Source organism: Staphylococcus hyicus, from assembly GCF_000816085.1.
Classification (GTDB): domain Bacteria; phylum Bacillota; class Bacilli; order Staphylococcales; family Staphylococcaceae; genus Staphylococcus; species Staphylococcus hyicus.
In genome coordinates this window covers 1557132-2472129 of record NZ_CP008747.1, presented here as the reverse complement: position 1 = coordinate 2472129, position 914998 = coordinate 1557132, and the positions used below count along the sequence as shown (strand labels likewise).

General features: G+C 36.2%; 847 protein-coding genes, 13 tRNA genes, 10 rRNA genes, 2 other RNA genes, 9 pseudogenes, 7 riboswitches and 2 other annotated features (1 of these 890 running past the window's edge). Of the genes and pseudogenes, 683 read left to right on the top strand and 198 right to left on the bottom strand.

The window, feature by feature from the left end; genetic code table 11:
• Positions 1-538: 538 nt before the first annotated feature.
• The 6 genes from rpmH (at position 539) to SHYC_RS11740 (ending at position 6240) form a co-directional block, all read left to right on the top strand.
• Entirely contained in the window at positions 539-676 is a 138-nt protein-coding gene (gene rpmH, locus SHYC_RS11765; RefSeq protein WP_000240855.1) for a 50S ribosomal protein L34, read from the top strand.
• Between the two features lie 150 nt (positions 677-826).
• Positions 827-1174 (top strand): ribonuclease P protein component, encoded by a 348-nt coding sequence (gene rnpA, locus SHYC_RS11760; protein ID WP_039647388.1) that lies wholly within the window; start codon positions 827-829, stop codon positions 1172-1174.
• Between the two features lie 173 nt (positions 1175-1347).
• Entirely contained in the window at positions 1348-2730 is a 1383-nt protein-coding gene (mnmE, locus tag SHYC_RS11755; RefSeq protein ID WP_039647386.1) for a tRNA uridine-5-carboxymethylaminomethyl(34) synthesis GTPase MnmE, read from the top strand.
• A gap of 17 nt (positions 2731-2747) precedes the next feature.
• Positions 2748-4622 (top strand): tRNA uridine-5-carboxymethylaminomethyl(34) synthesis enzyme MnmG, encoded by a 1875-nt coding sequence (mnmG, locus tag SHYC_RS11750; RefSeq protein WP_039647385.1) that lies wholly within the window; start codon positions 2748-2750, stop codon positions 4620-4622.
• A complete protein-coding gene (rsmG, locus tag SHYC_RS11745; RefSeq protein WP_039647383.1) occupies positions 4623-5342 on the top strand; it encodes a 16S rRNA (guanine(527)-N(7))-methyltransferase RsmG in 720 nt (239 codons plus the stop codon).
• Between the two features lie 40 nt (positions 5343-5382).
• Complete coding sequence (locus SHYC_RS11740) at positions 5383-6240, top strand: ParB/RepB/Spo0J family partition protein (RefSeq protein ID WP_039647381.1); 858 nt, start codon at positions 5383-5385, stop codon at positions 6238-6240.
• 295 nt (positions 6241-6535) lie between these two features.
• Here the strand turns inward: SHYC_RS11740 and SHYC_RS11735 are convergent, their stop codons facing one another.
• The 4 genes from SHYC_RS11735 to SHYC_RS11720 all read right to left on the bottom strand — a co-directional run bounded on the left by SHYC_RS11735 (position 6536) and on the right by SHYC_RS11720 (position 9247).
• The gene (locus SHYC_RS11735) at positions 6536-7123 is read right to left on the bottom strand and encodes an alpha/beta hydrolase (RefSeq protein ID WP_039647379.1); all 588 of its coding nucleotides are present in this window, start codon (positions 7121-7123) and stop codon (positions 6536-6538) included.
• A 15-nt stretch (positions 7124-7138) separates the two neighbouring features.
• Positions 7139-7759 (bottom strand): flavin reductase family protein, encoded by a 621-nt coding sequence (locus SHYC_RS11730; RefSeq protein ID WP_039647377.1) that lies wholly within the window; start codon positions 7757-7759, stop codon positions 7139-7141.
• 24 nt (positions 7760-7783) lie between these two features.
• Positions 7784-8743, bottom strand: coding sequence for a ring-cleaving dioxygenase MhqE (gene mhqE / locus SHYC_RS11725; protein ID WP_039647376.1), 960 nt, complete (start codon positions 8741-8743; stop codon positions 7784-7786).
• A gap of 75 nt (positions 8744-8818) precedes the next feature.
• Complete coding sequence (locus SHYC_RS11720; protein WP_039647374.1) at positions 8819-9247, bottom strand: MarR family winged helix-turn-helix transcriptional regulator; 429 nt, start codon at positions 9245-9247, stop codon at positions 8819-8821.
• Positions 9248-9523: 276 nt separating this feature from the next.
• Here SHYC_RS11720 and SHYC_RS11715 point away from each other — a divergent pair, with 276 nt between their 5' ends.
• The 3 genes from SHYC_RS11715 (at position 9524) to SHYC_RS11705 (ending at position 12123) form a co-directional block, all read left to right on the top strand.
• Positions 9524-10441 carry a M23 family metallopeptidase gene (locus SHYC_RS11715; RefSeq protein WP_039647372.1) on the top strand — a complete coding sequence of 306 codons (918 nt, stop codon included), beginning with the start codon at positions 9524-9526 and terminating at the stop codon, positions 10439-10441.
• 170 nt (positions 10442-10611) lie between these two features.
• The gene (locus SHYC_RS11710; RefSeq protein ID WP_039647369.1) at positions 10612-10890 is read left to right on the top strand and encodes a GNAT family N-acetyltransferase; all 279 of its coding nucleotides are present in this window, start codon (positions 10612-10614) and stop codon (positions 10888-10890) included.
• 105 nt (positions 10891-10995) lie between these two features.
• On the top strand, positions 10996-12123 hold the full coding sequence (locus tag SHYC_RS11705; protein WP_052257857.1) for a hypothetical protein: 1128 nt from the start codon (positions 10996-10998) through the stop codon (positions 12121-12123).
• 276 nt (positions 12124-12399) lie between these two features.
• Here the strand turns inward: SHYC_RS11705 and SHYC_RS11700 are convergent, their stop codons facing one another.
• Together SHYC_RS11700 and SHYC_RS11695 are read right to left on the bottom strand one after the other, a co-directional pair.
• Positions 12400-13323 carry a DUF5996 family protein gene (locus SHYC_RS11700; RefSeq protein ID WP_039647365.1) on the bottom strand — a complete coding sequence of 308 codons (924 nt, stop codon included), beginning with the start codon at positions 13321-13323 and terminating at the stop codon, positions 12400-12402.
• A 230-nt stretch (positions 13324-13553) separates the two neighbouring features.
• Positions 13554-14069 (bottom strand): YceI family protein, encoded by a 516-nt coding sequence (locus SHYC_RS11695; RefSeq protein ID WP_039647363.1) that lies wholly within the window; start codon positions 14067-14069, stop codon positions 13554-13556.
• A 402-nt stretch (positions 14070-14471) separates the two neighbouring features.
• On the opposite strand from SHYC_RS11695, the gene ureE reads away from it, so the two are divergent.
• The 5 genes from ureE to SHYC_RS11670 all read left to right on the top strand — a co-directional run bounded on the left by ureE (position 14472) and on the right by SHYC_RS11670 (position 17770).
• Entirely contained in the window at positions 14472-14924 is a 453-nt protein-coding gene (gene ureE / locus SHYC_RS11690; protein ID WP_039647361.1) for an urease accessory protein UreE, read from the top strand.
• Entirely contained in the window at positions 14917-15606 is a 690-nt protein-coding gene (locus SHYC_RS11685; protein WP_039647360.1) for an urease accessory protein UreF, read from the top strand. The genes ureE and SHYC_RS11685 overlap by 8 nt, the downstream gene beginning before the upstream one ends.
• 11 nt (positions 15607-15617) lie before the next feature.
• On the top strand, positions 15618-16229 hold the full coding sequence (ureG, locus tag SHYC_RS11680) for an urease accessory protein UreG (protein ID WP_039647358.1): 612 nt from the start codon (positions 15618-15620) through the stop codon (positions 16227-16229).
• A 1-nt stretch (position 16230) separates the two neighbouring features.
• A complete protein-coding gene (locus SHYC_RS11675) occupies positions 16231-17064 on the top strand; it encodes an urease accessory protein UreD (protein WP_039647356.1) in 834 nt (277 codons plus the stop codon).
• Between the two features lie 154 nt (positions 17065-17218).
• The gene (locus tag SHYC_RS11670) at positions 17219-17770 is read left to right on the top strand and encodes a hypothetical protein (protein WP_039647354.1); all 552 of its coding nucleotides are present in this window, start codon (positions 17219-17221) and stop codon (positions 17768-17770) included.
• Positions 17771-17921: 151 nt separating this feature from the next.
• Here SHYC_RS11670 and SHYC_RS11665 read toward each other — a convergent pair whose 3' ends face one another.
• The 8 genes from SHYC_RS11665 to SHYC_RS11630 all read right to left on the bottom strand — a co-directional run bounded on the left by SHYC_RS11665 (position 17922) and on the right by SHYC_RS11630 (position 27995).
• Positions 17922-19136: a hypothetical protein gene (locus tag SHYC_RS11665; protein ID WP_039647352.1), complete on the bottom strand. Its 1215-nt coding sequence runs from the start codon at positions 19134-19136 to the stop codon at positions 17922-17924.
• Positions 19137-19389: 253 nt separating this feature from the next.
• Entirely contained in the window at positions 19390-20004 is a 615-nt protein-coding gene (locus tag SHYC_RS11660; protein ID WP_039647350.1) for a LysE/ArgO family amino acid transporter, read from the bottom strand.
• Positions 20005-20364: 360 nt separating this feature from the next.
• Positions 20365-20592 carry a DUF3923 family protein gene (locus tag SHYC_RS11655; RefSeq protein ID WP_107633535.1) on the bottom strand — a complete coding sequence of 76 codons (228 nt, stop codon included), beginning with the start codon at positions 20590-20592 and terminating at the stop codon, positions 20365-20367.
• Positions 20593-20916: 324 nt separating this feature from the next.
• Positions 20917-21660 carry a cyclase family protein gene (locus tag SHYC_RS11650; protein WP_039647348.1) on the bottom strand — a complete coding sequence of 248 codons (744 nt, stop codon included), beginning with the start codon at positions 21658-21660 and terminating at the stop codon, positions 20917-20919.
• Between the two features lie 24 nt (positions 21661-21684).
• The gene (gene metE, locus SHYC_RS11645) at positions 21685-23931 is read right to left on the bottom strand and encodes a 5-methyltetrahydropteroyltriglutamate--homocysteine S-methyltransferase (RefSeq protein ID WP_111725053.1); all 2247 of its coding nucleotides are present in this window, start codon (positions 23929-23931) and stop codon (positions 21685-21687) included.
• Complete coding sequence (locus tag SHYC_RS11640) at positions 23925-25766, bottom strand: bifunctional homocysteine S-methyltransferase/methylenetetrahydrofolate reductase (protein ID WP_039647344.1); 1842 nt, start codon at positions 25764-25766, stop codon at positions 23925-23927. Before SHYC_RS11640 ends, metE begins: the two co-directional genes overlap by 7 nt.
• Positions 25720-26895 (bottom strand): cystathionine beta-lyase MetC, encoded by a 1176-nt coding sequence (gene metC / locus SHYC_RS11635; RefSeq protein ID WP_039647342.1) that lies wholly within the window; start codon positions 26893-26895, stop codon positions 25720-25722. The genes SHYC_RS11640 and metC overlap by 47 nt, the downstream gene beginning before the upstream one ends.
• Positions 26892-27995, bottom strand: a complete 1104-nt coding sequence (locus tag SHYC_RS11630; RefSeq protein WP_039647341.1) for a PLP-dependent transferase — start codon at positions 27993-27995, stop codon at positions 26892-26894. Before SHYC_RS11630 ends, metC begins: the two co-directional genes overlap by 4 nt.
• 75 nt (positions 27996-28070) lie before the next feature.
• Positions 28071-28366, bottom strand: a binding site (T-box leader).
• Positions 28367-28551: 185 nt separating this feature from the next.
• Here SHYC_RS11630 and SHYC_RS11625 point away from each other — a divergent pair.
• The 4 genes from SHYC_RS11625 to ychF are packed head-to-tail and all read left to right on the top strand — an operon-like array spanning position 28552 to position 31638.
• Positions 28552-29382, top strand: a complete 831-nt coding sequence (locus SHYC_RS11625) for a ParB/RepB/Spo0J family partition protein (protein ID WP_039647339.1) — start codon at positions 28552-28554, stop codon at positions 29380-29382.
• A 23-nt stretch (positions 29383-29405) separates the two neighbouring features.
• Positions 29406-30296 (top strand): mechanosensitive ion channel family protein, encoded by an 891-nt coding sequence (locus SHYC_RS11620; RefSeq protein WP_039647336.1) that lies wholly within the window; start codon positions 29406-29408, stop codon positions 30294-30296.
• 31 nt (positions 30297-30327) lie between these two features.
• A complete protein-coding gene (locus tag SHYC_RS11615; RefSeq protein WP_039647334.1) occupies positions 30328-30534 on the top strand; it encodes a DUF951 domain-containing protein in 207 nt (68 codons plus the stop codon).
• A gap of 6 nt (positions 30535-30540) precedes the next feature.
• Positions 30541-31638: a redox-regulated ATPase YchF gene (ychF, locus tag SHYC_RS11610; RefSeq protein ID WP_039647332.1), complete on the top strand. Its 1098-nt coding sequence runs from the start codon at positions 30541-30543 to the stop codon at positions 31636-31638.
• Between the two features lie 717 nt (positions 31639-32355).
• Here ychF and SHYC_RS11605 read toward each other — a convergent pair.
• A complete protein-coding gene (locus tag SHYC_RS11605) occupies positions 32356-32991 on the bottom strand; it encodes an NAD(P)-dependent oxidoreductase (RefSeq protein ID WP_039647331.1) in 636 nt (211 codons plus the stop codon).
• Positions 32992-33200: 209 nt separating this feature from the next.
• Here SHYC_RS11605 and rpsF point away from each other — a divergent pair, with 209 nt between their 5' ends.
• The 4 genes from rpsF (at position 33201) to SHYC_RS11585 (ending at position 35158) form a co-directional block, all read left to right on the top strand.
• A complete protein-coding gene (rpsF, locus tag SHYC_RS11600) occupies positions 33201-33497 on the top strand; it encodes a 30S ribosomal protein S6 (protein WP_037565086.1) in 297 nt (98 codons plus the stop codon).
• A 23-nt stretch (positions 33498-33520) separates the two neighbouring features.
• Complete coding sequence (gene ssb / locus SHYC_RS11595) at positions 33521-34027, top strand: single-stranded DNA-binding protein (protein ID WP_037565084.1); 507 nt, start codon at positions 33521-33523, stop codon at positions 34025-34027.
• A 47-nt stretch (positions 34028-34074) separates the two neighbouring features.
• Positions 34075-34317, top strand: a complete 243-nt coding sequence (rpsR, locus tag SHYC_RS11590; protein WP_037565082.1) for a 30S ribosomal protein S18 — start codon at positions 34075-34077, stop codon at positions 34315-34317.
• Positions 34318-34456: 139 nt separating this feature from the next.
• The gene (locus SHYC_RS11585) at positions 34457-35158 is read left to right on the top strand and encodes a CPBP family intramembrane glutamic endopeptidase (protein WP_039647328.1); all 702 of its coding nucleotides are present in this window, start codon (positions 34457-34459) and stop codon (positions 35156-35158) included.
• Between the two features lie 76 nt (positions 35159-35234).
• On the opposite strand, the gene SHYC_RS11580 is transcribed toward SHYC_RS11585, so the two are convergent.
• Positions 35235-35612, bottom strand: a complete 378-nt coding sequence (locus SHYC_RS11580; protein ID WP_039647325.1) for an iron chaperone — start codon at positions 35610-35612, stop codon at positions 35235-35237.
• A gap of 157 nt (positions 35613-35769) precedes the next feature.
• Between SHYC_RS11580 and SHYC_RS11575 the strand changes: the two genes are divergently transcribed.
• The 4 genes from SHYC_RS11575 to SHYC_RS11560 all read left to right on the top strand — a co-directional run bounded on the left by SHYC_RS11575 (position 35770) and on the right by SHYC_RS11560 (position 39593).
• Entirely contained in the window at positions 35770-36072 is a 303-nt protein-coding gene (locus tag SHYC_RS11575) for a PadR family transcriptional regulator (protein WP_039647322.1), read from the top strand.
• An 11-nt stretch (positions 36073-36083) separates the two neighbouring features.
• The gene (gene chrA, locus SHYC_RS11570; RefSeq protein WP_039647319.1) at positions 36084-37241 is read left to right on the top strand and encodes a chromate efflux transporter; all 1158 of its coding nucleotides are present in this window, start codon (positions 36084-36086) and stop codon (positions 37239-37241) included.
• 248 nt (positions 37242-37489) lie between these two features.
• Positions 37490-38482: a biotin synthase BioB gene (gene bioB, locus SHYC_RS11565; protein WP_039647317.1), complete on the top strand. Its 993-nt coding sequence runs from the start codon at positions 37490-37492 to the stop codon at positions 38480-38482.
• 160 nt (positions 38483-38642) lie between these two features.
• Entirely contained in the window at positions 38643-39593 is a 951-nt protein-coding gene (locus tag SHYC_RS11560) for a DUF1002 domain-containing protein (protein ID WP_039647315.1), read from the top strand.
• A gap of 148 nt (positions 39594-39741) precedes the next feature.
• On the opposite strand, the gene SHYC_RS11555 is transcribed toward SHYC_RS11560, so the two are convergent.
• The 4 genes from SHYC_RS11555 to SHYC_RS11540 form a co-directional block, all read right to left on the bottom strand.
• On the bottom strand, positions 39742-40215 hold the full coding sequence (locus SHYC_RS11555) for a hypothetical protein (protein ID WP_039647313.1): 474 nt from the start codon (positions 40213-40215) through the stop codon (positions 39742-39744).
• A 488-nt stretch (positions 40216-40703) separates the two neighbouring features.
• Positions 40704-42227 (bottom strand): alkyl hydroperoxide reductase subunit F, encoded by a 1524-nt coding sequence (ahpF, locus tag SHYC_RS11550; protein ID WP_039647311.1) that lies wholly within the window; start codon positions 42225-42227, stop codon positions 40704-40706.
• Between the two features lie 345 nt (positions 42228-42572).
• Positions 42573-43142: an alkyl hydroperoxide reductase subunit C gene (ahpC, locus tag SHYC_RS11545; protein WP_037565060.1), complete on the bottom strand. Its 570-nt coding sequence runs from the start codon at positions 43140-43142 to the stop codon at positions 42573-42575.
• 395 nt (positions 43143-43537) lie between these two features.
• The gene (locus tag SHYC_RS11540) at positions 43538-44314 is read right to left on the bottom strand and encodes a 2-keto-4-pentenoate hydratase (RefSeq protein WP_039647309.1); all 777 of its coding nucleotides are present in this window, start codon (positions 44312-44314) and stop codon (positions 43538-43540) included.
• 142 nt (positions 44315-44456) lie between these two features.
• On the opposite strand from SHYC_RS11540, the gene SHYC_RS11535 reads away from it, so the two are divergent.
• Positions 44457-45212 carry an NADPH-dependent oxidoreductase gene (locus SHYC_RS11535; protein WP_039647307.1) on the top strand — a complete coding sequence of 252 codons (756 nt, stop codon included), beginning with the start codon at positions 44457-44459 and terminating at the stop codon, positions 45210-45212.
• 182 nt (positions 45213-45394) lie between these two features.
• Here SHYC_RS11535 and SHYC_RS11530 read toward each other — a convergent pair whose 3' ends face one another.
• The 5 genes from SHYC_RS11530 to SHYC_RS11510 all read right to left on the bottom strand — a co-directional run bounded on the left by SHYC_RS11530 (position 45395) and on the right by SHYC_RS11510 (position 50130).
• Positions 45395-46786: an L-cystine transporter gene (locus tag SHYC_RS11530; RefSeq protein WP_039647305.1), complete on the bottom strand. Its 1392-nt coding sequence runs from the start codon at positions 46784-46786 to the stop codon at positions 45395-45397.
• Between the two features lie 73 nt (positions 46787-46859).
• Positions 46860-47966: a glycine oxidase ThiO gene (thiO, locus tag SHYC_RS11525; RefSeq protein WP_039647303.1), complete on the bottom strand. Its 1107-nt coding sequence runs from the start codon at positions 47964-47966 to the stop codon at positions 46860-46862.
• Positions 47967-48049: 83 nt separating this feature from the next.
• Positions 48050-48153: riboswitch (TPP riboswitch) on the bottom strand.
• 24 nt (positions 48154-48177) lie between these two features.
• Entirely contained in the window at positions 48178-48780 is a 603-nt protein-coding gene (locus SHYC_RS11520; protein ID WP_039647301.1) for a DNA-binding protein, read from the bottom strand.
• A gap of 112 nt (positions 48781-48892) precedes the next feature.
• A complete protein-coding gene (locus SHYC_RS11515; RefSeq protein ID WP_039647298.1) occupies positions 48893-49567 on the bottom strand; it encodes a hypothetical protein in 675 nt (224 codons plus the stop codon).
• A gap of 152 nt (positions 49568-49719) precedes the next feature.
• Positions 49720-50130 (bottom strand): general stress protein, encoded by a 411-nt coding sequence (locus SHYC_RS11510; protein ID WP_039647296.1) that lies wholly within the window; start codon positions 50128-50130, stop codon positions 49720-49722.
• Between the two features lie 235 nt (positions 50131-50365).
• Positions 50366-50468, top strand: a riboswitch (purine riboswitch).
• Between the two features lie 232 nt (positions 50469-50700).
• Between SHYC_RS11510 and xpt the strand changes: the two genes are divergently transcribed.
• From xpt to guaA, 4 genes are read left to right on the top strand one after another with little or no spacing between them, the layout of a single operon-like run.
• Positions 50701-51282, top strand: coding sequence for a xanthine phosphoribosyltransferase (gene xpt, locus SHYC_RS11505; RefSeq protein WP_039647294.1), 582 nt, complete (start codon positions 50701-50703; stop codon positions 51280-51282).
• Entirely contained in the window at positions 51282-52550 is a 1269-nt protein-coding gene (gene pbuX / locus SHYC_RS11500) for a xanthine permease PbuX (RefSeq protein ID WP_039647292.1), read from the top strand. The genes xpt and pbuX overlap by 1 nt, the downstream gene beginning before the upstream one ends.
• 35 nt (positions 52551-52585) lie before the next feature.
• Positions 52586-54052: an IMP dehydrogenase gene (gene guaB / locus SHYC_RS11495; protein ID WP_039647289.1), complete on the top strand. Its 1467-nt coding sequence runs from the start codon at positions 52586-52588 to the stop codon at positions 54050-54052.
• Between the two features lie 20 nt (positions 54053-54072).
• The gene (gene guaA / locus SHYC_RS11490; protein ID WP_039647288.1) at positions 54073-55614 is read left to right on the top strand and encodes a glutamine-hydrolyzing GMP synthase; all 1542 of its coding nucleotides are present in this window, start codon (positions 54073-54075) and stop codon (positions 55612-55614) included.
• 263 nt (positions 55615-55877) lie between these two features.
• Here guaA and SHYC_RS11485 read toward each other — a convergent pair whose 3' ends face one another.
• The 3 genes from SHYC_RS11485 to SHYC_RS11475 all read right to left on the bottom strand — a co-directional run bounded on the left by SHYC_RS11485 (position 55878) and on the right by SHYC_RS11475 (position 59960).
• Positions 55878-57329, bottom strand: coding sequence for an ATP-binding protein (locus SHYC_RS11485; protein WP_039647285.1), 1452 nt, complete (start codon positions 57327-57329; stop codon positions 55878-55880).
• Between the two features lie 668 nt (positions 57330-57997).
• Positions 57998-58828 carry a hypothetical protein gene (locus SHYC_RS11480; RefSeq protein ID WP_039647284.1) on the bottom strand — a complete coding sequence of 277 codons (831 nt, stop codon included), beginning with the start codon at positions 58826-58828 and terminating at the stop codon, positions 57998-58000.
• A gap of 211 nt (positions 58829-59039) precedes the next feature.
• Positions 59040-59960, bottom strand: coding sequence for a TDT family transporter (locus tag SHYC_RS11475; RefSeq protein WP_039647281.1), 921 nt, complete (start codon positions 59958-59960; stop codon positions 59040-59042).
• Between the two features lie 353 nt (positions 59961-60313).
• On the opposite strand from SHYC_RS11475, the gene SHYC_RS11470 reads away from it, so the two are divergent.
• Both SHYC_RS11470 and SHYC_RS11465 read left to right on the top strand, forming a co-directional pair.
• Entirely contained in the window at positions 60314-60586 is a 273-nt protein-coding gene (locus tag SHYC_RS11470; RefSeq protein WP_039647279.1) for a DUF2087 domain-containing protein, read from the top strand.
• A gap of 431 nt (positions 60587-61017) precedes the next feature.
• A complete protein-coding gene (locus SHYC_RS11465; RefSeq protein ID WP_039647278.1) occupies positions 61018-61218 on the top strand; it encodes a hypothetical protein in 201 nt (66 codons plus the stop codon).
• Between the two features lie 198 nt (positions 61219-61416).
• Here SHYC_RS11465 and SHYC_RS11460 read toward each other — a convergent pair whose 3' ends face one another.
• Positions 61417-62772 (bottom strand): SAP domain-containing protein, encoded by a 1356-nt coding sequence (locus SHYC_RS11460; protein WP_039647276.1) that lies wholly within the window; start codon positions 62770-62772, stop codon positions 61417-61419.
• Positions 62773-63037: 265 nt separating this feature from the next.
• On the opposite strand from SHYC_RS11460, the gene SHYC_RS11455 reads away from it, so the two are divergent.
• The 3 genes from SHYC_RS11455 (at position 63038) to SHYC_RS11445 (ending at position 66519) form a co-directional block, all read left to right on the top strand.
• Positions 63038-64012, top strand: coding sequence for a LacI family DNA-binding transcriptional regulator (locus SHYC_RS11455; RefSeq protein WP_039647273.1), 975 nt, complete (start codon positions 63038-63040; stop codon positions 64010-64012).
• Positions 64013-64113: 101 nt separating this feature from the next.
• Positions 64114-65076 carry a carbohydrate kinase family protein gene (locus tag SHYC_RS11450; RefSeq protein WP_039647271.1) on the top strand — a complete coding sequence of 321 codons (963 nt, stop codon included), beginning with the start codon at positions 64114-64116 and terminating at the stop codon, positions 65074-65076.
• A gap of 24 nt (positions 65077-65100) precedes the next feature.
• Positions 65101-66519 (top strand): sucrose-specific PTS transporter subunit IIBC, encoded by a 1419-nt coding sequence (locus tag SHYC_RS11445; protein ID WP_039647269.1) that lies wholly within the window; start codon positions 65101-65103, stop codon positions 66517-66519.
• 85 nt (positions 66520-66604) lie between these two features.
• Here the strand turns inward: SHYC_RS11445 and SHYC_RS11440 are convergent, their stop codons facing one another.
• On the bottom strand, positions 66605-67213 hold the full coding sequence (locus tag SHYC_RS11440) for a stage II sporulation protein M (RefSeq protein ID WP_039647267.1): 609 nt from the start codon (positions 67211-67213) through the stop codon (positions 66605-66607).
• 170 nt (positions 67214-67383) lie between these two features.
• Here SHYC_RS11440 and SHYC_RS11435 point away from each other — a divergent pair, with 170 nt between their 5' ends.
• From SHYC_RS11435 to SHYC_RS11390, 11 genes are all read left to right on the top strand, one after another.
• A complete protein-coding gene (locus SHYC_RS11435) occupies positions 67384-69783 on the top strand; it encodes a polysaccharide lyase 8 family protein (protein ID WP_039647265.1) in 2400 nt (799 codons plus the stop codon).
• A 230-nt stretch (positions 69784-70013) separates the two neighbouring features.
• Complete coding sequence (locus SHYC_RS12325; RefSeq protein WP_158484674.1) at positions 70014-70172, top strand: hypothetical protein; 159 nt, start codon at positions 70014-70016, stop codon at positions 70170-70172.
• 194 nt (positions 70173-70366) lie between these two features.
• Positions 70367-70717, top strand: a complete 351-nt coding sequence (locus tag SHYC_RS11430) for a DUF4064 domain-containing protein (RefSeq protein ID WP_039647263.1) — start codon at positions 70367-70369, stop codon at positions 70715-70717.
• A gap of 113 nt (positions 70718-70830) precedes the next feature.
• Positions 70831-71208, top strand: coding sequence for a YbaN family protein (locus SHYC_RS11425; protein ID WP_039647261.1), 378 nt, complete (start codon positions 70831-70833; stop codon positions 71206-71208).
• 3 nt (positions 71209-71211) lie between these two features.
• Positions 71212-71532 (top strand): antibiotic biosynthesis monooxygenase, encoded by a 321-nt coding sequence (locus tag SHYC_RS11420; protein ID WP_039647259.1) that lies wholly within the window; start codon positions 71212-71214, stop codon positions 71530-71532.
• Positions 71533-71663: 131 nt separating this feature from the next.
• Complete coding sequence (locus tag SHYC_RS11415; protein ID WP_039647258.1) at positions 71664-72263, top strand: DUF3885 domain-containing protein; 600 nt, start codon at positions 71664-71666, stop codon at positions 72261-72263.
• A gap of 89 nt (positions 72264-72352) precedes the next feature.
• On the top strand, positions 72353-73267 hold the full coding sequence (locus SHYC_RS11410; RefSeq protein WP_039647256.1) for an iron-hydroxamate ABC transporter substrate-binding protein: 915 nt from the start codon (positions 72353-72355) through the stop codon (positions 73265-73267).
• Positions 73268-73401: 134 nt separating this feature from the next.
• Positions 73402-74199 (top strand): trypsin-like serine peptidase, encoded by a 798-nt coding sequence (locus tag SHYC_RS11405; RefSeq protein ID WP_039647254.1) that lies wholly within the window; start codon positions 73402-73404, stop codon positions 74197-74199.
• Between the two features lie 379 nt (positions 74200-74578).
• Positions 74579-76114 (top strand): coagulase domain-containing protein, encoded by a 1536-nt coding sequence (locus tag SHYC_RS11400; RefSeq protein ID WP_158484672.1) that lies wholly within the window; start codon positions 74579-74581, stop codon positions 76112-76114.
• Positions 76115-76676: 562 nt separating this feature from the next.
• Entirely contained in the window at positions 76677-78224 is a 1548-nt protein-coding gene (locus SHYC_RS11395; RefSeq protein ID WP_039647250.1) for a coagulase domain-containing protein, read from the top strand.
• A gap of 250 nt (positions 78225-78474) precedes the next feature.
• The gene (locus tag SHYC_RS11390; RefSeq protein WP_039647248.1) at positions 78475-79158 is read left to right on the top strand and encodes a YjjG family noncanonical pyrimidine nucleotidase; all 684 of its coding nucleotides are present in this window, start codon (positions 78475-78477) and stop codon (positions 79156-79158) included.
• Between the two features lie 42 nt (positions 79159-79200).
• Here the strand turns inward: SHYC_RS11390 and SHYC_RS11385 are convergent, their stop codons facing one another.
• A complete protein-coding gene (locus SHYC_RS11385; RefSeq protein ID WP_231912780.1) occupies positions 79201-79803 on the bottom strand; it encodes a hypothetical protein in 603 nt (200 codons plus the stop codon).
• A gap of 295 nt (positions 79804-80098) precedes the next feature.
• On the opposite strand from SHYC_RS11385, the gene cntK reads away from it, so the two are divergent.
• From cntK to cntE, 9 genes are read left to right on the top strand one after another with little or no spacing between them, the layout of a single operon-like run.
• On the top strand, positions 80099-80908 hold the full coding sequence (gene cntK / locus SHYC_RS11380) for a histidine racemase CntK (RefSeq protein WP_039647244.1): 810 nt from the start codon (positions 80099-80101) through the stop codon (positions 80906-80908).
• A gap of 9 nt (positions 80909-80917) precedes the next feature.
• A complete protein-coding gene (gene cntL, locus SHYC_RS11375) occupies positions 80918-81745 on the top strand; it encodes a staphylopine biosynthesis enzyme CntL (RefSeq protein WP_039647243.1) in 828 nt (275 codons plus the stop codon).
• 8 nt (positions 81746-81753) lie between these two features.
• Entirely contained in the window at positions 81754-83034 is a 1281-nt protein-coding gene (locus tag SHYC_RS11370; RefSeq protein ID WP_231912779.1) for an opine metallophore biosynthesis dehydrogenase, read from the top strand.
• A 28-nt stretch (positions 83035-83062) separates the two neighbouring features.
• Entirely contained in the window at positions 83063-84661 is a 1599-nt protein-coding gene (gene cntA / locus SHYC_RS11365) for a staphylopine-dependent metal ABC transporter substrate-binding lipoprotein (protein WP_039647239.1), read from the top strand.
• A gap of 11 nt (positions 84662-84672) precedes the next feature.
• Positions 84673-85605, top strand: a complete 933-nt coding sequence (gene opp1B / locus SHYC_RS11360; RefSeq protein WP_039647238.1) for a nickel/cobalt ABC transporter permease — start codon at positions 84673-84675, stop codon at positions 85603-85605.
• The gene (gene cntC, locus SHYC_RS11355) at positions 85606-86472 is read left to right on the top strand and encodes a staphylopine uptake ABC transporter permease subunit CntC (protein ID WP_039647237.1); all 867 of its coding nucleotides are present in this window, start codon (positions 85606-85608) and stop codon (positions 86470-86472) included.
• On the top strand, positions 86469-87287 hold the full coding sequence (gene cntD / locus SHYC_RS11350) for a staphylopine uptake ABC transporter ATP-binding protein CntD (protein ID WP_039647235.1): 819 nt from the start codon (positions 86469-86471) through the stop codon (positions 87285-87287). Before cntC ends, cntD begins: the two co-directional genes overlap by 4 nt.
• Complete coding sequence (locus tag SHYC_RS11345; RefSeq protein WP_039647233.1) at positions 87281-88021, top strand: ABC transporter ATP-binding protein; 741 nt, start codon at positions 87281-87283, stop codon at positions 88019-88021. Before cntD ends, SHYC_RS11345 begins: the two co-directional genes overlap by 7 nt.
• A gap of 11 nt (positions 88022-88032) precedes the next feature.
• Positions 88033-89223 carry a staphylopine family metallophore export MFS transporter CntE gene (gene cntE, locus SHYC_RS11340; protein WP_039647231.1) on the top strand — a complete coding sequence of 397 codons (1191 nt, stop codon included), beginning with the start codon at positions 88033-88035 and terminating at the stop codon, positions 89221-89223.
• 184 nt (positions 89224-89407) lie between these two features.
• Here the strand turns inward: cntE and SHYC_RS11335 are convergent, their stop codons facing one another.
• Positions 89408-89617 (bottom strand): hypothetical protein, encoded by a 210-nt coding sequence (locus SHYC_RS11335; protein ID WP_039647229.1) that lies wholly within the window; start codon positions 89615-89617, stop codon positions 89408-89410.
• Between the two features lie 594 nt (positions 89618-90211).
• Positions 90212-90315, top strand: a riboswitch (guanidine-I (ykkC/yxkD leader).
• A gap of 50 nt (positions 90316-90365) precedes the next feature.
• Between SHYC_RS11335 and SHYC_RS11330 the strand changes: the two genes are divergently transcribed.
• From SHYC_RS11330 to SHYC_RS11315, 4 genes are all read left to right on the top strand, one after another.
• Entirely contained in the window at positions 90366-90686 is a 321-nt protein-coding gene (locus SHYC_RS11330; RefSeq protein ID WP_039647227.1) for a DMT family transporter, read from the top strand.
• Positions 90687-91001 (top strand): DMT family transporter, encoded by a 315-nt coding sequence (locus SHYC_RS11325; RefSeq protein WP_037564979.1) that lies wholly within the window; start codon positions 90687-90689, stop codon positions 90999-91001.
• A 35-nt stretch (positions 91002-91036) separates the two neighbouring features.
• Complete coding sequence (locus SHYC_RS11320; protein ID WP_039647224.1) at positions 91037-91222, top strand: hypothetical protein; 186 nt, start codon at positions 91037-91039, stop codon at positions 91220-91222.
• A gap of 83 nt (positions 91223-91305) precedes the next feature.
• Positions 91306-91857 (top strand): hypothetical protein, encoded by a 552-nt coding sequence (locus SHYC_RS11315; protein ID WP_039647750.1) that lies wholly within the window; start codon positions 91306-91308, stop codon positions 91855-91857.
• 89 nt (positions 91858-91946) lie between these two features.
• Here SHYC_RS11315 and SHYC_RS11310 read toward each other — a convergent pair whose 3' ends face one another.
• Positions 91947-92816 (bottom strand): oxidoreductase, encoded by an 870-nt coding sequence (locus SHYC_RS11310; protein WP_039647222.1) that lies wholly within the window; start codon positions 92814-92816, stop codon positions 91947-91949.
• Between the two features lie 66 nt (positions 92817-92882).
• On the opposite strand from SHYC_RS11310, the gene panB reads away from it, so the two are divergent.
• The 3 genes from panB to panD are packed head-to-tail and all read left to right on the top strand — an operon-like array spanning position 92883 to position 94925.
• Positions 92883-93695 (top strand): 3-methyl-2-oxobutanoate hydroxymethyltransferase, encoded by an 813-nt coding sequence (gene panB / locus SHYC_RS11305; protein WP_039647219.1) that lies wholly within the window; start codon positions 92883-92885, stop codon positions 93693-93695.
• On the top strand, positions 93688-94545 hold the full coding sequence (gene panC, locus SHYC_RS11300) for a pantoate--beta-alanine ligase (protein WP_039647217.1): 858 nt from the start codon (positions 93688-93690) through the stop codon (positions 94543-94545). Before panB ends, panC begins: the two co-directional genes overlap by 8 nt.
• A complete protein-coding gene (panD, locus tag SHYC_RS11295; RefSeq protein WP_039647216.1) occupies positions 94542-94925 on the top strand; it encodes an aspartate 1-decarboxylase in 384 nt (127 codons plus the stop codon). The genes panC and panD overlap by 4 nt, the downstream gene beginning before the upstream one ends.
• 48 nt (positions 94926-94973) lie before the next feature.
• On the opposite strand, the gene SHYC_RS11290 is transcribed toward panD, so the two are convergent.
• Positions 94974-95849 carry a CHAP domain-containing protein gene (locus SHYC_RS11290; protein ID WP_039647214.1) on the bottom strand — a complete coding sequence of 292 codons (876 nt, stop codon included), beginning with the start codon at positions 95847-95849 and terminating at the stop codon, positions 94974-94976.
• Positions 95850-96152: 303 nt separating this feature from the next.
• Here SHYC_RS11290 and SHYC_RS11285 point away from each other — a divergent pair, with 303 nt between their 5' ends.
• The 21 genes and pseudogenes from SHYC_RS11285 (at position 96153) to SHYC_RS11195 (ending at position 117915) form a co-directional block, all read left to right on the top strand.
• Complete coding sequence (locus SHYC_RS11285; protein ID WP_039647212.1) at positions 96153-96446, top strand: WXG100 family type VII secretion target; 294 nt, start codon at positions 96153-96155, stop codon at positions 96444-96446.
• Positions 96447-96647: 201 nt separating this feature from the next.
• On the top strand, positions 96648-99722 hold the full coding sequence (gene esaA, locus SHYC_RS11280) for a type VII secretion protein EsaA (RefSeq protein ID WP_039647210.1): 3075 nt from the start codon (positions 96648-96650) through the stop codon (positions 99720-99722).
• Positions 99722-100156: a type VII secretion protein EssA gene (essA, locus tag SHYC_RS11275; RefSeq protein ID WP_039647208.1), complete on the top strand. Its 435-nt coding sequence runs from the start codon at positions 99722-99724 to the stop codon at positions 100154-100156. The genes esaA and essA overlap by 1 nt, the downstream gene beginning before the upstream one ends.
• Entirely contained in the window at positions 100143-100385 is a 243-nt protein-coding gene (locus tag SHYC_RS11270) for an EsaB/YukD family protein (RefSeq protein WP_039647206.1), read from the top strand. The genes essA and SHYC_RS11270 overlap by 14 nt, the downstream gene beginning before the upstream one ends.
• Before the next feature lie 12 nt (positions 100386-100397).
• Positions 100398-101714: a type VII secretion protein EssB gene (gene essB / locus SHYC_RS11265; RefSeq protein ID WP_039647204.1), complete on the top strand. Its 1317-nt coding sequence runs from the start codon at positions 100398-100400 to the stop codon at positions 101712-101714.
• Positions 101715-101737: 23 nt separating this feature from the next.
• Positions 101738-106165, top strand: coding sequence for a type VII secretion protein EssC (gene essC / locus SHYC_RS11260; RefSeq protein ID WP_039647202.1), 4428 nt, complete (start codon positions 101738-101740; stop codon positions 106163-106165).
• A 4-nt stretch (positions 106166-106169) separates the two neighbouring features.
• Positions 106170-106442 carry a DUF5344 family protein gene (locus tag SHYC_RS11255; RefSeq protein ID WP_039647200.1) on the top strand — a complete coding sequence of 91 codons (273 nt, stop codon included), beginning with the start codon at positions 106170-106172 and terminating at the stop codon, positions 106440-106442.
• 15 nt (positions 106443-106457) lie between these two features.
• Complete coding sequence (locus SHYC_RS11250; RefSeq protein WP_052257855.1) at positions 106458-106850, top strand: YwqH-like family protein; 393 nt, start codon at positions 106458-106460, stop codon at positions 106848-106850.
• A 17-nt stretch (positions 106851-106867) separates the two neighbouring features.
• A complete protein-coding gene (locus SHYC_RS11245; RefSeq protein WP_039647198.1) occupies positions 106868-108541 on the top strand; it encodes a T7SS effector LXG polymorphic toxin in 1674 nt (557 codons plus the stop codon).
• A 12-nt stretch (positions 108542-108553) separates the two neighbouring features.
• Complete coding sequence (locus SHYC_RS11240) at positions 108554-109204, top strand: DUF5079 family protein (RefSeq protein WP_039647196.1); 651 nt, start codon at positions 108554-108556, stop codon at positions 109202-109204.
• A gap of 114 nt (positions 109205-109318) precedes the next feature.
• Positions 109319-109780: a DUF5085 family protein gene (locus tag SHYC_RS11235; protein ID WP_231912778.1), complete on the top strand. Its 462-nt coding sequence runs from the start codon at positions 109319-109321 to the stop codon at positions 109778-109780.
• Complete coding sequence (locus tag SHYC_RS11230) at positions 109773-110234, top strand: DUF5085 family protein (protein WP_039647194.1); 462 nt, start codon at positions 109773-109775, stop codon at positions 110232-110234. Before SHYC_RS11235 ends, SHYC_RS11230 begins: the two co-directional genes overlap by 8 nt.
• Positions 110235-110306: 72 nt before the next feature.
• Positions 110307-110519 (top strand): hypothetical protein, encoded by a 213-nt coding sequence (locus SHYC_RS11225; protein WP_039647193.1) that lies wholly within the window; start codon positions 110307-110309, stop codon positions 110517-110519.
• Between the two features lie 80 nt (positions 110520-110599).
• The gene (locus tag SHYC_RS11220; RefSeq protein WP_039647191.1) at positions 110600-111199 is read left to right on the top strand and encodes a DUF5080 family protein; all 600 of its coding nucleotides are present in this window, start codon (positions 110600-110602) and stop codon (positions 111197-111199) included.
• A gap of 69 nt (positions 111200-111268) precedes the next feature.
• The gene (locus SHYC_RS12660; RefSeq protein WP_082021561.1) at positions 111269-111502 is read left to right on the top strand and encodes a DUF5079 family protein; all 234 of its coding nucleotides are present in this window, start codon (positions 111269-111271) and stop codon (positions 111500-111502) included.
• A pseudogene (locus SHYC_RS12655) lies at positions 111463-111897 on the top strand (DUF5079 family protein); the annotation flags it as partial. The gene SHYC_RS12660 and the pseudogene SHYC_RS12655, both read left to right, overlap by 40 nt.
• 67 nt (positions 111898-111964) lie before the next feature.
• Positions 111965-112204, top strand: a complete 240-nt coding sequence (locus SHYC_RS11210; RefSeq protein WP_039647189.1) for a hypothetical protein — start codon at positions 111965-111967, stop codon at positions 112202-112204.
• A 38-nt stretch (positions 112205-112242) separates the two neighbouring features.
• Positions 112243-112629 (top strand): hypothetical protein, encoded by a 387-nt coding sequence (locus SHYC_RS12650; RefSeq protein ID WP_371664988.1) that lies wholly within the window; start codon positions 112243-112245, stop codon positions 112627-112629.
• 285 nt (positions 112630-112914) lie between these two features.
• Complete coding sequence (gene ppdK, locus SHYC_RS11205; protein ID WP_039647187.1) at positions 112915-115539, top strand: pyruvate, phosphate dikinase; 2625 nt, start codon at positions 112915-112917, stop codon at positions 115537-115539.
• A gap of 1 nt (position 115540) precedes the next feature.
• A complete protein-coding gene (locus tag SHYC_RS11200; protein WP_086375134.1) occupies positions 115541-116347 on the top strand; it encodes a pyruvate, water dikinase regulatory protein in 807 nt (268 codons plus the stop codon).
• Between the two features lie 239 nt (positions 116348-116586).
• Entirely contained in the window at positions 116587-117915 is a 1329-nt protein-coding gene (locus tag SHYC_RS11195; protein ID WP_039647184.1) for a sodium-dependent transporter, read from the top strand.
• Between the two features lie 107 nt (positions 117916-118022).
• Here the strand turns inward: SHYC_RS11195 and SHYC_RS11190 are convergent, their stop codons facing one another.
• Together SHYC_RS11190 and SHYC_RS11185 are read right to left on the bottom strand one after the other, a co-directional pair.
• Positions 118023-119360, bottom strand: coding sequence for a carboxylesterase family protein (locus SHYC_RS11190; RefSeq protein WP_039647182.1), 1338 nt, complete (start codon positions 119358-119360; stop codon positions 118023-118025).
• 11 nt (positions 119361-119371) lie between these two features.
• On the bottom strand, positions 119372-119791 hold the full coding sequence (locus SHYC_RS11185; protein WP_052257853.1) for a GNAT family N-acetyltransferase: 420 nt from the start codon (positions 119789-119791) through the stop codon (positions 119372-119374).
• A 157-nt stretch (positions 119792-119948) separates the two neighbouring features.
• Between SHYC_RS11185 and SHYC_RS11180 the strand changes: the two genes are divergently transcribed.
• The 3 genes from SHYC_RS11180 to SHYC_RS11170 all read left to right on the top strand — a co-directional run bounded on the left by SHYC_RS11180 (position 119949) and on the right by SHYC_RS11170 (position 123453).
• Positions 119949-120860, top strand: coding sequence for a PLP-dependent cysteine synthase family protein (locus SHYC_RS11180; protein WP_231912777.1), 912 nt, complete (start codon positions 119949-119951; stop codon positions 120858-120860).
• Positions 120853-121998 carry a bifunctional cystathionine gamma-lyase/homocysteine desulfhydrase gene (locus tag SHYC_RS11175; protein WP_039647181.1) on the top strand — a complete coding sequence of 382 codons (1146 nt, stop codon included), beginning with the start codon at positions 120853-120855 and terminating at the stop codon, positions 121996-121998. Before SHYC_RS11180 ends, SHYC_RS11175 begins: the two co-directional genes overlap by 8 nt.
• A 429-nt stretch (positions 121999-122427) precedes the next feature.
• Complete coding sequence (locus SHYC_RS11170; protein WP_039647179.1) at positions 122428-123453, top strand: LysM peptidoglycan-binding domain-containing protein; 1026 nt, start codon at positions 122428-122430, stop codon at positions 123451-123453.
• A 249-nt stretch (positions 123454-123702) separates the two neighbouring features.
• On the opposite strand, the gene SHYC_RS11165 is transcribed toward SHYC_RS11170, so the two are convergent.
• The gene (locus SHYC_RS11165) at positions 123703-123975 is read right to left on the bottom strand and encodes a hypothetical protein (protein WP_039647177.1); all 273 of its coding nucleotides are present in this window, start codon (positions 123973-123975) and stop codon (positions 123703-123705) included.
• Positions 123976-124199: 224 nt separating this feature from the next.
• On the opposite strand from SHYC_RS11165, the gene isaB reads away from it, so the two are divergent.
• A complete protein-coding gene (isaB, locus tag SHYC_RS11160; protein ID WP_039647175.1) occupies positions 124200-124709 on the top strand; it encodes an immunodominant staphylococcal antigen IsaB family protein in 510 nt (169 codons plus the stop codon).
• Between the two features lie 125 nt (positions 124710-124834).
• Here isaB and SHYC_RS11155 read toward each other — a convergent pair whose 3' ends face one another.
• The 4 genes from SHYC_RS11155 to gltC are packed head-to-tail and all read right to left on the bottom strand — an operon-like array spanning position 124835 to position 129916.
• Entirely contained in the window at positions 124835-127093 is a 2259-nt protein-coding gene (locus SHYC_RS11155; RefSeq protein ID WP_039647173.1) for an ATP-binding cassette domain-containing protein, read from the bottom strand.
• A 40-nt stretch (positions 127094-127133) separates the two neighbouring features.
• Positions 127134-127916 carry a YibE/F family protein gene (locus SHYC_RS11150; RefSeq protein ID WP_039647171.1) on the bottom strand — a complete coding sequence of 261 codons (783 nt, stop codon included), beginning with the start codon at positions 127914-127916 and terminating at the stop codon, positions 127134-127136.
• Positions 127913-129025, bottom strand: coding sequence for a YibE/F family protein (locus SHYC_RS11145; protein ID WP_039647169.1), 1113 nt, complete (start codon positions 129023-129025; stop codon positions 127913-127915). Before SHYC_RS11145 ends, SHYC_RS11150 begins: the two co-directional genes overlap by 4 nt.
• A 12-nt stretch (positions 129026-129037) precedes the next feature.
• Positions 129038-129916 (bottom strand): glutamate biosynthesis transcriptional regulator GltC, encoded by an 879-nt coding sequence (gene gltC / locus SHYC_RS11140; RefSeq protein WP_039647167.1) that lies wholly within the window; start codon positions 129914-129916, stop codon positions 129038-129040.
• A gap of 122 nt (positions 129917-130038) precedes the next feature.
• Here gltC and gltB point away from each other — a divergent pair, with 122 nt between their 5' ends.
• From gltB to rrf (SHYC_RS11075), 14 genes are all read left to right on the top strand, one after another.
• Complete coding sequence (gltB, locus tag SHYC_RS11135) at positions 130039-134541, top strand: glutamate synthase large subunit (protein ID WP_039647165.1); 4503 nt, start codon at positions 130039-130041, stop codon at positions 134539-134541.
• A gap of 13 nt (positions 134542-134554) precedes the next feature.
• Positions 134555-136012 (top strand): glutamate synthase subunit beta, encoded by a 1458-nt coding sequence (locus SHYC_RS11130; protein WP_039647163.1) that lies wholly within the window; start codon positions 134555-134557, stop codon positions 136010-136012.
• Positions 136013-136078: 66 nt separating this feature from the next.
• Positions 136079-136171 (top strand) — tRNA-Ser (locus SHYC_RS11125).
• Positions 136172-136497: 326 nt separating this feature from the next.
• On the top strand, positions 136498-137934 hold the full coding sequence (gene treP / locus SHYC_RS11120; protein WP_039647161.1) for a PTS system trehalose-specific EIIBC component: 1437 nt from the start codon (positions 136498-136500) through the stop codon (positions 137932-137934).
• 18 nt (positions 137935-137952) lie between these two features.
• Entirely contained in the window at positions 137953-139593 is a 1641-nt protein-coding gene (treC, locus tag SHYC_RS11115) for an alpha,alpha-phosphotrehalase (RefSeq protein ID WP_039647159.1), read from the top strand.
• 15 nt (positions 139594-139608) lie between these two features.
• Complete coding sequence (gene treR, locus SHYC_RS11110; RefSeq protein ID WP_039647157.1) at positions 139609-140334, top strand: trehalose operon repressor; 726 nt, start codon at positions 139609-139611, stop codon at positions 140332-140334.
• A 94-nt stretch (positions 140335-140428) separates the two neighbouring features.
• Positions 140429-140698, top strand: an RNA gene (gene ffs / locus SHYC_RS12070) — signal recognition particle sRNA large type.
• Positions 140699-140850: 152 nt separating this feature from the next.
• On the top strand, positions 140851-141366 hold the full coding sequence (locus SHYC_RS11105; protein WP_039647155.1) for a GNAT family N-acetyltransferase: 516 nt from the start codon (positions 140851-140853) through the stop codon (positions 141364-141366).
• Between the two features lie 65 nt (positions 141367-141431).
• Complete coding sequence (gene dnaX, locus SHYC_RS11100; protein ID WP_039647153.1) at positions 141432-143117, top strand: DNA polymerase III subunit gamma/tau; 1686 nt, start codon at positions 141432-141434, stop codon at positions 143115-143117.
• 94 nt (positions 143118-143211) lie between these two features.
• A complete protein-coding gene (locus tag SHYC_RS11095) occupies positions 143212-143532 on the top strand; it encodes a YbaB/EbfC family nucleoid-associated protein (protein WP_037564914.1) in 321 nt (106 codons plus the stop codon).
• Between the two features lies 1 nt (position 143533).
• Complete coding sequence (gene recR, locus SHYC_RS11090; protein WP_039647151.1) at positions 143534-144130, top strand: recombination mediator RecR; 597 nt, start codon at positions 143534-143536, stop codon at positions 144128-144130.
• A gap of 542 nt (positions 144131-144672) precedes the next feature.
• Positions 144673-146224, top strand: a 16S ribosomal RNA gene (locus SHYC_RS11085).
• A 377-nt stretch (positions 146225-146601) separates the two neighbouring features.
• Positions 146602-149528, top strand: a 23S ribosomal RNA gene (locus SHYC_RS11080).
• Between the two features lie 119 nt (positions 149529-149647).
• Positions 149648-149762, top strand: a 5S ribosomal RNA gene (gene rrf, locus SHYC_RS11075).
• The 16S, 23S and 5S rRNA genes sit together here, the layout of an rRNA operon.
• Before the next feature lie 79 nt (positions 149763-149841).
• Here rrf (SHYC_RS11075) and SHYC_RS11070 read toward each other — a convergent pair.
• Positions 149842-150033: a hypothetical protein gene (locus SHYC_RS11070; RefSeq protein ID WP_039647149.1), complete on the bottom strand. Its 192-nt coding sequence runs from the start codon at positions 150031-150033 to the stop codon at positions 149842-149844.
• 136 nt (positions 150034-150169) lie between these two features.
• Between SHYC_RS11070 and SHYC_RS11065 the strand changes: the two genes are divergently transcribed.
• The 55 genes from SHYC_RS11065 to SHYC_RS10795 all read left to right on the top strand — a co-directional run bounded on the left by SHYC_RS11065 (position 150170) and on the right by SHYC_RS10795 (position 200629).
• Positions 150170-151510 carry an aminotransferase class V-fold PLP-dependent enzyme gene (locus SHYC_RS11065; RefSeq protein ID WP_039647147.1) on the top strand — a complete coding sequence of 447 codons (1341 nt, stop codon included), beginning with the start codon at positions 150170-150172 and terminating at the stop codon, positions 151508-151510.
• 1 nt (position 151511) lies between these two features.
• Positions 151512-152126, top strand: coding sequence for a dTMP kinase (tmk, locus tag SHYC_RS11060; protein ID WP_039647145.1), 615 nt, complete (start codon positions 151512-151514; stop codon positions 152124-152126).
• 147 nt (positions 152127-152273) lie between these two features.
• Positions 152274-152603 (top strand): cyclic-di-AMP receptor, encoded by a 330-nt coding sequence (locus tag SHYC_RS11055; RefSeq protein ID WP_039647142.1) that lies wholly within the window; start codon positions 152274-152276, stop codon positions 152601-152603.
• A 174-nt stretch (positions 152604-152777) separates the two neighbouring features.
• On the top strand, positions 152778-153707 hold the full coding sequence (locus SHYC_RS11050) for a DNA polymerase III subunit delta' C-terminal domain-containing protein (protein ID WP_039647140.1): 930 nt from the start codon (positions 152778-152780) through the stop codon (positions 153705-153707).
• Between the two features lie 5 nt (positions 153708-153712).
• Positions 153713-154516, top strand: a complete 804-nt coding sequence (locus tag SHYC_RS11045; protein ID WP_039647138.1) for a PSP1 domain-containing protein — start codon at positions 153713-153715, stop codon at positions 154514-154516.
• 12 nt (positions 154517-154528) lie between these two features.
• The gene (gene yabA / locus SHYC_RS11040; RefSeq protein WP_039647136.1) at positions 154529-154885 is read left to right on the top strand and encodes a DNA replication initiation control protein YabA; all 357 of its coding nucleotides are present in this window, start codon (positions 154529-154531) and stop codon (positions 154883-154885) included.
• Positions 154886-154926: 41 nt separating this feature from the next.
• Positions 154927-155652, top strand: coding sequence for a tRNA1(Val) (adenine(37)-N6)-methyltransferase (locus tag SHYC_RS11035; protein ID WP_039647134.1), 726 nt, complete (start codon positions 154927-154929; stop codon positions 155650-155652).
• Positions 155645-155899, top strand: a complete 255-nt coding sequence (locus SHYC_RS11030; RefSeq protein WP_039647131.1) for a GIY-YIG nuclease family protein — start codon at positions 155645-155647, stop codon at positions 155897-155899. The genes SHYC_RS11035 and SHYC_RS11030 overlap by 8 nt, the downstream gene beginning before the upstream one ends.
• A complete protein-coding gene (gene rsmI, locus SHYC_RS11025) occupies positions 155896-156729 on the top strand; it encodes a 16S rRNA (cytidine(1402)-2'-O)-methyltransferase (RefSeq protein ID WP_039647129.1) in 834 nt (277 codons plus the stop codon). The genes SHYC_RS11030 and rsmI overlap by 4 nt, the downstream gene beginning before the upstream one ends.
• 100 nt (positions 156730-156829) lie before the next feature.
• Positions 156830-158797, top strand: a complete 1968-nt coding sequence (gene metG / locus SHYC_RS11020) for a methionine--tRNA ligase (RefSeq protein WP_039647127.1) — start codon at positions 156830-156832, stop codon at positions 158795-158797.
• Between the two features lie 161 nt (positions 158798-158958).
• A complete protein-coding gene (locus SHYC_RS11015; protein ID WP_039647125.1) occupies positions 158959-159729 on the top strand; it encodes a TatD family hydrolase in 771 nt (256 codons plus the stop codon).
• Between the two features lie 13 nt (positions 159730-159742).
• Positions 159743-160282, top strand: coding sequence for a ribonuclease M5 (gene rnmV / locus SHYC_RS11010; protein WP_039647123.1), 540 nt, complete (start codon positions 159743-159745; stop codon positions 160280-160282).
• Positions 160283-160285: 3 nt separating this feature from the next.
• Entirely contained in the window at positions 160286-161179 is an 894-nt protein-coding gene (gene rsmA / locus SHYC_RS11005; protein WP_182736192.1) for a 16S rRNA (adenine(1518)-N(6)/adenine(1519)-N(6))-dimethyltransferase RsmA, read from the top strand.
• A 99-nt stretch (positions 161180-161278) separates the two neighbouring features.
• The gene (veg, locus tag SHYC_RS11000; RefSeq protein WP_039647119.1) at positions 161279-161545 is read left to right on the top strand and encodes a biofilm formation stimulator Veg; all 267 of its coding nucleotides are present in this window, start codon (positions 161279-161281) and stop codon (positions 161543-161545) included.
• A 261-nt stretch (positions 161546-161806) separates the two neighbouring features.
• A complete protein-coding gene (ispE, locus tag SHYC_RS10995) occupies positions 161807-162655 on the top strand; it encodes a 4-(cytidine 5'-diphospho)-2-C-methyl-D-erythritol kinase (RefSeq protein WP_039647117.1) in 849 nt (282 codons plus the stop codon).
• A gap of 22 nt (positions 162656-162677) precedes the next feature.
• Positions 162678-163505 carry a pur operon repressor gene (gene purR, locus SHYC_RS10990; RefSeq protein WP_039647115.1) on the top strand — a complete coding sequence of 276 codons (828 nt, stop codon included), beginning with the start codon at positions 162678-162680 and terminating at the stop codon, positions 163503-163505.
• Between the two features lie 17 nt (positions 163506-163522).
• Positions 163523-163903 carry a RidA family protein gene (locus SHYC_RS10985; RefSeq protein ID WP_037568090.1) on the top strand — a complete coding sequence of 127 codons (381 nt, stop codon included), beginning with the start codon at positions 163523-163525 and terminating at the stop codon, positions 163901-163903.
• Positions 163904-163966: 63 nt separating this feature from the next.
• Positions 163967-164281, top strand: coding sequence for a septation regulator SpoVG (spoVG, locus tag SHYC_RS10980; protein ID WP_039647114.1), 315 nt, complete (start codon positions 163967-163969; stop codon positions 164279-164281).
• 338 nt (positions 164282-164619) lie between these two features.
• On the top strand, positions 164620-165984 hold the full coding sequence (gene glmU, locus SHYC_RS10975; protein WP_039647112.1) for a bifunctional UDP-N-acetylglucosamine diphosphorylase/glucosamine-1-phosphate N-acetyltransferase GlmU: 1365 nt from the start codon (positions 164620-164622) through the stop codon (positions 165982-165984).
• Positions 165985-166049: 65 nt separating this feature from the next.
• Positions 166050-167015: a ribose-phosphate diphosphokinase gene (locus tag SHYC_RS10970; RefSeq protein WP_037567998.1), complete on the top strand. Its 966-nt coding sequence runs from the start codon at positions 166050-166052 to the stop codon at positions 167013-167015.
• 138 nt (positions 167016-167153) lie between these two features.
• On the top strand, positions 167154-167819 hold the full coding sequence (locus SHYC_RS10965; protein ID WP_039647109.1) for a 50S ribosomal protein L25/general stress protein Ctc: 666 nt from the start codon (positions 167154-167156) through the stop codon (positions 167817-167819).
• A 206-nt stretch (positions 167820-168025) separates the two neighbouring features.
• Entirely contained in the window at positions 168026-168595 is a 570-nt protein-coding gene (gene pth / locus SHYC_RS10960; RefSeq protein ID WP_039647107.1) for an aminoacyl-tRNA hydrolase, read from the top strand.
• A complete protein-coding gene (mfd, locus tag SHYC_RS10955; protein ID WP_039647104.1) occupies positions 168592-172104 on the top strand; it encodes a transcription-repair coupling factor in 3513 nt (1170 codons plus the stop codon). The genes pth and mfd overlap by 4 nt, the downstream gene beginning before the upstream one ends.
• On the top strand, positions 172094-173623 hold the full coding sequence (locus SHYC_RS10950) for a polysaccharide biosynthesis protein (RefSeq protein ID WP_039647102.1): 1530 nt from the start codon (positions 172094-172096) through the stop codon (positions 173621-173623). Before mfd ends, SHYC_RS10950 begins: the two co-directional genes overlap by 11 nt.
• Entirely contained in the window at positions 173620-174807 is a 1188-nt protein-coding gene (locus SHYC_RS10945; RefSeq protein WP_039647100.1) for a MazG nucleotide pyrophosphohydrolase domain-containing protein, read from the top strand. The genes SHYC_RS10950 and SHYC_RS10945 overlap by 4 nt, the downstream gene beginning before the upstream one ends.
• Positions 174794-175051 (top strand): RNA-binding S4 domain-containing protein, encoded by a 258-nt coding sequence (locus SHYC_RS10940; RefSeq protein WP_039647098.1) that lies wholly within the window; start codon positions 174794-174796, stop codon positions 175049-175051. Before SHYC_RS10945 ends, SHYC_RS10940 begins: the two co-directional genes overlap by 14 nt.
• A 24-nt stretch (positions 175052-175075) precedes the next feature.
• The gene (locus SHYC_RS10935) at positions 175076-175462 is read left to right on the top strand and encodes an FtsB family cell division protein (protein ID WP_039647096.1); all 387 of its coding nucleotides are present in this window, start codon (positions 175076-175078) and stop codon (positions 175460-175462) included.
• Between the two features lie 194 nt (positions 175463-175656).
• A complete protein-coding gene (locus SHYC_RS10930; protein ID WP_037568011.1) occupies positions 175657-176034 on the top strand; it encodes a S1 domain-containing RNA-binding protein in 378 nt (125 codons plus the stop codon).
• A gap of 72 nt (positions 176035-176106) precedes the next feature.
• Positions 176107-177387: a tRNA lysidine(34) synthetase TilS gene (gene tilS / locus SHYC_RS10925; protein ID WP_039647094.1), complete on the top strand. Its 1281-nt coding sequence runs from the start codon at positions 176107-176109 to the stop codon at positions 177385-177387.
• Positions 177377-177916 (top strand): hypoxanthine phosphoribosyltransferase, encoded by a 540-nt coding sequence (gene hpt, locus SHYC_RS10920; protein WP_039647092.1) that lies wholly within the window; start codon positions 177377-177379, stop codon positions 177914-177916. The genes tilS and hpt overlap by 11 nt, the downstream gene beginning before the upstream one ends.
• A 123-nt stretch (positions 177917-178039) precedes the next feature.
• Positions 178040-180166, top strand: coding sequence for an ATP-dependent zinc metalloprotease FtsH (gene ftsH, locus SHYC_RS10915; protein ID WP_039647090.1), 2127 nt, complete (start codon positions 178040-178042; stop codon positions 180164-180166).
• A gap of 145 nt (positions 180167-180311) precedes the next feature.
• On the top strand, positions 180312-181202 hold the full coding sequence (hslO, locus tag SHYC_RS10910) for an Hsp33 family molecular chaperone HslO (protein ID WP_039647088.1): 891 nt from the start codon (positions 180312-180314) through the stop codon (positions 181200-181202).
• A 167-nt stretch (positions 181203-181369) separates the two neighbouring features.
• A complete protein-coding gene (gene cysK / locus SHYC_RS10905) occupies positions 181370-182299 on the top strand; it encodes a cysteine synthase A (protein WP_039647085.1) in 930 nt (309 codons plus the stop codon).
• 130 nt (positions 182300-182429) lie between these two features.
• The gene (gene folP, locus SHYC_RS10900; RefSeq protein WP_039647083.1) at positions 182430-183221 is read left to right on the top strand and encodes a dihydropteroate synthase; all 792 of its coding nucleotides are present in this window, start codon (positions 182430-182432) and stop codon (positions 183219-183221) included.
• On the top strand, positions 183211-183582 hold the full coding sequence (gene folB, locus SHYC_RS10895) for a dihydroneopterin aldolase (RefSeq protein ID WP_039647081.1): 372 nt from the start codon (positions 183211-183213) through the stop codon (positions 183580-183582). Before folP ends, folB begins: the two co-directional genes overlap by 11 nt.
• On the top strand, positions 183575-184054 hold the full coding sequence (folK, locus tag SHYC_RS10890; RefSeq protein ID WP_039647079.1) for a 2-amino-4-hydroxy-6-hydroxymethyldihydropteridine diphosphokinase: 480 nt from the start codon (positions 183575-183577) through the stop codon (positions 184052-184054). The genes folB and folK overlap by 8 nt, the downstream gene beginning before the upstream one ends.
• Positions 184055-184139: 85 nt before the next feature.
• Positions 184140-185135, top strand: a complete 996-nt coding sequence (dusB, locus tag SHYC_RS10885; protein WP_039647078.1) for a tRNA dihydrouridine synthase DusB — start codon at positions 184140-184142, stop codon at positions 185133-185135.
• An 18-nt stretch (positions 185136-185153) separates the two neighbouring features.
• Positions 185154-186641, top strand: a complete 1488-nt coding sequence (gene lysS, locus SHYC_RS10880) for a lysine--tRNA ligase (RefSeq protein WP_039647076.1) — start codon at positions 185154-185156, stop codon at positions 186639-186641.
• 406 nt (positions 186642-187047) lie between these two features.
• Positions 187048-187162: ribosomal RNA gene (gene rrf, locus SHYC_RS10875) — 5S ribosomal RNA — on the top strand.
• Between the two features lie 9 nt (positions 187163-187171).
• A tRNA-Val gene (locus SHYC_RS10870) sits at positions 187172-187247 on the top strand.
• Positions 187248-187251: 4 nt separating this feature from the next.
• Positions 187252-187327 (top strand) — tRNA-Thr (locus SHYC_RS10865).
• Between the two features lie 7 nt (positions 187328-187334).
• Positions 187335-187407, top strand: a tRNA-Lys gene (locus SHYC_RS10860).
• A gap of 18 nt (positions 187408-187425) precedes the next feature.
• A tRNA-Gly gene (locus tag SHYC_RS10855) sits at positions 187426-187500 on the top strand.
• A gap of 8 nt (positions 187501-187508) precedes the next feature.
• A tRNA-Leu gene (locus SHYC_RS10850) sits at positions 187509-187597 on the top strand.
• 8 nt (positions 187598-187605) lie between these two features.
• Positions 187606-187682, top strand: a tRNA-Arg gene (locus SHYC_RS10845).
• A gap of 10 nt (positions 187683-187692) precedes the next feature.
• Positions 187693-187766 (top strand) — tRNA-Pro (locus SHYC_RS10840).
• A gap of 20 nt (positions 187767-187786) precedes the next feature.
• Positions 187787-187862: transfer RNA gene (locus SHYC_RS10835), tRNA-Ala, on the top strand.
• Positions 187863-187996: 134 nt separating this feature from the next.
• A 16S ribosomal RNA gene (locus SHYC_RS10830) occupies positions 187997-189548 on the top strand.
• A gap of 377 nt (positions 189549-189925) precedes the next feature.
• Positions 189926-192852: ribosomal RNA gene (locus tag SHYC_RS10825) — 23S ribosomal RNA — on the top strand.
• Between the two features lie 152 nt (positions 192853-193004).
• Positions 193005-193119, top strand: a 5S ribosomal RNA gene (gene rrf / locus SHYC_RS10820).
• A gap of 234 nt (positions 193120-193353) precedes the next feature.
• Positions 193354-194905 (top strand): 16S ribosomal RNA (locus tag SHYC_RS10815).
• 98 nt (positions 194906-195003) lie between these two features.
• A tRNA-Ile gene (locus SHYC_RS10810) sits at positions 195004-195080 on the top strand.
• 293 nt (positions 195081-195373) lie between these two features.
• Positions 195374-198300, top strand: a 23S ribosomal RNA gene (locus tag SHYC_RS10805).
• A 152-nt stretch (positions 198301-198452) separates the two neighbouring features.
• A 5S ribosomal RNA gene (rrf, locus tag SHYC_RS10800) occupies positions 198453-198567 on the top strand.
• Between the two features lie 136 nt (positions 198568-198703).
• Entirely contained in the window at positions 198704-200629 is a 1926-nt protein-coding gene (locus SHYC_RS10795) for an FUSC family protein (RefSeq protein ID WP_039647739.1), read from the top strand.
• Between the two features lie 82 nt (positions 200630-200711).
• Here SHYC_RS10795 and pdxR read toward each other — a convergent pair whose 3' ends face one another.
• Positions 200712-202127 (bottom strand): MocR-like pyridoxine biosynthesis transcription factor PdxR, encoded by a 1416-nt coding sequence (pdxR, locus tag SHYC_RS10790; protein WP_052257852.1) that lies wholly within the window; start codon positions 202125-202127, stop codon positions 200712-200714.
• Positions 202128-202236: 109 nt separating this feature from the next.
• On the opposite strand from pdxR, the gene pdxS reads away from it, so the two are divergent.
• Positions 202237-203124 carry a pyridoxal 5'-phosphate synthase lyase subunit PdxS gene (gene pdxS / locus SHYC_RS10785; protein ID WP_039647073.1) on the top strand — a complete coding sequence of 296 codons (888 nt, stop codon included), beginning with the start codon at positions 202237-202239 and terminating at the stop codon, positions 203122-203124.
• 1 nt (position 203125) lies between these two features.
• Positions 203126-203686, top strand: coding sequence for a pyridoxal 5'-phosphate synthase glutaminase subunit PdxT (pdxT, locus tag SHYC_RS10780; RefSeq protein WP_039647071.1), 561 nt, complete (start codon positions 203126-203128; stop codon positions 203684-203686).
• A 204-nt stretch (positions 203687-203890) separates the two neighbouring features.
• Here pdxT and SHYC_RS10775 read toward each other — a convergent pair whose 3' ends face one another.
• On the bottom strand, positions 203891-205096 hold the full coding sequence (locus SHYC_RS10775; protein ID WP_039647069.1) for a NupC/NupG family nucleoside CNT transporter: 1206 nt from the start codon (positions 205094-205096) through the stop codon (positions 203891-203893).
• A 164-nt stretch (positions 205097-205260) separates the two neighbouring features.
• Here SHYC_RS10775 and SHYC_RS10770 point away from each other — a divergent pair, with 164 nt between their 5' ends.
• The 30 genes from SHYC_RS10770 (at position 205261) to tuf (ending at position 237011) form a co-directional block, all read left to right on the top strand.
• Positions 205261-205722: a CtsR family transcriptional regulator gene (locus tag SHYC_RS10770; protein WP_039647067.1), complete on the top strand. Its 462-nt coding sequence runs from the start codon at positions 205261-205263 to the stop codon at positions 205720-205722.
• Positions 205723-205733: 11 nt separating this feature from the next.
• A complete protein-coding gene (locus SHYC_RS10765; protein WP_039647066.1) occupies positions 205734-206255 on the top strand; it encodes a UvrB/UvrC motif-containing protein in 522 nt (173 codons plus the stop codon).
• Positions 206248-207252, top strand: coding sequence for a protein arginine kinase (locus SHYC_RS10760; RefSeq protein ID WP_082021559.1), 1005 nt, complete (start codon positions 206248-206250; stop codon positions 207250-207252). The genes SHYC_RS10765 and SHYC_RS10760 overlap by 8 nt, the downstream gene beginning before the upstream one ends.
• A 12-nt stretch (positions 207253-207264) precedes the next feature.
• Entirely contained in the window at positions 207265-209742 is a 2478-nt protein-coding gene (locus SHYC_RS10755) for an ATP-dependent Clp protease ATP-binding subunit (RefSeq protein ID WP_039647062.1), read from the top strand.
• Between the two features lie 202 nt (positions 209743-209944).
• Positions 209945-211318, top strand: a complete 1374-nt coding sequence (gene radA, locus SHYC_RS10750; RefSeq protein ID WP_039647060.1) for a DNA repair protein RadA — start codon at positions 209945-209947, stop codon at positions 211316-211318.
• A 16-nt stretch (positions 211319-211334) separates the two neighbouring features.
• Entirely contained in the window at positions 211335-212396 is a 1062-nt protein-coding gene (locus tag SHYC_RS10745; RefSeq protein WP_039647058.1) for a PIN/TRAM domain-containing protein, read from the top strand.
• A gap of 2 nt (positions 212397-212398) precedes the next feature.
• Positions 212399-213094 carry a 2-C-methyl-D-erythritol 4-phosphate cytidylyltransferase gene (gene ispD / locus SHYC_RS10740; protein WP_039647056.1) on the top strand — a complete coding sequence of 232 codons (696 nt, stop codon included), beginning with the start codon at positions 212399-212401 and terminating at the stop codon, positions 213092-213094.
• On the top strand, positions 213087-213563 hold the full coding sequence (gene ispF / locus SHYC_RS10735; RefSeq protein WP_039647054.1) for a 2-C-methyl-D-erythritol 2,4-cyclodiphosphate synthase: 477 nt from the start codon (positions 213087-213089) through the stop codon (positions 213561-213563). The genes ispD and ispF overlap by 8 nt, the downstream gene beginning before the upstream one ends.
• Before the next feature lie 88 nt (positions 213564-213651).
• The gene (gltX, locus tag SHYC_RS10730; protein ID WP_039647052.1) at positions 213652-215106 is read left to right on the top strand and encodes a glutamate--tRNA ligase; all 1455 of its coding nucleotides are present in this window, start codon (positions 213652-213654) and stop codon (positions 215104-215106) included.
• A 329-nt stretch (positions 215107-215435) separates the two neighbouring features.
• Positions 215436-216062, top strand: a complete 627-nt coding sequence (cysE, locus tag SHYC_RS10725; protein ID WP_168429109.1) for a serine O-acetyltransferase — start codon at positions 215436-215438, stop codon at positions 216060-216062.
• A complete protein-coding gene (gene cysS, locus SHYC_RS10720; protein WP_039647051.1) occupies positions 216046-217446 on the top strand; it encodes a cysteine--tRNA ligase in 1401 nt (466 codons plus the stop codon). Before cysE ends, cysS begins: the two co-directional genes overlap by 17 nt.
• Positions 217439-217840, top strand: a complete 402-nt coding sequence (locus tag SHYC_RS10715) for a Mini-ribonuclease 3 (protein WP_039647049.1) — start codon at positions 217439-217441, stop codon at positions 217838-217840. Before cysS ends, SHYC_RS10715 begins: the two co-directional genes overlap by 8 nt.
• Positions 217841-217845: 5 nt before the next feature.
• Positions 217846-218598, top strand: a complete 753-nt coding sequence (gene rlmB, locus SHYC_RS10710) for a 23S rRNA (guanosine(2251)-2'-O)-methyltransferase RlmB (protein WP_037566307.1) — start codon at positions 217846-217848, stop codon at positions 218596-218598.
• Complete coding sequence (locus SHYC_RS10705) at positions 218598-219125, top strand: NYN domain-containing protein (protein ID WP_039647047.1); 528 nt, start codon at positions 218598-218600, stop codon at positions 219123-219125. The genes rlmB and SHYC_RS10705 overlap by 1 nt, the downstream gene beginning before the upstream one ends.
• A gap of 71 nt (positions 219126-219196) precedes the next feature.
• On the top strand, positions 219197-219769 hold the full coding sequence (locus tag SHYC_RS10700; protein ID WP_039647044.1) for a sigma-70 family RNA polymerase sigma factor: 573 nt from the start codon (positions 219197-219199) through the stop codon (positions 219767-219769).
• 92 nt (positions 219770-219861) lie between these two features.
• Entirely contained in the window at positions 219862-220005 is a 144-nt protein-coding gene (rpmG, locus tag SHYC_RS12065; protein ID WP_081858204.1) for a 50S ribosomal protein L33, read from the top strand.
• A 73-nt stretch (positions 220006-220078) separates the two neighbouring features.
• A complete protein-coding gene (gene secE / locus SHYC_RS10695) occupies positions 220079-220258 on the top strand; it encodes a preprotein translocase subunit SecE (RefSeq protein ID WP_037566310.1) in 180 nt (59 codons plus the stop codon).
• An 18-nt stretch (positions 220259-220276) separates the two neighbouring features.
• Positions 220277-220825: a transcription termination/antitermination protein NusG gene (gene nusG, locus SHYC_RS10690; RefSeq protein ID WP_037566311.1), complete on the top strand. Its 549-nt coding sequence runs from the start codon at positions 220277-220279 to the stop codon at positions 220823-220825.
• Positions 220826-221155: 330 nt separating this feature from the next.
• A complete protein-coding gene (gene rplK, locus SHYC_RS10685; protein ID WP_037566312.1) occupies positions 221156-221578 on the top strand; it encodes a 50S ribosomal protein L11 in 423 nt (140 codons plus the stop codon).
• A 213-nt stretch (positions 221579-221791) separates the two neighbouring features.
• The gene (gene rplA, locus SHYC_RS10680; protein ID WP_037566313.1) at positions 221792-222490 is read left to right on the top strand and encodes a 50S ribosomal protein L1; all 699 of its coding nucleotides are present in this window, start codon (positions 221792-221794) and stop codon (positions 222488-222490) included.
• 107 nt (positions 222491-222597) lie between these two features.
• Positions 222598-222738, top strand: a sequence feature (ribosomal protein L10 leader region).
• A 45-nt stretch (positions 222739-222783) separates the two neighbouring features.
• Complete coding sequence (rplJ, locus tag SHYC_RS10675) at positions 222784-223284, top strand: 50S ribosomal protein L10 (RefSeq protein WP_037566314.1); 501 nt, start codon at positions 222784-222786, stop codon at positions 223282-223284.
• 53 nt (positions 223285-223337) lie between these two features.
• Positions 223338-223703, top strand: coding sequence for a 50S ribosomal protein L7/L12 (rplL, locus tag SHYC_RS10670; RefSeq protein ID WP_037566315.1), 366 nt, complete (start codon positions 223338-223340; stop codon positions 223701-223703).
• A 78-nt stretch (positions 223704-223781) separates the two neighbouring features.
• Entirely contained in the window at positions 223782-224390 is a 609-nt protein-coding gene (locus SHYC_RS10665; RefSeq protein ID WP_039647041.1) for a class I SAM-dependent methyltransferase, read from the top strand.
• Between the two features lie 211 nt (positions 224391-224601).
• Entirely contained in the window at positions 224602-228153 is a 3552-nt protein-coding gene (gene rpoB / locus SHYC_RS10660) for a DNA-directed RNA polymerase subunit beta (protein ID WP_039647039.1), read from the top strand.
• A 177-nt stretch (positions 228154-228330) separates the two neighbouring features.
• Entirely contained in the window at positions 228331-231948 is a 3618-nt protein-coding gene (gene rpoC / locus SHYC_RS10655) for a DNA-directed RNA polymerase subunit beta' (protein WP_039647037.1), read from the top strand.
• 140 nt (positions 231949-232088) lie between these two features.
• On the top strand, positions 232089-232343 hold the full coding sequence (locus SHYC_RS10650) for a ribosomal L7Ae/L30e/S12e/Gadd45 family protein (protein WP_039647034.1): 255 nt from the start codon (positions 232089-232091) through the stop codon (positions 232341-232343).
• A gap of 98 nt (positions 232344-232441) precedes the next feature.
• A complete protein-coding gene (gene rpsL, locus SHYC_RS10645; RefSeq protein WP_037566320.1) occupies positions 232442-232855 on the top strand; it encodes a 30S ribosomal protein S12 in 414 nt (137 codons plus the stop codon).
• A gap of 81 nt (positions 232856-232936) precedes the next feature.
• The gene (gene rpsG, locus SHYC_RS10640; RefSeq protein WP_014614746.1) at positions 232937-233407 is read left to right on the top strand and encodes a 30S ribosomal protein S7; all 471 of its coding nucleotides are present in this window, start codon (positions 232937-232939) and stop codon (positions 233405-233407) included.
• A gap of 143 nt (positions 233408-233550) precedes the next feature.
• Positions 233551-235632, top strand: coding sequence for an elongation factor G (fusA, locus tag SHYC_RS10635; RefSeq protein ID WP_037566321.1), 2082 nt, complete (start codon positions 233551-233553; stop codon positions 235630-235632).
• 191 nt (positions 235633-235823) lie between these two features.
• Positions 235824-237011, top strand: a complete 1188-nt coding sequence (gene tuf / locus SHYC_RS10630) for an elongation factor Tu (protein ID WP_039647031.1) — start codon at positions 235824-235826, stop codon at positions 237009-237011.
• Between the two features lie 397 nt (positions 237012-237408).
• Here the strand turns inward: tuf and SHYC_RS10625 are convergent, their stop codons facing one another.
• Positions 237409-238575, bottom strand: a complete 1167-nt coding sequence (locus SHYC_RS10625; protein ID WP_039647030.1) for an amidohydrolase — start codon at positions 238573-238575, stop codon at positions 237409-237411.
• A gap of 105 nt (positions 238576-238680) precedes the next feature.
• On the opposite strand from SHYC_RS10625, the gene SHYC_RS10620 reads away from it, so the two are divergent.
• The 4 genes from SHYC_RS10620 to SHYC_RS12320 all read left to right on the top strand — a co-directional run bounded on the left by SHYC_RS10620 (position 238681) and on the right by SHYC_RS12320 (position 242939).
• Complete coding sequence (locus SHYC_RS10620; RefSeq protein ID WP_039647028.1) at positions 238681-239871, top strand: glycine C-acetyltransferase; 1191 nt, start codon at positions 238681-238683, stop codon at positions 239869-239871.
• A gap of 168 nt (positions 239872-240039) precedes the next feature.
• Positions 240040-240999, top strand: a complete 960-nt coding sequence (locus SHYC_RS10615) for an L-threonine 3-dehydrogenase (RefSeq protein WP_039647026.1) — start codon at positions 240040-240042, stop codon at positions 240997-240999.
• A gap of 302 nt (positions 241000-241301) precedes the next feature.
• Positions 241302-242378 carry a branched-chain amino acid aminotransferase gene (locus SHYC_RS10610; protein WP_039647024.1) on the top strand — a complete coding sequence of 359 codons (1077 nt, stop codon included), beginning with the start codon at positions 241302-241304 and terminating at the stop codon, positions 242376-242378.
• A 420-nt stretch (positions 242379-242798) separates the two neighbouring features.
• Positions 242799-242939 (top strand): hypothetical protein, encoded by a 141-nt coding sequence (locus SHYC_RS12320; protein WP_158260819.1) that lies wholly within the window; start codon positions 242799-242801, stop codon positions 242937-242939.
• A 688-nt stretch (positions 242940-243627) separates the two neighbouring features.
• On the opposite strand, the gene SHYC_RS10605 is transcribed toward SHYC_RS12320, so the two are convergent.
• Positions 243628-243951 (bottom strand): hypothetical protein, encoded by a 324-nt coding sequence (locus SHYC_RS10605; RefSeq protein ID WP_039647022.1) that lies wholly within the window; start codon positions 243949-243951, stop codon positions 243628-243630.
• Between the two features lie 219 nt (positions 243952-244170).
• On the opposite strand from SHYC_RS10605, the gene SHYC_RS10600 reads away from it, so the two are divergent.
• A complete protein-coding gene (locus SHYC_RS10600) occupies positions 244171-244869 on the top strand; it encodes an HAD family hydrolase (RefSeq protein WP_039647019.1) in 699 nt (232 codons plus the stop codon).
• Between the two features lie 29 nt (positions 244870-244898).
• Here SHYC_RS10600 and SHYC_RS10595 read toward each other — a convergent pair whose 3' ends face one another.
• Both SHYC_RS10595 and SHYC_RS10590 read right to left on the bottom strand, forming a co-directional pair.
• Positions 244899-245564, bottom strand: coding sequence for a deoxynucleoside kinase (locus SHYC_RS10595; protein ID WP_039647017.1), 666 nt, complete (start codon positions 245562-245564; stop codon positions 244899-244901).
• Entirely contained in the window at positions 245557-246174 is a 618-nt protein-coding gene (locus tag SHYC_RS10590) for a deoxynucleoside kinase (RefSeq protein WP_039647015.1), read from the bottom strand. Before SHYC_RS10590 ends, SHYC_RS10595 begins: the two co-directional genes overlap by 8 nt.
• A 66-nt stretch (positions 246175-246240) precedes the next feature.
• Here SHYC_RS10590 and tadA point away from each other — a divergent pair, with 66 nt between their 5' ends.
• The 3 genes from tadA (at position 246241) to SHYC_RS10575 (ending at position 248330) form a co-directional block, all read left to right on the top strand.
• Positions 246241-246738 carry a tRNA adenosine(34) deaminase TadA gene (gene tadA / locus SHYC_RS10585; protein ID WP_039647013.1) on the top strand — a complete coding sequence of 166 codons (498 nt, stop codon included), beginning with the start codon at positions 246241-246243 and terminating at the stop codon, positions 246736-246738.
• Between the two features lie 138 nt (positions 246739-246876).
• Complete coding sequence (locus SHYC_RS10580; RefSeq protein WP_039647011.1) at positions 246877-247746, top strand: Cof-type HAD-IIB family hydrolase; 870 nt, start codon at positions 246877-246879, stop codon at positions 247744-247746.
• Between the two features lie 17 nt (positions 247747-247763).
• Positions 247764-248330: an NADPH-dependent FMN reductase gene (locus SHYC_RS10575; RefSeq protein WP_039647009.1), complete on the top strand. Its 567-nt coding sequence runs from the start codon at positions 247764-247766 to the stop codon at positions 248328-248330.
• 107 nt (positions 248331-248437) lie between these two features.
• On the opposite strand, the gene folE2 is transcribed toward SHYC_RS10575, so the two are convergent.
• The 4 genes from folE2 to SHYC_RS10555 form a co-directional block, all read right to left on the bottom strand.
• Entirely contained in the window at positions 248438-249316 is an 879-nt protein-coding gene (gene folE2, locus SHYC_RS10570; RefSeq protein ID WP_039647007.1) for a GTP cyclohydrolase FolE2, read from the bottom strand.
• A 79-nt stretch (positions 249317-249395) separates the two neighbouring features.
• Complete coding sequence (gene bshB2 / locus SHYC_RS10565; RefSeq protein ID WP_039647005.1) at positions 249396-250073, bottom strand: bacillithiol biosynthesis deacetylase BshB2; 678 nt, start codon at positions 250071-250073, stop codon at positions 249396-249398.
• Positions 250074-250084: 11 nt separating this feature from the next.
• Positions 250085-250444, bottom strand: coding sequence for a YojF family protein (locus SHYC_RS10560; protein ID WP_039647003.1), 360 nt, complete (start codon positions 250442-250444; stop codon positions 250085-250087).
• Positions 250445-250552: 108 nt separating this feature from the next.
• Entirely contained in the window at positions 250553-251362 is an 810-nt protein-coding gene (locus SHYC_RS10555) for a MurR/RpiR family transcriptional regulator (protein WP_039647001.1), read from the bottom strand.
• Positions 251363-251488: 126 nt separating this feature from the next.
• Here SHYC_RS10555 and SHYC_RS10550 point away from each other — a divergent pair, with 126 nt between their 5' ends.
• The 11 genes from SHYC_RS10550 to SHYC_RS10505 all read left to right on the top strand — a co-directional run bounded on the left by SHYC_RS10550 (position 251489) and on the right by SHYC_RS10505 (position 260890).
• Positions 251489-253018, top strand: coding sequence for a PTS transporter subunit EIIC (locus SHYC_RS10550; protein ID WP_039647735.1), 1530 nt, complete (start codon positions 251489-251491; stop codon positions 253016-253018).
• Positions 253019-253030: 12 nt separating this feature from the next.
• Complete coding sequence (locus SHYC_RS10545) at positions 253031-253702, top strand: N-acetylmannosamine-6-phosphate 2-epimerase (RefSeq protein ID WP_039646999.1); 672 nt, start codon at positions 253031-253033, stop codon at positions 253700-253702.
• A 5-nt stretch (positions 253703-253707) separates the two neighbouring features.
• On the top strand, positions 253708-254436 hold the full coding sequence (gene nagB, locus SHYC_RS10540; RefSeq protein ID WP_039646998.1) for a glucosamine-6-phosphate deaminase: 729 nt from the start codon (positions 253708-253710) through the stop codon (positions 254434-254436).
• Positions 254437-254521: 85 nt separating this feature from the next.
• Positions 254522-255160 (top strand): 3-hexulose-6-phosphate synthase, encoded by a 639-nt coding sequence (gene hxlA, locus SHYC_RS10535; protein WP_039646996.1) that lies wholly within the window; start codon positions 254522-254524, stop codon positions 255158-255160.
• A gap of 1 nt (position 255161) precedes the next feature.
• Positions 255162-255707, top strand: coding sequence for a 6-phospho-3-hexuloisomerase (hxlB, locus tag SHYC_RS10530; RefSeq protein ID WP_039646993.1), 546 nt, complete (start codon positions 255162-255164; stop codon positions 255705-255707).
• A gap of 126 nt (positions 255708-255833) precedes the next feature.
• The gene (locus SHYC_RS10525; RefSeq protein ID WP_039646991.1) at positions 255834-257192 is read left to right on the top strand and encodes an AMP-binding protein; all 1359 of its coding nucleotides are present in this window, start codon (positions 255834-255836) and stop codon (positions 257190-257192) included.
• Complete coding sequence (locus SHYC_RS10520; RefSeq protein WP_039646989.1) at positions 257185-258327, top strand: thiolase family protein; 1143 nt, start codon at positions 257185-257187, stop codon at positions 258325-258327. Before SHYC_RS10525 ends, SHYC_RS10520 begins: the two co-directional genes overlap by 8 nt.
• Before the next feature lie 108 nt (positions 258328-258435).
• Positions 258436-258654 carry a hypothetical protein gene (locus SHYC_RS12315; RefSeq protein WP_158484668.1) on the top strand — a complete coding sequence of 73 codons (219 nt, stop codon included), beginning with the start codon at positions 258436-258438 and terminating at the stop codon, positions 258652-258654.
• Positions 258651-258911 (top strand): hypothetical protein, encoded by a 261-nt coding sequence (locus SHYC_RS10510; RefSeq protein WP_039646986.1) that lies wholly within the window; start codon positions 258651-258653, stop codon positions 258909-258911. The genes SHYC_RS12315 and SHYC_RS10510 overlap by 4 nt, the downstream gene beginning before the upstream one ends.
• 570 nt (positions 258912-259481) lie before the next feature.
• Positions 259482-259607, top strand: coding sequence for a hypothetical protein (locus tag SHYC_RS12540; RefSeq protein WP_257052225.1), 126 nt, complete (start codon positions 259482-259484; stop codon positions 259605-259607).
• Between the two features lie 392 nt (positions 259608-259999).
• On the top strand, positions 260000-260890 hold the full coding sequence (locus SHYC_RS10505; protein WP_039646984.1) for a hypothetical protein: 891 nt from the start codon (positions 260000-260002) through the stop codon (positions 260888-260890).
• 258 nt (positions 260891-261148) lie between these two features.
• Here the strand turns inward: SHYC_RS10505 and thiD are convergent, their stop codons facing one another.
• The gene (gene thiD, locus SHYC_RS10500) at positions 261149-261979 is read right to left on the bottom strand and encodes a bifunctional hydroxymethylpyrimidine kinase/phosphomethylpyrimidine kinase (RefSeq protein WP_039646982.1); all 831 of its coding nucleotides are present in this window, start codon (positions 261977-261979) and stop codon (positions 261149-261151) included.
• A gap of 132 nt (positions 261980-262111) precedes the next feature.
• On the opposite strand from thiD, the gene SHYC_RS10495 reads away from it, so the two are divergent.
• From SHYC_RS10495 to SHYC_RS10475, 5 genes are all read left to right on the top strand, one after another.
• Positions 262112-262774: a uracil-DNA glycosylase gene (locus SHYC_RS10495; RefSeq protein ID WP_039646980.1), complete on the top strand. Its 663-nt coding sequence runs from the start codon at positions 262112-262114 to the stop codon at positions 262772-262774.
• Positions 262771-263118 carry a DUF5327 family protein gene (locus tag SHYC_RS10490; RefSeq protein ID WP_039646978.1) on the top strand — a complete coding sequence of 116 codons (348 nt, stop codon included), beginning with the start codon at positions 262771-262773 and terminating at the stop codon, positions 263116-263118. Before SHYC_RS10495 ends, SHYC_RS10490 begins: the two co-directional genes overlap by 4 nt.
• Positions 263119-263139: 21 nt before the next feature.
• Complete coding sequence (locus tag SHYC_RS10485; RefSeq protein WP_037566351.1) at positions 263140-263502, top strand: DUF423 domain-containing protein; 363 nt, start codon at positions 263140-263142, stop codon at positions 263500-263502.
• Between the two features lie 127 nt (positions 263503-263629).
• Positions 263630-265081: an APC family permease gene (locus SHYC_RS10480; RefSeq protein ID WP_039646975.1), complete on the top strand. Its 1452-nt coding sequence runs from the start codon at positions 263630-263632 to the stop codon at positions 265079-265081.
• A 324-nt stretch (positions 265082-265405) separates the two neighbouring features.
• The gene (locus tag SHYC_RS10475; RefSeq protein ID WP_039646973.1) at positions 265406-265957 is read left to right on the top strand and encodes a GNAT family N-acetyltransferase; all 552 of its coding nucleotides are present in this window, start codon (positions 265406-265408) and stop codon (positions 265955-265957) included.
• Positions 265958-266243: 286 nt separating this feature from the next.
• Here SHYC_RS10475 and SHYC_RS10470 read toward each other — a convergent pair whose 3' ends face one another.
• Positions 266244-266801 carry a TetR/AcrR family transcriptional regulator gene (locus SHYC_RS10470; RefSeq protein WP_039646972.1) on the bottom strand — a complete coding sequence of 186 codons (558 nt, stop codon included), beginning with the start codon at positions 266799-266801 and terminating at the stop codon, positions 266244-266246.
• Between the two features lie 129 nt (positions 266802-266930).
• Here SHYC_RS10470 and SHYC_RS10465 point away from each other — a divergent pair, with 129 nt between their 5' ends.
• On the top strand, positions 266931-267578 hold the full coding sequence (locus SHYC_RS10465) for an HlyD family secretion protein (RefSeq protein WP_039646969.1): 648 nt from the start codon (positions 266931-266933) through the stop codon (positions 267576-267578).
• Positions 267579-267596: 18 nt separating this feature from the next.
• The gene (locus tag SHYC_RS10460; RefSeq protein WP_039646966.1) at positions 267597-269339 is read left to right on the top strand and encodes a DHA2 family efflux MFS transporter permease subunit; all 1743 of its coding nucleotides are present in this window, start codon (positions 267597-267599) and stop codon (positions 269337-269339) included.
• 168 nt (positions 269340-269507) lie between these two features.
• Here SHYC_RS10460 and SHYC_RS10455 read toward each other — a convergent pair whose 3' ends face one another.
• Both SHYC_RS10455 and pta read right to left on the bottom strand, forming a co-directional pair.
• Positions 269508-270365 (bottom strand): lipoate--protein ligase family protein, encoded by an 858-nt coding sequence (locus tag SHYC_RS10455; RefSeq protein ID WP_039646964.1) that lies wholly within the window; start codon positions 270363-270365, stop codon positions 269508-269510.
• Positions 270365-271354 carry a phosphate acetyltransferase gene (gene pta / locus SHYC_RS10450; RefSeq protein ID WP_039646963.1) on the bottom strand — a complete coding sequence of 330 codons (990 nt, stop codon included), beginning with the start codon at positions 271352-271354 and terminating at the stop codon, positions 270365-270367. Before pta ends, SHYC_RS10455 begins: the two co-directional genes overlap by 1 nt.
• A gap of 307 nt (positions 271355-271661) precedes the next feature.
• Here pta and hemQ point away from each other — a divergent pair, with 307 nt between their 5' ends.
• The 18 genes from hemQ to SHYC_RS10360 all read left to right on the top strand — a co-directional run bounded on the left by hemQ (position 271662) and on the right by SHYC_RS10360 (position 288400).
• On the top strand, positions 271662-272411 hold the full coding sequence (hemQ, locus tag SHYC_RS10445) for a hydrogen peroxide-dependent heme synthase (protein ID WP_039646961.1): 750 nt from the start codon (positions 271662-271664) through the stop codon (positions 272409-272411).
• 364 nt (positions 272412-272775) lie between these two features.
• Positions 272776-274134: an APC family permease gene (locus tag SHYC_RS10440; RefSeq protein ID WP_039646959.1), complete on the top strand. Its 1359-nt coding sequence runs from the start codon at positions 272776-272778 to the stop codon at positions 274132-274134.
• Positions 274135-274151: 17 nt separating this feature from the next.
• Positions 274152-274913 (top strand): threonine/serine exporter family protein, encoded by a 762-nt coding sequence (locus tag SHYC_RS10435; protein ID WP_231912776.1) that lies wholly within the window; start codon positions 274152-274154, stop codon positions 274911-274913.
• A gap of 3 nt (positions 274914-274916) precedes the next feature.
• Positions 274917-275384 (top strand): threonine/serine exporter family protein, encoded by a 468-nt coding sequence (locus tag SHYC_RS10430; RefSeq protein WP_039646957.1) that lies wholly within the window; start codon positions 274917-274919, stop codon positions 275382-275384.
• Between the two features lie 216 nt (positions 275385-275600).
• A complete protein-coding gene (locus tag SHYC_RS10425; RefSeq protein ID WP_039646954.1) occupies positions 275601-277145 on the top strand; it encodes an SLC13 family permease in 1545 nt (514 codons plus the stop codon).
• 100 nt (positions 277146-277245) lie between these two features.
• Positions 277246-277587 carry a YuzB family protein gene (locus tag SHYC_RS10420; RefSeq protein WP_039646952.1) on the top strand — a complete coding sequence of 114 codons (342 nt, stop codon included), beginning with the start codon at positions 277246-277248 and terminating at the stop codon, positions 277585-277587.
• Between the two features lie 255 nt (positions 277588-277842).
• Positions 277843-278391, top strand: a complete 549-nt coding sequence (locus SHYC_RS10415; RefSeq protein WP_039646950.1) for a flavodoxin family protein — start codon at positions 277843-277845, stop codon at positions 278389-278391.
• A 145-nt stretch (positions 278392-278536) separates the two neighbouring features.
• On the top strand, positions 278537-279019 hold the full coding sequence (locus SHYC_RS10410) for a GNAT family N-acetyltransferase (protein WP_039646948.1): 483 nt from the start codon (positions 278537-278539) through the stop codon (positions 279017-279019).
• A gap of 21 nt (positions 279020-279040) precedes the next feature.
• Positions 279041-280342, top strand: coding sequence for an HD domain-containing protein (locus tag SHYC_RS10405; RefSeq protein WP_039646946.1), 1302 nt, complete (start codon positions 279041-279043; stop codon positions 280340-280342).
• A gap of 76 nt (positions 280343-280418) precedes the next feature.
• Positions 280419-280925: a YwhD family protein gene (locus tag SHYC_RS10400; protein WP_039646944.1), complete on the top strand. Its 507-nt coding sequence runs from the start codon at positions 280419-280421 to the stop codon at positions 280923-280925.
• Between the two features lie 240 nt (positions 280926-281165).
• A complete protein-coding gene (locus SHYC_RS10395; RefSeq protein WP_039646942.1) occupies positions 281166-281591 on the top strand; it encodes a YwiB family protein in 426 nt (141 codons plus the stop codon).
• Positions 281578-283236, top strand: coding sequence for an arginine--tRNA ligase (gene argS, locus SHYC_RS10390; protein ID WP_039646940.1), 1659 nt, complete (start codon positions 281578-281580; stop codon positions 283234-283236). Before SHYC_RS10395 ends, argS begins: the two co-directional genes overlap by 14 nt.
• Positions 283237-283369: 133 nt before the next feature.
• Positions 283370-284251, top strand: a complete 882-nt coding sequence (locus SHYC_RS10385; RefSeq protein WP_039646938.1) for an ABC transporter substrate-binding protein — start codon at positions 283370-283372, stop codon at positions 284249-284251.
• Complete coding sequence (locus SHYC_RS10380) at positions 284241-285209, top strand: FecCD family ABC transporter permease (RefSeq protein WP_111725051.1); 969 nt, start codon at positions 284241-284243, stop codon at positions 285207-285209. The genes SHYC_RS10385 and SHYC_RS10380 overlap by 11 nt, the downstream gene beginning before the upstream one ends.
• A 179-nt stretch (positions 285210-285388) precedes the next feature.
• The gene (locus tag SHYC_RS10375) at positions 285389-286096 is read left to right on the top strand and encodes an HAD family hydrolase (RefSeq protein WP_039646935.1); all 708 of its coding nucleotides are present in this window, start codon (positions 285389-285391) and stop codon (positions 286094-286096) included.
• Positions 286093-286893, top strand: a complete 801-nt coding sequence (locus SHYC_RS10370; protein WP_039646934.1) for an alpha/beta fold hydrolase — start codon at positions 286093-286095, stop codon at positions 286891-286893. Before SHYC_RS10375 ends, SHYC_RS10370 begins: the two co-directional genes overlap by 4 nt.
• 91 nt (positions 286894-286984) lie before the next feature.
• Positions 286985-287491 carry an SA0570 family protein gene (locus SHYC_RS10365; protein ID WP_039646932.1) on the top strand — a complete coding sequence of 169 codons (507 nt, stop codon included), beginning with the start codon at positions 286985-286987 and terminating at the stop codon, positions 287489-287491.
• 192 nt (positions 287492-287683) lie between these two features.
• Complete coding sequence (locus tag SHYC_RS10360; RefSeq protein WP_039646931.1) at positions 287684-288400, top strand: hypothetical protein; 717 nt, start codon at positions 287684-287686, stop codon at positions 288398-288400.
• Positions 288401-288604: 204 nt separating this feature from the next.
• Here SHYC_RS10360 and sarA read toward each other — a convergent pair whose 3' ends face one another.
• Together sarA and SHYC_RS10350 are read right to left on the bottom strand one after the other, a co-directional pair.
• A complete protein-coding gene (sarA, locus tag SHYC_RS10355; protein ID WP_037566374.1) occupies positions 288605-288976 on the bottom strand; it encodes a global transcriptional regulator SarA in 372 nt (123 codons plus the stop codon).
• 290 nt (positions 288977-289266) lie between these two features.
• Entirely contained in the window at positions 289267-290163 is an 897-nt protein-coding gene (locus SHYC_RS10350) for an efflux RND transporter periplasmic adaptor subunit (protein WP_039646929.1), read from the bottom strand.
• An 848-nt stretch (positions 290164-291011) separates the two neighbouring features.
• Here SHYC_RS10350 and SHYC_RS10345 point away from each other — a divergent pair.
• Positions 291012-291236 (top strand): hypothetical protein, encoded by a 225-nt coding sequence (locus tag SHYC_RS10345; RefSeq protein WP_039646927.1) that lies wholly within the window; start codon positions 291012-291014, stop codon positions 291234-291236.
• Positions 291237-291510: 274 nt separating this feature from the next.
• On the opposite strand, the gene SHYC_RS10340 is transcribed toward SHYC_RS10345, so the two are convergent.
• Together SHYC_RS10340 and sroA are read right to left on the bottom strand one after the other, a co-directional pair.
• On the bottom strand, positions 291511-291726 hold the full coding sequence (locus SHYC_RS10340; RefSeq protein ID WP_039646925.1) for a DUF2922 domain-containing protein: 216 nt from the start codon (positions 291724-291726) through the stop codon (positions 291511-291513).
• 15 nt (positions 291727-291741) lie between these two features.
• Positions 291742-291945 (bottom strand): sigS mRNA-stabilizing protein SroA, encoded by a 204-nt coding sequence (sroA, locus tag SHYC_RS10335; protein ID WP_039646923.1) that lies wholly within the window; start codon positions 291943-291945, stop codon positions 291742-291744.
• 143 nt (positions 291946-292088) lie between these two features.
• On the opposite strand from sroA, the gene SHYC_RS10330 reads away from it, so the two are divergent.
• From SHYC_RS10330 to SHYC_RS10295, 8 genes are read left to right on the top strand one after another with little or no spacing between them, the layout of a single operon-like run.
• A complete protein-coding gene (locus SHYC_RS10330) occupies positions 292089-292640 on the top strand; it encodes a tyrosine-type recombinase/integrase (protein ID WP_039646921.1) in 552 nt (183 codons plus the stop codon).
• A 23-nt stretch (positions 292641-292663) separates the two neighbouring features.
• Complete coding sequence (locus tag SHYC_RS10325) at positions 292664-295048, top strand: DUF4040 family protein (RefSeq protein WP_039646919.1); 2385 nt, start codon at positions 292664-292666, stop codon at positions 295046-295048.
• Entirely contained in the window at positions 295035-295460 is a 426-nt protein-coding gene (locus SHYC_RS10320; protein WP_039646917.1) for a monovalent cation/H+ antiporter subunit B, read from the top strand. The genes SHYC_RS10325 and SHYC_RS10320 overlap by 14 nt, the downstream gene beginning before the upstream one ends.
• Positions 295457-295801, top strand: a complete 345-nt coding sequence (mnhC2, locus tag SHYC_RS10315; protein ID WP_039646915.1) for a Na+/H+ antiporter Mnh2 subunit C — start codon at positions 295457-295459, stop codon at positions 295799-295801. Before SHYC_RS10320 ends, mnhC2 begins: the two co-directional genes overlap by 4 nt.
• A complete protein-coding gene (locus SHYC_RS10310) occupies positions 295794-297296 on the top strand; it encodes a Na+/H+ antiporter subunit D (protein WP_039646913.1) in 1503 nt (500 codons plus the stop codon). Before mnhC2 ends, SHYC_RS10310 begins: the two co-directional genes overlap by 8 nt.
• Positions 297293-297775: a Na+/H+ antiporter subunit E gene (locus tag SHYC_RS10305; RefSeq protein WP_039646911.1), complete on the top strand. Its 483-nt coding sequence runs from the start codon at positions 297293-297295 to the stop codon at positions 297773-297775. Before SHYC_RS10310 ends, SHYC_RS10305 begins: the two co-directional genes overlap by 4 nt.
• Positions 297772-298074 (top strand): monovalent cation/H+ antiporter complex subunit F, encoded by a 303-nt coding sequence (locus tag SHYC_RS10300; protein WP_039646909.1) that lies wholly within the window; start codon positions 297772-297774, stop codon positions 298072-298074. Before SHYC_RS10305 ends, SHYC_RS10300 begins: the two co-directional genes overlap by 4 nt.
• Entirely contained in the window at positions 298049-298492 is a 444-nt protein-coding gene (locus tag SHYC_RS10295; RefSeq protein WP_039646907.1) for a Na+/H+ antiporter subunit G, read from the top strand. The genes SHYC_RS10300 and SHYC_RS10295 overlap by 26 nt, the downstream gene beginning before the upstream one ends.
• Before the next feature lie 310 nt (positions 298493-298802).
• Here SHYC_RS10295 and mntC read toward each other — a convergent pair whose 3' ends face one another.
• From mntC to SHYC_RS10280, 3 genes are read right to left on the bottom strand one after another with little or no spacing between them, the layout of a single operon-like run.
• Positions 298803-299717, bottom strand: coding sequence for a manganese ABC transporter substrate-binding lipoprotein MntC (gene mntC, locus SHYC_RS10290; protein WP_039647730.1), 915 nt, complete (start codon positions 299715-299717; stop codon positions 298803-298805).
• Positions 299717-300556, bottom strand: a complete 840-nt coding sequence (locus tag SHYC_RS10285) for a metal ABC transporter permease (RefSeq protein ID WP_039646904.1) — start codon at positions 300554-300556, stop codon at positions 299717-299719. Before SHYC_RS10285 ends, mntC begins: the two co-directional genes overlap by 1 nt.
• Positions 300531-301310, bottom strand: coding sequence for a metal ABC transporter ATP-binding protein (locus SHYC_RS10280; RefSeq protein ID WP_039646902.1), 780 nt, complete (start codon positions 301308-301310; stop codon positions 300531-300533). The genes SHYC_RS10285 and SHYC_RS10280 overlap by 26 nt, the downstream gene beginning before the upstream one ends.
• Positions 301311-301430: 120 nt before the next feature.
• On the opposite strand from SHYC_RS10280, the gene SHYC_RS10275 reads away from it, so the two are divergent.
• Positions 301431-302081 (top strand): metal-dependent transcriptional regulator, encoded by a 651-nt coding sequence (locus tag SHYC_RS10275; protein WP_039646900.1) that lies wholly within the window; start codon positions 301431-301433, stop codon positions 302079-302081.
• A gap of 241 nt (positions 302082-302322) precedes the next feature.
• On the opposite strand, the gene SHYC_RS10270 is transcribed toward SHYC_RS10275, so the two are convergent.
• Positions 302323-303069, bottom strand: a complete 747-nt coding sequence (locus SHYC_RS10270; protein ID WP_039646898.1) for a M50 family metallopeptidase — start codon at positions 303067-303069, stop codon at positions 302323-302325.
• 581 nt (positions 303070-303650) lie between these two features.
• On the opposite strand from SHYC_RS10270, the gene tarA reads away from it, so the two are divergent.
• Positions 303651-304475 (top strand): N-acetylglucosaminyldiphosphoundecaprenol N-acetyl-beta-D-mannosaminyltransferase TarA, encoded by an 825-nt coding sequence (gene tarA / locus SHYC_RS10265; protein WP_082021558.1) that lies wholly within the window; start codon positions 303651-303653, stop codon positions 304473-304475.
• A 93-nt stretch (positions 304476-304568) separates the two neighbouring features.
• Here the strand turns inward: tarA and tagH are convergent, their stop codons facing one another.
• The gene (gene tagH / locus SHYC_RS10260) at positions 304569-305363 is read right to left on the bottom strand and encodes a teichoic acids export ABC transporter ATP-binding subunit TagH (RefSeq protein ID WP_039646896.1); all 795 of its coding nucleotides are present in this window, start codon (positions 305361-305363) and stop codon (positions 304569-304571) included.
• Positions 305364-305774: 411 nt separating this feature from the next.
• Here tagH and SHYC_RS10255 point away from each other — a divergent pair, with 411 nt between their 5' ends.
• The 3 genes from SHYC_RS10255 (at position 305775) to tagD (ending at position 308392) form a co-directional block, all read left to right on the top strand.
• Complete coding sequence (locus SHYC_RS10255) at positions 305775-306578, top strand: ABC transporter permease (protein ID WP_039647725.1); 804 nt, start codon at positions 305775-305777, stop codon at positions 306576-306578.
• A gap of 191 nt (positions 306579-306769) precedes the next feature.
• Complete coding sequence (gene tarB / locus SHYC_RS10250) at positions 306770-307861, top strand: teichoic acid glycerol-phosphate primase TarB (protein WP_039646894.1); 1092 nt, start codon at positions 306770-306772, stop codon at positions 307859-307861.
• Positions 307862-307993: 132 nt separating this feature from the next.
• Positions 307994-308392 carry a glycerol-3-phosphate cytidylyltransferase gene (gene tagD, locus SHYC_RS10245; protein WP_039646892.1) on the top strand — a complete coding sequence of 133 codons (399 nt, stop codon included), beginning with the start codon at positions 307994-307996 and terminating at the stop codon, positions 308390-308392.
• A 38-nt stretch (positions 308393-308430) separates the two neighbouring features.
• On the opposite strand, the gene pbp4 is transcribed toward tagD, so the two are convergent.
• Entirely contained in the window at positions 308431-309711 is a 1281-nt protein-coding gene (gene pbp4, locus SHYC_RS10240; protein ID WP_039646891.1) for a penicillin-binding protein PBP4, read from the bottom strand.
• 215 nt (positions 309712-309926) lie between these two features.
• On the opposite strand from pbp4, the gene SHYC_RS10235 reads away from it, so the two are divergent.
• The gene (locus SHYC_RS10235; RefSeq protein WP_039646888.1) at positions 309927-311648 is read left to right on the top strand and encodes an ABC transporter ATP-binding protein; all 1722 of its coding nucleotides are present in this window, start codon (positions 309927-309929) and stop codon (positions 311646-311648) included.
• A 46-nt stretch (positions 311649-311694) separates the two neighbouring features.
• On the opposite strand, the gene SHYC_RS10230 is transcribed toward SHYC_RS10235, so the two are convergent.
• From SHYC_RS10230 to SHYC_RS10220, 3 genes are read right to left on the bottom strand one after another with little or no spacing between them, the layout of a single operon-like run.
• The gene (locus tag SHYC_RS10230; protein WP_039646886.1) at positions 311695-311856 is read right to left on the bottom strand and encodes a FeoB-associated Cys-rich membrane protein; all 162 of its coding nucleotides are present in this window, start codon (positions 311854-311856) and stop codon (positions 311695-311697) included.
• 10 nt (positions 311857-311866) lie between these two features.
• Positions 311867-313861 (bottom strand): ferrous iron transport protein B, encoded by a 1995-nt coding sequence (gene feoB, locus SHYC_RS10225; protein WP_039646884.1) that lies wholly within the window; start codon positions 313859-313861, stop codon positions 311867-311869.
• Entirely contained in the window at positions 313854-314090 is a 237-nt protein-coding gene (locus tag SHYC_RS10220) for a FeoA family protein (RefSeq protein ID WP_039646882.1), read from the bottom strand. The genes feoB and SHYC_RS10220 overlap by 8 nt, the downstream gene beginning before the upstream one ends.
• Before the next feature lie 271 nt (positions 314091-314361).
• Between SHYC_RS10220 and SHYC_RS10215 the strand changes: the two genes are divergently transcribed.
• The 9 genes from SHYC_RS10215 (at position 314362) to SHYC_RS10175 (ending at position 324666) form a co-directional block, all read left to right on the top strand.
• A complete protein-coding gene (locus tag SHYC_RS10215; RefSeq protein ID WP_039646879.1) occupies positions 314362-315588 on the top strand; it encodes a NupC/NupG family nucleoside CNT transporter in 1227 nt (408 codons plus the stop codon).
• Positions 315589-316102: 514 nt separating this feature from the next.
• Positions 316103-316936, top strand: a complete 834-nt coding sequence (locus SHYC_RS10210) for a YitT family protein (protein ID WP_039647723.1) — start codon at positions 316103-316105, stop codon at positions 316934-316936.
• A gap of 201 nt (positions 316937-317137) precedes the next feature.
• Positions 317138-317944 (top strand): ABC transporter ATP-binding protein, encoded by an 807-nt coding sequence (locus SHYC_RS10205; RefSeq protein ID WP_039646877.1) that lies wholly within the window; start codon positions 317138-317140, stop codon positions 317942-317944.
• A gap of 20 nt (positions 317945-317964) precedes the next feature.
• The gene (locus SHYC_RS10200; protein WP_039646875.1) at positions 317965-318966 is read left to right on the top strand and encodes a FecCD family ABC transporter permease; all 1002 of its coding nucleotides are present in this window, start codon (positions 317965-317967) and stop codon (positions 318964-318966) included.
• Entirely contained in the window at positions 318963-319979 is a 1017-nt protein-coding gene (locus SHYC_RS10195; RefSeq protein WP_039646873.1) for a FecCD family ABC transporter permease, read from the top strand. The genes SHYC_RS10200 and SHYC_RS10195 overlap by 4 nt, the downstream gene beginning before the upstream one ends.
• A 164-nt stretch (positions 319980-320143) precedes the next feature.
• Positions 320144-320644, top strand: a complete 501-nt coding sequence (locus SHYC_RS10190; protein ID WP_039646871.1) for a hypothetical protein — start codon at positions 320144-320146, stop codon at positions 320642-320644.
• 194 nt (positions 320645-320838) lie between these two features.
• Positions 320839-322278: an MDR family MFS transporter gene (locus tag SHYC_RS10185; RefSeq protein WP_039646869.1), complete on the top strand. Its 1440-nt coding sequence runs from the start codon at positions 320839-320841 to the stop codon at positions 322276-322278.
• Positions 322279-322518: 240 nt separating this feature from the next.
• Entirely contained in the window at positions 322519-323586 is a 1068-nt protein-coding gene (locus tag SHYC_RS10180; RefSeq protein WP_039646867.1) for a YkvI family membrane protein, read from the top strand.
• Positions 323587-323628: 42 nt separating this feature from the next.
• Positions 323629-324666 carry an alpha/beta hydrolase gene (locus SHYC_RS10175; RefSeq protein WP_039646866.1) on the top strand — a complete coding sequence of 346 codons (1038 nt, stop codon included), beginning with the start codon at positions 323629-323631 and terminating at the stop codon, positions 324664-324666.
• A 194-nt stretch (positions 324667-324860) separates the two neighbouring features.
• On the opposite strand, the gene SHYC_RS10170 is transcribed toward SHYC_RS10175, so the two are convergent.
• Entirely contained in the window at positions 324861-325367 is a 507-nt protein-coding gene (locus SHYC_RS10170; RefSeq protein WP_039646864.1) for a GNAT family N-acetyltransferase, read from the bottom strand.
• Between the two features lie 113 nt (positions 325368-325480).
• Here SHYC_RS10170 and SHYC_RS10165 point away from each other — a divergent pair, with 113 nt between their 5' ends.
• The 4 genes and pseudogenes from SHYC_RS10165 (at position 325481) to SHYC_RS12645 (ending at position 330517) form a co-directional block, all read left to right on the top strand.
• Positions 325481-326413 carry an NAD(P)H-binding protein gene (locus SHYC_RS10165; protein WP_039646862.1) on the top strand — a complete coding sequence of 311 codons (933 nt, stop codon included), beginning with the start codon at positions 325481-325483 and terminating at the stop codon, positions 326411-326413.
• A gap of 787 nt (positions 326414-327200) precedes the next feature.
• Positions 327201-327818, top strand: coding sequence for a DUF47 domain-containing protein (locus tag SHYC_RS10160; protein WP_039646860.1), 618 nt, complete (start codon positions 327201-327203; stop codon positions 327816-327818).
• A gap of 14 nt (positions 327819-327832) precedes the next feature.
• Entirely contained in the window at positions 327833-328834 is a 1002-nt protein-coding gene (locus SHYC_RS10155) for an inorganic phosphate transporter (protein ID WP_039646857.1), read from the top strand.
• 131 nt (positions 328835-328965) lie between these two features.
• A pseudogene (locus SHYC_RS12645) lies at positions 328966-330517 on the top strand (IS3 family transposase).
• Positions 330518-330633: 116 nt separating this feature from the next.
• Here the strand turns inward: SHYC_RS12645 and SHYC_RS10140 are convergent.
• Entirely contained in the window at positions 330634-331140 is a 507-nt protein-coding gene (locus SHYC_RS10140; RefSeq protein ID WP_039646855.1) for a GNAT family N-acetyltransferase, read from the bottom strand.
• A gap of 537 nt (positions 331141-331677) precedes the next feature.
• Here SHYC_RS10140 and SHYC_RS12165 point away from each other — a divergent pair.
• Positions 331678-331803, top strand: a pseudogene (locus SHYC_RS12165) (transposase); the annotation flags it as partial.
• Between the two features lie 118 nt (positions 331804-331921).
• Here the strand turns inward: SHYC_RS12165 and SHYC_RS10135 are convergent.
• The gene (locus SHYC_RS10135; protein WP_039646854.1) at positions 331922-332743 is read right to left on the bottom strand and encodes a LysM peptidoglycan-binding domain-containing protein; all 822 of its coding nucleotides are present in this window, start codon (positions 332741-332743) and stop codon (positions 331922-331924) included.
• Positions 332744-333020: 277 nt separating this feature from the next.
• Here SHYC_RS10135 and SHYC_RS10130 point away from each other — a divergent pair, with 277 nt between their 5' ends.
• The 10 genes from SHYC_RS10130 to SHYC_RS10085 all read left to right on the top strand — a co-directional run bounded on the left by SHYC_RS10130 (position 333021) and on the right by SHYC_RS10085 (position 340721).
• Positions 333021-333659, top strand: a complete 639-nt coding sequence (locus SHYC_RS10130) for a Bax inhibitor-1/YccA family protein (protein WP_039646852.1) — start codon at positions 333021-333023, stop codon at positions 333657-333659.
• Positions 333660-333676: 17 nt separating this feature from the next.
• Positions 333677-333786: riboswitch (TPP riboswitch) on the top strand.
• Positions 333787-333846: 60 nt separating this feature from the next.
• A complete protein-coding gene (locus SHYC_RS10125; protein ID WP_039646850.1) occupies positions 333847-334425 on the top strand; it encodes a thiamine phosphate synthase in 579 nt (192 codons plus the stop codon).
• A gap of 5 nt (positions 334426-334430) precedes the next feature.
• On the top strand, positions 334431-334631 hold the full coding sequence (gene thiS / locus SHYC_RS10120) for a sulfur carrier protein ThiS (protein ID WP_039646848.1): 201 nt from the start codon (positions 334431-334433) through the stop codon (positions 334629-334631).
• A gap of 1 nt (position 334632) precedes the next feature.
• Positions 334633-335400: a thiazole synthase gene (locus SHYC_RS10115; protein ID WP_039646846.1), complete on the top strand. Its 768-nt coding sequence runs from the start codon at positions 334633-334635 to the stop codon at positions 335398-335400.
• On the top strand, positions 335400-336392 hold the full coding sequence (locus SHYC_RS10110) for a HesA/MoeB/ThiF family protein (protein ID WP_039646844.1): 993 nt from the start codon (positions 335400-335402) through the stop codon (positions 336390-336392). The genes SHYC_RS10115 and SHYC_RS10110 overlap by 1 nt, the downstream gene beginning before the upstream one ends.
• A 79-nt stretch (positions 336393-336471) precedes the next feature.
• Entirely contained in the window at positions 336472-337185 is a 714-nt protein-coding gene (locus SHYC_RS10105) for a YebC/PmpR family DNA-binding transcriptional regulator (RefSeq protein ID WP_039646842.1), read from the top strand.
• Positions 337186-337449: 264 nt separating this feature from the next.
• Positions 337450-338019, top strand: coding sequence for a ribonuclease FAU-1 family protein (locus SHYC_RS10100; protein ID WP_082021556.1), 570 nt, complete (start codon positions 337450-337452; stop codon positions 338017-338019).
• A gap of 106 nt (positions 338020-338125) precedes the next feature.
• Positions 338126-338995 (top strand): LysR family transcriptional regulator, encoded by an 870-nt coding sequence (locus SHYC_RS10095; RefSeq protein WP_039646838.1) that lies wholly within the window; start codon positions 338126-338128, stop codon positions 338993-338995.
• Between the two features lie 13 nt (positions 338996-339008).
• Positions 339009-340211 carry a sugar efflux transporter gene (locus SHYC_RS10090; protein ID WP_039646835.1) on the top strand — a complete coding sequence of 401 codons (1203 nt, stop codon included), beginning with the start codon at positions 339009-339011 and terminating at the stop codon, positions 340209-340211.
• An 18-nt stretch (positions 340212-340229) separates the two neighbouring features.
• Positions 340230-340721, top strand: a complete 492-nt coding sequence (locus tag SHYC_RS10085; RefSeq protein ID WP_039646833.1) for a DUF456 domain-containing protein — start codon at positions 340230-340232, stop codon at positions 340719-340721.
• Between the two features lie 122 nt (positions 340722-340843).
• Here SHYC_RS10085 and SHYC_RS10080 read toward each other — a convergent pair whose 3' ends face one another.
• Entirely contained in the window at positions 340844-341548 is a 705-nt protein-coding gene (locus SHYC_RS10080) for a DUF1129 family protein (protein WP_039646831.1), read from the bottom strand.
• Positions 341549-341654: 106 nt separating this feature from the next.
• Here SHYC_RS10080 and SHYC_RS10075 point away from each other — a divergent pair, with 106 nt between their 5' ends.
• The 4 genes from SHYC_RS10075 to SHYC_RS10060 all read left to right on the top strand — a co-directional run bounded on the left by SHYC_RS10075 (position 341655) and on the right by SHYC_RS10060 (position 343572).
• Positions 341655-342107, top strand: coding sequence for a GNAT family N-acetyltransferase (locus SHYC_RS10075; RefSeq protein ID WP_039646829.1), 453 nt, complete (start codon positions 341655-341657; stop codon positions 342105-342107).
• A 65-nt stretch (positions 342108-342172) separates the two neighbouring features.
• Positions 342173-342538 carry an SA0632 family lipoprotein gene (locus tag SHYC_RS10070; RefSeq protein WP_039646827.1) on the top strand — a complete coding sequence of 122 codons (366 nt, stop codon included), beginning with the start codon at positions 342173-342175 and terminating at the stop codon, positions 342536-342538.
• A 107-nt stretch (positions 342539-342645) separates the two neighbouring features.
• On the top strand, positions 342646-342945 hold the full coding sequence (locus tag SHYC_RS10065) for a hypothetical protein (protein WP_039646825.1): 300 nt from the start codon (positions 342646-342648) through the stop codon (positions 342943-342945).
• A gap of 75 nt (positions 342946-343020) precedes the next feature.
• Positions 343021-343572 carry a GNAT family N-acetyltransferase gene (locus SHYC_RS10060; RefSeq protein ID WP_039646823.1) on the top strand — a complete coding sequence of 184 codons (552 nt, stop codon included), beginning with the start codon at positions 343021-343023 and terminating at the stop codon, positions 343570-343572.
• Positions 343573-343689: 117 nt separating this feature from the next.
• Here the strand turns inward: SHYC_RS10060 and SHYC_RS10055 are convergent, their stop codons facing one another.
• The 6 genes and pseudogenes from SHYC_RS10055 to SHYC_RS10030 all read right to left on the bottom strand — a co-directional run bounded on the left by SHYC_RS10055 (position 343690) and on the right by SHYC_RS10030 (position 348637).
• The gene (locus tag SHYC_RS10055) at positions 343690-344256 is read right to left on the bottom strand and encodes an LOG family protein (RefSeq protein WP_039647719.1); all 567 of its coding nucleotides are present in this window, start codon (positions 344254-344256) and stop codon (positions 343690-343692) included.
• A 16-nt stretch (positions 344257-344272) separates the two neighbouring features.
• The gene (locus tag SHYC_RS10050; protein ID WP_039646821.1) at positions 344273-344719 is read right to left on the bottom strand and encodes a YaiI/YqxD family protein; all 447 of its coding nucleotides are present in this window, start codon (positions 344717-344719) and stop codon (positions 344273-344275) included.
• A 544-nt stretch (positions 344720-345263) separates the two neighbouring features.
• Positions 345264-346004 (bottom strand): annotated as a pseudogene (locus SHYC_RS12575) (hypothetical protein); the annotation flags it as partial.
• 548 nt (positions 346005-346552) lie between these two features.
• Entirely contained in the window at positions 346553-346909 is a 357-nt protein-coding gene (locus SHYC_RS10040) for a DoxX family protein (RefSeq protein ID WP_039646819.1), read from the bottom strand.
• A gap of 31 nt (positions 346910-346940) precedes the next feature.
• Positions 346941-347588 carry a CPBP family intramembrane glutamic endopeptidase gene (locus SHYC_RS10035; RefSeq protein ID WP_039646817.1) on the bottom strand — a complete coding sequence of 216 codons (648 nt, stop codon included), beginning with the start codon at positions 347586-347588 and terminating at the stop codon, positions 346941-346943.
• Between the two features lie 194 nt (positions 347589-347782).
• Positions 347783-348637 carry an undecaprenyl-diphosphate phosphatase gene (locus SHYC_RS10030; protein WP_039646815.1) on the bottom strand — a complete coding sequence of 285 codons (855 nt, stop codon included), beginning with the start codon at positions 348635-348637 and terminating at the stop codon, positions 347783-347785.
• Positions 348638-348883: 246 nt separating this feature from the next.
• On the opposite strand from SHYC_RS10030, the gene SHYC_RS10025 reads away from it, so the two are divergent.
• Both SHYC_RS10025 and SHYC_RS10020 read left to right on the top strand, forming a co-directional pair.
• The gene (locus SHYC_RS10025) at positions 348884-350488 is read left to right on the top strand and encodes an ABC transporter ATP-binding protein/permease (RefSeq protein ID WP_039646813.1); all 1605 of its coding nucleotides are present in this window, start codon (positions 348884-348886) and stop codon (positions 350486-350488) included.
• A 68-nt stretch (positions 350489-350556) separates the two neighbouring features.
• Positions 350557-352218 (top strand): amino acid ABC transporter ATP-binding/permease protein, encoded by a 1662-nt coding sequence (locus SHYC_RS10020; protein WP_052257850.1) that lies wholly within the window; start codon positions 350557-350559, stop codon positions 352216-352218.
• Between the two features lie 203 nt (positions 352219-352421).
• On the opposite strand, the gene SHYC_RS10015 is transcribed toward SHYC_RS10020, so the two are convergent.
• Complete coding sequence (locus tag SHYC_RS10015; RefSeq protein ID WP_037566449.1) at positions 352422-352859, bottom strand: global transcriptional regulator MgrA; 438 nt, start codon at positions 352857-352859, stop codon at positions 352422-352424.
• 220 nt (positions 352860-353079) lie between these two features.
• Between SHYC_RS10015 and SHYC_RS10010 the strand changes: the two genes are divergently transcribed.
• From SHYC_RS10010 to mdh, 4 genes are all read left to right on the top strand, one after another.
• Positions 353080-354000, top strand: coding sequence for a CobW family GTP-binding protein (locus SHYC_RS10010; RefSeq protein ID WP_039646811.1), 921 nt, complete (start codon positions 353080-353082; stop codon positions 353998-354000).
• A 22-nt stretch (positions 354001-354022) separates the two neighbouring features.
• Positions 354023-354931, top strand: coding sequence for an aldo/keto reductase (locus SHYC_RS10005; RefSeq protein ID WP_039646809.1), 909 nt, complete (start codon positions 354023-354025; stop codon positions 354929-354931).
• Positions 354932-354953: 22 nt separating this feature from the next.
• The gene (locus SHYC_RS10000) at positions 354954-355238 is read left to right on the top strand and encodes a hypothetical protein (RefSeq protein ID WP_039646806.1); all 285 of its coding nucleotides are present in this window, start codon (positions 354954-354956) and stop codon (positions 355236-355238) included.
• A 151-nt stretch (positions 355239-355389) separates the two neighbouring features.
• A complete protein-coding gene (gene mdh, locus SHYC_RS09995; RefSeq protein ID WP_039646804.1) occupies positions 355390-356337 on the top strand; it encodes a malate dehydrogenase in 948 nt (315 codons plus the stop codon).
• Positions 356338-356616: 279 nt separating this feature from the next.
• Here the strand turns inward: mdh and SHYC_RS09990 are convergent, their stop codons facing one another.
• The gene (locus tag SHYC_RS09990) at positions 356617-357336 is read right to left on the bottom strand and encodes a CPBP family intramembrane glutamic endopeptidase (protein WP_039646803.1); all 720 of its coding nucleotides are present in this window, start codon (positions 357334-357336) and stop codon (positions 356617-356619) included.
• 289 nt (positions 357337-357625) lie between these two features.
• Positions 357626-358243 carry a DUF1361 domain-containing protein gene (locus SHYC_RS09980; RefSeq protein ID WP_039646799.1) on the bottom strand — a complete coding sequence of 206 codons (618 nt, stop codon included), beginning with the start codon at positions 358241-358243 and terminating at the stop codon, positions 357626-357628.
• Between the two features lie 207 nt (positions 358244-358450).
• On the opposite strand from SHYC_RS09980, the gene norA reads away from it, so the two are divergent.
• From norA to SHYC_RS09940, 8 genes are all read left to right on the top strand, one after another.
• Positions 358451-359611 carry a multidrug efflux MFS transporter NorA gene (gene norA / locus SHYC_RS09975; RefSeq protein WP_039646797.1) on the top strand — a complete coding sequence of 387 codons (1161 nt, stop codon included), beginning with the start codon at positions 358451-358453 and terminating at the stop codon, positions 359609-359611.
• 59 nt (positions 359612-359670) lie between these two features.
• Entirely contained in the window at positions 359671-361998 is a 2328-nt protein-coding gene (locus SHYC_RS09970; protein ID WP_039646795.1) for a CDP-glycerol--glycerophosphate glycerophosphotransferase, read from the top strand.
• 11 nt (positions 361999-362009) lie between these two features.
• Positions 362010-362483 (top strand): Cys-tRNA(Pro) deacylase, encoded by a 474-nt coding sequence (gene ybaK, locus SHYC_RS09965; RefSeq protein ID WP_039646793.1) that lies wholly within the window; start codon positions 362010-362012, stop codon positions 362481-362483.
• A 158-nt stretch (positions 362484-362641) separates the two neighbouring features.
• Positions 362642-363397 carry a DeoR/GlpR family DNA-binding transcription regulator gene (locus tag SHYC_RS09960; RefSeq protein ID WP_039646791.1) on the top strand — a complete coding sequence of 252 codons (756 nt, stop codon included), beginning with the start codon at positions 362642-362644 and terminating at the stop codon, positions 363395-363397.
• Positions 363394-364317, top strand: a complete 924-nt coding sequence (gene pfkB, locus SHYC_RS09955) for a 1-phosphofructokinase (RefSeq protein WP_039646789.1) — start codon at positions 363394-363396, stop codon at positions 364315-364317. Before SHYC_RS09960 ends, pfkB begins: the two co-directional genes overlap by 4 nt.
• Position 364318: 1 nt before the next feature.
• Positions 364319-366232, top strand: coding sequence for a PTS fructose transporter subunit IIABC (locus SHYC_RS09950; protein ID WP_039646787.1), 1914 nt, complete (start codon positions 364319-364321; stop codon positions 366230-366232).
• A gap of 345 nt (positions 366233-366577) precedes the next feature.
• A complete protein-coding gene (locus SHYC_RS09945; protein WP_039646785.1) occupies positions 366578-367942 on the top strand; it encodes a hemolysin family protein in 1365 nt (454 codons plus the stop codon).
• 296 nt (positions 367943-368238) lie between these two features.
• Positions 368239-369210: a glycosyltransferase family 2 protein gene (locus tag SHYC_RS09940; RefSeq protein WP_039646783.1), complete on the top strand. Its 972-nt coding sequence runs from the start codon at positions 368239-368241 to the stop codon at positions 369208-369210.
• Positions 369211-369411: 201 nt separating this feature from the next.
• On the opposite strand, the gene SHYC_RS09935 is transcribed toward SHYC_RS09940, so the two are convergent.
• The 5 genes from SHYC_RS09935 to queC all read right to left on the bottom strand — a co-directional run bounded on the left by SHYC_RS09935 (position 369412) and on the right by queC (position 372239).
• Positions 369412-369669, bottom strand: coding sequence for a GlsB/YeaQ/YmgE family stress response membrane protein (locus tag SHYC_RS09935; RefSeq protein ID WP_039646781.1), 258 nt, complete (start codon positions 369667-369669; stop codon positions 369412-369414).
• Between the two features lie 76 nt (positions 369670-369745).
• A complete protein-coding gene (locus SHYC_RS09930) occupies positions 369746-370333 on the bottom strand; it encodes a hypothetical protein (RefSeq protein ID WP_052257849.1) in 588 nt (195 codons plus the stop codon).
• Between the two features lie 100 nt (positions 370334-370433).
• The gene (gene queE / locus SHYC_RS09925; protein ID WP_039646779.1) at positions 370434-371147 is read right to left on the bottom strand and encodes a 7-carboxy-7-deazaguanine synthase QueE; all 714 of its coding nucleotides are present in this window, start codon (positions 371145-371147) and stop codon (positions 370434-370436) included.
• Positions 371140-371571 carry a 6-carboxytetrahydropterin synthase QueD gene (gene queD, locus SHYC_RS09920; RefSeq protein WP_039646777.1) on the bottom strand — a complete coding sequence of 144 codons (432 nt, stop codon included), beginning with the start codon at positions 371569-371571 and terminating at the stop codon, positions 371140-371142. The genes queE and queD overlap by 8 nt, the downstream gene beginning before the upstream one ends.
• Complete coding sequence (gene queC / locus SHYC_RS09915) at positions 371571-372239, bottom strand: 7-cyano-7-deazaguanine synthase QueC (protein ID WP_039646775.1); 669 nt, start codon at positions 372237-372239, stop codon at positions 371571-371573. The genes queD and queC overlap by 1 nt, the downstream gene beginning before the upstream one ends.
• A gap of 463 nt (positions 372240-372702) precedes the next feature.
• On the opposite strand from queC, the gene SHYC_RS09910 reads away from it, so the two are divergent.
• From SHYC_RS09910 to ltaS, 7 genes are all read left to right on the top strand, one after another.
• Positions 372703-373296: an anthranilate synthase component II gene (locus SHYC_RS09910; protein ID WP_039646773.1), complete on the top strand. Its 594-nt coding sequence runs from the start codon at positions 372703-372705 to the stop codon at positions 373294-373296.
• Entirely contained in the window at positions 373280-374413 is a 1134-nt protein-coding gene (gene pabB, locus SHYC_RS09905) for an aminodeoxychorismate synthase component I (protein WP_039646771.1), read from the top strand. Before SHYC_RS09910 ends, pabB begins: the two co-directional genes overlap by 17 nt.
• A 3-nt stretch (positions 374414-374416) precedes the next feature.
• Positions 374417-375025, top strand: coding sequence for an aminotransferase class IV (locus tag SHYC_RS09900; protein ID WP_039646769.1), 609 nt, complete (start codon positions 374417-374419; stop codon positions 375023-375025).
• A gap of 12 nt (positions 375026-375037) precedes the next feature.
• A complete protein-coding gene (locus tag SHYC_RS09895) occupies positions 375038-375241 on the top strand; it encodes a hypothetical protein (protein ID WP_039646767.1) in 204 nt (67 codons plus the stop codon).
• 17 nt (positions 375242-375258) lie between these two features.
• On the top strand, positions 375259-375942 hold the full coding sequence (locus SHYC_RS09890) for a 5-oxoprolinase subunit B family protein (RefSeq protein ID WP_039646765.1): 684 nt from the start codon (positions 375259-375261) through the stop codon (positions 375940-375942).
• Positions 375939-376943, top strand: a complete 1005-nt coding sequence (locus tag SHYC_RS09885; RefSeq protein ID WP_039646763.1) for a 5-oxoprolinase subunit C family protein — start codon at positions 375939-375941, stop codon at positions 376941-376943. The genes SHYC_RS09890 and SHYC_RS09885 overlap by 4 nt, the downstream gene beginning before the upstream one ends.
• 500 nt (positions 376944-377443) lie before the next feature.
• Entirely contained in the window at positions 377444-379381 is a 1938-nt protein-coding gene (gene ltaS / locus SHYC_RS09880; RefSeq protein WP_039646761.1) for a polyglycerol-phosphate lipoteichoic acid synthase LtaS, read from the top strand.
• 282 nt (positions 379382-379663) lie between these two features.
• On the opposite strand, the gene SHYC_RS09875 is transcribed toward ltaS, so the two are convergent.
• Positions 379664-380479: a ZIP family metal transporter gene (locus tag SHYC_RS09875; RefSeq protein WP_039646759.1), complete on the bottom strand. Its 816-nt coding sequence runs from the start codon at positions 380477-380479 to the stop codon at positions 379664-379666.
• A 112-nt stretch (positions 380480-380591) separates the two neighbouring features.
• Between SHYC_RS09875 and SHYC_RS09870 the strand changes: the two genes are divergently transcribed.
• From SHYC_RS09870 to SHYC_RS09845, 6 genes are all read left to right on the top strand, one after another.
• On the top strand, positions 380592-382469 hold the full coding sequence (locus tag SHYC_RS09870) for an ABC-F family ATP-binding cassette domain-containing protein (protein WP_039646757.1): 1878 nt from the start codon (positions 380592-380594) through the stop codon (positions 382467-382469).
• A gap of 10 nt (positions 382470-382479) precedes the next feature.
• Positions 382480-384270 carry a DNA helicase RecQ gene (recQ, locus tag SHYC_RS09865; protein WP_039646755.1) on the top strand — a complete coding sequence of 597 codons (1791 nt, stop codon included), beginning with the start codon at positions 382480-382482 and terminating at the stop codon, positions 384268-384270.
• Between the two features lie 176 nt (positions 384271-384446).
• Positions 384447-385400: an ABC transporter ATP-binding protein gene (locus SHYC_RS09860; protein WP_039646753.1), complete on the top strand. Its 954-nt coding sequence runs from the start codon at positions 384447-384449 to the stop codon at positions 385398-385400.
• On the top strand, positions 385397-386914 hold the full coding sequence (locus SHYC_RS09855) for an ABC transporter permease/substrate-binding protein (protein ID WP_039646751.1): 1518 nt from the start codon (positions 385397-385399) through the stop codon (positions 386912-386914). Before SHYC_RS09860 ends, SHYC_RS09855 begins: the two co-directional genes overlap by 4 nt.
• Positions 386915-387315: 401 nt before the next feature.
• The gene (gene hisC / locus SHYC_RS09850) at positions 387316-388365 is read left to right on the top strand and encodes a histidinol-phosphate transaminase (protein ID WP_039646749.1); all 1050 of its coding nucleotides are present in this window, start codon (positions 387316-387318) and stop codon (positions 388363-388365) included.
• 70 nt (positions 388366-388435) lie between these two features.
• A complete protein-coding gene (locus SHYC_RS09845) occupies positions 388436-388963 on the top strand; it encodes a 5' nucleotidase, NT5C type (RefSeq protein ID WP_082021554.1) in 528 nt (175 codons plus the stop codon).
• Positions 388964-389249: 286 nt separating this feature from the next.
• Here the strand turns inward: SHYC_RS09845 and SHYC_RS09840 are convergent, their stop codons facing one another.
• The 4 genes from SHYC_RS09840 to SHYC_RS09825 form a co-directional block, all read right to left on the bottom strand.
• Positions 389250-390179 (bottom strand): diacylglycerol/lipid kinase family protein, encoded by a 930-nt coding sequence (locus SHYC_RS09840; protein ID WP_039646747.1) that lies wholly within the window; start codon positions 390177-390179, stop codon positions 389250-389252.
• Between the two features lie 362 nt (positions 390180-390541).
• Positions 390542-392053, bottom strand: coding sequence for a peptide MFS transporter (locus SHYC_RS09835; protein WP_039646745.1), 1512 nt, complete (start codon positions 392051-392053; stop codon positions 390542-390544).
• Between the two features lie 291 nt (positions 392054-392344).
• Complete coding sequence (queF, locus tag SHYC_RS09830) at positions 392345-392845, bottom strand: preQ(1) synthase (protein WP_039646743.1); 501 nt, start codon at positions 392843-392845, stop codon at positions 392345-392347.
• A 29-nt stretch (positions 392846-392874) separates the two neighbouring features.
• A complete protein-coding gene (locus SHYC_RS09825) occupies positions 392875-393744 on the bottom strand; it encodes a DMT family transporter (RefSeq protein ID WP_039646741.1) in 870 nt (289 codons plus the stop codon).
• Between the two features lie 717 nt (positions 393745-394461).
• Between SHYC_RS09825 and nrdI the strand changes: the two genes are divergently transcribed.
• The 3 genes from nrdI to nrdF all read left to right on the top strand — a co-directional run bounded on the left by nrdI (position 394462) and on the right by nrdF (position 398112).
• A complete protein-coding gene (gene nrdI, locus SHYC_RS09820) occupies positions 394462-394851 on the top strand; it encodes a class Ib ribonucleoside-diphosphate reductase assembly flavoprotein NrdI (RefSeq protein ID WP_039646739.1) in 390 nt (129 codons plus the stop codon).
• The gene (gene nrdE, locus SHYC_RS09815; protein WP_039646736.1) at positions 394823-396928 is read left to right on the top strand and encodes a class 1b ribonucleoside-diphosphate reductase subunit alpha; all 2106 of its coding nucleotides are present in this window, start codon (positions 394823-394825) and stop codon (positions 396926-396928) included. The genes nrdI and nrdE overlap by 29 nt, the downstream gene beginning before the upstream one ends.
• A gap of 212 nt (positions 396929-397140) precedes the next feature.
• Positions 397141-398112 (top strand): class 1b ribonucleoside-diphosphate reductase subunit beta, encoded by a 972-nt coding sequence (nrdF, locus tag SHYC_RS09810; RefSeq protein WP_039646734.1) that lies wholly within the window; start codon positions 397141-397143, stop codon positions 398110-398112.
• Positions 398113-398170: 58 nt separating this feature from the next.
• Here the strand turns inward: nrdF and SHYC_RS09805 are convergent, their stop codons facing one another.
• The 3 genes from SHYC_RS09805 to SHYC_RS09795 form a co-directional block, all read right to left on the bottom strand.
• Positions 398171-398485, bottom strand: a complete 315-nt coding sequence (locus SHYC_RS09805; RefSeq protein ID WP_039646732.1) for a CHY zinc finger protein — start codon at positions 398483-398485, stop codon at positions 398171-398173.
• Positions 398486-398498: 13 nt separating this feature from the next.
• Positions 398499-399425, bottom strand: a complete 927-nt coding sequence (gene murB, locus SHYC_RS09800; protein WP_371664994.1) for a UDP-N-acetylmuramate dehydrogenase — start codon at positions 399423-399425, stop codon at positions 398499-398501.
• 72 nt (positions 399426-399497) lie between these two features.
• Entirely contained in the window at positions 399498-400019 is a 522-nt protein-coding gene (locus tag SHYC_RS09795; protein ID WP_039646730.1) for a GrpB family protein, read from the bottom strand.
• A gap of 97 nt (positions 400020-400116) precedes the next feature.
• Here SHYC_RS09795 and SHYC_RS09790 point away from each other — a divergent pair, with 97 nt between their 5' ends.
• From SHYC_RS09790 to SHYC_RS09780, 3 genes are all read left to right on the top strand, one after another.
• Entirely contained in the window at positions 400117-401013 is an 897-nt protein-coding gene (locus SHYC_RS09790) for an EMYY motif lipoprotein (RefSeq protein ID WP_039646729.1), read from the top strand.
• A gap of 141 nt (positions 401014-401154) precedes the next feature.
• A complete protein-coding gene (ytxJ, locus tag SHYC_RS09785; protein ID WP_039646727.1) occupies positions 401155-401472 on the top strand; it encodes a bacillithiol system redox-active protein YtxJ in 318 nt (105 codons plus the stop codon).
• A 118-nt stretch (positions 401473-401590) separates the two neighbouring features.
• Positions 401591-402703 (top strand): glycerate kinase, encoded by a 1113-nt coding sequence (locus tag SHYC_RS09780; protein WP_039646725.1) that lies wholly within the window; start codon positions 401591-401593, stop codon positions 402701-402703.
• 53 nt (positions 402704-402756) lie between these two features.
• On the opposite strand, the gene pepT is transcribed toward SHYC_RS09780, so the two are convergent.
• From pepT to SHYC_RS09750, 6 genes are all read right to left on the bottom strand, one after another.
• Entirely contained in the window at positions 402757-403983 is a 1227-nt protein-coding gene (pepT, locus tag SHYC_RS09775; protein WP_039646723.1) for a peptidase T, read from the bottom strand.
• A gap of 12 nt (positions 403984-403995) precedes the next feature.
• A complete protein-coding gene (locus SHYC_RS09770; RefSeq protein ID WP_107632633.1) occupies positions 403996-404499 on the bottom strand; it encodes a threonine/serine exporter family protein in 504 nt (167 codons plus the stop codon).
• A 15-nt stretch (positions 404500-404514) separates the two neighbouring features.
• Positions 404515-405276: a threonine/serine exporter family protein gene (locus tag SHYC_RS09765; RefSeq protein ID WP_039646722.1), complete on the bottom strand. Its 762-nt coding sequence runs from the start codon at positions 405274-405276 to the stop codon at positions 404515-404517.
• A gap of 172 nt (positions 405277-405448) precedes the next feature.
• Positions 405449-406519, bottom strand: coding sequence for a GGDEF domain-containing protein GdpS (gene gdpS, locus SHYC_RS09760; RefSeq protein WP_039646721.1), 1071 nt, complete (start codon positions 406517-406519; stop codon positions 405449-405451).
• Positions 406520-406912: 393 nt separating this feature from the next.
• Positions 406913-407233: a staphostatin A gene (locus SHYC_RS09755; RefSeq protein WP_039646719.1), complete on the bottom strand. Its 321-nt coding sequence runs from the start codon at positions 407231-407233 to the stop codon at positions 406913-406915.
• 29 nt (positions 407234-407262) lie between these two features.
• A complete protein-coding gene (locus tag SHYC_RS09750; protein WP_039646716.1) occupies positions 407263-408429 on the bottom strand; it encodes a C47 family peptidase in 1167 nt (388 codons plus the stop codon).
• Positions 408430-408948: 519 nt separating this feature from the next.
• Here SHYC_RS09750 and SHYC_RS09745 point away from each other — a divergent pair.
• Positions 408949-409995: a glycosyltransferase family 4 protein gene (locus tag SHYC_RS09745; RefSeq protein WP_039646714.1), complete on the top strand. Its 1047-nt coding sequence runs from the start codon at positions 408949-408951 to the stop codon at positions 409993-409995.
• Positions 409996-410030: 35 nt separating this feature from the next.
• Here the strand turns inward: SHYC_RS09745 and SHYC_RS09740 are convergent, their stop codons facing one another.
• Positions 410031-410669, bottom strand: a complete 639-nt coding sequence (locus SHYC_RS09740) for a YigZ family protein (protein WP_039646712.1) — start codon at positions 410667-410669, stop codon at positions 410031-410033.
• A 417-nt stretch (positions 410670-411086) separates the two neighbouring features.
• On the opposite strand from SHYC_RS09740, the gene fakB1 reads away from it, so the two are divergent.
• From fakB1 to whiA, 20 genes are all read left to right on the top strand, one after another.
• A complete protein-coding gene (gene fakB1 / locus SHYC_RS09735) occupies positions 411087-411950 on the top strand; it encodes a fatty acid kinase binding subunit FakB1 (protein ID WP_039646711.1) in 864 nt (287 codons plus the stop codon).
• Positions 411951-412128: 178 nt separating this feature from the next.
• The gene (locus SHYC_RS09730; RefSeq protein ID WP_052257848.1) at positions 412129-413418 is read left to right on the top strand and encodes a DEAD/DEAH box helicase family protein; all 1290 of its coding nucleotides are present in this window, start codon (positions 412129-412131) and stop codon (positions 413416-413418) included.
• 140 nt (positions 413419-413558) lie between these two features.
• Positions 413559-414074: a ComF family protein gene (locus tag SHYC_RS09725; RefSeq protein WP_231912774.1), complete on the top strand. Its 516-nt coding sequence runs from the start codon at positions 413559-413561 to the stop codon at positions 414072-414074.
• 62 nt (positions 414075-414136) lie between these two features.
• Positions 414137-414706, top strand: a complete 570-nt coding sequence (gene hpf / locus SHYC_RS09720; RefSeq protein ID WP_037567877.1) for a ribosome hibernation-promoting factor, HPF/YfiA family — start codon at positions 414137-414139, stop codon at positions 414704-414706.
• A gap of 559 nt (positions 414707-415265) precedes the next feature.
• Entirely contained in the window at positions 415266-417794 is a 2529-nt protein-coding gene (gene secA / locus SHYC_RS09715) for a preprotein translocase subunit SecA (protein WP_039646703.1), read from the top strand.
• A 24-nt stretch (positions 417795-417818) separates the two neighbouring features.
• Positions 417819-418923, top strand: a protein-coding gene (gene prfB, locus SHYC_RS09710) for a peptide chain release factor 2 (RefSeq protein ID WP_107632626.1) whose coding sequence is annotated in 2 segments (ribosomal slippage) — positions 417819-417890 and positions 417892-418923 — 1104 coding nt in all. Because the reading frame shifts where the segments join, the coding sequence is not laid out codon by codon here.
• Positions 418924-418997: 74 nt separating this feature from the next.
• Positions 418998-419885 carry a COG3942 and LysM peptidoglycan-binding domain-containing protein gene (locus tag SHYC_RS11890; RefSeq protein ID WP_052257847.1) on the top strand — a complete coding sequence of 296 codons (888 nt, stop codon included), beginning with the start codon at positions 418998-419000 and terminating at the stop codon, positions 419883-419885.
• A 133-nt stretch (positions 419886-420018) separates the two neighbouring features.
• On the top strand, positions 420019-420660 hold the full coding sequence (locus tag SHYC_RS09700; protein WP_039646701.1) for a YfbR-like 5'-deoxynucleotidase: 642 nt from the start codon (positions 420019-420021) through the stop codon (positions 420658-420660).
• A 5-nt stretch (positions 420661-420665) separates the two neighbouring features.
• On the top strand, positions 420666-420902 hold the full coding sequence (locus tag SHYC_RS09695; protein WP_039647701.1) for a CsbA family protein: 237 nt from the start codon (positions 420666-420668) through the stop codon (positions 420900-420902).
• Positions 420903-421036: 134 nt separating this feature from the next.
• Positions 421037-423019, top strand: a complete 1983-nt coding sequence (gene uvrB, locus SHYC_RS09690; RefSeq protein WP_039646699.1) for an excinuclease ABC subunit UvrB — start codon at positions 421037-421039, stop codon at positions 423017-423019.
• A gap of 5 nt (positions 423020-423024) precedes the next feature.
• Complete coding sequence (gene uvrA, locus SHYC_RS09685; RefSeq protein ID WP_039646697.1) at positions 423025-425868, top strand: excinuclease ABC subunit UvrA; 2844 nt, start codon at positions 423025-423027, stop codon at positions 425866-425868.
• Between the two features lie 2 nt (positions 425869-425870).
• Positions 425871-426284, top strand: a complete 414-nt coding sequence (locus SHYC_RS09680) for a hypothetical protein (protein WP_039646695.1) — start codon at positions 425871-425873, stop codon at positions 426282-426284.
• 169 nt (positions 426285-426453) lie between these two features.
• Positions 426454-427389, top strand: a complete 936-nt coding sequence (hprK, locus tag SHYC_RS09675; protein ID WP_039646693.1) for an HPr(Ser) kinase/phosphatase — start codon at positions 426454-426456, stop codon at positions 427387-427389.
• The gene (gene lgt, locus SHYC_RS09670; RefSeq protein ID WP_039646691.1) at positions 427389-428243 is read left to right on the top strand and encodes a prolipoprotein diacylglyceryl transferase; all 855 of its coding nucleotides are present in this window, start codon (positions 427389-427391) and stop codon (positions 428241-428243) included. The genes hprK and lgt overlap by 1 nt, the downstream gene beginning before the upstream one ends.
• Positions 428227-428712 (top strand): acyltransferase, encoded by a 486-nt coding sequence (locus tag SHYC_RS09665; protein ID WP_039646689.1) that lies wholly within the window; start codon positions 428227-428229, stop codon positions 428710-428712. Before lgt ends, SHYC_RS09665 begins: the two co-directional genes overlap by 17 nt.
• Positions 428713-428728: 16 nt before the next feature.
• Entirely contained in the window at positions 428729-430165 is a 1437-nt protein-coding gene (locus tag SHYC_RS09660; RefSeq protein WP_039646688.1) for a tetratricopeptide repeat protein, read from the top strand.
• A 63-nt stretch (positions 430166-430228) separates the two neighbouring features.
• The gene (gene trxB, locus SHYC_RS09655) at positions 430229-431173 is read left to right on the top strand and encodes a thioredoxin-disulfide reductase (RefSeq protein ID WP_039646686.1); all 945 of its coding nucleotides are present in this window, start codon (positions 430229-430231) and stop codon (positions 431171-431173) included.
• A 170-nt stretch (positions 431174-431343) separates the two neighbouring features.
• Positions 431344-432267, top strand: a complete 924-nt coding sequence (rapZ, locus tag SHYC_RS09650) for an RNase adapter RapZ (RefSeq protein ID WP_039646684.1) — start codon at positions 431344-431346, stop codon at positions 432265-432267.
• Positions 432254-433261, top strand: coding sequence for a gluconeogenesis factor YvcK family protein (locus SHYC_RS09645; RefSeq protein WP_039646682.1), 1008 nt, complete (start codon positions 432254-432256; stop codon positions 433259-433261). The genes rapZ and SHYC_RS09645 overlap by 14 nt, the downstream gene beginning before the upstream one ends.
• 136 nt (positions 433262-433397) lie before the next feature.
• Positions 433398-434342 (top strand): DNA-binding protein WhiA, encoded by a 945-nt coding sequence (gene whiA / locus SHYC_RS09640; protein WP_039646681.1) that lies wholly within the window; start codon positions 433398-433400, stop codon positions 434340-434342.
• 38 nt (positions 434343-434380) lie between these two features.
• On the opposite strand, the gene clpP is transcribed toward whiA, so the two are convergent.
• From clpP to SHYC_RS09625, 3 genes are all read right to left on the bottom strand, one after another.
• Positions 434381-434962 carry an ATP-dependent Clp endopeptidase proteolytic subunit ClpP gene (clpP, locus tag SHYC_RS09635; protein ID WP_039646679.1) on the bottom strand — a complete coding sequence of 194 codons (582 nt, stop codon included), beginning with the start codon at positions 434960-434962 and terminating at the stop codon, positions 434381-434383.
• 391 nt (positions 434963-435353) lie between these two features.
• Complete coding sequence (locus SHYC_RS12640; RefSeq protein WP_158484666.1) at positions 435354-435593, bottom strand: tyrosine-type recombinase/integrase; 240 nt, start codon at positions 435591-435593, stop codon at positions 435354-435356.
• Between the two features lie 225 nt (positions 435594-435818).
• Positions 435819-436403, bottom strand: a complete 585-nt coding sequence (locus SHYC_RS09625) for a hypothetical protein (RefSeq protein ID WP_039646677.1) — start codon at positions 436401-436403, stop codon at positions 435819-435821.
• 411 nt (positions 436404-436814) lie between these two features.
• Here SHYC_RS09625 and SHYC_RS09620 point away from each other — a divergent pair, with 411 nt between their 5' ends.
• On the top strand, positions 436815-437015 hold the full coding sequence (locus SHYC_RS09620; RefSeq protein ID WP_037567914.1) for a cold-shock protein: 201 nt from the start codon (positions 436815-436817) through the stop codon (positions 437013-437015).
• Between the two features lie 49 nt (positions 437016-437064).
• Here SHYC_RS09620 and SHYC_RS09615 read toward each other — a convergent pair whose 3' ends face one another.
• Complete coding sequence (locus SHYC_RS09615; protein WP_039646675.1) at positions 437065-437268, bottom strand: TM2 domain-containing protein; 204 nt, start codon at positions 437266-437268, stop codon at positions 437065-437067.
• Positions 437269-437434: 166 nt separating this feature from the next.
• Between SHYC_RS09615 and SHYC_RS09610 the strand changes: the two genes are divergently transcribed.
• Positions 437435-438241, top strand: a complete 807-nt coding sequence (locus SHYC_RS09610; RefSeq protein WP_039646673.1) for a VOC family protein — start codon at positions 437435-437437, stop codon at positions 438239-438241.
• A gap of 213 nt (positions 438242-438454) precedes the next feature.
• Here the strand turns inward: SHYC_RS09610 and SHYC_RS09605 are convergent, their stop codons facing one another.
• Positions 438455-439960: a M4 family metallopeptidase gene (locus tag SHYC_RS09605; protein ID WP_039646671.1), complete on the bottom strand. Its 1506-nt coding sequence runs from the start codon at positions 439958-439960 to the stop codon at positions 438455-438457.
• A 202-nt stretch (positions 439961-440162) separates the two neighbouring features.
• Here SHYC_RS09605 and SHYC_RS09600 point away from each other — a divergent pair, with 202 nt between their 5' ends.
• Positions 440163-440651, top strand: coding sequence for a GNAT family N-acetyltransferase (locus SHYC_RS09600; RefSeq protein WP_039646669.1), 489 nt, complete (start codon positions 440163-440165; stop codon positions 440649-440651).
• A 104-nt stretch (positions 440652-440755) separates the two neighbouring features.
• Here SHYC_RS09600 and SHYC_RS09595 read toward each other — a convergent pair whose 3' ends face one another.
• Entirely contained in the window at positions 440756-441658 is a 903-nt protein-coding gene (locus SHYC_RS09595; protein WP_039646667.1) for a TIGR01777 family oxidoreductase, read from the bottom strand.
• Between the two features lie 552 nt (positions 441659-442210).
• Between SHYC_RS09595 and SHYC_RS09590 the strand changes: the two genes are divergently transcribed.
• Positions 442211-442849, top strand: coding sequence for a DUF4887 domain-containing protein (locus SHYC_RS09590; RefSeq protein ID WP_052257846.1), 639 nt, complete (start codon positions 442211-442213; stop codon positions 442847-442849).
• Positions 442850-442903: 54 nt separating this feature from the next.
• Here the strand turns inward: SHYC_RS09590 and SHYC_RS09585 are convergent, their stop codons facing one another.
• Positions 442904-443161, bottom strand: coding sequence for a hypothetical protein (locus SHYC_RS09585; protein ID WP_039646665.1), 258 nt, complete (start codon positions 443159-443161; stop codon positions 442904-442906).
• A gap of 289 nt (positions 443162-443450) precedes the next feature.
• Between SHYC_RS09585 and SHYC_RS09580 the strand changes: the two genes are divergently transcribed.
• From SHYC_RS09580 to SHYC_RS09525, 13 genes are all read left to right on the top strand, one after another.
• Positions 443451-444467, top strand: a complete 1017-nt coding sequence (locus SHYC_RS09580; protein ID WP_039646664.1) for a sugar-binding transcriptional regulator — start codon at positions 443451-443453, stop codon at positions 444465-444467.
• A 148-nt stretch (positions 444468-444615) separates the two neighbouring features.
• Positions 444616-445623 carry a type I glyceraldehyde-3-phosphate dehydrogenase gene (gene gap, locus SHYC_RS09575; protein WP_037566696.1) on the top strand — a complete coding sequence of 336 codons (1008 nt, stop codon included), beginning with the start codon at positions 444616-444618 and terminating at the stop codon, positions 445621-445623.
• A 191-nt stretch (positions 445624-445814) separates the two neighbouring features.
• On the top strand, positions 445815-447005 hold the full coding sequence (locus SHYC_RS09570) for a phosphoglycerate kinase (protein WP_039646662.1): 1191 nt from the start codon (positions 445815-445817) through the stop codon (positions 447003-447005).
• Positions 447006-447066: 61 nt separating this feature from the next.
• Complete coding sequence (gene tpiA / locus SHYC_RS09565) at positions 447067-447828, top strand: triose-phosphate isomerase (protein WP_039646660.1); 762 nt, start codon at positions 447067-447069, stop codon at positions 447826-447828.
• A 1-nt stretch (position 447829) separates the two neighbouring features.
• On the top strand, positions 447830-449350 hold the full coding sequence (gene gpmI / locus SHYC_RS09560) for a 2,3-bisphosphoglycerate-independent phosphoglycerate mutase (RefSeq protein ID WP_039646658.1): 1521 nt from the start codon (positions 447830-447832) through the stop codon (positions 449348-449350).
• Between the two features lie 140 nt (positions 449351-449490).
• The gene (gene eno, locus SHYC_RS09555) at positions 449491-450795 is read left to right on the top strand and encodes a surface-displayed alpha-enolase (protein ID WP_039646656.1); all 1305 of its coding nucleotides are present in this window, start codon (positions 449491-449493) and stop codon (positions 450793-450795) included.
• Between the two features lie 299 nt (positions 450796-451094).
• The gene (locus tag SHYC_RS09550) at positions 451095-451562 is read left to right on the top strand and encodes a hypothetical protein (RefSeq protein WP_039646654.1); all 468 of its coding nucleotides are present in this window, start codon (positions 451095-451097) and stop codon (positions 451560-451562) included.
• A gap of 67 nt (positions 451563-451629) precedes the next feature.
• Positions 451630-451863 carry a preprotein translocase subunit SecG gene (gene secG, locus SHYC_RS09545; protein ID WP_037566707.1) on the top strand — a complete coding sequence of 78 codons (234 nt, stop codon included), beginning with the start codon at positions 451630-451632 and terminating at the stop codon, positions 451861-451863.
• Between the two features lie 152 nt (positions 451864-452015).
• A complete protein-coding gene (locus SHYC_RS09540) occupies positions 452016-452756 on the top strand; it encodes an alpha/beta hydrolase (protein ID WP_039646652.1) in 741 nt (246 codons plus the stop codon).
• Between the two features lie 35 nt (positions 452757-452791).
• Entirely contained in the window at positions 452792-455143 is a 2352-nt protein-coding gene (gene rnr / locus SHYC_RS09535) for a ribonuclease R (RefSeq protein ID WP_039646650.1), read from the top strand.
• A 16-nt stretch (positions 455144-455159) separates the two neighbouring features.
• The gene (gene smpB, locus SHYC_RS09530) at positions 455160-455624 is read left to right on the top strand and encodes an SsrA-binding protein SmpB (protein WP_039646648.1); all 465 of its coding nucleotides are present in this window, start codon (positions 455160-455162) and stop codon (positions 455622-455624) included.
• Between the two features lie 71 nt (positions 455625-455695).
• Positions 455696-456054, top strand: a transfer-messenger RNA (tmRNA) gene (gene ssrA / locus SHYC_RS12050).
• A 45-nt stretch (positions 456055-456099) separates the two neighbouring features.
• Entirely contained in the window at positions 456100-456537 is a 438-nt protein-coding gene (locus SHYC_RS09525; RefSeq protein WP_039647699.1) for a hypothetical protein, read from the top strand.
• Positions 456538-456710: 173 nt separating this feature from the next.
• On the opposite strand, the gene SHYC_RS09520 is transcribed toward SHYC_RS09525, so the two are convergent.
• From SHYC_RS09520 to SHYC_RS09510, 3 genes are all read right to left on the bottom strand, one after another.
• Positions 456711-458186 carry an MFS transporter gene (locus SHYC_RS09520; protein WP_039646645.1) on the bottom strand — a complete coding sequence of 492 codons (1476 nt, stop codon included), beginning with the start codon at positions 458184-458186 and terminating at the stop codon, positions 456711-456713.
• Positions 458187-458267: 81 nt separating this feature from the next.
• Positions 458268-458657: a DUF1722 domain-containing protein gene (locus SHYC_RS09515; protein ID WP_039646644.1), complete on the bottom strand. Its 390-nt coding sequence runs from the start codon at positions 458655-458657 to the stop codon at positions 458268-458270.
• Positions 458654-459169, bottom strand: a complete 516-nt coding sequence (locus SHYC_RS09510; protein WP_039646642.1) for a GNAT family N-acetyltransferase — start codon at positions 459167-459169, stop codon at positions 458654-458656. The genes SHYC_RS09515 and SHYC_RS09510 overlap by 4 nt, the downstream gene beginning before the upstream one ends.
• 276 nt (positions 459170-459445) lie before the next feature.
• Between SHYC_RS09510 and aroD the strand changes: the two genes are divergently transcribed.
• Both aroD and SHYC_RS09500 read left to right on the top strand, forming a co-directional pair.
• A complete protein-coding gene (gene aroD, locus SHYC_RS09505) occupies positions 459446-460156 on the top strand; it encodes a type I 3-dehydroquinate dehydratase (protein ID WP_039646640.1) in 711 nt (236 codons plus the stop codon).
• A 65-nt stretch (positions 460157-460221) separates the two neighbouring features.
• Positions 460222-460767, top strand: coding sequence for a nitroreductase family protein (locus SHYC_RS09500; protein ID WP_039646638.1), 546 nt, complete (start codon positions 460222-460224; stop codon positions 460765-460767).
• 103 nt (positions 460768-460870) lie between these two features.
• On the opposite strand, the gene SHYC_RS09495 is transcribed toward SHYC_RS09500, so the two are convergent.
• Entirely contained in the window at positions 460871-461191 is a 321-nt protein-coding gene (locus SHYC_RS09495) for a thioredoxin family protein (protein WP_039646636.1), read from the bottom strand.
• A 165-nt stretch (positions 461192-461356) separates the two neighbouring features.
• Between SHYC_RS09495 and SHYC_RS09490 the strand changes: the two genes are divergently transcribed.
• From SHYC_RS09490 to SHYC_RS09460, 7 genes are all read left to right on the top strand, one after another.
• Positions 461357-461710, top strand: coding sequence for an arsenate reductase family protein (locus tag SHYC_RS09490; RefSeq protein ID WP_039646634.1), 354 nt, complete (start codon positions 461357-461359; stop codon positions 461708-461710).
• A 69-nt stretch (positions 461711-461779) separates the two neighbouring features.
• Complete coding sequence (gcvH, locus tag SHYC_RS09485) at positions 461780-462160, top strand: glycine cleavage system protein GcvH (protein ID WP_039646632.1); 381 nt, start codon at positions 461780-461782, stop codon at positions 462158-462160.
• Positions 462161-462241: 81 nt separating this feature from the next.
• Positions 462242-462637, top strand: a complete 396-nt coding sequence (locus SHYC_RS09480; RefSeq protein WP_039646630.1) for a toprim domain-containing protein — start codon at positions 462242-462244, stop codon at positions 462635-462637.
• On the top strand, positions 462603-462923 hold the full coding sequence (locus tag SHYC_RS09475) for a thioredoxin family protein (protein WP_039646628.1): 321 nt from the start codon (positions 462603-462605) through the stop codon (positions 462921-462923). The genes SHYC_RS09480 and SHYC_RS09475 overlap by 35 nt, the downstream gene beginning before the upstream one ends.
• Positions 462924-462956: 33 nt before the next feature.
• Positions 462957-463063, top strand: a riboswitch (SAM riboswitch).
• Positions 463064-463162: 99 nt separating this feature from the next.
• Positions 463163-464191 carry a methionine ABC transporter ATP-binding protein gene (locus tag SHYC_RS09470; protein WP_039646626.1) on the top strand — a complete coding sequence of 343 codons (1029 nt, stop codon included), beginning with the start codon at positions 463163-463165 and terminating at the stop codon, positions 464189-464191.
• Positions 464184-464879, top strand: a complete 696-nt coding sequence (locus SHYC_RS09465) for a methionine ABC transporter permease (protein WP_039646624.1) — start codon at positions 464184-464186, stop codon at positions 464877-464879. The genes SHYC_RS09470 and SHYC_RS09465 overlap by 8 nt, the downstream gene beginning before the upstream one ends.
• 24 nt (positions 464880-464903) lie before the next feature.
• Positions 464904-465728 carry a MetQ/NlpA family ABC transporter substrate-binding protein gene (locus SHYC_RS09460; RefSeq protein WP_039646622.1) on the top strand — a complete coding sequence of 275 codons (825 nt, stop codon included), beginning with the start codon at positions 464904-464906 and terminating at the stop codon, positions 465726-465728.
• A gap of 486 nt (positions 465729-466214) precedes the next feature.
• Here SHYC_RS09460 and SHYC_RS09455 read toward each other — a convergent pair whose 3' ends face one another.
• Complete coding sequence (locus SHYC_RS09455; protein WP_039646619.1) at positions 466215-467063, bottom strand: polyprenyl-phosphate transporter PopT; 849 nt, start codon at positions 467061-467063, stop codon at positions 466215-466217.
• A gap of 309 nt (positions 467064-467372) precedes the next feature.
• On the opposite strand from SHYC_RS09455, the gene sufC reads away from it, so the two are divergent.
• The 11 genes from sufC (at position 467373) to SHYC_RS09400 (ending at position 479197) form a co-directional block, all read left to right on the top strand.
• Positions 467373-468143 (top strand): Fe-S cluster assembly ATPase SufC, encoded by a 771-nt coding sequence (sufC, locus tag SHYC_RS09450; RefSeq protein ID WP_039646618.1) that lies wholly within the window; start codon positions 467373-467375, stop codon positions 468141-468143.
• Positions 468144-468164: 21 nt separating this feature from the next.
• Positions 468165-469472, top strand: a complete 1308-nt coding sequence (gene sufD, locus SHYC_RS09445; RefSeq protein ID WP_039646616.1) for a Fe-S cluster assembly protein SufD — start codon at positions 468165-468167, stop codon at positions 469470-469472.
• A gap of 112 nt (positions 469473-469584) precedes the next feature.
• Positions 469585-470835 (top strand): cysteine desulfurase, encoded by a 1251-nt coding sequence (locus tag SHYC_RS09440; protein WP_182736123.1) that lies wholly within the window; start codon positions 469585-469587, stop codon positions 470833-470835.
• The gene (gene sufU, locus SHYC_RS09435; protein ID WP_037566742.1) at positions 470825-471274 is read left to right on the top strand and encodes a Fe-S cluster assembly sulfur transfer protein SufU; all 450 of its coding nucleotides are present in this window, start codon (positions 470825-470827) and stop codon (positions 471272-471274) included. Before SHYC_RS09440 ends, sufU begins: the two co-directional genes overlap by 11 nt.
• A gap of 71 nt (positions 471275-471345) precedes the next feature.
• On the top strand, positions 471346-472743 hold the full coding sequence (sufB, locus tag SHYC_RS09430) for a Fe-S cluster assembly protein SufB (protein ID WP_039646613.1): 1398 nt from the start codon (positions 471346-471348) through the stop codon (positions 472741-472743).
• 317 nt (positions 472744-473060) lie between these two features.
• Entirely contained in the window at positions 473061-474056 is a 996-nt protein-coding gene (locus SHYC_RS09425) for a hemolysin family protein (RefSeq protein WP_039646611.1), read from the top strand.
• A gap of 736 nt (positions 474057-474792) precedes the next feature.
• Entirely contained in the window at positions 474793-475641 is an 849-nt protein-coding gene (locus tag SHYC_RS09420) for a DUF72 domain-containing protein (protein WP_039646609.1), read from the top strand.
• Positions 475642-475656: 15 nt separating this feature from the next.
• A complete protein-coding gene (locus SHYC_RS09415; RefSeq protein WP_039646607.1) occupies positions 475657-476481 on the top strand; it encodes a sulfite exporter TauE/SafE family protein in 825 nt (274 codons plus the stop codon).
• A gap of 12 nt (positions 476482-476493) precedes the next feature.
• Entirely contained in the window at positions 476494-477813 is a 1320-nt protein-coding gene (locus tag SHYC_RS09410) for a bifunctional metallophosphatase/5'-nucleotidase (protein WP_039646605.1), read from the top strand.
• Between the two features lie 82 nt (positions 477814-477895).
• Positions 477896-478813 (top strand): lipoyl synthase, encoded by a 918-nt coding sequence (gene lipA / locus SHYC_RS09405; RefSeq protein ID WP_039646603.1) that lies wholly within the window; start codon positions 477896-477898, stop codon positions 478811-478813.
• 18 nt (positions 478814-478831) lie between these two features.
• Positions 478832-479197, top strand: a complete 366-nt coding sequence (locus SHYC_RS09400; RefSeq protein WP_039646601.1) for a YutD family protein — start codon at positions 478832-478834, stop codon at positions 479195-479197.
• A gap of 212 nt (positions 479198-479409) precedes the next feature.
• Here SHYC_RS09400 and SHYC_RS09395 read toward each other — a convergent pair whose 3' ends face one another.
• Complete coding sequence (locus tag SHYC_RS09395) at positions 479410-479679, bottom strand: DUF3055 domain-containing protein (protein ID WP_039646599.1); 270 nt, start codon at positions 479677-479679, stop codon at positions 479410-479412.
• 98 nt (positions 479680-479777) lie between these two features.
• On the opposite strand from SHYC_RS09395, the gene SHYC_RS09390 reads away from it, so the two are divergent.
• From SHYC_RS09390 to dltD, 8 genes are all read left to right on the top strand, one after another.
• Positions 479778-480215, top strand: coding sequence for a DUF86 domain-containing protein (locus tag SHYC_RS09390; protein WP_039646597.1), 438 nt, complete (start codon positions 479778-479780; stop codon positions 480213-480215).
• On the top strand, positions 480212-481009 hold the full coding sequence (locus SHYC_RS09385) for a TIGR01457 family HAD-type hydrolase (protein WP_039646595.1): 798 nt from the start codon (positions 480212-480214) through the stop codon (positions 481007-481009). The genes SHYC_RS09390 and SHYC_RS09385 overlap by 4 nt, the downstream gene beginning before the upstream one ends.
• Entirely contained in the window at positions 481002-481967 is a 966-nt protein-coding gene (locus SHYC_RS09380; RefSeq protein WP_039646593.1) for a 2-hydroxyacid dehydrogenase, read from the top strand. Before SHYC_RS09385 ends, SHYC_RS09380 begins: the two co-directional genes overlap by 8 nt.
• 355 nt (positions 481968-482322) lie before the next feature.
• Positions 482323-482454, top strand: a complete 132-nt coding sequence (locus SHYC_RS12535) for a teichoic acid D-Ala incorporation-associated protein DltX (RefSeq protein WP_081858211.1) — start codon at positions 482323-482325, stop codon at positions 482452-482454.
• Positions 482455-482474: 20 nt separating this feature from the next.
• Positions 482475-483929 (top strand): D-alanine--poly(phosphoribitol) ligase subunit DltA, encoded by a 1455-nt coding sequence (gene dltA / locus SHYC_RS09375; protein WP_039646591.1) that lies wholly within the window; start codon positions 482475-482477, stop codon positions 483927-483929.
• Positions 483926-485146, top strand: coding sequence for a D-alanyl-lipoteichoic acid biosynthesis protein DltB (gene dltB / locus SHYC_RS09370; RefSeq protein ID WP_039646589.1), 1221 nt, complete (start codon positions 483926-483928; stop codon positions 485144-485146). The genes dltA and dltB overlap by 4 nt, the downstream gene beginning before the upstream one ends.
• Before the next feature lie 19 nt (positions 485147-485165).
• A complete protein-coding gene (gene dltC, locus SHYC_RS09365; protein WP_037566769.1) occupies positions 485166-485402 on the top strand; it encodes a D-alanine--poly(phosphoribitol) ligase subunit 2 in 237 nt (78 codons plus the stop codon).
• On the top strand, positions 485399-486547 hold the full coding sequence (dltD, locus tag SHYC_RS09360) for a D-alanyl-lipoteichoic acid biosynthesis protein DltD (RefSeq protein WP_039646587.1): 1149 nt from the start codon (positions 485399-485401) through the stop codon (positions 486545-486547). Before dltC ends, dltD begins: the two co-directional genes overlap by 4 nt.
• Before the next feature lie 556 nt (positions 486548-487103).
• Here the strand turns inward: dltD and SHYC_RS09355 are convergent.
• Positions 487104-487346 carry a NifU family protein gene (locus SHYC_RS09355; RefSeq protein WP_039646585.1) on the bottom strand — a complete coding sequence of 81 codons (243 nt, stop codon included), beginning with the start codon at positions 487344-487346 and terminating at the stop codon, positions 487104-487106.
• 104 nt (positions 487347-487450) lie between these two features.
• Here SHYC_RS09355 and SHYC_RS09350 point away from each other — a divergent pair, with 104 nt between their 5' ends.
• A complete protein-coding gene (locus tag SHYC_RS09350) occupies positions 487451-487777 on the top strand; it encodes a YuzD family protein (protein ID WP_039646583.1) in 327 nt (108 codons plus the stop codon).
• Positions 487778-487883: 106 nt separating this feature from the next.
• Here the strand turns inward: SHYC_RS09350 and SHYC_RS09345 are convergent, their stop codons facing one another.
• Positions 487884-488948 (bottom strand): NAD(P)/FAD-dependent oxidoreductase, encoded by a 1065-nt coding sequence (locus SHYC_RS09345; RefSeq protein WP_039646581.1) that lies wholly within the window; start codon positions 488946-488948, stop codon positions 487884-487886.
• Positions 488949-489245: 297 nt separating this feature from the next.
• Between SHYC_RS09345 and SHYC_RS09340 the strand changes: the two genes are divergently transcribed.
• The 6 genes from SHYC_RS09340 (at position 489246) to SHYC_RS09315 (ending at position 495113) form a co-directional block, all read left to right on the top strand.
• Positions 489246-489482: a YuzB family protein gene (locus SHYC_RS09340; RefSeq protein ID WP_039646579.1), complete on the top strand. Its 237-nt coding sequence runs from the start codon at positions 489246-489248 to the stop codon at positions 489480-489482.
• Between the two features lie 13 nt (positions 489483-489495).
• Positions 489496-489855, top strand: coding sequence for a HesB/IscA family protein (locus tag SHYC_RS09335; RefSeq protein WP_039646577.1), 360 nt, complete (start codon positions 489496-489498; stop codon positions 489853-489855).
• Positions 489856-490194: 339 nt separating this feature from the next.
• On the top strand, positions 490195-491397 hold the full coding sequence (locus SHYC_RS09330; protein WP_039646575.1) for an NAD(P)/FAD-dependent oxidoreductase: 1203 nt from the start codon (positions 490195-490197) through the stop codon (positions 491395-491397).
• A gap of 77 nt (positions 491398-491474) precedes the next feature.
• Entirely contained in the window at positions 491475-492983 is a 1509-nt protein-coding gene (locus SHYC_RS09325; RefSeq protein WP_371664990.1) for a M17 family metallopeptidase, read from the top strand.
• 417 nt (positions 492984-493400) lie between these two features.
• Positions 493401-494714: a Na+/H+ antiporter family protein gene (locus SHYC_RS09320; RefSeq protein WP_039646572.1), complete on the top strand. Its 1314-nt coding sequence runs from the start codon at positions 493401-493403 to the stop codon at positions 494712-494714.
• Positions 494715-494735: 21 nt separating this feature from the next.
• A complete protein-coding gene (locus tag SHYC_RS09315; protein WP_039646570.1) occupies positions 494736-495113 on the top strand; it encodes a PaaI family thioesterase in 378 nt (125 codons plus the stop codon).
• Positions 495114-495182: 69 nt separating this feature from the next.
• Here the strand turns inward: SHYC_RS09315 and SHYC_RS09310 are convergent, their stop codons facing one another.
• From SHYC_RS09310 to kapB, 9 genes are all read right to left on the bottom strand, one after another.
• Positions 495183-496307 carry a polysaccharide deacetylase family protein gene (locus SHYC_RS09310; protein ID WP_039646568.1) on the bottom strand — a complete coding sequence of 375 codons (1125 nt, stop codon included), beginning with the start codon at positions 496305-496307 and terminating at the stop codon, positions 495183-495185.
• A 233-nt stretch (positions 496308-496540) separates the two neighbouring features.
• Positions 496541-496897: a Na+/H+ antiporter subunit G1 gene (locus tag SHYC_RS09305; protein WP_039646566.1), complete on the bottom strand. Its 357-nt coding sequence runs from the start codon at positions 496895-496897 to the stop codon at positions 496541-496543.
• The gene (locus tag SHYC_RS09300) at positions 496875-497168 is read right to left on the bottom strand and encodes a Na(+)/H(+) antiporter subunit F1 (RefSeq protein ID WP_039646565.1); all 294 of its coding nucleotides are present in this window, start codon (positions 497166-497168) and stop codon (positions 496875-496877) included. Before SHYC_RS09300 ends, SHYC_RS09305 begins: the two co-directional genes overlap by 23 nt.
• Positions 497168-497647: a Na+/H+ antiporter subunit E gene (locus tag SHYC_RS09295; protein WP_039646563.1), complete on the bottom strand. Its 480-nt coding sequence runs from the start codon at positions 497645-497647 to the stop codon at positions 497168-497170. The genes SHYC_RS09300 and SHYC_RS09295 overlap by 1 nt, the downstream gene beginning before the upstream one ends.
• Entirely contained in the window at positions 497648-499147 is a 1500-nt protein-coding gene (locus tag SHYC_RS09290) for a Na+/H+ antiporter subunit D (protein WP_039647695.1), read from the bottom strand.
• Positions 499137-499484, bottom strand: a complete 348-nt coding sequence (gene mnhC1, locus SHYC_RS09285) for a Na+/H+ antiporter Mnh1 subunit C (RefSeq protein WP_039646561.1) — start codon at positions 499482-499484, stop codon at positions 499137-499139. The genes SHYC_RS09290 and mnhC1 overlap by 11 nt, the downstream gene beginning before the upstream one ends.
• The gene (locus SHYC_RS09280; RefSeq protein ID WP_107632724.1) at positions 499484-499930 is read right to left on the bottom strand and encodes a Na(+)/H(+) antiporter subunit B; all 447 of its coding nucleotides are present in this window, start codon (positions 499928-499930) and stop codon (positions 499484-499486) included. The genes mnhC1 and SHYC_RS09280 overlap by 1 nt, the downstream gene beginning before the upstream one ends.
• Positions 499893-502310: a Na+/H+ antiporter subunit A gene (locus SHYC_RS09275; RefSeq protein WP_039646557.1), complete on the bottom strand. Its 2418-nt coding sequence runs from the start codon at positions 502308-502310 to the stop codon at positions 499893-499895. The genes SHYC_RS09280 and SHYC_RS09275 overlap by 38 nt, the downstream gene beginning before the upstream one ends.
• Before the next feature lie 138 nt (positions 502311-502448).
• A complete protein-coding gene (kapB, locus tag SHYC_RS09270) occupies positions 502449-502829 on the bottom strand; it encodes a sporulation phosphorelay system protein KapB (protein ID WP_039646555.1) in 381 nt (126 codons plus the stop codon).
• A 73-nt stretch (positions 502830-502902) separates the two neighbouring features.
• Here kapB and SHYC_RS09265 point away from each other — a divergent pair, with 73 nt between their 5' ends.
• From SHYC_RS09265 to SHYC_RS09240, 6 genes are all read left to right on the top strand, one after another.
• Positions 502903-503508: a peptidylprolyl isomerase gene (locus SHYC_RS09265; RefSeq protein ID WP_039646553.1), complete on the top strand. Its 606-nt coding sequence runs from the start codon at positions 502903-502905 to the stop codon at positions 503506-503508.
• Between the two features lie 26 nt (positions 503509-503534).
• Positions 503535-503792, top strand: a complete 258-nt coding sequence (locus SHYC_RS09260) for a DUF1871 family protein (protein ID WP_039646551.1) — start codon at positions 503535-503537, stop codon at positions 503790-503792.
• 400 nt (positions 503793-504192) lie between these two features.
• A complete protein-coding gene (ygs, locus tag SHYC_RS09255) occupies positions 504193-504582 on the top strand; it encodes a S1 domain-containing post-transcriptional regulator Ygs (RefSeq protein ID WP_037566809.1) in 390 nt (129 codons plus the stop codon).
• A 566-nt stretch (positions 504583-505148) separates the two neighbouring features.
• Positions 505149-506693 (top strand): L-glutamate gamma-semialdehyde dehydrogenase, encoded by a 1545-nt coding sequence (pruA, locus tag SHYC_RS09250; protein ID WP_039646549.1) that lies wholly within the window; start codon positions 505149-505151, stop codon positions 506691-506693.
• A 225-nt stretch (positions 506694-506918) separates the two neighbouring features.
• The gene (locus tag SHYC_RS09245; protein WP_039646546.1) at positions 506919-508121 is read left to right on the top strand and encodes an ornithine--oxo-acid transaminase; all 1203 of its coding nucleotides are present in this window, start codon (positions 506919-506921) and stop codon (positions 508119-508121) included.
• 159 nt (positions 508122-508280) lie between these two features.
• Positions 508281-509525 carry a Glu/Leu/Phe/Val family dehydrogenase gene (locus SHYC_RS09240; protein WP_039646544.1) on the top strand — a complete coding sequence of 415 codons (1245 nt, stop codon included), beginning with the start codon at positions 508281-508283 and terminating at the stop codon, positions 509523-509525.
• A 125-nt stretch (positions 509526-509650) separates the two neighbouring features.
• Here the strand turns inward: SHYC_RS09240 and SHYC_RS09235 are convergent, their stop codons facing one another.
• The 3 genes from SHYC_RS09235 to SHYC_RS09225 form a co-directional block, all read right to left on the bottom strand.
• Complete coding sequence (locus SHYC_RS09235; protein ID WP_039646542.1) at positions 509651-510592, bottom strand: glycerophosphodiester phosphodiesterase; 942 nt, start codon at positions 510590-510592, stop codon at positions 509651-509653.
• A gap of 148 nt (positions 510593-510740) precedes the next feature.
• Complete coding sequence (argH, locus tag SHYC_RS09230; protein WP_039646540.1) at positions 510741-512114, bottom strand: argininosuccinate lyase; 1374 nt, start codon at positions 512112-512114, stop codon at positions 510741-510743.
• A complete protein-coding gene (locus tag SHYC_RS09225) occupies positions 512107-513312 on the bottom strand; it encodes an argininosuccinate synthase (RefSeq protein ID WP_039646538.1) in 1206 nt (401 codons plus the stop codon). The genes argH and SHYC_RS09225 overlap by 8 nt, the downstream gene beginning before the upstream one ends.
• Before the next feature lie 194 nt (positions 513313-513506).
• Here SHYC_RS09225 and SHYC_RS09220 point away from each other — a divergent pair, with 194 nt between their 5' ends.
• The 7 genes from SHYC_RS09220 to SHYC_RS09190 all read left to right on the top strand — a co-directional run bounded on the left by SHYC_RS09220 (position 513507) and on the right by SHYC_RS09190 (position 524920).
• Entirely contained in the window at positions 513507-514838 is a 1332-nt protein-coding gene (locus SHYC_RS09220; protein WP_039646536.1) for a glucose-6-phosphate isomerase, read from the top strand.
• Positions 514839-515008: 170 nt separating this feature from the next.
• Entirely contained in the window at positions 515009-515530 is a 522-nt protein-coding gene (lepB, locus tag SHYC_RS09215; protein ID WP_039646534.1) for a signal peptidase I, read from the top strand.
• Between the two features lie 11 nt (positions 515531-515541).
• Positions 515542-516114, top strand: coding sequence for a signal peptidase I (gene lepB / locus SHYC_RS09210; RefSeq protein ID WP_039647692.1), 573 nt, complete (start codon positions 515542-515544; stop codon positions 516112-516114).
• Positions 516115-516266: 152 nt separating this feature from the next.
• A complete protein-coding gene (gene addB / locus SHYC_RS09205; protein ID WP_039646532.1) occupies positions 516267-519719 on the top strand; it encodes a helicase-exonuclease AddAB subunit AddB in 3453 nt (1150 codons plus the stop codon).
• Positions 519716-523354, top strand: coding sequence for a helicase-exonuclease AddAB subunit AddA (addA, locus tag SHYC_RS09200; protein WP_039646530.1), 3639 nt, complete (start codon positions 519716-519718; stop codon positions 523352-523354). Before addB ends, addA begins: the two co-directional genes overlap by 4 nt.
• 78 nt (positions 523355-523432) lie before the next feature.
• Positions 523433-524335 carry a fumarylacetoacetate hydrolase family protein gene (locus SHYC_RS09195; protein ID WP_039646528.1) on the top strand — a complete coding sequence of 301 codons (903 nt, stop codon included), beginning with the start codon at positions 523433-523435 and terminating at the stop codon, positions 524333-524335.
• A 195-nt stretch (positions 524336-524530) separates the two neighbouring features.
• Positions 524531-524920: a YisL family protein gene (locus SHYC_RS09190; RefSeq protein ID WP_039646526.1), complete on the top strand. Its 390-nt coding sequence runs from the start codon at positions 524531-524533 to the stop codon at positions 524918-524920.
• Between the two features lie 197 nt (positions 524921-525117).
• Here SHYC_RS09190 and SHYC_RS09185 read toward each other — a convergent pair whose 3' ends face one another.
• Together SHYC_RS09185 and SHYC_RS09180 are read right to left on the bottom strand one after the other, a co-directional pair.
• Positions 525118-526440 (bottom strand): CoA-disulfide reductase, encoded by a 1323-nt coding sequence (locus SHYC_RS09185; protein WP_039646524.1) that lies wholly within the window; start codon positions 526438-526440, stop codon positions 525118-525120.
• A 12-nt stretch (positions 526441-526452) separates the two neighbouring features.
• A complete protein-coding gene (locus SHYC_RS09180; RefSeq protein WP_039646522.1) occupies positions 526453-527277 on the bottom strand; it encodes a Cof-type HAD-IIB family hydrolase in 825 nt (274 codons plus the stop codon).
• A 112-nt stretch (positions 527278-527389) separates the two neighbouring features.
• Between SHYC_RS09180 and SHYC_RS09175 the strand changes: the two genes are divergently transcribed.
• A complete protein-coding gene (locus tag SHYC_RS09175) occupies positions 527390-527698 on the top strand; it encodes a metal-sulfur cluster assembly factor (protein WP_039646520.1) in 309 nt (102 codons plus the stop codon).
• A gap of 233 nt (positions 527699-527931) precedes the next feature.
• The gene (clpB, locus tag SHYC_RS09170) at positions 527932-530541 is read left to right on the top strand and encodes an ATP-dependent chaperone ClpB (protein ID WP_039646518.1); all 2610 of its coding nucleotides are present in this window, start codon (positions 527932-527934) and stop codon (positions 530539-530541) included.
• Between the two features lie 234 nt (positions 530542-530775).
• On the opposite strand, the gene SHYC_RS09165 is transcribed toward clpB, so the two are convergent.
• Positions 530776-530976, bottom strand: a complete 201-nt coding sequence (locus tag SHYC_RS09165) for a YjzD family protein (protein WP_039646516.1) — start codon at positions 530974-530976, stop codon at positions 530776-530778.
• A gap of 150 nt (positions 530977-531126) precedes the next feature.
• Here SHYC_RS09165 and SHYC_RS09160 point away from each other — a divergent pair, with 150 nt between their 5' ends.
• A complete protein-coding gene (locus tag SHYC_RS09160) occupies positions 531127-532068 on the top strand; it encodes a beta-ketoacyl-ACP synthase III (protein WP_039646514.1) in 942 nt (313 codons plus the stop codon).
• Positions 532069-532084: 16 nt separating this feature from the next.
• Positions 532085-533329 carry a beta-ketoacyl-ACP synthase II gene (gene fabF / locus SHYC_RS09155; protein ID WP_039646512.1) on the top strand — a complete coding sequence of 415 codons (1245 nt, stop codon included), beginning with the start codon at positions 532085-532087 and terminating at the stop codon, positions 533327-533329.
• A gap of 442 nt (positions 533330-533771) precedes the next feature.
• Here the strand turns inward: fabF and SHYC_RS09150 are convergent, their stop codons facing one another.
• Positions 533772-534152, bottom strand: a complete 381-nt coding sequence (locus SHYC_RS09150; RefSeq protein ID WP_039646509.1) for a DUF3899 domain-containing protein — start codon at positions 534150-534152, stop codon at positions 533772-533774.
• Positions 534153-534401: 249 nt separating this feature from the next.
• On the opposite strand from SHYC_RS09150, the gene opp3b reads away from it, so the two are divergent.
• The 5 genes and pseudogenes from opp3b (at position 534402) to SHYC_RS09125 (ending at position 540105) form a co-directional block, all read left to right on the top strand.
• Positions 534402-535328, top strand: a complete 927-nt coding sequence (gene opp3b, locus SHYC_RS09145; RefSeq protein ID WP_039646507.1) for an oligopeptide ABC transporter permease — start codon at positions 534402-534404, stop codon at positions 535326-535328.
• The gene (gene opp3C / locus SHYC_RS09140) at positions 535328-536389 is read left to right on the top strand and encodes an oligopeptide ABC transporter permease (RefSeq protein WP_039646505.1); all 1062 of its coding nucleotides are present in this window, start codon (positions 535328-535330) and stop codon (positions 536387-536389) included. Before opp3b ends, opp3C begins: the two co-directional genes overlap by 1 nt.
• 14 nt (positions 536390-536403) lie before the next feature.
• On the top strand, positions 536404-537477 hold the full coding sequence (locus SHYC_RS09135; protein WP_039646503.1) for an ABC transporter ATP-binding protein: 1074 nt from the start codon (positions 536404-536406) through the stop codon (positions 537475-537477).
• Positions 537477-538415: an ABC transporter ATP-binding protein gene (locus SHYC_RS09130; RefSeq protein ID WP_039646502.1), complete on the top strand. Its 939-nt coding sequence runs from the start codon at positions 537477-537479 to the stop codon at positions 538413-538415. Before SHYC_RS09135 ends, SHYC_RS09130 begins: the two co-directional genes overlap by 1 nt.
• 17 nt (positions 538416-538432) lie before the next feature.
• A pseudogene (locus SHYC_RS09125) lies at positions 538433-540105 on the top strand (peptide ABC transporter substrate-binding protein).
• Positions 540106-540144: 39 nt separating this feature from the next.
• On the opposite strand, the gene trpS reads toward SHYC_RS09125, so the two are convergent.
• On the bottom strand, positions 540145-541137 hold the full coding sequence (gene trpS, locus SHYC_RS09120) for a tryptophan--tRNA ligase (RefSeq protein ID WP_039646500.1): 993 nt from the start codon (positions 541135-541137) through the stop codon (positions 540145-540147).
• A 304-nt stretch (positions 541138-541441) separates the two neighbouring features.
• On the opposite strand from trpS, the gene spxA reads away from it, so the two are divergent.
• From spxA to pepF, 4 genes are all read left to right on the top strand, one after another.
• Positions 541442-541837, top strand: coding sequence for a transcriptional regulator SpxA (spxA, locus tag SHYC_RS09115; protein WP_037565881.1), 396 nt, complete (start codon positions 541442-541444; stop codon positions 541835-541837).
• Between the two features lie 262 nt (positions 541838-542099).
• Positions 542100-542810, top strand: coding sequence for an adaptor protein MecA (gene mecA, locus SHYC_RS09110; RefSeq protein WP_039646498.1), 711 nt, complete (start codon positions 542100-542102; stop codon positions 542808-542810).
• Positions 542811-542956: 146 nt separating this feature from the next.
• Entirely contained in the window at positions 542957-543925 is a 969-nt protein-coding gene (locus SHYC_RS09105) for a competence protein CoiA (RefSeq protein WP_039646496.1), read from the top strand.
• Positions 543926-543995: 70 nt separating this feature from the next.
• Positions 543996-545804, top strand: coding sequence for an oligoendopeptidase F (pepF, locus tag SHYC_RS09100; protein WP_039646494.1), 1809 nt, complete (start codon positions 543996-543998; stop codon positions 545802-545804).
• Positions 545805-546061: 257 nt separating this feature from the next.
• On the opposite strand, the gene yjbH is transcribed toward pepF, so the two are convergent.
• From yjbH to SHYC_RS09085, 3 genes are all read right to left on the bottom strand, one after another.
• Positions 546062-546856, bottom strand: a complete 795-nt coding sequence (gene yjbH, locus SHYC_RS09095; protein WP_039646492.1) for a protease adaptor protein YjbH — start codon at positions 546854-546856, stop codon at positions 546062-546064.
• A gap of 14 nt (positions 546857-546870) precedes the next feature.
• The gene (locus SHYC_RS09090; RefSeq protein WP_039646490.1) at positions 546871-547242 is read right to left on the bottom strand and encodes a truncated hemoglobin YjbI; all 372 of its coding nucleotides are present in this window, start codon (positions 547240-547242) and stop codon (positions 546871-546873) included.
• Positions 547243-547326: 84 nt separating this feature from the next.
• A complete protein-coding gene (locus SHYC_RS09085; protein ID WP_039646488.1) occupies positions 547327-547923 on the bottom strand; it encodes a CYTH domain-containing protein in 597 nt (198 codons plus the stop codon).
• 290 nt (positions 547924-548213) lie between these two features.
• On the opposite strand from SHYC_RS09085, the gene SHYC_RS09080 reads away from it, so the two are divergent.
• From SHYC_RS09080 to fabI, 7 genes are all read left to right on the top strand, one after another.
• On the top strand, positions 548214-548561 hold the full coding sequence (locus SHYC_RS09080) for a UPF0738 family protein (protein ID WP_039646486.1): 348 nt from the start codon (positions 548214-548216) through the stop codon (positions 548559-548561).
• 16 nt (positions 548562-548577) lie between these two features.
• Entirely contained in the window at positions 548578-549222 is a 645-nt protein-coding gene (locus SHYC_RS09075) for a GTP diphosphokinase (RefSeq protein ID WP_039646484.1), read from the top strand.
• Positions 549222-550031, top strand: a complete 810-nt coding sequence (locus SHYC_RS09070; RefSeq protein WP_039646482.1) for an NAD kinase — start codon at positions 549222-549224, stop codon at positions 550029-550031. Before SHYC_RS09075 ends, SHYC_RS09070 begins: the two co-directional genes overlap by 1 nt.
• Positions 550028-550882 carry an RluA family pseudouridine synthase gene (locus SHYC_RS09065; protein ID WP_039646480.1) on the top strand — a complete coding sequence of 285 codons (855 nt, stop codon included), beginning with the start codon at positions 550028-550030 and terminating at the stop codon, positions 550880-550882. The genes SHYC_RS09070 and SHYC_RS09065 overlap by 4 nt, the downstream gene beginning before the upstream one ends.
• A gap of 27 nt (positions 550883-550909) precedes the next feature.
• Complete coding sequence (gene mgtE / locus SHYC_RS09060) at positions 550910-552295, top strand: magnesium transporter (RefSeq protein ID WP_039646478.1); 1386 nt, start codon at positions 550910-550912, stop codon at positions 552293-552295.
• Positions 552296-552305: 10 nt separating this feature from the next.
• On the top strand, positions 552306-554141 hold the full coding sequence (locus tag SHYC_RS09055; RefSeq protein WP_039646476.1) for a monovalent cation:proton antiporter family protein: 1836 nt from the start codon (positions 552306-552308) through the stop codon (positions 554139-554141).
• 141 nt (positions 554142-554282) lie between these two features.
• Positions 554283-555053, top strand: a complete 771-nt coding sequence (gene fabI, locus SHYC_RS09050; RefSeq protein ID WP_039646474.1) for an enoyl-ACP reductase FabI — start codon at positions 554283-554285, stop codon at positions 555051-555053.
• A 65-nt stretch (positions 555054-555118) separates the two neighbouring features.
• Here fabI and cozEa read toward each other — a convergent pair whose 3' ends face one another.
• Positions 555119-556225, bottom strand: a complete 1107-nt coding sequence (cozEa, locus tag SHYC_RS09045; RefSeq protein ID WP_039646471.1) for a lipoteichoic acid biosynthesis protein CozEa — start codon at positions 556223-556225, stop codon at positions 555119-555121.
• 192 nt (positions 556226-556417) lie between these two features.
• Here cozEa and SHYC_RS09040 point away from each other — a divergent pair, with 192 nt between their 5' ends.
• From SHYC_RS09040 to SHYC_RS09025, 4 genes are all read left to right on the top strand, one after another.
• On the top strand, positions 556418-558013 hold the full coding sequence (locus tag SHYC_RS09040; protein WP_039646469.1) for an alanine/glycine:cation symporter family protein: 1596 nt from the start codon (positions 556418-556420) through the stop codon (positions 558011-558013).
• Positions 558014-558140: 127 nt separating this feature from the next.
• Positions 558141-558878 carry an esterase family protein gene (locus SHYC_RS09035; RefSeq protein WP_039647690.1) on the top strand — a complete coding sequence of 246 codons (738 nt, stop codon included), beginning with the start codon at positions 558141-558143 and terminating at the stop codon, positions 558876-558878.
• Between the two features lie 50 nt (positions 558879-558928).
• A complete protein-coding gene (locus SHYC_RS09030) occupies positions 558929-559438 on the top strand; it encodes a 2'-5' RNA ligase family protein (RefSeq protein WP_039646468.1) in 510 nt (169 codons plus the stop codon).
• Positions 559439-559596: 158 nt separating this feature from the next.
• Entirely contained in the window at positions 559597-559899 is a 303-nt protein-coding gene (locus tag SHYC_RS09025) for a hypothetical protein (RefSeq protein WP_039646466.1), read from the top strand.
• Positions 559900-559919: 20 nt separating this feature from the next.
• On the opposite strand, the gene ltaA is transcribed toward SHYC_RS09025, so the two are convergent.
• The gene (ltaA, locus tag SHYC_RS09020) at positions 559920-561107 is read right to left on the bottom strand and encodes a lipoteichoic acid biosynthesis MFS flippase LtaA (protein WP_039646463.1); all 1188 of its coding nucleotides are present in this window, start codon (positions 561105-561107) and stop codon (positions 559920-559922) included.
• Positions 561085-562260 carry a diglucosyl diacylglycerol synthase gene (locus tag SHYC_RS09015; protein ID WP_039646460.1) on the bottom strand — a complete coding sequence of 392 codons (1176 nt, stop codon included), beginning with the start codon at positions 562258-562260 and terminating at the stop codon, positions 561085-561087. Before SHYC_RS09015 ends, ltaA begins: the two co-directional genes overlap by 23 nt.
• Before the next feature lie 518 nt (positions 562261-562778).
• On the opposite strand from SHYC_RS09015, the gene SHYC_RS09010 reads away from it, so the two are divergent.
• From SHYC_RS09010 to SHYC_RS12310, 8 genes are all read left to right on the top strand, one after another.
• Positions 562779-564263, top strand: coding sequence for a UDP-N-acetylmuramoyl-L-alanyl-D-glutamate--L-lysine ligase (locus SHYC_RS09010; protein ID WP_039646459.1), 1485 nt, complete (start codon positions 562779-562781; stop codon positions 564261-564263).
• Positions 564253-564492: a YueH family protein gene (locus tag SHYC_RS09005; RefSeq protein ID WP_039646457.1), complete on the top strand. Its 240-nt coding sequence runs from the start codon at positions 564253-564255 to the stop codon at positions 564490-564492. The genes SHYC_RS09010 and SHYC_RS09005 overlap by 11 nt, the downstream gene beginning before the upstream one ends.
• 13 nt (positions 564493-564505) lie before the next feature.
• Positions 564506-566068 (top strand): peptide chain release factor 3, encoded by a 1563-nt coding sequence (locus SHYC_RS09000; protein ID WP_039646454.1) that lies wholly within the window; start codon positions 564506-564508, stop codon positions 566066-566068.
• Between the two features lie 82 nt (positions 566069-566150).
• A riboswitch (yybP-ykoY riboswitch) is annotated at positions 566151-566254 on the top strand.
• Between the two features lie 101 nt (positions 566255-566355).
• A complete protein-coding gene (locus SHYC_RS08995) occupies positions 566356-567162 on the top strand; it encodes a TerC family protein (protein ID WP_111725047.1) in 807 nt (268 codons plus the stop codon).
• Between the two features lie 467 nt (positions 567163-567629).
• Complete coding sequence (locus SHYC_RS08990) at positions 567630-569240, top strand: S1C family serine protease (protein WP_039646450.1); 1611 nt, start codon at positions 567630-567632, stop codon at positions 569238-569240.
• A 16-nt stretch (positions 569241-569256) separates the two neighbouring features.
• On the top strand, positions 569257-570615 hold the full coding sequence (locus SHYC_RS08985; RefSeq protein WP_039646448.1) for a TrkH family potassium uptake protein: 1359 nt from the start codon (positions 569257-569259) through the stop codon (positions 570613-570615).
• Between the two features lie 166 nt (positions 570616-570781).
• Complete coding sequence (locus tag SHYC_RS08980) at positions 570782-572275, top strand: bifunctional metallophosphatase/5'-nucleotidase (protein WP_039646446.1); 1494 nt, start codon at positions 570782-570784, stop codon at positions 572273-572275.
• 428 nt (positions 572276-572703) lie between these two features.
• Positions 572704-575184, top strand: a complete 2481-nt coding sequence (locus SHYC_RS12310; protein WP_039646444.1) for a fibrinogen-binding adhesin SdrG C-terminal domain-containing protein — start codon at positions 572704-572706, stop codon at positions 575182-575184.
• Positions 575185-575325: 141 nt separating this feature from the next.
• Here the strand turns inward: SHYC_RS12310 and SHYC_RS08970 are convergent, their stop codons facing one another.
• A complete protein-coding gene (locus tag SHYC_RS08970) occupies positions 575326-575928 on the bottom strand; it encodes a CPBP family glutamic-type intramembrane protease (protein WP_039647688.1) in 603 nt (200 codons plus the stop codon).
• A 6-nt stretch (positions 575929-575934) separates the two neighbouring features.
• A complete protein-coding gene (locus tag SHYC_RS08965) occupies positions 575935-576120 on the bottom strand; it encodes a YkvS family protein (protein WP_037565940.1) in 186 nt (61 codons plus the stop codon).
• Between the two features lie 174 nt (positions 576121-576294).
• Between SHYC_RS08965 and SHYC_RS08960 the strand changes: the two genes are divergently transcribed.
• Positions 576295-577287, top strand: coding sequence for a lipoate--protein ligase (locus SHYC_RS08960; protein WP_039646441.1), 993 nt, complete (start codon positions 576295-576297; stop codon positions 577285-577287).
• Between the two features lie 56 nt (positions 577288-577343).
• Here the strand turns inward: SHYC_RS08960 and SHYC_RS08955 are convergent, their stop codons facing one another.
• The gene (locus SHYC_RS08955) at positions 577344-577571 is read right to left on the bottom strand and encodes an IDEAL domain-containing protein (RefSeq protein ID WP_039646439.1); all 228 of its coding nucleotides are present in this window, start codon (positions 577569-577571) and stop codon (positions 577344-577346) included.
• A 225-nt stretch (positions 577572-577796) separates the two neighbouring features.
• On the opposite strand from SHYC_RS08955, the gene SHYC_RS08950 reads away from it, so the two are divergent.
• From SHYC_RS08950 to SHYC_RS08915, 10 genes and pseudogenes are all read left to right on the top strand, one after another.
• A complete protein-coding gene (locus SHYC_RS08950) occupies positions 577797-578435 on the top strand; it encodes a competence protein ComK (protein ID WP_052257844.1) in 639 nt (212 codons plus the stop codon).
• A 121-nt stretch (positions 578436-578556) separates the two neighbouring features.
• Positions 578557-578712, top strand: coding sequence for a hypothetical protein (locus tag SHYC_RS12305; protein ID WP_158484664.1), 156 nt, complete (start codon positions 578557-578559; stop codon positions 578710-578712).
• Between the two features lie 76 nt (positions 578713-578788).
• Positions 578789-578923 carry a hypothetical protein gene (locus SHYC_RS12570; protein ID WP_306669186.1) on the top strand — a complete coding sequence of 45 codons (135 nt, stop codon included), beginning with the start codon at positions 578789-578791 and terminating at the stop codon, positions 578921-578923.
• A gap of 12 nt (positions 578924-578935) precedes the next feature.
• Positions 578936-579259 (top strand): annotated as a pseudogene (locus SHYC_RS08945) (GNAT family N-acetyltransferase); the annotation flags it as partial.
• A gap of 413 nt (positions 579260-579672) precedes the next feature.
• Positions 579673-580083 (top strand): YolD-like family protein, encoded by a 411-nt coding sequence (locus SHYC_RS08940; protein WP_039646437.1) that lies wholly within the window; start codon positions 579673-579675, stop codon positions 580081-580083.
• A gap of 153 nt (positions 580084-580236) precedes the next feature.
• Positions 580237-580311, top strand: a tRNA-Asn gene (locus SHYC_RS08935).
• Positions 580312-580314: 3 nt separating this feature from the next.
• Positions 580315-580403, top strand: a tRNA-Ser gene (locus tag SHYC_RS08930).
• A 122-nt stretch (positions 580404-580525) separates the two neighbouring features.
• On the top strand, positions 580526-581083 hold the full coding sequence (locus tag SHYC_RS08925; protein ID WP_039646435.1) for a GNAT family N-acetyltransferase: 558 nt from the start codon (positions 580526-580528) through the stop codon (positions 581081-581083).
• Positions 581084-581094: 11 nt separating this feature from the next.
• The gene (locus tag SHYC_RS08920; RefSeq protein WP_039646432.1) at positions 581095-581742 is read left to right on the top strand and encodes an ABC transporter ATP-binding protein; all 648 of its coding nucleotides are present in this window, start codon (positions 581095-581097) and stop codon (positions 581740-581742) included.
• Positions 581739-582515, top strand: a complete 777-nt coding sequence (locus tag SHYC_RS08915) for an ABC transporter permease (protein WP_039646430.1) — start codon at positions 581739-581741, stop codon at positions 582513-582515. Before SHYC_RS08920 ends, SHYC_RS08915 begins: the two co-directional genes overlap by 4 nt.
• A gap of 27 nt (positions 582516-582542) precedes the next feature.
• Here SHYC_RS08915 and SHYC_RS08910 read toward each other — a convergent pair whose 3' ends face one another.
• The gene (locus tag SHYC_RS08910) at positions 582543-583481 is read right to left on the bottom strand and encodes a 1,4-dihydroxy-2-naphthoate polyprenyltransferase (RefSeq protein WP_039646428.1); all 939 of its coding nucleotides are present in this window, start codon (positions 583479-583481) and stop codon (positions 582543-582545) included.
• A gap of 174 nt (positions 583482-583655) precedes the next feature.
• Between SHYC_RS08910 and SHYC_RS08905 the strand changes: the two genes are divergently transcribed.
• From SHYC_RS08905 to menB, 4 genes are read left to right on the top strand one after another with little or no spacing between them, the layout of a single operon-like run.
• Complete coding sequence (locus tag SHYC_RS08905) at positions 583656-585008, top strand: isochorismate synthase (protein ID WP_039646426.1); 1353 nt, start codon at positions 583656-583658, stop codon at positions 585006-585008.
• 1 nt (position 585009) lies between these two features.
• On the top strand, positions 585010-586683 hold the full coding sequence (gene menD / locus SHYC_RS08900; RefSeq protein ID WP_039646424.1) for a 2-succinyl-5-enolpyruvyl-6-hydroxy-3-cyclohexene-1-carboxylic-acid synthase: 1674 nt from the start codon (positions 585010-585012) through the stop codon (positions 586681-586683).
• Positions 586670-587512, top strand: coding sequence for a 2-succinyl-6-hydroxy-2,4-cyclohexadiene-1-carboxylate synthase (gene menH / locus SHYC_RS08895; protein WP_052257843.1), 843 nt, complete (start codon positions 586670-586672; stop codon positions 587510-587512). Before menD ends, menH begins: the two co-directional genes overlap by 14 nt.
• Positions 587478-588296 carry a 1,4-dihydroxy-2-naphthoyl-CoA synthase gene (gene menB / locus SHYC_RS08890; protein ID WP_039646422.1) on the top strand — a complete coding sequence of 273 codons (819 nt, stop codon included), beginning with the start codon at positions 587478-587480 and terminating at the stop codon, positions 588294-588296. The genes menH and menB overlap by 35 nt, the downstream gene beginning before the upstream one ends.
• A 201-nt stretch (positions 588297-588497) precedes the next feature.
• On the opposite strand, the gene SHYC_RS08885 is transcribed toward menB, so the two are convergent.
• The 6 genes from SHYC_RS08885 to SHYC_RS08860 form a co-directional block, all read right to left on the bottom strand.
• On the bottom strand, positions 588498-589676 hold the full coding sequence (locus tag SHYC_RS08885) for an aminotransferase class I/II-fold pyridoxal phosphate-dependent enzyme (protein WP_039646420.1): 1179 nt from the start codon (positions 589674-589676) through the stop codon (positions 588498-588500).
• Positions 589677-589746: 70 nt separating this feature from the next.
• Positions 589747-590754: an acyltransferase family protein gene (locus SHYC_RS08880; protein WP_039646418.1), complete on the bottom strand. Its 1008-nt coding sequence runs from the start codon at positions 590752-590754 to the stop codon at positions 589747-589749.
• A 556-nt stretch (positions 590755-591310) separates the two neighbouring features.
• Positions 591311-595033, bottom strand: a complete 3723-nt coding sequence (locus tag SHYC_RS08875; protein ID WP_039646416.1) for an N-acetylmuramoyl-L-alanine amidase — start codon at positions 595031-595033, stop codon at positions 591311-591313.
• Between the two features lie 197 nt (positions 595034-595230).
• Positions 595231-595659: a GNAT family N-acetyltransferase gene (locus SHYC_RS08870; RefSeq protein WP_039646414.1), complete on the bottom strand. Its 429-nt coding sequence runs from the start codon at positions 595657-595659 to the stop codon at positions 595231-595233.
• 126 nt (positions 595660-595785) lie between these two features.
• Complete coding sequence (locus tag SHYC_RS08865; RefSeq protein ID WP_039646411.1) at positions 595786-596256, bottom strand: DUF2538 family protein; 471 nt, start codon at positions 596254-596256, stop codon at positions 595786-595788.
• Between the two features lie 17 nt (positions 596257-596273).
• Positions 596274-597497, bottom strand: coding sequence for an LCP family protein (locus SHYC_RS08860; protein ID WP_052257842.1), 1224 nt, complete (start codon positions 597495-597497; stop codon positions 596274-596276).
• A 300-nt stretch (positions 597498-597797) separates the two neighbouring features.
• On the opposite strand from SHYC_RS08860, the gene SHYC_RS08855 reads away from it, so the two are divergent.
• The 12 genes from SHYC_RS08855 to SHYC_RS08800 all read left to right on the top strand — a co-directional run bounded on the left by SHYC_RS08855 (position 597798) and on the right by SHYC_RS08800 (position 613252).
• Positions 597798-599450 (top strand): phospho-sugar mutase, encoded by a 1653-nt coding sequence (locus SHYC_RS08855; protein WP_306669185.1) that lies wholly within the window; start codon positions 597798-597800, stop codon positions 599448-599450.
• Positions 599451-600221: 771 nt separating this feature from the next.
• Positions 600222-601487, top strand: a complete 1266-nt coding sequence (locus tag SHYC_RS08850; protein ID WP_039646407.1) for a nucleotide sugar dehydrogenase — start codon at positions 600222-600224, stop codon at positions 601485-601487.
• Between the two features lie 25 nt (positions 601488-601512).
• Entirely contained in the window at positions 601513-602325 is an 813-nt protein-coding gene (locus SHYC_RS08845; RefSeq protein ID WP_039646404.1) for an ABC transporter permease, read from the top strand.
• 20 nt (positions 602326-602345) lie between these two features.
• Positions 602346-603539 carry a glycosyltransferase family 4 protein gene (locus tag SHYC_RS08840; protein ID WP_039646403.1) on the top strand — a complete coding sequence of 398 codons (1194 nt, stop codon included), beginning with the start codon at positions 602346-602348 and terminating at the stop codon, positions 603537-603539.
• On the top strand, positions 603540-604103 hold the full coding sequence (locus SHYC_RS08835) for a hypothetical protein (protein WP_039646401.1): 564 nt from the start codon (positions 603540-603542) through the stop codon (positions 604101-604103). It abuts the gene before it with no gap.
• Entirely contained in the window at positions 604100-606658 is a 2559-nt protein-coding gene (locus SHYC_RS08830) for a glycosyltransferase (protein WP_039646400.1), read from the top strand. The genes SHYC_RS08835 and SHYC_RS08830 overlap by 4 nt, the downstream gene beginning before the upstream one ends.
• Positions 606658-607794, top strand: a complete 1137-nt coding sequence (locus tag SHYC_RS08825; RefSeq protein ID WP_039646397.1) for a glycosyltransferase — start codon at positions 606658-606660, stop codon at positions 607792-607794. Before SHYC_RS08830 ends, SHYC_RS08825 begins: the two co-directional genes overlap by 1 nt.
• Positions 607787-608146 carry a hypothetical protein gene (locus tag SHYC_RS08820; protein WP_039646395.1) on the top strand — a complete coding sequence of 120 codons (360 nt, stop codon included), beginning with the start codon at positions 607787-607789 and terminating at the stop codon, positions 608144-608146. The genes SHYC_RS08825 and SHYC_RS08820 overlap by 8 nt, the downstream gene beginning before the upstream one ends.
• A gap of 15 nt (positions 608147-608161) precedes the next feature.
• On the top strand, positions 608162-608881 hold the full coding sequence (locus SHYC_RS08815) for a hypothetical protein (protein ID WP_039646393.1): 720 nt from the start codon (positions 608162-608164) through the stop codon (positions 608879-608881).
• Complete coding sequence (locus SHYC_RS08810) at positions 608878-610878, top strand: hypothetical protein (protein ID WP_039646391.1); 2001 nt, start codon at positions 608878-608880, stop codon at positions 610876-610878. The genes SHYC_RS08815 and SHYC_RS08810 overlap by 4 nt, the downstream gene beginning before the upstream one ends.
• Before the next feature lie 19 nt (positions 610879-610897).
• Positions 610898-611806 carry an ABC transporter ATP-binding protein gene (locus SHYC_RS08805; protein ID WP_039646389.1) on the top strand — a complete coding sequence of 303 codons (909 nt, stop codon included), beginning with the start codon at positions 610898-610900 and terminating at the stop codon, positions 611804-611806.
• A gap of 96 nt (positions 611807-611902) precedes the next feature.
• Positions 611903-613252 (top strand): glycosyltransferase, encoded by a 1350-nt coding sequence (locus tag SHYC_RS08800; protein WP_039646387.1) that lies wholly within the window; start codon positions 611903-611905, stop codon positions 613250-613252.
• A 78-nt stretch (positions 613253-613330) separates the two neighbouring features.
• Here SHYC_RS08800 and qoxD read toward each other — a convergent pair whose 3' ends face one another.
• The 5 genes from qoxD to SHYC_RS08775 form a co-directional block, all read right to left on the bottom strand.
• Positions 613331-613621 carry a cytochrome aa3 quinol oxidase subunit IV gene (gene qoxD, locus SHYC_RS08795; RefSeq protein ID WP_039646385.1) on the bottom strand — a complete coding sequence of 97 codons (291 nt, stop codon included), beginning with the start codon at positions 613619-613621 and terminating at the stop codon, positions 613331-613333.
• On the bottom strand, positions 613618-614223 hold the full coding sequence (qoxC, locus tag SHYC_RS08790) for a cytochrome aa3 quinol oxidase subunit III (protein ID WP_039646383.1): 606 nt from the start codon (positions 614221-614223) through the stop codon (positions 613618-613620). Before qoxC ends, qoxD begins: the two co-directional genes overlap by 4 nt.
• A complete protein-coding gene (gene qoxB / locus SHYC_RS08785; RefSeq protein ID WP_039647681.1) occupies positions 614213-616201 on the bottom strand; it encodes a cytochrome aa3 quinol oxidase subunit I in 1989 nt (662 codons plus the stop codon). The genes qoxC and qoxB overlap by 11 nt, the downstream gene beginning before the upstream one ends.
• 2 nt (positions 616202-616203) lie before the next feature.
• Positions 616204-617295 carry a cytochrome aa3 quinol oxidase subunit II gene (gene qoxA / locus SHYC_RS08780; RefSeq protein ID WP_039646381.1) on the bottom strand — a complete coding sequence of 364 codons (1092 nt, stop codon included), beginning with the start codon at positions 617293-617295 and terminating at the stop codon, positions 616204-616206.
• A gap of 476 nt (positions 617296-617771) precedes the next feature.
• Positions 617772-618110 carry an immunoglobulin-like domain-containing protein gene (locus SHYC_RS08775; protein ID WP_039646379.1) on the bottom strand — a complete coding sequence of 113 codons (339 nt, stop codon included), beginning with the start codon at positions 618108-618110 and terminating at the stop codon, positions 617772-617774.
• A 206-nt stretch (positions 618111-618316) separates the two neighbouring features.
• On the opposite strand from SHYC_RS08775, the gene SHYC_RS08770 reads away from it, so the two are divergent.
• The gene (locus SHYC_RS08770) at positions 618317-619462 is read left to right on the top strand and encodes a globin domain-containing protein (RefSeq protein ID WP_039646377.1); all 1146 of its coding nucleotides are present in this window, start codon (positions 618317-618319) and stop codon (positions 619460-619462) included.
• A gap of 146 nt (positions 619463-619608) precedes the next feature.
• Here SHYC_RS08770 and folD read toward each other — a convergent pair whose 3' ends face one another.
• Positions 619609-620466, bottom strand: coding sequence for a bifunctional methylenetetrahydrofolate dehydrogenase/methenyltetrahydrofolate cyclohydrolase FolD (gene folD, locus SHYC_RS08765; RefSeq protein WP_039646375.1), 858 nt, complete (start codon positions 620464-620466; stop codon positions 619609-619611).
• Between the two features lie 210 nt (positions 620467-620676).
• Between folD and purE the strand changes: the two genes are divergently transcribed.
• The 11 genes from purE to purD are packed head-to-tail and all read left to right on the top strand — an operon-like array spanning position 620677 to position 631854.
• A complete protein-coding gene (gene purE / locus SHYC_RS08760; RefSeq protein WP_039646374.1) occupies positions 620677-621159 on the top strand; it encodes a 5-(carboxyamino)imidazole ribonucleotide mutase in 483 nt (160 codons plus the stop codon).
• Positions 621146-622273 (top strand): 5-(carboxyamino)imidazole ribonucleotide synthase, encoded by a 1128-nt coding sequence (gene purK, locus SHYC_RS08755; protein WP_039646372.1) that lies wholly within the window; start codon positions 621146-621148, stop codon positions 622271-622273. Before purE ends, purK begins: the two co-directional genes overlap by 14 nt.
• On the top strand, positions 622270-622977 hold the full coding sequence (purC, locus tag SHYC_RS08750) for a phosphoribosylaminoimidazolesuccinocarboxamide synthase (protein WP_039646369.1): 708 nt from the start codon (positions 622270-622272) through the stop codon (positions 622975-622977). The genes purK and purC overlap by 4 nt, the downstream gene beginning before the upstream one ends.
• Positions 622978-622979: 2 nt before the next feature.
• Complete coding sequence (purS, locus tag SHYC_RS08745; RefSeq protein ID WP_039647678.1) at positions 622980-623249, top strand: phosphoribosylformylglycinamidine synthase subunit PurS; 270 nt, start codon at positions 622980-622982, stop codon at positions 623247-623249.
• Positions 623249-623920, top strand: a complete 672-nt coding sequence (gene purQ / locus SHYC_RS08740) for a phosphoribosylformylglycinamidine synthase subunit PurQ (RefSeq protein WP_039646367.1) — start codon at positions 623249-623251, stop codon at positions 623918-623920. Before purS ends, purQ begins: the two co-directional genes overlap by 1 nt.
• Positions 623913-626102 carry a phosphoribosylformylglycinamidine synthase subunit PurL gene (gene purL / locus SHYC_RS08735; RefSeq protein ID WP_039646365.1) on the top strand — a complete coding sequence of 730 codons (2190 nt, stop codon included), beginning with the start codon at positions 623913-623915 and terminating at the stop codon, positions 626100-626102. The genes purQ and purL overlap by 8 nt, the downstream gene beginning before the upstream one ends.
• Positions 626081-627502: an amidophosphoribosyltransferase gene (purF, locus tag SHYC_RS08730; protein WP_039646362.1), complete on the top strand. Its 1422-nt coding sequence runs from the start codon at positions 626081-626083 to the stop codon at positions 627500-627502. The genes purL and purF overlap by 22 nt, the downstream gene beginning before the upstream one ends.
• Positions 627503-627506: 4 nt before the next feature.
• The gene (gene purM, locus SHYC_RS08725) at positions 627507-628535 is read left to right on the top strand and encodes a phosphoribosylformylglycinamidine cyclo-ligase (RefSeq protein ID WP_039646360.1); all 1029 of its coding nucleotides are present in this window, start codon (positions 627507-627509) and stop codon (positions 628533-628535) included.
• Positions 628536-628537: 2 nt separating this feature from the next.
• Positions 628538-629104 carry a phosphoribosylglycinamide formyltransferase gene (gene purN / locus SHYC_RS08720; protein ID WP_039646358.1) on the top strand — a complete coding sequence of 189 codons (567 nt, stop codon included), beginning with the start codon at positions 628538-628540 and terminating at the stop codon, positions 629102-629104.
• A 12-nt stretch (positions 629105-629116) separates the two neighbouring features.
• Positions 629117-630595 (top strand): bifunctional phosphoribosylaminoimidazolecarboxamide formyltransferase/IMP cyclohydrolase, encoded by a 1479-nt coding sequence (gene purH, locus SHYC_RS08715; protein WP_039646355.1) that lies wholly within the window; start codon positions 629117-629119, stop codon positions 630593-630595.
• A gap of 14 nt (positions 630596-630609) precedes the next feature.
• On the top strand, positions 630610-631854 hold the full coding sequence (gene purD, locus SHYC_RS08710) for a phosphoribosylamine--glycine ligase (protein ID WP_039646353.1): 1245 nt from the start codon (positions 630610-630612) through the stop codon (positions 631852-631854).
• Between the two features lie 200 nt (positions 631855-632054).
• On the opposite strand, the gene SHYC_RS08705 is transcribed toward purD, so the two are convergent.
• The 4 genes from SHYC_RS08705 to graF form a co-directional block, all read right to left on the bottom strand.
• Positions 632055-632846, bottom strand: a complete 792-nt coding sequence (locus tag SHYC_RS08705; protein ID WP_039646351.1) for an energy-coupling factor transporter transmembrane component T family protein — start codon at positions 632844-632846, stop codon at positions 632055-632057.
• Positions 632843-634237 carry an ABC transporter ATP-binding protein gene (locus SHYC_RS08700; protein WP_039646349.1) on the bottom strand — a complete coding sequence of 465 codons (1395 nt, stop codon included), beginning with the start codon at positions 634235-634237 and terminating at the stop codon, positions 632843-632845. Before SHYC_RS08700 ends, SHYC_RS08705 begins: the two co-directional genes overlap by 4 nt.
• A 12-nt stretch (positions 634238-634249) precedes the next feature.
• Positions 634250-634834, bottom strand: a complete 585-nt coding sequence (locus tag SHYC_RS08695; RefSeq protein ID WP_039646347.1) for an ECF transporter S component — start codon at positions 634832-634834, stop codon at positions 634250-634252.
• Between the two features lie 115 nt (positions 634835-634949).
• Positions 634950-635050: riboswitch (TPP riboswitch) on the bottom strand.
• A 256-nt stretch (positions 635051-635306) separates the two neighbouring features.
• Entirely contained in the window at positions 635307-635438 is a 132-nt protein-coding gene (graF, locus tag SHYC_RS12420; protein ID WP_197708977.1) for a glycopeptide resistance-associated protein GraF, read from the bottom strand.
• 323 nt (positions 635439-635761) lie between these two features.
• On the opposite strand from graF, the gene auxA reads away from it, so the two are divergent.
• The 5 genes from auxA to ptsP all read left to right on the top strand — a co-directional run bounded on the left by auxA (position 635762) and on the right by ptsP (position 641191).
• Positions 635762-637102 (top strand): lipoteichoic acid stability factor AuxA, encoded by a 1341-nt coding sequence (gene auxA, locus SHYC_RS08690; RefSeq protein WP_039646346.1) that lies wholly within the window; start codon positions 635762-635764, stop codon positions 637100-637102.
• A gap of 186 nt (positions 637103-637288) precedes the next feature.
• Positions 637289-638467, top strand: coding sequence for a class I SAM-dependent rRNA methyltransferase (locus SHYC_RS08685; RefSeq protein ID WP_039646344.1), 1179 nt, complete (start codon positions 637289-637291; stop codon positions 638465-638467).
• A 48-nt stretch (positions 638468-638515) separates the two neighbouring features.
• Positions 638516-639046 (top strand): hypothetical protein, encoded by a 531-nt coding sequence (locus tag SHYC_RS08680; RefSeq protein ID WP_039646342.1) that lies wholly within the window; start codon positions 638516-638518, stop codon positions 639044-639046.
• Positions 639047-639203: 157 nt separating this feature from the next.
• Positions 639204-639470: a phosphocarrier protein HPr gene (locus tag SHYC_RS08675; RefSeq protein ID WP_037566021.1), complete on the top strand. Its 267-nt coding sequence runs from the start codon at positions 639204-639206 to the stop codon at positions 639468-639470.
• Positions 639470-641191: a phosphoenolpyruvate--protein phosphotransferase gene (gene ptsP / locus SHYC_RS08670; RefSeq protein WP_039646339.1), complete on the top strand. Its 1722-nt coding sequence runs from the start codon at positions 639470-639472 to the stop codon at positions 641189-641191. Before SHYC_RS08675 ends, ptsP begins: the two co-directional genes overlap by 1 nt.
• 54 nt (positions 641192-641245) lie before the next feature.
• Here ptsP and SHYC_RS08665 read toward each other — a convergent pair whose 3' ends face one another.
• Entirely contained in the window at positions 641246-641473 is a 228-nt protein-coding gene (locus SHYC_RS08665; RefSeq protein WP_039646337.1) for a glutaredoxin family protein, read from the bottom strand.
• Positions 641474-641707: 234 nt separating this feature from the next.
• On the opposite strand from SHYC_RS08665, the gene SHYC_RS08660 reads away from it, so the two are divergent.
• From SHYC_RS08660 to selX, 4 genes are all read left to right on the top strand, one after another.
• Positions 641708-643060 carry a cytochrome ubiquinol oxidase subunit I gene (locus SHYC_RS08660; RefSeq protein ID WP_039646335.1) on the top strand — a complete coding sequence of 451 codons (1353 nt, stop codon included), beginning with the start codon at positions 641708-641710 and terminating at the stop codon, positions 643058-643060.
• A complete protein-coding gene (locus tag SHYC_RS08655) occupies positions 643057-644076 on the top strand; it encodes a cytochrome d ubiquinol oxidase subunit II (RefSeq protein ID WP_039646334.1) in 1020 nt (339 codons plus the stop codon). Before SHYC_RS08660 ends, SHYC_RS08655 begins: the two co-directional genes overlap by 4 nt.
• A 143-nt stretch (positions 644077-644219) precedes the next feature.
• Positions 644220-644879, top strand: a complete 660-nt coding sequence (locus tag SHYC_RS08650) for a potassium channel family protein (RefSeq protein ID WP_039646332.1) — start codon at positions 644220-644222, stop codon at positions 644877-644879.
• A gap of 406 nt (positions 644880-645285) precedes the next feature.
• Complete coding sequence (gene selX / locus SHYC_RS12150; protein WP_052257841.1) at positions 645286-645840, top strand: enterotoxin-like toxin X; 555 nt, start codon at positions 645286-645288, stop codon at positions 645838-645840.
• A 423-nt stretch (positions 645841-646263) separates the two neighbouring features.
• Here selX and rnjA read toward each other — a convergent pair whose 3' ends face one another.
• Both rnjA and SHYC_RS08635 read right to left on the bottom strand, forming a co-directional pair.
• Positions 646264-647946, bottom strand: coding sequence for a ribonuclease J1 (gene rnjA, locus SHYC_RS08640; protein WP_039646330.1), 1683 nt, complete (start codon positions 647944-647946; stop codon positions 646264-646266).
• Entirely contained in the window at positions 647946-648161 is a 216-nt protein-coding gene (locus SHYC_RS08635) for a DNA-dependent RNA polymerase subunit epsilon (RefSeq protein ID WP_039646328.1), read from the bottom strand. Before SHYC_RS08635 ends, rnjA begins: the two co-directional genes overlap by 1 nt.
• 469 nt (positions 648162-648630) lie before the next feature.
• Here SHYC_RS08635 and SHYC_RS08630 point away from each other — a divergent pair, with 469 nt between their 5' ends.
• On the top strand, positions 648631-648900 hold the full coding sequence (locus SHYC_RS08630; protein WP_039646327.1) for a hypothetical protein: 270 nt from the start codon (positions 648631-648633) through the stop codon (positions 648898-648900).
• A gap of 50 nt (positions 648901-648950) precedes the next feature.
• Here SHYC_RS08630 and def read toward each other — a convergent pair whose 3' ends face one another.
• Positions 648951-649502, bottom strand: coding sequence for a peptide deformylase (gene def, locus SHYC_RS08625; protein WP_039646325.1), 552 nt, complete (start codon positions 649500-649502; stop codon positions 648951-648953).
• Positions 649503-649625: 123 nt separating this feature from the next.
• On the opposite strand from def, the gene SHYC_RS08620 reads away from it, so the two are divergent.
• From SHYC_RS08620 to SHYC_RS08560, 13 genes are all read left to right on the top strand, one after another.
• A complete protein-coding gene (locus tag SHYC_RS08620; protein ID WP_039646322.1) occupies positions 649626-650255 on the top strand; it encodes a YkyA family protein in 630 nt (209 codons plus the stop codon).
• 161 nt (positions 650256-650416) lie between these two features.
• The gene (pdhA, locus tag SHYC_RS08615; RefSeq protein ID WP_039646320.1) at positions 650417-651526 is read left to right on the top strand and encodes a pyruvate dehydrogenase (acetyl-transferring) E1 component subunit alpha; all 1110 of its coding nucleotides are present in this window, start codon (positions 650417-650419) and stop codon (positions 651524-651526) included.
• Positions 651527-651529: 3 nt separating this feature from the next.
• Positions 651530-652507 carry an alpha-ketoacid dehydrogenase subunit beta gene (locus SHYC_RS08610; protein ID WP_039646318.1) on the top strand — a complete coding sequence of 326 codons (978 nt, stop codon included), beginning with the start codon at positions 651530-651532 and terminating at the stop codon, positions 652505-652507.
• Between the two features lie 208 nt (positions 652508-652715).
• Positions 652716-654011, top strand: coding sequence for a dihydrolipoamide acetyltransferase family protein (locus SHYC_RS08605; RefSeq protein WP_039646316.1), 1296 nt, complete (start codon positions 652716-652718; stop codon positions 654009-654011).
• Positions 654012-654014: 3 nt separating this feature from the next.
• Entirely contained in the window at positions 654015-655421 is a 1407-nt protein-coding gene (lpdA, locus tag SHYC_RS08600) for a dihydrolipoyl dehydrogenase (protein ID WP_037566053.1), read from the top strand.
• A 79-nt stretch (positions 655422-655500) separates the two neighbouring features.
• Positions 655501-655773, top strand: coding sequence for a UPF0223 family protein (locus tag SHYC_RS08595; protein WP_039646313.1), 273 nt, complete (start codon positions 655501-655503; stop codon positions 655771-655773).
• Positions 655774-655874: 101 nt separating this feature from the next.
• Positions 655875-656414, top strand: coding sequence for a helix-turn-helix domain-containing protein (locus tag SHYC_RS08590; protein WP_039646311.1), 540 nt, complete (start codon positions 655875-655877; stop codon positions 656412-656414).
• 11 nt (positions 656415-656425) lie between these two features.
• A complete protein-coding gene (locus SHYC_RS08585; protein ID WP_039646309.1) occupies positions 656426-657526 on the top strand; it encodes an ABC transporter ATP-binding protein in 1101 nt (366 codons plus the stop codon).
• The gene (locus tag SHYC_RS08580; RefSeq protein WP_039646306.1) at positions 657513-658319 is read left to right on the top strand and encodes an ABC transporter permease; all 807 of its coding nucleotides are present in this window, start codon (positions 657513-657515) and stop codon (positions 658317-658319) included. The genes SHYC_RS08585 and SHYC_RS08580 overlap by 14 nt, the downstream gene beginning before the upstream one ends.
• Positions 658316-659128: an ABC transporter permease gene (locus SHYC_RS08575; RefSeq protein ID WP_039646304.1), complete on the top strand. Its 813-nt coding sequence runs from the start codon at positions 658316-658318 to the stop codon at positions 659126-659128. Before SHYC_RS08580 ends, SHYC_RS08575 begins: the two co-directional genes overlap by 4 nt.
• Entirely contained in the window at positions 659125-660195 is a 1071-nt protein-coding gene (locus SHYC_RS08570; RefSeq protein ID WP_039646302.1) for an ABC transporter substrate-binding protein, read from the top strand. The genes SHYC_RS08575 and SHYC_RS08570 overlap by 4 nt, the downstream gene beginning before the upstream one ends.
• Before the next feature lie 63 nt (positions 660196-660258).
• Entirely contained in the window at positions 660259-661329 is a 1071-nt protein-coding gene (gene auxB / locus SHYC_RS08565) for a lipoteichoic acid stability factor AuxB (protein ID WP_039646300.1), read from the top strand.
• 168 nt (positions 661330-661497) lie between these two features.
• Positions 661498-662319 (top strand): DUF4064 domain-containing protein, encoded by an 822-nt coding sequence (locus SHYC_RS08560; RefSeq protein WP_052257840.1) that lies wholly within the window; start codon positions 661498-661500, stop codon positions 662317-662319.
• A 47-nt stretch (positions 662320-662366) separates the two neighbouring features.
• Here the strand turns inward: SHYC_RS08560 and SHYC_RS08555 are convergent, their stop codons facing one another.
• Positions 662367-662978: a YktB family protein gene (locus tag SHYC_RS08555; protein WP_039646298.1), complete on the bottom strand. Its 612-nt coding sequence runs from the start codon at positions 662976-662978 to the stop codon at positions 662367-662369.
• Positions 662979-663092: 114 nt separating this feature from the next.
• On the opposite strand from SHYC_RS08555, the gene SHYC_RS08550 reads away from it, so the two are divergent.
• A complete protein-coding gene (locus SHYC_RS08550; protein ID WP_039646296.1) occupies positions 663093-663905 on the top strand; it encodes an inositol monophosphatase family protein in 813 nt (270 codons plus the stop codon).
• A 62-nt stretch (positions 663906-663967) separates the two neighbouring features.
• Here SHYC_RS08550 and SHYC_RS08545 read toward each other — a convergent pair whose 3' ends face one another.
• On the bottom strand, positions 663968-664159 hold the full coding sequence (locus tag SHYC_RS08545) for a DUF5325 family protein (RefSeq protein ID WP_231912823.1): 192 nt from the start codon (positions 664157-664159) through the stop codon (positions 663968-663970).
• A 91-nt stretch (positions 664160-664250) separates the two neighbouring features.
• Between SHYC_RS08545 and typA the strand changes: the two genes are divergently transcribed.
• Together typA and SHYC_RS08535 are read left to right on the top strand one after the other, a co-directional pair.
• Positions 664251-666098 (top strand): translational GTPase TypA, encoded by a 1848-nt coding sequence (typA, locus tag SHYC_RS08540; protein WP_039646292.1) that lies wholly within the window; start codon positions 664251-664253, stop codon positions 666096-666098.
• A gap of 342 nt (positions 666099-666440) precedes the next feature.
• Complete coding sequence (locus tag SHYC_RS08535; RefSeq protein WP_039646290.1) at positions 666441-667580, top strand: NADH-dependent flavin oxidoreductase; 1140 nt, start codon at positions 666441-666443, stop codon at positions 667578-667580.
• 195 nt (positions 667581-667775) lie between these two features.
• Here the strand turns inward: SHYC_RS08535 and SHYC_RS08530 are convergent, their stop codons facing one another.
• Positions 667776-667973, bottom strand: a complete 198-nt coding sequence (locus SHYC_RS08530; protein ID WP_039646288.1) for a DUF2197 domain-containing protein — start codon at positions 667971-667973, stop codon at positions 667776-667778.
• Entirely contained in the window at positions 667974-668456 is a 483-nt protein-coding gene (locus tag SHYC_RS08525) for a hypothetical protein (RefSeq protein WP_039646285.1), read from the bottom strand.
• A gap of 135 nt (positions 668457-668591) precedes the next feature.
• Between SHYC_RS08525 and SHYC_RS08520 the strand changes: the two genes are divergently transcribed.
• From SHYC_RS08520 to SHYC_RS08510, 3 genes are all read left to right on the top strand, one after another.
• The gene (locus SHYC_RS08520) at positions 668592-668867 is read left to right on the top strand and encodes an Fpa/YlaN family protein (protein ID WP_037566083.1); all 276 of its coding nucleotides are present in this window, start codon (positions 668592-668594) and stop codon (positions 668865-668867) included.
• Between the two features lie 76 nt (positions 668868-668943).
• Positions 668944-670164, top strand: coding sequence for a cell division peptidoglycan polymerase FtsW (ftsW, locus tag SHYC_RS08515; protein ID WP_039646283.1), 1221 nt, complete (start codon positions 668944-668946; stop codon positions 670162-670164).
• 266 nt (positions 670165-670430) lie between these two features.
• Entirely contained in the window at positions 670431-673883 is a 3453-nt protein-coding gene (locus SHYC_RS08510) for a pyruvate carboxylase (RefSeq protein WP_039646280.1), read from the top strand.
• Positions 673884-674214: 331 nt separating this feature from the next.
• Here SHYC_RS08510 and SHYC_RS08505 read toward each other — a convergent pair whose 3' ends face one another.
• Positions 674215-675123 carry a COX15/CtaA family protein gene (locus tag SHYC_RS08505; RefSeq protein ID WP_039646278.1) on the bottom strand — a complete coding sequence of 303 codons (909 nt, stop codon included), beginning with the start codon at positions 675121-675123 and terminating at the stop codon, positions 674215-674217.
• A 211-nt stretch (positions 675124-675334) separates the two neighbouring features.
• Between SHYC_RS08505 and cyoE the strand changes: the two genes are divergently transcribed.
• The 4 genes from cyoE to SHYC_RS08485 all read left to right on the top strand — a co-directional run bounded on the left by cyoE (position 675335) and on the right by SHYC_RS08485 (position 678358).
• Positions 675335-676246 (top strand): heme o synthase, encoded by a 912-nt coding sequence (gene cyoE, locus SHYC_RS08500; RefSeq protein WP_039646275.1) that lies wholly within the window; start codon positions 675335-675337, stop codon positions 676244-676246.
• Positions 676247-676270: 24 nt separating this feature from the next.
• Positions 676271-676732 carry a DUF420 domain-containing protein gene (locus tag SHYC_RS08495; protein WP_039646273.1) on the top strand — a complete coding sequence of 154 codons (462 nt, stop codon included), beginning with the start codon at positions 676271-676273 and terminating at the stop codon, positions 676730-676732.
• Between the two features lie 122 nt (positions 676733-676854).
• Entirely contained in the window at positions 676855-677928 is a 1074-nt protein-coding gene (locus tag SHYC_RS08490) for a CAP-associated domain-containing protein (RefSeq protein ID WP_039646271.1), read from the top strand.
• Positions 677921-678358, top strand: coding sequence for a YlbF/YmcA family competence regulator (locus tag SHYC_RS08485; RefSeq protein ID WP_039646269.1), 438 nt, complete (start codon positions 677921-677923; stop codon positions 678356-678358). Before SHYC_RS08490 ends, SHYC_RS08485 begins: the two co-directional genes overlap by 8 nt.
• A 122-nt stretch (positions 678359-678480) precedes the next feature.
• Here the strand turns inward: SHYC_RS08485 and SHYC_RS08480 are convergent, their stop codons facing one another.
• On the bottom strand, positions 678481-679392 hold the full coding sequence (locus SHYC_RS08480; protein WP_039646267.1) for a glycerophosphodiester phosphodiesterase family protein: 912 nt from the start codon (positions 679390-679392) through the stop codon (positions 678481-678483).
• A gap of 86 nt (positions 679393-679478) precedes the next feature.
• Here SHYC_RS08480 and SHYC_RS08475 point away from each other — a divergent pair, with 86 nt between their 5' ends.
• The gene (locus SHYC_RS08475; RefSeq protein WP_039646265.1) at positions 679479-679727 is read left to right on the top strand and encodes a DUF2129 domain-containing protein; all 249 of its coding nucleotides are present in this window, start codon (positions 679479-679481) and stop codon (positions 679725-679727) included.
• On the opposite strand, the gene SHYC_RS08470 is transcribed toward SHYC_RS08475, so the two are convergent.
• Positions 679728-680117, bottom strand: a complete 390-nt coding sequence (locus SHYC_RS08470; RefSeq protein WP_039646263.1) for a DUF7147 family protein — start codon at positions 680115-680117, stop codon at positions 679728-679730.
• Between the two features lie 59 nt (positions 680118-680176).
• Between SHYC_RS08470 and rsmD the strand changes: the two genes are divergently transcribed.
• Together rsmD and coaD are read left to right on the top strand one after the other, a co-directional pair.
• On the top strand, positions 680177-680728 hold the full coding sequence (gene rsmD, locus SHYC_RS08465) for a 16S rRNA (guanine(966)-N(2))-methyltransferase RsmD (protein ID WP_039647672.1): 552 nt from the start codon (positions 680177-680179) through the stop codon (positions 680726-680728).
• Positions 680721-681215, top strand: coding sequence for a pantetheine-phosphate adenylyltransferase (gene coaD / locus SHYC_RS08460; protein ID WP_039646261.1), 495 nt, complete (start codon positions 680721-680723; stop codon positions 681213-681215). The genes rsmD and coaD overlap by 8 nt, the downstream gene beginning before the upstream one ends.
• A gap of 198 nt (positions 681216-681413) precedes the next feature.
• Here coaD and SHYC_RS08455 read toward each other — a convergent pair whose 3' ends face one another.
• The gene (locus SHYC_RS08455) at positions 681414-682553 is read right to left on the bottom strand and encodes a nucleotidyltransferase (protein ID WP_039646259.1); all 1140 of its coding nucleotides are present in this window, start codon (positions 682551-682553) and stop codon (positions 681414-681416) included.
• Positions 682554-682679: 126 nt separating this feature from the next.
• Here SHYC_RS08455 and SHYC_RS08450 point away from each other — a divergent pair, with 126 nt between their 5' ends.
• The 5 genes from SHYC_RS08450 (at position 682680) to pheT (ending at position 688065) form a co-directional block, all read left to right on the top strand.
• The gene (locus SHYC_RS08450) at positions 682680-683222 is read left to right on the top strand and encodes a YceD family protein (RefSeq protein ID WP_039646257.1); all 543 of its coding nucleotides are present in this window, start codon (positions 682680-682682) and stop codon (positions 683220-683222) included.
• A gap of 42 nt (positions 683223-683264) precedes the next feature.
• On the top strand, positions 683265-683438 hold the full coding sequence (gene rpmF / locus SHYC_RS08445) for a 50S ribosomal protein L32 (RefSeq protein WP_037566118.1): 174 nt from the start codon (positions 683265-683267) through the stop codon (positions 683436-683438).
• A gap of 119 nt (positions 683439-683557) precedes the next feature.
• Entirely contained in the window at positions 683558-684304 is a 747-nt protein-coding gene (locus SHYC_RS08440) for a TrmH family RNA methyltransferase (protein ID WP_039646254.1), read from the top strand.
• 297 nt (positions 684305-684601) lie between these two features.
• Positions 684602-685666, top strand: coding sequence for a phenylalanine--tRNA ligase subunit alpha (gene pheS, locus SHYC_RS08435; RefSeq protein WP_039646252.1), 1065 nt, complete (start codon positions 684602-684604; stop codon positions 685664-685666).
• Positions 685660-688065 carry a phenylalanine--tRNA ligase subunit beta gene (gene pheT / locus SHYC_RS08430; protein ID WP_039646250.1) on the top strand — a complete coding sequence of 802 codons (2406 nt, stop codon included), beginning with the start codon at positions 685660-685662 and terminating at the stop codon, positions 688063-688065. The genes pheS and pheT overlap by 7 nt, the downstream gene beginning before the upstream one ends.
• A 150-nt stretch (positions 688066-688215) precedes the next feature.
• On the opposite strand, the gene rnhC is transcribed toward pheT, so the two are convergent.
• Positions 688216-689154, bottom strand: a complete 939-nt coding sequence (gene rnhC / locus SHYC_RS08425; protein ID WP_039646248.1) for a ribonuclease HIII — start codon at positions 689152-689154, stop codon at positions 688216-688218.
• Positions 689155-689348: 194 nt separating this feature from the next.
• Here rnhC and zapA point away from each other — a divergent pair, with 194 nt between their 5' ends.
• The 12 genes from zapA to SHYC_RS08365 all read left to right on the top strand — a co-directional run bounded on the left by zapA (position 689349) and on the right by SHYC_RS08365 (position 702305).
• Complete coding sequence (gene zapA / locus SHYC_RS08420; RefSeq protein WP_039646246.1) at positions 689349-689615, top strand: cell division protein ZapA; 267 nt, start codon at positions 689349-689351, stop codon at positions 689613-689615.
• 1 nt (position 689616) lies between these two features.
• On the top strand, positions 689617-690138 hold the full coding sequence (locus SHYC_RS08415) for a CvpA family protein (protein WP_039646244.1): 522 nt from the start codon (positions 689617-689619) through the stop codon (positions 690136-690138).
• A 73-nt stretch (positions 690139-690211) separates the two neighbouring features.
• Positions 690212-691921, top strand: coding sequence for a DNA polymerase/3'-5' exonuclease PolX (gene polX / locus SHYC_RS08410; protein WP_039646242.1), 1710 nt, complete (start codon positions 690212-690214; stop codon positions 691919-691921).
• A 29-nt stretch (positions 691922-691950) separates the two neighbouring features.
• Positions 691951-694299 (top strand): endonuclease MutS2, encoded by a 2349-nt coding sequence (locus SHYC_RS08405; protein WP_039646240.1) that lies wholly within the window; start codon positions 691951-691953, stop codon positions 694297-694299.
• A gap of 75 nt (positions 694300-694374) precedes the next feature.
• Positions 694375-694689 carry a thioredoxin gene (trxA, locus tag SHYC_RS08400; RefSeq protein WP_039646238.1) on the top strand — a complete coding sequence of 105 codons (315 nt, stop codon included), beginning with the start codon at positions 694375-694377 and terminating at the stop codon, positions 694687-694689.
• 177 nt (positions 694690-694866) lie between these two features.
• A complete protein-coding gene (gene uvrC / locus SHYC_RS08395; RefSeq protein ID WP_039647670.1) occupies positions 694867-696657 on the top strand; it encodes an excinuclease ABC subunit UvrC in 1791 nt (596 codons plus the stop codon).
• A gap of 162 nt (positions 696658-696819) precedes the next feature.
• Positions 696820-697431 carry a succinate dehydrogenase cytochrome b558 subunit gene (locus tag SHYC_RS08390; RefSeq protein WP_039646237.1) on the top strand — a complete coding sequence of 204 codons (612 nt, stop codon included), beginning with the start codon at positions 696820-696822 and terminating at the stop codon, positions 697429-697431.
• A 125-nt stretch (positions 697432-697556) separates the two neighbouring features.
• Positions 697557-699323, top strand: coding sequence for a succinate dehydrogenase flavoprotein subunit (sdhA, locus tag SHYC_RS08385; RefSeq protein WP_039646235.1), 1767 nt, complete (start codon positions 697557-697559; stop codon positions 699321-699323).
• Positions 699323-700168 (top strand): succinate dehydrogenase iron-sulfur subunit, encoded by an 846-nt coding sequence (sdhB, locus tag SHYC_RS08380; protein WP_039646233.1) that lies wholly within the window; start codon positions 699323-699325, stop codon positions 700166-700168. Before sdhA ends, sdhB begins: the two co-directional genes overlap by 1 nt.
• A gap of 239 nt (positions 700169-700407) precedes the next feature.
• Positions 700408-701217 carry a glutamate racemase gene (gene racE / locus SHYC_RS08375; RefSeq protein ID WP_039646231.1) on the top strand — a complete coding sequence of 270 codons (810 nt, stop codon included), beginning with the start codon at positions 700408-700410 and terminating at the stop codon, positions 701215-701217.
• Between the two features lie 3 nt (positions 701218-701220).
• A complete protein-coding gene (locus tag SHYC_RS08370) occupies positions 701221-701805 on the top strand; it encodes an XTP/dITP diphosphatase (RefSeq protein WP_039646229.1) in 585 nt (194 codons plus the stop codon).
• A complete protein-coding gene (locus tag SHYC_RS08365; RefSeq protein ID WP_039646226.1) occupies positions 701802-702305 on the top strand; it encodes a YfcE family phosphodiesterase in 504 nt (167 codons plus the stop codon). The genes SHYC_RS08370 and SHYC_RS08365 overlap by 4 nt, the downstream gene beginning before the upstream one ends.
• 109 nt (positions 702306-702414) lie before the next feature.
• On the opposite strand, the gene SHYC_RS08360 is transcribed toward SHYC_RS08365, so the two are convergent.
• Positions 702415-702729 carry a hypothetical protein gene (locus SHYC_RS08360; RefSeq protein WP_039646224.1) on the bottom strand — a complete coding sequence of 105 codons (315 nt, stop codon included), beginning with the start codon at positions 702727-702729 and terminating at the stop codon, positions 702415-702417.
• Positions 702730-702859: 130 nt separating this feature from the next.
• On the opposite strand from SHYC_RS08360, the gene SHYC_RS08355 reads away from it, so the two are divergent.
• A complete protein-coding gene (locus SHYC_RS08355; RefSeq protein WP_039646222.1) occupies positions 702860-703720 on the top strand; it encodes a M23 family metallopeptidase in 861 nt (286 codons plus the stop codon).
• A 404-nt stretch (positions 703721-704124) separates the two neighbouring features.
• Here the strand turns inward: SHYC_RS08355 and SHYC_RS08350 are convergent, their stop codons facing one another.
• The 6 genes from SHYC_RS08350 to SHYC_RS12635 all read right to left on the bottom strand — a co-directional run bounded on the left by SHYC_RS08350 (position 704125) and on the right by SHYC_RS12635 (position 710307).
• The gene (locus SHYC_RS08350; protein WP_039646220.1) at positions 704125-705363 is read right to left on the bottom strand and encodes an aminoacyltransferase; all 1239 of its coding nucleotides are present in this window, start codon (positions 705361-705363) and stop codon (positions 704125-704127) included.
• Positions 705364-705651: 288 nt separating this feature from the next.
• Positions 705652-706011 carry a complement inhibitor SCIN family protein gene (locus tag SHYC_RS08345; protein ID WP_039646217.1) on the bottom strand — a complete coding sequence of 120 codons (360 nt, stop codon included), beginning with the start codon at positions 706009-706011 and terminating at the stop codon, positions 705652-705654.
• Between the two features lie 1610 nt (positions 706012-707621).
• A tRNA-Arg gene (locus SHYC_RS08340) sits at positions 707622-707695 on the bottom strand.
• Positions 707696-707868: 173 nt separating this feature from the next.
• Positions 707869-708081, bottom strand: coding sequence for a hypothetical protein (locus tag SHYC_RS08335; RefSeq protein ID WP_039646215.1), 213 nt, complete (start codon positions 708079-708081; stop codon positions 707869-707871).
• A 646-nt stretch (positions 708082-708727) separates the two neighbouring features.
• A complete protein-coding gene (locus SHYC_RS08330; protein ID WP_039646212.1) occupies positions 708728-710032 on the bottom strand; it encodes a TrkH family potassium uptake protein in 1305 nt (434 codons plus the stop codon).
• A 200-nt stretch (positions 710033-710232) separates the two neighbouring features.
• Positions 710233-710307 (bottom strand): alpha-1/alpha-2 family phenol-soluble modulin, encoded by a 75-nt coding sequence (locus tag SHYC_RS12635; protein ID WP_103346173.1) that lies wholly within the window; start codon positions 710305-710307, stop codon positions 710233-710235.
• Between the two features lie 539 nt (positions 710308-710846).
• On the opposite strand from SHYC_RS12635, the gene SHYC_RS08325 reads away from it, so the two are divergent.
• Positions 710847-710981, top strand: coding sequence for a beta-class phenol-soluble modulin (locus tag SHYC_RS08325; RefSeq protein ID WP_039646210.1), 135 nt, complete (start codon positions 710847-710849; stop codon positions 710979-710981).
• Between the two features lie 97 nt (positions 710982-711078).
• Here the strand turns inward: SHYC_RS08325 and SHYC_RS08320 are convergent, their stop codons facing one another.
• Entirely contained in the window at positions 711079-711528 is a 450-nt protein-coding gene (locus SHYC_RS08320) for an N-acetyltransferase (RefSeq protein ID WP_039646208.1), read from the bottom strand.
• A gap of 418 nt (positions 711529-711946) precedes the next feature.
• Between SHYC_RS08320 and bshC the strand changes: the two genes are divergently transcribed.
• From bshC to SHYC_RS08165, 31 genes are all read left to right on the top strand, one after another.
• Positions 711947-713560 carry a bacillithiol biosynthesis cysteine-adding enzyme BshC gene (gene bshC, locus SHYC_RS08315; protein WP_039646206.1) on the top strand — a complete coding sequence of 538 codons (1614 nt, stop codon included), beginning with the start codon at positions 711947-711949 and terminating at the stop codon, positions 713558-713560.
• Between the two features lie 145 nt (positions 713561-713705).
• A complete protein-coding gene (gene mraZ / locus SHYC_RS08310) occupies positions 713706-714137 on the top strand; it encodes a division/cell wall cluster transcriptional repressor MraZ (protein WP_039646204.1) in 432 nt (143 codons plus the stop codon).
• Between the two features lie 31 nt (positions 714138-714168).
• Entirely contained in the window at positions 714169-715104 is a 936-nt protein-coding gene (rsmH, locus tag SHYC_RS08305; RefSeq protein ID WP_039646202.1) for a 16S rRNA (cytosine(1402)-N(4))-methyltransferase RsmH, read from the top strand.
• Between the two features lie 17 nt (positions 715105-715121).
• Positions 715122-715541, top strand: a complete 420-nt coding sequence (gene ftsL, locus SHYC_RS08300; RefSeq protein ID WP_039646200.1) for a cell division protein FtsL — start codon at positions 715122-715124, stop codon at positions 715539-715541.
• Entirely contained in the window at positions 715522-717663 is a 2142-nt protein-coding gene (locus SHYC_RS08295; protein WP_039646198.1) for a penicillin-binding protein, read from the top strand. The genes ftsL and SHYC_RS08295 overlap by 20 nt, the downstream gene beginning before the upstream one ends.
• A 164-nt stretch (positions 717664-717827) precedes the next feature.
• On the top strand, positions 717828-718793 hold the full coding sequence (gene mraY / locus SHYC_RS08290) for a phospho-N-acetylmuramoyl-pentapeptide-transferase (protein WP_039646196.1): 966 nt from the start codon (positions 717828-717830) through the stop codon (positions 718791-718793).
• Complete coding sequence (murD, locus tag SHYC_RS08285; RefSeq protein ID WP_039646194.1) at positions 718794-720143, top strand: UDP-N-acetylmuramoyl-L-alanine--D-glutamate ligase; 1350 nt, start codon at positions 718794-718796, stop codon at positions 720141-720143. It begins immediately after the preceding gene.
• Positions 720144-720157: 14 nt separating this feature from the next.
• Positions 720158-721045 carry a cell division protein FtsQ/DivIB gene (locus SHYC_RS08280; RefSeq protein ID WP_039646192.1) on the top strand — a complete coding sequence of 296 codons (888 nt, stop codon included), beginning with the start codon at positions 720158-720160 and terminating at the stop codon, positions 721043-721045.
• 107 nt (positions 721046-721152) lie between these two features.
• On the top strand, positions 721153-722592 hold the full coding sequence (ftsA, locus tag SHYC_RS08275) for a cell division protein FtsA (protein WP_039646190.1): 1440 nt from the start codon (positions 721153-721155) through the stop codon (positions 722590-722592).
• Positions 722593-722621: 29 nt separating this feature from the next.
• Positions 722622-723791 carry a cell division protein FtsZ gene (gene ftsZ / locus SHYC_RS08270; protein WP_039646188.1) on the top strand — a complete coding sequence of 390 codons (1170 nt, stop codon included), beginning with the start codon at positions 722622-722624 and terminating at the stop codon, positions 723789-723791.
• Between the two features lie 167 nt (positions 723792-723958).
• Complete coding sequence (gene pgeF / locus SHYC_RS08265) at positions 723959-724753, top strand: peptidoglycan editing factor PgeF (protein WP_039646186.1); 795 nt, start codon at positions 723959-723961, stop codon at positions 724751-724753.
• Between the two features lie 25 nt (positions 724754-724778).
• Positions 724779-725453 (top strand): YggS family pyridoxal phosphate-dependent enzyme, encoded by a 675-nt coding sequence (locus SHYC_RS08260; protein WP_039646184.1) that lies wholly within the window; start codon positions 724779-724781, stop codon positions 725451-725453.
• A 5-nt stretch (positions 725454-725458) separates the two neighbouring features.
• The gene (locus SHYC_RS08255; protein WP_039646182.1) at positions 725459-726070 is read left to right on the top strand and encodes a cell division protein SepF; all 612 of its coding nucleotides are present in this window, start codon (positions 725459-725461) and stop codon (positions 726068-726070) included.
• A gap of 11 nt (positions 726071-726081) precedes the next feature.
• Positions 726082-726372, top strand: a complete 291-nt coding sequence (locus SHYC_RS08250) for a YggT family protein (RefSeq protein ID WP_039646181.1) — start codon at positions 726082-726084, stop codon at positions 726370-726372.
• Between the two features lie 141 nt (positions 726373-726513).
• Positions 726514-727284, top strand: a complete 771-nt coding sequence (locus SHYC_RS08245) for a YlmH family RNA-binding protein (protein ID WP_039646179.1) — start codon at positions 726514-726516, stop codon at positions 727282-727284.
• 23 nt (positions 727285-727307) lie between these two features.
• Positions 727308-727922, top strand: coding sequence for a DivIVA domain-containing protein (locus SHYC_RS08240; RefSeq protein ID WP_039646177.1), 615 nt, complete (start codon positions 727308-727310; stop codon positions 727920-727922).
• Between the two features lie 190 nt (positions 727923-728112).
• Entirely contained in the window at positions 728113-730860 is a 2748-nt protein-coding gene (gene ileS / locus SHYC_RS08235) for an isoleucine--tRNA ligase (protein ID WP_039647666.1), read from the top strand.
• A 359-nt stretch (positions 730861-731219) separates the two neighbouring features.
• Entirely contained in the window at positions 731220-731426 is a 207-nt protein-coding gene (locus tag SHYC_RS08230; protein WP_039646176.1) for a hypothetical protein, read from the top strand.
• A gap of 122 nt (positions 731427-731548) precedes the next feature.
• A complete protein-coding gene (gene lspA / locus SHYC_RS08225) occupies positions 731549-732028 on the top strand; it encodes a signal peptidase II (protein ID WP_039646173.1) in 480 nt (159 codons plus the stop codon).
• Positions 732029-732037: 9 nt separating this feature from the next.
• Positions 732038-732958: an RluA family pseudouridine synthase gene (locus SHYC_RS08220; RefSeq protein ID WP_039646170.1), complete on the top strand. Its 921-nt coding sequence runs from the start codon at positions 732038-732040 to the stop codon at positions 732956-732958.
• A gap of 295 nt (positions 732959-733253) precedes the next feature.
• Positions 733254-733778 carry a bifunctional pyr operon transcriptional regulator/uracil phosphoribosyltransferase PyrR gene (gene pyrR, locus SHYC_RS08215; RefSeq protein ID WP_039646168.1) on the top strand — a complete coding sequence of 175 codons (525 nt, stop codon included), beginning with the start codon at positions 733254-733256 and terminating at the stop codon, positions 733776-733778.
• Positions 733779-733943: 165 nt separating this feature from the next.
• The gene (locus SHYC_RS08210) at positions 733944-735236 is read left to right on the top strand and encodes a uracil-xanthine permease family protein (RefSeq protein ID WP_039646166.1); all 1293 of its coding nucleotides are present in this window, start codon (positions 733944-733946) and stop codon (positions 735234-735236) included.
• 23 nt (positions 735237-735259) lie between these two features.
• Positions 735260-736135, top strand: a complete 876-nt coding sequence (locus tag SHYC_RS08205) for an aspartate carbamoyltransferase catalytic subunit (RefSeq protein ID WP_039646164.1) — start codon at positions 735260-735262, stop codon at positions 736133-736135.
• A gap of 13 nt (positions 736136-736148) precedes the next feature.
• Positions 736149-737423, top strand: coding sequence for a dihydroorotase (locus SHYC_RS08200; RefSeq protein ID WP_039646162.1), 1275 nt, complete (start codon positions 736149-736151; stop codon positions 737421-737423).
• Positions 737423-738517, top strand: a complete 1095-nt coding sequence (locus SHYC_RS08195) for a carbamoyl phosphate synthase small subunit (RefSeq protein WP_039646160.1) — start codon at positions 737423-737425, stop codon at positions 738515-738517. The genes SHYC_RS08200 and SHYC_RS08195 overlap by 1 nt, the downstream gene beginning before the upstream one ends.
• Entirely contained in the window at positions 738517-741690 is a 3174-nt protein-coding gene (gene carB / locus SHYC_RS08190) for a carbamoyl-phosphate synthase large subunit (RefSeq protein WP_039646156.1), read from the top strand. Before SHYC_RS08195 ends, carB begins: the two co-directional genes overlap by 1 nt.
• A 12-nt stretch (positions 741691-741702) precedes the next feature.
• Complete coding sequence (locus SHYC_RS08185) at positions 741703-742467, top strand: dihydroorotate dehydrogenase electron transfer subunit (RefSeq protein ID WP_039646154.1); 765 nt, start codon at positions 741703-741705, stop codon at positions 742465-742467.
• Positions 742464-743381: a dihydroorotate dehydrogenase gene (locus SHYC_RS08180; RefSeq protein WP_039646152.1), complete on the top strand. Its 918-nt coding sequence runs from the start codon at positions 742464-742466 to the stop codon at positions 743379-743381. The genes SHYC_RS08185 and SHYC_RS08180 overlap by 4 nt, the downstream gene beginning before the upstream one ends.
• 3 nt (positions 743382-743384) lie before the next feature.
• Positions 743385-744077 carry an orotidine-5'-phosphate decarboxylase gene (gene pyrF / locus SHYC_RS08175; protein ID WP_039646149.1) on the top strand — a complete coding sequence of 231 codons (693 nt, stop codon included), beginning with the start codon at positions 743385-743387 and terminating at the stop codon, positions 744075-744077.
• Positions 744077-744685 carry an orotate phosphoribosyltransferase gene (gene pyrE / locus SHYC_RS08170; protein WP_039646147.1) on the top strand — a complete coding sequence of 203 codons (609 nt, stop codon included), beginning with the start codon at positions 744077-744079 and terminating at the stop codon, positions 744683-744685. The genes pyrF and pyrE overlap by 1 nt, the downstream gene beginning before the upstream one ends.
• A 463-nt stretch (positions 744686-745148) precedes the next feature.
• Entirely contained in the window at positions 745149-745562 is a 414-nt protein-coding gene (locus tag SHYC_RS08165) for a VOC family protein (protein ID WP_039646145.1), read from the top strand.
• Positions 745563-745694: 132 nt separating this feature from the next.
• Here the strand turns inward: SHYC_RS08165 and SHYC_RS08160 are convergent, their stop codons facing one another.
• The gene (locus SHYC_RS08160) at positions 745695-747401 is read right to left on the bottom strand and encodes an Rqc2 family fibronectin-binding protein (RefSeq protein ID WP_039646143.1); all 1707 of its coding nucleotides are present in this window, start codon (positions 747399-747401) and stop codon (positions 745695-745697) included.
• 160 nt (positions 747402-747561) lie between these two features.
• Here SHYC_RS08160 and gmk point away from each other — a divergent pair, with 160 nt between their 5' ends.
• The 15 genes from gmk to SHYC_RS08085 all read left to right on the top strand — a co-directional run bounded on the left by gmk (position 747562) and on the right by SHYC_RS08085 (position 763846).
• Positions 747562-748185: a guanylate kinase gene (gene gmk / locus SHYC_RS08155; RefSeq protein WP_039646141.1), complete on the top strand. Its 624-nt coding sequence runs from the start codon at positions 747562-747564 to the stop codon at positions 748183-748185.
• On the top strand, positions 748185-748394 hold the full coding sequence (gene rpoZ, locus SHYC_RS08150) for a DNA-directed RNA polymerase subunit omega (protein ID WP_039646140.1): 210 nt from the start codon (positions 748185-748187) through the stop codon (positions 748392-748394). Before gmk ends, rpoZ begins: the two co-directional genes overlap by 1 nt.
• A 191-nt stretch (positions 748395-748585) precedes the next feature.
• Positions 748586-749803, top strand: coding sequence for a bifunctional phosphopantothenoylcysteine decarboxylase/phosphopantothenate--cysteine ligase CoaBC (coaBC, locus tag SHYC_RS08145; protein WP_039646138.1), 1218 nt, complete (start codon positions 748586-748588; stop codon positions 749801-749803).
• Positions 749794-752211: a primosomal protein N' gene (gene priA, locus SHYC_RS08140; RefSeq protein WP_039646136.1), complete on the top strand. Its 2418-nt coding sequence runs from the start codon at positions 749794-749796 to the stop codon at positions 752209-752211. Before coaBC ends, priA begins: the two co-directional genes overlap by 10 nt.
• Before the next feature lie 351 nt (positions 752212-752562).
• The gene (locus SHYC_RS12495; protein ID WP_039646134.1) at positions 752563-752760 is read left to right on the top strand and encodes a DUF6007 family protein; all 198 of its coding nucleotides are present in this window, start codon (positions 752563-752565) and stop codon (positions 752758-752760) included.
• Between the two features lie 378 nt (positions 752761-753138).
• Positions 753139-753627: a peptide deformylase gene (locus SHYC_RS08130; protein ID WP_039646131.1), complete on the top strand. Its 489-nt coding sequence runs from the start codon at positions 753139-753141 to the stop codon at positions 753625-753627.
• Positions 753620-754552, top strand: a complete 933-nt coding sequence (gene fmt, locus SHYC_RS08125; RefSeq protein WP_039646129.1) for a methionyl-tRNA formyltransferase — start codon at positions 753620-753622, stop codon at positions 754550-754552. Before SHYC_RS08130 ends, fmt begins: the two co-directional genes overlap by 8 nt.
• Positions 754553-755875 carry a 16S rRNA (cytosine(967)-C(5))-methyltransferase RsmB gene (gene rsmB, locus SHYC_RS08120; protein ID WP_039646128.1) on the top strand — a complete coding sequence of 441 codons (1323 nt, stop codon included), beginning with the start codon at positions 754553-754555 and terminating at the stop codon, positions 755873-755875.
• Entirely contained in the window at positions 755859-756953 is a 1095-nt protein-coding gene (gene rlmN, locus SHYC_RS08115) for a dual-specificity RNA methyltransferase RlmN (protein ID WP_039646126.1), read from the top strand. The genes rsmB and rlmN overlap by 17 nt, the downstream gene beginning before the upstream one ends.
• A gap of 5 nt (positions 756954-756958) precedes the next feature.
• The gene (locus tag SHYC_RS08110; protein WP_039646124.1) at positions 756959-757702 is read left to right on the top strand and encodes a Stp1/IreP family PP2C-type Ser/Thr phosphatase; all 744 of its coding nucleotides are present in this window, start codon (positions 756959-756961) and stop codon (positions 757700-757702) included.
• Positions 757699-759678, top strand: a complete 1980-nt coding sequence (pknB, locus tag SHYC_RS08105; RefSeq protein WP_039646123.1) for a Stk1 family PASTA domain-containing Ser/Thr kinase — start codon at positions 757699-757701, stop codon at positions 759676-759678. The genes SHYC_RS08110 and pknB overlap by 4 nt, the downstream gene beginning before the upstream one ends.
• A 498-nt stretch (positions 759679-760176) precedes the next feature.
• Positions 760177-761451, top strand: a complete 1275-nt coding sequence (locus SHYC_RS08100) for a cytochrome P450 (RefSeq protein WP_039646121.1) — start codon at positions 760177-760179, stop codon at positions 761449-761451.
• Between the two features lie 230 nt (positions 761452-761681).
• Positions 761682-762557: a ribosome small subunit-dependent GTPase A gene (gene rsgA, locus SHYC_RS08095; protein WP_039646119.1), complete on the top strand. Its 876-nt coding sequence runs from the start codon at positions 761682-761684 to the stop codon at positions 762555-762557.
• Entirely contained in the window at positions 762557-763207 is a 651-nt protein-coding gene (gene rpe, locus SHYC_RS08090) for a ribulose-phosphate 3-epimerase (protein WP_039646117.1), read from the top strand. Before rsgA ends, rpe begins: the two co-directional genes overlap by 1 nt.
• A 3-nt stretch (positions 763208-763210) precedes the next feature.
• Positions 763211-763846, top strand: coding sequence for a thiamine diphosphokinase (locus tag SHYC_RS08085; protein ID WP_039646115.1), 636 nt, complete (start codon positions 763211-763213; stop codon positions 763844-763846).
• A gap of 656 nt (positions 763847-764502) precedes the next feature.
• Here the strand turns inward: SHYC_RS08085 and rpmB are convergent.
• Positions 764503-764691 (bottom strand): 50S ribosomal protein L28, encoded by a 189-nt coding sequence (rpmB, locus tag SHYC_RS08080; protein WP_037564748.1) that lies wholly within the window; start codon positions 764689-764691, stop codon positions 764503-764505.
• Positions 764692-765128: 437 nt separating this feature from the next.
• On the opposite strand from rpmB, the gene SHYC_RS08075 reads away from it, so the two are divergent.
• From SHYC_RS08075 to SHYC_RS07980, 20 genes and pseudogenes are all read left to right on the top strand, one after another.
• Entirely contained in the window at positions 765129-765503 is a 375-nt protein-coding gene (locus tag SHYC_RS08075; RefSeq protein WP_039646113.1) for an Asp23/Gls24 family envelope stress response protein, read from the top strand.
• 12 nt (positions 765504-765515) lie between these two features.
• On the top strand, positions 765516-767174 hold the full coding sequence (fakA, locus tag SHYC_RS08070; protein ID WP_039646111.1) for a fatty acid kinase catalytic subunit FakA: 1659 nt from the start codon (positions 765516-765518) through the stop codon (positions 767172-767174).
• Positions 767175-767337: 163 nt separating this feature from the next.
• On the top strand, positions 767338-768003 hold the full coding sequence (sdaAB, locus tag SHYC_RS08065) for an L-serine ammonia-lyase, iron-sulfur-dependent subunit beta (protein ID WP_039647664.1): 666 nt from the start codon (positions 767338-767340) through the stop codon (positions 768001-768003).
• A gap of 17 nt (positions 768004-768020) precedes the next feature.
• Positions 768021-768890, top strand: a complete 870-nt coding sequence (gene sdaAA / locus SHYC_RS08060; RefSeq protein WP_039646109.1) for an L-serine ammonia-lyase, iron-sulfur-dependent, subunit alpha — start codon at positions 768021-768023, stop codon at positions 768888-768890.
• A 1-nt stretch (position 768891) separates the two neighbouring features.
• The gene (recG, locus tag SHYC_RS08055) at positions 768892-770937 is read left to right on the top strand and encodes an ATP-dependent DNA helicase RecG (protein WP_039646107.1); all 2046 of its coding nucleotides are present in this window, start codon (positions 768892-768894) and stop codon (positions 770935-770937) included.
• Positions 770938-771189: 252 nt separating this feature from the next.
• Entirely contained in the window at positions 771190-771750 is a 561-nt protein-coding gene (gene fapR, locus SHYC_RS08050; protein WP_039646105.1) for a transcription factor FapR, read from the top strand.
• Between the two features lies 1 nt (position 771751).
• Positions 771752-772738 (top strand): phosphate acyltransferase PlsX, encoded by a 987-nt coding sequence (plsX, locus tag SHYC_RS08045; RefSeq protein WP_039646103.1) that lies wholly within the window; start codon positions 771752-771754, stop codon positions 772736-772738.
• On the top strand, positions 772731-773657 hold the full coding sequence (fabD, locus tag SHYC_RS08040) for an ACP S-malonyltransferase (RefSeq protein WP_039646101.1): 927 nt from the start codon (positions 772731-772733) through the stop codon (positions 773655-773657). Before plsX ends, fabD begins: the two co-directional genes overlap by 8 nt.
• Positions 773650-774387, top strand: coding sequence for a 3-oxoacyl-[acyl-carrier-protein] reductase (gene fabG / locus SHYC_RS08035; protein WP_039646099.1), 738 nt, complete (start codon positions 773650-773652; stop codon positions 774385-774387). The genes fabD and fabG overlap by 8 nt, the downstream gene beginning before the upstream one ends.
• A gap of 323 nt (positions 774388-774710) precedes the next feature.
• Positions 774711-774944 carry an acyl carrier protein gene (locus tag SHYC_RS08030; RefSeq protein ID WP_039646097.1) on the top strand — a complete coding sequence of 78 codons (234 nt, stop codon included), beginning with the start codon at positions 774711-774713 and terminating at the stop codon, positions 774942-774944.
• A gap of 107 nt (positions 774945-775051) precedes the next feature.
• On the top strand, positions 775052-775783 hold the full coding sequence (gene rnc, locus SHYC_RS08025) for a ribonuclease III (RefSeq protein ID WP_039646095.1): 732 nt from the start codon (positions 775052-775054) through the stop codon (positions 775781-775783).
• Positions 775784-775786: 3 nt separating this feature from the next.
• Entirely contained in the window at positions 775787-779353 is a 3567-nt protein-coding gene (smc, locus tag SHYC_RS08020; RefSeq protein ID WP_039646093.1) for a chromosome segregation protein SMC, read from the top strand.
• Positions 779354-780686 (top strand): annotated as a pseudogene (gene ftsY, locus SHYC_RS08015) (signal recognition particle-docking protein FtsY); the annotation flags it as partial. It lies immediately after the preceding gene.
• Positions 780663-780995: a putative DNA-binding protein gene (locus tag SHYC_RS08010; protein WP_039646088.1), complete on the top strand. Its 333-nt coding sequence runs from the start codon at positions 780663-780665 to the stop codon at positions 780993-780995. The pseudogene ftsY and the gene SHYC_RS08010, both read left to right, overlap by 24 nt.
• Positions 780996-781009: 14 nt before the next feature.
• Entirely contained in the window at positions 781010-782377 is a 1368-nt protein-coding gene (gene ffh, locus SHYC_RS08005) for a signal recognition particle protein (protein ID WP_039646086.1), read from the top strand.
• Between the two features lie 252 nt (positions 782378-782629).
• Positions 782630-782905 carry a 30S ribosomal protein S16 gene (gene rpsP / locus SHYC_RS08000; protein ID WP_039646084.1) on the top strand — a complete coding sequence of 92 codons (276 nt, stop codon included), beginning with the start codon at positions 782630-782632 and terminating at the stop codon, positions 782903-782905.
• 105 nt (positions 782906-783010) lie between these two features.
• Positions 783011-783514 carry a ribosome maturation factor RimM gene (gene rimM, locus SHYC_RS07995; RefSeq protein ID WP_039646082.1) on the top strand — a complete coding sequence of 168 codons (504 nt, stop codon included), beginning with the start codon at positions 783011-783013 and terminating at the stop codon, positions 783512-783514.
• Entirely contained in the window at positions 783511-784248 is a 738-nt protein-coding gene (gene trmD / locus SHYC_RS07990) for a tRNA (guanosine(37)-N1)-methyltransferase TrmD (RefSeq protein ID WP_039646080.1), read from the top strand. The genes rimM and trmD overlap by 4 nt, the downstream gene beginning before the upstream one ends.
• A gap of 102 nt (positions 784249-784350) precedes the next feature.
• Positions 784351-784701, top strand: a complete 351-nt coding sequence (gene rplS / locus SHYC_RS07985; protein ID WP_037564712.1) for a 50S ribosomal protein L19 — start codon at positions 784351-784353, stop codon at positions 784699-784701.
• Positions 784702-785035: 334 nt separating this feature from the next.
• A complete protein-coding gene (locus tag SHYC_RS07980) occupies positions 785036-785668 on the top strand; it encodes a phosphatase PAP2 family protein (RefSeq protein ID WP_082021546.1) in 633 nt (210 codons plus the stop codon).
• Positions 785669-786002: 334 nt separating this feature from the next.
• On the opposite strand, the gene SHYC_RS07975 is transcribed toward SHYC_RS07980, so the two are convergent.
• The 3 genes from SHYC_RS07975 to SHYC_RS07965 are packed head-to-tail and all read right to left on the bottom strand — an operon-like array spanning position 786003 to position 791611.
• Entirely contained in the window at positions 786003-788594 is a 2592-nt protein-coding gene (locus tag SHYC_RS07975) for a YfhO family protein (protein ID WP_231912773.1), read from the bottom strand.
• Entirely contained in the window at positions 788591-791194 is a 2604-nt protein-coding gene (locus SHYC_RS07970) for a YfhO family protein (RefSeq protein ID WP_052257838.1), read from the bottom strand. The genes SHYC_RS07975 and SHYC_RS07970 overlap by 4 nt, the downstream gene beginning before the upstream one ends.
• An 18-nt stretch (positions 791195-791212) precedes the next feature.
• Entirely contained in the window at positions 791213-791611 is a 399-nt protein-coding gene (locus SHYC_RS07965) for a GtrA family protein (protein ID WP_052257837.1), read from the bottom strand.
• Between the two features lie 192 nt (positions 791612-791803).
• On the opposite strand from SHYC_RS07965, the gene ylqF reads away from it, so the two are divergent.
• The 46 genes from ylqF (at position 791804) to rny (ending at position 845462) form a co-directional block, all read left to right on the top strand.
• The gene (gene ylqF / locus SHYC_RS07960; RefSeq protein WP_039647653.1) at positions 791804-792685 is read left to right on the top strand and encodes a ribosome biogenesis GTPase YlqF; all 882 of its coding nucleotides are present in this window, start codon (positions 791804-791806) and stop codon (positions 792683-792685) included.
• Positions 792666-793451, top strand: coding sequence for a ribonuclease HII (locus SHYC_RS07955; RefSeq protein WP_039646076.1), 786 nt, complete (start codon positions 792666-792668; stop codon positions 793449-793451). Before ylqF ends, SHYC_RS07955 begins: the two co-directional genes overlap by 20 nt.
• Positions 793452-793537: 86 nt before the next feature.
• Entirely contained in the window at positions 793538-793807 is a 270-nt protein-coding gene (locus tag SHYC_RS07950; protein WP_039646074.1) for a hypothetical protein, read from the top strand.
• A gap of 213 nt (positions 793808-794020) precedes the next feature.
• Positions 794021-795187 carry an ADP-forming succinate--CoA ligase subunit beta gene (gene sucC, locus SHYC_RS07945; protein WP_039646072.1) on the top strand — a complete coding sequence of 389 codons (1167 nt, stop codon included), beginning with the start codon at positions 794021-794023 and terminating at the stop codon, positions 795185-795187.
• 21 nt (positions 795188-795208) lie between these two features.
• Complete coding sequence (gene sucD / locus SHYC_RS07940) at positions 795209-796117, top strand: succinate--CoA ligase subunit alpha (RefSeq protein WP_039646070.1); 909 nt, start codon at positions 795209-795211, stop codon at positions 796115-796117.
• 541 nt (positions 796118-796658) lie between these two features.
• Positions 796659-797540: a DNA-processing protein DprA gene (gene dprA, locus SHYC_RS07935; protein ID WP_039646067.1), complete on the top strand. Its 882-nt coding sequence runs from the start codon at positions 796659-796661 to the stop codon at positions 797538-797540.
• Between the two features lie 94 nt (positions 797541-797634).
• Positions 797635-799704 carry a type I DNA topoisomerase gene (topA, locus tag SHYC_RS07930; protein ID WP_039646065.1) on the top strand — a complete coding sequence of 690 codons (2070 nt, stop codon included), beginning with the start codon at positions 797635-797637 and terminating at the stop codon, positions 799702-799704.
• Between the two features lie 12 nt (positions 799705-799716).
• Positions 799717-801021, top strand: coding sequence for an FADH(2)-oxidizing methylenetetrahydrofolate--tRNA-(uracil(54)-C(5))-methyltransferase TrmFO (trmFO, locus tag SHYC_RS07925; RefSeq protein WP_039646064.1), 1305 nt, complete (start codon positions 799717-799719; stop codon positions 801019-801021).
• A gap of 121 nt (positions 801022-801142) precedes the next feature.
• Positions 801143-802033: a tyrosine recombinase XerC gene (gene xerC, locus SHYC_RS07920; protein ID WP_039646062.1), complete on the top strand. Its 891-nt coding sequence runs from the start codon at positions 801143-801145 to the stop codon at positions 802031-802033.
• Positions 802034-802036: 3 nt separating this feature from the next.
• Positions 802037-802579 (top strand): ATP-dependent protease subunit HslV, encoded by a 543-nt coding sequence (hslV, locus tag SHYC_RS07915; RefSeq protein ID WP_039646060.1) that lies wholly within the window; start codon positions 802037-802039, stop codon positions 802577-802579.
• 16 nt (positions 802580-802595) lie between these two features.
• A complete protein-coding gene (gene hslU / locus SHYC_RS07910; protein ID WP_039646058.1) occupies positions 802596-804005 on the top strand; it encodes an ATP-dependent protease ATPase subunit HslU in 1410 nt (469 codons plus the stop codon).
• Between the two features lie 14 nt (positions 804006-804019).
• Entirely contained in the window at positions 804020-804793 is a 774-nt protein-coding gene (gene codY, locus SHYC_RS07905; protein WP_039646056.1) for a GTP-sensing pleiotropic transcriptional regulator CodY, read from the top strand.
• A 161-nt stretch (positions 804794-804954) separates the two neighbouring features.
• Positions 804955-805731, top strand: coding sequence for a 30S ribosomal protein S2 (rpsB, locus tag SHYC_RS07900; protein ID WP_039646054.1), 777 nt, complete (start codon positions 804955-804957; stop codon positions 805729-805731).
• 178 nt (positions 805732-805909) lie between these two features.
• Complete coding sequence (gene tsf / locus SHYC_RS07895; protein ID WP_197708976.1) at positions 805910-806791, top strand: translation elongation factor Ts; 882 nt, start codon at positions 805910-805912, stop codon at positions 806789-806791.
• A gap of 153 nt (positions 806792-806944) precedes the next feature.
• Positions 806945-807667, top strand: coding sequence for a UMP kinase (gene pyrH, locus SHYC_RS07890; protein ID WP_039646050.1), 723 nt, complete (start codon positions 806945-806947; stop codon positions 807665-807667).
• Between the two features lie 18 nt (positions 807668-807685).
• Complete coding sequence (gene frr / locus SHYC_RS07885; protein WP_039646048.1) at positions 807686-808240, top strand: ribosome recycling factor; 555 nt, start codon at positions 807686-807688, stop codon at positions 808238-808240.
• A gap of 149 nt (positions 808241-808389) precedes the next feature.
• The gene (locus SHYC_RS07880) at positions 808390-809151 is read left to right on the top strand and encodes an undecaprenyl pyrophosphate synthase (RefSeq protein WP_039646047.1); all 762 of its coding nucleotides are present in this window, start codon (positions 808390-808392) and stop codon (positions 809149-809151) included.
• Between the two features lie 13 nt (positions 809152-809164).
• Positions 809165-809944, top strand: coding sequence for a phosphatidate cytidylyltransferase (locus SHYC_RS07875; protein WP_039646046.1), 780 nt, complete (start codon positions 809165-809167; stop codon positions 809942-809944).
• 15 nt (positions 809945-809959) lie between these two features.
• Positions 809960-811090 carry a 1-deoxy-D-xylulose-5-phosphate reductoisomerase gene (locus tag SHYC_RS07870; protein ID WP_039646044.1) on the top strand — a complete coding sequence of 377 codons (1131 nt, stop codon included), beginning with the start codon at positions 809960-809962 and terminating at the stop codon, positions 811088-811090.
• Positions 811091-811096: 6 nt separating this feature from the next.
• On the top strand, positions 811097-812377 hold the full coding sequence (gene rseP, locus SHYC_RS07865; RefSeq protein WP_039646042.1) for an RIP metalloprotease RseP: 1281 nt from the start codon (positions 811097-811099) through the stop codon (positions 812375-812377).
• 28 nt (positions 812378-812405) lie between these two features.
• Positions 812406-814112, top strand: a complete 1707-nt coding sequence (locus tag SHYC_RS07860) for a proline--tRNA ligase (protein WP_039646040.1) — start codon at positions 812406-812408, stop codon at positions 814110-814112.
• 192 nt (positions 814113-814304) lie between these two features.
• On the top strand, positions 814305-818615 hold the full coding sequence (locus tag SHYC_RS07855; protein WP_039646038.1) for a PolC-type DNA polymerase III: 4311 nt from the start codon (positions 814305-814307) through the stop codon (positions 818613-818615).
• 126 nt (positions 818616-818741) lie between these two features.
• Entirely contained in the window at positions 818742-819209 is a 468-nt protein-coding gene (gene rimP / locus SHYC_RS07850) for a ribosome maturation factor RimP (protein ID WP_039646036.1), read from the top strand.
• A gap of 19 nt (positions 819210-819228) precedes the next feature.
• A complete protein-coding gene (gene nusA, locus SHYC_RS07845; RefSeq protein ID WP_039646034.1) occupies positions 819229-820407 on the top strand; it encodes a transcription termination factor NusA in 1179 nt (392 codons plus the stop codon).
• 12 nt (positions 820408-820419) lie between these two features.
• On the top strand, positions 820420-820707 hold the full coding sequence (gene rnpM / locus SHYC_RS07840) for an RNase P modulator RnpM (RefSeq protein ID WP_039646032.1): 288 nt from the start codon (positions 820420-820422) through the stop codon (positions 820705-820707).
• Positions 820704-821006, top strand: a complete 303-nt coding sequence (locus SHYC_RS07835) for a YlxQ family RNA-binding protein (protein ID WP_039646030.1) — start codon at positions 820704-820706, stop codon at positions 821004-821006. The genes rnpM and SHYC_RS07835 overlap by 4 nt, the downstream gene beginning before the upstream one ends.
• A 16-nt stretch (positions 821007-821022) precedes the next feature.
• The gene (infB, locus tag SHYC_RS07830; RefSeq protein WP_039646029.1) at positions 821023-823158 is read left to right on the top strand and encodes a translation initiation factor IF-2; all 2136 of its coding nucleotides are present in this window, start codon (positions 821023-821025) and stop codon (positions 823156-823158) included.
• A gap of 93 nt (positions 823159-823251) precedes the next feature.
• Positions 823252-823635, top strand: a complete 384-nt coding sequence (locus SHYC_RS07825) for a VOC family protein (protein WP_052257836.1) — start codon at positions 823252-823254, stop codon at positions 823633-823635.
• Between the two features lie 100 nt (positions 823636-823735).
• Entirely contained in the window at positions 823736-824080 is a 345-nt protein-coding gene (rbfA, locus tag SHYC_RS07820) for a 30S ribosome-binding factor RbfA (RefSeq protein ID WP_039646027.1), read from the top strand.
• A 76-nt stretch (positions 824081-824156) separates the two neighbouring features.
• Positions 824157-825074, top strand: a complete 918-nt coding sequence (gene truB / locus SHYC_RS07815; protein ID WP_039646026.1) for a tRNA pseudouridine(55) synthase TruB — start codon at positions 824157-824159, stop codon at positions 825072-825074.
• A 14-nt stretch (positions 825075-825088) separates the two neighbouring features.
• Positions 825089-826060: a bifunctional riboflavin kinase/FAD synthetase gene (locus SHYC_RS07810; RefSeq protein ID WP_039646024.1), complete on the top strand. Its 972-nt coding sequence runs from the start codon at positions 825089-825091 to the stop codon at positions 826058-826060.
• Positions 826061-826161: 101 nt separating this feature from the next.
• Entirely contained in the window at positions 826162-826431 is a 270-nt protein-coding gene (gene rpsO, locus SHYC_RS07805; protein WP_039646022.1) for a 30S ribosomal protein S15, read from the top strand.
• Between the two features lie 173 nt (positions 826432-826604).
• Positions 826605-828707, top strand: coding sequence for a polyribonucleotide nucleotidyltransferase (gene pnp, locus SHYC_RS07800; protein WP_039646020.1), 2103 nt, complete (start codon positions 826605-826607; stop codon positions 828705-828707).
• 370 nt (positions 828708-829077) lie between these two features.
• A complete protein-coding gene (locus SHYC_RS07795; RefSeq protein WP_039646018.1) occupies positions 829078-830394 on the top strand; it encodes a neutral metalloprotease in 1317 nt (438 codons plus the stop codon).
• A gap of 415 nt (positions 830395-830809) precedes the next feature.
• Positions 830810-832483, top strand: a complete 1674-nt coding sequence (gene rnjB / locus SHYC_RS07790; protein ID WP_039646013.1) for a ribonuclease J2 — start codon at positions 830810-830812, stop codon at positions 832481-832483.
• 205 nt (positions 832484-832688) lie between these two features.
• Positions 832689-835037: a DNA translocase FtsK gene (locus tag SHYC_RS07785; protein ID WP_039646011.1), complete on the top strand. Its 2349-nt coding sequence runs from the start codon at positions 832689-832691 to the stop codon at positions 835035-835037.
• A gap of 2 nt (positions 835038-835039) precedes the next feature.
• A complete protein-coding gene (locus SHYC_RS07780) occupies positions 835040-835756 on the top strand; it encodes a GntR family transcriptional regulator (protein WP_039646009.1) in 717 nt (238 codons plus the stop codon).
• Between the two features lie 30 nt (positions 835757-835786).
• Positions 835787-837073 (top strand): EF-P 5-aminopentanol modification-associated protein YfmF, encoded by a 1287-nt coding sequence (gene yfmF, locus SHYC_RS07775; protein ID WP_052257835.1) that lies wholly within the window; start codon positions 835787-835789, stop codon positions 837071-837073.
• Positions 837054-838337, top strand: coding sequence for an EF-P 5-aminopentanol modification-associated protein YfmH (gene yfmH, locus SHYC_RS07770; protein ID WP_039646007.1), 1284 nt, complete (start codon positions 837054-837056; stop codon positions 838335-838337). The genes yfmF and yfmH overlap by 20 nt, the downstream gene beginning before the upstream one ends.
• Before the next feature lie 2 nt (positions 838338-838339).
• Entirely contained in the window at positions 838340-839044 is a 705-nt protein-coding gene (ymfI, locus tag SHYC_RS07765) for an elongation factor P 5-aminopentanone reductase (protein ID WP_039646005.1), read from the top strand.
• A 51-nt stretch (positions 839045-839095) separates the two neighbouring features.
• The gene (locus SHYC_RS07760) at positions 839096-839968 is read left to right on the top strand and encodes a DUF3388 domain-containing protein (RefSeq protein ID WP_039646003.1); all 873 of its coding nucleotides are present in this window, start codon (positions 839096-839098) and stop codon (positions 839966-839968) included.
• Positions 839969-839980: 12 nt separating this feature from the next.
• On the top strand, positions 839981-840376 hold the full coding sequence (locus SHYC_RS07755; RefSeq protein ID WP_039646000.1) for a helix-turn-helix domain-containing protein: 396 nt from the start codon (positions 839981-839983) through the stop codon (positions 840374-840376).
• Positions 840377-840413: 37 nt separating this feature from the next.
• Positions 840414-840998 (top strand): CDP-diacylglycerol--glycerol-3-phosphate 3-phosphatidyltransferase, encoded by a 585-nt coding sequence (gene pgsA / locus SHYC_RS07750; RefSeq protein ID WP_039645999.1) that lies wholly within the window; start codon positions 840414-840416, stop codon positions 840996-840998.
• 102 nt (positions 840999-841100) lie between these two features.
• Positions 841101-842264: a CinA family nicotinamide mononucleotide deamidase-related protein gene (locus SHYC_RS07745; RefSeq protein ID WP_039645997.1), complete on the top strand. Its 1164-nt coding sequence runs from the start codon at positions 841101-841103 to the stop codon at positions 842262-842264.
• 158 nt (positions 842265-842422) lie between these two features.
• Positions 842423-843466, top strand: coding sequence for a recombinase RecA (gene recA / locus SHYC_RS07740; RefSeq protein ID WP_039645995.1), 1044 nt, complete (start codon positions 842423-842425; stop codon positions 843464-843466).
• 436 nt (positions 843467-843902) lie between these two features.
• Positions 843903-845462, top strand: coding sequence for a ribonuclease Y (gene rny, locus SHYC_RS07735; RefSeq protein WP_039645993.1), 1560 nt, complete (start codon positions 843903-843905; stop codon positions 845460-845462).
• Positions 845463-845813: 351 nt separating this feature from the next.
• Here rny and SHYC_RS07730 read toward each other — a convergent pair whose 3' ends face one another.
• Positions 845814-846032: a hypothetical protein gene (locus SHYC_RS07730; RefSeq protein ID WP_039645990.1), complete on the bottom strand. Its 219-nt coding sequence runs from the start codon at positions 846030-846032 to the stop codon at positions 845814-845816.
• Positions 846033-846220: 188 nt separating this feature from the next.
• Here SHYC_RS07730 and SHYC_RS07725 point away from each other — a divergent pair, with 188 nt between their 5' ends.
• From SHYC_RS07725 to hfq, 19 genes and pseudogenes are all read left to right on the top strand, one after another.
• Positions 846221-846604, top strand: a complete 384-nt coding sequence (locus SHYC_RS07725; RefSeq protein WP_039645988.1) for an ArsR/SmtB family transcription factor — start codon at positions 846221-846223, stop codon at positions 846602-846604.
• On the top strand, positions 846585-848735 hold the full coding sequence (locus tag SHYC_RS07720; RefSeq protein WP_039645987.1) for a heavy metal translocating P-type ATPase: 2151 nt from the start codon (positions 846585-846587) through the stop codon (positions 848733-848735). The genes SHYC_RS07725 and SHYC_RS07720 overlap by 20 nt, the downstream gene beginning before the upstream one ends.
• 136 nt (positions 848736-848871) lie before the next feature.
• Positions 848872-849663, top strand: coding sequence for a TIGR00282 family metallophosphoesterase (locus SHYC_RS07715; protein WP_039645986.1), 792 nt, complete (start codon positions 848872-848874; stop codon positions 849661-849663).
• A 112-nt stretch (positions 849664-849775) separates the two neighbouring features.
• Positions 849776-851536, top strand: a complete 1761-nt coding sequence (locus SHYC_RS07710) for a 2-oxoacid:acceptor oxidoreductase subunit alpha (protein WP_039645984.1) — start codon at positions 849776-849778, stop codon at positions 851534-851536.
• A complete protein-coding gene (locus SHYC_RS07705) occupies positions 851537-852403 on the top strand; it encodes a 2-oxoacid:ferredoxin oxidoreductase subunit beta (RefSeq protein ID WP_039645982.1) in 867 nt (288 codons plus the stop codon).
• Between the two features lie 72 nt (positions 852404-852475).
• Positions 852476-852772 (top strand): thiamine-binding protein, encoded by a 297-nt coding sequence (locus tag SHYC_RS07700; protein ID WP_039645980.1) that lies wholly within the window; start codon positions 852476-852478, stop codon positions 852770-852772.
• 107 nt (positions 852773-852879) lie between these two features.
• A complete protein-coding gene (miaB, locus tag SHYC_RS07695; RefSeq protein WP_039645978.1) occupies positions 852880-854421 on the top strand; it encodes a tRNA (N6-isopentenyl adenosine(37)-C2)-methylthiotransferase MiaB in 1542 nt (513 codons plus the stop codon).
• Positions 854421-854801 carry a YlbF family regulator gene (locus SHYC_RS07690; protein ID WP_039645976.1) on the top strand — a complete coding sequence of 127 codons (381 nt, stop codon included), beginning with the start codon at positions 854421-854423 and terminating at the stop codon, positions 854799-854801. The genes miaB and SHYC_RS07690 overlap by 1 nt, the downstream gene beginning before the upstream one ends.
• 4 nt (positions 854802-854805) lie before the next feature.
• Complete coding sequence (gene thiW / locus SHYC_RS07685) at positions 854806-855315, top strand: energy coupling factor transporter S component ThiW (protein ID WP_039645975.1); 510 nt, start codon at positions 854806-854808, stop codon at positions 855313-855315.
• A gap of 232 nt (positions 855316-855547) precedes the next feature.
• Positions 855548-858154, top strand: coding sequence for a DNA mismatch repair protein MutS (gene mutS / locus SHYC_RS07680; RefSeq protein WP_039645973.1), 2607 nt, complete (start codon positions 855548-855550; stop codon positions 858152-858154).
• Between the two features lie 11 nt (positions 858155-858165).
• Complete coding sequence (gene mutL / locus SHYC_RS07675; RefSeq protein WP_039645970.1) at positions 858166-860109, top strand: DNA mismatch repair endonuclease MutL; 1944 nt, start codon at positions 858166-858168, stop codon at positions 860107-860109.
• A 12-nt stretch (positions 860110-860121) separates the two neighbouring features.
• A complete protein-coding gene (locus SHYC_RS07670) occupies positions 860122-860655 on the top strand; it encodes a glycerol-3-phosphate responsive antiterminator (RefSeq protein ID WP_039645968.1) in 534 nt (177 codons plus the stop codon).
• A gap of 23 nt (positions 860656-860678) precedes the next feature.
• Positions 860679-861710: a S66 family peptidase gene (locus SHYC_RS07665; protein ID WP_039645966.1), complete on the top strand. Its 1032-nt coding sequence runs from the start codon at positions 860679-860681 to the stop codon at positions 861708-861710.
• A gap of 206 nt (positions 861711-861916) precedes the next feature.
• Positions 861917-862732 carry an MIP/aquaporin family protein gene (locus SHYC_RS07660; RefSeq protein ID WP_039645964.1) on the top strand — a complete coding sequence of 272 codons (816 nt, stop codon included), beginning with the start codon at positions 861917-861919 and terminating at the stop codon, positions 862730-862732.
• 64 nt (positions 862733-862796) lie between these two features.
• A pseudogene (gene glpK, locus SHYC_RS07655) lies at positions 862797-864299 on the top strand (glycerol kinase GlpK).
• A gap of 123 nt (positions 864300-864422) precedes the next feature.
• A complete protein-coding gene (locus tag SHYC_RS07650) occupies positions 864423-866096 on the top strand; it encodes a glycerol-3-phosphate dehydrogenase/oxidase (RefSeq protein ID WP_039645962.1) in 1674 nt (557 codons plus the stop codon).
• Between the two features lie 281 nt (positions 866097-866377).
• Positions 866378-867310 (top strand): alpha/beta hydrolase, encoded by a 933-nt coding sequence (locus SHYC_RS07645; protein WP_039645960.1) that lies wholly within the window; start codon positions 866378-866380, stop codon positions 867308-867310.
• A 5-nt stretch (positions 867311-867315) separates the two neighbouring features.
• Positions 867316-868272 (top strand): tRNA (adenosine(37)-N6)-dimethylallyltransferase MiaA, encoded by a 957-nt coding sequence (gene miaA / locus SHYC_RS07640; RefSeq protein WP_039645958.1) that lies wholly within the window; start codon positions 867316-867318, stop codon positions 868270-868272.
• The gene (hfq, locus tag SHYC_RS07635; protein ID WP_039645956.1) at positions 868265-868471 is read left to right on the top strand and encodes an RNA chaperone Hfq; all 207 of its coding nucleotides are present in this window, start codon (positions 868265-868267) and stop codon (positions 868469-868471) included. The genes miaA and hfq overlap by 8 nt, the downstream gene beginning before the upstream one ends.
• A 148-nt stretch (positions 868472-868619) precedes the next feature.
• Here the strand turns inward: hfq and SHYC_RS07630 are convergent, their stop codons facing one another.
• Positions 868620-869093, bottom strand: a complete 474-nt coding sequence (locus SHYC_RS07630) for a glutathione peroxidase (protein ID WP_039645954.1) — start codon at positions 869091-869093, stop codon at positions 868620-868622.
• Between the two features lie 136 nt (positions 869094-869229).
• Here SHYC_RS07630 and hflX point away from each other — a divergent pair, with 136 nt between their 5' ends.
• The 7 genes from hflX to SHYC_RS12300 all read left to right on the top strand — a co-directional run bounded on the left by hflX (position 869230) and on the right by SHYC_RS12300 (position 880255).
• Complete coding sequence (hflX, locus tag SHYC_RS07625; protein WP_039645952.1) at positions 869230-870459, top strand: GTPase HflX; 1230 nt, start codon at positions 869230-869232, stop codon at positions 870457-870459.
• A gap of 17 nt (positions 870460-870476) precedes the next feature.
• On the top strand, positions 870477-871715 hold the full coding sequence (locus SHYC_RS07620) for a methionine gamma-lyase family protein (RefSeq protein ID WP_039645949.1): 1239 nt from the start codon (positions 870477-870479) through the stop codon (positions 871713-871715).
• A gap of 115 nt (positions 871716-871830) precedes the next feature.
• On the top strand, positions 871831-872196 hold the full coding sequence (locus SHYC_RS07615; protein WP_039645947.1) for a MerR family transcriptional regulator: 366 nt from the start codon (positions 871831-871833) through the stop codon (positions 872194-872196).
• 21 nt (positions 872197-872217) lie between these two features.
• Positions 872218-873558, top strand: a complete 1341-nt coding sequence (glnA, locus tag SHYC_RS07610; RefSeq protein ID WP_039645945.1) for a type I glutamate--ammonia ligase — start codon at positions 872218-872220, stop codon at positions 873556-873558.
• A 368-nt stretch (positions 873559-873926) separates the two neighbouring features.
• Positions 873927-874943 carry a DUF418 domain-containing protein gene (locus SHYC_RS07605; RefSeq protein ID WP_039645943.1) on the top strand — a complete coding sequence of 339 codons (1017 nt, stop codon included), beginning with the start codon at positions 873927-873929 and terminating at the stop codon, positions 874941-874943.
• Positions 874944-875832: 889 nt separating this feature from the next.
• Positions 875833-876945, top strand: a complete 1113-nt coding sequence (locus SHYC_RS11885) for a staphylokinase domain-containing protein (protein WP_052257834.1) — start codon at positions 875833-875835, stop codon at positions 876943-876945.
• A 484-nt stretch (positions 876946-877429) separates the two neighbouring features.
• Positions 877430-880255: a fibrinogen-binding adhesin SdrG C-terminal domain-containing protein gene (locus tag SHYC_RS12300; RefSeq protein WP_039645941.1), complete on the top strand. Its 2826-nt coding sequence runs from the start codon at positions 877430-877432 to the stop codon at positions 880253-880255.
• Positions 880256-880694: 439 nt separating this feature from the next.
• On the opposite strand, the gene SHYC_RS07590 is transcribed toward SHYC_RS12300, so the two are convergent.
• Positions 880695-881153, bottom strand: coding sequence for a hypothetical protein (locus SHYC_RS07590; protein ID WP_039645939.1), 459 nt, complete (start codon positions 881151-881153; stop codon positions 880695-880697).
• A gap of 277 nt (positions 881154-881430) precedes the next feature.
• On the opposite strand from SHYC_RS07590, the gene SHYC_RS07585 reads away from it, so the two are divergent.
• The 4 genes from SHYC_RS07585 to SHYC_RS07570 all read left to right on the top strand — a co-directional run bounded on the left by SHYC_RS07585 (position 881431) and on the right by SHYC_RS07570 (position 884479).
• On the top strand, positions 881431-882024 hold the full coding sequence (locus SHYC_RS07585; protein WP_039645937.1) for an ATP-binding cassette domain-containing protein: 594 nt from the start codon (positions 881431-881433) through the stop codon (positions 882022-882024).
• 141 nt (positions 882025-882165) lie between these two features.
• Positions 882166-882789: an ABC transporter permease gene (locus tag SHYC_RS07580; RefSeq protein WP_158484662.1), complete on the top strand. Its 624-nt coding sequence runs from the start codon at positions 882166-882168 to the stop codon at positions 882787-882789.
• Positions 882790-883142: 353 nt separating this feature from the next.
• Positions 883143-883880, top strand: a complete 738-nt coding sequence (locus SHYC_RS07575; RefSeq protein WP_158484660.1) for a sensor histidine kinase — start codon at positions 883143-883145, stop codon at positions 883878-883880.
• Positions 883877-884479, top strand: coding sequence for a response regulator transcription factor (locus SHYC_RS07570; RefSeq protein ID WP_039645930.1), 603 nt, complete (start codon positions 883877-883879; stop codon positions 884477-884479). The genes SHYC_RS07575 and SHYC_RS07570 overlap by 4 nt, the downstream gene beginning before the upstream one ends.
• Positions 884480-884530: 51 nt before the next feature.
• Here the strand turns inward: SHYC_RS07570 and SHYC_RS07565 are convergent, their stop codons facing one another.
• Positions 884531-884740, bottom strand: coding sequence for a hypothetical protein (locus SHYC_RS07565; RefSeq protein WP_039645928.1), 210 nt, complete (start codon positions 884738-884740; stop codon positions 884531-884533).
• Between the two features lie 143 nt (positions 884741-884883).
• Here SHYC_RS07565 and nucI point away from each other — a divergent pair, with 143 nt between their 5' ends.
• Complete coding sequence (gene nucI / locus SHYC_RS07560; protein WP_039645926.1) at positions 884884-885393, top strand: thermonuclease NucI; 510 nt, start codon at positions 884884-884886, stop codon at positions 885391-885393.
• Positions 885394-885427: 34 nt separating this feature from the next.
• Here the strand turns inward: nucI and SHYC_RS07555 are convergent, their stop codons facing one another.
• Positions 885428-886201, bottom strand: coding sequence for a hypothetical protein (locus SHYC_RS07555; RefSeq protein ID WP_158484658.1), 774 nt, complete (start codon positions 886199-886201; stop codon positions 885428-885430).
• 238 nt (positions 886202-886439) lie between these two features.
• Positions 886440-886805, bottom strand: a complete 366-nt coding sequence (locus SHYC_RS07550; RefSeq protein WP_039645921.1) for a transcriptional regulator, SarA/Rot family — start codon at positions 886803-886805, stop codon at positions 886440-886442.
• Positions 886806-887478: 673 nt separating this feature from the next.
• Between SHYC_RS07550 and SHYC_RS07545 the strand changes: the two genes are divergently transcribed.
• Entirely contained in the window at positions 887479-888069 is a 591-nt protein-coding gene (locus tag SHYC_RS07545; protein ID WP_039645919.1) for a hypothetical protein, read from the top strand.
• 92 nt (positions 888070-888161) lie between these two features.
• On the opposite strand, the gene SHYC_RS07540 is transcribed toward SHYC_RS07545, so the two are convergent.
• A complete protein-coding gene (locus SHYC_RS07540; protein WP_039645917.1) occupies positions 888162-889511 on the bottom strand; it encodes an aspartate kinase in 1350 nt (449 codons plus the stop codon).
• A 189-nt stretch (positions 889512-889700) separates the two neighbouring features.
• Here SHYC_RS07540 and SHYC_RS07535 point away from each other — a divergent pair, with 189 nt between their 5' ends.
• The 4 genes from SHYC_RS07535 (at position 889701) to SHYC_RS07520 (ending at position 893965) form a co-directional block, all read left to right on the top strand.
• On the top strand, positions 889701-890984 hold the full coding sequence (locus tag SHYC_RS07535) for a homoserine dehydrogenase (protein WP_039645915.1): 1284 nt from the start codon (positions 889701-889703) through the stop codon (positions 890982-890984).
• A 5-nt stretch (positions 890985-890989) separates the two neighbouring features.
• Positions 890990-892054 carry a threonine synthase gene (gene thrC / locus SHYC_RS07530; protein ID WP_039645913.1) on the top strand — a complete coding sequence of 355 codons (1065 nt, stop codon included), beginning with the start codon at positions 890990-890992 and terminating at the stop codon, positions 892052-892054.
• Positions 892054-892971, top strand: coding sequence for a homoserine kinase (thrB, locus tag SHYC_RS07525; RefSeq protein WP_039647644.1), 918 nt, complete (start codon positions 892054-892056; stop codon positions 892969-892971). The genes thrC and thrB overlap by 1 nt, the downstream gene beginning before the upstream one ends.
• A gap of 190 nt (positions 892972-893161) precedes the next feature.
• Positions 893162-893965 carry a Cof-type HAD-IIB family hydrolase gene (locus SHYC_RS07520; protein ID WP_039645911.1) on the top strand — a complete coding sequence of 268 codons (804 nt, stop codon included), beginning with the start codon at positions 893162-893164 and terminating at the stop codon, positions 893963-893965.
• Positions 893966-894251: 286 nt separating this feature from the next.
• On the opposite strand, the gene SHYC_RS07515 is transcribed toward SHYC_RS07520, so the two are convergent.
• Positions 894252-894566, bottom strand: a complete 315-nt coding sequence (locus tag SHYC_RS07515; protein ID WP_039645909.1) for a hypothetical protein — start codon at positions 894564-894566, stop codon at positions 894252-894254.
• 132 nt (positions 894567-894698) lie between these two features.
• Complete coding sequence (locus tag SHYC_RS07510) at positions 894699-896159, bottom strand: amino acid permease (RefSeq protein ID WP_039645907.1); 1461 nt, start codon at positions 896157-896159, stop codon at positions 894699-894701.
• Between the two features lie 202 nt (positions 896160-896361).
• Here SHYC_RS07510 and SHYC_RS07505 point away from each other — a divergent pair, with 202 nt between their 5' ends.
• Positions 896362-897858 carry a catalase gene (locus SHYC_RS07505; RefSeq protein ID WP_039645905.1) on the top strand — a complete coding sequence of 499 codons (1497 nt, stop codon included), beginning with the start codon at positions 896362-896364 and terminating at the stop codon, positions 897856-897858.
• Positions 897859-898229: 371 nt separating this feature from the next.
• Here SHYC_RS07505 and rpmG (SHYC_RS07500) read toward each other — a convergent pair whose 3' ends face one another.
• Positions 898230-898379, bottom strand: coding sequence for a 50S ribosomal protein L33 (gene rpmG, locus SHYC_RS07500; protein ID WP_014613994.1), 150 nt, complete (start codon positions 898377-898379; stop codon positions 898230-898232).
• Positions 898380-898564: 185 nt separating this feature from the next.
• Between rpmG (SHYC_RS07500) and rpsN the strand changes: the two genes are divergently transcribed.
• From rpsN to tnpA, 4 genes and pseudogenes are all read left to right on the top strand, one after another.
• Positions 898565-898834 carry a 30S ribosomal protein S14 gene (gene rpsN, locus SHYC_RS07495; RefSeq protein ID WP_039645903.1) on the top strand — a complete coding sequence of 90 codons (270 nt, stop codon included), beginning with the start codon at positions 898565-898567 and terminating at the stop codon, positions 898832-898834.
• Positions 898835-898907: 73 nt separating this feature from the next.
• Positions 898908-899885 carry a GMP reductase gene (gene guaC, locus SHYC_RS07490; RefSeq protein WP_039645901.1) on the top strand — a complete coding sequence of 326 codons (978 nt, stop codon included), beginning with the start codon at positions 898908-898910 and terminating at the stop codon, positions 899883-899885.
• 13 nt (positions 899886-899898) lie between these two features.
• Positions 899899-900912 carry a CAP domain-containing protein gene (locus SHYC_RS07485; RefSeq protein WP_170121165.1) on the top strand — a complete coding sequence of 338 codons (1014 nt, stop codon included), beginning with the start codon at positions 899899-899901 and terminating at the stop codon, positions 900910-900912.
• Between the two features lie 321 nt (positions 900913-901233).
• Positions 901234-901716, top strand: a pseudogene (gene tnpA / locus SHYC_RS07480) (IS200/IS605 family transposase).
• Positions 901717-902108: 392 nt separating this feature from the next.
• Here the strand turns inward: tnpA and lexA are convergent.
• Entirely contained in the window at positions 902109-902732 is a 624-nt protein-coding gene (gene lexA / locus SHYC_RS07475) for a transcriptional repressor LexA (RefSeq protein WP_037564495.1), read from the bottom strand.
• Positions 902733-902874: 142 nt separating this feature from the next.
• Between lexA and sosA the strand changes: the two genes are divergently transcribed.
• From sosA to sbcC, 7 genes are all read left to right on the top strand, one after another.
• Complete coding sequence (gene sosA / locus SHYC_RS07470) at positions 902875-903099, top strand: DNA damage-induced cell division inhibitor SosA (protein ID WP_039645899.1); 225 nt, start codon at positions 902875-902877, stop codon at positions 903097-903099.
• A 214-nt stretch (positions 903100-903313) separates the two neighbouring features.
• Positions 903314-903550 carry a DUF896 domain-containing protein gene (locus tag SHYC_RS07465; RefSeq protein ID WP_039645897.1) on the top strand — a complete coding sequence of 79 codons (237 nt, stop codon included), beginning with the start codon at positions 903314-903316 and terminating at the stop codon, positions 903548-903550.
• A gap of 88 nt (positions 903551-903638) precedes the next feature.
• Positions 903639-905627 (top strand): transketolase, encoded by a 1989-nt coding sequence (gene tkt / locus SHYC_RS07460; RefSeq protein ID WP_039645895.1) that lies wholly within the window; start codon positions 903639-903641, stop codon positions 905625-905627.
• Between the two features lie 183 nt (positions 905628-905810).
• Positions 905811-906050, top strand: a complete 240-nt coding sequence (locus SHYC_RS07455; RefSeq protein WP_037564485.1) for a YneF family protein — start codon at positions 905811-905813, stop codon at positions 906048-906050.
• Positions 906051-906207: 157 nt separating this feature from the next.
• Positions 906208-906681: a CcdC family protein gene (locus SHYC_RS07450; protein ID WP_039645891.1), complete on the top strand. Its 474-nt coding sequence runs from the start codon at positions 906208-906210 to the stop codon at positions 906679-906681.
• A 132-nt stretch (positions 906682-906813) separates the two neighbouring features.
• Positions 906814-907932: an exonuclease subunit SbcD gene (gene sbcD, locus SHYC_RS07445; RefSeq protein ID WP_039645889.1), complete on the top strand. Its 1119-nt coding sequence runs from the start codon at positions 906814-906816 to the stop codon at positions 907930-907932.
• 1 nt (position 907933) lies between these two features.
• Complete coding sequence (sbcC, locus tag SHYC_RS07440; protein ID WP_039645887.1) at positions 907934-910966, top strand: exonuclease subunit SbcC; 3033 nt, start codon at positions 907934-907936, stop codon at positions 910964-910966.
• A gap of 70 nt (positions 910967-911036) precedes the next feature.
• On the opposite strand, the gene mscL is transcribed toward sbcC, so the two are convergent.
• On the bottom strand, positions 911037-911414 hold the full coding sequence (mscL, locus tag SHYC_RS07435) for a large conductance mechanosensitive channel protein MscL (protein ID WP_039645885.1): 378 nt from the start codon (positions 911412-911414) through the stop codon (positions 911037-911039).
• A gap of 234 nt (positions 911415-911648) precedes the next feature.
• Here mscL and SHYC_RS07430 point away from each other — a divergent pair, with 234 nt between their 5' ends.
• Complete coding sequence (locus tag SHYC_RS07430) at positions 911649-913283, top strand: BCCT family transporter (RefSeq protein WP_039645883.1); 1635 nt, start codon at positions 911649-911651, stop codon at positions 913281-913283.
• A gap of 275 nt (positions 913284-913558) precedes the next feature.
• On the top strand, positions 913559-914998 hold the 5' portion of the coding sequence (gene acnA / locus SHYC_RS07425) for an aconitate hydratase AcnA (RefSeq protein ID WP_039645881.1). Its footprint extends 1260 nt past the window's final position; only the first 1440 of its 2700 coding nucleotides appear in the window; the start codon lies at positions 913559-913561; its stop codon lies off the right edge, out of view.

Here is a 914998-nt window from a genome sequence, read left to right as displayed (position 1 = left end):
TTACACTCCATCTTCCTAAGTAATATTTTTTAAGTTATACACAGATTTCCCGTCAGTGGATAAAACTAATCACACCTTGTTAATAATTATCCACAAATTAATCACATGCTGTGGGTAACTCTTACGTTTAACGGGATTATTCACAGGTATATGCTACGTTATCGTGATAAAGAAACCTATGTATCGTAAGGGATTAATCCACTTATCCACACAATTATACTTTTTAACAACACTGCCTGTCAAACGGGTGTGAATATGTGTGACAACTTTCGAGTAACTTGTGCACAAAAAATATTTATCCACAAAATATTCGGACACAATTGTGTATAAGTGGATAACTTTTACACATATATCGATGTCGTTTAATCAAAAAATACGCTTGATTTACCAATATGAATTTGATATTATGTAGTAGTTGCTTGAAATGTAGACATTTCATTTAAGAGAAGAATATCTATTTAACGTGGCAGTGCGTTGAAATTGAAGATAGTTAAAATGAATGAAGATCATCGAATAAAGCAAGATGGAGGTGTTTTTAATGGTAAAACGTACTTATCAACCAAACAAACGTAAACATAGTAAAGTGCACGGTTTCAGAAAACGTATGAGCACTAAAAACGGCCGTAAAGTATTAGCGCGTCGTCGTCGTAAAGGCCGTAAAGTCTTATCTGCATAAGACAGAAGATGAATAGGGGTCTAAATGCGTGTTAAGTTTGCTTAACCGCTTTTATAGGGGCTAGGACAGCATATGATGTCCCAGCCCTCTTTTTTTCGGTATGAAAGTGTATTAAAAGATGTTCGAATTGAGAAAGCTGAGTGATGATCAATGGAAAAAGCATATCGCATCAAAAAAAATTCAGATTTTCAATTGATCTATCGAAAGGGGAGGTCAGTTGCAAATCGACAGTTTGTTGTTTATACGTATCGACATCAACAACAGGATCATTTTAGATTAGGAATTAGTGTTTCTAAAAAAATCGGTAACGCTGTAACACGGAATCGAATCAAACGATGTGTGAGAGAATGTTTTAAAGTTCATAAACAAGATATGTTACCTTTTGATATTATCGTCATTGCGAGACATCCCGCTAAAGAGATGTCAGCACTTGAAATTCAAAAGAGTTTAGAGCATGTGTTAAAAATAGCAAAAGTATTCAATAAGAAAATACATTAAATTAGACGACCGTTTGTGTGACGTCAGACAAACCTAAGACTGACCTAAAGGCTTTATAACTTTAATTGTAGCGTTTTTATGAGCGTTTTAGACTAAGTCAATAAAGCACATCAATCGTAATAACACTTTAAACATTTTACAATAGATATAATCGTAAAGGAGGTACGTGTGTCATGGAACAATTGGATACAATTACAAGCATATCGACCCCGATGGGTGAGGGGGCAATTGGTATAGTACGTTTATCAGGTCATGATGCCGTTGAGATTGCAGATAAACTGTATAAAGGTAAAAGTAAATTAAAAGATGTTGCTTCTCATACAATCAATTATGGACATATCATTGATCCGGAAACGAATGAAACCGTTGAAGAAGTTATGGTTTCAGTCTTACGTGCACCTCGAACATTTACACGTGAAGATATTATAGAGATTAACTGTCACGGAGGTATTCTTACAATTAACCGTGTGCTCGAACTCACTATGACACATGGCGCACGTATCGCAGAGCCAGGCGAATATACTAAACGCGCATTTTTAAATGGGCGGATTGACTTGTCTCAAGCTGAAGCCGTGATGGACTTTATTAGAGCTAAGACTGACCGCGCGTCTAAAGTGGCACAAAACCAAATAGAAGGGCGTCTGAGCGATATGATTAAGGCGCAACGTCAATCAATTCTGGAAATTTTAGCGCAAGTTGAAGTGAATATAGACTACCCTGAGTATGATGATGTTGAAGATGCTACGACAGAATTTTTGTTGGAACGTTCTAAAGCCATTAAGACAGACATCCAAAAATTACTTGATACAGGCGTTCAAGGAAAGATAATGCGAGAAGGCTTATCTACAGTTATAGTAGGTAAACCTAACGTAGGGAAGTCTTCTATGCTTAATAGTTTAATACATGATAATAAAGCAATTGTCACCGAAATTGCAGGTACGACGCGAGATGTCTTAGAAGAATATGTAAACGTTCGTGGCGTGCCACTGAGACTCGTCGATACGGCGGGTATTCGTGAAACAGAAGACATTGTTGAACGTATTGGAGTAGAACGTTCGCGGAAAGCATTAAGCGAAGCAGACCTCATTCTATTTGTTTTAAACTACAACGAAGCACTCACAGAAGAAGATCGCCAATTATATGAAGTCATTAAAAATGAAGATGCGATTGTGATCATTAATAAAATGGATTTAGAACAACGCCTCAATATAGATGAGCTCAAAGAGATGGTAGGGGACATGCCTATAATTGAGACGTCCATCTTAAAACAACAAGGTATCGATGATCTCGAACTTCAAATCAGAGATTTATTCTTTGGTGGAGAAGTCCAAAGCCAAGATATGACATATGTATCTAACTCACGACATATATCTTTATTAAAACAAGCAAAACAAGCAATTCAAGATGCGATTGATGCAGCAGAAATGGGTGTGCCAATGGATATGGTACAAATCGATTTAACGCGCACATGGGAAATTTTAGGAGAAATCATAGGCGAATCGGCGAGTGAAGAATTAATCGATCAACTCTTTAGCCAATTCTGTCTTGGAAAATAATAAAAGGAGGATTTATAATGACACAGAATTATGATGTCATTGTCGTAGGGGCAGGGCACTCTGGAATTGAAGCTGGATTAGCCGCAGCACGTCGTGGCGCCAAAACGCTGATGTTAACGATTAACTTAGACAATATTGCGTTTATGCCATGTAACCCATCAGTTGGCGGACCAGCGAAAGGTATCGTTGTTCGTGAAATCGATGCCTTAGGTGGTCAAATGGCTAAAACGATAGATAAAACGCATATTCAAATGCGTATGTTGAATACAGGTAAAGGTCCCGCTGTACGTGCATTACGTGCACAAGCGGATAAAGTATTATACCAACAAGAAATGAAACGTGTATTAGAAGATGAACCTAATCTTGATGTGATGCAAGGCATGGTTGATGAGCTTATCATTGAAAATGATGAAGTTAAAGGTGTGCGTACAAATATTGGTACAGAGTATTTGGCACAAGCCGTTATATTAACGACGGGAACGTTCCTTCGTGGTGAAATCATCTTAGGGAATTTAAAATATTCAAGTGGTCCTAATCATCAACTGCCTTCGATTACGCTTGCCGATCATTTGCGTGCGTTAGGATTTGATGTCGTACGTTTTAAAACGGGAACGCCACCGCGTGTGAATGCACGTTCAATCGACTACAGTAAAACAGAAATTCAACCAGGCGACGATGTCGGTCGCGCGTTCAGTTATGAAACGACAGAATTTATTTTAGACCAACTGCCTTGTTGGTTAACGTATACCAATGGTGATACACATAAAGTCATCGATGATAATTTACATTTATCTGCAATGTATTCAGGAATGATTAAAGGAACGGGTCCACGTTATTGTCCATCAATAGAAGATAAATTTGTACGCTTTAATGATAAACCACGTCACCAACTATTCCTTGAGCCTGAAGGACGTCATACAAATGAGGTCTATGTCCAAGGCTTATCGACAAGTTTACCAGAACATGTGCAACGCCAAATGTTAGCAACGATTCCAGGTCTAGAAAAAGCAGATATGATGCGCGCAGGCTATGCGATAGAGTATGATGCGATTGTGCCAACGCAATTATGGCCAACGCTTGAAACAAAGAAAATTAAAAACCTTTATACTGCTGGTCAAATTAATGGTACATCTGGGTACGAAGAAGCAGCAGGACAAGGACTCATGGCTGGAATCAATGCTGCAGCGCGTGTTTTAGATAAAAAAGAAACCATTTTACAGCGTTCTGATGCATATATTGGTGTGCTAATTGATGATCTCGTTACGAAAGGAACAAATGAACCGTATCGTCTGTTAACTTCTCGTGCAGAATATCGTTTACTTTTACGTCATGACAATGCAGATTTACGCTTAACTGATATTGGTTACGAATTAGGACTCATTTCTGAAGAACGTTATGCAAAGTTCCAAGCAAAACGACAACATATTGAAGAAGAAATAGCACGTTTATCTCAAATCCGAATTAAGCCAAATGAACGTGTACAAAGTATTATTGAGCGTGAAGGTGGTTCGCGTTTGAAAGATGGTATTTTAGCGAAAGAATTGCTGCGTCGTCCTGAAATGACGTATACGACGATTTTAGAAATACTTGAAGAAACATCACATTTAGGTTCGGATATCGAAGAACAAGTTGAGATTCAAACGAAATATGAAGGATATATTACGAAATCTCTACAACAAGTTGAAAAAGTAAAGCGTATGGAACAAAAGAAAATTCCAGAAGACTTGGATTATAGCAAAATTGATAGTTTGGCTACTGAAGCACGTGAAAAATTGGCAGAAGTCAAACCTTTAAATATTGCACAAGCTTCACGTATTTCAGGAGTGAATCCTGCTGACATTTCAATATTGTTAGTTTATTTAGAACAAGGCAAACTTCAAAGGGTGAAATAGATGAGCGTAACATGGTTAGCAACACAACTAGAATCTCATGGCATAACGTTATCTGATAGGCAAAAACAACAGTTTGAAACATATTATGATATGCTTGTCGCATGGAATGATAAAATCAATTTAACAAGCATTACTGAAGAACATGAAGTATATTTAAAACATTTCTATGATTCCATTACACCGAGCTTTTATTATGATTTTACACAAGAAATCAATTTATGTGATGTCGGTGCAGGTGCAGGCTTTCCCAGCATACCGCTAAAAATTATTTTTCCAAACATTCATGTGACGATCGTAGATTCATTAAATAAGCGAATTCAATTTTTAAATCAGCTTGCGAATGAACTCGGTCTTGAAGGTGTTCATTTTGTACATGATCGGGCAGAAACGTTTGGTAAAAATCAAGACTACCGTGGGGCTTTTGACATTGTTACAGCAAGAGCTGTAGCACGTATGGCAGTCTTAAGTGAACTTTGCTTACCACTCGTTAAAACACGTGGGTTGTTTATCGCTTTAAAATCATCAAAAGGACAAGAAGAACTTGAAGAAGCACGTTTTGGTATTGGTGTGTTTGGTGGTCGTATTGATGACGTGCATATTTTTGAATTACCAGAAGGTGCTGGAGAAAGACAAATTATTAAAATTGAAAAACGTAGTCAAACACCTAAAAAGTACCCAAGAAAACCTGGGACACCCAATAAATCACCTTTAGTAGAGTAAATGGTGTAAGTTTGGGAATGGTTTAAGGGAGAGAAGACATATGAAAAAACCTTTTTCTAAACTATTTGGATTAAAAAATAAAGATGAACTCCTCGAAATTGTCGATGATAACACGCAAGGTGTAGAATCTATTAAAATTGAACGCATCGTGCCGAACCGTTATCAACCACGTCAAACATTCGATCCAGCGCGTATTGAAGAACTCGCAGAATCCATACATGCACACGGTTTATTACAACCTATCGTTGTACGACCGATTGAAGAGAATATGTATGAAATTATCGCAGGTGAACGTCGCTTTCGTGCGTTACAACACCTTCACAAAAGTGAAGCGGATGTGATTGTTAGACCGTTAAGTGATGAAGAGACGGCAGTTGTAGCGTTGATTGAAAATATTCAACGCGAAAATTTATCTGCCGTAGAAGAAGCTGAAGCATATAAAAAATTATTGGCTTTTGAAGGTATTACTCAATCTGAACTTGCAAAAAGTGTTGGTAAAAGTCAAAGTTTTATTGCGAATAAGTTACGCTTATTAAAGCTAGAATCTGTGGTTTTAGATGCGGTACGTGACCATCGAATTACTGAACGCCATGGGCGCGCGTTAGTAGGTCAAACACCAGAACGTCAAAAAGAAATGTTGGATATTATTTTAAAAGAACAATTGAACGTAAAGCAAACTGAAACACGGCTTAAAGCATCGTCTACAGTGAATGATACTGTTGAAAATAGTGAAACAGTAACAGCACGACCGCCAGAATTTGTACGTGATATTTCAGAAGCCCGAGACATTATTGCGGATACTTTATTAGAAATTAAAGCGAATGGCTTTAAATATGAACAAAAAGAAAAAGAACACGACGATTATTATGAAGTAAATATTCGTGTGTATCGAAAGTAACCTAGGAAGAATTTCCTGGGTTATTTTTTTGCCAAAAATTAAAAAGAGACTGAAGTGCATTAAAATATATAAGTCTGAGACTATAATAGTGCGAATTCTTAAGCTAACATGCTCGTAGAAGCAACCCTGTTTAGTATGTAACATAGCGGCATAGAAAAACCTTCAAAATTCATGATGGTATGAACTTTGAAGGCGAAAATACATGTTTTATAATTTATATTAAGCGGTTTTAAGTAAACGATGAAATAAGATATGCGACGTTGTTGAACCATCGTCTTGAAAAGTCCTCCTTGTATTACAGTGTGGTTTTTGCGGCTTTGATTGCATCACTTGTGAGTTCATGGCTATTTACCCAATAAGATGTAACATGTGCGCCACGTTGCTTAAATAATTGTTCCACGTCATAACTCTGTTGAACGGTGACGATTGGATCATTTGCACCCATAGATAGGAATACGGATTTTTGTGATAAGTCTAAATGGGTATCAACGTCCAAAGGATAGAGTGGCGCAAAAAGTAAGCCTTTACGGTATGGCATATCCGCATTTAATAACAATTCAGTAGCGATATTTGCACCATTTGAAAAACCAACTAAAATAACTTGATTAATATTAAAACCATAGTGTTGTGCGGAAGTCTTTATAAATTGATGAAGTTCATTCGCTCGAAATTTTAAATCCTTAATATCATATTGACCTTCGCCATGACGTTTAAAAAATCGATTCATCCCGTTTTCTAATACATTTCCTCGTATACCAAGAGCGTTATAGGAAGGGGCAAGCAATTCGGCTACGGGTAATAAGTCATGTTCATTGCCTCCAGTACCATGTAAAAGTACAAATGTAGGTGCCTGTGCTTGACCTTGTTTAAAAATATGTTCCATTTATTTTTCACCTCGTTAAAATCTAGGTCTTTCAATTGTAAAAAAGTCACCTAATGTCGCGTAATCATCACCGGCAAGACGGCTTACCGGTTGAAGTTGTGCAACATCTACATAACCTTGTTCGGGATTATAAAGTGTCTCATCAATATAGAGATGTTTGATTTCTAATAGCATTAGGTCTGAGACAGTATGCCCTTCCGTCTTAATTTCGATATGCTCATACAGTCTTGTCTCAAATCGTACAGGGCTTTCATTTAAAGCTGGAATGCGTGATGTTGACGAATGACAAGCTGTAAACTGAGTCAAATCAAGTTCACTGTTATTGATATTCAATGGTGCAGCGGTTTGATTCGCATCATGAACATTTGTTTCTGTCACCACATGTACGATTGCCTCTTTATGCGATGCGATATGATGGGTGGTATCTTTCATGGATCCATCGTTGTGTCGCTGGATTGCTACAGATAGGATGGGCGGTTGTGATGACACAATATTAAAGAAACTAAATGGTGCAATATTCGTGATACCTTCTTCAGATAAAGTTGTGATGAGCGCAATGGGTCTCGGAACGACGGTGCCAATTAAAAACTTATATAATACGTGTTTTGTTAAACTTTCTGCTTGAATATGATACATCGCATCAGCCCTCCACATAGAGAATTAATGGGATCGTTTTGTATTAAATGGTCTTATTTCTGATTCTATAAAGTCTCTTTTGCTTTCTAAAAATGGTGGTAAAGATAGTGATTCACCTAATGTTTCATAGGGTTCATCTCCCATGAAACCCGGACCGTCTGTTGAAAGTTCAATTAAGATATGTCCAATGCGTGCATAGAGTGCTTTAAAGAAGAAGCGGTCAATGATGCCTGAATTTCTTACGCCTAATGCTTCATAACGTTCAAACCAATCTTGTATTGCTGTATCATCTTCAACACGGAATGATACGTGGTGTACTTCACCGTAGCCTTGACGTGCTTGCGTACCTTGGTCTTTACGTAAAATCACTTGTCCCCCATTACCACCTTCACCTACTTCTAAAATCGAAACATCTTCTGTTTCTAAAATAGGTGTCATGCCATAAAGATCAATGAGGGTTTGTTTAAATTTGTCGTAATAACTCATTGTAATCTCAATTGGACCTAATCCATAAATCGCTTTATCTTCTGGGACAGGTCCATTTTTCCAAGGTACGCCAGGTGCGACGCCTGTATTATTTTCATCAGAAATTAATTGGTAAGTCTGACCGTCCTCTTCTTCAAAGGGTAACACTTTTTTACCGAATAAGTCTTGAATACCATCATGTTTCACATTATATGCCTCAAAACGGGCTTGATAGTATTCGAGTGCTGCATCATTTGGAACACGAAATGAAGGACGGCTGATTGAATTCGTTCCTTTTTGACCTTTAGGATTGTTAGGAAAATCAAAGAATGTCATATCAGTACCTGCATTGCCTTCATCATCGGCAAAAAATGTATGGTACGTATAAATGTCATCTTGATTGACTGTTTTTTTCACAAGGCGCATGCCTAAAATATCTGTAAAAAAGTGGTAGTTACGTTCAGCATCATCTGTCATTGCAGTCACATGATGAATACCTTTTAATGGAAATTGAATCATAATCAAATCTCTCCCTCAATTATATTTCTAATTCGAAATAATTTTAATGTAAAAATCAAGTACACTGAGCCCATATTACTCGGCTTGTGTACTAATGCGTTTTAGAACTTTTTGTAAACTTTCAAGTTCTTCTTCTGTTAAATCTGAGAATACTGAAGCAATAGCGTCAGCGTGCTTTGGAAAAATCTCTTCCATGAATATTTGACCTTTATCTGTAAGTGAGGCATAGCTTACACGTTTATCTTTTGGATCTTGGCGACGCTGGATATATCCTTTTTTTTCTAAGTTGGTAACGACATACGTGGTACTACTACTTGCGATTAAAATGCGTTCTTTAATGCGTTGAATGGTATGTTCTCCACGATTGTAGAGCACTTCTAATACAGCAAATTCTGTAACATTTAGCCCATAGGATTTGATGTCTTTATGAATTTTTTTATCTAACATATCGTTTGTGCGTTTAAGGCCAATAAAAACTTTTAATGACGTCTCTGTGCGATTCAAAGACAACACCTTCTTTGTTAATTATTTCGAATTCGAGATAATTATAACTGAAACTATTATTTTTGTAAAGAAGAAAGTTTCAAAATAATGTGCTGAGTTGCGTGTGAAATGATATTACGAATTAGAAAATGCAATGTTATTAAATTGTTGAACAAACGCTTTTGTTTACTACTATTTTACAAAATGACTTTAAATTAATAACAAACCTTGCTTGGTGGTATAAATATGTTACCATGTCGTTAGTTTTAAAAATGCATTAGTTTTAGGAGGATTTATATGAAAAAAGTAACAGCTGCGACAATCGCTACTATTGGATTTGCGACGTTTGGTCTTATGCATGGAGATGCCGAAGCGTCAGAAGGTATCCAACCGTCAGCTTATACTACAACATTTTCAGAAGAAACGAATGATTATATTACGATAGATGCGCATGGTAATTATCATCATACAATAGATGGTAATTGGAATGTGTCGATGTTTGAACAAGGTTTATATCAATCATCATATATTGATGCCAACGGTCATATGCACTATGTTTATTACACGCAAACATTCCAAAATGACAATAGTGACACACCTAGCCAATCTCATGAAGCCATTCAAGCCCAATACCGTAATGACCAATCACAATACGATGCGTCACAGACGTACACGCAGTCTCGGGGAGATTGGCATGTAAATGAGACAGATCAAACAGGTAACGATACAAAAGTTGGAAGAGCCGCTTCTTATGGCATGTCTCAACAACAATCTGGTAGCAATGCTCAGCAAAATCATGACAGTAAGTCGAACACGAGTCAAGCTGCGTCGGGATGGCTTAAAAAGTATCCGAAGTGGCAACCATATGGACAGTATACGACAGGTGGGGCACACTACGGGGTAGACTACGGTATGCCTGAAAATACACCAGTGTATTCATTTACTGATGGTAAAGTCATTGACAGTGGTTGGAGTAACTACGGTGGTGGTAACCAAATTACCATTCAAGAAGCGAACAGTAATTATTACCAATGGTACATGCATATGAATCAATTAAATGTTCAAGCAGGTGATACTGTTAAGAAAGGACAACAAATTGGTTTATCAGGTAACACTGGGAATTCGACAGGGCCACACTTACATTTCCAACGTATGTCTGGTGGTATAGGAAATCAATATGCGGTGAATCCAGACAATTATTTAGCAAATCAATAACCATTAAGACGGGTGTGTCTCTACGATAGACATACGCGTCTTTTTTATATTAGCGTTGTTTTAACACGTCACGTTACGCCTAAATACTTTTATAGCATAATTTGGGTTAAATGGTGAGCAATGGTGGTATCGTTTTTATAGTAGGAAAATAATGATAAAGGATGATTGCTATGGTAGAAGTTAAACATGGAGAAAGTAAGTTTTATGTCGGAGAGTCAGAAAGTCATTTCGATGCCCTGATGACTTATGTTCCATCAGGTAATGATCGTATTATTATTGACCATACAGAAGTGAGTGACCATTTACAAGGTCAAGGTATCGGAAAAAAACTTGTACAAGCAGCGGTGGATTATGCGCGTGAAAATGACAAAATGATTTTAGCAACGTGCCCATTCGCTAAAGGTATTCTTGAAAAACATTCAGAATATCATGATGTATTTCAAAAATAATAGACAGAGATAGGTGGCGTAATAATGGTAGAAGTTAAAACATTACAAGAATAAAATGAAGCCAATGTAGACCATGCACAGATTTTAATCACAGAAAACATTAATGTGGAAAGTCCAATCACTTTAGCAACAGGTGTGCAACTTGAAGGGAAAGCGCGTTCAATCGAAATCACAGGTCATGGTCAACTGATTATCCTAACTGCAAATAACGCATTAAAAAATTTGACTTTACGTACTAAGAAACATGAAGATGCGGTTAGTTTTCAATCGCAAGGTGTGAACGGTGATTTTAAATTTGGACATGTCACAACTTATGGTGCGATTAACCTTACTGCAGACGATGCTTCTGATGATATTTGTGTGGAAATCACTGATGTTGATGTGGTAGCAGCGGATGTTACACACAAATCTGAAGGACCTTCTGGATTTGGCGTTACTGTTATTCAAGGGGGGCTTACGGTTTGGAATCGTACGCCACAGATTCGTTTTGATACGCAAATTACTGATGTTTCCATTGGACGAGACAGCGAACCTGTGAATGGTAGCGGTGTTTTCGTATCAGGTACAAAAGAGGCAAAAATTCACGCAAATTTAATTACGACTAAAGATGTTTATACGCATGGTCTATTGAAACAAGGTGTAGCTGATCGTATTTCTGGTGGTGTATTTACAGTAAGTAATGCACATGTTGAACGCGTAGAAAACCATGGGATTACAAAAACATACGGGTTTAATGACATGGTTCTTGATAACTGGGGCGCTGTTAAAGAATGGATTGTTCAAAATGATGTGTTGTCAGAAGGTACAAGTGGAATCGGCTTTGTGAATTTCGGTCATATTCAGTTGTTGGATATTCAAGCTCCAATTATGACCAAAGGAACAGGTGCGCGAGGTATTAATAACTATGACGGAACTATCAAGGAACTCCATTTAAAACGCATTGAGACACATGGTGATGGTGCAGTAGGTATCCAAATCAGTAAGCCTGTGGGTCAAATTACGGTACACGAAAATGTGGAAACGTATGGTGGCACAGGTGAATCATTAGTAAAAGGTGTCATCAAAGAATTATCTGCGATTGGTATTAGTATTTTAGACGGTGCTGAAGTAGAAGGATTAGAAGTAAAAGGCAATGTTTATACGTACGGTAAAGAAATTGCGCCAGTTCAAAACGAAGGCATTGTTAAAAGTGGCTTAAATATACGTGGAGAAGCAGCAAATAAATTTGAATAGTGCTTTCTTTGATTTAATAGTGTAAAAGAAGGTAGGACATAACAATCCTGTATATCAATACAGCCAACAAAACTTATTCATATATTGTTCCCTATAAAGTAGACACTTAAAAAGTGAAAACTTTATAGGGGGTTTTTGTATAAGAAATTAAACATGACTTTGATTACTTCCCTAGCTGAGATTACTGAGGCACCTAGAAAAGCGAGGCGTTAGGAATAATCAAAATGAGATGATTGATGTCCTACTTTCTTTTTGTCATCATTTATGAGGGAAGACTTACCGCTGTGTTTTAATAGGTGATCTTCCAATTTGATTTTGTACCATTTTTAGCGGTACTTCATAATGTTGACAATGTTGCCATGATAAATGGTCTTTAAAAATATGAAATCCTTGATTAAAAAATGTTTGTAAGTCATAAAATGATTCTGGAGTTACAGCATCTAACGGATATATTAATTCTGTTAACGACGTATCAAAATAGGCGTGATCTGATAAAGGTTGATCAAACGTAAACGATGCATCAACAAATGGATATGGCAATATAAAGAAAGTTGGACCTTCAAATGTTTCATCGCCAAACCAAAAGCCGAATTCGATAAAATGTTCATCAAAAGCTGCGTATTCAATTACTTGCGAAGGTTTAAATGTTTCATGAAAAGCGTTGTAATTGAGTAACGTAGATATATCAAATGTCCCCCAAAACAAGCCGGGTTTCACTTTACGCGCACGAAATGGAGCAATAAATTGGCTTAACGCACGTACCGCAAATTTCATTAACTGTAAAACTTCTAAACTTATTTTTTCATTATAGTGATGATGAACGGTATCTTCATCAAAAGGTGTAAGATCTGCCACTTCTTGAGGTATAGGATGGATTGAAACATCAATATCGAATTGTTTTAACGTACGCGTTATCCAGTTGTAATAGGTTTGGATGGATGTGCCATCTTTTAACGGATAATCAGCGCGGCCACGATCTGTTACAATTTCGATTCGATGTGCTTGTAAGTCGACTTGGATGGTATAGGTACAATCATGATAGAATAATAGACCTGTTGAAAAGCCAGTCGTTGTAACGTCTAAAATAACATGTGCCCATTGTGGTTCTTGAAATGCACTTGCAAGTTTATATTTGCCAAGCATTTGAGCAATGCGTTGAAGTGTGTCACGTTCTTTTTGCCATGCTTTCATTTTAAGCATACGGATGACCTCCTTAACGTTTTTCAATGAACTATACCCACTTTTAAAATACATAAAAAGCGTATATATTAAGCAAATGTATTATATTTAATAATAAGTGTCATTAATTTTATCTAAATTGAAAGTGTTTAATACGTATAATAAAAGCCTTCAACGTGCATTTCTAAAAGTGCACGTTGAAGGCCATTTTTATATGAATTTGACGTGAAAAGCATTATAAAGAATGCGTATTATTCTTCAACAGAAAACTCAGCATCAGCTTCAAATTTTACATCTTTGCCGATCATCACGCCACCTGTTTCTAAAGCTTGGTTGAAGTCTACGCCATATTTTTCACGATTAATTTTACCTGATACAGAGAAACCAGTAACTTTACCACCTGACATAGGATTCACACTAATGCCATTAAAATCGAAATCAAATGTTTCTTCATGTGTTTGGCCAGCTATTGTTAAATCTCCAGTTACGCTATCTTCAGTAATTTTAGTCGTTTTAAATGTAATTTCTTTGTTTTCATCTGTATTGAAGAAATCAGCTGATTTTAAGTGATTATCACGATCTTTGTTACCTGTATTAATTGAATCAACATCAATTTTTACTGTTGCTTTTACAGTTGAAAAGTCGTTAAGATCACCTGATAACTCTACATGATAATCATCAAAAGTTCCTTTAACTTTAGATACCATTAAATGTTTAATTGAAAAGTCTAATGTACTGTGTACTTGATCGAAATTATATTTTGCCATTTAAAATGCCCCCTAGTTATGTTTAATCATTTGCCGGTATAAAATATATACCCTTTACAATATAAATAATATACCACGAATCAAATCATTGCAAGAAAAAAATTTCAAATTCGAAATAAATGTGAGCATACATAGAATAATCATGGTGTTAACACTTTTACTTTACCTAGAAGAAGAGAGTTTTAAACATGATACTTATAAATTGAAAAACTATTGAGTATTTGGAATGTTATTTAGAGAAAATAATAATATTCGAGGTGTATTTTTAAACTCAGTAGCAACAAGTTTTTTAGTGTAACCTTAGACGTCTTAGTATTAATATTGTTATTTTACAAAAGTGTTTTGTTGTTCGTTTTCAATTGTAAATGTTAAAATAAATGACGTAGAAAAGGAGATGACTACATGATTGTAGAAATGATTCAAGGTAATATCGCAAACTTAAAACCAGAAGACAAAGAGATTCATATTGAAAAAGTATACTTAGAAAATGCGGATCTTGTGAAACGTATCCAACGTGTTACTACAGATCATGGTACAGAAATTGGTATACGGTTAAACCAACCGATTGATTTGCAATACGGTGATATTTTATATCGAGATGACAAAAATATGATTATTATTGATGTCAATTCTGAAGATATTATTGCGATACGACCACGTTCAATAAAAGAAATGGGAGATATTGCGCACCAATTAGGAAATCGTCATTTACCTGCCCAGTTTACAGAAACGGAAATGCTCGTTCAATATGATTACCTCGTAGAAGATTTATTAAAAGGATTAGGTATACCATATGAACGTGAAGCGCGTAAAGTGAATCAAGCCTTTAAACATATAGGACATTCTCATGATTAATCAAGCAGAACTTAAACTCTTTCAATTTTGTGATTCACAATTTCCAACAGGCGCATTTAGTCATTCATTTGGATTAGAAACTTACATTCAACGTAATGATGTTCGTGATGCACCTACTTTTCAAAATTGGTTGAAAGTGTTTCTAACTGAGCAATTAACATATACAGATGGTTTAGCGATGCGTATGGCGTATGAAGCGGTTGAAAATCACGATATCGCAGAAATGAAACGCATTGATCAAGTATTGTTTGTACAAAATATTCCTAGAGAAACGCGTGTGGGTACAAAACAAATGGGAAAACGCATGGCACATTTGGCGCACACTTTGTATCAAGATCACTGGATAGACTGGTATTTTAAAGAAGTCAGTGCATATCGGCTTCACGGTCATCCTGCTGTAGTATTTACATTATTAGGACATCATTTAGGTATTGATTTAGAACGAATTATCGATTATTTCTTATACCAAAATATTTCAAGTTTAACGCAAAATGCGGTGCGAGCCATTCCGTTAGGACAAACAGAAGGTCAAAATATTGTGATGGATATGATGGATTTTATTACAGAAACGCGTAAGTCTATTATGCATCAAGAAACGTTCAATTTTGGACTTACTGCACCAGGCATTGAGATGAATCAATTAGAACATGAAAACGTAGATGTAAGAATATTTATTTCGTAGGAGGATGGAATATGAAACCTGTAAAGATTGGTATTGGGGGTCCTGTTGGGGCAGGGAAAACACAACTCATTGAGAAAGTAGTGAAACAATTATCGAAAGAAAAAAGCATCGGTGTTATTACGAATGACATTTATACTAAAGAAGATGAAAAGATACTCGTAGCAACAGGTGTTTTACCTGAAGACCGAATCATTGGCGTAGAGACGGGAGGCTGCCCGCACACTGCTATCCGTGAAGATGCCTCTATGAATTTTGCGGCCATTGATGAACTAATGGAGCGTCATCCAGATATAGAATTGTTATTTATTGAATCAGGTGGAGATAATTTAGCGGCAACCTTTAGCCCAGAACTTGTCGACTTTTCTATTTATATTATCGATGTCGCGCAAGGTGAAAAAATCCCTCGTAAAGGCGGACAAGGGATGATTAAATCTGACTATTTTATTATCAATAAAACAGACCTTGCACCGTACGTGGGTGCCTCTTTAGATCAAATGGCTGAAGATACGACGAAGTTTAGAAAAGACCGCCCATTCACATTTACGAATTTAAAAACAGATGAAGGTTTAGAAGATGTCATCGCGTGGATTCGTAAAGACGTTTTTCTTGAAGGATTAGCATAGTATGGCCATTTCAGATTGGACAGGGGAACTGGATATCACATTTAAACATGATGGGTCCAAAACGATAAATGGTAAAACGTATTTTCAGGGTGGGCTCAAAGTATTACGTCCATCGTATCTTAACGGCAGTCCGCATCCGACTATGTTTTTAATTCAATTAGGTGGTGGCTTTGTCGATGGTGACCGCTACCGGATGCGCATACACTTTGAAAAAAATGCACATGCTGTGCTCACTAACCAAGGAGCAACTATCATTTTTAAGACGTTGGAAGACCGCGTGGAACAATATCAAACTTTCATTTTAGAGGATGAAAGTTTTATGGAATATATTGGTGATCCTATTATCGGGTATACCCATGCGAAATTTTACCAACATAACGTATTTAAACTTTCAAAACATGCGACCATGTTTTATTCGGACATACTCACACCAGGTTATGATAAAGAAGGGCGTATGTTTCAGTACGATTATCTTCAATTGTTGAATGAGATTAAAGTTGAGGATGAACTTGTCGTTTATGATCATTTACGATTAGACACTCATAAAAATAAAGTATCTGATATTGGATATATGGAAGGTTTTACCCATCTAGGGACATGTTTTTATATGAGTTCTCACGTGAACCAAAAATGTGTTGAAGCGGTTCAAGATGTGGTCACTCAGCACATTAATCCTACATGTCGTGTCGGTGTCACATTATTGCCTACACATGGGCTAACGGTACGTATATTAGCACAGTCTACGGATGTTATTAATCGCGTTATTCATGATGTACATCAATTTGTGATGACGACCTATCACGAAGAAGATGCACAATTTTTACGGAAATATTAATAGGTATTAATATGCGGTAAAGGGTTATAAAAAACGCCCTTTACCGTTTTTTAGAGTTAAATTAAAAATAGTAATGCAATATGAATTTAAAGTAAGGTACAATAAATTTTAACAACAAGTTTATATTATTAGAATAACTTTTAAGGAGTATATGATGGTTGGAGAATTATTCGAACTCTTGAGGTTTTTTAAAGGTATCGTATTAGGTGAGTATAGCTATACATTTTTAACGATGTCGATATTTTTACTATTAATAATAGTGATATGTGAAGTCGTTTACGAAGCGAAACAGAAAAATGTAAGCCATTATGTCTTGTTGATTTTAGAGAAAATATTTTGGAATGTATTAGGTTTTTTCTTTTTCATAGGGATGTATAGGTTTATTATGAGATTTGTATCTAATATGAGTTTAAACAGAACATTACATAATGAAACACTTTTACTTGGGGAAATGGGAATGATTGCATATATAAGCATGGTAGTCATCACGCCCCTATCTATAGTATTGTTTAATACGAATCATAGATTTATTAAAATGCTTTTAATTTGTATTCAATTAATAGTAGTGCCTCTTATTGGCAAAATACTGTCTTTTATATTGTCTATAGGTATGATTACAGATTTAATATTTTGGCTTGTACATATCAGTCTATGTGTGTTTGTATCTCATGCGTTCATCCGTTATGCCAAAGGTTTGAACACATAATAACGGGGATGGATTACTTTTTAGTTCAATATTTGAGCAACATGGTGTCTCATAATAAAGTTTAAATCATAAAGTATCAGAAAAATTTCGTTGCAAACAAGAAAGCCATCAAAGTTCTTTAAAAATGAACTTTGGTGGCTATAAAATGCAATTATAATGCGATGAAACCATTGCTATCTAACGTGTTATTAAATTCTTCCAAATCTTCTTCTGAATTTAATTCGTCAATTTCTCTAGTCGTATCGTCTTTAGTTAATCGGTTGCCTTCTAAAAGATAATTTGAGTAACCAGAGTAAGCATATTTTACCTCGGGGTCAGAGTATTTGCTTGTTTCAGTGACTTTTACTGCAGTAATTAACGTCACTCTCGTTTCATCGATGTCGCGCACGGGTGAGATTTTTTCAGTAGTGTTGTCACTATCACTTGAACCAAAGTCATATTCTGAATCTACATTATTACTCGTTTTAAAGTATTGACCAATTTGTTCGGTAGAGGATTTTGAATAACTTGAACTTTTAAAGCGATCATTAATAAGTTTATTATTGTCCTCTAATAATGTGCTAACATTTTCTAACTTATTGACGTCTTTTAAATCTTTTACTTTTAATTCATATGTTGTACTGCCCTTAAAGTTCGTGGATTCACTGTCATTAATTTGCTTCACAACTTCTTCGGGTACTTTTAACTTAACTTTATCCCCGTTTTTAAGTTTGCCGTTATTTGGGACTGTAAATTCAAAGTTTGAAAGAGATAACTTTTTGATTGATTCAGGTGCATCTTTATATAAAAGATGGAGTTGCCCGCTACCATTTAATCCAGTAAATGTTGGATTTAAGCCTTCAAATAAAGATTTCGCATCAAGAGATTTCGGATTTTTTAAACCGGACACTTTAAATTCCTTAGTGAATTCTTTTGCTTTTAGTTGATACTCTTTTGACATGTTTTTCTTAATTTTTAACTTGACTTTAATTTTGTCACCATTTGATAATTTATCTTCTTTATCAATATCAAGTTCAAAGCTTTCTAATATCTTTCCTGCTTTCACCAATTGATCTTGTTCTTCTTTGGTGAATTTATCACTATCCAAGTCATCTGTATTACCTTTTTCGATCATCTCAATCACATCTTTATTTTTAAAATCTGCCTGTCTTAATGCTTGAGCTAAAAGTTTATTTGTAATTTTTTCTGAGGACTTATCGGTGATATGTGCATAACCTGATCCATTGTATCCTGAAAATTCGACTTTGACATCATCTTCTACATTTACTTTCTTATTTTTAATGAATACGAATGTGAGTAAAATAATGACAGCTAAAGCCACTATACTACCGACAATGACCCACTTGTACTTTTTAATGAAATTCATATGTTCTCCCACCCTTTTATAGTTAATTTAAATATATTTTTAAACTGTGTTGTAGTAATCATAACACGAAACGATAAAATATAGGTTGGTATATATGTAATAAATAATATAAGTATTTATTGTTTTTAAAATTACAAAAATAACATTTACTAACTCTATTAAGTTAAAGTGCATTTAATGAGATTACAATTTTATTGGCGATAAAAAAAGAGGTGATAGCACACACCTCTTTAAAAAGTTTATTTTTGAAGAATTATAGAAGTTGAACGATGTTTTTTAAAATAATCATGGCTACAAAAATGATGATAACACTTGAGCATTTGTTTAATATGACAATAAATTTGCCAGTGCGATCGACATGACCTACGAGACGTCCTAATAGTGCTAATGTGATAAACCATACCCAGGACACAGTCATCGTTGCTAGCGTAAAGATAACTTTTTCACTACCTGTGTATAGCGCCGCACTTGTTCCGATGACGCCGATGGTATCCATGATTGCATGCGGATTTAACAGTGACACAGAGAGGGCAAAGCCAATTTGTTTCTTAGCCGACATTTGTGTCTGCTTTTCTATTGAGGCAGGCTTTTCGCGCCATAATGACCAGGCCATATAAAGTAAAAAAATGAAACCAATGATATAAATGACCAATTGAAGCGTAGGTAAAGACATCAACACTAAAGACACGCCTAAAACCGCAAGTAAAATTAATAACGTATCACATAAGCCTGCAGTCACGATGACAGGTAGGGTACGCACCCAATTTTTGTGATTTGCCCCTTGATTAAAAACAAAGACATTTTGAGCACCTAACGGTAAAATTAAGCCTAAAGCGAGTAAAAATCCATGTAACACTGCTTGCAACATCTCAATCACGCTTTCTTTTGGTATTTCGGTTTATTACGTTCTGTGATTGTTAATATAATATTAATAATCATCTGAATAAGTTGAATAGTGAACGGAATAATGAATTGTGCCAGTCAAATTAAAATCGTAACGAAATAAATATGACGATTACTCCAATAATTAACAATAACAACCAAAAGGCATTAAAAATCCACCATATAATTCACGATATTTTCATAAAAAATTTCCCCTAAGATAAGTATGACATCGATTTTGATGCATCATTTAAAAACATGACGTCATGATTAACGTTGATATATGTAAACCTTTGAATACGAAATTATGCAATTTTTGCTTGTTGTTGTATTAGCGGTATAACGGTTATTTTTTAGATTTAATCAGATTGAAGATGAACCATATGATTTGAATGCAACATGGAATGATAAAAAATGCACTCCATACACCGATGGAAATCAGTTTTAATTCTGGCGTTTGAACTGTACCAGTACCGTCAACTTCACGTAACCATAAAAAAGTCGATACACTTAAATATAAAATAAACCAAAAAGCTGTTATGATGCTCCACAATATCCACGATGCTCTCAACATAACACCCTCCTATAAAAAATTTTTATTATTAAATATAATAACATAAAAATGATGGATAGGACGTAAAGCTTTTCAATTTATGATTGTCCCTAACACCTCGCTTTTCTAGGTACCTTAACTCAAAATGGATTTTCGGTTGCGGCTAAATGCCTCAGAAGTCTTGGCTAAGGAATCAATCACAATTTATCAAAATGTGTATCATTAAGTCTAAATTTAATAATATAGATAAATAATAGCCAACAAAGTTCATGTATCAATGAAATTTGTTGGCATATTTTTAATTAACAGGTGTACTATATCCCATCTCAGATAAATTATCATTTTTTATTCTGGAAGTATCGCAAAACTACGCACAGGAAATCCAGGAGCGTGATCGGGTTTTGGCGGAATGTGATAAATGATGGCACCGCGTGTTGGAAGTTGATCTAAATTGTTTAAAAGCTCAATTTGATACGTATCTTGTCCTAAAACATAACGTTCACCTACAATATCACCATGTTTTCGAATTTCAACAGAAGCATCGGTATCAAATGTTTCATGTCCAATCGCTTTTACGTGACGGGTTTCAATTAAATATTGTAAAGCGTCAAGTCCCCAACCAGGAAGGTGTTGATTACCGTCTGCATCTTTATTTTCAAATTGAACCGTATGAGGCCAACGTTTCGACCAATCACTTCGAAAGGCGACGAAAGTGTCAGGTTCGATTGTCCCGTTTTGTGCTTCCCACTGTTCAACGTGTTCACGTGTAAGCACAAAATCAGGATTTTCCGCTACTTCTTTAGAAAAATCGAGCACAATTAACGGGAGTACCAATTCTTTAAGCGCCAATTCATGTAAGTACCGTGTGTGGTCTACAAAGTGAATAGGGGCATCAATATGGGTGCCGTATTGTGTCACAAGCTGCCACTGTTGAACGAAAAATCCATCTTTTTGAACAGTGAATGGTGTGTCAATTTGAGCACCTTCAAACGCACTAAAGTGAGGGGAGTGTGCGTTGAAGGTATGTGTTAAATCCACCCATGTCAGGGACTTTAAATGATCAAGTTGTTGCCATAATGGATAGGACATGGCTATCATCCTTTCTAAAAGTGATTATGCTGTCGGTGTTGTCGTATTTTGACGTAGTTTTTTAGCGCTGTTCACGAGAACGGTTAATGCGGCTTTTACTTCTGCTTCTTTTCGTGTTTTTAATCCGCAGTCTGGGTTCACCCAGAAGAGTGAGCGGTCAATTTGTTGCAATCCTCTTTGAATGGCTGTCGTTATTTCATCTTCAGTAGGAATACGTGGACTATGAATGTCATAAACACCTAAACCAATACCTAAATCATAATGAATATCTTCAAAATCTTTGATTAAATCACCATGACTACGTGATGTTTCAATAGAAATGACATCCGCATCAAGTTCATGAATTGCATGAATGATTTGACCAAATTGTGAGTAACACATATGCGTATGAATTTGTGTATGATCCGCCACTGAAGATGTTGCCAGTTTAAAGCTATGCACGGCTTTGCGTAAATAATCCTCATGATAAGCTTTACGCAGCGGTAAGCCTTCGCGCAGTGCAGGTTCGTCCACTTGAATGACTTTAATACCAGCTTCTTCAAGTGCTAACACTTCTTCATTAATTGCCAAGGCGATTTGATTTTGTACGTCTTCACGTGGTAAGTCCACACGTTCAAATGACCAGTTTAAAATCGTCACAGGGCCTGTTAGCATGCCTTTGACAGGTTTGTCTGTTAAGCTTTGCGCATATACCGTCTCTTTAACGGTTAAAGGTGCTGTCCATTTTACATCACCATAAATAATCGGTGGTTTCACCGCACGAGAACCATAAGACTGCACCCAACCGAATTTTGTCACTAAAAATCCTTGTAGTTTTTCGCCGAAGAATTCAACCATGTCATTGCGTTCGAATTCGCCATGTACGAAGACGTCTAAACCAATATCCTCTTGAATGTCTATCCAGCGCTTAATTTCAGCTTTCAAAAACGTGTCATAGTCCTCATTTGAAATACGATTGTTTTTCCAATCCGCACGCTTTTTTCGAACTTCTGGAGATTGCGGGAATGACCCAATTGTCGTAGTTGGTAAATCAGGCAAGTTTAAACGTTCTTGTTGAACCACTTTTCGTGTTTCAAATTTAGATTCACGCGTTGAACGGACACTGTCAAAATCATATGTTAAGTTTTTGAAATCTTGATTTTGGAAACGCTCATATTGTGCTTGTAATGCGTCTAGTTTTTCAGTATTTCCATCATTAATTGCACGTTTTAACGCATCCAATTCTTCCAATTTTTCAGTCGCAAAACTTAACCCGTCGCGCACGGTGTCATCTAATGTTTCATCATCTAATGAGACTGGGACATGAAGAAGTGATGATGAAGGATTGATATAAAGGTCATCTGTGTAAGTTGATAATGTTTCGATTAATGCTTTTTTAGCTTTTACATCTGAAGCCCAAACATTTCGACCATCAATGATACCTGCAAATAATGTTTTCGATGCATCAAAGTCACCATTTTCAATTTGAGCCAAGTTTTGACCACGGTCATGAACAAAGTCTAAACCAAGACCTTTGACTGGAAGGCTACTTAAAAATTTGACATTAGCCCGTTCAAAATAAGTTTGAATGATTAACTTCTCAGCGACTTCTGCACCAGCAAATGCCTCATATGCTTCACGTGTTATCGCTTCTAAATCTTCACCGTCATCTGTCACTAACACGGGTTCATCCACTTGAATCAATTCTGCGCCTGCTTGGATTAAAGCTTCAAATGCTTCTATATACAATGGAAGTAACGTACGTACTTTATCTTCAAAAGATTGATGTCCGCCTTTTGACAATTTAACGAAAGTGATAGGGCCGATAATCACAGGGTGCGCATGAATATTAAGTGATTTCGCGTAGTTAAAGCGTTCTAAAATGACATGACGACCGAGTTTTGGTGTGACATGATCCCATTCTGGTACGATGTAGTGATAGTTTGTGTTAAACCATTTAATGAGTGCACTTGCGACGTGTTCTTTATTACCGCGCGCAATATCAAAGAGTAAATCATCATCAACGTCACGCCCTTGGAAACGTTCAGGAATAATATTAAAAAGTAACGATGTATCTAAAATATGATCATAAAGTGAAAAGTCACCGACAGGAACACTGTCTAAATGATGGTTCTTTTGAAGTAATAAATTTTCACGATGTAAGTTGCGTAATGTGTCATCTAATTCAGCTTTTGAAAGGGATTGATTCCAATAGTTCTCAATTGCTTTTTTCCATTCACGTTTACGTCCAAGTCTTGGGAATCCTAAGTTTGTTGTTTTAATTGTCATAATATAACCTCCTGATTGGTTGATGTGATTGATTTTGAATATGCTGCAAGTTCTAAAGCGTAGTCGACACGTTCAAATGGTGTGATGAGATATAAACCATTAAAGTATTGGTGCACCGTTTCAATGAGTGATTTACAAATTGAAATGGAAAGTTCATATGTCGCAAGTTTATCGCCTGCAACGGCTTTGAAACGCTCTAATACGTCATCTGTCATCTTAATTCCAGGGACTTCGTTATGAAGAAACAGGGCGTTGTTATAACTTGTAATAGGCATAATACCTATAAAAATAGGGACGTTAAGGTGTTTCGTAGCTTCATAAATTTCAACGATTTTTTCTTTTGTAAATACAGGTTGTGTAATGAAATAATGCATGCCACTTGTCAGTTTCGTTTCAAGTTTCCGCACAGCGGCATCAATGTTTCTTACATGAGGGTCAAAAGCACCAGCGATGTTGAAATTGGTTCGTCTTTTCAGCGCATCACCGTCTGTGTTAATCCCTTCGTTGAAACGTAACGCAAGCTCGGTAAGTCCTTTGGAATTAACATCATAAACATTTGTGGCACCAGGTAAGTGACCGACTTTAGAGGGGTCTCCAGTAATGGCTAAGATTTCATTAATTCCGAGTAATGCTAAGCCGAGCAAATGAGACTGTAACCCGATGAGATTACGATCGCGACAAGTAATGTGAACGAGCGGTTCAATTGTGTACTTTTGTTTAATTAAACTTGCTGCTGCAAGATTGGATATACGTACGGTAGCCAACGAATTGTCAGCAAGGGTTACGGCATCGATATTGGCACGGTCAAGCGCTGCAATATTTTTAAAAAAGCGGTCTGTATCAAGGTGTTTGGGTGTATCAAGTTCTACAATTATAGTCGGTTGTTGGGTAACGCGTTCTTTTAAATTCAGTTTGGTTGCGTGAGGTGTGGTGCTTTCACGTTTTTTATGAATAGGAATTACTTTTTTATGCGTGACAGGTTTTAACCCACGAATGGACGTTTTTATATGGTGAATATGTTCGGGCGTTGTCCCGCAACAGCCTCCTATGATACGCACGCCTTCATGAATCAGTTGTTCGGCCACTTCACCAAAATACGAAGCATTGTTACTATATTTGAAATTATTGTTTTCAATATCAAGCAAGCTCGCATTCGGATAACAGGATAGATATGCTTGGTGCGGAAGCTCGATATGACTAAATGAATTTTTCATATGGTGCGGACCATGGTGGCAATTGAGACCTACGATATTGGCACCAGCATGAATGATTTGTTGTAATGCATCGTTAATGACAGTCCCATCACGTAAATAATTCGTATTTGAAGCGGTTAATTGCGCGATAATAGGGATATCATATTTTTGACGTGTTGCTTGAATAACGGCGAGTAATTCTTCCAAATCATAATATGTTTCAAATAAGAGTCCATCCACGCCACCTTGCACTAAACAATCGACTTGGATTTCTGTATGGTACTGAATGGCGGGTAAAGTGAAATCACCTTGCTTCAAACCGCGAAAACCACCAACTGTACCTAGAATAAAGGTGTCTGCTTTAGCGGCGCGCTTTGCGATTGCAATCGCAGCATGATGAATATCTCGGACTTTATCTTCTAATCCAAAAGCTTTCAACTTTTCAAAGTTAGCACCGTACGTGTTCGTTTGGATAATATCAGCGCCAGCTTGAATGTAAGAACGATGAATATGTTCCACTTTTTCAGGATGTGTTAAATTGTATGCTTCAGGGCACGTATCGAGACCTTCTGAATACAGAATGGTTCCCATTGCGCCATCAGCCACTAGAATAGTGTCTTTCAGGGTGTTCAATAAGCGACTCATCGTATACCTCCTTTAATGCGTAATCTAAGTCTGAAATTAATGTGTCAGGGTCTTCTAAACCGACGCTAAGTCTAAATAAACCAAAAGTGATGCCACGTGCTTCTCTGATATGTTGCGGAATTGCCGCATGTGACATCGAGTAGGGATGCGATAATATCGTTTCTACGCCACCAAGGCTGACCGATACGAGTGGTATATTTAGCGCATCTACAAATGTTTGTGCAAGATGTTCGTGTTTGAGTCTAAATCCAAACACCGCGCCACCATGTGTGGCTTGGTTCAGATGTACGGTACTATAACCCGGGTAATAGATGTCAGCCACAGCAGGGTGTTGTTCTAAGAAGCGAACGATACGTTGTGCACTTTTAGAAGATTGTTGAAACCGTACATTGAGCGTTTTTAAATGTTGGGTTAACGTCCAACTGTCATACACCGATAGGCCAGTACCTGCACCGTTTTGTATGAGATAAAGCGCTTCTGCAAATGCCTCGTGATTTGTGATAACAGCACCTGCAATTAAGTCACTATGTCCACCTAAAAATTTTGTAGCGCTATGAATAACAATGTCTGCACCTAAATCTAACGGATTTTGTGCAATGGGTGTCATAAACGTATTGTCTACCGCGAGTAAAAGGTTGTGTTTTTTAGCAATTTGTGCTACGCCACGAATATGCGTGATTTTAAATAAAGGATTAGATGGTGTTTCCACATAGATAAGTCGTGTACGTGGCGTGATTGCTTTTTCGAAATTTTCAGTTTTTTCAGCGTTTACCGTTGTGAAATGAATATCAAATTTGGATAAAATCTGTTCAGTTAATCGAAAAGTGCCGCCGTAGACATCATCAGGTAATATGACGTGATCGCCAGCTTTTAATGTAAGAAAAACACTTGTAATGGCGCTAATACCTGAATTGAAAGCAAAACCATGGGTGCCATTTTCAAGTTCTGCAAGTTTCGTTTCTAAGAGTTCTCGGTTCGGATTACCGCTTCGAGCATAATCATACGTTGTTTCTCCACCTAGAGTTTGTTGGTGGTAGGTCGATGAGTAATAGAGCGGTATATTGGCACTAGTATATGTTTTACCACGCTGTGGATCATGAATAAGTTGTGTTGCTTTAGTATGACTCATAGCGTCACTCCTTCTCTCGATTGATTTAATGCTTGAATGAAATCCGCTTCAATATCTTCATATGCTTCAATACCTAAAGATAACCGAATTAAATACTGGTCAATACCACGTGCATCCTTTTCAGCATCAGGCATATCCACATGGGTTTGTGTATATGGAAAGGTGATAAACGTTTCTGTGCCTCCTAGACTTTCCGCAAATCGGGACACGTCAACATGTTCGAGTAGACGTGCAACACTATAACCAGGGGATAATCGCAAACTTAACATACCAGTACGGCCACTATAGAGGACGTCTTGAATGCCCTCTAATTGTTCACAGCGTGCTGCAAGTCGACGCGCATTGTCTTCTGCACGTGCGACGCGTAAATGTAATGTTTTTAAGCCACGTTGTAATAAATAGCTATCAAACGGTGACAGCGTTGCGCCAATCATATTGTGCAGTAGGGTGAACTGATTCACTAAATCAGGGTCTTTGACAGTGACAATACCAGCCAATACATCATTATGACCACCGATATACTTTGTTGCAGAATGGAGCACAATATCTGCGCCATCTTTCAATGGTGTCGATAAATAAGGTGTCAAAAAGGTATTGTCTATTATTGTGAGTAGGTGATGCTTTTTCGCTAATATGTAGTATGGCTCAAGGTCGATTTCAATCATTAATGGATTTGAAATTGGCTCAATAAAAAACGCTTTTGTATTTTGAGTGATCTGTTGACGCACATTTGCAACATCTTCAAAGTGCACATATTTAAAATGAACGCCGTACTGTTCTTCATAAAATTGAAACAATCGAAAGGTGCCACCGTATAAATCATAAGAGACGAGAATTTCATCGCCAGGTTTAAACAAGCTACATACGAGTTGCACGCTTGCCATACCACTCGCAGTGGCAAAAGAGGCTGTACCACCTTCCAGTTTCGCAAAGGCTGTTTCAAAAGCATGACGCGTTGGATTTTTAGTACGTGTATAATCATATCCAGTGGACTGACCTAATCCATGATGCTGATATGCGGTAGATAAATAAATGGGGTTTGCAATGGCCCCTGTCGCATCTTCAGTCAGTGCAATTTGCGCGAGTTCTGTATCTTTCATAGAATTAACCTCCCCTTTGATTTTTAATGAACAAAAAAAGCTTCCATCCTTTACACCCGAAAATGAAATTCGGAAATAAAGGACGAAAGCTTTGTTCGTGGTACCACCTTAATTTGCTACGTCATCACTGAAGTAGCCTCTTCCAGTACGCCATGATTAAAAATAGGGACATAGAAAAGTAGTACAATTCCAGTACGCCATTTAATAACATGTTAATACTGTATCGCTATAACGGGCGAACCCGGTGACACCTCATATTGATGCCAACACTCCAAGGCCATTTTCAAACTTTCTTTCAATATCTTCTTTCAGCAAATGAAGACTCTCTGTAAAAGCAGTGTAAGTTCTACTTTCCTTTTTATCGTGTTTAAGTGATAAAGTTGTAATAGGATAGTCACACTTTAGCATGGCTTTAAAAGCACTGTCAACATTTTTTTCTGAAAATTTTGATTAAACGCACGATTTCGAGTATCAACGAAATTAGTGAAAGTCTTGTATATCAAGGCATCAACCAGTACAATAAAAAACGTAAAAATTTTTGAAAAGAGGGATGTGGATGGCAGATTTACACAATAAGCAACATTCTGAAAATGTAGTGCAGTTGAATCTTACCGAGATCCGTCCTAATCCATATCAACCACGACAGCATTTTGACCAAGAAAAATTAGATGAATTGTCGAAATCTATTCAACAACACGGTATCCTTCAACCGATCGTCGTTACACCATCGATTAATGGCTATTACATCGTAGCGGGAGAACGTCGATTCCGAGCATCACAACGCGCACAGTTACACACCATCCCAGCAATTGTAAAAGAGATGGACGATACACGAATGCGAGAGCTCGCGATTATAGAAAATTTACAGCGAGAAGATTTAAATCCATTAGAAGAGGCAGAGAGTTACCAACAATTAATGGAAGCATTGTCTTTAACACAACAACAAGTTGCACAGCGTTTAGGGAAGTCGAGACCTTATATCGCAAATATGTTGCGCTTACTCCAATTGCCTGTTAAAATCAGGACTTTGATTCGAGAGGGAAAACTATCAGGGGGGCATGGCCGGACACTATTAGCTCTGAAAGAGACGGCTTTAATGCAACAATATGCGCAAAAAGTAATCAATGAATCGTGGAGTGTACGGACGTTAGAAGCCAAAATTGCTGAAATACAAACGAATAGTAAAAAGAAGACGACCGGCAGTCTAAAAACATCAAAAAAAGCAAAACCTTCTTTGATTAAGCAACATGAACAACAGCTGTCTGTTCAATATGGCACGAAGGTGGATGTCTCTACTTCTGGCACAACAGGTAAAATTACATTAGAATTTTATTCAGAACAAGATTATCGTCGCCTCTTACACTTATTGAAAAAAGAAAACTCATAGGATTTAGAAGAAAGGATCTTTAAATGAAACAGCTTGAGAGCATATTAAAGAATATGATTCAACCTTTATTAGAGCCTGAAACATATTCTAACCTTTTAACGAAACTGATTATTGTATTGATTTATGTACTGGCAGCGTTTATTGTTACGCGAATTTTAAATAAAGTTATAACACAATTTTTCAAAGTGAATAACAAATCTAAAAAGACACCACGTGCGAAACGTTCAAAAACATTAATTACCTTAGTGCAGAATGTGGCTGGGTATATTGTGTGGTTTATTACCGGGACTACGATTTTAAGTAAGTTTGGCATTAGTGTTGAAAGCATTTTAGCAGGGGCAGGTGTTGTCGGCCTTGCGATTGGTTTTGGTGCCCAAACATTAGTGAAAGACATTATTACCGGATTTTTTATCATTTTTGAAAATCAATTTGATGTCGGCGATTACGTGAGCATTAAAAATAATGGTTCGCCGATTGCTGAAGGTACCGTGAAGTCGATTGGATTACGTTCAACACGTATTATGTCAATTACTGGTGAATTATCGACTATCCCTAATGGTACGATGAGTGAAGTGACCAATTTCTCTGTTACAAATGGCGTTGCACTTGTCGATATACCGATTTCAACGGGTGAAAATATTGAGTTGGTTGAACAAAAATTGGCCGTGTTTTTGAAATCTATTCCTAAAAAATATGGTATTTTTATAGATGTCCCTCAAGTCTTAGGTGTGGATTCTATAGAAACGTATCAAGTGACGTTACGTGTTTCCGCTGAAACATCGCCAGGTGAAAATTTTAAAGGTGCACGTATTTTACGTCGAGAGATAAGAGGATTTTTACAATCCGAAAACATTGAAGCACCTGTGCCAAACTTAGCACAAATGTATAAAAACATGACGCAACCGAAACCGTGATAAAGAATAAATTAGGGTGAGGAGTAGATCGATGTCTTCAAATTATGAAATCAATGATATAGTAGAAATGAAGAAACAACATGCCTGTGGTGCCAATCGATTCAAAATCATTCGTATGGGTGCAGACATTAGAATTAAGTGTACCGCTTGTCAACGAAGTATTATGTTGCCACGTCAAACGTTTAATAAAAAATTAAAAAAAGTACTCGAAAAAGCGAGTCAAGATGAGAAGGAGTAATGAACTATGGCTTTAACAGCTGGGATTGTTGGCTTGCCAAACGTAGGTAAGTCTACACTTTTTAACGCAATTACGAAAGCAGGTGCGCTTGCGGCAAACTACCCATTTGCGACAATCGACCCTAATGTAGGGATTGTAGAAGTACCTGATACGCGTTTGTCAGAATTAGCACGTATCGTAAATCCTAAAAAAACGATTCCAACAACATTTGAATTTACTGATATTGCTGGGATTGTAAAAGGTGCTTCTAAAGGTGAAGGTCTGGGGAATAAATTTTTATCACATATTCGTGAAGTAGATGCCATTTGCCAAGTTGTACGTGCGTTTGATGATGAAAACGTTACGCACGTTGCTGGACGTGTGAACCCTATTGATGACATTGAAGTTATTAATATGGAACTGGTTTTAGCAGATTTAGAATCTGTAGAAAAACGTTTACCACGTTTAGAAAAGCTAGCAAAGCAAAAAGATAAAACAGCGTTAAATGAAGTACGTATTTTAACGCAAATTAAAGGTGTTCTTGAAAATGGACAACCTGTACGTAGTATTGATTTTAATGAAGAAGATCAAAAATATGTAAACCAAGCACAACTACTTACTGCGAAAAAAATGTTATATATCGCAAATGTCGGTGAAGATGAAATTAACGATGCGGATAATGAAAAAGTAAAAGCGATTCGTGATTATGCTGCGCAAGAAGGCTCTGAAGTTATCGTGATTAGTGCGAAAATTGAAGAGGAAATTGCGACTTTAGATGATGAAGATCGTGAAATGTTCTTAGAAGATTTAGGTATCGAAGAACCAGGACTTCACATTTTAATTCGTAAAGCGTATGAATTATTAGGGCTTGCAACGTACTTCACAGCAGGTGTGCAAGAAGTACGTGCGTGGACGTTTAAAGAAGGTATGACAGCGCCGCAATGTGCGGGGATTATTCATACGGACTTCGAACGTGGCTTTATCCGCGCGGAAGTGACAGGATATGATGATTTCGTTACGAATAATGGTGAACAAGGTGCCAAAGAAGCAGGTAAAATGCGACTTGAAGGTAAAGAATATATTATGAAAGATGGCGACGTAGTTCATTTCAGATTTAATGTTTAGCGATAAAAAGGGTTGGGGTATTGCCAATCTATTCATCAAAAATAGCCAACAACGTCCATAAGTACAAGAACAATGTTGGAGGTTATTGATCTTTATTCATACATTTAGTCTTTCTGATGGGCATGATGATGCATTTAACTTATCATTTTGATTAATGCCTTAGCCGAGACTTTTAAGGCATTAAACCGAAACTGAAAATCCATTAAAAGAGCGGGCAGAAATCTGTGAGATTTCATTGCTCGCTCTTTTAATGAGTTGAGGTAAGGCCCTATAAAAGCGGGGTTAGGATACCAATCAAAAATGAACTGATTGATATCCCAACGTCGTTGATTATAAACGCACAGTTTTGCGACGGCGAAGGAGAAAGGGGTTAAATTTACGTTTGATTTTTAGCGAAATCTTACTTTTACATCCAGGACATTTGTTCGGTTCAGAATCTAGTGTTATCAACACTTCTTCCCCGCAATTTGGGCAAAATACAGACGGTCGACCTTGCGGATGACTCAGACTTTTTTCAAACTTTCTACTTTTTACTTTTAGTTCAACACTCACTGATGACACTCCCTTTTACATTAAGTATGTATCTTCTCATTTTTATTGTTCTATCATACATATTTACTAAATAAATTGATTTAAACGCACTTTTACGTTAAAAGGCCTAAAAAAGATGCGATGTGGGGGCATCGCATCTGTATATTCGGTTTAATTGGATGTATATTATGCTTTTTCACTTACAACTGTAATATGCTGATTAACGAAGTCTGCATTTTGAATTTCTCTCACAACGGCAATAGCATAATCTGGATAACTAACATAGCTTTCACCGTCGGAATTCATTAATACCACATTTTGTCCGACTCGGTAGTTACCGGTACGGGCACCGTCAGCATCATAAAAAGCTGAAGGACTGATAAATGTCCATTTTAAATTAGAAGACGCTTGAATATCTTCTAAATTTTGATTTTGTGCTTTGGCGATGGGTAAGGCAAATTCTGGAACCATTGACGTTTCGAGGACTTTTTTCGTTTTCGAGTCATCTGTATACAAACTACCTGCGCCGCCGACAACGATGAGGCGTGTATTCGTCCCTTCTAACGCTTGAATTAAATGACGACCTAATTCAATATGTTGCTCAGTAGCATCCATCGGCGCAGCAAATGCATTGACGACCACATCAAATTGCGTCAAATCATCACGCGTTAATGCAAATGCATCTTTTTCTAAAATGGGCACATTGTCAATCACTTTAGATGCATGCCGTACGATAGCGGTTACCTCCAAATGATGATTTAAAGCTTCTACCAAAATGAGTTGCCCTGTCTTACCTGTAGCTGCAATAATGCCTACTTTCATAGTAAAAACCTCCAATTAGTTGGTATATTAATTATACCTTTGTTAGTGAAAGACGTCTAAAGCGTTGCTTGTGAAATATTCCTTTAAATTCTAATTGTAAAAAGTAATTGCTTATGGTAAAATACTGGAATGTGAGTAATGAAAATTATTCCTTGCTTAACGGATATTGTCGTTAAGCCGTATAGACCACAAGGAGGTGCAAATATACAATGAGAAAATATGAAGTAATGTACATCGTGCGTCCAAACATTGAAGAGGATGCAAGAAAAGCAGTTGTTGAACGTTTCAACGGAATTTTAGCTTCTGAAGGCTCTGAGGTATTAGAAACTAAGGACTGGGGTAAACGCCGCTTAGCTTACGAAATCGAAGACTTCAAAGATGGTTACTACTACATCGTACGTATCCAATCTGAAAATAACGTTGCTACTGACGAATTCCAACGTTTAGCAAAAATCAATGATGATATCATTCGTTACATTGTTGTACGTGAAGACGAAGACAAGTAATAGAATAGAAATGAGGCGTGAATATGCTTAACAGAGTTGTATTAGTTGGTCGATTAACAAAAGATCCAGAATACAGAACGACGCCCTCAGGTGTAGGTGTTGCGACTTTTACTTTAGCGGTAAATCGTACATTTACAAATAACCAAGGGGAACGTGAAGCAGACTTTATTAACTGTGTTGTTTTTAGAAAGCAAGCAGAAAACGTGAGCAATTTCTTGTTCAAAGGTAGTCTCGCTGGCGTTGATGGTCGCTTACAATCACGCAGTTACGAAAATCAAGAAGGCCGACGTGTCTATGTGACAGAAGTTGTGTGTGACAGTGTTCAATTCCTTGAACCTAAATCACAAAACCAACGTCATTCGAATAACCAAGGCAATGACTTCCAAAGTTATGGCCAAAGTTTCGGTGGACAACAACAAGGTCAAAATTCATCATATCAAAACAACAACAATCATTCATCGAACAATGATAACCCATTTGCAAATGCAAATGGTCCTATCGATATTAGTGATGATGATTTACCATTTTAAAATAATGAACGTATTATAAGAAATAAGAAGTAAGGGAGGCACAAATCATGGCAGGTGGACCAAGAAGAGGTGGTCGTCGTCGTAAAAAAGTTTGTTACTTCACAGCAAACGGTATTACACACATCGACTACAAAGACACTGAATTATTAAAACGTTTCATCTCAGAACGCGGTAAAATTTTACCACGTCGTGTGACTGGAACTTCAGCTAAATACCAACGTCAATTAACGACTGCAATTAAACGTGCACGTCATATGGCGTTATTACCATTCGTTAAAGACGAAGCGTAAGCGATGGTAATGAAAAGTCTCGCACCATATTAGGTGACGGGACTTTTTTTATTCAATCGATGTTGCTAATGGCACGACACTTTTTTATAATGGAATGTAAATTTCACAACAATAGAGAAGACATAGGAGTGAACATCATATGGCATGGAGAGACAAAGTGATAGCTACATTGAAACGATGGTTTAAAATTGCACCACGGGAAACGATTGAAAGTGAAAGCGCCGCACGTCCTATTACGCGTCGAGAAAGAATTGCAGGAGTTGGAGTGGGTTTAATGCTTCTCATTGGCTTTTTTAGCATTAATACCGATGTGCTGTCGCTATTTAATGTACTTGTGGGGATGATTGCTTTTCTCATTGCAGCGATTTTGTGGAAAACTGCGCATTTAAAATTATTCAAATTCAAAAGCATAAAAACATCACATCTTTTACTTGCAATTGGTGTCTTTATACTTATTGCACTTATTGATCAATTGCTATTTTTATTATTAGGATCTGGAGAAACGTCGAATGACCAAGCGATTGATCAAGCTATCCAAATGCGTTCAACAATTTGGTTGGTTATTTTAGGGACGTTTATAGGACCATTTATCGAAGAAGTGGTATATCGAGGAATGGGGCTTAAATATATGTTTAGGGGCTTACCAATAGTAGGTGTCATCATTTTATCAACCTTCTTTACATACACGCATGGGCCATCAAATGTAATCGAGTTCTTAATTTATTTTCAATCTGCTGTATTATATAGCTTGGTTTATTTAAAAACGAAGCGTATAGAGTTACCTCTACTGATGCACGTCGTTAACAATGCATTCACATTTATCCCTTTATTATTTCAATAAAGATTTTTAGGCGCATTTAAGAAGGTAGATTTGTGATTGAACGGATCTATTAAAATGCGCCTTTTATTCTCTGCAATTATTCGCGCCAAAATTTTGTCGAATGTTGTTTGTCTTCTATATTTTTATCAATCATTTTGTGTATAAGGTCAAAATTAACCTCGTCAGTCCACTTAATTTTCATGAACATCTTCGTTGTTTGATAGCCAGCTTTTTTAATCTCTTCTTCAAAATAATCACGTGTATATTTTTCAGGTGCAACGGCAAAATGGGGTTTTGCTTTACTAAACCCTAAAATAAATGTGCCATTGTCCTTTAATAGTAACATCGGTTGGTTCCATTTTATTTCTAAAGTGAGTTGAGGATAATCAGTGAGTAATTGATCAATCACGCTTTTCAATTTTTCACGATGTTCGGGTTTTTCAATCGTCTCCAAAAAAGCTTCAAATGTTTTCATACATACACCTCGTTTGATTTATTTAAAAATATGAAGATTGTTATTTTGTTTACTATAACATATTTTAACATTCCAGAGTCGCAATATCATATCAAGTATGTTACCTTAATATCGAAAACCGATATCGTATAGCGACATTTACAAAGGAGGTCGTGAATTGAAAAGCAAACTAGAGCGCCGTATGTTTTTAGGGTTTATTTACATTCATATATTACATCATGCTTTAGAGGCACCTATTTATGGAAGTTGGATGATAGAAGAGTTACGTGAACATGGTTATGACATGAGTGCGGGTACTTTATATCCAATTTTGCATCGCATGGAAGACGAAGGGTTACTTGAAACTGAAAAAGTGATTGTCAATGCTCATCAGCGTATTCATTATCAATGTACGCCTTTTGGAGCGCAAATGCTTCAAAAGAGTAAACGTAAATTATCAGAGTTATTAAATGAGATTTAGGAGGGCATGCGATGCAAGGTTACATACAATTATTTTTCATTGCTTTAAGGTTAGGGTGTACGTCTTTTGGAGGACCTACAGCACATTTAGGTTATTTTTATGATGAGTATGTGAAACGTCGCCAATGGCTCACAGAATCGCAATATACGCAGTTGGTCGCTTTATGTCAATTTTTACCAGGCCCAGCGAGTAGTCAAGTTGGCTTTGGTGTAGGTGTCGCGAAAGCGGGTGTTATAGGAGGCATCATTTCTTTTATAGGTTTTACACTGCCTTCAGTCTTAATATTATTTATATGTGCACGTTTTCTTAATAGTTCAGGAATGGATATGGATTGGGTCAACGGGCTTAAAGTTGTTGCGGTTGCCGTTGTGTTAAATGCGATATTAGGTATGGCACAAAAACTTCTACCTGATATGAAAACGAAATTGTTTGCTTTAGTGACACTCGTCATAACATTGCTTGTGGCACATCCGGCCGCACAAGTTGCCGCACTCATGCTCGTTGGACTTGCGGGGTGGGTGGTGTTTAAAAATGAACGCATTGAACCGACGCACATACGCCTGTTTCACATTCATCGTGTTGTTGGACTAAGTGCACTCGTATTATTTTTTAGTCTTTTATTATTATTGCCAATATTGAATGCAATGTCACAATCAATTTGGATCGCGATGATTGATCATTTTTATCGTGCAGGGGCACTTGTGTTTGGCGGAGGTCATGTCGTTTTACCTTTATTAGAAGGCGCGTTTGTAGGCGGGCATATGATGCGTGCAGATGACTTTATTACTGGCTATGCTTTAGCACAAGCCGTTCCTGGACCATTGTTTACGTTCGCAGCGTATATAGGAGCTGTCATGTCAGGTTGGAAGGGGGCCATTATCGCGACGCTCGCAATTTTTCTGCCGGCCTTTTTATTGCTAGTCGGTGTATTACCATTTTGGGAACATGTTCAACATAACGCCCATATGCGTAAAATACTTAAAGGCGTAAGTGCGGGCGTGGTAGGTATATTGGTTGCTGCATTTTATGATCCGATACTTACGTCTGCTGTCCATACACGCATAGACTTTGTGTTTGCGGCCATTTTATTTGTGCTATTAGCTTATTGTAAAGTGCCATCATGGGCGATTGTCGTTTTAGGAATTATCGGGGGTGTGATATTGTACTAGCCCACCTCACAGTTGACACTAATATCTGTTGTGCAAACAATTAGGTTGAATGTATTAAATGGAACGATAAACGGATTTTAAAGCCTGTGGTAACGCCTAGCCATCGAATTGAGATTTAAGTGCAACGTTAATCGCATTAATAATTTGGAGAGAGCGGTGCGTTGCATATTTTATACCCTAATTGTAAACTTATTTAAAATTTCGTTTACAATTATGCTATACTGTCCTATAGATTAGGAGGTTTTATGATGAATTTAGCAATGCGCATTTTGCAAGGTGAGCCATTAACCAAAAGTGAGGCTTATGACATTTTTGTAGATCAGTCGTTCGACACGATGGATGTCGTACATGAAGCATATCAACTAAGAAAACATTATTATGGGCATAAAGTAAAACTGAATATGATTTTAAATGCTAAAAGTGGGATTTGTCCTGAAGATTGTGGCTACTGTGGACAATCACGTGAAATGAAAGAAAAACAACGCTATGCTTTAATTCCAGAGAACCAAATTACAGAAGGGGCTAAAGTCGCAGCGGAGAATGAAATTGGTACATACTGTATTGTGATGAGTGGTAGAGGGCCGAGTGATAAAGAAGTGGATCACATTACGAAGTCGGTTGAACGTATTAAATCTGAACATCCGCAATTAAAAATTTGTGCATGTCTAGGGTTAACGAATGAGAAACAAGCAGCGCAATTGAAGGCGGCTGGTGTGGACCGTTATAATCATAACTTAAATACGAGTGAAAACTATCATGATGAAGTCGTTACAACGCATTCGTATCAAGACCGTGTCGATACGATTGAGACGATGAAAGCACACAATATTTCTCCTTGCTCGGGCGTTATTTGTGGTATGGGGGAAACAAATCAAGATATTGTGGATATGGCGTTTGCTTTAAGAGACATTGATGCAGACAGTATCCCAGTCAACTTTTTACATCCTATTAAAGGGACAAAATTTGGAGAAATGGATGAGTTAACACCGATACGTTGTTTACGTATTTTGGCCTTATTTAGATTAGTTAATCCGACAAAAGAAATTCGTATTGCGGGTGGTCGTGAAGTCAATTTACGTTCATTACAATCTACCGCATTAATGGTAGCGAATTCTATCTTTGTAGGTGATTATTTAATTACAGGTGGTCAACCAAACCAACTGGATTACGATATGATTAAAGATATGGGTTATGAGATTGATTACAACCATGATGCCGTAAAACCTGTGAAAACAGTATAAAATATAAAGGAGAACTGTCGATGAGACTACGTGTTTCGTTGGCAGTTTTTAATTGGTGTACAGATGGTACATGATAAAAAGTTAACTTTACGCCCTGAGAAGGATAGCACGACATTTAATCCGTGTTAAAATAATGCTAATGGTAAAAGGAAGTGATCACATGTATAAGAAATTGCTTGTCAGTGGTTTTGTTATCACATTATTAACGACAGGGACAATGTATCAAGCAGAGGCTGCTAATCAATATAAACCTAAAGAAGATATTTTTATTCAAGGGGCCGACTTAAATCAAAAACAATTGAATGAAACGAAAGACATTCTTGGTGTAGACCATAACGTAACGACATATAAAGTTGACCATAATGACGTGATTCGCTATACAGGTACAGAATATGATTTTATTCATTCGAGTGCGTATATTAAGCCTAAAATGTTTGGTAGAGGGGTATCCGTTGAAATAGAAACACCAAAGCATATTACCCGCATTACACGTGAACAATACATGAATGCGGCGATAACAGCGGGAATTCAAGATGCGACGATTAAAATAGCGGCCATCGATCAAGTGACTGGTGAAGGGGCACTCACGGGCATTTATAAAGCTTATGAATCACAAGGGCACACGTTAAATCAAAAAGACATTCAAAACGCGCACCAAGAAATGAATGATTTAGCTAATATTAGTGAGTCAAATGCGAAAAAAGAAGGCTATTCAGATGAAGCATTAAATCAAGCGATTGCAGACATGAAAGGACAAATTGCTGAAGCGAAACAAAATAATCAACAAATCAATCACACTACGATTAATCACATTGTAAATCAAACAATTCATAAAAATAATTTATATCAAGTGTTGAGTGACAATGATGTGGCAGTCATCCAAAATTTAATGATGAATGTGGCAAAATCAGATGTCATTAATCAAGACCCTAAAGCTTATGAAAAACAAGCAAACGCACTTAAAAATGATATTCAAAAACATGCAAGTGATAAAATCGAAGCGTTGAAAAATCTTAATACTGAAGAAGCACGAAATTTCTTTCAGCAAATCTGGGATGCGATTGTTGAGTTCTTTACACGCATTTATCATTGGTTAATGTCATTTTTATAAATAAGGTAAAGCACATCATGATGATATGTAAAGCGATAAATATATCGTGCATTGTCATCAAATCGAAAAAGGAATCGCCTTCAACGTTCATCTTTAACTATGAATGTGAAGGCGTTTTCTGTAGCGTAGAAACAGTTTCAAGTCTAAGTTATTTACAAAGTGCTTGAATCACGGGGCGTCGGCTTAATGTTGGATAGAGTAGCGAAACGACAACGAGTGTAAAACAAATACCTGGTAGTGCATGTGCAACGAGTACAATGGGTGGTAAATGTAAAAATGTTGCAAGGATAACGCGAGAGACTAACGTCCCGACACATCCTGCAAGACATAATGTTCTCAGTGAGACGCCTAAACCGTAGACAACTCCGATGGCAACGAGTCTAAAAATTATAGACACACATAGATGAAGCGGGTTGAATACACCGATAATGAATAAAATCACACTTGAAATCAGTCCGCCGATAAAATATCGTTTAATCCCAAAAAAGGCCAAAATTAATAGAGATACAGGCGCTGAGAGTTGGAATTCTAGTCCGGGTAAAAGTGCGGGTAGTTTAAATAAGGCAAAAACGGTTAACAGTGCAGCAATCGCACTGATTTGTGTCATGAATTTCGTCGTCATAATCAAATAACCTCAAAGAAATAATTTATAATATTATTATACATTATAATCATGCGATTTCTGAGGGTCAAATGATACGCGGGAAGGTAAACACTTCACATACATTAAGGGTGAAAACAAACTGTGCGTGTTTATGGCGAAATCTACATATTTTATACCCATATATATAAAGGGGGCAGCTACCCTATTAATCAAAAAAACCCAACAAAATTCTTCGCACATGAATTTTGTTGGTTATCGTTATATAAATATTTAGCCTTTATGAGGGGAAGTTGATGAATTAAAACATCCCTTTGATTGCTTCCTTAGCCGAGACGTCTAAGACATTAAGCCAAAACCGAACATCCATTTTGAGCGCAGAAATCTCTTGGATTTTACAATATATAAGGCAGCAGCTGACTGGATTGCGTATGCGCTTAGAAAAGCGAGGCGCTAGGACATAAATCTTTTCAATTTATGTCCTAGCGCCGTTCGCTTTTTTATAGGTTTTAATTACGGATGAGGTAATCAAATGCAGATAATGCTGCGCTTGCACCAGATCCCATTGAAATAATAATTTGTTTGTAGCGTTGATCTGTACAGTCTCCCGCTGCGAAAATGCCAGGGACGCTTGTTTGATTCAATCTGTCTACTTCGATTTCACCCATACGGTTGCGTTGAACGGCATCGCCAACCCACTCTGTATTTGGGGATAAACCGATTTGAACAAACACACCATCTAATTCAACGTGTTTAGATTCGTCAGTTGCACGATCTGTATACGTAATCCCATTAACACGATCTGTACCTGTAATTTCAGAAGTTGCAGCATTAGTGATTACTGTCGTGTTCGGTAATGAGCGAAGACGTTCTTGTAAAACAGAGTCTGCACGCATTTCTTCACCGAATTCAAACAATGTCACGTGTTTACAAATACCTGCAAGGTCAATGGCAGCTTCTACCCCAGAGTTACCACCACCGACAACAGCGACATCCTTACCTTCAAATAATGGGCCATCACAGTGTGGGCAGTATGCGACACCTTTGTTGGCAAATTCGCTTTCACCAGGTACGCCAAGTTGACGCCAACGCGCGCCTGTAGCGATGATTAATGATTTTGTTTTTAACGTTGCACCGTTATTTAACGTAACGTCTGTGCCTTCGTCCGTTTTTTGAATCTTATCAGCACGAACACCTTTCATGATGTCTACTTTGTAGTCTGAAATGTGTTGTTCAAGGTTTGATGATAGTTCAGGACCAGTTGTCTTTTTCACGCCGATTAAGTTTTCGATATCAGCCGTATCATTCACCTGACCACCAATACGGTCAGCGACAATACCTGTTTTTAAACCTTTACGGGCAGCATAAATCGCTGCACTTGCGCTTGCAGGACCGCCACCGATGACAAGAACGTCGAATGTTTCTTTGCCTTCAAATTCAGACGCATCAGGACCTTCGCCTAATTCGTTTAAAATATCTGAAACGGTCATACGGCCATTACCAAATGATTCCCCATTTAAGAAGGTGGCAGGCACAGCCATGATGTCTTCAGCTTCTTTTTTGAATACGGCGCCGTCAATCATCGTATGTGTAATATTTGGATTGAGGACTGACATTAAGTTTAATGCTTGAACGACATCAGGACATTTTTGACATGTCAAGCTGACAAACGTTTCAAAATTTAATGGTTTGTCTATTGCTTTGATTTGATCGATCACAGATTGTGATTCTTTTGGTGCGCGACCACTGACTTGTAGTAAAGCGAGCACAAATGAATTAAACTCGTGACCTAAAGGAACTCCTGAAAAAGTGATACCTGATTCCTCATTTGGTCGGTTAATACTAAAACTTGGTGTGCGTTTTAAATCAGCTTTTTCAACAGTAATGTGAGATGACATGTCTGCAACTTCGTTTACTAAGTCGCTTAATTTTTGTGAATGTTCATCAGTGCCAGCACTTAATTTGAACACCACGTCACCTTCCATTAAATCAAGGAGCTGTGTAAGTTGTTGCTTTAACTCTTGGTTTAACATATATTTTGGCCTCCTAAAAATGTGAATGGATTGAGAGCGGGACAACAATCTCATTCAATGGGAAGATTGCTGTCCCGCCCAGGCAATAATGAAACGTTTGAATACCTTCAGAAGGAGGCAATCAAACGTTTCTTGTTGTGCCTAAACGGAATATTTATGAATAAAAATTGGAATAAAATAATAATGATAGGATGAATGGCAAGGGATAGTATAATAAATCTACCCCCGTATCTCTATCGTTCTTCAACGCTAGAATTTATATTTTGCTTGGGTGATTGGATAAAAATTCTAGAGATGCATATAGGTGTAGCCATTCATTCATCAAAAAGATAGTATTCGAACTTCTTAGATTTTACCTACTAAGTCTAAACCTGGTGTTAATGTGTCGTTACCTTCTTCCCATTTTGCAGGACAAACTTCACCTGGGTTTTGACGAACGTATTGCGCAGCTTTAATTTTGTGAACTAAAGTGCTTGCGTCACGGCCGATACCGTCAGCATTGATTTCAGCTGCTTGAACAACACCGTCAGGGTCAACGATGAATGTACCACGTTGTGCAAGACCAGTGTTTTCATCTAAAACGTCAAAGTTACGAGTGATGGCTTGAGATGGGTCACCAATCATTACGTATTGTAATGTGCTGATCGCATCTGAATGATCATGCCAAGCTTTGTGTACGAAATGTGTATCAGTTGAAACAGAGTAAACATTTACGCCAAGCTCTTGTAATTTTGCGTAGTGATTTTGAACGTCTTGTAATTCTGTTGGACATACGAATGAGAAGTCAGCTGGGTAGAATACAACTACACTCCAGTTCCCTTTTAAATCTTCGTGAGATACCTCAACGAATTCGTCTGTTTTTGCGTTGTACGCTTGTGCTGAAAATTCTTCAATTTGTTTACCGATTAAAGACATAATGAAATTCCTCCTAAAAAATGATAGTGATTATTATTGATTAGAATTGATGTGATATGGTTCTTTATCATCATTCCTTATTAATAATAATTCTAATCTTGACTCTTATTATACACGAAAAGCGATAGACGTCAAACGAAATTGCTCTTTTTTACTTTAAAAGCATTTTAAAGAATATGTAAATTATCGTGGAAAAGTGAGGCCTAAAGCATCGAGAACAATACAATTTACACATTTTCATTATCAATAACGATATAATTTTCTCAATTAGATATACATTTTATCAATTAATACACCGTTCGTTGTGAAAGGACTGGTTTTTCGTGGTGATGTGTCCTTAGACATACGAAAAAGTAAAGCCAAACATAAACTGTAAGCTTTACTTTAATTTTAGGTTATTTAAATGTGACGCTAACACTGCCAATATGATCGTAATCTACATTATAGGAACCGACTTCAGCTCGAATTGGCGTGATAAATGTCCCTGAAGATACAATGTGGCCGGCTTTTAATGATTTACCATGTGTAGCTAATTTTCCAGCTAACCATTGTATGGCTTTTACCGGATGGCCTAAAACGGCAGATGACTGCCCCTTGGCAAGTTGGGTATCGTTGTGGCTAAGTGTCATATCAATTTGTCCAAGGGTGTCATAATCCGGTGCATCGATGGTCTCTCCAACAATGACAAGACCTGTAGCCGTATTGTCAGCCAACAAGTCGCCTAACGTAAAATGAGGAAACCAATCGATATAGCGTGCATCTGGCACTTCAATCGCTGGTGCAATTTTAGATTTTGATAGTACTTCTTCAACAGTAGGATGGTTGGATAAATCTTCAGTAATCTCAAACACCAATTCAGGTTCGATTAAAGGTGAAAATAAATCATGTATGTTCACCGTCGTATTTGAAGCCTTAATGACATGACTTAATAATGTCCCATATGCTGGTTCGTGCGTGTGGGCATAGGCTTGTGTTTCTTTACTCGTCATACTCACTTTGTACCCCGCAATCGTTGATCCTGTCGCAGATTGAATCTGTTGAATGAGTTCTTGTTGTACCGCATACCCTAACGTTTCATCTACCGCAGCCTCAGGGTTTAAAAAAGGGATGGGTTCATGGTTTAAATATGCTTGATGGAGTTGTTTGGCTAAAGATTTTGTGTGATGCGTCATAGTGTCTGCCCCTTTATTCAGAAAATTGTTACAATTAGGATAACTTTTATTTCATCACAATGCAAGTTGATGCGAAACAAGATTTATGCGTAAGAAATTTGATTTTGATAAAATGATAAAAAAGGTAATAGGGGTGGCAAATATGTCAGAACATGTTTATGCGTTAGCAAAGCAACATCATTCGGTTCGAAAATTTAAACCAAAAACGATTGACCGTGAAGTGATTCGTAAGCTTATTGAAGCGGGACAAATGGCGTCTACATCGAGCTATCTTCAAACGACTTCTGTGATTGGTGTGGAAGATTTAGACAAGAAAGAATCTTTAAAAGAAGTGTCCGGACAGCCCTATGTAGTTGAAAATGGGTACTTACTCGTTTTTGTCATTGATTACTATCGACATCACTTAATTAGTCAAAAACGTGATGCACAATTAGAAGGTAGTTTTGAATCAGCAGAAGGTTTGCTTGTAGGAACGGTAGATGCCTCATTGATGGCACAAAACATTGCCTTAACCGCAGAGGATATGGGCTATGGCATCGTGTTTTTAGGTTCATTACGTAATGATGTGACGCGTGTGCGTGAAATTTTAGGATTGCCAGAGTATACGTTCCCGCTATTTGGAATGGCCATTGGTGAGCCCGCAGATGATGAAAATGGCGCACCGAAACCGCGATTACCATTTGAACATGTCTTTCATGTTGATGGCTACGAAACAGATCGGGAGCAATTAGAAGCACAACTCGAAGCCTATGATGAGACGGTGTCTGACTATTATAAAGCACGAACAAATGGAGAACGCACAGAAACATGGTCAGAACAAATTTCGCAATTTATGAGTAGTAAACAACGTTTAGAAATGTTGAACTGGTTACAAATGTCAGGATTTAATAAGAAATAAAAAATGAAAGGGGACATATTAGCCCCTTTCATCACAGGGAGACACAGCATCTCTGTTAATTAAAAATAAGCCAACAAAATTCAATAATACATGAATTTTGTTGGTTATTATCTATCTATATTAATAAATTTAATTTTAGTGATGGACCATGTAATGAATTGTGATTGATCTATCAAACCTTTTTAATGTTGTGATGCGAGTTCGTCATAGTGATTAGAATTGAACGTCTCTTCATCTAATTGTTTCGTTAATTTTGCAGTTCCTGTACCTGCGAGTATAGCGTCATTCACGTTAAGTGCTGTACGCCCCATGTCGATAAGCGGTTCTACTGAAATTAAGACACCCGCGAGACCGACAGGCAAGTTTAGTGCAGATAATACGAGTATCGATGCGAATGTTGCACCGCCACCTACGCCCGCTACACCGAATGAACTTAACACGACCACAACGATTAACGTTAAAATAAATTGCCAGTTCAGTTCAACGCCTGCTACGGGTGCAACCATGACAGCTAACATAGCTGGATAAATACCCGCGCAACCATTTTGACCGATAGAGAGGCCAAATGAACCTGAGAAATTTGCAATGGCAGATGGCACACCTAATCGTTCTGTTTGTGTTTGAATGTTTAATGGCAAAGCCCCTGCACTAGAACGAGACGTAAACGCAAATAAAATAACTTCTGCTGTTTTCTTCATAAATTGAAGAGGATTTACGCCTAATAGCGCTAAAATAATCATATGAATGAGATACATCGTGAGCAATGCGGCATAAGAGGCAATTACAAACTTACCTAAAGTCCAAATAGCTGCAAAATCACTTGTGGCAATGGTTGTCATCATAATCGCTAAAATACCATAAGGTGTTAGACGTAATACGAATGTTACAACAGCCATGACAAGCGCATACACAGCATCGATGCCACGTTTTAAAATGTGGCCTTTGTCAGGTTCTTTACGCAACACACGTAAAAATGCAAACCCAATAAACGCTGCGAAAATTACGACAGCAATCGTCGACGTTGCACGTGCACCTGTAAAATCTAAAAATGGATTTGAAGGTAATAGCTCTAATATTTGTGCCGGTAGTGTCGTTGCTGTCATTTCTTTTGCTTGGTTCGTAATTTCAGAACTGCGTGCATTTTCGGCTTGACCTAAATCAATCGAAGAGGCATCTAAGCCGAATAACAACGCATAAACAATCCCCACAATTGCTGAAATGGCTACAGTACCGATTAAAAATAGTAAAATGATACTACCCATTTTGGCGAATTTTTCTCCAATATCAATTTTCGTAAATGCGACAACAATAGATACAAAAACCAATGGGATGACAATCATTTTAAGTAATGAAATATATCCTTGACCGACGATATTAATCCATGATGTCGTTTCAGTCGTGATTTTGCTTCCTGCACCATAGGAAATATGGAGGATTAAGCCGAGAAGGATTCCTAAGCCGAGTGCGATGAACACACGCTTAGGAAATTTTATATGTTTTTTAGCCATCCACCATAATCCAACAAGTGCAATGATGAAGATGACTAAGTTTAGAATAATTAAAAATGTAGTCATGGCAACACGCTTCCTTTAATTCCGATTTATATAATAAGAATAATCGGTAAAGGGTGTAAAAGCAAGTACATTTTTAATTTTGTTGCACATTTGGTGTAAAAGGTTGCAAAGTTTGGACGGCGTGTGTGTCACCTTGAATCGCTCCCGCTAGTAATGTGCCAACGATGGGAGAAAGCAGGATGCCATTACGATAATGACCTGTTGCCACAAAAAGATTAGGACTAAGTGAACCCATTATTGGTATCTCATGATGCGTAATCGGTCTGATCCCCGTCCATGTTTTAATGGTACGATGATGACGTAGTTGTGGAAGCATTTCCTGACTTTTGTCATCTAGCCATTTTAAATTGTTTTCATTATTAACCGTGGACCAATTGTCCCATTCTGACGTGGCACCGATTAAATACCGATTGTGTCTTTTAGGGACGATATAGCAACCATTTGTATTAAAAAGGGTCGTCTTTAAAATAGGGGATTGGGTTTCGACTAACTTCACATCGCCTTTCACAGGACGGGTAGGTAGTGAAATATGTATATCTGATAACAGTTGGCCACTCCAGGCACCTGCCGCAATAACCAGTAAATCTGTCATCATAGCGCCTTGAGAGGTATGAACGGTATAGCCACCTCGATGTTTTTCAATGTGTGTGACTTCAGTATGTGAATACAATTGCGTGTTTTTTTGAGATATTACCGCTTTTGTGAGCGCTTGAGTATAAAGGTTGGCATGGATTTGACCATCATCTTGAATTTTAAATGCGGCCGTCGTATTGGGGTTTAAGTGCGGAAACATTTGACGTAAGTCTTGAGTGTGAAACCATTGAATGTCATGGTCATCTTGTTTTAAAAATGAAAATTGTTTTTTGATATTTTCGATATGAGTGACTTCTGTCGCGATTTTAATGAGGCCGTGACATTGGAATTCAATATCTATCCCTGTGTCGTGGTGGAGTTGTTGCGCAACATGTGGCATCAATGTGCGACTTTTCATTGCTAAGCGATAGAGTGGGGTATCTTCGAAGAACTCATTTTGAGCCCCTAGCATCCCTCCAGCTGCATAAGATGCATTCATGCGTGGTGTAGAACGATCGATAATAGAAATGGCATAGGATGCGTTTGATAAATGGCGAGCGATAGAAAGTCCTATCACGCCGCCACCGATAATGATTATTTTTTGCATAAAAAAACCTCCTGCGATCTTGTGCAAGAGGTGTCACCTGTATTGAAACAATCTGAAAAAAGACTTTTTCCAGATACATAAATTGTGTTCACATACGGCTTCCCTTCGTTGGTACTAACCACTTCAGGTTCAAAGAGTTAAGATGACGTCTTTCTCAGCTCATTTAAGAGCACCCCTAGCACTTGTATTGCGTATTTATTTTATTTGAATTTTAGACGCCGAATAAGCGTGCCCAAAATCCTTTTTGTTCTTGGTTATTTTTAAGTGTTGTCACAAGTTCTTGTTGTTCTTTTGTGTGTGTTTCGATACTTTCCTGTGTTTTAGATAATTGATCTGCTTGCTGTTTTTGACTTTCAGTGATGGCATTTAAAGATTTTGCGTTTGTTTCAAGTTGATTGTTCAACTGTGTATGTAATGATTTCAACTCTTCTTGTTGTTGGTGAACTTGAGAAATCATTTGACCTAATAATTGACGCTCTTCACGCATTTTGTCGATTTCTGCTTTTAATTCTTGCATCATTTGAGGAAATTGTTGATCCGATGGTAAGTTTTGATTGTTCTCTTTAACAATAACTTGTAAAAAGTCTTTTTCTTTTTCTAATTCTTCAAATGCCAGCTCGTAGCTGTTCGTTCGTCCAACACGTTCTGCAATCTCTTGGAATAATTCGATATCTTCTTCTTGGAAATCCGTCGCTTCACGTCCACGGTATTCCGTTTTTTTCAACTGGTAGCCACGTTCTTCTAGGTGCTGTACAATTTTGCGCACTTGCTTTTCACTAAGCTCTGATTTTTGTGCAAACTCTTTTGTTAGCATGTTCATAAATCCTTTCTGTCAGTCGTATTAGACTTACGGTAGCCTGAGTTCAGTGACCCGTCAGTCTTACCTCTACCTTATTGTAACGGCTTTATGACTCGATTTCAAGGGCTTAGGCATGCATATCTTTACTCAAATTCATTTTAATTAATAATGGATATATCACACGTCGTGGTATGCGATTGGCAAATACATATTTTAAAATATAGCATGATTTTACACTCGTTCCATAGATATCTTTCGTTAAAGGAATGTTTGCTTTGATATATAAATCAAGTGGCACTGGTTTTCCTTTACGGTCCAATGAAGGTTGAATATAAGGGATTTGCGTTTGTTTTTCAAATCCATGACTTGTAAGAAATTGACGGCGGAATGCGATATCTTCCGTCGTTTTTGCATCGGCTTCAGGATTTTCAAGTGTAGATTCAAACATAAAGAAGTTTACGTCACGACCATGCAGTTGATTGGATAAGCGATTAATCCCTTTTTCGACTTCTTCTAATGTTTCGGCCAAATAAGTTTCACGATGTTCGCCAGGTTCTGCAATTAAATACACGATAAAACCTGTGTTGGTTGTTGCTTCATAATGTGCAGTCGCAAAACTCACTACACGCGCATCTTCAATACCAACTAGAAACACGTAATCATGATGTGTCTTTTCGGTCTTTAGAGATTGAACAAAGACAGACTCGTCTTCAGTCACGAGGGGGTCTAATTTATCCATATAAAAATCGAGTGCGGGTTCATACCATTGATCTTGGGTAGATTTTATTTGTACAAATTTCATTGTGTTCACCTCTCTTAATTGTTAACAGTATAGCACAGATATTCAATAACTGGCTTTGTAAGAGGATGGCACTCACATAAGAAAGACTGGAACTTTTTAACATGTTCCAGTCCTTTTTGACTCCATAATGATTATAAATGGTGGATAGACGTTCACTCGATGTCGCCTTTATGTTCAGAAGGCTTATGTTTATCTGTTGAAGGTTCAACATAAGCGGCATTGTTTTGCGTGACTTCACCATGTTTAATAGTGTCTTTTTGAACGATGACAACAATTTTATGATTGTTCAAATCTTGTTTTAAGTCCTCAGTTTTTTCTTCGCCAAAATCATAACGACTTAATGCGGCACTTTCAGCGTCTTCACCGATAAACATACGCATGAATTTATCACTGATTGTACCGTTAGTCGATTTGTGTTGAATTTGACAATCATTGAATCGATCTGTTTTTAATTTTTCTTTACTAATGACTACGATTTCTGATTCCTTATATCCGTTTCTTAAAAAAGAATCTACGACTTCAATTGCATCTTCTTCTGTGCGAGCTACTTTAAATTCTGCCATAATTGACGCCTCCGTTAATGTTATTCATTTTAGTTTTACCCATGTTTAATCGCAATTAATCTTTTACCTTCTCACAACAATGCGAATAACATAAGTGTTCCTTTAAAAATTATGATTACGCTTCCATTATATTATGCCTTGTGATGACATTATTCTGCAATTAATTTACATAAATTTCTGAAAACAATTGATTTGACGCGATGGTATTGCGTATTAAGTCCAAATTTGCTATTATCATTAAATAATTTATCACACTCATATAATCTGAAGAATATGGCTTTAGAAGTTTCTACCACGTTGCCTTAAACAATGTGACTATGAGTAAATGAAAATCAATGTAATGCTTTGTATCATTAAGGAATATTATATACTTTAATGATATTTTTGGCGAAACATGTTCTGCATTGACCAGTCAGTATCATCTGATGAACAGGCTCTGTTTCATTTAGATTCACTGCAGCATGCACATGTGTCGCATTTACAACTGTATTTCACTTACTCGTTCCTAAAACTATATTCTGAAGTTTTGGGCTTTTTTATTATCTTGACCAAAATTGAGGAGGAACCGAAGTGGAAAGGTTAAAAAATAAAGTCATTGAAGATGGCGTTGTCATTGATGAAAAAATCTTAAAAGTGGATGGTTTTTTAAATCATCAAATTGATGCTGAACTGATGCACGAGATAGGAAAAGTCTTTCATGAACAATTTGCGCATGAAAACGTCACAAAAATCTTAACGATTGAAGCCTCGGGTATTGCCCCGGCCATTATGGCAGCATTGCATTTTGATGTCCCTTGTCTCTTTGCGAAAAAGGCAAAACCGAGCACATTGAATAAAGGTTTTTATCAAACAGATGTGCACTCGTTTACGAAAAATAAAACGAGTACGGTTATCATTTCAGAAGAATTTTTATCACCCGATGACCGCGTACTCATTATCGATGACTTTTTAGCGAATGGCGAGGCAGCACTAGGACTTCACCGTTTGGTACAACAAGCAAACGCGACAACAGTAGGTGTAGGGATATTAGTAGAAAAAAGTTTCCAACAAGGACGCACACGTCTTGAAGAAGCAGGATTGAATGTATCGTCACTGTGTCAAATCGCCTCTCTTCAAGGCAACAAAATTACATTAGTTGGAGATCAAGCATAATGAAAAGATTTTTATTAAGTTTACAACATCTCTTGGCAATGTATGCGGGTGCGATTCTTGTGCCTATTATAGTTGGGACAAGTTTAAAGTTCACACCTGAACAAATTGCGTTTCTCGTCACTGTTGATATTTTCATGTGTGGTGTCGCAACGTTTTTACAAGTGTATCGTGGCGTCGGGATTGGACTGCCGGTGGTGTTAGGCTGTACGTTTACTGCCGTTGCACCAATGATTATGATAGGGCAGTCTAAAGGCGTGGACGTCTTATACGGTTCACTGTTTGCATCAGGACTATTGGTTATCGTGATTGCGCCATTTTTTGCTTATCTTGTACGCTTCTTTCCCCCAGTTGTAACAGGAAGTGTCGTTACAATCATTGGAATTACGTTGATGCCTGTTGCGATGAATTATATCGCCGGTGGTCAAGGTGCGAAAGATTACGGTTCAGTAAAGCATATTCTTTTAGGTGTAGTGACATTAGTGATTATTTTAGTCATTCAACGCTTTGCGACAGGATTTATTAAATCTATCGCCATTTTATTAGGATTAGTGAGTGGGACAGTAATCGCAAGTTTCTTAGGACTTGTCGATATTGCGCAAGTTGGTCAAGCACACTGGTTTGAATTGCCACGCCCATTCCGCTTTGACGGTTTTGCATTTGATTTTGGCGCCATTGTCGTCTTTTTTATTGTTGCACTCGTCAGTTTGATTGAATCTACAGGGGTTTATCATGCATTGAGTCAAATTACAGGGCGCACACTTGAACGTAAAGATTTTAGAAAAGGATATATGGCAGAAGGGATTGCCATTACGTTAGGTGCCGTTTTTAATGCCTTTCCGTATACCGCGTATTCTCAAAATGTCGGTCTTGTATCATTGTCAGGCGCAAAGAAAAATGACGTCATTTACGGCATGGTCATCATGCTTATCATTTGTGGATGCATACCTAAAATTGGCGCACTTGCGAATATTATTCCATTGTCTGTCTTAGGTGGTGCGATGTTAGCGATGTTCGGTATGGTGATGGCATACGGTGTACGAATCCTCGGTGATATCAATTTTAAAAACCAAAATAATTTATTGATCATCGCGATTTCGGTCGGTCTCGGTGCAGGGATTACAGCAGTACCAGAGGCGTTTAAAGCGCTTGGCGATCAATTTGCATGGTTTACTCAAAATGGGATCGTTTTAGGTACAATTTCTGCAATTATATTGAATTTATTTTTTAATGGTCTAAACTATCAACAAAACGAAGAAAATGTGAAATAATATAACTATCAATTTGAATGGAGGCTATACGAAAAATGTGGGAAAACAAGTTTGTTAAAGAAGCACTAACGTTTGATGACGTATTACTGATTCCAGCAGAATCAAATGTATTACCGAAAGAAGTAGATTTAAGCGTCAAACTTTCAGAGCGTATTCAATTAAATATACCGATTGTATCAGCAGGTATGGATACGGTAACAGAATCAAAAATGGCGATTGCTATGGCACGTCAAGGTGGCTTAGGTGTCATTCATAAAAATATGAGCATCGAGCGCCAAGCAGATGAAGTACAAAAAGTAAAACGTTCTGAAAATGGCGTAATTACAGACCCATTTTATTTAACACCAGAAGAAAGCGTATATGAAGCTGAAGCATTAATGGGTAAATATCGTATTTCAGGTGTGCCAATTGTAGACAATAGAACATCACGCAAACTTGTCGGTATTTTAACAAATCGTGATTTAAGATTTATTGAAGACTTCTCAATCAAAATTTCTGATGTTATGACAAAAGAAGACTTAGTGACAGCACCAGTAGGTACAACACTTGATGAAGCTGAGAAGATTTTACAAGACCACAAAATTGAAAAACTTCCATTAGTAGAAGACGGTATTTTACAAGGCCTCATTACGATTAAAGATATCGAAAAAGTGAATGAATACCCATATGCAGCAAAAGACTGTCATGGCCGTCTTATTGTAGCGGCAGCCATCGGTATTGCGAAAGATACTGGCATTCGTGCAGAAAAACTTGTTGAAGCAGGTGTGGATGCCTTGGTTATCGATACAGCGCATGGTCATTCACAAGGTGTAATTAATCAAGTGAAAGAAATCAAAGCAAAATACCCTGAAGTGACAGTGATTGCAGGTAACGTGGCGACAGCGGCAGCGACAAAAGCATTGTTTGAAGCGGGTGCTGATGTTGTGAAAGTAGGTATCGGACCAGGTTCAATTTGTACAACACGTGTTGTTGCAGGTGTAGGTGTACCTCAAATCACAGCAATTTACGACTGTGCAACTGAAGCGAAGAATCACGGAAAAACAATCATCGCAGACGGCGGTATTAAATTCTCTGGTGATATCGTAAAAGCCCTTGCGGCAGGCGGACATGCGGTTATGCTTGGTAGCTTACTTGCGGGTACTGAAGAGAGCCCAGGATTAGTTGAAATGTTCCAAGGACGTCAATACAAAGTTTACCGCGGTATGGGTTCATTAGGTGCAATGGCGAGTGGTTCTAACGATCGTTACTTCCAAGAAGATAAAACACCTAAAAAGTACGTTCCAGAAGGTGTTGAAGGACGTATTGATTACAAAGGACCATTACAAGATACGATTTATCAATTAATTGGTGGCGTGAAGAGCGGTATGGGTTACACAGGCTCAAAAGACTTAGAAACGTTACGTGAAGAAGCACAATTTACAAAAATGAGTGCTGCAGGTCTAGCAGAAAGCCACCCACATGATGTTCAAATTACAAAAGAATCACCAAACTACTCATTCTAAGGGATAAAGGAGTACACATTATGGAAATGGCAAAAGAACAAGAACTAATTCTTGTCCTAGACTTCGGAAGTCAGTATAACCAACTGATTACACGTCGTATTCGTGAAATGGGCGTGTACAGTGAATTACACGATCACGAAATTTCAATTGAAGAAATTAAAAAAATGAATCCAAAAGGGATTATTTTATCAGGTGGACCAAACTCTGTTTACGCAGAGGATGCGTTTACTATTGATACGGAAATCTACAACTTAGGTATTCCTGTATTAGGCATTTGTTACGGTATGCAATTAACGACAAAATTATTAGGTGGTAAAGTTGAGCGTGCGAACGAACGTGAATACGGAAAAGCGACGATCAACGCAAAATCAGACGAGTTATTCTTCGGTTTACCAGAAGAACAAACGGTTTGGATGAGTCACTCTGATAAAGTCATCGAAATTCCAGAAGGCTTTGAAGTGATTGCAGATAGCCCAAGCACCCAATATGCGGCCATCGAAGACAAATCACGTCGTATTTACGGTGTACAATTCCACCCAGAAGTGCGTCATACAGAATTTGGTAATGACTTATTACGTAACTTTGTACGTCGCGTATGTAACTGTACAGGCGAGTGGACGATGGAAAACTTCATCGATATCGAAGTCGAAAAAATCCGTGAAAAAGTCGGCGACCGTCGCGTGCTTTGCGCAATGAGCGGTGGGGTAGACTCCTCTGTAGTTGCGGTATTATTACACAAAGCGATAGGCGATCAATTAACATGTATCTTCGTTGACCACGGTCTTTTACGTAAAGGTGAAGGCGACATGGTAATGGAACAATTCGGTGAAGGCTTCAACATGAACATCATTCGTGTGAACGCACAAGACCGTTTCATGTCAAAACTTGCAGGCGTATCAGATCCAGAACAAAAACGTAAAATTATCGGTAACGAATTCGTTTACGTCTTCGATGATGAAGCTTCAAAATTAAAAGGCGTAGACTTCCTTGCACAAGGCACACTCTACACAGACGTCATCGAATCAGGAACAAAAACTGCACAAACGATCAAATCTCACCATAACGTAGGTGGCTTACCAGAAGATATGGAATTCGAATTAATCGAACCTATCAACACGTTATTCAAAGATGAAGTACGTGCATTAGGTATCGAATTAGGTATTCCAGAACACCTCGTTTGGAGACAACCATTCCCAGGTCCAGGATTAGGTATCCGCGTCCTAGGTGAAATCACAGAAGAAAAATTAGAAATCGTTCGTGAATCCGATGCGATTTTACGCCAAGTCATCCGTGAAGAAGGCTTAGAGCGTGACATTTGGCAATACTTTACAGTATTACCAGATATCCGTTCAGTTGGTGTAATGGGAGACTACCGTACGTATGACTACACAGTCGGTGTACGTGCCGTAACGTCAATTGATGGTATGACAAGTGACTTCGCACGTATCGATTGGGAAGTTCTACAAAAAATCTCAACACGTATCGTAAACGAAGTGGATCACGTTAACCGCGTCGTGTATGACATCACATCAAAACCCCCAAGCACAATCGAGTGGGAATAATAATACGAAAACAAACAGCCCTTTAACCGCAATGGTTAGAGGGTTGTTTTTGTGGATTGAGGGTGGGAGATACGACAAAGTGTTTACGTAGTAATAGCTAAAAAATATTTTTTCGAATTATTAATTGTAAATACATATGTAAGTAACGTGCAAGTAAAATTAATACAAGGAAACCGCATAGTATCAAGGGTTATTACAATTTAACATCGGATTTTGCAAGCAACGTGCAAGCAACGTGCAAGTAACGTGCAAGTAAACTTTTATTAAGCCCAATATGGTTTATATTTCATGTGGCGAGGGCTAGTGTCAGGGTCAACAGGCTTGATAACTCCATCATTAAGAGCTTCTTTAATAATTCTAGAAGCAACAGAATTCTGTTTGTCATCAAGACCAAAACGCTTTCTTAGTGTTTGATTTGTTATATAAATTTTCTCCACATATTTTAAACATGCATGCATATAAGTTGCATGTATTTTTTCCTCTTTGCTCATATCATTTAAATCTTTATATGATAATAAAGTGATTTTTACGTGTTCATCATATAAGTCAATAGTTGGTGCTGGTAATTGATAAGCTTCAGTCTGAGCTACTACTTTATCAATCCCTGTGCCTCGTTCTTCACAGATTCCCATTCGTCTAAGAAGAGAGGCTAGAAGTTCATTTCTTGATTTAGGAGGAGAATCTAGTAATCGTTCTACTTTTATTAGTGGTGTTCCTGGATTAACAATTTCAACTCGATTTTCAAATATTTCAATTACAGGTCCGGTTCCACCAACAGTAAAGTCTTGATGAATGAGGGCATTTGCTACTAATTCTCTTACAGCTAGTTCAGGATACATAGGTACTTCTTTTCTAAGAGCTTCCCCTATAACTTCATTTCTAGGTAATTGATTATTAATATATTTGATTAAACCTTCAAATCCCGCAGCATATCCTTTTATACCTATTTGTTCATGTAAGGTCTCAACTTTACTGTTCCCTTTGTATTTAATAACACGAGGTGCTTTTCTTTTTAGATGTTTGAAATCATTTAAGTTTTTAGCAAATAATAAGGCACCTAAATTTGTGATTGATATTTTACCATCTTTTTCTTTTATTAAATCATCATTAATAAAGTTTTCTATTATTAAATGTTCGTTATCTGGCACAGGTTGGTTTAATAGGTTAAAATAAGATGAATAATTTAATAATTCGAAAATATCATCATAGTTTTCAACATCCATTGCTATTTGAAGTTCAAAAGGTAAATGTTGAAATTTTTTCCAAAGGTTTTTTTCTTTTTCAGGAAAATCTTTTAACTTTTTTTTGTATGAACCAATCCTAATATACTCTGTTGATTTAAACGCAATAGGTTGATGTGTAGCTTTAGGTATACGTAGAATTGTAAGGTTATGTTCATCTATTTGAATACTGTGAAAACTAAAATGAAGAGAAGGCTTTATTACTCTATTTAACCAACTTAATAACTCTTCGTTACCTACTTTAATTTCATTATGATTGAATTCGGTACCAACTATGCTTTTTTTCTCATCTTCAACACCCCAAATAACATATGCATAATCTTTATCTGCTAATGTAGCTGAATTACTTAATGCAGAAATATATTCTCCAATCATATCAGGTTCCTTATTGTTAACTTTAAATTCTGTAACAGTGTCTTCGATACCATTTGTAATTTTTTCATTAACTACATTTATTAAATATTCTTCTTTCAATTTATATCCCCACCGCTTCAAGTTTATTCATCATATTTTTATCCTTTTATGTATTTACATGTGAGTCTATCTGTAGAGTTGTGTTAGAGTCTGAATGACCTACTTGATTCATTATATCACGCAACACCTAATCATCTATAAACGATAAATGGTTGTGTCTTATTGAGGAGGTTGTTACATGCTTATTTATCCCCACATTTTTGGCATTTTGCTACATGTTCCTATTTATGCTAGATAGCGACATAGGGTTGCCCCTGTGGTTTATTGAAATAAAGCTTCTATCAACATACATTTTATCCTTTGATCTATTGTTTATTTTCTAAAATAACCTTACGTAGTATTTTACACCTTCTATCTGTGACTGATATCGTAGGGTAAGATGTCTCTATTTTAATATTATCTTGATACATTACAATAGCTTGCTCATTGCACCAATTTTTGTGCTATAAATTGTGAGTGAATTATTAAAATCATTAATCTAAGGATGTAAAAAAATTGATTTACCATCATGCATGCCATTCAATGCTTGAAATTTTATTATAAAGGCTGTCATAAAAGAATAGAAACTCCGTTGCTTTATTATGATATCGATTTCAAATTTATGGATTTATCAAAACTTTAATGAATTAGTTAGCATAGGGAAAATGAAAAATAGTTTTATTTGACTGTCATTTATGTGGAATACCTAACCAATCAAATACTGGATTTAATATAGTTCTTGTAAAACCTTGGAAATGATAAAAATGCATTAAATATAAAACTGAACATAAATATAAGGATAAAAGGAAATATGAAAAAAATAATCGACCGGTGTTTTTATAGAATTGTGCTGTTTTCTTTAAAAAACTATTCTTCTTAATATCATCATAGAGCATTAAATATATAAATATTAATGATAAAAAACGAAAAAATATCACAAATGTTTCATAACTTGGAATACCTAAATTCTTTAAATACGTATATGTTGACGTGGACATTGTAAATATTGAAATAATAAATGATATAGAATTACTTTTGTCGAGTGGTGGAAGATTGTTTTCTAAATTTGAAACTAAGACAGGATTAAAGAATAATCCGGTTAATAAAATTGAAGATATTAAAATATACTTAATAGCGTAAAATAAAAAAGCTCTCATTGATAAATGATATTTTACTAACTTGGTCCAGATTATAAAACTAGTAATCAAGGTAAATAAACAAGAAATCGTTATTATTAAGTGATTAAACTTAATGAATAATGTAATTGTAACCAAAAAAACACCCAATATTAAAAATGTATTTAACCATTCATTTTCGGTATTTTGGTTATTTATTAGGTTTTTAACATCATTATATGTATTATTTTCATTGATAATAAAACTTTGGTGATTATTGATTGAGCTATTATTGCCATTAATTTTCTGGCTATTATTGATGGAATGTTGCTTTATAAAAATACTAATGAAAAAACCTATGATTGTTAAAGTACTTGCTATTATCGAAAGGTTTGATTCAAGCAAAGATAGTCCTCCCATTATAAAATAATATTTAATGTCGCATATCATAATATTTTTTAATTTTCTGATAATTATAAATTAAATAAACCATAACATAAAGTAATTAGATTTACAAATAAATATATCACTAAAGTACGTTATTATTCATTTTCGAGAGTGGCTTATATGTTTGACCCTGTGTAAAGGGAATATTCAAAGTCCCGATATGGATTTTTTATTTTTCCACTGGTTTTAAGAATAAATGTATATAACCGAAAAATACTCTAAATACGATTACAGTTGCCAATACCGTTTCAAACATTAAGAGCCCATTCCAAATTTCCGGAAATATGAGTATAGGCATACTATTTTTTAAAGCCGTTGCTGAGATAACTAAAGGAAATGTAAATGCTGAAAATACGGGTGAAAACGGTTCTCTTAATAATTTTGGAAGTTGAAAAACAATATAAAAATAAAACATTTGAGACAGAATAAGAAAAAGTATGACGACAAACACATGTGCTTCAGGAAAAGCTAAAACATAGGCAGCAGCCACTAAGGAAAATGGCGCACAAATGGTGGATGTGTTTGGTTTAATGGACGTTTGCAAAGGATAGACCTTTAAACGTTTGAAAACCAGTGGTAAGACGATGCATGTGGCTAAAAAACCATAAATCACTGTTAATTTACCTATAAAAAAATAGCCGCTTACTGGCGCTGTTAATCCCGCAATCGCTATACCAATATAAAGTACAGTCCAAGAAGGATATACGTTTTCAAGAGAGAACGACTTTAAATATTTGTGCGAAAAAATAATCATATGCGTCAAGATTCCAATAAGGCATAGAAGCCATAAAGGTGTGATGAGATGATGAATGAAGGAGATATGGCTGAAAAACGTGTTCAAATAAGTCGTTCCTAAAAAACCAGACATGAAAAATGTGGTGAACACAGAAGAAACAAGAGGGCTATTTAATTGATTTTTAACATGATTCACATTATTGAACATACTGTATAAAAGATGAAGCCAAACGAGGATAGCTAAAATTCCGCATAATGCATTCAAACTAAGCGATACGTCTTTTAATAAATTCCCTAGCCCTAATAAACCTAAGACCAGTCCTGATGATACTAATGGTATGTTTTGAAGTCTCATGATTTATAACCTTCTCTTTGTGATTTTCTTCACTAATTATACCATGATATTTCGGCATTCTGAATATTTGGAAAGGAATTTTTTTAATGTATCAAATAAAATAGAAAAGAATTTCATCAAATCATTCAAATTAATTTACGAAGCTGAACACATCAAGTTAAAACTCCCTAAACCTCTCACGTAATTTAAAATAGTCACATGGGTGTATGTTGTAACATAATAAAAAATAATTGCAAGATATCTCATATACTAAGAATTATGTAAATTGTTCATAAGAGAAATACAGAATAATGGGGATGGGTTTAGTACAAGTAATAAACAAGCATCTATACTGAGATAAAGGGGAGTAAAAAATGAATAAGATTAAAGGAAGATTTATAAAAAATAATAGAATACAAGTCATACCTCGAAAAGAAAAGGATAAAAAAGCATTGATGGAAATCCTTGCCTCAGAATTTGAAAAAGGGAAAATCTATAATGAGAAAGAAATAAACGAAATACTAAAATCGTATTATGATGATTATGTATTATTAAGACGATATATGATAGATTATTCATTATTATCTAGAGATAAAGGTGGAAAAGAGTATCAATTAATAGCTAAAGAAAATAATGAAGATGCCTAGCAATAAATTAGATGTTTATTGTTAGGCATCTCTTTAAATATCCAGTGATTTTACATATTCCTTAATAAATTTTAAATCATTTCTTTCGACTAAAATACATTAATGTAATGATGATTGAATAAATGAATAGAAATAACATGATAAACATAACCATACGAATCACCCATTTTACTTCATTAATATTTATTTCATCTATTAATGTAACATTATTTAGATATAATATCAGTTCTGTTGAAATAATTTGTTATGTGTTGTGAAAATGACGTTTTAATATATCAGACAGATAAGCACGCACATCAAACACCTAAGAATTATGGAACACAAGTATTAATTTGTTTGATAGTGTGAATGACGTAACTTAGATAAAGGAGATATGGGTAACTTGTGGTATGTCAGATGCAGCAGTTAGTTGTTTCTAGGGGGATTGAATGATGTTTAATAAACCACAAATAGCAGATAATACTTTTTTCAACATATTTCTAATTATTGTCGGAATTGTAGCGTTTCTAGTGTTTTCATTTATATTTGATGCGGGGTATTTATTAAGCTTTATCATTGCGTTTTTGCCTGTACTGGTAGGAATCATTAACTTAAAAGAAATTAGAAAAGATACGTCTAAAATGCGTAATTAATTATAAGTTTAGAAGGAATTAGACTTAATAATAGCAATGCATTTAAACTCTTAAATAAATTGTTTCATGTTTAAAGTTTAGATTTTAGGAATGAAAAAGAAGTTAAGAAATTAAAGGTTTTCTCACTTCTTTTTCAAATATAGCCATTATACATACAAAAAATATCTTTGCGTAAAGTTTTAAATTTAATATAAATAGTTAAAATCTATATTTATTACTTATTTCTTGCCACTCATTTGCCTTTTCATTCAACTTGTATTTAATAACTGGGAAATTATCGATATTAATATTTTCATTGCCATAAATATATGCAAATAATACCTCGCATATATCATTACAATAATTTTTATCGGCTTCTTCGAATGTAACAATATCTTCATAGAAGATTTTCTTGAATAACGATCTATTAAAATCATTAATTAAAAATAGATTCTCATAGTAATCCCTATGAATGAAATAATAACTTTTTAATTGTGCTAAGATATTTTCATAATCATTATTGTGAAACCCGAGTGAGTTTATACCTCTTTCAACAGATAAGTATAAAGAGTAATTGCTGTATTTTCTTATAACGTTCATATCTTTTTCGATATTTTTATAATAACTTATTAGATTATTTATTATATGTTGTTTATCATAGCTGTGTGCGGTATTATCATTTTCAAGTAATTTTAGGTAAATAAATTCTGTTTTATCATTAACATTAATAGCATTTTTTGCAATCTTATGTGCTAAGCCTAAAGAAATAAAATGTTTGTTATAAAAATGTAAAATATACTTACTTTCTGCTATTAACCTATCACCTTTAGGGGTTGATAGATATACCTTAGGTGCCTCAATTGAATTTTCACCTATATTATTAATTATTCGCTCAATTAATTCTGGTTTATTTCCACCTAATTTAAGTTTATGTTTCCTCAATATCTCTTTTAATTCAGGAACTTTTAAATAATGTAAAGTAATTTCTAAGTTCGAAGTAATAAATAAATAGTCATCTTCAATTAATTTATCTATATGCCTTTTCACATTTATCTGATTTTCAATTAGAAAATGGTGGTTAGTTATTTCTTTTCCAACTTCTCGTTTGTTATTCATATGCAATATTAAAATATCATAGGCATTTAACTCATGATTAATTTCTTCGGTCATTGTTAGAGGAATATGATTATTATCACCTTTATTATAAGTATAATCTTTTTCTATATGATGTGGGTATTCAATAGATGGCTGTGTTTGAATGATTTCTGATTCATTATGATTTTCTTTTACTTTACTAGTATTAATTTCATTTGTATAACTAAAATCCTTTTTATCATCAAGCTTGTAATGATTCTTATTATCCTCAGTATTTTTCATTTTACTGGTGTCATTATTACGATACGTAGTTTTACTGTGTTTTTTAATTTTAATCATACTAAATATTATTAAAGATATAAAAATTATAAAAGTAATAGTGTCTGTTATTGTTAAACCCTGTTTAGATACGGTTAAAATACCGCCAAATATAGTTAGAATAGAAAAGACTAACATGATCCAATAAATAATTACCTTCATTTATTTCACCCCTCGTTTAAAATTCAATTTAAAAAGAAGACTATTTTTATAATAACCCCTATATATGGTATATCAAAAATATGTTTATTAATAAAGAGAATTTTCACAAATATTTAAAGTATCTCAACTTACAAGTTTTAGTAATAGATATCGCATTATTTACTCTTATACCACTCTTTAAATTAAATGACGCTAAATATCTTTTCCATGTCTTCTTATCTTTTCCTTTCTCATGTTGTGCTATGATATAAGCGAGGTGAATGCTATGAATATTCGTGATATTGCTAAGCTTGCGGGCGTATCGAAAAGTACGGTGTCGAGGTATTTGAATGGAGGTTCCATTAGCCTTAAAACACGTCAGAAAATTGATCGTGTGGTACAAGAGACAGGATATAGTCCAAATCAATTTGCGCAAAGTTTAAAGGCGAAACGAACGCAAATGATGGGCGTCATTGTGCCACGTTTAAGCTCTTATGCGTCAAACCAAACGCTTTATGGCATTGAAACATATTTGAGAACGCAAAATTATCAAACCATCATCGTGAATACGGATTTAGATCAACAACGTGAAATTCATGCGATATCTACACTTGCGAAGAATAAGGTCGATGGCATTATTTTGCTTGCGACTGCGTTGACGGATGCGCATTTAAAAGCGATTCAATCGATTAAAGTACCGATTATTTTAGTAGGACAGTCGTATGAAGGCATTCATTCGATTATTCAAAATGATTATGATGCGGGACGTCTTATGGGTAATTATTTTGGTAAGAGAGCGTTTAAGCGCATTGCGTATTTTGGTGTGGATGAACGTGATGAAGCGGTAGGCGTACATCGTCGCCGTGGTGTGCTTGATGGGCTTGCGGATTTTAACCATGATGCAACTGTTCACACGACTTCATTTAAGTTAAGTGATGCGCAAGAACGTTCTAAAGCTTTTATTCATGATTATGATGCCATTATTTGTGCGACAGATAATATTGCTTTGGGCGTATTAAAAACCGCGCTTGATATGAATATTGATGTTCCTCAAACATTATCCATTTCAGGGTTTGGAGGTTATGAAACAACTTCAATTGTGACACCGCGAATTACGACAATCGTGTTTCCTTATGAGGAGACAGGTCACTGTGCTGCGGTATCGATGATGGCTTTATTAAATGGTGAGGAAGTCCCGCTATTACAACGCATGGATTACGCTATTGACGAAAAAGAAAGCGTTGACATTTTGCACAACTAAACGTAAAATTCTCGTTGAAGAGCATTTTACTTTTTTTAAACTAATTTGGTACCGGTTCCAAAGCTTGTGTGACGTAATTTTTGAATGGAAGAAGTGAAAGCATGGGAAAATTATATGCGATTGGTGAAGCTTTAATTGATTTTATACCTCAAACGAAAGGTGTAGAACTTAAAGAGGTGAAAGGGTTTGAGCCTCAAGTTGGTGGTGCACCAGCGAATGTTGCGAGTTGTGTGACGAAGCTCGGGGAAGCCTCCGCGCTCATTACGCAACTAGGTCAAGATGCGTTTGGAGATCAGATTGTAGAGATGTTAGCGCATCAAGGTGTTGATACATCTTTGGTTCAGCGCACAACTGACGCCAATACAGGTCTCGCGTTTGTCAGTTTAACAGAATCTGGTGAGCGGGATTTCGCTTTTTATCGAAATCCTTCTGCGGATATGTTGCTTGACGCTTCTACGATAAATGTAAATTTTGAAGAAGATGATATTCTACATTTTTGTTCCGTAGATTTAATTCCATCACCGATGAAAGCGGCTCATGTAAAAGCAATAGAATTAATGGAAAAAGCGCAAGGCACGATTGTTTTTGATCCGAACTTACGATTTCCTTTATGGCCATCAATGGATGTATTGAAAGAAACTGTACTTGAATTTACTCCTAAAGCCCATATTTTAAAAATTTCTGATGAAGAACTTTCATTTTTAACAGGAAGTGATGACACTGCGTCCCTTCAACAATTATTTAAAGGTAAAACAGAAGTGATCATTTATACAGAAGGTGCGAACGGGGCCTCCATTTATACTAAAGAGCGTCAAATTGGTTATCACCCGGGTTATAACGTTGACGTTCAAGATACGACGGGTGCGGGAGACGCCTTTATTGGATCGGTTATTTATCAATTGTTAAAAGGACAACAATCACTTAAGCCAATGGATAATCTTAAACAATATGCCAATGATATTTTGAAATTGAGTAATGCGGTAGGCGCTTTAACAACAACGAAAAAAGGTGCAATCGGGAGCTTACCAACTATTGATGAGGTACGTACTTTAACACGTCGTTAGAGCTTTAATAAGGAGGGGTTACATATGGCAATGTCAGACCAACACATCGCGAAACAAGTCATTGATGCGGTAGGCGGTAAAGAAAACATTAAATCAATTGCACATTGTGCGACGCGATTACGCATTGTGGTTCATGATAAAGAAAAAATTGATCAAGCACAAATTGAAAGTACCGATAAAGTAAAAGGTGCATTTTATAATTCTGGCCAGTATCAAGTGATATTTGGAACAGGAACCGTAAATAAAATTTATAGTGCTGTTGAAAGTTTAGGCATTGAAGGGCAATCGACAAGCGATGTCAAACATGAAGCAGGAAAACAAGGGAATATGTTCCAACGCGCGATTCGCACATTTGGTGACGTTTTCGTTCCAATTATTCCTGTACTAGTCGCAACGGGTTTATTCATGGGCTTACGTGGCGTATTGATGAACGAACAAATTTTGTCATGGATGGGTATGACACCGAAAGACATTTCACCTAATTTCATCCTGTTCACACAAGTTTTAACAGATACAGCTTTTGCGTTTTTACCTGCACTTGTCGCATGGAGTGCATTCAAAGTATTTGGCGGAAGCCCGGTACTCGGCATCGTGCTCGGTTTAATGCTTGTCAATCCTGCATTGCCTAACGCTTATGAAGTGGGGAATGGTTCAGCCGAGGCATTGAAATTTTTTGGATTCGTTCCAGTTGTAGGCTATCAAGGCTCCGTTTTACCGGCATTCTTTGTAGGTCTCATTGGCGCAAAATTTGAAAAAATGTTACGCAAAAAAATCCCAGATGCCATTGATTTAATTGTTACACCGTTTTTAACATTACTTGTGATGATTACACTTGGGTTGTTTATTATTGGACCGGTATTTCATGGCTTAGAAACTGTGATTTTATCAATTACAATATGGGTATTAAATTTGCCATTTGGAATTGCAGGTTTGTTAATCGGTTTCTTCCAACAAATTATCGTTGTTACAGGTGTGCATCATATTTTTAACTTTATGGAAATCCAGCTGTTAGAAGAATTTAAGTACAATGAATTCAATCCAATTATTTCTGCGGCTATGACCGCACAAGGTGCTGCAACAGTTGCGGTTGGTCTCAAAACACGTCAGAAAAAGCTAAAAGCACTCGCATTACCATCAGCGTTCTCAGCATTTTTAGGTATTACAGAACCTGCCATTTTCGGTGTAAACTTGCGTTACTTTAAGCCATTTGTATGTGGATTAATAGGTGGGGCAGTCGGAGGATTCCTTGCATCGTTACTCCATTTAAAAGCATCAGGCATGGCGATTACCGTATTACCAGGTATGTTGTTATTTATTAAAGATATCGGACAGTTGCCGTTATACATTCTAGTACTTATCGTGTCATTTAGTGTAGGATTCGTGCTTACATGGTTCTTCGGCTATAGTGATAAAATGGCGCAAGAAATTAAAGAAGCGAAATAATAGAATATATAATCAAACACTCCCTAAAAGTACATAGGGAGTGTTTTGTTTATGTGGTGCTAAATTCAATAGTACATATACTAGATTATTGAAGTATCTCATAAATAAAATTCGATACATATGTTTCAGTAAAAGCTGCTAATATATACAGAGGTAAAGCAATTAAAAGATAAGATTTCATCAAATTCATACATGCTGTTTTAAAGGAATAATTTTGTTTTTTATCTTGCCTGAAAAAGTTAGTGATTTTCCTGACGATAGATTGATTTAATTTAAATAAACTGCTCACAACGATACACATCGCAAACAATTCAAGAAAGTGATGAGGAATTGCGGAAATAATCATACTGATACCTTTATGTAAATCTATTTGAATCGCAATACTACAAATTACGCCTAGCAATGCTGATGTTGTAATGTAATTTAAACAATATAAAAATGGAATGGGAATGAATGCGAGAAGAAGCATTTGAAAAGGCACCATCGCTGCATTATGAACAATATATTCCCATACTTTTTCCAAACCTTGTGCTTGAGTTACACTGTCAGGAACCTTTCTAGCGATATTTTTAAAGGTATCTATAGAAGGGTTAACAATCAAAGTTAAAACAAAAGAAATAACTGTAATCGCTAATGATAGTATGAAAAATTTCAAACTTCTTTTAAACCAAGTCGTATCTTCAAAATTAAGCATAAGGCACCTCGTAAATTATTTTATCTATATTTTATTAAAGATAATGTATTTAATTCAAACACTTAACTTTATAACTGGATATACAAAGAATAAAAATTATATATAATTAAGAGTATGTAAATCAATAAGGTGATTTACCTATTTATACACCTATGATAAGGAGACATAAGATGATATTAAATTTAAAAAGATATACGAAGCTCTATGCCATGATGCTTGTGGTAGTTACTATGAGTTGTATTGATGTTACTGAGGTAAAGGCGAATGAAGCGCGCAGTGAAACTCAGGAACAGTCTCATCACAAATCAAAATATCAAGAACTCAAGAAAATTTGGCTTTCTACAAATTATGGTTATGAATACTATGATGATCATAATGAAGCGATGAAGAAACAATATGAGTATGTTGAAAAAGAAGCACAAAAGTTACTGAATGACATGAACACACATTCTGATAAAACGTACTTATGGGATAGTGCGAAAGATGTTCAAACGAATTCAAGTCATATGACAAAAAGCTATAAGAATATTGAACGTATTGCGGAAGCGATGAATCATCCCCAATCATCTCTAAAAGCAGATGAGAATGTGAAAAAACTAAAAGAGGCAATCGCTTGGATGCATGAACATGTTTATGGTAAACAAGCAGAAAACAATATAAGAACTTTGACGTCTAACTTTATTGAAAAAGATGCGAACAAAAAGAAAACAATAAATTGGTGGGATTACGAAATAGGGGCACCGAAAGCATTAACGAATACGCTCATATTAATGGATGACCATTTCACAAACGAAGAAAAGAAAATATACACAGCACCGATTCAAAAGTATGTACCGAAAAGTGATGAAATATTAGCGTCTGTAGGCAAACCTGAAAAAGCGACAGGTGGAAATTTAGTCGATATTTCGAAAGTAAAATTACTGGAAAGTATCATCAACGAAGACGACAGTAAGATGAAATCAGCGATTGATTCGTTTAAAAACGTTTTTACATATGTTCAAGAAAGTGCGAGTGGAAAAGCACGTAATGGTTTCTATACAGATGGGTCATACATAGATCATCAAGATGTGCCTTATACAGGGGCATATGGTGTTGTTTTATTAGAAGGCATCTCTCAAATGTTGCCGGTTGTGAACGCATCAAATTTACGTATCAATAATGAACAAATGAAAACTTTAGATCACTGGATCGACGACGCATTTATGCCTACGATACACAAAGGTGAAGTAATGGACTTTGTAAGAGGTAGAGCAATCAGTCGTGGACATGAAACCAGCCATTCTACATCTACAACGGTTATGAAATCGTTGTTAAGAATAAGCACTGCGACAAAGAACCAAAACATAAAAGCTAAATATCAACAATATGTTAAAACATCCGTGCTATCTGATAAAAGTTACAGCCAGAATGATCAATTAAAATCATACGCAGATATTCAAATGATGAAAAAACTTATGGATGATACGTCAATTAATATAAAAAACAAGCCACAACAAATAAAAATATACGGTGAGATGAAGCGTCTCGTCTATCACAATCCAAACCTTAACTATACATTTGGTTTAAGTTTAACTTCAGACAAAGTGTCTCGTTATGAATCCATCAATAACGAAAATTTAAAAGGTTGGCATACAGGGGCAGGAATGTCTTATTTATACAATGATGATGTGACACATTATCGTAATCATTATTGGCCTACAGTGAATAAGAAACATCTTGCAGGAACAACAACTTTGGGTGACGAGCCATCTGGTGATAAAAAAAGTAAGAAAACTTTTGTCGGTGGAACATCACTGGGTGATAAATACGCAAGTATCGGTATGGATTTTGAAAATCAACAACAGACACTATCAGCAAAAAAATCATGGTTTATTTTAGATGACAAAATTGTTTTTGTGGGAAGCGGAATTAATAATAAAGCTGCTCGAACAACAATTGAAAATCGTAAAGCGGACGGTTACACATTATATAAAGATAATCAGACACTAGGTAAATCAATAAATGAAGAAGCAAACTCTGTATTCTTAAAGGCTGAAGATCAACAAAATAACATCGGTTATCACTTTTTTAAGCCTACAAAATTAAATGTTGATAAAGTCGAGCGAACAGGTAGTTGGCAAGATATTAATAAAAATCAAAGCAGTAAAGAAGTTAAACAAACCTACTATGAAGTAACACAAGCACATTCTGATACAAATCATCACTATGCCTACGTTTTATATCCTGGAATCGACCAAACTAAATTTAAACAAAAACATAATGATGTGAGTATCATTAAACAAGAAGATCAACTTCATGTTGTTAAAGACAATGTGAATAACGTATGGGGAATTGTTAATTATGATAATGAAACCAAAACATTTGAAATAGAGGGCAATAAGATCGAAGTTAAAGTTAAAGGTATGTATATAATTAAGAAAAAAGATGCGCATACGTTCGAGTGTTCATATCATAATCCAGAAGTATCAAACAAAGATAGAGATATCCAATCTATTATTAATTTGAATGGGTATCACATCGTCAATAAAAACAGTTTAGATCGTCATATCCATTTTGAAATAAGCAAATAAAGGATGAAAAAGAATTATCACTTTAAAGTAGCACATATTTTAAAAACATATGAATATTTAGTCTTTGCATATTAAGAAAATGAGGAAAGAGCCTTCTTTATAGCTGTTAATTTAAACGTTGTGACACTAAATGAGTTAGGTTAAGATATGAAAAGTTATATTGCAAGCATGCTGTGGACGTAAAATCAAAACGTACTAAACAATGAAAAATGTTGTGAGCGTACATCTTTGTGAATGATGATGAGGTGTTTTCATTACTAGCCAGTGAAAATGAGCCTATCTCTTTTCATTTTAATTATTTAGAAGGGGCATATTATCACTTTTGGCGGTCGCTTGAACTTTCTGAGTATAGTGATACAAAACTTTTAGAAGAGTTTTTACAAATATAAGAAGAACCAGATTTTGATATATAAAAGAGAATATGGTTTTAGAAGTATTCAAAAGAATAGAAGTGTATTTTATATATAAATTATGTTGTTAGGGGAAACATAGTATTATATAATTGGGTTGTAAATAACTTGGATAGTCAACGATTAAGTTTATCTAATTTATTTTAATATTTTATAAATAAGGGGTTGTTCTTTTGGAGAATCAGATTTATTCAAAGCCTACGAACAGAGTAGCTGAAATGGTACTTGGAATTTTAGGCAGTGTTTTTGGAATTTTAGGTGGCATATTTGCTCTAATGGTTGGAAGTATTAGTAACGAATTCGAGGCAAGTGATTCAGGACAAATTATGGGATTAGGTATTGCTGTAATATTTGTTTGTATTATTACTTTAATTGTGAGTTGTATAATCAATAAAAAACGAATTGTTATGGGAATTATACTAGTAATAGGTGGAATACTTAATTTTATTTTAATTGGATTATTCGGTATTTTATCTGGAATTTTGATATTAGTAGCAGGAATTCTAGCACTATTAAGAAAATAAAAAGATAGTATTTTATAAATATTTATTTAACCATCCATATTTGGGTGGTTTTTGTTTTACAAGCTTACTTTTTGTTGTATAATTGATAACGATTATCAATTAGAGGTGTTGCTGTGAAATATATTTTACTGATGGTGGGCATCACGTGTACCATTTTGGGTTTTGTTGGTGTTGTGGTTCCGTTATTGCCGACGACACCATTTTTACTTCTTGCCGCAATTTGTTTTGCGAAAAGCTCAGAACGATTTAAAAATTGGTTAATACATACGAAAGTGTATAGAGAATACGTAGAAAGTTTTAAAAATGAACGTGGTTACACATTGATTAAAAAGTTTAAACTTTTAATCAGTTTATATATCGTTATCGCATTTTCAATTTATATGATCGATCACACGATGATTCGAGTGATGTTACTCATCATGGTGTGTTTTCAAACAATCTTTTTATTTACATTTGTAAAAACGTTACCTAATCAATCAAAGGAGAGATGAACAATGTTTATGGCAGAGAACTGTTTAAAGCTAAAAAAGGGGAGCGCACCAAAAATTGTAGAACGTTTCCAAAATAGACAAGGTATTGAAACAATCGAAGGGTTCAAAGAAATGATGGTTACAATTACCAAACATAATGAAGACTATGATGAAGTTAAAATATTAACACTTTGGGAAACAGAAGCGGCATTTAAAAATTGGCTAAATTCTGATGTGTTTAAAGCAGCGCACCAGAAAGTGAGAAGTCATCAAGAAGATGCAGAAAGTCCTATTCTCAATAATAAAGTTTCTAAATATGAGATTGCGTATAAGTTTGTGAAATAACGTGTTTAAAGCATTTTATGACATTCGCACATGCGCGCATTTTTTAATTAACCTAAGGACTAAATGCCGCTAAAAGCACATTTAGTCTTTTTGGATGATTTCTCTAATAAAACCTAAAAAGTGAGAACGTTATGACTATTCATTTAAACCAACTCAAGACACAACATTTAAATTTTTCAAAAGAAAAAAATGCAGTTCATTTAGATTTAAGCGAAGGTGAATATCAATTTATTTCTGGAACAGACACATTAAATGATACCTATTTTTCAAATGTATATCGCAATGCGATAGATATTTTTGAGGAAATGTTTTCAAATACAGATGACGTTGAAATGATTCATTTAGTCATCAATTATAAGAAAAAGTATTCGAAAACAAGGCTTATTGATAAATATACGCAAGCGAGAAAATACATACCACATCATATTGAAAGGTATCAAAATAGCGAAAATAATCCTTGTTTTGCCTTTACATACAAAATTTCTACTAAAAATATTAAACATTCATCCTTAATAAAAGCTATTTGTAACCAAGATTTTCCACCTTTAAAACCTATCATCAATCAAGGTTCACATTATTCTGAATTGTATTTTGTAAATAAAACTAAAAATATGTTGTATCTCTTATATGATGATAGGGGGTTGTGGTTATACTTTGATGACGAAAATGACTATCATCATTTTACACATAAATATCATGCTTTAGTAGATCATTTAGAAGACGTATTGTAAAGATTTAATGGCAAAACAAAACGAGTACGTTAAAAATTAAGCAACAATCTGAATTTGTAATGGAATATCGGCTAGAAAGAGATGATAACATGAAGAAAGTGTTCCTAATGGTTTTATGTAGCATCTTATTTTTAGCGGCATGCACGCATACGAATCATAAAGAAAAGGCATCACAAGAAACACGTACCTATACATTGGAAAATGGAAAAACAACGACTGTTCCTAAAAACCCTAAAAGAGTGGCGGTATTAACAGGATTCTATGTTGGGGATTTTATAGAATTAGGCATCAAACCGATTGCCGTTTCAAATATTGTGCAAGATTCATCAATATTAAAATCACATTTGAAAGGTACAACATTCATTGGTGAAGGAGATGTTGAAAAACTTGCTAAATTAAAGCCCGACCTAATTATTGTAGATGCTTCAGATAAGAACATTAAAAAATACGAAAAAATTGCAATGACGATTCCCTACACATATACCAAATACAACCATAAAGAAATTCTAAAAGAACTAGGAAAACTCACAAATACAGAAGACAAGGCGCAAAACTGGATTAAAAAATGGGATGCTCAAACAGCCAAAGATAAAAAAGACATTCAACAGAAAATAGGTCATGCCACTGCGTCAGTATTTGAACCTGATATAAAAGAGATATATGTATACAACAGCACGTGGGGCCGAGGCTTGGATATTGTTCATGATGCGTTTGGCATGCCAATGACACAAAAATATAAAGAGAAGCTCCAACAAGTTAAAAAAGGCTACGCAGCTATTTCGAAAGAAGAAATTGCTGACTACGCAGGAGACTATATTTTCTTAAGTAAACCTTCATATAGCGCATTCGATTTTGAAAACTCTAAAACATGGAAAAATTTAGAGGCAGTAAAGAAAAATAGAGTGATTTCATATAAAGCAGAAGATTATTGGTTTACTGATCCTATCACATTAGAGCATCTAAGAGTAAAATTAAAAAAAGAGATTTTAAATAAATCTCAATAAATATGCATGTATGATAAAATTAATTTATATATGGCTAAATCATCAATGTTATGATAAATAAATGATACAAAAATCATAAGTTTTCAATGCTTTATGAACAACTACAGAAAAACACATCGAAAGGAGATAAAAGCATGAAAAAATTATGTATTTCAATGTTAATCAGTTTAATCGTATTAGGAGGATTACTTTCATCGTCAATATGGGCAAACGGCATAATAAATACCAATACGACAGAAGGAAATCACTTATTTACCGCTAAATTTGAAGGTAACGGTAAATTCTGTACGGCTGTCGCAATTAATTCATCAACATATTTAACAGCAGCACATTGTGTAGATTATGAAAATAAAGAAGGTAATATCGGTAAAATCTATCCGGCATTGTCAGGTATCTCTACACCATTAGGAGAATTAAATGTTAAAAAGGTTATAGTTTATGAACAAAGAAGTAATCAACAACCAGTAAATAAAGAAAAAGATTTAGCGATTCTTAAGGTTGACAAACCAGTGTCAACTTCATCTGAACATTATTTAAAAGAAAGAATGCCTCATATCAGAGGTGTATCTACAGATAGAACAGAAAATGGTTCTAACACTTTAGTGAATAAATCAGTCTATTCAATAGGATACTCTTCAAGTGATGGAGAGAACTATTCACTAAAATATCCAGGAAATATCAAGAGTTTATATATCAATGCTGCTAATGGAAACGATGAAAGTTCATTCAACAAATCTGGACTTATAACAACTAATATAACTGCGGCACCAGGTCAATCTGGATCAGGGTTATTTTTAAAAGATGACGATAATAATGACCAAAATGATGAGTTAATTGACATTTTGTCAACGTCTAACCATAATAATGAAAATGCAACTTTCGCACTTATTACTACTAAAGTAAAAGCGTGGATTGAAGCAAATTCAAACTAATAATCACTATATTTGAAGAAGTCTCTTAAACATATGTTTAAGGGGCTTTTTTCAGTTGTTAATGTACACATTTTTTTATGTGTTTTAACTTAAACGGAACTATTACGATGTACTTTTGCATACAAAACGATAGCATGCCACTTTTTATAGACATAAACTCTTTTAATGTAGAATTAATATTTGTTAATCCGTATTTAATGGTTTGTGTAGAATGAAACTTATATAATCGAAAAGCTGTGTCAAAAAGGGGTTTTTTGACAACTATTTTATTTATATTAAAGGAGATTATAAAGTGAAAAAGAAATTATTAGTATTATCGGCAAGTGCAATCTTAGCATCTAATTTTATATTTGATAACAGTGCAAGCGCAGTAGTAGACGTGAGAGAGAATCCATATACGTCAAAAGCTAAAGATTTAAACGGACATAGAAGTCATAAGGATCAAGTTAAAGTTTATATTGAAAGTCTAGAGGATTTAATACAATATTTATCATTAAACGTACATGCTGGCTATGATGAACCTGAATATAAGGAAGCTTATGAGGTTTATCAAAAGAAATTCATGGCAGAAATGGAAGCTTTAAATAAATTTAAACTAGAACAAGATGAAATAAATAAAAAAGAGGGGTACTGGTATGGTGGAATTTGGTATCCTACAAAAGTTTCAAATACTACTTACGGACTAACATATGAAAGATATAAAGAAATATTTGAATCACTATTAGAAAACAGAAAAGAGTTTGCAGCAAAAGCAAGAGAAATACAAGAATCTCACAATGACTTAAGACGATTTAGCAAAACAGAAAAATATGATGCGGGTTGGGAAATTAATCAATTAGAAAATAAAATTCTAATGATTGGTAGAACGTTTACAAAGAAAGTAGATGCGGTTCAGAACATGTATAATAAACTAGATGTTGTAGTTGGAATCTCTGATTATGATAGAGATTACAATGCGCCTAGAAATAAAAGAATGTTAGAAAAAATGAAAGAAGATTTAGAAACAATCATTGATCAATTTTTTGAAGAGGCAGAATTAGCTCGACCGAATTATATACCAATTTTAACAGAATCAAATGGTGACAATAAAGAAATTAGAAATCAACTTAGACAAGATGCAAATGCTGCAAAAAATGATGCTCGATTAGTAGATCCTGGTGTGAAAATAAGAGCTGATAAAGTTAAAAAAGCACAAGAAGAAGCTAAAGCAGAAAGAATTAAGAGAGCTCAAAAAGCAAAAGCATCTAAAACATCAAAATCAATAAAAAGTAAAGAACAAAAAACTTATAAATATAAGCAACTAAAGAAACGTTCAGAATCAAACATCCAAGAACCTACTACGAAATCTTCTGTTTCTACACATGTTGCATCTAGCAACAAGGCTTCATCTATTATTTCAAATCAACAGAAACCAGCAAATGATAATAAATTAAGTGGAACAACTAATCAAAATAAAAAGTTAAAAGGTATGAGTGGTGAATCAAATAATTTTACTGTTACGCATAACTCTAAACCATCTGGCCAATCAAAAGGTAACTCTAATTTTATCGAGTACTCACAAGATATTGCACCAAAGAATAATGAATTGAATCAACAAAATCCAACAACAAATGCACCAGTAGTAAAAGAAACGATAACAGAATCAAACGTTGTAGATATTGATCAATCTTCATTCTATGAAAAATCAGGGTATAAATACGGCTATAGTGAAAGTGATACATCTGGTTACACAGAACGAGACAAACGTGCAATTCGTCGTAATCATGTAAGAGAAGCTGAAGAATTAGTAAATAAATACGTTAACTCGCATGCTTATCAAGATCGTGTTGCTGCACAAGCAAAAGTAAAAACATTAAGTCCTGAACAACAAAAACGGTTAAATCAACAAATCGACAAAATTTATAATGGTCAATAATATATCAAACTTAAAAAGGCTAGCTTTTTTGGGTAAAAACTAGCCTTTTTGTTTTGTGCGCATAAATCAAACCTAAACAAATAAGAAAGCTTAATGTGAAATAATTAAAAATTCATTAACACCAATGTATTGAAAGTGCATAATATGGCGTTAATACAGATTTAATACTGAGCTAAAAGTAATTAAAAATGCAATTCAATTAACTTAATTTAGATTAAAACATTAACGCGAATTTATATACAATAGGCAAACTCAATTAATTTAAATCCTACTTAAATTATCTTAAACATCCTTTAAGAGAAATAAGAAACAAGAAATTATAGTGTATAATTACAATTGTAGTGAATAAAGTAAAGAGAACGAGGTATTTGCTACAATTTTCGGGTTTTAAAATAAAATTACACTACAAATTTTAGGAATAAACTAATTTAAAGTAGAATTAATGTTGTGTTAAAACTAACTTAATGGTTTATGTTGAGTGAAACTTATATAATCGAAAAGCTGCGTCAAAAAAAGGGAATTTGACAAGGGTTATTTTATTTAGAATAAAGGAGAACAAAATATGAAAAAGAAATTATTAGTATTATCAGCAAGCGCTATTTTAGCGTCAAACTTTATATTTGATAACAATGCAAGTGCGTTAGTAAAAGAAACTAAGCATAAATCTGAAGCTTTAAAAATGGGATGGAATGGATATAGTCAGTTTAGTAAAAAGCAGTACGAGGATGATTTTAAAGATTTAACGCATAGAATATCATTGAATGAGCATGGCGGTTTTGATGAAATAGAGTATAAAGAGGCATATCAAAAATATCAAGATGTGTTTCTAGGAGAATTAGATGCATTTAATCAACTCATTTTAAAATTAGACTCTAATGAGGAAGGTATGACATCTCAAAAGTATAATATAATTCGTGAAAAATTAAAGCAGAATAAGATTGAGTTTATAACTAAAGTTAAAGAGATTGAAAGCACTAAAAAAGATTTAAAAAGGTTTAAAGAAGGCGACGATGATTTTTATAAAGCTATAGATAAAGTTTATGAATTAGAAGATAAAGTATTTATGGTAATGAGTTCATTTTCCAGTAGGAAAAATAGTGATGCTTTAGATGAGTTATACAATAAATTATTCTTAATCGTCGGTACTACTCCAGAAGAGCGTTTAGATAAACTCCCAAAGAACCAACGTATGTTGGGAGAAATGTGTGAGAACTTAGAAACTATTATTGATGACTTTTTCAAAGAAATAGGTTATGAGAGACCGAAAGATATTGTACCACTTACTGATGATAATAAAGATGATTTTGAAGCACGCAAAAAATTGAGAGAAGCTGCTCTAAAAGCAAATACTGATGAAAGTTTTAGAGACCCTAATGTAAAAGTACGTGCTGAAAAAGCTAAAGCTAAATTATCTGAAATGACTAAAAAATCTAGTGAAGCGAAAGCAAAAGCAAAAGCTGAGGCAGAAAGAAAATCAAAAGCGGCATCTATGCCACTAAAATCATATAGAAATGATCCTGAAGCATTTCCACATAAACAATTAAGAAATGAACTATCAATTAAGTTCCCAGAATCTTCACCACAGCTTCCAATTTATACGGTAGCAACTGAAAGTCAACCACAACCTGTCCTAAAACAACAAACTAAGGAAGAAAAAGTGGATGTACTTAAGAGTAAACGACCAGAGACTACTTTAAATGGTTTAAATGGAGAATCTCATTTTGTAACAATGGATGAAAGTTCGAATGCTTCAACACAATTTGGTAGCAACGGTCATGTATTTGAGTATAGTTTTGACTCAACACCTAAAACGACAAATGTTGCGAAACAAAATGTAAAACAAGAAAACTATAACTCTGTAAATAATTTAGCAGGTATGAGCGGTGAATCGCAGCATGTTGATTTTACACAAGATTCTAACCCTTCAACGACGTATGGTGGATACGGTAATGCTTTTGATTTTACAGAAGATACGGCTCCGAAACAACCAGAAACAATTACAGAATCACATGAGATTGTTCTTGACTATCAAACTCATGCAACAATGTCTGGCTTTAAAACAGGCGTAAGTACGGAAGCGTATTATTCTTCAAATGAACTTACGAAATAAACGATGTATTAAATAATTAAAAAACCTTGAGCGTTAAACCACGCTAATATAATCTGTTATAACCTCTTATTAATAAGTGAAATTTAAACCAAGACAACCAATTCAATACAGTTTACAATAGACGAAAATAGTAATAAGAAAAGACTAGCTTTTGGGAGAAGCTAGTTTTTTCTTTTCTTTCTATTATTAAGTTTATACATGATTTTCTGTTACAATGAATCTAAATGACGTTTGAGCGGGAGTGACGATGATGGGTTATAAAGTGATTTTACTTGATTTTGATGATACGTTAGTAGATTTTCATGATGCTGAGGTGAAGGCGTATACATATTTAATGGATCAACATAAGGTGCCGGAATCTAAGCGGGATTATGAGACGTTTCAAGCAATTAATCAAGCGCATTGGGAAGCGTTTCAGCGTAATGAACTTACGAAAAGTGAAGTTCTAAGTCACCGTTTTATTGAAACGTTTCAACAATACGATATGTCGGTCGACGGTCATGAAGCAGATGTGACATTTCGAGAGGGTTTGGCTACGGCCAAGATCAAATGGCATGAGGGTGTTGAAGAGGCCCTTGCGTATTTGAAGTCAAAATATACCCTTGCAATTGCGACGAATGGGGTAACGCACACGCAAAAGCGCCGTATTGCGCAAACGGATTTGATGTCGTACGTTGATCATTTATTTATATCGGATGAAATGGGCGCCCAAAAGCCGAGTCGTCAGTTTTTCGAAATTGTTTTTAACACGATGCCTCACCTTAATGCCAATGACTTCATTATCATAGGAGATTCGCTCACTTCTGATATTCAAGGTGGCATTAACGGGGGGATTGATACGGTGTGGTTTAACCATAAAAACGTAGAAAATAACACGCCCATTATGCCAACATATACCATCAACACGATGCATGAAATTGATCAGATTTTGTAAGAAAAAGGCAAGCCGTACATGAACGTACGTCTTGCCTTTAGTTTATTTTCGATAATGATCGTATTTACCTGCTGTGATATCGGCTTCGCGTTGTTGTATTTCTTTATAAACAGCTTCTGCATCATCGCCGTCATAGTATCCTTGTTCTATCGCATTTTTCGTCTGTAGTTCTCCTGATGATAACCCACCATTGTATTTTTTGCGTAATGCGCTAATCAGTTCATCTTTAGTCGTTGCTGCATTAATTTCTGCATTCACATCTTCTGTTGTATCAGTATGTTGTTCATAAATTGAACGTTCTTCTCCACGTTCGATACGTAATGAGCTTTCGTAAGCTTTAGCAGCTGGACCTTCCATGACATTGCCTTGTGGAATGACGCCATTGGCCACTGCACTATTATAAGCGGCGATTTTATCGATTTCTGTATAATCTCCATAGATAATCGCTTCTAACATTGCTCTATCTGTGACATTGTTTACGTCGTATTTTTGTGTAGCGACTGTTTCAGTCGACGCTTTGTCTGTTTGATTTTCTTCTGTTGATTGTGCTTCTTTTTTCTCTTTTTGTTCTTTCTTTTGATGCGATTCTGATTTTGCTTTTTTATCATCATCTTCACCAAACAAGCTACATCCTGTGAGTAGCACGATACTTGTTAAAAGAGTCCTAATAATGCTTTCAATTTCATCCCTACATCCCTTTCATTTCATTCTAAATTGTTCAACATTATTTTACCCCTAAATTTATGCGTTGTGTCATGAAAATTTCACAAAATGTAAAAACCTTATATATAAGGAAGAAAGTCGGGCAAAAATCTTGAAAAAATTTAATTGATAATGATTATCACTATTGACAGAGACAACTAAAATAAGTATTATGTTTTTAAATCGTTATCATTACGATTAATGCATTGAACAATTGCTTTTCAAAGGAGATTATTTAATGAAAGATATTGTTCATTTTTCTAAATTTAATCCGTCTGGGAATATGACGGTGTTAGTCGATTCTGATCATGTGGAGAGCGCGTATGTGCCTATTGCAAATCAGTTGATGCAAACGTCACACGTGTGTTGTGAACAGGTGGGTTTTGTGATTCGGCCGCAATCATCGAACGGTTTATATGGGTTACACATGAGTGGTAATGAGTTTTGTGGGAATGCGACGTTATCGATGTTGCATTATTTAATGGAACGTGATCTTGTGCCGGTAGGTAAGCTGTCGTTACAGGTTTCTGGGGTTTCAACACCGACCGTATGCGAAATTCATGCTTTAGGTGATTATGAAGCCACGTTACCCGCACCACATGCATATGAGTGGACAACACTTGTGCTCGGTACGGAAAAGTTTGATGTGTTGAAAATCACGTATGCATCCTACTGTCATTTTGTCGTCCCGGTTGTAACGTTTGATGAAGCTTTATATCGCGATGTTGAAACGTTTGTTACGTCGCAAACTTGGTCTAAGTCGTTTAAAACGATTGGATTGTTGTTATATGACGCAGAGCGGTGCCAGTTGCATCCACTGATTTATGTGCCGGAGCTTGGTAGTATCATTTGGGAGCAAAGTTGTGGTTCTGGTACAGGTTCTATCGGTGTTTATGAAGCGCTACAACAACCGGAAAAGTGTACAGATAGTATGGTACATCAACCAGGGGGCGTCTTACGTGTTTGTGCGCAGATGGCTGCGTCACCACTTATTACGATTAGGGGGCATGTTAAAACAGTTGCAACGGGGTTAGCTTATATAGAATAGGAGCTTAATATGATACAAAATATCCAACTTGAGACAGAAATGGAACTAGAACTCGCAACGTTTTATCGGAATTTTGTTGACCACTATCAAAAAGTGGCCCTTAATTTTGAATCAATCTCAGAGTTAGAGCGTGAGATAGACGTGTTCAGTCAATACATACTTAACGAAAGTAATGCGTTACGTTTTCATCATTGGCAAGCAAAAGAGAGACAAACGCCGAATATTGTGCCGGCATTGGCTGATATTACAGCGAAATGCGTGAAATTAATGGAAGTGCTTCGCGCAAAACGCCACATTCTAGGCGAGGCGACAGAAACGACGTATTTTCAAAATATTGAGCATTGTATTCAGGAAGAATTTGGTCAATTTCAAATTACTTCTGATGATACGGTGTTATTAGTCGGCTCTGGGGCGTTTCCGATGACACCGATTCAAATTGCGAAAGAAACCGGTGCGTCTGTTATCGGAATTGATATTGATGCAGAGGCTATCGCGTATGGGCGCAAAGTGGTGGCAGATTTGGCACCAGAGGCCTCAATTGAATTGCATCAAGCTACGGTCGATCAGTTGCCTCAAATTAAAGACGTTACGCATGTCATTTTCAGTTCAACGGTCCCTATTAAATATGACATTTTAGAAGATTTGTATACGTTGACTGGACCTAATACAGTTGTGGCGATGCGTTACGGTAATGATTTAAAAGCGATATTTAATTATCCTAAACGTGATACTGACGCTAAACAATGGGTGTGTGTCGATGAGGTAATTCAGCCTAATCAAATTTTTGATATTGCGCTTTACCAAAAAGCAGATGTTGCAAGAGGTGTCGGCTCATGAGGCCTAGTATGCTCATTGTAGGCACAGGTCCTGTGGCGGTGCAACTTGGTGTGCTTTTTGACAAATACCTAGACGCAGAAATTGCGTTTGTCAGTCGCAGTCATGTGTCTGCACGTTCGAAGCAATTTGTCGAAGCAGTCGCGGCCTCAGGATACATCGAAGCACATGTTCAAAATAAGCAACATGACACACTCACAGGGACTGCCACACCGCGTCACGTCTTTGATGCGTATGCCTCGGTAACGGGAACGTATGATTATCTTGTACTTGCATGTACTGCAGATGCTTATGTGGATACGTTAAAACAACTTCCGAATGCCGTGTTAGAAAAGATTAAAAGTGTGTTGCTCGTGTCGCCAACGCTTGGTTCTAACATTATAGTACGTACACAATTAGAGCCGATTCAACCTCAAATTGATGTTGTCAGCTGTTCGACGTATTTAGGTGATACACGTGTCCTCGACCAGACGAAACCCTATCGCGTCACAACGATGGGGCTCAAAAAGCATTTATATTTAGGGGCGACCGCCGACACATCTGAGTTGTTGGCGCGTTTAACACACATGTTTGAATGTATTGATTTACCTGTTACTGTCGTAACCAATCCGATAGAAGCAGAATCGCGCAATAGTTCGTTGTATGTACACCCCGCACTATTTATGAATGTGCATGCTTTAAAGGCCATTTTTTATGGTACAGACGTCCCGTTTTATGTGTATAAATTATATCCTGAAGGTCCGATTACGATGGATTTAATTCACGAAATGAGAGGGATGTGGCAAGAAATTACATCGATTTTAAAGGCGCTAAATGTAAAACCTCTGAACCTACTGCGTTTTATGGTAGAAGAGAATTATCCGTTACGCCCTGAGACGATGTCTAAAACAAAAATTGCACAATTTGAATCACTGCCGGAAATGGAACAAGAGTACTTACTTTATGTGCGTTACACGGGAATACTGATTGATCCGTTTTCAACACCGAATGCGAAAGGGTTTTATGAGGATTTTTCAGCGGTTCCGTTTCGCCAAATTTATCAAAATCATGAAGGTATTTGGGAAATACCGCGCATGCCACATGAAGATTATTATCGCACTAAAATCATTCAAGGACTTGGGCGTGCGTTATGCATTGAAACACCGATGATTGATATGTTACTGACACGATATGAAACAATGCTTCAGAACTTTCACGAAGAACGACCGCATTTAAAAAAATCACAACAATTTTTCCCGAAAACATTTGAAAGTGATATGACTTGTATTCAGCAAGGGCTTCAAACAACTTAAGGAAAAGTAGAATGAAAGGAATAAGAGAATGAAACAGACATTTAAATGGTTTATTTTAGCATTAACGGCACTCGTTGTATTAGCGGCGTGTGGCAACTCCAAGGCACTAGAGCAAAAGAAAGAAGACAAAAATATTACGTATGCGACATCTAAAGATATTGGCGATATGAATCCACATGTCTATGGAGGTTCAATGTCCGCACAAGGCATGGTATACGAGTCACTTGTAGATAATACGCAAAAAGGGATTCAACCATTACTTGCGAAATCTTGGGATGTTTCTGAAGATGGTAAAACCTATACTTTTCATTTACGTGAAGGTGTGAAATTCCATGATGGCGCACCATTTGATGCGGAAGCGGTGAAAAAGAATTTTGACGCCGTTCAAGCGAACAAGTCTTTACACTCATGGATTAAACTTTCAACAATTATGGATAAAACAGAAGCGAAAGATGCACATACATTTGTATTAACGTTAAAAGAACCATACAACGCAACTTTAGAAGAGCTTGCGATGACACGTCCTTATGTTTTTGTTTCTCCTAAGGCCTTTAAAAATGGCGGGACAAAAGATGGCTTGAAAGCTTTTAGTGGTACAGGACCATACAAATTAAAAGACCATCAGAAAGATGAAAGTGCAACATTTGAACGAAACGATGATTACTGGGGCGGCAAACCTAAATTGAAAAGTATTGTTGCTAAAGTGTTACCTGCAGGGGAAACATCATTTTTAGCATTACAAAAAGGGGAAGTGAATTTTGCGTTCACTGATGACCGCGGAACAGATAATATCGATAACGAAGCCGTGAAAAAACTAACAGATTCTGGTGACTATCAATTAAAGCGTAGCCAACCGATGAATACAAAGATGATTGTTGCTAATTCTGGTAAAAAAGACAGCCCAGCTCATGACAAAGCAGTGCGTATTGCTTTATGGCAAAGTGTCGATCAAAAGAGTATTTCAGACAAAATTTTAGATAAGACAGAAAAGCCTGCGTTTACATTGTTCTCTAAAAACGTACCGCATGCGAATGTAGATTTAAAACCACGTCACTTTGATTTGAAAGAAGCGGCGAAAACGTTAGACGAAGCAGGATGGAAGCAAGAGAAAAAAGGGGAGTTACGTCAAAAAGATGGCAAAAAGTTAGAGATGAAATTATATTACGACAATAACTCTAATTCACAAAAACAAGAAGCTGAATTTATTCAAGCAAAAGCAGAAGAAATTGGTATGAAATTAAATATTGTAGGAGAAACGTCAGACAAAATTGCAGAACGTCGTACATCCGGCAATTATGATTTGTTGTTCAACCAAACATGGGGCTTACAATATGATCCACAAAGTACTATTTCAGCCTTTAAAACGGATACAGGTTACAAAGCTGCAACATCTGGAATCGACAATAAAGATGCGTTATACCAAAATATTGATGATGCATTAAGAACACAAGATGCGAAAGAGCAAGATCAAAAATATCACAGCATTTTGAATACAGTTCACGACGAAGCGATTTTTATTCCGATTTCTCATGGTGGTATGACAGTGATTGCACCTAAAGAATTTAAAGGTATTACATTTAAACAATCTCAATATGAATTACCATTTGAAGAAATGGATTACAAATAAGGAGTGACATAATGGGATACAGTATCGTTAAACGGTTATTACTGACCCTGCCGCTTCTAATTATGATTAGTTTTCTTACATTCGCATTGACGCGGCTGTCTGATGAAGATCCCGCTGTTGTCATTTTACATGCGCAAGAAGTCCCGAATATTACACAAAGTCTCATTGAAGAAACACGCGCGAAATACGGCCTCGATGAACCGTTTCTTGTGCAATATTGGGAATGGCTCAAAGACGCATTACAATTTAAATTTGGCCAAAGCTTTGTCACGGGTGATGATGTCAGCACCCGTGTTTGGCCAGCATTTTTTAATACTTTAAAGTTAACACTCGTTTCGAGCGTAGTGATTATAACGATGTCTATCATACTCGGTACTTTGACAGCACTTTGGCGTGGCACATGGTTTGACCGTATCACACGTAGTACGGCGTTTATATTAACGGCGATACCTTCGTATTGGTTAGCAGCATTATTAATCATTTACGTGTCAGTAGGTATGAATCTGTTGCCGACTTCAGGGCTGACAGGGCCTGAAAGTTATGTATTGCCGGTGCTGACCATTTCGTTAGGGTATATCGGGATCTACTTTAGAAATGTGAGAAGTGCGATGATTCAACAATTGGATCAAGATTATGTCTTATATGCCCGAGCGATGGGTGTACGCTATCCTACGATTGTCCTACAAGTGATTCGCAATGCGATGCAAGTCGTTGTATCGATATTTTGTATGTCAATTCCAATCATTTTAGGCGGGTCGGTGGTTATCGAAAACATTTTCGCTTGGCCAGGGATGGGGCAATTAAGTGTCAAAGCTGTGATGGAACAAGACTTTCCAATTATCCAAGCATACGTATTAATTATTTCCGTACTGTTTATTTTATTAAATACACTCGCAGATATTATTAATATGTGGCTCAATCCTAAATTAAGGGAGGGCAATTAAATGGTAGTCCTTCAACGTTTATGGCAAGACCGAGGTGCAAAAATAGCACTCTTTATTATAGGATTGTATTTATTATTAGGTATCTGTGCGTCACTGATAACGCCATATACCCCTACCGCCGTCAATATTCAGAATAAATTTGCCGGTATGTCTTTTGCGCATTGGCTAGGGACGGATCATTTAGGGCGTGACATTTTGACACGACTCATTTATGCGATTCGTCCAAGTTTAATGTTAGTATTAGCGGCACTTTTATGTGCGGTTGTCATTGGGATGATCTTAGGCTTTATTGCCGGCTATTTTGGTCGATGGATTGATACGATTTTAATGCGCGCTTGTGACGTCATGTTATCGTTTCCAACCTATGTGATGACGCTCGCATTAATTGGTGTATTAGGTATCGGCTTGGAAAGTATATTTGTCGCGTTTATCATTACGCGGTGGGCATGGTTTTGCCGAATCATCCGAACGAGTGTGATGCAGTATCGTGACTCAGATGACGTTAAATTTGCGCGTGCTATTGGTTTATCACATACGCGCATCATTATGACGCATATTTTACCGTTAACGCTAGCAGATATTGCGGTGATTTCGTCAAGTTCTATGGTATCGATGATTCTACAAATTTCTGGATTTTCTTTTATTGGTCTTGGTGTCAAAGCCCCAACAGCAGAGTGGGGGATGATGATGAATGAAGCACGCAAAGTGATGTTCAGTCATCCAGAATTGATGTTTGCGCCGGGGATTGCGATTATTATTATCGTCCTCGCATTTAATTTCTTATCTGATGCTATTCAAATTGCCGTTGATCCAAAATTATCACAACAACAAGTAAGGCAGCGTGTGAAACGTGGGGTGATGTCATGAGTAAACCAATTTTAGATGTTCAAAAATTAACGCTGATTGATGGCAATACGAATCACGTCCTTGTCCATCATTGCTCATTTAAGTTGGACAAGGGAAAAATTTTAGCGATTATTGGTGAAAGTGGCAGTGGGAAATCAATTACGTGTAAAGCACTCCTTGGGCTCAATGACCACAACATTCAAATGAGTGGTGAAGCGCACTTTAATACGATGGATTTATTGCAGCAAAGCGAAACCCAATTACGTCACATTCGTGGTAATGAAATTGCGATGATTATGCAACAAGGAGGTACGGCGTTTAACCCTTCTTTTACGCTTGGCTACCAAATGCGTACCATTTTAAACCATCATCATATCACAAATGCGACAACCCAAAAGACCCTTCTCAAGTCTTATTTTGATATGTTAGGCTTACACGATTTCGATCGAATCATGCGTGCATATCCTCACGAACTGTCTGGCGGTATGCTACAACGTTTAATGATTGTAATGGCACTTGCGTTAAAGCCGGAACTCATTATCGCGGATGAGCCGACGACGGCACTAGATGTCATTACTCAATATGATGTGTTAAAAGAGTTTCAACACATTAAAGAGACTGTAGGTTGTGCGATGATTTTTATTTCGCATGATTTAGCAGTCGTGAAACATATTGCGGATGATGTGCTCGTTATGAAAAATGGCGATGTCATTGAATATGGATCGGTGAAGGATGTGTTGGAAAATCCACAACATGCGTACACGCAATACCTTGTGAATGCGCGTCGTAAGTTGACATCTTATTTCCAGAAAGTAAGAGGTGACCACTCATGTTAACCATTCAAGATGTGTCCAAGTCATACCGAGATAAAGGCACGCGCCAATATCGAGAAGTTGTTAAAGGCGTCAGTTTTTCATGTGAGAAAGGTGAGAGTATCAGTATTATCGGTGAAAGTGGGAGTGGTAAATCCACGCTTGGCCGGATGATTCTTGGTATTGAAAAACCTGATCGCGGGCGTGTCGATATTAACGGCCAATGTGTCTGTCGTCGTGAGGTGAGACGTGGTCAAATGAGTGCAGTATTTCAAAATTATAAATCATCGTTACACCCGTATTTTAATGTCGAACAGATTTTAAAAGAGCCGCTTCAACAACTTAAGTTATCTAAAGAAGATATGCATCAAGAAATGATTCGTTTACTTGAAGAAGTAGGCTTAGACAAAAGTTTTTTAAAGCGTTATCCACAGATGATGTCTGGCGGGGAAGCACAACGTGTCGCGATCGCGCGCGCCATTAGTACTAAGCCAGACTATTTATTATTAGATGAAGCGATTAGCGCATTGGATATGTCAATTCAAACGCAAATCTTAGATTTATTAGTCCGATTACGACATGAATATCATTTGAGTTATATATTTATTACACATGATATCCAAGCAGCCACGTATTTATGTGATCGTTTATTTATTTTTAAAGAGGGTGAAATTCAAGAGTCACTCGCCAAAAATCAAATTCACGATGCGACACATCCGTATACGCGCGCATTGCTTGAAAAACAACTTATCTATTAGGAGGCGACGTAATGAAAGGCGCGCTCGCTTGGCCTTTTTTAAGGCTCTATATTTTAGCGCTATTTTTCTTTAGTGCCAATGCAATTTTAAATGTCATGATTCCGTTACGAGGTCATGACTTAGGTGCAACCAACACGACAATAGGTATCGTGATGGGGGCCTACATGTTAACAGCAATGTTATTTCGTCCATGGGCAGGCCACGTCATCGCGAATATTGGTCCGATTAAAATTTTGCGATGGATTTTAGTCATTAATGGTGTCGCATTAGTGATGTATGGTTTTACGGGACTTGAAGGGTACTTTATTTCCCGGGTAATGCAAGGGGTGTGTACCGCCTTTTTCTCAATGGCCCTTCAAATTGGGATTATCGATGCATTACCGGAAGAAGACCGTGCACAAGGCATCTCTCTTTACTCGCTCTTTTCATACATACCGGGTGTCATTGGTCCGTTAATCGCAGTGGGTATTTGGCAATTAGACAATATGAGCTACTTTGCGATCGCGATGATCGTTATTGCGATTACAACAGGGGTGTTTGGTTTTAGTGCAACGTTAGATAACAACGTGCAAGATGAACCTACGCCTCAAAAGAAAGAAGCATTGCCTTTCGGACCGGTTTCCGTATTTACACAGTTTTTTAAAAATGAATTTTTATTTAAAGCAGGATTAGTCATGTTAGTGGCCTCTATTGGTTTTGGAGCGGTTGCAACATTTATTGTGTTATATACACAAACGTATGGTGTAGGTCACGCAGGCCTTTTCCTTGCATTACAAGCGATTACAGTCGTATTAGCACGTTTTTATTTAAGACGTTATATTCCATCAGATGGTAAATGGCATGTTGGATTTATGTTAAAAGTGATGAGTTTATTAACCCTAGCTGTATTAGGCATTAGTGTGGGGCATATCGTCGGCGCCTTTGTCTTATACATCAGTGCGATACTTATTGGTATAGCCCAAGCGCTTATTTATCCAACATTAACGTCATTTTTAAGTTTCAAATTGCCAAAATACGGCCGAAACATGTTGCTCGGGTTATTTATTGCCACAGCAGATTTAGGTGTGTCATTGGGTTCCGCGTTAATGGGACCGATCGCTGACCTTACAAATTATTCGGCAATGTACCTGATCTGTGGCATCATGTTAATCGCAACAACACTCTTTTGTATCGAACGCCGACAACAATTTATCGGCGAATAACAGAACACGGAGTCACACGCACATGCGTGAGACTCCGTGTTTTTTGTGGTTATAGAGTGTGGTTTTATTATCTTTATGTGTACATGCATTCACTGCTACGACCTACAGAACTACGCGGTTTTTCATACTATAAATCATTCTACATAGGGTTATAGCATTCTTTATTATGCATAACAGTATTTAACTAAAATAAAACGATTAATAAGACACATAAGATGATAAATATAATGAGACAACTTGTCGCTATCCAAATGATTTTTTTATTATTGCCATGGTGTTGTTGATTTTCAAATTCTTGATATTCTGCCCATTGTTGTTCACGTTCTTTCGTTCTCAAACGGTCTTCTTCATTAACCTCTGTTGAATGCGGTGTTTCGACATCTTTGCGATTCATGATATTGCCTCCTTTTTAATTCCATACCCTAATTTTTATAGGTGTATCCGTTTATAGTTCACACTATAAGACACGTAATATATGCATGCGTAATCAGGCTACATTTACAATAAATTTTACTTTTGCGGAATTAAACATTATAGAAAACATGATAAAAACTAAAAAAACGTCGGAAGAGATTGAAAAAGTGCACTTAAACAGGGTATATTAGTAAGATAGCCGTACTAAAAAAAGACCGGAAGTGGGGTTCCGGCCTACACTAATAGCACGTGCTAAGAGGATTATTGTTGTTAGAAATTGAAATGAATTAGGATTGTCTGTATCAAAACTTGGAAAAATGATAGACATTCGAACGATTTTCAATTTCTAACACGTATGATTATAATGCATGAACATTAGAAACAAATTAAAATTGCTCAAATTATTTAACTTTTTCTCTATAAGTTTTAAAAATATTCAAAAAGGACAGCAAGGCATCCTAAATGTCTGGTATTTTTTGTATAGAATGACTATAAAATAAACTTAATTCCAAAGGTTTACACGTCACATGTTGTGTGCTATTATGGTGGACGTTGAATTCAATGTGATAGAAATAATTAGGTTTTCTAGGGTTCCGTATTTTCATAAATAGTCTGGTCCGAGAGAAAACCCATGTAATACGACATTACATGACACGGAAGGACAAAAGCCTGGGAGATTTATGCATACATAAGTCTCTCAGGTTCTTTTATTTGAGGAGGGTTGTATCATGAATTGGCTTAAATTAATCATTGGCGCGTGTTTTGAAGTGGCTTGGGTCATTGGAATTACACATGCGACAACGGTGGAAACATGGGTTTTGACGATTATAGCGATTGCAATGAGTTTCGCACTTTTACTTAATGCGAGTAAAACATTGCCAGTGGGTACAGCTTATGCGACGTTTGTCGGACTTGGGACAACCGGTGTTACGATTGTGGATTTTCTCATATTTGATGAACCATTTAATATGGTGAAACTGTTGTTCATCATTTGTTTATTACTATGCGTCATTGGGCTTAAGATGACGACAACAGAGGAGGCGACGTAATTGGCATGGATCTATTTAATCATCGCTGGACTGCTTGAAATGCTTGGGGTTGTATGTATGAATATTTATGCGCAACATCATAAAAAAATCGCCATTCTAGGTGTCGCACTCACATTTATGTTGAGTCTAACCACATTGTCACTTGCGCTACAGACGATACCCATGAGTACGGGGTATGCGATTTGGACTGGCATTGGTGCAGTAGGTGGCACACTAGTGAGTATTATCTTTTATGGTGAAAGTAAGCATGCATTACGTTTACTATGTATTGCGGTGATATTAGGATGTACCATCGGTTTAAAATTAATCAATTAAAGCGCACGATTTTATATAAAGGAAGGGTTTAGAAAATGAAGTTTATCATTACATGGCTATGTATGAGTATATTAGGATTTTTAGGTGTAACGTTACTTGCGGTAGTGGGGCATGATATCGACTGGATGAATATGACGCTTGGGGCCGTTTTATTCGGGTTGTTGCTCACATGGACGTTTTACCCCATTACGCCAAAAGACTTTTTAGGTCAACATCGTTAATAAGTTCAAGTTTTACGTCAACATGTAAGTGGAATAACACAAATACTGCTTTTAAGTATCTTTAAAGGAGGTATATGGTGAATATCATAAACGTATTGTCTGCGATAGGATCTGTCGGTACATTTGTGATGGCGTTATTCTATTTTATATCTGTCTCCGTACAACTTTATCAAATGAAAATGAGTTTTTTACCGGCACTTGGATTTAATCAAATATTGATGACCCGAGATGGCGATCATTTAACACTAAGAAATACGACAGATAAAGATAGTGACAACATGGGTGATGACTTTTTAAAACTGTACAATATGGGTGCAGGAGCGGCAAAAGAGCTCCAAATTAAAATTTACATTGATGAAGATAATGTGTTACAACAAAAATATGCCAGCATTTTACCGAGTAAAGAGGGGTATATGTTGCCTATTAATAATGAAGTGTTTCATGAGTTAGAAAGTACGATTCAAAATAATGGCTACGAATCTAATTTAAAAATTAAAATTCAATTTAAACACAATGCGAGTCGGAAACAACAAACACTTTATTTAAAAGGTAAAATTGATCATTTTAATAGTTATCAAGACCGTGATGTGTATGAACTTCAATTTATACAAACATCTGAAAACGATAATATGTAAGTTACATGATGAATGCGTCATCATTCATTTAAATATAAATTGGCCTTCAAAGTGCATTCTGTGATGGATTTTGAAGGCTTTTTTATATATTAAAATGTAGTCGCTTTTTGATGTTGGTAGTCTAACAACGTATGCGCCATTGTTAAATAAGGGATGTCGATGTGATGTTTTTGTGCTTGTCGCAATATATAACCTTGAATGTTTTCAACTTCTAAAGGCCGTTGATTCATAACGTCGTAGTACATACTTGTGCCCATATCATCAGGGTATCCTGCATAAATGGTCATGATTTCTTCAACGGTATGTGCATCAAAGTGAATACCTTCTGCTTTTGCCACTTGGCGTCCTTCTTCAATTAATTGACGACACACGTGTGCCATTGATGGCGACTTTAATACTTTTGCGGTATCACGTGAAAGTGCAGTCACGGAATTAATCCCTAAATTTACAAGAAGTTTATACCAAATTTGGCGTTCAATGTGTGGTTCTAGATCTAACGTTAAAGGCGTTTGTGAGAGTGCGTGTTGAAGGCGTTCGGTGTGCACATCTTTTTGAATGCGTAATCGGTAATCACGAAAATGAGTAATGCGTGTACCCTCTTTTTGACCGCTGATGTAGACAACAGCTGGATAAACATAGGCGTGCTTGATTTTCTCATGCTGTCCGTAACCATTTTGTGCCAGTATGATACGTGTATGTGGGTGTATCAAACGCTGTACATCAGATAAAATTGCATCCAGTTGCGTCGTTTTGACTGCGATAATTAACCAATCGTATTGCATGTCGGTCGTGTTCAACGCCTTGACCGTTATCGGAAAGGTCTCTTTCGTCGCATACTCATAAAATGTTAATGTTTCCTCGCGCTTACCTAAAAGATCAACGAGAAAAGCACTGTCTTCTAATGCATGGGCAATGCCAGTGCCGACAGCGCCGGGACCGATGATGCCAATTGTAGTCATATGAGTTGCTCCTTTCAGTGAATTGGATATACTTATCATGAAGTATATCAAAAAAGGGTGATGACATTGAAAACTTTAAGCCAATTACATCAAATGAAACGAGAGAATGAGAAAATTACGATGGTGACGGCATATGATTATCCGAGTGCCAAACAAGTAGAAGCTGCCGATATTGATATGATTTTAGTTGGGGATTCACTTGGGATGACGGTACTTGGATACGAGAGTACGGTTGAAGTGACGTTAGACGATATGTTACATCATAGTCGTGCGGTGCGCCGTGGTGCGCCAAATACATTTATTGTAGTAGATATGCCGTTTGGTTCAGTCGGTATTGACATGACAACAGATTTAAACAATGCAGTACGTTTATATCAACAAAGCGGAGGTAATGCGCTTAAAGTAGAAGGTGGACATTTAACACCATTTATTCAACAAGCTACACATATGGGTATTCCGATTGTCGCGCACCTCGGTCTTACACCACAAAGTGTGGGTATTTTAGGGTATAAAATGCAAGGCGCATCTAAAGCGGCCGCTACAAAATTGATCGAAGACGCAAAAGCAGTTGAAAAGGCGGGCGCAGTCGCGCTTGTACTTGAAGCCATTCCAAGTGACTTGGCAAAAGTTGTTTCAGAACAGCTTTCTATACCAGTCATTGGGATAGGTGCGGGTAAAGATACTGATGGTCAAGTGCTTGTCTATCATGATATGTTGAGTTACGGTGTGGATCGTTATGCAAAATTTGTAAAACAATATGGCGACTTCTCAGTCGGAATTGAAGCATTAAAAACGTATCATCAAGAAGTAAAAGCAGGTATGTTTCCTTCTGAAGCTTATATGTATCAAAAACAAATTATGGGTGAGTTCAATGACTAAAGTAATTACATCAATACAAGAGATGCAACAATTGACATCAAGATTACGTTTAGAAGGTAAAAGTATTGGCTTTGTGCCGACGATGGGTGCCTTACATGAAGGGCACTTAACGATGATGCGTCAATCGATTGAATATAACGACATCACGGTCATAAGTGTGTTCGTTAATCCATTACAATTTGGTCCGAATGAAGATTTTGATGCGTATCCACGACAGATTGAACAAGATACGGAAGCAGCACGACACATTGGTGTCGATTACGTCTTTTATCCAAGTGTAGAAGATATGTATCCCAATCGTTTAGATATTACGTTGAAAGTAGAACGTCTCGCATCTGTGTTAGAAGGAGAAAAACGACCAGGGCATTTTGATGGGGTAGTTACCGTTGTGAATAAATTGTTCAACATTGTACAACCCCATGTGGCCTATTTTGGTAAAAAAGATGCCCAACAATTGGCGATTGTGACTCAGATGGTAAAAGAAATGAATCATTCTGTAGTCATCGAAGGAGTAGACATCGTACGTGAACGCGACGGACTCGCTCGAAGTTCACGAAATGTGTATTTAACCGAGGCGGAGCGTCAACAAGCGCCACACTTATTCAAAAGTTTACAATTGGCACGCACAATGTATGAAGATGGAGAACGTCAAAGTGACATCATTATTGAAGCAGTCACGGAATATCTCAAAACGCATACCGATGGCACAATTGAAGAAGTGGCCATTTACAGTTATCCGGAATTAGTACAACAAACAACCATTTCTGGTCAGATTTTCATCTCTTTAGCTGTAAAATTTTCGAAAGCACGTTTAATAGATAATATTATTATTGGAGATGAAATAAAATGATAAGAACAATGATGCATAGTAAGGTTCATCGTGCACGCGTCACGGAGTCAAATTTAAATTATGTTGGCAGTATTACAATCGACCAAGATATACTTGATGCGGTGGATATATTACCCAATGAAAAAGTGGCAATTGTGAATAATAATAACGGAGCGCGTTTTGAAACGTACGTCATCGCTGGAGAAAGAGGAAGCGGTAAAATATGTTTGAATGGAGCGGCGTCACGTCTTGTTGAAGTCGGCGATATCGTCATTATCATGACGTATGTGCAACTGGATGACCAAGAACTGGCAACACATAGCCCGAAAGTCGCAGTAATGAATGAAAACAACGAAATTGACCACATGATTATTGAAAAAGAAAATACTGTTATCGTTTAAAAAAGTAAAATCCATGAATGGCTATAACGCTGCTCATGGATTTTTATTTTAATGAATATAATTGTGAGCGTGTACAGATCCAGCAGGTATCGTGCGCGTAGAAGTAATATATGGTGCAATGTAGTTCATCTCTGAAATGAGAATGCTTCCGTCTAAATTGACACGTTCGACATAAGCAACATGACCATAGGGACCTTCATAATTTTGCATAATTGCACCCACTTTAGGTGTTTTATTCACCGTAAATCCTTCGCTTGCTGCTTTTGCGGCCCAATTGCGCGCATCGCCCCAAAATGTACTAATGGTTTTTCCAGCTTGTGCACGTTTACTAAAGACGTACCAAGTACATTGACCTGCTGTATATAGATTGTTTTTACTCGTGTAAATCGGTTGGTCAATAATTTTACCGTTACCTAACGCGAGAGGTTTGCCATCGGGTGTTAAAGCATCCTCATTAAAGTGGAGAATTTGTAACTCTTCGTATAAAGTATCAGTATTAATCGATCGAATAAAGCCTTTTGCATCGCGCTTAAAAGCTTTAGATTCAGGAGCCACAGACCTAGATGCATCCTCATTCGGTGTCGTTGGCGGTGTTGGCGAAGGTGGCTGAGGTGACACAGGTGATACCGGAGCATGCACGGGTGGTGTCACAGGATATGGTGATTGAACGTGTACATGCGGTTGAGGTGCATAGGATTGATGAGGGGATACGGAATCATCATTCGATTGATGGTATCCATTTTTAGATCCGCGTACATCTCCATAAGAATATGTATAAGTCCCATCTTGGTGAATGTGAAATGTTGCATGAGGATGTTGTGCTTGATCTGCTTTTAATGATGCATATGAGGCGTCATTATGTATTGCGCCCAGTATGGTTAATGTAGATAAAGTTGTAACGCATTTAGAAATATAAGTACTCATGTTGTAACGCAGTTCCTTCTTTTAGAATTTAATGTTAGTATACACAAAAATGATAATAAGTGGAATGATAAATTGATTAATTGTATCTTGTATAAAAATTAAACTAGCTTAAATTCCTAGTGCTATCAATAATTTAACGTTTTAAAAGTAAAAGATTAAAGTAATTTTAAATAAACTATTTACATTAAGAAGTGAATTTTGTATCCTAAGTAGGAAGATTGAGTATAAAAATTTTAATGAATTTATATACGTCTAATTTTCAGCAATAGTTATTAATTGAAAACATCTAGGAGGTTATTTATTATGGCAATGATTAAGATGAGCCCTGAAGAAATCAGAGCAAAGTCTCAAGCATATGGGAATGGTTCTGAACAAATTCAACAAATTTTATCTGAGTTAACACGTGCGCAAGGCGAGATTGCTTCTAACTGGGAAGGTCAAGCTTTCAACCGTTTTGAAGAACAATTCCAACAATTAACACCTAAGGTAGAAAAGTTTGCGCAATTATTAGAAGAAATCAAGCAACAATTAAATAGCACTGCAGATGCTGTTCAAGAACAAGACCAACAATTATCGAACAACTTTGGTTTAAATTAATTTTTAGCGTACATAGTTGATAGATATATATGGGTTCGATTAATAACACATTGCTACCCATATAAAATAATTCCTTGATATAGACATAGTCGAATACAATTATAGGAATTTAAGATAGTGAGACTTAGATCAAATATATCATTTGAAATTTGTCTCACTTTTTATTTTATTAAGCGGGAAAAATGAGAGGAAACAACTAGAATGAAAAAGAAAAAATGGATTATTGGTGCTTTAGCAATTTTTATATTATTATCAGTCATTTTAGCCTTATTTATTATGACGCAAAATAAAGAAACGAAAGAGAATTCAAAGAATGACAATCCGCATAACGAAGGAAAAAACGTCAAAATTGCTATTGTCAATGAAGATCAACCTACAACATATAACGGCAGCAAAGTAGAACTCGGGAAACCTTTTGTAAAGATGCTTTCTCATGAGGATTCGCATGATTTTGAAACAGTTTCACGTCACGTAGCAGAAAATGGTTTGAAGCATGGCCAATATCAAGTCATGGTCGTGATTCCGAAAAACTTTTCAAAATTAGCCATGCAACTTGATGAAAAATCACCTTCTCAAATGACTTTACAGTACAAAACAGCGGTCGGCCAAAAAGAAAATGTCGCACGAGAAACAGAAAAAGTCGTAAGTGATTTACTAAGTCAATTCAACGAACGTTTAATCCAAATATACTTATCAAGTATTATCGACAATTTACATAACGCACAAAAAAATGTGGATGACATCATGTCAAGACAAGGGCTAGTGGATCAACGATTTTCTAATTATTTAGTTGACCCGTTAAATGATTTTCCAAGACTATTTACAGATTTAATGGTGCATTCTATTTCTGCAAATAAAGATATTACGACATGGATTCGTGAATATAATCAATCATTACTGAGCTCAGATTATAAAACATTCCAACTTCCATCTGATGAAAATGTGTCTACATTAGTGAATCAACAACAAGAGACATTCGCGCACTATCTATCAGAGTTTGACAAAACCATTGAGGATTATCAATCGCAAAAAGACAGCGTGGATTTATCACGTTATATTCAGCAACTACAAACGACTGATGAAGGGCTGAAACATTATAAAGAGATGAGTGATTCCTCTAAAGATGCTTATGAAGAAGCGTTCAAATCACACTTAGAAGACATAAAAAAAGAGATTGAAGCGGAAGAGTCACCTTTTACAGAGGACATGATTGATGTATATAAAGAAAAATTAACTGAATCGATGAAACATCAACTAGAAGAAAATCCAGAACTGAATGACGCGCTGTCACAAATGAAAGATCAAAATGAAAAGCTGCGTAATGATTTACTTCAAAATATGTTATCAACGATTCAAAAAGATCCAGCGCAACAAAATGATATGTATATCGCAAATCTGTCACACGATGATTTAACAAAAATTGGTTTGAGTGATGAAAAGGTAGAAGCATATCAAAAAATATTGACGAAATTGAATGAATTTAAGCGTAGTTACAATGAGGCCCATCCGAACAACCCAGTGGTTGAAGAGCCTTATCACAATGAACTAACAGCGGATGATACGTCTTCATTAATCTCAAAAGGTGTCTCTATAGAACGCAAAGAAACACTTAAGAGTAAAGATATTAATCAATTGTCAGTAGCGGTTGATAAAAACTTTGATTTTGACGGTGAGATTAAAATTAATGGCAAATCTTACGATATCAAAAATCAAGATATCAAATTAGATACCTCTGAGAAAACGTATAACGTTGAAGTTAAAGGTACAGCGAAATTAAAATCAGGAGAATCTTATAAAACGGCTTTTCTGAAAGATAAAACAATGCATTTACAACTGGTATTCGGTGCAGCGAACCAATCAGATGATAATACGTCTGATGGGCCGACAACGACGCCAGATACAGCAGATAAAGGTGATGTTAGCGTTGTAGATATTTCGATTCACCATAATTTAGAAGGGCTTTTAATTCATGCCGATGTGAAAGACCAATTGCGCGCGTTAGATCGTTTTGACAATTATTATGATATTTATAACAGTCAATACTTAACACCAAATGCACCTGAATTAAATAACGACACGATTATTAAAATGCTTGTCGATGAAGTGGTCAATGAAATGTCAGCATTCAAAAATGACAAAACTACAATTCTACAAAAAATAGATGAATTGAATCAATCTTCAAGTGATTTAATCTCAGAGATGCTACAAGGACAAGAAGGATTATTGGATAACCAAAAAGAATTAAGTGCGCTCATTAAAGAATTAGATGACACAAATCAAACATTCCAAGAGAATCCTAAAAAGCCTGAAGTTGATAAAGATAAAGAAGAAGACTTTGTGACATTGTCGACGAAAATAGATAAAGACATTCAAACACTGTCAGAACGAAGTACGCAATTATTAACAGATAGTCAAAAATCACAATCTACTGCTAATACAGTGAGCTCGGAACTGAACCAGTTAGATACGAATGTGACCCAGTTACATGCGAGTGGTCGTGCACTTGGGGAACGTGCGAATGCAATTAATCGTGATATGACAAATAACGCGAAACAAAATAAATTATTCGCAGAACACTTTGAACGCGTCTTAAAACATTCGAAAGACGGTGACAAGCAAAATGAAGCGTTAAAAGCCTTCATGAGTCATCCGATTCAGAAGAAAAACCTTGAAAATGTCCTTGCGAATAGTGATGAGAAGGATACAACCTCACCGAGTATTTTCGTATTATTAATGTATTTGATGTCAATGATGACTGCGTATGTCTTCTATAGTTATGAACGTGCTAAAGGTGAGTTGCAATTCATTCATAATCATTTTAGTCAACATAATAAGATTTGGAATAGTATCGCAGTGGCAGGTGTCATTTCAGGTGTTGCGTTATTAGAAGGACTTGTCATTGGACTTGTCGCAATGAATCAGTTTGAAATATTAGAAGGTTACCGCTTGAAATTCATCGTGATGGTTGTGTTAACGATGAGTGCTTTTGTACTTGTGAACACGTACTTATTAAGACAAATTCGTACAATCGGTATGTTGATGATGCTTGGGATTTTAGCCATTTACTTTGTGGCAATGAATCAACTAGGTCAAGGTTCAGCACAAACGACACTTGGAAAAATTTCGCCGTTATCATATGTGGATGCTGCATACTTTAATTTCTTAAATGCAGAACAGTCGACGTTACTTGTTGTGATTTTGCTGTTCGTGATTACAATCATTGGCTTTTTACTAAATCTAGTGATTAAGCCATTAAATAAAGTGAGATTATTCTAATGTTATTCGAAAGTATGTTGGCACTCTCTATACTCGGCACATCCGCGCATAACGGTGGTTTGGAAATCCAAGTTGATCAAGAAACGAAAGAAAATGTTAATAAAAATTTAAATGAATATGACACCCCGCTTTTCAACAAAGAAAGCGAGACATTAAATTCGGAAATTCAAAAAAAGAAATATGCACGTCAACAGACGATTAAACAATCTATGTTCGAAAATTATCAGCGATCTACCTCTCAGATCGCTGATACGAAACGAACATTGTTTGAAGAACATAAAGAACCAACAACGAAGGCCCCATACATTCAACAAGATCAAGAGAAAAACATCTTGCCCTACTTTTTGATGAGTGTAGGGGCTCTTTTTACAATAGGCTTTGCGATTTTAACTATATCTAAATGGAGAAAGCGTGAGAAACATGATGCAACATAAACGCGTGACGGTCGATTTTTCAAACTACAACAAAGGTACCTATGACTTGGCACTACCGATTTTATTGCCGATGCGTACATTAATTCCTTTAATTATGGATAGTTTAGATATTGAACTCACAAGAATACCAAAGTATGTCAAAATCACCACAAAACATCACTTGCTCGTTGAAAATGATCGATTAATAGATTTTCAAATAGCAGATGGTGACATTTTAAAAATGATTTAGGAGGCGACACTCGTGTCTGAAAAGAAATTACCGGAACTTAAAGATTTAGACGCTGATTTAACATCTGAACAGGACACACGTGCGTATTTAAGAGATATTCCTAAATCCGCCGTTAAACCTGAACATTATCATTTAATGTATTTACTCGAACAACGCGTGACGCACTTTTTAGATGGTGAAGTCACAGAGCTACAAGATTGTTTCCAAATTAATTATCATCTTCACGAAAATGTCGTGACGTACGATGCGATAAAGACGTTATCCAAAAATGAAAAACTACGTTATTTGCTGAATATCGCAAAACTAGAAGAACTACAACATACGCGCTATACATATGTGTTAGAACCTAAAGAGCTACATTTTACTAAAAATGGCTTGCCACTATTAAAAACGCGAGGTATACGTAACGTTATTGAACCATTACCTTATACGGAAAAAGAATTTTTGACACGTTATAAGGCACTTATTATTGAGGCTTTTAATGATAAAGTGCAATTTGAAAGTTTGGTAGAAGGCAATTTAGACCTTTATAAAGGTACACCTTTTGATCAACAAATTATTCAAGCGTCTAACTTACAAGATTTAAAAGCGGTTTTACAACGTCACTACAATCAACAAGAAGAAAATTATAAACATCACTACGCATACGTTCAAAAGAAACGATATGCACTGTATAAATGGGCTAGCATTGGGACGGCAATTTTAAGTGCTATTTTACTCGTATGTTTAGCGTACTTGTACTTTTTTGTGATGAAACACGATGCACAAGTTGACGCAGGATATAAGTCGTTTATTAAAGAATATTACACCCAAGTTTTAAATGATTATGAAAATGTGGACGCAAAAAGGTTAGATAAAGAAGCGTTATTCGCCTATGCGAAAAGTTATGTTGAAACAAACAAGCAAGGGCTTGAAAAAGAGAAAAAGAATAATGTGTTAAATCATATTACACCATCTGCCAATAAAGATTATTTGTTGTATTGGGTGGTGCTAGGACAAGGAGATATTGATGAAGCGCTAAATATCAGTACGTATTTAGAAGATAATGATTTAACAAAACTTGCATTAATCAATAAACTTAACGACATTAAAAACAATCCTAAATTGTCATCAGAAAAAAGAAGTGAACAGACGAAAAAATATAATGACAGACTGCAAGATATTTTAGATAAAGAAAAAGAAATTAAAGATGAAAAGTCTAAAGAACAAGAAGCATCCGCAAAACAAAATGATGAACGTCTAAAACAACAAGAAGAAAATGAGAAAAAACAAAAAGAACAGGCTCAAGAAGATCGAAAAAAACGTCAAGAAGCTGAAAGAAAAAATTAACGGATAAGAACTGAGGAACTTCTATGAATAAGTTGATGATACAATATGACAATCAATTAAAATGTCTGAATCTACAATCTCGTAAAACCTATATCATTAATGGTCAAGAAGACGGGAGTATCTCTTTTAAAGGTCTTCGTTCAGACATTACAATAACGCAAACACAATCGGGTACGTGGTATGTCGATGATTACCCATTACAATCCCAAACTTCCATCAATGGTGTAGACATAACATGGTTCACAGAGAATAATTTTCATGCATTTTATTTAAAGTCGGCACCAGTGATGACGCTTGGCCCAAATCCGTACGACGATGTGTATATCCCTGACCTAAAAAACACGTTAATTGTAAAAGGTATAGAAGACTATAAAACAACGCAATCCTTACAGTTCATTTATGATACTGATCACCCCGTCTTTATCAATTATGAGAAGCAGAACAGAGGTACGTACACGCTTTATATCGGAGACCATTTTTACTTAGAAGGGATGTTGATGGAATTACGAGAAGACGGTTTTTATCTCATCACTCAATATACAGTGAACAGCCAGTTGGTTCGCATGGATGTTGTGAAGCCAAGTGCAACAAAAGAACACTACCATGATTATCAACGATCGCCTAGAATGATTCACCGTGAACCGAAAGAACCGATAAAAATTGAAAAACCACCACAACCGGTTCAAAAAAATAACTCAGCAATATGGCGGTCAATCATACCACCACTCGTGATGATTGCATTAACAGTCGTCATCTTTTTAGTGCGACCGATAGGCATTTATATCATTATGATGATTGGAATGTGTTTAGTGACGATTACGTTTGGGATTACTTCTTACTTTTCAGATCGTAAACGGTATAAAAAAGAAGTGAAAGAACGAGAAACTGCGTATTTGAAATACTTAAGAGAAAAAACAACGCAAATTCATAAAGCGATGAATCAACAGCGATTTAGTTTAAATTTTCACTTTCCGACGTTACACGAAATTCAAGATATTATTGAAACGAAAGCACCACGTATTTATGAGAAAACCGTGCATCATCATGATTTTTTACATTATCGATTAGGCGTGGCCGATATCGATAAATCATTCAAAATCGATTATCACAAAGAGGAATTCAATCAACGTCGTGATTTCTTATTCGATGAAGCTAAAAAATTAAATGATTTTTATCAAAAGCTAGAACAAGCTCCATTAATTAATGACTTAACACATGGACCAGTGGCCTATGTTGGTGAACGGCGTCACATCCTCACGCAATTAGAACAAACGTTATTACAACTTGCAACTTTTCATAGTTATCACGAAGTAGAATTTCTCATTGTAATGGATGAACATGAGCGCGAGGCTTTCCAATGGACGAGATGGATACCACATATGAACCTGCGTCATCACAACATACGTAGTTTCGTATATAACCAAAGAACTCGCGATCAAATTTTGACCTCTGTCTACACAATGATTAAAGAACGTGTGCAACACGTGAGAGAATTACAACAAAGTGAACAAGTGATTTTCACACCACATTTAGTGTTTATTATTACGGATATGTCTCGCATTTTAGATCATGTCATTTTGGAATATATCAACCAAGATTTAACACCTTATGGCATCTCACTCGTATTTGTAGAAGATGTCGTAGAAAGTCTGCCAGAACATGTAAAAACAATAGTAGACATTAAGAGTGAAACTGAAGGCGAATTACTGATGAAAGCAGGCGAATTGGTTCAATTGAAATTTACGCCTGTCAGTGCCAATGGCGTGGATAAAGATTATGTGGCGCGTCGTTTAGCCAATTTGAACCATGTAGAACAAATGAAAAACGCGATTCCTGAAAGTATTACATTTTTAGATATGTATCAAGTCGAAAATGTGGAAGCGCTCAATGTCAAGCAACGTTGGCGTGAAAATGAAACGTATAAAACAATGGCAGTCCCACTAGGCGTGAGAGGTAAAGATGACATCCTTTATTTAAACTTACATGAAAAAGCACATGGCCCTCACGGACTCATAGCCGGGACAACAGGTTCAGGTAAATCTGAAATTATACAATCTTACATTTTGTCATTAGCAGTCAATTTCCATCCTCACGAAGTGGCATTTTTACTTATCGACTACAAAGGTGGGGGTATGGCGAACTTGTTTAAAGATTTAGCACATCTTGTGGGTACGATTACAAACCTTGATGGGGATGAAGCGATGCGTGCGTTAACATCGATTAAAGCAGAATTACGTCGTCGTCAACGCCTTTTTGGGGAACATGATGTCAACCATATCAATCATTACCACAAACTTTTCAAAGAAGGTGTCGCAAAAGACCCAATGCCACACCTATTCATCATTTCCGATGAGTTTGCGGAGTTGAAATCGGAACAACCTGAATTTATGAAAGAGCTTGTGTCCACAGCACGTATTGGACGTTCATTAGGGATTCACCTTATTCTTGCGACACAAAAACCTTCAGGGGTTGTAGATGATCAAATTTGGTCTAATTCGAAATTTAAGTTGGCATTGAAAGTTCAAGACAAACAAGATAGTAATGAAATTTTAAAAACACCTGACGCTGCAGATATCACGTTACCTGGACGTGCGTATTTACAAGTAGGTAATAATGAAATTTATGAACTTTTCCAATCTGCATACAGCGGAGGTACGTATGACCAAACAGGGGCACATGCTGAAACAGAAGATCAAACCATTTATTTGATTAATGACTATGGACAATTACAAGCTATTAATAAAGATTTGAGTGGATTAGAAGAAGTAGAAACAGCGTCAAATGAGACAGAACTTGAAGCGGTGATTCGTCATTTACAAGACGTTACAACAGCAATGAATGTCCCGCGTGTCAAACGTCCATGGTTACCACCACTACCGTCGCACGTGTATCAAAGTGACTTGGTTGAAACCGCATTTCAACAGTTATGGGATGATCAATTAAAGCCTGTGACGCTGACATTAGGATTAAAAGACGTACCAGAAGCACAATATCAAGGACCACTTGAACTAAAATTAAACCAAGCTGGTCATGTGGCAGTTATCGGAAGTCCTGGATACGGCCGTTCGACATTTTTACACAATGTGATTTTTGATATTGCGCGCCATTACCGTCCAGATCAAGCACATATGTACTTATTTGATTTCGGTACAAATGGCTTAATTCCAGTCGTGGATGTACCTCATGTGGCCGATTACTTTACCGCGGACCAAGAGGATAAAATTAAAAAAGCGCTCAAACGTATCCATGAAGCGGTTAGCGAACGTAAAAAAATACTAAGTCAAAACCGTGTCGTTAATTTAGAACAATATTATCAATTTACAGGCAATACAGTTCCGAATTTCTTCATCATCATTGATAACTACGACACAATTAAAGAAACACCGTACCAAGAAGCATTTGAAGCTATGATGACAAAACTGACACGTGAAGGGCTCGCGTTAGGTATGTATTTAATTTTAACTGGGTCTAATACAAGCAGTATACGCACACCGATTTACACAAACATTAAAACAAAGATTGCCCTATATCTCTTTGAACATAGTGAAATTACAAATGTCATCGGTTCGTATAAAAAAGGCGTGAAAGATATTAAGGGGCGTGCGGTAATCAATGATGACTACTATACACAGTTCCAAATCTCCTTGCCATTTAAACCTGAAGAAGGTTTGACATATAATGATCAAATTCAAAATGAAATTGCTGTGATGAAAGAAAACTTTGTAGGTGATATGCCAGCACATATTCCTATGATGCCTGAAAAAGTATTGCGTACCGAGTTGGAAAAAGAATATAATTTAGAGGATATTGTAACAAAATCACATCAAATTCCATTAGGATTAGATTTTGAAACTGTAAAATTAGTTCGATTAGATTTAAATGCACCAAGTATCGTGGCGGCAATAAAGCCAATTGAACAAGAGCATTTAAATGACATCATCCTAAATTACCTAGGTATTTATAAACAACAAGAAACTGTCATATTAGTAGATGCCGATGAAAATATGGAGAGATTTTCAAACAAAGTAACGTCTTATTACGCAAGTGCTACCGAACTTTCAATGATTCGAAAAGGCTTTATTCAAGAAATCGAAGCGAGAAAAACAGGAAAGCGTTCATGTGAAGAAAGAAAAGTGGTATTCATAAATAACATCAAACGATTTGTGCAAGTCACAGGGGTAACAGAAGATGAAGTACGTCGATTATTTAATGAAGCACCTACATATAACATTATGATCATCGCAAGTGGTTTGTATTCAGATACAATCGGTGCTTATGACAAACAAAGTAAAATGATGACGCGTATTGTAAACCAAGCCGTTATTAGTCATAAAATATCTGAACAAGAATTTTTACCAGTTAAAAACCAATATGGCGAACCAGAATTGAAAACAAGAGAATGTTATATGGTGAAAAACCAAGAATATCAAAAACTGATGCTAATGGAGTGATAATATGGTCATCAAATTGGGAGAAACAGATGTTACTGCAATAATAGATAAAATGAAAACAAGTGCCAATCAATTGTCAGTATCTGACAGTGAAGCACATTTGTCAGAAACAAATTTAATTACGTTTAAAGAATATGAAACCATGTTCAAAAATTATAAAGCCGCTCTTGATAATTATAAAACCATCACTTCGCAAGATTCAGATGCAATGTTGGGTGCAGTTCAAGCAATCGTCCAAAATGATCAAGATATTGCGAATCAAATTAAACACAATTAGGGGAGGCGTGTTTGAGTGGGGAAAAGTGAGATACGTGCACTTATAGCAGCCAAACAAAGAGAAGCGCAAATTATTGAAAATGAATTAACAAAACTTAGACGCGAACGAGAGGAATTAAATAGAGCTTATGAGAAAGTCAAAACGCATAATGAGGCATTTAGTGATACTTTAAATGAATTTAAAGGTATTAATATCGCTAGTAGTCACTGGAAAGGTCAAACAAAATCGAAAAGTGATGAGCACTTAGAAAATCTTACAACTTCTGCCGATGATGTTAAAACTAAGATTGTAGAAGCAAGAGACGCTCTTGAAAGTGACGTTAGTAAAAAAGATGATGAGATTTCAGATGCAGAATCTAGATTGAATGCGACGAATTTTGCAATTTCAGGTTTAGAGGCCTTACTTTAAAATATGGAGGTGAAATAATGGGTGTAAAAGTTAATATGAATGAAGTTCAAAATATGAAAAACGCCATCAAATCTGAGTTGGATAAAACAAATGGTGATGTCGATGCGTTAAAAGAAAGTATGGCGTCACTCATTAATACTGATCAATTTAAAGGTGCAACGGCATCAAGCGTTAAATCATATACGAAAACATTCCATTATCAGTCGATTAATAAAATAAAAAATACCAATAAAGATTATGTGGCTGATATGGATAAATCTATCAGCAAGTTCAGTAATCAGGTGGATAACGATGAAGCAGCGATATTACATGAAGATAAAATAAAAACATATAAAGACGACATTTCTAAAAAAGTAAAGTCTATGAAAGAAACGATTGAATACGTTAACAATTGGATTGACACAGTGAATACCTTAACGACAGCACAAAAAGTTAAGAATGAGGATTTAACCTCAAAAGCAACAACGTTTAAAGATCATGTGGACGATACGATTGATAAGTTAGTTAATTTTGATGCAGTTAATTCTACGGATGGGGATTTAACAAATAACTTGATCACAGAACTCAAAGGGTTAACAACATATGTGAAAAATGATTTACCAGCCAATCGTTCATCAATTTCAGGCACTTCTGGAAAGATTGAAAGTGCAATCATCCGTCATCAAACCAGTGAAGAACTAAAAAGATGGCAAAAGTTTCTCGAAAAATGTAGTGACGAAATGAACGCTTTTCCTCCTAAAACCAAAAAAGGGTTGAATGCTCTAAAACAAGCTGGACGTGAAATGTTAGCGTTAAAAGCAATAGGTAATGGTGATATTCTTGCTGGTTACAATAAATTTATGAGTACTAGAAATGTTAACGAATTAATCGACAACATGTCACCTAAACAATTAAAAAATATGGCATTATATATGCATACAGATATAGATAATGTAAATCTAAAAAATCTTTTAAAAAGTTCGGGGGAATTTGTGAAAAACAACCCTTTTAAAAAAGGGAATCTTGTCGATTGGATGAAAAATGTCCAAAACTTAGACAGTAAAACGAGCGCGTTATTAAAAGAAGAGTTAAAAGATAAAAACTTCCAATATAAATTTGGGGATTCTAAGCAATTCTTTGATAAAGCTGAAATGAAAAAAGCAGCCTCTACTGAATTCAAAAATACATTTTCATCGCAAAATTTTAGAGACAATATACTTAAGAAGGAAAATTTTAAATCTAGAACAGCGGCAACTAAAAATTTAAAAAATTATGTAGATGAAGGATTAAAAACATTAAAAGGTGACTTCACTTCTAAAAACGTCATTGGTAAACTGAAACATAGCATGAAATTAGGGGGGAAAGTGTTAAAACCTTTAGCCCTTGTCTCCGCAATTACCGATAATTTAGATGAAAAATCGGCTAAAGAGATGATTGTGGGGATGGGCGTTGATTTAGGAGCAATTGGTGCTAGCGCTGCAGCAGGGGCTGCGATAGGAACAGCCATACCTATTCCAGTTGTAGGGACACTTCTTGGAGCAGCGGTGGGAATTGGTGTAGGCTACCTTCTAGATTCGAAACTACCTGGTATGGATAAATCACTTACAGACGTAGCTAAATCAAGTATTAATAAAGGTTTAGATGCAGGTGCCAACGTTGTTAAATCAGGGTGGAATAATGTTACAAGTGGGTTTAAAACGATATTTAATTAGAGGAGAGAGACCATGTTAGAGACTTATGCTACAAATTTAAAGAAGTCGTATTTGAAACCTTTTATTATCTTTTTGATGATATTAATTGTTTTATTTAATTCAGTGATGATATATTCTACAAATATATGGAATGATATACCCATTTATTTGTATATTACTTATGCTGTATGGATGATATTTAATTTGATTATATTCAAGCTTGATAGCTTTGAAAATGTTAAAGCTAATAAAATAAGCGCTACAAAATATTTAATTATAAATGTAATTACTGGATACATCCAACCTATTGCTGTAGCATCTTGTTATTTAATAGGAATTGTTTTTACTCCTTGGAATGGAATATTTTACTGGATGAATATAATTGGGGCAGTTTTACTTTCTGTTGTTGCAATTTCTATATTTTCTTTAAATGAATTTCATTTAATAGTTGATAAAGCCAAAACATCATTAAATCTGTTGGCAATATTGATAAAGCTAGCAAGCTTAGGTTGGTTAGCATATTTAGCTATAACGGTACCGACTACTGCTGAAGAGAATAGTTTTATTTGGGTTAGTATATTATTTTTGCTTTGCATTGATTTACTAGTTTTACGATCGTTTTTTAACTATGCACTTGTGATAAGAACATTAAACGGTGACTTTGAAGAATTGAGTGATAATTAATCAAATAAAATCTAAGTATATTAATCATACAATAATTCTATACGACAATATTATTAGAAATTATTTTAGTTACTCTATGTATTTATACGAATGTGAACTTAAGAAGAAGGGTGAATGTTAGTGGATGTAGGCATGTTAATGATGCCCTATTGTGCCAAGATCACTTTTGATATTGATGAAAATGAAGATTGGTTAGAGGGTTTAGACACGGTTAATACGTTTTTTGTAGATGAGGATATTTATCCAACGGGACCTATTATTTTTAAGAGAGAAACAGTGGGATTAGGAGAGGTTGAATATACAGCGTTTATCGCATTAAATCAACCGATTCAAGATGTTCCTGACTTGAATATTGAATACGTGGATAAGTTAGAAGTAGCTCCGACATTAATTGAAAAATGTTTTGACGAAGAAGAATTTGAGTTGGTTTATAAAAAAATTGAATTCATTGCTCAGGAAAATGGTTTTCACCTTAAAGATCAACCATATTACCACGTGATGATTGATTATCCTGGAGGCAAAGCTTTTGAAATACATGCTGAAATAGAGTCGATAGAAGGTACAGACGATGAATAAGACCAGTTACAGTTCTATCATGTTAAAAAATGTAGCGTATAAGTCTTATGTGAATGTTGAGATTGATGATATGGAAAAAGTGTTTCAAGATTTTGTGAAAAGTTGTATGGATAGAGATGCTGAACCAGTGGGCGATTTAACCTATGCAATCACACATATAAATCAACAAAAACAAATGAATGTTTTTGTTTGTATACCAGTTTCAAAAGGGTTCTTACCTGATGACGAACTCGGTTTTCGTAGTTATTTTACACTAAATAAAATGCTGCACGGAAGAATAGTGACAGATAACTTTATAGAAGATGAGATAGCTTTGTTAGAAGAAATGAATCAATTTGCTGAAGAAAATAATTTAACTTTTGTTTCGCCTTATTATCACACATTGAAAACCAATTATAAAGGCACGCATGCGTGGATAGATGTAAAGGCAAAAGTATGTGAAAAAGAATCATAATTTTGATGCGCTTTCTATGGATATCATCAAAATTTTTATAATATTACATAATTTTAGAAGGAGACATTACAGATGAAAGAACAAGGTAAAGCTTTAAAAGTATGGGCATGGGTATTTATCGTCCTTACAATTGTTACACCATTATTTGCGATTGGAAGTATAATTTGTAGTATTAAATACAAAAAATATAATCCTGAAAAAGGGGCTAAATTATTAAACATTGCGATTATCGTAGGTATCGTAGTATTTGTACTTAATGTTTTGAAAATCACAGGAATTATATAGGATTTTAACGCATAACGTCACGTTATGCGTAATTTTTAAAACCAAACTATGGCGTGCAAAATATAATAAGGAGAATCATTATGATATATATTGTTTTATTCGGTTTGTTTGTGATTTTTTATGCCGCAATCATGTCGAGTCTTTTTAAAATTGAAGGTGGATTATTCATCAGTTTACTCATTGATTTAGGGATAATTATCGCACTCATTGTGATTTATGTTATTGGGGGACATCTTGAGCTCCATGATTTAAGAAATTATTTAGTGTTCACTTATTTTGGATCTTATATTTATATGTATTTCACGATTAAAACATTTTGGACCAAGCCAAGACTTTTAAAATATATGGTTGAAAAAGAACAAAATCAAGATGAAGAACAATTGGAAGTTCAAGAATCTGACTTGCGTTCTTCAAGAGTTCGTACGGTTTATTATTTGATCATTTCTGTAGTGTTAATGTGGTTCACACATATACATATGCATCCGCTTCTACAAGAAGATATCATTTCAGTCGATCCAGCCATAATTTTTATAGGATTTATAATTACAATCATTTGGTTGATTTTAGATATTTATCGAAAAATTAAATATGGTGTATTTTTGTTTAAAACCATTGTGCCATTAGTCGTTACACTTTATATATTCGTCAATTCAATTGTTCTGTATTTACCCTATGTGTAGGAAAGAAGTGTAAATTAAAATGGATGAAAAAAATGCGATTAATAGTTTGGGAGGAATACGAGACTCGTTATAAGTATATTAGGATTTGTCATTATTGGTTTTACAAGTATAACTTTATTTAATGGTCTGGATTATGAAAATATTCCCTTGTATTTAAAAATATCCACTCTAATACAGCTAATTATTATCATTATAAGCATCCTACAGTGGATTCCATTTGTAAAAATCAATCCTACATCGAGTAAGTTAAAAAGAAAAGGTATGCTAAATTTTTATCAATCATTAATGTGCTTTCTTGTGTGAATGCCATCTTAGCTTTTAACAATTTGTTTTACTATATGGGAATTCAGCATAATGTAGACTTATATGAATATTGGTTACACAACACTGTAACAATGATAATGAGTTTTCTATTGCTTTCTATCGGTGCATTAATGATGCTAAATGAAGGTAAAATTATCGCTCGATTCGCTAATGGAAAAACGAGGTCGAAAATTGGCTTAGTAGCATTATTACTTTCGAATTTTATTTACATTACTAAGTTTTTAGAATACTTATCAATTCCAAATATAGCAGACTCTAAATTCCTGGTTTCAGGATCCATATTAATAATTATACCGTTACACTTTGTTACCTTTATGTTTATTAAAAGATATGTTGATTATAAAATTGTCGAAAAAATTATGATAGTAGAATAGCTATAAAAGGTGGTAAAAACCGCACTTTGATATATATGAAATAAAGCTTATGAGTTGGGAGGGCGACATGTTAGAAACGTATATTACAAATTTGAAGAAATCACATATGAAACCGTTCATCATTTTTATCATTATTTTTGTATTATTTTTTGATGTGGTTATTTTGAATCTGTCGAATGCATGGTTTGACATACCTATATATTTATATGTGACATATGCTATGTGGATGATTTTTAATGTCATATTGATGTTTCAAGATAGCTATAAAATATACAGATTAATAGGATTAGTGCTCTTCGCTATCTAGTCATAAATGTAATAGCGGGTTATTTACAACCTATCGCAATGGCTTCTATATACTTAATCTGTATCATAAAGACACCGTGGCATGGCCTAATGTATTTGTACTCTATTATAGGAGCGGTTATTTTATCGTTTTTAGCCATACTCATTTTTTCTTTGAATGAATTTCATATTGTCGTTAAAAAGGCTAGGAGTTCAATAAATATATTCGCCATTATATTGAAGTTAATAAGTTTAGCGTGGATAGGTTATTTATTTTGGACAGTACCAACCATGGCTGAGGAAAACAATTTCTTTGGAATGAGTATCATAGTCATATCGTGTATTGATTTGTTAATCTTGAGATCATTCTTTTCTTATGCACTCTTCATGGATGAATTACGTAATGGTCCATACAAAATGGAATCCCACCAATCAAATGTTCAATAATGTTTCGCGGGAAGCTTAAGTGACACGTCGGTGTTGCGACTTAAGCTTCTTTTATATATATCGATTTATATGTCACATACACATCAATGATTTGTGTCACGTCAATTAACTAAATGATTCTAAATTAAGAATATGATACGTATATAAAGCTTTAATCTTAACAATTTAGTGTCGTTAATTCTTAAATTTTTTATGATTTATCTTTTTTTCGTTGCGTTTTCAAAAATAATGTGACATACTCATATTTATTAGTATGACATATTAAACTATTTGAGGTGAAACAGTATGACGAAATACATTTATGCTTTTGATGAAGGTCAAAAAGACATGAAGGATTTGCTTGGTGGTAAAGGTGCGAACTTATCTGAAATGAAACGTCTTGGCTTACCAGTTCCTGATGGTTTTACGATTACAACAGAAGCGTGTATTGAATACTTAAAACAAGGTGAGACACTTCCTGAGGCTGTCATCACACAATTAAAAGAACAATTAGAAGCTTTTTCAACGCGTACGGGTAAAGCGTTCTCAGATGATCAAAATTTACTTCTTGTATCTGTACGTAGTGGTGCGAAGATTTCCATGCCAGGTATGATGGACACGATTTTAAACTTGGGGCTTAATGATAACAACGTTGAAAAATTAGCACAAAAAACAAATGATGCGCGTTTTTCTTATGACTGTTACCGTCGTTTACTTCAAATGTTTGGTGAAGTCGTTTACAACATTCCGATGCATGCGTTCCATACATATTTTGAAGGCTATAAAAAGGAACATGGTTATGAAACGGATGCGGATATTCCAGCTGAAGGCCTTAAAACCATTTGTGAAAAATATAAAGAAGTCTATGTAGAGGAAGTGTTTAAACCGTTCCCTCAAGAGCCACTGACACAATTAACTGAAGCGGTTGAAGCGGTATTTAAGTCTTGGGATAACGACCGTGCCCGTGTGTATCGTGATTTAAATGATATTCCACATGATATTGGTACGGCTGTCAACGTCCAAGAGATGGTGTTCGGAAATAGTGGTGACCAAAGTGGTACAGGTGTAGCATTTACACGCAATCCTGTATCTGGTGAAGCGAAACTTTTCGGTGAATATTTATTAAATGCGCAAGGTGAAGATGTCGTAGCGGGGATTCGTACGCCGAAAGACATTCAAACGTTAAAAGATCAAATGCCACATGTGCATCAAGAATTTGTAGAGGTTTCTGAACAATTAGAAGCGCATTATAAAGATATGCAAGATATTGAGTTTACGATTGAAAATGAGAAGCTCTATATTTTACAAACACGTAACGGTAAACGTACGGCGAAAGCAGCGATGAAAATTGCCGTAGACCTTGTAGAAGAAGGGGTTATTTCTAAAGAAGAAGCGATGACAAAAGTAGATGTGAAATCTATCGATACATTACTTCATCCAACATTTGAAGAGAAAGCACTCGCAAATGCTGAAGTGGTATCGCAATCTGGTTTGCCTGCAAGCCCTGGTGCTGCGGTAGGTCACATCGTCTTTACGGCTGAAGAAGCGAAGGCACGCGCTGAACAAGGTGAGAAGGTCATTTTAATGCGCCCTGAAACATCCCCTGAAGATATTGAAGGCATGATCGCAAGTGAAGCGATTGTCACGACGCATGGTGGGATGACATCGCATGCGGCAGTAGTTGCTCGTGGGATGGGTAAATGTTGTGTGACTGGATGTTCAAATCTAGAAATCAACACGGTTGAAAAAGTAATCACGTATCCAGGTGGTACACTGCATGAAGGAGATATGGTATCTGTTGATGGCGCAAATGGTGACATTTACGCTGGTAAAGTTGAAACAACAAATGCAGAGCATAGTGAAGAGTTTGAACAATTTATGCAATGGGCGGAAGATATTGCACGTCTGAATGTCCGCATGAATGCTGAGACGAAACCTGATATTGAAGCGGGTTACCAATTTAACGCGAAAGGTATTGGCCTTGTGCGTACGGAGCATATGTTCTTTGGTGCAGAGCGTCTTGTTGAAATGCGTCGTTTTATCTTATCTTCAGATGAAGAGACACGCATCCAAGCTCTAAATCAAATTCGTGAATACCAAACTGAAGATTTTGAACACATTTTCCGTTTATCAGGTGAACGTCCATCAATCGTTCGTTTGTTAGACCCACCATTACATGAATTTTTACCTAAAGCGGGTGAAGAAGTCACGAATGTCGCACAACAATTAGGTATTTCGGAAGACAAATTAAATAAGCGTATCGCTGAACTTCACGAAACGAATCCGATGTTAGGTCACCGTGGTTGTCGTCTTGCGATTACGTACCCAGAATTGTACGTGATGCAAGCGGAAGCGATTATGACAAGTGTGGCACGTTTAAAAGCTGAAGGTATCGCGTGTCAGCCTGAAATTATGATTCCACTCGTATCAACGGTTGAAGAATTTACGACATTGAAAACACAAATTGTTGAAAGTATTAAAGGGATTGAAGCACAAACAGGTCAATCATTAAATTACCTCATCGGTACAATGATTGAAACACCACGCGCATGTATGGTAGCCGGTGCACTCGCAAAAGAATGTGATTTCTTTAGTTTCGGTACGAATGACTTAACGCAATTAACATATGGATTCTCACGTGACGATGCGGGTAAATTCATTAATGACTATATCCAAGGTGGCATCTTAGAGGTTGACCCTTTCCAAACGCTCGATGTGAATGGTGTCGGTGCGATGATACAAACTGCGGTAGACCAAGCAAAACAAGCGAAGCCAACGATTAAAATTGGCGTATGTGGTGAACTGGGTGGTGACCCTAAATCTATCCATCACTTCAACGGAATGCAAATTGATTATGTTTCATGTTCACCATTCCGTGTCCCTGGTGCAATTTTAGCGACAGCTCAAAGTGTTGTGGAAAGCGGGCGATAATGTGACGCAAAAACAACTTACCATTTTTGTTGTGTCGGACTCCATTGGAGAAACGGCACAACGCATGATTCATGCGGTCATTAGTCAGTTTCCAGATTTAACCCAAATCGAAGTGAAGAAGTTTTCATTTATTAAAAATGAAGAAGAGTTACTGAATGTCCTAAAATTAGCAGAAACTAAAGGTGCCATCGTGGTCACAACGCTTGTGACCGAAGAATATAACGCAGCGGGTCAAGCGTATGCGAAAGCGCATGGTATTCCATATGTCGATTATATGTCACCCCTCATGGCATTAATCGAAGACAAAACCCAATTAGAACCTGCGAAAGAGACAGGACGTATTCGTAAGCTCGATGATGATTATTTCAAACGTATCGATGCAATCGAATATTCCGTGAAGTACGATGACGGCAAACATTTTACGGACATCGGAGAAGCGGATGCGCTGATAGTTGGGGTGTCCCGTACATCCAAAACCCCACTCAGCATGTACTTAGCCAATAAAGGATATAAAATTGCGAATATCCCACTCGTTCCAGAAGTGGGTATTCCGGAAGATGTGTTTAAACATCGTAACTTAAAAGTATTTGGCTTAACTGCCAGTCCTCAATACATCATGAATATCCGCACAGAACGCGTGAAAGTATTGGGTATGAAAGGAAAAGCCAATTACAATGATCTCGAACGTATTAAAAAAGAACTCGCTTATGCCGAGGAAGTTTTTAAGCGATTGAATGCGACAGTCATTAATACTGAATATCGTTCAATCGAAGAGTCTGCATTTTATATTGAAAAATTTCTACAATAACCTATTCCATTAACGGTCTAAGTGCCTCCACGCTTAGACCGTTCATTTTTGGATTTAAAATGAAATGATATTTTAACAAAGTGTGACAGCAATCATCACTAGACTAAAAAATGTGACAGCAATCATCACTAGACTAAAAAATGTGACACAAGAGATTGATAAATGCGTTATATTATGGTATATTTTCAACAATTCGTTTTTAAAACTTCACCGCTTTAAAGTGAAAGGGAGGTCGTTCTGTGTCTCAACAGTCACAGTGGAAAACATCTACGGGATTTATCCTCGCAAGCGCTGGCTCTGCGATTGGGCTTGGCGCAATGTGGAAGTTTCCATACATGGCAGGCATGTATGGGGGCGGGGCATTTTTATTGATGTTTTTAATTTTTACAATACTTGTTGGTTTGCCATTACTGGTTATGGAATTTACAGTCGGAAAGCTTGGGCGTACGTATACGACTGAAATTTACGGCAAATTAACTGGAAAAAAATGGCTCAATGTCATTGGATGGAACGGGAATTTAGCTGTTTTTGTATTATTTGGATTTTACAGTGTTATCGGCGGATGGATTATAATTTATATTGGTATTGTTTTACTTCAATTATTACACATCTTACCGTCATCTTTACGTGATATTCATTTTGAAACGATTATTAGTAATCCCGTTTATACGTTATTCGGTCAATTTATATTTATCGGTTTAACATGTATCATTGTGATGTTAGGGGTCGAAAAGGGACTCGAAAAAGCATCAAAAATCATGATGCCACTATTATTTATCTTTTTAATTATTATTGTGGTAAAAGCCTTGTCATTAGAAGGGGCTATGAATGGTGTGCGTTATTTATTACAACCGCGTGTTGAAGATATAACGATGGAATCGATGTTGTTCGCATTGGGTCAATCCTTTTTTGCGCTTTCATTAGGAACAACTGGGATGATTACGTATGCGAGTTATGCGCCTAAAGCGATGACGATTAAAACATCTGCGCTGACGATTGTCGTGATGAACATTGTTATTTCAATTCTTGCCGGTTTAGCTATCTTCCCTGCATTACAAGCATTTGGATATAAACCTGAAGAAGGGCCTGGCTTATTGTTCAAAGTGTTGCCGCTCGTATTTGAAAGTATGCAGTTTGGCGCATGGTTTTATTTTGCGTTCTTAATTTTATTTTTATTCGCAGCACTAACGTCTTCCATTTCACTTTTAGAATTGAACGTGTCAAACTTTACGCGGAATGATAACCGCAAACGTCGTAAAGTGGCTTTGATTTTTAGTATGGCAGTGTTTGTCATCAGCATTCCAGCGATGTTGTCCTTTGGTACGCTCAGTCAAGTGACATTTGGGGCAGGGACCATCTTTGATAATATGGACTTTTTAGTTTCTAACCTGTTAATGCCGATAGGTGCCTTAGCGACAACACTTGTCGTTGGTTATGTCATTGATTTTAAAGCGTTAAAAGAAGGGTTCGGTCCTGACCGATTTAAATTCATTTATCCGTGGTACTTTTTGGTGAAGTATATTTTACCTTTCGTTATTTTAGCTGTCTTTATCATGCAACTTTTATAATGGCTTGAAAAACATTAATCAGTCCAGCACACATAAATTTGATATCACAAATGGCCATCAACGTTCATTGATAAAATGAATATTGATGGCTTTTTATGTACCGAAATTTACTGATATATTTTATGATCATTCCAAGGTAAACAGCCTGTTTGGGCGAAAGTGGTTAAATCTTTCATCATGTCTTGGCTTACATTGTAATCATGCGCACGTAACCTCAAACCGTGTGCAGCTAATATTTCAAGTTGACTCAACCAAAATGGTACATCGAGGATATGATAGCTTGACGCATAGTCTGGATGATCGTGACGAGACCACGCAAATGTTGCACACCAAGTGTCAGTATAAGTCGATAGCGCTTTAGAAAGTGTCGCTATTGGATGATGAAAATAATGTGTGGTAATCCAATCGCGCTGTTGTGTTGCAGTTTGAATCTGTGAACGATGCGGGACGTCTAAACCATTTCGTTCGGCCACTTTTTGAAATTGTTGCGGGTCTAACGTATGTTTTTCGGACTTAATGTAAATATCTCCTTCTGCTTCCGTTTGAACAATGAGGACGGGCAGTCTTAAATGTGCAAAATGGTTAGTAAACTGCGATGTTTTGATGGGCGCATATAAAAATTCAAGTCCTTTAGACTTTCCATACATCACTTGCTGATGTGCCATTAAGGTTAAGATGTGATTGGGTGATAGTGCAGTCCATGGTATAGAAGGGAAGTGAGTCTGTTTTAACGTCTCAAATTCTTGGGCTTTTAAAGTCGACGTGTCATAGGTCATCCATTGTAATGCGCCGCTTAATAAAACAGCTCGATGTATAAAGTTATGCGTTTTAGGATGACAGAGTAACGCTTGTATACTCATTGCGCCGGCAGACTGACCCATTGCGGTCACACAATGGGGATCACCACCAAAAAAGGCGATATGGTCATGTACCCATTGAAAAGCACACTGTTGATCAGACAGCCCCAAATTGTAGTCCCACGCTGGGTTGATTTCTGACCAATTTAAAAACCCAAGTGCACCAAGACGGTAATTGAATGTCACGACAATGACGCGATGCTGTGCGACGAAGTGTTCTGGGTTATACATATCAAGTGCGCTATGCCCATTTACAAAACTCCCACCATAAACGTATATGATGACTGGCAAGCGGTCACTGTTCGTTGTGCCATGTGGTCGCCAAATATTGAGTGTTAAACAATCTTCGCTTTGAGGGTAGTGTGTGGGCGTTACATTGAAAAATGATTCTAAATGATTTGGAGGCTGAATAGGCACAGCGCCAAATTGCGTCGCTTTAAATTCATCTAATCGCTTGGAATAGGGGCGTGCAGCTTGAAAGCGTAAATCTCCTACAGGTGGGATGGCATAAGGAATGCCTTTAAATACATCATAATGAGGATGGGATTCACCTAAGATATCACCTAACTCTGTTTCAACACGTATCATGTCATGCACCTCTATTCTAAATATTGTGTCGCTAATTTTGGATGTTGATAAATGGCCATGCCAGTTGTTAGCTTCCTAAAACCACACTGCGCATAAAACGCTTCATTGCCAAGTGTGCTAATTAAATGTATACATGAAACTTCACCAATGTCTCTAACTAAGTGGGTCACAATGCGTTGACCAACGCCTTGACGTTGATATGTTGGACGCACGACAACGTCATAAATGGCTGCGTTAAACACGCCATCGGATAATGCGCGGCCACACCCAATCAAGACCTCATCGTGATATGCCAATAGAATATGGGTGCTTTGTTTATAAATGGTAGTAATGTTTTCAGGCGTGTGCCCATGCCAACCCACGGAGGCGTAAAGGTTAACGAGTGCGTGTATCTCTTGTTCATTTAGTGTCTCTTTCGAAATGATTTGCAATGCCAACCACCTCTTTTTTTATTTAGTATAGCGTATTTTGACCTCATCTTTTAAATGGTTCCCTTACAACGCCTTAAAAACGTATCAGAAGATTGAATCTTTAGCTTTTATATACTATAATTCATACAAGAAAACTAAGGATTAGGGATGAGGCAGATTGACATCAAAGCTTTTGGATTTAATTGGACATACACCGCTAGTGCGTTTGGCACATTACAGTACGGATGATGTACACATCTATGCGAAATTGGAAATGTTTAATCCAGGGGGGAGTATTAAAGATCGATTAGGAAAGTACTTCATTGAACAGGCGTTAAACAAAGGTGATTTAAAAAAGGGAGGCACAGTGGTCGAAGCAACAGCTGGGAATACGGGTATAGGACTATTAATAGCTGCGAAACCATACGGCATTCAATGTGTGATTTTCGCACCTGAAGGGTTTGCTGAAGAGAAAATGACTGTGATGCGCGCATTAGGTGCAACGATTTATCGCACACCAAATAAAGATGGAATGACTGGTGCAAGACAAGCAGCACAAGCTTATGCCATAGAACATAATGCGTTTTATACGAATCAATTTGAAACGATAGAAAACCCTAAAGCATATCAACACACATTAGCATCAGAAATTTTAAATGATCTACCAGATATCGATTATTTCGTCGCAGGTGCAGGGTCAGGTGGAACTTTTTCGGGAGTGGCAGAGCGCTTTGTTTCTCAGGGGATTCGATGCGTAGTAGTAGAACCACAAGGCTCTATTTTGAGTGGTCAAGAAAAAGGCAAACATGACACAGAAGGCATTGGTGTTGAAGTGTGGCCCACATTTTTGGAACAAACATGGATTGATAAAGTCGAAGTCGTATCAGACGCAACAGCATTTCAACATGTGAAAGACTTGGCACGTTATGAAGGGCTACTTGTCGGTAGTTCATCAGGTGCGGCATTAGAAGGGGCGCTTCAAACCGCACAACGCATTCAAAGGGGAAATATCGTTGTTGTCTTCCCCGATGGCAGTGATCGTTATATGTCGAAAAATATATTTACATATGGAGGAATGGAAAATGAATAAAAAAACGTTATTAATTCACGGTGGTCAGACGACAGATCCTTATACAGGTGCGGTGACTACACCGATTTATCAAACAAGTACGTACGAACAAGATGCCATCGGTGCGTTACGACAAGGCTATGAATATTCACGTTCTGCGAATCCAACACGAACGTCATTGGAGTCAGTGATTGCAGCACTTGAACATGGAACGCATGGGTTTGCGTTTGGTTCAGGGATGGCAGCAATTAGTGCGGTAGTCATGCTATTAGATCAAGGTGACCATATTATTGTGGGGTCTGACGTATATGGTGGTACGTATCGCGTCATGACGAAAGTGTTTAACCGTTACGGCATTACGTTTGATTTTGTGAATACGACAAATATTGATAACGTGGAAGCTAAAATTAAAGATAATACAAAAATGTTGTTTATTGAAACACCATCGAATCCGTTATTACGCGTGACGGATATTGAAGCGGTCAGTCAATTAGGGAAACAACATGGCTTAATTACTGTGGTTGATAATACCTTTATGACGCCGTACTATCAAACGCCGTTAACACTTGGTGCAGATATCGTGGTACACTCGGCTACCAAATATTTAGGTGGTCACAGTGATGTTGTTGCGGGCCTTGTGGTCGTGAATGATACGACACTTGCGGAACGAATTGGTTTTATACAAAATTCAACAGGAGGCGTTCTTGGTCCACAGGACAGTTATTTACTCGTTCGTGGGATGAAAACATTAGGATTACGTTTAGAACAAATTGAACGTAACGCTCTAGCTATTGTGGAAATGTTAAAACAACACGACAATGTAGCGAAGATTTATCATCCAAGTTTGGAAAATCATTTAAATGGAGATGTCCATCAAAAACAAGCAGATGGTATGCCAGGCATTGTTTCATTTGAAGTGAAAGATGTAGAAACAGCTAAGAAATTAGTAACACAAACACAATTGTTTACTTTGGCAGAAAGTTTAGGTGCGGTAGAGAGCTTAATTTCAGTGCCGAGCTTAATGACACATGCCTCCATCCCAGCAGAAGTGCGTGCGAAAGAAGGCATTGCAGATGGGCTTGTACGATTATCACTTGGAATCGAAGACACTTCAGACTTAGTAGAAGATTTAAAACAAGCGTTTAACGCAAAAGTATAGAGGATTCCAATCCATTGAGCTAATTCATGTCAGATATCTATACCAAAGTCTATTAAATCCCTTCAATGTGTAGGATACGCATATTGAAGGCATTCTTGATGTGTGTATCGTGCATAGCGTGAAAGTCGTTCCAGACAGCGTAACCTAATTGCTATAAATGGCCGTTTTTAAGAAGGTTTCATATCTTAAATTTTCTGTAATATTTCATTTGTTACAACGCGATGTTCGTTTGATTTTTGAGAAAATGCCGTTAAACCCTTTAAAATTTGAAATCAGAGTGGCAACACTCATTTCAAACGTAAATTAGATGGAAGTATTTGTAATAAGAATGTTATATAACGGTCATATGTTTTTCGCAAAGGTGTGTGTATAATAAATTTGTATATCAGTAAAAGTCTAACTTATTTCACTATTTAGGAGGGGAAGCGCGTGCGAAAAAAAATTATCGCAGCGGTGATTGGGACATCGGCTGTATCTGCCATAGCTGCACATGATGCGGATGCTGCAACGTATCGTGTTGAAGCTGGCGATTCATTATGGTCAATTGCCAATCAATTCAACATTTCTATCGCTCAACTTAAGTCTTACAACGGTTTAACTTCGAATTTAATTTTCCCAGATCAAATTTTAAAAGTGTCAGGAGGCAGAACGTCTTCTAACCCATCTCGAGTAACGAATACTGGCGGTTCAAGTTCAGGTTCTACGTACACAGTGCGTAGCGGGGATACACTTTCTTCAATTGCAGCACGTTACGGTACATCATATACAAACATTATGCGTTTAAATGGTTTATCAAGTACTTTAATTTACCCGGGTCAAACGCTAAAAGTAAGTGGTAGAGCCTCGGCGCCAACGCCAACGCGTACACCACGTACGCCATCGCGTCCAGCATCAACATCAACGGGTTCGGCACAAACGTATACGGTTCAAGCTGGTGATTCTTTATCGGCAATTGCAGCACGTTACGGTACAACATACCAAAATATTATGGCATTGAATGGTTTAACATCATTCTTAATCTTCCCAGGACAAACATTAAAAGTTAGTGGTTCAGCTGCGACACCAACTCAACCATCAGCGCCTGTTGTACCAACAGGTTCGGGTTATTATTCTCCAGTGTTCAACCACTCTAATTTATACGACTGGGGTCAATGTACGTGGCACGTATTTAATAAACGTTTAGCTGCTGGCAAAGGCATTAGCACTTACTGGTGGAATGCGAATGCTTGGGATGATAATGCAGCACGTGATGGTTATACGATTAATAATCGTCCAGCAGTTGGTTCAATTTTACAATCAGACATGGGATACTATGGTCACGTTGCATATGTTGAACGTGTGAACGCTGATGGTAGTATTTTAGTTTCAGAAATGAACTATAGCGCTAGCCCAGGTATTCTCACATATCGTACAATTCCTGCTTATAGCGTAGGACAATTTAAATATATTCATTAATTAAACAGTGAACGGTGATACCTACTAAAGACGATCTTTTCGTTTCGTAGGAAATCACCGTTTTTTGTATTTTTAACTTAAGTTAACGTCATGTTATGTAATCATTGACATAGGACAGTGAGACGAATGCCTTATAAGCAAGAAAAAATAGCTCGCGCCCGCCAATAATAGGCTAGGACACTACAGAAGCTTAAAAACAAAAAAGCCATCAAAATTCATTTGGATCATGAACTTTGATGGTTAAAACAATTAAGATGCTTTAATGGTTTTATAACGTTCTAATGATGATTTTAATTGACGGCCTAATGATAATAGAGACCAAGCTTTTGCGATATTACTTTTTGCCCCGAATGTAAGATAAAAATCAAGCAACATATCGCCAACCCCAATACCTAACGATAAATAGCTTAATTGTTTATTTTTGTTTTTAAAGTTCGATTCATTGTATGAGTCAATGGCAACTGTTGCACTTGAAAGTACAAATGAAACGGCACTTAATGTAGAGTTATCTTTTTTAGACATAATCATTCTCCTTACACTTCCATAGTCTTTGTAATTGTATAACATTTCAAAAAGGAATGTCATCTGTAACGGATATCCGTCTCTAGTAGTATACCCATATCCGTCCAATTTATGATGTTAAAATGGATGATATTTTCATATCTCTTTGTTAAAATGAACCACATAATAATAAGGGAATGTTTTTATAACAACTTAATATTATAAAGAGAACAAGGAGTATCGAAATGAAAAACATCTCAAAAACGTTATTAGCGACTGGATTATCTGTAACAATGTTATTAGGTGCGACGGGGGCTGTGAGTCAAGGTGTTGATACTGCGCATGCTGCGACATCACAACACCAAACACCTTATTATACGTATAATGGTCAGTTCAATATACCGAATAATCATGCCTTAGAAGATCAAAATTTTTATGCAGGCTTAAAAGCGGATCAGTTTACTTTTAATGGTTTAAAAGTAGGAAAATCAACGAAAGCGGATGTCTTCAAAGCGTTAGGTTCTGATTTTAAACAATATTACGGTAAGAAAGATTTAACTTTCTTTGAGAAAAATGGTGTGATTGTCGGTTTTGATCACAATAATAAATTGATGAATCTCACTTTACGTATTAATCATATCAATCATAGTGCAAAATCGATTGAAAGCCATGTAAAAAAAGGTGAAGTGTATCACGCTAAAACAACGGAAGTTGCATTTTATCCTGGAAATTCAATCGTTATTCAAGCGAAATAAAGTGTATCTCACATAAATGATTGAACCACATTGCCTCTAGAAAAAATAGCCTTCAAAATTCATCCATTGATGAATTTTGAAGGCTATTCGCTTTTACGCTTATTATGGCGCTAGATGCGTGCATTTTATGTTGTATAACGTGCGAGATGTTTTGCGGTGACCGAGTTTTTGATTTGAAAGATGTCTTGTGGTGGGCCACTGTATAAAATATGGCCGCCTTTTGTTCCGGCACCTGGACCTACATCGATAATCCAATCGGCTTGCGTCATCATCGTTAAATTGTGTTCAATAAGGATGACAGTATTACCATCTTCAATTAATTGATCAAACCGAGACTGCAAGATAGGGATGTCATCTTCATGTAATCCAGTGGTAGGTTCATCAAAAATGAATACGCGATTGGCCATTTTTTCTGTTAAATAGCGGCTCAATTTCACCCGTTGTATTTCACCACCGGAAAGGGTATCTAGAGATTGACCTAGCGTCATGTAATACAGACCGGTAGATTGCAGTGCTTTAAGACGAGAGGCAATCGTTGGTTCTGCATCAAAAAAAGTGATAGCTTCTTCAACAGTTAATGCCAAAACATCTGCAATAGAATACCCATCCACTTTAGCCTCTAATACGTCTTTTTTATAACGTGTCCCACCGCATACTTCACACACTTGGGAGAAGTCAGGCATAAATGCCAATTCTGTTTTGAGGACTCCTTTACCATTACAATTTGGGCACGCGCCTTCAGAGTTATAACTAAACATGCCTTTTTTTAAGCCAGTCGCTTTACTAAAAAATGTGCGCACATCATCAAATATGTCCATATATGTTAATAAATTAGAGCGATTGGAGGCATGTACGGGTTTTTGATCAATAAATATGGCATCGCTTTCTCCTTCAAAACCTGCCTTAATTAAAGAACTCTTACCAGAGCCCGCAACACCAGTGAGTACAGTGAGCGCCTGTTTTGGAATGTGGACAGACACATCGTGTAAATTGTTGCGTGAGATGTGGTTTAACTCAAACCACGCATCAAATTGCGAAGTGGTTTGTGCTTTTAATTGATGTTGTCGCGTCAAAGCGCGTCCTGTATCAGTATCAGACTTTAATAAATTGTGATACGTACCTTCAAATGTGACGTTTCCTCCGTTTTTGCCAGCACCTGGACCGATATCAATGATATGGTCCGCAATTTTAATGACATCAGGGTCGTGTTCGACAATAATTACACTATTGCCTTTATCACGTATGTTTAACATAATTTGATTAATTTTTTCAATGTCTTCAGGGTGGAGTCCGACGCTTGGCTCATCAATGATATAAACCAAATCGGTCAATGGGCTATTTAAATGACGAATGAGTTTGATGCGTTGTGACTCTCCACCAGAAAGGGTTGTCGTCTCACGCCCTAGTGTTAAATAATTCAATCCGATATCATTGAGTGCTTCGAGTTGTTGCAATAACGGTTGAATGATAAACGTGGCTTTCTCGCTTTCAATTTCCTTTAAAAATGGAATGGTTTCTTCAATCGTTAATGCTGTAAATTCTGCAATGTTCATTCCATTGATTTGACAACGCAACACATTTTGATTTAAGCGTTGACCATCACATGAAGGGCATTTATGTGTAGTGACGACACGTTGAACGTCTTTTAAGAAACGTTTTTTCTCAAAGTTATCATTAATTAGAAATGAACGTCGGAACCGGTGAATTAATCCTTCAAATTTTGCCGTTTTAGGCCAGTTAGACGGTGGATTTTTAAGTGTTGTAGGTTTGGTATATAAAAAAGTGTCCATTTCCGCATCTGTATAGTCTTTTAATTTTTTGTCATTATCAAATAACCCAGAGTAGCGGTAACGTTTTCCACGCCAACTATCGGGTTTGAATGATGGGAAGCGAATTGCACCTTCATTTAAAGATTTGTCATAATCTAATAATTCATTTAAATCAATATCTTCAACATAACCTAAACCTTGGCACGTTTCACACATGCCATTTGGATTATTGAATGAAAAAACATCTGAGTAGCCAACAAAAGGCTCCCCGATACGTGACCATAATAAGCGTACGGATGCATATATGTCAGAAATGGTTCCTACTGTTGAGCGGGAATTACCCCCAAGTCGTTTTTGATTGATAACCATCGCAACAGGTAAGTTTTCAATTTGGTCTACATCCGGTTTGTCATAGTGCGTTAATTGATGTTGGATGTAACTAGAATATGTTTCATTTAATAACCGTTCAGATTCAGCAGCAACGGTACTGAAGACAAGGGAGGATTTTCCAGATCCCGAGCGTCCTGTAACGACCGTGAGTTGATGTTTTGGAATCGCTACATGAATGTTTTTCAAATTGTTTTGACGCGCCCCGCGTATGTGTATCTTCGTCATGACATTCACCTCTTTGTTCTTTTACCCTATTCACTTCATCTCATGTAGGGGTGTTAAATTGAATGGGTAACCGATGATGATTGTGAATGAGCCAAGCTGTCAGTGCGGCTGTAATTGGAATACATATGGCTATGGCGATGCCACCGAGTAAAATGGTAATCAGCTCTTGTACAAAGAGTTTGGCATTAATAAGGTGACCAAAATGATAATGTAAATTAAAGAACCAAAATACAAGTGTCATCGAACCGCCAATAAATGCTAAATATATCGTATTGGCAGATGTAGCCAAAATTTCACGTCCGACACGCATACCGGATTCAAATAATGCACGTGAAGATAACGATGGGTTCGTTTCATGAAGCTCATACATTGGTGAGCTGATGGTAATAGCTAAATCAATCACTGCCGCAATGACGGCAAGAATAACGACAAAAATCATGAATTGTTCCATATCGATACCGATATTCATTGAAAAAATATACGTTTCATCTTGTTCCTCTTGTGTGAAACCTTGTAGATGTCCTAAATGGATTGATAAATAAATCGCAACGAGCATCATGACGGTTGTGACAATGCTTGATATGAAAGCTGCGAAGGTTTTGATGTTAAAACCATTTAGAGCGAATAAGTTTATCGCTGCCACTACGATACAGAAAATAATTGTCACAATATAAATAGGGATACCAAAAATCATCGATATCAATGCGATGACGAGCAAAATAAAATTTAAAAACAATGTGCCAAAAGCAACGGCACCTGATTTACCCCCAAAAATCAACATTAATAGAAATAAAATCAGACCTAAGATGACGACAGCGTTCATGTGCGATCACCTCTTTCCCAGAAATGCCAAAGTTGCATCAGTGCGATGGTGAGTGGAATAGTTAATACGATGCCGATGCCACCCGTAATCGCACGAGCAATTTCTAAAGACCAGTTCATTGAAATACTGTATGTGAGTGTATTCGCATTTTTTAAGTAAAGGAGCAATAACGGGAGCCCTCCTGCTAAATAGGAAAATAGCAATATGTTCGTCATTGTTCCCATAATATCACTGCCAATATTGCGCCCTGCAAGAATCCATCGTTTTCGAGTAATATGTGGAGAGCGTTGCATAATTTCGTACATACCACTTGATATCGTAATGGCAACATCCATTACGGCTCCGAGTGATCCCACCATCACTGATGCTAAAAATATCGTATGTGGTGGCAATGTTAAAAAGCTCATCGTTTCATATTTAATACCTTCTGCGTGTGTCCACATTATGACGGCCCATGAGATGCCTACTGAAAGCCAAGTTCCAAGTAACGTACTGGCGATGGTCACCACGGTGCGTTTCGTCCAGCCGATGACGAGCCAGAGTGTAATGGAGGTTGCAATGAGGACCGCAACACTCATCACCATAAACAAGTTCAGCTGCGTATATGTATTATAAATACCAATAGCTGTTAAAATTGCTATCGTATTTAATGTGAGAGACAAAATCGATTGTACGCCGACGCGATGGCCTACAATGAGTAGTGCAATCACAAATATACTCAATACCGTAGCAACAAGTGTGTCGCGTTTCTTTTCCTGAATGAAATGATCGTTTGAATGTTTGCCGAGATGGAGCAATACTTTGTCGCCAGGGTGATACGCTTGTTCTTCTGTTTTGGATTGATTGTATGGGTGATGAACAGTAATCGTTTTACCTTTATCTTTCGTGTTCAGTAATTCAATATGTAGTGTATCTGTATACTTAATATCTTTATTTTTATGTTCGTCGATTGATGTTTCTTTATGATGCTTCACTATTTCTGTGACTTTTCCTATCGGTGTGGAATAAAAGCGTGCATTAAAACATGTAAATATAATGACGGATATTGCCAAAATCACCGTGATAAGTACCGTCAACAAAAATGAGCGATGCGATTGAAATCGTGTCATAAATGTCTCCTTTTAATGATAAGTTGCATGTTGTTGTAAGTGTGATATGAGCATGTTAATCATTTTTAATTGCGTTGCGTGCGCATTGTCTTTACGGTAAACGAGTGAAACCGTCTTTCTCATATCTGTATGAGATAACGATATTTTAGACCACTGATGTGTATGACTATATAGATTTATATAAGATGGTGCAATGACAAAGCCTTTTTCTCGCTGTAAGATAAAACGGGCAAATTGGGGGAGTTTACATTGATACACCGGATGCATTGCATGTGCGTGTATATAGGCTTTAAAGTCGTCGGCTATTGGCTCATGAATGTAAAGTTGATGTTTTAAAATATGTGACATCGGTGGATTCGGTACGGTCATTAACGGATGGTGTGGTGGACCATACAAAACATATGTTTCTTCAAACAGTGGATGATGTTGAAATTGTGCATCATCAATACTTTCATTTGTGATGGCAATATCAATTTCATTGCTAACTAGGGATATTTTCATATCTTGTGCACTGAGTAAAGTAGGGATGATTTTGATGTCCGTGTCTGTTTCGATTTTATCTAATACTTGAGGTAAAATTTGACCGACTGCCCCATCAATATATCCGAGCATGACTGTACTTGAACGTATTTCTTGATGCATTTGAAAATAGTCTAACGTTTGATCTACTTGTTCTAAAATAGGACGCGCAACTTTAAGCAAATGTTTCCCTTCTGAAGTTAAATATACGTTACGTCCTTTACGGTGGAATAAAGCGGTGCCTAATTCTGTTTCTAAATTACTAATATGACGGCTTATGGCTGATTGTGCGACGTTTAATTCTAAAGCAGCTTCAGAGATGTGTTCTCTTTTAGCAACTTCTACAAAGTACTTTAATTGTTTTAATTCCAATGTTCTCCCCCCATGTATAACCATATTATCTCAAATTGAGATGGATTTCATCTCAATTATATATTGATGTGATAAATGAGCTTCTATATAGTTGATTGTATTACTGAAGAGAGGTGTCAGAAATGTCTAACAATTCATCGTATGCTCAAAAAGGACTCTATGATGCGCGTGAAGAACATGACGCGTGTGGCATTGGTTTTTATGCCAATATGAATAATAAACGTTCGCACCACATTGTTGAAAAATCATTAGAAATGTTGCGTCGCCTGGATCATCGTGGAGGTATTGGTGCAGACGGTATAACTGGGGATGGCGCCGGTATTATGACGGAAATTCCGTACGCTTATTTTAAGACAGTGGTGTCATTGGATTTGCCGCCAGAAGGGGATTATGCAGTTGGTATGTTTTTTGCAAACGAAGACATTTCTCATTCTGAACATCATGTGAAAATTGCACGTATTTTTGAAGCAGAAGGGTTAAAACTTTTAGGTTATCGCCATGTTCCTGTTGATGTATCTTGTCTCGCGCCACATGTTGCTGAAACGATGCCTACCATTCAACAAATGTTCGTCGTGAATCGAGGGGCAGACCATTTCGATCGTGCACTTTATCTCGCGCGCAAACAAATTGAACATTATAGTATGAAAGAAAAATTAGGGGTTTATTTTACAAGTTTGTCTCGACGTACCATTGTGTATAAAGGGTGGTTGCGCTCGGATCAAATTAAGACATTGTATGTCGATTTACAACAAGAAGATTATGTTTCGAAATTTGGGTCCGTCCATTCACGTTTTAGTACTAATACGTTTCCGAGTTGGGAACGCGCCCACCCGAATCGACTATTAATGCATAATGGGGAGATTAATACGATACAAGGCAATGTGAATTGGATGCGTGCACGTCAGCAACGTTTAATTCAAACCGTTTTCGGTACAGATGCACATAAAGTTCATCGTATTTTAGATGAATCTGGAAGTGACTCAGCAATTGTTGATAACGCACTAGAGTTTTTAAGTTTAGCGATGCCGCCAGAACAAGCGGCGATGTTGCTCATTCCAGAACCGTGGTTGTACAATGAGAGCAACGACCCTAATGTGCGTGCATTTTATGAATTTTATAGTTATCTTATGGAACCGTGGGATGGACCAACGATGATTTCGTTTTGTGATGGGGATAAACTTGGGGCATTAACGGACCGTAATGGTTTGCGTCCGGGACGTTACACCATTACAAAGAATAACGAAATTATTTTTTCGTCTGAAGTTGGAGTCGTCGATGTTGATGAGACAGATGTGGCATATAAGGGGCAATTAAATCCAGGTAAGTTACTACTCGTTGATTTTAATGAAAATAAAGTCGTTGGTAATGAAACGTTAAAACAAGCCATCGCATCTCAATATCCATATGCGGAATGGCTGGATAAAGAACGTCTCATGTTGGAACTAGATGAGATCACATATACTGATTTAGACGTCTCAGAAGCCGAAGTACGTCGAATGCAACAACGATTTGGTTATACAAAAGAAGATATTGATAAATATTTAACAGAGCTTATGACAGGGGGTAAAGATCCTATAGGTGCCATGGGGTATGATGCACCACTTGCAGTGTTAAATGAACAACCCGAGTCATTATTTAACTATTTTAAACAACTCTTTGCACAAGTCACAAATCCACCAATCGATGCATATCGTGAAAAAATTGTAACGAGTGAACTTACGTATCTAGGTGGAGAAGGTAATGTGTTAAAGCCTAGTCCTGAAGCGCTTAAACGGGTGCAACTGAAACACCCTGTATTAACGGAAAAACAATTGCAACATATTGCTTCACACGCGTTGAAAACGGCATATTTTCAAACAGGATATGATGAAGACTTAAAAGAGGCGCTAAACACATTGGGGAAAGCAGTTATCGAAGCGGTTCAACAAGGGGTAGAAGTTGTCGTTTTGGAAGATAAAACGGTATGTGACACAACGCATTTTGCGATGCCTATGTTACTAGCAGTGAGCCATATTCATCAGTTGTTGATTCGTCATAATTTACGTATGCAAACAAGTATTGTTGCTATGTCTGGAGAAATGCGAGAAGTGCATCATCTGGCGTGTCTCATAGGATATGGTGCGAATGCGACAGTGCCTTATTTGGCACAACAAACCATTGCAGATCTAACAAAGATGCATCGTATTCAAGGGGAGGTTGCGTCAAATGTAGCGCAACTGAATACGATTTTTTCTGAAGGGCTTATTAAAGTAATGGCTAAAATGGGAATTTCAACAGTACAAAGTTATCATGGAGCACAGATTTTTGAAGCGGTTGGCTTAGGGGATGATGTCATAAAACATTATTTCCCAGGGACACCATCCAAACTTTCCGGAATATCATTAGCGACATTAGATGCTGAAAACAAACGGCGTCAAACGATAGAACAGCCATATTTAAAACCTGGCAGTACGTTCCAATGGCGACAACAAGGCCAATATCATACATTTAATCCAATGACCATTCAATTGTTACAACATGCATGTCGGGATAATGACTATGCCAAATTCAAACAATTTTCTGAGGTGGCGAACCATCATACGACGAGTCATTTGCGAGATTTGTTTGATTTTAAATCACAACACAGCATCTCTCTAGAAGAAGTCGAGTCTGTCGAAAATATTGTGAAACGGTTTAAAACTGGGGCAATGAGTTATGGTTCGATTTCTCAAGAAGCACACCAAACATTGGCAGAAGCGATGAACCGCCTCGGTGGTAAAAGTAATAGTGGCGAAGGTGGGGAAGCGCTTGAACGTTATGCACGTTCTGAAGACGGTGCTGACTATAAGAGTGCGATTAAACAAGTAGCATCAGGTCGTTTTGGTGTCACGAGCCATTATTTGCAACATGCTAAAGAAATTCAAATTAAAGTTGCACAAGGCGCTAAACCAGGCGAAGGTGGACAATTACCAGGTACGAAAGTATATCCTTGGATTGCCGAAGTGAGGGGGTCAACACCGGGGATTGGTTTGATTTCGCCACCCCCACACCATGATATTTATTCTATCGAAGACTTGGCGCAATTGATTCATGATTTAAAAAATGTGAATCGTGAAGCGGACATTACGGTTAAACTCGTATCGAAATCAGGGGTCGGTACCATTGCAGCAGGTGTGGCGAAAGCATTTGCAGATAAAATTGTAATTTCTGGTTACGATGGAGGCACAGGAGCCTCCCCAAAAACGAGTATTCAGCATGCAGGATTACCGTGGGAATTAGGTTTGGCGGAAACGCATCAAACATTGATGTTAAATGGTTTGCGCTCACGTGTACGTCTTGAAACGGATGGCAAGTTACTGACAGGTCGTGATGTGGCGTATGCAGCGATGTTAGGTGCGGAAGAGTTCGGTTTTGCAACGGCGCCTCTTGTTGTATTAGGGTGCATCATGATGCGTGTTTGTCATAAAGATACGTGTCCGGTCGGTATTGCGACGCAAAATGGGGAGTTACGTTCACTTTTTACAGGTAAAGCAGATCACGTGGTGAATTATATGCATTTTGTTGCGGAAGAATTACGCGAGATTTTAGCGGAACTTGGTTTACGTTCGGTAGATGAACTTGTGGGTCGAACAGATTTATTAACGCCATCTTCTAAGGCACGTAAACATCCGAAGGCACGTGAATTGAATCTAAATGCATTATTGCACCAAAATGATGGCGCACGCACGAAGTCAATTGATCAACAGCACGGTTTGGAAAATGGGTTTGATCTTACAACACTGTTACCTGCTACGCGTCAAGCGATTGCGAATGGTACAACTTTCAGTGGGACGTTCTCGATAGGCAATGTGCAACGTAATGTAGGTGTGATTACTGGAAGTGAAATCACACGACACTATGGTTTGGAAGGGCTTGCACCGAATACGATAAATGTATATACGACAGGGCACGCAGGTCAAAGCTTAGGGGCATGGATTCCTCAAGGTCTTTCACTCTATCATACTGGCGATGCGAATGATTATGTCGGTAAAGGCTTATCTGGGGGACGCATTGTCATAAATGCACCTCATGAAGCGCGAGAACAAGACATCATTGTGGGTAACGTGTGTTTTTATGGTGCGACGAGTGGTAACGCGTACATTAATGGGCGTGCTGGTGAACGTTTCTGTATTCGGAATAGTGGTGTGAATGTAGTTGTCGAAGGCGTTGGCGATCACGGTTTGGAATATATGACCGGGGGGCGTGTTGTGATTTTAGGCGATGTTGGTAAAAACTTCGGTCAAGGGATGAGTGGCGGTGTAAGCTACATATTCCCTTTAAATGTTCAGACGTTTAAGGAAGCGCATGCGCTTGATACATTGGATTTTGATACGGTTACGGACGTGAAAGAAGCAACCATGTTAAAACAAATGTTAATCCAGCATGTAACGTATACTCAAAGTAAAAAAGCACAACGTATTTTAGAAGACTTTGAAATACAGCTCGCAAATTGTATTAAAGTCATCCCGAAAGATTATAAACAAATGATGCAAAAAATTTATTATTATGAACAGAATCAAGGTCGCCAAGAGGCCTTGCTATCTGCATTTAATGATCATTCCGATATAGCCGAATCAAAATTGGATACGACCATTTCGGTATACTAAAGGAGGTCTAATAATGGGTGAATTTAAAGGGTTTATGAAATATCCGAAACGAAAGCTTGATGAGTTGCCTTTGACGGACCGAATTGCGAACTTTGATGCGTATCAATGGCGCTTTACTAATGAAGACGCACAACAACAAGGGGCACGGTGTATGGATTGTGGGACACCTTTTTGTCAAACAGGTGTTCAAATTGAGCGTGACACACTTGGTTGTCCGTTGGGTAATTATATTCCTGAATGGAATGATTTCGTGTACCGGAGCGATTTTAAAACAGCGTATGAACGTTTGTCCGAAACGAATAATTTTCCTGATTTCACGGGATATGTGTGTCCTGCGCCTTGTGAAGCGTCATGTGTGATGAAAATCAATCGTGATTCTGTGGCAATTAAAGGTATCGAGCGAACGATTATTGACGAGGCATTTGAACAAGGTTGGGTGAAGCCGCGATTACCAGAAGAGCGTTTAAATCAAAAAGTGGCGATTGTCGGAAGCGGACCAGCTGGACTCGCCGCGGCTGAAGAGTTAAACGCTTTAGGATATACAGTAGATGTATTTGAAAAACAAGCGCAACCAGGTGGATTATTAACGTATGGGATACCGAATATGAAATTAGATAAAAGTGTGGTGTTCCGACGTATTGATTTGATGAAAGAAGCGGGCATTCATTTTTATTGTAATGTAGAAATTGGTAAGGATATGACAAAAGAGGAATTAGATCGTACGTATGATGCCATTGTTGTATGTACAGGTGCTGAAAAACCACGGGACTTACCTTTAGAAGGGCGAATGGGTTTAGGCATTCATTTTGCGATGGATTATTTAACGGAACAAACACAATTGCTGCTAGGTGAGGCGACAACACAAACAATTTCGGCTAAAGACAAAAACGTCGTCGTTATTGGTGATGGCGATACCGGTGCGGACTGTGTTGCCACAGCGTTGCGTGATGGGTGTAAATCTGTCGTTCAATTTAATCGTAAAGCTAAAAAGCCTGAGCGCTTCGTTATGAATTACAGTTGGCCTTTTCCTGAGCCTATTTTGAAAAAAGATTATGCGCATCAAGAATATGAAGCGAAATTTGGGGTGGAACCAAGAGCTTATGGGATTCAAACGATGCGATTTGACATTGATGATATGTTTCATGTACGTGGAATTTATGCGCAAGTGCAACATGACCAAGCGGACGGCACGCTCATAGGAGATGACCGTGAGATTTTAATCCCAGCGGACCTTGTTTTATTAGCAATTGGTTTTGAAGGGGTGACATCTCAAGTGACACAAGCATTGGGATTAAAAGTGCATCGTCAAAAGATTATGGCAGATACGAAAGATTATAAAACGAATCAGGATAAATATTTTGCGGCTGGTGATGCACGACGAGGACAAAGCTTAGTTGTTTGGGCGATTAAAGAAGGACGTGAAGTCGCGGTTTCTGTTCACGAACATCTCAAACGCAAAACTTTTGTTTAATTTTTGTAAAATTTTTGTTGACATTGTGTGCGGGCTATAATATTATATTTTATGTGCTCGTAACACGGAGGAATACCCAAGTCCGGCTGAAGGGATCGGTCTTGAAAACCGACAGGGGCTTAACGGCTCGCGGGGGTTCGAATCCCTCTTCCTCCGCCATTATAAGTAAAATCCAAGACTAATAGATATAAAAGCCAAATGTTTAACGCGATTTGAACATTTGGCTTTTTTACGTTGTAGAAAAATGTGTGATTGATGTTTAAATATAACCCAGCTGGTGAGGGTCAAATCATTTAATTGTAACAATTTTAGTGGTCAAAGCATATTGAGTGTGCGCGTCATGACCGAGGGTGCTATTCATACGAAGGGAATTCATTGTGTGGTAGTAATGGACATTTGCATAAAGAATTATGTAAGCCTTTACAAAACTTGTCTATACAACATATAATTTGTATAGACAAGTCAAAGTATAGGGAGTGTATGGGATGGCTGTAAAAGTATCAGATGTACGTGACATTATCGATGCTATTGGTGGTAAGGACAATTTACAAACCGCAACGCATTGTGTGACGCGCTTACGTTTAGTATTAGAAGATGATAGTAAAGTAAACAAAGACAAATTAGCTGCAAATCCACTTGTGAAAGGGCAATTTAAAGCTGATAATCAATACCAAATTGTCATTGGTCCAGGAACTGTCGACGAGGCGTATAACATTTTGGTTAAAGAAACAGGAACAACAGAAGCGTCAAAAGATGAAGCGAAAGCGATGGCTGCGAAAAAAGGGAATCCAATTCAACGTTTAATTAAATTGCTTGGAGACATCTTTATTCCGATTTTGCCTGCGATTGTCACTGCGGGTTTATTATTAGGCATTAACAACGTATTAACGATGCCGCTTATTAACAAATCACCGTCTATCGTCGAACGTGTACCACAAATCGCAGACTTTGCGAATATTATTAATGTGATTGCAACCACGGCATTTATTTTCTTACCTGCGCTTGTAGGATGGAGTGCGATGCGGGTATTTGGTGGAAACCCTGTATTAGGTCTTGTACTTGGACTCGTATTAATGCATCCACAATTACTTTCTCAGTACGATATTGGGAAAGTTGATAAGATACCTACTTGGCACATTTTCGGTTTGAACATCGAACAACTTAACTATCAAGGACAAGTGTTACCAGTCTTACTTGCTGCATACGTGTTAGCCAAAATTGAAAAGGCGCTTAACAAAGTGGTACATGATTCAATCAAGTTATTAGTCGTAGGTCCAATCGCTTTACTTGTAACGGGATTTTTAGCCTTTTTAATCATTGGTCCAGTCGCTTTGGTCATTGGTAAAGGCATTACTGGTGCAGTTACATTTTTATTCCAAAACGCTGGATGGCTTGGTGGTGCCATTTATGGTTTGTTGTATGCGCCTTTAGTCATTACAGGTCTACACCATATGTTTTTAGCAGTAGATTTCCAACTCATGGGTAGTAATATCGGTGGCACGTATTTATGGCCAATTGTTGCGATGTCTAATATTGCACAAGGTTCTGCTGCATTTGGTGCGTGGTATGTTTATAAAAAACGTAAGCTCGACAAGGAACGAAGCTTGGCTGCAACATCAGGTATTTCAGGATTTTTGGGTGTGACAGAACCAGCGATGTTTGGTGTAAACTTACCATTGAAATATCCGTTTATTGCTGCAATTTTAACATCTATGTGTGTCGGTGCGCTTATTGGTGCAGCAGGTGTTATCGGTAGTGTAGGTGTTGGTGGTGTCCCTGCGATTTTGTCCATCAAACAACAATTCTGGGGTGTATATATCGTAGGTACTTTAATATCAATGATTGTACCGTGTATATTAACAATTCTGTTATCGCGATTTAGTCGTGAAAAGGCGAAAAAAATGGTAGATGACAATCTTTAAATTTAAGGTGGGATAGCATTGGTACAACGAGATTGGAAAAAATCAGTTGTGTATCAAATTTACGTAAAGTCTTTTAATGATACAACTGGAAATGGTGAAGGTGATTTACAAGGTATCATTGAAAAGTTAGATTATCTAGCGTATTTAGGCGTTGATTATATATGGCTTACACCGATTTATGATTCACCAATGAATGATAATGGTTATGATATTCGAGATTATTATCAAATCAATGCACAATTTGGTGACGAGGATGATTTGAAAACACTCATTCAAGAAGCGCATGCACGAGAGTTAAAAATCATGTTGGATATAGTTGTCAATCATACGTCAACGGAACATCGATGGTTTCAAGAAGCGTTGAAGTCTAAATCGAGTCCTTATCGGGATTATTATTTTTTCAAACCTTCAAAAGGTGGACCGCCTACAAATTGGGAATCTAAATTCGGAGGGAATGCATGGGAATACGATGCGGCGTCTGATGAATATTACTTGCATCTATTTGATGTCACGCAAGCGGATTTAAATTGGGACAACCCGCAAGTGCGTCAAGAAGTGTTTGATATTGTAAATCATTGGATTGATTTAGGTGTGGATGGCTTTCGATTTGATGTTATTAATTTAATTTCTAAAGACACATTTACAGATTCTAAAGCGATTGGCAAAGAATTTTATACAGATGGCCCGCGTGTGCATGATTACTTACATGAATTGAATCGTCATACATTTGGTGATAAAGGATTAATGACTGTTGGGGAAATGTCTTCAACGACATTAGCGCATTGTATTCAGTATACACGTGAAGACCGTCAAGAATTAAGCAGCGTCTTTAATTTTCATCATTTAAAAGTGGATTATAAAGATGGTGAAAAATGGACGAATCAACCATTTGATTTACTCCAGTTAAAATCGATTTTAATGGCTTGGCAACGTGGTATTTACGATGGAGGTGGTTGGAATGCGATTTTTTGGTGCAATCATGACCAACCACGTGTGGTCTCCCGCTTTGGCAGTGATGAAAACGAGGTGTTACGTCTAAGAAGTGCTAAAACGCTTGCGATTGTGCTACATCTGCTACAAGGGACGCCATATATTTATCAAGGTGAAGAAATTGGTATGACTAACCCGCATTTTACGTCCATTGATCAATATCGTGATGTTGAGACGTTAAATGCATATCATATGATGAAAGATAAAGGGATGGCAGAAAGGGACATCATGATGATTTTAGGGCAGAAATCGCGGGATAATTCGCGAACGCCTATGCAATGGAATGCTACGACACATGCAGGGTTTACGTCAGGTACCCCGTGGATTGAGGTGGCACGTCATTACGATACAATTAATGTTGAAGCGGCTTTAGCGGATAAAGATTCCATCTTTTACACCTATCGTGAACTGATTCGCTTACGCCACGAGTATGATATTATCACTTACGGAAACATCATTCCTAAATACATGAATCACCCGTACCTCTTTGTTTATGAACGTCATTATAAGGGAGAAACATGGCTAGTGGTTGCCAATATGACACAGGAGACCGTTGATATGCCGACTGATTTAAATATAAATGGTCATATTGTGATGCAAAATGGTACGATAAATAAAAATAACATCAGTGGCTATAGTGCGATTGTGATTGCTAAAGAAAATGAATAAGAGGCGAAGACGACAATGAAACAAAACAAATTCAAACTGATTTACGAAAATATGCGACGCGCAATCTTAGAAGGGGATTATCGATATGGTGATCAATTGCCTTCAGAACATCAATTGGTGGAAAATTACAACGTGTCACGTGAAACAGTGCGTAAAAGTTTGAATATGCTCGTATCTGAAGGGATGATTCAAAAGATTCGAGGAAAAGGATCTGTCGTCATTTATCAAGGTGTCACAGAATTTCCGTTTGCAGATTTAATGAGCTTTAAAGAAGTGAAAAAATATATGAATTTACAACATCAAACCGTTATCCATTCGTTTGAGCGTATCGTTGCAAGAGATGTGCCACATGTCAAACAAGCACTGAAAATTTCAGCGGACACACCGCTTTGGCATTTTATCCGTTTTCGCCAAGTTGAAGGAGTCACTAAAATTATCGACGAAGACTTTGTACGCGCCGATATGTTTCCTGATTTAACGGAATCCATTGTCCAAGCGTCACTTTATGATTACATTGAAAACGTAAAAGGATTTGAAATTAGTTTTTCGAGTAAGTCCATCACTTTTGAGCCCTTTAGTCAATTAGAGTTTGAGGCTTTTGGAGCGATGACACCAGAATATACTGCGACAGTGCGGGGAATTGTACACCTTAAAGATACAACGAAATTCCAATATAATATTTCAAAGCATATTGCGACAGAATTTAAATTCATGGATTTTTCACGCCGTCATAAAATTTAAAATGAATGAACATACACGTTGTTCAATGGTTTGTCATAGTTAATGTGAGTTAGGACTTGCAATTGCAACGTAGGATATAGTAATATTAATTTTACCGTGCTAAGCGGGGAGGTAGCGGTTCCCTATTCTCGAAAACCGCTTTATGCGAGGCTGAATTCCTTTGTTGCGGATATGTATTTGTGAAGTCTGCCCAAAGCACGAGGTGTCTGAAGATTTCGGTCCCATGCAATATGAACCCATGAACCATGTCAGGTCCTGACGGAAGCAGCATTAAGTGGATTCTCATATGTGCCGTGGGGTAGCCGAGATTTAGCTATCGACTTTGGTAACGTTTATGATGCATATACAACACAAAGGTGCGCGGTTTTATAAATGAATATTAATTTAAATGTATAGATGATAGGGATTTCTCAGTGTGAGGAATCCCTTTTTAGTTTTCGCAGTTTTTATACATGTTAGAAACGTAATTTTGATATAATGTGCGTAATGATTACATGGGAAGAAAGGAGTGATGAAATGTCTGTATATATTAGTACGTTAACTGAAAATGATTACGAACCGTCACTTGAAGTGATTCGAGAGGCGTATAACGATAAAGCATATGAACGTGTGCAAACATTACGATTAGCGCCAGAATATCATTTTGAACTCGAAGTCATCGCAAAAGATGAAGTGGGCGATATTATTGGGCATGCCTTGTGTACGCCGATACATATTAAAAATGAAGAAGAAGTTTATGATGCGCTTATGTTAGCTTCCTTAACAGTGAAAGAGACGTACCGACAAATGGGATTAGGGAAGGCGCTCGTTCGTGCATTAGAGGAACGTGCGCAAGAGTTAGAGTATACAACGATGATTGTCGTAGGACCTCAAACGTATTTTGTGCCATTGGGATATGAATTGTCCTCACAACATGGCATTACACACACAGATGAAGATTTTCAAACACAAACGCTCGTCAAATTTTTATGGGACGCGTTAGAACGTCCGCCCTATGGAAAGGTGACGTATGTCTCTTCAATTTTCGATTGAGTTTGGACATACAATTTAAAGTGAACATGCTATAATGAGACTATTGTAAAAACGGAGGTGCCATAGTGAATTATCAAGCGTTGTACCGAATGTTTAGACCGCAAAGTTTTGAAGATGTTGTGGGTCAAACGCATGTCACAAAAACATTGAAGAATGCCATCGCAAAAGAAAAACAGTCACATGCTTATATTTTTAGTGGACCGAGAGGCACTGGTAAAACGAGTATCGCTAAAATATTCGCGAAAGCGATGAATTGCGAGGCCCGTTCTGATGGTGAACCATGTAATGAATGTGCAAGTTGTGTGAGTATTACACAAGGGACGAATTCAGATGTAATAGAAATCGATGCGGCAAGTAATAATGGTGTAGATGAGATTCGTAACATTCGTGATAAAGTCAAATATGCACCGAGCCAATCTAAATATAAAGTGTACATCATTGACGAGGTACACATGCTAACAACAGGGGCGTTTAATGCGTTATTAAAAACGTTAGAAGAACCGCCAGCACACGCCATTTTTATTTTGGCGACAACGGAGCCTCATAAAATACCCCCTACAATTATTTCGCGTGCACAACGATTTGATTTCAAAGCTATTAATACCGATAGTATTGTTGAACGCCTACAATATGTCGCGGAGTCACAAAGTATTGCTTATGACCATGATGCATTAGCATTTATCGCGAAAGTGTCTGAAGGAGGTATGCGTGATGCATTAAGTATTATGGATCAAGCCATTGCCTTTGGGGACGACCGTTTGACACTAAAAGATGCATTAGATGTGACAGGGAGTTTAGATGAATCAGACTTAAATGCGTTATTTAATGATGTAGTTCAGGGTGACGTTCATGCGGCGTTTGAACGTTATCACAGCTTCGTTAGTGAAGGTAAAGAAGTCAATCGTCTCATAAACGATATGATTTACTTCATTCGTGATACCATTATGATTAAAACTACGGGCGACACGCCTACTTTTGATGCGCTCGTGCAATTCGATCTAGAAGTGTTGTATAAAATGATAGATATTGTTAACGACACGTTAGTGTCCATTCGTTTTAGTGTTAACCAAAACGTCCATTTTGAAGTATTGCTTGTGAAGCTATCTGAAATGATTAAAGAAGTGACGCAAACAGGTGATGTAGTGGTTAATCATGCGCCCTCTGAAAGTAATGATGCTATGGTAAGACGTATGGAAGCTTTAGAAGCTGAACTGCGTACATTGAAATCACAAGGTATCTCGGTTCAAAATACTTCTTCTAAACCGAAACAGACGAAGCGACGCGGTGGAAGTTCCACATATTCTGTAGAACAAATTGCGAAAGTATTAGATAGAGCGAATAAAGAAGATATTGCGCGTATTAAAGAACGTTGGGCAGATGTGATTCAATATGCAAAAGATCGCGATCAAAAGTCGTTGGTGAGCTTATTGCAAAATTCGGAACCTGTTGCGGCAAGTGAAGATAAAGTGCTTGTAAAATTTGAAGAAGAGATTCATTGTGAAATTTTGAAAAAAGATAATGAAAAGAAAGAAAGTATTGAGAATGTCGTTCAAGACATCATCAATAAGTCTGTTGAAGTCGTAGGAGTTCCAGCGGACAAATGGATGCAAGTGCGAAGTGATTACCTTGATCAACGTAAACACGGTAAAGCCCAACAAGCGACATCACAAGCACCAAAAGACAATGTTGTCCAAAAGGCTAAAGACTTATTTGGAGAAGATACGGTTCACATTATCGAAGACGAAACATGACAATTGTTTGAAAGGTATGTATAATTGTAAACGAATCTAAGAGGGGTGTGACCCTCTATTAAATGAATGAAGTATTTTGAGGAGGAAGAAGATTATGCGCGGTGGCGGAAATATGCAACAAATGATGAAACAAATGCAAAAAATGCAAAAGAAAATGGCAGATGAACAAGAGAAATTAAAAGAAGAAAAAGTTGAAGGTACAGCTGGTGGTGGCATGGTGAAAGTCATCGTCTCCGGCCATAAAGAAGTTGTAGATGTACAAATCAACGAAGAAGTTGTAGATCCAGAAGATGTAGAAATGTTACAAGACTTAGTATTAGCTGCTACAAATGAAGCGATGTCCAAGGCAGATGATTTAACAGCTGAACGTTTAGGTAAACACACTAAAGGTCTTAACATTCCAGGAATGATGTAAGATGCATTATCCAGCACCTATTTCTAAACTGATTGACAGTTTCATGAAATTGCCAGGCATTGGCCCGAAAACGGCGCAACGTCTGGCTTTTCATGTATTAGATATGAAAGAAGATGACGTCGTACAATTCGCAAAGGCACTCGTGGATGTGAAACGTGAACTAACTTATTGTAGTACATGTGGGCATATTACAGAACAAGACCCATGTTATATTTGTGAAGACAAACAACGTGATCGCTCAATCATATGTGTTGTAGAAGATGATAAAGATGTGATTGCGATGGAAAAAATGAAAGAATATAAAGGGTTATATCATGTTTTGCATGGAACCATTTCTCCAATGGACGGTATTGGGCCAGAAGATATTAATATTCCAGCACTCATTGAACGTTTGAAAGATGAAGAAGTGCAAGAATTGATCTTAGCGATGAACCCGAATCTTGAGGGTGAATCTACATCTATGTATATTTCTAGATTGGTAAAACCTCTGGGCATTCGTGTCACGCGCTTAGCGCAAGGCCTTTCAGTAGGCGGTGATCTAGAGTATGCAGATGAAGTGACTTTATCTAAAGCCATTTCTGGCAGGACTGAAATGTAGATGTACATCAAAATGGCTTTTCGGTTTCAGCATAACGATTCTAAAGTCTCGGGTAATGAATCAATCAAAACGATATTTTGAATCATTATCATTCCCGTCATAAAGACTATATAAATAAAGAACAAAAAATCAACACCGTTCATGTACTTATGAATGGTGCTGTTTTTTTGATTACTAATGCTGCTAGGGATCAATTCCGTTTTGTTCAATAAAAATTGTAAAACAGGTGTTTTGTTTTCAAAAAGTGGTATAGAGTGTAATTTTTAGTGTTGTGCATATCGGCGAATGCCTGTATAGTTATATCTTGTTGAGCGGCACAAAAGTGATTGCGAAACACATCTAAAAAATAATTTCAAAAAGTTGTTGACTTGAGAATCGAAAGTGTGTATAATCAATTCTTGTCGAGTCGAAAGAAAACGACGCATGAACATTGAAAACTGAATGACAATATGTCAACGTTAATTCCAATAATTTTGAGTACGTAACGTACTTTTAAGAGTGATTGGCTTAAGCAATCAATGAGCTATATCAAGCTTACTTCTTTTATGGAGAGTTTGATCCTGGCTCAGGATGAACGCTGGCGGCGTGCCTAATACATGCAAGTCGAGCGAACAGATGAGGAGCTTGCTCCTTTGACGTTAGCGGCGGACGGGTGAGTAACACGTGGGTAACCTACCTATAAGACTGGAATAACTCCGGGAAACCGGGGCTAATGCCGGATAACATGTTGAACCGCATGGTTCAACAGTGAAAGACGGTCTTGCTGTCACTTATAGATGGACCCGCGCCGTATTAGCTAGTTGGTAAGGTAACGGCTTACCAAGGCGACGATACGTAGCCGACCTGAGAGGGTGATCGGCCACACTGGAACTGAGACACGGTCCAGACTCCTACGGGAGGCAGCAGTAGGGAATCTTCCGCAATGGGCGAAAGCCTGACGGAGCAACGCCGCGTGAGTGATGAAGGTCTTCGGATCGTAAAGCTCTGTTGTTAGGGAAGAACATATGTGTAAGTAACTGTGCACATCTTGACGGTACCTAACCAGAAAGCCACGGCTAACTACGTGCCAGCAGCCGCGGTAATACGTAGGTGGCAAGCGTTATCCGGAATTATTGGGCGTAAAGCGCGCGTAGGCGGTTTTTTAAGTCTGATGTGAAAGCCCACGGCTCAACCGTGGAGGGTCATTGGAAACTGGAAAACTTGAGTGCAGAAGAGGAAAGTGGAATTCCATGTGTAGCGGTGAAATGCGCAGAGATATGGAGGAACACCAGTGGCGAAGGCGGCTTTCTGGTCTGTAACTGACGCTGAGGTGCGAAAGCGTGGGGATCAAACAGGATTAGATACCCTGGTAGTCCACGCCGTAAACGATGAGTGCTAAGTGTTAGGGGGTTTCCGCCCCTTAGTGCTGCAGCTAACGCATTAAGCACTCCGCCTGGGGAGTACGGTCGCAAGACTGAAACTCAAAGGAATTGACGGGGACCCGCACAAGCGGTGGAGCATGTGGTTTAATTCGAAGCAACGCGAAGAACCTTACCAAATCTTGACATCTTTTGATCGCTCTAGAGATAGAGTTTTCCTCTTCGGAGGACAAAATGACAGGTGGTGCATGGTTGTCGTCAGCTCGTGTCGTGAGATGTTGGGTTAAGTCCCGCAACGAGCGCAACCCTTAAGCTTAGTTGCCATCATTAAGTTGGGCACTCTAAGTTGACTGCCGGTGACAAACCGGAGGAAGGTGGGGATGACGTCAAATCATCATGCCCCTTATGATTTGGGCTACACACGTGCTACAATGGACAATACAAAGGGCAGCAAAACCGCGAGGTCAAGCAAATCCCATAAAGTTGTTCTCAGTTCGGATTGTAGTCTGCAACTCGACTACATGAAGCTGGAATCGCTAGTAATCGTAGATCAGCATGCTACGGTGAATACGTTCCCGGGTCTTGTACACACCGCCCGTCACACCACGAGAGTTTGTAACACCCGAAGCCGGTGGAGTAACCATTTTGGAGCTAGCCGTCGAAGGTGGGACAAATGATTGGGGTGAAGTCGTAACAAGGTAGCCGTATCGGAAGGTGCGGCTGGATCACCTCCTTTCTAAGGATAATATACGGAATATCGCCTTAGGCGATACGGAATAACGAAGACATATTGTATTCAGTTTTGAATGCTCATTTTGAGGATTCAACATTGTACATTGAAAACTAGATAAGTAAGTATAGATTTTACCAAGCAAAACCGAGTGACAAGCGAAAAGCTTGAAACAAAAAATTATCGCTAGTCGTCGACAGACGACTCACAATAATTAATAACTGGTGGATGTTGGTTAATGTTTACTTCGGATGACAGATGTTTTGAAAACGTTTGTCAGTCTATGAATCGCAAACAAGAGCGAAGGCGCTTACTTCCGTAAGCAACTGAGTGATTTGTGCCGCGATGAAGCCGAATGCAAACGATTGCCAAAACATCATAAAGATTAAGTTATTAAGGGCGCACGGTGGATGCCTTGGCACTAGAAGCCGATGAAGGACGTTACTAACGACGATATGCTTTGGGGAGCTGTAAGTAAGCTGTGATCCAGAGATTTCCGAATGGGGGAACCCAGCACGAGTTATGTCGTGTTATCCGCATGTGAATACATAGCATGTGAGAAGGTAGACCCGGAGAACTGAAACATCTTAGTACCCGGAGGAAGAGAAAGAAAAATCGATTCCCTGAGTAGCGGCGAGCGAAACGGGAAGAGCCCAAACCAACAAGCTTGCTTGTTGGGGTTGTAGGACACTCTGTACGGAGTTACAAAGGAATATGTTAGACGAATAACCTGGAAAGGTTAATCATAGAAGGTAATAATCCTGTAGTCGAAAACGTATACCCTCCTGAGTGGATCCTGAGTACGGCGGAGCACGTGAAATTCCGTCGGAATCTGGGAGGACCATCTCCCAAGGCTAAATACTCTCTAGTGACCGATAGTGAACCAGTACCGTGAGGGAAAGGTGAAAAGTACCCCGGAAGGGGAGTGAAAGAGAACTTGAAACCGTGTGCTTACAAGTAGTCAGAGCCCGTTAATGGGTGATGGCGTGCCTTTTGTAGAATGAACCGGCGAGTTACGATCTGATGCAAGGTTAAGCAGAAAATGTGGAGCCGTAGCGAAAGCGAGTCTGAATAGGGCGAATGAGTATTTGGTCGTAGACCCGAAACCAGGTGATCTACCCTTGGTCAGGTTGAAGTTCAGGTAACACTGAATGGAGGACCGAACCGACTTACGTTGAAAAGTGAGCGGATGAACTGAGGGTAGCGGAGAAATTCCAATCGAACTTGGAGATAGCTGGTTCTCTCCGAAATAGCTTTAGGGCTAGCCTCAAGTGATGATTATTGGAGGTAGAGCACTGTTTGGACGAGGGGCCCCTCTCGGGTTACCGAATTCAGACAAACTCCGAATGCCAAATAATTTAACTTGGGAGTCAGAACATGGGTGATAAGGTCCGTGTTCGAAAGGGAAACAGCCCAGACCACCAGCTAAGGTCCCAAAATATATGTTAAGTGGAAAAGGATGTGGCGTTGCCCAGACAACTAGGATGTTGGCTTAGAAGCAGCCATCATTTAAAGAGTGCGTAATAGCTCACTAGTCGAGTGACACTGCGCCGAAAATGTACCGGGGCTAAACATATTACCGAAGCTGTGGATTGTCCTTTAGGACAATGGTAGGAGAGCGTTCTAAGGGCGTTGAAGCATGATCGCAAGGACATGTGGAGCGCTTAGAAGTGAGAATGCCGGTGTGAGTAGCGAAAGACGGGTGAGAATCCCGTCCACCGATTGACTAAGGTTTCCAGAGGAAGGCTCGTCCGCTCTGGGTTAGTCGGGTCCTAAGCTGAGGCCGACAGGCGTAGGCGATGGATAACAGGTTGATATTCCTGTACCACCATGATTCGTTTTAAGCGATGGGGGGACGCAGTAGGATAGGCGAAGCGTGCTGTTGGAGTGCACGTCTAAGCAGTAAGACTGAGTGTTAGGCAAATCCGGCACTCATTAAGGTCAAGCTGTGATGGGGAGAAGAAACATGTTTTCTTCGAGTCGTTGATTTCACACTGCCAAGAAAAGCCTCTAGCTAGAAGATTGGTGCCCGTACCGCAAACCGACACAGGTAGTCAAGATGAGAATTCTAAGGTGAGCGAGCGAACTCTCGTTAAGGAACTCGGCAAAATGACCCCGTAACTTCGGGAGAAGGGGTGCTCTTTGAGGTTCACGCTTCGAAGAGCCGCAGTGAATAGGCCCAAGCGACTGTTTATCAAAAACACAGGTCTCTGCTAAACCGTAAGGTGACGTATAGGGGCTGACGCCTGCCCGGTGCTGGAAGGTTAAGAGGAGTGGTTAGCATTAGCGAAGCTACGAATCGAAGCCCCAGTAAACGGCGGCCGTAACTATAACGGTCCTAAGGTAGCGAAATTCCTTGTCGGGTAAGTTCCGACCCGCACGAAAGGCGTAACGATTTGGGCACTGTCTCAACGAGAGACTCGGTGAAATCATAGTACCGGTGAAGATGCCGGTTACCCGCGACAGGACGGAAAGACCCCGTGGAGCTTTACTGTAGCCTGATATTGAAATTCGGTACAGTTTGTACAGGATAGGTAGGAGCCTTAGAAGCGTGAGCGCTAGCTTACGTGGAGGCATTGGTGGGATACTACCCTAATTGTATTGGATTTCTAACCCGCAACTCTTATCGAGTTGGGAGACAGTGTCAGGCGGGCAGTTTGACTGGGGCGGTCGCCTCCTAAAGAGTAACGGAGGCGCTCAAAGGTTCCCTCAGAATGGTTGGAAATCATTCATAGAGTGTAAAGGCATAAGGGAGCTTGACTGCGAGACCTACAAGTCGAGCAGGGTCGAAAGACGGACTTAGTGATCCGGTGGTTCCGCATGGAAGGGCCATCGCTCAACGGATAAAAGCTACCCCGGGGATAACAGGCTTATCTCCCCCAAGAGTTCACATCGACGGGGAGGTTTGGCACCTCGATGTCGGCTCATCGCATCCTGGGGCTGTAGTCGGTCCCAAGGGTTGGGCTGTTCGCCCATTAAAGCGGTACGCGAGCTGGGTTCAGAACGTCGTGAGACAGTTCGGTCCCTATCCGTCGTGGGCGTAGGAAATTTGAGAGGAGCTGTCCTTAGTACGAGAGGACCGGGATGGACATACCTCTGGTGTACCAGTTGTCGTGCCAACGGCATAGCTGGGTAGCTATGTATGGACGGGATAAGTGCTGAAAGCATCTAAGCATGAAGCCCCCCTCAAGATGAGATTTCCCAACTTCGGTTATAAGATCCCTCAAAGATGATGAGGTTAATAGGTTCGAGGTGGAAGCGTAGCGATACGTGGAGCTGACGAATACTAATCGATCGAAGACTTAATCAATTTAGTTCATAAGGTGATGCTTGTGAAATAATACTTACTATCTAGTTTTGAATGTATAATCATTCATTTTACGAAGTGACATGTTCGAATGCGAACGTTTGACACGAAGTAAAACATTGTTTGGTGACAATAGCAAAGAGGCCACACCTGTTCCCATGCCGAACACAGAAGTTAAGCTCTTTAGCGCCGATGGTAGTCGGACTTACGTTCCGCGAGAGTAGGACGTTGCCAAGCAAATGGACCCCAAGTACAATATGTGCTTGGGGTTTTTTGTTTATCAAGATATAAAAGTTGACAGTCGTATGTCTAAAGTTTAAAAAAATGGCATGCGTTCGCTAGCGTTTATAATATCTTTAGTATAAAAAAATTGCTTCCCTTGTCCTGTATAAGCAGGTTCTAAAATTAAATTTGTTGTTGCAGCATATAACCATTGGGGATGAATACCTGAATTTAAAATGTCTTGGAATTCTTGAAATGCTTTATTCCAATCTAAATGAATGTCCATGTTTTTCACCTCGTTCGTATTATAGAACATATGTGCGTGTTTTTAAAGTATATTGATTAAATTGTCGAGTATTCATACATAGGAAAGCGGTGTAGCGTGATAGGATTAAATTAAATGATGGAAGAGGTAGATAGTGATGAAAGGACCTTTGAATAAGTGTTTGGAAGAATGGGCAACACACACACCAATATCGATGCATGTCCCGGGGCATAAAAACGGGACAATTGGTAATTTGCCAAATGTGAACAGTCAATTTGATGTCACCGAAATTACAGGGTTTGATGACTTACATCATGCGGAAGGTGTTTTAAAGGAAAGTATGAATACGCTCACACGTCATGCTGACTATGATGCGTTTTATCTCGTAAATGGTACAACGAGTGGCATTTTAGCGGTGATTCATGCATTTCATTATGTGTCGGGTAATGTAATCATGTCGCGTAATGTACATAAATCTGTATTTAATGCGTTAGATTTAGGACATCAACACGCCAAAATCTTGCCTACTAAAGTCGATAATGAAACACTTCAATATGTGGAACCAGTGATTCGTCAAACATATTTGAATCAAGGAAAGTTAGGGGTAATCACCTATCCCAATTACTATGGTCAAACGTTTGATGCTCAATCTGTGATACAACAGTTTCACGACTCGAATGTTCCCGTTCTTGTTGATGAAGCGCATGGCGCGCATTTTGATATTCAAGGCTTTCCAAAGTCTACTTTAAATTTTGGGGCGGATTATGTGGTGCAGTCTTTCCATAAAACATTACCGAGTTTAACAATGAGCTCAGTACTATATGTTCACAAAAAAGCGCCTCAACGTGACGCTGTGATAAATCTCTTACAAACTTTTCAATCGTCAAGCCCGTCGTATTTACTCATGGCGAGTTTAGAGTCAGCAAACTATTTTTATCAATCCTATGAAAGTGACTATTTTTTTGAACGTCGTGTAGAAGTGATTCAAGCGCTACAAGAAAAACAATTAGAAGTGACATTGGTAGACGATCCATTGAAAATTTTAGTTTATCATCCAGCATTAACGGGTTATGAACTCCAACAACTCATGGAAGCTTTACATATTTATGTAGAACTTGCAGATGAGAATCATGTGTTGTGGATACTACCATTGTGGCATTCGGATGATACGTTCCCGTTAGATGACTTATTAGCACGCATTCAACAACTTCATGTACCAAATCAAACGCGTCATAATAACGATGTGCCACAGTTGTTATATACGGGTGAGGGTGATTATGTGCCAGATTCATTTGAGCATACACGTGAGGTTTCCTATCACTTAGCAGAAGATACGATTTTAGCGAAACATCTCATTTTATATCCGCCAGGTATTCCAACGTTATTGAAGGGCGAAAAAGTGACTGCATCTATGATAAAATTAATTGACTATTGGGTTGAAAAAGGTCTTCGAGTTGAAGGTCTTACTGAAGGCAAAATTAAAGTGAAGGATGACTAATATGGCATTATTTATTACGATAGAAGGACCTGAAGGATCAGGTAAGACAACGGTATTGAAAGCAGTTGTCGAATATCTTTCTAAAGATTACGACGTGATTGCCACGCGCGAACCAGGCGGTGTTAAAACTGCTGAAGCCATTCGTAATATCTTACTAGAAGGCGATACGATGGATGCTCGAACAGAAGCGTTATTATTTGCGGCAGCACGTAGAGAACATCTCGTAGAAAAAGTATTACCAGCGCTTAATAAAGGAATCAATGTGATTTGCGATCGTTTTATCGATAGTTCACTTGCTTATCAAGGCTATGCTCGAAACATTGGAGTCAATGCTATACAAACAATTAATGATTTTGCGATTGAAGGGCATTACCCTGATTTAACATTATATTTAGATATTCCTGCAGAAGTTGGGCGCGCGCGTATTTTACAAAATCAACGTGCTCAAAATCGTTTGGATAAAGAAGATGAAGCGTTTCACACACGTGTCATAGAAGGTTACCAACAATTAATAAAAGACGATCCAGAGCGCTATGAAATTATAGATGCGGCGCAGCCCGTGGATGCAGTCGTACAAGATGTGATTGCCGCGATTAAGCGTCGTTTCGTACAATAAGTGGTGACAATGTATGACATAATGGAACATGTTTTAAGAGATCAAAATCGTTTATAATGAAATGACACATTAATTTGAATTTTATGATTCAGCCATGAGTGATGAAGTGACATATGATATAATAATGTTCAAGAGGTGCATGAGACTATGAAAATGATAATTGCAATTGTTCAAGACCAAGACAGTCAAGAACTCTCTGACCGACTTGTCGAAAATAATTTCAGAGCAACAAAACTTGCTTCAACGGGTGGTTTTTTACGCGCAGGTAACACGACATTTTTAAGTGGTGTTGATGACAATCGTGTAAACGATATCCTTGAAGTAATTAGTCAAACATGTGGAAACCGCGAGCAATTGGTTTCTCCAATTACACCGATGGGAGGGAGTGCGGATTCGTACATTCCTTACCCAGTTGAAGTAGAAGTTGGCGGGGCAACCGTTTTTGTAATGCCAGTCGAATCGTTTCACCAATTTTAGATGATAACGAAGGTTGTGGTAGCGTATGCGGGTCTTTATGGCAGTGTATACGACTGTCCAACCTTTTTTCTTTAAATACACAACTGTCGGTGATGACTGAATATGAGTGTTGTGTATAGAATAAATTAAAAATCTAATTCAATCATCAGGATAGGGAGATAAAGGAGTCGTGACATGAAGGAAATTGAGCAATTACTTAAAGCGTATTCTAATCAAAAGCTTTCTCACGCGTATTTATTCGAAGGTGACGATTTAGAAACGATGATCACAACGGCAGTGACGTTTGCGTCGCATATTTTGTGTCAAGACAATGGCCAATGTAAAGCTAAAATAGAGGCGCACAATCACCCGGATTTTCATTATGTTAAAACTGATGAGACAACCATTAAAAAAGCACGCATCGAGCAACTTGTCCATCACATGAATCAATTGCCAATAGAAAGTGACTTTAAAGTATATATCATACAAGATTTTGAACGTTTAACCGTACAAGGTGAAAACAGTATTTTAAAATTTTTAGAGGAACCCCCTTCCAATACAATTGCCATACTTATTTCTTCTAAACCTGAACAAATTTTAGATACGATTCATTCAAGGTGCCAACATGTCTATTTTAAACCGATGCATCGTCACACGTTTATTGAACGTCTCGTTGAACATGAGGGGGTATCTAAACCAGTGGCAGAGTTTATCAGTACGTACACTACACAATTTGAAGAGGCGCGCCAGTTGAACGAAGACAATGATTTAATACAATTACGAAAGCAGACTTTACAATGGTGTGACCGTTTACTCAAGCAACGTGACATGGCGCTTATCGGCATTGTAGAGTTATTGAAACATGCGAAAAATCGTCGCCTTCAATTGCTTACTTTGGCGGGAATTAATGCATATTTTCAAGATTTAATGTACATCAAATCAGGAATGACGTCTCGCATTACATTTTCAGAGTTACAGTCATATTATGAAACACGTGTACAACAGTTAAGTTATCGTCATTTAACCTACATCATTGAACAAATAACAGAAGCACATAAAAAACTCAATCAAAACGTAAATCCTACGCTTGTATTTGAGCAAATTGCAATTAAAGTAAAGGGGTGATGCACATGTGCATTGTTGTAGGTGTTTATTTTAAAAAATCCAATACCCTTGAATATTACGCACCATGTCAAGATGAGTTGGCTGAAGGTACAGCCGTTGTTGTGGAATCACAACGTGGTTATGAATTGGGAATAGTCAAGCATGCACCGAAAACGATTAATGGGGAAGATGTGGCACAGCCATTAAAACCTGTTGTGCGTGTGGCGACTGAAGAAGATGTGTGCGCGCAAGAAGCAAATGATATCGCTGCTGACGAAGCATTAGCCTTATGTAAAGCATATGTTGCTGATTTAGCGTTGGATATGCGATTGGTCAATTGTGAATATACGTTAGACCGGTCTAAAGTGATTTTTAACTTCACTGCTGATGAACGTATTGATTTCCGTAAATTAGTACGTTTACTCGCACAAAAATTAAAAACGCGTATTGAACTGCGACAAATAGGTGTGCGTGATGAAGCCAAGCTTTTAGGTGGTATTGGCCCATGTGGCCGCTCATTATGTTGTTCGACGTTTTTAGGTGATTTTGAACCTGTGTCTATCAAAATGGCGAAAGATCAAAACTTATCGTTGAATCCATCTAAAATTTCAGGTGCATGTGGCCGATTAATGTGTTGTCTTAAATATGAAGACGACATGTATGAAGCGGCGCGTGAACAACTGCCGGATGTAGGTGAAGTTATCGATACCCCAGAAGGACGTGGTGAAGTCGTGAGTCTAAATGTTATTAATGTCACGATGCACGTTAAAGTAGAAGGCTTCGAACAAACGTTAGAATATCATCTTGAAGAATTAAAAACGATGAATTAAGGAGGAGGTCCATTGGATCGTAATGAACTTTTCGATCGGTTAATGCAACTCGAGCAAAATGTAACGTTGATTCAAGAAAATATGGAACAACTGAAAGCATTAACGGTAGAACTTGTCGAAGAAAATGTAGCATTACAAACTGAAAATGATCATTTAAAATCATTATTACATCAACAACAAGCGACTTCTGAAAAAGAGGCAACAAAAGTGAAAAAGCGTGCCACAAAACAACTTCAAAGTCGTGAATATTTTGCGAAATTATACCACGAAGGCTTCCATATTTGTCATGATGTTTTTGGTAAACATCGTAAAGGAGAAGACTGTATATTTTGTTTAAATGTGTTAAACAGTAAGAGAGATAATGAGTGAGTTTAATTTAGATTTGCGGAGAAACGAGTAGAGGTGGCAATGTGTTACAACAAGGTGAGCGTTTAGATTATTTAGTCAAAGAAAACTTACGCATTATACAAAATGACGCGGTGTTTTCCTTTTCAACGGATGCATTACTTCTTGGACATTTTACAAAACTTAGAACGCGGGATCGTATTCTAGATTTATGTACGGGTAATGGTGTCATTCCATTGTTATTATCAGCCAAAGGGCCCAACGCTATTACTGGCATTGAAATCCAACAAACGCTGGTTGATATGGCTCAACGTAGTGTGGCGTATAACGCGTTATCTTCACGTATAGAAGTCATTCATGATGACATTCAAAACGTCACGCGACGCTTTAAGCCATCCTCATTTGATTTAGTGACGTGTAACCCACCCTATTTTAAAATCAATCAAATGAATCAACATCAAATTGAAGCGCACAAAATCGCGCGACATGAGGTGTATTGTACGTTAGACGATTGTATTCGTGTAAGTGGTCATGCATTGAAACAAGGTGGTCGTTTGATGATGGTACATCGTGCTGAGCGTTTATTAGATATTTTTGAATCCATGCGACGTTATGCGATAGAACCGAAACATTTACATATGATATATAGTAAACCTGGAAAAGATGCACAAACCATTGTTGTTGAAGGGCGTAAAGGTGGTAAAGAAGGATTAAAACTTGCGCCACCATTTTATATTTATGATAAATCAGGTCAGTACACTGATGATATGAAGGCGGTGTATTATGGGTAACCATTATATTTATATTGTCCAGTGCAAGGACGCGTCTTTATATACTGGCTATACAACAAATATAGACGCGCGTATTGCGAAACATAATGAAGGTAAAGGGGCTAAATATACGAAAATGCGACGTCCTGTTCAATTGATGTATCAAGAATGCTTTGACACGAAGTCTGAAGCATTAAAACGAGAATATGCCATTAAGCAATTAAGTCGTGACGCGAAATTACGACTGATTAAAGGAGCCTTAGCATGACACATTTATATTTAGTGGGAACACCGATTGGTAATTTAGAGGATATGACATTTCGTGCGATACGTATACTGCAAGATGTCGACGTGATTGCATGTGAGGATACTCGTGTGACAAAAAAATTATGCCACCATTTTGATATATCCACACCATTACAATCTTATCATGATCATAATAAAGACCGAATGACTGAATCATTAATTGCGATGTTGTTAGACGGAAAATCCGTCGCACTCGTCTCTGATGCAGGCCTGCCTTTAATATCTGACCCGGGTTATGAATTGGTCGTTCAAGCACGTGAAGCGATGATCCCAGTGACACCTATCCCAGGGGCAAACGCAGGATTGACAGCATTGATGGCCAGTGGATTGCCTTCCTTTGTTTATACTTTTTTAGGATTTTTACCTCGAAAAGCGCGTGAGAAAAAAGAGATTTTAGAAACACGAATGTTCCAAGAAAGTACATTGTTATTGTATGAGTCTCCATATCGCGTTAAAGACACATTGGAAGTAATTCAAGAGATTGACTCTGAGAGACGTATCACACTTGGACGTGAATTAACAAAAAAATTCGAACAAATTTCAACAGCTAAAGTGACGGATATGTTAGAACTTCTCGAAGATACAATTCCTTTAAAAGGAGAATTCGTCATTCTTATCGAAGGGCAAGAGGCGATTGAAACAACAAAGTGGTTTGAGTCACTCTCCATTCATGATCATGTAGAGCATTATATTCAACAAAATATGAAACCAAAACAAGCGATTAAACAGGTCGCAAAAGACCGGGACGTGCCTAGTAAAACCATCTACAACATGTATCATCATATTGAATAAAGTAACGGTACAATAATCTTGAAAGATGTCAAGTTGGTAGATTGAAAAAGCTAGGGATTTTCGATATATTAGATAAGATAAGAAATGAGGAGGAGCGCTGATGGTAAAAGATACATTTTATATTACTACACCGATTTATTATCCAAGCGGTAATTTACACATTGGCCATGCATACTCTACTGTAGCAGGGGACGTTATTGCACGTTACAAACGTTTACAAGGATACGATGTACGCTATTTAACGGGAACAGATGAGCATGGACAGAAAATACAAGAAAAAGCTCAAAAAGCAGGGATGTCTGAAATAGAGTATTTAGACACTATGATTGATAGTATTAAAGCATTATGGAAAAAGCTAGATATTTCTAATGATGACTTCATTCGTACGACAGAAAAACGTCATACTGCAGTCGTTGAGAAAATCTTTGAAAAGTTACTAAAACAAGGTGATATTTACCTTGGTGAGTACGAAGGTTGGTATTCTGTTCCAGATGAAACGTACTATACCGAAACACAATTGGTTGAGCCAGTATATGAAAATGGCAAAATCGTGGGCGGTAAAAGTCCGGATTCAGGGCATGATGTTGAGCTTGTGAAAGAAGAAAGTTATTTCTTTAAACTCTCAAAATATACGGATCGTTTACTTGCTTTTTATGATGAACATCCTGAATTTATTCAGCCTCCATCTCGTAAAAATGAGATGATTAATAACTTTATTAAACCTGGGTTAGATGATTTAGCGGTATCACGTACATCATTTGACTGGGGTGTAAAAGTGCCATCAAACCCCAAACACGTCGTTTATGTATGGCTTGATGCGCTCGTTAACTACATTTCAGCATTAGGTTATTTAACAGATGAAGATGAATTGTTCAAGAAATATTGGCCGGCGGATATTCATCTTATGGCAAAAGAAATTGTGCGTTTCCATTCTATAATTTGGCCGATTATTTTAATGGCATTGGATGTACCACTACCTAAAAAAGTGTTTGCACATGGTTGGATTTTAATGAAAGACGGTAAAATGAGTAAATCTAAAGGTAACGTGATGGATCCGAATGTACTTATCGATCGCTACGGTTTAGATGCGACACGTTACTACCTCATGCGTGAATTACCATTCGGTTCAGATGGTGTCTTTACACCTGAAGCTTTCGTTGAACGTACGAATTATGATTTAGCGAATGATTTAGGAAACTTAGTCAACCGTACGATTTCAATGATTAATAAATATTTTGATGGTCAACTTCCAGCATATCAAGGTCCACAACATGAATTGGATAAAGATATGGAACAAATGGCGTTAGACACTGTGAAAGCCTATCACGAAAGTATGGACAATTTACAATTTTCTGTCGCGCTTGCGACTGTATGGAAGTTTATTAGCCGTACGAATAAATATATTGATGAGACGACGCCTTGGGTTTTAGCAAAAGATGAAACTAATAAAGCAATGCTTGGCAACGTAATGGCCCATTTAGTTGAAAACATTCGTTATGCAGCAGTGTTATTGCGTCCATTTTTAACACACGCTCCGTATCAAATTTTTGAACAATTAAATATTCAGAATAAAGCGTTGTATGAGTTCGATAGCTTGCAATCATACGGTCAACTTAAAGAAGATATTATGGTATCATCGCAACCGACACCGATCTTCCCACGTTTAGACGTGGCTGCTGAAGTAGCGTATATAAAAGAAAGTATGCAACCACCGAAACCAGAAGTGGAAGACGTACCGTCAAAAGCACAAATTGATATTAAAGATTTCGATAAAGTTGAAATTAAAGCAGCAACGATCATTGATGCTGAAAATGTAAAAAAATCGGATAAATTATTAAAAATTCAAGTCGATTTAGACCACGAACAACGTCAAATTATCTCAGGTATTGCGAAGTTTTATCAACCAGATGATATCATTGGGAAAAAAGTGGCGGTTGTTACGAATTTAAAACCCGCAAAATTAATGGGACAAAAATCAGAAGGTATGATATTGTCTGCTGAAAAAGACGGCGTACTGTCGTTAGTGAGCTTACCGAATGCAGTTCCTAATGGTGCAATCATTAAATAATGCCCATCAAAAATTGTAAGACACGCGTGAAGCAGCAATGGAAACGGCCCGTATTTTGCATTTAGGCTATATTGAAAGGCACTGAGGGGTGGGACTTTGATATCAAATTGTTTAATTTGGTGAGGGTCTCACCCTTTTAATACGAATTAGGAGGAATGACAATGTTAATTGATACACACGTACATTTAAATGCGAATCAGTATGATGAAGATTTAGAAGCGGTGATTGAGCGTGCGCGAGATGCAGGTGTGGACCGTATGTTTGTCGTAGGTTTTGATACAAAAACGATTGAACGTGCGATGAAATTAATCGATGATTATGATTTTATTTATGCAATCATTGGTTGGCATCCGGTTGACGCCATTGATTGTACAGATGAGCGTTTAGATTGGATCGAATCTTTATCTCAACATCCCAAAGTCATTGGTATTGGCGAAATGGGCTTGGATTACCATTGGGATAAATCACCTAAAGATATTCAAAAATCAGTGTTTAGAAAACAAATCGCGCTGGCAAAACGTGTGCAATTACCGATTGTAATTCACAACAGAGATGCAACACAAGATTGTATCGACATCCTATTAGAAGAGCATGCTGAAGAAGTGGGCGGTATTATGCATAGTTTTAGCGGTTCACCTGAAATTGCAGATATTGTCACACAAAAACTCAACTTTCACATTTCACTTGGTGGTCCAGTAACATTTAAAAATGCGAAACAACCGAAAGAAGTAGCAAAACATGTACCGTTAGATCGCCTGTTAGTAGAGACAGATGCACCATTTTTAACACCGCACCCATATCGTGGAAAACGAAATGAACCTGCGCATGTGACGCTCGTAGCACAACAAATTGCAGATTTACGAGGCATTTCATATGAAGAAGTAGCACAACAAACCACTCAAAACGCAGAACGCTTGTTTAATTTGGTATAACAGAGGTGCCTAAATGAAAATAAATGAATTTATCGTTGTAGAAGGTCGTGATGATACGGAACGTGTGCGACGGGCTGTTGAATGTGACACGATTGAAACGAATGGAAGTGCAATAGATCGGACGTGTCTCGATGTGATACGTCAAGCGCAAGAGACCCGAGGTGTCATCGTCTTAACCGATCCTGATTTCCCGGGTGATAAAATACGCGCCATTATTCGAGAAGCTGTTCCAGGTGTTAAACATGCGTATATCGATCGTGAAAAAGCCCAAAATAAACGTGGTAAAATTGGCGTGGAACATGCGTCGTTTGATGCTATTCGAGAAGCGTTGATGCATGTCTCTTCGCCATTATCAGAATCTGAAGAGACCATTGATAAAGCGACACTCATAGATTTAGGTCTCATCATCGGCCCAGATTCAAGACGTCGTCGTGACATTGTCGGACGTCGGTTACACATTGGTCATTCAAATGGGAAACAATTATTAAAGAAACTCAATGCGTTTGGCTATACAGAACAAGATGTGCGCCGCGCATTAGGAGAAGAGGAGTAACACATTATGCATGAGAAAGATATTGCTACCCCAACCCGTACCCGTGCATTATTAGAACAATATGGCTTTAGCTTCAAGAAGAGTTTAGGTCAAAACTTTTTAATCGATGTAAATATTATTAATAATATTATTCATGCAAGTGGGATTGATGAACGTACTGGTGTCATTGAGGTGGGGCCTGGTATGGGATCATTAACGGAACAGCTTGCTAAAAATGCTAAACACGTTATGGCATTTGAAATCGATCAACGCTTAATACCAGTTTTAGAAGACACATTGTCTCCATATCACAATGTGACTGTAATTAATGAAGATATTTTAAAAGCAGACGTGAAAAAGGCAATTGATACACATCTGGCAGATTGCGACAAAATTATGGTGGTTGCCAATTTACCATACTACATTACGACGCCGATTCTATTATCGTTACTCGAAGCAGACTTGAATATCGATGGTTACGTGGTCATGATGCAAAAGGAAGTTGGAGAGCGCCTAAATGCAGCGGTAGGGACAAAGGCATATGGGTCCTTATCAATCGTTGCGCAATACTATACAGAGACCTCTCGCGTCCTTACAGTTCCCAAAACAGTCTTTATGCCACCACCAAATGTTGATTCAATTGTAGTGAAGTTAATGAAGCGTGGAAGACCTATCGTTCATGTTGACGATGAACAACAATTTTTTAAATTGACGAAAGGTGCATTTGGGCAACGCCGAAAAACCATCTTCAACAATTATCAAAATGTATTTCAAGATGGTAAAAATGTAAAACTTGAAATTATGGCCTGGTTGGAGGCAGCTGGCATCGATCCAAAACGTCGTGGCGAAACGCTTTCTATACAAGAATATGCACGTTTGTATGCAGAGTTGGAAAATTTCCCAAAATTGACATTATAAAATGATTGACTTTCTATAGCGGCATTGATAAAATTAAAATTTTATTTGACTCAAACTCTCTAAATGTGTTATACTACACTAGTAGCGAGGTGGAGCAATATGCCAAAATCTATTATAGACATCAAAAATCGTCTTGATTGTCAGTTAGGAAATCGTATTGTACTAAAAGCTAATGGGGGACGTAAAAAAACAATAGAACGTTCTGGTGTGTTAAAAGAAACATACCCTTCTGTGTTCATTGTTGAACTAGACCAAGATAAGCACAACTTCGAACGAGTGTCCTATACTTATGCAGATGTACTTACTGAAAATGTACACGTATCATTTGTAGAGGAAGACTTACAACAAGAGGCAACGGCGCAATAATACTTATTAGATTGATAAGTTGTACATATTGGGAGTGGGATTGAAATCTTTAGGAGTAGATTTCAACATCTCACTCTTTTTTAGTGTTTCAATTCAATTTAAATTGTGCTGAGTTAATGAATAATTTATACTATTTGAATGTTAAAGTGCGGGAAAGTTAGAAATGGATACTTTTTAAATATTTAGGTTATGAGCCGCACCATCGTAAAGGGACTTATGGTAAAATCACAGTAATACCATTTAAAAAGAGGAATTGATAGTATGATTTATGAAACGGCTCCTGCTAAAATTAATTTAACGTTAGATACTTTATTTAAGCGAGATGACGGTTATCATGAAGTCGAAATGATTATGACGACAATTGATTTAAATGATCGCTTGTCTTTTGAAAAACGTCAGGATGATCAAATTGTTCTACATGTTGATGAAACATACATTCCTTCTGATGAGCGTAATTTGGCATACCGTGCTGCGCTATTAATGAAAGAAACGTATCAGATTAAAGAAGGCGTAACGATTACTTTAGAGAAAAATATCCCCGTTGCTGCTGGTTTGGCAGGTGGGTCAAGCGATGCTGCTGCAACGATGCGTGGAATGAACCGTTTATTCGGACTTAACCGAAGCTTGGATGAATTGAGTGAATTATCTGCAGAGATTGGTTCTGATATTCCTTTTTGCGTGTATGGTACAACGGCATTATGCCAAGGGCGCGGTGAAAAGATTACGTTGCTCAATCGCCCGCCATCGTGTTGGGTGATTGTAGCAAAGCCGCAAGCTGGATTATCTACACCTGAAATATATAATGGCCTTGATTTAAACCGTCCATTTGAAGTACATACCCTAGCGTGTATGTCGGCGATAGATGAACAGGATTATGCAGGTGTTTGCAAAAGTTTATCGAATCGCTTAGAGCCTGTGTCTATGGCATTACAACCTGAAATTCAAAAAATAAAAGAAAATATGCTGAATAACGGTGCGGACGGTGCGTTGATGAGCGGCAGTGGCCCGACAGTCTACGGATTTGCGCAACGCGAGCGCCAAGCACGTCATATTTACAACGCTATTTGTGGTTGTTGTAACGATGTATATTTAGTGCGAACGTTAGGATGATTTTGAAAGGATTTGATGATACATGAGATATAAAAGAAGTGAACGTATCGTCTTCATGACACAATATTTAATTAATAATCCGAATAAGCTCGTGCCACTCACATTTTTTGTAACGAAATTTAAACAAGCAAAGTCATCAATAAGTGAAGATGTTCAAATTATTAAAGATACTTTGATTGAAGAAGGTTTAGGTACGATTGAAACTGTGGCTGGTGCAAGTGGTGGTGTACGCTACCGCCCTGAAATGAAAAAAGCAGAAGCAGAAGCGGTTATTGATGAATTAATTCATTTACTTCAAGAAAAGGATAGGCTTTTACCAGGTGGCTACTTATTCTTATCAGATTTAGTAGGCAATCCACCGCTTTTAAAACAAGTCGGAAAATTAATCGCGACGATTTATATGCATGAAGATTTAGACGCTGTTGTCACGATTGCGACGAAAGGGATTTCGCTTGCAAATGCTGTAGCAAGCGTATTAAACTTACCAGTTGTTGTGATTCGTAAAGATAATAAGGTGACAGAAGGTTCAACGGTCTCAATCAATTATGTATCAGGTTCAACACGAAAAATTGAAACAATGGTATTATCTAAACGTACACTAAAAGAACACTCAAAAGTTTTAATTGTAGATGACTTCATGCGTGCGGGTGGTTCGATTAATGGTGTAATCAATTTAATGAATGAGTTTAAGGCTGAAGTAAAAGGGGTATCGGTACTTGTAGAATCTAAAGAAGTCAAGCAAAGATTAATCGAGGACTATACTTCCTTAGTACGGTTGTCCGATGTCGATGAGTATAACCAAGCGTTTAAAGTCGAAGCGGGTAATAGCCTTTCTAAATTTGAAAATTAAAAGGAGCGTTTATCGTTATGCAAACAATTAACACAGATAAAGCGCCTGCTGCAGTTGGACCCTATTCACATGCATCTATTGTCAATGGTATGGTCTACACGTCAGGGCAAATACCTTTAAATTTAGAAGGAAATATTGTAAGTGATGATGTTGAGGCACAAACTAAACAAGTGTTTGAAAATTTGAAAGCTGTACTCGAAGCAGCAGGATCTGATTTAGATCACGTTGTGAAAGTGCTTGTTTTCTTATCTGATATGGAACATTTCCAAAAGGTGAATGATGTTTACGGCACGTACTTTACTTCGCATAAACCGGCGAGAAGTGCAGTTGAAGTGGCACGTTTGCCAAAAGATGTTAAAATTGAAATCGAAGTCATCGCTGAAGTAAAGGATGTATAATATACACTTGAACTTCTTAAATCACTACATTTTCTAACTTATATACTATGGGGGGCTCACTACATGAAAGTGACAGATGTCAGACTTAGAAAAATACAAACAGATGGAAGAATGAAAGCGCTCGTGTCTATTACACTTGACGAATCATTTGTTATCCATGACTTGCGCGTCATTGAAGGTAATTCAGGACTTTTCGTAGCAATGCCAAGTAAACGTACACCAGATGGTGAATTCCGCGACATTGCGCATCCAATTAATTCAGAAATGCGTCAAGAAATTCAGGATGCAGTAATGAAAGTATATGAAGAGACTGATGAAGTCATTCCTGCTCAGAATGATGAAAATAAAGATGAATCTGAGAGTAACGCTGAAGCGTAACTTTCAGTCGTATACACAGGGTTTTGAAGTTATACAAAGGGTAACTTCAAAACCCTTCTTTTATATACATAGTGACGCCTGTACTTATAATGATACAAAGAAAATGTTTTTGTGATACGCCATATTGCATGTGAAAATGTGAAGGATATATACACGACTATAAAATTTATTTTTTTAGTTTAAATCATATTTCATTTCGGAAATAATGCGTTTTCAACGTATCAATTGCTTAAAGTTTTAATCACACGACACTTCAATTCTTCTTTTACTCCTTGAAAGTGACAGTTCGCATAAATTATAATTGTATAGAAGTGTAAAAAAACTGGAGGGTTCATACCATGCAAAAACATGCAGTCGTTTTAGCAGCTGGTAAAGGCACTCGCATGAAGTCAAAGAAATTCAAAGTGCTTCATGAAGTCGCTGGAAAACCTATGATTGCTCATGTTATCGATCAAGTAAAAGCAACGGGTATTGATAATATTGTTACAATCGTAGGCCACGGTGCTGAAAGCGTGAAAGAAACATTAGGGGATGTTTCTAAGTACAGTTTTCAACAAGAACAACTCGGGACAGCGCATGCGGTACAACAAGCCGAAACACATCTTGGTCAATTAACAGGAACGACAGTTGTTGTTTGTGGCGATACACCGTTAATCACTGGTGAGACATTATCTCAATTGATTGCTCATCACGAAGCATCACAAGCTCAAGCTACAGTGTTGTCCGCAACGACAGCGCAACCATTCGGATATGGTAGAATCGTCAGAGATTCAAGTACTGGCGCTTTAAAAAGTATCGTTGAAGAAAAAGACGCAAACGATGAGGAAAAACAAATTACGGAAATTAGTTCGGGAATCTTTGCTTTCGATAATCAAACATTATTCTCATTATTGAACGAAGTGGATAATAACAATGGTCAAGGCGAATACTATTTGCCGCAAGTGTTAACTTTAATTCAACATCACTCTGGCAAAGTTGCAATATATCACACGGATGACTTTGATGAAATTATAGGTGTAAATGACCGCGTGGCATTGAGTCGTGCAACACAACTCTTTCATCAGCGTACGAATGAGATGCACATGCGCAATGGTGTCACACTGCTAGATCCTGCTACTACATATATTGGTGCTAATGTGAAAATTGGCGCAGATACTGTGATAGAAGCTGGCGTTAAACTTTCTGGCCGCACAGTGATTGGTGAAGATGTCATTGTAGGTCAATATTCTGAAATACAGGACAGTGTTATTGAAGATGGCGTAACGATAAAACAATCAGTTATTACAGATGCTCATGTCGGACGTAATTCTACAGTTGGTCCATTCGCCCAACTAAGACCAGGCAGCGATTTAGGTGCAGAAACAAAGGTGGGCAACTTTGTTGAAATTAAAAAAGCACGCTTAGATGATGGCGCAAAAGTCTCTCATTTAAGTTACATCGGTGACGCTGAAATTGGCGCACGTACAAATATCGGATGTGGGTCAATTACAGTGAACTACGATGGGGTGAATAAATTTAAAACCATTGTAGGTAAAGATGCCTTTATTGGTTGCAACACGAACTTGGTTGCGCCAGTTACAGTTGGAGATCGCACTCTTATCGCTGCGGGATCTACTATCACAGATGATGTACCTGAAGAAAGTTTAGCATTAGCGCGTGCAAGACAAACAACGAAACACGGTTATTTAAATAAACAGAAATAGACTTTCAAAGCGACACTTTAAAACATATCAATTCACAAACCTTAAATTATATTGGAGGATAAAACATGTTAAACACCGAATATAAAAATTCGTCTTTAAAAATTTTCTCGTTGAAAGGTAATGAACCCCTAGCTCAAGAAGTAGCAGATCACGTTGGTGTTGAATTAGGTAAATGTACAGTAAAACGATTCAGTGATGGTGAAATTCAAATTAATATCGAAGAAAGTATTCGTGGTTGTGACGTCTTCATCATTCAGCCTACATCTAACCCTGTAAACGTACACTTAATGGAATTATTAATTATGATTGATGCATGTAAACGTGCTTCAGCAGCTAATATTTCAATCGTTGTGCCTTATTATGGATATGCACGCCAAGACCGTAAAGCGCGTAGTCGTGAACCTATTACTGCAAAATTGGTGGCAGATTTATTTGAAACTGCAGGGGCTGACCGTATGATCGCGTTAGATTTACATGCGCCACAAATTCAAGGGTTCTTCGACATTCCAATCGATCACTTAATGGGTGTACCTATTTTAGCGGATTACTTCTTAAACAATAAAGATATTGACCCGGATAAATATGTGGTTGTCTCTCCAGACCATGGTGGTGTGACACGCGCACGTAAACTTGCAGACTTCTTAAAAACACCAATCGCGATTATTGATAAACGTCGTCCGAAACCTAACGTAGCCGAAGTCATGAATATTGTGGGTGAAATCGAAGGGCGTACAGCGATTATTATAGACGATATTATTGATACAGCGGGTACAATTACTTTAGCGGCTCAAGCATTAAAAGATAAAGGTGCAACAGAAGTTTATGCATGTTGTACACACCCGGTATTATCTGGTCCAGCAAAAGAACGTATCGAAAACTCAGCGATTAAAGAATTAATTGTGACGAACTCTATTCAACTTAAAGACGATCAAAAGCCAAGCAATATTATCGAATTGTCAGTGGCTGAACTTCTTGCACAAGCGATTGTACGTGTTTATGAACGCGAATCAGTAAGTGTATTATTTGACTAATCGGTGTTGACTTAATTGTTAATTTTGTGTAAAATATTTCTGTTCGTGACATAACGGACAAATACACACTTGCAAGCGACGCACAGTTGATGGGCAAGTGCTTGCACATAAGTGCATTAAGAAAGGTGGAAACGAAATATGGCTTCTTTAAAGTCTATTATTCGTAAAGGTAAACAAACACGCGGTGAATTACGCAAAATCCGTGAAGCAGGTAAAGTACCAGCAGTTGTTTATGGATACGGTACTAAAAACGTATCTGTAAAAGTTGATGAAGTAGAATTCATCAAATTAATCCGTGAAGTTGGACGTAACGGTGTTATTCAATTAGGCGTTGGTTCAAAAGAAATCAAAGTTATGGTATCTGATTACCAATTTGATCCACTTAAAAACCAAATCACTCACATCGACTTCTTAGCAATCAACATGAGCGAAGCGCGTACTGTAGAAGTACCTGTAAGCTTAGTTGGTGAAGCGAAAGGTGCAAGTGAAGGTGGCGTTGTTGAACAACCATTATTCAACATCGAAGTAACTGCTACACCTGATAACATTCCTGAATCAATTGAAGTTGACGTTACAGAATTAGACGTTAACGACAGCTTATCAGTTGCTGACATTAAAGTATCTGGTGACTTCACAATTGAAACTGCTGCAGATGAAACAGTTGTTTCTGTTGTAGCACCAACTGAAGAGCCATCTGAAGAAGAAATCGCTGCAATGGAAGGTGACGCTGAAACAGCTGAACCAGAAGTAATCGGTGAATCAACTGAAGAAGGCGAAGAAGGTTCAGAAGATAAAGAAGCGTAATCTTTATCAAGCTTTAAGACATAATAACGTGCCAAGTGCCGTTGTTATGTCTTTTTTGTGTTTCGATTTGCCTCTTGCTTCGTGTGTCGAGGTAATTTGAAGCATACGCTGTTTTTATAGCGTTTATTTCTCGTCTGTGACCCATTTTATGTTAGTATGGAATATGATTAAATTGTAAAATTAGATGATTTCAAGGAGGATACATAATGAAACTCATCGTCGGCTTAGGGAATGTAGGAAAAAAATACGAACAAACACGCCATAACATTGGCTTTGAAGTGATAGATCATCTTATCGCACGTCACCAATTAAAATTAGATAAACAAAAATTTCGTGGGGCTTATACTGTCGCTCATTTATTTGGCGAAAAAGTAATCTTTTTAGAGCCGTTGACGTTTATGAACTTGTCTGGTGAGGCAGTGCGCCCACTGATGGATTATTACAATATAGATGTAGAAGACATATTAGTGCTTTATGATGATTTGGACCTTGCACAAGGCCATATGCGTTTGCGTCAAAAAGGAAGTGCAGGTGGTCACAATGGGATTAAATCACTGATTCAACATTTAGGAACACAAGAATTTAAGCGTATTCGCATCGGGATAGATCGTTCATCGCGTATCCCTGTCGTTGATTATGTATTACAAAAATTCTCATCAGAGGAAATGAAAGTGATGCAACCTGTAATCACACACGTGGCTGACGCTGTAGAAGCATTTATTCAAAATAAAAAATTTGAGAATATCATGAATCAATATAACGGTGAAGTAAAGTGAAAACAATAATCAATGAAATTATCAATAGAGATCAGCAATTTAAAGCACTATCTACCCATGTGGGAGAAGAAAATGTTCTAGTTACAGGGTTAATGCCCAGTGCGAAAGCGGCGATGATTGCAGAACTATATCATAATCAACACCGTCAAGTGTTGTTAGTGACAAACAACGTCTATCAAATGGATAAATTAGAAGCGGATTTGTTACAATTTGTTCCCGATGATGAAATTTACAAATATCCCGTTCAAGACATCATGACAGAAGAATTTTCAACGCAAAGCCCGGAGTTTATGAGTGAACGTGTACGTACTTTAACGGCACTTGCACATGAACGACGCGGCTTGTTTGTCATTCCTTTAAACGGCTTAAAAAAATTGGTAACACCTAAAGCCATTTGGCGAGAGCATCAAATTCATCTCAATATTGGAGATGACGTGGATGTGGATCATTTTTTAGCGTGTCTTGTTAATATGGGGTATCGACGTGAATCAGTCGTTTCTAATATTGGTGAGTTTTCATTACGTGGCGGGATTATTGATATTTATCCTCTGTTAGGTGACCCTGTGCGTATTGAACTCTTTGATACAGAAGTGGATTCGATTCGCAAGTTTGATGTAGAATCACAACGTTCTTCAGACAATATTCAACATGTCGATATCACTTCGGCACATGATTATATTATGACGCCTGAAGTTCGCCGCCAACTTATAACAAATCTTAAAACAGCATATGAAACTACGAGACCGAAAGTAGATCAATCAGTACGTCAAGAAGTTAAAGACACATACGATAGTTTTAATATTGTGGAAGACGAACTGTTTGATCCACAAGTATTACGTCGTTTAATTGCATTTATGTATGATACGGAAACGACGTTACGAGACTATTTTAAAGACAATGCAATTGTGTTGATGGATGAATATAACCGCGTTAAAGAAACAGAAGAAACATTGATGACAGAATCAGAAGCATTTTTACAAAACTTGATTGAGTCAGGTAAAGGATTTATAGGTCAACGTTTTATGACCAATGACACGGTTGAACAGTTGCTTAAACATACGCCGGTAACGTATTTTACGTTATTTACGTCGTCGATGTCTGTAAAGCTTGACCAAATGATGAAGTTTTCTTGTAAACCGGTACAACAGTTTTACGGTCAATATGACATTATGACATCTGAATTTCAGCGTTACATGAAGCAAGGTTACCGTATGGTCGTTATCGCGGAAACTGAAACGAAAAAGGATCGTATCCAAGCGATGTTAAGTGAGATCCATGTTCCAACGCTCATGAGCGCAGATATCACGCAACTTGACGAAGGACACGCGGCAATTATTGAAGGGAGTCTATCTGAAGGCTTTGAGTTACCTTACATGTCGCTCGTCGTTGTCACAGAACGAGAACTATTTAAATCAAAGCAGAAAAAAGCGTCCAAAAAACGGCGTAAAACGTTAAGTAATGCAGAGAAAATTAAATCTTATCAAGAGTTGAATGTTGGAGATTACGTCGTACATATTCACCACGGGGTAGGCCGTTATTTAGGTGTTGAAACACTAGAAGTGGGAGACGTTCATCGAGATTACATTAAAATTCAATATAAAGGCACAGATCAGTTGTTTGTTCCGGTCGACCAAATGGAGCAAGTTCAGAAATATGTCGGCTCTGAAGACAAAACACCTAAACTATATAAACTAGGTGGTAGTGATTGGAAGAAAACAAAAGCCAAAGTTCAAAGCAGTGTGGAAGATATTGCGGATGAGCTGATTGCATTGTATAAAGAACGTGAAAAGTCAGTGGGTTATCAATTTAGCCCAGACACAGAAGAACAACATGTTTTTGAAATGGACTTCCCATACGAATTAACCGAAGACCAAGCAAAATCGATAGATGAAATTAAAGGTGATATGGAACAGGCGCGTCCAATGGATCGTCTTTTATGTGGAGATGTGGGTTACGGAAAAACCGAAGTGGCAGTACGTGCGGCTTTTAAAGCTGTCATGTCAGGAAAACAAGTCGCTTTTCTCGTACCTACAACAATCTTGGCACAACAACATTACGAAACACTTATTGAACGAATGCGTGATTTCCCTGTAGAAATTCACCTTATGAGTCGTTTTAGAACGCCAAAAGAAATTCGTGAAACGAAAGAAGGGCTCAAATCTGGTTTTGTCGATATCGTTGTTGGGACGCATAAGTTGTTAGGCAAAACAGTAGAGTATAAAGACCTCGGATTACTTGTAGTTGATGAAGAACAACGATTTGGCGTGCGTCATAAAGAAAAAATCAAGTCTTTAAAAGCGAACGTAGATGTACTTACGCTCACTGCGACGCCTATTCCGAGAACGCTACACATGAGTATGCTCGGTGTGCGCGACTTATCGGTCATTGAGACGCCACCTGAAAACCGCTTTCCAGTACAAACGTACGTATTAGAACAAAATGGCAACTTTATTAAAGAAGCTTTAGAGCGAGAATTAGCTCGTGATGGACAAGTTTTTTATTTGTACAATAAAGTACAATCCATTTATGAAAAACGTGAACAATTGCAAATGTTGATGCCTGAAGCCTCTATTGGTGTGGCACACGGACAATTGCCTGAACGAGATTTAGAAGAAACCATGCTTGACTTCATCAATGGAGCTTACGACATTCTTGTTACGACGACGATTATTGAAACGGGTGTAGACGTACCTAATGCGAATACGTTAATTATTGAAGAGGCAGATCGCTTTGGCTTAAGCCAACTGTATCAATTACGAGGACGTGTTGGTCGTTCAAGTCGTATCGGATACGCTTATTTTCTTCATACACCAAACAAAGTGTTGAATGAAACGGCCGAAGAACGCTTACAAGCCATTAAAGAATTTACAGAATTAGGAAGCGGCTTTAAAATTGCGATGCGTGACTTAAATATTCGTGGCGCTGGTAATTTACTCGGTAAACAGCAGCATGGATTTATCGATTCAGTTGGATTCGATTTATATTCTCAAATGTTAGAAGAAGCAGTGAATGAAAAACGTGGTATTAAAGAAGTGCAACATGTCCCTGAAATTGAAATGGATTTACGTCTAGATGCATACTTACCAGCGGAATATATTCGAAATGAACAAGCGAAAATTGAAATTTATAAAAAACTACGTGCGACTGAAACTCTGGCACAATTAATGGATATTAAGGACGAATTGTTAGACCGTTTCAATGATTATCCTACAGAAGTAGCGCAACTTCTAGATACTGTAGAAATTAAAGTACATTTGATGCATGTTGGTGTACAGCATGTAAAAGATAAGGGCAAAGTGGTTGAGGTGTTATTAACTGAACAAGGCACGCAACAGATTGATGGAGAAGCGCTCTTTAAAAATACAGAAGCTTTAGGCCGAGGTATGAAGGTTGGCGTTGAAGCGGGTTGTATGAAAGTGACGCTCACGAAAGGGAAACAATGGCTAGAAGCGCTTAAATTTTTAGCGAAAACAATTGAAGAAAGCTTGAAGTTAGACAATGTCAACTAAATCTGCATTCAATGGTGTCGTTGTTTTAACGCTTGCATTAATCGTTGTAAAAATTTTAAGCGCATTATATCGTGTCCCTTATCAAAATATTTTAGGTGACGACGGGTTGTACGCTTATCAGCAGATATATCCTATCGTCGCATTAGGTGTAGTATTAGCTAGTAATGCGATACCGAGTGCATTGACGCAAATTTTGGGAGGTAAGGAAGCTAATCGCGCACTCATTCGCCAACTCATTATTGTGTTAGAAGTGTTTGGGTGTCTGATTTGTCTCACACTCTTTATAGGTGCGGACATCGTCGCTATTTTAATGGGTGATGTTCATTTAGCACCCATGATTCGTGCAGCGAGCGTTGCATTTGTGGTTGTGGGGGTACTCGGTATTTTAAGAGGTTATTATCAATCAACGTTTGATATGAATAAGCCTGCGTTTTCACAAGTTATTGAACAAGCCATACGTGTGAGTATCATTGTCGTGGTTATTGTCTTGTTTACACAATCGCGTTTGTCGATTTATGATGCGGGGATGTGGGCGATTTTAGCATCATCTATAGGTTTTGTTGGAGCATCTCTCTTTTTATGGTGGTTTATGTCATTACCTAAAGTCACGCTTCCTCAAACGATTCCTTGGCGACAATTTATCATTGCCACCGTTATTTTTGCATTGAGTCAACTGATTGTCATTTTATGGCAAGTCGTGGATAGTTTTACTATCATCAATATGCTCCAACACGGCCAAGGATTGACATTTCAAGACGCGATTACCCAAAAAGGGATATACGACCGCGGGGCTTCTTTTATACAAATGGGATTAATTGTAACGACCACATTTTGTTTTGTATTAATTCCATTATTAACAGACACCCAAAAAGCGGGGCGTTACGATCAGATGAATAGTTACGCGAATGCATCATTAAAAATTACCATTGTCATTAGTTGCGCAAGTGGCATCGGTTTAATGAATTTATTACCATTATTGAATGCAGTTTTCTTTAAAAGTAATGATTTAACGATGACCCTTTCCATTTACATGTTAACGGTTATTTTTGTATCACTTATCATGATGTATATTGCGTTGCTCGAAGTTCAAAATCATTATCGGGTTGTGTTTAAAGGGATTATCATAGGATTAGTCATCAAGCTACTATTGAATCTCATTTTAATTTTAAAGTTTGGTATTGTCGGTGCGAGCATTTCTACAGTAGTCGCACTTATTGTTTTTGCACTGTATCTACACAGACACATCATCCGACTTTATATGCTGCTTGCATTAAGAAAATTTTATTTAAAACTTGTTGTCGCTTTATTGACGATGACAGCTAGTGTACAATTAACGCATTACTTGATTCCATCAATGTCTAGAATAGGAGGCCTTCTAGAATTGATGATCAGTGCTTCTATTGGTGTCGGAAGTATGAGCGTAATGCTCGTTTGGATGCGTATTTTAAATGAAGATGAATGGGTACATTTACCGTTTGGCGATAAAATCATTGATATAATGAAAAGGAGAAAATCATGACACATCATATTACAATTATTGGTTTGGGTAATTACGGTTTAGACGACCTACCATTAGGTATTTATCGCTTTTTGCAAAGTCAATCCAAAGTATATGTGCGTACGATAGATCATCCAGTGATAGCAGAACTTCAAGATATAGATATCGTAAGCTTTGATGCCGTTTATGAACAATATGATTCATTCGAACCTGTGTATGAAGCGATTACAGATCAACTTTTACAACATGCTCGAACTGAAGATATTGTCTATGCGGTGCCAGGTCATCCACGTGTTGCAGAAACGACAACGCAATTGCTTTTTCAAAAAGCGCCACAATTTGATGTTGTGGTGGACGTGCGAGGGGGACGTAGTTTTATCGATGATGTGTTTGAAGCTGTAAAGTTGGATCCGAATGATGGGTTTACAATGTTAGATGCGACGGCACTTAAAAAAGAAACGTTAAATCCACGTACGACAACGCTCGTTACACAAGTGTACAGTGCTATGGTTGCAGGGGACTTAAAATTGACGCTGATGACCCGTTATCCTGATGACTTTGAAGTGCATATTGTGGATGGTGCGAACCAATCGGGGGCGACACGTTACACTTGTCCATTATATGAACTCGATCATGAGGATGTATTTACGAATCTTACGAGTGTAATCATTCCTGCAATTACCGAAGATACTGCGTTATACGGTGACTTTGAATTTGCAGATCAAGTGATTGCATCTTTAGTTGATGATGAAACAGGTTGCCCATGGGATAAAGTACAAACCCATACATCTCTTAAACGTTATTTACTTGAAGAAACATTTGAACTTTTTGAAGCTATTGACAATGAAGATGATTGGCACATGATAGAAGAGCTGGGTGATATATTACTACAAGTTCTATTACATGCCAATATAGGTCAAAAGCAAGGGTACATGGAAACGCGTGAAATAGTGGCGAGCCTTTCTGAAAAAATGATTCGTCGTCACCCACACATTTTTGGTGAGGGCGAAGCTGACAGTGTGGAAGATGTTAAATCAATTTGGCAAGAACAAAAAGCTGCAGAAGGTAAACCGCCGCGTGTGAAATTTGAAAAAATATTTGCGACCCATTTCTTAAAATTGTATGATGAAATCAAAAATCAAGACTTGTCAGAAGAAGCATTAAAAGCTTATTTAGAGCGAGGAGGGCATCATGAGACTCGATAAATATTTAAAAGTATCACGTTTAATCAAGCGTCGCACATTAGCAAAAGAAGTGAGTGATCAAGGCCGTGTTAAAATCAATGGTCAAACCGCTAAAGCGGGTACAGATGTGAAAGTAGACGACGCGATAGAAATTCAATTTGGACAAAAAATCGTGACGATCAAAGTGACTGGTCTGAGCGAACATGCAACGAAAGAAAATGCTAAAGGGATGTATGAAATCTTAAAAGAGGAACGGATTGATTAGGGATACGAAGAAAGGTGACGCCGCATGAATGATAAAGTTCAAAATATCGGCAATCAGTATACATCGCAAAAAAATGCTAAAAAACGCCGGCATGATCAACGTAAACGTATTGTGAAAAAGCGTATTTTAGTATTTGGTGGCATTTTGTTAGCCGTTATTGCAGTGATGTTATTATTGGTATTTACGCAAATGAAAAGCAATTCGGATGCTTCCAATGAACGTCAAGCTAAAGAAGAAGAATATCAAAAATTACAAGATAAAGAAATTGAACTCAAAGAGCAGCTTAACAATTTAAATGATCCATCCTATATCGAAAAAGTAGCGCGTGATGAGTATTATTTGAGTAACGACGGTGAAATCATCTTTAAGTTACCTGAAGACCAACCAAAAGAAAATAAAAAGAAAAAGTAATACGGTGATGGTAGGTACGACATATTTCCTTGTTATAAGTTCAATGCATCTTTCTGTCAAAAGATATTGTGTTTCATTTTAGTTTTAGTAAAATACGTAAATAAAATAGTGAATCATCAATTTGTCATTGTTAAAATGCGGAAACAAACGTATAATAGAACTAAATATCGAATTCGGGAGGATGCATTAAAACAATGTCAATCGAAGTAGGAAGTAAGGTTAAAGGTAAAGTCACTGGTATCAAAAAATTCGGTGCATTTGTGGAGTTGCCTGAAGGTAAAAGTGGGTTAGTTCATATCAGTGAAGTCGCTGATAACTATGTAGAAAACGTAGAAGATCACTTAACTGTCGGGGATGACGTTGAGGTTAAAGTATTATCCATCGCCGATGATGGCAAAATCAGTCTTTCAATTAAAAAAGCCAAAGAGCGTCCACGTAGACAAAAACCGGCACAAAAACCAGAAGACTTTGAGAAAAAACTATCAAACTTCTTAAAAGATAGTGAGGATAAACTTACTTCTATTAAGCGTCAAACAGAATCTAGACGTGGTGGTAGAGGCGCACGTCGCTAAATTTAATGCAAGGGGTTGAGAAACGAAGGCATACTTTGAATCTCAACCCTTATTTGTATGGGGGGTGAAATGATGAAGGTGAATTGGAAGCCATATGATCATATCGTTATTGCAGTGTCTACTGGGATAGATAGTATGGTCTTATTGCATCGATTATTACATCAATATCAAACGACATACAAACAACTTACAGTGCTCCATGTACATCATGGGTTGCGTCATGCTTCGGATAAAGAAGAAGGTTTTATTAAAAAGTATTGCGAGCAACACGGAGTGTCGATTTATGTACATCGACTCCACCTACAATCTGTCGTTGAACAAGGGCGTAGCATTCAAAATGATGCACGCATTGCCCGTTATCTTTGGTTCGAAGAGATGATGCATCAATTGGATGCGGACGTGTTAATGACGGCTCATCACTTTGACGATTTAGTAGAAACGGTATTCTACCGTATTTTTACAGGTAAGGTTTACCGCAGCGCTCTAGGTATGCAAGCGTGTGAACAACGGCAAGGTTATCGTTTGGTGCGCCCGTTACTTGAGGACACAAAAGATGACATCGCATTATACCAAAGTACACATCACGTCCCATATTTTGAAGATGATAGTAACCAAGACACAAAATATGTGCGCAATGCAATTCGTCAAGACATATTGCCTAGGATTGATGCACATGATCACTTTAAAAGTACACACTTAAAAAAGCTTTATGATATGCATTTGGCATCAATTCAATTAATTGAACAAATGGCAGATGATTACATTTCAATCCATGTGAAAGAAACCCCTCAACATTATGAGATGTCTCTTACGTCGTTCAATAAATGTCCAGAACATGTTAGAATGATGGTTCTGGATAAATTAATACAAAAATGGGAAGCTGTTGTACCGATAAGTGATACGCAATATCAGCAGTGGTTTAAACAAATCACACAACCTGTGGCACAAATTGAACTTTATGCTACAAACACATGGCAGATTAATAAGGTGTATGATAAATTATCCATAACAACAGTGCGTCAAAAAGCGCCCTCAATGACACAAATTAAGACGCCTGGCGTTCATCATTTTGGGGAATATTGTATTACAGTTAAGTCACTACAACAGCTACAAGGCCCTTTACAAATACGATTGCGTCAAAATGGGGATCGTGTTGCACTACAACCATATGGTCATAAAAAAGTGTCACGCTTAATGATTGATGCTAAAGTGCCTCAACAAATGCGAGAACATATGCCTGTTGTTGAGGATGCATCAGGATGCATATTAGCTGTTGGCACACTATATCGACATAATAACGTTAAACAAATAATTACTATCGCATATTTAGGAGATGAAAATGATGAAAAATGATTTGAAAGATGTATTACTTACTGAAACGGAAATTTATGATATTTGTGATAAGTTAGGCCATGCTATTACAGAAGATTATCGCGGTAAAGATTTACTTTGTGTAGGGATTTTAAAAGGGTCTGTCTTATTTATGACGGATTTAATTAAACGTATTGATACGCCGTTATCCATTGATTTTATGGATGTATCGAGTTACCACGGTGGTACAGAATCTACAGGTGAAGTTCAAATTTTAAAAGATTTAAGCACGTCAATTGAAAATAAAGATGTCTTAATTATTGAAGATATTTTAGAAACAGGAACTACATTAAAATCGATTACAGAATTACTCGCATCACGTCGTGTAAAATCTTTAGAAATAGTGACGTTACTCGATAAGCCGAATCGTCGCAAAGCAGACATCGAAGCGAAATATGTAGGTCGCCAAATTCCTGATGAGTTTGTCGTAGGCTACGGATTAGATTACAAGGAAAAATATCGTAACTTACCATACATTGGCACATTAAAACCCGCAATTTATGAACAATAATCACTTAAAAACAGATATGTGATTGTGAGAAGTGTGGCTGTCAATGTCTATTACTAGCCAGTCGTAATTAAATTATGGTAAAATTTTTGTTAGTTTTATATTTGAAGTAGGAGGAAACGACGCATGCAAAAAGCTTTTCGTAATGTGCTGTTTATAGCTTTAATCGGCGTTGTTATTTTTGGGCTTTTTTCTTGGATTAATGGTAATGGGAAAGTGCCTAAAGAGCTTACGTATAACCAATTTACACAACAATTAAAGGACGGCAAAATTAAGTCATTAGAAATTCAACCGTCTCATAATGTGTATAAAGTGAGTGGTAAGTTAAACAACGGTGATGATTACTCATCGACGATTCTATTTAATAACGATAAAGAGCTAGAACAGGTTACTGATATTGCTCATAAACAGAAAGATTTAGAATTAACCGTTAAAGAAGAAGAAGGTCAAAGTGTGTTTGTTAGTATTTTAACGACACTGATTCCTGTCTTAATCATTGCACTTTTATTTATCTTCTTCTTAAGTCAAGCACAAGGTGGCGGTGGCGGCGGTCGTATGATGAATTTTGGTAAATCCAAAGCCAAAATGTACGATAATCAAAAACGACGCGTGCGCTTTACAGATGTTGCTGGTGCAGACGAAGAAAAACAAGAATTAATTGAAATTGTTGATTTCTTAAAAGACAATAAGAAATTTAAACAAATGGGTTCACGTATTCCAAAAGGGGTCTTGCTTGTTGGTCCTCCGGGAACAGGTAAAACGTTACTTGCGCGTGCAGTTGCTGGTGAAGCAGGTGTACCATTCTTCTCAATCAGTGGGTCAGACTTCGTTGAGATGTTTGTAGGTGTAGGTGCGAGCCGTGTGCGTGACTTATTTGAAAATGCGAAAAAGAATGCGCCGTGTATCATTTTTATAGATGAGATTGATGCTGTAGGTCGTCAACGTGGTGCAGGTGTTGGTGGCGGTCACGATGAACGTGAACAAACGTTAAACCAATTGCTTGTTGAGATGGATGGATTCGGTGAAAATGAAGGTATTATTATGATTGCAGCTACAAACCGTCCAGACATTTTAGACCCAGCATTACTGCGTCCAGGTCGTTTTGACCGACAAATTCAAGTTGGTCGCCCGGATGTTAAGGGGCGTGAAGCGGTTCTACACGTACATGCGAAAAACAAACCATTAGATGAGACGGTCGATTTAAAAGCGATTGCACAACGTACGCCTGGATTCTCAGGGGCAGATTTAGAAAATTTACTTAATGAAGCATCGTTAATTGCTGCACGTAGCGGTAAGAAGAAAATCGACATGCGTGATATTGAAGAAGCGACGGATCGAGTGATTGCAGGACCAGCTAAAAAATCACGCGTCATTTCTGATAAAGAACGCAATATCGTAGCACACCATGAAGCAGGACATACTGTGATTGGTATGGTGCTTGATGAAGCAGAAGTGGTTCATAAAGTTACAATCGTACCACGTGGTCAAGCAGGTGGCTATGCGATGATGTTACCAAAACAAGATCGTTTCTTAATGACTGAGCCTGAAATGCTCGACAAAATTTGTGGATTGCTTGGTGGTCGTGTGGCAGAGGATATCATATTCGATGAAGTTTCTACAGGCGCTTCTAATGACTTTGAACGTGCGACACAGTTAGCGCGTCAAATGGTTACGGAATATGGTATGAGTAAAAAGCTAGGTCCATTACAGTTTTCACATAGCGGTGGACAAGTATTCTTAGGTAAAGATATGTCAGGTCAGCCAGAATACTCAGGTCAAATTGCCTATGAAATTGATAAAGAAGTTCAACGTATCATTAAAGAACAATATGAACGTTGTAAACAAATTCTTACAGAGCATGAAGCGCAATTACGATTAATTGCTGAAACCTTGTTGACGGAAGAAACATTAGTTGCTGAACAAATTCAGTCACTTTTCCATGAAGGTCATTTACCAGTCGTGAATTATGATGACGCAAAAGTGGTTGAACGCAATGGCGATGATGATTTCGATCAAGGTAAATACGGCAAATCGTATGATGAGATTCGACGTGAACAAGAAGAATTAACACAGCGTTCACATGCAGGAAAATCTGAGCGTCATGAAGAACGTGATTCAAAAGCACAAGACGGACAAGAGGCTGAATCCCCTTCGCAAGAAACGAAACGTGATGAAGCACCGTCTGAAGATACAACAGGTTATGAACAAGAACCTAAAATTGATCGCCCTGGTGAAGATAAACCACCACATTAACGCGATGCACACCGTCTCGAAGTCGATATTTTCGAGACGGTGTCTTTTTGTGTTAAAGTTAGCTTAAAAATAAGTCATTTTAGTTGAGTGGATACGTGAATGCGATTATGATAAACAAATGAAAGCAATAAAGGAGCGAATAGGAATGACTCAAGACTATATCGTTAAGGCGCTTGCCTTTAATGGTGAAATACGTGCATATAGTTCTAGAACAACCGATACCATACAGGAAGCACAAACGCGTCATTACACATGGCCAACAGCATCTGCAGCGTTAGGTCGTACGATGACTGCAACATTAATGATGGGCGCTATGTTAAAAGGTGATCAAAAATTAACAGTGACCGTCGATGGTGACGGGCCTATTGGAAAAATCATTGCGGATGCCGATGCAAAAGGTCACGTACGTGGGTATGTCGCGCAACCACAAACGCACTTTGCATTAAATGAAGCGGGTAAATTAGATGTGCGTCGTGCAGTAGGGACATCAGGCGCAATTAATGTAGTGAAAGATGTTGGCATGAGAGATTACTATACGGGTAGTAGTCCGATTGTATCTGGAGAACTTGGTGACGATTTTACGTATTATTTTGCGAATAGTGAGCAAACACCTTCATCTGTAGGTGTGGGCGTTTTGGTAAATCCTGACAACTCAATCAAAGCTGCGGGTGGCTTTATTATTCAAGTTATGCCGGGGGCTAAAAACGAAACGATCGATAAATTGGAAGCTGCGATTGCGACAATGACCCCTGTGTCAAAATTAATTGATGAAGGCTTAACGCCAGAAGAAATGTTGATTCACATCTTTGGTAAAGGTAATGTAGAATTTTTAGAAACCATTCCGGCCCAATTTGAGTGTCAATGTGGTCACGATAAATTCTTGAATGCAATGCGTGGTTTAGGAGAAGCTGAAATCGAGAATATGATTAAAGTAGATCATGGCGCTGAAGCAGAATGTCATTTTTGTCGCTCTAAATATCAATACACTGAAGCAGAATTGCAAGGAGTATTGAATGAACTGAAGCAACAACATTAATAAGAGAGGCTACGGGTTCAATGGTGAGGGTTGTCCACAATTGTTTTTGTTTGAGATCAAGCTTTATGCTTTTTTAATTATCAGAAAAATGGTACACTGTCTTCATATCCGATTCGATAACTATGTATTCAGTGTATGAATATTAATTTAAAGTGAGGTTGTTTTAAATGGTAAGAAAACCTGTAGAAAATATTACTGAAATTATTGGCCAAACACCCGTAGTCAAATTAAGACATCAAGCTGGTGAAGATGCAGCAGATATTTATGTGAAATTAGAATATCAAAACCCAGGTGGTTCAGTTAAAGATCGTATTGCATTAGCTATGATTGAACAAGCTGAGAAAGATGGCAAAATTAAACCAGGTGACACCATTGTTGAACCAACAAGCGGGAATACGGGCATCGGCTTAGCTTTTGTATGTGCAGCGAAAGGTTACAAAGCCGTATTTACAATGCCAGAAACAATGAGCCAAGAACGTCGTAACTTATTAAAAGCGTACGGGGCAGAATTGGTTTTAACACCAGGTTCAGAAGCGATGAAAGGTGCTATAAAAAAAGCAAAAGAACTTAAAGAAGAATACGGCTATTTTGAACCACAACAATTTGAAAACCCTGCGAATCCAAAAGTGCATGAGCTTACAACTGGTCCAGAGCTCGTGGAACAATTCGAAGGTAAAACAATTGACGCATTTTTAGCTGGTGTTGGTACAGGTGGTACGTTATCAGGTGCTGGTAAAGTGCTTAAAGAAAAATATCCAAATATTCAACTTGTAGCCATTGAACCTGAAGCTTCCCCAGTATTGAGTGGTGGTGAGCCAGGGCCACATAAATTACAAGGTTTAGGTGCAGGGTTCGTTCCAGATACGCTAAACACAGACATTTATGATGAAGTCATTACAGTAGGCAATGAGGTGGCGATGGAAACTTCTCGTCGTGTTGCCAAAGAAGAAGGTATTTTAGGTGGTATTTCTTCAGGTGCAGCCATTTTTGCTGCGATTCAAAAAGCGAAAGAATTAGGCAAAGGTAAAACAGTTGTTACAGTGTTGCCAAGTAATGGTGAACGTTACTTATCAACACCGTTATACAACTTTGAATAATTGTGCGTACAACAAACGAGGGTGAGACATGTGTCTTATCCTCATTTTTTTATGATTCATCCTATGGACCGCACGTAGGACTTATAAATTTGCTATAATGGTCGTATTCATAGAGAAAGGATGACCGAACATGAAATCTACACAAATCATGGGTATTTTAAATGTGACACCTGATTCATTTTCAGACGGCGGTCAGTATAATGATGTTGAAAAAGCAGTCGCACATGCACATCAAATGGTTGAAGCAGGTGCGCATATCATTGATGTTGGTGGTGTATCGACGCGGCCAGGACATGAAGAAGTTACGGTCGAAGAAGAATTACAACGTGTGGTGCCTGTTGTTAAGGCTTTAAATGGCATTGGTGCGCAAATATCCGTAGATACATTTAGAAGTGAAGTTGCTGAAGTGGCTCTTGAAGCGGGTGCGCACATCATTAATGACCAATGGGCGGGTTTATATGATGAAGCGTTATTTGAGGTTGTCGCCAAATATCACGCTGAGATTATTTTAATGCACAATGGTGATGGGAAAAGAGACACACCTGTCGTGGATGAAATGTTAGTTACTTTGTTAAAACAAGCAAACAAAGCGATGTTAGCGGGTATTCCAAAAGAAAAGATATGGCTTGACCCCGGCATTGGCTTTGCCAAAACACGTCAAGAAGAACAAATTGTGATGGCACGACTAGATGAACTGGTTGCCACAGGTTTTAAAGTACTTCTCGCAACGAGTCGCAAACGTTTTATAAAAGAATTGTTAGGCGGGGGGAATAAAGTGGATGAACGTGATGAGGCGACTGCGGCAACCACCGCGTATGGTATTATGAAAGGAGTCGATGGTGTGCGTGTGCATAACGTATTAATGAATGCGCGTCTAGCAAGAGCGATGGATGCGTTGAAAGGATATGAAAATGAACGATAAAATATTTTTACAAGGACTTGAATTCTACGCATACCATGGTGCGCTGCCAGCTGAAAATGATATAGGACAAGTGTTCGCAGTGGATATTGAACTGAAAGTTGATTTGTCTGAAGCGGGTAAATCTGATCGTGTAGAAGATACGGTACACTATGGAGAGGTCTATGAAGATGTCAAAGCGATTATGGAAGGACCACCCGTGAATTTACTTGAATATCTCGCAGAACGTGTTGCAAAGCGTATAAATTCACACTATAATCGTGTAATGGAAACGAAAGTTAGAATTACGAAAAAGAACCCGCCTATTCATGGTATTTATAATGGTGTAGGTATTGAAATTGTGAGGGTGAATCATCATGATTGATGTCTATTTAGGTTTGGGAAGTAATATTGGCGATCGTGAACAACAATTACAATCAGCGGTAGAACGTTTGGATCAAGTGACGGGAATTCATGTACAACACATGTCCTCTATGTATGAAACAAAACCGGTAGGCTATGTCGAGCAACCTGACTTTTTGAATGTATGCCTTCATATTAAAACGACTTTAAGTCCAGAGGCATTGTTGCATCAATGTTTACGTATTGAAAAAGAGCTACATCGCGTACGAGAAGTGCGCTGGGGTCCGAGAACAATCGACATTGATGTGTTACTTTATGGAGATGAAATTATTGAGTCAGAACAGCTCATTGTGCCACACCCAAGAATGACAGCGCGTGCGTTTGTGATGATACCGTTAAATGAAATCGCAGCACACGTGATTGAACCGCGGAGTAAAAAAACAATTCAATCCCTTGTTCAACCTGACGAAACTGTTGTAAAATATCAAAATTAAATATTTAATTTAGGCAAGATTCAACTTATGTCGTTGGAATCAGTGCCTAATTATAAAGATAAAGCATTTATTGGAGGCACGCCTTATGTGGAAAATAGGAGACGTCGAAATTGAAAATAGAGTCGTACTTGCGCCCATGGCAGGTGTATGTAATTCGGCATTTCGCTTGACTGTAAAAGAGTTTGGTGCAGGACTTGTCTGTGCTGAAATGGTGAGTGATAAAGCGATTCTATTTAACAATCCTAAAACGATGAAAATGTTATACATCGATGAAAATGAACGTCCATTATCGCTACAAATTTTTGGTGGAGAAAAAGAAACACTTGTTGAAGCGGCAGAATACGTAGATAAAAATACGACAGCTGATATTATTGATATTAACATGGGATGCCCAGTTTCAAAGATAATTAAATGTGAAGCGGGTGCGCGTTGGTTGCTTGACCCTAATAAAATATATGAAATGGTATCCGCTGTAACAGAACGTGTGAGCAAACCAGTCACTTGTAAAATGCGTATTGGTTGGGATGAAGATCATATATACGCTGTTGAAAATGCGAAAGCGGCAGAGCGTGCAGGTGCAGCAGCGATTTCGCTACACGGCCGTACACGCGTACAAATGTATGAAGGTAAGGCAGATTGGGACATTATCCGCCAAGTGAAAGAGGCTGTTAATATTCCAGTCATTGGAAATGGTGACGTGACAAGCCCCGAACTTGCTGAAAAAATGCTGAAAGAAACAGGTGTGGATGCCGTAATGATTGGTCGTGAAGCACTCGGTAATCCATGGATGATTTATAGAACCGTACATTATCTTGAAACTGGCGAATTGATTGATGAGCCAGAAGTAGATGATAAAGTTGAAATTGCACTCTTACATTTACGTCGACTTGTTGACCTAAAGGGCGAAAAAGTGGGTGTAATGGAGATGCGTAAACACGCTTCTTGGTACTTAAAAGGTGTCAGAGGCAACGGGAAAGCACGAAAAGCTTTAAATCAAGCTGAAACCGAAGCAGAAATGATTGAAATCTTAACTGATTTTCGAGATGAAATGCTCACGCAACAAAATAAAGTAGAAGTATAGACAAAAGGAGAGGTAAGCATGTCAGAAGAAATGAACGACCAAATGCAGGTCCGTCGACAAAAACTACAAGAATTACGCGATTTAGGAATTGATCCATTTGGCGAAAAATTTGAGCGCACAGGCGACGCAACATCATTGAAAGCGACGTGGGATGAATTTTCTAAAGAAGAACTTGCAGAAAAAGAAGCGGAAAGCCATACTGTTATAGCAGGACGACTAATGACAAAACGTGGTAAAGGTAAAGCTGGTTTTGCACATATTAAAGATTTAACTGGCCAAATTCAAATTTATGTACGTAAAGACCAAGTTGGAGAAGACCAATTTAATGTTTGGAATACAGCAGATTTAGGCGATATTGTCGGCGTAGAAGGTGTAATGTTTAAAACAAACACAGGTGAGCTTTCTGTCAAGGCAAAATCATTTAAATTGTTATCGAAATCATTGCGTCCATTACCGGACAAACACCATGGTTTACAAGATATTGAACAACGTTACCGTCAACGTTATTTAGATTTAATTACAAACGAAGAGAGCACAGAAACATTCATTAACCGTAGTCGCATTATTCAAGAGATGCGATCATATTTAAATGATAAAGGTTTCTTAGAAGTCGAAACACCAATGATGCATCAAATTGCTGGTGGTGCTGCTGCACGTCCATTCGTGACACACCATAATGCGTTAGATGCAACATTATATATGCGTATCGCGATCGAATTGCATTTAAAACGTTTAATTGTTGGCGGTTTAGAAAAAGTATATGAAATAGGTCGTGTCTTCCGTAATGAAGGCGTATCTACACGTCACAATCCTGAATTTACAATGATTGAACTTTACGAAGCTTATGCAGATTATCAAGATATTATGAGCTTAACTGAAGAGTTAGTAGCGCATATTGCACGCAAAGTATTAGGCACAACATCGATTCAATATGGTGATAACACAATCGAATTAGAACCAAAATGGCGCCGTTTGCATATCGTAGATGCAGTTAAAGAAGCGACAGGTGTTAACTTCTTTGATGTGAAAACGGATGAAGAAGCACATGCTTTAGCTAAAGAACATGGCATTGAAGTCGACAAGAATATGAAATACGGACATATTTTAAACGAATTCTTTGAACAAAAAGTAGAAGAAACGTTAATTCAACCAACGTTTATTTATGGTCATCCGATTGAAATCTCTCCATTAGCGAAGAAAAATCCAGAAGATCCACGTTTTACAGATCGTTTCGAATTGTTTATTGTGGGTCGTGAACATGCGAATGCATTCACAGAATTGAATGATCCAATCGACCAACGTCAACGTTTTGAAGCGCAACTTGTCGAAAAAGCTCAAGGTAATGATGAAGCGCATGAGATGGACGATGATTTCATTGAGGCATTAGAATATGGTATGCCACCAACTGGCGGGTTAGGTATCGGTATTGACCGATTAGTGATGTTGCTTACGAATTCTCCATCTATTCGTGACGTGCTATTATTCCCTTATATGCGTCAAAAATAATACAAACATAGTGTGACATGGTTAAATGTATGCCACTTTAGACACGTGGACATACAAACCATGTCACTATTTTTATGTATGAATGCTGTATTAAGTTTTTTACATAAACATTAAAAAAACACTTGATATTTTAATTGAAACCCTTTAGAATATTTCAAAGTGAGCACGTTAAAGCGTTGAAATGTCACCTATACAAATGGTTGAAAAAGTTTTTGAAAAAATGCTGTTAAAGTGTTGACACTAACCTTTAAATTATGTAATATATAAAAGTCGCCGAAACAAGCGACAACACAAAGTAAAATGTTTGTAAAAAACTTTAAGAAAGTGTAAAATTAACTATTGAAAAGTGTTTGCAAACTGTGTATTATAAAAAGGTAGCCGACATGAGCTACACAATAAAACGTTGTCTGGTGACAATGGCAAAGAGGTCACACCTGTTCCCATGCCGAACACAGAAGTTAAGCTCTTTAGCGCCGATGGTAGTCGGACTTACGTTCCGCGAGAGTAGGACGTTGCCAGGCAATTATTTTGGAGAATTAGCTCAGCTGGGAGAGCATCTGCCTTACAAGCAGAGGGTCGGCGGTTCGAACCCGTCATTCTCCACCATTTAGCCGGCCTAGCTCAATTGGTAGAGCAACTGACTTGTAATCAGTAGGTTGGGGGTTCAAGTCCTCTGGCCGGCACCATTTATATGAGCCATTAGCTCAGTTGGTAGAGCATCTGACTTTTAATCAGAGGGTCAGAGGTTCGAATCCTCTATGGCTCATCATTCGAATACTATTGAGCAGAAGTAGTTCAGCGGTAGAATACAACCTTGCCAAGGTTGGGGTCGCGGGTTCGAATCCCGTCTTCTGCTCCATTATTTTTGCCGGGGTGGCGGAACTGGCAGACGCACAGGACTTAAAATCCTGCGGTGAGAGATCACCGTACCGGTTCGATTCCGGTCCTCGGCACCATTTTAATAGCGCCCGTAGCTCAATTGGATAGAGCGTTTGACTACGGATCAAGAGGTTATGGGTTCGACTCCTATCGGGCGCGCCATTTTTAATAACGGGAAGTAGCTCAGCTTGGTAGAGCACTTGGTTTGGGACCAAGGGGTCGCAGGTTCAAATCCTGTCTTCCCGACTTCTTAGAAATACCTTTATGGGGGCTTAGCTCAGCTGGGAGAGCGCCTGCTTTGCACGCAGGAGGTCAGCGGTTCGATCCCGCTAGTCTCCACCATTTTTATTTAAAATCATGAACATTGAAAACTGAATGACAATATGTCAACGTTAATTCCAATAATTTTGAGTACGTAACGTACTTTCAAGAGTGATTGGCTTAAGCAATCAACGAGCTATATCAAGCTTACTTCTTTTATGGAGAGTTTGATCCTGGCTCAGGATGAACGCTGGCGGCGTGCCTAATACATGCAAGTCGAGCGAACAGATGAGGAGCTTGCTCCTTTGACGTTAGCGGCGGACGGGTGAGTAACACGTGGGTAACCTACCTATAAGACTGGAATAACTCCGGGAAACCGGGGCTAATGCCGGATAACATGTTGAACCGCATGGTTCAACAGTGAAAGACGGTCTTGCTGTCACTTATAGATGGACCCGCGCCGTATTAGCTAGTTGGTAAGGTAACGGCTTACCAAGGCGACGATACGTAGCCGACCTGAGAGGGTGATCGGCCACACTGGAACTGAGACACGGTCCAGACTCCTACGGGAGGCAGCAGTAGGGAATCTTCCGCAATGGGCGAAAGCCTGACGGAGCAACGCCGCGTGAGTGATGAAGGTCTTCGGATCGTAAAGCTCTGTTGTTAGGGAAGAACATATGTGTAAGTAACTGTGCACATCTTGACGGTACCTAACCAGAAAGCCACGGCTAACTACGTGCCAGCAGCCGCGGTAATACGTAGGTGGCAAGCGTTATCCGGAATTATTGGGCGTAAAGCGCGCGTAGGCGGTTTTTTAAGTCTGATGTGAAAGCCCACGGCTCAACCGTGGAGGGTCATTGGAAACTGGAAAACTTGAGTGCAGAAGAGGAAAGTGGAATTCCATGTGTAGCGGTGAAATGCGCAGAGATATGGAGGAACACCAGTGGCGAAGGCGGCTTTCTGGTCTGCAACTGACGCTGAGGTGCGAAAGCGTGGGGATCAAACAGGATTAGATACCCTGGTAGTCCACGCCGTAAACGATGAGTGCTAAGTGTTAGGGGGTTTCCGCCCCTTAGTGCTGCAGCTAACGCATTAAGCACTCCGCCTGGGGAGTACGGTCGCAAGACTGAAACTCAAAGGAATTGACGGGGACCCGCACAAGCGGTGGAGCATGTGGTTTAATTCGAAGCAACGCGAAGAACCTTACCAAATCTTGACATCTTTTGATCGCTCTAGAGATAGAGTTTTCCTCTTCGGAGGACAAAATGACAGGTGGTGCATGGTTGTCGTCAGCTCGTGTCGTGAGATGTTGGGTTAAGTCCCGCAACGAGCGCAACCCTTAAGCTTAGTTGCCATCATTAAGTTGGGCACTCTAAGTTGACTGCCGGTGACAAACCGGAGGAAGGTGGGGATGACGTCAAATCATCATGCCCCTTATGATTTGGGCTACACACGTGCTACAATGGACAATACAAAGGGCAGCAAAACCGCGAGGTCAAGCAAATCCCATAAAGTTGTTCTCAGTTCGGATTGTAGTCTGCAACTCGACTACATGAAGCTGGAATCGCTAGTAATCGTAGATCAGCATGCTACGGTGAATACGTTCCCGGGTCTTGTACACACCGCCCGTCACACCACGAGAGTTTGTAACACCCGAAGCCGGTGGAGTAACCATTTTGGAGCTAGCCGTCGAAGGTGGGACAAATGATTGGGGTGAAGTCGTAACAAGGTAGCCGTATCGGAAGGTGCGGCTGGATCACCTCCTTTCTAAGGATAATATACGGAATATCGCCTTAGGCGATACGGAATAACGGAGACATATTGTATTCAGTTTTGAATGCTCATTTTGAGGATTCAACATTGTACATTGAAAACTAGATAAGTAAGTATAGATTTTACCAAGCAAAACCGAGTGACAAGCGAAAAGCTTGAAACAAAAAATTATCGCTAGTCGTCGACAGACGACTCACAATAATTAATAACTGGTGGATGTTGGTTAATGTTTACTTCGGATGACAGATGTTTTGAAAACGTTTGTCAGTCTATGAATCGCAAACAAGAGCGAAGGCGCTTACTTCCGTAAGCAACTGAGTGATTTGTGCCGCGATGAAGCCGAATGCAAACGATTGCCAAAACATCATAAAGATTAAGTTATTAAGGGCGCACGGTGGATGCCTTGGCACTAGAAGCCGATGAAGGACGTTACTAACGACGATATGCTTTGGGGAGCTGTAAGTAAGCTGTGATCCAGAGATTTCCGAATGGGGGAACCCAGCACGAGTTATGTCGTGTTATCCGCATGTGAATACATAGCATGTGAGAAGGTAGACCCGGAGAACTGAAACATCTTAGTACCCGGAGGAAGAGAAAGAAAAATCGATTCCCTGAGTAGCGGCGAGCGAAACGGGAAGAGCCCAAACCAACAAGCTTGCTTGTTGGGGTTGTAGGACACTCTGTACGGAGTTACAAAGGAATATGTTAGACGAATAACCTGGAAAGGTTAATCATAGAAGGTAATAATCCTGTAGTCGAAAACGTATACCCTCCTGAGTGGATCCTGAGTACGGCGGAGCACGTGAAATTCCGTCGGAATCTGGGAGGACCATCTCCCAAGGCTAAATACTCTCTAGTGACCGATAGTGAACCAGTACCGTGAGGGAAAGGTGAAAAGTACCCCGGAAGGGGAGTGAAAGAGAACTTGAAACCGTGTGCTTACAAGTAGTCAGAGCCCGTTAATGGGTGATGGCGTGCCTTTTGTAGAATGAACCGGCGAGTTACGATCTGATGCAAGGTTAAGCAGAAAATGTGGAGCCGTAGCGAAAGCGAGTCTGAATAGGGCGAATGAGTATTTGGTCGTAGACCCGAAACCAGGTGATCTACCCTTGGTCAGGTTGAAGTTCAGGTAACACTGAATGGAGGACCGAACCGACTTACGTTGAAAAGTGAGCGGATGAACTGAGGGTAGCGGAGAAATTCCAATCGAACTTGGAGATAGCTGGTTCTCTCCGAAATAGCTTTAGGGCTAGCCTCAAGTGATGATTATTGGAGGTAGAGCACTGTTTGGACGAGGGGCCCCTCTCGGGTTACCGAATTCAGACAAACTCCGAATGCCAAATAATTTAACTTGGGAGTCAGAACATGGGTGATAAGGTCCGTGTTCGAAAGGGAAACAGCCCAGACCACCAGCTAAGGTCCCAAAATATATGTTAAGTGGAAAAGGATGTGGCGTTGCCCAGACAACTAGGATGTTGGCTTAGAAGCAGCCATCATTTAAAGAGTGCGTAATAGCTCACTAGTCGAGTGACACTGCGCCGAAAATGTACCGGGGCTAAACATATTACCGAAGCTGTGGATTGTCCTTTAGGACAATGGTAGGAGAGCGTTCTAAGGGCGTTGAAGCATGATCGCAAGGACATGTGGAGCGCTTAGAAGTGAGAATGCCGGTGTGAGTAGCGAAAGACGGGTGAGAATCCCGTCCACCGATTGACTAAGGTTTCCAGAGGAAGGCTCGTCCGCTCTGGGTTAGTCGGGTCCTAAGCTGAGGCCGACAGGCGTAGGCGATGGATAACAGGTTGATATTCCTGTACCACCATGATTCGTTTTAAGCGATGGGGGGACGCAGTAGGATAGGCGAAGCGTGCTGTTGGAGTGCACGTCTAAGCAGTAAGACTGAGTGTTAGGCAAATCCGGCACTCATTAAGGTCAAGCTGTGATGGGGAGAAGAAACATGTTTTCTTCGAGTCGTTGATTTCACACTGCCAAGAAAAGCCTCTAGCTAGAAGATTGGTGCCCGTACCGCAAACCGACACAGGTAGTCAAGATGAGAATTCTAAGGTGAGCGAGCGAACTCTCGTTAAGGAACTCGGCAAAATGACCCCGTAACTTCGGGAGAAGGGGTGCTCTTTGAGGTTCACGCTTCGAAGAGCCGCAGTGAATAGGCCCAAGCGACTGTTTATCAAAAACACAGGTCTCTGCTAAACCGTAAGGTGACGTATAGGGGCTGACGCCTGCCCGGTGCTGGAAGGTTAAGAGGAGTGGTTAGCATTAGCGAAGCTACGAATCGAAGCCCCAGTAAACGGCGGCCGTAACTATAACGGTCCTAAGGTAGCGAAATTCCTTGTCGGGTAAGTTCCGACCCGCACGAAAGGCGTAACGATTTGGGCACTGTCTCAACGAGAGACTCGGTGAAATCATAGTACCGGTGAAGATGCCGGTTACCCGCGACAGGACGGAAAGACCCCGTGGAGCTTTACTGTAGCCTGATATTGAAATTCGGTACAGTTTGTACAGGATAGGTAGGAGCCTTAGAAGCGTGAGCGCTAGCTTACGTGGAGGCATTGGTGGGATACTACCCTAATTGTATTGGATTTCTAACCCGCAACTCTTATCGAGTTGGGAGACAGTGTCAGGCGGGCAGTTTGACTGGGGCGGTCGCCTCCTAAAGAGTAACGGAGGCGCTCAAAGGTTCCCTCAGAATGGTTGGAAATCATTCATAGAGTGTAAAGGCATAAGGGAGCTTGACTGCGAGACCTACAAGTCGAGCAGGGTCGAAAGACGGACTTAGTGATCCGGTGGTTCCGCATGGAAGGGCCATCGCTCAACGGATAAAAGCTACCCCGGGGATAACAGGCTTATCTCCCCCAAGAGTTCACATCGACGGGGAGGTTTGGCACCTCGATGTCGGCTCATCGCATCCTGGGGCTGTAGTCGGTCCCAAGGGTTGGGCTGTTCGCCCATTAAAGCGGTACGCGAGCTGGGTTCAGAACGTCGTGAGACAGTTCGGTCCCTATCCGTCGTGGGCGTAGGAAATTTGAGAGGAGCTGTCCTTAGTACGAGAGGACCGGGATGGACATACCTCTGGTGTACCAGTTGTCGTGCCAACGGCATAGCTGGGTAGCTATGTATGGACGGGATAAGTGCTGAAAGCATCTAAGCATGAAGCCCCCCTCAAGATGAGATTTCCCAACTTCGGTTATAAGATCCCTCAAAGATGATGAGGTTAATAGGTTCGAGGTGGAAGCGTAGCGATACGTGGAGCTGACGAATACTAATCGATCGAAGACTTAATCAATTTAGTTCATAAGGTGATGCTTGTGAAACAATACTTACTATCTAGTTTTGAATGTATAATCATTCATTTTACGAAGTGACATGTTCGAATGCGAATGTTTGAGACATCTCGTATTTTACAAATGCGAACGTTTGACACGAAGTAAAACATTGTTTGGTGACAATAGCAAAGAGGCCACACCTGTTCCCATGCCGAACACAGAAGTTAAGCTCTTTAGCGCCGATGGTAGTCGGACTTACGTTCCGCGAGAGTAGGACGTTGCCAAGCAAGCTTTTATCATGACCTAGCGGTCATTTTTTCTTTGGAAAAATTGAATAAAAGCGTTGACTTTCGCTTTGAAAGTCTGTATAATTAATTCTTGTCGGGTCAAAAGAACTGACACATGAACATTGAAAACTGAATGACAATATGTCAACGTTAATTCCAATAATTTTGAGTACGTAACGTACTTTCAAGAGTGATTGGCTTAAGCAATCAACGAGCTATATCAAGCTTACTTCTTTTATGGAGAGTTTGATCCTGGCTCAGGATGAACGCTGGCGGCGTGCCTAATACATGCAAGTCGAGCGAACAGATGAGGAGCTTGCTCCTTTGACGTTAGCGGCGGACGGGTGAGTAACACGTGGGTAACCTACCTATAAGACTGGAATAACTCCGGGAAACCGGGGCTAATGCCGGATAACATGTTGAACCGCATGGTTCAACAGTGAAAGACGGTCTTGCTGTCACTTATAGATGGACCCGCGCCGTATTAGCTAGTTGGTAAGGTAACGGCTTACCAAGGCGACGATACGTAGCCGACCTGAGAGGGTGATCGGCCACACTGGAACTGAGACACGGTCCAGACTCCTACGGGAGGCAGCAGTAGGGAATCTTCCGCAATGGGCGAAAGCCTGACGGAGCAACGCCGCGTGAGTGATGAAGGTCTTCGGATCGTAAAGCTCTGTTGTTAGGGAAGAACATATGTGTAAGTAACTGTGCACATCTTGACGGTACCTAACCAGAAAGCCACGGCTAACTACGTGCCAGCAGCCGCGGTAATACGTAGGTGGCAAGCGTTATCCGGAATTATTGGGCGTAAAGCGCGCGTAGGCGGTTTTTTAAGTCTGATGTGAAAGCCCACGGCTCAACCGTGGAGGGTCATTGGAAACTGGAAAACTTGAGTGCAGAAGAGGAAAGTGGAATTCCATGTGTAGCGGTGAAATGCGCAGAGATATGGAGGAACACCAGTGGCGAAGGCGGCTTTCTGGTCTGTAACTGACGCTGAGGTGCGAAAGCGTGGGGATCAAACAGGATTAGATACCCTGGTAGTCCACGCCGTAAACGATGAGTGCTAAGTGTTAGGGGGTTTCCGCCCCTTAGTGCTGCAGCTAACGCATTAAGCACTCCGCCTGGGGAGTACGGTCGCAAGACTGAAACTCAAAGGAATTGACGGGGACCCGCACAAGCGGTGGAGCATGTGGTTTAATTCGAAGCAACGCGAAGAACCTTACCAAATCTTGACATCTTTTGATCGCTCTAGAGATAGAGTTTTCCTCTTCGGAGGACAAAATGACAGGTGGTGCATGGTTGTCGTCAGCTCGTGTCGTGAGATGTTGGGTTAAGTCCCGCAACGAGCGCAACCCTTAAGCTTAGTTGCCATCATTAAGTTGGGCACTCTAAGTTGACTGCCGGTGACAAACCGGAGGAAGGTGGGGATGACGTCAAATCATCATGCCCCTTATGATTTGGGCTACACACGTGCTACAATGGACAATACAAAGGGCAGCAAAACCGCGAGGTCAAGCAAATCCCATAAAGTTGTTCTCAGTTCGGATTGTAGTCTGCAACTCGACTACATGAAGCTGGAATCGCTAGTAATCGTAGATCAGCATGCTACGGTGAATACGTTCCCGGGTCTTGTACACACCGCCCGTCACACCACGAGAGTTTGTAACACCCGAAGCCGGTGGAGTAACCATTTTGGAGCTAGCCGTCGAAGGTGGGACAAATGATTGGGGTGAAGTCGTAACAAGGTAGCCGTATCGGAAGGTGCGGCTGGATCACCTCCTTTCTAAGGATAATATACGGAATATCGTCTTAGGCGATACGGAATAACGGAGACATATTGTATTCAGTTTTGAATGCTCATTTATTGAGAATTCAAATTATGGGCCTATAGCTCAGCTGGTTAGAGCGCACGCCTGATAAGCGTGAGGTCGGTGGTTCGAGTCCACTTAGGCCCACCATTTATTTTGTACATTGAAAACTAGATAAGTAAGTATAGATTTTACCAAGCAAAACCGAGTGACAAGCGAAAAGCTTGAAACAAAAAATTATCGCTAGTCGTCGACAGACGACTCACAATAATTAATAACTGGTGGATGGTAAGTAGTGCATATGTTATAGATACGATAAACGTGAATTGAAAGCGTTTGTCAGTCTATGAATCACAAACAAGAGCGAAGGCGCTTACTTTTTTAAGTAACTGAGCGATTTGTGCCGTGATGAAGCAGAATGCGAACGCTTATCAACACGTTTAGATTAAGTTATTAAGGGCGCACGGTGGATGCCTTGGCACTAGAAGCCGATGAAGGACGTTACTAACGACGATATGCTTTGGGGAGCTGTAAGTAAGCTGTGATCCAGAGATTTCCGAATGGGGGAACCCAGCACGAGTTATGTCGTGTTATCCGCATGTGAATACATAGCATGTGAGAAGGTAGACCCGGAGAACTGAAACATCTTAGTACCCGGAGGAAGAGAAAGAAAAATCGATTCCCTGAGTAGCGGCGAGCGAAACGGGAAGAGCCCAAACCAACAAGCTTGCTTGTTGGGGTTGTAGGACACTCTGTACGGAGTTACAAAGGAATATGTTAGACGAATAACCTGGAAAGGTTAATCATAGAAGGTAATAATCCTGTAGTCGAAAACATATACCCTCCTGAGTGGATCCTGAGTACGGCGGAGCACGTGAAATTCCGTCGGAATCTGGGAGGACCATCTCCCAAGGCTAAATACTCTCTAGTGACCGATAGTGAACCAGTACCGTGAGGGAAAGGTGAAAAGTACCCCGGAAGGGGAGTGAAAGAGAACTTGAAACCGTGTGCTTACAAGTAGTCAGAGCCCGTTAATGGGTGATGGCGTGCCTTTTGTAGAATGAACCGGCGAGTTACGATCTGATGCAAGGTTAAGCAGAAAATGTGGAGCCGTAGCGAAAGCGAGTCTGAATAGGGCGAATGAGTATTTGGTCGTAGACCCGAAACCAGGTGATCTACCCTTGGTCAGGTTGAAGTTCAGGTAACACTGAATGGAGGACCGAACCGACTTACGTTGAAAAGTGAGCGGATGAACTGAGGGTAGCGGAGAAATTCCAATCGAACTTGGAGATAGCTGGTTCTCTCCGAAATAGCTTTAGGGCTAGCCTCAAGTGATGATTATTGGAGGTAGAGCACTGTTTGGACGAGGGGCCCCTCTCGGGTTACCGAATTCAGACAAACTCCGAATGCCAAATAATTTAACTTGGGAGTCAGAACATGGGTGATAAGGTCCGTGTTCGAAAGGGAAACAGCCCAGACCACCAGCTAAGGTCCCAAAATATATGTTAAGTGGAAAAGGATGTGGCGTTGCCCAGACAACTAGGATGTTGGCTTAGAAGCAGCCATCATTTAAAGAGTGCGTAATAGCTCACTAGTCGAGTGACACTGCGCCGAAAATGTACCGGGGCTAAACATATTACCGAAGCTGTGGATTGTCCTTTAGGACAATGGTAGGAGAGCGTTCTAAGGGCGTTGAAGCATGATCGCAAGGACATGTGGAGCGCTTAGAAGTGAGAATGCCGGTGTGAGTAGCGAAAGACGGGTGAGAATCCCGTCCACCGATTGACTAAGGTTTCCAGAGGAAGGCTCGTCCGCTCTGGGTTAGTCGGGTCCTAAGCTGAGGCCGACAGGCGTAGGCGATGGATAACAGGTTGATATTCCTGTACCACCATGATTCGTTTTAAGCGATGGGGGGACGCAGTAGGATAGGCGAAGCGTGCTGTTGGAGTGCACGTCTAAGCAGTAAGACTGAGTGTTAGGCAAATCCGGCACTCATTAAGGTCAAGCTGTGATGGGGAGAAGAAACATGTTTTCTTCGAGTCGTTGATTTCACACTGCCAAGAAAAGCCTCTAGCTAGAAGATTGGTGCCCGTACCGCAAACCGACACAGGTAGTCAAGATGAGAATTCTAAGGTGAGCGAGCGAACTCTCGTTAAGGAACTCGGCAAAATGACCCCGTAACTTCGGGAGAAGGGGTGCTCTTTGAGGTTCACGCTTCGAAGAGCCGCAGTGAATAGGCCCAAGCGACTGTTTATCAAAAACACAGGTCTCTGCTAAACCGTAAGGTGACGTATAGGGGCTGACGCCTGCCCGGTGCTGGAAGGTTAAGAGGAGTGGTTAGCATTAGCGAAGCTACGAATCGAAGCCCCAGTAAACGGCGGCCGTAACTATAACGGTCCTAAGGTAGCGAAATTCCTTGTCGGGTAAGTTCCGACCCGCACGAAAGGCGTAACGATTTGGGCACTGTCTCAACGAGAGACTCGGTGAAATCATAGTACCGGTGAAGATGCCGGTTACCCGCGACAGGACGGAAAGACCCCGTGGAGCTTTACTGTAGCCTGATATTGAAATTCGGTACAGTTTGTACAGGATAGGTAGGAGCCTTAGAAGCGTGAGCGCTAGCTTACGTGGAGGCATTGGTGGGATACTACCCTAATTGTATTGGATTTCTAACCCGCAACTCTTATCGAGTTGGGAGACAGTGTCAGGCGGGCAGTTTGACTGGGGCGGTCGCCTCCTAAAGAGTAACGGAGGCGCTCAAAGGTTCCCTCAGAATGGTTGGAAATCATTCATAGAGTGTAAAGGCATAAGGGAGCTTGACTGCGAGACCTACAAGTCGAGCAGGGTCGAAAGACGGACTTAGTGATCCGGTGGTTCCGCATGGAAGGGCCATCGCTCAACGGATAAAAGCTACCCCGGGGATAACAGGCTTATCTCCCCCAAGAGTTCACATCGACGGGGAGGTTTGGCACCTCGATGTCGGCTCATCGCATCCTGGGGCTGTAGTCGGTCCCAAGGGTTGGGCTGTTCGCCCATTAAAGCGGTACGCGAGCTGGGTTCAGAACGTCGTGAGACAGTTCGGTCCCTATCCGTCGTGGGCGTAGGAAATTTGAGAGGAGCTGTCCTTAGTACGAGAGGACCGGGATGGACATACCTCTGGTGTACCAGTTGTCGTGCCAACGGCATAGCTGGGTAGCTATGTATGGACGGGATAAGTGCTGAAAGCATCTAAGCATGAAGCCCCCCTCAAGATGAGATTTCCCAACTTCGGTTATAAGATCCCTCAAAGATGATGAGGTTAATAGGTTCGAGGTGGAAGCGTAGCGATACGTGGAGCTGACGAATACTAATCGATCGAAGACTTAATCAATTTAGTTCATAAGGTGATGCTTGTGAAACAATACTTACTATCTAGTTTTGAATGTATAATCATTCATTTTACGAAGTGACATGTTCGAATGCGAATGTTTGAGACATCTCGTATTTTACAAATGCGAACGTTTGACACGAAGTAAAACATTGTTTGGTGACAATAGCAAAGAGGCCACACCTGTTCCCATGCCGAACACAGAAGTTAAGCTCTTTAGCGCCGATGGTAGTCGGACTTACGTTCCGCGAGAGTAGGACGTTGCCAAGCAAACATCATTAAGTGATGCGATGAGCCGAATCGAGACCGAGAGGTCTCTTTTTTTTTTATCTAAAAATGATATTCTAATAGAAGATGACGTGTATAAATATCAAGAGAGTTTAGGTGAATAATATTGAAAGGGTATATGAAGCAACTCACATTTATTGATAAGAAAAAGATAGATATTCGAAAAGGATTACGTCAAGGAATGCTCATGTTCATTCCTTTACTATATGGGCTATTATTTAATGATTTTCCTTCAGCATTACTCATAACGATTGGGACACTCGCACATGTTTATGCGTTTGATTGGACATTTACCTCACGCATGCGTATCGTGTCATTGACGTCGTTTAGTTTTGTCATTGCGATGATGCTAGGTACTTTGACGTCTGGAAATTCCATTGTGTTTGCGATTTTTTTACTTGTCTTTTCGGTCATTCCGTATTATATTTTTACGACGCTTAATGTACCAGGACCGTCTTCTACTTTTTTTATCATTGCTTATAGTCTGTCTTTAGTCATGCCGCAACAGCCGGAAGATTTTTTATATCGCGGCGCCATGGTGGGGGTTGGGGGGTTACTATCACTCATCGTTATTGTAGTAGATTATTGGTTGAAACGTGATACTCATGAAGCGAATGCGATTAAAAATGAGTACCAACTATTACAAAAGTTGGTGCATCAGTTTAATGACCAAGCACAATTTAATGATTTAACGAAAGTCGCGGTTAAGACGTTTATAGCGACTTCCGAAACTTTAAACACGACAGGCTCATCATTACAAAAACGGTCTGTTGCTTATCAAAGAGCGGTGCTATTACATCAATGGGCAGAAGGGGTCTATTCAGAACTGCTGGAATTGAACGCAAAAGGTATTCGTCCGATGCCCTCAGTGATCAAAGATATGATAGACCATGTCAGCAATGCGGTTGTTCATCCAAATGAAAAACGTAAAATGTGGAAAAAACGTATTGAAATTGACGGGAAATTTGATGAGTTAGTGATGTTGATATTTAAAATAGATGAAACATTAGCTTCTACAGACATTAAAGTGAAAGAGAATATAGAAATTCGTTCGCCTCAGTATAAACATCGTCTTCTCAATCATCTCACACCTGAATCAGCGGCTTTTGTGGCGACAATGAAATATTCATTAATTATGGGTGTATCTATCTTAGTCGCGCTTGTATTTAATCTTGAACGTGCGTATTGGGTGCCTTTAAGTGCACATACAGTGCTTATCGGTGTTACCAATGTTGCGAGTCTACAGCGAGCGTTGGCTCGTTGGCTTGGTACAATGGTCGGTGTGATACTAACGGCCGGTTTTCTAAGTTTAGAGCCGCATATTGGTGTGGTGATTGTGTTACTTGCCTTAAGTGGAGCTATGACTGAGGCCTTGGTAGGTGCAAATTATGCACTTGCGATGATTACTATTACATCCCAAGTTTTATTGCTTAGTGGGCTGGCGCAAGGGGTGTTTACGCCGATGATCGCGATACCTCGGTTTTTAGATACAACGGTAGGAATTCTTATAGCTGTCATAGGGGTACTCCTTATTGGACGTCATATTGCTTCGAGACACTTACCTGAGATTATGGCGGAAGTGGCACGTGTGGAAGCACAGATTTTTCATTATGTGTTTTCAAATCAACAATATCCCAAAACATATAAAGCATACAATCCACGTAAAGATAAGATGCGTATGAAACTAAAAGTAGAGAATATGGAAATGATGTATAATCGGGCTTACGGTGAAATATCGTCTAATCATAAACGAACCCAATATTATTATCCAGCCATATTTTTACTGCAACAAATTCATTTTAAGCTCACGCAAATTTTACATGATGATCGTGGCGTTTATTTGGATGACCGTGCATTAGGTGATTATTTGGTCGTCTTTGAAAACATTGCGAAATTATTTGAGTGTGGCAAATATCATAGTAACATCATTGATTTACCTGAACTGAAACATTATGTGCAATTGCGTCACTTTTTAATGCAACTTCAAGAAATTGAACTATATGATTATCAAAATGAAAGAAATCCGCATTTATTAAAAGATTAAAAACGACTAAAACTATGTGGCTACATAAAATACAAAAACCGTTTAACCCCTGCAGTCAAGGGGCTGAACGGTTTTTGTATTTTTAATTAGAAGTATCTTCTATTTCTAGACTCTTCAGTAACTGTGTAGCATGTGCTTCAACGTCTTCCATCGGGATGCCTCCAAAACCTAATACAAATTGTGGTGTTGCTGATTTTGAATGGTAACAATAGGCGGATAAAGGTTTTAATGCAATACTATGGCGATGAAACTGATCGATACATTTGGCTTCAGTCCAGCCATTTTTAATTGTAATCACAAAATGCATACCTGTCATGTCTCCGGAAATACTGATAACTTCTGGGTATTGGCGTAAAATTGAGATTAATTTATCTCGTTTTTGACGATATATTTTTCGCATTCTGTTAAGGTGACGTTCGAAATGATGGGACGCCATAAATTGACTGACCATATATTGTGTATGTCTTGGTACACTCCCGCCTTCAATATTAAGTGTTTGCTGATATTTTTTTTGAAGTGCCTCAGGTAAGACAGCATAGGCGATACGAATAGATGGTGCGATAGATTTCGAAAACGTACTGACATAAATGACGCTTCCTGATTGGTCTAAACTTTGTAGTGCAGGAATGGGTTTACCTTCGAAACGAAACTCTGAGTCATAGTCATCCTCAATAATAAAACGGGATGGTTTGTCTTGTGCCCATTTCAACAAGGCAATCCGTCGTTTGAGCGTCATTGTTACACCTGTAGGAAATTGATGACTTGGTGTAATATAAACCACATCTTTTTCGCCAAAATGTCCTTCAACACGTAATCCATCATGATGTACATTAAGAAAAGAATAATGAATGTGTTTGCGTTTTAACAATTGATGGACTTGAGGGTATAAAGGGTCTTCTAAAAGATAATGACTTTTAGGTGATAATAAATCTGTTATGATTGATAATATTTGATCGGTCGAAGATGCGACAATCACTTGTTCTGGAGTGGCTTGTACACCACGACTGTGAAAAAGATAATGGCTGATTTCTTTACGTAATGCATAATCTCCTTGTTTATGTCCTGTTTCAACGAGATGGTGTTGTAAATCTTCAAATGCTTCTTTAGCAAATTTTCTTAAAATATCAAAAGGAAAGTGTGCTTGATCAATTGCACCTAATTGAAAGCGAAATTGGTGAGTCATGTCATCCTGATTAGGTGCTTGAACTGAGACCTGTGCTTGTGAAGGCCTTGCGATAAATGGTAAAGATTCAATATCACTCACATAATATCCAGATTTCGGTCTACTTACAATAAACCCTTCATCTATTAATTGTAAATAGGCATGTTCGATTGTAGTTTGACTCACTGACAAATACTGACTTAAGTGTCGTTTTGAAGGAAGTTTTTCGCCTTCACGTAGTGTGCCTGCGATAATGCTTTCTTTAATATTGTCATAGAGTTGCACATAAATGGGTTGATCAAGGGCTTTATCGATATGAAACATCAGCATTTCCATTGCTATCACTCCAAACTGACCACTTTAATTTGTTTATTTCTGACTCTTTTATAGGTTCAGTTTATAGTATAAGCTACTTTTGTATATTCGAAAAGGGGGCACTATTCATATGTCTAAACAAATAGGTTCAGATCGCGTTAAACGCGGTATGGCAGAAATGCAAAAAGGTGGCGTAATCATGGATGTGGTTAACGCTGAACAAGCTAAAATTGCGGAAGAAGCCGGTGCTGTTGCAGTTATGGCTCTTGAGCGTGTACCATCTGACATTAGAGCAGCAGGTGGTGTTGCACGTGCATGTAATCCAAAAATTGTAGAAGAAGTGATGAATGCAGTATCGATTCCAGTCATGGCAAAATGTCGTATCGGTCATATAACAGAAGCACGTGTGTTAGAAGCGATGGGCGTAGATTATATCGATGAGTCTGAAGTATTAACACCAGCGGATGAAGTATTCCACCTTAAGAAAAGTGATTATACTGTTCCATTCGTATGTGGATGTCGCAATTTAGGTGAAGCGGCACGCCGTATTGGTGAAGGTGCGGCGATGTTACGTACGAAAGGTGAACCAGGTACAGGAAACATTGTTGAAGCAGTTCGGCATATGCGTCAAGTGAATCAAGAAGTGAACCGCATTACTGTAATGAGCGATGATGAGTTAATGACAGAAGCGAAAAACTTAGGTGCGCCATATGATATTTTAAAAATCATCAAATCAACAGGACGCCTCCCAGTTGTTAACTTTGCGGCAGGTGGTGTGGCGACACCTCAAGATGCGGCACTAATGATGGAATTAGGGGCCGATGGTGTCTTTGTAGGTTCTGGTATATTCAAATCCGAAGATCCTGAAACGTTTGCTAAAGCGATTGTGCAAGCGACAACACATTACCAGGATTATGAATTAATTGGTAAGTTAGCGAAAGATCTTGGTACAGCGATGAAAGGATTGGATATTAATTCGCTTTCATTAGAAGAACGTATGCAAGAGCGTGGTTGGTAAGATGAAAATTGGTGTACTCGCTTTACAAGGTGCAGTTCGTGAACATATTCGTCATATTGAAGACAGTGGTCATGAAGGTATTTATGTAAAAAAAGTAGAACAACTGAATGAGATTGATGGATTAATTATTCCAGGTGGCGAATCTACAACGTTACGACGTTTAATGACGTTATATGGTTTTAAAGAAGCACTTCAGCAATCGGATTTGCCAATGTTTGGTACATGTGCAGGGCTAATCGTCCTTGCGAAAGATATCGTAGGGGAAGAAGGGTACCTTCAAAAACTCGATATTACCGTCGAACGTAATTCGTTTGGCCGCCAAGTAGATAGTTTCGAAGCGGACTTAACAATTAAAGGTATAGAAAAGCCTGTGGAAGGTGTATTTATTCGCGCGCCTCATATTCAATCTGTTGAAAATTCAGTAGAGGTGCTTGGTGTCATCGATAATAAAATCATAGCGGTACGTCAAGGAAAGTATTTAGGGGTGTCTTTTCATCCTGAGCTGACTGACGATTATAGTATGATGCATTATTTCATTAATGACATCGTTGCAAAAGCTTAAATTCATTGGTTTATCAAATATAAACATGCAAAGGCGCATCATCTCTTTATGATATTTTTATCATAGAGATGATTGCGCTTTTTAATATATAAAGAAAAACAGGACTGACAAAATGTAAAATACAATATACCAGTCCTGTTTACGCTATAAAGTCATCTATTCGTACTACCGCTCAAATATTGAAAGATGTTAAACCATTTAGATTTAAATAAAGAATCCTGCAATTGTAGCTGAAATAAATGAAACAAGTGTTGCACCAAATAACAATTTAAGACCGAAGCGGGCAACTACGTCACCTTTTTCGTCATTTAATGACTTGATGGCACCTGAAATGATACCGATAGAACTAAAGTTAGCGAATGATACTAAGAATACAGAAACGATGCCGAGTGCACGTTCTGATAATCCACTAGCTTTACCAAGTTCTGTCATTGCTACGAATTCATTTGATAATAACTTTGTTGCCATAATTGATCCAGCATCCACTGCATCGCTCCATGGAATACCTGTTAAGAAGGCAAGCGGTGCGAAGATGAACCCAATTAATGTTTGGAAGTTCCAACTTAATGTACCACCAGAAACGAAGTGGATAATACCACCAATTGTACTGTTTAAGAAAGTGATTAAAGCAATATAACCGATTAACATTGCACCAACAATCACTGCAACTTTGAAACCATCTAAAATATATTCTCCCAACATTTCAAAGAATGATTGTTGCTTTTTCTCTTCGTCTATTAATAATTTGTCGTCTTTTTCATTTACTTTGTAAGGGTTTACAATTGAGGCTACAATAAAACCGCCAAATAAGTTTAAAACGACTGCTGTAACGACATACTCAGGTTTTACCATCGTGAAATAAGCCCCGATAATCGATGCCGATACTGTTGACATCGCTGATGCTGTTAATGTGTATAAACGATGTTTCGGAATGTAAGGAAGTTGTTTTTTAAGTGAAATAAATACTTCTGATTGACCTAAAATTGCTGATGCAACAGCATTGTATGACTCTAGACGCCCCATACCATTTACTTTTGAAATTAAAAATCCTAAAACATTAATAATGACTGGTAAAATCTTTAAGTATTGCATAATACCAATTAATGCTGAAATAAATACGATAGGAAGTAAAACGTTTAAGAAAAATGACATTGCGCCGTCGTTAGCCAAACCACCGAATACGAAGTTCACACCTTCTGCAGCTTGTTTCAACAAGTACGCAAAACCATTTGCGATGCCTCCCACAATGGTAATACCAATGGTAGTCTTTAATAAAATAAAGGCTAATATCATTTGGATGACCAACATTAAACCAATGTAATGCCAACGAACATTTTTCTTGTCAGAACTTGCAATCCAAGCTAACCCCAAAAACACAAGAATTCCGACTATCCCAATTAAAATGTGCATGAAATAAACACCTCTGTCTAATTTATAAATATTTACTAAGACTATCATACACCAAATATGTAAGCAGTAACATAACAATTTTATGTCACTTATAATCAAATTGGTTGAAAAAGGTCAAACCAACTTTTATAATATAGTCAAAGATGGTCAAAAGAGGTGATACCATGCATAATATGTCTGACATCATAGAGCAATACATTAAGCAATTATTTGAAGAAACGAAAGATGATGTCGTGGAAATTCAGCGCGCCAATATCGCACAACGATTTGACTGCGTACCATCTCAGCTGAATTATGTTATTAAAACACGCTTTACAAATGAACACGGCTATGAAATTGAAAGTAAACGTGGCGGTGGAGGTTATATTCGAATCACTAAAATTGAAACGAAAGATCATGCCTCATATATTAAACGTTTAATGGACTTAATCGGTCCGTCTATATCTCAACAACAAGCCTACTATATTATAGATGGGTTATTAGATAATCAACTGATTACAGAACGTGAAGCAAAATTAATTGCTGCAATTGTCGATAGAGAAACATTGACGATGGATGTTGCATCAAGAGATATCATTCGTGCTAATATTTTAAAACGATTACTTCCGGTTATTAATTATTACTAGAAGGTGATGCTATGACACAATATGAACTGAAGTTAACGCAAAACAATCAGCGTAAACCCAATAAAGAAATGTTGAAACATGACGAGATTCATAATCAATCTGATGATCAATGGCACCAAGGCGAAGATGTAGAAGGGACATTTGTTGTTCAACAAATTTTACAACATCTTGCGGCAAAATACGGGATTAACGTGGATCAACTTGTATATCGTGAGGAAAAACGATGTCCGACATGTCAAATGTCGCTCAAAGATATCGCACATGTAGGTAAATTTGGATGTCATGATTGTTATACTACTTTTAAAGAAGATGTCTATGATATTGTTCGACGAGTACAAGGTGGACATACAACACATTCAGGAAAATATCCGTTATCTTCACACCGTAAACGCGCACTAAAACAACAAATCGAATCGAAACGTGACACGCTACAACAATTAGTCGATGCGCAAGAGTTCGAACAAGCCGCAGTAGTTCGCGATGAAATTAAAGCGCTTGAAGCGAAACAAAGTGAGGTGGCCAATGATGAGTAATCATCTTGAACATCATATGAGTGGTTGGCTTCAAGAATCGAATACCTCACCCGTTGTCATGTCGTCTCGTATTCGTTTAGCGCGCAACCTCGAAAACTACGTGCATCCGCTCATGTTTCCTTCTGAAGACGAAGGACATCGCGTCATCAACGAAGTGCAAGATGCATTATCCAATCTTAAAGTTGTACGTCTTGACGAATTAGATCAACAAAGTAAATACAAGTTAGTGGCCAAACATTTGATTAGTCCTGAGTTAACGAAACAACCGGCATCAGCGGTATTGCTCAATGAAGATGAATCAATCAGCGTGATGGTGAATGAGGAAGATCATATTCGCATTCAAGTGATGGGTAAAGATTTGTCACTAACTGATTTATATGACAAAGCCTCTGCTATTGATGACGAACTTGACGCAGCAACCGCGATTAGCTATGACGATGACTTAGGCTATTTAACAACATGTCCTACGAATGTAGGGACTGGAATGAGAGCAAGCGTCATGCTTCATCTACCAGGATTATCCATAATGAAACGTATGTCACGTATTGCACAGTCCATCAACCGATTTGGATTTACTATTCGAGGCATTTATGGTGAAGGGTCACAAGTGTATGGTCATGTGTATCAAGTGTCCAATCAATTGACCCTAGGAAAAAGTGAACAAGAGATTATTGAAGCTTTAACAGAACTTGTACAACAAATTATTAGTGAAGAATTAGAATTTAGAACACGTTTACACACACATAAAGAAATCGAAACACTCGACCGTATTTATCGCTCATTAGGCATTTTAAAATACAGTCAGTTAATTTCAGTTGAAGAAGCATCTTACCGTCTGAGTGATATAAAACTGGGCGTGGATTTAGGTATATTAGATATGAAAGATTTTCAATTTGATGAATTAATGATTGCCATCCAATCCCCATTTTTAATCGATAATGATGAAACGCTATCAATAGAAGCTAAAAGAGCAAAAATATTACGAACACATATATAAGGAGGTTCGATTATGTTATTTGGAAGACTTACAGAACGTGCGCAACGTGTATTAGCACATGCGCAAGAGGAAGCAATTCGACTGAACCATTCAAATATTGGGACAGAGCATTTATTACTTGGATTAATGAAAGAACCAGAAGGCATTGCGGCAAAAGTTTTAGAAAGTTTTGATATTACTGAGGAAAAAGTAGTCGCTGAAGTTGAAAAATTGATTGGCCATGGACAGGACCACATGGGAACGTTACACTACACGCCTAGAGCCAAAAAAGTTATTGAACTTTCTATGGATGAAGCCCGTAAATTACAACACAATTTTGTAGGAACAGAACATATATTACTTGGGTTAATCCGTGAAAATGAAGGGGTAGCGGCACGTGTATTTGCGAATTTAGATTTGAATATAACGAAAGCACGTGCACAAGTTGTGAAAGCATTAGGTAACCCAGAAATGTCTAACAAAAATGCCCAAGCGACGAAGTCTAACAACACACCTACATTAGATGGCCTTGCTCGTGATTTAACAGTTATCGCCAAAGATGGCACGTTGGACCCTGTTGTAGGACGTACGAAAGAAATTACGCGTGTGATCGAAGTATTAAGTCGTCGTACGAAAAACAACCCAGTACTTATTGGTGAACCTGGTGTGGGTAAAACGGCGATTGCAGAAGGACTTGCACAAGCCATTGTTAATAACGAAGTGCCTGAAACGTTAAAAGATAAACGCGTCATGTCATTAGATATGGGAACAGTAGTTGCAGGAACAAAATACCGTGGCGAATTTGAAGAGCGGTTGAAAAAAGTCATGGAAGAAATTCATCAAGCAGGCAATGTCATTTTATTTATTGATGAATTGCACACATTAATTGGTGCTGGTGGGGCAGAAGGTGCGATTGATGCCTCTAACATTTTAAAACCTGCACTTGCGCGTGGTGAATTACAATGTATAGGTGCAACGACGTTAGATGAATATCGTAAACATATTGAAAAAGACGCAGCTTTAGAACGTCGTTTTCAACCGGTTCAAGTTGACGAACCAAGTGTTGAAGACACAATTAAAATTTTAAAAGGGTTACGAGACCGCTATGAAGCGCATCATCGTATTAATATTTCAGATGAGGCGATTGAAGCTGCTGCAAAATTAAGTAATCGTTACGTACAAGATCGTTTCTTGCCCGATAAAGCGATTGACTTAATCGATGAGGCTAGTTCTAAAGTACGTTTACGTCACCATACAACACCTACAAACTTGAAAGAAATTGAGCAACAAATTGAACAAGTGAAGAAAGAAAAAGATGCAGCGGTTCATGCACAAGAATTTGAAAATGCGGCGAATTTGCGTGATAAACAAACGAAATTAGAAACGCAATATGAAGAAGCGAAAAATGAATGGAAAAATAACCAAGGCGGACAGCATACAACGTTAAGTGCAGAAGATATTTCTGAAGTAATTGCGGGTTGGACAGGCATACCGTTAACACGCTTAAATGAAACGGAATCTGAGCGTTTACTCCACCTCGAAGACACATTACACGAACGCGTGATTGGACAAAAGGATGCCGTTACAGCAATTTCTAAAGCGGTGCGTCGCGCGCGTGCGGGTCTCAAGGATCCAAAGCGTCCAATCGGTAGCTTTATTTTCTTAGGACCTACTGGTGTCGGTAAAACAGAGCTTGCTCGTGCATTAGCTGAAACAATGTTTGGTGAAGAAGATGCGATGATTCGTGTTGATATGAGCGAGTTCATGGAAAAACACGCGGTGAGTCGATTGGTCGGCGCACCTCCAGGATATGTTGGGCATGATGATGGTGGACAGCTGACTGAAAAAGTACGTCGTAAACCGTATTCAGTTATCTTATTTGATGAAATTGAAAAAGCACATCCAGATGTCTTTAACATTTTGTTACAAGTTTTAGATGATGGACATCTTACAGATACAAAAGGACGTCGTGTCGATTTTAGAAATACAGTCATCATTATGACATCAAATGTTGGTGCACAAGAACTTCAAGATCAACGTTTTGCTGGATTCGGTGGTCAAGGTGGCGGTGAAGATTACGAAACTATTCGTAAAACAATGATGAAAGAACTAAAAAATGCGTTCCGTCCCGAATTTTTAAACCGTGTCGATGATACGATTGTCTTCCACAAATTGAGTCAAGAAGAATTGAAAGAAATCGTTACAATGATGGTGAATAAATTAACATCACGTCTATCAGAACAAAATATTAATATTAATGTTACTGAAGCGGCTAAAGATCAAATTGCGACAGAGGGTTATGATCCTGAATATGGAGCACGACCACTTATTCGTGCGATTCAAAAAACAGTTGAAGATAACTTAAGTGAATTGATTTTAGAAGGTAAAGAATTAGATGGTAAAGATGTGACAGTTGATTATGATGGAAAAGCGTTCCAATATGACATTCAAGAACGTGACACACACGTCAATGACACAATACAAGAAGATAAAGACGAAGCAAAGTCATAAATGCATTTCGTGATTGAGGCTCGGACATGAGACATCATGTCTTAGCCTCTATTTTGTTATACGGGCAACCATCTCTAAGGTGTCATAATGAGGTTGATCCACATAGCCTGTTTTGGTTGCTCGATTTTTATATTCTTCATTTGTCAGATTGAGGGTACAAGTATAAAATAGATTTGTTATAGCTAAATAAGGAGGCGACGACGTGGCCAAAAAAAAGATTACATTTGAGTGTACTGCATGTGGATATCAGTCTCCAAAATGGATGGGGAAATGTCCAAATTGCGGTGCATGGAATTCAATGGAGGAATCATTAGAACAAAAAGTAGCACATCCAAAACATGGTGTGCGTACACAAAAATCGACACATGCGAAAGTACAAACGTTAAATGAAATTAAAAATGAAAAAACACCACGCATTCTTACAAATAGTGATGAGTTTAATCGTGTACTTGGAGGCGGTATTGTTCAGGGTTCTCTCGTATTGATCGGTGGCGACCCAGGTATCGGTAAATCCACACTACTCCTTCAAATGTGTGCTGCGTTATCAAAGAAGAAAAAAGTGCTTTATATTACTGGCGAAGAATCACTGAACCAAACCAAATTACGTGCAGACCGTTTGGATGAAGATGCCAGTGCGTTGAATGTATTTGCAGAAACAGACCTTGAAGTGATTCACGAGGCAGTTAAAAAAGTAGAACCTGAGTTAATCGTCGTGGATTCTATTCAAACGATATACCATCCTGAAATTAGTTCTGCACCAGGATCGGTGTCCCAAGTGAGAGAAAGTACTCAAAGTCTGATGCATATTGCGAAACAAATGAATATCGCCACATTTATAGTTGGGCATGTGACGAAAGAAGGTCAAATCGCTGGACCGAGATTGTTAGAACATATGGTGGATACGGTGTTGTATTTCGAAGGAGACGAACATCATGCGTATCGTATTTTACGTGCCGTTAAAAATCGTTTTGGCTCAACGAATGAAATGGGTATTTTTGAAATGAAGCAAGCTGGTTTAAAAAGTGTTCCAAATCCCTCTGAAATGTTTTTAGAAGAGCGTTCAACGAATGTGCCAGGGTCGACGATTGTTGCGACGATGGAAGGGACACGCCCTTTACTTATTGAAGTGCAAGCGTTAGTTACACCTACAACATTTAACAACCCAAGACGCATGGCCACAGGGATAGATCATAACCGTCTTAGTTTATTAATGGCTGTGTTAGAGAAAAAAGAGGGGTATTTATTACAACAACAGGATGCATATATTAAAGTTGCAGGTGGTGTCAAATTAAGTGAGCCCGCTGTGGATTTAGGTATCATTATTGCGACAGCTTCAAGTTTTAAAGATCAAGCAGTTGACGGATTAGATTGTTTTATTGGTGAAGTTGGCTTAACTGGCGAAGTACGCAGAGTGTCACGTATCGAGCAACGTGTACAAGAAGCGGCGAAGTTAGGTTTTAAACGTGTCATTATCCCAAAAACCAATATCGGTGGATGGACATTTCCAGAAAATATAGAAGTTATCGGTGTGACTTCAACACATGAAGCTTTAAAATATGCCTTAAAACAGAGATAAAGAAAGGAGGCTTAGCATGGATTTTGTAAAATTTCTGGTAGTCATATCGTACATGATTATAGGTAGTGTATTAGGATTGTTTTTAATTCCTGAGCTACTTGTGGATTTTCATCTCAATCATCCACCTATTTTAGATAATAATTATGTGACAGCATTTATTGGTATGGTCGTTTTCTTTCTTATATTTGGTTGGTTTATACCGCGCATCGCCAATATGCTGAAAAATATAGAACAATTTATTTTAAGTTACAGTGCAATAGAGATCATTTTCGCAACAATAGGTTTGTTTACAGGATTAACAATTTCAGTCATGATTTCATTTATTTTAGAATTTATCGGTACGAATTTTATCAATCGCATTGTACCGCTCATCATTACGTTATTACTCGGTTACCTCGGGTTTCAATTTGGTTTGAAAAAACGTGACGAAATGCTTCTGTTTTTACCAGAAAACATGGCGCGTTCAATGTCCATTAACGCTCGGAATGCAGTGCCTAAAATCATTGATACCAGTGCCATTATTGATGGACGCATCTATAAAATTATGGAAGCAGGCTTTATTGATGGTGAGATTTTAATTCCTCAAGGCGTCATCAATGAGCTTCAAGTCGTTGCCGATGCCAATGACAGTATTAAACGCGATAAGGGGCGTAGAGGTTTAGAAATTTTAAATGCGATACATGACTCCAAACACCCGACGCGTATCATTTATCCTCAAAAAAGTCATCATGATATTGATGACCTCATTGTGAAGTTAGCGCAACACTTTCGTGCGCATGTTATTACAACGGATTACAATTTAAATCGGGTTTGTGCGATTCAAGATATTAAAGTACTCAATGTAAATGATTTATCTGATGCGATAAAACCAGAAGTACATCAAGGTGATCGTTTTGAATTGATGATCACGAAAGTTGGCAAGGAACCTGGTCAAGGGGTAGGGTATTTTGAAGATGGCACTATGGTTGTGGTTGATGATGCGAAACAACATATCAATGAAACTTTAGAATTAGAAGTGATTAGTATGCTTCAAACTGCGTCAGGCCGTATTATTTTTGCTAAAAAGGTGGAGGAATAAGCATGCAAAGTTATCACGTTATTATTCCAGCAGCAGGTAAAGGTACACGTATGAAACGTGAATTTAATAAGTTGTTCATTAAATTAGAAACGATGACAATACTTGAACATACACTTACAGCTTTTCAATCGGATGCAGCGTGTAAAGGAATTTATTTAGCGATTCATCCTAGAGATCGTGAGCGTATGACGGCCATTTGTGCGCAGTTTGATAAAATTAAGGCGATAGTAGATGGCGGCGATACACGTCAAGAGAGTATTTATAACGTACTTAAACAATGTCATTTGGATGCTCAAGATGTTGTGTTTGTTCATGATGGCGCACGTCCTTTTATCTCACATCACATCATCCGTCAATTAAGTGAGGGTGTTCGTGAGTATGGTGCAGCTATAGTCGGTGTGAAAGCGAAAGATACAATTAAAGTCGTTGAAAGAGGCGTGGTTGTTCAAACTTTAAATCGTGCATTATTGTGGCAAGTGCAAACACCTCAAGGTGCAACATATGATATGTTGATGAAGGCGTATGACAAGGCAGATCAAGAGCATTTTGAAGGGACAGACGATGCGTCGCTATTAGAAAATGCAGGACAAGTTATACATATTGTTGAAGGAGAATATGACAATATTAAAATAACGACTGAAGAGGACTTATGGGTAGGTCGCGCATTTTTAGAGAAAAGGAGAAATCAACATGTTTAGAGTAGGATTGGGTTATGATGTACATGCGTTTGATGAACATAGACCATTGATTATTGGTGGGATTGAAGTACCACATACGAAAGGACTCAAAGGACATAGCGATGCGGATGTGTTATTACATGCGATTACAGATGCGATGTTAGGTGCATGTGCTTTAGGAGATATTGGCAAGTTATTCCCAGACACGGATCCAGCATTTAAAGATGCGGATTCAAAACAATTACTTGTTGAGGCTTATGCTGCAGTAAAAAAAGAAGGTTTCATCATGAATAATGTTGATGCAACTATTATTGCCGAAAAACCTAAATTCCGACCGCACATCGATACGATGTGTCAAGTGATTGCAGATTTATTCGAAGTGGAGATTGGGCGCGTTAATGTTAAAGCGACTACGAGTGAAAAGCTGGGATTTACAGGGCGTGAAGAAGGCATCGCAGCACAAGCCATTATCTCTTTGACGCAAAAATAGTGCTGTTAAATTTATAAAATTTTAGATTTTAGTTTCGGTGTCACATGCTATAATAGAAATATTGAAAATGAAAACAGGAGTGAACAAGATGAGTAACCGAGTAAGAGTAAGATATGCACCAAGTCCAACAGGCTACTTGCATATTGGTAATGCACGTACTGCATTATTTAACTATTTATTCGCTAAACATTACGATGGAGACTTTGTGATTCGTATTGAAGATACAGATACGAAACGTAATCTAGAAGATGGCGAAACGTCTCAGTTTGATAACTTAAAATGGTTAGGATTAGATTGGGATGAATCTGTAGATCAAGATAAAGGCTACGGTCCTTACCGCCAATCTGAACGTGGCCACATTTATCAACCGTTAATTGATCAATTATTAGCTGAAGATAAAGCGTATAAATGTTATATGACTGAAGAAGAATTAGAAGCAGAACGTGAAGCGCAAATTGCACGCGGAGAAATGCCACGTTATGGTGGTCAACATGCGCATTTAACTGAAGAAGAGCGTCAACAATTTGAAGCGGAAGGACGTCAACCTTCAATCCGTTTCCGTGTACCTCAAAATAAAACATATCGATTTGAGGATATGGTTAAAGGCGATGTTTCATTTGAATCTGATAATTTTGGCGATTGGGTTATCGTTAAAAAAGATGGTATTCCAACATACAACTTTGCGGTTGCTGTCGATGATCATTATATGGAAATCTCAGACGTTATTCGCGGAGATGATCACATCTCTAACACGCCTAAACAATTAATGATTTATGAGGCATTTGGTTGGGAACCACCACGTTTTGGACATATGACATTGATTGTAAATGAGCAACGTAAAAAATTAAGTAAACGTGATGGGCAAATTTTACAGTTCATAGAACAATATCGTGATTTAGGCTATTTACCAGAAGCGTTATTTAATTTTATTGGTTTATTAGGTTGGTCTCCTGAAGGTGAAGAAGAAATCTTTAGTAAGGATGAATTTATTAAGATTTTCACTGAGAAACGTTTATCAAAATCGCCTGCCTTTTTCGATAAACAAAAGTTAGAATGGATAAACAACCAATATATGAAAGAAAAAGATACAGATACGGTATTCGAAATGACATTACCGCATATGATTAAAGCAGGTTTATTACCAGAATCTCCTTCTGAAGCAGAGTTAGATTGGGGACGTAAGCTAGTAGCATTGTATCAAGAGCAAATGTGTTATGCAGGCGAAATCGTACCTTTATCAGAATTATTCTTCCGAGATGAGAAAGAGTTAGATGAAGCGTCTCAAGAAGTATTGAATGGCGAACAAGTGCCTGAATTAATGCGCGCGTTGTATAGTAAACTTGAAACGTTAGAACCGTTTGAAGCAGCTGACATTAAGAAAACCATTAAAGCTGTTCAAAAAGAAACAGGTATCAAAGGAAAACAACTCTTTATGCCAATTCGTGTGGCCGTGACTGGACAAATGCATGGACCAGAATTACCAAATACGATGGAAGTATTAGGCAAAGAGAAAGTGTTAACGCGTTTAAAACAATTATTGTAATGCTTTTATTTGTCCGAATAGACAATAACATGGTTTCATAGATGTGTAAGTTTTTTAACTTGCAATCAATGTACAAATAGCATACGATTAGAGTGATTTTAAACATAAAGGATAAGTAAGCAAATGCTGTGTTTCAGAGAGTGTACGGTTGCTGCGAGTACACCACGAATTTTGTTGAATGCACCTTTATGGATGTAGTTGAATAATTTCTAAAAGTGAGTACATGTATAGCATGTACTAATTAAGAGTGGAACCGTGCACAAGCACCTCTGACATTTGTTAGGGGTGTTTTTATTTTTAAAGGAGGATTTGCTGTGATAAAAAGAATAATGGATGATGTAAAGATGGTTTTTGAACAAGACCCCGCAGCACGCTCTACGTTTGAAGTCATTACCACGTATGCTGGATTACATGCCGTATGGTCCCATTTAATTGCACATCGTCTATACAATAAAAAACACTATACGTTAGCGCGGACGATTTCTCAGATTTCACGGTTTTTTACCGGCATTGAAATACACCCTGGCGCTAAAATTGGGCGCCGTTTATTTATCGATCACGGCATGGGTGTGGTGATCGGTGAAACATGCACGATTGGTGATAACGTGACGATTTATCAAGGTGTGACACTTGGAGGGACTGGTAAAGAAAAAGGCAAACGTCATCCAGATATTGGGGACAATGTCCTAATCGCAGCAGGTTCAAAAGTGTTGGGGAATATAAAAATTGCTTCAAACGTCAATATTGGTGCGAATTCAGTTGTATTAAGAGATGTACCGAGTTACACAACAGTTGTAGGTATACCTGGACGCATTGTCCGTCAAGATGGCCAACGCATTGGTAAAACGTTTGACCACCTCAATTTACCTGACCCTATTTATGAACAATTAAAGCAACTCGAACGACAACTGGAACAAACTAAAAATGGAGAGATCAAAGATGATTACATTATATAATACACTGACACGACAAAAAGAACCGTTTAAACCTTTAGAACCTGGAAAAGTAAAAATGTATGTCTGCGGCCCAACCGTATATAACTACATTCATATCGGAAATGCGAGGCCTGCTATCAATTATGATGTTGTGCGTCGCTACTTTGAATATAAAGGGTACGAGGTTGATTATGTTTCAAACTTCACTGACGTAGATGACAAATTAATCAAACGCTCACAAGAATTAGGTGAAACCGTACCTGAAATTGCAGATCGTTATATTAAAGCATTTCATGAGGATACAGAAGCGTTAAATATAAAAAAAGCAACATCCAACCCACGCGTCATGGACCACATGGATGATATCATTAAATTTATTAAGAATTTAGTAGACCAAGGGTATGCCTATGAAAGTGGCGGAGATGTGTATTTCCGCACACGTAAATTTGAAGATTACGGTAAACTCAGTCACCAATCTTTAAATGATTTAAAAGTGGGCGCGCGTATTGAACAAGGTGAACAAAAAGAAGACGCATTAGATTTCACGTTATGGAAAAAGGCAAAACCAGGTGAAATCAGTTGGGAAAGTCCATTCGGAGAAGGTCGTCCGGGCTGGCACATCGAATGTTCTGTTATGGCTTTTGAAAAATTAGGTCCAACCATTGACATTCACGCAGGAGGCAGTGATTTACAATTTCCACATCATGAGAACGAAATTGCACAATCTGAAGCCCACAACCATGCTCCTTTTGCCAACTATTGGATGCATAACGGCTTTATCAATATCGATAATGAAAAAATGAGTAAATCACTTGGTAACTTTATTTTAGTGCATGACATCATTAAAGAAGTTGACCCAGATGTCTTACGTTTCTTCATGATTAGTGTACATTATCGTAGTCCAATCAATTACAATATCGAATTGGTTGAAGCAGCGCGTAGTGGTTTAGAGCGCATTCGTAATAGTTACCAGTCACTCACTGAACGCGAAACCATTGCCACAGACTTAACAGAAGATCATCAATTTTTAGAACAAATTGAAGCAACGTTAGCTCAATTTGAAAAAGTGATGGACGATGATTTTAATACAGCGAATGCGATTACGGCTTGGTATGATTTAGTCAAATTAGCGAATAAATATTTGCTTGAAAATCAAACATCTACAAAAGTGATTGCGCGTTTCAAAGAAGTTTTTGAAATCTTTAGTGACGTATTAGGCGTACCATTAGCATCTCGAAATGCGAACGCATTATTAGATGAAGAGGTTGAGAAACTAATTGAAGAACGTAATGAAGCGCGAAAAGCAAAGAATTTTGCACGTGCCGATGAAATTCGCGATCAATTAAAGGCGCAAAATATCATCTTAGAGGATACGCCACAAGGTGTGAGATATAAACGTGGATAAATCGTTAAACGCTAAATTGTTAAATCCGTTATCCTTAGCTTATGTTGGTGATGCGGTGTTAGATCAGCATGTACGGACGCATATCATTTTGAAACAACAAAGCAAACCGAACCGGCTACATCAAGCAGCAACACGTTTTGTGTCTGCTAAAAGTCAAGCAGCGACGTTAGAGGTACTACTAGCTGGTGATTGGTTTACAGAATCAGAATTAGACGTTTTAAAGCGCGGTCGTAATGCTAAAAGTTATACGAAAGCAAAAAATACAGATATTCAAACATATCGTAAAAGTTCAGCATTAGAAGCGGTCATCGGCTATTTATATTTAGATGGTCAACATGAACGTGTCACAGCTTTATTAAATAAAATCGTATTCATCGTTGAAGAAAGGAGTTGAGTACAATGGAAACTGAAGTAATTGTAGGACGCCATGCAGTAAGAGAAGCGATTCAAACAGGGCACGCCATTAACAAAGTGCTCATTCAAGAAGGCGTAAAAAAGCAACAGATTGAAGATATTTTAAATTCTGCAAAATCTCAAAAACTGGTTGTACAAACGGTTCCTAAATCAAAATTAGATCAAATCGCAAATGCGCCTCATCAAGGTGTAGCTGCGTATGTTGCACCATATGAATATGTAGCGTTAGATGATTTCTTGGCTAAACAAGCGCAAAAAGAGACGTTATCAACAGTCATTATTTTAGATGGTCTAGAAGATCCGCATAACTTAGGATCGATTTTAAGAACGGCGGATGCAACTGGTGTAGATGGCATTATCATTCCAAAGAGACGTTCGGTGGCGTTAACGCAAACAGTTGCTAAAGCATCTACAGGTGCGATTCAACACGTCCCAGTCATACGTGTGACGAATTTATCACAAACCATTGATACGTTGAAAGACCAAGGTTACTGGGTGGCAGGTGCCGAAGCGAATAATGCGACGGATTACCGTAACATGCAAGCGGATATGCCCCTAGCATTGGTCATTGGTAGTGAAGGCCAAGGGATGAGTAAGCGCGTCAAAGATAAGTGTGATTTTTACATTAAAATACCTATGGTGGGTCATGTGAATAGTTTAAATGCCTCTGTCGCAGCGAGCTTATTAATGTATGAAGTGTTACGTAAACGCACGCCCATTGGTGGTGACAACGCATAATGATTGATTATTATGTGATTATTGACGGCTATAACATGATTGGTCAATCCCCTGAGTTAAGTCGCTATGCGAAAGAAAATTTAGAAGAAGCAAGAGAACAATTGCTTATTGCGATATCAAATTACAATGCACATATAAAAGGCAAAGTGATTTGTGTATTTGATGCCTATGATACGGATGCACCCCAAACCGAGACGGTTTATCATGGGGTAAACGTTATTTTCACGAAAGAAAACGAAACAGCAGATAGTTTTATTGAACGTTATGTTTATAATATCTACAACAAATACACGACGCATATTACTGTTGTGACAAGTGATATGAGTGAACAACATGCAATATTTGGTACGGGCGCCTACCGCATGTCCTCAAGAGAAATGTGGCGTGACCTAAAAGAAAACGAAAATCACGTTTCACAATCAATGTCATCGTTTGAAGCGCGTAAACCTAGAACGCGTATTCAATTATCAGATGATGTATTGTCAGAATTTGAAAAAATTAGACGTGGCCAACCCAAAAAGCGTTAATTTCTCGCCTTGATTCAAAAGGTCTTCACTCGGTATGATGAGGCAAATCGAGTGAAAGGCGAGGAATGTTAATGACTTTAAATCCTATCAGTGAAGTTGAACGCCAGCAATTGATTAAAGAGCTCAAAGCCCATCGTCCCGACGCATTACGAGAATTGATAGCGGTGGTGCGCCGATGTGCGCAGGTCGTTCTGCGAGACTTTCGCATCACCCCGCAAGATTTTGAAGATATCGTTCAAGAGTCGATTTGGTCGATTTATCAAAAAGTATGTCATCCTGATTTTCATATGAACATTCCATTAGAACATTACATTAATAAAACGCTTTTCTATAAAAAGATGGATCATCGTCGTAAACGTGTGTACTATCAATCGTTCATTTCACATATGATTGAGGACGTTTCGATGCAATATCATCAGAAAACGTATCGTCACCATATGTCGCTAACGCTTAATGAATGCTTAGAATATGTTAAAAATTCAGCGCAAACGTTAAGTGCATTTGAACTCAAAGTGCTTTATTATTTAATTGACGAATGGGTTCCAAATGAAATTGCACAACAACTCAATGTACCAGTTAAGCGGGTTTACAATGCAATTTATAGACTTAGACGAAAGTTGCATATGTTAAAACAAAGCGAGTAAATGCTTCTTATGATTGTAAAGAAATGGCGTTTGACAATTGGACACAATCTTATGTATAGTAAACTGGTATTATAGGAGTAAGGTGAGTTCATGTGAAAAAAGTACCGCTCAATTGTGAAAAATGTGGAATGCGTAATTATCACGTACCGAAATCAAACCAACATACGACACGACTAGCGCTTAAAAAATTCTGTGCCACATGCCAGATGCATACATTACATAAAGAGTCGAAATGATGTAATGGGCTTAAAAGCGTTATAAAGTAATGTTACAAATGCGATTATAATTTAAAAATTGGAGGGAATCCGAATGGCTAAAAAAGAAAACTTCTTCCAAGGCGTTAAAACTGAAATGGAAAAAACAAGTTGGCCTACTGGTCCGGAACTTGTGAAATATACGACAATCGTCGTGTTTACAGTAATCTTTTTCTTAGTATTCTTCTGGGGTCTAGATATTGGAATCGGCCAAATAATTGAAATGATAAAATAGAAATGAGGAGTTGTCAGCATGTCTGAAGAGTTAGGGGCTAAACGTTGGTATGCCGTTCATACCTACTCAGGTTACGAAAACAAAGTCAAAAAGAATTTAGAAAAACGTGTTGAATCAATGAACATGACTGAGCAAATTTTTAGAGTTGTGATTCCTGAAGAAGAGGAAACACAAGTTAAAGATGGCAAAGCGAAAAAGCAAATGAAAAAAACGTTCCCTGGCTACGTTTTAGTTGAATTAATTATGACAGATGAATCATGGTACGTTGTACGTAATACGCCAGGCGTGACTGGGTTTGTTGGTTCAGCAGGTGCAGGCTCAAAACCAAACCCATTATTACCTGAAGAAGCACGCTTTATTTTAAAGCAAATGGGTATGAAAGAAAAAACAATCGATGTAGAAGTGGAATTAGGCGAACAAGTTCGTATTACTTCTGGCCCATTCGCAAACCAAGTGGGCGAAATTGATGAAATTGAAATGAATAAATTTAAACTTACAGTATTGGTGGACATGTTTGGTCGTGAAACACCAGTAGAAGTAGAATTTGATCAAATCGAAAAATTATAATGTGACGCGGGGTGGAACGTAAAGTTTCGCCTCTTTTCTATCTATCGTAGTTTTGAGCATACATCATAACATATCAAATAAAATTAAAATTGTTGATGATTAACATCCATCTCGCAATCGCGTCTATGCAACAGAATTTAAAAGGGTAACAATGAGTACCTTGGTGTGGTTTTGTGAAACTTAAAAATTTTTGTTGTCAAGTAAAATTACAAATGTTATAATAACGAAGTCGCGCGTAAATAGCGCTACATTTCGTCACGAAATGTTAAATGAGTGGGAGGGCAAAACTGAGCCCTGTGACCACATCACGATATCAAGGAGGTGCACATCGTGGCTAAAAAAGTAGAAAAAGTAGTTAAATTACAAATTCCTGCAGGTAAAGCAAACCCAGCACCACCAGTTGGTCCTGCATTAGGTCAAGCCGGTGTGAACATTATGGCTTTCACTAAGGAATTCAATGCACGTACGCAAGAACAAGCAGGTTTAATTATTCCGGTTGAGATTTATGTTTATGAAGATCGTTCATTTACATTCATCACTAAAACACCACCTGCAGCAGTATTACTTAAAAAAGCAGCTGGTATTGAAAAAGGTTCTGGTGAACCAAACAAAAACAAAGTTGCTACAGTAACTAAAGATCAAGTACGTGAAATTGCTAACACTAAAATGCCTGACTTAAACGCTGCTGACGAAGAAGCGGCTATGCGTATCGTTGAAGGTACTGCACGTAGCATGGGTATCATTGTTGAGTAATTCTCGTAATTAATGACCATAAAGCAAACAAGAACATTAATGATGCATTTTGAGTATCATTTATTGAATGAAGACACTCGTAGATAAAAGATTAAAATAACCGTTTATCTACGCTCGAGGGGCGGGACTCAGAAATTGAATCATAAATTGATTTCTGACCCGCTCCCAACGTGGGAGGACATTCCGCTAAAACCACTAAAGGAGGAAAAAACGATGGCTAAAAAAGGTAAAAAGTATCAAGAAGCTTTAAGTAAAGTTGACCGTCAAGCATTCTACTCAGTAGAAGAAGCAATCAACTTAGCTAAAGAAACAAGCGTTGCTAACTTCGATGCTTCAGTTGAAGTGGCATTCCGTTTAGGTATCGATACACGTAAAAACGACCAACAAATCCGTGGCGCAGTAGTATTACCACACGGTACTGGTAAAACACAACGTGTATTAGTATTCGCTAAAGGCGATAAAATTGCAGAAGCAGAAGCAGCAGGTGCTGACTATGTTGGCGATGCTGAATATGTTAACAAAATCCAACAAGGTTGGTTCGACTTCGACGTAGTCGTTGCTACACCAGATATGATGGGCGAAGTTGGTAAATTAGGTCGTGTATTAGGACCTAAAGGTTTAATGCCTAACCCTAAAACAGGTACAGTAACAATGGACGTTAAAAAAGCTGTTGAAGAAATCAAAGCTGGTAAAGTTGAATACCGTGCTGAAAAAGCAGGTATCATCCACGCTTCAATTGGTAAAGTATCATTCGATACTGACAAATTAGTTGATAACTTCAAAACATTACAAGATGTATTAGCGAAAGCAAAACCATCTTCAGCTAAAGGTACGTACTTCAAATCTGTAGCTGTAACAACTACGATGGGTCCTGGTATTAAAGTAGATACTTCTAGCTTTAAATTAAACTAATCTTTACAACGATAGATGTAGCGAGATGCCGTGATTGTATCTCGCTAAATTTTTGGTTGAATTCATAAAATAACGGTTGACTATTTACACAAAAGCCGTTATATTTATATATGTTGTATATTTTACCTAAGACAGTAGGAGTTCATTGAGAACTTAATACAAGATCCTACCGAGGCTAAAATTGACTTGAACGTGAAAACATTCAAGCACTTTTTGCTGTGGGTAAAAAGTGCTTTTTTATTTGTTATTAAACAAATATACAAAGCACCAAATAATTTGATGGAGGTGTCTAAATGTCTGGAATTATTGAAGCTAAAAAACAACATGTTGATGAAATCTCTGAACAACTTAAAAGTTCTGTTTCTACAGTTTTCGTTGACTACCGTGGTTTAACAGTAGCTGAAGTTACTGAATTACGTAAACAATTACGTGAAGCAGGTGTACAATACAAAGTGTACAAAAACACGATGTTACGTCGTGCAGCTGAAAAAGCCGGTATCGAAGGTTTAGATGAGTACTTAGCAGGTCCTACTGCTGTAGCGTTCACAACTGAAGATGTTGTTGCACCAGCAAAAGTTATCGCTGGATTTGCAAAAGAACACGAAGCTTTAGAAATCAAAACAGGTGTTATGGAAGGAAGCGTTATCTCAGCTGAACAAGTTAAGACAGTGGGTTCTTTACCATCACACGAAGGTCTTGTTTCTATGCTATTATCAGTATTACAAGCACCAATGCGCAACTTCGCTTATGCAGTTAAAGCTGTTGGTGAAAGCAAAGAAGAAAACGCAGAATAATCTAATTTACGTAAAGTAAAAACTAATTTTTAAAATAATGGAGGAATATAAAAATGGCTAATCATGAACAAATCATTGAAGCAATTAAAGAAATGTCAGTTTTAGAATTAAACGACTTAGTAAAAGCAATTGAAGAAGAATTTGGTGTAACTGCAGCAGCACCAGTTGCAGCAGCAGGTGCAGCGGGCGGAGACGCAGCAGCAGAAAAAACTGAATTTGACGTTGAGTTAACTTCAGCTGGTTCATCAAAAATCAAAGTTGTTAAAGCAGTTAAAGAAGCTACTGGCTTAGGCTTAAAAGACGCTAAAGAATTAGTTGACGGCGCTCCAAGCGTAATCAAAGAAGGTTTACCAAAAGAAGAAGCTGAAAAACTTAAAGAACAATTAGAAGAAGTTGGCGCTTCTGTAGAATTAAAATAATTCTTTTGATAAGTGAAAACCCGCTATTTCATGTAAATAGCGGGTTTTATCAATATTATATAAAAAGGTGTGAATGCGATGAGTCATTACTATGATTCACATCCAGATAGTGAAACGAATGAAAAAACAATCACTTATGACACGGGACATCATCAATTAACTTTGACCACTGACGCTGGCGTATTTTCAAGAGATCGTGTTGACTTTGGATCAGATTTATTAATCCAAACTTTTCTTAACGCGCATCCACCTGGTGAGGTGAAACATATTATCGATGTAGGCTGTGGTTATGGTCCGATTGGTCTGATGCTTGCTAAAGTAGCACCACATGACCATGTTACCATGCTAGATGTCAATCATCGTGCGTTGTCACTTGTTGAAAAAAATGCGCAACAAAATGATATTCACAATGTCACAGTAATAGAAAGTGATGGTTTATCAGCGATTGCATCGAATCAAGCTGATTTTATTTTAACCAATCCACCTATTCGAGCTGGCAAGCAAGTGGTACATCAAATATTAGAAAACGCTTATGAATGTTTAAAACCTGAAGGTACATTATATGTGGTGATTCAGAAAAAACAAGGTATGCCATCAGCGAAAAAGAAAATGGAAGCTGTTTTTGGTAACGTGACATCTATTAAAAACAGCAAAGGGTATCACATTTTAAAGAGCATTAAGGGTTGATTTAATCCTTTTTATATGATAAAGTATTAAGATGAAAAAATTATGTTCAATAAGTGTGTACTTTTACCGCTAAAGTTTCATTGTAACATTTCATAAATACGCAATTAGAATAGAAAATGGTGTCATCGTATCGTGAACAACCGTTTTCTTTTTGTCTTGTTGCATAACACTTTTATTAGAGAGACACACAATTTTTGAGGGGTGAATCTGTTTGGCAGGTCAATTTGTCCAATATGGAAGACATCGTAAACGTAGAAACTACGCAAGAATCTCAGAAGTATTAGAATTACCTAATTTAATTGAGATTCAAACAAAATCATATGATTGGTTTTTAAAAGAAGGCCTATTAGAAATGCTTCGCGACATTTCTCCAATTGAGGACTTCACAGGAAACCTTTCTTTAGAATTTGTTGATTATAGACTAGGTGAACCGAAGTACGATTTAGAAGAATCAAAAAACCGTGATGCAACATACGCGGCGCCTTTACGTGTTAAAGTACGTTTAATTATTAAAGAAACTGGCGAAGTGAAAGATCAGGAAGTCTTCATGGGGGATTTCCCATTAATGACAGAAACTGGAACATTCGTCATCAATGGTGCAGAACGTGTAATTGTATCACAATTAGTACGTTCACCATCCGTTTACTTCAACGAGAAATTAGATAAAAATGGTCGTGTCAACTACGATGCAACTGTAATTCCTAACCGTGGTGCTTGGTTAGAATATGAAACAGATGCGAAAGACGTTGTTTATGTTCGTATCGATAGAACACGTAAATTGCCATTAACTGTGTTATTACGTGCTTTAGGTTACTCTACAGATCAAGAAATTATTGATTTATTAGGAGATAACGAATACTTACGTAACACATTAGAAAAAGATAGCACAGAAAATACAGAACAAGCTTTACTTGAAATTTATGAACGTTTACGCCCAGGTGAACCACCAACTGTAGAAAATGCGAAGAGTTTATTATACTCTCGTTTCTTTGACCCTAAACGTTACGATTTAGCTAGCGTAGGACGTTATAAAGCAAATAAAAAATTACACTTAAAACACCGCTTATTCAATCAAAAATTAGCTGAACCAATCGTGAATACTGAAACAGGCGAAATCGTGGTTGAAGAAGGTACAGTTTTAGACCGTCGTAAATTAGACGACATTATGGATGTCTTAGAATCGAATGCGAACGCACAAGTTTATGAGCTTCCAAATAGCATTGTAGATGAACCGGTTGAAGTTCAATCTATTAAGGTTTATGTTCCAAATGACGATGAAGCCCGCACAACGACAGTCATTGGTAATGCATTCCCTGATTCAGAAGTGAAATGTATTACACCAGCGGATATCGTGGCATCAATGTCTTACTTCTTTAACTTATTACATGGTATCGGCTATACAGATGATATTGACCACTTAGGTAACCGTCGTTTGCGTTCAGTAGGCGAATTGTTACAAAACCAATTCCGTATCGGTTTATCTCGTATGGAACGTGTTGTACGTGAAAGAATGTCTATTCAAGACACAGAATCGATTACGCCACAACAATTAATCAACATTCGTCCTGTCATTGCATCAGTAAAAGAGTTCTTTGGTAGTTCTCAATTATCACAATTCATGGACCAAGCAAACCCGTTAGCAGAGTTAACGCACAAACGTCGTTTATCTGCATTAGGACCTGGTGGTTTAACGCGTGAACGTGCCCAAATGGAAGTGCGTGACGTTCACTACTCTCACTACGGTCGTATGTGTCCAATCGAAACGCCAGAGGGTCCAAACATTGGATTAATCAACTCACTTTCAAGTTATGCGCGTGTTAACGAATTTGGTTTCATTGAAACGCCTTACCGTAAAGTGGACCTTGAAACGAATACAATAACAGATCAAATTGATTACTTAACTGCGGATGAAGAAGACAGTTATGTTGTTGCCCAAGCGAACTCACGTTTAGATGAAAATGGACGCTTTATCGACGACGAAATCGTTTGTCGTTTCCGTGGGAACAATACAACAATGGCTAAAGAAAAAATGGATTACATGGACGTATCACCGAAACAAGTTGTTTCTGCGGCGACAGCATGTATCCCATTCTTAGAAAACGATGACTCGAACCGTGCATTAATGGGTGCGAACATGCAACGTCAAGCCGTGCCTTTATTGAACCCAGAGTCACCGTTTGTAGGTACAGGTATGGAGCACGTCGCTGCACGTGACTCAGGTGCTGCAGTACTTGCGAAACATCGTGGACGTGTTGAACACGTTCAATCAAGTGAAATCCTTGTACGCCGTCTTGTTGATGACAACGGTACAGAGGTTGAAGGCGAATTAGACCGCTATCCATTAGCGAAGTTTAAACGTTCAAACTCTGGTACATGTTATAACCAACGCCCAATCATTGCTGCAGGAGATATCGTTGAGAAAAATGAAATTCTTGCGGATGGTCCTTCTATGGAACTTGGTGAAATGGCACTAGGTCGTAATGTTGTTGTTGGATTCATGACTTGGGACGGTTATAACTACGAGGATGCTGTAATCATGAGTGAACGTCTTGTAAAAGATGACGTTTACACATCTATTCATATTGAAGAATATGAATCAGAAGCACGTGATACAAAACTTGGACCTGAAGAAATTACACGTGATATTCCGAACGTATCTGAAAATGCACTTAAAAACTTAGATGATCGTGGTATTGTTTATGTAGGTGCGGAAGTTAAAGATGGTGACATCTTAGTCGGTAAAGTTACACCTAAAGGGGTTACTGAACTTACTGCTGAAGAACGTCTTTTACATGCCATCTTTGGTGAAAAAGCACGTGAAGTACGTGATACGTCATTACGTGTACCACACGGTGCAGGCGGTATCGTATTAGATGTTAAAGTCTTCAACCGTGAAGATGGAGATGATTCATTATCTCCAGGTGTTAACCAACTCGTGCGTGTATATATTGTACAAAAACGTAAAATTCACGTAGGGGATAAAATGTGTGGTCGTCACGGTAACAAAGGTGTCATCTCTAAAATCGTTCCTGAAGAAGATATGCCATATTTACCAGACGGACGTCCAATCGATATCATGTTAAACCCACTGGGTGTACCATCACGTATGAACATCGGACAAGTATTAGAGCTACACTTAGGTATGGCGGCTAAAAACTTAGGTATCCATGTTGCATCACCAGTATTTGACGGTGCGAACGATGATGACGTTTGGTCAACAATCGAAGAAGCTGGTATGGCACGTGACGGTAAAACAGTACTTTACGATGGTCGAACAGGTGAACCATTCGATAACCGTATTTCTGTTGGGGTAATGTACATGTTGAAACTTGCGCACATGGTTGATGATAAACTTCATGCGCGTTCAACTGGACCATACTCACTCGTTACACAACAACCACTTGGTGGTAAAGCACAATTCGGTGGACAAAGATTTGGTGAGATGGAGGTATGGGCACTTGAAGCATATGGTGCAGCGTACACATTACAAGAAATCCTCACATACAAATCAGATGACACGGTAGGTCGTGTGAAAACTTACGAATCTATCGTTAAAGGTGAAAACATTTCTAGACCAAGCGTTCCAGAATCATTCCGCGTATTGATGAAAGAACTTCAAAGTTTAGGATTAGATGTCAAAGTGATGGATGAACAAGATAATGAAATTGAAATGCGTGACTTAGAAGAGGACGACGTGCCTGATCGCAAAGTCAATTTACAACAACCAAGCGTTCCAGAATCACAAAGAGATATCACTGAGTAATGCTGACATCATAATGATAAATAAACACATGTGATGAGCGTGAAGTGGGAGACGTAACACTAAGAAACCAAGATGAGTTCTAATGTGATTTCTTCCACTCCACGATGCACATGTCTGCCATTGTTTTAAGGAATCAATCAACTAGCACAGCTAATTAAAATAAAGGAGGTAGGCTCCTTGATTGATGTAAATAAATTTCATTACATGAAAATAGGACTCGCTTCACCTGAAAAAATCCGTTCTTGGTCATACGGTGAGGTTAAAAAGCCAGAAACAATTAACTATCGTACTTTAAAACCAGAAAAAGACGGTCTATTCTGTGAACGTATTTTCGGACCAACAAAAGACTGGGAATGTAGTTGTGGAAAGTACAAGCGTGTACGTTATAAAGGGATGATTTGTGACCGTTGTGGCGTTGAAGTTACAAAATCAAAAGTACGTCGTGAACGTATGGGTCACATCGAACTTGCAGCACCTGTATCACACATTTGGTATTTCAAAGGAATTCCAAGTCGTATGGGCTTATTGCTAGATATGTCACCACGTGCCTTAGAAGAAGTCATTTATTTTGCTTCTTACGTTGTGGTAGATCCAGGTCCAACTGGTTTAGAAAAGAAAACATTACTCTCAGAAGCTGAATTCCGTGAGTACTATGACAAATTCCCTGGTCAATTCACTGCAAAAATGGGTGCTGAAGGGATTAAAGATTTATTAGAAGAAATCAACTTAGATGAAGAATTAAAAATGTTACGTGATGAACTTGAATCTGCTACAGGTCAACGTTTAACACGTGCGATTAAACGTTTAGAAGTTGTGGAATCATTCCGTAACTCTGGAAACAATCCAGCTTGGATGATTTTAGACGTACTTCCAATTATTCCACCAGAAATTCGTCCAATGGTGCAATTAGATGGTGGACGTTTTGCGACAAGTGATTTAAACGATTTATATCGTCGTGTCATTAACCGTAACAATCGTTTAAAACGTTTATTAGATCTTGGTGCACCTGGCATCATCGTTCAAAACGAAAAACGTATGTTACAAGAAGCTGTCGATGCATTAATCGATAACGGTCGCCGTGGTCGTCCTGTTACAGGTCCTGGTAACCGTCCATTAAAATCACTCTCACATATGTTAAAAGGTAAACAAGGTCGTTTCCGTCAAAACTTACTTGGTAAACGTGTTGACTATTCTGGTCGTTCGGTTATCGCAGTAGGTCCAAACTTAAAAATGTACCAATGTGGTTTACCGAAAGAAATGGCGTTAGAATTATTCAAACCTTTCGTAATGAAAGAATTAGTTCAACGTGAAATCGCTACAAACATTAAAAATGCGAAAACAAAAATTGAACGTACGGAAGATGAAGTTTGGGACGTTTTAGAAGATGTTATCACTGAACACCCAGTACTGCTTAACCGTGCCCCTACACTTCACAGATTAGGTATCCAAGCGTTCGAACCAACGCTTGTTGAAGGACGCGCAATCCGTCTACATCCACTTGTAACAACAGCTTACAACGCGGACTTTGACGGTGACCAAATGGCCGTTCACGTACCTTTATCAAAAGAAGCACAAGCAGAAGCGCGTATGTTAATGCTTGCGGCGCAAAACATCTTGAACCCTAAAGACGGTAAACCAGTTGTAACACCATCTCAGGATATGGTACTTGGTAACTACTACCTTACTTTAGAACGTAAAGATGCGGTAAATACAGGTTTATTATTTAACGATGCCAATGAAGTGATCAAAGCGTATGCAAATGGCTATGTACATCTTCATACACGTATTGGTGTTCAAGCAGCATCATTCAATAATCCTACATTTACTGAAGAACAAAACCGTAAGATCTTAACGACGTCAGTAGGTAAAGTGATTTTCAATGAAATCATTCCAGATTCATTTGCATATATCAATGAACCAACTGCAACGAACTTAGAGAAGAACACACCAGACAAATACTTTGTTGATGCGTCTGATCTTGGTGAAGGCGGTTTGGCGGAATACTTTGAAAACACTGAACTTGTACCGCCATTCAACAAAAAATTCTTAGGTAACATCATTGCAGAAGTGTTCAATCGCTTCAGCATTACAGATACATCTATGATGCTTGACTTAATGAAAGACTTAGGATTTAAGTATTCTTCAAAAGCCGGTATTACTGTAGGTGTTGCTGACATCGTGGTATTACCAGATAAGAAAGAAATTCTTGATGAATCAGAAAAACTTGTTGAACGCGTACAAAAACAATTTAACCGTGGTTTATTAACTGAAGAAGAGCGCTATAATGCGGTTATCGAAATTTGGACGAATGCAAAAGACCAAATTCAAGAAGAGTTAATGCAATCACTTGAAAAAACAAACCCAATCTTTATGATGAGTGACTCTGGTGCCCGTGGTAACGCATCTAACTTTACGCAACTTGCAGGTATGCGTGGATTAATGGCCGCACCATCTGGTAAAATCATCGAACTTCCAATCACATCATCATTCCGTGAAGGTTTAACAGTATTAGAATACTTTATCTCTACGCATGGTGCGCGTAAAGGTCTTGCCGATACAGCCCTTAAAACAGCGGACTCAGGTTACCTTACTCGTCGTCTTGTTGACGTGGCACAAGATGTTATCGTGCGTGAAGAAGACTGTGGCACTGACCGTGGTTTACTCGTTTCAGACATCAAAGAAGGTACTGAAATGATCGAACCATTCATCGAGCGTATTGAAGGTCGTTATGCTAAAGAAACGATTCGTCACCCTGAGACTGATAAAGTTATTATCCGTCCAGACGAATTAATTACACCAGACATTGCAAAAGAAATTACAGATGCGGGCATTGAAGAAATGTATATCCGTTCAGCATTTACATGTAATACACGTCACGGTGTATGTGAAAAATGTTATGGTAAAAACTTAGCAACTGGTGAAAAAGTTGAAGTGGGTGAAGCAGTCGGCACTATCGCTGCACAATCTATCGGTGAACCTGGTACACAGTTAACAATGCGTACATTCCATACAGGTGGGGTAGCCGGTAGCGATATCACGCAAGGTTTACCACGTATCCAAGAAATCTTTGAAGCACGTAATCCGAAAGGTCAAGCCGTGATTACTGAAATTGAAGGTACTATTGATAACATTACAATCGGTAAAGATAGACAACAAGAAATCGTGGTTAAAGGTAAGAACGAAACACGTTCATACCTTGCACCTGGTACGTCACGCTTGAAAGTTGAAATCGGTCAAGCCGTTGAACGTGGTGAAGTATTAACAGAAGGTTCTATCGAGCCGAAGAATTTCTTAGCAATTGCAGGTCTTACTGCAACAGAAGCCTACTTGCTTAAAGAGGTTCAAAAAGTTTACCGTATGCAAGGGGTAGAAATCGACGACAAACACGTTGAAGTTATGGTTCGTCAAATGTTACGTAAAGTTCGTATTATCGAAGCTGGTGACACGAAATTATTACCAGGTTCATTAGTGGACATTCACCACTTTACAGATGCGAACCGTGAAGCATTTAAAGAACGTAAACGCCCAGCTACTGCTAAACCAGTACTTTTAGGTATCACAAAAGCATCACTTGAAACAGAAAGTTTCTTATCTGCAGCATCCTTCCAAGAAACGACACGTGTACTTACTGACGCTGCGATTAAAGGTAAACGTGATGACTTACTTGGCCTTAAAGAAAACGTTATTATCGGTAAGCTGATTCCAGCGGGTACAGGTATGAAACGTTACAGCCAAGTAGATATCGAAAAAGAAAAATCAACAATTGACGCACAAGAACACATTGTGACGGAATAATATTTCTAAAAGGTGCAGTGATTTAAACATTGCTGCGCCTTTTACTTTTTTGATTTATCATTGAAAAAATGTTGACGATATACAATTGAGATGATAATATAGAAAAGGTTGATGCAAGCAGTACTTTGGAGGATATGCAAATGTCTAATGAAAAAGTCACACGCTTAAACAAACAAGCCTACGTTGTTGGTTTGAAACAGACGCTTAAAGCGTTGGAAAATCAAAACGTATCACAATTGATTATCGGCGAAGATGTTAATGTGCATCTCTTAGCGCGCGTGTTAAGCTTTGCCAATCAAAATAACGTACCAATTTCGTTTTTTGAGAGCCAAAAAGCTTTAGGAGAACATGTTGGTATTAATGTAAAGGCAACGGTTGTTGCTTTGCTCAAATGAGATTAGTAAGGACAATGAGGACTTACTAAATTTTATTTAATCTAAAAATGAACCACCTGGATGTGTGGGATTAAAAATCGAGAGAGGAGGAAACATAAATGCCTACTATTAACCAATTAGTACGTAAACCAAGACAAAGCAAAACTAAGAAATCTGACTCACCAGCTTTAAACAGAGGTTTCAACAGTCAAAAGAAACAATTCACGAAGTTAAACTCTCCACAAAAACGTGGTGTGTGTACACGTGTTGGTACTATGACTCCTAAAAAACCTAACTCAGCGTTACGTAAATATGCACGTGTGCGTTTATCAAACAACATTGAAATCAACGCATACATCCCTGGTATCGGACACAACTTACAAGAGCACAGTGTTGTACTTGTACGTGGTGGACGTGTAAAAGACTTACCTGGTGTGCGTTACCATATCGTACGTGGTGCGTTAGATACTTCTGGTGTTGATGGACGTATGCAAGGACGTTCATTATACGGAACTAAAAAACCTAAGAAATAAGGTTAAATTAATGTAAATTTCGTCGGTTACAATGACTGATAGATTATAAATATACTATAATAGGAAGGGAGGACTTGTATTATGCCTCGTAAAGGATCAGTACCTAAAAGAGATGTGTTACCAGATCCAATTCACAACTCTAAATTAGTGACAAAATTAATCAATAAGATCATGTTAGATGGTAAACGTGGAACAGCTCAACGTATTCTTTATTCAGCATTCGACTTAGTTCAAGAACGTTCAGGTCGCGATGCAATGGAAGTTTTCGATGAAGCAATCAACAACATTATGCCAGTACTTGAAGTTAAAGCTCGCCGTGTAGGTGGTTCTAACTACCAAGTACCTGTAGAAGTTCGTCCAGAGCGTCGTACTACTTTAGGTTTACGTTGGTTAGTAAACTATGCGCGTCTTCGTGGTGAAAAAACTATGGAAGAGCGTTTAGCTAACGAAATCTTAGACGCTGCTAACAACACTGGTGGTGCCGTTAAGAAACGTGAAGACACGCACAAAATGGCTGAAGCGAACAAAGCATTCGCTCACTACCGTTGGTAAGATAGACGCCTATTCCCTGAGCATACATGCTATTGGCAACCATCAACATGCGTATCGCATATTGAACGTTTGTCATGCGTTTGCTTAGGGTAAAGCTATATCTGATCATATAATCCTATATTCTGGAAGGAGAAAGAATACCCATGGGAAGAGACTTTTCTTTAAAGAACACGCGTAATATCGGTATCATGGCGCACATCGATGCTGGTAAAACGACTACTACTGAACGTATTCTTTATTACACTGGACGTATCCATAAAATTGGTGAAACACATGAAGGTGCTTCACAAATGGACTGGATGGAGCAAGAGCAAGACCGTGGTATTACGATTACATCAGCTGCTACAACAGCTGCTTGGAATGGTCACCGTGTTAACATCATCGACACACCTGGACACGTAGACTTCACAGTGGAAGTTGAACGTTCATTACGTGTACTTGATGGTGCGGTAACAGTACTTGACGCACAATCAGGTGTAGAACCTCAAACTGAAACAGTTTGGCGTCAAGCGACAACATACGGCGTTCCTCGTATCGTATTCGTAAACAAAATGGACAAAATGGGTGCAAACTTCGATTACGCTGTAAGCACTTTACATGACCGTTTACAAGCAAATGCAGCTCCAATCCAATTACCAATTGGTGCTGAAGATGAATTCCAAGCGATCATTGACTTAGTAACAATGAAATGCTTCAAATATAACAATGACTTAGGTACAGACATTGAGGAAACTGATATTCCTGAAGATATGCAAGAACGTGCTGAAGAAGCGCGTGAAGCATTAATCGAAGCTGTAGCTGAAACAAACGATGACTTAATGGAAAAATACTTAGGTGGAGAAGAAATCACTGTAGATGAGCTTAAAGACGCTATCCGTCAAGCTACTACAGACGTTGAATTCTACCCAGTATTATGTGGTACTGCATTCAAGAACAAAGGTGTTCAATTAATGTTAGATGCCGTTATCGATTACTTACCATCACCACTTGATGTTAAGCCAATCGTTGGTCATCGTGCTGACAACCCTGAAGAAGAAGTTATCGCGAAAGCGGACGACAGTGCTGAATTCGCAGCATTAGCGTTTAAAGTTATGACTGACCCTTATGTTGGGAAATTAACATTCTTCCGTGTGTACTCAGGTACATTAACTTCAGGTTCTTATGTTAAAAACTCTACGAAAGGTAAACGTGAACGTGTAGGTCGTATCCTACAAATGCACGCGAACTCTCGTGAAGAAATCAGCTCTGTATATTCTGGTGATATCGCAGCTGCTGTAGGTCTTAAAGACACTGGTACAGGTGACACACTTTGTGGAGAGAAAAATGACATCATCTTAGAGTCAATGGAATTCCCAGAGCCAGTTATCCACTTATCAGTAGAACCTAAATCAAAAGCTGACCAAGATAAAATGACTCAAGCGCTTGTGAAACTTCAAGAAGAAGACCCAACATTCAAAGCGCATACAGATGAAGAAACTGGTCAAGTTATCATTGGTGGTATGGGTGAGCTTCACCTTGACATCATTGTTGACCGTATGAAGAAAGAATTTAACGTAGAAGCAAACGTTGGTGCGCCAATGGTATCTTACCGTGAAACGTTCAAATCAGCAGCTGCTGTTCAAGGTAAATTCTCTCGTCAATCTGGTGGTCGTGGTCAATACGGTGACGTTCACATCGAATTCACACCTAACGAAACAGGTGCTGGTTTCGAATTCGAAAACGCTATCGTTGGTGGTGTCGTTCCTCGTGAATACATTCCATCAGTTGAACAAGGTCTTAAAGACGCAATGGAAAACGGTGTCTTAGCTGGATATCCATTAATCGATGTTAAAGCAAAATTATTTGACGGTTCATACCATGATGTCGATTCATCTGAAATGGCCTTCAAAATTGCTGCATCATTAGCACTTAAAGAAGCTGCTAAAAAATGTAACCCAGTTATCTTAGAACCAATGATGAAAGTTACAATCGAAATGCCTGAAGAGTACATGGGTGACATCATGGGTGACGTTACTGCACGTCGTGGCCGTGTAGACGGTATGGAACCACGTGGTAACGCACAAGTTGTTAACGCATACGTACCACTTTCAGAAATGTTCGGTTATGCAACATCATTACGCTCTAACACGCAAGGTCGCGGTACGTACACAATGTACTTCGATCATTATGCAGAGGTTCCTAAATCAATCTCTGAAGAAATTATTAAAAAGAACAAAGGTGAATAATAGATTCCCCAACCCGTCTATGAGATAATGGCCAATGTGGCGTTATCCACCCTTTACCTTCTTTTAAAATTGATTTTTTCAGTAAAATGATTTATAAAGGTAATAAAGATTATCTATCTCATGAAGGTGAGTAACTTTCATGAGAGATATTTAAAATATTAATTCTTAATTTGAAGAGGAGAGATTTCATAATGGCTAAAGAAAAATTCGATCGCTCAAAAGAACATGCCAATATTGGTACTATCGGTCACGTTGACCATGGTAAAACTACATTAACAGCTGCTATCGCTACAGTATTAGCGAAGCACGGTGACTCAGTTGCACAATCATACGACATGATTGACAACGCTCCAGAAGAAAAAGAACGTGGTATCACAATCAACACGTCTCACATCGAGTACCAAACTGAAAAACGTCACTATGCGCACGTTGACTGCCCAGGACACGCTGACTACGTTAAAAACATGATCACTGGTGCTGCTCAAATGGACGGCGGTATCTTAGTAGTATCTGCTGCTGACGGTCCAATGCCACAAACTCGTGAGCACATCCTTTTATCACGTAACGTTGGTGTACCAGCATTAGTTGTATTCTTAAACAAAGTTGACATGGTTGACGATGAAGAATTATTAGAATTAGTAGAAATGGAAGTTCGTGACTTATTATCTGAATACGACTTCCCAGGCGATGACATCCCTGTAATCGCTGGTTCAGCATTAAAAGCTTTAGAAGGCGACGCTGACTACGAAGCTAAAATCTTAGAATTAATGGACGCTGTAGATAACTACATCCCAACTCCAGAACGTGATTCTGACAAACCATTCATGATGCCTGTTGAGGACGTATTCTCAATCACAGGTCGTGGTACAGTTGCTACTGGCCGTGTTGAACGTGGTCAAATCAAAGTTGGTGAAGAAGTTGAAATCATCGGTTTAACTGAAGAATCTTCTAAAACAACTGTTACAGGTGTTGAAATGTTCCGTAAGTTATTAGACTACGCTGAAGCTGGTGACAACATCGGTGCATTATTACGTGGTGTTGCACGTGAAGACGTACAACGTGGACAAGTATTAGCTGCTCCAGGTTCAATCACACCTCATACAAAATTTAAAGCGGAAGTTTACGTATTATCTAAAGACGAAGGTGGTCGTCATACACCATTCTTCTCTAACTACCGCCCACAATTCTATTTCCGTACTACTGACGTAACTGGCGTTGTTCACTTACCAGAAGGTACTGAAATGGTTATGCCTGGCGATAACGTAGAAATGGACGTTGAGTTAATTTCTCCAATCGCTATCGAAGACGGTACACGTTTCTCTATCCGTGAAGGTGGACGTACTGTAGGATCAGGCGTTGTAACAGCTATCGAAAAATAATATCTTTTATCTTTGAGATAGATAAAAAGAGTTGGCATTATGCCAACTCTTTTTTTGTGCATCCTAAGTTACTTTTTAAAGGTGACTCTTAATTAGGGATGCGATAAGCTTACAAGCACATACGTTATCCAGTCAAATACTGTCTTCGATTATTTTATATTAACTATAATTTTTTAGTTATCTCGCGGTTAAAATAGATTTACAGTTTCGGATTAAAGCTTTGTGCGTCTAGGATAAGGTATTAATCAAAAAGGTATATTAATTCATTATCATTTCCATTAAAATGCCAAAATGTATTCATAAAGATTAAAAAACATCCAACATCGTTCATGGGCTCATGAATGATGTTGGATGTTTTTGGTGAATAAGGTTGCGATGTCCCATGTCTTTGTATCATTTATAAAACGTTTTCAAGTTCTAGTATTTTCATAAATGTACTGACAGTGTATTTCATCGCAGATTCATCGATATCAAAGTGCGGGCTATGATGTGGCCATTCACTATTTTTCTCTGGATTGCCACAACCAGTGAAGAAAAAAGCGCCTGGACGTGCTTTTAAGTAATATGAAAAGTCTTCACCGACCATCATTAAATCGGCATCATGATATCTAAAATTAAGGCTGTTGGCAGCTTCTTTAACGAGATGTGCAGAAGCTTCGTGATTATAAACAGGCAAATAACCTTTAATATAATCAAAGTCGTACGTAATATCATTTGCCAAAGCTAAGCCCTGAAGTAGTTTGTCCATTTTATGATAAATATGTCGCTGTACTTCTGTTTCAAACGTTCTGACAGTCCCTCTACAAATGGCTGTATCAGGAATGACATTGTCTGCTTCACCGGCTTGAATTTTACCGAATGAAATCACGGCTTGTTTTACTGGATCTATAGTACGGGATACGATTTTTTGAGTGCTTAATATAAATTCAGCGAGAATGACGACAGGATCTATCGTTTCATGCGGTTTTGCGCCATGACCACCTTTACCATGGATTGTAATGTTAAACTCATCTGGTTGCGCCATCATTGGACCGGGTCTAGTGTGAATCGTCCCTGTTGGATAGCCACTCCACAAATGATTACCATAAATTTTATCGACACCCATTAACGCATTATCAGCAATCATTTCCTGAGCACCACCAGGTGTTACTTCTTCACCATATTGGAAAATGAGCACGACTGTACCTTTAAGTTTTGTTTGATGTTCATGTAATAATTCCGCTACAGTAAGTAATGTTGCGGTATGGCCATCATGACCACATGCATGCATGACGCCAGGTACTTTAGAGCGATAAGGAACGTCTTTTAAATCGTCAATCGGAAGTGCATCAAAATCAGCTCTTAAGGCAATCGTAGGGCCATGTTGATGACCGGAGATTTTAGCGATGATCCCATTTTGTCCAACTTGATCATTTATATCAAAATCAAGTTGTTCAAGACGCTGAACAATATAGTCATGCGTATGTTTTTCAAAAAAAGATACTTCTGGGTATTGATGAAGATATCGACGCGTTTCTATCATCCGCGATTCTTTTTCACGCGCAAGCTGGAACCAATCCATCAATATCATCTCCTTTTTAAATCGTTATCTTTATATTATACACATGCTTTGAAGTTTGTACAAAATACGTTATTATTAAGGTGATTGAAAATTGAAAGGGGAATGAACATGGTCCAAAAGTTAAATGATTTTTTACAAGAAAACATTGACTACCTCAAAGATAATGGTTTGTATAATGAAATTGATTCAATTGAAGGGGCAAATGGTCCGGAAATTAAAATCAACGGGAAAACATATATTAACCTGTCTTCAAACAACTACTTAGGATTGGCAACAAACGAAGATCTTAAAACAGCAGCAAAAAAGGCGATTGACTCACACGGTGTAGGTGCCGGTGCAGTACGTACAATCAACGGTACTTTAGATTTACATGATGAACTCGAGCAAACATTAGCTAAATTTAAAGGTACCGAAGCAGCCATCGCATACCAATCTGGTTTTAATTGTAATATGGCTGCAATTTCTGCAGTTATGAATAAAAATGACGCAATTTTATCTGATGAATTAAACCATGCGTCTATCATTGATGGATGTCGTTTATCTAAAGCAAAAATCATACGTGTAAAACATTCTGATATGGATGATTTACGTGAAAAAGCGAAGGAAGCTGTGGAATCAGGCCAATATAATAAAGTGATGTACATTACTGATGGTGTCTTCAGTATGGATGGGGATGTAGCGAAACTACCTGAGATTGTAGAAATTTGTGAGCCATTAGGCATTATGATTTATGTTGATGATGCGCATGGTTCTGGTGTTATGGGTAAAGGTGCTGGAACGGTGAAACACTTTGGTTTACAAGACAAAGTGGATTTTCAAATTGGGACATTATCAAAAGCAATCGGTGTTGTAGGTGGTTATGTCGCTGGTTCACAACAATTAATCGATTGGTTAAAAGCACAATCTCGTCCATTCTTATTCTCAACATCATTAGCACCTGGAGATACAAAAGCGATCACTGAAGCTGTAAATAAATTAATGGCGTCAACAGAATTACACGATAAACTATGGGATAATGCGAAATACCTTAAAGATGGTTTATCAAAATTAGGTTTCGACATTGGTGACTCCGAAACACCAATCACACCAGTAATTATAGGTGATGAAAAGAAAACGCAAGAATTTAGTAAGCGTTTAATGGATGAAGGTGTTTACGTAAAATCAATCGTCTTCCCAACTGTCCCACGTGGCACAGGTCGTGTGAGAAATATGCCTACTGCAGCACATACAAAAGACATGTTAGATCAAGCATTAGAAGTCTATGAGCGCGTAGGTAAAGAACTTAACGTCATTCAATAGGTAACATTATGTCGGCAAAGTAATTCATTTGGATTACTTTGCTTTTTGTTTTCTCAGAATGTACAAGGAAGCGCTTAAGTGTTATAATGAGCCTGTAAACCTAGAAAATGCCTACTAGAAAAAGAGTTATGTCCGTCTCTAAAGGACAAAAAGGGAGAATGAGTGTTTATGAGAAAAATATTTATAACAGGTGCTCTGGGCCAAATTGGAACAGAACTTGTCGCAAAATGTCGTGAAATTTATGGGAATGAAAATGTATTAGCAACAGATATTCGTGAGCCAGAAGCAGGTTCAATTGTTGCTGAAGGGCCATTTGAAATTTTAGATGTGACAGACGCTGAAAAAATGGAACAATTAGTCGAAGCGTTCCAACCTGATACAATGATGCATATGGCTGCACTTTTATCTGCTACTGCAGAACAAAAACCACTTTTAGCGTGGCACCTCAACATGGGAGGCTTAGTGAATGCCCTTGAAGTTGCACGCAAATATCACTTACAATTTTTCACACCAAGTTCTATCGGTGCATTCGGACCTAACACACCGAAAAAGAATACGCCACAAGTGACAATTCAACGTCCAAACACAATGTATGGGGTAAACAAAGTGTCTGGTGAACTACTTTGTGATTATTACTTTACAAAATTTGGCGTTGATACACGTAGCGTCCGTTTCCCTGGATTAATTTCTTACGTTAAAGAACCAGGTGGCGGCACAACAGACTACGCTGTAGATATATATTTTAAAGCAGTACGCGAAGGCAAATACACAAGCTATATTGCGAAAGATACGTATATGGATATGATGTTCATGGATGATGCTATCGATGCAATTATCCAATTGATGGAAGCAGATAGTGGTAAATTAATTCATCGTAATGCATATAACTTAAGTGCGATGAGCATCGAGCCAGAAATGGTAAAAGAAGCCATTCAAGAACATATGCCTAACTTTACATTAGATTATGATGTAGATCCAGTACGCCAAGGCATTGCGGATAGTTGGCCTGACAGTATTGATACAAGCTGTGCACGTGGTGAATGGGGCTTTAACCCTAAATACGATCTTAAAGCTATGACAACACGCATGATTGAAGCCATTCAAGAAAAAGAGGCGAATAAAGCTTAATCACACGTAGTCGCAGTAATATAATTTTTACAAACATAAAATGCAAAATCTCAATTTTATATATTGCAAAGAGACATGTGACGGGCATGTCTCTTTTTGTTTTCGAATCATTTTCATAACTTCGACAAAATTTGTATAATGGGATTCTGAATGATGATGAAATCAATCGTTTCATGACTTAAGTTTCAAGTTTGAAAGCGTTTTCTTGAAATCAGATTAATTCTAATTTTCGGAAAACTCATTGAATTGTCATATGCACCTTGATATAATGCATATATTACATTTAAATAGGAGGAATAATCATGTCAGACAAAATTCAATTTCAACAAAGAGAACAACTTAAAGAAAAGCCAGATCAATCCTCACTTACTTTTGGTAAAGTATTTACGGATTATATGCTTAGCTTTGAGTATTCTATTGATAAAGGGTGGCACGATTTAAAGATTATTCCTTATGGTCCAATCGAAATTTCACCGGCAGCACAATGTATTCACTATGGCCAATCTGTTTTTGAAGGCTTAAAAGCATACAAGCACGACGATGAGGTTGTTTTATTTAGACCTGAGGAAAACTTTAAACGTATTAACATGTCACTTTCGCGTCTGAAGATGCCCGAAGTTGACGAAGCGTTATTACTTGAAGGTTTAAAACAGTTAATTGATATTGAACGTGACTGGGTGCCAGAAGGGGAAGGGCAGTCCTTATACATACGTCCATATGTTTTTGCTACACAAGAAGGACTTGGCGTGCATCCATCCCATGAATATCGTTTATTAATTATTTTATCTCCATCTGGATCTTATTATGGCGGCGATTCATTACGTCCTACGAAAATTTATGTTGAAGACGAATATGTGCGTGCAGTCCGAGGTGGTGTAGGTTATGCGAAAGTTGCTGGTAACTACGCGGCGAGCTTACTTGCACAATCTAATGCGAATTCAGAAGGCTTTGACCAAGTATTATGGTTAGATGGCGTTGAACAAAAATACGTTGAAGAAGTAGGAAGTATGAACATCTTCTTCGTAATCGATGGGAAAGTAGTAACACCAGAATTAAACGGAAGTATTTTACCAGGTATTACACGTAAAACCGTACTTGAATTAGCAAAAACGCTTGGCTATGAAGTTGACGAGCGTCGTGTGGCGATTGGCGAACTTTACCAATATCATAAAGAAGGACGTCTTCAAGAAGTCTTTGGTACAGGGACAGCCGCAGTGATTTCGCCAGTTGGTGAATTACAATTTAAAGACGAAAAAATTGTCATTAATGATAATCAAACGGGTCCAATAACACAAAAATTGTATGACAACTATACAGGAATTCAAAGTGGTAAACTAGAAGATCCTCACGGTTGGAGAGTCGTTGTACCGAAATATTAATATGGAATAACATTTGAGCTAGAAACCTCGTCATCATAAGGTTCCTAGCTTTTTTATTATGTGTATAATTTCCCTATAGTTTCTGTAATGTTCTAGGAGGTACGAAAGCGAAATAAGCTTTTAAGTATATAAATTTACAATTAAAAAAATAATGTGAAGTGTCACAAATGCACAATGATTAACGGAGAACGTCGTTATAAAACTTAATCGTCAAACATATGAAAACTTAAATGTGGTTAATTAAGGATATGAAATGTATTAATATCAGTGTTGAGTTTGTCATTTTATTTTTCGATAATAATTAAAATATACTCCTGACCGTAGGTTGATGTTGATTAATAGAATAAAAAAATGGAAGGTTGTAATTTGAGTGTTTTGGAGATATTATTTAAGTATAATAAAAACAAATGAGAACAGCAGATGGAAAAGAAAAATGAAAAAACGAGTTTTAAATACGAGCGTCCTGATACTATAGCTGGGTTTTTAGCAGATTTTTGGTGGGTGGTATTTCCATTTGGTGGTTTTCTCACGTGGATGATCAAAGAGATTGTAGGAAAGTAGCTGAAATAAGCGCGTTTATGAAATTAAAAAGTGGTAACAAATTTACTATAGCTACGAGAAAGCTGTGATAATAGACTTCTCATAGCTATTTTTTTAGTATAGTGAGGTATAAACTCCCGGATTTTGGATTTTAAATACCTATTAAAAGTGAGACAACGTTACATTCGACTTTTTAACTTCGTTTAATTGTATGTCGAGCTCTTAAAAAGGTGCTTTTGAAAATGAAAGCAAAAAATTGAGTGAAGATTTTAAGGTTGTCTTGCAAAGTTGACGTTATAGTGTAATTTTGTTAAAAGAAGTTCTCTACATGAATAATTTCAAATATAAACAATTCGATAAAGCTGTCATACGCATGCTCTCGACTACTCGGCCAATATTTATGGTAGGCATTGAGTATCGTGCGATATTTGAAAAGAGGGCCTAGTGTGAACGTTTATTATTTAATAGGAGTTCAAGAATATGCATGGTTTTTATATTAAATCTAGAAAGAAAAACATAACAAAGCGTATTATAAATGGTATATTGATGACACACATATAAAAATAAAAGGACCCTTGTGCTATTTCAAATTGATGATTAACAAGAGGATATGGGTCTCCCTTTGTTAATCAAAATTCCACAAAATGAGGTGACAATCCGCGCGTTCGAGTTGTTTACAGTTGTTTGTATTATAAATATACACTTTGAATTAGTGTTGTAATATTAATATTAGGCCTTTCACTAAGTTGTATATCGCTAAAGAAAAAGCAATAAATAAAAAAATGAATGAAAATGTTAAGGCAATATTTGCGATGAGTTCGGGATGATGGAATGTGTTTTTTGAATAAGCAAAGCTTCCTATCCCCAATAAATAAAATATTAAAGCACCTATATGATAAAAAAGTGCTTTTTTACCATGTGTTGACACGGGATGATTTGAAAAGCCCCATATAAGGATGGGTAAAATAAACGGTGCGAAAAAGATACTCCAGTAACTGATGGAAGAGAGTACTTTGCTACCTTTAGTTTCCATATCATTCACCTCCTCATACACATTTAAACACAAGATTAATGATTATTAAATAGTAAACAATATATCTTGCAGTACTGTAAGTTTCATATTAAAAAATGAAAGGAAACTGTAAGATAGGCGCTTTGATTCGTTATTGAAAAGAGAATCGAACTGTATTGATGCTTTTTTAACATACAACCTATCATAAATAAAAATGTGAAGTGAAATGGAGGTAGAATGATGCCAAACGCGATATGGTTAATGTTTGACAAGGATGGCACATTGATTGAATTTGATCAAAGTTGGATTAAAATTGGTATTCAACTCGTTGAGGACGTGTGCGCGTATTTTCATATTAAAGCGTTAGATGACGTGAAAAAAGAACTAGGTATCGTAAATGATGGCTTTTCACCAGGAAGCATTATGGCTTCTGGAACCTTACAAGATATGATTACAGTGTTTAATCAATATGCAGATCAAGATACGACGTCATACACGACACAAAGAAGCCAAGCGCTCATTCATGCACGTGAACCTGAGGTGACACTATTTGAAGGGGTCGACTCTATGCTTCATATGCTTAAATCACAAGGATATCACCTCGGTATTTTGACAAGTGACAATCGTACAGGTATGGCGCACTTTTTTGAGAAAACACAACTGCAATCGTTGTTTGACATCGTTATTTCTACCAATGGTGATCATTACGAAAAGCCAGACCCGCGTATTTTAGAGCCGTTATGGGAGCGAGGGGTGAAAGGTCGCGATATGATAATGATAGGAGACACCGATAATGATATGAAAACAGGCCGAAATGCGCATGCACTATTAAACGTCGGTGTGCGTACAGGATTAGGGAATCAAGCTAAATTTGATGATACTGATGTTATTTTAAATGACGTTACGGAACTTCCGAGTATATTAAAAACAACCCATTGAATGCATTATAGCTTCAATGGGTTATATGATTATTGACGTTGGTCAACTTGACGGTGTGTTTGAATGATGTGTCCTACTTTTTCAAGTACAGCATCAATGGAATTAGGATCATCATATAAATCATATTCATTGATATTTACACGTACGACAGGACATGCATTAAATTGATTAATCCACGCGTCATAACGTGCAAATAACTTTTTCCAATATTCTGGATCTGTATTCATTTCCATTTCACGACCACGCGCATGAATTCGATTAATAACACTCTTATAATCTGATTCAAGATAAATTAAGACATCTGGTTTTGGGAAATAAGGTGTCATTACCATCGCATTAAATAAATTTGAATATGTTTCAAAGTCTTCAGGTGTCATAGTACCTTGTTCTTCATGCATTTTAGCGAAGATATCGACATCTTCATAAATAGAACGGTCTTGGATAAAACCACCACCATATTCAAACATACGTTTTTGTTCTTTAAAACGTTCAGCTAAAAAGTAAATTTGTAGATGGAAACTCCAACGTGTGAAGTCATCATAAAATTTATCCAAATAAGGGTTGTGATCGACGTTTTCAAAAGATGTTTTGAAATTTAATTTGTCAGCAATTGCTTGGGTTAATGATGATTTTCCTACACCGACTGTACCAGCAATTGTGATTACCGCATTTGAGGGTATACCAAAGTTATTCAAATGTTTTTCCTCCAATTAATTCATTAATTTGATTTAAAATTGTGTCATAATCTCGACTGTTTTTAACAAAGTCCAGATGAGTGGTATCGATACGTATTACGTGATGACCATTTGCTTTTAATGACTCGTAATAAGCCAAATAATCCGCTTTTAATTTTAATAAATAGTCATCTTCAATATGTATTTCAAAATCACGGTTTCTAATTTTGATCCGCTCTTTTAAACGGAACAATTCGGCGTCTAAAAAGACGATATAATCTGGCATTCTTAAATCTTCAGTTAATATATCATAAATTCTAGAAAACTTATCAAATTCTATAGGGGACAAAGTATTTCGTGCGAAAATTTTATTTTTATAAATATGATAATCACTTACAATACCTTGATGCATCGCACCTAAATCTTGATAATCTTTATATCGATTACATAAGAAGAACATTTCTGTTTGAAAGCTCCATTTTGAAATGTCTTCATAAAAATCGGATAGAAATGGGTTTTCACCTACAATTTCTTTTGCCTCATAAAAATGATAAGATTGACTCAACTTGTGTGCTAACGAAGATTTACCAACACCAATCGGGCCTTCAATTGCTATAAAAGGTTTATCCATATTTTTTATCTCCATTTTTTATATTATCAGTATTACAAATTTTATCACATGTTGGGGTGTTTCTGTATGAGAAGTCATGAATTTTATATGTCAGTCGCAATTGAAGCGGCGAGAGAGGCTGAAAAGTTAGGGGAAGTGCCTATAGGGGCAGTCGTTGTTAAAGACGATGAAATTATTGCGACAGCGCATAATTTAAGGGAAACGTCACAACTTCCAATGGCACATGCGGAACATTTAGCGATTGAGCGTGCCGCAAAAAAACTAGGAACGTGGCGCCTTGAAGGCTGTACGTTATATGTCACACTTGAACCATGTGTCATGTGTTCTGGAACGATTGTCATGAGCCGTATTGACACGGTAGTCTACGGTGCTAAAGACCCCAAAGGTGGATGTAGTGGTAGTTTAATGAATCTTGTGCAAGATTCGCGTATGAATCATCGTGTCCATCTTATTACAGGTGTCCTGTCTTTTTCGTGTGGTGAATTGCTAAGACAGTTTTTTAAACGTCTACGTGAAAATAAGAAGCGCACAAACAAATTAAAATACAATTCACCGGAAGTTTGATAAAATGAATGGCGTACGAAGCGGTTCATTAAAGGTGAATACGTTATTAATCATTTCATATGTAATATGTGATGCTAATGGATACATGTATATAACAAATTTAATGTGAAATGATTTGGCATAGAGTGAGGTAAGTATATGATTAAATTAATTGCGACAGATATGGACGGTACATTGCTTAATGCGGGGCATGAAGTTTCAGAAGAAAATGTAAAGGCGATTCAATATGCACAATCTTTAGGAATTACGGTTGTCATTGCGACAGGACGTGCTTTTTATGAAGCCAATGATCCAATACAGCCTACAGGTTTGAAAGTACCGTACATTTGTTTGAACGGTGCGGAAGTGCGAGACGAGTGTTTTGATATCGTGCATACGTCAAACTTAAACCATGAATTATACCAGCGCATTCGCGATGTGTTAGCTGAAGAAAATATTTTTTATCAAGTCTATACGAATCTAGGTATTTATACAGAAGATCCAGAGCGTGACTTAGCGATATACCTCGATATAGCGAAACAAATGGGTCAAACACCTAATGTTGAAAAAATTCGTGCGCATATTCAACACCGAATCGAAATCGGTTCTTTGAAGGTTGTGGATAACTACGATAAAGTGGAAGACATTCCTGGGGAGCTTATTATGAAAGTGTTGGCGCATGATGTAGATTTAGATAAAATTAATCGGACAAAGGATAAACTTGCACAAAGTGGTAACCTTGCTGTTTCGTCATCTGCAAAAGGAAATATTGAAATTACGCATATCGATGCACAAAAAGGGTTAGCGGTGCGTGCTATCGCAGAACAACTGGGCATCGACATGAAAGATGTTATGGCAGTGGGAGACAATTTAAATGATAAATCAATGTTGGAAGTAGTTGGCCATCCGGTGGCGATGGGAAATGCACTTCCAGAATTAAAAGATATTGCGTCATTTGTAACAGATACGAATGAACATAGTGGCGTTGCAAAAGCCATCTATCATATTATCGATGAAACAAAATTATAGGGAGTGACAGATAAATCATGAAAGGGTTAATTATCGTAGGCAGTGCGTCACCCAATTCACATACACGCGCACTTGCACAGTTTTTAAAAGGACAAATTGAAGAGCATCATCATGAGGTGGATATTTTTGACTTAGCAGAACGTCCATTGCATATGTTAGACTTTTCAGGACAAAATCCAATTCCTGACGAATATCAACGCAATGCGGAAACATTAAAATCTCTTGCGATGGAGGCGGATTTCTTTATTTTAGGAACACCGAACTATCACGGATCTTATTCAGGAAGTTTAAAAAATGCATTAGATTATTTAAATATGGATTACTTCAAAATGAAACCAGTCGGATTGGTAAACAATAGTGGTGGCATTGTAAGTGCAGAACCGCTTTCGCACTTAAGACTAATTGTACGTTCGTTGCTAGGGATTGCTGTACCTACGCAAATTGCAACACATGATTCGGATTACGACAAATTAGAAGATGGCACGTTATACCTCTCTAACGAGGAATTTCAACTGCGTGCGAAATTGTTTATTGATCAAATCTTATCATTTGCGAAAAACAGTCCATATGAACATTTAAAATAAAAAATCACCTTCAATATTTATTAAATGACGCAAATTGAAGATGATATCATGATATTCACAGTAATAAAAAAGGAGTGAGCACTATTTTAAGTGGCTCACCCTTTCTTTTATTTTCGATATTTTAACTTAGCAAAGGCATCATGTTGGTGGATGGATTCTTCATTACGACATTCAATATCAAATCCGTCTAACCACTCGAGTTCTACTAAGTCTGCCGCAATAAGGCGAATTAAGTCTTCAACAAAGCGTGGATTTTCATATGCGCGCTCTGTCACACGTTTTTCATCTGGACGCTTCAAAATAGGATAAAGCATTGAACTTGCATTTGCTTCCATTGCGTCCAAAATAATCTCTTTATAGTCAGCTATTAATGTTGCGGTTTTATTGATATATGTTTTAACGGTAATAATGCCACGTTGGTTATGTGCAGAGTATTCACTAATTTCTTTGGAACATGGACATAACGTAGTGACAGCTGCTTCAACGGTTAGTTCTTTACGCGTTATTTCATCTCCACGTACGGCTAATCCATATGTGACATCTGCGTGTCCAACGGCTTTAATGTTAGTGACAGGGCTTTTGCGGTCAAAGAACCATTTGCCTGAAACATCAACGCCAGCACTATGTTGTTTCATGTGTGTTTTCAGACGATTTAACAATTGCGTTAACATATCGTATTCAAGGCGGATGCCATTATCATATTCTGCTTCAACCGCTTCTAATATACGGCTCATATTAATGCCTTTTTCATCTTTATTTAAACTCGTTGAAAAACTAAAGTTTCCAGCGGTTTGAAAGTGATCAATCCAAACAGGATAGACTAAGTTTTTAATACCTACTTCTTCTATTTCAAATAAAAAGTTTTTATGTGTACTTTGAAGGTCAGTCATTTCAGCTTTTGTTGTAGGTTTTGTACCTTGGATAGGATCTACTGAACCAAAGTGTTTCCAACGACCTTCTCTGGTTGATAAATCAAATTCAGTCATGTTACTTCCTCCACTATATTTGCTTAGGATTATAAGAAAAAGGGGTTTTTCCTAATCCGACAATTCGTATCTTTAGAATTTAATCGAAATGAAACGTCCAAAATGTTTCTGTTGTTAAAAATGCGGCCGCATCACTCGGCGCGCCTGAAGCACGTCCTTGTGGATTTGCCAGTTGTTCTAAAAATGGCCCAGTTTGTGATCGGTGAGCTTCAAATGCTTTTAATTTTTGTTCTTTATATTCAGAGATGTCATTGACGATATCAGGTTCGCCCAATGCATCTACAGCATCATTACTAAATGCGACGAGTTGTAACTTCGGTCGTTTTGCTTCAGGGAGACGTTGAACTGTCCGTACAACTGCTTCTGCGGTTGCTTCATGATCAGGGTGTACTGCATAACCTGGATAAAAGGAAATAATTGTTGACGGATTTGTTTCATCAATCAGTTGTTGTACCATCGCGTCCATTTCGTCATGGGGCTCAAATTCAACCGTTTTATCGCGTAGGCCCATTTTGCGTAAATGCGTGATACCGATGACTTTTGCGGCTTCTTCTAACTCACGTTCACGAATGTGTGGTAATGACTCACGCGTTGCCACAGGTGGATTGCCTAAGTTACGTCCCATTTGACCCAATGTGAGACAAGCATAAGTGACAGGGACGCCTTCATTAATGAAGCGTGCAAGGGTACCTGCTGATGAAAAAGTTTCATCGTCAGGGTGTGGAAATATTACTAAAATATGTCTTTCCATTGCCATCATGTGTCCTCCTAAACGTCAAACGCTTGTCGACTAATCTCAAGTGCAGCCGCAAGTTGTCCTTCATAATTAAATCCTGCAATAAGTAATGCGTCATGTTCATCAACTTCATAATGTGTAAGTCCTTGTACATAGACCCAACCATGATTGTCTAGCTTAAGCCCAATACGGAAAGGCTCTTTGCCACCGCCTTTTAATTGTGCGTGTTGATAATTGACTTGAATGTTGCGTAAAAATGTACCTGCATTGAAAACACGTTGATCGAAATGGTTCGCATAAGCACCATTGGTCGTTTCAACGTGCAAATAGACAGGTTGATTTGCATATTGGTCCAATAAAGCTTGAAGCTTGTCTTCACGAATACGTTGCAAAGCGTTCACTGCCTCCCTGATATGATTATCTATCTATTCTACTAAAAAATGTGTCAAATTTGTATATGTCTGCTCATTTTATATTGCAAAATTATAAAGCATGTCTACTCATAGCTTTTCGCGCTTAGCAACTAAAGTATTGTAACTTTGAGAATAGTGTGCCAAGCGGTGTGGTGTTTGTAATAAATGATAGCTAACCAAATCAATAATAAAATGTGTGGCTAATTGTGAATTAATGAAATAATGATCATGCGTAAACTGGCGATCAGCAGTTAATATGATGTGGTCACTCACGTCTTCTAGTGTAGGTGTTTTATAATGCGACAATGCTAAGATTTTGGCACCTTGTTTGTGCGCTTGTTTTAAGCTATCCAACACCTCGGACGTTGCACCACTATTCGTAATGGCTACAACTGTAGTTTGATCATTGCACATTTGGCCAATCACAGCCATTAAGTGGGCGTCTGTAATGGCTACGACATTAAACCCCATTCGGATGGTACGAAAATAAAACTCTTGTGCGCTTAAGCCAGAGCTCCCGATACCAATAAAGATGACTTTTTGACTGTGTTGAATGGCTTCAACGAGGGCCATTAAGTCAGATTGAATAATAAATTCACCCGTATGATTCAATATCGCCATATAATGTTGATGCATAATTTGAATCGCTGGTTCATTTTCAATCGTGTCTTGGTGATATTCATGTTGTATCGCGAAACGTAGTGACTGAAAGCTATCATAATCTAATTTATGTGCAAAACGACTTACACTTGAAGGGGACACCCCAATATCTCGCGCGAAAGACTGAATATTTCCGATATCTGAAGTATGACTTAATTTAAGAATCGCTTCAGCAATTAAACGTTCAGATTTCGTAAATTGTGGATAAAAATGTTGAATACGATTTTCAAGTTTCATCTTCACTCACTCCTTACACATAGTGTAATTGAAAATATTTTTCAAAACAACGAGAAATATTGACAGTAACTTTCACGATGCTATATTGAACTTAGAAGTGAAAGGGCGAAAGGGGTTTAAGCGATGATGAAAAAAGCATTTGAAAAAGCGCAACAATTTGGGAAATCTTTTATGTTACCCATTGCAATTTTGCCTGCAGCGGGGTTGTTACTTGGAATTGGTGGTGCGTTGAGTAATCCAAACACCATCAAAGCATATCCCATATTAGATGTTCAATTTTTACAGCACATATTTGTATTAATGCGTTCTGCAGGTAGCATTGTGTTTCAAAATTTACCCGTCATTTTTGCAGTAGGTGTAGCCATTGGATTGGCTAAAAGGGATAAAGGGACAGCTGGTTTAGCAGCGATTCTAGGATTTTTAATTATGAATGCAACGATGAATGCGTTATTAACGATTAATGATAACCTCGCAGTTACAGAACAACTTGCGAAAAAGGGGCAAGGTATGGTTCTAGGCATACAAACTGTAGAAACAGGTGTGTTTGGAGGAATCATCATTGGTATCATGACTGCGTTTTTACATAATAAATATAATAAAGTCACGCTACCACAGTTTTTAGGTTTTTTTGGGGGATCAAGGTTTATACCTATCATCACATCGTTTAGTGCTATTTTTGTAGGTGTAATCATGTATTTCGTTTGGCCGTTGATTCAACATCTCATCTTTGGTGCAGGGGGGATTGTAACAAAAACGGGTGTTATCGGAACATTTTTTTATGGATTTATTTTAAGAATGTTAGGACCATTTGGTTTACACCATATTTTTTATCTCCCATTTTGGCAAACTGCTTTAGGCGGTTCAATTGAAGTGAAAGGACATCTTGTACAAGGTACTCAAAACATTTTCTTTGCTCAATTAGGAGACCCAAATGTTAAACAATATTATGAGGGTGTTTCTAGGTTTATGTCGGGGCGTTTCATTACGATGATGTTTGGTTTGTTAGGTGCGGCTTTGGCAATATATCACACATCGAAGCCTGAGAATAAAAAGGTTGTAGGTGGTTTGATGTTATCTGCAGCGTTAACTTCATTTTTAACAGGTATTACGGAGCCATTAGAATTTAGTTTTCTATTTGTTGCCCCATTGTTGTATGTGATACATGCTTTGTTAGATGGTTTGGCTTTTATGATGGCGGATATTTTCAATATTACAATTGGTCAAACATTTAGTGGTGGTTTTATTGATTATATTCTGTTTGGCGTTTTACAAGGTAATGAAAAAACTAATTTTTTATATGTCATCCCTATTGGTATTGTATGGTTCTGCTTATACTATTTTATATTTAAATTTCTAATTATTAAAATGAATTTTAAAACGCCTGGTAGAGAAGAACAAATGAATGTGTCTGTCAGTAAAGGTGAAAGCGCACAAACTATTATAGAAGCATTGGGCGGTAAATCAAATATTAGTGAAGTGGATTGTTGTGCAACGCGTTTGAGAGTGACTGTGTATAATAATGAAAAAATAAATGAAACGCAAATAAAACAGACAGGTGCAAAAGGCATCATTAAGCAAGGTCATGGTATTCAGATTGTCTATGGACCACATGTGACAAGTATAAAAAATGAAATTGAAGAAAATGTGCAAATTTAAGGAGAGATGTTTATGTTACCTCAAGGATTAATTGTATCTTGTCAAGCGTTACCTGATGAGCCACTGCACTCATCGTTTATTATGAGTAAAATGGCGCTAGCAGCTAAAGAAGGTGGTGCTGTAGGGATACGAGCGAACACGAAAGCAGATATTTTAGCGATTAAACAAGAAGTAGATTTACCTGTCATTGGGATTGTTAAAAGAGATTATGAAGGGTCTAGCGTGTTTATCACCGCGACACGTAAGGAAATTGATGAATTAATAGAAAGTGGTTGTGAAGTGATCGCGATGGATGCAACGTTACGCGAACGACCGGCAGAAGATTTAGAAACATTAGTGGCATATGTGCGTCAACAAGCGCCGCATATTGAATTGATGGCGGACATCGCAACTGTAGAGGAGGCACAACATGCTGAAACTTTAGGGTTTGATTACATTGGTACAACATTACATGGTTATACTGAACAAACACAAGGACAGGTGCTCTATACCAATGATTTTCAATTTTTAGATGAGGTTTTGAAACATGTCAATCAAAAAGTGATTGCTGAAGGGAATGTCATGACACCAGAAATGCTAAAGATTGTAACGGATAAAGGTGTTTATGCGTCTGTTGTTGGGGGAGCAATCACGCGCCCGCGCGATATCACGAAACGTTTTGTCAATGCATTACACGGAGGTTGATTCAAATGAAAGTAACAAATCTCGGTACGAAAGATCGTGTGTCATGTTATGTTGCGACTGAATTGTATCAGTTTATGTTGCACCAACCACATGCACGTCTCGGTTTAGCGACAGGGGGAACGATGGTCGATATGTATGGTCATTTAGTAGCTTTATTAAATAAAAATAATCTCGATGTCTCACATATCCATACTTTCAATCTCGATGAATATGTAGGGTTACATGCAACACATCCAGAAAGCTACAATCACTATATGCACCAAATCTTGTTTAATCGTTATCCAAAATTTACAGAAGCGTTTTTGCACATTCCAAATGGAGATGTTGATGACGTTAATAAAGAAGCCAAACGTTATGAAGCGATTTTAGATCAAGAAGGACCGATTGATATTCAAATTTTAGGTATTGGTCAAAATGGGCACATCGGTTTTAATGAACCCGGGACTTCATTTGATACAGAAACACACTGTGTCAATTTAACTGAAAGTACAATAGAAGCGAATAGTCGTTATTTTGAAAATAAGCGTGATGTACCACGACAGGCAATTTCGATGGGACTTCAATCAATCATGAAAGCAAAACGCATCATTTTAATCGCACTGGGTCCGCATAAAAAAGCGGCAATGACACGCTTGATGACAGGTGAAGTGACACCAGATTTACCAGCTTCTATTTTGCATCGCCACCCAAATGTGGAGGTTTTTGTTGATGATGAAGCAATGCCGAATTCATAAGCGCATCGTTTGAAACTCCTATTTCTAGGGTATATCCTGAAAATGTAGTTCGTAAAGATAAAAATATGGAGGATTGATTCTAGACATGGAATTACAATTAGCGATTGATTTATTAAATAAAGAAGATGCGGCTGAATTAGCAAAAAAAGTCACAGATTATGTAGATATTGTAGAAATCGGTACGCCGATTGTGATCAATGAAGGCCTCCCAGCAGTCCAACATTTAAAAGATAATGTTGAAGATAGAGATGTTAAAGTATTAGCAGATTTAAAAATTATGGACGCTGCGGATTACGAAGTGAGTCAAGCCATCAAATTTGGTGCGGACGTCGTAACGATTTTAGGTGTTGCAGAAGATGAATCGATTAAAAATGCGATTGCGGAAGCACACAAACATGGAAAACAATTACTTGTGGATTTAATTGCAGCTCAAGATTTAGAAAAACGTGCAAAAGAAATAGATGCAATGGGTGCAGACTATATTGCTGTGCATACAGGTTATGATTTACAAGCGCAAGGCCAATCACCACTTGAAAGTTTGCGTAAAGTGAAATCAGCAATCAGTCAATCCAAAGTTGCTGTTGCAGGTGGCATTAAGCCTGACACAATTAAAGAAGTTGTCGCTGAAAATCCAGATTTAATCATTGTTGGTGGGGGTATCGCAAATGCAGATGACCCTGCTAAAGCCGCTAAACAATGTCGTGAAATCATGGATGGTCAATAAAATGACAGTATTCAATTACCAACTCATTTTAAATGAAATCGAACAGACGTTAAATTCAGTGAATCCTGAATCAGCGCAACAGTTTGAACAACAGGTGATTGATGCGCCTACAGTATTTGTTTCAGGTAAAGGGCGGTCAGGATTTGTGGCGAATGGTTTTGCGATGCGTTTAAATCAACTTGGTAAAAAAGCGCATGTTGTAGGGGAGTCGACAACGCCGTCGATTCAAAAAGGAGACGTCTTTGTTATCATATCCGGTTCCGGTTCTACGGCGCATTTAAAATTACTTGCTGAGAAAGCAAAAGAAGTTGAAGCAGACGTGTTACTCATTACTACGAAACCTGATTCTGCAATAGGACAGTTGGCGAATCTTGCAATTGAATTGCCAGCGGGCACGAAACATGATGCTGAAGGTTCAGATCAACCGTTAGGAAGTTTATTTGAACAAAGCGCGCAACTCTTTTTAGATAGTCTCGTGTTAAATTTACAAACACGTTTGAATATTTCTGAAGAAACGATGCAACACAATCATGCCAATTTAGAATAAAAGACTACTCAAACTTCTATCAATAAGGCCGGTATAAGGCATGCGATAGAAGTTTTTTATGTCGTTAATATGCGGTTAAGATGCAGTGTGATAAAATGAAACAAATGTGAGTAAAGAAGTGAAAAGATGGCACAATTACTAGAACGTATTGAAACGTATGCGACATGTCAACCGCATGCAATTGCTTTACATATTGATGATGAACGAATAGATTATAAGCACTTACAACAACAATTAGAACAGAAAGCAATGCAATTGCCAGATGCGTGTAAAGGTCAACGTGTGGGGCTTTCATTTAACCAGATTCAAGACTTTGTAGTGCATTATTTGGCAGTGTTACATAAGGGAGGTATTCCTTGTGTTTTTGATCCGAAATGGACAGAAGCGCGTCTTCACGTGTTATATGAACGTTATCATATCGGTTTTGTGTTAAATGAGTCAGGTATCGAAGCCACGCCTTATCAATGTGACACACAAACGCGTCCTTTATTACATATCGGCTTTACATCCGGCACAACAGGGTTACCGAAGGCATTTTACCGAAATGAAGCGTCATGGATTGCCTCATTTGAACAAAATGACACATTAATAGAAAAAACATTAGGTGAGCGGTGTACACTTGTTGCACTAGGACCCTATGCACACTCTTTAACGTTGTACGTAATGATATATGCATTATTTTATGGTCGTACCTTTTTGGGGCAAAACAATTATAATATTCAACAATGTGCAACGAGAATTGCATCTTTATACACGCCGTGCATACTCTTTTTAGTGCCCACTATGGTGTTTGATTGGGTGCGACATGCGCATCAAAATTCTAACGTGAAACATGTATTTATATCTGGAGATAAATTGTCATCATCATTACATCAGCAATTAAAGGCACAATTGCCTTTAGCGACGATTGATGAATTTTTTGGTACGTCTGAAGCGAGTTTTATTAGTGTGAACCGTAATCAAACAGCCCCGTTAAATTCAGTAGGTACGATTTTTCCTAATGTCGATATACACATCGACCAACCGGATGCAAAAGGGGTGGGCAAGTTGTTTGTGCATAGTGCGATGGCTTTTCAAGGGTATGTCGGTCAGACACCATCGACGTGGATTCAAACCGGTGATTACGCACGAGTTGACCATGATGTCTTATATTTGCACGGACGTATAGAAGATATGATGATTATTGGTGGACGTAACGTCTACCCAACAGTAGTTGAGCATTATATTAAAAAATTAGAAGGGATTGAAGACGTGATTATCGTCAAACAACCGCATTCAAAATTTGGTGAATTAGCTGTTGCCCTGTATATCGGAGCATGTACGTTTCACTATCAAACAATGAAACAACAGCTTGCAAAAGTGCTCTCTCGTTATGAAATTCCGTCAAAATTCATTCGCGTAACCACACTCCCTTATACGTCAAGTGGGAAAGTATCTCGACGTTTAGCACAACAAAAGTATGAAAGTGGTGATTTTGATGAATAAAGCAGTAATAGTGGCGGCAAAACGAACGCCGATAGGGGTATATGGTGGTAAGTTACATAAATGGGAACCAGAAGATTTACTGAAACCATTACTGCAACATTTTCAGAAGATGCTCCCATGCGATTTGAATACATTGGATGATGTCATTTTAGGTAATGTGGTTGGAAATGGTGGGAATATTGCTCGCAAAAGTTTTTTAGAAGCAGGCATTGATGTACGTGTGCCTGGTTTAACCATTGATCGTCAATGTGGGTCGGGTTTAGAGGCGATTCAATTAGCGTGTCGTCTTGTAGAAAGTGGTGCAGGTGACTTTTATATTGCTGGAGGTGTAGAGAGTACAAGCCGTGCACCTTGGAAAATGAAGCGACCGACGTCTCTCTATCCTTCAGAGCCTCCACAATTTTTTGAGCGTGCCTCATTCGCACCAAGCGATCAAGATCCGTCCATGATTGAGGCAGCTGAAAATGTAGCTCATACCTTTCAAATCACGCGAGAGGATCAGGACAGATTTGCATATACCAGTCACATTAAAACTGCTAAAGCTTTTGAAAATCATCAACTTGACGATGAAATCGTACCTTTAAAAGTTCAAGGATCATGGATGACGCATGATGAAAGTGTACGTCCTGATATTAAATTAGCGCGCTTAAAACGTTTAAAGCCGTTACTTCCAAATGGCACTGTAACAGTAGGGAATTGCTGTTTAAAGCATGACGGGGCAGCGCTTGTAGTTGTAATGTCACAAGAAAAAGCACGTACGCTTGGTCTATCTAAAGGTGTATATTTTAAAGGCTACGCGATTGAAGGGGTTGCGCCTACGCTTTTAGGAAGTGGACCTATTCCAGCGGTAAAAGAACTTTTAGAAAAGCATCATCTGACTATAACAGATATCGACGCGGTAGAGTTGAATGAAGCCTTTAGCGCACAAGTACTCGCATGCCAACGAGAGCTTAATATTTCTGACGCACAACTCAACCGATACGGTGGCGCTATTGCGATGGGACATCCCTACAGTGCAAGTGGGGCTATTTTAGTGACGCGCTTGTTTTACATGACAGATGCAATGCGGACGATAGCGACGATGGGTATTGGAGGAGGCATGGGTAATGCAGCACTGTTCGAACGTTGGTCATAGTGAAACTCGGACGCTTATTATTGATGAGTTTGAATTACAAGCCTATCAAGCATCATTTCATTATGCTGAAAATGACATACCACCGTTATTTTTGCGCGTTTTTGGCATGTGTTTGAGTTGTTTCAACCTTTCATCACTTTACCGATCACGCTAGTCGAAACGCAAGTCACACAAAATGCCCCTCTCCCAAAACAACCGCACGTTCAAGCGACACTGACCTTATTAGAAGCGACAAAGATAAAACATTTTGAGCGCTACCGTTTTGAGATGAATGTCAATGACGTACTAACCGTGCATCACACATTTATAAAGCAGGTGAAACTATGACTTTTAATGAAGCAGACGTGCGACACTATTTGAACATTGTTCAAGATGACAATCCACTTCATCCAAAAATTGTGCCAGGGCAGATGGTTATTGAACGTATATGGCAATCACTACATCGTTATCCTTTAACGTACCACGTTAAATATGTAAAACCGATTCATTTAAATGAATCTTACAAAATAGAAGATCACAACACATTCATTTTAGTAAAAAATACTTTAGATGAAACGATGTTGAAAATCACCTTATCTTTTTAAATATGGTGTTGTGATAAAAATTCTAGTAAAAAAAGCATCGGTTAGGTAAAAGCGTTTTTACTTAATCGATTTTTTATATTATTTCAAAAACAAAACACTCATGTATAATTAAGAATAATATTTTGTTTACGCTCCCTATATTCATTAAAACGTTTCAAAATCCTTAGATAAATAGAGGAAAAGTTAAAAGATTTAAAGAAAGCTCGGTGTGTCTATAACAGTTTTATAATTCTGTTGAAAAAACGATTGTATATTGACCGTTGAAAGACGACGGGATCATTTAGTGGGCAAGAAGATTTAACAAGCTTTAAAATCAGGGGGAAGAGTTACAATTATTTTTTATAAAATTATGGTTTTATATGTTATGATGCAAGAAATATTTAAAGGGGTTGAGTATATATGAAATTGATTGATAATACGGATGATTCAGACGAGCAAAAAACTTTTATTTTAAATATTGGTGGATGGGATTAATACAAAGTACGAAAGCATGTAATAAAAACAATTGAAAAATTAACTAAGGCTTATTTGCCTGAACATCATAGTTATACGTTTGTGGATATTGATACTATGACTGTGCTGTTAATTAAAACAGAGATTCAATTTATTCCTAATTTGGTTAGAGCGCTTTGTAAAAAGAATTTAGGTGTATATGAAGTTAGATTATATGAAGAAAAAGAAAATATTTTTGATTAATTGGTATGCATAGTTTGTATACCCATTTTTTGTGACTTAAATGAATAGTAATGGCTATAATTGTTACACATCATTGAACAATGCTCATGAGGGTGTATGGTCAAATAACAAATGAGTTGATTTTATTACGGTCACTATGGTCAGCATTTACTCATCAATTTAAACTGTAAAAGAGTGTTAAATGCATTTGTTGTTAGTACAACGCTATTTTAGAGTCTACAAAGTATGATATCTGAACCTGATCTCAATAAACGATGCTAAAAATAATGATTTTTAAAAGCGTCTTATTCTGTTACTCAGAATTTAAAAAGTAATTTATAATTTGGAATGTTATAATAATGAGTGATATATCATAAAAATTATAGACATATTTAGGGGAGGAATGAAGATAGATGAAGAAGTGGATTCTAATAGTGATGACCCTTGTTTTAGTATCAGCGTGCGGTAATGATCAACAATCGGCACAACCATCTCATAAAGATGAAAAATCAGCCACACATAAGCATGATTCTGCTGATACATCTCAAAAGGCATCAAAAGACAATCAAGCATCAACGTCTAATAAAACACAGACAACGACACATGAGGACGACGTCGCCAAATTGCCGGATCAGATGAAAGCAGCTTTAGTATTTTCATCACCAGAAGCAACTGCGTTTACATTATCGAAAGAAGAGATTTTAACGGGTGTTTTCGAACAAGATTATTTGAATAAACCTCAAAAGAAACAATTGTATAAATTATATTTAATTGAATCAAAAGGGTATACAAACGGACCCGATGATATGAAATTTTATAGCGTTTATCCGCCCAAAAAAGGGTTTAATACCGTCATGGGAATTGGGAAGCATAAAGCATTTATCGGAGGTACGCAAAGTCCAGGAACGTATCAACAATTATTAGAAACGGGTAAAGAACTAGATTTAGACACGTTATATGCCCAAAATAAACAACTTAAGTCACTAACCGAACTATCACAAAAAGTAGAGTTTGCAAATAAAAATCCTATGGAAAATGAAGCAACGCGTAAAGATTTTGAAGAAAAAGAGAACCCAGCAACTATGGCACATGCACGAAGCCAAGTGTATGAGATGATCAACAAATTTGAAGGAAAACCTCTCAATACAAAAGATTATATTTGGGATAATGTGCGTTGGGACAATGGTCTTACTGGGTGGACAGTGAATTATCGCAATCATAATTTAGAGATTGTAGGTACATACAAACAAGTAGAAGGACAACCTTTGGTAAAATTGGATGCAAATGGTCAAAAAATCAAATAGCAATTAATAAGTTTAAGTTCTGTAAAACATCGGTCTAGTGAATGAATAGCGTGTATCATTAGATCGATTTTTTGTTTTTAAAAATAGCGCAATAACCCTTTTATTAAAGGGAACTAAACCACCATTAAACTAGAAAAATGTGCGTATTAAATTTTTATATTATAAGTAACATAAAAACCTTCAAAATCAAGAGAATGGATTTTGAAGGTTCTATTATAGGGCTGAGTTAATTTGGTCATTTTGCGTGACCTTTATTTTTTAAATTTCTGTAACTTCAACGTCAATTTTTTCAATGCGATTTGCGGCACCGTGATCAACTGGGCCTACAAAGTCATTCATTTTCCATCCATTTTTAATCGCTGAAGCAACAAACGCTTTTGCATTAATAACAGCTTCTTTTGGTGTTAAGCCGTTTGCCAAATTTGCTGTCGTTGCAGCAGCGAATGTACACCCTGCACCATGATTATAACTTTGTTGGAACATATCTGTCGTTAATTGATAGTATGTTTGACCATCATAATACAAATCGTATGACTTATCTTGATCCAGTGCTTTACCACCTTTAATGACTACATGTTGCGCACCTTGATTATGAATGATTTGAGCCGCTTTTTTCATATCTTCTATAGATTTTAATGTCCCCAACCCTGACAATTGACCTGCTTCAAACAAGTTGGGCGTCACAACAGTTGCTTTTGGTAGTAAATATTCAATCATTGCATCAGTATTTCCCGGGTTTAATACTTCGTCTTCCCCTTTACATACCATAACAGGGTCTACAACAAAATGCTTTGCGCCAGACTCTGTAAAAGCTTCCCCGGCACGTTTGATAACTTCTTGTGTTCCAAGCATACCTGTTTTAACGGCATCTGGGCCAATACTAATGACCGTTTCAAGTTGTTTATTAAACACATCGAATGGAATTGGCGTCACATCGTGTGACCATGTGTTTTTATCCATAGTGACAATTGCAGCAAGTGCAACCATGCCATAAGTGTCATGCTCTTGAAATGTTTTTAAATCAGCTTGCATGCCAGCCCCAGCACTTGTGTCAGAACCTGCAATGGTTAATACTTTTTTTAATGCCATTATTTATACACTCCTCGAATTCAATTGTTAATTATTATCATATCACGCACGGCTTTAAGTGGAAATATATTCGTTTTAACGCGGGCGAGTTTTTCATTGAATTGTGTTAAAATGTGAACTGAGGTGAAGGTTATGGAATGGTCCACCATTTTTCATGAAATAAAATCAAAACATGATTTTAAAGCGATGCATGATTTTTTAGAAAAAGAGTATACGACTGAAATTGTTTATCCAGAACGTAAAAATATATACCAAGCGTTTGATTTAACACCATTTGACAATGTCAAAGTTGTGATTTTAGGTCAAGATCCTTATCACGGTCCGAACCAAGCACATGGTCTTGCTTTTTCAGTCCAACCCAATGCGAAATTTCCACCTTCGTTACGTAATATGTATAAAGAGTTAGAGGCTGACATTGGCTGTCATCGTACGTCGCCACACTTGCAAGATTGGGCGCGAGAGGGTGTTCTGTTATTAAATACTGTGCTTACAGTGCGCCATGGAGAAGCGCACTCTCATCGAGATATTGGTTGGGAAACGTTTACCAATGAAATCATTCAAGCTATCTCAGACAATCGTGAAGGTGTTGTATTTATTTTATGGGGAAAACCTGCACAACAAAAAGAACGCCTCATTGATACGTCAAAACATTTTATTATAAAATCACCCCATCCGAGCCCATTGTCGGCACATCGTGGTTTTTTTGGTTCAAAACCGTATTCACAAGCAAATGCTTATTTAGAACAACAAGGCAAAGCACCAATACATTGGTGTGAGAGAGGAGGAGACGCATGAATAAAGAAAAAATGATTGAACTCATTGAAGCTGAATTAATAAAGGCAGAGGCCTCCCAAACTAATAGTGAATTTGAAAAACATATGTATGCCATTCATACGCTTACATCATTATATTCACATTCCGATTCACAATCTTCTGCACCATCCTTACAGCGCAAGCAAGGGAAGCAAGTTACCGTTTCACACGCTTCATCCTCTGCACAGACGGTAACAGATGAAGAAATTCGTTTAATGGGTGGTAAAGTGCCATCACAAGCGTCACATGCATCACATACGCCTTCGAATCCTCGAATGATCACAGATGATGCCTTAGGAAATGGAGAATCACTTTTTGACTTTTAATAAATGATAGGAGCGAAACTTATGAAAGTATTTATAATTTTAGGCGCATTAAATGCACTGTTCGCTGTTGGCACAGGTGCATTCGGCGCACATGCTTTAGAAGGAAAATTATCAGAACACTATATGTCTGTTTGGGAAAAAGCGACGATGTACCAAATGTACCATGCATTAGGATTAGTTCTGATTGGTATTGTTGGTGGCGCATTTGACGTGAATGTAGGATGGGCAGGTTGGCTCATGTTTTTAGGTATTTTATTCTTTAGTGGGTCTTTATACATTTTGTCACTGACAGGAGTAAGTGTTTTAGGTGCAATTACACCAATTGGTGGCGTGTTATTTGTCGTGAGCTGGCTTATGCTTGCGATTGCAGCATTTAAAATTTAATTATTAAACACACATTTGAAGCTTTGCTTAGGCAAAATATTGTTTAAATGTGTGTTTTTAATTTGTTTAAGAAAATGATTGTTAATTTTTTAGTCATCGGTATAATGTAACAAGGGGTGAATAGTATATGCAAAATAAACACAATCAAATAGATCGTGGCGATTTACAAGCGAATTTATCAGAGAAGTTTGTATGGGCAATTGCGTATGGCTCTTGTATTGGATGGGGGTCCTTTATATTACCTGGTGACTGGATTGCACAATCAGGTCCTATTGCCGCATCAATTGGAATATTAATCGGTGCGTTGCTCATGATCATTATCGCCGTAAGTTACGGTGCTTTAGTTGAACGATTCCCAGTATCTGGCGGAGGTTTTGCGTTTAGTTATTTAGGATTCGGACGTTATGTTAGCTTTTTTTCATCTTGGTTTTTAACATTTGGATATATTTGCGTAGTGGCATTAAATGCTACAGCGTTTAGTTTATTAATTAAATTTTTACTTCCTGACTTTTTAGAGGTTGGAAAATTATATACGATTGCTGGCTGGGATGTTTATATCACAGAAATTATTATTGCTACAGTCTTATTACTCGTATTTATGTTCATTGCGATTAAAGGTGCGAGTGTCTCAGGTTCATTACAGTATTATTTTTGTGTAGCGATGGTGACAGTGGTCGTATTACTTTTTATAAGCTCATTTTTTGGGTCGAATTTTTCATTTAACAACTTGCAACCGTTAAATGGACCGCAGTATGGTTGGTTTCAAGCCATTATTATGATTGTCGCTGTTGCGCCGTGGGCCTATGTTGGATTTGATAACATTCCTCAAACGGCAGAAGAGTTTAATTTCTCACCCAATAAAACATTTAAATTAATCGTATATAGCTTAATCGCTGCTGGATTAACATACACAATGATGATTTTATACACTGGGTGGTTAAGTGGTGCAAGTCAAGACTTATGGTTAACAGGTTCAGTTACGCGTGAAGCGTTTGGAACGATTGGTTTGGGTGTGTTAGCCATTGCCATAATAATGGGAATATTCACAGGTTTAAATGGCTTCTTACTTAGCTCAAGTCGTTTATTGTTTTCAATGGGACGCTCAGGGATTATGCCAACCGTTTTCAGTAAACTACACCCAAAATATAAAACACCTTATGTGGCGATTATCTTTTTAGTTTCATTGACATTAATTGCACCTTGGCTCGGACGTACTGCACTCACTTGGATTGTGGATATGTCATCTACAGGGGTTTCGGTCGCGTATTTTGTGACCTGTCTAGCAGCGGCCAAGTTATTCAGTTATGACAAATCGAGTCCGTCTTATGGGCCCGTCTATAAAACATTTGCGATTGTAGGTTCGGTGATTGCATTTGTATTCTTATTCTTATTGCTGTTCCCATGGTCACCAGCATCATTATCAGGGCCATCGTATATTGCATTAGCAGGATGGACAGTATTAGGATTCATTTTCTTCATCATACGTTATCCTAAATTACGTCGCATCGATAAAGAAGAACTTTCAAAATTGATTTTAGATGCAAATAACAAAGATATCGTAAAAATGATTGAGAAATAGCAATACCTCGCTTTTCTAAAAACTTTACCACAAAATATATTTTCGTTTTTCGTTAATAAATGAATCGAATTTATATGTTTTAAATCCATAATTTTTATTACACTTTGATGATTAAATTTATTTAAAATGATATGCGCCCTATAAAGTAGACGCTTTAATAGTGAACACTTTATAGGGATTTTTTGTATGTGGAAAAGTAAAAACACTGGAAGGGTTAAAAGAGTTGAGAAATATGATTTTTTCTGAATTTTTACATTGTTTTGCAAATTTTAGAATGATATGTTTTAATTAAAAGTAATTTTATATAAAAAAGGGTGGTCTCAGATGCATTATTTTAGGTTGCCAATAGACACACGTTTTAGTTTAGTGAAATTAGATATGTCGCGAGCCTATGAAGTATTTGAAGTTGTAAAGCAAGAGCGTGAACATTTACGCGAGTTTCTAGATTGGATTGATTACGTTCAATCAATAGAAGATGAAGTGAAATTTTTAAAAGAAGCGCTGCGATTAGAAGCGGAGAATCAATCACGTCTATATTTTATTTATGAAGAGAATCAACTTGTAGGTGCGGTCGATTTACATAAAATAGACACGATAAACAACCAAGGTGAAGTAGGGTATTGGTTGAGTCAGCATGTGACAGGTCAAGGTGTGATGACTAAAGCGGTCAAGTTATTATGTGATATCGCTTTTAACGAATTAATGTTAAATCGCCTCGAAATTCGTGCACAAAAGGAGAATATAGCGAGTCAACGTGTCGCAGAAAAAGCAGGATTTCGATTTATGGGTGAAGCGCGGGAGTCGCTTTACCGAAACAACACCTATGTGACGATGTATCATTATGAGTTGCTTAAACGTCACTTTTCAAACACATAAAAATGGGATATTTTAAGCCAATTAAGTAAAATGTTCATAAAAAATTAATAAATATTCAATATTTCTATCCCAAAAATTCAGAAAACATGGTACATTAGATTTAAGCAAAAGATATGCACAGTCACGACATATCATTTTGTGTTTTTCATTTTCAAAAAAGTTCTCCAATAAAAAGGCCTGCTCATTAAGATAGCGTAGCGACTGTCTTAAGTGAGTCAGGCCTATTAACATGCTTATCTTTAAAGTGCAGTGGGCGTTTGCATGTCATCAAAATATGACTGCTAGGCTAACGATTAACTTTAATAATGTTATTGAATAATATTTGCGCCATTGCTTCACTGTCTTCTTTACATCCTCCTGAAAGCCACGAATAGATAATTGCGAGTTGTCCTCCAATGGTATAGTCGATAAAGTACTTTGAATCTTTTAATGGCGGTAGCACTTCTAAAATAGAGGAGTAACCTTCTTTAGTAAATTGAATATAATCGCGTACGAGGCGATACTGTGACTGTGTCAAAACAAGACTTATGAAATATTTTTTAAAACGTTGCATATACGTAAATAACACGCGGAAAACTTGAATAAGTCGTTGTTTTGCAACGTCCAAAGGGTACGTTTCTATGAGGTTCTTCGTATAGAGCATAAGCTTATGGTATCTTTTCATATGGTATGCTTGAATCGTATCCATTAATTGATATTTATCTTCAAAGTGTGCATAAAATGTCGAGCGATGGACCCTACTTTCAGCACAAATTTGTTTGATTGTTATATATTCAAATTTTTCAACCTCTAACAATGACACCATTGCCTTAATAATGGCAAGCCTTGCATTTCCTCTATTCATGTCTATCACCCAACGCTATTATAATATATTTTCAAATCCGACACATTTAAAAAGATTGTCTGTATAAATCACTAGATAATTGGTTATATAATACAGATTGTTAATTTTAACTGGAGGAGAGTTTATTGTATGAAAAAAATTATTTTGATTAATATTGCAACGATACTGTTGTTAGTCGTGATAGGTGTAGTTGCATTTTATTTCTATAATCAATCTGCAAATTATATAAACACAGATAACGCTAAAGTAGATAGTAAGCAAATGAAACTTGCAAGCCCAATTTCAGGAGAAATTTCAAAATTAAACGTTCAAGAGGGTGACAAGGTGAAAGAAGGGGACACGGTAGCTGAAATCTGTGGCCAAGGTCAAGATGGGCAACCTCAAACTATGGAAGTGAAAATGCCTAAAGATGGGACGATTGCCAAATTAGATGGACAAGAAAAAGGAATAGCACAAGCAGGTCAACCTATGGCATATGCCTATAATATGGATGCGCTCTATATTACTGCCAACATTGATGAAACGGACATTAAAGGCTTGAGTGAAGGTCAAACGGTGGATGTCTCTATCGATGGTCAAGATTCGGAAATTAAAGGTCATGTTGATCATATTGGTAATGCGACTGCGGCGAGCTTTTCATTAATGCCTTCATCTAACAGTGATGGTAACTATACTAAAGTCAGTCAAGTTGTTCCTGTAAAAATTAAATTAGATAGTCAGCCTTCTAAGGGGATTGTGCCAGGAATGAACGCGGAAGTGCGTATTCATAAAAATTAATAATAGGGAGGACAAAAGATGTTCATTACGTTATATGTCGTTGTTGCCCTTATTGTGATTGTTTGTATGAATATGGTAATAATCAAGCGAAATAAGCGTTTATCCAGATTGCAAACATCTGAAAAAATAAATCAAAAAGAAGCATCACAATCTAAAGCAGGGAAGTCTTCCTCTGCTTATCAATTTCAAATCGACGAAAAAAATGAATCCCAGAAGCCGGTTAATGAAACGGCGCAACATGCCACTCAAGATTATGTGTTTAAAAAGGGGATTACACGTAATAAAATATTAGTAGCAATGGTGTTCGGCATGTTCATTACCATTTTAAATCAAACATTACTTAATACGGCATTACCTGTTATAAATACCGACTTTAATATCTCGGCTTCAACAGGACAATGGTTAATGACAGGGTTTATGTTAGTTAATGGTATTTTAATACCAGTTAGTGCGTATTTGTTTCATAAATTTTCTTATCGCAGCCTATTTCTAGTAGCGATGGTCGTGTTCACATTAGGTTCATTTGTATGCGCAATTGCGTGGAGTTTTCCAGTGATGATGACAGGGCGTGTACTTCAAGCGATTGGTGCAGGCGTATTAATGCCATTAGGAACAAATGTGTTTATGACGATATTTCCGCCTCAAAAACGTGGGATGGCCATGGGAATTTTGGGTGTAGCGATGATATTAGCACCAGCAATCGGACCGACTTTGTCAGGTTATATTGTTGAAAATTTCGATTGGCATGTCATGTTTTATGGCATGTTTGCAGTAGGTTTCTTATCTTTTATGCTCTCTTATATTTGGTTTGGTATATACCAAAAAACAACACATCCAAAGGCGGATATCCCAGGAATTATATTCAGTACACTTGGTTTCGGTGCTTTATTATACGGCTTTAGTGAAGCCGGCAATAAAGGTTGGGGTTCTCCGGAAATCATTGCCATGTTTCTGATTGGAAGTACGTTTACAATCGCGTTTGTTATACGTGAGATGACTATGAAAGCACCTATGCTTGATTTTGGTGTATTAAAGTACTCGGGATATACATTAACAGCACTTATAAATATGATTGTAACAATGAGTTTGTTTGGGGGTATGATTTTATTACCACTTTACCTTCAAAGTTTAAGGGGTTTCTCAGCATTAGATTCAGGGCTATTATTATTACCAGGAGCAATTATCATGGGCTTTATGGGTCCAATCGCGGGTAAATTACTTGATACTATTGGTATTAAACCATTGGCCATTATTGGTTTGGCGATTACAACGTATGGTACATGGGAATTAACGCAGTTAACCATGAAAACACCTTATTCGTCTATATTAATGATTTATATGATTCGCTCTTTTGGCATGAGTTTTGTGATGATGCCAATTATGACAGCAGGTATGAACGCATTACCAGCAAGGTTAATTTCTCATGGTAATGCATTAATTAACACAATGCGTCAACTTGCAGGATCTATCGGTACTGCAATATTAGTGACTGTGATGACGCAACAAACAGAATCACACCTCGCTTCATTTCAACAAGATTTAGACCAGACTAAGCCTTTTATAAAGGACCAAGTCGGTATGATGGCGCAACAAATGGGTGGAAAAGAACAGGCTTTAGGAAGTGTTATTAAATTTGTGAATCAGCTGGCTTCTGTTGATGGGGTTAATAGCGCTTTTTGGGTAGCAACGGCACTAAGCTTTCTTGCATTTGTTTTGAGTTTCTTTTTAAAAGGAAAATCACACTACATTTCGCATGAATAAGCAGAATATAAAATAGGAAAGTAAAATTTCATAAAAGTCGGGGCTAGGACATAGCTCCCCTGTTAATCAAAAAACCAACAAAGTGCTTCGTACATGAACTTTGTTGGTTATATTTATATATTTAGGCTTTATGCGCGGGGAAGGATGGTAAATCAAAATTGAAATGATTTATGTCCGAGTCTCTTTAGATTCACTTAAGCATTCGTTCATTTTAGCGTTGCGTTCAAGCATGCGATGGTAGTAATATTCATAACGTTCCCATTCTTCTGGCGTAATAGGGTCTGTAGTGAGTGTGCCACCCAGATTTTTTAGCGCATATAGCAACTTAAACATTACGTCTTGAACTTGAATGTCAGATTGAAAGAGTTCTTGTAATGACGCCATATGATGTGGATAAATGTCAGGATAGGTGAATTTTGTTTTTTTACCTTTTAATGCATGAGCGTAAAAATCTTTCATTAATTGTGCACGTTCACTGCCTGACCCCTCGACACATAAATAGATTTGTACAGCAATCCCACCACGTACCCGACGTTGTGATATACCTGCAAATTTTTGATGATTGATACTTAAATCAAATTTTCCTGGACAATAGGAATGTGTAATTTCAAAGGTGTCAATATCAACATTTTCATCTTCAAACATTTTGCTTATGAGCAAATACATCACAGTAAACGCTTCGTCAATACGCGTTTCGGTTTTTCCTTTAAACATTAAAGAAATGTTTAAAATCCCTTGATCTAAGACGACGCCTAATCCACCTGAATTTCGAACGATAGCGTTATAGCCCTTTACATCCGTCAAAAATTGAATGCCATCCTTTAAGTGAGGTAGACGTGAATCATGTATTCCTAATATAACGGTGTGTTGATGTATCCAAGTTCGAACGACATTAGGGGACGTATCTTTGCCTACACTCTCACAAAACGTATCGTCAAAAGCAAAGGATTGCATGGGCGCTAAGCCTGTCGCATGATCTACATAGCGCCAAGTCATATCCTTGAAGTATTTAGATGTTAAGTCCATTATTGTAAACTTTGAGCGGCTGTGATGATAGATAAGTTGTAGACATCTTCACTTGAACAACCACGTGATAAATCATTTACTGGTGAATTTAAACCTTGTAATACAGGACCAACTGCATCAAAACCGCCTAATCGTTGTGCAATTTTGTAGCCAATATTACCTGCCTCTAGGCTAGGGAAAATGAATACATTCGCATCACCTTGAATTTTAGCGCCAGGTGCTTTTTTCTTCGCTACCTCTGGAACAATGGCTGCATCAAATTGGAATTCGCCGTCAATGACAACGTTAGTTAAACCTTCTGATTCCACTTTCTCTTGTGCCAATTTAACCGCTTCAGCCACTTTTTCAGTATCGTCAGATTTAGCAGAGCCTTTTGTTGAAAAGCTTAACATCGCAACACGAGGATCCATGCCAAAACTTTGTGCAGATTTTGCGCTTTCAACTGCGATTTCGGCTAAATCTGAAGCCCCTAATTCAGGGTTGATTGCACAATCACCGAAAATATATTGTTGATCCTCTTTGATCATAAAGAAGATTCCTGATGTTTTAGATACACCTGGTTTTGTTTTAATAATTTGTAATGCAGGACGTACAGTGTCTGCTGTAGAGTGTGCAGCACCACTAACTAAACCATCAGCTTTACCAGCATACACAAGCATTGTGCCGAAGTAGTTCACGTTATTTAATAATTCTTGTGCTTGTTCTTCTGTCGCTTTACCTTTACGACGTTCAACAAATTTTGCAACTAAGTCTGATTTTAAGTCGCTTTCGTCTGGTTGAATGAATTCTAAACCATCGATAGAAAGACCTTTGTCTTTAGCGAGCGCTTCAATATTCGCCTTATTACCTAAAACGATAGGTGTCACGTAATCTGATTTTTGCAATTCAACTGCTGCAGATAAGACGCGCTCATCTTCACCTTCTGGTAATACGATACGAACATTTTGTCCTGATAATTTTTCTTTTAAAACATCTAATAAACTAGACATATTTGTCCTCCTCTACTTTCCTATCAACATATAATGCCATTGTAATTATACGATAATTTTGGTGCGTTTTCCAAGGGGGGCGTTTTAAATCCCACGCATGCATTGATTTACAATTAAGCAGAAAAAGGGTGGGCATATCATACTTTTAGGTTAGCCCAAACAATGTGACATTTTTGAAAATTGATGCGCCCTTTTGCCAATATACTTATTTTGTTCATAAAATGTTACTAATCGTAACGTTCGGTCTTCTTAAAGGAGTATGATAAAATTTAATGAGTTAGAGATTAAATCAAAGGAGTGTGCATAAATGAGTCACGCAGCAGAGACTTTAGACGGATGGTACAGCTTACATTTATTTTACGCAGTAGACTGGGCTTCTTGGCGCTTGGTACCAGAAGAAGAACGACACAATATGATTACAGAATTTGAACATAAATTAAATGAATTAAAAAGCGTAAAAGAACACGGTCAAGGTGATCACGTCATGTATAATGTGACGGGGCAAAAAGCAGACATCTTCTTATGGTTTTTACGTCCTGAAATGAAAGATTTAACGGAAATTGAAAATGAATTAAACAAATTATCTATTTCTGATCACCTCATTCCTACATATTCATATGTATCAGTTATTGAGTTGAGTAATTACCTTGCTGGAAAATCAGAAGAAGATCCGTATGAAAACCCACATATTAAAGCGCGTCTTTATCCAGAACTCCCTACGACAGAATATATATGTTTTTATCCGATGAATAAACGTCGTAACGAAACGTATAATTGGTACATGTTATCGATGGAGGAACGTCAAAAATTAATGTACAATCACGGCATGATAGGTCGTAAGTATGCAGGTAAAATTAAACAGTTTATTACAGGGTCTGTAGGATTTGATGATTTTGAATGGGGTGTGACACTCTTTGCGGACGATGTGCTCCAATTCAAAAAAATTGTTTATGAAATGCGCTTTGATGAAACAACTGCAAGATACGGAGAATTTGGCAGTTTCTTTATAGGTAATCGATTAGATACGACAGGATTAACGACATTTTTCGAGATTTAATGGAAGATATACACACGTATAACTTTGCGTTTCACTTAATTAAAGGAGCCATCAATGTTCATTTGTATATGAATGTTGGTGGCTCCTTGTATACTTGATTCACTCTAAGAGACGATTAAGAGGTCATTGTGCATATATGTTTCATTAGCGTCAATATAGATAATGGTTTCGTCGAGAGTGATGTGGTGCTAAAAAGGGACGCTAAAAAGAATCAAAAATTGAACCATCTGGCGTGTCTATGCTCCTTGTGCAATTAAAAGGGAGTGTCGAATGATACCTTCATAACAAATATGATTTTATACCAATTTCATACGACGTTTCGTGTTATAGTGGAATCGTTAAGATTTCATAAGGAGGCAAAGGAATGCATTCGGAAAAACATACTTTGAAACCAACGATTGGTTTATTTACAGCTGTGACAATCATCGTAGGGACAATCATTGGATCGGGCGTTTTTGTTAAGCCGAGTTCCGTTTTAGCATACGCTGGAACGAGTAATATGGCATTGTGGGCCTGGATTATAGGCGGTGTATTAACACTTGCTTCAGGGTTAACGATTGCTGAAGTAGGTGCACAAATTACACGTACTGGCGGATTATATGCTTATATAAAAGATATTTATGGGTCATTTTGGGGGTTTTTAACAGGCTATACGTTAACGGTGTTATATGGACCCGCCATTATCGTATCGTTGATTTTATTTCTTGGCATATTAATTACTAATTTTTTCGTATTATCACAATTTTGGATTATTCCAATTGGTGCTGGGATTTTTCTTTTTCTACTGGTTACCAATATGATAGGTACCTATTATGCGAACGCAGTTCAAAATATGACAACCTTAGCAAAGTTAATACCAATTATCGCGATTGTTACTTTCGGATTGATTTATGGTCAATCAGGGATTTTTGGTCAAAATGTGACGGAACTCATTTTAAATAAAGATGGTACAGTAAATTTTGGGCGTGCTGTATTGGCAACCCTTTTTGCTTATGATGGGTGGATTTTGTTGACGACGATGTCAGGAGAAATGAAAAACCCTCAAAAACATTTACCATTAGCCATGTTCATTGGTATTTTGATAGTCACATTGGTTTATGTGCTCATCAATGTGGCGGTATTTAAAATACTACCAGCTGCCGACATTTTAAATTTTGGAAATAATGTAAGTGCTGAAGCAGCAATAGTGCTTTTTGGGGGCATCGGCGCTAAAATTGTCAATATTGGGTTAATTGTCTCAATTATAGGAACGTTAAATGGGAAAGTGATGACTTTTCCACGTATACCGTTTGCTATGGCTCAAGATGGCTTACTTCCTGGTTCAAAAGGTATTAGATATATTAGTCCACGGTTTGAAACACCTATCGGTGCACACGCAGTAATGTCGATATTGACGTTTATTATTTTAACGTTAAGTATCATATTTCCATCGGTTTTTGATGCCGATTATCTATCTGAAATAACGATTTTTATCATTTATTTCTTTTATATGGCTGCATTTATCGGATTGTTTATTTTAAGACGTCAAAATAAAGGAAAGCCACGTGCGTTTTCCGTTCCGTTTTACCCAGTGTTGCCGATATTAGCACTTTTTGGCGGTTTGTTTATTATTATTAATACTTTGATTTCAGACCCACTCGGAGCTGGTATTGCAGTAATGGGGCTATTAATGGGTATTCCGCTATATTGGTATACAGTTAGAAATAAGATGAAACAATTATAGAGAAAGAAGGTGACAACGTGTCGCATACATTACCAACAGATAGAGACGTTGCCAATATCATTATTCTTGCTGGGCGCATTTTACTTGAAGCGGGCGCTGAAGCGAAACGTATTGAGGATACGATGGTGCGCATTGCGGCAAGTTATGGTTTTCATGAAGTTCAAGGCTATGCTTTAAATATTTTTATCAATTTTTCGTTGTCACCTGATCATGAATCGCGCATGGTCAAAATCAATAAAAATGATACAAACTTACGTAAAATTTATTTCGTTAATCAAGTATCTCGCCAAATCGCAAGACATGAATTAACGTATGCGGAAGCGTACCAAGCGTTAAAAGATATTGACAAAAATACAAAGCGTTATCATCTTTGGCATAAAATGTTGTTTGCAGGCATGATTTCAATGAGCTTTTTATATTTGTTAGGTGGCGGATGGTTGGAATTGTTTCCTGCGGCACTTGCGGGTGCATGTGGCTTTTTAGTAACGGAGTTTATGAAAGGGAAACAGTTAACACTCTTTATTCCTGATATGATTGGCTCATTGGTTATTGGACTCATTGCTCTTTCATTAAATATGTGGCTTCAAAGTCCAGATTTAGGTGCCATTATTACTGCAGCAGTTATGCCGATAGTACCAGGAGTGTTGATTACAACAGCTATACAAGATTTATTTGAACGTCATATGTTAATGTTTACCGCAAAGTTTTTAGAAGCCATTGTAACTTCATTTGGTATTGGTGCAGGTATTACAACGGCATTTTTGTTAATAGGAGGTTAAGTGATGATTTTAGTTTTTATGTTTATATTTAGCTTTTTAACTGCCTTCTGTTTTGCTTTTGTATATGATGCACCGAAACGGCTCTTTATCCCTGCAGGTTTATGTGGCGGATGTGGATACATTATTTATCATGTCGCTACCGTTATTTTGAATGTGGACAGTATTTACGCTAGTTTATTAGGAAGTTTTACATTAGGGATTTTAAGTCACATTATGGCACGTGTAATGAAATCCCCAGTCATTATCTTTATGGTACCTGGTATTATCCCATTAGTCCCAGGGAGTATATTTTTTAAAGCCGCTCAAAAATTATTAACCTTAGATTTTAATGAGGCAAACGTCATTTTTATACGCGCAACGCTTATTGCCGGGGCGATTGCCGTAGGTCTATTATTTTCTGACCAATTTGCGAAGTCTTTTATACGTAAACCTGTTCAAATTATTAAACCCAAACGGAAACATATTGAATAAATTTTAAGCTAGAGGGATGCTACTCAAAATGGAGTGGTTACGCTTCTAGCTTTTTTTATTCGATTTACTTATTAAAATTAATTTGTAATTTCTAACATATATGACACGTTGCTTTTGGAAAAGTATATATTATTTCCCGATTAAATATGCTATTATATTTAAAATATCGTATTTGGTAGCGTTACCAAATGGGGTGTGTAAAGGGGGAAGGGTGTTTTGATTCAAAATCAGTCTCGATTATTAACCTATTTTTCAAGAAAACAGCCAGATCATAAACCATCATATTCGATGGCACAATGGATTGGCCTTATATTAGGTCCACTATTATTTATCGTGACATTATTGTTTTTAAAACCGGAAGATTTATCATATCAAGGTGTGTATGTTTTAGCGATTACGGCATGGATTGCTGTTTGGTGGATTACTGAAGCCATCCCAATTCCTGCGACTAGTTTGTTGCCACTTATTTTATTACCGCTCGGGAAAGTGATGGACAGTGCGACGGTTTCTGCACAATATGGTAATGATATTATTTACTTATTTTTAGGTGGCTTTATTTTAGCAGTAGCAATGGAACGATGGGATTTACATACACGTATTGCATTAACAATTATTAATCGTATTGGCACGAGTACAGGTAGAATTTTACTTGGTTTTATGGTTGCGACAGGTGGTTTATCCATGTTCGTATCAAATACTGCGGCTGTCATGATTATGATTCCAATCGGGCTTGCAATTGTAAAAGAAGTCCATGAATTAAAGACAGACGAAACGAATGATCAAAGTATTTCTAAATTCGAGCGTTCGTTAATCTTAGGTATCGGGTATGCCGGGACGATTGGTGGACTCGGTACGTTAATAGGGACGCCACCACTTATTATTTTAAAAGGTCAGTATGCGTCCCACTTTGGTGAAGAATTAAGCTTTGCCCGTTGGATGATGATTGGTGTGCCTGCTGTCATTTTACTACTATTTTTGGCGTGGTTATATTTTAAATTTATTGCGTTTAAACATGATATGAAGACATTACCTGGGGGCAAACAAGTAATAGAAGATAAATTAGCCACACTTGGAAAAGTGAAATATGAAGAAAAAGTCGTCTTTACGGTCTTTTTACTTGCAAGTTTTCTGTGGGTCTCACGTGAGTTTTTACTTGCGAAATGGGCTCCTACTGCTTTTGTTGCAGATGGCACAATTGCCATGTTTGTATCTGTGTTGCTTTTCTTAATTCCAGCAAGACATCAACATCGCCGTATAATTGACTGGACGATTGCTAAAGATTTACCGTGGGGCGTATTAATTTTATTTGGAGGCGGTTTAGCGCTTGCAAAAGGTATTCAAGATAGTGGTTTGGCGAAATGGTTAGGTGAACAATTGACGTTACTTAATGGCGTAAGCCCAATTATCATCGTTATCGTGATTACAGTATTTATATTATTCTTAACAGAAATTACTTCAAATACGGCGACTGCAACGATGATATTGCCAATTCTTGCAACACTATCAGTTGCCATTCATGTGCATCCTTTATTGTTAATGGTTCCTGCAGCTATGGCAGCCAACTGTGCTTACATGTTACCAGTAGGTACACCGCCTAATGCAATTGTCTTTGGTACAGGAAAAATAGAAATAAAAGAAATGGCAATGAAAGGATTTGTAATGAATATGCTCAGTATCATTGTCATCATTGTCATCGTCTATTTCCTAGTACCACCGATTTTAGGTATCGACATTACACAAAGTTTACCGATAAAAAATTAAAATGTTTAAATAAGTCATAATTTATTTGCCAACACCTTGAAAAAATAACAAAAAAGAGTAAAATAAGTAGAGTTATCATTAAAGGAAAGGTGTGGCGTAGTTGAAAAATAAATTCATGGTCTGTGATGATTGCCAAGCAGTGAATTTAAAAAGTGTCATGAATAAATTGAAAAAAATTGATCCTGACGCTGAAATTGAAATTGGCTGTCAATCATATTGCGGGCCAGGTCGACGTAAAACTTTCGCCTTTGTTAATAATCGTCCCCTTGCTGCACTCACAGAAGAAGAACTGATGGAAAAAGTGGTGAAACAATTAGAAAAACCACGTGATCCAGAAGAAGAGGAACGTTTACGTAAACGTAACGAAGAACGTAAACGACGCAAGGAAGAGCAAGATCGTAAATTGAAAGAGAAACTTGCAAAACGTAAACAACAGAGCTAATACAGTTTTGTTTCAATCGAATAGATGTAAGCCAATTAAAAGGATGGGACCTGTTGAGAAGGACCCATCTTTTTTGATTTTGAAGATGGGCAAAGGTGACATGAAACTCAGGACGTGAAGGGTTTATCTTAAATAAGATCGATGCATCCATTGAGTGATGAATCGAAATGTATCCTAGACATGTTATGCTTAAACTCCTGTGGAAAGGGAATAGGTTTTACAAACAAAATCTGTTTATGTTTGTAGGTGTTAAAGATGATTACAGTATTATTTGGTGGAAGTAGAAAAAGTGGCAACACAGCAACATTAACTGAAAAGATTTTAGAAGGACAAGACTATCGATGGATTGATTTAACGCAATTATCCTTAAAACCAGTTAGAGATGTACGCCATCATGATGGCCAAATTTTAGAATATAATGATGATTATCAGCAAGTGATTGATCAAGTTTTGGAAAGTGATGAAGTGATTTTTGCCTCACCGGTGTATTGGTATAGTATTAGCGCAACGTTAAAATCATTTATTGACCATTGGTCTGAAACGCTACAAGACCCACGTTATCAAGATTTTAAAGCAAAAATGCAACACATAAATTTTCGACTCGTATTGGTAGGCGGAGATAGTCCTAGAATCAAAGCCCTTCCTTGCGTGCAACAGATCGAATACAGTTTACAGTTTTTAGGCGCACATCTTGCAAGTTATTTGATAGGTTACGCCGAAAAACCAGGGGATATCGAGCACGACCAGTATGCGATGAAAGAAGCAGAAAGATGGAATAGTAATTATCTTGCTACGGCAGATTAAACGCGCAATTCTAAGCGTGGAAGGTACGTCAAATAAGGTATCTTATGCTATAATATAATATATTCAATTCGATTAATGCGTATTGTATGAGTAGTTTTTTACCCTACATTGCGCATTGATTTTTATTTAAGGGAGCGGTTTAGGAATGTACGAAGTGAGAATTGCTACTCCAAAGGATGTTATTGGCATTCGAGATGTTGCAACAAAAGCATGGTATAACACATATTTAGACATTTATGCAGCTTCAACGGTTAATGCGTTATTAGATGCTTCATATAATGAAAGTCATTTATTAAAACGATTAGACGACCAACTTTTTTTAGTTGCAATTGAAAATGAAGAAGTCGTTGGATTTGCCAACTTTATTAGAGGGACTGAGTTATATTTATCTGCACATTATGTGCGTCCTCACTCACAACATAAAGGGTTCGGACGCTTATTATTGGAAAAAGGTATTGCGCATTTCAAAGGTCAATATGATGCGGTGTATTTAGAAGTAGATACACAAAATGAACGCGCGGTCACTTTTTATGAAAAAGAAGGGTTTGAAACGATACGTACATATGATAGAGATATGTATGAGGAAACAATGCACTTGGCGTTAATGAAAAAAACACTCACTCCATGATGGGTTAAGGAGGGATCTCGCTTGTCAGAGATACCGTATGTCAACCGTAAATTGTCAGAAGAAAAAGTATTTAAAGATCCGATACATCGCTATATACATGTAAAAGACCAATTGATATGGGATTTAATTAAAACGAAAGAATTTCAAAGGTTACGCCGTATTAAACAACTAGGAACGTTAAATTTAGCCTTTCATACAGCAGAACATAGTCGTTTTGGACATTCTCTTGGTGTGTATGAAATTGTTCGTCGCATGATTGATGAGTCTTTTAGTGGTCGTGATGCATGGCATGATGAAGACCGTCCATTAGCCATGTGTGCCGCGTTACTTCATGACTTAGGACATGGTCCGTTTTCGCATTGCTTTGAAAAAATTTTTAACACCGATCATGAAAAGTTTACACAAGCAATCATTACTGGTCATACGGAAGTCAACGACGTGTTGCGCCGCGTAAGCCCTGATTTTCCACAAGCCGTTGCTGAAGTAATTAATAAAACACATCATAATAAGTTAGTGATATCAATGATTTCCTCACAAATTGATGCGGATCGTATGGATTATTTACAGCGTGATGCTTATTTTACAGGCGTCTCTTATGGCATGTTTGATATGGAGCGTATTTTACGTTTAATGCGTCCATCTGAAAATGAAGTGTTAATTAAAGAAAGCGGAATGCATGCGGTTGAGAATTTTATTATGAGTCGTTATCAAATGTATTGGCAAATATACTTTCATGCGGTAAGTCGTGGCGGAGAAGTACTACTCAACAATTGTTTTAAACGTGCAAAACACTTATATGAAACAGGTTATCATTTTGATACCGTTCCCTTAGATTTTATTCCATTTTTTGAGGAGCGGGTCACGATTGAAGAATATATCAAGCTTGATGAAACAGATGTTACCTATTATTTGAAAAGCTGGATTAAAGAATCAGACCCTATTTTAAGTGACTTAGCACGGCGTTTTATCAATCGCGATTTATTCAAATTCATCCCATTCGATGGTTCTATCATTACGATTTCAGAGTTGCAGGAGCTCTTTGAAAAGGGCGGGATTGATCCTGACTATTATTTCGTAAGTGATTCGTTTTCAGATTTACCTTATGATTATGATCGTCCAGGCTCTAATCGACAACCCATACATTTATTACAGCCGAATGGTGGCATCCGCGAAATTAGTAGTCAATCTTTAATTATTTCAAGTATTACAGGGATTAAGCGAGAAGATTATAAATTGTTTTATCCTAAAGAACTCGTTTTAAAAATTGAAAATCTGGAGATTAAAGGGGCCATCATTAACTTATTAAATGAATTGAACTCATAATGGTCTTGAATCCGAGGTTTCCATGATTATTTCGATAGATGTAACAATTTAATTTTATGCTACAGGAGGTATGAACGTGGCAGAACAAAAAGGCTTTAAGTTTAATATTATTAAAAAAGACCCTTTAGATGGTCATAAAGGGACAAATATTGGATCTATTAGTTTAGACAATGTGGCTCCCGTATTTATCGATATTGATGCACAAGATGCGTTTATTGATATAGGTGCTATGCATGCACGTGCGGATGTTGAACGTGGCGTTAAATGGATTACAGATAAAGATATTGTAAATGTCGAAGGTGCGAAAGCATACTGGTTATGTTGGGTCACGACAGAGCGTGGCGAACAAGGACCGTATTATGCTGGGTTAACAGCAGCTTATTTACTTGTGAATAAATCGATTAAACGTGGCTATAAAAGTATGCCGGAACACGTCAATATGATGGATAAGTCGATGAAACATAAGGTGATTATCGATCACATTGGTGAAGATAATAAGAACGTATTAAAAAGATTTTTAGAGTCACATAATCCAGAAATGTGGCGAAACTCTAGTGAGACACTAAAACAAGCATTATTATAAACAACTATAAAAGGTTGAGATTTAGCAATATCTTTAAACCAACATAGCCAACAAAATTCATATAAATATGAACGTTGTTGGCTATTCATATTAGACTTAAATAATATGAGAACGAACGTGAAGTGGAGCAATTTATGGTTATACAAAATTTCAAATATGTATGACTGTTTGCTCCTTTTTTATCACTATGCCATTATGTTATAATAATGAGTATTATTTATAGAGATAAGGTGAAGCGAATTGGAACAAAATGTGAGGATTGAAACACTCCAAATTGTGAAACAAGGTGATCATAAAGAAAAATTTGCCAACCAACTTGAAGGAACACTCACTAAAAAAAATGCGACATTTATCCGTTATAATGAACAAGTTGATCAAGTAAATGTGAATGTAACTGTGAAAATTGCACCAGATGCTATCAAAATTATTCGCAAAGGCGATATAAATATGACATTACATTTCCAAGAAGGCCAACCGACGAAAACGTTCTACCATATTCCAGAAGGCAAAATGTTGTTAATGGTAAATACTTTAAGTATTATTCATTTTGTGGATGAAGCTGGCGGAAAGCTAAAAGTTCATTATGAGTTGTATCAAGACGATGACAAAATGGGAACATATCAATACGAAATTAAATATAAGGAGATAAAAGATGAACTTAATTGATCAAGTCAAACAGACATTAGTTGAAGAAATTAAAACAAGCATTCAACAAGCAGGTATTACTAATGATGTGCCTGCGATTAAAATCGAAATTCCTAAAGATGAAAAAAATGGTGACTATTCAACAAATATTGCTATGGTCTTAACGAAAATTGCTAAACGTAATCCGAGAGAAATCGCATCTTTAATTGTTGAACATCTGGATACAACTAAAGCGCGTGTAAAATCCATTGATATCGCTGGCCCTGGATTTATTAATTTTTATTTAGATTCAAGTTATTTATATGATGTGATTGATCAAGCAATTGAAAAAAATGATGCATTTGGTCATGTTGATACACCTAAAAATGAAAAAGTTCTTGTTGAGTATGTCTCAGCGAACCCAACTGGAGATTTACATATCGGTCACGCGCGTAATGCAGCTGTAGGTGATACGCTATGTAATATTTTAAAAGCAGCGGGTTATGACGTGACACGTGAATATTATATTAATGATGCTGGGAATCAAATTACGAATTTAGCAAAATCCATTGAAGCGCGTTTCCTTCAAAGTTTAGGAGAAACTGTGGACATGCCACAAGATGGTTATCACGGTGAAGATATTAAAAAGATTGGTGAAGATTTAGCGGCTAAGCAACCTGAATTGAAATCTTTAGATAGTGACACACGTATTAAACAATTTAGACAATTAGGTGTGGACTATGAAATGAAAAAATTAAAAAAAGACCTTTCTGATTTCAATATTCATTTCGATAATTGGTTTAGTGAAACGACGTTATATGAAAAAGGGGACATCAAAGCGGTTTTAGAAAAAATAACTGACCTTGGCTACATTTATGAAAAAGATGGCGCAACGTGGTTACGTACGACGGATTTTAATGATGATAAAGACCGTGTATTAATTAAACAAGATGGCACATATACGTACTTCTTACCAGATATTGCGTATCATTATGATAAAATCCAACGTGGAAATGATAAGCTAATCAACTTATTCGGTGCTGACCATCATGGGTATATTCATCGTTTAAAAGCCGCAATGGAGACGTTTGGTGTGAATCAAGAACGACTTGAAATTCAAATTATGCAAATGGTGCGTTTAATGCAAAATGGGGAAGAAGTCAAAATGAGCAAGCGTACTGGTAATGCAATTACATTGCGTGAAATCATGGACGAAGTAGGCATTGATGCGGCGCGTTACTTCTTATCTATGCGTAGTCCTGATACGCATTTCGATTTTGATATGGAGCTTGCAAAACAGCAATCTCAAGACAATCCGGTGTATTATGCGCAATACGCTCATGCGCGTATTTGTTCAATTTTAAGACAAGCAGATGAAAAAGGCTATCATGCTGAACGTGGCATGGATTACACGACAATTACGAATGATAAAGCAATCGAACTTCTTAAAAAAATTGCGGAGTTTGAATCTATGATTGAAGGGGCTGCTGAAGCACGCGCAACGCAACGTGTAACAAATTATATTCAAGATTTATCTGCACACTTCCATAGATTCTATAATGCTGAAAAAGTATTAACAGATGATGAAAGTAAAACAAAAGCCCATTTAGCATTAATTACAGCGACCCGTATTACATTGCGTAATGCATTGACGTTAGTAGGTGTAAGTGCGCCAGAGCGCATGTAATTTAAATAAGCAATGTTTAAAAATGATGTACGTTTATGTGCATCATTTTTTTTATAAGTATTTTTAAAAATTATAGTGGTAACTGAAGCGTGATTTGATATAATTTGTGAATAATCATATGAGGAGTGAGCACATGAAATTAAAACGCATTATTATTTTCCTTTTAGCGACCATTATCGTGTTGTCAGGATGTAGTTTTAACCAAAATCAATCACAACAATCTGGTAAAACATCAGATAGAGTGCCCAACCGTATCATTTCACTGATTCCAAGTAATACTGAAATTTTATATGAATTGGGATTAGGAAAACATGTGGTAGGTGTATCAACAGTGGATGATTATCCTAAAGAGGTACGTGAAAAAACGCAATTTGATGCGATGAAACTAAATAAAGAATCATTAATAAAAGCGCAACCTGACCTCATTCTCGCACATGAATCACAAAAAGCATCTCAAGGGAAAGTTTTAAAAAGCCTTGAACATAGTGGCATTAAAGTGGTATATGTCAAAGATGCCCACTCCATTAAAGAAATGTATGACAGCTTTGAACAAATTGGCAAGGTGACACATAAAGAACGAGAAGCGCAAGCGTTAATTAAAGAAACAAAGGCAAATATTGAGCAAGTGACGAAACACGCTAAAACGAAAAATGGCACGCCGAATGTATTTATAGAAATTGCGTCCGAACCTGAAATTTATTCTGTAGGTCAGAAGACGTTTATGGATGATATGTTATCACAATTGCATGCTAAAAATATCTTCCATGACCAACAAGGTTGGCCAACAGTGAGTAAAGAACAAATCATTAAAAAGAACCCTGATATTATGATTACCACATCAGGTACGTCAACCGAAGCGTATCAACAACTCGTACAACAACGTGGAGGTTTCGACAAAGTAAATGCTGTTAAACATAACCGTGTCATTGCCTTGAATGACGATGTGTTATCTCGACCTGGTCCGCGTATAGATGAAGCTATGAAACGATTGAGTGATGCAATTTATGAAAAATAATAAGATGAAAGACCTCATAACCTTTAGTTTATGGGGCTTTCTTTTAATCGTGATCGTCTTCTATAGTTTGTTTGGTTTTATGGACTGGTCCAATCCTTATGCGTCAACTATCATTTTTGAAGTGCGGCTTCCTCGCGTATTACTAGCCTTACTATCGGGCATGGGTTTGACGTTAGCAGGATTTTTGTTTCAACTGATTTTAAATAATCCACTTGCAGATAGTTTTACGTTAGGATTAGCAAGTGGATCCACATTAGGTGCTGCATTGACAGTATTTTTGGGTTTATCATTTTTATGGATTGCGCCCATATCTATGTTGTTTGGGTTATTTTCCCTTTTTATTGTGATTTTGGTGGCGCATATTGTCTCTTGGGGATATCCAACTAAAATGTTGATATTATCAGGTATAATGATTGGTGCATTAATGAATGCTATATTATATTTGTTAGTACAGATGAATCCGCAGAAACTACAAAATATATTGAATTATATGTTTGGAGGATTTTCAGCAGCGGAAATGACAGAAGTGATTATCGTTGGCGTAGTACTTTTAGTAGTCATCGTCATTATCACAGTATTATTACCGCAATTGAAATTACTACAGTTAAATCGTTTGTCGAGTCAAAGTTTGGGACTCAAAACGCAACAATTGAGTATTATGATATTATGGATTGCCACTTTAATTTCAGCAGTAATTATTGGATATGTAGGGGTTATTGGATTTATAGGTATTGTGATTCCTCAATTTATCCAGCGTACGATTCATAGTGGTTTAGGGGTTAAAATGAGTTTTAATTTACTTATTGGGGGAACTGTGATGTTGTTGGCGGATATTTTAGGAAGTCAGTTGTTACATCCTATGCAGCTTCCAGCGAGTATTGTTTTAGCGTTGATAGGCATTCCTTTAATGTTTTATATATTAATAATAGAGCAAAAAAAATTTTACAAACGAGGGTGAATTGATCGCACATATACGTCCAATGAAACATACAATGTGAGAGCGGTCACGTACGATTGTTGATGGGTGTGAATTTGTAGCGCTTAGTCTTTAAATATAAAGTGAACGAAGGTATGCTACAATGACATTAATATTTTATAGTGGTAGGATTAATTTTTGAAAGTAATGAGGGTGTCATAATGGAATTAAAACAAGTTAAAGCGATTATTTTTGATTTAGAAGGCACGTTGCTTGATCGAAAAAAATCAAGAGATAAATTTATTGAAGAACAATATGAACGGTTTCACGATTATTTAGTGCGTGTTCAGGCATCAGATTACCGTAATAAATTTATTGAGTTAGATGATGATGAAGATCATGATAAACCAGATGTGTATAAAGAAATCATAAAACAATTCAATGTTGATCGACTGAGTTGGAAAGATCTCTTTCATGATTTTGAAATGCATTTTTATCGTTATGTATTTCCATTTTATGACACCACGTATACATTAAAAAAGTTAAAAAAAGCAGGATATAAAATTGGCGTAATTGCTAATGGTAAATCCAGTATTAAACATTATCGGGTGTATGCATTAGGAATTGAAGATTACGTGAATCATTTATCAACTTCTGAAGCAGTTGGCTTTAGAAAGCCACACCCACGCATTTATGAAGACATGATTGAAAAGTTAAATGTAGATCCCTCGGAAGTCATCTATGTTGGCGATGATGCTTTGAATGATGTGGCACCAGCCAGAGCAATGGGAATGATAAGTGTTTGGTACGGGCATAATCAAGGTGAATCTGACCTAGAACCGTTAGCTTCAGAAATGGACTATGAAATATCCACATTAGAAGAAATTCTTGATATTTTGAATATTCCGAGAGGGGATGAAAAACAATGAAATTATTCCGTACATCAGACGGCACAGCATTAAACTATCGTTCAATGGGGCATGGTGAACCTATCATTATGATTCATACGATTCATATGAACCACACAGTCTTTGAAGATGTTGCTAAACGTTTATCACGGTATTATCAAGTCATTCTTATTGATTTAAGAGGACATGGTTATTCTGATAAACCATTAAAGATTGCATTTAATACATTTGCACAAGATATTAATGAACTTATGGAATTTTTATATTTAAAATCAAGTATGATTGTTGCGAATGAGTTGGGAAGCGTAGTCGCTATGGATTTAGCGGTGCATTATCCTGATAAAGTGACGGAACTTGTGTTAATCAATCCAACAGCGAGTAATGATTTGTTACCAAAAGAACGCTTATTTTTAAAATATGCTGAAAAAATTAGAACTTGGGATAAAGCGGACCAAGAGCAATTTTTTGAAAAACATTTATATTATGCGAAAAGTAAAGTTCGAAAGTTTTTAAAAGGGATTGATAATTCGGCGGAACTATTAACAGATTATGAGCAACGTGCGGTTGACAGTGCTTTTAAAAGTGTAGACATCAAACAACTTACGTTACAAGTCACAAAGCCGACGCTCGTTATTGCGGGAAATGCAAATGAGCGTGTTACGCCTATTGAATCTAAAGATGTTGCAGATTTAATTCCAAATTCGGAATTCCATATATTTAAAAAATCAGGTGTATATCCTTTTGTTGAAGAAAAAGAACGCTTTTTGAAAACATTAAAAGCTTTTACAAAAAACAAAGTGAAAGATAATGTTTTGTAATCGTTTTGTAATACCACTGTTATTAAAATGACATTTCATGTATACTAGTAGTGAGCACAGAATCGAAAGAACGAAAAGGAGCGTGTGCTTTATGAAAAAACTCGTCAGTGCTGTACTTATTACTGGTTTAACATTGTCAGGAGTAGCAACAGGTTCTGCGTCTGCGATGGAAGGCAATACAATTCAATCCGTTAAAGCCTTACAAAAAGGTGATCAAACTGTTGAAGGTGTTAAAATCGGTCAAAATATGGCAGACGTGATTCGTGTCAAAGGTGAAGGCATCCATACTCAAGCGGGGTTTGGATCTGAACAATACTATGAGTACCATACTTCTAAAGGTACAATGATTGTTACAGCAAATTCAAGCAATGCAAATGCTAAAGTGACACGTATTTCTATGAGTTATAACAAAGCAAATGGCCCAACTTACAATGAAGTCAAAAAAAATGTGAGTGAGAAGGCTGTGACACGTGAACATTATAATAAAGTGACTGGTAATAGCGGCTTTATTATCGATGGTAAACGTTCATATCAATTTGCATCAACATCACCTAAAGATAAAATCATCAAATTGTACAGAATTGATCTTGAAGGGTAATAACGTATTTGTTTGATTATAATGACAAGGGATAGTGGGACAGAAATCGTAAGAGTGAACATAAGATTTCTTAGTCTCACTTCCTTTAATTTTATGTATAACTGTGTTTAAATTATGGTTATCGGGTGTGGGCAAAATATCAGCGATATTGTTGTCCTTTTCCGGCCACATGCACTTATGTTGGAGGCATTTATGAGACCGAATGATCGCACTTTAATAGACAATGTTGAGGATTATCTTACACATAAAGGAATAACGACGACATTAATAGATGATGTAAAAGAAAACCTAAGAAAAGATATACAGAAATCTGAAAAGCAAGGTGTAGATTATATTGAATATCGTCAAAAATCGACTGCTGAAATTATTTTAACCATTCAAAAAAATTTGTTTACGTTACAATTTAATCCAGTAGTCTTTTTTATCATAAACTTTATCTTGATTTCTTATCTTTATGATAAACAACTGGTTCCGTTTGGGGCAGCTACAGGGTTATCTATTCTCTATATTATCGTTTTATTGCCGATTTCAGTTATCATCTATTCGCGTATCATGCGTAAAAGTTATTTATATCAAAATCGATTAGAAAGCTATATTGGATTAATATTAGCAGTTGTGGCAATGATTCTTATTGGGATGAATACATTTGATATTACGTTAGGCATTCATATTGTGACGCAATATACACATCTTGTCATTGCGGTGTTTGGATTGTTTTTTACATTATGGGGGTTGTATCGTAAGCGTCTAGAATATACAGGGATTGGTTTATTACTCGTTCAAAAAACGGTAGATATTATGATCAAGGACCCTCAAGCAGCACAATTGATATCCATTGCGATATGGGTAATGATCCTTGTGCTCATCATATTTTACACGATTGAACTTTCATCTAAAAAACAAGTTTAATGGATTCACATCTATAGACCAATAACGATTTTAAGCGAATAGGTTGTAATGGGATGTGCATAAGAACAATAGATCAGTAATAGGCATATGTATTCACTTAAATTGCTGCAAAAGAAAATGCATTCGATATAAACACGTTACGGCTTATTGAAATATAAAAAAGTACCACTTCACATCGGTAAGATGAAGTGGTACTTTTTACTGTTATTGTGGTTTAATGTCAGTGCTCTTGATTGTTTCGTTTACACGATTTAACAATTCATCGATCTTTTTACGTTGTTCATCGTTGACTAAAATAAGAACAGTTCGCTCATCCTGTTCATTACGACGCTTGTTAAAATAACCTTCTTGAGATAAGTTCTTAACCGCTTTAACAACTTGAGGTTGTTTGTAGTTTAAGTTGTTAATGATGTCTTTAAGGTAGTATTCATCTTCAATGCGGTAGCTTAAATGCGTTAAAACCGCAAACTCCTCAAAGCTGATTTGGAACTCCTTCTTGATTACGCTTTTCAATCTATCCGCATACGTAACCATTGATAATAATTCGAAACAATCTTTGACTCTTGTAACAGCCATGTTCAAAACCTCCCGTTTTTCATTGCCCTTGGATGTATTTTTCAAAATTGTCTTGGAAGACAGATTAATGAAATCCTTGCTTATTAATTTCAAATGAAATATCTGTACCTTCTTTTAAAAAGTTATTGATATTATTACTTGTGAATTGATTTAAGTGCAATTAGATTGTAATTATAACCAAATTATTTTTGATTGTAAACTAAGAAGGCTTAATCGGACTCTTTATGAAACAAAATTTTTGTAAATGATTGGATAAAGCTACAATGACACACTGTTACGGTATCATACACTTATTGAAAATTTGTCTCTTTTGGATATCGTACGATTTTCTCCCCTACAAATATTCCACTCTTAATTATAAGTTGCTCATTTATTTTATCATAAGTTATGATTCGTTTAATCAATTTACCTTTCTTATAAATCAACACAGAATTTTCATCTAGTAAAATATCTTGCGGTAAAATGAGCTGAGGTTTTGAAAAATGAACTTCAAAATGCGTCCCAATAGGGTATTTTTTAGGTGTTTTAACTTTAACAAAATAGTATGTTTTTGCTGAAATTTTGGGAGGAGAGGCAGGTGTGAAATGTCTTGATATGACAGTGCCTTTAACGGTTTTATCCGTTAAAGCGGAATGGAGTATAACGGTTTGAGCTTTGTTAAATTTTGTATATAAATGCTCGGGAACTTTAACTAGAATATGTTGTTCTTCAGAAGATATTTCTAAAATTTTTTCTTTATTACGGTTTGGAAAAGATTCATGCAAACGCACGATTCCTTCAACGGGAGATGGAATCGTATGATACAAATCTGATTTGTATTTTATAATTTCTTTATTGATTTCAAAGGCTTGGTTTGTGCTTAAGTGGTTGGATAATAATTGGTTTAAAGCATGAATGATAGGGATTTTTGAAGGATTATGATAGGTGATAAGTGGTTTATCCGTATTCACCTTTTCATTATCTTTTACATGAATATCTTGAACAAAACCTAAATTCTCATTATATTTTAATATATAGTTATAGTCAGATTGCACAATGCCTTTTAAATGTTGAGGGTAAGTTAATGACGCGCGCAATGTCTTGACATTCGGCTTATTTAGTTGGCAAATGTAATAAATTGAAAGGGTTAGAATTAAAATTAATAAAATTAAACTTGATGAAACAAAGAGAATAAAGGGCTTTTTCATTATATCACCTCGAAATGTTGTTGGTAAAAATTATACTAGAATAATGTTTTTGTGCAAACTTAGTATGATAGTTGTAAACAAAATTCAAAATTAAATTAAAATAACATTCAAGAAAAATGAAATAATTCTTGATAAAGCGTCCCATTTGATATAAAAGAATTCAAATTGTACGGATTATATCTAATTTTCAGAGTTTTTATTAATTATACTTGCACGGCTTGAATAAGCGTGGTATGTCTATTGGCTGCTTTTGAAAAAGATTTACAGGTGTTTAATGTTGCTTTTTCGTGAATATAGGAGGCAGTGACATTAATTATTTATGATTAATTGAAATGAAAAGAAATAACATAATACATGTTAGTCATTTGAAACGGTGACGTAGGATGATTTATTTCGGTATCTGTAACTATCCGTGATGATCGATACATACCCCTTTATAAAGGATCTATGTAAAGTGTTTTAATTGGCCTGTAAGTGTCGCGCTGACGGTTAAAATGCATCAATTCGTGGGGATTAAGGTTTCATGGCAAATGATGATACCCATGAACATGTCGTTATACGAACGATCGTTATCTGTATCAGGATTTGAGGTGTGTCATAAGAAATAGTGAAGCTGTATGCCAGGGATTATAAATATTTAGAGATGGTACTTGTTACAAAAGACAGTGCAGATGCATAAAATAGAGCGCGCATGTATTTACAAATGTTTGTAAGAGGATGACCATACCAAAAATTATGAGGGATATTAAAATAATGTAAAGTTTAAAATAAATTTACTTTAAAGTGACCATGGCATGCACATATTTTAGTAAGATAATATTACCTTTAAGAGAGTGCGGTGATTTTAAGTGTCTAACTTTCAAGTGGTAAGATTAATCAATCAAGAAAAATTTATTATTAATAATAACGTTTGTGGTGATTTTAAAAGAAATGATTACGTTGAAGTATTACGTGTTGAGTCACCATATAAAATTTTAGCACGTGTAAGTGAAGTATATGACAAGTACATTGTATGCCACACTGTTGGTGCATCAAAAGTATTTTATGGTGAAAAAGTACGTGTACTCCAATAATTATTTTTTATGTTTTGTTCATAAGCGGCGCAGATTATTGCTGTAAACAAATAGCCATCAAAGTCATCATATGATGACTATTGATGGCTATTAAAATACGTAAAATGTGCTTGAATTCGTGAAATGCAAACTTTAAATGTATGATGTGTCATATCAAACATATGTGGATTTTAAGTGAAAGGAATTGAGAAAATCTACTTTTATAAAAAACTTAAGCAATCAGTTTTTGTATTTATAGAATAAAAGGGGGCATTAGCGCCCCCGGGTGATCATTTTAAAATAGAACAGTGATGTTGCGGTCAATCACTTGTGCAGATGTTACTTTAGAGATTGGTGTACCATTAACATTTAAAATGTTTAATTTAACAATTTTGTCAGCTTGAATCTCTACAAGTTCACGTGTGATTGAAGTTGCTAATTTAGGCAATTGTAATTTTACAGGTTTTTGCAATGTGTTTTCAAATGTGATTTCTAATGTTTTTGTGTTCATGATGGTCCTCCTCAATTAACCAATTTGTTCTGTTTTCACAGTTTCAATGGTGTCATAGTGTTCTCCAGTCAATGCCTCAATTGCTTTTGCAAAAGAAAGCAACTCTTGAGCCGTGGCAGATGATTTAATTTGATTAAAACGTCGACTCATTTTAGTCGCTTTGCCCTCCTGAGATAAAGTGGTTTGTGTCAGAATGAGTGTTAAATTTGAATGATTCATATTTTCTGACCTCCTTTCACTATATATATCGTTTAAAATGCGGAAAAAGGTCAAAACTTTTTTGAAAAATTTGAACTCAACCCTTTAATGTTACAAAAATATATTATATTATGGTATAAGAAACATTAAATGAGGTGTGAAAGGTGAATTTTGTAGATCCCATTAGAGATAAATCTGATATTCATAAAATGTATGTTTATTTACAAAGTCAATCGATGCGAGATTACTTATTATTTAAATTTGCAATCCATACAGGGATTAAATTAAATGAACTTCTTAATCTTTCGGTGAATGATGTTTTTAATGAACATGATGAAATCGTTCACGTGTGGGTAGCGAGTGCCGCTGAAGATATTCGAGTCATTATACCTGAAAAGTTAAGGAATGAATTGAAGTGGTATGTTGATGAGGAAAAATTGGGACATGAAGATTTACTATTCCAATCGAAGCGTACTAAGAAGGGATTAAGTCGCCAACAAGCGTATCGGATTATAAATGCAGCAGCGACAAGAGTAGGTATTGAACATATTGGTTTAACAACATTACGTAAGACGTTTGCTTATCATACGTATCGTTCTGGGGTATCTATTTCAATTATTCAAAAGTATTTAGGACATCAAACGTCTTATGAAACGATGAAATTTATTGGTATTACGAAAAAAGAGATTAATACTACTATTGCTTTAAATTTATAACTTTAAACAAAGGAGGGTGAGTTATGCAGATTATAGAATTAATGTTGTTTTTAATATTTATGATTATGGTTTTGTCATTGATGAACAAACGAAATTTTAAACAGTGGCCAGGTTATATCGCATTATTAGCACCTATTGTAGCTGCACTTTTTTTTATCATACACATTCCAAGGGTTCTCAGTCATCAATATTTGACGTTCACGTTCAATTGGTTACCTGCATATGATATTAATGTTGATTTTAGACTTGATGGCTTAAGCTTATTTTTTGGATTATTAATCACTGTTATTGGTATTGTTGTTTTTTTCTACGCAACACAATACTTATCGTATAAACATAATGATTTGCCCCGTTTTTACATGTATTTAATTCTCTTTATGTTGAGTATGTTAGGGATTGTACTTTCGAACAACACAATTTTATTGTATGTCTTTTGGGAATTAACAAGTGTGTCATCTTTTTTATTAATTAGTTATTGGTTTGATAAATCGGAGAGTCAACGTGGGGCTGTCACTTCTTTTATGATTACTGTATTTGGTGGATTGGCCATGTTGGTTGGTTTTCTCATGCTTTATGTGGTAACAGGTACAAACACAATTACTGAACTCATTGAACAAAGGCATGTGATTGCATCTCATACGCTCTTTATTCCGATTGTTTTGATGTTCTTACTCGGTGCATTTACGAAGTCAGCGCAATGGCCATTTCACTTCTGGCTTCCACGCGCGATGGCAGCGCCAACTCCTGTAAGTGCGTATTTACATTCAGCAACGATGGTAAAAGCAGGTATATTTCTATTGTTACGTTTTACACCTATATTAGGTCAAAGTACGTTTTACATTTATGTGGTGACATGTATCGGGCTAATAACGATGCTCTATGGTGCGATAACAGCCATTCGTCAATATGATCTTAAAAGTATTTTAGCGTATTCAACAATAAGCCAACTTGGCATGATTACTGCGATGGTGGGCCTTGGTAGCGGTATCGCCACTGCAACGCATTCTACGACCATTGAGGTGTATGCCTATATTTTATTTGCAGCGATATTTCATTTGTTCAATCATGCCCTATTTAAGGGGACTTTATTTATGGGTGTAGGATTAATCGACCATGAAACAGGTACACGTGACATTCGTGAACTCGGGGGGCTAAAAGCTGTATTGCCGATAACGATGACAGTTATGATGTTAGCATCGTTATCGATGGCAGGTGTCCCATTATTAAATGGTTTTATAAGTAAAGAAATGTTTTTTGAAGGACTTGTGCATGCATATCAATTGAAAGACTTTAATTTGATATTGACAGTTGTCATGACGCTAATCGGATTTATCGCTAGCGTATGCACATTTATTTATTCATTAAATATGATGAAAGCAACATTTTTTGGAAACATGAAAATAAATAAAGTGATTCACGAGTCTAAATTCTTTATTTTGCCAGCTGTGGTGACTGCAACAAGCTTACCGCTCATTTTTATAATGCCTCAGTTGATTGGAGATACTATTTTAAAAGCGGCATTTACAACCATCGTCTCAACACGATCAGTTGTAACGTATGTGCCTACACTAACTCAATGGCACGGTGTGACGATACCATTAATGATGAGTGTTGGCGTGATTGTGCTAGGTTTGCTAAGTGTTTTGTTTATAAATTGGAGACCATGGATTCAGTCGAAAGAAAGCCGGTGGTCAAGTCTAATTATCTACCAAAAATCATACATGTCTTTCGAAACATATTCTGGTTACGGTTTACGAACATTGATGAATAATCGTCTTAATTTTTATCTTATACTCACGTTGCTAATTTATTTTGGTATTAATGTGTTGGGTTTGATTCGCGTTGGCATACCTGAAATGTATCGTATTGATGTGACAGAATATCATATTTTTCATGTTCTTTTATTAATCACTGTCATTGTCATCGGTTTTGCCTTAATTTTTATTCGTCAACGTCTTACGATGGTTATTCTCACGGGGGGGATTGGTTACGCTGTTGCATTATTCTTCATTTTAATGCGTGCACCAGATTTAGCATTAACACAACTCGTGACAGAAACGATAACAACGGTTCTTTTTATCGTTAGTTTTTCAAGGTTGCCAAATATTCCACGTGGTACGTTCAATATGAAAAGAGAATCAGTAAAAATCATAGTATCTTTAATTACTGCATTAACTGTTGTAGGTTTTGTGTTTATGATTCAACAAGCAAGTGCTTTAGAAACGATTTCAGTGTTTTATCATGATGCCTATGAAAAATCAGGTGGTAAAAATGTTGTGAATGCGATATTAGGGGATTTTAGATCTCTAGATACGATGGCAGAAGGACTTGTGTTGATTATTGCAGGACTCGGTATTTATACATTACTAAACTTTAGAGATCGGAGGGGACAAGATGAAAGAGAATGACTTAGTTTTAAAAACCGTTACACGTATTGTCGTTTTTATCATTTTGACTTTCGGATTTTATCTCTTTTTTGCGGGTCATAACAATCCTGGTGGCGGTTTTATTGCAGGATTAATTTTGAGCTCTGCTTTCATTTTGATGTTTTTGGCGTTTGATGTGCAACGTGTCATTGAAGCTTTACCTATAGATTTTAGAAGGTTGATGATATTTGGCGCTTTTATATCGCTTGCGACAGCGCTGGTTCCTGTGTTTTTTGGTAAAAATATTTTGTATCAAGCAGATGCATATTTTGAATTTCCATATTTTGGTGAAGTGCACCTTTCAACGATTACATTGTTTGAAGCGGGCATTACATTAAGTGTCGTTGGTGTTGTTGTGACTACGATTTTATCATTGAGTGGGGGGAGATCATGAATATTATATTACTCCTCACGATAGGATTTTTGGTTTTTATTGCCACCTATATGATACTTTCTAAAAATTTAATACGCATTGTGATTGGTATAGCCATTTTCACACATGCTGGCAACCTTATTATTATGAGTATGGGTGAATATACTGCGAATAAAACGGAACCGTTAATTGTTACAGGGAAAGAGGAATTCGTAGACCCATTACTACAAGCTATTGTACTAACCGCAATTGTCATCGGCTTTGCGATTACAGCATTTTTACTCGTGTTAGTGTATCGTACTTTTAAGGTGACGAAAGAAGATGAAATTAATGTATTAACAGGTGGTGAAGAAGATGAATGATAACATGTTAGCGATTCCTTTTTTATTACCTCTTGTTGGCGCATTAATTTTAGTGATGTTAAATAAACAAGTAAAATTGTCACGTATCTTTTCTTTAGTGATTGTATTTGCGTCGTTCATCTCATCTTTAGTGATGTTAATTTATGTGACGAAGCATAAACCCATCACATTAGATTTTTCTGGATGGTCTGCGCCGTTTGGGATACAATATGTTGGAGATTCATTAAGTTTATTACTCGTGACAACTACACACTTCGTAGTATTTATGATTATAGGATTTGGTTTTGGGCGAGGAGAAAAACGCGCGAATCGTTATTATTTACCATCATTTATTTTATTTTTAACAGTGGGCGTGGTAGGTTCTTTTTTAACTGCGGATTTATTTAACTTATACGTAATGTTTGAAATTATGCTACTCGCATCGTTTGTGCTGATTACGCTAGGTCAATCGGTCGAGCAATTGCGTGCAAGTATTATTTATGTCGTATTAAACGTTATAGGATCATGGATCTTTTTAATTGGTATTGGATTGTTATATCGTCAACTTGGTACATTAAATTATACCCACATTGCGATGCGTATTCACGAACTTGAAGATCCAACGGCGATTCACTTAGTAGCAATGTCATTTATCGTCGCGTTTGGTTCTAAAGCATCGTTAGTATTATTCATGTGGCTTCCTAAAGCCTATGCTGTTTTAAATACAGAGCTTGCCGCGTTATTTGCCTCCCTTATGACAAAAGTAGGCGCTTATGCACTTATACGCTTTTTTACATTGATTTTTAATCAAAGTAACGATGTCACGGAACCGTTATTAGTTACGATGGCTTGTATTACCATGATTATCGGTGCAATAGGTACTGTGGCTTACAAAGATATAAAGAAAATCGCTGCGTATCAAGTCGTATTGTCTATCGGATTTGTGATATTAGGGTTGGGCACACATACTGTACATGGTGTAAATGGTGCGGTGTTTTATTTAGTGAATGATATTGTAGTGAAAGCCTTATTGTTTTTTGTCATAGGAATTATTGTATATACGACCGGTTATCGACAATATCGTCATTTGAAGGGCTTAGCGAAAAAAGAACCTTGGTTAGGGATTGCATTAATTGTAGTCACGCTTGCTATAGGTGGCGTGCCACCATTCAGTGGATTTCCTGGGAAATTATTTATTTTCATGGGGGCAATCGAACACCATCATTATGTCGGATTAACATTAATGATTATAACAAGTCTTGTAGGTATGTATAGTTTGTTTAGAGTGTTTTTCTATATGTATGCTGGTAATGCGGATAAAGGTGCCGAAATTCAGTTTCATCCGATTCGACCAGTCCGCAAACGCATTATTATGGTTATGACGTGGATGGTTTTATTAATAGGTTTGGCTGCACCAGTGATTGTGCATGTGACAGAGCAAGCCACTGCGATGAATATGAATGTCCACCAATATATTAAAATGGTGAATCCTGAGTTGAGAGGTGATGTGAAGTGAGACAAATCGCCTTAAACATCATGATTGCAATGCTTTGGGTTCTTTTTCAAGATGAAGATGCCTTTAAGTTTACTACATTTGCAGTAGGTTACATGATTGGGTTGGTTATCATTTATTTACTGCATAAGTTTTTTGATCAAGAATTTTATCCTAAAAAGCTTTGGGTATCGTTTAAATTTTTAATAACATATCTTTATCAACTTGTAACATCTACATTTTCAATTGTGAATTATGTACTGTTTAAAACGCACAAAATGGATCCAGGGCTTGTCTCTTATGAAACAAAATTAGATACAGATTGGGAAATTACATTCTTAACGATACTCATTATTATTACCCCTGGCTCCACCATTATTCGAGTGAATCGCAATCCGAATGTATTTCTCATTCATGCGATTGATATTACGACTAAAGAGAAAAAACAATTATTAAGAAGTATTAAAAAATATGAGGAACTTATCGTGGAGGTGACGAAATGATTTCAGCAATGACAGAGTTACTATTATCCGGCGCATTAATCATTTTTGCGATATCACTTGTTGTTGTGTTGTTTCGTTTAATTAAGGGGCCAACGACAGCAGACCGCGTTGTAGCCTTCGATGCGATAAGTGCGATATTAATGTCTACAGTGGGTGTGCTGAGTTTATTATTCAAAACGTTTTCGTTTTTAGATTCAGTTGTTTTGATAGCGATTATTTCATTTTTAAGTTCTGTGACCATTTCTCGCTTTATAGAAGGGGGGAATGTGTTTAATGGAAACAATAAACGACATCATTAAACTATTCGCTGCTTTTTTAGTATTTGCTGGGAGTATTATTGCATTGATCAGCGCAATAGGATTAGTCCGATTTCAAGATGTGTTTCTACGTATTCATGCTGCCACAAAAGCGTCAACACTTGCTGTGCTATTAACGTTGGTAGGTGTGTTTATCTATTTTATATTTGAACAAGGTTATGTCAGTGTTCGTACACTTTTAGCGCTCGTTTTTATTAATATCACATCACCGGTAGGCGGGCATTTAATTTCACGTGCAGCTTATCGTACTGGGGCATACATGTATCAAAAACATGTTACAAATGAAAGTGATGCCGATTTAAATAAAGCCGATTTAGATGCAGAAGCTAAACGTCAAATCAGAGTGGAAAAACGCGCGAAACGTCGAAAAGAAGTGTATTCACGTTTGGATGAGGATTAAATATGAATTTTAAGTCAAAAAAAGTGGCTGGGACATAGCAGACCTGTTAATTAAAAATAAGCCAACAAAATTCATTTATACATGAACTTTGTTGGCTATTATTGATTTAGTCTTAGTGATGGACACTATGATGAATTGTGATTGATCCCTTAGCCGAGACTTCTGAGGCATTTAGCCGCAACCGAAAATCCATTTTGAGAGCAAAAATCTAAGAGATTTTTGCTCTCAAAATTAGTTGAGGTAAGGCGCCTAGAAAAGCGAGGCGTTAGGGACGATCATAGGTTTAATGATTTATGTCCCAGTCCCTTTTTTATTTCATACTATCGTGAATGGTTTTAATATTTGAAGCCATCATCTTGTAGTAGGAATCTCCGTCGGTACCTTTTTTACCAATGGAATCTGTATAGACTGTTCCATAAATTTTTGCACCAGTATCTCCACTTAAACGTTTCATTGCTTTGTCACTCACACTTGTTTCTTGAAGCAAGTGTTTCATATGATTTGCTTTTACAAAATCAATGGCTTGTTTCATTTGTTGAGGGGTACCTTGGTTTTCTGTATTGATTTCCCAAATAAAACCAGCTTTAATATCATATTGTTTTGCGAAGTATTTAAATGCACCTTCACTTGTAATCATGACACGTTTATCTTTAGGAATATCTTGGAATTGATTATGACTTTTTTCATTTAATGATTTAAGTTCTGATAAATACTTATCGCCTTGTTTTTGATAATCTTTCTTATGATCTTTATCTGCCGCTTCTAAACCTTGTTGAATGCGCTCAACGTATTTAATACCGTTGCCTAAGCTTAACCATGCATGAGGATCGATATGTGCATCTGATTTTTCGTTACCATTTAAATAAATAGGCTCTACGTTTTCGGACGCTTGAATAACATTTTTATCTTTTAGGGATTTGTTCGCTTCTTTTAAAGCTTTTTCAAACCAACCATTTCCACTTTCTAAATTGAAACCATTATAAATGACTACGTCTGCATCCGCCAACGCTTTAATATCTTGAGGTTTGATTTCATATTCATGTGGGTCTTGACCAATTGGGACGATACTATGTATTTCCGCATGGTCACCAGCAACGTTTTTAGTCATATCATAAAGTATAGAGTTTGTCGTCACTACTTTGAGTTTGTTTTGTTTTTCGCTTTTGCCAAAACCACAGGCAGTAAGCATGATTGCAACAAGTAAGAGGGTAATAATTCGCTTAATCATGATGTATGAACAGCTCCTTTAAGTAATTTTGATTTGATTTTGATGTAAATAAGACTCAATGCGTAAAGTGTAGCGGCGATAAGGACAATAACAGCACCACTTGGTAAATTCAGTTGGAAACTAAAATATATGCCAAATGTCGCACTAATCATGCTACATATACATGAAATGATGAGCATCGTGGACAGTTTGTTAGCAATGAGATATGCCGTTGATGCTGGTGTGATGAGTAATGCGACAACTAAAATAACACCTACAGTTTGGACACTGGTAACGATAACAAGTGCTAAAAGTAACATCACTAAATAATGAATGAATCGTGTAGGTATACCATTCATTCTGCTAAATATTGGATCGAACGTTGAAATTTTTAACGGGCGATAGAGTAAAAGGATGACGCCAATGACACACAAACTAATCCAGAGTGTGGTATAGAATGCGTCATCTGTAATGGCTAATATATTGCCAAATAAAATATGATATAAATCAGTTGTAGATTGAATCGCACTTATTAAAATAATACCTGTCGCAAGAAAAGTGGTGAATATTATACCAATAGCTGCATCTTTCTTAGTTTTGGTTGTGTCTGAAATATAACCAATACATAAGCTGCTAAAAACACCTGTCACTAAAGCACCGATAAACATAGGGATATTGAGTAAAAATGATACTGCTACACCTGGCAGTACAGCGTGACTCATTGCATCTCCCATTAAAGATAGACCTCTCAGTAATATGAAACAGCCCACTATACCACATACTGCACCAACAAGAATTGCTGTAAGTAGCGCACGTGTTAAAAACGGATAATCAACGAGATGTTGTAGGAATTCCATTGTTTGATTGCTCCTTTCGTTGATTCATAAGTGTAGTAGAGTCATTTACATGCAATGATGCTAGGAATGTTTGCTCAATATTTGATGGAATTAATACGTCTTTTGTCGGACCGAAAAATTGAACGCTTTGATTGAGCAACAAGACACGATCAAAGTAATCTGATGCAGTAGATAAATCGTGATGAACGATGATAATGAGTTTGCCTTCCTTTTTGAGGGCGTTTAATTTTTGAATAATCATCTTTTCACTTTTAAAATCTATCCCTACAAATGGTTCATCTAAAATATATACATCATGTGTGCGCATCAAAGTACGTGCTAATATGACACGTTGTAATTGTCCACCACTTAATGTATGAAGTGGACGTTTTCGCAAATCGAATAGTTCTAATTCTTGTAATAATAAATGACATTGTTGGCGTTTTTGTTGCGGTACACGCTTAAACCACCCAATTTCTCCATAGCACCCTGATAACACTAGAGATTCAACATCAATTGGAAAATCAAGGTCTAAAGCCATTTTTTGAGGGACGTAAGCGACATGACGTTTGAGATGACTTAATGGTTTACCATTTAAAGTGATCGTTCCTTTATATTGCAACTCTCCTACTAAAGCTTTAACTAAAGTAGACTTACCGCTACCGTTGGGGCCCATGATACCTATAATTTCACCATTTAACGGTAACTTTAATGAAATGTTTTTAAGTACATGCTTATGTTGAAGGGTAAGGTTTAAGTTGTTAATTTCAATCATTTTAACACAACCTTTTAAGTAATTTAGGTAACCCTAATAAATTTATATTATAGAATGAAATCTGTCAAAGTCAAGATGTTTCGTGATACAATAAAGTGAATCTTTTTAAGAGGTGAAAATATGTTAACTGAGGAAAAAGAGGATTATCTTAAAGCGATACTGAGTCACGACGGAAAAACGCATTATGTTTCTAATAAAACGCTCTCTCAGTTTCTGAATATAAAACCGCCATCAGTAAGTGAAATGGTGGGGAGGTTAGAAAAAGAAGGTTTTGTTGAAACAAAGCCCTATAAAGGCGTAAAACTTTCTGAAAAAGGCGTTTCAGCAACACTAGATATTATTAAGAGACACCGTTTAATTGAATTGTTTTTAATCGAAGTGATGAATTACACATGGGAGGAAGTACACGCGGAAGCAGAAGTATTAGAACATCGTGTATCGAGTCTTTTTGTGGAGCGCTTAGATGAGTTGCTTCAATATCCTGAGACGTGTCCACACGGCGGCATGATTCCAAGAGGGCATGACTTTGAAGAACGTTACAAGACACCCTTAATTGATTTCGAAGCAGGGGATAAAGTGATTATAAAACGCATCAGAGACAAAACAGAACTATTAATTTATCTTTCAAGTAAATCAATACAAATGGGTGACACGATTGAAATCGTTAATAAAGACGAAACGAATGAAATGCTTGAAATTAAATATGAAAATCAAACAATCATTTTAAGTTATCAAAATGCAAATGTCATTTTCGCTGAAAGAACGGCATAAATGTATCAAAGTAAAGTATACGTCATCAAAACGTGTATCACATTATATTCTAACCGCAAGATGCCTTTACTTTCTTAATCATTGACTATGCATGACAAAAGCCATCAAAGTTCATTGAAAGATGAATTTTGATGGCTATGTTTATAAAACGGTAAAATAGATGGTCAATTTTTCTGTTCATATTATAAAATCTCAAACGCTTCTAAATAAATGCGATGAAGCTCCATGTAAGTGTAAATATCTATGATCCAAATAATTGTTGGAAGAGGAAATACATACTTGTAAAGTTTAAAATTACCCATATGCTTGAATAAAAAATAGTGGGAATGTGTGTTAAAGCGCTTAGCGCACTTCCATCCCAAGACGGCTTTGGCCTACTAAAGGTGAGTTGTGCAATAGTTACAGTAGACTGCAATACTTCTCCAAGTAAGGTTCCTAAAAGAAAATGGTATATAAGCATGTATAATAGTGAGTAATTTGTTAAATTCTCAGATTGTACACCCAAATAAATCGTCATTGATAAAAACAGAATAATCAAAATAGGTGTCCATTTGCGGGAAGTGACGCATGTAAAATACAAAAATATGAGAACATAAAAAAGGATAAACAATGCGCCATAGCCTTTACTTTGCATAATTAAGCCCACGCTCAACATAAAGGGAGGCATAATATATCCCCCTAATGTTGTCCAAATTTGACCGAGTCGGTTACGTGATTTTGTAATCGCATATCCTTGTTGCCCAGTCGCAAGTCGTTCACTTCTTTTCACAACAACGACAAAATCAACAGCACGTCCACCACTCAATCGATTAAAAAGGACGTGACCAAATTCATGCGTGAGGACAGGAATGTAATTTAATAAAATATCTAAAACGGAAAAAACAGGGTGACGTTGATAATAATGACTCACCAAGTAAAGTGCCGTAATGATGATTAACAAAATTATTGAAATGGGAACGGGCGAAATGAGCCATGATTGGTCCATCATAAACGTAATCCTTTCTGAATAGGTTTGAGTTTCATTATAAAAGAAGAGTAGATGTTCTGACTATAGACTTAAGATGTATATATCGTATTTTATATTGCATATTTAAAATAAGGGGAACGCGTATATTCACCTATGTTAATATGGGGTGTATTCATTTTATCATAATCAATATTGGGCGCAGTGTATATTATGAAAATATGAGAGGCATAAGTATAAACTTTTTATTAAGTATTAAATTTTCTCAATGCGATGTAATAGGGTGTGTGTCATTTATAAAATTATAGTGCCAGTAATACTTTGATTTGAAAAGAGTAGATTTCAATGGCCAAAGCCATAGTGATGTTATGAATAAATCTATTTCAAAGTGAAATGCCGTGTTGGTGTCTCAGAACAAAGTCTGTGACCGCAACATTTGGAAACGAATAATATGTTTATGTCGGTCTTGTGACTTGTGTAACATGTCTTTCTCATACTTTGGTATTAATTATGTTTATTTAACTTGATTTAGGTGTAAAATGTGTTAAAGTTACATAAATGATATGTAAATCTGATGTAAAATTTTAAGGAATGAAGGTGAGACTATGGCAAAAGTGTTGCCAGATATAAACCATGAGCGCTCTTTTCCTAGTCATGACGTTGCTAATGAATCTGCATCCTACACACTTGATAAATCACATGCGCAAGTGCAAGTGTTGGATGTACTGTTCGATAATGTTACATTACTAGATATGCGAGAACATATAATGCGTTATATGCATACAGATACACCGTATAATTTATTTGTGGTGACGGCTAATCCAGAAATTGTTCACTATGCCTCGGAAGATCCCTTATACCAAAACATTATAAATAAAGCGGATTATATTATTCCGGATGGTACTGGAATTGTTAAAGCAGCGCGCATTTTAGGGCATCCCTTACAAGAACGCGTGCCTGGTATCGAAGTGATGGAACAATGTCTAGATATTGCTGATATTGAGAAACGTAAAGTGTTTTTACTAGGAGCGACGTCACCTGTGGTTGAAAAAGCAGCGCGACGTATTAAAAAGAAATACCCTCAATTAGAAATACAAACACATCATGGATTTATAGATATTACCGATCCTAAAGTGGTTGAAATGATCCGTGAATTTAATCCTGATTTTATTTTTGTAGGGATGGGTTATCCGAAACAAGAGCAATGGATTCAACACAATCGACATCATTTTGATCATACAATGTTGATGGGCGTGGGTGGTTCTATTGATGTATTTAGTGGAGAAGTCAAACGTGCACCATACGTATGGCGCGCGCTCAATTTAGAATGGGTGTATCGAGGAATTACAGATATCAAACGAATTCATCGTTTTAAGAGGATTCCTAAATTTGTGTTTGCAGTATTGAAACAAAAATACTTTAAAGATTAAAAAAACGTATTTCCAAAGTAAGCATGGAAATACGTTTTTTATTTGTGTTTGATTACGCGCGTGCGGCGAATGAAAATCTATGTTGAAGTACTGTTATTTGATTTCGAAGCGATTCGCATCTAATTGCGCTCGAAATGCTTTTTGGTCAGCGACTGACTTTTTCTTAAAGTCTTTTAAAAAGGCCTCGTATTTCGGAAGAATGTCCTCAACAGTCCCAAAATCTTTAAGTTGCCCCGCTTCAATCCATGCAATTTTTGTACAAAATTCACGAACTTGACGCAAATTATGACTTACAAAAAAGATTGTTTTCTCAGCCTCTTTAAATTCATATATCTTTTTTAAACTTTTTTGCGTGAATGTTTGGTCTCCAACAGATAATGCTTCGTCGATGACTAATATTTCAGGGTTTATCGTTACACTTATAGAAAATCCAAGTTTTGAACGCATACCACTGGAATATTTCTTAACAGGTTGATAAATAAATTCACCTAATTCACTAAATTCAACTATTTGAGGTGTGAGTGCTTTAATTTCATGTTTGTTAAAACCCATACAAAGCATTTTGAATTCGATGTTTTCCATACCTGTCAAGTTACCATTGAGTCCTGCGTTAATCGCAATTACACTTACGTCTCCTGCTTTATCAATGTGACCGTGTGTAGGCGTAAGTGAGCCGCCAATCATATTGCTTAACGTCGATTTACCAGACCCGTTAATCCCTACAAGACCAATGACGTCTCCAGGGTAAGCTTGGATGGAAACATCTTTCAATGCATAAAATGTTTTGTTTTTGTGTTTGGGCCAAAGCGCGTCTTTGATTCGTTCTTTATTATTACGATAGATACGGTATTCTTTTGTCACATGTTCAATGTTTACCGTTGGCTTCATAGTTCAACATTCCTAACTTAAAACGTGTAATACGTTAAAGATTTGATTTCATTCGTGCCTCATTTAATGAGACGTGGTAGAGTAGTAGTAGAGTTGTAAATTATATCTATATAGATAAGTTTCTATAGATGATAATCGTATCAAATGAAGTTACAGATTTTAAAATCTTTCGTTTTTGACTTCATCAATCAATCACTTTAGATTATAATCATATTACTAAGTAGTTGTTAATTTTGTAAAGCTATTGTAAATTATTTAAGGATACAATGTATTAATTTTACTTAAAGCAATGAACTATTTCAATTAAAGGATATGCGATAGACGCGAGTCGGTCAAACTTTAAATAGATTGGGAGATATTTTTAGTTTGCGAGATATCAATAAATTGTCGCATGTGAAAGCGTGGTCAGTTATGAAATCTGTTTTAACCGTGCTAAAAGAGCACGTGAGAAGCTTCTATCTCATACAACGTTTAGCACAGTTCCAATTGAAAATTACGAATCATAATAATTATCTTGGGTTAGCATGGGAAATTATTAACCCAGTTATTCAAATTATGGTATATTGGTTTGTATTTGGTTTTGGAATTAGAAGTAACCATCCAATTGATGGTGTGCCGTTTATCTATTGGCTACTCGTTGGTATTAGCATGTGGTTCTTCATCAACCAAGGGATTTTAGAAGGGACGAAATCCATTACGATGAAGTACGGACAAGTGGCAAAAATGAATTTTCCACTTTCGATCATTCCAACGTATATTGTAACGAGTAAATTATACGGTCATCTTGTGCTTGTGTTGGCGATAGTTGGACTATGTACGATTGTGGGACTACCTCCTTCAATTCACATTATTCAGTTAGTCTTGTTTATTCCGTTAGCGTACTTTATAACGATGTCTATTTCGTTGTTAACATCAACTTTGGGTGTACTTGTGCGAGATACGCAAATGGCGATGCAAGCGTTATTAAGGGTTCTTTTCTACGCATCACCGATTCTGTGGGTACCTAAACCAGGATCATTGCCAGAAAAGATAATGATGTTTAATCCAATTTATTTTATTGCGGAAAGTTATCGTGCGGCGATATTGTTTAAAGAATGGTATTTTATTACGCATTGGGAACTTGCTTTATATAATGTTTTTGTTGCAGTTGTTTTCTTTGTGATTGGGTCGATGTTGCATATGCGCTACAGAGATCACTTTGCAGATTTTATGTAATACAAACAAAGAATGATCAGAGTGAGCGGTTAACGAATCAATATGAAAATTCGTTACTGACAATGGTGGTTCAGGGCGAAGTATGCAATTATGCATGTTTAACCAGTCATTCATTGTTAATACTTTATGAAGCTGGCGCGTGAGTGGTCCAGCTTTTTTTAACAACAACATTTATAAGGCGGTGTTTTGTAATGGTACGATATTGGCTTAAAGAAATGTACATCATTATGATTAAGTTTTTGATGACCTTTTTTCAAAAACGTGGCGTGGATGCCAATCATATCGTAGTTATCATGAATTTTAAGGAAGATATGTATCCTATTATAAAAAAGTTGAATGAACGAGGGTTTCGCGTAACCGTTTTTGCTAAACGAGAACATCTCAAATTGATTAGAGAAATAAAAGAAGTCTCAAGTTATGAATTTCATCAATTTAATGTTTTGAGGCTGTTGTTTAAGATGGCGAGTGCGAAAGTTATTTTTATCGATAATTTACACCTTTTTATGGCAGGTTTTAAAAAGAAAAAAGGTCAAACAGTGATTCAGACTTGGCATGCAGCAGGGGCGTTAAAAAAGTTTGGCTTTGAAGACCATGCTGTAAATCATGATCATGAAAATAGCGTCAGGCAATATGAAAAGGTATATCGTGCAACCGATAAATATTTAGTTGGGTGCCAGCACATGGCCTCATGTTTTCAAGGTGCTTTCAATGCGCATTATGAACAGTTAATCAATTTTGGGGTGCCAAGGCTTTCACGATACTTTTCCGTAGATTTAGACGTCCTTAAGTCTGAATTAAAATCCAAACATGGCTTGGAGGGGAAAATCGCTGTATATTTGCCGACGTACCGTGAAGAAGGGATGACAAATCGTATTTTAAATAAAGAAGCATTCGAATTAGCGTTACCCGACTATACGTTACTTTCACGCTATCACCCTTCAGTAAAAGTTTTGGCAGATGATTATGGATTATCAGTATTTGAATTAATCGTTTTAGCAGATGTTATTATTTCTGATTATAGCTCATTACCTATTGAAGCAAGCTTAATTCACAAACCAACACTTTATTATGTATATGATGAACAAGAATATGAACAAGCACGTGGACTTAACGATTATTTCTATGATATTCCAACAGATTATAAAGTCTATCGTGAGTCGGATATTTATCAACGTTTGAAACGCCTTGAATTAAAGCCGTTGTTTGAAGATTGGCATACTTACAACAAACAATCTACATTAAATCAAATCGCTATATACGTCGATCGTCTTACTAAAATTTAAATATATATGATAACAAAGCGTATGGATTGATTATCAGATGATTCAGGGATTTTAAATTGTATCTCGCATAGACGCATGCTATACTTTTACCATATGTTAAGGCAAGATTAAAAATATTAAGGAGGCGTAAATGTGAAACGTGTCATCACTTACGGAACGTACGATCTTTTACATTACGGTCATATCGAATTATTACGCCGTGCAAGAGAAATGGGAGATTATTTAGTCGTTGCACTATCAAGCGACGAGTTTAATCGTATTAAAAATAAAAAGTCTTACTACAATTTTGAACAACGTAAAATGATGTTAGAATCGATTCGTTATGTAGATTTGGTTATTCCAGAACATGATTGGAGTCAAAAAGTATCTGATGTTGAGAAATACGAAATTGATACTTTCGTCATGGGTCATGATTGGGAAGGAGAATTTGACTTCCTCAAAGATAAATGTGAAGTGATTTATCTTAAACGAACGGAAGGTATTTCAACGACACAAATTAAAAAAGAATTGTATGGGAAAGACGCAAAATAAGGGAAAGTTGCATTGGCGACTTTCCCTTGTTTTTTAAATTAACGGCGCTTAATTGTGAGGAATAACATGTAATAGATGATGACGGATAAGAAGCCGATTAAAAATATAAATCCTAAAGTGGTTAATAACGGATGATCTTTCCAAGAACTTACAACGAATGATTTAGATTGATAAACGATTGGCTTTTCTACCTCTACCTTAGGAGGACCATAAGCTTTGGAAATAAATTGACGTTTATAATCAAGATGAACTTCTCCACGTTCAACGACAAATTGATAAGGTTTCGTCATTGATTTTGGGACAACATCATATAAATCTTCTGTAACGTAATACGTTTTTCCATTAATTTTATGTTCACCTTTGGATAAAATTTTACGGTAATCATATTGATTGAATGTAGCGTTGATTGTGCTGGCGCTCATCATATTACGTTCTTTTTCACCGCCTAAATTTTTATAATCTCCGGCACCCATAATGACGTGAAAAACACGAAACTTTCCACGTTTTGTCGTTAACGTATTATTATAATCTGCAAGATCACTAGACCCTGTTTTGAGGCCATCTGTCCCCGGTAAACTCATATCTCCACCTTCAAGCAAGTCATTGAACGTATAATATGTAACACCATGTTGGGTAGGTGCGATTTGTTTCGTAAAGTCTAAAATCTTTGGTGTGTCTTGCACGGCATGTTGAGCCAATATTGCATAGTCACGAGGGGATGAGATAGATGATGTTTCGTGGCTATACTTTTCGGGCACAAACTCTTGTAATCGAAAATTCTCGGCACCTGTTGGATTTACATAATGGGTTTGTGTCATGCCTAATGATTTTGCGGTTTGATTCATATCATCTACAAATTGAGAAGTTGAACCCGATACTTTTTGTGCCAATATTAAAGATGCGGCATTACTCGAAGCGGAAACTGTAATTTGAAGTAATTCTGCGATTGTATATGTTTCGCCTGGGTAAAGCTTCGTATTACTTAATTCTGGTAACGTAGACATTCTATAATGTGTATTTGTTATTTTAACTGTGTCATTAAGATTTAACGTACCAGATTTTACTGCTTTTAATGTGAGGTACATGGTCATTAATTTCGTCATTGAAGCAGGATACCACTTTTGTTTGTCTTGGAATTGATAAAGGATTTGTCCTGTTTCGCTGATATTGACAAGGCCTTCCGGTTGAAACCCATAACCGACGGCATAGCCATATTGATTTGCGATATCAACGGGTGTTGCTGTATTCGCTTTAGTAAATGGTGTTATAATAGTTGTAGCGAAGAATACAACTAAAATACTCAGAATTACTTTTTTCATATGCACTCCTTCAAAAATGATAAAACTTTTTGTTTGGAACAACTGAAATTCTATTTTACCACAGTTTTTTTGTCAGATGTATGCGTCTTGCGATGGGTTATAAATATAATGACGTATAAGTATAGTGTATATGTTAAACGAGACGTCCTGGAGTGTGGCGTCGGTGTGAGGGAAGTCTAACTTCTCTACAATAATCATTGAAGAGGTAACTATTTATGAAAAAAGAAAATCCACTTATTTACTTATTAAAAAAAATATCATGGCCAGTGGGTTTGATTGTTGTTGCAGTTTTAATCGCATCTTTAGGAAGTTTATCAGGTTTATTAGTTCCTTTATTCACGGGTCAACTTGTCGATAAATTCACTTTAACATCCATTAATCCAACATTTATTATAATCATTGTTGCAGTATTTTTAGTCAATGCGATTCTAAGTGGGGTTGGATATTATTTATTAAATAAAATTGGTGAAAAAGTCATTTACGCAATTCGATCAGTACTATGGCGCCATATCATTCAGTTGAAAATGCCATTCTTCGATAAAAATGAAAGTGGTCAACTCATGAGCCGCTTAACGGACGATACGAAAGTGATTAATGATTTTATATCTCAAAAATTACCAGGTTTCTTTCCATCTGTCATTACTGTTATTGGTTCTTTAATCATGTTGTTTATTTTAGATTGGCAAATGACATTATTAACGTTTATTACGATTCCAATATTTGCGCTTATTATTACACCACTTGGAAAAGTGATGCAAAAAATTTCTACGAATACACAAAATGAAATAGCGAATTTTAGCGGTTTACTTGGACGCGTTTTGACTGAAATGAGATTGGTGAAAGTTTCAAATACAGAACATATTGAATTAGAAAAAGCGCGGCACAACCTAGATGAAATCTACAAACTCGGCCTAAAACAAGCTAAAATTGCTGCGGTGATTCAACCCATTTCTGGTATTATCATGCTAATTACGATAGGTATGATTTTAGGGTTTGGTGGTTTGCGTATTTCTTCTGGCGCAATTTCTGCAGGTACGCTTGTTGCGATGATATTCTATGTACTTAATTTGTCTATACCGCTTATCAATTTATCTACATTAGTGACGGATTATAAAAAGGCAGTGGGTGCGAGTAGTCGTATCTATGAAATTCTACACGAACCACTTGAGCCGATTGAACCGAAAAATACGAACCACTTACTAAAACATGGAGACTTATCATTTAAAAACGTTTCCTTTAAATATGATGTAAAGCCGATATTACAAGATGTGTCATTTACAATTCAACGAGGTGCCGTTACGGCTTTTGTGGGGCCATCAGGATCAGGTAAAAGTACCATTTTTAGTTTGATTGAACGGATGTACGAAATTGATACTGGAGATATTCAATACAACCATCAATCGATTTATGATATTAGTTTGAGTGATTGGCGTCGTAAAATCGGCTATGTCATGCAAAGTAATGCGATGATGAATGGAACGATTCGAGACAATATTTTGTATGGAATTGAACGAGAAGTCTCACAAGAAGAATTGGAATATTACGCACGGCTTGCGAATTGTCATGATTTTATTCAAACATTTGAAGAAGGATATGACACGATTGTAGGCGAACGTGGTTTGAAGCTATCTGGCGGCCAACGTCAACGCATTGACATCGCGCGCAGTTTTATAAAAGATCCTGATATTTTATTGTTAGATGAAGCAACTGCAAATTTAGATAGTGAGAGTGAACGGAAAATTCAAGAAGCATTAGATGTTTTAATGGAGAATCGCACAACTATTGTTATTGCGCATCGACTTTCAACCATAAAAAAAGCAGAACAAATTATTTTCTTAGATCAAGGGCGTGTGACTGGAACAGGTAAGCATGCTGAGTTAATACAATCACACGAAATGTATCAACACTTTGTAGAAACACAAAATTTAACAACATAATTTTAAGGTGGCCATGCAATCCAACATATGCATGGCCACCTTGTTTTTATTTTATATTTGGTTTTTTAAAAGTATGAGATTCGCAACCTTCATTAATGTCACAAGCGCTACATTGGCCGTGTTTTGATTTTTTAATGTACCGTTGTAAAACGAAAGCGACATAACTCACAATAATTAAAACAAATATAATATTAATGAGTAAAGTCATGTTATCACCCCTAAATAAATAGACTACCAATTTGATAAATGATCATAGACAGTAAATATGCAACTGTAATAGGATAAATTACTGCAAGAAATGTCCACTTCCAAGATGTAGTTTCTTTACGTATTGCTGCAACAGTAGCTAAGCAAGGTGTGTAAAGTAATATAAACACCATAAAACTATAAGCAGAAAGCGCTGTGAAATGTGTAGATACCATTGAAACGAGTGCATCATCATTTACAGCATAAATAATGGCCATCGCACTTACGATTACTTCTTTTGCTAAAAATCCTGGAATCAGGGTAGCAGCTGCCTGCCAACTATCAAACCCTACAGGTGATAACAATGGTGCAATGATTGATCCAATGACATGTAAAAAGCTTTCATTGGCAGAAACATCGATACCAGTAGGCCCTGCATAATTCAAAACCCATATAATGACTGAACCAGCAAAAATAAACGTACCTGCTTTTTTTACAAACCCTTTTCCTTTCTCCCAAGTACTGCGCCATAACGTTTTAAATGACGGCAGACGATAAGGTGGAAGTTCTACTACAAAAATCGATGTGTCTTTTTTTAGTGTCGTTTTAGTTAAAATATAACTTACAGTTAATGCAGCAACAATTCCTAAAACATATAGACTTAATACGACAAGCGCTTGATGTTGTGCAAAGAAAACGGCAACGAAAAGGCCGTAGACAGGTAAGCGTGCAGAGCAGGACATAAAGGGTGTGATTAAAATTGTTGTTAAACGTTCTTTTTCTTCTTCAATACTTCGAGCTGCCATAATACCCGGCACATTACAACCAAAGCCAATAATCATTGGAATAAATGACTTTCCATTCAATCCGAAATTTTCCATCACTCTATCCATAATTACCGCTATACGAGCCATATAGCCTGAGTCTTCTAGTAAAGATATGAAAAAAAATAACACTAAAATTTGCGGGACAAACACTAATACGCCGCCGACACCTGCGATAATCCCATCGGTCACGAGTGCTTGAATAGGGGAATAAATGCCTAATTGCGTCATAATACGCGTGACGAACTCAGTAAGCGTGCCACCAAAAAAGCCATCGAGTTGGTCTGAGAGTGGTGTGCCAACCCAAGTAAATGTGATTTGAAATATTAGCCACATGAAACATAAAAAAATCGGAATACCTAGTATTTTATGCGTTAAAATACTGTCAATACGCTCTGTTAAATGGTGCTTAGGTGTATTAGGATATACAACCACTTCACTCAATAGTTGATTGATATAGCGTTGGCGTCGTGTTGAGATTTCTTGTTCAAGATCGATGGTCTGGCTTTCTTTGAATGATTGAATACATTGTTCTATATTGTTTTGAACGGCTGTGTCTAAAGATGCTTTAATCGTAGGATTATCTAAGATGTATTGAATGGCAACAAAGCGATGATGTTTTTCAGGTAAAATGTAGTTTTTAGGTATCAATTGCTTAATTTCAGCAATCAGATGTTCTATTTGTGTGCCGTATTGGATGATTAATGGACGTTGTGGTGCCAAGTGATAGTCGGTTAATGCATTTAACATTTCTGAGCTGCCTTTTCCAGTGCGAGCGATAACTGGAATGATTGGAACGTGCAGTCTGCGCATTAACTTGTGATAATCAATTTTTATACCTCTTTGAGTCGCAACATCTATCATATTAAGCCCTATTAATAAGGGGGCCCCATATTCTAACAATTGAACAGTTAAGTTGAAATTTCTTTTAATTTGGGCGGCATCAATAATATTAATCATCCCATCAAATGTATCGTGAATGAGATATTGCGTCACTACAGATTCATCACGCGAAATAGGCACTAAATCATAAATGCCTGGCAAATCAATTAATTGGCCAGAATGTGTTTTAAGTTGACCGACTTTCTTTTCTACAGTGACACCGCTCCAGTTACCAACATAGTCGTATGACCCTGTAAGTGCATTGAATAGAGATGTTTTACCGACATTTGGGTTTCCTAAAATACAATAAGTATTACTCATGACAATGCTCCAAGCAAATGTTACACGCATCGCAATAACGGATTGAAATATGCTGACCATTAATGTTAATCGTACATGGACCTTTGAATAAGCCCTTTTGTTGGACTTGCAATTGACATCCCTCAACACATCCGAGTGCACGTAGGCGATGTTTTAAGTTTGTATTTTTCATATTTAATGTCGTTACGACGTAATTGACGCCGAGTTGAGCTTCAGCAACATGTGTCATTCATACCACCCGCTTTTAAATGTTAATGATAATCATTTTCAATGAAAATTATATACGCTTCGACATTTTTTAACAATAGCTTTTTCGCTAAAAACGACTGCCGTTAAATATTTTATGCATTTGACTGATGATGATAAATAGTTTCATAAAAAACTATTTCGATTTGAAGCCTAGTAAATGAATTGTGCCGTTCAAAAAGATATTCTCACTATCAAAACAGCATGGTATACTTGTAGTGTTGAAAAACAGAGAAAGGATAGGGTTTAAACCTATGTATTTAATTATTAACATAATTGGGTTGTTCATTTTTATTGGCGTTGCTGCATTGTTTTCACGAGACCGTAAAAATATTCAATGGGGATCAATTGGAATTTTAATCTTACTGAACTTATTTCTTGCTTGGTTTTTTGTATACTTCCCAGCTGGAACTAAAGCAGTTGAAATGGCCGCTGCAGGTATTTCATGGGTTATTGATGCTGCATTTTCAGGTGTTGGTTTTGCATTTAAGAGTTGGACAACAGCGAAACAAATGGATATGGCTGTTGCAGCATTATTTCCAATTTTATTAGTTGTCCCGTTGTTCGATGTTTTAATGTATTTACGCATATTGCCATTCTTTATGCGTGGCGTTGGTTGGGTGTTAGCCAAAATAACACGTCAGCCTAAGTTTGAGGCATTTTTTGGGATTGAGATGATGTTCTTAGGAAACACAGAAGCCATCGCTGTTTCAAGTGAACAAGTAAAACGGATTAACGATGCACGGGTGTTGACGATAGCAATGATGTCTATGAGCTCAGTATCCGGAGCAATTGTAGGTGCATATGTGACGATGTTACCTGGTGAGCTTGTTTTAACAGCTATTCCGCTAAACATCATTAATGCGATGATTGTTGCTTCTATATTAAATCCGGTGCGTATCGATGCAGATGAAGATGTCATTTATGAATTAAGAACAAATGAAAAGCGTCAACCATTCTTCTCTTTTTTAGGTGATTCAGTGCTAAATGCTGGTAAATTGGTATTAATTATTATCGCTTTCGTAATCAGCTTTGTGGCGTTAGCCGAATTAGCGGATCGTCTGATTAATTTAATATCTGGTGGTATTGCATCATTGTTCCATATTAAAGGCAGTATCGGACTCGATCAGATTCTAGGCGTATTTATGTATCCGTTCGCTTTACTTCTTGGTCTCCCATACAATGAAGCATGGGATGTAGCGCAACAGATGGCTAAAAAAATCGTGACAAATGAGTTTGTCGTTATGGGTGAAATCATGGGTGATGTGCAAAATTACGATCCTCACCGTCGTGCCATTATCACAACATTCTTAATTTCCTTTGCAAACTTCTCAACAGTGGGTATGATTATCGGTACGCTGAAAGGAATTGTAAATGAGAAAACGGCTGATTTTGTGTCAAAATACGTTCCAATGATGCTATTATCAGGTATTTTAGTTTCATTATTAACAGCAGGGTTTGTCGGATTATTTGCTTGGTAAAAAACGTCTCTAATTAAGGACGAAAAGATAACGTTCTATCATTATAGAGAGCCTCCGAAGTTCGTTGAATTGCACTTCGGAGGCTTTTTTAATATATGTATAAAGTATAAAAAATAAGACAGCTCAGCTATTGCCGAACTGCCTTGACGGGAAATGAATAATTGGGTTGATACTCGAGCAAAATATCAACCTTCGAGCAAAAATCTCTCTTACTATAAACAACACAAAGGAGATGGCCTCTTGTTGACTTGCAACAAATAAGGTAATTCTTATTATACATAAAGAAAGGAGATAAGTAAACGAAATATTCAGAAATTTTTAAATGTATTTACTTTAAACTTTCCTATCCTTGTGATAGCAAGGATTAGTGGAGATACATTTTTTGGATAATGAATTTTGATTCGAAATTATGTATGACGATACAAAATTTGTAAAGGGGTACGATTAGTGGCAAAATTGTGATAATATGGCTAGTGTTAAGCGTGTAGAAAAAATGAATGAGGGGGATGATGGTGTGAAAAGAACAGTAAGAGATATAATATTGGTCATCATCGGTAGTTTTATATTTGCAGCAGGTGTCAATGCCTTTATCATTTCTGGGGATCTTGGTGAAGGTGGCGTAACAGGGTTGGCAATTATATTGTACTATGCGTTTCATATTTCGCCGGCATGGACTAACTTCATCGTGAATGCGGTGCTTATTGGTATAGGGTATAAATTTTTAAGTAAACGCAGCATGTATTTAACGGTATTTGCGACGGTGCTGATTTCTGTGTTTTTGAGCTTAACAGAAACGTGGTCCGTGAAAACAGACGATATTCTCGTTAATGCTGTATTTGGTGGTTTAACTGTTGGGTTAGGTATTGGTGTGATTATACTTGCAGGGGGAACGACAGCAGGAACGACAATTTTAGCACGTATTGCAAATAAATACTTAGATGTAAGCACACCTTATGCTTTGTTGTTTTTTGATTTTATTGTGGTGATGATTTCATTAACAGTCATTCCTTTGGATCGAGTATTGATTACATTAGTTAGTTTGTATATCGGTACTAAAGTGATTGACTTTGTGATTGAAGGACTTAACCCTAAAAAAGCGGTGACGATTATTTCCAAAGAACCAGACCGTGTTGCGAAAATGATAGATGAAGATATAGGTCGTGGTGTTACAATTTTAAATGGACGTGGTTATTTCTCGAAACAAGAAACAGATGTGTTATATGCGGTAATTAGTAAAACACAATTATCAAGAACGAAGCGACTGATTCGTAAAATCGATCAAAATGCGTTTGTCGTTGTTCATGATGTACGTGATGTGTACGGAAATGGCTTTTTAGTTGAAGATTAATATAACTCAGGACTGGAATCGTTTATATAACAGATTTCAGTCTTTTTTTAGTGTATGTAAGTTCATCATTTCAAATAGAAAAGTATTTTAAAAAATGATATAATGAACGGACATGAAAATGATTCTCAATTAGAGGTGCATATTCGCATATTTTATAAATGAACGCTAAAACGATGATAAAGCGTAGAAAGAAGGATAATGATGAGTAGATTAACAGGAAAAGAAGTGACAATTGGGTACGGTGATCGTATCATCGTAAATAATTTAGATGTTGCAATTCCTGATCGGAAAATTACATCTATCATTGGACCAAATGGTTGTGGTAAATCGACTTTGTTAAAGGCTTTATCACGATTATTGGGGACGAAGAGCGGTGAGGTATACTTAGATGGAAAAAATATTCAGTCCCAATCAACTAAAGAAATCGCGAAAAAAATTGCAATATTACCGCAATCTCCTGATGTTGCAGATGGGCTTACTGCGGGAGAGTTAGTCTCATATGGCCGTTTCCCTCATCAAAAAGGCTTTGGTCGTTTATCAGATGAAGATAAAAAAGAAATTGATTGGGCAATGCGCGTGACAGGGACACATGATTTTAAACATCGTGCTGTAAATGATTTGAGTGGTGGACAACGTCAACGTGTATGGATTGCCATGGCACTTGCACAAAAAACAGATATTATTTTCTTAGATGAGCCTACGACGTATTTAGATATTTCACATCAACTTGAAATATTAGAACTGGTACAAACATTGAACCAAGAACATGGTACGACGATTGTGATGGTTTTACATGATATCAACCAGGCTATTCGTTTTTCAGACTTTCTCATTACTATGAAAAAGGGAGAGATTGTCAAACAAGGTGAAACACATGATGTGTTAACAAATGAAATTTTAGAAGAAGTCTTTAATATTGATGCGGAATTAAGTACAGACCCGCGTACAGGTAAACCTATGTTAGTGACGTATAATTTACTTTGTAAACACTATGAAAAAGTAAACTAACAAGAAAAAGAGGACTTCTTATGAAAAACACAGTGAATACGCGTTTGAAATTCAGTTTTTATATGCTGTTTGCGATAGGTATATTGGTCATTGCTTTTATCGCTTCGATGATGTTGGGACAAGCTCATATCACGTTACACACGATTTGGCGCGCACTATTCGACTACGATGCTACAAACCAAGCACATAATATTATAGTAGAAATTAGATTGCCACGCGATATCGGTGCGCTGATTGTTGGGATGGCATTGGCTGTTTCAGGTGCCGTTATACAAGGTGTTACGAAGAACGGACTCGCAGACCCAAGTTTAATTGGTTTAAACGCTGGGGCTGCGTTTGCTTTAGCGGCTACTTTTGTATTTTATCCAGAAGCGCCGTTTTTTATTGTCATTTTATTAAGTTTTATGGGAGCCGTCGTTGGTGGTGTGTTAGTGCTCTTGGTGGGTGCATCTAGACGAGGCGGATATCAACCAATGCGATTGATATTGGCTGGAGCTGCAATTAGCGCATTGTTGACTGCACTCAGTCAAGGGTTGGCTTTAACGTACAGATTAAATCAATCGATTAATTTTTGGAATGCCGGCGGTATATCTAGTACAACATGGCAACATTTATATATTAGCGTGCCATTAGTTGTGACTGTAACGTGTATTCTCATGTTAATGCGTCGCCAACTTACGATTTTAAGTTTAGGTGATGCTATCGCCAAAGGATTAGGTCAAAACACGATGCGCATCAGTATCGTGGCTTTATTGTTAACGATGCTTTTAGCAGGTATATCAGTAGCCATGGTCGGACAAATTGCATTTGTAGGGCTTATTATTCCACATTTAGTTCGGTTTTTAGTTGGAACAGATTATGAAAAAATATTACCACTTTCAGCCTTGTTTGGCGGTGCACTCGTGTTAATTGCAGATATCATTGCAAGATTATTAGGCGAAGCACCAATGAGTGCAATTATTGCATTTATCGGTGTACCGTTCTTCTTATATTTAATTAAGAAAGGAGGTCGTCTCATTTGATTGCTCAAAAAGTAAAACAAAAACGACGCCTTTCATTAATGGTCACAGGTTTCATTTTAATCGCTTCGATGATTGTGAGTTTAACGACCGGAGAATTTCCTATAACACTGCGTCAAATAGGGGAATCAATTATCGGACAAGGTAATCCAGCTAATCAACTTGTGCTTTTTGAATTTCGTATCCCACGTTTAATTGTGACATTATGCGCTGGTGTAGCACTAAGTCTAAGTGGCGCGATATTACAAAGTGTCACACGGAATGGACTTGCTGAACCTGGCATCTTAGGCATTAATGCGGGAAGCGGTTTTGCCATTGCATTATTTATAGCAATTGGACGTATCAATGCTGAAGATTTTGTATATATGTTACCGATTGTCAGTTTGTTTGGTGGATTAGTCGTTATGCTTTTCATTTTTTATTTTAGCTATGAAGGTGAAAAAGGGTTATCCCCAACAAGTATGGTTTTAGTAGGTGTTGGGTTGTCTGCAGCACTTTCAGGTGGTGCCTTAACTTTAATTTCCTCTTTTGATCGAAGTCAATCTGAATTTATTTCGACATGGTTTGCAGGAAATATCTGGGGGGATACATGGCCATTTGTATATGCTTTTGTACCATGGCTTGTTATCGTTATTCCAATAGTGTTAAGTAAATCAGAAATACTTAATATTTTAAATACAAGTGACTCGATTGCGTTAGGATTAGGAGTATCACTTAAACGAGAGCGTCTCTTTTTAGTTTTTATCGCTGTATTATTATCATCAGTAGCAGTATCTATCGTAGGGGCAATTGGATTTATCGGATTAATGGCACCACATATTGCACGTACAATGATCGGTCCAAGGCATCAGAGCTTTTTACCACTTGCGATGATGATAGGTGGGGTGCTTTTAGTGGTATCAGACACAGTTGGTCAAAATTTAGTTCAACCAAATGGTTTACCCGCAGGTATTGTTGTGGCGATTATTGGCGCACCTTATTTTCTCTATTTAATGTATAAAGTGCGTGGTGTTTAGTATTGAACAATTCAAACGTCGTGTTATGACTTGAAACAGTGGCATCGTATCATGTGTTTATCTGTTTCTAAATAAAATTTAATGAGGTAACTCTAAGCAATTCCATAGAAATTATGTTAAAATGAATGTAATTATTATGAGGTGCAAATTCAGGAGGACAAGCGATGCAACAATTAATTCAAAAACATGTGTTGAACGGTGAATTTTCAGCTGTTAAGAGCTTAATGTCCGCGACTGATTTCTTAGCTTTTGAAGAAGCGTATATTTCAAGTGCGCATGAAGACGAAAGTGTAATGTATTATACGTGTCTTCTAGATATGATTAAACAAGAAGAAACGTCAGAAATTCATGACCTTGCGTTTTTACTCCTTGTATATCCTCTAAGTGATGTACCAGGTGCACTAGATGCAGCCTACTATCATGCCAAGTCATCAATTACTTTGACTGAAGGAAAAGAAGTTAAAAGCTTACTTCAAATGTTATTACTTCATGCGATTCCTGAACCAGTCATTTCGGATAAGAAAGCTTTTGATATTGCAAAACAAATATTAAAAATTGACCCTGAAAACAAAGTAGCGCGTAATGTATTGAAAGAAACAGCGAAACGCATGGATCAAGTCGTTGTAGATATTGGCGATTTGAGTCATTATAAAGATGCAAAATAAATTTTTTAATAGGAACGTTATTACATGATTGATCTGCCCACAAAGCCAGTTGCTATGTGGGCAGTTTTTATATCTAAAATTATACGAGACTATGCTTTAAAAGATAATATGATGGCATTTTTGAGTTATTGCGCTTTATTTTGCACAATATGTCATGTATAATGTGCAAGTTATCTCAAAAAGGGGGGGAGTGTATGGAAAACAATCACTCACGTATCATTATGATTGTCTTTTTAATCGGGGCATTTTTTATGATTTTGAATGAAACATTATTAAATATTGCGCTTCAGGAATTAATGAATTATTTCGACATTTCTCGAACAACCGTTCAATGGATGGCTAGTGGTTTCATGATGATAATGGGAATTGTCTCCCCATTGTCAGCGTTAATCATTCAATGGTTTTCGACAAGACGGCTGTTTTTAGGATTGATTGCTATTTTTACAATCGGATCTTTAATAGCCGGTACAGCTATGAATTTTCCATTGTTGTTAACTGGAAGAATGGTGCAAGCCATAGGTACAGGGTTAATGATTCCACTCATTATGAATGCAATGTTACTCTTATTTGATGAATCTGTACGTGGGAAAGTAATGGGCACATTCGGGTTTGTCATTATGTTTGCACCAGCCTTAGGACCGACATTATCTGGGTTTATTGTTGATTATCTCGGTTGGCGTTGGCTTTTTTTTAGCGTTGTGCCATTTATGCTCTTTACGTTTATATTTGCTGTTATCTTCTTAAAAAATGTTGGGGAAGTGACACGTCCTAAAATCGATGTGTGGTCGGTGGTATTGTCAACGCTAGGGATTACTGCTGTCATTTTTAGTGTTTCAAAAATGGGGTCAACAGAAGGCGCACTTTTAAATCCAATTATTTTTATTCCATTAATTGTAGGATTGATATGTGTTGTATGCTTTATACGACGCCAATATCTATTGGAAGAACCCATTCTTGATTTTAGAGTATTACAATATCATAACTATACGAAAGGGATGATTATTTTTGTCATTGTTATTATGACGATGTTTGCATCTGAAATCGTCATGCCTATGTATTTACAGGGACCAATGGGCTTTTCTGCTAAAATTGCAGGATTGATTTTACTTCCAGGAGCCATTTTAAATGGAATCCTTTCTCCATTTATGGGAGGATTATTTGATAAATACGGACCGCGTAAATTAGTGGTACCTGGTTTGATGTTATTACTAGCTGTGGCTGGATTTTATACAACGATTCACCCTGGATTGTCTGTATTAACATTTGTGTTTGCTTATATCATTTTAATGATTGGCATTGCTGCCATCATGATGCCGGCAAGCACGAATGGTTTGAATGCATTACCGAAAGAAAAATATCCACATGGTACAGCAATATTTAACGTATTACAACCCGTAGCAGGTGCAACAGGCATCGCGATTTTTGTGGGAATTGTTACGGGTGTTCAAAATGTGAAAGTAGCGGGTCAGTCTAATGTTACGAAAGCTATTAAAGATGAAGCGATGACTTTAGGCATGCATATAGCGTATGATGTCGCTCTTGCACTGCTTGTTATTGCTCTATTTATTGCTTGGACTTTGACGAATGCGTCAAAAGAAAGAAAAAATTTGAATTTAACTGCTGAAAAGTCTTAATAAACTTCAATATTTAAATTGATGGAATTGAAATATGTATATATATTCGTGTTTTATAGTTAAATCATTTTTATTATACAGTGATTTGTATATTTACATTGTTGAAAATCATTTTATTATATCAATAAACGCTGTAGCTTCAAGGGCTACAGCGTTTTTATTTGGCTCTGTTCATTTGAAATAAAACGTATAATGTGGTTTAATGTTTAACGTGTTTTGCAAATGAGGAGGTCAAAACAGATGCACAAATATTCTGAAGCAATTAAAATTGCTTTTGCTTACGTTGGCGTAGTCGTAGGTGCAGGTTTTTCGACAGGTCAAGAAGTAAAACAATTCTTTAGTATGTACGGCGTTTATTCTTATATTGGAGTGATTATCTCAGGGCTCATTTTAACATTTATTGGTCGCCAGGTAGCCAAAATCGGTACAGCCTTTGATGCGAACAATCACGAATCCACACTAGAATATCTGTTCGGCAGAAAGTTAGGATTGATAATTGATTATATTTTAATTTTATCGCTTTATGCAGTAACAATAACAATGATTGCTGGTGCAGGATCCACATTTTTTGAAAGTTATGGTGTGCCAGTATGGTTAGGCGCATTAATAATGTGTATTCTCGTATTTCTAACATTGTTGATGGACTTCAATAAAATTGTAGGAGCTTTAGGTGTTGTAACACCAATATTGATTATTTTAGTCGTTATTATAGCTGCCACGTATTTATTTAAAGGCTCTATTGGTTTTTCAGAAATCAATAGTGTCGTTGAAAAACCAAGCTTAATTCAAGGAATATGGAATGGTTTTAATTACGGTGGTTTAGCATTTGCAGTTGGTTTTAGTACACTTGTAGCAATTGGTGGCGACGCTTCTAAACGTAAAGTATCTGGTTTAGGAGGTCTTGTTGGTGGTGTGGTATACCTGATCTTACTTGGATTAATCAATTTTGCGTTGCAATCTGAATATCCAAGCATTAAAGATTCAGCGATACCAACACTTGTTTTAGCAGGCCAAATTTCACCTGTTTTAACATTTGTATTTTCAATCGTGATGCTTGCGGTAATGTATAATACGATTTTAGGTCTATCGTATTCGTTCGCAGCACGTTTTACTAAACCTTACACTAAAAAATATTATGTAATGATTAGCATTATTATGCCTGTGGCATATGCGTTAAGTTTTGTAGGATTTGAGGGACTTATCGCATTTGTTTATCCGATGATGGGTGTCATTGGTTTGTTTATAGTCATTGCTGTAATGGTAAAATATTTCTATAGAAAATCTCAAGATAAGAAATACATTGCTTAATTCATAAGGTATGATAAAATTTTTCCGAAAGGGAAGATTGTTATGAAAAATCGTAAAATGCGTTGGCTTGTGATTGCATGTATCATCTTACTCGTCATAGCCGGCTTAATTGTCGGCTATTTTTTGGAGACAAAAAAATCACAAGATGCTTCACACAAGAAGAAAGTAGCCATTCAAAATCATAATGTCACGGCACTCACCGATATCACCTATATGAGAAGTTTGCCTAATAGTCAGTTAGATATTTTAATGCCAAAAAATATTAGTGCAAATGAAAAACTACCAGTTATATTTTGGGCTCATGGGGGTGGCTTTATTGCAGGGGATAAACAGTATAAAAACCCCTTGCTCGCAAATATTGTTGAGCGTGGGTATGTGGTTGTCAATGTGAACTATGCATTAGCACCTGAATACCAGTATCCAACACCACTCATTCAAATGGACAAAGCCGTTGATTTTATTAAAGCCAATAAACATAAATTGCCAGTAGATATGAATCAAGTCATATTCGGTGGTGATTCAGCTGGTGCTCAAATTAATAGTCAGTTTACGGCAATTCAAACAAACGATGAACTAAGAAATGCGATGGGATTTAAGCAACAAGTGACGCCTAATCATATCAAAGCAGCGATTTTTTTCGGCGGCTTTTATAATATGCATACAGTTCGTGAAACAGAATTTCCACGAATAGATTTATTTATGCGGAGCTATACTGGGGCAAAAGATTGGGAAAATAATACGAAAACAATCAATCAGATGTCAACAGAGCGACAAATCACATCAAAATTTCCTTCAACTTATCTCTCAGTAGGCGATGCTGATCCATTTCGCTCACAAAACGATTCTTTTTCACATGCCTTAAAAGCACAGCAGGTTCCAGTAGATACCTTGTTTTATAATCATTCGCATCATTTAAAACATCAATATCAATTTCATTTAGAAAAACCAGAATCACGTGAAAATATTCGTAGAGTATTAAGTTTTTTAAGTAGAAATACGACGCAACAAAATTTAAAATCAGATATTGATGAAGCGCCACAAACGGATATTAATTTAAATCCATATGAAGAAATGCCTTAATGAGAGTCATGTAGCATGTGGATGGGAAAAGTCATCTCATTTGACAGTCATTAAAATAAAGCCCTTGAAATTCATGTCTCATGTGATGAATTTCGAGGGCTTATTGAATGACTATCCAATGGCAAATTGTAGATAAAGTAGGGTGACTTTTATAGGTGGGTATTTTAATCATCCAATGTTAAAATAAAGACGACTTAATGGACGATGTATGCCATCATATATTCATTAAAATAACGATTGTCAATCTTAAGGGTATGTTGCATTTCACCCTCTACTTTAAATCCTGCGCGTTTATACAGTCGAATTGCACTTGAATTTTCGGTTACAACTGTTAATTCAATACGTGTCATTTGATGATCGCGACACCATTTTTTACATGCATCTAAAAGTGCTTGACCGATACCGAAGCCTTGTTCTTGATTTAAGACACCCATAGAAATTCTTGCTTTATGCTCAATACGATGGAGTTTTTTTGAGACAATGGTAATATAGCCTACCAGCATGTCACTTTTTTCGGCTACAAGAATAGCTAAATGAGGAGAAGTGATGACTTCTTCAAGGTTTGAAATGGCATATTCTAAAGAAGGTACATACTCGCCAGGATCGTATAGCATGAAGTCTGATTCATCATATACCTTTTGCATTAAAGTGGTAAAAGCTTCTACGTCGTTTATACTAATTTCTCTAATGTTTAAAGACATGCTTTCAACTCCATTTTTTATAAATTAACGTCCCATTAAAAGGGAATAAGATACCATCATTTATTGTAGCGTACTTTACCATGTATAGGAAGTTATTAGAAAGGGGCAACACTATGCGACTCAAAATTTTACTTGCAGGCGGCACAGGTACAATTGGTAAATCTTTAATCGAAGCATTAACACCCGATTATGATGTTTATACAATGTCTAAATATCCCAAAAAGCATTCTCAGCAACATGTTAATTGGATCAAAGGAGATATTTATAATTACTATGATGTAAAAAAAGCGATGGAAGAGATCGATATTGCGGTATTTTTTATTGATCCTACAAAGCATTCAGCCAAAATGACGCGCGCCCTTGCGAAAGAGCTCAATATTATCGCAGCAGATAATTTTGCTAGAGCTGCAAAAATTTGTCATGTGCATGAAATACTATATGTGCGCGGTAGTAAATTTGATCAAGAAACCATCACACAATTACAATCACATGGGGTACACGTTCGTCCGACAAGTAAACGCATCAATAGACCACATATATCGGTGGAGTTTCAAGCGGCGAAATATGATGATATTCGGATTGCACATCATATTCCAAAACCGCCACACTGGGATATGGAAACATTTATTGATGAAATGGCACATTGGTTATCACAAACAACCGGCACACGCGCCAAAATCGTTAGAGAAGGAAATTGTTTTAAGTTTTACAAAAAGAAAAATAACAAATTATTGTTTGAATTTGAACTTGAACGCATTGATCATCACTACTATCGACTTGTGGCGATAGACAGTTCGATTTCTTATACAAAAGAAGGGAAACGCGCGTGTGTTGAATTTAGATATATTCCACAATTCAATTGGATTATTGTCCATTTATTCGACTATATCCCGCGCGCATTTTGGCCCATTGCTTATATGATACAGGTGCCGTTTTATCAAATGCTCATTCGAGGGTTTGATTCGAAGTGTCGTATTCAAACCCTCCAACACCGACAAATGAACGGTGAGCCTATAAGTTACACAAAAAATGATGATAAGTCATAAATTTAGGTGCGGTGGCATCTACGCTTATTCTATTGAAAAGATGCTAGTAAACATAAGTTTTAGTCATTAGGTTGTAGCGTTTTTTCATACATTTATTAAAAGCATTCTGCAAAAATACAAATGGTTTTTAATGTGCATACGCCAATTGAAAACCTATAAGTAATGTGTAACGCATTTAAACGATGATTAAACATAGTTATAACCTTTGAAATCCGAGTTGGATTGTCAAAGGTTTTTTGTTTCATTGGTAAAACACTTGTATATCGGTCATGCTCAATTTGACATTTTCAAACAAGGAGAAGGGTAAAAAAGAGAAGTCAAGGGGCTATTCATCATTACAACTTTTGGTGTTTTGATAACTTTTTGTTATCAACTATACATTTGGTTATAACTATAATCGATTCATTCATATTTGATAATGAAATTTTTGTATTAGGATAGATTGTCTTCAATTAAGAGGGTTAAAGTAGCAACGCAAGCATCCTTAATGTGAAAATTTTACGAAAGTTTGCTTCAAATGGTAGGCATGTCACGAAATTAAGGCGATAATAAATTAGAAATGTTAAGGTTTTGTAAATTTAATTGTAGATATGTAAAATTTATGCTATTTTCAAATAGGATTATGAAATTTTAGTGAAAACGTATCGTTTCAATCATTTCTTTCACTTAAAAGATTAAGATGGGGAGTTTCACTAAAAAAGTTAACAAAGATTTAACATTGATTTATAATAAAATAAACAATGTATTTACAAATGGGATAGGACGACAGTTGAACGGAGGATTTCAAATGATTAGGAAAAAAAAGGATAAGTTTATGGAGCGCTTAGAGGATATGATTTATAACCTTGATCGCGCTGCTGTAGAATTCGGTAAAATGGATTTCAACACTCATTTAGACCTACGTACATATGCAGATAATATCAAAACGTATGAGTCTCATGGTGACGATTTAATGCACCAAGTTATTACGGATTTAAATCAAACTTTCATCACACCAATTGAGCGTGAAGATATTATGTCATTATGTAATGCAATTGATGATGTTTTAGATGCAATGGAGGAAACATCTGCAATGTTTGAAATGTATTCAATTGAATACACAGATGAGTTTATGGCCGAATTTGTAGAAAATATCCAAAAAGCCATTGGAGAAATGAAATTAGCCATTGGATTAATGTCAGAGAAAAAGCTATCTCACATGCGTGTACATTCAATTAATATTAAAGAATTTGAAACAAATTGTGATGGTATTTTACGTCAATCAATTAAACATATCTTTAATAGCGAAACAGATCCTGTTACTTTAATTAAAATTAAAGACATCTATGAAAGTTTAGAAAATATTGCTGACCGTTGTCAGACAGTAGCGAACAATTTTGAAACAATAATCATGAAAAATAGCTAAGGAGTATCTATCTTATGGAATTTTTAGTGCTGATAACGGTGGCTATTGTCATATTTTCACTAGTGTTTGATTTTATTAATGGCTTTCATGACACCGCTAATGCTGTAGCCACTGCAGTTTCTACGCGTGCATTAACGCCAAGACATGCGATTTTATTAGCGGCAATTATGAACTTTATTGGTGCCTTAACTTTTACGGGTGTAGCAACTACGATTACGAAAGATATTGTTGATCCATTCACAATTCACAATGGATTAGTTGTAGTGTTAGCAGCGATTTTGGCGGCAATTGTTTGGAACTTGGTAACATGGTATTTTGGGATTCCTAGTTCGTCGTCTCACGCGCTAATTGGGGCAATCGCTGGATCAGCGGTTGCTTCAGCAGGTTCATTTAGTATTTTACACTTTCAAGGGTTTACGAAAATCGTTTTAGTATTATTATTATCACCAGTCATCGCTTTTATCGTCGGGTTTACGATTTATTCAATTGTAAAAAAAGTGTTTAAAAATGCGAATCTTGCACGAACGAATCAAAACTTCCGATTTTTCCAAATTTTTACAGCAGCGCTGCAATCTTTTTCTCACGGTACAAATGATGCTCAAAAGTCAATGGGGATTATTACGATGGCATTGATCGTAGCCAATCTTCAATCAGACGTAGAGCCTGCATTATGGGTTAAAATTTCATGTGCTGCAGCAATGGGGCTCGGAACCGCAGTTGGTGGTTGGCGTATTATTAAAACAGTCGGTGGAAACATTATGAAAATTCGTCCTGCCAATGGTGCAGCTGCAGACCTTTCTTCTGCATTGACAATTTTCACAGCATCTTATCTTCACTTTCCACTCTCAACGACACACGTTGTATCCTCATCTATTTTAGGTGTAGGCTCAGCTAATAGAATTAAAGGTGTGCATTGGAATACAGCAAAACGCATGATTGTGACATGGGTGATTACCTTACCGATTACTGCAATTATTGCAGCTATATTCTATTTCATTTTAAACCTCTTTATTTAAAAGATAACGAAGTGTTTGCACGCTAAGAATTAGAATAAGGCAGTGACCTTAATTAAAATAGCCAACATAGTTTGATATGCGCCCTATAAAGTAGACACTTAAAAAGTGAAAACTTTATAGGGCGTTTTTGTATGAGGAAAAGTAAACTAACACTTGAGCAATATCACCAAATCTTTCGTTTATATGAAAAAGGATATTCCTTTCAAGCTATTATCGAAAAGCTCAATCTAGATATCGATAAATCTGTATTATCGCATGCTTACAATAAATATATTAATCATGGTGTAGACTCTTTGTTAATTCGGAGAACACACCATACTTATACGGCAGAGTTTAAAAAAAGGTTATTGAAGAACATTTAGTTAGCGGAAAATCCATGAGTTCAATTGCAGCTAAATATAATATACCCTCTCGTGAAACTGTACGAAAATGGATAATTAAGTATACTGAAGGAAAAGAGAATAAAAATTATTCTCCTATTCCGGAGGTCTATAGTATGAAATCAAAAAATACAACACTTGAAGAGCGTATAGAAATTGTAAAATATTGCTTGAATAACGGATTGAATTATAAAGAGACAGCTAAGCACTTTAATATCAAATATTCTCAAATATATGCTTGGGTAAAAAAATATCGCGAACATGGTGAATCAGGGCTTTATGATGGACGAGGGAAAGGTAAGCCAACTGAAATTTTAAGCACAGAAGAACAATTAAAATTGAAAGTCAAAGAATTACAGTCAAAAAATAAATTTCTTGAAATGGAAAATGAAGCTTTAAAAAAGAAAAAACAAATCGAAAGGCAGTTGATGAATCAAAAGTACGACACATAGCCTCTTATATGACAGTAGACGAACTTAAACATCAATACCCTATAAAATGGTTGTGTAAAACTTTAAGCATATATAGATCAAGTTATTATAAGTGGTTAAATCGAGAAACCCCAAGTCTAGAAATTGAAAACGAGAAATTAAAAGAAGAAATTTTTCATGTTTTCAATTTATCGGGTGGTACCTACGGTTATAGAAGGATTTATATGCATCTAAGATTATTCACTGATTTTCAGGTTAATCATAAAAGAGTACAATGTATCACTCAAAAATATCACATTAAAGCTTTAATTCGACAAAAAAAGAAAAAATATGTGTCTAGCACGCCCGAAACAACAGCTTCAAACGTGTTAAATAGAGAGTTCAAAATAGATGAGGCTAACAAAATTTGGTTAACTGACGTAACAGAGTTTAAATTAAGAAATGGTCAAAAATTATATTTGAGTGCAATATACGATTTAGGCTCTAAAAAAGTTATTAGCCATGAAATTTCAAAAAGAAACGATAACGAATTAGTATTCAAAACCTTCGACAAAGCTAAGATAAATAATAACCCTCAAGGTATTCTTTTTCATAGTGATAGAGTATTCCAATACACAAGTAGAAAGTTTCAAAAAAGGCTTAATGAAACTGGCATAATTCAAAGTATGTCAAGAGTAAGTAGGTGTATTGATAACGGTCCAATGGAATGCTTCTGGGGAGTATTCAAATCGGAGATATTTAAAAGTAAGAAATACATTTTCAAGGATTTTAAGCACGCCAAGAATAAAATTAATAATTACAGCAAATTTTTTAATGAGGATAGAATCTCATTAAAAATGGCTGCACTTATAGAAGCGCAACCTAGTAACTAACTTTTGTTTTTTCGTGTCTATATTACAGGGTGATATTCACAATAAGAATTCCTATTTTAATAATTAAGTCAATCACGTCTATCAAGAACAGTATTTAAATCAGGAATTTTATGCGTTTATATACTATTGTTAATCCAATTTTGTTTTAAAAGCCCCATCATATGGCTATCAGTGTAGGTGCCTCTAGTAAAGAAATGTTCCTTTAATGTGCCCTCAATTTCAAAATTATATTTTTGATAAATATGAATGGCTTTTTCATTTTTAACATCTACGTATAAATAAACCTTATGCAAATTCAAAATAAAAAAGGCATAATCTATCGCTTGCTTAAAAGCTTCTTTGGCGTAACCCTTTCCTGCGAATTGTTCATCCACAATGATTTGAATTTCACAGTTTCGATGAATAAAGTTAATTTCTACAAGTTCTACAATCCCAACTTTTTCATTTTCAGCTTCTATAATAAATCGACGTTCAGATTCATCTAAAATATGTTTTTGATATAACGATTTGAGTTCCCCTAAAGACTCATAAGGTTCTTCAAACCAATAGGCCATCGTCGCATGTTGATTATTTAACTGATGAATAAAGTTTAAATCTGTTTCTTCAAGCGCTCTAATTCTCATATAGATTCCTCCATTAGGATTGATTTAAGAAAACTTATTGGAGCCACTTTGTAAATTCCTTTTGGGTAATTTTTGAAATAATCACCCATCAACTTGAATCATTTTAATCAAATTATCATCTCCTCAAGAAACAATGCGTCATAAAACACATAGTTTCCCTTAATGTATGTTAAAACATTTTCTATAGATCTATATTTACTAAATTCACTATGTTACAATCACAAAGTTACTCTAGTAAGATATATAATAATATATTCAAATACTTATATATAACACACCTTTATTATCACTTTTTATTTATTATTTTGCAACATGTTATGATATTCTATAAAAAAAGAGGTGAACCAATGAATAAGAAAACTTTCGATAAATTATTAAAAGATTAGTATAGTTTAAATTCCCCTCTTATTATTTTTAGAAGAAAAACTGAAGAAAACATATGAAGTCGTACATCAATTTTAGAGTCATTAAAATCATATAATATAAAGCACCTACACCACGTACTATATCAATCGAAGAATCTAAGTATATCAAAGGGGACTTAGACGTGTTATTAATACATTAATTAAGTATTTACCATACATATTAAACACAATCCAATACTCTCATTTGATCAACGGTCCAATCGAAGGTATCAACAATAAAATTTTAATTATTTCAAGAACATTTGTGAGTGAATACAAAAAACGTACAAAGTAACAACAACCTGTTACTTTGTACGTTATCTCTTCACCAACCGACGTTGACAAAGAACCTCTTTTTATAATACAATTTTTCCTTTTTAATGGATATAATTATAAGATGACGCGATTGACGCTGGAATCGTGCGATAATCTGGTGTCCCTGGCGGCGTATTATAATTTGTTTCAGAAATTAAGATGCTGCCATCAGGATTCACACGTTCAACATAAGCGACATGACCGACCGGCCCTTCATAATTTTGCATAATAGAGCCCACAGTTGGATTGTGATCTACAACGTACCCGTCAGCAGCTGCGTTTGCTGCCCAGTGATCAGCATTCCACCAATATGTACTAATGGGTTGACCTGCTTCTGCACGTTTGTTAAATACGTGCCAAGTACATTGACCCCAATCGTAAAGGTTTTGGTGGTTGAAAGTAGGTGATGTATAACCACCATTTGATGTAGGAGTTGTACCTGTTGGTGCGCCAGAAGCTGTTGAAGCATTGCCACCAGAACCACCAGGAATTGTCAATGTTTGATTAGGGAAAATAAGGTAGCCATTTAATTGATTGGCATTCATAATATCTTGTGCAGTAACACCGTATTGCGCCGCGATTAAGTCTAATGACTCGCCAGCACGTACCGTATGTGTATTGCCTTGAGTGGCATTCGGTGTATTATTTGCTGTTTGGTTATTGTTTCCAGAACCAATCGAAAGCACTTGGCCAGGGAAAATGATATGGTTGGATAAGTTGTTATCTTGCGTTAATTGATCTACAGATACCCCATATTGTTGTGCGATAGACCAAATCGATTCACCTGACTGTACTGTATGTTGCGTAGAAGCTTCAGCATCTTGGTGTGCAAGAATGGCTGCTGCTCCAGAAGTGAATGTAAGTGCGAATGCGAACTTCTTCAAAATATTGCCCCCTTATATCCTTAATTTTTTATTAAGTGACTTTAAGTATTAGATTCCATTTCATGGTAACAAAAATTAAAGTCAATGTGTGGGTTGTTACAAAGGTGTAATATTGTGACAAACTTAGTCTATTTGAAAAAAGCTTTGGATAGGTTGAAAGATAAGACTTTAGACCTATACCCTATTTTAAAGTTCGTTAAATATTAAAATGGTTGTAATAATTCATTAACTGTTTTAGCATATACATATTATAATGGGTTGGCGAGGAGGTTAGTCCATGTCAGTGCACACACATCAATCGAACGTAAAAAAATATCCGTTTCAATACGGTGAAGTGTGGTTGTTTTTTATGTATTATTGGGTGGTGTTTGGAATATCTGCGTATTTTGGACAGTTCTTACCATTTACATGGCGACAACCTTTATCTATCGCACTGTTAATACTTATTCTACTTACAATGGTAGTGCAACGGGAACGGTTTAGTGGTCTAATGATGTCACACATTTACACTATTGTATCTGGGCTGTTATCTTATGCGATGTTTACAGTTGCGTTAAAGGACCTAGGGCCAGACATCTTCTTTAAAACAATCCTATTAGCAATCGTTGGTTTTATCATTTTTGGCTTGATAGGCTTCTTTTTAATTAAAGATGCGTCAAGTTTAGGTAACTATTTATTCGTTGTGTTTTTAGCGTTAATTGTTGCAAGTTTAGTTGGTTGGTTCATTCATAATCCTATTTATCATACGTTCTTATCTGTAGTAGGATTGTTGCTTTTTTTACTTTATACATTGTATGATTTTAATAGAATGAAAAGAGGTGCTTATACACCTCGAGAAATGGGTTTCAATTTATTCCTAAATCTCTTTAGAATGATGCGTTACGTGTTGAACTTGGCACGTTACATACGTCGATAAAAAATTAATACCGTTTAAGTTACCACTGGAAGTGCCGTCAATTAGCGGCTGAGATTAAAATAGTGATTTTAAAATTCCTGTACCTGATCCAGATAATGCTGGCGTAGGAAAGTGGCATACGATTCATGGTTTTTATGCTACTTTTCTATGTTTAGAAAAGTAGTATTTTTTTTGAGGAAGTGACAATATGTTGATTGTGATTACCCCCTTTGAAATATTGAATAAAAACCACCACGAGCGTTTACTACGTATGGCGCCCTATATCGAAGGCGTGTTATTACGGACACCGATGCCTGAAAAAGATTTGATAGGATGGATTGAACATGTAATCGCACAGGGTTTCCCAAAAGAAAAACTCATTATTCATTCAAATACGACGTTGGCACAAACTTTAAATGTCAAACGGATTCATTTTCGAGAATTTCAAATTCCTAATGATTTTTCACCTTTAGGTTGGCATGTGAGTATGTCTGTTCATTCTGAAAAAGCTATTCACTATGCAATAAAGAGAGGTGTAGCATGGGGATTATATGGACATTTATTCCAGTCTGATTCAAAACCAGGTCTTAGTCCAAGAACGAAAAAAGAAGTAGTCAATGCGCTACATACACCGTTACCTCTTGTAGCAGTGGGGGGGATTGATTCAACGACGGTGGTCAATGTCCCACACCATTTTATTGGAATTGCAATGATACGTGCAGCGTTTCATCAAGATTTATCGCATATCATAAATATCGCAAATCAATGGTTAACACGAAGGAGGTGAGTCTTATGAGTTTAAATATTAACGGAGATGCCTTTGAAATAGATAGGCTTATGACGATTGCAGAATTGATTGAATGCTTAGAAATCGAAGGTAAACGTATTGCAATCGAACTTAATGGACAAGTAATTAAACGGTCATTATGGCCCACGTATACATTGTCAGATAATGATCAAATTGAAATTTTAGAATTTGTAGGAGGGGGATAAGATGTTAAAAATTGCACATTTTTCATTTGATTCAAGGTTGTTTTTAGGAACAGGGAAATTCGAGAGCGTAGCAGTTCAAAAGAAAGCCATTGAGGCATCAGAAACAAATGTTTTAACATTTGCGGTGCGCCGGATGAATTTAAATGATAGCACTTCGCCGCATTCACTTGCGGATGTGAATCTCGAAGCATTTATTACTTTTCCAAATACTGCAGGAGCGACAAACGCAGAAGAAGCAGTACGTATCGCTGAAATTGCAAGAGAAGCTGGTGTTTGTGACATGATTAAAGTTGAAGTGATTGGTGACAATGAGACGTTGTTACCGGATCCTTTTGAAACCTATCGCGCATGCGAACTACTATTAGAAAAAGGGTATATTGTATGTCCATATATTTCAGATGATGTCGTATTAGCTCGGCGTTTAGAGGAATTGGGCGTTCATGCATTAATGCCTCTAGCATCTCCAATTGGTACGGGCAGAGGTTTAAGTAATCCGTTAAATCTGCGATATATTATCGAAAATAGTAATGTTCCTGTTATTGTAGATGCGGGTGTAGGATCTGCTAAAGACTGTGCAGAAGCTATGGAATTAGGTGCAGATGCCATTTTATTAAACTCAGCAATTTCTGGCGCGAAAGATCCAGTAAAAATGGCATTAGCAATGAAAAAAGGGATTGAAGCAGGGCGTTTGAGTTATGAAGCAGGGCGCATTCCCATTCGTTATAATGCTGTACGGTCTAGTCCTACTGAAGGATTGGGTTTTCTTTAATGTCACGATATGATCGACAAGAAAAATTTCATGCATTCGGTTCTGCAAGTCAACGTAGGTTAGAACGATTGCACGTGTTAATCGTTGGGGTAGGCGCGCTTGGTAGTGGTATTGCAGAGCAACTTACAAGAAGTGGTATTGGAAAGTTAACCATACTAGATAAAGATATAGTGAGTTTGTCAAATTTACATCGTCAAAGTGGCTACCTTGAAACAGATGCGTTGGACGTTCGTCCTAAAGTCTATGCATTAAAAGAACGTTTAACGGCGATGAACAGTCATGTTAACGTTGATGCTTTGAATATGGAGTTAACATCTAATAATGTTGAAGCATTATTACTTAAGCATCAACCAGATATTATTTTAGATGGATTAGATCGATATGAACCAAGATACCTTCTTAATGAAGCTTGTCATAAATTCAATTTTCCTTATATCTATAGTGCGGTAGTAGGGAGTCAAGTGAGTGTATGTCCTATTGATCGTCATGGGCCGTGCTTAAATTGCTTGATGCCTGACATACCTGATACGATGGAAAGATGTTCTCAGTATGGTGTCTTACCACCTGCCGTTCATATTGCAAGTAGTCTCGTTGTTTCAGAAGTGTTCTATTATGTTATGCATGGCCAGTTTTCATATAAAATGAAAGCTTTTGATATTTATAAAAATACATTTAAAACTTTGGATATTGGCAATTTAAAAGAAGAAACTTGTGAGGTTTGTCAAAAAGCCTATTATCAAAGATTGATGGCGCCTCCTCAATCTATATCTTCTTTTTGTGGAGAGGTTATTCAAATACGTCTTACAACGGATGACTTTAATCGACGATTGTCACCAGACGTCACGATTCTTCATGAAAATGAAAATGTTAAACGTTTAGCGTATCAGCATAATACAATGACGTTTTTTCAAGATGGTCGTTTATTAATTTATGGGGATTGCAAGTTAAAAGATGCACATGAAGTGGCGCGTCATATTTTCTTTTCATCTTAATATACCGTTAGTTGATAATATTAAATTAAAAGCGGTATAATAAAAAGTATTCATTAGCAACTGAAAGTGAGATGGAAATATGGGACGTAAATGGAACAACATTAAAGAGAAAAAGGCACAAAAAGATAAAAACACAAGCCGTATTTATGCAAAATTTGGTAAAGAAATTTATGTTGCGGCAAAATCCGGTGAACCTGATCCTGAATCGAATCAAGCTCTAAAACTTGTGCTAGAGCGTGCAAAAACATATTCAGTACCCAATCATATTATTGACCGTGCTATAGATAAAGCTAAAGGCGGTGGCGATGAAAACTTTGACGCGTTACGCTATGAAGGATTCGGGCCAAGTGGTGCCATGGTCATCGTTGATGCGTTAACGAATAATGTTAACCGTACGGCTTCAGATGTGCGTGCTGCATTCGGTAAAAATGGCGGTAACATGGGTGTATCAGGATCCGTAGCGTATATGTTTGATCATACAGCGACATTTGCATTTGAAGGATATGATGCAGATACGGTTTTAGAACACTTAATGGAAGCGGATGTTGATGTACGTGATGTGATTGAAGAAGGTACTTTAACCATCGTATATGCAGAACCAGATCAGTTTGGTGTTGTCCAAAATGCATTAAAAGATATGGGTGTGCAAACGTTTGAAGTTGCTGAATTTGAAATGTTACCTCAAACAGAAGTACAACTTTCAACAGAGGACCAAGAAACATTCGAAAAGCTTATCGATGTGTTAGAAGATTTGGAAGACGTCCAACATGTTTTCCATAACGTTGAATTATAAAAGAATAGATAGAGGTGGAACATGGTGTTTCACCTCTATTTGTTTGTTGCTATAAATGAAACGGTGTGTATGACGCGTCTTTTGAAGGTTTTTAATATTTAAAGATTAAAGATATGAGCAAAATGTAATATCTTTTTCATTAAAATGTTTAGGCATGTTATATGACTTGAAGGTCAATACTATTTTCATATAGAACCGTTTTCATCCTACCTTTCTTTAGTGACATCAATTGAAAGTTTATATATAATGAACAAAAGGGAGTTGGTGACCGTGAAAGTAAAGTATATTGATAAACGTCACTGGCGTCGCCTCATAGATCGGGATTATATCGAAGTCAAAGTAAATAATAATAAATTTAAAGGTATTATCGGCTTGATAACGATGAATAAGGTGAAAGAACCTTTGGAGGTGACTGTTGTTGGAAAACGAATGATTGTGGCAGACAATCATTTTCAGTGGCTGCAAATTTTACCCGATAAGAAACGATACAGTATAACTGTCATGTTTAACGATAAAGGGGAGCCATTACAATATTACTTTGACATCAATTTGAAAAATATTACTCAAAAGGGGAAAGCGCGTACAGTAGATTTATGTTTAGATGTACTCGTATTACCGAATGGGAAATATGAACTTGTAGATCAAGATGATTTAGAACGGGCACTTAAAACGAAACAGATTACGCAAAAACAGTACCATGAAGCCTATGTTATTGCACATCAACTGATGATACAAATCGATGAAGATTTTGAGAGTATTCACGATAAAGTAATGTATTGTTACAGAAAAATCAATCATAAATACCAAAAAACAGAAAGAAGTACGCAGCTATAAACATCACGGTCATTACGTATAAAACATGACGATGTGATGATCATATTTCTGCACACTGGACATATGATGTCTAGTGTTTCTTTTTATTTTTAAAAGGAGGGTGAATATGAAAATAGATGATTATCGGTTATTAATTACTTTAGATGAAACGAGAACGTTAAGAAAAGCCGCAGAACGTTTATATATTTCACAGCCTGCGGTGACACAACGCCTCAAATCCATTGAGCGTCATTTTGGTGTTGAAATTTTTATACGTACGAAAAAACAATTGATTACGACGATTGAAGGGGCTATGGTAATTGAGCATGCTAAAATGATGCTCAAACGAGAGCGGCTCTTTCAAGATAAAATCAAAGCACATATTGGTTCTGTAAGTGGTACGTTATCTATTGGTTGTTCATCTCTTGTAGGGCAGACGGTCTTACCAGAAGTGTTATCACGATATACGAACGAATTTCCAAATGTTGAAATCCAACTTCAAGTCGGCTCTAGTGAACACATTAAAGCCCATCATAATGACTACCACATAATGATTGTACGAGGTAATCAGTTACTCAATTTACACAATGATCATTTAATGGATGATCAACATTATTTCATTTATCCGAAAAATAAAGAATCCGAACTTCAAAAGTTACCGTTTATTGAATTTCAAGCAGATCCTGTATACATTAATCAAATTAAAACATGGTATCACCATCACTTGTCACAAGATTATCATGCACGTATTAAAGTTGATCAAGTTGCGACATGTAAAGCGTTGTTATTAAGTGGCGTCGGTGTAACTATTTTGCCTGAAATTATGGTGAAAGATTTAGATGAAAATGAGTTTGAACTCGTGAAAGTGGATATTGAAGAAGAATCACTAATTCGCTCAACATACTTAAGTTATGATGTAAGTATGTTGCAACTGCCTCAAGTGAGCTCGTTTATTAACATTTTAAAAGATCAAGTGGCAGCGTCATCAACAATTTAAAAAGGAGGCGCACATGTTTCGAGAATTACTTCAAATAAAAAACTATAAACTATTTGTTGCAAATATGATGTTAATTGGAATGGGAATTGCCGTAACGGTACCCTTTTTTGTATTATTTGCTACAAATAAACTTGGAATGACGACAAATCAATTTGGCTTGTTGCTAGCACTTGCTGCGATATGTCAATTTTCAATGAATACAATTGTTGCACGTTTTTCAGATACGCACGCCATCAATAGAAAACTTATTATTATATGTGCCTTATTGATGGGTGCGATTAGCTTTGCATTACCATTTTTTATAGAGAACATTCCTTTGTTTATTCTTTTATATGCGATTTTTCAAGGTTTATTTGCACCTGCAATGCCACAATTATATGCTTCTGCAAGAGAATCTATTAACCAATCCACATCAAGTAGTCGCGCTGTCTTTGCAAATTCAGTTTTAAGATCTATGTTTTCATTCGGATTTTTATTTGGTCCTTTAGTAGGTAATATTTTGAATCAATCATGGGGTTATGATGGGTTGTTTGGTGGTACAGTAGCGATTATTGTAGTCACATTAATTTTACAAATCTTTTTCTTTAAAGAAACAAAAGTTGCCCAACCCATTAGAGGTAGTCACACTTTAGAACAAAATGCACCTTCTATGTTCACACACACATATTTAATTATTCCTTTCTTAGCGTTTATATTGCTTCATATTGGACAATGGATGTACACGTTAAATATGCCATTATTTGTTACACAGTATCTTCATGAAGATGAAAAATATGTTGGTCATTTAGCAAGCCTTTGTGCCGGACTTGAAGTCCCATTTATGATTATATTAGGGATGGTAGCGAGTAAAATTGAAACGCGAACATTGCTTGCGATTGCTGCTGTATGCGGTGCACTCTTTTTTGGAAGTATCGGCATTTTCAACAGTGTACATATGATGTTGATAGGACAAGTTTTCTTAGCCGCATTTTTGGCAGTGTTACTCGGCATTGGTATCAGTTATTTCCAAGATATTTTACCCCAATTTCCTGGGTATGCGTCTACATTATTTGCAAATGCTATGGTGATTGGCCAATTATTAGGAAATTTACTTGGTGGCGCGATGAGTCAATGGGTTGGACTTGGCAATGTCTTTTATGTTTCAGCATTGTCACTTGCCATGGGTTTTCTATTCATCCTACTAACTAAAGCGAAAATCAAACCAAACGCACAATAGAAAGGGACTTTAAAGAACATGACACTACTATTTTGGTTGTTAATTGTAATATGTTTTGCGGTCGCGTTAATGAGTTTAATTAAGCCAATTATACCGGGCGTACTCTTTTTATGGATTGGATTTTTAATTTATCAATTTGGCATAAACCAAAGTAACTTATCTTGGATTTTTTGGAGCGCGATGATCGGGCTAACGTTATTTATTTTTATTTCGGATTTGTTGATGAATCGTTACTTTGTTAACCGTTTTGGAGGTAGTAAAAAAGGAGAGTGGGCCGCATTAATTGGTGTTATAATTGGTTCATTTATTTTGCCGCCTTTTGGGATTTTAATCGTCCCTTTTCTTTTAGTATTTGGAGTTGAAATGATGGAACATCGTGAACGAGACCGCGCATTTAAAGCGAGTTTTGGTTCACTTGTCGCATTTTTTTCTAGTACATTAATGCAAGCCTTTGTTATGGTGATGATGATACTATGGTTTTTTGTAGATATTTTAATTTTTCGTTCATAAAGCGTTGCCGTATAGGTGAACAGTTACGCATTTACACTTAATTTATTTTATATCAATTTAATCGCCTTCAATATTCATGTTGTCATGAGTGTTGAAGGCGAATTTGTTTGATATGAGAGGTGCTACGTTTTTTTATACCGCCATGATGCGGTTTGTGTTTTTTTCTTTTTACCTTGTCTATCATTGATGAATAAGCCGATCGGGATAACTACAAATGAAATTAAGATAAATGTCCAATTTCCAATATTGATATAAGGTCCCCATTGTAAAAAGTTTTGAGGGAAAAAGAACAGTAGAAATAAAGTGATAAAAAGAGCAATAATTACGATGTAACCAAAAAACCATGAGAATCTTGAGTAACTAAATGCTTGGAGTTGAACCATTTTATAACATGCCCATATAAATAAAAATAATACAAACAAGCCAATGATAAAAGTAATTGGAAACGTATATAAGTACAAGCGAGTATCATTTATAAAAAATCCAAGAAACCCTTTCAAAAAGCAAAACACACCGAGTAATAATATTAAATGTCTAAGAATCGTTTTGAAAATATTGATTATCGTATGATTGGGTAATGTTTTAATTGTGTGTATGGCATGTGATTTAGGGTCGTGGTTAAAGAAATCCATCGCATGTGTCCCTTTATCTTCTGCTTTTAATAAATGGTCTAAAATATGCTGGAGCATTTTTTCAGATTCATAAGCATTTACACGCATATCTGCACGTACATAAGTCATATAGCTTTCAAAAATTTGGCGATCCGTGTTATTTAAGCGTAATGACTTTACGTTATTATCACGTGTAAGTTGTTCAACAGACTTCATCATACACACCTCCAGTAAATTATGGCATAATTTACATTGATTATAGTATGACATCATGGAAAATACAAACGAATATAAAGGTCTTAATGTGGGAGATATAACTGTGATGAAAAACATAACATATACGGATGTAGATGCCATCCGTCAAATTGCCAATTTTCATACTGAAATGCTTCAAGACGACCCTATGGCTCAAAAAGGTAAAACGGCAATGATGTGCGCTTTATATGAAGAGATGATTCAACGCCGCTTAAAATATGAGCAAGAGTATATATGTGTTGTATCCGAACAAACACAAATCCATGCCTATATTTGGGGGCATTTTGACGCACCATCAAAAACAGTAACAATTGAATCGCTATATGTTTCAGAGGAATATCGACATAAAGGGATTGCCACTACACTTAAAAGAAACGTTGAAAGATGGGCAAAGTCGTTAAGAGCGCAACAGGTCATTGGCACTGTGTTAGCTTCAAATACTGCGATGCTGACATTAAATGAAAAATTAGGGTATCGTGTACAAAAAGTGATAATGCAAAAAGAGTTGAATAGTGACTAAAGATGCGTACATATAAGAAGCGTGATAAAATAGAAATCAGTAATTCAGTGATGGAGAGAAAACAAATGAAAAGAGTACTTGGTGCGTTAATAGCTAGTGCAATCCTTTTAACTGGATGTGGTTCAAGTGAAAAGGACAAACTTCAGAATGAAATCAAATCTTTAGAACAAGAACAAAAAAAATTAGAAGATGAGAATAAAAAATTAAAAGATCAAAGTAAAAAGCTAGATGATCAAGTGAAACAAGTGGAAGAGGATATTAAGAAACCTGAATCGTCTTCAAAAGAAAAGGATAAAAAAGATTCTAAACATGAAAAAAAAGACAAAGCGTCTTCACAAACTGAAAAAGCTACGCAAGAGAAGTCTACCGACATGAAACATGATAAAGCGAAAGAAAAGGCAACAGATGAATCAAAACATGCTAAAGAATAAATAAACGATATGTGTATGGTTGCTAAGTGGTAAATGAGGCGTTTTGTCTAAAAGGGTTTAGGGTAAAAAATGACATATATGAATGTAGAGAAGAGAGGGACATTGCTATGTACGAAAAAGAATTTAATTTAATTGAAGGTCGTGAAATGTCATTAGTTGAACTTGGCCGTGAGATTGAAAATATAACGGGTTATACGATTGTGGACGCAACAGGTGAAATTCAACGTAATATCGCGTTAAAACCGAATTTTAAACATGATTGGGAAACGTATACAGCGACATATCGATTGAATCATAAAAATGATTTTGTGGATGCGATTTTCACGACGACCAAAGGTCAGGATGTTACGCGACTCAAAGATAAAGCTGTTAAAATCCAACTCATTAGTTACATTTCAAGAGCATAGACATAAAGTGTGAAACGCGTTCTTTAGCGAATGTAGCTATAGAGCGCTTTTTTATATAAAAAGAGGGGGATATCGATGTCTGTTTATATTGAAACGGAACGCCTTATTTTAAGGGATTGGGAAGAGAAAGATTTATTGCCATTACAACAAATGAATGCAAACCGGCAAGTGAGACGCTATTTTACAAGTCTATTGAGCTATCAACGCTCAAAACTAGATTTCGATGCAATGCAGCGTGCGCTAAAAAAGTATGGTGTAGGATTATTTGCAGTGGAATTAAAAGCAACGCATCAATGGATTGGTTTTATTGGATTGAATTACATTGCTAAAGATAGCCATTATACATTTAAGGAACTACCATTTTATGAAATTGGTTGGCGTTTACTCCCTGAAGTGTGGAATAATGGTTTAGCACAAGAAGGCGCAAAAGCAGTATTAAATTACGTTGAATCTATGAACTTAGGTCCCATTTATGCAATTGCAGCTAAAAAGAACATCCCTTCTATTCGTGTGATGGAGAACATTGGAATGACATTTGTAGATTTTTTCGATAAACCTGAGCTTAGTCAATATCACGAATTAAAAGAAAATGTGCGCTATGTGTGGAATCCTCAAAAAAGTGCCTAAGGGATAAGTAACAATTTCCTTTAGGCACATTCTTTATTTCTAGTTTACGGAGGTTAAACGCGAGTCAATTACTCCGAACGGTAAGATATTTGTTGTAAGTATTTTGATATCACTTAGTTAATCATACGTTCTGGTCGTCAGTGGTTTGAAATGATTTAAACTGTCAATTAATGCTTGAGGCTCATCGTATACTTGAGCGAGGTGTTGATATTTGGCATCTATAAACCCTTCTTTAATCATATGTTGTATTAACGATACAAGCGGTTGATAGAATTGATTTGTATTAAATATGCCTATAGGCTTTTGATGCAATCCAATTTGTGCCCATGTATAAATTTCAAAAAATTCTTCTAAAGAGCCTGCACCACCTGGCGCGAGTATGAATGCGTCTGCAAGCTCTGACATTTTTTGTTTACGTTCATGCATAGATTCTACATGGATAAGTTCAGTTAAATGTTGACTGGTGATTTCACGTTCATCTAAAAAACGAGGCATAATGCCAATGACATGACCACCGTGATCGAGAACCCCTTGCTGTATGGCACCCATGATACCAATTGCGCCAGCACCGTATACAAGTTCAATTTGTTGCTCCGCTAAAAATTTTCCGAGTTGATATGCGTCTTTCGCATAAACCTCATTGTGACCTTTACTAGCGCCACAAAATACTGCTACACGTTTAATCATATGATTACTCCTTTCAATCTGTCTTAATAATACGTTGAAGTGCCACTTCAAAATGATGACGTTGAGCATCAGTAAAAGGTTTTGGGCCTTTTGGATGTTTGCGCGACTTACGCCTTTCTTGTTGACTATAAAACCGTTGTGTTAATAACTGCTCGATATTCTCATTAGTGTATAGATACCCTGAATGATGCATCACATATTTTGACTTTTGAAGTGCGATACTCGCAAGTCCATAATCTTGAGTGACGATAAGGTCATCCGTTTGCATCGCTTTTATGATAGCAAAATCAACGGCATCGCGACCACCATCAATATACTTGAGTTGCACATGAGGGGGATAATGTTGGTGTGAATAATGCGCGTAACTACGAAATATATATACAAAAATGCCTGTCTCTGCAGTAAGTTCAACAATAGAACTTACTACAGGACAAGCATCTCCATCAATCAAAATACGCATATTAATGTTTTAGCCTATTTAAAGCATCATTCGATACTTTATTAAGTTTTGAATCCTTGCGTTGTTGATCATTGTCTCTCACGTGCTTTTCCATTTGCGCATATTGTTGTTTAAATAGCGGTGCCTGATTGAAGTTTTCATCGATGTTTGTGTTTACACTTGTTTTTTTATCTTGAGGTCCTTCCTCAGAAGGCGTTTCTGTAATCTTAGTGTCAGTTGATTGTGGTGCTTGCGCTTTAGACATCAAACCAGTTTGAGCTTCAAATGATTGCACTTCTGCTATTGATTTAATGCGCGGTGGTAACTTATCTTCAGATGGTGCATCAGCAACTAAGTCTACGTTCTGAGCATTTTTTTGTATTTTCTTTTCTAATTTTTTTGCTTGTTTTTGACGCTTTTTCTCTACTTTCTTTTGATGTTTTAGAGATTTTTTCGATGGTGTTTGTGATTTTTCTTGGTCTGCTGTCATCGCTTCTGTACTTGCAGTCGCGCCTAGTCCCTCAACCTCTGTCGTTTTAGTCGATTGAGGTGCATTCTTTTGAGCTTTTTTAAGTTGTTTCTGACGTGCTTTTATATCTTTTTTTGCTTGTTTTTCTTCTTCTTTATGACGTTTTTCAATATTTTTTTGGAGCTTTTTATTCATTTTACGCGTTTGAACTTTATTCTTTTTCTCTAATTTTTCACCTTGTGCAATGACGTTTGACTGCTCATTTTGACTTTGGAAAGTCTGGGTATTTGTAGAAGATGCAAGTTCAAAATCGCTTGAGTCATTATTGCCTGGCACATGACCAACTTTTTCTTCGTATTTTTGCATTTTTTCTAAATTTTTTACCATATGTTTCTGACGTTGTTGAAGCGATTTAATTTCTTCTTTATGACGTTTTTCAATATTTTTTTGAAGTTTTTTGTTAAACTTTTGAACTTCTTTACGATTTTCAATTTCAATTTCTTCGCCACGGGCACGCACATTTTCTTTACGTCTAAAACGTTGTGCTTCAGCTTCTTTTTTCATAGATTTATTGTAATCACGACGACGTTTTTTCGTCGCTAAATTATCTTTAAGTTGGCCCGCATTAGATACAACGGATTGAGATACGCGACCCGTTGTTGATTTAATGTGATGTGCTGCATTTGTTGTTTTATGTGCTACAGTTTTAGACGTATTTACAGTAGCATCTGTCACTTTTTTAACATCAGGGTGTTCTTTAAATTTTTGACGTTCATTTATTAAAGGAACGATGAAAATTGGTAATACGTTAATAATCGTTTTAATCGTTTTATTCATGCACGTTGCCTCCATTTAAGAATATACTTAAGTCCTTTTACCCTATGATACTAGAATATAAACGCACAATACAATCCATAAGGCGGGAAAACATGGGGAGGAATACGCGCTTTGGGGGACTAAAATTAAATGTGCGAAACGAGTGAGAGAGAGGAAACATTAAAGTCACAAATGAAGGGTAAAAACGTCTAGGATATAGTAGCTACGCTAATAAAAAAACCAACAAAATTCAATTTTATGAATTTTATTGGCTATTAAAATTATTCTTATCAACTATCCAAGCCATCAAGATGTAAAGATATGATGGGTTAAAAACAACGTTTTGATTAATTCTTAGCAGAAACTTCTAAAGCATTAGGTCAAAACAAATAATCTTATTTGAGCATGAGATAACTACACGATATTAGCTTTTTCAATATTGAAGGCAGTAGCTGACTGAAGTGCGTATGTACCTAGTCAGCTTTCTGTAATACTCCCATATAAGCGAGGTGTTAGTAACAATCAAAAATTGAAATGATTGATGTCCTACCCTTTTATCGGTGAAGATATCAATAAAATTGTATCCATTTATTCCATTTATAACTGCAGATACAAGCTAAGTTCATCACGATATGAATAATTTCAAATTCAAAACCGCTCACATAACCGCGACTTAATTTTAATGTGAAAATAGAACCTAACATCACGCTAATATAAAACACGTTTACATATGGCGTTAAAATACCTGCAATCAGCATGACACCCCCTACGACCTCACCAATAGACATTAAGACAGCTATAGTAGGTGGTAAGCCAAGCGATCCTAAAAAGTGAATCGTACCATCTAAATCAACAAATTTTAATGTGCCATGTACTAAAAAAGAAGTCGCAAGCATCCAACGTATTAATAACATACCTAGTTTCATAATGAACATCCTTTCTCGAAATATGATTTATTTAAATAAAAAGTGTACTCAATAAGTTGTTAAAGAAATGCACAAGTATGGCTGCTTCTATTCGTTTCGTTTTTAAATATACGAGTGCAAAAATTATGCCGGCATAAAAGTATGGGAGATACCCAATTAATGAATCTGCTTCATGTAGCCACGCAAATATGAGGCTGGACACTATCATGCCTATAAATAAATGATTTCTAAAAAATACACGCATCATAATTCCACGCATCACAATTTCTTCAGTTACAGCAGGAATAATCGCAAGACTAAAAATTGCTGCCCAAGTAGGAACATCTTTGAAATCCGCGTCAATACTTGCATCATTTTTGTTATTGGCATCTATAAAGTGGTCGAAGAGACTATCTAAACCGAGCATAAATAACAGCGACATGATGACTAAAAGCCAATCGCCTGATTTTAATACTTGAAATGACAATAATTTAATGCCAAAACGTTGCATGATGAAAAGGATGGTACATATTAAAATAAATGAAATGAGTGCCCATATCGCATGCTGAGGGGTATAGTTACTAATCTCAAACCCAAAGATTAACAATATCGCAAAGAGTAATCCTTTAACCAATGCTTGTCCATAAGGTGCTTTTGTAACTGTAAAGTCATCAGCGAAAAACTTGCATAGTGGAGTCATACGTTCACCTTTCAAATTTATTTATATTGATATATTAAATGATTCGGATAAAAATAAACATTAAATGAAACTTAAAAATAATAAGGAGGATTAAAATTGCGTTGATTAAAGTAATGGAATAGAGCGTATGCGTGTGCATAGGGAATAAAAAACCAACGCATTCAGAAGTTGAGCGTTGGTTTGTGAGGAAATGTTTATTTTATGATGCCATAATAAACTACTGCAATGACAACAACAAGAACGATTCGATAAATTGCAAATGGCAGTAATTTGACACGCTGTATTAACGATAGGAATAATTTAATAGATAATAAACCAAAAATAAATGCTGCAAGAAAACCAATAATATAAAATGGAATGTGTGATAAATGAATATAACTAAAGTTTTTTAATAAAGACAAACCACTCGCAGCCATCATGATTGGTACAGCCATCATAAATGTGAAATCTGATGCGGATTTATGATCCATTTTCATTAATACCCCTGTAGAGATGGTAGACCCTGAACGGGAAAATCCAGGCCACATCGCAATGGCTTGAGAAAGCCCAATAACAAATGCTTGGAAATAATTAATTTCATCTACATTTTTAGGATTACGTACCCCCCGGCTAAATTTATCAGCGATAATCATATAAATCGCACCTAAAAATAATCCGATTAATACGGTTGGTACGCTAAAGAGATGTTTTTCAATAAAGTCGTCAAATAATACCCCTAAAATACCCGCTGGAATCATCCCTACTAAAATGTGCGTGATTTTTAAACGTCGAGGTTTTGAACGACGACCTTTTTGCACTTCTGGGGCATATTTTCCAATGTGAAGCATTTCAAAATATTTATGCCTAAATACCCAAGCTGCAGCAAAAACGGATCCTAATTGAATCACCACTTTAAATGTAAAGGCAGATTCAGAACCTAAAAATTGTGTGGATTTTAACCACATATCATCAACTAAAATCATATGGCCTGTTGAAGAAACAGGTGCAAATTCTGTTAAACCTTCAACAATACCAAGCACTAATGCCTTAAGCAATTCCAAAAATAGCATAACATTAACCCTCTTTATGTTTAATTTTTACTTTATAACTTAGCATATCATAGCATATCTTAATAAGCATGTCTTAATATAGCAATATGATAAGTCCAAAGTATGAGTGCGTTGCTTGTAAACAAACTGTCACAACTTTAAATAAAAAAAGGTTTCTTCAAATGCATGAAAAAATGCAACCCTATATACTAGTAATAATAGTAAGTAAACTGAAAAGCATTCACGTAAATGTAAAGGACGGATAATATGAAGTGGCTTCACAGTTGGTTGAAACAATACAAGCATTTTGCACTGCTTTTAAGTGTGACAAATATTACATTGGCTCTCGTTATTATTACCCAAAATGTAACGATTGCAATGATATTAAATGAATTATTATTAAAACATAGTCATTATTGGCAAGCACTACTCGTAATTTTAGGAGTGGCATTGATACTTAGAGCAACACTATTAATGTTGAACGATTGGCTAGGGGCACGTCTAAGTGATCATGTTAAACGAACGATACGTCGACAATTACTTCAATTACAAACGCATCAATCGGTAGGGACGCGTCTTGCCATTGCGACAGAAACATTAAAAGAGATGTTACCTTTTTATAAAACATATTTACCACAACTGTTTAAATCGACTTTAATTCCGTTGAGTATCATTATAACGATGTTTTTTATCAATATACCCACAGCTATAATCATGATTATAACGGCACCATTTATTCCGATGTTTTATATTATTTTTGGTTTGAAAACACGTGATGCTGCGAAAAATCAAATGACATTTTTAAATCAATTTAGTCAACGATTTGTTAATTTAACGCGTGGTTTAGTCACTTTAAAGTTATTTCAACGTTCAGATCAAGCGATACAAAAAATAGAGTATGAAAGTACACAATTCCGTGATAAAACGATGATTATTTTAAAAAGTGCCTTTTTATCTGGATTAATGCTTGATTTTATAAGTATGCTAGGTATCGGACTCGTGGCGTTAGAAGTAGGGCTGAGTTTAATTGTATTCGAGCGCATTTCCTTTTTAACTGCGGTCATTGCTTTAATTCTAGCACCTGAGTTTTATAATGCGATTAAAGATTTAGGGCAAGCGTTCCATGTAGGTAAAGAAAGTGAAGGCGCGAGTGAGATTATTCAAAATGTTCTTCAAACTGGGACAAATGACCCCGTCGCTTCACAAAAAATAATGCCGCAATCTGCTTTAATATGCCTTCATAAGGTCTCTTATCGCTATCCCAATACGACAAAATATGCAATTAAGGACATCCAGGCACAAATTAATGAGGGGGACCATATTGCGCTTGTAGGACCGAGTGGCGCTGGGAAAACGACACTTGTACGGATACTCTCAGGAGAATCCAAGGTGACAGAGGGAAACATTACCTTTTCAAAGCATGTTAATATTGGTTATTTATCACAAAACCCTTATATTTTTAATGCAACAATTGCTGAAAATATCACACTTTTTAAAGACGTTGATGATACCGCGATTTTAGCTGTGCTTGAAGAAGTTGCATTAGGAAACAAAATCAAACAATTTAAAGCAGGCATTCATACACGCATAGGAGAAGGTGGCGAAATGCTCTCAGGAGGGGAAATGCGGCGTATTGAACTTGCCAGAGTATTGATGTTAAATCCGGATCTTATTATTTTAGACGAACCAACAACTGGTTTAGATCGTAGCACAGCGCATCAAATCCAACATGTGTTGCAATATCATTTTTCGCATATTACACAGGTGACAATTGCACATCGTCACACGTCATTATCACATGCTAATCGACGTTGGTATATAGAAGATGGACGATTATTGAAAGATGATCACCACATCACTACAGAGATTTAAATCAATAGATAATAAATTATAATCTAACGCATAAAATTTATAGTTGTAACTAAGGCGGTGACACATTAATGGAACGTGACAAAAACAATCATTTAAGTCACACATTAAATATAAAATGGAATCGGGATATTATATTGGCTATCATTTTAGGGGTTTTAGGGAGTAGTGTAGCCCTAGCTATGTTTTTTTTAAGTGGTTATATGATTACAGAGAGTGCACTAGGGGCGCCATTGTTTGCACTCATGGGGCTAATTGTGACAGTAAAGTTATTTGGTTTTATGCGCGCAGTGACACGCTATTATGAACGCTTATTCTCACATCGCGCAACATTTACGATGTTGCGTGATGTTCGAGTGTATTTCTATCAAGCCCTAATTCCAATCGTGCCAAACGTCTTTAGACAATTTAAAACGAGTGATTTATTGGGACGAATGGTGTCACAAATTGAAGCTTTGCAAAACATATATTTACGTGTTTATTACCCGCCAATTGTCATGAGTTTAACGGGTGGGCTCACAATATGTGTATTATTGTATTTTTCAGTTTGGCATGCACTCACACTTTTAATTGTGATGAGTTTATCGTTATGGTTGATTCCGTGGTTGAGTGCAAAACGTGCAACAGTTATAAAAAAAGATATCGATGACACTTATCAAAAACTCATGCATCGCTATTTTGATTATATTCTTGGATATGATGAATTGATGCGATTTAATCAAAATCAATCTTATGAGGGACGCTTATTACGTACAGAAGAGGCATTAAGTAATGCAGAATATCAAGAACAAATGTTTCATATTGTCTATCAATATGTATTAAATATAATCAGTATGATTGCGATTTGGGGCTCCGTGTGTTTAATTATCATACAAGTGAATGCGGGGACATTTGATCCGGTTTATGCTACAAGTATTGTGTTGATGCTACTGACCTTATTTGAACAACATGTTATGATGAGCCAAGTGGCATATTATAAAAGTGAAACTGATGAAGCCACACATCAATTAAATGACGTCATGTCTGTAGCGCAATTGGATGAAGGGAAGGATCGCATTGAAGTAGAGCAAATTGAGATGCGCGCGTCATTATTTTGTCTAAAAAATGTGTATCACCAATTTCCAACACAACAACGGGCGACTTTAAAGGGTGTTCATCTTAATATTAAGAAAGGCGATCATATTGCCATTTTAGGTACATCTGGGTCTGGAAAAACGACATTATTAAATATTTTATTGGGTTTATATCCGATTTCTAAAGGTCATATGACTATTGGGGGTAAACCTCATTTTCATCGAACGCATTGGCTTACACAAGTAAATCCTCTTCTACAAGATGCGCAATTCTTTGATGGGACAGTTAAAGATAATTTATTGTCATCATGTAATGAGGTGGACTGTCTCAATGCTTTGAGAAAAGTTGGATTAGACCATATTCCTTTATCGAGAGAAGTAACATTAAACAAAAACGCTTTATCTGGGGGAGAATTTCAAAGGTTGGCCATTGCACGGCTATGGTTAAAACAAGCACCTGTATGGATTTTAGATGAGCCGACAAAAGGTATAGATGCCAAAAGGGTAGTGCATATAATGCAACAAATTCATGATACTGCAGAAACACTTATCGTAGCTACACATAACTTAGATATATTACGTGATTTCGATGCTGTTTATAAAATAGAAGAAGGCATATTAACACGTGTGGACCCTGAGTCACTTAGCGTTAATGCATAAATGAAATCAAAATGGAAGAAGGGCTTGGATGAACGTCCAAGCCCTTTTGATTGTTTTAGTGTGTCATGCTTTAACTATGATGGGAGAAGCGTGATATCTTCTGCACATATATGCTAAATAATCTAATTTTAATCCATTTAGTTAGAATAGGGTGCAATAGGGTTTGAACCTACACCTTTACTGAAGTTAATCTGTACACTCAATTATTTTGATTCACTAAAAGCAGTAATGATTTTATCAAGTAAACGGTTCAATTCTTTGATTTCATCGGGATCAAGTGAAGATGCCTCAGCAACAGTTTTAGAAGCATTTTCTAATTCGGGTTTCATACTTTCACTTTTCTCAGTAAGATGTACGTATACTTCACGTTGATCGATTTCAGAACGTTCTCTTTTAATTAAATCGATTTGCTCCATTCGTTTCAATAAGGGTGAGACAGTACCTGTATCTAACGCAAGGTCTGTTACAACTTTTTTAACATTAACAGGTGACTGATTCCAAAGGATTTCTAAAACAAGAAATTGTGGATACGTTAAGTTGTACTTTTTGAAAATTTTGTTTGAATAATAACGATTCACTTGACGTTGTGCGTTATACAAACTAAAACATACTTGCTCTTTTAAATTAAGATGATCAGACATAATATTTTTCCTCCAGACATTCTATCCGTATTTCTCTCTCACGGATGGGAATCCGTCCATAATTGAGTGGATTTAAGTCGCTCAACTTAAATCTATGCTATGCTAAAAATAAAGCATGCAGTAATTTTAGAAGATTCTACACACTTTATCAAGCTAAAAGACAGATTTACACATACATTGTCGAAAATTTGTTGCTTATTTAAGAGAAAGGTTAGATTTTATGTTAAATAATAAAACAAAAATTACAATTGTAAATGGTTTTTTAGGGAGCGGAAAAACCACATTCCTAAGTAAGTATATGCCCCAAATATTAAAAAACGATGAGAAAGTTGCGCTTATTGTTAATGAATTCGGTAACTTTGATATGGATAGTCAACTTTTGGACCATATCCATCATAAGGTGTCGTTAATGCATGGTTGTGTTTGTTGCGATTTGCAAACTGAACTCGTGAGTACCATACACCATTTAATCGCACATAATCAAATAGAACACATCGTAATTGAAGCGACAGGCATCGCAAATCCTATTGATATGCTTATGGCATGTGAGGATCCTTTAATTTCAAATCGAGTTTTCTCTCCACTTGTGATTACGATTGTTTCAGCGTTGGATATGTGTCACAAAGCATCTTTTAGCGTAGCGAAACAACAACTGATTGAGGATCAAATGCGTGCGAGTCATTATATCATCATTAATAAAATAGACGTGTTAAAAAATGAGGCACAACAATCAGAAATTGTTCGTGAGGCACAAAAGTATGCACCACAAAGTCAAATTATTTTAACGTCATATGGTGAATTATCACAGACGCTAGTTTATGATAACACTACCCAAAAATCTTTTTCTCAAACACAAGGACATCCAATTTTTCAAAGTTTAACATATACATTCCAAGGACCAATTGATCAAGAAGCGTTTGTCACTTTTGTTTTAAAGTTCCCTGAAACAATACATAGAGTAAAAGGATTTATTAAATTTAGAGGGCAATCGCAGAACACAATGGCTTTTCAATATGCGCCACCAGTACCTTCAATAGAAAATATTGGCGATAGTAATCTACCGTTGACACTTGTATTTATTGGAGAGCATTTAGATAAAGTAAAATTAAGAAATCAGTTAGATATGTTACAATTTAGCTAATAGATAAAGTGGGGGGCTCAATGTGGAAAAAATAGCGATAAACCAACACGTGTCTTATTCTAAAATTATTCAAGGATTTTATCGTGCCGATCGTTGGCATATGTCGACTCAACAATTAAACACGTATATTCATCAGTTGGTTGAACGTGGTATTACTACAATGGATCATGCCGACATCTATGGCAAATACACGGTTGAACGCAAGTTTGGAGATGCATTAAAGTTATCACCTCAAATAAGAGATGAAATTGAAATAGTAACGAAGTGCGGTATTGTACAGCCGAATGATATGTATCCAAACCAAACTGCACACCGATATGATTTAAGCAAAAAGCATATTCAACGTTCTGTTAACCAATCATTACAAAATTTTGGTGTAGATTATATAGACACTTTACTTATTCATCGGCCATCGCCTTTAATGAAACCGTGTGAGATAACGGAAGCGTTACAAGATTTAGTCAACGCGGGTAAAGTGAAATCGTTTGGCGTATCTAACTTTAGACGATCACAGTATGAATTGCTTAATGATTGTTTAAAAGATGATCGCTTTCATATAGCGGTAAATCAAGTTGAAATATCCCCTTATCATCTAAATGCATTTCATGATGGAACGATTGATGATATGTATAAAGATGATGTGACTTTAATGGCTTGGGGGCCTTTTGCAGGTGGAAAACTCTTTGATATGAATGATGAAAAAGCAACACGAGTGTTTCCTGTATTAGAGCGCCTCGCAACACGCTACCATACAAAAGTGGAAGCTATCATTGTTGCATGGTTTAGCAAACACCCAGCGTCTATTTTACCTATTTTAGGGACGCATCAAATTGAACGAATTGATCACGCGATTCAAGGGTTGAATATTACGTTAAATGACCAGGATTGGTTCGATATTTATACTGCTGCCCAAGGCTATGATATACCCTAAGATACAAAAAGGAGAATGAAAAATGGCTCATGATTCGAAACGCCAACAGTTTATATTTATGCGCAATATGATTGCGTTACCTTATGTCATATTTGCAATCATGTTGATGATAATCGTGTTATTCTCGCCACAATTAATATGGTTTGTTGCTATAACAGGGGTGTTTATGGTCTATCATGTTATTGCTACATTTATCGCATTTTTATTGAAGTATGGTAAAATATGCGTTTTATTACTTTGTATGACACTTGCTGTAGTAGGTGTTTTCGCTGCTATACTACACGCTTTTCTAATATTGCATTCGTAATATTTTCGTTTAATCAGACCGTATCGTTTACGAACGTTAACGTTGTCTGATTGAATTTTACACAATTAAGAAAACGCTTACATTACAAAGGCTCATTTGCTACATTCAATGGTATAATAAAGATGATTATAGAATAAGGGGGAGCATGTCGATGAAACGTAAAAAAGTAACGATTGTAGGTTCAGGTCATACTGGTGCTACATTAGCTTTTATTATAGCTACACGTGATATTGCAGACGTTGTTTTAGTTGACCGTGAGAAGAATGAAGCACAAATTAAAGGGAAAACGTTAGATATGTTGCAAAGTGGTTCTATTTTAGGTTTTGATACGCATGTGACGTCCACTGTAGATTATGAAAAGACTGCGGATTCGGATGTCGTAGTAATAACGGCAGGAGTGCCGCGTAAACCAGGCATGTCGAGAGACGAATTGATTCAAATCAATGAGCAAGTGATGGTGGAAGTCACGAAACAGATTGTAACTTATTCGCCAGAATGTAAAATCATAGTGTTAACGAACCCAGTTGATGCCATGACATATACTGTTTTCAAACACTCTGGATTTTCTAGTGAACGCGTGATGGGGCAATCTGGAGTGCTTGATTCTGCAAGGTTTAATACATTTGTTGCTGAAGCACTGAATGTGTCGGTTAATGATGTTCACGGAATTGTATTAGGGGGGCATGGCGATACAATGGTACCACTCATTCGTCACTGCCACGTCAATGGTGTTCCTATAACGGAATTACTATCTAAAGAAAAAATTGAGGAAATAGTGAAACGTACACAAGTAGGTGGCGCTGAAATTGTAAAGCTACTTGGTGATGGCTCGGCTTATTATGCCCCTTCAGCAGCAGTGTTTGAAATGATTGAAGCGATCATTTTAGATAAAAAACGCGTGTTACCTACCATTGCATATTGCGACGGTGCATACGGTTTGGAAGATTTATGTATTGGTGTTCCTACAATTGTAGGTGCGAACGGAATTGAAAAAATAATTGAACTCAATCTTACCGATACGGAACAAGAACAATTTAATCATTCGGCAGGTGCCGTAAGTGCGTTAAAGTCTACGTTAAAGAGTGTTCACAACACATAACATATGATGGGATAAAGTGTCGTTAAGCATGTAGGATGCTCGCCATTTATTGTAGTTATTTCAATGAACAAGTCTTCTTGATGATGTTGCAAATAATCGTCGTCAAAAGGATTGTTTATACATTGAAACATGTTGTGACATTTCATAGAGATAATAGTCATTTTAAAAGCCAACAAACATTCATTTTCATGAACTTTGTTGGCTTATAATGTTAAACCTTGTAAAACATTGGACATTTATAGATTAAGATATGTTAAATGTACGCACATTCAATTCTATTTATGCCATACTTTGCAAGATAATACCAAGAAATGCCATCGCATTTACGAGCATATGTAAAGCAATTGAAACAGCAATATTGCAGTTTGAGCGAATATACATGATGACGAAAAGTAATCCCATTGTTATGTATGGAAGAATTTCAAATGGTGATTTGGCTTGTGCTACATGGAGCATAGCAAATACAAGAACTGAAATAGCGCCCATCACCCACACGCCCAGTTTCTTTCCAAGTTCACCGATAATAACATGTCTGAATAATAATTCCTCAGTAATAGGCGTTAAAATCACTAATAAAATAAATACGAGAGGGAGCCAAGCTTTATCTTGAAATAATTCGAGAATGGCTTTTTGATTCGTTGTTGTATTAAACTGCCAGGCTTTAGGTAAAAATTTAAGTGCATACGCCATCAAAATTGTAATCATAGCATACAGAATATATGCAATAAACATAGCTTTTATTTGAGATTTTAGTTCACGTAAACGCTGAACTAGGTTTGCTTTTAGGTGGCGTCGATGTGACCAAACAAAGAAAGTAATCACAGATAAACAAGTAAATAAGCTCGTTAATATGAAAAATTTTGGTTGCGCCTCATTAGGATTGAATGACGATGGTGCGATTAAATAGACAATAAAACCGAAAATCATTGGGACAAAAAAATAAATTACAAAACCTAATAAATCTCTCCATACGGGCCGTTGCGTATCGTATTTATTCATAGCAAGCCTCCTAAAAAGTAATACTTCTATTTAACCACAAAAAGCAATAAATACAATAATACAAATTCAAAAAATGTAAATATATACATATATTTTAAACGTAATTTTATATCCAAGGGCACCTGCCAGTCTATATAGCGTCGTTCAAAATAAAAGAGTTGCAATAAAAATAATCCGATACCAAAAGGTAAAAAGTACAATAGTATAACCCAATATAATGGCCATTTAAGTTGGTAAAGTAACAAAGACATTAGGCACTGTAATATGATAATGAGCAGTATCAACATAATCATGATTGTGTTCTTACTCCTTTCAAGCAAATGAGTAATACGCATTGTATGAGTGCCATCAATCCAATAAAAGTAAGCGCTGGTGGATCAATGGATTTTAATGTAGATAAAACGACAGAAAACGGATTGTTTATAATATGGACACTATGAAATCTTAAAAAACGGCCTATATAAATCCCCAATCCGTTGAGTAACGTCATACCCAATAAGATGCAGTATCGTGTCCACAATGGAAAGGGTAAGTGATAGAGTTCTAATGCAATCAGAAAAAAACAGTATACTGCGAATAAAATACTTGTAATCAATAATCCAAAATGAATCCATTCTTTGAGAACCAAGCCTGATAAAAAGCTAAATGAAAATTGATTCAAATGAATGAGGTCTGTCACCATATAAAAAGTATTCGGCAACATGAGTATAAAGATCACAAGATAAATAACAAATAATGGCCATTCGAAAAAACGCTTGGGTACAAATAATTTAAGAAGATATGCAAGTTCCAAAGGTATGTAAGCGAGTGTCAAGTTCAATAACAGAAATTTGAAATGGTTCGGAATGATGAACGTTGTGACAATTAATACAACATATAAAAGGCGGGCGATATAACGTGCTTGCATGAGATCTCTCCTTGAATAATACGAATGTGATAAACTGATTCTAATGGCTTTAAAGTATCGAATGTAAAAGTAAGTATCTATATATCTTATATCCGTCAAATACACTACGAAAAATCACTCGAAAATTCAACTCATAACGCTTTTCAATTTATGTTGACTGTTATATAATATGCTAACCATTTTTGGAAAGAGGGGGTGTAATGAACCATGACGAAACAATTTGTTATTTTATATATGAACATATTTTTAATCTTTTTAGGTATTGGGCTTGTCATACCGGTATTGCCGATTTATTTAAAAGATTTAGGATTAACAGGTGCAGATTTAGGTGTTTTAGTAGCTATATTTGCACTTGCTCAAATGGTTATTTCACCCTTTGGCGGAACGCTCGCAGATAAGTTAGGAAAGAAACTCATCATTTGTATAGGCTTGGTATTATTTAGTTTGTCGGAATTTCTTTTTGCAATTGGGCATACGTTTCCAATTTTAATGATTTCTCGTGTGCTCGGTGGTTTTAGTGCGGGAATGATTATGCCAGGTGTAACTGGACTTATAGCTGATATATCACCTGCGCAAAACAAAGCAAGAAATTTCGGTTATATGTCCGCAATTATTTCAGCAGGTTTTATTTTGGGGCCAGGTATAGGTGGCTTTTTGGCTGAAATATCTCACCGAGTACCGTTTTTATTTGCTGGTATACTTGGTGTATTTGCTTTTATAGGGACCTTGCTATTTGTCAAACCATCTCAAAATGTACCCACACATGGTTTTGCATCACCTGAGTCTCAAAAATTAAGTCAGATAAACTTTAAGGTGTTTGTAACGCCAGCGCTTTTAACGCTAATTTTAGCATTAGGTTTGTCAGCATTTGAAACATTGTTTCCTTTGTATACAGCGGATAAAATGAATTTTCAACCATCCGATATCTCTATTGCGATTGTAGGTGGTGGTGTTTTTGGTGCGATATTTCAAATATTTTTCTTTGATAAATTGATTCGTCATTTTAGCGAGTTAACATTTATCACGTATGCGCTTATTTATTCTGCGATTGTACTAGGATTTCTTATATTTGCACAATCGTATTGGCATGTGATGCTAATATGTTTTATCGTGTTTATTGGTTTTGATTTAATACGCCCAGCTTTAACAAACTATTTTTCGAATATTGCAGGTGATCGACAAGGGTTTGCTGGAGGTATAAACTCTACGTTTACCAGTATGGGGAATTTTATTGGTCCTTTAATTGCTGGCGGCTTTTATGATTTAAATATTGAATACCCTTTATACATGTCTATCGTATTTATGGGGTTAGGATGCGTCATTATCTTTATTGAAAAGCGATTACGGTCAGGATACGAGGCGTCTTAAATTGAAATATACTTGCAAAAATAAAGAAGCAACGCTTTAAATGAGTAGGAGCGACGAAGATGCATATTAAAATTTTAGGATTTAATTTATTTCAAAAAGGGGGAACAACTCGGAGTAACCTTAACCTACTTCGTGCCCTAAAAGAACAGAATCATACGGTTACTTATATTAATTATGTACCGTTTCGAAAGCGACATGTCAATCAATTAAAGCAAACCGCTGCGCGTGATTTAGATGGCGTGACATTTGAAAGTTTTCGTAGTGTGAAGTCATTAATAGCATGTGATGTTCTTATTTTAACAAGAGAGGATTTTTTCCCATTTGCGCGCGATGTGAAACGCCAAGCCCCACATGTACAAATTTTGGGTGAAATTCACGCCCCTTTAGCTTACATTCATGACTCGCATGACCTCGCATTAGAAGCCATAGATGCGGTGCGTGTGAGTACACGTGAAATAGCTGAAGCGTTTAAAAAACGTTACGATTATCCGTATGTTTTTCCGATGTATGTAAATTCAGACCATATCATCTATCAACCTCAACCTAGTCCAAACACAACAAAATTGATGATGAAAGCGCGTTTTGAAGATGCAATAAAAGATATTTCATATGCGCTACAATTAATGCATTTTATTGTTCATCTTAAAGGGCATAAAGATGTTGAACTCTATATACAAGGGTATGGACCTTCTTTAGAGTTATACGAACAACTGATTGCGTATTATCAATTGGAACATTGTGTCTATTTAAATGGCGATATGCCCCCGCATGCGATATATATTTCTACTTCACCATATGAAACGCTAGGTTATTCAATACTCGAAGCGATTGGTGATGGGAACCAAGCATGTTTATATCCGGGTGATGATGGTGTACTCACATCAATATATGAACCATTTCATGCTGTGGAATTTTTAAATAAGCAATTAGAGCATGATTACCAAGTCATTTTGACAACAATCAATAAGACATATTCCGAACAGATGCGCAAAGAAGATTTTCAATATTTTAATCAACATTTTCAATATGAGCACTACAGTGAAACGTTATTAAAACAGTTAGCTAAATTATCAGAGATGCATCCGATTCACCCAGAACAGGTCAACAATTCAAACCTTAACATGCCGTTTTATTACAGCCGTTACGTTGTTAAACATACTGTGAAAAAAGCGTTGAACCGAATGCCGCACCCTTTAAAGCGTGTGCTGAATAAGAAATCACGTCTTTATCAATATGCACGGCGCGCAATATTTAAAGTTGAAAAAAAGATGAAACAACGTCATCAACATCGTACACATCCTTCGTTTAAACATGTGTTTATAGAATCGTTTCATGGTAAAAATTTCTCAGGAGACCCTAAAGCAATCGCGCTTGAAATTCGCCGTCAATATCCTCACTATACAGTTTATGTAAGTGCTGCGAATGAATGTGTTGATATTGAGGTGCGTCGCTTTGGATTTCAACCTGTGCGCTTTGGCACACGTGAGTATATGAAAGCATTTGAACAATCACGCTATGTTATCATTAATGGCAATTTGTGGGATCGTTTATTAAAGCATCCTGAACAGACAGTTATTCAAACGTGGCACGGAATGCCTATGAAACGTATGGTCAACGATTTAATGGATGAAAATGAACGTCTACAACAAAGTGAGGCATTTTTACCAAGAATGTTAAAGTGGGACGTTGTATTATCTTGTTCTGATCGCTATGAAAAATTGATTTCAAGTGCATTTAAATTGGATCAACATCCATCATTAAATATTTGGCATGAGGGAGCGCCTCGTAACAGCCTACTCCTCAAATCTGGAGATGATGTTCAAAAACAAGCTGAAATTCAAGAAAAATATATAGGAATGGCAACGCCAGGTAAGCGTTATATTTTATTTTGTCCAACGTGGCGTAAAGCACAACGTCAAAATGTGTCTGAGCTTGATATTAAATCTCTTGTACAATTGCTACCTGAGGAATATGAAGTGATTGTCAAATTACATCCGAACGAAGGGCATCTATATGCAACATATCGTAATTTGGATCCCCGTATTCATTGTTTTATGAATGAATGGGTGGATATACAAGAATTGTATCTCATTTCAGCAGCACTTATTACAGATTATTCGTCTGCCTTGTTTGATTTTGCCCATTTAAATCGACCGATTATTGTTTTAGATGAAGATACGCAAGATTATCAACAAGCTGTCGGTTTTTACTTTGGGCTGGAGGACATTGCTTCGGTAAAACAATGCCCAACAGATGTGGAAATGATTGCAGCTTATATATGCAATCATGAAAGTGTTGATCATTCTGAAATAATTCGTACATTTATGACATTAGATGCACATGATTCTGATCGCAAAATTGTGAAATGTATGTATAGGAATGTGTAGGAGTGAAAGATATGGCAAAAAAGACAAATGCAATGCGTCTACTTGATAAACATAACGTAGGGTATGATATACGTACGTTTGAAATTAGCGACGCACATGTTGAAGGCGCAGTCGTCGCAACAAAAATAGGCGTAAGCCCTGATCAAGTATTTAAAACGCTCGTATTAGAAAGTGCAGATCGAGACCATTTTGTTTGCGTCATTCCAGTGTCTGCACAGTTAGATTTAAAAAGTGCGGCGCAACAGTTTCATCAAAAGAAATTACAGCTGATGCCGATTGATGATTTGAACCGCGTGACAGGATACGTACGTGGCGGGTGTTCACCGTTAGGTATGAAAACACCATTGCCGACAATAATAGATTGTTCTGCATTATCACAAGAAACCATCTATATTTCCGCAGGGAAACGTGGTGTACAAATGGGTGTTGATTCAAAGACATTGATTTCAATTGGCAATGCGCGATGTGCACATATTATTAAATAATAAAAAAGAAATTAGGCGACACATGTGATGATTTTAACTGTAAATTATCATATGTGTCATTTTCTGTCTATCAATGATTGTTTATGATTGTTTTTGGAAGAAAATGGTTGTTTTTTGCAAGCGCATTCATTATACTGGAATAGAAATGAGGTGGAGGTATGTTAACTGAAAAAAGGCATGAAATGATTATTGCTGCACTCACACAACATCACTTTTTATCGTTACAACATTTAATGGAGTATACCGGCTGTAGCGCATCTACCATTCGACGTGACTTAACCAAACTCCAAAATGATGGCGTACTCATACGTGTCCATGGTGGTGCTAAGCTAAGCCAGGTACAACATGAACTTGCGTTAGATGCGAAACGAACACACCATATAGATGAAAAAATAAACATTGCTAAAAATGCGGCGCAACTTATTAAAGACGATGATTGTATTTATATTGATGCAGGCTCTACAACATTAGAAATGATTGCTCATGTGCACGCACAAAACGTTACGGTTGTCACAAATGGACTGCCACATGTTGATGCGTTGATTAAAAAAGGATTACAACCTATTATTGTGGGTGGAACGATTAAAACAACTACTTTAGCTGTTGTAGGTCCTAGAGCAGCAGACAGTTTAAAGCACTACTCATTTAATAAAGTGTTTTTAGGGATTAATGGTATCGATTGTGACACGGGATTTACTACCCCAGATGAGCAAGAAGCATTGATGAAAGAAAATGCGATGAAACAAGGATTACAAACGTATATTCTTGCAGATGCATCAAAGTTTCATCAAAGTTATTTTGCACGCATCCATACACAGGATGACCCTATTATTATTACGTCACAGAAGGCGATGGACACGATTGATTTAAGTCGTTTCAAAGCCAAATATGAATTTTTAGGAGGAGCAGAATGATATATACAGTGACTTTAAATCCATCGATAGATTACATCGTTTTTTTGGATGACTACCAAACAGGTACATTAAACCGTTCAACAGCCACTGCTAAGTTTGCAGGTGGAAAAGGTATTAATGTCTCTCGCGTTCTAAATACGCTCAACGTTCCTTCCGTAGCTTTGGGATTTATCGGAGGTTTTCCTGGACGGTTTATCCAATCTCAGCTTGAATCATTTGGTATTCAAACACATTTTACTGAAGTCGATGAAGACACACGTATCAACATTAAATTGAAAAGTGAAGAAGAGACTGAAATTAATGCATCAGGACCGCATATCAGCAAACAACAATTTCAAGACTTGATAAGATATATTGAACAAACGACTGAAAATGACATCGTTGTTTTAGCGGGAAGTGTACCGAGTAGTTTGCCGCAATCAACGTATGCGGATATTGCTAAAGTCGTAGAGTCAACGGGAGCAAGACTTGTTGTGGATGCTGAAAAAGGCTTGATGGAAGGTATATTACCGTATCGCCCTTTACTTGTTAAACCGAATCAACATGAACTTGAAGAGATGTTTCATACACAAATCACAACGGACCAAGAAGTGATACATTATGCCACTGAATTAATCCATAAAGGTGCACAAACGGTTCTTGTTTCTCTTGGAGGAAAAGGTGCGATTTATGTAGATCATAAGCAGGCTTATAAAATTTCGGCACCTAAAGGACGTGTAGTGAATACGGTCGGTGCGGGTGACAGTACTGTTGCAGGGATGCTCGCTGGCTTATCGTTAGCGTACGATGTTGAAAAACAATTAGAACTTGCTATTGCAGCTGGGTCCGCGACTGCATTCAATGATGATTTAGCAGAACGAGAAGCAATAGAGTTATTACAATCAAGCGTGTCAGTGACACCATTAAATAAGGAGGGGTAACATGAGAATTACAGAGTTACTCACTAAAGAAACAATCGCAATGGACTTAACAGCGAAAGACAAAAATAGCGCAATCGAGGAACTTGCCTCCCAACTTGATCGAGCTGGGAAATTAAATGACGTCACGGCTTTTATTGAAGGGATTCAAAATCGTGAACGTCAAAGTTCAACAGGTATTGGAGAAGGTATTGCGATACCGCATGCGAAAGTCGCAGCTGTAGATCGACCAGCAATCGCGTTTGGTAAATCTAAGGCAGGTATCGATTATGACAGTCTGGATATGCAGCCTGCACACTTATTTTTTATGATTGCTGCGCCTGAAACAGGTGCACAAACACATTTGGATGCACTGGCTAAATTGTCAGGTGTCTTAATGGATGAAGCTGTACGTGCACGGTTACTTGAAGCTCAAACACCTGAAGAAGTATTGGCGGTTATTAATGAAGCGGATGATGAAGCAACGGATGACCATACTGATGTTCAAGAAACGGGGGTGCCTTCAAACAGTGACGAACCTTATGTTTTAGCAGTGACAGCTTGTCCTACAGGTATTGCGCATACGTTTATGGCTCGTGACGCACTAAAAAAACAAGCGGATCAAATGGGCGTTAAAATGAAAGTGGAAACGAACGGTGCAGGTGGTATTAAAAATAAATTAACTGACGAAGACATTGCACGCGCAACAGGAATTATTGTCGCGGCTGATGTGCATGTAGAAATGAATCGTTTTGACGGGAAAAATGTTGTCCAAGTACCGGTTGCAGATGGTATTAAGCGTCCTGAAACATTAATTCAAAAAGCAATGGATTCAAATCGAAAACCTTTCGTTGCCGAAGGACGTCAGGACACTTCCAATGCAAAAGAAGAAAAGTTGAGTATAGGTAAAACCATTTATAAACACTTAATGAATGGTGTATCCAATATGTTACCGTTAGTCATCGCCGGTGGTATTTTAATGGCAATTGTATTTATGATTGGACCTAACGCGTTTGATCCTAAAAGTTCCGAGTATCATCCATTTGCTGCAACGCTATGGGAAATAGGGAATAAAAGTGCCTTTGCGCTTATCGTACCTATTTTAGCAGGGTACATTGCACGTAGTATCGCTGATAAACCAGGCTTTGCTGCTGGCTTAGTAGGTGGTATGTTAGCTGTAACAGGTGGTTCTGGATTTATCGGTGGGATTATTGCTGGTTTCTTAGCGGGTTACTTAACACAAGGGATTAAAGCATTAACGAAAAATTTCCCACCAATGTTAGAAGGTTTAAAACCAACGTTAATTTATCCGATTTTCTCAGTTCTCATTACAGGTTTATTAATGATTTATGTATTTAATACACCTGCAGCATGGTTAAATGAAGCACTTCAAAACGGTCTTAATGGACTTTCAGGTTCTAACATTGTCATTTTAGGTGTAGTTATTGGCGCGATGATGGCCATTGATATGGGTGGTCCGTTCAATAAAGCGGCATATGTCTTTAGTACGGCTGCGTTAACAGCAGGTAACGCTGCGCCGATTACAGCTGCCATGGTTGGTGGTATGGTACCGCCAATTGCCATTGCTATTGCGATGTTGCTTTTTAGAAAGAAATTCACTAAAGCACAACGTGGATCAATTATTCCGAACTTTGTGATGGGGGCGTCATTTATAACTGAAGGTGCCATTCCTTTTGCAGCGGCAGATCCATTACGTGTTATCCCATCTATGATGTTTGGTTCAGGTATAGCGGGTGGCTTAGCATTACTCTTTGGCTCTCGTATTCAAGCGCCACATGGTGGTTTAGTAGTTATTTTTGGCACAGATTTAGGTCACGCATTATTCACAATCATTGCGATTTTAATCGGTGCACTTGTTAGTGCGATGATTTATGGTATTTTAAAAAAGAATGTCAATACCAATACAACAGTGAAATAAATATGAACATATAGGCATTGTAAGTGAGGCAGGCCTTTATATAGAACCTTCAAACGTCATCTTTTACCGACTTTGAAGGTTTTTTAATCTTACATTTAAAATTGAATGACCATTAAAAGGTTTGGGGACATATATCTCACGTTTTCAGAGTGAGTATTTATAGTATAATTTCACTAAGAATTATGCTATGATAAAATTAATATTTTTGTGTCTGGAGGGAAGCTCAATGGGAAGGATTTAACATCAAGAACGGCACGCGCACGACGTATTACATTTTTGATGTCATCGCCTTTACATGAGCGATGCAAAATAACGGAGGTGAATCCCTTTCTATAAGGGAATTAATTGGATAGTACGACCATATTATATTTAACAATATTTGTAGCATTAATTGCATTAACCACAGTATTTGTGGGTTCGGAGTTTGCGTTAGTCAAAGTACGCGCTTCACGAGTAGAACAACTGATTGCAGAAGGCAACGGGAATGCAAGAGTTGTGAAAAAAATGATTTCCAATCTAGATTATTACTTGTCTGCGTGTCAATTAGGCATTACAGTCACGTCACTTGGATTAGGGTGGTTAGGAGAGCCATTATTTGAACGTATTTTACATCCAGTGATTGAACTTTTAAATTTACCTAATGCATTAGTAGCTACCATCTCAATTGTAACAGCTTTTATTATCGTGACATATATTCATGTTGTAGTCGGGGAACTTGCGCCGAAAACGTTAGCGATTCAATACACTGAAAATATTGCGTTATTATATGCGCGTCCACTTTACATTTTTGGTTTAATCATGAAACCACTAATTTGGCTCATGAACGGTTCAGCTAGATTGATTATTCGTTTGTTTGGTGCGGATCCTAATGCAGGGAATGAAGCTATGTCTGAAGAAGAACTTAAAATTATTATGAATAATAGTTACCATGGTGGCGAAATTAACCAAACAGAACTTGCTTATATGCAAAATATATTTTCATTTGATGAACGTCATGCAAAAGATATTATGGTACCAAGAACACAAATGGTTACATTAAATGAACCGTTTAATGTTGATGAGTTGCTCGAAACAATCAAAGAACATCAATTTACACGTTATCCAATTACTGAAGATGGAGATAAAGACCACATTAAAGGATTTATCAATGTAAAAGAGTTTTTAACGGAGTATGCTTCAGGTACACCGATAAAAATTGGAAACTATATCCATGAGTTGCCCATGATTTCAGAGACGACAAGAATTAGTGATGCGCTCATCCGAATGCAGCGTGAACATGTTCACATCAGTTTAATTATTGATGAATACGGTGGTACTGCAGGGATATTAACTATGGAAGATATCCTTGAAGAAATTGTGGGTGAAATTAGAGATGAATTTGACGATGATGAAATTAATGACATCATTAAATTAGATGATAATACATTCCAAATCAATGGCCGTGTATTATTACGTGATCTTGAAGAAGAATATGGAATAGCGTTTGAAGATTCAGATGATATTGATACTATCGGTGGTTGGTTACAATCCCAAAATACAGAGCTTGAACAAGACGACTATATTGATACGCAATATGATCGATGGATTGTTTCCGAAATTGAAAACCATCAAATTATCAGTGTATTGTTGCGTTATGAATGTCATGAATCACGTCGCCGAATTGGCGATGCTGATGACGACGACACACAAGACAACACACAAGACAAATAACATTATAAACGGACATGTAGGCTTATCTTTGTCGTGTATAAGTGCGTGTCCGTTTTCTTTAAAGGTATCTTCAAATTTTTGCGTTGTATAAAAGCGATGGGCGCAGTTTTACGAATTTATGTTGAATATTTCTTTTTGCTAGATGTAGGCGTCTTAATCTTGGTATAGTTAAAAGTAGATTTGAAACTTATTTAAATATAAATAGGATAAAATATCAACGCTCGGAAAAGCACGCAAAATGATATTTATAATGTAAGCCTTTAGAAAAAATAGTGGAGATAAGTAGGTGCACTAACATGAAATTAAGAGTCATCGTGCCTTGTTATAACGAGACGGAAATAATTAAAGAAACTATTACAAAATTAACTACAATCTTAGATGAAGCGTCAAAGTTAAAATCTTTTAAGTATGATGTATTGTTTGTTGATGATGGTAGCAAAGACGATACAATTGAAATCCTTCAAAATGCAGCCGCAACAATGCCGCAAGTAAAATATCTTTCGTTTAGTCGTAATTTTGGTAAAGAATCTGCTATGATAGCAGGTTTTGAACATAGTACAGATTGTGATGCTGTGGTGATGATTGATGCTGATTTACAACATCCACCTGAACTTATTCCGCAAATGGTTGATAAGTATCGTGAAGGATACGATCAAGTCATCGCAAAACGAAATCGCGATGGTGAAAATGCGTCGCGTAAATTCATGACGCGTGTGTATTATAAATTGATTAATTATTTTGTTGAGGAGATTCATCTAGAAGATGGTGTGGGTGATTTTAGATTGCTCAGTCAACGGGCCGTGCAATCACTCGTTAGTTTAAGTGAATATAACCGCTTTTCAAAAGGGCTATTTGCGTGGATTGGCTACAATACAAAAGTTATTACATATAAAAATGTAGAAAGAGAAGCGGGAGAATCAAAATGGTCATTCGGTAGTTTGTTAAATTATGCTATTGATGGATTAATTTCGTTTAACAACAAACCTCTGCGTACAATGATCTATCTTGGATTGATTATTTTTATGATGAGTATGCTGTACGTTGCTTATTTATTATTTGATACCATCACACATGGTGTATCGGTACCAGGATATTTTACAATCATTGCAGCGGTGCTTTTTATAGGTGGCATTCAATTGATTTCAATAGGTGTTATCGGTGAGTATATTGGACGTATTTATTACGAAGTTAAACGAAGACCAAAATATATTGTCCAAACTTCAAACCTACAACCTCCAAAATGGACGAAAGATCATGAATCACATTAAAGAAGAACCTCTAAATAATGGGATGATTCCCAATATTTAGAGGGCTTTTTTTGTTATAGAGAAATACAAAGATTGACATTGAAGCAACGCGAAACGATTTGAATACGCATTTTAACCATTGCCATGTGTTAGGTAATAAAAAAAGACAAACCTACTTGTAAAAAGCGGGTTTGTCTTTGACACATTTAAATTATTTCTATCTTAACGTTTTTTACCGCGTAACGCGCTTAAAATTAAAGAAATTAATACGATAAGAATAATAGAACCAATTAAAGCTGGTAAAATATATACGCCACCTAAAGATGGACCCCAGTGACCAAGTAACGCTGTACCTAACGCTGAACCAACTAAACCAGCGATAATATTACCAATAATACCACCAGGAATATCTTTACCGAGGATTGCACCAGCAGCCCAACCGATAAGTCCACCTACGATTAACATTAAAATAAAGCCCATTAAAAAAACCTCCTTTATGCCTAAGCTATTGTCTTGATACATATACCACGTATAAACCAAGTCTAATCATCAAATTTTAAAATTTATACAATTTTTCTAATGTGATGAGTGCAAAAAAGCACAAATAGATGGCTAAAATAACATACCATTGCGGTGTTAATAGAGATAAAACAATAAGACCGAGTATCATAAAAAAAGTGCCAACCCAAAGAGGGTTTTTGACTTTGATTTTTTTGTAAAATTGTTGGAAAGAAGGTGAGTGTAACGCGCTAGAAAAGAATAAAATGCCACCAAAAATAAAAATGGTAGGTGCGGCAAACGGCACAGACATATAATAGGATTCATCACCTGTTTGGTAGGTAACCATCAACGTGATACTTACCATTATTGTAAAAATTGCCAATAGAAATTTTTGTTTTTTTACTTTAAATGGTTGATCTTGACGATCGACATAAAAATGTATAATGGTCCAAGCAATATACATGAACATTGCAGCTAAGGAGATAAAGGTGATTTTACCTAATAGTATTTGATTTAAAAAACTATTTATTGCAATCGCTAACAGCGAGCTACTAAATCTATATGACTGAAACTGATTTTTATATAAATCGATTATTAATATAATGCCGACGACTACAATATTCAATATAACAAAAAGGACCATTGTGTTCTCCTATCTTTTTAATTCATCTTTTCATTATAACAATAAGATGTAGAGATAGCATGTGAAATGGTCCTTTTTTAATAATTTAATTGTTTATAATTTAAACGCCTTTTTTATTACTCCAAAGTAATGTATGAAGTTGTGGTAAAACGAAAACATTGTTCATTGATGCATCTGTCATGACACGATCGATCAATGTTTCATAGCGTAAAAGTAATTTATCTGTATGGTGATCAACGTCAGCTTCTAAATAGGGATTACCGACTTGTAAATAAAATGGAAGGTGTGGGTAACGGTGATGTATTGTTTGTGCAAAATGATAATCTGCCTCATCAAAAATGACAACTTTCAGATTTAATGTTTCAGGAACGCATTGATTAATGACTGAATCTAAAATATCTAAATTTTGTTTCATACCTGAACTTGGTGGTTTTGGTGACACTGTTAAATCGTTAATTTGACGCATCCATGGTTGGAATTTACTTCCTTGCGTTTCTAATGCAGTTTGAATACGCTCTGATTGAAATAAATCTACGAGTGCCTGAATTCCCTTAATTAATGCTGGATTACCACCAGAAATCGTAACATGGTTAAATTGATTCCCACCGATTGCTTTAAGTTCATCTAAGATGGCTTCTGGTGTCATCATTCGGATATCATCTTTAGCACTACCGTCCCAAGTAAATTTAGAATCGCACCAACTACAACGGAAATCGCAACCAGCTGTGCGTACAAACATCGTTTTACGTCCAATGACACGTCCTTCACCTTGAATCGTAGGGCCAAATATTTCTAAGACAGGTATTTTAACCATGTGGTGTCTCCTTCTTCTTTGGTCGGTAAACGACATAACTCGAAGGCGTTTCTCTCAAAAATACTTGTACGCATTGCGGTTGATGTGGCAACGTTTCTAAATGAGATGCCACTATACCATAAATCGTTTCTGCGACCACTTCAGTCGAAGGCGATTTGCCTTTAAATAAAGGAAGGTTGTTTAATAAATGATGATCAAATTGGTCGTGTACTAATTGTTTTAACGTACTGAAATTAACGAGAAACCCTAAATCATCAAGTGTATCACCGACAATTGTTAAGTTCACAAAGTACGTATGCCCGTGTACACGCTCACATTTACCAGCACGTTTATCACAAATCGCATGTGCCGCTGAAAAGTTGAAATCTTTATTTAGTTCATAAATATAATGATGTGAGACTTGTGGGTACATTTGATGTAACATTATGAGTGTGCTCCTTTCTCTTTTAAATATGCTTCTAAACCATTTTGTCTTAATTGACAGGCCGGGCATTCACCACAACCCTCTGCGATAATCCCGTTATAACACGTTAATGTTTGTGTTCGAATATAATCCAATGCACCGAGTTGATCACTGAGCGCCCAAGTTTCCTTCTTATTGAGCCACATGAGTGGGGTGTGAATGACAAAATCTTTATCCATCGCAAGATTCATCGTAATATTCATAGATTTAATAAATGTATCTCTACAATCGGGATAGCCTGAAAAATCCGTTTCACACACTCCTGTAATAATATGTTTCGCTTTAATTTGATACGCGAGTGCGCCTGCAAAAGATAAGAAAAGTAGGTTGCGCGCTGGAACAAAGGTGTTTGGCACATCATGAGTCGCATCAATGGCCATATCATGAGAGGTTAACGCATTGGGTGAGAGTTGGCTTAAAAGAGACATATCAAGGACATGATGTTTCAATCCTTGTTCACGTGCTATTTTTTTTGCGACTTCAATTTCTTGCGCGTGTCGTTGACCATATTCAAATGTAACAAGTTCAACTTCTTTAAAATGTGCTTTCGCATAAAAAAGACAAGTAGTACTGTCTTGCCCTCCGCTGAAAACGACAAGTGCTTTTTCGTTTTGAAGCACTTCTGACATAAAAAACCGCTCCTTTTTATAGAAGCTCCTAAATCGTATTGTTACACTGAGTTTAGATGAGAAGTGGGTATCATTTATAATATACGTGATGAATTTTAAACGTATATTAAAGGTGGAGACGTTGTATCAAAATTAAACTCACTGTAGTATATGAGAAGGGCGTAGGACAGTCATTGTATGACACTGTCCTAATGCCAAATCCCTGTGTCCATAAAAAAATCTGCCTTTTATTAAAAAGACAGACAGGACTAGACCAAATCATGCGATGTGGATATAGCACATCACGACAAGGTGTCTAGTTTTTTATAGAGGGTTGAAAGCTAGGAACCTCTGTCTTTTAGTTACGTTCCATACTTTAATACATTTACCATTAGAAAGCAAGATGAAATTCTAATAACCCCTTTGTCAATCGCTCTAACATCTGTGATAATAGACTTATTATAGAAAATAGAGGCGAATTCAGATGATAGTAATGATAGATAATAAAGATTCGTTTACATATAATGTTGTAGACTTGATATATCAAGCAACATCTCATCATGTCACAGTAATAGATATACACGAGGCGACGATTGATAAAATTCAACAGTTACAACCTCAAGCCATCGTGATTTCTCCGGGACCTGGTACACCGGAAGATTATCCGATTTTGTTTGAAGTTCTGAAACATTTCGAATATCAATGTCCTATACTTGGGGTGTGTCTTGGTTTTCAGCTTATTGCTGCATTTTATGGAGGTCACATTGTTAAGGCACCTTGGCCGGTCCATGGACATACCACGAAGATTTATCATGACCAAAGCGCATTGTATGAAGGACTGCCATCTCCATTTCAAGTGATGCGTTATCACTCTTTAATGGTCGATATAACTTCGTTGCGTGCCCCATTAAAGGTTACTGCAAAAAATGAGGATGGGATTGTGCTAGGCATTAAGCATGAATCGCGTCCGATATACGGGGTACAATATCATCCGGAATCTATTATGTCGGAGCATGGCTGTGCCCAAATGAACAACTTTTTTAATGAGGTAGGTTTAAAACATGGTTGCCACATTTAATTTTCAATATTACACCAATCCCTATCAAACGGAGCAATTACACTATGCTTTTGACGATGTGATTCATCAATGCATTGCTACATACGTTACAGAAGTAGGAAAGGTGATTGACACAGCCGAAACATATCAAAAAGCGGGATACTACGTAGTGATTTATTTGCCTTACGAAGCGGCAAAATATTATAACGCTAGTTTTGAAGTTAAAGCGCCAGAAAATGGAATTTATGCCGCGTGTTACGTCTATAAACAACCAATACATATTGGTGAAGACATTACAATAAATGAAAAACCATCACTGGATTTCACTTTTACGGAATCAAAAGGACACATTCAAAATCAAATAAGACGTATTCATCAAGAAATTATTGAAGGCGAAACATATCAAGTGAACTATACGACGCGTCTTGAAGCATCCCAATCCACGGATATTCAAACATTGTATAAACGGCTTACTTCAAAAATGAATGGACATTATACCGCAATGATCGATACAGAGGCCCTTAAAATTGCTTCAATTTCGCCTGAATTATTTTTCCAAGTCGGTTCTTTCCAAGACGGTAAACGCACGATAGTGAGTAAACCGATGAAAGGAACGATGCCTAGAGGAAACAATAAAGAGGAAGATATACAAAACGAATCGGCACTACAAACATCTCGAAAAGATCGTGCTGAAAATGTAATGATTGTAGATTTGTTGCGAAATGATATTACACGTATTGCATCTCCGGGTACAATTCGCGTACCACGTTTGTTTGATGTTGAGCGCTATCCCACCGTCTTTCAAATGACCTCGATGGTTACGGGAGAAGTTGCTTCAAGTGTGACGCTTAACGATATGCTACGTGCACTTTTCCCGTGTGGCTCAATTACAGGCGCCCCAAAAGTGAACACGATGCGAATTATCAATGAATTAGAGCGTGCTCCAAGACATATTTATTGTGGGGCGTTAGGGCTTTGTTTACCAGATGGACGGGCTGTGTTTAACGTTCCAATTCGAACTATTCAATATTTGGGGCAAAAAGCCATTTATGGTGTAGGCGCAGGCATTACAATAGATTCGGACATTGAACAAGAATATGCAGAGTTTAAAGATAAAACTAAAATTTTAGAGGGATAAATAATGGAACTTTTCGAAACGATGCGTTTAGAACATGGGTGTCTACTGCGTGAAACTTATCATCGCAACCGTATCAAACAAGCCTGTGCGCATTTAAAAGTGGACTTTGATGAAACGGTTTGGTCAGAACGTATTCATCATCTTGAAAAGAAATTTCACGAAGGAATTTACCGGGTTAAAATCATTGTTGATGAAATCGGTGAAATTCGCTGTGAGCATGCGATTTTATACGAAAGTGAAGAAATGACAGCGTGCTTAAAACAAGTGGACAATTCTACGCCTACTTGGCAAAGAATCTTTAAAACAACCGAACGTGATTACTTGAAGCATGCGCATCATACGCAATTGATTTTACTTTTTGACGACACTGAAAAAGTATTAGAATTTGATATTGGTAATGTAGTCGTTGAGTATGGTGGGCATTACTATACCCCACCGTATGCCAATGACTTTCTTCGTGGATGTATGCGTCAATCATTGCTTGACCAAGGTGAAATAGAACTAAAATTATTGAATGTCAATTTGTTAAAGCAATTTCTAAATCAAGGTGGTAAACTATGGATGATTAACAGTTTAAGAGGCTGGGTTCCTGTAAAACTGAGTGACATTTAGAAGGTGAGCTGTATGATACTTTTATATCTCCTATGTATTATCAGTTTGTTGTGGTTAGGTCAATGGATAAATCATCAATTATTAAGTCGAGGGCTAGAATGGTTAGCGTATATTTGGCTCATTTTAGTACTCGTCATGCAAGGTGTGTTAATTTACTGTTTTGTGGAAGCTATTTTAAAATGGCTCGTGTTTATTTTGAAGTTATTCTATAAATAATTACTGGAGTGAAAATCATGAAGGTTTATAGCCAAGGTGATCAAGCGATTGTTGTTTCCTTGAAAGGTGCACTTACACCTGAAGCGACAGAACGTTTATTAGTGTTACGGCAATATCTATTGGAACAAGAGTACCCATTTATTACAGAAATTGTGCCGACCGAAACAGATATGCTTATTTCATATGACGCAAGACAAATGATGAAACATCTAAACATCGCGTCACCATTTTTACATATGAAATCATTAATTGAAAAAATTGATTTAAGTCATAAAACTTGGGACGAAAAACGTCATTGTATTATGGTGCCCATTTATTATGGTGGAGAATATGGACCACATTTTGAATCGATTTTAGAAGAGCTTCATATTTCACGTGAAGCTTATATACAACAACATACCGCGCCTGAATATTTTGTGTCTATGATGGGTTTTTCGCCTGGATTTCCATATTTATCAGGACTACCAGAAGCCCTTGCTGTCAATCATACAGCTAAAGAAAAGCAATTCATCCCAGCGGGGTCTGTCATTTTAGAAAATAAAAAATGCGGAATTACTACGACTGATATTTATGAAGATTGGCTTGTGGTTGGCTATACACCTTTAAAATTATTTGATGTGAATCGTGACGACATGGTACTCATGTCTATAGGTGATCACGTTAAATTTTATGATGCCGAAGAAAGAGGTGACGCACGATGACAATCATCATTGAAGAAGGCGGGTTATTTTCAAGTTTTCAAGATTTTGGTCGTGTGGGGTATGAACACTTAGGCGTAATTCGAAGTGGTGCTCTAGATGTTCTAGCACATGAAATCGCAAATCGTTTGGTCGGCAATGATAAGAATGAAGCTACACTTGAAATGACGAATCAAATGGCGCGTATTCGTTTTACTGAGCCTACTTTAATAGCCTTATCGGGTGCTCAAGCTATTGCGCATACTCAAGACATGCGCGTGAAAATTAATACATTATATTTAATGAATAAAGGCGATGTATTGTCTTTTGATCATGTTAAGCGTGGTGCACGTGTTTATATGGCAATAGCAGGCGGATATGAAGTAGATCAATGGTTAGGATCTACGTCAACCGACATTATCTCTCAAATGGGCGGATTCCATGGACATACACTCAAAGATGGCGATGAAATTCAAATGAAACGAGATTATAATGACCGTCACCATAAATTATTTGAAAACCTTGAAGTAACACGACATACAGACTGGGGTGTAGATGGATATGCGTTATCCTTTAATTATCTTTCTGATGTTGTGCACGTCATACCAAATAAAGGAACTGAAGACTTTGATGACAACATATTAACACAATTTACACGTGGTGAATATTGTGTCACAAGTAAAGCAAACCGTATGGGGATTGTTTTAGAAGGCGCACCGATTAAAGCCTACTATAATGGCTTTCCACCACATCGTTCGGTCAAGCGTGGTACGATACAAGTAAAAAAAGACGGTTCACCAATCGTATTGTTAAACGACCATTATACTTTAGGAAGTTACCCTCAAATAGGTACAATTGCAACGTATCATCTCACGAAAATTGCGCAAAAAAGACAAGGATCTAAAATTAAGTTTCAATTTATTGATGTACTTCAAGCTGAACAAAATCTTGTGAAATATCACAAATGGATTAAACAATTATTTCATGGAATCGAATATCGGATGCAAAGTGAAATGTTAAAATAACGCAACATCGTAATATTAATGTAGGAAAGGTAAGGGAAGGTAGTGAGTCACTTTTTCTTTGCCTTTTTCTATAATATTAAGGTGGGATATTCATCAACGCGCTAATATTGAAGCCGAATATGTGTAAGCTTAAATTATCTACAACTGTAGGCCGAGTACAAATGCTGTCAAAATCGTTATAATAGGTGCTATTGAAGTAAAAACAGAGAGTGAACCTCGATATTAAGATTTTGTGAACTGAAAATCAATGCGGTATGAGTTTATTTTTGAGTGCATATAAATTTATTCAAAATAAAGCCTAACGACCCTTTTTCACTTGAAAAATGACACTAATTCGTATATATTGTTATATTGAACTTACATATGTTTATTACGAAAATGTTACAATTATAAAGAGAAATCAATTTTTTTATTGATAAAATGAATTTGATTAAGACGTAAATTATGAATTTAAACTGTGCGCAATGCACCATATGAGATGAAAATATGGGGGAACATGAATGGAAAATAATAGAAAGAAGATAGGGATTTTCACGTTTTTCTTATTAATGGTATTAACCATTTCACTAAAAACGTATTTCGCCTATTATGTTGATTTGTCACTTGGTGTTAAAGGACTCACACAAAATTTAATTTTATTAATGAATCCTTACAGCTTGCTTGCACTTATCCTAAGTGTATTCTTATTCTTTAAAGGACGAAAAGCCTTTTGGTTAATGCTTTTCGGTGGTTTTTTACTCACGTTCTTATTATATGCAAACGTTGTATACTTCCGATTCTTTTCTGATTTTTTAACGTTTAGCACATTGAATCAAGTGAGTAATGTCGACTCAATGGGCGGTGCCGTGGGTGCATCATTCCAGTGGTATGACTTTGTGTATTTCTTAGACATTATTGCTTACGTGTTTATTTTAATATTTAAACAAAAATGGTTAAGCTATCATGTTTTTCACAAAAAATTCATACCAGTTGTAATGGCAACAGCGGTCGCATTATTCTTCTTAAACTTAGCGTTTGCAGAAACAGATCGCCCAGAATTACTAACACGTACCTTTGACCATAAATATTTAGTGAAGTACTTAGGACCGTATAACTTCACAGTGTATGATGGAGTAAAAACAGTTCAAAATAATCAGCAAAAAGCTTTGGCTTCTGAAGATGATTTGACGCGTGTTTTAAACTATACAAAACAAAAACATACGGCCCCAAACATGGAATATTATGGCAAAGCCAAAGGTAAAAATGTCATTAAAATTCATTTAGAAAGTTTCCAAACATTTTTAATTAACAAAAAAATCAATGGTCATGAAGTGACACCTTTCTTAAACAAGTTATCTTCAGGCCAAGAAGATTTCAGATACTATCCAAACTTCTACCATCAAACTGGTCAAGGTAAAACTTCTGATGCTGAGTTTACGATGGACAATAGTTTGTACGGATTGCCACAAGGATCTGCCTTTTCACTAAAAGGTGATAACACGTACCAATCATTACCAGCAATTCTTAAACAAAAAGAACATTATACGTCAAATGTGATGCACGGGGATTATAAAACATTCTGGAACCGTGACCAAGTGTATCGTCACTTTGGTGTAGATAAGTTTTATGATGCAACATATTATGATATGTCACCTGAAAACTTAGAAAATCTAGGGTTAAAAGATAAAGAGTTTTTCAAAGAATCAGCGGACTATTTAGATAAAGAAAAACAACCATTTTATTCTCATTTAATTACATTAACGAATCACTATCCATTTACATTGAGTAAAGAAGATGCTTCTATACCACCAGGAAATACAGGTAATTCTACGGTAGATGGTTATATTCAAACAGCGCGTTATCTAGATGAATCGGTTGAAGCATTTATTAACGACTTGAAAAAACGCGGTCTTTATGATGACTCAGTGATTATAATGTATGGTGACCATTATGGTATTTCTGAAAATCACAACAAAGCGATGTCCCAACTTCTTGGGGAGCCGATTACACCAGCCAAGTTTAATGATCTGAATAAAACTGGATTCTGGATTAAAGCACCTGGTGTAGAACGTAAAGTAGATCCAACGTATGCAGGTCAAGTGGATGTTATGCCTACATTGCTTCACTTAATGGGTATTGATACTAAAAACTTTATTATGCTTGGTACAGATATGTTATCTAAAGATCATAAACAGCTCATTCCATTCCGTAACGGTGATTTTGTAACAGACAAGTACAAATATGTGAATGGTAAAGCATATAGTCATAAAGATAATAAACCAATGGCAGTACCGCCTAAAGATTTAGAAAAAACGAAAAATCAAGTAGAAAATGATTTAGAAATCAATGATGAAATTTTAAATGGTGATTTAATGCGTTTCTACAAAAATCCTGACTTTAAAAAGGTAGACCCACGTGACTACCGTTATGAAACAGGGCCTAAAGGAAAAGACAGTTAATCACTAATATTAGAAAGGGACTAGGAGTTACTAATCCCTGTAAACAACATAGCCAACCACGTTCATAAATAAATGAACGTGGTTGGCTATTAATATTATGTTTATAAGTAGTGTACGAAAGACATCACGCATTTAATTCCTATCGCCTTCGTGTATCAGCGAATACGATGACTTCAAATCGATGTCTGTCATGTGCCTTGAATCTGAAATAGGGCTTTAAGGTGCTAATTAGAATGCGGTTGGGTATATCTTAGTATACATAAAATATTGTTTGGTTTTGGTTTATCCTAAAGCGACATCCAATATCATCATGAGCGTAAATCCCCCCATTAAACTTAGTGTGGCTAAGTCTGTATTTTCCGAGGATTGAGAGTCTGGAATCAGTTCTTCAACAACGACAAAAATCATAGCTCCGGCAGCGAATGCGAGGGCATAGGGTAATATTGGAGTGACAACAATCACTGCTGCAGCACCAATGATTGCAAAAACAGGTTCTACAAGTGCAGAAGCCTGACCATAATTGAAAGCTTTCCATTTACTGTTCCCTGCAGCACGAATAGGTAATGCAAGAGCTGCACCTTCTGGAATATTCTGAATACCAATCCCAATAGCAAGGCCTATTGCGCCAAGCAGTGTGGCATGTGTGTTTTCAGTTGCAATACCCCCAAAAGCAACACCCACAGCTAATCCTTCAGGGATATTGTGTAATGTGATAGCTAAAAATAATAGCGTGTTTTTCGTTAAATGTGTTGAAACGCCTTCTTGTTTTTGAGATTCGTCATTTGCATTACGGTGCATGTGTGGAATGATATAATCAAGAGATCGAATAAACAGTCCGCCTAATAAAAAGCCTATTGCAGCAGGTAACCAAGGCAGTGCACGATCTGAACTACTCTCAATTGCAGGTTGTAATAAAGACCAAAAACTTGCAGCAATCATGATGCCAGCCGCAAAACCTTGCATGGAGTTTAAAACTTTTTCATTAACTTTTTTAAAAATAAAAACAGCTGCCGCACCAACAGCAGTGAGTAACCAAGTGATGGTACCTGCACATAAGGCTTGCAGTGTAGGCGACAACGATGAAAGAAAATCTATCATTGCGAAAGGCTCCTTATATCATTTGAAATCAAAAAAGTGTATAATATATAGAACTGATTTAAGCGTAACAAATAATCTAGAGTAAATCTATATGAAAAAGGAAGTATGAGCGTTGGAAGCGTTTAAACTAGAACATCTTAATAAATCTTATGCAGATAAAGTAATATTTGACGATTTGACTCTATCCATCTCTAATCAAGAACGAATTGGCTTAGTAGGTATTAATGGAACTGGGAAAAGCTCATTGCTTAAAGTGATTGCGGGACTTGATGATGATTTCACAGCACAAGCTACGCATCCCAAACACTATAAAATCCGTTATGCTGCACAAAAAGAAGATTTGAATGCGGATGCCACGGTTTATGATGTGGTTTATGAAGCAGAGACGGAAGCATTAAAAACCATTAAACGATATGAAATGGCTGTAGCACATTACAATATGCATCAAACTGATAAAGCGCTCAATGATATGATGGATGCGCAAGTGCAAATGGACACGGAAGGCGTTTGGGATTATAGTGCAGAAATTAAAACCATTTTATCTAAATTAGGGATTCATGATACCACACAAAAAGTAAGTACATTATCTGGTGGCCAACAAAAGCGTGTGATTTTAGCCCGTACATTAATTGAGAAACCTGATTTATTACTTCTTGATGAGCCGACGAACCATCTCGACTTTGAATCGATACAGTGGTTAATTAATTATGTAAAATCTTATCCGAAAACAGTGATGTTTGTCACACATGATCGTTATTTTTTAAACGAAGTAGCGACGCGTATTGTTGAGTTAAAAAACGGTCAACTTCATTCTTATCCAGGTAACTATGAAACTTATATTGCTATGCGGTCCGAACGAGAAGTCATTGAACAAAAACAACATGCCAAACAACGGGCTCTGTATAAACAAGAGCTTGAATGGATGCGTGCAGGAGTTAAGGCACGTACAACGAAACAACAAGCACGAAAAGATCGGTTTGAAGAGATAGAACAACAAGTGAAATCACAAAAAATTCAAGAAAAGGCTACGCTAAATTTAGCCCATTCTCGTTTAGGAAAACAGGTATTTGAATTTGAAAATGTAAGTAAATCGATTCATGAAAAAACATTATTCAAGTCTTTTTCTACCATTGTTCAAAAAGGAATGCGAATTGGTATTGTAGGACCGAATGGTGTTGGTAAGACGACGCTACTTAACATGATTGCCGGAATAGATCAAAGCTTTGAAGGTATGATAAAAGTAGGACAAACGGTTAAGGTTGCTTATTTTAAGCAAACCGATGAGTGGTTAAGCCGAGATGTTCGAGTGATTGATTTTTTAAGGGAAGAAAGTGAACTTGCCAGACAAAAAGATGGCACGACAGTGTCAGTAACGCAATTATTAGAACAGTTTTTATTTCCTAGTGCCACGCATGGTAAAAAAGTATATAAGCTTTCTGGCGGAGAACAAAAACGATTATATTTACTAAAATTACTTGTTCACCAGCCTAATGTTCTTATTTTAGATGAACCGACGAATGATTTAGATACAGAAACATTAACGATTTTAGAGGATTACATTGATCAATTTGGTGGCACAGTTATCACAGTAAGCCATGATCGGTACTTTTTAAATAAAGTAGTAGACGCTTATTGGTATATTCATGATGAAAAAATTGATGTCATTATAGGTCAATTTGAAGATTATATGGCATATAAAAAAGCATTAGAAACAAGCCAACAACAAACTAAAACAGAAACGTCAAAAGCCATCGCGCCTAAAAAGAAATCTAAAGGACTATCTTATAAAGAAAAACGTGAGTATGACATGTTAATGATACGCATTGACGAAACTGAAATGCGTTTATCAGAAATTGACCAAGAAATGATTGAAGCACGCGCAGATTATAGCGTGATTAAACAATTGAACGAAGAAAAAGAAAGTTTGGAAGCACAATACGATATGGACATCACGAGATGGAGCGAACTTGAGGAAATTATTGAACAGTAAGAGGGATAAAATGGAACAAACACTGTCACATTATTTTGGATATAAACGGTTTCGACCAGGCCAAAAAGAAATCATTACCCATGTACTTAATCAACAGCATACCTTAGGTGTTTTACCAACTGGCGGTGGGAAATCCATTTGTTATCAAGTTCCAGGACTGATGCTTGGCGGCACAACGCTTGTGATTAGCCCACTCATTTCATTAATGAAAGATCAGGTGGATCAGCTTCATTCGATGGGGATTTCTGCAGCATATTTAAATAGTAGTTTATCGTTAAAAGCGCAAAAAGAAATAGAAGCGCAATTGTTGGATGGTGCGTTGCAATTTATATATATTGCGCCAGAGCGTCTTGAAAATGAAGCGTTTTTAAGATTGTTATGTCGTGTGAACATTAAACTGGTGGCATTTGATGAGGCCCATTGTATTTCCAAATGGGGTCATGACTTCAGACCGAGTTATCAAGCGGTTATTCATCGCGTGTTAGCCATGCCACAACGCTTTGCGATAGTCGCCTTAACAGCGACGGCTACGTCAGAAGTACAACAAGACATTATGTCTCGTTTAGGAATTCATCAACACCATCTTATTAAAACAAGCATTAAGCGCCCTAATCTTATATTTAAAGTAGATCATACGTATCAACGGCAAAAATTTGTTTTAAATTATGTTAAATCACATCCTAAAGTCTCAGGTATTATTTATTGTTCGACTCGGAAACAGGTGGAAGCCATGTATGAAGCATTGCAAGATGCAGATATACCTGCGACATATTATCATGCAGGATTAACAGCGAAACAACGTGATGAGGCACAATATGCATTTTTATATGATAAAAAGCGTGTCGTAGTTGCGACGAATGCGTTTGGTATGGGGATTGATAAATCTAATGTCAGGTATGTCATTCATTATAATATGCCAGGAGATTTAGAATCTTATTATCAAGAGGCCGGTCGTGCCGGACGTGATGGACTCGAAAGTGATTGTATATTATTGTTTAGTGATAGAGATATTGCACTTCATCAATACTTTATTTCAACATCTTCTGCAGATGATGATTATAAAGATAAGATGGGCGAAAAACTGACCAAAATGATTCAATATACAAAGACAAATAAATGCTTAGAAGCCACACTCGTCCATTATTTTGAACCTAATGAAAAATTAGCAGAGTGTCAAAAATGTAGTAATTGTGAAGCTCAAAATAAAACATATGATATGACGAAAGAAGCCAAAATGATTGTGAGCTGTGTCATTCGCTTAGGTCAAAAAGAAGGGTATCAAACGCTCATTCAAGTATTACGAGGTGAACAATCAGATTATTTAAAGCATGAGAAGTTCTATGCGCTATCTACATACGGTATTATGAAAGACTACACAACAGGAGAACTCCATCACTTAATAGATGAACTACGTTTTAAAGGATATTTAAATGAGTATAATGAAGTGTTAATGTGTGATCAATCCGTTGAACAATTGTTAAACGAAAACGTACGTATTCAAACGACGCCTTTTAAAACGAAATCGAAAGAGCGTGTAAATATTAATACAATTGAAGGGGTGGATCGTCATTTATTTGATGCGCTCAGTGACGTAAGACAAAAAATGAGTGACAAATTGGATGTACCCCCAATTAATATTTTTTCAGATTACACTTTAGAAGAATTTGCGAAACGTAAACCAACGACCAAACAAGAAATGATTCAAATTGAGGGTGTAGGAAGTTACAAATTAAAACACTACTGTCCGCCATTTTTAGATGCTATCCAAGAATATAAGCAATTAGGACAAACTTCAATATAATGCTTAATAGATAACAAAATGATAGATGTGAAGGCATGCGCTAAATGTGCACGCCTTTTTTATTAGTTATACTGCCTTAATATTGCGTTAATTTTACTTAATTTAAAAGCTTAATATTAGTGGGATAGGGTATACTTTCTACAATGATAATAAAATAGAAAAAATGAGGTTAAAAAATGATTAAATTCGAGGATGTTACGAAAAGTTATGGTAATAAAGTCGTCGTTAATAAAGTAAACCTTAATATTCAAGAAGGGGAGTTTTTTGTTTTAATTGGACCCTCAGGTTCTGGTAAAACAACGACGATGAAAATGATTAATCGACTCATCCCTTTATCTGATGGTTTTATATATTTTAAAAATAAACCAATTAGTGATTATTCTGTTTATGAAATGCGGTGGGACATGGGCTATGTCTTACAACAAATCGCGTTATTTCCACATATGACAATTCGGGATAACATTGCCCAAGTGCCACTCATGAAATCGTGGACACAAAATGAAATCGATACGCGTGTGGATGAACTCCTTACAATGGTCGACTTAGATCCTCATACATATAGACATCGAAAGCCTGATGAGTTATCCGGTGGACAACGTCAACGTGTGGGTGTAGTACGCGCATTGGCAGCTGATCCACCTGTAATTCTTATGGATGAACCATTTAGTGCATTGGATCCCATTACACGAGAAAATCTTCAAGATGACTTATTGCGTTTACAAGCTCAAATTAAAAAAACAATTGTATTTGTTACGCATGATATTGAAGAAGCATTCAAACTCGGAGACCGAATTTGTCTCTTGAATGAGGGGAAAGTCGAACAAATTGGTACACCTAATGAATTTATACAACATCCTAAAAATGATTTTGTGAAACAATTTATCGGCGATTTATCAGGTGTGTTTTTAAACCATTTTACGCTTGGCAAAGTGGCTGAATTAATTGGTACACCTATCGATAGCGCTGGTGAGATGTTAGTTGTTGAGGGGGATCATTTTGTGAGCGATATTTATGCTGAATTTGCTGCCCATGAGCGCGTTATTGTACGTTCGTCTCAACAATTATGGCAACTGACTAGACAAGATATTTTCAAGTTTTTATCCACGCATCGGGCAGGTGAAAGCAGATGACAGCATTTTTATCAACATTGAATGAGAGAAAAGGGGAATTATTTTCCACGCTTATAGAACACATTCAGTTATCGTTCATTGCGCTGTTAATCGCAGTGTTAATAGGTGTACCTTTAGGAATTTTGTTAACGAAACAAAAAAGTGTTGCAGAGGTAGTGATTAATGTCGCAGCAGTTTTGCAAACCATTCCTTCACTAGCTTTATTGGGCTTAATGATACCGTTATTTGGTATTGGTACTGTGCCTGCAATTATTGCATTAGTGGTATACGCATTACTCCCAATTTTGAGAAATACTTATACTGGTGTGACTGGTGTGGACCCCTCACTTGTAGAAGCTGCAAAAGGAATTGGGATGAAACCTGTCAGAAGACTGACTAAAGTTGAGTTGCCTTTAGCAATGCCTGTAATAATGGCTGGAATACGAACAGCTATGGTGCTCATTATTGGAACAGCAACACTCGCGGCATTAATTGGCGCTGGTGGATTGGGTGATCTCATCTTATTAGGGATTGACCGTAATAATGCTTCTTTGATTTTAATTGGGGCGATTCCAGCTGCCTTACTGGCCATTCTTTTTGATATCGTCTTACGTATTTTAGGGCGCATGTCTTATCGTAAAATGTTATTTACTTTAGGTGTGATTTTGTTAATCATGTTTTTCGTTACAATTGCACCGCTCTTTTCTCAAAAAGAAGAAAAAATTACGTTGGCAGGCAAATTGGGAACAGAACCATCTATTATCACTCATATGTATAAGATATTAGTAGAACAAGACACCCCTTATAAAGTCAATGTCAAAGACGGTATGGGGAAAACAACATTCCTATTTAATGCGCTAAAAGCAGATGAAATTGATGGTTATTTAGAATTCACAGGTACTGTATTAGGTGAACTGACAAAAGAATCTCCAAAATCCAAAAATGAGAAAGCTGTTTATTCACAAGCAAATGAGAGTTTATCGCGTCAATACGACATGGAAATGCTTAAACCAATGAAATATAACAACACGTATGCATTGGCAGTAAAACGTGATTTTGCTGAAAAACACCACTTGAAAACGATTGGTGATTTGAAAAAAGTAGAAGGTGACATACGCCCAGGCTTCACATTGGAATTTAATGATCGTGGTGATGGTTATAAAGCTGTTCAAAAAACGTATGGATTAAAGTTTGAAAATATTAAAACGATGGAGCCTAAATTAAGGTATCAAGCGATAGAAAAAGATGATATCAATTTAATTGATGCGTATTCAACTGACGCTGAGCTAAAACAATACGACATGGTCGTTTTAAAAGATGATAAGAAAAGCTTTCCACCGTATCAAGGTGCACCGTTATTTAAAAAGTCATTTATAAAAGATCATCCTCAAGTGGAAAAAGCTTTAAATCAATTGGAAGGTAAAATTACTGATGAAGAGATGCAAGACATGAACTATCGTGTCACTGAAAAAGGGGAATCTCCTTCTAAAGTGGCAAAAGAGTATTTGAAAAAAGAAGGTTTACTTCACGAATAATACTAAGCGCAAATGTTTACGAAAAATGAAGGTTTTGAAAAAAATGACACTATCGTTCAAAAACTCTAGCACATCACTGTTTTCACAGTAGGAGCTAAAAGTACCTGGTGCATGAAGATGTGTGTTATGTTTTCATACGCCTAGCCCATTCGTGATGGATCAGTATTACTATAACAGCCAACAATGTTCATGAATAAATGAACGTTGTTGGCTGTTTGATTAAAATGGCTCGTATGTAATTGCTACTTTGATCACTTGAAATTATGTGCCCTTATGCTTTGACGCTTTAAAGCAAATATGTGATAATTGAATTTATATTAAAAAAGTATAGCGTTTTTTACTTATTATCGTTATAATAGAAAACATATTTTAAAAATTCTGAATATTGGAGGCGGTCGTTCATGAAATCGCAAATTGCTCAATTAAGCGCATATCAACCAGGTTTATCACCCGAGGCTTTAAAAAAGAAGTACGGCATAGAGGGTGAATTATATAAACATGCGTCAAATGAAAATGTTTTTGGACCTTCTCCAAAGGTTAAAGAAGCAATTCGAACACATGTTGATGATTTATATTTGTATCCAGAACCGAATGCGCCCTTATTACAACAAGCAATTGCAGAACATTTTGATATTGATCCTAAACGAATTCTTTTTGGTGCAGGCCTTGATGAAATGATTGTTATTATTTCAAGAGCGTTATTACGTGCAGGAGACAAAGTGGTAACAAGTGAGGCAACGTTTGGCCAATATTTTCATAATGCAGTAGTAGAAGATGCCAATATGGTTCAAGTACCGTTAAAGGAAGGTAAATTTGATTTGGATGCCATTGCAGAAGCGGTGGATGCATCAACGTCTGTTGTATGGATTTGTAATCCTAATAATCCAACAGGAACGTACCATTCACATGAAGTAATTGAAGCATTTATCCAAAAAATACCGTCAGATGTGACTATTATTTTAGATGAAGCATATGCCGAATACGTGACAGCAGAAGATTTTCCGCGTACGCTTGAACTGATGGAGACTTATCCGAATGTGGCCATGTTACGTACGTTTTCTAAAGCCTACGCATTAGCGGCACTTCGTATTGGATATTTAATCTCGACAGATACACTTGCTTCAAAACTTAATGTATTGCGACCGCCATTTAATACAACGCGTTTGTCTGAACAAGCAGCATTAGCAGCGCTAAAAGATCAAAAACATTTACAAAAAGCGGTTGAAATCAACGATGTTGAGCGCCAAAAATTTTACGAAATAGATACGACGCTAAAATGCTACCCTTCTCAAACAAACTTTATTTTTGTTGAGACAGCGCGCGCTTCTGAATTGAACGAAGCATTGTTAAGAGCGGGGATTATTGCGCGATTATTCCCTAATGGGGTCCGTATTACAATTGGATTTCCTGAACAAAACGAGGTGGTTCGAGACATCCTATCACAGTTCTAATCTAATTAACATGAATTTCAATCATGTGTTTGATATAATCGAGCTAATGAACGAAATAAGGAGCGATATTATGAGACAATCGATAGGCATCGATATGGATGAAGTGCTAGCAGACACGTTTGGAGCAATTTTAGATGAGTTCAATCGACGTACCCAATTAGGTGTGACGGTAGAACACATCATTGGCAAGAAAATATATGATATCATGCCGGAACATGCTGATGAAATTAGAGATATACTCGCTTCTGATGGATTTTTTAGGCGGCTCGAGGTCATTCAAGATGCGCAAGAAGTTGTCCGTAAATTAGCGGATCATTATGATATTTATATTGTTACAGCAGCTATGGATGTGCCGACTTCTTTTCACGATAAATATGAATGGTTAAAAGAGCATTTTCCGTTTTTAGATTCACAACAATTTGTATTTTGTGGACGTAAAAATATTGTTGCTACAGATTATCTTATTGACGATAATCCAAAACAATTAGGTATACACACGGGGAAACCTTTAATGTTTTCAGCACCACATAATCGCGACAATTCTGACTTTGAACGTTTAAACAATTGGAAAGAAGTAGAAGCATACTTCTTAGGTTAATGACATGTATAACAAGTAATCTAGAATTGGGTGAGGACGTAAACGCGTGCATCATTGACGGCTGTTTTAGGTGTTACTCTTCAACTCAGACGCATTACTGAAACGCACTGAATTTCACAGTAATACTCGCGGATACATGAAAATGATGTTTATCATTCTTCCTAATACTCGTACTATAATGACTTAAAAATACGATTAAAATTAATGGCCAACAATGTTCATGAATAAATGAATATTGTTGGCTTTTTGATTAATGACGCTACGATGCCTGTGTCCTATTCCTTATTTAATTGTTTTGATTTGTATCTGGAACGGTTAACAGCGTGATCTTTTGAGAGTGTATGTCAATAGTAATCGGCGTTTCAAAATTGATTTCACCGTCAACGTCTACACGCATTCGGGGTGTCGTTGATAAATGAATGTGGTGGCTCGGGATATGTTTAATATTGTCACTAATTTCATTCCAAGTCATACTATCACGTAAACTAAATATATCTTTTAAAATGCTAATACTATAATTATTAAAAATAAACGTACTTAATTGACCATCTGAAGGAGATAAATCAGTCATTGGTATTTTTCCGCCACCAATAAAACGGCCATTTGCGAAAAGAATCATTGATGTCTCACCAGTATATGATTGGCCATCAATGTCTAGTTCATATTTAAAATGCTCAGGATTTGCTAATGTTTTAAATGTCGAAGAAATGTAACTTAATTTCCCAAAAACATCTTTAGATTTTCCTTCTACATTTTCGGCATTTTGAACCATCAGTCCAATGCCAGCAAAATTCAATGCATACTGGTCATTTACTTTCATAACATCATATGATTTAGGTTCTGATAGAAGTAGATCGCATGCTGCATCACCAGCATTGTTTGAAAGGTTCAACGTCTTTGCAAAATCATTAAATGTCCCTCCAGGTATGACCCCTATAGGAAGATTTAATTTGTTTTTTAAAACGCCATTGATTAATTCATTTACTGTGCCGTCTCCACCTAAAATAAACAAGACGTCAACAGGCTCTGCATGATTTGATTGTGCGATTTGCTCACAATAACGTTCGATATCACCTTCGTTTTCACTTAGCTGAATAGAAAACTTTTTACATAACTGTGTTAATGCGACAGTAACTTCACCTAAGCCTTCATGAATTTTATTTAATCCTGAATGTTGATGATAAAATAAAACGCCGTGGTTATATTGATATGCCATAAAACATCCTTCTTTCATTAAACCTGTTTACTGACATATATACCGCATTTAGTGCATTTTTAATCTCAAAACAATCAAATCACATTGAAATTATGCGAAATAATTTGAGTTAGTATTACTGAGGAAAAATAGGGTTGTTAAATAGAGGGATGAAATCAAAAAAGAATCGTCGTTAAAATGATAGTCAAGTTCATAAATGTGAAGCAGCGTTCAATTAAATACATGAAATGTGATTTTTCACGATATCGCCTTGTCTAGGGGAGTACTTTAAGAAAAATAAATAGCCTTCAAAGAACGGATTAACGTAGACTTTGAAGGCCATGGGAAGTGTATGATACAAAATGTATTGTGCGCGTTATGGATTACTTTACACCATGCATTAATTTTTTAATCATTGGGGATATAAGGATCAGTATTAATCCGATAACGATTGCAACGATACCTGACAACATAAAGTAATGATTTGCTTCTATTGTTGTATAAACTTCTACCATTTGTGCATTTAGACCTTGTGCCATCGCGTTAGATAAGAACCAAATACTCATCATTTGCGCGGTAAATGCTTCTGGTGCTAATTTCGTTGTTGTAGATAGTCCGATTGGTGAAATACACAATTCACCTAATGTAACAATAAAGAAACTTGCAATTAGCCAAAATGGGTTGATTAACGTGGTATCAGATGATAATGGAATAACCATGATGAAATATGAGACACCTGCTAAAATAACACCGATTGCAAACTTTAATACTGTAGGAGGGTTGAAGCGTCCTAATTTAACCCAAAGAATTGAGAATAATGGTGCCAACAATACAATAAAGAATGGGTTTAAAGACTGGAACCATGCGGGTGGAATATGAAAATCAATGAGACCACCTGTTACTTTTGCCATACTTAACTGTGTTTTCGTATCTGCGAATTGTGCAAGTACTGTAGAACCTTGCTCTTGAATCATCCAAAAAGCAACGGATGCGATAAATAATGGAAAGTAAGCAAAAACACGCTTACGTTCATAGTCTTTTGTTTTCTTACTCAAAATGATCTTGGCAAAATATAATAATGGAATTGCTACCCCAAGTATCGTTACTAAATTGGCAAAGTTAGATAATGTCATCATATCAAAATTTGCTAATATAATTGAAAGTACTGTAACGACAACTACTACGATGGCCACAATTTTAATGATTTTAATACGTTCTTCTTTGGAAAGTGGATCGGGTACTTCAAGACCAGCCACTCCTAAATTTTTCTTATTTGTAATTAAATAAGTGAGTAAACCGATAAACATGCCGACAGCAGCAATTGCAAATCCTAAATGGAAACCAATGTTGGCTTGTGTCCATCCGACTAATAAAGGTGAGAGTAATGCACCTAAGTTGATAGACATATAGAAAATCGTAAATGCTGCATCTAATCGTGGGTCATTTTTATCATATAAAAGACCAACTGTAGATGAAATATTCGGTTTTAAAAGGCCCGTACCGATAATTAAAAAGAGTAAGGCCACAAGAAGTAATGTGAAGTTATTTGGTAATGATAATAGGATGTGACCCAACATAATCAGAACGCCGCCATAAAATAATGCTTGGCGTGTCCCAGTAACACGATCGGCGATCCAACCGCCAATAACACCACTCATATAAATTAATGCACCGTATATTGATACAATTTGAAGTGCTAAACCTTGATCAAGCCCAAACCCACCATTTGAGATCGAATAATAGATATAATAAGCTAAAATTGCTCTCATACCATAATAACTAAAGCGTTCCCAAAATTCTGTAAAAAAGAGTGTGCTTAATCCTTTTGGATGCCCGAAGAACCCTTTGCGGGGCGTACTAGCAAGGATTTCTTCTTTGCTATAATGTTGATTCATTTAATCATTTCCCCCCTAAATGTTGAACATAGAACCATTTTAAACCTAATGTAAAGTTTTAACAAGAAAATTCAGTAAATTTTGAATGGTTCCAAGTCGAATTCGTGACAAATGCTAACTAAATGCATTTTGATTAGCTTGGCACATCATTTGCGTTCATTGCCAAGAGCGAGGCATATATATAAAAGCATTCAAAGGTCAAATTAAGTTGACCTTTGAATGCTTTTTAATAGTTGATTCTTTAGGGTTTCTTATCAATGCCAAATGCATGATTGTCTGTACTTTTTGTCCCTAGCGATTATCAATGTTTTCAGGATACATGTCGTGATTCATAAGACGGTGTTCTGCCATTTTTTCATATTTAGAATTAGGGCGACCATAGTTTGTATAAGGGTCAATTGAAATACCGCCGCGAGGTGTGAATTTACCCCAAACCTCGATGTAATGTGGATCCATTAATTCAATTAAATCATTCATAATAATATTCATGCAATCTTCATGAAAATCACCATGATTTCTAAAACTAAATAGGTATAACTTTAATGATTTTGATTCGACCATTTTTACATTTGGAATATATGAAATGTAAATTGAAGCAAAATCTGGTTGTCCTGTAATTGGGCATAAAGATGTGAACTCTGGACAATTGAATTTTACAAAATAGTCGCGCCCTTGGTGTTTATTATCAAATGATTCAAGTACGTCAGGGCGGTAATCGAATTCATAGTTATTATTTTGATTGCCGAGTAAAGTGATATCTTGTAATTCGTCTTTAGAACGTCCTTCTGTCATAGTATGACCTCCATTTAGGTGATGTGTTTTTAATTAGATTGTTTCGTGCGAGTGTCTTGTCTTGCTTTTTCAAACATAAAGTAACTTGCGCTTAAAATGATGACGTAACCGATGATTGCAATGAAATCTGGTGATTCGCCAAATAATATAAAACCAATGCATGCCGTAAAAACGATAGAGGCATACGTAAAAATTGAAATATCTTTTGCCGGTGCATAACTATAAGCCACTGTAATACCTATTTGACCGACTGCAGCAGATAATCCTGCTAACACAAGATAGATGATTTGTGTGGTTGTCATAGGTTGGTACGTAAAGATAACAAATGGAAAAAGTGCGACGACTGAAAATAGAGAGAAATAAAAAACAATCGTATACGGCGCTTCTCGTGTACTTAATGCGCGCACAGCTGTATAGGCAGAGGCGGCAAAAACACCAGATAGTAACCCCATAAGGGCAGGAATAATATCAGATGAAAATTCTGGTTTAACAACAAATAACATGCCCACAATCGCAATGACCATTGCCGTAATTTGATATTTTTGAATATATTCTTTTAAGAAAATAAGGCTTAGCAAAATTGTCCAAAAAGGGTTTAGTTTCATCAAAATATCAGCATCACTTAAAACCATATGATCAATAGCATAAATATTAAGCAGAACACCCGTTAAACCAAGTATTGAGCGTGTAATCAAAAGGGGTTGGCTTGTTAGCTTACCAAACATAGGTTGATGGTATTTTATAATAAAAAATAAGGGTATCAACATCGCGACTAAATTACGTGCTAATGATTTTTGAAAGATAGGTAAATCCCCAGCAAGACGAAAAAAAACTGCCATAAAACTAAATCCAATAGCAGAAATCAAGATAGCGATGATGCCTTTCATTTTTGAATTCATAGTATCGCCTCTTATTATTAAAATCAATGTTTTTATAGTAGCATAATTTCACCATTTGTGCATAAGAAGTTGCAAAATTTTCATGGAAACGTTACACTGAACGCGAACAAATGTTCGTTAGTTTCCGATACAATACTATGTTCTAATGTGAAAGTCAAGTCATTTATAGTAGATTCAAAGACAAATATGATGTGTCTGATTTTCATGAATTTTCATTTGTTGATATGACCGCATTTGGTGACAATCGGTGTCAAAAAGTTTTTTTTCTGCTTTAAAAACTTTTGCGTGTGATGTACAATGAAACACATAATATAGTATTAGCTTAGAACGTTAAACACAATATATAGTGTTTTAAAGTGCTAATACACTATACGAAACTACAAGTAGTTAGCAAGATTACACTTTTCGATGAGGATGAAAACCCTCTCACATACAACATCTTGTAGTTATGTTTAATTGCTCGGGTAAACAGGAATGATAAGGGGAACTCATTCATTACGTCCTCGTAATAACACTTGAAAAACGAAATATATGTTCGCTTTTACATCATTTTGTAAGAAACTAACTATCTTCTATTTTTTTACTCTTTTATATTTTACCAATTAAGCATATGCGCACTACGTCATACATAAGTAATATGAAAAGATGATATAACAATAATGCAACACGTCGAGATAAAGCACGTTTAATGGCGCAAAAGAAAGGAAGTCCTTGACTATGAAAGTGGTATTTTATTCTTTTACAGGAAATGTAAAACGTTTTATTAAACGAACAGAGCTTACCGACACGATGGAATTAACTGAAAGTTGTGCCTCAGAACGTATTGAGGACCCTTTTATTATTGTGACAGGAACAATTGGCTTTGGTGAGGTACCTAAGCCAGTACAACAATTTTTAAATGTAAACCATGACAATTTAAAAGGGGTTGCCGCTAGTGGCAATCGAAATTGGGGGCAAAATTTTGCAAAAGCGGGCATTGCGATTGCAGATGAATATAATGTCCCATTGTTAATGAAATTTGAATTGCATGGAAGTATACAAGATACGAAGGAATTTAAGGAGAAGGTGGTTAATTTTTATGAAGACTATGGAACAAAAGCAGTATAATCATATCGAATTGAATAACCAAGTCACAAAACGTAACGAAACAGGTTTTTTCGATTTAGAAAAAGATCAACAAGCCTTAGAAGTATATTTAGAAGAAATAGAAGATAAAACGGTTAAATTCGATAGTGAAATAGAACGACTACATTTTTTAGTCGACCAAAACTTCTACTACAATGTTTTTAAAGATTACAGCGAAGAAAAGTTAAATGAAATAATCACCTTTGCAAATGATATTCCATTTCAATTCGCTAGTTATATGTCAGCTAGTAAGTTTTTTAAAGATTATGCATTAAAAACAAATGATAAAGCAAAATACCTTGAAAATTATCATCAGCATGTTGTCATTGTGTCGCTTTATTTAGCCAATGGACAAGTTGAATTAGCGAAACAATTTGTACGTGCGATGATTGAACAGCGATATCAGCCTGCGACACCGACCTTCTTAAATGCAGGGCGTGCACGTCGCGGTGAGCTAGTGTCTTGCTTTTTACTAGAAGTAGACGATAGCTTAAATTCAATTAATTTTATAGATTCAACAGCAAAACAACTAAGTAAAATCGGTGGCGGTGTTGCCATCAATCTTTCTAAACTGCGTGCGCGTGGTGAGGCAATCAAAGGTATTAAAGGAGTAGCTAAAGGGGTGCTTCCTGTTGCTAAAGCACTTGAAGGCGGATTTAGCTATGCGGATCAACTTGGCCAACGTCCAGGTGCAGGCGCAGTATATTTAAATATTTTTCATTATGATGTTGAAGAATTTTTAGATACTAAAAAAGTAAATGCCGATGAAGATTTACGCTTATCAACAATTTCTACAGGGCTAATTGTACCTTCTAAATTTTTTGAACTCGCTAAAGCGGGGAAAGATTTCTTTATGTTTGCACCTCATACGGTTGAAGCTGAATATGGGGTGACATTAGATGATATTGATATAGATGAATATTACGATCGTCTTGTAGAAAATCCTAATATCATGAAAAAATCTAAAGATGCACGTGAAATGTTAAATATGATTGCCCAAACACAATTGCAGTCGGGGTATCCTTATTTAATGTTTAAAGACAATGCTAATAAAGTACATCCTAATGCCAAAATAGGCCAAATTAAAATGAGTAATTTATGTACAGAAATCTTCCAACTCCAGGAAACGTCAATTATTAATGATTATGGTGTTGAAGATGAGATTAAGCGTGATATTTCGTGTAACTTAGGATCATTAAATATCGTAAATGTGATGGAATCAAACTGTTTTAGAGATTCTGTTCATACAGGAATGGATGCACTCACATTTGTAAGTGACGAAGCAAATATCCAAAATGCTCCTGGTGTCAAAAAAGCGAACCGCGAATTACATTCTGTAGGTTTAGGTGTTATGAACCTCCACGGTTTCTTAGCAAAAAATCAAATTAATTATGAATCTGAAGAAGCAAAAGATTTTGCGAATGTCTTCTTCATGATGATGAATTTTTACTCATTAGAGCGTTCAATGGAAATCGCTAAAGAACGCGGAGAAAAATTTGCAGACTTTGAAAAGTCTGACTATGCAAATGGACGTTATTTTGAAAAATATACAACACAAGACTATTTACCACAATACGATAAAGTAAAAGCGTTGTTTGAACACCATTCAATTCCAACTAAAGATGATTGGAAGAAACTTCAACAAGAAGTGGAACAATATGGTTTATATCATGCGTATCGTTTGGCGATTGCGCCGACACAAAGTATTTCCTATGTCCAAAATGCAACGAGTTCAGTTATGCCTATCGTTGATCAAATTGAACGTCGTACATATGGTAATGCAGAAACATTTTATCCTATGCCATTTTTATCTCCACAGACAATGTGGTATTACAAATCAGCTTTCAATACGGATCAAATGAAACTGATTGATCTAATTGCAACAATTCAAACCCATATAGACCAAGGAATTTCAACGATTCTATACGTGAATTCAGAAATTTCCACGCGTGAGTTATCACGTCTTTATGTGTATGCACATTATAAGGGCTTGAAATCGCTATATTATACACGTAACAAATTGTTAAGTGTTGAAGAATGTACAAGCTGTTCAGTGTAATTAAATGGATTTCTAAACGTTTCGTGATAAAAATACATTTTGGAGAATCGTACGTGTACAATCCTTATATGTAATTGCTGGGTATGAGTTGGTTGGTTTGAAGGGAACATAAGACTCACTTGAAGAGAGGTAATATTAAACGTAAATGAAAGATGTACGCGTATTATCTCTCATTCACCATAATAACTTAAGAATAGGAGATCTAAATTGCGATGATAGCTGTAAATTGGAATACTCAAGAAGATATGACAAATATGTTTTGGCGCCAAAATATTGCACAAATGTGGGTGGAAACAGAATTTAAAGTGTCAAAAGATATTGCAAGTTGGAAAACGTTAACAGACGATGAACAAAATGCGTTTAAGAAGGCGCTTGCCGGCTTAACTGGATTAGATACGCATCAAGCTGATGATGGCATGCCACTCATTATGTTGCATACAAAAGACTTACGTAAAAAAGCTGTATATGCATTTATGGGTATGATGGAGCAAATTCACGCGAAAAGTTATTCGCACATTTTTACAACATTATTACCATCTAAAGAAACCAACTATTTACTTGACGAATGGGTGTTGCAAGAACCTCATTTAAAATTCAAATCCGAAAAGATTGTTGGAACATACCATAAACTATGGGGAGAAGAAGCCTCTGTATATGACCAATATATGGCAAGAGTAGCGAGTGTATTTTTAGAAACATTCTTATTTTACTCTGGATTTTATTATCCTTTATACCTTGCGGGGCAAGGGCGTATGACAACATCAGGTGAAATTATTCGTAAGATATTACTTGATGAATCGATACACGGTGTTTTTACAGGGCTAGATGCACAGCATTTACGCAATGAGCTTTCTGAAAGTGAAAAATTAAAAGCGGATCAAGAAATGTATAAATTGCTTGAAGAACTATACCAAAACGAAGCCTCGTACACACGCGAATTATATGCGCCATTAGGTCTTGAGGAAGATGTTTTAAACTACGTACGATACAACGGTAATAAAGCATTGTCTAACCTTGGATTTGAGCCTTATTTTGAAGAGCGTGAATTCAATCCAATTATTGAGAATGCATTGGATACATCTACTAAAAATCATGACTTTTTCTCGGTAAAAGGTGATGGTTACGTACTCGCTTTAAATGTTGAAGGATTAAAAGACGAAGATTTTATATTTGACGATAAATAATATTTAAAAAGCATATCGCGGTTAAGTCAATGATGACAATTAACCACGATATGCTTTTTTATATTTCGAAATATAGATGATAATGTAGCTTACAGCGACTATTAAAATGTGCATTGCATTTCGGACATGCTTCAATGAGCATATACTCATTAATTGTCATTTCATGCTTACATACACCACATAAAATCGCTTTTTCATTAAATTCATGCTCTTTCCAACGTTTAGGGCGGTGAGATTCCGCTTCGTTATGACATTTGTGACAAGGATAGTATTTGTTGCAACATTTAAACTTAATCGCAATCACATCAAGAATCGTTGAATAATGGACACAACGTGTTTCATCATCAATGACCTGACCATAAACCGTAGGCATGTTTTTAACTCCTTTACTGACGTTCATCAATTTTCTCGCCAATGATACGTACTTCTCTTTCTAATGTGACATCAAATTTTGATTTCACTACGTTTTGGACATGGTGAATTAAATCTTCATAATCTGTTGCAGTTCCATGATCGACATTCACCATAAATCCAGCATGTTTCGTAGAGACTTCGACGCCGCCGATGCGGTGACCTTGAAGTTCAGCATCTTGGATGAGCTTGCCAGCGAAATAACCTGGGGGACGACGAAAAACACTACCACATGACGGATGCTCTAATGGTTGTTTAGATTCCCGACGTTCTGTTAAATCATCCATCACACGTTGGATGTCATCTTGATTTCCAGGTGCTAAAGTAAATGCGGCTTCTAATACGACATAATGTTCTTGTTGAATAATGCTATTGCGGTAATCGAGTTGCAACTCGTTATGCGTGAGTTGAATCATCTCACCTTTTTCATTAATGACACGTGCATAATCGATGACATCTTTAATTTCACCACCATAAGCCCCGGCATTCATATAGACCGCGCCTCCTACTGAACCAGGAATACCACAAGCGAATTCGAGCCCGGTTAAAGCTAAATCTCTCGCTTTTCGAGATACGTCAATTATCGCAGCACCACTACCAGCAATTATTGTTGTATCTGAAGCATCAATATAGTTGAGTTCTAAAAGACTTAAGACAATCCCTCTGATGCCTCCATCACGAATAATAATATTCGATCCATTGCCTAAATATGTTAAGGGGATTTTAGCTTCGTAAGCAAACTTAACGACGGCCTGAACGTCTTCATATTTCTGAGGAGTAATGTAAAAATCCGCATTTCCTCCAGTTTTAGTATACGTGTAGCGTTTAAGTGGTTCATCAACTTTGATGATATGTTCTGGGATGATTTCTTTTAAATGATGTAAGATGTTAGCGTTATCCAAAAATAACATCCTTTCTTTGATTTCATTACTTATATTTTAACGCTTTTGATGGTACAAAGTCATCTCGTAACGTTAATTTGATTGATTAAGATGTAACAATTTTTTGAAGCAATTATATTTTAGATTTTCATATTCTCGAATCGGTAATGAAGTCGAAATGTGTGATTTAAATGATTTGAATTGTGAAATGGCATGCGTATTTGTTGATAATAATGCTTCTAACGCTTCATATTGATGAAATGTTTCTGTATGGCGTTGAATAATATGTAAGCGTACAATTTGTTTGAGTTCCGTTAAATCATTAAATTTAGCCATTAATACTTTTTTATGCATGGGTTGATGAATGCGATAAAAACCAGCATAATTCAAACGCTTCTCATCTAAGGCTGTAATATCATGTAAATTATCGACACCTACTAAAATATCTAATATCGGTTCTGTAGGGTAATTAAAATGTTTTGTTCCACCTATATGTAGGGTACTTTTAACGGGTGAGTCTAATAAATTAAATAAAATATCACGATATTCTTGATATTGTTCTTTATAATGAATTTGAGACGATTTTGAAATAAATGGTTGCACGTGACGATACATCATAAACTCCTTATATATTCATAAATTCTGAACTACTATACCATACATTATTTTTAAATTAAATAAGATTTGAGAATCATCCTTGAGGAGGGAGGCTATGAAGCATATCCTGTTACGGTTACTTGTATTCTTATTAGTGTTGGTGTTGGTGGGTTGTGACCACAATGTAAAACAAGAAAAAGCTGCTTTTGATAATCAAATGAAAATAGTCGAACAACAAGAAAAAGCGTATTATGATGGACTTGAAGAGGTCGATTTATCTCAGCTAAAGATGATAAACCGTACTGATGCAACAGAAGATAATAAAGCATTAATAAAAAATAAAAAAGCGGCTATTAAACATATTTTACAACCCAAATTTAAAGCATATCAAAAAGCAGCAAAACAACTTCCGACAACGAATCGTGAATTGGTTGCATTAAAAACGGCTTATTTGGAGGCGATAGAGAAGAAAGGGAAATCACTTGAAGAGACAGAATGTTATGTCACGCTGTGTTTACAACTAATTGAATCTAATGAAAGTATTTTATCTTATACGCAACTGTTTGACGCACAACGCGCTAAAGTTGAAACGCTTATAAAGGCGTCGACTACTTCTCAAAATGGTGAAAATGAAAGTTATCTACTTGAGCAATACCTGATTGACCAACACACACAAATAAAGACCGTGGCAGAAGGTGTATTAGAAGAAAATGATGAAATGGGACAATTTAAAAAAATAAATAAAGACGTGATTCCTCGCATTGAACAAAGTATCAAATCATTGAATCAACTTCATATCGATGACCCTTTCGTCAATAAAGCCCGTCAACATGCGATTCAAATGTATTATGAATTAGACAGTTTTTATAAAATGCGTGCGAAAAGCGTAGCATATAGTCAACGTTTATCAAAAATGAATATTAAACAAATCATTAAAACGCCTGACGAATTAGAGAATTATGAAAAGAAATACAATGATAAAAATGATGAAATCGAAAGTCATTTACACTAACCTATATTAAAGTTGAAAGTACCGTTTTTTAAAATAAGGTTAACAATAACTTAGATTATGTGTATAATGAATACCATTGATAAAATACACAAGATGTGCGAATAAAATAATAAATTAGAAATTAACTTAGAGGTGAAAAGTATGGCGACAAAGCTGACGTCTATTGATCAGTTTGAACAAGTCATTCAACAGAATCCATATATCTTTGTATTAAAACATAGTAATACGTGCCCAATATCAGAGCGTGCAATGGATCAATTTAATAAATTTCTTTATGAAAGGGATATGGATGGGTATTACCTTATCGTTCAAGAAGAACGCGAACTATCCAATTATATTGCAGAAAAAACAGGGGTTAAACATGAATCCCCTCAAGCATTCTATTTTGTAGATGGTGTTGCAACTTGGCACGGTAATCATGATCAAATCACTGTCTCATCATTAGCGAAAGCTGAGTAAAGTGATAAAGAGCGCTTATAGGTTAAGAGTTTAACCTATAGGCGTTCTGTTCATTTGTATTTAAATATCAAGCAAGGCTATAATGGTTATTAAGTAAAAATGTCAAGAGGTGACAAGTATGAGAGTACTCGTAGCGATGGATGAATTTAACGGCATACTTTCTAGTTATGATGCCAATCGTTATGTTGAAGAAGCGGTTGCTAGTCAAATCCAAGATGCGGACATCGTACAAGTTCCATTATTTAATGGGCGACATGAATTATTAAATTCAGTATTTATGTGGAAATCAGGGACGCAATATCGTATTCAAGCACATGATGCTGAGATGAATGATGTTGAAGTTCGATATGGTCAGACGGAAGATGGATTAACGGTGATCCAAGCGGAACAATTTTTAAAAGGCACATCGAATTATTTAAATCATACAAGTTATGGCTTGGGTGAGGTCATTCATCATGCTTTAAGTAAAGAAGCTAAGACGATAGCGATATCAGTTGGCGGTACTGACACATATGATGGTGGTGCTGGCTTATTACAAGCCCTAGGTGCTGTATTTTACAATGATGATGGTGAAGTTGTGGATATGCGTCAAGGATTGCATCAACTAAAGCATATCCGCCGCATAGATACAAGTGGATTACATGAAAGGTTAAATCAAACGCATTTTCAAATTCTTATAGATTTTGACAGTAAAATGTACGGTAAACATAGTGCAATCCTACAAAGTTACAATGCACTTCATTTATCACGTGATGAAGCGGTTGAAATAGATAATTTAATTTGGTATTTCAGTGAGATTTTAAAACATGAACTTAAGTTGTCGTTAGGTCATATTGAGCGAGGCGGTGCCGGAGGTGGAATTGCTGCGGTGTTTCAGACAATGTTTAACGCTGAGTTAATGACAAGTCATGAATTGGTTGATCAAATTACAGGACTTGAATCCCTAGTGAAACAAGCAGACTTAATTATTTTTGGTGAAGGCATTAATGAGCGAGATTTAGTCATTGATACATCATCATTGCGCATTGCAGAGTTGGCACGTCAATATGACAAAGTTGCGATTGCAATATGTGGCACTTCAGAAAAATTTGAACGCTATGAAAAACAAAATATTACAGCGATGTTTAATTTATTTGATGAAATGCCATCACTTTACCCAGATTTTAAACTAGGCGTGCAACTTAGAACGCATGTCATTCAATCTATTCGACTATTAAAAGCGTCCATATAAAATTACCGACGAAGTTAGGCAGTTATGACAACGCCTTATTTCGTCGGTTTAATTTATGCTTCTTTTTCGATTTCTTGAACGATACCTATAATGACTTTTACAGCTTGTGCCATTACATCAATTGATGCATATTCATATGGACCATGAAAATGATCACAACCTGTGAATAAGTTAGGTGTTGGAAGACCCATGAATGACAATTGCGAGCCATCAGTGCCACCACGTATAGGATCAGAATTCGGTGTAATATTTAACTGTTTGTATACACGTCTAGGAATATCGATAATATGAGGATGTGGTGTAATTTTTTCTGCCATATTACGATATTGGTCGTTTATAACAATACGAACTGGATCGTAGTAATATTGTGTATTAATATCCTTTTGTATTGCAATTAGTTTTTGCTTACGCTTTTCAAACGTTTCACCATCATGATCTCTGATGATATAGTGTAACGTCGCTTTTTCTACGGTACCATTCATGTCAGTCAAATGATAAAAACCTTCGTAGCCTTCAGTATGTTCGGGCACTTCATTTTTAGGTAATTCAGCATGAAAGGATGTCGCAAGCGATAGGGCATTAACCATTTTATTTTTAGCTGAACCTGGATGTACATTGACTCCTTCAAAAAAGACTTGGGCTTCTGCGGCATTAAAGCTTTCGAATTGTAACTCTCCTAGTTGACTTCCATCCATTGTATAGGCAAAATCAGCATTAAAACGTGCGACGTCGAATTTGTGGGGCCCGCGGCCAATTTCTTCATCAGGTGTAAATCCAATTCTAATGTGACCATGCTTTATTTCAGGATGATCAATGAAATATTGAAGTGCTTCCATAATTTCTACAATACCTGCTTTATCATCGGCACCTAATAACGACGTGCCATCGGTTGTCATTAATGTATGACCCTTAACTTTTTCCATATCTGGAAAAACGCTAGGATCAATCGATCTTCCAGATTGCCCTAAATTAATGATACCACCATCATAATTTTCTATGATTTGAGGGGTTACATGTTTGGCATTAAAATCAGGTGAGGTATCTACATGTGCTAAAAATCCGACTGTCGGTACATCTTTTTGAGTATTACTTTCGAGTGTTGCAAATAAATACCCGTGGGTATCAAGTTCGGTTTTTAACCCCATCGATTTCAGTTCATCTTCTAATAAACGTAGTAAATCCCATTGTGCGTCTGTCGATGGTGTTGTGTCACTATTAGGGTTGGATTGTGTATTGATTTTGACATAACGTGTTAATCTATCGATGATATTTGCTTTCATGCTAACACTCCCTTAGATACGATTATTCATATGATAGCCTCTTTTATAGGACTTACCTTTAAGTTTAGCATAGTGGTGCTTCATACGTGTATAAATGTAATAAAAGATTTCAGCGCATAAAATACCAAATGCAATGGCACCTGATGTTAATGTTACTTCTAAAAATTGATTAACTGCTTTCGTATATTCATTAGAAACGAGTAAACGTGTTGCTTCATACGCAGCGCCACCGGGGACGAGAGGGATAATGCCCGGAACGATAAAAATAATGACAGGACGTTTATAACGACGACTCATCACATGACTCATGACGCCTAAAATAAAACTCCCTAAAAAGGCGGCAGGTACTGCACCGTAATTTAAGTCAATTGTGAATTTATAAATAATCCACCCCATTGCGCCAACAAACCCCACAGCAACAAGTAGCTTTTTAGGTGCGTTAAAAATAATTGAAAACAACATTGTGGATATAAAGCTAATAATAAATTGGGCAACATAATACAACAAATACGTCATTTTCCGCACACCTTTCTAAAATATGATTAATACGACAGCGACACCAGCACCAATTGCAAAGGCAGTGAGAGCGGCTTCAACCCCACGTGACATACCTGCTAATAATTCGCCAGCCATTAAGTCACGAATCGCATTGGTAATTAAAATACCAGGGACTAAAGGCATGACACCAGCGATAGTTATAATATCTTGATTAACAGTCATACCTAATTTCGTAAATGAGGCGGCTATCGTAATGACGACCATAGAACTGATAAATTCTGAGAAAAATTTGATTTGAATATAACGCTGAACAAGATCAAATGTTAAAAATGCACCCGCACCGGCCATCACAGCATAAATAAAATCATGTGCGACACCACCAAACATAAATAAGAAGAACCCAGAGGCAATGGCAGCGGATAAAAATTTTAAAATGAATGAATATTGTAATGATGCATGTTCAAGGTGAATCAATTCGGATTTAGCTTGATCCAAAGTAAGTTGGTTTTGTGAAATCTTACGGGACACATTATTAGCAATCGCAATTTTTTCGAGGTCTGTTGTTCTTTCACGCACACGCACTAATCGTGTATTGGTACGGTCATTTAAAGAGAACATTATTGCTGTCGATGTGACAAAAGCATATGTATCATCAAGACCAAAACTAGCAGCAATTCTACCCATTGTATCTTCTACGCGGTACGTTTCAGCGCCACTCTCTAATAAAACCTTTCCGGCTAATAACACAACATCAATGACTTTATTTTCATCGATAATGGTTAAGGAATCTGCCATATGTGTATCCTCCTTATCTTTTAAATCAATTGCCAGTCTACATGGGATGTACGCATGTTGCAAGAGACTGGGATGGAAACAATGAAACCATCTAAAGACATATTAACGTAACTCCCGAATCATTCTGTTAACATAGATGGCTTCGGGAGTTTACATTTATCTTAAGATGGTTTTATTTTAATTTAATAATTGGATTAAACATTACTTTATTTCGTCCTTCATTCTTTGCGATATGCAACATATCATCCGCATCTTTAAAAACTTTACGCTGAGATTTATAATCAGCACTTGTTAAATAACCCACACCAATGGAAACAGACAACTTGATGACAGTTTTATTTGGTAAATGAAAATTAGACTTTTCAACGCCTTTACGGATATTTTCAGCTAATTTCACACATTCATCTAGTGAATAATTTTTAATGACAATAGAAAATTCTTCGCCACCATTTCTAAATATTTTATGTTTTGGTGGTACATAATTTTGTAATAAATGTGAAATTTGCTTCAAAATGGCATCTCCAGCCTCATGCGTATGTGCATCGTTGACGTCTTTAAAGCCATCGATATCGATTAAAAGTAAAGCAAGACTTTGCTTTTTAGCTTCAGCACGTTGCGTGAGTGCATTGAGATGACGGTCGAATTCTTTTACATTACCTAAACCGGTTAAATAGTCAATTTTACTTTCATTATCGTATCGATCAATCAAAGTGAAGAAACGATGTAAATCAACATAAAATAGCGCTGTTATCAATGTTGCAATAATTGATAAAGGTAATAAATAAAAGACTTCGATAATATCAAAACTTGGTACAAAGATGGCAATGATACATAAAATGACAATAGTTATGATATTTAATATTTGTATTGCGATAATATGATTTTGTCTTATAAACGGCCCAATTGTACTTACTACAATAGAGATAATTAGAAGTGTGATTGCAAAAATTAACGGTGTAGCAAGGACAAAGTAGCTGACTGTTGCAATAAGTAGTGCTGATATAAATGTATAAAATGCATTGGTATATCGACCTAAAAATAATAAAGGAACAAATGAAAGCTGAATGTGATATGCTTCAATAGGTACTGGATAAAGTGCCAGCAATAATCCAACAATCGTCATCAACACAGTGATATAACTTTTGGAAAACCTAAAATCATGTGATTCTGCATATTGAAGACGATGAAATAAATAGATACCGGCAATAGATACCGATATATTATAAATAATGGCTTCAATCATAGTTATGACTCCTTTACTTAACCCTATGTTATTGTAAGTGAAAAGTTACATTTTGTCATTAAATAAATGATTCAATGATTAAGTTATTGTAAATCATTCCGTGATGATTAACGTCTGCAAATAAAAGATACACGGCCATGCTTCTAGAAACGCATCAACAATTTTAATTAAGAATCAAGTGATCAATATTGGTAATTAAGGGCTCGGGTATAGCAATCCTATGTATAAAAAACATCCAACAAAGTTCATTAATACATAAACGATGTTGGATGCTATTGACCTTTATTAATTATTTAATACAATGTGAATGGATTACTTCTCCATCTTTTCAGATTACGCATAAAGAGATGGGTAATTGTGAGAGGGTAAACGTTATTTTGAAATAAAGAAAAGTTATTGTTTGACAAAAGTCATCTTTGGCGACATCCCTAAAGCCTCTACATTCTTAATATTCAGTATGATTTGATTAGAATGTACGACATGTATATCCAAAACAATGGACGGATTGACCTTATGGTGTAGTAAAATGTTATGATTCACACTATCGATGCTTTGACATATAAAGTCAGACGCATCTAGTGAAGTGAGATTCATTTTGATTGGTTGTGTATCGGTGTCTTGGGGATACCAAGATCCATGAAGTAAATGAAGAAAATTTTTGGTGTCATCAATATGATAATGATTACTTATATTAAATGTTTCAAAATGTTCCATTAACAAAATCCCTTCCTAATATGAAACTATTAATATCCATAGATAGAAGCGCTCCAATTGTAATGGTCGCCATTAGAAACCGGTATTACTCTGCTTTGAGCATCTTGTGTCATAAAATCTCTATCCCATGGGTTCCATATTAAAATAACTTCTTTGCCATTTTCTAATTTTGCATTTCCGACTACAGCCATTGCATGTCCAGCATGTAACCCATTCCTTAATTCAATTTGTCTTCCAAGAACAGCAATGCCTTTATTTTGATTCGTAAGATTATTTACTTCATCATATGAGGTCATTCTGTTTACTAATTTTGGATCTCTTCCTTGATCTCTTCCGTATTTAATCATTTCCTCAGGACGTAATCCAGTAAATTGAAATTCTTTACCAAATAAATCAGGGTGCAGATAACGCATCACACCTTCAGCAAAATATTTATCAGTGTTATATGTCGCATTTAACAATGCAGCCATTGTATAACCTGCGCACCAACCGTTATTGCCTTGTTGTTCTCGAATTTTGAAATTTTTGAGTTTATTAACGTACATATTTTGGTAAGTTGCATGATTATTTTGATAATGTTGAGTAGGCTTCGTGACAGTAGCTTTTTCTTTAAATTGAGTCAGTTGATCAACATGAGACGTGTCTTCGGAGGTGTCTAAGTTATTTTTACTTAAACGTGGTGTTTTTAAAACTTGTTTTGCTTTATGATTTCGAGTAAGCACATAGTAACCTTTAGAATTGGTGAAAATGGTAATTTGCTGATTATTGTATTGATTTAAAGTTTTAGATAAAAATGAAGAGACATTAATTGTATAATTGGATTTTAAATTGGGATTTTCTGTGGTTTTAGGGGAAATTGTAACAATGTATTTGACCTTACTAGCAGAATCTAAAACAGGAAAATAATAATTACCATCACTTTTTTTATTAAACTTATAAATTTTGAAGGGTTCGCCTAATGTATAAGATGATATTTCTTTATTATTTAATTTATCAAGAGAAGTGACATAAGAGAGATACTCTTTTTGTGCTAAATTTTGCACTTCAGACGGGATCCCTTTATCCTTGACATTGACTTCTACATGCTGTTTATCAGCAGTATTTATATGTGAATTCGCTTCGGCATGAGCAACAGACGTCGTGCTTAGGGTGAAAACTAAACTTAACAACACAAAACTACATAAATTTTTATTCATATAAAAACTCCTTTCGTTAATATAATTACATTATACAAAATTATTGGAAAAATGCAAAAACAATTTAACGAATAAAATATATATTTTTTTATTCGAATGAGAATTCGAAAAGGATGGGAGAAAATACTGGTAAAATTTCATGTTCATGTTTTCTTTTGCTGACACTTCAAAAGCATCATGACGGAACTGAAAACCATTATAGGTGATGAGTTGCGACTACTAAAAATAAAATTATGAAATCAATAATGATTATTCCTTTAGGTTTATGTTAATTTGAACGCCTTTTTGAAATATAAATAGTAGAATAAGGTTGATACGTACATTTTTAAAAGATTCAATATCATCAATACTTCAATCGTACTTAAAAGTGAATATATGTTTAAGTTTAAATTGAACAGTGATGTCTTACAGGGCAATTCGTGTTAATATATAATCATATTGATTAGATGAAACAGTTGTTTTTAATAATAAAAAGTAAAATATAACAAATAAATTATTTTGAAATATGTAGGTGAACGGATGTATACTCTTACGTTGATAGTTTTTTCAATGATTGTCAGTTTGATCTTAACACCTATAGTAATAGCAGTTTCCAAAAAATTAGATATCGTTGATCGACCTAATTTCAGGAAAATACATACGAAACCTATTTCTATGTTAGGTGGCTCAGCAATATTACTATCTTTTTTTATTGGTATTTGGCTTGGTGCGCCTATAGAACGTGAAATTAAACCGCTATTACTTGGTGCGATTGTCATTTATTTAGTGGGTCTTATAGATGATTTATATGATTTGAAACCTATTCTAAAATTAACTGGACAAATTGTTGCAGCTACCATTGTCGTTTATTATGGTGTGACCATTGATTTCATATCTATTCCTATTGGGCCAACGATACATTTTGGTTTGTTTAGTATTCCCATCACAATCTTTTGGATTGTAGCAATTACTAATGCGATTAATTTAATTGATGGATTAGACGGATTGGCTGCGGGTGTTTCTATGATCGCACTTGTGACCATCGCATTTATCGCAATCTTACAAGGAAACATTTTTATTATTATGATATGTAGTGTGCTTATTGGTTCACTTTTAGGGTTTCTTGTATTTAATTTTCATCCCGCTAAAATTTTCCTTGGTGACAGTGGGGCACTTTTACTTGGTTTTATTATTGGCTTTTTGTCCTTATTAGGATTTAAGAATATTACTTTTATCTCATTATTCTTCCCAATCGTAATTTTAGCGGTACCTTTTATTGATACGTTATTTGCGATGATACGTAGAGTGAAGCAAGGACAGCATATTATGCAAGCAGATAAATCACATCTCCATCATAAATTGCTAGACTTAGGATATACGCATAGACAAACGGTGATTTTAATTTATGCGATGGCCATCATGTTTAGTGTTGTAAGTATAATTTTATATTTATCTCAGCCATGGGGGGTCTTTTTAACAATTATACTTATTATTGTGACCATTGAACTGATTGTCGAATTTACAGGACTTATTGATGATGATTATAGACCGTTACTAAACTTAATAGCGCGACGACACACAAAATAAAACACCTGTTACGTTTTGGCGTAACAGGCGCTTTTTTATGTTTCAATATCGAAAGCTAAAGGCTTGACGTCAGCTTCAATTAAATCAAATTGACCTTGCGTATGTTGGTTTAAAAAATTAATAAACGACGCACGTTCAGCTTCTATGACATCAATTTGATACGTAACTTTGTCCGTATATGTGGTATCTCTCAAATAAAATGAAGTAGATTGTAGTTCGTATTCAAATTTTCCCGTAAGATCATAAGCAATCGTAACATGACATGGAATGGCAAGTTTTAATTCAACACGACCTGCGGATTGAATCACATCTCTTACAGCACCACCGTATGCGCGAATTAAACCACCTGTCCCTAGCTTTATGCCACCAAAATAACGTGTAACCACGACAGCTACATTATGTACGTCATGCTTTTTTAGCATTTCTAACATCGGTACACCAGCAGTTCCACTTGGTTCACCATCATCATTCGCTTTTTGGATGTGCATTGTATCTCCAATCGTATATGCGGAACAATTATGCGTAGCTTCCCTGTGTTCTTTTTTCTTAGCGTCTATAAACGCTTTCGCCTCTTCTTCAGATTGAACTGGCCTAATATGCGCAATAAACCGTGACTTATTGATTACATTTTCGATGATATGTTCGTTTTTTATAGTGATGATGTTATCTTTCACACGCCTATCCCCAATCTTCTAAAGTATGTATTAAGATTATACAATATTTTATAGGTTAACTTGAAAAAATTCGATAGCATATTTGACTGAAATTTGATATAAAAGATTGTATGATAGTATTAATAAAATTTTAAAACGTACGAGGCGATGACGCTAACGATATTTCATGTTGCAAATCAAGGGACAATCCGGGTGGTAATAAAGAATATGATACAGGCGTGTCGCATTTTCGTTAAATTCGTTCTTTTGAAAGAAACGTTTGAATTGAAAGTAAGGATTCACACATATAATCATTAAACGCGATAGTGACATTCAATCGTCGGCAGATTAAGTAAAATCAAAGGTAAATAGATTTTGCTTGATCTCTATTAAGATATAAAGATGAATTTTGTTCAAAATTTAGGAGGACCAGGAAAAATGAAAATAGCTGTCATGACAGATTCAACAAGTTATATTCCTCAACAATATTTAAAAGAAAATAATATCCGCGTAGTACCTTTAAGTATTACGTTAGAAAATGGAGAAAATCATAAAGAAAATGAGACGATGACTTCAGAAGAATTTTATTCAATATTAGCGCAATCCAATACAATACCGACAACGAGTCAACCGGCAATTGGTGAAATGGTTCATGCATTTGAGGCGTATAAAGCTGAAGGCTATACAGATGTTATCACGGTTCATTTATCAAGTGGTATTAGTGGCGCATATCAAACATCTGTTCAAGCTTCTGCCATGGTTGAGGGAATTAATGTTCACCCGGTGGATTCAAAAATCGCATGCCTTGTTGAAGGTAGTCTAGTCATTAGAGCCATTGATCTTATAAAAGATGGAAAGAACATAGATGAGATTTTAGAAGACTTAGAAGATATGCGTCAACATACTGGTGCATATCTCGTAGTGGATGATTTGAAAAATTTAAGTAAAAGTGGTCGTATTACAGGTGCACAAGCTTGGATTGGTAATTTGTTAAAAATGAAACCCGTTTTGACTTTTGATGATGGTTTAATTGTGCCATATGAAAAAGTGCGCACTAAAAAGAAAGCACTTAAATTAATAGAAGAAAAAGCAATCGAAATGTCTGATCAATATGAAACGTCTACGATTGTGATTATCGGTGGGGATAATAAAGAGGAATCTCACCGTGTATTAAATGATTTGAAAGCAAAATACCCAGAAAAGAATATTATTTTCTCTGAATTTGGACCGGTTATCTCTTCTCATTTAGGATTGGGTGGATTCGGTATAGGTGTTGTAAATCGTCATATTCAGTTAACATAAGTGTCAATGCTTATTATGCTACGAAGCAGTAACACATTAAATGTGTTGCTGTTTTTTTATGTCTTAAATTTGGAATTATAAATGGACCATACTGTTTTATCTATGTCATCATGAAAATAAAAATTGTGAAAGTAATCATCCGCCATGAAACGAGTATATAAGTGAAAGGGGGAGTGTATTGAAACGTTATGGTCAATTAGTGAGGCAGCCAGAAACTTTGACAGATGAGGTGATTGCACAATCAACACGTGGTGTAGTTCGTACTTCACAGGGGTACCAATGCATACAATGTCGGACAACTAAAACGTATCATTTTTATCGTTATCAAAGTCCTTATTTCAAGGACGATATCATTTATTGTCGACATTGTATTACTATGGGAAGAATGGATACGCTTCGACATGTCTTTATTACTAAATCAAAAAGAATGCAGAGCGATGGGTATTATCATTTACCTTTTATGTTATCGGAACAACAAACTTATGCATCTCAAAAAATCGTAACAGCGATACAGCAAAAGCAGCATTTACTTTTACATGCAGTGACAGGTGCAGGAAAGACTGAGATGATGTTTGAAGCAATCTCACTGGCACGGCAAAAAGGGGACAATGTTGCGATAGTTTCACCCCGTGTAGATGTTGTTATTGAAGTCAGTCAACGCATATGCCAAACCTTTACCCATGAAGATATAGATATTTTACATCAAGCAAGTAAACAATCATTCAATGGGCATTTTGTTGTCGCCACAGTTCATCAATTGTATCGATTTAAAAATCATTTTGATGTTATTTTTGTGGATGAGGTGGATGCATTTCCACTTTCTATGGATAAGGGATTACAGCAGACTATCAAACAAGCGGCACACGCATCCTATGCGTGTATTTATATGACAGCGACACCACCGAAGGCACTCCTTCGCACATTTGACACAAACCAAATCATTACATTGCCTGCGCGCTTTCATCGGCACCCTTTAGTTGTGCCTGAGTTTCGTTATTTTAAAATGAAATACTTACGAATACAAAAGCGCCTAGTATCAGAATTAAGAAAGCAGGTAAATCGCCATCGAACGACATTATTGTTCTTTAGCAATATTGAAAATATGAAACAGTTTTATAACACATATCAATCGTCATTTACAAATATGTGTTTTGTTTATAGTGAAGATAGCGACCGTTTAAAAAAGGTACAACAACTTAGAGCGGGCTTCTTCCAAATTGTTTTAACGACAACAATATTAGAGCGGGGGTTTACAATGGCATTTCTAGATGTATGGGTAATGGACAGCCAAAATTATTCAGCTACGGCATTGATTCAAATTGCCGGTAGAGTAGGACGTAAACAAGAATGTCCCGATGGTTTAGTGCGTTTTTACCATGAAGGGAGGACATTAGAGATGTATAAAGCCCGTAGAAGCATTCGTAAAATGAATCGATTGGCTTATCAAAAAGGATGGATTGATAATTGAGATGTGACATTTGTCTTACCTCTTTTGATGAAGTGTTGACATTAGATTCCTTGTTTCAACCGTCCCATCAAATGTGTAATACGTGCCAATTTTTATTGAAACAATGCCAATTTGATAGATTAAATAGATGTCATTATTGTTTGGCTGAATGTAAAGATGGGATTTGTCTCAATTGTAAAACGTTTAAATATGTACACAAATTTGATTCAATAGAAGCATGTTTTCATTATGAGGGGTTCTACAAAACCCTTTTTCATCAGTTTAAATTTCAAGGTGATGTTGCGCTTGCTCCAGTTATAGCGAAATTTATTCCAATTACCAATAAACATTATGATTATATTATCCCAGTACCATCTGTAGCACAAAATGATTTTGAAAGAACGTTCAACCCAGTTCAATGTATATTAAAAGCATTAAATGTAGTTTATGAAGATTGCTTAACGATGCACGGACGGCCGAAACAATATCAATTAACGTTAAAAGAGCGAATGGCTTTAAAAAATAACATCGATGTCCGAAGTGATATAAACCTCGAAAATAAACGTATTTTACTTGTAGATGATATTTACACAACAGGCCGAACAGCGCATAACGTTGCGGTTAAGCTGTTTCAACGAAAAGTCAGAAAATTGAGTATGTTAACGTTTGCACGTTAGCGCAAACATGGTAAAATATAAGTAAGAAATACAATAACAAGAGGTTGAAAGGAGCGAGCACTATGATTAACTTTGAGATTCATGGAGACAACCTCACAATCACAGATGCGATTCGCAATTATATTGAGGACAAAATTGGTAAATTAGAAAGATATTTCACAAACGTACCCAATGCAACTGCACACGTTAAAGTGAAAACTTACCAAAACTCAGGTACGAAAATTGAAGTAACAATTCCGTTGAAAAATGTTACTTTAAGAGCGGAAGAGCGTCATGATGATTTATATGCAGGCATCGATTTAATTACGAATAAATTAGAACGTCAAGTTCGTAAATATAAAACACGTGTTAACCGTAAAAATCGTGACCGTGGAAATGAACAAGATATTTTTGTAGATGCTGAAGCAACAACACCAGACATCGATAATGAATCAAGTGATTCTGAAATCGAAATCATTCGTTCTAAAACTTTCGGTTTAAAGCCGATGGATTCTGAAGAAGCAGTGCTTCAAATGAATTTATTAGGCCATGATTTCTTCGTATTCCACGATAGAGATACAGAAGGAACAAGCATTGTTTATCGCCGAAAAGACGGTAAATATGGTTTGATTGAAACAGAATCATTAGAGTAATTGATTTAATTATATAAAAGTTGTTTGCCTTATGGGACTGGGACATCATATGAATGTTCTAGTCCTTTAGTTCATTATAAGTACATAGGTAAAACTATGTACGTTTACCAACACGTTGATCACATCATAACGCCTCTCACGTTAAAGTGTTATATCTATTTAATCGTTGATATAAACCTTTTTATGTACAACTTAAATGCTATTGGATTAGTGAAAGTTGTGATGCTGCTAATTGCTATAAAAGAGTGTAATTTAAAAAATATAAATCATTGCGTATGTCTTTATGGCAATTTTGGTAGGTTTTTACTCATCTCCCAAATTTATAATTGACTCACTTAAATGAAAATAAGCTAAAACACGTGACGTTTTTATAGTATCACGAATTGGTTTTCTGTATGATACAAGAAAATGTACGGCTATTATTTCATAGTTGCACAAAGAAAGCGTATTAATATTAGTATTTTCTTAAGACATAAGTATATGAGTATAAATTTATACCTAAAAATGATATGATGTGTTGTTGTAAGCGATAGAGTTTATTGCTAAAGGAGCGAAATAAATGGGTTTTTTAACAAAACTGGTTGAAGGTAATAACCGAGAAGTGAAACGACTAGGTAAAATTGCTGATAAAGTCATCGCACTAGAAGAAGATATGGCAATTTTAACAGATGATGAAATTAAAGCAAAAACACGTGCGTTTCAAGAACAATTACAAAGTATAGAAGATAGAAGAAAACAAGACGACAAATTAGATGAAATTTTACCAGAAGCATTCGCGCTAGTAAGAGAGGCATCAAAACGTGTTTTTGGTATGATTCCATATAGAGTGCAAATCATGGGTGGTATTGCTATTCATAAGGGTGATATTGCTGAGATGAGAACTGGTGAAGGTAAAACATTAACTGCTACAATGCCAACATATTTAAATGCCTTAACAGGGCGCGGTGTGCACGTAATCACAGTCAACGAATACCTAGCATCATCTCAAAGTGAAGAGATGGCACATTTATATGAATTTTTAGGACTTTCTGTCGGTTTAAATACAAATAGTTTACAAACGGATCAAAAACGTGACGCGTACGCTCAAGATATTACGTATAGTACCAACAATGAACTCGGGTTTGATTATTTAAGAGACAACATGGTGAATTATAAAGAAGACCGTGTTATGCGCAAATTGAACTTCGCAATTATTGATGAGGTTGACTCGATTCTAATAGATGAAGCGCGTACACCTTTAATTATTTCTGGTGAAGCGGAAAAATCAACATCTTTGTATACACAAGCGAACGTATTTGCCAAAATGCTTAAAGCTGAGGACGATTATAATTACGATGTTCAGACAAAAGCAATTCAATTAACCGAACAAGGTATTGATAAAGCAGAGCGTATGTTTAAATTAGACAACTTATACGATGTTAGACACGTAGACATTATTCACCATATCAACCTTGCACTCAGAGCGCATTACACAATGGCTAGAGATATTGATTATATGGTCACAAATGGCGAGATTTTAATTGTCGATCAATTTACTGGACGTACGATGCCAGGACGTCGTTTCTCAGAAGGATTACATCAAGCTATAGAGGCAAAAGAATCCGTTAAAATTCAAAACGAGTCTAAAACAATGGCCTCTATTACTTTCCAAAACTATTTTAGAATGTATAACAAACTAGCGGGCATGACGGGAACTGCGAAAACGGAAGAAGAAGAGTTCAGAAACATTTACAATATGACGGTGACTCAAATTCCTACGAACCGCCCTGTACAACGTGTGGACCATTCTGACTTAATCTATGTAAGCCAAAAAGGGAAATTTGACGCTGTAGTAGAAGAAGTCATCGAAAAGCATCGCAAAGGTCAACCTGTTTTATTAGGGACCGTTGCAGTAGAAACAAGTGAATACATTTCTAATTTACTAAAAAAACGTGGTATTCGTCACAGCGTTTTAAATGCGAAGAACCATGAACGTGAAGCAGAAATTGTCGCTGATGCAGGTCAACGTGGTGCGGTTACAATCGCTACAAATATGGCGGGGCGTGGTACGGATATTAAACTTGGTGAAGGTGTAGAAGAACTAGGTGGTCTCGCTGTAATCGGGACTGAAAGACATGAGTCACGACGTATAGATGACCAGTTACGTGGACGTTCGGGACGTCAAGGTGACCGAGGAGATAGTCGCTTCTATTTATCTTTACAAGATGATTTAATGGTGCGTTTTGGTTCAGAACGTATGCAAGCGATGATGAACCGTTTAGGTATGGATGATTCGACACCAATTGAATCTAAAATGGTTTCACGCGCTGTAGAGTCTGCACAAAAACGTGTTGAAGGGAACAACTTTGACGCACGTAAACGTATTCTTGAATATGATGAAGTTTTGCGTAAACAACGTGAAATTATGTATGAAGAACGTAACCGAATTATCGATGATGAAAGCAGCTCAGAACTTGTAATCGAAATGTTGAAATCTACATTACAACGTACAATACAATTTCACGTCAATGAAGATGCTGAAAATCCTGATTACGAACCATTAATTCATTATGTAGAAGATGTGTTTTTACATGAAGGTGAATTAAAAGAATCGGAAGTCAAGGGTAAAGATCGTGAAGATATATTTGAAGTCATTTGGTCTAAAATTGAACAAGCATATCAACGTCAAAGTGACGCATTGGGTGACCGTATGCCTGAATTTGAGCGTATGATTTTATTACGTTCAATTGATGAAAGATGGACGTCTCATATTGATACAATGGATCAATTAAGACAAGGGATACATTTACGTTCTTATGGCCAACAAAATCCGCTTCGTGATTACCAAAATGAAGGGCATGAACTTTTCGATATTATGATGCAGGGCATTGAAGAAGATGTAAGTAAATATATCTTAAAATCTGTTGTAACTGTCGAAGATGATGTTCAACGTGAAAAGACGAAAGAATTTGAAGGGCAACATGTTTCAGCAAACGATGGCAAAGAAAAAGTGAAACCTAAGCCGATTGTTAAAGATCAAGAAACGGGTCGTAATGAACCTTGCCCATGCGGTAGTGGTAAGAAATATAAAAATTGTTGTGGCAAATAAACTTTAATGATGAGGAGTACCCAAATGGAACTATCTGAAATTAAACGTATGATTGAAAATTTCGAGACAAAGCTCGATCAACTCAGGGGGTCTCTTTGACTTAGAACAAAAAGAGACCGATATTCAAGAGTATGAAGAAATGATGGCGCAACCGAATTTTTGGGATGACCAATCTAAAGCGCAACAAATTATTGATCAAAATAACGCATTAAAGTCAATTGTGACTACGTATCATGACATTAATAACGACATTGAAGATATGAAAGCGACGCATGAACTATTACAAGAAGACGAAGAGGAAGATCTTAAAAATGAGCTTGAGGCGCTTGTGCGCAATTTCGGGCCAACAATTGATCGTTTTGAGCTTCAGCTTCTTTTAGATGGAGAACATGATGCGAATAATGCTATTTTAGAGCTACATCCGGGCGCTGGTGGCACAGAATCACAAGATTGGACAAATATGTTGCTTAGGATGTATCAGCGTTTTTGTGAACAACAGGGATTTAAAGTCGAAATCGTGGATTATCAAGCTGGCGATGAAGCGGGCGTTAAGAGTGTTACGATGATAGTTAAAGGACATAATGCCTACGGTTATTTAAAAGCTGAGAAAGGTGTTCATCGCCTCGTGCGTATCTCTCCTTTTGACTCTTCAGGTCGTCGCCATACTTCATTTGCTTCATGTGATGTGATTCCTGAGTTTAATAATGAAAAAATTGAAATAGAGATTAACCCTGATGATATCACAGTGGATACGTTCCGTGCTTCAGGTGCTGGAGGTCAACATATTAATAAAACGGAGTCTGCGATTCGTATTACGCATCATCCAACTGGCATTGTCGTTAATAACCAAAATGAGCGTTCACAAATAAAAAACCGTGAAGCTGCAATGAAAATGTTAAAAGCAAAATTATATCAACTTGAAATTGAGCAAAAAGCGCAAGAACTTGCTGAGATTCGTGGCGAACAAAAGGAAATCGGATGGGGAAGTCAGATAAGATCTTATGTTTTCCATCCCTATTCTATGGTTAAAGACCATCGTACTAATGCAGAAACGGGAAATGTGAATGCTGTTATGGACGGCGATATTGGGCCGTTTATTGATGCATATTTAAGAAGTCAACTAAATTAATTGGATTGGAAACTTGGAGTGTGAACAAAATCGTGATGCTCCAAGTTTTTAATATAAGGAGTTCTATACATGATATGATATTTAATTTTTTATTTGTAATGGCAGTTGCTAATGCGCTACTCACACAGGACATCGAAGTTCCAAAACATCAATCTTTTTATGAATTGTCTCAAAAAATTGGTGCAACCATTCAAGAATTAAAAACTTTAAACCCTACAGAAAGACAATCAGTTAAGGGACAAAAGACGGTACGAATTCCTAATAAACATATTCATATCGTGAGATCGGGAGATACTTTGAATGGGATTTTGACGCGTTATCACTTAACCAAGCGTACATTTTATCAGTTCAATCCGTCATTTGAAAAACTATCTTCCAATCAATGGCTAGCACTCTCTCCAAAAGGCGCAGCACTATTATTTCAACCACGTTTACAAAAAGCCTACCATAAATCAGCACCTATTATACCACCTCACACTAGACACGCGCCGTACCACTCTAATACATTCACTTCTTTAAAAGCACAAATTCGTCTTTCTCAAATCACACCCTCTCATTTTTTTGGAAACCACAATACCGTTAAAACACATAGGGATTTATTACAACGTCCAGTTATACAAGACGTGACGTATGAACATGTTGATTTTCAAAATTTATATATGCGGGGACAGTGTACTTACTATGCTTTTGAAAGACGTAAGGAACTAGCGCATCCAATTCATAACTATTGGGGAAATGCGAAGCAATGGCATATTAATGCCCGTGAAGAAGGATTTCACGTGACATCAACACCGAAAGTAGGCGCAATTCTTGTCTCGCAAGAAGGTCCATACGGTCACGTTGCGATTGTGGAAGCGATAAAAGGAAATGCAATTGTGGTTTCTGAAATGAACTGGGTTGCACCTTTTATTGTCAGCTATCGAATCATAGATGTGTATGATCAATATCATTTTATTCATTAAATTTGAATATTTATCGTATATTAATTTATATAGTGATAGAATCCTTAAATTTGTGTTATATTATCATCAAACTAGAAAAATACTTTCAAAGATGCAATTAGAACGGTATCAAAACGTTAAAGGAGGTCTGGTAATGGGTGTACATCAATATTTTAAAAGGCTATCAGATTTAGAAAAATTAATTCGATTGCCAGGTAAATTTAAATATTTTGAACATAATGTCGCCGCTCATTCTTTTAAAGTGACTAAAATTGCGCAATATTTAGGTACAGTTGAAGAATATCATGGGCGAGATGTGGATTGGAAAAGTTTATATGAAAAAGCTTTGAACCATGATTTTGCGGAGGTGTTTACAGGAGATATTAAAACGCCTGTAAAATATGCCAGTGGTGAATTAAAAAAATTATTTTCACAAGTTGAAGAAGAAATGGTAGATACCTTTATTACCGAGGAAATACCTGAAAGATATCAAGAGATTTATCGTCAACGTTTACAAGAGGGAAAAGACGATTCATTAGAGGGACAAATATTAGCTGTCGCCGATAAAATTGATCTCTTATATGAAACATTTGGTGAAATACAAAAACGTAATCCAGAACCACTTTTCTTTGAAATTTATGAAATGAGCTTAGAAACGATTATGCAATTTGATCATTTGTATGCGGTTCAAGATTTTATAGAAAATATCATTCCAGAAATGCTTACAGAAAAATTCATCCCGCGCACAGAATTAAGAGAAATGACAATGCAAATTCTTAAAAACAGGAAAGTGTGATTGTGATGATATGGTATATGTTAGCTGCATTCTTTCCATGCGTCCTAGTTGTCATCTTTAGTGCGATTACGCGAAGTAAGTGGGTGGGGACACTCATTACACTTATTTTAATCGGCGCTTCTGTTTATAAAGGATTCTTTCATAATGAATGGATTATATTTTTAGACGTTGTATCGTTACTTGCCGGTTATATTATTGTCGACCAATTGCATATCCATAAACAACAGGATAGTGAAGGATAAGGTTTCCTCTTGTAGGAATCTTATCCTTATTTGTGTTGTATGGATAAAACCAAAAATCCCGAACAGATGTTTGGAACAATGTGTTAAATTTTGATAAAATGTTATTGATATTGTGTTGAAAGGAGCGTACATGAATGGAGCATCATGCGTTTAAAATTGCATCAAACTTTGACCCCCAAGGTGATCAACCCAAAGCAATTGCTGAATTGGCAAAAGGTATTCATGAAGGTAAGCGTCATCAAACGCTTTTAGGAGCAACAGGTACGGGTAAAACGTTTACGATGAGTAATGTGATTAAAGAAGTGGGGAAACCGACATTAATTATTGCGCATAATAAAACATTAGCTGGACAATTATATAGTGAATTTAAAGAATTCTTCCCAGAAAATAGAGTTGAATATTTTGTGAGTTATTATGATTATTACCAACCAGAAGCGTACGTCCCATCAACAGATACGTTTATCGAAAAGGACGCCTCTATTAATGATGAAATTGATCAATTGCGACACTCTGCCACAAGTGCTTTATTTGAGCGTGATGATGTCATTATTATCGCAAGTGTGAGTTGTATTTATGGTCTAGGGAACCCTGAAGAATATAAAGACCTAGTTGTAAGTATCCGTGTAGGTATGGAGATGGATCGTAGTGAACTATTACGAAAACTTGTTGATGTGCAATATACACGTAACGATATTGACTTTAAACGGGGGACGTTCCGTGTAAGAGGGGATGTTGTAGAGATATTCCCAGCATCAAGAGATGAACTTTGTATTCGTGTCGAATTTTTTGGTGATGAAATTGATCGAGTGAGTGAAATTAATTATCTCACTGGCGAGGTGCTACGTGAACGCGAACATTTTGCACTTTTCCCAGCATCTCACTTCGTTACACGCGAAGAAAAAATGAAAATCGCAATTGAACGCATTGAAAAAGAGCTTGCCTCACAATTAGAAAAATTGCGGAGTGAAAACAAGCTTTTGGAAGCACAGCGATTAGAACAACGCACGAATTATGACTTGGAAATGATGCGTGAAATGGGGTTTTGTTCTGGTATTGAAAATTATTCAGTACACTTAACATTGCGTCCTTTAGGTTCTACACCATATACGTTACTGGATTATTTTGGTGATAATTGGCTTATTATGATTGATGAATCCCATGTGACATTGCCTCAAATTAGAGGGATGTATAACGGAGACCAAGCACGAAAAAATGTATTAGTTGAACATGGTTTTCGCTTACCCAGTGCGTTAGATAACCGTCCTTTAAAGTTTGAAGAGTTTGAATCTAAAGCACGTCAATTAGTTTATGTGTCAGCAACACCTGGTCCATATGAGCTTGAGCATACAGATGAAATGGTGGAACAAATTATTCGGCCAACTGGGTTGTTGGATCCCAAAATTGAAGTGCGCCCCACTAAAAATCAAATCGATGATCTATTGTCTGAAATTCAAGAACGTGTAGATAGAAATGAGCGTGTCCTCATCACAACATTAACCAAAAAAATGAGTGAAGATTTAACGACATATCTTAAAGAAGCGGGGGTAAAGGTAAACTACCTTCACTCTGAAATTAAAACGTTAGAGCGTATTGAAATCATTCGTGATTTGAGAATGGGAACATTCGATGTTTTAATAGGGATTAATTTATTAAGAGAGGGAATAGATATACCAGAAGTATCTCTAGTAGTCATTTTAGATGCGGACAAAGAAGGGTTTTTACGGTCTGAAAGGTCTCTGATCCAAACAATTGGACGTGCAGCACGTAATGAAAAAGGTGAAGTGATCATGTACGCAGATAAAATGACGGATTCTATGAAATACGCCATCGATGAAACAGAACGTCGACGCAGCATTCAAATGGCGTATAATGAAAAACATGGTATAACCCCTCAAACCATTAATAAAAAAATTCATGATGTGATTAGTGCTACTGTTGACACAAATGAAACAAATGATGATCAACGTAAAGAAGTTCCGAAAAAACTAACTAAAAAAGAGCGAGAAAAAACGATTAAGAATATTGAAAATGAAATGAAAGAAGCCGCGAAAGCACTCGATTTTGAAAGAGCTACAGAATTAAGAGATATGTTATTTGAATTAAAAGCAGAAGGGTGAATAAAATGAAAGAACCGTCAATCGTTGTTAAAGGTGCGAGAGCACATAATTTAAAAAATGTAGATATTGAATTACCGAAACATAAGTTAATTGTCATGACAGGGTTGTCTGGTTCTGGTAAATCTTCCCTTGCTTTTGATACGATTTATGCAGAAGGACAACGACGTTATGTGGAATCATTAAGTGCGTATGCGAGACAATTTCTAGGACAAATGGATAAACCAGATGTAGATACGATTGAAGGCCTATCACCAGCCATTTCTATCGACCAAAAGACAACGAGTAAAAATCCGCGTTCGACTGTAGCGACGGTAACAGAAATATATGATTATATCCGACTGCTATACGCACGGATTGGCAAACCTATATGCCCACATCACGGTGTTGAAATCGAATCTCAAACAGTACAACAAATGGCAGATCAAATCCTTCAACTAGAAGAACGGACTAAAATTCAATTACTTGCACCAATCGTTAATCATCGTAAAGGGACGCATGAGAAATTACTTAAGGATGTTATTAAAAAAGGGTATGTTCGTGTACGTGTTGATGGAGAAATCATGGATATCACGGCAGTGCCTGAATTAGATAAAAACAAAAATCATACGATAGAAATTGTAGTCGATCGTTTAGTTGTCAAATCTGGAATTGAAACGCGTTTAGCCGATTCAATCGAAACCGTACTGGAGTTGTCAGAAGGACGTTTAGTTGTAGATGTCATAGATGGCGAACAACTTGAGTTTTCTGAAAAGCATGCGTGTCCAATTTGTGGCTTTTCAATTGGTGAGTTAGAACCACGGATGTTTAGTTTTAATAGTCCATTTGGGGCTTGCCCAACCTGCGACGGGTTAGGACAAAAGTTAACGGTAGACTTAGATTTAGTAGTACCTGATAAAGATAAAAGTTTGAATGAGGGTGCAATTTTAGCTTGGGAACCAACAAGCTCTGATTATTATCCAACCCTATTAAAACGTGTGTGTGATGTATATAAAATTAATATGGACAAACCGTATAAAAAGCTTACTGAACGTCAAAAAAACATTATTTTATATGGTTCTGGTGATAAAGAAATCACGTTTACATTTAAATCCAAATTTGGCCAAGCACGCAAACGTACGATGGTTTTTGAAGGAGTTGTTCCGAATATTGAGCGTCGTTACCACGACTCACCATCAGAATATGTACGTGAAATGATGCAAAAATATATGGCTGAGCAAGTTTGTGAAACGTGTCAAGGCCAACGTTTAAGTAAGGAAGCTTTATCTGTATACGTAGCGGGTAAAAATATTGGTGAAGTTGTAACGCAATCGATTCATGATGCATTGAATTATTATCAAAATATCCAACTTTCTAGTCAAGAGCAACAGATAGCACGATTGATTTTAAAGGAAATTATTGCACGATTAGAGTTTTTAAATAATGTTGGCTTAGGTTATTTAACATTAAATCGAGCCTCTGGTACGCTGTCAGGTGGTGAGGCACAACGTATTCGTTTGGCAACACAAATTGGCTCACGTCTATCAGGGGTATTATATGTCCTTGATGAACCGTCAATTGGTCTACATCAACGTGATAATGATCGTTTAATTTCTACACTAAAGGACATGCGTGATTTAGGTAATACACTTATCGTTGTCGAACATGACGAAGATACAATGATGGAAGCAGATTATCTTGTAGATATTGGTCCGGGTGCTGGGGAACATGGTGGCAGTGTGGTGGCAAATGGCACACCTAAACAAGTCATGCGAAATAAAAAATCATTAACGGGTCAGTATTTGAGTGGTAAAAAATTTATTCCGGTTCCTGAGAAACGACGCGACCTTTCAGAACGTAAAATTGAAATTAAAGGTGCGCGCAGTAATAATTTAAAAAATGTCGATGTCGCCTTTCCATTATCTGTGATGAATGTCGTTACAGGCGTCTCAGGTTCAGGTAAAAGTTCGCTTGTGAATGAAGTACTATATAAGGCATTAGCAAAACAAATTAATAAGTCTAAAGTACGACCTGGTGCGCATGATGCCATTAAAGGTGTCGAGGAAATTGATAAAATTATAGACATTGACCAATCGCCAATTGGACGTACGCCACGTTCCAATCCTGCAACATATACAGGGGTATTTGATGATATACGTGACGTATTTGCCTCAACGAATGAAGCCAAAGTGAGAGGGTATCAAAAAGGGCGTTTCAGTTTTAATGTGAAAGGTGGACGTTGTGAAGCGTGTAAAGGGGACGGCATCATAAAAATCGAAATGCACTTTTTGCCTGATGTCTATGTTCCTTGTGAAGTGTGTGAAGGCAAGCGTTATAACCGCGAAACATTAGAAGTCACGTATAAAGGTAAAAATATTGCTGATGTTTTAGGCATGACCGTAGAAGATGCAACGCGCTTTTTCGAAAATATTCCTAAAATCAAACGTAAATTACAAACATTAGTAGATGTTGGTTTAGGATATATTACCCTCGGTCAACCCGCTACAACATTGTCGGGTGGTGAAGCACAACGTGTGAAGTTAGCGTCAGAATTGCATAAACGTTCAACAGGGCGTTCTATATATATCTTAGATGAACCTACAACTGGACTACATGTAGACGATATCAGTCGTTTACTTAAAGTGTTAAATAAAATTGTAGATAACGGGGATACGGTTGTCATTATTGAACACAATTTGGATGTGATCAAAACTGCCGACCATTTAATCGATTTAGGACCAGAAGGTGGGGAAGGCGGCGGTACAATTTTAGCAACAGGGACACCTGAAGAAATTGCCGCAACTGAATCATCCTACACGGGTAAATATTTAAAACAAGTACTTGAACGTGATAAAGCGCGAATGGAGGAGTAGTGATGAAAGAAGCGCAAATTAAAGTTTTAGAGCTATTGGAAGCGCATAAAATTTTAGTGGAATCAGCAGCAATTTTATTAGATGCGATGAATGGAAAAACGCATGAACGTCATCATATTGATGCTCAGGCATCGCATCGAGAAATCGATACCGAGAACCCATCGACGTCACAGAATCAAACGTCTCAAAATAAACATAACCAACAGGGTCAAAAGCAAACATCTGAACCATCTATGGAAGAAATGATGACACACACGCTTAAACAAGTGACAGCGTCTTTACGAAAAGCGTCGAACAATAAGAAAACGACAACTGAAAAGCATAATGATTCCAAAGAGATTCCTATTGATACGTTTAGTCAACTTGAAAAGACATTCCGTGATGTGACTCAAAAACTAAATAAATACGGTAAATAAGTTATATAAATAGCAGGGTGAGCGTTAAAAATAAGTCATAAAGATTTATTTTTATACTCTCACCCTGTTCATGTATAATGGAATGACAAACAGTGGAACATTATACGTATTGATTATCAAATATACTATAATAGAAATCATTGAGGAAAGCACTAATTGAGGTGAACGTATGTTAACAACAAAAGATCTAGTGGAAAAATTCAAATTAAATGTCATTGCTGGAGAAAAAGGGCTTGAACGACCAATTATGAATACGGACATTTCTAGACCAGGTTTAGAAATGGCAGGTTACTTTTCGCATTATGCATCGAATCGTATTCAACTCCTAGGAACTACAGAGTTATCCTTTTACAATCTGTTGCCATTGGATGAACGAAAAGGACGAATGCGCAAGTTATGCCGCCCTGAAACACCTGCTATTATTATTACGAGAGGGCATGAAGCACCTGATGAATTAATAGAAGCATCACGTGCGACAGATACACCACTGATGTACATCGATGAGGCAACAACACGTGTTATGGGGCGATTCACTACATTTTTAGAGCATGAACTTGCAAATTCTACATCTCTGCATGGTGTTCTAGTTGACGTCTATGGTGTAGGTGTATTAATAACTGGTGATTCTGGTATAGGTAAGAGTGAAACAGCATTAGAACTTGTAAAACGTGGGCATCGATTAGTTGCAGATGACAATGTGGAAATTAAAGAAATCAATAAGGATCAATTGATAGGGAAACCACCAAAAATTATTGAACACTTATTAGAAATTAGAGGCTTAGGCATTATTAATGTGATGACACTATTTGGTGCTGGATCAATATTAACGCAAAAACGTATTCGATTAAATATTAATCTAGAAACATGGCGACAAGATAAACTATATGATCGGGTAGGTTTGAATGAAGAAACGTTAAAAATTATGGACACTGAAATAACTAAAAAAACGATACCTGTACGTCCGGGGCGAAATGTGGCAGTTATAATTGAAGTTGCGGCGATGAATTACAGATTGAATATCATGGGTATTAATACTGCCGAAGAATTTAATGAACGCTTAAATGCGGAAATATTAAAAAATAGTCAACGTAAAGGAGATATGTAATGTTGTTAGGTTATATCGATCCTATCGCATTTTCACTGGGGCCAATACATGTGCGATGGTATGGCATCATTATCGCAACTGCCATTTTATTAGGGTACGTTATTGCACAAAAAAGCGCTCAAAAGATTGGATTTAAAGAAGAAGATTTAATCAATACGATACTCATTTGTGTTGTGGTTGCTATTTTATCTGCGCGACTCTATTTTGTATTGTTTAACTTAAATTATTATCTTATGCATCCGATAGAAATCCCTATGATATGGTTAGGTGGTTTAGCGATACATGGTGGTTTGATCGGAGCTTTTATTACAGGGATTTATTACTCACGTCAAAAAAATTGGAATCCATTTCAGCTTGGTGACATTGCTACACCGAGTATCATTTTAGCTCAGGCTATTGGGCGTTGGGGCAACTTTATGAATCATGAAGCACATGGCGGTCCAGTGTCTCGTACATTTTTAGAAAATTTACACTTACCGCAATTTATCATTGATAACATGTATATTGATGGTGTATATTATCACCCAACGTTTTTATATGAATCGTTATGGAACGTTTTAGGATTTGTGATACTTATATCGCTCCGTAAACATTTACGCGTTGGCGAAACTTTCTTCTTATATTTAACTTGGTACTCTATTGGTCGATTCTTTGTTGAAGGCTTGCGTACAGATAGCCTCATGTTAACGGAGACGATTCGCGTGGCGCAACTTATGTCTATCGTATTGATTATGATTGGTGTAGGAATGATTTTATGGAGAAGATTGAAAGTGAAACCGCCGAAATACAAGGATGTAGCAGTGTTACCTTGGCCAGCGCAACGAAAGGATATGACACATGGCAAGAAGAGTTAAAGTCATTGCTACGAAAGGTAAATATAACCCGTTATGGTATTTATATCGTTATATTTCATTTGCCAAATTATTCAAAAACACGTTGATTATTGAATTTTTACGTTATTTCCCATTTATCCAACTCAAACCTATGCTTTATCGACGCTTATTACATATGAAAATCGGTAATCATACAGCTATTGCTTTTAAAGTCGTTCCCGATTTGATGTATCCTGAGAAAATAAAAATCGGAGAAAATGTAACCATCGGCTATCATACTACGATTTTAACGCATGAATTTCTACCTAATGTATTACGCGTAGGTGATGTTGAGATAGGAAATGACACGCTTATTGGTGCAAATGTGACGATATTACCTGGCGTAAAAATAGGAGAGCGCGTTCAAATTGGCGCTAATGCTGTCGTATCTAAAGATATTCCAAATGATACAATAGCTATAGGTAATCCGATACAAATTAAACCGTTGTGAAAGGAAGGTGACAAGGATGACACAACATCATAAAATTATTCAGCTCGGTACTGACGTATCGTTGTATGAACGTTTAGCACAACAAAAAATGCTGCAACAAGATTATGTTAGAGCAAAAAAACATCTAGATAAAGTGTTAGAATTGTCACCTGACAATTTTGATGCAAAACAACAACTTGCAACGTGTTTTGTTAAACTACACGAACCTAAAAAAGCAGAGTCTATTTATTACGAAGCGATTAGTAAAGGATATGACATTGAAACATGTTTTTATGAACTGAGTCAACTGAACATCGATTTAAATGAACCCAATAAAGCTTATTTATTTGGGTTACGCTATGCATTTCTGACCGATGATGGCGATTATCGTGAAGAATTGGAACAAATGTTTGAAGTGACATATATGGGCGATGCACAGTTAGAACTAGAAAGTGAACTGTTCGCAACCCAAATCATATTTCAATATTTATTTGGTCAAGGAAGACTTCTTGATGCACGTGAATATATTTTGAATCAAAAAGAACACATTAAAAATCATAGGGTCGTACGAAATCTTTTAGCAATGTGTTATCTGTATCTCAATGAAAATGACAAAGCGAAAGTAATGTTTGAGACGTTGTTAGAAGAAGATGACTCTGATGTACATGCGTTATGTCACTATACGTTACTCTTATATAACATGAATGAAACTAAACAATTTACTCATTATATTAAAGTTTTAAATAAAATTATTCCAATGAATGACGAACAATCCTTTAAATTAGGCATCGTGTTAAGTTATTTGAAACAATATGAAGCTTCTCAACAATTACTGTTACCCCTTCATCGAAAAGGGAGTTTTCAAACATTTCAATTGTTTCATGCGTTGGCGTTTAATTATTATTATTTAGGCCAAACATCTCAAAGTGAACATTTTTGGGAAAAGTTACAAGATTTTTCAAAAGCGAACCCAGGGGTGCCACCTTGGATTATGGATACAAGTGAGACGTATTTTAATGAAAATATTGCACCGTTACTTACGAGTGATGACGCACATCAACGTCTATATGGGGTGTTTTTACTGCATCAACTTAATGGTAAAGAAGTCCTGATGACCAAAGAAGTTTGGGCAATATTAGAAGATATGGGTGATTACGAAAAACTTTACTTATCATATCTAATTCAGGGATTACAATTGAGAAAGTTGAATTTTATCCATAACGGGATGAAGCAATTATATGAACTGTCTGAAACAAAAGATGAGTCTGCATTATTTTTAAGTTGGATTAATTATGCGGAATCTTTACTTGAAACAGATGTGGATACTGATAATGTGGTTGCATATACCGCGGCAGTAAGCTATTTATATTTTAATATGTCTGATCAATCGATGGTGAAATCACAATTAAGTAAAATGTTTAACGTTTCAGAAGATATGCTCGAAAGTGCGTTGGCGCATTTATTGAGCATTTAGCTTCAAATTTAAGCTCGAAATGGTGTAAAATGCGAATGATAAAGAATAGAGGAGGAGTCATCTATGTCAGAACAAAAAAGATATGATGTTGCGATTATCGGAGCGGGTCCAGCAGGTATGACAGCATCAGTGTATGCCTCACGTGCGAATTTAGATACAGTAATGATTGAGCGTGGTATGCCAGGTGGTCAAATGGCAAATACTGAAGAGGTTGAAAACTTCCCAGGATTTGAAATGATTTCAGGACCGGATTTATCTGCTAAAATGTTTGAACATGCCAAAAAATTTGGTGCCGAGTATAAATACGGTGACATTAAAGGCATTGAAGATAAAGGCAATTATAAAGTGATTGATTTAGGCTCTAGTCAAGTTGAAGCGACTGCCGTGATTATAGCGACGGGTGCGGAATATAAAAAAATTGGTGTGCCAGGTGAATCGGAGCTTGGTGGTAGAGGCGTAAGTTACTGTGCTGTGTGTGACGGTGCATTCTTTAAAAATAAAAATGTTTATGTCATTGGTGGCGGAGATTCGGCAGTTGAAGAAGGGACATTTTTAACAAAGTTTGCGGATAAAGTTACTATCGTGCATCGTCGTGATAAATTACGTGCACAAAAAATTCTGCAAGACCGTGCGTTTAAAAATGAAAAAATCGACTTTATTTGGAACCATACTTTAAAATCTGTAAACGAAAAAGATGGCAAGGTGGGTTCACTTACACTTGTATCGACTGAAGATGGGTCTGAACAAACAGTGGATGCTGATGGATTATTTATTTATATCGGTATGAAGCCATTAACACAACCATTCGACAACTTAGGTATTACAAATGAGGCAGGTTACATTGTCGCCAATCCAGATATGAGTACTGCAGTGGAAGGGATTTATGTTGCGGGTGACGTGAGAGAGAAAGGCTTACGACAAATTGTTACGGCAACAAGTGATGGCAGTATTGCAGCACAAAGTGTTCAAGAATATATTGAAGAACTTAAAGATAAAGCAGAAGCTTAATGTGCGCATGAAATGACCCTTTCAATTTAACTAAATATACGGATAGAGTGGATCAGTCCATCAGATGAACATGATGTGATAGCTGATGCACTCTTTTTTTACTTAAATGCTACTACTGAAGTAGGATTTCATGTACACTTAAATAGAATATGATTGGATGGTGGATACGTATGCAACATGAAGAAAAAAATGAAATCGTCAAAAGCGAATTATTAGTGATCACTGGGTTGTCGGGGGCTGGAAAGTCAGTTGTGATACAAAGTTTAGAAGACTTAGGTTATTTTTGTGTCGATAATTTACCACCGATCTTGTTACCAAAATTTGTAGAATTGATGGAACAAGGAAATCCGACATTACAAAAGGTGGCTATTGGCATTGACTTAAGAGGACGCGAATTTTTTAAATCGCTAGTTAAAGAAATTGATGATATTTTAAGTCGTAAAAATGTTATTACGGATGTACTATTTGTAGACGCAACGACTGAAAAATTAATATCACGCTATAAAGAAACAAGACGTCGACACCCATTACAAGATCAAAATAATTTAACGTTAGTAGAAGCAATTAGTGAGGAACGTAATTTATTATCGGATATTCGAAGTATGGCAAATTATAACGTCGATACGACACATTTAAAGCCGAAAGAATTGCGTTCACGTGTATATGAATACTTCAATAAATCGAATCATCCAACGTTTACTATTAATGTACAAAGTTTTGGATTTAAGCATGGGATACAAATCGATGCTGACTTAGTGTTTGACGTTCGTTTTTTACCTAATCCATATTATGTGAAATCATTGCGACCTTTAACAGGCATGGATGAAGACGTCTATAATTACGTTATGAAGTGGAAAGAAACAAACACATTTTATGAAAAGTTATTAGATTTATTACTGTTTATGATTCCAGGGTATAAAAAAGAAGGGAAGTCACAACTTGTTATTGCAATTGGATGTACAGGTGGACAACACCGTTCCGTTGCATTAGCACAACGTCTATCGGAAGATTTAAGGCAACACTTTGATTATGATATTCATGTGCATCATAGAGACGCACATATTGAAAGTGGCGATAAGCATGAAACAAATTAAAATAGTATTAATTGGTGGCGGCACAGGGTTGTCGGTGCTTGCAAGAGGCTTGAAAAAGTTTCCAATAGATATTACATGTATTGTTACTGTCGCTGATGACGGTGGCAGTACAGGAAAAATACGACATGAAATGGATATTCCAGCACCAGGTGATGTGCGAAATGTGCTTGCGGCATTAAGTGATGTCGAACCTACGTTAGAGCAACTTTTTCAATATCGCTTTGAAGAAGATAAAATTAGCGGGCACTCGTTAGGCAACCTCCTTATCGCAGCAATGACCAATATCACCGATGATTTTGGTCATGCGATAAAGGAACTCAGTAGAATATTGAATATAAAAGGGCGTGTGATTCCTTCTACAATATCTAGTGTATCTCTTAACGCTGTGATGGAAGATGGCGAAATTGTTGTAGGGGAGTCAAACATACCAAGTAAACATAAAAAAATTAAGCGTGTTTTTTTAGAACCGGCAAACGCAGAACCTATGGATGAAGCAGTTGAAGCCTTATTAGAAGCAGATTTAATTGTTTTGGGACCAGGATCACTTTATACAAGTGTCATTTCAAATTTATGTGTAAAAGGGATTGCAAATGCGATTGTTGAAAGTGAAGCCAAAAAACTGTACGTGTCTAATATTATGACGCAACCAGGTGAAACAGATGGGTATTCTGTTCTAGATCACATTGACGCCATCCATCAACAGTTAGGTCATCATGTCATCGATTTTGTCATTGCGAACGAAATTACGTTTTCAAAAGAAATTTTGGAAAAGTATGAGCAAAAAGGGGCACGACCTGTCTATTATGATGCAAATGAGCTTTTGAAAAGTGGTATTAAATTAGTGACAGGTAAAGATTTGGCACAAATATCGGAAAATCATCACGTACGTCACTGTAATGATGTATTGGCGGATATGATTTATGATATTGCCCTTGAAGAAATCAGTACGATTAAATTTGACCCTAATCGTATTAAAAAACGACGAAAAAGATAACAGTCGTTTCAAAGTGTTCATTTAAAAAGGTGAAAACAGTTTTCATTACACTCACTCGCTTCAACAAATCCGTGTTACAATAAGAAAAAAGAATGTGATTAAAGTTAATGAATGTTAAAGAGAGGAATCGATAACTATGAGCTTTGCATCCGAAATGAAAAATGAATTAACCCGTATAGAAATAGATGCGAACAACGCAAAAGCAGAGCTCAGCGCATTGATTCGAATGAATGGAGCTTTAAATTTTTCGAACCAACAATTCGTTATTAATATTCAAACTGAAAATGCTACGACAGCACGACGCATTTATTCTTTAATAAAACTTGTTTTTCACGTAGAAGTGGAAATATTAGTGCGTAAAAAAATGAAATTAAAGAAAAACAATATATACATTTGTCGCATTAAAATGAAAACAAAAGAAATATTAGATGAACTAGGCATTTTAAAGGACGGCATGTTTAGTCACGATATCGATGACGAAATGGTAAAAGACGATGAGATGAAACGGAGTTATTTACGGGGTGCATTTTTAGCAGGTGGCTCAGTTAATAACCCAGAAACTTCATCATACCACTTAGAGATATTCTCCCTTTATGAAGGGCATTCTGAAGGATTAACTGCATTAATGAATCATTATGAATTAAATGCAAAAAAATTAGAGAGAAAAAAAGGATGGATTACATACATTAAAGAGGCGGAACGTATCGCTGAATTTTTAAGTTTAATCGGAGGGTACCAAGCACTTTTGAAATTTGAAGATGTACGTATTGTTCGAGATATGCGTAACTCAGTGAATCGTCTGGTGAATTGTGAGACGGCGAATTTAAATAAAACAGTTAGTGCTGCTATGAAACAAGTGGAGAGTATTGAATTAATTGACCAAGAAATTGGTTTAGATAATTTACCTGATCGACTACGTGAGGTTGCAAAATTACGAATTGAACACCAGGATGTATCTCTTAAAGAATTGGGAGAAATGGTGAGTACGGGTACGATTTCTAAATCAGGCATCAATCATCGATTACGTAAATTGAATGAAATGGCAGATAAAATTAGAAATGGTGAACCATTTGAAGTATAAAAAAGCGAGCCATCTATAGGATCGCTCGCTTGTGATTATTATTCGGGTTGCATAACCTCATCAATTAAGCCGTATTCTTTCGCTTCTTCAGCAGTTAAGAAGTTGTCACGGTCTGTATCTTTTTGTATTTTTTCAATTGATTGACCGGTACGTTCAGATAAAATTTTATTTAGCTTCGCACGTGTTTTTAAAATGTGGTTCGCTGCAATTTCAATTTCAGTTGCTTGACCTTGCGCACCACCTAATGGTTGGTGAATCATCACTTCAGCGTTTGGTAATGCATAACGTTTACCTTTCGCACCCGCTGCCAGTAGGAATGAACCCATTGATGCAGCCATACCAATACAAATTGTTTGTACATCTGGCTTAATGTGTTGAATCGTATCATAAATTGCAAATCCAGCAGTTACACTACCACCTGGAGAATTAATATAAAGATAGATATCTTTTTCAGCATCTTGTGCTTGTAAAAATAAAAGTTGTGATACAATAGAATTTGCGACATTGTCATCAATCGCAGAGCCTAACATAATAATACGATCTTTTAATAGACGTGAGTAAATATCATATGCGCGTTCACCGCGGTTTGTTGTTTCAATTACTGTAGGAATTAAATTCATAACTCTTTCCTCCTATAAATAGCTTTGAACTTATTTTAACTTAAAAGTCAAAAATGGTCAAAAAATAAACATTTGTATCTTAATTGATTTTAAGGCATTAGAAATTATTTTACCAATCTAATACTATTAACCCCTCGTAGTGTAATGGATAACACTTAAGATTCCGGTTCTTACAATAGAGGTTCGATTCCTCTCGAGGGGGCTATTTAACCAATTTTAAATACTTTTAAATAATCTCAAAATCGCTATGGTCGTTGTAATGTTAAGGACTATAGCGATTTTTTAATTACTCACGTTATTCTATAATGTTACCCCAAATTAAATAAAATGGTTACATTTTTGGTCTCAAATTATTGATGACATTACTCGCTAATTTTGATTCCGTTTCGTATTAATCTTCAAGTAAATGAGAATAATATTTTAGTGTGGTATCTATATTTTTATGCCCTAGTCTTTTTGAAATGTAATAGATAGAAATACCTTGTGATAATAAGAATAAGCAGTGTGTATGTCTTAATGAATGAGATTTGCGTTTGTCAGTGTTTAATCGCGCGCATAACTCACCTAACGTCTTATTGACCGCAGCATTGCTAATCACTTTGCTGAATTCTGCAAATACATAACCACTCAAGTCGATAGGGGTACTTTTAATGTAATTAATTAAGTGTTACATATCGTCACGTCCAATTTGAACGTGTCTAGGTGACGTGTAGCAAAAATATGATTATTATAAAGCGCTTACCTTTCGTTGTTGAATGCGAGCGCTTTTTTATATGAATCGCCAATATGTAAAACAGGTGATAATCAAGTAATAAAAAAAGCACAGCATTCTTTAGAATGTGTGCTAATCAATATATTATTCATTCATTTCTGAAATACGTTTTTGAACTTTTTCGTATTTTTTCGCAGTGTTCTCACCTAAATGTTTTTTAATATCTTCTAAAGTAATACTGTTCATATCTACTTTCTTAGATTCTTCTTCATATTTTTTCATATTTGTTGTAAATTCTTTTTCAGAAATTTCATTTTTAAAGAACTTATCTAAATTTGTTGCGATACCATTATATCCTTTAGAAACGGACTTGTTTGAATTTAGAAAACTAGATTCGATTTTACTTAAAGCCTCTGGTGTTTTGGCTTCAATTTTATTAGATTCATAATTTTTTCTTGACTCATCTAAAGATTGTGAGACTGATTTAAATTCTTTGACTATTTTGTCTTTATTGCTCAAGTCTAAATTTGATAACTTGTCGATGGTTTGATTATAAGTATCAAGATCTTTATTAACAAACGTATTTAAATTTTCTTTGTATTTTTTTAGCTTATCTTCTTTTTGGTGTGTTTCTTGTTTCACATCTTTTTGGCCTGAGTCATTTTGACCACATGCGCTTAATACTAATAAGCTCGATAAACTGATTATTGCGAGTTGTTTCATTTTCATAATTTTAACCCCTTAATATGTAATGATTTGGTATATGTCCACAAATTTAAACAGAATTTAAGAATGTGGGTCACAATGATTATATCAAAAAAAGCGCATCAATATTAGTGTTTTCTTATAAAATGTTGTATTGTTTCTTATAGTTCATAATCAGATTGTTTATACATAATAACGTTAAAAGAAAAGAATGATTTATAATTATATTAGAGAGGGTTTTTGGAGTGTAAAGAGAAAAAAATACAAGAATTTAAAGTTTTTCTTTACATTTGGTCAAATTGCGTGTATAGTTAACTTTATCGTAATAAAAGATCGTGAAATTGATTGAAGTTTATTATTTAGAATATACTCCTTTTAATGAATGAATTTTTTTTACAAATAAAACGTGCATGATGCACAACGGAGGTATTCTATATGTATAACGGTACAGTAAAATGGTTTAACGCAGAAAAAGGTTTTGGATTTATCGAAAGAGAAAATGGTGACGATGTATTCGTACATTTCTCAGCAATCGTTGGAGATGGATACAAATCTTTAGAAGAAGGTCAAAACGTTGATTTTGAAATCGTTAATGGTGACCGTGGCGAGCAAGCTGCTAACGTAGTAAAAATGTAATAAATATAATTAAAAGACCGTGTCGAAAGAAAATTCGACACGGTCTTTTTTATACATATACACGACCATATTCATCTGCAGGTTTAAGTAAAACTAAAATACCACTAATGATAGCAATGATATGCGGAATACCAGTCCAAAAGAATGCAATGTGCAAGAGACCTTGAATCGGTTTACCTGCGTAAAACTTGTGGATTCCAAATGATCCTAAAAAGAATGCTAATAAAATATAGGCTAATTTATTTACATACATAAAAATCCTCCTTTATAAATTGAGAATTATTTATATCAAATATAAATGAAACGAACCGTAATTGCTATTTAATTGCTCCTAAAATGGTAAATAGGTGTGTTATTTGAGAAAATCACTACCCATTGTGGTATATTTAATATACCACAATCATTGGAGAGGTGATGATATGAATTTTCATAATTCTAATACAATGCATGTCAATCGGATTACTATTAATGTAAAAGATTTCAACAATCAAAAGACGTTTTATCATACGATACTTGGGATGCCAATAAAATACGAAACAGCTTCTAAACTGGTATTAGCAATAGGAGATTCTGGTGATGAACTCGTATTAAACCTACTCGAAAATGGACGTACGGCAAAATCACATGAAGTGGGGTTGTTTCACCTCGCATTGTTATTAGACCGTGTGGAACAATTGGGTGCGTTTATGAGACATATCGACTCACACAACATTCGTTTTGGTGGTGGTGATCATTTAGTGAGCCAAGCGATATACTTTAATGATTATGAAGGAAATGGTATAGAAGTATATGTGGATAGAGCTTTTTCAGAATGGGAATGGAACCAAGAAAATGTAAAAATGGACACATTACCATTAGATGTGGCCGGTATTTTACAACACGCACATGATACGATATGGGAAGGTATGAAGACAGGTGCACGAATTGGTCATTTACATTTAAAAGCAGCAGATTTGGAAAATGGAAAAAAATTTTATGAATCGATGGGTTTTAAACTTGTATCAACGTTTCCAAAGGCGGTGTTTATGTCGGATCATCGATATCATCACCATATTGCACTCAATACTTGGCAGTCATATAGTAAAAGGATTAGAGCAAATGAAACGTATGGTTTGACGTCTTTTAATATTGTAAAATATGATGCTACAACCCAATCCTTATCGACGCCTGAAGGGCTCATCATGACCATCAATATGGCTTCAAATACAAAAGCTGAGACAAATTAATGCCTCAGCTTTTGCTTCCAACATAAACATTTGAGAATATGTGGGAAGTCTTTACTTGAATAGTGACATGCATTTGTTGGGGATATATGTGCATACAAAGCGTCATAATTCAAATAAACGGATATGTTTTTAATTTTTGTGATGAAGGTGTATTAGGAAAATAGAGTTAGTGTATATATTTAAAAATTTTAAACGCAAAAATTCATTTTAGTCTTAAAGACCAACTTCGTTCCATGCTTCTGTAACTTTTTGTTTTGCAGATGCACCGTATAAATCTTGAGCAGATTGTTCAAGGGCACGTTTAGCGTCTGCAAATTGAGATGTAGAAGTTAAATATTGTGAAAGTGCACGGTAGTAGATTTTTTCTGATTTTGTTTTACCTAACTTTTGAGTTGTTAAATATGCAGCTTTGTTTGGAATCCCTGAGTTAATATGAACGCCACCATTGTCATAGCGTACATGTTTATAATCTTTCATATGAGCAGGTTGATTGAATTTTGTTGGGTCACTAAAACTACGGAAAGCTTTATTTGGACCTGGATTGATGTAAGCGTCTTCACCTAATAACGTATCTTCGAAATCAATGAAGTATGCAAATACATCAGAAAAACTTTCATTTAATGCACCTGGCTGGTCTTGGTAAACTAAAGCAGCAGTTTCTTGAGTCACGCCGTGTGTGATTTCGTGCGCAATGATATCATTAGCAGCAGCTAAACTATGCATTTCACGGCCATCACCATCACCGTAAATCATTTTATCACCTAGCCAAGCAGCATTTGTACTGTTATCTTCACCTTGGAATGTGTTTACATGAGTAATCGATTGAATAGGACTTCCCTTGTCATCATAAGAATCTCTATTATGAACATTCTTGTAGTAATCATAAACCTTACCGGCATAGTAGTTTGCATCTACTCCAGCTTTTTGATCATTTGCATCAAACGTACGGTCTTTGTCTGTAATTAAGTTTGCAGTATCTGTGCTTTGATTATAACTATATGCAGATAATACACCGTTACGTGTAACGTCTTCTAATGTGTAACCGCCTGATGTTGAATTAATATTAATCTGTTTGCGATCGTTACGGACACCCACTCCCGTACCAGTTGCAGCAGCATGTTTAATTAAGTCTTGCTTTTCAACTACTTGACCTGTTTTGGCATCAACTTGGACTTTCCAATGTGATGGTTGTGGATCAATGGTTGTGATTTCGACTTCATAAACAAATTTGTTTTCATCACCATTAATGACAACTTCATTTGATTTTACAACTTCGTCTTTACCGTTTTTAGCTTCATTACGATTTAATTTCACAGCTTTAAAAGCATCGTTTACAGCATCCTCTTTGCTTAGCGAAACGTCATTTTTAGGTTTTACTTCCGGTGCTTTAACTTCACCGTTAACCATTACTACTTTACCTTTTGGATCAACGTGCACTTTCACTTCGCGGTCTTTAGCAATGTGGTTTTTCACTTTAGGATAAAGTGTGTAATGTGTATAACCCATATCATCCTTTTGTTCTTTTTTAATGCTGTAATACTTGTTGTAATTTTTAATGCCTTTGTCTGGTGCTATTTGCTTGAGTGCTTTCATCACGTCAGCCTTATTTTTGACAGTGATTTGGTCGGTAGGTGCTACAGACTCAGCCCCAGCAGTTGGTGTGTAGACGGTACCTAAAAGAGATAAAGATAATGCACAAACTCCAAGTTTTTGATACATATAAAAACCTCCTAATTAAAAGATAATTTTATTATATCATAAGTTATGGAATAAATAATAAACATATTTTAAGATAAAGAATTGCTTCACACTCTGTGGTTTCCCATAATACAATATATCTAAATGGCATGAGGCGTTATGATAGCGCTTAATATATTATTTATTCAAAATTATTTGAAAATTTAACAGATGAGGTGTTTATATGATTAGAGAAGCGACAAAAGAGGATATTGCAACAATTACTGAAATTTATAATGACGCCATTATTAATACGACGGCAGTATATACATATCATGAAACCACAGTAGAAGAACGTGAAAAGTGGTTTGAGAATAAAGTGAATGGTCAGTGGCCAATTTGGGTTTATGACATAGATGGTGATGTGGCAGGTTTTGCCACGTATGGTACATTTCGAAATTGGCCGGGATATCAATATACGGTAGAACACTCATTATACGTTAGTGCATCTTATCGGAGGAAACGCATTGCCTCGCAACTGCTTGAATACATGATAAAAGATGCAACGCATAAGGGGTTTAAAACGATGATTGCGGGTATTGATGCTGCGAATCAAGGAAGTATTCATCTGCATGAAATATACGGTTTTGAAGCGGCTGGCACACTCAAGCAAGTCGGTTATAAATTTAATCGATGGTTAGACCTAACATTTTACCAATTATTGTTAAAATAACAACACATACGTTTGATTTTTAAATGAGCATATAATAAAAAACGTCTTCAGAGTAAATGGATTCACCTTTGAAGACGTCATTCATTTAAGCGTTGTATGACAAGCTAGTTTTGATAAATAGCGTGAAGTGCGGAATTTAATTCAGGATATTCAAATTTAAAACCTAACATTTGAATACGTTCAGGTACCATATATTGCGTATCTAAAATAAGTGTCGACATTTCGCCTAATATTATACGCATCACTAAAGTAGGTACGCGTGTATAATGGGGGCGATGTAATGCGCGACTTAACGCAATGCCGAAATCATTTTGAGTTTCCGGAAGTGGGGCGTTGAGATTATAGACACCTTGAGCATCAGGATGCTTAATTAAGAATAAAATGCTTTGTACTAAATCATTGATATGAATCCATGAATACCATTGCTTACCATCGCCAACTTTACCACCGACACCATATTGGTATGGCAGAGCCATCATCGGTAATGCACCACCTTGATGGGATAATATTAATCCGAAACGACCTTTAATCACACGAGTGCCTAACGTTGAAAAATGATCAGCTTCACGCTCCCACTGATAAACAATCTCAGATAAAAAATCATGGGGCAAGGTTTTATAGTATTCGGTGTAAGCATCTTTTTTGGACGGCGGATAGTAGCCCATGGCACTGGCATTAAATAAGATGTTTGGTTGATGCGTTCGATTTTCAAATAACTCAAATAATGCATGTGTAGCTTGAATGCGACTGGTCATCATAAGTTGTTTGTGCGTGGCCGTCCAACGCTTGTTTAAGGTAGCACCTGCAAGATTAATGACGATATCGATATCAGGCACTTGGACTTCCCACTTTTCATTTTTCCAATTAATATAAGAGACACGGCGTTGGTCAGATGTTCTATTAGAACGTGTCAAAATATAGATATTGTTGTCTGATTCTTTCAATAATGCATCTACGAGGGCAGTACCGACTAAACCAGTCCCGCCAGTTACTAAAATATTTGTCATAATATCCCTCCATTTTTTTACGTTCATAAAGAGGTCAAAAAACTGTCAAGATTCTATCAAAAATATAACAACTTATTATGTTTATTTTTTCACAAACTACGTTATAATGAAATTGCCTTCGAAAATAGGTTTATTAACCCATCTCTTAGTTAGCGTATACCCCATAATATACGACGAAGGTTTAACTCCCTTTAGTTAAGAAAGGCCAGAATGATGCAGCATTCTGGCCTTATCTTTTTTTATTGAAGAAATTTGAGATTAATTTTATCACTATTACTCGAATAATCATACGTAAAATAGATTTCAACATGAAACCCCCCTAATACTAACGAATCTTAATTATTATGTTCCTTATTTTTTCAAAGCGTAAACACAAATGCATAAATAAATTTCATATGAGGTTAAGGGTAAACGTTTATTTTTATTTTTAGTATGATAATTGTTATAATGAAACATACTGTATAGGAAAATAGGCAATGAGCAAATAACAGAAATATTCTAAGTCATCACATCGTATTGCGCAATGTCAGTATAATAAAGTGAGGTTAGATTATGGGGTTGAACAACCAACAATTTCCAGCTCAACATGATGGGAATCGGAAGAAAAAAATGGCCACAGGTTGTTTGAGTATAATAATCATTCTACTATTGATTGGCGGTTTGATTTTCGCGATATTTTCCTTTGTCGACCAATCACATAAAGGAAATGAACGTCTTCATGATAAGTCAGTTGAGGAACAACAAAAGCAAAAAGAAGCTCAAAAAGAAAAGGCGCGCCAACAACGAGAGAAAGAAAAAAGAGAACAAGAAGCGAGCTTAGAGCAACAACAAGCTATTCAAGCATCACTTGAACAAGAACGACAAGCATCACTTGAACAAGAACGGTTAGCATCTATCGAAGCAGCGCAACGTAATAAAACTAGACAACAAACGACTGAACAACCTACAAAAGAAGATAAAAAGCCTAAAGAAAAACCTTCATCAGAACAAAAACCAACGCAAGAACGTACAAATGAGCCACCATCAACAGCGGAACCATCTACAGAAAACAAATCACCTCAGCCATCTAATGAAACGAGACGGTCAACTGAAACAAATCATAATGGCTCACGACAAACAACTACAAGAGAGACATCTAACGAACAAGCCCAAACACGTTCAACAACAACTACACAAACGGTCAAACCATAAATATATGAAAATCCCTTGAGCAATGGTTAGAAAATGATAGCTCAAGGGGTTTTTTTAAGATAAAAACATATTTAATAGTAGGGTGAGAATAATAGATAAGATGATTGAAAATAAGCAACCTGGAAAGCACCCTGGTGTGCAGCCGTATGAACGATAATATATATGTCTTTCATTATTATTGTAGTCCTGATAGCGACCATTGTAAAAATCTTGGTCGTTATGTCTACCATTGTGTTGGTTAAAATCATCCGGTCTTCTATATCGAGGATCATCTGGATCTATAACTTCAGGTTTGTCATTTGAATATCTCATTTTGAACCTCCTTATACAAAAGATTATACACGTAAATTACATACCCGCTCACATATTGACTCATGCATCACTGGATGTGTATGTTGATGTTCATAGACATTACTCTGAAGGGACGTTATTTGTCCAACGTTTTTTATGGTGGGATTGTTTTTGACTTGCATTTTTAATTCAACCATAGTATGATTAAAAATGTAAACAGGTTATATTTTTTTGTGACGAATGGGACTGAATTTGTCAACGCTTGGCTCATACATGACCATCCTGTTTCACTAATAAGGAGGCATGCCTCTTGAAAAACATCATTCAAGTGCAGCAAAAGATTGTTCCTGATTTGGTAGACAAGATGTATCGGCGTTTCTCAATTTTAAGCACCATCCAAAAGTATCAACCTGTCGGACGTCGAACACTTAGTGATAAATTGAATCTTACAGAACGTGTTTTACGTTCTGAAACGGACCTTTTAAAAGTACAAGATTTAATTTCAGTCAAATCAACAGGAATGACGTTAACTCATGTTGGTATCGACGTTTTAAATGAACTCAATGTCTATTTTAATAACTATACTGATTACCACAGTTTGGCGAAACAAATTAAAGATTTGTATCAAATTAAAGAAGTTCATGTGGTACCAGGAAATAGTGATAATGATTTAAGCGTTAAAGTAGAAATTGGGCGTATCGCAGGCCAATTGTTAGAAAAACAATTATATAATGATGCAATTGTTGCTGTTACAGGTGGCTCTACGATGGCATCGGTAAGTGATGCAATGTCACCATTGCCGTTTGATGTTTTATTCGTTCCAGCACGAGGTGGTCTTGGCGAAAATGTAGTATTCCAAGCAAACACCATTTGTTCAACCATGGCACATCGTACAGGTGGCAGTTACACAACGCTTTATGTTCCTGACAATGTTAGTGAACTCACGTATCAGAATTTACTTAAAGAACCTGCAGTGATACAAACATTAGAGAAAATTAAAGATTCAAAAATTACAATACATGGTATTGGTGATGCGCTGAAAATGGCTAAGAGACGTCAGTCTACGCCAGAATTGATAGAGAAACTTCAACATCATAATGCCGTGGGTGAGGCATTTGGTTACTATTTTGATGAACATGGCCAAATCATTCACAAAGTCAACACGATAGGACTTCAATTAGAAGAAGTCCGTATGAAAGAGCATAATTTTGCTGTAGCGGGAGGTTATTCGAAAGGTAACGCAATGAAAGCTTACCTCAAGATAGCGCCTAAAAACACTGTGTTAATTACAGATGAAGAGGCAGCAAAAATGATTGTTGAGCAATAATTATTAAAAAAATAAGTAAAAAGTGGTTTATAAATAATGCTGAATTGAGCTTGTTTTCAAGACTTAATGAATGGACTGTTTCAGAGAAACAAGTTTAACAGTCGGGGCGTATATCACTTTTTAAATATCATTAAAGGAGGCCATTAACATGGCAGTAAAAGTAGCAATTAACGGATTTGGTAGAATTGGTCGTTTAGCATTTAGAAGAATTCAAGACGTAGAAAACATTGAGGTAGTAGCTGTCAATGATTTAACTGACGACGACATGCTTGCACATTTATTAAAATATGACACGATGCAAGGACGTTTTACTGAAGAAGTAGATGTAATTGATGGTGGTTTCCGCGTAAATGGTAAAGAAGTGAAATCATTCTCTGAACCAGAACCATCTAAATTACCTTGGAAAGACTTAGAAGTAGATGTTGTTTTAGAATGTACTGGTTTCTTCACATCTAAAGAAAAAGCTGAAGCACACATTGAAGCAGGCGCTAAAAAAGTCTTAATTTCAGCACCAGGTACTGGTGATCTTAAAACAATTGTATATAACGTTAACCATGAAGAATTAGACGGTTCAGAAACAGTTGTTTCAGGTGCGTCTTGTACTACAAACTCATTAGCTCCGGTAGCGAAAACATTACACGATGAATTTGGTATTGTTGAAGGTTTAATGACTACAATTCACGCTTATACAGGTGACCAAAATACGCAAGACTCACCTCACAGAAAAGGTGACAAACGTCGTGCACGTGCAGCTGCTGAAAACATCATCCCTAACTCAACAGGTGCTGCAAAAGCAATCGGTTTAGTTATTCCAGAAATTGCTGGTAAATTAGATGGTGGCGCGCAACGTGTACCAGTTGCTACAGGTTCATTAACAGAATTAACTGTTGTTTTAGAAAAAGAAGTATCTGTTGAAGAAGTTAACAATGCAATGAAAAATGCAACTAATGAATCATTCGGTTACACTGAAGATGAAATCGTCTCTTCTGACGTTGTAGGTATGACGTTTGGTGCATTATTCGACGCAACTCAAACACGCGTTATGACTGTTGGCGATCGTCAATTAGTTAAAGTTGCATCTTGGTATGATAACGAAATGTCTTATACAGCACAATTAGTACGTACGTTAGAATATTTAGCAAGTCATGCTAAATAATTAGATTTATAATATACTAAAAGGGGTAGGACTGACGCATTTTAATGGCGTTTGCCACTCTCTTAACTGATAAAAGTTAAGCAAGTATTAAATGTACGTGCTTCTAACTGAAATTTAGCTTATAGTAAGCGGAGGAGCACAACGCTTCTCCGCTTATTTTAAAATAACGAGTGTTTTTGAGGAGGAATATTATGGCTAAAAAAGATGTAACAGATGTTTCGTTAAAAGGTAAAGTTGTTTTAGTGCGCGCGGATTTCAACGTGCCTATGAAAGATGGGGAAATTACGAATGATAACCGTATTGTCCAAGCTTTGCCAACGTTACAATATATTATTGAACAAGGTGGAAAAATTGTCGTATTCTCTCACTTAGGCAAAGTTAAAGAAGAAAGTGATAAAGAAAAGCTTACATTGGCACCTGTAGCGAAAAGATTATCTGAAAAGTTAAATAAAGATGTTACGTTTATTCCAGAAACACGTGGTGAAAAATTAGAATCAGCAATTAAAAAACTTAATGACGGCGATGTCTTAATGTTTGAAAATACACGATTCGAAGATTTAGATGGTAAAAAAGAATCTAAAAATGATAGCGAGCTCGGTAAATATTGGGCATCATTAGGCGATATTTTCGTGAATGACGCATTTGGTACAGCACACCGTGAACACGCATCTAATGTAGGTATTTCTACTCATTTAGAAACTGTTGCAGGTTTCTTAATGGAAAAAGAAATTAAATTTATCGGTGGTGTCGTTGAAAATCCAGATAAGCCAGTTGTAGCCATTTTAGGTGGCGCTAAAGTATCTGACAAAATTGGCGTTATTGAAAACTTACTTAAAATTGCCGACAAAGTACTTATCGGTGGCGGTATGGCATATACATTCTTAAAAGCACAAGGTAAAGAAATCGGTTTATCATTGCTTGAAGCTGATAAAATCGATTTTGCAAAAGATTTATTAGAACGAGCTGGCGACCAAATTGTGTTACCAGTTGATGGTAAAGTTGCAAAAGAGTTTTCGAATGATGCTGCGATTTCAACAGTGTCTATAGATGACATCCCAGTAGATCAGGAAGCTATGGATATTGGACCTGAATCTGTTGAATTATTCAAAAAACAACTCGAAGGTGCGCACACTGTTGTATGGAATGGACCGATGGGTGTATTTGAATTCAGCAATTTTGCGCAAGGTACAATTGGTGTATGCGAAGCAATTGCAGAATTAAAAGATGCGACAACAATTATCGGTGGTGGTGATTCAGCAGCGGCCGCAATGCAACTTGGTTTTGAAAAAGACTTTACACACATCTCTACCGGCGGTGGCGCGTCTTTAGAATATTTAGAAGGTAAAGAATTACCTGGTATTAAAGCAATAGCAAATAAATAACAAAAATTTAGAGGTAATGAATGCTTAAATAAAGTATGAATTACTAATAGGAGTGTTTTAATTGAGAAAACCAATTATTGCAGGTAACTGGAAAATGAATAAAACAGTTGCAGAAGCAAAAGATTTTGTTAATGCATTACCAGCATTACCAGATACGAATGAAGTAGAGGCAGTAATTTGTGCGCCTACGATTCAATTAGATGCATTAATTTCACTTACGCAATCAGGTGTAGCACCAGGTTTGAAAATCGGAGCTCAAAATACATTTTACGAAGAAAGTGGTGCGTTTACTGGTGAAACATCACCTGTAGCACTACAAGATTTAGGCGTAAGCTATGTTGTGATTGGTCACTCTGAACGTCGTGATATCTTCCATGAAACAGATGAAGATATTAATAAAAAAGCACATGCTGTGTTTAATCATGGTATGACACCAATCATTTGTGTTGGTGAAAGTGATGAAGAGCGAGAAAATGGTAAAGCAAATGACGTTGTGGAAGGTCAAGTTGAAAAAGCACTTGAAGGTTTATCTGATGACCAAGTGAAACAAGTCGTTATTGCATATGAACCAATTTGGGCGATTGGAACTGGCAAATCATCTACAGCAAAAGATGCAAACGAAATGTGTGCCGCAGTACGTCAAAAAATCGCAAAACTTACGAGTAAAGATGTAGCTGAAGCTGTACGTATTCAATATGGCGGTAGCGTAAAACCAAACAATATTAAAGAATACATGGCTGAAACTGATATCGATGGTGCCTTAGTTGGCGGTGCTTCATTAAAAGTAGACGACTACGTTCAATTGTTAGAAGGTGCGAAATAATATGGCAAAAAAACCAACAGCACTTATTATCTTAGATGGCTTTGCGAATAGAGATGAAGTCCATGGTAACGCTGTTAAGCAAGCGCATAAACCTAATTTTGACCGTTATTATGAAAAATATCCTACGACGCAAATCGAAGCAAGTGGTTTAGATGTAGGTCTACCAGAAGGTCAAATGGGTAACTCTGAAGTAGGTCACATGAATATCGGTGCGGGTCGTATCGTGTACCAAAGTTTAACACGTATTAACAAATCGATTGAAGATGGCGACTTTTACGACAATGAGGTTTTAAATCGCGCTATAGCGCATGCATTACAACACCAATCAGCGCTCCATGTGTTTGGATTATTGTCCGATGGTGGCGTACACAGTCATTATCAACACCTTTTCGCAATTTTAAAACTTGCGAAGAAAAAAGGTTTAGACAAGGTATATGTCCATGCCTTTTTAGATGGACGTGACGTAGATCAAAAGTCAGCACTTATATATATTGATGAAACTGAAAAACAATTCAAAGAAATTGGTGTAGGACAATTTGCATCCGTAGCTGGACGTTACTATGCGATGGACAGAGACAAACGTTGGGATCGTGAACAAAAAGCATACGATGCCATCCGTGCATTTGATTCAGCACCGCGCTATGCATCAGCACGCGAAGGTGTAGAGGCAAATTATGCTGAAGATTTAACGGATGAGTTTATCGTTCCATTTGTAGTTGAAAATCAAAATAACGGTGTGAACGATGGTGATGCGGTTATTTTCTATAATTTCCGTCCAGACCGTGCAGGTCAACTGTCTGAAATCTTTACAGATAAAGCGTTCAATGGTTTTGAAGTCGAACGTGTAAATGATTTATTCTATGCTACATTTACAAAATATAATGATAATGTTGATGCAGAAATTGTATTTGAAAAAGTAGATTTAACGAATACAATCGGCGAAGTTGCTCAAGACAACGGATTAACGCAATTACGTATAGCCGAAACTGAAAAATACCCACATGTAACGTACTTTATGAATGGTGGACAAAACGAAGAGTTCAAAGGTGAACGCCGTCGTCTAATCAATTCACCTAAAGTCGCAACGTATGACTTAAAGCCTGAAATGAGTGCTTATGAAGTCAAAGATGCATTACTTGAAGAATTAGCTAAAGGCGATCTTGATTTAATCATCTTAAACTTTGCGAACCCAGATATGGTGGGGCACAGTGGGATGTTAGAACCTACTATTAAAGCTATCGAAGCGGTGGACGAATGTCTAGGTGCTGTCGTAGATAAAATTTTAGAAATGGATGGCTATGCGATTATTACTGCTGACCATGGTAACTCGGATGAAGTGTTAACAGATGATGATCAGCCGATGACAACGCATACGACTAATCCAGTCCCAGTAATTGTGACGAAAGAAGGCGTAGAATTACGTGAAACAGGCCGTTTAGGTGATCTTGCGCCAACATTACTTGATTTATTAAATTTAAAACAACCTGCAGAAATGACAGGTGAAAGCTTAATTAAGCATTAAAATAGTTGAGTCCATTTGAAAACCAGTTATAATGAAGATGAACTCATGTAACCAGTTTGTAATAGAGTGTGTTTAAGTTTCTAAGCTCTGTTGCATCACTGTTACAGTAAATACTATCAGGAAAAAGGAGATTTTATATTATGCCAATTATTACGGATGTTTATGCTCGCGAAGTACTTGATTCACGTGGAAATCCAACAGTAGAGGTTGAAGTTTTAACAGAAAGTGGTGCGTTTGGTCGCGCTTTAGTACCATCAGGTGCTTCAACAGGTGAACATGAAGCTGTTGAATTACGTGATGGCGATACTGAACGTTACCTTGGTAAAGGTGTAGAAAAAGCTGTTGAAAATGTTAATGAAATCATCGCACCAGAAATTATTGAAGGTGAATTTTCAGCTTTAGAACAAGTTTCAATCGATAAAATGATGATTCAATTAGATGGAACTGCAAACAAAGGTAAATTAGGTGCTAACGCGATTTTAGGTGTTTCTATTGCGGTAGCGCGTGCAGCAGCTGATTTCTTAGGACAACCTTTATACAAATATTTAGGTGGCTTTAACGCAACAGTATTACCTACACCGATGATGAACATCGTTAATGGTGGTTCACACTCTGATGCACCAATTGCATTCCAAGAGTTCATGATTTTACCTGTAGGTGCAGATAGTTTTAAAGAAGCGTTACGTTGGGGTGCAGAAGTATTCCACGCATTGGCTAAAATCTTAAAATCTCGTGGTTTAGTTACAGCAGTAGGTGACGAAGGTGGTTTCGCTCCTAAATTCGAAGGAACAGAAGACGGTGTTGAAACAATCATAGAAGCTATTAAAAAAGCGGGTTATGAGCCAGGAAAAGACATTTTCTTAGGTTTCGACTGTGCCTCTTCTGAATTCTACGAAAATGGTGTGTATGACTACACGAAATTTGAAGGCGATAAAGGCGCTAAACGTACTGCAGAAGAACAAGTTGATTATTTAGAAGAATTAGTAAACAAATACCCAATCATCTCTATCGAAGACGGTATGGATGAAAACGACTGGGAAGGTTGGAAACTATTAACTGAGCGAATCGGTGATCGTGTACAACTTGTAGGTGACGATTTATTCGTAACAAACACAGAAATTCTTGCTAAAGGTATCGACAATCACATCGGTAACTCTATCCTAATTAAAGTGAACCAAATCGGTACATTAACTGAAACATTTGAAGCAATTGAAATGGCTCAAAAAGCGGGCTACACAGCAGTAGTATCACACCGTTCAGGTGAAACGGAAGATACAACAATTGCAGATATCGCTGTTGCGACAAATGCTGGTCAAATTAAAACAGGTTCATTATCTCGTACAGACCGTATTGCAAAATACAACCAATTATTACGTATTGAAGACGAACTTTATGAAACAGCTAAATATGAAGGTTTAAACGCATTCTATAATTTAGATAAATAAGCTTAAATTATTATAGAAATTTGTTTGAAGCATAGACTTCGCTTAGATGCCCTCAGAATTCATTTAATAAAAATGAGTTTTGAGGGTTTTCTTATGCACGTACTAACTGTGAGAGCCGAGCAATCAGAGTTGGAAGTGAGACCAATATTCAAAGGGTCTTATGACCTGAATTACTCCGGGCCAAATAGTGGGACAGTAACAATGAAAGCATTTCTAAAAGCATCTAGATGTGTCGTTTCATAGAACGTGTTAACCTGATATAATATCATTAAGTGAATTAGATAAAGGAGCTCATTAAAATGGATCAAAACCTATCCCCTGAGGCACGTGCGGCCCATACTGGTCGTCTACTGGCATATATTTCATTTTTATTTGCGGTATGTCTCGTGATTCATCAAGTTATTATTGTTGATGGACAAGTCATTAGCTATATGTTAGAACACTCTGGAAATCGTATCTCGCAAAATGCGATTAATGCGATTAATAATAGTTTAAGGTATACAGGTATTTTATATATCCTTGCATACTCTGCTGGTGTCGTCGCAATGAAATACCAACATCCCTATTTATGGTGGTTTATGGTTGCAGTTTTTATATCCCAATTATTTAATGCGCTACTTAATCCGCCAATATTGTACGCTGCCATTCTAAATGTAAAAGGATTCTTCGCGTTAATTCCATACATCATTGTATGCATAGGCTCACTCATTTTAGCTGTTTTTATGATTACAGTGAGTATAAAGCGTAAATCAACGTTCAATCGTTAATGAAAGTTGTGTAAAGGCTCTAAATGTGGTAGAATACCTTCGTATATGATGAATGGAGGACAATCTGATGCACACATTTTTTGTTGTATTACTAATTATTGACTGTATCGCACTCATCACAGTTGTTTTATTACAAGAAGGTAAAAGTAATGGCTTATCAGGTGCCATCAGTGGTGGAGCTGAACAGTTATTTGGTAAACAAAAACAACGTGGTGTAGATTTATTTTTGCATAGATTGACAATTGTACTTTCAATTATTTTCTTTGTATTAATGTTAGGTATCAGTTACTTTAATTTATAAGTCTGACGGTAAACGTTAAAAATAGAGTTAACAATTTCGACCGTTTAGAAAATCTAAGTCCGACAGTTGATAAGTCGGGCTTTTTTATTTGTAGCGCCACTGTTGAAACTATAAAATAGAACTAGATGTGACTTGAAAGGACGGAATGATGAATGAAAATTCAATTACCAAAGCCTTTCTTATTTGAAGAAGGCAAACGTGCAGTGTTGTTATTACATGGTTTTACAGGGAATAGTTCTGATGTAAGACAACTTGGGCGTTTTTTACAAAAAAAAGGATATACGTCTTACGCACCTCACTACGAAGGACATGCAGCACCGCCAGAAGAAATTTTGAAGTCGAGTCCTCACGTATGGTATAAAGATGCATTGGATGGTTATGATTATTTGGTGGAACAAGGTTATGATGAAATTGCGGTTGCAGGTTTGTCCCTTGGTGGTGTTTTTGCACTAAAATTAAGCTTAAATCGTGATGTTAAGGGAATTGTGACGATGTGTTCGCCGATGTACATTAAAACTGAAGGGTCAATGTACGAAGGGGTATTAGAGTATGCACGCCAATTCAAAAAATATGAAGGCAAAGATGAGGCAACAATAGAGAGAGAAATGCAAGCCTTCAAACCAACGAGTACGTTACGTGAACTACAAGATACGATTCAAGGTGTGAGAGATCACGTTGAAGACGTTATCGAACCGCTCCTCGTGATCCAATCTGAACATGATGAAATGATTAATACAGATTCAGCCAATATTATTTATAATGAAGCAGCATCAGAGGATAAACATTTATCATGGTACAAAAATTCAGGCCATGTGATCACGATTGATAAAGAAAAAGAAGCAGTATTTGAGGAAGTGTATCAATTTTTAGAATCACTAGATTGGACGAATTAGTCATTTAGCATATTAAAGAGAAAGGAGGACCTCTTATGCATTTAAAATCGCAAATTAAAGCCATAATTGAACGTTCAAGTTATGAACCGATGTCTGTCTCTGACTTTCAAGATGAGCTCGGCTTAAGTAGCGCTGAAAGTTTTCGTGACCTTATTAAAGTACTCAATGAGTTAGAGCAAGAGGGTAAAGTCAAACGTACGAAACAAGATAGATATCAAAAGCAAGGTCCTAAACCAGGACTTATTCGAGGGACGTTAAGTCAAAATAAAAAGGGATTTGCCTTTTTAAGACCAGATGAAGAAGGGATAGAAGATATTTTTATCCCGCCTACAAAAATCAATCGTGCGATGGATGGAGATATTGTTATCGTTGAAATTCAAAAATCACGTGGTGACCATCGTAAAGGCAAAGTTGAAGGTGAAGTAAAATCCATTGAAACGCATGCCGTTAAACAAGTTGTAGGGACCTACACAGAAGCGCGTCATTTTGGCTTTGTAGTACCTGATGATAAGCGTATCATGCAGGACATCTTTATACCTAAAGGGCAAGATTTAGGGGCTGTAGATGGACATAAAGTACTTGTTCAAATTACGCAATACTCTGATGGCTCTAACAATCCAGAAGGTCATATTTCTGCTATTTTAGGTCATAAAAATGACCCTGGCGTAGATATTTTATCTATTATTTATCAACATGGGATTGAAATTGAATTTCCAGACGACGTATTAAAAGAAGCTGAAGCGATTCCTGAGACGATTGAATCTACTGAATTAGAAGGCCGTCGTGATTTACGTCAGGATTTAACAATTACAATCGATGGCGCGGATGCGAAAGATTTAGACGATGCTATCGCGATTAAGGCTCTTTCAAATGGCAATATGGAATTAACAGTAAGCATTGCAGATGTCAGTTATTATGTAACTGAAGGCTCTGCGCTAGATCGAGAAGCATACGATCGTGCAACAAGTGTGTATTTAGTAGACCGTGTGATTCCAATGATTCCACATCGTTTAAGTAATGGCATATGTTCATTAAATCCAAATGTAGATCGATTAACGATGAGTTGTCGTATGGAAATCGATGCCCAAGGTCATGTCGTCAAACATGATATTTTCGATAGTGTGATTCATTCAGATGCACGTATGACGTATGCGGAAGTGAATGAAATCATCACCGACCATAACCCTCACACGCGCGAGAAATATAAAGACATTACGCCGATGCTTGATATGGCAAAGCGCTTATCACAACAACTCATCGATATGCGACGTCGGCGTGGAGAAATCGATTTTGATATTAAAGAAGCGAAAGTGCTTGTGAATGAAGAAGGTATTCCACAAGAAGTCGTTGCGCGTGAACGTGGTGAAGGTGAGCGTTTAATCGAGTCATTTATGCTTGCGGCAAACGAAACCATCGCGGAACATTTTAGTAAAATGGATGTGCCGTTTATTTATCGTGTGCATGAACAACCGAAGTCGGACCGTTTACGTCAATTTTTTGATTTCATTACGAATTTCGGTATTATGATAAAAGGGACGGGTGAAGATATTCATCCAAGTACGCTACAAAATATTACAAAAGAAATTGAAGACAGACCAGAAAATATGGTTATTTCAACGATGATGCTACGTTCAATGCAGCAAGCACATTATGATGCAGATAATTTAGGCCATTTTGGGCTAGCGGCAGATTATTATACACATTTCACATCGCCAATCAGACGATATCCAGATTTGATTGTGCATCGTTTAGTACGTAAATATTTAATCGAAAAATCGATGGATGGTAAAGCGCAACATGAATGGCAAGAGAAATTACCACAGATGGCAGAACATACTTCTAACCGAGAACGTCGTGCAATTGACGCAGAACGTGATACAGATGACTTGAAAAAGGCAGAATATATGATTCAACATTTAGGAGACGAATTTGAAGGTATCATTAGTTCAGTGGCTAATTTTGGAATGTTTGTTGAATTACCAAATACCATTGAAGGTATGGTAACGATACAAAATATGTCAGACGATTATTATCATTTCGATGAACGCCAAATGGCATTAATTGGGGAGCGTAAAGCTAAAGTATATCGTATCGGTGACGTTATAAAAGTAAAAGTCATCCATGTTGATGTGGATGAACGTCAAATTGACTTTCAAATTGTAGGTATGCCTATTGACATGTATCCAAAACGTGAGAAAAAATCACGAGGTACAACCATTCAGGCTAAAACAAAAGGGCATACGTTTGAAAAAGATCAAGATAAAAAAAAGAAACGTAAAAATCGAAAAGGAAAAAATGCTAGAAAACGAGATAAGTCAGGAAATACGAAACATAAGCCTTTTTATAAAGATAAACGTGTCAAAAAGAAAGGTAAGAAGAAAAAGTAGACTGAGGTGACACACAGTGCCCAAAAAATCAGGAAAAGGTACATTAGCAGAAAATCGTAAGGCACGCCATGATTATAATATTGAAGATACAATTGAAGCAGGCATTGCGTTACAAGGTACTGAAATAAAATCAATCCGTCGTGGTAGTGCCAATTTAAAAGATAGCTATGCACAAGTAAAGGGGGGCGAAATTTATTTGCACAACATGCATATCGCTCCTTATGAAGAGGGGAATCGCTTTAATCATGACCCTAGACGTGTGCGCAAATTGTTGTTACACAAACGTGAAATTTCAAAATTAGGCGATCAAACACGTGAAGTAGGGTATTCTATCGTGCCGTTAAAACTTTATCTTAAACATGGTATGTGTAAAGTCTTACTAGGTGTCGCAAGAGGTAAGAAGAAGTATGATAAGCGACAAGCATTGAAAGAAAAAGCGGTGAAACGTGATATTGATCGTGCAATCAAACAAAATTATTAAATCATTGCTAAGAATGTTAAGATTCGTTATAATTAAATGTGCTTTCTTAACAGAGAGTACATTTTTGATATGGGGACGTTTATGGATTCGACAGGGGTCCCCAGAGCTTATGAAGCGTGTCGGAGGGTTGTCTCCGTAAAAACACATCAGTTTATAATAACTGGCAAAACTAACAATAACTTAGCAGTAGCTGCCTAATCGCACTCTGCATCACCTAATCGCATCGCCTATGTGCGATTAACGTGATTCAACTTTAGTAGGATACGCTCGTCACTGCCGTTTGAAGTCTGACGAGAAGAGAAGAATCAAACTCGCATAATGTCGGTTGTCTATTTCTAATCATTATGTTAAATGTTCAAATAGACTACACACGTAGAAACATTTGTATCAGGACCTTTGGACGCGGGTTCAAATCCCGCCGTCTCCACTATGTAGCCTATAACCCTTGTGGTTATGGGCTTTTTTTAAAATTAAAATGGAGAAAGGACACAATATGAATAAACATCAATGCATACTATTGGATGAATTATATAAAGAAAGCCAGACTTCTTTATCTTTTGAATTTCACAAGCGTGTTGACGATGATGACGCAATTTACTATTTTACTGTGGTTGGATCTTTCGAAAATATGCGCTTTTATACAGAATTAGCACTTTTTGATTCGGATATAGAAAAGCTTAAAGCATTTAAATGTAAATCACCTGTCTCAGAAATTCACTTTATAGAACCTGATGTGACATTTACTATTATCAAAAGAGATAGGCATGACATAAGCGTGTATGTAAATATTGATTCTGGGCTGAGGTTTTCAAATATCGTTTCAGAATCTGGATGCACAATAAAAATAAATGTATCTAGAAAAACATTCTATCAGTTCATTAAAGAAATTATTGCGGTTCAACATTATGAATAAATGAGAATTAAAGCACAAAACAGGGAATGTATATAAAATAGCCTTCACCATTCATATTATTATGAACGTTGAAGGCTATAAATATATTTCAATACTTTTAATTGTAAAACTAAATGAAATGAATAAGTGTCAATTGGTAAACGTTTAAAAATGTTATTTCAAAATCACTTGCTTTAACGACGTTTTGCCACAATTCGTCGACTTTTACCGAAGAAAAATTGAGCGATAGAAGATATGAGTAAAACGCTACTTAATATTATCATCACTAAAAAGAGTTGATGGGTGGCATCCATAAATACGTCATGAATATGTTTCATAATAATGGCTTTATTATCAATACGATTATACTGAACATCGTTTATCCCTTTTTGAATTTTATGTTTCATATAAACTGCAATGATTGGCACGAGAATCGCTGCAAAGTAGTTACGGATAGAATGCATTGTGAGTGAACGATGTGATGCACGTGATAAATCACCATCTAAAAGTGTAGACATTGCGCCACTTACAAGTACCATACTTGAACCAAAACCAATAATCATACCTTGAATGTAAAGTGAATGAAGATTAAGTTCGTTTTGCATAATATACCAGTTTGTGCTGACGTAAAGTAAGGCAATTGAACCAATGGTACCAAGTACACCCGGCCCCCACGCACTATAAAACACCATTTTTAAAACGCCTGTTATAAATACGCCGATAAAGAAGTAAATATAAAAAAGCTGGATTTGATGTGGGGGTAAATGAATCACTTGTAATAGATAAAAATTAATCGCAGCAATGCCAATAAGTAGCGTCAGATGTGAGACAATCGCCATAATTGAGCCAAGTAATGGTTTCGGATACAACAATGTCGAAAAATGAACAATAGGTGTATGACTCTGCTTATTTTTATATAAGAAAATCACAAATAAAATCAACGTCACGATAGACCATGGCCAGACTTTAATAGAATCAAAACGATATTGCGTAATAAGACAAAGTGGTATTAATAATGAAAGAGATGAAAGCGCTAAAAAGAAAACGACAGTATGGTCCTCTTTCGTAGTACTTTGATGTGTCGTGTCATCTTTTTCGAAATATAACCAACCTACAATTAAACTGATGATTGCTGAAAGGATATTGATGATATATATCCATTGCCATTGCGCATAAAACAATGTAATGCTTCCAGTTAAACCACCAAGGGCATTTGCACCGAACAACCCTACAATAATCATAAATAGAAAGACATTTTTAAAGCGTTTTGGAAATACATGAAATGATTTAGGTAACATAGTAAAGAATAAAATGCCTGTGCTTAAGCCTTGTATCACTTTAGAAATGGATAAAGAAATGATGCCTATCGAGAAAAAGCCTAAAATGGATCCGAGTAAGAATATAAATGAGAATAGCATAAAATTTTTCTTGAAACCTAATTTGTGAGCAAGAAAATGACCCAGAGGGACACCTAAAGCAAAGGCGAAGTTCCCCATAATCGCTGGGATAATAAGAAGATTTGAATGAATACCCAAAGCATAGTGATAGAGTCCTTGATTTAAACTATATGCCAAATTTAAATAAAATTGAGAACCTATCCCAATAATTGTAAGAAAGGACAGCAATGCAATTTCTATCATGCGTGTCCTTTTAGACCATAATATTTTCATGATTCGCACCCTTAATAAGTAATTTACAACGAGAAATTATATCACGGTTTGAGTGAGAATTGAATAACTAATATGTTATTGTTAAATCGTTTTTGGGAGTGTTAATGTCATGATTGAGCTGTTTAAAAGGTATTGTGCGTTATATTTTATCGCTAAATTTTGGATGAATTGAATACTTGTACAATATGAAGGGGACTCTGATTGAAGTTGATGAACGTATGCAGTATATAACGCTTTTTCCTCATGGGTTGCACAATTTTTAAAATAGCCCCATAAGTGTTGGAATGTATTTATAAAAGCGGCAGGCTGAATGGGCGTATTTAAAATTTCTTGAATTCTAGTTTCTATAGATGTATAAGATTGTCCATTTTTAATCATCGTTTTGATTTCTGTATAATATTTGTAATTGTGCATCATGACATGATATTTTTCGTAGCGCCATAGGTGTTGGATTCTTGTAATTTCTTTCATATATGCTCCTTATTCGTATAATAAATTAACCAGTGCTCATCTATATAAGTATGATTGAATTTCCGAGCTTGGCGTTCAAGTGCTAAAAATTCAAAGCCTAAATGGTCACAAAATACTTTAGCAGCAATATTATTTGAAGCTACGGCAAGGACAAGTTGTTCAATGCCATGTTCCTCCGCATATTCTATAAGACTTTCCATCAATTTGCGCCCAATACCAGAACCTCTATAATCTGGAGTTACATATAAACCTTGAACAGTGGCCTTATGACGCTTTGATGTGTAAGGGAAAAAGTTGAGTTGAACGAAACCTACTAATTTATGATGATCGAAAGCACCAAAAAATATCTGCTGCTTCTGATGGCTAGGGTGTAATAACTGAGCAATATCTGTTTCAGTATAATTCTGTCGTTCACTGATTTCATGTACAAAAGCGAGAGGATGAAGACGAAATGCTTCACAAGTGAGTTGATAAAATGCTTTTGTATGCGTATCATTCAAAATATGTATCATGTGCACCCTCCTAGAAATAAAAGTAAGTTTATCATATTAATCATATAAAAACGCAATCACTATTGCAATGTTATTTTAGAAAATTCAGATAAATAATACTTAATTCTATAGAAAAATAATATAGTAAGTAAAGCTCATAACTATCATACGGCAATAAAAAAGAATGTAAATCATGTGATTAGAAAAATGTAACCCTATAGCCCGCTTACTTTTCAATTAAGGAAAGTTAGGCTAATATAAGGGGGAATTCAAACTGTGTAAAGTAGGTGACACACCATGAAAGCGCAAATCGTAGGAAGTTTTATGGTCGTATCTCATGTACTTAGTCAAAATGAGATACAGTTGATAAAAATGCAAGAATCAAATATAGATATCTTAGAATTAAGAATAGATGCACTTCAAGACGTTGCGAGTGTAGACGTGGCTCAAATCATCCAACAATTAAAAGATGAAGGTTTTCAATCCGAGATACTTGTTACGTTTCGTTCGCAAATGCAAGGGGGGAAAGGTAACTGTGATGAAAAAGAATATCAGTCACTTTTGACTCAATTGGCTGAACTAAAAAATGTGGATTATATTGATGTTGAGTGGGAGCCTTCGATTGGTCGACACCATATTGTTAGAACGATTCAATCTCATGGTATAGATGTTATTGTGTCATATCATAATTTTCATGAAACGCCGCAACTTGATGTATTGAAAAAAACATATTATCACATGTCTCAATATGGCGGGGCACACTTAAAAATCGCGGTTATGCCACAATCAAAACAAGATGTTTTAACGTTATTGCAAGCAGTATCAGAAGCAAGTGATGCATTGCATCATTGGGTGACAGGTATTTCCATGTCTCACTTAGGTATTATTTCTAGAACTGCACAACAAACATTTGGTGGGGCACTTTCTTATGGTGCTATCAATGAAAGCGTTGCTCCAGGACAACTCAATGTTAAAACTTTAAAAAATGCAATGGCCGTGTATCAGTAATTTGAAAAGTACGCCAACCTTCTATATAATTGATAATGGTTATCAATAAAAAGGGGAAGATGATGATGGAACTTCAAGAGGCTATAAAGTATCGAAGAAGTATTAAGAAGTTCGATAGAAATATGCACATTAACGAGGACGCTGTAAGGGATGCTGTTGTAGAAGCGGCAAATGCACCAAATCATGGTATGCGCGAGCCGTGGCGTGTTGTATATGTGCCTAAGCATAAATTGGGGGAAATGAGCAAGGAAGTCTCGCGTTATGCATTTCCACGAGAAGCCGATAAACAACAAAGTCATTACGATGCGGTGACTAACTTAGGTGGTTTTTTAGCAATTATTATGAAATGTGATGCACGTCAACGGGAAGAAAATGAAAACTATTTAGCGGTTGGGGCATATGCACAAAACTTATTATTGCTCTTATATGAAAAAGGGATTGGAACATGCTGGAAAACGCCAACATATATTTTTCATCCAAAAGTTAGAAATGTTTTTGGGGTACTACCAGATGAACGCTTAATCGGATTTATATATTTAACCGATTTAGAAGATGACAAGGAAAAAGTACCTAAACGTAAAAATAAAGGAATCTATACAGAGTACATTTAATAGATGTACGCATACGGTTAAAATTGCATATCTATTCATAAAAAATCGTCTTCAAATTGCTTAAAGTAATTTGAAGACGATTTTAATATGTTCTTTTTTAACGTTAACCTAAACTCTCGGATAAGAATGATTCGACTTGTTCAGGTGATTTTGCGTGAGCAGAATGTAAATGATGTAACTTTTCTCCGTTTTTGAAGATAAGAATGCTTGGAATACCCATGACATCATACGCTAACGCCGCTTCTTCAACTTCGTCACGATTTACAACAAACCATTCATATTGATTGTATTTTTCAACAATAGGGCTGATCCACATATCCATGGCTTTGCAATCAGGGCACCATCCTGCTTCGAATTTGACGATAACTGTTTCATCTTTATTAATAATTGATTTAAACGTTTCCATATCTTGAATCTTTTGCATGTAACATACCTCCATTATAATATATGTTTTAAATTATAACGGATATATTCATAGACGTCATATTTCGTGATTAATAAATAACAAAATAATGAAACTAGTATAAAAAATAGTCTAATTTAACAAATTTTGTTATATTTGATATAAGTCACGCGAGGAGGTTAAAGCATGATTAAGTTTTATCAATATCCTAATTGTACAACGTGTAAAAAAGCAGCGAAATTTTTATCTGAACAAGGTGTGAGTTTTGAACCTATTGATATCGTTCAATTAACACCTACGAAAGATGAATTTAAAGATATTGTGGACCGTTCAGGAATTGAAATCAAAAGATTATTCAATACACATGGTGCAAAATATCGTGAGTTAAATTTAAAGGATAAATTAGATACTTTATCAGAGGATGAAAAGTTAGAACTTTTAGCGTCCGATGGTATGTTAGTGAAACGTCCTTTAGCAATTTTAGGTGATAAAGTTACAGTCGGTTTTAATGAACAAGTTTATCGTGAAACTTGGTTATAATAAAATAGTTGATTGATAAAAACATGTGTGTCATGATTATCTTGTAAACAAATATAGGAGGGGATTCAAGTGGCAGTGCCAAGTGAATTAAAATATTCAAAAGAACACGAGTGGGTAAAAGTCGAAGGAAATGTTGCAACTGTTGGTATTACAGACTTTGCACAAAACGAATTAGGAGATATCGTATTCGTTGAACTTCCAGAAGTGGATGATGAAGTATCAGAAGGCGAAACTTTCGGTAGCGTTGAATCTGTAAAAACAGTTTCAGAATTATATTCACCAGTATCTGGTAAAATCGTAGAAGTGAATGAAGATCTTGAAGACGAGCCAGAAGCTGTAAATGAATCGCCATATGAGAAAGCTTGGATGGTGAAAGTTGAATTAAGCGATGAAAGTGAACTTGATGCTTTAATGGATGCACAAGGTTATCAAGAAATGATTGGCGAATAATATTTTTAAACTCCTAGATATTCCTTTGATTATCTTGGAGTTTTTTTGCACTGAATACTAACTTTTTAGAAGGTGAAGACCATGGCGATGATTAATAAAGTAATTGTTGTAGAAGGCAAATCTGATAAAAAAAGAGTTAAGGAAGTGTTATTAGAACCGGTTGATATCATTTGTACACATGGCACGATGGGCATCGAAAAGTTAGATAATATGATTGAATCTTTGTACGGCAAACAAGTATATATTCTTGTTGATGCTGATACTGAAGGGCGAAAGATTCGAAAATGGTTTTCAAAGTATTTAAGTGAAAGTACAGATATCTTCATTGATTCAACTTTTAGTGAAGTGGCACGGTGTCCACGAGATTACCTCTCAAATGTTTTAGGGCGGCATGGATTTGACGTCAAAAACGATTTTTATGTAAAAGGAAAGTATTCATATCATGAGTGTTTTAGAGCAATCGAACAATACATTTAATGAACAAGAACAAGATATTAAATTAATCTTTGGCTATACGCCGATGTGTGGTACGTGTAAAGTGTCAGAACGCATGTTACACATCGCTAATAGTGTCACGCAATTGCCTTTAGAAAAACGAGATTTAAATTATTATCCTGAATTTAGCCAAATGTTCGAAATACAATCTGTTCCAATTTTGTTAATTATGCACAATGATAAAGAAGTTGATCGCATTTATGCATTTCAATCTGTTACATTTTTACTTGAACGGTTAAAAAAAGTGATTGACGAAATTCGAGGATAGTGATAATATTTAAACAATTCAATATTCAGAAAACTCTTATCTAGAGTGGTGGAGGGATGTGCCCTATGAAGCCCGGCAACCGTCTAAATTTAGAAATGGTGCCAATTCACATAAAGTATTTATACTTTTGAAGATGAGAGAAACGCATCGAAATCTATGCTTTCTCTTATTTTTATATAGGAGAAAGCTTTTTTTGTTCTGAAATTTGATAATTCGCAACACATTGAGGGGGAAGCGATATGATTGAGCTTAAAAATATCGTTAAACAGTACGAGAGCAAATCTAAATCCGTTTTAGCTGTTGATCATGTTAATCTAACCATTAACACAGGTACCATATTTGGTATTATTGGTTTTTCGGGTGCGGGAAAAAGCACTTTGGTGCGACTGTTTAATTATTTAGAAACACCAACGTCTGGCGATGTTGTTATCGGTGGAGATCATATAGGCCACTTGAGCAAACAAGCGCTAAGGTATAAAAGACAAAAAGTGGGCATGATTTTCCAACATTTCAATCTATTGTGGTCACGCACTGTACTTGATAATGTACGATTTCCGTTAGAAATTGCGGGTGTATCGAAACGTCATGCTAAAGCAAAAGCATTGGAATTGATAGAACGTGTTGGCTTAAAAGGGCGTGAACATGCGTATCCATCAGAATTATCAGGTGGTCAAAAACAACGTGTTGGTATTGCTAGAGCACTTGCAAATGACCCGGAGGTATTACTTTGTGATGAAGCAACGAGTGCATTGGATCCGCAAACAACAGATGAAATACTCGATTTATTAATTCAATTGAAAAAAGAGCAAAACTTAACCATTGTGATTATTACGCATGAAATGCATGTTATACGTCGCATTTGTGATGAAGTTGCGGTCATGGAAAATGGAAAGGTAATTGAACAAGGTAAAGTATCTGAAGTTTTTGAAAATCCAAAACATTCAGTCACTAAGCGCTTTGTGCAAGAAGATCTTCAACCTAAAGCTGAATTTGAAGACATTTCAGGTCTCGTCAAGTTAAATTCAAATGATAAACTTATAAAACTCAACTTTTCAGGTGAAGTGACGACACAGCCTATAATTTCGTATATTTTAAAAACGTATGATGTGGCTGTAAATATATTAGAAGCCAATATTAAACATTCTAAGTCAGGGGCTATTGGTTTTATTGTTGTACATATTTCTAACATCGACCAAACACAGTTTGAGCAATTAAAACTTGATTTAGAATCGAAACAAATTGAAGTTGAGGTGATTGCCCATGGGTAAAAGTTTTACTGAGATATTGCATGAAATGCTAACACTGCCAAATGTGCGTTGGCCAGATGTATGGACTGCGACCTATGAAACACTGTATATGACGATTATCTCGACTTTCTTTGCATTTATATTTGGCATCATTACAGGAGTAGTGTTATTTCTAACTTCTAAAAGTAAATCTAAAGCCGGTCGAATTTTTTATAATCTCGTGTCATTTTTCGTTAATTTATTCCGCGCAATCCCATTTATTATATTGATTTTATTGCTGATTCCTTTTACAAGTTTAATTTTAGGCACAATAAGTGGCCCTACAGGTGCATTGCCTGCATTGATTATTGGTGCTTCGCCTTTTTATGGACGACTTGTTGAAATTGCTTTAAAAGAAATAGATAAAGGTGTGATAGAAGCAGCTTGGTCAATGGGTGCAAACACATGGACGGTGATACGGAAAGTTTTAATTCCTGAATCGCTCCCTGCTTTAATTTCTGGCATAACTGTTACTGCAATTGCATTAGTTGGATCTACAGCTGTTGCAGGTGTTATTGGTGCGGGAGGGTTAGGTAATTTAGCGTATTTAACAGGATTTACACGAAATCAAAATGATGTCATTTTAATTTCAACCATTTTAATTTTAGTTATCGTCTTCGTTATTCAATTTTTGGGAGATTGGACAACGAATAAAATAGACAAACGATAAATACAAGATAAGGAGAATGTAATAATGAAAAGATTTTTATCAATTGCTGTAATTTTAGTTCTATCTGTAGTATTGGTTGCTTGTGGCAATAACGATTCAAAAAGTAGTAAGGAAGATAAGAAAATTGTGGTCGGGGCATCTCCTGCACCACATGCTGAAATATTAGAAAAAGCGAAGCCAATATTAGAAAAAGAAGGATACAATTTAGAAATTAAAACGATTAATGATTATACGACGCCAAACAAATTGTTAGATGCAGGTGAATTAGATGCAAACTTTTTCCAGCACACACCATACTTAGATACAGAGAAAAAAGATAAGGGCTATAAAATAGAATCAGCAGGTAACGTACATTTAGAACCAATGGCTGTATATTCTCAAAAACACAAAAGTCTAAAAGATTTACCTAAAGGGGCAGAGATTTTTGTATCTAATAATCCTGCAGAACAAGGGAGATTCTTGAAATTCTTTGTGGATGAAGGGCTTATCAAAATTAAAAAAGGTGTTAAAATCCAAGATGCTACTTTTGATGACATTGTAGAAAACAAAAAAGATATTAAATTTAACAGTAAACAAGCAGCAGAATTTTTACCAAAAACATATCAAAATAACGAAGGTGACGCAGTTATCATTAACTCTAACTTTGCAATTGAACAAAAGTTAAACCCACAAAAAGATTCTATTGCTGTTGAAAAATCTGATGATAACCCGTATGCGAATTTAATTGCAGTTCAAGAAGGGCATAAAGATGACAAAAAAATTAAAGCTTTAATTAAAGTGTTACAATCTGATGAGATTAAAACATTCATTAAAGATAAATATAATGGAGCAGTAACACCAGCGAAATAATAAAAATGACGCAGGGACATAAACTATTTCAATTTTGATTGTTCCTAACACCTCGCTTTTCTAGGCGCCTTACCACAACGAGGGAACATTACAGAAATCTAATTGATTTCGTAGTAATGTCTCCCCGTGCATGAAGACGTTAGGAATGCAATGCATTACGTCTTCAGTCCACTTATGAACATGCGTGAATAGGTGGTCTGCGTAAGTTACGGAAAGCTTTCTAAGCGCATACTTATTCCAGTCAGCTACTGCCTTATATATTGTAAAAGCCAATAGTCTTGGATTTATGCGCTCGAAATGGATTTTCGGTTTCGGCTTAATGCCTCAGAAGTCTCAGCTAAGGAAGCAATCAAAGTGATGTTTTAATTCATCATCTTTCCCCCAGTAAGACTAAATTTATATATAAATATAACCAACAAAGTTCATTACAATGAATTTTGTTGGTTTTTTTTGATTAACAGGGTAGTTATGTTCCAGCCCTGTTTTTTATTCATGTGTATAACGACCTAAAATATAACTTACAGTAAACCCTATCATTAACGTGAAAATAGATATTATCCACGTCAATAAAGTAGTGGGAAGTCCAGGGAAGACAGAGAATAGTGATCCTACCACTAAACCTAAAATTGCTGCATACGTTAAATACGTATAGTGTGTGAGTAAATATTTGATTAATTTACTCGCAACAATAAATCCAACAAGTACGCCAAAACCGACTAACATAATAACGGGTAACGCTTGGAAGTTAAAACGTACAATTTCTGAAATCGCATACGTTACAGTACTGTATACGCCAAGTAATAATAATATGAATGATCCTGATATGCCGGGGAGAAGCATAGCGCTTGAAGCTAATATCCCAGCGACAAAATATTTAATCAACATCGGTGTTGATAAATCTATGTCTGATGGTGCAGTGTGTGACGTGTCGCCTTTAAAAAATGCCATTGCGGCGAGCAATAATGTAAAAGTAACAACTATAATCCAATGAGAAGCTTTAAACGTTTTATTGTAATGTGAAATTCTCAATAAAAATGGAATAACGCCAATAATTAAACCGGTAAAGAAAAACATCGTTGGCACTTGGTGGTATGCTAATAAATAATTAATAAGACTGCTTAAAATACCAATAGCCAACCCCATACCGATAATAATAGGTAGTAAAAACAAAACACTACGTTTAAAGTTTTTTGAGAATACGCCACTCACTGAGGAAATGAAATCATCATAGATGCCAAGAAGTAGCGCAATGGTTCCACCGCTAACGCCTGGAATTAAATCACTTACACCCATTGCAAAGCCACGAGGAAGATTTGAAAGTTTAAATCGAGCCATAGTCAAACGTGTTCCTTTCTTAATGTGATTCCTTTATATTAACTGAAATGTCATAGTACAACAATACAATGGAATAAGCAATGAAGAACTGTTCTGATTGAGAACAAGTCATCGTCTATTATCAATAACTTTTCTAATTACAGTAAAAAAATGATTCGTAAATAAAGCGCTTTTTTCAACCCGTAATGGTTTAAAATTCCCGTTATTTCCGTTATAATGTGCATTTAGGAAGATTAGAAATCCTTTTGACGTTACTTTAAAATTATTATAAACTAGTAGATGTAATCTAACTTTTTGGAGGGAATAGTAATGCCATCAACATTAGAAATTAAAGACTTACACGTGTCTATTGACGATAAAGAGATTTTAAAAGGTGTTAACTTAACAATAAATACGGGTGAAATCCATGCCATTATGGGACCGAATGGTACGGGTAAATCTACACTTTCTTCAGCGATTATGGGTCATCCATCATATGAAGTGACTCAAGGTGAAGTATTATTAGACGGCGAGAACATTTTAGAGATGGAAGTTGATGAAAGAGCTAAAGCTGGCCTCTTTTTAGCAATGCAATATCCATCTGAAATTACAGGGGTAACAAATGCGGACTTCATGCGTTCTGCTATCAACTCACAACGTGAAGAAGGCCAAGAAATTAACTTAATGCAATTTATCAAAAAATTAGATAAACATATGGACTTCTTAGATATGGATAAAGATATGGCACAACGTTATTTAAATGAAGGTTTTTCTGGTGGGGAGAAAAAACGTAATGAAATCCTTCAATTAATGATGTTACAACCTAAATTTGCAATTTTAGATGAAATTGATTCAGGTTTGGATATTGATGCTTTAAAAGTTGTATCTAAAGGTATCAACGAAATGCGCGGCGATGACTTTGGTTCGCTTATTATTACGCACTACCAACGTTTATTAAATTATATTACGCCAGACCATGTACACGTGATGTATAACGGTATCGTTGTTAAATCGGGTGGTGCAGAATTAGCTAAACGCCTTGAAGAAGAAGGTTATGAGTGGGTTAAAGAAGAATATGATTCAGTAGTAGCGAACCAATAATCATCATAGGAGGAAATAAGTATGACGACTGAAACTTTAAATATTTCTGAAGCTCAACTTGTTGATTATTCAAAAGCGCACAATGAACCTTCTTGGATGACACAGTTAAGAAAAGATGCGTTAAAACAATCTGAGTCTTTAGAAATGCCAAAACCAGATAAAACTAAAATAGATAAATGGGATTTTGATTCGTTTAAACAACTTGAAACAACAGGCAAAACATTTGAAACACTTCAAGATCTCCCAAAAGAAATTGATCGCATTATTAACGTTGAAGCGAGTGAGAATTTAATCATTCAACATAATAATACGTTAGCGTATTCAAAAGTGAATGACAAAGCTAAGGAAGATGGCGTCATCATAGAACATATTAGTGAAGCGCTTCAAAACCATAGCGACCTAGTTGAAAAATATTTCATGAAAGATGCAGTGACTGTAGACGAACATCGTCTTACAGCATTAAATGCGGCGTTAATGAATGGTGGTGTCTTTGTTTATGTGCCACGTAACGTAGTTGTAGAACATCCGATTCAATATGTGGTGCTGCACGACGATACACAAGCAAGTTTTTTCAATCATGTGATATTAGTCACTGAAGAAAGCGCTGAAGTGACTTATGTTGAAAACTATCTTTCGACGGTTTCTGGCGATGGCTGCCAAGTGAACATTATTTCTGAAGTCATTGCAGGGGCAAATTCTAAAATTGCGTACGGTTCTGTAGACTTTTTAGATAAAGGATTTACAGGTCATATTATGCGCCGTGGTACAACTGCTGCCGATGCAACGATTAATTGGTCGCTTGGTTTAATGAATGAAGGCAATCAAATTATTGATAATACAACAAATTTAATTGGTGACCGTTCAACGTCTGATTTAAAATCTGTTGTTGTAGGCCGTGGGGAACAGACAATTAACTTAACATCACGCATTGTTCAATATGGTAAAGAAACAGATGGACACATTCTTAAACACGGTGTAATGAAAGAAAAAGCTTCTTCAATCTTTAATGGTATCGGTTATATTAAACATGGTGGTTCAGGCTCTTCAGCGAATCAAGAGTCACGCGTTCTTATGTTATCTGAAAATGCACGTGGAGATGCGAACCCAATTCTATTAATTGATGAAGATGATGTGGAAGCAGGACATGCTGCTTCAGTAGGACGTGTTGATCCTGAGCAACTTTACTATTTGATGAGCCGTGGTATTTCTCAACATGAAGCAGAGCGATTAGTCATTCATGGTTTCTTAGATCCAGTGGTACGCGAGCTTCCGATTGCTGACGTTCAACGTCAATTAAGAGAAGTGATCGAACTTAAAGTAGGAAAATAAGCATTTTAACGAAGTGTTAATTAAAAAGTGGCCTTTCATGATAGACGTTTAAGTGCCACTTTGTTACGTTTTGTATTTTGGAGATTGTCTGTAACTTTTTGGAGAAAGGTCTGTGATAACAGTGACCGAAACACAATTTGAGGTTGAAACAATTATTAATGACTTTCCTATTTTAAAACAAAAGGTCAATGGGAAACGGTTAGCCTATTTAGACTCAACTGCGACGAGTCAAAAACCGACCCAAGTCATTCAAGCCATTGATGATTATTATAATCGCTACAATTCAAACGTGCACCGTGGCGTACACACATTAGGTTCACTTGCAACTGACGGTTATGAGGGTGCACGTGAAGTGGTTCGCCGATTTATACATGCGCGTTATTTTGAGGAAGTTATTTTTACGCGAGGGACTACAGCTGCTATTAACCTTGTAGCGCATAGTTATGGAGATGCTCATATACAAGAAGGCGATGAAATTGTCGTAACTCAAATGGAACACCATGCGAATATTGTGCCATGGCAACAACTGGCTAAGCGTAAAAATGCAGTGTTGAAATTTATTCCAATGACTGATTCAGGAGAATTAACAATCGAAGCTGTTAAAGAAACAATAACAGATAAAACTAAGATTGTTGCAGTTGCTCACGTTTCTAACGTTTTAGGAACAATAAACGATATAAAGACTATCGCTCAAATCGCACATGAACATGGTGCCATCATTGCAGTGGACGGGGCGCAATCAGTCCCACATATGAAAGTAGATGTTCAAGCGTTGGACGTCGATTTTTATAGCTTTAGTGGTCATAAAATGCTTGGACCGACAGGGATAGGTGTTTTATATGGGCGCCGTACATTATTAAATCAAATGGAGCCCATTGAATTTGGTGGCGATATGATAGATTTTGTAGGACTTCATGAAAGTACTTGGACTGATTTGCCAACGAAATTTGAGGCGGGTACGCCATTGATTGCCCAAGCTATAGGATTGAAGGCGGCGATTGAATATTTAGAACGCATTGGCTTTGATGCCATTCATAAACATGAAGCAGAAATTACTGCATATGCGTATGATAAAATGTCTGAAATTGATGGAATAGAGATATATGGCCCAGACAAAGATAAACGTGCAGGTATTATTACATTTAATTTAAAAGATGTACATCCTCATGACGTTGCGACCGCTTTAGATACGGAAGGTGTTGCAGTGCGTGCGGGGCACCACTGTGCGCAACCTTTAATGAAATGGTTAAACGTCTCGTCAACAGCACGTGCAAGTTTCTACATTTATAACACGAAAGAAGATGTAGACCAACTTATAGAAGGGTTGAAACAAACAAAGGAGTTTTTCTCTTATGAATTTTAATAATCTTGATCAATTATATCGTTCAGTGATTATGGATCATTATAAAAACCCACGCAACAGAGGAGTTATAGAAGATGGCACAATGACTGTTGATATGAATAATCCAACTTGTGGGGATAGAATAAGACTTACTTTCGACATTGTGGATGGCATCATTAAAGATGCGAAATTCGAAGGCGAAGGGTGTTCTATTTCAATGTCAAGTGCATCGATGATGACAGAGGCAATTAAAGGTCACAGTCTTAAAGAAGCAATGGAAATGAGCCAAGAATTTACAAAAATGATGCTCGGTGAAGATTATGTCATTACTGACGATATGGGCGATATTGAAGCACTACAAGGTGTATCTCAATTCCCAGCACGTATCAAATGTGCCACTTTAGCATGGAAAGCACTGGAAAAGGGTACAGTCGAACAAGAAGGTAAAATAGAAGAATAAACGTCGAAAGCCGCGGTAACATAAATGTATCCATTGAGATACAAAAATTGAGTGAATAGGAGTGATCGTTGATGGCTAAAAAAGCACCTGATGTAGGCGATTATAAATATGGATTCCACGATGAAGATGTGTCGATTTTTAGATCTGAACGTGGATTAACTGAAAATATCGTCCGTGAAATTTCAAACATGAAAGATGAGCCAGAATGGATGTTGGATTTCCGTTTAAAGGCATTAAAATTATTCTATAAAATGCCAATGCCACAATGGGGTGGGGACTTATCGGAATTGGATTTTGATGATATTACGTATTATGTTAAACCCTCTGAACGTTCTGAACGTTCTTGGGATGAAGTGCCTGAAGAAATTAAACGTACGTTTGATAAATTAGGGATTCCTGAAGCGGAACAAAAATATTTAGCAGGTGTATCTGCACAATACGAGTCTGAAGTTGTTTACCACAATATGGAGAAAGAACTTGAAGAAAAAGGTATTGTATTTAAAGACACAGATACCGCTTTGAAGGAAAATGAAGATTTATTCAAGAAGTACTTTGCATCTGTTATTCCTGCGGGTGACAATAAGTTTGCAGCATTAAACTCTGCAGTTTGGTCTGGTGGATCATTTATCTACATTCCTAAAAATGTAAAATTAGATACACCATTACAAGCGTACTTCCGTATCAATTCTGAGAACATGGGACAATTTGAACGTACGTTAATCATTGCGGATGAAGGCGCGTCAGTGAACTATGTTGAAGGTTGTACGGCTCCAGTGTATACGACAAATTCACTACACTCTGCAGTTGTAGAAATTATCGTTCACAAAGACGCCCACGTACGTTACACTACAATTCAAAACTGGGCAAACAATGTTTACAACCTTGTTACAAAACGTACACTCGTTCATGAGAATGGTAACATGGAATGGGTTGACGGTAACTTAGGTTCAAAATTAACGATGAAGTATCCTGCTTGTGTATTAGTTGGTAAAGGTGCCAAAGGGAGTACGTTATCTATTGCGTTTGCTGGCAAAGGACAAGTACAGGACGCTGGTGCAAAAATGATTCACAAAGCACCGAATACATCATCGACTATCGTCTCTAAGTCCATTTCAAAAGATGGCGGTAAAGTAGTGTACCGTGGTATTGTACACTTTGGTCGTAAAGCCAAAGGTGCACGCTCTAATATCGAGTGTGACACGTTAATCTTAGATAATGAGTCAACATCAGACACAATCCCATACAATGAAATCTTTAATGACAATATCTCCTTAGAACACGAAGCGAAAGTGTCAAAAGTGTCAGAAGAACAACTTTTCTACTTAATGTCTCGTGGTATTTCAGAAGAAGAAGCAACTGAAATGATTGTTATGGGCTTCATTGAGCCATTTACGAAAGAATTACCAATGGAATATGCTGTTGAAATGAACCGATTAATCAAATTTGAAATGGAAGGTTCTATTGGTTAGTATAATAACTGTAATATCAACCCTTTACGTTTAAATGTAAAGGGTTGATACTATTTTGATACCTTTTGAAAAAATGATGGTGGTATTGTGAAGGTTTCTTATTGTTACAATAGCGTTTACTTGTTTAATCTACACACATATCCATGTTTGTTAAATGCTTTGAATAATATCTTAATAATTACGAGATATGAATTTTGATAGAGACCTATGGTAAAATATATTTTCTAGGTTATGTTTTATATTTAATTATATGCATTATTGTCGGAATAATCTGTTGAGTGATTAGATTTTGGACATATCGGAAGGGGAATTGCTTAATGATCATAGCGATCATTTTATTAATTTGTGTATCATTTTTCTTTTCAGGCAGTGAAACGGCGCTTACCGCTGCGAATAAAGTGAAATTACAGGCGGAAGCGGATTCGAATCAAAAATCTGCTAAATTATTGAAATTGTTAGATAAACCGAGTGAGTTTATAACCACTATTCTTATTGGCAACAATATAGCGAATATACTTTTGCCTACACTTGTAACTATTTTAGCTGTAGATATGGGACTTAATGTGGGGGTGGCTTCAGCAATTTTAACTGTCGTCATTATTATATTTGCGGAAGTGATACCTAAATCTGTAGCGGCAACATTGCCTGATCCTATTGCACGATTGGTCTTTCCTATCATTCAATTTTTTGTCGTTATTTTTAAACCTTTAACGAAAGTGTTAAATATAATTACGGATTCGATTAATCGTTTGATTACACGTGGTCGAAATGAAAAAGGTATGTCGAAAGAAGAAGTGCGTGCAATGGTTTCGATTGCGGGTAGTGAGGGTGCTTTTAATGAAATTGAAAAAAATCGTATTCAAGGTGTCATCAATTTTGATCGTTTAAAAATTAATGATGTGAATACTACGCCTCGTGTAAATGTAACATCATTAAGTGTCGAAGATGATTACAACGAAGTGTATGATGTTGTAATGAATCATCCATATACACGCTACCCTGTATATGAGGGAGACATTGATCATGTGGTTGGGGTTTTTCACTCGAAATATCTACTTGCGTGGAGTAAAACACCCGAAAAATCATTGAAAGAATTTTGTTCAGAGCCTTTATTTGTATATGAACATAATCATGCGGAGTGGGTTTTACGTAAGATGACGGTGACACGTAAGCATTTAGCCATTGTTATTGATGAATACGGTGGTACGGATGCGATCGTGACACATGAGGATTTAATTGAAGAGATGTTAGGCATGGAAATTGAAGACGAAATGGATCGCGTTGAAAGTAAAATGATTGAACAAGTACGTTAAAATGATCATTCGGTTCATGGTGTGCGAACTAAACGTCTACGCATATCTTACAAATTGCGTTAAATGATATGAGGGACAGGGACATAAATCATTTCAATTTTGATTGTTCTTAACGCCTTGCTTTTCTAGGTGCCTTACCTCAAAATGGATTTCGTTTTCAGCTTAATGCCTCAGAAGTCTCGGCTATGGAACGAATTAAAGGGATGTCTTAATTCGCTATCCTTCCCCTGATGAAGACTAAATTTATATTTAAATATAACCAACAAAGTTCATGTACGAAGAATTTTGTTGGTTTTTTGATTAACAGAGGAGCTATGTCCCATCACTTTTGTTTCAGTTCATCACCTGTTGTTGTACAAGTATTTTCACCGTTACTTTTGTATGATTTTGTAAACAATTTAATAAAAAAGAAGGATTAGTAAGGTTACTTCAGCAGTCCCTGTCGCTTTTTAAGATTTGGTAAAATTTTTGACCAATCTAACTAGGGCTTTAAATGTTTCCCTATAGTATGGAAACATTCTGAATGGGTTCATTAAATCAAAGCAAAAAACGTATACATTCACTTTTTGGTGATGTTCGAAATATATGAATATATCATATGTGTATGTTGTCATCTAAGTCACGCCTGTTTGTCTATTGATACTGCATACCCAATGAACGTTTTGAAAAACAAATGAAAGCATCTCGAAGTCGTCTATTGATAAGTGAATATGATAAAATAAAAACGGTGATAAATATGATAGAAATCGGCTTAACGGGTTGGGGAGATCATGACGGACTCTACGAAGATTTAGCACGAAAAACTGATAAATTAAAAACGTATGCCAGTCATTTTCCTATTGTTGAATTAGATGCTTCCTATTATGCAATTCAGCCTGAACGCAATATTTTAAAGTGGATAAAAGAAACACCAGACCGTTTTAAATTTGTGGTTAAAATCCATCAAGCATTAACGTTACACGTAGATTATAAAGATTATGCCGAATCAATAGAGTTATTATTTCAGGCGTTTCATCACATGCTTCGACCGTTAATCAAAGCAAATAAACTTGCGATGGTACTTGTCCAATTCCCGCCATGGTTTGATTGTAACGTTAAAAATATTAACTATATTCGTTATGTAAAATCTCAATTGAAAGATGTGCCTATTTGTATTGAATTTAGACATCAATCATGGTTTACGCCACAAATGAAAGAACACACACTCGAATTTTTAACAACACAACAATTGATTCATGCGGTATGTGATGAACCACAAGTGGGGGAAGGCTCTGTTCCTTTCGTGAATAGAGTTACAAATGAAGTTGCATTTGTACGCTTACATGGGCGGAATGTCCATGGTTGGACAAAAAAAGATATGACTGATCAAGAATGGCGAGATGTACGTTATTTATATCACTATACTGACAAAGAATTAGAAAGTTTAGCTGAAAAAATACAGATATTAGCGCAAAAAGTTAAAAAAGTATACGTCATTTTAAATAATAATTCTGGAGGGCATGCTGCCCAAAATGCAAAAACACTACAAAGATTTCTTGAAATCGATTATGAAGGGCTTGCACCCCAACAGCTTAAACTTTTTTAATAGGGAGGCGATGTGATGAGCATTGCAATTTTAATCATTATCGGGCTTTTGTCAGCAATTATAGGTTCTATAGTTGGTATAGGTGGTGGTATTATCATCGTTCCTACATTAATTTACTTTGGTATAACACAAGGGATTTTGCATGACATTACACCTCAAACTGCGATAGGAACCTCTTCAATTATTTTAATTGCTACTGGACTATCTTCAACTTTAGGATACTTAAAAGTTAAACAGGTTGATGTTAGAAATGGCTTTATTTTTTTAATAGGTATTCTACCTGGCGCATTTATTGGTGCCAATTTGAGTCGCTTTCTAACGATTCATTCATTTAATTTGTATTTCGGTTTGTTTTTAATTTTAGTATCTATTTTATTAATGATACGTTACAAAATTCCACCGCTCAAAATTTGTCAGAAACCGAAGTACATGAAAACGTATATTGATGGACATGGTGAACATTTTGAATATGGTGTGGCGCCAATAATCGCTGTAATTGCTGCATTTATCATAGGATTAACATCAGGTCTTTTTGGCATCGGTGGTGGGGTATTAATGACGCCGCTATTATTAATCGTTTTTCGTTTTCCTCCTCACGTTGCTGTTGGCACGAGTATGATGATGGTATTCTTCTCAAGTATTGCGGGATCAATAGGGCATGTGATTCAAGGTCATGTTGTTTGGAGTTATAGTGTGATTTTGATACTTTCAAGTTATATTGGTGCCCAAATCGGTGTTAAGGTGAATAAGGCAATCAAATCAGATATGGTCGTGCTCATCTTGCGCATAGTGATGTTGCTATTAGGATTCTATTTAATTCTTCAATCATTTATTGGATAAGGAGAGGTGCTTATGCGAATTACAATTTATCATACGAATGATATACATAGTCATTTACATGAGTTTCAACGTATTGCCGCATATATGAACCAAGAACGATCTCGATTACCGCACCCATCACTTTATATTGATATCGGTGACCATGTTGATTTATCGTTACCCGTGACAGAAGGAACGATGGGCAAGCGGAATGTTGAATTGTTAAATCAAGCCCATTGTGATATTGCTACTATAGGTAATAATGAAGGCATGACCATTTCGCATGAAGCATTACAAACACTTTATTCAGAAGCAACATTCGATGTCACTTGTGCAAACGTGTTTGACGAACAAGGTGCGTTGCCAAATCATTGTGTATCTTCAGTAATTAAAACGATTAAAGGAGTGCGCTTACTTTTTGTAGCAGCCACTGCGCCATTTACCCCTTTTTATCGTGCTTTAGATTGGATTGTAACGGACCCTTATGAAGCAATCAAAGATGAAATTGAAAAACACCGTCATGCATACGACGTCCTAATCGTTATGAGTCATGTGGGGATATTCTTTGATGAAATGTTATGTGAGAAAATGCCTGAAATCGATGTTATTTTTGGTGCACATACGCATCATTATTTTGAAAATGGTCAAGTAGAAAATGGTGTTTTAATGGTAGCCGCAGGGAAATATGGTCATTATCTTGGAGAAGTGACTTTAGAGATAGACAATGGCCAGGTTGTAAATAAAAGGGCACAGCTACATCCACTTCACACATTACCAGAAGTAACGAGCGCATTTGAGTTAGAAGGGCGTCAATTACTTAAGGAAGCGATTGTATCACGACCAATGACTTTGAATAAAGCAGCAAACTATATCACAGAAGCAGGTTATTTACTAGCGGAAAGTGTTCATGAGTTTACAGAAGCTGATTGTACGATCATAAATGCAGGTTTAATTGTAAAAAGTTTTCATCAAAAAGTATTAACGGAATATGATATCCATCAAATGTTACCGCATCCGATTAATACTGTACGTATCAAGTTAAGTGGACATAAATTAAAAGAAGTTTTATTTTTAGCTAACGAAAATAAATACATGTACCAACATGCGCAAGGATTAGGTTTCCGAGGTGACATTTTCGGAGGTTATATTATTTATGAAGCCGGGGTAATACAATCTTCACAGCGTTATTTTGTTCAAGGGAAAGAGATTGTTGATGATGACATTTATACGTTAGGAACAATAGATATGTACACATTTGGTCGATACTTCCCGCTTTTGAAAGAAGAAAAAGTAGCATATCTCATGCCAGAGTTCTTAAGAGACATTTTCAAAGAAAAATTATTGCGTTTATGATTTTTAAGTCGGTAGATTTTAATTTGGCGTAAAGTTCGTTATAATATAATGAGATGTAAATTACAGGAGGGTATCTGCTGTTATGGCTACTAAAAATGAAGAAATTCTACGTAAACCGGATTGGTTAAAAATAAAATTAAATACAAATGAGAATTACACTGGACTTAAAAAAATGATGCGTGAAAAAAACTTACATACGGTATGTGAGGAAGCTAAATGTCCGAATATACACGAATGTTGGGGCGCACGTCGAACAGCAACCTTTATGATTTTAGGGGCAGTGTGTACACGTGCATGTCGATTTTGTGCGGTTAAAACAGGTTTACCGAACGAACTTGATTTAGAAGAACCAGAACGTGTAGCAGAATCTGTAGAATTAATGAATCTTAAACATGTTGTGATTACAGCAGTAGCGCGTGATGATTTAAAAGATGCGGGTTCTAATGTATATGCTGAAACGGTACGTAAAGTACGTGAACGTAATCCATTTACTACAATAGAAATTTTACCGTCAGATATGGGCGGCGATTTTGAAGCATTAAAAACGTTAATGGATTCTAAACCAGACATCTTGAATCACAATATTGAAACAGTACGTCGTTTAACGCCGAGAGTACGTGCGCGTGCCACATATGATCGTACGTTAGAATTTTTACGCCGCTCTAAAGAAATTCAACCGGATATTCCGACTAAATCAAGTTTAATGGTTGGTTTAGGGGAAACAATTGAAGAGATTTATGAAACAATGGATGATTTGCGTGCGATTGATGTGGATATTTTAACGATTGGCCAATATTTACAACCTTCACGTAAACATTTAAAAGTTCAAAAATACTATACGCCATTAGAATTTGGTAAATTACGTAAAGTGGCAATGGAAAAAGGATTCAAACATTGTCAAGCCGGCCCTTTAGTACGTAGTTCTTACCATGCTGATGAACAAGTAAATGAAGCAGCCAAAGAAAAACAACGTCTTGGTGATGCCCAATTAAACCAATAAAATCAGGGTGTGATACGCATGATTAAAGTAGGTCAGCATTATTTTGAACTTCTAGAATCCTATGATAATGGTTTTATTGAAGAAGATTTCGTGGCGCGTTACTCTGAGATATTGGATAAATATGACTTTATCGTTGGAGATTACGGGTACGAACAATTACGCTTAAAAGGTTTTTATTATGACTCTAATCGTAAAGCGGATTTTAATAAACGTTTTTCAACGATTCAAGATTATATATATGAATATTGTAATTTTGGATGTGCTTATTTTATTGTGCGCAGACTCAGTAAGCATGAAGCAGAAAAACATCTTGCTGAAGATGCACATATCGTAGCTGAAGATAAGCTCAAAGATGTTAAAATTCAACCAAGCATTCAAGAGTGACCCATTTATAGAGAAAATACATTATACTTTGTCGTGTGGAGGCCATCATAGCCTTCAACGATTAAAAAAACCAACAAAACTCGATTGAATTTTGTTGGTTTTTTGCTTTAAGGGCACTGCAAAATCCCAATATATTTTGTTGAATTTTACTAAAACGACATATTCATGAAAATGCTAAACACATATCTTATTTAAAGATGGTCATTTCTCTTTTATGATTGTATGACTTCATGCAAGAAACTTGTGATCTCATCAGCTTCCGCGTCACTAACTCCTAAAATATATGCAATATATCCTTCTTCCTCTAGGTCATCGGTTCCTATAATGCCAAATTTATTTGTTTGCGTATTGAGTACAATTGTTTTGCCATAATGACGATCCGTTTGAAGTAAAACTAAGTCATATCGACTTTGATCACCTACAAATCCTACAAATCGAATTTGAGATGGTTCGATATCATCATATAAAAACATATCTATCATTGTATAGTGCTCCTTCATTAAAATGTTAAGCCAAGTATAACGATAAATGAATCGAACTGCAAAATTATGATATGATTAAGACAATAGAGGTGACGAAAATGTATTTTGTAAATAAGGAACAATTATCCCGAAAACTTACATATTTGAAACAATTGACAGATGATTATCACTCAGTAAAAGATAATCACTATGCGTTTGAACGTGTGGCTCAAATGCTCATCGAAGCTTCAGTAGATATTGGGAATATGATAATTGATGCTTTTATATTAAGGGATCCTGGAAACTACAAAGACGTGATTGATATTTTAGAACTCGAAGGCGCAATATCAAAAGAAACGCAATCACAACTCCACCGTACTATTGATGTACGAAAACAATTTGTACACTTATATGATGAACTTCGTGTTGATGACGTACAAATTATATTTGATGAAGTATTACCATATTATCGTCAATTTATTGAGGAAGTATTGCATTTCCTAGAAAATGAAAATGTGCCAGTAACTGCTTTTGGAAAGGGCGAGAATATTAAATGAAACGATATGATGCGTATTTAATAGATTTAGATGGAACGTTATATAAAGGGAATGACATTATTCCTGGCGCCAAGGAGTTTATCGATTATCTCAATAGACACGATATTCCCCATCTTTATGTTACAAATAATTCCACAAAATCACCAAACGATGTTGTGGAAAAACTAAAACAAATGGACATTCAAGCGCGTCCCCAAGAAGTCGTAACATCAGCAATGGCGACAGCAGATTATATTGCGTCTGAAAAGCCTGGCGCAACAGTCTTTATGGTAGGTGCTTCGGGATTAGAAACAGCATTAAAAGAAGCTGGTTTAGTTCTCAAGTCTGGTACGGATGTCGACTATGTTGTAATGGGATTAGATGAAGCGATTACATATGAAAAATTAACAACTGCAACGCTTGCCGTTCAAAAAGGTGCAGTGTTTATTTCGACAAATAAAGATCCGTCAATTCCTAAAGAACAGGGGTTTTTACCTGGAAACGGGTCATTAACAAGTGTTGTGGCAGTATCGTCAAAGACAGAGCCAAAATTTATTGGTAAGCCCGAAACACCGATTATGAATAAAGCCCTTGATTTACTACAATTGGATCGATCGCAAGTGGCGATGATTGGTGATTTATATGATACAGATATTTTATCCGGTATTAATATCGGTATGGATACGATTCATGTACAGACAGGTGTAACCTCAAAAACGGAAGCCATGGCGAAGCCTACACCACCTACTTATAGCATCGAAGACTTGTTTGTTTTAATACAGAAACTAGAAAAGGGTAGTGATACGAATGAATAAAATTCTCGTTACGCGACAAATTCCAGAAAAGTTTAAAGCACGATTAGAGCAATATGCAGAGGTAGAGATGTGGGATCACCACTTAACGCCGATGCCGAGAGCACAATTTTTAGAAGCGGCTAAAGATAAAACAGCATTGCTTGTGACACTAAGTGAACAAATTGATGAAACGTTGTTCCAAATAGCGCCCCATTTGAAAATTGTTGCCAATATGGCGGTAGGGTATGACAATATGGACTTAGTAGCCGCAGAACGTCATGATGTTGTGGTAACCAATACCCCACATGTGTTAACAGAAACAACAGCAGAATTAGGGTTTGCACTCATGTTAGCAACGTCTCGTCGTATTGTTGAAGCGGAAAAGTATGTCCAAGATGGAAAATGGGAGAGTTGGGGACCGTATTTACTAGCGGGTAAAGATATATATCGTTCAAAAGTCGGTATTTTCGGTATGGGCGAAATCGGAAGAGCTTTTGCTAGACGTTTAAAAGGCTTCAACGCAGACATTTTATATCATAACCGTTCACGTAATGCAAAAGCAGAACATGAACTAGGGGCATTTTATACATCATTTGAAACGTTAATTAAAGAAAGTGACTTTATTATTTCAACAGCACCATCAACGCCAGATACGCAGAATAAATTTAATTATGATGTATTTAAAATGATGCGTAATGATGCGATATTTATTAACATCGGTCGCGGAGATTTGGTTGTTGAAGAAGATTTAATTCGTGCACTAGAGGAACGTGAGATTGCGGGCGTTGGTTTAGATGTCGTACGCAATGAACCGATTCAAACAGATCACCCTTTATTAAAGTTTCCAAATGTAATTATTACGCCCCACATTGGTAGTGCGTCAATATTAACACGCGACCAAATGATTCAAGCGTGTATATTAAATATAGAAGATGTCTTTAATAATTGCGAAGCGCGAAATAAAATCAATATTAAATAGCGAACTATCAATTATATAAAAATATATTTATGGTTATGACTTAAATTATGATAAATAATATAGTATGATGAAGAACAAATGTACATCGTGCGCGCTGTATGTTTGTTTTTCTACGACCTAAGCCGTATTTAGTTTAAATTTCACTTAAATTATTCAAAAAATGAGATATAATGAGTGAATAGTATTATAATATTACGTGTGTAAATGAATGGAACAGATGCATGAGAAATGTGATGTATGTTTTAAATTGGGAAGAGCTATAAGGATGTCAGTGTTAATTTAGGGACACATTGGGTCACTTCTGGTTAAACCAATTCTATGCACGACAATTTTTTAGAAAAGAGAAGTGAGTACTATGAAATTGGCAGATCATGTGTATCTAAAGTCATTTTTATTAATGGTGTTTTATTTCGCTATTATGATGGCTTTATACTTGTTGTACGGGGACAGCGGTGCACAAAGTACATTTGTCTATAACGAATTTTAAACTAAGAGGGAGTGTTGACGATGAGAGATATTTTAGAAGCCATTCGTTATTTTAGTGAAGCCACTCCAAATAAAAATGCTGTACAACATCAAAACGATGCATTAACTTATTCCGAATTAGAAGCATATTCAAATCAACTTGCAATTCAATTGAAGGATGAGACGCAACCGATTGTTGTTTATGGGCATATGTCACCATATATGATAGTCGGAATGATTGCAGCATTAAAAGCAGGATGTGGCTATGTACCAATTGATTATTCGATTCCTGTGAATCGTATCGAATCAATTGTTAACAGGATTCAACCAAGTCTGTTTTTAAATACTATGTCAGAAACAATGACTTTAGATCATGTAAAAGTCGTTGATATTGAAACGCTAAACCTTACTGGAGTAGAAACACATGTGTCAAATATTCAACCTGACACCATTGCGTACACAATTTTTACTTCGGGTTCTACGGGTGAGCCAAAAGGTGTCCAAATCTATTATGATAGCTTAGTAGATTTTGCCAATTGGGTTGATGATTTAAATCAAAATAAAGAAGGACAAGTCTGGTTAAACCAAGCGCCACTTTCATTTGATTTATCAGTAATGTCAGTGTATCCAGCTTTAGTTTCAGGAGGTACAATCCAATTTGTATCTAAAGATATGATTATTAATCCTAAAGCACTACACGAGTTGTTTATATCTCAACCTATTGATGTGTGGGTATCTACACCATCGTTTATGGAAATGTGCTTGTTATTACCTTCATTTAATGAAGAGCAAATGTCTAATTTATCGACATTCTTATTCTGTGGTGAAGTATTTGGTCATAAATCAGCGCAAAGGTTATTAAAACAATTTCCACAATCTACTATCTATAATACGTATGGACCTACAGAAGCAACGGTTGCCATAACGAGTATACGCGTCACACATGACGTATTAGAACAATTTGAAAGTGTACCTATTGGTAAACCTAGACCAGGTGTTAACCTACGTTTGACTGAAGAAAATGAACTGGTTATAGAAGGCTCATGTGTGAGTGCGGGCTATGTCAAAGATGAAGAGCGTAGTGCTCGTGTATTCTTTGAAACTAATGAAACACGGGGCTATTTCACGGGTGACAGTGCAAAATTTGTCGATGATCAATGGTTTATTCAAGGTCGTATTGATAACCAAATAAAATATAACGGTTATCGAATGGAGTTAGAAGAAATCGAAGCGAAATTAAACCGCTTAGATGAAATCAATAGTGCGATGGTTGTGCCTGTTCGTAAAAATAATAAAGTTAAATTACTTAAAGGTGTACTACAATTGTCATCTCCAGAGTTAGATGAAAAGGATGCCATTAAATCGATTAAATCCCGTATTAAAGAAGAATTACCAGATTATATGATTCCACAACAATGGGTTTGTGTAGAACAAATGCCATTAAATAATAATGGGAAAATCGACCGAAAAATGATTAACGAGGTATATCAATCATGACACCATATGCTTCTTTTCACTTTTTCTTGATTGCGTTTATCATTTTATTACCTGTCATCATTTTAGGTTTATTCGGTAAACGTTCTAAAATTTATAACGCACTAAGCACAATCGTCATGTTGGTCATCATTTTTGCTGACCATAAACATAACTTTTTAGGAATTAAATATTTAAGTTATCACACGATGACCTTTTTCCTATATATCATTTGGCAAGTACTCGTGATAAAAGGGTATGAAAAACTTAATAAAAGTAAGGATAAGAACTCGACAGCATTGTATGTCACAGTGCTTTTCTTATCGCTTTTACCTTTAATTATTGTTAAAGTCCTTCAAAGCTCTTGGTTAGGAACTGGTCAAGTACATATTTACAGTTCAAAATTACTAGGATTGTTTGGATTTTTAGGTATTTCCTATATTGCATTTAAAAGTATTCAATTGATTATGGAAATTCGTGATCATTCAATTAAAGAAATACCACTTAGAAAATTGTTGGCATTTATGACGTTCTTCCCAACAATATCATCAGGACCAATTGATCGCTTCAGACGTTTTATTAAAGATGACAAAAAAGTTCCAGACGCAGCACAATACAAATTACTCCTAGAAAAAGCAGTGCACTTTGTGATGTTAGGGTTCTTATATAAATATATTGTTGCATTTTTAATTCAAAAATATGTAACGACCCCAATGGGCAACCATCTTACTACGTTTACTGATTATTGGATTTATATGTATGGATATACGTTCTATCTATTCTTTGATTTTGCAGGATACAGTTTATTTGCGGTAGCCTTTAGTTATATTTACGGTATTCAAACCCCTATGAACTTTAACAAACCATTTATAGCAAAAAATATTAAAGACTTCTGGAACCGTTGGCATATGTCGTTGTCATTCTGGTTTAGAGACTGTGTTTATATGCGCATCGTCTTCTTTATGACGAAGAAGAAATATATGAAATCAACGTTCCATATTTCTAATCTCGCATTTTTAGTCAATTTTGGGATTATGGGGATTTGGCACGGTCTTGAATGGTTCTATATTATTTATGGTTTATATCATGCAGCATTATTTATAGGTTATGCGTACTATGAAAAATGGCGTAAAAAACGTTTCGGTCAACTGAAACACCCATTTTTCAATGTAATGGGAATACTCATTACATTCCACTTTATAGCTTTCGGACTATTAATATTCTCAGGAAAACTGATTTAATTTAGGAGTGATTTTTATTATGGAATTTAGAGAACAAGTATTAAATATTTTAGAAGACGTTACAGAAGATAGCATTGTGAAAGAACAACCAGATGTTCGTTTATTTGATGAGGGTATTTTAGATTCTATGCAAACGGTTCAACTTATTTTAGCGATTCAAAATGAGTTGGATATTGAAGTATCAATTATGGACTTCGATCGTGAGGCATGGGCAACACCAAATAAAATTGTTGAAGTATTATCTGAATTACAATGAAGCTAAAACATCCAGCACTTATCGCTTTTCTCGTTAGTGCACTTTTATTTGGTGCTTTTGTTTTAATACCTGCATCATGGCTTCAACCTAACTGGTCACACCAAAAGTTGTTAAAACAACAAGTTGCAAATTCTGATAACGTCATTAAAGGATCAGCAATTCAGCATGCCATGCTAAAAGATAAGAACTTTTATCCCGTATATGGTTCGAGTGAACTTCGAAAAAACGATCCATACCAACCAGTGATTCTCTTGAAAGGGAAACAACCCGATTTATTTTATGTAGGTACGGGTGGTCAAACGGATTTATTACAAGCTATCGCTTTGGGTGCACAATATGATCAATTGAAAAATAAAAAAATGGCAATCATTATTTCACCTCAGTGGTTCACGCGTAAAGGCATGTTAGAAAACAATTATTTAGGTCGTGTATCTAAAGTCCAGATTAATCGTTTCTTCGATAATCCAAATATACCGAATCATCTTAAACAACGTCTAGCGCAGCGATTATTACATTTTAAAGCAAATAAACATGATGACTTTTTAAAACAGGTCGCAAAAAATGGGGAAGTTAAAGGTCATTACTTAAACCCATTTTATGCGAATCATTTAGAAAAAATGGAAATTATTAAAAGTTATATTCCAATGTCTGTTGAAACGGACAAACTTACAAAACTTCTAGATAAGTCTAAGCCAAATACGAAATCTTATGCGCAGTTAGATAAGGAAGCAGAGCAATATGGTAAAAAGCATAGTTCCACGAACCCTTATCGCATTAAAGATGAATATTGGAAACTCATTAAACAAAATAAACGCCCAATTAATCGTCAACACGAATTCCACATGAATTCACCAGAATTCAAAGATCTAGCACTTTTAGTTGATCTTATGAAAGCAGGTAATGCCGACGTACAATATGTCGTTCTACCTGTAAATGGTAAATGGTATGATGCGATTAATGTCGATCGAGAGCGTCGACAAAAAGTAGATGAAAAAATTGTTAAAACAATTTCCTCACATGGTGGCAAAGTATATGATATGACGGACCAAGACTATAAACCATATGTGATGAGTGACGCAGTGCATATTGGTTGGCGCGGTTTAGTTGAGTTAACTGAAAAAATAGAGAAACACATTAAATCATAAAAATAAAAAACAGTAACATGATTCATGGTCATGTTACTGTTTTTTTGTTTGATGTATGAAGAAGATGGGATTTTACTACCTATAAGGAGATCAATCCTTTCAAATATTGAATGTTCAGTTTGCCTCGCTTTTCTGGGAGCATTTTAGAAATCGATTTGATGTTGTAGTCATGTTTCTTGGTTTTTTAAGACGTTAATAATGCTATGCGTTACGATTTCCTTACACCTATAAACATGCGTGGATGGGAGAATCTAACGACAGTTGCGGAAAGCTTATTAAGACGAATACGCAATTCAGTCGACTACTGCCTTCTATAATGAAAAAACTAAAATTGTTTAGGTATCTCATGCTCAAATTTAAGGGTCAATAAAATTCATGGGGAATTGAATTTGGTTGGCTTAGTTTGTTAACGTGACTAAATCCCATCCCCGTGTGATAGGCATGTTATACGTATCAATGGCTATGAAAAACCCTTAACATTGTATTTAACAATGTTAAGGGTTAATACGTCATCATGTTGACATGATAAAACGATTTATTTTAAAAACACTCGATATTAAAAGACTTGTTCAACTTCAATAACGCCAGGTACTTCTTCAACGAGCGCACGTTCAATTCCAGCTTTTAAGGTGATGGTACTACTTGGACATGTGCCACAAGCGCCTAGTAATTGCAGCTTAACAATTCCATCTTCAACATCGACGAGTTCACAGTCACCGCCATCGCGTAATAAGAAAGGACGTAATCTTTCAATGACCTCTGCAACTTGGTCATACATTGTTGCATTTTCAGTTGGCATGTAAAATGCCTCCTTTCAAGTTAAATGGTTCTAATTCTGCTTATTTTTTTATTATAATAGAATCAGTAGTAAAAATCTATAATAGAAACAAGGGGAGATTGTTGATGCCTAAAGTGAGTGTTGTCGTTTACGGAGCTGATGTCATTTGTGCCAGTTGTGTGAATGCACCAAGTTCACAAAATACGTATGAATGGTTACAATCCATTTTGACGCGCAAATATCCAGATATTCATTTTGAATACACTTATATTGATATAGAAAAAGATACGGAAAATTTATCCGACCATGATCAACATTTCATAGAACAAATTCATGAAGATGAACTATTTTATCCACTTGTGACTATGAATGATATGTATGTTACTGATGGGTATGTACAACTGAAACCCATTACACGTTTTATAGATGAACATATTGTGAATGAACGATAACAGCGGAATGTTGCTTATTTAATGCGTACAACGTTCACAATTGAAATTTTCCGAACGAGGTGAAGCAAAAACGGAATGGCACCGTGAGGGCCATCCCGTTTTTATTTTAACCATTATGATGTTTATAAAGCCAAAGTACACCAGATTTCAATATTGAAGCAAGACGACCTGTTACGGTTTTGTCCATGACGTAGGCAAATCCTTTTTTCTCACCTAATGAACCTAAAAATCCTTGAATTTTAATCTCAGGCATATGCTCAGGTAATGGTTTGCCTTCCCATTTTGTCTTTAAAACCGTAGCGATTTGATCTGCTTGTTCTTCTGCGAGTTGTGCACTAGGCGCATGCGGTAAATCGGCACAATCACCTACAACGTACACATTAGGATATGTCGGCACTTGATGATATTGATTTAAAATGACTCGATTGCTACGACTTAAATCCACTGGTAAGTTTCGAACCAACTCCACAGGTTGAATTCCAGCTGTCCATACAATCAAATCATGTTCGTTTTTCGTTTCTTTATTGTATAAAATACCCGGTTCTACTTTTACAATGTCTGAATTTGGTACCACTGTAACGTCGTGTTGTTCAAACCATTTTTTCACATAGTTACTTAATTTTTCAGGAAACTGATTTAAAATGCGGTCGCCTCTATCATATAAAAAGATTTTAATATCACTGCGACTTTCACGCAAAGCACTTGCAAGTTCTATACCGCTCAACCCCGCACCAACAATACCAACTTGAGAATTTGAAGGTAATTCGCTTATATCATGGTATGTTTTGCGCGCGCTTTGTAATGTTTGAATACTGTATGTATAAGCTTTGGCTCCAGGAACATTATGATATTTATCTTCACAACCTAATCCAATAATGAGTTCATCGTAGTCTACACGTGTTTGTCCAACAGATATAATCTGTTGATCTAAGTCAATGTCAGTAATTTCTCCGTATACGACATTCATTCGTTCAGATTTTGGAAATCCGACACGTACTTCTTTATCAGATTTAGATCCTGCAGCAAGCGCGTAAAATTCTGTTTTCAATCCATGATAAGGCATTCGGTCAATTAACGTAACCTGATAATCATCTGGTAGTGATTCCGGTAAAATTCGAGACAAAATACGCATGTTGCCATAGCCGCCGCCTAACAATACTAAATTCTTCATGATAAATTCCCCTTTAATGTTGATTTTATATGCTCGATGCGTTCAATATGTTTATTACCCCTATACATACTGATTACATCATAAATGAATGAAATTCAGACATCATTACTTACCTATAATTATATACGTTTTTTAAAATGCACACAAACAAACGTCAAAATTCTGTCAAAAAATTGACTTATAAATAATGATTTGCAAGGCCGTTTTTAAACATTTTTATATAAGTTGATGTCATAGATGGATAGGAAATAGTTTGTTATAATGAATGTACTAAAATGAAATGCTAGAGGGTGAATCATGAATCCTATTGTTGAGTTTTGCATCTCCAATATGGCACGAGGTTCTGAAAAGGTTTTTCAGACTTTAGAAAACGATCCCAATATAGATGTTTTGGACTACGGCTGTTTACAGCACTGTGGCGTATGTTCGTCAGGACTTTATGCTCTTGTGAATGGTGATTTAGTAGAAGGGGAAACGTCTGATGAGTTGTTACAAAATATATATGCACATATAGAAGCGACGTGGATTTTTTAAAGGAGGATTTACGATGTCTACAGTTATTTTAACGGAAGCAGCAGCTTATGAAGTTAAAGATATGTTGAAACAAAATGATATGCCAAATGGTTATTTAAAAGTGAAAGTGAATGGGGGAGGTTGTACGGGTCTTACTTATGGTATGACAGCAGAGCCAGAACCTGGAGACAATGATGAAATATTAGAATTTTACGGTTTAAAAGTGTTAGTTGATAAAGAAGATGCACCGATTCTAAAAGGGACAACGATTGATTACAAAACGTCTCTCATGGGTGGCGGTTTTCAAATTGATAACCCTAATGCAATTGCATCGTGTGGCTGTGGAAGCTCATTTAGAACAGCCAAAGTTGCAGGTACGCCAGAAGATTGTTAATCTGCTTATGAAATCATAAGTGTTACGTATATATTTTCAATATTTATATGATTCAATTTGAGTGAGGAGTCGCGTAGTTGTGTTATTTAATACGCTATGCGGCTCCATTATTTACGTTATTATTGAAAGCGTTTTCTGATGCAAAAAATCTCAATTGATATGTGCATATGAATTGTAGATATCGATGTGTTAACATAAATATGATTAACTTGAATTCACCGTTAAAAAAATATAAACTATTACTGAACTGTATTTTACAATTTTGTGTACATAAAAAATTATGAGGGTATACAGTAGAAAGAGTATTTTTAATATTTATGAAGGAATAGGTGAATAGAAATGGCAGATCGTAAAAAAGTACTTGTTTTGGGTGCAGGTTACGCTGGTTTACAAACTGTATCAAAACTTCAAAAGCAATTATCTGAAGAAGATGCACAAATCACTTTAATTAATAAAAATGATTATCACTATGAATCAACTTGGCTACATGAAGCATCAGCTGGTACGGTCAGCTACGAAGATGTTTTATATCCAATCGATAGCGTCATAAAAGAACATGTTGAATTTGTGCGCGCAGAAGTTACTAAAATTGATCGTAACGCTAAAAAGGTTGAAACAACACGTGGAATTTTCGATTTTGATATTTTAGTTGTAGGTTTAGGATTTGAATCTGAAACATTCGGCATTAACGGTATGAAAGAACATGCGTTCCAAATTGAAAATGTTCACACTGCACGTAAAATTGCACGACACATTGAGGATAAATTTGCAAATTATGCAGCATCTAAAACTAAAGATGATAACGATTTAGCGATTTTAGTTGGTGGTGCTGGTTTTACAGGTGTTGAATTTTTAGGGGAATTGACAGATCGTATTCCTGAACTCTCAAATAAATACGGCGTGGATCAAAGTAAGGTTAAAATTACATGTGTTGAAGCAGCACCGAAAATGTTGCCGATGTTCTCTGATGAATTAGTGAATCATGCTGTAAGTTATTTAGAAAGCCGTGGCGTTGAGTTTAAAGTGGGTACACCGATTGTAGCGGCTAATGAAAAAGGTTTCGTGGTAAAAGTTAATGATGAAGAACAAACTTTAGAAGCGAATACTGTTGTATGGGCTGCTGGTGTACGTGGAAGTCAATTGATGGAAAAATCATTTGAAGGCGTTAAACGTGGCCGTATCGTTACGAAACAAGATTTAACAATTGAAGGATACGATGATATTTTTGTAATTGGTGATTGTTCTGCATTTATTCCAGAAGGTCAAGATCGTCCATTACCTACTACTGCACAAATTGCGATGCAACAAGGTGAACATGTTGCTAAAAATATTCAGCATATTTTAAAAGGTGAACCTACTGAAAACTTCACGTATGTAGATCGTGGTACAGTAGCATCTTTAGGTAAACATGATGGTGTAGGACTTGTCTACGGACGAGAAATTACTGGTAAAAAAGCAGCCTTCATGAAACGTGTTATTGATACACGTGCAATTTTCAAAATTGGCGGATTAGGTTTAGCTTACAAGAAAGGTAAATTCTAAGTCTAATTTATAAATGGCTGGGAGTGTCTTAAAGAAAGGCGCGATCCAGCCTTTCTTTATATATAAAATAAATATCAATAAAAGGAGAGATACGGATGACAGTTCAAACATCTTTATCGGTATTAGTTATTGGCATTCCTGAACATCTAAATCAATACACTGAAGAGGTTAAAGAAAATCATTCCTTTATCGAGGCTTTAGCTCCTTTAAAAACACAACACATCATTTCTTCGGATTTGGGTGTCATACGTGATACAGCACTGTACATGAATCATCAGTGGTGTCGTGTCGTGACTGTTGGGTTAGGCAATTTAAAAACACGTACGACTACAGATTATTTAAAATTATGGGGGAATGTATTTCAATATTTACAGAAACAATCGATAGAGGCGATACGACTTTATCTTCCAACATTTTTGGCTAAATCGATAGAGCCTGAGACCATATTTAACCTTATGGGATTGCAACAAGAACAGGCGACATATATGTTTGATTCATACAAATCGGATAAAAGTGCGCCATATAGTTTACATATTCAAATTGAACCAGAGCGTTTCAATCGTTTTGAAGCGGTCATCCAAGAGGGGCGTCAATTAGGACGCGCTATTAATGTTGCACGTGACTTAGGAAATATGCCACCTAATATTTTAACACCCGCATATTTTGCCACATTAATAGAAGATTATTTTAAAAACACACTTGTACGTGTAGACATTAAAGATGGGACAATGATTCAACAAGAAGGTTTCGGATTACTTCATGCGGTAGGCAAAGGCTCTAGCAATCCGCCACGTCTTATCACGTTGGAATATAATGGTAATCCGAATCAACGGGATCAAACCATCGCACTCGTAGGAAAAGGTATTACTTACGATTCAGGTGGCTACTCAATTAAATCTAAAAATGGTATGCCTACAATGAAATATGACATGTGTGGGGCTGCGAATGTCATTGGCATGATTGATGCGATACAATCACTTCAACTTAAAGTCAATGTGGTCGGTGTGATTGCAGCAGCTGAAAATATGATTGCGCCCCACGCAATGAAACCTGATGATGTTTTTACAGCATTAAGTGGCGAAACAGTAGAAGTACCGAATACAGATGCTGAAGGTCGTCTTGTACTTGCAGATGCTTCATATTATGCAAATCAATTTCAACCTTCGTTCATTATGGATTTTGCAACATTAACTGGTGCGGCTATCGTAGCATTAGGCGATGATAAAACAGCTGTATTTAATAAAGGTGTATCCACAGTGCAATTGCAAGATATATTAAAACATGCGCAAATGTTTGATGAACCAACATTTGAATTACCAATTACGAAAACAGAGCGTGCAAACATTAAAAAATCAGATGTTGCCGATTTAACTAATCATGTAAATGCTGATGGTAAAGCGCTTTTTGCAGCAGCATTTATTACACACTTTAGTGGACAAACACCTCATTTACACTTTGATATTGCGGGACCAGCTACAATAAACAAAGCATCTTTCAAAGGGCCTAAAGGTGCTACAGGCGTGATGATTTCAACAATCGTAAATTATTTAAAACAGACGTATGGTATTTCCAACGTAGGATTTTGAGGATGTAACAGTAAATGAGAGTAGGACATTAAAATGTCGCATTATCATAATTTACATAAATTTTACATGAACTAAAGCGTATTTAGCAGTTTCTTCTAAAAGTATTGTGTTAATTTGTTTTTGTATTACGTCCTGTATTTTAATAAATGAAGATGTAAACGTCGAGGGTTATTGCCATCAATGTCCATATTTATAGGGATATTGGTGGCTTTTTAAATGCCATCGTTATACGTTAGTGGTCGACATAAGTTTTAAATGCGAAATGAGGAAAATGGTGAGATTGGGGGGAACATAGAGTGAGTCAAATTATTAGGAAAAATTGATAAAGAAGATGAATCATGCGTTGACACGAAAAAACGAAACTGTTATGATTTTCATAACGCTTTAACACGATAATGAACTAAAGGAGATTTTGGAATGAATGCAGTTTTAATCGCAGTGTTACTTATGATTGTTTTATGTTTATGCCGATTAAACGTTGTCATTAGTTTGTTTATAAGTGCATTGGTCGGAGGTTTAATTGCCGGTTTACCTTTAGACAAAACAATCGCAACGTTTACGCAAAATATTGTAGATGGTGCAGAAGTGGCCTTGAGCTACGCGTTACTTGGAGGTTTTGCCGCATTAATATCTTATAGCGGTATTACAGACTATCTTGTTAATCGCATTATAGAAGCGATTCGTTCAGAAAATACAAAGGTTTCACGTATAAAAGTAAAAGTATTTATTATAATTAGTTTACTTATGTTAAGTGTAATGAGTCAAAATGTCATTCCGGTGCATATTGCATTTATTCCAATAGTTGTTCCGCCATTACTCAGTTTATTTAATGAATTAAAAATTGATCGTCGTTTAATTGGTGTGATTATTGGGTTTGGATTATGTTTTCCCTATGTTTTATTACCTTTTGGGTTCGGTCACATTTTCCAAGAAATCATTCAAAAAGGGTTTGAAAAAGCGAATCACCCAATAGCATTTGGAATGATCTGGAAAGCGATGTTAATACCTGCGAGTGGGTATATCATTGGACTCATACTAGCCTTAATCTATTATCGGAAACCTAGAGACTATAAAACGATTGAAATCTCAAATGATGATACTCAAGTTACATTAAGACCTTATGTGATTATTGTCGTCATCGTCGCGATTTTGGCAACATTCACAGTACAAACATTGACAGATTCAATGATTTTCGGCGCATTGGCAGGGGTCTTAATCTTTTTCATATCAGGTATATATAAATGGAAAGATTTGGATCATCAATTCGTAGAGGGAATTAAAATTATGGCCTACATTGGCGTGGTTATTTTAACTGCGAATGGTTTTGCAGGTGTGATGAATAAAACAGGAGATATTGAAAAATTAGTCAATGGATTGACGACAATTTCTGGAGGCAATCTATTTTTAAGTATTGTACTTATGTACCTCATTGGACTTATTGTAACCTTAGGGATTGGTTCTTCGTTTGCGACAATTCCAATTATCGCTGCGTTATTTATACCGTTTGGCGAAGCGTTAGGCATGAGTACTATGGCCTTAATCGCATTAATAGGAACAGCTAGTGCACTTGGAGATTCTGGGTCACCGGCGAGTGATTCTACATTAGGGCCTACCGCAGGACTCAATGTAGATGGACAACATGATCATATTCGAGATACGTGTATCCCGAACTTTTTATTTTATAACATTCCACTTGTTATTATGGGTACCGTTGCTGCACTTGTATTATAATAATTGCAAGGAGGCATTAAGATGACAAATTTAGTGGAATTATTAAATATGAAAGTGATTGAAAAACGAGATGGGTTTCTTAAAATGGAAATGCCTGTCACGGATCAGGTTAAACAACCTTTTGGTTACCTTCATGGCGGAGCATCGATGGCTTTAGGTGAAACAGCTTGCTCCATGGGATCTGCACATTTATTGGATGTGACAAAAGAAATACCCGTAGGTTTAGAAATGAATGCCAATCATATTAAATCTGTAAAAAGTGGTAAAGTAATCGCCAATGCTACGATTTTGCATCGCGGGCGTTCAACACACGTATGGGATATTAAAATAACTAATGAGGTAGGGACGCTCATAACCGTCATGAGAGGTACAATCGCAATTAAACAAATTAATGCTTAAAAAAACCATCTTTGAGAGAAATGACACGGCGGATTGCCTGTATATTCTCAGTCAAAGATGGTTTTTAATTTAGTTTTCGTAAGATTTATTTCCTTTAAAATAAGCGCGATCTTCTTTATTATATACCTTTTCAGGTGTGACAAATGGTTTGAGTTTATACTTGAATTCATACAAATTCAGTCCATCTATCGCTACTTTATCTTGGTACACATTATCTGTCGATATGTCAGTAAAGTTATTAGGACCGACACCGGCGAAATATTTAAAATGACCTTCTTTAATTAAGAAGTGATATGCTGGCGTATTTCGATCTTGTGCACCATGAGGGAAAATAAATAACTCTGTTTTGCCAACTATAGGTGCGACTTCTTTTTCCCATTTTTTGGTATCGTTAACAATCTCTTTATAAGATGACTTTTTAAAATTAATATGGCCATAAGAATGACTAGCAAAGGTCCAACCATCACGTTTCATAGCTTCTACAACTTTTATAGCATCTCTTTTACGTTGATCGTACGCTTTATTATCCGTTTCATTTGTTCGATATCCTAAAACGCCACTATATCCCGTTAATCCTATGACCCCTTTTTGACCGTTTAGAGAAAAGTCAGGATGATCTTTTACAAAATCATTTAAAATAGGTACGATATCATCTTTTTTTGAGTGAATCAATTTTCCATGTTTATCCTTAGTTTCAGATACGACATGTTGTGATTCATCAAGTACGAGTCGATCATCGTAACCTTTCCCGCGCATATAGTCATAATAATTCATGTCATCAATAGATAATATAAGTGGCTTTTTATTTTTAGGTAATTTCAACGTTTTCTTTTTAATAGGCGATGATTCAAAATCAAAAGCGTCGTGGGGGTCTATCAAAATAAAATTGTTCTTATGTAATTCTTCAATTGTGGCTTTAAATTCTTTTGTCGTCACCATCCAATCGTTATTACCTTTTGCACTTGGGTTTTTACTATTAAATGCTAATTTCGGTTTAGTAATAACAGGGTGAAAGAAAATGTGATAAATTTGTCCTTTATAAGGTGTCCAATCTGTATTAATTTTTGATTGATGTTTTGCGTACATAGATGCGTCAACCTGATGTTGTTGACTACTTTTGTGTTGTTGTGTACATCCAGAGGTAAACAAAAATAATAAAAGTAGAGTGTACAGTATTGAAGTGCGACCTTTCATAATTTGAATCCCTTCTTGGTATATTTTTACACCAACAAATATACACACACTTTGAAAATTATTCAAGAATAATAAATAATACCCTTAATCATTAATGTTTTTATCGAAAAGGCTACGTTAAATATAGAATTTGAAGGTGGAGGAATCGTATAAAATCAGGATAAAAATAGCGAGGAGATCCTCTATATTTAATAGAATGATTCCTCGCTAAATAGAAATATTATTTTGAATTATTATAGCTTTTTGCCTTTTAAATCTTCTTTAACCTCATCTAGTTTTAAGCGTTTAGATGCAGGTGATTTTAAATTATATGCTGCTTTTAAAATCATATGGCTTGCTAGAGGACCAGTAATAAAAACAAAGAATATACCGATTAAAAGTTGGAAATTAACATATCCTTCTTTGCCAATAAAGTAAATGAACACGCCAGTGAGTAAGAGCATTGCACCGAGTGTAGCGGCTTTACCGGCAGCATGAGCACGCGAATATACATCATCTAATTTCAAAATACCGAAAGCAGCAAGCGCGCTAAATAATGCGCCGATTATGACAAGCACTATACCGATACTAGTCACGATGGTTTCTGTCATGTTCAATCACCTCACCTTTATCCATAAACTTTGCAAATACGGCTGTACCTAAAAAGGCAAGAATACCAATTAGAAGTATGGCTACAATCATATATGGCGTATTTAAAATAATAGAAAATAGACCTACTATTGCCATTAATTGAATACCAATGGCATCCAAGGCAACTACGCGATCAGCAAGAGTAGGGCCTAAAATGACACGTACAAGCATAGCCAATATAGAAAGCACAACTATGATTAAGGCAATGATAATAAATATGTCATAACTCATTAGGATTCACCTACTTCTTTCACTGCTTTTTCAAGCGAGTTTTTAATCGATGCAACTTCCTCTTCTTTTGTTGAAAAGTCAAGACAATGAATATATAACCGCTTCATATCGTCATTCACACCAATAACTACAGTACCAGGTGTCAATGTAATCAAGTTTGATAATAACGCGACTTGCCATTTATGTTCTAAATCTGTTTCATATACAAAGAATGCAGATTCATTCTTTAAATGGGGTTGAATAATGACTTTAAATACATCAAAGTTTGCTTTAATTAGTTCTATTATAAATATAAAAGCAAGCTTAATGACTTTATAAATCGTTATAAGATAAAATCGGCCAGGTAGGATTTGGCGCATTAAATAGACGAGTAATAAGGCGAATAAAAAACCGAGTACAAATGAATTCATCGTATAGCTGCCAGATAAAAACAACCAAAATACAGCTAAGATAATATTAATTAATATTTGAACTGCCATTTAATCGCCTCCTAATACGCTTTGAATATATGTTTCGGGTTGATAGAATGATTTTGCACCTTCTGAGATAAACGGATAGAGTTGTTCGGCAGTTAAACCGAAAATAACAGTAATCACTACTGATAGTACAGCTACTGCTAACAATCCTCTATGGTGAAGGCGAGGGTTATAAACATAGCCATAACTTTTTCCAAAGAAACCACGTAGGAAAATATTCATTACTGAATAGAGCACGACTAAACTTGAAAGCAGAACGATAATTCCGCTCACATAAAACCCTTTTTGGAAAGTAGCTTGTACAATGTATAACTTCCCATAAAATCCACTCAATGGCGGGATACCTGCTAAACTTAACGCGGCGATAAAAAATGTCCATCCAAGAAGCGGATAATGATGAATTAATCCACCAAACTTACGTAAATCAGTCGTTTTTGTGATTTTATACATAATCCCAATGAGGAAGAATAAAGCAGCTTTTACTAACATATCATGCAATGTGTAATAAATAGCACCGACGATGCCTGTTTCATTCATCATTGCTACACCTACTAAAATCACACCGACAGCAATCATAATGTTATAAAGAATGATACGTTTAGTGTCTCTATATGCTATAGCACCTACAGAACCAAAAATGATGGTGAGCAGCGCTAGAGTAAGTATCGTGTAGTGAGAAATAGATAATGTATCTTGGAAAAATAAACTCATCGTACGAGCAATTGCATAGACGCCAACTTTTGTAAGTAACGCACCGAAAAATGCAATGATAGCGAAAGGCGGTGCATAATACGCACCTGGAAGCCATACATACATAGGGAAAGTTCCGGCTTTAGTTGCAAATACAAATATAAAAAGTATAAATACGATGCTGATTAAACCAGGGTGCTCATGAGAAACCTTGCCCAGTTTTACGCTTATATCAGCCATGTTCAACGTGCCCACTACAGAATAAAGAATCCCCACACCTATAACGAAGAATGCTGAAGAAACGACATTCACTAATAAATATTTGACACTTTCTTGTAATTGTATTTTTGTTCCGCCGATGACCATCAAACCATAAGAGGCCATTAAGAAGACTTCAAAAAATACGAACAAGTTAAAGATATCACCGGTAATAAATGCTCCATTAATGCCTGCAAGCATAAACATCACTGTAAAGTAGTAGTAATAAGTTTCACGATGTAACCCGATTGACTGATAAGAAAACAGTATGATGAGTACTGTGATTAGTGTACTTGTTGTAACAAGCAATGCACTAAATAAATCTAATACAAAAACAATACTATATGGCGCTTTCCACGATCCTAATTCGAGTACGATAGGGTGACCAGCTAGCCATACATTGATTAAATTCCAAATTGCAAATCCTAATGTAATGAGTGTTCCGGTTAGTGCAATATACCGTTTAATAAACGGACGTAAACCACTAAATATTAACAAAATTGTAGTTATAACTGGAATAGCCACAAGCATTACAATTAAATTTTCATTCATCATCATCTTGTGGTACTCCCTTCATACGTTCTACGTTGTCTGTACCTAATTCTTTATAACTTCTAAATGCCAGTACTAAGAAAAAGGCAGTGACTGCAAATGAAATAACAATGGCCGTTAAAATTAAAGCTTGCGGAATAGGGTCTACATAATTAGAAACATTCTTTTCGAAAATAGGAACGTTCCCAGTTTTTAAACCGCCCATAGTTAATAAAAATAAGTTTGCTGCATGAGATAAAAGTGCGGTACCTATAATAATTCTTATTAAACTTTTAGAAAGAATGAGGTACACGCCGATGGACGTAAGCAACCCACAAATGACTATTAAGACAATTTCCATTACTCATTCTCTCCAATCGTTAAAATAATTGTTAATACTGTACCAACTACGACGAATAAAACGCCAGTGTCAAATAATACTGCGGTGTGCACATGCATCGGTGCTAATAATGGTAAAGGTATATCTATTGATGTATGTGTGAAAAAGTTTTTACCGTAAGTCCAACTTAACATTGGTGAAAAAACACAAAATGCTAAACCGAGCGCAATTAGCTTTTTAAAATCCCATGGAAATACTTTTCGCATCGTTTTTACATCAAATGCTACTGCAATAATGACAAGTGCACTTGAAACGAGTAGCCCACCAATGAAGCCGCCACCAGGTGTATAGTGTCCGGCTAAAAAGAGTGAGAAACCGAACATCATAATTAAGAAAAAGATGATCAGTGCAGAGTATTGTGAGATTAAATCATTTTTCTGTCTGTTCAATGTTCTCAACCCTTTCATAACCATTTTTATGTTTCGCACGTAATTTAATCAGTGTATAAATCGCCATACCTGCAATACCGAGTACGGCTGATTCAAATAATGTATCTGTTCCACGGAAGTCGACTAAAATAACGTTGACCATGTTTTTGCCTTCTGCAAGATCGTATACATGTTTTTTATAAAATTCACTAATAGAAACGAAATGGCGATTACCGTATGCGATTAATCCTAAAATCGTAACGATTAAACCAACACTGATTGAAATCACAACATTGACGATTTTAAATTTAGGCGTTTCATTATAGCGACTCATATTTGGTAAATGATAAAAACATAGTAAAAATAGTGCGGTGGAAATCGTTTCTACTACAAATTGAGTTAATGCAAGGTCAGGTGCATTAAAGAATATGAAAAAGATCGCCATTGAATAACCAACTGCACTAAGCATGATAATACTGAATAAGCGTGAACGTGCAAAAATAATCATGACAGCTGCGATGATTATCGTAATCACAGAAATAAATTCATAAGGTCGAATCGGTGAGACGTGTTTAAAGTCGAACGTAAAAGGCACTGAGATGAGTGTCACTGCCGTGATGATAATTAACGTTGTGAAGATAATAACGATATTATTTCGACTAAAGCCTGTCATATACGTACGTGTCAATTGTGTTGCATAAAAAGGTGAATAGCGTCCAGTTTGATCGTACCAATAATTTAAGGTTAGAAATGTCGGTAATCCTTTAATAAATGGAACCCATTTCTTGTGTGTTAATATCAATAAGCCACCGGCAATATATATGATAAGTGTTGCCATAAATGCAGGTGTAAATCCGTGCCACAAATGAAATTCAGCTGTAATGTTATCAATATTAGCAATCGATTTTACTGCTGGTTCCACTAAAGGTGCGGAAACCAAACTTGGGAACAGCCCAATCGCAATCACTAATGTAGATAAAATAATAGGTGAAATATTCATTAATATTGATGCTTCATGTGCTTTGTGTGGCAACACTTCAGGTTGATATTTACCTAAAAAGATTTCCGTAATAAATTTAAATGAATAAACAAAAGTGAAGATACTACCAACCACTGCAACAATTGGCAACAAAATCCCTATAGTGTTTAAACTGAAAAGGTTGGCATTCGTCACTTCTATCATTGCTTCTAAAAATTGTTCTTTAGATAAGAAGCCATTGAATGGAGGTACGCCCGCCATACTTAATGACGTAATGATTGTAAGTGTAAATGAAATTGGCATAATCGTCATTAAGCCACCAAGTTTCTTTATATCACGTGTTCCTGTCGCGTGGTCAACTGCACCCGTAATCATAAATAGCGCACCTTTAAACGTCGCGTGGTTGATTAAGTGAAATATTGCAGCACTATATGCAGCAACATAGAATAAATTTTCACCGCCGTTAAAGTGGTAACTTACTGCACCAATACCGAGCATCGACATAATCATTCCCAGTTGAGATACAGTAGAAAAGGCCAAAATCCCCTTTAAATCCTGCTGTTTTGTTGCATTTAAAGAACCCCAAAAGAGAGTGACAAGTCCAAATAATGTTACAGTCCAAATCCATCCTTGAGACACTGCAAAAAGAGGTGTTAAACGCGCAATTAAATAAATTCCAGCTTTTACCATTGTTGCTGAGTGTAAATAAGCACTTACTGGTGTTGGTGCTTCCATTGCATCAGGCAACCATATGTAAAATGGAAATTGTGCCGACTTTGTCATTGCACCAATAATGATAAATACCATTGCTAAAAGGAAAAATGGAGATGCTTGAACGTGATCAAGTTGATTGATTAATTCACGAATGCTCCATGTACCAGAGGCAATATATAGTAGAATAAATCCACCTAATAATGACAAACCACCAAAAACAGTGATAATCATAGATTTCATTGCACCATACAATGATTTTTCTTTATGGCGCCAAAATGAGATGAGTAAGAAACTTGAGAATGATGTGAGTTCCCAAAATAAATATAAAATTAATAAATTATCTGAGAGTACAACACCTAACATGGCACTCATAAACATCAATAAATAGCAATAGAAATTACCGAGCTGTTCAGAACGGCTTAAGTAACTAATAGAATAAAGTACAACAAGGCTCCCTATACCGGTAATTAATAAACTAAATAATAAGCCGAGACCGTCTACATATATGTCAAAATTCATTCCGATTTGTGGCATCCATGTAGCAGATGCTTTTTCGTAATGACCGGACATTGTAGGTTGAAGATACGTTAAAAAGTATACGAACAACACAACTGGAATCGGTAACACAAACCATCCTAAATGCACACGCTTATAAAAGCGGTACAAAACAGGTATGAGAAGTGCGAATATCAACGGCAAAATCACCGCAATATGTAACCAACTCATAAATTGTCCTCCTTCATAAAACTGCATTACTTTTATTATACATGATTATGAATGTGAAGAAAATCAACCCTCATTGCGATAAGGATTGATTTTCAGCTACTTTTAAATAAGTAGAAACACGTCTTAAATGGAATAAAATTAATCGAATTTTATTTTGTATTGACGTTCATAATCTTTTTTGAGTTCATTTAAACACATCAGTGATTTTTGGTTATATAACGTGTCTTCAGTTTTGAGTTTAGTCTCTAACTGAGTGATAGCACGCTGTAAAGATACTTCATAAGGTAAGGGGTCTACATCAATTGGTTTCAACTTACTTTTTGTAGTATAGCGTTTTTCATACAAACTCAATGCTTTACGTTCGTGGAAAAAGACGCCTTCAGCTTCATTAGGTGAATGCAAGTCGCCTTGTTTAGGATGCTTGATAACTTGCATTACTTTAACCAATATTTGATCTTGTGTTTCTTCAACGACTTCAACGCCATACACACCACTTTTATGTGCAAATCGGTAGCGCATAAATATTCCTTCCTTTCTTAAATATGTTAAGATATGGTTATATTTTAGTTTAACATGAATGGAGAAATGAGAAATGACGAAATATCCGCAACTTACGAAAGAAATACAAGATAATGAGATTAAAGCAGTGATGCATACCAATATGGGTGACATGACTTTAAAATTATTTCCAGAAATCGCCCCTAAAACAGTTAAAAACTTTGTTGAATTATCGAAAAAAGGTTATTACAACGGTATTACGTTCCACCGAGTAATTAATGATTTCATGATTCAAGGTGGCGATCCATCTGGTACGGGAATGGGTGGAGAAAGTATTTACGGTGGCCCATTTGAAGATGAATTCTCAATGGAAGCATTTAACTTATATGGCGCTCTTTCTATGGCGAATGCAGGACCAGGTACAAATGGTTCACAATTTTTCATTGTACAAATGAAAGAATTGCCGGCTCAAATGCTAAATCAATTACAAGATGGTGGATGGCCAAAAGAAATTGCCGAAGCATATCGAGAAAAAGGTGGTACACCGTGGTTAGATCAAAAACATACGGTTTTCGGTCAATTAGTTGAAGGGGAGAAAACGCTAGAAGATATTGCAAGTGTTAAAGTAGGCCCTGGAGATAAACCGGCTTTTGACGTTGTGATTGAATCCATTGATATTGAAGATGCGAAAAATGCATAATCAATTTAAATAGAAGGTGAATATGCGTGGCAAATAACGATTTGAATATTCAACTCTATCAATTGTTATCTGATTGGAATCCTATGCACTTTGATGATAAGACGCTAGGAGATGCGGAAGTATATGAGATGATGGATGCTGTGCATCAGATTGGTAATCCGTCTGAAATTGCAAATGCGTTCCAAAATATATATCGTTTTTCTTTTGAAGAGACGTTACCGTATGATGTCTGTTTAGAAAAAGCACATGAAGCTATCTATCTTCAGCAACAATGTAATACGTAATATCTCCATGTTTATAGTAAGAATAGATGTTTTCAAAACCATTTAAATATAGCCTTCAAGTTCATTTAAAGGATGAATGTTGAAGGCTTTTTCTGTGCAATGGAATTGTAAGTGCACGTTTAATCATATTTATGACAAATTTGTCATTCTGCCATTCAATACAAAGGCAATAATTCATTGAAAGGCTTTAATGATAATACTTTTAAAAAAGAAGTATACCATTATATCTATAGTTGAGAATTACGTATATGTTGTAAAATAAAAAATGGCAGTGTATTCTAATGCATTTATAGCGTGTTTTATCTTTAAGAGTTGTTTATTGCCAATTTATAGTTATGATTCTGAAAAAATATGTGCTATGATGATACTGTTGAAGTTCAAACTTAATAAGGGGTTATGCATGTTGAAAAAACAGTATCGTGTTGGTCAACACATAAAAGTACGTGTGACTGGTATTCAACCCTACGGTGCTTTCGTTGAAACCCCTGACAATACTGAAGGATTAATTCATATTTCAGAAGTTATGGATGATTATGTGCATAATTTAAAAAAACTTTTATCACAAGGACAAACGGTAAAAGCTAAAATCATTTCAATTGATGAATCAGGAAAGCTGAATTTGTCTTTAAAAGACAATGATTATTTTAAAAATTATGAACGTAAAAAAGAAAAACGTTCAGTATTGGACGAGATAAAAGAGACCGAAACATATGGGTTTCAAACATTAAAAGAACGTCTACCATATTGGGTGAAACAGTCAAAGCGACGAATGCAAGACGAAGCCGAATGAAGAAAGCGAAGGGGTATAAAGTATACCGCTTCGCTTTTTATTTTAGCATTGAAATGTTAATCAATATGATTTAATAAAATGGTCATAAAAATTCAAAAGATTAAATAAAATAAATACACTTAATTTTTTGGCTTAATTCAAAAATGTAAAATGATTTATTCGCATGAAGAACAAACTATATTGACATATCATTTAATTTATTACATAAAGTAAGGATTTTGTGTTAAAAGTAACATTTTTATTTATTTTCATATAATAATTGAATGATTTGTTTGGTAGGAAATATACTTTTATTGTAAAGTTGCTGTTTACCGCAATTGTATTTTATACATGGTCTAAATTTACACTTTGAAAGTGGTTGAATTTGCGGTAATTAAACGCTATAATGCTTGTAAATGAAAGCGCTTTAATTCGAGCAGATAAGTCGCTTTAGAGTGTTAAAGATTTTTAACATCGCAAAAATTGTGATAATTCAGTAAAGCCTGAAAAAATCTTTTACATCCTAGTTGCGATATGTCATGATAATAATAAGTGCTTTCTCAAATTAAACAAGGGAGGATTTATAAATGATTCCATATAAACACGAACCATTTACAGATTTTACAAAAGAGGAAAATCGCGAGGCTTATTTCCGCGCTTTAGAAAAAGTAGAAAGCGAATTAGGTCAAGAGTATCCTTTAATTATTGGTGGAGAACGTGTATATACGGACGATAAAACTCGTGTGTATAACCCATCTAACCGTGAAGAAACGATTGGTTACGTTTCAAAAGCTTCAAAAGAACATGCACAAAAGGCGTTAGATGCTGCAAAAGAGGCATTTAAATCATGGAGAAAAGTAGATCCTAAAGTACGTGCAAATATTTTATTCCGTGCTGCTGAAATAACGCGTAAACGTAAGCATGAATTTTCAGCATTGTTATCTAAAGAAGGTGGAAAACCTTGGAAGGAAGCAGATGCTGATACTGCTGAAGCTATCGATTTCATGGAATATTATGGACGACAAATGCTTGAATTAAAAGATGGGAAGAAAGTAAATAGCCGTCCAGGCGAATACAATCAATTTGATTATTTACCAGTAGGTGTAAGTGTTGTAATTTCACCATGGAACTTCGCATATGCGATTATGGCTGGTACAACAGCGGCGCCAGTTGTAACTGGTAATACGGTGTTATTAAAGCCATCTTCAAACACACCTATTATTTCTTATAAATTTATGGAAGTTTTAGAAGAAGCTGGTCTACCTAAAGGTGTTGTGAACTGGATTCCAGGATCATCAAGTGAAATCGGGGACTTCTTAATTGAAAATAAAGATGTAGGCCTCATTTCATTTACAGGTTCGAAAAATGTAGGTAAAGAAATTATCCAAAAAGCAGCTGTCATCCAAGAAGGTCAAAATCATATTAAACGCGTGATTGCTGAAATGGGTGGTAAGGACGCAATTATTGTTGACAACGAAGCAGATTTACAAGTTGCAACAGATGCAATTGTTTATTCCGCATTTGGTTTTTCTGGCCAAAAATGTTCAGCATGTTCACGTGTTATAGCGCATCAAGATATATATGATGAGTTATTAGAACGTGTTAAGGCTGAAACTGAAAAAATTAAAGTTGGTAATGCGGCAGATCCAGATACGTATGTTGGGCCTGTAATCGATCAGAAATCTTTAGATAAAATCAAAAAATACATTGAAATCGGTAAAGAAGAAGGCAGAATCGTTACGGGTGGAAATACGGATGAAGAAAAAGGTAACTTTGTTCATCCAACTGTCATCGCAGATTTAGATCCGAATTCTCGAATTATGCAAGAAGAAATTTTTGGACCTGTCGTTGGATTTACTAAAGTTAAAGATTTTGATGAAGCGATTGATGTCGCAAATGATACTGAATATGGTTTAACAGGTGCAGTGATCTCTAATAACCGTATGAAGTTAGAACAAGCGCGACGTGACTTCATGGTAGGTAATTTATACTTTAACCGTGGATGTACAGGTGCCGTTGTTGGTTACCAACCATTTGGTGGCTTCAAAATGTCAGGTACAGATTCTAAAGCAGGTGGACCGGATTATTTAGTGCTTCACATGCAAGGTCGTACAGTTTCTGAACACTTATAAAGAGATAGAATTGAATACGATACGCATAAAGTCTCAATGTGTGCTTAAGGTACAATTACGTTATATAGACGATAGCGTTTGTTGATAACCATTTGGCGATGTAATACTTTATGTTTTTAAGGTAGGGTAAGCCATCATATATTCGATCAAAACAGTGAAATGGGTGTTTTGTTTCGTTAAATAGGTTGGTTTACCCTTTTATTAATTAAAAAAGGGGCGTTTAAAGTGACAAATCAATCAGAGCAAATTATTGAACTTACAAATCATTACGGTGCGCATAACTATTTACCTCTTCCAATCGTCATCTCTGAAGCTGAAGGTGTATGGGTAAAAGATCCAGAAGGTAATAAATATATGGATATGCTCGCTGCTTATTCTGCAGTGAACCAAGGTCACCGTCATCCAAAAATTATTCAAGCACTTAAAGACCAAGCGGATAAAGTAACGCTTGTGTCTCGTGCATTCCACAGTGCAAACTTAGGCGAATGGTATGAAAAAATTTGTAAGCTTTCAGGTAAAGAAAAGGCATTACCAATGAACACGGGCGCAGAAGCGGTAGAAACGGCATTAAAAGCTGCACGTCGTTGGGCGTATGATGTTAAGGGTATTAAACCGAACGATGCTGAAATTATAGCAATGGTTGGGAACTTCCATGGGCGCACAATGGCACCAGTGTCATTATCTTCCGAAAAAGAATATCAACGTGGTTATGGTCCGTTATTAGAAGGATTTACGAATGTTGAATTTGGAAATATTGAGCAATTAAAAGAGGTCATTAATGAAAATACGGCTGCCGTTTTAATTGAACCTATTCAAGGTGAGGCTGGGATAAATATTCCACCTAAAGGTTATTTAAAACAAGTTCGCGAATTATGTGACGAACATAATGTTTTATTTATCGCTGATGAAATTCAAGCTGGTTTGGGTCGTACTGGTAAATTATTTGCGACAGACTGGGACGAAGTAAAACCTGATATTTACATTCTAGGAAAAGCGTTAGGCGGCGGGGTATTTCCTATTTCTGTTGTGCTTGCTGATAAAGAAGTATTAGATGTCTTTACGCCAGGTTCACACGGTTCAACATTTGGTGGTAATCCATTAGCATGTGCAGCTTCAATTGCTGCTTTAGATGTTATTGTGGATGAAGATTTACCTGGACGTTCACAAGAACTCGGAGACTATTTTAAAAATGCATTATTAGAAATTGATCATCCATCAATTAAAGAAGTACGTGGTCGTGGCTTATTTATTGGTGTTGAATTAAATGAAAGTGCGCGTCCATATTGCGAACGTTTAAAAGAAGAAGGTATTTTATGTAAAGAAACACATGATACCGTGATTCGTTTCGCACCACCTTTAGTCATTACTAAAGAAGAGCTTGATTATGCCATTGATAAAGTAAAGAAAGTATTTGCAGAATCTAAATAACATGTGTTTGCATAATGGACTTTTTTTAAAAAATCCATTGATATAATAACTATTTTTTATACTTTTATGCTAGACCTAAAAGGCTTTAAAAAAGTATTGCTTATGTTACAATGACTTATGTAAGCGAAAACAAAGTAGGAAAAAGAGGCGAAATGGATCATGGCTGAAAAAAACAATCTAGTGACGTCAACTCAAGGTATCATTAAAGAAGCAATGCATAAATTGGGGTTTGACGATGGTATGTATGAGTTGATTAAAGAACCTTTGAGATTTTTAACAGTTCGTATTCCGGTAAAAATGGATGATGGCACGGTAAAAACATTTACAGGTTACCGCGCGCAACATAATGATGCAGTTGGCCCTACTAAAGGTGGGGTGCGTTTCCATCCAGATGTTGATGAAGAAGAAGTAAAAGCATTGTCGATGTGGATGACTTTGAAATGCGGAATCGTAAATTTACCTTATGGTGGAGGTAAAGGCGGTATTGTTTGTGACCCACGTCAAATGAGTATTCATGAAGTTGAACGTCTTTCAAGAGGGTATGTACGTGCAATTTCACAAATCGTAGGACCTACGAAAGATATCCCTGCACCAGATGTATTCACTAACTCACAAATTATGGCATGGATGATGGATGAATACAGTCAAATGGATGAATTTAATTCTCCGGGATTTATTACAGGCAAGCCAATTGTACTTGGTGGTTCACAAGGACGCGATCGTTCTACAGCTTTAGGTGTGGTGATTGCAATTGAAGAAGCAGCAAAACGCCGTGGTAAAATGATTAAAGATTCACGTATCGTAATTCAAGGCTTCGGTAATGCAGGTAGTTTCTTGGCTAAATTCCTATACGATCAAGGGGCTAAAATTGTAGGGATTTCAGATGCTTATGGTGCTCTACACGATCCAGATGGTTTAGACATTGATTACTTACTGGATCGCCGTGATAGTTTTGGCACTGTGACAAACTTATTCGAAGATACCATCTCAAATAAAGAATTATTTGAACTTGATTGTGACATCTTAGTACCAGCTGCGATTTCAAATCAAATCACTGCAGATAATGCACATGACATAAAAGCCGAGATTGTTGTTGAAGCGGCTAACGGTCCTACGACACCAGAAGCTACTAAAATTTTAACTGACCGTGGTGTATTACTTGTGCCAGACGTATTAGCAAGTGCGGGTGGCGTAACGGTATCTTATTTTGAATGGGTACAAAATAATACGGGTTACTACTGGACAGAAGAAGAAGTGAACGAAAAACTTCGAGAAAAATTAATCACTGCATTTGATACAATCTATAACTTATCGCAAAATCGTAAAATCGATATGCGTTTAGCAGCATATATCGTTGGAATTAAGCGTACTGCAGAAGCAGCACGTTATCGTGGTTGGGCATAATACATGCGAAAACCGCAAAGTGGAGAGAACCACTTTGCGGTTTTTTTGTCATTAAGTCGCTTTTTAAGCAGACATTTGTGGAAGCATATACTAAAAATGAAGTTGCTTGTGAAAACATTATAATATTAATGTTTAATAAGGTTACTATATAAATCAGGATAGTTAGTAAATACGCCTGTTACGCCATATTGATTTAAGCGTTTCATGTCAGGTACCGTATTGACTGTATATGGGTGAATATAGAAACCTAAATCTCTTAAATGTTTCGTGTTTTGCGCATTTAAGTCATGGTAGTCTGGACCAATGCCGACAGCATATCGTTTTACCGATTGTAGATCTTTTTTAGTCATAGTTGTTAATTGACCTACATCGGTCAGTTGAATAAGTGGAATGTTAGGGTTAAGTTGATGTGTTTTTTGTAAACTCGCTTGCGAAAAAGATTGAATGACAACTTTACCATTAGAGAGTAAGTTTTTCTTATCTAAACCATATTTATGCATAGTTTGTAGTAGTTTTTTTTCCATTCCTGGATAGACTTCAGGGGATTTTGTTTCAATATAGAAGTTCGTACGGTGAGCGTAGCGTTTGAAAATATCATCAAGTGTCAGTACTTTTTGACCAACATATTTTGGGTTTTTATATTTAGGATGAGCTTGATTAAACCAACTGCCTGCGTCTAACTGTTTCAATTGAGCAAGCGTTAATTGATCAACACGACCTGTACCATTCGTCGTACGATCGACGGTTTCATCATGCATGGCAACGAGGTGCCCATCTTTAGTCATTTGTAAATCGATTTCTAAAAAGTCAGAACCCATTTCATTGATACTTTTATCATATGAAGGGATGGTATGTTCTGGTGCATAACCACTGGCACCACGGTGACCAATTGTGACATATTTTTTGTTTAAGACGTTATGTACACTTGGAGATAAAGGAGTAGCTTGATTATGATTTGCAGCACTTTGTGAAGAACCCGCATCAGCTTGAGAAGGTATTGCGATGCCTCCAATCATTAAAGTTACGACTAAACTTGAAGAGATAATTATTTTGGAATAATGCTTCATGATAAATCCTCCTTAATATTTATGATAGTACCTCTTTAAATTATAGTACATAATATATAAATACAATAGGATTTAACAATAATTATAAGTCTTAAAAATAAATTAAAAAAGCTCCGTTAACATTAACGGAACTTTAATAGTATTGATATTAAATCAAAGTTTTTGCTACAGAAATTTGATGTTTCACGGCATCTTGACCTGTAGAACCATAACTTTTTCTACGTTTTACCGCTTCAGCGGGTTGTAAATACGTATAAATATCTTCATCAATTGCGTTATGATGTTGTTTATAGACGTCAAGTGGCACATCTAATAAAAACATCTCATTTTGAATGGACCATAATACAATTTTACCTACGATTTCATGAGCTTCTCTAAATGGGATGCCTTTTACAACAAGATAATCTGCGAGTTCAGTGGCGTTGGAGAAGTCAGACTTAACCGTTTGTGATAAGCGTTCGGTATTCACTGTCATACTTCCTACCATTCCGTCGAAGATACGTAAAGAGCCTTTAAGGGTGTGTATTGCATCAAATAGCCCCTCTTTATCTTCCTGCATATCTTTGTTATATGCTAGCGGTAAACCTTTTAAAGTCATAAGCAAGCTCATTAAATGACCTGTAGTTCGTCCCACTTTACCACGTATTAATTCAGCCATATCAGGATTTTTCTTTTGAGGCATAATCGATGAGCCTGTTGAAAATGCATCTGATAGTGTAACAAATTTTGCTTCTTCAGATGACCAAAAGATAATTTCTTCCGCAAAACGAGATAGATGTACCATAGTCAAACTGATCGCATGCAGCGTCTCAACAACATAATCTCTATCGCTTACAGCATCTAAACTGTTTTCATAAATCGACGCAAAACCTAAAAGTTGTTGCGTTTCGTGACGATCAATAGGGTAGGTTGTACCACTCAAAGCTGCTGCCCCTAAAGGTGAAATGTCAATACGTTTTAAAGCATCTTTGAAACGTCCTTTATCACGCTCTAACATCCAAAAATACGTCATTATATGATGCGCAAAAGATATCGGTTGCGCGCGCTGTAAATGCGTGTAACCAGGCATGATGGTTTCGATATGTTCATCTGCTAAGTTAACAATAGTTTTTTGAAACAATTCGATCGCTTCAATGATTTGTTTTACTTCTTTTTTAGTATACAGATGCATGTCAGTGGCAACTTGATCGTTTCGGCTTCTTCCGGTATGCAATTTGCCACCAACGGCACCGATACGTTGAATGAGTTCATGTTCAATATTGAGATGGATGTCTTCTAATGAAGTTTGAAATTCAATATTGCCATCATGATAATCTTTTTGAATGGCTTTTAAACCAGTAATGATTGCTTCACTTTCTTTTTGTGTCAGTACATTTTGATGGTAGAGCATCGTAGCATGTGCAATACTTCCCTGAATATCTTCATCAATTAATGTTTTATCAAAATGAATCGATGCATTAAATGCATCGACCCACGCTTCAGGTTTTTCTTCAAAACGACCGCCCCAAGCTTTTTTAGTCATTTTGATAACCTCCATTTTGCATTGCGTTGACTTGTGTAGGTAAACCATAAATATCAATAAAGCCAACAGCAGATGATTGATTGAACGCATCTTCTTTCGTATACGTTGCGAGTTGCTCATTGTATAACGTGTAATCAGATTTTCTTCCATTAGCGATAGCGTGTCCTTTAAATAATTTCACACGTACCTCACCCGTGACATTTTGTTGCGTTTGATCTACAAATACTTTCAATGCATCTGTTAAAGGTGAGAACCATAAACCATTATAGACTTGCTCAGCGAATTGTTTTTCAATAATTGGTTTAAAATGTGCTACGTCTTTTGTTAATGTAATGGATTCTAACGCTTTATGTGCAGTTAAAATGACTTCTGCACCCGGTGTTTCATAAACTTCACGTGATTTGATACCGACAAGTCTATTTTCAATGTGATCGATACGACCAATGCCATGCTTACCTGCAACTTCATTTAAATGTAAAATGAGATCATCTAGTGCATAAGCTTTTCCATCTATATGAGTAGGGATACCTTTATTAAATGTAATTAATATTTCTTCAGGCGTATCTGGAGTATCTTCTAATTCATTTGTTAAATCAAATGCATCTTTAGGCGGTGCGACAAATGGATCTTCTAAAACACCACATTCATTACTACGGCCCCATAAGTTTTGGTCAATAGAATAAGGTGATTCTTTGCCAATTGGTACAGGAATATTATGTTTTTTTGCATAATCGATTTCTTCTTCACGACTCCATCCCCATTCTCTAACAGGTGCGATGACTTTAAGGTTTGGATCCAATGCTTTAATAGCGACTTCAAAACGTACTTGATCGTTACCTTTTCCAGTACATCCGTGCGCAATCGCGTCTGCGTTTGTCGCATGCGCGATTTCTACTAACTTTTTAGAAATCAATGGACGTGATAGTGCAGATACTAATGGATATGTTTGTTCATACATTAAGTTTCCTTTGATTGCATAACCAACGTAATCTTCACTAAATTCTTTTGTTGCATCAATAACATGAGACTCGATAGCACCCATATCTAACGCTTTTTGGTAAACGACATCTAAATCTTTACCTTCACCAACGTCTAAACAACATGCTACAACGTCATAGCCTTGGTCGATAAGCCATTGAACAGCTACACTTGTATCCAATCCACCAGAATATGCTAATACTACTTTTTGTTTATTCATTTCCTATTCCCCCTAGGTGTTTCGATAAATTGTATAGCACTTACTATACCACAAATGATTTATTATGCAAGTATGTAAATAAATATACATTAAAAAAGTCACTGAATCGACAACTTAAACAATGTTTGAAAATTGAAAATGTATGAAAATCCTAGTAAAATAACGATAGTTATATATTATAGGAGGCGCAATGCATGACACATATTCAATTAGATTATCAAAAAGCGTTATCATTCTTTGAGCAACACGAAATCGATCAACAAGCTGACCTTGTTAAAAGCGTACACCGTACGATTCACGAGGGCACTGGAGCAGGTAGCGACTTTTTAGGTTGGGTCGATTTACCAGTTGATTATGATAAAGCGGAATTTGCTCGTATTCAAAAATCAGCGGAACAAATAAAATCAAATTCTGACGTATTGGTTGTCATTGGAATTGGTGGATCGTATTTAGGTGCGCGTTCAGCAATTGAAATGTTAACACCAGCATTTAAAAAAGATAAAGATACGCCTGAAATTATCTTTGCAGGACATCATTTATCATCAACATATACACAAGAACTGATTGATTATTTAGAAGGCAAAGATTTCTCAGTGAATGTCATTTCTAAATCAGGTACAACTACAGAACCTGCTGTAGCATTCCGTCTATTTAAAAAATTATTAGAAGATAAATATGGTAAAGCAGAAGCAGTGAAGCGTATTTTTGCTACGACAGATAAAGAAAAAGGTGCTTTAAAGCAACTCGCTACAAATGAAGGGTATGAATCTTTTATTGTGCCTGATGATGTGGGCGGTCGCTTCTCTGTATTAACTGCTGTAGGTCTTTTACCAATTGCGGTAGCAGGCATTGACATTGAAGCCATGATGTCTGGTGCAGCTTCAGCTCGTGAAGAATTAAGTTCTGACGATGTAACGAAGAACATTGCGTATCAATATGCAACGATTCGTAATATTTTATATAGCAAAGGGTATACAACAGAGATGCTTATTAACTATGAACCATCTCTCCAATACTTTAATGAATGGTGGAAACAATTATTTGGCGAATCCGAAGGTAAGGATTTGAAAGGTATTTATCCATCAAGTGCGAATTTTACGACTGATTTACATTCTTTAGGTCAGTATGTTCAAGAAGGTCGCCGTTTCTTATTTGAAACTGTTTTAAAAGTTGAGTCACCTAAACATAGTATTACAATCGAAAAAGATGAAGATGATTTAGATGGCCTCAATTACTTAGCTGGTAAAACAGTTGATGATGTAAATACGAAAGCATTTGAAGGAACGTTACTCGCGCATACAGACGGCGGTGTGCCAAACTTAGTTGTTAAAGTGCCACAATTAGATGCGTTTACGTATGGTTATCTTGTTTACTTCTTTGAAAAAGCGGTAGCAATGAGTGGTTATCAATTAGGTGTAAATCCATTCAATCAACCAGGCGTAGAAGCATATAAACAAAATATGTTTGCTTTATTAGGAAAACCTGGATTCGAAGATAAAAAGAAAGAACTCGAAGCACGTTTATAAAAATGGATTCATAAATGTACAAAATACAGGGGGTACGTTTACGTTATCTACGTAGACGAACCGCCTGTTTTTTATCATCTACATTGATTGCATCTCGTTCTTAAGTTGGATTACAACATGAAGAGAGTACAGTATAATAAATAAACTTAAATTTTAGAGAGGTGCACCAGTTGAAAAAAGGTATAAAGTATATCATATCCGCATTCTGTGCGTGTATTATTTTATTCATTATGATTCTTTTTATCATCGTACCGTTTAAAGTGACGAATCATCAATGGACACCTATCATACAACAAGGTGATCGATTTTTAATTAATCAGCTTTCGCCACGCCTAAATACAATTGATTATAAAGATTTTATTGTTTATCGGCAGCAGAATCAATTAAAAATAGGGCGCGTGATTGGCAAGCCGGGACAATCCATTTCGATTGAAAATAATGAATTATATATTGATAATCAACTTGTAAAGGATACGCACATCGAAGGCTTACACATTGGTACATGGGCATCTCGAATGTTATCACAACAAGAAAGTGATATTATTCCGCCAGAACATTATGTCGTGATGACTCAAAATTCCAAAGCGCAACATAGTGAACCATTTGGAACTGTGCGTAAAAATGATATAATAGGTACGATTTTACTTCGTTATTACCCTTTTGAGAAAATAACTTTAAATTTAGAAGAGTAGAGGTGTCAGGATTGAGAAAAGAAACGATGGAATGGTTGGTGTCCATAGGTTTAGCATTATTAATCGTAGGCTTGTTATACGCCTTTGTGATAAAACCTTATAATGTTAAAGGGGATTCTATGGATCCGACGTTAAAAGATGGGGAACGTGTGATTGTAAATAAACTCGGAAAAACATTTGGTCATTTGGACCGTGGCAATGTAATTGTCTTTCACGCCGATGAAAATAGTGATTATGTAAAGCGCATCATTGGTGTACCTGGAGATCATATTGAATATAAGCATGATGTGTTATATGTTAATGGCAAGAAAACAGCAGAACCTTATTTAGATTACAATATGAAGCATAAAAATTATGAAGAAATTACAGGTTCATTTAAATCATCTGATTTACCTAATAGTGGAGGACAATACAAAATCCCTGCAGATAAATATCTTGTGTTAGGTGACAACCGTGAAGTTAGTAAGGACAGTCGTGCGTTCGGTTTAATTGATAAAAAACAAATCGTTGGAAAAGTGTCATTAAGATTTTGGCCATTTAATGAATTTAAAGTGAACTTTAATCCAGATAATACAAAAAATTAATGCATCTTAAATGTATGAGGGTAGGATAGACAATATGATGTTGTCTCATCCTACTCTTTTTTTGTGGTGAAAACGATTGAATGCGGTAGAGTAATTTGAAATGAGAATGCTATAATAAGCGTAAATGTAAACGTAATTAAAGGGGTGAGGTCATGTTTCGTGCTTTTTTAGGACGTGCTGGAACTGGGAAAAGTAAAGCGATTTTAAAAGAAATTAAATCTAAATTACAAACGCAACCACTTGGTAGTCCTATCGTGTTAATTACGCCGATGCAAGGGACGTATTTATACGAGCAAGCTTTTATAAATGATCAAGCATTAAAAGGGAGTATTCGTGCAGAAGTATTACATTTTGAAAGGTTAAGTCATCGTGTATTTCAAGAATTAGGTGGTGTCCATGAACAACGACTATCTACAAGTGCGATTGAAATGATGTTGTATGATATTTTACAAAGTCAAAAAGAAAATCTTAAGTTGTATCATGCGCAAACCTCATATTTAGGTTTTAGTACGAAAATTAGAGAACAAATTCAAGATTTTGAAAAGTATAATGTGACTGCAGAAATGGTTGAAAAGGCTTCAAAGGATGCTATGTTTGACCGTCGAACGCAAGATAAGTTACATGACATTGCGCTAGTTTATCATCAACTGAATGAACGATTATCCCAAACTTTTTTAACTCCAGAAGCGCAACTGAATCGATTTATACAGTTAATTCCGCATTCAAAGTGGTTAGCGGATGCTGAGATTTATATAGACGGTTTTCACAACTTTTCTACACAAGAATACCAAATTATTAAAGCGCTTGTGAAACATACACAATCAGTGACCATAAGTTTAACTACAAATGGGGATACTGACGCCTTTAGTATGTTCCGTAAACCGTCCGAATCCTTACAACACATTGAGGAGATTGCGAAAGCGTCTAATATGACGTTACAACGTACGTATTTTAATCAAACATACCGTTTTCAAAATAAGGCATTGCAACATATTGAAAAGAATTTTGACGCGTTAATGCCTACCATATCAACAACAGATATCGCGCATATTAATATTTTAGAGTCACCGACTACACGCGATGAAGTCAATGAAATCGCACGCCGAATTTTAAAAGATGTGCGTGAGGAAGGCTATCGATATAAAGATATCGCAATTTTATATAGAGATTCTAATTATCCATATTTATTAGATGCAATCTTACCGCAATATGATATCCCGTATCATATTGATGTAAAAAAATCGATGACGCATCACGCAATTATGGAAATGTTACGTGCGTTGATTGAAGTGATTCAAACCACATGGCAATTTGAACCTTTAATGAGATTATTAAAAACAAATGTACTAACACAACAGTATTCAGATAGTTTACATCGTATTGATATTCTAGAAAATTATGCATTAGAGCGTGGGATTTATGGTAAACGTTGGATAGACCCTAAATATTTTACAGTGGAACAATTTGAAAAAATGGGGATTAAACATAAAACACTAACCGATGACACGCGAGCGTTATTCGAGCGTGTCATAACTTTAAAAGATCATGTTTTTGATAAATTACTTACTTTTGAAACACGTTTAAAAGAAGGAAAGCATGCGCGAGACTACGCCACAGCATTTTATGAAGTGATGGAAAAATTCGAGTTGCCACATCAATTAATGACTGAACGCGATATTCTCGATGAAATGGGCAAACATACGGAAGCAGAAGAAATAGACCAAATTTGGAATGGGTTTAGTCGCGTATTAGATGATGTGGTAACGGTTTTTGAATCTGAGCCCATGGCATTATCTCGGTTTTTGGAAATTTTAGATGTGGGGCTTAATGAGTTGGAATTTTCGATGATTCCTCAAACGCTTGATCAAATCACGATTGGTTCGATGGATTTAGCAAAAGTGGATAACAAAAAACATGTTTATATGGTTGGGATGAACGATGGGGTGATGCCACAAGCTTTATCCAGTAAAAGTTTAATATCCGATGATGAAAAAAAGCAATTCGAGTCAGTGACGCACGTGCAATTGAGCCCAACAGCAGATATTTTACAAATGGATGAGGCGTTTGTATGTTATCATGCTATGACGCGTGCCACACATGCACTTACACTCAGTTACAGTCTTATGGATAGCAGTGGGAGTGAAAAGGAAAAAAGCCCATTTTTAAATGATATTATTCAATTATTCCAACATCTGAAAGTGACCTCAGTTGCCCGAGAACATGAACGTAATACGTTGTCGCTTATTGCGCATCCTCACCAAACGAAAGTGCATTTATTCGAAGCGTTAAAATCAGCCCTAGAAGGTGAACTCATTTCTGATACGTGGTATGCGGTGAATGCTGTAATGGCTAAAAATCCTTCCTTATCTCAAGGTTTAGATCATTTGAAAACGGCGTTAACGTACCAAAATGACACGGTTACGCTTAGTCAAAGCCTTACAGAGGCTTTATATGGTAAAACGATTAATGCCAGTGTTTCAAGGTTTGAAGGCTATCAAAGTTGCCCATTTAAACATTATGCCGCTCATGGCTTAAGATTAAATGAACGTACGAAATATCAACTTCAAAGTTTTGATTTAGGTACTATTTTTCATGATGTATTACGCTATATTGCAGAAAAGGTTGAAGGCCGTTTTAATCAACTTTCAATGAAACAAATACAGCAACTTACTGAAGAAGCATTGGCTAACTATTTGCCAGAAGTGCAATATAATTTGCTTAATTCGTCGTCGTATTACCAATATCTAGCTAAACGTATCGGTGCAATTATTCAAGCGACGTTACAGGCGTTAAAACACCAAAGTGAACAATCACAATTTAAACCTATTGCCTTTGAAAAGTCGTTTAGAAAGAAACCGAGGAATGACGATGAACTGTTTGCGCAACCACTTCAAACAAGACAAGGCATACCCATCAATATTAGAGGTCAAATTGATCGGATTGATACGTATGAAACGCACAATAAAAGCTTTATTAACATTATCGATTATAAATCGTCGACCTCAAGTGCGTCTTTAGATTTAGTCAAAGTGTATTATGGGCTTCAAATGCAAATGATGACCTATATGGATATTGCATTACAAAATAAAGGACGTTTAGGTTTGTCTTCAGATGCAAAACCTGGTGGCTTCCTATATATGTATGTGCATAAATTTAAAGATGATAAAAGAACGTGGTCAGATTTAAGTACCGAAAAATTAACATCTTCTTTCTTAAAGTCATATCAACTTAGTGGCTTATTGAATAGTGATTCTGATGTCATTGCAGCATATGATAAACGGTTAATAGATGGATTTAATTCGGATGTTGTTCCACTTCGGCTCAAAAAAAATGGTGAACCATATAGTTCGAGTAAGGTTGCAGATGAAGCTACACTTTATAAATTAATACAGCATAATAAGCGTAATTTTGTAGACATTGCTTCGAATATTATGGATGGTCACACTGAAGTAGCACCGTTAAAATATAAAGAAACATTACCGTGTCGATTCTGTAACTATCAGTCAGTGTGTCACGTGGATAGCTTAATTGATTCACCTAAATATCGAACGGTAGATGAAAAAATCAATCCGTTACAATGTTTAAGAGAGGAGGAAGATGAATGACAATACCTGAAAAACCCAATGAAGTACAATGGACGGATGCGCAATGGGAGAGTATATATGCAAAAGGGAAAGATATACTTGTAGCTGCAGCAGCTGGGTCAGGTAAAACGGCAGTCTTAGTAGAACGCATTATTCAACGTATCCTTAGAGATGGTATCGACGTAGACCGGTTACTCGTTGTGACATTTACAAATTTAAGTGCGCGTGAAATGAAGCATCGAATTGAAGCGCGAATTCATCAAGCAGCACTTGAAGACCCTTCGAATCAACATATTAAAAACCAAATGGCGAAAATACATCAAGCGCAAATTTCAACCTTGCACAGTTTTTGTTTAAAATTGATTCAACAACATTATGATATTTTAAATATTGATCCAAATTTCCGAACGGCAAGTGAAGTTGAAAATGTGCTACTTTTAGAATCGGTTATTGATGAGGTTTTTGAAGCACATTATGCGCAATTAGACCCTCATTTTATAGATTTAACAGAACAAGTAGGCTCGGATCGTAATGATGAACGCCTCAGACAAATCATCAAAAGTTTGTATTACTTTAGTGTTGCTAATCCTGAACCAGAAAAGTGGTTGAATCAACTAGATGCGCCTTATGTTGAACGCCATATGCAAAACCATTACCTTAACATTATTAATCAATATATTTTGCTTTATTTAAAGGCAGCACACGATGCAATCGAACAAGCCTATGCGCATTTGGAATTGTTAGGTGAGTTGGACAAGCACATTGTTTTTATAGATAATCATCGTCGTGCGTTGCAACATCTTCTATCTGAATCTCAAATAAATAAAAAGAAAATTCAAACGTATGAATTTGGGCGCATGCCTACGAAACCGAAAGATATTGGTAAGGATGAGATGTTAAATGACATGTATGAGACATTTAAAGCTTATTTTGATCAATTTAAAACATTCATGTCGAAAGTCAAAGATGAACTTGCGGCACGAGATGATAATGCACTTATATCTGAACTTGCACACTTGGCGCCTCGTGTTCGTTATTTAAGTCAATTAACGCAAGATGTTATTGTAACATTTAATAAAGCTAAACGTGAGCGAAATCTTTTGGATTTTACAGATTATGAACATTTTGCTTTGAAAATTTTATACGATGATAATGGTCGACCTTCAAACATCGCAAACGTTTATAGAGATAAATATGAAGAAATTTTAGTCGATGAATATCAAGATACAAATAGAGTGCAAGAACAGATTATCTCAAGCTTTAAACGAGGGTCTGCATCAAATGGTAATTTATTTATGGTTGGAGACGTGAAACAATCGATTTATAAATTTAGACAAGCAGATCCAAGTTTATTCATCGAAAAATACGAAGCGTTTAATCAAACAGATCACAGTGGTTGGCGCATTGATTTGTCGCAAAATTTTCGCTCTCGTAAAGAGATATTAAATACAACCAATTATTTGTTTCATCATATGATGGACCGGGAAATAGGCGAAATCGAGTATGATGCCGCTGCAAGATTATATTACGGCGCACCGTTTGATGATGTTAGTGTTCCTTTGCATTTAAATGTACTCCTTGAAGATGAATCCAGTGAGTTAACTGGATCTGAACAAGAAGCACATTTGATTGCGACTCAAGTAGACACTATCATCAACACGAAAAAAGTATACGATGTGAAAACAAAGCTATACCGTCCAGCGACGTATAAAGATATCGTAATTTTGGAAAGAAGTTACAGTAATGCACGACACTTGCAACATGTATTTAAAGATAGGGATATCCCTTTATATGTGAATAGTAAACAGGGGTACTTTGAACAAACTGAAATACGTTTAATGCTTTCGTTCTTGAGGGTCATTGATAATCCACTCCAAGATATTTATCTTGTTGGATTGATGCGCTCGGTAATCTATCAGTTTACAGAAGATGAACTAGCAGAAATTCGTGTTGTCTCACCGCATGATGATTATTTTTATCAATCTATCCAACATTACATGAATGCGGAAACGGCACAACGTGATTTAGTTGATAAATTATCGCGATTTTTAAACGATTTGTCTAACTATCGTATATACAGTCAAAGTCACCCGGTCTATCAATTAATTGATAAGATTTATAATGACCATTATCTAATTCAGTATTTCAGTGGATTAGTCGGTGGGAAAGGGCGGCGCGCAAACCTACATGGACTTTTCAATAAAGCTGTCGACTTTGAACAATCGAGTTTTAGAGGTTTGTTTCAATTCATTCGTTTTATCGATCAAATGATTGAACGCGGTAAAGACTTTGGTGAAGAAAATGTTATCGGACCAAATGACAATGTAGTGCGGATGATGACGATTCATAGTAGTAAGGGACTTGAATTTCCGTTTGTCATATATTCTGGCCTTACACGTGACTTTAATATGACCGATTTGAATCAACCTGTTATTTTAAATCAATATGAAGGAATAGGATTACAATATTATGATGAAATGCATGGCATATTTTATCCGTCATTGATTTCAATGAGTATTGAATTGGTTAATCGTAAAGAAATTATTTCCGAGGAAATGAGATTGATTTACGTCGCATTAACGCGGGCGAAAGAACAGTTGTTTTTAATAGGTCGTGAGAAAAAAGAAAGTAAGTTATATGCTTTAACAGAAGCGCCAATTGCGCATGATAAGTTGACGCCACTTTATCGTTTTAATGCCAGAAATCCTTTTGAATTGATTTACAGTATTTTAAGTAAGTATAAGCATTCCTCACTGGTGGATGCTTTGCGATTTAAAGATGAACAAGAAAAAGAAATGGCGCTTACACCATCAATTACAATTCATCATATTCAAGCATCAGATATTTTGCCTCAATCACATCATGAGGATACCCGATTAAGTATTGAGATGTTAGATGCAGAGACCACGCACGCCGTACAAAACGAGATGCTTATCAAAGAGATTGAAAACCGACTATTATTTAAATATCCTCATGAACAAGACCAATATTTAGCATCCAAACAGTCAGTCTCTGAATTAAAACGTCAGCTCGACACAGAGCAATCTGACACAAACTATGACCGTGTCCGCCAATATAGACTTGGGGTCGCAACATATCAACGACCAGCATTTTTAGAGTCTCAAAAACGTACAGCGACTGAAGTTGGAACACTGATGCATACAGTGATGCAACATTTGCCTTTTAATGAAGCGCGTCTTTCAGATGAGGCATTACACGAATATATCACATCACTCGTCACACGTGCTATCATTCCTGAAGATGCAGTGAAAGATATTCGATTAGAGGATGTGAAGCGGTTTATTCAGAGTGAGTTGTACATGGAAATCGCACAAAGTGACGCATTCTATCGTGAATTACCTTTTATTGTAAATCAACATGATATGGAATCAGGAGAACATGACACGGATGCGGCCATTATTCAAGGGATGATTGATGTGGTTTTCGTGAAAAATGGAAAGTACTATTTTGTCGATTATAAGACAGATGCTTTTGTTAGACGGCGTGGTATGTCAGATGAAGCGGTCGGTGAACAGCTTAAAGCGAAATATCGAATTCAAATGAATTATTACCAAAAGGCTTTGGAAACGATAACAGGACACAATGTTTCGGGTTATTTATACTTCTTCAAGTATGGTGCCTTAGCAATTGATTAATTCAAAAGGTTAACTGTGTGATTTATCTGAAATTTTCGTTATAATGTGGTTAAGAAATACGTTAGGAGCTGATTATGAATGAAATTCTTATCATTCAAGCATAATGGTGAAACATCATTTGGTGTAAAAGTAAAACGCGAAGAAGCGGCATGGGATTTAACAAAAGTTTTTGCTGACTTTGCAGAAGGTGATTTTCATCCTAAAACATTATTAGAAGGATTACAACAAAATCAAACGATTGAATTTCAAGAACAAGTGCGTAAAGCAGTGGTTGCTGCTGAAGACAGTGGCCGTGGTGAAGCTTATAAAGTGAAATTTGATGATATCGAATTTTTACCACCAGTAACACCTACAAACAATGTTATAGCATTCGGTCGTAACTATAAAGCGCATGCAGAAGAGTTGAATCATGAAGTAAATCGTTTATACGTATTCACTAAAGCAGCATCATCTTTAACTGGTGATGAAAGTACAATTCCAAACCATAAAGATATTACGGATACGTTAGATTATGAAGGCGAATTAGGAATTGTTATTGGAAAATCCGGTGAAAAGATTCCTAAAGGACTTGCACTTGACTATGTATATGGATATACAATTATCAATGATATTACAGACCGTACAGCTCAAAAAGCGCACGATCAAGCCTTTTTATCTAAGAGTTTAACAGGTGGCTGTCCAATGGGACCATATATCGTTACAAAAGATGAAATGCCTACGCCAGAAAATGTCAATATTGTAACGAAAGTGAATAACGAAATACGTCAAGACGGCAACACATCTGAGATGATTTTAAAAATCGACGAATTAATCGAAGAAATTTCCAAATATGTGGCATTACATCCAGGTGACATTATTGCGACAGGTACGCCATCAGGTGTTGGTGCGGGTATGAACCCTCCGCAATACCTACAACCAGGTGATGAAGTAAAAGTTACAGTAGATAATATTGGCACATTGACTAATTATATAGAAAAATAAAGCATTATTAATAACGCCTTCAAAGTTTATCTAAATATGAATTTTGAAGGCGTTTCTTATGTGTGACTATTTAATGAAGCGCTGGTAATCGTATGTTCATATGTGTTTGATGAAACGTCAGACGGGTTATTTAAATGTATGACTACTATTATTATGGTATAATCAATAAAGTTATGTATAAAAGGAGGGTCTATAATGGTTTTAATTAATTTGCATATCATAAGTTGGATTATTTTATTGATTTTATTTTTTGCTACTTACGAAAATTTCTCAAATAAACAAGGTCCAACGCCACTGTTTAAACCATTACATATGGCGACGCGTTTATTTATGCTATTAGTTTTGATTACGGGTGTATGGCTTATCGTAAATGCGTTTACGAGTGCGGGATCAAACCATATGTTGTTAACATTAAAAATGTTAATGGGAATTGCAATCGTTGGTTTAATGGAAGTGACAATTGCACGTAAAAAACGCCAAGCATCTAGCCGTGGCTTATTTATAGCAACATGGGCTGTTGCATTATTAACGATTATTCTAGGTATTATCTTACCTTGGGGTCCAATGACACAACTATTTCATTAAACATAAATAAGGTAGGAAAATCATGCTACCTCAATTTAAAAACCTTCAAAGTTCATTTGCTTATGAACTTTGAAGGTTATTTATATGGATAGGATTATACATGCATGTGAACAGTTTTGATTTATGCCTTAGGTGAAAGGGATAATACATTGAAACATGTATCAGGATCGAAATTACATTGCTTTGTGACTGTCGGTTTAATTGCGCGCCTTATACCCTAACATGTTGATTGCATCCTTAGGGTGACTGTATGGTGGTGCATAAGCCACTTCGAATTCAGTGAGGTCGTCAATCGTTGCGTCATGCATCATAGCCATTGTTAACACGTCTATGCGTTTGTCAACGCCGTCTTTACCAATCGCAGCTGCACGCAATAACCGTCGATTTTGCTTATCATAATAAGCACGCAAGTGTAGTTTTGAATTATTAGGATAATATCCTGCATGCGCGGTTTGTTTAACTTCGACAACGCCATAGTCAAAATGTTTGAGTTCATGCGGAGCAATGCCTGTACTTGCTAACGTATAATCGAAAAATTTAACGATATTTGCGCCTAAAAAACCTTTAAATGTGACATTAGAATGGCCAGCCAGTTGTTCGGCGATGATACTTGCGCCACGATGGGCCCCCCAAGCTAACGGCACGTGTGCGTGAAGGTCAACGTGGCGATAATGGTGAGTAATAATATCACCCAATGCGTAAATGTCTGGATGATTTGTTTGAAAACGTGCATTCACAGGAATATATCCTTTTTCATCTAGCGTAATTCCTGAATGCTTTAAAAACTCAGAATTAGGTTTTACGCCAACACCAGTGATAATTAAATCGTAATTTTCTTTAATACCTGATTTAAAAGTCACCATCGTACCTTCTATGTTTTTGATTTCTTCATTTAAACGATATGGAATATGACGTGCCTTTAAAGCTTCAAAAATAACATGATTCATATCTTGATCCATATGTTTATTAATTGCTTCAGACCGGTGGATAAGCGTAGGATTTAGGCCACGATGGTACATATTTTCTAATACCTCTAAACTCACGTAACCACCACCCACAATAAGGACACGTTTAACGTCATGCTGGGTAATGTATGTTTCAATAGCATCTGTATCTTCCATATTCCGTAAAGTGAACAGATGTGGCGCTTCAAAGTTTAAGTGATGTGCGCGTGCGCCAGGGCTTAATATTAATGTATCAAAAGTGTCATTAAACGTAGTGCCTGTTTCATGATTTTTAACCGTGACACATTTCTTTTGGCTATCGACAGCGATGACTTCGTGCTTCACCAAAACATGAATATTTTTCTTCTCTTTAAATATTTGAGGTGTGATTGGAAGTAACGCCTCGCGTGTTTCAACTACATGACCAAGATAATAAGGCAAACCGCAATTCGCAAAACTCATATCTCTATCTTTTTCATAAACAGTAATGTGAGCATTTGGATCTAAACGACGGAGTTGACTTGCGGCAGTCGCACCACCTGCAACTGCGCCAACGACGATAACTTTTTGACTCATATGAAGACCTCCTTAGTTGTCTTTAGTGATATTTAATTGGAAATAATGATTTAAATAAATACCGATTCCATCTTCATTATTTGATGCAGTTGTTTCTTTAGCAACATGTTTAAGTTCAGGTATGGCATTTGCCATAGCTACACCATGTTTTGCATATTTAATCATTTCGATATCATTATCTTCGTCACCAAAAGCAATAATATGTTGACGCTCAATTTGAAGATAATCTTTAACGATATCTATACCAACGGCTTTACTAATACCACGTTTTACAATTTCAATCACTGGGAATGGTGCACCCCAACGTCGATGCTCAATATTTTCAGCATAAAAACGTGTTAATATCTTTTTAATGCGAGGAATTTGATGTTCGTCTGCTTCAATTAATAAACTTGTTGGATCTTCTTTTAAAAGTGTTCTTAAATCTCCTACTTGGATATTTGCATCCCCCATACTAAACCCTTCAAATAAATTTTCATCGTAACGATCAAGATAGACTTGATCCATGACCTCAGCAATCATATTTTGCACATTCATTGTTTTTAAAGTATCAATGATACATGTAGCAATGCCTTCATCTAAGCGTGCATGTTGTGTAGGGAACTGTGCGTCTTTAGGGTGGTGTACATAGGCACCATTAAAATTAACAACAGGTGTATCCATATTGAGTTCATCATAATATCGTTTACTTGCTCTATATGGGCGGCCTGTTGAAATCATAATCGCGTGACCTTGGGATTGTAATGTTTTAAGTACTTTAAATGTATAGGGGGTAATATTTTTATCATCATTTAGTAAAGTGCCATCTAAATCGAGGCAAATCAAATGTTGTTTCATAATTGTCTCCTTATGCGCTAGTTTCAATGTATGCTTATCATAGCATTTTATTGTCGTAATGTCTGAATTTTGATATATTGAGAGTAGTTATTAATTAGAAGAGGTGAATCTCATGGAAGAGGCTTTAAAAGATAATATTTTAGGCGCTTTAGAAAACGTTATTGACCCTGAACTCGGGATTGATATCGTGAACTTAGGCCTTGTTTATAAAGTGGACTTAAATGATGACGGCCTTTGTACTGTTGAGATGACTTTAACATCAATCGGATGTCCGATGGGACCACAAATTGTTGATCAAGTCAAAACAGCACTAGGTGAATTACCAGAAATTAAAGATACAGAAGTGAACATTGTGTGGAATCCACCGTGGACGAAGGATATGATGTCTCGTTATGCCAAAATTGCTTTAGGTGTGAGTTAAAATAGAATATATAATAATGAAAGAACTTCCTGAGATACGTAGGAGGTTCTTTTTCGTTAAATTTAACGTATGTTTGAAATTCATATGAAAGGTTAATAAGAATGACATAGGTGAATTAGTCAAAAAAAGTCAAACTAAATTGTTGCATTCAATAACGTATGAACGTATAATATAATTAAGGTCAAAGAAAGTCAAAGTCAATAGACCGAGTAAAGATAAAGGAGTGAGACATTTTGGATATCAATCAATTAACACATTCTATTCAAAATGCGCTTCAAAAAGCCATTGAATATGCTAAAGCTTATCAGTTAACAAATGTAGAAATAGAAGCCTTATTAAAGGTCATTTTAGAACAGCCCGAAAGTTTATATCAAAATATATTAGACCGAGCAAATATAGATACAGATGCTTTGAATAAAGCCTATACAGATCAATTATCTCGTTATCCTTCTGTTAAAGGGGATAACGTACAATACGGCCAATATCTAGGTTCGAAAACGAATGAAGTATTTAATAAAGCAGAAGAATATATGAAAGAATATGAAGATGAATTCATTTCAATGGAACACTTGTTAAGAGCAGCTATAGATATTGATGACATCACACGTCAATATGTGGGTAATAAACAAGAAGTCATTAATGAAATTATTAAGAAAGTTAGAGGAGGGAATCACGTGACAACTCAAAATCCTGAAGTAAACTATGAAGCATTAGCTAAATATGGACGCGATCTCGTTGAAGAAGTCAGAAAAGGAAACATGGATCCAGTCATTGGTCGTGATGAAGAAATTCGAAATACCATTCGTATTTTAAGCCGCAAAACGAAAAATAATCCTGTGCTGATTGGTGAACCTGGTGTAGGTAAAACAGCAATCGTTGAAGGGCTAGCACAACGTATTGTAAAACGAGACGTACCAGATTCTTTATTAGATAAAACAGTCTTTGAACTTGATTTAAGTGCATTGGTTGCAGGTGCGAAATATCGTGGTGAATTTGAAGAACGTTTAAAAGCGGTATTAAAAGAAGTAAAAGAATCCAATGGACGCATTTTATTATTTATAGATGAAATTCACATGTTAGTGGGGGCTGGTAAAACGGACGGCGCTATGGATGCTGGCAATATGTTAAAACCAATGCTTGCACGTGGTGAACTTCACTGTATTGGTGCAACGACGTTAAATGAATACCGTGAATACATTGAGAAAGATTCTGCATTAGAACGTCGTTTCCAAAAAGTTAATGTAAAAGAACCAAATATTGAAGATACGATTTCGATTTTACGTGGTTTAAAAGAACGTTATGAAGTACACCATGGCGTACGTATTCAAGATAGAGCTTTAGTTGCGGCTGCAGAACTTTCAGACCGTTACATTACGGATCGATTTTTACCAGATAAAGCGATCGACCTTGTCGACCAAGCTTCAGCAACAATCCGTACAGAAATGGGATCTAATCCTACTGAATTAGATCAAGTGAATCGTCGTGTCATGCAATTAGAAATTGAAGAAAATGCATTGAAGAAAGAATCAGATGAAGCAAGTCAAATGCGTCTTAAAGAATTGCAAGAAGAACTTGCAGAAGAAAAAGAAGTCCAAGCGCAACTACAATCACGAGTGGAAAGTGAAAAAGAGAAAATAGCAAAAGTTCAAGAAAAAAGAACAGAACTTGATGAAAGCCGTAAAGCATTAGAGGATGCGGAAAATAATTATGACTTGGAAAAAGCTGCAGAATTGCAACATGGTAAAATTCCTCAACTTGAAAAAGAATTGAAAGAATTAGAAGCTTCCTTCCAAGAATCACAAGGTGCAGACGGTGACCGTATCATTCGTGAAGTTGTAACGGATGAGGAAATTGGAGAAATTGTAAGTCAATGGACGGGTATCCCAGTTTCTAAACTTGTTGAAACAGAACGTGAAAAATTACTACACCTCTCTGATATTCTACATGAACGTGTTGTAGGTCAGGATAGCGCGGTAGATTTAGTTGCGGATGCTGTTGTACGTGCACGTGCGGGTATTAAAGACCCTGACCGACCTATTGGTTCATTTTTATTCTTAGGACCAACTGGGGTAGGGAAAACAGAACTTGCGAAATCCTTGGCGTCAACGTTATTTGACTCTGAACGTCATATGATTCGAATCGACATGAGTGAATATATGGAGAAACATGCGGTATCTCGTCTTATTGGTGCACCTCCAGGTTATGTCGGACATGACGAAGGTGGTCAATTAACTGAAGCGGTCAGACGCAACCCATATTCAGTTATTTTATTAGATGAAATTGAAAAAGCACATTCTGATGTCTTTAACGTATTACTTCAAATCTTAGATGACGGTCGTTTAACTGACTCTAAAGGTAGAAGTGTAGACTTTAAAAATACAATTATCATCATGACAAGTAATATTGGTTCTCAAATTTTACTTGACCGTGTGAAAGATACTGGAGAAATTACAGAAGATACGGAAAAAGCGGTGATGGATAGCTTGCATAGTTATTTTAAACCTGAAATTTTAAACCGTATGGATGACATCGTTTTATTCAAACCATTATCTGTGGATGATATGCAGATGATTGTTGATAAGGTATTGAGAAACCTAAATATGCGTCTAACTGATCAGCGTATCACATTAGAAATATCTGATGCTGCGAAAAAATGGATGGGTGAAACAGCGTATGAACCACAGTTTGGTGCACGTCCATTAAAACGATTTGTTCAACGCCATGTAGAGACACCATTGGCACGTATGATGATTAAAGAAAATCTCCCTGAAGGTACTAAAGTATATGGAGATGTTGAAAATGGGGAAATCACATTTAAAGTAACTCCACCAACAGACGCATAAAATGTCATTGATGTCATTTAAGTAAGTTGAAAGCAAGGGGTTAAATTAATTCGTTTTTTTATGGGTAATACGCTTTAACTCCTTTTAGTTTGTTTGAAGTGTCAATATGAGAATAGATATAAAAAACCTTCAAAATTCATCGTCATGAATTTTGAAGGTTTTTGTGTGTAGCGTGGCATTTCAATCATACAACTACACAAATTTACATTGAAATCATTAAAGAGATAGTAAATATTACTTTTGATTATCTTTAGCTGGATGGTATGTATCAGGTTTAATTGCAATATCGATTAATACGACGATGATTACCATCAATACAGCTAAAATAAGTGGTGCAATAAAGTTAATAGGTCCACCACCATTTAGACTATTAAGTACGAAATTAACCATCTCTAATAAGAGTACCGCCCAAAAAAATGTAAAGAAGTATTTCATTACGATATGCCTCCATTTATACTGATAGTTCCATTATAAGTGTCTGAGTTTATTTTGTATAGTCGTGATAGTGTTAGACTTGTCTTTTTTAATGTCATTATGGTAAATTAATACCTGGTATTAAAAATATATGAAGAAGGTGTTCAAACCATGAATGTAGGTATTAAAGGATTTGGGGCGTATGCACCAGAACGCGTTGTAGATAATGCACACTTTGAATCATACCTTGATACATCAGATGAATGGATTTCCCAAATGACTGGGATTAAAGAACGAAGATGGGCAAATGATGACGAGAAAACGTCAGATTTAGCATATGAAGCAAGTGTACGTGCTATTGAAGATGCGGGTATAGATAAAGAAGATATCGACATGGTTATAGTAGCAACATCTAGCGGTGATCATCGCTTTCCAACCGTTGCTAATATGTTACAACATCGATTAGGTTTAAATAAAGTAGCTTCTGTGGATCAACTCGCAGCTTGTACAGGTTTCATGTATGGTATTGTAACAGCAAGAGCATTTATATTATCAGGAGATTACAAAAATGTGCTTGTTGTAGGTGCGGATCGTTTATCTGGGATTACAGATTTAGATGATCGTTCTACAGCTATTTTATTTGGAGATGGTGCTGGAGCGGCTATTATTGGCGAAGTGTCTGCTAACCGTGGTATTCTAAGTTATGAACTAGGTTCTGACGGTGTTGGTGGGAAATACCTCTACCAAGATCAAGAAACAGATTATATTAGAATGAATGGACGAGAAGTGTTTAAATTTGCTGTACGTATTATGGGAGATTCCTCATTACGTGTAGTTGAAAAAGCCAATTTGACTCCGGATGATATTGATTTATTCGTGCCACATCAAGCGAATATTCGTATTATGGAATCGGCGCGTCAAAGGTTAAATATTCCGAAAGAAAAAATGAGTGTATCGGTCGATAAATATGGTAACACTTCAGCGGCATCCATTCCATTGAGTATTTCTGAAGAATTAAAAGCTGGTCGAATTAAAGACGATGATGTGCTCGTGTTAGTCGGTTTTGGCGGCGGACTAACTTGGGGCTCACTAGTAATTCGATGGGGAAAATAGTAGAGGAGGAACATAAATGACTAAAAAACAACGTGTCGTAGTTACTGGTTTAGGTGCATTATCGCCAATTGGAAATGACGTACCTACGATGTGGGACAATGCTTTAAAGGGTGTCAACGGTATTGATAAAATTACACGTATCGATACAGAACCTTATAATGTTCATATTGGTGGAGAATTAAAAGACTTTAATATAGAAGATCATATCACGAAAAAAGAGACTAGAAAGATGTCTCGTTTTACGCAATATGCTGTTGTTGCCGCTAGGGAAGCTTTAAAAGATTCAGGGTTAACGATTGATGAATCTAATGCAGACAGAGTTGGGGTTTGGATCGGTTCTGGTATTGGCGGAATGGAAACATTTGAAGAAGCCTATGATTTATTAAAGAAAAAAGGACCACGTCGTGTGAGCCCGTTTTTCGTGCCAATGCTTATCCCGGATATGGCGACTGGTCAAGTATCTATCGATTTAGGGGCTAAAGGTCCGAATGGTGCGACTGTCACAGCATGTGCGACCGCGACAAATTCTATCGGTGAAGCTTTTAAATTTATTGAACGTGGCGATGCAGATGCGATGATAGCAGGCGGTACAGAGGCACCGATTACGCATATGGCAATTGCAGGATTCAGTGCGAGTCGTGCTTTATCTACAAATGACGATATTGAAACAGCGTGTCGTCCATTCCAAGAAGGTCGCGATGGTTTTGTTATGGGTGAAGGCGCAGGTATTCTTATTTTAGAATCACTTGAATCTGCAAAAGCCCGCGGTGCTAAAATTTATGCTGAAATTGTTGGTTACGGTTCTACTGGTGATGCACATCATATTACTGCGCCAGGTCCTGATGGTGAAGGTGGTTCTCGTGCTATGGAAGCGGCCATAAAAGATGCAGGAATTGAACCTAGCGATATTCAATATTTGAATGCGCACGGTACAAGTACACCAGTAGGTGACTTGTTTGAAATTAAAGCCATTAAAAATACATTTGGTGAAGCAGCGAAACAACTAAAAATTAGTTCAACAAAGTCAATGACAGGTCATTTACTTGGTGCTACTGGTGGCGTTGAAGCAATTTTCTCAGTACTTTCTATTAGGGATAAAAAGATTGCCCCAACAATTCATGTAGAGAAAAATGATCCTGAAATTGATTTAGATATTACACCTAACAAAGCCGTTGATTGTGAAATTAACTATGCGATGAGTAATAGTTTAGGTTTTGGTGGTCATAACGCAGTATTAATATTTAAAAAATATGATGAATAATCATACTTTCATTTTAGTGGAAAAGGAGTGTTGCACACGACGTGCACACTCCTTTTTGTGTAGCCCATGTGCCAGGTGTATGCTCTGAAATATCGCAAACGACCATAACTCATTAGGTAACGATACGCTTTTAAATAGTAAAGATCATATGTATAAAATCCACTATGTTACAGATACATCGCGTGATGTATGAACATGACTAAATATACAGACTTGTGTGCCACGTGTATACAAAGTATACCTATGTTTTATGTCGTACTATTCTTATGACTATATAATAGTAGAAAAGCGTCACAACGAAAAACAAGTCAACAAACATGACTTTTTAAGAAATGGATGATTAGATAGTACATCATTCGATATTCACATGACGAAAAAAATAAAACACAGATGTTCTTTTAGTAAAGACATCTGTGTTTTGTGTATACAGAAAAATGTATGACTAATAGGTTGTAAATGCAAGTACAAAGGAAAGCAAAATATAGAATACATGTACATATAAGGCAGGCTTAATCCATGACTGTACAACATATTCTGATTTTTTAGGTTGTTTGGGATTAAAAAATGAATCGGATTCGTAACGATCTTTATCTTTTTTACGCATCATTTGATATTTAAAACGTCTAAAGCCATAGCTAGTGACATCTAAGATGCCTTCTTGAATGACTAAAAGTGTAAATAATAAAATCGCAAAAATAATAGAAAAAGTAAAAAATAAATTAATAAAGTGGGTCCATGTATGTAGACTAAACAACCAAGAGACGATGGTACATAATGGGGTCATGAGAATATAAACCCAAGATCGTTGAGGTAGATGTGACATAACTTCATTCCTTACGCATTGTTTTAGATTATTGTAACCTACCGCTCTATGAATTTGAAGCATTTTTAGTTCAACATAAATTATTTTTTTCTTGAAATAATATCTTGATATAAAGCTATTTCATGTAAAATGCTTTATCACTGTAAATTGAAATGATATTGATTAATTTGCACCCTTGTGATTATAATATTGTTAATATTTCTGAAAATTTTGAAGGGAATGTTAATTACACACAAGGGGGTATGTTTGATGCTTAGATATACGATTAAGCGATTGTTATACATGGTGATATCACTATTTATTATTATTTCAATCACATTTTTCCTTATGAAATTGATGCCCGGATCACCGTTTAACGACGAAAAGTTGAGTGAAGAGCAAAAAACAATGTTAAACGAAAAGTATGGGTTAAATGATCCATTACCAATTCAATATGGAAATTATATGGCTAATGTCGTCAAAGGTGATTTTGGTAATTCGTTCCAATATGACAACCAACCGGTTTGGGATTTAATTAAACCAAGACTTGTTCCATCATTTCAAATGGGACTCTTTTCAATGATTATTGGTGTCATATTAGGGTTGTTGCTCGGTGTCGTAGCAGCAACTCGGCAAAATACCTGGGTTGACTATCTTGCCACCTTTATTTCTGTTATTGCGATTTCGGTTCCATCATTCGTATTAGCTGTATTATTACAGTATGTATTTGCTGTACGATTACAATGGTTTCCAGTTGCAGGGTGGGAAGGTATTTCTACAGCGATATTACCGTCACTAGCCCTTTCAGCAGTTGTTGTGGCTACAGTTGCACGCTACATTCGTGCTGAAATGATTGAAGTGTTGAGTTCGGATTACATATTACTGGCTCGAGCAAAAGGGAACTCAACACAACGCGTGTTATTTGGTCATGCGCTACGCAATGCTTTGATACCCGTCATTACTATTTTAGTTCCAATGTTGGCAAGTATTTTAACAGGGACACTGACAATCGAGAACATCTTCGGTGTGCCTGGATTAGGGGACCAATTCGTACGTTCGATTACGACGAATGACTTTTCGGTGATTATGGCAATTACACTATTATTTAGTACATTATTCATCGTGTCTATTTTTATCGTCGACATTCTATATGGCCTAATCGATCCTAGAATTCGTTTACAAGGGGGTAAAAAGTAATGACGAAAGAAGAGCGAACTTTACCTAGAGATGACCATTCAGGTGCAACTGTAGCTCAAACGTCGGGGATTATGCATGAAGATTTTATACGTACAGGCGCACCTGACAGTAGCGAGCAAGATTTCCAAAGAGAAGGACGTACATTTTGGCAAGATGCATGGTCTCAATTAACACGTAATAAATTAGCAGTAGTGGGCATGATTGGACTCATCATCATATTAATATTGGCGATTGTAGGTCCGTTAATTAGTACTCATGACTATGCTGAGCAAGATGTTGAACGACGTAATTTACCACCAAAAATTGCTGTACTAGATCAAATCCCCTTTTTACCCTTTGACGGTGAAGGTGTAGATGGTAACGCATATGACAAAGCACATGTGAAACAAAATTTTTGGTTTGGTACTGATCAACTTGGACGTGATATTTGGACTAGAACGTGGCAAGGCGCACAAGTCTCATTATTTATTGGTTTAGTAGCAGCATTGTTAGACATATTTATTGGCGTAATATACGGTGCGATTTCTGGTTATTTTGGTGGTCGGATTGATGACTTTATGCAACGTGTTATCGAAATTATTTCATCTATTCCAACACTTATCGTTGTGATTTTATTCGTATTAATATTTGAACCATCAATTTGGACAATTATTTTGGCGATGGCAATTACAGGATGGATTGGGATGAGCCGTGTTGTACGTGGAGAATTTTTAAAATTAAAAAATCAGGAATTTGTTTTAGCTTCACGTACTTTAGGGACATCAAATTTAAAACTTATTTTTAAGCATATCTTACCTAATACGTTAGGCGCGATTATCGTAACGTCTATGTTTACAGTGCCAAACGCAATTTTCTTCGAGGCATTCTTAAGTTTTATTGGTATTGGTGTACCAGCACCTCAAACGTCATTAGGATCACTGGTGAATGAGGGACGTGCGATGTTATTAATTCATCCACACCAATTATTTATTCCGGCTTTCATATTAAGTTTATTAATTCTATTTTTCTATCTATTTAGTGACGGTTTACGAGATGCATTTGACCCTAAAATGCGAAAATAAAGGAGGTATGACCAATGTCAGAACGTGTAATTGAAGTAAATGACTTGCATGTCTCTTTTGATATCGAAGTTGGGGAAGTGCAAGCTGTACGCGGTGTAGATTTTTATTTAAACAAAGGGGAAACGTTAGCGATTGTAGGTGAGTCAGGTTCAGGTAAATCTGTAACGACAAAAGCCATTACGAAATTGTTCCAAGGAAAGTCAGGGCGTATTAAGCAAGGCAGTATTATGTTCAATGGCGAAGACTTAACCCAAAAGTCAGAAAAAGAACTAATGAAATTACGGGGGAAGGAAATCTCGATGATTTTCCAAGACCCAATGACGTCTTTAAATCCTACCATGAAAATAGGAAAACAGGTAATGGAACCTATTATGAAACATATTGGACTGAATAAGACGGATGCGAAAAAACGAGCCATCGAATTGTTAGAGCTAGTAGGTTTGAAACGTGTTAAAGAACGATTCAATGCGTATCCACATCAATTTTCTGGAGGACAACGTCAACGTATTGTCATTGCATTAGCACTTGCGTGTGAACCGAAGATTCTAATTGCGGATGAACCGACAACGGCTTTAGACGTAACAATGCAAGCACAAATTTTAGATTTAATGAAAGAGCTTCAACAAAAGATTGATACATCAATTATATTTATTACCCATGATTTAGGGGTCGTTGCAAATGTTGCTGATCGTGTTGCAGTCATGTACGGTGGCCAAATGATAGAAACGGGAGATGTGGATGAAATATTTTATGATCCGAAACATCCGTATACGTGGGGATTACTATCATCAATGCCTGATTTGGAAACAGAGGGCTCAACAGCGTTACGTGCAATTCCAGGCTCGCCACCGGATTTAGTTCATCCACCAAAAGGCGATGCATTTGCTGCTCGTAGTGAGTATGCGTTAGCTATAGATTTTAAAGAAGCACCACCATGGTACCGTGTGTCACCTACACATTATGTTCGTTCATGGTTGTTAGATGAACGTGCACCAAAAGTAGATCCACCAGAGTTAGTGAAGCGCAAACAACGTCCTATGCCAAATAATTTTGCGAAACCAGAACGTGTAGAAAGGGTGTCGTTTTAATGGTGGAAAAAGAGGTCTTAGTAGAAGTTAAACACTTAAAACAATATTTTAACCAAGGTAAACGAAATGAAGTGCGGGCAATTGATGATATTTCATTTGATATTTATAAAGGGGAAACGTTTGGACTTGTTGGTGAATCAGGATCAGGTAAATCTACAACAGGAAAAGCGATAATTAAATTAAATGATGTCACAGACGGTCAGGTGCTTTACGAAGGGGTTAACATACAAAGTATTAAAAAAAGAAAAGACTTACTTAAGTTTAATAAAAAAATCCAAATGATTTTCCAAGATCCCTATGCGTCGCTCAACCCAAGGCTCAAAGTCATGGATATTGTCGCAGAAGGTATAGATATTCATGGACTTGCAAAAGATAAAAAAGACAGAAAAAAGCGTGTATACGACTTACTTGAAACGGTAGGCTTACGTAAGAGTCATGCCAATCGATATCCGCACGAGTTCTCAGGAGGACAACGTCAACGAATCGGTATTGCGCGTGCCTTAGCTGTTGAACCAGAATTTATTATTGCAGACGAACCGATATCGGCATTGGATGTATCCATTCAAGCACAGGTTGTAAATTTAATGCAAAAGCTACAACGCGAACGCAATATTACATTTTTATTTATTGCGCATGATCTTTCCATGGTGAAATACATTTCAGATCGTATAGCGGTTATGCATTTGGGGAAAATCGTGGAACTTGGACCGGCAGATGAGATTTACAATCAACCACTACATCCCTATACAAAATCATTGCTCTCTGCAGTGCCACAACCAGACCCTGATAGCGAACGTTCGCGAAAACGATTTGCGTATGAAGGCGAAAAAAACCCGGATGTACCTAGAACATTAAAAGCATTTACACCCAATCATTACGTCCTTGCGACAGAAGAAGAGTTTCAAGAATTCACTCAAAATAACGGTTTACATGTATAAAACAAAGGAAGGGGGAAATGCAATTGAAAATCGCAAAACATAAAGTCAAACTACTCGTGGCAATCATGAGTTCAGTTATTGTATTATCTGCATGCGGTAATGCTGAAGGGATTTATGATGAAAAAGGGCAAGTGTTTCGAAAAGTGATTCCTCAAGATATGGCGTCATTAGACCCTGCTAAAGTAACGGATAATGTAAGTTTTGATAAATTTAGCCAAGTTTATGAAGGTTTATACACAGCAGGAAAAAATGATAAAGCTGAACCGGGCGTTGCACAAGGAGACCCTGAAATTACGAACGGGGGTAAAACTTGGACGGTTCACTTACGTAAAGATGCCAAATGGTCAAATGGAGATCCAGTCACTGCCCATGATTTTGAATATGGATGGAAACGTGTAGTTGACCCTAATACGGCTTCAGAATATGCGTACATTATGTATGATTTAAAAAATGCAGAAGCGATTAATATGGGAAAAAAGATGTGGATGAACTAGGGGTAAAAGCGATTGACGACCATACTCTCCGTTTTGAACTCACTAAACCGATTCCTTATTTTAAAGAAATGCTCGCATTTGCTACATATTTACCACAAAATGAAAAAGTTGTGAAAAAATATGGCGAACGTTATGGAACATCTGAAGATAAAAGTGTGTACAATGGTCCATTTAAAGTTAAAGACTGGGCTGTAGAAGATAAAATTATTTTAGTGAAAAATGATAAATATTGGGATAAAGACGTTGTGAAACTAGACAAAGTCAATTATAAGGTTCTAAAAGATGGTCAAGCTGGAGCGTCACTTTATGATACAGGTTCAGTAGATGATACGATAATTTCTGCAGAACAAGTGGATAAATATAAAGGGGATCCTGCATTGAAAAAACGTCTTCTTGCCTCAACATTCTACTTGAAATTAAATCAAGACGAAGTCCCAGAGTTTAAAAACAAAAATATGAGACTTGCTTTTTCGCAAGCCATCAATAAAAAAGATTATGTAGATTCTGTATTGAATAACGGTTCTAAAGAAGTGGATGGATTCACTGCTAAAGGAACTGCAGATGCACCTAATGGCAAAGATTTTACAGATCAAATTAAATCACCATTGAAATACGACCCTAAACAGGCTAAAGAGAATTACAATAAAGCTAAAAAAGAACTAGGTAAAGATAAATTCACTTTCACGTTGAACACAGAAGATACTCCAGCGTCTAAAATTTCAGCAGAGTTTATTAAATCTCAAGTTGAAACCACGTTACCAGGGGTTACTGTTAAAATCCAACAATTACCGTTTAAGCAACGTATTGCACGTGAACAAAGTGGAAATTATCAAATTTCACTTTCAGGTTGGGGACCAGATTACCCGGACTCAATGACGTTTCTTAATATTATGACAACAGGTAATTCGTCTAATAATACAGGTTGGAGTAATAAAGAATATGATAAAATGCTTGAAAAAGCGAATGGCGAATTATTGCAAAAACCTGAAGAACGAAATCAAACGCTTGTAGATGCAGAAGAGTTATTGCTTAATGAAGCACCGATTGCACCTGTATATCAAAAAGGGGAAGCGCATCTGACAAATCCACAAGTGAAAAACCTACGTTATCATAATATTGGTGGAGATACATCATTAAAGTACACATATATTGATAAATCTATCGATCGTGACACAGGTAAAAAGAAAGAAAAATAAAAAAACTGCACCCTTCATCTCAGAAAGGGGGCAGTTTTCTTATTTGCGTTTACGTCCAAGTCCCATTGCTTTTTCCATTTTCTTAAGTGTTTTAAAGGAAGTGCGATGTGCTTTTTCTCGGCCTTCATCTAATATGTCATCTAAGCGCTCTGATTGATAGAATTCATTATATTTTTCTTGGAAATGTGTTAAAAAGTCAGCGACGATGTCAGCAAGGTCACCTTTGAACTTACCATAACCTTCGTTCGCATAACGTGATTCTAACGTTTCTATTGATTCATTCGTTAGGCTTGAATATATTGTTAATAAGTTAGAAATACCAGGTTTATGTTCTTTATCGTATTTAACTTCACCATCTGAATCAGTAACAGCACTTTTAATTTTTTTAGCGGCAATATGAGGTTCGTCTAGTAAAGAGATAAAGTTTTTCTGGTTGTCATCACTTTTACTCATTTTTTTAGTTGGGTCTTGTAAGCTCATAATGCGACCACCGACTTTTGGCATTTTAATTTCAGGTTTAGTTAAAACATCGTTATAACGACTATTGAAACGGTCTACTAAGTTACGTGTTAATTCGATATGTTGTTTTTGATCATCACCAACAGGGACAATGTCTGTGTTATATAAAATAATGTCTGCCGCCATTAAAGGTGGATATGTTAATAAACCAGCTGGAATGCCGTCATTTTGTTTTTGTGCTTTATCTTTAAATTGTGTCATGCGCTCAAGTTCCCCAATAGAAGAAATGGTTGTAAGCATCCATCCGGCTTGTACATGCGCAGGGACTTCAGATTGGATGAAAAGTGTAATTTTGTCTGGATTAAGTCCAGCAGCTAAATAAATTGCTGCAAGTTGACGCGTTTGTTGACGTAATTTTAAACGGTCTTGTGGTACCGTTATTGCATGTTGATCTACAATACAAAAATAGCAATCATAGTCTTCTTGAATATCAACAAATTGTTTTAAAGCCCCAATATAATTCCCAATTGTGGGGATACCACTTGGCTGAATTCCTGAGAATAGTGTTTTCATATTTACAATGCCTACTTTCTTTCAAGATAATCATTACTATTGTAACAGTATTTTCTTCGTTTGTAAGTTATGATATGATGATAAGTAAGAAATCGAATAGAATCGTCTCATACTAAAGACTGATAATTTAAAATAAATACTATTTTTACAGATTTCTCATTTAATTTTAATGTTGATTGTCTATAATATAACTATAGCGTTAGAAAAACAGAAAAAGATTTGAGTTGTTTAGACATAGATTGAGCAGTCAAACTAAAACGTTAAAAATTTAATGAATTTTTATTCAATTAGGAGAGTGAGATGTATGGTAACATTATTTACTTCACCAAGTTGCACATCTTGCCGTAAAGCGAAAGCATGGTTACAAGAACATGACATTCCGTATACGGAGCGAAATATTTTTTCTGAGCATTTAACATTAGATGAAATAAAACAAATTTTAAAAATGACTGAAGACGGTACAGATGAAATCATCTCTACACGTTCTAAAACTTATCAAAAATTGAACGTCGATATCGACGCTTTACCATTACAAGATTTATATGGCATCATTCAAGATAATCCTGGTATTTTACGCCGTCCAATTATTTTAGACGATAAGCGTTTGCAAGTAGGATATAATGAAGATGAAATTCGTCGCTTCTTACCTCGAAAAGTACGTACGTTCCAATTGCAAGAAGCACAACGTATGGTTGATTAATTTAAATATCATAAATCGCTTTAGATTTATATGAGATATCGAGTAACGTCATGTCACGTTGCTCGTTTTTTATTTTAATAGCATCAGTGGCTCAATGTGATGAGCTTACGTTTACATATCGTATTTTGAGTAAATACAAGACATATATATTGTAAATAAAATTTTTTCTGAAGATTGCATGCTACAAACAAATAGATTGTATTTTTTGAATTTGTCTACTACAATAGGGTTACTATTCATCGACTGTGAGGAGTGAGATGATATGAGAATAGAGCGCATTGATGATATGACTGTAAAGTTGTTCATCACTTATAAAGATATAGAAGCACGTGGTTTTAAACGCGAAGATTTATGGACGAACCGCAAACGAGGCGAAGAATTTTTTTGGTCTATGATGGAAGAAATTAACCAAGAAGAAGATTTTGTAGTAGAAGGCCCTTTATGGATACAAGTACATGCGTTTGAAAAAGGGGTAGAAGTGACAATTTCAAAATCTAAAAATGACGAGTTAATGCAAATGTCTGACGAGGATCATGCATTAGACGAATTTGATAGTCAGTTAAATGAACTTCTAGCACAATCTTTAAAATCACATTCAAAAGATAATGAAGAACAAGTTGATGATGAAGTAGGCGTACAACATACAGCGACTTCAGATGAAAGTCACGCATTGGCTTCAAATACGCTTGTCTTTAAGTTTGATAGTTTAGAAACGCTCATTGCGTATGCGCATCAAAACAATCAAAAACTAACACGTTATGAAGATTTACTTTATATGTTAAATAACGAATATTATTATATGGTTCATTTTGATCATGATGTAACGGAAGAACCTATTCATGATTTTTACGGACAAGTCCTTGAATACGCAATGCCAACAGATAAAACGGAAGTGTATTTAAACGATTATGGCAAAATAGTTATGAGTCATAATGTACTTGAACAGGTGAAACGTTACTTTACAGATAAATAATATAGAAATCAGCGACACGCCCACTAAACAGGGCGTGTTTTTTATGCATGATATAAGGTTGGTGAATGATTATCTCATACAAAATTTTAAATCGTTTTAGAAGTAAAAGCGCACCGTTTAACGAGTATAACTATGAGGTGATGTTGATGTTAACTGCAATGGATCTTCATAAAAATCAAGTCCATGCGTGTGATGCATCTAAACAAGGTCAATATTATTGTCCTATATGCAAAGCGCAGCTTATTTTAAAGAAAGGGGTTAAGATGGTGCCGCATTTTGCTCACCAAGCACAATCCTTACATTCAAATCATTATGGGGGTGAATCTATACGTCATCAAACGATGAAGTATGGTCTTTATACGTCATTAAAGCAATACTATAACGATGTGCGGTTGGAACCTTATGTAGAGACGATTCAGCAAATTCCTGACATTATTGTAGATCGGTGGGCGCTTGAAATTCAACTAAGCGCGATGAGTATTGGATCATTTCAAAAAAGAACAGAAAAGTTATCTCAACTTGGCTATCACGTGTTATGGTTAACAGAATTACCTAAGTTAAGTCACGGAATGTACAACCTTACACAACGTCATCAAGCATGTATAGATCCATATACGCACACGTTATACAGCCTTAGTGATGATGGAACAGAGATTATTGAATTGTCACAACTTCTGCCTATAAAAGCCAATCGCTTTATAGGTATTCAACAAAGCGTGCACGTTAAAGATTGGCTCACACACATTAACATGAATAATTGTTCACTTACAGTGGTTAAAAAGCTTTCTAGATTACATATAAAAGCATTTCTCACACAATGTCGATTGAAACATAGTGTGCTTGAACCACATTTATCATTAATATATCAGTTGCAAATGACTGATGAGCAAGTGGTTAAATTAACTGGGTTTGTTTTTCCAGAACAAATCTATTTCGTGACCAATCCGATACTATGGCAATTAACGGTATTAAAAGCGTTAAAAAAAGGTGTCATTCCTCATATTTCTGTTAAGCAGTGTTTGAAGCCGCGGTATTTCGCAGAAAAAAAGGTTGATTATGTGCATAAAATGAATATGATGATTCATGCATATTTAAAAATATTGAATGTGACATAGTTTAAAAGTGCAATCTGAATTTAAAAATGAGAAAATAACAGTAATATCATCTTTAGAGGAGGAAAAAACTATGACACAACAACTTACACGTTCAGAACAAGAACAACAACACCCTGAATATACTTGGGATTTAACAACGATTTTTGAAAGTGATGAGGCATGGGAAGCGGCCTTTAAAAAAGTCGAAGGTTACCTTGGTAAAGAAGAAGCTTTTAAAGGTCACTTAGGTGATGATGCTGAAACGCTATACCAAGCACTACGTTTAGAAGATGAAATTGAGACAGAGCTTGAGGAAGTTTATGTATATGCGCATTTAAAGCAAGATCAAGATACAGCGAATGATAAATATACAGGATTTGAAGCGCGTGCCCATCAATTAGCCATCAAACTAAGTTCTGCATGGAGTTTTTTAGTTCCAGAATTACTTCAAATTGAAGAAGCGCGTGTGCAAAAATTTATTTCATCACATGATGGTCTGAAGCGTTTTGAATTTGATTTAAAATTAATTAATGAACAACGTCCGCATGTATTAGATGCAGAGAAAGAAAAATTACTTACAGAAGCTCAAGATGCGTTATCAACACCTAGTAATGTATTCAGTATGTTTGATAATGCAGATTTAACATTTGAAGATGTTACGGATAAAGATGGTCAACACCATCCATTAACGCAAGGTACGTTTATTAAATATTTAGAATCAGATGATCGCACATTACGTGAATCTGCCTACAATAATGTGTATAAAGCGTATGGTGCATACAATAATACGTTAGGCGCAACACTTGCTGGAGAAGTGAAAAAACATGTATTTAATGCGCGCACGCATCATTATAAAACAGCGCGTGAGCAAGCGTTAAGCCGTACACATATTCCTGAGGAAGTATATGACAATTTAGTTAAAACTGTGCATAAGTATTTGCCACTCTTACATCGATATACGAAACTTCGTAAAGAACTACTCGGTGTAGATGACTTGAAAATGTATGATATGTACACACCTATGGTTAAGGACATCCAATTTGATATGCCATATGATGAAGCGGTGGAATGGATGTTAAAGGGATTAGAACCTATGGGCGAAGAATATCTTAATGTCGTAAAAGAAGGTTTACAAAATCGATGGGTTGATGTCTATGAAAATAAAGGTAAGCGTTCAGGTGGATACTCATCAGGTTCTCATAAAACAAATCCATTTATTTTATTGAATTGGTCGAATACTGTATCTGATTTATATACACTGGTTCACGAATTTGGTCATTCTGCACATAGTTACTTTAGTCGTAAAAATCAACCTTCAAACCAAAGTGACTATACTATTTTTGTGGCAGAAGTAGCATCTACATGTAATGAAGCATTATTAAGTTATTATATGGATAAACACTTGGATGATAAGCGACGTTTATTACTATTAAATCAAGAATTAGAACGTTTCCGTGCGACTTTATTCCGCCAAACGATGTTTGCAGAGTTTGAACATAAAATCCATCAGATTGAAGAAGCAGGGGAGCCGTTAACCGCGACACGCATGAATGAAGAATACGCTAAATTAAACCGACAATATTTTGGAGACACTGTTGAAACAGATGATCACATTAGTAAAGAGTGGTCGCGTATTCCACATTTCTACATGAACTATTACGTATATCAATATGCGACAGGGTATAGTGCTGCACAAAGCTTAAGTCATCAAATATTGACAGAAGGTCAACCTGCTGTTGAACGCTATATTAATGAATTTTTGAAAAAAGGAAGCTCAAATTACCCAATTGAAATCTTAAAAAATGCGGGTGTTGATATGACAACGCCACAACCAATTGAAGATGCTTGTAAAGTATTTGAGGAAAAATTAGACGCTTTTGAAAAATTAATGAAAGCTTGAGGGGATTGAATCCGTTTACAATTTGACGGATTTGTGAAATGTTGCATTTTTGGACATTAAAGGGTTGAATCGTTTGTAAACACGTGATATATTATGAGCATGAAATTAATCACATAACAAACATACCCCTTTGTTTGAAGTGAAAAATTTCTCCCATCCCCTTTGTTTAGCGCCGTGTCAGAACACGGCGTTTTTTTTATACTAAAAAAGCTGGAACATTATAATGTTCCAACTTCGTAATAAATATATGCTATTTCTCACATTTTAGACTTCCAAAATTCTCCACCAGGGTATTTTATTTTTTCAATCTTTTGTTGCAAGAGTAATTTTTTTAATTCTTTTTTTAATGTTTTCTCAGGCCACTCATAAATCGTTAATAGCTCTTCTTCTGTAACCAGTTGCTTTTGATGAATGTATGTTGTTAATTTTGGTGGAAGTTGCTTTTCAATTTGACATCCCATCATTTCATTAATGATATACGTATATATATGATATGGATATAATCCTTCAACTTTTAATCCTTCTTCTTGGATATCCTCATTGAAAAATACGAGGGAAGGTGCCATGTTAACTTCCATTTCGCGTGCGATATGCAAATCAACTTTTAAACTTTCACGTAAATTACCATGAATTAAATCTTCTTGAAATACATCATAGTCCAATCCAGCATTAACGATACATTTCGAAATCATATCTTCTGTGACAATATCTGGTTTCGGAATGATCTCATTCTGAATAAGATGCATGAAGCGGTGAGCACGGGCGCGCCCTTGTAATTCTGCCGCTTTAAATGCTAGCGCAATATTGTCGCGGTCAGATGTGCTCTGTGCTTGACATTTTGTCAACACACGTAATGAAGGGTTGAGGATATGACGAATGCGGATATATTGGCTGTATTCAATTTTTAATTTCGATAAAACGGCAGATAATTTAAAACTATCTTTGCTAAAAGGATCGAAAAAAGAATAAATTTCTATTTTGCTCACAGGAGAAAGATTTGTATTTGCTTCTTCTTGACAGCTATGAACAACAGCTCGTAATTCTTTCGTCATATTTTCACCTACAATTAATATTCTGTGTTAACCATATGTGACGCAGTTAACTTTAAACGCTCATACAAATAATCACCCACACCATGGGGTAATTGTGCATTTTCGATAGCGATATGCATATTTTCTAACCAAGCATTTTTCGCTGTTTCATCAATTTTAAAAGGTAAATGACGTTTTCGTAACATTGGGTGACCATGTTCATCGGTATATAAACTTGGTCCACCTAAAAATTGAGTGAGAAATTGCTTTTGTTTGCGGCTTGTTTCGTTAAAATCCCCTGGAAATAAATGATTTATTCGATCATCTTGTTCTACTAAAATATAAAAATGGTCAATCATCTTATAAAGTGCATCTTGACCAATCACTTCATACGGCGTTGGAGGCATGACATCACCTTAATCGTTAGTTTTGATATACATAAATAATAACATGAATTTTTACATATCAAAGTAAAAACACTTACCCAAAGCCTATTTGTGTTTGTGTTGTTTTAAAAATGCTTGATATTCAAAAAAGCGACGCACTTTATTTTTGGGTTCTTTATGCGTCAACTGAAATTGGTTAAGTAAAGTTTCGAATGCTTGTTTTCCTTTATGATAATCATTCACTTCGAATTCTAACTCGAAATCTTCTTTACCGAGATAGAGACTATGGTCTAATACCAGTAAACCGCCTTCAATCGGTTTTTCATAACGAATCGTTTTTAAATCACCTAATATTTGTAATTGATTGAATGAAACGTGTTTTTCTTGTAAAACATTATGAATTTCAACTGGTAAATGTTGCTCTTGAATGTGAAGTCCGTTTAAAGGTACGACGGTTGTGTCAAAATTATACTCATTTAAACCGATTGCTAAAGGTACTTTTAACGTCATTTCATTAGGATTATTGTTTTTCACTCTTATTCGCAACGCCATTTTTTGAGATTGAATTTGAAAATCGGGTGTATCAATATAATAATTCACTTGGGTTTTAGGTTCATCGTCGGAAAAATAAGTTGTTTTTATATTTTCATACTGTATTAAGTCTAATAATTGTTTGAATTCAATTTCTTGTTCGATTGCCATTCGTATTCACTCCTTAATCCATATTATGCCTAAGTTTGCGAGTGTTTAAAAGTATTTACAATTTGATAGATAGTCAATGAGACGTGTTAAGAATTATGGTAAACTGTATTATGATAAGGCAGTTTGCCTCATAATAAAACGAATGGTGAGAATCAATTGCTTTATTGATTCTATCGACAAGAATGACGGAATGGTTGTGAATGGCTATAGTTTGCAATACATATGTCATCACAAACTGAACAAAAGCAATATGAGTATTGGGTGACAATGCTCATATAGGAGGAGAACGTATGCGTATTTATGTTAATGAAATTAAAATTCAAGATAATCAAGTACTATGTTACACAGATAAGTCTACTGAAGGTTTGACTGAAGTCGGTCAAATGATTGTTGACAGTGATCATTTTTCTTTCGTTTATTTAATGGATAATGGATCCACGTTTTCATATCTCATATTTGTTCAGGAAACTTGGTCTATGCTTCATGAGCACAAAGATAAACAAATTATTATTAACGATACGATAAAATTAACACAATTTAGAGATGAATTAGAGTACTTATTAGATAATATCGAAGGAAACTCTAATTACGGTAATGATTTCGTATCGGCGGTTGAAGAGACTTTTGAATTAGTATGAAGCGGAGTGAGGTAAAATGAATCAATGGGAAATTTTTCTTTCGCCTTATCGTCAAGCGATTGACGAACTTAAAATAAAGTTAAAAGGGCTACGTAAAGCTTATCAAGTTACCGAACATAATTCGCCCATTGAATTCGTTACTGGGCGTGTAAAACCAATCACGAGTATTATTGATAAGGCGAATAAAAGGGGCATTCCATTTGACCGTTTGCGTGAAGAAATGTATGACATTGCTGGATTACGCATGATGTGTCAATTTGTGGATGATATTGATAAAGTTGTGGAACTTTTACGTCAACGTGAAGACTTTAGGGTCGTTGAAGAACGTGATTACATTAAAGATACAAAACAAAGTGGTTATCGTTCATACCATGTGATTATTGAATATCCGATTGAGACGCTCGAAGGTCAAAAAACAATTTTAGCTGAAATTCAAATCAGGACATTGGCGATGAATTTTTGGGCAACGATTGAACATACGTTGCGTTATAAATATGATGGGGATTATCCCCCGGAAATTCAGAAACGTTTAGAACGTGCGGCTGAAGCGGCTTTTCTACTTGATGAAGAAATGTCTGAAATTAAGGAAGAAATTAAAGAAGCTCAAAAGTTTTATTCCAAAAAACGTGCAGACAAGCATGAAAACCGTGGGGTGGAATAATGCGTTTTGTAATATTATCTAAAGGTGATGCAAAATCAGAAGCGTTAAAACATAAAATGATGAGCCATATGCGGGATTTTAAAATGATTGAAGATCAAGTTAATCCTGAAATAGTCATATCTGTAGGTGGAGATGGCACGCTATTGCAGGCTTTTCATCAATATAGTCATATGTTATCGAGATGTGCATTTGTAGGGATACATACAGGGCACCTTGGGTTTTATGCAGATTGGTTACCACATGAAGTGGAGAAACTCATTATAGAAATTAATAATTCTGAGTTTCAAGTCATTGAATATCCCTTACTTGAAATCATTGTACGTTATAACGATAAAGGTTATGAAACACGACACCTTGCGCTTAATGAAGCAACGATGAAAACAGAAAATGGCACAACACTTGTAGTCGATTTAGATATTCGAGGTCAACATTTTGAACGTTTTAGAGGTGACGGATTGTGTATTTCGACGCCTTCTGGATCGACGGCTTATAATAAAGCATTAGGAGGCGCATTGATTCATCCATCATTAGAGGCCATTCAAATTGCTGAAATTGCTTCTATCAACAACCGTGTATTTAGAACGGTAGGGTCTCCATTAGTTTTGCCAAAACATCATACGTGCCATATTAAGCCGGTTAATCACGACGCTATTTTAACGACCATTGATCATGTGAGTATTAAACACAAAAATGTGAATGCGATACAATACCGTGTTGCCAATGAAAAAATCCGTTTTGCACGTTTTAGGCCGTTTCCATTTTGGAAACGCGTGCATGATTCTTTTATATCAAGTGGCGATGACGTATGATCTATAGGTTTACGATTCGTGAGAATATGCAACTTAAAACATTTTTATATGAGCAACAGTTTTCTAAAAAGACGATTAGCGCCATTAAACAAAATGGCGCTTTACTTGTTAATCAGAAACCTGTAACTGTTAGGAAAATGCTTTCTGTCGGAGATAATGTTGAAGTTCAATTGCCTAAAGAAGTACCGAGCCCAAACTTAATCCCCTATGATATGCCGTTACATATACTTTTTGAAGATGAGTGGCTTTTAATTGTATCAAAGCCCGGGCATCAAAATAGTGCGCCGTCTCGTGAACATCCTCATTACAGTTTAGTGGAACAAGCACTTAGCCATATGCAACATCATCAAGAAAAAGGGATACCACATATTGTCACGCGTTTAGACCGTCATACGATGGGCATTGTGATATTTGCCAAATCTCGTCATTTACACCATTTAATGACACATACAGACATCGATAAATATTATGAATGTATATGTGAAGGCGAACTGACTCAATATGGAGAGATTGAAGCTCCGATTGCAAGAGCAAACGATAGCATCATATCACGTTGTATTTCAAATGATGGAAAATATGCGAAAACGTTGTATTGGCCAGTTAAAAACTTCAAGACTTATACATTATGCCGTGTTAAACTTGTAACGGGAAGAACACATCAAATTCGTGTGCATTTTCAATACCTAGGAGCCCCTATTGTGGGTGATGGGTTATACGGGAACCCGCATCCTATGCATGCCACACAATTACTAAAATGTGCAGAAATTAAATTTACACATCCAATTACAAAGGCGGTCGTACATATCAAAAATAATCATCCTGATTTTCACCAATTGTTGATGACTTTGTAAGAAACATGAGAGATGGAGGTGGCCAAAATGATGGATGAAAGAGAGCAATTAGTTTTAGACGATGAAGAAATGTATGATAAAGCGTTACTTGATGAATACATTTTAAAGAATGATATTGATGGGTTTCGACACGCATTTCTTGAACTCCACTCGTATGAACAAAGTGAATATTTCGAGGAAAGTGAAAGTGATATTCGTCAGAAAATGTACCAATTCCTTTCACCTGAAGAAGTCGCAGAATTTTTCGAGCATTTAGAAATAGATGAAGAAGCTTATGAAGATTTATTCGAGGAAATGAATGCTACGTATGCGAGTCAAATACTTGAGCATATGTCATACGATAATGCGGTAGATATTTTAAATCAACTCACAAAGCGTAAAATCGCGAGTTTATTATTACTCATGAATAAAGAAGATGCAGCTGAAATTAAGGCGTTATTACATTATGACGAAGATACTGCCGGTGGTATCATGACAACGGAGTTCATTTCATTAACCATTAATACGCCTGTACACGAAGCGATGATGCGTGTAAAAGACCAAGCACCGGACGCTGAGACCATCTACGTGATTTTTGTTGTTGATGAACAGAAAAAACTTGTAGGGGTTATTTCTTTAAGAGATTTAATCGTAGCAGAAAACGATGCATATATAGAAGATATTATGAGTGAGCGTGTCATTAGTGCAAATGTTGCGGATGACCAAGAAGATGTTGCACAAACGATGCGAGATTATGACTTTATTGCGATGCCTGTTGTGGATTATCAAAATCATTTGTTGGGTATCATTACAATTGATGATATCGTCGATGTTATGGATGAAGAAGCAAGTGAAGACTACTCACGTTTAGCCGGGGTTTCAGACATTGACTCTACAGATGATTCTATTGTTAAGACTGCTTTGAAGCGTTTACCATGGTTAATGATTTTAACGGTTCTTGGTATGATTACAGCTTCAATTTTAGGATCTTTTGAAGAAACATTAGAAAAGGTTGCGTTACTCGCTGCGTTTATTCCAATTATTAGTGGGATGTCGGGAAATTCAGGAACACAATCACTTGCCGTTGCAGTTCGTAACATTTCGACGGGAGAAATTGATGAAAAAAGTAAATTCAAACTTGCATTACGTGAGTCAGGAAGTGGTTTGTTAACAGGAATCTGTTGTGCCACGAGTTTATTTTTTATTATTTTACTCATTTATCGTGAACCCATTCTTGGATTAATTGTCGGTAGTAGTTTGACGATTGCGATGACAGTAGGGACAACGATAGGTTCAGTGATTCCACTTATTATGAATAAAATTGGTATTGACCCAGCTGTCGCTAGTGGGCCTTTTATCACAACGATTAACGATATTGTAAGTATGCTGATCTATTTCGGACTCGCAACTACATTTATGACCTATTTGATTTAAGGAGGGACCTATGGAATTTGTATCACTCGTTATAGTTATTATTGCTGCACTACTGACACCTATTCTAGTCAATCGACTTAGAATTTCCTTTTTACCTGTGGTTGTGGCAGAAATTTTAATGGGTATCATGATTGGTAATTCATTTTTACACTTGGTACATAGAGATGATGTTTTAAATATTCTTTCAACATTAGGATTTATCTTTTTAATGTTTTTAAGTGGTTTAGAAATTGATTTTAATGCATTTAAAAAAGAAAAAGGGAAACCTAAAAAAGAGCATACACAAGGACCAAGTCATTTATCACTCGCATTTTATGTATTTATATTTATTATGGCAATATCCATTGTACTCGCGTTTGGTTTTATGTGGATTGGTCTCATCAATGACGTATTGCTCATGATTATTATAATCTCGACGATTTCATTAGGGGTGGTCGTACCCACACTAAAAGAAATGAATATTATGAGTACAACGATTGGGCAATTTATATTACTGGTTGCCGTACTTGCTGATTTGGCAACGATGTTGCTACTTACTGTGTACGGAGCAATTCATGCCAAAGGTGGCGGCACGATTTGGTTAATTGGTATTTTAGTTGTTTTCACTATTGTCTTTTATGTCGTAGGTGGTTTATTCAAAAAAGCACCATTTTTAAATAAATTGATGGCTGGTACGACACAAATTGGTATTCGTGCAGTGTTTGCACTAATTATTTTATTAGTTGCACTTGCAGAAGGTGTGGGTGCAGAACATATTTTAGGCGCATTTTTAGCTGGGGTTGTTGTTTCTTTACTACAACCAGATAAAGAGTTGGTTGAGAAGTTAGATTCTTTTGGTTATGGGTTCTTTATACCGATATTCTTTATTATGGTAGGAGTGGACTTAAATATCCCATCCCTAATTAAAAATCCATCAATTCTTATAATCATACCAGTATTGATTTTGGCGTTTTTAATTTCCAAATTACTGCCAGTATTGATTATTAAAAAGTGGTTTGATATAAAAACGACAATCGCATCTGCATTTTTATTAACATCAACATTGTCGCTCGTTATTGCAGCAGCAAAAATTGCTGAGCGTTTAGGAACGATAAGTTCTGATACATCAGGTATATTAATTTTAAGTGCTGTTATTACGTGTGTCTTTGTACCAATTGTCTTTAAAAAAATGTTTCCATTACCCGATGAGATGCAGCGTTCTATAAAAGTAGCCATGATAGGGAAGAATCAATTATCGATCCCTATTGCCCAAAGCTTACAATCTCACCTATACAAAGTGACGCTTTATTATCGAAAAGATTTAACAGATCATCGTATTTTATCGGATGATATTACAATGATAGAAATCGCCGATTATGAATCAAAAATGTTAGAACGCTTAGGGTTATTTGAAAGTGATATCGTCGTTTGTTCCACCAATGATGATGCCATTAATAGAAAAGTAGCATTAATGGCTAAAGAGTTTGGGGTTGAACGGGTCATTTGTCGATTAGAAACGAATGATGAGGAACAAACTTTAAAATCACAAGGTATCGAAATTTTTAGTAACTTCCAAAGTAACCAAATTTTACTTAAAGGGATGATTGAAACACCGAACATGCTTAACTTATTAAGTAATGTTGAAACATCTATTTATGAAATTGGAATGTTTAATTATGCGTTTGACCAAACACAATTACGTAATTTTCCATTTGATGGTGATATCATCTTTGTGAGGATCATTCGAAATAATGAATCGATTGTACCGCATGGAGATACGAAACTACAATATGGTGATCGCCTTATCGTAACAGGGTCGAAAGAGTATGTCGATCAACTTAAAATCGAATTAGAGATGTTTAAATAAAAGAAGACAAGCAGAATGCTCAAAATCATAATGAGGATTTTGCTTGTTTTTCAATTTAAAGAGATTTGATTTTTAAAATTTAAGACCAGATGTTAAAATTAAAGTAATCTAGCAAATTTTATTTCAAAGGAGTAATTCATTGTGATGAATTTAGAAGGAAAAACATATGTAATAATGGGGATTGCCAATAAAAGAAGTATTGGTTTTGGCGTTGCGAAAGTGTTAGACGAATTAGGAGCAAATCTTGTATTTACATACCGTAAAGAACGTAGTTTTAATGAATTAGATAAGTTGATTGATCAATTAAATCAAAAAGAAAAGCATGTGTATCAAATTGATGTGCAAAGTGATGACGATGTTGAAAAAGGTTTTGAACAAATCGGCAAAGATGTGGGTAATATTGATGGTGTTTTCCATTCTATCGCTTTTGCGCGTGTTGAAGAATTACGTGGCCGTTATTCTGAAACATCTCGTGACGGTTTCTTATTGGCACAAGATATTAGTTCATATTCACTAACTATTGTTGCGCGTGAAGCACGTAAAATCATGAAAGATGGCGGTAGTATCGTGACATCTTCATACATCGGTGGTGAGTTCGCGGTACCAAACTACAATGTGATGGGGATTGCAAAAGCAAGTTTAGAAGCAAGTGTAAAATATTTAGCGGCTGATTTAGGTCAAGATAACATTCGTGTCAACTGCATTTCTGCTGGACCAATCAAAACATTAAGCTCACGTGGTGTAGGTAACTTTACAACAATTTTAAAAGAAATTGAGCAACGTGCACCGTTACAACGCAATGTCAACCAAGAAGAAGTGGGTAAAACAGCGGCTTATCTTTTAAGTGATTTTTCTAGTGGTGTCACAGGTGAAAATATTCATGTTGATGCTGGATATCATGCAATTCGTTAATGATAATTTAAAAAGGTTCTTAGACAATGTCTGAGAACCTTTTTATATTGGATATATGCTTGTGATTAAATTTTGGAGTTTGGCTTGTGAACCTCAACGTCACTACGTGCTTTTAACATAATTTGATGTCTATATTTAAAGATATTACGGACAATCGTTTTTAAGACTGCATATAATGGAACTGCAACTAAAATTAAGCCGAAGCCACCTAAGCTACCTGAAGCTAAAATGACGATAATAATCGTTAAAGGGTGAATGTTCAATGATTTACCCATAACATTTGGCGTGATGACATTACCTTCAAGTTGTTGTGCAACAAGTGTAACAACACATACCCATACAAATGTTGAAGGGCTTTGAATAAGTCCTAAGATACCCGCAGGTAAAAATGCCATCCACGGCCCTAAAAATGGAATCATATTGGTAATAATCGCAAACATTACAAGCAATACCGTATATTCTAGACCGATGAGGCTATAACCGATAAATAAAATAACACCTAAGATTAAACTGACCATTACTTGACCTTGAATGTAAGATTTTAATGTGTGATTTAAATCTGTTAATAGATTAACGACAAAGATTTTACGATCTCCATTAAAAATACGCGCAATGGCAGGAATAAAGCGTTCATGGTCTTTTAACATAAAAATTAAGAAAAATGGTACTAAGATCAGTAAAAATAAGGTAGAAATAATGCTCGAAATGATGTTGAATGAGTTGGATAAAATATCTGTTGTATATGAACCAACTTGAGAAATCAAACTATTGATTTTGTCGGTAACATTCGATGGTAAACGATCTCGTTGATCGAGAACAAAATTAATTAAACCTTGTGCTTCTCGTTGGATCATCGGGATGTTTTTAATTAAGTTTTGTACCTGGCTCGTAATGACAGGACCAACAATGCCAATAATAGCACCGATAATTGTCATTAATCCTAAAAGAATAATTGTAATACTTGCCCATCTAGGGACATGTCTTTTCTCAAGCATTTTTTGAAAAGGTAAACATATGTAAAATAAAAATCCGCCCATTAATAATGGTAATAATACAGATTGAACGATAATAATGAGTGGCATAAAAATATGATTGATTTCTAAAAAGAGCTTTATTAAAAGGAATAGTATTAACAAAGCAACACCAGTACGAAACCACACTTTATTTGTCATCGCTTGTACCTCCTTATAATTTTGTCACATTTCAGTATAGCCCAATTTAGGGGATGATGAAACAACTATTTGTGAATAAAATTACAAATACTAAATTTTGAATTGTGTTGCGCGGATTATATTTTACAGTTATAATTAGTGCATATTTATCTGAAAATTTTTAATCTTTTCAGAAAACATGGGGGTATGTGTATGGTTGAAGCAATTGTGGGGTGGTTGAATGAAATTGTTTGGAGTAAACCACTTGTTTATGGTCTCTTACTCACGGGAATCTTATTTAGTTTAATGACACGCTTTTTACAAGTAAGACACTTTAAAGAAATGATTCGGTTAATGTTTCAAGGGGAAAAATCTCCTACGGGGATTTCAAGTTTCCAAGCTATTGCCTTATCACTGGCAGGACGTGTAGGTACAGGTAATATCGTAGGGGTTTCAACAGCGATATTTATCGGTGGTCCAGGCGCTGTGTTTTGGATGTGGGCTACTGCATTTTTAGGTGCAGGAACAGCATTTATTGAATCTACACTCGGTCAAATTTTTAAAAAAGAAGAAGATGGTGAATATCGCGGTGGACCAGCATATTACATAGAACAGGGGATTAAGGGGAAATTTGGTAAAGCATACGGGTTGTTATTTGCGGTAGTTACTATCATTTCTGTAGGCTTATTACTGCCCGGGGTACAGTCTAATGCGATAGCAAGTTCTATGAACAATGCGTTTGGTATCCCAACATGGGTGATTGCGATTGCCCTTATTATTATTTTAGGGCTGATTATTTTTGGCGGTGTAAAATGGATTGCCAAAGTAGCGACAGCAGTTGTGCCATTTATGGCTATTATTTATATTTTAATGGCTCTCGTGATTATCGCCATTAATATCACAGAAGTACCTGCATTATTTGCGTTAATTTTTAAATCAGCTTTCGGTATGGAAGCAGCATTTGGTGGCATAATTGGTGCGATGATTGAAATAGGTGTAAAACGTGGTTTATATTCCAATGAAGCAGGTCAAGGTACAGGTCCACACGCAGCGGCGGCGGCTGAAGTTTCTCATCCAGCCAAACAAGGGCTGGTACAAGCATTTTCAGTGTATGTAGATACATTGTTTGTTTGTACAGCGACGGCATTAATCATTTTAATTTCTGGTACATACAATACTACAGATGGTACGACAACGGCAGATGGGCGTCCAGGATTAATTGAAAATGGTGGTATCTATGTTCAAAATGCTGACGGTACAAAAGATTATTCTGGAACGGCGATGTATGCCCAAGCAGGTATTGATAAAGCATTCCAAGGATCAAACTATCACTTTGATCCGACATTTTCTGGGTTAGGTTCATATTTTATTGCAATTGCACTTTTCTTTTTTGCATTTACGACAATTTTAGCATATTACTATATGGCGGAGACGAATGTCAGTTATATTACGAATAGAATTGCAAAAAAACAGAATAAATTATGGCGTAACGTCATTCGAGTCATACTTATAGCTGCGACTGCTTATGGTTCTGTTAAAACTGCAGATGTGGCATGGGCATTGGGTGATTTAGGTGTTGGGATGATGGCATGGTTAAACATTATTGCGATATGGATATTATGTAAGCCTGCCTTAAACGCGTTGAAAGACTTTGAGCAACATAAAAAGAAATATGGTACTGGTAAAACGGCTATTTATCGTCCAAATGCAGATGAATTACCTACAGCTAAATTCTGGTTAGAAGATTATCCACGTCTATTAAAAGAACAAAATTATAAACCGGACAATGATATTACAAAGTTTGAGTAAAGGCATTAAAGATTACAAGTAAATCGATAGATAGGCATGGCAAAAGTTTGGTTTAGCACTGTCTATTTAACAAGTAAAGCGTCTCTTGATACAATAGTAGTTAATTCGTATAGGGGGCGCTTTAATGATGTCTGATTTTAAACCTGGAAAAATATCAACTGTAAATGTACATAGTGTCATATTAGATAGGCAGGTCACATTGTCCGTTTATTTACCGGAAGATTATTCTGACCTTTATAAAAGTAAAGTTATTTTTTGTTTTGACGGACGGGATTTTTTAAGGTTCGGCCAATTACATCGTGTGTATGAGCGGTTAAGAAAAAATAACGATATAGAACGCGCAATCATCGTTGGTTTTCATTACGAAAGTGTTGAAAAACGGCGCATTGAATTCCACCCACAAGGTAAAAAAGCGGCCCAGACAGTTCAAGCCGTAGCCCGTGAGATTTTCCCTTGGATTGATGAGACGTTCCCTACGTATAAAGTAGGCAACGCACGTTTATTATTAGGTGACAGTTTGGCAGGGAGTATCGCTTTGTTAACAGCGTTATCTTACCCGCGTGTAATGAGTCAAGTGGGTCTTTTAAGCCCACACTATGATGAGACCGTTGCGGCATTAATAACGCGCTGTCAATTTTTGAATGCACTATCAATTTGGCATGTCATTGGTAAAGAGGAAACGGATTTTGAATTACCTACAAGCGGAAAACGTGCTGATTTTCTAACGCCCAATCGTGACATGTATGCGCGTCTTTCTGAAACAGATGTAACGTACTTTTATAAGGAACTGGATGGAGGACACAATTGGAAAACTTGGAAAAAGGAACTACCCGAATTGTTAAAATACTTTTTAAGTAACCAATGATATAAATTTTTGCTATAATAGATGCAAGGACAAACAAAGGAGGAATTTCAATGATTCTAGGATTAGCGTTAATTCCGTCACAAGCGTTTCAAGATGAGGTCAATGCATATCGTAAACGCTATGATAAACATTACACAAAAATTAAACCGCATGTTACAGTTAAAAGTCGTTTTGAAGTTGATGATCATGCTTTAGATTCAATTAAACAAGATATTCAAAAACGTATTGAAGGTGTTCAGCCAGTTACTGTTCACGCGACTAAAGCGTCGAATTTTGCTCCAACTTCAAATGTTATTTATTTTAAAGTTGAAAAAACAAATGAGTTACAAGATTTATTTGATCGATTTGACGGTGATGATTTTTATGGTGAAGCGGAACATCCATTTGTGCCTCATTTTACAATTGCACAAGGCTTAACGAGTCAAGAGTTTGAAGATATATATGGCCAAGTACGTTTAGCTGGTATTGATCACAAAGAAGTCATTGATAAATTATCTCTTATGAAATTTAATAATGATGATGATAAGTGGGAAGAAATAGAAACATATAACTTTGCGTAATCGTTTATGATTAATTAGAAATTCGGATGGGATACACATTTTTTGCTTTTAATGAAGCAGGAAATGTGTATTTTTTTGTGGCAAATACATACTTTTTAGTACATTTATGTGTATAATGAAATTAAGTATTGCAAAATAAAATTGAGGGGGGTATGCTTATGACACAATGTCCTAAATGTCAATCAGAACGTATAGGGGAAACGAGAAGCGGTTGCTTGCTTTTACTTGTCATCTTTACAACAATCTTTTTTGGTATTCAATGCATTGTTTATGTGAGTTCAGGTGCGCTTACTAAAAATCTAATAGGGAGCCTAGTTGTACTCACCGTTTACGCAGCGATTTTATTTATTGTTTGGTGGATTTATAAGAAAAAGGGAGAACGCTATTATTGTGTAGATTGTCAAAGTGAATTCAAACCGGAAAATCTTGAGAACATCCAAAAAGGACACGAAAAAACATAATGTTTCGTGTCCTTTTTGGATTAAGATGCGCGATGTCGTTTTAAAAAATAAGTACCATAGAAGAAAGCTAAAAAATATATGAGTAGTGCAGCAAAGTAAAATGTGTATACAGGACTTCCTGTAAATTGTGAAATAGGGCCACCAAGTAAGGGACCGATCATCGCCCCGAATCCTTGAATGCTATTGATTACACCCCAAGTTTCTTCTTGTTCATTTGGATGGATAAAACTTGCCATAAAAGTATTCCAAGCAGGAAGTAGTAGGCCGTACAGCAGTCCTATAAAAAAGGCAATAATCCACACAATCATAATTTGGTGTATGAATGCGAATGAAAGAATCGCACTTGCATATATTAAAAAGCCAAAGAAAATCACACCATACATAAATGTATTTGAATAATGGTCAATGATTTTTGATAGGAATAACATTGATATCGTACATCCAATACCACCAATCACAATTGCAAAAGTGTATTCTACAGTAGAGACACCGATTATATTAATGGCATAAATTGGAAGTACAAGTATCAAGGCGCTAATTGCAATACCTTGGATTAAAATACCAGGGAATAATATCAAATGCCTTTTAGAGACGCTTACAATCTGTCTAATTTGTTGTTTTACATTTTTAGGGTGATATGCAGTTAGTGTCACTTTTACAAACATATACAACATAAACGCGATAGCAACACATAACGTCATAATAAAGTTAAAATGCGTCGGATGGGCTTTGAAGATTAAATTCATCGCAATCATACCGGATAACAAGCCTGCAAGCCATGCAAAATAAACATAACCCATTTGTTTGCCACGTGTGGTTTCTTGAACATTTGCGAGCATAATCACCCAAATCGGACATACTGCGATACCTAACATTAACGCACTAAGGATGAGAACGAATGGCGACGTTGGAAGCCAAATGACAAGGAAAAGACTCGCTAGCGCAAGAAGAAATCCTACTGTTAAAACAATTTTTGTTCCTAAACGTTTTAACACAAAACCAACTATGAAATTAGAAATTGAATCTGCGATAAAATGGATGGAAACTGCGATCGAAGTGATACCTACTGCAATGCTTGTCGCCGTAGGCAATAAAGGTAAATAGCTTAAAACATACATACCACGCGCAAATTCCATCAAAAAGAGGATAACTAGTAATAAATAAAAATTCTTCATATAGTTATCGTTATTTGACGAGTAATTTTGCATATAAAGGAACCTTTCCGTATACTTTTTCGTATTCAGTAGCATCGTATAATAAATCCAATAAATCTTCACACAAGCGTTGTGTAGCGTTTTTTGTTCTTAGAGATGCCATTGTTTCGACCATCGTGTTCAGTTGGTCTGGATGATGGGTTAATTGCGTCACAAAGTCGATGGCTTCATCAGGTGTATATGCGATTCGACCAAAACCTTTTTCCTCGAAATAATAGGCATTTTCTAATTCTTGACCAGGTGCAGGATTTAAGAAAATCATTGGCACTTGTCTTGTGAGTGCTTCAGAAATCGTAATCCCCCCAGGTTTGGTAATCATCATTTGACTGCAAGCCATCCACTCATTCATATGTTTTGTGAACCCTAAAATACACACTTTAGGGTTATCTTTAAATGTAGATGATAATTGACGTTTTAACTCTTTGCTTTTACCGCAGACCATCACCACTTGTGCATTCGGACTTTCGTCTAAAATGCGTTGAATCATTTGATCGAAGCCTTTAGAGACGCCAAAGGCACCAGCGGACATTAATATTGTTTGGGCATTCGGATCTAATTGGTGTTGTAAAAGCCAGTCCGTAGTATCAATCATAGATTCAAATTTTTCGGAAATAGGAATGCCGGTGACTTTTATTGTATCTGTGGGGATACCAATCTTTTCAAATTCAGCTTTTAAATCATCAGTTGCTAAATAATATCGTGCAGAATTTGGCGTAATCCAGTTTTTATGCATACGATAATCAGTCATTACTGTTGCAATTGGAATATTCATATTAAATTGCTCTGTTAGAACGGACATAACCGGCGTTGGGAATGTTAATAATATTAAATCTGGCTTTTCCTTTAAAAGGAGATTCAATAATTTATTAAGTCCGTAGTATTTGTAAAAACATTTATCTAAGTCATCAGGTCGACTGTAATAAAATGCTTTATACATGCGTCGAAAGTATTTAAAACTATTGATGTACCATTTTTTAGTTAAAGTTGTAAGTATAGGATGCGCCTCTAAGAATAAATCATGTGAAATCACAGATAGGTTATCTAGTTTGAGGTTGTTCAGTTGTTCCACAATGCTGTTTGTGACTTGGATATGTCCGTTACCAAATGACCCAGTAATGATTAATAATTTTTTCTTTTGTGTCACCATGATTGGCCACCCTTCATTTAAAGTTTTCTGTGGAAATAGAATAATGCAACAGAAATGTTCATAATTACCTTTGGATACACTTTTAGTGTAACTTATATGTGTGAGTTTGTGAAAAGGTTATTTTAATCCTAACAAAATTATTACAATTTTAATCTATAGTAATAGATGTTAAAATTTTTTATGAGTTTAATGCCTACATAAGAAAATAAGTTATTTGAGTCATCATAATAGGTGAAATGTAGGACGTATGACACATGTATGTATGTCTTAAAACTATTTATACGTAAACAAATCCATTATTATATCTTAATATATACATAACATAGAAACAACAAAAAAGTGAATACATCTAAAGAGTGAGGTTGACTTGTAGCTTTAGGAGATGGATTTTTAAAAATATCAATGCTTGATTCGTGTATGAAAATTGCTCGTTTCAATCGTAAAATTATAGTCGTTCATATATGATTTTAACGAGAAAAGTGTATAATGAGTGAGTGTAATAAAAAGGAGAGATGTTTGTGAATGCGCAACGATTATTTGATAAAATTTTAATCAAAAAAGTAATAGGAACATTAGATCGTGAAGTCGTAGATATAACGACAGACTCAAGGACTGCAAAAGTGGGTAGCATTTTTGTTGCTTCAGAAGGTTATACAGTAGACAGTCATCAATTTGCGCAACAAGTTGTGGATGCAGGATGTCGTCTTATCGTCGTTAACCGAACATTAACACTTGAAGGCGACGTTACTCAAATTATAGTTCCTGATACATTAAGAGTTGCCAGTCATCTTGCGCATCAACTTTATCATTACCCAAGCAATGAGATAACAACAATTGGTGTTACTGGCACAAATGGTAAAACCTCCATCGCAACGATGATTCACCACATTTACCGTAAATTGGGTAAAGGGAGTGCCTACTTAGGAACAAATGGCTTCCAAATTAATGAAAAAATAACAAAAGGTGCGAATACGACGCCTGAAACCGTCTCTTTAACAAAGCGTCTGAATGAGGCTGTAGAAGCAGGTGCAGAGGCGATGACTTTAGAAGTATCTTCCCACGGCTTATTGTTAGGACGATTAAGTGGGGTGACTTTTGATGTTGCTATTTTTTCTAATTTAACTCAGGATCATTTGGATTTTCATGGCACTATGGAAGCGTATGGCCATGCAAAATCGTTGCTATTCAGTCAATTAGGACAAGACTTATCACAAGATAAATATGCTATCGTGAATGCGGATGATGCATTTTCTAACTATCTGAAAGAAGTGACGCCGTATGAAACACTTACATACGGAATTGAAGCGCAAGCACAATTCATGGCGACGAATATTCATGAAACACTACAAGGGGTTACATTCGACTTTGTAACGCCATTTGGCACATATTCCGTGAGATCTCCATATGTAGGCCGTTTTAATATCGCGAACTTAATGGCAGCTATGTTAGGTGTTTGGGTAAAAGGCACTGATTTAGAAACTATTACACGCCTTGTGGCTGATTTAGAACCTGTGGAAGGGCGTTTAGAGGTACTTGACCCTGAATTACCTATTGATTTAATAATCGATTACGCACACACAGCGGACGGATTGACGAAGTTGATTGATGCAGTGGAGCCATTCGTTAAACAAAAGCTCATCTTTCTAGTGGGCATGGCAGGGGAGCGAGATTTAACGAAAACACCTGAAATGGGACGCGTGGCATCACGTGCAGATTATGTCATATTTACACCTGATAACCCTGCTAACGATGATCCTAAAATGCTCACAGCTGAACTGGCTAAAGGTGCGACACATCAAAACTATGTTGAATTTACAGATCGTGCAGAAGGAATTAGACACGCGATTGAAATGGCTGAACCAGGAGATACCGTTGTTTTAGCTTCCAAAGGACGTGAACCGTATCAAATTATGCCAGGACATGTAAAAGTACCCCATCGAGATGATTTAATTGGTTTAGAAGCAGCATACAAAAAATTCGGAGGTGGTCCTGTTGAAAATTAGGGAATCACATAGTGACCATTATTCTGCAAAGGTCTTTATTTACCAAAACAAAAAAGAAGACTATTATGTTGTGTCAATTCCAGATTTAAACTGGTCAATTTTAATAGATGAAGCGTTATATGGCGAAAGTTTAACTGAACATTTGTTTGTCCACTTATTCAATGTCATTGATGAGGATGAAGCGAATACCCTTGCTTTACGTATAACGCATTGGTTACAAGAAGTATAAAAGGAGAACAATAATGAGTATTAAAGATGAAATCCAATCCCGTAAAACGTTTGCGATTATTTCGCACCCGGATGCGGGGAAAACGACTTTAACTGAAAAATTATTATATTTTAGCGGTGCTATTCGTGAAGCAGGGACTGTCAAAGGAAAGAAGACAGGAAAATTTGCGACAAGTGACTGGATGAAAGTGGAACAAGAACGTGGTATTTCTGTCACAAGTTCAGTCATGCAATTTGATTATGATCACTACAAAATTAACATTTTGGACACACCTGGTCATGAAGACTTTTCAGAGGATACGTATCGCACGTTAATGGCGGTTGATAGTGCTGTCATGGTGATTGACTGTGCGAAAGGTATAGAGCCACAAACGCTTAAATTGTTTAAGGTGTGTAAAATGCGTGGTATTCCCATTTTTACATTTATTAATAAATTAGACCGCGTAGGTAAAGATCCGTTTGATTTATTAGATGAAATTGAAACCACACTTGGAATTGAAACATATCCGATGAATTGGCCTATTGGAATGGGTCAAAACTTCTTTGGTATTATTGATCGTAAAGAACGTACGATTGAGCCTTTCAGAGATGAAGAAAATATACTCCATATTAATGAAGCTTATGAACTTGAAGAGTCGCACGATATTGCCCAAGACAGTGTGTTCCAACAAGCTATTGAAGAATTGATGTTGGTGGACGAAGCAGGAGAAGCGTTTGATACAGAAGCTTTAAAACAAGGTGATTTGACACCCGTCTTTTTTGGTTCAGCACTAGCGAATTTTGGTGTACAAAATTTCTTGAACGCGTATGTCGACCATGCGCCAATGCCTCATGCACGTCAAACAGAAGAAGATATTGATGTTAGTCCTTTCGATGATCAATTTTCAGGCTTTATTTTTAAAATACAAGCGAATATGGATCCACGCCATCGTGACCGTATCGCATTTATGCGTGTTGTAAGTGGTGCATTTGAACGTGGTATGGATGTCAAATTACAACGTACGAACAAAAAACAAAAAATCACGCGTTCAACGACGTTTATGGCGGATGATAAAGAAACCGTGAATCATGCTGTTGCCGGTGATATTATCGGCTTATACGATACGGGCAACTACCAAATTGGTGATACGTTAGTAGGCGGAAATCAAAAATTTAATTTTAAAGCTTTACCACAATTCACGCCTGAAATTTTTATGAAAGTTTCAGCGAAAAATGTCATGAAACAAAAGCACTTTCATAAAGGTATTGAGCAACTGGTTCAAGAGGGTGCAATTCAGTACTACAAATCACCACATACGAATCAAGTTATTTTAGGTGCCGTTGGTCAATTACAATTTGAAGTGTTCGAACATCGTATGAAAAATGAATACAATGTAGATGTCGTAATGGAACCTGTAGGTAAAAAGATCGCACGTTGGATTCGTAATGAAGATGATATTCAAGAAAAAATGAATACAAGTCGTTCAATACTTGTTAATGATCGATATGACAATAAAGTGTTTTTATTTGAAAATGAATTTGCTACGCGCTGGTTTGAAGACAAGTTTCCTGAGATAGAATTGTATAGCTTGTTGTAATAGCTTCATCAAATATAAATAAATGGTTGTTTTTTTCTCTGTGAATTGGGTATAATAATTACATCATAATTAAATACCTATGACAGCTTTGTCAGAGGGGAGTAACTTGTTTAACGTTTATCGTTAAAAACGTTTTGTCGTCATTACGAAGAATTATCTTCCGGTAAAACGGGCAATATTTTTGCTGAGTGAGACCTTTGCTATGTATTTAGCATGGGTCTCTTTAATTATGCAAAAAGGAATGAACGTCGACTTTAAATCGACATCATTTTATATAATGAGGAGGAATTATTTTGGATCCAACGTTATTGTTAACCTATGGCTGGGTTGTTTTAGTACTGGTCTTTTTAGAAGGTTTACTTGCAGCGGATAATGCTGTTGTAATGGCTGTTATGGTTAAACATTTACCACCAAAACAACGTAAAAAAGCATTGTTTTACGGTTTATTAGGAGCATTTGTATTTCGTTTTATCGCTTTATTCTTAATTAGTATTTTAGTGAATTTTTGGTGGATACAAGCAGCAGGTGCGATTTATTTAATTTACATGTCAATTAAAAATCTATATACGTTCTTTAAAAGTAAACATCAAGATACACCTACATCAGATAATGATGACCATCATTATGATGAATCTGGTGTCGAAAAAGAAGTGAGCACAAAAGAATTTTGGGGCACAGTTGCGAAAGTTGAATTTGCAGATATCGCCTTTGCAATTGATTCTATGCTTGCGGCATTAGCGATTGCTGTTACGTTGCCAAAAATAGGTATTCATTTTGGTGGCATGGATGCGGGGCAATTTGGTGTCATGTTCCTTGGTGGTTTAATTGGTGTTATTTTAATGCGTTATGCGGCAACAGTTTTTGTAGAGTTGCTTAATAAATACCCGGGTTTAGAAGGCGCAGCATTTGCGATCGTAGGCTGGGTTGGTATTAAACTTGTTGTGCTTGTATTGGCGCACAAAGATATCGCAATGATTCCACATGATTTTCCACACTCAACACTATGGCAAATCATATTCTGGACGGTTATGATTGGTCTTGTTGTAGTAGGATGGCTTACATCAGTAGCTCATAATAAAAAACAAACTAAATAAATTAATTAAAGCGTGGTTGGGACATAACCGCGCCTTTAATCAAAATAGCCAATAAAACTCATTTTGAACATCAGCCCTTAAAGTTTCCACTTTTTAAGTGTCTACTTTAAATGGAGCATATCAATATGAACTTTGTTGGCTATTATATTTATCTTTAAAAATAGCGAGTCACTATTGTTTAAAGATATGAGGTGAAAAAAACATTTGTTTGATAGCTTAGCTAATGACGTAAATCCGCTCTCAAAATATGTTAGGAAAAGATATTCAAAAAAACGAGCATAACAACCAAACTATAAAATGATGCATGAAGGCCACTTTATTTAAGTGACTATATGTCGACTTTTAATAAGTCATCATCGTGTATACATCATAAATTTTTAACAATTATAGATAGATTATTAAAGAAATTTGAAGACCAATATGTCATAATAATACATAAGCACACGATATTGAGGAGGACGTGAACATTGGATCAGGATAAAAAACATGTCATTCCACGACACAAATATAAACGTAAAAGACGTGAATTTTTTCATAATGATGAACGTGAAGCACGCATCAAAGCAGAACAAGAAGCGACACGTTTAAAAAAAGAACGCGAAAAGGCACAAGTGAAAAATAATGAAGAACGTGTAAAAGATAATTTAAGAAAAGCGCGTATCGAAAAAATCACACATGAAGATAAAGTGAATACTGGACAACTTCATGAAGATGATGCATCTAATGAACAAGCGTCTACACGTCAGAATGACGCGTTACAAACGAACTTATATAAGCAACAAGCTCAAGAAATCAAAAAACATACGCCAACAGAACATAAGACACAAACGCATACATCACAAACGTCTTCTACTCACGAAAACAATGCAGTACGTGATGAGCAAGATAAACATCGTTACACTGCTAAAAAAGATTGGACTGAAAAAATCACGCAGTTCATTACGAAAGAATGGGCAAAAATTTTGATAGTCTTAGCTGCAATACTCATTTTAGTCCTTTTGTTTGCGATTTTTAATAATGTCAACCGAAGTGATGATAATGTACGTACAACACTTGAACACCAACAAAAAGATCAAGGCACGCACAAATCTATCACGAAAACTATGGAACATGCCAATGCGGCTTTAAACTCAGTGGTGGCTGTTGAAAGTGTAGCGCATGCAACACCAGAAAACGTTCAAGATGTAAAAAATCAGTCCCAACAAGAAAATGAAACTGGATCAGGTGTCGTCTACAAAAAAGTAGACGACTCTCTTTATATCTTAACGAATGCGCATGTAATTGGAACAAGTAAAAACCAAACACTCACGTACTTAACGGATAAAAAAGTTACAGCTACTGTTGTGGGGACGGATAAATGGTCAGATGTTGCAGTATTAAAAGTGCCTGCGGAGAAAGCACAACAGTTGAAACCGATACATACTGGGAATTCAGATCAATTAGTGCTTGGTGAACCGATTATCGTAATGGGAAATCCTTTAGGACTAGATTTTTATAATTCAGTTGGAGAAGGAATCGTTTCAGGATTAAAACGAAATGTTCCAGTAGATATTGATAAAGACAACCAATATGACATGTTACTGCGTGCTTTTCAAGTAGATGCACCAATCAATCCAGGAGATTCTGGTGGGGCGATTATAGATCAAAATGGTGATTTAGTTGGTATTGCATCGTTAAAAATTACAATGCCAAACGTAGAAGGCATGGCATTCGGTATTCCTATCAATGATGCGCTTCATGTCGCAAAACAGTTGGAAAAAGAGGGGGGCATTACATATCCGAATACAAAAATTGGTATGCAAAATGTTGTAGAATTATCTCCAAATGAACGTACCGCTTTTAAGCTTCCACAAGATGTGAAACAAGGTGTGGTTGTAAAACAAATTGAAAATAATAGTCCTGCGAAAGATTCAGGATTACAAAAAGATGATATAATAATAGAATTAGATGGTCAGCCTATTAAAGATACATTATCTTACAGACAACAACTCTTTAGACATACAGATAACGCTAAACCTTTAAAATTAAAGGTAATGCGTCAAGGTCGAACAGTGAACATTGCGTTCAAATTGAAATAATGTGGAGTGAACAATCGTGTCGATAGTGAACCAACTTTTTAGAAAAGCAAGCCCGCAACAAGGGATTGTATTGTATTATCTAGTCGCGATTATTGTCGCATTCTTATTGTTAAATATTCCGGGTGTACATAAACCAGGTGTTAAAGTGGCGCCAATTGACACACTCTTTGTAGCTGTTTCAGGTGTGAGTGTAACTGGATTAACCCCTGTGAATATTTCTGAAACATATTCAACATTTGGTTACATTATTATATTACTCATTTTAAATATTGGTGGCATTGGTGTGATGGCTATCGGTACGTTATTGTGGGTCGTTTTAGGTAAACATATCGGTATTCGTGAGCGCCAATTAATTATGTTAGATAACAATAAAGAATCGATGAGTGGGACAGTTAAATTAATTATTGATATCGTTCGTGCAATGTTGCTTATTGAAGCAGTGGGGGCAATTTTGCTTTCATTTTATTTTTACCGAGATATTCATGATATCAAAGAAGCTATTATACAAGGCATATTTGTTTCTGTATCAGCAACCACTAATGGCGGATTGGATATCACGGGTGAGTCCCTAATTCCATATGCGACAGATTATTTTGTACAAACTATTATAATCTTTTTAATTATACTTGGATCAATTGGGTTTCCGGTATTATTGGAGATGAAAGCATATATTACAAACCGTATACCTAACTTTCGTTTTACGCTGTTTACTAAAATAACAACTGTAACTTATTTGGCGATTTTAATTGTAGGTATGATAGGGATTTTGTTAATTGAAAGTCATGGTGTGTTAAAAGGGCATTCGTGGCACGAATCTTTTTTCTATGCACTTTTCCAATCATCTACGACACGCAGTGCAGGGTTACAAACGATAGACGTTTCGCAATTTTCCGATGCGACAAATTTATTTATGGGGGGACTGATGTTCATTGGCTCTTCTCCAAGTTCTGTAGGCGGAGGTATCCGTACGACGACATTTGCAATTCTAATTTTATTTTTAATTAACTATAAACCAAATGCTGAAAAATCAGGTGTTAAAGCGTTTAATAGAGAAATCCATACCCAAGACATACAGCGTTCTTTCGCTGTTTTTGCAATTGCCATTTTTTTAACATTTTTAGGTATGTTTATTATGCTACTTGCAGAAGGGCGTCAATTTAATATCATTCACATTTATTTTGAAATCATGTCAGCTTTCGGAACGTGCGGGTTATCAACAGGTATAACCGGAGATTTAAGTGGCGTTTCAAAAGTAGTATTAATGTGTTTAATGTTTATCGGACGTGTAGGGTTAATTTCATTTATTATTATGTTTAGTGGTAATCGTGAACCAGCTAAATTCCACTTTCCTAAAGAGCGTGTACAAATTGGATAACTTAAGTAAATTGGAAATGGTATGAAACAGTTGATTTCATAACCATTTCTTTTTTATGATTCATAGCGATTTTTCAATTGTGAATAATGAAACGAACAAAAGGTAAATGATTGCACATTTTATATTATGATAAAATAGAAGTAAATGACGAAAAGGAGTTCTGTCGATGCGTCAATATGAAGAGCTACGATTAAACATTTTAGCGACATCTGATATCCATAGTCATATTCTGAATGATGATGCGGGATCGCATATTTATCGTGCGGGGACATATGTTTCAGAAATACGCGCACGAGAACCGCATGTCCTTTTACTAGATAATGGTGGAAGTTTAGCTGGTAATATTGTTGCATTTTATTACGCATTAATTGCACCGCACAAGCGGCATCCGATGATCAAAGTGATGAACGCATTAGAATATGATGCGAGTGGTGTAAGTGCAGATGAGTTTAAGTTCGGCCTTGACTTTTTAAATCGTTCGATTGCTTTATCTCGGTTTCCATGGTTATCTGCCAATATTGAATATGCAATGACTCATGAACCTTATTTTTCTACGCCGTATATCATCCATAAAATAAAGGATTTGCGCATCGCAGTCATTGGATTAACATCTGAAACGTTAGTGAAAAACCAAAATGTTGAAATGGAGAAAGACATTGCGATTGAACGCGCAATTGTTTCAGCAAAACGTTGGATTCGATATATTTATGAAGCTGAAGCACCTGATTTTCTAATTGTTTTATATCATGGAGGCGTATTAACATCACAACAATTGGATCAAGCGCATACAGATGAAATGTTAAAAAATATTGGCATCGTGGACTTGTTTATTACAGGTCATCAACAAACAACAACAATTGAAAATGCAGACGGTACATTAGTGGTAAGAGCGGGACAAAACGGAGAACATCTCGTTCATGTAGAAGTGACATTTAGACGTAGACAGTCTTCTTATGAGACGATTGATATTAATTCAACAATTGTAACACTCAGTCAGTATGATGAACATGAGGCTTTATTAGATATGACAAAATATGATCGTAAAGCTGTTCAAACATGGAAAAATAAGACGCTAGATGGGTTACATCTGGATGCGCGTTTTACCACGTTCAAAGAATTAATAGAATACCCTCATCCGTTTATCGAATTGTTACATGAAAGTATCCATCATGACTATCCTACTGATATAACTTGTGTACATTTACCTTTACCTTCATCTAAAGGATGTGTGATGCCATTAAACTATGAAGATGTGTTTCATGTTTATCCTCATCCCGATCATTTGATTGATATAACACTCAGTGGTGAAGTGATTAAAATGTTGATTGAAAAAAGTGTTGCCTACTTACATGTTGAAAACGGTACGCTTACATTAAATGGGATTGATCCAACACATTTCTTATTTTGGAGAGGATTTGACTTTACGGTAGATGTATCAAAGCCTGTGAATCATAGGGTGATTCAAATAAGTTTAAAACAAGATTACACCTATCGTGTGATGATGACGGATTATTGTTTCCGTCACTACCGGCAATATTTAGAACATGTACCCATGCATCATGTATCTAAAATATCTATGCCAGAATTATTGATGAAGCGTTTATCTTCACCAACGCCTATAAATAAGAGAAAACAGAATATGATGATAGTAGGGATGTAATATTTAAAGGAGCTAAAGCAAGTGTTTTAGCTTCTTTTTAATCATTAGACGTACCTATTTAAAAAATAATCACGATTGTATTTCTTTGAGTGAATACCAATTATATCTAAATAATTATTAATTTTTAATTTAGATTTAAGGATTTTTAGAAGGTGTGAAGGACAGTGAAAGTACTGGTATAAAGGGAAAAAGGGTCTGCTAAAAATGGTTATAATGTGTTAAATATATTTAAAAATCACTTAAGGTATATTTAATATAACTATATTGCAAAACCAAAAATGGCGCTATATAATTATTTTTGTAAGTTAGATATTTAGTGATGAAAACTACTTTGAGCGAAGTAGTTTTTTTTATTGGCTTTTTTAAATAATACAGGGCATAAAAGTTATTTTATTAATCAAAAATATTAAAAGGTGGATTAACATAACATGAACAATAAACAAAGGTACGGCATTAGAAAATATAGCATTGGAGCTGCTTCAATCGCGTTAGGCACAGTCGCAGTTATCGGGTTAACTGACCAGACGGATGCACAAGCATCGGAAATGAGTGGGAACCAGGTAATTGAAGTTACGAACAACAGTTTAAAAACTGATAGTGAGACAGTAGAAGAGAAACTATCAATTGCGTCACAAACTAAATTTTTGAATACAGACAGTCAGGCTACTTCAAATGAAATAGCACCAGAAAAGATAGGCAAACCTAGCAGTATCATTTCAAATGAAAATAAGCCAACTGAAGTAGCAGCACCAAGAACAGTGTCACAAACACAGACTAGCACTGAAAATAAACAAGTGACACAAGGTCAAGATGTATCTGATAAAGTTACCGTTGAACAAGGGTCAATTAAAGGCAAAGATGGTGCTACAACAATTAATCCTCATCAAGCTGAAAGAGTGACGCTCGATTATAAATTGAAATTTAATGATAATATCAGACAAGGTGACTATTTTGACATTAAATTAAGTAATAATGTGGATACAATGGGTATAGGGACTAAGCGATATATGCCAGATATTAAAGATAACACTGCTATTATCGCAACTGGGTATCTATTTAATGATCAAACAATAAGATATACCTTTTCTAATTATGTTACAAATAGAAGAGATATTAAGGCTCAATTATCTATCAATTTATATTTTAAGCCATCAGTAGTTCTAAACGATGGTAATCAAACTGTATCAACTACTATAAATAATTCCAAAACTGAGTCGCAATTTAATGTGCAATATTTAAATGGTGTTAGAGATAATAATGGGATGCGTATAAATGGAAGAATTGATAGGCTCGACAAAAATAATGGAACTATTAACCATATTGCGTACATTAATCCTGAGAAGAAAAATATGGTCGCAGTATCTGTCACAGGTAGAATTACAGAAGGTCATTCCAAAGGCGATGAAAGACCAAATATAAAAATTTATAAATATAAAGGTCAATCAAATTTAGCTAAAAGTGTATATGTAGACTTCAATAATGCAGACTTTGAAGATGTTACTAATAATATGAAACTAAGTATTTTAGACGGTTCATATAAATTAGACTTTGAAAGACTTAATGGTGAAACATATGTGATTCAATATTATGGTAAATATGATGTTAATGCAGCTAATTTGAATTTACAGACTCAATTATCAGGCTATTATTATTACAATAACCATTATTATTACTACCCAAGCACGCTAACTTGGGATAATGGTGTCCAATTCTACTCTAACAATGCGAGTGGTAGTGGAAAGGATAAACCTTCTGAGCCTATTATTCAAGCTGGTCAACCTATTGATTTAGATTATGTGACTCAAGAGACGATATCTGGAAATGGGGAATATGTATATACTGAGGAAACAGAAGATACGCGTCCAGTTGAGATTATGGAAGATACTGTTCATGGTTCAAATCATGCTACGGGTGTGATTGAATTTGAAGAAGATACGCATGCGGGCGGTGGCCATACGAATCACACAAGTGATGTTATTGAATTTGAAGAAGAAACAGCGAAAGGTATCATTACGGGTGCTGTTTCAGACCATACAACTTTAGAAGATACAATGGAATACATGACTGACAATCATTTAATTGAGTTCGAAGATGAAAATACGTTACCGCCTTCTATCTCTGGACATGCTGAAGGTGTAATTGAAGAAATTGAAGACAATCATCATATTGATATTGTTGAAATCACTACTCCTGAAGGTGAAACGGGTCATGTTGAAGGTATGATTGACATTGTTGAAGATAATTATTTGATTGCCTTTGAAGAAGACACAGGTAATGGTGAAATCAAAGGAGAAGTTAACGGAACTATCGAAGAAATCGAAGACAGTAACGTTATTGATATGATAAGTGAAATTGGCACAGAAAACGGTTCGAATAATACGACGTTTGAAGAAGATACTAATAATGATCGTCCTTCTGTAGAAGAGAAGCCGCATAATCCTATTGAAATCATTGAAGATACAATTATTATTGAACATGGTCATACGAAAGGTGTCCTTGTAGAAGAAGATGATACTCAGCCACCTCACCCAAATGAACCAAAAGCGGAACAACCAGATATTCCGAAAACACCTGAAAATGACGCGCCTAAGAAAGATAATGAATTAAAACCAACGCCTAAAGTAAAAGAAGATTCACCTAGAATGGATGAAGAAAAAGAGGAATCACCAAAGACTGATGAATTCGTCCCAACGGTTGTAAATGAAAAACCTAAATTTAAAGTGATGAGTACGATATCTAATAAAATAAATAATGATGGAAAAGCGCATGTAAAACATGAAGAGAAGCATAATCTACATGAGGAACTTCCACATACAGGAAGTGAATCTGGACAACAGCCAATCTTAGTCGCTGGATTAATGAGTCTAATTGGTTTAGTTTTATTGAAAAGAAGAAAAAGAGATATTTAATGAATAAATGGGGCTGGAACGTGAGTTCCAGCCCCATTCTATTTAGAAAGTTTTTATTTACATTTTTATGCATATGCTTAGAAATGTAATAGGGGATGACGCAATGGCTAATCCATTGACTGAGGCTCACACCCATATCTTTTACCCATGAAAAATAAGTAAAAGGACCACCGCTACAATCTGTGCTACTGTTGTTGTGACAATTCGACGTGTATAGGCATAACTGAAACCTAAAATAAGTTGGCATATGAAGATAAAAAGAACAATCCACCAACGATCAAGATAAATAAAGAATGAGCTCGATAAAATAGCTCCAATAACAATACCTACCCAAGGTCGTTGCGTTAGTATAGTCAGTTCTTTTTGTAATATCGTACGCATATATAATTCATGGCAGGGCATGACACACAGTAACGTTATTAACATTTGCCACTTGAAATAGACGCCTGTTCGAGACAGTTGCTTAATAAGTGATGTATAGCTGAGATCTGAGGTGATTAAAGCAATAATGACCTGAACAAGTACAAGCAGTATGCCGGTTGCTAAACCTATTGCGATTGAAGTAAGTAATCGTTTTGACGCGATATCACGTTGGTAAAAGACGTAACTGATACCTGCGATAAGCATAATACCTGTATATAATTGCCAGTAAACATTATATTCTCCCCACATTATAAGTAAAATAATGTGAAAACCAATAAAACTTAAGATAAACCAAAGTAGCGGCTTGTTTAATTTTTTCATCATAGATTAACCTTCTTGTTCAACAATCTTATATCTTTTATGATTAATGACTGTTTTTTCTGGCAAGTCAAGAGAAGCAAAATTCTCCATTATTGTAAGGTCTACTATAACAGAGTTGTCATTGATTTTCTCAACTTTACCTCTAATACCATCGTAAAATTCTACGATGTCTCCAACTTCAGCAATCGTCATATGTACGCCCCCTTAGAAATTTAACTAGCATATATTGTACTAAAATTTACAATTTAAATAAACAATTTGCGTTAATTTTAATCTTTTTGTCATCTCTAAGTGAAAACAGTAGCTTTTAACCATGTATCGTGCGATATTAAAATTGATCAACCTTATCAAAAGGAGAGAATTGACATGAAATTTATTCGTAACAATAATATCACGGATCCTACATTGAATTTAGCTATGGAGGAGTACGTTTTAAATACAGTACCAATGGATAAAGAGGATAGTTATTTCTTATTTTATATTAATCGACCTTCTATTATTGTTGGAAAGAATCAAAATACAATTGAAGAAGTGAACCAACCTTATATTAATGCACATCACATTGATGTTGTGCGGCGCATTTCTGGTGGTGGCGCAGTATATCACGATTTTGGTAATTTAAACTTTAGTTTTATAACCAAAGATGATGGGCAAAGTTTTCATAACTTCAAGAAGTTTACGCAACCGATTGTTGATGTTTTAAATGAAATGGGTGTCGATGCAGCATTAACTGGACGTAATGATATTCAAGTAGGTCAAGCTAAAATATCAGGTAATGCAATGGTAAAAGTGAAAGACCGTATGTTTAGCCATGGCACATTAATGCTTAATAGTGAGTTAGATGAAGTTCAAAATGCATTAAGGGTTAATCCAGCTAAAATTCAATCTAAAGGTGTCAAATCAGTGCGCAAGCGTGTAGCTAATATTCAAGAATTTTTAGCCGAACCATTAGATATCGAAGACTTTAAACACATTATTTTAAAACAACTTTTTGGAGAAAATGAAGTTGAAGAATATGTATTAACAGATGAAGACTGGCACAATATCGAAAAACTTAGTGACGAAAAATACCGAACTTGGGATTGGAATTATGGTAAAAATCCTAAATATAACTTTGAAAGAGAACATAAATTTGATAAAGGGTTTATTCAAATTAAATTAGACGTTAAAAAGGGCCGCATCGAACATGCGAAAATATTTGGTGATTTCTTTGGAGAAGGAAATGTTACGGAATTAGAATATGCATTAGAAGGCGTATTTCATCAAAAAGAAGCGATTCAAGACGCGTTAGCTAACTATGATTTCTATTATTATTTCGGTGACATTTCTAAAGAAGATATTATTGATCTAATGGTATAAAAATAACAGGTCGCTCATTGTTTGCGTGCAATGTGGCGGCCTGTTTTTAATTGTAGTTATGAAATGATTTCAACTTCAAGTTCCTCCAATTTCAAATATTCAGCTGTATACGTTTTGAAGTTGGCTTCGTTTTTGTTTTGTAGTGCCTCATCAATTAAGTGTTTAAGTTGTTGCTTACGCTGGTTTTTTAATGCGTCTTCAATTACTAATTCTACAGCAAGTTGATGAACCATTTGCATTGCGTGCGTATTATTATATATTTTTGCATCGAGTTGATGTTTCATAGCAAATCACTCCTTGTATGTTGATTAAATAGTTATTTATCAGTATAACGAAACAATAACACAAATGCAATGAAAATTCTGAATTTTTAAAAGTTTTAAAAAGATACGAGGAGAATGCACGGAGTTAAATTTCATAAAATATCTAATTTTCGTTGACATATAGTTTTGTTTAGATATAATGGATAGTACATAGAGACAAAAATTAATCCAAAAAGGGGGAACCCAATGAAAAATCAAATCAAAGAAAACAACTATATTATTATGAAAGGAGACATGTTTTTACGTCCCACGGATGGACCAAACGGCATCAATCAAAGTACTGAAATTTTGAAATATGATGAGCCACCAATCATTGTTCACGAACCGCTGACTCAAATCATTGAAAACAGTTGTAAATGTTATGGTGAAACGTATCAGTCTAGAAAAGAACAAACACGTCGTATTTCGAGCCTCAAAAGTAAACTTCCAATTAATATCACTCCGATATTCCCTTCGTATTATTTCCCGTCACATTCCGATCGCGCAACCGAAAATAGCTGGATTAATATGCATTTTGTAGAACGAATTAAAAAATTAAAAGGTGCTAAATCTAAAATTATTTTTGTAAACAGTCAATCAGTTATTTTAAATGTATCAGAACATACTGCTTCAACACAATTTCATAATTGTATTACATTTTCCTACCATTTAGACCGCAAAGCGAAAGCACTTACTACAAATCCCGAGAAGCCTATAGATTATAATAAAGACAACTTCAACATTTATGAAGCGCTCTCTAGATATGCGATATTAGAAAATCAACGTACCAACTACGAACCAGGACCTAATGCGTCAAAACCATTTCCAAATCTTCCAGAAGTATAGAACCTTCAACGTTATTATCTTATTAATTATCCCAACTTTTATTTGATATATTGACTCATGCAACTAATATGAAAATTAAAGGGTATAGTAGGCTAACTATTGATGTTAAGGAGGGCCCCATATGAGTCATCATTTTAAAGTTTTCTTTTCAACATATTTAATAATTAACATTTTATTAAAATCCTTAGGTAATTTTTGTGTATGCTTAAATCATACGATTGAATTTGTTATTGCAAGTAAAAACGCGCGATGTAATGGTATTCCAAATGTAATTTAAAACGGATTCATATTTTGTTGTATTAACACTTATACTTCTATTGAGTATGCTAATGTAGAGGTATAAGTGTGTTTTTATGTTAAAGGATGATGTCATTATGTTTGAAAAAGTGAAATTGAATGAAGAACCGCCAATGGATTTATTATTACTTGCTGATCCTTCTTATCAAAGGGTAATGGAACACTTAAAATCTGGAATATGTATCGTATAGAAAGAAGATAATTGTATTGTAGGTAGTTATATTTTAGTGATGCTTGATTCTGAACGTATTGAATTAGTGAATATTGCTGTTAAAGCTTCTAAACAAGGTGGAGGTATTGGAAAAAAACTACTTGATCATGCAATAGCTTATGCAACTGAAAATCAATTTAAAGAGATGATTGTGGGTACTGGCAATTCAAGTATTAATCAAATTGCATTTTATCAAAAAGCAGGTTTTAGATTAATAGATGTGATATTTGATTTCTTTATTCAAGATAATGAAGCACCTATTTATGAAAATGGCGTTTGGTGCAGAGATATGTTGCGTTTTAAAAAGCAGTTATAGTGTGTTAACTCAAAATAGAAGGGAACGTATTCTCATCGTATTGTAAAATAATATGTAGGCAATTAAAAATCGTTGTTTGATTAATTATAATAAGAATCGACTTACCATTATTCTGAATATTGTCCAAATTGTTTTTGAGATATCAATTGTTTGTATGGTATTCAAAAGTCAGTTAAAGGTCGGGGGAGTGTCTTTTGAACAAAAATGAAACATCAACTGTCATTTCCGTTAACAGTAAGTATTTTTGTACTTTCTGCGCTATTGTTCATAATGACGATTATGGATATTTAATCTGACATTTAACGGTGTGCGTTTTTCTTAAGCCGTTTTTTAATGGGTCAAAGGTTGAAGCATTAAAAAAATCACTTCACAAATACGAACATATGTTCTATAATGAGTGCGAGGTGATAAATATGTTGGATCGTACACTACCACCTAAGTATCAAACAGAAACGGATTATCGGAAAATACCCCGTCAATATTTAAATGGTCGTATACCAATGGGGCGTGGCATTGTCAAATGGGCACCTTTTGGGACACTTCCAGAACAGTTTGAAAGAATTAAACAGTTTGAAGCAAATCAACATAAAATTGATCGTCCGGATTTGAGTGAAGATCAAATCATAGAAATCAATCATATGTTGCACTTTAAAATTTCTAAAAATGAAAATGCTAAAATTTCTTACTGGCGTTCGGGTTACATTCATACGATAGAAGGCTACATTACTTCGATTAATACATTCAATAATGAACTTACGATTTCAAATGAACGGCAATCAGATCGACTGACGATTGGTTTGAATGAACTTTATGCAGTAGAGTAGAAAAATGGCGTGATTACATTGTGCAAAACGTAAAGTTGACGGAACTTCCCCTCCTATAGTGTAAATATTCCGTTAACTTTTTTAATTTTAACTCTTGATTTCCTGGGGTGAATTGATATAATAGTATCTGTGCTTACAAAAAAATAATATGAATCCACAGTAGCTCAGTGGTAGAGCTATCGGCTGTTAACCGATCGGTCGTAGGTTCGAGTCCTACCTGTGGAGCCATTAGGAAACGTACTCAAGTTGGCTGAAGAGGCGCCCCTGCTAAGGGTGTAGGTCGTGAAAGCGGCGCGAGGGTTCGAATCCCTCCGTTTCCGTTTAAAGAACATTGCAATCGCAATGTTCTTTTTTTATGTGTATTTTACTCTGTACCTTACAAGTGTACTTTTGTTCCATAAAATGATGTATTCCTCTAAAATAGGATTATAGGAGGAATGGTATGATACGAAAAGCGACGATAAACGATGCGACAGCGATTGCAACATTAACATATCTCATTTGGCAAGATATGGAATTAGAAATTGTTAGAAAATACCACCAGTCCGAGGTCATACAAGCCATAAAAGACAGTGTAATATCTTCGTCTTATCGAAATAGTTATCTTCATGTTCATGTGTATGACGTTGAAGGTCAAGTAGCAGGCATGATTGTTACATATGATGGGAATAAGGAGTTATATTATGAACAATGTTGGACCATGCTCCATCGTGCTAAAAGTCTCCCTCTATCCACAAAAACACCATTACCTGTTAAAGAGGCTGAGGATACAGACAGGTATATCGAATCAATTGCTACATTTCCACAATATAGAGGACGGGGTATTGCGAAAGCGTTAATGAAGTATATTTTTGAAAAATATAAAGGTCAAACGCTGAGTTTGAATTGTGATCGTAATAATGTACGTGCGAGAAGATTATATGAAAATATGGGTTTTAAGTCATATATTGAAAAAACGTTATACGGTCATGTTTATGATTATATGATTTATAAAAACTAAGGAGGGATGCTATGCTTGATTTAAAAAATGTGAGTTATCATGTAGATGATCAGCGCATTTTAAATCAAATTAATTTTAACGTAAAAAAAGGCGAAGCGATAGCAGTTGTAGGGGCGTCAGGAAGTGGGAAAAGTACATTATTGCGTGTGATTGCGGATTTAATTTCACCAACAGAGGGGGACATTCTTTTCAAAGGTCATTCATATCAAGCATATGAACCTGAAATATTAAGACGACGGGTCAGCTATTTACCACAACGATTAGAACTATTTGGAGAAACAATATATGATAATCTTGCTTTCCCATCGTTAGCGCGTCAGGATACATTTGATAAAGCACGCGCAAAGGCGTTGTTAGAGGCCGTTGGACTTAAAAAATATAAATTGAACGCGCGCGTGCAACATATGTCTGGGGGAGAACAACAGCGTGTAACTATCGCACGACAATTAATGTATCAGCCCGAAGTGTTATTGCTAGACGAAGCAACGAGCGCTTTAGATGATAAAAATAGTCAAGCCATTGAAAAACTAATCTTTGAGATGGTCAAGACAGGGACAGCAGTGTTATGGATCACGCACAATATCGAACAAAGTCATCGACATTTTCATCGTATTATGACGATACATAACGGTGAACTTGTGAAGGAGGAGACGGTATGACAACAACGTCTTTACTTTTGACATCACTCTTGTTGCTGATACCTATCATTATTTCGTATAAAGAAAAACTTCGCATCGCTAAAGATTTAATCATTGCGGCTGTAAGAGCAGTCGTTCAGTTGGTTTTAATTGGTTATTTACTTGAATTTGTATTTAAAGTAGAAGAGATGTGGATTGTGCTTGCGCTCATTTTAGTGATTATGATTAATGCAGCTGCAAATACTAAAAAACGTGCATCTACTATAATGCATCATGTATTTTGGGTGTCCTTTGTAGCGATTATGACAGGAGCAGTTTTGTCGTTAGGCGGCGTTTTACTTACTGGCGCGATCGATTTTACACCAAATGAAATCATACCAGTCGCAGGTATGGTGGGAAGTAATGGAATGATAGCGATAAATTTAAGCTACCAAAATCTTAATCGTATTTTCACAAAGGAAACGGAATCGATTGAAGCAAAGTTATCTTTAGGTGCAACGCCTTCACTTGCAGCAAAAGAAGCGATACGTGAAAGTATTAAAGTGGCTATTGTCCCAACCATCGATTCTGTGAAGACTTATGGGCTTGTTTCCATTCCGGGTATGATGACAGGATTGATTATTGCGGGAGTGCCGCCATTACAAGCGATTAAATTTCAGCTTATGGTTGTTTTTATTCATACAACAGCCACAATCATTTCAGCACTTGTAGCAACATACTTAAGCTATCGCCAATTTTTTAATTATCGTCACCAATTGATTCAAATAAAAAAAGATGACATAAAACCCACTTAACGTTTAAGTTGTTAAGTGGGTTTTTATTTAAATATTACCTAATAACGCACTAATATATATACCTAATGCATAAAGTAAACCGAAAAATGTATTCGTTTTTCCAGCAGCAATCATGGCTGGCATCATTGTTTCTGGTGTGTCATTCTTTTTAAAACGGCGGTACACTTTTACAGGCCACGGAAAACTTAATAGAACAAGTAAAAAGAAAATTGAACCACCTGGAACGAAAAATACTGTGTAAATGACCCAGACATAGGCGAGGACATACATGGCTGCTAAAACGATTAAGGACAATCGCTTGCCTAACAGAATCGGTAACGTTCGGCGTCCGCTTCGTTTGTCTTTCACGCGATCACGAATGTTATTTGCCATGTTAATTAAACCAATAGTAATGACTATTGGAATACTCATCCAAACGACGGTGCTATTGACATGTCCGGCTTGAATAAAGAAAGCAATTAAAATAATGAACATGCCCATAAAAATACCTGAGAAAATTTCTCCTAAAGGTGTCCAAGAAATCGGGAACGGCCCCCCAGTATATAAATAGCCAATCGCCATACATAATAAGCCCACAGGAATGAGCCAAAAAGAAGTTTGTGCCGCGATAAACAACCCTAATACAGTAGCGACAACATAAAATGCGATAGCCAAATTAAAAATGGATTTAGGTGTCATACCGTGACGTACGATAGCACCACCAATTCCCACGGATTCATGGTCATCAAGGCCTTTTTTATAATCATAATACTCATTAAACATATTCGTTGCCGCCTGAATTAAAAGACAAGCGAGCAACATTGCGATAAACAACCCCATATTGATGTGATCTTCACTACCAAGTTGGAAGATTTTTGCGATGGCTGTACCAACTAAAACTGGAACAATGGCAGCAGTTAAAGTGTGAGGTCGCATTAATTGCCAATACTTATGAAAGGTTGAATGTTGCTGAAATTGATTCACCATATAGATCAAAACCTCGATTATTTATATTAGTAATACAAAATCAGTATAGAAAAGTTTAGAAATGAAATCAATAACAAACTCTATGATTTAAGCAATGTCTCTCACATTTAACATTAAAAAATGTTAAAATAAATGTTAATGGGATTATGATTATGAGAAAGAAGTGAGAAACAGATGACTGTTGACGTTGGTGAGCAGGAAATCATTGACGCAATAGCGAATACATCTAAAACTTGGATTTCTATAGAGGTGCGCTTGCCACATACATTGGATCCAGTAACATTATTTAGAAAAACCAATCAGGAAGCGGGTAACCGCTTTTATTTTCGGCTTAATGATAATGAAACAGCTTTTTTTGGATGTCGCGTTGCGAAAGAATTTAAAAATAATAATAAAAGTAAGCGGTCAATTTTTAAAGAATGGAATCGTTTTAAAGAAGATATCGCATTGATTCATCCATCCACGCCCAAACATCATTTGCGTATATATGGCGGTTTTCAATTTTCTACCGAACGAACGAGTTCAGAATGGCAACAATTTGATATGAATCATTTTATCTTACCAGAGATATTAATTTCTCATATTGAGGGTGCCACGTACTTAACATATACAATACGAAAAACAGATTTTTCATTTCAAGAATTTAAAGATATTTACACATATTTAAGTCATATTGATAGAACGTCGCATATACTTGAAGAACATGAAATGCATGTATGTGCACAACAAGATTTAGATATTGATGCGTGGGAGCGTTTAGTTGACAAAACGATTCAACAATTAAAGTCAGATGAAAAGATTGTATTATCACGACGACGAGAAATAAAATTCAATACAACGATTGATATTGCCACTGTGTTAGACCGAGCTTTAAAAAACGAAAAAAATAGTTATCTATTTTTAATAGAGTCGGGCAATGATTGTTTCATTTCTCAAACGCCTGAACAATTATTTAAAGTTCAAAATAATATGCTTTCAACTAAAGCAGTAGCAGGAACAATCAAAAGAACATTAAATACTGAGCAAGATCAAGCACAAGTAGAAGCGTTTTTACAAGATGCTAAAAATTTAGTTGAACACCACATCGTTGTTGAAAGTATACTTGAAGATATCAAACCATTCGTTAACGATGTACATTATCATGCGACGCCAAACATCCTTAAAAATGATCATTTATATCATTTGTATACTGAAATAAGTGGTCCATTAGCGACACCAAATTATATTGAACTTATTGATGTGATGCATCCAACACCTGCATTAGGGGGCTATCCTAAAGCGCAAGCAGTTCAATATATAGATGCACATGAATTCAATGCAAGAGGCTTGTATGGGGCACCAGTAGGTATGATTGATATGTATGATGATAGTGAATTTATCGTCGCTATACGTTCTATGTTAATTAATGACAATACAGCACTTCTTTTTGCTGGTGCTGGCATTGTTAAAGAATCAAATGCAAAAGCAGAAGTGGCTGAAACAGCTTTGAAATTTAGTCCAATGATGGACGCTTTAGGGGTGAACTAAGTTGACGCATGCGCAACAACATTTAACTGAACAAGTGTTTCATTTTATATCAGAACTTTATGCATATGGTGTAAGAGAAGTAGTTATTAGTCCAGGATCACGTTCTACGCCCCTTGCAATCGCATGTGAATGCCATTCCGAAATCACAACTTGGGTACATCCTGATGAACGTAGTGCGGCATTCTTTGCGCTAGGATTAATTAAAGGAAGCAACCGACCTGTTGCGTTAGTGTGTACGTCAGGTACTGCAGCAGCTAATTATGTACCAGCAGTAGCAGAAAGTCATATTAGTCGCCTACCACTCGTAGTGCTAACGAGTGATCGTCCGCATGAGCTACGAGAAGTTGGTGCACCTCAAGCAATCAATCAAGTCAATATGTTTGAAAATTATGTGCGCTTCCAGTTTGATATGCCTATTGCAGATGGGACAAAACATACATTAGAAGCCAATCGATATCAGCTTCAAAAAGCAAGTCAATACTTTGTAGGTCCACATCAAGGTCCTGTGCATTTTAATTTACCATTTAGGGAACCGTTAACGCCTGATTGGTCACGGACAGATTTATTAACGACACATACGTATACGTTACCTAAATATCAAAAAAACATTGACCCCATGCCAATTGCCGATACACTGAAACAAGTGAAAGGGCTCATTATTGTTGGGGATATGCAACATCAAGATGTGTCACAGCTACTCACATTTTCAACGGAATATGATTTGCCAATTTTAGCAGACCCATTAAATCCTATACGCCGAACAAAGCATCCGAATGTGATTGCTACGTATGATTTATTACTACGTTCCGGTCTTGAAATAGAAGCGGATTTTGTGATTAGAGTAGGAAAACCAGTGGTGTCTAAAAAGTTGAACCAGTGGTTAAAACATACGAATGCTACACAAATTTTAATTCAGAATAGTAAAGATATAGAAGCGTTTCCTAAAATGCCAGACTATTATTATGAAATGTCAGCAAATGATTTCTTCAGATCACTCGGTTGTTTAGAAAGTTCATATCGAAAAGTTTGGTTAAAACATTGGCAACAAATGGAATCACAGGCGCGGGAAAAAATCACGTATCATCAAAAACAAGCCCGTGATGAAGCCGGATTTGTTTCAAAGTTACTTGATAAACTTGATGCGAGCGACCATTTGTTTGTGAGTAATAGTATGCCAATTCGTGATATCGATAATCTGTATTATGAACGGGATTTTAGCATCTATGCAAATCGAGGAGCAAATGGTATTGATGGTGTCGTCTCCACTGCCCTTGGTATGGCTGTGCATAAAAAAGTGACACTTTTAATTGGTGACATTGCATTTTACCATGATATGAATGGCTTATTGATGTCAAAATTAAATGATATTCAAATGAATATTATTTTAGTGAATAATGATGGGGGCGGTATCTTTTCATATTTACCTCAAAAATCCTCTGCAGCACCACACTTTGAACGTCTGTTTGGGACGCCAACGGGTCTTGATTTTGAGCATGTTGCACAATTATATCAACTTGGATATAAACGCTTTACAGATGTGCAAACGTTTGACTACGCAGAATTAAATACGATGTCGGCAACGCTGTATGAAATTATAACAAATCGAGATCATAACTATGAAGCACATCAAACGCTATATGAACAGTTGAGTGAGGTCGTCAATGTTACATTATAATTTATATGATGCAAAAAAGCCGTCTGAAACTGTATTAATATTATTACATGGATTCATTAGTGATAGCAGTACGTTTGAGCAGCATATTGACCGTTTATCAGAAACGATGAAAGTTGTGACAATCGATTTGCCAGGACATGGTCAAGACAGTTCAAGCATGGAACAAATATGGGATTTTGAGTGGATTTCTCATCAACTTCATAAAGTTGTAAACACTCTAAAAGAAAAACATACCATATTACATGGGTATTCGATGGGGGCACGTGTAGCCCTCTATTATGCCTGTCATCATACTTCAGACTTGTCAGGCTTAATTTTAGAAAGTGGTTCGCCAGGTATTCAAGAGGAAATGTTGCGCGAGGAACGGATACAAGTAGATGCTGCGCGCGCACGGGTGCTTGAACTTGCCCCGTTAGAGACATTTGTCAACGATTGGGAACAACTACCGCTTTTTCAGTCACAACGATTTCTATCGGATATAGAAAAACAACGTATTAGACACATGCGGTTACGTCAATCTCCATCTCGATTAGCGAAAGCGTTGCGAGATTATGGCACGGGTATCATGCCAAACTTATGGAATGAGTTGAACATTCTCCAAATTCCGGTTCAGCTTATTGTTGGAGAGTGGGACGAAAAGTTTGTGAGTATTGCTCAGAAAATGAAAGAACAGCTTCCTTACGCGCGCCTTGAAATTGTGTCGCAAGTAGGACATACGGTACATGTGGAAGATGTTGTAAAATTTGATACAATAGCATTAGCTTTTATTAATGGTTTAAATAAGGAGGCCAACCATGGAAAGACAATGGGAGACATTAAAAGAATATAAAGAAATTAAATATGAATATTTTGAAGGTATCGCGAAAGTGACGATTAATCGTCCAGAGGTACATAATGCTTTTACGCCAAATACAGTACATGAAATGATAGACGCCTTTACGCGTGCGCGAGATGATGAGCGTATTGGTGTGATTATTTTAACAGGTGAAGGAGATAAAGCATTCTGTTCTGGTGGCGACCAAAAAGTTCGTGGCCATGGTGGTTATGTAGGTGATGATCAAATTCCACGTTTAAATGTACTTGATTTACAACGTTTAATTCGTGTTATTCCTAAGCCTGTTATTGCGATGGTTAAAGGATATGCTATCGGTGGAGGAAATGTACTTCAAGTGGTATGTGATTTAACAATTGCTGCGGACAATGCGAAATTTGGGCAAACAGGTCCTAAAGTAGGGTCATTTGACGCAGGATATGGTTCAGGATATTTAGCACGTATTGTAGGTCATAAAAAAGCACGCGAAATTTGGTATTTATGTCGTCAATACGATGCCCAACAAGCTTTAGATATGGGAATGGCCAATACAGTCGTACCTTTAGATAAAATTGAAGATGAAACGGTACAGTGGTGTAAAGAAATTTTACAACATTCACCAACTGCGCTACGTTTCTTAAAAGCTGCGATGAACGCTGATACTGATGGATTAGCAGGTTTACAACAATTTGCTGGTGATGCGACATTACTATACTATACAACTGACGAAGCGAAAGAGGGTCGTGATGCGTTTAAAGAAAAACGCTCACCGGATTTTGATCAATTTCCAAAATTCCCTTAAGATCGTGACGTTAAAACGATAGCCTAACTCTAGTCGAACGCGATACATGTTTCAAATAAAAATGAGTGCCATATGTGAGGCACATAAATATAGCCTTCTAAATTCAGTGTAAATAGAATTTAGAAGGCTTTTATTGATCTATCAAGATATGTTAAAACATGATTGCAGTTCATCTATAGCTTATCTATGGATTAAAGTAGACTACATAGGCGATGAGACATGAGGGTAGTGTGTCTCTAAATAACGTTTAAGCCGTCGCATGCCCTCTTTTAATGCATCGATATGATAGGCGTAAGAAATACGAATGTACCCTTTACCGTATACCGTAAAAGATGATCCAGGAACCATGGCGACACCCACTTTTTCAAGAACATCGACACAAAAGTCATGGTCGTTTTCTGTGAAGCGTGTAATTTTAGGGAAAATGTAAAACGCACCTTGAGGAATCGCATCTAATACAAATCCCATATCGGTTAATGCCTTTATTAAATAATCACGCCGTTCAATATAGGTGGCATTCATTTCTTGGGGTGCTTTCATACTTTCTGTTAGAGCGGCTATTGTAGCGGCTTGTGCTGGTACATTTGCGCATATACAATTATAGGCATGCATAAATGTAAGTTTGTCTATGATATATTGTGGACCCGCCAAAAATCCTATTCGAATGCCTGTTGCAGCGTGTGATTTACTAAGACCGTTAATGAGTAACAGTTGCGCTTTAATTTCATCAAATTGTGCAAATGACGTGTGATGAGTGTTAAACGTATTTTCAGCATAAATTTCATCGCTAATGATGAAAACATGGTGATTTTTCAAACAATCCACTAGCGCTTTAACTTCATCATACGAAAGCGTCATCCCTGTGGGGTTAGAAGGATAATTTAAAAGGACTACTTTTGTTTTTGGTGTGATATGTGATTCAATGAGTTCTGGTGTTACTTTAAACTGAGTTTCACGCGTATCCATAAACACAGGTTGTCCCCCTAAAGTTTGTATAAGTGGAATGTATCCAGCATAAACTGGTCCAGGTAGAAGGACTTCATCACCGGGATTTAAAAGGCATCTTAAGCTTGTATCTAATGCTTCTGAGGCACCATTGGTTATAATCATCGATTCAGCATCGTACGTGACATGATACCGTTGTTTGAGATAGTGTGAGATAGCTTGGCGAGTTTCAAGTAATCCTTTGTTATGAGAATACGTGGTTAAATTATTTGTAATCGCATCTAAATACGCTTTTTTTACAGGTGAGGGCATTTTAAAATCAGGCTGTCCAACAGTCAAATTAATAACATCGTCTAATTGACTGATGCGATTTGAAAATTGCCGAATACTCGGTGCTTTTAAAAATTGAGATTGTTTATTGAGTTCAAGTTTCATAACATCACATCCTAAAAAAGAGAAGTTACACCAAAGCATACCATACTTTGTGTGACTTCTCTTTAATTCTTTATGAATAAGGTTTAAATTGTGATGGTTTTTGAAGATGAACAAATGGATTTGTCCATTTTGCGACAACATTTGTTGACCATAACCAAACGATAAAAATGGAAAGTATAAAATTGTAAATCATACCTGCCAATGGGTGGTCAATAAAAGGAAACAAATGATGACCTCGAATAATACCAATAAATAAGCCGTGTAATAAATAAACGTACATTGTTCTAGAGCCTATATAAGTCCATTTTTGCCGTTGCTGAGGCACAAGGTTTAAAAATGCAAACAGCGTAGTGAAAATGATAAGATACAATGTCAGCCGTTTTAAAGGACTTAATAAAACATTCCACCCTGATGTATTAGCATAAGGAGAGCTTCCTAGTAACCATGACGAATCGATTGGATGGATATAATATACAATGAAAAACGTAAAGAGCGTGAAAAAAGAGAGCGGTACGAGTTTTTTCCAACGAATGATTTTACTAAAGTTTTCCCCAAGAATGTAACCAATGTAAAAAATTGGGAAGAAAACTAAAGTGCGCGACCAACTCAAGTAACCATCAATATTGGATGAAAATCCTGCCAAAACAGCGATTAAAATGGCAATGGGTAGTACATAGGTCCATTTATAGTTTTTAACAATGACAATAATTACATTAAAACAAAATAAAGTTAATAAAAACCATAATGCAAAAACAGGGTCAAAAGGATCCAAATCAATGGAACTATTTTTACCAGAGATAAAATAGTAAATCGAGAAAAAGGTAAAGAAAATAAGGTAAGGTCCTAACAGCTTTTTACCAACTTTTTCAAGATAGCCTACGCGACCAACATTTTTTGAAAAATAGCCAGAGATAAAAAGGAAAGCTGGCATATGAAAACTATATATTGTTAAGTACAATGCGTTCACTGCTGGATGTGCATCGGTATACGGTTGTATTAAGTGTCCAAATACAACTAAAAAAATAAGTAATGCACGTGCATTGTCGAAAAATGCATCACGTTTAATCACATGTGCCATTGAGTTATGCTCCTTTAAAAATCGTTAATATAAATGTATTACAATTCAAGGTATGATTGCAATTGAAAGGGGAAACTGACGTAATATTATACCCATTTTATAAATGTGTTGATATATTTATAAAAAATATTTGATGAAAGAGGCATCTATATTTATATTGTAATAATCAATTGCGATGATTGTAGTTTTTATTCTCTCTATAATTACGAAAATTGCTCTTCATCACCTCTAAACAATTGAAATGGGTTTTATGTGTAAGGGAACAGTTCATTACAGAGTATCTTTTTATTTGAGAGCCCTTTGTCGATGGGGGTAATAACACTTAAAGTAATTGTAATTTGCAAGAGTAAAGGGGTGAGTGAAAAATATATCAAGACATCAATCATCTTATTTACAGTGTTGTGGTTATTTCGCTTTTCTTGGAGAACTTGCCTCAACACATACAAAGAGTAAGATATAAAAAATAGCCCACAAAGTTCATGAAAAAATGAATTTTGTGGGCTTTCATGATTAAAGGAGCTGCAAAATCACAGCTCCTTTAATCAATTTAATATGTTTACTGTTTGTATCGATCTACATCAAAATATTTACCTACAGCACCCACTGCATCATAAAATTGTTTCATACGTGCTGCGTTATGACTTGCCCAGTTAATATCTGTCGCATATTGGTGAGTACCTGGTTGATCAGGATTCCATCTCATACGGTAAAGCGTATTTTGTCCAATACCGATGTAACGGTCTTTTATAAAGCTTGCGCCACCTACAATTGCTTTACTTACAGTATTCCAACCGTAAGCTTCTGCAGTTTTAAATCCACCACGAATAGCATCTGTGTCCACAGCACCAATACCGAACATGTTGTAATATTTCGGAGTCGCATTCGTAACAACTTTATTTTTGGCATCGACATAACCGCCATTTGCAAGGGTAGATGATCCATTCCCTGTCTCAAGCAAAGCGTGAGAGATGAGGTAGATCTCATTGATATTGTTCGCTTGCGCTGCTTGCTTAAAGGCTGCACCTTGTCCCGCAAGTATACCTTTACCAGCTAATAATTTATTGAGTTGTGTAGCATCTAAACCTTGATATTTATCCAATTTAAGGAATTGATACTTTTGAGTTGGATCTTTTTCAATAGTTAATGGATTCATTGCATTCGCAACTTCTGCACGTGTCGCATCAACCCATTGTCCTGGAACTCTTTGAATTTGTGGTTTGTATGATAGTTGCGATTGAATGCCAACTGCTTGATTAAAGCTATATGGCGAATTGATGTAACGTGTAAGTTGTGAACGTAAGTCTGCAGATTTAACCCATGCACGTGTACCATCATTAAACTGACCATAATACCACGTCACACCATTCACAAGTGCTGTGCGTTGAACATTAAATAGGCTTTCATAATAACTTGATAAATAACCTCGCGCTTTTGCATCTCCAATATTTGTGAAGTATTGGCCATTTCGATTATAAACGACGTAATCTTCAGGTTTTGTTAACGTTTTAATTTGCGTTGGAGTAGGTTTAGGCTGTGCGATTGCTTTTGCAGTCAACTCATTTTTATTAATCCAACCCATTTTTTGGTTAATGTTACCAAATAGGTAAGTGTCTTTACCCACAAGTACTGATTTAGTGGCATTAAATGAACGATTAGTTAACGCTTTAAGTGTATCAATGCGTTGTTTAGCAGTACCCCAAGGCATTGCGTATAATCCTGTTGTATTTGTATTTACAACATATTGACCAGCAGCTGGTACTTCTTTGCCTAATTGTTGTGATAACATGTCTTCAGTTTTAAACCAACCTAATGGTGTATTATTTGCATTTTGTAATAATACGAAATTTTGATTGTTCGCTGAAGCGGTTTTAGTAATCTTATAGGTGCGGTCTGCATGACTTGAAGCATCTTTACCAGTTGGGTCGAAAATTGTAGCTCTTACACCTGAATTTGTAGCTTTCAATTGACCGATTTGTGATACAGCTTGCACAATTTGTTGTGTTGCTTTAGGTAACGATAATACACTTTGATTTACCCAACCAGAGAGGTTATTAGCGGTACCATAAATGTACACAGCATTTGCAATTTGTTTTTGTTGCGTTGCTTTAAATGCTTGTGCGCCTGTTCCTTTAACTGCACCAGCCACTTGAGCGTTAGTACCCCAAGGCACGTTGTAAAGGGTTGTGCCAGCAGGAATCGTAAAGTTTTTACTAATTTTGACAGCAGGTTGACTTGTACGATAATCAACGTCTGATTGTTTTACCCAACCAATATTAGTGCCATTGTTGTAATCCGTTACAAGATAAAACTGCTCACCATTTAATGATGCTTTTTTAGTGACATTGAATGTTTGATTTGTCGCAGTTGTTTTTTTACCTGATGCATCATACACAGACGCGTATAAACCATTATTTTTTGTGTTAATACGTCCAACACCTGTGTCTGCAGTTACTTTTAATTGATTTGTATACGTAGGTACAGAGAGGATGTTTTGGTTTACCCAACCAGAGATGTTATTTGCTGTACCATAAATGTAAATCGCATTCGCAATTTGCTTTTGTTGCGTTGCTTTAAATGCTTGTGCGCCTGTTCCTTTAACTGCACCAGCCACTTGAGCGTTAGTACCCCAAGGCACGTTGTAAAGGGTTGTGCCAGCAGGAATCGTAAAGTTTTTACTAATTTTAACAGCAGGTTGACTTGTACGATAATCAACGTCTGATTGTTTCACCCAGCCTAAATTTGACCCGGTATTATAGTCAGAGACAAGGTAGAAAGTATTACCATTTAATGATGCTTTTTTAGTAACATTGAATGTTTGATTTGTCGCTGATGTTTTCTTGCCAGCATCGTCATACACTGTTGTATATAAACCGCTATTCGCTGTTTTAATACGTCCAACACCTGTATCTTTATTTACTGTTAAAGGTGAAGACGGTGTCGTACTTGGCGTTGACGGTGTTGGTTTTGATGGTGTTGGTTTTGATGGTGTAGTTGAGCCACCAGGCGAATAAGCAGGTGCAGCTAATCCCATTTTAATCATGTATTTTTCGTTGATTAAGTCATATAACTCGTTGTATGAGTATCCGCGAGATTGTAAGTAACCATGTGGATCGGTATGGTCCGTACCACCTAAAAATCTTGAGACTGCATCATGCGTCCATACTGTACCTTGACCATCATATTCTGCACTGTTTGGACGTAAGTTATAATACTGAAGGTTTGTAGCTGCATAATCAGCAAAGTTATTCATTTGACGAGCAAATTTGTCATAACCATAAACGTGAACAAGTTCGATATTAATGAAGCGCTCGTTTGCGTTAGGTCCTGCACCCCATGAAAGGTAATCTGTTGGTTGCGTTTCAATAATACGTTGATCATTAATGAAACCATGTACGAATGCGCTTTGGTAATTACGCTTCATATAACTAATTTCACCATCAATGGTAGAATTTGGATTGGCTGTATCATGTACAACAATACCTTCAGGTTTACCTACACCGTTACGGTAGCCATATTTAGGAAAGTAGCTTGAAAAATCTTCTTCATATTTTGGTACAGTGTAATTTTGTTTGCGAATATAATCATTAATTTGTGATGAGACTTGTGGTTTATATGCTGTCGGTGCATTTGCACGAAGCGCTGTTTTTCCTGTTGATGTATTGGAATTTAATGATAACGTCGCAGGACCGCCTTTACCACCAATTCTTGGAGGTGTCGGCCCGTTAGGGTTTGTATTGATATCTGTATTGCTCGCTTGAGCAGTATAAGTTTGAGGTTGTGCTGATAAAGATTGTGCGGTTTTCGTGTTGTTTTGAGTTGATGCTTGCGTAGATTGTGTGTTGTTCGTTTGTGCTGTTGTTGAACTATTAGCTTGTGCATATTTTTCTGGTGAAACTTGTGCCTCATTGTGTAATTGGATGTGGCTGTCCTTTGGTTGTACTGCGGATGTTTGTGTTGATGCTGATGTTGCAGTTTGTTTTGTTGTTTTGTTTACAGAAGATGTTGCTTGTTTTGGTTGAGCCGGAGTAGTTGTTGTATTGCTTGTTGAAACTTTAGATGGGTCTTGATATGCTTTTGTGCCAGAAACAGTAGTTTGTTGTGACGTAGTAGCAGTTTTAGCTTGCTCAGCTTGTTGTAATGCTTTTTGACTGTCTAATACTTTGTTAGGTGTTGCTTGTGTCGTATTTTCAGCTGCGTCAGCATGATGTGCTGAAATTGCTGTTCCTGCAATCGTCAATGCAATAATAGAAGGTGTTTTATACCCAATTTTTTTTACCATTTCATTACCCCTTTTTATCTGTAAGATAGTATAAAGTTGATTGATATCATTATATAGTGTCCCAACTCACAAATGGTGTTTTTAATTGTATTGTAATTTAATTTTAATAATCGTTTCACGATATACATTAGATTCAAACTTTTTTATATTTCGTTATTAGTGAATTGATTAGAGAAATATTACAGGATTATTAATTTTTACAATCTTACTTGCTTTTTCATGAAATAATGAGGGATGCCAGCATCTAAAAATTGATCACCATAAGCTGTATAGCCTAACGCTTCATAAAATGGGATAGCATGTGTTTGCGCACCTAACTTGAATTGAGTGTAGCCTTGTTGCAATGCGTCATTTTCTAGAAAAAGCATGAGTTGTTTACCAACGCCTAATCCCCGAGCGTCTTTTAAGACAGCTACTCGCTCTACTTTAACAATTGAATCCACAATGCGGTATCTTGCTGTGGCTAGAGCCATACCGTTATCATCATACGCGATAAAGTGTGTAGAGATATGTTCAAATTCATCTATCTCCTCCTCTTTGGGAACATTTTGCTCATCTACAAAAACAGTCATTCGAATCGATAATACATCTTGGTACTCTTTTTCACTTTCCACTTTTTTAATCAATTAAATCACTCCTCAAGTATTTTTTCTTTACATTAAATTATTTATACAATGAATTCAACATACTAAAAAGAGAGTTTGCAGCGTTATCCGCATACAAACTCTCAGTTTTATTGTTTTATTTATATTTTACTCTGCTTGTTGTCGAACTAAAGCCGTATATTGCCAGAAAATACGCATTTGAACGAGATTCCAATTGTTCATACCCATTGTATATCCAGAAGGTTTGAAAATATTGACATCAGTCACTTCCAAAGCTGCTGCAACAAGATATTGTATGGGTACGCTTAAACTTTGCATTTCAGGTGTCAAACCTTTTTCATTATAAACCCATGAAAAAGGAAGGGGTGAGTCAAAAACATCGATAGCGTCAAAAATTTCAGGTAACGCCACAATATAACAAGCTGCGTTAATAACTGGATTTACTTCACTATCTGAATAGTAAACGAGGAGGGCTTCATAATTTTCACGATGGGCATGATTAACATAAAAGAGTTCTGAGCGAAAATGAGCCATATCTTTACTATGGATAATTTGTTGCTCTAACATTGTAAACATCCCATTAATTTGATTGATTTTTTCATATGTGTGTCGCGACATGTTAGATACCTCCTTTTTTAGTATACGGGTTGCGTATTAGGGTCTTGAACATTGGTATTGTCTTGTACATTCGAATTATCTTGAACAGCGGGCTGACCTGCATTTTGATTCTGAGGGGGTGTGGCGTCTGTTGGAACATGGTCTTGAGCCGCTGTATCATTTTGTTCGTTTGATGGCGTTTCCTCAGTATTCTTCTTAGAATTTGGATCTAACAAGCTATCGTCAATATTGAGTAGGGGAGGAATTTCTCCAAATGCACGTTTCACCCGTTCAATAAGAAATTTTTGATGATCTTTAATAGGCTCTAAGCCTAAATCACTGCGTAATCGATTTGCAGTTTTGATCAGCGCATCTATATCAGGATTGATATAATAGATACCATTTAAAAGCTCGTTTTCACCTTTGAGTTGTTCTGTTTTAATTTCAGTATCACTGACAAGATAATTGGTTGCGAGTGCGCGTATTTCATCATACGATAAGTTATGTTGTGAATTGCTTCCTACAATTTTAATGATGTCGTCTAGTTTGTGCAGAGATTGTGATTCTTGCGCTTTATGGAATAATGTTTTTAAAACTTCCATTTGACGTTGACCGCGTTTTAAGTCGGAATCTTGTTTTCGTGTTCTTGTCACAGCGAGAACTTCTTCTCCATTCAAAACTTGTTTTCCTTTTTTTATTTTAATTCGACCTTGATCTGTTCTGTTTGGCTCATTAATATCATATGGCACATCAAATTCTATGCCACCTAATTCATCGACAGCTTCTGCAAAAGCATCCATATTAATACGAACATAATAATCAACTGGAATATTTAATGTCTTTTCAACCGTATCCATAGATGATTCAGGTCCACCATATGCATGTGCATGTGTGATTTTGTCGTAATAACCTACTTTTGGAATGTAACTTAAAGTGTCTCGAGGAATGCTGAGCAAACGAATTTGGTTTTTATCAGGATTTAACGTTGATAAAATCATCGCGTCCGTTCGCGATTGTTCGACACTTTGACCATTTTCTCTACGTGCATCACTATCATCTATACCTAGAAATAATATGGATACAGGTTCTTTGGATGGATTCACTTTATGTTGTCGCAGCACAGATTCTCTTCTATCTTTTTGCGAAAAAGAATCGTCAAAAGCATCTCTTGACGAATTAAATAAAATAAAAGCAAATATTGCAGGAACAATTACGAGTATGAGAACAAGCAAATACAGCACGTATTTGAAAACTTTATTCATTGTAAGTTGCTCCTAAAAAAGTGTATTTTATCTCTATGATTCCTTATTGTATAGGAAAATGTAACTGCCTTTCAATGATTTTACATAAAAATGATGAAATAAGCGTTTTCATTATGGTGCGTGTGAAAATGCAACGTATCATACTGTCGTTTAATCTATATATGACAAAAAATTAAGCGTATAACACCGATTGTTAAAGATGTAAGCCACTGCATTAAATACATTGGATTGTTTCACAATGCATTTAAACATCATGTATAATAATGATGATGTGGTTATTTAAATTATACATTAAGGATGGTGCACATTTTGAAGGCACAATGGATGTCACGTTTAGAAGAAAGTTTAGTAAAAACCTTCTATGAGCAACAAAATGAGCAAGAGCGTATGGAAGCGTTCGAGGATGAATTAACATTCGGTACTGCTGGGATTAGAAGTAAATTTGGTCTTGGACCTGGTCGGTTGAATAAATTTACAGTTCGAAAAGTTGCACTAGGTCTAGCACAACTTCTTCGTCGTGACTTAGTAGAACCTTTAGTCGTAATTCATTATGATACACGTTATCTATCAGAAGCATTTGCGAAAGAAATGGCTAAAGTTTTAGCAACTCAGTCAGTGTATGTCATTGTATCGAATACATATAAATCTACACCCGAGTTATCCTTTGCGATAAGATATCTTAAAGCTGATGCAGGCATTATGATTACGGCAAGCCATAATCCAAGTGATTATAATGGCATAAAAATATACGGTCGAGAGGGTGGACAATTGTTGCCAGAAGCGTCTGAAGCGTTGAGCACATATATCAATGCGATAGACTCACCGTTAAATATAGATGTAGAGCCAATGGAGGTCTTAATTGAAAGCGGATTTATTCGTGACTTACCTCAATCAGTGACTGAACAGTACATTGTTCATGTGACACGTCTGTATGGGGCTATTCAGGATCATGGGGCGCATGTACTACTCACAAGTTTACACGGTACAAGCCTACCGATCCTCTCGCATATTCTTAAACGATTAGGGTTTGAAAACTTTTCAATTGATGAAGAACAATCGATACCTGACGGTGCATTCCCAACGTGTAAAACTGCAAACCCAGAAGATCCCGTGGCGTTTGATCACGCGATAAAACTTGCAAATAAAACACATGCACAATTGATAATAGCGACTGATCCTGATGCAGACCGATTTGGTATCATCGAGCGTTATGAAGATGGTTCACACTACTTTTTTAACGGGAATGAAATAGGTTTAATTTTAATGATGTTGCGTGCAAAAGAATTGTCAGAGTGTACAATGCACAAATACATTATAAAAACGATTGTGACAGGTGCAACGAGTGAGGCATTAGCTCAGCACCTTGGATTAGATAGTGTAAATGTATTAACAGGCTTTAAGTATATATCTGATCAACTTGAGAAACGCTCAAATATGAATCAACAGCTAGTGTTAGCGTATGAAGAAAGTCATGGATACTTAATTCAAGATTTCTCAAGGGATAAAGACGCCATTCAATGCATTCCTTTATTAGTAAAATATAAACAACAATTGCATGATGATGGCCGAACGCTTTATGATGTACTACAAGATATTTATCGACGAGTAGGACGATTTGAAGATTTAACACTCTCGCCGGTTTATGATGGAAAAGAAGGGCGAGCCAAAATCAAAGCGTTAATGACCACTTTTAGTCAATACAGCGATACACACTTGTGTGGTTTAAAAATTAAAACGATAGAAAATTATCGTGAAGGCTTGGCAACGAACATTGAAACTGGTGTACAAGAAGTGATGACTTTACCGTTTTCAAATGTGATTCGCTTTACATTTGATGAAGGTTTTATCGCGATTCGTCCATCAGGGACGGAACCTAAAATGAAAATCTATTTTTCACTTAAAGTGGGAAATTTTGAAAATGTCATTAAGGCATTTCAACAACAATTTTTGTAGTCTCAATATAGTTTTAGTATATTAATAAGTTCTTCATTTCCAATCACTTTTTTATAGTGTATTGAGGGGGGAGCGGATTAAAATGGAATAATCTGTGACTTATGTATTTAAGGGGGGTGAGACATAGCCCCCCTGTTAATTAAAAATAAGCCAACAAAATTTAATAATATATGAACTTTACTGGCTATTATCTATCTATATTAATAAATTTAATTTTAGTGATGGACCATGTAATGAAGTGTGATTAATTCCTTAGGCGAGATTTCTGAGGCATTATAATGAAACCGAAAATCTATTTTAAGGGCAGAAATCTAAGAGATTTCTGCTCTTAAAATTAGTTGAGGTAAGGCGCCTAGAAAAGCGAGGCATTAAGGACAATCATATATTGAAATGTTTTACGTCCTAACCCAATTTTTCAGTTAAAGGCACCAGCGATAACTAAATCATACTAATGCTTGTAGGTTTTAATTTCATACTATATTAAATGAAAAGTTGCAACATTTAAAAATTTGAAGTTTTGATATATTGATATATAATATGATAAACATTAAAGATATTTATACTTATATAAAATTATTGGTGATAGCAGCATTTATTAAGAAATTGTAAAAATTATATAGTTAAATTTAATCATATTCTAAGTTAGTGTTAAAATTAAGGAAGAAGGTAGCTTTAAGATTGAAATTATTTCAAATTTAATTAAGAATTAATATAGGTTTAATATCTTTGGTTAGAGCACATAATATTGATTAAACAAGAAGGGTGTATGAAATGAAATTAACGACTGTTGGTTTAGGATATATTGGATTACCTACATCTATTATGTTTGCCAAGCATGGCATAGATGTTATTGGCGTTGACATTAATGAAAAAGCAGTAAATAGTTTGAATAATGGTCACATTCATATAGAGGAACCAGGTTTACAAGATGCTTATGAAGAAGTGTTGGCTACAGGTAAGTTTAAAGCATCTCTTACGCCTGAAGAGGCTGATGCATTTATTATTGCGGTACCGACGCCCAATAATGATGATGAATATGAATCATGCGATATTTCAATTGTTATGAGTGCAACTAAAAGCATTGTTCCTTATTTGAAAAAGGGGAATACCGTTATTGTAGAATCAACGATTGCTCCTAGAACGATGGATGATCATGTTAAGCCATATTTAGAAGAACAAGGATTTACGATAGGGGAAGATTTATATCTTGTTCATTGTCCTGAACGTGTATTACCTGGGAAAATTTTAGAAGAATTAATCAATAATAATCGAATCATAGGTGGGATAACACCAGCATGTATTGAAGCGGGGAAACGTATATATAGCACGTTTGTTAAAGGTGAAATGATTGAGACAGATGCACGTACTGCTGAAATGAGTAAATTAATGGAAAACACGTATCGTGATTTGAATATTGCACTTGCTAATGAACTCGCTAAAATCAGTAATAATTTAAACATAAATGTCTTAGATGTTATTGAAATGGCGAATAAACATCCACGCGTAAACATCCATTTACCAGGACCAGGTGTGGGGGGACATTGTTTAGCGGTGGATCCATACTTTATTATTGCCAAAGATCCAGAGCACTCACCGCTCATTCAAACAGGACGTAAAGTGAATCGTTCTATGCCTCACTACGTTGTTGAGAAAACGAGAGAAATGCTCAAACAGTTAAATGGCACTAAAATCACAGTTTTAGGATTGACATATAAAGGTGATGTAGATGATATACGTGAATCACCAGCATTTGATATTTATGAAATTTTACGTCAAGATGAGACTTTGAATGTCGTCACATATGACCCACATGTTGAATTAGACTTTGTTGAAAAAGATTTTGAAAAAGCTGTTCAAGATGCATCATTAGTGCTCGTATTGAGTGACCACTCAGAGTTTAAACATTTAACAGACCATGATTTTTCATCCATGAAAGATAAAGTTATTTTCGATACAAAAAATGTGATGCAACATCACTTTGAGACCGTACGATACTATAATTACGGAAATTTGTATGAATTCACGAAAAAGTCATAAGTCCATTTAGATAGTAGGTTATATTGTGAAAGCATTAATCATCATACTAAGAGAACAAATTGAAAATTGGCAACAAATATTGCAACTCGCTGTCTATAATATGAAAAGTCAGTACTCAAACCATTACTTGGGTGTGTTTTGGAATATTTTACAACCGATGATGCAAGTCGGAGTTTATTATTTGATCTTTGGTTTAGGACTAAGAGGAGGGGGAGATCGCCTTGTAGATGGCGCCCCCTTTATTGTGCATTTAATCTCAGGCTTATTTCCTTGGTTGTTTATTTCGCAAAGTATTAATTCAGGTGCGAATGCCATTCAATCTAATTTAAGTTTAGTCACAAAAATGAAATTCCCATCATCAGTATTACTATCCATATCATTTACTAATACATTGTTTAATTTATTTTTTATGACGAGCATTTTATTTGTTGTATCAGTATTACATGGATATGTTCCAATATGGAAGTATAGTCTTTTTATTTATTTTATTATTGCGTCATTTCCTGCAATATTTGGCATTTCACTCTTAATGAGTTCATTAGTCATTGTGATTAGAGATACAAAAAATGTGCTTCAAAATGTATTGAGACTTGGATTTTTTATGACACCCATTTTTTGGGGATTGAGTTCAGCTCAGCCTATATTACAAACCATCGCACGGCTCAATCCGTTTACGTATTTAGTTGAAGTATATCGAAGTGCTTTTGTACACCATAGTCCGGTGTTATACGGTACACCAGCAGATCATTTTTACTATTGGTCATTTACTTTTCTCGTATTGACGTTAGGGGCATTAGTACATCATCGCTTTAAAGATCGCTTATTAGATTTCCTATAATATGGAAGAAAGGACTCATTATGAAAGGTAAAATTTTATTAATCAGTCAAAATTTTTATCCGGAATTGGGTTCGGCAGCCAATCGTATGAAACAACTGTATAAACAATTTGAAAAAGCTGGGTATGAACCTTTAATTGTGACGACAGAACCCTCATATCCGAATCATGCATTATTTAACGATCATTCATATTACGATGACGCTGAATTAAATGCGTTAGAAGGATATCGCATTATTAGAATACGGATGCATTGCCAAAAACAACACTCCGATTTAGTCCATCGGTTGTTTTATTATATCGAACTTATGATTAAAGTACGTTTGTATATAGGGAAACTGGGACACTATGATAATGTTTATGTATCCAGTCCGAATATTTTCTTAGCTTGGGCGACATTATTTTTTAAGCGCAATACAAAAGCAAAATATTTTCTAGAAATACGTGATTTATGGCCAGATAGTTTTTTATGTTTAAAGAAAATAAAAGTTAGGTTTTTATTGCCTTTACTAAAATGGTTGGAAAAACAAATGTATATGCGAGCGGATGAAATCGTTGTGAACAACCCATACTTTCAATCCTATATTAATACAATGTTGGATGAAAATCATGAAATGATCTATTTACCAAATGCAGTTTCAAAAGCGGAATGTTTGTATCCGGTCAAAAATGATACTTTCTCCGTTGTGTATACCGGCAATATTGGATATGCCCAAAATGTGGATCAATTGATAGACATTGCACGTGGGTTGCACGCAAAGGATATCCAAATGACAGCAATTATTTATGGTGTACAAGCCGATGTATTTAGAGAGGCTGTTAAAAAAGAGCATTTGACATCAATACATCTTGTGCCACCAATGAAGAGAGCCGCGTGTTTAAAAGCCATATCTAGACATCACGTATCATTATCCATTTTAGAGCCTAGTGAGGTATTTATGAATGTGATGCCAGGTAAAATTGTTGATAGTATTTGCTCAGGAACACCAGTGGTGAGTAATGTGGGGGGATATACAGGCGAGTTGATTAACAGTCAACAATTAGGCTTTGCCAAAGCTGGAGCATCAACAGAAGAGATTATCGACTATATAGAGCAAATTAAAAAGAATCCAAAATTATTGAATCATATTATCTCTCAAACAAAAAATTTAAGAGATAAGCAGTTTATTTGGGAAAATAATTTTCCTAAATTAACTGGAAAATTAAGAGGTGTTTAAATGGATGCTGAAATAAAATCATTTTTAGAAACATTATCTTATGCACATTGTTATGTTCATATTAACACGTCGGTTTTAACGGGATATAAAGATGAAGCTTTGACGAAAGAAATTCGATTACATCAACATGAGTCGTATGCTCAAGTGTTGTATGAGCATGATGCAAACACGCTTGCACTTCGAATTCAAGAACAACGCATTTTTGTACCGAAGTCAGCTGTCTCACTCATGTTATATGATGCGTATGACTTTAAATTGAACCAGTATACCATTATTAAACATGAAAAGCCTTCATTGCGCTACGATAGCAAGGATAAAGCAACGGTCCCTATACATATAGAATGCTACTGGAAACAAATTGCAAAACACTTATACATAACGCAACAACTACACAATCATAACCATCAATTAGCTGTGAAAAAACTACTTGGAGATAATATTAAAAAACGCAATCATGTTAAACAATTAATAGAGATGAAAGATACACTATTGAATCGTTATTTGAAATTGCGAGAATCAAGGCTGGGACGTATCCAAATTAAACTATGGGAGAGACGTTCATGAACTTTAATTCGTTAAAAGATATTTTGTTTGGTAAACCTAAACCATTTCAAATGACACGTGAGACAATTGTCCATGATGAAACGGAGTTACGGACATTAAAGCACATTGCTGAAGTTATGAATCAATGTCCTGAAAAAGCGATTCATAATATCAATGAGGCGTCATTTTTAAAAATGTATATCGATTATATTCAAGCATTTCATCAATATGGTAAAGGCAATCGTGAAGATTTACTTACAACATATCACCATGATGATTGGGATGCTTATTTGTATCAAAAACAAGATTTAAAGGTGGGAATTATTGCCGACACCTTTTTATATGATGCACTAAAAGGTGTGTGTCATCTCATCTATTTAAATGATGCAAACGTTCAAAAAGCATTTGATTTTATTATAGTGGCATCGACATGGAAGGGCATTGATGGCTATTGGGAAGGCGTAACTAATCCCAATAGTGACAAGTTTATAGAATTACAAACACGCATTCAAACGTATCAATCGCAAAATATTCCCGTTGTTTTTTTTAATAAGGAAGATCCTGTTAATTTTGATGTGTTTTTACCACATGCGAAATTGGCGGATATTGTTGTAACGACTGAAGAAACGTTAATTCCAACTTATCAAAAACACGTGAATCATCAACGCGTGTATCATTTGAAATTTCCAATTAATTTACAACAACATAATTCTGTAGGCACTAAAAAAATCACGGATACGAAAGAGGTTGTTTTTGCTGGATCATGGATTGAAAAGTATGCAGAACGTAATCAAGATGCAATAACTTTATTTAATGGCGTCTTGAATAGCGCGTATGATTTAACAATTTATGATCGTAATTTATGGTTGAATCAGCTAAAATATCAATTTCCAGCAGAATTTATTTCATCTATTGCAGCCCCGTTATCACATGAACGTACGATGTCGATGCACAAACAGTTTCCGGTTTCAATAAATCTAAATACCATTAAATATTCAACGACGATGTGTGCCAATCGTATATATGAACTTCAAGGCATTTCGAATTTTATTTTTTCTAATTACAATACGTTTGTAAATGCAGAAATGCCACAAATTCAAATCATCTTCGATCAAAAAGATGTTGCCTCAACTTTAGGCATGGACTCTGTTTTATTACAGCGCGCCCGTAAAATAGGTGAACAACAAGTTGTGAAACACTTTAATCAATTTGAATGGTTGAAACAAATTGCAACATGGTGTGACATGAATCCCAAACCTACAGAATGGCCAATCGTTTCAGTGATTATTGATCCAAAAGACGCACGCGCACGTCAAATGTTTGACGACCAATATTATCCATTTAAGGTCGCTGTCAATTCTATAAACGATGTAAAAACGCCTTTTTATACGTATTTTGAAGGTCGACAAGATTATCAACCCGAATACTTGGATGACTTGGTTTTACCTTTAGCATTTACTAATACGTCATTTATTACGAAATCAACGCTTGAAAATCAATATGTCTCTAGTTATGACGATAAGTCCTACACTTTGTTTAAATCGAAAGTAACATCTTATCAACATGGTTACGCACGTGACGCGACATTTTTAAATCAATCACCACAAACAACATCTTCTTCAAAACCAATTTTGAGTGTGATTGTGCCCATTCATAACAATGGACGTCATCTTGAACATAAAGCGTTGAGATCTATCATACGTAATCCTCAATTTAATCAATTTGAAGTGATATTAGTTGATGATGGGTCAACAGATGCTTTAACGCGCAACACTATTTCACTTTATAATAGATGGTATGACAATATTAAAGTTATTTCATTAGATGTTGCATCAGGAAGTGCCTCTACACCTAGAAACGTTGGCATGACGCATGCCCGCGCACCATACTTAACGTTTCTTGATCCAGATAATGAATGGGTTGGAGATGGAATTAATCAATTATTAGAAGCGATTCAAGCAGATGCACAACTCGATGTAGTGATCGGTAATATGATTAAAGTGGATAATGAGAAAACGCAAACACATACGTATTATCAACAGTTTATAAATACAATGCATCAAGATATCACGTACGATACACAAACGCTTTTAAAGCAAACCAAGCTTAAAACAGCGAGTATTCAAGCTTTAATTATGCGTACCGCTTTCATTCAACACCATCACATACAAATGGTTCCTGGTGCACTTGGCCAAGATTCATTATTTTTTCTCAATGTCATGCACAATGCACGTAAAGTGAAGGTCGTTGATACGATTGTGCACACGTATTATGCCGCTATTGCGCAATCCATGACTAACACAATATCACCGTCATTTTTTAAGAAGTATTATAAATTGGAAAAGGAGAAAATTAAATTTTTAAAACGACACGGTTATCTAGAGACGTATATGCATTATCGTTTTAATTTTTATATGAAACATTGGTACATCGCACGTATTAATCGTGCGACACATGTAGATAACGCTGTAATCGTAGCGTTTTTAAATATTTATCACCTTTACGATTCAATGAAACGTCCACATGACGAGACACTCTTAGCAGCTATAAAAAAGTTACAAAGCGAGGTTAAATAATGGGTTATTTATTAATTACAAATGCGTATCCCAACAAAGATAAAATTTACGCTAACGCTTTTATTCATAGAAGAGTTAAAGGATATCAAGCACACAGTTTAGACATCACTATTGTTGTATTTACAACTAAGATTAAACGTGATGCGTATTTTGATGGCGTGAAAATAATGTATATGAATGAAGCACAATTATACAACCACCTATTATATAACCAATATGACAAACTATTGTTTCATTTTATTAATTATAAAATGTTTCAAGCCATTGAACGTTTGGAACATAAACCCAAAGTAGCAGTGTGGATACACGGGTTTGAGGCTGAAGCTTGGTATACAAGATATTATAATTATTTAGCCTCGGCTAAAACATTAAATGAGCAACTTAGAAAAAAAGATGCACATTATCCGCAACAACGCGCATTTTTTGAAAAGTTGATGACGCGTCAAGATATGAATGTTCAATTTGTATATGTATCTAAAGGTCTAAAGACGTTGTATGTCGATCCATTTGTAGCGGCGTCACCAGAAAAGTTTGAAATCATACCTAATATTATTGATAAGCATATGTTTCCATACAAAGAAAAAAGTGAGGATGCGCGTTTTAATATCTTATCGATTCGACCGTACACTGCTAAAAATTATGCTAATGATTTAACGGTTGAAGTAATATTAAGATTGTCTAAAAAGAAATGTTTTAAAAAAATGAAATTCTCACTCTATGGCGACGGTCCTTTATTTGAGACATTAACTGTGCCATTACGTCAGTTCAATAACGTCAGTTTAAATAAAATGTTTGTGCCGCAACATGAAATTTCTGATTTGCATGCAGCGCACGGTATTTATTTAGGACCAAGTCGACACGATTCACAAGGAGTATCTTTAAATGAAGCCATGAGTTCAGGATTAGTGCCGATTTCAAATGCTATTGGTGGGATTCCTGATTTTGTTGAACATGGTGTTTCAGGCTTTTTAGCAGAGCGAAATAACGTGGATCAAATGGTTGACGCCATTATGTATTTAGTGGAACATCCAAATAAATTTAAAGAAATGAGTCACACCGCTTCTTCTAAAATTCAAGCACTAACAGGTAATGATGTAGTAATCAAAAAAGAGTTAGAGGTGATTTTAAATGACTAATGTCGACTATAAAAAAGCATATGAATATTTAGAAAGTCAATTAGAAGACATTATGGTTGAGACGGCAATATTACTTGACCATAATCCAGCTACTTTAAGAATTGATGAAATTATCGCAGATCAAACTGAAGAAGGACAGGTTACCATTACTGTAAGTAGTTCAGGTGAACACATGAAATATGCGTTATATATTTATAAAAAAGGACAGTCGATTCCTGAAGAAAAATTAATGTACCAACAGCAAAATGTATTTCACCTATCATTAGAACCAGGTAAATATAGAATTAAAGCGTTTGTGCAACAAAATAATGCGCAAAAAGTAGCAGAAACCAAAGAGATAAAAGTCTTTTAAGAGAGGAAGATCGACTTGGTCAATAATGAATTTATCATTTCTAAACATTTATCTAAAGATGAAAGTGTATTAGACGTTTGGTTTAAAAGTAGCGACAACGATGTTTCTCTATTAAAACGTGTTGTCAACCAAATGTCCCACCTCCAAAAGGTTAACTTTTATTTTGATGAAACGATCAACCATGTACAAATGATGATTTTTCAAGAACTCGTCCATCATTTAAAAAGTCATATTACGGTGAAACTGATTTTTCAATCCTTACATGTACAGTTTGAACATATTGAAGCAATAATAGGGAAACTTATTAAAGAATATACGATTAACATTTACTATTACAGTAAAGGGACATTACATATTGAATTTTTTGGTAATGATATTGTTCCATATGATGGGAAACATAATCTTTATTTATTCGAACAATTAAAGTCAGACTTTAGAGCAGAACGTGAGCGTCCTATTATGAATGACATGCGCTTAAAACAAGAATTACTGACGATAAAAAAAGATTATGATGCCCTTTACGATACGTATGTATCGACGCATAAGCGCATGCAGTTCGCATTTCTAGAATTGCATAAATTCAAAAGAAGTGCTTGGAAATATAAGAAAAAGTATTTAGAAAATGAAGTACTGATCAATAATTTAGAGCGCATCGCGTATTATAAGAAGAAAGTCAATAAACGCAATATGTATAAATTACTGAAATTGATGTTGAAAAGGGTGAAAGCAAAATGAATGTGCATGAAGCGTATAGTGCAGAACAATTAGAAGCAATGCAAAAACCTAAACGAAGACAAGCCCATACGTTTATAAATGAAGCATTGAAGTCAATGGATGCATTTCAACCTCAAAATCTTCAAAAAGGCATCAGTTATATATTGTTTTTAGACCAATGTGATATTCAATTTATCCAGCCCATTATTGACCGTTTTGAACAAGTGATTGTCGTTTTTAAAACACAAGTGGCGTTATCGGAGTTTGTACGTTCATCTTTAAAAGAAGCACCACATGTTTTTTACTATTTTGATGACAGAGCATTTCATTATTCTTTTAGATTTGTAACACAACGCATCAATCAGTCGCATTGTTGCTTTTATTTTGAAAATGATTCACACATTGTTGACAGGGTGGAAACAGAACGATTATCTCAATCGGTAGTGTACGGAGCAGGAAGTCAAAAAATTTACCCGACATATAGAATTAAAAATTTAAATTTACATTATCGTTTACATCAGTATATTCGGTACTATATTGATGAAGTTGTAAATCATACCTATCATATTTCTTATGATGTGAAAACGAGTCACAACAAAACGCATCACTTACCTCGTATACAGTCTTCAAATGATGTCATTCAAGCACTTGAGACGATTAAAGCGATATATAATGAAACAATGACGATTCATTCGGATGTGCGGATAAAGTATGAAGCCAATGCATTAATTGAAAGTATTGGTCAATTTTTGAATCGACAAGATAAACAAACAAGAGACAAATTGTATCAGTATATACATCAATCGATGGATCAGTTTAATTATCATTTATTAAACAATGGTAAAGCTGAAACATTAGTGATTGCATATTGTTTTCCACCATATATTGATACGAGTGGGAATGTCATGGCAAAGCGTATTCGTGATAAAAATGAAATTGTTGACGTCATTTCTAATAATATGGCCCGATTACGCAAAACTGATGAAAAATTAACATCATTAGCACACCATCTTATAGATTGTCATTACCAATTAGAAGCAAAGCAAGCTTTTTCAAGTTGGGAGAGTATTAGCGGATTTGTGGAACAAGGTTTAGACATTTTAAAACAAAATCCTAAATCATATCACTATTTGTATTCGCGCGCCATGTTTCCCCAATCTCATTTTTTAGCATTTGAAATTAAACAAGCGTATCCAGACATATACTGGCGTGCTGAGTTTTCTGATCCACTGCACTCAACTGTGACCAGTGATTTACGCTTTGCTCCGATTGAAGACGAAGCATACATTGAAAAGGTAAAAATATTATTAAAACCGGAACTTAGAGATTTAGTCGATGATAACGTTTTTAATGTCTGTGAACTATTAGCACTGTCAGGCGCAAATGAACTAATCTTTACGAATGAAAACCAATTGGAGTATATGATTGCACGTTTTGATGAAACACTAAAACAATCTATTCGTGATAGAGCAGTGATTTCACGCCATCCGGTTCCTTTAAAATCTGATTATCGTAAAGAAATGACACATTACAATGTTGATCCAGATGTCATTAACTTAGGTTATTTTGGAAATTTTTATGAAACTCGCGGTTTTAATGAAATAGAATTAGTTTGTAAATATTTAGAAGCTAAAGGTGAGACGAATTTTAAAATTCATTGTTTTACAAATTTGAAAGGAAATGTCAAAGTTCTTCATCGAAATAGTGATTTTAATGATTATATCGTCTTACATTCATTAGTAGGTTACTTTGAATTTTTAAATATAACCACGCTTTTAGATGGCTTATTATTATTTGATGCACATACAAAGGGTATTAAACCACTTAACCCATATATCCCTTCTAAATTAAGTGATTATAAAGGTAGCGGTAAAGCGATATGGGCATTTACCGAAGAAAATAGCATGATGGATCAAGATAGTGACATTATTCGTACACATCTCGAAGATTTTGAACATTATATAGATGGCTTTAAACAAATAAAAATGAATGTAGCGCGTTTTAACTCGGAAAAATAAGATTAAACAAGGTGATGACATGACGTACAAAGTTAAAGTTGACCATGTATCAAAAATTTATGATTTGAATAATAATAAAATCAGTAAAATCATTTCGCTTTTATCATTTGGATATTTTTATAAACCGAAGCCTTATTATGCGTTATATGATGTTTCTTTTGAAGTTGAAGAGGGGACGTCTGTTGGGCTCATAGGCTTGAACGGTTCAGGTAAATCAACGCTTTCTAATATTCTGGCTGAAGTGTTAATTCCGTCACGAGGCGCTGTTGATATCAATGGAAAATCCTCTCTCATTGCGATATCAGCTGGGTTAAAAAATGATTTTACAGGTGAGGAAAATATTCGATATAAATGTTTGATGCATGGCATGTCATCTAAAGAAATCAATGATGTTTTTGATGCTATTGTCGCGTTCTCAGAGCTAGATGAGTTTATATATCAACCGATTAAAAGTTATTCAAGTGGAATGAAAGCACGATTAGGGTTTTCTATTGCGATTCACACCAATCCAGATGTATTAATTGTTGATGAAGCTTTATCGGTTGGAGATGAAACATTTGCGAATAAATGTATTTCGAAAATGAAAGAATTGCAACAACAAGGGAAAACGATATTCTTTGTGTCTCATTCTGCAGCACAAATTAAAAACATGTGTGATAAAGCCATATGGATTCATTATGGCGAAATGATAGAATATGGTGAAGTCAACCACGTTGTCAACCGTTATAATACGCTTATTCGTGGTTTTAAAGCACGGGATAAAAAGGGCCAACTTGCATATAAAAAGAAGATGTTAAGACTTCAACAAGAACGTAGTGATACAATTGACGAATCCCAACTTGAGAAGGCACATTGGACGGCATTTATACCTGTTTTTGCTAGTTTAGGCTTATTTATTGCAGGTATATTTTGGCAAATTGTTAGTTAATCATTATAAGCAAGCCCCATTTTATACGTTTTGACAGGTAAGTTACTATCTTGAAGGTAATACATGATATACAAACGATACATAGGAGGGGAGTATATGAAAAAAGTAGGAATGTTTGTCTGGAATCATTTCACGAATGATGCACGGGTAAATCGTGAGTGTACAACACTAGCTGAAGCAGGATATGATGTAGATTTAATTGCAATTAATGATCCTAAAAACCCTGCAATTAAAGCCTTTGAAAACATAAGCGATAAATTTCGAGTGCATCGAGTGAAGCGGTATCCTATGTTGCTTCAGGCGTATTCAGATTTTGGGACACCTTTTGTGTTTGTCGTGGGCGGTATAGCTACAACAATTGGCATAGGATTTTACTTTATTAACTTTATGATTTTATCAAGTTATCTGATGATGTTACTAGCCAGTGCTATTGTGATGAAACAACGTAAAGGTAGAAAAATGTTGATTAATAGTGCAATTATAGCGCGCATGATTGTAAAAGGCTACATGACGAAAGCAGATATATATCATTCGAATGATTTGAACACGTTACCTCAAGGGATTATATGTGCAAAATTCCGTTTAAAACCAAGACCGCTTGTTTATGATAGTCATGAAGTACAATCTGATCGCACAGGCTATGACAAACGAAAAATAAAAATAATAGAACGTTTTTTATTACGCTTTGTTGATGAAATGATGGTTGAAAATCACACACGTGCAAAACATAATGAAAAGCTTTACGGTTTCTATCCACAGCCGGTTTATAATTACTCTGAACTTTATGATATTGATGAGCGTCCTAAAGTAAACTTACATCATAAATTAGGACTGCATGATAATGAGAAAATTCTGCTTTATCAAGGTGGATTGCAACAAGGTAGAGGTTTAGAGAAAATAATTGAAGCGATGCCGTTAATTAAAGAAGGGGTGCTTGTGTTTATTGGAGCGGGTAAATTGACATCTCAATTAAAGGCACAAGCATTACAATCATCTGAAAAAGACCGCATTTATTTTTTAGAAAAGGTTCCCTTTCAAGACTTACCTAGTATAACAAGGGAAGCCTATTTAGGCTTTCAAGTGTTACAAAATGTTTGTTTCAATCATTACTCGGCAAGTTCTAATAAATTATTTGAATATATGATGGCACATGTTCCTGTAGTAAGTTGTGACTTTCCTGAAATCGCTAAAGTTGTAAATGAACAAGAGGTAGGAATTGCGATTGATGCGCATGACCACCGCAATATTGCTTATGCGGTAAACGAATTGCTCACAAAACACGAATTATATGAACATGTTAAAGCGAATGCTGAAAAAGCAAAACATATTTATAATTGGCAAAATGAAAAAGGAAAGTTGTTAGCACTATATGAACGTATTGAAACGAAAGCGTCCTTTTTAGGGAAATTAAAAGATCAATTGAAAGTCAAGGGAGCAAACCAATAACTGAGTTCACGTCATTTTAAAAAGCGTATAAAAAAGAGGCCTACACGAAAGTGTAAGCCTCTTTTTTGAGGTTTTACTTTATAAGTGAGCGCTATGGCCGCCTTGCATAACCCAAAATGTACCGATAACGATACAAAGTGTAATGATGATAGCGAAAATAACTTTTGCAAGTTGTACGCGTCCATCTTTACCTTCAGTTAAGTGCATGAACATCAAGAGTTGTAAAAATGCTTGGATAAAAGCAAAACCAAATATGATAGTTACTTTTGCTTCAAAAGACAATGATGTGTAAAGAGTTACGAAAACTGCTAGTAACGTAAGAATGATTGAGGCAATAAAGCCTATTGTATGTTTGACTACTGTACTCATCCGCTAAACACCATCCCTATCATGTATACGGCAGTGAAGATGAAGATCCATACAACATCTAAGAAGTGCCAGTATAAACTTACAATGAAAATTTTAGGTGCATTGTATTTATTAAGTCCGCGCATTGCAACTTGGATTAATAAACAGATTATCCAGAAGATACCTAGTGTAACGTGAGCACCGTGTGTTCCTAATAATAAGAAGAAACTAGACCAATATGATCCTGCTTGTGGCACCGCACCTTCATGTGCATAGTGGGCGAATTCGAAAATTTCGAATCCAACGAAACCAACACCTAGAAGGACAGTAATCGCCATCCAGATCATAAATAAAGTTTTCTTTTCTTTACGCATGTAGTAGATTGCAATACCACAAGTGTATGAACTTGCTAAAAGCAAGAAAGTCATAATTAAAACAAGTGGTAATTCAAATAAATCTGTTGTCATCATGCCACCGTATCCGCCACCATGTTGTAGCGTTAACAGTGTTGCGAAAAGCGTACCAAAAAGGGCGAATTCAGCTGTAAGGAAGATCCAGAAACCGAGTTTATTTAATTCACCTTCATGCGTACGTGCATCAATAGTATCAACCTTATGACTCATGATTCATAGCCTCCCTTTCTTTTTGGCGTGCTTTTCTTAAGCGCGCTTCATTTTCTGCAACTTCACTTGCTGGGATGTAGTAACCATGATCTTGTTGGAAACTTCTCCAAATCATTAAACCAAAAATACCTAATAAACTTAAGATTGCAGGTAAGATTGTTTCAAATACTAAGAAGAATCCACCGATAAAGAATAGGATACCCATCCAGAAACCAATATGCGTGTTATTTGGCATGTGAATGTCTTTGTAATCGTGATCATCTAAATAGTGACGACCTTGTGCTTTCATCTCAACGAATGAATCTAAGTCATCCCAATGAGGTGTTTTTGCAAAGTTGTAATGTGGTGGGATTGCAGAAGCTGTAGACCATTCAAGTCCACGACCTAAGCCGCCCCAGTTGTCGCCAGTCGCTTCACGTGGTGCTTTTAAGTGACTGTATACGATGTTACCAACAAAAATTAAGAATGCGATAGACATCATAGCTGCACCAATTGAAGAAATAACGTTAAGTAAGAACCAACCATCTTCTGGTAAATATTTGTACAAACGACGTGGCATACCATCTAAACCTAAAACGAATTGAGGTAAGAATGTCACGTTGAAACCAATCATAAAGATCCAGAAGAACCATTTGTTTGGTTTTTCGAATAATTTGTATCCCATTGCTTTTGGATACCAGAAAATCATTGCTGCAAAACAAGCAAATACAACACCAGCAACAATAGTATAGTGGAAGTGTGCCACTAAGAAGTATGTGTTGTGATATTGGAAGTCAGCAGATGCCATTGCAAGCATAACACCTGTAACCCCACCAATTGTAAAGTTAGGAATAAATGCTAATGAGAATAGCATTGGTGATTCAAATGTAATACGACCTTGATAAAGTGTAAATAACCAGTTGAAGATTTTTACACCTGTAGGTACAGCGATTAACATTGTTGTAATTGAGAAGAATGAGTTAACTAAAGCACCACTACCCATTGTGTAGAAATGGTGAACCCATACTATGAAACTTAAAAATGCGATACCAGCTGTTGCCCATACCATGCTTTGGTGACCAAATAAGCGTTTACGCGCAAATGTTGGAATAATTTCTGAATAAATACCGAATGCTGGCAATACAAGAATGTATACCTCAGGGTGCCCCCATACCCAGAAGAAGTTTGCCCATAGCATTGGCATACCGCCGCCGGCAACGGTAAAGAACGAAAAGTCAAAGACTCTGTCAACAGTCATTAATGCAAGCGCTACTGTTAATACAGGGAAAGCTAAGATGATGATTAACATTGTAATGAATGTTGTAACAACAAACATAGGCATTTGCATAAACGTCATACTTGGCGTTTTTAATTTAATGATTGTAACAAAGAAGTTAATACCTGTTGCTAAAGTACCAATACCAGAAATTTGGATTGCAATTAAATAGTAGTTTACCCCAGGACCAGGACTGAATTCACCAGCAAGTGGTGCATAGTTTGTCCAACCTGCAGCAGGTGAACCACCGATAATAAATGAAATGTTGAATAGTAACATACCAGCTACGAACAACCAGAAACTGATGTTGTTAAGAAGAGGGAATGCTACGTCACGCGCACCAATTTGTAATGGGATAATAATGTTCATTAAACCAATTACAAGTGGCATCGCCATGAAGATAATCATGATAACGCCATGCGTTGTGAAAATTTCATTATAGTGATTTGATTCTAAGAATGGATTGTTCGGTACTGTTAATTGAATACGTAAAAGGATAGCATCTATACCACCACGTACAAACATTAAAACAGCACAAATCAAGTACATTAAACCAATTTTCTTGTGGTCGACTGACATGAACCATTCCTTGTATAAATATCCCCAAAGCTTAAAGTATGTTAGGGCAGCGATGACACCAATCACTAGAAATGGTGCACCAATTTGAGCCATTGTGATCATCCAGTTCCCATTTACGATAAGCTCATGCCATGGAAAGTCCATCATTAATGTCCACCTCCACTTTTATCGTTTGATTCTGTTTTAGCACCTTTATGCATAGATTCCATTTCATCCATGTTGTGCTTTTCTTTCTTAATGAACTCATTATCGTATGGATCGTTATTACCTAAAATAACGGCTTTCATACCATGACGTTCATAGTTAGGGTTTGAGATTTGTGGTTTACGTGCTGGCTTATTAGGTTCGCTTAGAACGCCTTCTTTATCATCGTAGAAGTTTGGATCTTTTGGTGCGTAGTTAAAACGTTTGTAAGCATAGAAAATGTATTCAGGATCAGCTGCTGGATCCACGAATGCCATATGCGTTCCACTAAATGTTAATTCTTTGTTAGGTGTGATAGGTAAAAGTTGTTTATCGAACGTATCTTGATCGATTTCTTTTTTAGATTTAGCTTCTTTCACCCATTTGTCATAATCGCTTTGACTAACTGCACGAACATTGAATGTGTGACGAGAGAACCCTTCACCATTAAAGTTCGAGTTACGGCCACGGTAAGTACCTTCTTCATCAGCTTGGTACGTCCATTGCATTGTCATACCTGTCATGGCATATTTTTGACCCCCAAGTTGAGGTACCCAGAAACTTGTCATTGTATCCATCGCTTGAAGCTTGAATGTCACAGGACGATGCGTTGGAATTGTAATGTGGTTAACCGTTTCAATTTTTTCTTCTGGATAAGCGAAGAACCATTTGTAACCACCACTTACAGCGTAGATTACCATTGGATCATCTTTCGCTTTTGGTGGTTCTTCGTATTCATAAAGTGACTTAACCGTTGGAATCATTAATGCAATTAAAATAACTACAGGAATGATAAACCAAATTGACTCAAGTAACACACTATGATGTATCTTGCCAGATTCACTCGTTTTGTTGTAACGATATTTAAAAGTGAAAATAGCAAATAAAATAAGTACGACAGCAACAATGGCAACCATAAAGATGATTGAATAAATGATTAAAAATCTTTGGTCACTCGCCATTGGCCCTTTTGCGTTTAAAACTTCTACATCAGAACAGCCCGTAAGCAAAATCAGTGTTCCGAATGCAAGAAGCAAAGACTTTAATTTTGACACTTTTTTGACCTCCTAATACTACAATTGTAGGGCTTACATTAATTTTAAAATAATATGTGATATTTACAAGAGCCTTTTTAGAAATTTGTCTAAATTAATTTAGTGGAGGCCATGCGACTCTAACACTGACAAGGGTTAGCGCCTTTATAAAAATAATGTGTACATTTTGTGAAATGTGTTATCTTTATGGGAATTCGCTTAAAAACCTACAATAACAGGCTTTTTTTACTGTTTTGAAATTATATTTTCATATTAAAGAAGGGGAATTAGAATGTTGATTGTAGGGAAAATACCGATTTATTTATAGGAGTGAAACCGCGTACAATAGGAGTTAGATAAGGGAGTATGCTTCACTATAAGCATAAATAATGAAAAACATACCCCAAAATCGTATGAATGTGAAAGTTTGCGAGGCTATTATGGATATTATATTCAAATAGCAACGCGTGTAATGACTTTCATGTATCAGTTGCGATTTAATCAACAGAGGGTGCATCAATAACTTCAATAACGCGATGCGCCGTTTCGATTGCACCGTCAGAATCAGCAACTTTATATTCTAATTGATATGTACCAGTTTTTGATGTGTCAATATGACCATTTACTTTAATTTGATCAGTCAAATCACCATCTTCGGCGTCATAAGCTTTTACACCTTCGAGGGGATTGTACTGTGTACCAAGCGTGATTTTAGTATTTGATGTTCCTTTTATAGAAGGAATATGGTTCGTTGTCGCTTCAGCGTTTAGATTAGGTGTCACGAGTGTGGCTGATACGCCTAATGCTGATAAAGAGTATAATAATTTTTGATTCATTGGCTATAGCCTCCATTAGATTCAATACACGTACATTATACCTGTTTCAAGAAACCAAAAACATCAAACTTTAGAACTAAAATCATTAAAATGATGTAAATGTCATAGTTATGTCAAGATATGCGCGCATGCGCTACATATGAAAAGGGAATATAATGTTAGGGTTAGTATTTTTAGTGTGAAATTTTTTTACAGGAGTGGTTGTAATGTTAACACAAGAAGAAAAAGGTATTATTTTAGAAACTGTACCTGTCTTACAAGAAAAAGGTACAGAAATTACATCAAAGTTTTATAACAGAATGTTCAATCAACACCCTGAGTTGCGAAATATGTTCAACCAAACGAACCAAAAGAAAGGGTTTCAATCTACAGCTTTAGCGCAATCTGTATTAGCTGCAGCAGTTAATATTGAAGATTTAACGCCTATATTACCAATCGTAAAAGAAATTGCATATAAACACTGTGCACTAGACGTTCGTCCTGAGCATTATCCGATTGTTGGTGAAAATTTACTTGCTGCGATTCAAGAAGTAACAGGCCTTGATGCAGATCATCCTATTATTCAAACGTGGGGCAAAGCGTATGGTGATATTGCTGATGCTTTTATTTCTGTTGAAAAAGATATATATGCGCATATGGCTTGGGAAGGATTCAAACCTTTCAAAATTGAAAAAATCGAGCAAATTACACATAATATTAAAGCATTTACAGTGGTTTCTGATGAAACTGATTTAAGTCAATTTATACCTGGGCAATATATTACCGTTGATGTTGAAAGTGAAAAGCTTCCTTACCGTGCGAAACGTCACTATTCAATTATTGATGGAGGCAAAGATTTCTTAACTTTTGGTGTACGTCGTGAAGTAGGAGACGGGCATGAGGGTGAAGTTTCAACAGTGTTACATGATGAGTTTAATGAAGGTGATGACATTAACTTATCTGCCCCAGTTGGAGGATTCCAATTGCACAATACGGATAAACCGCAACTATTTTTAGGTAGCGGTGTAGGGGTGACACCTTTAGTATCAATGTATCGTCAAGCAGTTCAACAAGCACCTAAAGCACAATTCATTAATGTTGCAGCTTCTGAAGCGGATGTTGCTTTTAAAAATGAGATTGATAACATTACAGCTCAAGGTACTGATGCTCATGTGCATAATCATTTACGTGATCAAGAAGGCTACTTACAAGCTGATGAATTAAAACAATATTTAACAGACGATACACAAGTATACATTTGCGGTGGTACTCCATTTTTACAATCTATGATTAAAGAACTAAAAACATTAAACTTCAACGAGGATAATATCTATTTTGAAACATTTGTTCCTCGATTAAGTGTGAATGTATAACTTTTAAAATTAAGAAACTTTTGTAATGTAAGAGTTAAATATTAAAAGGCCTTCAACATGTGATTGTTGAAGGCCTTTTAATTACAAGGGAGTGACCCCCGATTATTTATATTCGTGTTTTAATGAGTGGTAATTCTTGAGTGAAATTACTCAAGCCCTCTACGCATTTTTTCAGCAATTAATGTATTGTTAAGTACCATTGTAATCGTCATTGGACCAACACCACCAGGTACAGGTGTGATGGCACCAGCAACTTCTGATACTTCGTCGTATTCAACGTCACCTTTTAATTTGCCATTTTCATCAGGTGTGTTACCAACGTCGATAACGACAGCACCTTCTTTAACATTTTCTTTTTTCACCATTCCAGGACGACCTACAGCACTGACAATTACATCTGCATTTTTAAGATGTTCATGAATATTTTTACTTCGAGAATGAAGAATTGTAACAGTTGCATTTTGTTGAATTAATAATTTAGATACAGGTTGACCAACAATGTGGCTACGACCGATAACAACAGCATTTTTACCTTCTAAGTTAATATCTGCATGTTTAAGTAATTCCATGACACCAAGGGGTGTACAAGGGATTAATTTTGCTTCATCTAAGTATAAGCGACCAATGTTGATTGGGTGGAAACCGTCAACATCTTTATCAGGATCGATCGCATCCAATACCTTTTGTTCATTGACTTGTTTAGGAAGTGGAACTTGCACTAAGATACCACTCACTGTGTCATCATTGTTTAAACGATCAAGTTCTTTTAATACATCCGCTTCAGATGTTTCCTCATCTAAGTGAATGACTTCTGAAATCATTCCGATTTTTTCAGCAGCTTTCTTTTTAGAACGCACATAACTTTGGCTGGCACCATCGTTACCGACTAAAATGACTGATAATTTAGGTGTATACCCTTTTTGTTTTAAAACTTCAACCTCATCTTGCAAACCTTGGCGGTAGTCCTTTGCGATTTGCTTACCATCTAAAATTTTTGCACTCATAATTCTAAATCCTCCCTTTGAATAGTCCGAACTTTTTGCGTATATTCATTGATTTTATTAAGTTTTAACGGTTAAAAACCGAAGTATTTAACAAAAATATGCGATAAAGTTCGATTTTTACATTGAAAAAAGAATGTCACATTGTTATGCTATACCTGTAATATACAACTAATTGGTTTGGTATTTCAAATGATTGAAAGGGTGTTCATAGTGAAAATTGCGGTCATAATGGGGAGTTCATCAGACTGGCAAATTATGAAAGAAGCATGTGATATGCTGGAATATTTTAATATTCCGTACGATAAGAAGGTTGTTTCTGCACATCGTACGCCACACATAATGGTAGATTTTGCAACACATGCGTATGAAAACGGATATCGTGCGATTATTGCAGGAGCTGGAGGGGCGGCGCATTTACCAGGTATGGTCGCGTCTATGACTACGTTACCGGTCATCGGGGTCCCAATTGAATCTAAAAGTTTGAAGGGCCTGGATTCATTATTATCTATCGTTCAAATGCCTGGAGGTATACCAGTGGCAACAACGGCGATTGGTAAAGCAGGAGCTAAAAATGCAGGCATACTTGCTGCGCGTATATTAGGAACAACAAATGAATCGATTCAACGTCAACTTTGCGCTTACGAACAATCACTCGTTGAAAAAGTGGAGGATATGCAAAATGACTTACAATAAACTCAAATTTGGAGCAACGATAGGCATTATTGGTGGAGGCCAACTTGGAAAAATGATGGCACAATCTGCGCAAAAGATGGGCTATCGCGTTGTTGTTCTGGATCCTGACAATGCATGCCCAACTAAGCACGTTGCACATCAATTTATTCATGCTGCATATGATGACGAAGCTGCATTAAACGAATTAGGTGAACAATCAGATGTAATCACGTACGAGTTTGAGAATATTAATGCTGAACAACTCAAAAAGTTAACGACACGTTTTAATGTTCCTCAAGGATATGAAGCAATTCAATTATTGCAAGATCGTTTTATTGAGAAACAATCTATCTCTAAAGCCGGGGCACATGTTGTTCCGTTTTTACAAATTACTTCTGAAGGTGATTTAAAAGAGGCTGGTCAACGACTCGGTTATCCATTCATCGTGAAAACACGCTTTGGTGGTTATGACGGTAAAGGTCAAGTATTAGTAGATTCTGATGTAGCCTTTGACGAAGCCAAAACATTAATTGCGCAACAAGAATGTGTCGCTGAACAATATTTAAATTTAAAAAGGGAAGTCTCATTAACTGTTACAAGAGGAGTAGATGGTAGCGTCGTATTCTTCCCGCTTCAAGAAAACGAACATCGCAATCAAATTTTGTTTAAAACCATCGTACCAGCGAGAGATGACCATGAAGTATTAGCACGTGAGGAAGTCAAAAAGATTATGAAGGCTATTCATTTTGTAGGTACGTTCACCGTAGAATTTTTTGTGGATGATAATCATCAACTATTTGTGAATGAAATCGCACCTAGACCACATAACTCAGGACACTATTCTATTGAAGCGTGTGACTATTCACAATTTGATACGCATATTATGGCTGTAACGGGTCAAACGCTTCCGGAAAATATTGAACTCTTAAAACCTGCAGTGATGATGAATTTACTCGGCAAAGATTTAGATTTACTCGAAGATGAATTTAACTTACATCCAGAATGGCACGTGCATATTTATGGCAAAACAACACGTAAGCCATTGAGGAAAATGGGGCATTTAACACAATTAACGGACCAAATTGAAGATACAGAACAAAATCTTGTCGCATATTTTGAAGGGAGAAAATCATGAATCACGCATTATTATATGAAGGTAAAGCCAAACGTGTATATGAAACGAACGAATCACATGCATTACGTATTGAATATAAAGATGAAGTAACAGCTGGAAATGGTGCAAAGAAAGATGACATGCCTGGTAAAGGTCGTTTAAATAACCGCATTACATCAGCTATTTTTGAATATATCGCACAGCACGGTGTGAAAAGTCATTTCATTCGCCGCATCTCAGAAACAGAGCAGCTTGTACAAGCTGTTGAAATCGTACCTTTAGAAGTTGTTGTAAGAAACATTGCGGCGGGATCAATTACGAAACGTTTAGGTTTTGAAAATGGTCATCGTTTTGATGCGCCGTTAGTTGAATTCTTCTATAAAAAAGATGAATTGAACGATCCATTAATTACAGAGGATCATATTCAACTACTGCATATTGCCAATGAAGAAGAAATACAAAGTATAAAAGCACAAGCATTGCAAGTTAACCAAGCATTAATTCAACTTATGGACGAGCTTCAATTAGATTTAGTAGATTTTAAAATCGAATTTGGTAAAGATCGAGAAGGTCACATACTCTTAGCAGATGAAATTTCACCAGACACATGTCGTATTTGGGATAAGGTGACAGGTGAGAATTTTGATAAGGATGTTTATCGCAACGACACTGGCTCATTGATTGAAACGTATGAATCATTTTTAAATAAACTGGAGGCACTTTAATGATGAAAAATATTGAATTACACATTACGTTACAACCGCAAGTTTTAGATACGCAAGGTCAAGCATTGACACGCGCAGTACACGACTTAGGCTACACGCAAGTCAATGATATTCGTGTTGGTAAAGTACTGTATTTAACGGTTGATGAAGCGACTGATGAAGCCATTCATAATGTGGTCACTACATTAAGCGAAAAATTATTCGCGAATACAGTAATTGAAGAGTATAACTATACGATTTTAGGTGAAGCTTCAGAAAAGGAGAATGACTAATGAAATTTGCGGTACTTAAATTTCCAGGTTCTAACTGTGACCGCGATATGTTTAATGCAGCGATTAAATCTGGTGTAGAGGCTGAGTATGTAGACTATCGCGAAACATCTTTAGCTGGATTTGACGGGGTGCTCATTCCAGGAGGGTTCTCATTTGGAGATTATTTACGTTCAGGTGCTGTAGCAAGTGTGGCACCTATTATAAATGAAGTGAAACGTTTAGCGGATGAAGGCAAACCTGTACTCGGTGTTTGTAACGGATTCCAAATTTTAACTGAAATTGGCTTACTTCCAGGTGCTTTACTACATAATGATAGCCATTTATTTGTAAGTCGTAATGAACGTTTAATGATTACAAATGCAGCAACGCCATTTACACATTTATATGAAGAAGGAGAAGAAGTCGTTTATCCAGTCGCTCACGGTGAAGGTCATTACTATTGTACTGAAGCTATGTATCACGATTTGGTTCAGAATAATCAAATTATTCTGAAGTATACTGATAATCCTAATGGTTCATATGAAGATATTGCAGGCATCGTATCTAAGGAAGGCAATGTGTGTGGAATGATGCCGCATCCTGAACGCGCATTGGAGAAAATACTTGGTACGGATAGTGGCGTGAAATTATTTGAATCAATGGTGAAAAGTTGGAGGGAACAACATGCCTAAATTTTTAGAACCTACTGCAGAAGAGGTTAAAGTTGAGAAGTTATATCAAGATATGGGATTAAGCGATTCAGAATATGAAAAAGTTCAACGTATTTTAGGTCGTGATCCCAACTTTACAGAAATAGGCATTTTTTCAGTAATGTGGAGTGAACATTGCTCATACAAGCATTCTAAACCATTCTTAAAACAATTTCCGACAACAGGCGAACACGTGTTAATGGGACCTGGTGAAGGTGCCGGTGTTGTGGATATCGGTGATCAACAAGCCGTCGTTTTTAAAGTGGAATCACATAACCATCCGTCAGCGATTGAACCATACCAAGGTGCTGCGACAGGTGTTGGAGGTATCATTCGTGACATCGTTTCAATAGGTGCGCGTCCGATTAATCTTCTGAATAGTTTACGTTTTGGTGAACTTAGTGAGAAAACAAATCGTCGTTTATGTCGAGGTGTTGTTGCAGGTATTGGTGGTTATGGGAACTGTATCGGTATTCCAACGACAGCTGGTGAAATTGAATTTGATGAACGTTACGATGGTAATCCACTTGTCAATGCAATGTGCGTAGGTGTAATTGATCATGAAATGATTCAAAAAGGGACTGCCAAAGGGGAAGGCAACTCCGTTATTTACGTAGGGCTTAAAACAGGTCGTGATGGTATTCATGGCGCGACGTTTGCATCGGAAGAATTGACAGAAGAAAGCGAAAGTAAACGTCCATCTGTACAAATTGGTGACCCATTTGTCGGTAAGAAATTAATGGAAGCGACATTAGAAGCAATACAATATAAGGAACTTGTAGGTATTCAAGATATGGGGGCAGCAGGTTTAACATCTTCGTCATCTGAAATGGCTGCTAAAGGTGGAAGCGGTATTCATTTAGAACTTGAGAAAGTGCCAGTTCGTGAACACGGTATTTCACCTTATGAAATGATGCTTTCCGAAACCCAAGAACGTATGTTACTTGTAGTAGAAAAAGGGACAGAACAAAAATTCTTAGATTTATTTGATTACTATGAACTTGACAGTGCGGTTATCGGTCAAGTGACAAATACAAATCGTTTCGTCCTCACTTATGAAGGTGAAGTTTATGCAGATATTCCTGTTGAACCATTAGCAGACGAAGCGCCAGTTTACATTTTAGAGGGAGAAAAACCTGAATACACGCCAGAAACACGTGACTATGCAAACATTGATGCAGACGATGTGTTCACAAAATTATTAACACATCCAACCATCGCGTCTAAACAATACTTGTATTCGCAATACGATCAACAAGTGGGTGCAAATACAATCGTCAAACCAGGTTTACAAGCATCTGTTGTACGTGTTGAAGGGACGAATAAAGCAGTAGCCTCTACCATCGATGGTGAAGCACGCTATGTTTTTAATGATCCGTATGAAGGCGGCAAAATGGTTGTTGCAGAAGCCTATCGTAATCTTATTGCTGTTGGTGCTAAACCTTTAGCGATGACTGATTGCCTGAATTATGGTTCACCTGAGAAAAAAGAAATTTACCAACAATTAATTGATTCTACACGAGGAATGGCAGAAGCATGTGACGTATTACAAACACCAGTGGTTTCAGGGAACGTTTCATTATATAACGAAACCCGTACGTCTTCCATTTTTCCAACGCCAGTAGTAGGTATGGTGGGATTAATTGAGGATATTGATTATTTGAATCATTTCCACCCAGAAGCAGGCGATACGTTGTATATGGTGGGGGATACGAAGGCGCATTTTGGTGGTAGCCAAATTGAAAAACTGTTATATCAACGTGTGAATCATGAATCAGAACATGTGGATTTAACAGAAGAAGCAGCACGTGGTGAAGCCATTCGAGAAGCCATTCGAAGTGGTCAATTGTCACACGTTCAAACAGTAGGTAAAGGTGGCGTATTAATTACGCTAGCTCGAATGAGTGCATATTATGAATTAGGAATTGATGCTGTATTACCGTTTTCACGTGAACTTTTCTTTAGTGAAACACCAGGTCGCTATATTGTAAGTGTAAAAGCAGGACATGAATTTAATATGAAAGATGCAATCAAAATTGGTACATTTACGGATCAAGATGCATTTAAAGTTCAATGTTCTGATACAACCATTGAACGTCGAACATCTGACATTAAGCGTGAATGGGAAGGAGCAATTGAGGCATGTATGACATCCGCGGATTAAATGAAGAATGCGGTATTTTCGGAATATGGAATCATCCTCATGCAGCACACTTAACTTACCTTGCACTACACAGTTTACAACATCGCGGTCAAGAAGGTGCTGGAATTGTATGTTCTAATGGTGAACAACTCTTTGGTGCAAGAGGAATGGGATTATTAACTGAAGCGATTTCGGATGCACAATTAAAATCTCTTGAAGGCTATAAACATGCGATTGGACACGTACGTTATGCAACGACTGGTGCTAGCGAAGTGTCTAATGTGCAACCGTTTTTATTTAAACATTCCAAAGGTGATCTAGGATTAGCGCATAATGGGAACCTTACGAATGCACTTCAATTACGAAGAGCGATTGAATCTACAGGCGGTATTTTTCAAACAACGAGTGACTCAGAAGTGCTAGCACATCTTTTGATTAAGGGGACTTCAAAATCAATTAAAACGAATCAAAAATCAGCACTGAACCAAATGAAAGGGGCTTTCAGTTGTGTCATTTTAAATGAACAACAATTGACCGCAACACGAGATCACCGTGGTGTGCGTCCATTAATGCTAGGTAAAGTTGATGGTGCGTATTGTGTTGCGAGCGAAACGTGCGCATTTACAGCAATTGGTGCGGAATATATACGTGATATTGAGCCCGGGGAATTGATTACTTTTTCAAATGAAGATGATATTGACTACGATCATTACACGTCTGATATCGATCATCGCATGTGTTCAATGGAATATGTTTACTTCGCACGTCCAGATTCAGAATTTCGTAAGCATTCTATCTATCAAGTGAGAAAAGCTTTAGGTAGACAATTAGCGAATGAAATGAATGTTGAAGCAGATATTGTGATTGGCGTACCTGACTCATCGTTACAAGCAGCTAAAGGCTTTTCGGAAGCTTCTGGTGTGCCAAACGAACAAGGATTACTTAAAAATCGTTATATCGGGCGTACATTTATAACACCTGATCAAGCAGTACGTGAACGTCAAGTTCGAATGAAACATGCACCAATTAGAGATATCATTGAAGGCAAACGCGTGGTAGTTATCGACGATTCTATTGTTCGAGGTACGACGAGTAAACATATTGTAAAAACATTAAAAGCTGCTGGAGCAAAAGAGGTGCATATGGGCATTTCATCTCCACCTCTTAAAAATCCATGTTATTACGGTATTGATGTATCAACACATGCTGAATTAATGGCGGCGCAATATGACCTTGATGAAATTAGAGACATGATTGGTGCAGACTCATTGACGTATTTATCTGTAGAGGGTATGCATGACGTCTTTAAACAATATGGGTCTAAAGGCGAATGTAATGCATGTTTTACAGGGGCATACCCAATTGAAATTGTTGATCACGAACTACCAGTAGCGAAAGAATTGAAGCGTAGAGGAGTGTAATGAAATGGCTGAATCATATAAGCAAGCTGGTGTAGATATTGAAGCGGGATATCAAGCGGTAAAACGCATGTCACGCCATGTTGAACGTACCATGCGTAAAGAGGTATTAGGCGGTCTAGGTGGTTTTGGTGCGACGTTTGACTTGTCACAACTGAATATGAAAGCGCCTGTATTAGTCTCTGGAACGGATGGTGTGGGTACGAAATTAAAATTAGCAATTGATTACGACCGCCATGACACGATAGGTATAGATGCTGTAGCGATGTGTGCGAATGATATTTTGACAACTGGAGCAGAACCACTTTACTTTTTAGATTACATTGCAACAAATAAAGTGATTCCACAGGTTATTGAACACATTGTTAAAGGGATTAGTGATGGCTGTGAGGAAACAGGTATGGCTCTAATAGGTGGCGAAACTGCAGAAATGGGTGACATGTATCATGAAGGGGAATACGATGTTGCTGGTTTTGCAGTTGGTGCTGTTGAAAAAGAAGACTATATTGATGGTAGTCAGGTCGCTAAAGGTGACATCATTATAGGTTTGGCCTCACATGGTATCCATTCAAATGGTTACAGCTTAGTGCGTAAATTGGTTGCAGAATCAGGTGTCAATGTTCATGATACGTTTTCAAATGAATTCTCATACTTAGACGTTTTGTTAAAACCAACAGCTTTATATGTACGTCCAGTATTAGCTGTAAAAAAAGAAGTGAAAATTAAAGCAATGACACATATTACAGGTGGAGGTTTCTTTGAGAATATTCCACGTGCTTTACCTGAGGGGAAAACAGCGGTCATTGATACAACATCATTCCCGACGCCACGTATTTTCGATTGGTTACAACAACAAGGACAAATTGAGACTGCAGAAATGTATAACATTTTCAACATGGGGATTGGGTATACGATGGTGGTATCAGCTGAAGATGAGCAACGCGTCCATGAATTATTAAAACAAGAGAACTGTGAAGCCTACACGATTGGTTATATAGATGAAACATCTGAACCGATTCGTTTGTCGGAGGTGTAAAAATGGTTAAAATAGCCATTTTCGCGTCAGGGTCAGGTACCAATTTTGATAATATTATGCAACATATTGAGAGAGGGAAACTTGAAAATATCGAGGTGACTGGTTTATATACGGATAAACCAGGCGCACCTTGTGTTTCACTTGCCCAAAAGTATCATGTCAATATTTATGCATATGATCCGAAGCAGTTTTCTTCAAAACAGCACTTCGAAGAAACATTATGTGACTCACTTCAAAAAGACGGTGTTGAATGGATTGTGTTAGCAGGCTATATGCGATTAATAGGGGAAACACTACTCCATGCCTATGAAGGACGGATTTTAAACATACATCCGTCACTTCTTCCTAAATATAAAGGCAAGCATGCGGTAGAACAGGCGTTAAACAACAGGGAAACAACAACAGGAACAACGGTACATTATGTAGATGCTGGCATGGACACTGGGGAAGTCATTGCGCAGCGAGAATGTCCAATATATCCTAATGATGCAGTGCCAGATCTTGAGCAACGCATTAAAGCATTGGAATATGAATTGTATCCTGAAGTCATTCAAAAGATTATTCGATAAGGAGATTTCTAAATGAAAAAAGCGATTTTAAGTGTGTCAGATAAAACAGGAATAGAAGATTTTGCTAAAGGACTTGTTGATCAAGGCTTTGCATTATTTTCAACAGGTGGAACATTACGCGCTATTGAATCTGCAGGCATACCTGTTGCTTCCGTTTCAGATTTAACGCATTTTGATGAAATAATGGATGGACGTGTGAAAACATTACACCCTGCTGTTCACGGCGGAATTTTAGCTGATCGTGATAAACAAGAACATTTAGAGCAATTAAAAGCACAAGATATCGACCTTATTGATATGGTTGTCGTCAATTTATATCCATTCCAAAAGACAGTGGAAAATCCAGATGTATCAGAAGCAGATGCCATTGAAAACATTGATATTGGCGGGCCAACGATGCTCCGTGCAGCGGCAAAAAACTTTAAGCACGTGACAACAGTGGTGCATAGTGAAGATTATGATGAAGTGTTACAGCGTTTAAAATCGAATACTTTAGATGAAGCATTTCGAAAATCATTAATGTTAAAAGTTTATCAACATACTGCAGAATATGACCAAGCCATTGTGAATCACTTTAGTCAGAATAAAGAAGCATTACGTTACGGTGAAAACCCACAACAAAACGCATATTTTGTACGTACCTCTGAAGCATCTAATACTTTAGCAGGTGCTGTACAACATCATGGCAAACCTCTAAGCTACAACAACATTAAAGATGCAGATGCGGCGTTAACACTTGTAAAACGATTTGACGAGCCAGCAGCTGTTGCGGTGAAACATATGAATCCTTGTGGAGTAGGGCTTGGTGCAACAATTGAAAAAGCTTTCGAACATGCATTTCAAGCAGATTCGACATCTATTTTCGGGGGTATCATTGCACTTAATAGAACAGTAACTAAAGCATTGGCTCGACAACTACATGAGATTTTCTTAGAAGTAATCATTGCACCATCATTCGATGAAGATGCACTAGAGGTATTGTCTCAAAAGAAAAATATTCGTTTACTTCAAATTGATATGGCGCCTATCGTAGGTGAACAAGAGTTTGTTTCTGTTTCTGGCGGTTATTTAGTCCAAGATAAAGATGATGTACAAACGGCGCGCAAAGAGATGGAAGTAGTTACGGATGTACAACCTACAGAAGCGCAATGGGAAGCATTATTGCTAGGATGGGAAGTGGCAAAAGCGGTTAAAAGTAACGCAATTGTCCTTGCGAATAACCATCAAACTGTAGGTGTGGGTGCGGGTCAAATGAACCGCGTCGGTGCAGCAGAAATTGCTATACGTCAAGCTATTGAAATGAATGACCAAGTTGCTTTAGCTTCAGATGGCTTTTTCCCAATGGACGATACAGTTGAACTTGCCGCCAAAGCAGGCATCAAAGCAATTATTCAACCTGGTGGCTCCATCAAAGATCAAGATTCTATAGATATGGCAAATCGTTATGGCATCACAATGGTGACAACAGGTGTACGTCATTTTAAACATTAATGGAGGAACTAAAAATGAAAATACTCGTTATTGGTAGTGGCGGTCGTGAACATGCGCTTGTGCATAAATTAAATCAATCGAAACTTGTTACACATATTGATGTCATTCCGGGTAATGATGCGATGACTTCTATAGCAAACATTCATCTAGAAATTGCTGAAACAAACCATGATGCCATTCTTGATTTTGCTAAGAATCATGCGATTGAGTGGGTGATTATTGGTCCTGAGCAACCTCTTACAGATGGGTTAGCAGATTTATTAATTGAGGCAGGCATCTCAGTGTTTGGGCCAAATCAAGCAGCAGCCCAAATAGAAGGATCTAAAACGTTTGCCAAAAATTTAATGAAAAAATACGATATTCCAACGGCAGACTATCGTGAAATTAATGACAAAAATGAAGCGTTAAACTATGTTGATACGTGCGCATTACCTGTTGTATTAAAAAAGGATGGTTTAGCAGCGGGGAAAGGCGTTATCATTGCATATACACGTGAAGCGGCCGTCGATGCCGTGCATACGTTATATCCAAATGACAATGATAAAGTGGTATTTGAAGCCTTTTTGGAAGGCGAAGAATTTTCAGTCATGACATTTGTGAATGGGGACTACGCTGTTCCATTTGAAACGATTGCACAAGACCATAAGCGTGCTTATGATGGTGATCAAGGACCTAACACAGGTGGTATGGGTGCGTATTGTCCTGTTCCGCATATTAGTGATGACGTTTTACGTCAAACGAATGATCGTATTGCTCAACCCATTGCTAAAGCGTTAAAAGCAGAAGGTTACCATTATTTTGGTATTCTATATATTGGTGCTATTTTAACGAAAGAAGGACCTAAAGTGATAGAGTTTAATGCACGTTTTGGTGATCCTGAGGCACAAGTGTTATTAACGCGTCTTGAAAGTGATTTAATGACACATATTTTAGAGTTAAAAGACAAAAAGCCTATTTCACAAAAATGGAAGTCTGAATCGGTTGTGGGCGTCATGTTAGCATCTAAAGGCTATCCGGCTTCTTATGAAAAGGGTCATCACGTGACTGGTTTTGAAGAAGATTTAGAGCATTATTTTGTGAGTGGATTAAAAAAGAATGAGGCACAAAATTTTGTGACAAATGGCGGGCGTGTCATTCTTGCTTTAGGTGAAGGTGATACGATCCAAAAAGCCCAAGAATTAGCATATCAACGTGTATCTAAAATTGAAAACGACGCATTATTTTATCGGAAAGATATTGCAAATAAAGCATTAAAATAATCCTTATTTGTTGCATCATTTGTCACCACATAATTGGAAGTATAAGTTATACCATTTAGCGATATATATCATGAGAGCCCTTCAAACACAATACGTGTGAGAAGGGCTCTTTAAACGGGTTATTTCCTTTGCAGATGGAATAGTAGGAAAGGAAATGGTGTGCCTTTTCACATCATCGAGATCGTGAAAACGCAAAGCACCTATCGTACATCCGTAATGCCAGTAATCGGTATATAATGACTCAACATTAAAGCACAGAGTACGACACCAATGATAGAAACGATAAGTAATATATCGCGGTAACTAAAAGGCGCGTCATAATAATACGTACGCGGCCCATCTTTAAAACCTTTCATTTCCATTGCGACAGAAAGACGATGCGCTTTACGCATGTTCTGACTTAATAAAGGTATTAATATATGATAAAACCGTTTTGTACCTCGATAATGAGATTTTTGAATCATTTGATAACGCATTTTAAGGGCATGTCTCAATTGGATAAAAGATTCCATAATTAACGGCAACATCCGAAAAGCAGCCATAAATGCATATGCGATTTTAGGTTTGACGCGTAAATGTTGCATAAAGCTATAAAAAATCATAATCACTTGTGACGTAAACGCGATAGCTAAACCAAAATAGCTAATGACCAACGTTCTTAGAGATAAATGCAGCCCACGAACGAGACTTTCTTCCGTAATGCGAATAAATCCAAATTTGAAGAGCTCATGATGTCCATTACCGTAAAAAATCATAAAAAGTGATGAACTGATGGCAAACAATGTACTCAGTGTGATGAAAATAAATAAAACTCGGAATTTAGCACCACTGAGTATCAATGTCAAAAGAAACATGAATGAGACAAGGTATAGCATCGTATCAAAATTATGTACGAAAATCACAAATACGAATAATGCAATACCTAGAAACAATTTCGTTATAATATTGACTTTATCCATAAATGTTCGATATGACTTCCAAGATTCAATCATGTTGTCACCTTACTTTCAAACATTTTTCCATTTTCTATGATGTAATGATGTGTGGGATACCGTTGAATGATTTCTGGATCGTGCGTATTCATTATAATGGCTTGGCCTTGCTGAATACGTTGTTGAAATAAATCAATAAGTTTAAATGTATTATGACTATCTAATCCAAATGTAGGCTCATCTAACAAAATGATATCTGCAGATGTACTTAATGCAATCGCAACACTTAAACGGCGTTTTTGACCCATTGAAAGTTCAAAGGGATGTTGAGATTTGACATGAATTAAATCCAATAATGTTAACATTTCTACAGTAGCTTCATGGGCATCTTCGGCATTTTGATACTTGAAATTAATAAAAATTTCATCATAAACTGAATTTTGTAAACATTGAAGCTCAGGATTTTGATAAACCAAAAACATATGACTTGAAGCAGTTTTAAGTTTACGAATGGGTATGTCATTGAATGTAAGGCTACCTTCATAAGGAATGAGTTGCATCAGTGATTCAAAAAATGTAGTCTTGCCTACTCCGTTTTTTCCAGTAATTACAATCCAATCACCTGACTGCACTTGAAAAGTGTCTACGGAATATAAGTGCTTTTTGCCTCGTTTGATGATGCCATTTCTGAAAGTAAGACGAAAATTAGAATGTGTATTGTGTTGGACAACCGGTGGAGCGACTTGCCATGCTCTAGGGTGCCACACGCCGTAATCTGTTAAGGTCTCTTCAAAATGGGTGAGGATGTCAGAAGGTGTGCCGTCCTGAATTATTTGTCCGTCATGATTCATTAAAATAACACGATCGACAACATCCCATATATGTTCTACTTTATGTTCAACAATTAATACCGTTTGGTCTTCCCATAACGTTTTTAACAATGTCCATAAATTTTCAGTTGCTTCAGTATCTAACATGGCTGTAGGCTCATCTAAAAACAACGTATCCGCTTTTTGTAAAAGGGTGCCCGCAACTGCTAGTTTCTGCTTCATTCCTCCACTTAATCGATGTATCGCATGCTTAGGATGAACATCTAATTGTACTTGCTCCAAAACTTTTGCAATTTTTTGATCCATTTCATTTTGCGGGACTTGAAGGTTCTCTAACACAAACGCAAGTTCTTCATTCACCTGTGGCATACAAAATTGAGAATCAGGATCCTGAAAAATAACTCCAGCATTTTTGGCAACCTTTAAGTCATCATATTTCATTGGTAAATCGATTAAGTTGGGTACGATGCCACTTAAGACATTCAACAACGTACTCTTACCAGATCCTGAGGGACCGAGTAAAAGTACTTTTTCTTTTTCTTTAATTTCGATGTTCAGCCCATCAAAAATTTTCTTAGGACCATTAGGGTATTTTAAACGTAAATTTGTAGCTTTTAACACGATGAATGCTCCTTATAATGCATCATAATCTTCTTTAGAAGCAGGGCGGAATAGTTTGGTAACACCTGTTTTGTCTAATGCTTTCACAAGATAATAAGGAAATACCCCTGCTAAAACAGCACCACTGAGTAAACGGAATATAATAAGTAAAATTAAATTCCAAGCGGCAACTTCATTTAAATAGCCATAATACCAATCAACTGGAAAACTAATAATGGCTGCTGCCATCCCTGCTAAAACACTTACCATAAATGCACGTGATTGATATTTAAAAATCGCAAAAACAATTTCACATGCTAAACCTTGAAGTAGGGCATAAATAATCGTAGGAATATCAAAACGGCCCATAATAATTGTTTCTCCTGCACCTGCTGCAAATTCAGCGATTAAAGCAATCCCCATTTTCGGAACGATAAGGTAGGCCACAACAGAAGCTGCAAACCACATGCCATACATCAATTGATCAAGATGTAAGCCGAGAGGTTGAACGGTATAGTATGCCACCCACCAAAGATTATAAATAACAGCAAAAATGACAGAGATTAACACTGTAACTAATATGTCAGATAATGTTAAACCTTTTCGTTTTGAACGCATAAACATCCTCCTATATATACAAAAACACAGCACCTAAACAAGGTACTGTGCGTGAGCGTGTAAATAAAACACCAAATGAAAGGTCACAAACAACAGACGTATTGTGAATCATTTAGAGTCTATCTTCACACTTCCCTACGCTAGTATCATCTAGTTCAGGTTCAAAGGGTTTGAGGTGATGACCTCATCTCAGTTTGCACACCCCTAGTGTGTGTTTATTGAATTGATTAACGTCACTATACACCCGACGTCACTAAATGTCAATGCGTGGAAACAAATGGTGGATTAAACGTTGACGAAAAGTGCTGGTTATAAGGTTTGAATGGTAATTGAATGTATTTTGAGACACGCTAATTTAATCAATGATATGCGAAAAAGTGTAAGAATGCATAATAAACTACAGGTAATAAAAAAGGAGCCAGAACATATACTGTCTGACCCCATAAATCGATTCAGCTAATGAATGGATGCGTTATTCAAAAGAGCTTTGAATATCATCTTTCGTTTTTTCAGCACCATCTTTAGCATCATCTTTTTTATCTTTTAATTCTTGCTCTTTATCTTTAGCATTTTCTGCTGCTTTTTTGATTTCTTCTTTAGACATATAACATCTCTCCTTTTATGTTATCTACTTCTAAGAATTCCCACATATTTATTTATTAAACATTTAAAGAAGGGTAACAAACAAATGTAACTTTTGGTATAATAAATAAATGCGTTAATCTTATGAATAAAGTATGTTTTAATCGTGTTTAAAAAGATAATATAAATAAATATAGTGAAAGCAGTATGATTAACATTTTTTTATAAAAACTGAAAAATGCGTGTATTTACAACGTTTTACGTCTCTCCATCTTAAGAATGAGATTTGTTTTTTATAAAGACATGTACTGCGTCTTCGTATATAATAATTGTGAGGTGAAGCGGATGTCTTTGTTTAATAAATACACCGAAGTGATCTACAGTTACATCATCGGTGCAGTTTCTATTTTATTAAGTGTTATTATTTTCCTTAATATTCCACTTATTCACCAATTCAGTGCACATAAAAAGCCAGCGATTCACATTGAGAACTTGTGGGACTTTATTATGGCTTTTTTTAATGAAATTATTCGCGTTATGAGTAATTATATTGGTGAAATACCTTTAGTGAGTGGCATTATCATCTTATTATTTGGTCTTTTTATGATTTTTATCGGGAGAACGCTAACAAACACAACACGTTTTGATTATGATATTTCAATACTGTTTTTATTAATTGGTATTATTTATTTTGTCTTAACGTTAATATTCATGTCACAAGTTTACGGTATTGTAGCTTTTGTTTTTGTTTTTCCATTCTTAATACATATTGGATATATCACGTACAAAGATGAACTTAATCCGTTAAATCGTAAAAAGCATTATCTATGGATTATCATAAGTTATGGTCTTTGTTATATCATTGGGCAACTGGCACTTTATAGTCGAATAGAGGAACGACAAGTTGCGCCTATAGATGTATTAAGTATTAACACGTTTTTCGTAATATTATGGTTGCTTGGACAAATGGCGATTTGGAACTTTTTATTTTTACGTCGAGCATTACCTATGACGCAAGAAGAAATCACAGGAGAAGAAAATCCTTATTCTCGTAGTAAAAAATATAGTTTTGCGGGACAATCAAAATACCACTTCAAAGATATCCAAGATCGTACAAATGAACTTACGCGAGACTTTTCATATCGCACACGTCGCAGCATTGATATCGAAAAACTTAGACGTAAACGTGAAGCCTTTAAAGACAAATGGTTGAGTTGGGCAACGTTAGAAGAAGATGACATTCCATCGTTCTTACATCGACCTAAATGGTTGAGAAGAGAATACGTATCCATTGCATGCGGGGTTGTGTTATTTTTCTTCATTTTAGTAGAATTTAAAAACCGCAACGGATTATTTTTATCAGGTGATTGGCAACTATCACAGACACAATATGTCTATGAATGGGTAAGCTTATTCTTATTACTATTAATTGTGACGATATTTATATGGACATCCGTTACAAATATGATGAAAGGTAGTCATTATTACTTAAAATTGTTTATGATAAGCATTCTGTTCTTCAAGTTATTAACAGAATATATCGTAATTTTGATTCACGGATTGATGTTATCTATTTTTATTACACCAATTTTAGTTTTAATGTTAATACCAGCAATTGTGGCTTTTGTATTCCAATTACGCCAACCGTCACCTGAAAAAATTGAAAATCATGAAAATCACGTATAATGAGGGTGTTGAAACAGGATGAGACTGAAATGTCTCATCCTGTTTATTTGATTTAATTTGCTTTGATTATAGATTTTGATGTTTTCTTTTCTGATAATTTGAATTGAACCCCAATAAAAAGACTTTCAATGATTCCTTTGATTCATGTTAAACTAAAATAAATGCTATAAAAGAAAGGCTGACATTATGAAAATAGCAATTTTAAATAAAGGGAAAGAAGAAAAATATTTCAATCAGTATCCTTTAATAGTGGAAACAGATATTTTTAAAAGTGACCGTTTGAATGAAGGAGACCTTTTCCAATTAAAATCATCAAAAGGTGAATTTATCGCAACATGTTATGTGGGGCGCCAACATAAAGGATTAGGTTGGATTTTATCTTATGATAGTGAAACAGCGATTAACACGTTATTCTTCAAAACATTATTTCAACAAGCACATGATGTGCGTGCGTATTATTATCACATCGAAGGAACGAATGCCTTCAGACTGTTTAATGGCGAAGGTGATGGTGTAGGGGGACTTACAATCGATTATTATGATGGCCATCTTTTAGTTCAATGGTATTCTGAAGGCATTTATCAATTTAGAGCCGATATTTTAGAAGCAATACAAGCCATCTTTACATTTAAATCTGTTTATGAAAAAACACGTTTTAAAAATGATGAAATTAAAAGTGGTTGGGTGTTAGGCGAAAAACCACAATTTCCAATTATTATTGAAGAAAATTTTACTTTTTATAATGTGCACTTAGATGATGGCCCGATGACGGGAATATTTTTAGACCAAAAAGAAGTAAGAAAAAAATTACGAGATTATTATAGTCATGGCAAACGGGTCTTGAATTTATTTAGTTACACGGGTGCATTTTCTGTCATCGCCGCTACGAATGGGGCACAAACGACAAGTGTAGACCTAGCGAATCGTTCACGACAACTTACAGAAGAAAATTTCGGTATTAATGGCATTGACCCTAGTTCACAATCTATTTATGTCATGGACACGTTTGATTATTATAAATATGCGGAACGACATGGTTATACGTACGATACAATTGTCATTGATCCACCAAGCTTTGCTAGAAACAAAAAGAAGACCTTTTCTGTTACGAAAGATTATGGCTTATTAATTCAAAACGCCTTAAAGATACTCAATCCAGGCGGTACATTGATATTAAGCACCAATCATAGTATGTACACGCTCAACGCATTCAAAAATACGATTAAAACAACTTTAAATCAAGCGAATGTTTCCTATCAATTGGACGAAGTGATGGGATTACCTAAAGATTTTAAAACACATTCACATTATAAACCTTCTAAATATTTAAAAGTTATATTTGTTACATTACAGCATAAGGCATGATAAAAAAGGGTATATATAGTTATTATATCGTTGAAAGGTGGCCTAGTTATGGGTTTAAAAGATAAAATGACGCGAAAAATGGGTAATAAAGTGATGCATATTGATGAAATTAAAGTGAAGGATGCATTACCGAAAACAGAAGCTGAAATCGAAAAAAGACGTCAATACGCAGAATCAGTCATTAAGAAAAAAGCATTGGTGTCTTCAGGTGCTACGGTTATACCTATTCCGGGATTCGATGTAGGGGTAGATATAAAGCTAATGAAAGATATCATAGAAGATGTCAATAAAATTTATGGCTTAGATCATAAACAAGTGAATAAAATGACCGATGATATGAAAAACCGCATCAAGATAGCTGCTGGCTTGCAAGGTAGCCAATTAATAGGTAAAAAAGTATCTAAAGGCATCTTGCGCATTGTTATACGCGACGTAGCTAAACGAACAGCGGCGAAACAAACACGCTGGTTTCCTTTAGTAGGTCAAGCGGTATCTGCATCAATTAGTTACTATTTTATGATGAAAGTCGGTAAAGAACATATTCAAAAATGCGAAAATGTTGTAAAGTCCCTAATCTGAATTGACGAAAAATTGTTGAAAAGCAAGAGAAAACGTATCATGACAACTATTTTCGAATTGAAAATAAATGTACTTTTTGGTAATGTAATGCTAAGTAGCTAATTTAAAAATAAATTTATGCTAATGAATTTATGGAATAGAAGGAGTAAGATAAAAGATGGAACAACAATCATATGTAATTATTGACGAAACAGGAATTCACGCGCGCCCGGCGACAATGTTAGTTCAAACTGCTTCAAAGTTTGATTCTGATATTCAATTAGAATACAATGCGAAAAAAGTTAACTTAAAATCAATCATGGGTGTTATGAGCTTAGGTGTGGGTAAAGACGCTGAAATTACAATCTACGCAGATGGTAGCGATGAAAAAGAAGCAATTCAAGCTATTTCTGAAGTCTTATCAAAAGAAGGTTTAACAAAATAATGTCTGAAATCATGAAAGGTATTGCAGCATCTGACGGTGTCGCAATTGCCAAAGCCTATATGCTCATCGAACCAGATTTGAGTTTCTCTGAAACCACGACAAACGATATTGAAGCAGAAGTGCTTAAATTTAATGAAGCTTTAAAAAACTCTAAAATTGAATTAACAAAAATTAGAAATAATGCCGAGGAACAATTAGGACCAGATAAAGCGGCTATTTTTGATGCACATTTACTTGTTTTAGACGATCCAGAATTAATTCAACCGATCGAAGCTAAAATTCGTGATGAGAAAGCAAGTGCAGCACATGCGTTAACTGAAATCACTCAAAACTTTATTGTGATATTTGAATCGATGGATAACGCTTACATGAAAGAACGTGCTGCAGATATTCGTGATGTTTCTAAACGTGTCTTAGCACATATTTTAGGTGTAGAACTTCCTAACCCAAGTATTATTGATGAAAGTGTTGTGATTGTAGGGCATGATTTGACACCTTCTGATACAGCACAATTAAACAAACAATATGTACAAGGGTTTGTAACGAATATTGGTGGACGTACGTCACATTCCGCAATTATGAGTCGTTCACTTGAAATTCCAGCAGTTGTTGGGACTAAAACGATTACTTCTAATGTTAAACAAGGCGACATGATGATTGTGGATGGTTTAACTGGAGATGTCATTGTTAACCCAACTGACGACGAACTTAAAGCTTATCAACAAAAGCGTCAATCTTTCTTTGATGACCGTGAAGAATTAAAAAAATTGCGCGATGAAGCGTCAAAAACACTTGATGGTCAACATGTTGAGCTTGCAGCAAACATTGGTACACCAAATGATTTAGAAGGTGTAAAAGATAATGGTGCTGAAGGTATTGGTTTATATCGTACCGAGTTCTTATATATGGGACGCGATTCGATGCCAACTGAAGACGAACAGTTCGAAGCTTATAAAAAAGTTCTTGAAGAAATGAAAGGCAAACGTGTTGTGGTTCGTACGTTAGATATTGGTGGTGACAAAGAATTACCATATTTAAACTTACCAGAAGAAATGAATCCATTTCTAGGATATCGTGCGATTCGGTTATGTTTAGATCAACCAGATATTTTCCGTCCTCAACTACGTGCATTATTACGTGCGTCTACGTATGGGAAACTAAACATCATGTTCCCAATGGTTGCAACCGTACAAGAATTCCGAGATGCAAAAGCATTATTATTAGAAGAAAAAGCAAATCTAGAAAATGAAGGTGTATCTGTAAGCGATGATATCGAACTTGGTATTATGGTGGAAATTCCTTCTACTGCAGCACTTGCAGATGTATTTGCGAAAGAAGTGGATTTCTTTAGTATCGGTACGAATGACTTAATTCAATACACAATGGCAGCTGACCGTATGTCTGAACGAGTATCTTATCTTTACCAACCATATAACCCTGCTATTTTAAGACTTGTTAAACAAGTCATTGAAGCTTCTCACAAAGAAGGCAAATGGACAGGTATGTGTGGTGAGATGGCTGGTGACGAAACTGCAATCCCACTATTATTAGGATTAGGTTTAGATGAGTTCTCAATGAGTGCGACATCTATTCTTAAAGCGCGTCGTCAAATTAAACAATTAAGTCAGACAGAAATGCAACAATTGGCAGACAAAGCGATTCAATGTGCTACGGTGGATGAAGTGGTATCACTTGTTCACGCGTATACGTCAAAAGCATAGTTTAAGAATGTACTACAAGGGTGTATGACAACAATGTCATACACCCTTGTGTTGTTATAATGACAACATTTGATTCAGTTTATCCATATCAACTTGATACATGGGTTCATTGTCAATAAGAATGAAAGGTGTTGCAAAAGCATCTAAATCAAGCATTTCTTGACGATATGTTGGATTTTTTATATTACGTTCCTCAAATACGACTTCTTTTTCCTTTAAATAATTTTTAACAAAAGTGCAAGGTGGGCAATCATTTTGCGTATAAATAATGATATTTGGCATCTTCAAACCTTCCTTTAATCTATTTTCACTACCCAATTATTCTAGCACACACGACGTATTATCGTTTGAAATTTAAGTTTTGGTAACGATTTAAATTAAGTCAAATGAAAAATTATGGCAACTTTGCGTCATGTCAAAAAATTGTCACTCATTATATAAGCATTCACATTCTGTTTCAATTCAGGCCTCAGTATAATTTAAGTTGCTTTGGAAAAAGATAAAAGGAGTGATGAAATGGATGCAGTAGAATTAAGTCGTTTTTTAACTGGGATGACACTTGCTGTCCATATCATATTTGCAACGATTGGCGTGGGGATGCCAGTATTTTTTGCAATAGCTGAATTTTTAGCGATTAAGAAAAAAAGTGATAAGTATTTGGTACTTGCCAAAAGGTGGGCGAAAGGTTATACAATTACAGTTGCAGTGGGTGTTGTTACAGGCACCATCATTGGACTTCAGTTGTCGCTATTGTGGCCAACATTTATGCGTATTGGAGGACATGTGATTGCGTTGCCACTATTTATGGAAACATTTGCGTTTTTCTTTGAAGCGATATTCTTGAGTATTTACCTATATACTTGGAATCGTTTTAAAAACCAATGGACACATTTTTTCATTAGTATTCCAGTGATTATAGGTGGAACGTTTTCAGCGTTTTTTATTACCTCAGTGAATTCATTTATGAATATGCCTGCAGGGATGGAAATTTCAAATGGGAGAATGGTAAATGTCGATCCGATTGCAGCAATGTTTAATCCATCATTCTTTGTCCGTTCCTTCCATGTCGTTGCTACAGCTTTGATGACAATGGCATTTATTTTGGCGACTATTGCAGCTTTTAAACTTATAAAAAACAAAGTGCAAGAAGATAAAGTGTATCATCAAAAAGCCCTTAAATTAACAATGATTGCAGGGTTAATATTTTCAATGCTTTCGATGCTTGCAGGTGATTTGTCAGCAAAATTTTTACACCATGAACAACCTGAAAAATTGGCGGCTTATGAATGGCATTTCAATACAGAAGCGAAAGCAGATTTAGTGTTATTTGGTGTGTTAGATGAATCTACCCAAGAAGTGAAAGGTGCCATTCGTATCCCAGGCGCTTTAAGCTTTTTATCCGATTCAAGTTTTGATACGAAAGTAAAAGGGCTTAACGAATTTCCAAAAGATGAATTACCACCCCTCATCGTACATTATTTCTTTGATTTAATGGTTATATTTGGCATTTTCTGTTTCGTCGTTTCAGCATTGTATGTTGTAGCGTTGTGGGTTAAAAAATGGAATCCTCATCAGAAATGGTTGTTGTATGCCATACTTTTAACTGGACCAGCGAGCATGCTTGCGATTGAATTTGGTTGGTTTTTAACAGAATTAGGACGTCAACCTTGGATGGTGAGAGGAATATTAAAAGTACAAGATGCGGCTACCTCCGCTGGTGGATTGCCATTTGTCACACTATTATTTGCTTTATTATATTTCGTCTTACTCTTTTCAACGTCTTTCGTACTCATAAGAATGTTTAAAAATCAATCCATATCTGATGATATCACTAAGATAAAAACTGAAAGAAGAGGTGAATCTGAATGAGTTATGAATTGATTGGCATTACAGTATTATGGTTATTCCTCTTCGGTTATATCATTGTTGCATCCATTGATTTTGGTGCAGGATTCTTTTCAATGCATGCCAAATTATTTGGTGAATCTAAGAAAATTAATGGCCTGATACAACGCTATTTAAATCCAGTATGGGAAGTAACAAATGTATTCTTTGTATTTTTCTTTGTAGGTATAGTCGGATTTTTCCCTGATACAGCATATTATTATGGAACAGCATTGCTCATTCCAGGATCACTTGCACTAATTTTATTAGCAGCACGCGGTGCGTTTTATGCATTTGAAAATTATGGTCAAGATTCAAAGTTATCTTGGTTGATGATTTATGCCATTTCCGGTCTCTTGATACCCGCTTCGTTATCAACAGTTTTAACAATATCAGAGGGGGGATATTTAATCCGTACCTCAAATGATTTAGTTGATTTAGATTGGATAGCATTATTATTAAGTCCTTATGGATGGGCGGTAGTTTTATTATCTATTGTAACGGTATTATATATTTCTTCTGGATTTTTAACATTTTATGCCCATAGAGCTAAAGATGGCGAAGCATATTTATTGTTACGCAAATGGTTTCTTATGTGGGGCGCACCCATGATAATGATTTCATTATTTGTATTTTTATCATTACGTGTGCAAAATAAGACACATTTTGAAACTGCTGTTTATGATTACGGTTGGCTGTTTGTTATTAGTTTTATTGCATTTTTAATCGCGGGTATACTCACATATTTGAAAAAAGCGCATGGCATCGCATTTTTATTTGTAATGATTCAAATCGGCACGGCATTTTTTGGGTATGGCATAAGTAAACTGCCATATTTGTTGTATCCATATGTTCGTATTGATCACGCAGTGACAAACGATACGATGGCAATAGCATTAATCATTGTATTCATTTTAGGACTTATTTTATTATTACCATCTTTAGGATTTTTACTGAAACTATTTGTATTTGACAAAGACTATGTAAGAGGTAGAAAATAGTAGTATTCATTAAGACATCGGGTTATCGATGAAAGTGGATAAAGCAATCGTTCAGGTGTTATCTTGGAAAATTAAATGATTGTGGCTTGCCCACAACTTTAAATTTTTTCATGCTTGATCTTTTCTAATTACGGAGGTAAATAATGGATAAAGAGTATGTTGTAATTGGGTTAGGACGTTTTGGCGGAAGTATTGTGCGTGAGCTAAACGCGCTCGATATGGATGTCATGGCGATTGATAGTGATGAACATCGCGTTGATGAATATAGTGATATCGCAACACATGCGGTTGTAGCGGATACAACAGATGAAGCTGTGATGAAAAGCTTAGGGATTAGAAACTTTGATCATGTGATTGTAGCGATAGGTGAAAATATTCAAGCGAGCACACTAACAACGTTAATTCTAAAAGAATTAGGTGTAAAAAAGGTTACCGCCAAAGCACAAAATGATTATCACGCAAAAATTTTAAATAAAATAGGTGCGGATACCGTTGTGCATCCTGAACGCGATATGGGCCGCCGAATTGCACATAATGTGGCGAGTGGCACAGTGCTTGATTATCTCGAATTGTCAGATGAACATTCTATTATTGAAATGAAAGTAAATGAAAAATTAGCAGGTCAAAGTTTAGTAGAATTGGATATTCGAGCAAACTATGGCATCAATATTATTGCAATCAAACGTGGTAAGGAAATTATCGTGGCACCTGATCCAGAAATGGTATTAGAATTTGATGATATTTTAATTATGATTGGCCATGATAATGATTTAACGCGCTATGAGAAAAAAATGGCGCATTAATAGGACGTTGATTCTAGTGGTACAATCATGAGACACTTTTTTAATGTTAAAAGTGTGGGTACCACATTGTATTGTACGCCATTCACGAGTGGTAAAGATTAGCTCGAAATTTAGGAAGATTAAAACCGTTGCGATTGTTTGTCGCAACGGTTTTTTATTTATATGAAGTCATGAACTAATTAACAATGAATATAACGTTGCTTAATTTGAAATAACAGATGAAAACAATCTATTAAATATGTAGTTAAAATGAAACATAAGCGCTTGAATAGACGAGTATTAAGATTTAATTAAGATTCTTTAATATTCTGTGTATTTTATTTTTAATTTTTAGTTATATAATAATCTTACATCATGATGTACGGTTTTAAAAATCGAAATCAACTTAGAATGGAGAGGGATAATTATGCCTTTAAAATTATTAACAAAATTTACGATGGCAGGAATTATATTAACTGGATTTACAGGAACAGCTGCTTTAGGCAGTATTTCAAATATATCTCACGCAGATACGTCTAACGTGCAAGAAGTACAAACACAAAACGAAGCGGCGGCGGTTAAAAAATTATATGATAGATATAGCAAATCACAAATAGGAGATAAAAAAGGGAATTTAAAAATTTGGGCATACTCTAATGCGCCTTTGAAATCAAACGAAGTGCGTTTAAACTTTAAAGGTACTTATATTTATAATGGCACAACATACACTCCTAAGCGTAATGTCACATTAGATAAAGGGGTGATTACACTAAAAGAATTGGATCATATTGTAAGGTATGCACATGTTTCATACGGCTTGTATTTAGGTGATAAACTTCCGAAAGGTGATATTGTCATAAATACAAAGTCTGGCGATAGATATACCCTTGAAACACATAAAGCGCTTCAAAGTCATAGAGAAAATGTGAAAATTAATACCGAAGAGCTTAAAGATATCACTTTCGAGATTACAGCATCATGATGTTATAGTATCATCTCATCAAAAAATCTTGAGCAAGCCATGATTGAAGTAAACAATTAAACTGAGAAATGATCAAAAAAGATGATAGACAAAATTGAGAAAGAACAAAAATAAAGTATGAGTGGCAGAGGTTGACCACCCGATAAATCGCAGTGATTTTAAGATGGTCAACCTCTATTTTGTGCACGAATATTTTACTGATAGTTGTTCATATAAGTCATATACTAAATTGATCAGCCGATTCTATAATTTTTAAAGTTTTTAGCCAGTGGATGAGAAAAAATAGGATCCTTTTAAGGGTCGCTGAGAAAGTAGTACAGTTGGCTAAACTTTTCAGTGCCCGTACAAGGGCTGGTCAGTAACAGAGGTATTCAGCCACAAAACAAACCACCCGCATGAACGGGTGGTTTTGATTGGACATATTTATTTGTCGTCATTGACTTTCATAATGACTGGTAAAATCATCGGTTTACGCGCTGTTTTTTCATATAAATAAGGTTGTAAAGTTTCAATGATTGAAGATTTAATTTGATGCCATTGAATATTTTCATTGTTATTCAATTTGTAAATGACATCTTTTTTGATTTTACGTTGTGCATCGTATATTAATTGACCAGATTCACGCATATACACGAAACCACGCGAAATAATATCTGGACCTGAGAGGAGTTGATTTGTCTTGAAGTCAATACTCACAACGACAATCACTAAACCTTCTTCAGATAATAGTTTACGATCACGAATTACAACGTTTCCAATATCACCTATACCGCTTCCATCAACTAAAATATTGCCGGATGGGATACGTCCAGCTGTACGTGCAGAATCGCGCGTTAACGCTAACACATCGCCAATGTCATGAATAAATACATTATCTTCTGCCACGCCACAATCCATACCTGTTTGTCCGTGTGCTTTTAACATACGATATTCTCCGTGAATAGGTAGGAAGTATTTAGGACGAATTAGGCGTAACATTAATTGTTGGTCGCCTTGAGAACCGTGTCCAGAAGTATGAATGTTAGAAATTTTATTATGAATCACTTCAGCACCAGCTTGATATAATGCATTGATTGTACGATTAATGCTTTTTGTGTTACCTGGGATAGGGGATGAACTGAAGACAACAGTATCTTCAGGAATAATTTTAATTTGTTTGTGTGTTCCGTTGGCGATTCGTGAAAGTGCAGCCATCGGTTCCCCTTGGGAGCCTGTACATAAAATTAATAACTCATGTTTTGGGATGCTATTAATTTTATTAGGCTCAACAAACGTTTCGGGTGGCGCTTTAATGTATCCAAGCTCCGTACCAATTTTAATATTATTCTCCATAGAACGACCAAATGTTACAATTTTGCGGTTATATTTAACAGCAGCTTCAACAGCTTGTTGAACACGGTAAATATTTGAGGCAAACGTTGCAAAGATAATACGTCCAGTACAACCCCTAAAAATTTTATCGACGTTTTGACCGACTTCACGTTCACTTAATGTGAAGTCGGGCACAAGTGAATTTGTAGAATCAGATAGTAAACATAATACACCTTCATCTCCAAGACGTGCCATTTTTGCTATGTTTGCTGGCGCGCCCACAGGTGTAAAGTCGAATTTAAAATCTCCTGTATGCACAATCTTACCTTCAGGCGTATCTACAATCACGCCATATGTTTCAGGTATACTATGTGTTGTAAGATAAAAACTAATTTCAAAATGTTTAGATGAAATAACAGAATCTTCATCGATTTCATTCAATGTTGCTGTGCGCAATAGATGATGTTCTTCAAGCTTATTACGGATTAAACCGAGTGCAAGTGGACCGCCATAGATAGGGACATTGATTTTTTTAAGCAGGTAGGGCACACCACCAATGTGATCCTCATGACCATGCGTAATGAACAATCCAACGATTTTATCTTGGTTTTGTTCGAGGTATGAATAATCAGGAATGACGTAGTCGATTCCTAGTAAATGATCATCGGGGAATTTAATTCCTGCATCAATGATGACGATTTCATCTTTGTACTCAACAGCATAAGTGTTTTTACCGATCTCACCTAAACCACCAAGTGCATATACTCCCACTTCGTTTTTATGAAGTTGCTTCATTACTCAGCGCGCTCCACGTTAAAATGCTCTGACTTTTCTTCATATGCTAAATGTGCGCCCTCTAATTTAGTTATGAATTCAATATTGTAGTGACGTTCTTTTAAATAACGTCTTACTTGTTCTTCTGTTTCTGCTTCAACATAAATCGTTTGTGTATTTTCGCGTACGATCACTTCGTCACGATTATGTTGATAAAATACTTTAAAAATTGCCATGTATGAGTTCCTCCTAGAAATTGCAAATATATTTTTTTGATGCATGAATCTAAGTGTTTTAATGTAAAAATAAAAAACATGAACTGAATAAGTAAAATCTTAAAGATAGACTCCATTCAATCCATACATTCATAGACTTAGTTACTTGCATATGTATTATTTAATTACGACCATTGAGTATTTTATAATCATATATGAGGATATGATTCATAATGACTCTATAAAGGCGACTGTGACATACAATTGAATGGCGCATTTAAAATGCGAAAACAATTTGCATGAGAACATGTTTCAAATATCTTAACGCACATGCAAATATTTTAAATGTATAATGTCAACGTTCAATGACCTAGTTAGTATTTATTTTACATGATGTAATCAGATAAATAAAGCAGTTTGTGATAAACTAAATAGAGAGAGGGCATCTTTACACTAAATGGTTGTATTTTAATTGGAATAGGTGAGCGCAATGAAAAGTGAAACCCGCATTATTGATGAATTAAAGAAAGAGATTCAACGTGAGGATAAAGTTTTAAAAAGTATTAGCTTTGAAGTACGAGCAAGTGAAGTCACAATGTTTTTTGAATATAATGAACCGAGCTCTACTGATAAGGATCCGCATTATATGAAACATGGTCACGATCCTGAGTTTCTAAATATCGAAACGTTCGAAAACATTAAGGCCCAATTGCCATCATTAAATGTAAACTATACAGAACGACGCGATGAATTTATGTAAACTTAAAACACCTAAGAAGGTACAACACGTACAACTTCTTAGGTGTTTTATTATACTTCTACCGCGTTTTGATGAGGTTGAAGTGGATTTTGATCATCAATGTGATCGTAAAACATCACGCCATTTAAATGGTCGAGTTCATGTTGAAAAACGATTGCAGGATAGCCCTTTAAACGTAAACTGAATTCATTGCCATCCATATCGAATGCTTTAATTTTAATTCTATAATGACGATGAACGAGTCCTGGAACATCTTCATCAACACTAAGACAACCTTCGCCAGTAGGTAAATAACCTTCTTGAACACTATGGCTGACAATTTTAGGATTAATTATCATCATGTCATAAGTTTTACCATTACCATCGTCAGGCAAATATATTGCAAATGCACGTTTCGGTACATTGATTTGAGGTGCAGCTAAGCCGACACCGCTTCGTAATTGATATTTTTCTGAGATTTCTGGATCTTGGCTATTGCGTAAAAATGTTTGCATAGCTATAAAGGTTTCTTTGTCTTCAGCAGATAAAGGAAAAGTAACCTCTTCTGCTCTTTGACGAAGTGTTGGATGTCCATCGCGAATAATATCTTTCATTGTTAGCATATTTGACACCTTCCTTAAACAATAATATATCAGATAAGTGTATCAGAGTCATAATAATAATGTTTGATTTATCCATTTGTTTTCATTACCATTACCAATGAATAGAAGGAGGACTTTTGAATCATGAAGATAAAAAAAACAATGAGTTTAGTATTAGCAACGACAGTTTTATTGGCTGCTTGTAATAATGACAAAGAGCATATTAAAAATATAAATGATGGGCTCGATAAAATGCAAAAGGCTGAACAACCACTTGAACACATTAATCAAAATAGAAACAAGTTGGAGCAAGAAAAAGAAAAAATCACAAAAGCTTTTAATGGTAAAGACCCGACTACGATTCAAAGTGATCTTGACAAAGTATTAAAAAATACAAATGAGAGAAACAACACAATTAAGCAAGAAGAAGATGCAGTGAAAAATTCTAAAAAAGAATTTGAAAAACTGAAAAATGACGTGAATAAAATAGAAGATAAAGATAAGAAAAAACAATATGACGAATTTGTAAAAGCGCTTGATACTAAATATAAAAAACATGAAGCGTTTACAAAAGGGTATCAAGATTTAGTGAATAAAGAAAAAGATTTATTTACGTATTTTAAAGGTCAATCAGGCACACAAGCAGAAGTCGATAAAAAATCTAAATCAATAGTGGAAGCACAAAAACAATTAAAAAATAAAGTTGATCAATATGCTAAATCGCTACGAAATGTACAAAAAGAAAAACGTGATATTGACGAGATTTCTAACTGATAGAAGTATAACAGTTTCATAATTTTTATATAACAGTTGCGCTCGCTGTAATGCTATCAACTGTTACAGAACTTGTGTAAAACTGTTTAACAGCTCTTATGAAATGTGTTAAACTATGTAAAGATGAAATATATATAAACGGGAAAGGTATGGTGAATTGAATGGCTAAGTTAAAAGCCCAATTCGATGCTGAACAAGTATTGAAAGATACTGAATCAAAATTTGAAATGGTTCAAATCTTAGATGCAGATGGAAATGTGACTAACGAAGATTTGTTACCTGATTTATCAGATGAGCAATTAGTTGAATTAATGAGAAGAATGGTATGGACGCGTATCCTTGACCAACGTTCTATTTCTTTAAATAGACAAGGTCGTTTAGGTTTCTATGCACCAACTGCTGGTCAAGAAGCATCTCAACTTGCTTCTCAATATGCATTAGAAAAAGAAGACTTTATTCTTCCAGGTTACCGTGATGTACCACAATTAATTTGGCATGGTTTACCGTTAACAAAAGCATTTTTATTCTCTCGTGGACACTTTGTTGGGAACCAATTCCCTGAAGGCGTGAATGCATTAAGCCCACAAATCATCATTGGTGCACAATACATTCAAACTGCAGGTGTGGCATTAGGTCTTAAAAAACGTGGTAAAGATGCAGTTGCGATTACGTATACTGGTGACGGTGGTTCTTCACAAGGTGATTTCTATGAAGGTATCAACTTTGCATCAGCATATAAAGTACCTGCAATTTTCGTTATCCAAAATAATAACTATGCGATTTCTACACCACGTGAAAAACAAACAGCAGCACAAACTTTAGCACAAAAAGCTGTTGCTGCAGGTATTCCTGGAATTCAAGTAGATGGTATGGACGCGTTAGCGGTATACCAAGCTACTAAAGAAGCACGTGATCGCGCAGTTAGAGGCGAAGGTCCTACTTTAATCGAAACAATGACATATCGTTATGGTCCACATACTATGGCGGGTGACGATCCTACAAAATATAGAACTTCTGATGAAGACTCTGAATGGGAGAAAAAAGACCCACTCGTACGTTTCAGAAAGTTCTTAGAAAATAAAGGTTTATGGTCAGAAGACAAAGAAAACGAAGTCATCGAGCAAGCTAAAGACGAAATCAAAGCAGCAATCAAAGAAGCAGATGGAATCGAAAAACAATCTGTAACTTCATTAATGGAAATCATGTATGAAGACATGCCATATAACCTTAAAGAACAATATGAAATTTACAAAGAGAAGGAGTCGAAGTAAGCCATGGCACAAATGACAATGGTTCAAGCGATTAACAACGCGCTAGCAACTGAACTTAAAAATGACGAAAACACTTTGATTTTTGGTGAGGACGTAGGTGTTAATGGTGGTGTATTCCGTGTTACGGAAGGATTACAAAAAGAATTCGGTGAAGACCGTGTATTCGACACACCTTTAGCAGAATCTGGTATTGGTGGATTAGCATTAGGTTTAACAACACAAGGTTATCGTCCAATTATGGAAGTACAATTCTTAGGTTTCGTATTCGAAGTATTTGACTCAATTGCAGGTCAAATTGCGCGTCACCGTTTCCGTTCTGGTAACTCAAAAACAGCACCAGTTACAATTCGCACACCATTCGGTGGGGGTGTACACACACCAGAATTACACGCTGATAACTTAGAAGGTCTATTAGCGCAATCACCTGGTCTTAAAGTTGTTATTCCTTCTGGTCCATACGATGCTAAAGGTTTATTAATTGAAAGTATCCGTAGTAACGATCCGGTTGTGTATTTAGAGCATATGAAATTATACCGTTCATTCCGTGAAGAAGTGCCTGAAGAAGAGTACACAATTGAAATTGGTAAAGCAAACGTAAAAAGAGAAGGTTCAGACTTAACAATCATCACATACGGTGCAATGGTTCAAGAATCATTAAAAGCTGCTGAAGAACTTGAAAAAGAAGGCCATTCAGTAGAAGTTATCGACTTACGTACTGTTCAACCACTTGATATCGATACAATTGTAAAATCAACTGAAAAAACAGGACGTGTTGTTGTTGTTCAAGAAGCACAAAAACAAGCGGGTGTAGGTGCAAATGTCGTATCTGAATTATCAGAACGTGCTGTACTTTCATTAGAAGCACCAATTGGTCGTGTTTCAGCTCCGGATACAATCTATCCATTTACGCAAGCTGAAAACGTTTGGTTGCCAAACAAAAACGACATTATCGAAAAAGCAAAAGAAACACTTGAATTTTAATTAACATTAACAACGAAGCATAAGGGTAATATAGGAATGGTTAGAGGCGAAAAGTTATAATGATGTAACTTCAACACAGATGATAATGACAGATTGAATGTAAAGCATATCAGTGCTCAACATGATTTTTCTCACATCTTCCGTCTTTAACATTCCTTTATTCCGTTATAACTTATCAATCTAAAACGATTAATTAGGAGGAAACAACGTGGCATTTGAATTTAAATTACCAGATATTGGTGAAGGTATCCACGAAGGTGAAATTGTAAAGTGGTTTGTAAAAGCTGGAGATCAAATCGAAGAAGACGATGTACTATGTGAAGTTCAAAACGATAAATCTGTCGTTGAAATCCCTTCACCTGTTTCAGGGAAAGTTGAAGAAGTTCTTGTCGAAGAGGGAACTGTAGCAGTCGTAGGTGATACAATTGTTAAAATTGATGCACCAGATGCAGAAGAAATGCAATTCAAAGGCGGTCACGATGACGATAGCTCAAGTGACAACAAAGAAGAAGTTAAAGAGGAAGCTAAAGAAGAAGCGCCGCAACAACCAGCTGCTAATGAAGAAGTTGACGAAAACAGACATGTTAAAGCAATGCCTTCAGTGCGCAAGTATGCACGTGACAACAATGTAAACATTAAAGCTGTTAATGGTACAGGTAAAAATGGTAGAATTACAAAAGAAGATGTTGATGCTTACTTAAATGGTGGTGGCCAAGCTACAACACCTCAAACGGAAGCTTCAGCACCAGCTGAATCTCCTCAAGAAGCAACTGCAGCACCTACAGCAGCACCAGCAGGTGACTTCCCAGAAACAACTGAAAAAATTCCTGCAATGCGTAAGGCAATTGCTAAAGCGATGGTTAACTCTAAGCATACAGCGCCTCACGTAACATTAATGGATGAAATTGATGTTCAACAATTATGGGATCACCGTAAGAAATTTAAAGAAATCGCAGCTGAACAAGGTACGAAATTAACATTCTTACCATATGTTGTTAAAGCGTTAGTGTCAGCACTTAAAAAATACCCTGCACTTAACACATCATTCAACGAAGAAGCTGGTGAAGTTGTACACAAACATTACTGGAACATTGGTATCGCTGCAGATACAGACAGAGGTTTATTAGTACCTGTTGTAAAACATGCAGATCGTAAATCAATCTTCCAAATTTCTGATGAAATTAATGAACTTGCGGTTAAAGCTCGTGATGGTAAATTAACTTCAGACGAAATGAAAGGTGCAACATGTACAATCAGCAATATCGGTTCTGCAGGTGGTCAATGGTTTACACCAGTTATTAACCATCCTGAAGTTGCAATTTTAGGTATTGGTCGTATTGCTCAAAAACCTATCGTAAAAGATGGTGAAATTGTAGCAGCGCCTGTATTAGCATTATCATTAAGCTTTGACCATAGACAAATTGATGGTGCGACTGGTCAAAACGCAATGAACCACATCAAGCGTTTACTTAACAATCCAGAATTATTATTAATGGAGGGGTAAAATATGGTAGTCGGAGATTTTCCAATTGAAACAGATACTATTGTTATCGGTGCAGGTCCAGGTGGATATGTAGCAGCAATTCGCGCAGCACAACTTGGTCAAAAAGTTACAATCGTTGAAAAAGGTAATTTAGGCGGCGTTTGTTTAAACGTTGGTTGTATTCCTTCAAAAGCATTATTAAACGTATCACACCGTTTTGAACAAGCACAACATGGTGCTGACCTTGGTGTGACTGCTGAAAACGTTTCTTTAGATTTCGATAAAGTACAATCTTTTAAAGGTTCTGTCGTTAATAAATTAACGAGCGGTGTTGAAGCTTTATTAAAAGGTAACAAAGTAGAAATCGTTAAAGGTGAAGCTTATTTCGTAGACAAAAATAGCTTACGTGTAATGGACGATAAAAGTGCGCAAACGTACAACTTCAAAAATGCAATTATTGCTACTGGTTCTCGTCCAATTGAAATCCCTAATTTCAAATTTGGTGGTCGCATCTTAGATTCTACAGGTGCATTAAACCTTAAAGAAGTACCTAAAAAATTAGTTGTCGTTGGTGGCGGTTATATCGGTTCAGAACTTGGTACTGCGTATGCAAACTTTGGTACAGAAGTTACTATCCTTGAAGGTGCGAAAGACATCTTAGGCGGTTTCGAAAAACAAATGACACAACCTGTTAAAAAAGGTATGAAAGCTAAAGGTATGACGATTGAAACGGAAGCTTTAGCAAAATCTGCTGAAGAAACAGACAATGGTGTTAAAGTAACGTATGAAGTTAAAGGTGAAGAAAAAACAATCGAAGCGGATTACGTATTAGTGACTGTAGGTCGCCGTCCTAACACTGATGAATTAGGTTTAGAAGAAGTTGGCGTTAAATTAACAGATCGTGGTTTAATTGATGTTGATAAGCAAAGCCGCACTTCAGTAGATAGTATCTATGCAATTGGTGATATCGTTCCAGGTTTACCTCTTGCACATAAAGCAAGCTACGAAGCTAAAATTGCTGCAGAAGCAATTGCAGGCCACAACTCTGAAGTGGATTACATCGGTATGCCAGCGGTATGTTTCACTGAACCAGAACTTGCTCAAGTTGGTTACACTGAAGCACAAGCGAAAGAAGAAGGTATTGAATATAAAGCTTCTAAATTCCCTTACCAAGCAAACGGTCGTGCATTATCATTAGACGATACAACTGGTTTCGTTAAGTTAATTACACTTAAAGAAGATGACACTCTAATTGGTGCTCAAGTTGTTGGTACTAGTGCGTCTGACGTGATTGCTGAGTTAGGTTTAGCAATTGAAGCAGGTATGAACGCTGAAGATATTGCTTTAACAGTACATGCGCACCCGACATTAGGTGAAATGAGCATGGAAGCTGCTGAAAAAGCAATCGGTTTACCAATTCATACAATGTAATCATGATTATAATAAAGGGCAAGGACATCATGTATGTCCGAGCCCTTTTTCTTATATTCTATTTAAGGAGGTATATGTGATGGATTATCAATATCCTATAGATGTCGAATGGTCACAAGAAGAAATGGTACAAGTGATTTCTTTTTTTAATGCAATTGAGTCATATTATGAGTCAAATGTCGAACGAGATGTTCTTCTAACACGTTATCAAGCATTTAAAAAAGTAGTACCAGGAAAAGCAGATGAGAAAAACATATTCAATACATTTAAATCTGAAAGTGGTTATGATAGCTATCAAGTCATGAAAATAGCTAAAGAGTATCCTGAAAAAAAGAGATTATCTGACAATTAAAAAACCTATTGTAATTTAAGCTGTAGTTTGGTATTTTTATTAAGCATTAAACTTTATGTTTAGTAAAAGTAAACAAATTACAGTTTTTTTAGGAGTCAATGATGGACATAGGACAAAAACTAAAAACGTTGAGGCTACTTAAAAATTTGACGCAAGAAGAATTAGGAGAACGCACGGATTTATCAAAAGGATACATATCACAAATCGAAAGTGATAAAACATCACCTAGTATGGAAACATTCTTGAATTTATTAGAAGTATTAGGTACGACACCCGCTGAATTTTTTGAAAAGAATCAAGTAGATAAAATCCATTACCCTAAGTCTGAGCAACTCACATATGACGAGTATGATAAAGGATACTTTTTACAATGGCCAGTAAAAACATCTAATGAATTTGAGATGGAACCGTTATTACTTACGCTACAACCTCATTCGTCATATAAATTGTTTGAGCCTTCATATTCGGATACCTTTGTGTATTGTATGTGTGGGTGTGTCACGCTTAAATTGGGGAATGAAAAATATAAAGCGACTGAAGGGGACGCTTTATATTTTAAAGCTACGAAACAGCACCAACTCATTAATGAACACAATTTTGAGGGACGCGTGATGATTGTTGCAACGTCATCGTATTTATAGGAGGGAAGACTTTGACAGCTTTATTAACATTTCAAAATGTCACAAAAAAATATCAAAATAAAACGATTATAAATGATATTAATTTAGAGATTGAATCCGGTCATTTTTATACTATTTTAGGGCCGTCGGGTTGTGGTAAAACGACAATTTTAAAACTTATTGCAGGATTTGAACATGCAGACGCAGGAGAAATTGTCTACCAAGGGAAAACAATTAATGAACTCCCCCCGAATAAACGACAAGTCAATACAGTGTTTCAAGACTATGCGCTTTTTCCACATTTAAACGTTTACGAAAACGTTGCGTTTGGGTTAAAAATGAAAAAAATGAATAAAGCGAAAATTAAAGAGAAGGTGCTTGAAGCTTTAAAATTGGTGAAATTAGATCAATATGTCGAACGAGAAATTCATGAGCTTAGTGGGGGGCAAAAACAACGTATTGCAATAGCACGTGCCATAGTGAATGAACCAGAAATTTTGTTACTAGATGAATCTTTATCGGCGCTAGATTTAAAATTGCGTACAGAAATGCAATATGAATTGAGGGAATTGCAATCAAGATTAGGTATAACGTTTGTGTTTGTAACGCATGATCAAGAAGAGGCATTAGCTTTAAGTGATTACATTTTTGTAATGCGTGACGGTAATATTGAACAATTCGGTACACCCCTTGATATATATGATGAGCCTGTCAATAGATATGTCGCTGACTTTATTGGTGAATCTAATATTGTAGAAGGGCACATGGTTCAAGATTATGTTGTTAATATTTACGGTCAAAATTTTGAATGTGTGGACAAAGATATTCCGCCAGGGAAAAAGGTAGATGTTATCATCAGACCCGAAGATATTTCATTAGTGGAAGCATCTAATGGTCTATTTAAAGCGACGGTGCATTCTACTTTATTTAGAGGCGTCCATTATGAAATTACGTGTATCGATGAGCAAGGGTATCAATGGACGATTCAATCTACTAAAAATGCAGAAGTGGATGATAAAGTAGGCTTGTATTTTGACCCTGTAGCGATTCACATCATGGTACCAGGTGAAACTGAAGAAGAATTTGATAAACGAATTGAAGGTTATGGAGAAGTAGATTATGAGACATATTAGTCGTTGGTTGGCTATCCCCTATATTTTGTGGATGCTGATCTTTATCATTATACCTGTACTATTACTTTGTTATTTTTCGTTTGTCGATCGTAACGGTCACTTTTCATTAGAAAATTATCAACAATTTTTTACAATGCGATATATGTACATGTTAGGAGAATCTATCTTATATGCGGCTATCATCACATTCGTATGTTTATTGATTAGTTATCCTGCAGCTTATTTTATTCGTCAGTCGAAACATGCATCAACGTGGTTACTTGTCATGATTATTCCCACATGGATGAATTTACTACTTAAGACATATGCATTTATTGGGATTTTCAGTCAAGATGGACTTATCAATCGTTTCATGCATGCCCTTCATTTACCAAGTCAATCACTGTTATTTACTGCGCCAGCTTTTATCATTGTGTCAGCGTATATTTATATTCCTTTTATGTTGTTGCCGATCTACAATAGTATGAAAGATATTAACAATCAATTGTTTTATGCTGCTCAAGATTTAGGAGCGAATACGTTTACCACAATGCAAAAAGTGCTATTACCATTGTCAAAAGAAGGCATTAAAACAGGCATACAAGTCACTTTTATTCCTGCGTTGTCATTATTTATGATAACGCGGCTCATAGCTGGTAATAAAGTGGTCAATATTGGTACAGCAATAGAAGAGCAATTTTTAGTCATACAAAATTATGGAATGGGCTCTACCATAGCGCTATTTTTAGTCTTATTTATGGCACTTCTTCTAATTATGACGCGTACGAAAAGTAAGGGAGGGGCGTCACGATGAAATGGATTGGTAAAAGTTATTTAATTGCGTTACTTATCGTATTATATTTACCTATTTTTTATCTCATGTTTTATTCCTTTAATAGTGAAGGGAATATGGTTCATTTTGGCGGATTTACGTTAGAACATTATGCCACATTATTTAACAATAAGAGATTGCTAGAAGTTGTTTTTAATACAATTGCAGTAGCACTTATTGCCGCAGCAATTTCTACAATCATTGGCGTTTTTGGAGCGCTCATGTTATATCAAATCCGTAATCAATCGTTGAAAATCTCATTTTTAACATTAAATAATGTATTGATGGTTTCGTCAGATGTTGTGATCGGCGCTTCATTTTTAATTATGTTCACAGCGATTGGACATGTTACGGGTTTTGGTTTGGGTTTTACATCTGTCTTAGTGTCTCATATCGCATTTTGTATTCCTATTGTTGTCATCATTGTATTGCCTAAATTGTATGAAATGAATGAATCTATTTTAGATGCCGGTCGCGATTTAGGTGCGTCAGATTTTCAAGTGCTAAGTCGTATTGTTATTCCTCAACTGATGCCAGGCATTATCGGAGGGTTTTTCATGGCGTTAACGTATTCTTTAGATGATTTTACAGTGAGTTTCTTTGTTACTGGGAATGGATTTAGCTTACTTTCTGTAGAAGTGTATTCAATGGCACGACGTGGAATTAGTATGGAAATTAATGCGATATCCACAATACTATTCCTAATTATTATGCTTGGCTTAGTGATTTATCAATGGCTTAAAAAACATAATCAACGCACATTAAATCACAAAAGGGAGATGACTTTATGAAACAATTGATGCAACTTGTGATTGGTGCCCTTTTACTTGGTATTCTTTGTTTAGGTGTTGGTTATTGGATCAATCATGATATTGGTCAACAAAAACAACAAAAATTGTATGTGTATAATTGGGGCGAATATATTGATCCTGAGCTAATCAAGCAATTTGAAGCAGAAACAGGTATTAAAGTAATCTACGAAACGTTCGACTCTAATGAGGCTATGGAAGCAAAAATTCGTAACGGTGGCACGAGCTACGATGTTGCTTTTCCAAGTGACTATACGATTCAGAAAATGCGTAAAGCACATTTATTAAAGCCTTTAAATAAATCGAAAATCTCTAATATGAAACATCTAGATTCTTACTATTTAAATCAACCATTTGATCCTCATAATCAGTACTCGATTCCATATTTTTTTGGTACAGTAGGTATTATCTATGACAAAACAAAATATCCTGATATCAAATTTAATAGTTGGAAAGACTTAAAAAATCCAAGGCTTAAAAATGATGTCATATTTGTAGATGGAGCTCGAGAAATTATGGGATTATCATTAAATAGTTTAGGATACAGTTTGAATGATACAAATCCTAAACATTTAAAAGAAGCTGAAAAAGAGCTGAAATCTTATGCACCTTCTGTTAAGGGTGTAGTGGGTGATGAAGTTTCAATGATGCTAGAACAACATGAGGCTGGTGCGGCTGTGTTATGGAGTGGATCTGCTGCACCTATTTTCACGAGTGATGATCGATTTGATTATGTCGTGCCTAAAGAAGGCTCTAACTTATGGTTTGATAATATGGTAATTCCAAAAACAGCACAAAATGTGGATGGCGCACATAAATTTATAAACTTTTTGTTAGATCCAAAAGTGAGTAAACAAAACACGGAATGGGTAGAATATGGTACACCGAATAAAACGGCTAAATCTTTGTTACCTAAAGAAACACGTGAGGATACACGAATTTATCCTACAAAAGATGAACAGAAAAGACTTGAAGTGTATAAAGATTTAGGGCCGGATGTATTAAATGAGTATAATGAGCGATTTCTAAACTTTAAAATGGGATTATGATTCTAGTTATTTTATGAGAGTTTAGATATAATTAAGTAACTAAGTACTTTAAGGAGTGAAATTATGGCTTATGAGGCTTACCAACAGGTGGCAAGACCTGTGAGTCGTATTGCTGAAAAAATTCTAGGATGGCTCAGTTGGGTGTTACTTTTATTAACAACGATTGTAGCAATGTTTTTTGGATTAGTTTTATTCAGTAATGAACAGTCAATCCAAAATATTGAAAATGGCATTGCGAATAATCCTACCATGCAAACTTTTTTAGCAAACAATAATTTAACAGCGACACAGTTTGTCATCTCAATGCAAAATGGTGTGTGGGCGTTTATCGTATACTTAATAGTATGTCTTTTGATTTCATTCCTAGCATTGATTTCAATGAAGCACCGAATTGTGTCAGGCTTACTATTTTTACTGGTTGCTATTTTGTCGATTCCGTTATTTTTTATACTTGTCCCGTTATTTTTTGTTGTTGTTGCATTTATGATGTTTATTCGTAAAGATAAAATGATATCCGTTCCAGGGTATTATTATGATGGAAACCAAGTGGGTTACGAACGTTATAATGGTTATCGTGATGCATATGATGATTCAGATGAAAGAATGTATCATAGACCTTCTGATCAAACGGAGACGCGATACAAATCGAATCATAATGACATAGCCGCAAATCAATCAACTACGACTTCTGACAATCATGAATCACCAGCTACATCTGAATCTCCACAGGTGTTATCTAGAACTGCAAAATATCATCACAAATCTACACGAAATCAAGATGAATCACCCGCGCATGATGTATCAGAAGAGGATGATACAGTTGTGTATCACCCGCGCTCTGAATCTCAAAATGAAGACAATAGTCATGTATTTGATTCGCGTACACATGTGACAGGGAAAGATGCACATAATGAAGAAACGACTAATGATGAAGATGTTTTAAAACAACAACGTAAAGAAGAACGTGCTCAAATAAAAACGCAAAAGAAAGAAGAGCGAAAAGCACGCAAAGCCCAGGTGAAAGAACAGCGTAAAGCTCGACCTAGTGCTGCGACGCAACGAAGACAAAACTATGATTATCGTAAGCAAGTTCAAAAAGAACGTATAACTGAGGATCCAGACACAAAAAAATAATTTTATCATGTATTAAACAGTGAGACGACCTTAACCAGGATAGTTTCACTGTTTTTTTACGTTGTTTAAATATTATTAAATTATATTTCAAAGATTGTAAAAAATTTTTGAATTATGCGTTTATGGTAGGGATATAGGGTAATTAAGTGACTAAGGAGGTAATGCATTATGTCAGACAATTATACTTATAGAAAACATGACGATAATCATTTAAATCGAGATCGTCATCAATACGATAGTTATCAGCAACATAAGCCATTCAAACGTACGACTGAAAAAGTACTCACTTGGATTGGTATTGTTCTACATGCGTTATGGGTATTGTTTATTTTAGGAGTAGGCTCATTTCTACCAGAATTACTAAAAAATAAAAATTTTCAACAAGAATTCCAGAAACAAGGAATTGATTCTAATCAAGTTGTGCAACAAAGTCAGGATTATCTTCCTATACTACTTTATGTTATTTTGCCATTGTTATTAGCACTTATCGCTGCATTTTTATTTAAAAAGCGCATTCTTGCAGGCGTGTTATTAATTATTGCAAGTATTTTAGCGTTTTTCTCTGCGAGCTTAATTGCTGCTTTATTATGGTTTATTGCTGCAATTATGTTATTCGTACGTAAACCTAAAGCACAGCACCATGTGATGGAAAATCATAGCCACGAGCGTGATTATGCCAATTCCAATCATAATCATTCGCATCAAGATGACCGTCATGATGTGGAGCATAGTGATGATAAACGTTTTGAACATGAAGCGAATCATCAGCATGATGTAAATCGCACAAATCATGTTGACGATCATCACAGTGACGTTAATCACCAATCACATGCTGAAAATGAGCGTCATTTTAATGCAACAACACGACCTAAAAATGATCGACCAGAGGGGGATACGCATCATCATGATTCAAATCATCATGACCTCAAAGATAGAGGTTTAGATGCGAAAGAACGTTTAAATGATTTAAAAGATGATCATCCCCGTTAAATTATGAAATAACACCGCATCCTATTGTAACAGGGTGCGGTGTTTTTCTATTTATAAAATTTTAAAAGATGTTCGAAGGTATTCTCTAAATAAGCAAGAAAGGCTTTATCGGATTTTAATTCTTTTGCATTTGGTTTTAATGCACGCGCTATAAAAAACTCACCTTTTTTAACATTTTTTGCACGATAGATACCTTTTTCTACGTCATCTTGTGACATATGACTGATTTTTGATTTATCTGGTTTAGTATGATCGAGGGAGATTTGGAAGTCTTCTGGAAGGGAAAGTATTGTTTCAATTTTGTCTTCAAATACTTGTACGTCTTCAGATTTGTTTTTATCTTCATGCATGACACCATACATAACAAATAAATGATCTTCAAACAGCCCAATCTGAAAGTGAGGTTGCATTTTATAACCACGTTGATTCGTTGCGAATGCGATCCATGTATCTTTCGGTGGATTCACAGTGCGTCTTGCATGTTTGGCAATATGTGCATAAAAATTTTCGCCCGTCATTGTTTTTAAATAATCAGTGAAGTAAGTACCTAATTGATGAAATTGTGGGCGAATATGTTCATCTAGAGCGGCCATTCTTTCCTCTAAACCTTCAACTTGAAATACTTTGAAATCAGAGGGTTTAAAAGTATATTGAGTCATAATTGTTCCTCCTATATGACATTGAGTTTCATTAATACTAGAATACCGTAGTTTGTCTAACATTCATAATATAACGATTTGTTGTATAATGTTAAACAACTAGGAGTGATGCGAATGCATTTATACGATTTTGCCAAAAATTTAGTTTTAGAAGCAGGGAACAATATACGCAAATGGATGCATGAAGACATTGAAATTGAATCTAAGTCTAATCCAAATGATTTGGTAACGAATGTTGATAAAGCAGTAGAGACGTTTATCATTAGTCAAATAGAATCTCAATATCCTTATCATAAAATGATTGGTGAAGAGGGGCATGGTCATGACATTGAGTCGACCAATGGTGTAGTCTGGGTTATAGATCCAATTGATGGTACGCTTAATTTTATACATCAAAAACAAAATTTTGCTATTTCAGTAGGTATATTTAAAGACGGCAAACCTTACGCTGGGTTTGTGTATGATGTTATGCGTGATATTTTATATCATGCTAAATCAGGGCATGGTGCATATAAAAATGAAACACCAGTCCCACCTTTAAAAGACACACTTTTAAATGAGAGTATTGTAGGATTAAATCCGAATTGGCTCACAAAACCGAAGATGGGTCCGATACTGCAACCAATTATTCAAGATTCAAGAACTGCACGTGCGTATGGCTCGGCAGCTCTAGAAATTGTTTATGTAGCCACAGGCTTATTGTCAGCATATATAACGCCACGATTACATCCGTGGGATTATGCTGGAGGATTAATCATTCTTCAAGAAGTTGGTGGAGAAGGCACGAATTTTTTAGGAGAGCCTTTATCTATCACAACACATAGTACTGTATTATTTGGGAATAGAGCGGTTCATAAGCACATTTTAAATGAATATTTTAAGCCACATGAAAATGAACTTAAAGCTTTACAACAACGATACCAATAAAAAAGGGTGAGCACATTGAGCGGCTCACCCTAAAAAATATATTTTAAATGAGATGTTTTGAATTAAAACCAATCGTTTTCTCGGTATTTCTTTTTTAATGAAAAGCCATAACCTAATGTTGCCATTAACAAGATAAAGGTAATGGACATCCAGAATATGTTCGTAGCAGCGATTGCAAAACTAAACGTTGTTAAAAAGAAAACAGCAAGTAGTGCGAGTACGAAAAAAATAGCTTTAGACTTTTGCATCTTTATTCCACCTAACTGTGTCGTCATTTCATTTATATGATATAATAAACGAGTTGCAAAAGAAAGTGGTAATTTACTCAAGAAAGGAAATTAATGTATGACTAAATTTAGAGAAGATGTTCGTAATATTGCGATTATCGCTCACGTTGACCATGGTAAAACAACTTTGGTTGATGAATTATTAAAACAATCTGGTATTTTCCGTGAGAATGAACACGTAGCTGAACGTGCAATGGATTCTAACGATCTTGAAAGAGAACGTGGAATTACCATCTTAGCGAAAAATACGGCAGTTGACTATAAAGGCACACGTATCAATATATTAGATACACCTGGACATGCTGACTTCGGTGGAGAAGTAGAGCGTATTATGAAAATGGTAGATGGAGTAGTACTTGTAGTTGATGCATATGAGGGGACAATGCCGCAAACACGATTTGTGTTGAAAAAAGCATTAGAACAAAATTTGAAGCCCGTAGTCGTTGTGAATAAAATCGACAAACCATCGGCGCGTCCAGAAGGCGTTGTAGATGAAGTTTTAGATTTATTTATTGAATTAGATGCCAATGATGAACAACTCGAATTTCCTGTTGTTTATGCCTCAGCTATTAGTGGAACGGCAAGTTTAGATGCAGATAAACAAGATGAAAACATGCAATGTTTATATGAAACAATCATTGAATATGTTCCAGCGCCATTAGATAACCGTGACGAACCTCTTCAATTCCAACCCGCATTATTAGATTATAACGATTATGTTGGACGTATTGGTATTGGACGCATTTTCCGCGGAACGATGCGTGTTGGGGAAAGTGTATCCTTATTAAAATTAGATGGCAGCGTAAAAAACTTCCGTGTAACGAAAATATTTGGCTACTTTGGTTTAAAGCGTGAAGAAATTCAAGAAGCATACGCTGGAGATTTAATTGCGGTATCTGGGATGGAAGATATTAACGTAGGGGAAACAATTACGCCTCAAGATCATCAAGATAAGCTCCCGGTTCTGCGTATTGATGAACCAACACTAGAAATGACTTTCCGAGTAAATAATTCACCATTTGCTGGACGAGAAGGACAATTTGTTACTGCACGTCAAATTCAAGAACGTTTAGACAATCAATTAGAAACGGATGTGTCTTTAAAAGTCACACCAACAGATTCGCCAGATGCGTGGACTGTTGCAGGTCGTGGTGAGTTACATTTATCAATATTAATTGAAAATATGCGTCGTGAAGGGTTTGAACTTCAAGTTTCAAAGCCGCAAGTAATTTTAAAAGATATCGATGGAGAACTTCACGAACCATTTGAACGTGTACAAGCTGAAGTGCCTGAAGAATATGCAGGTTCAGTTATTGAGTCATTAGGCCAACGTAAAGGTGAAATGGTTGATATGACAACGACAGATAATGGATTAACACGTTTAATCTTTAACGTTCCAGCGAGAGGTTTAATTGGTTACACAACTGAATTCATGTCAATGACACGTGGATACGGTATTATTAACCACACTTTCGATGAATTTAGACCACGTATTAAAGGACGTATTGGCGGTCGTCGAAATGGTGTATTAGTTTCTATGGATCAAGGTAGTGCAAGTGAATATGCGATTTTAGGTTTAGAAGATCGTGGTATAAACTTTATGGAACCTGGTACAGAAGTATATGAAGGAATGATTGTTGGTCAAAATAATCGTGAAAATGACTTAACTGTTAATATTACAAAAGTTAAACATCAAACAAATGTCCGTTCAGCTACAAAAGATCAAACTGAAACAATGAAAAAGCCACGTATTTTAACATTAGAAGAAGCATTAGAATTTATTAATGATGATGAACTTGTTGAAGTAACACCAGAGAATGTACGTTTGAGAAAGCGTATTTTAAATAAAGGTCAACGTGAAAAAGAAGCAAAACGTATAAAACAAATGATGGAAGATAATGAATAAATCATCTGTTGAAGCAATGTCACAATTATTTGTGATATTGCTTTTTTTATGGGCTTTATGTGCTGCCTAAAATGATTACTGTGGAAACAACACAACGAAATCAAAGATTTTAGCGGGAAAAAAGTGGAAAAGCATGTGTAAAGTATTAAGGAGAGCGTGAAATATAAGAGCGCAGTCTATGACTGACTTCCGAAGAAAAGGTAAAGTGGAGGCGAAAGTCTAGTCATAGTTGCGGGGGCACGATAACGAAATCAAAGATTTCTATCGTGCTCCCAAGTCGAGTTGTTTTGTCGGTTTTTGTTCTTGTATTACACTGAGGGTAGTTGTTTAAGGAGGGGTTTTATGGATGAACGTTATCAGTCTTTATTTGAAAGTGTGACGTTACCAAATGGGAAGCGTATTAATAATAAATTTGTGTTAGCGCCTTTAACGCACACGATTTCTAATGAGGATGGCACGGCTTCAGACAGAGAAATTGAATTTGTCCATTCTAGAACAAAAGATGTAGGGATGGCAATTACAGCAGCGAGTTACATCAATTTAGAAGGAAAGGCATTTCCTGGACACCCTTCTATTTCTAAAGAATCGGATTTAGAAGGGCTCAAACGACTTGCAGCTACGATTAAACAAAACGGCGCAGTGGCGATTATGCAAATCCATCATGGAGGTGCGCGTGCTTTACCTGAATATGTTCCTGATGGAGATGTGAAAGCACCGAGTGAAGTTGAAGATTACGGATACTGTAAATCTGAAAAACATGCTTCAAGAGCTATGACAAGTGAGGAAATTGTACAATCAATCAAAGACTACGGACGTGCTACTGCTTTGGCGATTCGAGCGGGTTTTGATGGGATTGAAATTCATGGTGCGAACCATTATCTAATTCATGAATTTGTTTCACCTTATTACAACCGTAGAAATGATGAATGGAAAGATCCATTGGCGTATCCAAAGGCCGTTGTTGAGGAAGTGCTCGAAGTGAAAACAGCATTGGCCCCTAAAGATTTCATTGTAGGATATCGATTCTCCCCAGAAGAAGCAGAATCACCTGGAATAACTATGGAGTTAACGAAAGAATTAATTCATATGTTAAAATCATATCCTTTAGATTATTTACATGCTTCGTTAATGGATATTCAATCTACAACGAGAGAAGGTAAATATCAGGGCAAAAAAAGAATCACGCTTTTGAAAAAATGGATTGATGGGCGCATGCCATTGATAGGTATAGGATCAGTTTATTCCGGTGAAACTGCATTATCTGGTATTGAAGCGGGTGCTGACTTAATTGCTTTAGGAAGAGGATTGTTATTAGATCAAGAGCTCGTTTCTAAAATAAAAAACAACCGTGAAAATGAAATTATAAACCAATTTGATGCTACTAGAGAGGATCACCATCAATTGCCTAAAGAGATTTGGGACTTATTTAATGGTGGACGCTTTCCAGTTCCGAAAAAAGAGAACGTGTCCAATAAAGTATAAATGTATTTCTCATTGATACCTGAGACCATAGAAAACGTATGATATTTATGGTTTTAAATTCACCTCACGAATTATATTTGATTGAATTAAGTCAGTTGTGTAAAAATAGCCATGACAATTTATCTTAATGGTAAATTGTCATGGCTATTTATTTTAAGATAGACATTACTTGTCCCAGTTTTCCGTTGCAACTGTTTAATGGGGTTCATGCTCTATTTTTATAGAATGATAGTGATGTGAAGGGTTAAGACGATGCTTTGGTGTATCTAAACGACTTTTACATTCATCACACATAAAGGTTTGAATAGGATTGTTTTTCAAACGTTTAGCAATGAGTGTATTTTCATCTAATAAAACTTCAGTGTCGCAAATGATACATTTTTCTTTTCGCATTTATAACACCTCGATATGCGTCACATAGTCGAACACGTACGTTACACCTTCAGCTTGTTGATATACAAAACTGTCTACAGCATTATTGTCATAAAGTCTTTTTCCATCTTTTGAAAATTGGAAAAATAGGTAAGGTAATAAATGAAATGGCACATCTATATGATTAGATTCATTAGATAAACGAATGATAGACGCGCTGTCCAAAGGTTCAGCATTTTTGAAAAACGGAGTCATGTTGATAACGAATGAACCTTCTAGTACGGCACGTTTTTTATAATCGATTTCAGAATTTAATGTAGGTGGGTTTGTTTGACCTTCTAAAATCGCGCGATTCCACTCACGATTATCTTCAAATTTAATAGGCTTTTCACCATCAAAAACACCATTTTTTAAATCTTCAATACGTATTTTGCGGTCATCAAAAATCCAAGTTGAACTATCTAAAGTAATAGGAAATTTTACTGCACCTTTAATTTGAATCATACTCATTGCACTCCCTCTAATAAACTTAATTTATTTTATCATACTTGAGACGGAGGCGTATGAAATTCACTTGCTTTTTAAAAGGTGTTAAGATAAACTTTTAACATGAAGATAAAATTATGGGGGGACTATGTCATGAGCAAGCAAAAAAATATTAGCAATGCGGCATACGACCAGTTAAATGCAGACGCGGACAGAATTTTACAGCTCATCAAAGTGCAAATTGATAACTTAACTTTGCCACAATGCCCATTATATGAGGAAGTATTAGATACACAAATGTATGGGTTACAAAAAGAAGTTGATTTTGCTGTGAAACTCGGTTTGGTTGATAAAGAAGATGGTAAAGCATTGATGCTTCGCCTTGAAAAAGAGTTATCAAAACTACACGAAGCGTTTACAAGAGTTTAATTGCGATTGAAAGTCCATAGTGAGATTTTGGCGCAACGACGCTTTGTATCTGCGATGAATTGGATGATAATATCATATGAATAATATAAAAAGTTTATTTCGATATATTTTGAGATCCTCTAAATATATCGATTTTCCATTATTAATCACATATCTTGCATTATGTTTTATCGGTTTAACAATGGTGTATAGTGCTAGTATGGTAGCAGCAACGAGAGGAACACTTACCGGTGGTGTATCTGTTCCAGGTACATATTTTTATTCAAGACAACTGGTGTATATCGGTATCGGATTTGGAATTGTATTTTTTATCGCTTATTTAATGAATGTTAAACTTTTGAAATCACCTAAATTCCAAGTGGGCATGATGGCTTTTATCGTAATATTATTATTAGCCACATTAGTGATTGGTTCTGAAATTAACGGTTCTCGAAGTTGGTTGAATTTAGGTTTTATGAATCTTCAAGCATCGGAACTATTAAAAATTGCAATCATACTTTATGTGCCTTATATTATTGAGCGGAAAAGACCTCAAATCCAACGAGATCCAACAGCGATATTATGGCCAATTATTTTTGTTGGACTCATTATTGGGCTCGTTTTATTACAAAAAGACGTTGGACAAACATTGCTAATTTCAGCAATTTTCTTTTCGATTATTTTGTATGCTGGCATTGGAATAAAGAACTTTTTGAAAATTGGTTTCTTCAGTTTGTTAGGCCTATTTGTCGTTGTTATCATTATTGTTGTTTTTAGAATTAATATTTTACCTTCATACCTTACTGCACGATTTAGTGCACTTGAAAATCCTTTCAATTTTGAAGATGGTATTGGGTATCATCTTGCGAATTCACTTCTTGCCATTGGTAATGGTGGGATTTTTGGAAGAGGTTTGGGTAATAGTATTATGAAACTCGGGTATTTACCTGAACCGCATACTGATTTTATTTTTGCAATTATTGCAGAAGAATTAGGTCTTGTCGGTGTACTCATTGTTTTAAGTTTATTATTCTTTATTGTATATCGTTCCTTTGAACTTGCCTCACGCACAACTTCTTATTTTTATAAACTCGTTTGTGTTGGTATAGCAAGTTATATCGGTATTCAAACGTTTATCAATTTAGGAGGGATTTCAGGATTAATCCCATTAACAGGTGTCCCATTACCATTTATCAGTTTTGGTGGGTCCTCAATGATAAGTTTGAGCATTGCGATGGGGTTATTGCTTATTGTATCTAAACAAATTAGATACGAACAAGCAAGAAAACGATATTTAAAGAAAGCCAAGATGACTTAAAACAGCAACGAGAGCTTTGAATCTAAAAGTTTGATATGATTCTAAGTTCTCGTTTTTTATTTTGACTTTTGAGTTGCAACAACTTAAAATATATTTGGTAATAACTAAAATCTATCAAGAGTAATAAGTAATTTTTATAACCTTGTGTATTCATCATAGGTCATTTGAATCATGAACAGTGACTTCGACTTTTAACTTTTGGTTAGATTTTGATATAATAGTATTTATATTTTTCGAATTTTCGAACTTTTTAGGAGGTTGGCTTCATGAAACGCATTCGTAAATTATTAGTCGCAAATCGCGGGGAAATAGCCATTCGTATCTTTAGGGCGGCAACAGAGCTTAATATTAAAACTGTTGCAATTTATTCAAAAGAAGATATGGGGTCACTACATAGATATAAAGCTGACGAATCATACCTTGTTGGCGAAGATTTAGGTCCAGCTGAAAGTTATTTGAATATCGAGCGCATCATTAAAGTTGCGAAAGAAGCTGATGTAGATGCAATTCATCCAGGTTATGGGTTTTTAAGTGAAAATATGCAATTTGCTAAACGTTGTGCTGAAGAAGGCATTATATTTATCGGTCCACATCTTGATCATTTAGATATGTTTGGCGATAAAGTGAAAGCACGTACAACAGCGATTAAAGCTGATTTACCAGTGATTCCAGGTACGGATGGTCCTGTAGAAGGATATGAGGCAGCAGAAATTTTTGCTGAAGAAGCTGGTTATCCATTAATGATTAAGGCGACGAGTGGTGGCGGCGGTAAAGGCATGCGTATCGTTCGTGAGCCGTCTGAATTAAAAGAAGCGTTTACACGTGCAAAGTCAGAAGCAGAAAAATCTTTTGGTAATAGTGAAGTATATATTGAAAAATTCATTGATAATCCAAAACATATCGAAGTGCAAATTATCGGTGATGAGGAAGGTAATATCATCCATTTATATGAACGCGATTGTTCTGTGCAACGACGTCATCAAAAAGTGGTTGAAGTTGCACCGTCAGTATCGTTGTCAGACGAATTGAGAGAACGTATTTGCACATCTGCAGTGGATTTAATGAAAAAAATTAAATACGTCAATGCAGGTACTGTTGAATTTTTAGTCTCAGGCAATGAATTTTATTTTATAGAAGTGAATCCACGTGTTCAAGTTGAACATACGATTACAGAAATGATTACGGGTGTAGACATTGTTAAAACGCAAATTTTAATTGCAGATGGCGAATTATTACATGATGAAGCCATTAGTATGCCTTCTCAAAACGAAATTAAAACGTTAGGTTACGCCATTCAATGTCGTATTACTACAGAAGATCCTACACAAGATTTTATGCCTGATACGGGTCATATTGTTGCCTATCGTTCAAGTGGTGGATTTGGCGTACGTTTAGATGCAGGTGATGCATTCCAAGGTGCTGAAATTTCACCATATTACGATTCTTTACTCGTAAAAGTGTCCACACATGCCATTAGTTATAAAGAAGCACGAGAAAAAATGGAGCGTTCTTTACAAGAAATGCGTATTCGCGGTGTAAAAACAAACATTCCATTTTTACGTAATGTGATTAACCATCATAAATTTGCTTCTGGTGATTATACAACAAAATTTTTAGAAAATGCACCAGAACTATTCATTATTCAACCGTCACGCGATAGAGGAACGAAAACGCTAGAATATATTGGTAATGTGTCAATTAATGGGTTTCCAAATGTTGATAAACGTCCAAAACCTGCATTTGAACCTACAGAACTACCTGAAGTCGATTTAAAAGAAATCAATAGCTTAAGTGGAACAAAACAGTTATTAGATGCGCAAGGTCCTCAAGCTGTCGCAGATTGGGTAAAGGCGCAAAAAGACGTCTTGATTACAGATACGACGTTTCGCGATGCGCATCAGTCTTTATTAGCAACACGTGTACGTTCACATGATTTACTTAAAATTGCCCCGGCAACTGCACAAGTGATGCAAAACAACTTTTCATTAGAGCTGTGGGGCGGTGCCACATTTGACGTTGCATTTAATTTCTTAAAAGAAAATCCATGGCAACGTCTCCATGATTTAAGAAAAGCAATTCCGAATGTTCTATTCCAAATGTTACTTCGTGCATCAAATGCAGTGGGCTATAAAAACTATCCTGATAATGTCATTCAAAAATTTGTGAAGCACAGTGCTGAAGCAGGGATTGATGTTTTCCGAATTTTTGATTCATTAAACTGGGTTGAACAAATGAAAGTTGCGAACGAAGCGGTTCAAAAAGCGGGTAAGATTTCAGAAGGTACCATCTGTTATACTGGTGATATTTTAAATCCTGAACGTTCTAATATTTATACTCTTGATTATTATGTCAAACTTGCTAAAACCTTAGAACGTGAAGGGTTCCATATGTTAGCAATCAAAGATATGGCTGGTTTATTAAAACCACGTGCAGCTTATGAACTGATTGGAGAGCTCAAAGCAGCAGTAGACTTACCAATTCACTTACATACGCATGATACAAGTGGTAATGGTATTATCATATATAAACAAGCGATTGATGCGGGTGTAGATATTGTTGATACGGCTGTTGCTGCCATGTCAGGACTAACAAGTCAACCAAGTAGTAACTCATTGTATTACACATTAGATGGGTTCGAAAGAGATTTACGTATGGATATTGACGGTCACGAAGCATTGTCTCATTATTGGGATGCAGCACGTGCATACTATAGTGATTTTGAAAGCGATATGAAATCACCACATACTGAAATTTATCAACATGAAATGCCAGGCGGACAATATTCTAATTTGCGTCAGCAAGCGAAAAGTTTAGGTTTAGGTGAACGATTCGGAGAAGTAAAGAAAATGTACCGCCGTGTGAATTTCTTGTTTGGTGATATCGTTAAAGTGACACCTTCTTCTAAAGTGGTAGGTGACATGGCGTTATACATGGTCCAAAATGATTTAGATGAAGAAACGGTTATTCGAGATGGACATAAATTAGATTTTCCAGAATCTGTAGTATCGTTCTTTAAAGGTGAAATTGGACAGCCTGTTAATGGGTTTAATAAGGAATTGCAACAAGCAGTATTAAAAGGTCAGAAACCACTCACTAAACGACCAGGTGAGTACTTAAAACCTGTTGATTTTGATGCGCTAAAGGAAGAATTACAACAAAAACAACAGCATAAAGTGACTGATGAAGACGTGATTAGTTATGCGTTATACCCTAAAGTTTACGAGCAATATATTCAAACATATGAGAAATTCGGGGATGTATCTATTCTAGATACGCCAACATTCTTCTTTGGTATGCGCGACAATGAAACAGTGGAAATAGAAATCGATAAAGGTAAAATTTTAATCATTACACTGAAGACGATTACACAACCGGATGAAAATGGAATGTGTACTGTATTCTTTGATATGAATGGGCAAGCGCGTCGCGTGCGGATTAAAGATGAAAATGTTCAATCATCTAAGCGTGCAAAACCAAAAGCTGACAAAACAAACCCTTCACACATTGGAGCGCAGATGCCAGGAACGGTATTACAAGTGGATGTAAAAGAAGGGGATGAGGTTGAAGCCAATCAGTCGCTCATCATTACAGAAGCAATGAAAATGGAAACAACAGTTCAAGCACCATTTAAAGGGACTGTGAAAAAAATTCACGTCGAACCTAATGATGGCATTGAAACTGGTGATCTTTTAATAGAAGTAGAACAAGCAAACAAGTAATTTAAAACGGATTTTATATTGAAATAAGTAGTGTACAACGGCATTAAAGCTTTCTATGGAAGTTTTAATGCCGTTTCGTTATACAAAAAAGCCCTATAAAGTTTTCACTTTTCAAGTGTTTACTTTATAGAGCGCATATTATATATAAATTTATTAGCTATTTGATTGAAACCTTTTAAATAATTTTAGTGATAAAATCTGAGAATATACATTTCATTGATGTCATTGATGCCTTAGGTGAGATGTAATGAAATGTATGGATAAGGCATTAAATTAAAATAAGATGATTTGATTTCCAATTCCTATGTGATGATTCAAACGTTAATTTATCTTATTGGTCACCACGGTTAGATCTTAAAATGAGTAGTAAGAAATAACTAATCATTCCAAAAAGGAGTGTGATAAATAGGGCATGGAATAACGCGATAATTAAGTTGACATTTGTGATAACTGATAAAGCACCTGTAACAACTTGTAGAATAATAAAAATAAAACTTGCAGTATAGCCGTACGTAATTGTACGAATATTAGGGTAATTCTTCACTGCATGGATGTAAACAATCATCACTGTCATAAATGCTAAAAATGCTAAGAGACGGTGTGATAATTGGACCCAATCATGGACATCATGTGGGATTAAGTCGTTGAACGGCAACGGCCAAGCGCCATAGGCTAAACTTGAGTCTGTGTGACGTACAAGTGCACCTGTGTATATGGCTACATATATTACTCCAGCCATTAACCACGTTAAACGTTGAAGTGGTTTGCGGATATGTACAATATTCGCCTCATATTTTTGATCCAAATTAAAAATGATTAACGTTAACACAAAGACTGATGAAAAACTAATCAAAGATATTCCAAAATGAAGTGCTAATATATAATCATTTTGTTGCCACATGACTGCGGCAGCCCCGATTAATGCTTGAATTAACAAGAAACCAACGCTAATTTTACATAATGGTTTTACTTCTTTTATATGCCCGATATGCTTCCAAGATGTAATGACAAGCCAAAGAACAACGAGTAATGAGAGCCCTGAAACAGCACGATGACTCAGCTCAATAATCGTTTCTATCGGGAGGTTTTCAGGTAAAAAAGCACCGTGACAAAGTGGCCAGTCTGAACCACAACCATCAGCAGAACCGGTTTTTGTAACTAGTGCACCACCAAGCTGAACCCATACCATCATTAAAGTAGCTAATACAGAAAGCCACTTTAGGTTTCGCTTTCTAAACACTGCTCAACACCCCGTTATTAATAAAGTTGTAAAAATGACGTAAATTTTACATTTAGGTATATTATATCAAAAAACGAACTATTAAGTGTGACTTAATCATGACTTTCATAGAATGTCGATAAAGTGTCACATTTTTTTTGCGATTTACCTAGTAAAGTATTTCACTTTAATATATCATTGTATTATATGAAATTTTTAAGGGGGGTAAGTGATGTCTAAATCCGAGTTAACCGTTCAATCGAAAGGACGTGTTACGTTACAAGAATTAAAGCAGATTATCAAGTTAGGCCTTGTTCAAGGTAACCTGATACCTGCATTTACTGGGGCTTGGCTCGCTATCATTTTTTCACATCACGCGTTTTTAGGTTCAATCCCACAAATTGTTACAATGATGCTTGGGTCAACGCTAGTCATGGGGGGATCATGTGCACTTAATAATTACTATGATCAAGATATTGACAGCATTATGCCTAGTAAACAAAATCGTCCTACCGTCAACGATCGGATTTCTAATCATCATCTTTTGTTTTTAAGTTTAGGTATGATAATTGTAGGAGAAATCCTGTTATTCATGCTTAACATACCAACAGGTGTTATTGGACTGGCCGGTGTCATTGGATATGTATCATTTTATTCAATTTGGTCAAAACGTCATACTACATGGAACACAGTTATCGGAAGTTTTCCGGGGGCCGTGCCACCTTTAATAGGTTGGGCAGCAATTGAAGGACAACTTTCTATGTTAGCTTGGGCCTTGTTCTTAGTTGTTTTTTGTTGGCAACCTATCCATTTTTATGCTTTAGCAATTAAAAGAAAAGATGAATATGCGATGGCGAATATTCCAATGCTGCCTTCGGTAAGAGGATTCCAACGTACACGATTAGGAATGTTTCTATGGCTCTTTGGATTACTACCAATTCCTTTTTTAATGTTGCAATTAGGTGTCGTTTTCGTTATTCTTGCAACGCTTTTAAATGTAGGATGGATTTATTTAGGATTGACAAGTTTTAAAACGACTACAGTTGAAACAAAATGGGCAACTAAAATGTTTATTTATTCATTGAACTATTTAGTTGTATTTTTCGCGTTAGTCGTTGTAATGACTTTAATAAATATGATTTAAACGAAAAATGAGTGAGGGTTAACAATGAGCTTACCAATTTTACCTACTATTAGTACGATGTGTATTGTCATTAGCGCAATTTTTGTTGCGATTGGTTGGAGATTGATTTGGAAAAAAGAAATTGAAAAGCATAAAAAAGCGATGTTATTTGCAGCAATTTTCGCTGTTGTATTCTTTACTATTTATGCAAGTCGCACAGTGTTTATTGGTAATACAGCATTTGGTGGACCTGATTCAATTAAAGTGTACTATACGATATTTTTATTCTGTCACATTACTTTAGCGACAGTTGGGGCAGTATTAGGACTGATTCAAATTATTACTGGCTTGAAAGATAAATATCATGTGCATCGTAAAATTGGACCATCTGCATCTTTAGTGTGGTTCTTTACGGCAATTACAGGTGTGGCAGTGTATGTTTTACTATATGTTTTATATCCAGGTGGAGAAACGACGTCATTGATTAAAGCGACATTTGGATTATAATAAGGATTGGTTGTAACTGATGATACGATATCATGTTACAACCTTTTTTATATCAAACATTTTGATTTTTGAATTAAAAATGGGAAAATATTGTCAACTCGAATGCGTTGAAGGAGGTGCCTATGAAAAGTATCATTTTCAAAGTGGTAGGTGTTATTTTACTCGTTGTATTTTTAGTTTATTTATTTTATTCTCCCAAACTTGAGTTCGATGTGCTAGAAAATCCCAATCAATCTAAAGATGTGATTAATCGTAGCAATACACCAAAACCTAAATCGACAGAAGGCGAAAATCCAAAAATAAAAGAGGGTGTAGGTACACTTGTTGGCGCATCGATGAAAAACGTCACTAAAAAATGGGGTCAAGCTGATCGCACATATACATTTGAACATGATTTTAAAAATTTTATTTTTCATAGAAATGGCATGTATCTCATCGTTACAGCGAAAAATAATGTTGTCAAATCAATATATGTTACAGGTTTGGGTTCAAAAACGCATACAGGACCAATTAAAATAAATTCACGTGCCGATCAAATTTATAATTCTTTCTCAATTAATACGGAACCTCAATTTAAAATAAATGGCCGAGATTATCATTATGAACTTTCTGATGAAGATGTTAAAACACAAGCGCTCATTCAATTTGATGATTTGTACGCACAGGTGTTCATTGACCAACAAACGAATCGTGTGATTGGCTTACGCTTTTTAGATAAAGAGGCACTGGCAGCGATGAATCCTTATAAAAAAAATGAGCCGGACCTATTAACTGAAGATGAAGTTGATAAAAAGGAAGCAAGTAAAAGTGCTGATCAAGATGTGAATCAACGGTTAACATTATATGAATTAACGAATGAAATGCGCCAGCTATATCATCAAAAGCCTTTAAAGATTGAAGGCAAGCTTGAAAGTGTAGCAAATGTTAATTTGTTCAATATGTTGTCAACGGATAATCGCTCATTTACTGAGGCGAGCTTAATGAGTGTACTAGATCAAACGGATTTACATTATCGAAACGTATCACAAAATGTTGCGTATAATTTTAATGACATTCCTACACTGACACATAGTTGGATGAATTCTGATGCCCATCGCTCAAGAATGTTAAATGAAAAGTATACGACAATGGGTGGCGAAATTGATCGACAATATTTCATTCTAATTTTTCTAGAGGAGGAAGACGCTCATGTTTGACGAAGCATTAATGACAATTTTGGATCGGACGGATGAACTTGGAGATATGATTAAAGCATCTGAGATGTCTCATAATTATCAAATTGCATATCAAAATTTGAAAGATGATCATGCGGCAAGACAATTATATCAGTCATTTTTGACGCAGCGACAACAATACAATGAAGTGCAACGTTTTGGTCGATATCATCCAGATTATCAACACGTCATGATAACAACAAGAAAAGCTAAAAGAGCGTATGAAATGCACCCAACTGTTGTCGCATTTAAAAAAGCTGAAACCGATTTGCAGCAATTAATTGATGAAGTCATTATGATTTTAGCAACGAGTGTTTCCGAACATGTAAAAGTGGATGCGGGCACACCGCTATTTGATAAACTGACACAAGGGTGTGCGACTGGTGATGCCTGTCAGTGTCAATCGCATTAGCATATGAAAATAGGTTTAATCATGACAACGCCTTGCAAAGTTAACTTACCTATGTCAACTTTGCAAGGCGTTTATTGATGTGTGCGTATAGCGGGATTTATGTGAAAAAGTTTGTATATATGTCATATTTTTTTATTAGCTAAAAATTGTCTTGCGAGTGAAGGACGGTCAGTAACAATTGTGTGCACGCCTTTATCTGTTAAATTGTGCATCAATGCTAAATGATTCACACCATAATATCCCGGGATAATGCATCTAGCGTTTAACCATGAAATTAATCTTGGGGATGTCAGTGAAAGTCCGCGATAAGAAAGCGGCATTTGGAAAGTATGTGCTTGTCCTTTATATAAAAAGGGGATGCCTAAAAATAATTTCATGATGCCTTCAGTGACTTCAGCTTGACTTGCACCGGTAGCAATTTGGTTTTGATTATAGTGATTAAAGCGTTCAATTTGTTTTTTGTGAAAGCTTGTCACTAAAACCCTATGTTGTGCTTTGTGTTTTACTATAACACGATAAAGGCGTTCGGCAGCGATACTTCCTTCATAGGTTGTGGGCTTATCTTTAATATCAATATTTACTAGTTGATCGGGATAGCGTTCTAATAATGCATCTAAGGTCATGATTTTAGCTAGTGGATGACCGATATAAGGCATGTGTCCATGTTTGTTTTTAAAATGATAGCCTGCATCAAGTTTTAAAAGTTCTTCAAGTGTGTGTTCACTAACACGACCAGACCCGTTAGTAGTACGATCGACATCTCGATCATGAAACACAATGACGTGTTCATCTTTTGTCAGGCGAATATCGATTTCGAATCCAGTGAGACCTAATTGTTGACTGTGATCAAACGCAAGTTGTGTATGTTCCGGACGTTCGAACATTCCGCCTCTGTGACTTAAAAGATAAGGTGCATCGTGTAGAAAATAGGGGGCAATCACTGGAGATGATTGGCGTTGTGTGATGTTGCGTGTCTTCAATAAGTTCCTTACATTAAAGACGAATTTCGTAAGGCTACGATAAGTTTTCGACATGGTTAACAGCTCCTTAAAAGAAATTTATCTTTTCGTTTTCAACGCCATCATGGTACGATATAGACGTGAAAGTGCGAGGTGAAAAAATGGAAATCGTACAACGTGAAAAAATAATTATTTACTTAAAGAACATGAAGCATGAACGTCATATTAGAAAATATGGGCATATTGTAGCGACAAGCAAAACCCATAAGTATGTCGCTATGTATGTCGACCAAAAACAAGTGGATGCGGTGATACAAAAGCTTATGAAACTCAAATATGTTACAAATATTATGGGATCACCTTATAAAACAATTAAAAAAGTGTACGAAAAGGAAAAATATGAATTTTAATTATTCCAATGGAGGCAGCCAATGTTGTAACCTTAAAACACTTTTTAAATAATTAAAGTACAATTCAAGTTCAGGATATGCTTCAGGCTCATGTACATCGACACCTACCATTTCAATTTGATATGGTTCGGCAAATGATTGGATAAGTTCAAATTTACGATTTGATTCAGGATAAGGATAATTTAGTGCATTGAGCATCGTGTATATGGCTTGAAAATATCTACCTTCAGTAGGTTTCATAATCATTGCGACTGAAGAACGTTTTTCTTTAGATTTTGGTGTATGAAAAAAGACAATGCGTTCTATTCTTTGGTGGTTATAATCGATTAATGTTTTAAATTCATATAAGTCAGTGAGTCCGTTACCAAGGACTATAAATGATTGTTTCATATCGTTCCTCCTTTAAGAGGATTATATAAAAAATGAAAAAAGATTGGAAGTGTCTAATGATGCGTGTCATTGCAGGTATACATAAAAGTAAACAACTTCATACACTAGAAGGGCGCAATACGCGACCGACTATGGATAAAGTTAAAGAAGGTATATTTAACAGCTTACATGATATTCATGGGATTGGATTAGATTTGTTTGCTGGCAGTGGTGGCCTAGGGATTGAGGCACTTTCTCGTGGCATGGACAAAATGATTTTTGTAGATCAAAATTATGGAGCAATTAAAATCATACGTCAAAATATTAATAAATTAGGATTAGAAGCACAGACTGAAGTTTATAAAAATAGTGCTGACCGAGCCTTAAAAGCGTTAAGTAAACGGGATATTCAATTTGATGTTATTTTTTTAGATCCGCCTTATGATAAAGGATTAATTGATAAGGCATTGGAACAGATTAAGGCATTTGATTTATTAAAAAATAATGGTATTATCGTGTGTGAGTTTAGTCATCGTGAATCTATCAAAATAAACGGCTTCAAAGAAATTAAGCGATATCACTATGGTTTAACTGATACGTGTTTATTAGAAAAAGGAGACAGTCATGACTAATTCAAAAGCAGTTATCCCTGGAAGTTTTGATCCTATTACATACGGTCACATTGATATTATTGAGCGTAGCGCAGAACGTTTTGAAGCGCTTCATATATGCGTGTTGCGAAACAGTAATAAAAAAGGGACTTTTACATCTGATGAACGCATTGCGCTCATCGAAGCATCAGTGTCGCATTTAGACAATGTATTTGTGCATGCTTATGATGGTTTGCTTGTAGATTTTTGTGACGCTATCGGTGCAACAACGATTATTCGTGGTTTGCGCGCTGTTAGTGATTTTGAATATGAGTTGCGACTAACATCTATGAATCGCAAACTTAATCCTAACGTTGAAACATTATATATGATGTCGTCTACAGATTACTCATTTATTAGCTCAAGTGTCGTGAAAGAAGTTGCGCAATATGATGCGAACATTTCAGAATTTGTGCCTAAACCTGTTGAAGAAGCATTATTAAAAAAATTTAAACATCATGAAATTTAAATGTATATTGTCTTCGTATATGCCTTAACGCAACGCTTTTTCAGTTTCGGCTTAATGCATCAGAAGTCTCGGCTGAGGAATCAAATAATATATCGTTTTTAGATTTATCAGATTCCATTGTATAAAGATAAATAATAGCCAACAAAGTATATATATATGCATTTTGTTGGCTTTAATGTTGAAAGGGGACACGTTGTTTTATCGTGCATTGCAAATAATGACTGGTGTATTAAAGTCCGTCTCATCTTGATGCGTAAGTAAATTATATATTTCAGTTGCTTTGATTTCATGCTTAAAATAATGCGCATTGTTTTTATTAACGTTTGTGACAAACTGCTTTTCAGGATATTGCTGCTTCAGTGATTTTAAAAACGCTTGGCCTTGACGTGTCATTCCAAGGATTCTGACGGCATCAACGCTAGTATTAACATCATCATATTTATAATGTAAAAGGACATTCATTAATATGCGTTGGATGTGTGTGTACGTATAGCGTTTTGTTTTTAATCGTGACATTAACGTAATATAATCATGTGCGACACTAATCTCGCGTTTTAGACGGTGTTCAAACCCTTCACTCATTGTGTGAATAGTGGCCAATATGTTCGTATCATGTTGAAGTGTGGCAAATTTAATGAGTTGAAAAAGCGTGTCAGTATCAGTGAAGGCATTTTCGAATAACGCATGATTTTCAGTAGGAACACAGCTTTTCCAACGCGTACCTTGATTGATAATATCTTGTCGAATTGCAGTCCCACTTGCAAATGACAAGTGTTTAATGTCATTTTGATGATGGTCGGAATATTGACGAGGAATGGTCAAAGGTTCGATCCGGCTTTGTTGTAATGCGAGTTGCTTTAAATAGGATAGTCCAAGTATATTATTCGGTGAATCGAGAATAGAGTGATTTAAAAGTTCGCGCATGATACGTGGATAACTTTTACCTTGTTTAATTTGATTAATGAATTCGGAAGTGCTTTCTAAAAGTAACATTTTATCGCGCATCGTTTTCAAAATTTCAATGTCGCCGATTTCACTGCCAAATGACAGGGCGTCTACATTTAAATAATCAGCTACTTTTATACCCATTTCGGCAAAGCGATCACTTGATGATAAACTTCCAATTAAAGGCAACTCAACAACGAGGTCGACACCGGTTAATGCCATTTTTGTTCGTGTGAATTTTGAAAACATTGAAGGTATCCCGCGCATCATAAAGTGACCACTCATGATTGCAATTGTGACATCTGCTTTAGTTATAGACTTCGATTGTTGCACATGATAAAGATGTCCATTATGGAAGGGATTATATTCTGTAATGAAGGCAACACTTTTCATTTGCTTTCTTTCCTTTCGTGTCTCATTATGAGTATTGTAACAGAACTAAAGATGTTAAGAAAAAATCTTGACAACTTTAGCGTCAAAAGTTAAAATAAATTTTGTGCTTGTTAGAGGTGAAGCCATATGAAATGGTCAATAACACAATTAAGAAAATACCAAGGACAACCTTTTAAATTTAATCAAACTGTTGAATTTAACGATTTAGCTGGAACTTTAGATATTATTGATATCTCGCCAGTTCACATTGATGGTGAATTAATCGTAAAGTCAAATGAAGTCGTTGCTACGATGCATTTAACGGGTACGTATACAATGGCATGTGCTCGTACACTTAAACCTGTAGAGGTTCCATTTGATACGACGTCGACGGAAGTGTTTGATTTAGATGGTTTATACGAAGATGAGGACGATGAACATTATCATCTTGCGACGGATGGCATCATCAATCTTCGTGCAATCGCTGAAGAGATTGTGATGTTAGAAAAACCTATGCGTGTTGTCGCTGATGATAGTGAAGACATGCTAACGGGTGGCCAAGGTTGGGAAGTTGTTGACGAAACACAAATTTTGGATAACGACCCTTCACAAGATGAGTCGCATAAGAAAGTCGATCCAAGGCTTCAAAAATTACAACAGTTCTATGATGATAGTGATCGCGCACGCTAACATCCATGCGTCATATGTAATGAATAAAAGGGAGGATTAATCATGGCAGTACCAAAAAGAAGAACTTCTAAAACAAGAAAAAACAAACGCCGTACGCATTTCAAATTAGCAGTACCAGGTATGCAAGAATGCCCAAACTGTGGTGAATTAAAATTATCACACCGTGTATGTCCAGCATGTGGTTCATACAAAGGTGAAGAAGTCGTTTCTAAATAATCGAAATGATGTGTATCGCTTTGACATATTGGTCGAAGCGATTTTTTATTTGTATCAAATGAAGCATATGATACGCTATGTTAAAATGAAGATAAAAGATGAAGAGTTGAGGATTTAAAATGGAGCAAATTACATCCAATCAAAATTCTAAAGTTAAGTTATACCAAAAGTTAAAGAAGAAGCGTGAACGTGATAAACATGGCTTAGCGATTCTTGAAGGGTATCATTTAATTGAAGAAGCTTATAACAATGCGCTTAAAATTGAACATTTGTTTATCTTAGATATCCATCGTGTCGATGAGGCTATTATACACGCAAGTGATCATGTATATGAAATTAATATGAAAGTCGCGGAGACGCTTGCGGGAACTGTTACTCCTCAAGGTATTTTTGCGATTATTAAAAAACCTGATCCTCAAGTCATGGATGTGCGACAAGTACTCATTCTTGACCGTGTTCAAGACCCTGGAAATGTTGGAACATTGATTCGAACAGCTGATGCAGCAGGATTAGATGCTGTTGTTATTTCAAAAGGAACTGCTGATGTATACTCAGATAAAGTTTTACGTGCGAGCCAAGGTAGTGTTTTTCATATTCCAATCGTAGTAGTTGAAGATATTTTATCATTTATAGATCAATTTGAGGGACCTGTTTTTGGAACGGCACTTCATGAAGCGGTATCGTATCATGACATAGAAAAACAACAAAACACCTTTGCGTTAGTGTTAGGTAATGAGGGTGAAGGTATCAATGAACATATTTTAGAGGCGACAACTCAGAATATTACGATTCCGATTTATGGGCGTGCTGAGAGTTTAAACGTTGCCATTGCTGCGGGCATTTTAATGTTTCATTTAAAGGGTTGACCCTAAAATTACTCCTGTATATAATTGAAGTATTGAAATTAATATTTTGCTTACAAAAAGACGGAAGCGTTGCTAGACAATTGTTTAGGGAAGGTCGACATGAACTGAAAGTCGCCTCAATTGTATAACGTTTTTTTCACCTTTTTAGCTACTTAAAGAGATTTAAGTCGGGTTTATGGCCCGTTATCCACATAAATTCAGAGTGTATGTAGATGGCTACATAAAACTGGGTGGTACCACGGAAAGACTTCGTCCCAAGTATTGGGCGGGGTCTTTTTATTTTTAAGGAGGATACGTATGTCACACACAAATGAAATGGTGCAAATCAAAACCGATGCACTTGAAGCAATTCAACAAGCTGACAGTGAAAAAGGTTTACAAGATGTTAAAGTTAAATATCTAGGGAAAAAGGGCCTTGTCACAGGGCTTATGAAAAATATGAAAGATTTACCTAAAGAAGATAAACCAGCATACGGACAACAAGTGAATGATGTCCGTCAAACGATAACACAGGCAATTGAAAAAAGACAAGCTGATTTAGCAGAAGAAAGTTTAAATCAACAACTTGCGGAAGAATCTATTGATGTGACGTTACCAAGTCGTAAAATTGCGAACGGTGCCACTCATCCATTAACACGCACTGTTGAAGAAATTGAAGATTTATTTTTAGGGTTAGGATATGAAATTGTCACTGGATATGAGGTAGAACAAGATTATTATAATTTTGAAGCGCTCAATTTACCAAAATCACATCCAGCACGTGATATGCAAGACAGTTTTTATATTACTGAAGATATATTAATGCGCACACATACTTCTCCAGTGCAAGCGCGAACAATGGAAAAAAGAAATGGTCAAGGACCTGTGAAAATTATTTGTCCTGGTAAAGTATATCGTCGTGATTCTGATGATGCGACACATAGTCATCAATTCACACAAATTGAAGGTCTTGTTGTAGATGAAAATATTAAAATGAGTGATTTAAAAGGGACACTTGAATTACTTGCGAAATCGCTTTTTGGTGCTGATCGTGACATTCGCTTACGTCCAAGCTATTTTCCATTCACTGAACCGTCTGTTGAAGTCGACGTGTCTTGTTTTAAATGTAAAGGTACGGGCTGTAATGTTTGTAAGCAAACAGGTTGGATCGAAATTTTAGGTGCAGGTATGGTACATCCGAATGTACTGGAAATGGCTGGATTTGATTCTAAACGTTATTCTGGTTTTGCCTTTGGTATGGGACCAGACCGTATTGCGATGTTGAAATATGGTATAGAAGATATTCGTCATTTTTATACAAATGATGTACGTTTCTTAGAACAATTTAAAGCAGTGGAAGACAGAGGTGAAACAACATGTTAATTTCTAAAGAATGGTTAGAATCGTATGTAGCTGTCGATGTGTCGATTGAAGACTTAGCAGAACGCATTACACGTGCAGGTATTGAAGTAGATAATATTAAAGATTTCACTGACAATATTAAACATTTAGTGGTAGGCTATGTTGAATCCATACAAAAACATCCTGACGCGGATAAATTGAATATTTGTCAAGTAAATATAGGAGAAGCTGAGCCTGTGCAAATCGTTTGTGGTGCGTCTAATGTTGACGCAGGGCAAACTGTTATCGTTGCTAAAGTCGGTGGTCGTTTACCGGGTGGTATAAAAATTAAGCGCGCAAAATTACGTGGGCAAGTTTCTGAAGGTATGATATGTTCATTACAAGAAATTGGATTAGCTAGTAATGTGGTACCTAAAGCATATGAGGATGGAATCTATAACTTTACGACACAAGTTGAACCTGGAACTAACGCATTACAAGCGCTTTATTTAGATGACCAATTGATGGAATTTGATTTAACACCAAACCGTTCTGATGCATTAAGTATGATAGGGACGGCCTATGAAGTGGGTGCTTTATATCATCAGCCTGTTCAAAAACCGGATACGTCTATTCAGTCTGAAACAGGTCAAGCGCATGAGGAGTTAGACGTTCAAGTTGAAAATGAAGACAAAGTTCCTTATTATAGCGCGCGTATTGTAAAAAATGTTCACATTGCGCCATCGCCTGAATGGATGCAAGCACGTTTAATGAAAGCAGGTATTCGTCCGATTAATAATGTGGTTGATATTTCAAATTATGTGTTACTTGAATATGGTCAACCGTTGCATATGTTCGATCAAGATCACATCGGTTCAAAAGAAATCGTTGTTCGCCAAGCACGTGAAGGTGAAACGATGACGACATTAGATGACCAAGAACGTCAATTGCAGACTAATGATATCGTTATTACGAATGGTGAAAAGCCGATTGCTTTAGGTGGCGTCATGGGCGGTGATTTCTCAGAAGTGACTAATCAAACAACAAATGTCGTTGTCGAAGGGGCTTTGTTTGATCCAGTATCAATACGTCACACGTCACGCCGTTTAAACTTAAGAAGCGAATCTTCTAGTCGTTTCGAAAAAGGATTAGCGACAGAATTTGTAAATGAAGCAGTGGACCGCGCGTGTCACCTTTTAGAATCGCTAGCAAACGGTACAGTTATAAAAGGGCGCGTATCAAAAGGAGAGTTAGGGTCATTTACACATACGATTGACATTACGGTTGATAAAGTGAATCGTACGATTGGATTTAATGTTTCTGAGTCAGAAATGGTTGAAGCTTTAGAACAATTAGGATTTAAAACAACAGTGGAACATGATACGTTATGTGTAACCGTGCCTTCACGTCGTCCAGATATTAAAATTGAAGCAGATATTATTGAAGAAATCGCTCGTATTTATGGGTATGATAATTTACCTTCTTCGCTTCCTGTATTTGAAACTGTATCTAGTGGTGCTTTAACAGACCGTCAACGTAAAACACGTGTTGTACGTAGTGCGCTTGAAGGAGCAGGATTATCACAAGCGATGACCTATTCACTTGTAGATGAAAAACGTGCAACTGCGTTTACAACAGAAAAACGTGATGTCATTAAATTATTAATGCCGATGAGTGAAGCGCATTCTACATTACGTCAAAGTTTAATTCCACACTTAATCGATGCAGCACAATATAATGTTGCCCGTAAAAGTCAAAATATTGCATTATACGAAATAGGAAATGTTTTCTTTAGTAATGGTGAAGGGCAATTACCGGATGAAGTGGAATATTTGAGTGGCGTTATGACAGGTGAATATGTGGCTAATCCATGGCAAGCTAAAAAAGAAATGGTAGACTTTTACCTTGTCAAAGGTGTTGTCGACCGTGTTGCAGATAAATTGTCATTGACGTTTGATTATGAAACGGCACAAGTTGATGGGTTACATCCTGGTCGAACAGCAAAAGTATTATGTCAAGGAGAAGCTATAGGGTTTATTGGTGAATTACATCCTTCTGTAGCCAAAGCATATGATTTAGGGCGTACGTACGTATTTGAATTGAATTATGAGAAAATAATGGCATTCAATGTCGGCTATATAAACTATCATCAAATTCCTAAATTCCCTGGAGTAACACGTGATATCGCATTAGTTGTCGATACAGAAGTGCGTGTATCTTCATTAATTCAAACAATTCAACATTCAGGTGGTCGTTTGTTAAAAGAAGCATCTGTATTCGATGTTTATGACGGTGAGCATATGGAAACAGGTAAAAAATCAGTAGCCATCCGTTTAGACTATTTAGATACTGAAAATACATTGACAGAGGCACAAGTTGCAGAAGTGCATGACGTTATTTTAACTGCATTAGAGCGTCAAGGTGCAACATTAAGAGGATAAATAATAATATAAAATAATATCGATGATACATTTCAGACATGTATCATCGATATTTTTATGTAGTCAAATGCTGAATGCGTACAAGTTGACTTGTACGTTTGTTTCTGAAAGGGTGACCGATGTCACCACACATTGAACATTGACTATACTTTAATATGATTTAGAACCTTTAGATTCAATTAGTTTCAGGGCTTTATTTCGGTTGCTAAAATGTTTTTTTGTAATTTGATCGAGTTGATGTAACCCGTGCTTTTCAATTAGACGTGCAGCCAGAAGATCCACTTTTCCACTAGCACCCTTTAAAATGGTTTGATGCATTTGTTTGGATAAACGATCCATATGTTTGACAAACGCATACCTAGAAATGATACTTGCAGCGGCAATTGCAAGCGACTTCGATTCACCTTTAGTTTCGAAGTGAGTGCGTTCGCTTAATGGAACATCTCCAAGTGCGTACCGTTGATATACATCTCGTTCTGCAAATTGGTCAATGACAATAGCATCAACATTATCCATATCAACCTTTTTTAGCACATTTTTTATACACTCATTATGCAATACAGCTTTCATTTTGACTTGTGACCACCCCATCGCTTGGCGTTCATTATACCTAGGATTATCTAATACAAGTAACGAGTGAGGGAGAAATGTAACCAATTGTTCAGCGAGTGATACAATTTTCGCATCATTTAATTTTTTTGAATCGTCAACACCTAGCGTCTTAAGTAGGTCAATATGTGTTTTACTTACATAACAAGCACAAACGGTCAACGGACCAAAATAATCACCACTCCCGGCTTCGTCACTACCGATACAACTTTGTTGATTGTAAGGATACGTTTTGTTTTTTGGAGATTGATGGTTGTTGGATGAAACTTTTGAGATAGTCTCTCCTAACAGTGATGCAGCAACGGAATCGACATTGGCTCCTTGAAACATCACTTTACGTGACTTGTAAATACTAATAGTCACGCCTTGGTACTTGGCTTTGGCAATCATACCAGGTGCTAATTTAGATGTGTCCATTTTAATCTTTTTCATTAATTGATCTATTTCTGCTTGAGTTAATATTTTAACTAAATTTGCCATAAAAACCCTCTTTATATAAAGTCATACGTTAAAACATGAATACCATATGTATATCGCATGTTCCATCCTACCATAATTTAAATGTGCTGTGGTAAGTATTGTCGTCAATCATAATCCATGATACACAAAACGTATCGTCTCGTGTATAATGAACGATGATGAATAAATTTAAAGATAGGGCTAGGTGAAAGGATATGGGTGAGTTTAAAAATAGAATAAACGTAACGATAAATGACCAGCACTATACGATTATAGGTGAAAATGATCCTGAGCATATTCGTTATGTAGCGGATTTAGTTGATGATAAAATTAGAACATTAGGTCAGCGGAATGCAGGATTAGATTCTGTACGTAAAGCTGTACTCACAGCGGTTAATGTGACGCATGAATTAGTATTATTAGAAGAAGAAAACGCTAAATTACGTGAAGAAATCCAACGTTTAAAACAACGAGGGCACTAAGATGTTCGTCGTGATCAGTGGTACGTTTCTACTGGTATATGCTGCTTTAGGTTTTTATCGTAGTTTTCTGGCAAGTTTGCTACATCTCTTTAGTACTGTTTTTGCAATATGGGTTGGATTACAATTTTATAAATCATTATATCAATATTTAAAATTATTTGTCCCATTCCCTAAAACGGATGCATTTCACATTCATTATGCATTAGCATTTGAGCAACCAGAACAGGAATTTAATGCTGTGATAAGTTTTATGGTCATCATGTTTATTGTCAAAGTACTTACACACGTTGTACTTGATACATTTTCTGAGTTGGCCTATCGTCACCGCAATGTTTTTAGTTTGCGTATATTCGGTGTCATAACGAGTGTGATTTCGGGTGTCATTGTATTGCATTTTATTTTACTATTAATGGCATTATATCCAGATGCTATGATTCAATCTTCTTTACAACATGCGACAATATTGAAATGGTTGATTACTGACCTTCCTATCCTTTCTAAAATTACACTGACTTTAACATAAATAAACTTAAGAGGCTGGAGCGTTTTATGGTACATACTTATCGTTTCATCCTCTTTTTTATGAGGTGGTTTCAATGACTAAAAAAGATGTCATACGTTTACTTGAAAATATCGCTACGTATATGGAATTAAAGGGTGAAAACGCGTTTAAAGTATCTGCTTACCGAAAGGCAGCACAAAGTCTTGAAATTGATGAACGGACGCTAGATGAAATTGACGACGTTACATCATTAAAAAATATTGGTAAAGGGGTCGGTGATGTTATTGAGACGTATCGTACGACGGGAGAATCACCTACTCTAGAAACATTAAAACAAGAGGTGCCAGAAGGACTCATTCCATTGCTTAAAATTCAAGGATTAGGCAGTAAAAAAATTGCGAGACTGTATGAAGCCCTTCATATTACAGATAAAGCTTCGTTACAAGCTGCCTGTGAAACGGGTAAAGTAAGTGAGCTTAAAGGGTTTGCTAAAAAAACAGAACAAAATATTTTAGAAGCAGTAAAAGCCTTAGGTGCTAAAAAATCGCATTACCCTATAAATATGATGCGGAGTTTAAACGATAAAATAGAAACATACTTAAATACAATTCCTGAAATTGAACGCTTTGAAGTTGCAGGCAGTTTTAGGCGTATGAAAGAAATGAGTAAAGATTTAGATTATATTATAAGTACACATGCGCCATTAAAGGTCCAAGCCGCATTGTTAAATATTCCTAATAAAACAAAGGAAGTCGCTGTTGGCGAAACAAAAGTCTCATTGGAGCTTAATCACGATGACGAGACGATTGGGGTCGATTTTCGTCTCATTTCACCAGAAGCTTTTTATCATACGTTACAACATTTCACAGGTTCAAAAGATCATAATATACGTATTCGTCAATTGGCAAAGGCGAGAGACGAGAAGGTAAGCGAATATGGAATTGAACGCGCAGATGGCGAGCTGTTACAATTTAATAGTGAAAAAGAGATATATGCACATTTTAACGTAAATTGGATTGCGCCAACGATGCGTGAAGACGGCTCTGAATTTGATAAAGATTTATCAGATATCATTAGTTTAGATGATATTAATGGTGATATACACATGCACACAACTGCAAGTGATGGCGCAATGTCTTTACGTGAAATGGTCGAAGCAAATATTCAAAAGGGTTACGAATTTATGTGTATTACAGACCATTCAAGAAATTTACGAGTGGCGAACGGTTTAAGTGTGGAAAAATTATTAAAACAAAACGAAGATATTAAAGCATTAAATGAAGAATATAAAGAAATCGATATTTATTCGGGAACAGAAATGGATATACTTCCTGATGGAACACTTGATTATGATGACGATGTGTTGGCGCAACTTGACTATGTGATTGCAGCAATCCATCAAAGCTTTAATCAAACCGAAGCAGAAATTATGAAGCGATTTGAAACAGCGTGCTTCAACCCTTATGTAAGACATATTGCACATCCAACAGGACGCATTATTGGTCGACGTGATGGCTACCAAGTGAATATCGAAAAATTAGTTCAAATGTGTAAAGACACTAAAACGGTGCTAGAAATTAATGCTAATCCACAACGACTTGATTTAAATGCATCTATTTTACGCACATACCCAGACCTTAAACTTACAATCAATACAGATGCGCATCATACCAAACATTTGGATTTTATGAAGTATGGTGTAGCTACCGCTCAAAAAGGATTTGTTAAAAGATCACAAGTTATCAATACGATGACGCGAGAACAATTTAAAGCATTTATAAATCAGAAAAAGTTAGATGAATAACTTTGTATTTTTCGAAATTGAGGGATTTTATGAAACAAAAAACGTTAGAAGTATTGGAATTTGATAAAATTAAATCGGCGCTTTTGAACGAAGTAATCAGTGACTTAGGCGCAGCAAAAATACGCCAACTTTCTCCATCAACTGAATATGATACCGTTGTTGCTCAGATGGAAGAGTTAGATGAAATCGCTCAAATATATAACCAATTTCGTTTACCAAGTCTAAGTGGTTTATCTCAAATCGCGCCCTATGTGAAGCGTGCACAAATTGGTGGTACGTTGAATGTTCAAGAACTCAATACAATAAAGCGCATGATTCAAATTCAAAACCAGTTTAAAACTTTTTACAATCAAATGATTGAAGATGAAGAGAAAATAAGTTATCCCATACTGCATAATCAAATGGTATTATTGCCAGTATTAACACCGCTTTACCAAATTATAAGAGAAACATGTGATGAAACAGATTTATTTGATTCAGCCAGTTATGAATTACAGGCAATTAGAAGTAAAATATCAAAAACGAACCAACGCATTAAATCACAATTAGACCGAATTGTTAAATCATCAGGCAATCAAAAAAAGTTGTCGGATGCTATTGTTACTGTGCGAAATGAACGACATGTTATTCCCGTAAAAGCCGAATATCGTCAAGATTTTAGCGGGATTATGCATGATCAATCTGCATCGGGACAAACGCTCTATATCGAGCCATCATCCGTCGTTGAATTAAATAATCAGGTGAGTCGCTTACGCAATGATGAAAAAGTAGAAATGGAACGGATTTTATCTCAACTTACAGAAGCGGTGGCTCGAGAAGCGGATGCATTATTGATCACCGAAGATGTAATGGGGCACCTTGACTTTCTAATTGCAAAAGCACGTTATGGTGCCAAAATTAAAGCGACGAAACCTTCTTTTACGACATCAAAAATGATATATTTACCCAAAGCGTATCATCCTTTATTAGATAGAGATACCGTCGTTGCAAATACAATTACATTTGAAGAAGATATTCAAACGGTAATTATTACAGGACCTAATACAGGCGGTAAAACGGTCACACTTAAAACATTAGGGTTAATCGTGATTATGGCACAATCAGGACTACTCGTTCCTACGCTAGATGGAAGTCAACTTAGTGTGTTTGAGAATGTATTTTGTGATATCGGTGATGAACAATCTATCGAACAATCTTTATCGACGTTTTCTTCACATATGAAGACCATTATTTCAATTTTAGATGAAGCAAATAAGAACAGTTTGATTTTATTTGATGAACTTGGCGCAGGTACAGATCCAAGTGAAGGGGCTGCACTTGCGATGAGTATATTAGACCATGTGCAAAGTGTAGGTGCGCGTGTCATGGCGACGACTCATTACCCGGAATTAAAGGCATATAGCTACAATCGGCATGGCGTTATGAATGCGAGTGTTGAATTTGATGTGAATACATTAAGTCCAACCTACAAGTTGCTTATGGGTGTACCAGGACGTTCAAATGCATTTGAGATCTCTAAGCGTTTAGGGTTGAATTTAAAAATTATTAATCATGCGAAAAGTATGGTCGGACAAGATGAGAAAGAAATAAATACCATGATAGCATCGCTAGAACACAATGCAAAACGTGTGGATGATCAACGCATTGAACTTGAACAATTAGTTCGCGAAGCAGAATCTATACATCAACAATTAAGTCAAAAATATGCGCAATTTCAAAATTATGAGTCGCGATTAATGGAGGAAGCTAAAGAAAAGGCCAACCAACGTGTACAATCAGCGACAAAAGAAGCCGATACGATTTTGAAAGAATTGCGTGAGATGAGAGATCGAAAAGGTGCGGAAGTAAAAGAGCATGAGTTAATTGAAAAGAAAAAGCAACTGAATGATCAATACGAGGCGAAATCTATTAAACAAAATGTGCAAAAGCAACGTTATGATGTGATTCAAATTGGTGATGAAGTCAAAGTGCTGTCATATGGTCAAAAAGGTGAAGTCTTGGATCTCATAGGTGACGAGGAAGCAGTCGTGCAAATGGGTATTATCAAAATGAAATTACCGATTAAAGATTTAGAGAAAAAAGAAAAGGTGAAAGAAAAGCCTACAAAAATGATTACACGTTCTAATCGATCGACAGTTAAAATGGAACTCGATTTACGAGGATACCGTTATGAAGAAGCATTAGTTGCGTTAGACCAATATTTAGATCAAGCGGTATTAAGCAATTATGAAGATGTTTATATCATCCACGGGAAAGGAACAGGCGCTTTACAAAAAGGTGTTCAACAACATCTTAAGCAACATCGCAGTGTTTCAACGTATCGTACAGGAATGCCAAGTGAAGGTGGATTTGGGGTGACTGTCGCAAAACTAAAATAATGAGCAATTGAAATGAAAAACGATTTTGAATTTGATATACTTTGACTATCAACGAAATCAAGGAGGCAACTTCCTATGGCATTAATCGAAGTAAATGATTCAAATTTTAACGAACAAATTAACAGTGGTGTGAAATTAGTCGACTTTTGGGCAACATGGTGTGGCCCATGTAAAATGATTGCACCCGTTTTAGAAGATTTAGCTACAGATTATGATGGAAAAGCAGATATATTAAAATTAGATGTTGACCAAAACCAAGCAACAGCGGCTAAATTTGAAGTGATGAGTATTCCAACTTTAATCGTATTTAAAGATGGAGAACCTGTTGACAAAGTGGTTGGATTCCAACCTAAAGAAAATTTAGCACAAGTTTTAGACAAGCATTTATAAATTTAAAGTAAACAGCACATAGATTTCAATGAATGAATTGTGCTACTTAACTTTGAACGTGTATATTTATCGGTGAGGACTTTTATGAGTCTCAAACCTTTAAGGCTGGGCTACGAATCTCGTAAAGATTTCGACCCAGCCTTTTCGTGTATATCGTTAAAAGCGGGTGATTTAAAAGTGAGTGATATTAAATTAAAATTGAAACAAAAACTCTCCGTTTTACCTATGGAACCAGGGTGCTATTTAATGAAAGATCGACAAGATCAAGTGATTTATGTAGGGAAAGCCAAGCGGCTACGAAATCGGGTGCGCTCTTATTTTACTGGAGCACATGATTTGAAAACGACTCGGCTTGTACGTGAGATTGTCGATTTTGAATATATTGTAACGTCGAGCGAAACGGAGTCATTATTACTTGAATTGAATTTAATAAAGAAGTATCAACCGAGATATAACGTCTTACTAAAGGATGACAAAAGTTATCCATTTATTAAAATCACGAAGGAACGCCATCCCAAATTAATCGTAACGCGGACTGTAAGAAAAGGGAGTGGAAAATATTTTGGACCTTATCCTAATGCTTATTCTGCCCACGAAACAAAAAAGTTGCTAGATCGTATTTATCCTTATCGAAAATGTGATAAAATGCCGGATCGACTCTGCTTATATTACCATATCGGTCAATGTTTAGGACCGTGTGTTTATCCTGTAAAACAAAGTAAATATGACCAAATGACTCGTGAAATTAGTGATTTTTTAAATGGTGAAGATAAAACTATTTTAAATCAATTAGAAACACGCATGCATGTTGCGAGTGAGAACTTAGAATTTGAACAAGCGAAAGAGTATCGTGATCTTATTGAACATATCCACAACTTAACAAAAAAACAGAAAATTATGTCTGCAGATCAAACTGTACGAGACGTCTTTGGCTATCACGTTGAAAAGGGTTGGATATGCATCCAAGTGTTTTTCGTGCGTCAAGGAAACTTAATTGAGAGGGAAGCCACAATGTTTCCTTTACAACAAACTCCAGAAGAAGAATTCTATACCTTTATCGGTCAGTTTTACCAATTAAATCAACACTTTATTCCGAAAGAAATACATGTCCCTAAAGATTTGGACTATGACATGATTCATTCCGTAGTAGAGACTAAAATTTTAACACCTCAGCGTGGACCCAAAAAACAACTTGTAGATTTAGCTAAAAAGAATGCTAAAATTGCACTGGAAAATAAATTCGAAATGATTGCTCGAGATGAATCTCGAACGATTAAAGCTATTGAACAACTCGGTGAGGCGATGGGTATTCAAACACCTATTCGCATTGAAGCTTTTGATAACTCGAATATTCAAGGTGTAGACCCTGTTTCAGCCATGGTCTCGTTTGTAGACGGCAAACCTGATAAAAAAGGATATCGTAAATATAAAATTAAGACAGTTGAAGGACCAGATGATTATAAATCAATGCAAGAAGCCGTTCGACGACGATATACGCGTGTTTTAAATGAGGGATTACCGTTACCAGATTTGATTATTGTGGACGGTGGGAAAGGTCATATGACAAGTGTCTTAGATGTTATTCAAAATGAATTAGGACTTGATATTCCAATAGCTGGTCTCCAAAAAAATGATAAACACCAAACGTCTGAGTTGTTATATGGCGAAGAGGCACACATTATACCCCTAAAAAAGAATGGGCAAGCATTTTATTTACTGCAACGTATTCAAGATGAAGTCCACCGTTTTGCAATTACATTTCACCGTCAAACACGTCAAAAAACTGGAATGCAATCCGTTTTAGATCAAGTTGAAGGTATCGGACCAAAACGCAAAACAAAATTGCTACGCCATTTCGGGTCGATTAAAAAAATGCGTCAAGCGTCAATAGAAGAATTGAAAGCAAGCGGCTTACCTGAAAAGACAGCTAAAACACTGTATCATACGTTACAGGAAGAAAATGGATAAAATTGGGTTGAGAATCATTCTCATACCCAATTTCGTCACATTTAGTGTTACAATGAAGAAAAGTTGATTTCTTTTTTTTAATAAGATGTGCAAACGTTTTCTTAAGGGCAACATTAAAAAAAAGAAGTCAAAAAATTTTAGTATCGCAGGGGGGACTTCCTTTTGGAACAATCGAAGAATCAATTCTACCTTAGAAGGTTACATTCGTTGCTTGGCGTGATTCCACTAGGTGCATTTTTAGTAGTTCACTTAACAGTAAACCATCAAGCTACTCAAGGGGTAGAGGCATTTAACAAAGCGGCAGGATTTATGGAATCATTACCATTTCTTTATGCGCTAGAGTTTATAATGATCTACATTCCTATATTATTTCATGCACTTTATGGTTTCTACATTGCATTTACAGCGAACCAAAATATCGGGCATTATTCGTACATGCGTAACTGGATGTTTTTATTTCAGCGTTTATCAGGTTTGTTAACATTCTTATTCGTGATGATACATATGTGGCAAACACGTATTCAAAAGTTATTTGGCGAAGAAGTAAGTTACGATATGGTCCATGACATCGTATCTAATCCAATTTGGTTAATTTTCTACATCGTATGTATTATCGCAGTAGTATTCCATTTTGCTAATGGTTTATGGTCATTCCTTGTGACTTGGGGTATTTTACAATCTCCAAAATCACAAAAGGTATTCACTTGGATATCATTAGTGGTATTCGTCATTTTATCTTACATTGGTGTAAGTGCGATTTTAGCATTCGTATAAGTGTTGGCAAATTAGAACATATTTAGATTTTTAATAAGACAAAAATAAAACACTTGATTGATTAAGAATTGACACATGTGTTTTTAGTCTTTACGTTTTAATCATTTCAGGGGAGTGACAATGCTATGGCAGAAAAGAAAATTATTGTTGTCGGTGGCGGTCTCGCAGGCCTCATGTCAACAATTAAAGCGGCAGAACAAGGTGCACATGTAGACTTGTTCTCAATTGTTCCGGTTAAACGTTCACATTCAGTATGTGCACAAGGCGGTATTAATGGAGCGGTTAACACGAAAGGTGAAGGTGACTCACCTTATTTACATTTTGATGATACGGTTTATGGTGGCGATTTTTTAGCGGATCAACCACCAGTAAAAGCGATGACTGAAGCAGCACCTAAAATCATACATTTACTTGACCGTATGGGTGTAATGTTTAGTCGTACGAAAGAAGGTTTATTAGATTTCCGTCGTTTTGGAGGCACACTTTTTCATAGAACAGCATTTGCGGGTGCAACGACAGGACAACAGTTGCTATACGCATTAGATGAACAAGTGCGTAGCTATGAAGTTGATGGTCTCGTAACAAAATATGAAGGCTGGGAATTTCTAGGTGTTGTTAAAGATGATGAAAATAAAGCGCGAGGGATTATCGCGCAAGATATTACAACATCTGAAATTAAAGCTTTCGGTTCAGACGCTGTCATCATGGCAACTGGCGGTCCGGGAATCATTTTTGGTAAAACAACAAATTCTATGATTAATACAGGATCAGCAGCATCAATTGCTTATCAACAAGGGGTTCATTACGCGAATGGTGAGTTTATCCAAATACATCCAACAGCTATCCCAGGTGACGATAAATTACGTCTTATGAGTGAATCAGCACGTGGAGAAGGTGGCCGTATTTGGACGTATAAAGATGGTAAGCCTTGGTATTTCTTAGAGGAAAAATATCCTGACTATGGTAACTTAGTACCACGTGATATTGCAACACGTGAAATTTTCGATGTCTGTGTGAATCAAAAATTAGGTATCAACGGTGAAAACATGGTGTATTTGGATCTTTCACATAAAGATCCACATGAATTGGATGTAAAACTAGGCGGTATCATCGAAATATATGAAAAATTCACTGGAGACGATCCACGTAAAGTTCCAATGAAAATTTTCCCAGCAGTTCATTATTCTATGGGTGGTCTCTATGTTGATTATGACCAAATGACGAATATTGAAGGTTTGTTCGCAGCTGGAGAATGTGACTTCTCTCAACATGGGGGTAACCGTTTAGGTGCGAACTCTCTATTATCAGCGATTTATGGTGGTACAGTGGCTGGACCAAACGCCGTAAAATATGTTGAAAATGTTGAAAAGTCTTATGTTGACTTAGATGACAGTATTTATCAAAAACGCATTGATGAAGAACAAGCACGTTTTGATAAACTTCTTAATATGAAAGGTACAGAAAATGCCTACAAATTACACCGTGAACTTGGTGAAATTATGACGGCTAATGTTACAGTTGTCCGTCATAATGATCGCTTGCTTGAAACGGATAAGAAAATTGTAGAGTTAATGAAACGCTTTGAAAACATTGATATGGAAGATACGCAAACGTGGAGTAACCAAGCTGTATTCTTTACACGTCAGTTATGGAATATGCTTGTATTAGCACGTGTCATTACAATAGGGGCATACAATCGTAATGAGTCACGTGGTGCACATTACAAACCTGAATTCCCAGAACGTAATGATGAAGAATGGTTAAAACACACAATCGCCACGTATAATGGGCCAACTGAGAAACCTACTTTCACTTATAAACCAGTAGATGTAAGCTTAATCGAACCTCGTAAACGTGACTATACAAGTAAGTCAAAAGGGGGTAAAAAATAATGGTTGAAACAAAAGAAAACATTTCAAACAATACACAAGCCTCTACAACGAATGAAGGACAACATCAGCAATCAACGAACAAACATCATAAAACTATAAAATTAGTTATTAAACGTCAAGATAATGCAAATTCAAAACCATACGAAGAAGGTTTTGAAATTCCGTATCGTGAAAATTTAAATATTATCGCGTGTTTAATGGAAATTCGTCGTAATCCTATCAACGATAAAGGTGAGAAAACAACGCCAGTGACTTGGGATATGAACTGTCTTGAAGAAGTTTGTGGTGCATGTTCTATGGTCATTAATGGGCGTGCGCGTCAATCTTGTTCGACTATCGTAGACCAATTAGAGCAACCTATCCGTATTGAACCAATGAACACGTTCCCGGTGATTCGTGATTTACAAGTGGATCGTTCTCGTATGTTTGATAATTTAAAACGTATGAAAGCATGGATTCCTGTTGATGGGACATACGATTTAGGTCCTGGACCACGTATGCCAGAGAAGAAACGTCAAACTGCTTATGAGTTATCTAAATGTATGACTTGCGGAGTGTGTTTAGAAGTATGCCCGAATGTGACACCTTCAAATAATTTTGTCGGTGCACAGGCAATTTCTCAAGTACGATTATTTAATTTACACCCAACCGGTGCGATGACGAAAGATGAACGCCTTGATGCATTAATGGACCAAGGTGGTTTACAAGCGTGTGGTAATTCACAAAACTGTGTGCAAGCATGTCCAAAAGGCATTCCGTTAACAACATCGATTGCTGCACTTAATCGTGAAACATCATTCCACATGTTCAAGTCATTCTTTGGTTCAGACCATAAAGTTGACTAATGGCACAATAGTTAAAGCGGAGGCATTTTGTCTCCGCTTTTTTATATCAAAATGATAATGAAGTTTTAGATTACAAGGAAAAGGACAAACACATTAACGTTATAGTATTATCTCACATACATCTTGAGCGAATTCTTTCTAATAGTGTGGCGTACAATGAATGTAATCTATGTGACTTATCAACATATGCGGTGTATGATAAAATGTACAACAAGTATAAAAAGAATAGGATGAAGAATATGGAGAGACCTATCGGCGTCATAGATTCGGGAGTAGGAGGTCTCACAGTTGCAAAAGAAATCATGCGACAATTACCAAACGAAACGATTTATTATCTCGGTGATGTGAGCCGTTGTCCTTATGGTCCTAGATCTCAAGAAGAAGTGCGTCAATTTACAATTGAAATGGCGAACTATTTAACACAATATGATATTAAAATGCTTGTCATCGCATGTAATACCGCGACAGCCGTTGCGTTAGAGCCACTACAAAAGCAGCTTAAAATACCTGTGATCGGGGTTATTGAGCCAGGTGCGCGAACAGCCATTATGACAACTGACAATCATAGTGTACTTGTATTAGGAACAGAAGGAACGATTAAATCCGAAGCGTATAGACAACATATAAAGCGTATCAATCCTAATGTAGAAGTACATGGGGTGGCGTGTCCAGGATTTGTGCCGTTAGTTGAAGAACTCAAATATAAAGATCCTACTATTACAAGTATTGTGATACATCAAACTTTAAAGCGTTGGCGAAATATTAAAGCGGATACTGTGATTTTAGGATGCACGCATTATCCTTTACTTTTCCAACCAATTAATGAGTATTTTAATCGTGCAAAAACAGTGATTTCATCTGGATTGGAAACGGCGCGTGAAGTCAGTGCATTGCTTACATTTAGTCATGAACATGCACACTATAACCCCAATCCAAAGCACCGCTTTTTTGCGAATGGTCGCACCACTCATATTGAATTTATTATCAAAGAATGGTTAAAATACAAGCATGTTAAAGTTGAAAGAATTCAATTAGGCCAGGAGGGTTAAGATATGACTGATATTGTAATTGCGTCGTCGAACAAAGGGAAAATTAATGATTTTAAAGTAATATTTTCGGGTTATAATGTAATCGGGATTAATGAACTGCTAGAAGACTTTGATGTTGAAGAAACAGGAACGACATTTGAGGAGAATGCACGTTTAAAATCTGAAGCGGCAGCCAAGGCTTTGAATAAAACGGTTATAGCGGATGATAGTGGTTTAGAAGTTGCTGCATTGAATGGTGCACCCGGAGTTTATTCCGCACGTTTTGCAGGTGAAGATAAAGACGATCATGCCAATATAGATAAAGTGCTACATTTGTTAGAGGATACAATAGACCGTGCCGCGCGCTTTGTATGCGTTATAAGTATGACGACAGCTGAGGGTGATACGCATACTTTCAAAGGCACCGTTGATGGTGAAATTACACTTGCGCGTATTGGTGAGAATGGTTTTGGCTATGACCCTATCTTCTATGTCCCAGATAAAAATAAAACAATGGCACAATTATCTGCAGAAGAGAAGTCTCAAATTTCACACAGACGACGCGCTATTGATCAACTCCAAGCGTACATGGAAGGGATAAATTCATAATGAAATTAATACTCGTAAGTGACAATCATTCGGAAACAGGTATTTTACACGAAATCTACGATAAACATGATGACGCAGATACATTTATTCATTTAGGTGATTCTGAATTTACGTATAATGACACTGAATTAAGTCTTTATCGACGTGTTAAAGGGAATATGGATTTTTATCCGGAATTTCCGGAAGATGAAATCTTTACGCTTCAAGGTGTAACATTTTTTTATACTCATGGTCACCGGTTCGGGGTTAATCAAGAGCGTGACAACTTAGCACAATATGCGAAAGACCAGGGTGCAGCGTTTGCGTTTTACGGTCACACGCATGTCGCGCGTTATGAGCTCACTCATGGGATTCATGTCATTAATCCAGGTAGTATCACACATTCACGTAGTAATGAAGAAGAAACATACGCTGAAATCAAATTAGATAATGGTGAAGGAACACTGAACTTCCGTAATCGCCAGCATACTATTTTAAGTACAGTGCCATTCAACTATTAAAATCGAACGAACATCATCTATATTTTAAGCATAAAAAGGCTAAGCACAATCATCGTGCTTAGCCTTTCTATATGAATTAATGATGTGTCATGTATTAATGGCGCATACATCATGCACGTGATAGGTTTTGTTTTACAGCTTGAACCAATGCTTTACCTTCTTGTTTAGCTACAAAATCAAAAATATAAGCTTCATCGCTAAACGTCTTTATGACAATGCGATAAGGTTTAAATGAGAATCCAAATTTGATATGTTGAATCTCATTGAATAAAAAATGAGAACGTATTTCTTTGTCAGCTAAAAGGCCGTTAGCTTTAAAATGTACACCATCTTCTTTTAAATAGAGTGTACCATGTACATAATTCGCATTAATAATGAGCATTGAAGCGAGAACTTGTAATGATTCATTTTTCATCTTATTCATTGAGACACCCTCTGTTATCATATAAAATAATGGTATCATATTTTTTTAACCTTTTATAAGTAAAACATGATTTTCTTATTAAATGACAATAATGCATAAGGTCGTAATAATGATAGAAAAGGAGTTTCTAATGTTCACTATTTTTGAGATTAATGAGGTTATACATCAAAAAAGAGCGAAATATTTATATAAACGATTTTCTAAATCACTACAATCACATATAAGCTATAGAGCATTTAAAAAACTATTTAAATATTATTGTAAACATTACGGTAAGAGTGACATTTATCTCGATCGCTTTAATGAAGGTAACGGTGAAGCGGTATGGTACAGTTCCAACCGTGATGCGGGGATTAGCATGACTTTTCACCAATATGAAATTACGTCAATATTACTTCTACCAATAGATACAGAGCCATCACATGTATTAAAAACGTTCAATCAATATATTATGCCGATAGAAAATGAATTTTATATTTTTTGGGGTGGCGACAATACGTTATTAAATTATCATCATCCTAATGAATCACAACGCTATGCGTATGATTTAGTTATCATGAAAGATGGACGTACGTATCGTGACGATGGCAGTCAATTAGAACATTATTATTGTTATGGCGCGCCTGTAATAGCGCCATATGATGGTGAAGTGGTGGTAGCTCATGATGATAAGGAAGACTTTCAACCCGGTGTTGTAGACGAGCAAAACCCATTAGGGAACTATGTAATATTAAAACATCGTGAAAATGAATATAGTCTTATTGCACATTTAAAGTATCACTCTTTACGCGTGAAGACAGGTGATAAAGTTAAACAAGGTGATCGACTTGCGCTATGTGGTAATAGCGGTCACACGACAGAACCACATATCCATTTTCAAGTAATGACAGATATCAATTACACGAGAGGAAAGTCGATGAAGATACAGTTCATAGATCAACATCAATATGAAAAAGGCGAGATTGTATCAGGTTTAGAACAAATGAAATGACAACGCCTTAAAAATAAAATATTGTATTTTTCGCTATATTAATATGCACTCATATTAATTATTGTAAAGGGGGCTATTTAAGGAGGAATCCAACTCTAATAAAGATGAATTTACTTTAAAATTATGGTAAAAATACATATTAAAATTAGAAGAACAACACCTTCAGAATGCATTAAAGGTATTATTGGCATCACCGTAATGATAGGATGCGCGTTAGTGTTAAAGCAACTTTTTACTAAGGATAATCTATGACGGATAAATGAACGATAATTAAACTGCGCACGTTTTTAAACTATTTCATAGGTATCATCGTGTTAATCATTGCGATAGGTATCTTATTTTTATAAAGTACCCAAAATGAAAGCGCCACCTTGTCACTTTTTACGTGATAAGGTGGCTTGTTTTTATTTATTTTTAAGTTGATAGATACGATAAAGAAGTGGATTAGTGACACATATAAAGTCTCCAACCAGTTCCTCGATATACCCGCCAAATCCTTTTTTGAACTGTAACACACCATAATCTTCAGCATTAGGGGTAAAATCACCAGTAATGCCATAAAAGTTATAGCGGTCAATATGTTGTGTTTTCGCATGTTGAATCATATGCCACTGTAAAACATAACTGCCCATAAATTTATTAAATTCAGGATTTGAGCCACTGAAAAGATACACAAGTTCATCTTTTGTTTCCGCAAATATTGCGGCAGCTAAATGGAGTGTATTGCCATGTTTCGATTGTAATTGATTTGCTATTGTAATATTTTCTTGCAATTTATCATAAATAATCTGTTGTTCTTTTAATTTATTTTGTTTTTTCTTTGATAGAGGTTGCGCTTGATTTTCTAGCTGTGTTTTGATTTTAATGTCGAGGTCGTGTGCCTTCGTTTTTAAAATATTGATATGTTCGTTTAAATGAATATAGGCTAATTGCATTGATGTAATGTTTGGATAACTCGTTACAAACTGTTTTAAATACGATTTTGTAAATAATGAAAATCCGTGTTTGATTTCAGCTTTACGATAAAGTGCATAAAAATCGTCAATATCATCTATCGACAGTGTTTTTACTTTAACACCCATCTGAAGGGCCTTTTTAATGCTATGCGCAGTATTATATTCCATATTCTTTAATAATTTAGATGGCGCTTTGTCTTTTAAATCTAAGATAGCTAACCATCTGGCTTGGCTTAATTCTGAATACCCTGTGGAAAACCCTTGATGTTGATAATTCAGTTTTTTTAATGTCTCAATTAATGCAGAAACATTGCCTTCTTTTATTATATTTCCTTTGAAATCACGGATATAACGCATGATATATGGATCGATTAGCATAAAAATTGTGTGTCTTTTTTTGAAATAGTTTTTAAGTTCACGAAAATAGAATTCCACCAATTTTGTGTCTTTATAATCTAAAACGGGACCACGGTGGCTATAAACATAATTAAAGTACTTAAGTAATGGCGCAGATGTAAATAGTCCTGCAGCGACGATGTCATCATTATCATTTTTAACCCCTAATAATGCAACGTGTTGGCCGTTTTTATGCCTAGCATTAAAATGTTCTATAGACTGTGTATATTGTTTAAAATGTGAGTTGATATATTGATGATATTCATCTGGTGCAAGTTCTACAAATTTCAAAAAAACACCCCTTTCTGATATGTAATTTTTCAATAAGATGACCTACTAAAACGATACGCTGTCCTGCTTCTCAAAATCATTTATAAAAAATAATTATATCGATTCCACAATAGCATAAATAGTATGTGATTGTCATGTCAATAAAAATTGCACACTGTTTAAATGAGGGGTGGAACGTTGTTAATACAATTTTGTATACGTTCTCTGCAAAAAAAACAACGCTTGCTAAACATTTAACAAGCGTTGTTTTTTTTGATTCCATTTTAAAGGTCAAAAAAGTATTTAAATTTAGTAGTTATCAGGGTACATTGTGCGTGCTAACTGATCGTAAAGTCTTTCTAATTCACCTTTTGATTGGGCCATTAGACTATAGTTTTTCTTTTTTAACGCTATTCTAGCTTTAAATTTTGCAGCTGATAATTCACGTTTGAAATACGTAGGTTGGCTTACAGATGATAAAAGTTTAACATTTATTTTATCGTATAATTCTTTTAATTCCTTTTCCATTTGCTTGTTAAGATACTCATTAGTTGTATTAACTTTCGCTTCAGTATTTGCTTGTGCATCGCCTGCCCCCACAGTTGAAAAAGCTGAAGTTGCTAACATTGTAGCAGCAAACCCTGTAATAATAAGTGATTTCATGTTCATTGATGAATAAACTCCTTTTGTCTTGTTGATTTGATTTTGCTTACAAATTCATTATAAATGATAATTTTATACGAAAACATTAATTCTATATTAATTAATCTTTAACAATTAAGTGTAAAAAAACACTGCCTTGAATTGTGAAAATCAAGCGCATTAGAATTTGTAGAAAAGGTATGTTTGAAGGTGCATTGAAAGAGGTAAAGTATATGAGCTCAAATAATCACTTTATTCGAGTCGCGTTTAAATACTGTAACCTGATGGTTGCGGTATTTTTTGCGTTTATAAGAAAAACGAGTATCGAGCTAGTCTCTGTCAAATAAGTGTAGTTTGTTATAGGCATTTACAATAATATAGACCAATTTTATATAAATCAGATGGTTTTTGTGAATTATACAAGGTAACGATGTGATAGTCATCGTAACGTATTTTATAGAGAGCATGTTAAAGTATGTGTGATTTAAAAAGGAGTATACGCATTTCAGTGGGTGTATCACTACTAAATTAAAATTTTAAATTTAGTAGTGAGGAGTGATGATGGATTACGATAAAATATTCAATAAATCGTTTATGTTGTTTTTTTTATTAGTGATGTCTTTGCTTTTTGCTTTTGACTTTTGACTCAACAATTATGTGCGCAATGACACATATACGATCTATGCTAATGCTTTCAGTCCAATGGTCTGTTTTAGCTTACGGTACATGAATAACAAGTTCACAAATGTGGGAAATTCAATGTGTAAATTATACATCAAGTAGGTTAGCCAATACCTGTTCTTTGCAAGTTTCGATTTGGATTTTGTTTGAATTTTATTAACACTCATGTCTTATCAATAAGACTGACAATACACAGTTTTTCATTCTATCATCACTTGTGTTGTGACTTGTATTTATACTGATTACGTTTACTTACGAACGATATCATAAAGCACAAAAGCTTGCTACCTGATGTTTGCCATAGAAATTAGGATAAATAGCAGTAATAATAAAATAGCGTTAGGACGCTTTCGTGTCTAATTACAAGAGAATGAATTTTATCAAAATTATATTAAAAGTATGTTTAAAATGTTAAGGATATGGATATATAATACTATCTCTTGCTAGAAGTAAGCACTTCTATCGATGAACCGTAGCCTTTAAGGTTGCGGTTTTTATGTTTTAAAACGTAAGTGTACACCTGATGTAAAGTGGATGAAAAGAGCGGAGCAATGTATTAAAGGTGATTATATAATATGCTATAATAAATTGTTTATTACATGCCTAAAGAAATATAAAAGTGTACTGTAGAATCATGATAATAATAGTTCAATTAAATATGCTAAGTGTGTTGAACGAAGTCATTTTAAAAGTAAATGCTATTCAACAGTACAGTATGCAAAATAGGTATGGAAGGGAAGTGAACCCGTGTTAGATCTATGTATCTAATGCACATGTGTATGAAAAAACATATATTATTATTAATATAGAAAAAGATATGATAAAGCGACCAAAATAATGGTCGCTTTTTAAATTGTACGTATCAATCACGTGCCAAAAAAGTTTTGTTTATTTGGATTAAAAAAAGCTCCCATCTAAGTTGGTAAGATGGGAGCGATGTACAGAAAATCTTTTAGCGTCCTGGGAGGGATTCGAACCCCCGACCGATGGCTTAGAAGGCCATTGCTCTATCCAGCTGAGCTACCAGGACATTTTTAACACAAGGTTAATTATAGCTAATCTAAAGCGATAAATCAATATTAGCTTTAAAAAATTTATTTTCTTTTGACACCATTCGAAAAAATATTACAACATTTAATGGAATATAGGGAGTGGCGTGACGATAAATATAGCTTATCTTTATAAATGGAATTAAAGGTATGTCTATGCTTTTAAAATATAAAGGAGTTGATATACCGAAATGATAAGCAAAATGACACCGACACTAAAAAGTAAAAAGACATATTTATGAATGTGAGGGATGTGGTCTGTTTTCCAAAAAAATTCAAATCCGCCTTGTTGATTTAGCGCAAGTGCAATGAATAATAAGATACAAAGTGTACCTGAAATAGATGTGAGAAATAATAAAATGAGCATCGTGTTCACCTTCTATACATAGCTAATGTATTAAGCATATCATGTTTTAATGTTATTAAACGCACAAATGTCATTTCAAACATGATTAAAATCAGTAAATTAACGATAGATACCGCCAAATAATATTTTGTGTAATGTGTAATAATGACACCTCAAAATGTGAAACGATTCGCATAAATTTTGGCATGTATGAACTTTAAAGATGTTGTAAGGCGACCACGTTATAAAAAGTAGACTTCAAGTCTTCTAATGAATTTGAATTCAATCTTAATCACTATAAAGCTACACCGGGCTATGGAATAAATCATTTCAATTTTAATTGCTTCTAGCGCCTCGCTTTTCTAGGTGCCTTACCTCAAAATGGATTTACGGTTTCGACTTATTGCCTTAGAAATCTCGGCTAAGGAAGCAATCAATGTGATGTTTTAATTCACCATTCTTCTTCTCATATAGACTGAATTGATATATAACTACAACCAACAAAGTTCATGTGCCTGAGCACTCCTAATATTCAAAACCATCCAACAGTGTACATGAACAATGTTGGATGGTTTTTATCTTTATTATTAAATTTATTCTTAATGATGAAAAATATGACAAATTTAAAACATCATTTTTAATCGATATCTCAACTACTGTAAAAAAATTATAAATAAAGTTGTCCTTTGGCATAATGGAATGTTTCTCTTGTTGGTGTTTGTATGACGCTCAATAATGTTAATACACCAATTTTACCAGCAATCATTGTTAAAATAATCAGCATTTTACAGATTCCGTTGTATTCTGTTGAAATACCGGTTGACAATCCAACAGTACCAAAAGCTGAAACGACTTCAAATGCTAAGTCTTCAAAGTTTAAATTGGGTTGTGCAATAGAAATGAGTAAAATGATTAAAATGACAAAGCCACTTGCAGAAATAGCAATCGCTAGTGCTTTTTCCATTTGTTTTCTTACAATGGTGCGATTGAAAATTTGTGTGTGTTGATGCCCTTTTAAAATCGTAATGACGAATGCAATCACTAATGCAAAGGTTGTTACTTTTATCCCACCTGCTGCACTCATTGGACCCGCGCCGATAAACATCAAAAGCATCATCAATAACATGGTCCCAGGAGCGAGGTGCGACATATCAACGGTATTAAATCCGGCAGTACGTGTTGTAATAGATTGGAAAAGTGAGGCTTGAATCTGTTGCGGTAAAGTCATAGACTTTAATACCCCGTTCATTTCTAATATCCAAAAACAGAATGCACCGACGGTAATTAACAAAATGGTTAACAAGATTGTGATTTTTGAATGAAATTGTAAGCGTCTGCCGCGTTTCAATGTTACTAAGTCTAACAAAACAATATACCCTAGACCACCAAAGATAATTAATAGCGCAACGGTTAAATTGACGATAGGGTTGGTTGCATATGAGATTAAATTATCAGAGAACAATGAAAATCCAGCGTTATTAAGTGATGAAATTGACGTGAATAAGCTAATAAAAATGCCGCGATCCCATCCGTATTGTGGCACAAATACAAATGATAGTATAAAGGTTCCTAAACCTTCGAATACGACATTAAATAGTAAGATTGATTTGAGAAAAAAAGTATAGTTTCGAGCATCTTCAGTATTCAACTCAAGTTGAAAGAGTATATTTTCTCTAACAGTAAGTGACTTTTGTGTGAATTTTAAAGCCAACATCGACACAGTCACAATCCCCATACCACCAATTTGAATGAGTGTCATAATAACAATGTCGCCTAATAAGTTAAATTGTTTTGTAATATCTACGGTGGCTAGTCCAGTCACTGTAAATGCACTTGTCGCAATATACATAGCATCTAAAAACGATATTGGTTTTTGACCAGTCCAAGGTAAATACAATAATATACTCCCTATCAAAGTCGTTGATAAAAACAATGTCAAATAGATTAATATTGGTTGTTTTTTACTATGCATGATACGCCCTCGGTTCTTTTTGGAAATATCATACCATGATTATTATGATAAGCAAGTATTATTTAATTAGAAGATTGATTTTTAAGGTGTAAATAAGGGTCGTGCATGTAGTATTGAAAGTGTAGTGTGAATGAGATAGAAATGAGGGGGCACATTAAAAAGCGCGAGTATCGGTAAGATACACGCGCTTTTTAATGTGATTACTTTTTAGTGAAAGTGTCTACTAAGCCTTTGATTAATTTAATAATGCCAAGAATGATATCAGTCCAGATCATAATGATAACCTCCTCTTATTTAATTACATCTTTATTATAAAAGCAGCAGTGATCAAAAAGTGCTAAATTCCCTGTGTTGATGTTATTGGTGCATAACTGTTTTGATAAAAGTATCTTCTAAACACTTAGGCATGAAAATACGCACGTAACTGTTGTGTATAGTTTGATAAGGCTTGAAACATTCACACAAAATCATCTGTGAATTTCTATATTTAGCAAGTATCTCAATTTTTTATGAAGCAATTTATGATGAGACGTTAATGTGAGATGAAATATAAATTTTAATGGTAAGTAGAAGGGGGCGGTTTGTAAAGAGATATGAAAAGGGCGTAAATGTAATGTAAATTACAAGACGTGTAGGCATCTTAAACGTCTTTTTAGACAGATGTGTTAAACAGTTAAGGATGAAATATCATGACTTTAGAACTACGATGCAACTGAATAATAAAAGACGTTATAGTGTGAGTAACAAAACAAAGCACGATTTAATCAATCGTAATTTTGTTTTGGATAATCTATAAATAAAGGAGTGGCGTTTTATGTCAGAATTAATTAATGTGATTAAAGATACGATTCAAGCAGGTATGAATCATGATTGGGTATCTCTTGGAACTGGAATTGCAGATATTTTAGCAAAAGGAATTAATGTCATCTCTGGTTTAATTGGCGGTTAAGCCATCAAAAAATATAACTTGTTAAATGAAAATATGTTTAAAAATACCCCTTGCTTGGTAAAAGATATTACCTTGCAAGGGGTATTATAATTAATGTTTATGAATGCTTTGGATCCCAAATTAATATATCATGCCCATCGTCATTTTTAGCATTTAAATCTTTAAATCCATTCTCAATAAAGAATGATTTTGATTCAAAGCGGGCAATGGCCTTTATAGGTTCATTAAAAGACTTTGCGTATTCTAACAAAGTTGTGCCGTAGCCTTTGCCTTGGTATTTTTTTAATACTTCCAATTTCCACACGACTAAATAGTCGTCATAATCTGGAAAATATGTTTCTTCAACTTCCCCTTTACGATAAAGTGCCATGCGCGCCCCGATTTTTTCACCGACATAGATTCCATAAAATGGAGAATCTGAACTTGCATCAATCATTTCACCGTGCAATTCATCGACCATGTAGAGGTCTTTATTTCCGAAATTTCTAAATTCTTCGAAAAGTTCCTCTGTACGATAGTTAATATCGAGATGTACCACCTTTGTCATCAAAACGACCCCCTTATATTTATTATTTTAATTATAACTTATTTATTTACGTAATGAAAATAAAATCAACAGGGTGAAACGTGATGCGTTTCACCCTGTTGATCCGTGAGAAAGAATAGATAGTTGGTTTTTAATTATTTTTGAATGGGTTGTTTTCCACCTGATGTGAAGATAGCGATAATTTGTTTAATTAGTTCGATTATGATTCCCATCTGAATCACCTCCACTCTTACTGTAACGATAGAGTAAACATAAATGTGTAATTATGCGTAAGTCATATTTGGTAATGCGTAGTTGTAATAAAATTGATATCGTTTTACAACAAAGGTGCCTAACTGTAGTAAACATAAGCCGTTAAATTGTCATCGCCTTGCATAATGCTTATACTGTTAGAGAATACGATTTAAGGAGACGTAGCATGGATTGTTATAAAGTCATAGTGAATGAGAAGGATCAATTTATATCTCAATATACTAATCACAATCATAATTTGATTCAGTATTATGATTTCGATCCCAATAAAGAGGAAAGTTATGCCGTGCGCATGGCACAATCGAATAATGGCAGAGAGCAACAATTAGCACAAATTATTCGACAATACATGTCTGATTTATCTCTGTCTGAAGCACAAGTATATGCGTTAGATCAATTGGCACAGGGAGCTAAAGTTGTCATTGGTGGTCAACAAGCAGGACTACTGAGTGGTCCCTTATATACATTCCATAAAGTGTTGTCAATTATTGTTAAATCTGAGGAACTTTCAAAAATATATGACCAACCCGTCGTTCCAGTATTTTGGATTGCAGGGGAAGATCATGATTTTGACGAAGTGAATCATACGTATGTATATAATGAAGAAAGTGGACAAATTAAAAAAGTTAAATTTCATACAATGACACCTCCAGAATCATCAGTATCTCAATATGAACCTGATATGGATGCACTTTTAAATGTTATTGAAGCGTACTTTCGAGAAATTCCTGAAACCTATTATACGAAGGGGTTAATTCGTGAGTTAAAAGAAATGGTGAGTCACACGACCCATTGGTCAACGTTATTTAAACAAATCATTCATCGATGTTTTCGTGAACAAGGCATTTTAGTCATTGATGCAAGTTATCCGCCTTTAAGAGCATTAGAACGTCCATTTATGAAAACCTTGCTGTCAAACCACATGAAGGTCGACCAAGCGTTCAGGCAAGGTCAAGAGAAAACAACAGCGAGTGGCATCCCTAAAATGATTGAGACCGATACGAATGTACATTTATTTTTAGAAATCGAGGGTCAACGACAATTGCTTCATTATGAAAATGGGGGCTATACGACGACTAAATTTGAAGGACATTATTCAAAAGAGGCGTTATTCGATCTTATCGACGAAGCGCCAGGACGGTTTTCTAATAATGTGGTCACGCGCCCATTAATGCAAGAGTGGTTGTTTAACACTGTTGCCTTTGTAGGTGGACCGAGTGAAATCAAGTATTGGGCTGAGCTGCATAGGGTGTTTCAAACGTTACACATTAAAATGCCAATTGTACTGCCGCGTTTGAGACTTACTTATGTGACCCCTAAAACAAAAAAATTATTAAATCAATATAAATTGAACGTACGTGAAGTAATTGAAAAAGGAGCAACGGATGCTAAAGATAGGTTTGTACGCGCAAATGCGTCCGAAACTGTGTTGAATGAAATTAACCATATGATGGAATCTCAACAATTATTTTATGAAAAGTTATCTCAAGAGATGTCTCATACGGTAGATAACCAAAATTTATTGGAGAAAAATCATAAGATTCAACGCCAGCAATACGAGTATTTAAAACAACGCTATTTAAGAAATATCGAAAAAGAAAATGATATTAGTATGCGACATTTCCATCAGTTAACATCGATGCTCCATCCGATGGGCGGATTACAAGAACGTGTCCTTAATCCATTCCAATTTTTAAATATTTTTGGGTGGGATATGTACACGTCCTCCACTTTCCCTCCACTCGATTACACATTCAATCAAATTGTTATAGAAACATGATAATATCAACGGTTTAAGAGAGGTTTGAAGTTATTCAAGCCTCTCTTTTTTGTGTCTAATTTGATAAAATTTGGACATTTTTACAGAATTAGTGGAGGATAGTGGGGAGATGTGGTAAATTATAAATAAGGTGAGGTGAAATAGGATGTTCATGGGCGAATTTGAAAACAAACTTGATGCAAAAGGACGTATGATCGTACCGTCCAAGTTTCGTTATGACCTCAATGAGCGTTTTATTATCACTCGAGGCCTTGATAAATGCTTGTTTGGTTACACACTCGATGAATGGCAAAACATTGAAGAGAAAATGAAAACCTTACCTATGACAAAAAAAGACGCTAGAAAATTCATGCGTATGTTCTTCTCTGGTGCGATAGAAGTGGAAATCGACAAGCAAGGTAGAATTAATATCCCTGCTAAATTGCGTGAATACGCAAATCTTGACAAAGACTGTACGGTGATTGGTGTTTCAAATCGTATTGAAATTTGGGATCGTCAAACATGGAATGATTTTTATGAAGAATCTGAAGACAGTTTTGAAGAAATAGCAGAAGATTTAATTGATTTTGATTTTTAAAAAGCTGTGAAGTGAAAATGGAGGGCTCGATGTGTTTCATCATATTAGCGTGTTATTAAAGGAAACGGTAGACCAATTGAATATTAAAGAAGATGGTGTCTACGTTGATTGCACGTTAGGTGGCGCAGGACACTCTGCATATTTACTGAGTCAGTTGTCTGACAACGGGAAATTAATCGCAATTGATCAAGACATGACAGCAATTAACAATGCAAAAGAAAAATTGAAAAATGAACTTCACAAAGTAACATTTGTGCATAATAACTTTAGGAATTTAGCAGCAGTGTTAAATGAACTACATATCGAAAAAGTGGATGGCATTTTATATGACTTAGGTGTATCAAGCCCACAACTTGATATTCCAGAACGCGGCTTTAGCTATCATCATGATGCTAGGTTAGATATGAGGATGGATCAAACACAGTCACTTTCTGCGTATGAAGTTGTAAATGAGTGGCCTTACGAGGATTTGGTTAAAATATTTTTCCGTTATGGAGAGGAAAAGTTTTCTAAGCAAATCGCCCGTAAGATTGAATCTAAACGACAAATTCAACCTATTGAAACAACATTAGAGCTTGTTGAACTCATTAAGGAAGGTATACCTGCAAAGGCAAGACGCAAGGGAGGACACCCGGCTAAGCGTGTGTTCCAAGCGATACGAATTGCAGTTAATGATGAGTTATCAGCTTTTGAAGATTCGCTTGAGCAAGCAATTGATCATGTGAAAATAAACGGACGTATTTCTGTCATAACCTTTCATTCGTTGGAAGATCGTTTATGTAAACAAATGTTTCAGGAGTATGAAAAAGGACCGGATGTTCCTAGGGGATTACCAGTTGTACCAGAAGCGTACACACCGAAATTAAAACGTGTGAATCGCAAACCAATTGTCGCAAGTGATTCGGATTTGGAAGAAAATAACCGTGCTAGAAGCGCAAAGCTTAGAGTGGCTGAAATATTGAAATAAAGGGGCGAAACAATTAGATGGCAGTAGAAAGAGTATACGAACCATATCACCATGCAGATGCACAACCGCAAGTAAGACCTAATCCTCAACCTCAAACGAGACCACATACGAAAACACGTCAATCGCAAGTCAAAAAAACGGTAGTCGTTGGTTTAACGAGATTTGAGAAAATGTTATACATATCGTTGATAACTATCATTGCCGTATTGAGTATCTATATGCTATCGTTGAAAATGGATGCATATGATACGAATGGAAAGATAGCAGATTTAAATCAAAAAATTGAAAAGCAAACGAGTCAAAATAGTGCATTAGAAGCAGAAACAAAACAAAACGCATCATATAAACGCATCTATGATAAAGCCCAACAACAGGGTATGAGTCTTAAGAATGACAATGTAAAGGTAGTGCGTAAAAATGCCGAAACGCAAAATTAAGATTAAAAAAAATAAACTGGGAGCAGTCCTCCTTATTAGCTTTTTTGGACTGCTCTTTTTTCTATTGGTTTTGAGATATAGTTTCGTAATGTTAACTGGTCATTCCTCAGGAGAGGATCTAATTGTAAAAGCCAATCATAAATATTTAGCTAAACTTGAAGAGCATGCTGAAAGGGGTAAAATCTTCGACAGAAATGGAAAAGTTTTAGCTGAAGATGTTGACCGTTTTAGGTTAGCAGCTGTGTTAGATCCAAAAGCTAGTAAAGACTCTAAAAAACCGCGGCACGTTAAAGATAAGAAAGAAACTGCAAAAAAATTAGCTAAAGTCATTGATATGCCTGAAAAGGATATTGAAAAACGTTTAGACAACAAAAAAGCGTTTCAAGTGGAGTTTGGAAAAGCAGGTAAAGGATTAACGTATCAAGATAAAGATAAGATTGAAAAAATGAATTTACCAGGGATTACATTGTATCCGGAGGTGCAACGTTTTTACCCTAATGGTAATTTTGCATCTCATTTAATTGGGCTAGCGCAAAAAGATCCAGATTCAGGTGAACTTAAAGGTGCGCTCGGCGTAGAGAAGATATTTGATAGTTATTTAACTGGTAAAAAGGGTCATTCTTCTTTTACTACAGACATATGGGGGTATATTACACCTAATTCTAAAAGTGAAGTTGCTCCTGAACGTGGAGATGATGTACATTTAACCATCGACTCTAATATTCAAGTGTTTGTCGAAGAAGCATTAGATAATATGGTGAAACGTTACGAGCCAAAAGACCTCTTTGCGGTAGTGATGGATGCTAAAACAGGTGAAGTTTTAGCATTTAGCCAACGTCCTACATTCAACCCAGAAACAGGAGAAGGGTTTGGAAAAAAATGGGCGAATGATTTATATCAAAACACATACGAACCAGGTTCTACATTCAAAAGTTACGGATTAGCTGCAGCCATTCAAGAAGGTGAATTTGATCCTAAAAAGAAATATGAATCTGGATATAGAGATATTCAAGGTTCTCGTATTTACGACTGGAATAAAAAAGGTTGGGGAGAAATTGATATGGGGCTTGGTTTCACATATTCTTCCAACACTTTAATGATGAAACTTCAAGATTTAGTCGGTGCGGATAAAATGAAAGCGTGGTATGAAAAATTTGGTTTTGGTAAAGCAACCGGTAGTTTGTTCGACGGAGAGGCTAGCGGCCATATTGCATGGGATAATGAATTGATGCAAAAAACGTCTGCTTTTGGACAATCAACAACTGTCACGCCAGCACAAATGCTCCAAGCACAATCCGCTTTTTTCAATAAAGGAACAATGCTTCAACCTTATTTCATCCAATCCATAATGAATCCAGTTGAAGACAAAACATTTTATAAGGGTGAGCGTAAAGAAACAGGAAAACCGATTACAAATGACACTGCTGAAAAAGTTAAGAAACAACTTGATGAAGTTGTGAACAGTGAAAAAAGTAATGCGAAAAATTATCGCGTAGATGGTTATCGTATTGGTGGTAAAACAGGGACGGCCCAAGTTGCTGATGAAAAAAATGGAGGGTACGTCAAAGGTGCGAACCCATACTTTGTGAGTTTTATAGGCCATGCGCCAAGTAAAGACCCTAGAATCGTAGTATATGCAGGTATGAGCCTTGCGCAAAAACGTGACCAAGAAGCTTATGAAATGGGTGTCAGCCGTGCATTTGTACCAATCATGCAAAACACATTGCAATATTTAAATGTAGGTAACGAAGAAGTGAAAAATAATGGTAAACTAAATGAAGTACCTGACGTTACCAATCAGTCTAAACAAAGAGCTGAGGATACGTTAAAAGGGAAATCATTTAATCCTGTTATCATTGGTAATGGTGATAAAGTCGTGAGTCAAAGCCCAGATCGAAATGTAAAGTTACTGCCAAACAGTAACGTCCTCATTATGACTGATGGTGACCTTACAATGCCAGATATGACAGGGTGGACTAGAGACGATTTAATCGCTTTTGAATCACTTACAGGTATTAAAGTGAAAGTGACAGGAAGTGGTTTTGTAAAATCACAATCCATCTCACCACATGCTGCTATCAATAAAAAACAAGACATTGAAGTGGAATTAAAATCACAGTAGTTTGATCTATACCATGCTTATTGTGACACTTCAATTATTGTAGACATCACGTTAACACTTGGGGGTGGAGCAATGAGTTCAAATGAAAGTTTGACTTCTGTTTCACCTCCAATTACATATTATTAGTAAAATTAATCATGTTTGAATAAAAAAGGAGAACGACTATGAGTTTTATTTTTGCAATAATCGCTTTTATCATTACGGCCGTGTTGGTACCAGTTTTGATTCCGACATTAAAAAGAATGAAATTTGGACAAAGCATTCGTGAAGAAGGACCTGAAAGTCATATGAAGAAAACGGGAACACCAACGATGGGAGGTTTAACGTTTTTAATTAGTGCCATTGTAACGACACTAATTGCGACTGTTTTTGTGGATACTGCTAGTCCATTGTTGTTATTGGTATTTGTCACATTAGGCTTTGGTTTAATAGGTTTTATCGATGATTATATTATTGTAGTAAAGAAAAACAACCAAGGATTGACAAGTAAACAAAAGTTTATAGCGCAAATTGTTATAGCAGTAATATTTTTTATTGTAGCAAAAGGAATGAATGCATTTGATTTTTCAACAAACATTAATTTACCATTCACCGATTTAAGCATTCCGCTATCATTTGCATACGTCATCTTTATCATATTTTGGCAAGTAGGTTTTTCTAACGCTGTTAATTTAACAGACGGATTGGATGGTTTAGCAACTGGATTATCGATTATAGGATTTTCAATGTATGCGATAATGAGTTTTGTTTTAGCACAACCAGCTATAGGTCTATTTTGTATTATTATGGTTGCAGCTTTAGCAGGATTTTTACCATATAATATTAATCCGGCCAGAGTTTTTATGGGGGATACTGGAAGTTTAGCTTTAGGTGGTATTTTTGCGACAATCTCAATCATGTTGAATCAAGAGCTATCTTTACTTTTTATTGGGCTTGTGTTTGTGCTTGAAACGTTATCAGTTATGATTCAAGTCACTTCTTTTAAATTAACAGGTAAACGTGTATTTAAAATGAGTCCATTACATCATCATTTTGAACTTGTAGGATGGAGTGAGTGGAAAGTTGTAGGCGTATTTTGGACAGTAGGTTTAATTTCTGGCCTTATTGGCTTATGGATTGGAGTGAGCTAATTGTTAAATTATACAGGTTTAAAAGGGAAAAAAGTACTTGTCATTGGGTTAGCGAAAAGTGGTTATGAATGTGCAAAATTATTACATTTACTTGGGGCAGACGTTACTGTTAATGACGGTAAAGATTTAACGCGCGATGCGCATGCCCATGATTTAGAAGCGATGGGCATAAAAGTGGTGAGTGGCTCGCATCCAATTGCATTGTTAGACGAATCACCAATCATATTTAAAAATCCAGGAATACCATATACAATTTCAATTTTAGAAGAAGCTGCAAAACGAGGGTTAAAAATTTTAACTGAAGTTGAATTGAGTTATTTAGTGTCTGAAGCACCAATCATAGGGATTACCGGTACAAATGGTAAAACGACAGTGACCTCACTTATAGGTGATATGTTTAGTAAAAGTCGTGAAACAGGGCATCTTGCAGGGAATATAGGCTATGTGGCTTCGAAAGTAGCACAAGAAGTACGAGCAGATGAATATTTGGTGACGGAACTTTCCTCTTTCCAACTTTTAGGTATTGAAAAGTATCGACCACACATCGCCATTATTACGAACATATATTCAGCACATTTAGATTATCATGAGAATTTAGAGAATTATCAAAATGCTAAAAAACGTATATTTGAAAATCAAACTGAAAGTGATTATTTAATTTTTAATTATCATCAAAGGCATTTAATTGATACATCAAAAGTAAAATCAAAGATTATTTATTTTTCTACACAACAACCTGTTGATGGTATTTATGTCGAAAATGATTATATTGTTTATAAAGGTATCCATCTTATTCACTTAGATGATATTGTGTTACCTGGTGAACATAATTTAGAAAATATATTAGCGGCGATGATGGCGGCAATATTAGCAGGAATCTCAATGACTGCGATTATCCAATCATTAACTACATTTTCAGGAATTGAACACCGTCTTCAATATATCGGTAACAATAAAACCAATAAATATTACAATGATTCAAAAGCAACAAATACGTTAGCGACACAATTTGCGTTGAATTCTTTTAAACAACCAATTATATGGTTGTGCGGAGGTCTTGATAGGGGGAATCAGTTTGATGAGCTCATTCCTTATATGTCGAATGTTCGTGTTATGATTACGTTTGGAGAGACCCAAAATAAATTTGTTAAGCTAGGTGAAAGCCAAGGTAAATATGTTTTAACAGCGAAAGATGTAGCTGAAGCAGTTGACTTAGTTCAAAACATTATCGAGCCTAATGACGTTGTGTTGTTATCTCCAGCGTGTGCAAGCTGGGATCAATATGACACATTTGAGCAACGTGGTGAAGTGTTTATCAATGCGTTTCGTAAACATTTACCATCACATTAAAGGGTGTGACATAAATGAGTGAACCTGTTAGAAAAATAGATAATGAATATATTAAAGAAAAACGACGCAAACAATTAATTAAAAGACGTCGATTTCAACTTAATTTAGTATTAGGTTTAGTTATCATTGTTGTATGTATTGCATTGTTTATGTTTACACCGGTAAGTAAGGTGCATGATGCTGAAGTAAACGGGACACATTTTGTATCCAAAAATGATATCAAAAAAGAATTGCAAATTAATAATCAACCTAGAATATATTCATATGACTCAAAAGCTGCCATAGAGCGATTAGAAAAAAATCCGCTCATTCAATCCATCGAAATTCATAAAGCCTTTCCCAACGCAATCATTGTCGATGTTCATGAACATGATATCGTTGGGGTAACTCAAGAAAAAGATAAAATTGTGCCCATTATAGAAACTGGGAAAGTGTTAAAAGATTTTAAAGGAACTGTGCCTAATGAAGTGCCGTTTTTAAATGGATTTAAAGGATCAGAAAAACGTAAAATGGTAGAAGCATTACAGAAAATGGATCAAACGACACGTGCACAAATTTCAGAAATCAATTATGCACCCGAGAAAGATCAACCTAATCTCATAAGACTATATATGAGAGATGGGATTGAAGTGTTAGGAAAAACAACAACCATTGCTAAAAAATTAGAATATTATCCAAGTATGTCGCAAGCATTAGAAAAAGACGAATCTGGAAAATTAAAAAAATCAGGTTATATTGATTTATCAGTAGGTGCAACATTTATTCCTTATGCGAATGAAAAGAATCATGATAATGGATCGGCAAGTTCACAAGAGCTTCAATCGGGTACTGCTACTGAGGATAAAGCAAAAGATGATTTACAAAAAGCATTAAATAAAATTAAAGAGAACGAAAAAGAATAAAAAGTCAAAAAAGTTTTAAAAACAGCGTGTTTATAGTTCACATTGAAAGTGTGTTATTGTAAACTGTTTATAGTGTGAATAAGAATTATGTCAGGAGGTGCCTATCTATGGAAGAGCATTATTATGTGAGCGTAGATATAGGCTCATCAAGCGTTAAGGTAATCGTTGGTGAAAAATTTCATAATGGTATTAATGTGATAGGTACAGGGCAAACCTACACGAGTGGCATTAAAAATGGATTGATTGATGATTTTGATATTGCCAAGCAGGCAATTAAAGATACGATTAAAAAAGCATCCATTGCATCAGGTGTAGATATTAAAGAAGTCTTCCTTAAATTGCCGATTGTAGGAACAGAGGTTTTTGATGAATCTAACGCATTAGAATTTCATGAAGATACCGAAATCAAAGGAACTCATATTGAAAATGTTTTAGAAGGCATCCGTGAGAAAAATGTTGAACCGAATACAGAGGTTATCAACACGTTCCCATTGAAATTTGTAGTGGATGGGAACAATGAGGTAACAGATCCTAAAGAACTTGTTGCAAGACACTCTTTAGAAGTAGATGCAGGCGTGATTGCTGTGCCACAAACGTTATTGATTAACATGATTAAGTGTGTAGAGGCAAGCGGTGTAGATGTTTTAGATGTTTACTCAGACGCATACAACTATCGTTCTATTTTAACGCCTACTGAAAGAGAATTAGGGGCTTGTGTGATAGATATCGGTGAAGATTTAACACAAATAGCTTTTTATGAACGTGGAGAACTTGTTGATGCTGATGTTGTAACGATGGCAGGAAGACATATCACCGAAGATATCCAACAATTTTTAAATACTACATACGACACTGCTGAAAAAATTAAGCAACAATATGGACATGCATTTTACGATTCAGCTTCAGATCAAGATGTTTTCTCAGTGGAACAGCTTGATAGTGAAACACCAGCACAGTTTACTCAAAAAGAACTTGCGGATGTCATTGAAGCACGTGTTGAAGATATTTTCTTTGAAGTGTTTGATGTTTTACAAGAACTGCAACTCACGAAAGTCAACGGTGGATTTGTCGTTACAGGCGGTTCAGCAAACTTGTTAGGTGTAAAAGAGTTATTAACGGATATGGTGAGTGAAAAAGTACGTATTCACACACCTTCACAAATGGGTATACGTAAACCGGAATTTTCTTCAGCAATTTCCACAATTTCTAGTAGTATTGCTTTTGATGAATTATTGGATTATGTTACAATTAATAATCATGATGACGAGGAAATTGAAGAAGAAGTTATCGTAGATGAAACACCACGACACGAATCTCGAATGGGTGGTTTTGATGGCTTCTTTAAAAAGAAAAACAAGAAACACTCGGACGACAGAATGGAAACAGAACGGACAAATCATGATGCAGGTTATCATGACAATGAAAGATATGAAAAATATGATAATTATGAACTTGAAACTGAACGTGATGAAAGATATGTTAATGGTGAACCACATCAACAAGAAGAAAGTAAGTTCAAAAAAATTATGAGATCATTATTTGAGTAATTGGCTACAAAGATTAGGAGGAATTGTAAATGTTAGAATTTGAACAAGGATTTAATCATTTGGCGACACTTAAAGTCATTGGTGTCGGTGGTGGCGGTAATAATGCCGTTAACCGAATGATTGATCATGGAATGAATAATGTTGAATTTATTGCAATTAATACAGATGGACAAGCTTTAAACTTATCTAAAGCTGAATCAAAAATTCAAATTGGTGAAAAGTTAACACGTGGTTTAGGTGCGGGTGCTAATCCTGAGATTGGTAAAAAAGCTGCTGAAGAATCACGTGAACAAATTGAAGATGCAATTCAAGGTGCAGACATGGTATTCGTTACTGCTGGTATGGGTGGCGGTACTGGTACAGGTGCAGCACCAGTTGTAGCCAAAATTGCTAAAGAAATGGGCGCACTTACTGTTGGTGTTGTAACACGACCTTTCAGCTTTGAAGGACGTAAACGTCAAACACAAGCAGCTGCAGGTGTTGAATCTATGAAAGCTGCAGTTGATACATTAATCGTAATTCCTAACGATCGATTACTCGATATCGTTGATAAATCTACACCTATGATGGAAGCATTTAAAGAAGCTGACAACGTTTTACGTCAAGGTGTTCAAGGTATTTCTGATTTAATCGCTGTATCAGGTGAAGTGAACTTAGACTTTGCTGACGTAAAAACAATTATGTCAAATCAAGGTTCTGCACTTATGGGTATTGGTGTATCTTCAGGAGAAAATAGAGCGGTTGAAGCAGCGAAAAAAGCAATTTCTTCCCCATTACTTGAAACGTCAATTGTTGGCGCACAAGGTGTACTTATGAACATTACAGGTGGCGAATCGTTGTCATTATTTGAAGCACAAGAAGCAGCTGACATTGTTCAAGATGCTGCAGATGAAGATGTAAATATGATTTTTGGTACTGTGATTAATCCTGAATTACAAGATGAAATCGTTGTTACAGTAATTGCTACTGGTTTTGAAGACAAACCATCTTCACAAGCACGTAAACAACAAAGTACTACTGGTTTTGGAAGCAGTGCACAAAGTACACCAAGCAGAGAAACGAGCTTTGGCGGTGCCCATGCTTCATCACACGACGATAGAGAGCAAGAAAATGGTCGAGTTCATAGTACGAATGATGATGACATTCCAAGCTTCATTCGCAATAGAGAAGAACGTCGTTCAAGAAGAACACGTCGTTAATCCACTTTAATTATCATCATTAGAAGAGATGACATATAAGAGCATGAGTCGCATTGATGACGTTTTTGATAAATACATGCTCAAATAGTAGATAGGTGATTGCTAGGGCAAAGGTGACTATTTCATTGTCCTAGCTTTTTGTATTTTGTGAGAAAAAGGGGGCGTAAATGTTGAAAGCATTTATTGCTGCAGGGCATTATTTGAATTATACACCCAGTCAAAACCACGGTGTTTTAATTGGTATGTCTACACGACAAGGTGGATTGAGTCCATTTCCAAAGCAAGCTTTTAATATGGCTAGATATATCAATGATGACCCAAAACATATTACGGAACACCAACGTATCCTTGCAAAAGAAATTGGCTTTCCGACATCCCAATGGGTATTTCCTATTCAAACTCATGAAGCGAAAGTCGTTGAAGTAACAGGCAAAGATCGAGGAACAAATATCTCCGAGCTTACTGAAAATAGCTTGTTCGGTGTGGACGGTTTATATACTTATGACAAAGATGTACTTCTAACAATGTGCTATGCTGATTGTGTGCCCATTTATTTTTACAGTCCCAAGCACCAATTTATTGGACTTGCGCATGCAGGTTGGCGTGGAACAGTGTCACGTATTGTGCATAATTTGTTAGATGCATTTCCCTATGCTTATGAAGATTTATATATCGTGATAGGACCTTCAACTTCTAACAGTTATGAAATTAATGATGAAATTTTAAGTCAATTTAAAACGTTACCTATTGACGCATCATACTATATTGAACAGCGAGATACAGGAAGATATGGTATTGACTTAAAAATGGCCAATCAATTATTATGTGAACAACGTGGGGTGCCGAGGAACAATATTTATCGAACAACCCATGCAACATCTGAAAATTTAGAGTTGTTTTTCTCATATAGAGTTGAGAAAGGCAATACTGGCAGAATGTTAGCTTTTATAGGTCAACATTAACTCTATTTAGGAGAGGGCGAAAACGATGTCAGTTATAGAAAATTATAATCATATTCAATCAGTTATTAATAATCATCTTACTAAAGTTGGATTGAAGTCGATGCCTCGCGTGATTGCAGTTACAAAATATGTTACAATAGAGCGAGCTAAAGAGGCCTATGATGCTGGCATTCGTGATTTTGGTGAGAATAGAATTGAAGGCTTTTTAGAAAAGAAAGCAGCATTGCCAAATGATGTCACGATGCATTTTATAGGTTCACTTCAATCACGAAAAGTTAAAGATGTTATTGATGATATTGATTACTTACATGCATTAGATCGTGATAGCTTAGCTAAAGAAATTAGCAAACGTGCAACACATACGATTAAATGTTTCGTTCAAGTCAATGTAGCAGGTGAAGCTTCAAAACACGGGCTATCATTGGATGAAGTTGTGCCTTTCATTGAAAATCTTTCAAATTATAGTCATATTGAAGTTGTTGGATTAATGACAATGGCACCTTATACTGATGATGAGAGCCAATTGAAAGATATATTTACACAATTAAAATCAAAACGCGATGATATTCAAGCTTTAAATTTACATTACGCTCCATGTACTGAATTATCAATGGGGATGAGTAACGATTACGCTATTGCAACCGAAGCAGGTGCAACATATGTGCGAATCGGATCAAGCTTAGTAGGAAAAGAGGAGTGAGAGGATTGGCTATTAAAGATTTATTCAATGGCTTTTTCACGATTGAGGAAGAAGACGATGATTTTATCGAAGAAGAAGAACGCCGTGAACGTGCACGTGAACGAGAAATAGAAAAACAAAGAGAAGTTGATACGAATCAAGGAACAACTTCGAATCAACGATACACATCCTCGACGCATGCAAATGAACGACCAAGAGCATTACAATCCGTACCTAAAAAACAGTCATCTAGAATTAAATCAATGCACAATGAACGTAAATATCAAATTGCGAAGGATCCTGCAACGCAACAAGGGAACGTGGTAAGTATGACTCAAACGCAAGACGCATTTTCAAATGGCAGCTCTAAAATGTGCTTATTTGAGCCGCGCGTGTTTTCAGATACACAAGATATTGCAGATGAATTGAAAAATCGTCGCGCAACGTTAGTGAATTTACAGCAAATCGATGCTGTGTCAGCTAAACGTATTATCGATTTCTTAAGTGGAACGGTTTATGCGATAGGTGGCGATATTCAACGTGTTGGCGCTGATATTTTCCTTTGTACACCAGACAATGTGGAAGTGGCTGGTAGTATCTCTGAGCACATTGATGCCATGGAAAATCAATATGAATAAGGGAGACATCCATGACAATGCAAACATTAGAAACCATATTCCAATTTTTATTATTTGTAGTTAAAATCTATTCTTATGGTATGATTGTTTATATTTTCATGAGTTGGTTACCTGGTGCACGAGAAAGTGCTGTCGGCCAATTCATGGCAAAAATATATGAGCCATATTTAGAACCGTTTAGACGTATCATTCCGCCGCTAGGTATGATCGATTTATCACCAATCGTCGCGTTTATCGTGCTTAACTTGTTCCAAAGAGGACTTATTGAGATTTATCGATTGATTGTAATATATCTTTTATAAACGGCGCAATAAATGACCTTTCATGGTTCCTATACAAATGTTATTCAAAAACACATATCAGAATACTAGAGGGGTTAGGACCAAAAGACGTCCCACCCCTTTTTTAACGATTTTAAGCGTATATAAAGGAGCGTCGATGAAATGGAGCTTTATCAACATTTCAGAGCGGAAGAGCGTCAAATGATAGATATGTTGACCGATAAAGCAAGACAAGCAGATACACAGTATAGTCCTATTTTAACTGCTTTTTTAGATCCACGTGATCAATATATATTAAAGGTCATCATTGGGAGCTTTCCTTCCTTGAGCTGTCATTTTTTTGGAGGTGGGAAGAGTGAACGTCAACGCGCCATCATCGCACCCGATTACTTTGAACCCGAACTTGATGATTTTGAGATAAGTTTAATTGACATTGACTATCCAGAAAAATTTGTAACAATACAACATCAACATGTATTAGGTACGCTCATGTCATTAGGCATAGAACGTGATCAAATTGGGGATATAATTGTCGGGGAACGTATACAGTTCGTTTTGACAAATCAAATTAAATCTTATATTATGATGGAATTAACGCATATAAAAGGTGCGGCAGTTAAACTTAATGCCGTATCAATTGAAAATATGATAAAATCTAAAGAGCAATGGCAAACACACCAAACGACTGTAAGTGGGATGCGTTTAGATGTAGTCATGAAAGAGATGATACGTAAATCACGGACGATTTCACAAGCACTCATTCAACGTAAACGTGTCAAAGTCAATCATACACTTATTGAGTCGGTAGATTTTCAATTAGATGAAGGCGATTTACTATCAATTCAAGGCTATGGTAGAGCGAGAGTGGTACAAATTGGTGAACGCACGAAAAAAGATAAAATAAGATTAACCTATCAAACGTTATTTAAATAGTGTATGATAAAGGAGGAAACGACATGGCTTTTACCCCAAGTGAAATTAAAAATAAATCTTTTACGCGTATTAAAAACGGTTTTGAACCTACAGAGGTTGAACAATATTTAGAACAGTTAAGCACGGAAATTGAGCGCTTAAAAGAAGATAAAAAACAACTTGAAAAAGTTTTAGAAGAAAGAGATGCGCATATCCAATCTTTTAAAGATGTAGAAAAGTCAGTAGGAGAGGCGATTGTGAGTGCGCAACGCGCGGCTGATGAAACAAAAGCGGCAGCGCAAAAAGAACATGATGCGATTATTCAAAAAGCGCATGCTGAAGCGAATCGTATTGTTAATGACGGTATTGAAAAAGCGCGTCGCTTATCGTTCCAAACGGAAGATATGAAACGTCAATCGAAAATTTTTCGTTCACGTTTCAGAATGCTTGTTGAAGCGCAACTCGATTTGCTTAAGAGTGATGACTGGGAATACTTATTGAATTATGATCTTGATGCTCAACAAGTAACTGAAGAAAACTTCCAGCACTTACATCAACAAGATATTACTGCGCAAGAGCACCAAGCCCAACAGCAAGCAAAAGAAGCACAATCAACAGAAGTTAAAAATCAAAATGATGGAGACAAGCAAGAAAAGTAAAATCTGCCACAGCGAGTTAGGAATGGTGAGAGCCTAACGTAGATGTTTTTCTTGTATCACTCGCATTATTATTAAAAATATATTTTATGAGAGAACTCTAAGCTGAGTTAATCAGGGTGGTACCGCGGCATTTGTCGTCCCTTTTAATTGAGCTTAGAGTTCTTTTTATATTTAAAGGAGTGTATGAATGATGGATTATAAAGAGACGTTGTTAATGCCTAAAACGAAATTCCCTATGCGTGGAGGATTACCAAACAAAGAACCTCAAATTCAAGCCGAATGGGAAGAAAAGCAATTATATGAAAAAATGTTAAAGAAAAATGAAGGGAATACGCCGTTCATTTTGCATGACGGACCTCCATATGCAAACGGTAATTTACATATGGGACATGCGTTGAATAAAATCCTCAAAGATTTTATTGTGCGCTACAAAACGATGCAAGGGTTTTATACACCTTTTGTTCCAGGATGGGACACGCACGGGCTTCCTATTGAGCAAGCTTTAACAAAAAAAGGCGTTAAACGTAAAGAAATGTCTACTGCAGAATTCCGAAAAAAATGTGAAGCATTTGCACTAGAACAAATTGAATTACAAAAAAAGGATTTCAAACGTCTAGGTGTGAATGGAGATTTTAACAATCCATATATTACGTTAAAGCCTGAATATGAAGCAGCTCAAATTCGCTTGTTTGGTGAAATGGCGGATAGAGGTTTAATTTATAAAGGTAAAAAACCTGTATACTGGTCACCGTCAAGTGAATCATCACTTGCTGAAGCAGAAATTGAATATCATGACAAGCGCTCAGCATCCATTTATGTTGCCTTTGACGTTAAAGATGCGAAAGGAACTGTTGATGACGACGCCAAATTCATTATTTGGACGACGACACCATGGACGTTACCTGCAAACGTTGCTATTACAGTTCATCCAGAATTAACGTATGTCCAAATGAGCGTTGAGGGTCAAAAATACGTAATCGCCGAAGCTTTAGTCGACAGTGTTGCAGATGCATTAGAATGGAATAAAGAGACGGTTGTTCGTGAAAAAGCGTTTAAAGGCTCAGAATTAGAGTATGTCGAAACAGCACATCCGTTTATTGACCGTGTATCACTTGTTATTAATGGCACACATGTAACAACGGATGCAGGTACTGGTTGTGTGCATACGGCACCTGGTCACGGGGAAGATGACTATATCGTAGGTCAAAAGTATGGTTTAGAAGTTATTAGTCCAGTGGATGATAAAGGTGTATTTACGGAAGAAGCTGGTCAGTTTGCTGGCATGTTTTATGATAAAGCTAATAAAGAAATTACAACGTTATTAACTGAAAAAGGTGCGTTATTAAAGTTAAACTTTATTACACATAGTTATCCACACGATTGGCGTACAAAAAAACCAGTTATTTTCCGTGCTACGCCACAATGGTTTGCATCTATCTCTAAAGTACGAGAAGATATTTTAGATGCCATCAATGAGACGATGTTTAAAGTTGATTGGGGTAAAACACGTATTTACAATATGATTCGTGATCGCGGTGAATGGGTCATTTCACGTCAACGTGTATGGGGTGTACCGCTTCCTGTATTTTATGCAGAAAATGGTGACACGATAATGACAAAAGAAACTGTGAATCATGTTGCAGATTTATTCGAAAAGCATGGTTCAAATATTTGGTTTGAGCGTGATGCCAAAGACTTATTACCAGAAGGATTTATGCATGAAGGTAGCCCTAATGGTGTGTTCACTAAAGAAGAAGATATTATGGATGTTTGGTTTGACTCTGGATCATCACATCGTGGTGTGTTAGAAGGTCGTCAAGAGTTAAGTTACCCAGCAGACATGTATTTAGAAGGTAGTGACCAATATCGTGGATGGTTTAACTCTTCAATTACAACATCCGTAGCAACACGAGGCATCTCACCATACAAAATGCTGTTATCTCATGGTTTCGTTATGGACGGTGAAGGTAAAAAAATGAGTAAATCATTAGGAAATGTCATCGTTCCAGATACAATTGTTAAACAAAAAGGTGCTGACATTGCCCGATTATGGGTATGTTCAGTGGATTACTTAGCAGACGTACGTATTTCTGAAGAAATTTTAAAACAAGTCGCTGATGTTTATCGTAAAATCCGCAATACTTTACGTTTCCTACTCGGTAATGTGAGTGATTATAACCCTGATACAGATAAAATTTCAGAAGATAATTTATTAGAAGTAGATCGTTACGTTTTAAATCGTTTTAGAGAGTTTAAAAATAGTACGCTAGATCACTTTGATCAATTTGATTATCTTGATATTTATCAAGAAGTTCAAAACTTCATTAATGTTGAATTAAGTAATTTCTATTTAGATTACGGTAAAGATATTTTATACATCGAAGCGAAAGATGCGCACAAACGTCGAAGTATGCAAACCGTACTTTATGAAATCTTAATTGATTTAACGAAATTATTAGCGCCAATCATTCCACATACTGCTGATGAAGTATGGTCATACATTGAATATCAACCAGAAGAGAGTGTACATTTATCAACACTACCTGAGCGTCAGGATGTAGATCGCGAATTAATCCAAAAATGGACGACATTTATGAGTTTACGTGATGATGTTAACCGAGCATTAGAACATGCGCGTAATGAAAAAACAATTGGCAAATCTCTACAAGCAAAAGTTAAGATTGGAAACAGCGCATCTTTTGATACCGTTTCTTTCTTAAAACAATTTGAAGATTTACATCAACTCTTTATAGTGTCTCAAGTTGAAGTAGTTGAAACACCAAATGGTCAAGATTATCAATTTGCGAATGTATCGATTGAACATGCTGAAGGTGAACAATGTGCACGTTGTTGGAATTATTCTAATGATTTAGGTGCAGTGGGGGAAATGACTGCATTGTGTCCACGTTGTCAACAGGTTGTTAAAACGTTAAATTAATAAATTGGTTGATGCTTAAAAAGCCTTCAATGTTCATGGATTCATGAATGTTGAAGGCTTAATTTATTTTACGATGTTGGGCTAATAGATGATTGGCAAATGAAGCAAAAATTTATTGAAAAGTGATAAGTATCAACATTTTAGTTTGACCAGAAACACACGGTGATAAATCGCCGTTTTTTGTAAAAAGAAACTCAAATGCACTTTCGCATAATGTCTGCATAATATTTAAGGTAAAATTAATGTAATATAATATATTATTTAGTATTTTCTGTGCCTATTTGTGTTACGCTTTTATCGTTAATCATCGTCAACTATCAAAAACTTTGTATTAGGGTTTTATAAAAAGGAGTGACACAATGGGGAAATATTTTATTTGCGGACTTATATTTGCAGTAGTAGTATTTTTTGCAGAAACTGTAAAACATTTAACGTTTAACCAGATTTATTATGGCAATATGTTAGGATTTTCAAATTTTCTAGATGTTCTAGTTACAACTGTTTTGGGTTATGCATTTGGGGTACTAATGGCGATACTTTTAAACATTAACAAATTGAGAAAATAAGATTTTAAGTGATTGAACATGTGCTTCTTCTTAATAATTAAGCGAAGTCTTTAAAACTGTATGAATTGCAACAACATTTTCATGGTATAATGGTGGAATGTAAATAGAAAGGATTTTAAAAGATGAGGAAAAAATACTTTTTAGGTTTATCCATCTTCACAGTAATCGTTGTTTTAATTGCTGACCAGTTGACGAAATGGCTGATTGTAGCTCAAATGACAGTTGGTGAATCTTTTACTGTTATACCAAATGCATTAGCGATTACATCACATCGTAATAATGGTGCTGCTTGGGGAATTCTAAGTGGTCATTTGCCATTTTTCTATATTATTACAGTGGTGATATTAATCGCACTCGTTTATTTTTACATTAAAGAAGCACAAGAGCACTTACTCATGCAATTTTCAATCAGTTTATTAATTGCAGGGGCTTTAGGAAACTTTATAGATCGTGTATTGAAAGGTGAAGTTGTAGATTTTATTGATACGAAGATATTTGGATATGATTTTCCAATTTTTAATATTGCAGATTCAAGTTTAACAATCGGCGTTATTTTATTAATTATTGTGTTGGTATTTTCAACACAACGTGAAAAAGGATAGGTGGGTACCATGCAAAAACATGAGTTCAAAATTGATGATGCAACTTTAGAATTGCAACGTATTGATAAAGTATTACCGCAGTTCAACAGTGATTGGTCACGTAGTCAAATCCAAGATTGGATTAAAGAAGGTCAAGTTAAAGTAAATAATAAAGTGGTAAAATCAAATTACAAAGTCAAATTAAATGATAACATTGTAGTGACAGAAGCGGAATTAATTGAGGCTGATATTAAACCAGAAAATTTAGAATTAGATATATATTATGAAGATGAAGATGTTGCGATAGTGTACAAGCCTAAAGGCATGGTCGTACACCCATCTGCAGGTCATTATTCAGGCACTTTAGTTAACGGGTTAATGTACCAAATTAAAGACTTGTCTGGTATTAATGGTGAAATTCGCCCAGGTATTGTGCATCGTATTGACAAAGATACATCTGGTTTATTGATGGTTGCCAAAAATGATGTTGCGCATCGTCACCTTGTCGATCAATTGATGGCCAAAACAGTAACGCGTAAATATACTGCACTTGTTCATGGACATATTCCTCATGAATTTGGGACGATTGAAGCGCCTATTGGTCGTAATCAAAATGACCGTCAATCTATGGCAGTGGTTGATAATGGTAAAGAAGCAATTACACATTTTAATGTCATCGAAAACTTTAAAAATTATACGCTGGTCGAATGTCAGCTTGAGACAGGGCGTACACACCAAATTCGTGTACATATGAAGTATATTGGTTATCCACTTGTGGGTGATCCTAAATATGGACCGAAAAAAACGCGTGATATTGGCGGACAAGCTTTACACGCCGGTATAATTGGATTTACCCATCCGCGTACGGGTGAATATATTGAACGCAGTGCGCCTCTTCCAAACGCGTTTGAAACGCTTATTGAAGAAATTCGTAAAGAAGATATGACGTAAGCGTAAAATGTTACGAATCTTACTTTGACAATTTGAATTAAAAACGTTATGATAAGTAACAGTAAATAAAGAAATAAAGTCTTTAAATGTGAGTCCTGTGAGGCTTAAAAGACATGACACGTATACATTAATGTTCGTCTAACGTTGAGGTTGTTCTGTGAAGCAAACAAAGTTAGTCGTTACTTTAACATATCTACTCATGTCTTATGAAGACGTGAGTTTTTTTGTGTCTCAGTAACTGCTCTGTTGGATATAGCAATAAAATATTTAATAACTTGTGAAAGGAATGTTTCATATGGGTGAACGCATTATTTTAGATGAATCCGCAATCAACCGTACGTTAACACGAATTGCACATGAAATTCTGGAATATAACAAGGGTTCTGAAAATTTAGCTTTGTTAGGAATTAAAACCCGCGGAGAGTATCTCGCAAAGCGGATTCAGCAAAAAATCCAAGAGATTGAAAACGTATCTGTTCCTACTGGAACGATTGATATTACACAATTTCGAGACGATGTTGAAATGCGTGATGTCGCGTTAGCGCAGTCTTTCGACATTGATATTGATTTAAATAATCGCATCGTCATTATTGTGGATGATGTTTTATACACTGGACGTACAGTGCGGGCATCATTAGATGCAATTTTATTGCATCGACGTCCAAAAAAAATTGGTCTTGCTACATTAGTAGATCGCGGTCATCGAGAATTACCTATCCGCGCAGATTTTGTAGGAAAAAATATTCCAACTTCTCATGAAGAATCGGTGGAAGTTTTCCTAACTGAAGTAGACGATCGAAATGCCGTTATAATTCAATAAACACCTTTTAATTCAGTACGAGAGACTGACAAAGGTATCATCAAAATGATAAACAGTATGCGTAAAATCAAGCAGGTTTTATTTGCATGACTGTATCATTTTGGTAACCAATGTCTCTTAACTGAATGAAGTTAAGAGATTTTTTTTATAAAAGGAGATATCAAAATGCAAAATGAAGAGATGTTTAAACGCACGGTACAACCCGTTTTAGATGTTCATGAAAAACCAAAACCAGCACAATGGGCTTTTTTAAGCATACAACATTTATTTGCAATGTTCGGTGCGACTGTACTCGTACCATTCTTAACAGGATTGCCTGTGTCCTCAGCTTTACTGGCATCAGGAGTAGGGACACTCTTATATATTCTAATTACAAAAGGAAAAATACCAGCGTATTTAGGATCAAGTTTTGCCTTTATCACGCCAATAATTACAGGACTCAGTACGAACAGCTTAGGTGATATGTTAGTTGCGCTATTTATGAGTGGTGTGATGTATGTTCTTATCGGTATTGCTATTAAAATCAGTGGGACGAATTGGTTAATGCACATTTTGCCACCAGTGGTAGTTGGACCTGTCATTATGGTCATTGGCTTAAGTCTAGCGCCTACAGCTGTAAATATGGCGATGTTTGAAAATGCTGGGGAAATGAAAGGATACAACTTGACTTATGTCGCAGTTGCAGCCATCACATTATTTGTCACTTTAATTGTTCAAGGATTCGCCAAAGGTTTTTTCTCATTAATTCCAGTTTTAATCGGGATAATCGTAGGATATATTGCAGCAATATCATTTGGCATTGTTGATTTCACTAAGGTTCAAGATGCATCATGGTTACAATTTCCAGACATTTACATACCATTTGCGGATTATCATCCTTCAATTCATCTAGGTTTAATCGCAGTGATGTTACCCATTGTATTTGTAACAGTGAGTGAACATATTGGTCATCAAATGGTGATAAACAAAATTGTAGGTAGAAATTTCTTTGAAGATCCTGGGTTACATCGCTCTATTATTGGCGATGGTGTGTCTACAATGTTTTCTAGTATTATTGGTGGTCCGCCTAGTACAACATATGGTGAAAACATTGGGGTACTTGCGATAACAAAAATCTATAGTATTTATGTCATCGCAGGTGCTGCAGTTATCGCGATTATGCTTGGCTTTGTTGGGAAATTCACAGCATTAATTTCATCTATACCTACACCTGTGATGGGTGGTGTTTCCATTTTACTCTTTGGAACTATCGCTGCAAGCGGGTTGCGCATGATTGTTGAAAGTCATGTTGATTTTGCACAAAACAGAAATTTAGTGATTGCCTCTGTCATTCTCGTAATTGGCATTGGTAATATGATGCTGAATTTATCAGATTTAGGTGTGAAATTAACAATCGAAGGAATGGCATTATCTGCGACAGCAGGCATTATTTTAAATCTCTTACTACCAAAACGTTAAGTATATTCAAAGGAGGACTTGTGATGCAACATTTAGTATCAATGGAAAAGTTATCTACTGAAGACATTAAACACCTAATAGAAGTGGCGTCTCAATATAAACACGGAGAGGTTCGACCGAGTTTAAAAGGAAAATATATTGCAAATTTGTTTTTCGAGAATTCGACACGTACGAAATGTAGTTTTGAAATGGCAGAGCACCATTTAGAAATGAAACAAATCAACTTTGAAATTGCCACTTCCTCCGTTCAAAAAGGGGAATCTTTGTATGACACATGTCGAACGTTACAAAGTATTGGATGTGATGCGCTCGTTATCCGTCACTATGAAAATAACTATTACGACGCATTATTAGACATGGGTATTCCTATCATAAATGCAGGAGATGGCAGTGGCCAACATCCTACACAAAGTTTATTAGACTTAATGACCATTTATGAAGCATTTGGACGTTTTGAAAATTTGAATGTCGTCATATGTGGAGATATTAAAAACTCACGTGTTGCGCGTAGTAATTATCAAAGTTTAACAGCACTTGGTGCAAATGTCGTATTTTCAAGTCCTGATATTTGGCAAGATGAGACGATGGGAGGAACTTACGTCGATTTAGATGATGTCATTGATAAAGTCGATATCGTTATGTTATTGCGTGTACAGCATGAACGTCATGGTCAAGGGACAACGGCATTTGATGCTGAAATGTATCATGAGCAGTACGGATTAAATGAAACGCGTTATGCAAAGTTAAAAGATGATGCAATTATTATGCATCCAGCACCAGTGAACCGCAATGTTGAAATCGCTGATGCATTAGTAGAAGCACCTAAATCGCGAATATTCAAACAAATGCAAAATGGTGTGTATTTAAGAATGGCGGTATTAACAGAAACGATTCAGTAAGGGAGAGGTTACAATGATCTTAATTCAAAATGCAAAGATGTTAGAAGCAGGGACGTTAAAACAGGTGGATGTTTTAGTTGATGAAGGTAAAATAAAATCTATTGCCAATGAAATTGAACCGACAGTTGATATGCACGTGATAAATGCGAATGGCCATTTTTTGTCAGCTGGATTTATCGATGTGCACGTGCATTTAAGAGAGCCAGGTGGCGAGCATAAGGAAACGATTGAAACAGGGACACGTGCAGCAGCGCGCGGTGGATTTACAACAATTTGTCCAATGCCGAATACGAAGCCAGTTCCGGATTCCGTTGAACATATGCACAATTTACACCGCTTGATTGATAACCACGCATACGTACGTGTATTACCTTATGCAGCCATTACAGAGCGTCAAGCAGGTAAAACGCACGTTGATTTTAAAGCATTAGCTGATGAAGGTACATTTGCATTTACAGATGATGGTGTTGGTGTACAAGAAGCCGCTAAAATGTACGAAGCGATGCAACAAGCGAAAGTTGTGAATAAAGCAATTGTCGCGCATTGTGAAGACAATAGTTTGATTTATGGCGGTGCCATGCATGAAGGGAAACGAAGTGAAGCATTAGGTATACCTGGAATCCCTAGTATTTGTGAAGCAGTACAAATTGCGAGAGACGTTCTTTTAAGCGAAGCTACAGGTTGCCATTATCATGTCTGTCATGTGTCCACAAAAGAAAGTGTCCGTGTCATTCGTGATGCTAAAAGAGCAGGCATACCCGTAACAGCTGAAGTCACGCCACACCACTTATTATTGTCCGAAGAAGACGTACCTGGGGATAATGCAATTTATAAAATGAATCCACCTTTAAGAAGTACAGAAGACCGTCAAGCACTAATTGAAGGATTACAGGATGGAACAATTGATATCATTGCGACAGATCATGCACCTCATGCAACTGATGAAAAGAAGCAACCTATGACGCGTGCGCCATTTGGAATTGTGGGGAGTGAAACCGCGTTCCCACTGTTATATACGCACTTTGTTAAAACAGGTAAATGGACGTTACAACAATTGGTTGATTATATCACAACTAAACCCGCGCAGGTCTTTAACTTACCGTATGGCAAACTGGAGGAAGGCGCGCATGCAGATTTAACGTTGATTGATTTAGATGAAGCATATGAAATAAAAGCCGAGGACTTTTTGTCTAAATCTACAAATACACCATTTTTAGGAGAACGTGTGTATGGTAAAACATTATTCACGATGGTTGATGGAGAGATTCGTTATAAGGAGGATAAATAATGTTTGAGAAACGTTATCTAGTACTTGAAGATGGGACGATTTATACTGGGTTCAAATTGGGATCAAATGAATTAACAAAAGGAGAAATTGTGTTTAATACGGCAATGACTGGGTATCAAGAAACGATTTCTGATCCATCATATACAGGTCAAATTATTACTTTTACCTATCCATTAATAGGAAATTATGGCATTAATCGTGAAGATTTTGAATCGCTAGTTCCTACACTCAATGGTATCGTAGTCAAAGAAGCATGCACAACACCGAGTAATTTTCGTTCTCAAAAATCTTTAGATGATGTACTAAAAATATTTAATATTCCGGGTATAAGCGGTGTGGACACGCGCAGTATTACGAAAAAAATCCGTCAACATGGTGTGCTTAAAGCAGCTTTCGTTGACGATGAAAATACTATTGACGCAACAATACACACATTAAAAACGATTGAATTTCCACGTACTGAAGTGCCAACCGTTTCAACGAAAACACCTTATGTTTCTACAGGGTTCAATTTACATGTTGTGCTTGTCGACTTCGGTAAAAAACAAAATATTGTTCGTGAATTGAATGCACGCGGGTGTGAAGTTACTGTCGTCCCATATGATACAAGTGCCGAAGATATTTTAAAAATGTCTCCAGATGGCGTCATGTTATCAAACGGACCTGGAGATCCGAAAGATGTTCATGTTGCGGTTGAAATGATTCAAGGCATTCTTGGGAAAATTCCATTTTTTGGAATTTGTCTCGGTCATCAACTATTTGCCCTTTCTCAAGGTGCGCACGCATTTAAAATGAAATTTGGACACCGAGGGGCCAACCATCCTGTAAAAGATTTACAAACAGGAAAAATTGCGTTAACAAGTCAAAACCACGGTTATGCAATCGATGCCGAATCCATTAAAGGCACAGATTTAGAAGTAACACATATTGCGCTTAATGACGGTACCATTGAAGGTTTACGTCACAAAACGGCACCTGCATTTTCAGTACAATATCATCCAGAAGCGTGCCCTGGTCCAACAGATTCAAATTATCTATTCGATCAATTTATTTTGTTAATGTTAGATCATCATAAAGAAGGAGTGCGTTCATAATGCCAAAAAGAAATGACATTCAATCCATTCTAGTTATTGGTTCGGGGCCGATTATTATCGGCCAAGCTGCCGAATTTGATTATGCTGGAACACAGGCGTGTTTGGCCCTTAAAGAAGAAGGTTATCGCGTAATTTTAGTCAACTCTAATCCAGCGACGATTATGACAGATAAAGAAATTGCAGATAAAGTATACATTGAACCGCTGACACATGACTTTATTGCACGCATTATCCGTAAAGAACAACCAGATGCATTATTGCCAACGCTAGGTGGTCAAACAGGACTAAATATGGCGATAGAACTTCATAATAGTGGTGTACTTGCGTCTAATAACGTCAAGTTGCTTGGCACAGAATTAGATTCGATAGAACGTGCTGAAGACCGTGAACGTTTTCGTACTTTAATGAACGAACTGGATGTTCCTGTACCTGAAAGTGATATCGTAAATACCTTAGAACAAGCATTTCACTTTAAAGAACAAGTAGGATATCCGTTAATTGTTCGCCCTGCATTTACGATGGGGGGAACAGGTGGCGGCATCTGTCACAACGATGAAGAACTGAAAGAGGTCGTTTCAAACGGTTTAAAATACAGTCCAGCAACGCAGTGTTTAATTGAAAAATCAATAGCGGGATATAAAGAAATCGAATATGAAGTGATGCGCGACAAAAATGACAATGCCATTGTCGTTTGTAATATGGAAAATATTGACCCTGTTGGTATACACACGGGAGACTCAGTTGTTGTAGCACCTAGTCAAACGCTATCAGATGTAGAATATCAAATGTTACGAGATGTATCGTTAAAAGTCATTCGTGCTTTAGGTATCGAAGGCGGATGTAATGTACAACTTGCGCTTGATCCACACTCAATGAAATATTACATCATCGAGGTAAACCCACGTGTGTCTCGGTCATCTGCATTGGCTTCAAAAGCAACGGGCTACCCCATCGCCAAATTGGCAGCAAAAATTGCAATTGGTTTAACACTTGATGAAATGAAAAATCCAGTTACAGGTACATCATATGCCGCATTTGAACCAGCTCTAGATTATGTTGTTTCTAAAATCCCGCGTTTCCCATTTGATAAATTTGAGAAAGGTGAACGTGAATTAGGCACACAAATGAAAGCGACTGGAGAAGTCATGTCTATTGGTCGCACGTATGAAGAATCATTACTTAAAGCAATCCGGTCATTGGAGTATGGGGTGCATCATTTAGGCCTTCCTAATGGAGAATCCTATAGTTTAGATTACATTAAAGAACGTATTAAAGCGCAAGATGATGAGCGTTTATTCTTCATCGGCGAAGCAATCCGACGAGGTACATCTTTAGAAGAGATTCATGATATGACAAAAATCGACTTTTTCTTCTTAAATAAATTTAAAAATATTATTGAAATGGAACATGCCCTCAAAGCAAATAAAGGCGATATTGACTACCTTAAATTTGCGAAACGTTTCGGATTTAGTGACCGCGTTATCGCGCACCGTTTTGAAACGACTGAAGAGAACGTCTATCGATTGCGACAACAACACAATATTTTCCCAGTATACAAAATGGTGGATACATGTGCAGCTGAATTTGAATCTGCGACACCTTATTTTTACGGGACATACGAAGAAGAAAATGAGTCTATTGTTAGTAAAAAAGAAAAAATTATCGTTTTAGGGTCAGGACCTATTCGCATTGGTCAAGGTGTCGAGTTTGATTATGCGACGGTTCATGCCGTATGGGCAATTCAAAAAGCAGGTTACGAAGCCATAATTGTTAACAATAATCCTGAAACGGTCTCTACAGATTTCTCGATTTCAGATAAATTGTACTTTGAGCCGTTAACAGAAGAAGATGTTATGAATATCATAAATCTTGAACAACCAAAAGGGGTCGTTGTTCAATTTGGTGGTCAAACAGCGATTAACCTTGCCGATAAACTTGCAAAACACGGTGTTAAAATTTTAGGTACGACATTAGAAGATTTAAATCGTGCTGAAAACCGTAAAGAATTTGAAGCATTATTAAATCAAATCAATGTTCCGCAACCTAAAGGGAAGACGGCAACATCAGCTAAAGAAGCGCTAGAGAATGCACGAGATATCGGATACCCTGTTGTTGTACGCCCTTCATACGTTTTAGGGGGACGCGCGATGGAAATCGTGCATAATGACGCTGAACTTGAAAACTATATGAATGAAGCGGTTAAGGCTAGCCCAGAACATCCGGTTTTAGTCGATCGCTATTTAACAGGTAAAGAAATCGAAGTTGATGCAATTTGTGATGGTGAAACTGTAATTATTCCGGGAATTATGGAACATATTGAACGAGCAGGTGTGCATTCAGGTGACTCCATTGCTGTATATCCTCCGCAAACATTAAGCCAACAAGACATCGACACTTTAGAAGTGTATACGGTTAAGCTTGCGAAAGGCTTAAATGTCATCGGATTGATAAACATTCAATTTGTGTTGGCTCATGATGGGGTGTATGTGTTAGAAGTTAATCCGCGTTCGAGTCGTACAGTACCATTTTTAAGTAAAATTACTGAAATACCAATGGCACAACTCGCAATGCGAGCAATTATGGGAGAAAAATTACGAGATATGGGGTTTCAACAGGGTATACAACCTTATCAAGAAGGCGTATTTGTGAAGGCACCAGTCTTTAGTTTCAATAAATTAAAAAACGTAGACATCACATTAGGACCTGAAATGAAATCTACAGGAGAAGTGATGGGACGAGACCTTACTTTAGAAAAGGCGCTATACAAAGGACTAACTGCTGCAGGAATGGAAGTTAAAGATTATGGCACAGTATTAATTACAGTAAGTGACAAAGACAAACAAGAAATCGTTAAAATTGCAAGACGTTTAAATGAAGTCGGGTATAAAATTATTGCAACGAAAGGGACTGCCGATACATTGGCTGAACACGGTATTCGTGTAGAAACAGTCGGTAAAATTGGAGGTCAAGATGATTTACTTCATAAAATTCAAGATGGAGATGTGCAAATTGTAATTAACACAATGACTAAAGGTAAAACGATTGAACGTGATGGCTTTCAAATTAGACGTACATCCGTTGAAAATGGTGTGCCATGTTTAACATCTTTAGACACAGCAAATGCATTAACAAACGTTATTGAAAGTATGACATTTTCAATGCGAAACATGTAGGGAGGCGTTGTAGTGGATAAGTTAACGGTACTTTCTAATGCGTCAATCGCAGATCATATTTATGAATTGAAAGTTAGTGGGCCAAGTGTATCGAAATTAAAACAACCCGGTCAATTTGTGCATATTAAAGCAGGAGAAGGCTCATTACACATGTTGAGACGTCCTATATCTATTTGTGAAATTGATGGCTCAAACAACACGTTTACTATGTTATTTCGAGCTGAAGGCGAAGGAACACGAAAAATAGCTGCATTAAAAAAGGGTGATGATATTGATATCATTGCACCTTTAGGAAATGGTTTTCCAGTTGATAAAGCAAAAAAGAAAGCTTTATTAGTTGGTGGGGGGATTGGGGTTCCACCTTTATATGAACTTTCTAAACAACTCAATGCGAAGGGCATTGAAACAGTTCATGTATTAGGTTTTCGCTCGAAGAAAGATGTGTTTTATCAATCGCAATTTGAAGCACTCGGCGAAACGCACATTGTGACAGAAGATGGTAGTTTAGGGAAACAAGGTTTTGTAACCCATGTCATTGATGCGTTGCCGGTAGATTATGATATTTACTACACGTGTGGTCCTAAACCAATGTTAAAAGCATTAACAGAACTGTATACATTAAAAGATGTGCCCGGTTACATTTCTTTAGAGGAGCGCATGGGCTGTGGTGTTGGTGCATGCTTCGCTTGTGTGTGCCACGTCCCTCATAGTGACACAGATTATGTGAAAGTTTGTACAGATGGGCCTGTTTTTGAAAAAGGAGCAGTGGTTTTATGAGTCAATTATCCGTTACGTTACCAGGGTTGAATTTAAAAAATCCAGTCATGCCAGCAAGTGGTTGTTTTGCTTTTGGCGCTGAATATAGTCAGTTTTATAATCTTTCAGATCTTGGGGCGATCATGATTAAAGCAGCTACGAAAGAAGCACGTTATGGGAATGAGACACCGCGTGTTGCTGAAACCGATAGTGGCATGATTAATGCAATAGGACTTCAAAATCCAGGTGTTCATCATATTTTAGAACAAGAATTAAAAGTGTTAGAAGCCTATGATGTACCGATCATCGCGAATGTTGCAGGGTCTACAGAAGAAGATTATGTATACGTCGCAAAACATATTTCAAAAGCACCGAATGTTCATGCGATAGAACTCAATATTTCATGCCCAAATGTTAAAGAAGGTGGTATGCAGTTTGGTGTGGACCCCTCTGTTGCTGCAACTTTAACGCAAAAAGTAAAAGCTGTTTCAGACGTGCCAGTGTATGTGAAATTATCACCGAATGTAACAAATATTGTTGAAATGGCTCGGGCAATTGCGCAATATGCAGATGGATTAACGATGATTAATACACTTGTAGGATTACGTATTGATTCTAAAACGGGGCGCCCGATTATTAGTAATATTATTGGTGGCCTTAGCGGTCCAGCGATAAAGCCTGTTGCGCTGCGCATGGTCTACGAAGTGCGCAATGCATTGCCGGACATTCCAATCATCGCGATGGGTGGTATCCAAAATGCGCAAGATGTCATTGATTATATTTCAGTCGGAGCGGATGCCGTAGCAGTAGGTACAGCAAATTTTCAAAATCCGCGCGTATGTAAAGAGATTATAGAAACGTTGCCTACGTTATTAAACGACTTAGGTGTGAACCATATTCTCGAGTTAAAAGGGCGCACGCAGAAAGGACTGTAAAGAATGAAAAATACTCCCATTATCGCACTTGATTTTGCTTCGCAGTCAGAAGTGATTCAATTTTTGAACCAGTTTAATGAGCCCTTATTTGTAAAAGTTGGAATGGAATTGTTTTATCAAACAGGACCATCCTTAATTGAAGATATAAAATCACTAGGACATACAATTTTCCTGGATTTAAAGCTTCATGATATTCCTAACACGGTAAAAAAAGCGATGGAAGGGCTTGCGACATTAGACGTTGATCTTGTTAATGTACATGCGGCAGGGGGCACGGAAATGATGGAACGTGCGGTAGAAGGTCTGAAAAAAGTGAATCCTGATATCAAAATTATTGCAGTGACGCAATTGACTTCAACTACAGAAAAAATGTTGCATGAAGAACAAAATATCAAATGTACAATGGAAGAAGCCGTTCTCCATTATGCAAAATTGGCGCAACATGCTGGTTTGGATGGTGTTGTTTGCTCACCGCTTGAAACAACATTAATTGAAGAACATTGTGGTAAATCGTTCATAAAAGTGACTCCGGGTATTCGCCCTGCGCACAGTGATGTTAATGATCAAAAACGTGTTACAACACCACAAGAGGCGAGACAACTTGGTGCGACGCATATTGTGGTCGGACGCCCTATTACACAAAGTCAAGATCCAGTACAGGCATATCATCAAATTAAAGAAAGTTGGTTAAACTAATGGCGAAACACATTGCACAAGCATTACTTGATATAGAGGCAGTATCCTTATCACCAAATGACATGTTTACATGGAGTTCTGGTATTAAGTCACCGATTTATTGTGATAATCGTGTCACGTTAGGTTATCCAAAAGTCCGTGAAGCAGTACGTTATGGTCTCATACAGTTGATAGAAGAACATTTTAGGGATGTTGAGATTATTTCTGGCACTGCGACAGCAGGAATTCCTCATGCAGCTTACATTTCGGATAAAATGACGTTACCGATGAGTTATGTACGTTCGAAAAGTAAAAGTCATGGAAAACAAAACCAAATTGAAGGTGCTTCTAGTAAAGGTAAAAAAGTGGTTGTTATTGAAGATTTAATATCAACTGGGGGTTCTTCTATTACTGCTGTAGAAGCGTTACGAGATGCTGGAGCAGACGTTTTAGGTGTTGTTGCGATTTTTACTTATGGATTACAAAAAGCAGACGAACGATTTAAGGAAACCGGTATTCCTTTCTACACACTTAGCCATTTCGATGAATTGGTTGAGGTGGCTGTTGAAAGAGGAGAGATTTCCAAACAAGATATTGATGGTTTGATTCAATGGCGCAATACGTTGTAAACATGAGTCATTTTGACGCCATGTTCACACGCTAAACATAACGAATAGACAATAGGTGACATGACGGCTAAAGCAAAAACCTTCAGCAGCCATACTAGGGGACTGTTGAAGGTAATTTTATGTTATTGGTACGATGTGATTTAAACACGCATTCTATGAGGTGTACAGGATGCTATCGTCACTTTTAAATGTTTTATCTTAAAAACCAACGTGCAAACGCATAGCCAATAAGCATAATGACTAAAAGGATAAGAATTGGGATAACCAAATTTATACTTATCATCTCGAAAATTCCTCCATTCATGATTTAATTCCATTGTAACGGGTTATATACATAAGTGAAAGTTTAAAAGAATCAGTGAGTGGGAGTACAAATTAGTCCTATGACATTTAAGTGCTGCCACATCATAATTTTGTGGCACATGACAATAATGTCTCAACCACATCAAGGAGGACATACGGAATGAAAATACCAAAAATTACTACGTTTTTAATGTTTAATGGAGATGCTGAAGAAGCGGTGCATCTGTATACGTCTTTATTTGATGATAGTGAAATTATTACAATGGTAAAATATGATGAGTCAACACCAGAACAAGCTGGAAAAGTCCAACATACTATTTTTAAACTAAACGGACAAGTCTTTATGGCCATTGACAATATGAATGGCACAGAAATTGAGATGAATCCAGCGATGTCATTGTTCGTAACGGTTAAAGACCAATACCAAATGGATGTACTTTATAATGGTTTAAAAGATGGTGGAGCAATTTTAATGCCAAAAACAGAAATGCAACCTCAGTATCGTGAATTTGCATGGGTTCAAGATAAATTTGGGGTGAACTTTCAACTCGCACTCCCTGAATCGCAAAAGTAAGCGTTTCATAATAAAGTATGATCATACATGAAGACAAATTTTATAGGATCGAGATATCGTCATTCCAATACTGCATAAAGAAGCCTTCAAAACGCATGAAACGTGTGTTGAAGGCTTCTTTAATGTGAGCATTTACATATGAGACGCTTTTTTTAATGACATAATCTTATCAAGGTCTGGCGTTGCGTAAAGTGTTCTTTGATTATCATATGTTACAAACCCTGGTTTTGCTCCACTCGGTTTATGCACATGACGAATTTCGGTATAGTCTACTGGAATTTGTCCAGATTGTCCTGCTTTGGAGAAATATGCCGCAATCATCGCCGCTTCTTCTATTGTACGTTGCGTAGGCGCATCCGACATGATTACAACATGACTGCCTGGTATATCTTTTGTATGAAACCATAATTGTGACTTTTTCGCAAGTTTGTTAGTTAAATAGTCATTTTGCTTATTATTTTTTCCAACGTGAATGGTATCGCCATCTGTAGAAATATATGTTTGTAATGTGATACGTTGATTTTTTTTGGATTTCTTATGTTTACGTTGTTTAATAAACCCTTGTTCGGCTAATTCTTCACGAATATCATCGATTTCGTCAACAGTAATATGTGTGAGTTGTTGTTCGATGTTTTCAAAGTAAGCAATATTGGCTTTTGTTAGTTCAATTTGATGTTTCAATTCGCGTTCGCGTGTTTTGAGTCTATTATATTGCTTATAGTAAAATTGGGCGTTATCAGCCGGTGTTTTCATCGGATTGAGAGGTATTGTAACTTCTTCGTTTGTATAATAATTGATTGTGATTAACTGCGTATCGCCTGTATTCAATTGATAGATATTCGCAGTAATCAATTCACCATAAAGGCGTTGCGTCTCTTTGTTTAGAGTTCCGTCTAATTCATCTACCAACTTACTTAGTTTATTTGCGTTTTTTTGCAACAATTGATGCACTAATTTCACTAAATCGTTCGCCCGTTGTTTCACACGTTCTCGTTCACCGCGAGCGTCATAAAAACGATCTAACAAATGATGTAATGAGTCGAAAGTCACTTGATCATCATAAAATTGTGATAACATCATAAAGTAAAAATCTTCTTTGCCTGTTTCGTGATTTTTATGAAATACGGGTGTAGGTGCTTGGTCTATATCATGAAGTACTTCATCATAAGCTTCTGGTAATGTTTGCGTCGTCATAAATGGTCTACGGCTAGTAATTTCTTTAGTGATTAAAGGTGAGAAACCTTCGAACGTTTGTAAAAGTTGGCGATCAATTTTGCCAGCATTAAAATCAATATATCGCAGCACTTCTGCACCGTTACATTCAAAAGGATTACGCTTATTTTGAGAAGGTGGTGCCTCATATGAAAATCCAGGCATTACAGTGCGATAAAGATTGGTATTCGGCGTTAAATGTTTGAAGCCTTCTATAATTTTACGCTGTTCATTCACAAGGATAAGATTACTATGTTTCCCCATAATTTCTAAAATTACCGTTCGATAAATGGTGTCTCCAATTTCATCTTTACTCATTACGTCAATTTCAATGCGTCTATCATTTCCAATTTGACGTATCGATTGGATAATACCACCTTCTAAATGTTTGCGGAACACACGTGCAAACATAGGGGGTTCAAAAGGATTGTTATATTTTTTCTCAGTTAAATGAATGCGTGCGAAATTTGGATGAATGGATAACAACAATTGATGGTTTTGACGATGCTGTCGTACGACCAAGATAATCGTGTCATTTTCCGGTTGGTTTATTTTATGGATGCGTCCAGAGACTAAAAATTGTAGTGAGTCAACCATTTTTCGTGTAAAAAGTCCATCAAAAGCCATATTTAAGTGCCACCTTTACTAAAATTCATTGGTTTATTATAACATGCACATGACCGTTATGCAGATTAAACATTTCTGTAGGTAAGCTCTATACAATAGAATTAAAATTATGGTAAGATATGTTAATAACTATAGAATAGCGAAGGAAAGGTCGTAAGGAATGGATACTGAAAAAGGCTTACTTATAGTACTCTCAGGCCCTTCTGGTGTAGGAAAGGGCACAGTTCGAAAGCGGATTTTTGATGATCCAACGACATCTTATAAATATTCAATTTCAATGACAACACGTGAGATGCGTGTCGGTGAAGTAGATGGCGTGGACTATTTTTTCAAAACAAGGGATGAATTTGAAAAACTTATCGAAGACGATGCATTTATTGAATACGCTGAATATGTTGGCAATTACTATGGCACACCTGTTCAATATGTAAAAGATACAATGAATGCGGGTCATGATGTCTTTTTAGAAATTGAAGTTGAAGGGGCAAAACAAGTTCGCAAAAAGTTTCCAGATGCTTTGTTTATTTTTTTAGCGCCACCGAGTCTTGACCATTTAAGAGAACGCTTAATTGGACGTGGAACAGAGTCTGAAGAAAAAATACAAAGTCGTGTAAATGAAGCACGTAAAGAAGTCGAAATGATGAACTTATATGATTATGTCGTAGTGAATGATGAGGTTGACCTTGCGAAAGACCGAATCCAAGCTATTGTAGAAGCAGAACACTTAAAACGGGAACGTATCGAAGCAAAATACCGAAAAATGTTATTGGAGGCCAAAAAATAATGTTATATCCACCTATTCATCAATTACAAGATAAAATTAGTTCTAAATATTTAATTGCGACGACTGCAGCGAAGCGTGCGCGTGAAATCCAAGCTGATCCAGAACATTTATTATTAAATGATTATTCGAGCAAAAAAACAGTGGGACGTGCTTTAGAAGAAATTGCTGCTAATAAAGTACACCCATACGTAGACCCTAAAAATTTCTAATTCTTATTTTTAACGATGCATGTTATAAAAGGCTAAAACAACTTAATCCAGAGTTGTTTTAGCCTTTTAGTATGTATCACCTGTTGTGGTTTAAAAGATAAAAGTCTCAAATGGTAGTCAGTCATAAAAAAGTGAAATCCTTAGCGACCTATATTATAATCTAATCAAGTGTTTTTACGGGAGTGGAAGAAATGAAAAATATATTACTCGGAGTTACAGGTGGTATCGCAGCATATAAAGCAATTGAATTAACTAGTAAACTCACACAAGCCGGCTACAATGTGCGCGTTATGATGACAGAACATGCGCAACAATTTGTGACACCATTATCGTTTCAAGCGATAAGTCGTCAACCCGTTTATACCAATACGTTTATAGAGGAAAATCCCGCAGAAATACAGCATATTTCATTGGGAGATTGGGCGGACTTGATTATAATTGCACCAGCAACAGCTAATACGATTTCCAAACTCGCACACGGGTTAGCGGATGATATTGTGACATCGACTTTACTTGCGACTTCTACACCTAAGTGGATTGCGCCAGCGATGAACGTCAATATGTACAACAATCCGCGAATTCAACACAATATGATGGTTTTAGCAGAAGATGGGTATCGTTTTATTGAACCAGGGGAAGGTTTTTTAGCTTGTGGTTATGTCGCTAAAGGACGTATGGCAGAACCGCTTGATATTACAGATATGGTTCAACATCATTTTTCAGAAGTGCACACGACATCTCAAAATGCATCACAGCATCCGTCTTATTTTAAAAATAAACGCGTTTTAATTACTGCAGGACCAACTGTCGAAGTCATAGATCCCGTACGTTTTGTTTCAAATCGTGCTTCAGGAAAAATGGGCTATGCAATTGCAGAAGTGCTTGTTACACTTGGTGCCAATGTGACATTGATATCTGGCCCAACGGCTATTAAGGTGCCTGATGGTGTTACTTTTATCTCTGTCCAAAGTGCACAAGATATGTTTGATGCAGTTTATGCCCATTATCAAACACAAGATATCATTTTTAAAACGGCAGCGGTTTCGGATTATACACCGTGTGCACCGTTAGAACATAAAATGAAAAAACAAGATGGAAACGTAAGTGTTGAATTTAAAAGAACCATCGATATTTTAAAATTCTTAGGTGAAGAAAAAACACATCAAAAACTTGTAGGGTTCGCAGCCGAAACACAAAATGTCGCACATTATGCATTAGATAAATTAAAACGTAAACGCGCTGATGTAATTATTGCCAATAATGTCGGTGATACATCGATTGGATTTAATTCAGATGAAAATGAAGTAACGATGTATTTCAATGATGGACATGAAGTGCCCATTTCTAAAGGCGCTAAAATTGAAGTTGCGCGCCGTATTTTAAATACATTAGAAGGTGAATGGCAATGACCATTGCACAAGTCATTGTAGATGTGGATTCTAAAAGTGTTGATCGTACCTTTGATTATCGTATTCCTAACGATTTGTTGTCAGTTATACAACCAGGTGTTAGAGTGGTTGTGCCATTTGGACCACGAAAAATACAAGGCTTTGTGATGGCGTGCCTACCAGATGATAAAGCGGAATATGATTTAAATAAATTAAAGCCTATACTTGAAGTAAAAGATATTCAGCCTGAACTGACTGAAGAATTGGTGCATTTGAGTCAATGGTTTAGCCGATATTTTGTATGTAAACGCATATCTATATTAGAAACGATGTTGCCGAGTGCGATAAAAGCAAAATATAAAAAAGTATTTAAAATCAATGATGTACAAGCACTTCCTGAATCTGTGTTAAATTATTTCGATCGTCATGGGCAATACGCCTATCATCAAGCGCAAAATGATCATATGATTCAAACATTACGCCCTTATTTAGAAAAAGGTCACATACATGAAGAAACGATATTACATCAATCAATGGCTAAAAAAACAAAAAAAGCTGTTAGAGTGATAGATGTTGAACAAGCTGAAAGTTATTTAGATGTATTAAACAAACAGCCTAAACAATATGAATTATTAGCTTATTTATTAGATGAACGTCATAGGGATGTATTTTTGCAAGACATATTAGACATTGGGTTTTCGAATTCATCCATTAATACTTTATCAAAACATGGTGTGATAGAAAAATATGATGCGATTATTGAACGCGATCCATATTATGGGCGTGTATTTGAAGCAGAAACGAAACGTACGTTGACGCAAGAGCAACAAGCCACATATAAGCAATTAAAACAAGCGACTGAAAGTGAAACGTCTCAAACGTTTTTGCTTCATGGTGTGACTGGCTCTGGTAAAACAGAAATTTATCTTCAAATTATTGATAAAGTGTTAACTGATGGCAAAACAGCGATGATGTTAGTACCAGAAATCGCGTTAACACCTCAAATGGTAAACCGATTTAAACGTCGTTTTGGAGATGAGGTTGCAGTTTTGCATTCTGGTTTGTCTAAAGGAGAAAGATATGATGAATGGCGAAAAATAAGAGATGGTCGTGCACGGGTTAGTGTAGGTGCACGCTCAAGTGTATTTGCGCCTTTTAAGAACTTAGGCATGATTATTATAGACGAGGAACATGAAGCCACGTATAAGCAGGAAGATTATCCTAGATATCATGCGCGCGACATAGCAATTTGGCGTTCTCAATATCATCAATGTCCTTTGGTACTCGGAAGTGCAACACCGAGTCTCGAAAGTTATGCACGTGCTGAAAAAGGCGTGTACCAACTTTTGTCTATGCCTTCGCGAGTCAATCACCAGCCTTTACCTGAGATAGAAATCTGTGATATGCGAGAAGAACTAGCAAATGGAAATCGTTCAATGTTTTCAGAAAAACTGAAAGAGGCTATCCAAACAAGACTAGATCGACGTGAACAAGTGGTATTATTTTTAAATCGTCGTGGTTACGCATCGTTTATGTTGTGTCGTGATTGTGGTCATGTGCCACAATGTCCGAATTGCGATATTTCTTTAACGTATCACAAAGCATCTCATCAACTTAAATGTCATTATTGTGGTTATCAAACAGAAGCGCCATTTCAATGTCCTAGTTGTGAAAGTGAACATATTAGACAAATGGGAGTAGGAACACAAAAGGTTGAAGAATACTTACATGACATCTATCCTGAGGCACGCATCATTCGAATGGATGTGGATACTACGACTCAAAAAGGCAGTCACGAAAAGTTGCTTAAACAATTTGAAGAAGGTAAAGGTGATATTTTACTCGGAACGCAAATGATTGCGAAAGGATTGGATTTTCCCAATATCACCCTCGTAGGTGTATTAAATGCTGATACATTACTTAATTTACCTGATTTTCGTGCAAGTGAACGGACATTTCAGTTGTTGACACAAGTCTCCGGTCGGGCGGGAAGGCATGAAAAATTAGGAGAGGTGATTATACAAACATACAATCCTGATCATTACGCTATTCAAGACGTGAAAGCGAATGACTTTATTAATTTTTATCTTAAGGAAATGAAATATCGTCAAATCGGTCAGTATCCACCGTACTATTACTTAATCAACTTTACGATTACGCATTCGAATATGAAAAAAGTGTTAGAAGCGGCGACACATGTCCATCAAATTTTGATTCAACATCTTTCAGATAAAGCGCTAATTTTAGGGCCGTCCCCGGCAGCAATACCGAGAATCAATAATGAACATCGCTTCCAGGTACTTGTTAAGTATAAAAGTGAGCCATCATTGATACATGCTTTAACGTATTTAGATGATTATTATCACGAACAGTTTATAAAAGAAAAATTAGCTTTAAAAATTGATATTAATCCACATATGATGATGTAAAGAACATACGAAAGTTATGTTTGGTAAATATAGCGTGAATAGGTATTTGATTTTGAGATTAGAAGTGAAGCAAAAAGGTAAAATAGTGGAAGAAAACTATGGGTGACGACCCCACATTTTTTAGAAATGGACATGTAAAATAGCCATTCTTAGATAGGCATGTGTCTGTTTTAGTTAAACTGTGTATTGGAGTAGCAATGTTAGTTGTGTTGCTAAATCCTTAGTATCTTGTCCTTTTGATACTACTGCGGTATTTATTACGTTGTATGCAGATATATTTTCATAAAACTGTTCAAAATATAGATGGAAAGCTGTGGGTTGTAAAATAATATGCAAATAGAGGTGTTATCAATGAATACTATAGATGAAGTATTAAAGTCACTAGGGTGGCTAGATTTAATATTTACAATCCCTATGTTTTTATTATTTTCATATTTGCCCGGTGACCATATGTTTAATATATTAATCAATTTCATTATTGTAATATTTTTTAGTATTGGTTTGGTGCTTTCATCACATTGGCTAGCATGTCGGTTTTTAAAAAAATAATATTTTTTTATGAATAGCGTGGCTATGGTACAAGTTCTATATAAGGTCAATATGTATGGAAAGTGACACATCTTGAGCCACGAAACCTTTGATAAAAACCTATTAAATCAACGTTGTTACATCCCTATACACAGTTATCTGTCACAATCCATTATCCACATATGATAATGTCATATATTTTAAGATCTACATGAAAGTAAAACATTGAAATCAACGCGATTTGGGTTTTACTTTCTTTTTTTAGTTGTCTTGCCTTGCGACTTTTAATATATTTCAACATTGTAATACAATCGTTATGTACGTATCCAATGTGCGTCATCGCAATTTTATTAAATTTAAGCTATAATATAATGATGAATTTTAATAGGAGATTTGGACATGGCAATAAAGAAAATTCTAACGGATAAGCATCCGTTAATTCGTAAAAAAGCAGCACGTGTGACAACATTTGATGAACGCATAACACAAATTATTCAAGATATAGAAGATACGATGTATGCAGCTGGTGGACAAGCTTTGAGTGCGCCACAAATAGGGGTTTCACTTCAAATTGCGATCGTAGATATGGAACAAGATGGATTACTTCAATTGATTAATCCTACAATAATCAGCGTATCAGATACAACGACAACTGAACTCGAAGGATGTTTAAGTGTCCCGAATCGCTATGGTGAAGTTACGAGAAGTCAAATGATCACTGTTAAAAGTCAAGATGTTTATGGTCGAGATGTGGAGTTAACGGCTTATGATGATGTTGCACGTATGATTTTACATGAAATTGATAACCTGAATGGTGTGCTTTTTACGGATATAATGGATCGAGAAATTACAGAAAAAGAGTTGGAGGCGTATTACGACAATGAGTAAAATTATTTTTATGGGTACACCTGATTTTTCAACATCAGTTTTAGAAATGTTAATTCAAGAACATGACGTGATTACTGTTGTGACGCAACCAGATCGTCCAGTGGGTAGAAAGCGTACATTAACACCCCCACCTGTGAAAAAAGTTGCAGTGGCGCATGATATTCCTGTTTTGCAACCTGAAAAGCTTGCACATTCAGAAGCGCTTGAGCAGCTATTAAATATGGAATGTGATGTAATTGTGACAGCTGCGTTTGGACAATTGTTACCAAACGAATTATTAACACACCCAAAATATGGCGCTGTGAATGTACATGCTTCATTATTACCAAAGTATCGTGGTGGGGCGCCGATTCATCAAGCGATTATAGATGGTGAAAAAGAAACGGGTGTCACAATTATGTATATGGTCCAACAACTTGATGCTGGGGATATCATTTCACAACGTGCAATTCCAATAGAAACGCATGATAATGTGGGCACGATGCATGATAAATTAAGTGCGCTAGGGACTGAACTTCTCAAAGAGACGTTACCGAGTATTTTGAATGGTACGAACGCACGTATACCCCAAGACACTGCACACGTATCGTTTGCCTCAAACATTCAACGCGAGGATGAATGGATTGATTGGCATCAAGATGCGCGTCGCATTTTCAATCACATTCGTGGATTATCACCGTGGCCAGTTGCCTCTACGACTTTAGAAGACAAAACAATGAAACTATATGCCGCAACAATCGTCTCTAATGTTTCGGGGCGACCTGGTGAAATTATAAAAACAACGAAAAAAGAAATCATTGTCGGAACGGGTTCAGATGAAAGCATTGCTTTAACAGAAATTCAATTGTCAGGTAAAAAGCGCATGCCGACTTCAAACTTCTTGAGTGGCTACCATGATACGTTGGTTGGAAAGGAATTAGGATAAATGACTTTAGTACGTGCATTAAGTCTAGATACCATTGAAGCTGTTTTTAAAGAAGGCGCATATAGTAATTTAAAAGTAAATGAAGTCTTAAAACAAGAGCAATTAAATGCCAATGATCGCGGTCTATATACGGCTCTAGTTTATGGTACGATTCAACGTAAAATAACGTTAGATTATTATTTAAAACCATTTTTAAAAACGAAAATTAAAGGATGGGTAAGACGTTTATTATGGATGAGTATTTATCAATACGTTTATATGGATAAAATTCCAACTCATGCTATCATCAATGAAGCTGTTGCATTAGCTAAAAAGCGAGGAGGTCAACAAACCGGGAATACGGTGAATGCTATCTTAAGACGTATGACTTCAGAGACGCTACCAATATTCAGTACAATTAAAAATGACATCGAACGCTTGTCCATCGCTTATAGTATCCCTCAGTGGATTATTAAACATTGGAAAACGCATTATGGTCTAGAAACGACAGAAATGATTGCACAAGAAATGTTAAAACCAGTTCCTCAAACAGTGCGAGTGAATAAAACACATACAACGGTAAATGAAGTCAAGCAGCAACTGGAATTAGAAGGTTTTCATGTTGAAAGGGACGCACATTTAGATGTCTGTTTACATGTATCACAAGGTTCTATCATTCATTCTTCTCTTTTTAAATCTGGAAAAATTAGCATTCAAGATAAAAGCTCAATGTTTGTAGGTGCACTCTTAGCACCAAATCAAGGTGATCATATATTAGATTGTTGCAGTGCACCAGGGGGAAAAGCATGTCATACTGCAGAGATATTGCATGGCACGGGTCATGTGGAAGCAACCGATGTCCATCCACATAAAATAGCGTTAATTCAGCATAATATCGATAAGTTGAACTTAAAAAACATTTCAACTTATGTACATGATGCCACACAACCTTACGACACGCACTACGATAAAATTATCGTGGATGCACCTTGTAGTGGCTTAGGGGTATTACGTCATAAACCTGAAATAAAATATATGATGACTGAACAAGATGTAACATCTTTAGTTGATTTACAACTTCAAATATTAGAAAATGTATCTCAACATTTAAAAGAAGGTGGCACATTAGTGTATTCCACATGTACAATTGAACAAATGGAAAATGAAAATGTGATCTATACTTTTTTAAAAGCACATCCGGATTTTGAGTTTGAAATTTTTGAAAGCCCAAAAAGTAATGAACGTGTGAAAACATTACAAATTTTACCGCAAGATTTTAATACTGATGGCTTTTTTATTACTAAAATTAGGAGAAAGGAACATTCGAATGATCACTGCAGATAAGAAAAAAAAGAACAAGTTTTTACCAGATTTTGAGAAACAGTCGATTTATTCACTCCGTTTTGATGAAATGAAACAGTGGCTTCTTGAACACGGTCAACAAAGTTTTCGAGCAAAACAAATATTTGAATGGCTTTATGATAAACGTGTAAATCAATTTGATGAAATGACGAATTTATCTAAAGATTTACGCCAGTTGTTAGCAGATCACTTTATAATGACGACTTTAGAAACTGTGGTAAAGCAAGAAAGTCGTGATGGCACAATTAAATTTTTATTTCAACTACAAGACGGTTATACAATTGAAACTGTATTGATGCGTCATGATTATGGAAACTCCGTATGTGTGACAACACAAGTGGGATGTCGTATTGGTTGTACATTTTGTGCCTCCACGCTAGGTGGACTTAAACGTAATCTAGAGGCAGGCGAGATTGTATCGCAAGTGTTAACAGTTCAAAAAGCGCTTGATGAAACGGATGAGCGCGTGTCTTCTATCGTTATTATGGGAATTGGTGAACCTTTTGAAAATTATGATGAAATGATGGACTTTCTTAAAATTGTCAATCATGATGAAGGTTTAAATATTGGTGCACGTCACATTACTGTGTCAACATCAGGGATTATTCCAAGAATTTATGATTTTGCAGATGAATCATTACAAATTAACTTCGCGGTGAGTTTACATGCAGCAAATAACGATATTCGTTCGAAACTCATGCCAATTAATAGAGCATATGATGTGAATAAATTAATGGAAGCGATACATTATTATCAAGAAAAGACAAACCGACGTATCACGTTTGAATATGGCTTATTCGGTGGTGTGAATGACCAAATTGAACATGCACGTGAACTTGCAGCGCTTATAAAACCTTTAAATTGTCACGTGAACTTAATTCCAGTAAACCACGTCCCAGAACGTAATTACGTTAAAACACCAAAAGATGATATTTTTAAATTTGAAAAAGAATTAAAACGATTAGGAATCAATGCTACAATAAGACGTGAACAAGGTTCAGATATCGATGCAGCATGTGGTCAATTACGTGCAAAAGAACGTGAAGCAGAAACGAGGTAGAATCGATGTTAAACGCAGAATTATTTTCAGATGCTGGTTTTTACCGAGAACAAAATGAAGATGCGGGTGGAATTTTTTACAATCAAACGGATCAACAATTGCTTGTTATTTGTGATGGCATGGGTGGTCATCAAGCTGGAGAAGTTGCTGCACAATATGTAGTGGAGGCGCTCCAAAAGCGTTTTGAGGAAGAAAATTACATCGAACAAGAAAACGCAGAATTATGGTTGAAGCAAACGCTTCAATCTATTAATCTTGAGTTGTTTCTTTTAGCCGAAAGTGAACAAGCGTATCATGGTATGGGAACAACATGTGTATGTGCTTTAATTTTTGATCATCACATTGTCGTTGCAAATATTGGTGATTCAAGAGCCTATTTAGTAAATGGCCGTTATTTTGATCAAGTTACAATTGACCATACGTTCGTAAATCAACTCGTGATGTTAGGGCAAATTACGCAAGAAGAAGCATTACATCACCCTCGACGAAATATCATTACAAAAGTAATGGGGACAGATCGTCGTGTAAATCCTGATGTATTTACAAAACGCATTCATTTTTACCAATATTTGTTACTTAATTCTGATGGTTTAACAGATTATGTTCCTTTACAAGCCATTCATGATGTACTCAACCAGCAAACAACTTTGGCTGAAGCAGGTGAAGCCCTTATTGCGCTAGCGAAATCTTATGAAGCTAAAGATAATACTTCTTTTGTTTTAGCGGAAATTGCAGGTGATCCTGTATGATTGGACGTATTATTGATGAACGTTATGAACTAAAGCATATTTTAGGCGGCGGCGGTATGAGTAACGTCTATGTTGCTTGGGATCGTATTTTGAAACGCCAAGTAGCTGTGAAGATGATACATGTTCCGCCAAATGAAAAACATGAAACAATAGCGCGCTTTGAACGTGAAGTACAAAATACAACATTATTGTCCCATGAAAATATTGTAAGTGTGTTAGATGTTGGTGAAGAAGATGATTGTTTCTTTTTAGTGATGGAATATATTGAAGGTCCTACGCTTTCTGATTATATTAAATCTCATGGACAATTGGCCCCAGAAAAAGCAATTAAATTTGCAAACCAAATTTTTAAAGGCATTCATCATGCCCATGAAAAAGGGATTATTCACCGAGACATTAAGCCACACAATATCATTATAGATCGTAATCAAACGCTTAAAATTGTTGATTTTGGTATTGCTAAGGCGCTGAGTGAGACTGCGATGACCCAAACGAATCATGTCGTAGGAACAGTTCAATATTTATCTCCTGAGCAAGCAAAAGGTGAAAAAACAGGGGCGCGTTCTGACATTTATTCGTTAGGGATTGTATTATATGAAATGCTTATCGGTCACCCGCCATTTAATGGTGAAACACCTGTCAGTATCGCAATCAAACAAATACAAGATCCAGTTCCAAATGTTTCTGATACGCGTCATGACGTGCCGCAAGCTTTAAGCAATGTGATTTTAAAGGCAACTGAAAAAGATCAGTCTAAACGTTATACATCTGTTTCAGAAATGCGTCATGATTTAAGTTCGACATTATCTGAAGCAAGAGCGCATGAAACACTTTACCATCCTAACGAAAGCGCAACAAAAACAATTACGCTAGATAAAAACGCGATTAAAAATGAATCTCCTCAACCTAAATCGGTTCAGCAAACAACTCAAATCCCTGTTGTTACGACAGCACCACATTCGACGGTATCTATGAAAGAGGGCTATCAAAAACGTTCAAAAGGGAAGAAAATTTTATTTGGTCTCATATTTATGGTGTTATTTTTCAGTTTATTTATCTTTGTCGCTGCAGCAATGATGGGAGACAAATATAGCCAAGTCCCTGATGTCCGTGGCAAAAAAGAAGTACAAGCTGAAAAAATGCTTAAAGATAATAAATTAAAAGTAGGGCGTATTTCTCAAGATTATAGTGATGATTATGCAAAAAACCATATTATGAAAGTCAAACCTGAAGTTGGCGACAAGGTTGAACAAGGGACGAAAGTTGACCTCGTTGTGTCTAAAGGTGAACATATTGAAGATATGCCAAACTTAATTGGCCAATCAAAGGCTGATGCTGTGAAAACGTTAGAAGAGTTAGGATTTAAAAATGTACATTTCACCACAGCATACACGCAACATGATATTGCTAAAGGGAACATAGAAGGTCAAAGTATCACACCTGGGAAAAAAGTGTCTGTATCTAAAGAACGTGTTGAAATTACAGAGTCTTTAGGTAAACGTCAAATTTACGTGGATGATTATACAAACAAAAAGTTTTCGACTGTGAAAAAAGAATTAGAAAATAAAGGATTGACGGTAAATGTCGAGTCCGAACGTGAAGACGATAAGATTAAAGCGGGTCACATCATCAATCATTCTCCGCGTAAGACAGAAGTAGATGAAGGCAGTACCATTAGCTTTATCGTTTCAAAAGGTGAAAAATCAGAGGATAAAGACGAATCATCACCGGATAAAACGTACTCAGAAAGTTTCACGATTCCTTATTCAGGTAAAGGAAATAAACCACAAAAAGTTGAGATTTTTAAAAAAGATAAAAATAGCAATGGTGTATCTCCAATACAATCATTTAACATTACAAAGACCATGACACAAAGTTTGAGTTTCGTTATTGAAGAGGGTGGCGAGGCAAGCTACATGGTTAAAGTTGATGGAAAAACTATAAAAGATGAAACCATAGCATACGATGATGTATAATGTTACGATATTAGCTTGATTCAATTGGATTGCTCAAAGTGTTTCGTTTAAGTCTTTATACAAGATGATGCGATCATATCTATTATCCTAAGTCACGTTAATGAAGAAATATGCGGATAATGTATGATAGTAATATGGTCCTAAGTCTAGCAACCCTATAAATAAAAAACATCCAACAACATTCATGCCTACATGAACGATTGTTGGATGTTTTTTATTCATACATTTAGTCAATATGGTGAGATTGATGATGAGTATAAAATATCGTTTTGATTGATATCGTAGCGCTGTTTTAAATGCATTATGAACTCCGACCATCATTTGATGAATGCAACACCGTTTATATTATTTATATGTTTAAAATTATGTATACATGTATTGAAAAATTGTGATTCAGAAGGGAAGGGGGATAACGCTTCTTTTTTATTAGATTATTGAGATTGATTCACGTTATAATAGGGTAAATTGAAAGAAAATGTATTACGGGGGGACATAAAAGTGGCAAAAAAACTACCAAAAGATTCAGGACTGGATAACACATTTAAAGTTTTAAAAGAGGCATATACATATGTACCATGCCGCTTGGAAAAATTTAATACTAAAGCATTTCAAACAAAAGCTATGGGCATGAAACCAATTGTTGTAATTAGTGGGAAAGAGGCTGCAGAGTTATTCTATAATAATGACGTAATGCAACGTGAAAAAACATTGCCTAAACGTGTTGTAAATACACTTTTTGGTAAAGGTGCGATTCACACAACTAAAGGCAAAGTTCATGTGGATCGGAAAGCATTATTTATGTCGTTAATGACTGAAGAAAATTTAAAATATTTACGTGAACTCGCACGTAATCATTGGTTTGTACACACAGAGCATATGCAAACTCAAGATGAAGTGAATATTTATAAAGAATCAATTTATGTTTTAACAAAGATTGGTTTTAGATGGGCGGGCATTCGTCAAACAGCCGAAGAAGCTGAACGTAATGCGAAAGACATGGATGTCATGATTGATTCATTCAAAGGGCTTGGTCAAACACTTGGTAGCGGCTATCGCAAAGCCAAAAAAGCGCGCGCACGAGTTGAACAATTTTTAGAAGATCAAATAGTTGCTGTCCGTAATGGTGAAATTAAAGCTGAACCAGGCACAGCCCTATACGAATTTGCACATTGGGAAGATTATAAAGGAAATCAAATGGACGCGCGATTATGTGCTGTTGACTTAATGAATGTGGTACGTCCACTTGCAGCAGTGAATCGTTTTGTAAGTTATGCCGTGAAAGCTATGATTGAGTATGATCAAGAACGCTTGAAACTGCAAGTAACAGATGACCCTAATTATGCCTATAAATTTGCACAAGAGGTACGCCGAATTTTTCCATTTGTGCCGTTTCTACCAGGTAAATTTAAGAAAACAGTTGAATTTGATGGTTATCGCATTAAAAAAGGTACATTCACATTGTTAGATGTTTTTGGCACAACGCATGATCCAGATTTATTTGAAAACCCTTATCAATTCAACCCAGATCGATTTGACAATTGGGATGGTAGCCCATTTGATTTAATCCCACAAGGTGGGGGGGATTTCTACACAAACCATCGTTGCGCAGGAGAATGGATGACGATTATTGTGATGGAAGAAACAATAAAATATTTTGCTAATAAAATTGATTTTGATGCGCCAGCGCAGGATTTATCAGTAAAATTAGATCAATTCCCAGGTAAAGTGACAAGCGGTACACTCATTAAAAATGTACGTCCGCGACTTCAATAATAATACGTTAATGCGACTTGGTAACGTTGTCGCGTTTATTATACGTCTTCAAAATGCTATTACGATTGGTTTTGAAGACGTTTTTTATGTATTAATGTATCTCAGCGTTTTCTTTCGGGTTTGTATGTTAGGGACTTAGTTAAAAAATTGTAAATCATAGCTTTCACATGTGCATTCACCACAACCTTTGCTATAATGAATTTGAAATCAACATTAAACGAGGTGCCAAAGTGAAAACAGGTCGAATTATAAGGTCGATAAGTGGCGTTTACAGAGTGAATGTAGATGGTCAATTATACGATGCCAAGCCGAGAGGTTTATTTAGAAAAAAACAAATATCACCTATCGTTGGTGATATCGTTGATATAGATGATGAAACTCATGCGTCAGGTTATATTCATCATATACATCCAAGAAAAAATGAATTAAAACGTCCACCTGTAAGTAATATTGATTTACTCGTTATTGTCATGAGTGCGGTAGCGCCTAATTTCTCTACCCAATTACTTGATCGTTTTCTTGTGATAGGTCATTCTTATGGCTTAACCCCTCGTATCGTTGTAACGAAAAAAGATTTAGCTACTCCAGATGAGGTACATAAAGTGAATGCGCTTTTAGAAGTGTATAAGAAGATTGGCTATGCAACGCAATTTGTCGGTAAAGACGATATCGCAGAAGACATCTTTAACGAATGGGAGCCAGGATTAGCGGTTCTTAGTGGTCAATCAGGTGTAGGAAAATCCACTTTATTAAATAAATACAAACCTTCATTTAACATTGAAACGAATGAAATTTCTACCTCACTCAATCGAGGAAAGCATACGACAAGACATGTGGAATTATACCCACGTCATAATGGTTTCATTGCAGATACACCTGGGTTTAGTGCATTAGACTTTGACCATATAGACAAAGATACATTAAGAGATAATTTCATTGAAATTAGTCAATATGGGGCGTCCTGTAAATTTAGAGATTGCTATCATACAAATGAACCCAAATGTTACGTGAAAAAGATGGTGGAGGAAGGTCACATAGAACCATTCAGATATGAACATTATGTACAATTACTCCATGAAATTTCTAATCGAAAGGTGAAATACTAATGACAAAAATTTTTCCTTCTTTACTATCAGCAGATTTTATGAATCTTGAAACAGAAATTGACAAACTTACAGAAGCAGGTGTAGATGGTTTACATTTTGATGTTATGGATGGTCAATTTGTTCCTAACATCTCTATAGGATTTCCAATTTTAGAAGCTTTAAGATCTAAAACCACCTTACCTATAGATGTCCACCTTATGATTGCAAATCCCGAACAGTATATTGACGACTTTTGCGAGAAAGGTGCGGATAAAGTATCAGTTCATATTGAAACGACCCCTCACATCCATAGAGCGATACAAAAGATTAAAGCGCACGGGAAGGAAGCTGGGGTTGTCATCAATCCAGGGACGCCTGTATCACAATTATTCAGTATCTTACATGACGTAGACTTTGTACTCGTGATGTCTGTGAATCCAGGTTTCGGTGGTCAAGCATTCATTCCACAAAGTGTAGACAAAATTAAGGCGTTAAATGACTATAGAAAAAAACATCATCTCAGTTTTAAAATTGAAGTTGACGGTGGCGTTAACAATCATACAGCAAAATCAGTCATCGAAGCAGGGGCGGATTGGCTTGTGGCAGGGTCGTACTTTTTTAAATTCGAAGCGTACGATTCAGCTTTAAAACATTTAAAATGTGAGGGATAATTGATGAAAAAACGAATTCATTTGTTATGCAGTAAGCGCAATATACCAAATCGATTGTTGGAGAAAAAGTGCGATGAAGATTGGGTGGGTGTCGATCGAGGCACGTTTGAATTATTGCAAGCAAATATTCAACCTGTATATGCTGTAGGTGATTTCGATTCTGTTACAGAACATGAACGCCGCTTTATTGAAGCACGTATGGCTATTGAGATCATGCCGAAAGAAAAAGATTTAACTGATCTCGCATACGCCGTTCAAAAAGCGATTGACATGGGATACAAAAAAATTAAAATTTACGGTGCAACAGGTGGTCGATTAGATCATTTTATGGGAGCAATGCAAATTTTAAAAAATGTTGATTTTAAAGACAAAAAAATTCAACTTATTGATAAACAGAACATCATAGAGTTATTAACACCGGGCAAATATAAAAAAAGACGTAAAAGTCAATACACGTATGTATCTTTTGTCCCAGCGACTGATAATGCTACATTAACGTTAAAAGGGTTTAAATACACACTTGAACATCAATATTTAGAACAAGGGTCTACATTAACAATCTCAAATGAATTTAAGGACAGATATGCGGATATCATCGTTCATGAGGGTCTAATTTATCAAATCCGTAGTAAAGACTAATTTACAGAGTCTGTATGAGTGAAACATATAAATACGTTGTGCTTTAAGTTTATTTTAATTGTGTCTAGAACATAAATCATTTCAATTTATGTCCTTGCGCTTCGCTTTTCTAGGTGTCTTACCTCAACTCCGGAGCATTACAGAAATTTAATTGATTTTGTAGTAATGCCCACCGGTGCATAAAGACGTTAGGCATGCAATGCGTTACGTCTTCATTACACTTATGAACATGCGTGAATAGCTGGTCTACCTAAGTTGCGCGCATACGCAATCCAGCCAGCTACTGCCTTATATATTGTAAAAGCCAATAGTCTTGAATTTCTGTACTCAAAATGGATTTTCGGTTTCGGCTTAATGCCTCAGAAGTCTCGACTAAGGGATTAATCACTATTTATTATAGGGTTCATCACTAAAATTATTAATATAGATAATAGCCAATAAAGTTCATGTATTATTGAATTTTGTTGGTTTATTTTTTAATTAACAGGGGGGCTATGTTTCAACCCCATATTTAATTAAGTGAGTCGCTATGACGCAATAGCGTTTAATTTGTAAAAGCCGATATGAAAATATAAAAATCCCGTGCCTTCCACATAAAGACACGGGATTCATATTCATATCATTCATTTCTCAATTGAGAGATGTGCTTCTGATAATTACACGCGAGTAACTTTACCAGATTTTAAAGCACGAGCTGAAACCCAAACTTTTTTAGGTTTACCATCAACTAAAATTCTAACTTTTTGTAAGTTAGCATTCCAACGACGTTTAGTTGAGTTTAATGCGTGAGAACGGTGGTTACCCGTTGACGCTTTACGGCCTGTTACGAAACATTGTTTACCCATCATCGTACCTCCTTTAAGAAATACAAATACACTTTGCTACTACATACTAAGGTAATATACCACATTCAAATTTGTAACGCAATAAAAAATAAACGATATATTAGAAAATGCTTTGTGCATGACGTACTTTCTGATATAATCTTAAATTGTGATTAAATAGTTGCATGTTTACAAAATCTTTAAATAAGGTAGTTCCTTATGGAAAGCTTTAAATAAATTTAGTAAGATAGATATAAATATGTAAATGGATACTAATGGGATAGTATGTTGAGTTGGAAATGAGTGCAAGTTTGCACGTCAGCAAAAATAACAGGTATATAAGGTGTTATGTTTTCTAACTTCCGATATTTGAAATCCGAGAATTAACATCTAAGAAGACATCCAAGTTATTTCTAGTAACTCCATATATACAAGTGTTGAATAAGGAGGCTTTATTTATGTCATTAGAAATTACAAACGATTACGGCAGCATAGATATTTCAAACGAGGTCATTGCATCAGTTGTAGGTGGCAAAGCAGTCGAATGCTATGGCATCGTCGGAATGGCTTCACGTCAACAAGTTCGTGATGGATTAGCGGAAATTTTAGGTCATGAAAACTACGCAAAAGGTATCGTAGTAAAAGAAAATAACGGTATTTTGGATGTAGATATGTATATTATAGTCAGCTACGGTGTGAAAATTTCTGAAGTTGCACAAAATGTACAAGCTACCGTGAAGTATACACTTGAACATACACTAAAACTAAAAGTGAATTCAGTAAATATTTTTGTACAGGGCGTGCGTTTTAATAACGACGGTAATGACAAATAGGAGGACATTCGGATGGTTACGAAAATCAACGGCGATTTATTTGCCGAAATGATTATACAGGGAGCACAAAATTTATCTAATAATGCGGATATGGTGGATGCATTGAATGTATATCCAGTTCCAGATGGGGATACAGGAACGAATATGAATCTTTCAATGACATCTGGGAGAGAAGAAGTACAAAACAATCCTTCACACCACATCGGAGAATTAGGCAAAACGTTTTCTAAAGGGCTATTGATGGGCGCACGAGGTAACTCAGGTGTGATTCTATCACAAATCTTTAGAGGATTCTCGAAAGCGTTAGAAAGTGAAAAGGAAATTGATGCAAAAGGCTTTGTAAAAAGCTTTGAAGCTGGTGTGAATACAGCATATAAAGCAGTCATGAAACCTGTAGAAGGTACTATTTTAACAGTGGCAAAAGATGCGGCACATGCTGCTACTGAAAAAATCAATGACACTGACAATTGCTTAGAAATTATGGAACATGTGTATGAAGCAGCACTAAAATCACTTGAAAATACACCGAACTTACTTCCTGTCTTAAAGGAAGTCGGAGTTGTAGATAGTGGTGGTAAGGGCTTAACACTTGTGTATGAAGGTTTCTTAATGGCAATGAAAGGTGAAAAAATTGAAAAAAAAGCGCCTAGTGTCGATAAAGAAGCATTTTTTAATGACGAGCATGACTTTCACGGTGTAATCAATACGGAAGATATCGTGTATGGGTATTGTACTGAAATGATGGTACGCTTCTTACCGGGAAAAGCGAAATTCGATGAAACAACTTTTAGAGACGAAATGAGTCAATTTGGTGATTCATTACTCGTTATTAGTGATGATGAAATCGTTAAAGTTCACGTACATACTGAGACGCCAGGGGAAGTATTTACGTTCGGTCAGAAATATGGTGAATTAATTAAAGTAAAAGCCGAAAATATGCGTGAACAACATCGTGAAGTATTGCGCAAAGAAGCAGCGAAAACAACTGAAGCAGAAACCCAATCAAATGAACCTGTAGAGACAGCAATTATTACAATTTCTATGGGTGATGGCATTACTAAATTATTCAAATCGATGGGTGCCACGCATGTCATTAGCGGTGGTCAAACTATGAATCCATCTACTGAAGATATTGTTAAAGTTATTGAGCAAAGTGGTTGTAAGCGTGCAATCATCTTACCAAACAATAAAAATATCCAAATGGCAAGCCAACAAGCAGCTGAAATTGTAGATGTAGAAGCCGTAGTGGTACCGACAAAAACCATCCCTCAAGGAATAACAGCGATGTTCAACTATGACGGTACGGTCGATTTAAAACAAAACCATGACGCCATGACAAACGCGTTAGAAGATGTTAAGTCTGGATCTATAACGTATGCGGTGCGCGATACTAAAATCGATGGCATCACAATTGAAAAAGATGCGTTTATGGGACTTGTTGAAGATAAAATTGTCGTTAGTGACAAAGATGTTAACGTGACGTTACAAAAAACATTAGAAAAAATGTTAGATGAGGATAGTGAAATTTTAACGATTATTGTTGGTGAAGAAGCAACTGAAGCACAAACAGAATGGATTGAATCCTTTATGGAATCTAATTTTGAAGATGTAGAAGTTGAAATTCAACAAGGTCAACAACCGATTTATCCTTATTTTTTCTCAGTTGAATAAACATTTTAAAATCACAGGAAATGGGTATAAACCATTAACCTGTGATTTTTTTAGGGAATACTGTGAGTTTATTTGTAAGCTATATCACAATATTTCAAAGCATGTGAATGCTTGTTATAATGTGAATGTCTTGCATTAATATGCAACTAGGGGGTAAGAAATGATGAAATATAAAAGTGTTTTTGACATTATAGGCCCGACGATGGTAGGCCCATCGTCTTCTCATACAGCTGGTGCAGTGCGCATTGGTCTTGTTGCTAGAGATTTATTTGGCAAGCAACCACAACAAGCAGATATTTACTTATACGGCTCATTTATGGAAACATATCGCGGGCATGGTACAGATGTAGCATTAGTTGGTGGACTTTTAGGTTATGACACCGATGATAGTCGTATTGAAACTAGTCTAGAAACAGCAAAAGCGCAAGGGATGCGTGTTAATTTTATCGAAATGGCAGAAGAACGTGCGCACCCTAATACCGCGATTATTGATATGATTGATGGTGATCAACATATTTCTGTTGAAGGTGTCTCAATCGGTGGTGGCAAAATTGAAATCGTCGCAATAAACGGATTTAAATTAGCGATAAGTGGTAACTATCCAACGCTACTCGTCTTTCATCAAGATACCTTTGGTACGATTGGTAAAGTGGCAAACATAATCGGAGATCACAGTATTAACGTGGGCAGTATGCAAGTGGCGCGTAAAGAAAAAGGTGACCAGGCGCTGATGACATGTGAACTTGATGAAGATATAAATGAAGTGATACTAAATGAGATTCGTCAAGTTCCAGGTGTGGTTACAGTCTCCTTAATGGGTGATGCGTAGAGAATGGAGGGGATAGCATGTTTAAAAATGTTAAAGAATTAATCGCGAAGTGCGAAGCAGAAGATAAAGCGATTTATGAAATCATGATGGAACAAGAAATGGCTGTCACAGGTCTGTCTAAAGAAGAAGTATATGCGCATATGAATAAAAATTTAGAAACCATGGAACATGCCGTTGAAGAAGGCATCAATGGTGTTACTTCTAAGACGGGGTTAACAGGCGGTGACGCTGTCTTAATGAAACGATACATTGAAAGTGGGCGTTCAATTGCAGGTGAGACGCTCCTCGATGCGGTTAGTAAAGCTGTCGCCACAAATGAAGTGAATGCTGCAATGGGCAAAATATGTGCAACGCCTACAGCGGGTTCAGCTGGTGTTGTTCCAGGTGTATTATTTGCTTTAAAAGATAAATTGCAACTTTCACGTACAGATATGTTAAACTTCTTATTAACATCAGGTGCGTTTGGTTTTGTTGTAGCGAATAATGCATCGATCTCTGGTGCAGCGGGTGGTTGTCAAGCAGAGGTGGGGTCAGCAGCAGCGATGGCTGCGGCTGCTGTTGTGGAAGCAGCAGGCGGCACACCGAGACAATCAGCAGAGGGGTTTGCAATTTGTATGAAAAATATGCTCGGCTTGGTTTGTGATCCTGTAGCAGGCCTTGTTGAAGTCCCTTGTGTTAAAAGAAATGCCGCAGGTGCGTCTAATGCGATTGTCTCAGCTGATATGGCTTTAGCAGGCATTGAATCACGTATTCCTACAGATGAAGTGATTGACGCGATGTATCGTATTGGTCAAACAATGCCATCAGCACTTCGTGAAACAGGACGCGGTGGGCTTGCAGGTACACCGACAGGTCAGCGTTTAAAACAACAAATTTTTGGTGATTAATATGACAAAAGTAAACCTCATTGAAAATCCTTATGAATTAAAGGACATCAAAGGTTTGGGACCGAAACGTTTGCAAATTTTAAATGAAATGAATATTTGGAGTATCCAAGATTTAATCCTTCATCTGCCTACGCGTTATGAGAATAATGCGCTTATAGATCTTAATGAAGCGGAAAATGAAGCCATAGTGACAGTGCAAGGTGAGGTGTATTCCTCACCAACTGTCGCTTTTTTTGGACGGAATAAATCTAAACTCACTGTGCATGTCATGATTAATGGTATTGCTGTTAAAGTTGTCTATTTCAATCAACCTTATTTAAAGAAAAACATTCAATTACATCAAACAGTCATCATTAAAGGTAAGTGGTTAAAGCATAAACAAGAGATTAATGGGACTAAAATGATGTTTGATTTAACGCAACATGAAGATGCACAATTCACCCCTATCTACCGTGTGAAAGAAGGTTTAAAGCAAAAGCCGCTCAAAGAAATGATTCAAAAAACGTTAAACGACGTGACCATACACGAATGGTTGCCAATCGAGTTGCGGCAAAAATACAAATTAGAAACTTTAAAAGAGACACTTTATGCTTTACATCATGCTAGAGATAAACAATCATTAATGAAAGCGCGTCGGACATTTGCGTTTACAGAGTTTTTTATGTTTGAATTGCGCATGCAATGGTTAAATCGTCTTGAAAAAACTTCAGATCAAGCTGTAGAAGTTACATATGATATCAACGAAGTAAAACGTTTTATTAATGAATTGCCATTTGAATTAACAGAAGGCCAAAAATCAAGTGTAAATGAAATTTTTAGAGATCTGAAAGCTCCCATTCGCATGCATCGATTACTGCAAGGAGATGTAGGATCTGGTAAAACAGTCGTTGCCGCAATATGTATGTATGCGTTAAAAACAGCGAACTATCAATCTGCGCTGATGGTACCTACAGAAATACTTGCCGAACAACATGCAGAAAGTTTAGCACAATTGTTTGGTGACAAAATGAATGTTGCATTATTAACAGGTTCTGTAAAAGGTAAGAAGAGACAATTATTACTTGAACAATTGGCACAAGGTGAGATTGATTGTATTATTGGTACACACGCGTTGATTCAAGAGGATGTGATGTTTCATAACATTGGTCTCGTTATTACTGACGAACAGCATCGTTTTGGTGTGGAACAACGTCAAAAATTACGTGAAAAAGGGGCGTTAAGTAACGTTCTTTTTATGACAGCTACACCGATACCAAGAACATTAGCGATATCTGTTTTTGGAGAAATGGATGTGTCTTCTATTAAACACTTACCTCAAGGGCGAAAACCAATCGAAACACATTGGGTAAAGCATGATGCTTATGAACAAGTTTTAAACCAACTTAATGATGAAGTGAAAAAAGGACGTCAAGCATACGTCATTTCACCGCTCATTGAAAGTTCCGAACATCTTGATGATGTGCAAAATGTGCTCGCATTGTATGACCGCTTAAAAGTACAACTACCGGATGTACGTATTGGCATTTTACATGGGAAAATGACTTCAGATGAAAAAGATCACGTGATGCATCAGTTTAGCTCGCATGCGATAGATGTTCTTGTAGCGACCACGGTGGTTGAAGTAGGCGTGAATGTACCAAACGCTACATTTATGGTAATCTATGACGCTGATCGCTTTGGGCTTTCGACGCTACATCAATTACGTGGTCGTGTTGGACGAAGTGATTACCAAAGTTATTGTGTATTGATTGCATCTCCTAAAACAGAAACAGGTATTGAACGAATGCAAATTATGACGCAAACAACAGATGGATTTGAGTTAAGTGAACGGGATTTAGAAATGCGAGGTCCTGGTGACTTTTTTGGAGTCAAACAAAGCGGGCTTCCAGATTTTCTTGTTGGTAATATTGTAGAAGATTACCGAATGTTGGAAGTCGCGCGCGATGAAGCGGCAGAGCTGATACAAAGTGGCGCTTTTTTTACAGAAGTATATGCGAAACTACGTCATTTTATCGAAGACAACATGTTGCAACAAAGTTTTGACTAACACTATTAATTAAGCATTAAGTATCGTTAAAATACGGTCTTAATGCTTTTTTAATTTGTGATGATGCTTGCCAAGATACAAAAAGCGTGATTGTAGTTTGGATTAGTGTGTGATGTTTAATTAAATGAAAGTAATTAGGGTGTAAATTTGTACTGCGGAATTGATGATTAAATTATTTTGCAGTTCTACGGTGGCATGGTAGAATAGGATTGAGTCCATTAAGACTTGGTACTAAATCGGGGTGGCAAAAAAATGAAAAGAACTAAAAACGAACGGCGTGAAATGATTCAAAATACAATAGACCAAAACCCCTTTATCACTGATCAAGCATTGAGTGAAATGTATGAAGTGAGTATTCAAACAATTCGTCTCGATAGAAGTCAGTTAAATATTCCTGAACTTAGAGAACGCGTTAAACGTGTCGCGAAAGACCAATACGAAAACATCAGTTCTTTAGAAAATCAAGATATCATTGGTGATGTTGTTGCATTAAAAGCAAATCGTCACGCAAAGTCTATCTACACGATTACAAAACATGATGTTTTCACACGCAATCGCGTGGCAAGGGGACATGTCATTTTTGCACAAGCAAATTCACTTTGTGTGGCATTGGTTCAACACGAATCCGTATTAACGAAAGAAAGTCATATACACTTTGTTAAACCTGTTTATTTAGGTGATGTCGTGATTGCTGAAGCACACGTTGAATATCATGATGATAAATATTATGAAATGACAGTACGCTCATACGTTCATAATACAAAAGTTTTTGAAGGAATTTTTAAAATGTATTACATAAGTGAGGATGAATAACATGATTAAAATTGCTGTGGATATGATGGGTGGAGACGACGCACCAGGTATTGTGTTAGAAGCAGTTGAAAAAGCAGTGAATGAATTTGAGGATTTAGAGATTCTATTATTTGGTGACCAAGCACAATGTACCATTCAACATCCGAGGGTACACATGCACCATACGACAGAAACGATATCAATGGAAGATGAACCTGTACGGGCCATTAAACGAAAAAAAGATAGCTCTATGGTGAAAATGGCGGAAGCGGTCAAAAATGGAGAAGCTATGGCGTGCGTATCAGCAGGTAATACTGGCGCATTAATGTCTGCTGGCTTATTTTTAGTTGGTAGATTGCCAGGCGTTTCAAGACCGGCGCTTGTAGTGACGTTACCAACTGTAAAAGGCAATGGCGTTGTCTTTTTAGATGTTGGCGCAAATGCAGATGCAAAAGCAGAACATTTATACCAAAATGCAATCTTAGGGCACATTTATGCACAAAATGTACGTAATATCGAGAAACCACGTGTAGCATTACTTAATATTGGAACTGAAGCGCAAAAAGGCAACAGTTTAACGAAACAGGCGTATGCACTATTAAAAGATTCAGACATGCTTCATTTTGTAGGGAATATTGAAGCTAAATCTATCTTAGAAGATGACGCCGATGTCATTGTTACTGATGGTTATACTGGAAATATGATTTTGAAAAATTTAGAAGGTATCGCAAAATCGTTTGGAAAAATCATCAAAGGAACATTAATGTCTAAATTAAAAAATAAAGTAGCGCTTTTGATTATGAAGAAAGACATTAAATCGATAGCAAAACAATTGGATTATTCTGAGTATGGAGGTTCCGTTTTATTGGGGCTTGATGGCGTCGTTGTTAAAGCACATGGTAGTTCCAATGCGAAAGCGTTTTATTCTGCAATTAGACAGGCTAAAATTGCTAGCGATTCCAAAATTGTGGACATTATGCGCGAAAAGGTAGGAGAAAAGAATGAGTAAAACTGTATTTATGTTTCCAGGGCAAGGTGCACAAAAAGTAGGTATGGCTGCAGATTTATATCAAGCAGATGAAAATGCGACGCATATTTTAGATCAAGCACAAGCGAGTGTCGACTTTGATTTATTACAAACAATGTTTAAAGACGACCAAGGTGTTTTAGGTCAAACTGAAAATACGCAGCCAGCTTTACTGACGCATAGTATGGCTTTATATGAAGCGATGGGTCGCCCGCGACCAGATTTTACCATTGGTCATAGCTTAGGTGAATATTCAAGTCTTGTTATGAGTGGTGTCCTCAAATTTGAAGATGCTGTTAAAATTGTGCGTCGTCGTGGCGAGTTAATGGCCAAAGCCTTCCCAGATGGAGTTGGAAGTATGGCCGCAGTACTTGGACTTTCATTTGATGAAGTTAAAACGATTTGTGATGCGCTTTCTACAGAAAATGAAATTGTTGAACCAGCAAACATCAATTGTCCAGGACAGATTGTGGTGTCTGGGCACAAATCAAAAATTGACGAATTTGTTGCTAAAGGTAAATCTTTTGGTGCAAAACGCGTCATGCCACTTCAAGTTTCAGGACCTTTTCATTCCTCAATGATGAAAGTAATTGAAGATGATTTTGAAGCTTATACATCAACATTTGAATGGTCTAACGCAAAAGTACCTGTGGTTCAAAATGTGAATGCACAAGGCGAACAAGATGCCGAGATTATTCATCAACACATGATTGAACAATTGTATTCACCGGTTCAATTTATTGCATCTGTAGAATGGCTAATTGCACAAGGTGCAGACCATTTTGTAGAGGTCGGGCCAGGTAAAGTGTTATCAGGCTTAGTTAAAAAAATAAATAGAGATGTTAAATTAACTTCGATTCAAACACTCGAAGATGTAAAGGAATGGTTAAAACATGACTAAAGTAGCATTAGTAACAGGTGCGTCAAGAGGTATTGGACGCAGTATCGCATTACAATTAGCTGAAGAAGGATTTAACGTTGCGGTTAACTATGCAGGCAACAAAGAAAAAGCAGAACAAGTCGTAGAAAGCATAAAGGAAAAAGGTGCAGAGGCATTTGCAATTCAAGCGAATGTAGCGAACCCAGACGAAGTTAAAGCAATGATTAAAGAAGTCGTTAGCCAATTTGGTTCAGTCGATGTTTTAGTCAATAATGCAGGAATTACACGTGATAATTTATTAATGCGCATGAAAGAACATGAATGGGACGATGTCATTGATACTAACTTAAAAGGCGTATTTAATTGTATTCAAAAAGTGACGCCTCAAATGTTGCGTCAAAAAGGTGGCCGCATTATTAACTTGACGAGTATCGTAGGCGCTGTTGGTAATCCAGGTCAAATTAATTACGTTGCCTCAAAAGCAGGTGTAATTGGTATGACGAAAACAGCCGCACGTGAACTCGCTTCACGCCATATTACGGTGAATGCAGTTGCGCCAGGATTTATTGTATCCGACATGACGAATGCGTTAAATGACGATTTAAAAGCCGGAATGAAAGCACAAATCCCGTTGGGTCATTTTGGTGAGGACAAGGATATTGCGCATACTGTTGCCTTTTTAGCTTCAGACAAAGCGAAATACATTACTGGTCAAACGATTCATGTTAATGGCGGCATGCACATGGAATAGAAATGAGATTCGTGAACGGAACGTCAAAGCCTGATTTTGACGTGCGTGGCGATATTTAGTCTATCAAAAGACGTTAAATCTCATTTTAGTACATCATTGAATTACTTATGAAATATATAACCAAAATGCATTAAATCGTATACGCAAAGTGGTATCATTTTAACATCGTAAAATACGGGAGTTTTTGCATGAGAATGGTTGTATTTATGTAGATAAAATGGCAAAATAAAAAAGTCCGGTATTTCATAAATCGAGGAAGGACATTATGACACGTTTCTCGCAATTTGATGAAATACATCGACTTTTAAAGGAGGTGAAACACTGTGGAAAACTTCGATAAAGTAAAAGATATCATCGTTGACCGTTTAGGCGTTGATGCTGACAAGGTAACTGAAGATGCTTCATTCAAAGATGATTTAGGCGCAGATTCACTTGACATTGCGGAATTAGTAATGGAATTAGAAGATGAATTCGGTACAGAGATTCCTGATGAAGACGCTGAAAAAATCAACACAGTTGGAGATGCTGTGAATTACATTAATACACTTGAAAAATAATTCTTTTCATCTGAGTCGTGTTCTCGACTCAGATTTTTTACTAATCATTTATAAAGAAAAAGTGATAAAAACTTTAGTAAACACGTAAATTAAATGGAGGAGACTGAATGGCAAAATTACGAAAACAAACGCTACTTAACGCTTTTGAACATAATTTTAAACTAAAAATGAAGGAACTTGATTTGCCCTTTCGTAATTTAGAGATTTATCAACAAGCTTTTTCACATTCAAGTTTTATTAATGACTTTAATATGGAACGATTAAGTCATAATGAACGATTAGAATTTTTAGGAGACGCAGTATTAGAATTGACGGTATCACGCTTTTTATATGAGAAATACCCTAATGTTCCAGAGGGAGACCTAACAAAAATGCGTGCAACAATTGTGTGTGAACCATCACTTGTAATATTTGCGAATAAAATTAAACTCAATCAACTCATATTATTAGGTAAAGGCGAAGAAAAAACTGGAGGGCGAACACGACCTTCTTTAATTGCAGATGCATTTGAAGCATTTGTAGGCGCACTTTATTTAGATCAAGGGTTAGAAGTCGTAGAACGGTTTGCGAATGCGATTATATTTCCTTATGTTGAAGATAATGCGTTAAGTGGTGTCGTGGACTTCAAAACACAACTACAAGAAATGGCGCATCAATCATTACGTAGTTCTGTATCATATCGCCTGATTAAAGAAGATGGTCCAGCGCATCATCGACAATTTACGTCAGAAGTATTATTAGATAATGAAGCAGTGGCTTCAGGGGTAGGGCGTACTAAAAAAGAATCCGAACAAAAAGCAGCAGAAAAAGCGTTACTGCAACTGACGAATAAGGAGTAACATATGGTTTATTTAAAATCTATTGATGTCGTTGGCTTTAAATCATTTGCAGAACCCACACAAGTCCAGTTTGATCAAGGCGTTACTGCAATAGTTGGCCCTAACGGTAGTGGTAAAAGTAATATTACAGATGCAATCAAATGGGTATTAGGTGAACAATCCGCAAAATCATTACGTGGTAGTAAAATGGAAGATGTTATTTTTTCGGGAGCGAAACATCGTAATGCGCAAAATTTTGCTGAAGTTCAATTACGGTTTGATAATCACAAAGGTTTACTTAATTATGAAGCAGAAGATGTTGTCGTGACACGACGACTTTATCGCAGTGGCGAAAGTGCGTTTTTTATTAATAACGAACGCCAAAGGTTAAAAGATGTTGTAGAGTTATTTTTAGACTCAGGTTTAGGTAAAGAAGCATTGAGCATTATTTCTCAAGGTCGCGTAGACGAAGTACTAAATGCGAAACCAACAGATCGACGCCAAATTATCGAAGAATCTGCAGGCGTACTAAAATATAAAAAGCGCAAAGCTGCCTCTGAGGATAAATTAGAGCAAACAGAAGATAATTTAAATCGTGTAGAAGATATTTTGTATGATTTAGAAGGGCGTGTAGAGCCTCTTAAAGAGGAAGCAGCGATTGCTAAAGAATATCTTCAATTATCGGAAACGTTAAAAGAAAGTGATATAAAAGTGACTGTTTTTGACATTCAATCGTATCAGTCACAAATTCGTACGCATGATCAAGAGCTCAATGACCTTAAAAGTAATCAAGAAACAATTCAATCGAAAAAGTCAGATGTGTCTAGAACGATTCAAAAGACGAAAGGTGAACGATTTCAAATAGATCAACAACTTGAAACTTTAAATCAAACATTAATTCAAGTTACAGAAAATGTTGAAAAATTTACGGGTCAATATAAATTAATTGAAGAACGTCAAAAAAACCAATCACAAACCAATGCGCGTATTGAAGAAGAACAAGAAAATTTGACGCATCATCAACAACAATTGTATCGTCAACGAGATGACGTCAAGGAGTCAATGGATGACTTAAAGCAGAAAAAACAAATGCTTGCTAAACAAATACATGAACTTGAAGTGGCATTTAATAATCGTGATGAGAATCATGAGGAAACGCTTGAAGCTTTAAAAGATGATTACTATGCATGTATGTCTAGACAATCAGAAGTAAACAATGAAATTCGATTTTTAGAACGTACGATAGAAGAACATAAAATTAAACAATCTCGTTTAGATTCGAGATTAGCTGAAGCATATCAGCAGTTAAAAGAAGCACAACAACGGATTGCTGATATTGGCGTTCAAAAGCAAGAAAAAGAAATGCAACTTGACGCGGTTGAAACACAAAATAAGCAACTTGAAGTTCAATTGTCGGACTTAAAAGCGACGCATAAAACGGCTGAAGATAAATTATATCAAGCCTACCGATATACAGATCAATTAAAATCTCGTATTGAAGGGTTACGTTTACGTGATAACGAAATGGCGTATTACTATCAAGGTGTTAAAGCGGTATTAAATGCGACACATCTTGAGGGCATACACGGGGCTGTCGCGCAAAAAATTAATGTGCCATCTCATATGACTGTAGCAATTGAAACCGCCTTAGGTGCCACAATGCAGCATGTCATCGTGGAAGATGAAAAAACGGCACGAAACGCCATTCAATTTCTAAAACAGAAAAAGGCTGGGCGAGCGACGTTTTTGCCTTTATCTGTCATTAAACCTAAACATATTGAAGAAGCGTTAGTAAAAGAAGCATCCACACTTAATGGATTTATTACAGTTGCAAGTGATGCTGTTCAAACAGAAAATACGTACCAACACATCATTGAAAATTTATTAGGGCGCACGATTATTGCGGATACCATTGTCAATGCTAACGCCATTGCTAAAGCTTTGCGCTATAAAATTCGCATTGTGACATTAGAGGGTGATGTTGTTAACCCTGGTGGCTCAATGACGGGTGGTGGCACCCAACAAAAACAATCTATCTTAAGTCAAAAACAAGATATTCAACGTCTTGAATCCCAATTAGAATCATATATTGAACAAACCAAAAGTCTCGAAACACATTGTCAAAACCTAAAACAAAAACAAAATGAATTAAGCGATGCTTATGTCAAAGTCCAACAACAACATAATCATTTGAAACATGCTATTCACGATTTATCTTTAGAACAAGATCGACATCATGAAATAGAGCAACGTCTTAAAGCTGAACATGAAGAATTTGAATTTGAAATGAATGATGGTTATCAGAGAGAGAAAAGTGAGGCCACACTTCAATCTAAGCAACAAGAACATGCTTCATTAGCTTCAAAACTTGATACTTTAAATCAAAAAATACATGCTTTAACAACGCAATCGAAAGAAGATAAAGAAAAACAAAGTACGTTACAACAATCACTTCACCAAAAGCAATCAGATTTCGCTGTCATCAAAGAGCGTCTTAAATCTCAACAGGCGGATCACAAAAGGTTAGATCAAGAACTAGAAACAGTGACGACGCAATTACAAAAATTACAAGAACAATATGAGTTAATCAATTCAGATGATGGTAGTGATGGCGCAACATTGACGTCATTAGATGAGAAAATTCAATCATTGCAAAAGAAAAAACAAAATTTGGTTGATGATCAAGACCATTTACGCCAAAAGCGTTTAGATACTGAACAATTAATTGATTCAAATGAAAAAGCATTAGAAGAAATCCATCAACAATTGTTATCGATTGAAAATCAGTATCAAGATATTAAGTCAGCTCAGTCACGTTTAGATGTACTTATTGATCATGCACTGACGCATTTAGATGAGAAATATCATATGACTTTCCAATATGCTGAAACGCATTTTGCTATAACAGATGAAGACATCTCTTCATTACGTCAAAAGGTGAAACTGACTCAGATGACTATAGATGAATTAGGACCTGTCAACGTAAATGCGATAGACCAATTTGATGAGGTTAACGAAAGGTATACATTTTTATCTACACAACGAAATGATTTACGTGAGGCGAAAAATACACTTGAACAAATCATTGCAGAAATGGATGCAGAAGTGACAGTGCGTTTTAGTAAGACGTTTCATGCAGTTCAAACGCATTTTTCAGACGTATTTAAAGCGTTATTTGGCGGTGGAGAAGCCACGTTAAGTTTAACAGATGAAGATTATTTAACAGCCGGTGTTGATATAAAAGTGCAGCCACCTGGAAAAAAATTACAGCATCTTTCATTACTCAGTGGTGGAGAGCGTGCGTTAAGCGCAATCGCATTACTTTTCGCAATTTTAAAGGTGAGATCTGCGCCATTTGTTATACTGGATGAAGTAGAAGCTGCCCTTGATGAAGCTAATGTAGTGCGTTACGCTCAATTTTTACGTGATTTATCACATGAAACGCAATTTATTGTGATTACGCATCGTAAAGGTACAATGGAAATGTGTGACCGACTCTATGGTGTTACAATGCAAGAATTAGGTGTATCAAGACTTGTAAGTGTTAATTTAAATACAATTGATGATGTCATGAAGGAGGAACAAAGCTAGATGAGCTTTTTTAAACGACTTAAAGACAAATTTAGTGGACAAGACATTGAAAAAGATTTAGGGAAATTGGATGAATTTGAATCTGAACGTAAAAATGAATCCCATGAGGAAGTGGAGTGGCGTGATGAGAATCAAGATTTTCATCGTCAATTAGAATCAAATCATCCGCAACCTGATAATAAAAACGCGCAGTTGTCGCATTCGGAAGTGAAGCAAACACCCCCTAAAAAGAAAAAGTTAAAAGCGAATGAAATTGACTGGAAAGTTCAAAGTTGGGATGATGACTTTGAAGATGATGGCCTGATGTCTATCGAAGAGTTTGAAGAACTTGAGGCACAAAAAATTGGTGCTAAGTTCCGCGATGGTCTAGAGAAATCACGTGAAAATTTTCAAACGCAATTAAACAACTTAATTGCCCATTATCGTACTGTGGATGAAGACTTTTTTGAAGCATTAGAAGAAATGTTAATTCAAGCGGATGTTGGTTTCAATACTGTTATGGAACTTGTGGATGAACTGCGTATGGAAGCAAAACGTCGCAATGTCACTGAAACCGAAGATTTACGTGAAACGATTGTAGAAAAAATGGTTGAGATTTACCATCAAGAAGATGATAAGTCTGAAGAAATGAACTTAGAAGATGACCGTCTCAATGTTATTTTAATGGTTGGTGTAAATGGCGTAGGTAAAACAACTACAATTGGTAAGCTTGCGCATCGCTATCAAGCACAAGGTAAAAAAGTAATGCTTGCTGCTGGTGATACGTTCCGAGCAGGTGCCATTGAGCAACTTCAAGTTTGGGGAGACCGTGTTGGTGTTGAGGTTGTGCGTCAAAAAGAAGGATCAGATCCTGCAGCAGTAATGTATGATGCAATTAATGCTGCTAAAAATAAAGGTGTCGACATTTTAATTTGTGACACAGCAGGACGCCTTCAGAACAAACAAAACTTAATGAATGAGCTTCAAAAAGTGAAACGTGTCATTGGTCGTGCGATCCCTGAAGCACCACACGAAGTCTTATTATGTTTAGATGCCACTACGGGTCAAAATGCCTTAGCACAAGCCAAAGCATTTAAAGAAGTAACAGATGTGACAGGCATCGTATTAACAAAACTTGATGGTACTGCAAAAGGTGGTATTGTCCTTGCGATTCGAAACGAATTACACATTCCAGTTAAATATGTTGGACTCGGAGAAAAATTAGATGACTTACAACCATTCAATGCGGAAAGTTATGTTTATGGTCTGTTTGCTGATATGATTGAACAAAGTGTAACGACAGATGACAACGAAAATGGTGACGAGACGGATGAACGACAATGATTTAATTAAAACAATTCGAATGAACTACTTGTTTGATTTTTATCAATCGTTATTAACTGAAAAACAGCGTAACTATTTAAGATTATTTTACTTAGAAGATTATGCGTTAAGTGAAATCGCAGAAACGTTTGATGTGAGTCGACAAGCTGTTTATGATAATATAAGAAGAACTGGCGACTTAGTAGAAGATTATGAGAAAAAGTTAGGGTTATATCGCCGTTTTACGCGCCGTCAAGAACTCTATGAATTAATGAAGCAAGCGCTTGACCAACCTGAAATATTAAAACGCTATATTAAAGAATTAGAAGACTTAGAATAAGGAGGGGTCACTTAATGGCATTTGAAGGGTTATCCGATCGACTGCAAGAGACGATGCAGAAAATAAAAGGTAAAGGTAAAGTGACAGAGGCGGACATTAAATTGATGATGCGAGAAGTACGCCTTGCTTTACTTGAAGCCGATGTCAACTTCAAAGTTGTGAAAAACTTTGTGAACACAGTGTCAGAACGTGCACTTGGTTCTGATGTAATGAAATCATTGACTCCAGGACAACAAGTAATAAAGATTGTACAAGAAGAATTGACAACGTTAATGGGTGGCGACAATAGTCGTATCACAATGGCGAAAAAGCCACCAACTGTAGTAATGATGGTCGGCTTACAAGGTGCCGGTAAAACAACAACTGCCGGTAAGCTTGCATTATTAATGCGAAAAAAATATAATAAAAAACCATTACTTGTAGCTGGAGATATTTATCGTCCAGCCGCAATCAATCAATTACAAACCGTAGGGAAGCAAATCGATATTCCTGTATATTCGGAAGGCGACCAAGTCCCACCCCAACAAATTGTTGAAAATGCGTTAAAACACGCCAAAGAAGAACATCTTGATTTTGTAATTATTGATACTGCAGGTCGTTTACACATTGATGAAGCATTAATGAACGAATTGCAAGAAGTTAAAGAAATTTCTAAACCTGATGAAATTATGTTAGTTGTTGATGCGATGACAGGTCAAGATGCAGTCAACGTCGCAGATTCATTCGACAAACAACTTGATGTGACAGGTGTCACACTTACAAAACTTGATGGAGATACACGTGGTGGTGCGGCGCTCTCAATTCGTGCTGTTACACAAAAACCAATTAAGTTTGTAGGTATGAGTGAAAAAATGGATGGCTTGGAATTGTTCCATCCAGAACGTATGGCATCGCGTATTCTAGGCATGGGTGATGTATTGAGCCTTATTGAAAAAGCCCAACAAGATGTAGATGAATCAAAAGCAAAAGATTTAGAAAAGAAAATGCGTGATTCATCCTTTACGTTAGAGGATTTCCTAGAACAACTCGATCAAGTGAAAAACTTAGGGCCTTTAGATGACATCATGAAAATGATTCCTGGAATGAATAAAATGAAAGGGATCAACAACTTACAAATGAGCGATAAACAAATCGATCATATTAAAGCAATTATTCAATCGATGACACCAGCAGAACGTGAGAATCCTGCAAAGTTAAATATTTCACGTAAACGTCGTATTGCTGCTGGATCAGGTCGTTCATTACAAGAAGTAAACCGTTTACTAAAACAGTTTAATGATATGAAAAAAATGATGAAACAATTTACAGGTGGAGCTAAAGGTAAAAAAGGTAAACAAAGCCAAATGCAAAACATGCTGAAAGGTATGAATCTGCCATTTTAATGGTTAGAGGAGTAGGAATGAAATCGAAGTGATATCATTTCTACTCCTTATATTTGTGTCCAAACGCTAACGCTTTTTGAGTTGAAATCAAAGTCAAGGTAAATAAAATAGGTGATAACGTTGCCTAATGAAAGCATTTAGCATCATTTTTAAATTGGTAAAGTATTTTCTCTTTACAAACATCGAAAACCCTGTTATTATAATTTCTTGTAGATAACAAAACTATTGAAAATTTAAAGGAGCGTATTATAAATGGCAGTTAAAATTCGTTTAACACGTTTAGGTTCAAAAAGAAATCCATTCTACCGTATCGTAGTGGCTGATGCACGTTCACCACGTGATGGTCGTATCATCGAGCAAATCGGTACTTACAACCCATCTGCAGTCAATGCACCTGAGGTTACAATTAATGAAGAATTAGCACTTAAATGGTTAAAAGATGGTGCTAAACCAACAGATACAGTTCACAACATTCTTTCACGTGAAGGTATCTTAAAAACGTTTGACGAACAAAAGAAAGCAAAATAATTCTAGAGTTCATTAACGTAGGTGAGACGACGAAATCAAATTGAAGTGTTTGATTTTACGTCTCACTTTTTTTGTTTATTATTTTTGAAAGAGGAGGCCCAATCGATGAAAGTAGAAGTGGGTAAAATCGTCAATACACATGGCATCAAAGGGGAAGTCAAAATTCAATCTAATTCAGATTTTACTGATGTACGTTTTCAGCCAGGAGAAATACTTGAAGTGAATGAAAAAGGACAAACCGTGTCACTCACTGTCCGTACACATCGTATGCACAAAGGGCTACATATGTTAACATTTGATGGTTATAACAATATTAATGATATAGAACATTTAAAAGGGCAATCATTATATCAAGAGCGTGACCATAAAGATATCGAATTAGCTGAACATGAATACTACTATTCTGATATTATAGGATGTACAGTATTTGATGGTGCGCGTCCAATAGGGCGTGTCACTGAAATATTTGAGACAGGTGCTAACGATGTATGGGTAGTTAAAGGCGAAAAAGAACATTTAATTCCTTATATTGCTGATGTTGTGAAAGACATTGATATTGAAGAAAAGCGTATCGTCATTACACCAATGGAAGGATTGTTAAATGAATGAGAATTGATTATTTAACGTTATTTCCAGAAATGTTTGAAGGTGTATTCAATGCGTCTATTTTAAAACGTGCACGTGATAAAGAAATTTTACAGACACGTACGATTAATTTTAGAGATTACGCGAATAATAAACATAACCAGGTGGATGATTATCCATATGGCGGGGGTCAAGGTATGGTTTTAAAGCCTGAACCTATCTTTAATGCGATGCGTGATTTAGAGACAACGGATCATACACGAGTGATTTTAATGACGCCTCAAGGTCGCCGTTTTGACCAACAACAGGCCGAGGCCCTTTCAAGAGCAGAACATATTGTTTTTATCTGTGGACATTATGAAGGATACGATGAGCGCATTCGAGAAGCGCTTGTTACAGATGAGTTTTCTGTAGGTGATTTTGTCCTTACAGGTGGAGAATTACCTGCTATGGTTATGACAGATGCCATCGTTCGACTCCTTCCAGACGTGTTAGGAAATCAGGTTTCACACGAAGACGATTCGTTTTCTAGTGGATTATTAGAATATCCGCAATACACGAGACCAAGGGAATTTGAAGGTCATGTTGTACCAGATGTATTACTTTCAGGAAATCATGCACACATCGAAAAATGGCGTCGTGAACAATCATTAAAGCGTACATTAGAAAAGCGACCGGATTTACTTGAACGGTATCCGCTCACAAATGAAGATAAGAAAATTGTAGAATCACACAAAAGAACATTGAAAATGGACTAAAACTTTGCTACAATATTCTGAGTGTGAAATGCACAAAAATCACTATGATCCGCTGCTATTTATTGTCAAGGCAAGAACATAGGTTGAAGGAGAGTATATAAAATGACAAACCACAAATTAATCGAAGCAGTAACGAAATCACAATTACGTGACGATATCCCAACATTCCGTGCTGGTGATACATTACGTGTACACGTACGTATCGTCGAAGGTACACGTGAGCGTATCCAAGTATTCGAAGGTGTTGTAATTAAACGTCGCGGTGGCGGTATTTCTGAAACATTCACAGTTCGTAAAATTTCATCAGGAGTTGGTGTTGAACGTACATTCCCGTTGCACACACCAAAAATTGAAAAAATCGAATTAAAACGTCGTGGTAAAGTTCGTCGTGCGAAACTATACTACTTACGTAGCTTACGTGGTAAAGCAGCACGTATCCAAGAAATTCGCTAATACATGTATAAAGCTTGAATGCACATCTGTTAAAGATGAGGTGTTCAGGCTTTTTTATTATGGATTAACGTACGAATAGGTCTAATGGATGAGCACAAATTACGGCTTCATATGCATGTGGAAAAATTGAAAAAGAGCTATACTATAAAAAATGTACAAAAAAGGGGGTAGGTCTATAAAATACGGGGATTTAAAATACAATAGTAAAATAAAATGAGACTATTTTATTTTAAATTTTGTTAACTTTTCACGATGTGAACGATAACATACGTATTGATGACCGATAAAACTGAAAATAACTTCTATTGTCAGTAGCTTTATCTTTATTATCATTATGAGTAGTGTGGCGTTAAATTTTAAATTGACATTCACATTAGATCACGGCGTATTCAAATGGTTTATGCAACAATTTGGAGAGCCGCATATGGTATTCAACCATGGATTTTTTAACGGGTATATGACATTTGTTGCCACATACGGTGATGTACTTACGTTTGTTATTTTAATTATAATCGGTGCACTTATATTAATGGTAAAAAAATATTATCTATTCGCATTCTGGATGTTAGGAACAGTGGCAAGTGGCGGTATTTTAGGATTTATATTAAAGGATTTTTTTCATCGTCTTCGCCCATATGACCATTTATTAAATGATACAGGTTTTTCATTTCCAAGTGGGCATTCACTCTCAAGCACACTGATTGTCATGTTGTTATTTATCGTGTTTATACCGAAAATCAGTCATCGCCTCGTACGTTGGGGTGCGTTTTCGGTTGTCATGATTTTATGGATAAGTATTTTGTTTTCAAGACTTTATTTTCACGCACACTTTATTACAGATGTCATCGGCGGCGTGACATTTGGCATTTTCTGGGTTAACATGTCTTTAATGTTGTACCGACTTTATAAGTTGAAATTTGATTTACGTAAATATTTTAAACATGCTAAAGTGTTTGAAATTATTTGAATTTGATACAGTGTGCATGTTTAAAATGATTTTAACATACACATACTTCAACAATAAGACGCGACATATAATACAAAGGTGAACAATTGAATGCGCTTTTGAACAAATTTAGGGAGAATAGGCGATTGCATTTCTCGCGCGTGCGTAAATTAAATGTATAACACGCCATTTATAAATGTTCATAATATAAAAAAACAATATGCCTATGTAAATGTGTTTTAGAATTATAAAAACTTAATATTAGCTCTTAACCCAATGATGATTATACAAAATGATAACACCCCCCTTCACCGTAGCAATACTACGCTGAGGGGGGTGTTGTATGAAGCATTTATTAAAAACGGTTGCTTTTTACTAACCATCTTCTATATAACCATGCGCCTCCAATACCGATGATTGTTAATAGAAGTAATAATGGCCAATGCGGAATCGCATAATGCACAGTAAGTTGATGTTCACCTTTGTGAACTTGAACGATTGACTGAATTCCATTACCTTGAGTGATCGCTCTTTTTTCACCATTAACTGATGCATATAAACCCTCTCTGTATGGAATAGGTAATACAAGATAACTCTCTTTTTTAGGGGACATTCTCACGTCTAAACGATGGCGATGCCGTGAAACTTGAACAGGCTCTACTGAATGTTGCGCCTTTTGTAATGTGTGATAATTTTCGCCATAAATGCCTTTTAGTTGAAAACGATAAGTCCCTTTTTTAAGTTTAATGTGTATTTTATCTTGAACAGGAACTCTTACCGTTACAGGTGTGACGAAACGACGGTATTGATAATCTAAGTTAGAGCGACGTTGGTGAAAGTCGTTCACATCTAAGTAGTGTGGTTGGTTGGGGCTTATCAATTCGACATCTAATGCAATGTAATAATCTTTATATTGTGTATTAATAGTATGCGGTAATGTTACAGTGACACCACCATCTGTTTGTTTAACATGTAACGTATTGCCTGACATTTGCGCATCTCGGTTTGTGATGGACGCTTTTGAAACTAAATTAGGGTTCCCATCTATTTGGGCATTAGCTTTTCGTTGATCGGTCACTACCCCTTGTAACATGGCATGTTCACGGTCGATAGGAGATTTTAGCATTTTAGGGTCATAGATGTTTGATGTTAAATGCGCAGCAGGATAATGGATTGTATTATGCGAATGATCCCATGTTGTTGCACCATCTGTGATTCTTTCTCCAACTTTCATACCATAAGGTAAATTGCGATCGGGCGATTTCTTAATACGATCGGTCACACCCCATAGTGCATATAAATTCGCTCGGTTACCCAACATTCGGTACGTACTATTACTATCATACTCCATATTAATTTGCATCGTTTTATCGTAGTATTCAAGGATATTTCCATCAAAAATACTTGAATATAGTGAGACACCATTAAATTTATAAATCATTCCTGCATTTACAGCATAACTGTCCATGTAATCTATACGATCTAAGTCTTTTTGGTGGGACGTAATAGTATTTATCTTTTGTTGCAATGGTTGACTATGGTACTTAGCGGCGTACATATCTTTCATTGTAGATTGGTAATGAGCGATATTGTTCGTATGGTAGTTGATTAATAAAATAAATTGTTGAAGGACAAAAAGTATGATGACAACGGACATAAACCATTTAGAACGTGCGCGACCGCGCCATAACATATAGCCTAAAAGTATTAATATCATTAGGCCAACAATCATCCACCACATAGCGCCACGAGAGAACAATATTGTGAAGACACCCAAAATGACCAAAGGTGACAACGCTTTTAAATAGTCACTTAAAGTTAATTCCGAGAAATGTTTTAACCATAACGCGATTAAAGCACTGGTTGATAAAGCTAATAAATAGACCCAGCGCCGTTGTGGCACTGAAAAACCATTGAAAAAACTATCAAAGTATAGTGAAAGTGAACCAATTAAAATACACCATGTTAAAATTGCGAACATTTTAAAATAATAATATTGATACAGTTTAAATGAACATAATGCGACGATGACAATGAAGGTGAGTGTAATGTAAAACCCATTTGTAAAAATATGGTATTTTTGAGAAAAATCAATAATAGGTGAAATGTTAATTTGATTTAAAGAGCGATCATTATTTAAAAAAGATCGAACACCGGATACAAAGCCAAAAGATGCGATGCAAAAACTTAATAATGTAGCGGGAACCAATAAATATATTTTCTGCCATCGTGATAAGACGTCATTAGGATGTTGAAAAATAATGCGATACGTTAAATAAGTTGTTAAAGCAATTGTCTCATAGTAACTAAAATAGAAATTAGAGTATAAAGTTAAACTTATGGCAAAGATAAAGAGCCCAATTTTTCGTTGTTTTAGAAATCGTTCGATTCCCCATATTGATAATGGTAAGAAAATTAAAATATCCCCGAAAAATGACCAAGTAAAATTAAAATAATATAACACAGAGGATGCACTATATAAAAATGCACCAATAAATCGATATTTACCTCTCAAATGAAACTCACGAAATAAACCATATGTCACGATAAATGTCATCATGCATTTAAAGAAACCTGTAAAAATTTGATTGGCTGGCCAAAATGACATCTCGGTGGGATTTATATGAAATAGCCATTGACCAATCGCAATAAAAATAAAATTTAAATACATCACAACAGATGTTGAATAGTAATATGCTAAATCCATATAGTAATCTCCACCAAGTCCAAGTGAAATGTCATATAAGGAGGAGAAGTGTGTAAAGCGATCATATAAAAATCGTTGGAACGGCATCATTTGCTTAAAGCCATCTCCATTCCCACTGTAAATAAAACCATCTGTTACAAATCGATAAATGACTGGGATGTATACTACAGCCGCCACACCTATAGCCATTAAAATGATTTTAATACATGTCATCAACCTGTTTTTAAAAGATGCTTTCAATCTGATTCACTCTTTCGTTTAATATTCTTTTTGTAAATATATTTAGAAAACCAAAATGCAGAAAAAGCTGAAATAAGAGAAATCATAATCATCGTAAAAAAATAGGGTGGACGATACGTGATTTCAACATTTTTAGCTTGTCTATCTACTGGAATGCCTGTCATAAAGTAATTTACTTTTTCAGGCGCTATAGAATGACCATCAACAGTAGCTTTCATGCCTTTACGGTAAGGTATATTTAACACCATCATACCTTTATCATGATTTTTTAAACCTATTTTTATTTTAGAATGCGCTTCTTGATAGGTGTAATGTTTCTTTTTAGATGCACGATTGAGTGTGTGGTAATCTTCTCCATATAATCCCAATAGGTTAAAATCATACTCGCCTTTAGGTGATAACCCGATATGAATTTTTCCACTTTTATCAGTTTGAGTTCTATAAAGTAAATCATACTGACCAGTTCGATATTTTGAAGCATTAAACAATCGATGATTTTGGTAACCATTCACATCTACCACATGGTTGCTATCTGGACGTCCACGTTTCACATGAATGACGACGTAAAAGTCTTTATATTGTGATTGTAGTGATTTAGGTATTGAAAGTGTCACACCGCCGAATCCTTGTTGAACATTGATTTTCCCTTTATCAACCTGATGGGCTTGATCATAGCGAATCGTTGTGTGATTCAACAAATTAGGTGCAGGTGATGGATAAGACTTTCCTTCACCATCCAATACAACACCGTCAATCATAGCGTGTTCTCGATCAATTGCTGTTTTCAGCTGACGCGCATCATAAAATGTATCGGTGACTTTAACTGCGGGAAGAACGTTTTGATTCTCGTATATGCGATATTGCCCGGCACCACCAATGCGTTTAAAATCATGAGGTACATTATTTTGATAATCTTTCAACATTTGGTATCGGACAGATAATAAACTTGCGAAATTTGCTCGACCTTGCGTTGATTGATAACGGCTCACAGATTCTTCTTTAATATTAATCATCAAGGTTTTGTAGTATAAATCAATGATTTGTTGATCAAATATACTCGAGTATAAACTCAGACCTTTAAAATGTTGATACATAGGCGTGTTGTCTTGCTCATTTACCCGCCAATCTATTCGTTCTTCAGAGGCTTTTTTATGACGTAATTGATTCACTAAATCTTGTTGTAAAGGGGTATGATACAAACTCGCATTAACATAAAAAGTGTTCGCGCGTTTGATGTGATCGTTGTGAAAAATTTGAAAATGGGTAAATACGCTAGACACGAGTATGGCTAATATGATAATGCTTGCACCATAAGCTAACTGTAATGGGTGGCGGTAATGATGTTGTTTTAGAAATAAAGTGATGCCGCCCAATATCCAAACGAAAAGGAGCCAAGGAATCCATACGACGAATTTTTCATACATAATGGCGCTAAGTATTACAAAACTTAAACCTATAAGAGAGGTCCACAAATAAGTGCGTATATGTATTTTTACAAAGTGATACATGTAGCAAGCGATTAATCCACTTGTAGAAAATGCCAATAAATAATGCCATCGCTTTTGAGGTGCTGACAATCCATTAAATAGGCTATCTACAAATGGAATGTATGCGGCGATGATAGTTATAATACTTAAAATAGCAAATAATTTAAAATACATGTGTCGATACAATTTGAAGGTGAGTATTGCTTGAATACTTATAACTAAAATAACAATGAGGTAATTATCAAAGATGATATTTGTATTTTCATTAAAGCTTTCTACCAAAGGGATCGTAGCGTCAAATCGAACGCGTTCATTGTTTAAAAAGCTACGGACACCATGGTAAAAGAATAACAAACTTGAACCTAACCCCAAAATTGAACTAGCAATTAAAGTGAAGATGGCTTGTTTGCGTGACACAATATCTGCATGGTGACGAATCCATAAGCGTAATAAAAAATAGATTAATCCCATTAATAGCTGGTAATAGGCGAAATAAAAATTATTCATGAATGAGAGTGTCACAACAACGATAAATAACCCGACTCTACCCGTTTTTAAATACCTTTCAATACTTGCCCATAATAATGGTAATAAAATAAACACATCACTAAAGAAAGGCCAATAAACAGTAAATCTAAAGTACAAAGGTGAAAACGCAAAGCCGGTAGCAAATATCCATTTAGAAATTGTATTAAGTTTTAGCCAAGTCGCATAATAGTACGTGGCTGCAAGTACAAGTGCACATTTAAAAATGGAAATGATGATCGCATTATGAAACCAAAACATCAGGTGATTGGGTTCAACAAGATGCATGATTTGTAACAATTTTACGGTGAGGACATTGAAAATAAATAAAATGTTAGTCGTAAAATAGTAAGATAAATCTGTGAAAAAATCGCCACCTATTCCAAAATCGGTTGCATAGAAAAAAGTACCTGTTGACCATTTTTCATAAATGTACATTTGAATAGGTATCATTTGTTCAATACCATCGTTAGGACCTGTAAATAAAATACCGTCTTTAAAATACTTATATAATATGTAACTATGTGCAATGATAGCTAATAGTAAAAATGAAAAAAAACGTATGAAACGGTGTTTTATTTTATACATATGATTACCTCACGAATATTAATCTTTTAATATATACCTTGATAAAATGAAAGTAATCGGAATCGTGATAATTAAACCGACGAAAGGTGCGATAAACTCCTTAAAATGGAAATAATGTACAAAAATAAATATAAATAATGTTTGCGTTCCCATATTAACGACTTGTGTTAATGGAAAGGCTAAAAATTTTTTTAATGTAGGTTGAACTCTATAAACGAAGTAACAATTGAGATAATATGAAATAACAAAAGAAACGACAAAACCGATGATGTGACTCATTAAATAATGCACATGAAAAAGGTATAAAAATAATAAATATACTACATAGTAATTTACGGTGTTTATCCCACCCACAATGACAAAGCGGATGAGTTCGTACATTCTTTCTGTTTTAAACAAATGTATTCCTACTTTCATTCTAATATGTTGACGTGTCGATTAAGATAGCTATTGACGTTAAAAACAATTATACTTATTGTTGTAGAAAAAGCATTTAACGGTTAAGGACACAAATTATATATAGATTAAAACTATGATAAATATAACATAAATCATATTTTAGTGTGTAAATGATTCTAGATAAAGAAAGATGAAAGTGAGTGAAACGTGTTGGTAATTCAATGGTACCCGGGCCATATGGCTAAAGCAAAACGAGAAGTGACAGAACAATTAAAAAAAGTTGATGTTGTATTTGAACTTGTTGATGCACGTATTCCATATAGTTCACGTAATCCAATGATTGATGAAGTCATTCAACAAAAGCCACGTGTGGTAATTTTGAATAAAAAGGATATGGCTAATTTAAATGAATTAACGAAATGGGAAGCGTTTTTCAAAGATAAAGGGGCTATACCTGTGGCGGTTGACGCAAAACATGGAAAAGGATTGAAACAAGTCGAAGCGGCAGCAATTAAAGCGACAAAAGAAAAGATGGATCGTGAAAAAGCTAAAGGTTTAAAACCGCGTGCAATTAGAGCGATGATTGTCGGTATTCCAAATGTAGGCAAATCAACATTAATTAATAAATTGGCGCACCGTGCCATTGCGCAGACGGGAAATAAACCAGGTGTAACGAAACAACAACAATGGATAAAAGTTGGTAACTCGCTACAATTACTTGATACGCCAGGGATATTATGGCCTAAATTTGAAGATCAAATTGTTGGGAAAAAACTAAGTTTAACAGGGGCAATTAAAGATAGTATTGTTCATTTAGATGATGTTGCGATTTATGGTTTAGAATTTTTAATTGAACATGATTATGAAGGATTAAAAAATCATTATAAAGTTGACGTGGATAAAGGTGCAGAAAATATAGCTTGGTTTGACGCCATTGGGCGTAAACGTGGTCTTCTTCGCCGTGGCAGTGAGATTGACTATGAAGCTGTAATTGAATTGATCGTTTACGACATACGTAATGCTAAAATTGGAACGTATTGCTTTGATTTATATGATGCTTTTAAAATGAGTGATGAACAAAATGACAACTAAAACCATACGTGAAATTGAAAAGGAACTCGGTCAAATTCATACAATAGAAACATTAGAAGCGCATCCAAGTAATGTAGACCCTAGAAAAGGTGTGCAAAAGGCATTGATGCGCCAACGTAAGCATATTGAAAAGCGTATGCAAATGCTACAGGAATATGAGGCGATGTGCACATATGAAAACGAGATATTAAGTGAAAACCCGCATGCACTCATTTGTGGCATTGATGAAGTAGGGCGAGGACCTCTAGCTGGTCCCGTTATTGCGAGTGCTGTCATTTTAGAACGCGATCACAACTATATTGGTATGAACGACTCAAAAAAATTAAACAAAGTAGCACGAGATCAATTAAATCGTAAGCTACAGACAAATGTAAAAGCATGGGCAATCGGGGCGGCAACGTCAGATGAAATTGATGAATTAAATATTTATGAAGCAACAAAAGTAGCGATGTATCGAGCGATTCAGAATCTAGATGTGAAACCCACACACTTTTTAATTGATGCAATGCATTTAGAAAATGTTGCAGAACCACAAACCTCGATTATTAAAGGGGATGCTAAAAGTGTTTCAATAGCAGCAGCTAGTATTATTGCGAAGGTTTACCGCGATTCGTTAATGGAGGCATATCATCATGAATTTCCACAATATGATTTTCAAAATAATGCAGGTTATGGAACAAAAAAACATTTAGAAGGTTTGGAAAAATTTGGTGCGACACCTATCCATCGCCGGTCATTTGAACCCATAAAATCGTTATTACGTTAAAGTGAGAATATTAAAATATTTGGAATTTTAAGTTGAATTGTTTTAATATGTAAATATGTCCAAAAAGAAAGGAATTAAACAAATTTATGGATGAAACATTACAAAAACTTTATACGGTATTAGTACACTTTGAAGAGACGAATACTGAAATTACTGAAGACGAAAACAAATTACGTAAAATTAAAGATGAAATAGAATCGAATTTAAATATTTCTATAGAGAAAGAATCACAAGCAGATTTAATTCGCATTTTAAAAGAACATCAATTTGTGGTTGAATCTACTGAAGACGAACAAAAAATTGTAAGTGTTCCGATGGACGACGATACACAAATCACGTTTCAAACAGATAAATAAAGTAATATTAAAAGCTCACATACACAAAAGGATGGTATGTGAGTTTTTGTATTGTAAATTGAACATAAAGTGACACGTGATATGAAGCCGCTATAGAATGACGGACGAAAGGATTGAAAGATACGTAAAAACAAGCGTCTATCTGTTTACAATAGCGCTTACATTTTCTATAATTGAAAATGAACTTAACCTTAAGAAACAGGAGGATGGAGTATGAATATCCATGAGTATCAAGGAAAAGAGATTTTTCGCTCAATGGGCGTAGCAGTACCAGAGGGGCGCGTGGCTTTCTCGGCGAAAGAAGCTGTGGAAAAAGCGAAAGAATTAGACAGTGATGTATATGTGGTGAAAGCACAAATCCACGCAGGTGGTCGCGGTAAAGCTGGCGGTGTTAAAATTGCCAAATCTTTATCTGAAGTTGAAACATATGCAAATGAATTACTTGGCAAAGTGTTAGTTACACATCAAACTGGTCCTGAAGGTAAAGAAGTAAAACGACTTTACATTGAAGAAGGTGCAAATATTCAAAAAGAATATTACGTTGGCTTCGTAATTGATCGTGCAACGGATAGAGTGACGTTAATGGCATCTGAAGAAGGTGGAACTGAAATTGAAGAGGTCGCAGCATCAAATCCTGAGAAAATCTTCAAAGAAACCATTGATCCAGTTGTTGGGTTAGCACCTTATCAAGCACGTCGTATCGCATTTAATATTAACATTCCTAAAGAGTCAGTAAATAAAGCTGTTAAATTCTTAATTTCTTTATACAATGTGTTCATCGAAAAAGATTGTTCTATCGTAGAAATCAACCCACTTGTTTTAACAGGTGAAGGAGACGTTTTAGCTTTAGATTCTAAAATTAATTTTGATGACAATGCATTATTCCGTCATAAAGATATTTTAGAGTTACGTGACTTAGACGAAGAAGATCCAAAAGAAATTGAAGCGTCTAAGTATGATTTATCATATATTGCATTAGATGGTAACATTGGTTGTATGGTTAACGGAGCTGGACTAGCGATGGCGACGATGGATACGATTAACCATTTTAATGGTAACCCAGCAAACTTCCTTGACGTAGGGGGCGGCGCTACAAAAGAAAAAGTAACTGAAGCATTTAAAATCATTTTAGGTGATAGCAATGTGAAAGGTATTTTTGTGAATATTTTCGGTGGTATTATGCGTTGTGATGTTATCGCTGAAGGGATTGTAGCAGCAGTTAAAGAAGTTGATTTAACATTACCTTTAGTTGTACGTCTTGAAGGTACAAATGTTGAAATTGGTAAGCAAATTTTAAAAGATTCAGGTTTAGCAATTGAACCAGCTACAACAATGGCTGAAGGTGCGCAAAAAATTGTTAAGCTTGTAAACGAAGCGTAAGGAAAGGATGGGACAACGAAAATGAGTGTATTTGTTGATAAAAATACAAAAGTAATCGTACAAGGTATTACAGGGTCTACAGCCCTTTTCCATACTAAACAAATGTTAGAATATGGTACACAAATCGTAGCAGGTGTGACACCTGGTAAAGGTGGTCAAGTTGTTGAAGGAGTACCTGTGTACAACACGGTTGAAGAAGCGAAAAATGAAACGGGTGCGAATGTATCTGTGATTTATGTACCAGCACCATTTGCTGCAGATGCAATTTTAGAATGTGCAGATGCAGAGTTAGATTTAGCGATTTGTATTACTGAACACATTCCTGTTATTGATATGGTTAAAGTAAAACGTTATCTTGAAGGTAAAAAGACACGCCTCATTGGACCGAACTGTCCAGGTGTTATCACTTCTGATGAAACAAAAATTGGTATTATGCCAGGGTATATTCACAAAAAAGGACACGTAGGTGTTGTATCTCGTTCAGGTACTTTAACATACGAAGCTGTACATCAATTGACAGAAGAAGGTATCGGTCAATCTACAGCTGTAGGTATTGGCGGTGATCCTGTTAATGGTACAAACTTCATCGACGTATTAAAAGCGTTCAATGAAGATGAAGATACGCATGCAGTTGTAATGATCGGTGAAATTGGTGGCACAGCTGAAGAAGAAGCGGCTGAATGGATTAAAGCTAATATGAAAAAACCTGTCGTTGGATTTATTGGTGGGCAAACTGCCCCTCCAGGAAAACGTATGGGTCATGCTGGGGCGATTATTTCAGGCGGTAAAGGGACTGCTGATGAAAAAATTAAAACACTTAACGCTTGTGGTGTTAAAACTGCAGATACACCATCTGAAATTGGCTCTACCTTAATTCAAGCTGCCAAAGATGCAGGTATCTATGAACAATTATTAACAGTTAAAAAATAATGGTAAGTTTTCAATGGAGCTAGGACACAACTCATTTTAATTTTGATTGCTCCTAGCGCCTCGCTGTTCTAGGCCCTTACTTCAACTAATTTTGAGCGCAGAAATCTCTTGGATTTCTGCGCTCAAAATGAATTTTCGGTTTCTACTTAACGCCTCAGAATTCTCGGCTAAAGAAGCGATTAAAGCGATGTTTAATTCGCCACACCCCGCATAAAGACTAAATATATATCTATAACCAACAAAGTGCATGTGTGAAGCATTTTGTTGCTTTTTTGATTAACGGGGTAACTATGTCCCAGCGATTTAATTTGTTCAATAACATCAAGGGTGTGATGCGGATAATGATTTGAAGTTGATGTGCTGTTTTGACTTGTATTGTGCACATAGAAAAAGTGACATGATGGTCAATGATGAGTGTCTAAATTATTTGATTAACCATATATATACGTGTTAAATATTTAGAGATATCAATTTTAATCCTTTTTTTAGACACATGACACCGCATTGGAATGCGATACAATAGTTGTGAGGTGACAATATTGTGCTACTAAAAAATTTAATAAGATTATGTTACGCAGGATTTACGACACAACAACTTTATCGTCTTTTCAAAAAACCATTGGACGTGTTAACCAATGATATCACACAGACATTGCACCAGCGTATTACTTATGAAAATCATCCTTTGTTTCATACCAAACTCCAAAAATTCAACGCGCTAAATGCCTCTCAAATTCTATATCAGCTATGGCAGGCTCACATTACGCCAATTACAATTTTAAATGATCAATATCCACGTCTCTTAAAAGAAATCTACCAGCCACCCTTAATATTATTTTGCAAAGGTAACCTTTCGCTATTAAACGCAGCTTCATATAAATTAGCGATAGTAGGTGCACGCGATTTTACGCAATATGGAGATGAAGCTGTACGTTATTTGCTTCAAAAGATGAAGCGTGCTTCCATTATTGTTGTATCAGGACTTGCTAAAGGTACGGATGCACTTGCACATTACAATGCATTGAAAAATGAGATGCCTACTATAGGTGTGTTAGGCTTTGGGCATCAATATCATTATCCTTCTGAAACAAAACCATTACGCCATACATTAGAAACGAACCAACTTGGTTTAACTATTAGTGAATATCCTCCTATGACCCCACCGGCTAAGTTTCGTTTTCCTGAGCGCAATCGTTTAATTAGTGGGATAAGCCATGGGGTTTTAGTGACAGAAGCGAAAGAGCGAAGCGGTGCACTTATTACACTAGATCAAGCACTAGAACAAAATAGGAATGTATATGTATTACCTGGAGATATGTTTAATAAGCATACAAAAGGTAATATGATGCGTGTTAAAGAAGGGGCTGAAATCGTACTCTCGGCTGAAGATATTTTAAAAGATATGAATACGTCAATTCGGTGAACTTGATCATAATTAAATACAAAAGATTGACAAATATAAATTTTACAGTTTATCATTTATCTTTGTAAACAGAAATAACAAGGGGGGAACTGCTTTGGCAGATAATCTTGTCATTGTTGAATCGCCTGCAAAAGCTAAGACGATAGAAAAATATTTAGGTAAGAAATATAAAGTAGTTGCATCAATGGGACATGTGCGTGATTTGCCTCGAAGTCAAATGGGTGTTGATGTAGAAGATAATTACGAACCTAAATATATTACCATCCGCGGTAAAGGGCCAGTCGTTAAAGATTTGAAAAGATATGCTAAAAAGGCGAAAAAAGTTTTTCTAGCAAGTGACCCCGATCGTGAAGGTGAAGCGATTGCATGGCATTTAGCTCATATTTTAGAATTAGAAGACAGTAAAGAAAACCGTGTTGTGTTTAATGAGATTACAAAAGATGCGGTAAAAGAAAGTTTTAAAAATCCTAGAGGTATTGAAATGGAACTTGTCGATGCGCAACAAGCACGACGTGTACTAGATCGATTGGTAGGTTATAATATTTCTCCAGTACTATGGAAGAAAGTAAAAAAAGGTTTATCAGCAGGTCGTGTACAATCCGTTGCGTTAAGGTTAGTCATCGACCGAGAAAATGAAATTCGCAATTTTAAACCTGAAGAATATTGGTCAATTGAAGGTGAATTTAGACATAAAAAATCCAAATTTACAGCCAAGTTTCTTCATTATAAAGGAAAACCGTTTAAGCTATCGACGAAAGATGACGTCGCTGTCATTACGAAAGCGTTAGATGGTAATGAATTTGAAGTTTCGAATGTGACTAAAAAAGAAAAAACACGTCGTCCGGCAAATCCTTTTACAACTTCAACGTTACAACAAGAAGCAGCACGTAAATTGAATTTTAAAGCACGTAAAACGATGATGGTTGCGCAACAATTGTACGAAGGTATTGATTTAAAACGTAAAGGTACGATTGGTTTAATTACGTATATGCGTACGGATTCGACACGTATTTCTAAAGATGCGCAAGCTGAAGCTAAAAAATATATTCAAGCGGAATATGGTGATGCTTATTTAACAAAAGCGGTGTCTAAAGGAAAACAAGGTGATCAAGATGCGCATGAAGCGATACGTCCTACAAGCACTATGCGTACACCAAATGAAATGAAACCATTTCTTACACGTGACCAATATCGCTTGTATAAATTGATTTGGGAACGTTTCGTGGCAAGTCAAATGGCACCTGCGATTTTGGATACAGTCGCTGTAGATTTAACTCAAAACGATGTGAAATTTAGAGCAAATGGCCAAACGATTAAATTTAAAGGTTTTATGACGCTTTATGTCGAAATGCAAGATGACAAAGAAAAAGATAAAGAAAATCGTTTGCCTGAACTAAACGTAGGAGACACAGCTTTAGCGACTAAAATTGATCCGGCACAACATTTTACGCAACCACCACCACGATATACAGAAGCACGCCTTGTTAAAACTTTAGAAGAACTTAAAATTGGCCGTCCATCAACATATGCACCGACGATTGATACAATTCAAAAACGTAATTATGTTAAGAGTGAAAATAAACGTTTCGTGCCAACTGAATTAGGTGAAATTGTGCATGAACAAGTGAAAGACTATTTCCCTGAAATTATAGATGTTGATTTCACCGTAAATATGGAAACGTTGCTGGATAAAATTGCTGATGGGGATATCGCATGGAAAAAAGTAGTGAGTGATTTTTACAATAGTTTTAAGCAAGATGTAGAGCGTGCTGAATCTGAGATGGAGAAAATCGAAATTAAAGATGAACCAGCGGGCGAAGATTGTGAAAAATGTGGCAGTCCGATGGTGATTAAAATGGGGCGTTATGGTAAATTCATGGCATGCTCTAACTTCCCGGATTGTCGTAATACTAAAGCAATTGTAAAACCAATTGGCGTCACATGTCCAAAATGTAAAAAAGGTGACGTTGTCGAACGTAAATCGAAGAAGAATCGTGTGTTTTACGGATGTAGTGGTTATCCTGAGTGTGATTTTGTTACGTGGGATAAACCTGTTGGCCGTGATTGTCCAAAATGTCAGCATTATTTAGTTGAGTCTAAAAAAGGACGCACATCGCAAGTGGTATGTTCAAATTGTGATTATAAAGAAGAAGTTCAAAAATAAGGAGGAAATCGCATGACTACAGTTAATGTCATCGGTGCAGGTTTAGCTGGTTCAGAAGCAGCCTTTCAATTAGCGGAACGAGGCATTCAAGTCAATTTATATGAAATGCGCCCTGTTAAACAAACACCAGCGCATCATACAGATCAATTTGCAGAGCTTGTATGTTCAAATTCTTTGAGAGGGAACAGTTTAACGAATGCGGTAGGTGTATTGAAGGAAGAAATGCGACGCTTAAATTCTTTGATTATAGCTGCTGCTGACAATGCACGCGTACCTGCTGGAGGAGCATTAGCGGTTGACCGTCACGATTTCGCAGGTTATGTTACAGAAACGTTAAAACAACACCCTAATGTGACTGTAAAACAGGAAGAAATCACTGCAATACCGGAGGGTCCGACAATCATTGCAACTGGGCCTTTAACGACTGAATCCCTTGCAAAAGAAATTGTTGATTTAACTGGTGAAGACCAATTATATTTTTATGATGCAGCGGCACCGATAATTGAAAAAGATTCCATTAACATGGATAAAGTGTATTTAAAATCAAGATATGACAAAGGTGAAGCGGCATATTTAAATTGTCCGATGACGGAAGAAGAGTTCAACCGTTTTTATGAAGCGGCAATGGCTGCAGAAGTTGCACCGGGTAAAGATTTTGAGAAAGAAAAGTACTTTGAAGGTTGTATGCCGTTTGAAGTGATGGCAAGCAGAGGGCCAAAAACATTATTGTTTGGCCCAATGAAACCTGTAGGCTTGGAAGATCCAAAGACAGGAAAGCGTCCATATGCAGTTGTACAATTAAGGCAGGATGATGCTGCTGGTACATTATATAATATTGTAGGCTTCCAAACGCGACTCAAATGGGGCGCACAAAAAGAAGTTATTCAACTCATACCTGGTTTAGAAAATGTAGACATCGTGCGTTATGGTGTGATGCATCGAAATACTTTTATCAATTCTCCTGAAGTGTTGTCAGAAACATATGAATTTAAAAATAGAAGAAATTTATATTTTGCTGGACAAATGACCGGTGTTGAAGGTTATGTTGAAAGTGCTGCGAGTGGTATGGTTGCAGGAATCAATCTAGCGCATCGCATACTTGAAAAAGGAGATGTCATTTTCCCTAGAGAAACGATGATGGGAAGTATGGCGTATTATATTTCACACGCAAACAATAACAAAAACTTCCAACCGATGAATGCTAATTTTGGCTTGGTTCCAGCTTTAGAAGAACGAATAAAAGATAAAAAAGAACGTTATGAAACTTTAGCGCAGCGTGCCTTATCCTATTTAGATCATTTCAAACAAACGCTGTAAAAAATAAAAAAATAAATTGGCAAAATAAGCAAAATTTAGATAACTACGAAAATTCATTGTTTAAACTATGCAGTTCCCCTTGTCATTATGCTACAATGCTAATGATGGAGGGGTTTTTACTTTGGAACATATCCAGTATCAGTTTTTATACATGTTAAAGCGTGAACGATTTTTTTCTGAACATACATTGAAAGCTTATGAGGACGATTTAAAACAATTCAATCAATTTTTACAACAAGAACAACTTTCGTTACGGGAGTTTGAATATCGTGATGCACGAAGTTATTTAGCAATGTTATATAATCAAGGTCTACAGCGCACGACGGTTTCTAGAAAAATATCAACGTTACGTACATTTTATAATTTTTGGTTAACGCAAGATACAACTATTACGAATCCGTTTGTGCAACTTGTACATCCCAAAAAAGAGTCGTACTTACCCTCATTTTTTTATACCGAAGAAATGGAAGCTTTATTTAAAACTGTAAAGGAAGATCCGAAAAAAGGGAGACGTGATCGCGTCATTCTCGAGCTTTTATATGCAACGGGAATACGTGTTTCAGAATTAGTAGATTTAAATATTTCTGATGTTGACTTGACTATGTGTGTATTAAAAGTCATGGGGAAAGGAAGCAAAGAGCGCATTGTACCTTTCGGTGAGTTTTGCAGACAAAGTATTGTAGACTACCTTGAGCACTTTCAACCCGTACAAAGACAATCTCATGGTAAATTAATTGTGAATTTAAAAGGAGAACCAATTACTGTAAGGGGCATTAGGTATATATTGAACGAAATCGTAAAACAAACAGCAGGTGTATCCGCAATTCATCCACATAAATTGAGGCATACCTTTGCGACGCATATGCTTGATGCTGGTGCTGATTTAAGGACGGTTCAAAGTTTGTTGGGACATGTTAATTTATCAACAACAAGTCGATATACACACGTATCAAATCAGCGTTTGAGAAATGTTTATTTAAATGCACATCCACGTGCAAAAAAAGGAGAGTAGTTTATGAGTTCATCAATTCATGCGACAACAATTTATGCTGTAAGACATAATGGTCATGCAGCTATGGCAGGAGATGGTCAAGTAACACTTGGTGAACAAGTGATTATGAAGCAAACTGCAAAAAAAGTGAGACGTTTATATCAAGGGCGTGTCATTGCTGGTTTTGCAGGAAGTGTAGCTGATGCATTCACATTGTTTGAAAAGTTTGAAGGTAAACTGCAACAATATAGTGGTAACTTAGAACGTGCTGCAGTAGAACTTGCGAAGGAGTGGCGTGGGGATAAGCAACTACGTCAATTAGAAGCGATGTTGATTGTGATGGACAAAGATTCTATCTTAGTTGTTAGTGGTACTGGTGAAGTAATTGCGCCAGATGATGATTTAATTGCCATTGGCTCAGGTGGGAATTATGCCCTTAGCGCAGGACGTGCGTTAAAACGACACGCGACACATTTATCTGCACGTGAAATGGCTTATGAAAGTCTTAAAGTAGCTGCTGATATTTGCGTTTTCACAAACGATCATATTACAGTGGAAGAATTATAATGGAGGTTCAAAGCATATGGATCAAAATGCCATTACGTATACCCCTAAAGAAATTGTAGCAAAATTAAACGAGTATATTATTGGACAAGATGAAGCGAAAAAGAAAGTGGCAATTGCACTTAGAAACCGTTATCGTAGAAGTCTCTTAGAAGATGAAGTAAAACAAGAAATTGCACCTAAAAATATTTTGATGATGGGACCTACAGGTGTAGGTAAAACTGAAATCGCACGACGTATGGCTAAAATCGTTGGTGCACCTTTTATAAAAGTTGAAGCGACAAAATTTACTGAGGTAGGATATGTGGGGCGCGATGTTGAAAGCATGGTGAGAGACCTTGTAGATGTTGCCGTTCGTCTAGTTAAAGAAGAAAAGAAGAACGCAGTTAAAGATGAAGCAACTGCAAAAGCAAATGAGCGACTAGTGAAGCTACTGGTGCCTAGTATTAAGAAAAAAGCATCACAATCTTCTAGCAATCCGCTTGAGTCATTATTTGGTGGCGCAATACCGAACTTTGGTCAACAACAAGAAGAAGAGGAAGAACCGCCTACAGAAGAGATTAAAACAAAGCGATCTGATATAAAAGTGCAACTTAAAAATGGACAACTTGAAAATGAAAAAGTCCGTATTAAAGTTGAACAAGATCCAGGTGCACTAGGTATGATGGGGAATCAACAAAATGAGCAAATGCAAGAAATGATGAATCAACTCATGCCTAAGAAAAAAGTAGAAAAAGAAGTACCAGTGAAAACAGCACGTAAAATTTTAATCGATGAGTATGCAGAAGAAATGATTGATCACGAAACTGCGAATCAAGAGGCATTACAATTAGCTGAACAAATGGGTATTATCTTTATAGATGAAATCGATAAGGTTGCTACGAATAGTCAATATAGCGGTGGACAAGATGTGTCTAGGCAAGGCGTTCAACGTGACATTCTCCCTATCCTTGAAGGTAGCGTAATTCGTACGAAATATGGTACCGTTAGTACTGAACATATGTTATTTATCGGTGCAGGTGCGTTCCACGTATCCAAACCAAGTGATTTAATACCAGAACTACAAGGTCGATTTCCAATTCGTGTCGAACTTCAAAGTTTAACTGTAGAGGATTTTGTAAATATTTTAAAAGAACCAAAACTTTCTTTAATCAAGCAGTATGAAATGTTGCTTCAAACAGAAGAAGTTACTGTCAAATTCACGGATGAAGCAATTCATCGTTTAGCGGAGATGGCGCATCACGTTAACCAAGAAACAGACAATATTGGCGCTAGACGATTACACACAATTTTAGAGAAAATGTTAGAAGATTTATCATTTGAAGCACCAAATATGCCACATGCACATGTAGATATCACACCTCAGTACGTAGACGAAAAGTTAAAATCAATTTCTACAAACAAAGATTTAAGTGAATTCATTTTATAAAAAGGAGAAGAGACATGGGTTTATTATCTAAAACGAGAGAACTAAGTAGTTTATTACAAAAACATAAAGGGATTTCAGTGGACTTTAAAGATGTTGCACAAACAATTAGCAAAGTTACTGTTACAAACGTATTTATCGTTTCACGACGAGGTAAAATTTTAGGGTCAAATTTAAATGAACTCCTAAAAAACGAACGCATTATTAAAATGTTAGAAGAACGTCATGTGCCTGAAGCATATACAAGCAAATTAATGAACGTACATGAAACTTCGTCAAACATTAAAATTGACAATGAACTCTCCGTATTCCCACCTGAAAATGAAGATTTGTTTAAAGATTCTAGAACAACAATCTTTCCAATTATTGGTGGTGGTGAGCGTTTGGGTACACTTGTTTTAGGACGTGTATCAGATGACTTTGGTGAAAATGATCTTGTTTTAGGAGAATATGCAGCTACAGTAATCGGAATGGAAATTTTACGTGAAAAACATAATGAAATTGAAACAGAAGCACGTGATAAAGCTGCAATTTCAATGGCAATTAATTCGTTGTCTTATTCTGAAAAGGAAGCAATTGATCATATTTTTGAAGAACTGGGTGGCAAAGAGGGCTTACTTATTGCATCTAAGGTAGCTGATCGTGTAGGGATTACACGTTCTGTAATCGTAAATGCCTTACGTAAGTTGGAAAGTGCTGGCGTAATTGAATCTCGCTCTTTAGGTATGAAAGGAACATTTATCAAAGTTAAAAAAGCTGCATTTTTAGATGAATTGAAACGTTCAGAGTAATAAATTCTAGTTGCATATGATACTACTTTGTGATATATTTATATGCGGCTATGAGAAAGTCAAAACACACACGTGACGCCAATACACAAAAGGGTGCGACATCACGTCGTTTTTGTGTTAGCGCATGTGGAGGATAATAACCAATAGGAGGAATTTTAATCATGGCAGTCATTTCTATGAAACAATTATTAGAAGCTGGTGTTCACTTCGGTCATCAAACACGCCGTTGGAACCCAAAAATGAAAAAGTACATTTTCACTGAAAGAAATGGTATTTATATCATTGATTTACAAAAAACAGTGAAAAAAGTTGAAGAAGCATATAGCTTCATCAAACAAGTATCTGAAGATGGCGGTAAAGTCTTATTCGTAGGTACTAAAAAACAAGCGCAAGAATCAGTGAAAGCTGAAGCTGAACGTGCAGGACACTACTACGTTAACCAAAGATGGTTAGGTGGTATCTTAACAAACTACAAAACAATTTCTAAACGTGTGAAACGTATTTCTGAAATTGAAAAAATGGAAGAAGACGGCACTTTCGACGTACTTCCTAAAAAAGAAGTTGTAGAACTTAAAAAAGAATACGACCGTTTAATCAAATTCTTAGGCGGTATTCGTGATATGAAATCTATGCCTCAAGCATTATTCGTTGTTGATCCTCGTAAAGAGCGCAACGCTATTGCTGAAGCGCGTAAATTAAACATTCCTATCGTAGGTATTGTTGACACTAACTGTGATCCAGACGAAATCGATTACGTTATCCCAGCGAACGATGACGCGATTCGCGCGGTTAAATTATTAACTGGTAAAATGGCAGATGCGATTTTAGAAGGTCAACAAGGTGTTTCTAACGATGAAGTTGCTGCTGAGCAAAACATCGACTTAAATGAAGAAGAAACGTCAACTGAAGAAACAGAATCAACTGTTGAGTCTAAATAAATAGAATCTTAAAATGAGGTCCAATGAATCACTTCATGACCATGCCGACGTGATGTTTCCAATTTTTTGTTACATCGATGACGCAATTTTAAGTACAAACGCATTTTAAGGGACTAGGACAACAATATGTCCCAGCCCCTTTTTTTAAAATATATTAAGACATGATATTGGAGGAATAGTGATGGCAATTTCAGCTAAACTTGTTAAAGAATTACGTGAAAAAACTGGCGCTGGTATGATGGATTGTAAAAAAGCGCTTCAAGAAACTGATGGGAACATTGATAAAGCAATTGACTATTTACGTGAGAAAGGTATTGCTAAAGCAGCTAAGAAAGCAGACCGTATCGCAGCAGAAGGTATTACACATGTTGAAGTGAAAGGTAACGACGCAGTTATCGTTGAAATCAACTCTGAAACAGACTTCGTTGCACGTAATGAAGGTTTCCAACAACTTGTTAAAGAAATTGCTAACCAAATTCTTGAAACGAAAGCTGAATCAGTTGAAGCTTTAAATGAAACAACACTTCCAAATGGTAAAAAAGTTTCTGAGCATATGAACGAAGCAATTTCAACAATCGGTGAAAAATTAAGCTTACGTCGTTTTGAATTACGTACTAAAACTGACAATGATGCATTCGGTGCTTACTTACACATGGGTGGACGTATCGGTGTGCTTTCAGTTGTTGTAGGTACTACAGATGAAGAAGCTGCAAAAGATGTTGCAATGCACATCGCTGCAATTAACCCTAAATACGTTTCTTCAGACCAAGTAAGTGAAGAAGAAATCAACCATGAAAGAGAAGTATTAAAACAACAAGCACTTAACGAAGGTAAACCAGAAAATATCGTTGAGAAAATGGTTGAAGGTCGTTTACGTAAATATTTACAAGAAATTTGTGCAGTTAACCAAGACTTCGTTAAAAATCCAGATCAAACTGTTGAACAATTCCTTAAATCAAAAGGTGGTCAATTAGTAGACTTCGTACGTTACGAAGTGGGTGAAGGTTTAGAAAAACGTGAAGAAAACTTCGCTGATGAAGTTAAAGGACAAATGAAATAATAGACACGGTTTATTATGAGAAAGAAGACACCTTTTGTGTCCTCCTTTACATGACTTCAATAAAAGCATATTGAAGCCGTGTTAAAGGAAGATACCTCTTGTGTCTTCTTTACTTGTATTGTTTTACATAAAACGAATAGAGAGGTTATTATAATGGCTGAAACTTCAAAATATAAGCGAGTAGTTTTGAAACTAAGTGGTGAAGCACTGGCGGGAGATAAAGGATTTGGTATTAATCCAATCATTATTAAAAGCATTGCACAGCAAGTAGCAGAAGTGGCGAAGATGGATACAGAAGTCGCTGTAATTGTTGGTGGTGGTAATATTTGGCGCGGTAAAACAGGTAGTGATTTAGGTATGGATCGCGGAACTGCCGACTATATGGGTATGCTCGCAACTGTTATGAATGCATTAGCATTACAAGATAGCTTAGAGCAATTAGATTGCGATACACGCGTACTAACATCTATCGAAATGAAGCAAGTAGCAGAACCGTATATTCGTCGTCGTGCCATTAGACATTTAGAGAAAAAACGTGTCGTTATTTTTGCAGCAGGTATCGGTAATCCTTATTTCTCAACAGACACAACTGCTGCATTAAGAGCAGCTGAAGTAGAAGCAGATGTCATTTTAATGGGTAAAAACAATGTAGATGGCGTATATTCTGCAGATCCGAAAGTAGACCCTAATGCGGTTAAATATGAACGATTAACATATTTACAATTATTGCAAGAAGGATTACAAGTGATGGATTCAACAGCCTCTTCATTCTGTATGGATAACAATATTCCACTTAAAGTGTTCTCTATCATGGAAGAAGGAAATATTAAACGTGCTGTTTTAGGCGAAGAAATTGGAACAATTATTACAAAATAATCTAGAGGTGACTTTCTGATGAGTGAAATTATTCAAGATACGAAATCACGTATGAAAAAATCAATTGAAAATTTATCACGTGAACTGGCTCAAATTAATGCAGGCCGTGCAAATTCAAATTTATTAGCAGGTGTGAACGTTAATTATTATGGCGCACCAACACCAGTACAACAATTAGCAAGTATTAGTGTTCCAGAAGCACGTTTACTTGTGATTTCTCCTTACGATAAAACGTCATTAGCTGATATTGAAAAAGCAATTTACGCAGCAAACTTAGGTGTAACACCGACTAGTGATGGAGAAGTAATTCGTATTACAGTACCAGCATTAACTGAAGAACGACGTAAAGAAATTGTTAAAGAAGTTAAAAAGACTGGTGAAAATGCGAAAGTTTCTGTACGTAATATTCGTCGTGATGCAAATGATACTTTGAAAAAACAAGAAAAAGACGGCGATATCACTGAAGATGAATTACGTTCAGGTTCGGATGATGTTCAAAAAGTAACAGATGAGTCAATTAAACAAATTGATCAACTTGTTACAGATAAAGAAAAAGACATTATGTCTGTGTAAATCATTTGTGAAACTGTACCGAATCAGACTTTGGTACAGTTTTTTTCTTTGTGATTCAATGAGTGATTTGAGTGTGATAAAATGGTAGATAATTGTACATTTTAAAGATTATAATAATATGAGACGTAATGAGGCTCGGAGGAACACGCATGTTTAAGAAATTTAAAAATAATGAAGATAAATCATCTCAGGTCGACACTTTAGATTTACATAATATACCAGAACACATTGCAATCATCATGGATGGTAATGGTCGATGGGCGAAACAGAGAAAAATGCCTAGGATTAAAGGGCATTATCAAGGGATGCAGACAATTAAGACCATTACGCGTGCTGCAAATGATTTAAATGTTAAATATTTAACGCTGTACGCCTTTTCTACCGAAAATTGGTCTCGTCCTGAAGAAGAAGTTAATTACATCATGGGATTACCTGTCAACTTTTTAAATACGTTTTTACCTGAGCTCATCGAAAAAAACGTTAAAGTTGAAACGATAGGATTTATAGATCAACTCCCTCGTAAAACAATACAGGCTATTGAAGAAGCAAAACGTAAAACAGCACACAATACTGGTTTAACGCTGATTTTTGCCATTAATTATGGTGGTCGTGCTGAAATTATATCTGGTCTAAAATCGATGTTGAAAGAGATGAAAAATGTCAGTGATGCTGACATTGATGCGATAGATGAAAAAGTTTTCCAAAAGTATTTAATGACAGCCAACTATCCTGATCCAGAATTATTAATACGTACATCTGGAGAACAACGTGTGAGTAACTTTTTAATTTGGCAATTGTCATATAGTGAATTTATTTTCAACCAAAAAATGTGGCCAGATTTTGATGAAGATGAATTGAAATCATGTATAAAAACATATCAATCTCGACAACGTCGCTTTGGGGGATTGTAGATAGGAGAAGGTTATGAAGGTAAGAACGATTACTACCATAGTTGCGTTAATCGTATTTTTGCCAATTTTATTAATTGGTGGAACGACATGGATGCTTTTTACATCAATTCTTGCTTTAATTGCATTAAAAGAGTTATTAAATATGAATCGCATTCAATTGATATCCGTTCCAGGAATCATTAGCGCCATCGGTTTAATTTTAATTTTACTACCGCAAGATTTTTCGTGGGTTCCAATGGTACAACAAAAATTATTAATTGCATTAAGTTTTATTTTATTAAGTTATACTGTGATGTCGAAAAATAGATTTAGTTTTATGGACTCAGCGTTTTGTTTAATGTCAGTTGCATACGTTGGAATTGGTTTTATGTATTTTTATGAAACACGTGAAGCAGGCTTACATTATATATTATTTGGTTTACTTATCGTATGGTTGACGGACACGGGTGCTTATCTTTTCGGTCGTTCGTTTGGTAAACACAAGTTGTGGCCAGTCATCAGCCCAAACAAAACAATCGAAGGCTTTATCGGTGGTTTATTATGTAGCTTGCTTGTACCATTGGCATTTATGTTTTTTGTGCCTTTCGATTACGGTATGATTTGGGTATTAATTATGACCATTGTACTTAGTGCGTTCGGTCAATTAGGAGATTTAGTTGAATCGGGATTTAAACGTCACTTTGGTGTGAAAGATTCAGGTCGGCTTTTACCAGGTCACGGTGGTATTCTAGATCGATTCGATAGTTTTATGTTTGTATTACCTTTAATGTATCTTTTCTTAATTCAAATGTAAGGTGAAGTGAAAACGATGAAAAATATAGCAGTGTTAGGGGCTTCGGGTTCTATCGGAACACAGGCCATAGATGTCATTGAACGCCATCCAAATGAATTTAATCTCGTTGCTTTTACAGTGGGGAAAAACATCGCCTATGCGCAAGAAATTGTTGAAAAGCATCGCCCTGATATCATTTCAGTGCAACATGAAGAAGACGTTGAGGCCTTTTTAGATTATGATGTCAACGTCGTTTCAGGAAAAGAAGGTTTAATAACAGTGGCGACGTATGCTAAAAATGATCTCGTTCTTAATGCGTTACTTGGAAGTGTGGGATTAGAACCAACGATGCGCGCAATTGAAGCACGTAAAGATATAGCACTCGCAAACAAAGAGACGCTTGTTGTTGCAGGTGAACTTGTGATGGCACATGCGCGTCGCTATGATGTGAATATACTACCTGTAGATTCGGAACACGCGGCAATTTTTCAATGTTTAAATGGCGAAGATCACAAGCAAATAAAAAAGATTACAATTACTGCGAGTGGTGGCTCGTTCAGAGATTTGTCACGAGACGCATTAGAAAATGTAACCGTAGAAGATGCGTTAAATCACCCCAATTGGAGTATGGGACATAAAATCACGATCGACTCTGCCACTATGATGAATAAAGGGTTTGAAGTGATAGAAGCAAAATGGCTTTTTGATTTAGATATTTCTAAAATTGAAACGATATTACATAAAGAAAGTATCATTCATTCTATGGTGGAATTTGTAGATACAAGTGTCATGGCACAACTAGGTACGCCCGACATGCGCATGCCAATACAATATGCATTTACTTATCCAAAGCGCATAGAACATCGAGCACCTTCTTTAAATTTAGCTGAGGTTGCACAACTACATTTTAAAGCTATGGATTTCGATCGATATCGTTGCTTACAATATGCATATGACGCAATCAAAATCGGTGGCACAATGCCTGTTGTTTTAAATGCCGTCAATGAAGTTGCGGTAGCGAAATTTTTGAATAAAGAAATTCGCTTTTTAGATATCGAACGATTGATTAAACGTGAAATGGATCAACACGAGGTCATTCAAAACCCAACACTTGAACAAATTTTAGCGCTCGATGCGCATTACAAAAATAAAGAATACGAGGTGTAAAAATCTGTGTTTATTACCATCATTGCATTTATCTGTGTATTCGGATTACTAGTATCTGTGCATGAATATGGTCATATGCTTTTTGCAAAACGTGCGGGTATTATGTGTCCGGAATTTGCAATTGGAATGGGACCAAAAATTTTAAGTTTCCGTAAAAATGAAACGTTATACACGATTCGTTTATTACCTGTTGGTGGCTATGTACGAATGGCTGGAGACGGTATGGAGGAAGCCCCTGTACAACCCGGGATGCACGTAAAAATCAAATTAAATGATCACGATGAAGTTACACATATTATTTTAGATGATCAACATAAATTCCAACAAATGGAAGCTATAGAAGTCAAAAAAGTAGACTTTAATAACGATTTATATATTGAAGGCATTATGGCACACGACCAAACACGCCATCATTACACGATTGCCAAAAAAGCCTTTTTCGTACAACATGGTAGTCTTATCCAAATAGCGCCTAGAGAGCGTCAATTTACTTACAAAAAACCGTATCAAAAGTTTTTAACATTGTTTGCAGGGCCTTTGTTTAACTTTATTTTAGCCGCGGTATTACTGATTGGTCTTGCATATTGGCAAGGGGCACCAACGAATAAAGTGGATCAAGTCGCGCCTAACACACCAGCTGCTCAAATTGGATTGAAAAAGGGAGATGTCATCACTGAAATTAATGGACACGCCACGCATAATTTACGTGATGTTCAAAAGGAAATGAAAGCGACAAATGGTGACAAAACAACGTTGAAATATGAGCGTAATGGCAAAGTGCATACTGAAACATTTTCTCCTAAAAAGTTTGTGGAAAATGTGACCAAAACGAAAACGATATCAAAATATCAATTAGGTTTTCTACCTACAAAAGAAGTGAGTCCAATTGAACCCCTTATTTTTGGATTAACACAAACGGTTGAGTATGGAAAAATAGTGTTTACTGCAGTAGTCGGCTTGATTGGCAGTATATTTACAGGTCATTTTAGTTTTGATATGTTAAATGGTCCTGTAGGCATCTATAAAAACGTTGATACTGTTGTTAAAACTGGAATTATCAACTTAATTAATTTTACAGCAATCCTAAGCGTCAACTTAGGGATTATGAACTTATTACCTATTCCAGCACTGGATGGTGGACGTATTTTATTTGTTGCATACGAAGCGATTTTTAGAAAACCTGCGAACAAAAAGGCAGAAACAGTGATTATAGCCGCAGGAGCACTCTTTGTTGTCATCATCATGATTTTAGTGACATGGAATGACATTCAACGCTATTTCTTATAAACATTCATTAAAGGAGGAACAATAAAGGATGAAGCAATCAAAAGTTTTTATACCTACATTACGTGAAGTTCCAGCTGAAGCTGAAGCGATTAGTCATCAATTATTATTAAAAGCAGGACTCATTAAACAAAATGCAGCGGGTATTTATAGTTATTTACCGCTTGCAACGCGCGTGTTACAAAATATTTCTGAAATTATTCGTGAAGAAATGGAGCGTATTGATGCTGTTGAAGTAGTGATGCCGGTATTACAACAATCAGAGTTATGGAAAGAATCAGGGCGTTGGGAAGCGTATGGTCCTGAACTCATGCGATTAAAAGATCGCAATGAACGTGAATTTGCATTAGGACCAACTCATGAAGAAGTTATTACTTCTTTAGTGAGAGATGAATTACGTTCATACAAACAACTTCCTTTAACATTGTTCCAAATTCAAACGAAATTCCGTGATGAAAAGCGCCCAAGATTTGGTTTGTTACGTGGTCGTGAGTTTATTATGAAAGATGCGTATTCCTTCCATACAGATGAAGCGTCGCTCATGAAAACATATCAAGATATGTATGAGGCGTATGGTCGCATATTTAAACGTGTCGGTTTAAACGTACGTCCAGTTGTTGCGGATTCAGGTGCAATTGGCGGTAATCATACGCATGAATTCCACGCATTGAGCGCTATTGGTGAAGATACGATTGTTTATAGTAATGAAAGTGACTATGCCGCGAATATTGAGAAAGCTGAAGTGCCTTATATCCCATCAAAAACGCAAAAAGCACCTGAAGCAGCACTTGAAAAAATCGAAACGCCAAATGTGAAAACAGCTAAAGAATTGGCATCATTTTTAAATAAACCACTTGATACAATAACGAAATCAATGATTTTTAAAGTTGATGGTGAATTTGTGCTCGTTCTCGTACGTGGCCATCATGAAATTAATGAGGTTAAATTAAAAGATTTCTTCAAAACAGGTCAAGTAGAACTTGCGAATGACAATGACATCCGTAATTTATTAGACGCATCACCAGGTTCATTAGGTCCAATTACAAATAAAGATATTAAAATCTATGCAGATCACTATATTCAAGATCTTTCGAATTTAGTTATTGGTGCGAACGAAGATGGATATCATTATGTCAATGCGAATGTAGGTCGCGATTTTGACGTAGAAGCCTATGGTGATTTTAGATTTATTTTAGAAGGTGAACCTTTAAGTGATGGTTCGGGTACTGCACAATTTGCTGAAGGTATAGAAGTTGGCCAAGTATTCGTTTTAGGTACGAAATATTCTGAGTCAATGAATGCGACGGTACTAAACAATCAAGGACGTGAACAAACATTAACGATGGGATGTTACGGTATTGGTGTTTCACGTACACTTAGTGCCATTATAGAGCAACACCATGATGAAAACGGTATTATTTGGCCTAAGTCTGTGACACCATATGACCTTCACGTCATTTCAGTGAATCCAAAGAAAGATGATCAACGTGAACTTGCAGATCGTATTTATGATGACTTCAATACGCGCTACAATGTCTTATATGATGATCGTCAAGAACGCGCAGGTGTTAAATTTAACGATGCAGATTTAATCGGGTTACCAATTCGTATCGTTGTAGGGAAGCATGCGAGTGAAGGCATTGTTGAAGTTAAACGCCGTGATAATGGCGAAAAAGAAGATGTTCACATTGATGATTTAGCGAACCATATCGCAGAACTTTTTGAACAAATTCAATAACAGAATGACTTTTAATTTGATATAATAGTAACTGATTAATTCAAGTGAATGCTTGTTCATTTGAATGGACGTTACGAATAGCAAGGTGAGACGCTAAAATCAGGAGGATAGATGGTTTTACGTCTCACTTTCTTTTATGAAACAATTAATAAAACGTACATGTATTATCGTACATAAGGTGGTTTATAAATCGTGGCATTACAGAATCATGAAAAATTTAAAATACTTCTTCAGCAATTGAGTTTAAAAACACAATTAGATGATACGATTGTTGAGCAAGGTGAACTGACTCGTGTTGATGTCTCTGAAAAAAATCGTTCTTGGACGTTTCATATTGTGTTACCTTATTTTTTGAATTATGAAGACTACATGGTGTTTATGCATGCATTATCAGAAGCGTTTCAAGATATCGCAACGATACATGCGCGATTTCAAATTAAAGACACGTCGCAACAAGATGAGCATTTGCTCAAATATTTTTCGAGTTGTATTGATAAGACGAAGTTATCGCCTAAAGTGAAAGGTCAATTAAAACAAAAGAAAATCATTATGTCAGGATCTATCGTTAAAGTACTTGTGCAAAATGATGTGGAGCGAAACCACTTTGATAAAGCGTGTAATGGGAGTCTACTTTCCGCTCTGAAAGATTGTGGTTTTGATGTATCCAAAGTCATATTTGAAACGGACGACAGTGGTCATGATGATGATTTAGCATCATTAGAAGCGCACATTCAACAAGAAGATGTTCAAAGTGCGCGAGAAGCGACATCGAAAATAGAAAAAATGAAAGAAGCGCGTGCTAAACAAGAAGAAGCAGGCGTTACGGTTGATAAGTGTAAAATAGGTAAAACGATACAAGTAGAAGCGATTAGAGCCATTGAAACGATCATTGAAGAAGAATTTAAAGTGGCAATCGAAGGAGTCATTTTTGACATCAATATTAAAGAACTAAAAAGTGGACGTCACATCGTTGAACTAAAAGTGACGGACTATACGGATTCCCTTGTATTGAAAATGTTTACACGTAAAAATAAAGATGATTTAGAACATTTCAAAGCACTTTCTGAAGGGAAATGGATACGCGCTCAAGGACGTATAGAAGAAGACATGTTTATTCGTGATCTTGTTATGATGATGTCAGATATTGAAGAAGTAAAACGCGCACCAAAACTAGATAAAGCTGAAGAAAAACGTGTTGAATTCCATTTACATACGTCGATGAGCCAAATGGATGGGGTCACACACATTGGTTCATATGTTGCACAAGCAGCAAAATGGGGACATGAAGCGATTGCTGTTACAGACCATAACGTTGTTCAAGCATATCCAGATGCGCATGCAGCTGCTGAAAAACATGGGATTAAAATGATATATGGAATGGAAGGCATGCTGGTCGACGATGGTGTGCCAATTGCTTATAAACCGACGGATATAGCACTAAAAGATGCGACATATGTCGTATTTGACGTTGAAACAACAGGTCTTTCAAACCAATACGATAAAATAATCGAACTTGCAGCGGTTAAAGTGAAAAACGGAGAAATCATTGATAAGTTTGAACGTTTTAGTAATCCACATGAAAAATTAACGGAAACAATTAAAAACTTAACGCATATTACAGATGATATGTTAAAAGATGCTCCTGAAATCGAAGAGGTACTGACAGAATTCAAAACGTGGGTTGGAGATGCAATATTTGTTGCGCATAACGCATCATTTGATATGGGCTTTATTGATACAGGTTATGAACGTCTTGGTTTCGGTCCATCAACGAATGGTGTGATAGACACACTCGAACTCTCAAGAACCATCAATACAAGTTATGGTAAACATGGTCTGAACTTTTTAGCTAAAAAATATGGCGTTGAACTCACACAACATCATAGAGCCATTTACGATACGGAAGCAACGGCCTATATTTTTATTAAAATGCTTGCACAATTAAAAGAAAAAAATGTGCATAATCATAAAGATATTAATCAATGTTTATCAAATGAAGATGCCTATAAACGTGCACGCCCACAACATGTGACATTAATCGTTCAAAATCAAACAGGTCTTAAAAATCTCTTTAAAATTGTGAGTGAATCACTTGTTACGTATTACTATCGCACCCCTAGAATTCCGCGTTCATTGCTAGACGAATATCGTGAAGGATTATTAGTAGGGACTGCATGTGATGAAGGTGAGGTCTTTACAGCTGTCATGCAGCGTGATCAATCTGAAGTTGAACGTATTGCAAAATATTATGATTACATTGAAATTCAACCGCCAGCATTGTATCAGGATTTATTAGATCGAGAATTAATCAGGGATCATGAAACGTTAGAAGAAATATATGAACGGATTTTACAAGTTGGTGAGACGAATCAAATTCCTGTAATTGCCACTGGTAATGTGCATTATTTACATGAACATGATGGTATTGCACGACAAATATTGATTGCATCCCAACCGGGTAATCCGTTAAATCGTACGACGTTACCAGAAGCTCATTTCAGAACGACAGACGAAATGTTAGATGCATTTCACTTTCTAGGTGCAGACCGCGCGAAACAAATTGTTGTAGATAATACGCGGGCACTTGCAAATCGTATTGAAAAAGTCGTTCCAATAAAAGATAAATTATTTACACCTAACATGGACGGTGCAAATGAAGAAATACGTGAATTAAGTTATAACAATGCAAAAGCGCTTTATGGAGAAGACTTACCACAAATTGTCATCGATCGCCTTGAGAAAGAATTGGAAAGTATCATTGGTAATGGATTTGCGGTAATTTATCTCATCTCTCAACGGCTCGTAAAAAAATCGCTAGATGATGGTTACCTCGTTGGTTCACGTGGCTCAGTGGGATCAAGTTTTGTTGCGACCATGACTGAAATTACAGAAGTAAATCCTTTACCCCCACACTATATTTGTCCAAAATGTAAAAAAAGTGAGTTCTTTGATGATGGTTCAGTAGGGTCGGGTTTTGATTTGCCTGATAAAATGTGTGAATGTGGCACGGAGATGATTAAAGAAGGTCAAGATATCCCATTTGAAACGTTCCTTGGATTTAAGGGAGACAAAGTGCCAGATATCGACTTAAACTTTAGTGGTGAGTACCAACCGCATGCGCACAATTACACGAAAGTACTTTTTGGTGAAGATAAAGTATTTCGTGCAGGTACAATTGGTACAGTTGCAGAGAAAACAGCATTCGGTTTTGTGAAAGGTTATTTGAATGATCAAGGCATTCATAAACGTGGGGCTGAAGTGGACCGTTTAGTTAAAGGTTGTACGGGTGTTAAACGAACAACAGGTCAGCATCCAGGTGGTATCATTGTAGTCCCTGATTACATGGATATTTATGATTTTACGCCAATACAATACCCTGCTGATGACCAAGGTGCCTCATGGATGACGACGCACTTTGACTTCCATTCGATTCATGATAATGTATTGAAACTCGATATTTTAGGACACGATGATCCTACGATGATTCGTATGTTACAAGACCTTTCGGGAATCGATCCTAAAACAATCCCTGTAGATGATAAAGAAACCATGGGTATCTTTAGTTCACCAGAAGCACTTGGTGTGACGGAAGAACAAATTTTAGCAAAAACAGGAACTTACGGTGTACCTGAATTTGGAACGGGTTTTGTGCGTCAAATGTTAGAAGACACAAAGCCGACGACATTTTCGGAACTTGTTCAAATATCAGGTCTTTCGCATGGCACGGATGTATGGCTTGGCAATGCCCAAGAGCTCGTTCGTAGTGGAACGTGTACGCTCTCAAGTTGTATCGGTTGTCGTGATGACATCATGGTGTATTTAATGTATGCAGGATTAGAACCTTCTCTTGCCTTCAAAATTATGGAATCTGTACGTAAAGGTAAAGGATTAAGCGAAGAGTGGGAACAAGTTATGATGGACAATGGTGTACCAGAATGGTACTTAGACTCATGTAAAAAAATCAAATACATGTTCCCGAAAGCACACGCCGCGGCTTATGTACTGATGGCCGTGAGAATTGCTTATTTTAAAGTGCATCATCCGTTATATTATTATGCGAGTTATTTTACAGTGCGTGCATCAGATTTTGATCTTTTAACGATGGTTAAAGATAAAGATAGTATTCGAAATACAGTTAAAGAAATGTATGCAAAGTACATGGATTTAGGTAAAAAAGAAAAAGATGTGTTGACCGTACTTGAAATCGCGAATGAAATGGCACAAAGAGGATTTCGCATGCAACCAGTAAGTTTAGAAAAAAGTAAAGCGTATGAATTTATTATAGACGGTGACACACTGATCCCTCCATTTGTCGCAGTCCCAGGACTAGGTGAAAACGTAGCTAAACGAATCGTAGAAGCACGTGAGGACGGTCCGTTTTTATCTAAAGAAGACTTAAATAAAAAAGCAGGCGTGTCACAAAAAGTCATCGAATACTTAGATGATTTAGGCTCTTTGCCAAATATGCCTGACAAAGCGCAATTGTCAATTTTTGATATGTAATGGAAGACATTTGTAGGAATCTCGTGATTATGCTATAATAATCATGCTTATAAATTTGGACTCAAGGAGAAAGAGTGGGTATCACCCGCTCTTTTCTGTTTGTGTACCGCTGATAAGGGGGCTCGTATGAGTAAAGTTACAGAGCAAGTTGAAACGTTAATCCAACCTGTCCTTGAAGCATTAAATTATGACTTAGTGGATGTTGAATTTGCAAAAGAAGGTCGTGACCATTATTTACGCATTTCAATTGATAAGCCAGGCGGTGTCGATTTAAACGACTGCACATTAGCATCAGAAAAAATAAGCGAAGTCATGGATGAACATGATCCCATTTCAGAAGCTTACTATCTTGACGTTGCGTCACCAGGTGCAGAACGCCCAATCAAAAAGGAAAAAGATTTTCAAAATGCGGTCTCGAAGCCTGTATTTGTATCTTTATATGCACCGGTTGAGGGTGAAAAAGAATGGTTAGGGATATTAAAAGATGTGACGGATACAGAAATCACAATTGAAGTAAAAATGAAAGCGAAATCTAAAAATATCACGATACCACGTGACAAAATCGCAAAAGCACGCCATGCAGTGATGTTATAGATGTTAGGAGGAAGTATGCGTGAAAAGTAATGAATTATTATTAGCTACTGAGTATCTTGAAAAGGAAAAAAAGATTCCTAGAGAGGTTTTAGTAGATGCCATTGAAGCAGCTTTAATTACTGCTTACAAAAAAAATTATGATAGTGCGCGCAATGTACGTGTTGAATTAAATTTAGACAGCGGTACATTCCGTGTCATTTCTCGTAAAGAAGTTGTAGAGGAAGTATTTGACGATAGAGAAGAAGTGGATTTATCTACAGCTTTAGTTAAAAACCCTGCTTATGAAGTAGGAGACATTTATGAGGAAGATGTTACACCTAAAGATTTTGGGCGTGTAGGTGCTCAAGCAGCGAAACAAGCTGTAATGCAACGTTTACGTGATGCAGAGCGCGAAATTCTTTATGAAGAATTTATCGACAAAGAAGAAGATATTATGACAGGTGTCATTGATCGTGTCGATCACCGATATGTTTATGTTAATTTAGGACGCACAGAAGCAGTGCTCTCTGAAGCAGAACGTAGTCCAAATGAAACGTATGTTCCTAATGAACGAATTAAAGTATTCGTTAACAAAGTAGAACAAACGACAAAAGGTCCTCAAATTTACGTTTCACGTAGTCATCCAGGCTTACTTAAACGCTTGTTTGAACAAGAAGTGCCTGAAATTTTTGAAGGTACAGTTGAAGTGAAATCTGTTGCACGTGAAGCAGGTGATCGTTCTAAAATCAGCGTGCATTCAGATAATCCGGATATCGATGCTGTTGGTGCTTGTGTTGGTGCCAAAGGTGCACGTGTTGAAGCGGTAGTTGAAGAATTAGGTGGAGAAAAAATTGATATCGTTCAATGGAGCGATGATCCTAAAGTGTTTGTAAGCAACGCCTTAAGTCCATCACAAGTTGTAGATGTTATCGTTGATGAAGAAAATCAATCCACGACTGTAATTGTTCCAGATTATCAACTTTCTTTAGCTATCGGTAAGCGTGGTCAAAATGCACGTTTAGCAGCTAAATTAACGGGTTGGAAAATTGACATTAAATCTGAATCAGACGCAAAAGATTTGCAACTTGAAGATAAATACACGTCTAAATCCAATGAAGAAGTGGAAAGTTCTGTTCAAGACAATTTAGATGATGAAGAAGTAATTAAAATTGATGAAGTACTTGATAAATCATCAGAAAGTCAGCACGAAAACGAATAGGAGGTATTTTTCTTGAAAAAACGTAAAATTCCTATGCGTAAATGTATTTTATCGAATGAAATGAAACCTAAAAAAGATATGATACGTGTGGTTCAAAATAAAGAAGGCGAAATTTCTGCAGATGCCACGGGAAAAAAACAAGGACGTGGTGCCTATGTATCAAAAGATGTTACCCTTATTGAAAAAGCACAAGCTTCACAAAAACTAGAACAGTTTTTTAAAGCATCTCAAGATGAATTAGCGCCAGTATATAAAGAAATTATCCGCTTAATTTATAGGGAAGAGATTCCAACAAAATGAAACAACCATTACTAAATTTTTTAGGACTTGCAATGCGCGCGGGTAAAGTAAAAAGTGGCGAAAGTGTCATTCTAACGGAAATTAAGAAACAACGACTTTACCTAGTGCTTATCGCAAGTGACGCATCAGAAAATACAATAAAAACACTGACGAATAAATGTAAAAGTTATCACATTCCGTATCGCTTGATTAGTAACCGCTATGAGCTGGGTGAAGCGGTTGGGAAAGAAGCACGGGTTAATATCGGCATCACCGATCAAGGTTTCGCAAAGAAATTAATTTCTATGATCGATGAATAAAGTAAGGAGTGGTTCAATGAGTAAACAAAGAATCTATGAATATGCCAAATCATTAAATATAAAGAGTAAAGATGTTATTGACGAATTAAAAAAGTCTGGCGTAGAAGTATCTAACCACATGCAAACATTAGAAGATGATCATGTGAAAACATTAGACAAAGCATTCAAAAAAGACAACACATCTAAAGAACAGTCATCATCTAAAAAAAATCAATCCACACAAAGTGGTCAAAAGAAAGAACAACCGAAACAAAATCAAAACAAGCAACATAATTCCACTAAAAATAACGGTAATGCTAAACAAACAAAAAACAACAAGCGTCATAACAAAAATAATAAGCAAAACCGTAATCAAAAACAAAAACAAGCAACACCTGCTCCAGAACCTAAAGCAATGCCGTCTAAAATTACGTATACAGAAGGCATCACTGTAGGAGAATTGGCTGACAAATTAGGTGTGGATTCATCAGAAATTATTAAAAAACTATTCTTATTAGGTATCATGGCTAATATCAATCAATCGCTTGATATTGAGGCGTTAGAGCTTGTTGCTTCTGACTATGGTGTTGAATTGGAAGAAGAAGTCGTCATAGATGATAATGACTTAACGATTTATTTTGAAGATGTGGAAAATGATGCAGATGCATCTGAAAGACCAGCTGTCGTGACGATTATGGGTCACGTAGACCACGGTAAAACAACACTCCTTGACTCTATTCGAAATACACGTGTTACTGAAGGAGAAGCAGGCGGTATTACACAACATATCGGTGCTTATCAAATTGAAAATAATGATAAGAAAATTACATTTTTAGATACGCCAGGACACGCAGCGTTTACAACAATGCGTGCACGTGGTGCGCAAGTGACAGATATCACGATTTTAGTAGTGGCTGCTGACGATGGTGTGATGCCTCAGACGATCGAAGCGATTAACCACGCCAAAGAGGCAGAAGTGCCAATTATTGTCGCTGTGAATAAAATCGATAAACCAACAGCAAACCCTGATCGCGTGATGCAAGAATTAACGGAATATAACCTCATTCCTGAAGACTGGGGTGGCGATACGATTTTCGTCCCACTTTCAGCTTTAAGCGGTGAAGGCATTGATGATTTGCTGGAAATGATTGGGCTTGTAGCAGAGGTGCAAGAATTAAAAGCCAATGCTGATAAAGCGGCAGTGGGTACGGTAATTGAAGCAGAATTAGATAAATCTCGCGGTCCAGCTGCATCATTGCTTGTCCAAAATGGTACGCTTCATGTTGGAGATGCGATTGTCGTAGGTAATACACATGGTAAAGTCCGTGCAATGGTGAATGATCTTGGGAAGCGAATAAAAGTTGCTGGTCCTTCTACGCCTGTTGAAATCACCGGTTTAAATGATGTACCACAAGCAGGTGACCGCTTCGTTGTCTTTAAAGATGAAAAGAAAGCGCGTCGTATTGGTGAAGCACGTGAGCAACAAAGTATTTTACAACAACGTCAAGAAAGTAAAAATGTATCATTAGATAACTTGTTTGAACAAATGAAGCAAGGTGAAATGAAAGATTTAAATGTCATTATCAAAGGTGATGTACAAGGTTCAGTCGAAGCACTTGCAGCCTCATTAATGAAAATTGATGTTGAAGGTGTCAATGTACGTATTATTCATACTGCGACAGGTGCGATAAATGAATCTGACGTTACTTTAGCAAACGCTTCGAACGGTATTATTATCGGTTTCAATGTACGTCCAGATGCAGGTGCGAAACGTGCGGCAGAAGCTGAAAATGTCGATATGCGTTTACATCGCGTTATATATAATGTTATCGAAGAAATCGAATCTGCGATGAAAGGTATGCTTGATCCTGAATATGAAGAAAAAGTCATCGGTCAAGCTGAAGTACGTCAAACATTCAAAGTTTCTAAAGTTGGAACGATTGCAGGTAGTTATGTTATTGATGGCAAAATCACACGTGACTCTGGCGTTCGTATTATTCGTGATGGTGTTGTCTTGTTCGAAGGTGAATTAGACACGTTAAAACGTTTTAAAGATGACGCGAAAGAAGTGGCACAAGGGTACGAATGTGGTATCACAATTGAGAAATTCAATGATATTAAAGAAGGCGATATTATTGAAGCTTACGTAATGGTTGAAGTTGAGCGTAAATAGGAAGCTGATCACTTCATGATGATTTAAGGAGCTTGGACAAATGAAGGTCCTTGCTTCTTTTTTATTATGCCTATGTGAACAAGGGGGATTCGAATGATAGTGACGAATATGTGGTTTAATTTAGCTGTAAAAGATTTAAATGCAAGTATGGCGTTTTATAAGAAAATAGGTTTTGAAATTATGCAACGACCTGAACAGCAAGGTCATATGTTTGGAATAAAAGCTGGTCCATCTTCGCCGATAATGTTCGTTGAAAAACCTACGTTTCATGCTTATGTGCAGCAAGAAGTGAGTGGTCATGATGTCCTTATCTCACTTTCAGTCGCTGATGAGTCAAAATTAGATCAGCTGATTGAAAAAGTGACCCATGCAGGTGGAACATTGATTCAACCGAAGCATGAGCGTAATGGATTTATCGGTTGTGTATTTCAAGATATTGACCAACATTTCTTCAATGTTCTCGTTTTCAATGATTAGCTGAGGTTAGAGTTTGCACATTGACGGACATTTCGTCTCTCATTTATAATATGTTATTGAAGTTAATGTTAGAAATATGTATACAAAGAGGTGAGAAAGAATGAATATGAGAGCTGAACGCGTTGGTGAACAAATGAAAAAAGAATTAATGGATATCATTAATAATAAGCTCAAAGATCCACGTGTAGGATTTTTGACAATTACAGATGTTCAACCTACAAATGATTTATCGTTAGCAAAGGTGTATTGTACAGTGCTTGGTAGCGATAAAGAGAAAGAAGATACATTTAAAGGGCTAGAAAAAGCTAAAGGATTTATCAAAACTGAAATTGGACAACGTATGCGTTTGCGCGTTGTACCTGAATTGCAATTCGAATATGACGAATCGATTGAATATGGTAATAGAATCGAACAATTGATTCAAGATTTACACAAAAAAGATTAAATTGTGCTACTAGGATACGTTTCAGAACCAAAGTGTGAATCGTATCCTAGTTTTTTTATGACAAGAGGTGAGTAAAATGTATCATGGTATTTTACCTGTGTATAAAGCGCGTGGATTAACAAGTCATGATGTAGTTTTTAAACTACGAAAAATTTTGAAGACAAAGAAGATTGGCCACACAGGGACTTTAGATCCCGAAGTAGATGGCGTACTGCCGATTTGTATTGGTCAAGCTACAAAATTAAGTGACTATGTGATGGATATGGGGAAAACTTATATAGCAGAAGTTACATTAGGTATCTCAACGACTACAGAGGATCAAACGGGAGAAATAATAAAACAGGAAAGCATTGCGGCACAATCTATTTCCGAAGAACAAATAGACGAAGTGCTGGCTTCTTTTCAAGGCGTAATCACACAAATCCCCCCAATGTACTCTTCTGTTAAAGTGAATGGTCGAAAATTGTATGAATATGCCAGACGTGGTGAAACAATTGAGCGGCCGGCACGCCAAGTCGAAATTATGAAAATAGATCGAATAAATCAAGTGGTTTTTGATAAAGAATGTGCTACATTTAATATAGAAGTAGCCTGTGGCAAAGGTACGTATATTCGGACTTTAGCAACTGATATTGGAAAGCAGTTAAATGTGCCTGCACATATGTCTCGTTTAACACGTATAGAAAGTGGTGGTTTTCATATCGATCAAGCTTTATCAATTGAATCGATAGCAGAAAAACATCAAAATGATACATTGAAAGATTTTATTCTACCTATGATTTATGGGTTGAAAGCTTTACCCATGATATATGTGGATGACGAACAATTAAAACAACGTATTTCTAATGGTCAAAAATTGTTACGCCAACCATTAAATATAAAAATTCAAAACCAATGTGTTTTTGTTGATGCAACATCAAATGCAGTTTTAGCCATTTATGAGCCACATCCGTCGAATCACAGCGAAATTAAACCGAAAAAGGTGTTTAACTAAAGGAGCATAGGAATATGGAAGTTATAGAAATTACACACCCCATTCAACCTGAGCAGTACATTCAAGAGGATATTGCAATTGCATTAGGATTTTTTGACGGCCTCCACCGTGGGCATCAAGCATTGATCGAAAAATTGAATGAGGTTGCAAACGCGCGTCACCTAAAAAAAGCAGTCATGACTTTTGATCCCCATCCTTCAGTCGTTTTAAATCCTAAACAAAAGCGTACGACATATTTAACACCTTTAGATGATAAACTCAACCTTTTACGCCAATATGAAATTGATTATTGCTTAGTAGTCAATTTTTCATCTCGTTTCGCAGAAGTCTCTTCAGAATCTTTTGTGAAAGATTATTTATTGAAAAATCGAGCTCAAGTCATTGTTGCTGGATTTGATTTTACTTTTGGTAAATATGGTAAAGGCAATATGGCCATGTTACAGGAGTACAGAGAGCAATTCGACTGTATTACAGTAGGCAAACAGGATATTGATAATGAGAAAATTTCCACGACGGCTATACGTGAAGCGTTAAAAAAAGGGAATTTACAAAAAGCAAATGAACAATTAGGCTATCGTTATCAAATTAAAGGGACTGTCGTCCAAGGTGAGAAACGTGGACGTACGATTGGATTTCCGACTGCTAATATAGAACCTAGTGATGACTATTTGTTACCAACGAAAGGTGTTTATGCAGTCACGATGAAAATAGGATCGAGTGACACTATATATAGAGGCGTTTGTAATGTGGGTGTTAAACCAACATTCCATGAAGATTTGCCTCAAGTGGTTATCGAAGTCAATATATTCGATTTTGATGATACGATTTACGGTGAACGCGTTGTATTATACTGGCATCATTATATTCGTCCTGAATTAAAATTTGATGGAATCGACCCTTTAGTCGCACAGATGAATCAAGATAAAGAACGTGCCAAATATTTATTATCTGTTGATTTTGGTGATAAAGTATCTTATAATAAATAAGGTCTGTAAGTAAAGACTTACGACCTTAGTCTTGGTAGGTTGAGACTCCGACGCCTCACTCGGATTAAGGCATTTAAAAAATTAAAGGAGGAAATTGACAAATGGCAATTTCACAAGAACGCAAAAATGAATTAATTAAACAATACCGTACACACGAATCTGACACTGGTTCACCAGAAGTTCAAATCGCTGTGTTAACTGCAGAAATTAATGCATTAAACGATCACTTACGTACACATAAAAAAGACCACCACTCTCGTCGTGGTTTATTAAAAATGGTAGGTCGTCGTCGCCATTTATTAAACTATTTACGTGAAAAAGACATTCAACGTTACCGTGAACTTATTAAGTCATTAGGTATCCGTCGTTAATGTATTTTACATTGAAAGAAAGAGGCCAGGCTTTGGTTTCTTTCTTTTTTTACTATAAGCGTAAGTCCGCATTCACGGTTTTTAAAGCGTTTGTAACGTTTTTTAATCGTAAGCTATAATAGGATTGAAATGTATTTGAAATGTATTTAGAAGTAGGAGAGAGGAGATAACGCATGTCTCAAGAAAAAAAGGTATTTAAAACGGAGTGGGCCAATCGACCGTTAACAATTGAAACAGGTCAACTCGCGAAACAAGCGAACGGTGCTGTCCTTGTTCGTTATGGAGATACAGTAGTTTTATCGACGGCAACAGCCTCTAAGGAGCCACGCGATGGTGATTTCTTCCCATTAACAGTAAACTATGAAGAAAAAATGTATGCTGCTGGTAAAATTCCAGGTGGCTTTAAAAAACGTGAAGGACGACCAGCTGATGAAGCAACGTTAACAGCGCGTTTAATTGACCGTCCAATCCGTCCACTTTTCCCAGACGGGTATCGCCATGATGTTCAAATTATGAATATGGTGTTAAGTGCAGACCCAAATTGTTCACCGGAAATGGCAGCAATGATAGGATCATCTATGGCACTCAGTGTCTCTGATATTCCATTCCAAGGCCCTATTGCAGGTGTTAATGTAGGTTATGTAGATGGGGAGTTTGTGATTAACCCTAATTTAGAACAGCAAGCAACATCACGTTTGGATTTAGAAGTTGCTGGACATAAAGATGCGATTAACATGGTAGAAGCGGGAGCAAGTGAAATCACTGAAGCAGAAATGTTAGAAGCGATTTTATTTGGACACAAAGAAATTCAACGTTTATGTGCTTTCCAAGAAGAAATCATTGCGCATATTCAACCTGAAAAACATGACTTTGTGCCGCAAGAAAAAAATGAAACATTAATTGATTCTGTTAAAGCTAAAGCTGAAGCACATCAACTTTATCAAGCAATTCAAACTGTTGATAAGCAAGAACGTGAAGCAAACTTAGATGCTGCAAAAGAAACAATTATAGCTGAATATATTAACGAAGAAGATCCTGAAAATGAGGCTTTAATCCAAGAAGTCAACCAAATTATTAATGCGTTAATTAAAGAAGAAGTACGTCGTCTGATTGCGGATGAGAAAGTGAGACCTGACGGACGTAAACCAGATGAAATTCGACCATTATCTTCAGAAGTTGGATTGTTGCCACGTGCCCATGGTTCAGGCTTATTTACACGAGGTCAAACGCAAGCATTATCTGTGTTAACGCTTGGTTCGATTTCTGAGTACCAAATTATTGATGGTTTAGGTGAAGAAGAACACAAACGATTTATGCACCATTACAATTTCCCGAACTTCTCAGTAGGTGAAACAGGGCCAGTTCGTGCACCTGGTCGTCGCGAAATTGGTCATGGCGCTTTAGGGGAACGCGCATTAAAATATATCATTCCAGATGAAAAAACATTCCCTTACACTGTACGTATCGTAAGTGAAGTTTTAGAATCAAATGGTTCATCATCTCAGGCATCTATCTGTGGTTCAACACTTGCGTTAATGGATGCGGGTGTACCAATTAAAGCGCCTGTAGCAGGAATTGCAATGGGGCTTGTCACACGTGATGAAAGTTATACCATTTTAACTGATATTCAAGGTATGGAAGATGCGTTAGGTGATATGGACTTTAAGGTGGCAGGTACAAAAGAAGGAATCACTGCGATTCAAATGGACATTAAAATAGATGGTTTAACGAAAGAAGTCATTGAAGAAGCCCTTGAACAAGCACGTCAAGGTCGTTTAGCAATTTTAGACCACATGCTTCAAACGATTGAGCAACCACGTCCAGAATTAAGTGCTTATGCACCTAAGGTAGAAATATTAACAATTAAACCAGAAAAAATTAGAGATGTCATAGGTCCTGGCGGTAAACAAATTAATGAAATTATTGATGCAACGGGCGTTAAGTTAGACATTGAACAAGATGGTACGGTTTATATTGGTTCAACAGAACAAGAGATGATTAATCAGGCGCGTTCATGGATTGAAAGTATTGTACGTGAAGCTGAAGTGGGTCAAATCTACGAAGGTAAAGTTAAACGCATTGAAAAATTTGGCGCATTCGTTGAGTTATTCCCAGGTAAAGATGCGTTAGTTCATATTTCACAAATTGCAAATGAACGCATTAATAAAGTAGAAGATGTATTGAAAATTGGAGATACACTTCAAGTCAAAGTTACTGAAATTGATAAACAAGGTCGTGTCAATGCATCACACAAAGTTTTATTAAACTCGAAATAAAAATCTAAATTTAAGAGATGGAGTCGTTCTATTTAGACATAGACGGCTTCTTTTTTTATGCAAATAAATAACTACGTGAGTCGTCATATGTATCAATGAACACTTAACCATTCGGTTTAAGAGAAGGTCAGTACATGTTAATTATAGAATTTTTTAAATGTTACAAATTATTGAAAATTTATAAAAATTTATTATGGGAATAGAATATTCATTTCTTGACGTATATTTACACAGCAATGTATATAAATATTAAATCTATGGTTAATATTATGTTGTTAAAATATCATTAAATTATTAGATAATTAAAGTATTGATTCGAGTTTAATTAAATGCTAACTTTATGTTAATAAAGATTTAAGGAGGAAGCATCATGATAAACAAAAAGAAATTGGTTACGTCACTTGTCACAAGTTCGTTACTTGCAACTTTCACTTTAGGGTCTTTTGCAGATGCACACACTTACATCATTAATAACGAGGATATTAATAAAAATGCGCAAGAGTCATCGATTGGTACTTTAAAACAAAACAATTTTAAACAGAGTACGATAGATTCGATGAAACCTAGAAATTTACAATCCTTTCAAGAAGATAAAGTATTTAAAGCACCTAAAGAAAAAACACCAATTACAGAGCGTGCACGAAAATCTGAAAATGCATTATCAAATTCAAAATTAAACGATGTTCGCTCATTTACAACCGTAAATATGAGAACGAATGAAAATGAACGTACAGCTGCTAAATTAAAATATAATGGTAAAAATACGAATGTTTGGGTTGCTGATAATTATATTACAGATAAACAAGCAAAGAACATTGGAGAAGAATTTGATAATAAAATTGATCCCCTTGTTAAAGAAAAATTTGGTGAACCTTCAGACGTTGACCACGATGGAAAAGTAAATATTTTAGTCTATGACATTAAAGATGACTTTGAAACAACAGGTTCATACACTGGTGGATATTTCCATCCGAGAGATCTTTACGATGTGCCTCATTCAAATAAAGCAGAAGTCTTTTATATGGACACGTACCCATCAATGGGAACGGATAAAAATAATCTAAATGAAAAGAAAGTCTATTCAACACTTGCTCATGAGTATCAACATATGGTGAATGCGAACCAAAAATTACTCAAAGAACAAAAAGAAGATGGAATGGATGTTTGGTTAGATGAAGCATTTGCAATGGCAAGTGAACATATGTATCTTCAAAAACCTTTAGATCATAGAATTGAATATTACAACAATTCTACATCTATAGCGAATGGCCATTCTTTAATTAAATGGAATCATCGCGGTGACGTGCTTTCAAACTACGCATTATCTTATCTATTTTCACAATATTTAAGTGCGCAAAGTGATAACGGCGATAAAATTTTTAAAGAGATTTTACAAGATCCAGCAAATACAAGTGAAGCATTAGAAAATGCCATTCATAAACATGTGGATCCTAAAATGTCACTTGGGGAATTTATGACTAACTTTAGAGTAGCATTAGAGAAAAAAGAAGCTACTGGATTACATGGTTTTAATGGTGCACCGGGATTGAATAGCATTAGTCCTAAACCTGTTCGTGAATTACCTCAAACATTAGCACCACAAGGGTCAGTTATGTTTGAAACAACATCACCAATTAAAGTACCTAAAGATAAAGATGAAAAAGTTAATTATGTTAAAGTAAAATAAATATGGATTTTAGGTTTCGGCATGATGGCGCATTTTGGCTAAGAAACCATTAAAAATTATTTATTGTATTATTATCTTTACTTTTTAACGACAATATGCAACTCCCGTTTATATACGCACAAATTTTGCCAACAAAGTTCATGACCAAATGAATTTTGTTGGCTATTTTGATGATGTGAGAAGTAATGAATGAAATGGTATAGAATAGGCCACTTATTATTCAAGAAGTAGAATCAAATAACCTTACGTCTCAAATTGAGTACACCATTTTAGTTTAACTTATGGTTCGCATCATCCTCATTTTAGAATATATACTATAAGCCAAATGTTTTAATAGTGTACAGACGTTATGTTATCAACTATAATAAGAAATGAATGTATGATGGACGGGCTATATCTAATAGGAGGTAACATTTTGAATTTAGTAAAGAAGAAAAATAAAAATATACGTATCATCCCGCTTGGTGGCGTGGGTGAAATTGCGAAAAATATGTATATCATTGAAGTAGACGATGAAATGTTTATGCTTGATGCTGGACTTATGTTTCCAGAAGATGAAATGTTAGGTATCGACATTGTCATTCCGGATATTCAATATGTCATCGAGAATAAACACAAGTTGAAAGGTATATTCTTAACACATGGTCATGAGCATGCCATTGGAGCGGTAACATACGTGCTAGAACAAGTAGATGCACCAGTATATGGTTCTAAACTGACTATTGGTCTCGTTAAAGAAAACATGAAAGCACGTAATATTGACAAAAAAATAAGATATTATGTGGTTAATCATGATTCTGTAATGCGCTTTAAAGGAGTCAATGTGACATTCTTTAACACGACGCATAGTATTCCAGATAGTTTAGGGGTATGTATTCATACGTCATACGGTGCCATTGTATATACAGGCGAATTTAAATTTGATCAAAGTTTACAAGGTCATTATGCACCGGATATTCAAAAGATGGCTGAAATCGGTCAAAATGGTGTTTTTGCACTTCTCAGTGATTCAAATGAAGCGGAAAAACCTGGGTATAATACACCAGAAAATGTGATTGAGTCTCACATGTATGATGCATTCACAAAGGTTAAAGGTCGTTTAATCGTATCATGTTTTGCTTCGAATTTTATTCGTATCCAACAAGTGTTGAACATTGCAGCACGACTAAATCGTAAAGTGTCGTTTTTAGGGCGTTCACTCGAAAGTTCATTTAACATTGCACGAAAAATGGGATATTTTGATATTCCAAAAGATTTATTGATTCCAATTAATGAAATAGAAAATTATCCAAAAAACGAAATAATAATTATTGCTACTGGTATGCAAGGTGAGCCAGTGGAAGCATTAAATCAAATGGCCCGTCAAAAACACAAAATTATGAATATTGAGCCAGGTGACTCTGTCTTTCTAGCCATAACAGCTTCAGCTAATATGGAAGTTATTATCGGAGATACACTTAATGAACTCGTGCGCGCAGGTGCAGAAATCATTCCGAATAACAAAAAAATTCACGCATCTAGTCACGGATGCATGGAAGAACTTAAAATGATGTTAAACATGATGAAACCTGAATATTTCATTCCTATTCAAGGTGAATTCAAAATGCAAATTGCGCATGCCAAACTGGCTAGTGAGTCTGGTGTCAAACCCGAAAAAATATTCCTTGTAGAAGCTGGAGATGTTATCAATTTTGATGGCAAAGATATGACTTTAAATGAAAAAGTTCATGCTGGCAATGTCCTTATTGATGGAATTGGTGTTGGTGATGTCGGAAACATTGTTTTACGCGACAGACATTTACTTGCCCAAGATGGCATCTTTATAGCGGTCGTTACATTAGATCCAAAAAATAAAAGAATCGCGGCTGGACCTGAAATTCAATCACGTGGTTTTGTATATGTACGTGAAAGTGAAGCATTACTCAAAGAAGCAGAAGAAAAAGTACGTGAAATTGTTGAAGAAGGTTTACAATCTCAACATATTGAATGGTCGGAAATTAAGCAAAATATGCGTGATCAAATTAGTAAATTATTATTTGAGAGCACGCGTCGACGACCAATGATAATTCCAGTCATCTCAGAAATTTAACATATGTGATCTAAAGATCAGAGACAAATGAACTCAATCGAATCCCTCTCTTTGAAAGAAAGTTGTTTTTAAAGGGAGGATTCGTTTTTTTACATAATGTAAGGTGTGACGTTGAATACCGATGACGTCATGGCAAGGCGATATTATGAAGATACATAAACATATTGTGCTTCAGATTTTTCAATTTAAAAGAAGGTGATTTAACATGGCACAAACAAAAAAACGCAAATCGTCTACATCGACACGTAGAAAACGTACAACTAAAAAGAAACAAAAAGAGACATCATTACGTTTTGTCGTAGCGATTGCTTTTGTTATTGTTATCATGCTCGGTTTATTTCAATTAGGTATCGTTGGTATTGCGATAGATAGTTTTTTTAATTATTTATTTGGATTAACACGTTATTTAACATATATTTTGTTATTGCTAGCAATTGGTTTTCTTGCATATAATGGCAAGCTGCCTAAATCTCGACGATTGACGGGTTCCATCTTACTTCAAATAGCATTATTATTTATTGCACAATTATATTATCAAGCAACACAAGGCGCGAAAGGTAAGCGTGAACCGGTACTCTCGTTTGTATATCAACAATATGAAGATATGCGTTTTCCTAATTTCGGAGGAGGTCTATTTGGATATCATTTTGTAAATATTTTAACACCTTTGATTTCAATTATCGGAGTAGTTTTATTAACACTTACGCTGCTTATATCAAGTATCATTTTATTGTTAAAAAAACGTCATCGAGATGTGACTAAATTGTGGTTAGAAAATTCTAAAACGCATGCTGAGAAGTCTTACGATAAGTATCATCAGTATAAATTAAAGCGACGTGAAGCACGTCAACAAAAATTAGAACAGCAGCACATTCAAAATACCCCTAGAGATGTGTCAAATTTTCAAGAGGTACCTTTTGAGGAAACAGCAGAAACACAAGATGTACCAACTATTCCGATATTTGGGCATCAAGATCAACATTCACCTTCTGAACCAAACGGATCTATAGTATCAGCCAATAATTCGACACATACTGTAGATGAGGTGCCAAAAAACACATCTACAAAAGCAAAAGCATCGGATGACATAAAAGTCGAGGCGGAAGGTACGATTTCTGAAGCGGGTGAGATTGAAAATCAAGCATATGAGCTCCCGCCATTAACCTTATTAGATGAACCGAAAAAACAACAAACTACAAGTAAGTCAGAAGTTCAACAAAAAGGTAAATTATTGGAAACAACTTTAAAAAATTTCGGAGTCAATGCCAGAGTGACTCAAATCAAAATTGGACCTGCTGTAACACAATATGAAGTTCAACCTGCACAAGGAGTAAAAGTGAGTCGCATCGTTAACTTACATAGCGATATCGCTTTAGCACTTGCTGCAAAAGATATTCGTATCGAGGCACCGATACCGGGTAAATCAGCGGTAGGTATTGAAGTACCGAATGACAATATTGCCTTAGTCTCTTTAAAAGAAGTACTTCAAGAGAAATTTCCTACCAATAATAAACTAGAAGTCGCTTTAGGTCGTGATATATCTGGGGAGCCGATGACAGCAGAACTTAATAAAATGCCACATTTACTTGTTGCGGGTTCAACTGGTAGTGGTAAATCTGTTTGTATAAATGGCATTATTACTAGCATATTACTCAATGCAAAACCTCACGAAGTAAAACTTATGATGATTGACCCAAAAATGGTAGAATTAAACGTATACAATGGTATTCCACATTTATTAACCCCTGTTGTAACCAATCCACATAAAGCGGCACAAGCGCTTGAAAAAGTAGTAGGGGAGATGGAACGCCGTTATGATTTATTCCAACATTCAGGGACACGTAATATAGAAGGTTTCAATGCGTTTATCACAAGAAAAAATAAAGAGCTTGGTGAAAAAGAGCCTTTATTGCCTTATATCGTTGTAATTGTCGATGAATTGGCGGATTTAATGATGGTTGCAGGTAAAGATGTTGAAACAGCCATTACACGTATCACACAAATGGCACGAGCTGCGGGAATACATTTAATTATTGCGACTCAACGGCCTTCTGTAGATGTTATTACAGGATTAATTAAAAATAATATTCCCTCCCGGATTGCATTTGCTGTAAGCTCTCAAACGGATTCACGTACAATTATTGATAGTGGTGGCGCAGAAAAATTATTAGGTAAAGGTGACATGTTGTTCATTCAAAATGGCGGTTCCGTACGTACACGTGTGCAAGGTGCGTTTTTAAGTGATAGTGAAGTTCAAAAAATTGTAGACTATGTTGTGGCGCAGCAATCGGCAAATTACGTGAAAGAAATGGAACCAAGTGAAGTAGTAGAGCAGAATGAAGCTGAAAGTGATGATCCTTTATATAAAGAGGCGTATTTATTTGTTTTAGAGCAACAAAAGGCAAGTACGTCACTATTGCAGCGACAATTTAGAATAGGGTATAATCGTGCATCCCGAATTATGGATGATTTAGAGAGAAACCAAGTCATTGGTCCTCAAAAAGGAAGTAAACCTAGACAAATATTAGTGGATTTAAATGATGGAGAGGTGTAAATATGTCTGTAACACCAGAGGTAAATAAAGTTAAAGCTTGGATATTAAATCAAATTGAAACAGAAGCTTTGAAACCTGGCGAATCACTCCCAAGTATTTTTAACTTGGCGCGAACGTGTGACGTAAGTACTGAGCACGTCACTGTGGCAATACATGAGTTAATTACTGAACAAATTGTCACTGAAAATTTTGAAGAAGGTGCGCGTGTAAATATACCGCAACCCTTCTTTTACCCATTAGATGAATTGATGAGTATTAGCCGCATGATTTCTGACAAAGGCTATGCTCATGGGACAGTATTTTTAAGTTTAGATCAAGAGCCAGCATCTTTACACGATAGTCGAGTGATGAATGTAGAACCAAATGAAACAATTACAGTTATAGAGCGTATACGTACTGCAGATAATCACCCAGTCGTCTATTGTTTAGACAAAGTTGCAGCTAACGTTTTAGATTATTACGGTCAACATCACCAACAAACCTCAATTTTGAAAGCGATTGAACAAGTTACTGAAAAAGAAATTGCCTATGCTGAAACAGAAATACAAGCCATTAGTTATGAACCGTATATATCAGATGCGCTAGAGTCTGATCCCCATGACGGTTTAATGTTGTTAAAACAAGTTCATTATACAGAAGATGACATGCCAATCTTGTATTCCTTAAATTATTTTAAAAGTAGTCTCGTTAAGTTTCGTACGATTCGAAAACGTCTATAATATATTAAATACCATCAAGGAGGAGATTATTTGAACGATACACAAATATCAGCTTTAGATCATATACATATTCATAAAACAGATAAATTTAAAACGACAATGATTACGTTTAAATTTATGGCTCCATTAGACATTCACACGATGACAGAACGATCTTTGTTAAGTAAAATGTTAATTCGTGCTACAAAACGGTGGCCTTCAGATCGAACGTTTAACCAACATTTGTCTACTTTATATGGTGCATATGTGAATAGTTACGTTTCAAAATATAAAGATCGTCACGTTTTAACGTTAACGTTAGAAATTGTGAATGAACGCTATTTAAAAGATGCGATGCCATTGTTTGAAAAGGGAATCGAATTACTCAAGGAAATATTATATCATCCGCTTATTGAAAATAACGCTTTTCATTCTGGATTTTTAAAACAAGAAAAAATGTTGCTTAAGAAAAAATTAACAGCTATAGAGGATAATAAATCACAAATTGCTTACTTAAATTTATTGAAGCATATGTTTGGCAATCATCCATATCGTTTTATGGCAGCAGGTGAACGAGAGCATATTGATCAGATAACGCCAGAAAGCCTATATCATACATATCGTAAAATGTTAGAAGAAGATATTTGCCACATATACGTTGTGGGCAATGTAGATGAAACGGAAATAAAACACAATATTGCTAAAACGTTTCACATTAGACCTAAAGCAGCAACATTTAAGTCGATTTCAAAGGAAGTAAAAGCGAATCATACCATCAATGATGTAGTGGAATATGAGGATGTTGATCAAGCCAAACTTAATTTTGGTTTTCGATTTAATACAGCATTAGGGCAAGCTAATTACTATGCGTTTACTGTTTTTAATACGATGTTTGGAGGCGATCCTTCTTCTGTACTATTTAATGAAGTTAGGGAACAAAAAAGTTTAGCCTATTCGATTCATTCACAAATTGACGGGAAAAATGGATTCCTCTATGTTACAAGTGGCGTGTCGATTAAAGATGTTGAGGAAGCTAAAAGCACGATTATAGCAGCATTTGATCGGTTTAAACGCGGAGAATTTCCAGATGAAAAACTTCAATTAGCGAAAAAAATTATATTATCACATCGTAAAGAAGCGAAAGATCGACCAAAACATATTATTGAGGTATTACATAATCAATTGTTATTAACGCGCGTTGAGGACGATACTTCATTCATCAAAAAAATTGAAGATGTCACGCGAGAAGATATTCAAAAATTATGTCAAGAGTCGCAACTAGATACGATATATACGATGACGAAAGCAGGTGAAGCAGATGCAAAAGACGTATTATGAGCAAATAGATGAAACGGTTTACAGTGAAAAACTTGAGAACGGTTTAAATGTTTTTATCATTCCAAAGCGAGGATTTCAAAAAACATTTGTTACATATACAACTGCATTTGGGTCACTTGATTTTCGATTTAAGCCGCATGATCAAAACTCATTTGTGACAGTTCCAGATGGTGTTGCACATTTTTTAGAACATAAACTATTTGAGAAAGAAGACGGAGATGTGTTTACTGATTTTGCTGAACATGATGCTCAAGTAAATGCATTCACTACATTTGATCGTACAAGTTATCTTTTTAGTGCAACAAATCATATTGAAGATAATATTTTACGTTTACTAAAAATGGTGGAATCTCCGTACTTTACGAAAGCTACAGTTGAGAAGGAAAAAGGGATAATTGCAGAAGAAATAAAGATGTATCAAGAGCAACCAGGCTACAAACTCATGTTTAATACGTTAAGGTCGATGTATCACACGCATCCCGTTCGTGTTGATATTGCAGGCAGTGTTGAAAGTATATATAACATTACAAAAGATGATTTATATCGTTGCTATCATACATTCTATCATCCATCAAATATGGTGTTGTTTGTAGTCGGTGACGTCATACCAGAACACATATTGAACATTGTGCAACAACATGAATCAGCACGCCAAATTGAGGCGCAACCAGCCATTGAGCGTGACCCGTTAAATGAGTCTCCTCATATTGTTCAAAGTAAAGTTTCAGAGGCGATGGCCATACAATCACCAAGGTTAATGTTAGGATTTAAAAATCATTTATATCCTGTTACGGATTTGCAACGTGTGAAAGAAGATATTGAAATGTCCTTCTTTTTTGAATTGATTTATGGTGAAGAGACTGAATTTTACCAACGTATTTTAGATGATGCGTTAATCGACGAAACATTTAGTTATCAAACTGTCATTGAACCTACATATAGTTTTTCTCTTATTACGTCTGCTACAACAGAACCAGACCAATTGAAGCAAAGATTACTTGATGCGTTACATGCGAATTATGGTCAAGTAAAAGATCAAGAAGGCTTTGATTTGTTGAAAAAACAGTTTATTGGTGAATATATATCAAGTTTAAACGCACCGGAGTATATCGCAAATCAATATACGAAATATTATTTTGATGGTGTCAGTTTGTTTGAATTATTAGATGTTATCGATGATATTACTCTAGAATCAATGAATGAAACAGTAAAACAAAGATTAAATCTAGAGGAATGCGTCGACAGTCGTTTGGAGATGAAGTAAGAATGAAAGCGCTCGTTATTGGTGGATCAGGTTCGATTGGTCAAGCTATTGTAAAAAAACTTCTAGATGATGGATTTGAAGTAATTTTAACTTATCATCGAACTGCATTATTAGATTTGCAAGAAACATTTAAAGATGAACCTGTTCAATTTCTTCAAATTGATTTAACACAACCCATTGATTACAAAAAACATTTCGAACACATTTCTAACGTTGATGTATTCATATACGTAAGTGGTCAAAGCTTATATGGTATGTTACAAGATGTGACTGATAAAGACATCGATGACATGTACCGCGTACATGTATATCAATTCATTAAAATGACGCAATATTTTTTAAATCAGTTGATTCAAAGTCCTCGCGGCCGTATCATTGTTATTTCTTCAATTTGGGGAGAAAAAGGTGCGAGTTTTGAAACGATTTATTCCACGATGAAAGCTGCTCAAATTGGTTTTGTAAAAGCGTTAAGTGAAGAGGTCGCCCTTACCCCTCTAACTGTCAATGCTATTGCGCCTGGAATTGTCGAAGGTCGCATGACAGATGAATTAGAAGAGGAAGATATAAAGGCTGTGATTGAAACTATACCACAACAGCGCTTAATCAATGTAAATGAAATTGCACATGCATGTCGTTATCTAATTTCTCCTTATGCTCAAAGTATTACAGGGACGGTTCAACGGATTAATGGTGGTTGGTACCGATAGTTTGATATAATACGGTTAATATGTCATGCATAGGGATAGGGGTGTTTTGTAATGACGACAATGAAGGAAAAAAAAGAATGGTATTTAGAATATGAAATTAATATTAACCGTGAAGGGCTGTTAGGTGATGTTTCGAGTTTATTAGGGATGATGGGGATTAGTATCGGTACAATTAATGGAATTGATAATTCCCGTCGTGCTTTTATAATTAAATCGGATAGTGAAGAAAAAGTGAAACGCTTTGAAACATTGCTTCAAGAAATTGATGACATCTCCTTACGTGTGCTTAGAGAACCAGAACTTAAAGACCGACTTGCCGTGCGTCATGGTCGATATATTAAACAGGATAAATACGATAAGAAAATTTTCCGTTTTGAACGCTATGACCTTGGATTGCTTGTAGATTTTATGGCTGAATTATTTAAGGAAGAAGGACACAAATTAATTGGAATTAGAGGGATGCCTCGCGTAGGTAAAACAGAATCCATCGTTGCAGGAAGTGTATCAGCACATAAAAAATGGCTTTTTATTAGTTCTACTTTAATTAAACAAACTGTAAGAAGTTCGCTTATTAAAGGAGAGTATGACAAAGATCATGTTTATATTATTGATGGTGCAGTGACTGCTCGAGAAACCAATCAAAAACATCAAGAATTGGTTAAAGAAGTAATGACATTGCCCTCAGTGAAAGTTGTGGAACATCCTGATTTATTTGTAGAAGCAAGCGATTACGTGATGGACGATTTCGATTATATTATTGAATTAAGAGCTGAAGAAAACCAAAAAATTGAATATGATGACATGAAAAAGAAAACAGTAAAAAGTAAGAACAATTTAAATTTTGGCGATGAATTTGGTGGATTTGGTGATGGTTTCGGTGACGGATTTGGGCAGGGCATTGATGGTGGTTTCAAACCATTTTAAGGAGGTACATTGGTGAAACAAATTGGCGAAGTGCTACAAGGTAGACGAGAAAGAATGGGATTAACTTTAACTGAATTAGAGAAACGGACGCATATCAAACGTCAAACTTTAATTCATATCGAAAAAAATGATTTCGAGTCTCTCCAATATCCTAAGTATGCGAAGGGGTTCGTCCAAAAATATGCACAGGCTATTAATATGGATGGTGATTTGCTCATTTCTGAACATGAACATGAATTACCCACATCTCATTATCAAGCAAAAGAGACACTTAAGAAACTTCGTGAGAACCCAGACCAGTTTCAATTAAATGCATCAACATATGAATCAAAATGGCTGATGATCTTTATTGGAAGTAGTATTTTAATTACAAGTGTACTATGGGGCATACTTTACCTTATGTTATAATATAAATAAATGAGTAATATGAAAAGAGGATATACAAATGAACATACCCAATCAGATTACGTTACTACGTGTAATCTTAATTCCTGTCTTTATGTTATTTGCGTTAATTGATTTTGGCATGGGACAGATTTCATTTTTAGGCGGCATGTCTATTCGTGTAGAATTTTTAATCAGTGGTTTGATTTTTATTTTCGCTTCAGTAAGTGACTGGGTGGATGGCTATTTGGCACGTAAATGGCAATTGGTGACGAATATGGGGAAATTTTTAGACCCATTGGCGGATAAATTACTTGTGTCAGCAGCGTTAATTGTTTTAGTACAGCTAGGATTAACAAACTCTGTTGTAGCAGTCATTATTATTGCACGTGAATTTGCGGTCACAGGTTTACGATTATTACAAATTGAACAAGGTTTTGTAAGTGCTGCCGGCCAGCTTGGAAAAATTAAAACAGCTGTGACGATGGTCGCTTTAGTCTTTTTACTATTAGGAGATCCTTTCAGTCAATGGTTAGGCTTTTCTCTTGGAACCATTTTACTTTATATTGGCGTATTCTTTACTGTTTTATCTGGTATAGAATATTTTTATAAAGGTAAAGACGTATTTTTACAAGATAAACAATAAGATGAAGACCTCTCATATGAGATTTGTGTTTGATGCAGCTTGGCTAAACATTATCTTTATGAGAGGTTTCATTTTATATGGAGAAAGTTGAGGATGGAATAGATGAAAATATGCATGATAGGTGTTGGCTCTGAATTATTATTAGGACAAATAGCAAATACGAATGCGCAATATTTATCGCGGGTAATGAATCAAGCAGGCCACGATGTCTTAGAGCATATTGTTGTAGGTGACAATGCTGAACGATTGAAATCTGTACTTCAACGAACTTTGCGTTCTTATGATTGTATCATTTTAACAGGTGGTTTAGGACCTACTAAAGATGATCTAACGAAACAAACTGTCGCTGAGGTGTTAGGAAAACGCTTGGAAATAGATGAAGAAGCACTCTTGTCGATAGAAGACTATTTTAAATCACAACATCAAGAAATGACACCAAATAACCGGCAGCAAGCACTTATAATATCCGGATCTCATGTTTTAAAAAATGATGTTGGAATGGCACCTGGAATGCTTATTGAACATCAACAACAAAAGATTGTATTATTGCCTGGTCCGCCTAAAGAACTTAAACCGATGGTTAATCGTTATATGCTGCCATATTTTAATGAATCGGGACATACGATTTTTTCAGAAGTGTTGCGCTTTGCTGGTATTGGTGAATCAAAAGTAGAAACAGTATTAATGGATTTGATTGAGACACAGTCAAATCCTACGATAGCACCGTTAGCAGGTTCTCATGAAGTTACATTACGGTTAACTGCAAATGATAAGAATCAACAAGAATGTCAAACGCGGATCACACCTGTAAAAAATATTATATTACAACGCCTCGGTCAATTTTACTACGGTTCAAATGAAACCACTTTAGCTGAAAGTGTAATGAATCAGTTAAAACATACAGTTGCTGTGTATGATGGTGTCACAGAGGGCGCATTGAATTTAAAATTAAACGAACATAAGCATCACGCACATCATACACTATTTAAAGGCTATTTCCTGCACGACTCTCAATTTATAGCGAATAATAATATGTACACACAATTATATGAATCTGCATGCTTTGTGCAATCTTTATTTAATTCTAGAGATGCAATAAGCATTTTATCGGAAAAAGATCACGTTTATATTGGATTTTTAACAGGTAATACAATAGAAGTCATTGAAATGACAATATCTGAACGACAGTTAAGATTATTTGAAAGAACATCAAATTATGTCATGATACAATGGCTAAATCATTTGAAAAAAAGAGGAGAGAAATGATTTACAATTACTATTTCAGCACAAATGTTCGCTTTTATAAGAAATCGCGCATGGAAAACAGCGAACAAATATTCGCAAAAAGCTTGAGTTTTTTTGTACAAGCATGTATAGTATAAATTAACTACTTAAGGAAACTACACTCAATAGGGGGTCCTAAATTGGATAATGAACGTCAAAAAGCACTCGATACAGTAATAAAAAATATGGAAAAATCTTTTGGGAAAGGTGCCGTCATGAAACTTGGCGAAAATAAAGATCGTCGTGTTTCTAGTGTATCTAGTGGTTCTGTTACATTAGATCATGCATTAGGTGTAGGTGGCTATCCAAAAGGTCGTATTATTGAAGTTTATGGACCTGAAAGTTCAGGTAAAACAACCGTAGCATTACATGCCATTGCTGAAGTGCAAAAAAATGGTGGTGTGGCTGCGTTTATTGATGCAGAGCATGCGCTTGATCCAGTCTACGCTCAAGCTTTAGGTGTAGATATAGATAATTTATATTTATCGCAGCCAGATCATGGTGAGCAAGGGCTTGAGATAGCTGAAGCGTTTGTTCGTAGCGGCGCGGTTGACATTATCATTGTTGACTCTGTGGCTGCATTAACTCCAAAAGCTGAGATCGAAGGCGAAATGGGGGACACACATGTTGGTTTACAAGCACGTTTAATGTCTCAAGCATTACGTAAATTGTCAGCAGCAATTTCAAAATCGAATACAACGGCAATCTTTATTAACCAAATTCGAGAAAAAGTAGGCGTAATGTTCGGCAATCCAGAAACTACGCCAGGTGGTCGAGCTTTAAAGTTCTACAGTTCTGTTCGATTGGAAGTACGTCGTGCTGAACAATTAAAACAAGGACAAGATATTGTAGGTAACCGTACGAAAATCAAAGTGGTTAAAAATAAAGTTGCACCTCCATTCAAAGTGGCTGAAGTAGATATTATGTATGGTCAAGGTATTTCTAGACAAGGTGAACTGATCGACTTAGGTGTGCAACATGATATTGTTGATAAGTCAGGTGCTTGGTATTCTTACAATGGTGAACGAATGGGTCAAGGTAAAGAAAACGTGAAATTATTCTTAAAAGAACATCCTGAATTAGAAAATGAAATTGACCGTAAACTCCGTGAAAAATTAGGTATTTTTGATGGTGATGTTGAAGAAAGTGAACAAGAGTCAGCTCAAACTTTATTTGATGAATAAACGAGACAAGTTATCCATGTCATGAGGATTTAGAGGTAATGTTGTATATATGTATTGGTTGTGACGACACGCAAGCGATTTGATATGGACGTTGTAACTCAAAAGCCTTCAAACTTCTTAAGCGAACAGCTTTGAATTTTGAAGGCTATTTTATATATTCAATCCAATCGAGTGCAACTGCATGAATGAAACCTTACTAAAAATGATATTTTCAAATCAAATTTGTATTCTTTGATTATTAAATGACGCTTCCTACTACATATCAACTATAATTAATATATGATAATTAAAATGTTTGACACAGATACTGTCAGATACCTTGATTTTTCATTGTTCAAAACGTACAATTAAATGTGTATGGTCCTTATTTTTAATCTTATAATCTTATAGATTTATTGACATACAGTACCAAATCCTAGAAAAAGGAGGTGTTTGTGTGAATTTATTAAGCCTCTTACTCATTTTGCTGGGTATCATTCTAGGAGTTGTTGTGGGGTATTTTATTGCCCAAAACGTTATGCGTCAAAAGCAGATTCAAGCACGTAATACTGCTGAAGATATTATTGAACAAGCCAATAAAGAAGCAGAGAATCTCAAAAAAGAAAAATTGATTGAAGCTAAAGAAGAAAACCAAATTCTAAGAGAACGTACCGAAAGTGAACTTAGAGAACGACGTGGTGAACTTCAAAGGCAGGAATCCCGACTTCTTCAAAAGGAAGAGAACTTAGAGCGTAAATCAGATCTTTTAGATAAAAAAGATGAGATTTTAGAGCAAAAAGAATCTAAACTTGAAGAAAGACAACAACACGTAGATGCAAAAGAGAGTAGTGTTCAATCTATAATAATGAAGCACGAACAAGAATTAGAACGCATCTCCGGTCTCACTCAAGATGAAGCACGTCAAGAACAATTAGCACGTGTGGAAGATGAGTTGTCACAAGATATTGCAATATTGGTTAAAGAAAAAGAAAATGAAGCAAAAGAGCAAGTCAATCAAAAAGCAAAAGAGTTACTGGCAACAACGGTTCAACGATTTGCTGCAGATCATACGTCAGAATCGACTGTTTCTGTAGTCAATTTACCAAATGACGAAATGAAGGGACGTATCATAGGCCGTGAAGGTCGTAACATACGTACACTTGAAACGTTAACAGGTATTGATTTAATCATTGATGATACACCTGAAGCTGTTATTTTATCTGGTTTCGACCCAATTCGAAGAGAAATTGCTAAAACGGCCTTAAATAACTTGGTCTCAGATGGTCGTATCCATCCGGGGCGTATTGAAGACATGGTTGAAAAAGCGCGCCGTGATGTCGATGAAATCATTCGTGATGCGGGTGAACAAGCTACGTTTGAATTAAATATCCATAACATGCATCCAGATTTAGTAAAAATTCTCGGGCGTATGCATTATCGTACAAGTTATGGACAAAATGTATTAAAACATTCAATTGAAGTCGCATATCTTTCGGGAATGTTAGCAGCCGAATTAAATGAAGATGTGACGTTAGCAAAACGCGCAGGTTTACTTCATGATGTTGGTAAAGCTATCGATCACGAAGTAGAAGGCAGTCATGTTGAAATCGGTGTAGAACTTGCGAAGAAATATGGGGAATCAGAAACAGTTATTAATGCGATACATTCTCATCATGGTGATGTGGAACCAACGTCGATCATCTCAATTTTAGTTGCAGCTGCAGATGCGCTATCAGCGGCACGACCTGGGGCGAGAAAAGAAACGCTTGAAAATTATATTAAGCGTTTAGAACGCTTAGAACGTATTTCAGAAAATTATGATGGCGTTGAAAAAGCTTTTGCGATTCAAGCTGGTCGAGAAATACGTGTAATGGTTTCACCAGAAGATATCGATGATTTAAAGGCACATCGTCTTGCTAGAGACATCAAAAACCAAATTGAAGATGAGTTACAATATCCTGGTCATATCAAAGTGACAGTCGTCCGTGAGACGAGAGCAATAGAATATGCAAAATAATTAAAAGCAATGTTACCTCGTGTAGCATTGCTTTTTAATTTGATACTTGTCTTTCCTGCTCAATTTATCTATATATTAATGACTATTATGACTGAACGGTCATTCTATACAAGACAAAAATGGTGGGACATAGCTACCCTGTTAATCAAAAAAACCAACAAAATTCTTCGTACATGAACTTTGTTGGTTATATATATTTAGTCTTTATGAGGGAGAGGAATGTGAATTAAACCATCACTTTAATTGTTTCCTTAGCCGAGACTTTGAGGTAAGACACCTAAAAAACGAGGCGTTTGGAACAATTAAAATTAAAATAATTTATGTCCTAGCCCTTTTGTTAAATCATTCTTATTAATGAGATAAATTTAATTCTGTTTCATGTAATTCTTTTAAAGCTCCAGCTGTATCATAGCAATTGGAAGAAATATTGGTATATTTTTCTGCTAAACGATAAGCGTGGATATATAATTCAATACTCTCTTTTGCGATATCTTCAGGATTGTCCTTTTTTGATGGATTCGCTCCGACGACAAGTTCTGCAAATGTTTCAGGATCAATTGAAATTGACATAAAAATGAATACAACTCCTATTATTTTTTGACAGCCATCATCATAAATAAATGGTACCTGTCTCTGTTAAACAATTTACCCTATTCATCTTGATTTAAATCATATTCTCATTCAAATGTTCGCTTGATTAAAACGGAAACATTCGTTATAATACATTCAAATAAATACTTGAATGAGAGGTGGTTCCTTTGGTTAAAGAAGTACCAACTTGTGAATCTTGGTCAATTGATGAAACAAGAATTAAAGAAGCAAAAGATGCGATTAATCAGGCACCCATCAAAGATGTGAGTCAAATGTTTAAAAGTATCGCTGATCTTAATAGAGCTAAAATGACATATGCATTATGTATTCATGAAGAATTATGTGTGTGCGATATCGCAACATTATTGAACATTACAGTAGCTAATGCATCACATCATTTACGGCTTTTATATCATAATGGGGTTGTCACATATCGAAAAGATGGCAAACGTGCGATGTATCGTATTTATGATGAACATATAAGACAAATTATGCTTGTGTCTATTGAACATAAGGAAGAAGTGACATCAAATGAAACAACACACTTATAATGTTGAAGGACTTTCTTGTGCGCACTGTGCAAATAAATTTGAGCACAAACTTAATCAACTTGATTCTGTCCAAATGGCACAAGTGAATTTTGGCGCATCAAAAATATATATCACCGGTAAGCCGACTTTAGATGAACTAGAAGAAGCTGGTGCATTTGAAAATTTAAAAATAACAGAGACACATCCGCGACATTCATTTGAACAATCCTCCAATCAAAATCAGGACACGCAATCATTAACATTGTGGCAAAAATGTAACCAGTTTTATGAAAAAAATGGTGCCATTTGTTTTGCAACTTTGCTGATTATATTAGGATATCTTTCCAAATGGTCTACTGGTGAACATCACATCATTACGATTGTTATTTTTGCAACTTCAATTGTGATTAGCGGAGCCTCATTGTTGAAACAAGGATTTAAAAATTTAATGCGTCTTGAATTTGATATGCACACACTGATGACCATTGCTGTTATAGGTGGTGCATTGATAGGAGAGTGGGGAGAAGTTGCTGTTGTTGTTATTTTGTTTGCGTTAAGTGAAGCGCTAGAGTCCTTTACGATGGATAAAGCAAGGCAGTCCATGCAATCTTTAATCAATATTAGACCTGAAACAGCTTGCCGTTTAATAGGGGATGATATTGAAAAAGTTGATGTAAATGACGTAAATATCAACGATGTTTTATTGATAAAACCTGGTCAAAAAATTCCTTTAGATGGCATCATTCAAAAAGGAGAATCGAGCATTAATCAGGCAGCAATTACAGGTGAGTCCGTTCCAGTTGACAAAGTGGAGGGGGATGAAGTGTTTGCGGGTACTTTAAATGAAAGTGGTGTCTTAGAAGTGTTGGTAACAAAACATTCTACAGATTCAACGCTTTCTAAGATGATTCAAATGGTAGAACGTGCACAAGTGAATAAAGCACCTGCGCAAGCACTTATCGAAAAATTTGCGAAATATTATACACCGTTAATTATGCTTATCGCATTGTGTGTCGCGATAATACCACCGCTCTTGTTTAATGGAGAGTGGCATGCATGGATATATCAAGGATTGTCAGTATTAGTTATAGGTTGTCCATGTGCGCTTGTTATTGCAACACCTATTGCGATTATTTCTAGTGTGAGTAATGCAGCAAAACATGGTGTATTGATTAAAGGTGGTATTCACTTAGAACAGTTGAATCGTATTAAAGCCATTGCATTGGATAAAACAGGGACGTTAACCCAAGGTCATCCTGAAGTATCACATATTGAGATGTTAAATAGTGACATTAACCGCAATGTCGTTTTGCAACACATCGGTGCAATTGAAACGATGTCCACGCATCCAATTGCGCGTGCAGTCGTTTCATATATTCAAAAAGAAGTTCAAATTCCGCCGCATTCCATAACGCATTTCCAATCTCAAACTGGTTTAGGTGTGTCAGCAATAATAGATAACGCACATTACTGTATTGGAAAACCACAACGGTTTAACTTAAAGGCAGATGCGCTTTGGCGAACAAAAGTGATGGCCCTGGAATCCTCAGGACATACGGTAATTTTAGTATCTAAAAATGATGTGATTATTATGCTGATTGCGCTTAAGGATCGAGTGCGTATGAACGCATCAATGAGTTGTGAGCGTTTGAAAAAAATGGGCTTTCAACATATTGAAATGCTAACGGGTGATAATGAGGCGACTGCCAAAAGTATTGCTCAAGATACTGGCGTGACACATTTTAAAGCAAATCAACTCCCTCAAGATAAAATGGCACGTATCTCTGAATTGAAACAACAGTATCGCAATGTAGCTATGGTAGGTGATGGTGTTAATGACGCACCTGCGCTTGCTGATGCAACGATTGGCATAGCCATGGGCGCTGCTGGTACGGATACAGCAATTGAAACGGCAGATATTGCCATTTTGAATGATGATATATCAAAACTTCCGTACACATTCAAATTAAGTCGTCATACAATGCGTATTATAAAAATTAACATTTTAATTGCAATCGGGTTGAAAGTGGCTGCACTGTTACTTGTGATTCCAGGTTGGTTAACATTGTGGATTGCGATTTTTTCAGATATGGGAGCGACATTACTTGTCGGCTTAAATGCATTACGACTATTGTACGTTAAACCTGAGTGAGGATACATGAATCACATTGACATGATGTGCGAACCCGTTACAATAAAATAGTATAAGAAAAGTTGAAGGTTTATGCGTGGTTTTATTATCCACAAATTATTGCATAAACGTTTTTATTAGAGAGGATATTACTTAAATGAGAATACTATTTATTGGAGATATCGTAGGGAAAGTGGGACGTCAAACACTTGAGACCTATTTACCAAAATTAAAACATCATTATCGCCCAACAGTGACGATAGTCAATGCGGAAAATGCAGCACATGGTAAAGGGCTGACTGAAAAAATTTATAAACAGTTGTTAAGACAAGGTGTCGATTTCATGACTATGGGTAATCATACTTATGGTCAACGTGAAATTTATGATTTTATTGATGATGCAACGCGGCTCGTTCGCCCAGCAAACTTCCCAAGTGAAGCGCCGGGCGTGGGCATGCGCGTGATCAATATTAATGATAAGAAACTTGCTGTTATTAATTTGCAAGGGCGTAGCTTTATGCCGATGAGTGACGATCCATTTAAAACGGCAGATCAACTAATTGCGCGTGCCAAAAAAGAAACAGACTATATATTTGTTGATTTTCATGCTGAAACCACATCCGAAAAATATGCGATGGGGTGGTATTTAGATGGACGTGTAAGCGCAGTCGTTGGGACACATACGCATATTCAAACCTCAGATGAACGTATATTACATCAACATACTGCATATATTACAGATGTCGGTATGACGGGGTATTATGACGGCATTTTAGGGATTAATAAAGATGAAGTGATTAAGCGATTTATTACGAGCTTACCGCAACGGCATGTCGTACCAGATGAGGGACGTGGGATTTTATCAGGTGTTGTAATTGATTTGAAATCAGATGGAACGGCAAAATCAATCTCTAGAATATTAATCAATGATGACCATCCATTTGAATAACATTATCGTCCATTAGTATGAATTTTACGAAAACCCATGATTTGTAGAGGCAAATCGTGGGTTATTTTGATATGATATTAATTGAATTTAAACGTGTAGGAGGCTCATTTAAATGAAATCACAAGTATCATGGAAAGTCGGCGGTCAACAAGGTGAAGGTATTGAATCTACAGGTGAAATCTTCGCTACAGCAATGAACCGAAAAGGATACTATTTATACGGCTACCGTCATTTCTCAAGTCGTATTAAAGGTGGCCATACTAATAATAAAATTCGTGTCTCTACTACACCAGTCCATGCAATTAGCGATGATCTTGATATTCTAGTTGCTTTTGATCAAGAAACCATAGTTTTAAATCATCATGAAATGCGTGAAGACAGTGTTATTTTGGCTGATAGTAAGGCGAAGCCAGAAAAGCCTGAAGATTGTAAAGCACAATTGATTGTTTTACCATTTACAGAGATTGCAAAAGAATTAGGCACACCTTTAATGAAAAATATGGTTGCGATTGGGGCAACTTCAGCCTTAATGCATTTAGAATCATCTACATTTGAATCATTAATCGAATCTATGTTTGAGAAAAAAGGGGAAAAAGTTGTTAACCTCAATGTTGAAGCATTACATAAAGGTTATGAACTTATGACACAGCACCTTGCAGACATAGAAGGGGATTTTGTTTTAGAAGAAGGTAACGGAATACCCCATTTATATATGATTGGAAATGATGCGATTGGTTTAGGTGCAATTGCTGGAGGCTCACGTTTTATGGCAGCTTATCCAATTACACCTGCATCGGAAATTATGGAATACATGATTGATCATTTACCAAAAGTGAATGGCACGGTTATTCAAACTGAGGATGAAATCGCTGCTGCAACGATGGCTATTGGTGCAAATTACGGTGGTGTACGTGCATTTACTGCATCGGCTGGACCTGGTCTATCACTCATGATGGAAGCGATTGGATTGTCTGGAATGACCGAAACGCCACTCGTAATTATTAATACACAACGTGGGGGTCCATCAACAGGACTTCCTACCAAGCAAGAACAATCTGATTTGATGCAAATGATATACGGTACACACGGTGATATACCTAAAATTGTATTAGCACCAACAGATGCGGAAGATGCATTTTATTTAACGGTTGAAGCCTTTAATTTAGCTGAAGAATATCAATGTCCAGTGATTTTATTAAGTGATTTACAATTATCATTAGGTAAGCAAACCGTTCAAGCACTAGATTATAATCGTATTGAAATTCGTAGAGAGTCAACGATCATGGATACGATCGAACGTGATGCCGATGATAAAAATTATTTTAAGCGTTATGCTTTAACTGATTCTGGTGTATCTCCAAGGCCAATCCCAGGTGTTAAAGGTGGTATTCATCATGTCACTGGTGTCGAACATAATGAAGAAGGAAAGCCAAGTGAAGCAGCAAGTAATCGACAAGCACAAATGGACAAGCGTATGCGTAAAACAGAACATTTACTCATAAATGACCCAGTTGAAGGAGAAGTCATTCAAGATGAGGTAGATGTACTATATCTAGGATTTATTTCGACAAAAGGTGCCATTGCAGAGGGTGTGGAACGTCTGCAAGAGGCCGGTCATACTGCACATCAATTACAATTACGTCAATTGCATCCGTTCCCTACCGAAACGATTCAAAAAGCTGTGGATAAAGCGAAAAAAGTCGTTGTAGTCGAACATAACTATCAAGGTCAATTGGCAAGTATCATCAAAATGAATGTGCACTTAGGTGATAAATTAATTAAGCAAACGAAGTATGATGGTACACCATTTTTACCAAAAGAAATTGAAGAAAAAGGTTTAGAAATCGTGAATCAATTAAAGGAGCGAGTTTAATTGGCAACTTTTAAAGATTTTAGAAATAATGTAAAGCCGAATTGGTGTCCAGGGTGTGGTGACTTTTCAGTTCAAGCAGCTATACAAAAAGCAGCAGCGAACGTAGGTCTAGAGCCTGAAGAAGTTGCGATAATTACTGGTATTGGGTGTTCGGGTCGTTTGTCAGGTTATGTAAATTCATACGGTGTGCATTCCATTCATGGACGTGCATTGCCGTTAGCACAAGGTGTTAAAATGGCAAATAAAGATTTAACAGTGATTGCTTCTGGTGGTGACGGTGATGGGTATGCGATTGGTATAGGACATACCATTCATGCCTTACGTCGTAATATGAATTTGACGTACATAGTCATGGATAACCAAATTTATGGTTTGACGAAAGGACAAACGTCACCATCTTCAGCAGTAGGATTTGTTACTAAAACGACTCCTAAAGGTAATATCGAACAAAATGTAGCGCCATTAGAGCTAGCATTATCGTCAGGCGCAACATTTGTTGCACAAGGGTTTTCAAATGATATAAAAGGATTGACTAAAATGATTGAAGATGCCATTCAACATGATGGATTTTCATTTGTAAACGTCTTTTCTCCTTGTGTCACATATAATAAAATCAATACCTATGATTGGTTTAAAGCGCATTTAACAAGTATTGAAGAGATTGAAGGTTATGATGTATCTAACAAACAACAAGCGATTCAAACAGTAATCGAACACGAATCCTTACTAAAAGGCATTGTTTATCAAGACACAGTAACACCTTCTTATGAGTCTCAAATTGAAGGTTTGAGCAACCAACCACTCGCACATCAAAACTTAAAACTTGAACAAGCGCAATTCGAATCGTTAACAAAACAATTTATATAAGTTCACATAGCACTCATTCACTGTCATAGACCAAATGAGTGCTATTTTTATAATTTAGAGAGGAGTGTTTTTATGATCGATACGTTAATGAGCATTCAAATCATCCCTAAAACGCCAAACGGGAAAGATGTCATACCATTTGTAGACGAAGCTATCGCCATTATTGAGAAATCTGGATTGAAATATCGTGTAGGTCCCCTTGAAACGACAATTGAAGGGGATATGAGTGAGTTGCTTATCTTGATTCAACAAATGAATGAACGCATGGTGGAACTTGAAGTAGAGAGTGTGATAAGCCAAGTGAAGTTTTATCATGCACCTGAGGGTATTAGCATGTCGACGTTAACTGAGAAATATGATGATATTTAACTATCAATTTCTCTGACACATACGTCATGCATTCAATTTCATTTTGCACTTTTTCTTGATTTTTAATATAATGTACTAATGATATATGGGCAGAAAGGGTTTTGCATGTGAATGAAGAACAAAGAAAAGCGGGCACATTAGATGTGTTATCGCGCCGTAATGAAAAAGAAAAAGATTATAGCAAGTACTTTGAACACGTTTATCAACCCCCAAGTTTAAAAGAAGCCAAAAAACGCGGGAAAGAAGCAGTAGCATATAATAGAGACTTTCAAATTGATGAAAAATATCGCGGTATGGGTAAAGGGCGTACATTTTTAATTAAAACCTATGGGTGTCAAATGAATGCACACGATACGGAAGTCATGGCTGGTATATTCACTGCACTAGGTTATACACCGACTGAAGATGTAAATGTGGCGGATGTTATCTTATTAAATACGTGTGCGATTCGAGAAAATGCTGAAAATAAAGTATTCGGTGAAATTGGTAATTTAAAACATATTAAACAAGAACGCCCAGATTGTTTAATCGGTGTGTGCGGTTGTATGTCACAAGAAGAATCCGTTGTAAATAAAATTTTGAAATCGTATCAAAATGTTGACATGATTTTTGGTACGCATAACATTCACCGCCTTCCTCAAATTTTGGAAGAAGCTTACCTTTCAAAAGCGATGGTAGTGGAAGTTTGGTCTAAAGAAGGCGATGTCATTGAAAATCTCCCTAAAGTGCGCGAAGGTCACATTAAAGCATGGGTTAATATTATGTATGGATGTGACAAATTCTGTACGTATTGTATTGTTCCGTTTACTCGTGGTAAAGAACGGAGCCGCCGTCCGCAAGATATTATAGAAGAAGTACGTGATCTTGCACGTCAAGGTTACCAAGAAATCACATTATTAGGTCAAAATGTGAATTCTTACGGTAAAGATTTAGAGGATCTTGAATATGGTCTCGGTGATTTATTAGAAGATATCGCTAAAATTGATATCCCTCGTGTCCGTTTTACTACGAGTCATCCTTGGGACTTTACAGATCGCATGATTGAAGTTATTGCGCAAGGTGGCAATATCGTACCGCACATCCATTTACCTGTACAATCTGGTAACAATCAAGTACTTAAAATTATGGGACGTAAATATTCTCGTGAAAGTTACTTAGACTTAGTGCGTCGAATTAAGGCAGCGATTCCTGATGTGGCACTGACGACTGATATTATTGTGGGTTACCCAAATGAAACTGAGGAACAGTTTGTAGAGACTCTAACATTGTATGAAGAAGTGGGCTTTGAGCACGCTTATACGTACCTATATTCACAACGAGATGGTACACCTGCAGCTAAAATGAAAGATAATGTGCCTACAGAGGTGAAAAAAGAGCGTTTACAACGTTTGAATCGCTTAGTAGGTGAATATTCAGCACGCGCTTTGGCGCAATACGAAGGTCAAACTGTAAAAGTGTTGTGTGAAGGTGCAAGTAAGAAAGATGATGAAGTATTAGCAGGTTATACTGAAAAGAACAAGCTTGTGAATTTCCGTGCACCTAAAGATGTTATAGGTAAAATTGTTGAGGTGAAAATTGTTGAAGCAAAGCAATTTTCTTTAAATGGTGAATTTGTGGGTGTGTCTGAAACGGCGTTGGTGACGCCTTAATGTTTAAAAAGGATGAAATATTGCGCCATGCAACAATGTTAGGTCAAGATATTCAAGCGCTAGATTCAATCAAACGTTATCGTCAAATCGAAGCGCAAATTCATCTTCATCCAGAAATTGCGAAACAAATGGATGCTTTAAAACAAAATCAGAAGCACTCTGTGAATTTACAAAATTACAATAAACCTATAGCATATGAGCGTTCAGAAAAAACAATTTCACATATTCAAAATGAAATTAATGCATTTCCGATTGTTATGCAATTTAGACAATCACAAGAAGAAGCGAATGATACGCTCCATCTTATTATAGAAACATTAGCAACCAGACTCCAAGGTGCCGATTGCTTCTCTGGTTCTATTCAACAGAAAGAGGAGTGATAGTGTGAATCATAAAAAGCTCACTTTAACGGCACTCTTTATCGCTGTTAATGTGATATTAAGTACGATTGTGGTTATTCCAATTGGGCCATTTAAAGCTATGCCTGTTCAACATTTTATTAATGTATTAAGTGCAGTGCTCTTAGGCCCATGGTTTGGTCTTGCGCAAGCCTTTTTATCGTCTCTTATACGCTTGCTTTTTGGTTTGGGAACCCCGTTTGCCTTTCCAGGTAGTATGGTTGGCGTTCTAGTTGCAAGTTTATTTTATTACGTGAACAAGCATTTATTTGTAGCATCCATTGGAGAAGTCATAGGAACAGGTATTATCGGGAGTTTATTATGCATTCCATTAGCATGGATTTTAGGGTTAGAAGATATGTTGATTAAACCATTAATGGCGACATTTTTATTATCAAGCTTTGTGGGGGCTTCTTTAAGTTATTTCTTATTAATCGTTTTAAAGAAGCGCCATCAGTTGCCCAATTTAGAGCAAAAGTCGAAGCGCAAATTTTAAATACATTTGAAGGTGGGGGATTTGATCTTCCATCTTTTTTTATCGCTTTTTTATCAGTACAATAGTTGTTTTGTGGTTAAAAAGCTAAAATTGTGAGTGGGTGTTTTAAATATGTAAAAAGTGCACGTTGTTACCAAATTTTAAATTAGCTCCCAAATGTTCGAGTGAACGTATGAAATCTGTTAAACTAATTACATTATAATGATGAGAAATAGAAGGAAAGTGAATAACTATGACAAATGTCACGCCTATGATGAAACAATATTTAAATATTAAATCGGAACATAAAGATGCTTTGCTTTTTTTCCGTTTAGGAGACTTTTATGAATTGTTTTATGATGATGCGGTAACTGCTTCTCGTGTGTTGGAAATAACGTTAACGAAGCGCGATGCAAAAAAAGATAATCCGATACCAATGGCAGGTGTGCCATATCATTCTGCAGATGGCTACATTGAAACGTTAATCCAAAATGGTTTCAAAGTTGCCATATGTGAACAAATGGAAGACCCAAGGCAAGTAAAAGGAATGGTTAAGCGAGAGGTCGTACGTGTGGTCACACCTGGAACTTTAATTGAACGCGGAGGTCTCGATGAATCTCAAAATAATTACATTGTTAGTTTCATCTGTCGACAGAATGAATATGCTTTAAGCTATTGTGATGTGAGTACAGGTGAATTGAAAGTGACCCATTTTGATGATGAAAGTACATTAATAAATGAAGTCACGACTATTCAACCCAATGAAATCGTAGTGGACCAACCTCTCACAGATGCTTTAAAGCGACAATTTAGTATAATTACTGAAACAATCACTGTTCGTGAATCGGTTTCAGATACATCATATTCAGTAAACACTATGACACATCATACAATGTCACATGCTGTACAAATACTACTGGATTATATTTTTGACACACAAAAACGTGATTTATCACATATTGAAGAAGTGGTTACATATCAAGCATTAGATTACATGAAGATGGACTTTTATGCAAAACGCAATTTAGAATTGACTGAAAGTATTCGCTTAAAGTCTAAAAAAGGAACTTTATTATGGTTAATGGATAAAACCAAAACCCCGATGGGTGCCCGACGCTTAAAACAGTGGATTGATCGTCCTTTAATACAACGTTCCGATATAGAGCAACGTCACGATGCAGTCGAACAATTTATAAATTATTTTATAGAACGTGATACATTGCGACAATATTTAACTGAAGTATACGATATCGAGAGATTAGTTGGACGTGTCAGTTTCGGGAATGTCAATGCCAAAGATCTAGTACAATTGAAACATTCTATCGCACAAATACCGAACATTAAAGCACTGCTACAAACCATTGATTCTGATGCGATTGCACATTTTAACGCTTTAGAACCTCTAGATGACCTACTTGAAACCCTTCAAAACAGTTTGGTGGATGAACCTCCATTATCTGTTAAAGAAGGTGGTTTATTCAAAGAAGGTTATCATCACCAACTCGATGAATATCTAGATGCCTCGCGCAATGGTAAAACATGGCTAGCGGAATTACAAACTAAAGAACGAGAACGCACCGGTATTAAATCTTTAAAAATTAGTTTCAATAAAGTGTTCGGATATTATATAGAAATTACACGGGCAAATCTGACACAATTTAACCCGGAAGATTATGGATATGAACGCAAACAAACATTAGCTAATGCGGAACGTTTTATTACAGATGAATTAAAAGAAAAAGAAGCTATGATTCTAGGCGCACAAGAAAAATCTGTAGAGTTAGAGTATAAGTTGTTTACGGAATTAAGAATGTACGTGAAAACATTTACAGAACGTTTGCAACATCAAGCAAAAATGATTTCTGAGTTAGACTGTTTACAAAGTTTTGCTGAAATCGCACAAGCTTATAATTATGTTAGACCTACATTTAGTCATGACCAAACTTTGGATTTAAAAGCATCACGCCATCCAGTGGTTGAACGTGTCATGGATTATAACGATTATGTCCCAAATGATTGTTATTTAGACGCATCTGAGTTTATCTACTTAATTACAGGCCCTAATATGTCTGGTAAATCTACGTATATGCGCCAGGTTGCTATTATTAGTATCATGGCACAAATGGGGGCCTATGTACCATGTGATACAGCAGTACTACCCATTTTCGATCAAATTTTTACCCGTATAGGCGCTGCAGATGATTTAGTTTCAGGAAAAAGTACGTTTATGGTAGAAATGTTGGAGGCGCAAAAAGCGTTAAAACATGCTACACCTAACAGTTTAATAATATTTGATGAAATTGGACGTGGAACATCAACATATGACGGATTAGCATTGGCCCAAGCGATGATTGAATATGTTGCTGAAACGTCAAAGGCAAAAACGTTATTTTCAACTCACTATCACGAATTAACTGAGCTTGAAACGGCCTTACCGAGTTTGAAAAATGTGCATGTGGCGGCGAATGAATATAAAGGTGAACTGATATTTTTACATAAGGTTAAACCAGGTGCCGTTGAACATAGTTATGGAATACAAGTGGCTAAGCTTGCGGATTTACCTGAAGCGGTCATTTCACGTGCGCAAGTTATACTGGATGCATTCGAATCAGAGTCCAACACACAATCTTATAACCCACACGTACATCCTAAACACATAGAAATTAATGAAACGAACGATACACCAGCTTTCAAAAAAGCTGCTCAGGATACACGTGTTGAACAAGCTTCTTTTAATTTATTTGATAATGAATCATCTAAAAGTGAAGTTGAATTAGAAATTAAAGACCTCAATATATCGCAAATGACCCCAATAGAAGCATTAGTAAAATTAAATGAATTACAAAATAAACTGAAATAGTAGGTGATGAAATGGGGCGCATTAGAACTTTACACACGTCACTCGCAAATAAAATTGCGGCCGGCGAAGTGGTTGAAAGACCAAGTTCTGTCGTAAAAGAGCTTTTAGAAAACAGTATTGACGCCGGAGCGACTGAAATTAATATAGAAGTTATAGAATCAGGAATTGCTGAAATTCGTATTGTCGATAATGGTTCGGGTATTGAGCAAGATGATTTACCACTTGTGTTTCATCGTCATGCGACAAGTAAATTAGTTGAAGATGACGATTTATTTCATATTCGAACGTTAGGATTTCGAGGCGAAGCATTAGCAAGTATTGCATCTGTTGCTAAAGTTACATTACAAACGTCTACCGATGGGATTGAAGGTTACGAGGTGTATGCAGAAGAGGGTGTGATTCAAGAACAAAAGCCCGCTAAAGCAAAAAAGGGTACAGATATAAAAGTAAGCGCACTGTTTTATAATACGCCTGCAAGACTCAAATATATTAAAAGTTTGTATACAGAATTAGGCAAAATCACAGATATTGTGAATCGCATGGCGATGAGCCATCCTAACATTCGCATGTCGCTAAAAAATGATGGTAAGACGATGCTACAAACGAATGGTTCAGGTCGCACAAATGAAGTTATGGCTGAAATATATGGCATGAAAGTCGCACGTGATTTAGTAGAAATTACTGGAGAAACAAGCGATTATCGAATTCACGGATTTGTAGCAAAGCCCGAGCATTCTAGGAGTAACCGACATTATATTTCATTATTCATTAATGGACGCTATATTAAAAATTTTGTTCTCAATAAAGCAGTGGTTGAAGGGTATCACACGTTACTCACCATCGGTCGCTTTCCAATCGTTTATATCAATATTGAAATGGATCCGATACTAGTAGATGTCAATGTGCATCCCACAAAGTTAGAAGTGCGCTTATCAAAAGAAGAGCAACTGTACACACTCATTGTTGAAAAAATTAAAGCGGCATTTAAGCAAAAGGTGCTTATTCCGAAAAATGATCTTAGCGCTAAATATCAACCCAAAAAGGTGTTGAAACAATTTGAGCAACAAAAGATGGCTTTTGAGCGTCAACAGCAACAACCAACGTTTAAAATTGAAGAACATTCTACTCATGAAGCAAAAAACGTACAGCCTTCATCAGTCGACGAATCCTATGCTAATACTCAAGCTGATTTATATGGAAATGAAGATAAAGAAGCGTTTAATAATTCGCAGCAAAATACGCAATTGAATCAACAGGATGTAATGTATGAACAAGCGCAACGCGATGTTTTATCGACAATGGATGACACGCATATTTCTATAGACCATCCTCAATCGATTCAAGACCCCGAATCGCAATCAAACCCAACACCACGTATTCCATACATGGAAGTAGTTGGTCAAGTGCATGGAACGTATATTGTGGCACAAAATGATGAGGGGATGTATTTAATCGATCAACATGCTGCGCAAGAACGCATTAAATATGAATATTTTAGAGACAAAATTGGTGAAGTAAGCAATGAAAACCAAAACTTACTTATCCCGTTAACTTTTACGTTTACGAAAGACGAACAACTTTTTATCGAAGAAAATATTGATGCGCTTCAACGAGCAGGTATTTTTTTGGAACCGTTTGGTGGCCACGATTATATTGTTAATAGTTATCCTGTATGGTTTCCTAAAGAAGCGGTGGAAGAAACGATTAAAGATATTGTAAATTATGCGCTTGAACATAAGACAGTAAATATTGCGAAATTCAGAGAAGAACTGGCGATTATGATGAGTTGTAAAAAATCAATTAAGGCCAATCATTATTTAAAACATAATGAAATGGCTGATTTGATTGACCAGTTAAGACAAATGGAAGATCCATTTACATGTCCTCATGGCAGACCGATCATTATTAATTTTACAAATTATGAGTTAGAACGACTGTTTAAACGTATACAATAAAGGAGTGTCATCTTGAAAACTACTATTTTACCCGCGATTCGCTCAATGAAAAGCTTGGAAAAATTGACGCAAACGGATTACGAAACGTGTGTCTTACTTGATACGCATATTGGACATTTAAAAAGTGTGATGCAGTTTATTCATAGTAAACATTTACAGCCTTTCATTCATATCGATTTAATCAAAGGGATGAGTCATGATGAATACGCTTGTGAATATATTATCCAATCATATAAGCCCCAAGGCATTGTATCTACGAAAACAAAAGTAATAAAAAAAGCAAAAGCTCTTGGTGTGATTACGATATTTCGAGTTTTTATTATAGATAGTCATGCGCTTGAAAGAAGTATTCACCTCATTCAACGCATCGAACCAGATTTTGTAGAAGTACTACCAGGTATCGCGGATAAAGTCATTGCGCGCATTTATAACGAAACAGGAGTTAAGGTCATTGCCGGCGGACTTATTAATACCGAAGAGGAAGTAAAGGCAGCCATTGATAGTGGCGCAACGTATGTGACAACGAGTGATGAATCGTTGTGGTAATGCTGGAGCAAAGGATGATTAACATGATAAAGCCGAAACAACTTAAACAAGGGGATACGATTGCTATCGTATCTCCGTCGTCAGGTTTAGCAGGTGAACCGCATATTCGCTGGCGAACAGAACAAGGAATACGCTTTATAGAGAACATGGGGTACCGTGTTAAGGTGATGCCCAATACGCTAAATGGACTTCAGTGGAATTATGACCATCCAGAAGCACGTGCAAAGTCATTAATGGCGGCATTTCAGGACGATGAGGTCAAAGCAATTGTATGTACGATTGGTGGCTATGAATCTGTACGCATTATTCCATATTTAGAGCCAACAGTCATTCAACAGCATCCTAAAATCTTTATTGGATACTCTGATATTACAGTCTTGCATGTTTATTTCAATCAACTGGGTTTAACGACATTTTACGGACCAGCATTATTAACAGATTTTGCGGAAAATGGGGGAGCAGATCCTTATACGATGACGTCACTCTTTTCATTAATTAGTGAATGTTTACCATATGGGGAATTAAAACCTGTGCCATATTATCGGAAATATGGATTAAAATGGGAGGAACATTTGCGTCATTTTGAACGTGACAAAATACCTGCCCATGAATTTGAAGTCTTGCAAGGTCATGGTTCGGTGTCGGGCCCATTAGTGGGTGGGTGTTTCGAGTCTCTAGATAAATTAAGAGGGACAACTTATTTTCCAGCGCTCGAAACCTTCGATGAGGCGGTACTATTCATTGAAACATCGGAAGTGCACTCATCACCATGGTCGTTTGAAGAATCCTTACGCACGTGGGGGCTCATGGGTATTTTGAATTGTATAAATGCGTTAATTATAGGGCGACCACACGATGGCGTCTTTCAAAATGAATATCATGCTTCAATTTTGAAAGTATTAAAAGAATTTCAAGCGGATGATTTAATTGTGATTGGTCATGTACCAATTGGACATAATGAGCCTAAAGCAACATTGCCTATGGGTGCAATCGTTACCGTACAAACTCAACCGTGCAAAATTGTGATTAACACTTCGGCAGTTTCTCAAATATAAACCTTAAGTTTAGAGTGTTTTGTAATGAAAATTGTAAAGCGCGTTTTAATCGGTTGAAATGTTATTGACAACGCTTTCATCGAGATGTAATATTAAAAACAAGTTAATAGATGAATCGAGACACTAGAGACTTCTTCGCACGTGTTATTATGCATAGTAATACGGTCAGCTAGGGGTCTTTTTGTCTTTAAAAGGGAGGATACATAATGAATATCTACTTAGCTGAATTTATCGGAACGGCGATACTCCTCTTAATGGGTGGTGGCGTTGTTGCGAACGTCGTTTTACGTAAATCAAAAGGTGAAGGTGCTGACTGGATTGTCATTGCAATCGGTTGGGGTTTAGCTGTAACTTTAGGAATTTACGCTGTAGGAAACTTTTCAGGTGCGCATCTTAATCCTGCAGTAACACTTGCTTTTGCGGTGACTGGAGATTTTCCATGGTCTCAAGTGCCTGGATATATTGCAGCACAAATTTTAGGTGGTATTGTTGGTGCTGTATTAACATGGTTAACGTATTTACCACATTGGCGTGCAACAGAAGATAAAGAAGCTAAATTGGGTGTGTTTTCGACAGCACCTGCCATTCGTAACTACACAGCGAACTTTATTACAGAAATCATTGGTACAGCTGTATTGACATCAGCATTATTATTTATAGGTACGAACAAATTTACAGATGGTCTTAACCCTGTAATTGTTGGTTTACTAATTGTTGGGATTGGAGTAAGTTTAGGTGGTCCAACGGGATATGCCATTAACCCAGCTCGTGATTTAGGTCCACGTATTGCACATGCTATTTTGCCTATTCATGGTAAAGGTCAAAGTGATTGGCAGTATGCAATAGTACCAATTTTAGGTCCTATTACTGGTGGTATTTTAGGTGCAGTGCTTTATCGCTTGTTCTTCCAAGGTACATTTGATGTGTGGACAATTGTTGCAATTGTTTTACTTGTAGTAACATTAGTCATTGGAAGTATTTTAAATAAAAAAATTAAGCATAAAGACTTTGGTGCAATCTAATTTAAATAGTTAAACATGTAAGAGTAGTAATTCTGACACGTGTGATTACGGGAGGTAACATATTATGGGAAAATATATTTTATCAATAGACCAAGGGACGACAAGTTCAAGAGCAATATTGTTTAACGAGAAAGCAGAAATTGTGGGAGTAGCGCAACGTGAATTTAAGCAACACTTTCCAAAATCTGGTTGGGTTGAACATGACGCGAATGAAATTTGGACATCTGTATTGTCTGTTTTAGCTATCGTGTTAAATGAAAATAACGTTAGAGCTTCAGAAATTGCAGGTATTGGCATTACAAACCAACGTGAAACAACAGTTGTTTGGGATAAACATACTGGACGTCCAATCTATAATGCGATTGTTTGGCAATCCCGCCAAACACAAGCGATTTGTGAAGAACTAAAAAATGGTGGACATGAAGAAACTTTCCGTAAAAAGACGGGGTTATTACTTGATCCATATTTCTCTGGAACAAAAGTGAAATGGATTCTAGATCATGTCGAAGGTGCACGTGAAAAAGCTGAAAATGGTGATGTTTTATTCGGAACAATTGATTCGTGGTTAGTTTGGAAATTATCTGGCGGTAAAGCACATGTAACAGATTATTCAAATGCGAGCCGTACGTTAATGTATAACATTCATGACTTACAATGGGACGATGAGTTATTATCCTTATTAGATGTTCCAAAAGCGATGTTACCAGAAGTGAAGCCTTCAAGTGACATTTATTGTGAAACGATTGATTATCACTTCTTCGGTCAAAAAGTGCCAATTGCAGGTATTGCGGGTGACCAACAAGCTGCATTATTTGGGCAAGCATGTTTTGAAAAAGGTGATATTAAAAACACGTATGGTACGGGTGGCTTTATGCTTATGAATACAGGTGAAGAAGCCGTTACGTCAGAACATGGTTTATTAACGACAATTGCCTACGGATTAGATGGAAAAGTGAATTATGCACTGGAAGGGTCAATCTTCGTTTCGGGTTCAGCAATTCAATGGCTTCGAGATGGATTACGTATGATTAATTCAGCACCGCAATCTGAAGCATATGCGAAACGCGTAGATTCTACTGAAGGTGTATATGTCGTACCAGCATTTGTTGGTTTAGGCACACCATACTAGGATTCTGAAGCACGTGGTGCAATATTTGGTTTAACACGTGGAACGGAAAAAGAACATTTCATTCGAGCAACATTAGAATCGTTATGTTATCAAACGCGTGACGTTATTGAAGCAATGGCGCAAGACTCTGGTATAGAAGTGAATAGTTTACGTGTCGATGGTGGCGCTGTGAAAAATAATTTCTTAATGCAATTCCAAGCCGACTTAGTCAATGTTACGGTTGAAAGACCTGAAATTAACGAAACGACTGCATTAGGTGCTGCATATCTTGCGGGTATTGCAACTGGATTCTGGAAAAACAAAGATGAAGTAAGCCACAATTGGAAATTAGAAAAATCTTTTGAACCTCAAATGGATGAAAAAGATGCTAATAAATTATACAAAGGTTGGCAAAAAGCTGTAGAAGCAACAAAAGTCTTTAAATTAGACGAAGCATAGGTCGTATGCTATACTGTAGATAAGTTAATAGTTTACTCGAGAAGAAGAGAGATTTTGTCGTAAAACTTTATGTTAAAGTATATAGGCGGAGTCTCTCTTTTTATCATTATAGGAGGCGTTTTTATGGGACGTTTATCAACGTTACAACGTGATTCAGTAAAGGAAAAAATGCAACAAGAAGAATATGATTTAGTGATTGTCGGGGGCGGCATCACAGGTGCAGGTGTAGCTTTAGATGCTTCAGCGCGCGGGATGAAAGTCGCATTATTAGAAATGCAAGATTTTGCATCAGGTACAAGTTCTCGTTCAACTAAACTTGTGCATGGTGGATTACGATATTTAAAACAATTCCAAGTAGGCGTCGTAGCTGAAACAGGTAGAGAACGTGAAATTGTATATGAAAACGGTCCGCATGTGACTACACCAGAATGGATGTTATTACCGATGCATAAAGGGGGAACATTTGGTAAGTTTTCAACGTCAATTGGTTTAGCCGTGTATGATCGTTTAGCAGGTGTAAAAAAATCAGAGCGAAAACGCATGTTGAACGTACAAGAAACAAAAGATAAAGAGCCACTCGTTAAACAAGATGGTTTAAAAGGCGGCGGCTACTATGTAGAATATCGTACAGATGATGCCCGCATGACTATTGAAGTCATGAAAAAAGCAGCTGAATTTGGTGCAGATATTATTAACTATGCGAAAGTAAGTCAATTTTTATATGATAATCGTAACAAAGTGAACGGTGTGCGTGTCATTGACCGTATTAAAAATGAGCAATTTGAAATTCATGGTAAAAAAGTAGTGAATGCAACTGGTCCTTGGGTAGATGATGTACGTAGCAATGATTATTCAAAAAATAATAAAGAACTACGTTTAACTAAAGGTGTGCATGTTGTTTTTGATGAATCAAAATTCCCATTACATCAAGCTGTCTATTTTGATACTGAAAAAGACGGTCGTATGATATTTGCAATTCCTCGAGACGGCAAAACATATGTTGGTACAACGGATACGTTTTATAATAACGACAAGGCAAGTCCTTTAGTAAACCAAGAAGACCGTGATTACTTAATCAATGCGATAAACTACATGTTTCCAACTGTTCATGTTAAAGATGAAGACATTGAATCAACATGGGCTGGTATTCGTCCACTAATACTTGAAGAAGGCAAAGATCCATCTGAAATTTCTCGTAAAGATGAAATTTGGGAAGGAGATTCAGGTCTCTTAACTATTGCGGGCGGTAAATTAACAGGTTATCGTCATATGGCAAATGAAATTGTAGATCGCGTTGCGAAACGTTTAAAACAAGAGTATAAATTAGAATTTAAACCAGCGAATACCAAAAATATCCCAATGTCTGGTGGCGATGTCGGTGGTAGTAAAAACTTCGAATCATTTGTTGAAGACAAAGTGAAACAAGCAAAAGGATATAATTTAGATGAAAAAGTGGCACGCCAGTTAGCCAAAAAATATGGATCAAATGTAGATGAATTATTCGCGCTAACACAAGCTGCACAACACCAAAGTACTGGTTTACCTTTAGAGATGTATGTTGAATTATTATATGGGGTTCAAAATGAGCTGGTTGTTAAACCAACAGACTTCTTAATTCGTCGTACTGGTGCACTGTACTTTGATATCGACTCAGTTCAAAAATATAAAGATATCGTAACCAATGTTTTAGCTGATTTAATCGGCTATGACGACAATACAAAAGCAGTTTACAAACAAGAATTAGAAGATGCTATCACACACGCCATTCATGGACAACATCAATCAGCAACAGCATAAATTGCTATAAAAAAGTATAATTATCGGAGTAAGATATAAATCTATGAGATTATGTCTTACTCCTATTTTTTTATTAAAAGGCGCTCGTAAAAAGAGATAACAATTTTTGTGTAACTAAAAAAGCGCTATTGTCAAACGTTAGGGCGACCTAGCTAAGTCCAAATGCGTTATAATAGGCATGAAATATTATTTTGTTGCGCGACATACGTGAGACATGTTAGAAATGAAACGCTATGGTAAAGTTGATGTATGTGATGGATAAGGAAAGGTGGATCTATAAAATGGTTAAGAAAGAAACCATGAAAATCGCATTATCTGATGAAACTATTTTAGAAGCGAAAATCGATTGTGCTGATCATGAAGCAGTAGGGATTGTACATATTTTTCACGGAATGGCAGAGCATATGGATCGTTACGAACGTCTTGTAACACTGTTTAATCAGCAAGGATACCATGTAATTCGCCACAACCATCGTGGTCATGGAAAAGCGATAAACACACTACGAGGGCATTTCAATTCTGTAGATGAAGTCGTTCATGATGCACATGAAATAAAAACGACGTTACAACCTACCATAAATGAGACGCTACCCTACATCATTTTAGGACATTCGATGGGGTCGATTATCGCACGACGTTATGTCCAATTGTATCCTAATAATGCTGATGGCTTAATTCTAACTGGCACTGCATTATTCCCGAAATGGAAAGGCTATGTCAATACAATCGCATTAAAACTTGTCACTTTATTAACTGGCAAAAAACGACGCTTAAAATGGATTAATCATCTTGTAACAGGTACTTTCAATAAAAAATTCAAACCGACCCGTACACCGAGTGATTGGATCAGTTCGGACGAGCATGAGGTAGATATCTTTATACAGGATGAATATACTGGTTTTTTTGTATCAAACCAGCTAGTGTATAGCGTCATGCATCATATTATGAAAACAGCACAATTAAAAGAAATAGCAAGAATGGATCCCAATTTACCTATTTTACTTATTGCTGGAAAAGCGGATCCATTTGGTGATTATGGAAACGGTATACGTCGACTTGGTAAAGTGTTAAAGAGAGGCGGTATTAAGCATATTACCGTACAACTTTATAAACAAAAGAGACATGAAATATTATTTGAAAAAGATAAAGAAACGGTATGGCGTCATATGTTAGACTGGATGAGTCGTCAAATTATAAAGAAAAAAAGTGAGTGAAATGTGTGAGTGAAAAAAAGCCTTTATTAATCGTTATTGTTGGCCCGACTGCGAGCGGTAAAACAGAATTAAGTGTGGAACTTGCCCAAAGAATAAATGGAGAAATCATTAGTGGAGATTCCATGCAAGTGTATAAACATATGGATATTGGAACGGCAAAAGTTTCACCAGATGAAATGAAAGGAATCCCACATCATTTGATAGATATTTTATCACCTGATGAAACGTTTACTGCTTTTGACTTTCAACAACGTGTCAAACCATTAATTGAAGACATTACGCAGCGTGGTAAAGTTCCTATCATTGCTGGTGGGACAGGATTATATATTCAATCTGTAATTTATAATTATGAATTTGACAATGAAGAGGTGTCAGTTGATAAAGAAGCAGAAGTTGCCGAAAAAATGCGTCTTCTTAGTACGTTTTCAAATGAAGCATTACATAATTATTTAGGAACGTTCGATCCTGTCTCACAAGCAAACATTCATCCAAATAACCGTCAACGCGTTGAGAGAGCGGTTTCATACTATTTAAAGACGAAAAAAATTTTGAGTAATCGCAAGAAAAGTCACCAATTAACAGAAAATTATGATACATTATTATTAGGGATAGAAATGTCGCGCGATACATTGTATCATAGAATAAATAAACGTGTAGACATTATGTTGTCTCAAGGTTTAATGGATGAAGTGCAACACCTTATTGAATTAGGTTATGAATCATGTCAAAGTATGCAAGCGATTGGTTATAAAGAACTTATACCTGTGGTGCATAATGAACTTGAAATGGACCAGGCAGCAGATTTGTTAAAACAGCATTCAAGAAATTATGCTAAACGACAATTAACCTGGTTTAAAAACAAACTTAATGTTCATTGGTTAGATAGAGAGAGAATGTCACTTCCAGAAATGCTAGATGATATTTTAACCCAAATACACAAAAGGAGAAATGAACATGTTTGACAAACAAGATATTCAAGAAACGTATCTCGAAAACTTTAAAAATGAGGAGAAAGAATTAACAGTCTTCTTAACGAATGGTTTTCAACTAAGAGGTACAATTGCAGATTATGATCAGCATGTGGTTGATTTTCTTTCTCAAGGAAAACATCATTTAATCTATAAACATGCCATTAGTACATTTTTAGAAGGTACAAATTAACTTTTGGTGCTTTATTTATAGGTTGAAGGGATGTATGGCATAATTGAATATTGAATAAAATGTGATATTGTGCTATTAATATGAATTACATGATGCTCGAAAATAATCACACATGATGTTAATTTAACACCATGTGTGATTGTTTTTTTTACAATAAACTTTCAATGGCTTCAGAGAGTTGGAGCGGTTGTTTTTGTGGTGAAAAACGTTTCACGACATTTCCATCACGATCGATTAAAAATTTTGTGAAATTCCATTTTATTTTCTCATTCAGTAATCCAGATTGTTGTGATTTTAAAAACTGAAAAAGTGGATGTGCATGTGTGCCATTTACTTCTATTTTTTGATGCATTGGAAATGTGACACCGTAGTTTAATTGACAATTTTGCGTAGCTTCAGCACCAGAACCTGGTTCTTGATGCCCAAATTGATTACATGGAAATCCAAGTACTATAAAGCCTTGATCTTTATATTGTTCATAAAGTGCTTGTAAGTCTTTAAACTGAGGTGTAAATCCACATTCACTTGCCGTATTGACGATTAACATGACGTCGCCTTTATATTTAGATAATGTATATGTGTCACCATTGGATTGTTCCACTTCGATATCATATAATTGCATTCTATCACCTCATAGTTAATATGTTTTATTTAATACATGACTCAGTTAAAATATATCACATTGTTAGCACATAGTCTTATACCAATGTTTGTGATAAAATACACGATGGTACGTGTATAGAAATGAGGTGATTGAAATGACGTATAGACAAAGTTATTCAACCGAAAAAATTAAAGAAAAAGCGCTATTGATAGGGGTGCATACACAATCCTCTGAATTTAATTTTGAAAGTACGATGTCTGAATTAGAGGCGCTTTCAGATACATGTGGTTTAGAAGTTAAGGGGACATTATCGCAAAATTTAAAAGATATGCACCCTAAACATTATATGGGGAAAGGGAAATTGCAAGAAGTCCAAGATGCTGTTCACTTTCACGACATAGATGTCATCGTCACCAATGATGAACTTACGACAGCACAGTCTAAACACTTAAATGATATATTAGGTATTAAAATAATTGATAGAACCCAACTCATCTTAGAGATTTTTGCTATGCGCGCTCAAAGTAAAGAAGGTAAACTGCAAGTGGAATTTGCGCAATTAGATTATTTACTACCACGTTTAATGGGGCATGGGAAAAGCCTATCACGTTTAGGCGGTGGAATTGGAACGCGAGGACCGGGTGAAACAAAACTCGAAACAGATCGACGTCACATCCGTACGAGAATGAATGAAATTAAACGTAAATTAAAAGAGGTCGAAATTCATCGTGAACGATATCGTCAACAAAGAGAACAAAATGAAGTGTTTCAAATCGCACTTGTTGGATATACAAATGCTGGAAAATCTTCATGGTTCAATGTATTAACAGAAGACGAAACGTATGAAAAAAATCAATTATTTGCAACGCTCGACCCAAAAACTAGACAAATCACTATAAATGATGGTTTTCAATTGGTCATTTCAGATACGGTAGGATTCATTCAAAAATTGCCGACTACATTGATTGATGCATTTAAATCAACGCTAGTAGAAGCGAAACAAGCTGATTTATTAATTCATGTTGTTGATGCGAGCCATAAAGAAGCTAAAATTCAATATGAAACCGTATTACAACTGATTAAAGATTTAAATATGGATCACATCCCGCAAGTCGTTTTATTTAATAAAAAAGATTTGATGCATGAAGCGCCACCTATAAGTCCTCACGCATCATTGAGTGTATCTTCTAAAGATGAACAGGATCAAAAACGGGTGAGACAATTATTATTTGAACAGCTTAAAAGACAACTTACGCATTATGAAACTTCATTGGAAGTTGCAAAAGCGGATCAATTATATACTTTAAAACGTCATACATTAGTGACATCTATAGATTTTAATGAGACAGATGAAACCTATCACATACAAGGATATCGAAAATAAAAGAAAGAAGTAGAAGCATGAATAATATTTCACATTTAATCCAAGAGGTAGAAGCAGACCTCGAACCCCACTTTAAAGCCATCGAACAACGTGCTTTTGAAAATCAAGCGCGTGTGTTAGATGCATTTCATCATGTCAAAATCACTGAAGCTGATTTACAAGGTTCAACGGGTTATGGCTATGATGATTTTGGACGAGATCGCCTAGAAGCGGTTTACGCAAATGTATTTAAAGCAGAAGATGCCTTAGTGCGACCACAAATTATTTCAGGCACACATGCGATCACGATTGCATTACAAAGTTTACTCAAACACGGAGATGAGCTGCTCTATATTACGGGACGACCATACGATACGTTGTTAGAAGTCATCGGTGTTAACGGCAATGGTATTGAGAGTTTGATAGAACGTGGAGTGACGTATCAAGATGTACCACTGAAAGAAGGTTGTATCGACATCGATACCGTCCTTCAAACCATTCATGACAAAACAAAAGTGATAGCGATTCAGCGTTCAAAAGGATATGACCAACGTCCATCTATTCATATCGATGAAATAGAAAATGCCATTAAAAAAATTAAAGCGCAACACCCACACTTGACGATTTTTATTGATAATTGTTATGGAGAATTTGTGGAAACACGTGAACCCATTGAAGTGGGGGCTGATCTCATAGCAGGATCACTCATTAAAAATCCAGGCGGTGGGCTTGCGAAAATTGGTGGCTACATTGTCGGGAGAAAAGACTTAGTTGAACGTTGTGGCTATCGTTTAACAGCACCAGGAATAGGAAAAGAAGCGGGGGCATCGCTAGGATCATTACATGAAATGTATCAGGGCTTTTTCTTGAGTCCCCATGTCGTGAGCCAAAGTTTAAAAGGTGCACTTTTTACAAGCTTATTATTGGAAAAATTAAATATGAAAACAACGCCGCGTTATTATGAACCACGAACAGATTTAATTCAAACTGTATCATTTGAGACGAAAGAACAAATGATACAATTTTGTCAAAGTATTCAACATAACTCGCCAATTAATGCACATTTTAGTCCTGAGCCAAGCTATATGCCCGGATATGAAGATGACGTTATTATGGCGGCAGGTACTTTTGTACAAGGATCTTCAATTGAATTGTCGGCAGATGGTCCTATTCGACCTCCATATGAAGCTTATGTGCAAGGCGGCTTGACATATGAACATGTAAAGCTAGCAGTTTCGCGTGCAGTTTCACAATTAATAGATAAAAAGTTAATTTAAAGTGATAATGACCTGATATGAGATTTCATGTCAGGTTTTCTTACATATTTTTGTATTGTCAGAATTTATATGCTATTGTAACGATAAGTTCAAAATATTCAAGGAGATGTGGGAGATGGATAACGATAAAATTCGACGCAACATGCCTGTATTTCCGATGAGTGTTGTCAGTAAGTTAACGGATTTAACTGCACGTCAAATTCGTTATTATGAAACACATGAACTCATTTTCCCTTCAAGAACAGAGGGAAATAAACGTTTGTTCTCATTAAATGATTTAGAAACGTTACTTACCATAAAGCATTTACTTGAAAAAGGCTTTAATATGAAAGGCATTAAACAAATCATGCTTGAAGAACAAAATAATTTGAATAATGAAGAAGCGCTTTTAAGAAAGCAAATGCTCGTTGATACGACGCAAAAACCTCAAAGAGATTCTATACCACTAAACCGTGGTGACTTATCACGCTTTTTCAAATAATCCAATGGAGGCTATGATCCAATGCCAAAACAAAATTTTACAAAAGATGACATCCGACGCTTTGCAGAAGAAGAAAATGTACGCTATATTCGCTTACAATTTTCTGATATTTTAGGAACAATCAAAAATGTAGAAGTACCAGTAAGCCAATTGGAAAAAGTACTCGATAATGAAATGATGTTTGATGGTTCATCTATCGAAGGATTTGTTCGTATTGAAGAATCTGACATGTATTTAAAACCTGATTTAAACACTTGGGTTATCTTCCCATGGACAGCAGGGCAAGGTAAAGTTGCGCGTTTAATTTGTGATGTTTACACAACTGAAGGTGAACCATTTGCAGGGGATCCTCGTAGTAACTTGAAACGTGTACTTAAAGACATGGAAGCATTAGGTTTTACTGATTTTAACCTTGGACCAGAGCCTGAATTTTTCTTATTTAAGTTAGATGAAAAAGGCGAACCAACGATGGAATTAAATGACCACGGTGGTTACTTCGATTTAGCACCTACTGATTTAGGTGAAAATTGTCGACGTGACATCGTGTTAGAATTAGAAGATATGGGCTTTGATATCGAAGCAAGTCACCATGAAGTGGCACCAGGTCAACATGAAATTGACTTTAAATATGCAGATGCTATCACAGCATGTGATAATATTCAAACATTTAAATTAGTTGTTAAAACTATAGCGAGACAACACAATTTACACGCGACATTTATGCCAAAACCATTATTTGGTGTGAACGGAAGCGGTATGCACTTTAATGTGTCATTATTTAAAGGTAAAGAAAATGCATTTTATGATGAAAGCGGCAAAATGGAATTATCTCAAGATGCCTACCATTTCATCGCAGGAATTATGAAAAATGCACGTGGCTTTACAGCAGTGTGTAACCCATTAGTGAACTCATATAAGCGTCTTGTACCTGGCTATGAAGCGCCAAGTTATATTGCATGGAGTGGCAAAAACCGTTCTCCATTAGTACGTGTTCCTTCATCTCGTGGATTATCTACACGTGTGGAAATTCGCTCGGTTGATCCAGCTGCTAATCCATACATGGCACTTGCAACAATTTTACAAGCTGGTTTAGATGGTATTAAAAACAAAATAGAAGTTCAAGAACCTGTTAACCAAAACATTTATGAAATGAATCGTGAAGAACGCGAAGCAGTAGGTATTGAAGATTTACCATCTACTTTGTATACAGCGCTTAAAGCTATGCGAGAAAATGATACGGTCAAAAAAGCATTAGGTGATCACATTTATAATCAATTTATTAACTCTAAATCTATTGAATGGGATTACTATCGTACGCAAGTCAGCGAATGGGAAGTTGACCAATACATGAAACAATATTAATTTTGAAAACCCTTGAAGTCATTGACTTTGAGGGTTTTTCTTTTTGATTTTTTTCGCCCTATTAAAATGATAATAAGAGATGAATTAAACTCATAATACGCTTCGTATAAGCTTTAATGTTATAAATGTAAACGAGTATAATCATGCCTGTAACCCCTCATATGACCTTACATTTCTGTTAGGTTAGACTCCTAAAATTTTTGATATACTTACTATGGCTTAAATATCCTATTTATTTAAGAAATAATATGGAACGGTTATATATAGATTTGTTTAATTATAGTATATAAAAAATATGACTGTGAAGTTATAGAGACATAAATACTTTAATTAAATGAATGTAATTAAATGATTTAGGAGGACAGAATTTGGTACAAAAAAGAATTGAAATATTAGATATTTTAAGGGGGTTTGCACTATTAGGAATTATCTTAGTGAATGTCAAAGGTATGACGTTCATGCGTTTAATTATTCCAAATGGTGGTGTGGATGCATGGTATGATAGTTTTTTAAGCATATTTGTTGAAAGTAAATTTTTCGCTATTTTTTCAACACTTTTTGGTATTGGGTTTTATATTTTTATGGAACGTGCACGTCAAAAATCCCAAAATAAGTTAGCGCTATATATAAGACGGCTCGTGATTTTACTAGTATTTGGCGTTTTTCATACGTTCTTACAACCTGGAGAAGCATTAAAAATATACGCGGTAGTCGGCTTATTACTATTATTGTTCTATTATTTGAAGAAAGAAATAAATTTAGTGATTGGCTTAGCACTCCTGGTAGTAATGTTAATACTTGATGATAAAATTTTATTAGTTATTCCATATTTTATTTTAGGCTTAACTTTAGGACAATATGGCTTATTTGAAAAATTAAAGATGTATGATCATCGATTGAAACAATGTTGGGCGATTACGAGTATGTTAGCCTTGGTAAGTTTTATTTTATTATCCATATTTTATGCATACCCTAACTTTAAAGTCGCAGAAACAGCGGGTATCGTGGGCGAACAATATGTTCAGAGTAAATATTTATTTGATTATATTGTGACACTTACATCACCAGTAATTTCACTATTTTATGTACTGACGATTATTATCATCGCTCAAACAGAGATTGGTCACAAATTGTTGTCCCCTTTAAAATATTATGGGCGCTTAGCCTTGACCAATTATATTGGTCAAACATTATTAATGTTAGTATATACGCAATTAATATTTAAAGGCAGTGTGTCGCTGACGCATAGTTTAATCATGTGTCTTGTCATTTATGTAATACAAATTGCATTTAGTAAGGTATGGTTGACATATTTCACATATGGACCACTGGAATACATTTGGAGATGTGGCACATATATGAGAGTTATAAAAATAAAAAAATAACTTAAAGTACCAGGACGAACTAAAACCGGAATAGTATTTCATTCAAGATGTGTATTGATCTTGAATGAGGTAGCTATAACCGGTTTTTTTATAATGTTTAAATAGAAGTTATGAAATTATCAAATGTCTGAGTATTTATTTGAACTTGTAGCATACTATGGGCTAGGACATAGCAGTCCTGTTAATTATAAATAAGCCAACAAAATTCATTTATACATGAACTTTGTTAGCTATTATTGATTTATATAAATTGATTTAGTCTTAGTGATGGACACTATGATGAATTGTGATTGATCCCTTAGCCGAGACTTTTGAGGCAAGGCGCCTAGAAAAGCGAGGCGTTAGGGACGATCATAGGTTTACTGATTTATGTCCCAGTCGCAATAAAAACGCCCCAAGCATAAAAATATTATAATTGCCAGTGAATATTTAATGAATTAATGCTTAATGTTATTTTTTAAAAGAAAGAAAAGAAATTGAAAAACGTATTTTGAAAACTCGGGATTAAATTTAAGCTTAATAACACGTAATCCAACGCTTATGGAACTAAAAACGTAACGTTTCTACGTTTTAAATATATTAGTTATATTTTGATAACAATTTAGTTAATTTTAGGATAGATTTAAGAAAAAATTACCATTAATTTAATATATAGTTAATGCGGACTTAAGGTTTTATTAAGGTTTTTGTGCATTTGTGCCGTTGTATATCGATTTTTAAGCTGATAGTATAAAAATATAAAGTGATTTATTTCACAAAGTCATAAAAGATTTGGTTGCCATCATTTAATGACATATAAAATGGAAAATCACTTTATAACGGGTGCTTATATAAACTTATATATTTATATATGTTTATAATAAAATGCTATGGAGAGAGGTCTGCAATTATGTTAAAAAAAGTATTAGGTTCAATGGTCATTTGTTCATTTACACTTACAGGAGTTTCGAGTAGTTTACCACTTGCAGAAAATGCAATGGCAAATGTTAATGATGAAATCGGTTCAAGAGACTATCAAGAAATCCAAGGAACTTATTTGTTAGTTCACTTTACGGGTGTGGACGAACAAGGTAATGAATTGACGCTTCCGAAATATCTGGAGTTTCCACTTGAGCCAGGTGATGTATTAAATAAAAAAAGTTTAGAGGAGAAAGTGAAACTAACTTTAGAAGCACATGCAAAAAGTAAATATGAGTTTGTTGGATTTACTCCTGAAACGAAACTAGAATTATACTATAAAGATCAAGCTGTACCTTATGAAATTACAGAAAAAGGGTTTAAAGTTGATGACTATTCTCAGTTTGATAAAAGTCCACACTTTAGATTGACTGGAAATATTGTTTTGAAAGAAAAAGAGTATAAAGAAACAAAAACCCAATATAGTCAAGATACCGATGTAAAATTGTATCATGATGTAAAGTTTAAAAAACGAAATGGCGATTCAAATATGCTCATTCCTATTAATATGGGAATTGAAACAGATATTAATAAGTCTGTTAAAGTAGGGAGTAACATAAGCCAAGAAGAGTTATATGCAGCAGCAGAAAGAGCATTTAAAACGACAGCAGAGTATAAAGAAGGATATAGATTGGTAAAGCGTTTAAGTACAAGTGTTTTAGAAAATCACCAAACGCCTAGAGATATCTACCACCATTTATATAACCCTGAATTTAATTATCAAGTGTCTGATTTTAGAGAATCACCTAGAAAAGAAGGACATATTGATGCAATTTTAGAAGATTATTATATCTCTAAACAAGGTGATGACTATATGCCAGAACAACAAGAAGTAGTAATAGAACTCAAAGACGATACAGGTTTACTTTTAAAAGAAATTAAATTAAATGTTTCAAAAGCAAATGCAATGGAAGAAATTAAAAAATATATTTCTGAAAATAATTTAACAGAAATTAAAGCTAAAAACGGTAAAACATATCAATTTAACCAAACATTAAATCATGATGAAAATCAACATTTCACAGCTGTTTATAAAGAAATGTAGTCGAAACAATTATTTAGAGATCCCAAGATAATTTTACAAATAGTCCTTGAAATTCATTTGGAGTAAATGAATTTTAAGGGCTATTTTGTATTATTTATGATAAATGTGAAAAGCATTTTTTCATAGAATTCAGCGAAAAACCATTTGTGAGATACTCCAAAAACTTATCCCTTTTAAAAGCCTAACAATAATTTTGATGAAATCAACTTAAGTAATTATAGTGACCATTTTCTTAACATTAAAAATAATAAATTAAGGATAATTTAAGGTCTATTTTATGCAATAATAATACGTAAAATAATTTACGATATAATTAAGATAGATTTAATTTTAAAGTATTGCAATACATAAATACGCTCTATATAATTGCCTAGGTGACTGATAGTTAGACATTGTAACTACTCGTGGTTCAGAGTTTACGATTTGACGGTGTGACTAATTATCTCAAAAAATCAATTAATTATTCAAAGGCGGAAATATAAAAATGAACAAACGACAAAAATACGGTATAAGAAAATATAAAATGGGGGCAGCATCAATTGCACTAGGAACTGTAATTGTTATAGGTATGAGCGAGGGAAATGAAGCACATGCATCTGAAACAAATTCGATAGAATTATCAAGCAATACTGAAGTAGAATCAAATAATGGTGCTACAGGTAAACCAATTGAAAAAAAAGTGGGAAATGAGAACGTTGAAGATAGTAGAAATTTTGAAAACTTAAGCGCCAACCTAAATAATAATGAAAAATTAGCTATAAATAAAGAAAAAGCAGATTCAATTTCAAAGCCTGGTGATTTAGTTTCAAGCAACATTACGCAAAATGAGATAGAGGCACCTACAGTTGTTTCATATAAGAAAGACTCAATTAGCAATGGCGGTCAAATAGATACAAGAGAAGATGTATCAAACAAGGTTGAAGTTGTTGAGAGCTCCATTGTAGGTCAAAATAACAAAACTACTATTAATCCACACGAAGCAGAGCGTGTTACATTAAATTATAAATGGAAATTTGATAAAGAAATAAAAGAAGGGGATTTTTTTGATTTTACTATAAGTAATAATGTTGATACTAGAGGGATTTCTACTAAAAGGAAAATGCCTGCCATACTTGATTCAAAAAACAATAAAGTTATAGCTAATGGCAAGGTATTAAGTGATGGTAAATTGAGATATATATTTACAAATTACGTCGAGAAAAGAACTGATATCAGTGCGGATTTGTCTTTAAATTTATATTTTTCACCATCAATAGTACTAAATAAAGGCAATCAAAAAGTAACAGCTGAAATTGCAAATCATAAAATTGAAAAAAACTTTTATGTGGATTACTTGAGTGGTGTTAAAGATAACTATGGATTTAACATGGAAGTTAATGGAAGATTGAGTTCTATAAATAAAGAAAATCAATCTTTTACTCACATAGCTTATATAAACCCTAATGAAAAATTTATGAATAATATAAGAATTACTGGTTCTTTTGAAAATGGAGCTCCTATTAAAAAGCAAAAACCAATTTTAAAAATATTTAAATATAATGGTGAAAAGCCACTCGCTCAAAGTGTTTATATCAATTTTAATACAGACAAACTTGTAGACGTTACAGAAGAATTAAGTCCAATATTAAATGAAAATGGCAATTATAGTTTTAAAATTGACAATTTAAATGGGGAAATATTTATAGTTAAATATGATGGTTTTTACAATGGTTCAGATACCGCACTTAAATTTAGAACTGAATTAGACGGATACCATTATAGTAGTAATCAATATCATTATAATAAGAAATTTAGTAAATTAACTTGGGATAACAGTGTAGTTCTTTACTCTAATAAAGCCAATGGGAATGGAAAAGATAAACCAATTGAGCCTATATATGGATTTAGCCAACCAATTAATTTTGAAACTACAACATACAAACCCGAAGATAAAGCATCTTGTCAACCAATTATTGAAATTTTTGAGGATAGCTTCCCAGTAGAAACATTAACAGAATCTGGTAGTGATGTTGGGGATAGTAATTACCAAACAATCGAAGAAACTGAAGATACAATTCATGTAGATACAGATTACGTTTCTCATATCAACACAAATCATAATGCTGATGTGGTTGAGATCGAAGAAGATTCAAATCCAGGTGGTGGTTCAACACATCATACGTCAAATGTAGTAGAATTCGACGAATATTCTGCAACAGGTGTTGTTACAGGAGCGATTTCAGATCACACTATTGTTGAAGATACTATGGAATATATAACAGAGAACAATCTTATTGAATTAGAAGATGATCATACATTGCCACCTCATATTACAGGACAAGCTGAGGGTTCTATTGAAGAAATTGAAGAAAACAGTGTTATTGATATCAACGATTTCACAATGATTGATGGAGATCACGGTGAATTAACTGGAGTATTAGAAGAAACGGATGAAAATCATTATATTGATATAAATGAATATACAATGACGGAAGGATCACATGGCCAAGCTACGGGCATCATTGAAGAAACTGAAGAATATCAGCATGCAGATATTTTAGAGATGACGACACCAATTGGCGAAAACGGTGCAACTCAAGGCATTATTGAAGAAGTAGAAGATAGTAATCTAATAGAATTTGATGAAGAAACAGGTAATGGCGCAATCAGTGGACATGTGATTGGTGCAGTTGAAGAAATAGAAGATAGTTTTTATATCAGTACGTTATCTGAATCAGGCATAGAGCAAGGTTCAAATGGTAGTGATACATTTGTAGAAGATACTAGTGAAGATAAACCATCAGTAAAGACGAATTCACCTGACCCAATTGAAATTGTTGAAGAAATTCCAAGAGAAAATGGTTATACAAAAGGTATGATTATAGAAGAAGATACGAAACCGCCTCATTTTGCATCACCAAACATGCCAAAAGAGGAACCTCAAGAGACACAAAATCAACCTAAAGTTAATTCGCCTGTGGACGAAAATAATGTTGATCCGAAACCAACTCCAAAAGACAAAACAATAAAAGTGGTTGAGAAGGTTAGTTCTAAGTCACCTAAAATACATGAGGAAGTAATGCCAAAAGTAAAATCTGAAACCCCTAGCAGTAATAGTATAGTTTCTAATAAACCAAACTTTGCACCAGTAAGTAGTATGCCGGTTAAGTTAAAGAGCAATAAAAAAGTGACTCAAAACCAACAGCATCACGTAAAACAAAAAGCATTGCCAGATACCGGAAATACTTCAGATAAAAACTTAATCCTAATGGGTGGTTTGATCAGTTTACTCGGTTTCAGTATTATGAGAAGAAAAAAAGTAAAACAATAATTAATATAATGATATTAAAAAAATCCCTATAATGATAATCTAGGGATTTTGAATGTGACGAGAAATGCTAGAAGTCATTTTGAAGAAATGAACTATTGAACATGTAAGGGGTTTATTCTATTAAAAGAATAGACATATTTATCAATTTCAATAGTAATATTGAGTGTTTTGTAAAACATAATGACGATTTTGAGATTATGCGTAATGTACAGTGTCTTTTTTATTTTGTTAATGTGTTGAAAATGCATCGTCACTGTTTAAAAATTCAAAATAATAAACAATATAATAAAAAAACAAGCGATGAAGAAAGCGATGATGTTTTCCTCACCGCTTGTTTGATTTTATTGTGAAAAAATAGTCTTAATATTAGGTTCTGTGTATAAAGTTAAAGTCCTATTTTGACAAGTGTGTAGCTTATTGAAATGTGTTAATTAAAATTTTATTCTTTATAACTTGAAACAATAAATTCGGTAACATTACTATTCACGTCAAGTTTGTATGAGACGTAATAATATCTATTTAACTTTTCAGAATAATATATTTTGACTGTTTCACTTTTGATTTCTTTAAGTTTGGCATCTTTTTCCATAAATGAAGTGACATCGTCATTTAATTGTTTTTCATCTTTTTGTATGTTTAATGGCATGTCTGACAGATTTTTGGTTACTTTTAGAATTCTGTCATGATTTCCTAAAGTATACGTTGTATCTTTATTTTTCGATGTAGCAGTTGACCCATCTTTTATGACGTTATTATCCGTTAATTTATCATATACTTTATTGTTTTGTTGTGCTTTTTGAGTTTGATGATTTTGCTCGTTTTTTGTTTCGTCGTTTGCGCATGCTGTCAACAGCATCGTGGATGTTAGTATAACGGAAGTAAGTATTCTGTATTTCATTTTTAGTGTCCCCCTAGAAATTTAAGATAAGGATAGTCATATTAGAAAGTAACGAAATATTCAGTAAATTTACACGTTGTTCGTGTGCTATCAATGATAATACACGTTATTTTAGTTCCTTAAGTTAATCATAACAGATTCTTTGGCTTTTCGAAGGATTTTAGTATAAATTTTAATGTTTTAAAATTTATGACAAAAGTCATATAGGATTGGTGACAAAAATGACATAAAAAAGATTGAATTTTAGTTTACGGTTGTACATGTAGGGGGTGATGGAATGCTTGTCGTAAATCATTTAACTTGTAAATTAAACAATAAAATCATTGTAGAGGATGTTTCGTTCAGGATTAATAAAGGAGAAATTATAGGATTGGTTGGAGAAAATGGTATCGGAAAATCAACGCTCACGGAAACACTAATGGGCATTCGAAAATGTGATCAAGGAGACATCATTTGGGATAAAGGTGTTAGAAAAGCCGTTTTCTTTCAAGAAAGTCAATTTCCTAATTTTATAACTATCAAAGAAGCTATAAAACTGTTTCACAATTCTCAAATTAAGGATAGTTCTCTTGAGAGATTAATAGCATTAGATGATTTCATAGATGATTTACAAATGATAGATCAGCTTTCTGGAGGGCAAAAACGCATATTGGATTTTATTTTAACCGTTTCAAGTGCGCCCAACTTTCTCATATTAGATGAACCCATGAACCATCTAGACCAAGAAAGGCAAACATTGATTTGGAATATGATGAATCATTTAAAGCAACATGGAGTTTCAATGTTGATCATTATGCATGATAAAGAAGCTCTAACTACGTTATGTCATCGCATTTATCGATTGGACAAGGGCAATTTGACATTATTATAAAATAAGAAGAAAAAATATAAGATGAGGGGGGGAATAGGAATGCTTTTGAAATTATGTGTATTAGAAATTAAAAGGTGTATGAGACAAAAATTAATGTTATCGTCGTTTGTACTTTTACCCATATGTTTTTATTTTATTTTTATGTTTCAACTTAATTCAGAAGATGCGCATTCACTTAAACAAGAAGTAATGATTCGCATGGCCCTTTTTAGTGTTTTGGGCTATATAGTTGTGACATTGCCGCAAGATTTAATCATTGAAAAACAGATAGGATGGGCAAAAAGAATTGTAACATCATCTACAACCTATACAGTCTATTTCATAAGTAAAGTATTTAAAACCTTATTTTTATCCTCAATAGGATGTCTATCTATATTCTATGCTGGGTTCGTAAATGGTGTATCATTAACAACGTTTCAATGGATTAATATTTTCTTAATCCTATTAATAGGTTCGTTAGGTTTATATCCTGTGGCATTTTTGTTGAGTTTTTATAAAGATATTTCCAGAGTAGCTCCGTTAAGTAATTTTATATATTTATTATTAGCGCTTTTGGGCGGATTATGGGTGCCAATTCAATCATTACCAATACCTGTCCGGGGGATTTGTGAATATTTACCTATATTACATATTCAAAAAATTGTGCTTTTTTATTTAAATATGGGTCAAATTTTATGGTTTTCAGTGTTTAAAATTTTTGTTTATTGTATAATAATGTTAATCATTATTCGTATAATTCAACACAAAGTGGGTGCGTTCATTTGAGTATAAAGGATAGAATTGCAAGGTATCCCTATATCCACCTTACTTATTTGCTTATGCCAATCGTTACTTTGTATCTCAATCATCAAACTAAATCATTGATTGTTTCAATCGTCATTTGGTTTATCTTTATGTTAACGACATGCTTGTTAACGTTTTTAACTTTGAATGAGTTAAAGCGCTATCTCGATTGGATTATCGCTATCCACTGTTGTTGTATTGTTTCATTAGCTTTTTTCATTAATCCTTCTATTGTAATCTTATTTGTTTTTTTAACATTTTATTTGCCTATTTATTTTTTTAACGTTCTATCACGCTTGATGTTGGTGAGTTATTTTGTGAGTTTGTTTGCAATTATGTTACTAACATGTGTTCTTTTTAAGGCATTAATCGTCTATGTCATTATTATTGAGTGTATACTCATAGCAAGTTTTATCATTAATTATAAAAATGAAGAGAAGCATGTATTAGAACAACGTATCCAACATCAAGAACAACAAATTAATACTCTATTAGCCGAACAAGAAAGACAGCGCATTGCACAAGATCTTCATGATACATTAGGGCATGTATTCGCAAGTATCGCCATTAAATCAGAGTTAGTGCAAAATTTAATAGCCTCTCAACCTCATCAAGCAAAGGTTCAAATGGAGGATATTCAAACTATTTCTAAAGATACATTAAATCAAGTACGTCGGATTGTTGATCATGTGAAGTGGATTACATTTGAGTCTGAAGTTGAACGAATGGAGCAGTTGTTATTACAAGCAAATGTACAGTTCAAAGTGAATGGAACTGAATTGTTAAAACATTGCTCAATTCAAAAACAAACGACATTAGCTATGATATTAAGAGAGGCAATGAATAATGTGATTAAGCATTCTAAAGCGGATTGTGTCATATTATCTATAAAGGAACATAAAAGGATGGTTGAAATCGTCATTCAAGATAATGGCGCTATGCTAAAGGATGCAAACGTCACGTTAAAAAGTATTGCAGAGCGAGTAAATACGTTAAATGGAAATCTTAAAGTAGTAACAAGTGATTCTGGTTTAAAGCTGTTGATATGGGTACAAAAGGGGGAGTTGGCATGATACGTGTCGTAATAGCAGAAGATCAAATGATGGTTGCCGATGCAATGAAACAGCTTTTAGAGTTAGATGGCACGATGCATGTCATCGAAATTGCTACCAATGGGCTTGCAGCTTGGCAAAGTGTTCAACAACACCAGCCGGATATTGCTATTTTAGATATTGAAATGCCTGAAATGAATGGTTTAGAAGTCCTACATCGTATACGTGAACATCATTTGGAAACATCAGTGATTATTTTAACAACATTTAAAAGACCAGGTTATTTCGAAAAAGCAGTAGCAAATGATGTGGATGCATTTTTGTTAAAAGAGCAATCGATTGAAGACTTACGAGCTGCAATTCACCGTGCGTTGAATGGGGAAAAAACATATAGTGTCTCCCTAATGACACATGTGTTTAGAAAAAGTAACCCGCTTACACATCGTGAACAAATGATTTTAATTGAAATAGGCAAAGGTCTAAGTCATAAATCTATAGCAACAAAGTTATTTCTGTCAGAAGGTACGGTACGAAATTATGCTTCTGTGATGATTGAAAAGTTAGAAGCTGAAAATCGTTTTGATGCCTGGAAAAAAGCGAAAGAAGCAGGTTGGATTTAACGTATAATGATAAAAACAGAAAGCCATCAAGTAAAGCTTTCTGTTCAGTAATTAATATTCTTTATGTTTATTGCTTTTAGATTGAGGTTGGCGTTTACTGTTCAATTTTTGAATCACGAACCCGCCGGCAACACCAAGTAAGACACCAATAAATGCACCTGCAATTAAAGGTAAATTAAAAAAGTGTTGCAAAAAGAATCCTAATGCAATAGCAAAAATGATGATGATAATGGAAAGACTATTTTCACGTAATGTATTCATTTTATTTCACTCCTATTGCATTGATTATATCATTTCATTATATGATTTGAACGTGATTCTTCTTAAAAATTGAATTTCAGTTACATTGACCTTAATCAGTAATTTAATTATGATTAATGAGACTATTAGAAAAGGGTGGACTTATGAAAAAGATAACAACAGGATTAATCATTGTCGTAGCAGCAATTATTGTACTATCTATACAATTTATGACGGAAAGTGGTCCGTTTAAATCAGCTGGTTTTAGCAATGCGAATGAGCAAACTTATAAAGTATTACGTGTCGTAGATGGAGATACGATTATCGTTGATAAAGATGGTAAACAAGAAAAGGTAAGAATGATAGGGGTAGATACTCCCGAAACTGTTAAACCTAACACACCAGTTCAACCATATGGAAAAGAAGCATCAGACTTTACGAAACGCCATTTAACAAATCAAAAAGTACGTTTAGAATATGATAAACAAGAAAAAGACCGTTATGGTAGAACATTAGCCTATGTATGGTTAGGAAAAGAAATGTTTAATGAAAAGCTAGCTAAAGAAGGTTTGGCACGTGCAAAATTCTATCGTCCTAATTACAAATATCAAGAGCGTATAGAACAAGCACAAAAACAAGCTCAAAAGTTAAAAAAGAATATTTGGAGTAATTAATAAAATGGCACTAACCCTACAAAATAATGTAGGGTTAGTGTTTTTGTGTGAATAACGTTTCTAATTGTGTTAAGGTATCGTCCGTTAAATAGGAGTGTGACGTTTTTGCAAATGTATGAATGTATGTTGTTAAAGCTTGTTCGTTTTTAATTAAAGCAACTTTACGATATTGATTCTGTTGATTTTCGTAAATCGTTTGGTTGGTATCGAAAATACAAGACAACGTTGATACGTTAATGTTTACATGCTTTTCGATATCGTGTGAAAGGTTGCGTTCGGATGATTCTACACTTTTTAAAGGATCATATTTGTAAAATTGATAGATGACTTTGTCTGATGTGATTTTTTCACTAAAAGTATAAGGCACATTCGAATCTGGATGAAATTGTTGATGATACATTTGACTTATATGATGTGCAAATTGATCTGGGAAAGGGAGTGATGGCTGGTTAGCACCGTTAAAATGCATAAAGGTCTTTGTCTTAAAATGGGTTAATTTAACTAAGAATAGACCCAAATTGGAAAGGACGACAAAATCAATTAGAGATAAGTCTTTATAAAATAGATTTCTTTTTGCAATTTGATTCGTTGAAAGAACTTTAAACGATGTGATGTCTCCGGAGTGAATTAGTTGGTTAAAGGATTGTGTTAAAACATTTTTTATATGTCGCTTGTCTTGGTGAGGTGTTCGAATCGCTTGAACTGTAGGAATGATTTGGGTGTTGTTTTTCTTTTTCTCATGTTCCAATTTTAATACTAAACGCTTGTTAACATAGCGTAAATAATCATTTTGTCTTTTAAATTTCACATGGTTTAAAATGGCAAAAATCAAAATGAAAATGATGATTGTATATAATATGAGAGTCAAAAACATGCTATTCACCTCTGTTTAAGTTGGGGGATTAAATTGTTGTTGATTAAAGGGTTTAATCAATTCTATTCGTTAGCGTAATTAAAAGAAGTATCATATAAAAAAAGAGCAAGACGTAAATCACCAGTTGTAATGAGACAGTCTTACTCTGAAGCGGATATTCTTTTAAAAGTGTTTAAGATTGAATAGTGTCTTTAATTAATATTTCGAAGTTTTCAAGTACTTCTTTCATTTTTTCTTCTTGCTCATCGGTAATTGTTATAAAAACTTTACGTTCATCTTCAGTTGAGCGTTCTTTGCCAATGATTCCATTTTCAGTTAGCGCGGTAAGTGATTTATGAATTTCCATAAGGCTAAAATCAATTGATTGTTTAACTTTATGTAATGAAATACGACGACTTTCTGTAGTTTTAAGGTGATGCAAAAACAGAATGTCATTTAATTTTAAATTATGTCGTTTTTTTAGTTCGCTAATTATTTTTTTTCGGTGTGATTCATAGAAAAAAACCTTATTAATATCTAAATCATATTGTTTATTCATTTTTTCACTCCTTTTTTTCTAATCTTTTTGAGAACCTATACTATATTATATTAAAAATTTTATACTTTTCAATGGAATACTCTTAGAATGAAGCAAAAAAATCGAAAAAATTATAATATGGCGCAAAAGCTCTTTTTAACATATCAATAATTATTTTTAAAAGAAACTATTCGATTTGCTTCGTTTATGTATATATAAAGGATGAAAAGACTAAAGTGCTTGGATAGAAAGCTTTTAAAGAAGTAAGATTTATATTTTTAAGAATTCACACTTAATGTTTTTAAAATCAGTTGCCACATTGGGAAGAATTGAAAAATAAAATATCCTAATAAAATGATGGTGATATTTTAAATATTTTTAAATTCCTTGAAATGTTGTGTAACAATGTTCGAATTAAATGGGGTATTCAAAAGTTTAAATTGTTAGGGAGTATTATATTTGGATATTTTAATACATCGTAGAATACAAAAGTTTTATTTCAAACATCACACTGTTACAAACAAAGATTAACTGTTAGATTATCATCGCAACATTTTATTATGCAGAAGGTTATAATATGAACGGTTATTTTTTGAATGCTAAAGTTATTTAATCCTAATACATTGCGTATCGAAGTTATTTTTAATATAATGACCTATGTGATGAAAGCGGTTTCCAGAAAGGAGGGCATAAGTTGAGTGATTTACACCAAAATAACACAAGAACTTTAATGGATATTTTGATAACGCATGTCCCTGAATACTTTAAATTTTATGGAGACGTTGCGACTGAATTATTTTTGAACGATCAACTTGAAATTTCTAAGAAGGTTGCGATAAGTGTTAAACGACAACATTTATTAACTGTGCTTAATGCCATTCCTGAAGCGTATCAAATTGAAGGTATTGATGAAAATGGAAAGCGCATTCCTAAAGAAGATATTGAACTTAAAAATATATTTTTTATAGCAGTTAAAAGTCATGAGATATGTGTGTTGAAAATACGAATTTATGATGTGGATGAGGATCAATGGATTTTTCGTTTAGACAATCAAATACGTATTCCTGAAAAACATATTTATTATCATTCTTTAAAATGGAATGTGGATTTTATAAAGCCAGAAATCATTTTAATGTTTCATTTGTACGAGTCTATTAATGAAAAACAAATAAGACATTTTAGACATTTAATCGATCGAATGAGCTATTTTCAATTTGTAACACTTAAAACGGTCGTTGGTGAGGAGCGACTAAGAAAAGTTATTCAAGAGAGAAGTTCATCATAATAAAAAATGTTAAATGCCTTTGCCATTCAATTTTGTAATGAATGGCAAAGGCATTTTTCACAAATAAGACACACTGTTATAATAAAGAGGTGTTAATTATAGCACTTGTCATAACATGCTTTCACTGCTAATTCTGCATCGTTATTAGATATACCAAACATCATTGAAATCTCAGAAGAACCTTGGTTAATCATACGTAAGTTAATGTTCGCGTCTGCCAGAGCTGTCGTAATTTTATTGGCTGTCCCTACTGTTGCACTCATGCCTTCGCCAACGACCATTAAAATTGCGAGGTCTTGTTCGATGTTCAATTCATCAATGTCACATTCTTTACGAATGGCTTCTAAAATTTTCTGTTCTTTACCTCGAATTTGATTTGTTCTCATAATAATACTGATGTTATCTATTCCAGAAGGCATATGGTCAAAAGAAATGTTATTTTCTGCCAATATGTTTAAGATTTTCACAGTAAAACCAACTTGTCTGTTCATCAAATATTTTTTGATGTTGATACTCGTAAAACCTTTGTCACAACTGATGCCTAATACGACTTTTTTACGATTAAATTCCCGATCATGTAAGATATACGTGCCAGGGTCATCTGGACGATTAGTATTTTTTATAACGACCGGAATGCGGTACCTATATAATGGTTGTAAAGCTTCATCATGAAAAACACCAAAGCCGGCATAAGATAATTCGCGCATTTCGCGATATGTAATTTCACTAATGATTTCAGGGTCATGGATGACATTGGGGTTAGCACGATAGATTCCAGAGACATCTGTAAAATTTTCATACAATTTTGCACGTACGCCACGGGCGATGATTGCTCCAGTGATGTCTGATCCACCTCTTGGGAACGTGACGATATTCCCTTTTTCAGAATATCCAAAAAATCCAGGAATAATGATTTTATGTTTACGTTGATTTAATTCATTTATTTTTTCATAGCTACTTTCAAGAATTTGAGCATTCCCTGGTTCGTCAGTGACAATAATCCCAGCTTCTTTAGGAGATAAATACTCTGTTGGGACACCTTGTTCAGTGTTGTATGCTGCGATTATTTTTGCATTGAAATTCTCTCCAGAAGATTTTAATGCGTCTAATAAACGTTGTGGTTCATCTTTAAGCTCTAAAATTAACTGTTCTAAAGTGCTATCAATTTCTTCTAGAATGTTGGTTTTTAAATCTAGACCCTTTATAATATCATTAAAGCGTTCTAAAATTTCAGATTTTTTATGCTGATAATCTAATTGATTTATGACTTTTTCATATAAACGAATCAAAAGATCGGTTGTCTTGGTATCTTTATCATGTCGCTTACCAGGTGCTGAAACGATTACAATTTGTCTTTCATTATCACTGTTAATAATATTTAATACTTTTTGAATTTGTTCAGCAGTTGCAACAGAACTGCCACCGAATTTAGATACTTTCATACTATGACAACCTTTCTTTCTCGATTAAATGAGGATTCGTAATTTATAACAAAGTAAATGTTCAAACGCATATTTTCTAAATTTTTAGAACTTTACAAACTTTGTTAATGCACTTATACTAAACCATATTTACGTATAATTCAACAATACACAAATTTTTTTTGAGAGAAAAATACGGAGGGATTTTATATGAAACAACTCAATGTTGCATTACTAGGATTAGGCACTGTTGGTTCGGGTGTTGTAAAAATCATCGAAGAGAATCACCAACAGATTAAAGACACCATTCAAAAAGATATCCGAATTAAACATATTCTAGTACGAGATAAAAGTAAAAATCGCCCGATTAATATCCAACAATATCATCTTACTGAAAATGTAGATGATATTTTAAATGATGAGGATGTAGATATCATTATTGAAGTAATGGGGGGCATTGAACCAACGGTAGATTGGTTGAAAGCAGCATTGACTCAAAAAAAACATGTCATAACTGCCAATAAAGATTTGCTTGCGGTACATTTACGTGAATTAGAAGATTTAGCGCAAACAAATAAAGTTGCTTTAAAATACGAGGCGAGTGTGGCAGGTGGTATACCGATTGTTAATGCGATAAATAATGGCTTAAATGCGAACAATATTAGTGAATTTATGGGGATTTTTAATGGTACGTCAAATTTTATTTTAACTAAAATGTCAGAAGATGGTACTTCATATGATAATGCTCTTAAAGAAGCACAAGAATTAGGGTTCGCTGAAGCTGATCCTACAGACGATGTTGAGGGTATTGATGCTGCTCGAAAAGTGGTCATTACATCTTACTTATCTTTTAACCAAGTGATTCGTTTAAATGATGTAGAAACAGAAGGGATATCTAGAGTTACACCTGAGGATATCAAAGCGGCTAAAGCATTAGGATATAAAATAAAATTAATTGGTAAAGGAAGTTATACTAACGGTCGTGTCACTGCTTCTGTTAAACCTACGCTTTTAGCACAATCTCATCAACTAGCGTCGGTAGAAAATGAATATAATGCGATATATGTCATTGGAGATGCTGTTGGTGAAACGATGTTTTATGGAAAAGGTGCAGGAAGTTTAGCAACAGGTAGTGCTGTTGTAAGTGATTTGTTGAATGTATCCTTACAATTTGAATCAGATTTACATACGCTACCACCACACTTTGAATTGAAAACAGAAGAAACAAAAGAGATGATGGATAGCAATGAACCGATTACAATTTCTGAAAAAGCGAGTTTTTATGTTGTAGTTGAAACACCCGCGGTTTCAATTAAACACGTTGAATCTGTGATTAAAGGTGCATTACCATTTCATAAATCATTAAAAATCGAATCGATAAATGATCAAACAGTTGCTTTAGTGATTAATGGCATCGATGAGTTACCTGCTCAATATATTGAATCAGAAGAAGGATACAAAGTTAAGAAAATTTATCCAGTAGAAGGGGCTTGATTAGCATGAAAATGTGGAAAGGTTTAGTTCAAGAATATCGACAATTTTTACCAGTGAGTGATGCAACGCCTCATGTGTCTTTAAATGAAGGCCACACACCATTAATATATTGCGATACGCTTTCTGATATGTTAGGGGTGGAGTTGTATGTGAAGTATGAGGGTGCTAATCCTACTGGATCGTTTAAAGATCGTGGGATGGTCATGGCAGTAACAAAAGCAAAGGAACAAGGACGAAAAATTGTGATTTGTGCTTCTACTGGAAATACATCCGCTTCAGCAGCAGCATATGCTGCACGTGCAGGATTAAAATCAATTGTGGTCATTCCAGAAGGGAAAATTGCGCTTGGAAAATTATCACAAGCTGTTATGTATGGGGCTGAAATTGTCTCGATTGAAGGTAATTTTGATGAAGCTTTAGAAATCGTGAAAGAGGTCGCGCAAGATGGAGAAATTGAATTAGTGAATTCGGTGAACCCATATCGTATTGAAGGCCAAAAAACAGCTGCTTTCGAAATTGTAGAACAATTAGATGGTCAGGCGCCAGATATTTTAGCTATTCCAGTAGGGAACGCAGGTAATATAACAGCGTATTGGAAAGGTTTCAAGGAGTATGATGCGCGTGAGCAAACAGGCAAGCCACAAATGTTTGGATTCCAGGCAAAAGGTGCATCCCCAATCGTGCAGAATAAAGTTGTGAAAAATCCTGAAACGATTGCGACGGCGATTCGAATTGGAAACCCAGCAAGCTGGGATAAAGCGGTTGATGCGATTGACACTTCTAATGGTTTAATCGATGCCGTTACAGATGATGAAATTTTAGAAGCTTATCAACTGATGACATCAAAAGAGGGTATCTTCAGTGAGCCAGCAAGTAATGCCTCCATCGCAGGGCTCATTAAGTTACATCGTCAAGGAAAGTTAAAACCTGGTCAAAAAGTTGTGGCAGTTTTAACGGGTAATGGCCTTAAAGATCCAGATACAGCAATTAACTTGTTAGAAAATCCGATTCAAGCATTACCTAATGATAAAGATAGTATTATTCAATACATTAAGGATGCATTACAATGATAAAACATAAATTAACATTAAAAATTCCAGCTTCCACGGCGAATTTAGGGTGTGGGTTTGATTCGATTGGTATGGCGCTCAACAAGTTTTTAATTATAGAGGCACAACCTATTCATGGACCATCTTGGACTTTCGTACATGACGGCCCGTGTTTAGAAGATTTACCTACAGACTCATCTCATTACATTTATAAGATTGCCCAACAAGTGGCTAAACGTTATGATGTCACATTACCTCCACTAGAAGTAAAAATGTATAGTGACATCCCTTTAGCTCGTGGTTTAGGCTCATCTGCTTCTGCACTCGTCGGCGCACTATATATTGCGAATTATTTTGGTGACATTGAGTTATCAAAATATGAATTACTTCAATTAGCAACTGAAATGGAAGGACACCCTGATAATGTAGCGCCAACCATTTATGGCGGATTAGTCGTAGGTTATCATAATGCAGACACATCAATGACCGATGTCGCACATATCGATGTACCAGATGTAGATTTTATTATTACGATTCCAACATATCCTTTAGAAACTGAAGCGGCGAGGCGTGTACTGCCAGAAACAATTTCACATAAGGAAGCAGTAAAGTATAGTGCCATTAGTAATACAATGATTAGTGCATTGATACAGCACAATTATGAATTGGCTGGAAAAATGATGGAACAAGATGGTTTACATGAACCGTATCGTCAACATCTTTTACCTGATTTTCATAGAGTTAAAGAAATTGCTAAACAATATGATGCCTATGCGACAGTCATTTCAGGTGCAGGTCCGACTATATTGACGATGATAAAAAAAGAACGAAGTGGTCCGCTCGTTCGTGCATTGCGACAAGATATCTCTTCTTGTCATTCAGAACTTGCGACGGTTAATTTGCAAGGTATCAAGTCTAAAATTGTTTATCGATATTAGACGAGCATTCCATTTAAACAAATATGGATGTCGCATCTTTTAACGAATATAGATTGAGTAAACCTTTCAATTACACAGGCTTGTGTAATTTGAAGGGTTTTCTTTTGGGGCGAATAGGTTATTTCATCAATCCTTATGTTTTTTAGAGGCGAAATGTTGTAATATTAAAAGGTATGAAAGGAGCGTAACTATGAAACCAGACTTAATTATTATGGATATGGATGACACATTAATGACGTCAGAAAACACTGTTTCAAAAGAGACGAAAGCGTATTTGATTGACATCCAAGAGAAAGGGTATTCGATAGCTTTAGCATCTGGTAGACCTACAGAAGGAATGATTCCGGTAGCGGAAGCTTTAAAGATGGATCAACATAACAGTTATATTATGTCTTATAATGGTGCGAAAACGATTGATTTAAAGACAAAAGAAGTCATCGCAAGTGAGTTGATTTCAAAAGCTGATTTTGATGACATTGTAGATTATTGTCGTCAACATGGCTTGTTTACCATTACATATAAAGATGGCCATATTATTTATGAGGGTGACCATGAATATATGAATATCGAAGCAGAAATTACTGGATTACCAATGAAACGCGTATTTGATTTAAAAGATTATATTCAAGAACCTGTCCCTAAAGCCATGGGGGTTGATTACGAAGCCCATATTGCTGAGCTCATGTCCACTTTGAAAGGCACGTTTAATGAAACGATAACATGTACGACAAGTAAACCCTTTTTCTTAGAATTTATGAGTGCTGGCGTGTCAAAAGGTAATGCCATTCAAGATTTGGCACAACGATTAAATATAGACGTAAACCAAATGATTGCTTTTGGAGATAGCGCCAACGATAAAGAAATGTTCGATGTTGTTGGGATGCCAATTGCGATGGGGAATGCGATAGATGTATTAAAAGAACGTGCTAAAATGATAACAAAGGGGCATGATGAGGACGGCATTCCACACGCTTTGAAGCAATTTATAAAATAGTCGTTCATTTTATGAACCTAATACCTAGAATTTCAATTCAACCTTATGGTTTTGAAAGTTTAGATCGATGCAAATTTATGTATTATATTATACTGATGACGTAATTTGCACATTTTTACTATTTTACTATGTATAAAGGTATGAAGTTAAAAAGTACGCAATTTAAGATAAGATGTATCAAAATAGCCAGCAAAATTCATTTGTTCATGAACTTTGCTGGCTATTTAATTTTCTGATGCAAAGTACCATTTAATAAAGAAGTCACATAACTCTTATTTTGATGCGTTTATTTCGCTGTATGTGTCCATTCTTTTCTACCTCGATGACGTTTGATGTGTGCATAGACTTGGTCTGCCGCATAGTCAAGGTTGGTATATACTGTGATTGAAAATGCGGTTTGATGTTGAGCGAAAGGTTCTTCTAAATAGAGCTCTTTTAAATGTGCGTATAAACTTTCCATTTGTTCATGTGTAAGGCTAGTATACTCTCTCAATGTGCGTTTTGTAAGTTGATTGTGCTTATCTTCAAAAGCTTGAACCACAATAACAAAGCGTTCGTCTTGTTTTAAAACATCATCAAAAAGGTTTGTTTGTCCAACCATAATGTCCACCCTTTACAAATTGTTTACTTTATTATACATGAATTTGTTTGTACTGAAAATAATATAAAAAGCGACAATGAAGAGGAATGAATCAACATCATTGTCGCTAATTTTACAGTTATATGTGCGTAATTAAGACTGCTTTTGATTATACATTTCGTGCTCTGATAAATCAATTTCATTTAATGGAATGAGCTTTGTACGATTTAGAACCTTATGAATGAAATAAACCACGATTAGTAAAACAATCGGTAAGAAGCTTTGTGCAAGTTTAGCGATATCAAAAGTAACGATTGCTTCAAAAGAACTTCCAAAAATTAAAAATGCAATAATGGCTAAAACAACGATAGGCCCTATAGGGAATAAGGGCGACTTATACGGTAATAACTGATTAATGTCTTTGTTTTGAACTTTAATCGCACGACGCATACGAATTTGTGAAATGATACTTGAAGCCCACACGAAAGTGATTAAGGCACCAATTATATTTAATAATGCCATCACGCTTTGTGGATTAAAATTGGCATACACAGTGACAGCTGTAATTAAAATAAATGTTGTGAATAAAGCATTTAAAGGTAATTTCGTTGAATGATTAATACGACTTAACAACTTAGGTGCTGAGCCTTGTTGACTAAGAGAAAACAACATACGACTCGTTGTAAACATCCCTGAATTAGAAGCTGACAGTAAGGACGTTAATATCACAGCATTAATCACTGATGCTGCAAATGCAATACCGACTTTATCAAAAACAATTGTGAAAGGACTCTGTGTTATCGAACTGCTTTCATTTAATAGCGTTGGGTCTGTATATGGAATAATAGCTGAAATGACTGCAATGGATAGAACGTAGAATAATAATATACGCCAGAATACTTGTTTAATTGCGCGAGGCATAGATTTTTTAGGATTATCGGATTCCCCAGCAGTAACAGCCACAACTTCGGTACCACCAACAGAGAAGCCTGCAATCAGTAATACGCTTAGAAATCCTGAAATACCACCGACAAACGGTGCTTCGCCTAAGGTAAAGTTATCAAAGCCATATGTGTGACCGCCTAAAATACCAAAGATCATTAAAATACCTAATATAATGAAGACAATTATCGTCACAACTTTAATTAACGAGAGCCAAAATTCCGCTTCTCCAAAGGCTTTAACTGAAAAAACATTTAATAGTAATAATAAACTTAAAAAGATAATACTCCAAACCAAAGGTGAGAAGAAACTAAAGGCATCCCAATAACTTAGTACATTGGTAGCAATAATGACATCTACACTTGTAACGAGTGCCCAAATAAGCCAGTATAACCAACCCATCGTAAAACCTAATGAAGCATCTACGAACCGTGTCGCATAACTACTAAATGAACCTGAAACTGGGTAGAACGTTGCCATTTCACCTATAGAGGACATGAGAAAATATAGCATTGTTCCAATAATTAAATAGGCTAAAATTGCACCACCCGGACCAGCTTGTGCAATTACGCCACCAGTAGCAACAAATAAACCTGTACCTATGGCACCACCAATTGCAAACATAGTGATATGTCTCAATTGGAGCCCCCGACTTAAATTCTTTTCTTCCATAAACATCTTCTCCCTATTCAATTATTCTATATATTGTACTTGCAAAAGTGAGGGGTTTCAATAGTATTTTATAACTTTAAAGCCCTAAATTAAAAAAATACACCGAAAAAAGGCGAAATAGTTCCTTTTTTTAGAATTTTTAAGTATAATTTGAGATGAGTACTACATTAGAATTATTATAAAGAAGAAAGAGGGTTTTATTATGCGTCGTGAAGAACCAACTAAATTAACTGGTTTATTTGGCCACCCAGTTGGAGATCGTGAAAACACAGCCACAGCGGGCCCGCGTGGTCCATTATTAATGCAAGACCCATACTTCTTAGAACAAATGTCTCATTTTGATCGTGAAGTGATTCCAGAAAGACGTATGCATGCGAAAGGATCAGGTGCGTTTGGTACATTTACCGTGACCAATGATATTACACAATATACATGTGCCAAAATTTTTTCAGAAGTGGGGAAAAAGACTGAGATGTTCGCACGTTTTTCAACGGTAGCAGGTGAACGTGGAGCAGCTGACGCTGAACGTGATATTCGAGGTTTCGCATTAAAATTCTATACAGAAGAAGGTAACTGGGACTTAGTAGGAAATAACACACCCGTATTTTTCTTTAGAGATCCAAAACTATTTGTAAGTTTAAACCGCGCAGTGAAACGTGATCCAAGAACGAATATGAGAAGTGCACAAAATAATTGGGACTTTTGGACTTCTTTACCTGAAGCATTGCATCAAGTGACGATTTTAATGACAGATCGAGGTATTCCGAAAGGGTATCGTCATATGCATGGGTTTGGTTCACACACATACGGTATGATTAACGCAAACAATGAGCGTGTATGGGTGAAATTCCATTTCCGTACGCAACAAGGTATTGAAAATATTCAACCTGAAGAAGCGGCTAAAATCGTCGGTGAAGATCGTGAATCATCTCAACGCGATTTATATAATGCAATCGAAAACGGTGACTTTCCTAAATGGAAAATGTATATTCAAGTAATGACAGAAGAACAAGCTAAACACCATAAAGATAATCCATTTGACTTAACAAAAGTATGGTTCAAAGATGAATATCCACTTATTGAAGTTGGTGAATTCGAATTGAATCGTAACCCCGATAACTATTTCCAAGATGTAGAACAAGCTGCTTTTGCACCTACAAACATTATTCCTGGTATTGATTTCTCCCCAGACAAAATGTTACAAGGTCGTTTGTTCTCTTATGGAGATGCACAACGTTATCGCTTAGGGGTTAACCACTGGCAAATCCCTGTGAACCAACCAAAAGGTGTGGGTGTAAACAATATTTGTCCTTTCAGTCGTGACGGTCAAATGCGCATACTAGATGGAAACCAAGGCAGTCAAACCCACTATTATCCTAATAGTTATGGTGTACATGAAAGTCAACCAGAATACAAGCGACCGCCTTTAGAGCTTCATGGAGATGCATATGAATATAATTTCAGAGAAGACGACGATAATTATTTTGAACAACCTGGTAAATTGTTCCGTTTACAATCTCCAGAGCAGCAACAACGTATGTTCAAAAATACGGCAGATGAAATGGAAGGTACGACAGATGAAGTAAAACATCGTCATATTCGACATTGTTACCAAGCAGATCCAGATTATGGTAAAGGTGTCGCTAAAGCGTTAGGCATGTTAGATCAATTAGACTTTATTTTAGCGGGAATTAAATAATGTATATAAGGGGGCGCTTCTTTGGAGTTGCCCTTTTTTCATCAATATGGAGATCAACGGACAAAACAACTAGGCTTTTTGAAATTTAAAAGTTACGGGTTTTTATCATTGTAATTTTATATTTTTGAGAAAGGGATTTGTCAAACTTAAACTTATGAAATTGCAGTACAAATAATAATTCTGAAGAGAAGTTTTTTCTCACGTGTGGTACTTTCAGACTAAAGTAATTTTAGTTGTTGGTTTAGTTAATAGAAGTTGAGTAATGAGCGTCTTTAAAAAGAAAACAAAAAAGCCACAACACCGAACTTTCGGGCTGTAGCTTACGTCGTATTTTGATGAGTTGGTGTTTCGTAACTGCTTAAATCAACTTATTATTTCGTTTCTCTGTGTAACGTATGTTTGTTTAATCTTGGGCAATATTTCATCATTTCGATACGCTCAGGATTCGTACGTTTGTTTTTCGTAGTGATGTAGTTACGGTCACCACATTCAGTACATGCTAATGTCACATTAACGCGCATTGGGTCGACCTCCTTTTAAATTGAAACTATTACGATTTGTTATTTTATCATGTTTTGAACGCTTTGCCAACAGTTATTTATACCATATTTTAATTATTATAAAAATCATCCTTGATTCACAATAAAAGGATATGCTATGATTTAAATCGTAATAATTACGATTTGATAATGAAGGAGAGATAGATATGGCGAAAAAATCTAAAATTGCCAAAGAACAAAAGCGTGAAGCTTTAGTTGCAAAATACGCTGAATTAAGACGCGAACTTAAAGCAAAAGGTGATTATGAAGCTTTAAGAAAATTACCAAGAGATTCATCACCAACACGTTTAACACGTAGATGTAAAGTAACGGGTCGTCCAAGAGGCGTGTTACGTAAATTTGAAATGTCACGTATTGCTTTCAGAGAGCATGCACATAAAGGGCAAATTCCTGGCGTGAAAAAATCAAGTTGGTAAGAACCTTTTATTTACTTTATTGCCAATAGATAGTATATTATCTTTTGGAATAAATTTATAAGGGGTTTAGAAAATGAAAATTTTTGATTACGAAGATATTCAACTCATACCGAATAAAAGCATTGTGAAAAGTCGTTCTGAAATTGATACATCTATTCAATTTGGCCCAAAACGTTTTAAGTTACCGGTTGTGCCTGCAAATATGCAAACGGTAATGAATGAAACGTTAGCAGAGTGGTTCGCTGAAAATGATTACTTCTATATAATGCATCGTTTTGATGAAGCTGCACGTCTGCCTTTCGTTAAAAAAATGAAAGATAAAGGATTGTTTGCTTCCATTTCTGTAGGTGTAAAAGAAGGAGAATTCAAGTTTATTGAATCACTTAAAGAAGCAGACCTTTCACCAGAATACATCACGATTGATATCGCACATGGTCACTCAGATCAGGTGATTGAAATGATTCAACATATTAAAAAATTATTACCTGAAGTATTTGTTATTGCTGGTAATGTTGGTACGCCAGAAGGTGTGCGTGAACTTGAAAATGCTGGTGCAGATGCTACTAAAGTGGGTATTGGTCCAGGTCGTGTATGTATTACAAAAATCAAAACAGGTTTTGGCACAGGTGGTTGGCAACTTGCAGCAGTGAATCATTGTAGTAAGGCTGCACGTAAACCAATTATTGCTGATGGTGGCATTCGTACACACGGCGATATTGCTAAATCTGTACGTTTTGGTGCTTCGATGGTGATGATTGGTTCTTTATTTGCAGCTCATGATGAGTCTCCAGGTGAAACAGTAGAAGTTGATGGTAAAAAGTATAAAGAATATTTTGGTAGTGCATCTGAATATCAAAAAGGTGAACGTAAAAATGTTGAAGGCAAAAAAATGTTTGTAGAACATAAAGGTTCACTAAAAGATACCCTTACTGAGATGCAAGAGGACTTACAAAGTTCTATATCTTATGCGGGTGGTAAAGATATCGGTGCACTACGAAAAGTGGATTATGTGATTGTAAGAAATTCGATTTTCAACGGTGATAGAGACTAAAAAATAGGAGTGGATTTCTATTAAATCATTCATATCTTTTCTCATACTCGGTTTTGTCATTGTATTAACGATTCCGGTTCAACCTACAGATGCGACACAAAAATTGGCGCAACCTGTTACTACCAAAGTAGATCAACTTGTTGACAGTAATAAATCACATACAGCATTAAAGACTCCAGATCAACAAGCGTTTGCGATACGCAACATTCAGATTAACATGTCACAAAAAGATGTAGAGGCGAAACTCGGTAAAGCATCAGCTGTACTTGATAATGAATACGGTACAAAATGGCATGTATATCATAACAAGTTTAATGACTTTATCTTAGTAAGTTATATTAATGGTAAAGTTCATGGTTTATTTACGAATCAAAATATCATTACTTCTAAATCAGGTATTAAATACAACACACCACAAAATGTGGTGCGTGATAAATTAGGTAAACCCCTTGAAGGAATCAAAAAAGGAAATACATTATACCGCCAAAATAACGATGAATATGATGTGTTTGAGAAAGATGGCATCTATACAACTGCATTTTATGATAAACATCGTAGCAATCAGTTAACTGCGCTTTTACAAGTGAGTAAAGAGATGGAAAACCGATTAAATGGTCAGTATGGTGCCCCTTCAAAAGGTTTAGCTCAAAGTTATGAAAAACTAGACTATTATTTAGTCAATGCAACACGCGTACAAAACAATTTAAAAGCATTAAACTACTCTGAAGCGTTAGCTGACACTGCACGTAAACATAGTCATGATATGGCAGTGAATCAGTATTTTGAACATACGAATTTAAAAGGTGAATCACCATTTGATCGTATGAAAAAAGATGGACACCAGTATAGAACAGCAGCGGAAAACCTTGCTTATGGTCAACAAAGTGCAATCTTTGCGCACCAAGGGTTGATGAATTCTGCAGGTCACCGAAAAAACATCCTACATCCTAATGTATCCACACTTGGTGTAGGGGTAGACTTCAATAAAAATAAACAACCTTATTGGACTGAAAATTATACTGGATAATGTTTAACGCCGTTTAATATTGGGAAAAAATCAATCAAATGAGGTTGATAGTATGAATACTTATAATATGAAAGTTCAAGATATGCCCAATATCGAACAACAAACTAAGGATATTCTAGAACGTGTTAAAGAAATATTAAATAAGAAAGAAGCGTAAGGCGATAGCTATCGTCTTACGCTTTTCTTATTATATAAAAGTAAACCATGCGCTATGCGTATGGTTCCGGAGAGGTTTCACCGTTGTATTAAAATCGGCATTTCCTCATGATAGAATAAAACTTGGTCAGCCAACCAAAATTAACTATACGAGGAGATGCCATAATGTCTAACGACACAAACAGTTTAGCACATACAAAATGGAATTGTAAGTATCACATAGTTTTCGCAACAAAATATAGAAGACAAATAATATATGGAAAATTAAAAAGAGATATCGGAATAATTCTGAGACAACTATGTGAAAGAAAAGGTGTTGAAATCATAGAAGCTGAAGCATGTAAAGATTATATTCATATGCTTGTGAGTATACCTCCAAAACGGAGTGTTTCTCAATTTGTAGGATATTTAAAAGGTAAGAGTAGCTTAGTGATATTTGATAAACATGCACATTTGAAATATAAATATGGTAATAGGAAGTTTTGGTGTAAAGGATTTTAAGTAGATACAGTTGGAAGATATAAAAAGGTAATAGAAGAATACATTCGAAATCAATTACAAGAGGATATCGTTGCAGAACAACTCACAATGATGGAATATATAGACCCATTCACAGGGAAAGAAAATAAAAAGTTTAGAAAAAAATAGGACCCTTTTAGGGGTCGCTGAGAAAGTAGTACAGTTGGCTGATCTTTCCAGTGCCCTTACAATGGCTGGTCAGTAACAGAGGCTTTCAACCGCAGAACAAACCACCCGTTCACACGGGTAGTTTTGATTTTATATAAAATGTAATAGCTATGAAAGGAACTAGACTGGAATGAGATAAAGTGCCTAAAACTTAATATGAATGTAACCTAATTACTAATGTTATTAAAGGATATAAAATTAATGTTGACAATGATTTTGAAATGTATGATGATTTGTTTAAATACCACTATCATAAATAAACGAATTTTTTAACATTGAACGTGAAGTAATTGAGAAGGGGCTGGGACATAATTACCAGCCCCTTTTATATAAGCAAAGGAGATCTCATTGAATTACAGTTCTCTAAATAGGCCTACTACTTTACCTAGCACAGTGACATGTTCTAAGTAGATAGGATCTAAACTACTATTTTCAGGTTGTAAGCGATAACGATTTTTTTCTTTATAGAAACGTTTTACTGTGGCTTCATCATCTTCCGTCATTGCTACAATGATATCGCCATTTTCTGCGATTGATTGGCTTCTTACGATTACTTTATCGCCATCTAAAATGCCAGCTTCAATCATACTGTCTCCTACAACATTTAAAATAAAGATTTGGCCATTATGTGTAGAAGTAAAGTGTTCAGGAAGTGGGTAATATTCTTCAACATTTTCCACAGCAGTAATCGGCGTACCAGCGGTAACTTTACCGATAACGGGTACATAAATTGTTTCTTCCATATTTACTGGTTCACCCATGAGCTCACTTACGATTTCGATTGCTCGAGGTTTTGTAGGGTCACGACGGATGTAACCTTTCTCTTCAAGGCGTGATAAATGGCCGTGCACGGTTGAACTTGAAGCCAATCCAACAGCTTCTCCAATTTCACGAACACTTGGCGGATAACCTTTCGTTTGAACAATATGTTTGATAAATTCAAATATTTCTTCTTGTCTTTTTGTCAGTTCTCTCATTAGATTACACTCCTTTGCATGATTTATGTACATTATAGCATAGTTATCCGAACAGAACAAACATTTGTTCGTTTTATGTTGACACAGAACATTCGTTCTGTTAAAGTAATTACACAAACAAATGTTCTAGGAGATGTTGATAATGATGAAAGTGAAATTAAATGAAATATATCTATATGTATCTGTTTTTGTTGCTTCTATGATTATCTTTTTCGTATTCTTTATAATGACAAGTCAAACTGCGCATACAGAACAAACGTACGAAATGACAGACCATCAAATTAATTCTAATCAAACGGAACACGTACAAAAATACGAACAAAAATCAAAGGATCAACAAAATGTGCTCGCTGTGACAGTTCGATAGATTTAAATTCGAACATATGATATAAAGACATAGAAATGAGGCACACAGTAATGAAACTAAAAACTAATAAATATAGAGATTTTCTGAGGACGATGTGAAATGATGTATGACGTTTCACATTGTCTTTTTTAATTCAAGTTATGAGTCATGGCGGTTGGTTTTATGCGTCTTTTCTGTTATATTTTGTAGAGAATATTGACGGAGGTTTTCATATATGCTTAGTCAAGAAAAATTACAGCGTATTAATGCACTAGCAAAGAAAAAGAAAAGTGAAGGTTTGACCGAAGCTGAAGCAAAAGAACAATCACGCTTAAGAAGTGAATATCTTGCTTCATTTCGAAATAGTTTTAAAGATCAAATCGAACATACTAAAGTGATTGACCCTGAGGGTAATGACGTGACACCTAAAAAATTAAAAGAAATTCAAAAGCAAAATCATACACGTCGTTAGTTCACTGTTTATACAAAAGAAATTATAGGTTTTATACGTGGATATAAGGTATAATAACCCTAGTAGCAAATAGAAAGGAAGTCATAATATGTTTGGACAAAAAGACACACATGCAGTAAATACCATCCGTGCGCTTAGCATTGATGCAATTGAGAAAGCGAATTCTGGTCACCCTGGTTTACCAATGGGTGCTGCACCAATGGCTTACACACTTTGGACGCAACATTTAAATTTTAATCCTAATTCTAATACGTATTTCAATCGCGACCGTTTTGTTTTATCTGCGGGTCATGGTTCTGCACTTTTATATAGCTTGCTTCACGTTTCTGGCAGCTTAGAATTAGAAGAGTTAAAGCAATTTAGACAGTGGGATTCCAAAACACCAGGACATCCTGAATACAACCATACAAAAGGTGTAGAAATTACAACAGGGCCACTAGGTCAAGGTTTTGCTATGTCAGTAGGTATGGCAATGGCTGAAAAACACTTAGCTGCAAAATTCAATCAAGATGATATTTCTGTTGTAGATCATTATACTTACGTATTAGCTTCTGATGGCGACTTAATGGAAGGAATTTCTCATGAAGCTGCATCTTTAGCGGGTCATCTAAAATTAGATAAACTAATCACTTTATATGACTCAAATGATATTTCCTTAGACGGCAAAACAAATAAGTCTTTCTCTGAAGACATTAAAAAACGTTTTGAAGCGTATGGTTGGAATCATATCCTTGTTACAGACGGTAATGATATGGAAGCCATCAACAACGCAATTGTAAAAGCAAAATCTCAAGAAGGACCTACAATCATTGAAGTAAAAACAATCATTGGTTATGGTTCTCCAAATAAATCTAACAGTCACAGTTCTCACGGTGCACCACTAGGTGAAGAAGAACGTGAATTAACATTCAAAAATTATGAATTAGACGCGACTCAAACATTCCAAGTGGATGATAGTGTGTATGAAATCTTTAATGAAACGATGATCAAACGTGCAGACGAACATGAAGCTGCATGGAAAAAAGATTTGGAAGCATATGCTGAAAAATATCCTGAACTTGCGAAAGAGTTTAAATTAGCCATTGCAGGAGAATTACCTGAAAACTATGACGAAGCGTTACCACGTTTCGAGTTAGGTCACAAAGCGGCTTCTCGTGCAGATTCTGGAGAAATCATTCAAGCCATTGGTAAATCTGTACCTTCATTCTTCGGTGGTTCAGCTGACTTAGCGTCATCAAATAAATCGAACGTTAAAGCTGAAGGCGACTTCTCTGCAGAAGATGGCACAGGTAAAAATGTCTGGTTTGGTGTGCGTGAATTTGCGATGGCAGCTGCAGTGAATGGTATGGCAGCACACGGGGGGTTACATCCTTATGGTGCAACTTTCTTTGTATTTAGTGATTACTTAAAACCAGCGTTACGTCTTTCTTCTATTATGGGTGTGCGTTCAACGTTCATTTTCACGCATGATTCGATTGCGGTTGGTGAAGATGGTCCAACACACGAACCAATTGAGCAATTAGCTGGTTTACGTGCGATCCCTAACTTAAACGTGATTCGTCCAGCAGATGGCAATGAAACACGTGTCGCTTGGAAAGTTGCCTTAGAATCTAACAACACACCTACAGCACTCGTATTAACACGTCAAGGATTACCAGTGTTAGATGTCGAAGAATCAAAACTTGAAGAAGGTGTACGTAAAGGGGCTTACGTTGTATATGAAACAGAAAAAGCACCAGAATACGTATTGTTAGCTTCGGGTTCTGAAGTGAGCTTAGTTATTGAAGTTGCGAAAGATCTTGAGCAACGTGGTAAAGGTGTACGTGTCGTGTCAATGCCAAACTGGCATGCATTTGAACAACAGTCGAAAGCTTATCAAGAAGAGGTATTACTTCCAGAAGTATCTAAACGTGTTGCAGTTGAAATGGGTGCAACGCTTGGATGGCATAAATATGTAGGTATGAAAGGTATTGTTGTTGGTATTGACCGTTATGGTGCAAGTGCGCCTGGAGATTTAGTAGTTGAAAAATATGGTTTCACTAAAGAAAATATTCTTTCTCAAATCGAATCATTATAATTGTCATAGTTATTTTAAATGATGTATTTCAACGTAAAACTATAATCGGTGGTTTCCACATTATAGACGATTTCCTATGGATAGAGGGCGAGACGTTTATGTCCGCTCTCTATTTTCATGAAAGTATTGGAATGACCTTGAAAACTTGTACCAATTTTAGTAAAATGCAAAAGGATAGAGAAAGTGGGTGAAATAATGGCTACATGGTTGGCAATCGTATTAATTGTACTTGCACTTATCATTGGACTTGTAGGTGGCTTTTTCCTCGCACGTAAATATATGATGGATTATTTAAAGAAAAATCCTCCAATTAACGAAGAAATGTTACGTATGATGATGATGCAAATGGGTCAAAAACCATCACAGAAAAAAATTAATCAAATGATGACAATGATGAATAAAAACATGGACAAAAAGTTTTAATGTCCAACATTTAAATGTTAAAAAAGATTCGGAAGTGAGATAGTTTCCGAGTCTTTTTTTATGCGCGTCAATATGATTGAGCGCACTTCAATGACGTTTCGCTTTTTAGTATGATATAATACGCTTATTATTGGTTAACTACAAAGGAGATTTATGTATGACGTTTTTAGTATTTTCAATTCTTGTCGCCTTTTTTATGAGCGCTATCGTTATTTTTATTCGTGTGAAAGCGCAAAAATATCCTGTCAATACTAAAAAAATCATGTTGCCACCGCTTTTTATGGCAACAGGGGCATTGATGTATGTAGTGCCTTATTTTAGATTAACGGGTTTAGAAATTTTAGAATCCGTTATCGTAGGGTTTATTTTTTCATCGATATTAATCCTTACGTCACACTTTGAAGTGAAAAACCACCAAATTTATTTAAAAAAATCAAAAGCCTTTCCAATTATTTTAGTATCGTTGTTAATAATGCGGACGTTATTAAAAGTTTATATTGGTAACTCAGTCCATCCGGGTGAATTGGCAGGGATGTTTTTCTTATTAGCATTTAGTATGTTATTACCATGGCGACTTGCGATGTTATTACGTTATAGAAATATAAAACGTCAGTTAGGAAATGCTTCATAAAATGGATATCATTTAAACCGAGCTTGTTTATTATAGCATGAGAATGACATGCTAAAATGAGCTCGGTTTTTACTTGCAATGGCTTATAGCCTTTATTAAAATAATATAGAACAAATGTTCTGGAGTGATAAGATGAAAGTGATACATACAGCAGATTGGCATTTAGGAAAAGTGTTAAATGGTCACTCGTTTCTAGAAGATCAGTGCGCTATTTTAGAGGAATTTGTGAAAAAAGTTGAAAAAGAAAATCCTGATGTGCTGATTATAGCAGGAGATATATTTGATACTGCAATGCCAAGTAAACGAGCTATTGAATTAATGGAACGCACGATTGCACGTTTAAATATAGACTTAAAAATACCAATGATTATTACAAATGGTAACCACGATGGTAAAGAGCGTTTACGATATGGTGCACACTGGTTCAAACAGAATCAACTATACATTCGTACGGAATTAGCTGATTTTGAAAAACCAATTACTTTAGGAAATGTGTGTTTTTATACGTTGCCCTTTTTTACACTGGCAGAAGCGAGAGCTTTTTTAGGTGTGGAAGTTTCAACATATGAAGAAACTATTACACAACTTGTAGAACGTATTAAGCCTCAGATAGATGCCTCAAAGCAAAATGTGTTGATTGGACATTTTACTTTATTTGGTGCACCAAAAAGTGATTCCGAAAGAGAACTCACTGTTGGGACGATTGAAAGTGTGCGTCCACATTGTGTGTCGTTATTTGACGCAGTAATGTTAGGGCATATTCATCACCCTTTTGCTTTAAATCAAAATGATATTTATTATAGTGGCTCGTTATTACAGTATTCGTTTTCTGAAGTCAACCAAACTAAAGGAATGAGATGTTTCACTTTTAATAAAGATGATTATACTCAAACGTTTATACCGTTGACCTCAGAAAGGCAACTCCAATATGTTGAAACGACGTTTGATGATGCAATAAACGGTCGTTTTAAACATACTAACAAAGACGATTATTTTCATTTCAGTTTATCAGAGCTTGAAATGGTTAAAGATCCAATGCAACAACTTAAAAAAGTGTTTCCGAACACCTTGGCACTCACACAACAAGAGTATGAATCGACGAAACATGTGAAAGCCTCTCACAATATTAAAAAAATGAAACCTATTGAAATTATAGATACTTTTTATAAAGAACTCATGGATGATGGATTAGATGAGATTCAAATGAAAGAAGTGAAAGCCTTTTTAAATCACTACGAAGAGGAGGAATAAGATGAAACCGATTCGTTTAAAGTTAGAGAATTTTGGCCCTTTTTTAAATGAAGAAATTGATTTTACACAAATTGAAACGAATCAACTTTTTTTGATTAGTGGTAAAACAGGCTCTGGTAAAACGATGATTTTTGATGCGATAGTTTATGCCTTATATGGTAGAGCGTCAACATCGTCCCGTGAAGTCGCACAATTGCGAAGCCACTTTGCTTCTCCTGACGTGCCATTAAAAGTGACGTATGAATTTGACGTGCAACACCAACGCTATAAAGTGATACGTTCTGCGACTTTTACAAAACCGAATAAAAAAAGTGAAACACAAGGTATTCTTGAAGTGTATAAACGTGAAGATACACAATATGTACTTCAAGAGAGCAAAATTAATCCAGGCAATGCCTATTTGCAATCATTAATGAATTTAAAAGTCGATCAGTTTCGTCAATTGTTTATATTACCTCAAGGTGAGTTTAAATCATTTCTAGTGTCAAAAAGTCAGGATAAGCAAACGATTTTGCGTACACTATTTAATACAGTCATGTATGAAGACTTAAAAAACAATTTAAAAGATAAAACCAAGTCTATTCAAGAAGATATGGATAAAACATACGATCGATTAAGTACTTATTGGCAAGATATGTATGCGCTTGACAATGATAATTTAAAACGTCATCTTGAAACGAATGTCTCGCAGTACACTCAAATAGAAACATGCTTATCTGACTTTGAGGAGATCGGCCACCGTGAAATTATGCGCTTATCATCAAAAAAAACATCCACTGAAACACGATTGGCGCAAATAAAAGCAAAAGTTGATCAAGAAAATATGAGACAGCAATTATCTTCTGATTTAAAAGACATCGATCAAACGTTGACATCTTTATATGAACAAAGTGGTGAAATCACGCAATTAGAACAAAAATTACATATATTAAAAGAGAGTCAATTGGCCATACATGCACTAAATGAATTAGAACAATTAGAAAAAGAAATCGAAAACAATCAGGCGAAATTAGATACTTTAGATGAAAACTTAAAAGCGCAACAAACAAGATTACAACATTATCAGCAAAAAAAGGGAGAACTTGACCAACAACAAACAGACATTGATACAAAAATAGAGCTTTTAAAATCAACGCATCATTATATTCAAAATGCTCAAGATATTATAGAAGCTTTCGAGAATGAATCATCATTATTACAGAGGAATGAACAATTATACAAAGAAGTTGAAACCTACAAAACACAATTGAAAGAGCTAGAGACAGGATTACAGGGGTCAGCAACAGATTTTTCTCACTTGGAGCATCTAAAAGAAATACAATTTAGATTAAGAAGTCAGTTAGACAAAATTGAGGTTATTGAACAAGACTATCGACGTAAATGTCAATTAACCCAACAACAAGGAGAATTAAAAGCATCTCTTACTTCTCTTGAGCAAAAAATCGAACAGTTATCTTCACAAAGGCATGGCATAACCGAAAAAGATCAATCGATGGTGTCACATGATCATATGATAGATACATTACGCTCAATGTTGTCTTTAGATGATCCGTGCCCTGTTTGTGGTCAAATCGTTAGGGATACGCATGCGGGTGTGAATGTTCAATTGTTAAAAAAACAATTAGAAGAAAATAAGCGATTCGATACAAGAATTCATCAACTTGAGAAGAAGTGTATTGAACAACAAGCAACATTGAAACATATTGATGCACAATTATTAGAGCTTGAATCGATTGACAACCCAGAATGTCAAAAGCAAAAGGTGTTAAAGCAAAAATCAGACAACGAAACGCAAATCGTGCAGTTGACAAAGCAACAACAACAAGTTAATACCTTAAAAGAACAGCAACAACATGTAGAAAAACTCATCCAGCAACTGCAGATTGAAATTGATAAAAACAACTATGTGCGTGAACATGCGGTTCAAAAAGTGACTCAATTTAAAAAAATAACGCGTTTTGATAACTTTTCAACGTTTAAAGCTTCATATGTAAAAATAGAAAAAGATGTGAATGCGTTTCAAAAGGAACGAAATCGTGTTCAAACAAACATTCAATCATTGAATGAACAAATCTTGATTATTGAAAATGATTTAAAACATCAAAAAGCGAAATATCAAATGAATCAAGAACGTTATCAACACGTCGATGCCACTGTTAAAACTGAAATGAAAAAATTAAAGTTAGAATCATTCAATCAATTGCGTGATTTAACTTCTGAAGCAAAGCATATTGAAAATTATGAAAGACGCGTATCGTCGTATCATAATGAGGTGCAAAAGTGGACTGCTCAAAAAGAAACACTTACACATCAATTAGAGGCGTTACCTGTTGACGATATTAATGAACTTCAAGTGCAATATGATGATATTCAAGAACATGTTAATAACATCACCCAGCGGTATAATGAAACTGCTTTTCAAGTTCAAGAAAATAAAAAGAGAATCCGAAAGATTGAGGCCCTAATTCGCTACATACAACAAATCTTAAAGGAGCATCGTGCAATTTTTAATTTATCAGAAGTGATTTCTGGTAAAAACAATCTTAAATTAACTTTGGAAAATTATGTACTCATCTATTATTTAGAACATATTTTAGATGCTGCCAATAAGCGCTTTCGTCATATGACGGGGCAACGGTATGAGTTAGTGCGTAAAACTGAAAAAGGACGTGGATATAGTGGGTTAGAAATAGAAGTATTTGATTATTATTCTAACCAAACACGGCATATTACATCTCTTTCAGGTGGGGAAACGTTTCAAGCTTCTCTTGCATTGGCGTTAGGTTTGAGTGAAATAGTTCAAAATGAACAAGGTGGAATTTCATTAGATGCGATGTTTATTGATGAAGGTTTTGGTACATTAGATCAAGAAACGTTAGAAACCGCGTTAGATACACTAATTCAATTGCAGTCTACTGGTCGACTCGTGGGCATTATTTCGCATGTGACAGAGCTTAAAAATAGAATTCCAATCATATTAGAAGTGAAAGCGAAAAATTATCAAAGTTTTACCTCGCTAACTTTTAATGAATAATGATGAAAAAACTCAAAAAAGCGGCGTTAAATTTTTACATTTAAACGCCGCTTTTTCATGCTTAAAATAATTAAGCCTTTTTATTTTGTTCACGTAATAAGTCGCGAATTTCAGTTAATAAAACTGTACTTTCTTCAACTTCTTCTTCAATTTCTTCTTCAACTTTTTTAGGCTTAACAAGTGTGTTAGCGATTTTAATGAAGATAAATAGCGCAAAAGCGATAATAATGAAGTCAATGATAGATTGAATAAAAATACCATACTTAATTCCGTAAATTGTCCAGTTTTTAGCAAAATCAATTTCACCAAATAAAAGACCGATTAAAGGCATAATGACATTTTCTACGAGAGATGTCACGATTTTGTTGAAAGCAGCCCCCATAACTACAGCTACTGCCAATTCAAGTACATTGCCTTTTAATGCAAATTCTTTAAATTCTTTTAACATGATATTCTCCCCCTGATTGTGATTTGCAACACTTTAAGAATTATACATCAAAGACATAATATTGCAAGACGCAATTTTGCTATATAAACTCATTTTTATATGCTACGTTGAATATGTTATTGTGTTTTGTTATTGTATATATGACGATTGCATTTTTGTGCTTAATTAAAACGTTAATCAAAAAATGCGTATATCTTTGAAAATTTAATATGGAGAAAGGGAGTAGGTATTGATATGAATACTTCAAATCCAAACGAAAATGGTAAGAAGTTTTCACCAGTATTTATATTTAGTTCAATTATAATCTTTGCGATTGTTTTAATTGGGGTATTTATTCCAAAACAATTCGGTGGATTTACATCTATGATTACAGCTTGGATAACGAATACATTAGGTTGGTATTATCTGATCTTAACAACAGTGATTGTTTTCTTTTGTATCTTTTTAATTTTTAGCCCGATCGGCAAATTAAAGCTCGGGAGACCGAATGATAAACCTGAATTTAACACAGTATCATGGTTTGCGATGCTATTTAGTGCTGGTATGGGAATTGGTCTTGTATTCTATGGTGCTGCAGAGCCTTTAGCGCACTTTGCATCACCACCAAATGCGGACCCTAAATCCACAGCAGCATTTACAGAATCGCTCCGTTCTACGTTCTTCCATTGGGGCTTCCATGCATGGGCGGTATATGGTGTTGTGGCACTTGCACTTGCTTACGCACAATTTAGAAAAGGTGAGCCTGGGTTATTATCTAAAACGTTACGTCCGATTTTAGGTGATCGTGTTGATGGCCCAATTGGTACATTTATTGACGTCTTAGCCGTTTTTGCTACTGTGGTCGGGGTTGCCGTATCATTAGGTATGGGCGCGCTTCAAATTGCCGGTGGTTTACATTATTTATTTGGCGTTCCAAATAATATTGTGACACAATCGGTTATTATTGTTGTTGTTACCATTTTATTTATTATGAGCGCTTGGTCTGGACTCAGTAAAGGGATTCAATATTTAAGTAATTTAAATATTGGTTTAGGTACTATTTTATTATTATCTGCACTTTTTATTGGACCGACAATTTTAATTTTAAATATGTTAACTAGTTCTACGGGAAGCTTATTGAATTCTTTCTTATTTAATAGTTTTGATGCAGCAGCGATGAATCCACAAAAACGTGAATGGATGGCAAGTTGGACACTTTACTACTGGGGTTGGTGGTTAAGTTGGAGTCCGTTTGTAGGTGTATTTATTGCACGTGTATCAAAAGGACGTTCAATTCGTGAATTTATTTCTGGTGTATTACTTGTACCCGTTATTGTAAGCTTCATTTGGTTTAGTGTGTTCGGTGTTCTTGGTATCGAAACTGCTAAAAAACATAAAGAAATTTACGACATGTCTGTTGAAACGCAATTATTCGGTGTGTTCCACCATTTACCTATGGGGATGGTGCTTTCCATTATTGCGTTACTATTAATTGCATCATTCTTCATCACTTCTGCTGATTCAGCGACATTTGTACTTGGTATGCAAACGACATTTGGTTCTCAAAATCCAAGTGCATTTGTAAAAGTGACATGGGGTGTGGCACAATCGCTAATTGCATTTGTCCTTTTACTTTCAGGTGGCGGTGATGGTGAAGCAGGTCTTACTGCACTACAAAATGCAGCGATTATTAGTGCATTGCCGTTCTCTTTTGTTGTCATATTAATGATGATTAGTTTTTATAAAGATGCGAACAAAGAGCGTAAATTCTTAGGTTTAACATTAACGCCTAACAAGCATCGTTTAAAAGAATATGTTGAAAATTCTCGTAATGATTATGAAGACGAACTAATTTCCAGACGTAAGTCATTACGTGATACTGAAAGATAAGTAAAAACTTATAATAAACCTGATGACGAGGTAGATCTTTGTCATCAGGTTTTTTGTATATGAGAGATGAATATCTTAATGACTAAAAACGTAAGGATGCGTTAGCATAAAATATACTTATTACACTTTATTTTATTGATAACTTTTGTTTATGGTTACCGATTAGAAAGTCGAAACATCGAATTAAAGCTTTTCGTACGTCTAGAGTTGTTTTCATAGAAGGATAATTATACAATTATATTAACGGCATATAAAAATATCAGGGGGGATATTCTATGGCTTCAAATTTAAAAGAGCAAGCTAAAAAGTCGTTTCAAGTGAATGGTAAAACGTTAACTTATTATGACCTTAAAACATTAGAAGAACAAGGTTTAACAGAAATTCATCGTTTGCCATACTCTATTCGTGTACTTTTAGAATCTGTTTTACGTCAAGAAGATGGTTTCGTGATTACGGATGATCATATTAAAGCATTGTCTACTTTTGGTAAAGAAAATACCAAAGGGGAAGTGCCTTTTAAACCATCACGTGTTATTTTACAAGACTTTACAGGTGTTCCTGCGGTAGTAGATTTGGCATCATTACGTAAGGCAATGGATGATGTAGGTGGCGATTTATCTAAAATCAATCCTGAAGTACCTGTTGACTTAGTCATTGACCATTCAGTACAAGTTGACAGCTACGCATCACCAGATGCACTTGAACGCAATATGAAATTAGAATTTGAACGCAACTATGAACGTTACCAATTTTTAAATTGGGCAACTAAAGCTTTTGAAAATTACAATGCGGTACCGCCTGCGACAGGTATTGTACACCAAGTGAACCTCGAATATTTAGCGAATGTTGTTCACGTTCGTGAAAATGAAGGAGAACATGTTGCATTCCCAGATACATTAGTGGGTACTGACTCACATACAACAATGATTAATGGTCTTGGTGTATTAGGTTGGGGTGTTGGTGGTATCGAAGCTGAAGCAGGAATGCTTGGTCAACCTTCGTATTTCCCAATTCCAGAAGTGATTGGCGTTCGTTTAACAAATGAACTTCCTCAAGGTGCAACAGCAACTGATCTTGCTCTACGTGTCACTGAGTTATTACGTAAAAAAGGCGTAGTTGGAAAATTTGTTGAATTTTTCGGGCCTGGAGTAGAAAAATTACCGTTGGCTGACCGTGCGACGATTGCCAACATGGCGCCTGAATACGGTGCAACATGTGGCTTCTTCCCAGTAGATGATGAAACGCTTAAATATTTACGTTTAACAGGTCGTTCCGAAGAACAAATCGAGACAGTTGACAAATATTTAAAAGAAAATCATATGTACTTTGATGCCTCTGCAGAACCTAACTATACAGATGTTGTAGATTTAGATTTATCTACTGTGGAAGCGTCATTATCAGGGCCAAAACGTCCACAAGATTTAATTTTCTTAAGCGATATGAAAGAAGCATTCCAAAAATCGGTGACTGCACCTGCAGGCAACCAAGGTCATGGTTTGGATAAAAGTGAATTCGATAAAAAAGCGACAATTGAATTTAAAGATGGTCGTTCTACAGAAATGAAAACAGGAGATATTGCGATTGCAGCAATTACATCTTGTACAAATACATCTAATCCATATGTAATGTTAGGTGCTGGACTTTTAGCTAAGAAAGCTGTAGAAAAAGGTTTAAAAGTTCCTGACTATGTGAAGACATCACTTGCACCAGGATCG

What these genes read in the sequence shown, in the direction of transcription:
- SHYC_RS09460 (WP_039646622.1), top strand. Translation starts at nt 464,904, where the DNA reads ATGAAAAGATTTTTATCAATTGCTGTAATTTTAGTTCTATCTGTAGTA.
- SHYC_RS10165 (WP_039646862.1), top strand. Translation starts at nt 325,481, where the DNA reads ATGCGACTCAAAATTTTACTTGCAGGCGGCACAGGTACAATTGGTAAA.
- SHYC_RS10555 (WP_039647001.1), bottom strand. Translation starts at nt 251,362, where the DNA reads ATGAAACTTGAAAATCGTATTCAACATTTTTATCCACAATTTACGAAA.
- SHYC_RS09175 (WP_039646520.1), top strand. Translation starts at nt 527,390, where the DNA reads ATGGAAGAGGCTTTAAAAGATAATATTTTAGGCGCTTTAGAAAACGTT.
- SHYC_RS09825 (WP_039646741.1), bottom strand. Translation starts at nt 393,744, where the DNA reads ATGAATTCAAAAATGAAAGGCATCATCGCTATCTTGATTTCTGCTATT.
- SHYC_RS10650 (WP_039647034.1), top strand. Translation starts at nt 232,089, where the DNA reads ATGTCTAATGAAAAAGTCACACGCTTAAACAAACAAGCCTACGTTGTT.
- mnhC1 (WP_039646561.1), bottom strand. Translation starts at nt 499,484, where the DNA reads ATGGAAATTGTCTTAATAGTCATTTGTGGGTTGCTTACGTCCATCGGC.
- SHYC_RS09315 (WP_039646570.1), top strand. Translation starts at nt 494,736, where the DNA reads ATGACAAATTTAGTGGAATTATTAAATATGAAAGTGATTGAAAAACGA.
- SHYC_RS09160 (WP_039646514.1), top strand. Translation starts at nt 531,127, where the DNA reads ATGAATGTAGGTATTAAAGGATTTGGGGCGTATGCACCAGAACGCGTT.
- SHYC_RS09085 (WP_039646488.1), bottom strand. Translation starts at nt 547,923, where the DNA reads ATGGCAATCGAACAAGAAATTGAATTCAAACAATTATTAGACTTAATA.
- SHYC_RS11150 (WP_039647171.1), bottom strand. Translation starts at nt 127,916, where the DNA reads ATGAACGCTGTCGTCATCTTAGGTCTGATTTTATTTCTATTAATGTTG.
- SHYC_RS07780 (WP_039646009.1), top strand. Translation starts at nt 835,040, where the DNA reads ATGTCTGTAACACCAGAGGTAAATAAAGTTAAAGCTTGGATATTAAAT.
- SHYC_RS07690 (WP_039645976.1), top strand. Translation starts at nt 854,421, where the DNA reads ATGTTTAAAAAGGATGAAATATTGCGCCATGCAACAATGTTAGGTCAA.
- SHYC_RS10705 (WP_039647047.1), top strand. Translation starts at nt 218,598, where the DNA reads ATGATTGATTATTATGTGATTATTGACGGCTATAACATGATTGGTCAA.
- SHYC_RS08630 (WP_039646327.1), top strand. Translation starts at nt 648,631, where the DNA reads ATGAAAAGTGAAACCCGCATTATTGATGAATTAAAGAAAGAGATTCAA.
- SHYC_RS10485 (WP_037566351.1), top strand. Translation starts at nt 263,140, where the DNA reads ATGAAAGTATTTATAATTTTAGGCGCATTAAATGCACTGTTCGCTGTT.
- rpsL (WP_037566320.1), top strand. Translation starts at nt 232,442, where the DNA reads ATGCCTACTATTAACCAATTAGTACGTAAACCAAGACAAAGCAAAACT.
- folD (WP_039646375.1), bottom strand. Translation starts at nt 620,466, where the DNA reads ATGAGTGCAAAAATTTTAGATGGTAAGCAAATCGCAAAGGACTACCGC.
- SHYC_RS09840 (WP_039646747.1), bottom strand. Translation starts at nt 390,179, where the DNA reads ATGGCATATCAATATAACCACGGCGTTTTATTTTATCATCAACATTCA.
- purM (WP_039646360.1), top strand. Translation starts at nt 627,507, where the DNA reads ATGGCTGAATCATATAAGCAAGCTGGTGTAGATATTGAAGCGGGATAT.
- SHYC_RS09770 (WP_107632633.1), bottom strand. Translation starts at nt 404,499, where the DNA reads ATGACGTATTTGTTGTATTATGTTGCCCAATTTATTATTAGCTTTATA.
- ureE (WP_039647361.1), top strand. Translation starts at nt 14,472, where the DNA reads ATGATTGTAGAAATGATTCAAGGTAATATCGCAAACTTAAAACCAGAA.
- SHYC_RS08885 (WP_039646420.1), bottom strand. Translation starts at nt 589,676, where the DNA reads ATGAAACTTGAACTCAATAAACAATCTCAATTTTTAAAAGCACCGAGT.
- SHYC_RS10110 (WP_039646844.1), top strand. Translation starts at nt 335,400, where the DNA reads ATGTCACGATATGATCGACAAGAAAAATTTCATGCATTCGGTTCTGCA.
- SHYC_RS10030 (WP_039646815.1), bottom strand. Translation starts at nt 348,637, where the DNA reads ATGCTATTTTTGGAATTGCTTAAGGCATTAGTGCTTGGTATTGTTGAA.
- opp1B (WP_039647238.1), top strand. Translation starts at nt 84,673, where the DNA reads ATGGGATACAGTATCGTTAAACGGTTATTACTGACCCTGCCGCTTCTA.
- SHYC_RS10190 (WP_039646871.1), top strand. Translation starts at nt 320,144, where the DNA reads ATGCAACAATTAATTCAAAAACATGTGTTGAACGGTGAATTTTCAGCT.
- SHYC_RS08635 (WP_039646328.1), bottom strand. Translation starts at nt 648,161, where the DNA reads ATGGCAATTTTTAAAGTATTTTATCAACATAATCGTGACGAAGTGATC.
- SHYC_RS08525 (WP_039646285.1), bottom strand. Translation starts at nt 668,456, where the DNA reads ATGATTCAAATTAAAGGTGCAGTAAAATTTCCTATTACTTTAGATAGT.
- SHYC_RS10360 (WP_039646931.1), top strand. Translation starts at nt 287,684, where the DNA reads ATGAGACCGAATGATCGCACTTTAATAGACAATGTTGAGGATTATCTT.
- SHYC_RS10415 (WP_039646950.1), top strand. Translation starts at nt 277,843, where the DNA reads ATGATTACAGTATTATTTGGTGGAAGTAGAAAAAGTGGCAACACAGCA.
- dusB (WP_039647078.1), top strand. Translation starts at nt 184,140, where the DNA reads ATGTGGAAAATAGGAGACGTCGAAATTGAAAATAGAGTCGTACTTGCG.
- tmk (WP_039647145.1), top strand. Translation starts at nt 151,512, where the DNA reads ATGGCATTATTTATTACGATAGAAGGACCTGAAGGATCAGGTAAGACA.
- uvrB (WP_039646699.1), top strand. Translation starts at nt 421,037, where the DNA reads ATGGAGCATCATGCGTTTAAAATTGCATCAAACTTTGACCCCCAAGGT.
- SHYC_RS07980 (WP_082021546.1), top strand. Translation starts at nt 785,036, where the DNA reads ATGAGTAGTGTGGCGTTAAATTTTAAATTGACATTCACATTAGATCAC.
- SHYC_RS09475 (WP_039646628.1), top strand. Translation starts at nt 462,603, where the DNA reads ATGAGTGTTTTAGAGCAATCGAACAATACATTTAATGAACAAGAACAA.
- SHYC_RS11445 (WP_039647269.1), top strand. Translation starts at nt 65,101, where the DNA reads ATGGCAATGTCAGACCAACACATCGCGAAACAAGTCATTGATGCGGTA.
- SHYC_RS07965 (WP_052257837.1), bottom strand. Translation starts at nt 791,611, where the DNA reads ATGAAAGTAGGAATACATTTGTTTAAAACAGAAAGAATGTACGAACTC.
- SHYC_RS08570 (WP_039646302.1), top strand. Translation starts at nt 659,125, where the DNA reads ATGAAACAATTGATGCAACTTGTGATTGGTGCCCTTTTACTTGGTATT.
- SHYC_RS09935 (WP_039646781.1), bottom strand. Translation starts at nt 369,669, where the DNA reads ATGGGCTTTATTTTAATGTTAATCGTAGGTGGACTTATCGGTTGGGCT.
- SHYC_RS09510 (WP_039646642.1), bottom strand. Translation starts at nt 459,169, where the DNA reads ATGATACATATTTTGAATGATACGCATACAAAAGCATTTTATCAACTC.
- SHYC_RS09665 (WP_039646689.1), top strand. Translation starts at nt 428,227, where the DNA reads ATGGCAAGAAGAGTTAAAGTCATTGCTACGAAAGGTAAATATAACCCG.
- SHYC_RS09645 (WP_039646682.1), top strand. Translation starts at nt 432,254, where the DNA reads ATGAAACAAATTAAAATAGTATTAATTGGTGGCGGCACAGGGTTGTCG.
- purL (WP_039646365.1), top strand. Translation starts at nt 623,913, where the DNA reads ATGCCTAAATTTTTAGAACCTACTGCAGAAGAGGTTAAAGTTGAGAAG.
- SHYC_RS09080 (WP_039646486.1), top strand. Translation starts at nt 548,214, where the DNA reads ATGCGTATTTATGTTAATGAAATTAAAATTCAAGATAATCAAGTACTA.
- treR (WP_039647157.1), top strand. Translation starts at nt 139,609, where the DNA reads ATGAAACAAAACAAATTCAAACTGATTTACGAAAATATGCGACGCGCA.
- SHYC_RS11045 (WP_039647138.1), top strand. Translation starts at nt 153,713, where the DNA reads ATGTGCATTGTTGTAGGTGTTTATTTTAAAAAATCCAATACCCTTGAA.
- gmk (WP_039646141.1), top strand. Translation starts at nt 747,562, where the DNA reads ATGGATACTGAAAAAGGCTTACTTATAGTACTCTCAGGCCCTTCTGGT.
- rsmD (WP_039647672.1), top strand. Translation starts at nt 680,177, where the DNA reads ATGCGTGTCATTGCAGGTATACATAAAAGTAAACAACTTCATACACTA.
- SHYC_RS10505 (WP_039646984.1), top strand. Translation starts at nt 260,000, where the DNA reads ATGAAGAAGTGGATTCTAATAGTGATGACCCTTGTTTTAGTATCAGCG.
- sdhB (WP_039646233.1), top strand. Translation starts at nt 699,323, where the DNA reads ATGGTTGAAACAAAAGAAAACATTTCAAACAATACACAAGCCTCTACA.
- sucC (WP_039646072.1), top strand. Translation starts at nt 794,021, where the DNA reads ATGAATATCCATGAGTATCAAGGAAAAGAGATTTTTCGCTCAATGGGC.
- SHYC_RS09495 (WP_039646636.1), bottom strand. Translation starts at nt 461,191, where the DNA reads ATGCAAAAGATTCAAGATATGGAAACGTTTAAATCAATTATTAATAAA.
- isaB (WP_039647175.1), top strand. Translation starts at nt 124,200, where the DNA reads ATGAAAAACATCTCAAAAACGTTATTAGCGACTGGATTATCTGTAACA.
- pepT (WP_039646723.1), bottom strand. Translation starts at nt 403,983, where the DNA reads ATGAAAGCAAATATCATCGATAGATTAACACGTTATGTCAAAATCAAT.
- ppdK (WP_039647187.1), top strand. Translation starts at nt 112,915, where the DNA reads ATGACGAAATACATTTATGCTTTTGATGAAGGTCAAAAAGACATGAAG.
- SHYC_RS10295 (WP_039646907.1), top strand. Translation starts at nt 298,049, where the DNA reads ATGGAAACAATAAACGACATCATTAAACTATTCGCTGCTTTTTTAGTA.
- nrdE (WP_039646736.1), top strand. Translation starts at nt 394,823, where the DNA reads ATGAAGACTATGGAACAAAAGCAGTATAATCATATCGAATTGAATAAC.
- pknB (WP_039646123.1), top strand. Translation starts at nt 757,699, where the DNA reads ATGATTGGACGTATTATTGATGAACGTTATGAACTAAAGCATATTTTA.
- codY (WP_039646056.1), top strand. Translation starts at nt 804,020, where the DNA reads ATGGGTTTATTATCTAAAACGAGAGAACTAAGTAGTTTATTACAAAAA.
- SHYC_RS09300 (WP_039646565.1), bottom strand. Translation starts at nt 497,168, where the DNA reads ATGAGTTATGACATATTTATTATCATTGCCTTAATCATAGTTGTGCTT.
- SHYC_RS09355 (WP_039646585.1), bottom strand. Translation starts at nt 487,346, where the DNA reads ATGCCAACTGAAAATGCAACAATGTATGACCAAGTTGCAGAGGTCATT.
- SHYC_RS09185 (WP_039646524.1), bottom strand. Translation starts at nt 526,440, where the DNA reads ATGAGTCAAAAAGTTATCGTCGTTGGCGCAGTTGCAGGTGGTGCGACT.
- pdhA (WP_039646320.1), top strand. Translation starts at nt 650,417, where the DNA reads ATGGCTAAGTTAAAAGCCCAATTCGATGCTGAACAAGTATTGAAAGAT.
- ispD (WP_039647056.1), top strand. Translation starts at nt 212,399, where the DNA reads ATGCAAAGTTATCACGTTATTATTCCAGCAGCAGGTAAAGGTACACGT.
- plsX (WP_039646103.1), top strand. Translation starts at nt 771,752, where the DNA reads ATGATTAAAATTGCTGTGGATATGATGGGTGGAGACGACGCACCAGGT.
- sufU (WP_037566742.1), top strand. Translation starts at nt 470,825, where the DNA reads ATGAATTTTAATAATCTTGATCAATTATATCGTTCAGTGATTATGGAT.
- fusA (WP_037566321.1), top strand. Translation starts at nt 233,551, where the DNA reads ATGGGAAGAGACTTTTCTTTAAAGAACACGCGTAATATCGGTATCATG.
- nrdF (WP_039646734.1), top strand. Translation starts at nt 397,141, where the DNA reads ATGATAGCTGTAAATTGGAATACTCAAGAAGATATGACAAATATGTTT.
- cntL (WP_039647243.1), top strand. Translation starts at nt 80,918, where the DNA reads ATGATACAAAATATCCAACTTGAGACAGAAATGGAACTAGAACTCGCA.
- SHYC_RS09130 (WP_039646502.1), top strand. Translation starts at nt 537,477, where the DNA reads ATGGTGGAAAAAGAGGTCTTAGTAGAAGTTAAACACTTAAAACAATAT.
- glnA (WP_039645945.1), top strand. Translation starts at nt 872,218, where the DNA reads ATGCCAAAACAAAATTTTACAAAAGATGACATCCGACGCTTTGCAGAA.
- SHYC_RS11345 (WP_039647233.1), top strand. Translation starts at nt 87,281, where the DNA reads ATGTTAACCATTCAAGATGTGTCCAAGTCATACCGAGATAAAGGCACG.
- SHYC_RS12535 (WP_081858211.1), top strand. Translation starts at nt 482,323, where the DNA reads ATGAAATTGGCAGATCATGTGTATCTAAAGTCATTTTTATTAATGGTG.
- SHYC_RS09625 (WP_039646677.1), bottom strand. Translation starts at nt 436,403, where the DNA reads ATGAAAATGAAACAACTCGCAATAATCAGTTTATCGAGCTTATTAGTA.
- SHYC_RS09395 (WP_039646599.1), bottom strand. Translation starts at nt 479,679, where the DNA reads ATGATAGATATGTTTTTATATGATGATATCGAACCATCTCAAATTCGA.
- SHYC_RS09600 (WP_039646669.1), top strand. Translation starts at nt 440,163, where the DNA reads ATGATTAGAGAAGCGACAAAAGAGGATATTGCAACAATTACTGAAATT.
- SHYC_RS07665 (WP_039645966.1), top strand. Translation starts at nt 860,679, where the DNA reads ATGATAAAGCCGAAACAACTTAAACAAGGGGATACGATTGCTATCGTA.
- SHYC_RS10370 (WP_039646934.1), top strand. Translation starts at nt 286,093, where the DNA reads ATGAAATTATTCCGTACATCAGACGGCACAGCATTAAACTATCGTTCA.
- guaC (WP_039645901.1), top strand. Translation starts at nt 898,908, where the DNA reads ATGAAAATTTTTGATTACGAAGATATTCAACTCATACCGAATAAAAGC.
- SHYC_RS08335 (WP_039646215.1), bottom strand. Translation starts at nt 708,081, where the DNA reads ATGCTCATTTTATTATTTCTCACATCTATTTCAGGTACACTTTGTATC.
- SHYC_RS11030 (WP_039647131.1), top strand. Translation starts at nt 155,645, where the DNA reads ATGGGTAACCATTATATTTATATTGTCCAGTGCAAGGACGCGTCTTTA.
- SHYC_RS08085 (WP_039646115.1), top strand. Translation starts at nt 763,211, where the DNA reads ATGAAAAAACGAATTCATTTGTTATGCAGTAAGCGCAATATACCAAAT.
- priA (WP_039646136.1), top strand. Translation starts at nt 749,794, where the DNA reads ATGGCAATGACCATTGCACAAGTCATTGTAGATGTGGATTCTAAAAGT.
- SHYC_RS11165 (WP_039647177.1), bottom strand. Translation starts at nt 123,975, where the DNA reads ATGTCTAAAAAAGATAACTCTACATTAAGTGCCGTTTCATTTGTACTT.
- qoxD (WP_039646385.1), bottom strand. Translation starts at nt 613,621, where the DNA reads ATGAGTACAGTAGTCAAACATACAATAGGCTTTATTGCCTCAATCATT.
- SHYC_RS11230 (WP_039647194.1), top strand. Translation starts at nt 109,773, where the DNA reads ATGAATAAGACCAGTTACAGTTCTATCATGTTAAAAAATGTAGCGTAT.
- panD (WP_039647216.1), top strand. Translation starts at nt 94,542, where the DNA reads ATGATAAGAACAATGATGCATAGTAAGGTTCATCGTGCACGCGTCACG.
- SHYC_RS07615 (WP_039645947.1), top strand. Translation starts at nt 871,831, where the DNA reads ATGGATAACGATAAAATTCGACGCAACATGCCTGTATTTCCGATGAGT.
- SHYC_RS08450 (WP_039646257.1), top strand. Translation starts at nt 682,680, where the DNA reads ATGAAATGGTCAATAACACAATTAAGAAAATACCAAGGACAACCTTTT.
- hslO (WP_039647088.1), top strand. Translation starts at nt 180,312, where the DNA reads ATGACTCAAGACTATATCGTTAAGGCGCTTGCCTTTAATGGTGAAATA.
- SHYC_RS11130 (WP_039647163.1), top strand. Translation starts at nt 134,555, where the DNA reads ATGGGTGAATTTAAAGGGTTTATGAAATATCCGAAACGAAAGCTTGAT.
- SHYC_RS09240 (WP_039646544.1), top strand. Translation starts at nt 508,281, where the DNA reads ATGGCTGAAAAAAACAATCTAGTGACGTCAACTCAAGGTATCATTAAA.
- SHYC_RS07620 (WP_039645949.1), top strand. Translation starts at nt 870,477, where the DNA reads ATGAATAATATTTCACATTTAATCCAAGAGGTAGAAGCAGACCTCGAA.
- SHYC_RS09805 (WP_039646732.1), bottom strand. Translation starts at nt 398,485, where the DNA reads ATGCCTACGGTTTATGGTCAGGTCATTGATGATGAAACACGTTGTGTC.
- SHYC_RS07575 (WP_158484660.1), top strand. Translation starts at nt 883,143, where the DNA reads ATGTTACTAACATGTGTTCTTTTTAAGGCATTAATCGTCTATGTCATT.
- SHYC_RS09590 (WP_052257846.1), top strand. Translation starts at nt 442,211, where the DNA reads ATGGGGTTGAACAACCAACAATTTCCAGCTCAACATGATGGGAATCGG.
- SHYC_RS12300 (WP_039645941.1), top strand. Translation starts at nt 877,430, where the DNA reads ATGAACAAACGACAAAAATACGGTATAAGAAAATATAAAATGGGGGCA.
- pbp4 (WP_039646891.1), bottom strand. Translation starts at nt 309,711, where the DNA reads ATGAAAAAAGTAATTCTGAGTATTTTAGTTGTATTCTTCGCTACAACT.
- bioB (WP_039647317.1), top strand. Translation starts at nt 37,490, where the DNA reads ATGAATTTAGCAATGCGCATTTTGCAAGGTGAGCCATTAACCAAAAGT.
- SHYC_RS08535 (WP_039646290.1), top strand. Translation starts at nt 666,441, where the DNA reads ATGGATGAACGTTATCAGTCTTTATTTGAAAGTGTGACGTTACCAAAT.
- frr (WP_039646048.1), top strand. Translation starts at nt 807,686, where the DNA reads ATGAGTGAAATTATTCAAGATACGAAATCACGTATGAAAAAATCAATT.
- SHYC_RS11330 (WP_039647227.1), top strand. Translation starts at nt 90,366, where the DNA reads ATGAATTGGCTTAAATTAATCATTGGCGCGTGTTTTGAAGTGGCTTGG.
- SHYC_RS08865 (WP_039646411.1), bottom strand. Translation starts at nt 596,256, where the DNA reads ATGTCGCGACACACATATGAAAAAATCAATCAAATTAATGGGATGTTT.
- SHYC_RS07660 (WP_039645964.1), top strand. Translation starts at nt 861,917, where the DNA reads ATGAATATCTACTTAGCTGAATTTATCGGAACGGCGATACTCCTCTTA.
- SHYC_RS08940 (WP_039646437.1), top strand. Translation starts at nt 579,673, where the DNA reads ATGTTGGATCGTACACTACCACCTAAGTATCAAACAGAAACGGATTAT.
- essC (WP_039647202.1), top strand. Translation starts at nt 101,738, where the DNA reads ATGAATAAGTTGATGATACAATATGACAATCAATTAAAATGTCTGAAT.
- SHYC_RS11640 (WP_039647344.1), bottom strand. Translation starts at nt 25,766, where the DNA reads ATGAGTCGCTTATTGAACACCCTGAAAGACACTATTCTAGTGGCTGAT.
- SHYC_RS09165 (WP_039646516.1), bottom strand. Translation starts at nt 530,976, where the DNA reads ATGAAATACTTCTTTACATTTTTTTGGGCGGTACTCTTATTAGAGATG.
- mraY (WP_039646196.1), top strand. Translation starts at nt 717,828, where the DNA reads ATGAGTTTTATTTTTGCAATAATCGCTTTTATCATTACGGCCGTGTTG.
- SHYC_RS09150 (WP_039646509.1), bottom strand. Translation starts at nt 534,152, where the DNA reads ATGTCACATCTACCTCAACGATCTTGGGTTTATATTCTCATGACCCCA.
- SHYC_RS11685 (WP_039647360.1), top strand. Translation starts at nt 14,917, where the DNA reads ATGATTAATCAAGCAGAACTTAAACTCTTTCAATTTTGTGATTCACAA.
- lgt (WP_039646691.1), top strand. Translation starts at nt 427,389, where the DNA reads ATGTTGTTAGGTTATATCGATCCTATCGCATTTTCACTGGGGCCAATA.
- SHYC_RS11530 (WP_039647305.1), bottom strand. Translation starts at nt 46,786, where the DNA reads ATGACTACATTTTTAATTATTCTAAACTTAGTCATCTTCATCATTGCA.
- SHYC_RS09520 (WP_039646645.1), bottom strand. Translation starts at nt 458,186, where the DNA reads ATGAAAATATTATGGTCTAAAAGGACACGCATGATAGAAATTGCATTG.
- SHYC_RS08825 (WP_039646397.1), top strand. Translation starts at nt 606,658, where the DNA reads ATGGGTTATTTATTAATTACAAATGCGTATCCCAACAAAGATAAAATT.
- pbuX (WP_039647292.1), top strand. Translation starts at nt 51,282, where the DNA reads ATGAAAAGATTTTTATTAAGTTTACAACATCTCTTGGCAATGTATGCG.
- carB (WP_039646156.1), top strand. Translation starts at nt 738,517, where the DNA reads ATGCCAAAAAGAAATGACATTCAATCCATTCTAGTTATTGGTTCGGGG.
- SHYC_RS11320 (WP_039647224.1), top strand. Translation starts at nt 91,037, where the DNA reads ATGAAGTTTATCATTACATGGCTATGTATGAGTATATTAGGATTTTTA.
- pepF (WP_039646494.1), top strand. Translation starts at nt 543,996, where the DNA reads ATGACACAACAACTTACACGTTCAGAACAAGAACAACAACACCCTGAA.
- SHYC_RS09330 (WP_039646575.1), top strand. Translation starts at nt 490,195, where the DNA reads ATGGCAGATCGTAAAAAAGTACTTGTTTTGGGTGCAGGTTACGCTGGT.
- SHYC_RS07970 (WP_052257838.1), bottom strand. Translation starts at nt 791,194, where the DNA reads ATGTATAAAATAAAACACCGTTTCATACGTTTTTTTTCATTTTTACTA.
- SHYC_RS10765 (WP_039647066.1), top strand. Translation starts at nt 205,734, where the DNA reads ATGACACAATATGAACTGAAGTTAACGCAAAACAATCAGCGTAAACCC.
- SHYC_RS07510 (WP_039645907.1), bottom strand. Translation starts at nt 896,159, where the DNA reads ATGGAAGAAAAGAATTTAAGTCGGGGGCTCCAATTGAGACATATCACT.
- SHYC_RS10775 (WP_039647069.1), bottom strand. Translation starts at nt 205,096, where the DNA reads ATGCACATTTTAATTGGGATAGTCGGAATTCTTGTGTTTTTGGGGTTA.
- SHYC_RS08950 (WP_052257844.1), top strand. Translation starts at nt 577,797, where the DNA reads ATGAAAAATCAAATCAAAGAAAACAACTATATTATTATGAAAGGAGAC.
- SHYC_RS11210 (WP_039647189.1), top strand. Translation starts at nt 111,965, where the DNA reads ATGTTAGAAACGTATATTACAAATTTGAAGAAATCACATATGAAACCG.
- SHYC_RS10010 (WP_039646811.1), top strand. Translation starts at nt 353,080, where the DNA reads ATGTTAAATAATAAAACAAAAATTACAATTGTAAATGGTTTTTTAGGG.
- SHYC_RS08580 (WP_039646306.1), top strand. Translation starts at nt 657,513, where the DNA reads ATGAGACATATTAGTCGTTGGTTGGCTATCCCCTATATTTTGTGGATG.
- SHYC_RS08245 (WP_039646179.1), top strand. Translation starts at nt 726,514, where the DNA reads ATGGAGCTTTATCAACATTTCAGAGCGGAAGAGCGTCAAATGATAGAT.
- SHYC_RS10125 (WP_039646850.1), top strand. Translation starts at nt 333,847, where the DNA reads ATGTTGATTGTGATTACCCCCTTTGAAATATTGAATAAAAACCACCAC.
- SHYC_RS08655 (WP_039646334.1), top strand. Translation starts at nt 643,057, where the DNA reads ATGAGTTATGAATTGATTGGCATTACAGTATTATGGTTATTCCTCTTC.
- SHYC_RS11520 (WP_039647301.1), bottom strand. Translation starts at nt 48,780, where the DNA reads ATGCTAACAAAAGAGTTTGCACAAAAATCAGAGCTTAGTGAAAAGCAA.
- rapZ (WP_039646684.1), top strand. Translation starts at nt 431,344, where the DNA reads ATGCAACATGAAGAAAAAAATGAAATCGTCAAAAGCGAATTATTAGTG.
- SHYC_RS10615 (WP_039647026.1), top strand. Translation starts at nt 240,040, where the DNA reads ATGAGAAAAATATTTATAACAGGTGCTCTGGGCCAAATTGGAACAGAA.
- SHYC_RS08595 (WP_039646313.1), top strand. Translation starts at nt 655,501, where the DNA reads ATGGATTATCAATATCCTATAGATGTCGAATGGTCACAAGAAGAAATG.
- SHYC_RS11145 (WP_039647169.1), bottom strand. Translation starts at nt 129,025, where the DNA reads ATGACACGATTTCAATCGCATCGCTCATTTTTGTTGACGGTACTTATC.
- SHYC_RS07880 (WP_039646047.1), top strand. Translation starts at nt 808,390, where the DNA reads ATGTTTAAGAAATTTAAAAATAATGAAGATAAATCATCTCAGGTCGAC.
- ftsZ (WP_039646188.1), top strand. Translation starts at nt 722,622, where the DNA reads ATGTTAGAATTTGAACAAGGATTTAATCATTTGGCGACACTTAAAGTC.
- SHYC_RS08555 (WP_039646298.1), bottom strand. Translation starts at nt 662,978, where the DNA reads ATGACTCAATATACTTTTAAACCCTCTGATTTCAAAGTATTTCAAGTT.
- SHYC_RS08205 (WP_039646164.1), top strand. Translation starts at nt 735,260, where the DNA reads ATGCAACATTTAGTATCAATGGAAAAGTTATCTACTGAAGACATTAAA.
- rnmV (WP_039647123.1), top strand. Translation starts at nt 159,743, where the DNA reads ATGAAAATAAATGAATTTATCGTTGTAGAAGGTCGTGATGATACGGAA.
- SHYC_RS09605 (WP_039646671.1), bottom strand. Translation starts at nt 439,960, where the DNA reads ATGTATCAAAAACTTGGAGTTTGTGCATTATCTTTATCTCTTTTAGGT.
- SHYC_RS08250 (WP_039646181.1), top strand. Translation starts at nt 726,082, where the DNA reads ATGACAATGCAAACATTAGAAACCATATTCCAATTTTTATTATTTGTA.
- SHYC_RS09190 (WP_039646526.1), top strand. Translation starts at nt 524,531, where the DNA reads ATGGTTTTAATTAATTTGCATATCATAAGTTGGATTATTTTATTGATT.
- SHYC_RS11070 (WP_039647149.1), bottom strand. Translation starts at nt 150,033, where the DNA reads ATGGACATTCATTTAGATTGGAATAAAGCATTTCAAGAATTCCAAGAC.
- SHYC_RS08660 (WP_039646335.1), top strand. Translation starts at nt 641,708, where the DNA reads ATGGATGCAGTAGAATTAAGTCGTTTTTTAACTGGGATGACACTTGCT.
- SHYC_RS09015 (WP_039646460.1), bottom strand. Translation starts at nt 562,260, where the DNA reads ATGGTGACACAAAAGAAAAAATTATTAATCATTACTGGGTCATTTGGT.
- purS (WP_039647678.1), top strand. Translation starts at nt 622,980, where the DNA reads ATGAAAAATATTGAATTACACATTACGTTACAACCGCAAGTTTTAGAT.
- SHYC_RS11625 (WP_039647339.1), top strand. Translation starts at nt 28,552, where the DNA reads ATGGCAGATTTACACAATAAGCAACATTCTGAAAATGTAGTGCAGTTG.
- SHYC_RS10090 (WP_039646835.1), top strand. Translation starts at nt 339,009, where the DNA reads ATGTTTCGAGAATTACTTCAAATAAAAAACTATAAACTATTTGTTGCA.
- SHYC_RS07810 (WP_039646024.1), top strand. Translation starts at nt 825,089, where the DNA reads ATGGAAGTTATAGAAATTACACACCCCATTCAACCTGAGCAGTACATT.
- secG (WP_037566707.1), top strand. Translation starts at nt 451,630, where the DNA reads ATGCACACATTTTTTGTTGTATTACTAATTATTGACTGTATCGCACTC.
- hflX (WP_039645952.1), top strand. Translation starts at nt 869,230, where the DNA reads ATGACGTATAGACAAAGTTATTCAACCGAAAAAATTAAAGAAAAAGCG.
- SHYC_RS10285 (WP_039646904.1), bottom strand. Translation starts at nt 300,556, where the DNA reads ATGGAATTCCTACAACATCTCGTTGATTATCCGTTTTTAACACGTGCG.
- SHYC_RS09895 (WP_039646767.1), top strand. Translation starts at nt 375,038, where the DNA reads ATGATACTTTTATATCTCCTATGTATTATCAGTTTGTTGTGGTTAGGT.
- SHYC_RS08695 (WP_039646347.1), bottom strand. Translation starts at nt 634,834, where the DNA reads ATGCGTTCAAAACGAAAAGGTTTAACATTATCTGACATATTAGTTACA.
- purR (WP_039647115.1), top strand. Translation starts at nt 162,678, where the DNA reads ATGAGATATAAAAGAAGTGAACGTATCGTCTTCATGACACAATATTTA.
- bshB2 (WP_039647005.1), bottom strand. Translation starts at nt 250,073, where the DNA reads ATGGCAATGGAAAGACATATTTTAGTAATATTTCCACACCCTGACGAT.
- SHYC_RS10745 (WP_039647058.1), top strand. Translation starts at nt 211,335, where the DNA reads ATGGATTTTGTAAAATTTCTGGTAGTCATATCGTACATGATTATAGGT.
- pfkB (WP_039646789.1), top strand. Translation starts at nt 363,394, where the DNA reads ATGATATATACAGTGACTTTAAATCCATCGATAGATTACATCGTTTTT.
- SHYC_RS10080 (WP_039646831.1), bottom strand. Translation starts at nt 341,548, where the DNA reads ATGAAGTCTGTTGAACAACTTACACGTGATAATAACGTAAAGTCATTA.
- glmU (WP_039647112.1), top strand. Translation starts at nt 164,620, where the DNA reads ATGCAAAAACATGCAGTCGTTTTAGCAGCTGGTAAAGGCACTCGCATG.
- SHYC_RS08530 (WP_039646288.1), bottom strand. Translation starts at nt 667,973, where the DNA reads ATGCGAAAAGAAAAATGTATCATTTGCGACACTGAAGTTTTATTAGAT.
- clpP (WP_039646679.1), bottom strand. Translation starts at nt 434,962, where the DNA reads ATGAATTTAATTCCTACAGTAATTGAAACAACAAACCGCGGTGAACGC.
- SHYC_RS10935 (WP_039647096.1), top strand. Translation starts at nt 175,076, where the DNA reads ATGAATGATAAAGTTCAAAATATCGGCAATCAGTATACATCGCAAAAA.
- SHYC_RS09940 (WP_039646783.1), top strand. Translation starts at nt 368,239, where the DNA reads ATGAAATTAAGAGTCATCGTGCCTTGTTATAACGAGACGGAAATAATT.
- SHYC_RS09585 (WP_039646665.1), bottom strand. Translation starts at nt 443,161, where the DNA reads ATGAGATATTCAAATGACAAACCTGAAGTTATAGATCCAGATGATCCT.
- SHYC_RS09950 (WP_039646787.1), top strand. Translation starts at nt 364,319, where the DNA reads ATGAGAATTACAGAGTTACTCACTAAAGAAACAATCGCAATGGACTTA.
- mnmE (WP_039647386.1), top strand. Translation starts at nt 1,348, where the DNA reads ATGGAACAATTGGATACAATTACAAGCATATCGACCCCGATGGGTGAG.
- pth (WP_039647107.1), top strand. Translation starts at nt 168,026, where the DNA reads ATGAAACTCATCGTCGGCTTAGGGAATGTAGGAAAAAAATACGAACAA.
- nagB (WP_039646998.1), top strand. Translation starts at nt 253,708, where the DNA reads ATGAAAGTAACAAATCTCGGTACGAAAGATCGTGTGTCATGTTATGTT.
- gap (WP_037566696.1), top strand. Translation starts at nt 444,616, where the DNA reads ATGGCAGTAAAAGTAGCAATTAACGGATTTGGTAGAATTGGTCGTTTA.
- SHYC_RS10050 (WP_039646821.1), bottom strand. Translation starts at nt 344,719, where the DNA reads ATGCGTATTTTGATTGATGGAGATGCTTGTCCTGTAGTAAGTTCTATT.
- SHYC_RS10200 (WP_039646875.1), top strand. Translation starts at nt 317,965, where the DNA reads ATGAAAAACACAGTGAATACGCGTTTGAAATTCAGTTTTTATATGCTG.
- tkt (WP_039645895.1), top strand. Translation starts at nt 903,639, where the DNA reads ATGTTTGGACAAAAAGACACACATGCAGTAAATACCATCCGTGCGCTT.
- trxB (WP_039646686.1), top strand. Translation starts at nt 430,229, where the DNA reads ATGTCAGAACAAAAAAGATATGATGTTGCGATTATCGGAGCGGGTCCA.
- SHYC_RS08665 (WP_039646337.1), bottom strand. Translation starts at nt 641,473, where the DNA reads ATGCCAAATATCATTATTTATACGCAAAATGATTGCCCACCTTGCACT.
- SHYC_RS11420 (WP_039647259.1), top strand. Translation starts at nt 71,212, where the DNA reads ATGTTTATGGCAGAGAACTGTTTAAAGCTAAAAAAGGGGAGCGCACCA.
- SHYC_RS07515 (WP_039645909.1), bottom strand. Translation starts at nt 894,566, where the DNA reads ATGGTTGGACAAACAAACCTTTTTGATGATGTTTTAAAACAAGACGAA.
- SHYC_RS12495 (WP_039646134.1), top strand. Translation starts at nt 752,563, where the DNA reads ATGAATACTATAGATGAAGTATTAAAGTCACTAGGGTGGCTAGATTTA.
- SHYC_RS12650 (WP_371664988.1), top strand. Translation starts at nt 112,243, where the DNA reads ATGGCTTCTATATACTTAATCTGTATCATAAAGACACCGTGGCATGGC.
- SHYC_RS09195 (WP_039646528.1), top strand. Translation starts at nt 523,433, where the DNA reads ATGAAATTCTTATCATTCAAGCATAATGGTGAAACATCATTTGGTGTA.
- SHYC_RS11270 (WP_039647206.1), top strand. Translation starts at nt 100,143, where the DNA reads ATGATGCAACATAAACGCGTGACGGTCGATTTTTCAAACTACAACAAA.
- ispE (WP_039647117.1), top strand. Translation starts at nt 161,807, where the DNA reads ATGATTTATGAAACGGCTCCTGCTAAAATTAATTTAACGTTAGATACT.
- SHYC_RS11655 (WP_107633535.1), bottom strand. Translation starts at nt 20,592, where the DNA reads ATGTTGAGAGCATCGTGGATATTGTGGAGCATCATAACAGCTTTTTGG.
- SHYC_RS09000 (WP_039646454.1), top strand. Translation starts at nt 564,506, where the DNA reads ATGAGTATTAAAGATGAAATCCAATCCCGTAAAACGTTTGCGATTATT.
- SHYC_RS09470 (WP_039646626.1), top strand. Translation starts at nt 463,163, where the DNA reads ATGATTGAGCTTAAAAATATCGTTAAACAGTACGAGAGCAAATCTAAA.
- ftsA (WP_039646190.1), top strand. Translation starts at nt 721,153, where the DNA reads ATGGAAGAGCATTATTATGTGAGCGTAGATATAGGCTCATCAAGCGTT.
- SHYC_RS09930 (WP_052257849.1), bottom strand. Translation starts at nt 370,333, where the DNA reads ATGGTCCTTTTTGTTATATTGAATATTGTAGTCGTCGGCATTATATTA.
- SHYC_RS09550 (WP_039646654.1), top strand. Translation starts at nt 451,095, where the DNA reads ATGGATCAAAACCTATCCCCTGAGGCACGTGCGGCCCATACTGGTCGT.
- uvrA (WP_039646697.1), top strand. Translation starts at nt 423,025, where the DNA reads ATGAAAGAACCGTCAATCGTTGTTAAAGGTGCGAGAGCACATAATTTA.
- metC (WP_039647342.1), bottom strand. Translation starts at nt 26,895, where the DNA reads ATGAGTCATACTAAAGCAACACAACTTATTCATGATCCACAGCGTGGT.
- SHYC_RS07565 (WP_039645928.1), bottom strand. Translation starts at nt 884,740, where the DNA reads ATGAATACATTACGTGAAAATAGTCTTTCCATTATCATCATCATTTTT.
- SHYC_RS07700 (WP_039645980.1), top strand. Translation starts at nt 852,476, where the DNA reads ATGATCGATACGTTAATGAGCATTCAAATCATCCCTAAAACGCCAAAC.
- SHYC_RS08520 (WP_037566083.1), top strand. Translation starts at nt 668,592, where the DNA reads ATGAGCAAGCAAAAAAATATTAGCAATGCGGCATACGACCAGTTAAAT.
- pnp (WP_039646020.1), top strand. Translation starts at nt 826,605, where the DNA reads ATGTCTCAAGAAAAAAAGGTATTTAAAACGGAGTGGGCCAATCGACCG.
- SHYC_RS11700 (WP_039647365.1), bottom strand. Translation starts at nt 13,323, where the DNA reads ATGCTTAAAATGAAAGCATGGCAAAAAGAACGTGACACACTTCAACGC.
- SHYC_RS11885 (WP_052257834.1), top strand. Translation starts at nt 875,833, where the DNA reads ATGTTAAAAAAAGTATTAGGTTCAATGGTCATTTGTTCATTTACACTT.
- SHYC_RS08330 (WP_039646212.1), bottom strand. Translation starts at nt 710,032, where the DNA reads ATGCATAGTAAAAAACAACCAATATTAATCTATTTGACATTGTTTTTA.
- SHYC_RS11660 (WP_039647350.1), bottom strand. Translation starts at nt 20,004, where the DNA reads ATGTTGCAAGCAGTGTTACATGGATTTTTACTCGCTTTAGGCTTAATT.
- queC (WP_039646775.1), bottom strand. Translation starts at nt 372,239, where the DNA reads ATGTCAGAAGTGCTTCAAAACGAAAAAGCACTTGTCGTTTTCAGCGGA.
- SHYC_RS09105 (WP_039646496.1), top strand. Translation starts at nt 542,957, where the DNA reads ATGTTAACTGCAATGGATCTTCATAAAAATCAAGTCCATGCGTGTGAT.
- guaB (WP_039647289.1), top strand. Translation starts at nt 52,586, where the DNA reads ATGTGGGAAAACAAGTTTGTTAAAGAAGCACTAACGTTTGATGACGTA.
- secE (WP_037566310.1), top strand. Translation starts at nt 220,079, where the DNA reads ATGGCTAAAAAAGAAAACTTCTTCCAAGGCGTTAAAACTGAAATGGAA.
- SHYC_RS11585 (WP_039647328.1), top strand. Translation starts at nt 34,457, where the DNA reads ATGGCATGGAGAGACAAAGTGATAGCTACATTGAAACGATGGTTTAAA.
- rplS (WP_037564712.1), top strand. Translation starts at nt 784,351, where the DNA reads ATGACAAACCACAAATTAATCGAAGCAGTAACGAAATCACAATTACGT.
- rimP (WP_039646036.1), top strand. Translation starts at nt 818,742, where the DNA reads ATGAGTAAAGTTACAGAGCAAGTTGAAACGTTAATCCAACCTGTCCTT.
- SHYC_RS11740 (WP_039647381.1), top strand. Translation starts at nt 5,383, where the DNA reads ATGAAAAAACCTTTTTCTAAACTATTTGGATTAAAAAATAAAGATGAA.
- SHYC_RS09390 (WP_039646597.1), top strand. Translation starts at nt 479,778, where the DNA reads ATGTATTTTGTAAATAAGGAACAATTATCCCGAAAACTTACATATTTG.
- lpdA (WP_037566053.1), top strand. Translation starts at nt 654,015, where the DNA reads ATGGTAGTCGGAGATTTTCCAATTGAAACAGATACTATTGTTATCGGT.
- recQ (WP_039646755.1), top strand. Translation starts at nt 382,480, where the DNA reads ATGGAACAAACACTGTCACATTATTTTGGATATAAACGGTTTCGACCA.
- SHYC_RS11285 (WP_039647212.1), top strand. Translation starts at nt 96,153, where the DNA reads ATGGCAATGATTAAGATGAGCCCTGAAGAAATCAGAGCAAAGTCTCAA.
- SHYC_RS10275 (WP_039646900.1), top strand. Translation starts at nt 301,431, where the DNA reads ATGTTAACTGAGGAAAAAGAGGATTATCTTAAAGCGATACTGAGTCAC.
- SHYC_RS10410 (WP_039646948.1), top strand. Translation starts at nt 278,537, where the DNA reads ATGTACGAAGTGAGAATTGCTACTCCAAAGGATGTTATTGGCATTCGA.
- sucD (WP_039646070.1), top strand. Translation starts at nt 795,209, where the DNA reads ATGAGTGTATTTGTTGATAAAAATACAAAAGTAATCGTACAAGGTATT.
- opp3b (WP_039646507.1), top strand. Translation starts at nt 534,402, where the DNA reads ATGCTTAGATATACGATTAAGCGATTGTTATACATGGTGATATCACTA.
- SHYC_RS10325 (WP_039646919.1), top strand. Translation starts at nt 292,664, where the DNA reads ATGCAGATTATAGAATTAATGTTGTTTTTAATATTTATGATTATGGTT.
- SHYC_RS09335 (WP_039646577.1), top strand. Translation starts at nt 489,496, where the DNA reads ATGTCTACAGTTATTTTAACGGAAGCAGCAGCTTATGAAGTTAAAGAT.
- SHYC_RS08345 (WP_039646217.1), bottom strand. Translation starts at nt 706,011, where the DNA reads ATGAACATGAAATCACTTATTATTACAGGGTTTGCTGCTACAATGTTA.
- rpsF (WP_037565086.1), top strand. Translation starts at nt 33,201, where the DNA reads ATGAGAAAATATGAAGTAATGTACATCGTGCGTCCAAACATTGAAGAG.
- rpmH (WP_000240855.1), top strand. Translation starts at nt 539, where the DNA reads ATGGTAAAACGTACTTATCAACCAAACAAACGTAAACATAGTAAAGTG.
- ltaS (WP_039646761.1), top strand. Translation starts at nt 377,444, where the DNA reads ATGGAAAATAATAGAAAGAAGATAGGGATTTTCACGTTTTTCTTATTA.
- SHYC_RS09855 (WP_039646751.1), top strand. Translation starts at nt 385,397, where the DNA reads ATGACAGCATTTTTATCAACATTGAATGAGAGAAAAGGGGAATTATTT.
- typA (WP_039646292.1), top strand. Translation starts at nt 664,251, where the DNA reads ATGACTAAATTTAGAGAAGATGTTCGTAATATTGCGATTATCGCTCAC.
- SHYC_RS10965 (WP_039647109.1), top strand. Translation starts at nt 167,154, where the DNA reads ATGGCTTCTTTAAAGTCTATTATTCGTAAAGGTAAACAAACACGCGGT.
- SHYC_RS11435 (WP_039647265.1), top strand. Translation starts at nt 67,384, where the DNA reads ATGATATTAAATTTAAAAAGATATACGAAGCTCTATGCCATGATGCTT.
- SHYC_RS10040 (WP_039646819.1), bottom strand. Translation starts at nt 346,909, where the DNA reads ATGAAACTAGGTATGTTATTAATACGTTGGATGCTTGCGACTTCTTTT.
- SHYC_RS09280 (WP_107632724.1), bottom strand. Translation starts at nt 499,930, where the DNA reads ATGAAAGGGTTGAGAACATTGAACAGACAGAAAAATGATTTAATCTCA.
- SHYC_RS08675 (WP_037566021.1), top strand. Translation starts at nt 639,204, where the DNA reads ATGGAACAACAATCATATGTAATTATTGACGAAACAGGAATTCACGCG.
- SHYC_RS11220 (WP_039647191.1), top strand. Translation starts at nt 110,600, where the DNA reads ATGATATATATTGTTTTATTCGGTTTGTTTGTGATTTTTTATGCCGCA.
- SHYC_RS11395 (WP_039647250.1), top strand. Translation starts at nt 76,677, where the DNA reads ATGAAAAAGAAATTATTAGTATTATCAGCAAGCGCTATTTTAGCGTCA.
- hslU (WP_039646058.1), top strand. Translation starts at nt 802,596, where the DNA reads ATGGATCAAAATGCCATTACGTATACCCCTAAAGAAATTGTAGCAAAA.
- purN (WP_039646358.1), top strand. Translation starts at nt 628,538, where the DNA reads ATGGTTAAAATAGCCATTTTCGCGTCAGGGTCAGGTACCAATTTTGAT.
- SHYC_RS09980 (WP_039646799.1), bottom strand. Translation starts at nt 358,243, where the DNA reads ATGCAAGCACGTTATATCGCCCGCCTTTTATATGTTGTATTAATTGTC.
- ptsP (WP_039646339.1), top strand. Translation starts at nt 639,470, where the DNA reads ATGTCTGAAATCATGAAAGGTATTGCAGCATCTGACGGTGTCGCAATT.
- SHYC_RS09235 (WP_039646542.1), bottom strand. Translation starts at nt 510,592, where the DNA reads ATGAAGCATTATTCCAAAATAATTATCTCTTCAAGTTTAGTCGTAACT.
- SHYC_RS09620 (WP_037567914.1), top strand. Translation starts at nt 436,815, where the DNA reads ATGTATAACGGTACAGTAAAATGGTTTAACGCAGAAAAAGGTTTTGGA.
- treP (WP_039647161.1), top strand. Translation starts at nt 136,498, where the DNA reads ATGGCTGTAAAAGTATCAGATGTACGTGACATTATCGATGCTATTGGT.
- SHYC_RS09025 (WP_039646466.1), top strand. Translation starts at nt 559,597, where the DNA reads ATGACACAATGTCCTAAATGTCAATCAGAACGTATAGGGGAAACGAGA.
- SHYC_RS09410 (WP_039646605.1), top strand. Translation starts at nt 476,494, where the DNA reads ATGCGAATTACAATTTATCATACGAATGATATACATAGTCATTTACAT.
- SHYC_RS09615 (WP_039646675.1), bottom strand. Translation starts at nt 437,268, where the DNA reads ATGTATGTAAATAAATTAGCCTATATTTTATTAGCATTCTTTTTAGGA.
- cntK (WP_039647244.1), top strand. Translation starts at nt 80,099, where the DNA reads ATGAAAGATATTGTTCATTTTTCTAAATTTAATCCGTCTGGGAATATG.
- bshC (WP_039646206.1), top strand. Translation starts at nt 711,947, where the DNA reads ATGGATTGTTATAAAGTCATAGTGAATGAGAAGGATCAATTTATATCT.
- SHYC_RS11620 (WP_039647336.1), top strand. Translation starts at nt 29,406, where the DNA reads ATGAAACAGCTTGAGAGCATATTAAAGAATATGATTCAACCTTTATTA.
- SHYC_RS09885 (WP_039646763.1), top strand. Translation starts at nt 375,939, where the DNA reads ATGACAATCATCATTGAAGAAGGCGGGTTATTTTCAAGTTTTCAAGAT.
- SHYC_RS11240 (WP_039647196.1), top strand. Translation starts at nt 108,554, where the DNA reads ATGTTAGAGACTTATGCTACAAATTTAAAGAAGTCGTATTTGAAACCT.
- hslV (WP_039646060.1), top strand. Translation starts at nt 802,037, where the DNA reads ATGAGTTCATCAATTCATGCGACAACAATTTATGCTGTAAGACATAAT.
- SHYC_RS09220 (WP_039646536.1), top strand. Translation starts at nt 513,507, where the DNA reads ATGACACATATTCAATTAGATTATCAAAAAGCGTTATCATTCTTTGAG.
- SHYC_RS11050 (WP_039647140.1), top strand. Translation starts at nt 152,778, where the DNA reads ATGAAGGAAATTGAGCAATTACTTAAAGCGTATTCTAATCAAAAGCTT.
- rnhC (WP_039646248.1), bottom strand. Translation starts at nt 689,154, where the DNA reads ATGGCAAATTTAGTTAAAATATTAACTCAAGCAGAAATAGATCAATTA.
- SHYC_RS07950 (WP_039646074.1), top strand. Translation starts at nt 793,538, where the DNA reads ATGGATGAAACATTACAAAAACTTTATACGGTATTAGTACACTTTGAA.
- whiA (WP_039646681.1), top strand. Translation starts at nt 433,398, where the DNA reads ATGAGCTTTGCATCCGAAATGAAAAATGAATTAACCCGTATAGAAATA.
- mnmG (WP_039647385.1), top strand. Translation starts at nt 2,748, where the DNA reads ATGACACAGAATTATGATGTCATTGTCGTAGGGGCAGGGCACTCTGGA.
- rpsO (WP_039646022.1), top strand. Translation starts at nt 826,162, where the DNA reads ATGGCAATTTCACAAGAACGCAAAAATGAATTAATTAAACAATACCGT.
- rsmB (WP_039646128.1), top strand. Translation starts at nt 754,553, where the DNA reads ATGACTTTAGTACGTGCATTAAGTCTAGATACCATTGAAGCTGTTTTT.
- SHYC_RS09135 (WP_039646503.1), top strand. Translation starts at nt 536,404, where the DNA reads ATGTCAGAACGTGTAATTGAAGTAAATGACTTGCATGTCTCTTTTGAT.
- sarA (WP_037566374.1), bottom strand. Translation starts at nt 288,976, where the DNA reads ATGGCTGTTACAAGAGTCAAAGATTGTTTCGAATTATTATCAATGGTT.
- trmD (WP_039646080.1), top strand. Translation starts at nt 783,511, where the DNA reads ATGAGAATTGATTATTTAACGTTATTTCCAGAAATGTTTGAAGGTGTA.
- SHYC_RS09385 (WP_039646595.1), top strand. Translation starts at nt 480,212, where the DNA reads ATGAAACGATATGATGCGTATTTAATAGATTTAGATGGAACGTTATAT.
- tuf (WP_039647031.1), top strand. Translation starts at nt 235,824, where the DNA reads ATGGCTAAAGAAAAATTCGATCGCTCAAAAGAACATGCCAATATTGGT.
- pheT (WP_039646250.1), top strand. Translation starts at nt 685,660, where the DNA reads ATGTTAATTTCTAAAGAATGGTTAGAATCGTATGTAGCTGTCGATGTG.
- panC (WP_039647217.1), top strand. Translation starts at nt 93,688, where the DNA reads ATGACTAAAGTAATTACATCAATACAAGAGATGCAACAATTGACATCA.
- mgtE (WP_039646478.1), top strand. Translation starts at nt 550,910, where the DNA reads ATGATGGATGAAAGAGAGCAATTAGTTTTAGACGATGAAGAAATGTAT.
- SHYC_RS09345 (WP_039646581.1), bottom strand. Translation starts at nt 488,948, where the DNA reads ATGAAGAATTTAGTATTGTTAGGCGGCGGCTATGGCAACATGCGTATT.
- pta (WP_039646963.1), bottom strand. Translation starts at nt 271,354, where the DNA reads ATGTCTAGTTTATTAGATGTTTTAAAAGAAAAATTATCAGGACAAAAT.
- mhqE (WP_039647376.1), bottom strand. Translation starts at nt 8,743, where the DNA reads ATGATTCAATTTCCATTAAAAGGTATTCATCATGTGACTGCAATGACA.
- norA (WP_039646797.1), top strand. Translation starts at nt 358,451, where the DNA reads ATGACGAAACAATTTGTTATTTTATATATGAACATATTTTTAATCTTT.
- SHYC_RS10025 (WP_039646813.1), top strand. Translation starts at nt 348,884, where the DNA reads ATGAAGTGGCTTCACAGTTGGTTGAAACAATACAAGCATTTTGCACTG.
- SHYC_RS08810 (WP_039646391.1), top strand. Translation starts at nt 608,878, where the DNA reads ATGAATGTGCATGAAGCGTATAGTGCAGAACAATTAGAAGCAATGCAA.
- rimM (WP_039646082.1), top strand. Translation starts at nt 783,011, where the DNA reads ATGAAAGTAGAAGTGGGTAAAATCGTCAATACACATGGCATCAAAGGG.
- ssb (WP_037565084.1), top strand. Translation starts at nt 33,521, where the DNA reads ATGCTTAACAGAGTTGTATTAGTTGGTCGATTAACAAAAGATCCAGAA.
- SHYC_RS11465 (WP_039647278.1), top strand. Translation starts at nt 61,018, where the DNA reads ATGTTTAATAAACCACAAATAGCAGATAATACTTTTTTCAACATATTT.
- SHYC_RS10590 (WP_039647015.1), bottom strand. Translation starts at nt 246,174, where the DNA reads ATGGATAAACCTTTTATAGCAATTGAAGGCCCGATTGGTGTTGGTAAA.
- SHYC_RS11255 (WP_039647200.1), top strand. Translation starts at nt 106,170, where the DNA reads ATGGTCATCAAATTGGGAGAAACAGATGTTACTGCAATAATAGATAAA.
- SHYC_RS11650 (WP_039647348.1), bottom strand. Translation starts at nt 21,660, where the DNA reads ATGTCCTATCCATTATGGCAACAACTTGATCATTTAAAGTCCCTGACA.
- purH (WP_039646355.1), top strand. Translation starts at nt 629,117, where the DNA reads ATGAAAAAAGCGATTTTAAGTGTGTCAGATAAAACAGGAATAGAAGAT.
- addB (WP_039646532.1), top strand. Translation starts at nt 516,267, where the DNA reads ATGTTTCGTGCTTTTTTAGGACGTGCTGGAACTGGGAAAAGTAAAGCG.
- SHYC_RS08835 (WP_039646401.1), top strand. Translation starts at nt 603,540, where the DNA reads ATGGATGCTGAAATAAAATCATTTTTAGAAACATTATCTTATGCACAT.
- SHYC_RS09900 (WP_039646769.1), top strand. Translation starts at nt 374,417, where the DNA reads ATGGAACTTTTCGAAACGATGCGTTTAGAACATGGGTGTCTACTGCGT.
- infB (WP_039646029.1), top strand. Translation starts at nt 821,023, where the DNA reads ATGAGTAAACAAAGAATCTATGAATATGCCAAATCATTAAATATAAAG.
- ychF (WP_039647332.1), top strand. Translation starts at nt 30,541, where the DNA reads ATGGCTTTAACAGCTGGGATTGTTGGCTTGCCAAACGTAGGTAAGTCT.
- queD (WP_039646777.1), bottom strand. Translation starts at nt 371,571, where the DNA reads ATGTTACATCAAATGTACCCACAAGTCTCACATCATTATATTTATGAA.
- SHYC_RS09310 (WP_039646568.1), bottom strand. Translation starts at nt 496,307, where the DNA reads ATGAAAGGTCGCACTTCAATACTGTACACTCTACTTTTATTATTTTTG.
- SHYC_RS10060 (WP_039646823.1), top strand. Translation starts at nt 343,021, where the DNA reads ATGTCTGTTTATATTGAAACGGAACGCCTTATTTTAAGGGATTGGGAA.
- SHYC_RS10575 (WP_039647009.1), top strand. Translation starts at nt 247,764, where the DNA reads ATGAAAGGGTTAATTATCGTAGGCAGTGCGTCACCCAATTCACATACA.
- SHYC_RS07835 (WP_039646030.1), top strand. Translation starts at nt 820,704, where the DNA reads ATGAAACAACCATTACTAAATTTTTTAGGACTTGCAATGCGCGCGGGT.
- SHYC_RS08705 (WP_039646351.1), bottom strand. Translation starts at nt 632,846, where the DNA reads ATGATTGAATCTTGGAAGTCATATCGAACATTTATGGATAAAGTCAAT.
- SHYC_RS11310 (WP_039647222.1), bottom strand. Translation starts at nt 92,816, where the DNA reads ATGACTACAATTGGCATCATCGGTCCCGGCGCTGTCGGCACTGGCATT.
- sbcD (WP_039645889.1), top strand. Translation starts at nt 906,814, where the DNA reads ATGAAAGTGATACATACAGCAGATTGGCATTTAGGAAAAGTGTTAAAT.
- dltD (WP_039646587.1), top strand. Translation starts at nt 485,399, where the DNA reads ATGAAGCTAAAACATCCAGCACTTATCGCTTTTCTCGTTAGTGCACTT.
- SHYC_RS08770 (WP_039646377.1), top strand. Translation starts at nt 618,317, where the DNA reads ATGTTAACACAAGAAGAAAAAGGTATTATTTTAGAAACTGTACCTGTC.
- ygs (WP_037566809.1), top strand. Translation starts at nt 504,193, where the DNA reads ATGTTGAAAAAACAGTATCGTGTTGGTCAACACATAAAAGTACGTGTG.
- SHYC_RS09680 (WP_039646695.1), top strand. Translation starts at nt 425,871, where the DNA reads ATGAAAGAAGCGCAAATTAAAGTTTTAGAGCTATTGGAAGCGCATAAA.
- SHYC_RS10035 (WP_039646817.1), bottom strand. Translation starts at nt 347,588, where the DNA reads ATGACTCCACTATGCAAGTTTTTCGCTGATGACTTTACAGTTACAAAA.
- SHYC_RS09290 (WP_039647695.1), bottom strand. Translation starts at nt 499,147, where the DNA reads ATGATGAATGAAAATTTAATTGTAATGCTTGTGGCTATTCCAGTTATA.
- SHYC_RS08415 (WP_039646244.1), top strand. Translation starts at nt 689,617, where the DNA reads ATGTTCGTCGTGATCAGTGGTACGTTTCTACTGGTATATGCTGCTTTA.
- lipA (WP_039646603.1), top strand. Translation starts at nt 477,896, where the DNA reads ATGGCTACTAAAAATGAAGAAATTCTACGTAAACCGGATTGGTTAAAA.
- recR (WP_039647151.1), top strand. Translation starts at nt 143,534, where the DNA reads ATGCATTATCCAGCACCTATTTCTAAACTGATTGACAGTTTCATGAAA.
- SHYC_RS11695 (WP_039647363.1), bottom strand. Translation starts at nt 14,069, where the DNA reads ATGGCAAAATATAATTTCGATCAAGTACACAGTACATTAGACTTTTCA.
- SHYC_RS11615 (WP_039647334.1), top strand. Translation starts at nt 30,328, where the DNA reads ATGTCTTCAAATTATGAAATCAATGATATAGTAGAAATGAAGAAACAA.
- SHYC_RS09455 (WP_039646619.1), bottom strand. Translation starts at nt 467,063, where the DNA reads ATGGCTCGATTTAAACTTTCAAATCTTCCTCGTGGCTTTGCAATGGGT.
- SHYC_RS10070 (WP_039646827.1), top strand. Translation starts at nt 342,173, where the DNA reads ATGAAAAGAGTACTTGGTGCGTTAATAGCTAGTGCAATCCTTTTAACT.
- queF (WP_039646743.1), bottom strand. Translation starts at nt 392,845, where the DNA reads ATGACAGAAGGACGTTCTAAAGACGAATTACAAGATATCACTTTACTC.
- SHYC_RS08280 (WP_039646192.1), top strand. Translation starts at nt 720,158, where the DNA reads ATGAGTGAACCTGTTAGAAAAATAGATAATGAATATATTAAAGAAAAA.
- purK (WP_039646372.1), top strand. Translation starts at nt 621,146, where the DNA reads ATGACTTACAATAAACTCAAATTTGGAGCAACGATAGGCATTATTGGT.
- SHYC_RS07570 (WP_039645930.1), top strand. Translation starts at nt 883,877, where the DNA reads ATGATACGTGTCGTAATAGCAGAAGATCAAATGATGGTTGCCGATGCA.
- SHYC_RS09030 (WP_039646468.1), top strand. Translation starts at nt 558,929, where the DNA reads ATGATTCTAGGATTAGCGTTAATTCCGTCACAAGCGTTTCAAGATGAG.
- hpt (WP_039647092.1), top strand. Translation starts at nt 177,377, where the DNA reads ATGAAAAATGATTTGAAAGATGTATTACTTACTGAAACGGAAATTTAT.
- SHYC_RS09595 (WP_039646667.1), bottom strand. Translation starts at nt 441,658, where the DNA reads ATGACAAATATTTTAGTAACTGGCGGGACTGGTTTAGTCGGTACTGCC.
- SHYC_RS08680 (WP_039646342.1), top strand. Translation starts at nt 638,516, where the DNA reads ATGGGTTTAAAAGATAAAATGACGCGAAAAATGGGTAATAAAGTGATG.
- SHYC_RS08180 (WP_039646152.1), top strand. Translation starts at nt 742,464, where the DNA reads ATGAGTCAATTATCCGTTACGTTACCAGGGTTGAATTTAAAAAATCCA.
- SHYC_RS11580 (WP_039647325.1), bottom strand. Translation starts at nt 35,612, where the DNA reads ATGAAAACATTTGAAGCTTTTTTGGAGACGATTGAAAAACCCGAACAT.
- ltaA (WP_039646463.1), bottom strand. Translation starts at nt 561,107, where the DNA reads ATGCAAAATTACTCGTCAAATAACGATAACTATATGAAGAATTTTTAT.
- SHYC_RS09295 (WP_039646563.1), bottom strand. Translation starts at nt 497,647, where the DNA reads ATGGCAGTTCAAATATTAATTAATATTATCTTAGCTGTATTTTGGTTG.
- fakA (WP_039646111.1), top strand. Translation starts at nt 765,516, where the DNA reads ATGGTTACGAAAATCAACGGCGATTTATTTGCCGAAATGATTATACAG.
- SHYC_RS11455 (WP_039647273.1), top strand. Translation starts at nt 63,038, where the DNA reads ATGAATATTCGTGATATTGCTAAGCTTGCGGGCGTATCGAAAAGTACG.
- SHYC_RS07760 (WP_039646003.1), top strand. Translation starts at nt 839,096, where the DNA reads ATGACGACAATGAAGGAAAAAAAAGAATGGTATTTAGAATATGAAATT.
- SHYC_RS10460 (WP_039646966.1), top strand. Translation starts at nt 267,597, where the DNA reads ATGTTCATTACGTTATATGTCGTTGTTGCCCTTATTGTGATTGTTTGT.
- cysS (WP_039647051.1), top strand. Translation starts at nt 216,046, where the DNA reads ATGATTACATTATATAATACACTGACACGACAAAAAGAACCGTTTAAA.
- SHYC_RS07520 (WP_039645911.1), top strand. Translation starts at nt 893,162, where the DNA reads ATGAAACCAGACTTAATTATTATGGATATGGATGACACATTAATGACG.
- secA (WP_039646703.1), top strand. Translation starts at nt 415,266, where the DNA reads ATGGGTTTTTTAACAAAACTGGTTGAAGGTAATAACCGAGAAGTGAAA.
- SHYC_RS08905 (WP_039646426.1), top strand. Translation starts at nt 583,656, where the DNA reads ATGACTGTTGACGTTGGTGAGCAGGAAATCATTGACGCAATAGCGAAT.
- dltB (WP_039646589.1), top strand. Translation starts at nt 483,926, where the DNA reads ATGACACCATATGCTTCTTTTCACTTTTTCTTGATTGCGTTTATCATT.
- SHYC_RS07720 (WP_039645987.1), top strand. Translation starts at nt 846,585, where the DNA reads ATGAAACAACACACTTATAATGTTGAAGGACTTTCTTGTGCGCACTGT.
- pgeF (WP_039646186.1), top strand. Translation starts at nt 723,959, where the DNA reads ATGTTGAAAGCATTTATTGCTGCAGGGCATTATTTGAATTATACACCC.
- rpmG (WP_014613994.1), bottom strand. Translation starts at nt 898,379, where the DNA reads ATGCGCGTTAATGTGACATTAGCATGTACTGAATGTGGTGACCGTAAC.
- hprK (WP_039646693.1), top strand. Translation starts at nt 426,454, where the DNA reads ATGTTAACAACAAAAGATCTAGTGGAAAAATTCAAATTAAATGTCATT.
- auxB (WP_039646300.1), top strand. Translation starts at nt 660,259, where the DNA reads ATGGCTTATGAGGCTTACCAACAGGTGGCAAGACCTGTGAGTCGTATT.
- SHYC_RS09425 (WP_039646611.1), top strand. Translation starts at nt 473,061, where the DNA reads ATGATCATAGCGATCATTTTATTAATTTGTGTATCATTTTTCTTTTCA.
- SHYC_RS11235 (WP_231912778.1), top strand. Translation starts at nt 109,319, where the DNA reads ATGTTAGTGGATGTAGGCATGTTAATGATGCCCTATTGTGCCAAGATC.
- SHYC_RS10665 (WP_039647041.1), top strand. Translation starts at nt 223,782, where the DNA reads ATGAGTCATTACTATGATTCACATCCAGATAGTGAAACGAATGAAAAA.
- thiS (WP_039646848.1), top strand. Translation starts at nt 334,431, where the DNA reads ATGAGTTTAAATATTAACGGAGATGCCTTTGAAATAGATAGGCTTATG.
- SHYC_RS09780 (WP_039646725.1), top strand. Translation starts at nt 401,591, where the DNA reads ATGAGAGTACTCGTAGCGATGGATGAATTTAACGGCATACTTTCTAGT.
- folK (WP_039647079.1), top strand. Translation starts at nt 183,575, where the DNA reads ATGATTGATGTCTATTTAGGTTTGGGAAGTAATATTGGCGATCGTGAA.
- SHYC_RS10105 (WP_039646842.1), top strand. Translation starts at nt 336,472, where the DNA reads ATGGGACGTAAATGGAACAACATTAAAGAGAAAAAGGCACAAAAAGAT.
- SHYC_RS07730 (WP_039645990.1), bottom strand. Translation starts at nt 846,032, where the DNA reads ATGTCAATTTCAATTGATCCTGAAACATTTGCAGAACTTGTCGTCGGA.
- SHYC_RS08210 (WP_039646166.1), top strand. Translation starts at nt 733,944, where the DNA reads ATGCAAAATGAAGAGATGTTTAAACGCACGGTACAACCCGTTTTAGAT.
- hemQ (WP_039646961.1), top strand. Translation starts at nt 271,662, where the DNA reads ATGAGTCACGCAGCAGAGACTTTAGACGGATGGTACAGCTTACATTTA.
- sufC (WP_039646618.1), top strand. Translation starts at nt 467,373, where the DNA reads ATGCCATCAACATTAGAAATTAAAGACTTACACGTGTCTATTGACGAT.
- SHYC_RS11225 (WP_039647193.1), top strand. Translation starts at nt 110,307, where the DNA reads ATGAAAGAACAAGGTAAAGCTTTAAAAGTATGGGCATGGGTATTTATC.
- SHYC_RS08355 (WP_039646222.1), top strand. Translation starts at nt 702,860, where the DNA reads ATGTTCACTATTTTTGAGATTAATGAGGTTATACATCAAAAAAGAGCG.
- SHYC_RS10520 (WP_039646989.1), top strand. Translation starts at nt 257,185, where the DNA reads ATGAATAAAGCAGTAATAGTGGCGGCAAAACGAACGCCGATAGGGGTA.
- spoVG (WP_039647114.1), top strand. Translation starts at nt 163,967, where the DNA reads ATGAAAGTGACAGATGTCAGACTTAGAAAAATACAAACAGATGGAAGA.
- mscL (WP_039645885.1), bottom strand. Translation starts at nt 911,414, where the DNA reads ATGTTAAAAGAATTTAAAGAATTTGCATTAAAAGGCAATGTACTTGAA.
- essA (WP_039647208.1), top strand. Translation starts at nt 99,722, where the DNA reads ATGTTATTCGAAAGTATGTTGGCACTCTCTATACTCGGCACATCCGCG.
- trmFO (WP_039646064.1), top strand. Translation starts at nt 799,717, where the DNA reads ATGACTACAGTTAATGTCATCGGTGCAGGTTTAGCTGGTTCAGAAGCA.
- SHYC_RS09415 (WP_039646607.1), top strand. Translation starts at nt 475,657, where the DNA reads ATGAGCATTGCAATTTTAATCATTATCGGGCTTTTGTCAGCAATTATA.
- SHYC_RS11460 (WP_039647276.1), bottom strand. Translation starts at nt 62,772, where the DNA reads ATGAAGGTAATTATTTATTGGATCATGTTAGTCTTTTCTATTCTAACT.
- rplA (WP_037566313.1), top strand. Translation starts at nt 221,792, where the DNA reads ATGGCTAAAAAAGGTAAAAAGTATCAAGAAGCTTTAAGTAAAGTTGAC.
- SHYC_RS09340 (WP_039646579.1), top strand. Translation starts at nt 489,246, where the DNA reads ATGAATCCTATTGTTGAGTTTTGCATCTCCAATATGGCACGAGGTTCT.
- tadA (WP_039647013.1), top strand. Translation starts at nt 246,241, where the DNA reads ATGAGAAGTCATGAATTTTATATGTCAGTCGCAATTGAAGCGGCGAGA.
- SHYC_RS07450 (WP_039645891.1), top strand. Translation starts at nt 906,208, where the DNA reads ATGACGTTTTTAGTATTTTCAATTCTTGTCGCCTTTTTTATGAGCGCT.
- SHYC_RS11540 (WP_039647309.1), bottom strand. Translation starts at nt 44,314, where the DNA reads ATGACGCATCACACAAAATCTTTAGCCAAACAACTCCATCAAGCATAT.
- SHYC_RS11335 (WP_039647229.1), bottom strand. Translation starts at nt 89,617, where the DNA reads ATGAATCGCAAAGATGTCGAAACACCGCATTCAACAGAGGTTAATGAA.
- yjbH (WP_039646492.1), bottom strand. Translation starts at nt 546,856, where the DNA reads ATGACGAAAGAATTACGAGCTGTTGTTCATAGCTGTCAAGAAGAAGCA.
- sdaAA (WP_039646109.1), top strand. Translation starts at nt 768,021, where the DNA reads ATGTTTAAAAATGTTAAAGAATTAATCGCGAAGTGCGAAGCAGAAGAT.
- SHYC_RS10075 (WP_039646829.1), top strand. Translation starts at nt 341,655, where the DNA reads ATGAAAAACATAACATATACGGATGTAGATGCCATCCGTCAAATTGCC.
- SHYC_RS08455 (WP_039646259.1), bottom strand. Translation starts at nt 682,553, where the DNA reads ATGAAAAGTGTTGCCTTCATTACAGAATATAATCCCTTCCATAATGGA.
- selX (WP_052257841.1), top strand. Translation starts at nt 645,286, where the DNA reads ATGCCTTTAAAATTATTAACAAAATTTACGATGGCAGGAATTATATTA.
- rsmI (WP_039647129.1), top strand. Translation starts at nt 155,896, where the DNA reads ATGACACATTTATATTTAGTGGGAACACCGATTGGTAATTTAGAGGAT.
- gdpS (WP_039646721.1), bottom strand. Translation starts at nt 406,519, where the DNA reads ATGATTGAAGCCATTATTTATAATATATCGGTATCTATTGCCGGTATC.
- tarA (WP_082021558.1), top strand. Translation starts at nt 303,651, where the DNA reads ATGGCAAAAGTGTTGCCAGATATAAACCATGAGCGCTCTTTTCCTAGT.
- SHYC_RS08800 (WP_039646387.1), top strand. Translation starts at nt 611,903, where the DNA reads ATGAAAAAAGTAGGAATGTTTGTCTGGAATCATTTCACGAATGATGCA.
- SHYC_RS08260 (WP_039646184.1), top strand. Translation starts at nt 724,779, where the DNA reads ATGTCAGTTATAGAAAATTATAATCATATTCAATCAGTTATTAATAAT.
- sufD (WP_039646616.1), top strand. Translation starts at nt 468,165, where the DNA reads ATGACGACTGAAACTTTAAATATTTCTGAAGCTCAACTTGTTGATTAT.
- nucI (WP_039645926.1), top strand. Translation starts at nt 884,884, where the DNA reads ATGAAAAAGATAACAACAGGATTAATCATTGTCGTAGCAGCAATTATT.
- dltA (WP_039646591.1), top strand. Translation starts at nt 482,475, where the DNA reads ATGAGAGATATTTTAGAAGCCATTCGTTATTTTAGTGAAGCCACTCCA.
- SHYC_RS10155 (WP_039646857.1), top strand. Translation starts at nt 327,833, where the DNA reads ATGGAATTTTTAGTGCTGATAACGGTGGCTATTGTCATATTTTCACTA.
- SHYC_RS10130 (WP_039646852.1), top strand. Translation starts at nt 333,021, where the DNA reads ATGTCAGTGCACACACATCAATCGAACGTAAAAAAATATCCGTTTCAA.
- SHYC_RS09700 (WP_039646701.1), top strand. Translation starts at nt 420,019, where the DNA reads ATGGGTGTACATCAATATTTTAAAAGGCTATCAGATTTAGAAAAATTA.
- SHYC_RS10140 (WP_039646855.1), bottom strand. Translation starts at nt 331,140, where the DNA reads ATGAGAATTAGAGCGCTTGAAGAAACAGATTTAAACTTTATTCATCAG.
- sosA (WP_039645899.1), top strand. Translation starts at nt 902,875, where the DNA reads ATGATGAAAGTGAAATTAAATGAAATATATCTATATGTATCTGTTTTT.
- SHYC_RS11715 (WP_039647372.1), top strand. Translation starts at nt 9,524, where the DNA reads ATGAAAAAAGTAACAGCTGCGACAATCGCTACTATTGGATTTGCGACG.
- SHYC_RS07870 (WP_039646044.1), top strand. Translation starts at nt 809,960, where the DNA reads ATGAAAAATATAGCAGTGTTAGGGGCTTCGGGTTCTATCGGAACACAG.
- SHYC_RS07505 (WP_039645905.1), top strand. Translation starts at nt 896,362, where the DNA reads ATGCGTCGTGAAGAACCAACTAAATTAACTGGTTTATTTGGCCACCCA.
- SHYC_RS08110 (WP_039646124.1), top strand. Translation starts at nt 756,959, where the DNA reads ATGTTAAACGCAGAATTATTTTCAGATGCTGGTTTTTACCGAGAACAA.
- SHYC_RS08550 (WP_039646296.1), top strand. Translation starts at nt 663,093, where the DNA reads ATGCATTTATACGATTTTGCCAAAAATTTAGTTTTAGAAGCAGGGAAC.
- SHYC_RS11155 (WP_039647173.1), bottom strand. Translation starts at nt 127,093, where the DNA reads ATGACGAAGATACACATACGCGGGGCGCGTCAAAACAATTTGAAAAAC.
- SHYC_RS09490 (WP_039646634.1), top strand. Translation starts at nt 461,357, where the DNA reads ATGATTAAGTTTTATCAATATCCTAATTGTACAACGTGTAAAAAAGCA.
- kapB (WP_039646555.1), bottom strand. Translation starts at nt 502,829, where the DNA reads ATGCGCTACCGATTTGCACATAAAAGTGGTGTGTATGGCGTTGAAGTC.
- SHYC_RS10185 (WP_039646869.1), top strand. Translation starts at nt 320,839, where the DNA reads ATGGAAAACAATCACTCACGTATCATTATGATTGTCTTTTTAATCGGG.
- pyrR (WP_039646168.1), top strand. Translation starts at nt 733,254, where the DNA reads ATGGGTGAACGCATTATTTTAGATGAATCCGCAATCAACCGTACGTTA.
- rplL (WP_037566315.1), top strand. Translation starts at nt 223,338, where the DNA reads ATGGCTAATCATGAACAAATCATTGAAGCAATTAAAGAAATGTCAGTT.
- mutL (WP_039645970.1), top strand. Translation starts at nt 858,166, where the DNA reads ATGGGGCGCATTAGAACTTTACACACGTCACTCGCAAATAAAATTGCG.
- mecA (WP_039646498.1), top strand. Translation starts at nt 542,100, where the DNA reads ATGAGAATAGAGCGCATTGATGATATGACTGTAAAGTTGTTCATCACT.
- SHYC_RS10550 (WP_039647735.1), top strand. Translation starts at nt 251,489, where the DNA reads ATGAAAAAAGCATTTGAAAAAGCGCAACAATTTGGGAAATCTTTTATG.
- SHYC_RS08875 (WP_039646416.1), bottom strand. Translation starts at nt 595,033, where the DNA reads ATGGTAAAAAAAATTGGGTATAAAACACCTTCTATTATTGCATTGACG.
- fmt (WP_039646129.1), top strand. Translation starts at nt 753,620, where the DNA reads ATGAGTAAAATTATTTTTATGGGTACACCTGATTTTTCAACATCAGTT.
- SHYC_RS11245 (WP_039647198.1), top strand. Translation starts at nt 106,868, where the DNA reads ATGGGTGTAAAAGTTAATATGAATGAAGTTCAAAATATGAAAAACGCC.
- thiD (WP_039646982.1), bottom strand. Translation starts at nt 261,979, where the DNA reads ATGGCATTAAAAAAAGTATTAACCATTGCAGGTTCTGACACAAGTGCT.
- SHYC_RS07590 (WP_039645939.1), bottom strand. Translation starts at nt 881,153, where the DNA reads ATGAAATACAGAATACTTACTTCCGTTATACTAACATCCACGATGCTG.
- SHYC_RS10020 (WP_052257850.1), top strand. Translation starts at nt 350,557, where the DNA reads ATGGAACGTGACAAAAACAATCATTTAAGTCACACATTAAATATAAAA.
- SHYC_RS08860 (WP_052257842.1), bottom strand. Translation starts at nt 597,497, where the DNA reads ATGAATAAAGTTTTCAAATACGTGCTGTATTTGCTTGTTCTCATACTC.
- ispF (WP_039647054.1), top strand. Translation starts at nt 213,087, where the DNA reads ATGTTTAGAGTAGGATTGGGTTATGATGTACATGCGTTTGATGAACAT.
- ffh (WP_039646086.1), top strand. Translation starts at nt 781,010, where the DNA reads ATGGCATTTGAAGGGTTATCCGATCGACTGCAAGAGACGATGCAGAAA.
- rpsB (WP_039646054.1), top strand. Translation starts at nt 804,955, where the DNA reads ATGGCAGTCATTTCTATGAAACAATTATTAGAAGCTGGTGTTCACTTC.
- qoxC (WP_039646383.1), bottom strand. Translation starts at nt 614,223, where the DNA reads ATGAGTCATAAGGTTGATACTATTGATGCACGTACGCATGAAGGTGAA.
- pdxR (WP_052257852.1), bottom strand. Translation starts at nt 202,127, where the DNA reads ATGGAAATGCTGATGTTTCATATCGATAAAGCCCTTGATCAACCCATT.
- SHYC_RS08620 (WP_039646322.1), top strand. Translation starts at nt 649,626, where the DNA reads ATGAAGATAAAAAAAACAATGAGTTTAGTATTAGCAACGACAGTTTTA.
- def (WP_039646325.1), bottom strand. Translation starts at nt 649,502, where the DNA reads ATGCTAACAATGAAAGATATTATTCGCGATGGACATCCAACACTTCGT.
- SHYC_RS07540 (WP_039645917.1), bottom strand. Translation starts at nt 889,511, where the DNA reads ATGAAAGTATCTAAATTCGGTGGCAGTTCTGTTGCAACTGCTGAACAA.
- SHYC_RS10205 (WP_039646877.1), top strand. Translation starts at nt 317,138, where the DNA reads ATGAGTAGATTAACAGGAAAAGAAGTGACAATTGGGTACGGTGATCGT.
- SHYC_RS10255 (WP_039647725.1), top strand. Translation starts at nt 305,775, where the DNA reads ATGAAATCTGTTTTAACCGTGCTAAAAGAGCACGTGAGAAGCTTCTAT.
- SHYC_RS08485 (WP_039646269.1), top strand. Translation starts at nt 677,921, where the DNA reads ATGTTTGACGAAGCATTAATGACAATTTTGGATCGGACGGATGAACTT.
- SHYC_RS07795 (WP_039646018.1), top strand. Translation starts at nt 829,078, where the DNA reads ATGATAAACAAAAAGAAATTGGTTACGTCACTTGTCACAAGTTCGTTA.
- ftsH (WP_039647090.1), top strand. Translation starts at nt 178,040, where the DNA reads ATGCAAAAAGCTTTTCGTAATGTGCTGTTTATAGCTTTAATCGGCGTT.
- SHYC_RS10270 (WP_039646898.1), bottom strand. Translation starts at nt 303,069, where the DNA reads ATGATGGACCAATCATGGCTCATTTCGCCCGTTCCCATTTCAATAATT.
- purF (WP_039646362.1), top strand. Translation starts at nt 626,081, where the DNA reads ATGTATGACATCCGCGGATTAAATGAAGAATGCGGTATTTTCGGAATA.
- SHYC_RS09065 (WP_039646480.1), top strand. Translation starts at nt 550,028, where the DNA reads ATGATCTATAGGTTTACGATTCGTGAGAATATGCAACTTAAAACATTT.
- SHYC_RS10480 (WP_039646975.1), top strand. Translation starts at nt 263,630, where the DNA reads ATGCAAAATAAACACAATCAAATAGATCGTGGCGATTTACAAGCGAAT.
- pyrH (WP_039646050.1), top strand. Translation starts at nt 806,945, where the DNA reads ATGGCTGAAACTTCAAAATATAAGCGAGTAGTTTTGAAACTAAGTGGT.
- SHYC_RS10065 (WP_039646825.1), top strand. Translation starts at nt 342,646, where the DNA reads ATGTACGAAAAAGAATTTAATTTAATTGAAGGTCGTGAAATGTCATTA.
- SHYC_RS09040 (WP_039646469.1), top strand. Translation starts at nt 556,418, where the DNA reads ATGGTTGAAGCAATTGTGGGGTGGTTGAATGAAATTGTTTGGAGTAAA.
- SHYC_RS11290 (WP_039647214.1), bottom strand. Translation starts at nt 95,849, where the DNA reads ATGAGTACTTATATTTCTAAATGCGTTACAACTTTATCTACATTAACC.
- lysS (WP_039647076.1), top strand. Translation starts at nt 185,154, where the DNA reads ATGTCAGAAGAAATGAACGACCAAATGCAGGTCCGTCGACAAAAACTA.
- SHYC_RS11415 (WP_039647258.1), top strand. Translation starts at nt 71,664, where the DNA reads ATGACTATTCATTTAAACCAACTCAAGACACAACATTTAAATTTTTCA.
- SHYC_RS10950 (WP_039647102.1), top strand. Translation starts at nt 172,094, where the DNA reads ATGTCAACTAAATCTGCATTCAATGGTGTCGTTGTTTTAACGCTTGCA.
- SHYC_RS08805 (WP_039646389.1), top strand. Translation starts at nt 610,898, where the DNA reads ATGACGTACAAAGTTAAAGTTGACCATGTATCAAAAATTTATGATTTG.
- SHYC_RS09500 (WP_039646638.1), top strand. Translation starts at nt 460,222, where the DNA reads ATGGAACTTCAAGAGGCTATAAAGTATCGAAGAAGTATTAAGAAGTTC.
- SHYC_RS07585 (WP_039645937.1), top strand. Translation starts at nt 881,431, where the DNA reads ATGCTTGTCGTAAATCATTTAACTTGTAAATTAAACAATAAAATCATT.
- pdxS (WP_039647073.1), top strand. Translation starts at nt 202,237, where the DNA reads ATGTCTAAACAAATAGGTTCAGATCGCGTTAAACGCGGTATGGCAGAA.
- mnhC2 (WP_039646915.1), top strand. Translation starts at nt 295,457, where the DNA reads ATGAATATTATATTACTCCTCACGATAGGATTTTTGGTTTTTATTGCC.
- qoxB (WP_039647681.1), bottom strand. Translation starts at nt 616,201, where the DNA reads ATGGACTTTCCATGGCATGAGCTTATCGTAAATGGGAACTGGATGATC.
- cyoE (WP_039646275.1), top strand. Translation starts at nt 675,335, where the DNA reads ATGTCTAAATCCGAGTTAACCGTTCAATCGAAAGGACGTGTTACGTTA.
- SHYC_RS07550 (WP_039645921.1), bottom strand. Translation starts at nt 886,805, where the DNA reads ATGAATAAACAATATGATTTAGATATTAATAAGGTTTTTTTCTATGAA.
- SHYC_RS09745 (WP_039646714.1), top strand. Translation starts at nt 408,949, where the DNA reads ATGTATACTCTTACGTTGATAGTTTTTTCAATGATTGTCAGTTTGATC.
- ftsW (WP_039646283.1), top strand. Translation starts at nt 668,944, where the DNA reads ATGAATAATATAAAAAGTTTATTTCGATATATTTTGAGATCCTCTAAA.
- SHYC_RS09790 (WP_039646729.1), top strand. Translation starts at nt 400,117, where the DNA reads ATGAAGCATATCCTGTTACGGTTACTTGTATTCTTATTAGTGTTGGTG.
- hisC (WP_039646749.1), top strand. Translation starts at nt 387,316, where the DNA reads ATGAAATCGCAAATTGCTCAATTAAGCGCATATCAACCAGGTTTATCA.
- SHYC_RS10700 (WP_039647044.1), top strand. Translation starts at nt 219,197, where the DNA reads ATGACTTTAAATCCTATCAGTGAAGTTGAACGCCAGCAATTGATTAAA.
- SHYC_RS08220 (WP_039646170.1), top strand. Translation starts at nt 732,038, where the DNA reads ATGCAAAAACATGAGTTCAAAATTGATGATGCAACTTTAGAATTGCAA.
- SHYC_RS09695 (WP_039647701.1), top strand. Translation starts at nt 420,666, where the DNA reads ATGATATGGTATATGTTAGCTGCATTCTTTCCATGCGTCCTAGTTGTC.
- argH (WP_039646540.1), bottom strand. Translation starts at nt 512,114, where the DNA reads ATGACTAAAAAAGCTTGGGGCGGTCGTTTTGAAGAAAAACCTGAAGCG.
- SHYC_RS08360 (WP_039646224.1), bottom strand. Translation starts at nt 702,729, where the DNA reads ATGAATAAGATGAAAAATGAATCATTACAAGTTCTCGCTTCAATGCTC.
- SHYC_RS09750 (WP_039646716.1), bottom strand. Translation starts at nt 408,429, where the DNA reads ATGAATAAAAATTTATGTAGTTTTGTGTTGTTAAGTTTAGTTTTCACC.
- ftsL (WP_039646200.1), top strand. Translation starts at nt 715,122, where the DNA reads ATGGCAGTAGAAAGAGTATACGAACCATATCACCATGCAGATGCACAA.
- SHYC_RS09540 (WP_039646652.1), top strand. Translation starts at nt 452,016, where the DNA reads ATGAAAATTCAATTACCAAAGCCTTTCTTATTTGAAGAAGGCAAACGT.
- guaA (WP_039647288.1), top strand. Translation starts at nt 54,073, where the DNA reads ATGGAAATGGCAAAAGAACAAGAACTAATTCTTGTCCTAGACTTCGGA.
- racE (WP_039646231.1), top strand. Translation starts at nt 700,408, where the DNA reads ATGGAGAGACCTATCGGCGTCATAGATTCGGGAGTAGGAGGTCTCACA.
- nrdI (WP_039646739.1), top strand. Translation starts at nt 394,462, where the DNA reads ATGAAAGTGGTATTTTATTCTTTTACAGGAAATGTAAAACGTTTTATT.
- sdaAB (WP_039647664.1), top strand. Translation starts at nt 767,338, where the DNA reads ATGAAATATAAAAGTGTTTTTGACATTATAGGCCCGACGATGGTAGGC.
- SHYC_RS11440 (WP_039647267.1), bottom strand. Translation starts at nt 67,213, where the DNA reads ATGCTTAATTTTGAAGATACGACTTGGTTTAAAAGAAGTTTGAAATTT.
- SHYC_RS10350 (WP_039646929.1), bottom strand. Translation starts at nt 290,163, where the DNA reads ATGAAAAAGCCCTTTATTCTCTTTGTTTCATCAAGTTTAATTTTATTA.
- SHYC_RS11450 (WP_039647271.1), top strand. Translation starts at nt 64,114, where the DNA reads ATGGGAAAATTATATGCGATTGGTGAAGCTTTAATTGATTTTATACCT.
- gltX (WP_039647052.1), top strand. Translation starts at nt 213,652, where the DNA reads ATGAGTAACCGAGTAAGAGTAAGATATGCACCAAGTCCAACAGGCTAC.
- SHYC_RS09970 (WP_039646795.1), top strand. Translation starts at nt 359,671, where the DNA reads ATGCATATTAAAATTTTAGGATTTAATTTATTTCAAAAAGGGGGAACA.
- SHYC_RS08915 (WP_039646430.1), top strand. Translation starts at nt 581,739, where the DNA reads ATGACAACAACGTCTTTACTTTTGACATCACTCTTGTTGCTGATACCT.
- cysE (WP_168429109.1), top strand. Translation starts at nt 215,436, where the DNA reads ATGGATGATGTAAAGATGGTTTTTGAACAAGACCCCGCAGCACGCTCT.
- rbfA (WP_039646027.1), top strand. Translation starts at nt 823,736, where the DNA reads ATGAATATGAGAGCTGAACGCGTTGGTGAACAAATGAAAAAAGAATTA.
- SHYC_RS09960 (WP_039646791.1), top strand. Translation starts at nt 362,642, where the DNA reads ATGTTAACTGAAAAAAGGCATGAAATGATTATTGCTGCACTCACACAA.
- SHYC_RS10340 (WP_039646925.1), bottom strand. Translation starts at nt 291,726, where the DNA reads ATGAACACAAAAACATTAGAAATCACATTTGAAAACACATTGCAAAAA.
- SHYC_RS10510 (WP_039646986.1), top strand. Translation starts at nt 258,651, where the DNA reads ATGACTTTTAATGAAGCAGACGTGCGACACTATTTGAACATTGTTCAA.
- pabB (WP_039646771.1), top strand. Translation starts at nt 373,280, where the DNA reads ATGGTTGCCACATTTAATTTTCAATATTACACCAATCCCTATCAAACG.
- SHYC_RS09480 (WP_039646630.1), top strand. Translation starts at nt 462,242, where the DNA reads ATGGCGATGATTAATAAAGTAATTGTTGTAGAAGGCAAATCTGATAAA.
- SHYC_RS10380 (WP_111725051.1), top strand. Translation starts at nt 284,241, where the DNA reads ATGAAAAATAATAAGATGAAAGACCTCATAACCTTTAGTTTATGGGGC.
- fakB1 (WP_039646711.1), top strand. Translation starts at nt 411,087, where the DNA reads ATGAAAATAGCTGTCATGACAGATTCAACAAGTTATATTCCTCAACAA.
- SHYC_RS10430 (WP_039646957.1), top strand. Translation starts at nt 274,917, where the DNA reads ATGATTTTAGTTTTTATGTTTATATTTAGCTTTTTAACTGCCTTCTGT.
- SHYC_RS09765 (WP_039646722.1), bottom strand. Translation starts at nt 405,276, where the DNA reads ATGGCAGATTCCTTAACCATTATCGATGAAAATAAAGTCATTGATGTT.
- rpoZ (WP_039646140.1), top strand. Translation starts at nt 748,185, where the DNA reads ATGTTATATCCACCTATTCATCAATTACAAGATAAAATTAGTTCTAAA.
- SHYC_RS08490 (WP_039646271.1), top strand. Translation starts at nt 676,855, where the DNA reads ATGAAAAGTATCATTTTCAAAGTGGTAGGTGTTATTTTACTCGTTGTA.
- pdxT (WP_039647071.1), top strand. Translation starts at nt 203,126, where the DNA reads ATGAAAATTGGTGTACTCGCTTTACAAGGTGCAGTTCGTGAACATATT.
- SHYC_RS08850 (WP_039646407.1), top strand. Translation starts at nt 600,222, where the DNA reads ATGAAATTAACGACTGTTGGTTTAGGATATATTGGATTACCTACATCT.
- SHYC_RS10490 (WP_039646978.1), top strand. Translation starts at nt 262,771, where the DNA reads ATGAATAAAGAAAAAATGATTGAACTCATTGAAGCTGAATTAATAAAG.
- SHYC_RS10940 (WP_039647098.1), top strand. Translation starts at nt 174,794, where the DNA reads ATGAGACTCGATAAATATTTAAAAGTATCACGTTTAATCAAGCGTCGC.
- SHYC_RS11475 (WP_039647281.1), bottom strand. Translation starts at nt 59,960, where the DNA reads ATGAGACTTCAAAACATACCATTAGTATCATCAGGACTGGTCTTAGGT.
- SHYC_RS09755 (WP_039646719.1), bottom strand. Translation starts at nt 407,233, where the DNA reads ATGGAACATTTTGAAACATTTAATATAAGTAATCATTATCATATTGAT.
- SHYC_RS08195 (WP_039646160.1), top strand. Translation starts at nt 737,423, where the DNA reads ATGTTTGAGAAACGTTATCTAGTACTTGAAGATGGGACGATTTATACT.
- truB (WP_039646026.1), top strand. Translation starts at nt 824,157, where the DNA reads ATGTATCATGGTATTTTACCTGTGTATAAAGCGCGTGGATTAACAAGT.
- folB (WP_039647081.1), top strand. Translation starts at nt 183,211, where the DNA reads ATGAACGATAAAATATTTTTACAAGGACTTGAATTCTACGCATACCAT.
- SHYC_RS09035 (WP_039647690.1), top strand. Translation starts at nt 558,141, where the DNA reads ATGTCTGATTTTAAACCTGGAAAAATATCAACTGTAAATGTACATAGT.
- SHYC_RS10160 (WP_039646860.1), top strand. Translation starts at nt 327,201, where the DNA reads ATGATTAGGAAAAAAAAGGATAAGTTTATGGAGCGCTTAGAGGATATG.
- sbcC (WP_039645887.1), top strand. Translation starts at nt 907,934, where the DNA reads ATGAAACCGATTCGTTTAAAGTTAGAGAATTTTGGCCCTTTTTTAAAT.
- coaD (WP_039646261.1), top strand. Translation starts at nt 680,721, where the DNA reads ATGACTAATTCAAAAGCAGTTATCCCTGGAAGTTTTGATCCTATTACA.
- SHYC_RS10985 (WP_037568090.1), top strand. Translation starts at nt 163,523, where the DNA reads ATGCAAACAATTAACACAGATAAAGCGCCTGCTGCAGTTGGACCCTAT.
- SHYC_RS12320 (WP_158260819.1), top strand. Translation starts at nt 242,799, where the DNA reads ATGGAAAAGAAAAATGAAAAAACGAGTTTTAAATACGAGCGTCCTGAT.
- menH (WP_052257843.1), top strand. Translation starts at nt 586,670, where the DNA reads ATGTTACATTATAATTTATATGATGCAAAAAAGCCGTCTGAAACTGTA.
- SHYC_RS09835 (WP_039646745.1), bottom strand. Translation starts at nt 392,053, where the DNA reads ATGAATCAACATTATAGCAAAGAAGAAATCCTTGCTAGTACGCCCCGC.
- SHYC_RS10115 (WP_039646846.1), top strand. Translation starts at nt 334,633, where the DNA reads ATGTTAAAAATTGCACATTTTTCATTTGATTCAAGGTTGTTTTTAGGA.
- SHYC_RS12540 (WP_257052225.1), top strand. Translation starts at nt 259,482, where the DNA reads ATGACTGTGCTGTTAATTAAAACAGAGATTCAATTTATTCCTAATTTG.
- rnc (WP_039646095.1), top strand. Translation starts at nt 775,052, where the DNA reads ATGGCAAAATTACGAAAACAAACGCTACTTAACGCTTTTGAACATAAT.
- SHYC_RS10320 (WP_039646917.1), top strand. Translation starts at nt 295,035, where the DNA reads ATGAAAGAGAATGACTTAGTTTTAAAAACCGTTACACGTATTGTCGTT.
- SHYC_RS09910 (WP_039646773.1), top strand. Translation starts at nt 372,703, where the DNA reads ATGATAGTAATGATAGATAATAAAGATTCGTTTACATATAATGTTGTA.
- folP (WP_039647083.1), top strand. Translation starts at nt 182,430, where the DNA reads ATGAAATCTACACAAATCATGGGTATTTTAAATGTGACACCTGATTCA.
- sdhA (WP_039646235.1), top strand. Translation starts at nt 697,557, where the DNA reads ATGGCAGAAAAGAAAATTATTGTTGTCGGTGGCGGTCTCGCAGGCCTC.
- trpS (WP_039646500.1), bottom strand. Translation starts at nt 541,137, where the DNA reads ATGAAAACACTATTCTCAGGAATTCAGCCAAGTGGTATCCCCACAATT.
- SHYC_RS07710 (WP_039645984.1), top strand. Translation starts at nt 849,776, where the DNA reads ATGAAATCACAAGTATCATGGAAAGTCGGCGGTCAACAAGGTGAAGGT.
- SHYC_RS07825 (WP_052257836.1), top strand. Translation starts at nt 823,252, where the DNA reads ATGATAGTGACGAATATGTGGTTTAATTTAGCTGTAAAAGATTTAAAT.
- SHYC_RS11630 (WP_039647341.1), bottom strand. Translation starts at nt 27,995, where the DNA reads ATGAAAGATACAGAACTCGCGCAAATTGCACTGACTGAAGATGCGACA.
- pyrF (WP_039646149.1), top strand. Translation starts at nt 743,385, where the DNA reads ATGAAAAATACTCCCATTATCGCACTTGATTTTGCTTCGCAGTCAGAA.
- coaBC (WP_039646138.1), top strand. Translation starts at nt 748,586, where the DNA reads ATGAAAAATATATTACTCGGAGTTACAGGTGGTATCGCAGCATATAAA.
- SHYC_RS10760 (WP_082021559.1), top strand. Translation starts at nt 206,248, where the DNA reads ATGAGTAATCATCTTGAACATCATATGAGTGGTTGGCTTCAAGAATCG.
- SHYC_RS08560 (WP_052257840.1), top strand. Translation starts at nt 661,498, where the DNA reads ATGTCAGACAATTATACTTATAGAAAACATGACGATAATCATTTAAAT.
- tarB (WP_039646894.1), top strand. Translation starts at nt 306,770, where the DNA reads ATGGTACGATATTGGCTTAAAGAAATGTACATCATTATGATTAAGTTT.
- SHYC_RS10465 (WP_039646969.1), top strand. Translation starts at nt 266,931, where the DNA reads ATGAAAAAAATTATTTTGATTAATATTGCAACGATACTGTTGTTAGTC.
- SHYC_RS09350 (WP_039646583.1), top strand. Translation starts at nt 487,451, where the DNA reads ATGCCTAAAGTGAGTGTTGTCGTTTACGGAGCTGATGTCATTTGTGCC.
- SHYC_RS09305 (WP_039646566.1), bottom strand. Translation starts at nt 496,897, where the DNA reads ATGACAGAAACCATCGTGACTAGTATCGGTATAGTGCTTGTCATAATC.
- thiO (WP_039647303.1), bottom strand. Translation starts at nt 47,966, where the DNA reads ATGCAAAAAATAATCATTATCGGTGGCGGCGTGATAGGACTTTCTATC.
- veg (WP_039647119.1), top strand. Translation starts at nt 161,279, where the DNA reads ATGCCAAAATCTATTATAGACATCAAAAATCGTCTTGATTGTCAGTTA.
- SHYC_RS10470 (WP_039646972.1), bottom strand. Translation starts at nt 266,801, where the DNA reads ATGAATAGAGGAAATGCAAGGCTTGCCATTATTAAGGCAATGGTGTCA.
- rpmF (WP_037566118.1), top strand. Translation starts at nt 683,265, where the DNA reads ATGGCAGTACCAAAAAGAAGAACTTCTAAAACAAGAAAAAACAAACGC.
- mutS (WP_039645973.1), top strand. Translation starts at nt 855,548, where the DNA reads ATGACAAATGTCACGCCTATGATGAAACAATATTTAAATATTAAATCG.
- SHYC_RS07465 (WP_039645897.1), top strand. Translation starts at nt 903,314, where the DNA reads ATGCTTAGTCAAGAAAAATTACAGCGTATTAATGCACTAGCAAAGAAA.
- queE (WP_039646779.1), bottom strand. Translation starts at nt 371,147, where the DNA reads ATGGTTAAAATACCTGTCTTAGAAATATTTGGCCCTACGATTCAAGGT.
- rpsN (WP_039645903.1), top strand. Translation starts at nt 898,565, where the DNA reads ATGGCGAAAAAATCTAAAATTGCCAAAGAACAAAAGCGTGAAGCTTTA.
- ahpF (WP_039647311.1), bottom strand. Translation starts at nt 42,227, where the DNA reads ATGTTAAACCAAGAGTTAAAGCAACAACTTACACAGCTCCTTGATTTA.
- SHYC_RS11555 (WP_039647313.1), bottom strand. Translation starts at nt 40,215, where the DNA reads ATGACGACGAAATTCATGACACAAATCAGTGCGATTGCTGCACTGTTA.
- SHYC_RS11560 (WP_039647315.1), top strand. Translation starts at nt 38,643, where the DNA reads ATGTATAAGAAATTGCTTGTCAGTGGTTTTGTTATCACATTATTAACG.
- SHYC_RS11105 (WP_039647155.1), top strand. Translation starts at nt 140,851, where the DNA reads ATGTCTGTATATATTAGTACGTTAACTGAAAATGATTACGAACCGTCA.
- cntE (WP_039647231.1), top strand. Translation starts at nt 88,033, where the DNA reads ATGAAAGGCGCGCTCGCTTGGCCTTTTTTAAGGCTCTATATTTTAGCG.
- folE2 (WP_039647007.1), bottom strand. Translation starts at nt 249,316, where the DNA reads ATGACTGAATTTGATTTATCAACCAGAGAAGGTCGTTGGAAACACTTT.
- SHYC_RS10365 (WP_039646932.1), top strand. Translation starts at nt 286,985, where the DNA reads ATGAAAAAACTCGTCAGTGCTGTACTTATTACTGGTTTAACATTGTCA.
- SHYC_RS08510 (WP_039646280.1), top strand. Translation starts at nt 670,431, where the DNA reads ATGAAACGCATTCGTAAATTATTAGTCGCAAATCGCGGGGAAATAGCC.
- SHYC_RS07955 (WP_039646076.1), top strand. Translation starts at nt 792,666, where the DNA reads ATGAACAAAATGACAACTAAAACCATACGTGAAATTGAAAAGGAACTC.
- nusG (WP_037566311.1), top strand. Translation starts at nt 220,277, where the DNA reads ATGTCTGAAGAGTTAGGGGCTAAACGTTGGTATGCCGTTCATACCTAC.
- recG (WP_039646107.1), top strand. Translation starts at nt 768,892, where the DNA reads ATGACAAAAGTAAACCTCATTGAAAATCCTTATGAATTAAAGGACATC.
- SHYC_RS10170 (WP_039646864.1), bottom strand. Translation starts at nt 325,367, where the DNA reads ATGTCTTTAAACATTAGAGAAATTAGTATAAACGACGTAGAAGCTTTT.
- esaA (WP_039647210.1), top strand. Translation starts at nt 96,648, where the DNA reads ATGAAAAAGAAAAAATGGATTATTGGTGCTTTAGCAATTTTTATATTA.
- SHYC_RS07860 (WP_039646040.1), top strand. Translation starts at nt 812,406, where the DNA reads ATGAAGCAATCAAAAGTTTTTATACCTACATTACGTGAAGTTCCAGCT.
- SHYC_RS10300 (WP_039646909.1), top strand. Translation starts at nt 297,772, where the DNA reads ATGATTTCAGCAATGACAGAGTTACTATTATCCGGCGCATTAATCATT.
- rsmG (WP_039647383.1), top strand. Translation starts at nt 4,623, where the DNA reads ATGAGCGTAACATGGTTAGCAACACAACTAGAATCTCATGGCATAACG.
- cntA (WP_039647239.1), top strand. Translation starts at nt 83,063, where the DNA reads ATGAAACAGACATTTAAATGGTTTATTTTAGCATTAACGGCACTCGTT.
- SHYC_RS10000 (WP_039646806.1), top strand. Translation starts at nt 354,954, where the DNA reads ATGGCTCATGATTCGAAACGCCAACAGTTTATATTTATGCGCAATATG.
- SHYC_RS10175 (WP_039646866.1), top strand. Translation starts at nt 323,629, where the DNA reads ATGAAAAATCGTAAAATGCGTTGGCTTGTGATTGCATGTATCATCTTA.
- SHYC_RS12570 (WP_306669186.1), top strand. Translation starts at nt 578,789, where the DNA reads ATGTTAAAGGATGATGTCATTATGTTTGAAAAAGTGAAATTGAATGAA.
- SHYC_RS09515 (WP_039646644.1), bottom strand. Translation starts at nt 458,657, where the DNA reads ATGAAAGAAATTACAAGAATCCAACACCTATGGCGCTACGAAAAATAT.
- SHYC_RS08830 (WP_039646400.1), top strand. Translation starts at nt 604,100, where the DNA reads ATGAACTTTAATTCGTTAAAAGATATTTTGTTTGGTAAACCTAAACCA.
- SHYC_RS10085 (WP_039646833.1), top strand. Translation starts at nt 340,230, where the DNA reads ATGACACTACTATTTTGGTTGTTAATTGTAATATGTTTTGCGGTCGCG.
- SHYC_RS08010 (WP_039646088.1), top strand. Translation starts at nt 780,663, where the DNA reads ATGAACGACAATGATTTAATTAAAACAATTCGAATGAACTACTTGTTT.
- SHYC_RS11065 (WP_039647147.1), top strand. Translation starts at nt 150,170, where the DNA reads ATGAAAGGACCTTTGAATAAGTGTTTGGAAGAATGGGCAACACACACA.
- SHYC_RS07645 (WP_039645960.1), top strand. Translation starts at nt 866,378, where the DNA reads ATGGTTAAGAAAGAAACCATGAAAATCGCATTATCTGATGAAACTATT.
- fabF (WP_039646512.1), top strand. Translation starts at nt 532,085, where the DNA reads ATGACTAAAAAACAACGTGTCGTAGTTACTGGTTTAGGTGCATTATCG.
- SHYC_RS11730 (WP_039647377.1), bottom strand. Translation starts at nt 7,759, where the DNA reads ATGTATCATATTCAAGCAGAAAGTTTAACAAAACACGTATTATATAAG.
- SHYC_RS11370 (WP_231912779.1), top strand. Translation starts at nt 81,754, where the DNA reads ATGCTCATTGTAGGCACAGGTCCTGTGGCGGTGCAACTTGGTGTGCTT.
- rpsP (WP_039646084.1), top strand. Translation starts at nt 782,630, where the DNA reads ATGGCAGTTAAAATTCGTTTAACACGTTTAGGTTCAAAAAGAAATCCA.
- SHYC_RS08590 (WP_039646311.1), top strand. Translation starts at nt 655,875, where the DNA reads ATGGACATAGGACAAAAACTAAAAACGTTGAGGCTACTTAAAAATTTG.
- purC (WP_039646369.1), top strand. Translation starts at nt 622,270, where the DNA reads ATGAATCACGCATTATTATATGAAGGTAAAGCCAAACGTGTATATGAA.
- chrA (WP_039647319.1), top strand. Translation starts at nt 36,084, where the DNA reads ATGCAAGGTTACATACAATTATTTTTCATTGCTTTAAGGTTAGGGTGT.
- SHYC_RS10095 (WP_039646838.1), top strand. Translation starts at nt 338,126, where the DNA reads ATGAAAATAGATGATTATCGGTTATTAATTACTTTAGATGAAACGAGA.
- SHYC_RS09420 (WP_039646609.1), top strand. Translation starts at nt 474,793, where the DNA reads ATGATAGAAATCGGCTTAACGGGTTGGGGAGATCATGACGGACTCTAC.
- eno (WP_039646656.1), top strand. Translation starts at nt 449,491, where the DNA reads ATGCCAATTATTACGGATGTTTATGCTCGCGAAGTACTTGATTCACGT.
- SHYC_RS09890 (WP_039646765.1), top strand. Translation starts at nt 375,259, where the DNA reads ATGAAGGTTTATAGCCAAGGTGATCAAGCGATTGTTGTTTCCTTGAAA.
- polX (WP_039646242.1), top strand. Translation starts at nt 690,212, where the DNA reads ATGACTAAAAAAGATGTCATACGTTTACTTGAAAATATCGCTACGTAT.
- SHYC_RS12305 (WP_158484664.1), top strand. Translation starts at nt 578,557, where the DNA reads ATGAGTCATCATTTTAAAGTTTTCTTTTCAACATATTTAATAATTAAC.
- SHYC_RS10545 (WP_039646999.1), top strand. Translation starts at nt 253,031, where the DNA reads ATGTTACCTCAAGGATTAATTGTATCTTGTCAAGCGTTACCTGATGAG.
- gltB (WP_039647165.1), top strand. Translation starts at nt 130,039, where the DNA reads ATGTCTAACAATTCATCGTATGCTCAAAAAGGACTCTATGATGCGCGT.
- SHYC_RS07430 (WP_039645883.1), top strand. Translation starts at nt 911,649, where the DNA reads ATGAATACTTCAAATCCAAACGAAAATGGTAAGAAGTTTTCACCAGTA.
- fabD (WP_039646101.1), top strand. Translation starts at nt 772,731, where the DNA reads ATGAGTAAAACTGTATTTATGTTTCCAGGGCAAGGTGCACAAAAAGTA.
- graF (WP_197708977.1), bottom strand. Translation starts at nt 635,438, where the DNA reads ATGTCTAAAGAAGAAATCAAAAAAGCAGCAGAAAATGCTAAAGATAAA.
- auxA (WP_039646346.1), top strand. Translation starts at nt 635,762, where the DNA reads ATGTCTTTGTTTAATAAATACACCGAAGTGATCTACAGTTACATCATC.
- hxlA (WP_039646996.1), top strand. Translation starts at nt 254,522, where the DNA reads ATGGAATTACAATTAGCGATTGATTTATTAAATAAAGAAGATGCGGCT.
- rplJ (WP_037566314.1), top strand. Translation starts at nt 222,784, where the DNA reads ATGTCTGGAATTATTGAAGCTAAAAAACAACATGTTGATGAAATCTCT.
- rpsR (WP_037565082.1), top strand. Translation starts at nt 34,075, where the DNA reads ATGGCAGGTGGACCAAGAAGAGGTGGTCGTCGTCGTAAAAAAGTTTGT.
- SHYC_RS10375 (WP_039646935.1), top strand. Translation starts at nt 285,389, where the DNA reads ATGGAATTAAAACAAGTTAAAGCGATTATTTTTGATTTAGAAGGCACG.
- pheS (WP_039646252.1), top strand. Translation starts at nt 684,602, where the DNA reads ATGTCACACACAAATGAAATGGTGCAAATCAAAACCGATGCACTTGAA.
- SHYC_RS11665 (WP_039647352.1), bottom strand. Translation starts at nt 19,136, where the DNA reads ATGAATTTCATTAAAAAGTACAAGTGGGTCATTGTCGGTAGTATAGTG.
- cntC (WP_039647237.1), top strand. Translation starts at nt 85,606, where the DNA reads ATGGTAGTCCTTCAACGTTTATGGCAAGACCGAGGTGCAAAAATAGCA.
- fapR (WP_039646105.1), top strand. Translation starts at nt 771,190, where the DNA reads ATGAAAAGAACTAAAAACGAACGGCGTGAAATGATTCAAAATACAATA.
- SHYC_RS10755 (WP_039647062.1), top strand. Translation starts at nt 207,265, where the DNA reads ATGTTATTTGGAAGACTTACAGAACGTGCGCAACGTGTATTAGCACAT.
- SHYC_RS09265 (WP_039646553.1), top strand. Translation starts at nt 502,903, where the DNA reads ATGACGAAATATCCGCAACTTACGAAAGAAATACAAGATAATGAGATT.
- SHYC_RS10230 (WP_039646886.1), bottom strand. Translation starts at nt 311,856, where the DNA reads ATGACTTTACTCATTAATATTATATTTGTTTTAATTATTGTGAGTTAT.
- SHYC_RS08160 (WP_039646143.1), bottom strand. Translation starts at nt 747,401, where the DNA reads ATGGCTTTTGATGGACTTTTTACACGAAAAATGGTTGACTCACTACAA.
- SHYC_RS08925 (WP_039646435.1), top strand. Translation starts at nt 580,526, where the DNA reads ATGATACGAAAAGCGACGATAAACGATGCGACAGCGATTGCAACATTA.
- sroA (WP_039646923.1), bottom strand. Translation starts at nt 291,945, where the DNA reads ATGAATCATTCAAATTTAACACTCATTCTGACACAAACCACTTTATCT.
- pyrE (WP_039646147.1), top strand. Translation starts at nt 744,077, where the DNA reads ATGGCGAAACACATTGCACAAGCATTACTTGATATAGAGGCAGTATCC.
- SHYC_RS10495 (WP_039646980.1), top strand. Translation starts at nt 262,112, where the DNA reads ATGGAATGGTCCACCATTTTTCATGAAATAAAATCAAAACATGATTTT.
- menB (WP_039646422.1), top strand. Translation starts at nt 587,478, where the DNA reads ATGGAAAGACAATGGGAGACATTAAAAGAATATAAAGAAATTAAATAT.
- SHYC_RS10475 (WP_039646973.1), top strand. Translation starts at nt 265,406, where the DNA reads ATGCATTATTTTAGGTTGCCAATAGACACACGTTTTAGTTTAGTGAAA.
- SHYC_RS08685 (WP_039646344.1), top strand. Translation starts at nt 637,289, where the DNA reads ATGAAAATAGCAATTTTAAATAAAGGGAAAGAAGAAAAATATTTCAAT.
- opp3C (WP_039646505.1), top strand. Translation starts at nt 535,328, where the DNA reads ATGACGAAAGAAGAGCGAACTTTACCTAGAGATGACCATTCAGGTGCA.
- SHYC_RS11605 (WP_039647331.1), bottom strand. Translation starts at nt 32,991, where the DNA reads ATGAAAGTAGGCATTATTGCAGCTACAGGTAAGACAGGGCAACTCATT.
- rpe (WP_039646117.1), top strand. Translation starts at nt 762,557, where the DNA reads ATGACAAAAATTTTTCCTTCTTTACTATCAGCAGATTTTATGAATCTT.
- ureG (WP_039647358.1), top strand. Translation starts at nt 15,618, where the DNA reads ATGAAACCTGTAAAGATTGGTATTGGGGGTCCTGTTGGGGCAGGGAAA.
- SHYC_RS10945 (WP_039647100.1), top strand. Translation starts at nt 173,620, where the DNA reads ATGACACATCATATTACAATTATTGGTTTGGGTAATTACGGTTTAGAC.
- SHYC_RS07875 (WP_039646046.1), top strand. Translation starts at nt 809,165, where the DNA reads ATGAAGGTAAGAACGATTACTACCATAGTTGCGTTAATCGTATTTTTG.
- SHYC_RS09660 (WP_039646688.1), top strand. Translation starts at nt 428,729, where the DNA reads ATGACACAACATCATAAAATTATTCAGCTCGGTACTGACGTATCGTTG.
- SHYC_RS09070 (WP_039646482.1), top strand. Translation starts at nt 549,222, where the DNA reads ATGCGTTTTGTAATATTATCTAAAGGTGATGCAAAATCAGAAGCGTTA.
- SHYC_RS09845 (WP_082021554.1), top strand. Translation starts at nt 388,436, where the DNA reads ATGAGACAATCGATAGGCATCGATATGGATGAAGTGCTAGCAGACACG.
- SHYC_RS08130 (WP_039646131.1), top strand. Translation starts at nt 753,139, where the DNA reads ATGGCAATAAAGAAAATTCTAACGGATAAGCATCCGTTAATTCGTAAA.
- SHYC_RS11405 (WP_039647254.1), top strand. Translation starts at nt 73,402, where the DNA reads ATGAAAAAATTATGTATTTCAATGTTAATCAGTTTAATCGTATTAGGA.
- lexA (WP_037564495.1), bottom strand. Translation starts at nt 902,732, where the DNA reads ATGAGAGAACTGACAAAAAGACAAGAAGAAATATTTGAATTTATCAAA.
- aroD (WP_039646640.1), top strand. Translation starts at nt 459,446, where the DNA reads ATGAAAGCGCAAATCGTAGGAAGTTTTATGGTCGTATCTCATGTACTT.
- SHYC_RS09570 (WP_039646662.1), top strand. Translation starts at nt 445,815, where the DNA reads ATGGCTAAAAAAGATGTAACAGATGTTTCGTTAAAAGGTAAAGTTGTT.
- hpf (WP_037567877.1), top strand. Translation starts at nt 414,137, where the DNA reads ATGATTAACTTTGAGATTCATGGAGACAACCTCACAATCACAGATGCG.
- feoB (WP_039646884.1), bottom strand. Translation starts at nt 313,861, where the DNA reads ATGAGTAATACTTATTGTATTTTAGGAAACCCAAATGTCGGTAAAACA.
- SHYC_RS08920 (WP_039646432.1), top strand. Translation starts at nt 581,095, where the DNA reads ATGCTTGATTTAAAAAATGTGAGTTATCATGTAGATGATCAGCGCATT.
- SHYC_RS08980 (WP_039646446.1), top strand. Translation starts at nt 570,782, where the DNA reads ATGCGTCAATATGAAGAGCTACGATTAAACATTTTAGCGACATCTGAT.
- SHYC_RS11190 (WP_039647182.1), bottom strand. Translation starts at nt 119,360, where the DNA reads ATGATACGTGTTGAAACAGAGTTAGGTGATATCTTAGGTGAATCCCAT.
- SHYC_RS10770 (WP_039647067.1), top strand. Translation starts at nt 205,261, where the DNA reads ATGCATAATATGTCTGACATCATAGAGCAATACATTAAGCAATTATTT.
- SHYC_RS09795 (WP_039646730.1), bottom strand. Translation starts at nt 400,019, where the DNA reads ATGTATCGTCACGTGCAACCATTTATTTCAAAATCGTCTCAAATTCAT.
- SHYC_RS09860 (WP_039646753.1), top strand. Translation starts at nt 384,447, where the DNA reads ATGATTAAATTCGAGGATGTTACGAAAAGTTATGGTAATAAAGTCGTC.
- SHYC_RS11055 (WP_039647142.1), top strand. Translation starts at nt 152,274, where the DNA reads ATGAAAATGATAATTGCAATTGTTCAAGACCAAGACAGTCAAGAACTC.
- ileS (WP_039647666.1), top strand. Translation starts at nt 728,113, where the DNA reads ATGGATTATAAAGAGACGTTGTTAATGCCTAAAACGAAATTCCCTATG.
- SHYC_RS10455 (WP_039646964.1), bottom strand. Translation starts at nt 270,365, where the DNA reads ATGGACTTAACATCTAAATACTTCAAGGATATGACTTGGCGCTATGTA.
- SHYC_RS08495 (WP_039646273.1), top strand. Translation starts at nt 676,271, where the DNA reads ATGAGCTTACCAATTTTACCTACTATTAGTACGATGTGTATTGTCATT.
- SHYC_RS11095 (WP_037564914.1), top strand. Translation starts at nt 143,212, where the DNA reads ATGCGCGGTGGCGGAAATATGCAACAAATGATGAAACAAATGCAAAAA.
- SHYC_RS09400 (WP_039646601.1), top strand. Translation starts at nt 478,832, where the DNA reads ATGATTAAAGTAGGTCAGCATTATTTTGAACTTCTAGAATCCTATGAT.
- SHYC_RS08575 (WP_039646304.1), top strand. Translation starts at nt 658,316, where the DNA reads ATGAAATGGATTGGTAAAAGTTATTTAATTGCGTTACTTATCGTATTA.
- SHYC_RS11675 (WP_039647356.1), top strand. Translation starts at nt 16,231, where the DNA reads ATGGCCATTTCAGATTGGACAGGGGAACTGGATATCACATTTAAACAT.
- SHYC_RS09090 (WP_039646490.1), bottom strand. Translation starts at nt 547,242, where the DNA reads ATGCCTCCAACGCCGTATGAAGTGATTGGTCAAGATGCACTTTATAAG.
- SHYC_RS10215 (WP_039646879.1), top strand. Translation starts at nt 314,362, where the DNA reads ATGTATTTAATTATTAACATAATTGGGTTGTTCATTTTTATTGGCGTT.
- SHYC_RS09055 (WP_039646476.1), top strand. Translation starts at nt 552,306, where the DNA reads ATGGAATTTGTATCACTCGTTATAGTTATTATTGCTGCACTACTGACA.
- ytxJ (WP_039646727.1), top strand. Translation starts at nt 401,155, where the DNA reads ATGGCGACAAAGCTGACGTCTATTGATCAGTTTGAACAAGTCATTCAA.
- SHYC_RS08955 (WP_039646439.1), bottom strand. Translation starts at nt 577,571, where the DNA reads ATGAAACATCAACTCGATGCAAAAATATATAATAATACGCACGCAATG.
- SHYC_RS10970 (WP_037567998.1), top strand. Translation starts at nt 166,050, where the DNA reads ATGTTAAACACCGAATATAAAAATTCGTCTTTAAAAATTTTCTCGTTG.
- SHYC_RS10310 (WP_039646913.1), top strand. Translation starts at nt 295,794, where the DNA reads ATGAATGATAACATGTTAGCGATTCCTTTTTTATTACCTCTTGTTGGC.
- SHYC_RS09610 (WP_039646673.1), top strand. Translation starts at nt 437,435, where the DNA reads ATGAATTTTCATAATTCTAATACAATGCATGTCAATCGGATTACTATT.
- SHYC_RS11175 (WP_039647181.1), top strand. Translation starts at nt 120,853, where the DNA reads ATGAATAAAAAAACGTTATTAATTCACGGTGGTCAGACGACAGATCCT.
- cozEa (WP_039646471.1), bottom strand. Translation starts at nt 556,225, where the DNA reads ATGACAAATAAAGTGTGGTTTCGTACTGGTGTTGCTTTGTTAATACTA.
- SHYC_RS10795 (WP_039647739.1), top strand. Translation starts at nt 198,704, where the DNA reads ATGAAGCAACTCACATTTATTGATAAGAAAAAGATAGATATTCGAAAA.
- dltC (WP_037566769.1), top strand. Translation starts at nt 485,166, where the DNA reads ATGGAATTTAGAGAACAAGTATTAAATATTTTAGAAGACGTTACAGAA.
- SHYC_RS09225 (WP_039646538.1), bottom strand. Translation starts at nt 513,312, where the DNA reads ATGAATAAACAAAAAGTAGTATTAGCATATTCTGGTGGATTGGATACA.
- SHYC_RS08480 (WP_039646267.1), bottom strand. Translation starts at nt 679,392, where the DNA reads ATGTCGAAAACTTATCGTAGCCTTACGAAATTCGTCTTTAATGTAAGG.
- SHYC_RS09320 (WP_039646572.1), top strand. Translation starts at nt 493,401, where the DNA reads ATGAATGCAGTTTTAATCGCAGTGTTACTTATGATTGTTTTATGTTTA.
- rnjA (WP_039646330.1), bottom strand. Translation starts at nt 647,946, where the DNA reads ATGAAGCAACTTCATAAAAACGAAGTGGGAGTATATGCACTTGGTGGT.
- SHYC_RS11015 (WP_039647125.1), top strand. Translation starts at nt 158,959, where the DNA reads ATGTTAATTGATACACACGTACATTTAAATGCGAATCAGTATGATGAA.
- SHYC_RS08440 (WP_039646254.1), top strand. Translation starts at nt 683,558, where the DNA reads ATGGAGCAAATTACATCCAATCAAAATTCTAAAGTTAAGTTATACCAA.
- SHYC_RS07745 (WP_039645997.1), top strand. Translation starts at nt 841,101, where the DNA reads ATGAAAATATGCATGATAGGTGTTGGCTCTGAATTATTATTAGGACAA.
- SHYC_RS11535 (WP_039647307.1), top strand. Translation starts at nt 44,457, where the DNA reads ATGTCAGAACATGTTTATGCGTTAGCAAAGCAACATCATTCGGTTCGA.
- SHYC_RS09275 (WP_039646557.1), bottom strand. Translation starts at nt 502,310, where the DNA reads ATGAGTTGGTTACATATTGCGGTGATTTTGCCGTTGATATTCGCACTT.
- SHYC_RS08910 (WP_039646428.1), bottom strand. Translation starts at nt 583,481, where the DNA reads ATGGTGAATCAATTTCAGCAACATTCAACCTTTCATAAGTATTGGCAA.
- SHYC_RS08965 (WP_037565940.1), bottom strand. Translation starts at nt 576,120, where the DNA reads ATGACGATTGCTGAAGTTGGAGACATCGTAGAATTTTACGATGGTATT.
- SHYC_RS09465 (WP_039646624.1), top strand. Translation starts at nt 464,184, where the DNA reads ATGGGTAAAAGTTTTACTGAGATATTGCATGAAATGCTAACACTGCCA.
- pgsA (WP_039645999.1), top strand. Translation starts at nt 840,414, where the DNA reads ATGAACATACCCAATCAGATTACGTTACTACGTGTAATCTTAATTCCT.
- SHYC_RS10930 (WP_037568011.1), top strand. Translation starts at nt 175,657, where the DNA reads ATGTCAATCGAAGTAGGAAGTAAGGTTAAAGGTAAAGTCACTGGTATC.
- SHYC_RS07630 (WP_039645954.1), bottom strand. Translation starts at nt 869,093, where the DNA reads ATGCAATTATATGATATCGAAGTGGAACAATCCAATGGTGACACATAT.
- fabG (WP_039646099.1), top strand. Translation starts at nt 773,650, where the DNA reads ATGACTAAAGTAGCATTAGTAACAGGTGCGTCAAGAGGTATTGGACGC.
- SHYC_RS11470 (WP_039647279.1), top strand. Translation starts at nt 60,314, where the DNA reads ATGAATAAGATTAAAGGAAGATTTATAAAAAATAATAGAATACAAGTC.
- smc (WP_039646093.1), top strand. Translation starts at nt 775,787, where the DNA reads ATGGTTTATTTAAAATCTATTGATGTCGTTGGCTTTAAATCATTTGCA.
- SHYC_RS08970 (WP_039647688.1), bottom strand. Translation starts at nt 575,928, where the DNA reads ATGAAAAAATTAAACAAGCCGCTACTTTGGTTTATCTTAAGTTTTATT.
- SHYC_RS09075 (WP_039646484.1), top strand. Translation starts at nt 548,578, where the DNA reads ATGAATCAATGGGAAATTTTTCTTTCGCCTTATCGTCAAGCGATTGAC.
- SHYC_RS09525 (WP_039647699.1), top strand. Translation starts at nt 456,100, where the DNA reads ATGGAGAAAGGACACAATATGAATAAACATCAATGCATACTATTGGAT.
- argS (WP_039646940.1), top strand. Translation starts at nt 281,578, where the DNA reads ATGAACTTAATTGATCAAGTCAAACAGACATTAGTTGAAGAAATTAAA.
- SHYC_RS09875 (WP_039646759.1), bottom strand. Translation starts at nt 380,479, where the DNA reads ATGATAGATTTTCTTTCATCGTTGTCGCCTACACTGCAAGCCTTATGT.
- SHYC_RS11515 (WP_039647298.1), bottom strand. Translation starts at nt 49,567, where the DNA reads ATGAAATTTGTACAAATAAAATCTACCCAAGATCAATGGTATGAACCC.
- cntD (WP_039647235.1), top strand. Translation starts at nt 86,469, where the DNA reads ATGAGTAAACCAATTTTAGATGTTCAAAAATTAACGCTGATTGATGGC.
- rpsG (WP_014614746.1), top strand. Translation starts at nt 232,937, where the DNA reads ATGCCTCGTAAAGGATCAGTACCTAAAAGAGATGTGTTACCAGATCCA.
- SHYC_RS10280 (WP_039646902.1), bottom strand. Translation starts at nt 301,310, where the DNA reads ATGATTGAAATTAACAACTTAAACCTTACCCTTCAACATAAGCATGTA.
- SHYC_RS10385 (WP_039646938.1), top strand. Translation starts at nt 283,370, where the DNA reads ATGAAATTAAAACGCATTATTATTTTCCTTTTAGCGACCATTATCGTG.
- tagH (WP_039646896.1), bottom strand. Translation starts at nt 305,363, where the DNA reads ATGAAGCCAACGGTAAACATTGAACATGTGACAAAAGAATACCGTATC.
- SHYC_RS11410 (WP_039647256.1), top strand. Translation starts at nt 72,353, where the DNA reads ATGAAGAAAGTGTTCCTAATGGTTTTATGTAGCATCTTATTTTTAGCG.
- SHYC_RS10180 (WP_039646867.1), top strand. Translation starts at nt 322,519, where the DNA reads ATGCACAAATATTCTGAAGCAATTAAAATTGCTTTTGCTTACGTTGGC.
- SHYC_RS11890 (WP_052257847.1), top strand. Translation starts at nt 418,998, where the DNA reads ATGATATTTAATTTTTTATTTGTAATGGCAGTTGCTAATGCGCTACTC.
- SHYC_RS08820 (WP_039646395.1), top strand. Translation starts at nt 607,787, where the DNA reads ATGACTAATGTCGACTATAAAAAAGCATATGAATATTTAGAAAGTCAA.
- rnr (WP_039646650.1), top strand. Translation starts at nt 452,792, where the DNA reads ATGCATTTAAAATCGCAAATTAAAGCCATAATTGAACGTTCAAGTTAT.
- hfq (WP_039645956.1), top strand. Translation starts at nt 868,265, where the DNA reads ATGTTTGACAAACAAGATATTCAAGAAACGTATCTCGAAAACTTTAAA.
- SHYC_RS07580 (WP_158484662.1), top strand. Translation starts at nt 882,166, where the DNA reads ATGTTTCAACTTAATTCAGAAGATGCGCATTCACTTAAACAAGAAGTA.
- SHYC_RS10610 (WP_039647024.1), top strand. Translation starts at nt 241,302, where the DNA reads ATGTCAGACAAAATTCAATTTCAACAAAGAGAACAACTTAAAGAAAAG.
- SHYC_RS09990 (WP_039646803.1), bottom strand. Translation starts at nt 357,336, where the DNA reads ATGAATAAATACGATACGCAACGGCCCGTATGGAGAGATTTATTAGGT.
- thrC (WP_039645913.1), top strand. Translation starts at nt 890,990, where the DNA reads ATGAAAATGTGGAAAGGTTTAGTTCAAGAATATCGACAATTTTTACCA.
- SHYC_RS10600 (WP_039647019.1), top strand. Translation starts at nt 244,171, where the DNA reads ATGCCAAACGCGATATGGTTAATGTTTGACAAGGATGGCACATTGATT.
- rnpA (WP_039647388.1), top strand. Translation starts at nt 827, where the DNA reads ATGGAAAAAGCATATCGCATCAAAAAAAATTCAGATTTTCAATTGATC.
- SHYC_RS10620 (WP_039647028.1), top strand. Translation starts at nt 238,681, where the DNA reads ATGGTCCAAAAGTTAAATGATTTTTTACAAGAAAACATTGACTACCTC.
- SHYC_RS11670 (WP_039647354.1), top strand. Translation starts at nt 17,219, where the DNA reads ATGGTTGGAGAATTATTCGAACTCTTGAGGTTTTTTAAAGGTATCGTA.
- SHYC_RS08470 (WP_039646263.1), bottom strand. Translation starts at nt 680,117, where the DNA reads ATGAAACAATCATTTATAGTCCTTGGTAACGGACTCACTGACTTATAT.
- SHYC_RS07650 (WP_039645962.1), top strand. Translation starts at nt 864,423, where the DNA reads ATGGGACGTTTATCAACGTTACAACGTGATTCAGTAAAGGAAAAAATG.
- ybaK (WP_039646793.1), top strand. Translation starts at nt 362,010, where the DNA reads ATGGCAAAAAAGACAAATGCAATGCGTCTACTTGATAAACATAACGTA.
- SHYC_RS08295 (WP_039646198.1), top strand. Translation starts at nt 715,522, where the DNA reads ATGCCGAAACGCAAAATTAAGATTAAAAAAAATAAACTGGGAGCAGTC.
- sufB (WP_039646613.1), top strand. Translation starts at nt 471,346, where the DNA reads ATGGCTAAAAAAGCACCTGATGTAGGCGATTATAAATATGGATTCCAC.
- SHYC_RS08075 (WP_039646113.1), top strand. Translation starts at nt 765,129, where the DNA reads ATGTCATTAGAAATTACAAACGATTACGGCAGCATAGATATTTCAAAC.
- mraZ (WP_039646204.1), top strand. Translation starts at nt 713,706, where the DNA reads ATGTTCATGGGCGAATTTGAAAACAAACTTGATGCAAAAGGACGTATG.
- SHYC_RS08405 (WP_039646240.1), top strand. Translation starts at nt 691,951, where the DNA reads ATGAAACAAAAAACGTTAGAAGTATTGGAATTTGATAAAATTAAATCG.
- SHYC_RS08775 (WP_039646379.1), bottom strand. Translation starts at nt 618,110, where the DNA reads ATGAATCAAAAATTATTATACTCTTTATCAGCATTAGGCGTATCAGCC.
- hxlB (WP_039646993.1), top strand. Translation starts at nt 255,162, where the DNA reads ATGACAGTATTCAATTACCAACTCATTTTAAATGAAATCGAACAGACG.
- SHYC_RS07785 (WP_039646011.1), top strand. Translation starts at nt 832,689, where the DNA reads ATGGCACAAACAAAAAAACGCAAATCGTCTACATCGACACGTAGAAAA.
- SHYC_RS10440 (WP_039646959.1), top strand. Translation starts at nt 272,776, where the DNA reads ATGCATTCGGAAAAACATACTTTGAAACCAACGATTGGTTTATTTACA.
- SHYC_RS08200 (WP_039646162.1), top strand. Translation starts at nt 736,149, where the DNA reads ATGATCTTAATTCAAAATGCAAAGATGTTAGAAGCAGGGACGTTAAAA.
- SHYC_RS11710 (WP_039647369.1), top strand. Translation starts at nt 10,612, where the DNA reads ATGGTAGAAGTTAAACATGGAGAAAGTAAGTTTTATGTCGGAGAGTCA.
- addA (WP_039646530.1), top strand. Translation starts at nt 519,716, where the DNA reads ATGACAATACCTGAAAAACCCAATGAAGTACAATGGACGGATGCGCAA.
- lspA (WP_039646173.1), top strand. Translation starts at nt 731,549, where the DNA reads ATGAGGAAAAAATACTTTTTAGGTTTATCCATCTTCACAGTAATCGTT.
- SHYC_RS08880 (WP_039646418.1), bottom strand. Translation starts at nt 590,754, where the DNA reads ATGGCACATGTGATTAAACGTGATGCATTTTTCGACAATGCACGTGCA.
- cysK (WP_039647085.1), top strand. Translation starts at nt 181,370, where the DNA reads ATGGTAAGAAAACCTGTAGAAAATATTACTGAAATTATTGGCCAAACA.
- ahpC (WP_037565060.1), bottom strand. Translation starts at nt 43,142, where the DNA reads ATGTCTTTAATCGGTAAACAAATTGAAGAATTTTCAGCACAAGCGTAC.
- spxA (WP_037565881.1), top strand. Translation starts at nt 541,442, where the DNA reads ATGGTAACATTATTTACTTCACCAAGTTGCACATCTTGCCGTAAAGCG.
- SHYC_RS07715 (WP_039645986.1), top strand. Translation starts at nt 848,872, where the DNA reads ATGAGAATACTATTTATTGGAGATATCGTAGGGAAAGTGGGACGTCAA.
- SHYC_RS08240 (WP_039646177.1), top strand. Translation starts at nt 727,308, where the DNA reads ATGGCTTTTACCCCAAGTGAAATTAAAAATAAATCTTTTACGCGTATT.
- SHYC_RS11735 (WP_039647379.1), bottom strand. Translation starts at nt 7,123, where the DNA reads ATGGAACATATTTTTAAACAAGGTCAAGCACAGGCACCTACATTTGTA.
- purD (WP_039646353.1), top strand. Translation starts at nt 630,610, where the DNA reads ATGAAAATACTCGTTATTGGTAGTGGCGGTCGTGAACATGCGCTTGTG.
- mdh (WP_039646804.1), top strand. Translation starts at nt 355,390, where the DNA reads ATGAAACGTAAAAAAGTAACGATTGTAGGTTCAGGTCATACTGGTGCT.
- rpmB (WP_037564748.1), bottom strand. Translation starts at nt 764,691, where the DNA reads ATGGGTAAACAATGTTTCGTAACAGGCCGTAAAGCGTCAACGGGTAAC.
- pruA (WP_039646549.1), top strand. Translation starts at nt 505,149, where the DNA reads ATGATTCCATATAAACACGAACCATTTACAGATTTTACAAAAGAGGAA.
- SHYC_RS11390 (WP_039647248.1), top strand. Translation starts at nt 78,475, where the DNA reads ATGGGTTATAAAGTGATTTTACTTGATTTTGATGATACGTTAGTAGAT.
- SHYC_RS08840 (WP_039646403.1), top strand. Translation starts at nt 602,346, where the DNA reads ATGAAAGGTAAAATTTTATTAATCAGTCAAAATTTTTATCCGGAATTG.
- SHYC_RS08370 (WP_039646229.1), top strand. Translation starts at nt 701,221, where the DNA reads ATGACTGATATTGTAATTGCGTCGTCGAACAAAGGGAAAATTAATGAT.
- SHYC_RS09180 (WP_039646522.1), bottom strand. Translation starts at nt 527,277, where the DNA reads ATGAAACAACATTTGATTTGCCTCGATTTAGATGGCACTTTACTAAAT.
- SHYC_RS10220 (WP_039646882.1), bottom strand. Translation starts at nt 314,090, where the DNA reads ATGACACATGTTGCTGAAGCTCAACTCGGCGTCAATTACGTCGTAACG.
- SHYC_RS10580 (WP_039647011.1), top strand. Translation starts at nt 246,877, where the DNA reads ATGATTAAATTAATTGCGACAGATATGGACGGTACATTGCTTAATGCG.
- rlmN (WP_039646126.1), top strand. Translation starts at nt 755,859, where the DNA reads ATGATCACTGCAGATAAGAAAAAAAAGAACAAGTTTTTACCAGATTTT.
- SHYC_RS12310 (WP_039646444.1), top strand. Translation starts at nt 572,704, where the DNA reads ATGAACAATAAACAAAGGTACGGCATTAGAAAATATAGCATTGGAGCT.
- SHYC_RS08960 (WP_039646441.1), top strand. Translation starts at nt 576,295, where the DNA reads ATGAAATTTATTCGTAACAATAATATCACGGATCCTACATTGAATTTA.
- rlmB (WP_037566307.1), top strand. Translation starts at nt 217,846, where the DNA reads ATGGAAACTGAAGTAATTGTAGGACGCCATGCAGTAAGAGAAGCGATT.
- trxA (WP_039646238.1), top strand. Translation starts at nt 694,375, where the DNA reads ATGGCATTAATCGAAGTAAATGATTCAAATTTTAACGAACAAATTAAC.
- SHYC_RS08475 (WP_039646265.1), top strand. Translation starts at nt 679,479, where the DNA reads ATGGAAATCGTACAACGTGAAAAAATAATTATTTACTTAAAGAACATG.
- SHYC_RS08230 (WP_039646176.1), top strand. Translation starts at nt 731,220, where the DNA reads ATGGGGAAATATTTTATTTGCGGACTTATATTTGCAGTAGTAGTATTT.
- tilS (WP_039647094.1), top strand. Translation starts at nt 176,107, where the DNA reads ATGAAGGTGAATTGGAAGCCATATGATCATATCGTTATTGCAGTGTCT.
- SHYC_RS07535 (WP_039645915.1), top strand. Translation starts at nt 889,701, where the DNA reads ATGAAACAACTCAATGTTGCATTACTAGGATTAGGCACTGTTGGTTCG.
- SHYC_RS08650 (WP_039646332.1), top strand. Translation starts at nt 644,220, where the DNA reads ATGGATAAAGAGTATGTTGTAATTGGGTTAGGACGTTTTGGCGGAAGT.
- SHYC_RS10525 (WP_039646991.1), top strand. Translation starts at nt 255,834, where the DNA reads ATGGCACAATTACTAGAACGTATTGAAACGTATGCGACATGTCAACCG.
- SHYC_RS10605 (WP_039647022.1), bottom strand. Translation starts at nt 243,951, where the DNA reads ATGGAAACTAAAGGTAGCAAAGTACTCTCTTCCATCAGTTACTGGAGT.
- SHYC_RS08325 (WP_039646210.1), top strand. Translation starts at nt 710,847, where the DNA reads ATGTCAGAATTAATTAATGTGATTAAAGATACGATTCAAGCAGGTATG.
- yfmH (WP_039646007.1), top strand. Translation starts at nt 837,054, where the DNA reads ATGCAAAAGACGTATTATGAGCAAATAGATGAAACGGTTTACAGTGAA.
- SHYC_RS10235 (WP_039646888.1), top strand. Translation starts at nt 309,927, where the DNA reads ATGAAAAAAGAAAATCCACTTATTTACTTATTAAAAAAAATATCATGG.
- zapA (WP_039646246.1), top strand. Translation starts at nt 689,349, where the DNA reads ATGGGTGAGTTTAAAAATAGAATAAACGTAACGATAAATGACCAGCAC.
- SHYC_RS11510 (WP_039647296.1), bottom strand. Translation starts at nt 50,130, where the DNA reads ATGGCAGAATTTAAAGTAGCTCGCACAGAAGAAGATGCAATTGAAGTC.
- gpmI (WP_039646658.1), top strand. Translation starts at nt 447,830, where the DNA reads ATGGCAAAAAAACCAACAGCACTTATTATCTTAGATGGCTTTGCGAAT.
- purQ (WP_039646367.1), top strand. Translation starts at nt 623,249, where the DNA reads ATGAAATTTGCGGTACTTAAATTTCCAGGTTCTAACTGTGACCGCGAT.
- SHYC_RS09380 (WP_039646593.1), top strand. Translation starts at nt 481,002, where the DNA reads ATGAATAAAATTCTCGTTACGCGACAAATTCCAGAAAAGTTTAAAGCA.
- ymfI (WP_039646005.1), top strand. Translation starts at nt 838,340, where the DNA reads ATGAAAGCGCTCGTTATTGGTGGATCAGGTTCGATTGGTCAAGCTATT.
- SHYC_RS08610 (WP_039646318.1), top strand. Translation starts at nt 651,530, where the DNA reads ATGGCACAAATGACAATGGTTCAAGCGATTAACAACGCGCTAGCAACT.
- SHYC_RS10015 (WP_037566449.1), bottom strand. Translation starts at nt 352,859, where the DNA reads ATGTCTGATCATCTTAATTTAAAAGAGCAAGTATGTTTTAGTTTGTAT.
- metG (WP_039647127.1), top strand. Translation starts at nt 156,830, where the DNA reads ATGGTAAAAGATACATTTTATATTACTACACCGATTTATTATCCAAGC.
- SHYC_RS08165 (WP_039646145.1), top strand. Translation starts at nt 745,149, where the DNA reads ATGAAAATACCAAAAATTACTACGTTTTTAATGTTTAATGGAGATGCT.
- SHYC_RS08320 (WP_039646208.1), bottom strand. Translation starts at nt 711,528, where the DNA reads ATGACAAAGGTGGTACATCTCGATATTAACTATCGTACAGAGGAACTT.